The organism is Bacillus cereus group sp. BfR-BA-01453, from assembly GCF_022662915.1.
Classification (GTDB): Bacteria; Bacillota; Bacilli; order Bacillales; family Bacillaceae_G; genus Bacillus_A; species Bacillus_A paranthracis.
The window spans coordinates 1-891,942 of sequence record NZ_JAKUEN010000001.1; the positions used below are offsets into that span (position 1 = coordinate 1).

An 891,942-nucleotide genomic window follows, 5' to 3' on the forward strand; every position below is an offset into this window, starting at 1 on the left:
TACCTCATTTCTATCGTTGATTCCATTATAACGAGGTTTTTTGATAAAAATACACAAAAACCCCGAATCATGGGGCTTTTTTTTAGTGTCCATGATTCGGGGTACAGTTCAAATGTTAGGTAGATACTTCTTTTTTTAGAAATTTATATGTAATTCAACTGGGCAATGGTCTGACCCCATTACTTCACTATTAATTTTCGCCGCTGTTATTTGGTCTTTCATTCTCTCGGAAACAACAAAATAATCTAAACGCCATCCAATATTTTCACCTTTGTAATCTTGCTCTTACATTTATGAATACATACATACACACTTTATTCAGGTTATACTAATTTCAGAGGTGATGTTCTTTGCACAATGAAAGAGTTACGTTAACAAATGAGCATTGGCAAGCAATTATTCATAATGATTCTTCCTATGATAGCAAATTCTTTTATGCCGTGAAATCAACCAGGGTTTTTTGCCGACCGTCATGCAAATCAAGAATACCGAATAAAAACAATGTACGAATTTTTCATCATGCAGAGCAAGCATTAAGTGAAAACTTTCGCCCGTGCAAACGTTGTAAACCAAATGGGCTCACTTTACCTAATGAAGAGTGGGTAGAACAAATTAAAGAGTATATCGAAAAACACTTTGATGAATTATTAACTCTAGACATACTTGCAGAAATGTGCCATGGTAGCCCCTTTCATTTACAACGCACTTTCAAAAAAATGACAGGAATAAGTCCGATAGAATATATACAGCAGTTCAGAATTGTTAAAGCAGCAGAACACCTTTTACACACAAATCAACCCATTAAAGAAATTAGTACTGCCGTCGGGATAGAAAACCCAGAATATTTCGCAACTTTATTTAAAAAGAAAACTGGATTTACCCCTACTGAATATCGAAAAAAGAATGAAATGAAAGAGGGATACAATAATGAATTCTTACAAAAATAATTATATATATTGGACGCTACTTACACATGCAAATTGGAAGTTTCATATTGCTGCAACTGAAACTGGACTATGTTTCATTGGATCACAAAACGAAACCTTTGAAGAAGTAAATATATGGGCTAGAAAAAAATTGCCTCAACATATATTGATCCATAGTCCAGATTACTTACAAGTATATACAAAAGAAATTATCGAGTATTTAGAAAACAAGAGAGAAACCTTTACATCCCCTATCGATGCTTACGGAACTGCATTTCAATTATCTGTTTGGAGTACGGTACGTGAAATTCCTTATGGAAAAACATATTCTTATACAGAAATTGCAGATAGAATTCAAAAACCTACAGCGGTACGTGCCGTTGCGTCTGCTATTGCTGCCAACCCAATTCTCATTACGATTCCTTGCCACCGTGTTATTGGAAAGAATGGTAAACTAACTGGTTTTAGAGGGGGATTAGAAATGAAGAAAGAATTGCTTGCATTAGAAAAATTACAGGTGGAATTCATATGACAGCCGAATATAGTAACGCATTAACTTTAACAGTTCCAACAGAATTTAGTTTTCAAGAAAATTTACGCTATCTATCCCGTTCTAACAATGAATGTATGTTCCACATTGAAGATAACAAAATTTATAAAGTTATCCCTGTTCACGATGTAAATCCTTTAGTTGAAATTAGTATGAATGCGGATGATACTATTCAAATACGTTTTTTAGGAGAAGCCTATATCTCTGTAAAACCGATACACGATGCTGTAGCTAACTATGTAACTGAATGGTTTGATTTAACTACTGATTTAGCTCCCTTTTATACATTAGCTAAACATGATGTACTCCTTCAAAGACCAATTGAACAATATTATGGCCTTCGTACTTTAGGTATTCCAGACTTATTTGAGGCACTTTCCTGGGGAATTATCGGGCAACAAATTAACCTCACATATGCTTATACACTAAAAAGAAGATTAGTCGAGACATTTGGAAGTTATGTAGAATGGAACGATAGAAAGCATTGGATATTCCCTTCTCCTGAAACAATTGCCAATTTACACGTAGAGGACCTCAAAAACTTAAAAATGACCACTAGTAAGTGTGATTATTTAATCGGTATTGCAAAGCTTATTACAGAAGGAAAACTATCAAAAGAATCTTTACTACAAACACAAGATGTAAAGATTGCTGAAAAACAATTAACTGCTATACATGGTATAGGTCCGTGGACTGCTCACTATGTTTTAATGCGCTGTTTACGATTCCCTTCCGCTTTTCCAATTGACGATGTTGGTTTGCACAATGCAATTAAATATATAACAGGTTCTAAAAGTAAACCGACTAAACAGGAAATAAAAGATTTTGCGGCAAATTGGATCAACTGGGAGTCTTACGCAACTTTTTATTTGTGGCGAGTATTATACTAAAAAACCAAGTAGCGTTTTTGCACTACTTGGTTCTTTTTTAAGCTTGTTCTTCAAATCTTCTTGCAATTTCTATAATAACTTGAACAGCTTTTTCCATAACATCTACCGAAACATACTCAAATTTACCGTGATAGTTTTCACCACCTGTGAAAATGTTTGGGGTTGGTAATCCCATATACGATAATTGTGATCCATCTGTTCCACCGCGAATCGGATGAATGTTTGGTTCGATATTTAAACTTTTCATTGCTTCATATGCAATATCAACAATTTCTCTCACTGGTTCAATCTTTTCAAGCATGTTATAGTATTGATCATTCATTTCTAAAACGACTGCATCTCGTCCATACTTCTCTTGCATTTGCTTCACAATATTTTCAACGTTATGTTTACGCGCTTCAAAATTTTCACGATCAAAATCTCGAATAATATAATACGCTTTACTTTGCTCAACATCACCATTTAAAGAAAGTAAATGATAGAATCCTTCATAACCCTCTGTATATTCTGGTGCCTCTTCTACTGGTAAATAGCTATTAAACTCCATAGCAAGTTTAGTTGCGTTACGCATTTTATTTTTCGCTGTTCCAGGATGTGTATTCGTTCCGTTAAACGTTAACTTAGCACCTGCAGCATTAAAGCTTTCATACTCTAAACCACCTAATGGACCTCCATCCATCGTATAAGCAAATGAAGCGCCAAACGCTTCTACATCAAAATGCGCTGGGCCGCGGCCAATTTCTTCATCCGGCGTAAAGGCAACTCTAATTTTCCCATGTTTAATTTGCGGATTATGTATTAAATAATTCATTGCAACCATAATTTCTGTAAGACCGGCTTTATCATCTGCTCCAAGAAGTGTCGTACCATCAGTTGTAATAATCGTATGGCCTTTATAAGATGGTAACTCTGGGAATTGTTCTGGTGTTAACACAACATTTAGCTCTTCATTTAACGTAATTGCGTTCCCGTCAAAGTTTTCATGAATTTGTGGTTTTACATTTTTCCCCGTAAAGTCTGTTGCTGTATCTAAATGTGCTAAAAAACCGATTACAGGAACATCCTTATCCGTATTAGCTGGAAGTGTTGCCATTACATACCCGTTATCGTCCATCGTTACTTCTGTTAACCCAATTTCTTTTAGCTCTTCAACTAATAACTTACCAAATTCAATTTGTCCAGGTGTTGTTGGCACTGTATGACTTTCTTCATTTGATTGCGTATCAATTTTTACATATCTCGTAAATCTTTCAATAAGTTCTTGTTTCAAACTCGTTCACTCCCTTTTATATTTCTTTCTCTATTATAATCCTTGAGACGAAATATTTTAACTTTTTTGACTGTAAAGATCTATATTCCATCCACATTTTTAATGATTTACAATAAATTTGAAAAGATATAATATTTGTACATTTAAACTTTAACATGTAACATACATAATTATAAATATGGGAGGTATGAAAGATGAAGCTAGCCCTCTTTCGCTATTTTCTTTTTTTCTTAGGGTTAATTTTCTTTGGGCTTGGAAATGCTCTTGCAGTCAAAGTGAAATTTCTCGGTTTACATCCTTGGGAAGTTTTAAATATGGCTCTCTACCAAAGGTTTGGATGGACGATTGGTACGTGGAGTGTCATATGTGGGTTATGTCTCGTTCTCATTTCTTTACTAGTAGATCGAAAATATATAAATGTGGGAACATTTTTAAATGCACTACTTATCGGTCCCATTATGGACTTTTTCTTACAATCAAATATTCTTCCAAACGCTAGTGATTATTTATGGATAAACTTACTCATTTTATTTTCTGGTATTGCCATTACAGGTATCGGTGGAGGTATGTATGTTGCGGCTGGAATTGGTGCTGGACCTCGTGATGGATTTATGCTTACTATTTCCGACAAAACAGGTCTATCTATTAGCCGTGCTCGAATCATTGTAGAATGCATTGTACTAGTTATTGGATTTATGCTCGGTGGTCCTGTTTTTATCGTAACTTTTCTATACACTTTTATTCAAAGTCCCATCTTTCAGCAATCATTTAAGGTGTTTCAAACACTTTTACATACTTTACAAAACAAAGATAAAGTTAGTGAGCATATTTAAATTACAACTTAATACAAATCAAACACCCTATTTACGATTCTCACCGCAAATAGGGTGTTTCTTTTTCATCTCACAATTTAAGAATATATGCTACTCATTCACAATAAAAGTATATACATCATTATAAATACAACCATTTACCCTAATAACATACTTCCCGGGTTTACTAAAACGAATTGTGTATTTATTTAGCTGAATTGCTTCTTTATCTCCAGAAAGAACATCAATGCTTCTGCCACTTAATACATATAATTCATTTAGATTCATCGATACATCAATAGTATTGAAATTCTCCTCTTTCACTTGTTGTACTTCCGCAGCGCTTACACTTGGTTCTAAAAACAGTAGTCCACTTAATCCAATCGTCCCCGCTAAAGCAACTCCCGCAAACTTTTTAATTTGTTTCATTACAATGACCTCCTTATAGATTTTGCGTAAAGGTGATGTCCTCCCTTACACCACAAAGCCTATATGTAATGAAATAAAAAGTAAACGAGGACAGTAAGACAAAATTCTACATCTTTTTCTCCTATTGAATATAAATCCAACGTTTGGAGTTTTGTCACATTTAAAATTGTTTACTTAAACCAACTTTCAATTATATTATTCAGAAACCGAATAATTACTTATTGATTTAACATTCTAAAAATAGTTGATAAAAATACTTTCTATTGAAATAAAAAAGATTTTGCTATAAAAGTAACTTTTACAACAAAATCCATACAACCAACTTTATTCCGCTTTCCATAATCTCTCTACATTCATTAATTGTTCTTCATTAAATTCCATCTTATATATATCTGGTTTTGACGTATTCATTAAAAATTCGAAACCATATTGCTTATCAAAATAATTCATCATGAGTGTCATGACAAGTCCATGTGTACCAATTACAATTTTTTGTCCTTGAAAATCCATTAAGATTTCTTTTAATACTTTCGCTACTCTTCTCCGGCAATCCGTATACGACTCTCCTTCCGCTAGTGCAAAGTCAGGATTAGAGAACATCTTCTGTACAAGCGGATACACTTCTTTATCTGATATAACTTGATCCCCACTAGAAAACATACACTCTTTAAGGTTTTCATATATTAATATTTCTTTTTCATAGAGATTAGCTGTTTTTTCTATCGTTAATACAGCCCTCTTATACGGACTTGAAATGAAAGTATCGATTCCCTCTGTTTTTAATATATTTGTTACTCTATGAGCGTCTAAACTTCCCTTTTTAGTTAAACCACGTGTTCTTTCTCTTTCACCGCCATCTAATTTTGGTGATTCACCATGCCTAACCATATAAATATACGTATTCATACTTCCTCCTTGAAAATATTCATTCGTTTTTTATAAACTTTGCTGATTTGTTCGTCTAATCCATTCTCCTACTAAACTCTCGAACAATTCAGGCTGTTCAATTTGCAAATTATGCCCTGCCATATCTAACACCGCTAATGTCGCTCTTGGGTAATCATCAATAATTTCTATAATATCTTGATAACCTACCGATATATCTTGTCTTCCAGCTAATAACAGAACAGGTTTCTCATATTTCTTACGGTGAAAATCTATAGTAAGAGAGTAATTTTTTTGCAACCTTTCAATAAACTCATAATTAGCAACATCTAACCCCGGCTTAATTTCCTCTTGAAATCGCTTATATGTATATTCATTTGCTATTACTGCTAACTCGCTAAATTCTTCTCTTTCGGTAGAAGTTAACGTATTTAAAAACTCCTTATCTTGTACAATTATCTGTTTATCCGGTAAACGTCTTTCTTTTTGCATCGCAACAACCACAGGACATATTAATAATAGTCCATTGACTCTCTCAAACATTTTTGAAAGTATCCCTCTAGCTAAATATCCACCGAAAGACTCTCCTACTAGTAAAAAATCTTTCTTTGGAATGATTTCTTCAATAAACATAGTTAACACTTCTAATATATGATCTGAACTATTTATCCAATCTGGAGCGTTCGACTTTCCCATTCCAGGTAAATCAATATATATTCGCTTATAACCTTCATCTTTTTGAAATACTGATTCCATACATTTCATCATTAACCTATGGTCAGGAGCACAGCCATGTATGATAATGACTGGTTTTCCTTCTCCAACAATTTCATAGTATATTTCTGCATCTTCAATTCGAAATAACATAAAAAATCCTCCCTATTTATACATTCCTTTTGAATGGCAACACTATCAAATTTATAAGAATACACGTTCCCAATTTACATCCCCTACAATTGATTGTCAAATTTAAATTTTCAGACTAAAAATAAATCAGCTTCCTTCTATTTTTATTTCCTAGAAGAAAGCTGATTTATTTTACCCTATCCAATTTGAAACCTTGTTCTTATCAGTTTTGTTACCCCTTATTCTTCTATTTTCATCAACACAATTCTCCAACCATCTGGGTCCTCTATCGTTATCCCCTTATCTTTCCAATATGGATTTTCTGGTTCCACTTCATCGTATCCCAATGTATGCAGCCTTTTACTCACCTTCTTCATTTCACTATCTTCACTCATATAAAATACAAGTAAATTATCTTTTGTCGGAGCTGGACAAGGACTCCCATCAATATGTCTTGTAAATTCTAAATGATACTCTTCATCTGGGAGCCCAAACATGACCCCATCATAACCTTCATGATCGTAAAATTCACCTATACGTTTTAAGCCTAATCCTTTTTCATAGAATGCTATAACCTCTTCAAACTTATTCGTCGGACGTGCGATTCGAAACTTCACCAAATTTTTCATGATTTTCCTCCCATACTAAAAATTTCATACATGATTACGTATTATTGTACATACGTAACACATTTTTGAAATCACTCATTAGTATAAGAATAAATACATACAAAGGTCTTACTTAAAATAACCTCTATCAGTCAAAAATTAAAATTCAAAAAAGCCTTTATCATTTTATATGCAATTTTGCATCTCTACTTTCAAATCACTAAAAAACCTTTACAATTCAAAAGATGACTAAATATACAATTTCTATTTAAAATCTTTATGCAGTATATACTATCAAATGCAATATTTTTCATTTTTTAGAGCAATTATACTTTTCAAAACTTCCTTATAAACATGATTTTTATAAGGAAATCTGATACAATTCTTAAATAATATTATTATGTATAGATATTACGAATATGGTACATAATTAAAGAAGGTGATTTTATTGAAATTAAATAAAAATTTACAACTATGTATATTAATTGGAACATTAATGTGTTATTCAATCTATTTTATGTTTTTCTATCTATTCCCCACTCATTTTTCAAATTCGGATGTACGCTTCGCTTCACTTATTGTTGAAGCCATTACATTTGTATCACTCATTTATTCTATATATTCTAAAAAAGTTAGTTCAAATCCGTTTTGGATATGTATCACGATAGCAATTGGTAGTTTTTTATTAGGAAAAATAGTATATACATATCAAGATAGCTTCTTCAAAATTCCAATACATCGTTTTACTATTTCTGATGTATTTTATATGCTTTTTCTACTCTTCTGTCTTATCGCTTTCTGCTATAAAATCCTAAAAGAATGCGATAAATGGGAAAAAGCATTCTTTATTTGTGATATATGCATAGTACTTACTTCCATATTCACATTAGAGTGGTATTTATTTAATCAACCAAATTTAAATATATTCTCTCTTTCACTAGGAGATGTTTTTCTTTCATTTCTATATCCAATTGCAGATTTATTATTCCTTCTACTAGGTGTTAGTCTCTTTTTCCGTCCAACAATTTTTAATTCTAAACGGAAAATTTATATCTTTATTTTTGTATTAATAAGTTCTGCAACTTTTAACTATATTTATTTTTACTTAAATAACCATTTATCAACTGAAGCGATAACATTATTACGTCTTTTATATAGAATACCTATATTACTTATTGCAATAGCTGGATCTATTTCAGAAGATCGTAATAGTCATAAAAATTATTTCATTGTAAACCCTATAATAGGAAAAAAGGCTTTAGTTGTATTTCCCTATCTTGCTGTTGCAATACTAATCGGGTTTACATTAAAGGAACAAACATCATCTTCCACTCTCATTACGGGAAATTGTATTACTTTTATTTTCGTACTCATTCGTCATTCTATTGTACGTATGCAAAACAATTCCCTAACTAAACGTTTACAGGCATTTAATGCTCAACTAGAAGAAAAGGTTACTTTACGGACTTCAGATTTAGTTCATAAATCTGAGGCTCTATCTCAAAAGCAACAAAAATTCAAATCATTATATGAATATCATCCTGACCCTATTTTTACAATTGATTTAAATGGCGTATTCTTAAATGTAAATAAAGCTGGAAGTATACTACTCGGTGTACCAACGGATGAGTTACTTGGTGAAACTTGTTTTTCGATTATTTTAGATGAAGACAAATATAAACTAGCATCTGCATTAGAAAAAGTGAAACAACAAGAATCAGCATCCTTACAACTTAGTTCTCAATATAAAGATGGATTTACTTATTCTTTATACGTTACCATCGTCCCTATTATGATAGACGGGCAAATTTCAGGAAGCTATATTATGATGAAAGATATTACTGCGCTAAAAAAACAGCAAGAAGAAATAAAATATTTAGCATTCCATGATACTGTAACGAAAATTGGGAACCGTGCCTTTTTCCATAAGAAATTAAAAAGAATTATAAAAAATGCTAAAACGACAGAAAGCGAGTTTGCATTATTATATTTGGACTTAGATCGCTTTAAAGCAATTAACGATACACTTGGACATTCGGCAGGAGATCACATATTAGAAGAAGTAGCGAAGCGATTCCAATCATGTCTTCCATCACATACTCATCTATCAAGAATCGGTGGCGATGAATTTACAATCTTAATTGAAAACTATACTGACGAAGATTCCTTATTCGAGTTATGCAACCAGTTATTTGAATGCATGGAAAAATCGTTTGTCATATATGAACATACATTAACTTTATCACTAAGTATCGGCATCGCTATTTATCCACATTCCGGAATCGATACCGCTACACTTCTGAAAAACGCTAATGTTGCAATGTATGATGCGAAAGCAAAAGAACTTAATTCTGTCTCTATTTATGATGATGTAATTGCAAAAAAAATTGAAAGACGATTGCGATTAGAAAAAGATTTACCAAATGCAATTCAAAATGAAGAATTGTTCCTTTTATATCAACCTCAAGTTGATAGCAAGTCTAACAAAATTATCGGTGCTGAAGCTTTAATTAGGTGGAATCATCCTGAATTAGGTGTTATTTCTCCATACGAGTTTATTCCGATTGCAGAAGAAACGCTACAAATCATTCCAATAGGAAAATGGACACTACAACAAGCTTGTGAGCAAATGAAACGTTGGCACACAAGCGGATATTCACATTTGAAAATAGGTGTAAATTTATCTGCTAAAGAATTTGAACAAGAAGATTTTGTAAAGTCTATTTCTGCTACATTAACAAATACAGGTTTACCAGCAAGTTCTCTTGATCTTGAATTAACAGAACGAATTGCAATGATGGATGAGCGAGAAACATTAATAAAACTGCGTACACTAAAGAGTTTAGGCGTTCACATTTCAATTGACGACTTTGGTACTGGTTATTCTTCGCTAGCCTATTTACCTTTATATCCAATCGATACGTTAAAAATCCCGAGAGAATTTATTACAATGTCTGAAACATGTGATGATGGAATGGAAATTATTAAAACGATCATCACATTAGCAAATACATTAGGAATGTCAGTTATCGCTGAAGGTGTAGAAACGAAAGAACACGTGAGTTTCCTTCAAAAAAATAAATGTCAGTTTATTCAAGGGTACTATTATAGTAAACCTATCCATACGCATGCATTTACTGAACTATTAGAAATCGGGATTCACCCATAGTACATGGCTAATTGTTATAAGTAATAATGAATTTGAACAACTATAGCAAAAAGGAAAGAAGAGATCTTCTTTCCTTTTGTTTTTTATTTACATTTCTATTACTTCACTACTTCATTTATTATATCTATTAATTGATGAATCCCCTCATTATTAGTTTTCTTATATCCATTCATGTTTTGAATATATCTCTCCTTATTTGTATACAACTTATTTACTGCATGTATAAATGTATTCGTACTTACTCTGTCTTGGAGTATAACTTCCGCATATCCTTGCCGAGAAAAATATTCAGCATTTAAAACTTGATCTCCCCTACTGGAACTGTTAGTTAACGGGATAAGCAACATCGGTTTCTTCAAAAATAACAATTCAGAAATAGCAGTAGAACCCGCTCTGGAAACTACAACACTCGCCATATTTAGTATGTGCGGCAATTCTTCCCCTATATATTCGAATTGCATATAACCTTCCATGCCAACAGATGAATCTACCTTCCCTTTACCGCACATATGAACAATATTAAAATTTAACAACAATGTTTCCAAACTTTTTCTTACCATATCATTTATCCATTGAGCGCCTTGACTCCCACCCATAATTAACAATACCGGTTTATCTTGCTTAAATTTACAATAGCTTCTTCCCCGCAATACGTTGCCTCTCTCAATTTCTTCCCTTACAATTGGTCCTACATAAACCTTCTTCTCATTACTTACATTTTCTCCTGTCTGAGGAAATGTTGTACATAGTTTTGTAGTAAAAGGTAATGCTATTTTATTTGCTAATCCTAACGTACTATCTGGTTCACGTATTATTACGGGTACTTTATTCATCCATGCTCCTATTACTACAGGAACAGAAACAAATCCTCCTGCCGAAAAAATAACATCTGGTTTTATTCGTTTCATTAATTTATAGCTTTGAATGCAACCTTTTATTATTTTAAAAGGATCTTTAAAGTTCTCCAAATCCCAATATCTCCTAAGCTTTCCTGTTGAAACAATATTGTATTTAACATTTTGAACTAATAGTTTTTCAATTCCATTTTGAGATCCAATATACTCAACTCCCCATCCTTTTTCCATAAATTTAGGAATCAATACTATATTAATCATTACGTGTCCGGCTGTACCGCCCCCAGTAAAGAGAATCTTTTTATTCATAATTTATATCCACCTTTATGATTAAAAAATCTTATTTTATACTAATCTATTACATGTAAGTAACCTTAGCATTATTTATATAAACCTTTAACTCAAATCCTATATCTTGCAAAAAATCTTTCATGAGGTCATAAAAATCATTTCCATACTCACTACATTCATACTGAGCAAAAACTCGGATTACAGGCCTAGTTCCTGCATCTATTACTGGATTTTTTCGATCACCCTTTTTCCCTTCCACATAGGCTCGACATTTATTTATCGCCTCATAGATACGCAAAGCATGCTCTTCTTCATTCTTCCAGTCCAGCGTATCAACAATTAAAAGAAATAGTGTATTTTGATTATTTATTGTTTCATAGCCATTCATATATTTCTTACACCCTTTTTGTTTTTCATTGCATGCAGATGTCACTACACTTCTCATACTCAAGTACATCTTTTAATGATTGATGGAATTGAATTTCTGGGATCCAACCTAACCTTTTTATTTCCTCTATTACTAAACTATCATTTGAATCACTCCCACTTTTTTCTGTTTCCTCTATGAAAAAATTCAGCTGAGTTAATTCTTTATATTGTTCTAGTACCTCTAATAAAGATCGTTTCACTCCTGATCCGATATTATACTGTTTTCCATTTATTCCATCTCGTAATAACACATGATACGCTTTAACCGCATCACGTACATCTAGAAAATCCCTACTATCTTTCAAACTGTTTACTTCAATAATGGCTTTACTTCTACCTGATTCTATATCTATCATTTTTTTTGCGAGAATCGAACAAATGCCATTTGATACTCCTGGACCAATTAAGTTTGAGGGCTTTGCAATGATAATATTTGAACCCATTAATTCGCCCCAAGCCTCTGCAATAATGACTTGCATCGTTTTACTTAAACTATATGGATTTGAAATTTTTATTTCGTTTATACTATCTGCTTGCAAAGCAGATCCTATAACTAATGTTCTACAATGCGAGGCTTCTTGCTTAATTGCCTCTAATAAATATAACGTCCCTATTGCATTAATTTCTACATATTCAAGAGCAGCTGTCCAAGACTCTATGACTGAATTCCTACCGGCTAAATGTAATACATAATCTGGCTTTATTTGTTTCATTACCTTCATTACTTCGCTCTTATTCGTTAAATTACAAGTAATACCATTTTCATTTTTTTCTCTATGTGTACGATTTTGAAACATAGGAATTACATGAAAGCCCTGTTCTAAAAAATATTGGCAAGCATGGCGTCCTGTAAAACCATTTGCACCAGTTATTAAAAGGCTCGCATTTTTTTTCATCGTAAAAATCCTCCTTTTAATAGCATTTGTTTCACTTCATGTTTTGCAAGTAAGTCTTGTTGTGAACTAAAACTCTTCACATCCACAAGCGGAAAACTAGCATAATATTCTTGAAGCCCTTCTATAGGAATAGTAGGTAGTACCACAAAATAATTTTGATCAAAACTTATACTCGTTTTACTCTCTACCTCAGATAAAAGCATTTCACTTAATTTTTCACCCGGCCTGATCCCTACCTCTTTTAACTTCACATTTTCTTTTTTCGAATCTTCAATTAACACTTCTGCTAAATCTGTTATTTTACATGCCGGCATTTTCATAACAAAGATCTCCCCGCCTCTGCCTTGATATACGGCTTTAAATAACAATCCAACAGCATCTTCAATTGTTAAGAAAAATCTAGTCATATTCGCATCGGTAATCCCTACTTGTGAAGATTTTTTAATTTGTTTTTTAAAAAGCGGTACCACACTTCCACTCGTCCCTAAAACATTTCCACCACGAACACAAATAAATTTTGTTTTCTTCGTTTGTACATTCGCATGAACCATTAACTTTTCACCAATTGCTTTTGTCATCCCATACGTATTTGATGGATCGGCTGCTTTATCCGTTGAAACATATATAACTTTCTCAACTTGCATCTGTAAAGATGCTTCGATTACATTTTGCGTACCATGTATATTAGTTTTTATAGCTTCATAAGGATAATACTCACATACTGGAACATGTTTTAAAGCTGCAAGATGGAATACATAATGTACACCTTGGCATGCATAAACTAATTGATCCTTGTCACGAATATCTCCAATAATAAATTTTAATCTATCATCATTTATAAACTGTTGCTGCATTTCAAACTGAACCGTTTCATTTCTTGAAAAAACCCTAATTTCTTTCGGTGATTTTTCTAATAGTTGCTTTATAAGCTCATGCCCCCACGAACCTGTGCCACCAGTGATTAAAATTATTTTATTTAGCATTCCTTTTCCTCCTACCAAGCATTTCAATTAACATTTATTGAATTATTTTCAATTGATTCAAATCATAATCGTCGTTTGTTACATTTAATTGACAAAATAAAAAAACAGAAACTATTAAAAATAGTTTCTGTTTTTCATTTCACCTCACAACAGTAAGATTTTTTATACTGTTTGTATGATAAATTCCTTGTAATAAACAGCGCTCATTTATTTCTTATACTCGTAATAAAATAAATAGAATGATTCATAGCCAATAGTCATGTTTAAATTTATGAAAAAGGGAGGTAACGGAATGTACCGAAGCAATTCAAATCATACATATAACGGACCTTCCAAGGCACTGCCTCTCTCCCTATTTGATGTGAAAAATGAATTGAAACAAAAAAGTAAACTCACTCATTCTGGCACGATGTATAAATTAACGAAAGAAGAGCAAATCATCATCAACAACATAAAAATGCAGACAGAACAGCTAAATAAAAATAATGTCACAAGAACACGTGCATACTACCAATTTTACGTTCAATATCCGGAAATACATTGGGCACTACTTGGGCATATGGTATCACGTAACGGCGGTTGGAATATGACTGATTTAAGGGGAGATTTATATACGAAAATTTTATCAGAGAAAGAGCAAATCACATTTTTTTCTTTTTTAGAAAGAGGAAATTGGCTTATTTTTCAAGATGTCTATCCTCAATTTCTGCTTTATGAACAAAGTGTAAAAAGAACACAAAAGCTATTTCACCTTCTCCCTCACCTAAATGTTTCTACATTTATGGAAACGATGTGGAACGATTTTTGGAAAACAGGTAACAAAAAAACATTAGCAATTGCAACTATTATTAATGAACAAAACTACTTAGAAAAAAGAGTGATTCAAAATGTACACTTTAAAAAGACTGTACTAAATAGTATTGGATTTAAACTATTTGATTTCTTTCAGTTTAATCATATCCTGTTCCCATTCTACGCAAATGATAAGAAACAAAACGTATTACTATTTGGTGATACAATGAAACATTTCACTTCCTTACACGAACGGATCTTAATTGGAAAAAGGTTGTATTCATTATTATTTCGGGATACACATGTTTTATCTCAAGTAATAAGCTGGGCCCAACACCATCCTCATACAGGCTCAAGGAAAGATTACTGGCCTCATTTATTTTCAAGTGTGAATGAATCTTTTTCCCGTGAGTTTTATAAACGCCGAATAAAGAAATGCCAGTTGCGTAATGGCGCTTATCGTATATACAGTCCTGCACTCATCTACGCATGGCGAGATATAGAGCATGAAGAAGTTGACAGTGAAGATTGGTTTACGGACTGGCAAGTCGTAAATTACTTAGTGGATAAGGAGGAAAATATAAATGGACAAATTACAGAAGACTACTGTAAAACACTCGAAAAAATTGAACTTGCCATTCTTGCAAAGAAAAATGTTCTCCTTCGAGAAGACGAATAACCTTTTCGCATTAGTCATTACAATCTTACTCTCTTCTATTATCGGAACTTACTTAGATGCATTTTTTGTTGCAAAACAATTATATTCCTTTCCGGTTAGACCCTTTCCCTCCATATTTTCAGTTAACATCGGCTTTACTCTCTTTGTACTACCGATTTTAACAACGATTTTTATACAAATTTCAAAAAGATTATCTACAGTTTCTAGAATTCTTTTTATTATTTCAATCGGTATTTGTGCTAGCATTTTTGAACAGATTGCTGAAAGATTCGGTTTCTTTATTCATTGCTTAGATTGGAATCATACATATTCTTTATTTGGCTATATGATTTTCTTTTCTTTTATTTGGAAAGTATATGATTTCATACAAAAATAAAGAGACCCTTATAGATCTCTTTATTTTCAATCAATATTTTCTACATTTAAATACTTAGTTTCACAGTAGTAGCCTTTGCCGCCAACATAAACTTTTTCTACTTTATTGTTGCTATTGGTTGCTAATTTAACTAATATTTCAGAAGGCGAGTGTAAAGAATAACCTTGTTCAAATACATAGACTTCTTTTTGCAAGTTGTGCTGTTCATAAAGGTAGCAAGCTAATGCACCGTTTGAAGTTCCAGTCGCTGCTTCTTCATTGATGTCGTATAGTGGAGCAAAATTTCTGCATATAATTCGATTGTCATTAAAAGTATATAGATGCATTCCGACAACATTATAATACTTGCTAATTTCTTTAATTTTTTCAAAATTAGGTTGCAGTGTATGTAATCGTGTTTCGCTTTTTATAGGAATTAAAATATCTTTTAAGCCTGTGGAGACAATTTGAATTGGATATTTATCGTCTATAGCTTTCATGTCAAAACAGTCGATGAACTCGTTTGGAGATACAACATCATAGAATATCGGTTTGTTTTGTTCCATAAATATGATGTCATCTTTTATGGTAATAGTAAGAACACCGCTGTTCGTTTCAATCGTATAGCGATTCTGGCAAAGTTTATTTAAATGCATCAGTATCACGAAAGAGCCAATTGTAGCGTGACCACATAAATCAACTTCTTCTTTTGGTGTAAAATACTCAAATTTATAATCAGCAATTTCAGATTCTGATATAAATGCGGTTTCCGCATAGCCCAGTTGTTTAGCTATTGCCATTTTTTGAGTTGTGGTCAATGTATTATTCTCAGTAAATACCACTCCTGCTTTATTTCCGCCTTTATGCTCCTTGCTAAATGCACTTGCAACATAAACGGATATTTTCATAAGACACCTTCCTTCCTCACTTATAGTAAATTGTAGCATAGAAAACACTACGTATATATCTCATTGGGTAAATTTACTATAAAGTAAGAGACAAACTATTTTTAGCATCTGAACTCTTAAAAAATAGTTTGTCTACAGTCTGAAAAATCCTTATAGATCTCTTCTTAAGCATACTCTTCGGTTATTATTAATGGTGCAAGAGTTTGAAGACTTTTTGAACGTAAACGATAGGCAACAATTTTCTTTTTATATTGCTTTATTACATCAACATGTTCTTCATGGCTATATAGAGAAAAGCTAATCTCTTTATTCCCTTTCTTCGTTTTAATCACGATTGGTGTTCCTTCCCCGTGCGGCGGAAAATAATGCTTATCTAAAAATAAAGCCTCATTAAATTCATGAATAACTTGTAGTTTCGTTTCTCCCTCTATATTTTTTCCATCTATCGATATAGAGGTATTCTCTTCCTCAAGTTTTTGATGCAATTCAAATTTACTAATAATTGATTCTACAACAGAAGTCGGCATACTAGAAACTAATACTTTAATAGCTCCAAAAACAAATAATGTAACTATAAACCATGTTGTCATTTTCATCATCTCCATTACATGTTAAAATATAAATTTCGTTCCAAACGGTATGAATATACTAATAAGTATTCCCGTAACAATCATCGTCACCGAACCGATTGTCGCTTCTCCCTCGCCTTCCTTCACGAGACGACTTACCCCGATAATATGTGATGCGCAGCCCATTCCCACTCCTTTTCCAATCGTACTTGTTATACGGAACAACTTAAGTACTGTTGGTCCAATCATAGCACCTGTTATTCCCGCAACAACTACAAAACTAGCAGTCATAGATGGAATGCCACCAATTTGCTCCGCTATTGAAATAGCAATAGGCATCGTTGCTAATTGTGGTAGGGTGGTTAGTATAAGTTCCTTATCTATATGTAACATTCCACCAATCACTACATTCATAGTCGTTAAAGCCAGTATACCTGTCACTACGCCGATTAGTATCGATAAAAAGTTTTTCATCAGTATCTTTCGCTCTTTAAATAGTGGTATCGCTAACGCTACGATTGCAGGACTCAATAAGCTTGAAAGAATGTCTCCCCCATTTCCCCTATACTCATGATGAGAAATACCAAAAATCAAAAATAAACAAATCATAATTGTAGTAACTGTTAACACCGGTAACGTGAATGGAAACGTAAATTTTTCATATAACTTTGTCGCCAATAAATAAATTACTACTGTAATAATAATTAAGACCATTTGCATCTTGCACCTTGTCGATTTTATTTTTTGGATGTTACTACTAATTGACTTATATACCCTGAAACAATCAAAGTTACTACCGTACTTGCAACTACTAAAAGGAATATACTACTTCCCTTACTAAAAAGAAAAGACCCGTATTCCATCAGTCCTGTTGTCGAAGGGATTAAAAATAACGGTAAAAATACGATTAACTTTTCCGCACCTTCCTCAAACCACTTTAATGGTAAAATACGAATAGAAAGGAGTAGAAAAAGCATTAACATCCCTATTAAACTTCCTGGCATTGATAGATGGAATACCCCTTGAATCCACGTACCAACTAAGCTAAATACATATAGCACGCCTACTTGAAGTAAAAGCATCACGTACTTCATTTCTTTCCCTCATTTCAATATTACGCATTACTATTATGAAATTTCATTTAACGTTTCCGCAAATCTCGTCATTCCCAGCTGAATTTGTTCGACATTTACTCTCCCAAAAGTAAAACGAACATATTCACTTTTAGTACCTAAAACACTCCCCGGGACAAACGCTACACCATTTCGTATAGATTCACCTAATAAATGATATTCATCAAACGTTCCTTGCACTTTGCACCATAAATGTATTCCACCCTCTGGAACAAAGAATTCAACCTGGTCCCCTAATATTTCTTCAAGCTTTCTAATTAACGCATCTCTTCTTTCCTTCAATTGTCCACGGAGCATTGTAATATGTGCATGAAAATCTTCTGATTCTAAAAATTGATTTGCCACCCACTGCGTAAATACGCTATGGCCAAAATCAACTTGCTGCTTTGCATCCGCTAAACGTTCTATTACACGCATTGGGCCAATTACCCAGCCAATACGTAATCCTGATGCAACAATTTTTGATAATGAACTTATATAAAGAACATTGCCGTTTTGATCCATTGATTTTAATGTTGGATTCACCTCTCCATTAAATGAAGTTAAGCTATACGGATCATCTTCTACAATCGGTATACCAAATTCAGAAGACAGTTCTAAAATCTTTTTACGTCTTGCTAATGAAAGCACAGTTCCAGTTGGATTTTGATAATCCGGATTTAAAAATACCATACGAATACGATGCTTTTTATGCAAATCAATTAAGTCTTCTGGATTCATTCCATGCTGATCAACAGGTAAATGGAATATTTTTAAGCCAGCAGATTTAAACATCGGCAGTGAAAAACAATACGAAGGGTCCTCAATTGCAATCGCATCACCAGGTTTTAATAAGCATTGAACGATAAGATTAAGTGCCTGTTGTGCGCCTGATGTAATAAGGATAGAATTCGAATCTGCTTCAATTTGTTTATATTGCTGAACATGTGCCGCAATTGTTTTTCTCAACATTTCATTTCCAAGTGGATGGTCATAACCGAGGTTTTCCATAAATGTTTTCTCCGACAAAATTGTTCGGAATCTATCACTCGGAATTAATTCTGGTGACAATTCACCACTCGCTAAATTAATTAAGTCTTCTTTTTGTGTTTCCGTTCTAATTTGTTGAACGAGTGGTACGTTAGGTAAGAACGATCCATCCTCAACGTACCTACCCCAGTTCGGTATTCGTTTATGTGAAACACCCCATATGTCTGTATTCACCCGTGTTCCGCTTCCTTTTTGCCGTTCTACTACTCCAAGTGATTTTAATTCTTCATATGCAGCTACTATCGTACTCCTATTCACCTGTAATTCTTTTGCTAACATACGCTCAGAAGGTAACTTACTGTCAGAAGGAAACTCACCTGAAGAAATACCTCTTTCAATATAATCCGCTATTTGTTTATATACAGGCGTCTTATCTGCACGATTTGGTTTCCATTCCATATAGTTACCTCCTTTCAAAACGAACTATCCTCAATTTATTACTAACAGTATTCACCGTAAAAATAGTATTAATTAGTCACATTTTCTCATCCAAAAATGGATATATTAAAATAGCTCCGTTTCTGATTACTCGATAGCTTCTGAAATTCCAGCTTCATGCTCTCGTTGCAGTTCTGTTACAAACTATCAAATTATTACCGCATACCATGTTACCCCTAGCAGTAGTACGAAAAGAAGGATAATATAAATAGTTGATAAGTTTTTCACATTTCTCTTTGTAGACTTGCCGTAATTCTCCTCCACATTCCGTGCAACTAGTACGGTTCCAAACAGTGATCCAATTACAATAATAACGACTAGTGAAATCGCAAAGCTCATTGTATTTTCACCTCTCTAAGGCCAGTCTATTTTTATTAAGAACTTCCTCTTTAAAACGTTAATAACATACTACCTTTCTTCTCTTATCATAATGGATGTTTGCCAAAAACGGACCAACCACTTTTATGTTTTTTTGCTCATCCACTTTAAAAATAAAAAGCAACTGATCACTTATAATCAGTTGCTTTTTCGTAAAGTTAATTATATTCATTTTTCACTTAAAATTAATCCGGTTTAAAAGTTTAGCCTCTTATCGATTGAGATAACTCAAAAATTGTTCCATTTACAAGATACACTGTTTTTTAATAAGAAGCGACGTATTTTATCGCTTCTTACTCTCATCATCTTTAATCTCTTATTAATGACTTATTCGCTCTTATAACTTCTTGATACAGCAATGGTGACCACTTTTCATTTATGTAGTCTTGAATGATCCAACCTACTCTTGTAGGACTCTTTTGTTTTATATAGTTTGCAATTTCAGGATTTATATAAGAGGCATAGTAATATGGGCTATTCCATGCTGTACCACCAGAAGACAAGCTTGCAAAATTAATATATAGATGATGTAAATCCTCACTATTATTCATCGTTTCATTGATCGTATCTTTAATAGATTTTACTTTCTCATCATAACCCACTTTATATTTATCTTGTACCGTTACATTTACGTTGTGATTTACAGTTGTCGTAAACGTCTCATTATCTGGCCAATAAAAATTATTATATCCTCCAGATTCATTACTACCGCCATATCTTTTTAGTAGTACAATTTTCCCACGAGCATCTCCAAGTTTTATATTTCCTTCTGTTTTTAAAAAGATAGGATCAACAAAATAATTTTTTTCAAACGTATTACTAAAGGAACCTTCTGCTCCTTTCATATCCTCATACTCTTTTTTTAAAGACATAATAATTGTTTCACTCGGGTTATCTTTTAAAAATTGTTTCGCTTCGTTTACGAATTCGTGTAGGGTTACATAAAGATATAATGGCCCATGATGAAGAACTATCGTATTATCAGCTGTTAAACGTCCTCTTATATCAAAAATTCTAGCTCCATGATCCATTTGGTAACGAAAATCATATTCTTGCGTCATTCCCCATACTTGCTTAATCGGATTTTGCAACTTAAACGTTCCACTATCATGTGTTCCTGGAATTGAAATTCGTGCTAACGGGATATTATCAGGTATAGGTTGCATCCATTTTGACCAATTTTCAAGCTCATTAACAGAGCTAGCCGCAACGACTCTCTTATCATGTAAAGCCAATACAAATGTGATAAATATTGTACTACATATGAATAATTTCAAAAGTAACTTCTTATTGCTCATTATTATCCCTCTCTTTTTCCGTTTTTACATCAAACTTATTGAATATAATATAAGCTAGTTCATAAAAAATAAATAACATTTCATCAATATGAAATATTGCATAGAAGTAAAGTTGAAAAATCATTCACATATACTAAATTAGAAAAATTCAAAGGAACTTCATCTGAAGTTCCTTTTGCTTATTTTATGTTCAATACATATGAACCATCTTTATTCTCATATTTATAGACGTATAAATAATATTTACCTGGCTTTGCATGATAAGTTCCTTTCACTACATTCCCTTCATTTTCACCATATGCTACATATTTATTTAAATCTGATTCATGATGAAGTACCCATGTCATTCCGATATTTTGTTCATTTAGTAGAGATATATTAATATTTTCCGGCGAGTCAATTTGGAAAGTAAATACATCTACTCTATCACTATTATGTAACGTTCCTTTCACCGGTGTATGAAAGTTAACTTTATTTGCCTGTCTAGGCTCATTATTTGGTTCATTTTCTGTTACTTGTAACTCATTCCCACCGTTTGGTTTTCTTTGTCCATACCCTAAGTTAACTAGTATAGACCTCAAATCTGGTAAAACACCAATTTTATCTGCATATGGATCTTTAGATTTTGTTCCTGTGTTCGGGTTGCTTAATATTGCTCTTAGTTCACTCGGTCTATATGGTTGTCCTAAATTTTCTTTCGCAATGCTTTGTACTAAAGTCGCTGCTCCGGCAATAATAGGTGACGCACTCGACGTGCCACTAAAGCTAGATGTATAAAGATTTACAGCACTTCGACTTTGCTCTGCTGTAGTTGTATCTACGTTTTCTCCCCATCCATACACATCAATACGGCTGCCATAATTCGAAAACCACATACGCTCATGAGGGAAAGATGAAGAGCCCGCTCCTACCATAATTGCACCTGAATCTTTAAAATCTTTACTATTACGATTTAAAATTTGTTTACCATTTCTATCTTTAAATTGGTCTAAATCATTCCAACCATTTGCTCCAGCTTCTATAATGACAACACCTTTATCTGTACCGGCACGAATTGCATCAAAGATATCTGGTTGTACTTCAACAGGTAAATATTTATCACCATATCCATCAAAGGAAGCTTGTGCCTCTAATAATAAAACATCCCCAGCTTCTAACTGATTCACAGCACTTAATATTGCATCAGCTGTATTATACTGTCCGTTATCTCTTATTTGAGAGATCACCTTTGCTTTCGCTTTTGGCGCAATCCCAATATTCCCAACTTCATTGTCCTCAGAGGATACAATTCCTAGTACAGACGTCCCATGACCGACATGTTGATCTATATTTATTCCAGACATTAATTCAATATTTTGATGTACTAAATCCTCATGATTTAATAACCATCCATATTCCATATCAACAAAAGTTATACCATTTCCGTTACCGCCTTGAACTTCCCAGGCGAAGGGCGCATTAATACCGTATGGTGCTGCTTCTAAATAACCTTGTTGTTTAAATCTAGGATTGTTATTAGGACTAAGAGATACACTTGATGGTCGCACTTCTGGTGGCGTTATTTTTTCTTGCTTCTTCATATACACATCTTCTATTAAAGAAGATTTCTTTAACCTATCTACTAGTTCTTCTTTCTGCTCACCATTTTGAGTTTGAAGAATATAGTAGTTTAATAAATTTGTAGATACATTATTGGGTGCTTTCACTTCAAGGTCTTCTATTTCCTCTGGACTTACAGATGTGAATAAACGCGTGAATGTTACATCTGGATATTCTACCAAAAGATCTTCTAGTACTTTGTCGTTCGTTTGAGATTGTATTTGTTTTTCAATACCATCTTCATATGGAAATTTCAAATCCGCTTTAAATTTTACAATGATTTGCTTATCTGTTTCTTGATCTATTCCTAATTTACTCTGCTGCTCTATAGAATCAGCATGTACACTATTGATAGTGCCTCCTGTTCCTAAAAGTGTTGTAATGATTACAGTTGACGCACACATTTTTCGAAATATTTTCATTACTCCAATCCTCCTATTAACAACAATTAATCATTATATTAATTTATAGTGATTTTATTTATATAACATATTCCCTTTCTACTAAATAGATTATAGTAATCAGCAATATGAACTTCAATGTATTTTCATATGCAATATTTCATATTAGAACTCTACAATACATGAATAAGAAACTTATAATGATTATTTATTTTATATGTGCTAATATACTTACATTAATATATTAAGTATATAAATATCCAAAACTAGATTACTGAACAGCTTCACCTTAATTTTTTCTTAGGAGGATTTACAATGAAATTATTAAAAATAAAACATATAATCCCTTTATCTGCGGCTGCAATTACATTCGTATGTAGTCAAAGTACAGCTGAGGCTTCTACCATTCATACAGTAAAAAAGAATGATACACTTTGGGGCATTAGTAAACAATACGACGTTTCAATACAATCCATTAAACAGGCTAACCATAAAGGAAACGATCAAACTTTCATTGGCGAACAGTTACATATTCCAGGTTCCGTCAACTCAAATGAAATCACTGTTCACCAAAACGCCAAACCTGCGAACATTTCTGAGCAAATTATTTATCAAGTACAACCGGGAGATTCATTGGAAACGATAGCAAAGCGTTACAATGTTACCGTTCAATCTATAAAACAAATTAACAATACAGTGGGAAACAAGCTCTATGCAGGACAACATTTGAAAATCAACTCAAGCATTTCAGAAAAAGAAAAAGACTTAATGGCACGCTTAGTTACCGCTGAAGCAGGTGGAGAATCATATAAAGGAAAAGTGGCTGTAGCAAAAGTTATCCTAAACCGTGTAAATGCAAACGGGTTTCCAAATACAATAACAGGCGTTATTTATGAACCTATTACATATGGATATGCATTTACTCCTGTTACAGATGGAAGAATTAATCATCCTGCAAGCCCAGAAGCAAAAATGGCAGTAGATGAGGCTATCTCCACAAATGGAATACATTCTGATTGGCTTTATTTCTACAATCCAAAAACATCAACAGACAAATGGATTACGACACGTCAAACAGTAGCAGTAATTGGTAACCACGTCTTCGCTAAATAACATTTAAAATCATTAACAGACCTCTTCACTTAAAAGGTCTGTTTTTTTATATGTAAGATTTTATTAATCATATGACATAGTGATCTTTTAAAACTATCTCTTCTTTCAAATAAAAAATTTGTATTTACTCCACCACTCTGAAAAATTAAGAAAGCATCAAGTTCAAAAACTCCCTCTTTATTCATAAAAGCTATTTCTTAACTTCATAAAATTGTTATACACTAGAAAAATAAAAAACAAACTATTCGTTAGCGGGTGAAAGAATATGTATGATGTTACAATTATCGGCGCTGGAGTAAGTAGCATTTTTATGGCTTATTTACTAGCTAACAGTAACAAAAAGGTTTTAATTCTGGATAAAGGGAAAGCGCTAGAAGATCGCCATTGTCCTTTAGACGAAGGAAAAGTGTGTACTTGTACTACATGTGATAAATATTTTGGGTTTGGCGGGCTAGGAAAATCTGAAGGGAAATTTAATTATACAAACGGATTTGGCGGAGAACTTGAGCAAAAAGTCGGCAAAGAAGGCTTTAAACAACTTATGGCTGAAGTAGATGAAATTCTATGTCAGTTCGGAGGAAGCTCTGTTTCAAAATATTCTACAGAAAATCCAACTCTCAATAAGAGGGCTGAAGCTTGTGGTTTGCAAATGCTAACAACAGAAGTACGGCATCTTGGTACTACACTTTCAAGTGACATTTTTCAGCAACTCTATGAATTTTTACTTACGAAAATAAATATACAATTTCATATAGATGTGCAACATATTATGAAACAGAAAGATCATTTTACAATAGAGATAAATGAAGAAACAGTTCAATCTAAACAACTAGTATTTGCAACTGGGCGTTCCGGAGCAAACTGGTTAAAAAAAATGTGTACTTCTCTAAATATTTCTCAAGAACAAACTCGTGTAGATTTAGGTATTAGAGTAGAGATGAAAGAACACCAATTACGCTCTATATTAAAAGATACATTCGAGACGAAACTTTCTTATGAGCAGGAAGATTTCACAGCAACTACGTACTGTATGAATCCAAAAGGACGCATCATTAGAAAGTACGAAGAAGGTTTAGTTATGCCTGACGGTCAAAATTTTCGAGAGAAAGGAACTGGCACACCTAACTTAAATTTCACTTTATTTATCCCGCGCTATTTTCCAACTCTCAAAGAAGCAAATCTGTATGCAAGCTCAATTATTAAAAACATTAACCAAGGACGAGAGCGAATTGTTATACAGCGCTTAGAGGACTTACTAAAAAAAGAACCTACAACAGCGAACAACATGAAACATAACCGTATACAGCCTACACTACAAGGAGATTATGGAGATTTGCATACAGAAATTCCTCCATTATATATTGAAGGACTTAAAGAATTTTTATTACGCTTAGAACAATTTATCCAAGAACCGATCGATAAAGATACTTTATTATATGGAATTGACGGAAAGTTTTATGCTCCTACGATAAAACTCAATAATCATTTTGAAACAAGTATACATGGACTATTTTTAGTTGGGGATTGTTCAGGCGTCACTCATTCATTATCTCAAGCTGCTGCAAGTGGATTGTATGTTGGAAAATATTTATCTATGGTTTAAATTCTTTTAAGATACCAATTAAATATTTTAAATTTCACAACGCTTTATTTATGTACCTTATCCTTCCCCCTAACGACTACCCCGTAAAAAATCGGGATTTTACGAGATACATATGTAACATAACTATGTATGTAAAACGATTGACATTCAATTCTAATAAATTGAATGTCAATCGTTTTACAAGCCTCTATTCATTTCTACTTTCATTTGTTCGATATTTTGTAACATCATCATAGTGTTTAATATGTTAGGATGTCTATAAGTATTTTTTACTACAACTATGACTTTTTCTGCTCTGTTCTAAAAAATAGATTTATACTTTAAAATTTCCTATTGTACGTATATGAATACTTCATATTATTACCTTTAGAAACCATTGGCTAAATGTTTTATCGCACCCTAATAGTTATAAAAATATAATATATAACACAAGTTAAATAAATTATATAAAGAAGGTGTAAAAATGAAAAATAAAATCAATTTACAAATGCAAAATATAAGCTTTGTTTTAATAATTGCTTTAGCAGTATGGTTAAAAACATATCTTATTACAAGATTCAGTTTTGATTTAAAAATTGAATCTTCTACACAAGAGCTTATTTTGTTTATTAGCCCTCTCGCTGCTTCATTAGCTTTTGTCGGATTCGCATTATTTGCAACCGGTGAAAAGCGAAATTATATCGCGCTATGTATTAATTTCTTATTAACAATTGTACTTGTTGGGAATGTAATGTTCTATGATTTTTATAGTGATTTCGTTACGTTACCAGTACTTGGACAAACATCAAACTTTGGCCAATTAGGCGGTAGTATTATAGAAATATTGAACTACAAAATTATACTCGCATTCGCAGACATTATTTTCTTCTTTATTTTATTAAAGAAGAAGGCACTAGTCTTCCAAACGGGGCGCGTAACTCATTCGGCACGCTTGTTATATTTTCTCTTAACGATTGGTGTATTTTTTGCAAATCTACATCTTGCAGAAAAAGAGCGACCTGAATTACTAACGAGATCTTTCGACCGAGTCATGCTTGTTAAAAATTTAGGACTATACACGCATCAAGTATATGATTTAACACTACAAGTAAAAGCAGGATCACAAAAGGCACTTGCTGATAGTAGTAAATTACAAGAAACAGAAAACTACGTGAAGGCAAACGAAAGTGAGCCGAATCCTAACATGTTTGGTATAGCGAAAGGAAAAAACGTAATTGTTGTTACTCTTGAATCCTTACAAACCTTTTTAATAGGCGCAACAGTTAACGGACAAGAAGTTACACCATTTTTGAATGAATTCATAAATGAAAGCTATTACTTTGATAACTTTTTCCACCAAACTGGGCAAGGAAAAACATCCGATTCTGAATTTCTAATTGATACGTCGTTATATCCATTAAATCGAGGAGCTGTATTCTTCACACACGGTAACAATGATTATACTGCGACTCCAGAAATTTTACGTCAGCAAGGTTATTTCACTTCTGTATTCCATGCGAATAATGCAACATTTTGGAATCGTAATATCATGTACTCTGCTCTCGGTTATGATCGTTACTATAATGAACTTGATTACAAAATTACGCCTGAAACAAATTTAAATTGGGGCTTAAAAGATATCGAGTACTTTGATCAATCAGTAGATATATTAAAAACTATTGATCAACCATTTTACGCTCGTTTCCTTACTTTAACGAACCATTATCCATTTACGTATGATGAAGATACTAAATTCATTGAACCATATGACTCTGGTAATGGCGTATTTGATCGTTATATCGTAACAGCACGTTACTTAGACGAATCCATTAAAAAGTTTATTGAGCGTTTAAAAGCCGAGGGAATGTATGATGATTCTATTATTGTTTTATATGGTGATCATTATGGCATTTCTGAAAAACATAATCGCGCAATGGCACAGTTTTTAGAAAAAGATCAAATAACAGAATTTGACACTTTAAATTTACAACGTACACCTTTATATATTCATATGCCTGGTCAAACAGAAGGTGAAACGATTTCAAAGCCTACGGGCCAAATCGATATAAAACCTACTATTCTCAATTTATTAGGGATTGATACTACGAACGATATTCATTTTGGTCATGATATGTTTTCAGATAAATATACCGGTTTTGTCGTTTTACGTGATGGTAGCTTCATTACAGACAAATACGCATACAAAAACAACACTTTCTATGACCGCATAACAGGTGAAATTGTAAATTTACCAAAAAAAGAAGCTCAAGCACTCATTAACCGTGCACAAAATGAATTACGAATGTCTGACAAAATTATTGAAGGCGATTTATTACGTTTCTCAGAAAGTAATAAAATTAAAACTGGTGAAGTACAAACTAAAATTAAAGAGACTGAAAAATAATCTTAATATGAAAAGGGAGCAACTCGTTACAGTTGCTCCCTTTTACTCTCTTATAACATGTGATGCAATTTCACATAAAAAATCTTATATATTTTACTTTTATTCTGCACTTGTTTCTAAAATTACATCTGTATAAGTATGATCATCACCCATATGTAAAATTACTTCACATTGACGTAATCTCAATTCAAAGAGCATGATAGAATCATGATAAACTTCAGGGTTTGATTTCATTTTATGTAACATCTCTTGTTTTTCTTGTATTTCGAATTGCATATTTTCTACAGCTTGTTTCAAGGAGTTAAATGGATTCCTAAAGAATATATGAATATCTCGCTCTTGTGTGTTTTCGAATAGCTCAAATTGCAAGAAAAATTTCTTCATAATAGAATCCGTTACCTCGGTATAATCTTCATTTTCTACATACTGTTTGTATTTGTTATATAGCATAGTTTTGTTTTTCGGAAGAACTCCAAATAATTTACCGGCACTTTTCAATAAAAATTGTGCTGGCGTAAATCGACGTAAAATATTTACTTCATCCATTTGTATGCTATTCGTCATTCTGTCAGTATCTCTGCGCCAGTCATCAAGCACTTTAAAGTCACATTCTAACTGTATTCGATTTTCTCCAAATAAAGAATTAAGTCCTTCACTAAGTTCTTCTAAGTACGATTGACTTTGAAGGAGCTCATTATGAGAAGTGGCAATCCAATTTTGCATAGAAAGAGCAAGATGAGGTAATACAGTTTGTTCTAAATATTTATGCACTCTTTCGTTCATTGCTTTGTTTAGTTCTGTATCCATGTGACCGAAATCACTGTCTTCACTCATTAAATCAGAACAACTCTGTAATATCTTCGGTATATTTTCAGTAAGTTCGTTCGTAATTTCCATTTTCATTGTACGATATGACTGTGTAATGAAATGAATTTTTTCCCTCTCAAACGCAGTAAGGTTATTCATGCTACCGTTTAGTTTCACTAGCATATCTTCATTCCAATTAATAGCATCCACGAGATTGTTTTCTTTTTCAACACGTTTATTTAAAAGATATGTAATTGTTTTTCGGATGAAGAACAATAGCTTTTCAGTACGTTCTGCATCAATATTTTTATGATTAAAGTTAAAATGAATAAACTCAGTTAACTCATTTAATTGTTGACTACTTGTATATAACGAAGAATAAGGAAAAATTCTCGCTTGCGGGAAATATGTGTTTATTCTCGCTGCCGTATCTTGTAATACTCTTTTCACTTCTGCTTCACTGTAAATGTTATCAATTTTATTTAATAAGAAATGAATTTGTAAATTTGGTGTATGTTCTTGAATGCTTAATAAAATATCACGCTCTTTATCAGTAAACGGTGAATCCGCATTCAATACAAACAATAATTCATCCACAGAATTTAGATATTCAAATACTTCATCCCTAGTGTCATTATTCCTATTAAATCCAGGTGTAACTACAAATGTAAGTTTATTTTCATTTAAAAATCTACATGGTAATTTAAATTCAACACATGCTCTATCTCTATACGTTTGATGATGCTGAGACATCATATTATGATAATCAGAGATATCTTCCGTTGTTGTAATTGCAGCGTCTGTTATGGCGTTAATTTCTGTATGAGCATCATTTTTTAAAACTACTACATTTGAAATTGATTTTTCTACTATATTTTCTCCTAATATAGAGTTAATAAATGTAGTTTTTCCGTTCCCTGAAGTTCCCGTTACTAAAATACGATTTGTTCTTAAATCCGCAAGTTCGTCAACTAACCATCTAAATCGGTGACCTATTTCTATATTGTGCTTTTGTGCCCACTGTGTAATAGATTCAAAAAGATGTAGACTGTACTCTAAAGCATTCACATGATTCATAGAATATGACAGTAGGTTTTCCGCATGTTTTATATTTGATGAATCTATTTGGTTAGGAAAAATTTCATCCCATGCCAATACAGCTGCTGATGGAAATACAGCATAAGACGGATTGACTACTTTTAACCAATTTGTTAAAAGACTTGGAATGATATCGTGTAATTGTCTAAGCGTATATTTCCCTTGAATTAATGCAAAGTATGTTTCTTCGTAAAGAGAAGAAATTTTGTCCCATATATCGGAAGACTCTATTTCAATATGTAAGAAAAATTCATTTATTGTGTTAAGCCACAATAAGTAATTTTGTTCATTTTTATAACTGTTCCAAAGTGATGAAACCATTTGCGTAAATTGTACTTGATCTACATTATTTAATGTAACTAATGCATCATAAAAATAATCTGGTGAAATATGTTTAGTAAATCCTTTATCGATATATCCTTTTAACACCTCAAACCACGGATAAGATTCTGTTCGAATTAACTCATTCACAGCAAGCTCTACTGCACTATCAAAATCTTGTTGTTCCTCATAAAAAGAACGGGCAATTTTTGTAACATTCGGATAGTCTGGATTTAAAGAAACCGCTTCTTTAATAACAGCGAAAGCTGAATCAAAATTATTTTGCTCTATGTAAAGAGAAAGTAATTGTAGTCTAATTTCAGTCATCAATATTTTATTATCAGTAGTAATGGAAGTATATACATTTTCAGCAATTGATAATTGATTCAGTTCGAAATACGCATCCGCAATATTTTTTTGTGCCCACGGTGCTAATTCATTACTAACCTTCTCCCATTTAAAAATAGCTGCTTCAAAATCTTGATGGCGATAATAAAATTCACCTTGCGCAAAACGAATATAAGATCCATCAGAAACCTCATTTTTTTCTTCGTTTACATAAGCTTCTCCAAGTACGTCAAGAGGTGATTTTGTTACATTCTCCATTAGAAATGTTTCATAATACATCTTTTTTATTAATTGTTTTTCTATTCTCATCTTTTCCCCCACTATATCTTGAAAATACATTTTTAAGATATGTCAACACTTTATTTATGTATGCTTTTTATCTTAACAAAGAATATCTTTTGGAAAATTTCATTTTCCTTTCATTTTTCAAGTAAGATTGAATTTTTATGAGAAAAGTTTCAGTTTTTTTTCAATTCCCTTTCAGTTATGAAACAGCATTAAATGTTCCTAATAACATAATAACACTATAATATCCCGCATTATATTATCAGGAAAACCCTATATGAAACATATTATAAAAACAATTTATAACGAATATATATGCAAAAATCACTTCACCTAACATAAAAGAGTTCATCACATAGTGCTTGTTTGATAGACATATATACTAAGTTTCTTCAGAATTTCACATACACCATGATAATTTAAACAACAACAATAGTGAGCAGCTATTCATACAATATCTTTCTCGAATTGTTTTCCTTTAGAACACTTCAGTAGTTACGTAATTAAATTCCATTAACCTCTATAAATAACTAGTCCAAAAAAAATCTATATGCATATCATGTTATAGTAAAGAATTCAGGAAATCGTAAAAAGGAGGCATTTTCATGTTTGAAGATAAATCTAAAATAAACTACCCGTATGAATTTACTGAAACTACAACAATCCCTCTAAAAAACCCCATCAATAAAAATTTCAAAAACGGCTCTGGTACACATACTTTCCCAATTAAAAAGCACTATAAGGAACAGGTGCTATATACGGAAAAAATTAATAATAATAAAAACAAATAACCTTATAGACCCTTATAGCAATGAATCAAATAATAACCTATATTAGGCCTTGTATAGTTAATAAATCTTTCTTATACAACTCATGTACTTTTAAAAAGTGCTGATATACAGCGCTTTTTTATACATAGATAATGGAAGAACAAAAAAGGCATGGATATTTTCCGCACTTTTTTGTTCTTTACTATTTATAAATAAAGTGAAACTTTAATCAGCGGGGTTTTTCTTCATCCCCCACTGATTATTAGCCCTCACCAATCGGACTTTAATGAGCAGCTCGACCCCCACCTAACTTCTTTGCTTTCGCTGAATTTTGAGGTGGGGGTCTTACTGCCCATTAAAGCGGCATAATTTTTTGTCATTTTGAATGTTCTCCGATCCTCATTTTCTTCTTATTATACAAGAAATACCCTATAGAATAGACTTTTTTCAAAGTGTCTATTCTATAGGGTACAGTTTATAAATCTCCTGTCTTATTAATTATTTTATATTATTAATATTACTGTCAAAAGAGAAAGGTTTACTACTAACAAAATTACTTAAGGACGTTGTACTTACGATTAATAATTAAACACAAACCTTTATCTTTTTAATAATTTCATAAGAATAATTTTGTTGAATTAAGTTACTGTGGCTTCCATAACTAACTTTGAAAGGATTTGAATGATATTTTGTCGACTTTTATATAGTACATATTTCCCTTCTTTTCTGGAAGTTACTAATTTTGCCTTTTTTAGTACCTGAAGATGTCTAGAAACCGCACCTTCACTTAAATGGCAAATTTGCGCCAAAGATTGTGTTGTTAATGAACGTTCTTGTAACATTCTTAAAATTTGTAGCCTAGAAGGTTCTCCTAAAGCACGATACGTATCTACCATCTTTTCAATAGGTTGCTCTGGAAAGGCCTGTTCTCTCGCTATGGAAGAATCATAAACAATGACGACACCTTCTTTTATTTCATCTACAAAAAAATGAGGCCAAACAAAATAACTAGGTATAAAAATAATGGATTCGTCACTTTTCATGTGATAAGTTGTCTTAAATGGTTTATGAAGATACAATTTATTTTTGTTATCCATCCAGGAAATGCGCTCTGATGATAAGGAATCAATAAATGATGAAAATCCTCTTGTTTTGAGCAAGGTAGTTTGCTCTACAATTTCATTTAATAGTTCACACTTCAAATCTTCCCATATAGTTGAAAAAACTTTTTTATAATAGTCTGCTAGAAAATGAAGTAACCTACAAAAAACAAAGTTTGGTCTTCTCTTTAAATCTTCAAGTATGTCACTTTTGTCACTGAAAGCAAAATCTGTCCATTCAATCCCTTTAGCTAGACTAGGTATAAAACGATTTTCCCTATGTTCAGATACAAGTGTTAACTCGTGAAGAATTTTACGAGCATTTTTTACAGTTAATTTTTGAGCAAGTAATTCTATCTCCTCTTCAATTGAAAATACAGATTTGTAGATTCCAGGAAGAAGTGTAGGTGGAACTCCTAATTCAAAACATAAATTAAAATATTGTAAATCCTTCTGCATATCACTTGTTAGGCATTTTTTAGCTTCAATAACCCAGGGTAAATGAATCCCATGATGTTTTGGATTGTTTAATACATGCATGCTTCGAAACATTTCATTCAAAGGTGAAAAAGAAAATTGAATACGTTGTAACAGCGTTTCCTTGTTATTTGCTATATACGGCGGAAATATAATTTCAATTCCCATTTCAATGATCTCTCCTTAAACGATTGGATAAAAACGAAATCGATAGATTATTAAGATAATTTTATTTTATCATTACATTGAAAGGAAAACCATTTAAGGAGGAATTTTATTATGTTGAAGCAAACTGAAAGACTTATGTACAAATCTGAAGCATATGTTAACGAGATGTATTGGGAACGTGTAAACCGAAGTCTTGGGTGGTTAGGAAGCACAGAAGAAGAACAAGTACAGAGACAGAAAAAACTAAGAGATGCTGTTATTGGAATTGCAGGAACTGGTGGTATTGGAGGAGCTCTTGCTGCACGCCTTGTTAGAATGGGGGTAAGGAATCTAAAACTTGCAGATCCAGATTCATTTGATGTTACAAATATGAATAGACAAATGGGTGCGGATTTAGATCATCTAGGAAAAAATAAAGCTGAAGTCGTTGCCGAAATGACTTACAACCTTACAAAAGATGTGAACATAGAGGTATATCCAGAGGGGATTACTCCTGAAAGTGCTGAGGAATTTATGAAGGATTGTGATTATGTTTTAGACCAGATGGATTTTTACGAAATTCGTAACCGATATGCATTACATCGTGCTTTTCGAAAATCAGACCGTTGTAAATTTATGTTAAAGGTCCCTACAGTTGCTCATGGTACATATATTTATAAATACACAAAAGATTCTATGCCTATTGAAGAAGTATATGGAATTCCTGAAGATGCTGAAATGACTCCAGAGGTTATTAAGCGCCTTATGGAGCGTCTCATTCCTGAAATGCCTTCATATCCAAGCAAAGAAATGTTAGATCATTGGTTTATCGATTTAGAAAGAATGCCTATTTTTGCTGGCTGTCCACCACTTGCAGAAGGTGTTTTAGCAGAACGACTAGCATTGGCTATTACAGAACTTGATCAATTGCCAGGTGTTCAACAATTACCAGTTCAACCTGGATACGCTATGTTTGATACTATGGCTTGGCAATCTAAAATTGTTTATGGTAAGTGGTGGTCTGAATGATTCGACCTGTAACGAAAGTTATTTTATTCTCAGAAGTTAATTCAAAATTTGGTTTACCGTTTCTTCAGGAATTAATACAAGAGCCTTCTATTTCCGTAGAGGCTCTTGTAACTAGTCCTGAAGGAAAGTTATGTTCTTATTATATTGGCGAACCTGATCAAGTTGATTTAGAAAAAGAAGCCAAAGATATTGGAATTCCCGTGTTACGACCGGATAAATTGAATGATTCTAACACAGTAGAATTATTAAAAAATTATAATGCTGACTATTTTATTATTGCTAATTACCAAAAAATCTTAAAAGAAGATATTTTATCTATCCCAAAAGAAGATACTATAAATTTTCATCCAAGCCCATTACCTAGGTATGCTGGATTAGCACCTTTTTTCTGGATGGCTAAAAATGGAGAAAAAGAAGGTGGTGTTTCATGTATCCAAGTCGTACCAGAAATTGATGCCGGCCCTATTTTAGCTCAAATGCCAGTTGTTATGTCAGGAACTGAAACAGCCTTGGAAATTCGAGACATCCATTTTAAACAATCCATTATTTTACTGAAACAAGTTCTTCCGAAAATTAAAAATAAGGATTTCACTTCAAAATCACAGTTATTATCTAATCGAACCTATTTTGGTCAACCAAAAGAAGAAGATTATTTCATAAATTGGGAGCAAGATATAGAAACTATACTTCGCACAATTCGTGCAGGGTATCCACAGGGGGCTTTTGCATTTAATCAACATAACCAGAAAATTAGAATATTAAAAGCTGAAATTACAGACTATCCACTACCAATTCAAGCCATTGGTGTATTTTGTGAAGATAACGATAAAATACTTGTTTCTACTAAAGATGGATGGATTCATTTACAAATGATTATAAAAGAAACTTTATCTACCAGCACACAAGTGAATGAACAAAATCAACATAAACAGGTAGTGTCAATTTAATGGATAATACGAATGTTGTTATAAATCGCAAACTTTCTCTTTTTAGTGAAAAGTTAGTAATCCTGATTGCTGGTATCGGGATGTTTTTATCAACTTTAGATACGGGTATTATTAACATTGCTTTACCTTTTTTAGAAAAAGAGTTTCATTCAACAGTAACTATAACAGCATGGAGTGTTACGATATACGTTATGGCACTGAGTGCAACGATCCTTTTATTTGGAAAAATCAGTGATCGTGTAGGTCGTTTGCAAATATGTTTATATGGTTTTTTTATATTTTTAATTAGCTCTATACTATGCGGATTGTCTCAAGAGATGTGGCACTTAATTGTATTCCGCGCTGTTCAAGGGATTGGAGCTGCTGCATTACAAGCTACATCAGCTGCTCTTATTACAACTCTTGTCAGCCCTGAAAATCGCAATCACGCATTAGGAACTCTAGGGGTAATGATAGGTTTAGGGCCTATTTTGGGACCTACAGTAGGAGGGTTTTTCATTTCATTAGGAAGTTGGAGATGGATTTTTTGGATTAACATCCCATTGTGTTTAATTGGATTATGGGCTTGTTATAAAGTTTCACGATTTATAAAAGAGGAAAAACATCCGGTTCCTATTGATGTTCTAGGAAATATATACTTTACTTTAAGTGCTTTGTTGTTTCTTTTTAGCTTATCGCATGGAGAAAATGAAGTAATGGGAAGTGTACCTACTTGGGGGTATATAATTGCTTCTATTATTTTATTAGGTATTTTCATATTTCATGAATCCAAAGCTAAGCATCCAATTATAGATGTACATTTATTTCTTCATTCGACCTTTATCGTTCCAATACTTGCAACGATAGGGTTTGGGGTGGCATCAGCAATTATTTTTATCATCCCCCCATATTTTTTACAAAAATTCACGTCATTAACTCCTTTACAAACAGGTTTTGTTTTATTATCAGCTCCACTTGGTTTAGTAATCTTCTCAAGGATAGCTGGAAAGTTCATGGGACGTTTTGGAACAAATTTATTTATGAGTATAGGTTTAGGTATTATGTTTATAGCGTTTGTCGGTTTAAGTTTTATTGAAGCACAGTGGTCGCCGTATATATTAGCTAGTTTATTGTTTCTATATGGTATTGGAGGTGGAATTTTCCAACCATCTAATATTGCATCAGTCATGGCATCTGTCTCAAAAGAAAAACAGGGATCTATTGGAGCTATACAACGCATGTTACAAAATGTTGCAATTGCCTTTGGTGCAGCAGTTGCCGCAACATTCATGAGTACACAAAGCCATTTAGGAACAGATGGGCTTATCCAAGCTTTTCGATATTCATGGTATATCGCAGGGGGATTATTACTCTTTAATATCTTGTGTTTTTTAAGATATCGCAAATCTTAAGGTGGTAAGAAAGTTTTCAATAACAAAAACCGATTTACCTAAGGATAAATCGGTTTTTGTTTAATTAACTGTGTTATAATGTCCTATTTAACGAAATTTATAAATACTTACATTAAATGTTGCTTAGTTTTTATGAAGAAATTCCATCATTTCTTCATATGACATAACTTCATTAGTTATGGTTCCATACTGCCCTTTTGTAATTACTTCAGATGCAAGTTTTCGTAAAGTAGAAATAGTAGCTCTATATGCCCCAGATCCAAAACTTATTCTACTAACGTTTAAATATTCTAAATCTGAAATGGATGGTGTCGAGCTATGAATTAAAACATTAAGTGGTAAATCTATTTCTTTAGTAAACAATTGAATATGTTCTTTCTGAGCTAATCCAGGGATAAAAATACCATCTGCGCCAGCATCTTTGTATGCTTGTGCACGTTTCATTGTCTCATCAACTCTATTGTTGTTAAGTATGTATGCATCCGTACGTGCATTTATAAACAGAGGAATCCCTTCTGAAATAGACACATTTTTAATACTCTCAATTTTCTTTTGCTGATATGCTGTATCATATAAGGAACATGTATGATTTTTCTTACTATCTTCTAAGTTTATTCCTACAACACCGTTAGCTATCATTTTTCTTACATTCTCTAATACTTCTTCAATAGTTTCACCATATCCAGATTCTATATCCGCACTAACAGGAATATTTACAGATTGAGTAATCTTCCTGATAACATCAAGCATGGATTCAAATGGTAGTTGTTCTCCATCACGATAACCTAAAGATGCTGCAATTCCTGCACTAGTTGTTCCAATAGCCTTATAGTGTAAGTCTTCATATACTTTTGCACTCATAACATCCCATGCATTTGGTAAGATTAATATAGAAGAATCATGATGATAATCATTAAATATTTTTGATTTAATTAACATGTCTTTCATTTTATCTCCTCCCCAAAATCTACCTTATAACAATTTTATCATTTTGAAAATTCGATTATCATGAAAATATGAATATTTTTTAGGAGGGTAAAAAATGAATGTTTCTGAAGTGGCTTTATTAATTCGTTCTAAATTAAGAGCACAAATATTAACCTATTTGCTAGACGGTAAAGCCTATCCTGCTAGCGAATTAGCTCATGTTGCCAAGATACAAACTAAAACAGCTATCTATCACCTGTCAAGAATGATAGAAAAAGGAATAATTTCTATAGAAAAGCACGGCAAACATCGTTATTATAGACTTTCTAATTCCGAAATATCACAAATTCTCAAATTACTTCTTGTAATTACTCCTCAAGAAAAAGACACGCCTTTTCGTCAACCCTCTCAATCAAGTGAGTTAAGGTATGCTCGTACCTGTTATGATCATTTGGCTGGAACTTTAGGTGTTGCTATTACAAATTCTCTACTAGATAAAGGGTATTTAGTGAAAAAAGACCTGTATTTTCATATAACAAAATCTGGTCAAGTATTTTTGGCGGAATTCGATATTGATGTCAATGCAATTAAACAAAAGAAAAGGATATTTGCGAAGGCTTGCTTAGATTCGACAGAAAGAGAACATCATCTTGCTGGGAGTTTAGGAAATGTACTTTTAGAAAAATTATTACAATTAAATTGGATTCAGAGAGTCCCAAAATCAAGAGCAATCAAAGTTACCCCTAATGGTAAAAAAAAATTGAAACAAATATTTTCTATACAGATATCAGTGGAATTTAAAGAAGATGACTCCTGTAGAATACAGAAATCATCTTCTTGATGCCGCCTAACTTTTTTTAAAATGTCCTTTACAAATGGTACGGATTATTATTTCCTTTTGCTTTTTCTCTAGTCTAATTAATTTTTCCTTTTTGACAGTATCCCTACATAACCCTCTTAAACATCTTTTCCAATTCATAAGTAGAATGATGCACAAGAATTGGTCTTCCGTGCGGGCATGTGTATGGGTTTGTTGTTGTACGAAGTTCTTCCAGTAAAGCAAATATTTGATCGTTCGTTAAATATTGATTTGCTTTAATTGAAGCTTTACAGCTCATCATGATGGCTGCTTCTTCACGTAATTTTTTAATATCAACTTTTTTTAGTTTAACGACCTGCTCCATCATTTCATCGATAATTTCTGTTTCTTGCCCTTTCGGGAACCACGTTGGATGCGAGCGAACGATAAAGGATTGATGGCCGAATTGCTCCAAAAATAGTCCAACTTTTTTTAGTTCTTCTAGTTGCTCTTCGACACGTAAAAATTCGGTAAGAGATAAATCGATACGGTATGGTACGAGTAGTTCTTGTACTTCTTGTGCTACTCGTCCTACTTTATCACGGAAGTATTCATAATTAATACGTTCCTGCGCGGCATGTTGGTCAATCATATATAAGCCTTTATCATTTTGAGCGAAAATATATGTTCCATGCATTTGTCCAATTGGATAAAGCGGCGGTAAATCATTACCGTTCATTTCGATTTCTTCTATTTCCTGAACTTCTTCTTCCAATTCCTCTAATTCAAAGTCTTCATCGTTACTGTTCCACGATTTCTCTTCTCGAATCGGTTCTTCTATTATCGATTTTGTAGATGGTTGCCAACTTTGTTCTTCTCTCACGAGCGACTGTGGTGGTTGCCATTCTTGCTTCGGTGGTTGCCAAAGCTGCGCAGGCTGTTTCACAGCCTGCGGTTCTTCTTGTTTTTCATCCATTCCCGTCGGTAAAACGATCTCCGGCATAGATGGTTCTTTCGGCTTCGCATGCTCAAACTGAAACTGTTCTTGCACACTTTCATCTTTTTCTTTTTTCTTCGTTGTTACACCTGCATCTGGAATGAGCTGTATTTTTTTGAATGCTGCTTGCAATGTTTCTTCAATCAGCTTTAGTAATTCTTGTTCTTTACTAAAACGAACTTCCAATTTCGCTGGATGTACGTTAACGTCAACAAGCATTGGATCCATTTCAATTGATAAGAAGCCGATTGGATATCGTCCGACTGGCAGTAATGTATGATATCCTTGCTGAATAGCTTTCATTAATACGAAATTTCGAACGTAACGGCCATTTACGATTGTTGACATATAATTACGAGATGCTCTCGTTACTTCTGGTAATGTTACATAACCTTTAATTGTGAAATCTAGAGATTCCGCTTCAATTGGAACAAGCTTCTTTGCAACTTGAATGCTATAAATCGATGCAAGTACTTGTCTTACATCACCATTTCCTGATGTATGAAGCAATTTCTTCTCATTATGAAACAGCTTTAATGACACTTCTGGATGCGACATTGCAATACGATACACAATATCTGTAATATTACCAAGCTCTGTATGAATGGTTTTCATATATTTAAGACGCGCTGGTGTATTAAAAAATAAGTTTTGTACTGTAATATCTGTTCCCTTTCGGCTCGCTGTTTTCTCCTGCTTTATAATGTCTCCACCTTTAATAATAAGGTGTGTACCAGGTGCATCACCTGTACTAGTGATTAATTCTAATTCACTAACTGAGGCAATACTCGGCAATGCCTCACCGCGGAAACCGAGTGTTCTTATGCGAAACAGATCATTTTCATCTTTAATTTTGCTCGTCGCATGTCGTTCAAAAGCGACGATACAATCTTCTTCTGCAATGCCATCTCCATTATCAATGATGCGAATTTTCGATAAACCAGCTTCTTCTAAGTGGATTTCAATAGATGTACTATTCGCATCGATAGAATTTTCCACAAGTTCTTTTACGACTGAGGCAGGGCGCTCTACTACTTCCCCTGCCGCAATTAAGTTAGAGAGTTGGTCATCGAGTTTGCGAATTTTCCCCATCTACTTACTCATCCTTTCTTTAACTTTTTTTGTAAGCGATACAGTTCGTTCATCGCTTCTAAAGGTGTCATATCAAGTAAATCAATTTTTTTAATTTGCGTAAGTACTGCTGTTTCTTTTGCATCTAGAACTGGCTTGTCTTGTTTTTTCGAAGACTGCTCTGTGCCAAAGAATGATAGTTGTGATTCTTCTTCATTGTCTACCTTCGTTTCTTCTATTGCTACTGGTTCTTCTTTTACAACTACAGGTTCTGGAATTACTTCTTGCTCTTGCTCTTGCTCTTGCGCTTTCACTTCTACACGCTTCGGAATAATAATTTCTTCCTGTCCTTCTAATTGCGCTAACACTTCTTTCGCTCGAGCGATTAAGCTATCTGGAAGCTCCGCAAGTTGCGCAACATGAATTCCGTAACTTTTATCAGCTGCCCCGTCTTGAATTTTATGAAGGAATACTACTTTTCCGTTCTCTTCAATAGCTGAAACGTGTACATTTTTCAGTTGATCTAAACTGTCTTCTAACACGGTCAATTCATGATAATGCGTAGAGAATAACGTTTTCGCACCAATTTGGTCATGAATATGTTCAATGATTGCTTGTGCAAGTGCCATACCATCATACGTAGATGTACCGCGTCCAATTTCATCGAATAAAATTAAACTTCTTTCTGATGCGTTTGCAATGGCATTTTTCGCTTCTAACATTTCGACCATAAATGTACTTTGACCTGAAATTAAATCATCCGCCGCGCCAATTCTCGTAAAGATTTGGTCAAATACAGGTAATACTGCTTCTGTTGCTGGTACGAAACAACCAATTTGCGACATAACCGTTACAAGTGCTAATTGTCTCATATACGTACTTTTACCAGACATGTTCGGTCCTGTAATTAAAAATACATCCATATTCTCTGGCATAATACAATCATTCGGTACATACAATTTCCCGTTCAATACTTTTTCTACGACAGGATGACGACCATCTTTAATGAAAATTTCACGCTTCGTTGTTAGTACAGGTTTTACAAACTGTTCCTCTTCACTCACTGTCGCAAAACTTTGCAGTACGTCTAATTCACTAATTACTTTCGCTAAATGCTGTAATTTCGGAATAAATACTTTTACTTCTTCACGAAGCGCTGTAAATAAATCGTATTCTAGTTGTACAATTTTTTCTTCAGCTTCTAAGATTAATGTTTCTTTTTCTTTTAGTTCATCTGTAATGAAACGTTCCGCATTAGCAAGCGTTTGTTTACGCTCGTAGCGGCCTTCTGGTAATGCTCCAAGGTTCGCTTTCGTTACTTCAATGTAGTAACCGAAAATACGGTTGTATCCGATTTTTAACGATTTAATTCCTGTAATATCACGCTCTCGTTTTTCAAGCTCAGCAATCCACGTTTTTCCGTTTTTACTCACATAGCGATATTGATCAAGCTTGTCATTATAACCATCTTTAATAATATCTCCATCTTTAATAGAAAGCGGTGGATTTTCTTGAATACTTCTTCCTAGTAATTCTGTTAAGCTCTCACATGGATCTGCACCTTGAATTAATCTCGCTGCATACGCGTTATCTAACAAACTAATCGCTTCTAAAATAGCTGGCACTTGTAGTAACGAGCGTCTTAACTGTAATAAGTCCCGTGCATTAACATTACCAAATGCAACTTTCCCTGCTAAACGTTCTAAATCATATACTTCTTTTAACTTTTCTTTTAAATCTTCACGCAAGAAGTAATCAGTTACAAACGTTTCAACCATTTCTAAACGCTCTTCAATTCGTTCCTTCTGTATAAGTGGACGTTCCATCCACTGTTTTAACATACGACCACCCATAGCAGTCTTCGTCTTATCTAATAGCCATAGTAATGATCCTGTTTTTTCTTTCGTTCGAAGTGTTTCTGTCAGCTCTAAATTTCGCTTTGAATGCACATCAATCTTCATAAATTGATTCGTATAATAAATTTCCACTGGTTGTAAATGATCTAATGAACGTTTTTGCGTTCTTATTACATAGTTAAATAAGCGCCCAACTGCTTTAATTAACTTTGCTTGTGAAACATTTTTCACAAGATGTTCTAGCCCTTCAGGAATTGCCGTTGCATCTTCATATGAAATCGTCATTTTTAACGTTTCCGTTAACTTGTTTAGTTCATCTTTAGAAAAGGAAGAATCTACAACAATTTCTTTCGAACCAGTTGCATACACTTCTAATAAAATATCTTCTACTGAACCAGTCAATAACGTTACTGTATTTTGCCCAGTCGTTAAATCGTTACAAGCTAACGCATATGATCCATCTTCAAAATGTGTTAATGCGGCTAAAAAGTTATTTTCTTTCTCATCAATCGTACGCCCTTCCATCATCGTTCCTGGCGTAATTAATTGTACTACTTCACGGCGCACTACGCCTTTAGCTGTTTTTGGGTCTTCTACTTGCTCACAAACCGCTACTTTATATCCTTTTTCAACAAGTTGTTCAATATAGTTTTTAGCCGCATGATACGGTACACCGCACATCGGTATACGTTCACTACTACCACCGTCTCGGCTCGTTAATGTAATTTCAAGTTCGTGGGCTGCTTTAACCGCATCCTCAAAGAACATTTCATAAAAATCACCTAAGCGGAAAAATAAAAAGGCATCTTGATAGTCTGCCTTAACTTTTAAATATTGCTGTATCATAGGCGTATATTGCGTCATACTTATCCTCCATAATTCTTACATAATAATCTATATTCATATATGTCACATTTCACGGACACTCTTATCTCCTATTTCAGGAGTCTTTCTTCATTATAGCACATTTCATTAGCAATCATGTTCATCTAAGCACCACTTATGTAAAGTAAAAAGCTAGGAAGAACTTCTCCCTAGCTTTCTATTACTCTTCTTCTGCATCAACGATAAAGTTCGGATCTAACTCTTCAAACTCATCATCTTCAATTTGGAAAGCATCATCTGATTCTACACAACCTTCAGGGTTTACACTTACACAAATTTTCGTTTCGCCAACTACTTCTGTTACAAATTCACGTTCTACCGTTACAACAATTTTATTACCATTTGGTGATACAAGAGCTTCTAAACAATTTGGTGGCTGAATGACACGAGCAATAATTTCTAAATCATCACCAGAAAAGTTTTTATCACGATATCCAATGCTTACTTCATCTGTGTAGTTTACACGTTCTGTTACAACTTCTGTCTTTGTATTGCCATCGAATGAATACCAAGTGTTCACATCATAGAAACCTTCAATTTCCACATGTTTTCCACTCTTTCTTGCTTCGTACGAGTGGTTAATTACCCAGCACCCTAAAATACTTGTTGGCTCATTATTCGATTCACATGTATGCGTTGACTTTGTATACTTACGTCCTTTTCCAACCACTGCTTTTGTAATAATCTCTCTAAATTCGGACATTCGTAACCCTCCTCAATCACTATTCACTTAATCATATGCGTGACAATAGCGGAATGTGTCATTCTTTTTTTGAGAAGAACTTACGTTTAATCCACTAAAAAAAGAGATGTCAATTCGACATCTCTTTAACAACCACAATTTCCTTTTTTACTTTCTACCGCTGCGCCCGTTTCACCCTTCAATACATCGCCATTAGTTGAAATTAATATTTCATCTGTTACGTTGTTAGAAATCGTACTTGCAACTAGCTGTAATAAGTCATTTACATACGTTTGTGAAGATTTAAATTCTTGTACAACTGGGATGCTATCTAACTTATCTTGCAGGGCATCAATTTCAGCTTCTACTTTTTTCAAAGCTTCCCATTTCCCGTAATGTTGCAAGTTTACTGCTTGTTTTTGCAGTGCTTTAATTTCATCAATTGCGCGCTTCACATTTTCATTTTTATGAATTTGTGCCTCTGCTTTCTTAAAGAAATCAACTTCTTCTGTTTCAGAAATCATTTTTGCCAATTCTTTCGCTTGCTCAACAATTTCATCTTTCGAATATACTTTCATCTATTATTCCACCTCAATCGGCTCTTCAACTAATTCTCCGTTAAGAGACCAAGTTTTTGCATCCGTTACTTTTACTTTCACAAGCTGACCAATTAAAGACTTTGGAGCAACAAAGTTTACAAGTTTATTTGTACGAGTATAACCTGCAAGTACTTCTGGATTATTTTTACTCTCTCCATCAACTAACACTTCTACAATTTGACCTTTATAACGATTATTCTTTTCAATTGCCAATTTATTTACTAATGCATTTAAGCGTTGAAGACGTTCTTTCTTTACTTCCATCGGTACATTGTCTTTCATTTTTGCAGCTGGTGTACCTTCACGCGGAGAATAAATAAAGGTAAAGGCAGTATCAAACCCTACTTCACGATATAACGACATCGTTTCTTCAAATTGCTCATCTGTTTCATTCGGGAAACCGACAATAATATCAGTTGTTAATACCGCGTTTGGAATCGCTTCTTTAATTTTTCTTACAAGCTCTAAATAATGCTCACGTGAATATTTACGCGCCATAATTTTTAACATTTCTGTGCTTCCAGATTGAACTGGTAAGTGAATATGTTCTACTAAGTTGCCACCTTTTCCAAGCACTTCAATTAAGTGATCATCGAAATCGCGTGGATGGCTCGTTGTAAAACGAATACGGGCAATATCAACTTTACGGAGCTCGTCCATTAAATCGCCAAGACCGTATTCTATATCTTCAAAGTCTTTACCATATGCATTTACGTTCTGTCCAAGTAACGTAATTTCTTTATAACCATTCGCAGCTAAATGACGAATCTCTTGGATAATGTCTTCTGGACGTCTGCTTCGCTCTTTTCCGCGTGTATACGGTACGATACAATATGTACAGAACTTATCACAGCCATACATAATATTTACCCAAGCTTTAATATCACCACGACGTACTTTCGGAAGATTTTCAATTACGTCTCCTTCTTTGGACCAAACTTCAACTACCGTCTCCTTCGAGAACATTGCATCTTTTAGAATGTACGGTAATCTATGAATATTATGCGTTCCAAACACCATATCTACATGCTGATTTTTTTGCATAATTTTATTTACAACAGATTCCTCTTGGGACATACAACCACATACACCAATTAAAAGATCAGGATTTCTTCGTTTTAGTGCCTTTAAATGCCCTAGTTCACCGAACACTTTATTTTCAGCATTTTCACGAATAGCACAAGTATTTAATAATACTACATCTGCTTCTTCAGTTGAAAAGGTTGGTTCATATCCAAGTGCAGTGAAAATACCCGCCATTACTTCTGTATCGTGCTCATTCATTTGACAACCATATGTACGAATATAAAACTTTCTTCCTGTACCGAAATTGCGAAACTCTTCAGGTAAGCCAAAATCCCGTTCAATTTTAACTTCTTCTTTCCCTCGCTTTTTCGCGTCTTTTAAGGAAGGTGGTTGGTATACACTTTCAAAGTATTTGCTATAATCTTTCTCTTCTTTTTTCGTAGAGGAATTCACTTGTTGACTTGCTAATCGTTGTTGCTCGTTCATCGGTAATCTCCTTTCACCCTTAACTATACACACTCTATAGTCCATTTTAATGCGCTTAGACCCACCTCAAAAATGGTTAGATAGCTTGAGAGATACTTGTCCTTTGAAACTTGAGTAATCAATCTAATCATCTATAAGAATGAAGTCTTCCCCACACAAATAGACATTCCCTTTTTGTATTTCTTTTGTCCTACTCAAAAGCATATTGCTTTATCCCTATACACATTACCATAGTATGAAGTGTTTCGCCAATTTTTACAAAGAAGAAGGCTTATCCTATTATTACATTTCCTAGTTAATGAACATGCAATTTTCATACAACGATTTACATATTATTTTACCATTCTGAATTTTCCAAGTAAATAAGACTGCTTTATATTTTTACTTATTAAAAAAGGCTGCCAAATGGCAACCTCCTCTTCTTACATTACATAAATTCAGCAACAAGCTCATCAAACATTTTCTGATCCATGTTTAAATCAGATTGCACTAAAGGCTTCTCACTATATCCTTTTACCAGTTCTTGGTATGAAGGCTGCGCTGTATTTTGATAAATTAACCCTGTTACTAATCCGTTGTTTTCCATTAATGTTTGCATAGCCATCATGCGATTAGACGGATCATATCCCTCTACTGTACTTAGTTTTGTTAAATTCTCTTTAAACCAATCGTAAGTATTTACTTTATTGTAAGTAACACATGGGCTGAATACGTTAATTAATGAAAATCCTTTATGGTTAATACCAGCTTCAATAATTTGTGTTAATTCTTTTAAATCACTTGAAAAGCTTTGCGCCACAAATGTTGCACCAGCTGTTAAAGCCATTTCCATAACATTTAGTGACGGTTCAATTGAACCTTGTGGTGTACTTTTCGTTTTAAATCCAGCTTCACTACGTGGTGAAGTTTGCCCTTTTGTTAATCCGTAAATTTGGTTATCCATTACGATGTACGTAATATCAATGTTACGACGAATAGAATGGATCGTATGTCCCATACCAATCGCAAATCCATCACCGTCACCACCTGATGCGATAACTGTTAAATCACGGTTTGCCATTTTTACACCTTGTGCAATTGGAAGGGCACGACCATGAATACTATGCACACCATATGAATTAATATAACCTGAAATACGACCTGAACAGCCGATACCAGAAATAACAGCAAGTTCATCTGGATTTAAGCCAACGTTAGCTGCCGCACGTTGAATTGCAGCTTGCACCGAGAAGTCTCCGCAACCTGGGCACCAGTTTGGTTTTACACTGTTACGAAAGTCCTTAAATGTTGCCATTTAATACAACCCCTTTTTTGCATTCGTTGTAAATCTCTTTCGGCAAGAATGGGTTCCCATCATATTTTAAAAGACTAGAAATTTTCTCACCGTTACCAAGATTCATTTTCATAATGTTAGCAAGTTGACCTGTTGCATTGTTTTCTACCACTACAACACGCTTCGCATTTTTCACAAGTGGATCGATTTCAGCTGTTGGGAACGGGTGAATTAAACGCACATGAGCATGGTTTACTTTCATACCCTCTTGTTCTAAGCGCTCCATTGCTTCTTCGATCGCACCACGAGTTGAGTTAAATCCAACAAGCAATACGTCTGCTTCTTCATGCTTAACATTTTTATAAACAGGGGTATTAAACTTCAAGTTCTCCATTTTACGGAAACGTTTGTCCATTTGATCTTTACGGTTTAATGCTGATTCAGATGGTTTACCAGTTTCATCATGTTCTACACCTGTAACATGGTGAACACCATTTTTCATACCAGGTAAAACACGTGGTGAAACGCCATCTTCTGTTACTTCATAACGCTTGAAGTATGCTTTATTTTCACGTTCTGGTAATTCCGCTTCTAAATCAAGCTTACCACGACGAATTTCCACTTTATCTAACTTAAGTGGTTCTACTGTCTGTTTCCCTAAAGAAAGCTGTAAATCTGTTAAGAAAATAACAGGTACTTGATATTCTTCAGATAAGTTAAACGCTTCTACAATATCATAGAAAGCTTCTTCCACTGTACTTGGCGCCATTACGATTTTTGGAATTTCACCGTGCGTACCGTAAATCATTGCCATTAAATCAGACTGCTCTTGTTTCGTTGGTAATCCTGTACTTGGACCACCACGTTGTGTATCAACAATTACTAATGGCGTTTCTGTAATACCTGCTAAACCAATCGCTTCCATCATTAAAGATAGACCTGGACCAGCAGATGCAGTTAATGTACGAACACCAGCATAGTTTGCACCGATTGCCATTGTACAAGCTGCAATTTCATCCTCAGTTTGGATTACTGTTCCGCCGACTTTTGGCAATTTTTTAATTAAGTATTCCATAATTTCAGATGCAGGTGTAATTGGATATGCAGACATAAAGCGAGCACCACCAGCTACTGCACCAAATGCGATCGCATCGTTCCCAATCATAAACATGCGCTTCTGACCATCAGCTTTTTCAAGCTGCATCATGTTTACTTTCTCACCTAGTAACTCTTTCATATATTGAGAGCCGCGCTTAATTGCGTCCATGTTCTTTTGAACGACTTGCTCTCCTTTACGACCAAAGATCTCTTCAACAACATCTAAATAAGCTGTTTCATCTAATCCTAATACCGCACTTGATGCTCCAACAGCAACCATGTTTTTCATTAATGATGTGCCTAATTCTGAAGCAATATCTGTAAACGGTATCACATATAGATTTACATCTGTATTGTCAGGTATTGTCGGATTAAATTTCGCATCTGCAACTACAATCCCGCCCGGACGTAGTTCGTGGAAGTTAAAATCAATTGTTTCTTGATCAAAAGCAATTAAAATATCTAAATCATCTGAGATCGCGCGTACTTCTGTTGTACTTACACGAATTTTATTATTTGTATGGCCGCCTTTTATACGTGATGAGAAGTGGCGGTAACCGTATAGGTAATATCCTAATCGGTTTAATGCAATACAGAAGATTTCTCCTGTACTTTCAATTCCTTCACCTTGTTGGCCTCCAACTTTCCATGAAAGTTGACTAATCATCTCCTACACCCCTTTTGGCTGCATTCATTGTAGTGTATTTTTTACAGTAATAGTTTAGCATTTTTTATGCAAATAAACTACAATGGACGCAAATTATGCCTCTTCTGATTTCCCTGAATCTTTAGTATAAAGCTATTTTGTTTTTCATTCTAGTATTAGGTCTTAAAAAAAGCAATAATATCAAATGAATTAATTCTAATTTTTCTGGATTTTTAAAACAAAAATTTTAAAAGCTTATATGTTCAACAAAATTATCATATAAAAATCGCTCTACAGTAGATGCAGCATAGTGTTTACAAAGCTCGTTAATTACATTTTCATAATCTCGATACGCTGATACATTTACAACTGTTTCTACTATCCCATCAAAATCCGAACCAAACCCTATATTGTTCTCTCCACCTAATGAACAAATATATTCGATATGTCTTACTATATCTGCTACATTCGCTTGTTTTTCATTTGTTAGAAACTGCGGTACAAAAGTGACACCGATCATGCCATTTCGCTTTATAAGAGCTTTAAGTTGTTCATCGTTTAAATTACGTGGATGCTGGCAAAGTTTCATACAATTTGAGTGGGAAGCAATAGGATTTTTTGCAATTTCTATAACATCCCAAAAACTTCTTTCATTCAAATGAGACACATCAGTCCATACATGTAACGCATTCAGTTCTTGTACAACATATTTACCAGAAGTCGTTAAACCTGCCCCACGTGTCTCTAGCGCACCATCAGCTAATAGATTGGCATAATTCCATGTTAGTCCAAAAGAACGTACTCCTAGGCGATACAACAACCGTAATTTCATTGCATCTTTTCCAAGTGCTTCACATCCTTCTAGTGTTAATATCGCTCCAATCTCGTCCTGTTTTAACATGTTCATATCATCTTTTGTCTGAATAAACTTAACACCTGGTAGGGATAAAATTTCATTATAAAAAATATCTACCATTTGTAATGCCACTTCAAATCGGTTTTCATATGCCACTGTTTCTGGCACATATATAGCAAAACATTGTATACTTCCTTTTCTTCTCTTTAACTGTTCAAACGTAATATGTAATTGCGAATCATGTTTAAAATCCTTTTTCCCCTTCGCATTCCATAACTGAAAGAGTACATCACAATGGGCATCAAAAATTTTCATTTCATTCCTCCATTATAAAAACAACCTGTTTGCATACTGCAAACAGGTTGTTTAAACTTAACGAGGTTCTACAATTAATTTTATTGCTGTACGCTCTTCCCCATCAATCATAATATCCGTAAACGCTGGGATACAAATCAGGTCCAAACCACTAGGCGCTACAAATCCTCTTGCAATTGCTACTGCCTTTACCGCTTGGTTCAATGCACCTGCACCAATGGCTTGAATTTCTGCTGTTCCGCGTTCGCGAATAACACCTGCAAGTGCACCAGCTACAGAATTAGGGACCGACGTTGCTTTAACTTTTAATATTTCCATTCCGCGTTTCCTCCTCGTTTCTATAAAAAGTATTAGCAATTATTTCACTTTAACTTATATTCACGAGGAATGACACGTATTCCTGCTAAATTTCTGTAATTTTTCTAAAAAATTAAAAAATAATAACTTATCTAAATTTTAATAGGAATTACTCAAAAAATGGCTGATCATCATTAATTAAAATACGCTCAATTTTCTTAGCTTTTCCCGTATTAGGGTCCACATCAATTAGCACTGCACTTAATTGTGTTCTACCATTTGTCACTTCAAATCGTACTGGTAAGTTTGTTAAAAACTTCTTCAATACTGCTTCTCGGTCCATACCTAAAATTCCATCGTACGGCCCTGTCATACCAACATCTGTGATATATGCCGTTCCGCTTGGTAAAATGCGATTATCTGCTGTAGGAACATGCGTATGTGTACCTACTACCGCTGTAGCACGACCATCTACATACCAACCTAACGCTTGTTTTTCGCTTGTAGTTTCCGCATGGAAATCAACAAAAATAATATTCGTACGTTTTTTCGCAATGTTAATTAATTCATCCACTTTACGGAATGGACAATCAATTGGAGGAAGGAACGTACGTCCTTGTAAGTTAATAACTGCAACTTCTGTTCCATTACAGTTCACAAAAATAAGCCCTTTTCCTGGAGTGCCTTCTGGGAAGTTAGCTGGTCTTGCAAGATATTTTGCATCATCAATAAATTCAAATACTTCACGGTTATCCCAAGCGTGATTTCCAAGTGTAACCGCTTGTGCTCCGCATTCTAAAAAGTTTCGGTATATTTTTTCCGTAATTCCACGTCCACCTGCTGCATTTTCCCCATTAATAATGGTTACTGTAGGTGTATATTTCTTCTTTAATGCCGGTACGTATTGTTGAATCATACCTCTACCAGGAGATCCTACTACATCCCCAACAAATAATATTCTCATATGTCTTACCCTTCCTATGTACTACATTTTTTATTACTATAGCTTCAAGTAATTATCTTACAATATATTTATTATAAGTTTGTTTCACTTGTATGCTAGGTATAACTAATTTCCTTTATTTTAACCAATTCCAACACAAAAAAATAAAGTGGTGTTTCACCACTTTATTTTGCGTATTCCACTGCACGTGTTTCACGAATAACAGTTACTTTAATATGCCCTGGGTAATCCAGTTCATTTTCAATACGTTTTCGAATATCACGAGCTAAACGATGAGCTTCTAAATCATCAATTGTATCTGGTTTTACCAGAATACGAACTTCTCGTCCTGCTTGAATTGCGAAAGATTTTTCTACGCCTTCATAAGACTCTGAAATCTCTTCTAACTTTTCAAGACGACGAATATAGTTCTCAAGTGTTTCACTACGAGCTCCAGGTCTTGCAGCTGATAATGCATCTGCTGCTGCAACTAAAACTGCAATGATAGAAGTTGGTTCTGTGTCTCCGTGGTGAGATGCAATACTGTTTATAACTACAGGATGCTCTTTATATTTCGTTGCGAGTTCAACACCAATTTCAACGTGGCTACCTTCTACTTCATGGTCAATCGCTTTACCGATATCATGTAATAGACCAGCACGTCTTGCTAGTTTTTCATCCTCACCAAGCTCTGCTGCCATAAGTCCAGTTAAATATGCCACTTCCATAGAGTGTTTTAAGACGTTTTGCCCGTAACTTGTACGGTATTTCAAACGACCTAAAATCTTAATTAAATCTGGATGTAATCCGTGAACACCCACTTCAAACGTTGTTTGCTCTCCGACTTCGCGAATATACTCGTCCACTTCACGTCTTGATTTTTCGACCATCTCTTCAATACGCGCTGGGTGAATACGTCCGTCCTGTACTAGTTTATCAAGAGCGATACGAGCTGTTTCACGACGAATTGGGTCGAATCCAGATAGGATAACCGCTTCTGGTGTATCATCGATAATTAGGTCAATACCTGTTAGCGTTTCTAACGTACGAATATTTCGACCTTCACGTCCGATAATACGTCCCTTCATTTCGTCATTTGGAAGATTTACAACCGAAACGGTTGTTTCAGCAACATGATCAGCTGCACATCTCTGCATTGCAAGAGATAAAATCTCTTTTGCTTTCTTATCTGCTTCTTCTTTCGCACGAACTTCACTTTCTTTTACCATTACGGCAATTTCATGAGAAACTTCACTTTCTACTTTACCAAGAATAATTGCTTTCGCTTGTTCGCGTGTCAGATTGGAAATGCGCTCTAATTCTGTTTGTTGCTTTTGAACTAACTCTCCCACTTTGCTTTCCAACTCTTCAATCTGTTGTTGTCTCGCTACAAGAGAATCCTCTTTCTTTTCTAACTGTTGCTCGCGTTTATCGAGCGTTTCGTCTTTACGATCAAGGTTCTCTTCTTTTTGCATTAAACGATTTTCTTGTTTTTGTAATTCGCTTCTACGGTCACGAATTTCTAATTCAGCTTCTGTACGAAGTGTATGAATTTCATCCTTTGCTTCTAAAAGCGCTTCTTTCTTAAGTGCTTCAGCCTCACGATTCGCTTCGTCTAGAATACGTTTCGCTTCATTGACTGCACCATTAATCTTCGCTTCAGCAATAGACTTTCGAACAAAAAAGCCAACAACTGCACCGACTGTTGCAAGCAAAATGGAGATGAGTATCCAAACTGTACTACTCATGATTTCACCTCCCCTTGCTATGAATGAAAAAAGACTGTCGGCATGTACATTGAATACCAACATACAGCAAAGACCGTCGTCCCGCTTTTTTAAGGGACTTTCTTCATTTCACAATTAAAATGTCATATTATTATTTCGGCAAGATTTAAGTCTTACTCCGAATATTACTTCTCTTCTTGAGAAGAGTGTTTCGTATATAAGAAAAAATATACATTCTCATTGTATCTATCGCAATTTTCATTGTCAAGCGTTGTCTACTTTTACTTTCTTTACCTTCAGCTCTAATTTATATAGGAATTTAAAAAGCAGAGAGCATATTATCCTGGAAAACCTTAGTAAATTCCAGTTTATTCATGTAAAACACGCATATATCCCTCTGTACACATAATGTTTTAGATGGATTAAATATTTTATCTCCAACGATATACAACGCTTTCATAATGATACAAAAATAAAAGACACGAAGCCGTGTCTTTTATCCCACTTTAATCAAGAAGACTTGGATCTTCCATATCTTCAGCACCTGAATCTTCGCTAATTCCGTGATGCTCACGAATAAAGAAGGCAATTTCTTCTCTTAAATCCGTATTTTCTTTTAAGAACTGCTTCGAATTTTCACGACCTTGTCCTAAGCGTTCTTCATTATAAGAGTACCAAGCACCGCTCTTTTGAACGATATCAAGTTCAGAAGCCATATCTAAGATTTCACCTTCTCTTGAAATACCTTCTCCGTACATAATATCAACTTCCGCAACACGGAATGGTGGTGCCACTTTATTTTTAACTACTTTTACTTTTGTTTTATTACCAACAATGTCGTTACCTTGTTTTAATTGCTCCGCACGACGCACTTCAAGACGAACAGTTGAATAGAACTTCAATGCACGACCACCTGGAGTTGTTTCTGGCACTATCTATAGATTTTCCATCTCTATAGTCCGGACTATCTCTTCATCTCTTTACAGAGAGCCTTGCACTTCCAGCAGTAGCCTATCATCTGCCGTACCCTACTCAGTTAACTAAAAGTTCTTTTCGGTAGTCTCTACACCTTCCCCATATCACTATGGAGCTTGGCACGGTATTACCCTAAATAATGGTGGGCTTCACCGTTAGCAACTATATGGATAGTTACACCCTTAGGCAATAAGGTTCACAAGGTTTTTAACATGCTATCACTAGCAAGGGAAACCCATGGTAAACTCCTTAATCTTTACGATTAAGCAACTTGTAGTTGATTTCCGAACATAACCCCAACTTTTTCACGAATTTGGTTAATAAAGATTGCGATTGTTTTTGATTTATTGATTGCACCTGAAAGTTTACGAAGTGCTTGAGACATTAGACGAGCTTGTAAACCTACGTGTGAGTCACCCATGTCTCCTTCAATCTCAGCTTTTGGTACAAGAGCTGCTACAGAGTCAATTACGATAATATCAACCGCACCACTTCGTACAAGTGCTTCTGCGATTTCTAAACCTTGCTCCCCTGTATCAGGTTGTGATAATAGTAATTCATCGATGTTAACACCTAGTTTTTGTGCATATACAGGATCCATTGCATGCTCAGCATCGATGAACGCTGCTTGTCCACCTTGGCGCTGTACTTCTGCAATTGCGTGTAATGAAACTGTTGTTTTACCTGAACTTTCAGGTCCGTAAATTTCGATAATACGGCCGCGTGGGTATCCGCCTACCCCTAATGCCACATCAAGTGCTAAAGAACCACTAGAAACCGTAGAAACTTTACGCTCTGCTTGTTCTCCTAATTTCATAATTGAACCTTTACCGAATTGCTTCTCTATTTGTTTTAACGCCATATCTAACGCTGCTTGACGATCACTCATTCAAAATTCCTCCTTAACTGAATTGCTAATCTTATTATACCTATTTTCAATTCAATTTGCCAACAAAAATCGAACATTTATTCGATTTTTTTATTTTCCATTAAATAGAACTGCATTTAACCATTAAAAAAGCTAGAAGAAACTTATATTTCTTCTAGCTTTTTATATAAATGATAAAATCCATATTTCGCTGAGCGTTCTCTAATTTGTTGGCGACTTCCACTTAAATTAAGAGGAAAGACTACAGTTGGTTCATCTTTAATCGCCAATCCAACAAATACTGTTCCCGGTTCTTTATGTTCTGAAGCATCCGGTCCTGCTACCCCAGTGAAACTAATCCCGATATCCGCTTCTAATAATTCTTTAACATTTTCAGCAAGATAACGAGCACATTCTTTACTAACTGCACCGTCAGTAAACAACACTTCCTCAGGTACATGTAAAACATGCTGCTTTACGTCATTATGATAACAAATGACACCGCCTTTAAATACGGAAGACACACCAGCACTTTCTGTTACTTGATTACCGAAGAGACCACCTGTTAAACTTTCCGCACACGCTAAAGTCAATCCTTTTTTCTTCAATAACTCTATCGCCTTATAATGCAGAAACTCTTGGTCATACCCGTAGAAAAATTCTCCTACTCTTTCTAAAATCAAATCTTCCACATGCTGAATGAGTTTCTCCGCTTCATGAGCATTTTGATGTTTAGCAGTTAAACGTAATGTCACTTCTCCATCATTCGCAAGCGGGGCAATTGTCGGATTCGTTTGTCCATCAATTAAATCTTGAACTTTCACCTCTAATTGAGATTCCCCAATTCCGAAAAAGCGAAGCACGCGAGAATAAATGTTTTCTCCTGTTGTAAAGTTACGTAAAAAAGGCTCCACATAACTTACATACATTGGTTTCATTTCTTTCGGTGGTCCTGGTAATAAAATATAAACTTTTCCGTTCTTATTTAATCCCATACCAGGTGCCATACCGTGATCATTTGCAAACACATTTGCTCCATTCAAAACGAGTGCCTGCTTTTTATTATTTTCAGTGAACTCACGACCTGTACGCTTAAAATAATTGCTTATTAATGCTAATGCATTTTCGTCATATACAAGCTCTTCCCCTAAGCTAGACGCAATTGTTTCCTTCGTTAAATCATCTTTTGTCGGTCCTAATCCACCTGTGAAAATGAGCATATCCGCACGTTCCTCTGCTACTTCAATCGCCTGCTGCAGTCGCTTGTTATTATCACCAACTACAGTATGGTAGTACACGTTAATTCCAATTGAAGCTAACTTTTCAGACAAAAACTGGGCGTTCGTATTTGCAATTTGTCCAAGTAATAATTCTGTTCCAACCGCAATGATTTCAGCGTTCATCCCAATTCCCCCATAAACTTCTATTTTGAGTTTACAAAAGCAGCTCTATTTTTCCAGAAATAATCCCATCCTGAAATAACAGTAAAAATTAATGCAATCCATATAAAGATATCAGCAACTGGAATATGGATTAAATTTAAAGGTACATCGTGTAATAAGTATGCCGCAATCGCGATGATTTGTGTCCATGTCTTAATTTTCCCTAGTTGATTTGCCGCAACTACTTCCCCTGTTCCAGCAAGTACAAGACGTAAACCAGTTACCGCAAACTCACGGCTTATAATAACAATAACGATCCAAGCAGGTACGTATTGCATCTCAACTAACGTGATAAGTGCTGCTGAAACAAGTAATTTATCAGCTAACGGGTCAAGGAACTTTCCTAAATTCGTTACAAGATTATACTTTCTTGCGTAATGTCCATCAATCCAATCTGTAGCCGAAGCAACAATAAAGATAATCGCTCCTACTAAATGTTGAATTGGTAAATCAACATCACCAATTGTGTATGAACCCCAATCAAAGGGTGCTAACATAATTACCATAAAAATTGGAATTAAGCAGATTCTAGATATCGTAATTTTATTTGGTAAATTCACAGCTATTCCTCCATCATATCAAAAACATTTGTTCATTGAAAAAAGTCATCGAAGCGATGACTGTTATTGTGCAGGTTGCTCTATCCCTAGATTTTTAATCAAGAATTTTTGATGATAATTCTCTTCTGGATTCAACGGGAATGTAACCACTTGGCCATTTAATTTAAATTCAACATTCGGTGCACTTCCTATATTAAGGTTTACCACTTTCGCTGTTGATAAATCATATTTTTGAGTTTGACCTTCCTCTATTGTTCCACTAAAGATATCATTTCCTGCCTCATTTTTAATACCTACATAACTTGCACCTTTTGTTGTAATTTCTAATTCTAACGTTTTATTGTTATGAATTTCCAAAGTGGACTCCTTACCAGTTGTCCCAACTACTTTGATTTCTTGTTGTCCAGTTGGCTGTGCTGGTTGTTCCTCTTTCTTCGGTTCTTCTTTCTTTGGTTCCTCTTTCTTTGGCTCTTCCGCTTTCACTTCATCTTTTTTCGTATCTAACGGAGAGTTTTCCGCTTTTTTAACTTCAATTTTCTCGCTTTGAGCATTCGGAACTTTCTCATCATCTTTTCCAGTCAACGCTTGGAAAACAAACCAAATTACTACTCCAATTGCAATAACTAACAGCGCAACTAAGATTTTTGGCATATGATCTGCAATTGGCCATGATGAAGACTTTTGCATTGTTTCTTGTGTTTTTTGTCCAGTTGATACTTGTGGAACGTCACGTTTTTCAGATTGCGGTATCGTACTCTGATATTCCACAAGCAGTTCTTCTCCATTTAATCCAACCGCATCTGCGTATTGTTTAATGAATGCACGCGCATAAAAAGCTCCTGGCAATACATCATAATTGCCTTCCTCAATCGCTACTAAATGGCGTTTTTGAATTTTTGTAATCTCATGCAGCTGATCAATAGACAAGCCTTTCGTTCCTCTTGCTTCTTTCAGCTTTTGTCCTAATTCTGTCACTACTAACACCTCAATATTTCTTTAAAAGTCAAACATAGAGAAATTATTTTGCGTACCTTGCTCAATTTCATCTACTAAATTATATTGAATTTCTTCATCATAATCGTTACGCAACTCGATAATATAATCAAAATCATCCAATGTGTATTCTGACTGACTCACAAATACGTCAGGATGTTCCACAACTTTCGTTGCAGGCAATCTCATAATTTCACGAACAAGCTGCCAATGCCTTTCGTTAGCACGCTTTGTTGACACGATTCCATCTAAGATGAAAATATTGTCGTCGCTATACTCATCTTCAATCAATTGACTACGAACAGTTTGCTTAATAAGAGTAGACGATACAAATAACCATCTTTTATTTGCACAAACACTTGCGGCAACAATGGATTCTGTTTTTCCAACACGAGGCATTCCTCGTATACCAATTAGCTTATGGCCTTCTTTTTTCATTATTTCAGCCATAAAGTCTACAAGTAACCCTAATTCATCACGCACAAACCGAAATGTCTTCTTATCATCTGCATCTCGTTGTATGTACCTACCATGTCTAACCGCTAGCTTATCTCTTAGCTTTGGCGGACGATATTTCGTTACCGTTATGTTATCCATCGTATTTAAAATTGATTCTAGTCTAGAGATTTGCTCTTGATTATCACACATAAGGAGTAATCCACGCCTTGCATTATCTACACCATTAATTGTGACAATATTAATGCCGAGCATACCGATTAACGAAGAAACGTCACCAAGCAAGCCAGGTCGGTTTTTATGTATTTCATATTCAAAATACCATTCAATCATCCAAGATCACTCCCCTTGCTTACTTTACACCTACGTACTATATTATATGATTTCACCTTAATAGGGAAGCTAAATGTATAATCTATCCCTTTCAATTATTATACAAAAAAATAGAGAGGAGAATCCCCTCTCTATTTTTTACTTATGTTGTACAAACTTTACCATTAAGTTTGCGATTGTATGCTGCTCTTGTTCGTCAGCAACTTTCCAAAGCTCAGCTAATAATTTCTCTTGATCGTTGCGTGCTTCTACTTCATTCGCTAAATAGTCACCAACACGAAATGCCATATCTGATACAGCACCACCATCAAGACCTTTTCCTTGCGCTTGCTCTAAACGTTCTCCTAAAAAGCTCTTCCATTGATCAAAATTATCTAAAACTGACATGTGTAAGCACCTCACTACTTAGTAATAGAATCATGCTTAATTTGTACAGTTTTTCATTTTTTATGTAAGAAATTTTTAGCAATGCCAACCGCCGTTCACTCCGATAATTTGTCCCGTTATATAAGATGCACCTGGAGATACAAGAAATGACACTGTTTTCGCTACTTCTTCCGGTAATCCTAATCGTCCTAACGGAATCTCTTCCGCAATTTCATTCTTATCCTCTTCTGAAAATACGTTTAACATTTCCGTTTCAATTGCACCTGGCGCCACCGCGTTCACTCTTATTCCACTTAATGAAACCTCTTTTGCTAAAGCTTTCACATATGAATTTTGCGCACCTTTTACCATCGAGTAAAGCACTTCACATGACGCGCCAATTTGTCCCCATATAGATGAAACAAGTACAATATTACCGCTTCTCCGTTGAATCATAGATGGCAATGCCATCGATAATAATTTATAGATACTCTTCACTTGAAGTTCTACCATATCATTCAATTCATCGTTCGTTACATCTGTTACGAGTCCAAAAATACTCTTCCCAGCTGCATATACGATAACATCAAGAGGATGTTCAATTTGTTTCCACAATTGCTCTGCTCCATCAGTAGAAGCTAAATTCGCTTGAACAGGAATTACTTCACCCCATTCTTTCTGCAACTCATTCACTTTCTCTTCACTGTTATTATAATGAACATATACTGTATATCCATCTTGAATTAATTGTTTCGAAATAGCAGAGCCAATCCCTCCGCTCCCTCCAGTTACTAATGCATACTTTTTCATACAATTCCTCTCTTATCTCAACAAAATCTTTTCCCTACAAATAAATAATACCCTCATCTTACAATTTATCAATGATAAGATGAGGGTATTATTATGAAACCTTTTATTTTTTCGGTAAAACTTGACAAACACTCATTTTCTCTTCTGATGACAGTAATTGAGCTACTTCTTGTAAATCTTGAACAGTTAAACTTTCTAATACAGTCAATGCATCAAACAGACTCGATTCATTAAACGCATATCGTGTAAATTGATTTGCAATATATTCCGGTGAATTCAAGGAACGTAAAAAGCCACCTATTTTCTTTTTCTTTACTCGTTCTAATGCCACCTCATCTAATTGATCATAATTTGTATTTAATAAAATACCTTTCAAACGCTCTTCCAGCTCATCAGGTTGCTTCGTATCGCCGCCAACCATTGCAAAACCGAAGTTATTCTCTTCTGTATAATCATACGAGAACGAATCATCAATGAGCCCTTCATTATATAAAGATTCGTAATGAACGGAGCTTTTCCCAAATAAATAATCTAAAAGTAACGTAAGCGCAATTTCTTGTTTTAAAAGGGCTTCCCCTTTTTCTTTTAAGTTTGTCGCTTTAATACCAACTAAACATTTCGGAGTTTGTACAGGCATTGAAATAATTTTCTTCTTTTCATTTACCTCATCTGGTTCTTCTTCGAATGAACGTATTATTTCTGGTTGGTTTTTATAATCTTTTTCCGCTTGATTTTCACGTATCAAATCCATCGTTTTCTCTGGATCAATTGCCCCTACAACAAACATTAACATATTGCTTGGATGATAAAACGTTTCATAACATTCATATAGTAGGTCTTTCGTAATTTTACTAATAGACTCGATTGTACCCGCAATATCAATTTTAATCGGGTGCTTTACAAATAAACTATCTATTAATCCAAAGTATAAGCGCCAATCTGGATTATCTTGATACATTTGAATTTCTTGCCCGATAATACCCTTCTCTTTTTCAACTGTTTTTTCAGAAAAGTAAGGCTCTTGTACGAAGTTTAACAATGTATTTAAATTTTGTTCTACATTTGATGTACACGAAAAAAGATAAGCTGTTCTTGTGAAAGACGTGAAAGCATTCGCGGATGCCCCTTGTTTACTAAACAATTGGAAAGCGTCATGATCTTCTTTTTCAAATAATTTATGCTCAAGAAAATGAGCAATCCCATCAGGTACACGAATCATTTCTTCTTTACCTAGTGGTACGAATGTATTATCCACAGAACCATATTTTGTCGTAAACGTTGCAAATGTTTTATTAAATCCTTGCTTCGGTAAAATATATACATCTAATCCATTAGGAAGTTTTTCATAATAGAGTGTCTCTTTTAATTGCTCATAAACAATTTTCTCCATTTATTCTCCCTCCGTTCCGTGTAAAAAGTAAATTGTATCTAGTTCAATATTTTTAGCAACTTTTACGATCTCTTCTTTCGTCACACTTTCAATGCCTGTAAGCCATTCTTCAACCGGACGCGTACGATTTGAAATAATACCATGATACAGCATTTCCACAAATCCGCGCGGTGTATCAATTGCTTCTAATATTTGATTTTGAATGACACTTTTCGTTTGATGCATCTCTTCTTCAGAAAAATCACCATTTTGCATTGCAAGCATTTGCTCTTTAATAATCTCAACCGCTTTTTCATAATTTTTCGCTTCGATTCCTGACATGACAAATAATAAACCTTTATGACTTTCAAAGCGAGATGCTGCATAGTACGCTAAACTATTTTTTTCACGAACATTAACGAATAACTTCGAATGAGAAAATCCTCCAAACAATCCATTGAACAATTGCAGCGCAAAATAATCTTCGTCTTTATACGTAATAAATGTACGATATCCGATGTGTAATTTACTTTGTTTTAATTCTTGTTTTTCCACAACTTCTTTTTCTTCATTATTTCTCTTATGAAGAAGTACATTTCTTTCCCTCACAGGACGTGCTGAAATAGAAAAATACTTACTTACAAGATCAACTGCGTTTTCTGAAATATCACCAATAATGTATAGGTCCATTTCATCTTCCGCTAACACTTTTTGATAATATTGATACAAACTTTCATTTGTAATAGAAGAAACACTCTCTTTTTTCCCATTTGCGCTTAAACGATATGGTTCTACTTTGCACATTTCTTCAATTAAACGCTCGTTTGCATAACGCATTTTATCATCATACGTCGCTTCAATTCGTTGTAAGAGCGCTCTCTTTTCACTTTCTACAATAGAAGGCAAAAAACCATTCCCCTCTTTCGCTGGATGTAAAACGATATCCGATAACATAGAAAGCGCTTTTTCAAATAACGGTGGTGCATCATGTAAATATACTTCATTTGCAATGTCTACATAAATAGAGATGATATGGTCTTCTCCTTTTTTACTTACATCTACTGCCAAAGAAGATCCGTATAATTCTTCTAAATATTGACGAAGACGAATTACAGAAGGAAGCTTTTCCGTCGCACTTTGCAATACGTATGGCAATAGGGCACGCTCTGTCACCGTCTCCTCATTTAAAGGTGCTTTCAAACGAAATACAAATGTATTTGTTTTATATTTATCAGTTGGAATAATATGTACTCGTAAACCACCTAGCTCATGTAACTGTTGTTCCATCAGTTTCATTTATAGCCCTCCTTTACGTATATAGGAATATTCCTCTTCAATATACAGTTTTTAGAAATAAAAAATCAACTTTTCTTCCTCACTATACTTACATTAGGCCCTTTCTAAAAACTGTAATATGTAAGGAACATAGTAAAATTCCGTATTAAATATAGTCTATGTAAAAAAGCCCGCACTAATGTGCGAGCTTTTTTTATACTTATCGTTTTCCTTTTTCATAAGGAGTTCCTAATGCTTTCGGAGCTTCAGAACGACCTACAAAACCAACAAGCGCTAATATTGTGAATACATACGGCAATATCGTTAAGAATACACTTGGAATTTCTTTTAGTACTGGAATTGTACCGCCTGTTATTCCTAATGATTGAGCAAATCCGAAGAACAGAGCCGCTCCAAGAGCACCGAGTGGATTCCATTTACCGAAAATCATTGCTGCTAACGCCAAGAAACCTTGTCCAGTAATTGTAGCACCTGAGAAGTTACCAGAAATCGACATAGCGAAGACCGCTCCACCAACTCCTGCAAACATTCCAGATATAGCAACTGCAATATAACGCATTTTATATACGTTAATCCCCATCGTATCCGCTGCCATTGGATGCTCACCAACCGCACGAAGACGAAGACCGAACGGCGTTTTATAAATGATATACCAAACGACAAACGCTAAAATAATAGCAATATATGATGTTAACGGTACATTAGAGAAAAAGATTTTTCCGATTACCGGAATATCCGAAAGACCCGGAACATCGATTTTTTCAATGCGGTATTGAATGAAATCAGTTTGTCCTTTGCCAAAGATTTTCTTAATCGCAAATACTGTTAAACCAAGTGCTAAGAAGTTAATTGCTACTCCGCTCACTACTTGATCTGCACGGAATGTAATGGATGCTACTGCGTGAAGAAGTGCAAACAATCCACTACCAATTGCTGCAAATAATAATGCAATCCAAGGAGTCATCGATCCCCACGTATCACCCATTAATAACGTTGTAACAATACCAATAAATGCACCAAATAACATTAAACCTTCTAACGCTATATTTACAACTCCAGAACGTTCACTGAACACTCCACCTAACGCCGTAAAAATAAGTGGCGCTGCCGTATATAACGTACCCGTCACAAGAATGGCTAAAATATCTAAAAAGCTCATTTATTTCCCCTCCTTGCTCATGCGTGTAAGTGCCCAGCGTAAAACATAACTGCACGCTACAAAGAAAATAATACATGCAATAATAACGTTAATTAACTCCGAAGGTACATCTGCTTCGAAATTCATTTGTGGTGCTGCACTTTTCAAACCACCAAACAGTAAAGCCGCTAATAGTATACCAAATGGATTATTTCCGCCTAAAAGTGCTACCGCAATCCCATCAAATCCAATACCAGTAAACGAAGACATTGCTGTCATACTTTGGAATGTCCCTAATCCTTCCATAGCTCCACCAATTCCTGCAAAAGCACCAGCAATTGTCATTGATAATACAACATTACGCGATACTTTCATTCCTGCGTATTGAGAGGCATTTTGGTTAAAACCAACCGATTTTAATTCATACCCTAACGTTGTTCTATCTAATAAGAACCACATTACAATCGCAATGATAATAGCCACAACAATTCCCCAGTGTAAACGAGATCCATCTGTCAATGAAGATAACCAATCAGAAGCTAACGAAGCACTTGCTTGTACGTCATAAGATTTTTCATTACCTTCGTGGATAAAACGTTTAATAAGATCATACGTAACATAAAGTGCAATGTAGTTCATCATAATTGTAACAATTACTTCATTTACTTTAAGTTTCCCTTTTAAATATCCAGGTATAAAACCCCATAAACCGCCGACAATTGCCGCCACTAAAATAGATAACGGAATATGCAAAATTGCTGGTAACGACACTGCATATCCAAACCAAACAGCAGCGAGCCACCCAACTAATAACTGTCCTTCCACCCCAATATTGAAAAGACCTGTACGAAATGCAAATGCTACTGAAAGACCAGCTAATACAAGCGGAATCATCGTACGCAACGTCTCACCGATAGCTTGTGGATTGCCAACCATCCCTTCCCAAAGCGCGGCATATCCAACAATTGGATCATATCCACTAACTAACATTACAATGGCACCAACAAGTAAACCGAAAACTACGGATAACACAGGTACTAAAATATTAATTGTTCGTTCTGTTAAAAATTTTTTAGCCATTTGTGTTCACCTTCTCTTTCCCTGTCCCGCCGGCCATTAATAATCCAAGCTGTTGTTCATTTGTTTCTTTCGCATCGACAATCGCTACAATTTTCCCTTCATATATAACAGCCACTCGATCGCTTACATTTAAAATTTCATCCAGTTCTAAAGATAAAAGCAATACTGCCTTACCATTATCTCTCTGCTCAATTAATTTTTTATGAATAAATTCAATCGCACCTACATCTAAACCACGTGTCGGCTGTGCTGCAATTAATAAATCTGGATTACGATCTACCTCACGTGCAATAATTGCCTTTTGTTGGTTTCCACCAGATAGAGCACGAGCTAACGTTTGTTCACTAGGTGTACGTACATCAAACTGTTCAATAAGTGCTTTCGCTTTTTCTGTAATTTTACTAAAATTTAAAATCCCTTTCTTTGAAAATGGATTTTTATAGTATGTTTGTAAAACAATATTGTCCCGAACAGAAAAATCGAGAACAAGTCCGTGTTTATGGCGGTCTTCAGGAATATGACCAATCCCCTCTTCTGTTATTCTTCGAACAGGCCAATTCGTTATTTCTTTTCCTTTAATTGCAATAGAACCTGACTCAACTTTTCGTAAACCAGTAATCGCCTCTATTAATTCACTTTGACCATTTCCATCAATCCCTGCAATCCCAACGATTTCTCCTGCACGAACAGTTAAGTCAAGGCCTTTTACAGCAGGTAACTTGCGCGTATCATGAACAATTAGGTTTGCAATAGATAGTACTTCTTCCATTGGTTTAGCTTCTATTTTTTCTGTTTTAAAATTCACTTGACGTCCGACCATTAACTCTGCAAGTTTATGCTCATCCGTTTCCGCTACATCAACAGTACCAATCCCCTTACCTTTACGAATAATTGTACAACGATCGCAAACTTCCATAATTTCTTTTAACTTATGTGTAATAAGGATGATAGATTTCCCCTCTTGCACAAGCTTTTTCATAATTTGAATCAACTCATGAATTTCTTGAGGAGTTAACACCGCGGTTGGCTCATCAAATATTAAAATCTCAGCACCACGATAAAGAGTCTTTAATATTTCAACCCTTTGCTGCATCCCAACAGAAATATCTTCAATTTTCGCATGTGGATCAACAGCCAAACCATACTGTTCAGATAATTGCTTAATTTCTTTTGCCGCTTCTTCAACAGCAATTTTCCCGTTTTTCTTCGGCTCATTTCCAAGAATAATATTCTCTGTAACTGTAAAATTATGAACAAGCATAAAATGCTGATGGACCATCCCAATACCAAGGTCATTTGCTATATTCGGATTTGTAATTTTTACAGGTTTTCCTTTAATTTTAATTTCACCTTGTTCTGGTTGGTACAAACCAAATAGTACATTCATCAATGTGGATTTCCCTGCACCATTTTCTCCAAGTAAAGCATGTATTTCTCCCTGTTTTACTTGCAGCGTAATATCGTCATTCGCTACAATGCCTGGGAATACTTTTGTAATATTGTTCATCTCAATTACGTATTCCATTTTGTTCCTCCTTTTAGCAGGGAACACTCCCTAATTACACTCTATTAAAAGTATTTTTATATATGCAAAGGTTAGTTCTACGAACTAACCTTTGCTATTTCTCTATTATTATTTCTTTAGAGAAGCTTCATATGTTTTATATTCTTCGTCAGTTGCAGGGACTTTAATTTCACCGTCAGTGATTTTCTTCTCAAGCTCTTCTACTTTTGTTAAGATTTCTGGATTTACTTTTTTCACATTGTCAGTAGATTTCGCAATACCAACACCGTCATCTTTTAATCCGAATTCTTCTACTTTACCGCCTTTTAATTTACCATCTTTCGCTTCTTGTGCTACTTTTGCTACTGCAATATCAACACGTTTTACCATTGATGTTAAAGTTACGTTTTCAGGCATACCTTCTTGATTTTGGTCACGGTCAACACCGATTACCCAAACGTTTTCACCTTTTTTCTTACGGTTTTTCGCTTCTGTGAATACACCGTTACCAGTTGCACCTGAAGCATGATAAATTACGTCAACTCCACCACCGTACATTGCTGAAGCTAATACAGAGCCTTTTTCTGGTTTATCAAATGCATCAGCATATTGTGATACGATTTCGATATTTGGATTTACTGCTTTTGCACCAGCTTTAAAGCCTGATTCAAATTTTGTAATTAATGGGCTTTTTACACCACCAACAAACCCAACTTTATTTGATTTTGTCGTCATCGCTGCTACAGCACCAACTAGGAATGAACCTTCATGGTCTTTAAATGTAATACTTGTTACGTTTGGCTTCTCTACAACTGTATCTACAATCGCAAATTGCTCTTTTGGATATTGTTCAGCTACCTTTGCAATTGATTTTTCCATTAAGTAACCAATACCAAATGTTGTGTTATAATGATCTTTCGCAAATTTCGTTAAATTCGGGATATAATCCGCATCTTTACTAGATTGAAGATAACGATATCCTTCATTTTTCTTTAAGTCATTGTCTTTACCGAACTTCGTTAAACCTTCCCAAGCTGATTGGTTAAATGATTTGTCATCAACGCCCCCAACATCTGTAACCATACCAACCTTAAACTCTTTTTTGTCGCTACTCGCTTTATCCGAGTTACCACATGCACCTAACACCGCACTTGCTGCTAATGTTAATGATAATAAAAGACCTGTTTTTTTCTTCATACTAGAAACCCCTCCTGAAATGATTTGTCTATTTTTTTATACGCCGCTGTCCCTAACTTCTTGCTGTCACCTCCCTAAAAAGGAACTCACCTACATACGTTTTCTTAATACGTGGAAGCTAAACTTATCAGCTCTAAAGTAATTGATAGAATATAAGATTGGCTCATCATTTTGATCATAGTGCATTTGTTTTAACACTAGCAGTGCCGTTTCTGGTTCACATTCCAAAATCGGTGAGATTTTCGGATGATAGCCAATCGGCTCAATGTGAGCAACTGCGTATGTGATACGTTTGTGCGTATTGTTATGTATCACTGTAAGCAATGATTCTTCGTTGTATCCCGATAAATCTGGCAATATCTCTTTTGCAAGTTTATCGATACAATATACAACAGGTTCCCCATCTGCTGTACGCACACGCTCAATCATCACTGCATTAAAACCATCTTCACTATTAAACTTCTCTTTTTCTTCTTCTGTTAAACTTGTTGTAGATGATGATAAAAAGATAGTTCCTGGTGTTTTCCCCACACTAGAAATCATATCTGTAATACTAGAAAGTTGCTCAATCCCAGAAGAAAATAACGGCTTTGCATTTACAAATGTTCCTACACCATGTCTGCGAATGACAACATTTTCTTCTTCTAAAATACGCAGCGCTTCCCTTAAAGTCGCTCTACTTACACCAAGTTCTTTCGCTAAATCAAACTCTGATGGTAACTTTTGTCTTTCTTTGTAAGCCCCATCTTTAATTTTTTCTTTGATGTGATCAATCACCCGTAAATATAGGTGACGACTATCAGATTTTACTGACATAAGACTCCCCCGCATTTCAATTATTCGACCTCTGATGTAAGACTTCTTTTCTCTTTTTTCAACTTACAACATAATAAAAATTGCTAAATACTAAAAACAGGCATAATTGTCGAATAAATATTAATAATTTTTTAAGATGAAATTTTCACTCTTTACTGCATAAAAAAAACTTTGCACCACAAACATTCCTCATAGCGAGAAAAAGTTCGGCACAAAGATCTCTTACATCCTTTGTTACACACTTTTCCCCTCATAGTCTAGCAATTCATGGTTGCCAGGTAGAAACTTATGGACCTTATCTCCAAGATTATATGAGGCAGTGATTCTTTTCGAAGTAATCTTACCACTTGCTCCCATACGTGTCAACAAAATTTAACATTTTTCTACATTAAATATCGAACGTTCACAAAAAACCACACCAAAGTATTCGTATTCTAAAGAATCACCTTAAATGTAAGCCCTTTCTTTATCGCTGAATATAGTATATAACAAAACCAGCATATAAAAAAGCCTAATTGTAAAAACAATTAGGCTTTTTTTATGAACTTTTTTCTTGTACATCATTAATGAGCACTTCTCGTGGTTTACTACCTTCATACGGTCCTACTACACCATTCATTTCCATTGCATCAATTAATCGGGCAGCACGGGTATAACCAACTCTAAACCTACGTTGCAACATAGAAACAGAGGCTGTTTGCATTTCCACTACGAGCTGAACTGCTTCATCATATAATTCATCTTCTACTTCCTGCTTCGTATCAGGAACATCTTGCGGAATCATATCTTCTTGATATTGCGCTTTTTGCTGACCAATAACATATTCTACAACTCTCTCAACTTCATCATCTGATAAAAACGCACCTTGTACACGTACAGGCTTCGATGCACCAATTGGTATAAATAGCATATCCCCACGACCTAGCAGTTTCTCTGCACCACCGCCGTCAAGAATTGTACGAGAATCTGTTTGAGAAGATACAGCGAATGCAATACGTGACGGAATATTCGCTTTAATAACTCCCGTAATTACATCAACTGATGGACGTTGCGTTGCAATAATTAAATGAATACCGGCAGCACGAGCCATTTGCGCTAGACGCATAATCGCATCCTCTACATCCGACGAAGCAACCATCATTAAATCTGCTAACTCGTCCACAATTACGACAATATAAGGTAATTCCGGTTGTTTCGCTTCTGATTGATTATTATGCTCTTTTATATAATCATTATATCCTTCAATATTTCGCGTGCCACTATGAGCAAATAACTCATAACGACGCTCCATTTCACTTACAACTTTTTTCAATGCCTGTGATGCTTTTTTCGGATCCGTTACAACTGGTGTTAACAAATGAGGCACACCGTTATATACATTTAACTCTACCATTTTCGGATCAATCATCATTAATTTTACTTCATGTGGTTTTGCACGCATTAAAATACTAACAATAATACCGTTAATACATACACTCTTCCCGCTACCTGTAGCACCTGCCACTAGTAAATGGGGCATTTTATTTAAGCGGGCTAATACAGCTTCACCTGTAATATCTCGTCCAAGACCAATCAGCAACTTCTCTTCTGGATGATTATTAGCCTTAGAATCAAGAACTTCCCTAAGTGTTACCATAGAAACTTCTGAGTTCGGAACTTCAATCCCTACAGCTGATTTCCCGGGAATTGGAGCTTCAATACGAATGTCCTTTGCAGCTAAAGCAAGCGCTAAATCATCACTTAAACCGACGATTTTGCTTACCTTTACTCCCATATCAGGATACACTTCATATTTTGTGACTGCAGGACCTCTATGTACTTTTGTTACTTTCGCTTTCACTCCAAAGCTTTGGAAAGTACGTTCTAATTTACGAGCATTCTCATAAATTTCCGCATTTTCATTTGTAACTTGCTTATTCTTTGGAAATTTCAATATATCAAGCGCAGGAAGCTTGTAATCTTTATTTTCTACATTTGAAAATTGCATAGGAGGTGCTTGTGTTTCCCCCTCTAGCGATTCAACGATTTTTTCTCCACGCTTTTTCTTCGGCTCTTCAACTGGTGGAGCCTCTTCAATAAACGGTGAAGTGATTAACTCTTCTTCCTCTACTTCAATTCGTTTATCCTCTTCTTCATTTACAGGATAATTCTCAGTGAAATTCGAAATAATCGGAGGATCAATTGAGATTTCTTCCATCGGCTCAATAATTTCTTCATGTTCTGCCGCACGTTTGCTCCTTGTGCTTCTTGTTGTTTTTTTCTTTTCTGTTTGTTCAGCCGTTCTTTTGGCTCTCCAATCTTTATAGTCCCCTTGCATCACTTGAAATTGACTTCTAAGAATTCTACCAACTGGAGCTAACACTTCTCCAATATGCTTATTTGTTATACAAAGTATACCGAGAATAACTAAAATAATACCAATAATATAAGCTCCTACTTCGTCAAATAAGAAGTAACAAGTGGCGAACATAAGTGCACCAAACATGCCACCACCTAAATGAACGCTATCTGGCCCTTTTTTCATTTCAAGAAAGAAATTATCTTTCGTACTTACAATAACAGAAGTATTTTGCACTGCTCCATCTTTCGTAAGAAGGTTAAATAATGTAATATGACTAAACATTAATATCGCCAATACTATTAAATAAAAACCGATTAGCCGTTTATTCAGTAGGTTCGGCCATCCACGTTTTATAACGAATGAAACGGATAAAGCTATTACACCTAACACACCAATTATGTACCACTCACCAAAGAAGAAGCGAAAAAATAACACAAACGATTTTCCTACAACGCCTAGCTGTAAAATCGTAATGATTGAAAGTGCAAAAAGAGTTAAACCGACGATTTCATAATACAAAGTTGGCTTTATCGTACGTCTTGCCTTTGCCTTCGTCCCTCTTTGCTTTTGTTTTGCCATTTCTTCACCTCGTGTTCTACATATAAGTAAAACTTCCTAAAAAACTCTGCTTATATGTTTGTTTTCTCTATTTTTTCAGGTCTTTATATCTTCTATTTTTACACTTCTTGTAAAATGTTAAATAAACAGAAGAAAGCAGCCCTCTCATGGCTGCTCAACCGTCTTGTTTTTTATATTATACCATAGCTTCTAAACAAAATCCTTCTTTTTGCTAAAAGGTTATTTTCTGTCCCGGCTCAAACTCTAAGTAGTGAAGCGGATCCGTACTTAACACGCGTACAATAGAATAATACCCATGTTCTTCTTCTGAAACCATTAATTCAACACCATTTATATTTACGACTTTTTGACTTTCACATTGCGAATAATCGGCTGGATACACGATTTGCTCTGGCATAATTGTATATAAAATCATTGTAACATTGTCCCTTCTGCATGATCATCCGCGCGACCATCTATTAATTCGTTTAATTTTCGAATCGCATTTCCAATACCACCGACATCATCTATAAGACCGTACTTCACTGCATCTCCACCAATTACATTCGTACCAATATCTCGCGTCAAATTCCCTTTCGCAAACATAAGCTCTTTAAAACGATCTTCCGTTACTTTCGAATGCTTCGTCACAAAGCGAATGACTCTTTCTTGCATTTTATCTAAATACTCAAATGTTTGCGGCACACCTATAACAAGACCTGTTAGACGAATCGGATGAATTGTCATCGTCGCAGTTTCTGCAATAAATGAATAGTCTGTAGAAACGGCAATCGGTACACCGATAGAATGCCCTCCACCTAAAACTAAAGATACTGTCGGTTTTGAAAGTGAAGCGACCATCTCAGAAATTGCTAGCCCAGCTTCAACGTCACCTCCAACTGTATTTAACACTAAAAGCAAGCCTTCAATTTTCGGATTTTGTTCAATCGCAACAATTTGCGGAATAATATGCTCATATTTCGTTGTTTTATTTTGCGGTGGCAACTGAACATGACCTTCCACCTGTCCAACAATTGTTAAACAATGAATACGTGATTCATTCATTTGCGGTACATTCGTTTGTCCAAGCTGCTGAATTTTTTCCACTATTGAAGCTTCTTTTCCGGTTTCTTTCGGCTCAGCCTCTTTCTCTTCATTTGTATAACGATCACGTTCTGTCATATCGCATCCCCTTTCACTCGTATATAATTAGTATTTCTTAAGTTATAAATTTCATTCGATAGAGTGAAAAAGAAAAAAAAATCACCCGTAAAGGTGATCTTTTTTATACTTCCATAATAATCGGTAAAATCATAGGTTTTCTCTTCGTCTCTTCGTACAAGAACTGTCCTAATAATTCACGAATATTTTGTTTTAACATAGACCATTCAATTGAATATTCTTTAATTGATTGCTCAACAATCATACGTACAATCTCTGTAGAACGGTCAATTAACGCTTCTGATTCACGTACATATACAAATCCACGTGAAATGATTTCTGGACCAGAGATAATTTTCTTTTCATCTTTACCCAGTGTTACAACAACTACTAATATTCCATCTTGAGATAACATTTTTCTATCTCGCAGAACGATATTACCAACATCACCTACACCTAATCCATCAATTAACACATTGCCAGCTTGCACTTTGCCAACTAAGTTCGCTTCATCATCACCAAAACCAATTACATCGCCTTTTTCTACAATAAAGATATTTTCTCTTGCAATACCTACATCTTCAGCTAAGTATGCATGTGCTTTTTGCATACGGAACTCACCATGTACGGGTACAAAATATTTCGGTTTCATTAAATTTAACATTAATTTTAATTCTTCTTGGCTACCGTGACCTGAAACGTGAACTTTTCTTTCACCGTAATAAACAACTTCAGCTCCCGCTCTAAATAACAAATCAATAATTTTCGATACAGATATTTCATTACCTGGAATTGGAGATGCCGCGATAATAACCGTATCACCTTTACGAATTGAAATTTGTTTATGAGCTTGCTTTGCCATTCTAGAAAGGGCTGCCATCGGTTCACCTTGGCTACCTGTCGTTAAAATAGCTACCTTTTTCTCTGGGAAATTGTCTACTTCTTGTAGTGAAATAACCATACCTTCTGGAACATCTAAATAACCAAGACGTCTTGCGATATCTACCACTTTCACCATACTACGTCCTACAACCGCTACTTTTCGTCCTGTTTCAGCAGCTGCATCAAATACTTGTTGAATACGATGTACATTCGATGCAAATGAAGCAACGATAATACGTCCTTCTGCGCCGTAAAACACTTTAGAAATTTCTACACCAACTTCTTTTTCAGAACCTGTATAGCCTGGACGCTCAGCATTTGTACTATCAGATAATAAGCATAGAACGCCTTCATTTCCGATTTGAGCCATTTTCCCAAGGTCTGCTCCACTATTTCCAATTGGAGTTTGATCGAATTTAAAGTCTCCCGTATATACGATCGCACCTTTTGATGTATGGAAACAAACACCAACAGAATCTGGAATACTATGTGTTGTTCCAAAGAACGACACCGTTGTAGTATTAAATTCTACTGTTGAATTTGAATCGATTGTTTTTAAATCTACACGGCCTAACATACCCGCTTCGCCAAGTTTTTCTTGTATAAGTCCTACCGTTAATTTCGTTGCATACACTGGAATTGATAATTTACGAAGTACGTAAACAATGCCACCAATATGATCTTCATGACCGTGAGTAATAAATAAACCTTTTACTCGCTCTTGGTTTTCTACTAAATATGTAATATCAGGAATAACGATATCAATTCCAAACATTTCATCTCCCGGGAACATTAACCCTGCATCTACAATAAAGATTTCAGAATCAATTTCAACACAGTACATGTTTTTCCCGATTTCACCTACTCCACCAAGAGCAAATACTTTAACAGACTCATTCTCTTTTCTCTTCATGTTGTTGCCTGGTTTAAAAATCTTTCAAACACTGATTTCACTAAAATTGCAGAGACACCAGGGGAAACTCTACAACCACCATATATTCACCGTCCAAGACGAATGTCCTTACCGTTATGCGATATCATGTCCTTGTTTATTTTTTAAACCAGGTTTCACCTCTCTTTCATTATATAAATCAAATATCTTATTCGATATGATATGAAAATGTAATCAAATTATAATTTTTACCAATTTTGCTAAGCATACCCGTACTAAGCTACTTAGCCATATTATACCTGATACAAGAAATAGAACACAAGTTAAATCGTGCGAAAGAAAAAGGAAAAGAACGCATTCCCAACAAACTTATCGAACTGATGTCCTTTATATTTACTCCGATTTCGTACCCCATATCGTTTTGAAGAAATAGCTATAAATACTCTAAATTTATTTCATAATATAGATTTTCAAGACTTATTTTTCTAGAATTGAACAAAAAAACTTATAAAATGGAGTTTTTTTATGAATTACGTCATATTTGAAGTAATTACTCTCAAAAATAGAATTGGTACTTTATTACGTTTATATAAGCGTTCATTCTATAAATAACTATGACTTTTTAATTCCTTTAAAGAGTTACGATTATTTTCTTTTACATGTTGCAATATATAATAAAAAACCAGTTAATGATCTTATAAAAACATATATAGGTAAGATAAGAAAAGAGAGGGAAAGACTTTCATACAAATAAAAAATGACCTAGTTCTACACTAGGTCATTTTTTATTAACGAGGGATAGATTGCATAACAGATTGTAACGTTACTCTCTCTTCTTCTGTTAACGGAAGAAGTGGTAAACGTACAGAACCTACATCTAATCCAACCATTTGTAATGCTGTTTTTACTGGTGTTGGGCTTGGCGCCATAAATAATGAATCCGTTACTCTTACAAGTAATTGATGTAATTTTTGCGCCTTCTTAAATTCACCTGCTTGGAATGCTGCAATCATTTCTTGCATTTCATTTCCGATAACATGAGATGCTACAGAAACGATACCTTTCGCTCCAACTGCCATAGCTGGTAACGTTAAACCGTCATCACCGCTGTATACTGCAAAGTCGTCCGCTGTTTTTTCAATGATTTCTGTCATTGTTAACACATCGCCGCCTGCATCTTTAATCGCAACAATGTTTTCTATTTCTGATAAACGAACAACTGTATCAACGGAGATTTGTACAATAGATCGTCCTGGAACGTTATATAGCATAACCGGAAGTGGCGTGCTTTCAGCAATTGCTTTAAAGTGCTGATACATTCCTTCTTGACTCGGTTTGTTATAATACGGTGCTACTAGCATTACTGCATCAACACCAACCTCTGTTGCTTTTTTCGTTAAGTCAATAGAAGCATGCGTATTATTGCTACCTGTTCCAGCGATTACGGGCACCCTTTTATCGACAACAGATACGACATGGCGATATAACGCTACTTTTTCTTCTGAAGTTAATGTAGGAGATTCTCCTGTCGTTCCTCCTACCACGATTGCTGTTGTACCGTTATCAATTAAATAATTTACCAATTTCGTTGTCTTTGCAAAATCGATATTGCCGTTTATATCAAACGGTGTTACCATCGCGGTTGCAATTGTCCCAAAATCTATCATGGTCTCACTCCTTATTGTTCCAGTTGCTTTTCTTTTGAAAGCTCAAACGCACTATGTAATGCATTTACAGCCTCCACTAAATCAGTTTCTTTTACAAGAACCCAAATAGTTGTATGACTATCTGCTGATTGCAGAATTTGAATACCTTTTTCAGCTAAAGCTGTAACGATTTTCGCAGTAACCCCTGGGTATCCTGCCATTCCAGCTCCTACAATAGATACTTTCGCACAATGCTCTGTCACAATTGGCTCATATCCAAGGTTTTGTAATAGTTCAACTGCACGATTTGATACATTATCACTCACCGTATAAGCTACCCCAGTAGGTGAAATGTTAATTAAATCGACACTGATTCCTTCATTCGCCATTTCTTTAAACACATGCTGCTGCAAATCATATGCTGTTTCTTTTGCAAGTACTTTAATTTGCGTCACATTTGATACATGTGCAATACCTGTAACAGGACGTTCTTCTACATCACGGCCTTTTGTAGCGCCGTCAGATGCTGAAATAAGCGTACCTTCACTATCAGAGTACGTAGAACGTACACGAAGCGGTACTTTTGCATGCATCGCAATTTCAACTGCACGTGGATGAACGACTTTTGCACCTTGGTATGCCATGTTACAAATTTCGTTATACGTTACAGTTTGAAGATGACGTGCATCTTTTACAATGCGAGGATCTGCAGTCATCACACCTTCTACATCTGTGAAGATATCGATATATTCAGCATGAAGCGCAACACCTAAAGCTGAAGCTGAAGTATCACTACCTCCGCGTCCAAGTGTTGTCGTATCACCTTTTTTCGTTTGTCCTTGGAATCCTGTCACAACGATTACATCTACATTTTCTAGCTCTTCGTGTATACGATCACAATTCATTTCAATAATCTTAGCATTTGTAAAATCATCATTTGTTACAAAACCAGCTTGTGCACCATTTAATGCCGCCGCTTTTATACCGTTCTCATTTAACATGTTAGAGAAAACGATTGCTGAGATTAATTCTCCGCATGATAATAATAAATCTTGCTCACGATTAGAAATGTGAGATTCCTCTTGATTTACAAGACTTAACAACGTATCAGTTGCATATGGTTCACCTTTACGGCCCATAGCAGATACGACTGTAACTACTTTATAACCCGCATCTAGCGATTTTTTTATATGATGAAGCGCATGCTTACGTCCATTTTCATCACGTACAGATGTGCCACCAAATTTTTGAACAATAATTTTCATATTTTGCACCTTCTCTTAGCCGTTTACACTAATTGTAATTTTACTAAGCGCTCTGCAATTTGAACAGAATTCCATGCAGCGCCTTTTAATAAGTTATCAGATACGACCCAAAGATGGAATCCTTTATCGTTATTTAAATCTTTACGGATTCTTCCAACGAATACTTCGTTTTTACCTACTGCAGTAGCTGGCATTGGATATAATTGCTCTTCTGGGTTATCTTGCAGAACGATACCTTCCGCATTTGCAAGTAAGTTCTTTAATTCCTCTACTGTTACGCCTTCTTTTTCTACTTCAATGTAAACAGACTCAGAGTGACCTGATACAACTGGTAAACGTACACATGTTGCCGCTACTTCTAGCTCTGGCATATGCATAATTTTTTTCGTTTCATTAATCATTTTCATTTCTTCAAATGTAAATCCATTATCTTGGAACTTATCAATCTGTGGAATCGCGTTGAAAGCAATCGGGAAATGTTTCTTATCACCTGATACAGGTAAAACATTCGCCTTTACTTCTTCACCATTTAAGATTGCTTGTGATTGTTCATGAAGTTCTTCAATCGCTGCCGCACCAGCACCTGATACAGCTTGATATGTGGAAACGATTACTCGTTTTAAACCATATTGCTGACGAACTGGCTCAAGAGCTACTACCATTTGAATTGTAGAACAGTTTGGATTTGCAATAATACCGTTATGTTCTTTTAAGTCGTTTTCATTTACTTCAGGTACAACAAGTGGCACGTTTTCTGTCATACGGAATGCACTTGTATTATCAACAACAATCGCACCGCGCTTTGCTGCTTCTGGCGCTAATTGTTTTGATACAGATCCACCAGCACTAAATAGTGCGATATCTACTCCTTCAAAACTTTCAGGAGTTGCCTCTTGAACTGTAAATTCTTCGCCTTTAAATACAAGTTTCTTACCTGCAGATCGTTTAGATGAAAGTAACGTTAACTTCCCAATTGGAAATTCTCGTTTCTCTAAAGTATTTAACATTTGTTCACCAACTGCGCCGGTTGCTCCAACTACAGCGACATGAAAAGTTTTTTGCTTTTCCATCACTATGCCCCTTTCTAGATACCAATCCTTCTATAACTTAGAATGAGAAGGAGTATACAATACCCCTTCTAATCTTAATAACGTTAATTTTATCATATTCTACAGTAAGAATGATGGTTTCATCGAAAATTGTCCGTTTTTTTTCGTTTTTTAATTCATATATCTGAATTTTTCTACGACAACCGGTTGCAATTGCTTCCCTTGCAGCGCTTCTAATACTGTATCTTCAAGCAGCTCCATGCGAGCTACCATTGAGTTCGGTTTTTTCTCTGGTGCATCTTGACCGAATGGGACGAAGTAGATGTTTTTTGTTGCCATTAGGCGCATGAGATTTACCCCATTAAGCCCTAAAGCATCATTCGTCGAAACAGCCAATACGACAGGCTTGCCATTTCTTAGCGTCGCTTTCGCTGCCATTAATACTGGAGAGTCTGTCATTGCATTTGCAAATTTACTCATAGAATTTCCTGTTAGCGGTGCAATTACCATACAATCTAGTGGAATTTTAGGTCCTAGTGGTTCTGCGCCAACGATTGAATTAATTGCTTTAAAGCCTGTTACTTCTTCAATCTTTTTAATCCACTCTGCTCCTTCGCCAAATCTCGTATTTGTTGATTGAACAGTGTAAGAAACAACGGGGCGTACTTCTGCTCCCTCAGCAATTAACTTTTCTAAATGAGGCATTACTTCTTCGTACGTACAATGTGAGCCAGTAAAACCAAACCCTATTCTTTTCCCCTTTAAATTCATTCCCCATTCTCCTTTCTTGCGATTACGTCTTCTGCCAGTAACTGAGAAAGAACATTCGCTAAAATTTGCCCTGCTGTTTTTGGAGCAACAATACCTGGTAGCCCAGGTGCTAATAGCGCTTTGACTCCTCTTTTTTCCGCATATCTAAAGTCGGTACCACCTGGTTTAGAGGCTAAATCAATTACTAACGTATGAGCCGGCATTTTTGAAATGACATTCGCTGTCACAACGAGATGCGGAATTGTATTAATGACAATATCGATATCCCCTACTTCTTGCTCAATGTTCTGCATATGAAAAGGAGTAAACATCATTTCTGTAATACGCGCAATATGTTCCGATCGTCTTGCTCCAACTTTGACATGGGCTCCTAATGATTGAAATGCTCTGGCAACACTCATCCCTGTTCTACCAAATCCTAAAACCATTACATTAGAACCATGAATCGTATAGTCGGTATGTTGAATTACCATCATTAATGTACCTTCTACAGTTGGTATAGAATTGTAGATTGCCACATCATCACGATCAAATAATTTAATAAGTTTGCGGTTTGTAGTAGATACGAGATTTTCCAAGTAAGGCGTACCAATACCTGAATATATAGTAAAATGTTCTGGTGTATTTTCAATTTGTTCTTTCGTTATAGAAACTTTTTCGTTTGAAAAAATAGTATCTACTTCTCCCTTGGCATTTGTACCTGCAACTGGCAAAATAATTGCATCTACAGAAGTGAAATCTAAATTTTGTATACTTTCTTTTGCTGCCCCTGTGAAGCCATGATCTAACTGATCAAACCCTATCAATGAAAGTTTCGCATCCAATTCAACTAGTTTGCGAATTACTTCTAGCTGTCTTGCATCTCCTCCTATGACAGCAATATGCATCTCAGTCAACATTCCCTAATTCACCTTCTTTTTCTGTCATTTATAAGAAAAGTGCCTACTTTTTCTTTTTCCTCCACATCATATGTAATGTACGAGTTTTAGGTGATTGAAAAACAAAAAGCACCTATCATGTATCCCGCTATTTGTATGTGGGAAGGCCCTACCTCAAAATTCGGCATAGGAAAAGATATTCTGTTGGATTTTGCTCTGAGTAAAATGAACAAAAAAAGATGACCAAAATGGCCATCTTTCACTTCGAATTTGAACGATCTGTAATATCGCAAAGAATCATATCATGACCCACTTTTTTTATTTGACTCCATGCTACTCTTATTTCTTGTGGTTCCTTTTTAAAACCTCCCCATTTCCCAGCAGGTATAATAAGAGCCTGTATTTGTCCATCCTTCTCATCAATCTCTAAATCCACATAACCTAAAACCCCCATTTTTTCTGCTCTTTCTAAATTAACAATTTCTTTCCCACTTAGTTCACTTAATCGCATACTCTCTCCCCCTACCCAAATTATTCATTTAAGTTATCCATAATTAGTACCTATTCTATATACCCACAAAAAATAACCGTATCTCATTTAAAAGAGATACGGTTATTTTTAAATCATATATAGTAATTACAGTTTTATTCCTTTTGGAAGTTTTCCATCTGGACTAATTAATGCTGCAGAAAATTCATCTGTAAACATGTTACGAATTAACTCATCTACATTTTCTTTCGTTACAGTGTTTACACTTTCAATAATCTCATCAAGTGAACGGTGCTTACGAAGTAGCAATTCATTTTTACCATTACGGCTCATACGACTATTCGTACTTTCTAAACTTAACATTAAGTTTCCTTTTAATTGTTCTTTACTATTCATAAGCTCTTTTTCTGTAATACCTGTATTTTTCAATGTTTCTAATGTTTCTTGCATTGTTTCATACAGTGTATCTAATTGTTGGCTACCTGTTCCACCATAGAGCGTTAACATACCTGTATCTTCATAAGAAGAATGGTAAGAAAATACTGAGTAAGCTAACCCGCGTTGCTCACGTACTTCTTGGAATAAACGGCTACTCATACTACCGCCTAAAACGTTATTTAATACAATTAAGTTATAAATATCTTCGTGTCCCATTTGTAAGCCTTTATATCCTAAACATAAATGAGCTTGTTCTGTTTCCTTTTTGCGTGCTACCTTATTAAAATGGAAAATTGGGCTATGTACTTGTTCACGGTTTGTCGTTCCTTCATAACTACCGAAATATTGCTCTACTGTTTGTAAAAAGGCTTCATCAATATTTCCTGCAATTGATACAACTACATTTTCAGGTGTGTAATGATCCTTAATATATTGACGTAGCGTATCACCTGTAAACGTATTAAGCGTTTCTTCTGTTCCTAAAATAGGATATCCAAGCGGATGCGTTTCATATGTTGCTTTCGTTAACATATCATGCACAATATCATCTGGAGCATCTTCGTACATTTTAATTTCTTCACATACGACATTCTTCTCTTTTTTCAGTTCTTCTTCATCAAATGTTGAATTAAAGAACATATCTGCTAATACATCTAAAGCATATTTAGCATGCTCATCTAGCACTTTTGCATAGTAACAAGTGTATTCTTTTGAAGTAAAAGCATTCACTTGCCCACCAATGCTATCAAATGATTCTGCAATTTCACGTGCACTACGTGTTTCTGTTCCTTTAAAGAACATATGCTCTAAAAAGTGAGAAATCCCGTTATTTTTTTCATTTTCATTTCTTGATCCTGCATGGATCCAAATACCAATCGCAACCGATCTTACAGTTGGTATATTCTCCATAACTATTCTTACACCATTTTTACAAGTATATTTTTTAATCAAAAACTTTCCTCCTACTGCCAGTTTCTCTAAATAAGTGCTATTATTTAATGATAACAAGTTTAAGGATGAATGTCATGCAAATGTATTTAATCTACACGTTTTTCATCCAGTAATTCTGTTATATTCCCTACTTTATATCCTTGTTCCTTCAATTTTGTAATCATTGTATCTAATGCTTCTGTTGTGGACGAAGTAGGATGCATTAATACGATAGCACCTGGATGTATTTTTCTCATTACTCTCTGCAATAGTACACCTGGCTCAGGTCGCTTCCAATCAATTGTATCAACAGTCCACATAATCGTTCCCATTTGAAAATCATCTGCAATTTTCACGACTTCATCCCGAAAACTTCCACTCGGCGGTGCAAACCATCTTACCTTTTGATTCGTAGCTGCTTCGATCATTCGATTTGTTTTTTGTAACTGATCTCTTATTTCATCAGACGATAACGTTTTCATATTAGGGTGTGTGTAAGAATGATTTCCAACTTCTTGATTTGCATCGACAATCATTTTTGCAAATCGTAAATTTTCTTTCACCCAACGTCCTTCTAAAAAGAAAGTCGCCTTCACATCATGCTTTTTCAATATTTCTAATATACGAGGCAAATACTCATTTCCCCATGCCACATTTATTGTTAACCCGACCATCTTTTTATCCGGATGACCTCTATAAATTGGTGCTGGTGATAAATCTTCTAAGTGGACACTCGGTGATACTTCCTTGAATTCAAGATGTTTTTGATCAAACTGCTTTAATTTCTTCATATTGTTATAGGATGCTTCCATATCAACTTGTCTTCCATTATATCCTGGTGTTGCTTTCCATATCTTATCAATCATCGCATTTTGCGGTGCAATCTCATATTGTTTTGCATGCTTTTGAATTTCTTCATATAAGTGATCCTGTGCAAAAACAGAATAAGAACCTGCACTGACATATAAAAAGAATATACATATGTATGCCAATATACGAGTTTTCATATAAACCCTCCCATTAACTATATAAAAAACCATTTTCCTTCTTATCTTTGTTAATTTGAGCGTTATAATGAAAACTATACCTATACTGACATAAAAATATATGCAAATCATATTTTTACATAACAAAAAAAGCCAGTTAAACTGGCTTTTGCTTATTGCTGCTCTTGTTTGTTTTCTTCTTTAGCAGCTTCTTTTTCTTGCTCTTCTTTTAGCAATACTTTTCTAGATAAATTCACGCGACCTTGCTTGTCAATCTCGATAACTTTAACTGTAATTACATCACCGATTTTCACAACGTCTTCTACTTTACCTACACGCTCAAGTGCAAGTTCAGAAATGTGAACTAATCCATCTTTACCGCTGAATAATTCAACGAAAGCACCGAATTTCTCAACACGTTTCACTTTTCCTTCGTAGATTTCACCTACTTGTACTTCGCGAACGATATCCTCGATAATTTTCTTAGCTTTGTCGTTCATTTCTTGATTTATTGAAGAAATGAATACTGTACCATCTTGCTCAATGTCAATTTTAACGCCAGTTTCTTCAATAATTTTATTGATTTGTTTACCGCTTGGTCCGATAACGTCACGGATTTTATCTGGGTTAATTGTCATTGTAATAATCTTTGGAGCGTACGCTGATAATTCAGTGCGTGGCTCTGCAATTACAGATAACATATGATCTAGAATGTGCATACGACCAACTTTCGCTTGTTGTAATGCCTCTTCTAAAATTTCACGAGATAGACCATCGATTTTAATGTCCATTTGTAGTGCAGTTACACCGTGTGCTGTACCTGCTACTTTAAAGTCCATATCACCTAAATGATCTTCCATACCTTGAATATCAGTTAAAATTGTGTAATGCTCACCTGATTTAACTAGGCCCATTGCAATACCTGCAACTGGAGCTTTAAGTGGAACACCAGCATCCATCATTGCTAAAGTACTACCACAAATACTTGCTTGTGAAGTAGAACCATTTGATTCTAATACTTCAGATACAAGACGTACTGTGTATGGGAAATCTTTTTCAGACGGAATTACAGGCTCAAGAGCACGTTCTCCTAGTGCACCGTGACCAATTTCACGACGACCTGGTCCACGCATCGGTCTTGTTTCACCAACACTAAATGATGGGAAATTGTAATGGTGCATAAAGCGTTTTGATTCTTCTACACCAAGGCCATCTAAAATTTGCACATCGCCTAATGCGCCTAATGTACAAATACTTAATGCTTGTGTTTGTCCACGTGTGAATAAACCAGAACCGTGTGTACGAGATAAAATGCCAACCTCTGATGCTAATGGACGGATTTCGTCACCTTTACGGCCATCTGGGCGGATTTTCTCAACTGTAATAAGACGACGTACTTCTTCTTTTACAATTTTATATAAAATCTCATTTACTTGTCCTAATGTATCAGCATCAGCTTCTTGCGCTTCGTAATGCTCAATTACACGCTTTTTCACTTCGTTAATTGCATCTTCACGTGCATGTTTCTCATGTACTTGAATTGCAGAATGCATATCCTTCTCAGCCATTTCACGTACAGCTTGGTTAAGATCAGCGTCAACTTCATAAAGTTTCACTTCTGATTTCTCTTTACCTACAGCTTGTACAATCTCTTCTTGGAATGCAATTAGACGTTTAATTTCGTCATGGCCAAACATAATTGCTTCTAACATTGTTTCCTCAGGCACTTGATCTGCTCCTGCTTCAACCATGTTAATTGCATCTTTCGTACCAGCTACAACAAGGTGAATATCACTTTGTTCTTGCTGTTCTACTGTTGGGTTGATAACGAATTCGCCGTTAATACGACCAACTGTTGCACCCGCGATCGGACCTTCAAATGGAATGTCTGAAATCGATAACGCTAATGAAGAACCAAGCATAGCTGCCATTTCAGAAGAACAATCTTGATCAACACTCATTACGATGCTGACAACTTGTACTTCGTTACGGAAACCATCTGCGAAAAGTGGACGAATTGGACGGTCGATTAAACGACTTGCCAAAATTGCTTTTTCACTTGGACGACCTTCACGTTTAATGAAACCGCCAGGAATTTTTCCGACTGCATATAAACGCTCTTCATAGTTTACTGTAAGTGGGAAGAAATCTACATTTTTTGCTTCTTTTGATGCAGTTGCTGTAGATAGAACCGCTGTATCGCCATATCTTACTAATACTGCTCCGTTCGCTTGCTTTGCAAGCTGACCTGTTTCAACTGTTAGCTGGCGACCAGCTAAATCTATCGAGAAGACTTGCTTTTCTTGACTCATTTAAGTACCCCTCTCAATTTAAAGTATTCAATTCTTCTATGTAAATGGATAGTATATCACAATATTCTACCTCTAGTATTACCGAAAATGAAGTAAGCTATAAAGAGTAGAAGATATATTTTTACCTAACAAAAAAGCGGGAATATTCCCGCTTCTTTGACTATCGACGTAAGCCAAGCTTTGTGATTAATTCACGGTAACGTGTGATATCGCTATTACGAAGGTAAGTTAGTAAGTTACGACGTTTACCAACCATCTTTAATAGACCACGACGTGAATGATGATCTTTCTTGTGAGTACGTAAGTGCTCGTTTAGAGTGTTAATTTGCTCCGTTAGGACAGCAATTTGAACCTCTGGAGAACCAGTATCAGTCTCATGAGTTCTAAATTGTGCAATGATTTCATTTTTACGCTCTTGTGTTAAAGCCATCCTATTTCACCTCCTATTAATTAAACCCCCGATTACCTAGCAAGCGTCGGTGAGTCGCAATGCCAAGCAATGGTTGTCATAAAGTACATAACATAGAATACTACTTTTCATTTGAAAAAGCAAGTATATTATTTTCGTTCGCAAAATATTCTTGTGCTGTTTTCTTATCTTTTGCGATTTGTTCAACTAACTCATCGATGCCATTGAATTTCTTCTCTTCTCTTATACGCATATGCCACTCTACTGTAACATTTTGATCATATATGTCTTTGTTAAATTCAAATAAGTGCACTTCAATGGATAGTTGGCGCTCATCTTCTTTAAAGGTTGGTTTATATCCAATATTACATACACCATCGTACCATTCATCGTGAACTTGTAATCTCACTGCATAAACACCTACAGGTGGTAATAGATACTCATCACTTAAACCTACATTAGCTGTGGGGAAACCAATTTGACGTCCACGTTTATCACCGTGTACAACCGTTCCCGCTACTGTATATGCTCTACCTAAAATAGATGGAATTTGCTCCATTTCGCCATTTCGAATTAACTTTCGTAATGCTGTAGAACTTACTTTCTCTTCTTGAAATTCAACTTTTTCAATCACAGTCTGTGTAAACTCCCCTCTTGCATGAAATGGTAAAGTCTCCATCTTTCCTTTTCCTAAACGTCCATATGAATAATCAAATCCTGCTACTACATGCTTTACATTTAAACCAATAATATAATCATCTACAAATTGTTGTGGCAATAAGCCTGCAAATGATTCATCAAATTTAACAACATATAATATATCGATACCTAAACTCTCGACTATTTTTTCTTTATCACACATCGGTGTAATATACTCGGCATGCGCTTCTTTTTTACCTAAAACAACAGATGGATGCGGATAAAATGTCATCACTGCACTTTTATATCCCTTTTCATCCGCTATTTGTTTCGCAGTTCGAATCACACATTGATGTCCTAAATGAATGCCATCAAAAAATCCTAATGCCATTACAGTAGGTGGTAATTCTAATTTATTTTGTTCATGTGGATGAGTTAAATGAATAAGTTTCACGCTTGAATTCACCTTTTTCTGTAATAATCCTTCCAATAATTCATTATAGCTTTAGTTCTTGATTATTCACAAGTACTTTCATCGGCTTTAGCATACCAGGGTGTTTTGGATGGTGCTCATAAATTGCAAGGCAGCGATTGTTTTTATCAAACACTGTTATAAATGGCGCCGTTATTTGCGATTCATTTTTTAAGAACATACCATTTTTTATTTTTTCTGCTTGCTTTTCATCTACAACCATTTTTGGGAATTTACTTAATGCTTCATCAATTGAAATGAAGATAGACTCTACTGTTTCATTTTGCACGTTTTCTTCAATTTCTTCAAATGATATGCAATCTTCTAATAAAAATTCACCCGAAGCTGTTCTTACAAGGTGAGACATATGGGATGGAAAACCAAGTTTTTCACCAATCATTACGGCTAACGTTCTTACATATGTTCCTTTACTACACGTTACACGGAAACGGAATGAAATATTTTCTCCTTCAAACACTTCACGGTCATCTAGTAATACAAATTCATGAATTGTAATTGTACGAACTGGACGTTCAACCTCTTGTCCTGCTCTTGCATATTCATATAATTTTTTTCCGTTAACTTTTACAGCCGAAAACATCGGAGGCATTTGCTCAATCGTACCTGTTAATGCCGCAAGAACCTCTTCCACTTCTTTACGAGTAATAACACGATCTACATGTTTCGTTTCCACAACTTCACCAGAAGCATCTTCAGTTGTTGTTGAAAATCCTAATGTCACTTCACCTTCATATGTTTTCGTTTCACTTGTTAAAAATTGTGCAATCTTTGTTGCTCGCCCAACACAAATCGGCAATACTCCTGTTACATCTGGATCTAATGTTCCTGTATGACCAATTCGTTTTTCACGCAATATCTTTCTTAATTTAAATACACAATCGTGTGATGTCATGCCTTTTGGCTTATGTAATAATACTACACCTTCCATATATGTTCACCTCATCGTAATTCTTTCATAATCATTACCTAAAACTTATTTTACATTGAAAAAATGGATAGACAAATGTCTATCCATTATTCTTCACGTTTACCGTCTTTATTAATTTGATGTAAAAGTGTATCAATTCGATGACCATATCCGATAGACTCATCAAATTCAAAGGAAATTTCAGGTGTTTTACGAAGACGAATACGTTGGCCAATTTCTGAACGAATGAAGCCTTTTGCCTTCGCTAAACCTTTTAGTGTACTTTCTTTCTGTTCTTCATCACCTAAAACAGAAATATACACTGTAGCAATTTGTAAATCTCCACTCACTTGTACATCTGTTACAGTAACAAATCCGACACGTGGATCTTTAATTTTACGACTGATGATGTCGCCTAATTCTTTTTTCATTTGCTCGCCTACACGGTTTGCACGTAATTTCATAACTCTTCACCTCATTCAATACCATTCCAATTGTGTTATCGTACGTTCAATTTCAGGAAATGAATCGATGTACTCAAGTACACGATTCATTTCTTTTTCACAAATAACACGATTAGAGGATACAGAAACAATTGCAATTTCCGTACGTTGCCATACATCTTGATGCCCTACTTCTGAAACAGCTACGTTATAACGCTGCTTCACTCGAGTTAGCACCCGTTGCAAAATTGCTCGTTTCTCTTTTAAAGAATGCACATCGTAAATCATACACTCGAATGAGAGTGAAGCGATTATCATCGCTTCACTTCTTCCATAATGTATGCTTCAATAATGTCCCCTTCTTTAAGATCATTATATCGCTCAATTGTAATACCACACTCATAGTTTTGTGCAACTTCTTTTACGTCGTCTTTGAAACGTTTTAACGTATCAAGTTGTCCTTCGAAAATTACTACGCCATCACGGATAATACGCACGCCACTATCACGTGTAATTTTACCGTCTGTTACGTAACAACCTGCGATTGTTCCAACTTTTGTTACTTTAAACGTTTGACGTACTTCTGCTTGACCGATTACTTTTTCTTCGAATTCTGGATCTAACATACCTTGCATCGCTGCTTCGATCTCTTCGATTACTTTATAAATAATACGGTGTAAACGAATATCAACGTTCTCTAATTCTGCTGTACGCTTCGCATTCACATCTGGGCGTACGTTAAATCCAATTACAATTGCATTAGATGCAGAAGCTAAAATGATATCAGATTCTGTAATCGCACCTACGCCTGTATGGATAATTTTAACTTTAACACCTTCAACATCAATTTTACGAAGTGATGCTGCCATTGCTTCTACAGAACCTTGTACGTCTGCTTTCACAATTAAGTTAATTTCTTTTACATCGCCCTCTTGGATTTGTTGGAATAAATCTTCAAGGCTTAATTTAGATTTTTCACCACGTTGAGCAAGTAACGCTTCTTGTGCACGTGATTCACCGATTTGACGAGCTTTCTTCTCATCAGCGAATGCCATGAAACGATCTCCCGCTTGTGGTACTTCGTTTAAACCTGTAATTTCAACAGGAGTTGATGGACCAGCAACTTTTACACGACGACCAATATCACTTACCATTGCACGAACACGTCCGAATGAAGTACCAACAACGATTGGGTCTCCAACTCGAAGCGTACCGTTTTGAACAAGTAATGTCGCGATAGTTCCTTTACCTTTATCAAGCTGTGCTTCAATTACAGTACCAGTTGCATAGCGGTTTGGATTTGCTTTATATTCTTCTACTTCACTTACAAGAAGAATCATTTCTAGTAAGTTGTCAATTCCTTCGCCTTGAATCGCTGAGATTGGTACGAAGATTGTATCTCCACCCCATGCTTCTGGAACTAATTCATATTCTGTTAGTTCTTGCATTACGCGATCAGGATTCGCAGCTGGTTTATCCATTTTATTCACAGCAACAATAATTGGTACTCCTGCTGCTTTCGCATGGTTAATTGCTTCAACTGTTTGTGGCATAACACCGTCATCAGCTGCAACAACAAGGATTGTAATATCCGTTACTTGTGCACCACGAGCACGCATCGTTGTAAACGCCGCGTGACCAGGTGTATCTAAGAATGTAATCTTCTTGTCATTTACTTCAACTTGGTATGCACCAATATGCTGAGTAATTCCACCTGCTTCGCCAGCAGTTACTTTAGAGTTACGGATAGAGTCAAGTAATGTTGTTTTACCATGGTCAACGTGTCCCATGATTGTAACTACAGCTGGACGCTCTTTTAAGTTCTCTTCATCATCTTGCTCATCGATAAATGTTTCAAACTCAGTCTCGCTGACAATTACTTCTTCTTCTACTTCAATACCGTAGTCGTTAGCAATTAACTCAATTGTGTCTTTATCTAAGTCTTGGTTAATTGTTGCCATAATTCCAAGCATGAAGAGCTTCTTAATAATTTCAGATGGCTCTTTGCTTAATTTCTTAGCAAGATCACCTACTGTAAGGCTTCCAGAGAAAGTAATTTTATCTGGTGTTTCTACAGTTTGTGTTTGTTGTCTTCCAGCAAAGTTCTCTTGACGCTTGTCTTCGTTTCCTTTGCCTTTTTTCTTTTTCTTATTGCTGTTCTTTTTACTACGAACAACTTTTTCTTCTACTTCAAACTCATCTGCAACAGAAGGTTTTTCAGCTTGATACTCATTATCTAATTTGTTTACTACTTCATCGTCTAACATTGTCATATGATTCGAAACCTCGATATTCATTTCTTTTAGTTTTGTCATAAGATCTTTACTTGAGATATTATGTTTTTTCGCATATTCATGCACTCGAATTTTACTCATACCTTCACCCCCGGTAATTTGTATCGAGCATGCTACGCAGCTTTTTCGCAAAGCCCTCATCTAACACAGCTACAACGACTCGCTCATCTCTCCCAATCGCATGCCCTAATTGTTGTCGATTTTCGACCTTTCTCATTGGTACGTTGTAGTACGTCGTTTTATCTGTGATACGCTTTGTAGTATTTACTGACGCATCTTCAGATAGCAACACAAGTTTTGCTTTGCCACTTCGTACTTCCTTTAAAACGAGTTCTTCACCCGAAATAATTTTTCGAGCCCGGTTTGCTAGTCCTAAAAACGATTTCCAATCGGACACTTATTTCGACTCCTTCTCAACAAGCTCAAGAAGCTCTTCATAAAGAGAACTGTCGATTTTCGCTTTTAGATGATGTTCCAAAACATTTTTCTTTTGAGCTTGAAGAATGCTCTCTTTATCTTTTGATAAATAAGCACCTCGTCCTGATTTCTTTCCAGTTAAATCAATAGACACTTCTCCCTCTTTGGAACGAACAATGCGAACGAGCTCTCGTTTTGATTTCATTTCTTGCGTTGCAACACATTTTCGTAACGGAACTTTTCGATTGCTCATACTCATCACCTCTACTCGATTTCGTCTTCAACTGAATCGAATCCGAATGCGACTACGCTATCTTCTTCTGTTACAATTCCAAGTTGTTTCGCATCAGACTCACTCTTAATATCAATTTTCCAACCTGTTAATTTAGCTGCAAGACGTGCATTTTGTCCACGTTTACCGATAGCTAATGACAGTTGGTGGTCTGGAACAACAACAGTTGTTGCTTTCTCTTCTTCATCTACAAGTACTTTCACAACTTGTGATGGGCTTAAAGCATTGGCAACATATTCTACTGGATCATTTGACCAGCGAACGATGTCAATCTTTTCACCTTTTAGTTCGTCTACAATTCGTTGTACACGTTGTCCTTTCGGTCCTACACAAGAACCTACTGGATCAACATCAATGTTCTCTGCATGTACTGAGATTTTAGAACGATCTCCTGCTTCACGTGCTACAGAACGAATTTCAACCGTTCCATCATAAATTTCAGGAACTTCCATTTCGAATAAACGTTTTAAAAGACCAGGATGTGTACGTGATACGTAAATTTGTGGTCCTTTTGTTGTTTTTTCTACTTTTGTAATGAATACGCGAATACGATCATGTGGTTTGTACTGTTCGTTCGGCATTTGCTCACTTACAGGTAATAAAGCTTCTACTTTCCCTAAGCTTACATAGATGAAACGAGCATCTTGACGTTGTACGATACCAACCATGATATCTTCTTCACGATCACTAAACTCAGAGTAAATAACACCACGCTCTGCTTCACGCACTCGTTGTGTTACAACTTGTTTTGCAGTTTGTGCTGCAATACGACCGAAATCTTTTGGTGTTACTTCAATTTCTAGTACGTCACCATCTTGATAGTTTGGATTAATTTGTCTTGCTTCTTCAACAGAAATTTCAAGACGTGGATCAAACACATTATCAACAACGTCTTTACGTGCTAAAACTTGGATTGTTCCCACTTGTGGGTTAAAGCTCACACGAACGTTTTGTGCTTGGTTAAAATTGCGTTTATAAGCAGAGATTAACGCTGCTTCAATCGCATCAATAATAATATCTTTGCTAATTCCTTTTTCTGACTCTAATACGAGCAAGGCATCTAACAACTCAGTGCTCATGAAGATCCCCCTTCTAACTAAAACGTAACAGCAAGTCGCGCATTTGCAACTTTGTCCATTGGAATTTGGATTTCTTTTTTACGTGTTTTAATTGTTAATAATAGTGTAATTGTAGTACCATCGTAGGAAAGCATTTTTCCTTCAAACATCTTTTCACCATCAATCGGCTCATATGTTTTAATTGCCACTTGTTTTCCTACCGCTTGCTGGAAGTCTTTCTCTTTCTTTAATGGACGTTCTGCTCCAGGAGATGACACATCCAAAAAGTAAAGATGAGGAATTGGATCCTCTTTATCTAAAGCTTCGCTTAAACGTTCACTCACCGCACCGCATTCTTCAATGTCGACTCCCTTTTCAGAATCGATGAATACGCGTAAGAACCAGTCTTGTCCTTCTTTCACATACTCTACATCTACAAGTTCAAGATTTAACTCTTCAACGATTGGCTGCGCAAATGCTTCTACAACTTCTGTGACTTTCTTATCCATAAACAGCCTCCTTCCTGCCGCCATGTACCATTCACAAGAAAAGACCCCGTCCATAGAACGGTCTATCTTATTCTTTCTCGTTAGCTAACAAAAGCCCCTGCCGTTAAGCAGGGAATATCTGTCTTAGTATTACCAAATTTAAGAAGTAAAACTTGTAACAAAATATGTATATACGACAGAAATTTCTTACCTCTCCACATCAATAAAATGTAGATAGTAACACGAAAGAGTGGGTTTCCCCACTCTTCTTTTCACACAATATACATGACATGGTTATCTCGGTTAATAGTATACCATACCAAATGTTGATTTGCAAAGACTTTTCCTACCTATCAGAACAGCGATAACTGGTTTTGATCCGGCAAATCACCTAAACAACCTTGACTATCTAAATACTCAATAATTGTTTTCGAAACCTTACTACGCTGCTGCAAGTCTTCTTTTGATAAGAATTCTCCATTTTTACGTGCTTCCACAATACTTAAAGCTGCGTTTGTACCAAGACCAGGCACCGCATTAAATGGAGGGATTAATGAGTCTCCATCAATAATAAAGTCTGTTGCATGTGAGCGATATAAATCGACCTTTTGGAATGAGTATCCACGCTCACACATTTCAAGTGTCATTTCTAGTACCGTTAATAAACTCTTCTCTTTCGGTGCTGCATCTAAACCTTTTTGCGCAATTTCATCGATTCTTGCACGTATAGATGCTGAACCTTTTGCCATCGCTTCTACGTCAAAGTCATCTGCACGAACCGTAAAGTATGCCGCATAGAATAAAAGCGCGAAATGTACTTTAAAGTATGCGATACGCACAGCCATAAGTACGTAAGCAGCCGCATGGGCTTTCGGGAACATGTACTTAATCTTCTTACATGAATCGATATACCAACCTGGTACATTATTACTTTTCATGTCCTCTTCCCATTCTTCTGGTACACCTTTACCTTTACGTACTGACTCCATGATTTTGAAGGCTAATGATGGGTCTAAACCTTGATAGATTAAATATACCATGATGTCATCACGACAACCGATAACTTCACTCAGCGTACATGTACCGTTATAAATTAACTCGTTCGCATTACCAAGCCATACGTCCGTACCATGTGATAATCCAGAAATTTGGACTAACTCTGAGAACGTCGTCGGTTTCGTCTCTTCTAACATCTGTCTTACGAATTTCGTACCAAACTCTGGTATACCAAGTGTACCTGTCTTACAGTTAATTTGTTCTTCCGTTACGCCTAACGATTCTGGCCCTGAGAAAATTTTCATTACTTCTGGATCATCCGTTGGGATTGTTTTTGGATCAATACCACTTAAATCTTGTAACATACGAATAACTGTAGGATCATCGTGTCCTAATATATCAAGCTTCAATAAATTATCATGAATAGAGTGGAAGTCAAAGTGTGTCGTTCTCCACTCAGCACCTATTGAATCTGCTGGATACTGTATTGGTGAGAAATCAAAAATGTCCATATAATCTGGCACAACGATAATACCACCTGGATGCTGTCCTGTTGTACGTTTTACACCGGTACATCCTGCTACTAAGCGGTCAATTTCTGCATTTCGAATCGTTAAGTTATGATCATTTGCATAACCCTTTACATATCCATAAGCAGTTTTTTCCGCAACTGTACCAATCGTTCCTGCACGATATACATAATCTTCACCGAACAGTACTTTCGTATAGTTATGGGCACGTGGTTGATATTCCCCAGAGAAGTTCAAATCGATATCGGGTACCTTATCTCCTTTAAATCCAAGGAACGTTTCGAACGGAATATCATGTCCATCTTTTACATATGGAATATTACAAGTTGGACATTCTTTATCCGGTAAGTCAAAACCAGAACCTACAGAACCATCATTAAAGAATTCTGATTGCTTACACTTCGGACATACATAGTGTGGTGGTAATGGATTTACTTCTGTAATTTCCATCATCGTTGCAACGAATGATGAACCTACCGATCCACGCGAACCTACTAGATATCCGTCTACTAATGATTTTTTCACAAGCTTATGTGAAATTAAATAAATTACGGCGAATCCATGCCCGATGATACTTTTTAATTCTTTTTCTAAACGCGCTTCTACAATTTCAGGTAACTCTTCACCATAAATACTACGCGCCATTTTATAACTCATATCACGCGTTTCATCATCTGCACCTTCAATTTTCGGTGTGTATAGATCATCTTTTACTGGATGAACATCGCCAATTAATGATGCAATCTTTTGTGTATTTGTTACGACAATTTCTCTCGCTACGTCTTCACCTAAAAATGAGAAACACTCTAACATTTCATCGGTTGTACGGAAATGTACAGGTGGTAATGAATGTCGGTTTAACGGATTGGCTCCGCCCTGCGAACTAACTAAAATTTTACGATACATTGCATCTTCTGGATTTAAGTAATGCACGTTTCCGGTAGCGACAACTGGTTTATCTAACGTCTCACCTAGTTTTACTAAGTTTGAAATAATTGTTTTTAATTGCCCCTCATCCCGAACAAGTTCACGCTCTACTAAATGACGTAACACTTCTGGTGGCATTACTTCAATGTAATCGTAGAACTGCGCAATTTCTTCTACCTCTTCAGGAGCTTTTTGCATCATTGCCTCAAACACTTCACCTTTATCACAAGCCGTTCCTACTAAAATACCTTCACGATATTTTTTTAATAGTGATCTTGGTACTCGCGGTACACGGTAAAAGTAATTTAGATGAGAATATGAAACAAGTTTATATAAATTTTTCAATCCAACATCCGATGTAGCAAGTAATGTCATATGACTTGGACGCCCGCGCTTATATGCATCCCCTTGTCCCATACTATCGTTTAATTGATCGTGATATTCAAAACCTTTTTCAATCACATCTTTTAACATTTTTACAAGTAAATATCCCGTTGCTTCTGTATCATAAATCGCACGGTGATGCTGAGTTAATTCGATATCCATCTTTTTACACAACGTATTTAAACGGTGGTTTTTCATTTCTGGGAATAAAAATCGTGCAAGTTCTAACGTATCTATTACTGGATTTTTCGTTTTTTCTAAACCAGCTTTTTTAAATCCTACGTTAATAAAGCCCATATCAAAACTTGCGTTATGAGCAACAAGTGTATGGTCACCCATCCATTCCTCAAACTTTTTAAACACTTCGTCTACTTCTGGTGCGTCGGTTAACATATCATCTGTAATGCCTGTTAACTCAATGATTGTTGCCGATAACGGTTGATGCGGATTTGCAAAAGATTCAAAGCGGTCAATAATTTCGCCACCTTTTACTTTTACAGCAGCTAACTCAATAACTGTATCATACACAGCTGATAAACCTGTCGTCTCAACGTCGAAAACAACATACGTTTCCTCTGCAAGTAAACGATGCGCTTCGTTATACGCTATTGGTACACCGTCATTCACTAAATTCGCTTCTACACCGTATATAACTTTAATTCCGGCTTTTTTCCCAGCTGAATATGCTTCTGGGAATGACTGTGCAACAGCATGGTCTGTAATGGCAATCGCCTCATGTCCCCATTTACCAGCTTGAGCAACAAGCTTAGAAACTGGAGTAACAGCGTCCATTTGACTCATCGGAGTATGGAGATGAAGCTCTACTCGTTTTTCACCTTCTGGCGCTTTATCTTTACGAGACGGTCCTGTTATTTCATTAATATCATTTGCAATCATTACTAAATCTCGAACGAATGTATCATTTTGAACAGAGCCACGCGCTTTTACCCACATTCCTTTTTTCAAGGACTGCAGCATTGGAATATCTTCTTTGTCACGAGAGAACATTTTGATCATAATAGAATCCGTATAATCCGTTATTTTTAAAGTTAATAACGTACGGCCACTACGAAGTTCTTTCGTTTCTACATGGAAGACATATCCTTGAACTGTTTTTCTTCTTTCTTCATCTTGAATTTCTCGCATCGGTGTAATCTCTTCATCCGGCTTAATAAGATACCCAAGTGTAATCGGTCCTTCGTGCACAACGCTGCTTTCTTCAGCTTGTTTCTTCGCCATTTCTTCCATAGCTTGTATAACACGTTCGCGATCTTCTTGCTGCGTTTGCTCACGAAACTTTTGCATTTCTTCTGTATTTTGCTTTATATGTGTGTCTAACTGGAAACGGGGGAATCCAAAAGCTTCGTATTGATCCCCTACTGGTTTCGCAACGTTTTTCTTTAAAGCAGTAGATTCCAGCTCATTATTCACATTTATAAGTAACTTCACTCCATTGACCTGCGGAAGCTGCTTCTTTAAATAAGCAAACATAGGTGAAAATGTAATTCGTTCCGTACAAAGTGGCCAATACGCCCTCACTTCTTCTTCAGTAAATTGTTTATTCTCTGTTTCTAATGCAAATGTTGTTCTTGCAATATGAGAAAATGATTGCTTAAGCTTTGTTTCTAGCAATTCATATAATTCTGTAGGCAAAATACGTGGCACTTGTAAATTAAAATGCCAACTTTTATTCGCTTTATCGATAACGAGCCTTTCAATACCACCGCCTTGTAAATATTGATTTATAAGGTCGTCTGGTATTTGCAACTGCTGGAGCAAAATTTGAAATCGCTCTTTTTGTTCATTTGTTAAAGACATAAGCACTCTCCTTCCATTTGCTATTATAAATTGAAACGTACTACAAAGAAAGATTTCTCCCTTCTTCTTTTACAAAATACGTTTACAAAGAAAGAGAAGGTACCTCATTACGAGGTACCTCTTCCTATTTTAAAATATTAGCAATATATGTTTGAAGTTCTTCTACTTTTACTTCTTCAGACTCACCTGTAGCACGTACTTTCACTTCTACAATACCTTCGTCTGCTTTTTTACCAACTGTCACGCGAACTGGAAGGCCGAATAAATCAGCATCAGCAAATTTAACACCTGCACGTTCTGCACGATCATCTAGTAGTACTTCATATCCTTGCTCTTGTAATGAGTTATAGATGTTTTCACCCATTTCACGTTGTGCATCAGATTTCATATTTACTGGAATTACATGCACATGGAACGGTGCAACAGCTTTTGGCCAAACTAAACCGTTCTCATCATTAAACTGCTCTGCAATTGCTGCCACTGTACGAGACACACCAATGCCGTAACAACCCATAATAAGTGGTTGTGTTTTTCCGTTTTCATCTAGGAATGTTGCGTTCATTGCTTCACTATAACGAGTTCCTAATTTAAATACATGACCAACTTCAATTCCGCGTGCGAAAAGAATTGTTCCGTTTCCGTCTGGAGATTGGTCTCCTTCTTGAATGAATCGTAAATCCGTATATTGACTTACTTTAAAGTCACGTTCTGGATTTACATTTACATAATGGAACCCTTCTTCGTTCGCTCCTGAACATCCGTTGACAATTGATGCTACAGCGTGATCAGCAATAATTTCGATATCACCTGTTACACCAATTGGACCTAATGAACCAACTTCACAATTTAATAATTCTTTTACTTCTTCATGAGAGGCAAGCTCAACAACGGAAGCACCGTATACATTTTTCACTTTTACATCATTTACTTCATGATCACCACGAACAAGTACAACTACTAATTTCTCATCTACTTTAAATACCATAGACTTAATGCACTTTTCAGCTTCGATGTTTAAGAATGCAGATACTTCTTCAATTGCTTTTTGGTCTGGTGTTGCTACTTTTTCAAGCGCTTTTTCTGCTTCGTCACTCTTCGTATACGTAGCTACAACAGGAGCCATTTCGATGTTCGCTGCATAATCAGATGTATCAGAGTATGCAATTGTATCTTCACCAACATCAGATAATACCATAAATTCATGTGTATCTTTTCCACCCATTGCCCCAGAATCAGCAATAACCGCACGGAAATTCAAACCACAACGAGCAAAAATGTTAGAGTATGCTTTGTATAAGCGATCGTATACTTCATCTAAGCTCTCTTGTGTAGCATGGAAAGAGTATGCATCTTTCATTAGAAACTCTCTTCCACGTAATAAACCGAAACGAGGTCTTTGTTCATCACGGAATTTTGTTTGAATTTGATATAATGTTAACGGTAATTTTTTATATGATTTCACTTCATCACGTACAAGATCCGTAATTACTTCTTCATGTGTCGCTCCTAATGCAAATTCACGAGCGTTACGATCTTTCATACGCATTAATTCAGATCCGTAAGAATACCAACGACCTGACTCTTGCCATAATTCTGCAGCTTGCATCGCTGGCATTAATAATTCTACAGCACCTGCGCGCTCCATTTCTTCTCGAACGATACGTTCTACTTTGTGTAGTACTTTTAAACCAAATGGTAGAAAACTATAAATACCAGAAGCATTTTGACGCATAAAACCTGCACGAAGTAATAACTGATGACTCTTAATCTCCGCATCAGCTGGAACTTCACGTAATGTAGGACTGAATACCATACTTTGTTTCATTTATTCGCACCTCTTCATTTTACTCTTACACGCAGGAAAACCCCTCACCTCGAGTTAGGTGAGGGATTTTATTCTACGAGCTCTATTTCATTATAAGTTTCACTTTATTTTACAAGAAAAACTTACGAATGTCATTCCAAGTTACAACTAACATAAGTAACATTAATAATGCAAAACCAATAAAGTGAACCATTCCTTCTTTTTGGCGATCAATTGGTTTCCCGCGCAATGCCTCAATTAAGAAGAAGAACAAACGTCCACCGTCTAAAGCGGGAACTGGTAGTAAATTAAATAAACCAAGGTTAATACTTAAAACTGCTGCTAAACTTAATACACGCGTAAATCCATAATCTACTACTTGATCTGTTAGATTATAAATTCCTACTGGACCTGACAACTCATTAATAGAGAATTGGCCCGTTACTAATTTCACAAGAGACTCAAAAATTAGTTTCGTCCATTGGTATGTTTGTTCAAAACCTGATTTAATAGACCCCATCACTGTTTTCTCTACAGGAGAGTAGACACCGATTCTACCAACTTCTTCTTTACCTTCTTTATCAAGCGTTGGCGTTACTTTCACATTAAACTGTTCACTATCACGCTTTACTTGTAACGTAAGTTCTTTATTCGGGTTTTCACGTACAATGGTAACAACATCTTTCCATGTACTTGTGTTTTTCCCATCAATAGCTTGAATTGTATCATTTTCTTTTAACCCAGCTTGCTCTGCTGCGCTATTCTCCATCACTTTTCCGACCATTGGTTTGTCAACAGGAACACCTTGTACAAATCCAAGAATCACAAAAATAACAAATGCTAAAATGAAGTTCATTGCAGGACCCGCAAAGATCGTTAAAGCACGTTGACCTAATTTCTTAGAGCCAAACTGTCTATTATACGGAGCAATTTGAATTTCTTCACCGGCAGTAATAATACGAGCCTTCTCATTCACTCGGAATGTTTGAAGCTCTTCCTCGTACTCTTCATAACCCGAAATTGTTAAATTATGCTCTAAATCAGATTGTTCGACTTCAATAACGCGAACATTGGGATACTTTTCATATCCATCAAAAACTAATTTTGCAACTTCGTCTTTTTCGTTTAATACAAGGCCAACTTTTTTCCCAGGCTTTAACTCAACTGTATCTGCATCCTCGCCAGCCATTCTTACATAGCCGCCAAGGGGCAGTAATCGAATCGTATACACCGTTTCATTCTTTTCAAATGAGAATATTTTCGGACCAAAACCAATCGCAAACTCACGGCATAAAATACCTGCTCGTTTTGCGAAATATAGATGCCCTAGCTCATGGAAAAATACGAGTGCACCGAAAATTAATATAAAGGCAATCGCTGTATTCAATTCCATACCACCTTTGCTAAATTTGTTCCATCACAAACCGTCTTGTGGCTGCATCAATTTCCAGAATTTCCTCTAAGCTTGGACGTGCAATGACATTGTGATGGTTCATTGCTTTTTCAATGAGGTCTTCCACTGTTAAGAAACCAATTCTCTTTTGTAAAAAAGCTTCAACAGCTACTTCATTCGCTGCATTCATTACAGCTGGCATACTTCCACCTGCTTTTCCAGCTTCATACGCAAAACGTAGGCAACGGAAACGTTCTTGGTTCATCTTCTCAAAATGCAACGTTCCTATTTCCCATAAGTTTAACTGCTTTGTGTCTGAAAGAGGTAATCGATCAGGATATGTAAGTGCGTATTGAATTGGCACTCGCATATCAGGTGAGCCAAGCTGTGCCATCACACTACGATCTTCAAATTCAACCATAGAATGAATAATACTTTCTTTATGTAAAACAACATCGATTTGCTCATAAGGGATACCAAAAAGCCAATGTGCTTCAATTACTTCTAGCCCCTTATTCATCATTGTAGCAGAATCAATTGTAATTTTCGAACCCATTGACCAGTTTGGATGTCGAAGCGCATCTTCTACGGTCACATGATGCAATTCATCTCTCGTTTTATCACGGAAACTTCCACCAGAAGCCGTTATAATTAGTCGAGAAATTCTTTTTTCATTTTCACCATTCAAGCATTGAAAAATAGCTGAATGTTCGCTGTCTACTGGAAGTAACGAAACATTATGTTTTCGCGCTGCTTCCATTACAAGATGCCCTGCAGTTACTAACGTTTCTTTGTTTGCAATTCCAATTGTTTTTTTCGCCTCAATTGCACGAAGTGTTGGTAACAACCCTACGCTACCTACAACAGCATTTACTACTATCTCTGCATCTGGATGTAATGCTACTTCTAAAAGTCCTTCACTACCATATACAATTTTTGTATTACCAGAGACAGCTTGTAATTTTAAAACATCTTCCTCTCTTTGCACAGAGACAATTTGCGGAGAAAATTCTTGAATGACCTTTACTGCATAGTCAATATTTTTCCCTACAGAAAAAGCAACGAGACGGAATTGGTCTGGGTGCGAGCGTAATACATCTAAAGTTTGTGTACCAATTGATCCGCTTGCACCTAATAAACTAATGTTTTTCATGACTCCAACCCCTCGTTCATTTATTAATTGTATTGTAATAAGAAGTAGAGAATTGGTAAAACGAATAACCAACTATCTGTTCGATCTAATATACCACCATGTCCAGGTAAAATTGTACCTGAATCCTTTACGCCATAATGACGTTTAAATGCAGATTGTACTAAATCACCAATTTGTCCAAAAATAGAAATGATAATTGTCAACACAATTAAAATCCCTACATTAGCCTGAACTGGGAAGAACATATTGTAAACAAGTGCCACAACAATTCCACAAACGATGCCGCCTAATGAACCTTCAATCGTTTTATTTGGACTAATTTCTGGCCATAATTTTCTTTTTCCTAATGCTTTTCCTACGAAATATGCACCTGAATCAGTAGCCCATATAACAAATAATGCGCAAAACACATATTTAATTCCTAATATCCTCGTTTCATTCAAATATAAGAATCCCATTGCAACATATGTTGTTGCCATTAGTAAAAATGAAGCATTATCAAAAGTAAATGTATTCTTAGAAAGGACTGTATATGATAAAAGTAATAAAACAATCACAAATGTGATTTCTAATTTACCTAATCCAATCCAAGTAAACAGTTCTGATGCACTACTTGGAATTAAAATAATCCATAATAATATTGCAGCTAAAACTGTTGGTACTGAAATAAGCGTAAGCTTATTCATACGAATTAATTCATATAAACCTATAGAAGCAAGTGCATACACTAAAACCGTAAAAGGCACGCCACCGTAAATTACGATGGGAATGAATAGCGCGGCAGCAACCACTCCAGTAATAATTCTCTGTTTCACTACCAAACCCTCTCTTTCTACACGCCTCCGAATCTGCGCCCTCTATGTTGAAAGTCTGTAATCGCATTTAGCAAATGTTCCTCGGTAAAATCTGGCCAATACACATCTGTAAACCAAAATTCCGAATATGCAATTTGCCATAACATGAAATTACTAATACGTAGCTCTCCGCTCGTACGGATTAACAATTCTGGGTCAGGTAAAGAACTCGTCATTAAGTAGGAAGAAAGCATTTCTTCGCTTACATCTTCAACACGAACTTTTCCTTCCTCACGATCTTTCATCATATGTTGCACAGCAGAAACGATTTCATCTCGACTTCCATAGTTTAACGCGAAATTCAGAATTAATCCCGTATTCTCTTTCGTCTCTTCCATGGCCTTCTCCATCGCTCTGCGTGTATGCGTAGGAAGACGATCTTGTTGCCCTATTACACGGACTTGTACGTTCTCTTCAATCAATTCTGGTAAAAATGTACCTAAAAATTCTTCTGGAAGCTTCATTAAATAATCAACTTCCTTTTTTGGTCTTTTCCAGTTCTCAGTTGAAAAAGCATAAAGAGTTAATACTTTCACATTAAGTTTGCTTGCAAATTTTGTGATTTTCTTTACAACTTGCATGCCTTCATGATGTCCCGCAATACGAGGCATCGCTCTCCTCTTTGCCCACCTTCCATTACCATCCATAATGATGGCAATATGTTCTGGGATGTATCCTTTTTTCACTTCTTCAACGAGATGATCAAACGATGTGTCCTTTTTACCTTTAAAAAAAGGAAAGTTTTTAAACATCATTCATACCCTCCAACAAGCAGACGTATGCCTAAAAGTGTAAAAAGACCCCCTTAAGAAGAGGGTCATATTTGCGAAAGTATCGCTATTACACTTCCATGATTTCTTTTTCTTTGTTTTTTGCGATTTCGTCAACTTTTGCAATATATTTATCTGTTTCTTTTTGGATATCTTCAGTATATCCTCTTAAATCGTCTTCTGTAATCTCGCCAGCTTTTTCAAGCTTCTTAAGATCATCGTTACCGTCACGACGTACGTTACGAACAGCAACTTTTGCTTCTTCAGCATATTTTTTCACAACTTTTACAAGATCACGACGACGCTCTTCTGTTAATGCAGGGAATGCAATACGAATTACAGTTCCATCATTAGAAGGGTTTAAGCCTAAATCTGCTTTTAAAATTGCTTTTTCGATATCACCGATAGAAGTTTTATCATACGGTTGAATTACAAGTAAACGTGCTTCTGGAACTGTAATGTTCGCTAATTGCACAACTGGTGTTGGTGCACCATAGTAATCAACTTGTACTTTATCTAATACAGACGCGTTTGCACGACCAGCGCGAACTGTTGCTAATTCGCGTGAATAAGCAGCAACCGCTTTTTCCATTTTTTCATTTGCAGACTTCAATACTTGTTGTCCCATATTTATTTCCCCCTTACAACTGTTCCGATATTTTCGCCTAACACGGCACGTTTAATATTCCCTTTTTCCATAACTGAGAATACAATTAATGGAATATCATTATCCATACATAGAGAAGAAGCTGTAGAATCCATTACACCTAAACCTTCTTTTAATACATCTAAGTAAGTAAGTGTTTCGTATTTCGTAGCTGTTGGGTCAATAGATGGATCTGCATTATATACGCCATCCACATTGTTTTTCGCCATTAAAATTACGTCAGCTTCAATTTCCGCTGCACGTAACGCTGCCGTTGTATCTGTAGAGAAGTATGGGTTACCAGTACCTGCTGCAAAGATAACAACACGTTTTTTCTCTAAGTGACGAACTGCTTTACGACGAATGTAAGGCTCTGCCACTTGACGCATTTCAATTGAAGTTTGTACGCGAGTTTGAATTCCGATGTTCTCCAAGCTATCTTGAAGAGCTAATGAATTCATAACTGTCGCTAACATGCCCATGTAATCCGCTCCTGCACGATCCATGCCCATCTCACTTCCAATTTTTCCACGCCAAATGTTACCGCCGCCAACAACAACAGCAACCTCTACATCTAGTTCTGCAATTTCTTTCACTTGTTCCGCAACTGACTTAATAACAGCTGGGTTGATTCCAAATCCTTGCTCGCCAGCTAAAGCTTCTCCACTCAGCTTTAAAACGACACGATTATATTTCGGTTTACTCATAATGAACCTCCAATTGCTTACATCTTTATTTTAAAAAAGGGAACACAATGTGTTCCCTAATCTGTATTAGTTACTACCTTTTACTTGGTTCATTACTTCTTCAGCAAAGTTGTCTTCGCGTTTTTCGATACCTTCACCAACAGCATAGCGAACGAATCCTTTTAATGTTGCGCCTTTAGACTCAACGAATTGACGAACTTTCATATCAGGGTTTTTAACGAATGCTTGGTCAAGTAAGCAAATCTCTTCGAAGAATTTGCCTAGACGGCCTTCAACCATTTTAGCAACGATTTTTTCAGGCTTGCCTTCGTTTAATGCTTGTTGTGTTAATACTTGACGCTCATGCTCAACTTCTTCAGCTGTTACAGCATCACGATCGATGTATTTTGGGTTAACTGCAGCGATGTGCATTGCTACGTCTTTAGCAGCCGCTTCATCAGTAGAACCTTCAAGAACTGTTAGAACACCAATGCGTCCACCCATGTGTAGGTAAGCACCGAATGCATCTGCATCAGTTTTTGATACGATTTCGAAACGACGAAGTGTAAGCTTTTCACCAATTTTAGCGATTGCTTCGTTGATGTGCTCTTCAACTTTTTTACCGTTTTCCATTGTTTGAGCCATAGCTTCTTCAACGTTAGCAGGCTTCTTAGCTAATAAGTGAGCAGCTAATTCTTTAATTAATGTTTGGAAACCTTCGTTTTTCGCAACGAAATCAGTTTCAGAGTTTAATTCTAAGATTAAACCGTCGTTACCGTTTGTTTCGATGAAAGTTAAACCTTCAGCAGCGATGCGGTCTGCTTTTTTAGCAGCTTTCGCGATACCTTTTTCACGTAAGAAGTCAATTGCCTTCTCCATGTCGCCGTTTGTTTCTGTTAAAGCTTTTTTGCAGTCCATCATACCTGCGCCAGTTTTTTCACGTAATTCTTTTACCATTTGTGCAGTGATTGCCATACTTTTCATCCTCCTAAAATATGTATTTATACCTTTTATAAAGGTGTTTATACCTTAAAAAAGGTGATAAAAGGCCGAACCCCTTATCACCTTTCCAACTTTGTTACGCAGTAACAGTTTCTTCACCTTGTTTTGCTTCAAGGATCGCGTCTGCCATTTTAGATGTAAGAAGTTTTACAGCACGAATTGCATCATCGTTCGCTGGGATAACGTGATCGATTTCGTCTGGATCACAGTTTGTATCAACGATACCGATGATTGGAATGTGTAATTTGCGTGCTTCAGCAACTGCAATACGCTCTTTACGAGGGTCTACTACGAATAATGCACTTGGAAGACCTTTCATATCTTTAATACCGCCTAAGAATTTCTCAAGACGCTCTAACTCTTTTTTAAGTTGAACAACTTCTTTCTTAGGTAGTACTTCGAAAGTACCATCTTCTTGCATTCTTTCGATGTCTTTAAGACGCTTGATACGCTTTTGGATTGTTTGGAAGTTAGTTAAAGTTCCACCTAACCAACGTTGGTTAACGAAGTACATACCAGCACGAGTTGCTTCTTCTTTAATAGCTTCTTGTGCTTGTTTTTTAGTACCTACGAATAAGATGTCTCCGCCTTCAGCAGCGATGTCACGCATAACTTTGAAAGCTTCCTCAACTTTTTTCACAGTTTTTTGTAAGTCGATGATGTAGATACCGTTACGCTCTGTGAAAATGTAACGCTTCATTTTTGGATTCCAACGACGAGTTTGATGTCCAAAATGAACACCAGCTTCAAGCAATTGCTTCATAGAAATTACTGACATAATATAGTTCCTCCTAAATGGTTTTTGATATCCTCCGTTTACTTCATCTCTAAGCGAAACTACAAACGTAGCACCAACACTTAAATCAGTAAACGTGTGTACTTTGTACTGACACCACTGCTTACTATATCATACTGAAATATTACAATCAAGTCGAAAATGCGAACAATGTAAAACTTTCTTTGTTCATACTTAAATTCTAGTATTACCAACCTGCATTTCTTTTAAGCAAAAATTGAAATGCAATTCATGGCTTTTCAAAAAAATGCGATTATGACGCTATGTACGAACAACATCAATCTGTTATACAAAAAAACTCTCCTCAAAAAATGAGAAGAGTTTTATAAATTAGTTTGTTTTTAATTTAGCAAGTTCATGTAAGAATTTGTCGTTTAATACTTTAATGTATGTTCCTTTCATACCTAAAGAACGCGACTCAATTACACCAGCACTTTCTAATTTACGAAGTGCATTTACGATTACCGAACGAGTGATTCCTACGCGGTCAGCAATTTTACTTGCAACAAGTAAACCTTCTGTTCCGTTTAATTCTTCGAAGATGTGCTCGATTGCTTCTAACTCACTGTAAGATAATGAGCTGATCGCCATTTGAACAACAGCTTTGCTACGTGCTTCTTCTTCAATTTCTTCTGCTTTTTCACGTAAAATTTCCATACCTACAACAGTTGAGCTGTACTCAGCAAGAATTAAATCATCATCTAAGAACTCTTGACCAAGACGAGCTAAAACTAATGTACCTAGACGCTCACCGCCACCAACGATCGGTACGATTGTAGTTAAGCCTTGACCAAATAATTCTTTATTTTCTACTGGGAATGCTGTGTAAGCACTGTTTACATCTAAGTTTGAAGATGTTTCTGTAATGTTGAATAAGCTTTGTGTATACTCTTCTGGGAATTGACGCTCTGCAAGCATTTGTTTCATACGCTCATTCTCGATTTGTTGGTGAATTGCATAACCTAGTAATTTACCACGACGGCTTACTACGAATACGTTCGCTTCGATTACTTCACACATTGTGTCAGACATTTCTCTAAAGTTTACAGGCTTTCCTGCTGCGCTCTGTAATAACGCATTTAATTTTCTTGTTTTTGCTAATAATTCCATTTCAAAAGTTCCTCCTACATGTTACTCACATATTTTTTCATCACTTGGAAACTAGGGCGAGTCACCTGATGACACTATTACAAAATAAACTGGCTCACATCTTTATTTTTAGCAATCGTTGCTAATTTTTCCTCAACGTATTGAGGCGTTATCGTTATTTTCTCTAACGTAATTTCAGATGCTTCAAACGATAAATCTTCAAGGAGCTTCTCCATAATCGTATGAAGTCTTCTTGCTCCAATATTATCTGTATCCTGATTAACTTGATAAGCAATCTCAGCAATCTTACGAATAGCTTCGTCTGAAAATTCAATTTCTATACCTTCAGTCGCTAATAAAGCAATATATTGTTTAATTAACGCATTGTCAGGCTCGATTAATATTTTAACAAAATCATCCGTCGATAATTTTGTTAATTCTACTCGAATCGGAAATCTCCCTTGTAATTCCGGAATCAAATCTGACGGTTTAGACATATGAAACGCTCCAGCTGCAACGAATAAAATATAATCCGTTTTTACTGATCCGTATTTTGTCGCAACATTTGATCCTTCTACAATTGGTAAAATGTCACGTTGCACACCTTCACGTGATACATCTACACTATTCGACTGCTTACCAGCAATTTTGTCAATTTCATCGATAAAAATAATCCCGAGCTGTTCAGCACGATAAACAGCCTCTTGTGTAACTTCATCCATATCAATTAAGCGCTGTGCTTCCTCATTTGTCAAGACTTTTCTTGCTTCTTTTACAGAAAGTTTACGTTTTTTTGTTTTTTTCGGCATAAAACTTCCTAATGCATCTTGAAAATTCATCCCCATTTGTTCCATGCCAGTTCCTTGCAGCATATCGAACATGGAAGACTGTTGTTCAGTCACTTCAATCGATACAATTTCATCTTCAAGAAGTCCTGCAGCAAGCTTTCTTTCCACATCTTGACGTTTCTTTTCGATTTCAACATCTTCCTGTGAATCTGTTGTTTGATTCGAATTTTGAGCGCCACCAAATAGCATTTCTAATGGGTTTTTAAATCCAGATTGCTTCTCCGGACTCGGCACTAAAATTTCAACAAGACGTTGGTTCGCTTGTTCTTCTGCTTTGTCTTGTACTTTTACTACCATTTCTTCTTTCACAATGCGAACTGACGTTTCCACAAGGTCACGTACCATCGATTCTACATCTCTACCTACATATCCAACTTCTGTAAATTTCGTAGCTTCAACCTTAATAAAAGGTGCTCCAACGAGTTTCGCCATTCGTCGTGCTACCTCTGTTTTACCAACACCTGTCGGTCCAATCATTAAAATATTTTTAGGTGCAATTTCATCACGTAGATTTTCAGCTAATTTACTTCGGCGGTATCGATTTCTTAAAGCTACAGCAACCGCTTTCTTCGCATCCTTTTGACCGATAATGTATTGATCTAATTTTTCCACAATTTGACGCGGAGTAAAATGTAAATGCATATAAAATGCCTCCCTTACGATTCTACAATTCTTCCACAATTATATTGTGGTTTGTATACACACAAATATCGCCTGCAATGTCTAAACTCGCTTTCGCAATTTGCTTCGCTGTTAAATGTTCACTTGCATATTGTTTTAAAGCACGACCTGCTGAAAGCGCATAATTTCCGCCAGATCCAATTGCTAAAATACCATCATCCGGTTCAATCACTTCTCCCGTACCTGAAACAAGGAGCATCGTTGTTTTATCCATGACAATGAGCATCGCTTCTAGCTGACGTAACATTTTGTCACCGCGCCATTGCTTCGCCATCTCAACAGCAGCACGCTGCAAGTTTCCATTATACTCTTCTAATTTCCCTTCAAACATTTCAAAAAGAGTAAATGCATCAGCAACTGAACCTGCAAAACCAGCTAAAACTTTCCCTTGAAAAAGTTTACGAACCTTACGAGCTGTATGTTTCATTACAACAGCATTTCCCATTGTCACCTGGCCATCTCCAGCCATTGCACATTCTCCATTATGATGAACTGCAAATATCGTTGTAGCGTGGAAATTTCCCATAGAAAAAACTCCTTTATATGTTTTTATAGCTTTAAAAGCAATTTATGCCCGTGGGTGATGCTTCATGTAGACAGAACGCAATCTTTCTTTAGAGACATGCGTATAAATTTGTGTCGTAGACAAATTTTCATGACCGAGTAGCTCCTGTACAGTACGTAAATCTGCCCCTTCATCTAACATATGTGTAGCAAATGTATGCCTTAACATATGAGGACTTATTCGCATTGTCAGTGAAGCTTTCTTAATGAGTTCATTTAATACATAGCGTACCCCTCGACTTGTCAGCGGCGTGCCTTTCGCATTTAAAAATACCATATGAGATTGTTCTTCAGTTTTCTTGGCTAACTGTTTTCTCCCGTTCTCTATATAAGTAATTAAAGCATCTTGTGCATAGCTCCCGAACGGAATATACCTTTGTTTTTTTCCTTTTCCCATTACTAAAATTGTTCCCACCGCAAAGTCAATATCGGTAAGTTGTAAATTGACACATTCACTCACACGGATCCCGGTCGCATACATCAACTCTAATAAAGCTTGATTCCTTTGACCTAACGGGGTTTCCGTATCAGAAACTTCAAATAATTCCTCTAATTCTTCAGCATATAAAAACTTTGGGATTGACAATTCTTTTTTGGGGAGTGACGCAAGTGCAAACGGATTATCCTTCCGATAACCTTCACGCATCAAAAAACGATATAAACTTCGTAAGCTTGATACTTTTCTTGCGACAGATTTACGGGCTAACTTTTCATCGTGCAACGTCGTTAAGTACAAACGAACATCCGCGTATGTAATATCTAAAAAAGAGGATATGCCTTCTCGCTCCATAAATTGCACAAAATGTTCTAAATCATTTTGATAACTTGCAATTGTATATTTTGAATAATTTCTTTCAATTTGTAAATATCCAACGAATAATTGTAACAATTTCTTCACATTCACACAATTCACCTCAATAAAGGCTACTAAATCGTATCACAACTTAGTAGCCTTTGCAAGAAATTTAACTAAATATTTACAAAATTTCGAATCGTTTCTAAAGCGCGTGTTGCATATGCTTCATTACGTTCTGCTTTCTTTTTAATTTTCTTCTCTAACGGTGCAAACAGGCCGAAGTTTGCATTCATCGGTTGGAAGTTTTTTGCATTTGTCGCAGTAATATAATTCGCCATACTTCCCATCGCAGTTACTGGTGGTAATACAACCGGCTCTTCACCTTTTACAAGTCGAGCAGCGTTGATACCTGCTAGCAATCCTGAAGCCGCTGATTCAACATATCCCTCCACTCCAGTCATTTGACCAGCGAAGAATAAATCATCACGTTGTTTATATTGGTATGTTGGACGAAGCAAGTTAGGTGAATTAATAAATGTATTACGATGCATTACACCATAACGTACAATCTCTGCGTTTTCCAGTCCTGGAATCAACTGTAACACTTCTTTTTGCGGTCCCCATTTTAAATGCGTTTGGAAACCTACGATATTGTATAACGTTCCCGCTGCATCATCTTGGCGTAACTGAACAACAGCATATGGCGTTTTCCCTGTTTTCGGATCTTCTAATCCAACAGGTTTCATCGGTCCAAATACTAGTGTTTGTCTTCCTCTACTTGCCATAACTTCTACCGGCATACAACCTTCAAAGAAAATTTCTTTTTCAAATTCTTTTAAAGGTACTGTTTCAGCAGCGATTAAAGCCTCGTAAAAACGGTCAAATTCCTCTTCTGTCATTGGACAGTTTAAATATGCCGCTTCACCTTTATCGTAACGAGATTTTAAATACACTTTATTCATATCAATGCTGTCTTTCTCAACAATCGGTGCTGCTGCATCATAGAAATAAAAGTAGTCTTCACCCGTTAATTCTTTTAATTGCGCAGAAAGATCAGGCGACGTAAGTGGACCTGTCGCGATAACAGTAGGACCTTCTGGAATTTCAGTGATTTCTTCATTCACCACAGTTACGTTCGGATGATTTTTCACATATTCCGTTACTTTTGCCGCAAATTCATGACGATCTACCGCTAAAGCCCCTCCTGCTGGTACAGAACACTCATCAGCTGCACGAATAATAACAGAATCCATTAAACGCATTTCTTCTTTAATAACACCAACAGCATTTGTTAATGTGTTTGCGCGAAGCGAGTTACTACATACTAATTCTGCAAATTTATCTGTGTGATGAGCTGGCGTTTGCCTTACCGGTCTCATTTCGTATAATCTTACTTGGACACCACGTTTTGCAATTTGGTAAGCTGCTTCACTTCCTGCAAGACCTGCGCCAATGACGTTTACTACTTGTGTTGTCATATATTTATCACCTTTCCTTTTCTTCCCGAAAAAAATGTGAGCAGTTACGCTCACATTTGTTGTTCTTCTTCATAATCACACGAAATACATTGTACTTGTACGCCCTTTTTCAACTTCTTCTCTACTAGCATACCTTCACACTTCGGACATTTACGGCCAATCGGCTTATCCCAAGATACAAAGTCACACTCTGGATACGTACCGCACCCATAGAAAAGACGTTTCTTTTTATTACTACGACGTTCAATAATTTGACCTTTATCACATTTCGGACAAGTAACACCGATTTCTTTCACAATCGGTTTTGTATTACGACAATCTGGGAAATTCGAGCAAGCCATAAATTTCCCGTATTTACCCATTTTAAAGACCATTGGGTGATTACATAATTCACAATCTTCCCCAGCTGGTTCATCTTTAATTTCCACTTCACGCATTTCTTTTTCCGCTTTTTCTAAACGCGGTTCAAATCCTACGTAGAAATCATCAACAATTTTTACCCAATTCGCATTTCCTTCTTCTACTTCATCGAGGCTTTGCTCCATGTTAGCAGTAAATTCAATGTTAATAATTTCCGGGAAAAACTCTAAAATAAGTTCAATTACTATTTCACCTAGTTCAGTTGGAACGAAGCGTTTATTATCCAAACCTACATATCCACGTTTTTGAATCGTTTCAAGTGTCGGTACGTAAGTCGACGGTCTTCCAATTCCAAGCTCTTCAAGTGTTCTTACTAAACGAGCCTCTGTATAGCGCGGCGGAGGTTGTGTAAAGTGTTGCTTCGGTTCTAAATCCTTCGAAAATACGGTTTCCCCTACTTCTAAAGGTGGCAACATCTTATCCTTTTCTTCAGCCCCATCATCTTTCGACTCTACATACACTTTCATAAATCCTGGGAACTTTACAACCGATCCACTTGAACGGAACTGAACATTATTATTAATGAGTCTCGCTGTCACAGTATCCATTATAGCAGACGCCATTTGACTTGCAACAAATCGCTCCCAAATCAATTTATACAATCGAAGTTGGTCACGACTTAAGAAACTCTTTAGTTCCTCTGGCTTTCTCATTACCGAAGTAGGACGAATTGCCTCATGCGCATCTTGTGCGTTCGACTTCTTCGTTTCTTTCTTCTTTTCTGTTCCTATGTATTCCGTACCAAACGCCTCAGTAATGTACGTACGTGCCTCTGTTTGAGCTGTTTCTGAGATACGTGTTGAATCAGTTCTCATATACGTAATAAGACCTACAGTTCCTTGTTTTCCAAGATCAATTCCTTCATACAATTGCTGCGCAAGCATCATCGTTTTCTTTGCTCGCATGTTTAACTTACGCGCCGCCTCTTGTTGCAAGGAAGATGTTGTAAATGGTAATGCTGGATTACGTTTTCGCTCTTTTCGCGTTACATTTTCAACTGAGAACGCATTATCTTTCAGCCGTTCAATTATTTCATTCACTTGTGTTTCATTCGTTAATTGAACTTTTTCACCATCTACACCGTAAAAGCTTGCTTCAAATGTGTCTTTCCCTTTCACAAATTCTGTCTTAATTGTCCAGAATTCTTCAGGCTCGAAACTTTGTATTTCTCTTTCACGTTCGATAATTAAACGAACTGCTACAGATTGTACGCGTCCTGCACTTAATCCTTTTTTTACTTTCTTCCATAATAAAGGACTAATATTGTAACCAACAAGACGATCTAGTATACGTCTTGCTTGTTGTGCATCTACTAAATTCATGTTAATCGCGCGAGGATGTTTGAATGATTCTTTTATTGCATCTTTTGTAATCTCATTAAACACAACTCGGCAATCTGATTCAACGTCCACATTTAACGTATTGGCTAAATGCCAAGCAATAGCTTCCCCTTCGCGGTCTGGATCGGCCGCGAGATAGACTTTCTTTGCTTTTTTTGCTGCTGATTTTAAGTCTTTTAAGACGGGACCTTTACCACGAATGGTAATATACTTCGGGGTGAAGTTGTTCTTTACTTCTATCCCCATTTGGCTTTTAGGTAAATCGCGAACGTGTCCCATAGACGCGACAACTTTGTATTTTTTCCCTAAATATTTCTCAATGGTCTTCGCCTTAGAAGGCGACTCCACGATTACGAGGTAATCTGACATGCTAGTGCCTCCTTAAGAGGTGGATTCAAGTCTTCATTAATCTTATTGATTTCTCTTGTTTTTGTCAATCAAGAATGAATATACCATACAGTGCCTATCTACCATTTGTCAATAATTGTTTAATAAAAACATAAAAATATAAGGTTAATTTAAAATCTCTTCCAGTATATCTTCTGCATTTCTTACTAGTTTCGCTCCTTGTTGAATGAGATGATTTGTTCCTGATGCACTATCTATAAATATAGGTCCAGGCAGTGCAAATACCTCTCTATTTTGCTCTAGAGCAAGGTCTGCGGTAATAAGTGTTCCACTTCTTGATTTCGCTTCTACAACTAAAACACCTTTACTTATGCCACTAATAATTCGATTCCTTTTTGGAAAATACCATTTTTTCGGTGCATAGTGCGGAGGATACTCTGTTAATAACAATATATATTCATTCCACACTTCATATAAATATCGATTCTCTCTTGGATATATATACGATAATCCATGTCCTAGTATCGCAATTGTTGGGCAATGCCGTCTTACTGTAATTTCATGAGACATCGCATCTATCCCTCTTGCAAATCCACTGACAATAAGCCATTCTTTTTCTAATAATGGATGTAAAATAAATTTCAAACTTTCATATCCATATAAAGTCGGTTCTCTTGTTCCAACAACCGCTAATTTATTCACTTTATTGAGAAAATCTTTTTCTCCTTTTCCATATAATACAAAGGGAGGATCTTGTATTTCACGTAATAATTTTGGATAATCTTCATCCCATATTGTCATATAAAAGAATCGATTTTTCTCTAAATAAGATATATATTGTGGGAGATTTGAACTTTGAAGAAAATTTACTAATTCTGAAGATTTTTTCGAGGATATTCCAGTGTAACATTCAATTTGTTTTGCATTAAAATTGTATATTTCCTTCAATTCTGGATCGACATGTAATAGCCTCTCTATCGCCTTCCAATGGTCTGCTAACAAGTAATGAAGATGTAATAATCGTTCTCTTTTCATCCCAATTCTCCTTACCCATAATTTTTATTATGTTAACAAGAAGTTTGTAAAAAGACACCTTCAAGCAAGAAGGTGTCTTTCAACAGATTAGTAGTTTTTACAAGTCTCAAATAGACCTTTTTCTTTTAAGACAGAGATTAGCGTTTCACCCATAACTGCTGGAGTTTCCGCTACTTTAATACCACAAGCTTCCATCGTTTTAATCTTTTCTGCAGCAGTTCCTTTACCGCCAGAAATGATTGCACCAGCATGACCCATACGTTTGCCAGCAGGCGCTGTTTGGCCGCCAATGAAGCCTACAACAGGTTTTGTCATATTAGCTTTCACCCATTCAGCTGCCTCTTCTTCCGCTGTACCACCGATTTCACCAATCATAATTACAGCATGTGTTTCTTCATCTTCATTAAATGCTTTTAACGCATCAATAAAGTCTGTACCGTTAACAGGGTCTCCGCCGATACCTACAGCCGTAGATTGACCAATACCTTCTTGTGTTAACTGATGTACAGCCTCATACGTTAATGTACCAGAGCGAGATACGATACCTACATGACCTTTTTTATGAATGTACCCTGGCATAATACCAATTTTACATTCATCAGGTGTGATAACACCTGGGCAGTTCGGTCCAAGTAAACGTGTATGTTTACCAGCCATATATCTCTTTACATTTACCATATCTAATACAGGAATTCCTTCAGTAATACATACTACTAAATCAATTTCTGCATCAACTGCTTCCATAATTGCATCAGCCGCAAAAGCGGGTGGAACGTATACAACTGAAGCGTTTGCGCCTGTTGCTTTCACTGCATCTTCTACAGTATCAAATACTGGTACACCTTCAATATCAGTGCCACCTTTACCTGGCGTTACACCACCGACAATTTTCGTACCGTATTCTATCATTTGCTTTGTGTGGAATAACCCTTGAGAACCTGTAATACCTTGAACAATAACTTTTGTATCTTTATTAACTAATACGCTCATTTTTCTCCCCCGCTTTCTATTAGCCCACTAGTGAAACAATTTTTTGCGCACCGTCTGCCATAGATTCTGCTGCAACAATATTTAAGCCAGACTCATTTAAAATTTTCTTACCTAACTCTACGTTTGTACCTTCAAGACGTACAACTAAAGGTAACTCAAGACCTACTTGTTTCGTTGCTTCAATAACACCTTCTGCGATAACATCACACTTCATAATGCCACCAAAAATGTTAACGAAGATACCTTTTACATTTTTGTCAGAAAGGATAATTTTGAATGCTTCTGTAACCTTTTCAGCTGTCGCACCGCCACCAACATCTAAAAAGTTAGCTGGATCGCCATGGTAATGTTTAATGATATCCATAGTAGCCATCGCTAAACCTGCACCATTAACCATACAACCGATATTTCCATCTAAAGGAATGTAGTTTAAGTCATATTTAGAAGCTTCGATTTCTTTTGCATCTTCTTCATCAAGGTCACGAAGTTCTAAAATGTCTTTATGGCGATATAAAGCATTAGAATCAAAGTTTAATTTCGCATCTAATGCCATAACTTTACCATCACCTGTTGTAACAAGTGGGTTAATCTCTGCGATAGAGCAATCTTTTTCGATAAAAGCACGGTATAAGCCCATCATAAACTTCACAGCTTGTCCTACAAGCTCTTTTGGAATATTGATGTTAAATGCAATTCGGCGTGCTTGGAAGCCTTGTAAGCCTACTGCTGGATCAATATATTCTTTAAAGATTTTTTCAGGTGTTTTTTCTGCTACTTCTTCAATTTCTGTTCCGCCTTCTTCAGAAGCCATTAAAACAACTTGAGAAGTTGCACGGTCTAAAACAAGACCTACATAATATTCTTTTTTAATATCGCAACCTTCTTCGATAAGTAAGCGTTTTACTTCCTTACCTTCAGGACCTGTTTGATGTGTCACAAGTGTAGTTCCTAAAATGCTCTCTGCATATGTACGAACTTCATCTAAATTTTTTGCAACTTTTACTCCGCCAGCTTTGCCGCGTCCACCAGCGTGAATTTGTGCTTTCACTACACATACATCCGTTCCCAATTCTTTCGCCGCTTCTACAGCTTCTTCTACTGTAAATGCAACCTTCCCGTTCGGAACGCTAACCCCATAGCTTCTAAGGACTGCCTTACCTTGGTACTCATGGATATTCATGGTCCCATCCTCCCCTGTTTTCCTGTTTTACTCGAAAAGTTTTTTAATGTTTAAAAAACATTACATTGCCATTGTATAAGATGATTGGCACGCTGTCTACAATAAAGTGTCAGAAAACTGAAATCGCTTTATTCTTTTTGGGAAATAGTAATGTTTATATGTCAAAATACAAAATAAGCTGCGTTTTCGCAGCTTATTTTTGAATCATATCTTTAATTGGCGCAAACGATTTTCGATGTTCTTCTAATATGCCATGCGCTTCAATCGCTTCTAAATGTTGTTTTGTGCCATATCCCATATGTTGTTCAAATCCATATGCAGGATACTTTTCTCCAAGCTCTTTCATCATACGATCTCTCGTTACTTTCGCAATAATGGATGCAGCTGAAATAGAAATACTTTTTGCATCACCTTTAATAATAGATGTTTGCGGAATTGGTGTAGGGAGTTTCATCGCATCAATTAATAAATATTGTGGTGTACAAGATAAATTCGCAACAGCATCTAACATCGCTTGTTTCGTCGCTTGATAAATATTTATTTCATCAATAACTTGCGGTGATACAATTCCAACTCCAATTGCAATTGCTTGCGCTTTAATTTCATCATAAAAACGCTCACGTTTCGCTTCACTCAGCTTTTTCGAATCGTTTAACCCTGGAATATAAAAGTCTTCCGGAAGAACGACAGCTGCCGTCACAACAGGCCCAGCTAACGGTCCACGACCTACTTCATCTATACCCGCGATATATGTGAGACCTTTTTCACGTAACGCATTTTCATATTTAGACATTTCTAGAAATTTTTCTTTTTCCTTTTGTGCTAACTCTTTTTGTTTATACCACTTCGAAATGAGCTTTTGTACCCCTTTACGTTCATCTTTCATTAATATCTGAAAGCGGTCGTCCTCTTCACTTATAATCTCTTGCAGTAAATGTTCCGCCTCTTGAATCGTCACTTTTTGCATTCATGCCACTCCCTTTATATACAAAAAAGAAAAGACGTACAAACGCACGTCTTATACTTCTTCTACTTTTTCTGCATCTTCTGTCTGCTCTGCAAACTCTTCTGGTGTTTCAAACGTCATTTTTCCAAGTTTGCCACCACGAAGCTCACGAAGTACAAGTTCAGATGTTTTATCATAATCAATCATTCCGCCGCCCATTAAACAGCCTCTATTTTTTCCAATCGCATCAAATAACTCCACGATATCTTCTGGAATGTCATTTAAATTATAGCGCTCTTTTAATCGCTCTGGGTAATGTTTCTCCATAAAACGTAGCGCATAAACAGCTACGTCTTGTAGATTTAAAATAGAATCTTTAATTGCACCAGTCGTAGCTAGACGTAATCCAACTAATTGGTCCTCAAATTTAGGCCATAGTATACCTGGTGTATCAAGTAATTCCATTTCCTTCCCAACTTTAATCCATTGCTGAGCTGTTGTCACACCAGGACGATCTCCTGTTTTAGCAATATTTTTCTTTGCTAACTTATTAATCAACGTAGATTTACCAACATTCGGTATCCCCACAATTAATGCACGAATCGCTCTCGGTCTAATACCTTTTGCAACCATTTTATCAAATTTCTCTTTCACTAACACTTTACAAGCCGCTGCAATTTCCTTCATACCTTGTCCAGCCTGTGCGTTAATTGAAATTGCCATATGGCCTTTTTCTTTAAAATATGCGATCCATTGCTTTGTTAAACGATCATCTGCCATATCCGCTTTATTTAAAACAACAAGCCTCGGTTTATGTGTAATAATCTCATCGATCATCGGATTTCGAGAAGATAAAGGTAATCGAGCATCTACAAGCTCAATTACAACATCAATTAACTTTAATTTTTCTGTTACTTGGCGTCTAGCCTTTGCCATATGTCCCGGGAACCATTGAATTACCATGTTGCCACCTTCTTTTTCTTTTATTTCACAATACGAGCATCTTTTAACGGCCAATATAGTATATTTGCCTTTCCAATCACTTGGTCCATTGAAATTGTACCAATCGAACGGCTATCTTTACTAAAACGACGATTATCGCCTAAAACAAATAATTGACCTTCTGGAACAGTTTTCTTCCCTGTCATTTCTTCAAGAGTGAAATCATATGTAAGCGGTCCGTCAGCAATTTGTTTTTTCTGCTTGTCTAAATACGGCTCCTCATAAGCCTTTCCGTTAACATATAGTTTATCATTACGATACTCTATTTCATCGCCTGGCAGGCCGATAATACGCTTAATATAATCTTTATCTTCCGTTGCTCGGAATACAATAATATCAAATCGTTTCGGATCTCCTATGTGATAACCAATTTTATTAACAATCATTCGATCGCGATCATGTAATGTAGACGCCATCGATACTCCATCTACGAGAATTGGCGCAAAGAAAAACTGTCTAATAACACCTGCTAATACAACAGCTATCAAAATTGCCTTGATCCATTCCCAAAGTGAACTCTTTTCTTTCTTCATGCTTTTCCCCTCCACGATTATGTAAGCTGATCGTATTATATCAAAATTTTATATAGATTGGAAAAAGGGAGCTTGTGCATTTACAAGCTCCCATACATGTCTTATCGAATTTCTTTAATACGTGCTTTTTTACCGCGAAGGTTACGTAAGTAGTATAACTTAGCACGACGTACTTTACCACGGCGAAGTACTTCGATTTTCGCGATTCTTGGCGTGTGAACTGGGAATGTACGCTCTACACCTACACCGTAAGAAATCTTACGAACTGTGAATGTTTCACTAATTCCGCCACCACGACGTTTAATTACAACACCTTCGAAAAGCTGAATTCTTTCACGAGTTCCCTCAACTACTTTTACGTGTACACGTAAAGTGTCTCCAGGACGGAATGAAGGAAGGTCAGTTTTTAATTGGCCTTTTGTAATTTCTGCGATTAATTGTTGCATATTAAATTCTCTCCTTTAAACAGATGCTCTTATAAAGTCTAAATAAATTACAGCGGAACATCGTTAATACGGCTACTGATTTCAGCAGCACAAGTGTTATAATAGCATATTGCTAAGGCTGTTGCAATAGAAAATATATCAAGCACTTATTTGCCTTCTTTAATCTGTTCTAGCCACTTCTTTTCTTGCTTAGACAATTCTCGTTCTTCTAGTAAATCCGGTCTACGCGTGTACGTACGACGTAGTGATTCTTTATGTCGCCATTCATCAATATTTTTATGATTTCCCGACATTAATACATCTGGCACTTTCATACCACGAAAATCAGCTGGACGTGTATAATGAGGATGCTCTAATAAACCTGTACTAAACGAATCCTCGACTTGTGAAGCATGATTTCCTAGTACTCCTGGAAGGAGACGTACGACACTATCAGTTATAACCATAGAGGCTAACTCTCCACCCGTTAATACATAGTCACCGATAGAAATCTCATCTGTTACGAGATGTTCACGAATTCGTTCGTCATATCCTTCATAATGCCCACATACAAAGATTAAATGTTCTTCCTCTGCAAGCTCTTCCGCTTTCTTCTGAGTAAACCTTTCACCTTGCGGACACATTAAGACAACTCGCGGCTTCCGCTCTGTCTCTTTCGTTAAATCTTCTACAGCATCAAAAATAGGCTGAGGAGTTAACACCATCCCAGCGCCGCCACCATACGGATAATCATCCACACTATTATGCTTACTCGTTGTATAATCGCGGAAATTGACAACACGAAGCTCTACCGCTTCTTTTTCTTGTGCTTTCTTTAAAATTGAAGATCCAAACACACCTGTAAACATATCTGGAAACAAAGTTAAAATGTCAATTTTCATTATAGTAGCCCTTCCATTACATGAATGGTTACTAATTTATTCTCAATGTTAACTTGAAGCACAACATCATCAATATAAGGAATTAACAAATCTTGACCTTTTGGACGTTTAATTACCCAAACATCATTTGCACCAGGAGATAGAACTTCTTTTATTGTCCCTAGCGCTTCTCCTTCTTCCGTTACAACGTTGCAACCAATAATTTCATGATAGTAGTATTCACCTTCAGCTAGTTCGCCTAATTGATCTTCAGGTACTTTTAAAAGAGAACCTTTAAACTGTTCTACTTCATTTACATTCCCATATCCTTCAAATGTCAATAAATCAAATGTTTTATGTTGACGATGAGAAGTAATCTTTACTGGGAAAGGCTCTCCACCTTTTTCATTCGATATGTATAACGTATTCCCTACCTTATATCGCTCTTCTGGAAAATCAGTACGAGAAACCACACGAATTTCTCCTTTTACGCCATGAGTATTTACAATTTTTCCTACGTTAAACCATTTTGTCATAAACAGTATGTCACCCCTGGTTTCTATATAAATTAAGCATCCCCATTTCACATATGGAACATGCAACTTCTCTTTAAATGTTAAAAAAGGGAGAGGAATAACTCCTCGCCCTTTTTACGTTTATTGAATTTCCAGTGTTACTTTTTCACTATTGTGATGTCCCACTGAATACAAGAGCATTCGAATTGCTTTCGCAACTTTCCCTTGTTTTCCAATGACTTTTCCAACATCCTCAGGATGTACAGTTAATCGATACTTTATCTCTCCGTTGTAAAGTTCCTGTGTAACTTTTACATCTTCAGGATAATCGACAAGAGGCTTGACAATCGTCTCGACTAACTTCTTCATAGTCATTGCCTCAATTACTTACCTTGTTTAGATAAGTGGAATTTCTCCATGATACCTTGGTTAGAGAATAAGTTACGAACTGTATCAGATGGTTTAGCACCATTTCCTAACCATTTTAATGCTGCTTCTTCGTTGATCTTAACTTCAGCTGGTTGAGCAACCGGATTGTAAGTACCGATTTCCTCAATGAAACGTCCGTCACGAGGAGAACGAGAATCTGCAACAACTACACGATAGAAAGGAGTTTTTTTAGCTCCCATACGTTTTAAACGAATTTTAACTGCCATTTATAAAGCACCTCCGAATTTATTTCACACAGATAATTATATTAGCAAAAAGACTATTGCTTTGTAAAGTATTTTTTCTTAACAGAGCCATCTTTTTTCCTTACATGAATGGAAACTTCAATCCACCTAGTCCTTTTTTCTTACCTTTTTGCATTCCAGTCATCGTTTTCATCATTTTTTTCATATCATCAAATTGCTTGATTAAACGATTGATTTCTTGTACCGTTGTACCGCTACCTTTGGCAATGCGTTTTTTGCGACTAGCATTGATTATTTCCGGTTGTTCTCGCTCTAATTTAGTCATAGAACGAATAATTGCCTCAATATGCCCAATTTGTTTTTCATCAACTTGTGCATTTTTCAGCCCTTTAATTTTATTTGCACCAGGAAGCATTCCTAACAATTCATCAAGCGGTCCAAGTTGACGCACTTGTCCAAGTTGTTCTAGGAAATCGTCAAGTGTAAACGAAAGCGTACGCATTTTTTGCTCAAGTTCTTTTGCTTTCTCTTCATCAACTGTAGCTTGCGCTTTTTCAATTAATGTTAAGACGTCTCCCATCCCTAAAATACGGGATGCCATACGTTCTGGATGGAACGCTTCAAGTGCATCTAGTTTTTCACCCATACCAGCAAATTTAATTGGCGTATTTGTAACAGCTTTAATAGACAATGCCGCACCACCGCGCGTATCACCATCCAGCTTCGTTAATACAACCCCTGTTAAACCTAGCTGTTCATGGAAACTTTGTGCAACATTAACCGCGTCTTGTCCTGTCATCGCATCGACAACAAGGAAAATTTCATCCGGTTTCGCAACTTCTTTCACTTTCGCTAATTCATCCATTAGTTCTTCATCAATATGCAGGCGACCTGCTGTATCAATTAAAACATAATCATGATGATCTTCTTTCGCTTTTGCAATCGCTTGTTTCGCAATTTCAACAGGACTTACTTGATCTCCTAAAGAGAATACAGGCATGTCCAATTGCTTCCCTAATGTTTCAAGCTGTTTAATCGCTGCAGGACGGTAAATATCCGCCGCAACAAGCATTGGTTTACGATTATGCTTTTTACGAAGCAAATTCGCAAGCTTACCTGTCGTCGTTGTTTTACCTGCACCTTGCAGACCAACCATCATAATAACAGTCGGTGGCTTATTAGCAACAGCAATTTTGCTTTGCTCTCCGCCCATAAGTTCTGTAAGTTCTTCCTGTACAACCTTAATTACTTGTTGTCCAGGTGTCAAACTTTTCATTACATCTTGTCCGACAGCACGTTCAGATACACGCTTTACAAAATCTTTTACTACTTTAAAGTTAACGTCCGCTTCTAAAAGAGCTAGACGAACTTCTCTCATCATTTCTTTCACATCGGCTTCAGAAACTTTTCCTTTGCCGCGGATTTTTTGCATCGTCTGTTGAAGTCGGTCGGCTAATCCTTCAAATGCCATATTGCCGCCCTCCTAATCTAATTTTTCGATAGCTTCAACAACTTGTTTCATTTCTTCATTCACATGCTCTTCTTCGCTGATTAGCTGTTTTAGCTTTGCAACAAGTCGCTGTCGCTCTTGAAACTTTTGAAGTAATACTAATTTTTCTTCATATTCTTCAAGCATCGCTTCAGTCCGTTTAATGTTATCATACACGGCTTGGCGACTCACATCAAATTCTTCCGCAATTTCACCAAGAGATAAATCATCTAGATAATAAAGCGACATATAACTTCTTTGTTTTTGCGTTAACAACGATTGATAAAAATCAAATAAATAGTTCATTCTCGTTGTTTTTTCGAGCATGTTGGATCATCCTTTGTTAAGTGATTTCCCTTTACATGAATTAGTTTACATGGAGTACAAAAGAGTGTCAAGTTTTTTTCTTAACATCTCATATTTTTATGGAAAAAGAAGCGGAAAATACCGCTTCTTTCACTTATACTTCTTCTGTTTCTACTAAGTTCGCAAATAAACCATATACATATTGTTCTGGATCGAACTGTTGCAGATCATCCATTTGCTCTCCTAATCCAACGAATTTCACCGGTACATCCATTTCGTTACGAATTGCTAATACAATACCACCTTTAGCAGTTCCATCTAACTTCGTTAAAACAATACCAGTCACATTCGTTGCTTCACGGAATGTTTTCGCTTGACTTAAACCGTTTTGTCCTGTTGTTGCATCAATAACAAGTAATACTTCATGAGGAGCTCCTGGTACTTCACGCTCAATTACACGCTTTACCTTCTCTAACTCTTTCATTAAGTTTACTTTATTTTGTAAACGTCCTGCTGTATCACATAGTAATACATCTACTTTACGTGCTTTTGCAGCTTGTACAGCGTCATACATAACCGCTGCTGGATCAGACCCTGATCCTTGTTTAATCACTTCTACCCCAACGCGATCGCCCCATACTTCTAATTGTTCAATCGCTCCAGCACGGAATGTATCTCCTGCTGCTAATAAGACAGACTTACCTTCTGATTTAAACTTATGAGCCATCTTACCAATTGTTGTCGTTTTACCTACACCATTCACACCAACAAATAAAACAACTGTCAAGCCATCCTTTTGCTCATTAATTTCATTAGTAAAATCACTGTCACCTTTATAAATCTCTATTAATTTTTCCGAAATAACAGCTTGTACTTCTTTTGGATCTTGAATATTACGACGTTGTACTTCTTCTTTCAGCTGGTCGATTAATTCCATCACTGTCGAAACGCCAACATCTGCACCGATTAAAATTTCTTCTAATTCTTCGAAGAAATCTTCATCTACTTTACGGTAACGAAAGACTAAATCATTTACTTTATCTGCAAACGAATTTCTCGTTTTTTCTAATCCTTGTTTAAACTTCTCTGTTACCGTATCTGTTTGTTTTGAAATTTTTTCTTTTAGTTTTTTAAAAAAGCTCATACTGTCCCATCCTTTCTATTTGCTTGCAACTAGTTCTTCTCCATCATCTAAACGAACAGAAACAAGTTTAGATACCCCTGACTCTTGCATTGTTACACCGTACAATACGTCAGACTCTTCCATTGTACCTTTTCTATGTGTAATTACAATAAACTGTGTCTCATCACTAAATTTCTTTAAATACTGAGCAAAACGGGCAACGTTTGCCTCATCAAGAGCAGCCTCTACCTCATCTAATACACAGAATGGGACTGGGCGCACTTTTAAAATACCAAATAGCAGCGCAATTGCCGTTAAAGCACGCTCTCCACCTGAAAGTAAACCTAAGTTTTGCAGTTTCTTCCCTGGCGGTTGCGCTACGATATCAATACCCGTATTTAATAAGTCCTCTGGATTCGTCATAACTAAATCCGCTCTACCGCCTCCAAATAATTCAGAGAACACCGATTGAAACTCCATTCGAATTCCTTCAAACGTAGTAGAAAAGCGTTTTTTCATTTCTTCATCCATTTCAGTAATAAGTTGGTGCAATGTCGTTTTTGCTTCTTCTAGATCATCTTTTTGCTCTAGTAAGAATGTATGACGCTCTGCCACACGCTCATACTCATCAATTGCTCCTAAGTTTACTGTACCTAGCTCTTCGATGGAGAGTTTAATTAGTTTCACCTTTTTACGTGCATCCTCAGCAGGCATCACCATTGTATACTTCAGTTTTGCCGCTTCAAATGAAATCGTATATGTTTCACGTAAATGTTGTAATCTATTTTCTAACTCTACATCAAGTCGGTTTATTTTTACCTCTTGATCTTTCAACATCTCAAGAATGTATTTATGTTTACCTGTTGTTTCTTTCAGGTTACGCTCTAACTGTTCTACTCTTTCTTGTAACGATACACGTTGTTCACGACGAGAGCGAATTAACTCTGAAGTTTGATTACGATCATATGCTTTCTTCTCAATCATATTCGTAATTTGTTCTTCACCACTTGAATTCGATGTCATTTCTTGTTTTAAGAATGCTAAATCCTCTTTCGTTTTGACAAGCGTTGCATCGGTTTCTTCTTTTTCCTTCGTCAATCGTTCTACTTTTTCTTTTTGATTAGATAAGCGTTGTTGCTTTTCAGCTGCTAACACTTTTAACTCAGTCATTTCTTTTTGAACTTTTTCTTTCGAAGAATGTTGCTCACTTTTTTGTTTTGTTAAAGCTGTGATTTTGCTATCTAATTCCGTAATCTCTGCCTGAAGAGTCGCTAAAATCTTTTCTAACTCTTCTTTACGGCCTTGCATTTTCACTTGGTCTTGCAAGAACCCTTCAATCTCTAAATCGTAAATAGATAAACGATCATTAATACGATGTTCTTCTAATTCTAAGCGACTAATTTCTTCTCTTAATTTCTGTTCATCTACACGCTCTGCTTCTACACTTTGCCTTAGTTCGCGTATTTGCACTTCTTTTTCTTGAATCTCTTGTTTTACTGCTTTAACAAAGTTTTCTAACTTCGTTGTTTTTTCTTCCATATCAGTTAACTTACTCGTCCACTCTTCTAGTTCACGTTGACGTCCTAATAAAGATGATTTCGCCTGTTTTACCGCTCCACCCGTCATAGAACCGCCAGGGTTTACTACATCACCTTCGATTGTTACAATGCGATAACGGTATTGCAATTGTTTCGCCAACTCATTCGCTCCGCGTAAATCTTTTGCAACAATAACAGTACCTAATAAATTTGAAACTACATTTTCATATTTATTGTTATATTGCACGAGTTCTGCTGCCACACCTACAAACGATGGGTGCTGATTTACAATACGTAATTGCTCAAATGATAACGATCTACCTTTAATAACAGCTTGCGGTAAAAACGTTGCTCGTCCATGTTTATTTTGTTTTAAAAACGCAATTGCATTACGAGCATGTTCTTCTTTTTGTACAACTATATGCTGCATCGCTGCACCTAGAGCAATTTCCATTGCAATTTCATATTCTTTCGGTACCGTTAGCAGTTCTGCAACAGCACCCTCAATACCTTGCAACCTATTTTCTCTAGCTTTTAATACTTCACGTACCCCTTGATAGAAACCAGAGTAGTCCTCTTGCATCTCTTCTAGCATTTCTTTTCGAGAACGTGCCTGTTGTACAAATTGATATGCTTGATACAGTTTTGTTTCGTTTTCACTATACTGCGCCTTGCATTTCCCAAGTGCCGCTTCTGTCTTTTGTATATTCGAAAGGATTCCAGCTACTTTTTCTTTTACTTGTTCATAACTTTCCACAAGTTTTGTCTTTTTCGCTGTAATTTCCATACGCATTTCTACATATTTCGCATTTTCTTCATCAAGGCGTTCATTTTTTGAGTTTTGTTGTTTAGATTGTTCTTCAATCATAGATAACTCATTACGATGACTAGCTTGTTGATTTAAAAGTTCAATATAGTCACCTTTTAAATTCTCAATTTGCTCTTCTAAATTGTCAGCAAACGTTGCAAGTAATTGCTCATTATCATGCAATTTCGTCTCCAACTCTTTTACATGATTTACAAATTGCATCAATACTTCTGTACTCGATTCAATTTCACCATCATAACTTGTAGCTTTCTCTGTTAATTCAACAATTAACTGTTCGAGTTGTGCACAATGCGTCGTTGCATTTTGCTTTCTCTCTTTTAATAGCTCACGTTGTCCTTCTAACTTTTCTAGCTCTTTACTAGAAAGCAAAAGTACTTCTTGCAGGGAATCTACAGACTCATCTACTGCTTGTAATTGGCCTCGTAATTCCTCTAACTCTTCTTCACCTTTTTGTAAATGCGTTGACATTTTCGCTTCTTCGTTTTTATTATGCCCAAACTGATTTCGAAGCGCTTCCCATTTCTCATGTAATTCTTCAATTTCATGTACAATAAGCGCCGCTTCTACTTTCTCTAATTCTTCTTTTTTCTCGAGATAATCCTTTGCAATAGAAGCTTGTCTTTCTAAAGGTTCTACTTGACTACTTAATTCGTGAATTATATCTTGTACACGATTTAAGTTTTCTTGTGTGTCTGCTAATTTACCTTCAGCTTTCTTTTTACGAAGTTTGTATTTCAGCACTCCCGCCGCTTCTTCAAATACACCACGACGTTCTTCTGATTTACTACTTAAAATTTCTTCAACTTTCCCCTGGCTAATAATCGAAAAAGCTTCTCTTCCCATACCAGAGTCCATAAATAAATCGATAATATCTTTCAACCTGCATGATTGTTTATTAATATAAAAATCACTATCACCAGAACGAGATACACGACGCGTTACACACACCTCATTATATTCAATCGGTAAACGTTGATCTTCATTATTTAAAGTTAATGTTACTTCAGCAACATTAACCGCTCTTCTCGTATCACTACCTGCAAAAATAATATCTTCCATCTTTGCACCACGTAATGATTTTGCCGATTGTTCACCAAGTACCCAACGAATAGCATCAGTAATATTACTTTTCCCGCTTCCATTAGGTCCTACTACAGACGTTACACCTGGGACAAAATCGACAGATACACGCTCAGCAAAAGACTTAAATCCTGCTATTTCTAATCTTTTTAAAAACACGAAAGGCCTTCCTCCTATTCTCCGTTGCTATAAATGTTGTTTATACAAAAACAAACGATTATACGGATTTCATTTCCTTACATTTATAAACGAAAGGAAAGTTTCATTCTATGCACAAGGAATCCCCCTCATTCAAAGGGGGATTCCTTATAGTTGTTCTTTTAACTTTTTCAACGCTTCTGCAGCAGCTTGTTGCTCTGCTTCTTTTTTCGACTTGCCACTACCAAGACCTAAGGCCACGTTATTTAACGTAACACGTGACACAAATTCTCGATTGTGAGCCGGTCCTTTTTCTTGCAAAATTTGATACTCAATATTGCCACTACCATCACGCTGAATCAACTCTTGTAATTGACTCTTATAATCCATCACATGAGAAAAAGCACCTTCATTAATTTTAGGGTATACAATTTCTTTTAAGAAGCCCCATACTGTTTCTAACCCTTGATCAAGATAAAGGGCACCAATAAACGCTTCAAAGACATCCGCTAATAAAGCTGGTCGTTCACGTCCGCCTGTCATTTCCTCACCTTTTCCTAATAAAACTAGGCTACCAAATGACAACTCGTTTGCAAAACGAACAAGAGATGGTTCACATACAATAGCTGCACGTAGTTTTGTTAACTCTCCTTCGCTCATTGTCGGATATTTTTGAAACAGATACTGCGATACAGTAAGTTCCAATACTGCATCTCCAAGGAATTCGAGACGCTCATTGTCTTCATGCGGTTTTTTTCGATGCTCATTCACATACGATGAATGCGTAAATGCTTGAATCAATAATTTTTCATCTGTAAACGTAATACCTATTTTTTCTTGAAATACTTTAAACGCTTCACGATATTTTGTTTCGTATTTTTTTTCTCTATATTTACGGTACGGCATAGGTCCCTCCAGATATAAGCCGAGAAGCCCCGCTAAAAAACGGGACTTCATTCAAGCATTATAGATGACTCTCTATGTAAGTCACAGCATCGCCAACAGTAGCAATCTTTTCAGCATCTTCATCAGAAATTTCCATTTCGAATTCGTCTTCTAATTGCATTACAAGTTCTACTACATCTAGGGAGTCTGCTCCTAAATCTTCCTTGAAGCTTGCAGCTGGTACTACTTCTGTTTCTTCTACTCCTAAACGATCAACGATAATTTTTGTTACACGCTCTAAAACATCTGCCATTCCATTCACCTCCCCTCAAATATTATATTAAATATTGTCCAAAAAAACTAGCTGAAATCGATTCTTTTATTACATTACCATACCGCCATCAACATTTAACGTTTGACCTGTAATATATTTGCTTTGATCAGAAGCAAAAAACGTTACAGCATTTGCGATATCTTGCGCTTCCCCAAACTGAGCTGCAGGAATTAATTTTAACATTTCAGCTTTTATATTTTCATCTAATACGTCTGTCATATCTGTCGCAATAAATCCAGGAGCAATTGCATTTACAGTAATATTACGGCTTGCTAACTCTTTTGCTGATGTTTTTGTTAATCCGATTACACCTGCTTTAGCAGCAACATAGTTTGCTTGTCCTGGGTTTCCCGTTACTCCGACAACAGAAGCGATATTTACAATACGTCCTTGACGTTGACGCATCATATATCGAGATACTGCCTTTGTACATAAGAATACACCTTTTAGGTTTGTATTAATAACTGTATCCCATTCTTCTTCTTTCATACGCATTAATAAATTATCTTTTGTTACACCTGCATTATTTACAAGAATATCAACTTGTCCAAATACATCTACAGTTTGTTTCACCATATTTGTAACGTCTTCAGCATTTGCAACATCTGCTCTTACTGCAATTGCATCCGAACCTAGTTTCTTTATTTCATCAACTACTTCATTTGCCTTTTGCTCGTTACCAGCATAGTTTACTACAACATTTGCCCCTTGTTTTGCTAAATCAATCGCAATTGCACGACCAATTCCACGTGAAGCACCCGTTACTAATGCTACTTTCCCTTTTAACATCAGTTTTCTCCTCTCAAATTTGAAATGGTATCTTGTAATGTCTCTTCATCGTATATCGCGTATGCTTTCACTGATGAATCAATTGACTTCATAAGTCCAGCAAGTACTTTCCCAGGTCCAATCTCAATAAATGTATCTACCCCTTGACTCACCATATATTCAATGGATGGATACCATAAGACAGGCGAATAGAGCTGCTCGATTAGCTTTTCTTGAATATGCGCACCACTTGTAATAACGTCTGCTGTTACATTTGCGATTACCGGAATATTCGTATCTTGAATTGTAATTTCATTTAAGACACTTTGGAATTTCTCCGCCGCTGGCTTCATAAGCGCAGAGTGGAACGGTCCACTTACTTTAAGCGGAATTGCTCTCTTTGCACCATGTTCTTTCGCTCTTTGAGAAGCAATCTCGACTCCTTGCTTTGTTCCAGAAATCACAATTTGCTTCGTACTATTCATATTAGCAATTTGTACTGCATACCCTTCACTTGTTACTTCTTCTGTAACTTGTTTCAGCATATGTGGATCAGCACCTAAAATAGCCGCCATTGCACCTTCTCCGCCAGGAACAGCTTCTTCCATATATTCCCCACGTTTCCTTACAGCATATACTGCATCCTCAAAAGTTAATGCACCCGCTGCTACAAGAGCGCTATACTCACCTAAACTATGCCCTGCGACAAAGTCTGGTGTAATATCATATTCTTTTAAAGCTGTCAAAATAGCAAAACTCGTTGTTAATAAAGCAGGTTGGGCATTTGTTGTTAACGTAAGCTTTTCCTGCGGCCCTTCAAAAATCACTTCTGAAAGTGAGTCTTGCAACACCTCATCTGCTTTTGCAAATACATTTGCAACCTCTTTATTATTCTCTGCTAACTGTTTACCCATTCCAACTGCCTGTGAACCTTGGCCCGGAAAAAGAAATGCTAGTTTTCCCATTTCAAACCCTCCTCTTATTGGAGTGGCTCTTTCTCCATTACGCTTGAAATAGTAGGAATAACTTCTTTCGCTACCATTTCTCTCGTTTGACGAATCGCACTAAATATCGATTGGTCATTGGAAGAACCGTGAGCCTTAATGACAGGAGCCTTCAATCCAAATAATGCCGCTCCTCCATACTCCGAATAATCCATTTTATCTTTTAATACCATAAGTTTTGGCTTTAATACCGCTGCTGCTAATTTGCTCGTAAACGAACTCATTAACTGTTCTTTTAACATAGAGAATAATGCAAGTGCTGTTCCTTCTAATGATTTCAGTGCTACATTCCCTGTAAAACCATCACATACAACAACATCTGCTACACCTTGCAATAAATCTCTTGATTCAACGTTCCCAACGAAATTAATTGGGGCATCTTTAAGCATTGCAAAGACTTGTTTTGAAAGCTCGTTACCTTTACCATCTTCTGTCCCAACATTTAAAAGTCCGACGCGAGGATTTTTAATTCCTCTTACTTTCTCAGCGTATACAGATCCCATTACTGCATATTGATATAAATGAATTGGTTTTGCATCAACGTTCGCTCCAACATCTAACATAACAAAACCTTCTCCATCAACAGTTGGCATTGTAGGGGATAAAGCTGGTCGCTCAATTCCTTCCATACGACCTACAACAAACAATCCAGCCGCCATTAAAGCTCCTGTACTACCAGCTGATATACAAGCATCCGCTACACCGTCTTTCACTTGCTGCGCCGCTAGTACCATTGAAGCTTGTTTTTTTCGACGAACCGCTCTTACGGGTTCATCTGTCGATTCGATTTTTTCATCTGTATGAAGTATAGTAATTCGTTCTTCACTCGTTAAGTATTGACGAATTTCCTCTTCTTTCCCTACTAACGTAATATGTAAATCAGAATATTCCTTAATAGCTTTCATTGCTCCTAGTACGACAGCCTTTGGAGCATGATCGCCGCCCATTGCATCTATTGCGATTTTCATAAGTTGTTACCTTCCTCACTATAATTACTAGATCGATACATTTCAAAAGTGCCTGTAAAAACAAGTTCTTCTCCAACAAAGCTACGCACTTTGACAACCGTCCGCCCTTTATCATTCTCTACATCTTCCACGCGCGCTTTTGCAACAACACGCTCTCCTAATTTTACAGGACGAATGTATCGAATGGTAGACTTTGCAGTTAAAGCTAATTCTTCATCAATAACCGCAACAGCTAGTGAGTTTGCTTGTGCAAACAAATGATGCCCACGGGCAATTTGATTTCTTTTAAATACGTGTTCTACCTTCACTTCAAAAATAGAAATCGCATGTCTATCTAATTCTATATCAATAATTTCTCCGACAACCTCTTCTAACGGTAAAGATTTCACATCTTCTTCATGTTGCTTTGTAGCTACATGTTTAATTCTTTCTCTTAATTCAGGAATAGATAATTCCATACGATCAAGACGTACAGTTTGTATACTCACTTGAAATTTTTCTGCTAAATCTTCATCCGTAATAAAAGGATTCGTTTCTATCGTTTGTTGTAATAATTCCTGTCTTTCTTTTTTACTTCTTCTTTTTTTCATACCGCACCATCCATTTTTATGACTAGGTACTAACAGTAGTATATAATCATTAAAAGTAGAATGCAACAAAAACTTTTGTTGCCTCCCTTTAATCGAGCTTCTCTCCCTGGAACACACCTGTCCCATCAAGATACGTACGCAACGACGCATATTGATCATTATGCCAAAATGCTTCTGAATCTACTAGTAACGCCGCATCTTGTCTAGCTGTTTCTAGCGCCCGATAATCATGTACCATATCAGCAACCTTGAATTCTGGTAAACCACTTTGCTTACTCCCAAAGAAATCTCCAGGACCTCTTAACTCTAAATCTTTTTCCGACAATACAAATCCATCATTCGTTTCGGTCATAATACGCATTCGTTCTTTTCCCGTTTCCGATTTTGGATCCGCGATTAATAAACAATACGATTGTTCACTACCACGCCCAACACGTCCTCTTAGCTGATGAAGCTGTGATAAACCGAAACGCTCTGCATCATAGATAACCATTACAGTCGCATTCGGTACGTTCACACCCACCTCAACAACTGTTGTCGACACAAGAATTTGCACTTTATTTTCACTAAATTGCCCCATTATCTCTTCTTTTTCTTGAGATGATAATCTTCCATGCATTAATCCGACTTGACATTTCCCCTGATAATGATGAGTCAGCATACTATGTAAGTCGATTGCATTTTGTACATCAAGTTTCTCAGATTCTTCAATTAGAGGACAAATAACATATGCTTGTCTTCCTTTTTTTATCTCTTTCTCTACAAAACCGAGAACACGATCTAACATGTCATGTTTTGCCCAGTATGTTTCAATTACCTTTCTACCAGCTGGCATCTCATCGATTATAGAAACATCCATCTCTCCAAATGCAGTAATTGCTAACGTACGTGGAATTGGTGTTGCTGTCATAAATAATACATCTGGACTTTCACCTTTCTCACGTAAAACTCGTCGCTGCGCTACACCAAATCGATGTTGTTCATCAGTAATCACGAGACCTAACCTATGAAAAATAACTTCATCTTGAATTAAAGCATGCGTTCCAACAAGGATATCTATTTCTCCTTGTTCTAATTTTGCCAAAATCTCTCGGCGTCTCACACCTTTAACTGAACTTGTTAACAATTCAACCTTCATACCAAAGTGCGAGAACGTCTCTGCGAGCGATTGATAATGTTGTTCTGCTAAAATTTCTGTTGGAACCATTAAAGCACCTTGATAATGCGCTAATTTCGCTGCATAAAGACCAATTGCAGCGACCACCGTTTTACCAGAACCTACATCACCTTGCAGCAGACGATTCATTCGATAAGGAGATGTCATATCTTTCATAATTTCATCTACAACTCGGCGTTGCGCACCAGTTAATGGAAACGGAAGTGCATCGATAAACTCTTGCAATTCTTCTGAAGGAATTTCTTTTTTCGTCCCTTTCGAATTTTCCCTCTCCATTTTTCGTAACGTTTGCATTTTCAACTGAAATAAGAAAAACTCTTCATATACAAACCGGCGACGCGCTTGCTTCAAGTCTTCCTGCCCCGATGGAAAATGCAAAGCCCGAAGTGCTTCATAACGTGGCAGTAATTTATACCGACTTAGCAATCCATCTGGTAACACTTCAACTATAGAGTCTCCATACTCCTTTAACGCTTGTGCAATAAAACGGCGCATCTGTTTTACTGTAAGTTTCCCTTTCACTGAGTACACAGGCTCCACTTCTTGTTGACGTACAACCGGTCCAAAATGAAGTTCTGATACCGCAATCGTTTGACGATGCTGGTCCCATTTTCCAGTAATCGTTACCGTTTCATCTAAATTTAACTTCTGCTTATAGTACGGCCTATTAAAACATACAGCTGTAATTAAATAACGACCTACGAGGACACGAACCGTAAGACGCGACTTCTTCTTCCCGTAATATTGCAGTAAAGGAGCACTATGAACTTTCCCCTCAACTGTTACACGTTCATCATGCTTTACTTCTGCAAGATCTTTCATCGCATAGTCTTCATAACGGTACGGAAAATGTTCTAATAGATGAGAAACTGTATAAATTCCCATCTCGTGTAGTAATTCAGATGTTTCTCCTCCGATTCCCTTTACATCCGTAACAGGAACTTGTACAACTTCATTCAAGATTCTCACGCTCCGTCACATTATTTTTTGATTCATTATCCATTAACATGATTGACATCTGTAATCGCTCTCTTTCACCCTATATATTCTATCATAGGCATTCTAAGAGAAACTACTCAAATCCCTCATAAACAACACGAAAGAAAAGAGCCTCACTATTAGCAGCAAGGCTCTTTTTTATCTTCAATATGCTAGCCTTTTGAATAAAAACTAGTAATAAACTTCATATTACTACTTATTATCCATTAGCAAGTAAGTAATCCATTTATTTTCAAAACGAATTTTTTCTTATTCTACAGAGAAGATGAAAGAATACACCGGTTGGTTTCCAGCATGTACTTCCACTTCTGCATCTTCAAAATTCTCTTCTACAAACTCAACTAATTCAGCTACTTCTTCATCAGTTGCATCTTCACCTTGTAGAATCGTTACGATTTCAGAATCTTCATCAATTAGTGCTTCTAGTAATTGCTTCGCAGCTCCTACTTTTTCAGCATTTGTTGATACGATTTTTCCATCTGCGATACACATGAAATCATCTTTTTGAATTTCCACACCATCAATTTCCGTATCACGTACAGCATACGTAATTTGACCTGTTTTCACATGAGATAAAGCTTCTTTCATGTTTTCTTCATTTTCCTCTAGCGTTCCAACTGGATTAAATGCTAACATTGCAGCCATACCTTGAGGAACTGTTTTTGAACGAACTACAATCACTTCTTGATCCACAACTGACGCTGCTTGTTCTGCTGCCATTACGATATTCCCGTTGTTCGGTAAAATAATGATTTTTTCAGCGTTTGCTTCTTCAATCGCCTTCACGATATCCTCAGTACTTGGATTCATCGTTTGGCCACCTTCGATAACTTTCGTCGCGCCAATGCTTTCAAATAAAGTTTTAATACCAGATCCCATAGCTACAGTTACGATACCATATGGTTGTTTCTCTTTAGGCTGGCTAGTTGGCTCAGGCATCATAGCAGGCTCATCTAATAAAGCGGTATGCTGTTCACGCATATTCTCTACTTTAATCTTTATTAAACTACCGTAACGTTGTCCGTAGTTCATAGCGTCTCCAGGATGTTCTGCATGAATATGAACTTTTACAATTTCATCATCAGATACAACTAGTAGTGAATCACCATACACACTAATATCTTCACGGAATTTTTGTTCAGAGAAATTATGTTCTTTCACTTTATCAGCTTCTAATTTCACCATGAACTCCGTACAATATCCATACTTAATATCTTCTGTACTCAATTGGCTTTGTACACTACGGTGATGTTCTGCGCGCACCATTTCATTCATAGATGGTTGGGCAGGTGCATCAGAAGAAATCGTTTCTCCTTTTAAGTCAGCTAAAAACCCTTCGTAAACTACTACAAGACCTTTACCACCGCTATCTACAACGCCAACTTGTTTTAATACAGGTAATAAATCTGGCGTACGATTTAACGATGCATTTGCTTCTTTCACAACGTCTTCCATAAACAAAACAAAGTCGCGCTGTTTTTTCGCAACTGTTACTGCATATTTACCCGTTTCTCTTGCAACCGTTAAAATCGTTCCTTCAATCGGTTTCATAACCGCTTTGTAAGCCGCCTCTACTCCAGCTTCTAAAGCTGCAGCAAAATCAACTGTTGTTAATTCTTCTTTTTGTTCAATGGATTTCGAGAAACCACGGAACAACTGAGATAAAATAACTCCAGAGTTACCACGAGCTCCCATTAATAATCCTTTGGCTAAACTTACGCCGACTTTACCAGCATGTTGTGAAGGATTTGCTTTCACTTCACGTGCGCCTGAAGTCATAGATAAGTTCATGTTTGTACCGGTATCGCCATCTGGAACTGGAAATACGTTTAATGCATCAACAAGCTGAACATTATTCGTTAAATTATTCGCTCCTTGAATGATCATTTGTGATAAACGTTTTCCATCAATTTTTTGAATTGACACAGATTTTCCTCCTTAATGCACATTACAAGTTTATTACTTTAACTCCTTGTACGTAGATGTTTACAGAATCTACTGCTAGTCCTACAGTTTGATCTAATGTATATTTCACTTTCGTCTGCACGTTATGTGCTACTTCTGAAATTTTCGTACCATAGCTCACAATAATATACATATCAATATGTACTTCATCTTCATCTTTACGAACAATAACACCTCTAGTGAAATTTTCTTTTCGTAAAATGTCTGTTAATCCATCTTTTAACTGATTTTTTGATGCCATACCTACGATACCGTAGCAATCTACCGCGGCACCTCCAGCAATTGTTGCAATTACATCTGTACTAATATCAATTTGACCGTACTTCGTTTTAATTTCAATTGACATCTCGTTTTCCCCCTTCATAAATGGTGAAAGTGAGTTAGACTACTTTAGTTACTATCATATAATCTTTTTAAAGAAAATTCCATCGTTCTTTCTTTTTCACTCTCATATTTTATGTTGAAAACTACACTTTTTTATGATGAGCAAAATAGTCCATTGTTATTATACAACATGTATCACTATAATATGTCAAGCAATTTTTCTTGATTTCAACTTTTCTTCATTGACATATAGTGTCAAGTAATTTTTCTTGATTTCTTTTTTCTACAGTGTTGCATTCTCTTTTTAGTTGTGTTAAATTATAGTAGTGTTTTTAGCATCGCATAAAAGACTAACATTGAAAAATTACGTATGGTAAGGTATCAAGGGAGGGAAATATAAATGGCTCGTGTTTGTGCTATTACTGGAAGAAAAGCTCGTTCTGGTAACTCTCGTTCTCACGCAATGAACGCTACAAAACGTAAGTGGGGCGCTAACCTTCAAAAAGTTCGCGTACGCATCGACGGAAAAGTTCAACGTGTTTACGTTTCTGCTAGAGCATTAAAATCTGGCAAAATCGAACGTGTTTAATAATAAAAAAAAGAGCCGCTAGGCTCTTTTTTTACTATACCAATGGAAAAAGCACCGGTAATAGGTGCTTTTTTTAATCTTTTTTGAAGGTATTTAACATGGCACGAACAATTCCACCAAGAAATTTAGGTAACTTAATTGTATAAAATCTCATGGTTTCCCTCCTAATCCCCATTACTCCACTTGGTCACTATATGATGTAAGGAGCAAAATTGTTTCTTTAATCAGTGCTTCTTATCACCATTAATATGCCAGAAGTAAATGAAAAAGTACCTTTTTCCTCAACGAGTTCATTACTAATACAAAGTGTGGATCCCCACTCTATTTTTTTATTCATTAGAGGGTATTTAAAACCAAGTAATGTAATCCCTTCCACTATTTCAGTAACAGGCACAAAAGATACATAAGGGAAATTTTTATTTTCTTCAATTATATGTGTACCCACTCTTTTTACACTTATTTCATTTTGATTGTCTACAATACACATCTCTATTCCTACTTCTAATCCTTTTAAAAGCATTTGTATATTCGCTAAACCGTGATCAAGTCTTCCGCCAGTAGCACCAAAAATACGAATGAGTGCCGGCTTTTGTTCTAACGCCCAGTTAATCGCAATTTCTAAATCTGTTTGATCTTTTTCACGAGGAACAATATGTAAATCATTTGTTTGTTGCCCCATCCATGCTAATTCTTCTTCAGTAACCGAGTCATAATCTCCAAACGCAACAGCAGGAGTAATACCTCTTTTTAATAAACGATATACTCCTCTATCAACTGCCGCCCACACTACTTTCTCATTTTCATATGAAGAAAAATCTGCACAATATTCCGCAGGTCCTCCCGCTAAAATATGAATAATCATGTTTCCTTCCCCTTCTATTGTAAAAAGGCAATCTGCCATTCGGTAGATTGCCTTTTTATATATTTTTTCTCTATCCTTTATAAATAGTGAAAACTTACTACACTAGAAGATTCACTGGGATAAAGACTTGTTCATTCATTATCCACGAATGACACGAATTGCTTCACCGCGGTCTTTTTGATTGTATACTGCTGACCCAGCTACAAGTACATTTGCTCCTGCTTCTACACAAAGTCTTGCTGTTTCAGCGTTTACACCACCATCAACTTCAATTTCTACTTCTAGATTGCGCTCTTTAACCATTTCTGCAACTTGTTTAATTTTCGGTAATACAGAATGGATAAATTTCTGCCCACCAAATCCAGGGTTTACTGTCATAAGTAATACCATATCAATATCTTCTAATACATGCTCAATCACTGAAACTGGCGTATGCGGATTTAATACAACTCCTGCTTTAATGCCATGAGATTTAATTAACTGAATTGTACGATGTAAATGAGGGCACGCCTCTACATGAACAGTAATAATATCCGCTCCCGCTTTTGCGAAAGTCGGGATATAGTTATCAGGATTTTCAATCATTAAATGTACATCTAACGGTAACGATGTGATCGGACGAATTGCTTCTACAATTAATGGTCCAATCGTAATATTTGGTACGAAATGTCCATCCATTACATCGACGTGAATGTAATCCGCTCCGCCTTTTTCTACATCTTTAATCTCTTCCCCTAATTTTGAAAAATCTGCTGATAAGATCGATGGTGCAATTTTAATCATAACTAATACCTCGGCTTTCTCTCTCTAATTTCTTCTACAAATTGTTTGTAATTCTTATAACGATATTCTGTAATCTTCCCCTCTTCAACCGCAGCCTTCACAGCGCATTTCGGTTCAGAAAGATGTGTACACCCTCTAAATTTACAGTATTGGCTCGCTTCTTTCAACTCTGGAAAACAATATGTAAGATCTTCTACCTCTATATCTATGAAATCGAGTGAACTAAAACCAGGTGTATCTGCAACTAGTCCGCTTCCAATCGCAATTAATTCTACGTGTCTTGTCGTATGTTTCCCGCGTCCTAAATGTGAGGAAATATCATTCGTTTTCAGTTCTAATTCTGGACGTAAGACGTTAAGCATAGAAGATTTTCCAACACCAGATTGCCCCGCAACAACGGAAACACAACCTTCTAAGAACGGTTTTAAAATATCAATACTTTCCGATGTATTTATAGAAGTAAATAATACATCATATCCCATCTCACGATAGTCATTTGCATAAGATTCAACAGTTTCTCTCATTTTTTCATCAACTAAATCCATCTTACTAATGCAAATAATCGGCTTAATGTTATGATATTCAATCAGCACTAAAAATCGATCTAACAGCCCCGGATTAAAATCTGGTTCTACTGCTGAAAAAACAAGAATTGCTTGATCAACATTAGCAATAGGAGGCCTAACAAGTTCATTTTTTCGATCAAATACTTCAAGTACGTATCCTTCACTTGGATTATCAGCCTGAAAAACAACTTGGTCTCCTACCAGTGGTGTAATTTTATTTTTTCTAAACACACCACGCCCGCGACATTGTGTAATCCCTTCTTCATGCTGCACATAATAAAATCCACTTAGAGCTTTTACAATTTTTCCTTCTGGCATATAATTCTCCTTTATTCTGTATAAAGTGAAGCTGGAATTCATATTGAATGGATTATCATTCTTTAAATAAAGATTTCAAAACCCGTCATATATACACATTAATAAATTTAATCTACCATCAAATTTAAAATATTATTTATAACAGTATCACTTTTATATCTTTTTGAATCATATATTTTTGCCTGTTATACAGTCCACTATATGTAGACAGCATAACAGGCAGAAGTAATACATTCCATTCTATTTAGAGATAAAATGGAATTCATTATTATTGAGTTGGGTATGGTACTTCTTTGTCGATAATCGTTACACCATCTCGTACAATTTTATAATGTCCTTTTGTACCTTCTTGAATTACAAATTCTAATGAAATAGTTGCCGACTCTGAAATTGTTCTAGTTTCAATTGGTCTATCCATTTTTTGTTGCATATCTTCTTTATAAATTTCTATCGTTTGCGGTTTTTTCTCACCTATTATAGAAGACTCATACGGAATAGAAATATTATCCACTTTCACGGTTTTCGTTACTTTCGGCTTAGGGCCCTCTGAGATGATAATCGTCACTTTATCCCCTTCTTTTAACGGCGTTCCCGGTTTTGGAGATTGCGAAATTACAAGTCCTTTATCAACAGTATCGGAATACTCTCGTTTTATATCTGGAGTTAGTTTCCTCTCATTCAAATAACCATTGACACTATTTTCAGTCCATCCTGAAAAGTCACCTGGTCTAATTTGATAAGGACCTTTACTTACCCAAATTTTCAGGTCTTGTTCCGCCTCTACTACCATTTGATCTGGCGTCGGAATTTGCTCAACGATTTCACCTTTTGGTCTATCATTTTCAATATAATTTATTGTAACTTGTTTATATTTTTCTTCTAATTCAGACCTTATGCTCTCAAAATCTTTCCCTGTAAGATCACTCATCTTACTTTTCTTTTTCCCACCTGATTGATAGATAGTAATTTTAGAGTTTTCTTTCACGACTCTTCCTGCCACAGGGTCTGTTTTTATAACATCACCGGTTTCAACATCATCTGTATATACAATATTAGGTTCCGTAACCTCAAAACCCTTTTCAACTAATGTATTTACTGCGGTCGTATATTTCATACCAGCCACATCAGGTACTTTTACATCTTTTGGAATAAAGAATCCTGGAATAACAGTAAGCGCTAACGTTATTCCAATCGCTAACAGTAAAAATGTTGTAATTAAAATTTTGAGCCATTTATTACTTCGTTTTTTCTTCTTACTTAAATCCGTTTCTTCTTTTCTTATCTGTTCATCCACTTTACTTCCTTGTAAAACAATTGTTTCATCAGTTACATTTTCGAATAATTGTTCCTGTTGAATAACCGGAATCGCTTTTGTCGCTTCCATATCTTCCGGTATGTAAAATGGCTGCTCATTTATCCTCTCTGGATATAGCGCAGTTTCAATATCTCGTTTCATCGCATTAGCAGATTGATATCGATGAAACGGATCTTTCGCAGTTGCCTTTAATATAATATTTTCGACACTTTGCGGAATATTTTCATTCCATCTTTTTGGAGACGGAATTTCACTTTGTAAATGTTTTAAAGCTATAGCAACAGCAGATTCGCCAGAAAATGGTTGTCTTCCTGTTAACAACTCAAACATAACAATCCCTAGGGAATAAATATCTGATTGTTTATTTGCTATCCCGCCACGTGCTTGTTCTGGTGATAAATAATGCACCGAACCGAGTACTGAATTTGTATGTGTAATTGTTGTTGCACTTGTAGCTGTCGCAATTCCAAAATCTGTTACTTTTATTACTCCATCAGCTCGAATTAAAATATTGTGCGGTTTAATATCGCGGTGCACAATTTCAAAATGATGGGCGTGTGCCATGGCGGATGTTAACTGCTCCATAATATCAAGAGCTTCTCCTATCGGTAACATTCCTTGCTCAATTATGTATTGCTTCAATGTTTGTCCTGGTACATACTCCATTACAAGATAATATATACCATCTTCTTCTCCGACATCATACATATTCACAATATTTGGATGCGACAACGTTGTAACAGACTGCGCTTCTCGATGGAAACGTTTAATAAACTCTTCGTTATTTGAATAGTCGAGTCTTAATATTTTCACCGCTACATCTCGGCCTAGTATATCATCATGAGCTAAATAAACATTGGCCATTCCACCGCCACCAATCATTTTCAGTAGCTTATAACGGTCATTTAAGCGTTTTCCAATCAGCACGTTGCACTTCACCTACTTTCGTTTGTCGAACCCGCATAATCAATGAGAACAAGGGTGATATTATCTTCCCCGCCACGATCATTCGCCAATTGAATGAGACGTTGTCCCTTAGTTTCTAGCTGTTCATTTAACTGTAAAACTTGTTGCATATCAGCAATAGAAACTTTGTTAGATAGTCCATCAGAGCAAAGAAGTAACTGATCATCTTCCTCTAGCACTAATGTTTTCACATCTAATCCGACTTTCTCTTCTGTTCCTAATGCCCTTAACAAAACATTCTTTTTCGGGTGATATTCTGCGTCTTCTTTTGAAATTTCACCATGTCTCACAAGTTCATTAACAAGTGAGTGATCTTCCGTTACAAGCGAGATTTCTCCCTCTGATACCATATAACAACGACTATCTCCTATATGACCTATCGTCACAAAATTTGGTGTACAAATCGCTATTATAAGTGTTGTTCCCATACCATTACATTCTACATGTTGCTTAGAGTATTCATATATACGCTCATTAATAATCCCCACGCTAGTATGTAACCACTCTTCTACTTTTTTTGGCTCGTTCATATTATGCGTTTGCTTCCAATAATCATGGAATAATTGAATGGTCATCGAGCTAGCTACATCACCAGCTCGATGACCTCCCATTCCATCTGCTACTACCGCTAAAATATTTCCATCTAAATTGTGAAAAACTCCTGCACTATCTTCATTATGTTGACGAACTTTTCCTTTATCTGATAGAAACACGGCTTTCATCTCGTCACCTCGTCTCTTCTTTGCGCTCCTTCGCACGCAACTGACCGCAGGCTGCATCAATATCATGACCTTGTTCACGGCGAATCGTTACATTTACTCCACGATCTTTTAACGTTTTTTCAAATAAGAAAATTTGTTCACGTGGCGTACGTACATAATCACGTTCAGGTACATAGTTTACCGGAATTAAGTTCACATGACATTTTACACCTTTCAAGAGCGCAGCAAGCTCTTCAGCGTGCTCAACTTGGTCATTTTCGCCTCCAAATAGTCCATATTCAAAAGTAATACGACGCCCTGTTCTATTTACATAGTATTTAATAGCTTCCATCAAATCTGGTAGCTTATAAGCACGGTTAATCGGCATTAATTTTGAACGTAATTCTGAGTTTGGAGCATGCAGTGAAATCGCAAAATTAATTTGTAAATCTTCTTCAGCGAACTTATAAATTTTCGGGATGATTCCACTTGTCGAAACTGTCATATGTCTCGCACCAATATGAAGTCCTTTTTCATGATTAATGATGCGTAAGAATCCCATTAAATTATCATAGTTATCAAATGGTTCTCCAATTCCCATAACGACAAGAGAACTTACACGTTCTTCTGATTCATCAAGTGCACGTTGCACTTCTACTACTTGTGCTACAATTTCTCCAGCTTCTAAGTTTCGCTTTAAACCGCCAAGCGTTGAAGCACAGAACGTACACCCAATACGACAACCTACTTGTGTTGTTACACAAATGGAATTTCCATATTCATGTCGCATTAATACCGTTTCAATAGAATATCCATCATATAATTGGAATAAGAATTTAATTGTTCCATCCGAAGACGTTTGTTTTACTAACGTATTTAAAGTAGTAATATCAAAGGAATTCGACAATTTTTCACGCAATCCTTTAGAAAGGTTTGACATATCCTCATAATTTTTTACACGTTTTTTATATAACCAATCAAAAATTTGTCCAGCACGGAACTTTGGTTCTCCTTGCTCCTTTAACCAATCTTGCATTTCATGAAGTTGTAAAGAGTAAATTGATGGTTTTTTCGTTTCTAAATTTTTCTTTTGTTTTCTCACAGTCGTTTCCACGATGCTACACCTTCTTCCTTAAACAAGCAATATAAAAGCCATCTGTTGCAAAATAATGCGGTAAAATTTGTACTTGACCTTCATCAATATACGGACTTAACTTTTCTGGCATACGCTCTTTTATCGTAGTATCCCACTCGAACTCAGGATGCTCTTGTAAAAATCGTTCTATTACTTGTTCATTTTCTATTTTCTCAATTGTACACGTACTATAAACAAGGCGACCACCTTGTTTTAATAACGGTGCGATTTTTTCTAGTATTGCAAGTTGAATCGTCGATAGTCTTTCACTATCGCCTTTATCTTTACCTAACTTAATATCAGGCTTACGTCTAATTACACCAAATCCAGAACATGGGGCATCTACTAATATTTTATCAAACGTTTCATTTGCAAAGTGTTCTTGTACTTTTCTAGCATCTAATGCCTTTGTTTCGACATTTCCTAGACCAAGTCGCTCTGCTTGTTGTTTAATTAAACGTACTTTGTGTGCATGTAAATCAAGGGACATGACTTGACCAGTTCCTTTTAATCGCTCTGCAATATGCGTTGTTTTTCCACCTGGAGCAGCACAACTATCAAGAACTACATCTCCCTCATCTGGTTCTAAGGCACGTGCTACCAGCATAGAACTTTCATCTTGAATAGAAAGAAAACCTTTTTTAAACGCATCTGTGTGCGCTACATTCCCTCTTTCAATTTGAATTGCATCATCTGATAAATCGCCACGCTTCGCTTCTATACCTTCACTAGCTAATAATGTAATTGCTTCTTCTACTGTTATTTTATCAACATTTACACGCGCTGTTGGTACAGGCGGTAACATGTTCACTTCACACATTTTCTCAGCAGTTTCTAAACCATATTCTGAAGCCCATTCTTGGACAAGCCAAACTGGATGACTTGTTGCAGTTGCCAAGCGTTCTACCGGATCTTTGATTTCATCTACAGAAGGTACACCTTCTCTTTGAATCGAACGTAATACACCGTTCACCATACCAGCAATTCCTTTATGCCCGCGACGCTTTGCAATCTCAACGGCTTCATGAATAGCCGCTCTTTCTGGTACTCGGTCTAAATAGATCATCTGATATAACGATAAACGAAGCAATACCCTTACCCATGCCTCAACCTTCTTTTTTAAAAAAGGTTGTAAATAATAATCTAATGTATCACGACGTTGAATTGTTCCATATACAATTTCAGTTAATAAACCAATATCTTTTCTATCAATTGTACTTTTTTCAATTAGATTATTTAAAAGTAAGTTACTGTATGCACCACTTTTTTCTACTTGAATTAAACCATCAAGAGCTAATTCACGAACATTTTGTCTCATGCATTTTCTCCTAACTTCGTTCCAATTTCAGGTTTTGTGCCACGTAAAAATTGCTCACAACTCATACGCTTTTTACCAGAAGGTTGTAATTCTGTAATTTTAACACCCGTTTCATTACCAGTTGCTACAACGAAACCATCTTCTTCGATCGCAACAATCGTACCTGCTTCAGCTGATTTCGTTACAGGTACTTTTTCTCCCCACCATACTTTAACAACTTGTCCTGCTAAAGTTGTATAAGCAACTGGCCATGGATTCAATCCGCGAATGTGATTGTATACTTCTTCACCTGTTTTTGTCCAATCAATTTTCTCTTGCTCACGTTTTATATTATATGCAAACGTTACTTCTTCCTCGTTTTGTTTAATTGGTTCTAACTTACCTTGAATTAGTAAAGGTACTGTTTTAGATAAAAGATGTGCCCCTGCTTCACTTAACTTATCAAATAACGAGCCTGTCGTTTCACGCTCTTCAATTTCCACTTCTACTTGCGTTAAAATATCACCAGCATCCAATTTTTCTACCATATACATAATTGTAATACCTGTTTTTTCTTTCCCTTCCATAATTGCATAATGGATTGGTGCACCACCACGAAGTTCAGGAAGTAAAGAAGCGTGGACGTTAATACATCCATACTTTGGTGCTTCTAAAATTTCATTTGGTACAATTTGACCGAACGCAGCTGTTACAATTAAATCCGGCTCTAATGCCAATACTTTTTCATATTCGTCTTTTTCACGGATTCTTAACGGTTGTAACACTGGAATACCATGTTTTTCTGCTTCCACTTTAACAGGTGTAGGTGTTAATACTTTCTTTCTGCCTACCGGACGATCTGGTTGCGTCACAACACCTATTACATCATAGCCATCTTCAATAAGACGACGAAGCACCGGCACTGAAAAGTCCGGTGTTCCCATAAATACTACTTTTATCATTTAAAAACCGCTCCTTTTAATACCTATTCTAATTCGTTTTCCTCATAATATCTTGTCACTTTCGATGTAAATAACACACCGTGTAAATGATCGATTTCATGTTGAATTGCACGCGCTAAAAACCCTTCTGCTTCTAGTAAAAATACTTTGCCTCGACGATTTTGCGCACGCACTTTAATATAATCCGCACGTTCCACTTCACCATAAAGTCCCGGGAAGCTTAAACAGCCTTCGGGACCTACTTGTTCACCACGTTTTTCTAATATCGATGGATTGATTAACTCAATTTTCCCAGTATCATCACCGATATCAACTACCGCCACTTGCAAGCTTACCCCTACTTGAGGCGCAGCTAAACCGACTCCGTCCGCAATTAACATTGTTTCATGCATATCTTTCAACAATTTCACTAACTTTTTATCAAAGTTAATTACTCTTTCACACGGTGTTTCTAACACTTCATTTGGATGCTTTACTATTTCTAAAACTGCCATATTTCCCTCCGCTACATTAACATTGTTGGATTAAAATCAATTGAGATTTGTAGCTCTTTTTGCATTTCTGCTTGATAATGTTCATTTACCATTTTGAGCACGTTCTTTAAGTTTGGTTCCCGTTTGTATTTTATCATGCATTGATAACGATATCTATCTTTTATCCTTGGAATTGCTGAAGCAACCGGTCCTAACACCATCGTTTGCTGCGAACAGTGCGTCCGTAAATACAAGGCAATTTTTTCCGTCACTTGTACTGCCTTTAATAATTCTGGATGAGATACCGTCACAAGTACAACATAGTAATAAGGTGGGTATTGTCTCGTTCGCCTCATTTGCATTTCTTGATCAAAAAACACATCATATTGTTGGTTCTTTGCTAACTCTATACTATAATGTTCTGGCGTATACGTTTGAATGATAACTTCCCCTGGCAATTCATGTCGGCCTGCTCGTCCACTTACTTGCGTCAATAACTGATAAGTCTTTTCACTCGCCCGGAAATCAGGTAAATGAAGCATCGTATCAGCAGTTAAAACACCAACAAGCGTTACTTTCGGAAAATCTAACCCTTTTGCAATCATTTGTGTTCCAAGTAATATATCTGCTTTTTCTTCCCCGAACGCCTTTAATAATTTCTCATGCATCCCTTTACGACTCGTCGTATCTACATCCATTCGAATGACTCGTGCCTCTGGAAATAGTTTTGTAATTTCTTCTTCGACCTTTTGCGTACCTGTACCAAAGAAACGAATGTATGTACTTTGACAAGCAGGACACGCAGTCGGCATATTTTCTTCGTAACTGCAATAATGGCATTTTAAACGATGATTCATTTTATGATATGTCAGCGAGATATCACAATGCGGACATTGTACAACATACCCGCAATCACGGCACATAACAAATGTAGAATGACCTCTTCTATTTAAAAAGAGCACCATTTGTTCTTTCTTTTCTAACCGATCTGCTATTTTTTCATGCAGTGCCTTTGAAAACATGGAGCGATTCCCGTCACGAAGTTCTTCACGCATATCAACAATCTCTACTGTCGGTAAAGCTTGTTCGTTCATACGTTTTTCCATCGTCAGTAATTCATACACACCTTTTTTCGCTCTTGCAAACGATTCAAGCGTCGGTGTTGCACTACCAAGAACGATAGGGCATTTATGATATTGTCCTCTCCACACAGCTACATCCCTTGCATGATACCTCGGATTATCTTCTTGCTTGTAGCTCGATTCATGTTCCTCATCAATAATAATAATCCCTAAATTTTCAAAAGGAGCAAATACAGCTGAACGTGCACCAACTACGACTTTCACTTCTTTTCTTAAAATCTTACGCCATTCATCATATTTTTCTCCAACAGACAGCGCACTATGAAGAACTGCAACTTGTGAGCCAAATCTACCTTTAAAACGATCTACCATCTGAGGCGTTAGTGCAATTTCAGGAACAAGTACAATAGCTTCTTTTCCTTTCTCGAGCACCGCTGCTATAGATTGTAAATATACTTCTGTTTTTCCGCTTCCTGTAACACCATATAGTAAAAATGGATTGTAAGTTTCATTTGTAATTGATGATAAAATCGGTGTAATAACTTGCTTTTGTTCCTCAGTAAGTGGGAATGGTTTCGTTTGTTCAAAATCGTCATCGTCATACGGATTTCGGTACACTTCCACATACTTTTCTGAGAGTAGTCCCTTTTTAACAAGTGCTTTAATTGGAGCATCTGTTATTTGTAACTCTTCTGTTATTACTTTCAACGGTACACTTTTATAATTTTCCACAAAATAATAGAGGACATCTTGTTGTTTTTTACTTTTCAGTTCAAATGCTGCTAATTCTAATTTATCTTCTGGCAACTCCGGTTGAACGACTCTTTGTTTCTTCTTTTGTACTTTATCTTTTACTTGATAAACAACTTCAATCGTACCATGTTTAATTTCTTGTTGAATCGTGCGGTATAGCTGTGGCTGCGTCTCAATCGCTTCCCAATCTATCGCTTCTTTGTCCTGAAATAAAAACAGTAGTTCAGGTGCTACTTCTTCTTGTTTACGAAGTTGTAGACGTTTTTTATATGTTGCTTTTATCGCCGTTGGAAGCATAACTTGAAAAGCTGAAATCATATAACATAACGTTTCACTTGTAAGCCAATACCCTAGCTTTAACAACTCTTCATTTAAAACGGGTGTTACATCTAAAATTTCATGAATTGTCTTTAACTTCTTACTTTCTACTTCAACCGAATCTTTAATCCCAATAATAAAACCTTGCAATTTCCTTGGGCCAAACGGAACTACTACACGCATGCCTGTCTGGACAATATCTTCCCATTTTTCAGGGATAATATAATCAAATGGTCGATCTGTCTGACGTGCAGGTACATCAACAATTACACTTGCAAATTTCATAGACGATCATCTTCTAACATCATTTCAATTTGCTTTAATATTTCACGAGCAACCTCTTTCTTCGTTAAAAGTGGCAACTCTATAACTTCTCCATCTTTTCTATACATTGTTACAATGTTCGTATCTGTACCAAATCCAGCTCCTTGCGCCTTTACGTCGTTTGCAACAATCATATTCGCATTTTTCTCACGTAATTTTTTCGTTGCATATTCCTCTACGTTTGTCGTTTCAGCCGCAAAACCGATAAGTAACTGTTTGTCTTTCATCTCACCTAACGTTTTTAAAATATCTACTGTTCTCTCAAGTTCAATTACAGCATCGCCATTTTTCTTTTTCATTTTATTATCATGAACGTATTTCGGGCGATAATCTGCAACTGCTGCTGTTTTAATAACAACATCCACGTCTTCATAATGTTGAATAACCGCCTCTAACATATCTTGTGCAGATTCCACTTGCACCGTAGTTACATGTAATGGTGGATGTAATGCTGTCGGTCCCGAAACGAGTATAACATCAGCGCCTAAGTTCGCTGCCACTTCCGCAATCGCATATCCCATTTTTCCAGAAGAAAAATTGGTCATAAAACGAACTGGATCAATCTTTTCACGTGTTGGACCAGCAGTTATTAATATTCTTTTTCCATGCAATGGTTTTTGTTCTGAAAAAGCCTCTTCTAACCGTGCGATAATCGCTTCAGGTTCTTCTAATCTTCCTTTCGCTACATAACCACACGCTAAAAAACCTTCTCCAGGCTCAATAAATGTATATCCTAACGTTTTTAACGTCATCATATTTTTTTGAACAATTTTATTTTCATACATATGCACATTCATAGCAGGTGCAATCCACACTGGGGCTGTAGTAGCTAACAAAGTAGTTGTAATCATATCATCTGCAATACCGTTAGCTAACTTTCCAATACAATTGGCTGTAGCAGGTGCAACAAGTACAACATCTGCCCAATCTGCTAAATCGATATGAGCAATAACAGCTGAGTCTTTCTCATCGAATGTATCCGTATATACATCATGGCGAGAAAGCGCTTGGAATGTAAGAGGTGTAACAAATTTCATTGCCGACTCACTCATCATTACTTTTACAATAGCACCAGATTGTGTCAATTTACTCGTTAACGCAGCCGCTTTAAAGACCGCAATGCCTCCTGTTACACATAAAAGTATCTTTTTCCCTTTTAGCATATGGCTCGTCCTCTTTCTTTTTCAAACTTATAATACTGAAACAAGATTATCAGCTCATCAGTATCAATATTTCTTCCCTACCGTAAAAAAATAACAACCTACTTGTAAATAGGTTGTTACCGTTACATAGAAAATTATAAAGTCTATGTTTTAAATTGTCGAAGACAAAGTCTTATTCAGTTACTTTATCTTCACTTGGTACGTAGCTTAACGCTTCCATATCGATTTCTTCTAATGCTTTACCTACACATTTATGAGAAACTGGTTTTTCTACAACACAGTTATTAGCAAGTTGCATTTCGCGCGCACGTTTTGCAGCCACTGTTACAAGTGTATATTTAGAATCGATTTTTGTTAATAATGAATCAATTGATGGATTTAACATAATTATAGACCCTCCGTCATTTCTTTATAATATTTTGCTACTCTTTCGCGGCGGCAATGTTCGCCAACCACAATTGCTTTAATTCTTTCACAAGCTAGTTCAACTTGGTCGTTTTCTACAACGTAGTCGTAAGCGTCCATCATATCAATTTCTTCTTTCGCTACCGTTAAACGATTTTCAATAACATCTTCAGTTTCTGTACCACGACCGACAATTCGGTTCTTTAGTTCAGATAAACTTGGAGGTGCTAAGAAAATAAATACACCTTCTGGGAAAGCTTTCTTAACTTGAATTGCTCCTTGCACTTCAATTTCTAAGAATACATCTTTTCCTTCTTGTAATGTTTTTTCAACATAGTCAATTGGTGTTCCGTAATAATTACCTACGAACTCAGCCCACTCAAGTAATTTTTCATTACGAATCATTTCCTCAAATTCTTCTCTCTCTTTAAAGAAATAATCCACACCATCCACTTCACCTTCACGTGGCTTACGTGTCGTTACTGAAATGGAGTACTGAAAACGTGTATCCTCATGACTAAACAGCTCTTTTCGAACCGTTCCTTTACCAACCCCAGAAGGTCCTGAAAGAACGATGAGCAATCCTCTTCTACTTCTCATAAATATGTAAAACCTACCCTTCCTCACTTAAATCTTCTTTATTATTCAAACGATGTGCAATCGTCTCTGGCTGAATTGGACTTAATACAACATGCCCATCATCCATAACAATAACCGCCCTTGTTTTTCTCCCATACGTAGCATCAAGCAAAGCATTGTGTTCGCGTGCTTCCTGTACTGTTCGTTTAATAGGAGCTGACTCCGGACTTACAATAGCAATAATTCGATGAGCAGATACAATATTTCCGTATCCAATATTTAAAAACCGCATGGCCATAGTTTGCGCCTCCTAGTAAGTCTATCCGATTTCTCCACCACGTATAACTTTATATATTTTTTGAAAGCTACTCAATATTTTGTACTTGTTCACGAATTTTTTCAAGGTTATTTTTCATTTCTACAACATATTTTGAAATTGTTAAGTCATTTGCCTTAGAACCAATCGTATTAATTTCTCTATGCATCTCTTGCACGATGAAATCCATTTTCCTTCCAACAGGCTCTTCAATCTGCAGTGTTTCACGGAATTGTTCTAAATGACTTTGCAAACGAACTAACTCTTCGTGAATATCACAACGCTCAGCAAAGATTGCAACTTCTGTTAGCAATCTTTGTTCATCTAGATCTTGATTATGTAATTCCTTTAAGCGATTTTCTAATCGTTCACGATATTTTTGTGTAACAATTGGTGCATGCGGAATAATAGCATTTACACAATTATGAATCTCTTGTAAGCGATACGCTATATCTTTATGTAATCGTTCTCCTTCGCCATCTCTCATCGTTTTTAACATATGAGCAGCTTGGCGAACAGCCTCATATAAACTGTTCTCAAATTGTTCATTTACGTTTTCTACCTCTTCAATCGCTGTTACTTCTGGCATTGCCATTAATTGCTCGAGTGTAATAGAATCTTGTAATTGAAATTTTCCTTTTATATCTTCCATAATTGATTGGTACTGCTCAAGAAGCGACCAATTCACACTTAATTTTCTTTCAACAAGCCCTTCACCCGCTATACTAATAGACACTTCAATACGTCCACGGCGAACTTGCTGTGCAATTATTTTACGAATTTTGTCTTCAAATACCGTCATTTGCTTCGGTAGTCGAATACTCATCTCTAGAAAACGGTGGTTCACCGATTTCATTTCTACTGTAATTTGAAAAGTATCACTCTCTACTTTCGACCTTCCAAATCCTGTCATACTACAAATCATTTTTTATCACATCCAAGCCATGAAATAACTCAATGAAAAAGGTAATAGAGACAAGGCTCTACTACCTTCTGTAAATTATATCACATTTTCATATCATTGACTATTTCAAGTTTAATCCCTTCTTATATAATATTGGCTTTTTCTTCCCCTTTTTCCCTGTTAATAAAGAGCCTACTAATAAGAAGGTCGGAATTGACGATAAACCTCCAATTAACAACCAATCTCTCGCTTGTATTGGCATCGTGCTAAAAATCGGTTGTAACGGTGGATAATATATAACGACTAGCATGAGTAGTAATGAAATGATAACCGCTCCTACTAAATACACATTTCCAAACGGATTGCGGTGGAAAACAGAATGCTCACTTCGGCAATCAAATACATGAATCAGCTGAGCAAGTACCAATGTTGCAAACGCTACAGTTTGTGCATATTTCAGTTCATTTGGATGTTGATTATACGCAATAATAAATGCTACTAACGTCACTGCTCCTATTAGAAAGCCACGGCTTATAATTTTCCAGGCAAGCCCTCTAGCAAATACCCCTTCTTTCGGATGACGCGGCGTTCTCTTCATCACGTCTCCCTCGGCCTTATCCAAACCTAACGCCATCGCCGGTAAACCGTCAGTAACTAAATTCACCCATAAAATTTGAATTGGAACCATCGGCAGCGGTAGTGCAAGTAACATGGCAAATAACATGACCAAAATTTCTCCAACGTTCGATGCTAATAAATAACGAATAAACTTACGTATGTTCTCGTATATATTTCTACCTTCTTTAATTGCTGATTTTATCGTAGCGAAATTATCGTCCAGCAATACGAGAGATGAAGCTTCTTTTGCAACATCTGTCCCTGTAATTCCCATCGCTATCCCAATATCCGCAGTTTTTATAGCCGGAGCATCGTTTACTCCATCACCTGTCATCGCCACTATATGCCCTTTATTTTGCAACGCCTTAACAATTTTTAATTTATGTTCTGGTGATACACGAGCAAATACATACGTATCTTCTACAACATTTTCTAATTCTTCTACATCCATAGTTGCGAGTTCTACCCCTTCAACAACGCGTCCACCTGGTGGTAAAATACTTAATTGTTCTGCAATCGCCATTGCAGTCACTTTATGATCACCTGTAATCATCACTGTTCGAATACCAGCTTCTCTGCACTCTTTTACTGCCTGCTCTACTTCTGGTCTTGGCGGATCAATCATTCCTTGTATTCCAACTAACATAAAATCTTTTTCAACGTCTCTTTCATGTTCAATTGAGTCTGTTACTTTTAAAGGCTTAAAAGCAACTGCAATTGTTCGAAGTGCTTGACTACCTAAGCTATGAATAGCCGCCTGTACTTCTTTTCTATACAACTCACTTAATGGTTGCTGCTTATCCCCCCATAAAATCGTTTGACTCATTTGCAGAAGGACATCTGGTGCTCCCTTCGTAACGACAAACTTTTTCCCCTCTCGATCTCGTACAATAACACTCATCATTTTTCGAGTTGAATCAAACGGAAATTCACGAATAATTTCAAATTTCCCTTTCAGCGCCTCACGCGTTATCCCCGCTTTCATTGCTGCAGCTACAAGCGCCCCCTCAGTTGGATCTCCATCTAATACATACGCCTTTTTCTTTTGAATAATATTTGCGTTATTACATAGCGAACCAAATGTAAGTAGTTGATAAAGTGATTTCGTCTTAGCTGGATTAATTTCTTTTTCACCTTTCATAAAAGAGCCATTAGGTTCATACCCTTGGCCTGTCACTTTCCACAATTCTCCACCTGACCACATATGTGTTACCATCATTTTGTTTTGCGTCATCGTTCCTGTTTTATCAGAGCATATGACAGAAGCACAGCCTAACGTTTCTACTGCTGGTAACTTCCTTACAATTGCTCTCTTTTTTATCATACGCTGTACACCAAGCGATAAAGCTACTGTAACGATTGCTGGTAACCCTTCTGGAATAGCAGCAACAGCTAGCGACACGCCAGCTAAAAACATATGATATACTTCATTCCCTTGATACACACCAGCTAACACGACAAGCGCTGTCAAAATAAGAGCCACAATAATTAATATTTTTCCAAGTTGCTCTAATCTTCTTTGCAATGGTGTTTCCATTTGCTCTGCATTTTGCAACATATTTGCAATTTGGCCCATCGCTGTATTCATACCCGTTGCTACAACGACTCCTGTTCCAGACCCTCGTGTAATCATCGTACCCATAAAAGCCATATTTTTTTGATCACCAATTGAAACATCTTGCCCTTGCAACGCTTCTACTTTCTTCTGCACTGGAACTGACTCTCCTGTTAAAGCTGATTCTTCAATATATAAACTCGACGCCTCAACAAGACGTACATCAGCTCCAATACGATCGCCACTAGAAAATTTAATAACATCACCTAAAACGAGTGCTTTAGACGGTGCCTTTACCCACTTTCCATTTCGCAGTACAGTTACTTGTGGGGCGGCTAGTTCTTTTAAAGCTTCCAAGGACTTTTCAGCTTTTCTTTCTTGAAAAAATCCGAGAATACCATTGATAATAACAATTGCCACAATCGCAATAGAATCAATGTATTCCCCTAAAAAAGCCGAAACGATTGTTGCACCAAACAAAACAAGCACCATAAAATCTTTGAATTGCGCCAAAAATACCATTAGTGCAGAAGGCCTTTTTGCTTCATCTAGTTCATTTGTACCAAATTTTTTTATTCGCCCTTCTGCTTCTTTCTCTGTAAGTCCAACCTTCACATTCGTATTCGTTCTTTCTTCCACTTCATGTGCACGCATTCCATACCAGTTCATCCTGCTATCGACCTCCTAATTCCAGACATACTCTATTGAAAGCTTATTCAGCCTCGTCCAAAAAAATGCTATAATTAACTTTTAGTTAGAAAGGAGTGTTCATTTATGGCATTCGATGGATTATTTACAAGAGCGATTACACATGAAATTGCAAATTCTCTTTACACGGGAAGAATTTCAAAAATATATCAACCTTCAAAATACGAGATTTTATTACATATTCGAGCAAACGGAAAAAATCAAAAACTGATTCTTTCCGCTCATCCGACATATGCACGTTTACACTTAACAAATCAAAATTATGATTCACCTGCACTTCCACCAATGTTCTGTATGCTTCTTCGTAAGCATTTAGAAGGTGGATTCATTGAAAAAATTGAACAAATTGATTTAGAGCGTATTATTCAAATTACCGTTCGTAGCAGAAATGAAATTGGTGATGAATCGCTAAAAACATTAGTAATTGAAATTATGGGACGACATAGTAACATCATTTTAGTAGACACAAAAACAAACAATATTTTAGATAGCTTAAAACACGTTTCCTTAGCAGTAAACCGACATCGAACTGTATACGCTGGAGCTGAATATATTGCACCACCAGCACAACATAAAATTAACCCACTTCAGATCGAAACAAATGATGAATTTATTAGACCGCTAGACTTTCTATCTGGAAACATGGATAAACAGCTAGTCGGAACCTTTACCGGAATATCACCGTTATTCGCAAAAGAAGTAGTGAAAAAAGCAGGTATGGTAAATGAAAAAGCATTAGCTGACGCATTTTTCTCCATACAAAAACCATTATTAACTCATACATATTCACCAACAATGACTACTTCAAATGGGAAAGAATTCTTTTATCTTTTCCCTCTTGCGCACTTAGCTGGAGAAGACAAGACATTCTCATCTGTTAGTGAATTGCTAGACCGTTTCTTTTTTGGAAAAGCAGAGCGTGACCGTGTAAAACAACAAGCTCATGATTTAGAGCGCTTTATGCAAAACGAAAAAAATAAAAATGAGAAAAAACTCATTAAACTAGAAAAAACATTACAAGATGCTGGAAAAGCAGATAAATATCAACTATTTGGAGAACTACTTACAGCCAATATGTACGCTTTGAAAAAAGGCGATAAAGATATTGAAGTCGTTAACTATTATGATGAAAATGGTGGAACTGTAAAGATCGCATTAGATCCTTTAAAAACGCCATCTGAAAATGCACAACGCTATTTCCAAAAGTACCAAAAAGCGAAAAATTCCGTTGTTGTTGTAGAAGAACAAATCGAAAAAACAAAGGAAGAAATTCTTTATTTTGATAGCTTACTTCAACAAATGGAAGCTGCTTCTTCAAAAGATATTGAAGAAATTCGTGAGGAATTAGCTGAAGAAGGTTATATGCGCAATCGTAAAACGAAAAACGGAAAGAAAAAGCCTACTAAACCAGTATTAGATAAATATGTAGCAAGTGATGGCACAGAGATTTTCGTCGGTAAAAACAATAAACAAAATGATTATTTAACAACGAAATTTGCCCGTCGTGATGAAATTTGGTTACATACGAAAGATATACCTGGTTCTCACGTTGTCATTCGTTCTTTAGAACCTGCTGAAGAAACTTTACTAGAAGCTGCCAAAATTGCTGCTTATTACAGTAAAGCAAAAGAGTCTAGTTCTGTACCTGTTGATTTCACAAAAATACGCCATGTGAAAAAACCGAGTGGTGCAAAACTTGGTTTTGTTACGTACGACAATCAGCAAACAGTTTATGTAACACCAGATGCTGATACTGTAATGAAATTAAAAGCGTAAATACAAAAATGCGTTGCTTATAAGCAACGCATTTTTTATATGTTGTCAATTTAGTTGCTATATCCATTCCATATTGTCAAAAAATTTGACAGTTTCATTTCACATTTGTATAAATTTTTTTACAACATGTAAATAACGTACAAGTGCAACTCCAATCAATATTTTTATCTCCCCTCCCCTAAAATATATGTTGCCCCTACCATACTTTCTTCAAATATACATCTTGGCACACTTTTTGCTTTATTCAATACTGTGAATAGGGGGAATAACATGACTTTAAAAATTAATAAAATCCAAAATCAACTACAAAACTACGAAATTGACGGATTGCTTATTACCAAAAAAGAAAACCGCCAATATGCAACTGGTTTTACAGGTAGCGCTGGCGTCGTCTTACTCTCTGCGGATAAAGCAGTTTTTATAACTGATTTTCGCTATGTTGATCAAGCGAAATCACAAATAAAAGATGCTGAAATTATTATGCATAAAGGAAATTTAGAGGAAGAAGTTGCAAATCAAGTATCAAAATTAAACATTCAAAAACTTGGAATTGAAGAAAATAATATGACATTGCAACAATATAAAAACTTACAAAAATATGTACATACAGAAATGGTTCAAGTGTGTGAAATCATTGAAAACATTCGTCTTATTAAAGACACTCATGAAATAGAAACAATGAAAATCGCAGCTAATATTGCGGACGAAGCATTTCACCACATCCTTACGTTTCTAAAACCAGGAATAAGTGAAAATGATGTACGAGATGAGTTAGAATTTTTCATGCGAAAAAAAGGGGCTACATCCTCTTCCTTCCAAATCATCGTAGCTTCTGGCGTCCGTTCTTCCCTTCCTCATGGAGTTGCATCCAATAAAATAATCGAACGAGGCGACGTCGTTACATTAGATTTCGGTGCACTTTACGACGGATATTGTTCCGATATAACACGTACTGTAGCAATTGGAGAACCATCAGAAGAATTCAAAAAAATATACAATGTTGTACGGGAAGCATTAAAACGCGGGACTGAAGCGATTAAACCTGGGGAAACTGCGAAAAGTATCGATGATATAACGAGAGATTACATTACTGAGCATGGATATGGCCAATATTTTGGACACTCTACTGGTCATGGTCTTGGGTTAGAAATACATGAACCTCTTCGCCTATCCCAAGAAAGTAAAGCTACTTTAGAAGAAGGTATGGTTGTTACCGTTGAACCTGGTATTTATATTCCGAACTGGGGCGGCTGTAGAATTGAAGATGATATCGTCATTACAAAAGACGGATATGAAGTGATTACAAAATCAACTCGGGAACTAATTGTTATTCCGTGTTGAAATCATAGCCTTTTTTAAAGGAGTTTTTCGTTGCACATAGAATTCATTCTCTGGAGTCATCGTTTAAAGAGGGGGAATTTTAATTGAACTTTGTAATTGATAAAATAGATGGTTTACAGCCTGAATTTTCAAAACTTGTTTCCATGATGGATTACGCTCGCTATACAACAATGCAAGCCGTGGAAGGTTTAACAATTGAAGAACTTGATTATTTATATGATGAGGAAGCAAACTCAATTGGCATGCTTTTGTACCATATGGCCGCTATTGAATTTTACTACCAGATTCATACTTTTGAAGACCGTGAACCAACGGAGGCTGAGTTAGAACGTTGGTTACCTGCTATTGAGTTAGGGGATCTTGGACGTGAGAAAATAAAAGGAAACTCTATAGAATTTTACATAAACACATTACAAGAAGTACGTTCGAAAACGATCGAGACTTTTCAATCGTTACCTGATGAATGGCTATTTAAAACGACAGACTTTTGGTATGACAAACCAGCAAATAACTACTTTAAGTGGTTTCACGTATTTGAAGATGAAATCAATCATCGCGGACAAATTCGCTTAGTTAAAAAGATGCAAAAAGCTCATTCAATAAAATGAGAAAATGCCACCTTATTTGGTGGCATTTTCTATTCGTTAGCGAATAGCTTTTCATTTACTTTTTTAACGACTAGCGCTACCACTATTAAAATGCATGTTAAATATAACAATTTCGCAAAAAATAACCATCCTTGAAACATTACAATTCCATCTATTATTTCATTTCCCTTCAGTAACAAAAATGGAATCGTGCTAATTATAATACCAAACTCGATGCTGAAAACAATTTTCTTTTTTCTGCTATATGATTTCCATTCGTTCCAGCGATACATAGGTGCAAAAATCAATACTCCTATACATAATATAACTGGTACCCATTCACTTTTAAAAAATTGCCCTGAAATAACTGATAATAGTAAACAAACGAGCACACCATAATAACCTATTTTCTCTCTCATTCGTACTCCCCCATTCTACTTCTCCTTTAATATGTAACTTGCTATGCTTATAACAATTCTTAGAAAAATAACTACTACAATTACAATATAAAGACTTTTTGCAGACGACATCCATTCTTGAAAAATAGACATTTTCTCCATTTGTTTCTGACCCTCTATTAAAATAACTCCTACGAATAATGAACAAACAACGATGATACCTATCATAATTCCAATACTTTTCTTGCTATATTGTTTCATATCATCCCAGTTATATAAAAGTATAAGTACAAACCCAAAAACAGGTATAATACTGATCCATTCATTGCTTGTAAACATATTTAAAATGATTAATAGACTACAAGAGAGGATAAAGCCCCAAAACCCAATTATTTTGCGCATAAGCCCTCCTTTAATTCCATTTTTAGGATTAATTGTATTGTAACATCCATTTTTTATCCTTACCATTGCAGTACATGAAATTTTACTTTTTTTCTGTTTCTTATACTCACATACTTTCCCTACTTTCATACAATAAACTACACGATTGCCTAAGGATGTGAATGTTATGGGAGTTGAATTAACGCTATTACACGCTCTCTATGTTATTTGTTTACTCACTATTATTATCTTTTTTATTTTCCGAAAGGATACGACGATTATTTGTATCGTTTTCATCTTTTTATTAGCATTAACTGCTACAAGTTCTATCCCTCTTGCCGTTAGCGGCATTTTTCAAAGTTTTATTTACGCTATTACTGAGCTATTACCAACTATATTAATCATTTCCATTATCGTATCCATGAGCAATTTACTCGTTCATACCGGCATAAATGATACGATGATTTCACCATTTACAAAGATGATTCGTACCCCTACCCTCGCCTACTGGATTATCGGCCTTTTAATGATGACAATTTCTTTCTTCTTTTGGCCTTCTCCAGCTGTTGCCTTAATGGGAGCGATTTTATTACCGGTTGCTGTACGTGTCGGTCTTCCGCCAATTGGAGTGGCAATTGCTATGAACTTATTCGGTCATGGGATTGCTTTATCCGGCGATTTCGTTATACAAGGTGCACCAAAATTAACTGCAGACGCTGCTGGTCTTCCTGTTTCTAGCGTTGTTTCTGCAAGTGTTCCACTCGTTATCGTTATGGGGGTTGTGACAACTTCTGTCGCTTTTTTCTTCTTACGAAAAGAGTTTCATACAAGACCATCGTTACAAGACTCTGTTTCATCAACGGAACCATCTAAAACTACTATTTTATTATCCCCTCACATAAAGAAATGGCTCGCTATATGTATCCCTATCGTATATATCATTGATATCCTTTGCATGATTCAATTTAAACTACAAGGAAGCGATGCAACTGCACTTATCGGCGGGACGACTGTTATTATGATTATCATCATTTCTCTCATCGCCTATAAAGGCAATGGACTGAATAAAACGACCGATTATTTTATAGAAGGTCTCCAATTTGGATTTAAAATTTTCGGACCAGTTATTCCAATCGCTGCACTCTTTTATTTAGGGGATAGCGGCTTTGTGAAAATTATCGGGGACTATTTACCGAAAGGTTCGCACGGAATCATTAACGACTTAGGAATCGCTTTGTCTCAAACAGTTCCTTTAAATCAATATGTATCGGCGGGAACATTAACTATCGTTGGTGTCATAACAGGTTTAGATGGATCTGGCTTTTCTGGTATATCACTTGCTGGTTCCATTGCCAATCTTTTCGGAACAGCACTTGGGCATGGCACAGCTACATTAACAGCACTCGGGCAAATTGCTGCCATATGGACCGGAGGCGGGACGTTAATTCCTTGGGCACTTATTCCTGCCGCTGCAATTTGTAAAGTGGATCCATTTGAACTTGCACGCCGAAACTTTTTACCGGTTGTTATCGGTTTACTTGTCACCACGATCGTTGCGATGTTTCTTCTATAGCGTAAGCAAGTTTTCTCTTGCTTACGTATTTTATTGTGAAATCCAGCATTTATTACTGACTTTCAAAAGGGATTATATACATGTTAGCGAAGTTATATTAAGAGAGTATTTTTTTAAAACGTTTACGAGAAACAGATTACTTCCATTCGAAAAGGGGACATAACTATGAATGAATTGATTTTCGTCTTATTAATTTGTCCGTTACTTATCTTTATCGTTTCTGTTGTTGGAACCCGCAAGACGAAAACGTATTACGTCATGCCGATTGTAACGTTTGCTAGTTTTTTAATAATAGGTGTTATCGCCTTTACTCCAAAATTCTTCTTTTGGGTTGGCATGTACAGTATCTTTTCATTTATTATTTCTTATATGACGCTATTGTTTGTAAGAGGATATGAGGTTGCGGAAAACGCTAAATAGTTATTAGCAAGGAGATTATCATATGATTTTCTTTGATATTGATGGAACTTTACTTGATTATGAGGCTGCTGAACGAAACGGTATTATAGATTTCTTTCAAGTATATAGTACTATTTTTTCAGGTAATGAATTAGAGGCGACAGAAGTCTGGCATGAATTATCAGAAGCATATTTCAACAAATTTTTATCCAAGGAATTATCTTTTCAAGAACAACAAAGGATGCGAATGTATCATTTATTTAAAACATATGGAGTAAACTTATCACCCGAAGAATCTCAGCACAAATTCAATCAATATATAAAACTATATAAGAACAACTGGACGGCGTTTGAAGATGTACACTATACATTACACGCCTTGCAGCAAGAAGGGCACACATTAGGTATCATTAGCAATGGTGACTATGAGCAACAAGTCGAAAAGTTAACTACTCTAAACATTCTACAATATTTTAAATATATATTTACTTCTAGTGAACTTGGCATATCAAAACCAAACCCTGAAATTTTTCAAAGAACTGTATTACAATCGAATTTTGAAATGAAAGATTGCTATTATATTGGTGATCGATTAAAGACAGATGCAATTAGTAGTACAGCAGCTGGAATGCAAGGGATATGGTTAAATCGGGATAACTCGCAACTCAAGTACAATATTCCTACTATATGCTCTTTACATGAAGTTTTAACAGTGATATAAAAAGACGACCGCGTTCCCCCGCAGTCGTCTTTTTTCGTGTTACGCTGTGATCCAAGCTTCGTTAGCTGGATTTTTGCGCCACTCTTGTAATTTTTTCGTTTCAGCTTGTCCGATCATACCTTTTTCTGCTGCTACTTCAGTTAATGCACTGTAGTCGCTTAAAGAGTATGATGCTACGTTAGCTGCTTCTAGTTTTTCTTTTCCTGCTTCTAGCTCGTATGTGAAGATTGATACGATTCCTAATACTTCACAGCCAGCTTCGCGAAGTGCTTCTACACATGTAATTGCACTACCGCCAGTTGAAATTAGGTCCTCTACTACTACTACCTTTTGACCTTTTTCAGCTTTTCCTTCAATTTGGTTCCCTTTACCGTGACCTTTTGCTTTACTACGTACGTAGCACATTGGTAAATCCATACGATCGCTTACCCATGCAGCATGCGCAATACCAGCAGTTGCTGTTCCTGCAATAACTTCTACAGTTGGGAAGTGCTCTTTAATTAACTCTTCTAATCCAGCTGCAATCGCTTGACGTACTTTTGGATAAGATAAAGTTAAACGGTTATCACAATAAATTGGTGATTTCATACCTGAAGACCAAGTGAATGGATCATTCGGTTGTAAAAATACTGCTCCAATTTCTAATAAATGCGATGCGATTTCTTTTTTCATACTGTTACACCTTCCCACTGTTTTTTTACTGTTTTATACGTTTCAAGCGGATTTTCTGCTTTTGTAATACTACGTCCAACTACGATATAGCTTGAGCCAAGTTCCCTCGCACGTTTCGGTGTTGCTACGCGCACCTGGTCATTTACATCATCGCTCGCAAGACGAATCCCCGGTGTTACTGTTACAAATTCATTTCCGCATACTTCACGTAATTTTGGAACTTCAAGTGTTGAACAAACAACGCCATCAAGTCCACTTTCTTTCGTTAGTTTTGCATAATGAGCAACCGCTTCTTCTAACGTTTTCTCAATGCCGATCTCTTTTTTCATCATAGCTTCCGAAGTGCTTGTTAGTTGTGTAACTGCAATACAAATCGGTCTCTCTTTTCCTTCTTGCTTACCTTCCTCTAATCCCTCAATCGCAGCTTTCATCATACTGCTTCCCCCAGCAGCATGAACATTTACCATATCAACATCTAGACTAGCTAGGCTACGCATAGCGCTTTTTACTGTATTCGGAATATCATGAAGTTTTAAATCTAGAAAAATCTTATGTCCTTTTTCTTTTAAGTACGTAATAATCGCAGGGCCTTCTTTGTAAAATAACTCCATACCAACTTTGACAAATAACTCTTCCCCTTCAAAGTGGCGCAAGAATTGTTCTACATCTTGTTTCCCTGGAAAATCTAATGCAACGATTAACGACTGTGACATGTTTGCTTCCAGCTCCTTCCTTGGCATTCCGAAATGTGATCAAATCCTAATTCATCTAGTAACGCTGGTAACTCTTCAATAATTGTCGGACATACGAACGGATCGATAAAGTTCGCTGTACCTACTGCAACTGCGCTTGCGCCAGCGTAGAAGAATTCGATTACATCTTCCGCTGTTTCAATACCACCCATTCCGATAATTGGAATGTTAACCGCTTGGCTTACTTCATGTACCATACGAATTGCTACTGGCTTAATCGCAGGACCTGATAATCCACCTGTACGGTTTGCTAAAATTGGTTTAGCTGTTTTTAAATCTAGACGCATACCAAGCAATGTATTAATCATCGTTAAACCATCGGCACCTGCATTTTCAATCGCTTTTGCGATTTCTACAATGTTTGCCACGTTCGGTGACAACTTCACGTATACAGGTACTTCAGAAACCTCTTTTACTCGCTTCGTTAAATCAGCAGCAATTTCAGGATTTGTACCAAAGGCGATACCACCTGTTTTTACGTTCGGACAAGAAATATTTAATTCTAGTGCATGGACATTAGGCGCTTTAGAAATTTCCTTTGCAACCGCTACGTAATCCTCAGCTTGTGAACCTGCAACGTTTGCAATGATTGGAAGGTCAAATTGTTCTAACCATGGTAATTCAGAATTCATTACTTTTTCTAATCCTGGGTTTTGAAGTCCGATTGCATTTAACATGCCACCCGGTGTTTCAGCAACACGAGGCGTCGGATTTCCATAGCGTGGTTGTTCTGTCGTCGCTTTAATCATGATTGATCCTAGTACACTTAAATCGTAAAACTGTGCATATTCACGACCAAATCCAAAGCATCCAGATGCCGGTATAATTGGATTTTTTAATGATAATCCTGGTAATTCAACTTGCAATCTGTTCATAGTACAACCTCCCCGATTGGAAATACTGGTCCGTCGCTACACACCTTCTTGTAAGAATGTCCACTTGGATCTTCTTGTAAGTGGCATACACATGCGAAACAAGCTCCAATACCACAGCCCATACGTTCTTCTAATGAAATATAGGCTTTTTTCTCTTTGTAACGTCCTTCTAATGCACGAAGCATCGCTAACGGACCACATGAATAAAGAATATCAAAGTCAATTCCATAATGATCAATTACATCTGTGACAAATCCTTTTGTACCGTGTGTACCGTCTACTGTCGCAACGTACGTATCACCAAGCTCTGCAAATTTTTCTTCATAGAAAACGACATCTTTCGTTTGGAAACCTAAGATGTGAATCACACGTACACCTTTTGCAACGAGGCGCTGTGATAGTTCATAAAGTGGTGGTACACCAATCCCCCCGCCTACTAGTAAAGCTGTTTGACCAGCTTCTGCTTCTTCTACAGGAAAACCGTGTCCTAATGGTCCTAATACATCTACCATTTCACCTTGTTTTCTAGTTGCTAATGTTTTTGTCCCTTGTCCTTCCGCACGATATAGCATTGTAAATTCGTTCTTCTCTTGATCTACATTACAAATACTAATTGGGCGGCGCAGAAGGGGCGCAATGCCCTCTGCTACCTTAATGTGTACAAACTGCCCTGGTTCGTTCATTTGCTGTACTAAAGTTCCTTGAAGCACTAATTCGTAAATGTTCTTTGCGATTTCTTTTTGATTAACGACGATCATATTTTGCTTTTGCATCATGCATGTACCACCTCGTGACGCTTTGTTTGCGTAATTTCTTTCATTGAATGAGCTGAGAATGTCATAGATTCTAATACTCGTAAGATTGCTCTCGTTGTATCAAGTGATGTTAAGCAAGCTACACCATTTTCTACTGATTCACGGCGAATGCGGAAACCATCACGCGCTGGTTGTTTGCCTTTTGTTAATGTATTGATTACAAACTGTGCTTTTCCTTGGCGGATAATATCTAGTAAGTTGTAGTCCTCAGAATCAATTTTGTTTACAACTTGTACTGGGATATTTTGCTCTGTTAACGATTTTGCTGTTCCAGCTGTTGCTAATAAGTTATAGCCGATTTCATGGAAACGTTTTGCAATTTCCATCGCCTCTTCTTTATCTTTATCCGCTACAGTAATGATTACTGATCCGTGCGTTGGGATGTTAATTCCAGAAGCAACTAACCCTTTGTATAATGCTTTTTCAAGCGTTAAATCTTTACCCATTACTTCCCCTGTTGATTTCATTTCAGGTCCTAATGTTGTATCCACTGAGCGTAGTTTCGCGAATGAGAATACCGGAGCTTTTACATATACTTCTTTCTCTTCTGGGTGATAGCCCGTTCCGTATCCTTGCTCTACTAGGTCTTGCCCTAGAATAACTTTCGTTGCAACGTTTGCCATTGGTACACCTGTAATTTTACTTAAGAATGGTACTGTACGGCTCGCACGTGGATTTACTTCAATTACGTACACTTGATCTTCGAATACTACAAACTGGATATTTAGTAATCCAACAATGTTTAATCCTTTTCCAAGTGCAATTGTATGTTCAATAATTTGTTCTTTTAATTTTTCAGATAAGCTTTGTGGTGGATATACTCCAATTGAGTCACCAGAGTGAACTCCAGCGCGTTCAATATGTTCCATAATACCTGGAATGAATACATTCTCACCGTCTGAAATTGCATCTACTTCAATTTCTTTACCAACCATGTAACGGTCGATTAATACTGGGTGATCTGCGTGAACTTTAACTGCATTTTTCATGTAGTGCAGTAGTTCTTCTTGACGATATACGATTTCCATCGCACGTCCACCTAGTACGTAAGATGGTCTTACTAATACTGGGTAACCAATTTCTTCTGCGATTGCTACCGCTTGTTCTACAGTCGTTGCTGTTTTACCAACTGGTTGTGGGATACCAAGTTTTGTTAAAGCAGCTTCGAATTTATCTCGATCTTCTGCACGGTCTAAGTCTTCAAGTGATGTTCCTAAAATCTTCACACCATGTTCTTCTAATTTTGCCGCTAAGTTAATCGCCGTTTGTCCACCGAACTGAACGATAACACCTTCTGGTTTTTCTAAATCGATGATGTGCATTACATCTTCAATCGTTAATGGTTCAAAGTATAATTTGTCAGAAATACTGAAGTCTGTTGAAACAGTTTCTGGGTTATTGTTAATGATAATCGCTTCATATCCAGCTTCTTTAATTGCCCATACTGAGTGAACTGTTGCATAGTCAAACTCAACACCTTGACCAATGCGGATCGGACCAGATCCTAGAACTACTACACTCTTACGATCTGTTACAATTGATTCGTTTTCCTCAGCGTATGTGCTGTAGTAATACGGTGTTGCAGATTCAAATTCTGCCGCACAAGTATCTACCATTTTGAATACTGGCTTCATATTATTTTCTTTACGCATATCGTAAATTTCGCGCTCCGTTTTGTTCCAAGCTGCTGCGATGTAGTGATCGCTGAAGCCCATTTCTTTTGCGGTTTGTAGTACTTCCATATTTCCTACATTCGCTTTTACTTCGCGTTCCATATTTACGATGTTTTCAACTTTTTGTAAGAAGAAGAAGTCCATTTCACACCATTCGTTAATTTCTTCTTTCGTTACACCTTGACGAATTGCTTCTGCTACGATAAACAGTCGCTCATCATCTGCTTTAATAATGCGTTTTTTCATTGTTTCTTTATCAAGTTCTTTTAAGTGGTCTAATTCTAAGTGATAAATGCCAAGCTCTAAAGAACGAACCGCTTTTAATAATGACTCTTCTAAGTTACGTCCAATTGACATAACCTCACCAGTTGCTTTCATTTGCGTTCCAAGTGTTCTGTTCGCTGATTCAAACTTATCAAATGGCCAGCGTGGAATTTTTGAAACAACATAGTCTAATGCTGGCTCGAAGCAAGCGTAAGTTTTTTGTGTTACTGGGTTTACGATTTCATCTAATGTTAAGCCGACTGCAATTTTCGCTGCTAATTTCGCAATTGGATATCCAGTTGCTTTAGATGCTAATGCAGATGAACGACTTACACGTGGGTTTACTTCGATTACATAGTATTGGAAGCTATATGGATCTAGTGCAAGCTGAACGTTACATCCACCTTCAATTCCTAGTGCACGAATAATTCGTAATGAAGTGTTACGTAACATTTGGTATTCACGGTCGCTTAACGTTTGGCTCGGTGCTACAACGATAGAATCACCTGTATGAACACCAACTGGATCAATGTTTTCCATGTTACATACTACAATCGCATTATCATTTGAATCACGCATTACTTCATATTCAATTTCTTTACAACCAGCAATACTTTTCTCTAATAAACATTGTGTTACTGGGCTATGTTTTAAACCACTTGTTACGATTTCAATTAACTCTTCTTCGTTATGGCAAATTCCGCCGCCCGTTCCGCCTAATGTGAATGCTGGACGAACGATTACTGGATAACCAATTTCGTTTACAAAGCTATATGCTTCATCAAGGTTATGAATGATTTCGCTTGGTGGTGTTGGTTCATTTAAATCTTGCATTAATGTACGGAACAAATCACGATCTTCCGCTTGCTCGATTGCCGATAATTTTGTTCCTAAAATTTCAACTCCGCACTCTTCAAGTACGCCTGATTTTGCAAGTTCAACAGCCATGTTTAAACCTGTTTGACCACCTAATGTTGGTAAGATTGCATCTGGACGTTCTTTACGAATGATTCGGCTTACGAATTCTAATGTTAAAGGCTCAATGTATACTTTATCTGCTGTTGCAGTATCGGTCATAATTGTTGCTGGGTTAGAGTTAACAAGGATTACTTTGTAACCTTCCTCTTTAAGAGATTGACAAGCTTGTGTACCAGAGTAGTCAAACTCCGCTGCTTGCCCAATTACAATTGGTCCCGATCCGATTACTAAAATTGTGTTAATGTCTAGGCGTTTTGGCATAACTCTTCCCCTTCTTTCTTGAAGTTTTCAATCATTGTTAAGAAATCTTCGAATAAATCATTTGCATCTTCTGGTCCTGCTGAAGCTTCTGGATGGTATTGTACTGTAAATGCAGGGAACTTCTTATGACGAAGGCCTTCTACTGTTCCATCATTTAAAGCAACATGTGTAATTTCAAGTTCTGTATTTTCAACTGATTCTTCTTCTACTGCGTAACCATGGTTTTGAGATGTAATTGCTACTTTTCCAGTTGCAAGATTTTTTACTGGATGGTTTAACCCACGGTGGCCGAATTTTAACTTACTTGTATTCGCCCCAGATGCTAGAGCGAACAATTGATGCCCTAGGCAAATTCCGAATAAAGGAACTTTACCGATAATGTCTTTTAACATTTCAATTGCTTCTGGTACATCTTTTGGATCCCCAGGTCCGTTACTTAGCATAATCCCATCTGGGCTAAGGCGTAAAATTTCTTCAGCTGTTGTGTTGTAAGGAACTACAATCACATCGCAATCACGTTTATTTAATTCTCTTAAAATACCATGTTTCATACCGAAGTCTACTAGTACAACGCGATGTCCGCGGCCTGGGCTTGGGTATGGATCTTTCGTTGATACGCGTTTCACATGATCTGTAAATACTGTCGCTTTTAATTGACTCACGATGTATTCTACATCTGCATCCATATTACAAAGGCGTCCGCGTAATGTACCGTATTGACGAATTTTTCTCGTTAATTTTCTCGTATCAATCCCTGCTAATCCTGGGATGTTTCTTTCTTTTAAGTAGTCATTTAACGAAATTTCATTACGGAAGTTTGATGGGTGATCACAAATTTCGTTTACGATTAAACCATTTACAGATGGGTGAATCGATTCAAAATCGTCACGGTTGATGCCGTAGTTTCCGATTAATGGGTACGTGAATGTTACAATTTGACCGCAATATGATGGATCAGATAATGTTTCTTGATATCCAGTCATTCCTGTTGTAAATACAACCTCACCTGACTTTTCGATTTCTCCTCCGAAACCTGTTCCAATTAATACTGTTCCATCTTCTAAGATAAGTTGTCTTTTCATACTAATGCACTCTCCTTTTGCCATGCGATCTTACCACCAACGATTGTCATTACCGGCCATCCTTGGCATTTCCAACCTGCGAATGGTGTATTTTTTCCTTTTGATAAGAATGTTGTTGGGTCAATCTCTTCTTCTTGTTCTAAATCAATAATTGTAATATCAGCTGTTCTACCTTCTTTCAGGCGACCTGCTTCTAAGCCGAATGTATCAGCTGGCTTTTCTGTTAAGAATTGAATTAATTGTTCTAATGTAATAATTCCTTTTTTCACAAGGTTTGTGTATAAAAGCGGGAATGCTGTTTCAAAACCAGTAATTCCGAATGGTGCTCTTTCAATTCCTTGTGCTTTCTCTTCTGCTGTATGCGGTGCATGATCAGTTGCAATCATATCGATTGTTCCATCTAATAAACCTTCAATTAATGCTGCATGATCTTCTTTTCCACGAAGCGGTGGGTTCATTTTAAAGTTAGGATCAGCTGATGGGATATCATCTTCACATAACACTAAGTGATGAGGTGTTACTTCTGCTGTTACTTTAATTCCAGCGCGCTTTGCATCACGGATTACACGTACAGAGCCTTTCGTACTTACGTGACATACGTGATAGTGACAATCTGCCGCTTCAGCAAGCAATATATCCCTTGCAATATGTACAGATTCACATACTGATGGGATACCGTTTAATCCGTGTTTCTCAGAAAACTTCCCTTCATGTACACAACCTTTATTAATAAGAGTATTCTCTTCACAGTGCGCAACTACTGCCATATTTAATTTCGCTGCACGTTTCATAGCAGCTAACATCATGCTAGCATCTTGTACGCCTACACCGTCATCAGTGAAAGCAAATGCTCCAAGTTCTTTTAACGTTTCGAAATCTGTCATTTCAGAACCCGCTTGACGTACTGTAATTGCTCCATATGGTAATACGTTAACATGCGCTTTTTCTTTAATACGATTTTGTAAGTCTTCCATATGTTCTCTACAATCTGGTACTGGACGTGTATTTGGCATTGCACAAATTGTAGTGAATCCACCTTTTGCCGCTGCTAGTGTACCTGTTTCAATTGTTTCTTTATGTTCACCACCTGGTTCACGAAGGTGTACATGTACATCTACTAATCCAGGTGCGATTAACTTTCCGTTCACATCGATTACTTCAGCATTATCTGCCGTAATATTTTCTGCTACCTTAGCGATTTTACCGTCTTGTACGAGAAGATCTGTTGCTACGATTTTTCCTTCTTCATTCATATAACGACCATTTTTAAACAAGTAATTCATGTTTCATTCCTCCTAATACATTTGGTAAGGCGCGTTTTAGTACAGCCATTCTTACGTAAACTCCATTTTCCATTTGTTTAAATATGCGTGAACGCTCACACTCTACAAGTTCACTTGCAATTTCAACATCTCGGTTTACAGGAGCTGGATGCATAATAATGCTTCCTTCTTTCATACGCTGTTCTCTTTCCACTGTTAATCCGTGTTTCTCATGATACTCTTTCATAATGTCTGTTTCATAATGATCATGACGCTCATGTTGTACACGAAGTAACATCATTACATCCACTTCTGGAACAAGCTCATCTAATGGTTTGTATGTTCCAAATGTGTTGTCTTCATCTTTCCACTCTTCTGGACTTGCGAAGTAAATTGTTGCACCCAGTTTCGTTAATGCTTCTGCATTCGAACGTGCTACTCGGCTATGACGAACATCTCCTACTATCGCAATCTTCAATCCTTCAAATCTTCCAAACTCTTGTTTAATTGTAAGAAGGTCGAGTAAGCACTGCGTTGGGTGGTTTCCACATCCATCTCCAGCGTTTAAGATTGGAATATTCACCTGATCTTTTAGTTCATCGAAGTAGCGATCTTGCTCGTGGCGGATGACCACTGCTTTTGTTCCGATTGATTCTAGTGTTCTTATCGTATCGTATAATGTTTCTCCTTTTTGTACGCTAGATGCATCAGCTGAAAAGTTTAAAACATCAAGTCCTAATCTCTTCTCAGCAACTTCAAAGCTAAATCTTGTTCTCGTACTATTCTCAAAGAACAAGTTTGCAACAAAAGTTTGCTCTGTCGTTTTGCTTTCTTTCCCATTCGCAAAATCTTCTGCGTCTTTTAGGATTTCTGAAATTTCTACTTCCGATAATTCACTCATCGTTAACAAATGGCTCATCGTCATCCCTCATCTTTCTGATTTTTATGTTACCACTTTTGTATTTTTATAACAACCTTTGCATAAAAATACCCTAGTCATGTGAGACTAGGGTGCAAGAAAGAAGCCACCCTTTCCAGTCTCACAGGACTGAATTAAAAGGTTATTATTATGAAGCAATCTGCTTAGATTGTTTTATTTGTTTCGTTTCCGGTAGTAGTAAATTTAGCAGTACACCTACAATTGCTGCTAGTGCCATTCCTTCTACTTGGAATGATTCTCCTACGTGAAGTACCGCTCCACCAATACCGATTACTAGTATTACTGATGCAATCATTAAGTTTCGTTTGTCACTTAAATCTGTTTTATCGTCTACCATCATACGTAATCCGCTTGATGCGATTACACCGAATAGTAAGATGGATACACCACCCATAACTGGTGTTGGTATCGAATGAATCAGTGCAGAAATCTTACCGATAAATCCGAACATGATTGCGAATACAGCTGAACCGATGAATAAGTATACACTGTACGCTCTTGTAATTGCTAGCACACCGATGTTTTCACCATACGTTGTATTCGGTGGTCCACCAATTAGTGATGCGATTAATGTTGCTACTCCATCACCGAAGATTGAACGGTGTAAACCAGGTTTTTCAATTAAATCTCTTTTAATAACATTTCCTAGTACAATTTGGTGTCCGATATGTTCTGAAATTGTTACTAGTGCAACTGGTACCATCAAGAGTACGATCTTCCATGAAAACTCTGGTGTGTATGTTACAAATGGTACTGTGAAATCTGGTACAACAAACCATTTTGCCTCAGCTACCGGCTTTAAGTCTACTAGCCCTTGGAAGTAAGCGAAGATATATCCGCCGATAATGCCAAGTAACACTGGTATGATACTGAAAAATCCTCTTCCGAATATTGAGCATATAATTGTAATTGCTAATGTTACTAATGCTACTGAAAAGTGTGTAAAGCTATATTTGCCATCCGCACCATTCATCGCCATGTTAACTGCTGTATGTGCTAAAGCTAGACCGATTACCATTACTACTGGACCAACTACGATTGGTGGTAGTAATTTCATAATCCACTTTGATCCTGATTTCTTAATTCCGATTGAGATTAAGATATACACAAGCCCTGCTAGCAAACCACCAAGCATTGCTGCTCCCGGTCCACCTGCCGTTTTTGCTGTTATAATCGGTGCGATAAAGGCGAATGATGATCCTAGATAGGCAGGTACTTGACCTTTCGTTATAAGAAGAAACGCTAACGTTCCTAATCCACTTGATATTAATGCTACTGACGGATTCAATCCTGTTAAAAACGGAACAAGCACTGTTGATCCAAACATCGCGAACAAATGTTGTATACTTAAAAATAACCATTTTCCCGGTTTCGGTACTTCATTAACGTCTAACACTGGCTTTTGTTCCATTGTTACATCCTCCTTCAGTTTAAAACTTTGCAATAAAAAAACTCTTTGTGCCTGTGCACAAAGAGTCCTACACTTTCGTATGCCAAATTTGACATATGAAAGCCAAGACCCTTTGGCAGCCTCACAGGACTACATTTAAAAGGGCTTTACTTATCGTATATGCTTACTCGATCTTGTTGATCTGTCTCTTGCAAATCAACTTCGATACGCTCTTCACTTGATGTTGGAATGTTCTTTCCTACATAATCAGCGCGAATTGGTAGTTCACGATGACCTCTATCAACAAGAACCGCCAATTGGATTTGTGATGGTCTACCTAAATCCATCAGAGCATCCATTGCTGCTCGAACTGTTCTGCCTGTATATAATACATCATCTACAAGAATAACTTTTTTCTTCGTAATATCTACAGGGATATCAGAACCTTTTACAAGTGGTTCTTTATTTTTCGATTGTAGCGTTAAATCATCACGATACAACGTAATGTCTAGCTCTCCAACTTCTATTTCTTTTCCTTCAATTTGACCAATTCGTTCTGCCAAACGTTGTGCAATAAAAATTCCACGAGTTTTAATTCCGACAAGAACACAATTATCGACACCTTTATTTCGTTCCACGATTTCATGACTAATTCGTGTTAAAGCGCGGCGAATCATTTGGTCATCTAAAACGACAGCTTTCTCTTGCATGCTCTACACCTCCAAGCTTTTTTCTTGCGTGAGAGTAATGGTATAAAAAAAGTCCTCTCAGCGTGTGCGAGAGGACTTTTGAAAAAGGGTATAGCATACCCTATGCATTTCAAACCGTTACCTTCTCAACCTCACGGGGCTGTGTTAAAGGATCATTATTTAACTGTTGTCAGTATCTCAGTTTTCTTATGATTTGTCAATACTATTTTCGTAAAATATTTAATGCATCTTCAAATACTTCTGGAATCGGTGCCTCAAACTGAATATATTCACCAGTACGAGGATGATCAAAGCCTAAAATACCTGCATGAAGTGCTTGTCCGTTCATATCTAATGTTTTCTTTGGTCCATACTTTGGATCTCCTGCAAGTGGATAGCCAATATATTTCATATGAACACGAATTTGATGTGTACGCCCTGTTTCTAAGCGACATTCTACAAGTGTGAAATCTTTGAATCGCTCTAACACTTGGAAATGCGTAACAGCATGCTTACCATTTTCATCAACCGTCATACTTTGGCGTTCTTTCTTATCACGAGCAATCGGAGCATCAATCGTTCCCTTATCGTGCGGAATAACACCGTGTACAATCGCTTTGTAACGTCTCGTTACTGTTTTTGCTACAAGTTGATTTACAAGTGATTCGTGTGCCATATCATTTTTAGCAACCATTAATAGACCAGACGTATCTTTATCAATACGATGCACGATACCCGGACGCATCACACCATTAATGCCTGATAAGTCTGTACAATGGTGCATAAGACCGTTCACAAGTGTACCACTTGTATGACCTGGTGCTGGATGCACAACCATACCACGCGGCTTATTAACAACAAGTACATCTGCATCTTCATAATAAATTTCTAAGTTCATATCTTCTGGCTGAATATCTAACTCTTCTGGCTCAGGAATCGTCACTGTAATTTCATCATTTTCTCTAACTTTATAATTCCCTTTTACAGCTTTTCCATTAACTGTAACAACGTCATCTTTAATCCATTGTTGTACTTGTGTACGTGACCATTCATTATTTATTCCTGCAACGAATTTATCAATTCGCTCGTTTTTTTGTTCTTCTGCAACTGTTACTTGTACTACTTCACTCATTCAATTACTCCTTCGTTTTCTTGCCTTCTAATAATGTTTGAATAATAATTAATACAACACCAATACATAATGCTGAATCAGCGATATTAAATACTGGATAGTTATACGAGAAAATATACACGTGAATGAAATCCACTACTTCTTGTCTAAATACACGATCAATAAAATTACCAATTGCTCCGCCTAAAATTAGACCTAATGAAATTCCTAGAAGCTTGTCTGTTTTTGCATATTTTTTCATATAAAATACGATAAATGCTACAAAAACGACTGTAATAATGTAGAAAAACCACATTTTATTTTCTAAAATACCCCAAGCAGCTCCTCTATTTCGATGTGATGTTATGTATAATACATTATCGATAATCGGAATACTCGTACCCAATTCCATGTTCTTTACAATTAGCCATTTCGATATTTGATCGATGGCAATGACAAATAACGCTATTACATAATATATCATTTTCATTTCCCCCACAAAGACAGTGTACCTCAAAATTTTAGCATAGCTGCCACCTTTTCACAATGAACCTTTATAGAAGAATAAAATAAATTAAAAAAAGGTAATATAATATCGTTGTGCACATTCATACATTTACTTTTTCATAGAAAAATTCATGAATGGTACGTGCAGTCGGCATCGTTTTCATTTGTTTTACCGACATTACTCTCCCTGTATCTTCACAAATACCATACATATCTATTTCCATTTTAAATAATGCACGTTCTACATCTTTTAAATCCTCTTTTATATCATGTAATAAAAGTTTTTTCTTTATCTCTTCCTTAATTTCATACCCAAGCTCTTCGCTAAACTCTGTATTATATTTGTACATAACCTCTTTAGCTAGCCTCTCTTGTAACTCTTTTCGCATCAATTGCAATTCTTCTTTGATTTCCATATACATTTCATTCACGTGTACATTCCTCCCAGTTGCAATGTACGATTAGTGTGTCCGAAATTTATATGCTTACCTCTCACACATTTTTCCTTCATAGGAAAGAGAGTGAAAGTTATTTCAATATACTGTTAACCAAAAAAATGACTGCACTTTACGTGCAGTCACCCCTTATTATTTTACATAATTTTCTTTAACAACCGTTGCACAACGCTCACATAATGTTTCATGTTCAGCATCTTTACCAATTGTTTCTGAAACTACCCAACAACGTTCACATGTTTCACCAGTTGCTTGAACAACAACAACCGCTGTATGTTCATACTTCGGTGCATCTGCTGGCGCTTCTTCCATCATGCCACCAAGTTTGTACTCAGAAACGATGAATAATTGCTTTAAGTCTTCGTTAATAGACTCTAACATAGCTTTCATTTCTGCAGTTGGATATAACGTAATACTTGCATTTAATGACTTACCGATTACCTTTTCATTACGAGCTACTTCTAACGCTTTTAATACGTCATCACGCAATGTCATAAACGCATCCCATTTTGTTTTTAATGCTTCTGCACCATCTAATTGTACAGCTTCTGGCATATCAGTTAATTGTACACTTTCTTCTGTTACACCTGGAATGTATGGCCATACTTCATCAGCTGTATGCGGTAAGATTGGTGTTACAAGTTTCGTCAATGCAACAAGAACATCATATAATACAGTTTGAATTGCACGACGATCTTCATGGTTCGCACCTTCAATGTATAAAATGTCTTTTGCAAAGTCTAAGTAGAATGAACTTAAATCAATTGTACAGAAGTTATGAATTGCATGATATACAGCAGCGAAGTCGTATGTCTCATATGCTTCTTTTACTTTTGTAATTAAGTCATTTAATTTTACTAACATGTAACGATCTACTTCACGAAGTTCAGCTATAGCTACTGTATTTTCACTTGGCTTAAAGTCGTCTAAGTTTCCTAACAAGAAACGGAATGTGTTACGGATTTTACGATACACTTCTGCTACTTGTTTTAAAATATCATCCGAAATACGTACATCAGATTGATAGTCAACAGAAGATACCCATAATCGTAAAATATCTCCGCCTAATTGATCCATAATTTTCTTCGGTACGACGATGTTACCAATCGACTTACTCATTTTACGTCCTTCACCATCTAATACGAAACCGTGGCTTAGTACGCCTTTATATGGCGCTTTTCCTGTTACAGCAACTGCTGTCGATAATGAAGAGTTAAACCAACCACGATATTGGTCAGATCCTTCTAAATATAAATCTGCTGGACGTTGTAAGTCATTGCGCTCTTCTAATACCGCTTGGTGAGAAGAACCTGAGTCGAACCATACATCCATGATGTCTGTTTCTTTACGGAATTCACCATTTGGGCTACCTGGATGTGTAAATCCTTCTGGTAATAGATCTTTCGCTTCACGCTCAAACCATACGTTAGAACCGTGTTCACGGAATAAATCAGCTACATGGTTAATTGTTTCATCCGTAATGATTGAATCACCATTCTCAGCATAGAATACAGGAATTGGCACACCCCATGCACGTTGACGAGAAATACACCAGTCACCACGGTCACGAACCATGTTATGAAGACGAGTTTCGCCCCATGCTGGTACCCATTTTGTTTCCGCAACAGCTTCTAATAACTCTTTACGGAATGCTTCAATAGATGCAAACCACTGTGCTGTCGCACGGAAAATAATAGGTTTTTTCGTTCTCCAATCATGTGGATATGAATGCGTAATGAATGTTAGCTTCAGTAATGCGCCTACTTCTTCTAATTTTTCTGTAATTGGCTTGTTAGCTTTATCATAGAATAAGCCTTCAAATCCAGGTGCTTCCTCTGTTAATACACCTTTATCATCAACTGGGCAAAGTACTTCTAAGCCATACTTTTTACCAACAATAAAGTCATCTTCCCCGTGTCCTGGTGCTGTATGAACACAACCTGTACCTGCATCTGTTGTTACGTGATCTCCTAGCATAACTAATGAATCACGATCGTAGAATGGATGCTTTGCAACTGTATACTCAAGCTCACTACCTTTTACTGTTTTCACAACTTCAGCGTTTTCCCACTCTAACGTTTTTGCAACTGTCTCAAATAGTTCAGAAGCAATAATATATTTTTCACCATTTACTTTTACAATAGCGTATTCAAGTTCTGGGTGAACAGAAATACCTAAGTTTGCAGGCAACGTCCAAGGCGTTGTTGTCCAGATAATGTATTTCTCATCACCTTCTAATACGTTCTTTCCATCTTTTACAGGAAATGCTACGTAAATAGATGCAGATTTTTTATCTTGGTATTCAATTTCAGCTTCTGCTAAAGCTGATTCACTCGTTGGTGACCAATAAACTGGTTTTTGTCCTTTATAGATATAACCTTTTTTCGCCATATCACCAAACACTTTAATTTGTTGTGCTTCATATGCTGGCTCTAAAGTAATGTATGGGTTATCCCAATCAGCACGTACACCTAAACGCTTAAATTGCTCACGCTGACGTTCTACTTGTTCATATGCATACTCTGCACATAACTTACGGAACTCAGCAACTGTCATTTCTTTACGCTTCACACCTTTATTTGTTAAAGCTTGTTCAATTGGTAAACCGTGTGTATCCCAACCTGGGACATATGGTGCACAGAAACCAGTCATTGATTTATAACGAACGATAAAGTCTTTTAATACTTTATTTAATGCATGTCCCATATGAATGTCACCATTCGCATATGGAGGTCCATCATGCAGTACAAATAAAGGACGACCTTTCGTATGTTCTTGTACCTTTTCATAAATATTCATTTCCGCCCACTTTTCTTGCATTGCAGGCTCACGTTTTGGTAAATTCCCACGCATCGGGAACTCTGTTTTTGGCATTAGTAATGTATTTTTGTACTCCATGCTCAATTCCTCCTTACATGTATAAAAGAAAGACCTAAAAAACGGAATAAAAAAGAGACTTTCTCATCCCAAAAAGGGACGAGAAAGTCTCCCGCGGTACCACCCTAGTAGATTCTATACGTACGTATACAATCCTCTTTATATTCTTAACGCGAATATACGCCTACGCTTACTCTATTTGTTCAGCGCGGAACTCCAGGGTGATATTCCCATTATCTCCTTATCCTGAGCTTACACCATCCTCAGTTCGCTATATAAGGTATGAAAAAGGTACTTATCCCTATCTTCGTTTTTCTTAATAAATATGTTGTTTAAAATTATATGTAATAATGAGAAAAACGTCAAGCTTACACTGTTTCTTCTTTTTTCAACAGCTCGTCTACTTCGTCTTCTAACTCAATTAGTTTATCCCAATCATCGTTGTTTAACATTTCAAGCTGTGTTTCTAATAACATACGGAAACGAGTGCGGAATACTTTCGCTTGTTTCTTTAGCTCTTCAATATCAAAAGCAACTTTTCTTGATTTTACTAAAGCTTCGTTAATAATACGGTCTGCATTCTTTTCAGCTTCACGTACAATTAATTTCGCTTCTTTTTGGGCATTACGTTTTACTTCTTCCGCTGCTTCTTGTGCAACAACGATAGATTTGTTTAACGTATCTTCAATATTAGAGAAATGATCTAACTTCCCTTCTAATTGCGCAACTTGTTCTTCTAAAGCTTTTTTCTCACGAATGACTAATTCATAATCTTTGATAATTTGATCAAGAAACTCATTTACTTGATCCTCATCATAGCCACGGAATCCGCGACCAAATTCTTTGTTATGAATATCTAATGGTGTTAACGGCACAACGCCACCTCCAAGTAGTTATCTAAATTTCCTCTTTCAATTATATCTTTTCTTCGACAAAATAGGAGGATTTCCTTCTAAAAAACCAATCATTTTAGTATACCATACAAAATTCTCCATTTGTCGCGCTTTGTTCTACCTTCTACAGAAAACAATTTACTGCGTCCATATCCTCTCACTGAAAAAACATCTCCTGGATAACATTCATAAGAGGTTTGCTCCACTGTTTTCCAATTCACTTTTACTAAACCATTTTTTATGAAAGGTTGTACTTTTTGCCTAGATATATGTAACATTTCAGCTAACATAACATCTAAACGAAGTGAAGAAACCGTTCCGGATTTCTCCCCCCACGTTTCTTGTATCTGTAGAATTTTTTCCCCTTGCACTGGTGATAAGGAGACTTTCACTTTTCCTATAGATTGTAAGTTCATCTCAATATAAGATACAACTTCTTTCGCGACTACAATTTGGGCACGATCTTCTTGAAGCAAAATATCACCACATTTTTCTCTCGTTAAACCGAGAGACATAAATGTACCTAATATTTGCCTATGCTCTAGCGTATAAAACTTGGAAGGATAGTCAATTTCCAATACTTCTACTTGAAATTCCTCTTCATTTATTACTAGATAGTCCGGATAAATGAGTGCTCTTTTGCGCTCTGCTTGAGACGTTGCACCATCAAATTGTACAGCAACATCTCCTTGTCCTATTACCATCGTGACAATTTGTTGTTGTCTTGGATCAAGAAAGTCTGTTAACTTCACTTGATGGTACTCTGCTGCTCGCTTCCACTCTAACACTTTATCCACAAAGACCACTTCATCAGGTCTAAAATGCTCGTAGATGCTCATGTATTTAACCTCTTACTATAAGAAATAGCCGAATAAAGTTACTAAACCACTTGTAGCAAGTCTCAACGCAAAAATCGCAACAAGTGGTGAGATGTCAATCATACCAAGCGGCGGAATAAATCTGCGAAATGGTTCTAAATACGGTTCACAAATACGGGCAAGAAAATCTCCGAAAGTTGATTCCTTTGCACCTGGGAACCATGATAGGAGAATGTAAATAATAAGTGCCCACGAGTAAATCTCGATAGCAGTAACTAAAAGCCTTAAAACTGTTTCCATGGCGTATTACCACCTCTTTATATTTGTGTCTTCTTCTTCACCGAATAACTCTGAAATTGCACCAACTATATCTACATTTTCAGGCGTACACATAAATGTTTTCGGTCCTATTTTTTGAATGTCCCCGCCTATAGCGTATACAGTACCACTTAAAAAGTCAACGATACGTACAGCTTGATCCGTAGACATTCGTTGTAAATTAATTACAACAGCTCGTCTACCTTTTAAATGGTCCGCAATTCCTTGCGCTTCCGAATATGTGCGTGGTTCTAATAAAACAACTTTTGAGGATTGCTTCGCTGTTTCAATGCTCACAACATTTTGTTTCGTTTGCGCTTTTGGAAACGTAACATCTTGTTGTTCTGGCGGATCTTGCTGCTTCTTCATGTCCGTTTGCTCCTTTTCATAACTATATTGAGCTGCTTCTTTTTCTTCAGGTGTATCAAAAAAGAAGTATTTTACTTTTGACCAACTCATAATAAGATTCTCCTTCCTTTTACGCTTTTCCTACTAAAATCGTCCCCAAACGAATGTATGTAGCACCTTCTTCAATTGCAATGGTGTAATCATTAGACATTCCCATTGATAATTCTTTACATGGCGCATGTAATAATTCTAACTCCTGCACCTTTGTTTGTAGCATACGTAATGTCTTAAAACAGCGTCTGATTTCTTCCTCTTCTTCTGTAAACGGAGCCATTGTCATTAGTCCAACCACTTCAATCTTATCCAATTCTTGCAAACTTTGAATAAAAGAAACGGTTTCTTCTATTGCCAATCCTTGCTTTGATTCTTCAGATGATGTTTTCACTTGAATAAAACATTTCACTTTCTTATCCGCACGTTTTTGAATTTCTTTTGCAAGTGAAAGACGATCTAATGAATGTAAATAATCGATTTCATTAATGATTTCTTTTACTTTTCTCGTTTGTAATGATCCAATAAAATGCCAATTCACTTTTGAACCGAAATGTTCATACTTCTGTAAGAAACCTTCATTTCTATTTTCACCTAAATCGATAATTCCTGCTTCAATTACTTCGTTTGTTTTTTCAATTCCTACCGTTTTTGTAACTGCAACGAGTTTAATATCTTGCAAAGAACGTCCCGCTCGCGCGCAAGATTGTTTAATTGCTTCGTTTACAGTTGTTAAATTTTTTTGTACTGTCACTTGCTTTCATCCTCCTTAAAACCTATGAAACTCAACATTCTCCCTGTCTTACCTTGATCACGACGATGAGAGAAAAACAGTTGTTCTTCACAGCTTGTACAAAGAGATGACATTACAATATTCTCTTCTTTTATGCCTGCTTGTACACATAATATACGATTAATTTCTTTTAAATCAATTGCGTACTGTCCGTCTGAAACTTTTTTATAAGGAACAGAACCGTTTACTACTTGCTCTGCTGCTGTTAACACTCGATCATCAACAACGTAACAACAAGATCCAATTGCTGGTCCAATCGCAACATGAATTTCATCACTCGAAATCCCTTCTGCATTCCATTTTTGAATCATTTCTTTTGCAATCTCTTTTACAGTCCCTTTCCATCCAGCATGCGCAAGTCCTATCATACCATGTGATGGTGCATAAAAATAGAGTGGAACACAATCCGCATAACAAGATGTTAAAAGAACATCATTATTAGTCGTATAAATGCCATCTGTTTTTGAAATGCCGTCTTCATATGAATAAACGCCACTTCCTTTTTCCTGTTGTCCTACTTTTTCAACATGATGATCATGAACTTGTTCAGAGCAAATCCAGTTTTCTAATGGTTTTTGTAACTTATTTGCTAAAATGCGTCTATTTTCATGAACGTTCTCGGCAATATCATTCACATGTAATCCTAAATTCATTGCATGAAAGGAGCCCGTACTTACCCCACCATCTTTTGTCGTAAATCCAGCAGTAATGTTTCCAAGTTCTTTCCACGCTTCTAAATACAGTATACCGTCCACATATTTAAATGGTTCTCTCATAAGGCTGCTCCTTTTAATTAAAATAACATAAAAAAGCATGGTACTTCCTGTCTATTTTACCATACTTTTATTTTTTCATAATCCTAACAGAAAAAAAAGAGGAATTTGTAATATTCTTTATGAAATTGTCGGTGTTTGTATTGATTCTGTTACAGAATTAACAGGATTTACTCTAACAAGTATGACATCTTCCCCAATTTTCACAATTTCTTTCCAAGGAATTACAATTTCTACGTCTTTCCCAAAAATCCCAAACATACGTGCCTGTTTAGAAATAATAATAGAATCGATCTTCCCTGTGTTCATATCAATTTCAATATCACCAATATTCCCCAGCCTTTTTCCGTCTGAAACATTTATTATATCTTTCATCTGCAATTCCGAAATTTGTATCACTTTCATCCTCTCCCTTATATATGACGAATCGAAAAAACATTGTTTCACAAATGAACAGGAAGCACCCTCTTACCAACCTCATATTATTTTCATTATATGAACACAACTATCCTACTATGAGCGCAAACAAACTATATGACATATAAAAAGGTCTCACCATAAATGGTGAAACCTTATCCTTGAATCGTCTTATTCATTTGTTTAATAGCTGATTTCTCTAAACGTGACACTTGTGCTTGAGAAATCCCAATTTCTTCTGCAACTTCCATTTGTGTTTTTCCTTGGAAGAAACGTTTTCGAATAATCATTTTCTCACGATCATTTAAACGCTTCATTCCTTCTTTTAGAGCTAACTCTTCAACCCACTGCTCGTCCTTTTGTTTTTCATCACTTAACTGATCCATAACAAAGATAGGATCCCCCCCATCGTTATAAATCGGCTCAAATAATGAAACTGGATCTTGAATTGCATCTAAAGCAAAAACGATTTCTTCATGAGTCACTTCAAGCACTTTTGCAATATCCATTGCTGTTGGTTCTTTTGAATTTTCTGCAATCAACTTTTCTCTTACTTGTAACGCTTTATACGCAATATCTCGTAAGGAGCGAGATACGCGAATCGGATTGTTATCACGCAAATATCTGCGTATTTCCCCAATAATCATCGGCACAGCATACGTTGAAAATTTTACATTTTGGCCTAAATCAAAATTATCAATGGATTTCATAAGTCCGATACAACCAACTTGAAATAAATCGTCAACATATTCTCCTCTGTTATTAAATCTTTGGATGACGCTCAGTACAAGACGTAAGTTTCCATTCACTAATTTCTCTCTTGCGCTTATCTCTCCACTTTGCATTTCACGAAATAATTTACGCATTTCATCATTTTTTAGTACGGGAAGTTTAGCTGTATCAACACCGCAAATTTCTACTTTGTTTCTCGTCAAAGTGTTCCCTCCTATCGGGAGTTGCTGTACAGTGTAAAGTATTTCCTTTGAAGGGGATTTTATGCATGCGGTTTTCTCTTCATTTTTCATTTTCGTTGTCTCTCCTCATACAACGAAAGAGAATAAGACCAGCCTACATAACGGCTGGTCTTATTCTTTACACCATTTTATTAAATTCTTTTCGTAACCTTTTTATGATTCTTTTTTCCAAACGCGAAATGTATGACTGTGAAATCCCAAGCATATCCGCTACATCTTTTTGCGTCTTTTCCTCTCCTCCAGCGAGCCCAAACCGAAGTTCCATAATTTGTTTTTCACGATCATTCAATTGATGTAATGCTTTCATTAGAAGATGACGATCAACAGTAGCTTCTAAATCTTTTGTAATAATATCATCGTCTGTCCCTAATACATCTGATAATAAAAGTTCATTCCCGTCCCAATCGATGTTAAGTGGTTCATCAAAAGAAACTTCTGAACGATTTTTATTATTGCGGCGTAAATGCATTAAGATTTCATTTTCGATACAACGTGAGGCATATGTTGCTAATTTTATTTTCTTTTCTGGATTAAATGTATTTACCGCTTTAATAAGCCCAATTGTTCCAATGCTAATCAAATCTTCAATATTTATCCCTGTATTTTCAAACTTTCTTGCTATATATACGACTAGCCGTAAATTACGTTCAATCAGTAACGACCTTGCCGCCTGATCTCCTTTTGGCAATTTATTTAATAAAACTTCCTCTTCTTCTTTCGTTAACGGCGGTGGTAACGCTTCACTTCCACCAATGTAATAAATTTCATCGGTCTTAATTCCTAATTTCAACAATACTTTATACCAAAGGTATACTAAATAAAATTTTAATTTCATCATATTATCCCGCCTCCCATTATTAAGCAATTACCATTTTTTGCGAAATTAACATTTTCGGATGCACAATACATTGATATTCTCCATTGGTTGACAACTGTTGTGTATTTAATCCAATCAATACTTTATTCACAACAATAGAACTACCTTCATGATAAATTTGTACACTTTCTGGCTTAATTGCCCATAAAAATTGATTCTCTACTCCTACTGCTCGGAAAGGAATTAAGCGTAATTTTGTCGCCCACCCAGAATCATTTTCTGGTATTTGAGGAATCTGTGTTTTGGAATAAATTTGTTCTGTTAACCAAGCTGGCAAACAATGTTCTAATGATGAAATATGCATAATCATAACAGGTGTTTTCGTTAACGGGTCGTAAAGTTGATTCCCACTATCAATTAAACCTGCGAGTTCTAGTTCCTCTTCAGCTAATTGAATTTTCAATTTCACAATTTGATCATAGTGTATTTTTGTAACCTCTACGCTTTCAATACGCTTTTTAGAAAAATAATAAATGATTGGAAAACCAAAAATAACGAACAACCAACTAATTGGGTCACCGTAAGAAATTGATTGAGATTGAACCAACCCATTTACCATTTCATTCGTTTGCAAAAAGAAATGAGTGCCCATTAATCCTCCGCCAACCATAAAGGTTACAAAGTAAAAAGTAAAAACAGTTTGTGCATAATTTCTAAATGTTGTAAACCCAAATGCTGTATACACAATAAGTAACGAGTACAGTAGTTTCATAATCGGATGTGTCATCATAGAAGCAAAAGGAGTAAAGGCAAAAATAACAATGGTTGAACCTATCAATGCCCCTAACACAAGCCTCCATCTTTTGATCTTCTTTTTTAACACGGTAGCCGTTAATAAAAGTAAAAGAAAATCAATGCAGGCGTTTAACAACCAAACAACGTCGGCGTAAACAACCAAACAATTCACCTCTTTTTTTAAGTTGAGACTAGTATAATGCATATCCAATAGGAAAGTGTGTCAATTTGCGGAGGTGTTTTTTTGTTATTTTGTGCTTTCTAGACATAATCTGTCGGTAAAAAATAAAAGTATATGTTTCATAGAATGCTATATACTTTTTACTTACATATAAAGTGAAACTTTAATCGCCACGCACCAATCGTGCTATCCGGCAAATAGCGGAATAGATTAAAATATATAAAATAAAAAAAGACCTGCTTAGGCAGATCTTTTCCCTGTATAAAACAAAAAAGGAGCATAAATGCTCCTTTTCTTTTATCGTCTACGACGATTACGTAAGAATGCTGGAATATCGATATCATCTGAATCTGAATGACGCTCATGTACAACTGGCTCTTCACGCTTCATTTCACGTTTTACTTCACGTTGTTTTGGTGGTTGAGCTACTGGCTGTTGCTGTTGTTGCGTGTGATTCACATTCGGACGGATAATTGGTTTTGGTGGTTGAGTTGCAATTGTATCATCAAAACCAGTTGCAATTACAGTTACAACGATATCATCTTTTAATCCTTCATTAATAACCGAACCGAAGATCATATTTACTTCTGGATCTGAAGCTGAAGCTACAATGTCTGCCGCTTCTTGTACTTCATATAAGCTTAAGTTAGCTCCACCCGTAATGTTCATGATAACACCTTGAGCTCCATCAATAGATGTTTCTAATAATGGACTAGAAATCGCTTTTTTCGCAGCTTCAGCAGCACGATTTTCTCCATTACCAGAACCAATACCCATTAAAGCAGAACCTCTATTAGACATAATTGTCTTTACGTCTGCGAAGTCTAAGTTAATTAAACCTGGTGTTGCAATTAAATCAGAAATACCTTGAACACCTTGACGTAATACGTTATCTGCTTCACGGAATGCCTCTAACATTGGCGTGTTTTTATCAACAATCTCTAATAAGCGATCGTTTGGAATTACAATAAGTGTATCTACATTTTCTTTAAATGCCGCAATACCAGATGCCGCTTGTGTTGCACGCTTACGTCCTTCAAATGTAAATGGGCGTGTTACAACACCAACTGTTAATGCACCTAATTCTTTTGCCACTTGAGCAACAACTGGAGCTGCACCAGTTCCAGTTCCGCCGCCCATACCAGCAGTTACGAATACCATATCAGCACCACGAAGTGCTTCTTGGATCTGTTCTTTACTTTCTTCTGCAGCTTTTTTCCCTACTTCAGGGTTTGCACCTGCACCAAGTCCACGTGTTAATTTTCCACCAATTTGCATTTTCGTTTCAGCTTTTGATAGATTTAATGCTTGTGCATCAGTATTCACAGCGATAAAGTCTACACCTTGTACACCGTGTTCAATCATACGGTTTACAGCATTGTTTCCGCCACCGCCGACACCGATAACTTTTATATTCGCTAATTGATCTTGAGTAGTATCAAACTCTAACATGTCGAAATCCCCCTAGAACCTCATTTTTCGTGTCCAATTTTAATCCCATAAATAACGGAATACACGTTTTACTTTTGACATCATACGGTCATCATTTTGATTATTATTGTTTTGATTACGCGTTTTTTGTTTCGCAGGTTGCTGTTGTACCGGCGTTGGAGCTGGTGCTGGTACTGGTTCAAAATGCTCTTGTTTTTCCTGCACATTTTTCCCACGCAACTTAGCTTTTTGATAAGAATGTTTAATTAATCCTACTCCACTTGTATATTGGGGCTCACGCACGCCAATATAATCAGGAGTTGCTATACGAACATTTTCATGTAAAATATCATATGCAAGATCAAGAACACCTGGCATAGAAGCAATTCCACCAGTTAGTACATAACCAGAAGCTACTTGCTTTACCCCTAACTTACGCACTTCATCTTGAACAAACATTAAAATTTCCTCTACACGAGCCTCTATTATATCCGATAATTCCAACTGAGAATATTGTTCTGTTTGATCGCTTCCCATAATAGGAACCGTAAACATCTCTTCTTCAGACGCTGTATCATAAAAAGCATGTCCATATTTCAACTTAATTTGATCTGCATTTTCTGTTGAAGTTTTCAACCCAATCGCAATATCTTTCGTTATATGGTCTCCACCTAATGGTAATACGCTCGTCGCTTGTAACTCTCCATCTTTAAAAATAGATAAAGTTGTAGATCCTCCCCCCATATCAACAAGGGCTACTCCTCTATTTTTTTCATCTGAAGATATAGCAACTGTTGCAGCCGCTAAAGGTTGAAGACAAATATCAACAATTTCAAGACCTGCTTTTTCTACACAACGAAGTAGGTTATGTAGTAAAGTTCTCGAGCCTGTAATAAGTGTACCTTCCATTTCTAATCTTACACCGATCATCCCGCGCGGATCGTTAATCTCGTCAAGACCGTCTACAATGAACTGTCGAGGTACCACATCAATAAACTCACGTTCTGGAGCAATTGACACAACTTGTGCTGCATCTAGAACGCGTAAGACATCTTCATTCCCGATTTCACGATCTTCATTTGAAACAGCGACTACTCCGTGACAAGGAAGTAGCTGTACCTGGTTTGCATTGACACCTACTACAACTTGCTCAATGTGGATTCCCACCATGCGCTCAGCTTGTTCAATTGCTTTTTTAATTGATCGAACAGTCTCGTCTATATCAACTATCGATCCCTTCTTTAAACCATTTGATTTTACATTTCCAACACCAATAATGTTTAAGCTGTCATTAACCATTTCACCAATGATGACTTTAACATTGGATGTACCGATGTCAAGACTAACATATATTTCATTGCTGTTCATTCTTTGGCACCTCCTTCTTTATTTATACCATACAACTCAATATATGGAACAACAATCGCAACTTTACTATTTATAAGAAAAATATTCAACGTCTTTATACGTTTCCCTTTTTTAACCCTATATTTTTCTTATTTTTATTTAACATTCATTTAAGAATATTGCAGTAAACTGTGAATAACTGCTTATCTTGAAATAATTCTATTTCAAGTGTAAAGATTACCGCCAAGTATAAGTCTACACTAAGATGTACTCATAGAAAAGTGAAACTTGTACCAATCCTAGTATGAATCTAAGAATTTTTACATATTTTTCATCAAATGAACCATTCTTGTAAATTCCTATGCACCAAGCAGAACGTTCGTTTCGTTTTTTTCTACAATAACGTAGTGAAAACTATCATTCTATTCTTTTTTTTCTTCTGCTCCTAACTCTTTCGTATACGCCCCTACTTCTAAGTCAATTAATACCTTTTTACCTGGCTCAATTGTTTTTAAGATAAGTGGATAAGCTTCCATACGTTTTGCGAAATTTTGAATCGTAGTGCTCACTTCATACCCTTCATTCATATATAAAGTAAGGTGGTCTTCATTCGCATTTGTCGGTGAATAACGAATTTCAGAAATAGACCTTAAAATAGTTGGTGTTAATTTTTCAAGCTCAGCAATTAACTCTTTCATTTTCTCCTCTTTAAAAGGTTCAAAAATTGGCGCTGCAACAGGAAGTTTTCCGTTCGGGAGTACATCAAGTGTTTTCCCGTTCTCTAATAACGGTTGTAATTTCCCATCTTTGTTTATATAACCAATCGTTAAATATTCTTCAATATGAACGTCAATTTTATTTGGAAAACGCTTCTTTACATTTACTGCTTTAATTTCTTTTCGTTTCGTTAAGTTTTCTTCTGCTTTATGTGCTGTCACTCGGAAATAACTTGTATCATATGTCACACCTGATTCCTTCATCACTTGTTCATCTGTCATATAATGATTTCCAAACACGCTTATCTTTTTTATATTGCTAAGCGGAGACCGAAAATAAATTAAAAAGAGAACTAATAAAAATAAAATTGATATGTATAAAATCAACCGATGATTAACATTTTTCTTGTTTTTTTTCTGTTGATTTTTTAACTTTGGTACACGATCCTGTAGTTTAATCACTTTACTATTTTTCATGTACGATCCCCCTACGTAACATAAAGAACGGCATGTTCCTCATGCCGTTCTTATCTTCTTATTATAACATAAATGATAATGAGCGGAACGAATAACCGTTATCTTCCAATGATTTCTACTTCTGTATGCATTTCTACGCTAAATTTATCCTTGATTGTTTGTTTTACTAATGCTATTAAAGATAATACATCTTGCGCGCTAGCTCCACCAGTATTAATAATGAAGTTCCCATGCATTTCAGAAATTTGAGCTCCACCTATTTGATAACCACGAAGCCCCGCCTTCTCTATTAAATCTCCTGCAAAGTATGGAATTGGATTCCGAAACACACTTCCTGCACAAGGGTGATTCCATGGCTGTGTTTCACGACGGTAATCTTTATTCTTTTGCATGACACTTACAATTCCCTCACGCTCTCCTATCTGCAATTGAAACTCAGCTTCCAAAACAATACCAGGACGTTTCGTTTGCAATACAGATGTACGATAGGAAAACTCCATTTCTTCATGCGTTAACCAGTCAATTGTTCCATCTTCAAACAAAATAAGAGCTTTTGAGAATATGTTTGATATATCCGATTTATGTGCTCCTGCATTCATATACACTGCACCGCCAACACTTCCTGGAATACCACTTGCAAACTCCAGACCAGCTAACCCTTGACGACTAAGTAAAGTTGATAATTTAATCAGGGGATACCCACCACCAACTCTTACTCTATGTTTTTCGACTTCTAAGTGGTCTAATCCTTCTCCTAAACGAATAACGACACCTTCTATCCCTAGATCAGATACAAGAAGGTTCGAACCGCGACCAATTACAGTCCACTTTGTTTTATATTTCTTTACTAACTGCAACGTTTTTTCAATACCGGCAACATGCTTTGGCACAATTAAAATATCAGCTGGTCCACCTATTTTCATAGTTGTATAACGTGCTAACGGTTCATCCACTAACACACGACCAACCTTTGCTTCTATAAGCTCATTTACTAATTGCTCCATAAACAATCTCCCCCATACTAAGCATCCTTATTACAGTAGTATGCAGGGCGTTCACCTAACGTTATTTTTTTACAAGCTTATTCATTACTTCATACAACTTATTTGCTGCATCTGGAATACCTAATTGCCCAGCAGCAAGCTTCATATTTTGTAATGTTTGTGCATCTAATAAAATCTCGTCAATATCACGAATAAGTGTTTCAGCTGTTAAATCTTTTTCAAGCAACATTTTTGCTGCTCCTTTATCGACAACAGAACGTGCATTTTTTTCCTGATGGTTATTTGTTACATAAGGACTCGGAATTAACACACTTGGCTTACCTAACGCTGTTAATTCTGCAAGTGTTGTTGCTCCAGCTCTTGAGACAACAAGGTCTACACCTGTAAGTACTTCTGGCATATTATGAATGAAAGGTTTAATAATAACATTATTCGGGTTCCCTTTTTGCTTCACTGCATCCATCACTTTGTCGTAATGAACTTCACCTGTTACATACAATATTTCGTAACTTTTATTTCCAAACTGTTCAATTGCCTCTACGAAAGCATCGTTAATTGGTCTAGCCCCACGGCTGCCACCAAAAATAAGCACGGATTTTTTAGGAAGAGATAAACCTACTGAACGTTTTCCTTTCATTCCATTTTGATCCATTACTTCTGACGCTCGTGGGTTTCCAGTCATGACCACTTTTGACTGCGGAAAATGTTCTGCAGCCGCTTCAAAACAAACTGCAACTTTATCAACATAGCGGCTTAAAAATTTATTCGTTACACCAGGTACACTATTTTGTTCATGTACAATAGTTGGAATACCTAATTTTGCCGCAGCATATACAACAGGTCCACATACATATCCACCTGTTCCAATTACAATATCTGGATTGAAACGACGAATATATCGTTTACTATCTTGTACACCTTTTAGAAAACGCATCACCGTTTTCACGTTATCTAACGATATTTTACGCTTAAATCCACTTATAACAATAGATTGAAACGGTATACCTGCTTTGGGCACGATTGTGCTCTCTAATCCATTCTCCGTACCAATATATAAAAACCTTGCTTCCGGATTTAATTTTTTTATTTCTCTTATTAAAGCAAGAGCCGGATAAATATGACCTCCAGTGCCCCCACCACTTACTAATACACGCACTACTAACTCCTCCGCTTCTCTTTTTCTTATTACAGTCGTATTTATTTCTATATACATATTGTTTCTTCGTACACATACGAAAAACCCTGTCTTATAAAACAGGGTTTAGTAGCGAGAATGGCGACTTATATTTAATAATACACCTACTGCCATTAACATTAATGTCAAACTTGATCCACCATAACTTAAAAACGGCAAAGTAATACCCGTAACAGGCATCAATCCTGTTACAACACCAACATTAATCATTACTTGAATCGCAATCATCGCCACAATACCTACTGCTAAAAACGTACCATATAAATCTGGCGCTCCTAAAGCTATACGAATCCCACGCCATAATAATAGACTAAATAATAATAACACAAATGAACCACCAATAAAACCTAATTCCTCGGATAAGATTGCAAATATAAAGTCTGTTTGCGGTTCAGGTAAATAAAGAAACTTTTGTCTACTTTGTCCAAGTCCAAGCCCGAATAATCCACCTGGTCCAATTGCGAGTAACGATTGAATAATTTGAAATCCACTTCCAAGCGGATCTGACCACGGGTCTAAATATGATGTAATACGTTTCATCCGATACGGTGCTGATGCAATTAGCCCTACAAATCCTGCTACACCAAGCAAACCAAACATTGCAAAGTGAAAGACTCTTGCTCCTGAGATAAATATCATAACGATACATGTCCCAACCATTACCGTCCCTGTACCAAGGTCGGGCTGTAACATAATCATTCCGAAAGCAAGAAATACAAAACCTAAAGCTGGTAGTAAACCACGTTTAAAAGAGGTAATTAATTTTTGTCGTTCCGCTAAAAATTTCGCTAAGAAAATAATCATCGCAAACTTCATAAATTCGGACGGTTGAATGGAAAATGCCCCGATTCCAATCCAACTTCGCGCTCCTCCTCGAACAAGACCTACTCCAGGAATAAGAACGAGAATAAGAAGAATGAAGCAAACTAGCAAAATTACTTTTGAATACGTACGCCACACCCAATAATCAATTTTCATAATAAAAAACATAGCCACTACACCAAGACCTGCGAATAGCAATTGCCTTTTTGCAAAAAAGAATGAGTCCCCCATTTTATAAGAGGCCCAAACCGCACTCGCACTATAAACCATAATCATTCCGATTGTTAACAACGCAAGTGTAACGATGATAAGAATAAAATCAGGCGTTTTCTTCATTACCCATAAACACCACCTCTTTAGGCAGAAACTTTTGCCCTATGTAACAAAACATCAGTAGGTGTTAGCCTACTGATGTTTTGATTTACTTTATATAAGTTTATGCACAGCTTGTATAAAAATGTCTCCTCTTTCTTCAAATGTTTTAAATTGATCCCAGCTTGCACATGCTGGAGAAAGAAGAATTACATCGCCATCTGTAGAATGAGCATAAGCTTTCACTACAGCTTCATCTAAAGTATCGACACTTTCAATTGTATCTAATCCCGCTTTTTCTGCAGCTCTTACTAATTTTGGAGCTGTTTGTCCAAATGTTACAATCGCTTTAACATTTTTGAAATACGGAATTAAATCATCGAATTCATTTCCACGATCCAGCCCACCTGCTAATAACACAGTCGGTTGTGTAAACGCAGATAAAGCTTTCTCTGTCGCTAACATATTCGTTGCTTTTGAGTCATTATAAAACTTACGGTTGTTTATAGTTGTTACGTATTCTAAACGATGTTTTACACCTGTAAAACGTTTTAAAACTGCCGTAATCGCTTCATTAGAAACACCCAATAATTTTGCGATACTCATCGCTGCTAAAATATTTTCTAAATTATGTTGACCAGGTAAAACGATATCGCCTACTTCAACAACTTTTTCACCTTTAAAATAAAGAGCATTATCTTTTATACACGCACCATCTTCAATTTCTTTCGTTGTTGAGAACAGTACTTTTTGACCTTTACTATAAGCAGATAAAGCCATCACATCTGCATCATCTGCATTTATTACACTAAAATCATTTTCTGTTTGGTTTTTAAAAATATTCGCTTTTGCTAAACCATATTCTTTCTTCGTCCCATGATAATCTAAGTGGGCCTCAAATAAATTTAAAAACGCAGCAATTTTAGGTTGGAACAATTCTACTCCCATCAATTGGAACGATGAAAGTTCTGTAACTACAACTTCATTTTCTTTCGCATCCTGTGCAACTTCACACGCTACAGTTCCAATGTTTCCTGCAATTACGGGATGCTTTTGTCCTTCTTTTAGCATTTCAAATGTAAGCATTGTCGTCGTCGTTTTACCGTTAGACCCCGTAATCCCAACAAATGGTGCTTCTGAAATACGATATGCTAATTCAACTTCCGTAACAATTGGAATTTGCTTTTCTTTCGCAGCAACTAATATTGGATTAGAATACGGGATTCCTGGATTTTTTACTACAAGAGAAATATTTCTCTCTAATAATTCTAAAGGATGACCACCGCATACAACATCCATTCCTTTTGCTTGTAATTCTGCAGCAAGTACATTCTCTGCTAAAGGCTTTCCGTCATTTACAATAACATTTGCCCCTAACTTTTGTAGCAATGTAGCTGCTGCATAACCACTTTTTGCAATGCCTAATACAAGAATATTCTTATTTTGAAATTCAGTTACAGTTTTCAATTACATCCACACCCCGATATAAATTCCTAACACAGCTAATAAAAATCCTACAGACCAAAACGTCACAACAACACGCCATTCTGACCAACCACATAATTCATAATGATGGTGTAATGGACTCATTTTAAAGACACGTTTTCCTGTTGTTTTAAACGAAATAACCTGAATAATAACCGATAAAGTTTCCATTACGAATACTCCGCCAATGATTACAAGTAGCAATTCTTGTTTTAATAAAATTGCTACAGCTGCAATGGCTCCACCTAAAGCTAATGAACCTGTATCTCCCATAAACACTTTTGCTGGATTCGCATTGAATACTAAAAATCCAAGTACAGCTCCTACAACTGCCATACAGAATATCGCTACTCCAAATTGCTCTTGTGCCACAGCAATTATACTAAATGCTCCAAATGCAATAGCAGCTGTTCCTGATAATAAACCATCTAAACCGTCAGTTAAGTTAACTGCATTTGATCCACCAATAAGCATAAATAGTACAAGTACAAAATACGCCCAACCTAATTCAAACTTAACATCCGTTCCCGGAATCATGATGTATGTGTGGAACGCTTGCCCTTTTCCAATTAAAAAGAACGCAATAGCAATAACAAGCTGACCTACTAATTTTTGTTTTGATGTTAAACCAAGATTTCTCTTCTTAACTACCTTTATGTAGTCATCTAAAAATCCAATCAATCCGTAACCAAATGTCACTAATAGTAATAACGATACCTCTGCACCTAAATGATTAAACTTAATCGCCATAATAAGTGAAGTTACCATCATAGATACGTATATGACGATACCACCCATTGTCGGTGTCCCTGATTTTTTTTGATGTGATTTTGGTCCCTCATCACGAATACTCTGTCCGAACTTTAATTTTCTTAAAAATGGAATAAACAATGGCGAAAGGGCAACAGAAATTAAGAATGCTACCCCAGCCGTTACTAATAAACCTTGCTCAAGCACATGTAGTCCTCCTCTCACGTTGTTACTCTTCGTTGTTTAAACGCTCTGTAATTGCTTCTTTAGCGATTTCACGATCATCAAAATGATGAACATCTTTACCAATAATTTGATATGTTTCATGACCCTTACCAGCAATAATGATAATATCTTCGGCTTTTGCGTTAGCAATTGCATGGTATATCGCTTCTTTTCTATCAATAATTACTTCATAATTTTTTCCATTTGCACCATGTACCATATCATCTAAAATAGCTCCTGGCTCTTCACTTCTTGGATTATCTGAAGTGTAAATGGCGTGAGTTGCATATCGTGTTGCAACACTTGCCATGATTGGTCTCTTCGTTCTATCTCTATCACCGCCACAACCGACGATGCAATATACGTCACCTTTTGCAAACTGTTTTGCTGTTTTTAATACATTTTCTAAGCTATCTGGTGTATGTGCATAATCAACAATAACTGTATAATTTTGTCCACCATCAACTACTTCAAAACGTCCTGGAACTCCAGCTAGTTCCTTTATTACATCAATGATTGTTTCTAAACTTACACCAGAAACAAGTCCTGCCGCTGTCGCAGCTAGTACGTTATATACATTAAATTTCCCAATTAATTTCATCGTAACATTTACACTCTCATACGGTGTTACAAGCGTAAATGTAGTTCCACCACTTGTCATAACGATATCTTTTGCCATAACATCACTTGTTGTATCAATTCCATACGTTACAACAGTTGCTGCAGTACTTCTCATATATTCCGCTGTTACAGCATCATCGTTATTCAATACCGCGTATTTTTCACGATTATGATTATAACTATTGCCAAGTTGCGCAAATAGCAACCCTTTTGCATGTTTATATTCTTCCATCGTTTTATGATAGTCTAAATGATCTTGTGTTAAATTTGTAAACACTGCTACATCGTAATCACATCCGTGTACACGGCCAAGATCTAAAGCATGTGACGAAACTTCCATTACTGTGCTATCCACACCGTGTTCAACCATTTTTGCAAACGTCTGTTGAAGTGTTAGTGCATCTGGTGTTGTATTTTTCACCTCAAATGTTTCATCACCGATTTTCATATTAATCGTTCCAATTAGCCCCGTTTTATGACCATGTGCGCGCATAATCTCATCCATAATATGCGATGTTGTTGTCTTTCCATTTGTACCTGTAATACCGATTAAATGTAACTTGTGTGTTGGTTGACCATAAAAATAATCAGCTAAAACCGCTAACGAACGAAAAGTATTTTTCACAAGTACAACTGGAACGTCAACATCAATTGGTCTTTCCGCAACAATAGCAGCCGCTCCTTGTGCCGCTGCTTGCTTAGCAAAATCATGGCTATCAACCGTATATCCTTTCATACATACAAATAAGCTTCCTTCTTTCACTTTACGTGAATCAGCTTCTATAGATGTGATTTCTGGATTTTCTTTTGGAACAACTGGAAAATCATGCAAACATGATACAAGTGTATGCAACTTCATTTCACTAAACCCTCTCTACATTGTGTATTTATCTCTTTTATTAATAAGCAACACGTTACCTCCTAATTATGTAAAATAGGAGGTAAGTGCTACTGTGTCTAATAAATAGACCTATTTATAACCGAGACTCTTGCGGTCTCAAATTAAGTAACTCTTCTATAAAGAACTCACTTCCACCAATTGTACCATAAAACGTACTAGGTTACCTTTAATTCCCGAAGTAAATTCTAATTTTTGAGCCTTCTTTCACTTTAGCTCCTGCTTCCGGGGACTGTTTAATGACTTTCTCTCCATCTCCGCTTATATCAAGCTTCAAATCAACGAGTTGCGTCTGTAAGTCTTTCTTTTTCATACCAATTAAATTCGGAACTTCCACAGTTGGTGTATCGCCCCATTTATATTCTCTCTCAACTTGTTCTTTTCTCGGTTTCACTCCCATAACAGGAAGTGCATCCCGCAGAATATTCCCAACAATTGGAGCTGCTACTACTCCACCAAATTGCGTTACACCTTTCGGATTATCAACAGCAACATATACAACAATTTCCGGATCATCTGCTGGAGCAAAACCGATAAAAGATACGATATAATTATTCTCTAAATATTTACCATCTTTCACTTTTTGAGCCGTACCTGTTTTTCCGCCTACACGATACCCATCAATGAAAGCACCTTTACCAGATCCCTTTGCTACAACATTCTCTAATGCATACCGAACTTTTTCTGAAGTTTCCTTGGAAATAACTTTTCTTTTTTCCACAGGTGTCTTTTTACTTACAACTTGATTGTTTTTCGGATCAATAAATTCTTTAGCTATATACGGTTGATACAATGTTCCACCATTTACAGCTGCTGCTACCGCCGCCACTTGTTGAATTGGCGTAACAGAAACACCTTGACCGAATGAAGTTGTTGCTTGCTCGACTGGACCGACTTTGTCTAAATTAAATAAAATCCCACTACCTTCACCTTGCAGGTCGATTCCGGTTTTTTGTCCAAAGCCAAAATTACGAATGTATTTAAACAATCGATCTTTACCAAGACGATCACCCAGCTCGATAAATCCTGGGTTACAAGAGTTTTGAACTACTTCTAAAAACGTTTGGCTACCATGGCCTCCTGCTTTCCAGCATTTCAATCTTGCTCCACCAACTTCAGCTGCTCCATCATCATAAAACGTATCTTTCTCTAAGTCTACTAAATTTTCATTCAAAGCTGCGGCTAACGTAATGATTTTAAATGTTGAACCAGGTTCATACGTACTCCATACTGGCAAATTTCTATTGTACACTTCTGGAGAAACACTTTGAAAATCTGCCGGATCAAAACTCGGCCGACTCGACATACCTAAAATTTCACCATTTTTCGGATTCATCGCAATCGCAATCATACCATCTGGATTATATGTCGACTCTGCGATATTCATTTCTCTTTCCATAATTCTATTAATACGTGCATCAATTGTTAAGCCTAAATTCAAACCAGCTTCTGGTTTTTTGAAATCATCGCCAACATTAGGCATCCTTTGCCCTTTTGCATCTGCAAAAAAGCGCACATGACCTTCATCACCATTCAGTTCTTTATCATAATATTTTTCTAGTCCCATAAGACCTTGGTTATCACTACCTGCAAACCCTAATACGTGTGATAAAAAGTTGCCAAATGGATAGTACCGGATAGAGTCCTCTGCGATATAAACACCTTTCAAACTTAATCCTCTTACCTCTTTCGCCTTATCATGTGATATTTTCCTTCCGCCTTTATCTAACCTTACAATTGATTCTTTTTTTGTAATCCTCTTATAAATCTCATCTTTTTCCACACCTAATACTGCAGCTAACTTCTCTGCAGTCTCTGCTGGTTTTTCAATTTGCCTCGGTACAACAAAGACAGTTGGAGCACTTTTATTCGTGGCAAGTTCCACACCATTTCGGTCTAAAATTTTTCCACGTTCAGGTTCAAAAGTAATATTACGACTCCATGAATCTTTCGCACGATCCGTTAACATATTCCCAAGAAAAAATTGCACATATCCAAGACGAATATCGATGATAGTGAAAATAAGTATACCTGATATGAGTATAAAAATAAGTCGTTTTCTAACTGTTACATTTGATACACGCATATTGGAACAAGCCTCCCTTACGCCTAGCTTGTTCCAATATATGCTTGTACTTATTTAATTAGAACTTCTTCTCTTTTACCATTACGGCTTTTCTGCTTCTTGTTGTGGTTCAAGTGGCGGCACAAGTGTTACACCTAACTCTGTACCAGGTTGCAACAATGTTCCTTCTGGCACACTTTGTTCAGTTACGTATCCGGTACCAGTAGGTTTTAAGTTAAGCTTTAATGTTTTTGCTAAATTCATAACATCACGAAGTGCCCAGCCTTGTATATTTGGCATTGTAGGTTTATCTCCCACTAAGAACACTCTGTCACCCTTCAATGTTTGTTCAGTCGCTTTCGGTACTTGTTGCTGTACTTTCCCTTCACCTAATACGATTGGGCGAAGTTTTGCTTTATCAATAGCTTTTTTCGCTTCTTCCATCGTTTTTCCCGTTACATCTGGAACAGCAGTTTGTTGCTCTTTCACATATTTCTTCGGATCTTTCACTTCATTAGGCTTAATCTTTAAATACTCTAAACTATTCTTCGTTACATATTTAAAAATATCAGCTAAAGGTTGTGCACCACTCTCATCATCTTTCAACTTCGGTTTTTTAACAGCTACATATACAACAAGTTGCGGATCATCCATAGGTGCCATACCTAAGAACGAGAATATGTAATTCTCTCTTCCTGTCATATAGCCACCTTTTCCATCCGGAATTTGCGCTGTTCCTGTTTTACCACCAACTGAATATCCATCGACTTTATAAGCAGTTCCTGTTCCTTTCGGTGATGTAACAACACGTTCTAATAACTGCCTTACTTGCGCTGCTGTCTCTTTTGTAACCGGTTTTCCCACTTCTTCTGGCTTATGTTCTAATTTTACTTCCCCTGTTATCGGATCTACAATTTTATCAATTGTATAAGGTTTCATCATTTTCCCATCGTTCGCAATAGCCGTTGCAGCTTGTACAAGCTGAATTGGTGTTACAGTAGAACCTTGTCCAAAAGCTGTCGTTACTTGCTGTATTTGCTGATCGAATAAAATGGTATTTGAACCTTCATCAGGTAAATCAATATTCGTTTTTTCATCTAATCCGAAAGCGTGAATATACTTTCGGAAACGGTCTGGACCAAGTTTTTGATCACCTAAAATAGCAAACGCTACGTTGGAAGAGCGCTCTACCCCTTCATCAAATGTGATAGATCCCCATCCAGCGCCGCCATTATGATCTTTTATTTTGCGGTTCCCGACTTGATATGTACCAGACTGATAATAATCTTGTCCCTTATACACACCTTCATTTATAGCTGCTGCTAGCGTGAAAATTTTCATTGTTGATCCAGGTTCAAATGCATTTGCAATTGCATCATTATAATAATACTCATTAATTTCCTGGTTCGGATCATAACTAGGTTTACTAGACATCGCTAATATTTTCCCTGTTTTTGGATCCGCAACAATTCCTATTAAGCTTTCCGGTTCATAATGTTTACTCGCTTCTTTCATCGCGTCTTCTAAATAACTTTGAATACGTTGGTCAAGCGTTAAATAAACATTATCTCCATTTTTAGGTGCCTTTACATTCACTTTTCCACCGTCAAGAGATACTCCTCTACGGTCACCTGTATAAGCTACTTTTCCATTAGCAGCACCTAAATACTTATCCAAACTCTTTTCTAAACCAAATTGTCCTATAGCAATTCCTTTATCATCAGGTCTCGCATGACCTACAACATAAGATGCGAAATCACCATTTGGATACACTCTTGCATTTTCTGTAATAAAAGATATACCCGGCAACTTCAATGCTTCGATTTGTTCCTTCTGTTCTTTCGTCAAGCCCCTACCTAAATTCCCAAACTCTACCTGACTTCTACCTTCTTTATTTAACGTATCTAAAATCTTCTTTTCATCTTTTCCGAGTACACCCGCAATTTTCTTGGCGGTATCCTCTTTATTCTCAACCGGCTTCGCACCTTTTAGTTCCGCTACAAGTTTATAAGAGTTTGCATCTTGCGCTAACACATGACCGTTTTGATCATAAATCGTCCCGCGATTTGCTTCGAGAACTCCTGTTTTACTATGTTTTTGCTGAGCGAGTTTATCCAAATCCTGATTATGCACTGTCCCTGTCGCTTGTATGTAAAAAAATCGGGCTAATAACAGCAAAAAGAGCAGGAGGAATAAAATCATAAAATACCCTGCTCCCTTATTGGTATGAAATTTAGTCATATTTCTCTTCATTTTCCCTTCACACCTATTGCCTTATTTGAGGCCTTTCACATTATTCGCATTAATTTCTAGCCCGTGTTTTTTTGCAACTTCAGCGATTCGTTCATAACGACTTAACTTCTCTACTTCAGCCTGTAACTCTTGATTTTCTTTTTGCTGCTGTACAATTTTTTGTTCTATTGTCGCAGCTTCTACATTAACTTGATAAAGGCCTGCTTTATTTCCAATAAACGCTACACAGGCATACAATAAAAAGCCAATAAACGCTACATACAACAGTTTTTCGATTCTTGTAATCTTCGCTTTAGCTTTCGGCTGAACCATCTGCTGTGGGGGCGTTTGAATCTGAACCTCTTCTTGCGCTTGTTGCTTGTACTTTACAGCTAAGTTACTCATACCTCTCTCCCCTTTTTATCGTTTTTCAGCGATTCTCAATTTCGCAGAACGCGCTCGATTATTTTCTTCTAACTCTATATCAGAAGGTAAAATCGGTTTTCTTGTAATAAGCTTTAACTTCGGCTTAAATTCATCAGGAATAATTGGTAATCCTGGTGGCAATTGTGGCGTTGTACTATTTCGCTTAAACGTCGTTTTACAAATACGGTCTTCTAAAGAATGGAATGTTATAACGCTAACTCTTCCGCCTGGCTTGACCATCTCAATTGCAGATTCCAACGCTTCTTCAAATACTTTCAATTCATCATTTACCGCAATACGGATCGCTTGGAACACTCGCTTCGCAGGATGTCCACCCGTTCTACGAGCAGGAGCTGGAATACCCTCTTTAATTAGTTCTACTAATTCCCCTGTCGTTTCAATAGCTTTATTCTCACGATACGCTTCAATTTTTCTTGCTATTTGTTTTGAAAATTTCTCTTCGCCATACTGGAAGAAAATCCTTACAAGTTGTTCATATGACCAACTATTTACAACATCATAGGCTGTTAATGGGGCATCTTGATCCATTCGCATATCTAACGGTGCATCATGATGGTAACTAAAGCCACGCTCTGGTGTATCTAATTGCGGGGATGAAACACCTAAATCAAATAAAATACCGTCTACTTCTGTTATACCTAATTCCTGTAGTTTTTCAGATAGGTAACGGAAATTACTCTTTACTGTTATGAACTGCTCACCGTATGAAGAGAATTTTTCTTTCGCATTTTGAATTGCTATCTCATCTTGATCAAACGCGATTAATCTTCCGCCTTCAGTTAATTGGGATAATAAATAAGAACTATGTCCTCCTCCCCCCAGTGTACAATCTACATATGTACCACCTGGCTTTATATCTAAGCCATCTACTGTTTCCTTCAAAAGCACTGTTACGTGATTAAACATTGTTGCACCTACTCTTTTTCCAATTAATTATGTTGAATGTATCTCCTCCTCTAAACGCATATTTCACGACTAGAGAACGAAATACTATGAAAGAACGACTCATTTAACTTGCCTACAAAGGCAGCATACTATACAAATCGCCATTTTCTTTTATTATATACTAAATTTTATCATCTTTTGCGGGAATTTAAATAAAAAACTGTCGAAAAAGATAATAATACGTTTACATTTTGTGCTATTTTGTCATATATTTAAGTATCCTGCATAATTGCAATATCCACTGTTTTTAAATTAATAATTCAGAAAAATTTCACTTCACAGTAAATTCAACGAGATAAAAATAAAATCCTGCTCCTAAGAGCAAGATTCTACAGTTTTATAACGTGATGTTTTCCATTCCAAGAAAACGGCTTTTCCATTACACGATCAATGAAATCTAAACCGTACTGATTTAAATAGTAACATATATTCCACACACGCTCTTGCGGCGCTCCTGATGGACGGAGTGCAAATTGTATGCGACGGAATTTGTTTAGTTGCACTTCATGTTTTTTCTCAACATTTCTTTTCAACATTCTTTCCAACAGTTCGATTTGTTCATTAATTTTGAATTCATTTTTCCCTGCAAACGCACTTAACCCTGGATCTATTTTCTTCACAAACTGTTGTAATGACTTATGAATATTCATTATTTCTTTTTTCGCCTCTACAAATCGGTCATCTATCGGTTCCTCTATTTGATTAGATAACCAATCATCACGCAACTTATCTACGTTATTTAAAAACGGATCACTCTCTTGCAATTGTAAATCGTGTAAATCTGTCGCTATATCCCTCTCTATATAAGTAATTGTAATACGCGGAACGACAGGCGGCGTTCGGAAACCGATAGTATGGAAGACTTGTTGTAATTCACTCCAGTAAGCTAATTCCCCTGGACCTCCAATAAACGCCAACGTAGGAAATACATACTCTTGCATAAGAGGGCGCGTTACAACATTATTACTAAAGCGCTCTGGGCTTCTTTCCATCTCTTCAATCAATTCTTCATATGAAAAGGAATACGTCCCATCCTTCCCAACAAACTTCCCTTGATTGTCTTCAAGCAACACTCGCTCATTATCAATTTCCATGAATATATGTACTGCATTAGACTTTGTTTCAATAATTGGCTTATATCCTAATTCTTTAATTACTTCCTGTTGGTTATGAAGCCCCTCTTGCACTTCTTTATACTTACTTACAATTTGTTTAAAAAACGGCACTTCTAATTTTCTTAATTCAGGATGATGCGAATCGACAAGAATTAAACCAGAATTTATGAACATTTTCATAATAAGGTGACCAAAGAAATCTACATACGTATTCGATTTCCGTAAAGAATCATCAATAAATCGCAGTACATCCTTTGTAAAATTCGTTTCAGGGTATGTTTTAAAAATTTCTTCAATCCACTTTCTACAGTCTTCCAAAGAAAGCTCAGACTCTGAAGCACTCGCCTTTTTCGGATTACGATCATGAAAAATAGTCTTTTTTATTTTTTTATTCTTCGTTACAAAAGTATGATTAATTTCATCCATATCATGGTCTTCACCAGCAATCCAGAAAACAGGAACAACTTTAACGCCTAAACTTTCTTCCTTTTCCTTCGCAAGCTGTAAAACTGAAATAATTTTATGAATCGTATAAAGTGGCCCAGTTAATAACCCAGCTTGTTGTCCAGCTATAACAACATATGTATCTTCATCTTCAAGCGCTTTTACATTTTGAATTGTAGCTTCTCCCGCTTGTAATTTTGTATTATATTCTAATAAATGCGCTACTAAATCTTGGCGGAAAAACTCCCTCTCACGCAAATCTTGTACACGCTGTTTAAAAGCATCTTCTGTTAACATATAATCAAAACACGACTGTATCTCTTTTTTACCGTTCATATAGTCCGCTACAACACCTTGTTGCGGAACAGAGATTTCTTTTATCTCCATATAATTCTTCCTTTCGTATCCTGTTCTCTCACCAATCCACATTGTAGTCAATGTTTCACATAAAAGCAAAGAATTACACTTATACTTTTACTTCTAACCCTTTTATTGCATCGAACAAAAATTGAAGTGTCGGAACGGATCGTTGCTGTTTCTTAGCTTCTTCTAATACATATCCAACAATCGCACCAATCTCTGTTTGTCTATTCGCCCTTACATCTGCCAGCATAGATGATGTATTATGAGATGTTCTTTCACATACATGACGTACCATTTCCCATACCATTTCTTTTTCTTCTTTAACGAGAAAAACGACTTCCTGGAATACTTGCTCCATCATCTGATAAAAAAACGGGTTCGTGATCAATTCTCCGTTCTTGACCTGTAATAATGCCGTCAATGGATTGATACATACATTCACTACTAATTTTTTGTGCATAACATCCTTCCAATTATCTTCTATTCGAATTGGAAAATGCGGAAAAGGAAAGCAATTAAATATTTTTTCAAAATGTATAGACCGACCGCGCACGATTCCAAACTTCGTTACACCTATCCCTGTATGATAAACGATATGTCTTTCTTCTTTTTTCGCACCATGCTCTACAATTCCAACTGCAATATTTTCATTCTCTATTTTCTGCATAGCATGAAGGTGTGACATTCCGTTTTGCAAAAAGACTACTGAAGATTTCCCTCGCACAAAAGGTAGTATGTCAGTTATATGATATTGCTTAACAGCAATAAATATATAATCTAGCTGCTGGTCTAGCATACTTTCTATTGGTAATACTGGCGGGAATACCGTTTCACGTTTCCCCTCCCTAATACAAGTTACACCCGTTATATTTAATTCGTCAGCCTGCTTAGCTGTCCTTGTAAACAACGTAACATCTTGATTACTTTTTTGTAAATAAAATGTATACAATAGACCGATAGCTCCCGGTCCCACAACTCCAATTTTCATTTTCACACAAGGAACTCATTTGAACACGATACATAAGTCCCTTTTTCCCCTCCTCTTTTATTCCGCGAACCTCCGATTCATACGGAATCATAATTAACTAAAGATGATCAAATGCCACCTCTTCTTTCAATATGTATATACTACTTATTACTATGCTTCTACTCTTAGTTTAGCAAATCCTCAAAAAAATAATAAAAGAAATACACTATCATCTTCATAAAAATAAAAAAATGAGTTATAATATTATTATAAATATTTTCACTTTTCTGCATTCAATGAGACAAAAAGGATGTGATGTTATGGGATTCCCAAAAGTTGAGCGCTTGCTCATCAATTATAAAACATTAGACGAGTTTAAAAAATTTAAAGGCTGCGGAGCTCAAGAACTATCCATGTTAGAAGAATTACAAGCAAACATTATTGAAAACAATAGTGAATCTCCATTTTACGGTATTTATTACGGCGGATCACTCATTGCACGTATGAGTCTATACATGAAAAGGAACGGCGGGGAACCATTCGAAATTACAGGTACTTACCTAGAACTTTATAAACTTGAAGTATTACCAACTTTCCAAAAACAAGGATTCGGAGAAATGCTTGTAAATTATGCGAAGGGACTGCAGTTCCCAATTAAAACGATCGCACGTATCCATTCAGCTGGTTTTTGGGATAAATTAAATTTCCAACCTGTGTCAGTACCTGATGGTGATTTTTACGTTTGGCACCCAGAAACAAATTTGAATGCGGTTACAAACGAAGAGTCTGCATAAGAAATAAAAAAACAGCTACATAGCAGCTGTTTTTTTATTTCTTTAACTTCTCTAATTTCCCATTCGAACGAGCGCTATTTCTTTCCGCTACCATTACACTTCTTTTTTGATCGATATAATCAAGCAATGTTCTATATTCTTCCTCATATACTGATAATCGCTCCAACAGGCTCTCTTTCTCTGTTTGTAACGATTCAATTTGCTGTTGCAACACCACTAAAGAGTTTTCATCTTTATAATTTTGCAAGAAATCAATAACATCATTCAATGTAATTGACGTAGGTTCTAATACCTTTGTCTCTTTCACTTCATAATTTTCCACTTTACGCAGTTGCTTCGCTTCTTCAATACGTTCTTTGTATTGCTTTCTAACGTAAGAATTCCATCTAAAGCCACATGCTGCTGGTGTACGTGATAAATGTCTTCCCACTTCTTTAAAGGCAGATAATTGCGTTCCACCTTCTCGAATATGCCGGAGTACTACTTCTGCCAGAAGCAAATCTTCATCATCAGTCCAAGCATCTTGTCTTGTTGTCGCCATCTCTCTAGTCCTCCCTATGCATTTTTTATTAAACATATGCAGTTACTAGAAAAGATAGAATACAACAAATGAAGAATAAGACAAAAAAAAAAAATAAACGTAGAAGATATCTTCTACGTTTATTTTCCCGCAATTACTTGCTGATTACTTCTTTACCTTTGTAAGTACCGCATGCTTTACATACACGGTGAGCTAATTTCGCTTCACCACAGCTTGGGCACTCTACCATACCAGGTACTGATAATTTGAAATGCGTACGACGCTTTCTTTTTACTGTTTTAGAAGTTCTTCTAAAAGGTACAGCCATTCTTCCCACCTCCTTAAAAGAAATAGTTATTTTCATATGAAGGCCTGAACCAGTCTTCCGATTATTTGTCAAAAAACTTTGCAAGTCCTGCCAATCTTGGATCAACAGGCTTTTCTTTGTCTTCTTCCGAAATCACTTGCCAGTCTTGACCTTGCGTCGGTGCTCCACCAGAAACATCATCACTGAAAATTTGCATTGGAATCTCCAAAAGTATATTTTCCTTGATTACGGGCAGTAAGTCAAGTACTTCTCCTTCTAAACAATGAATTTCAGCTTCAGTTTCAAATTCTTCTTGTGAAGTTTGGAACACCTCAGTTGTTTTAATGTCAAATGGTAATGTCACATCTACTAAAGAGCGAGAACATGGTAAAACCATGCTTCCAGTTATATGTAGATGGAACGTAAACTTACCGGAGCCAAAATCAACTCTTCCTGTTACGTGAACAGGATTAATTTCACGAATATCTTTCTCGACCTCTTTTAGCTCACTTACATCTACCATCTCATCCAATGTCAATCCTTTATTTCTCAATTTATTCAATTGATGGATGGACCATTTCATATCATATCACCTCAAGGCAACAAACAAAATTATAGCTAGCCATTTTATATTTGTCAATGTTTTTTCTTTACACTATAATGAAGTCATCATAGTAAATAATATATAGAGTATCACGTTTTTCAAAAAGATGCTACATCGAAAGGAGAGATTACCATAAAAGCCAGTGGTATTGTTGTTGAATATAACCCTTTTCATAACGGTCATGCTTATCATGTGCAACAAACAAAAAAGTTAACACACTCTGATATTACAATCGCTGTTATGAGTGGCCCTTTTTTACAACGTGGTGAGCCAGCACTCGTATCCAAATGGTATCGTACCAAAATGGCCTTAGCATGCGGTGTAGACCTCGTTGTAGAGCTTCCTTATGCCTTTTCAACGCAAAAGGCCGAAACCTTTGCAAATGGCGCTATTTCTATTTTAAACGCCCTACACGTTTCTGAAATTTGTTTCGGCAGTGAAGATGGACAAATCGAAAATTTTTATAACACCATCTCTGTGCAGAAAAATGAAGAAGAGACTTTTAATCGTCTTGTAAAGCAATTTATGAACGCAGGTAATAGTTACGCAAAAGCTACATCTGAAGCTTTCCTACACATTTTATCTTCTGAAAAAAATATAGACATGTCACAACCAAATAACATTTTAGGCTTCCAATACATAAAAGCAATTCTAATGCAAAATAGTTCTATGCAAGCACAAACGATAAAAAGGTTCGCATCTCATTATCATGATGAAACATTTAACGATCAACATATTGCAAGCGCAACAAGTATTCGCAAACAACTTTTTAGTGAAAATAGTTCCTTTACAGAAATTGAGCCTTTCATCCCAAAAGCGACTGCTTCTCTTTTAGCAAGTTATAAACAAAACTACGGGACATTACATAATTGGGAACAATACTTTTCATTTTTTAAATACAAACTTATGACAATGTCTCCAGAAGACTTACGACATATATATGAAATTGAGGAAGGTTTAGAGCATCGTATTTTATCAAAAATACAAACCAGTTCCTCCTTCCATTCATTCATGGAAGCGTTAAAAACGAAACGTTATACGTGGACTAGATTACAAAGAGCTTGTACACATATTTTAACAAATACAACAAAAGAAGAAATACATTGCGCAAATATAGAGCAACATGCACCATACATTCGTCTATTAGGCATGTCACAAAAAGGACAAACGTACCTTTCAAAAAACAAGAAAAAAATAGAGCTTCCAATCCTTACCCATACAAAAACATTTGACCATCCTACTTTACACATAGATCGAAAAGCCAATTCTGTATATTTCTCCATCATACAAGAACCATTACGAACACAACTACTAAAACAAGATGCAACACATCACCCAATTCGTTACGATGAAACAACTGCAAAATTCCTATAAAAAAATCTCTCTTTTCAGAGAGATTTTTTTATTTCTTGCCCATTTTTTCCAAATACATTAATGCATCATCCAACGTATCAACTGGCACAACTTTCATTTTCGTTTTAATATCTTTCGCAGCCTCAAGTGCATCTTTATAATTCGATTTCTCCGCACCTTTTTCATTTGGTGCAAAGAACACTTCAGCACCAGCATCACTTGCAGCAACCACTTTTTGCTGAATACCACCAATCGGGCCAACTTCTCCCTTTTCATTGATCGTCCCTGTTCCAGCTATTTCATGCCCTCTTGTTAAATCATCTTCCACCAGTTGATTATATATTTCTAATGTAAACATTAGGCCTGCCGATGGTCCGCCTATTTCATGAGAGTCAATTTTCACTTTCGGATCTACCACTAATTCTCTTTCCGTAACGATAGAAACACCTATACCAACACGTCCATTTCCATTCGGAATAGTCTTTACATTTAAATTTTCTTTTAACTGTTTCCCATCCCTCTTGTACTCAATATTTACTGTATCTCCTTCTTTTTTCCCTGTCATATATTCAATAAATTGTTCTGTCTTTTCAAATGTTTTTCCGTCGACGGCAATGATAACATCTCCAAGTTTAAGCTTTCCTTCTGAAGGCATCCCTTTCGCTACACCAGCAACCAACACACCTTTATTTTCAAAAGAAACAGTACGATTTGCACGTTTATAAGCATTATAAATCGCTGCATTTTGCGAATCTTTCATCGCATAATTTTGGCGAAATTGATATTCTTCATCACTTTCACCCTTTTGCAATATTTCTTCCGCTTTTGAAATATGTGTATATTTATTAAACTGTGCCGCTATTAAATTCACTACATTTGCCGGTCCCATTGAAACCGTAACAAGCATAAAATCACCTGATTCTTTTGTTCCCCCTTCAACTTGAACGTAAGGCTCTAATTTGGCAGCCATTCCTGGTTTCGTTACATAATACGGCAGACGTACATAAACAAGTAACATTGCCAATATAACCCCTATTAAAATTGCATATATAAACCGAAAACGCTTAAACATTATGTTTCTCCTTCCACTGCTCAATTAATAAATGAATATTTGCAACATGCTTTTCCGCTTCTACCTCTCCAACTCGAATAATGTCTTCAATGTTTGTAAAAGCCCGGGAACTAAATTGTTCTACAGCTGGTCGCATCATTAAATCAGATGCAATTTGCCGATTTATCACAAGCTCATGTTGCATAATTTCAATACTCTGCATAATTACATCATAAATAGACGTAACCTCTCCATTTACTTTAATCGGGGATACATCAACAGCAATGACAATATCGGCACCTAACTCTTTCACAACCGATACTGGGATGCGATCAATTACTCCGCCATCTACCAATAATCGTCCATCTATTTTCTCTGGCACAAACACTCCAGGTACAGAAATGCTTGCTCTCACCGCCTCTGCAACTGGACCACTTGTAAAAACTACTTTTTCCCCCTTTAAGATATCAGTAGCCACAACAGCCGTCGGGATATCTAATTCTTCTAAATTTTTATTATATGTAAACATTTTAATCATATCTTTGACACGTTTTCCAGAAATAAATCCCATTTTCGGAACCGTAAAATCTAAATAATATTTCCTCTTAAAAACATTTGCCAGTTTATACAGTCTTTCAACGTTTGAACTAGCCGCATAAAATGTACCTACTAAAGCCCCCATACTACTTCCTGCAATCATATGAATCGGTATATCATTTTCCCTTAAAACCTTTATAACACCAATATGAGCAAAACCTTTTGCGCCCCCAGATCCAAGAGCTAAGCCAATTTTCGGTTTTTTCACTTTTCTCACCCTTTAATTTTTTTCGTTCCTTTTTCATACTTATGGTCTAAATTCACTACGTATCCACGTATACTGAAATGAACGTTTTTTGGGACAAAGGGGGATTTACTTACATGTATGAAAAATGGAAAACGGCTTTCCTTACCATATCAACACTTTTTTTAACCTTTTCTCTTGTACTCCACCCCCAAGCTGCTTTACAAGCTTCCATTCGAGGGTTAAATATATGGTGGGAAGTTGTATTCCCTTCACTTTTACCGTTTTTCATCATTGCCGAACTTCTCATTAGTATTGGTGTTGTAAAATTTATAGGCGTTATATTAGAACCACTTATGCGACCACTTTTCCGCGTTCCAGGAATAGGCGGATTTGTTTGGGCAATGGGAATGGCTTCAGGCTTTCCCGCTGGCGCCAAATTAAGCGCTAGACTGCGCAAAAGCAATCAGCTAACACAAATTGAAGCAGAGCGCCTCGTATCTTTTACAAACTCATCCAATCCACTTTTTATTTTTGGCGCTGTTTCTATCGGTTTTTTCAATAATCCGAAATTAGGAATCGTATTAGCTGCTGCACATTATGTAAGTAATTTTGCTGTCGGGTTACTGATGCGTTTTTATGGCAATAACAACAGTTCCACGCATGATAAACATGTTACTAAAAAACACCCTTTTCAAAACCCTTTTTCAATTCTACACGAGACACGTATGCAAGAAAAAAGACCAATAGGAAAATTACTTGGGGACGCTATCGTTTCTTCTATTCAAACGCTACTTATGATTGGTGGATTTATTATTTTATTCTCTGTTTTAAATAAAATGATTACTGTATTTCATATTACAGCAGCCCTTTCTTTTATTATGCAACATATTTTATCATTCTTCCAACTAACTACTGAATTTAGTATCCCCATATTATCTGGCATGTTTGAAATGACACTTGGAAGCCAAATGATTAGTCAAATAACTGAAACACCCCTCCTGCAGCAAGCTATGGTAACAAGCTTTATTTTAGCATTTAGCGGCCTTTCTATTCAGGCACAAGTCGCTAGCATATTAGCTGAAACAGACATTAGATTTAAGCCCTATTTTTTCGCACGAATTATCCAAAGTATTCTTGCCCCTATTTTTACTTTTATATTTTGGAAACCATTTTATGAAAAAGTAAGCTCTTTTTCACCTATGCAAAAAGATATCCCTGTCTTTTTATCGAATCATTCTTCTATTCTGCATGAAATTTGGACATCTTTTATACACTACGGACCGATATTTACATTATTTTGCTTATATGTATATGTCATCTTATTATTTTTTCGGAGCAACAAAGAAAAACCCCGTTCACTTTAACGGGGTTTGAAACTTTTCTTTTAAAGCACGTTCTACAACAGGAGGTACAAGATCTACTACACTTCCTCCATATCTCGCAACTTCTTTCACAATGCTCGAGCTTAAAAATGAGTATTGATTGTTTGTCATAATAAAAAAGGTTTCAATGTTTTCATCTAACTTTCGATTCATAGAAGTAATTTGCATCTCATATTCAAAATCAGAAACTGCTCGTAATCCACGTAAAATCGCGTTCGCATTACGCATTTTTGCATACTCAACTAGTAGTCCACTATGTGAATCTACTTTGACATTAGGAATATCCTTTGTTGCTTCTCGAATTAAATCTAAACGCTCTTCCACTGAAAAGAACGGTTTTTTTGACGAGTTGTTTAAAACTACTACGTATACCTCGTCAAATACTTTTGCTCCCCTTTTAATAATATCCAGATGCCCAAGGGTAATTGGATCAAAACTTCCCGAAGAAATAGCTATACTTGTCATTCCGTCCCCTCACCTTCATACTTATAAATCGATATCGCTGTAATGCCATAATTTTCAGCTCGCACTTTTACAAGTCTTCCTATAGCCTCAGGTAAAACTACATCATTACCATGCTCCGCCATAATTAAACCATCGTTATGTAGTAATCCATGTTGATCCATTACACTAATTAAAGATACAATTTTTTGATCTTTATATGGAGGATCAATTAATATAAGATCAAATGATATTTCACGTTTTATAAGTGCTTTTATCGCCCGTTCTGCATCATTCCGATATACTTCAGCTTGTTCCTGTATTCTACAACTTTCTAAATTTTGATGGATTACCTTTATCGCTTTATTGTCTCGATCAACAAAAATTGCTTTATCAATCCCTCTACTTATAGCTTCGATTCCAAGACCACCGCTACCACCAAATAAATCAAGAGCGACACCCCCATCAAAATAAGGGCCTATCATATTAAAAATGGATTCTTTTACTTTATCAGTCGTTGGACGTGTTGTATTACCTGGCACCGCTTTAAGTGGGTGTCCTTTACATTTTCCTGAAACTACTCTCATCTGTTGTCACTACCTTTATTTCAATCTATCGAGCAATTATAGAAAGCCTTTCTCCATTCGGTAACCGCTACCAAACTTTACGATTCCATTCATCTTCCAACGAAGACTAGAAGAACTTAGCTTAAAATAACCGCTCTGCATTTTTATGTATTCATCTCACCATTCGCTAACACGAACTATTCGTTTCACTTTATCTTTTTTATCCTATCATAAAATAAAAAAAAGAAAAATAAAAAGCCCAACATAAAATTTAATTTCATCATGTATATCTTCATTTAGATTGGACATAAATAACTATAACAACATCACCTTCGATGTTGTTGCCAACCGCGGAGAAGACTTACGTTTCCCCATAAGTTCTTCCTCCGGTTTCTCCTCTCCCTTTGCCTTCTTACTAGTACATGCTAGTATAAGAAGGGCCCTGCTTTGCAGGGTTTTTTTTCTTTGTCTACTTTTCATTTAAAAAGTGAGATGGTACAGTAAAAGAAAGAGGAGGAAAAGATATGATTCAACGCTTTATAGAACTCGGAGAGGGCTACTCTGATTTATATGAATTACTTGAAATTGCCAAAGCAAATCAAGAACGTATAACACATATGTTACAATTTGAAACAATTAAAAATGAAAAAAAAGTGTGCTCACTTGTTGTAATATTAAAACCAACTACTACTGGTGATTTCCAACCATTATACATATGTCGTGAAGGCATTCCTGTACTTGAAAATAAAAAAAGTAAACGCGTCATTTTATTTGAAGAAACGGCAGAACAACTTGGAAAAAAAGTGACTACCTTTACGGTAAAACCGTCCACAACTTTCCCAGAAAAAGAACTGTTTTTCAATCATTTAATTGGTATTTTACGAATGAATAATTTTATTCCTCCAATGAAATAATGTGTTATTTCAAATAAAAAATCCCCTGTTAAAATTAGCAGGGGATTTTTTCTATTAGCTATAATCGTATTCTTTTGCCCGATCAGGACGTGAATTTTCAAATTCCGTTTTTAAATACGGGCGGTACGACTGTTCTATCTTTTTCACAAAAGGAAGTTTGTTCAACTTTTGCATCATATGCTCAATTTGTTCCATATCACAATATACTACTGCATATTTTAAACGTTTTGATATGTAATGTATGTTACCATATTTTCTTAAAATCTTGGCATGTTTCAATGAATGTAAATAAACAATCATACTTTGTCGTTGCCCGAACATAATCTTCTCCATCTTCTCCTTTTAAAAACATATATTTTATATTTTATGAAAACCAATCAGAAATTTATGACATTACAGGACAAACTCTGTATACGTTTTCTTCTATCTTCTAAAAAACGGGGTGATTTACCCCGTTTTTTTACAACCGCAACCTCCGCCGGTACCACAACCGCCACCACAGCCACCAGCATCAAAAAATGGATTTCCTGTTGGAACTTTGATGGAAGAGGACACCTCAGAACCGATTGCTACACTAACTTCATCTAACAACTTTTGTAAAGCCGTTTCTACTCGTTTAAAAGCTGCAATCTTATCATGTAAATCTACAGAACGCTTCAATTCCCTCATTTTCGTCGAAACGAAAGTATAGTCAGGATGATATTTACCGAAACGTTGCACTTCCTCATATCGTTCTTTCATCGCTGTAAATTGCTGAATTAACGTCTGAACTTCCATATCTTCATGCAAGTCTTTATAATATTTACGGTAATCTTCTGCTATATCTGAACAGATGATCGCTTTTGCAAGCTGCTCTGCCTTATCTAATATTAATACGCTTTCTAGCGTCACTACAATCATGAGAGACACCTCCGAGTATTTATCATACCACATTTAGAATAGAACTACTAATTGAAGTGTCTCACTAAACAGAAAGATATCATTCTAACTATTTTTTAATAATTTCAGTACACATTTATACATTAATATGTTCCGCGATGTTGTATTTAACAACATCCCACTTCCCACTATTTTCATTCACATAACTAATACATGCGTTTTTTAACGGTGTCTTAAACGAAATATCTTCCGGAGCAATTGCATGTAAAATTGCTTTTATCGCATGAGAATGGGCTACAATAATAATACGTTTGCCAGAATGAGTTTCTGCAACATCTTTTACCGCAGCAAAACAACGAGCTACAATTTCTTCATCTTGCTCCATACCTTCTACTTTACCTTCTGCAATTAATTCCCTAACAGTCGCAACTGGCTTCCCAGAAGCTTCACCAAAATTACGTTCAACAAATCGCTCATCTAATAAAATTGATTGTAATCCAGTTGCCTCTGCAATTTCCTTAGCTGTTTCTTGCGCTCTAATTAATGGGCTACTTATAATTATATCCCATGCCTCCGCTTGCAAAGCAGCTGCACTTTGACTCGCTTGCTTCTTCCCCACTTCATTAAGCGGAATATCTTCACGTCCCTGAATAATCTCTTGAAAATTCCAATCAGTTTGTCCATGTCGTACTAAACAAATTTCCGTCATGCTCATGCTGCAACTCCTTTTTAAATAATCCGCTTCTATTGTATCAAAAGTTCTGCATGACGGACATAGTTTTCCCTTCCAATTATGTTGCATTTTGCTGCTTCATATACTGAAACATATCAATCATAATGGAAGCAACTGCCAATTGATTTTGAAATTTCTCAACTTTATCTGGTATCGTTTTTTTGAAATGTTGCATAGCTGCTAACTCAAATGCCTCTTTTTCTTCAGGGTTTCGCGTTAATTTTCTATACCAGTAAGGTTGCTCCCTAATATAGCGAGATAAATCCTCATCAGCCTTTATAAACTCCATAATTTCTGCTCTCATCCGCTTTCCTCCTAATCCTTCTGAAAGAAAAATGGATTATTTTCTGAAGTACTCTCTTCTTGCTGCGTGCGTTTTCCTTGAAATTGTTGAAAAACTTGTTGCACACTCCCAATAGCACTCGTCACATTGGCTAAATGATGTTGCATTTGTTCCACGTCTAACTTTTTAAAGAAAGAAAGCATTTGTCCCATCACATCAGCAGTTTTTTCCTCTTCAGTTCGAGTATCCTTTTCTTTTCCATTTTCTTTTTTCTTTTCTTTTACCGAAGAAAAAGCAGGCGCTCCATCCGGTCTAAAAGTTGCCCATATTGGATCTTCTTCACCAAGTAAGTACCATTCCTCATAAAACTGTTGCCAAGTTTTATGACCACTTCGAACTTCATGAACCATTTTAGGGTGATGGTTTACAAACTCTTTAAACTGTTGAACCGATGGATGTAACGGTCCTTTTGTTGTCGGCATAATCCTCACCTCTTCATGTATATCTACTATATAATAAGAAAAAAAAGGCGCATGGTTCGCCTATTTTTAGACGATTCATGCACCTTTTTATCCTACTATTTGCATAGGGGAAGATTCCCATCCACAATTTACAGTTTCATTTTATTTCCGAATAAAATTTTGTGTATAAAACTTATCGTATACGCCAACACCTAATCCTGTAAATTGTTCATTCAATAAATTTTTTCGATGTCCCTCACTATTTAACCAACCTTGCAATGCCGCAACCCCATCACTATGTTGCGCCGCTATGTTCTCACCGGCAAGTTGAAATCCTACTTTCCCGCGCTGTAAACGATCTCCTAACGTACCTAATGTAGGTGAATCGTGTGAAAAGTAATTATTATCCTTCATATCTTTACTATGACCGATTGCCACCTCTGCCGTTTGTTGGTCCCACGCTAATAACGGTAAATTATGACGGCTTCGAATAATATTTGTTAAATCAAAAATTTGTTGCATATTCCCATTCTCTATTTGTTTCATTTTATCTGGAGTTAATGGTTGTTCTGCTAATAATTCACCCGAATAAACGAGCTGATACGGTCTTTGACGTAATAACGTTTCGTCATCCATATAACGAACACCGACAAGCTCATGCGTAAAATGATCAAAATATAATTGTGCCCAACCATCTTCTACTGGTACTAATGGTTGTTCCATCACTTCGGTATCAGATAACTCAAATTGATAACTATTCTTTCCTCTTTTTAACGAAATCTCATGAGAAAGTGGATTCTTTTTATACACATCTTCATACTTTTCATTTATATAATAAGGTGGCACCTTAACTTGCTCACCAGCGACATACGCCGTTACAATTTTACGTTCAGCAACCCCAAATTGAACATACTGAGCTAAATCTTGATTGTATACCCACCATTCATATCCGTAAGCAGATGGTTCTATTCGAGAAGGTTCGCCCCATTTTGCTAATAAATTTTCAGAGTCCCCACCAATCATATTTAAAACCGTATCAGAAGAGTCTTCATTTACTTGTTTTTTCTTTTTCACAATTTTATTTTCTTGCTTTGATTGAGATGGGGTTAATATATATTGTGAAACGAGTAATTTCCCGTATAAATCAACAGCTAAAATTAAAATTGTAATCATTACGATACGCAATAATTTCTTCAATCGATATACCTCCTGCAAAAAACATAAAATTGAGATATACACAAATCCTTTTCTTTCCTTTTTTTGTGTGTACCGTACTCTTTTCACTATATCATATTTTCGCAAAAAAAGTCTGGATTATCCCTTTTCTCTCAATATGAATTGCACTTTCTTATTATTCATACTATTATAAAAATAATGGTGTAACATTAAAAAAGGAGGTATTTTATGCAATTTACAAATACGAAATTTAATGGGGCAGTCGTTGATTTAACACTATTAACAGAGATTATGGAAAAGAACCATTTTGTACTTGCTGGACAGTGGGATTATGAACGAGTTACATACGATTATAAATTCGAAATATTAAACGATGTTTATTATTTACGTGTACAAGGTTTAGCTGTTGAAGGTGACATTGGCAGCAGACACGCTGAAATAAAGCTACTCCCTCCCTTATTAGGTAAACATTATTATCCTCACGGCGTTGAATATGGTGATGGTGAAACTTTCCCAACGAATGTCATTCAAAAAAGCGAACAACTCCTACAAAATATCGAAAAAGAGTTAAAAGAATTCCAAATCATTGAGTAAATAGAACAAGCGCATCAATATGATGCGCTTGTTCTATTTATCTTACTTAAGAATGAATCGTCTTTTTGACTGGATACCCATAAATAGTTCCATCCTTTACTTTAATCTCATCTTCCCAAGGAACCTTATATTTACCTTCAGCTAAATCTTTTACAAACGTATATGGGTTTTCTTTCACCCCACCAGGAGTCGCTACATATCCCCTTGAACCTAGATTATATATATTATTTTCGAGACCCCATCCTAATCTAGCTTGATCTGCTAGCTCTGGATATACTTCAGCAGTAACAATCTCCCAAGGATTTCGGTGTCCCTGCACTAAAGTAGTCCCATCAAAATTACATACTTGTCCTTCACCAAAATAATAAAATACACCATCATAACCGGCTAAGTTCACCGACAATGTATACATTAAATTTTGCCATGCATTCGAACGATTAGTTAACATCCATTGTTCACTAACTTGTGTGCTATATCCAGAAATACGAATCAAGACATTTGCACCTTTATAAGCTGCTTCACGAGCTACTTCAGGAAACATACCATCATGACAAATACAAACAGCTAATTTACTTCCTCCTGGTCCATCACAAACAGGTAAACCTAAATCTCCAGCCTTCCAAGGTTCAACTGGCACCCAAGGATTTAGCTTACGATACTTCAAAATCATTTCACCTTGTGGATCAATAATTATTGCTGTATTATACGGTTCTCCACCATCAGGATTTCTTTCCATTATAGAAAAAACACCATATACTTCAGACTCTTTACATGCCTCAGCAAACAAGTCTGTTTCTGGCCCAGGGACCGTACATAAAAACTCTTCTGTAGTCCATTTTTTTGTATTAAGCCCTTGCGTACTATATTCTGGAAATACTATCAATTCCAATCCAGGATACCCTGCTTTAGTTGAATGAATTGTTTTTATGATCTGTTTAATTTGTTTATCAATGTCTGCACGTGACTCTACTACCGGTACTGGATATTGTATTAATGCTGCTAAAAAACCACTAATTGGCTTTACCATACTTCCACTACTACCCATTTAAATTCCCCCTTAAAATAGTCCTTGTTTTATTAAAGATAACAATATAAATTTGTAACTCTCTAAAAAACTTGTACTACACATGGAATTATTATGCATTAAAGCTAGTAGTAAATCTTATATCCACTTTTAGTACATGCCTACACTAACTTAACATAAATAATTAGAAAATTCAATCTATTAAAGTTTAGTAAAACTAAAAAAGTGTATGGAAACCCATACACTTTTTTACTTCGTTTGTAAATACGGCGGCAATTGTTGTAACTGCTCTTTATCCTTTTCACGCTCTCTACGTGCCCATCTAAAGAATACATAGCCAATAATCGTACCGTACACTATTTCCTGGACAATTTTCATAATGATGCCGCCTGTTTGTTGGTCTTGTACGATCGGCATCCAGTGTAAAAATTCTGGTCCAGTTATATTTAAATCAGATAAAGTTCCCGCTGGTACACATAGTTCCATCGCCTTCATCCAAGCAGCCGGATCCGTATACGTTGCAAATAACGGTGCAGTCGCAAAAATTATTAACGCGCAAGCTGGCGTTAATAATATACCGTTAGCAAACATATAACCAAGTTTCTTTATATCACTTAACGTTTGATATTCTGGTAATGGATTTAGCATCGGCCACCACATCATGATTGCCGTAAAGAACAATATAGCGAGACAGATAGGATGAGCAATTTGACTTTGTTTTACTGCATCAAAAACAACTGGTAAATGATAAAAAGAAAACAGGCCATTAAATACAAACAATGCAATAAGTGGCTTAGCAAATACCTTTAATATAATTTGAACGAACTTAAAAGAAGTAATATAACGATATAACCAAACTGGTATACCAAGTAACAATAACGGCGGAACTGCAATATACATGACTGCCATTTCGAACATATGTGCACTAAATATAATATGACCAATTAAATCAATAGGACCTCCCTTTACAAAATACAAAAGAACAATTCCGGTCGTAAAATAAAAAACTTGCTTCTTACTTACCTTCGTCGCATGTTCAAATCGCATTCTATATGGCCCAATAATTAAAAAATATCCAATGAGGATCGAAAGCATAAATAATAAAAAGATTGGACTCCATAGCGCTTGAAAACCAAATATCCACAAGTTACTCATTTTCACACCTACCTTCTTAAGGTTATCCGTTCACATAACATGAAGAGGGAGCTGTGTCAACACAAGCTCCCTTATTCTTCACTTTTCAAATCCACACAATTGTCATAAAAGCTAAAATTGTAATTAATCCGATCAGCAGACCAGAATAAAGAAAGAAACTTGCCGCTTCATGTCCTTTATGACTCATATGCATAAAATAATACAATTGAAAAATTACTTGTACCACCGCTAATAGTAAAATAAATGGTACTGAAAAAGTCGGACTAAAAGTTTTCGGATATGCTACCGCTGCAAATGCAACTAATGTTAAAAAAATCATTAATGCAAATGTAATAACTTGATGCTTCATTTCCTCCGCACTTTTTCTTTTCCGATAAACAAGATCAACTTTAGGATTATTCGTTTGCTTTATCGCCATTGTTTATCCCACCATTCCCATTAAATATACTACAGTGAAAATAAACACCCAAACTACGTCAATAAAGTGCCAATAAATCGATGCAACATAAAACTTCGGTGCATTGTATAAATTTAGACCTCTCTTCGCATTCCTAAAGATTAATGTTAAAATCCAACACAATCCAAACAATACGTGGAGTCCATGTGTACCAACAAGAGCATAAAACGCGGAACCAAATGCGCTACTTCTCATAGTATGCTTAAATTCATGCGTATAATGATAAAACTCATATATCTCAAATCCTAAAAACCCTAAACCTAGCAGCACTGTTACTAGTAGCCAAAGTTGCATTTTCTTAAAATTAAAGTTTTTCATATGATACATCGCATATACGCTCGTTAAGCTACTCGTTAATAAAAGCATCGTCATAATGAAAACGAGTGGCATTTGGAACATCTCTTGAGATGTTGGTCCGCCATTTGTAGAATTCTTTAACGCTAAATATGTGCCAAATAAGGAAGCGAACAATACTGTTTCGCCTCCAAGAAATAACCAAAAACCGACAAACTTATTTTTCCCCTCAAGGGTTGCTTTTTCAGGCTCTGCTGGAAATGTTTCATTCGTTAATTTTTCATCTACATGCATTACGCCTTGCCCCCCTTATCTTCTAAATCTTCTTTATGAATATGATATCCATGATCATCAATTACTGAACGTAGGAACATTGTACCAAACGTAATAATTAAACCGATAATTGCTACTAATAACCAAAACTTATCTTTTCCACCCTGCATATACATTGCACCGAATGCCGCTATAAACAATCCTAAAGAAATGATAAATGGTGAAAATGATGGATTTGGCATATGAATATCACCCACTGGTTCCGCCGCTGTCATCTCTTTATTCCCTTCACGTTTTTCAATCCAAAACGGATCTAACCCGCGAACAAATGGTAATTGTTTAAAGTTATATTCTGGTGTAGGTGCTGGCATTGTCCATTCTAATGTACGTCCATCCCACGGATCACGACCAGCCTTTTCTTTTGATACTGTTGTTTTAATTACATTGAATAGAAGAACAATCGTTCCAAGAGCCATAAATACTGCTCCAATAGAACTAATCATATTGCCCATTTCCAACCCTTGACCTTCAAGATATGTGTAGTAACGACGTGGCATACCAATTAAGCCAAGGAAATGCTGAATGAAGAACGTTAAATGGAAACCGATAAAGAATAACCAAAATGTTATCTTTCCTAACGTTTCATTCAATACTTTATTAAACATCAGCGGCCAATAATAATGGGCTCCTGCAAGTAAACCAAATACAACACCACCGACAATTACATAATGAAAGTGAGCTACTACGAAATAGTTATCATGAAATTGATAATCAGCTGGTGCAGATGCTAGCATAACACCTGTAACTCCTCCCATTACGAATGATGGAATGAAGGCTACTGCCCACATCATCGGTGTCGTAAAACGAATACTTCCGCCCCACATTGTAAAGAGCCAGTTGAATATTTTAATACCGGTCGGAACCGCAATCGCCATTGTTGCAACTGAGAAAATAGCATTTGCAACTGGACCAAGCCCAACAGTAAACATATGATGCGCCCATACCATAAACCCTAAAAATCCAATTAATACTGTCGCAAACACCATCGATGAATAACCAAATAATCGTTTTTTCGAAAACGTCGCAAAGATTTCTGAGAATATTCCGAAAGCTGGGAGTATAAGAATGTATACTTCTGGATGACCGAAAATCCAGAATAAGTGCTCCCATATAATTGTATTCCCGCCCAGTGCTGGATTAAAGAAACTTGTTCCAAATAAGCGGTCTAACATTAAAAGTCCTAATCCTACAGTTAACGGCGGAAAAGCAAATAATATTAATGAAGATGTTACAAATGTCGTCCACGTAAACATCGGCATACGCATATACGTCATCCCTGGCGCACGCATATTAATAATGGTTACAAGGAAGTTAATACCTCCAATTAATGTACCTATACCGGAGATTTGCAAGCCAAGCACATAAAAATCAACACCATGGCCTTTAGAGGCTAAAGCTAAAGATGCATAAGATGTCCATCCTGCATCAGGCGCTCCACCTAAAAACCAACTTAAATTTAAAAATACTCCACCAAAGAAAAATAACCAAAATCCGAGTGAATTCAAAAACGGGAACGCTACATCACGTGCACCAATTTGAAGTGGTACAGCGGCGTTCATAAATGCAAACACGAGTGGCATAGCTGCGAGGAAAATCATTGTTGTACCGTGCATAGTTAATACTTGATTATAAGCATCCCCAACAAGAAAAGCGTTGTTAGGAATCGCTAATTGAAGGCGAATAAATAGAGCTTCTATTCCGCCTATTATAAAAAACAATCCACCTGCAATTAAATAGAGAATGGCAATCTTTTTATGGTCTACTGTCGTTAAATAATCCCATATGACAGCACCCATCCCCTGTTTTTTTGCTACAGAACTCACGTTTTCAACCTCCCCTTCGCGAATAATCCCTCTTTACTTTTCAACTTTTAACGTTTGTAAGTATGCATTTAATGCATCAATTTGATCGTCTGTTAAGTTGCCATATTTACCAGTCATTTTATTTCCTGGTTTCATATTTTCAGGATCTTTCAGCCATTTTTTTAAGTTTTCTTCATTGTTTTCAGCAATGCCGGCAACTGTATCGCGATCCGCAAAGTTTGCTAAGTTTGGTGCGATACGAGCGGAAGGTGGTCTACTATCATTAGATCCAACTGCGTGACAACCAATACAGCTTTTATTAAATATTTCTTGGCCTTCTTGCGCCTTTGTTGAAGCTACTTCTTTCTTCCCATCAATTTTCTTCATATCAGCAAGCCACTTTTTGTACTCGCTTTCATCTAAAGCTTTCACTTTGAATTGCATTAAAGAATGTGATGGGCCGCAAAATTCTGTACAAAAACCATTATAAGTGCCCGATTTATCTGCCTTTAACCACATTTTGTTCACATTATCTGTATTTGTATCCATTTTCCCAGCTAAAGATGGAACCCAAAACGAATGTTTAATATCGGCACCCTTCAAATTCAAATACACTTTCTTACCTGTGGGGATGACTAAATCTTGAGAAGTTACTATCTTTTCTGATTTATAAGAAAATTCCCACCAATAAAGATTCGCTGTTACATCAACAACGATAGTATCTTTATCAATATTCTTTTTCTCCATCGCACTTACATCAGCAAGTTTGAATGTATATGTAACCGTCGGAACAGCTAAGATTAGCAAAAGAATAATCGGAATAACTGTCCATATAATTTCTAGTTTGTGATTCCCTTCAACTTGCTCCGGAATATAATCTTCCTGACCTTTCTTTTGTCGGAAACGCACAATTACATATAAGAAAATAATAGTAACTACTAGTACTACTCCTACCATGATCGCACTTGCTAGTAAGAGCAGATCATATTGCATTTTTGCTACTTCTCCTTGCGGAATTAAAGTAGATTGAAAGGCTTTACCGCATCCCCCTAACAGTAAAGCCAGCAGTGAAACGAACGAAAGCAGTCGCCACTGTTTCTTCATACAAACAACCCCCACTTTCCTTGTGAATTAGATTGTACTTTATAGTTAAGTAAAGTAAATCTCAACGTAAAGAAATCCAATTATGTCGTTGTCTTAGAAGAATGTAACTACAATCATTGATACAAATAAGATTGTTAAATAATTTAGGGAATAAACAAACATTTGCACAGACCATTTGATGTCATCTTTCTTACGGAAGCCATAAAAACCTAAAACGATCCATCCGATGTTAAGCAGTGTTGCAATTACCATAAATGTTATCCCTAGTCCACTCATATAAAATGGTAGTGGTAATAAACATACTGTCCAAATCATAATTTGGCGTTTCGTAATTTCAAATCCATGAACTACAGGAAGCATTGGAATTCCTGCGTTTCGATATTCATCAACACGTTTCATTGCTAATGCAAGGAAATGTGGGATTTGCCAAATAAACATAATTAAAAATAACATCCAAGCAATTGGATGGCCTAAAGATGGATCGATTGCTGCCCATCCAATTAAAGGTGGAACTGCACCAGATATACTACCTACAACAGTATTTAGTGTATACTTTCTCTTTGTCCATAAACTATATAGAACAACATATGTGAAAGCACCAATAAATCCCATTAAGACTGCCATTGGTGTTGTTAATAATAAAAATACAAAACCAAGAAGTAATATAACTAGTCCAAATGTAAGTGCAAATCCTGGTTTATACTTTCCAGTAACCGTTGGACGGGTCTTTGTTCTTTCCATTAATGGATCGATGTCTCGATCAATGTAGTTGTTTAAACAACATACCCCTGCCATAACTAAACCAGAACCAACGATTGTAAAGAATAACTTATCCAGATTGTCCATTACACTTAATCCATTAAAGTGTAATGCCAACCAAAATCCTGTAAATACAGTAAGTGTATTTGAATTTACAATCCCCATTTTAACGAGCGCTTTTAAATCTTGTAACCGAGTTGTTTCCGGTACGCTTGTAACAGCAGACTCATCATGCAGCTCACTTGTTGCATGGTTCATCACTTTAACCCCCTCTTAAAACTTTCATCTTTCTTTTTGCGCCTATTTCAAATTGAAATATTTCGCTTCTATATAGCAATATTATTACAGTAGAAACATTGTTAACCCATTCTACTACTAATCTACGCCCATACTCCAATATATTAAATCATATTTCCCGAACATTTTGTGAAGAAAACATGAACTTTTTGTGTCGAACATAAAAAAACTTAATTGTTACTTATCCATATCATAACATGATGTTACCTTCTATAATAAACTTTTTTGTCATATTTAACACGTATTCTCCCCATTTCTTTTCAAAATAGCCTATTTTTCACCTAAAAATTTCCTTATAAACCTTATTTCCACACCCGTTTTCTCTTCCCTGTCTTCCCCCTCCATTTCTTTGCTATTTTATTATTTTTTATATATCATAGGAACTAGCGCGTTTTATTCTATACATAATGGAATGAAAATATTTCGCAATAACTTCATAGCAGAAAGATGGTGAAAGAGATTGCAACGCTTTATTAAATGGTTAGCAGTCATTACGAGTCTTGATTTATTAATAGTTTTATTAGGAGGCGCCTTAGTTACAAAAACAGGCTCTGGCCAAGGATGCGGTAAATCATGGCCACTTTGTAACGGTGAATTTGTTCCATCTAATTTATCAATGGAAACTATTATTGAACTAAGTCATCGCCTTACATCAGGATCAGCAGGAATTCTTGTTACTCTCCTTTGTATTTTGTCCTGGAAATATTATAAACATGTGCGCGAAACAAAAACGTTAGCAATTTTATCCTTCGTATTTTTAGTTGCACAAGCATTAATGGGAGCCGCAGCGGTTGTTTGGGGGCAAATGCCAGCTGTACTTGCTATCCATTTCGGTATTTCCTTAATTTCATTTGCTTCTGTCATTTTATTAACGTGTCTTATCTTTGAAATTGACCAAAAATTTGATGCACGTTCACTTATTATGGACAAAAAAATGAAATTTCATATTTATGGTGTAACAATTTACAGTTATATTGTCGTCTACACAGGGGCTTTAGTCCGTCACGAACGAGCTAGCTTAGCCTGTCCAGACTTTCCTTTATGTAGCAAAAATAGACCTATGCCAACTCAATTACATGAATGGGTTCAAATGGGACATAGAGTTGCAGCGATGTTAATTTTCGCTTGGATACTATACGCGATGATTCTCGCTATCCGCCATTACAAACAGCAGCCTGTCGTATACTGGGGATGGATCATCTCATTTATCCTTGTTACACTTCAAGCTATCGTAGGAATTTTAGTCGTATTTACAAATGCTAGTTTATCAATGGCATTATTACATTCCCTATTCATTTCTTGCTTGTTTGCTGTACTATGCTATTTAGTTATGTTAGGTACAAGAAGTAAAGTGAATGCAAAAGAAGCTGCATCAATTTCTAAACAAACAAAATAAATGAAAATACCTTGCCCGAATTGGCAAGGTATTTTTTCGTAATAAAAAAGAGCTGTGTTTCCACAACTCTTTTTTATTTTAGTGATCTAATTCAATGAGTAAGTCACCCGTTTGAATTGCATCTCCATCGTTAACATATACTTTTTTCACTTTACCATTAAACGGCGCTTGAACTGTCGTTTCCATTTTCATCGCTTCTGTAATTGCCATAGATTCGCCTTTTTTCACTTCATCGCCTTCTTTTACAACTACTTTAATAACCGTTCCTGGCATTGTTGCGCTAATGTGGTTTGGATTTTCACGGTTTCCTTTCACACGTTGTGCAACTGTCGCTTTCACACTTTCGTCTTTCACAACAATCTCACGTGGTTGACCGTTAAACTCCAAGTAAAGCACACGATTTCCATCTGGCTGAGGCTCTCCAATTGATACTAGTTTAACCATCAATGTTTTACCTTGTTCAATTTCCACATCGATTTCTTCACCAAGTCTCATACCATAGAAGAATGTTGGTGTATCAAGCACAGATACATTTCCATAAATCTCAGCAACTTTTTCGTAATCCATAAATACTTTTGGATATAATGCATATGCAACTACATCAAACATCGTCACTTCGCGTCCAAGTTTATGGAATAGCTCTTCTTTTAACGCGTCGAAATCTACTGGTTCTAATAATTCACCTGGTCTTACTGTTAATGGTTCTTTCCCTTTTAAAATAATTTCTTGTAACTTTTTCGGGAAACCACCATATGGTTGTCCTAAATCTCCAGAGAACATTTCAACAACAGATCCTGGGAAGTCCATAGAATGTCCACGCTCTAAAACATCTTGTTCTGTTAAGTGATTTTGAACCATGAATAATGCCATATCACCAACAACTTTAGATGATGGTGTTACTTTAACAATATCACCAAACATGTCATTCACACGGCGGTACATTACTTTCACTTCATCGAAACGATCGCCTAAGCCAACCGCTTTCGCTTGTTGTTGTAAATTACTATACTGTCCGCCTGGCATTTCGTGCATATATACCTCTGTATGAGGAGCATTCATACCACTTTCAAACGGTGCGTAGTATTTACGTACATCTTCCCAGTAATGAGATAATTTTTCTAATGAATCTATATTAACATCTGGCTGTCTTTCGTTTCCACCTAACGCATAGTATAGCGTGTTCGCACTTGGTTGTGACGTTTGACCAGCCATAGAACTTACTGCTACATCGACAATGTCAACACCTGCTTCAATTGCCTTCGTATACGTTAATATACCATTTCCACTCGTATCGTGTGTGTGCAGGTGAATCGGAATCGATACCGTCTCTTTTAATGCTGAGACTAAATCATATGCTGCATTTGGTTTTAGTAAGCCCGCCATATCTTTAATACCTAAAATGTGAGCTCCTGATGCTTCTAATTCTTTTGCTAAATTTTTATAGTAATTTAAATCATATTTACTACGCAGTGGATCATGAATATCCCCTGTGTAACACATCGTTGCTTCTGCAATTTTACCAGTATCTCGTACAGCATCAATCGCAACTCTCATACCTTCTACCCAGTTTAAGCTATCAAAAATACGGAACACATCAATTCCAGCTTGGGCAGAACACTCCACAAACTTTTGAATTAAATTATCCGGATAGTTTTTGTAACCAACCGCATTTGAAGAACGAAGTAACATTTGGAATAAAACATTTGGCATTTTTTCACGAAGATCTAGTAATCGTTCCCACGGATCTTCTTTTAAGAAACGATATGCAACATCAAACGTTGCACCGCCCCACATTTCTGCTGAGAATAAGTTCGGTAACATTCTCGCTGTCGGCTCTGCAATTTGGTGTAAATCTTTTGTGCGAATACGCGTTGCAAGTAATGACTGATGCGCATCACGGAATGTTGTATCCGTTAAAAGTACACGTTTTTGATCTTGTACCCATTTTACTAATCCGTCTGCTCCACGCTCATCCAAAATTTGTTTCGTTCCATTTTTGATTGGCTCTGAGTGTAATACATTCGGTATACGAGCATCTGGGAAAATTGGTTTCTCTTTTTTCCCTACTCCTGGGAAGCCATTTACTGTTACTGTCCCGATGTAATTTAACATTTTCGTTCCTCGGTCTTTACGTTTCGAGAACAAGAATAGTTCAGGTGACGCATCAATAAATGAAGTGTCATATTCCCCTGATAAGAAGTTTTTATGTTTTACTACATTCTCTAGGAATGGAATATTCGTTTTAATACCACGGATACGGAATTCTTTTAAGTTACGTTCCATTTTTGCAGCAGCTTGTTCAAAAGTAAGCGCCCATGTTGTAACTTTTACAAGTAAAGAATCATAGTACGGTGTAATAACAGCACCTTGGAAACTATTACCTGTATCAAGACGAACTCCAAAGCCACCACCTGATCGATATGCCATAATTTTCCCTGTATCCGGCATGAAATTATTTAGTGGATCCTCAGTCGTTACTCGAGATTGTATTGCAAATCCATGTACAACAACTTCCTCTTGCTTTGGAACACCCACCATTTTACTATGTAATGCATGTCCATCAGCTATTAAAATTTGTGATTGAACGATATCGACTCCTGTAATCATTTCTGTAATTGTATGTTCTACTTGAACACGCGGATTCACTTCAATGAAATAGAAATTATCATCTTTTACAAGAAATTCAACTGTTCCTGCGTTTAAATAATTTACATTTTTCGTTAATTTCACAGCAGCATCACAAATACGCTGACGCAAATCATCTGAAAGCGACACACTAGGTGCAATTTCTACTACTTTTTGATGACGACGTTGTACAGAACAGTCTCGCTCGTATAAATGAACAACATTGCCCTCTTCATCTGCTAAAATTTGAACTTCTATATGTTTAGGTTTTTCAACGAATTTTTCTACGTATACTTCATCATTACCAAAGGCTGCTTTTGCTTCTGACTTTGCTCGATTATACGATTCTCTTAATTCTTCACTAGTACGTACAATACGCATACCACGACCGCCCCCGCCAAGGGAAGCTTTAATAATAATCGGGTAATCATACTTTTCAGCAAATTTTTCGACTTCTTCTAATGAATCTACTGGCCCATCACTACCAGGAATAACTGGAATTTGTGCTAGCTGCGCTTGTGTTCTTGCTTTTACTTTATCTCCAAACATATCTAAATGCTTACTTTTTGGACCGATAAAGATAATCCCTTCTTCTTCACAACGTTTTGCGAATTGAATATTTTCTGACAAGAAACCATATCCAGGGTGGATTGCATCTACATGATTACTTTTCGCAATCTCAATAATGCCCTCAATATCTAGATAAGCATCAATTGGCTTTTTTCCTTCCCCAACTAAATAGGATTCATCGGCTTTATAACGATGATAAGAACCACTATCCTCTTTAGAATAGATTGCAACTGTTTTTAATCCCAGTTCCGAACAAGCTCGAAACACACGAATTGCAATCTCTCCACGGTTAGCTACCAATACTTTTTGAATACGTTGCAGCTTTGTCATGATTTTCCCCCTCTACTTTCCTACCACTCTAGAGATAAAATATATACACACCATAAAGAGCGTGAAGTTCTTCACTTTCTACATTATATTATACTTAGAAAGCTTCACTTTATTTTTATCCATCATACCTTATTTTTTAACAAATGATAAGTTTTCTGAGCAATTTGTCTCACAAAAATAGTATAGCATACCTCTTCCTTTTCTAACAACTCAATTGTATATCACTTTTTCATTAATGTGATATACAATTTATCTTAAAGATAAATTAATACATCATATTTAAAACTACTTAAAAATAAAAAACACATCATGCTCTAAAGCACAATGTGTTTTATTTTACAACTACAAGATGTGGTCCACCTTGTTCTCTTTCTTTAACTGTCTCGTTCTGTTGTTTCTCTTGTCGTTTTACATGACTAGCAATATTGAGTAATATCCCCATCGCCAATAGATTAGCTAATAAGGAACTCCCGCCATAACTAACAAACGGTAAAGGAACTCCTGTAAGTGGTATTAATCCAGACATACCACCAACATTAACAAATGTTTGGACTCCAAACAAACTTGCAATTCCGATAGCTATTAAACTTCCAAATGGATCTTTACACTTTTGTGCAACTCTAAAGGCCCGAATAATTATAAGTAATAAACAGATTAAAATAATAGCCACACCTATAAAACCAAGTTCTTCAGATATAATTGCCATTATAAAATCCGTTTGTGGTTCTGGTAAGTAACCATACTTTTGTACACTATTTCCTAATCCTCTACCATTTAGCCCTCCCGAAGCAATTCCAATAAACGAATTTATTAATTGAAATCCATCCTTTTGCGGATCGCTAAATGGATCAAGAAAAACAGAAAACCGTGCTTTTTGGTACTGACTTAATTTATAACTCCCAAGAAAATACAACGCCGGAGCCCATACTATAGATGTTAACAAGAATCTCTTTATCCATAAATTCACATTAACTCCTGAACAAAGAAACATAATTCCTACTGTTCCCGCAATTAACATATCGGTACCTAAGTCATTTTGCTTTAAAATTAAAAACATGATTAAACCAACACCTAAAAGTACTGGTCCTGATCCTTTAAAAACAGACGTATTCGTTTCTTGCCTTTTCGCAAAGAAATGGGCCAATACGAGAATAACTGTTATCTTAACAAATTCCGCAGGCTGTATTCCAAATATCCATCCATTTGCACCATTTACCGCTTTAGCAAAGAAGGCAGCTGCTGCTAATAATGCTACACTAATTCCATAACTCCCCAATAAAAAGATTCGTTTTCTCCACACTTTATATGGGATAATAACAAGAATTATTAATACTATTGTCCCAGCAGCTAAAGTAATTAATTGTCTTTTAAAAAAGAAATTTGCTGGTTTATCAAACCTCGAAATCGCAACAATGGAACTAGAACTATATACCATTATAACTCCCAGCACACATAAGATAACAAGAGGAAGTAATAATGAATAATCCATTGATTTCCATACTCTTTTCATTTCATTTCCTCTCTCTGTTTCAATTTAATTATTGTTGTATTCCATATGTACATTGGTTCTTCCTGCTTTATTATACAAATAAAAAGCCCAAACTTTTTCAGTTTGAGCCCCCTTATTTGAACCCGTTATTGTTGTTTGTTTGTAAATGCTTCATGAAGTGCAGATAACTCACGTTCAAGCTCTCCTAACATTGCTTTCCCTTGTTCTTCTGCAATAAGACCAAGGCGAACTGCAAAATCGACTTCGCGGGATAGTCCAAACATTTGTGTGTCTAACACTTCTTCATATAATGGACATTGCGGCATTGTAAGATGGTCCATTTGCACCTTAATAAGTCTTAAAATCTTCTCCGCATCCGCTTGTAGAAGGGCTAGTGCCTTTTCCTGATGATTTGATACTGTCTCAGACGCCAAATTGATTCCCTCCGTTTCCGTCCTACTCTCTCCTATCTATTAATATTAGCGATAGTTTTAATAAATTGCAATAGAAACATTTTTTGTGACAATAGTGTCTAATACTATTATACTGAAAAGTGGGAGTATAACACAAATGGGGGAACAACAATGAGCGAAATTTTATTTATTAATGGAAAAGTTCGTTTTCCAATCACTATCGATCCAACCGTTTGGATCTTTGATGATCGAAAAGTAGATTTGACAACTTACTTTGATGAAACGAGAGAAAACACTTCAGAACTAGAAGCTTATTTAAAAAACACTTCGGAACATTGGGATCGCGAAATCCGTGATGGTGCTGCTTTCCCGCCGATACAACAAAGTGTAAAGAAATTTAAAAAAGAACAGCTAATTACTGGAACGTTTGGTATACCATTTCAACCTTTTCTTGCTAATGCCGAAATTTCAGATGACGCTACGCAAGTCGAGATCGAAACAGTAGATGATACAATAACGCTTCCATTAGAAACTGTCAAACATGCTATTCTTGGTTTTTCAAAAGAAGGAAAACCATTAAAAGAAGATGGACCTGTTCATTTATATTACAATGATGGATCTAATAGACAAAATCCAATCCGTAACATCCGCAAATTTACAATTATTTAAAGAAAAGGAGTGAGCTTTTGCTCACTCCTTTTTATAGTAAATCTGCGGCTAGTTGAGCTAAATTAGATCGCTCCCCTTTAACAAACTTTACATGACCACTAATACGTTGCTCTTTAAACTTCTCTACAACGTATGTTAAACCGTTATTATATTCATCCAAATACGGATGATCAATTTGCTGAGGATCTCCCATTAATACGATTTTACTTTTTTCTCCTACCCTCGTTAGTATCGTTTTCACTTCATGCTTCGTTAAATTTTGTGCTTCGTCAATTATAATGAATTGATCTGGAATACTTCTCCCGCGTATATACGTAAGAGCTTCTACTTCTATCGAACCCATTCCAGCTAAAATAGCATCTAACTCTCCTGGTTTTTTCGTATTAAATAAATACTCTAGATTATCAAAAATCGGTTGCATCCACGGTCTTAACTTTTCTTCTTTTTCTCCCGGTAAATAACCGATATCTTTCCCAACTGGAACAATTGGCCGTGCAACGAGTAGTTTTTTATATAACCCTAAATCTTCCGTTTGCATGAGCCCCGAAGCTAAAGCTAGTAATGTCTTTCCTGTACCAGCTTTCCCTGTTAGCGTAACTAGTGGAATATCTTCACGAAGCAACAATTCTAATCCCATAATTTGCTGCACATTTCGTGGTCGTATTCCCCATACTTGTTCATTGGGAAAAATAAGTTTCTTTACCTTCTTACCTAAATGATCCACAATACCTAGTGCTGAACTAGATCCACCTAACGCATCTTTCATTACTACAAACTGATTTGGATAAAAAGGATGATTTGCAATTTCGGATAAAGGCAATTCGCCTTTTTCATAAAAATAATCCAATTGTTCTTTTGATATATATCCTTCTAAAAATCCTGAATATATATTTTCCACTTCAATAACCCGATCACTTAAATAATCTTCCGCCTTTAAACCTATTGCATCTGCTTTTACCCTTACGAGCACGTCTTTACTTACTAAAATAACAGACTTCCCGTCCTCTTTTTCTTGTTCTTCTAAAGATAGATTTTTTGCTACAGCTAAAATTCGATTATCATTTGTTTTTTCTACAAAAATATCTTGTAGTTGGACAAACGAACGATGATTTAATTCAATACGAAATGTACCGCCGTTTTCTAGCGGAATACTTTCATGCAGTTTTCCTATTTCACGAAATTTGTCTATTAACTTAGATACATAACGAGCGTTTCGTCCTACTTCATCCATATAACGTTTTTTCGAATCAACCTCTTCTAATACAACTGCTGGAATCACTACTTCATTGGTTTCAAATGAAAAAATAGATAAAGGATCCTGCAAAAGTACATTCGTATCTAACACATAAATTTTATCCAACCTGTTACCCCCTGACTCCACTTTTAAATTTGTAGAACAAGGGTTTCATCCATAAAATATGGACGAACCATTGTTATAATTATATGTACCGTATAAACGAGGTAGAATCGAAATTTATAGCCATTAAACTTTTTATTTATTTTTTATTCATTTCTATTCAATATATTACTTTTAATTATAATTATTAACATAAAATCACAATAAGTAATTACAAAAGTTAATAACTGACTTTCTTATTTATCACATTTATAATTCTTTCATTCCTGCTAACACTTGGTTATCGAGCTTTTTAGCTGCACGAAGATCATACGTTTTTTCATATGTTGGCTCAATTGCAAGTTTTGCACCATAAAACATAACATCACGTACTTCTTGTACATTTACTTCTATTACAGTTAATTTTAGAGGAATGTCTTCCATTCTATCAGTCAAAATTTCACCTACACCACTTATGGAAAATACGGATTCATTCGCCATTATAGTCAATACCACTCCAGTACTATGTCTTATATTTTCCACAATACGTGAACGTTGATCTACTGCAAATCGAATACTAGTTTTACTCACTGCATACACCCAAGAAATAGCACTTACGTTAGGAACTTGTTTTTCAAAATCTGTTGTTGCTACCATAACAATACACTCTTTACGTAACGTTTGTACTAAATCATCTGTTAATGTGGGCTCTACTACATTCGCCATATTTCCACCTCCAAATATACTTCATATATCCTTATCATAACCTATTTTTTGAATTGCGAAAATATTATTTTTTCCCACTATTATTCAAAAACATTACACTTCCATGATATACTTATACTGATAGAATTCGTATTGAGGTGACGAAATGAGAGTCAAATGTATGATTTGTGATAAAAAAGATATGTTAGATGATGAAAATCCTATGGCAAAAAAACTGCGTAATCGCCCTATTCATACATATATGTGCATGGAATGTTCGGAACGAATTGCTGAACGTACGATGGAACGTCATGCAAGTGGTAATTTCCGATTATATCGTGATAAAAAAGTCGAAGACGATTGGTAAAATATAAATAAGTCCTTTATCAATATTGATAAAGGACTTATTTATATTTTTCAGGTTCGCGATTCATTTGATCCAAAAAACAATCAATAGCTTCTAATGGAAACCTTGCAGATTTTCTTTCTCCATTTATTTCATATGTAACTAAATACATTTCCTCGTTCTTCTTAACTTCCACATTTCTCAATTTATGTTCTTCATATATCATATTTTGAAATAACAAATACGTTTCTTTTGCAGCACTATCATCCGGACGTGCTTCGGCAACTGTTTTAATTGTTAACCAATTATATAACGCATCTTGTACGGAACGCATAAAACTCCCCCCTCATCCTGCTTTTTGTTGTCTTGCTTGACGTAATCGCAACCTATAAATCCCAAGTACAATTGCTGCTACAACAAGCCCCTCTCCAACAGGTAAGAAAACTGCAAAGAAAGTTAACACTGTACACCCAATCGCTAACGATATATATATCACTATATTTTTTATTATAGATAGTTTTCTTGCAAAACCTAAATTATACACAAGTGCACTTAATATAATAATGACGCCATACAGTAACCACATCCCTAGCTCTGGATTTTCATCAACTTTACATAACTTCGCAAAAAACGACATTCTTTCTAACACCATTTATCCCCCTTCCTCATAAATCAAACCATTTTTCTTTATGTACTTAATACAAGAGTAACCTGTGAAAAAAATACTGTCCACAAAAAGAGTAAATATTCTAAAAAATAAACATAAAAAAAACAGCTACCTTAATTAAAGGTAGCTGTTTTACTATTTTACGCTTCTACAGATTTCTTTTTCTTAGCAGCTCTTTCACGTTCGCTCTTATCAAGAATCTTTTTACGTAAACGAATTGATTCTGGAGTTACTTCACAGAACTCGTCATCGTTTAAGTACTCTAATGATTCTTCTAAAGTCATTAAGCGTGGTTTTTTCATTGTTGAAGTTTGATCTTTCGTCGCAGAACGAATGTTAGTTTGTTGTTTCATTTTCACAACGTTAACTGTTAAGTCATTCTCACGAGTGTGTTCTCCGACAATCATACCAGCATATACTTCTGTACCTGGTTCAACGAAGATTACACCACGATCTTCAACTTGCATAATACCGTATTGTGATGCTTTTCCTGTTTCAAGTGAAACTAGAACACCTTGACGACGTCCACCAACTTGTCCAGCGTGTACTGGTTGGTAGCAATCGAATGTATGGTTTAAAATACCGTAACCACGAGTTAATGTTAAGAATTCTGTTGTGTAACCAATTAAACCACGTGCTGGAACCATGAAAGTAAGGCGAACTTGACCGTTTCCGTTATTCACCATATCTAACATTTCACCTTTACGTGCACCCATAGATTCCATAATAGAACCAGTGTATTCTTCAGGTACATCGATTTGTACACGCTCTACAGGCTCACATCTTACGCCATCAACTTCTTTAATAATTACTTCTGGCTTAGATACTTGTAGTTCATAACCTTCACGACGCATGTTTTCAATTAAGATAGATAAATGTAGTTCCCCACGTCCAGATACGATCCATGCATCAGGAGACTCTGTATTATCTACACGTAAACTTACATCTGTTTCTAATTGTGAACGAAGACGCTCTTCAATTTTACGAGATGTAATGTATTTACCTTCACGACCTGCAAATGGACTGTTATTTACAAGGAACGTCATTTGTAGTGTTGGCTCATCAATACGTAATAATGGTAACGCATCTTGATGTTCAACTGGACATACTGTTTCACCAACGTTAATGTCTTCCATACCAGAAACAGCTACTAAGTCTCCAGCTTTTGCTTCTTCAATTTCTTGACGTTTTAATCCCATGTAACCAAATAATTTTGTTACGCGGAATTGTTTTACGCTTCCGTCTACTTTCATTAAAGCAACTTGTTGTCCAACCTTCATTGTACCGCGGAATACGCGTCCAACTCCAATACGTCCAACATAGTCGTTGTAATCAAGAAGTGCTACTTGGAATTGAAGTGGCTCTTCGCTGTTATCAATTGGTGCAGGAATATGTTCAATAATTGTATCAAATAATGATTTCATATTCTCTTCTTGATTTGCTGGGTTTGAATCTAAGCTTGCTGTTCCGTTCATTGCTGATGCAAATACAACTGGGAACTCTAATTGATCTTCGTTTGCACCAAGTTCGATGAATAAGTCGATTACTTCATCAACTACTTCATCAGGGCGAGCGAAGTCACGGTCAATTTTATTTACTACTACGATTGGAGTTAAGTTTTGCTCAAGAGCTTTCTTTAAAACAAATCGTGTTTGTGGCATACAACCTTCATATGCATCAACAACAAGTAAAACACCATCAACCATTTTCATAATACGTTCTACTTCTCCACCGAAGTCAGCGTGACCTGGTGTATCTAAAATGTTAATTCTTTTATCTTCATAGTGAATCGCAGTATTTTTCGCTAAAATTGTAATACCGCGCTCTCTTTCTAGATCATTTGAATCCATTGCGCGCTCTTCAACGTGTTCGTTCGCACGGAAAGTCCCCGCTTGACGTAATAACTGGTCAACAAGTGTTGTTTTACCATGGTCAACGTGGGCAATAATTGCTATATTACGTAAATCTTGTCGTTTTTTCAACATGTCCAACTCCTAATGTCTTTTTAATCCTTCTCTATTATAAGAGCGAAGGGGATACAATAGCAATTAAAATAAAATCAAGAATGAAAATATAGTTGTATTCTTACTTTTGTGAAAGTAAAATGAGATTGGAGGGTGAAGAAATGGAACACATTCAATATCGCTTTTTGTTAACTGCAATTATCGGTGTTATTTTCTTAATTGGTATCGGCATTATGATTGCTGAAAATAGTCCAATCGGTATTATTATTTGCATTATCGGCACATTTGTTACAGTTGGATACGGTTTTGTAACAAAAAGAAAAATGCGTAAATCGCAATAACGTCAAAAAGTAAGAAGCCTGTATACAGCCTCTTACTTTTTTTGTTACTTGGATATAAAGTGAAACTTTAATCAGTGGGGTTTTTCTTCATCCCCCCACTGATTATCAGCCCTCACCAATCGGGATAAACGATAACACTTCTTCATACACCCCTGGCTTCGCAACTAATACGCTACTCTTCTCTACGATAGAAAGTGGCACTCCGGAGAATGTTGTTACCTTGCCTCCAACTTCCTCTACAATTATCTGTCCCCCACCAAAGTCCCATGGTGATAATCTAGGCGTTACATATGCATCGATTCTTCCAGTTGCAACGTATACCATCTCTAATGCTGCACAGCCATATGATCTCGTGCCTCTTGCTTTCTTAACAAGTGCCATCATACTTTCCATATTAAGCAATGGATTGTCGGTAAGCCATATCGCATTTAAAGCTACAATACCTTGCTCTACAGTACCTTTTTCTAATAAAGGTATCGGTACTTCATTACAAAATGCTCCAGCCCCTTTTAACGCATGATATAATTCATCATGAACTGGATCATAAATAAGTCCAATCTTTCCGATACCGTTCTCATAAATTCCAATTGAAATTGCAAAATTTCTTTTTTGGTGAACAAAGTTCATCGTGCCGTCAATTGGATCAATTAACCAAACAACCCCGTCAGAAGAAGTTACCTCGTCTCCATAGCCCTCTTCACCTAAAATATGATGATGTGGGAATGTTTCTTTAATTTTCCCAATTAAAAACTGTTCTATTTCTCGGTCCATATTTGTTACTAAATCAGCTGCATTTGATTTTGTTTCTATAATAAGTGCTTTTTTCATTGATGCCATTAAATGCTCTCCCGCATCCCGAATCCACTGTTTGGCGTGTGCATCGATGTCTTTCCATACTTCTTGCATGTTTAAACACTCCGATCTATACTGTTCACAGAAAAAACGAACCCTTTATAAGGTTCGCACCAACTAATTTTTTATACATATACTATTATTACGCTTCTAAACGAATCATTTCAAGTCTTAACACTTCTAACTTTTGTACACACTCTTCTTTTTTCTGTTTATCATCTTCCATCATCGCATCATATAAAGTTGCTAATTCATAATCTAGCTCCAAACGTAGCACCGGTATTCTCTTTTCAGCATCTGTTCTCTTTAACGCATTAATCACCTGTCTCATATTATTTGCCTCCTCCCAATATTCGTCTGCCCTCGGACTAGAATTAATTAAATTTTCTGATTTTTTTGTTTTATACTATACTATGTTGAATAAATCATCTATGCAACAAAATTATATTTTTTTATTTAAATTTTTTTGTGCTGTTTTTTTTATGAATAGTACAAGCTATGCTAAAATAAAAGCAAAATAGGAGTTGGAGGAACAATCATGACACTACAAACATTCAAATCAACTGATTTTGAGGTCTTTACAGTTGATGGTCTCGAAGAACGAATGAGTGCAATTAAAACGAACATTCATCCTAAGCTAGAAGCTTTAGGGGAACAGTTTGCAGCTTATTTATCCAAACAAACTGATGAGAACTTTTTTTATCATGTAGCAAAACACGCACGTCGCAAAGTCAATCCACCAAACGATACTTGGGTTGCTTTTTCAACAAATAAACGCGGATATAAAATGCTACCACATTTCCAAATTGGATTATGGGGTACTCATGCCTTCATATACTTTGGTTTAATCTATGAGTGTCCACAAAAAGTGGAGACGGCTCACGCCTTCTTAGAACATATAAATGATTTAAAAACAAATATTCCAAATGACTTCGTTTGGTCCATTGACCATACTAAACCAAGTGTAAAATTACATAAAACACTTGAAACAAATGATTTACAAAAGATGATTGAACGTCTAGCTACTGTAAAAAAAGCAGAATTATTAGTTGGTATTCATATATTACCAGAGGAGTTTTCAGCAATGACCAACGAACAATTCCTTGCTAAGATTGAATCTACGATGCAATCACTCCTTCCTTTATATGCACTTTGTAATCGATAGTAGAAAACGGACAATTTATATTGTCCGTTTTTAGTTGTTATCACATTATATCACTTCAGTTTTTATTTTTCAAAATATTTTTTACATTTTCACAAGCTTTTCTTCTTCAATTTCTTTAGCCTTCTGAATCGCACGGTATATAGAATATCCACTTACTTCTTGAAACTCTTTATCAATTTTCTTTTCTTCTGCTTTCGATGGAACAATCTCTTTAAAACGACGATATAACCCCATTAATTCTTCTCTTATAATTCCTTTTTCATATGCTTTCTCAATCGCTTCATAAAACTTCACAATTGTAACCATTTCCTCATTTGACCAATCATAATCTAACGGATATTGATATTCCATTTCGCACCTCATTTATCTTTTCTTCTTATTTCAATACGCTATCTTAAAGTGATTTTTTTCTACTTCATTATAGCCACTTTGCATTATACACTATTTATTCATTTTAATGGAATTGCCTTCCACTAGAAGTTAGTAGGCAGCTACTATTTAACATACTCACCGTAAAAATATTTTTTGCTATACATCTATAATTATTGGTGATATAATGCTTTTGTTTTATAGAAAATAAAGTGAAGCTCCCATCTCAAAAAAGCTTTTGTGAATGGCAGAAAAACAAGTCTCATTCTAAAAAAGAACGTAACTTTTTTAGAACAAGATTATATAAAACAAACTCTAATAAATATTAAAAAAAGAAGGGGTGTATAGATTGTCCCAATACGAAACACCATTGTTTACCGCTTTAGTTGAGCACAGTAAGCGAAATCCAATTCAATTCCATATTCCAGGGCATAAAAAAGGACAGGGCATGGATCCTGAATTTCGCGAATTTATTGGGCATAATGCATTAGCAATTGATTTAATTAATATTGCGCCGCTCGATGATTTACATCATCCAAAAGGTATGATTAAAGAAGCACAGGATTTAGCAGCCGCTGCATTTGGTGCGGATCATACTTTCTTTTCTATTCAAGGTACAAGTGGCGCAATTATGACAATGGTGATGAGCGTTTGCGGTCCTGGTGACAAAATACTAGTACCACGAAACGTGCATAAATCAGTAATGTCAGCTATTATTTTCTCAGGTGCAAAACCTATTTTCATGCATCCTGAAATTGATCCAAAACTTGGTATTTCACATGGAATCACAATTCAATCTGTCAAAAAGGCACTTGAAGAGCACTCAGATGCGAAAGGCCTACTTGTTATTAACCCAACATACTTTGGCTTTGCTGCGGACTTAGAACAGATTGTACAATTAGCACATTCTTACGATATCCCTGTACTCGTTGATGAGGCTCATGGTGTTCATATTCATTTTCACGATGAACTGCCGATGTCAGCGATGCAAGCCGGTGCAGATATGGCAGCAACAAGTGTTCACAAATTAGGTGGGTCTTTAACGCAAAGTTCTATTCTTAATGTAAAAGAAGGCCTTGTGAACGTAAAACATGTTCAATCTATTATTAGCATGCTTACGACTACATCAACGTCTTACATCTTGTTAGCCTCCCTAGATGTCGCTAGAAAACGTCTTGCTACAGAAGGAACGGTACTCATAGAACAAACAATACAATTAGCGGAACAAGTTCGTGATGCTATAAATGATATCGAACATCTTTACTGTCCAGGGAAAGAAATGCTAGGTACGGATGCTACTTTTAACTATGATCCTACAAAGATAATTGTATCTGTAAAAGATTTAGGTATTACAGGCCATCAGGCTGAAGTATGGCTTAGAGAGCAATATAACATTGAAGTAGAGCTCTCAGATTTATACAACATACTATGTCTTGTCACTTTTGGGGATACAGAAAGTGAGACAAATACACTTATTGCAGCATTACAAGATTTATCAGCAACATTTAAAAATAAAGCTGATAAAGGTGTTCAAGTGCAAGTAGAAATTCCAGAAATACCTGTTTTAGCACTTTCTCCTCGAGATGCTTTTTATTCGGAAACAGAAGTCATCCCATTTGAAAATGCAGCAGGTCGTATTATAGCTGATTTCGTTATGGTTTATCCGCCAGGGATTCCAATCTTTACTCCGGGGGAAATTATTACACAAGATAACTTAGAGTATATTCGTAAAAACTTAGAAGCAGGTTTACCTGTACAAGGTCCTGAAGATATGACATTACAAACATTACGCGTGATTAAAGAGTACAAGCCTATCAGTTGATAGGCTTTTCTTTCACCCTTTTGGCCTTTTATCATACGATATTATGTAATGTAACGTATAGGTGGGGATACTATTATGATTGTAATAGGCCGTTCTATTGTACATCCTTATATCACAAATGAATATGAGCCATTTGCAAATGAGAAACAACAAATTTTATCTATCATGGCAGGAAATCAAGAAATCTATTCCTTCCGAACATCTGATGAACTCAGCTTTGATTTAAACTTGCGCGTTAATATTATTACTTCTGCATTAGAACTTTTTCAAAGTGGATTTCAGTTTCGCACATTTCAACAATCTTTTTGCAACCCTCAGTATTGGAAAAGAACGTCCCTTGGAGGATTCGAGCTCCTTCCAAACATACCCCCTTCCATTGCCATACAAGATATTTTCAAAAACGGAAAACTATATGGAACTGAATGTGCCACCGCAATGATTATTATTTTTTACAAAGCTTTACTATCATTGTATGACGAAGAAACCTTCAACCGTCTCTTTGCAAACCTTTTACTTTATACGTGGGACTACGATCAAGATTTAAAGCTCATAACAAAGACGGGTGGCGATCTTGTCCCAGGTGATCTCGTTTACTTTAAAAATCCACAAGTGAACCCAGCTACAATCGAGTGGCAAGGAGAAAATACAATCTATCTAGGAAATTTCTTTTTTTATGGGCATGGCGTAGGTGTAAAAACAAAAGAAGAAATTATATACGCGTTAAATGAACGACGAGTCCCTTACGCTTTTATTTCCGCTTTCTTAACCGATACTATTACCCGTATCGATAGCCGTCTTATGAGCTACCACGCTTCTCCTAGCACACCACAGACATCCATAGGATTTATTCCGATTAGAGATGATGCAATTGTTGCAACAGTTGGCAACACAACTACAGTTTATTAAAAAAAGCACCTACATATGTAGGCGCTTTTTTTATTTAAGCTTTTGAATGTTCTTTATGGTCACAGTCGCAATGAGATCCACATTTCCCGTATAGTACTGTTGATTTTTCATCTTCAAAATGTCCGATTGTTCCTTCACATACTTGGCATACGATTGTTCCCATTTTTCATTTCCCCCTGAGTTTTAATAGTAATCTATTTATTTATCATTAAGCTTTCGCATTATCCCTACTAGCACAGTCACAATTTGTTCCGCATTTTCCGTAAAGCACTGTCGTTTTTTCATCTTCAAAATGTCCGATTGTTCCTTCACATACTTGGCATACGATTGTTCCCATTTTTCATTTCCCCCTAAGTTTATGGTCCTAAAAACTTTCAGCTGTCCATTTCCTATCAATTATTGGGCTTTTGTATGCTCTATGTGATTACATCCGCAAGATCCACATTTCCCGTAAAGTACCGTTACTTTCTCATCCTCGAAGTGTGCAATTGTACCTTCACAATCTTGACATACGATTGTTCCCATTTTTCATTTCCCCCTAAGTTTATAATCCCAAAAACTTTTTTGTAACCGCTTAACTTTCTGTCTTTATTTTAATATGTTATACTTTTTGCGTCAATAGGTTTTTAGTATAACACATTAAATATTTTAATTTTAAATTAGTATGCGATATTCAAACAAAAAAACAGCCATATTTATACGTACGACTGTTTTACATTATTTATTCTTCGTATTCCGCATGCAAAGATGTAGATGGAACTAGAAATGAGAAGAACTGAGCTAACTCAGCTGCTTCCTCTTCTGAACCTAATTTGAACACTTCCTGCAAATGTTGAACATTCTCTACATCATCTCGTCCAAGTAAAGTAGACCTTCCTGTTTGCATGCAAACAATAAGTGGCTTTCCAAAAAACATATTTGTATAAATAACACCAAAATCATAACGAGTATCATGTGTCATAAACCCCAAAAATCGTACCTTCACACTTTCATGCTCATCATACAATTTTTCAAACATCGGTTTCCACCTTTCTACATCACCTTTCATTAGTATATTAAACAAAAAAAGGAATACTCCTTTTAATTGTCAAAAAATTCAGCAGGATGTAGAATGAGAGTATTCTACTAAGTTAGGGGGAACTTATATGCAACATGCCTTTATTACGCTTGTACCTAAATCCAACCAACAATCTGTTTCAATAGATGATATAAAACAACTTTTTCATTATTATAAAACAGTTACTTCCAAAACTGGTGTTCAAATTAATTACGCTTATACAAATACCGCTTTTCCGTATGAAATTTTAGATACATCAGCAACAACATTCAAACTACAATCTACTCACGATCGATATGACTCCATTTATGTTGGTGTCGGTATAGAAAAGGAACAAACTTATATTCAAGTTTCTTTACCACCTAATGCAACATTTGGTGATAAAGGAAAAGCAAATGAATTTTGCCGTTTTCTAGCGAAGAAATTAGAAGGAGAGTTAAAATTATTTAATGGAAGAACAATGTATTTCTATAAACGTTAATTTAAAAAATAGAAAATATAATTAAGAAAAGTATGCAATTTGAACACGTAAGGAATAATGCCTGCTTTCTAATTTGCAATACAAAATATGCGATCACATATGCTAAATAAAGAAATACAAAAAATAGAATAACTTTATAATGCAACTTATCACCATTTGACAATGATAATACAACGGAAAAACCACTCCATAATAAAAAATGATAAAATATAACATGTAATATTCTCATGGAACCTTCTCCTTTGACATGCTCTATTTTATTACTATATGGGATTAAGTTTGAATCAATTACATATTACACGAAAGCATATATATGGCTTTTGGATTTATATATGTTCTAACAATTCAATTAAATTATTATATATTCATTCGACAAGTACGTATAAAGACCTTGCAAGCCACTTTTATTATAAAATAAAAAATAGCCCATCTCTTTAAATAAGAGATGGGCTATTTTCATTACTTAAATTATTTTACAATGTGAATTGGCATTCCAAGAGCAACTTCAGCTGCTTCCATTGTGATTTCACCTAATGTTGGGTGAGCGTGGATTGTTTGAGCGATATCTTCTGCTGTCATTCCAGCTTCGATAGCTAAACCAATCTCAGAAATAATATCAGAAGCGCCTGCACCTGCAACTTGAGCACCTACAAGAAGACCATCTTCTTTACGTGTTACAAGTTGTAAGAAACCGTCAGTGCTGTTTAATGATAATGCACGACCGTTAGCAGCGAATGGGAACTTAGATACAGTTACAGTCATTCCAGCTTCTTCAGCTTGTTTCTTAGTGTAACCAACAGATGCTAATTCTGGATCAGTGAAGCATACTGCAGGAATTCCGATGTAATCGATAGCTGACGCATGGCCACTAATTGCTTCTACAGCTACTTTACCTTCGTAAGAAGCTTTGTGAGCTAATGGTGGTCCAGGAACGATATCACCGATTGCATAGATGTTTGGTACATTTGTACGACATTGCTCATCGATTTCGATGATGCCGCGGTCAGTCATTTTAACTCCAACTTGCTCAAGACCGATTTCTTGAGTGTTTGGACGACGACCTACAGTTACTAATACGTAATCTGCTTCTACAGTTTGGATTTCACCTTTAACTTCGAAGCTAACTTTTACGCCAGTTTCTGTTTCTTCAACGCCTTTAGCCATAGCTTTTGTATGGATTGTTACGTTACCTTTTTTCTGTAGAGCACGTTTAACAACAGAGCTCATAGCTTTTTCGAAACCAGCTAAGATTTCGTCGCCAGCTTCTACTACAGTAACTTCTGTACCGAAGTTAGCATATGCAGTACCTAATTCCATACCGATGTAACCGCCGCCGATTACAACAAGTTTTTTAGGAATTTCAGGTAAGCTTAAAGCACCTGTAGAGTTGATAACACGTTTAGAGTATTTGAATCCTGGAATTTCGATTGGTGTAGAACCAGTTGCAAGAACAGCATTTTTAAACGTATAAGTTTGAGCTGCATCTTCAGTCATTACGCGTAATGTGTTAGCATCTACGAAGTAAGCTTCACCGCGAATGATTTCAACTTTGTTACCTTTAAGAAGGCCTTCAACACCGCCAGTTAATTTCTTAACTACGCCGTTTTTCCATTCTTGAACTTTTGTAAAGTCAACTTTTACGTTCTCTGCAGTGATACCCATGTCATCAGAATGCATTGCATTCTCATAACGATGACCTGCATTGATTAACGCTTTTGAAGGAATACATCCAACGTTTAAGCATACGCCACCAAGGTTAGCTTTTTCAATGATCGCTACCTTTTGACCTAATTGTGCTGCACGAATTGCCGCAACGTATCCACCAGGACCTGCACCAACAACGACTGTATCTAATTCAATTGGGAAATCTCCTACTACCATTGTTATTACGCCTCCATTACTAATAATTGTGGGTCATTCAATAGACGTTTAATTTGGTTTAATGCTTTTTGAGCAGTTGCGCCGTCAATTAAACGATGGTCAAAGCTTAGAGATAATGCTAATACTGGAGCTGCAACGATCTCACCGTTTTTCACAACTGGTTTCTCAGCGATACGGCCGATACCAAGGATTGCTACTTCTGGGTGATTGATAACTGGAGTGAACCATTGTCCACCTGCAGAACCAATGTTTGTAATTGTGCAAGAAGCGCCTTTCATTTCAGCAGGAGCTAAACGACCTTCACGTGCTTTACCAGCAAGATCATTGATCTCGTTAGAAATTGTGAAGATAGACTTGCGATCTGTATCTTTAACAACTGGTACTAATAGACCTTTGTCTGTATCAGCTGCGATACCGATGTTGAAGTAATGTTTATGAACTACTTCTTGAGAAGCATCATCTAAAGAAGTGTTTAACATTGGATATTCACGTAATGCAGATGTTAAAGCTTTAACAACGTATGGAAGGTAAGTTAATTTAATACCTTTGTCAGCTGCAACAGCTTTGAACTTCTTACGGTGAGCAACAAGTTCAGTTACATCTACTTCATCCATTAATGTTACGTGAGGAGCTGTATGCTTAGAGTTAACCATTGCTTTCGCAATTGCTTTACGGATACCACTCATTTTCTCACGAGTTTCTGGATATTCACCAGCTGGGATTGGTTGTGCTTTTGGTGCTTCTTCTTTCGCTGCTGCTGGAGTAGCTTCTACTGCTGCTGGAGCCTCAGTTGCTGCTACCGCTTGTCCACCATTTGCAAATGCATCGATGTCAGCTTTTACGATACGACCGTTCTTACCAGAACCAGCTACTTTATGAATGTCTACGCCGTTTTCACGAGCATATTTACGAACAGATGGCATAGCGATTACGCGCTCATTTACTACTTCTGCAGTTGCTGCTGGAGTAGCTTCAGCTTTAGGAGCTTCTTCTTTTGCTTCTTCAGCTTTAGGAGCTTCGTCATGATCGTCGCCTTTAAATTTAAGGTTTTCGTATCCAGGAGCATCAAATTTAATTAATGTATCTCCAACTACTGCAACCGTACCTTCTTCTACAAGTACTTCAAGTACTTTACCTTTAACAGGAGAAGGAATTTCTACTACTGCTTTATCATTTTGTACTTCAAGAAGTACGTCGTCTTCGTTTACTTCGTCGCCTGGTTTAATAAACCATTTTACGATTTCACCTTCGTGGATACCTTCACCGATATCTGGTAGTTTAAATTCAAATGCCACGGAATTCAGCCCCCTGATTCATTTCTTTATTATGGAATATGGCAAAAGAAATCAGCATGTGCTGATTTCTTTTGCACATGAATAAGTAAAAATTAGAAGTTCATTACTTTGTTAACAGCTTCAACAATATCTTTGTGGTTTGGTAACCATACGCTCTCAGCTTGAGAGAATGGGAATACTGTATCAGCAGCTGCAACACGTACAACTGGAGCTTCTAAGTTTAAAATTGCACGGTCGTTAATTTCCGCTACAACGTTAGCTGCAATACCAGCTTGTTTTTGAGCTTCTTGAACTACAACTACGCGGCCTGTTTTTTCAACAGAAGCGATGATTGTTTCGATATCTAATGGTTGAACTGTACGTAAGTCAACAACTTCTAAAGAGATACCTTCTTTTTCAAGTTCTTCAGCAGCTTTTAATGCAGCGTGAACCATAGCACCGTAAGCGATAACAGATACATCTGTACCTTCACGTTTGATGTCAGCTTTGCCTAAATCAATTGTGTATTCGCCTTCTGGTACATCTTGACGGAATGAACGGTACAATTTCATATGCTCTAAGTAGATAACTGGATCGTTGTCACGAATCGCAGAGATTAAAAGACCTTTTGCATCGTATGGAGTAGATGGAATAACAACTTTTAGACCAGGTTGTTGAGCCACTAAACCTTCTAAGCTATCAGCATGTAGTTCAGGAGTATGAACACCACCACCGAATGGAGAACGAACTGTTACTGGAGCAGTCCAACGTCCACCAGAACGGTAACGCATACGAGCTAATTGACCAGAAATTGAATCCATTACTTCATAAACGAAACCGAAGAATTGGATTTCTGGAACTGGACGGAATCCTTCAAGTGCAAGTCCAACTGCAAGTCCACCAATACCAGACTCTGCAAGTGGAGTATCCATTACACGGTCTTCACCGAATTCAGCTTGTAAACCTTCAGTAGCACGGAATACACCGCCGTTTACACCAACGTCTTCACCAAACACAAGTACGTTAGGGTCATTTTTCATTTCAACGCGTAAAGCATCAGTGATTGCTTGAATCATTGTCATTTGAGCCATGGCTTACTTCGACTCCTTTTCTTTGTAAATTTCATATTGTTCAGCTAAGTTGTAAGGCATTTTTTCGTACATGATTTCCATTAAATCAGTAACTTTTTGTTTTGGAGCTTGGTCAGCCTTAGCAATTGCTTGTTTGATATCTTCTTTTGCTTCTTCGATTACTTTCTCTTCAACTTCTTGTGACCATAGGCCTTTGTTTTCTAAGAATGCACGGAAGCGTACGATTGGATCTTTTTGTTCCCATTCGTTCTCGATATCTTTTGTACGGTAACGAGTTGGATCATCACCAGCCATTGTATGTGGACCGTAACGGAATGTTAAAGTCTCGATTAAAGTAGGACCTTCGCCATTTACTGCACGCTCACGAGCGAAAGCAGTTGCTGCGTATACAGCTAATGGATCCATACCGTCTACTTGAATTCCGTAAATACCTGCTGCTACTGCTTTTTGTGCTACAGTTTTAGCTGCAGATTGCTTTTCTACTGGAGTAGAGATTGCATAACGGTTGTTTTGTACAACGAAGATTGCTGGAGCTTTGAATGCGCCCGCAAAGTTCATACCTTCATAGAAGTCACCTTGTGAAGCACCACCGTCACCAGTGTAAGTAATTGCAACAGACTTTTTACCACGTAATTTCATACCTAACGCAACACCAGCAGTTTGGATGATTTGCGCACCGATGATGATTTGTGGAGCAAGTGCATTTACGTTCTCAGGCATTTGGTTACCCATGAAATGTCCACGAGAGAATAAGAATGCTTGGTATAATGGTAAACCGTGCCATACTAATTGTGGCACATCACGATATCCTGGTAAGATAAAATCTTCTGCTTCAAGTGCGAAATGACTTGCTAATTGAGAAGCCTCTTGTCCAGCTGTTGGTGCGTAGAAACCTAAACGTCCTTGACGGTTTAAAGAAATAGAACGTTGATCTAGTACGCGAGTATACACCATACGGCGCATTAATTCTTTTAATTGATCATCAGATAATTCAGGCATAGCTGCTTCATTCACAACTTCGCCTTTTTCATTTAAAATTTGTAATGTTTCAAATTGAGCTGCGATAGCTTTCATTTGCTCATCAACATTAAATAGGGTCTTTTTTGTTTTAGTACCCATTCCGTTCACCTCTTCCTCTCTTGAACCATATTCTGAAACGCTTTCACTACCTATTAGCTAGATGGAAACCGCAACAATGTAAACCAACAAATTTATTTGTCGGTTGAGAATAATTTTGTGTACCTAACAATCTGTACTAATGTTTTTTCAGAAACATATTAATACAATCTTGATCACGTTTTTTAGTTTACAACTATTCTAATTACGATGTCAATTACTTTGAATACGTTTTTTTATAAATAATCTGCAGGTTTCTCCCACACAAACGTGTTTTTATTTTTCACATCTGTATTAGTAAGCATTAACCTACTGTTATATTATTCCCTTTTTAACTTGTTTTTTCTCTTAGAATAATATGTAAACGATTTAATTCCCTTTAGTTTTTCTCTCTTCTTAGCAAAAATATACAAACTCTTCTTCCTTTTATAGGTAATTACCCATACATTTCTACTCTTCCCTCCATACATTATAGTAACCGCAGTATTAGCGGGAAATGATAAAGGAGGTCATCTCATGTACGGATATTCATATTGCTATCCAACTTGTTCATATCCTTCCTACGGTTATGGCGGTTCTTGTGGTGGGTCTGGACGCGGCTTCGCCTTAATCGTTGTGTTGTTTATTCTTTTAATTATCGTTGGTGCTGCTTGCATTCGCTAATGTAAAAATGAAACAACTATGGAAAGAAAGAGACGGCTCTGCCGTCTCTTTCTTTTTATTCCTACATAACCGATCTATCTTCCCCTTACTTGCCGATGACTTTTTCCATCTCCTTTGGTAGACTAAAAGGGAAAGGAGAGATTACATATGCTTACAATGAAAGATGTAATTCGCGAAGGAGATCCTATTTTGCGAAACGTTGCAGAAGAGGTAGTACTACCAGCGAGCGAAGAAGATACAAATACTCTTAAAGAAATGATTGAATTTGTAATAAATAGCCAAGATCCTGAAATGGCTGAAAAATATAGTTTACGCCCTGGAATCGGATTAGCGGCTCCGCAAATCGGTATTTCAAAAAGAATGATTGCGGTTCATGTAACAGATACGGACGGTACGTTATATAGTCATGCATTATTCAATCCAAAAATCATTAGCCATTCTGTTGAACGTACATATTTACAAAGTGGTGAAGGCTGTCTATCAGTAGACCGTGAAGTACCTGGTTATGTCCCTCGTTATACAAGAATTACAGTGAAAGCAACTTCTATTAACGGCGAAGAAGTAAAATTACGTTTAAAAGGGTTACCAGCAATTGTATTTCAACATGAAATTGACCATTTAAATGGTGTTATGTTCTATGACCATATTAATAAAGAAAATCCATTTGCCGCTCCTGACGATTCAAAACCTCTGGAGCGATAGTAAAAAAGGCGGAATATACTCTTCCGCCTTTTTACTATATGAAATAGATTCCATATTCACTTATAGCAATCCAGCCCATTTTAAACCGTGATATATACCGTCTTCACTAACATCCTTTGTCACATGATTTGCAAGTTTTTTCAAGTCTTCATGCCCATTCCCCATCACAATACCTGTCCCAACTGCTTCAATCATTTCTAAATCATTTAAGCCATCCCCAAATGCATACACTTGTTCACGGTTAAATCCTAGCTTTTCAATGAATTTCTCAATCCCTTTTGCCTTAGAACCACCATTTGGAATAATATCCATTGAATACGCATGCCAGCGAATAAAATGAAAGTCTGGGTACTGATTTATAAACTTTTCTTCTTCATTTACTTCACAGAAAAGAAGTGTTTGATAAATATTACGCTTCTCATAAAAATCAGGTTCATATGCCGGATGCTCAAAATGTAAACTTCCAAAACCTTCTTTCACATAATCATGATATTCCACTGATGCTCTCATTTGTTGATGATCAAGATATACAAGTGGATATCCTTCTTGTTTTGCAAACTGAGTAAACTTATGTAGAGCAGCTGGATGTAATGGGTTATTAAATACTACCTCATCTTCAAATACAACGTACTGTCCATTAAAGCTAACATAATTGTGGATATTAAGTTCCTTACGAATATCTTCGAACATAAATGGCGCACGTCCTGTCGCAATTGCTACATGCACGCCTTTTTCTTGTAACTGCCTTACTGCGTCTCGCGTAGATTGCGGAATCTTCTTATCATGATCTAATAATGTTCCATCAATATCAAAAAAGACAATTTTATCATTCATTTGTCAAAATCCTTTCTGTTACTCTATATTCCTATTTTGATTATCGCTTTTCAAATGCTAAAAAAAAGTATAACATATTAAACATCTGTGAAGAAAGCGTTCACTTTCTGACCTTATTTATGAAACCTGCATATATATATTAGTAAAAAATGTGGATACTTGTTCGTATGAATTTTCTTTTCTATTCTTTCTCATACTATAGTTATAACTAACGGCTACTAATCGTTACTATAGAATAACTTTCTCTGTATGAGAAAAGACAAGATTCAACATTCACTTTTATCCTCTTTCTTATATCAGAGACGGCGTTTTCACTAGTAATATGCATGTTTAAAATAAGGAAAGGAAGGAGTAATCATGCTGAAGAAGCTGAAGAAAAAGCTGAAGCGTTATTTAAAAGATCTAGTCCGTAAAAAGACAATCGCTTAAATTGTGCCCATTTCGGGCTTTTTCTTCATTCTCATTCGAAAAAACATGAAAATCGTGACTGTTTGCTTTATAATAAGTAACAGATAATGCAAAACATAGACAAGGAGAGGTTTTCCAAATGATTTTTAAAGTATTTTATCAAGAAAAAATGACTGAGGTTCCAGTACGTGAAAATACAAAAGTTTTATATTTAGAGGCTACGTCTGAGAAGGATGTTCGTACAAAATTAAATAAGTTCGCATATAATATCGAATTCGTTCAGTCTGTGACTGGCAATCATCTTGAATATGAAAAAGAAAACGCTGATTTAACATTAGCGGAAATCGTATAGCCATATGAAATTTCTAAAGAATGATCAAGCAGCCGTTTTTGCTTTAGGTGGTCTTGGTGAAATCGGTAAAAATACATATGCTGTTCAATTTCAAGATGAAATTATTATAATTGACGCTGGAATTAAGTTTCCAGAAGACGAACTCCTCGGAATCGATTATGTAATACCAGATTACACTTATTTTGTGCGAAACGAAGATAAAATTAAAGGGCTATTCATTACACATGGTCACGAAGATCATATCGGTGGAATTCCTTACTTATTACGTCAAGTGAACATTCCGATTTATGGCGGAAAATTAGCAATTGCACTAATCAAAAACAAATTAGAAGAGCACGGATTACTTCGTAAAGCCAAGCTTTATGAAATTCAAGAAGATGATGTTATTAAATTTAAAAAGACATCTGTTTCCTTCTTCCGTACAACTCACAGTATCCCAGATTCATACGGAGTTGTTGTGAAAACACCTCAAGGACAAGTGGTTCATACTGGAGATTTCAAATTTGACTTCACACCGGTTGGTGAACCAGCGGACTTAACAAAAATGGCTGAAATCGGAAAAGACGGTGTACTTTGTCTCTTATCTGACAGTACAAACAGTGAAGTTCCAAACTTTACAATGTCTGAGCGCCGTGTTGGTGATAGTATTCAAGATATTTTCCGCAAAGTAGAAGGTCGTATTATCTTCGCAACCTTTGCATCAAATATCCATCGCTTGCAACAAGTCGTTGAAGCGGCTGTTGAAAACAATCGTAAAGTGGCTGTATTTGGCCGAAGTATGGAGGCAGCGATTGAAATCGGACAAAACCTCGGTTATATTCGCTGTCCGAAAGATACATTCATAGATGCATCTCAATTAAATCGTCTACCGGCTAATAAAGTTGTTATTTTATGTACAGGTAGTCAAGGGGAGCCAATGGCAGCACTTTCACGTATTGCTAATGGTACCCATCGTCAAATTCAAATTATTCCTGGCGACACAGTTGTGTTCTCTTCTTCACCAATCCCTGGTAATACAATTAGTGTAAGCCGTACAATTAATATGTTGTACCGTGCTGGTGCTGATGTAATCCACGGAAAACTGTCAAACATTCATACGAGTGGACACGGTGGACAAGAAGAACAAAAACTAATGCTTCGTCTAATTAAACCGAAGTATTTCATGCCAATTCATGGTGAATATCGTATGCAACGTATGCATATGAAATTAGCAAATGATTGTGGTATTCCAGAAGAAAACTGTTTCATTATGGATAATGGTGATGTTCTTGCCTTACGTTCAGATGAAGCAAGTGTAGCTGGTAAAATACCATCTGGATCTGTTTATATTGACGGAAATGGTATTGGAGATATCGGTAATATCGTATTACGCGATCGTCGTATCCTTTCTGAAGAAGGACTTGTCATTGTCGTTGTAAGCATTGATATGAAAGAATTTAAAGTTGCAGCAGGGCCTGATATTATCTCACGTGGTTTCGTTTATATGCGCGAAAGTAGTGATTTAATTAATGATGCTCAAACATTAATTACAACTCATTTAGAAAAAGTAATGGAACGTAAAACAACACAATGGTCTGAAATTAAAAATGAAATTACAGATACATTAGCACCATTCCTATATGAGAAAACGAAACGTCGCCCAATGATTTTACCAATCATTATGGAGATATAAGAAAAAGGACAATACCTTTATGGTATTGTCCTTTTCTCTTATCTTAAAAAGTGCTTGAAACGATCTACTTCATCGTCATGACCAATTACAATTAATATATCTCCCGCTTGAATGTTTTCCGTAGCTCGAGGGGATACAATAACTTCTTTACCACGTTTAATCGCTACAATATTCAATCCAAACTTCGCACGAATATCTAATTCGATTAAAGAATGACCATCAATTTTTTTATTTGCAATAATCTCTACAATGCTATGCTCATCTGAAAGCTCAAGATAGTCTAACACATTACTTGATGCAATATTATTTGCAATCCTTTTTCCCATATCACGCTCTGGGTGCACAATGTGATCTGCTCCTATTTTACTTAATACTTTTTCATGGTAATCATTTTGAGCTTTTACAGTAATATTTTTTACACCTAACTCTTTCAGAATTAACGTTGTTAAAATACTTGAATTTAAATTGTCTCCAATCGCAACGACTACATGATCAAAATTACGAATACCAAGACTTTTTAATACCATCTCATCTGTTGAATCTGCAATTACAGCATGTGAAGCTATATTTGCAAACTCATTAATTTTATCCTCATCTGAGTCAATTGCCATTACTTCCATACCTAATTGAGCAAGTTCCCGACAAATACTTCCACCAAAACGCCCAAGCCCAATGACAGCAAATTCTTTCTCTTTTTCACCCACAAGAATTCCTCCAATAACATCGAATACTATGTATTTTTATTGTAACATACTTTAGATTTGCTACAAAAACCTGTATATCATTCTTATTTTTGTTTTTGCATATAAAAATACTGTTGTAAATAAAATGCGATACTGAAAATTAACATACCAAATACAAATATGTTTCCAAATGAACTAAACGTTTCGAAAACGAATAATAACGTTTCTTGTCCGAAGAAAGCAAATAATAGTTGTGTAAATGCGAATAGCAATGCCAATATATAATGGTGTTGATGGAATAAATAATGCGTTGCACCTAAAAAAGCGATAAACGAAAGAATGAAAATCCACCAATTTTCTAAAAACAGTTGCCAATTCGTAAATTGATATCCATTTACTAATATCGCAATAATTGCTATAACCGCCATCGTTGGCACACTCCATAACAATGCACGCCCTCTAAAGAAATGCGTACCTTTTACATCTCCCTTTTCATTTGCAATGTATGTTAGCACGACAGTACTTATATACAACACAGAGAGAATTGTTAAAACAATTATGAGCCAAAAATGCAACTGATAATATTCATGTTCTATATTCGTCACGATAGCAGCTAGCATACACGGTATTAGCATTCCCGTCCAACCATCTACTTTTCTCTCATTCCAAAATACCGTATTACCAATACGAATTCCTAATAGCATAAAAATAATGATACCTAGTACAAATAATGTAGTCTTATTTCCTACTAAGCTCGTTGAAAAAGCAATTAATCCAATAAATAAAAAAAGAACAAACCCATTCATAATTTCTAGTACAGGTGATAAATACCTTTTCACCCAGTTGTATGTCTCTTCATATTCATTATTATTCGCTAAACGGTAGGCATAAAAACTTATCCCAAAATAAACCGCCGCAATAATAACATATGTATATAAAACAAAACATAAAATCGCACTGCTAATCTGCACGTAATTCCCCACCCTTTTTTCTACGTTTCACCTTGATTTTACACACTTTCCACACGAATTGTAAACATATATAAGCTAGTTAACTAATCATCTTCTCAATAAGCGATAACGAATAATGAGCAGCGGCTCAAAACCACTGCTCATTATTTTATCCATTTGTATGCCGATGTGTATTCAAAACAAATATAAAAGATGTTTTCACCTTGGAACTAACAAATACCCACCAAGTTGGCGAGCAAATTTACTTTCTAGTTCCCTTCCACTTTACATATTGATCTAAAAATACGATAGCTTTCTCAATAGCCTCTTCATCTGGCTTTAATTTTGCATGATGTAAACCATATTCTGAATTTACCCCAAGCCAAAACATAAATCCAGGAATCTCTTGAAGCATATAACCAAAATCTTCACCTGTCATTGCCTCAGTACATGTAATTACTTTCATATCAGTTTGTTCACTTACAAATTGCATAAACTCTCTCGTTAATGCTTCATGGTTGTATACTTGGTGATACATCGCTCCGTAGTCAATAACCGCTTCACATTGGAAGGAAGCTTCTATACCTGCAACAATTGCCTCAATCCTACTTTTCACACGACTCATTGATTCCACTGATAACGTTCGAATCGTTCCTTCTAACCGAGACTTTTCTGCTATGATATTTTGAACTGTACCGCCTGTTATTTTTCCGATTGTAATTACTGCACTATCAAGTGGGTTTACATTACGACTAATAACAGACTGAAGCTGTGTAACAAGGTGACTAGCTGCGACAATCATATCATTTGCAGTATGAGGATAAGCTGCATGTCCACCTTTCCCCTTTAAATCAACATATAACTCTGATGTATTTGCAAATAATAGCCCCTCTTTTGTAGCAATTGTCCCTACAGGGTATTCAGGTGCAATATGAAGGCCGAGAATAATATTCGGCTTCCATTCTTTTAACTCTTCACTCTCTAACATAGGAAGAGCCCCTCCAGGCCCTTCTTCAGCTGGTTGGAATAGAAATACAAGGTCATCATCTATTCTTTCTGTTACAGCTGCTGTTAGGAGGCCTAAACCGATTGTCGTATGTAAGTCATGTCCACATGCATGCATCATTCCTTCATGAACAGAAGCGAACTCATATCCAGTTTCCTCTGTAATTGGTAAACCGTCTATATCTGCGCGATAACCTATAACTTTTTCTGGATTTTTTCCCTTTACTTTAACAATGACACCCGTTCTCCATACTTTCACTTCCACATGTTCATTCGAAAGCGTTCCTATGTAATCTAAAATATACTGCTGTGTTTTCCACTCTTTAAATCCAATTTCCGGTATTTTATGTAAGTCTCTACGAATTTGAACGAATTTGCTTACTGCCATTTTTGCACCTCTATCTATAAAAAGCGTAAGAGCCTGTTTATGCTCTTACGCTTTTTTGTTTTTATTTCTCTGGGTTTAATTGACGAAGCTCTTGTTTAATTTCAGTTTTTGCTTTTGTCTTCTCATCAATCTCTTTAATTACACGTGCTGGAGTACCTGCAACAACTGTATATGGAGGTACATCTTCTGTTACAACAGCTCCTGCTGCTACAACTGCACCTTTACCTACTGTAACTCCCTCTAACACAACTACGTTAGCACCAATAACAACATCGTCTTCAATGATAACTGGTTTTGCTGAAGGTGGTTCAATAACACCTGCAAGTACTGCGCCTGCACCTACGTGACAGTTCTTACCAACAGTTGCACGTCCACCAAGTACCGCGTTCATGTCGATCATAGACCCTTCACCAATTACAGCACCGATATTAATTGTTGCATTCATCATAATAACAGCGTTGTCGCCGATTTCAACGTGGTCACGAATAATCGCACCTGGCTCAATACGAGCTTTAATACCTTTTAAATCAAGCATTGGAATTGCAGAATTACGACGGTCATTTTCAACAACGTAATCAACAATGTACTTGCTATTTTCATCTAGAATCGTCTTAATTTCAGACCATTCTCCAAATAATACACCAGACTTTTTATTTACAAATGCTTGTACCGTTTCAGGGAATGTTACTTCTTTTAAATCCCCTTTTATGTATACCTTTACAGGAGTTTTCTTTTCACTTTTTTGAATAAACGAAATAATTTCGTTAGCGTCCATCATTTTCATTCTTGTTGCCTCCTAAATCCATTTATAATGTTACTCTACCAAACGATAGGGCGAGTAGCAAGATAATAATCCTATTTTTCCATTTGAATTTCTTCTATAATTTCTAAAAATGCTTGTACTTGCTTCAATTGTCTAGCTGATTCACTCGTCAATAACCATGTTTCTCTCGTTAATTGGACAGGTGTTTTATACATATTTTCCTGTACTTCTTTTAAAACAGTAGAAGGTAAAAGAGCATAACCTATACCATTTAAAACGAGTTGTTTGCAAGTCTCAATTTGATCAACGACAATTGTTCTCTTAGGTGGATTAGAAAATAAACCATACCACCAATTCTGTATCTGTCCATAATAAGTCGAATCACTTTTAAATTGAATAAATGGTCTATTTGTTTCTTTTAACATCGAAATATCTTTTATTTCTTTATCCACTAAATAAAGTTCATCTTCAAATAATTGTTGCTTCTGGCCTTTATATTCTTGTGTTCCTCTCAATATAGCAACATGCACGTCTCCTTCATAAAATTGCTTTTGCACCTCACTACTCCAGCCAGTAAACAGCGATATTTTTACAGAAGGATATTTATGTACAAACTTCTTCAAAACAGGAGGAAGCCAATATTGACCAATAACTGATGCGACAGCTATTTTTAACGTCCCATGAGTTTCTGTTCTAAAAACAGCTAGTTCACTTTTAATATCCTCTTCCCTTTGTAGCATTTCTTTTGCGTAATTTGCAACTTTTTCCCCTTCAGGTGTAATTGTCAATCCTTTTTGAGAGCGAATAAAAAACTTCATTCCCCATTGTTTCTCCATAGATTGTAATCGTTGACTAAGCGCAGGTTGTGAAACAAATAAACGTTCCGCCGCTTTTCTCATATTTGATTCCTGTGCTAACACAACCATCATTTGAAAATCATCAATTTGCAACTTTCTCCCTCTTTCCTTAGCTTCCATACACCTTATCTCAATAAGCTTTTCATCCGTAATTTAACTACATACGCTTATATTTTTTATCTTTTTAAATATAATACATACACAACTGATATGCACGAAAAAAAAGTGACTTCTTCGGTTCTATGAAGTCACTTTTCTCACATTATCGATTATGTTGCCTTACTTTTTTATTCAACAATTTTAAAATCGCTCGACGTGTTAAAATCCCCTCAAAATACCCATCTTCATTGACAGCGCAAATAAATGGATGATCAATAGTCATTTCTAATGCTTTTGCAAACGAATCTTCTAACTTAAGAACCGGGATATCTTTCTTCATTACTTGCTCTACTTTCATTTCGTCAAGTCTTTCAAACTCAATGCGTTCTAGCCCTAACATACCGTCTAAAATCATAGCAGTACTAATTAACCCATGCAATTTGTACATCGGGTCCAAAACAGGTATCGCCGAATATCCAGATTTCACAAGTACGAGTAAAGCATGCTCTAAACCATTCCCTATTTGGACATGTGCTACTTTTTCTGATGAAATCATTAAATCTTTTACAAAAATTTGTTGAAACTCGTCTTTTGGAATACTAATCATATTACATCCCCCATTTTCCCTTTTTCCTGCTTATAATTACCGGCTCTATTCACATTTTATGACAGCGTTTTCATATTATTATTTTGTCCTTACATTCTTTCAGTAAAAAACAAAATTACACAGCTATTTTAGCATATAACACAAAAAAAAGACTACCATTCCGGTAGCGCTTAATACCCTTTATTTTTTAATCTGTAAAATAACCTTGTGATTTTTTTATATTGCATCACGTCTGTCTTTTTTAAACCATTCTCGATATCTGTAAGTTCCACAGCTAAAATTTCACTCGCATAATTTTGCTGAAATAAAATATCTAGTAACAAACTTTCCTCTTCTTCTGTTAAAACAAATTCCCTTTTCATATACCCCTCTCCTTATACTCGCATCGTTACCATTATTATATAAAATTTTCAGCCTATTTAATAGATGTAATATTCAGTTTTTAGTGAAAGAAATATATAAATTGTTTTTATTTCGTATATCGATTTGCATAACTAAACGCCGCATAAGCATCTGGCTTAATTTTTGCAGTTAATCCCATCGCTTGAATTTTCGCTGTCATATCTAGAATAAATTCTTTTGTTAAACCATCATTTCCGATATCTAAGTGAATCTCCATTATAAAACCAGCCCCATCTTGAGCATATGGATGCAATAAATCCCATATTGTTTGTATATGATTAGGAGTAAATAGGCATGCAATTTCTTGACTAAACTGCGTCTCTAAATATATTTTCTCACGTAAAGTTTCTGGCTTATCTTTTACTGATTGATGGTGTAAACACCCCCAGGCTCCTTTTCCAACGCGATGAATATGAATTGCCGTAATAAACCTCGTATCCTTTTGATGTGCTTGTGAGTCTGTCCCAATGGATAAACGATATAAATTTCGCGGATCCTTTTTAATGAAATTACAAATACGGGTAAAGACCATATCAAAATTTAAATGTCTCTCTGAAACATTATAAAATTTATGTTCACCGGCCACATAGTCACGTCCTTTCAATTAGACAGACTTTTCGTATTCTCATTGTATGGGACAAAAACAAAAATTATAACTCCCTACCCTTTATTCGTTTCAATATTCCGAATTACATAATGGCAAACTTGGCACGTATAAATTACGTTTTGATTCGATTGAGCCGTTAGTACATGAATAATCTCAGCAGAATTGTGACAATTAGGACAAATCACAACTGGTAAACGTTCCATATAACACACCTCCTCACTATTTTCATCCCGCTATTTACTACCCGTCCTCAATTGGTGATGGATAATAAGCTGTATAATATGACGAAGAAACCCTACTAATTACACTTTCACTTTATTACCATTGTAGGAAAAATGAAAAATCCTTATACATATATACTAAAAGTAATAGAACTAAAAAAGGTGCTGCCCTATGGCAACACCTTTTTTATATGTATCAAGAAATGATATCGTAAATCTCAATTGCAACCATGTCGATATTATCGAATTGATACACTTGAGGTTTTTCACCTTGTTGATACACTTCTAACTCATACATTTCACTTTTATCGAAAAATTTCACGCTACATTTGCGCTCACCGTTCACTTCAAAATAGCGTTGTGCTACTTCACCGCTTTCAGCTTGTTCTTGTAGACTAACAAGTCGAGTTAAAATTCCTTGGAGTAGAGACATGAAATCTCTCCTTTCTCTGATCTTCCTACCAATAGGTTTTACAGCTATACTCATTCTATCCGTCATAACAGAAAAAATGTTCCACACTCTAGGATAAAGGTTATTGGCCAGAAACTCAACTAAAAATTTGTCGAAATACGAAGGAAAAAACAGAAAGAACATCTTTTCCCTTCTTTATTGCGATTTTTATACTGGAAGAATATAATAAAAAACAGTAAAAAGGAGGAATTGCAATGAAAAAAATTGAGGTTTACACACAACCTGATTGTCCGCCATGTGTTATTGTGAAAGAATTTTTAAAGCATAATAACGTTGTATACGAAGAGTTTGACGTAAAAAAAGACGCCGCTGCTCGCAATCGTCTTTTATATGACTATGATTCTTATTCAACTCCGACGGTTGTAATTGATGGAGAAGTTGTTGCTGGTTTTCAAATTGAAAAATTACAACAACTTCTTAATATAGAATAGGAATAGGTAAAGACCTATTCCTATTTTTATCCCGATATATTTTGGAAGTATGCATCTGATTGTGGCAAGTTCATATTAAACGGGATATGCCCCTGATTAAAGTTTCACTTTATAATTGTTGTAACCTTTTTATTTCAGTTAAAAGTTCTTGACTTTCATGATATCCAGCCAATTTCCATTTCCCTTGATCTCTTTGCAATGTCATAATTTGATATTGTCCACTTTTCGCCCGCTCATAAACATATAAAATTTTATGCTCTTCATCATATGACATTTTCGTTTCCGAATTAAAAGAAAATGGCGCTTCTTTTGCTGGAAGTAAATATTCACCACTTTGTTTATCACTTCTACTATTTTCATCTGTAAATACTTGAAGGAAATTCTCTGTAAAATATGGTGATAACGTTTCTATCATCTTATTCATCGGCAAACGCTTCCCACGAATTGAAAATTGGCTTTCATAGCCTTTTTGTATCGTTACAAACACTTCTTTCCGATCGACTTTCACTTCCTCTTTTCCTAAAACAGTTGTAACACTATAACCAACTAGAAAGGCAACGCATACAAATAGAACTAACCATATTCCATATTTTCTCATTTTTTCACCTTCCTTTTAAGAAAACTTGTCTTTGTAGTATTCATTGTAACAATGATTATGCAAAGAAAGGGCTGGTTTCGTTCGTAAAATCTTTACAACGATAGACAGCATTTTCGGCACCATTTTCACTATTACCAATTTATGATAAAAACAAACAAAAAATGCACGAATCTCTTCGTGCATTAAAATAAAACATCTTCTTCATATAAATATTCATACGATAAATCTATAAATAAAAAGTTCTCATCATCAATCGGGAAAGAAAATGTTCGTACCATCTCACCGGTTTCAATATCAGCATATAAATCTGAAAGTCTTGCCTTATTCTCAAAACGCATTTTCATAATATTCTCTAGAAAATACGGGCGCCAACTCCAGTTCTTCATATAATACTCAGGCATCACAATCCATTCCCCATCTTTTTTCATAACGTTTCCTGATTGTTGGAAACCATCTTCGTTACAAATAAATATACGAAAACTACATTGTGATACACTTTGGCTAAATTGTAATAACCAATCATTTATATCTTCATTCTTTTTCTGTTTGGCTAAAACATCGCCAATTCGATCACGTAACATTTCTGTTAAATTATAAATCTTTTGTAGTTTTTTCTTCTCATGTTGAATAAATTGATGACACTCATTACCAAGTCGTTCTTTCAAAACGTTCGTTTCAATAAAATCAGGTAAGCATTCTTTTAAATAATTCCCTTGATAGTACCTACCACCGTTTTTCCATGCATATTGTAATTGATAAAAAGCATCTATTTCTTCATATAACAATGTCGCACCAATTCTTCTAGCAAGTAATGATAAAGAATATAAAATATCTTGATAAGATTGTAAAAGTGCAGTTTGCCTTAAATTTGTTAAATCTACTTTTAAAATGTCAGGTGCTAACACGCTAATACGTTCTAAATTACTTGTACCTGTTCCGACTTTATTAATCGAAATTTGAATACCATATGTACGATAATACATAAGCAAATGATTAAATTGCTCTATATCTTCTTTACATTCATGTTCTGTAATCTCTAAAACAATGTTTTTCAAATTTAAACCTTGTTTTTCATACATCAATAAAAGTTGAAGCAAACTTTCATCATCATCGTTCATTAATACGTTAGCATTCCGATGTATAAATAATAATAGTTTTTGATCACTTTCTAAATAACGATTTAAAGCCTTTTCTACTATAATGTTATCCGCTTCTAGTTGAAACTCACTTGGAATAGAGTCATCATGAAAGAAAGAAGCTAAACTTTGTATGCCCTCTTCTGTTTGAATACGCCCTACTACTTCATATCCAATTACAGTATGTTCATCAGCACTAAAAATTGCTTGATAATAAGGAAGGACTTTATCCAAGTTACTCATTACATCTAATGCATCTATCAACGTGCTTCCCTCCCTTTACTTTTCAAAAATTATAACATGATATTTACGGAAAAATAATAAAAAATCCCTTCAGTTTTCCTGAAGGGATTAGAGGGGTAAAATGCTAAGGGGAATTAGCAATTCTACTATGAAGAAAAAAGAGGTCTTAAATATAACGTATATATGACCTCTTGTAAACACTTTTCTTTCATATGTCACAATTCCGTCACATTTTTCTTATCCCTTTTAAAATGGATATTGATGTAAATGTTGTCCTCCATCCATTGTCATACAAGTTCCATTTATGTACGCAGCTTCATCTGAACATAAATAATAAGCTAGACCTGCAATTTCTTCTGGCGTACCCAGTCTTCCAAGCGGAACACTTTGTATCGTACGCTTAGCCATTTCTTCTGAAATCCATAATTTATCAGCACCGCCCGTACGTTCAATTGGTCCTGGCGCAATAGCGTTAACTCGGATTCCATATTTACGTCCCCACTCAACAGCGAGTGTCTTCGTCATTGCTAATACTCCAGCCTTCGCTGCAGCCGAATGAATAACTCCCGGACCTGCATCCCACGCATATGTTGCTACCATGTTAATGATATTTCCTTTTATACCTTTTTCAATCCAATATTTTCCGACAGCCTGGCTACAGTAAAATGTACCGTTTAACACAATATTAATAACCGAATTCCAGCCGTTCACGGATAAATCTTCCGCTGGACAAATAAAGTTTCCAGCTGCATTATTTATTAAAATATCAATTCGTCCAAACTTCTCATCAATCTGTTCAATCATTTTCTGAATATCATCCGTATTTCTTACATCCATTTGTACCGGTAATATTTGTCCTGGAAATTGTTCAATTTCCAATTTTGTTTCCTCTAGTTTTTCCTTTGTACGTCCTGTAATAACAACTCGTGCCCCTTCTTTTGCAAAACGGGTCGCCATTCCTTTTCCCATTCCGCTCGATCCACCTGTTACAATAACTACTTTTTCTTTCATATTATATCCCCTCCAAAAATGAATACACATTCATTTTATCATTTTATTTAATAGAAATCTTTATATTTTTAAACTTTTCTGATATTTTAACGTAAAGAGATTTCTTTTTATTCACTTTTTCGTTATCTATACTACTTTTACATGATTTAAAATATATTAAAAAAAACGAAAGGAGATTTGAGTAACCTGTAAATGTAACGAACACATGTAATATAAGCCAAATAGGTATACTCATATTTTTATGAAGAAAATTACAAGAAGAGATTTTTTAAAAACTGGAATGCGTACTTGCCTATATTCATTTATAACGACTAGTATCGGATACTATTATGCTAAATATATTGAGCCTCATCTGCTCTCTTTTACAGAACATACACTGAAATCACAACTCATCCCAAAAAGCTTTCACGGTATGAAGATTCTTCAATTTAGCGATTTACATCTCGGATACTATTTCTCTCTCCAACATTTATCTCAAATCGTCTCTAAAATTAATGCTGTAAAACCCGACATTGTTCTTTTTACTGGTGATCTCATTGATAATTATCAAACGTATACTGACACTCCTTTCGTTGCATCTATTTTAAAAAATATACAAGCACCCTTCGGTAAATTTTCTATTTATGGTAACCATGATCACGGCGGATATGGAACGGAATACTACGAACACATCATGCGTGAATCTGGATTTGAACTGTTACTAAACAGCGAAAAGAGAATCCGTCTACTGGATAATAGTGAAATTTCAATTTTCGGTCTTGATGATATACTATTAGGCAAACCCAAAATAAAGGAGACACTACAGCGCGCTCGGAAAAACATTTATAACATTGTTCTTGTTCACGAACCAGATATTGCACCGCAAATTGCTACATATCCAGTTAACTTACAACTTTCTGGTCATAGCCATGGCGGACAAGTACAAATCCCTTTTTTAGGCGCTATTATTACCCCAACACTTGCTAAAAACTATGTAGAAGGTTTCTATACGATCCAAGATTTAGCTCTCTATGTCAATCGCGGCCTTGGCAGAACACGTGTCCCATTCCGATTTATGGCAAAACCTGAGATAACAATTTTTACACTCCAACATTCGTAATCATTCGCCTATTTTCTTACATATCCTTTCTTGTACGCGCTCATCCATGTTTCATTTACCATATGATAAAAGTGAGTCCAATAAAGGAGGTTTGTTCATGTATCCATATTATCAACCAATCCCAGTCCGTTCAGCACCTATTGGTCCAGTAGGCGACTCACGCTTCTTTCCGTTTTTTGGCGTCCCATTTCTAGCTGGTATTGCTGGTGGACTGCTTGGCGGAGCATTAGCTTTCGGTCCTAGACCGTATTACCCACCATATCCACCACCTTTCCCACCGCCGACACCTTATCCTTGTTATGGCGGACCTTGTCAACAACCATTCTATTATTAATGTACCGCAACAATTCTACTAATGTTATTTCCTTTCTTAACCGATTCATAATCCATTAACATGCTTATAATAAAAAGTATTCTCTCTACGCATCCTTTATAATAAGTAGAGAACAAAGTAAAAAACCTCTTAAAAAAGAGGTTTTTTACTTTGTTCTCATTATTCGGCATCTGTGTTTTGATACGCCATCTTAAATAACTTCACTTGGCTATCAATCTCTTCTGCCCCATTATTAATAACATAATAATAGTCACCGTCTTTATTTTGTTCACGTGTTTTCACATTATCAGCTAAAGTAAGCTGTAAAATCGCCTTAATTCGTGCCTTCATTTCAATATCTAATATCGGGAAAGATATTTCTACACGTTTCTCCATATTTCTTGTCATCCAGTCAGCTGAAGATAAATATATTTTCTCTTCTCCATTATGATGGAAATAATAAATACGGCTATGTTCTAAATATCTCCCGACAACACTAACTACCCGAATATTTTCACTTACATTTGGAATACCAGGTCGTAGGCAGCATGTTCCTCGAACGATGAGCTCTACCTTTACTCCAGCTTGTGATGCTTCATACATTTTTTTAATAAGTGGTTTATCAGTTAATGAATTCATTTTAGCAATGATATATCCATTTCCATATTGCCTATGATAACGAATTTCTTCATCTATTAAATCGATAAATTGCTCTCTTATATCAAATGGTGCAACCGATAAATGATAAAAATGCGGCTTTGTTGTATAACCACTCAAATAATTAAAGAAATTTGTTGCATCGACCCCAAAGTCTTTTCGTGATGTAATATAACCAAAATCAGTATATAGCTTTGCGGTTGCATCATTGTAATTTCCGGTTCCAAGATGTACGAACCTTTCAATTTTTCCGTTTTTTCTTCTTACAACTAGCGTAATTTTACTATGTGTTTTCAAATGACTTACACCGTAAATAACATGACAACCCGCCTGTTCTAATTCTTTAGCCCAATGCACATTATTTTCTTCATCAAACCTTGCCTTTAACTCAACTAATACCGTCACTTGTTTCCCTTTTTCAGCCGCTACCTTTAGCGCCTGAATAATTGGAGAATCACCACTTACTCGATATAATGTTTGTTTGATCGCAAGTACATTCGGGTCGTCTGCTGCATCACGAACAAAATCAACTACTGGCTGAAACGATTCAAACGGATGATGTAATAAAATATCATGCTCAATTGCTTTTTCAAATACATCTTCGGCATCCCCTAAATCTTGAGGTCGTTGTGGAATAAGAGCCGGATATACTAAATGTTCATATAAAGGCGATAGTTTTTTATATAAAGAAAATAGACATGTTAAATCTAACGGTCCATCCATTATATACACATCTTCATCTTTTACTTCCAACACTTCATATAATAACGCTAATACTCTTTCATCAATGTGTTCTTTGCCAACTTCTAAACGTACAGCAGCTCCCCACTTACGCTTTTTTAATTCTTTTTCAATTACTTTTAATAAATCTCTCGCACCTTCTTCATGAATCGTTAAATCCGCATTGCGTGTAATACGGAAACGAGTAACAGATGATACTTTATATCCAGTGAATAATTTATGAGTAAAACCACTAATTACATCTTCTAATAAAATAAATTTATGCTTTTGCCCTTCACTCGGTAAAAATATGAAACGTTCAAGTAATGAAGGAACTTGTACAATCCCTAACTTCGTGCGGTTTTCTTCCTCCACTTGTTTCTCATCATATAAAAGAGTAGCTAAATTCAAACTTTTATTTAATAACATAGGAAATGGACGATACGCATCGATAGCTACAGGTGTTAAGACTGGGAAAATTTGCTCATCAAAATACTCTTCTATAAATTCTCTTTGTTCTTTCGTCAAATCATGGAATGTTAAACGCTCAATCCCCTCTAGCCCCAACGCTGGCAACACATAATTTTTAAACGTATCATATTGTACAGTCATTAATTCATGGGCCTTTATCGCAATTTTATTTAATTGCTTTTTTGGTGTTAAGCCGGCCTTATTTTCTGGTTGATTAAACCCAGCGCTCACTTGATCCTTCAATCCTGCTACACGTACCATAAAGAATTCATCTAAATTGGAGCTAAAAATGCTAATAAACTTTAATCTTTCTAAAAGCGGATTCATTTCATCCTGTGCTTCTTGTAGTACACGTTCATTAAATGCTAACCAACTTAGTTCTCTATTGTTGTAATAAGCTGTATCATTTAAATTGACTATATTCCCCTTCAACATTTCCATCCTCTTCACACTTCCCTTGAAACTTTTTTACTATAATTTAGTTACTTTCATTTTAACAAATTACAATATTCCAAAGTGTTAATTTTTTGTAAAGACATCCGTACAACTTAGTGTTTTGATTCGAAGAATAAGTTAATATTCGTTTTCAATACTCTTTCCAGCTGCTTTTTTTGTTTTTCAGCTTGCACTTTTTCCGCTAACGCCGATTGTTCACATACAATTTCAAATGTTAATCCTTCTTTACTTTCTGTTATAGATATTGATTCAACAAGCGATCTTTGTCTTATATTTAGAGCTGCTGAAAATTGTAAAACAGCCCCTAATAGGCGAATTTTTTTTTGTTCGTTTTTATCAAACCATCCTTCAAACGGAGACAGATGTTGTTTGAATAACATTTTTGATTTATAAGACGCAATAAGCGCTAATCTAACTCGATCTTTATGCATCATACCATCAATTGTTTTATTTGCTAATAAATAAAACGTATGTAAACGGCTCGCTTCTTCGTCTATATATTTGCCTATATTAAATACTTTTGCTGCTTGATGGAACACTTCCCAGTCTTTTACTGACATAGAAATCAGCCCTGTTTCTTCAAGCTGTTGACAAATTAATCTTCCATGTTTAATAAGCTGTATTACAAATTCCATGTCCATTTCATATTCATGTGATAATAAATACAAACTTTCTTCGACCACGTTCGGATAATATGAAATCCCCAAATCTTTTGTCAACTCTTCATAGAAAACACCTTCTCTTAATCCTTTTCTACTTAATACAAATGCTGGTGCCTCTATAACATGAACAAGCGTATGAAATACTTCGACTGCGGGAACAATTGTATCCGCTCGATCTTTTGCCAATCCTTCCAATTTTTGAAGTTCTATGAACGACAAGCCTTCCAATTCTTCTTTCACATTTTTAATATCTTCTTCTTTCATCTTGTATAAATGTACTCCTGCTATAGGATAACAAATTAAATTTTGATGAATTTTCACTAAGTTCCTCGCACTACCACCAATTGCAATAAGGGGTAATTTCTTATCAATTAACCATGGTAATGTTCGAAATTGATATTCCAAGTACGTTTGAAGCTTTTCCAACTCTTCTTCAGTAGGTATGTCCCCTTTAATAAATTGTTGCTTTAAAGAAAGTGCCCCAAAAGGAAAGCTATGATACTCTAAAATCTCTCTATTTCGAAAGTATGTAACTTCCGTACTTCCTCCACCAATATCTACTGTAATCCCTTCCGAGAACGAAGTTGAATTCATAACCGCTAAATAGCCGTAACGTGCTTCTTCATATTCTGATAATACTCTAAGAGTAAAGTCTGTTTGTCCTTCAACAAGTTTTTTAATTTCCTCTTGATTCTCAGCCTGCCTAATTGTTGCTGTTGCAACACAAAGTACATGGCGCAACTGATGGAATCGTGTACTTTCTTGAAATTGAAATAATGTTTGTAACAATACCTCTACTCCTTCTTCAATCAACACACCATCGACTAAGTAATTCCTTAACCTTGCAACCACTTTCGTATTTTCAATCTCTTTATAAAAACCTCCGTTTTGCTTTTCATAAATAACTAAACGCATTGTATTAGATCCAATATCTATAATGGCATATTGCTGTTTTAATATTTCTTTCAAACTTCTCACTCTTTCATTATCAAATTTCTAAAACACATTCTATTACTATTATACAAAATAGTTGTTTTTTGTAACAATATTGCTTTAATATTGAAAATATATACAATCACTTTTTGCATATAATAAAAATCGCTTTTACTTATGGTATAATAATGAAAAATTGAAAGGAGATTTAATATGAAACCTTCACAACCACAATCTCAATTACAAAACCAACATTCTATTAATCGACTAGCTCAATCTATTTTTGTTGTGAATCGTCATGCTAAAGCTGCAACTAATCCGAAGTATTTATACTGGTTAAAAAAGACAGCTTTAGAACGCTTAATTACTGAAAAAAAAGCTATTAAAGAAGGATTACATTTCTCTAGAAATCCACGTTTTAGCCAACAACAATCTGATGTTCTTATACGTTTAGGTGATTACTTTTTCCATATTCCTCCTACAAAAGAAGATTTTCGAATCCTACCACATCTCGGTCATCTTGAATCCTCCTATCGAAATCCGAAAACAACCTTATCTTTAACAGTAGCAAAAAAAACACTTCAAGATTATATTGGTCCTGAAGCGCTAAAACAAGAAAAAAAATTAAGTGAACCTGTCCCATGGTATAGTCGTACCTATACAAAAAAATAAAACAGTTTGGCCAATTGTAGGCCAAACTGTTTTATTTTTTCTCTTCTTTAATTTTAATATTTGCTTGTTTATAAAAAGCAATTTTTTCTGTATTATAAGACTTCGTAAATTCATTAAACTTGTCTTTTTCTGATTCAATATCTTTATAAGACTGATTTACTACTTTTACTTTTTCACTAATATCTTTTAATTTCGTACCTTTATCTTGTAACATTGTATATAATTCTTTTTCTTGTTTTAACGATTTATTATAGCTATCATACATTTTGTTAAATGAATCATGTCGTTTCTCATATGTGCTTTTCACTTTATCCGCTTGATCTTTCAATTTCTTATCTTCAATTTTCTTCACATATTTATCTGCCGATTTCACTTCTTCTTGTGCCTTATTTAAAGATTCTTTTTCTTTTTTAAGCACTTTTTCTCGTTCATCTGTATTTTTCACTGCTTGGTTTAGTTTTTCCTTAACAGTTTGATTATTATCTTTTCCTTCTTGAACAATCTGGTTATATAATTCTTGTCCCTCTTTCTCTAAAGTTTCAAGTTTTTTTGCATCTTCAAACATTGTTTTTTCTTGCTTTGCAGCATTTTCAAATGCAACATATAATTCCTCTTCTGGTTTCGGCCCGAAACAACCCGCTAGTAAAGTCATTGATAATGCAGTTACAATTGCTAATTTACTATATTTCAACATCTTTTTCCTCCTACTTATATACGATCATCGTGTAAAAAGCTATGAAATTATATAACCTTCTATAAACTCCACACTCGCACCTTTTTCACGAAAATCATTCATATTGTTTATAATGCTTGTACAAATTGTATTACTTGAAATTACATTTTCCGTTTTCGAACTAAATAGCAGTTTCATATCCATCTTTTACTTGGAACTTTTTAAAACCTATTCATACTATGTATTACATAAAAGTACAACGGAATTCATCACAACCATAATAATTTGAAGAACAACAGTAATTATTCACCTGATAAAAGATGTTCGTTGTTCTCACACGTCTATCATTCTATCATTCCCTTTCCCGCTTTCTATCAAATAATCTCTTCGTTCATTTTACACAGTATAAATGCTATCTTGCAACAACTTACAATTATTCTTGCCATTCCCTAAAAAGGAAAAGTGTAGAGTATGCTTTCCTCTACACTTTTAAAATGAAACACATTGTGCAAAATGCATTGACACATCCATCATAATTATATGCCTATTTCATATATTTTTAAAGACTTTTATTACAAAAAAAGTTCTTTTTGTAATAAAAGTCAAAAAAATGTTACAATCAAAACTTCTTCATATCATATTTCTTCAAATCAAAATTTCACTTATTTTTTTACAAATTTCTATGTTGGTACAATTGATTTTGTGCCTTTCTTAACAATTCTTCAAACGTTTTTCCTTCTATAGGATAACTAGCAGCCCCAAATAATAGAGTCATACTTAACAAACCATTTTCTATTTCACTTTCAATATTTTTCATTAATCGGTTTGTTATTGTCGACTTTTCATGTCCTTTATCAATCGCCACAATCACATACTTATTTTCATCCCACTTCGTAACGACATCGCCTTTACGAATTGTCTTTACAATCGTGCTCTCCAATTTTTGTACTAACACCTCCAATTTTTTTTCTTGCACTGTTTCTTTTAGTCCTTTCCATTCTTTCACAGAAAGAATGTACACTGTAATATTATGAGAATCTCGTTCTGATAAAGCAGCTACTTTCTCAAAAAAATCAACTACAAAATCATTACTTGCCATTCCTCCTACTTCCGTATCCATACGCCCACTCGCTCTTTTATCATACCAATGTCCAAAATAATAGCTGAGTATCATTTGCAATATATAAATAATAAAGACGGTATAAAATGATCGCGAATCCAGTTTTGTAATTACATCCTGAAGCGCAATCCATTCTGTAACTGCCACTGTATTCCCAAGTAATAATCCACTAATTTTCCCTTTATGTTTCATACTTCACCTCCCTTCTATACCAATATATGTTTCTATAACAATTATGTTTTTCTACAAAATAAAAAATGTACATATTGAGTGTACATTTCCGCTTAAACTTGTCTACCTTTTCTACTTCATTTCATATATATACTATATATCGTTTTTAGAAAGGAGTGACCTATATGCTACAAAAAGAAAATCTATCAGATATTATACGTTTACTAGCGGGCTTTCTATTATCCTTAAAATTACTATTCAATTCTTTCGGAATAAACTTTATTACAAACGATCAAATCGATGCTATTGTTAATGTTGCTTCATTTTTATTTATTCTATACTTTGGCTTCAAAAATAACTATGTAGGGAAAAAAGGAATAGAACAAAAGAAAATACTCAAAAAGCATAACCTTCACTAAAAAAGGAACCTTCCATACAGGTTCCTTTTTATCATTGCCGCACTACAACTTCATTTGTTTGCAGTGGACCATATGATACTCCGTTATATTGAAATGTATATGTAGCCTGAAATAATGCGTTTTTGAGTGCTTTATCTTTATTTGCTTTTATTTTACAAATTAATTCTACCTTTTCATTCGGTAATAAATTATCGATTCGCCACCTTACAAGTTGGAATAAAAACTCACTTATCCCCTTATCTACCTTTAATGAATTAGGGATATATGCAAAATAATCGCGAATCATATGACTTACTACAACTCGTGAAATCATTTCTATTCCTTTATTTTCAACTTCAATTCGAATAATAAGTATGTCGTTTACATCATAGGTCAGTTCATATGAAAATTTTTCTTTATACATACTACGGATTTGCAATGTAACTGCTACATTGGGACATTCGTTTTCCTTTTTTGATCCATCAATCCATAATACCGGTTGTAGCGGTATTGAACGCCTTCCTTGATCCGAAATTCGTTTCCATATTTTCATAATAATATTCACCCCATTTCAGATGCATCATTCATACGACCTTATTCTGCCTCTCTGCACAATACAAACGATATATAGTTATTACTCTTCCTTTTATCCTATTCGACAATATAAAGAAAAAACCATTTTTCCTCTGTTAACTGAAGGTATTCTTGCTGAAATATTTTTTTACAATTTCCTTCATTGACTTTATACCAATATTAAGTATTACTCACTCTTTTGCAGTCCATACAACAGAATATTTTGACGAATGAAAATATTTGCCTTTTAGTCAAATTTGACTATAATATTCTTTATGGCTTGTGCACTTGTGTAAATTGATTTGAAAGAACTGTCCTTTACATTTTTATGCGCTGCACTCAAAACTTAATATAGTTTACTTATTTTTAAAGGAGGGTTATATTTGAAATCTCAATTATCAAAAAAAGACTCCAACAAGACAAAATTTGTTGTTGCTGGTTTACTACTTGGTATTTTAATGGCGGCAATGGATAATACAATTGTTGCAACAGCAATGGCAACGATCGTTGGAGACTTAGGAGGATTTGACAAGTTCGTTTGGGTCACATCTGCATATATGGTAGCAACAATGGCAGGTATGCCTATATTCGGAAAACTTTCTGATATGTACGGACGGAAACGTTTTTATATCGGTGGCCTCATTCTTTTCTTATTCGGTTCTGCACTTTGCGGAACAGCATCTAGTATTGAACAGTTAAGTATTTATAGAGCAATTCAAGGGATTGGTGGGGGCGCTCTTATGCCTATTGCCTTCACAATTATGTACGATATATTCCCACCAGAAAAACGCGGAAAAATGACAGGACTATTCGGTGCCGTTTTCGGGACATCTAGTGTGTTCGGTCCTTTATTAGGCGCTTATATTACAGACTATATAAGTTGGCACTGGGTCTTCTATATTAATATTCCATTAGGGCTTATCTCCTTCTTCTTCATTACTAAATACTACAGTGAATCTCTAGAATTTAGAAAACAAAAAATTGATTGGGCTGGCGCTATTACACTTGTTATTAGTATCGTTTGTTTAATGTTCGCCTTAGAACTTGGTGGTAAAGAATATGCATGGAATTCCACTGTAATTATCGGTTTATTTACAACAGTTGTTATTATGCTTATTATTTTCTTCTTCGTAGAACGAAAAGCAACGGAGCCTATCATTTCTTTCCATCTCTTTAAAAAACCTTTATTCGCAGCTAGCCAAGGCGTTGCCTTTTTCTATGGTGCCGCTTTTATTATCTGTACAGTTTATATTCCAATCTTCGTTCAAGGTGTTCTCGGCGGTTCAGCCTCTAATGCTGGATTAATTTTAACACCTATGATGGTTGGCTCTGTAATTGGAAGTCAAACAGGTGGACAGTTAGCTTCACGAACAAGTTATCGTAACATCATGATCGTATCTGGCGTTTTCTTTGTAATTGGTATTTATTTATTAAGCACTTTAACGATGGATACACCTCGTCTACTTGTAACACTATTTATGGTTCTCACTGGACTTGGGGTTGGTTTCTCGTTCTCAGTTTTAAGTATGTCTTCTATTCACAAGTTAGAAATGCGAGACCGTGGTTCTGCTACATCAACAAACTCATTCTTCCGTTCACTCGGTATGACTCTTGGTGTAACAATTTTCGGTACCATTCAAAATCATATTTTTACTAATAAATTAAGTACGGTGTTCCCTCCTGAACTAGCTAAATTAGCTCCAAAGGGCGGAGACACAAGTTTCTTATTATCACAAGGTGCTACCGAGAAGATGCCACCTGAAATATTAACTGGTATTAAAGAGGCTCTCGCTACATCTATTGCCAGCACATTCTTCTGGGCACTTATCCCGGCTGTGCTAAGTATTATTTGTATTTTACTTATGGGAAATGAACGACTATTTACAGGTCCAAAAACGAAACAAAGACAAAAGCAAGTAAGTTAGTATAGAAAAAAGAAACGGCATACCCTTTATGAAAAAGGGTATGCCGTTTATAATATATAAAGTAAATCTTTAATCAGTAAGGAACCATTCCCACTGGTTATTATCCCTCACCAATCGGGATAAAGTTTCTATATACAGGAGTTGAGACAACAGAATGAGCATGAAATTAGTCATTCTCGGTTTGCTACTCGAAGGGGATAAACATCCATATGAAGTGCAACACATTATGAAAGAAAGACAAATGGATTGTTATATTAAATATGCAAAAGGTTCACTTTACTACGCCTTCGAGCAATTAGAAAAGCAAGGTGCAATTTGTATTACCACGATTGTTCGAGATACGAATAGACCAGATAAAACAATCTTTCATATAACAGAAGAAGGTAAACAATTATTTCACAAATTACTATTAAAACAATTCGAGGCAAAAAATCAAATATATAAACCGATTTATTCGGCACTCTCTTTCGCTCATTTTGGTGATGACCAAGAGTTAGTTCCTATTTTAGAAAAGAAGAAAAATGATACTATTCAATATTTACATAATATGCAAACTATTTATGATTGTAGCAAAGGCAAAATCCCACGTGCACAACTATATATTTTACAAAGCGTTATTGAACATATTACAGTTGAATTACAATGGTTAAACACCCTTCTTACAGATGCAGTTGCAGGGCGCCTTTCAGAAATTGATATAGATGAGGATTAAACTTACAAAATAGAAAATGTAAAATGACAATTTAGTTATTTCATCTTAAAGCCTAAAACACATATAACCTCATTCTAATTTAGGACGGGGTTATGCTTGTTTAATTTTCGATATAAGATACTTCACTGTGCTCAAAAATATAACAATATATTTGTTTGAAAACCTAAGATTTATTCATCACTGACTTCCCATAATGAAAAGTTGTTTCTTAAAATTCTATATAAGAAGGATGTTGGTTTTCATCCAAACTGTATTCAATTCTTTGTTTGAAATTCATATAATTCCCATTTCTATAAACTTAGTATATTCATCTTTATACAGTAATCTTGTTCTTTTTTTGATAACTTACTATTTCGAAATGAACCATCTAATCCCCTTCCTTATTCCAAAATATGGACCAATTGTTAAACAACATAACTAGCGTCTTACCTCTGTACAAGTACACACTTTTTTATAAGTTTAATTCAATTAACCCCTTTTTATTAATCAGAAAAATAAGAATGTTTAAAATAAAAAAACTTTATAATTTTCTTATTTCAAAACAGTAGACAAAATTCCAAAAATTGTGTTAGAATTTGTTTCAATATCATATCGCTTGTTAAATTCCTTTCAAAAGGAAAATGGGTACACGAACAGTTTGTTTCGTGTTTAAAAGGGAAGCTTGGTGAAACTCCAACACGGTCCCGCCACTGTAAATGCTGAGATTTCTTTTTAATGCCACTGTGAAAACGGGAAGGTGAAAGAAATCATATGAAGCATAAGTCAGGAGACCTGCCTGTTTTAACAACACTGATAGATTCACGGATGATGATGAGGTGTTAAAACAAAAAGGAAGGCTTATTTTCTATGCCTTTATGCTTTTTGTTATAGGTATTTCCTAGTAAACGGAAATGCTTACTTTCAATTGGGGAGGAATTTGAAATGGCAATTCAAACAAGTAACTTAGGTTATCCACGTATCGGACTACAACGAGAGTGGAAAAAAACATTGGAAGCTTTTTGGTCTAATAAAATTGATGAAGAACAATTTTTAACAACAATGAAAGAAATTCGTCTTCAACACGTTAAAGCACAGCAAGAAAAAGGGATTGAACTTATTCCAATTGGCGACTTTACATATTACGATCACGTTTTGGATACTGCTTATATGCTAGGATTTATCCCATCACGTTTTTCTCAGTTTACATCTTACCTTGATGTATATTTCGCAATGGCGCGTGGCTCTAAAGATCACGTAGCTTCCGAAATGACAAAATGGTTTAACACAAACTATCATTATATCGTTCCAGAATATGAAGAGGGATTACAAATCTCTTTAAAAGATAATCGTCCACTTCGCTTATACGAAGAGGCAAAACAAGAATTAGGAGTAGATGGAAAACCTGTTATTTTAGGACCATATACTTTCTTGAAATTAGCTAAAGGCTATACACAAGAACAATTTGCTACTATTTTAAAACAGTTAGTTGCACCCTACGTACAACTGCTTTCAGAACTACATGCAGCTGGTGCACAAATCATTCAAGTTGATGAACCGATTTTCGCTTCTTTAACGAAAGAAGAAGTTCAACAAGCAAAAGAAATTTATGAAGCTATTCGTAAAGAAGTTCCAAATGCGAATCTTCTTTTACAAACATATTTTGATAGTGTAGAAGAAAACTATGAAGAAATTATTACATTCCCAGTATCAAGTATTGGATTAGATTTCGTTCATGGTAAAGAAGGTAATCTACATGCTATTTCAAAATATGGATTCCCAGCTGATAAAACTTTAGCTGTTGGTTGTATAGATGGCCGTAACATTTGGAGAGCCGATCTTGATGAAGTTCTTACGTTATTTACAACGTTACAAAAACAAGTCCAAACGAAAGATTTCATCGTTCAGCCTTCTTGTAGCTTATTGCATACGCCAATCGATAAAACAGAAGAAACTCACTTATCGACTGAGCTATTTGATGCGTTGGCATTTGCAAATCAAAAATTAGAAGAGTTAGTTCTTATTCATTCCGCTCTAACTCAAGGTACAGAAAGCATTCATAATGAGCTGGAAACATATCGAAATGTACATCATACAATTCGTTCATCTGCTGCACGTAACCGAGAAGATGTCAAAGCAGCACGAACAGCACTAAAAGAAGAAGATTTTTCACGTCCTCTTCCATTTGAAAAACGATATGAATTGCAACAAGTTGCCCTGAAGTTACCGTTGTTACCAACAACAACTATCGGTAGCTTCCCGCAAACAACTGAAGTTCGCCAAACGCGAAAAGAATGGCGTAACGGTGTTATTTCAAATGAACAATATGAACAATTTATTGAAAAAGAGACAGAAAAATGGATTCGTTACCAAGAAGAAATTGGTCTTGATGTTCTTGTACATGGTGAATTTGAAAGAACTGACATGGTCGAATATTTCGGTGAACGCCTTGCTGGTTTCTCATTCACTAAAAACGGTTGGGTGCAATCATACGGTTCCCGCTGCGTAAAACCACCTGTTATTTATGGTGATGTAGCCTTTATTAACGGAATGACTATTAAGGAAACTGTGTATGCACAAAGCTTAACAGAGAAAGTTGTAAAAGGAATGTTAACTGGACCTGTTACGATTTTAAATTGGTCCTTCGTTCGAAATGACATTCCAAGAAAAGAAGTTTCATATCAAATTGCATTAGCTCTTCGTCATGAAATTGAACTACTTGAATCTTCCGGAATTCGAGTAATTCAAGTAGATGAGCCAGCACTTCGTGAAGGAATGCCACTAAAAGAAAAAGATTGGGACGCTTATATTACATGGGCAGTACAATCCTTCCTTTTAGCCACTTCATCTGTAGCAAATGAAACACAAATTCATACTCATATGTGTTACAGTAACTTCGAAGATATCGTTGATGCGATTCGCGCATTAGATGCAGATGTGATTTCTATCGAAACATCAAGAAGTCACGGTGAATTTATTGATACATTAAAACATACAACATATGAAAAAGGCATCGGTCTAGGTGTATATGATATTCATAGCCCACGTGTACCAAGTAAAGATGAAATGTATAAAATCGTAGAACAATCTTTAAAAGTATGCGATCCTAAATATTTCTGGATTAATCCTGATTGTGGTTTGAAAACGAGAAGAACAGAAGAAGTTATTCCAGCTTTAGAGCACATGGTGCAAGCAGCAAAAGACGCTCGTTCCTTGCTAAAAACAAACGCATAATAAAAAATGGGGTATCCTTTTTGAGGATACCCCATTTTTTATTCTTTACTTTCAAAAAAGAATTCATATTGTATTTTATATAATTCATCATCCGTTGGTTCTTCAAGAGGTGTTGCTTGTAATACAACCGTATACTCACCATTTGGAATAGGAATTTGAAATTTATTTGAAAGAATACTTGTTACAACGATACATTCATTTTCAACTGTAAAAGGAACTGTAACCGTTCTAATTACTTCTTCTTTCTCAATATGTTTCCCTGGGGTCACTTTTACTTCACAAGTATAATCAGAAAGTGCTTCAAAAATAACAGTTCCATCCACCTTCGCATAACCTCTTTCAAAATCTTCATCCGTCCAATCAACGTAAGGCTGATCACCGTCATAGTTCATCAACATTAATTGCGAATACGAAATTGTTAACTCCATCGTTCCCTTCTCCTTCATTATGAAATATGCAACTACTACTTTACGTCAAATTTCACACGCGTACCATCTGGGTATTTATCTAACTTATTTCCTACCCAAGAGCCTGCTCCGCGGTTATCGGCTGGACTTATATATTCAATATGTGCTCCTTTTCCGCCTTCTTTACACATCGCCATTGGCCATTCATCACGATCATACCCTTTTTTTGATGGGTATGGAGCTAACGATAATTTTCTTCTATCCGCAGCGCCACCACGGTCGATTGTACACACTTCTGAATGTCCTTCTTTTATAGCATCCGTAATATGTTTCCCTGTCTCTGGATATCGATCTTTCGGAAATTCTAGAACTTGATCATACGCATTTGTTTTTTTAATACTTGTTTCCTCTGGAACAAGCACTTCATACACCGCTACTACAATAGAAAGAATTGCAATAATTGAAATGATAATACCCTTTAATTGCTTCATGTATACCTCCATGATTCTACCAGTTTCTTTTCCTCAGTTATTATAACAAACTTCTCCTGTCTATGTTTTCAGACATTATTTCAGCTCTTCTTCGCCATTCCGCCAAAAACTCTCATTTTTCTTCATCTTTTCACTAATGCTGTAGAAAACTAATAACCTTCCGACATTCTTTTTCAAAGGAAGTCCTCATAAAAGATTGAAATGATATATACGATACTTTTTGGGGAGGAAATATTATGGAAGCTACCTATAAAACGAAAGATGTGACGAATAAAACAGGCATCCCAAAACATATAGTCCGCAAATATAGTCAACTGTTAGAGGAACATGGTTATATAATTTCCAAAACAGCTGATGCTCGTATTTATAAACTTGATGATTTAAAACTATTGAAATCTATACATGAAAGAGCTGCTACATTGCAGGAAGATATTTCAGAAACGATACCAATTATTTTAAAAGAAAAAGAGGCCCCACCTGTACCAGTTATACAAAATACGCAAGAAATACAACCGAAAGAAAAAGAAGATGGGCGTAACTTCGAGGAGTTCATGTTAAAACTTGAAATGCTCGCTCAACTAAATGAAGCTATTATTCATCAAAATTCTACCCTTATTACCCAAAATCGTTTAAAAGATGAAAAGCTAGATGAGTTGATGCAACAAGTTTATGTAAAAGAAGGATCTCAGGAAAAAATGCTACAAGAGTTAGTGGATCATGCCGCTCAAACAGATGCTCTGCAAAAAGAAAAGATGGACTTATTAATGAATCATATGTATAAACGAGAATCTAAACAAGAAGAAAAAATGAATAAACTCGTAAATCAAATTTATAATAAAGATAGCAACCGTGATGCACAACTTATGCAAGTAATTCGCGAAATTCAAGAAACAAAAAGATTAGTCGCCGCCTCAAAAGAACAAAGCTTTTTCCAATCATTTAGAAGTTTATTTAGCCGAACAAAACAAGAAAAAACAACTGAATAGCATAATATATTTTTTCTAATATAAAATAAAAAGTTACCTTCTATCGGTAACTTTTATTCCTTATTTCTTACAGCTGGCAATATAATAATCGCTTCAGTTCCTTTCCCACTTTCGCTTTTATATTCCAGCGTACCATTATGCGCTTGTAAAATACTAAATGTTACCATTAGTCCTAATCCTGTCCCTTTTTCTTTTAAAGAATAATACGGTTGTCCGAGCCTTGCTAATTGTTCTTTCGTCATCCCAACACCACTATCTTTAACTCTTATTACAATCGTTTCATCTTTTTGCATAGCCGTTACTTTTAAATATCCTTTATTTCCTTGAATTGCTTCAATACCATTTTTAACAACATTCATAATAGCTTGCTTCAATTTCGTTTTATCACCGATCGTATAAAGACTTTCAGAAATCTCAACTTGCAAATATACACCTTGCATCGCTGCAAATGATGACATAAGAGTTGTCATTTCTATTAATTGAGCGGATAAGCAAATATGTTCTTTTTTCTCAATTTGTGGTCTTGCTAAATTTAAATAATCTGAAATAATTTGTTCTGCCCGGTCCAATTCAGCTAATACGAGACGCATATAATCCTTGTTCTTCACATCTTCCGTACTTTCTAGCAATTGAATAAAACCACGAACAACAGTGAGCGGATTTCGAACCTCATGTGCAACACTTGCTGCTAACTCACTTACAATATTAAGTTTCTCTGACTTTTGCATCTCTGTACGTAGTATTGCATTTTCATTTAAATATTCTGTTAAGTACACCTGAAATACCATTGTCATAACCATAATAAGCGAAGCAAATATATATCCGCTATATAAGTGCGAAACATATGGTGTAAACCCCGTTTCTAACAGAACGTTAATCATACCAATCACTAAAGAAACAAGTACGTACAATGATGAAATCATAAATGCTAAAATTAGCTTCTTATCCCTTGAAAATAGAGACCATTTCTTTGATAAAAATAATGGAACTATCAATAGAAATATTACTTCTATGACTGGAAGAAGGTTTATGCCCTTTAGCGCCCATTCATAGACAACAAAAATAACGGCCGGGATTAAACCAACAATCCCACCATATAAAAAACCACTAACAATTGGGATTGGGTGAAAGTTATACCCGCAAACGTCCCCAAAACAAATAGAATATGTCATAGAGAGAACGAGTGTAATGCTAGATAAAAACATAATAAAGTAGCGGTTCGGCTTCGGAGGCATTTCTTGATAACGATTTAAACGAATCGCTTCGTATAAAAATAGTGGCAAAATAATGATGGCAATTTGGATCATTAAATCACGGATAAGCTCCATAGCCTCTCATCCCCTATATGTATTTTGATATGATTATATCATTTTACAGGTTTGTTTGTTTTAAAATTTTGATTTTTCTTAACATATTTGTTAATTCTTTGTTAACAACACATAATAATTGTTACAGATTTTCGAAATGAATGTAAACCCTGTACCAAATTTCTGCCCGACAGTATACAATGAATACGGATTACAAAGAAAATAAAAAATACTTCATAAGACGGACAACTATAGCAAAATACAGCATATAATCCATACTATCTATGTTTACAAATAAGTGATCATTATTTTAGTAGGAGGAAGATAAATATGGCGGGTACTACGCTTGTTTTAAAAGAAGAAAATTTGGTCGTTCTGGAAAATGTTGAAAAATCAGTGTATGAAGAGTTACAACATAAAACAGGAGAAGAAAATTGCACATGCGCTGTGAATGAATCAGTTGTTCACCTTGGCAAAGTATCCTCTGTACTTTGGAATGAAGATGAAATAGATTGGGAATACGGATATTAAAAAGTCGCTTACAGCGGCTTTTTTTCTATTATTCCTCTCTTTCTACATACCATATACGCAAGCGAAATGATAGAAAATATGTTAAAATGAACTTAATTTTCAAACGGAAGAAAGGGAGATACAATGGAACAATTCATTAACCCTAGAGTAAAGGACATCCAAATTTCTGGAATCCGTCAATTCTCTAACATGATTCAAAACTATGATAATCTTATCTCTTTAACAATTGGACAACCTGATTTTCCTACACCTTCTCTCGTAAAAGAAGCGGCAAAACGGGCTATTACAGAAAATTATACAAGCTATACACATAACGCTGGTTTACTAGAGTTACGCAAGGCAGCTTGTAACTTTGTAAAAGATAACTATGATTTACATTATTCACCTGAAAACGAAACCATCGTTACAATCGGTGCTAGTGAAGCAATTGATGTTGCATTTCGAACGATTTTAGAGCCAGGAACAGAAGTCATTTTACCTGCCCCTATTTATCCAGGGTACGAACCGATTATTCGATTATGCGGCGCAACACCTATTTTTATCGATGTTCGTGAAACTGGCTTCCGTTTAACAGCCGAAGCACTGGAAAAGGCCATTACAGAAAAAACAAGATGCGTCGTACTGCCGTATCCTTCTAATCCAACTGGTGTAACTTTATCAAAAGAAGAACTACAGGATATTGTAGATGTTTTAAAAGATAAAAATATTTTCGTTCTTTCTGATGAAATTTATAGCGAACTTGTATATGAACAGACACATACATCGATCGCTCATTTCCCAGAAATGCGTGAAAAGACTATCGTCATTAACGGTTTATCAAAATCACATTCTATGACCGGCTGGCGTATCGGTCTATTATTCGCACCAAGATATTTAGCTGGGCATATATTAAAAGTTCATCAATACAATGTAACGTGCGCTACTTCAATCGCTCAATATGCTGCAATTGAAGCTTTAACAGCTGCTAAAGATGCACCAAAAATGATGCGTCATCAATACAAAAAACGACGTGATTACGTATATAATAGACTCATTCAAATGGGCTTAACAGTTGAAAAGCCAACAGGTGCATTTTACTTATTCCCATATGTTGGCCATTTAACATCTTCATCATTTGATTTTGCACTTGATCTTGTGAAAGAAGCTGGACTTGCCGTCGTTCCTGGAACAGCATTCTCTGAATATGGTGAAGGCTACCTTCGCTTATCCTATGCATATAGTATTGAAACTTTAAAAGAAGGCTGTGACCGTTTAGAAGCCTTTCTACAACAAAAAAGCTAAGAGTTAAACTCTTAGCTTTTTTTATGCATAATGATCGCAAGTTTGACGCTTCAGTAATTTATGCGGAATAATGATACACTTTGCAGTAGACTCCGCATTCTCTACTTTATCAACTAAAGCTTTTGCTGCCTCATATCCTAGCTGATATATATTCACGTCAACTGTTGAAAGCGGAGGACTCGCAATTTCTGATAATAAAGCATTATTAAAGCTTACAATTGAAACATCCTTCGGTACAACGAATCCTTTTTTAGAAAGTGCACTTAGCACACCAAGTCCAATCAAGTCATCCGTTGCCATAATTGCTGTCGGTGGTTGCTTTAGCCCCATTAATTCCTCCACGGCTTGTTGACCACTTTCTCTTGAAAAATCAAAATGTAAAATATACTCTTTCGGCAATACAATGTCTGCTAATTTTAAAGCATCACTCATACCAGCCAAACGATCTCTCGTCACAAGTAAATCTGATCCACCGCCGATGAACGCGATTTGTTTATGACCTAATGAAATCAAATATTCTGCTACTTCTCTTGCAGCTGTATAATTGTCATTATCTACATATGTAATTTCTTCTTTACGATCATATGGTTTCCCGATTAATACGAACGGGAAATTTTGTTTATGTAAATATTGAATAATCCGATCATTCTCTCTTGAATATAAAAGAATAATGCCACCAATTTGGCGCCCTTGCACCATCTTTACAACACCATTAAAAATTTCATCTTCCGTTTCACCTGTCGACATATAAAGCGCATACCCTTCCACATGTGCAAACGAACTAATCCCTCTTATAACTTCTGGGAAAAACGGATTTTGAAAAGCTTTACTTGCAGAACTTGGCATAACAAGGCCAAGTGTTTTTGTTGTTTGGTTAGCTAGGTTTCTTGCGTTTAAATTAGGATGATACCCTAGTTCACTCATTACTTTCCGAACACGACGCTTTGTTTTTTCACTTATACTTGGATTATCAGCAATTACACGAGAAACGGTAGATGGTGCTACATTCGCCTTCTTCGCCACATCTTTAATTGTAACTGTCATAAAAATCCCCCTCCTTTCACTTCTCTGCCATTTTATATATTTTCATCTTGCACCCGTTGCAAGTAATAGGGGAAGTCATAAACTTTCATTGATTCTATCTTGTAAAACCTATCATATTCTCCCTCTCCATGTATTGTAAGGGATAGAGCTCTTTTTTCCTATACTATAATATACTATTTATTTCACTTCTTTTCATATGGGATGTCAAATCTCTTTTCATCTCCCTATAAAATGTTTTATAGGAAGATGAAAAGAAAAATGGGACATAATGTCCCATTTTTCATCCTTTCGTACCTCCAGCAGTTAAACCAGAGATAAAGTATTTTTGTAGTGATAGGAATAAAATTGAAATTGGGATTGCAATCAATACGGAACCCGCTGCGAACGTTGTAAATTCATTCCCAAATTTCTTCGCCACCATTTCATATAATCCAACTGCTAACGTATAATTTTCTGGTGTGCGCAAAATAATACTCGCTAAAATAAAATCTGTAAATGGGCCGATGAAAGTAAATAACGCTACAACCGCTACGATTGGCTTTGCAAGTGGCATAATGATTTGCCAAAAAATACGAAAATGTCCTGCTCCATCCATACGAGCTGACTCATCCAATTCTTTCGGGATCGTATCAAAATACCCTTTCATAAGCCATGTATTCATTGGAATTGCCCCGCCTACATAAATTAAAATTAATGCAAGGTGCGTATCAATTAATCCTGTTAACTGTGCTAATACGTATAAAGCGATTAACGCTGCAAAGTTTGGAATCATTTGCAAAATTAAAAATGTTAATAAACCATTTTTTCTTCCAACAAAACGGTATCTCGAAAATGCATAAGCAGTAAAACTAATTGCTAACACTGAAAAAATCATCGTTAAAACACTTACTTTTAATGTGTTTTTATACCATAGTAAATAATTACTATTCTCTAAATCTAATAACTTACGATAATGATCTAGCGTTGCATTTTGCGGAATAATACTTGATCCAGATAAACTATCACCCGGATTAAACGATGAGCCAATAATCCATAATAATGGATAGAAAATGATGGCACACATTACGAAAATAACGAGATAACTTAATGAGAGACGTAACATCTTTTGTCTTTTAATATTCATTTACATCATATCCTCTTCTTGGAATGATTTTGTTCTCTTAAATTGCCATAACGCAACTGTAATAACGATTAACGATAAGATCATTGTAAGAGCTGCTGCTTTTCCGTACTGCGCGGAAGTCATCGTTAACTTATAAATCCATGAAATTAAAATATCTGTTCCACCTGCGTCTTGTCCAGCTACAGCAGGACCTCCGCCGTTAAATAGATAGATGATACTAAAGTTATTAAAGTTAAACGTATATTGCGTAATTAATATTGGTGCTGTTGCATATAGAACAAGTGGCAATGTAATTTTACGAAACTGTTGCCACGCTGTAGCTCCATCTACTGTAGCCGCTTCGTATAATTCTCCTGGAATCGATTGCAGTATACCTGTTGTCATTGCAAAGACGAACGGGAATCCAAGCCACGTTTGAATCATAATTAAAGCAATCTTCGCCCAAAATGGATCTGTCATCCAAGCAATCTTTTCAATTCCGAATAAAGCTAATACTTGATTGTTAATCGCTCCAAATGTTTCATTAAACATACCAGAGAAAACAAGAATAGATACGAATGCTGGGACCGCCCACGGTAAAATGAAGATTGTTCGAATAATCGCCTTCCCTTTAATACCAGGCTGATTTACGATAATCGCTAAGAAAATACCAAGCGCAACTTGTAATGTCGTTGCAACGAATGTCCAGATGACAGTCCAAGAAAATACACTTAAAAACGTTTCTCTCCACATCGGTAATGTAAAGATATCAATAAAGTTTTTAAACCCTACCCAATCTACTAATTTAGCTGGAGGAGAATGATATAAATCATAGTTCGTAAATCCAATTAAAATTACGAAAATGATTGGAAATACAACGACAAAGATAAGTAATAAAAACCCTGGTGAAACCATTAAATACGGAAAACCTTGGTCTAGTAAATTACGGTATTGCTCTTTTACAGAGTTTAACGGTGTTCCTATATCCCGTTTCTTTCCGTTTTGGTATGCATCATATAAATTAAATGCATATATTCCGAGTCCAAACACGATGACAATGAGTGCCAAGATTCCTTCTACTAATAGAAAGACAGAATGGTCACGTGGAACTTCTGTACCAAGCGTTACAATTCCCCATAATCCCATATTTAATAAATCAGCAAAGGCTACAATAAATGAACCTGTTAATACTAGAAAAATAAGACCTTTTACAAATTGTTTATTATACATTTGGCCCACGCCTGGAATGATTGATAACATGGTTGCCATTTTCCTATGTTTTGAACCGTTTAAGCCGTTTGCTGGTTCCATAGATGTTTGCATGTTCCTTCCCCCTTTTTTCCTGGGAGAGAATTCGTGCCCCTCATATTAGAGGCACGAATTTCACCTTATTTTTTCTTACTATGATTTGCCTCAATATTACCTTTAATTTGCTTCACTGCATTATCAAGTGCTGCTTTTGGTGCCTCTTTATCCGTAACAACTAATTGAAGCGCATCTCCAGCTGGTTTCCATACTTCTTGCATTTCTGGAATGTTTGGCATTGGAATTCCATTTTCAGATTGTGTTGCAACTGCTTTTGCAGCTTCGTTATCTTTAATAATTGGATCTTCCATTACTGCTTTTACTGGAGGAATTTCTTTCGTCTTCTCAAATCGAATTTTTGCGTTTTCTTCATTCGTTACCCATTCAGTGAACTTTGTAGCTAAATCATTTTGTTTAGAGAAACTTGTTACATGCCATCCTTTAACCCCAACAAACGTTTTCATTGGTTGACCATTTGGTAATTTCGGCATTGGAGCAACGCCATAATCAATTCCGTTCTTTTCCATTGCTTGGAACGCCCAAGGGCCGTTCATGATAGATGCTGCTTTTCCTTCATTAAATAGCCCATCAGCAGCAGGTCCACCAGATTCACCGATAATACCTTTCGGGAATAACTTTTCTTTGTACCATTTTTGAAGATACTCAGCACCTTGTACTGCTCCGCTATTATTTAATCCAACATCACTTGCATTTGGCTTTCCATCTTTTTCACCAAACACATAACCACCCATACCTGCCATGAATGCATTAGCAAAGTAGAAGTTATCTCCTAATGCTAAAAATCCGTACTTGCCATCTTTCGTAAATTCTTTTGAGAAGTTAAAAAGCTCGTCCATCGTTTCTGGCGCTTTTGGCATTAGTTTTTTATTGTAAATAAAGACTGGTGTCTCAATTGCTTTTGGTAAACCATATAATTTTCCGTTATATGTCTGTGCTTCTATTGATGAATCAGTAAATTTACTCTTTACAGCATCATCAGCTTTCACTTCAGAAAGTAAACCTTCTGTTACTGCATTTCCGATTTGATCATGTGGCAATGTTACAACATCTGGTCCCGTCCCCGCTGGTCCATCAAGGCGTAACTTCTTCACTTGATCTGTCATTTGCATTTCAACAACTTTTACTTTTACTTTATATTTTTCCTCAAAGCTTTTCACTGCTGGTTCTAAACCAACACCTTTTTTATCATCTTCCCAAACGAGTAGATCGTAATCTTTCTTTGCTTTACTTTCTTCTTTTTTCCCTGAATCTTTCGGTCCACATGCAGATAACATACCAATTGATAATGCTGAAACCGTTAATAATGATAATGCTTTCTTCATCCCAAAAACCTCCCTGAATTGTATATGTACCTTACTAATTGAAAACGTTTGCATTGAATAGTTTAATAGAAGCGCAAACGATATCTCAATCTATGAAAACGTTTGCGCTATTTGTCTATCATTATACATTCTTTTATTCATTTTGCAAATATTAATTTTTAAAATATTATTACTACACTCTTTATAGATTGACTTTATATGAAATGAATACTACTCTTATAAGCAATATTAAAGCTATGCAAAAAGCAATCGTTTGCAACATATGCTTTATTATTATACTTAAGGGAACAATATGCATAGAGATAGTAAAGGGGGATTTTTTATATGCTTAAAGACGCCATCTATCATAGGCCAAAAGATAATTACGCATACGCTTACGATGAAAAAACGATTCATATCCGAATACGTACGAAAAGAGACGATGTTCAAAGCACCAATCTTATTTATGGTGATCCTTATGAATGGACAGACGGGAAGTGGATTTCTTCAAGTGCACCGATGAAAAAAACTGGTTCTACTGCATTATTTGATTATTGGTCCATTTCCATCGAGCCAAAATTTAAGCGCTTACGTTATGGATTTGAATTAAAAGCAGAGACAGAAACGCTTATTTATGCAGAACGTGGATTTTTTTCTAGCATTCCAAATGATGACGTTGGTAACTTTTTCTGTTTTCCATTTATTCATGCAAATGATGTATTCAAAGCACCTTCCTGGATTAAAGATACTGTTTGGTATCAAATTTTCCCTGAACGGTTCGCTAATGGAGATCATACGTTGAATCGAGAAAACACCCTTCCTTGGGGAAGCGCTGAACCAACTCCAACTAATTTTTTCGGCGGAGATTTTGCTGGTATTATTCAAAACCTCGATTACCTTGTTAAGCTTGGAATTTCGGGAATATATTTCACACCTATTTTCAAAGCACATTCAAACCATAAATATGACACAATTGACTACATGGAAATCGATCCTCAATTTGGCACAAAAGAAACATTCAAAGAACTTGTTGAGGCATGTCATACACACGGTATAAAAGTAATGCTCGATGCCGTATTCAATCACAGCGGATACTTTTTCGATAAATTTCAAGACGTACTAGAAAATGGTGAACAGTCAGCATATAAAGATTGGTTCCATATTCATGAGTTCCCAATTAGAACTGAGCCACTCCCGAATTATGATACTTTCGCGTTTACACCGTATATGCCGAAATTAAACACAGCACACCCGGATGTAAAAGAATACTTACTTGAAGTAGGGCGTTATTGGGTAAAAGAATTCAATATAGACGGTTGGCGCCTTGATGTAGCAAATGAAGTCGACCATAACTTTTGGAGAGAATTCCGAAGTGAGATAAAAGCATTAAATTCTGAAGTATATATTTTAGGTGAAATTTGGCATGATGCACTTCCTTGGCTACAAGGGGATCAATTTGATGCTGTAATGAGCTACCCTGTTACAAACGCTCTACTGTCTTACTTTGCTAACAATTCCATTAAGGCAAATGAATTTATGAAACAAATTATAGAATCTCTACATTCCTACTCTATGAATGTAAATGAAGCAGCATTTCATTTATTAGACAGCCATGATACACCAAGAATATTGACAACATGTAACGGAGATAAAAATAAGTTAAAGTTACTTTATGTATTCCACCTTTCTTTCATCGGCTCTCCTTGTATTTATTATGGAGACGAAATTGGTATGGATGGCGGTATGGACCCTGATTGCCGCAAATGTATGGTTTGGGATACGAAAGAACAAGATCATCTATTATTTACACATGTACAAACATTAATTTCGTTACGAAAGCAATATAAAGCATTTGGAGGACATGGTACTTTCCAATTCATTGAAGCAAATGATGAACATAATTATATTTCTTACACAAAAACATATGAAGATGAAACTATCTTTTTCGTTTTAAATCCGACTAATAGTGATATTACAGCTTCACTGCCTCTCCATGTTACTGGAAAGAAAATCATTAATATTTATACAAACGAAGAATTTTCAGCGGAAGCAAGTGTATTACAAGTTACACTTCCTCCATATGGATTCTCCATATTAAAATGGTAACCAAAAAAATCCTTATACCAAAGTGGTATAAGGATTTTTCTTATTTCAATTTGAACACGATTGCTTCATACGGACGTAATGTCATGTTATCTATCGGTCCATTCTCTACGTCGTAATTGTGTATAAATAACTCTGCTTCACTATAACTAATGTCCTCAGGCAATTCAAATACACATTCTTCCGCAGTAAAGTTTGCAATAACAAGAAGTTTTTCTTCTCCATATGTTCTTACGTATGCAAAAATAGATGGATTATTCTCCAATATTAAATCATATGATCCATACACAACTATTTCGTTATTTTTGCGTAACTCAATTAATTTTTTATAATAATAAAAAATTGAATCTTTATTTTGGATCGCTTGTTTCACATTGATTTCTTTATAGTTAGGGTTTACCGTAATCCAGGGCTCACCTGTTGTGAATCCAGCATGATCTTTATCATCCCACTGCATCGGTGTTCTAGCATTATCTCTGCCTTTTATATAAATAGACTGCATCACTTTATCTATATTTTCACCGCGCTCTATCACTTTTTCCTTATACATATTTAATGTTTCAATATCTCGATATTCATCAATCGATTCAAATCGAACATTTGTCATTCCGATTTCTTCGCCTTGATAAATATAAGGTGTTCCTTTCATCATATGAAGCACCGTCGCTAACATTTTCGCAGATTCAATGCGATACATTCCATCATTACCAAAACGAGATACAACACGAGGCTGATCATGGTTATTCCAATACAGACTATTCCAGCCTGTATGTTCTAATGCTTTTTGCCACTTCGTTAAATTCTCTTTTAACGTAAGAAGTGAACATGGTTTTACATCCCATTTTCCGCCTTCTCCTGAGTCTAAATCCATATGTTCAAATTGGAATACCATCTGCAGTTCTTTTCGTTCTTCCCCGGTATACAATTTCGCTTCTTCTGTCGTTACACCAGGCATTTCACCAACCGTCATAATATCATAATGAGACAATACTTCTTCATTCATTTCATGTAAATATTTATGAATGTTTGGACCGTTCATAAAATACTTATGACCTGAAACATACCCCTCTTCTTCTGTTTCAACAGCTGGTAATCCCTCTTCTTTAGAAATAAAATTAATAACATCCATACGGAAGCCATCAATTCCTTTTTCTAACCAAAACTTCATCATTTCATAAACATCTTGTCTTACCTTTTCATTATCCCAATTTAAATCTGGCTGTTTTTTAGAAAACAGATGTAAATAATATTCATCTGTCATTTCATCATACTGCCATGCAGATCCGCTAAACGCTGCTCCCCAGTTATTCGGCTCTTTTCCTTCTTTTCCAGGACGCCATATATAGTAATCTCTATATTTATTATCTTTTGATTTACGTGATTCAATAAACCAATTATGTTCATCAGAAGTATGATTAACAACTAAGTCCATCATAAGTTTCATATTACGTTCATGCATTTCATGTAATAGCTCATCCCAATCTTCCATTGTGCCGAACTCATTCATAATTTTACAATAATCACTTATATCATAACCATTATCATCATTTGGAGATTCATAGACTGGTGATAACCAAATTACATCAATCCCTAATTCTTTTAAGTAATCTAACTTTGAAATAATACCGCGAAGATCCCCGATGCCATCACCGTTGCTATCCATAAAGCTACGAGGATAAATTTGATATACTACGCTTTCTTTCCACCACTGTTTTTCCATTATGCTACCCCATTTCATTCATAATTCAATTTTCTCTTTTCCCAAGGCGCAAACGTTTTCATTAATGAATGATAACAGATTCCATCTTAATTTAAAATAGCGCTTACAACTTTTATTCTTATTTTTCTAAGAAAACATACGAAATTTACTAATATTCTTCCAATTCATGAAAACGTTTTATTTTTTTGTTTATTTTTTGAATCTATTCGTTTATAATGAACTCAAAGAAAACGTTTGCATAATTATTTCTAGGGGGAAATACCATGGCAGAACTGAAATTAGAAAACATTTATAAAATATATGATAATAACGTAACAGCTGTAACAGACTTCAATTTACACATTCAAGATAAAGAATTTATCGTATTTGTCGGTCCTTCTGGATGCGGAAAATCTACAACATTACGAATGGTGGCTGGACTTGAAGATATTTCAAAAGGAGAGTTTTCAATTGATGGTAAGCTAATGAATGATGTCCCTCCAAAAGACCGTGATATCGCAATGGTCTTCCAAAACTATGCCCTATATCCACATATGAGTGTGTATGATAATATGGCATTTGGATTAAAACTTAGAAAAATACCAAAAGATGAAATTGATCGTCGTGTAAAAGATGCAGCAAAAATTTTAGGACTGGAACAATATTTAGATAGAAAACCGAAAGCATTATCTGGTGGACAACGTCAACGTGTTGCGTTAGGGAGAGCAATCGTTCGAGACGCGAAAGTGTTCTTAATGGATGAGCCATTATCTAACTTAGACGCTAAATTACGTGTTGCAATGCGCTCAGAAATTTCTAAGTTACACCACCGCCTTGGTACGACAACAATTTATGTAACGCATGATCAAACTGAAGCGATGACAATGGCTTCTCGTCTTGTTGTTATGAAAGACGGAAAAATTCAACAAATCGGTACTCCAAAAGAAGTATATGAAACACCTGAAAACATTTTTGTTGGTGGATTTATCGGCTCTCCAGCGATGAATTTCTTCCGTGGTAAATTAACTGAAACCGATTTCGTTATAGACAATGCTGCAAAAATTAAAGTAACTGAAGGAAAAATGAAGATATTACGTGAACAAGGCTATGTAAATAAAGACATTGTTTTAGGTATTCGTCCTGAGGACATTCATGATGAACTATTATTTTTAGAAGCTTCACAATCTACTGCCTTCACAACAAAAATTGAAGTTGCTGAGTTATTAGGTGCTGAATCTATTTTATATATGAAACTTGGAAATCAAGATTTTGCAGCACGTGTTGATGCAAGACATACATTTTCACCTGGTGACCAAATTAAACTAGCATTTGATATGAATAAAGCGCATTTCTTTGATAGTCAAAACGAACAACGCATTCGTTAAAAAATAATTTTCATACAAAAAAACCGTCCACATATATTGAGGGCGGTTTTCACTATTATACGAGGGCTTCTACTGTATGAAATGATTGTCCTTTCGTGCTAATAATACCGAAAATCGGTAAGTCACTTAGCACCACTTCTTCTTGCTGTTTCATAAAAGATGACGTTAATTGTTTTATCTCTATCCATACGTCATTAATACAAAGTACATTGGAATCGTTCTCTTGTTGGCGTGAAAATATAGAATCTATTTTATATAAACCAGCATTTTGAAAAAGCATATCAATGCGACTGAATGCATTCAAAGTAATGCTGATTACGCGTTGCCAATCTCCTTGTTTTTCCATATTATAGGATACAAAAAGTGCTTCTCCGCCTAGATTCGTAATTTCCTCCACTGTTGCTTGTCCACTTTCTTGATCAATGTCCGTCACAATTACTTTTGCGCCTTGTTTAGCCAACAAAAGAGCTGTATTACGTCCAATACCGATGCCACCGCCAGTTACGATAGCAACTTTTCCTGCAAGCTTCATTTTCATTACCCCTTCTATAAGTCTTACCGTCATTCAGTATACTCCTTTATGAGATTAGTCTGCAAGCAAGAAAAGTTACTTATTCATTTGTAAACGGTTACTTTTTTACTCCTTCTTTTTTCTTACTATTACGCTGATCGAAAACTAAACCGATGAAAATTAAAATCCCCCAAAAGATTACGCTACCTCCAGTCATTTCAATTTCCCCCTTATTATATAAACATATTATTTTCATCATTATAACATTTTCTTAATTTTCAATCTATTAAATTCGAAAATGATATAGATTAACTTTTTCCCTATTATATATCCATTAAAATATATTTGTATAACAAAAAGAGACCTTTTTATATAAAAAGGTCTCTTTTTGTTATACAAGACTTATCACTTTCGTTTTTGTAATTAAATCCTGAAAACCACAATTATCTTTGCGGAATAACATCATATATACGTTACATAATATCGGAATTCCAAGCAGTAATATGTTCGGTAATAACAATACAAAAAATCGAATCGTTAATGTTTGTAATGTTAACTTTTCACTCTTCAATGAAATTAATTTTATTCTCGTTACCTTTTTACCAAGTGTTACACCGTTCCAAATAAAGGGTAGCAAAATAAAATATATCGCCATTAATATAAAAACTACTGCAAGATCATATCTATAATCGCCAAAACTAATATTAAAGCGATTAAAAATAGCACTATAATTTCCAGTCATAACAGCTACTACTGCACCATACATAACCGAGATTAAAAACATGTCAATTAGGGAAGCACCTATGCGGTTCATTACAAGCGCTGGACGATGCATCTTTAACTTCATTTTTATGTCGACTCCTTCATATCCTTCTTTACCCGTCTCATCGTACCACTTCTAAAAAACATTGTAAACTAGCGTTTCTCTTACTTTTCTTGTACAATGTGTTACAACAGCATTGTAAAGGAGGTTCCCATATTGAAAAAATGGATAATCCTATTCGTCGCATTCCTATTAGCCGGTTGTGCTGGAAATACAAATCATATAACATATACGATTAACGATGAATACGAACTCATACGTACTTCTGGAAATGCATTTGAACTTTTCCCCACGCAAGATGCTGTATATGCCACACAATACATTCCTGCAAAAATTACAGACATAGCCTGGGATGATAAATACATTATTGCAAAACAAACTGAGGAAAAGTCAGATCCTAATAATCCTGACGCAGCAATTGCAAATAAAAAAAGCGAGCATTATTGGATTATTGACGTAAAGCATAATAAACGTTTTGGCCCCTATAATGAAAAACAATTTCATGAACAAAAAGATGCGTTTAAAATTAAGGTACCTTTTCAAAGTGTAGATTCATACATAGAAGAACAGAAAAAACAGTCAGCATAATAGTTTGAGCGCTGACTGTTTTTTCTTGCATATATTTAAAAACAACTTACTCAGAAAGTGAGATGTTAAAAGTTTGTGGCTCTTTTACAACATCTTGCGTTTCTGTATTTGCTGCGATTACATTATCTGTTGTAAATTTAATATCCTTTACCTTTTCTTTTCCATCATCAAGTATTAGGCCGATAATACCATCTCTTGTTTCACCAGGCTTATAGTCTTCCCTTGATACATTTTTTGTACCAACGAGCGTATCTTCATCATATAAAAAGTTTTGCGTTGCTACTTTAAAATGTTGTTTATCATTAATCGCAACATCATTCATAGAGAAAAATTGTATATTTTTATTCCCGCTATTTTCCACCTTATATGTAATTTCAACGTAACGAATCGTATCACTAATCTCTGTACCACTTAGCGATGCATATAACTCCGCATCTTCTTGACTTACTTTATCTCCTAATCTACGCTTTACTTCTTCAGGAGTTAATGCCGTATATACTTTTAATGTATTTTTTGCATCTTTACTCATCTGTGATAAAGAGATTACTTTCACATCTTGTACGTGAATTTTCATTGGTGCTACTTCAAATGTTTGATTTACTGAATGAATCTGCTCTAACTTAAAAGTACCCCATCCAGTTTCTTTCACTTTTTGTCCTACTTTTTTCAGCTCACGCCCACCATATTCTTTTGTTTCAGGAATAGATTCTTTCTTCTTCGGTTCAACTTTCTTTTCTTCTTGATGGAAGCAACCACTTAACATAAGAAGAAAACTACATAAAATAAAAATACTTTTCCATGCTTTCATCATTTAATTTCTCCTAACACTATCATTCATGAATATAAAATTAGTCCCTTGCTTTGTAAACTATAGAAACAATAAGAAGTCCACAAAACGAACTTGTCAGTCCAGATACTATTATACCCCCTATTTGGAAAATATGAAAATAGGGATCTACGAACGCGTGCACGATAAATATAATAGCTGCCACAACAATTATCGAAATCCAATATTTTATTTTTTCCGAAGCTAAAATAAGGTCTTTACCCATTTCATTTCTACACTTCCATAAAACGTATACTAATAACAGAAAACCAATACATGTACTTCCATGTTGCATATATTTATAAACAGAGATACCGTACCATTCTCTTTGCAATAATGGTATTTTCATAACAAAATAGCCTGTCTTATGAGTGAATGCATCCCAAACAACATGCGTTAACATACCGAATAATGCTGAATAACAAAATACAAAGAAATCTTTCCTTGTGTAAAGCCCCCACCTCCCATCTACTGCATATGTATAGTAGCCAGCAAATGGTTTAGGTAAATGTGTTATAAACGGCTTTTTTAAAATGTAATGATATATGTATGCTAATAAAAATACGAGTGGTAAATTAAAATATAAGAATCCAAGCCACGTATGCCCAATTACACCATACGGTCTAAAGTGTAGGAAATATTCAAAGTCAGGCGCCATACTACCTAATATAAGAGCCGTTACTGAAATATGTTGAGAATACTTTTTTGCAAAAGGAAGAACTGCTGCTGGATGTGCAAATGTAAACGGCATGTTTTAGCTCCTTTTCAGAATTACAATAGATTACATACTATCATAACGACATGAATAACCTCCATGCAATATTTATTTTCACATTGGAATATGATAGTTTAAATGATATAATCCACATAAATATTCAGAAAATAAGGAGGGAGTTCACGTGTCATTAACACTTGTCTTTTTTCTTGTTCTGTTTACCTTGTTTTTAAGTACATACATTGGCTTCTATCTATGGAAGCACTACAAAATTATAAAATATATACTTGCTCTCGTTGGTTTTATAAGCACTCTTTTTTATTTTCATATGGAAGAGAATGATTTTCAGCTGGGAAGGTCTTGGCTTTGGCGCACTTCAATATACAATACTATTTGCAAGTTGTCTTACCCTTGTATTTGCTGCTTTTTTAGAATCAAAATCCGTTATGAATTGAGGTTTCTATATTGATTGATGTACCCTTTTTACAAAATGTCACATTAAAAAAAGAAAATATCCCTAGTTTCTCCGCATACCCTTACTGTTTACCCGCTATTCGAACATTACAATCACTAGCTTTCCATCCAAATGTAACATTCATTATTGGAGAAAATGGAACGGGGAAGTCAACATTACTCGAAGCGATTGCAATTGCTTTAGGATTTAATGCAGAAGGTGGAACGAAAAACTTCCGTTTTAGTACAAACGATTCCCATTCATCTTTACATGAATACCTTCGAATTTCCAAAAGTTTCAATACACCAAATGACGGTTTCTTTCTTCGTGCCGAATCATTTTATAACGTTGCTTCTTATATTGATGAAATGGATGCCGATTCAGAAGCACGTGGAAATCCAATTATTGACTCATATGGTGGTACTTCACTACACGCCCAATCACACGGTGAGTCATTTTTCTCCTTATTTATGAATCGTTTTTCAGGACAAGGCTTATACATTTTAGATGAGCCCGAGGCCGCTCTATCACCAATGAGACAACTTTCTATGCTCATTCGAATGCATGAACTAGCGGAACAAGGTTCACAATTTGTTATCGCAACGCATTCTCCAATTTTAATGGCTTATCCTGAATCCACCATATACTCTTTAACACAAGAAGGAATTCACGAGTCCGCCTTAGAAGACACCGAGCATTACCAAACGACGAAACTTTTCTTTGAAAATCGTGATCGATTATTTCATCATTTATTTGATTCTTAATAAAAAGAAGCAGCGATTGCTGCTTCTTTTTATAGTGCTTCTATAAATAATGCTACCCCAATACCGCCGCCGACGCATAGAGAGGCAATTCCTTTTTCTAACCCGCGTCTCTTCAATTCATGAATTAAACTTACAGTAATACGAGCTCCTGTACAACCGATTGGATGTCCAAGTCCTACACCACTACCGTTTACATTCACTTTTTCACGATCTAAACCTAGTTCTTTCTCTACAGCTAAGTATTGCGCAGCGAAAGCTTCATTAATTTCCAGTAAATCTGCATCTTCTAATGACCAATCTACTTTTTCTAATCCTTTACGAATTGCTGGTGCTGGTCCAATCCCCATAATTTTTGGATCTACTCCAGCTACTGAATATCCAACAATTCTAGCTAACGGTTGTAAGCCTTTTTCTTTCGCTTTTTCTTCGCTCATTAATACTAGAACCGCGCTTCCGTCATTCAGACCAGATGCATTCCCTGCCGTTACAGATCCGCCTTTACGGAAAGCTGGTTTTAATCCTGCTAATTTTTCTGCTGTAATGTCAGCACGTGGATGTTCATCCTTCGAAAATACTACTTCTTTTCTACGTTCTTTTATTGTAATAGGAACAATTTGATCGTCAAAATATCCAGACTCGATTGCCTTCAGCGCCAATGTATGACTGCGAAGCGCAACTTCATCTTGTTCCTCTCTTGTAATTTCATATTGTTCAACTAAATTTTCCGCTGTTTCCCCCATCATAATATGATGAATTGGATCTTCTAACACTTCCCACACCGTATCACGAATTTCTCCGTGTTGTAGGCGTTGTCCCCAGCGGTGTTGTTTTAATGCATAAGGGCTTGAACTCATTGCTTCTACTCCACCTGCAACGACAACTTCACTTACACCTAATTGAATTTGCATTGCAGCCGACATAATTGCTTGCATACCTGAAGAACATTGGCGTTGGATTGTATAACCTGTAACTGTGTCAGGAAACCCTGCCGCTAATGCAGCCGTTCTCGCCGTATTTGCTTCATCAGTTCTTTGAATACAATGACCTAAAATCACTTCATCAACTTCGTGTGGTTCTACCCCGCCTCGTTTTACAGCTTCCTGAAGTACAGGAACAGCTAATTCTACTGGCGTTACATTTTTTAGCGCTCCCCCAAAAGTTCCAATTGGCGAACGAACTGCAGCTGTAATAACAACATTATGCATTTTGCACTTGCCCCTCTCTTATGTACCCTAGTCAGTTTTTAGGTGAAATTCCATAAGATGTATGTCTACACCTATCATACTATAAACATACTAAAAAATCAAAATATTTAATATAATAAAAATAGAAGGAATTAACCTTCTATTCTGTTAATGCATATAGAAATTTTTGTAAAATTTTCTCTGTTGTTTTATTCAAATTCGGTAACTTATCTACTGGAAAATATTGAAGCTGTAATCCTTCATGGTCAAGCCTTAATTCCCCGCTCACATGATGTCCCTGATACAGATGAATGACATTAAAAATTTCATCTCCATTTGGATATTGGAAGTACACTTCTTTTCCCGAAAGAACCCCGATAAATTGCATAATTTTCGCATTTAGTCCCGTCTCTTCAAATAGTTCTCTACGAGCAGTTTCTTCTGTCGTTTCTCCTAGCTCCATCGCTCCACCAGGTACACCCCAATCATATGTATCTGAACGATATTGAAGCAATACTTCTTGATTATCATTTAAGATAATAATTGCTGATCCTACTAGAATAAGCGGCCTTGTACCAACGACTTTGCGTAACTCTTCAATATACCCCAATATGTAAACTCTCCTTTCCTCACCCTCCCTTATCATAACAAAATTTTTCTCCTTTTGTTGATGTAATTTTAAAGAAAAAAAGGAAGCTTTCGCTCCCTTTTTTCACCTTTATTTCTTAAAACTTTCATATTTTACAGCTTCAAAAGCTTCTTCTATTTCATCATTACGATAATGGACATATGTAAAACGCCCTAATTCTACTAATCTTGCTATTTCTTGTAACGCTTTATGTTGCTCATATGTTTCCTCAAGCTTAATATGTACATAAAATTTCATTAAAGGATGTTCATATAAAGGTTCTCCCACCTCTACATATACATCTTCCACCCCTTGTACAACTCTTACATAACTTGCAAATTGATACAGTGCTTCTCTGTCTGAAACGATTTTTAATGTATACATATATTCTCCCCCTTTCCTTTACTATATCAAAAAGACAGCCAAACCATGTTATAGAACTATGAAATTTTTTCGACTTGTAATAAACAAGGCGTTTATCCATACATAGGATCTTTTCCCAACATATATTATAGAAAGAATTTTTTCAGTTGAGGTGTTCCTTATGGATCCATACGTCAATATATGTATTTGCATTACGCCAGGCGCCGATATTTCTGATGACCGTATTGCAAAAGATTTAGCAGTTGCAGAGTCAATTTGGCACCCGATTACATTTCAAATTCAAGAAGTAATTGTTTTAAATGAACTCTTCCGTTTTTCTGACCGTGAAATTAGTTATAAAGATTCTATTCAAAGTCAGGAAAAATTAGCATCCTTTTTTCAAACTTGTGTAAATGAAGCTCCTAAATGCGACCTTTACATTTGTTATATTGGCAGTGATTATTTCAAAGAAACAGCAGTAATTGCCTGTGCCTACTCTTTAGCAAAACAACAGCAACTTACAGGGTATATCGTTTTAACAAACTCGGCTGCTCCTATGAAAAATATATATACGCTCGCTCATGAAATTGGTCATATTTTATTTACAAGACGTGTTCATGGAAAACTTACTCACGCAGATCCTCATTCCCCAACTGGCTCGGAGCACCATCCTTCTCCAACAAATCTTATGTATCCGATCGTCCCTCGCCCTGAAAATGTCCATATTCAGTCTCTATTAACGAACGAACAAAAAGCTCTCTCTTTACAAAGCTCTTTATTGCAAAGAAAAAAACAGTAACGATTTTGTTACTGTTTAAAACAATAGATTCCAATCAATAAACCAAATTTCGGCTGCAACGGATGCAAATATACAACTAAACATAAATACAATTACTCTAAAAATCTCTATATAATATTTCTTTGGAAATAATTTTTTGCATATCCAGAGCAGCCCTTTACCTATTAAACCGAAGAACAAAACATAACCTGATGTGTCATCTAATAAAGTATCGAAATAGTCATCGTGTAACTTTTTCGAAAAGGTAGTATATAGCCCAAAAATCGTTAAACCTAAAAATGTAATAGACAATATACCTAGAAATATACTTTGCATATTTGTTCTCCTCTTAATAAAAAATTCAGTTCGTTCGCTATTAATATAAAGCTAGCTTACAGTTTTTTTCTCCTCAATTTTCAAAGACCATCTCATTAATACATATAAACTTCCGTACAGAAGTAACGGCTCTAGCATTCCCCAATATGGGTTGTTCTTCCCTAATTCTTTAAATACAAACATAATGAATAGCGGGACAATAACAGTTAATATCCCAATCCAGCCAAGTATGTACGCTTCCCCAATTAACAGTACTAACAAGATAACTCCAGCTAATATATAACTTTGTATAGTCGTTAATTGTAATACAGGTGTCCCATACCATTTATTCATAAACATTAATAATACTAGTAATAAAATTGGTAGCAATGCTGCTACATAAATAATGCTAAATTCTTTTATTTTACTCTTAAATGATGACATTTTAAAAGCAGATATAATTCCTACAATCGTAATCATTAAAACAATTGGGTATCCAATTAATTGTACATTCGTTAATGTAAATTCATGATTTGGGCTTTCAAATAAAATATTTGTAAGTAACCAATACCCGCCAATACCAATTATCATCCCTAAAATACTTTTTATACTCCCGCCTTTATCTTTCTCCATCTCTTTCGCTAATTCTTCCGCATACTCTTTCGGTGAATCACCAAATATATCACTTACCGTCTTCCCCTCTTTCTCACCTTCAATTAAATGAAGCTCTGCATCTTCTAAAAAAGCGTCCACATCTTCTTCTTTCATTCCTTTTGTTATTAAATATACTTTCGTATCGATTAAAAACTTTTCTCCTTCTTTAGAAATCTTCATAATAACCCCTCCCTTATTAAACCGTTTCTCTTCTATTCGTCTTCATCATAATTTCAAGGAAAATTAAAATAAATAAACTTCCGTATAAACATATAATCTGAAATAGCATTGGAACAAGGTCTTCTGATGTAAATGTTTTAAACACTAACATAATAGAAAGCGGGATGATTAAATATAAGTTTTTAAACCATCCATTAAAATATATATTTATTGCAACTGTAATGATGAAAATACTACCAGCTAATATATAACTTTGCATTTGGGTGAATATAAACATTTTTGTAGGATAAATCACATCTAATATCGTTACAGCCCCTATTAGAAACATTGGTGCGATTATGACTAACGACCACATAGCAAACCAAGTTTTTGTAAAACTTGTTACAAAGGTCATTTTGCGCAGTAGAAAATTAGGACCTATCACAACTAAAATCAATGACAAACTATACCCCACGCCCTGAATAAGTGACATCTGTAATAATCCGTTATTCACTATTAGGATAGAAGCAATAATCCAAAACGATACGATATTCATTACTGTAAAACCAATTTGCTTCCACGTTTCCTGTCTATCCTTTTCCATCACTTTTACAAGTTCATTTGCATATTCTTTCGGTGAGCTTCCGAAAATTTCTTCTACACTTTTCCCATCACTCTCACCTTCTATTAAATGAAGTTCTGCGTCTTCAATAAAGCTTTCCATATCGCTTTCTTTCACACTCTTTGTAGCCAAAAACAATCTCATATCTAATAAAAATTTTCGTGCTTCATTTGATAACATTATCTTCTTCTCTCCTTCCCTTCAAGTAGACGTTCCACACTACTTTGCATCGCTTCCCAACGATCCATAAATTCATCCAGTGCATCTTCGCCATCTTCTGTTAACGTGTAATACTTCCGTTTTGGACCAGATGGGGATTCCTTCATTACACTTTTTATGAATCCTTCCTTTTGCATTCGTATTAATAACGGATAAATACTTCCCTCACTCGCCATTGTAAAGCCATACTTTGCTAGCTTCTCACTCATTTCATAACCGTATATTTCACCTTCAGAAATAATAGCAAGTAAGCATCCTTCTAAAATCCCTTTCAGCATTTGACTTGTCGACATAATTCAAATCCTCCTACTATCTTGTTTTACAAGATAGATAAGCGTAAGTATCTTGCTTTATAAAATAGTATAGCAGAGGCTATTTTGCAAAACAAGATAGCTAACAATATTTTTCCAAATCTTTGCAGGATTTTCATTATCCACTCTCTAAATAGAGCAATATGAGAACTTTATTACGAAGGGATGTTTTTCATCATGGTTACAAATCGAGTTGTTTTTTTAACAGGTGCTGCAAGTGGTATTGGATATGAAATGGGAAACGCTTTTGCAAAAGAAGGTGCAAAAGTCGTTATTACCGATCGTCTTGAAGAACGTGCAAAAGAAGCTGCTGAACAATTGCAAAAAGAAGGCTTTCAAGCTATCGGATTAAAATGTGATGTTACATCCGAAGAAGAAATTAAAGCTGCAATTTCTCAAACTGTTAATCATTTCGGTTCATTAGACATATTAATTAATAACGCAGGCATGCAACACGTTTCACCAATTGAAGATTTTCCGACCGAAAAATTCGAGCTACTAATTAAAATTATGCAAATCGCTCCTTTTATAGCAATAAAGCATGCCTTCCCAATCATGAAAAAGCAAAAGTATGGTCGTATTATTAATGTCGCATCCATTAATGGCCTCGTTGGATTTGCAGGGAAATCCGCCTACAATAGCGCGAAACATGGTGTAATTGGATTAACAAAAGTTGCCGCTTTAGAAGGCGCTACTCATGGAATTACCGTTAACGCGCTTTGTCCAGGCTATGTCGATACACCTCTTGTACGCAATCAACTACAAGATTTAGCTACGACACGAAATGTACCACTTGAAAATGTGTTAGAGGATGTCATTTATCCACTTGTCCCACAAAAACGCTTATTACAAGTACAAGAGATTGCTGATTATGCGATGTTTTTAGCGAGCGAAAAAGCAAAAGGTATAACTGGTCAAGCTGTCGTTATCGATGGTGGTTATACTGCTCAATAAAAAATAAAGTTTGCTCACGAAGAGCAAACTTTATTTTTTATTGCGAGGATCATCATACTGTAGTAATTGCCGTGGTAACTTCTCTATTGCAACAATTACCCCATCTAATTTACTTTCAATACGGTGGAGTAAATATAATGTTACAACAATTGGAAACCCTACATTACCTATCATCTTGATCCACTCTTCCATCTTTTTCTCCTCCTTTCATTATATAAATAAGAAAAAAGAACACATTTAGGCATAGAAAAACAAGCTATTATGTATTAGCTTGTTTTTCAAATAATGATGCAATTTCCCGTTTATAATCCCCGCGTATAATACCTTGCTCAGTAATAATACCTGTAATTAATTCATTCGGTGTTACATCAAATGCAGGATTATAAACAGTAGTTCCAACTGGTGCCACCTGTTTCCCAAAAATTTTCGTAACTTCTGTTTCATCTCTTTCTTCAATAATAATTTCTGCACCTGTTTGTTTCGTAATATCAAATGTAGATAGTGGAGCTGCAACGTAGAACGGGATATCGAAATACTTTGCTAATATAGCTAAATTCATCGTTCCGATTTTATTTGCTGTATCCCCATTTGCGACAATTCGGTCCGCTCCTACAATAATTGCGTTGATTTCTTTCGTTTGAATAGCATGAGCTGCCGTATTATCTGTAATAAGTGTTACATCGATACCTGCCTGTTTTAATTCCCAGGTCGTTAAGCGACCGCCTTGTAAAACCGGTCTCGTTTCACATGCATATGCATGTAAATGTACACCTTTTTCTTTCCCAATATAAAACGGTGCTAATGCAGTACCATATCTAGCAGTTGCAATACTGCCAGCGTTACAAATTGTTAAAATGTTATCACCGTCTTTAAAGCATGTTAATGCATGTTCTCCAATACTTCGGCATACCGCTTCATCTTTTTGCTGAATACGAAGCGCTTCTTCTTCTAATATTTTTTGCGCTTCTTTTATTGTAGTAATTTCTTGAATAGATTCTCTCATACGATCGATTGCCCAAAATAAATTGACTGCTGTCGGGCGTGACGTCCCTAAATAATTACAATCTCTATTAAACTTCTTTTGAAATTCTTCAATATGTAAAGTAGTATATTTTTTTGATGCAAGCGCCAATCCAAATGCAGCTACAATTCCAATTGCAGGTGCTCCTCTTACTTCTAGCATGACAATACTTTTCCATACCTCTTCAATCGTCGTTAATGTTTTATATTCTGTGCTATGCGGCAGCTTTGTTTGATTTAATACTGCAATGGCATCACCTTTCCAACTGACAGACCTCGGAATCGTAACAACTGTACTCATGCTTTTACCCCTCCAGAAACTGTCTGTTGAAATAATGTTCGGAACAGTTGAATATCAGCGTTTTTAGATTCATATTTTATTAGTTCTTTACCTAAGGATAAAGCTTGTTTCTTGGCTTGAATTCTCTTTTCTTTATTTGCTATTTCATCTAAATCAGCTACATGTGCTAAGCCAATTGTTCTTCGGATAAGCTCACATCCAGCAAATCCGACCACATCCGTAAAAATATTTTGCAAAATAATCGGCAACCATTGTTTCTCTTTCGTATATGCTTCTACACCTTCTCCAATCCATAACTTCGTAAAAGTGTCTACGAAATAGCTCCATGTTTTCTCAATATGGAAAAATAGCACACTTCTCTGTTCTTCCTCTCTAGATAGAGCATTTAATAATAGATTTGCAATAAATTGCCCGATGTCAAATCCAAATGGACCGTACGTTGCAAATTCTGGGTCAATCACTTTCGTTTCAGAAGGTGATGAAAAAATACTTCCAGTATGTAAATCTCCATGAATGAGTGCCTCTTTTCTCGTTAAAAATTTATATTTATATTGCGCTACTTTTAGTTTTAAAGTTTTATCACTCCATAGTTCATCTACAGCCAATTGTAACTCCGACTCATAATCATTCGTATCGTAATGCCCAAACGGATCTGTAAACACTAAATCTTCTGTAATTTTGCAAAGGTCTGGATTTACAAATGTACCTTCTAGTACCCTTTTCTCTTCTGACTGTAAACCAAAATCTGAAGTATAAAATAAAACATTCGCTAGAAAACGACCGATATGCTGGGATAGAAGTGGATACTCTTCTCCATCTATTAATCCTTTTCTTGTAATAGTTAATTTTGATAAGTCTTCTATGATTGTTACTGCTAATTCTTCATCATGACTATACACTACCGGCACATATTCCGGCACATACTTTGCAAAAATTTGCAGCGCCTTACTTTCAATCGTCGCTCTTTTTATAGACAACGGCCAGCTCTCACCAACTACTTTCGCATATGGTAGTGCTTGTTTTATTATAATAGACTTCTCTCCATCATCTAATTTGAACACGTAATTTAAATTTCCATCTCCAATTTCATGACAAACTACATTTGCTTTCTTTTCAAAATAGCCATGTTCTTTCGCATATTGTACAGCGGTTACTTCTGTTAATGAATAATATCCCATCGTCTTCTCCCCCTTTTTTTAATTCAGAGGTTTTTCTAACACAGAAAAACCTCTTTCCACTAAGAAAGAGGTTTGAAGTTTATCTTCTCCCCTCTTATCTGCCAGAAAGTTTTACTTTCTGCTGGAATTAGCACCGTGCCTTTTGGCGTCATAAACGCCCCATTTCACAATGGTATTACGGTCGGTTGCTGGGCTTCATCGGGCCAAATCCCTCCACCTGCTCTTGATAAGAGTTGTATAATTTTTTAGAATTTTTAACTTTATGTTGAAGACTATACCAAGAATAAAAATCACTTGTCAACATTTTATTTGTATAATTCTGGACGTCGATCTGCAAAAACTGGAATTCCTTTGCGTACTTCTTTAATTTTCTCGAATGTAAGCTCTCCAAATAGAATTGATTCTTCTTCATTCGCTTCTACAACAACTTCACCCCAAGGATCGACAATTAAAGAATGGCCAGCAAACTCATTATTTGGATCCTTCCCTGCCCTATTACATGCTACAACATAACACTGATTTTCAACTGCTCTTGCTTGTAATAGTAAACGCCAATGCGCTAAACGAACTAATGGCCATTCAGCTACAACAAATAAAACTTTTGCACCTTTAGCAGTATGAACGCGCATCCACTCCGGAAAACGAATATCATAGCAAATGGTGCCGGCGCACTCTACATCATCTAACTTAAATTCACCAGTACGATTTCCAGCGATTAAATATTTATGTTCATCCATAAGCTGAAATAAATGCACTTTACTATATTCATTGACTAGTTCTCCTTTATTCGTTACAACATACATTGTATTTGTAACACCTTGTTCCGTTTGCTTTGCTATAGAACCACCAACAATATGTACACCATATTGTTTCGACCATTCTATCAACTTTTCTTTCGTTTCCAATCCATCCCTATCTGCAATTTCAGAGAGTCTCGTTAAATCATAACCTGTTGTCCATAGTTCTGGTAAAACAATAACATCTGGTCTTTCTTTCATCGCTTCACTTATTTTATTTTTAGCATTCTCAATATTTTTTTCTACATCTCCAAAGACAATATCCATTTGAATACATGCGACTTTCATTTTTTCAGCCCCATTCTTATTTTTTTCTTTACAAAATACTGGAAAGATTATATCATTTGTCACTAGAATTGTAACAACTTTCAAAAGAGGTGGAAAGTATGAAATCATTTCAACCTTCTGAGATAGTAACATCATTGCCAACACAATTTTTCGCTTCACTTGTTGCAAAAGTTAACAAAGTTGTAGCAGCTGGTCACGATGTTATTAATCTAGGTCAAGGTAATCCAGATCAACCAACACCGCAGCATATCGTAAAAGCTTTGCAAGATGCTGCAGAAAAGACCATTCATCATAAATATCCGCCATTTCGCGGACATGAAAGCTTAAAAGAAGCCGTGGCAACATTCTATCAACGTGAATATGATGTAGTAGTAAATCCGAAAACTGAAGTTGCTATATTGTTTGGTGGAAAGGCTGGATTAGTAGAATTACCAGTTTGCTTTACAAACCCTGGTGATACAATTCTCGTTCCCGATCCAGGCTATCCAGATTATTTATCAGGAGTTGCTTTAGCGAAAGCACAATTTGAAACAATGCCGCTTATTGCAGAAAATAAGTTTTTACCAGATTATACAAAAATTGACAACTCTATTGCCGAGCGTGCAAAATTAATGTTTTTAAACTACCCAAATAACCCTACAGGTGCTACTGCATCAAAAGATTTTTTTGATGAAACGATTCAATTTGCTAATAAACACAATATATTGGTTGTTCATGATTTTGCCTATGGTGCTATAGGGTTCGATGGTCAAAAGCCAGTTAGTTTCTTACAAGCAGACGGTGCTAAAGATACAGGAATTGAAATTTATACTCTATCGAAAACTTTCAATATGGCTGGGTGGCGTATCGCTTTTGCAGTAGGGAATGAAAGTGTCATTGAAACCATTAACTTATTACAAGATCATATGTATGTTAGTATTTTTGGTGCAGTTCAAGATGCTGCCCGCGAAGCACTATTAAGTTCGCAGTCTTGCGTAATAGACCTTGTAAATAGTTATGAATCTCGAAGAAACGCTCTTATTTCAGCTTGTCACTCAATTGGTTGGAATGTAGACATTCCAACAGGATCATTTTTTGCATGGCTTCCTGTTCCAAAAGGATATACTTCTGAGCAATTTTCTAATATTTTACTAGAAAAAGCACATGTCGCAGTTGCTCCTGGTGTTGGATTTGGTGAGCATGGTGAAGGGTACGTCCGCGTTGGTCTCTTGCATACAGAAGATAGATTACGAGAAGCCATTAATCGAATCGATAAATTAAATTTTTTCAAAAAGTAATTGACAACATGAAAAATATCTGACAAAATTCAGTTATCTTAAAAATTTAAACATTTCTAAATACTTCTTATCAAGAGCAGGTGGAGGGACGAGCCCGACGAAACCCGGCAACCGATCTACAATTGTAGACACGGTGCTAATTCTCGCAGCATTACGCTGACAGATAAGGAGCTGGTTGTAAAAAAACCTCTCCTTAGCTGAGAGGTTTTTTTATTTAACTAGGAGGTTATAACAATGAGCGGAATTATAGCGACATATTTAATCCATGATGATTCACATAACTTAGAAAAAAAAGCTGAGCAAATTGCACTCGGTTTAACAATTGGCTCTTGGACACATTTGCCACATTTATTGCAAGAACAATTAAAACAACATAAAGGCAACGTCATTCATGTTGAGGAATTAGCTGAACATGAACATACCAATTCGTATTTACGTAAAAAAGTAAAACGCGGAATTATTAAAATCGAATATCCGTTATTAAATTTCAGTCCGGATTTACCAGCAATTTTAACAACTACATTCGGAAAGCTATCACTTGATGGCGAAGTAAAATTAATTGACTTAACTTTTTCAGACGAGTTAAAAAAACAGTTTCCTGGTCCAAAATTCGGGATAGATGGTATTCGAAATCTTTTACAAGTACATGATCGTCCCCTTTTAATGAGTATTTTTAAAGGAATGATTGGACGAAATATTGGGTATTTAAAAACGCAATTACGCGATCAAGCAATTGGTGGTGTAGATATCGTAAAAGATGATGAAATATTATTTGAAAATGCATTAACACCACTTACGAAACGCATCATATCTGGAAAAGAAGTTTTACAATCCGTATATGAAACGTACGGACATAAAACGTTATATGCCGTAAATTTAACAGGACGAACTTTTGATTTAAAAGAAAATGCGAAACGTGCAGTGCAAGCTGGAGCCGATATTCTATTATTTAACGTATTCTCTTACGGACTAGATGTACTACAATCACTTGCAGAAGATGATGAAATCCCAGTTCCTATTATGGCACACCCTGCTGTAAGTGGTGCTTATTCTGCATCTAAGTTATATGGAGTTTCATCTCCATTATTACTCGGAAAGCTGCTACGTTATGCTGGGGCTGACTTTTCATTATTCCCATCTCCATACGGAAGTGTTGCGCTAGAAAAAGAGGAAGCTCTTGCTATCTCAAAATATTTAACTGAAGACGATGCATGTTTCAAGAAGAGCTTTTCTGTTCCTTCTGCTGGTATTCACCCTGGTTTCGTTCCCTTTATTGTACGAGATTTCGGTAAAGATGTTGTGATTAATGCTGGTGGCGGAATACATGGACATCCAAATGGGGCGCAGGGCGGCGGTAAAGCTTTCCGTGCTGCAATTGATGCTACTTTGCAAAATAAACCACTCCATGAAGTAGATGACATAAATTTGCATAGCGCACTACAAATATGGGGAAATCCCTCTCATGAGGTGAAATTATGAGTATTCAAATATTTTGTGATTTCGATGGCACGATTACAAATAATGATAACATTATGTCCATTATGGAAAAATTCGCACCACCAGAAGCTGAAGAAGTAAAGAATAAAATTTTATCACAAGAGCTATCTATTCAAGAAGGTGTTTCTCAATTATTTCAATTCATACCTACTAATCTGCACGATGAAATTATTCAATTTTTAATAGAGACTGCTGAAATCCGTAATGGTTTTCATGAATTTATACAATTTGTAAATGAAAATAATATTTCCTTTTATGTTATATCAGGTGGAATGGATTTCTTCGTCTATCCACTCTTACAAGGACTCATTTCGAAAGAGCAAATTTACTGTAATAAAACAGATTTTTCAAATGAATACATTACGGTGAATTGGCCTCATCCTTGTGATCATCATTGTCAAAATCATTGCGGATTATGTAAATCATCACTCATCCGTAAATTAAGTGATACGAATGACTTCCATATTGTAATTGGAGATTCAATTACTGATTTACAAGCTGCGAAACAAGCGGATAAAGTGTTCGCTCGTGATTTCCTTATTACAAAATGTGAGGAAAATCATATTTCTTATACACCATTTGAAACATTTCACGATGTTCAAGCTGAATTAAAACATTTGTTGGAGGTGAAATTATGAAACAACTTTTTCGTCAATGGTATGACTTAAGCGAGATAAAAAAAGAATTAACGACACGAAATTGGTTTCCAGCAACGAGTGGTAATATTTCTATAAAGGTTAGTCATGAACCACTCACTTTTCTCATTACAGCAAGTGGTAAAGATAAAACAAAAACGACTCCAGATGATTTTCTATTAGTAGATCATCTAGGTGTTCCCGTATTAGAGACTGAATTACGCCCTTCAGCAGAAACAATCTTGCATACACATATTTATAACAATACGAATGCCGGGTGCGTCCTTCATGTTCATACAACTGATAACAATGTTATCACAAATTTATATAGTGATGCAGTCACACTTCAAAATCAAGAAATTATTAAAGCTCTCGATATTTGGGAAGAAGATGCAACAATTCACATTCCTATTATCGAAAACCATGCTCATATCCCAACGCTTGGAGAAAACTTCCGCAAGCATATACAAGGAGATTCGGGGGCAGTATTAATCCGTAACCATGGTATTACCGTATGGGGCCGAGATAGCTTTGATGCAAAGAAAAGATTAGAAGCTTATGAGTTTTTATTCCAATTTCATATAAAACTATTATCAATTCAAGGAGGCGTTTCTAATGGCGCAAATTCGTATTCATGAAATAAATACTCGCATTGAAAATGAAGTGGAAGTATCAAAATTTCTACAAGAGGAAGGCGTTTTATATGAGAAATGGAATATTTCCAAACTTCCTACTCATTTAAAAGAAAATTACTCATTAACAGATGAAAACAAAGCTGAAATATTAGCTGTGTTTTCAAAAGAAATTGCTGATGTTTCAGCACGCCGAGGTTATAAAGCACATGATGTAATTTCACTTTCAAATAGCACACCTAACCTTGACGAATTATTAATTAATTTTCAAAAAGAACACCATCATACTGATGATGAAGTTCGCTTTATTGTTAGTGGGCATGGCATCTTTGCCATTGAAGGGAAAGATGGGATATTCTTTGACGTTGAACTTGAGCCAGGCGATCTCATATCTGTTCCTGAAAATGCAAGACATTATTTTACCTTGCAAGATGATCGTCAAGTTGTAGCTATTCGTATTTTTGTTACAACTGAAGGCTGGGTTCCAATCTATTAAGGTAGTTAGTTGAATAAAAGGCCTTGGACCCCCTTTTCCAACCTTTTATTCACTCTACATATATACATCCTCCTATGGAACAGGCTTATTTCATTTTGAAATAAGCCTGATTTTTTATGGTTCTAACCGTATTATTCCTTCTTTTCAGTACAATCTCTCCCTTCAATTTTTCAAGTATATTTATTAAGACTTTTTGAACATTTATTGAACTTTTTTTGAACTTTTTCTGAAAATTCTGTTTTATGTATGATATACTACAATTAACTAAGAAGGAAAAGAAAATCGCAAACAGAGGGGGAGAATCATGAGTTTACTTATCGCACTTATACTAGGGGTTACGTGTGGAGCACTTCCTATTATTCTAGGAGCTATTATGGAAGAGTTAGAAGTTGGTGTTTTAGGTTTTGTTGCATCTTGTGTAAGCGCTTTACTTTTTGGTTTATTCGGTGCTATTCCTGTTTCAATTCTCTGTGCATTTTATATAGTACGCCATGCTCGTACAAAACAATTCGGTCCTAATCACATCGCGCAAGTTATTCCATTCCCAATTGAACGATGCCGCCGGGCTTCTAGCTTATAATTACAAAATTAAAAATAAAAGTCCTCAAATGAGGACTTTTATTTTTTTTCTTCTAGAAATTGAAACAATTCTTGTAGGTGCAAAGCGTCTTCACTATAGCTAACAGATACATGATATATACCATCAATCTCCGCTTCCATGTAAAGGTCAACTCCATCTCGATCATATTTCAATGCCAAATAAAATTCCATTTCTTCTAGCATCTTTTTTGAAGTTCGAATAACATAATGCCCTTTCTCATCTCTTCCATATTCGAAATTCGGTTCAAAATCATATTTTTGTTTAAAAGCTTCTTTTTGTTTTTCATTAATTTGTATACATGTTGCTCTTTGTACAGTATCAATCATCTCATCAAATTTTTGAAGATCCATCTCATTTACCCCCTTACATATTTTTTGTATAACACTTGTGTTCCGCTATTTTCTTCCCCATCTTTTATTAGCTCTTCATACAATTCCTTCGCCAAACTTAAACCTGGTACTGGTAATTGTAATCTTTCAGCCTCATCTAACGCGATCTTCATATCTTTCATAAAATGCTTTACATAAAAACCTGGTTCAAAATCTCCCTTTAACATTCGAGGAGCTAAATTACTTAATGACCAGCTACCTGCTGCTCCCGTTGAAATACTCTCCAATACTTTATCAGGATCTAATCCAGCCTTTTTCGCATAAGCAACAGCTTCACATACTCCAATCATATTAGAAGCAATCGCAATTTGATTGCACATTTTTGTATGTTGTCCACTTCCAGCAGGCCCTTGCAACTGAATATTTGTTCCTAGTTTTTCAAATAACGGTAAACATCTATCATATATTTCTTTCTCTCCACCGACCATAATTGCGAGTCTTGCTTCTTTCGCACCAACGTCTCCTCCAGATACAGGTGCATCTAACGTATATACATTCTTACTTTTACCAGTTTCATTAATACGTTTTGCCAATGTTGGTGTAGATGTCGTGAAATCAATTGCAATCGTGCCTTCATTTGCATTCTCCAAAATTCCATCTATCCCAAAGTACACTTCTTCTACATCATGTGGATACCCAACCATAGTCATTACAACATCAACTTGCTTTACTAACTCTTTCGGTGTATCACACCAATTTGCACCATCTTGCACTAAAGAGTCTGTTTTCGATTTTGTTCTATTATATATATATACTGTATGACCGTCTTGCATGAAATGACGCACCATACTTTTTCCCATTACACCAATACCAATGAAACCAATTGATACATTTTTATGTTTCATTTTCTCATCCCCTTTGTTCTAATAAATCACTTACCATCTTTCGGAAATCTTTATTGAAGTCATCATCCATACTATTTTTCACATTTGAAAATAAAATAACAAAAATCCCTTTTTCTTTATTAAAATTATTGAAAGTGTTCCAACCAGATAGTACACCATGATTATGAAAATAATCCGGATATATGTAAAAACTAAATGCATATTTTCGTTCTGTTGAAGGTGAAAACATCGCTTGTATACTTTGTTCAGAAAGAAGTTTTCCATTTATAATTGCTTCGTCTAATTTCTTCATATCTCCAACTGTCGTATACATCTCACCACAACCATATAGCCAATCCATGCCTACCTTCTGCGCTGGTACAAGCTCTTGATTTTTTTTCACATAACCCTTTGTAAAATTTTTATCTCCAGGTACCATATTTCCCATACCAGATTCATGCATATCTGCTTTTGTAAATATATTTTCTTTTATATAATCTCCTAAAGGTTTTTTCGATATATGTTCTATTATATAGGCAAGCACCATATAATTATAATCTGTATATCTCCAACCTGTTCCTGCAGGAAATTCTAAATTTTGACGTCCAATCCAATTCATTAACTGTAAACGGGAAGCAGCATTAACATTGCCTTTTGCGTGTTCAGGTAAACCAGAGGTATGCGTTAATAAATGATATAACGTAATATTTTTATTCTCCGGAAATGAAGGAATATATTTATTTACATTATCTTGAATATTTAGCTTACCTTGATCCTGCAGTTGTAAAATAGATGTAGCCACAACTGTTTTCGTAATAGAACCGATACGATATTTTGTGTGAGGCGTATTTTCTATTTTATTTTGAACATCAGCATACCCATATCCTTTATTCAATATAACATGCTCTTTGTCTGTTACCAAAACTGTTCCATTGAATTGCTTTCCGACTAAATATTGATCTAATTTTTGAGATATGCTAGCGTAATCAATTTGCTTTTCTTTTTTTTCTTCTTCTATATTCTCTTGTACTTCTGATTCAACAGCAGGATTCACCTTAGTTGTTAATTCTTTATTTTCCTTTATATTAGAATTATAGAGAAAATAGTATACTCCTCCACAAACTACTGCACATATTGAAACTATCATCATTATTTTTTTTATCATTTTGTTCCTCCATAATTCCTTCGTTCAAAATCCCCCCTACACTCTATTATCAAGTAATAAAAAAAAATCGCAACAATTTGTTGCGAAAAATCACTTTTTTTCTTTTCTATATACACACACTTGATTTTTCCCATTTTTTTTCGCTTCATATAATGCAATATCCGCTCGTTGCATTAATTCTTCTCTTGTAATCCCTTTTTCATATAATGCAACTCCAAAGCTCGCTGTTAATTTCGAAATTCCTGAGAATTGCTTTGTTTCAATGAAAAATCGTAATGATTCCGCAACTTGAAATGCTTCTTTTTCTACTGTATTCGTTACTAAAATAATAAATTCTTCTCCTCCCCACCTAGCAAATACATGTTGCTGCTCCACTTTAGATTTCATGAGCTCTGCAAGCTCAATTAATGCTAAGTCACCAAAATCATGGCCATACGTGTCATTTACTGCTTTAAAATTATCTATATCAAATAAAATAAGTGCTATGTTTTCATTATTACGCATCGCATTATCCCATTCTGCCTCGAGTATTTGTTGGAATTTCAAACGATTATAAATCTCTGTTAACGAATCTATCATAGCAAGTCTTTCTTGTTCTTGATAGATTTCATCTAATTCGGTAATCTCTGTACACTTCACAATAAATCTTGATAAATCTTCTGGCAATGGTGTCGCACGCAATAAAAAAGTTGACACTTCCCCTTCATAGTTGGACATCTTAATTCGTCTATCATATGATAATGTATCATCTAACCATGTTATATCATGAGTTGTTGAATAGTATCCATTTTCTCTAATAAGATGTTCAGCAAATACTAAATGTTGCTCACGATAAGCAAACAAATTTTCATATCCGAAAAACTCTAAAAAATTTGTATTACAATCAACAATCTCATCGTCTTCTACTATAAATAATAGATCATTTCGAAAATCAAACATCGTTTGAAGTAGTTCTTGTTGCAAACTTACTTGCCGCACTAAAGAAAGCTGATATAAACTTTTATTTACTTCCTCTAACACCATTTGCGGAGTCACAGGGGCTATCACAATATTACGTATTCCTAACGTAAGCACCTCTGCAAACTCGCTTGTTATTTGTTGATCCCAAATGACAATAAATATACTCTGTGGATTATACATATTCTTTATATATTTTATTTGAGAAAAATCTGTTACATACATAATTACAATATGTGGTTTAGTCCTCTGAAATAATACTTCTCCTTCTTCAAAACTATTTGCTATAAACATACATTTTGGATGGATATTTTCTATCGTTTGTTGATGTGTGCATCCATTTTCTATATAAAGGACATTTAACTGAAGATCTTGTAATACATTTTGGAAAACCGTATTCTCTAATAAAAAATGTAGTATGTTCATCACTAGTCTTCACTCACTTCATATATCTTGTTCTACAGAATTCCTCACAAACATTTTATAAAAAACTGTTCTCTAAAAACTTTAATGAGTGAGGGATACATGTTAACAAGCTAATTGAGAATGTTATCTTTGCTTTTTCACTCTATAAATTCCTTTTTTAGTGTATGATTATAGGAATTGTATCGTTTGTATGAATGCCCTAGCTTCCGCTTGAAAACTTGACAATTAAAATAAAGATATTATATTCTTAAATTCGATAACTTACAAAATGTAAGTAGAATATATTACATGTATTTTTTTCATAATTTGATATGTAATTTGGAGGATATATAATGACAAACGAAAACTTTTTTAATGTTTTATATGAACGCACATCTACACGTGCATTCAACCCAGAGAAAGAAATTTCATCTACAGAGTTACACGAGATTTTAAAGGGAGCTGCTCAAGCACCTTCTGCTTGGAATTTACAGCATTGGAAATTCCTTGTATTCCAAGGTGAAGATGTACAGAAACGATTACATCCAATTGCTTATAACCAACAACAAATTCTTGATGCTTCTGCTGTAGTCGCTATTTTAGGTGATTTAGAAGCTTATAAAAACGTTGAACCCGTTTATGGTCCAATTGTAGAACAAGGATTTATGAAAGCAGAAGCAAAAGAACGCTTAGCTAAAAATATTGAGTCTGCATATGCCCGTGAGCAATTCCCAAGAGATGCAGCCTTTTCAAATGCATCTTTAGCAGCAATGCAACTTATGCTTGCAGCTAAAGCAACTGGCTGGGATACTTGTGCGATTGGTGGTTTCAACCCACAAGCACTTACAGAAGAATTCAATGTTTCATCTCGCTACGTACCAATTATGCTTATTACAATTGGGGAATCAACTTTAAAAGGCCATCCTGCACCACGAATGAGCGTAGAACAAGTGAGTGAATGGGCAAAATAATAAAGTGAAACTTGAATCAGTGTGAGGGTCTTACTGCCCTTTCATACGAATAAAAAAGAAACGAAGGTAATTTCATTACCTTCGTTTCTTTTTTTATTCTGTCACACATCCGTAATACTAAAATGTATGATTCGACATCCACACATAAAAAACAGTAAATTTCATGCTATTCGCATACATATAAATGACGTTTCGTGTCGAATTTTGTTAAAGTATCGAAATATAACCGTGTGTTTTTGTTACAATTATGATACAATGATAACAAATAGATAACAAGAGAGGGATTTTCATTGAGTTCATACGGAAGCTTTATTGCACTTTTATGTTACATAGTAACTGTACTGCTTCTATATTTTATTGGCGATGCTGCAAATATTTCAGTTTTACAATTTCCAAAAGAAGAAGCATTCCAATTAGAATCAGAAAAACATACTGCACGATCCATTGTACCGCTACTGTTAGCTCTTCCTGTATATATCATCGTTTTATATAAAAGCAAAAAAGTGTAAAGGCTACCTATTTCATTCATTTCGGTGGTCTTTACACTTTTTTGTGATATCTATCCTATTTTAAACATCATTCCGTAATAAACACCCAGCTAGTCTTTTAAAATGAGAAATTCCCCTAGAAAAAATTCCACTCTCTGTCCAGTCACTCACTACCGAACTTACATAGATTATAAGTGTGAAGGGGGTGATGAGGATTATGTTTGGATCATTTGGATGCTGTGATAACTTTAGAGACTGTCATCATCATGAAAGAGAGTGCAGACATCATGAGAAAGAGAAAGAGAGAGAAGTAGTTAGACCACAACAACCAGCTGTATGTAACGTACTTGCTAGCATTTCAGTTGGAACAGAGCTTTCTCTATTAAGCGTTAAAGGTGTTGGATCTTTCAACAATGTAATTTTTGAAGGTTTCTGTAACGGTGTTGCTCTTTTCTCTGCTTTAGCTCGTAATGACAAAGATAACAAAGATAACAATAAAGACGATAAGCACAATCAAAACCGAAATACTTTTACTGGTATTTTACGTGTATGCCCAGCTGATATCGTTGCTGTCGCTATCTAATTTTGTTCCTTATCTTCAAGAGTAAGAAAATAAGTTTTACTTTTCTCATAGAAAAAACCTGAGACCGATTTCAAATCGACTCAGGTTTTTTTATTGATTATATACTTTTAACTAGTTCAACAACTTCTTCAGCAGTTGACATCATTAATGCTTTTTCTGCTAATGTTTCCATTTCTGCTTTTGACAACTTGCTTAGTTGTGTTCTTGCAGGAAGAATAGATGTTGCACTCATACTGAACTCATCTAAACCTAATCCTAATAATAATGGGATAGCAAGTGAATCGCCCGCCATCTCACCACACATACCAGCCCATTTGCCTTCTTTATGAGCAGCATCGATAACCATTTTTACAAGACGTAAAATAGATGGGTTATATGGTTGGTATAAGTAAGATACTTGTTCGTTCATACGGTCTGCAGCCATTGTGTATTGAATTAAGTCGTTTGTTCCGATAGAGAAGAAATCAACTTCTTTTGCGAATTGATCTGCTAATACTGCTGAAGCTGGGATTTCAACCATCATACCAACTTCAATAGAATCAGAAACAGTTGTACCCGCTTCTACAAGTTTTGCTTTCTCTTCTAATAAGATCGCTTTCGCTTGACGGAACTCATCAAGAGTTGCAATCATTGGGAACATAATTTTTAAGTTACCGTATACGCTAGCACGAAGTAATGCACGAAGTTGTGTACGGAACACATCTTGCTCATCAAGACATAAGCGAATTGCACGGTATCCTAAGAATGGGTTCATTTCTTTTGGTAAATGTAAGTATGGAAGCTCTTTATCTCCACCGATGTCAAGTGTACGAACAACAACAGGTTGACCTTCTTTTACACCTTCAAGAACTGCTTTATACGCTTCGAACTGCTCTTCTTCTGTTGGAAGATTGTCACGGCCCATGTATAAGAATTCTGTACGGTATAAACCAACGCCTTCTCCGCCATTATCGATAATACCTTGTACATCATTTGGTGTTCCGATATTTGCAACAAGCTCAACGTGATGTCCATCACTTGTTACAGTAGCTTGGTCTTTTAATTTTGCCCATTCAGCTTTTTGCTCTTCAAATTTCGCTTTCTTTTCTTCAAACGAGCGAAGAGTTTCTTCTGATGGATTAACAATTACTTCTCCATCTAAACCATCGATGATTACGATATCGCCGTTTTGGATTTTCTCCATAACAACTTTCGTACCAACAACAGCTGGAATTTCCATAGAGCGAGCCATAATTGCAGAGTGAGATGTACGTCCACCGATATCAGTTGTAAAACCTTTTGCATACTTACGGTTTAACTGAGCTGTATCAGATGGTGTTAAATCTTCAGCAATAATGATTACTTCTTCAGAAATTGTACCTGGATTTGAGAAGTTAATGCCTAGTAAATGTGCAAGAACACGTTTTGTTACGTCACGAATGTCCGCAGCACGTTCTTTCATATATTCGTTATCCATGTTTTCAAACATAGAAATAAACATTGATGCAACTTCATCCATTGCAAATTCAGCATTTACTTTTTCGCTATTTACTTTATCTTTTACTGGGTTTACTAGTTCTGGATCATTTAACACTAATAAATGTGCTTCAAAGATCGCAGCTTTGTCAGCACCTAGCTCAGCAAAAGCGTGGTCCTTAATAGCTTCTAATTCAGTTTTTGCTTTCTCAAGCGCAGCTTCTAAGCGTGCAATTTCTGCAGCTTCGTTTGTAATTGATTTCTTTTCGATGTTAAATTCAGGATTTTCAAGTCTGAAAGCCTTTGCAATAGCAATCCCACTTGATGCAGCGATCCCTTGAATGTTAAGAGTCATTATTCTCCTAATCCTTCGTTTTTCATAGTTTCTTCGATAGCTGCTAGTGCTTGAGCTGCATCATCACCATTTGCAGTGATTTTAATTTCCGCGCCTTGTTGAATACCTAAAGACATAACGCCCATGATTGATTTTAAGTTAACGTTCTTTCCGTTATACTCTAAGTTAATGTCAGAACCAAATTTGCTTGCAGTGTTTACAAGTAGAGTTGCTGGACGTGCATGAATTCCTGAGTCGCTAGTTACTTTAAAGATTTTTTCCATGATAATTTATCTCCTTTAAATTACAGTATTTTTTAGTTGTATAGACGTGAGTACTACATCATCTATTGTATATAATAGGCGATGTTCGGTCAACCACATCGCCTATTATAATTATAAACATTTTGCGTCAAATTCCTACTGAATGTCAATAATAGCGTTTTCGCCCTTCTTAACATTTCCATCTTTTTTCAATTCGACTTGTTGCCCTTGTTGTAAATTCGTAAATACAATTGGTGTAATGATAGATGGTGCATTTTCTTTTACAAATGCAAGATCTACTTTTAATAATGGCTGTCCTTGTTTCACTTTGTCACCTTGCGCTACAAGTGCTTCAAAACCTTCACCATTTAATTTTACAGTATCAATACCGAAGTGGATTAAAATTTCTTTTCCGCCTTCAGATTGAATACCAATTGCATGTTTTGTAGGGAATACGTTGACAATTTCACCGTTAACTGGAGAAACTACTGTTCCTTCTGTCGGCTCAATTGCAAATCCGTCCCCCATCATTTTTCCTGAGAATACTTGATCAGGTACTTCTGTAATTGGTAGGATTTTCCCTTCAATTGGTGAAACGATTGTTTCGTTTTCATCAACTTTTTGAGGAGCTTCTTCTACTTTTACAGGCTCTTCTTTTTCAACATGAGGTGTACGACCTGACATAATATCGTGAATTTGTGATTTTAATGTGTCAGATTTCGGTCCAAAAATAGCTTGAATGTTATTTCCAACTTCAAGTACACCAGCTGCTCCAAGCTCTTTTAAACGATCTTTGTTTACATTCTTTTGTTCGTTAACTTGAACACGTAAACGAGTAATACAAGCGTCTAAAGAAGCAATGTTTTCTTTACCACCAAGTGCTACTAGTACTTCACGAGGAAGTTCACCAGCTTCTGCTTTCCCTGCGCCGTCATTCGCATTTGTTACTTCACGACCAGGTGTTTTTAGATTCCATTTACGGATTGCAAAGCGGAATCCGAAGTAGTAAATAACTGCTAGTACAAGACCAACAACAATTACCCACCACCATGCCGTACGGCCTGGTAGTACACCGAATAATAGGAAGTCGATTAAACCACCAGAGAATGTCATACCAATTTTAACACCTAAAATTTGCATTGTCATAAATGATAGACCAGCGAATACAGCGTGAATTCCGAATAATACTGGTGCTACGAATAAGAATGAAAATTCAAGTGGCTCTGTAATACCTGTTAAGAAAGATGTTAATGCAGCAGAACCTAAAATACCAGCTGCTAATTTTTTGTTTTCTGGACGTGCTTCATGGTACATTGCTAAAGCTGCTGCTGGAAGACCGAACATCATGAACGGATACTTACCAGTTGTAAATGTACCTGCTGTTAATTCTACACCGTCTTTTAACTGTGCCATAAAGATTTTTTGGTCACCACGAATTAATTCGCCAGCCGCATTTGTATACTGACCGAATTCGAACCAGAACGGTGAATAGAAAATGTGATGTAATCCAAATGGAATTAATGAACGTTCAATTAAACCGAAAATAAATGCTGCTAACGTTCTATTTGCATCAATCATTTGATGTGAGAACGTGTTTAAGCCACCTTGAATGTATGGCCAAACGAAGCACATGATAATACCTACTATTAAAGAGAATGTTGCAGTTGCGATCGGTACGAAACGCTTACCTGCAAAGAAACCTAAGTATGATGGTAATTCAATGTTGAAGTATTTATTATAGCAATATGCCGCTACTATACCGACGATAATACCACCAAACACTCCAGTTTGTAGCGTTGGAATTCCTAATACGTTTGCATACGCTGGATCTGCAAATCCAATTTTTACTGGGTCTGCTCCAGAACTTGTTACTTTCACTAGCTTATCTACTTCTAAGAACACACTCATCGTTTTGTTCATAATTAAGTAGCCAACGAACGCTGCTAAACCAGCTACTCCGTCTCCACCAGCTAAACCAATTGCTACCCCAACTGCAAATAATAATGCAAGGTTAGCGAAAATAATATCACCAGATTGTTCCATAATTTTTGCTACCATTACGAACCAATCTGCTTTTAATGCAGGAATAACATTTGTTAACTGTGGATTTTGAAATGCATTACCAAATCCAAGTAAAATACCTGCTGCCGGTAAAATCGCAACTGGAAGCATTAACGCTTTTCCGACTTTTTGAAGAACACCAAAGATCTTCTTAAACATGGAAACCCTTCCTCTCTTATCTATATTGATACCTTCCGACAAACGCCAAAAAGACATGAGGAAAAAAAGATAGAACGATAGCTATACAAAGGGTAGTATATCCCTTTCTCTAGCTTACATTCCTTACTTTTCTCCACTCATGCCTGATCGAATCAGTAACACGTGTCAAAAATAGGTTTACGTATAAGTTCACTATAATTAAGGCAAACGTTTTCGTTTTATACCTTAATGTGTTTGTCGAAATTTGTATAACTTTGCAATAGTTATTATACATAACTATTGTAAGCGATTCAATGATTTTTTTTAACGTTTTCATTTTCGACAAAAATATATGTCTTTTTACACATGCTCTGCCTTCACTAAGCGCTGCAGGTGCATCGTTAAATATATACTCTCTGCTTCATAAACAGGAAGTTGCAATTCTTTTTGCATAACCTTAACTAGCTTCCAAGCTAAATTATAACAGACAGGATATTCCGCCTTTAATAAATCAGCAAAACTTTGCGATTCCTCTACTTTTTCTCCTTTTTTCACCCTCTCAATAGCATATTGAAGATGACGAATAAGGCGTAAATAGTGAATACTTTCTTGGTCTAATGTAATTTGTAAGTTCGTCTCAATTAAAGATACAAGCTGTGCAATGAGACGGGAGTTTTGATTAACTGAAGATAAATCTGAATTTGTAAGTGAACTGTAAATATGGAGTGCAATAAACCCGATTTCTCCTTCTGGCAATGTAATTTGCAAACGAGAATTTAAAAGGTTTACAACACCTTCAGCAATTTTATATTCCTCTGGATAGAGCATTTTCGTTTCAACTAAAAAAGGATTATCAATTGTAAACCCTTGTTTTAAACGCTTAATTGCAAAAGAAATATGATCTGTTAAAGCGATATGAATATGTTCATTCAATGGAGATTTTGCTTTTTCTTGAATATAGAACATAATATCATTCATTAATTCAATTAATTTTTCACTCACATGTGGAACTAGCAGTTTGTATTGTTCACGATCACGTTCATTTTTTAGAACAAACATTTTTTCAATTTGTTCTTGCTCCAATACATCTTTCGCTTTTTTCCCAAATCCAATTCCTTTACCAATCACTACTACTTCCTCATGTTCAGGATGGCTAGCAATGATGACATTATTATTTAAAACTTTTTTAATTTCTAGATAATTACTCATATAACACCACCCTCGTACTTAAATAGCCTGCTTTTATGTTACAGAACATTCTTCTTTGTCGTCAATGTAAAACATCTACCATTTCATAAAAATTCATTTTTTAGACATGTTTATATATGATGCGTATAATGTAAGAGCAACTGTACATAGAAAGGAGATAACAACATGATTAAAATGTTTGTAAGTGATATCGACGGTACAATGATGCAACACGGAGGTTTAATTGACGAACAGGATATTGTAGCGCTTCGTAGTCTTGCTGAACAAAATGTGATTCTTTGTTTCGCTTCTGGCCGACTTGATAATGAAATTGCAGACTTAATGAAAGCTGTAAATACAAATTTCCACCGCATTAGTGTTAATGGTGTTTTTGTATATACAAATGAAAATAAGCAGCTATTATCTGCAACTTTTGATTCCAGCATTCTTCCTGAGTTGTTACACATGACGAATGAAGATCCTTATTTCCGTTATGTTAGCGATGAACATAATTACTACATTGAAGAAAAAACACCGTTTATTCACGAACTTGAGCAACAAGTAACGATGACTTCTGTCGAAGAACCAAATTTATTACAGAAAATAGATGATACAATTTTCCCGAATAAAATTTCTGTCGGTGGAACAAAGGAGAGCTTACAACTCCTTCAGAAAAAAATTGATGAAAAATTTCATGGAAAAGTTAGTACGTTCATTTCAGCAGAACAATGCTTAGATGTAATGCCACCTAATATTAGTAAAGGTTCTGCTATTTCTGTTTTATTAAAAGAGTTTCAATTACAACCAGAGGAAGTTGCTTGCATAGGGGATTCTTATAATGATATTCCAATGTTTGCTTTAACTCCTCACAGTTTTGCTATGGCTCAAGCAGATGACGCAGTAAAAGAACACGCTCACTATGTGGTAAATACAGTTAAAGATGCTGTTAACCACGTAATTGCTCATAATAAAAATACGACTCACTCCTTGTAAGGATGAGTCGTATTTTTTCTTTACATGTTAAACAATTTGACATTTACTGTACTTCACAAACTGAAATATATTATTTGTTACGTGCGATGTTTGTAATAAACTTATAACGATCTCCACGATAAATACATTTCACATACTCTAACGGTACTTCACCTTCTGAATATGACCATTGACGCATTACAAGCACTGGCGCCTTTTTAGGAATATGCAGATGTTCCGCTTCATTATCCGTTGCAATTGAAGCTTCGATTGATTGAGTAGCGCTAACAAGTTTGAAGCCCAGTTTTTTCTCTAAATGTTCATATAAAGATTGTTGCAATATTTCTTCGTTAATATCTTTTACAAGAGCTGGCGACAAATATGTCGTCTCAAAAGCAATCGGTTCATCGTCAGCTAAGCGAATACGCCTCACTTCATAAACCGACTCTCCCTCCTGTATTCTCAGCCGGTCTGCTATTTTCGCAGTAGCTGGAACTAGGCGGAAACTTAATAATTGACTACTTGGGTTCATCCCACGAGAAATCATATCTTCCGTGAATCCTGTCATTCCTTGCAATTTTTGTTCCACTTTCGGAAGTTGGACAAACGTACCGATTCCACGTTTCCGATATAAATAACCTTGTTCCACTAAATTATTAATCGCCTGTCTGATTGTCATACGACTCACTTCGAACTTATCGCAAAGTTCATTCTCAGATGGGATTTTATCTCCCGGCTTCCATTCGCCGTCCTCAATTAGCTGTTTCACCCACTCTTGAATCTGATAATAGATCGGAAATGGTGAATACTTGTCGATGTTCATCAGCAATCGCCTCACTGCATAAAGATAGAGCTTCTTGATCAGCGATTACGGTTACATTCGGATGACGTTGTAAAACTGTAGCAGGACACGCTTCACTATATGCACCTTGCAATAATTCTTTAACAGCTTCTGCCTTTTTAGAACCCATAGCAACAAGTAGAATTTGTTTCGCTTTCATAATGCTTCCAATTCCCATTGTAATTGCATGAGTTGGCACATCTTCTTCTTTTTCGAAGAAGCGAAGGTTTGCTTGGCGTGTAGATTCTGTTAATTCAACAATGTTTGTTGGAGAATTAAACGGTGTTCCTGGTTCGTTAAATCCGATGTGACCGTTTTCACCGATTCCAAGAATCTGTAGGTCAACTGGGTTAGCAGCTAGAATGCCCTCGTAACGTTTGCACTCTTCCTCTAAATCACTTGCCATCCCGTTTGGTACATAAGTTTGTTTAAATGGAAGATGATCAAACAACTGTTCTTGCATGAAATAGTGATAGCTGTTTTTATCTTCATGTGGTAAATTTACGTACTCATCTAAGTTTACAGTGGTTACACGGCTTGTATCAAGTTTATTTTTTCGCATTTCTGCATAAATACCTAATGGAGAGCTTCCTGTAGCCATTCCTAATGTTGGATTTTCTTTTGTTTTTACAACTTCTTCAATTAATTTATAACCTGCTTCTGCTAGTTCTTCTGGAGTTTTTACAACAAGAATATTCATTTCATTACTTCCCTTCCTTCATATGAATTCCTAAACGAACCGTATCATATACATGTAAATCTTCATTCATCACAACAAAGTCTGCATCTTTTCCTACCGCTAATGCACCTTTATTATTTAATCCAAACTCTTCTGCTTGGTTCACTGATGTCATTAGTACTGCATCTTCGATTGAACAACCTGTAAATTCAATTACATTTCGGAAAGCTTGATCCATTTTTAGAATACTACCAGCTAACGTTCCATCTTCTAATCGAGCACTACCATCTTTTACATGTACTGGCTGTCCGCCAAGCTCATATAATCCATCTTCAAGACCTTTTGCACGCATTGCATCAGTAATAACACTTACTTTTTTCGGCCCTTTTAATTTATATGCTAATTTCACCATATCCGGGTGAATGTGAATACCATCTGTAATTACTTCAACCATTACATCTGGATTTAATAACACATGACCAACAACTCCTGGTTCACGGTGATGTAATCCACGCATTTGATTGTATAAATGCGTTGCATGTGTAATGTTTCTATTTTTTAGTTGCGCATCAATTGCATCGGTATGTCCCATTGTGCCAACAACACCAGTTTCAGCAAGATATTGCTCAAACTGTAACGCACCTTCTTCTTCAGGTGCATATGTTACTAATTTAATTAAATTTCCGCTTGCTTCCTGCCATTGTTTAAATTGTTCAATATTCGCAGGAACAATATGTTCAAGTGGTTGTGCACCTGCACGTTTCTTTGAAACATACGGTCCTTCTAAGTGAATATATTCGAAATGTGCTCCTTTTTCTTTCGCTTCCTTCGCAGCATGTAGTGCTGCTTCGATTGCTTCTGGAGCTTGTGTCATTGTTGTTGGGAAGTAAGTTGTAACTCCTTCTTTTAACATTTCTTTACCTAGAGTTACTAACCCATCGCTATTTGCATCCATCGCATCAATATCGTATCCACCATGAATATGAACATCAATCATACCTGGAATCACAATTTTCCCTGCCGCATCTAAAACCGCTTCATTTTCTTGTGATACATATTGAGCCATCAAACCAATTTCTTTAATTGTTTCTGTGTAACGAATAAATCCGTTTTCCACTACTTCTTGACCTGTATAAATTTTGGCATTGATGACAACTTGCGTTTTCATTTTCATCGATCCTTTCCCATGAAATACCTACTTGTTATTATTACCTTATTCGCCTAATTCCATCTTAATATATGCACGAGTAGTTGTCTATACATTCTAATGAAATTTCCTCTTTGTTTAACAAAAAGGAAACTTAGTACGTCTCTCGCAATTATAATATATGTTATTCATTTTTTCCAAAAAGGAACAATATCATCTATTGTATGAATCACTTAAGTAATGGCATTAATCCGCTAGACCCAATTGTAATATGTTCGCCGTCTGTTTCCATTTCTACTGTACGCTTATTTGTTCCATACATCATTATACCATGCTGTTTTAATCGTCTCACTACACTTTGATGCGGATGTCCATACGGATTTCTGCTACCATAAGAAAGAATCGCGAACTGTGGTTCTACCTTCTTTATAAACCTTTCACTTGTTGAAGTGTACGAGCCATGATGTCCCACCTTTAACACATCTGCATGTACATCAAATTGCTTTAATATTTCAGTTTCCGTTCGCACATCAGCATCACCCATTAGTAAAAAATCTGCCTTACCATACCGAATCTTTAATACAATTGAAGATTCATTATTTTCATCTTTGGACTTCCCATTGTTTAATACTTGTATGGAAACATGCGGATCTAGCGGTATGTATTGTCCCTCTTTTACTGAAATGAAAGGGATTCCCCTTTTCTTTATATGATTTCGATACGTATGATAAGTAAGAGAACTATATGTTTTTCCACTATCTAATATAAGTGATACCGGCATCTGCTCTACAATCGGAATGAGTCCTCCAATGTGATCCATATCCGGATGAGTACTGACGATAGCATCTAAATGGTTAATTCCTTTTTCAATTAGTTTTTGGATAACAACCTCACCAGCTTCATAAGGCCCTCCATCAATTAACATCGTTTGTCCATTTGGCAATATAATAAGTGTTGCATCACCTTGTCCAACTTTTAAGAAACTCACTTTCATTTTACCAAAATGTTGCCGCTGCATATGTAAAGGAGACGCGGTATGAATAGACATCATATACCTTTTGGCAGATGCACTATTTAAAGAAAAGCATAACAAAACAGAAACTAATAATAAAACACTTCGTATACCTCTCATAACTCGTCTCCTTTTTTCAATTAGTATGGCACGGTATATAATTGATATACAAAAAAGCTTAGCAAAATGCTAAGCTTTTATTTCGATATCTCTTGTAAAGAACCGAAGAATAAATCCGCTTCATTCATTTGTTCGTTTTCTTCAGAAAGCGGAGGTAAATCATCTAATGTTTTTAATCCAAATGTGTCTAAAAATTCTTTTGTCGTTCCATATAAAATCGGACGCCCAGGTCCTTCTGCTCTTCCCATTTCTTTTATAAGTAAGTGTGATACTAACGTTTGTAACGCCTTATCGGTTTTTACCCCTCTAATCTCTTCCATTTCTGTTCTTGTAATGGGTTGACGATATGCAACAATTGCTAACGTTTCTAGCGCAGCCTGAGAGAGTGAAGCAGCTGTTGGGATATCTATTAGTTTTTGATAGTACGACGCATGTTCTTTCTTTGTAGCAAAACGATATACTTTTGCATACTGTACAATTTGCAAACCTCGGTGTGCACCTTCACATTCTTTTTGCATTTCTTCTAAAATATCGATTACTTCGTTTCCTTCAATTTCAAGGACTTTTGCTATTTGTTCAGGAGAAATCCCTTCATCACCAGAAACAAATAAAAGCCCTTCAATGATTGATTTCTGTTCTGTTCTATCCATCTTACGAGCTCCTTCCTCCTATTTTCTCCATAAAAATACACATCAAAAAACCGAATCACAATCAATGCGTTCGGTTCAATATTTTTTCTCTTGTTCCAAACGATACATTCAAACCTAGCATGAGATATACTATTTCTATCCCATTTTCCATACTAACTCTATGCAGATTTAGTATAGCTTGATACGAAAATTTCATCAAAATTATGTTCTTGTTCAATTACGATTTGTTGATTTTTCATAAGCTCAAGAACCGCTAAAAATGTTACAACCATGATTTCCCGTTCATCATCAACAAACAAATCATAAAAACTTTGACGACCACCTTGTAGTTCTAACAGCTTTAAAATATCCGTCATACGCTGTTCAATTGGTATTTCTTGACGAGTAATACGTGTTGTCACAGGTTTCTTTGCTTTTTTACGGCGCATTAATTTTTGAAATGCCGCTAGCATATCATATAACGTAACATCAAGAGGCAAGCTTGTCTCCTCTTCTTGTTGCAACGATGTAAAATCAATTGGCGGACGTGTATATAGCTGTGCTCTTTCTTGTTCTCTTTCTTTTAGTTCAGTAGCAACTTGCTTATATTTCTTATATTCAATTAACCTCTCCATCAATTCTTGACGAGGATCATCTATAAAGTCATCACCGTTATCAAGTACATCTTCTTCATGTTTCGGCAACAACATTTTACTTTTAATTTGTAATAACGTTGCAGCCATTACTAAATACTCACTTGCAACATCTAATTGTAGTTCTTTCATCGTATGAACATAAGATAAATATTGCTCTGTAATTTCCGCTACAGGAATATTATATATATCAATTTCATAACGATGTATTAAATGTAACAATAAATCTAAAGGCCCTTCAAAAGCCTCTACTTTAAAATTATACTGCACAAAGCATCCCACCACATTTTTTCTATAACAACATAAGTATAGAGCATACTCATGTTCTATCCAACCTTTTTAAGAAATTTAATTAAAAATAGACCTATGCCTATGGCATCATGCCCACCACTTCATATGATAACAGTGTAGTAAGAACAATGTAGGAGGTCAAAAAACTATGGGTCACGTTGATTGTGGTTTTAGCGGTGGGTTCGCATTACTTGTTGTATTGTTTATTTTACTCATTATTGTAGGGGCAGCTTGCTTCTGCTAATATGAACAATAACGACTAGGGAGAAATTCCCTAGTCGTTTATTGTTCATATTTCTATGATAAACTTATACTTATAACCGTTAGATAGGGGCGAAGAAAATGTATCCTACGGAATACATACAGTTTTTAATTCATTTTCACGGAGATTATGATTATTTTGAATGCCACGAAATACTGGAAGAATATTGGAAAACAAAACCGAGAGGAAATCGGGATCATTATTTAGTCGGCCTCATTCAAATTGCAGTTTCTTTATACCATCACAGACGCTCTAACTGGAATGGGGCAGAGAAGATGATGAAAAGCGCCATAATGATTTTAGAAAAAAACAGTGCACATTTACTTCGTTTAGGAATAAATGAGGCACAACTTCTGTTCTTACTCAAAGATAAATTGCAATCTATCCAGAAAAAAGAAAGTTTTACACCGTTATTTTTACCATTGTCGGATACAACATTAGAAAAGTACTGCATAGAATTATGTCAGAAACAAAACCTTCCTTGGAAAGACGTGAATGCTACTTCTAATGAATTTATAATACATAAGCACACATTACGTGATCGAACAGAAGTCATCGCTGAACGAAACGAACAATTACAAAAAAGAAAGCAGAGATAATAAACTACTTATCTCTGCTTTCACGAATGTATATTTTGTTCAAGCTCTTTACACTTTTTGCAAAAACTTGCTGTTTGCTCATTTCCGCAAATTGTAAATTCAAGAAATTTACTCTTTAACTCTTGAACCATCTTCGTCCCAATACCCATATGACGGTGAGATGGATTCACACTCAAATGCTGAATTTCCAAAACTTGATTCTCTTTTTTTACAATCCCCATTATCCCAACAAAATCTTCGTTTTGTTTCCACAAATACAATTGCCAATCATCCTTTGCTTCATAATCTTTCATAGTCAATTGTAATGTTTTCACATCTTTTTCCGTTGGCATAAATGAAAGAAGCCCCATTGCAATCTTTTCATAACTTTTTTTAAAACGAATTAACATAACCCTTATCCCTTCTTACAAAAGTTACAAACTATTAAATCCCCTCAATCACTCTTTTCATATCACATTCATTTTACAATATTTTCAACAGAGTGAGAAGAGCTTAAAACAACTTGATAATCATACAAAGCGAAAAGAAGAAAGTCAAATATACGTTTCATTACTATTTTTGTTAAGTAGATAAAAGAAGAAACACTGTTATATGAAAGTGAAAAGAAACATCCACCGCTCATTATCACTTCACTATTCATCACCTTAGAGCAGATGAATTCTAGCAAAATGAATGTAATAAACAACTTTTATTGAAATGTGTAATCTAATGTATTCTATGTAATTTGTTAATATTTTGTTCTCATAAGCGACTTATTTTCACTACAATTACATTACTACTTGTATCATGTACCGTAAACGAAATACCCATTCCTATTAAAAAAAGAGAGCAATAGCTCTCTTTTCTCATTCACTTATTCTTCCCAAACTTTAACTTCTTTCATTACATCACCTTGACGCATGTTTAATACTGTTTCAATACCGCTTGTTACTTTACCGAATACAGTATGTACACCATCTAAGTGTGGCTGTGGCTCATGAACGATAAAGAATTGGCTACCGCCTGTGTTACGGCCAGCATGAGCCATAGAAAGTGATCCTACAAGGTGTCTATGAGGATTTCCATCAGTTTCACATGGGATAGAGTAACCTGGGCCACCCGCACCTGTTCCTGTTGGGTCTCCACCTTGGCTTACGAAGCCAGGAATAACGCGGTGGAATGTCACACCATCATAAAATCCTTGCTCTGCTAGTTTTTTAAAGTTTTCTACTGTTTTTGGTGCCTCTTCTGGGAAAAATTCCAAATCGATTTTTTCACCATTTTCCATTACTATGTATCCTAAAGTTTTCATACGTATATGTCTCCTTTCAACTATCTCAGCACTATATTACCACATTCATGACTAGAAACAAAAAGAATCCGACAATCTACATACTTCTTTTTTGAAATGTGGAAAAAGCTAGGTGACAAATAAGAAATATATACTATAATAACTGTGTTGCCCGAAAATTTTAGAAAGAGAAAGGGAGCGATTTTTCGTGAAAACGAAATTACTAGCTCTGCTATTAGCTGTAGCAGTATTTATTATGCCAACAGCTTCGTTTGCAGACATCATCGAAGGAGAATCAATTGTTACACTAGGAGAAAACTTGTCTGAACAACAAAAACAAGATCTGTTAAAAGAAATGAAAGCACCAAAAGATGCTACAATTATTACTGTGTCTAATGCGGAAGAACATAAATTTCTAGAAGGGATTGTTCCAAAAGCGCAAATTGGTACGAGAGCAATTTCCTCTTCTATGATCACATACACAAAGCCAGGTTCTGGTCTCATTGTACGTTCAAAAAACATTAATTCAATAACAGATGCAATGTACACAAACGCACTTATTACAGCAGGTGTGAAAGATGCAGAAATTCAAATTACTGCACCATTTAAAGTTTCTGGAACTGCTGCTTTAACTGGTTTAATGAAAGCCTATGAAACAACATCAAACAAAGCAATTCCTGAGGAAGTAAAAAAAGTAGCCAATGAAGAAATGGTGCAAACATCCCAGCTCGGCGATAAAATTGGTGAAGAAAAAGCAGTTCAACTTGTTGCGAAAATTAAAGAAGAAATTGCCAAAGAGCAGCCAAAAACGACTGAAGATTTACGTTCATTAATTAAAAAAATTGCGGATCAACTTGGTATTACATTAACGGATGAACAGTTAGATAACTTAGTTGCTCTATTTGATAAAATGAAAAATCTTAACATTGATTGGAATCAAGTTGGCAGTCAGTTAAATAAAGCAAAAGAACACGTTTCTGCCTTTTTAGGATCTGAAGAAGGGCAAAGTTTCCTAGATAAAGTGAAAGATTTCTTCTCAAGTATCATTGATTTTGTTAAATCGTTATTCAAGTAAAAAGAAGCTCGCTAGTAGCGAGCTTCTTTTTTATACAAGTAACGGCAATTTCATAATAGCTTCTTCAACCGAACGAACAATATGATTCGCTTTCTCCTTCACATATGGATGAGCATGGTGCAGAGTAAATGAATGCGGGGTTACTTCAAACATAGAAATATCATTGAAAGAATCTCCAATGCATGCAACTTCATTTGCTTCAATTTGCAAATGTTCCATTAGTCGTCTTAAAGCACTCCCTTTACTTACTCCCCTTGGCATAATGTCAACATAGCGTTTACCAGACATAAAAACTTCCGCTTCGTTCTGAAATGTATCTCGTAATTCTTGATCTAATGCTTCAATTGTCTCTTCTTCCCCAAAAACAAACAATTTCGCAGGATGTACAGTTTTACCAAATTCCTCTTCTAACGCTTCAATTTCAGCGATATGCACACCCATATACGCTTCAAAATTATGGTGATGTTCATTCTTCCTTTTTGTATATCGCTGCTCCTTTGCACAAACAATATCCGCTAGTCCTTTTTTATGTATATATCGATATATTTCCTGGGCAACCGTATTTTCAAAACTCGATTCATAAAATAAATTCCCATCCGGAAGTAACATTGTCGCTCCATTTAAGCCAGTTGTGTAATATGGGAATGTAAACCTATTTACGACTTCATCAATTCGATGAGTAAAGCGGCCTGAGGCAAAACAAATATTTGTCCCTTTTTCAGCTAACCAACAAATTGCACGTTCATCTTCTTTTTGCATATGATTTACATTGTAAACGAGCGTGTCGTCTAAATCACTTACAAATAATTTAATCATGTCCTCTTCCCCTTCCATACACAATATCTACTCTAAGTGTACACAAAAAATGTTTGATTTTTGTTAAAAAACAATAAATTTTTACTAAAAAAATAAACGGGTGTATAATCCCGTTTATTTTTGTCTTTTTACATTTTGAGGTCTTACGATACTTGGTCGTACTTTTAAACTAGACATCGTCGGACGGAGTAGAATTTTTGTTAATGCGCCCCAATCAAATGGTAAAAACGGCCATAAGTATGGTGTTTGTAAACTTTTGATAGACGTTAAAAATAAAATCAATATCGTCATACCAATTACAAATCCCATCTCATGAAAGAGACCTGTCAAAATAATAACAAACAATTTTCCAACCTTATTTCCAAGTCCTAATTCATAACTCGGTGTTGCATATGCCCCGATCATAGAAACTGCTACATACAAAATAACTTCTGGTACAAACAAACCTACATCAATTGCTATTTGACCAATTAATATGGCAGAAATTAATCCTGCTGCAGACGATAACGGCGTTGGAGTATGAATGGCTGCCATCCTTAAAAATTCAAGCCCTACTTCTGCCATTATCACCTGTAATAAAATTGGTAAATGTGTCATCTTAGTCGGTCCAATAAAAGCAAGATTTTCTGGTAAAAGAGTTGGATCAAATACAAACACTAACCAAAACGGTAGTAAAAACAAGGAGAATAAGACACCTAAAAAGCGTACCCAACGTAAAAATGTTCCGACAGCTGGATTTTGTCTAAACTCTTCTGCATGCTGTAAATGATGAAAATATGTTGTTGGCGTAATCATAGCACTCGGTGATGTATCAACTAGTACTAGAACATGTCCTTCTAATAAATGATTTGCTGCTACATCCGGTCTTTCTGTATATCGAATAAGCGGGAATGGGTTATAGCTTTGCTTTACAACAAATTCTTCCACTGTTTTATCCGCCATCGTAATGCCATCGACATCAATGTTATTTAATTCTTGTTTTATAATCTTTACTAAATCTGGATTTGCAACATCTTGTACATATGTAATACAAATATCCGTTTGCGATCGATCCCCTACTCGAATAATTTCATTTCGAAGACGTGGATCTCGAATTCTTCTACGAATTAACGCTGTATTTACAACGATATTTTCAACAAATCCATCTCTCGCACCGCGTACTACTTTTTCAGTATCTGGCTCTGTCGGTGTTCGTCCTGGGTAGCTACGAACATCTATCGCAAACGCTTCTGTTTCGCCTTCCACAAATATAATAATAAGCCCTGATAACGCTTGAACCATTACTTCATCCATCGTTTTCACTTTACTTACTTGCTGATGAATTAAACGATTCTCTAAAAGCTTTACTGTATCTTCTTCAACATCCCTTATTTCATTCGTATCCACAGCTTCTTCTAAAATAGGAATAATATAATTCGTATCACAAAGTCCATTTACGAATAACACAGCAATTTCTTTATTCAAAATTTGAAATTTACGAATACCAACATCAAATGTAACGCCTAATCCAACCGTTTGTTTTAAATAATTTTCATTGTCACTTATGAAAGTTGAAATAGGGATATCTATTTTTTTAGGCTTCGTCATAAAACCCACTCCTTTCCAAAATTAACTGAATTGCTTTTTTCGTAATTGGTGAGCCTCTCTCCCATTCATCATTTCCACACATCTTACCAATATCACCAATTCCAACAATGACAGGAACATTCAAATCATCTAAACAATAAATTGTATCTCCGCTAATTCTGCCAATTTCACCATCTGGGAGTCCAAACTTATCAACGCCATATTCCGTTAAATTCCCGTTTCGATCCACGCTTACATCTACACGTGCCCATTCCCAATGATGTGTATTAGACGCTACCGCTAAAATCCCAAGTACATCAATTTGTTTATGCGTGGCTACATATTTTAAAGCTTTTTCACCAGATCCTTCTCCAATAAATCCACTGTCATCAAACATGACAAATACAGGGTCATATGGCGTTTGCATAATAAGCTCAACAACTTTCTTCCCTGTCAATTTGGTTGGATTGCTTTGTGATGCTGAAATACACCTTCCCCCAAATTCCTTCGTTAAAAGCTCAATTGTTCGCTTTGCATATTCATCTCCATCTGTGACCAAAACAACCCTTCGTCTCATTTGATTTATCCTTTCGGTTTACATATAAGTGCTATAAAAAATGAAAATAATATTGCTGCAGAAATACCTGCAGATGTTAAACTAAACATACCCATACCAATCCCTATATATCCATGTTTTTCTGCCGCATGCATTGCCCCGTGTAATAGGGAATGTCCAAAACTTGTAATAGGAACTGTCGCCCCAGCACCAGCAAACTTTATAAGCTTATCGTACAATCCAAATCCATCTAAAACTGCTCCTATCACTACAAAGGTAGCCATTAAATGAGTTGGTGTTAACTTTGCAAAATCTAACAATACTTGTCCAACTAGACAAATAGCGCCTCCTACAAGAAATGCATATATAAAATCCACAATTCACTCTCCCTTCACTCTCTCAAATACGACACCATGTGCAATTGTTGGAATTGTTTCTTTCTGCTGCATCATCATCGGGCTTAATAACGCGCCAGTAGCAACGACAAAAATTCGTTGTAAATTTCCTTTTTGCATCTCGCTTAATAAATGACCATATGTGACAACAGCTGAACAAGCACAACCGCTACCACCTGCAAATACTTCTTCTTGACCCGAATCATAAATCATTAATCCGCAATCATTATATATATGCCCAATATCATAACCTTCTTCCAGTAACAGTTGTTTCGCGATCGGTGTCCCAATAGCAGATAAATCACCGGTAACAATCACATCATAATCATTGGCACTTCTCTTCAAATCTTCAAAATGCTGCTGAATTGTATGAGCCGCAGCCGGCGCCATCGCCGATCCCATATCTAAAGGGTTCGCAATTCCTAAATCTTGTACTTTTCCAATCGTAGCCGACGTAATTTTAATGGCACTTTTTTCTTTACTAATTAATATGGATCCCGCACCTGTAACAGTGGAATTTGCTGTTCCTGGTTTTTGTCCGCCATACTCTGTTGGATAACGAAACTGTCTTTCAGCTGTTGCATTATGACTACTTACCGTCGCTAAAACACGATTTGCGAATCCACCATCTATAAAGGCTGATCCGACCGCTAAAGTCTCCATCGAGGTCGCACAAGCACTAAACATGCCTAAAAAGGGAATTCCCCACTTACGCGCAACGTAATTTGCTGTTACTGTTTGATTTAATAAGTCACCCGCTAAAAAGAAATCAATTTGTGATGTTTCTACATTTGCTTTTTGCATGACTTGTTGAATAGAATCTGACATTAATCTTCGTTCCGCAAGCTCCCAGTTTTCCTCTCCGCAATGTAAATCATCATATGAAATATCAAATTCCTTTCCAAGAGGGCCTTCAGCTTCTTTTGGACCGACGGCAGTACCGGTTGCATTCACATAAATATCATTTTGAAATACCCACGTTTGTTTTCCTGTCAACCTCATACTAGCCCCTCCTTTAAGACATAAAAATTTTAAAAGTATATCTTACTAACCCAATAATGTACGCCCCGACAACACCAAAAACGATTACACTTCCCGCTAGCTTAAACATGTTTGTAGCAACCCCAAGTACAATTCCTTCACTCTTATGCTCTAGCGCAGCACTTGCCATAGAATTCGCAAATCCCGTAACAGGTACGGCCGAACCTGCTCCAGCAAATTGACCGATTTTATCATATACACCACAACCTGTTAAAATCGCCGATAATAGTACAAGAGTTGCGACTGTTGGATTTCCTGCCTCTTGTTCACTAAAATGAAAATAATGTATATAAAATTTCATCAATACTTCTCCGATTGTACAAATGAATCCACCTACAAAAAATGCCTTAACACAATTTATAAAATAATTTGGCTTCGGATGGTATTCCTTCACTTTATTTACGTAATCGTCCTTTAGTTTTCGCCCTGTCATTTATATATTGCCTCCTACTTTACGAAATAAATCCAGTGAAACAACGAGCCTATTACTTTTCCAAGTACAAGAGCAACGAGTAAAACAACAATCTTCCCCTCTACCCCTACTCGTTTCGCTAAAATAGGTAGAACATTTAACACTTCCGTTAATGCGGCAGCGAGCATTCCAATGAATGTGCCACAAAATATTCCTAATATAACAAGCCAATATTGCGATGTTTGAAATGTAATATTTTTCAAACTACACCAAGCTCCTGTTAATGTACCTGCAATAACTGCCCACTCAAAATATTGAATGTGCTTTCCACTTCTCGTTAATTGAGCTAGACGAGGGATTATACCAAGTACAGCTAAAAACGCAACATATCCGCTACCTACAGCAATTCCTCCTGCTAAAGCAATTAAAATAACGAATCCAGACTCAATCATCGGTAAGTTGTTTCATATTATCCTTGTTTTCATGAACAATTACATATTGGTCAAGTGATTGCTGGTATTGGAACATCTCCACTTCTAACGGACTCGGCTCTTCATTAATACGCTTTTGAAATACATGATTAAAAAATAAAACCATGCCTAGCCCAAGACCTAATGAATAAGGAATTTGAAATAAAAGTGGTTGCGCCTTAAATTCTCCCGTAATCATGTAATATAACCGTTGGTGCACTTGTTGCATACTTACATCTTCATGAAAATATATGATGGCAAGGGCTGCTCCAATGAAAAGTAACAACCATACAAGTCCGAAAAAAATCGGATGTACTTTCTTTTTTTCATATATAATTTCAACAAGAGTTTGTCCAGAACCGAGTAAATTAATTTGTATATGAGCGGTTTTTCGCCTAATAATCTCAATTATTTTCATAACATCAATTACAACATGCGTTTTATCACGCGCTGTAATTTTATAAATTACCTCATCCTGTAACGACTGAACTACTGCAGCATCTCCGGCAAGTTGAGCAACATCTCCCAGCTTTACTTCATACGTAGGAGAAACTTTTAATCGATTACGCATTTTAATATAAATTGTTTGTTCCAATTTCCATTCACCTCTTCACTCTTCCTCGTAGTTGTAGTATGGTTATTCAATTTTTTTCTAATACAATTTTTTCATAAAAAAACATCTGTACCATTTCGGTACAGATGTTTTTTAGTTTATGCTTTTTTCTTAAATAAATTTGCAATGCTTAATGCGAGCCCTCCCCAAATGACTACTATTCCAATAACCATCATCATAATCGCTGATCCACTCATTATGAAACACCTCGATCTTTCCATTCTTTTTCAAGCTTAGCAGAATCTGAATGTATTTGTGCATTCCATTTCTTTAAACTAATGATTAGCGCAATGATAAGGAACGCTGCTGCAATTGACCAACCATATGTTACGACAAACTCCGTTGAGTAACCTCCATAGTTCTTTTTAATATTTTGGATTGTACCATCAATTAACATGTACCCTAACATAAGCGGAGTAATAACGAGTAAACTCACCCTCCAAAACGTCCCTAACTTAATATCAGATACGAAGTTTGCGTGGTTTTGATAAACTGGTAAACGACGTAAAATGAGTCCTATCGTAACTACTTCCGCTAGAGCAATTGTAATTAATCCGAAGTTATTAGCGAAGTAATCGACAACATCTAGGAACATAAGCCCGCCACGTGTCGCAAAAACGAGAGAAACGAGTACGAGAAGCGTCCCCATAATTCCAATTGTTTTCTGGCGGCTTAAGCTAAACTTTTCAGATACGGCAGCAAAACATACTTCCGCAAGCGAGATGAGGGATGTAATTCCGGCAACCGTTAATGATAAGAAAAATAATACGCCAAATAAAGGTGACATCGGTAATTCATTAATAATTTGCGGGAATACTACGAAAGCAAGTCCTACACCAGCACTTGCTACTTTATCAACTGGTACTCCCATATTATTTGCCATAAATCCAAGAGCCGCAAAGACCCCAATCCCTGCTAATAATTCAAATCCTGAGTTTGCAAACCCAGTAATAAAAGCGTTATTTGTTGTATCTGAGTTTTTCGGTAAATAACTAGAATACGTAATCATAATTCCAAATGCTAAAGATAAGCTAAAGAAGATTTGACCGTAAGCAGCAAGCCATACTTTTCCGTCAAAAATACGACTCCAATCTGGTTTAAAGAATGCATCTAATCCTTGCATCGCACCTTCCATCGTCACTGCACGAACTACGATAATAAGGAACATAACAACTAGTAAAGGGATGAAAATACGGTTCACAACTTCGATTCCTTTTTTAACTCCTTTAAAAGCAACACCAAGCACAATAATCCAAACGAGAGCTAGTGGAATTAATACTTCCGGTACGAGCCCTCCAAACTGTCCCGGTTTATCTGCAACATGTAAATACTCTTTAAATAAAAATGATTCCGTGTCTTTCCCCCATGCGCCAGTAATTGCAAAATACGTATAAGAAATAGACCAAGCAATAATTACTGCATAATATGTTGAAACGATAAACGTTACACACATTTGCCACCATCCGATGAATTCAGCACGCGGATGAATACGAAAGAACGTAAGTGGCGCTGAACCACGGTGACGATGCCCAAGAGCAAATTCAAACGCCAATAATGAAATACCAGTCGTTAATAATGCGAATAAGTACGGTAAAAAGAATGCGCCTCCTCCATTTTCATACGCCGTATAAGGAAAACGCCATATGTTTCCTAATCCAACGGCAGAGCCGACCGCTGCAAAAATGAATCCAGCCCTCGTTCCCCATCGTTGCCTCGTTTCCATATTTCCTTCCCCCTTTGTGACAAGTTCATAATTGGATTATATTTTAAATTTACTAAATTATCAATAAATTCTGTTAATTTTTAAGAAAGTTTACAATCTCCTCCTATTAAATTCATAAAAAAAAATCGAATAGATAACTATTCATCTATTCGATCTTTCATCTGTTTTAATATTTTCTTTTCAAGTCTTGAAACTTGCACTTGAGAAATCCCTATTCGCTCTGCTACTTCTGATTGAGTTTGGTCTTTATAATAGCGTAAATATACAATTAAACGCTCTCTCTCATCTAATTCTCTAATTGCTTCTTTTAAAGCAATTTTATCAAACCATTTCGTTTCAGATTGATCTGCAATTTGATCTAAAATAGTAATTGGATCTCCGTCGTTTTCATACACCGTTTCATGTATGGATGAAGGGGCACGACTCGCTTCTTGCGCCAGAACCACTTCCTCTGGCGTTAGTTCTAACGCTTCAGCTACTTCATTAATCGTTGGAGCCCTTCCGAATTCTTTCGAAAGCTCATCTCTCATCTTTCGAATTTTGTTTCCTGTTTCTTTTAAAGACCTACTTACTTTCACTGATCCATCATCACGTAAAAATCGTTGTATTTCGCCAATAATCATGGGAACTGCATATGTTGAAAATTTCACGTCGAAAGATAAATCAAATTTATCTACCGATTTTAAGAGTCCAATACATCCAATTTGAAACAAATCGTCTGGTTCGTATCCGCGATTAAGAAAACGTTGCACAACCGACCATACGAGACGCATATTACTTTGAACAATTGTATCTCTTGCTTGTTGATCTCCATCTTGACTTTTTTGAATTAACGCTTTTAGCTCGTGGTCCTTTAACTGAGGTTTCTTCTTCTCATTTTTGACCTCTATGTCCATAGGCTATTCTCCTTAATTGCATAGAGCGTTACTATTTGATAAGTATTTTGTCAAATGGATTGTTGTCCCGAAAGATTCGTTTGAAATAACTTCTACTTCATCCATAAAATTTTCCATGATAGTAAATCCCATTCCGGAACGCTCTAATTCAGGTTTAGTTGTAAAAAGGGGTTGTCTCGCTTCATCTAAATTAAAGATGCCAATCCCTTCATCTCGAATCGTGAGTTTCACCATTGCTTCTTCCAAAATTACAGAAATATAAACAACACCTTCTGCATTTCCTTCGTACCCATGAATAATTGCATTCGTAACCGCTTCTGACACAACTGTTTTAATCTCTGTAAGTTCTTCCATCGTAGGATCTAGTTGTGCAATGAAAGCAGCTACTGTAACGCGAGCGAACGATTCATTTTGACTTAATGCTGAAAATTGAAGGTTCATTTCATTTCTCATTTATGCCACCCCCAACGTCGCGAGCGCATGCGCTTCACTTTCTTCTAAGCGAACAATTTTAAATAAGCCCGACATTTCAAATAAACGTTTAACAGGCGGTGAAATTGCACAAACAACCATTTCTCCACCTAATCCCTTTACATGCTTATATCGGCCTAATATAACACCTAAACCAGAACTATCCATAAACGATAAGTTCTCTAGGCTCAAAACAATATGATGAACACCATGTGTCTCAATCATATCTGTTACTTTCGTTCGCAACTCTTCAGCAGTATGATGATCTAATTCACCCGCTAGCCTCACACATAGGACGTCACGTTTTACTTCTAATTGCATGGAAAGACTCACACGATTTCCTCCTTATGCTCAAACTTTACTCATTTACATACATAAAGATTTTCGTGATACAACATAAGAATCCTTCCTACTGACAAAAGAAGAACTATTTCGCCATAAAGTGAAACCATTCAGCAATTATTTACTTACATACGAATAGAAAAGCGGCAAAATGTTTGCCGCTATTTTGATGTTGAAAACATCCCAAAACTTCTTTTAAATAACTCCCACCAGCTCGCTGCAGCAACATCTTCTTTCGCTACAATTGTTTGTTTTAATAAAACATCTTGATCTTTTTTTATAACAAGTGTACCAAGCGCATCGCCCTTTTTAATCGGCGCTTTCACTTTCTTTTCAGCAATTACTTCTTGCTTTACCTTGTCCATATTTTCGCCCTTCTTCATAAGAAGAGATACATTGTCTGACGCAACTAAATCTACTTTTTCTTTTTTCCCTTTTCCTACTTGGACAGTCTTAATTTTTTCGCCTCGTGTATACAATTTCTTTGTCATATATTGACCAAATGCGTAGTCAAGAAGCTTCGTTACTTGATTGTTCCGTTCTTTCGATGTAGGTGCTCCCATAACAACTGAAATAACACGCATCCCATTCTTTTCAGCCGATGCTGTTAAACAATATTTTGCTTCTGTCGTAAAGCCCGTTTTTACACCATCTACTCCAGGATAAAAACGCACTAACTTATTCGTATTAACGAGCCAAAACTTCTTATCCGTATCTTCACGTAAATAGTCTTCGTATTTTCCTGTGTATTTGCGAATAAGTGGGTACTTCATCAATTCTTTCGCCATTATAGCCATATCATTTGCTGTGGAATAATGATCTTTAGCCGGAAGACCTGTCGGATTTTGAAAATGAGTATTTTTCAGTCCTAAATCTTTCGCTTTTTTGTTCATCATATTTACAAAACCTTCTTCTGAACCAGCGATATGCTCTGCTACTGCAACAGACGCATCATTCCCAGATGCAATTGCAATACCCTTTAGCATTTCATTTACAGTCATCTCTTCTCCAGGCTCTAAAAAGATTTGTGATCCACCCATTGAAGCTGCATGCTCACTTGCTCTCACTTTATCGGTCAGTTTTAATTTTCCTTTTTCAACTTGTTCCATAATTAATAGCATTGTCATAATCTTCGTCATACTAGCAGGCGGTAATTTCTCATTTGGATTTTTATCAAACAAAACTTTACCTGTATCTTGTTCAATTACAATTGCTGACGACGCTTGTTCTGCTAACTTCGGCGTTGTTTCTTCTGTTTTATCCTGCTTCGTTTTCTCAGACTGTGCGAAACTAACTGAAGTACCAGAAAGCAATAACATGAAACAAACAAGTATTCCAAAAACTCGCTTCATGACCAACCCTCCATTCTATATCAAACCTATTTTTTCCAATTCACTGTTTTTTAATACCATATTTTTCTAACATTTTCAGTTGACAAATACATTACTCACCTATATTGTATTAAGTGTATTACACATAGTAGTACACTTAATACAAGCCAGAAAGGAGACATTGCTCTTGCACATTCAACTTGATCCAAGAAGCAACACTCCGATATGGGAACAAATTGTTCAAAATATAAAAGAACTCGTATTAAAGAACATGTTAGCTCCAAGTGACAAACTACCTTCTGTACGCGAACTCGCTTCTTTACTCGTTATAAATCCAAATACAGTGAGTAAAGCGTATCAAGAGTTAGAGCGACAAGGTATTATTGAAACATTACGAGGAAAAGGAACATTTGTATCCCAATCGATTACCCCAACATTAGACGAAAGGAAAATCGCTATGGTTGAAAAGCAATTTCATCAATTACTATTAGAAGCCTCTTATCTTGGTATTACGAAAGATAAAATTCATGATTGGATAGATTCATACTATAAAGAGATTGGAGGAAATACAGATGCTGAAAGTGACAAGCCTGAAGAAAACAATTGATAATCAAACGATTTTAGACGATGTTTCTTTCACATTGCAAAGAGGGAGTATCATCGGATTACTCGGAAGAAACGGTGCGGGAAAAACAACTTTATTACGAACGATGGTCGGCATTTTAGACCCTGATGCAGGGACTGTTACATATGAAGATACAAACATTCATCAGTGTCCTGAAATAAAGCAAAAAATCGTATATGTTCCGGATTCTACTAACATACTGAACGGCTATGCGGTAAAAGAAATTGTAAAGTTTTATAAAGCAGTTTATACCGTATTTGATGAAGCATATTTCTATGAACTGTTGGAACGTTTTAACTTACCAAACAAAAGAATTCGTAGCTATTCAAAAGGAATGAAAGCACTGCTTGCTATCATTTTAGCCGTTTCTACAAAGGCAGAATATATCATTTTAGATGAACCGACAAATGGACTTGATCCTATCGTGAAAAGGCAGATTTTACAGTTTCTCGTTGGAGAAGTTGCTGAAAAAGAAATTACCATTTTCATCTCAACTCACCATTTAGATGAAGTGGAACAAATTGCAGATACAATCATTATATTAAAAGGCCATACTATATCTTCTATTACATCACTAGAAGATGCAAAATCACGATTTGCTAAAATTCAAGTAGCTTATGAACGTTCACTACCTCAAAAACTAGAAAACTTAAGCAATATTAAAATATTAAATCAAACAGGAAAAGTATATACAATCTTAATTGAGGGAAATGTGGCTACAACATTGGAGAAGTTTTATAAAGAACAACCTATACTCATTGAAGAATTAACAATGTCACTTGAAGATGTCTTCGTTACGACACTGGAGGAGGATGAGTATGTTTCATAAAGCGTTGTGGATGTGGAATTGGAAGCGCGGGAAATATGCTGTGTTACTATTCTTCTTTAGTTCGCTTTACTTGTTACCTTTTGGCTACTATAGAAGTGCTCAGCAACAACTTGATGCGTATTATGAATTACAAGAAAAAGGGAAACAGTATTATTATTTTTATATTTTTTCTTCAGGAGAAAGTAATAGTTTTTGGTTAACTGTTCTTATTATCGCTTTAGCCTGCTTATTGATAGGATGGGAACGCAGCTACCAATCTAATACACTACTTATGACAATGCCATTTAAAAGAAAAGATGTTTTCTTATCTAAATGGGCTTTCGGTTCATTTTGTATTGTGGGCTCATTACTTTTCAATTGGGTTCTTATGTATGTTATTTATAGAACCACTATTCATTTTGATTATCAATCTTTTAGTCCGTTTCATCGATACTTTCTTTATGCGATAGTTTCTTATGTTGCAGTCTATACAGCTGCCTTATGTATCGGTACTTTTACCGGAAGCATCGTTTCGCAGATTATTTTTTGTATTCCATGGTTACTAGCAGGGGTTACATTTATTACATTACTATACACTTTTACAACTAACCATTTATACGCTGCAAATATTAAAAATGAAAACTTATATCGACAACTTTATGAAATCAATCAAAAAACAAATACAGCTGCACCAATTAGTCATTTTTCTATCAATTATTACTATAATCCGGAATCCCGTGAGATCGAGAACAATCCAACTGCTTTAAGAGATCCAGCATCTCATATATATTATTCAGCCAAATCAATGTTAGTCCCGATTTTTTATACATTAGTTTACTTACTACTTGGAACATATTTATATACAAGATCACCAAATGAAAACACTCAGAAGATATTTATGTTCCAAAAGAGTTTACCGATATGGATATGGGGCTCAACCATTTACTTTGCATTACTAGGCGGCTATAAAATAAACCATTTTAATTTCTTACCTAGTTACTATATCGGTTTGTTTCTAACCGGAATCATTACTTATGTTATATTATCACGCCTAACAAATTATAAAGTTTTTTAAAGGAGAGATCCTATGTTTCAAAAAGCACTGTGGCTAAGAACGTATCAACAAAGTAAATATGTTGTATGGTTATTTTGGCTCGTCAGCTTCTATACTTTGTCATATCAATACTATATGACTTCTATTCAAGAGCAACAATTTCTAAATGACAATAAAAAGTGGAACTATGTATATCATTACCATTTTGATTTAACACTTCTAGATCCTGTTCTGCTGTTAGGTAGTGTACTTATCGTTCTAGCTTGTACGTTAATTGGATGGGAAAGACAAAATAACGCTAGCGACTTGTTATGGTCCATGCCCTTTAAACGTTCGCACCTTTATATAACAAAGTGGTTATTTGGAATCTGTAATATCGTCGCAGTTGTCATTTTAAACTGGGGGCTATTTGCTATTATGAAAAAGTTAACTTTTCATAATAAATATCAAGTATTCTCTCCCTTTCATAGTTATTTTATATACATGTTAATTGTATTAATCGCTATTTATACAATTACCTTATGTGTAGGTACAATGACAGGGAATATTATATCGCAAGGATTTCTCACTACAGCTATATTAATCTTTCCAGCTTTACTTCCATCACTTATCTCCGGAGTCATTGCTGTTCACTCAAACACTGAATTTCATGAAGACAACAGTCTTATACATGATGTGATGGAAAACATACGTATCTCTAGCCCAGCAGAAGATTTTCGTATTTACTTTAATTATGATCCACAGAGCGCTTATACTGATCAAAATGGAGTACGTCATAACGAACCAAACTTTACAAAAATTCCACCGGCAAAAACATTGATTGGACCTATTGCACATATTATTCTTTTATTACCACTCGGTATATATTTATATGCTCGTTCAATCAATGAGCGAAATGGTAACTATCTATTATATCCAAAGTTACAAAAGTTAGTAATGGCATGCGCTATTTTCTTTGGTGGGATCGTTGGAGGTTTAATACTAAGTCGAGCGCACTCATTGTCCAGCTTTTACATCGGATTTTTAGTAACTAGTTTCATTACGTATTTCTTCCTGCCAAAAATATTAAAATGGAAAGTCTCTTGGAATTTTAAATAAAATAGCCTCCTCTTATTGAGGAGGTTATTTCACATTCTCTCTCCTATCCCCATACACCATCTCTTCTTTCATCCCAAATCCATCACCATTTTGCACAATCTGCTCTGTCGGTGCAACTACACTTTCAGCAATTTTCCATTCCCCACGCTCTTTCACAAATACTTGTAGAAAATAGTTCATGCCATCTAATTGATATGCATTTTCTTTTTTCACATTATAGTGAATCGCAATGTAGTACACTTGAATATTTTCTTTTCCTATTTTTGATACGTATTGCGATAGTCTCGGTATATAGAGTGCTGCTTTCTGAAAAGATAGTTGCTTCGCTTTAACAAGCGATGAACTTGTTACATTACGTAATGTGTCCTGATTACGAATATTATCGCTATGGTGGAATAATACTGTGTTTTGCATAGAACGAACCCATAATTTTGAATATAAGACTGTATTATCGTTTTCAATGTACTTCACTTCTTTTCGCACCACTTGGATAGGCGTATCTGCGTACGTGAATGTTTGAAAATAGAAAAAACCACCAAATAAAATGGTAAGTGCAGCAATATATTTCATAATCTTTCCTCCGATCTTTTAATTAAAGTATCGGAGTTTCAAAATGTTTTTATTCAAAAGAAAAAGGATAGGAAAGCTGTCGCTCCCTATCCTCATTTATTATAATACGCGGCCAAATAGCTCTAACACCATTTCTATTTCTTGGTCGCTCCAACCTTTAAATCTCTCTTTATAATATTCTTTTCGTACAGCTTCTAGTTTTTCAGTTACTTCTCTTCCGTGTTCTGTAATTTCTAAGTACACGATACGACGATCTGAATTGGAACGTTTTCTTTCTACTAATCCTTTTCGTACAAGACGATCTGTAACAGCTGTAATATGACTGGAGGTTACGTTTACTTCACTCGCAATTTGCGAAGCCATCTGTGGACTGTTTAAAAATAATGCGCGTAATACAGAAAATTCATTATATGGCATATGTTCTGCAAAACGTGTATTAATATCATTTTGTAATAAACGTATCATCTTTCGAAATGATCCGGATAACTCTAAAATCAGTGTTTCTCTTTTTTCGTTCACTAGCCTCGTCCCTTTTTTATCATATTTACACATATTATAATCTATAAATACCCTCGTTGTATATGCTTTCTTTCTTTAACATTCCCATTTATGTAACTTTTTCATACAAATTTCTTTTTTGTTCACACATATACATATAAAAAGGATGGTGATGGAAGATGCAAGGTGGAATGAATCCTTATTTACACAATGTACGCACAGCGAATACTGGTAAAGAAGCGACTATTACTGTACAAGGTGAGGGTGTTGTCAAAGCGAAACCAAATGTTGTTATACTAACACTTGGCATTCGAACTGATAGTAAAAATGTGAAACAAGCGCAAGAAGAAAATGCAGTACAATCAAAACAATTGCTGGATGCACTTAAACAGCTTGGTATCGCTGAAAAAAATATAGAAACCATTTCATATACGATTACGCCTCAATACGAATATATAAATGATAAAGCATTACTACAAGGATATCGGGTGGAACATTTGTATGAAATTACCGTTTTAAATGTACAAAAAGCAGGGGAAGTATATGATATAGCCGTTTCAAATGGAGCAAACGTAGCAAAAGGTTTACGGTTTCGAATATCTCACCCAAATAAATATTATGAGCAAGCTCTCATTCAAGCTCTGCAACAAGCTGTAGAAAAAGCTCGTGCTATTGCGAGTACATACAATTTAAACATTAATCCTGTTCCACTCTCATTCGTTGAAGAATCTGCTCAATTACCAAGGGAAGTCGCGTCCTATGCTACTTTACATGCACAAGCAGCTCCTCCCATTCAATCGGGAGAATTAGAAATCATTTCTACAATACGGGCGATTTTTACGTATTTATAAATAATTTCATTTATAAGTAAACGTTATCATTTTCCTTGTTGTAAAAACATGATGTTCTGATATAATAAAGGACGGTGAGCTCTTACGAAAGAGATATCACGGGTGGGAGAGGGATATGAAAAAGAAGGTTTAACATGAAAGGAATACTTGAAAGAACATTTAAATTAGGTTTACACGAAACATCACCAAAACAAGAAGTTTTAGCTGGAGTTACGTCATTTTTTACGATCGTATATATTATGATTGTAAATGCATCCATTTTATCCGATGCTGGCATTCCTCTTGAAGCTGGAATTTTAGCAACTGTTTTCAGTTCATTTGTCGGATGTCTGCTCATGGCATTTTGGGCAAATGCACCTGCTATTCTTGTCCCTGGTATGGGTGTAAATGCATTCTTCACGTACACTGCTGTGCATACGCTCGGATTAACTTGGCAGGAAGCATTAGCAGCTGTCTTCATCTCTGGTATTATTTTTGCAATTGCTGCGTTTACACCAATCGCTCGCGTGCTTTCAGTATCGATTCCAAAGTCACTAAAGGAAGCTATCACTGTCGGCATCGGATTATTTTTAGCATTTATCGGATTGCAAAAAGGTGGTTTAGTCGTTTCGAATCCAAATACTGCTGTTGCAATGGGTAAATTAAGTAGCCCTGTCGTTCTTGCGACCGTGCTTACTCTTATCGTTGCACTCGTATTATTTATTCGTAACGTACGTGGAAACTTTTTATGGACGATTGCAATAGGAACTGGTATTGCATGGCTGTTTGGCCTTGTTGATACAAGTCAAATCGGAAATAGTTCATTCTCATTCGCGAGTTACGGCGATGTGTTTGGGGCTATGTCATTTGGCAAACTTTCTTCCTTACCATTTTGGATTGCAACATTCTCCTTAAGCATGGTGCTTATTTTTGAGAACATGGGACTTCTGCACGGTTTATTAGAAGATGACCGTAAATTCCCACGTGCTTACCAAGCCAATGCAATTTCAGCAATGACATGTGGTCTATTTGGCACAAGCCCTACCGTATCAACAGTAGAGAGTGCCGCAGGTATTACTGCAGGCGGAAAGACAGGTCTGACGTCTATCGTTACAGGATTGTTATTCTTTGCATCACTGTTTGCACTTCCGTTTGTCAAACTAATTCCTGATAGTGCCATTGCACCAATCTTAATTATTATTGGCGGCCTGATGATTACAAGCATTCAACAAATTCCTCTGAACGATTTTTCAGAAGGATTTCCAGCGTTCTTAATTATCGTCATGATCCCGCTCACATATAGTATCGCTGATGGCATTGCGTTCGGATTTATTGCTTATCCTATCTTAAAAGTTGCTCTTGGAAAGCGTAAAGAAGTCGCACCGTCTATGTATATCATTACATGCTTATTCTTAGCCATGTTCGTATTACATGCTATTGGTTAAGTAAAAACACCGAGGAATTTTCCCTCGGTGTTTTTTACTTAAACCATCCTTTTTTATAAAACCAAGCCATCATGCCGCCGCCAATTAGTGCCATAATAAGTAAACAAATAAAATAACTATATTGTCCACCGAGCTCTGGCATATGCGTAAAGTTCATTCCATATACTCCCGCAATAAATGTTAATGGCATGAAAATAGTCGAGAATACAGTTAATGTTTTCATAATGTTATTCATATGATGCGAGTTTAATGAAAAATAGCTATCTCGAATATCTGCTGTTAACTCCCGGCTTGCTTCAATCATTTCGGTCAGTTTAAGCAAATGATCATGTATATCTTTAAAATAAATTTCATGATCACTTATACCGTAAAAACGAGTCGAATTTAAAATACGATACAATAAATCACGCATCGGAATAATTGTACGTCTTAACTTCGATAAATCTGCACGTATATCAAATACTTCTTCTAGTACACTTCCTGCCGTTTCACCCGTTAAATTATCATCAATTGCATTTAAATGATCCTCAATGTAATATACAGGCGCAAAATAGTCATCTACAATTTGATCGATAATTGTATGCGCTACGTGCAGGGGACTATTTTTAATACGCTTCTTTTCTCCAAGCGTTTTCCATACTCTTTCAATTGCATTGTTATGAGAAAAGTGGAAAGAAACAATATAACGATCACTAATAAATAAATCAATCTCGTGCGGTTCTAATCCATCCTCACCAAATGCATGAAGAACTAAAAAGTTATATCCATCATAAAAATCAACTTTTGGCCTCTGTACATATTCTATGCAGTCTTCAATTGCAAGGGGATGGAACTTAAAATGATCTTGCAAAATGTATGTATACTCTTCTTTCGTTGGCTTATATAAATCTAGCCAATACCATACAATATGGTCTTTCTTTGTTTCCTCTAGCGAAACATCATATAATACTTCATCTGTTTTTGTTATTGCACAAATTCTAATCATATTTTCACCCATTATTATTATAAACAAAAAATAGTAAAAAAAGCCAAGGAGAAATACTCCCTGGCCCTTCTTTATTATTCAGTAACGATGCCGTGCACTAATGTTGGTGCATCTACATGCTCTTTAGAGATCTTCATGTTCTCATAAATTTTTGCTTTTACGTCTTCTACATTTTCACGGTTTGCGTAAATGGTAACAAGGGATTCACCTTTTTTCACGCTGTCCCCTACTTTTTTACGAAGCATTAAGCCAACTGCTAAATCAATTTCAGATTCCTTCGTCGCACGTCCTGCTCCTAAAAGCATTGCTGCTGTTCCGATTTCATCTGCAACGATTTCTGATACATAACCGTCTTCCTTCGCTTCCACTTCAATTTTAAATTGTGCTTGTGGTAATTTAGAAGGATCATCAACAACAGATGCATCGCCGCCTTGCGCTGATAAGAACGTTTTAAATGATTCTAGCGCCTTACCGTTGTTCATTACTTCAATTAATTTCTCACGTGCATCTTCTAGAGATGAAGCTTGTCCAGCAAGGTATACCATTTGACTTCCAAGCGTTAAACATAACTCTTCTAAATCTTTTGGTCCTTTACCTTGTAATGTATCAATTGCTTCTTGTACTTCAAGTGCATTACCAATCGCCTCACCAAGTGGTTGACTCATATCAGAAATAACAGCCATCGTATTACGGCCAACGTTATTACCAATGCGCACCATTGCTTCTGCTAAACGTTTTGCATCTTCATCTGTTTTCATAAATGCGCCTGCTCCAGTTTTCACATCAAGAACAATTGCATCTGCACCAGCAGCAATTTTTTTACTCATAATGGAGCTTGCAATAAGCGGAATTGAGTTTACTGTTGCTGTTACATCACGAAGTGCATACAATTTTTTATCCGCAGGTGTTAAGTTGCCACTTTGACCAATAACTGCGATTTTGTTTTCATTTACAAGACGCATGAATTCATCATTTTCGATTTCAACATGGAATCCTGGAACTGCTTCTAATTTATCAATTGTACCACCAGTATGTCCTAGACCACGTCCAGACATTTTTGCAACCGGTACACCTAAAGCGGCTACTAATGGACCTAATACAAGTGTTGTTGTATCACCAACGCCACCTGTTGAGTGCTTATCTACTTTTACTCCTTCAATAGCTGATAAGTCGATTGTATCACCGCTATTTACCATTGCCATCGTTAAATCAGCACGTTCTTGATCGTTCATATCTTGGAAGAAAATTGCCATTGCAAGTGAACTTACTTGATAATCAGGAATATCACCATTTGTATATCCTTCAACAATAAAGTTAATTTCTTCTGTCGTTAATGCATGTCCGTCACGTTTTTTTGCAATTAGGTCCACCATTCTCATTGTGAGGTCACCCCTTCATTTGTTTTACGATTGCTTTTACTAATGCTAAGAAATTAGCTTTAACACGTTCTGTCGTTTCGATTACTTCATCGTGGTGAAGTGGTTGATCTAAAATACCAGCTGCCATATTTGAAATACAAGAAATACCAAGTACTTTCATACCAGCATGACGCGCTACAATTACTTCAGGTACTGTTGACATACCAACTGCATCTCCGCCAAGTGTACGAAGCATACGAATTTCAGCAGGTGTTTCGTATACAGGACCTGTCATTCCAACGTATACACCTTCTTGTACTTTAATATTTAAGTCTGCTGCAACTTGTTTCGCCATTTCGCGAAGCTCTACTGTATATGATGTAGACATATCAGGGAAACGTACACCCATTTCAGAATCATTTGGTCCGATTAATGGATTTGTACCCATGAAGTTAATGTGATCTGAAATTAACATAAGATCGCCTGGTTCGAATGATGTATTTACACCACCAGCTGCATTTGTTACAACAACTGTTTCTACCCCTAGTTCTTTCATAACACGAACTGGGAATGTTACTTTTTGCATATCATATCCTTCATAGAAGTGGAAACGTCCTTGCATTGCTACTACCGTTACACCTTGAAGTGTACCGAATACTAGTTGACCTGCATGGCCTTCTACAGTGGAAACTGGGAATTCAGGGATTTCACTGTAAGGTACTGTTACTGCATTCTCGATTTCATCTGCTAATACACCTAGTCCAGATCCAAGGATTAGTCCTACTTGTGGTGTCTCTTGAAATTTCTCTTTTAAATATGAAGCTGATTTTGTAATAAGTTCACGATTCATTTGTTTATCCCCCTATTTCTTTAGCTCGTTTAAGAAGCTTGTTCCGTATTCTGGCATTTTCACACCGAAGTTTTCTGCTACAGTTGCACCAATATCAGCAAATGTTTGACGAAGTGGTAACTCTTTTCCGCCTTCTTTCATGCTTGGGCTATATGCTAATAACGGTACATATTCACGTGTATGATCAGTACCATGATGCACTGGGTCATTACCGTGGTCTGCTGTAATTAATAATAGATCATCTTCTTTTAGTTTTTCGAATACTTCTGGAAGACGTGCATCATATTCTTGCAGAGCTTCTCCGTATCCTTGTGGATCACGACGGTGACCGAATAATGCATCAAAGTCAACTAAGTTTAAGAAGCTAAGACCTGTAAAGTCCATATTTAATGTATCTACAAGCTTATCCATTCCATCCATGTTAGACTTCGTACGAAGTGATTCAGTTACCCCTTCACCATCATAGATGTCAGAGATTTTACCGATAGCAATCACATCATAATCACTATCTTTTAATTCATTCATTACTGTACGGCCGAATGGTTTTAATGCATAGTCATGACGGTTCGGTGTACGTGTAAAGTTTCCAGGCTCACCAACGAATGGACGAGCAATAACACGGCCTACCATGTACTTCTCATCTAACGTTAATTCACGTGCAATTTTACAAATTTTATATAACTCATCAAGCGGCACTACTTCTTCGTGTGCTGCGATTTGTAGTACGCTATCAGCAGAAGTGTAAACAATTAAAGAGCCTGTTTCCATTTGTTCTTGACCAAGTTCATCAAGAATTTCAGTTCCAGAAGCTGGTTTATTACCGATGATTTTACGGCCTGTTTTTTCTTCTAATTCATCAAGTAATTCTTTTGGGAATCCTTCTGGGAACACTTGGAATGGTGTATCAATGTAAAGACCCATGATTTCCCAGTGGCCTGTCATTGTATCTTTACCAGTAGATTTTTCTTGCATTTTTGTATAATATCCAAGTGGTTTTTCTACTTTAGAGATGCCTTTCATTTCACGAATGTTACCAAGACCTAATTTCACCATGTTAGGCATTTGTAACCCATTCATATGTTCAGCAATGTGACCAATTGTGTCAGATCCTAAATCACCAAATTGTTCAGCATCTGGTGCTTCACCGATTCCAACAGAGTCCATTACGACTAGGAATATACGTTTATATTTATTCATAACTGCGACCTCCTATAAGTTCAGTTCTACTTCTTGTAGTATGTTCAAAACGCTATAAAGTGAAACTGTTCTCCATAAGAATTATCTTTCGTTCTCATTATCAAACAGTACTTCTTTAAATCATTCTCTAACCTATTTCGTTTACCTTGAAACGACGCAAAAACATTTCTAGTTTTTTCTAAGTCAGATGTCAGACATCTGATACTGATATCATAACATGTTTACGCTTTCTTTTTAATACATTTTCGTAGAATTTCTCATTTTCTTCACACTTCTATTGTAATCCATTATGCACAGAAGTGCTAATCATTTTATGATTTATTTCTTCATATAAAGTGAAATTTTAATCAGTGGCGGTTTTGTTCTTTCCCACTTATCATTTTCAGAATAAAAATAAAAAAAGCAGCTCTAAAGAGCTACCTTTTTATTTTACTTCTACTGTTTCTTCTTTATGTTCATGCAATTCGCCTTTTTTAACATGAACTTTCACTTTGTAAGAACCCTTTTCTTTGAAAGTATGTTTCGTTTCATACTCCCCTTTATTTCCTTCTTTTGCTGGAATGAATTCGTGTTTTTCCACACCATCTTTCCAAATCTCAAGTTGTACTTCAGCACCAGTTAAAGCTTCTTCTTTTTGTTTTAAATGAACTTTCATTGTTGATTCAGCATTTGCTTTTATGTCACCAGCCATAAGGTGAATCATTGTATCGCTTTTATGATCGCCATGTCCTGCACCATGATCACTATTTTCTTTTTTCGCATCTTCTACTTTCGCATTTCCTACAGCCACTTTTACTTCTGGCATAACATGCATTTCACGCGCATTTGTGTGAGCGATAATATGGTATACGCCATCCGTCTCGAACGTTTTCTCTACAGCATAAACACCTTTTCCTTTATGCTTACCTTCTAGCATCTCGTGCTTTTCGTCGCCAGCTTTCCAAATTTCAAACTTTACATCATCAGCATCTGTTACCTTTTCTTTTCCTTGTGTAACAAGTGCTTGTACTTCTGTTTTTTCACCAGGTTTAATTTCTTTCGGATTTGTTTGAACTGCTACTTTTACAGCTTCTAGTTTCTGTTCTTTTTTCGGTTCTTCTTTGTTTGTATTACAGCCAGCCAATGCTAGCATCGCGATAAATAAAGTCATAATAAGTTTTTTCATCATCATTTCCTCCTTCATACTTTATTTAGTATAGAGGAAATACATTGTAATATTCTAGTCTTCTGCTGAAAACAATGTACGAAATGTTTGTGAAGTTTCTGTGAAGTGCTATAGCCTTTTGAATCTATGAAAAAAGAGCATAGTACCTATGCTCTCGGATGAAACTGTTTATATACATCTTTTAATCTAGTTTTTGAAACATGCGTATAAATTTGTGTCGTTGAAATATCTGCATGTCCAAGCATTTCTTGCACAGCACGTAAGTCTGCTCCATTTTCTAATAAATGCGTAGCAAAAGAATGACGCAATGTATGAGGTGTAAGCTCTTTTTCAATATTTGCTTCTTTCGCTAATCGTTTTAAAATTTTCCAAAATCCTTGTCTTGATAATCGATTGCCATGATGGTTTAAAAAGAGTGCATCTACTACTTTTTTCCCCATCAATTCTCTTCTTCCCTTTTCAATATACTTTTGAATCGCTTCCGTCGCTAAACTTCCTAGTGGAATAATTCTTTCTTTATTCCCTTTCCCTATGCATCGAACAAATCCCATCGTTAAATGTACATCTTCTAAATTTAATGCAATTAATTCTGAAACACGAAGTCCTGTTGCATACAATAACTCTAGCATCGCTTTATCACGAACCCCAAAAGCGCTCGTCATTTTTGGTGTCTGCAGTAACGCCTCTACTTCATCAACTGACAATACTTTCGGTAATTTCCGTTCTCCTTGCGGCGTTTCAATATGTACGGATGGATCGTGCTCTACCGCTCGTTCACGAAGTAAAAATTGGTGAAACGAACGAATCGATGCAATATGACGTGCTAATGTTTTCGAAGATTTTCCGTTTTCTTTTAAGTGCTGCAGAAAGTTAACAATGTGCAAGCGTGTCACTTCGTGAAAGCTTTTCGCTTGTTCTACATTTTGCAAATACTTTACATAACTTTTTAAATCACGTTCATAAGATACTACTGTATTTTTCGCTAGTCCTTTTTCAACAACCATATAATGAATAAAATCTTTTAATTGATCTTCCAATCTACACTACTCCCCATTTTCATAGAAAAACATCATTCTATTTACGAAAGCATCCTTTGCCGGCTCTTCATTCCCTGATACTTTTTCTACAGTCTCTTCTTTTGGCTTTTCATAACGATGATAGCTTTCATATTCTTCATTTATCCATAGTATAGCGAAATAAAACAAAATCGTACAACTTGTAAATAATAAAAATACTTTTATCCCATCAAAAGTTAATTTTAAAGCTCGGCGCATTGTAAATTCCTCCAAAATATAAGTTATTACAACATATGCCAAGCTTTCACCAATTTATACCTTATTCAAATAAAAAACCTCTTCCTAGTTAAATAGGAAAAGGTTATTTTTCATCCGTTTCATTTTCTTGACAATTTTTACAAATCCCATGGAATGTTAAACGATGATCCTTCACCTTAAAGCTCCAGTCATGTTCTACTTTCCTTTCCACTTCACCAAGTAAATCTTCTTGTATTTCTTGTACAGCACCACATTGTGTACAAATCAAATGATGGTGGAAACGCTGCGCACCTTCTTGGCGTAAGTCATAGCGTGAAACACCGTCTCCGAAGTTAATCTTATCGACAACTTTTAACTCAGATAATAGTTCTAAAGTTCGATAGACGGTTGCTAATCCGATCTCTGGCGACTTTTCTTTTACAAGGAGGTAAACATCTTCTGCGCTTAAATGATCTTCTTCATTTTCTAGCAGCACACGAACTGTTGCTTCACGTTGCGGTGTTAATTTGTAGCTCGCTGCATGTAATTGCTTCTTAATTCGTTCAATTCTTTCTTCCATTCGGTACTACTCCCTCCTCGCCACTCTTACACCATTATATCAGAAGAAGGGCTTCTGTCAAAAGAAAAACAATAAAAACAAATTGATAATTATTCTCATAAAGTATTTATTGTTTATTAATAGCCTCAACGACTTCTTTCATTAAAACTGGTGATGCATAAGCCTCTACACTTGAAGCAAGAGCTAACACCGCTCCAATTACAAGAAAGAAGCATGTATAACGGATCAATAATGGTAATAGCGGCTCAGTTATTTTTCGGATAAATTGATGCCTAATCATGCGTAAGGAAAAACTTGCGGCAATTGTTGTCATAACGAGAAATACTGGGATGATAATGAGATTTTGTGGCAATACAGAAACGAATGCTAATAATAATCCATTCCATCCATGCTGACTTACTAAGAAACCTACTGTAAATCCGACAACTACTCCTTTTGCAAATAATAAAATAAAAATGAGTGGCAATCCAATAATTGAAATCCCTAAAATCCAAATAAATCCAATGTATTTTAATTGTGAAAAGTAACTTTCTCGAAACATTTCGCCTGCAATAGCAAATTCTCCTTTAGAAACTTGTCCAAAAAAACGTTGCAAATAAAATGATAAATCTTGTTTTTGATTTAATTGTAAACTATTTACAAGAATCGCTCCAAATATTACTCCCATCAATAACAAAACAGCGTTAAATATATATAATGAAGAGTTTTCCTGTATGTGAGACATTACACGGTCTTGCCAAGTTTTTCTCCACATTTTTCTTCCCTCCGTTCACACTCTTACTAAAAATGTATGAAAGAAAGAAAAAAGTATGACGAATTAACATTGAAATTCCGCTCTACTTTGCTAAACTAAAAAGTAGAGAATAGGAGGGATTTCTCTTGAAACCATTATTATTAGATTTTCCAACATTATTTCAAACTGAACGCTTACAGGTTCGTAAGCCATTTCCAGGTGATGGTGCAGAAGTGTATGAAGCAATACAAGCTTCTCTAGAAGACTTAGTACCGTGGATGCCAATTAACGCTGAAACAGAAGAAAGTGCTGAAGAAATCGTTCGTAACGCTCACGGACAGTTTTTACTTCGTGAAACACTTGATTTTCACTTATACGATAAAGTATCTGGTACATTCATCGGAGCTATAACGCTCAAGCCTGAAAACTGGGATATTCCAAAGTTTTCACTTCACTTCTGGCTACATAGCGCTTATACAAAACAAGGCTATATGACCGAAGCTGTGAAAGGTGCCATTCAATTTGCCTTTGATAAGCTAAGCGCTCGAAGAATTGAAATTCGTATTGATGCAACAAATACAAATGCATGTAACTTAGCAGAACGTTTAGAATTTATTCTAGAAGGTACAATGGAAAATGATTTCATAGCACCAGATGGTAGCTTACGTGATGCACGCGTATATGCAAAAATTAATTAAAAACACTCGCCTTTGGCGAGTGTTTATTTTTGTAGTTGTAAATATTGTACTGCAAACATCGTCTTCGCATCGTGAATACGAAGATCTTTCATAAGAGTAGTTGCTTCTTCTAATGATACTTCCATTAATTCCACAAACTCATCTTCATCTAACGCAGCTTTATTTTCTTTTTTCGTCAAACCTGTCGCTTTATATACATATAAAATTTCATCTGCAAATCCTGGAGATGTATAGAAAGAAGTAATAAGCTCCATATTTTCACATACATAACCTGTTTCCTCTTCTAATTCACGAACTGCTGTCACCTCAGGTTTTTCACCTGGCTCTAACTTGCCAGCTGGAATTTCTATAATCGCCTTTTCAAGCGCTTTACGATACTGCTCAACAAGCACAATTTTCCCCTCATCAGTAATAGCAATAATAGCAACTGCACCAGGGTGATTTACAATTTCACGTTTACTCATTGCTCCATTTGGTAATACTACATCATCAACACGAACTTTTATAACTCTACCATCAAAAATCGGCTCAGTTTTTACTGTTCTCTCTGCAAGATTACTCATACTACTTCATCTCCCTGTTCTATTTCCTATTCTTTCCTCATACATTTTACCACATTGAAAGGAGCGTGATAGAAATGAAAGTTTATATTTTACCAAATCGCGTCACTTTAGTCGGAAAAGCATGGCAAATTCGCCATAAGCTAAAACAATATGGCAAAGAGTATACAACTGTACAAGAGTGGATTACAGCAACTAAAGTGAAACTTTAATCAGAGGGGGCCCCCTCTGATTATTAGTTGAACCAATCGGGCTTTTACGGGCAGTTAATCTCCCGCCTAACTTCCTCACAGGAGCCAAATTTTGAGGTGGAGTCTTACTGCCCGTTAAAGCGGGGTAAAAAGTAAACGTTTGTCAACCTCTTTTCCCTTGCGTACAATAAGAATAAGGAGAAGGAGGTTGAACTATGAAAAAACGTCAATTAGGAAACTCAGATTTATTTGTGACAGAAATGGGACTTGGCTGTATGTCCCTCGGTACATCTGAAAAAGAAGCCCTGCGTATTATTCATGAAGCAATCGATTTAGGAATCAATTTTTTTGATACAGCGGATTTATATGATTATGGATTAAACGAAGAATTTGTTGGAAAAGCCTTAAAAGGAAAACGAGACCAAATTATCCTTACAACGAAGGTTGGGAATCGATGGACAGAAGAAAAAAACGGCTGGTCTTGGGATCCTTCTAAAAATTACATAAAGGCTGAAGTGAAAGAAAGTTTACGTAGACTTCAAACTGATTATATTGATCTTTATCAACTTCACGGCGGGACGATTGAAGATCCTATAGATGAAGTAATTGAAGCCTTTGAAGAATTGAAAAAAGAAGGTATCATTCGCCATTACGGTATTTCTTCTATACGTCCAAATGTCATCCGTGAATATGCACAGCGTTCAAATATCGTTAGTGTTCTAATGGAATATAGCCTTTTGAATCGTCGCCCTGAAGAATGGTTCCAGCTTCTTAATGAACATCAAATTAGCGTTATTGCTCGCGGACCACTTGCGAAAGGAATATTAACTGATAACAATACAAGAAAGATAGAAAGAGTAAAAGAAAAAGATTACCTTTCTTATTCTTACGATGAATTATATGCGACGCTTGCGAATGTAAAAGAAATAATTGGAGAAAACTCCTTAACTGGAACAGCTATTCAATATTGCTTACATAACGAAACTGTTGCAGCTGTTATACCTGGTGCAAGCTCTATTGGGCAATTACGAGAAAATGTACAAGCTAGTAAACAAACACAGTTAACAACAGCAGAATATACACAGCTTCAGCAAATTGTGAAATGTAATACGTACGCATTACACCGATAAAAAGACGCTACCATACTGGTAGCGTCTTTTTATAACGTATCATATTTATCAGGATTCGTTCCTACATGTAAATTACGATTTAACGTATTAATTCGAGTCATCTCTTCTTCTGTTAATGAAAAATCAAAGATAGAAAAATTCTCCTGAATGCGAGATGGTGTAACAGACTTAGGAATCGTCACAATCCCGCTTTGAATATCCCACCTTAATATAACTTGCGCAGGTGTTTTTTCATATTTAGTAGCAATGGCCTGAATAATCGGGTGCTGAAATACTTCTCCGCCCCTCATTAATGGACTCCATGCTTCCATTTGAATTTGCTCACCTTGACAGAAATTACGCAATTCAAATTGTGTTAACATGGGATGAAGTTCCACTTGGTTTACCATCGGCTTTACTTTGCAATTTGGTAATAGCAGTTCTAAATGATGTTTATGGAAGTTAGAAACACCAATCGCGCGCACTTTACCGTCTTCATACAGTTTTTCTAATGCTCGGTACGTATCAACATACTTCCCTCTTATTGGCCAATGTATTAAATATAAATCTACATAGTCCATTTGTAATTTTTTTAAGCTTTTCTCAAACGCCTCAAGTGTTTCCTCGTATCCTTGATCGTCATTCCAAACTTTTGTTGTAATAAAGATGTCTTCTCTCGGAATCCCTGATTCACGAACCGCTTCTCCGACACCGCTTTCATTTTCATATACAGTTGCTGTATCAATCGAACGGTATCCAACTTCTAACGCTGTTTTTACTGCTTGTTTTACTTCGTCGCCTTCTTTCGCTTTATAAACGCCTAAACCAATCATCGGCATTTTTACGCCATTATGAAGTGTAGTTGTTGGAATGTGCACAGTCGTCTCCCTTTCATTATTACATTTTTTTATAAGCCACCACTTTATTTGAACAAGATTCAACCAAAAAGTCAAAACATACGTACAGTTTACATAATAAATTTATACACATTCATCAATAATACGAATTCATTCATTCACGTTATTTTCTATCCATTTCTTCGCTTTTTCATCAATATTACGTACAAACTCAGTTTTCCCTTCCGAATATAACGCACCATCATATGTATACTTTTCAGCTAATTCTTTCTTTAAAGTTGCATATGCCTCAGCTTCTTCACAATGAGCCATCATATAATCACGAAATGCTAAATGCCTTACTATCTCAGGGTTTCCTTTTTCAAACACATGTAAGTGATACGAGCGTTTTTCCTCCGTTCCATGAATAAAATAACGGCGTCTTGAAATACCATTCTCCCCTTTTACGATATAGCCAAGCTCTTCAAAACGTTCATTCCACCTATCTACTCTGTCGATACTCTCTACTTCCATAATCATATCTATAATTGGTTTCGCTGCCAGTCCTGGCACCGACGTACTTCCAATATGATGGACCTTCACCTTTTCTGGCATCGCCGCTTTTAATCTTTCAGCCTCCATTTGAAATTTTTCACCCCAATGATTTTCATGCGGAACAACTACAATTTTTCTCATTCTAACTCCCCTTTTCTTACAAGCTCGTCAAAAAAATGATCAGCGTTATTCACTGATCATTTTCGTTATTATTTAAAGTCTTTCCAAGTAAGGTTACTTTCACTTAACAGTTCTTCAAATGATTTATTCTTTTCACGTTCTTTTTGTTCTTGGCGCTTTCTTTCCTGTTCAGCTGCCACTTTTTCCTCTTCTCTCACTTGCAACTCTTTCTTCTTATTCTTTAATTGCTGCATGAGTGAATCATTTAATTGATCACCTAATGTAAGCGACTCTTTCTTTTGTTGATTCACTTGCGCTTGTCTTTGCATTTGTCTTTGTTTCTTTTTCTTCATACTGCTCACCTTTTACTTTTTTCTCCATTATAGTAGATACACAATGAACTCGACAATAAAAAAGGTCCTTTACTCTATTATTCACTTTTTGTAAATATGTTAATTTTTCGAAAAAACTATTTTTTTATCTAGATATAATCCTATGAATCTATTAAAATTATGTCGTATGATGTCAGATTATAAAAAAAGGAGAATTAGATTATGTGGAAAAAAATCATTCCTGCTGTTGCCGTTTTAAGCACCATTACTTTTTCAACCGTATTTGCTGCTCCCCCATCCCAGACTCCAGCTGAACAAAACCGCTACATAGACGTACAAATGCTTGGTATTAATGATTTCCATGGACAACTAGATACTGTTAAAAAAATTAATAACAAAGAAGCTGGTGGCGCTGATTACTTAGCTACTTATTTAAAAGAACGTAAAAAGCAAAACCCGAATACACTTCTCGTACACGCTGGCGATATTGTCGGAGCTAGTCCACCAGTTTCAGCATTGTTACAAGACGAACCAACGATTGAATTTTTAAATGACTTAAAATTTGATGTTGGTACAATCGGAAACCACGAATTTGATGAAGGTATTGATGAAATGAAACGTCTCATTTACGGTGGCTATCACGAAAAAACAGGGAATTTCAAAGGTGCAAATTTCCCTTATGTCGCTGCAAACTTCTATAATAAATCCACTGGCCGCTTATTTTTACCGCCATTTACTGTAAAAATGGTAAATGGTGTGCCTGTAGGATTCATTGGCGTAGTTACAACTGATACACCAAATGTCGTGATGCCTACTATGCTTAAAAATGTAGAAATCACTGACGAAGTAGAAGCAATTAATAAATCAACGCAGCAATTAAAGCGTCTTGGCGTTAAATCCATTGTCGTCCTTGCTCATGTCGGTGGAACAACAGATGAGTCTGGTGTGACAAATGGAGACCTTACTCGAATTGCAAATGAAACAGATCCGGAAGTTGATGTTATTTTTGGTGGGCATAGTCACACGTATGTAAATGGTACTGTAAATAATAAACTAATCGTCCAAGCGAACTCTTACGGAATGGCTTTCTCAGATGTAGATGTAACAATTGATCGTAAAACAAAAGATATTGTAAAGAAAAAAGCTGAAGTTGTTACAACATACCATGAAGGTGTAGAACCTGATAAACAAGTAAAGAAAAAACTAGATCAATATAAGGAAAAAATTGCACCGCTTGTAAATGAAGTTGTCGGAAAATCTACAGCACCTATCGACCGTAAACAAAATGATGCTGGTGAGTCCACTCTTGGAAATTTAGTTGCCGATGCCCAGCGCCAAACGATGCAAACTCAAATCGCACTTATGAATCCGGGCGGCATTCGTAATGACTTAGATGCTGGCGATATTACATGGGGCGAATTATACGGCATTCAGCCTTTTGGAAACCAATTAATTAAAGTAGATTTAACAGGTCAAGATATTCGTGACATTTTAAATCAACAATGGCAAAAAGGAACGACGAGAATGCTTCAAATTTCAGGTATTCAATATACGTGGGATGCAAATAAACCAAACGGTGAAAAAGTTACAAATATACGTTTAACAAACGGTGAAGAATTATCTCCATCTAAAACGTATAGCGTAGTGGCAAATGCCTTTTTAGCTTCTGGCGGTGATGGATTTGTATCATTTAAAAATGGTAAAAATGCAGAAACTGGTCCAAACGACTTTGAAGCGCTAGTCGATTACGTAAAACAATTAAAAGAACCTATTCAGCCAATTATCGATGGTAGAATTCAAAAAACAAATTAAGTACACTCATAATAAACAATCTTAATTTTTCATCGTAAAAGATACACATAAACCTTTTATCCGTCATATATGTGAAACCTAAAAAGGATACTCGTTCTTACAATGAACATAGTATCCTTTTCTTTATTTATCAATATGTGATGTGTTATTAAAATCATATTGTTGTAAAAATTGTTGTAACGCCTCTTCTACAAGTTTAGATTTTTGAATTCCTTTCGATTCTGATATAACGTCTAGTTTTGCTAATATTTCTTTATTAATAGAAAAGGTACGTTTCTTTTTTTCTGTACTTATATTCATCATGGGCGCAATTACTTCTTCTTTCTTTCTTAATAACTCATAAATACTTTGTAATTGTTCATAAATTAATAGTTGATAATCCGTTTTCGCATATTGAAGGGCTGTCGCTTCTTGGAGTTGTAAGTGACGCGGTTCTTCTCCATCTCCTACAAAAATACGCTTTTTCTGTTCTCCATCATATTCGTATCCAATCAATCTTAATTTCTTCGATAATGTATACGGGCTTATTTCAAGGCGTTTTGCTATAATAGCGATGGATTCACGCCTATTTAAACAATCGATAATTTCTCCAATCGTCACAATTTCCCTCCTCCCGTGTTGAAATGACACTAGTATGGTATGTTACAATGATTTTCTAACAGTATATGCAAAACGAATAGCCTGTGCGATTCATACGATTTTAGAAAAGGAGGTTTTCAATATGCTTTTTCGTAGCAATACCCCGCAGTTCTATAATGAAAATAAAAAACTCATTCCTAATAGTATCGCTACGATGGAAAGCGTTATGATTAACAACCGAAAACAAACTCTCCTTATGCGCGGGCAAAACGTAGAGCAGCCTATTTTATTATGCTGTCACGGTGGACCAGGCATGGCACAAATCGGATTTATTCGTCATTTTCAAAAAGAATTGGAGAAACACTTCATCGTAATTAATTGGGATCAGCGCGGGGCAGGTAAATCCTTTTCAATGAAAGATTTCGGAGCAAATTTTACAATCGAACAATTCATTTCCGATGCAAAAGAAGTGATTCAATATGTACTTAAAAAATTCAATAAACAGAAACTATTTCTCGCTGGTCATTCTTGGGGAAGTATTATCGGGCTTAACATAGCACACTATTATCCACAATATATCGAGGCTTATATCGGTATTGGGCAAATTGTACATATGAAACAAAACGAGGAATTACTATATCAGCATTTAATTCGTTCTGCAAAAAAATATAATCATAAAAAAGCATTAGCGTCCCTTTTAAAATTAGGAAAACCGCCATTTTTAGATACGAGACGCCTTATTATTCAAAGAAAATGGCTTGGCACATTCGGAGGTGCAATCCAAAACGGATCTTCCTTTTCTTTCATACGAAAAGGCTTCTTTTCTCCCGAATATACACTATTAGATTGGTTCAAGTTTCTCGCAGGAAATTTAAAATCTGGCGTTTTATGGGAAGAAATGTTGACAGTCGATTTCTTTTCTTCTATTACGAGTTTATCTATTCCAGTTTATTTTTGTTCTGGTCGCTATGATTATCAAACTCCTTATGCACTCGTTCAGGAATATTGTGATGTAATAGAAGCACCGATAAAAAAGATGATTTGGTTCCCAAATTCAGCACATTCTCCCGATTTAGAAGAGCCAGAATTATTCGCTCGTTCTTTACAATCCATTAAACAAGAGCTAGCTTTTCACCATTAGTAACAAAAGGCTCTTTTACATTTCATAAAAAACAATTTATAATAATATGTCGCAACTATGTATAAATCTAGCAAGGTGATTCATATTTCCTTGCCTTAACACAATAAAATTTTGGGGAGATTACATTTATTATGAATGCTGTACTCATTGCAGTAGCAGTTATGCTATTGCTTAGTTTGTTACGTGTCCAGGTCATTGTCGCCATCATTGTTGGAGCTTTAACAGGCGGACTTATCGGTGGACTCGGTATTTCAGAAACGATTAACACTTTTACAACTGGTCTTGGAAACAGTGCTCCAATCGCTTTAAGTTATGCAATGCTTGGTGGTTTCGCTATTTCTCTTTCCAAAACCGGACTTCCAGATGCTATGATTCAAACTGCATTAAAGTGGATTGGCAATGAACAAGACACGAAAAAACAAGTTTACTCTAAAATACTTATTCTATTTATCATTTTAACGATGGCTTGTTTCTCACAAAATGTGATTCCTGTTCACATCGCTTTCATCCCCATCTTAATCCCAGCACTTTTAAAAGTATTAAATGAGCTGAAAGTGGATCGCAGACTTGTTACATGTATTATTACATTCGGATTGATTACTCCTTATATGTGGATTCCAGCAGGATTCGGAAAAATTTATCATGACGTATTACAAACAAATGCTGCGCAAAGCGGTCTTACATTTGATGTCGCACTTATTCCAAAAGCAATGACCATTCCAGCAATCGGTATGATTATCGGATTATGTGTGGCAGTATTTATTACATACCGAAAACCTCGTACGTATGAAACAGAACAAATTCATACTACTGAAAATGAAATCGTTCCCTATACAAAACGAAGCATTACTTTCGGGCTAGTATCTATCTTAGCTACATTAACTGTTCAATTAGCAACAGAATCAATGATTTTCGGCGCTCTAGCGGGGATTATCGTTTTATCAGTTAGTGGTAGTCTACCTCTTAAAGAAGCTGATGCAATTTTAACAAGCGGAATGCGTATGATGTCCTTTATCGGATTTGTTATGATTTCTGCCGCTGGGTTCGGAGCTGTTCTTCGAAAAACAGGACATGTTGAATCTCTTGTACAAACGAGTGCACATATAATTGGGAATAACAAACCACTCGCTGCATTTCTTATGCTTGTAATTGGACTGCTCGTTACGATGGGGATTGGATCATCTTTTTCAACCATCCCTATTTTAACAACAATTTTTGTACCTCTCTGTATTCAGCTTGGATTTAGTCCAATGGCCACCATTGCAATTATCGGTACAGCCGGAGCGCTAGGAGACGCAGGATCTCCAGCATCAGATAGTACACTTGGACCAACATCCGGTTTAAATGCTGATGGTCAACACCATCATATATGGGATACGTGTGTACCAACTTTTTTACATTACAATATACCGTTACTTATATTCGGCTTTATTGCCGCAATTACATTATAAAAGGTGCGTTTTATACGCACCTTTTACTTTTTTATTTTTCCCTTTAATTGTTGCAATGCTATTTTCCCATTTTCTTCGATACAACTTTCCATTTGCATAAATGACGGACCTGCCCACTCACTGTCTATACTCCCGTTCAGTCCAATAATTTTCAATTTATCCGGTATACGGATATTTAATTTTTTTGCTGCTCGAATTAACTCAAAGGTAATCTTATCACTTGAAGTTACAATTCCATCTATATACGGATAAGTTTGCAATAATGTAACAAACTGTTTATTCGTATACCCTTGTACACATTCTTCTCGATAAGAGATTCCTTCCTCCCAAACAGCGTCTAAAAATCCTGATATGTACTCTTCCATTTCTTCACTATCTTCGCCCTCACCGAAATAAGCAAGAAAGTGACAACCTTTTTCTTTTAATAAAGAGACCGCTCTTTGGCCACTTTCATAATAATTTGCATGAGATTTTTCTTCATCAATCACAACAAACGGAAGTGGGATTTCTCCTATACTTTTAAAAACGGATCTTGTCAAAATAACACCTGCAACGTTATTTTCCTTCAACATATGTATGTATCTATCTTTATTCTCTATATTACAAACAATAATTTGATATCCTTCTTTATACGCTATTTCCTCAATACAATGTAGCAAAGTGATGTTTGATGGGTCATATAGATTATCTACAAGTAATGCAATTATCGTTGAATTCTCTTTAAATAGTGGCTTTGCTGCACTATTTGGCCTATAACGTAATTCCTCAATTGCTTCCTTTACTTGTTTTACTGTGTCCTCATGAACGTATCCTTTTTCATTTATAACTCGTGAAACGGTTGCGACTGAAACACCTGCCAATTTTGCAACATCACGTATAGTTGCCACATCGTCACCCCTTAATATGGTAATAGATTACAATTTTACGGTAACCTAAATTACAATATTCGTCAAGGTTAATAATTTATATTTCTGAAAATTGTTACATCATTACACTAAACTATATTCTAATTGAATTTCATGTAAAATCGGGATATTATCATACCCAATGCGCGGAATTTCTTTCTTTATTTTTCGTGCCTCTTCCACCGCATTTACATATAAATTCGTCATCAAAAAATTACGTTTTTGGTAAAAACGTAACGCATTCATATTATCATTTGTTGTTATAAGCCAAACCTTCCTGCACCGTTCTTCTTCTGCAACTCGTAATACACAATCCACAAGTTTTGTCCCTATTCCTTTTCTTTCTTCAAAGCTATCTAACGATACAATTTCGCACATATTTCCGATCAATTCATACGTTACAATTCCGATTATTCTGTCTTCTGAGAGCGCAACAAATCCTGGCAACTCTTCTAACTGATGTCCCTTACCACGTGAAACCATCAATGAACTCCCCCAGTTCTCACACATGAACATTCGAATTGTTTCTTTCATCGCTGGCGTAATTTTTTGTATATGCACCATTTCCTATTTCTCCCCTTTTCTATCCTTGTGATACAATATAAGTGTATCACATGTAACGGTATTTGGAGGATGAGGTAAAGTATGAAACGTTTTTTTGCAGCATTGTTTACTATACTAGGTGCGATAACTGCCCTTGGGATTTTCTTTACAAATAAGGTGATGTACTTAAAGAAAAAAACAGAGGAAGAAATACTCGAAAGAGAAACGAAAAAACATTTTCGTATAGAGGATTTTGAAGCTCTTCATAAAGAAGAAATTCATATTCCTTCGCAATTCGGATATGATCTTCACGGATATTACATTCCTGCTGGTCATTCCAATAAGTTTATGATTTTCTGTCACGGCGTAACTGTAAATAAAATGAACTCTGTAAAATATGCAAGGTTATTTTTAAACAGAGGATATAATGTCGTTATTTATGATCATCGTCGTCATGGTAAAACTGGCGGAAAAACAACAAGCTATGGATACTATGAAAAGCATGATTTAAAATCTGTAGTTGACTGGCTAAAAGATCGTTTTGGAACAAATATAACACTCGGTATTCATGGTGAATCGATGGGCGCTGCAACACTTCTTCAGTACGCAGGACTTGTAGAAGATGGTGCTGACTTCTATATTGCAGATTGTCCTTTCTCTGATTTCTACGGACAATTACAGCACCGTTTAAAGGTTGAATTCCATTTACCGAAATGGCCTTTATTACCTTTAGCAAATGCTTTCTTAAAAGTGCGTGACGGTTATACGATTCGCGAAGTTTCACCAATCGATTGTATAAAAAACATTAACAATCCCGTTCTCTTTATTCATAGTAAAGATGACGATTATATTTTAGCTGATATGACAAAAGCGTTATATGAAGCAAAAGAGAATAATAAACAACTTTATATTGCAGAACACGGCGCACACGCTTGCTCTTATAACGAAAATAAAGAAGATTATGAAGCAGCCATTGATCAATTTTTAAACTCATATGTAAAAGAAACAAAAAACAGGCTTGCATAAGCCTGTTTTTTTATTGCGCTAAAACGTCTGTAACTTGTTCCATATTTTCAGAAATCCACTTTATTGCATCATCTAGCGTTGGAAATTCTGTCGTTTGAAATGTTACCTCATCTTGCAGTAACCAAACATCCTTTGACTCTTGTCCTACACCAGCAATGGACCAGTGCAACAAACTATATGGATGATTATCATTCAAAAATGATGCCCACGTGCGCTCATTTGCAATATTTCGTAATGTACGTAATTGTTTATCCATCTTTCGTCACCTTACTCTAGTCAGTTATAAAAAACATTATAACACTCTCTTCTCTTCCAAAGAAAGTGCTCTTTTCATATTGTCAAGTACTTCTCTTGATTATATGATGAAATTAAGCGTTTGGGAAGGAGGGATAGCGTTGGCTAAAGTACAAATTAAAGTAAATGATAATGGCTCTTTTCGCGTTACAGGGGACGTGGAATTAGTTGATTCACAAGGGAATGTATTCCCAGCAAAACCGGCATTTTCTTTATGCCGTTGTGGTTTATCAAAAAATATGCCTTATTGCGATGCTTCGCATAAAGGAAAATTTGAATCTGTTGTTAGAGCACCAGAGGCAGAATAATTTCACATGTGACATGCACATTTTTTTGTGCATGTTTTTCTTTTTTACAACTCCGTTACATCCCTTCTCCTTACAACATTTTTCATACTTTTGTCTCCATGCCAGACCGCCTGTATTTTCACACAATTCTTCACATTCGAATATTTTTCACTAGCCTTTTTTCTTTTTTGTGCTATAATTTGAGCAAACAACATCCTTCGGGGTCGGGTGAAATTCCCAACCGGCGGTGATGAAGTGCAAACTTCTAAGTCCGTGACCCGTTTTCAACTCGAAAACGGTGGATCTAGTGAAACTCTAGGGCCGACAGTATAGTCTGGATGGGAGAAGGATATGTTTTCTAGTAATTTTATATAGCGAATACACTTTTATTTCAGTATGCATATTTTTATAGATTCAATTCAAATCTATATATATGTTTTATTTTGTATACTTTTCTTTCTATACTGGAATAAAAAGAGACGACTAGCGCTTGAAAAATTTGATATTTTTGCTAGGTTTTTTCCTTATGCAAAAATATCAATCATCGTTAGGTTTCTTTCCTATACTTTCGTATTCGAACTATATTTCTAGAAATCACGTCTCCCAAACCTCAAGGATATTAAGTCCTTGAGGTTTTTTGATTTTTTCAGGAGAGGTGAAAAGAATGACAGATCAAGAATATATGAGGATTGCCCTGCAGTTAGCAGAAGGAACATCTGGGCAAACAAGTCCAAATCCTATGGTTGGTGCTGTTGTTGTAAAAGACGGAAACATCGTCGGTATGGGAGCTCATTTACGTGCTGGTGAAGAACACGCAGAAGTTCATGCTCTTCATATGGCTGGTGACAAAGCAAAAGGAGCCACCGTGTATGTAACACTTGAACCGTGTAGCCATTTTGGAAAAACACCACCTTGCTGTGAATTGCTCATCAAAAAAGAAGTCAAACGGGTTGTAATTGCTGCTCTTGATTGCAATCCGCTCGTTTCTGGTAACGGAAAAAGAAAATTAGAGGAAGCTGGCATCGAAGTAACTACCGGTGTTCTGGAAGCAGAAGCAGTTTTATTAAATCGCTACTTTTTTCACTACATGAAAACGAAACGTCCATTTGTAACAATAAAAACAGCGATGAGCTTAGACGGAAAAACAGCAACCGTTACTGGTGAAAGTAAGTGGATTACAGGTGAAGAAGCACGAGCTGATGTTCACCAATACCGCCATACACATGATGCTATTCTCGTTGGAGTGAATACAGTTATAGCTGATAATCCGCATTTAACAACAAGAATTCCTAACGGGGGTAAACATCCTATACGCGTTATTTTAGATACTCATTTACGAACGCCACCATCTTCTCATGTCATAACAGATGGTTTAGCACCGACATGGATTTTTGTTGGTAAGGATGTAAATAAAGAGAAAATAGCTTCTTATGAATCTGAAAATATAGTGATATTCCAAATGAAAACGAAGCAAATTGAAATACAAGATATTTTAGATTTACTCGGCGAAAAACAAATCCTATCTCTTTTCGTTGAGGGTGGGCAAACAGTTCATGCAAGGTTCTTACAAACAAACAATTTCAATGAAATTGTAACTTATATAAGCCCAAAATTAATTGGCGGGAAAGATGCCCCTACTTTATTTGGCGGCAATGGTTTTTCAACATTACAAGATGCACTTTCCTTGAAAATTCAAGAGATGAAACAAATTGGCGACGATATAAAGATTGTTGCTCATGCCCAAAGTGAGGTGACGGAATGTTTACAGGAATTGTAGAAGAATTAGGAACGATTGCAAACATGCAACAAAGCGGAGAAGCGATGAAGTTAACAATCCATGCAAATAAAATTTTATCAGATGTTCACTTAGGTGATAGTATCGCGGTGAACGGTATTTGCTTAACTGTAACGAGTTTCACAACAACTTCATTCACAGTAGACGCAATGCCTGAAACGATGCAATCAACATCACTTCGCATGCTTAAACCGCAATGTAAAGTAAATTTAGAACGTGCAATGGCTGCAAACGGACGATTCGGTGGACATTTCGTTTCAGGACATATTGATGGCATCGGAACGATAGTAAGTAAAAAACAACACTATAATGCCGTCTATTACAAAATAGCTATCGCTGATGAATTATTGCGCTATTGTTTGCATAAAGGATCCGTTGCTGTTGATGGAACGAGTTTAACAATATTTGATATAGACGAATCTTCCATTACAATCTCACTCATCCCGCACACAGTAAGTGAATCTGTTATCGGAGAAAAGAATGCCGGTGACATCGTAAACATTGAGTGTGACATGATTGGTAAATATATTGAACGCTTTATTTCTAAACCTGTAAAACGAACAAATTCAATGACCGAAAGCTTTTTACAAGAAAACGGATTTCTATAAGGGGGAAGCATGATGTTTCATCGTATTGAAGAAGCTCTAGAAGATTTAAAACAAGGAAAAGTCGTTATCGTATGTGATGATGAAAACCGTGAAAATGAAGGCGATTTTATCGCTTTAGCAGAGTATATTACGCCAGAAACAATTAACTTTATGATTACACATGGGCGCGGCCTCGTTTGTGTACCAATTACGGAAGAGTACGCAGAACGTCTACAATTAGAACCAATGGTAGCTCATAATACAGATTCGCATCATACTGCATTTACAGTGAGCATTGATCATGTTTCTACAACAACTGGGATTAGTGCCCACGAACGTGCAACTACAATAAAAGAATTGTTAAATCCTGCATCAAAAGGTGCTGATTTCAATCGTCCGGGACATATCTTTCCATTAATTGCGAAAGAAGGCGGTGTCCTGCGCCGTGCTGGTCATACAGAAGCTGCTGTCGATTTAGCACAGCTTTGCGGAGCGGAACCAGCTGGCGTCATTTGCGAAATTATTAATGAGGACGGTACGATGGCACGCGTACCTGATTTACTACAGTGTGCAAAACAATTTGATATAAAAATGATTACAATAGAAGATTTAATTGCTTATCGCCGCCACCATGAAACATTAGTGACGCGAGAAGTGGAAATTACATTACCTACAGATTTCGGTACTTTCCATGCAATTGGCTATTCTAATTCATTAGACTCGAAAGAGCATATCGCACTCGTAAAAGGTGATATTTCAACAGGAGAGCCTGTACTTGTACGCGTTCATTCAGAGTGCTTAACAGGAGATGTATTTGGCTCGTGCCGCTGTGATTGCGGACCACAACTCCATGCTGCCCTTGCTCAAATTGAGCGTGAAGGAAAAGGCGTTCTTCTTTATATGAGACAAGAAGGACGAGGTATTGGGCTTCTAAATAAGCTTCGCGCTTATAAGTTACAAGAAGAAGGGTTCGATACTGTAGAAGCAAATGAAAAGCTTGGATTCCCAGCGGATTTGCGTGATTATGGTATCGGTGCTCAAATTTTGAAAGATTTAGGTTTACAACATTTACGATTATTAACGAATAATCCACGAAAAATTGCTGGCTTACAAGGTTACGATTTAGAAGTAATCGAGCGTGTACCGTTACAAATGCCAACAAAAGAAGAAAATAAAACGTATTTACAAACGAAAGTAAACAAATTAGGACATTTACTAAATTTATAATTAAAGGAGAGATTTATTATGGTATTCGAAGGTCATTTAGTTGGTACAGGATTAAAAGTTGGGGTTGTTGTTGGACGTTTTAATGAATTTATTACAAGTAAGTTACTTGGCGGAGCTTTAGACGGATTAAAGCGTCACGGTGTAGAAGAAACTGATATTGATGTTGCTTGGGTGCCTGGCGCATTCGAAATTCCTTTAATCGCTAAAAAGATGGCGAATAGCGGGAAATATGATGCTGTTATTACGTTAGGCACTGTCATTCGTGGTGCTACAACACATTACGATTACGTTTGTAATGAAGTAGCAAAAGGTGTTGCCTCTTTATCACTACAAACAGACATCCCCGTTATTTTCGGTGTATTGACGACTGAAACGATCGAGCAAGCGATTGAACGCGCGGGCACGAAAGCTGGTAATAAAGGTTATGAATCCGCCGTTGCTGCAATCGAAATGGCTCACTTATCAAAACAATGGGCATAATAAAAAGAGGCTGCGGCCTCTTTTTATTTTTTTACTTTTTTCCGTACATCTTTTATTAATTCATCCATTGTTTTTCCTTCTGTTTGTATACGAAGTGTTTGTGCTGTTCTCCATACATTCTCTCTTTTCTTCGCTTCTTCTATAATAGTAATTTCTTTTCGTACTTCCTTTAAATCTTTCCCTTCTGTTTTCAATCCAAAATGTTCAGCTTTCGTTCGAAAATGTTGTTCAATTCGTTGTTGCATCTCTTTTTGTTCAGGATTTTCGGCGGCCTTAACTGGATCAGCACTTATCGCTTTTAGTAAAATGAGACAAGTCATAATCGCTAATATATATTTGTGCATGTAAAATCCTCCAACCCAATATAAAGTGAAACTTTAATCAGTGGGGGGGCTTCATCCCCCACTGATTATTAGTTGAACCAATCGGACTTTTATGGGCAGTTGATCCCCCACCTAACTTCTTTGCTTTCGCTGCTTTTTGAGGTGTGGGTCTTACTGCCCATTAAAGTCGGATAAATTACATATTTACTATGTACAATTGGTGCTTGGAAAATTCGTCCACCAAAATTCTTTTTTTCGCTCAAAAGTCACTAGTATCAAGCGTTCACAACTATTTATTACATTTTATTTACAAAAAAAGCAAACTCTTTTACAAGTTTGCTTTTTTCCATCTTATAATGCACATTCCTCAATCTCAAACCCTAAATCTTCAATCATACCCCAGTCTGCAGTCGGTTCTTGTCCAGCTGTCGTTAAGTAGTCTCCAACAAAAATAGAGTTCGCTGCAAATAAACCGATTGGCTGTACAGAACGTAAATTGATTTCACGCCCTCCTGAAATGCGAATTTCTTTTGTTGGGTTTACAAAACGCATCATTGCCAGCACTTTTAAACATTCTACTGGCGTTAACTCCTTTTGTCCTTCAAGCGGTGTACCCTTCACAGCAACAAGGAAATTACATGGAATGGAATCTGCATCTATACGTTGTAATTCGAATGCAATTTCAGCGCGTTCTTCTATTGTCTCTCCCATTCCAAAGATTGCCCCAGAACATGGTGAAATACCCGCTTGTTTCGCTTTTTGAACTGTATCAACACGATCGTCATACGTATGAGTGGAGCAAATACTTTCGTAATTATTCGCATGTGTATTTAAGTTGTGGTTATAACGGTGTACACCCGCTTCCGCTAAACGTCCTGCTTGATCTTCGTTTAAGAAACCTAAACAACAACAAATCTTTAAATCTGTCGTTTCACGAATCTCCTTAACGGCTCCAATTACGTGATTTACCTCTTTATCAGTCGGACGACGACCAGATGCCACAATACAATACGTACCCGCTTTACGGCGAATTGCTTCGTGTGCTCCTTCTACAATCTTTTCCTGCGTTAGCCATGCATATTTATCAATCGGTGCTTCTGAAATAATAGACTGTGAACAATATCCGCAATCTTCAGGGCATAATCCAGACTTCGTATTAATAATCATATTTAATTTTACTTTCTTACCAAAGTGATGGTGGCGAATGATATACGCAGCATTCATAATTTCTAAAATCTCTGTATCGTCAGCCTCTAATATCGCTATTGCATCTTCTTTCGTAATCACTTTCTCTTCTACGACGTCGTATGCAAGTTTTTTCCAATCCCTTTTTGTTTGTACTTGTTTCATTTCATCTCTTCCCCTCTTTTGTTATATGCACAAATAAAGCATGATACGTTGCCATTATCCCTTCATTTCCCGTGAAGTCTCTTTCGTATATGCGAAGCATCGCACGAAAGAGTGAGGGACTTTGACAATATGATTCTTCATTACTATTGGTCGCTCCTACTTTACGAATAGAATGTAGAAACTCCCTAACTTCTGTAAATCTCTCTATGTAACACGTTTCAGAAACATGTACATCCCCTGTTTCTATCTCACATATATGGCGCAACTGATTTTTCGAATAAAAACGTTGCCCAATCGATGTTTCATTTTGTATATTTTTTTCTTCTTTCGCTCGCTGGAACGAAGCATGCAATTCTTGAAATGTTTCCTGTCCAAATGTTGAAAAGAGTAATATCCCATCTATAGACAAATGATGAAATAAATTTCTTATCACTTGTTTTAAATCATTTAGCCATTGAAATGTGGCATTTGAAATAATGACATCATACGTTTCTTCTAGTCGTAATCTTTCGATATCCTCACAATAAAATGTTACATTGTTTACATTTTGTCTAGTTTTGGCAACTGTGATCATACTTTCAGCAAAATCAATAGCTGTAATATGTGCTTTCGGAAATAAGTTTGATAATTGCTCTGTAACATATCCTGTCCCGCATCCAAGTTCTAAAATACGTATCGATGCATTTACACTATATCGCCGATTCAATGTAGAAAGTAATGAATGTGCCATCTTTTTTTGTACATTTGCATATTGATCGTAGGATACAGCTGCTACATTAAACCGTTTTTGTAGTAACGTTTTGTTGATCATGTCGTATCCCCTCTACAAATTGAATTATCTCATTTACACAATATTCAAAATTCGTTACGCATAATGCGTGCCCAGCCTCATTTACTACCTTGAGCGTAGCAGTCTCATTCTCAGCCATACTACGCGCTGCAGACAATGGACATATTACATCCTGCTCTCCATGAATAAGCAGTATAGGTACTTTTATTTCTTTCAATTCTTCTCTCATATCTGTTTCTATTAAATAATCCAAACCGAATTGTAAAGACTGAATAGAATCACCTTTAAAATGTTTTACGATGTCTTCAAAACTTTTATTTTCTTTCAACTCATCTTTCGTAAACATATTTTCATAGAATCGCTTGAGCGTATCTTCTTTCCTTCTCGCCAAATTTCTTTTCAGCCGTTCTACATGCAAAGCATTCCAACCATTACTATAGTCACTTGCATTTGTAAATTTAGCAGTACCACCAATTAGTACGATACCCTTTGCCTTAATTTTTTTATAAGCTTGAATTGCCGCTAACGCTCCTAGTGACCATCCAACTAAAATTACATTTTCATCCTTTGCTACATCTATTATTCGCCCTGCAAATTCACTTTGTTCTTTCACGTTACGCCAATCAATGCATTGAACAAAATATCCTTTAAAATGCGGAAGTACTAAATCCCAAATATTTTCTTCCATTCCCCATCCAGGGATAAAAATGATCTTCAGCTCTTTCATACGAAAAGCTCCTCTTCTTTCGCAATGTGGGTAATTCGGTCAATAGCCCATTTTAAATCAGCTATTGTATGTTCAGATGTAACTGCAAAGCGAATTCGAGAACTATGGACCGGTACAGTGGGCGGACGAATTGCAATAGCTGCAATACCTGCCTCTTGTAACCTTTTACTAAACCGTAAAGTATTTTCATTTGAACCGACTACGATCGGTACAATATGAGTTGAGCTATTTCCTATATCAAAACCAGCTTCTCGTAAATGGTTTCTGAAATATGCTCCATTCTCTCTAAGCCTCTCTCTTCTTTCATTATCTTCTTTTACAATTTCAATTGCTTTTTGTACCGCTCCTAATGTTCCTGGCGGTAATGCAGTAGTAAAAATAAAGCTTCTCATTGTATTTCGTAAATACTCTATATAAATTGCATCGCCTGTCAAATACGCACCATAACACCCTAAAGCCTTGCTAAACGTCCCCATATGTATATCTATTTTTTGAGCAAGATCTTCTTCTATATGAGATAATCCAGCTCCGCCGATTCCATATATTCCACTCGCATGCGCTTCATCCACTACAATAATTGCCCCGTATTTCTCTTTCAGCTCCACTAACTCCCTCAAATACGCAGTATCACCATCCATACTAAAAACAGTATCTGTTACGATTAATTTCCGCTTTTCAGGAGATGCTGTTTTTAACAACGTCTCCAGATGATTGAAATCATTATGACGATACCTTTTATGCTCTGCCCCACTTAATATAATTCCATCAACAATGCTTGCGTGATTTAATTTGTCACTAAACACAATATCGTGACGACTCACTAATGAAGAGATCACTCCAATATTTGCGGTATATCCACTATTCACAACTAAGGCCTTTTCAGTGCCTTTCCAATCGCATATACTTCTCTCAACCTCTTCATACAGTGAATAGTTTCCTACCACGAGCCTTGATGCTGTCGCCCCAGTTCCATATTTTCTTGTACATGCGATAGCAGCTTCTTTTAACCTTTCATCTCCAGCTAACCCTAAATAATTATTTGATGCTAAATTTAGCATCCTTTTCTCATCTCGAATAAGCCATGTCTCTTCTGCTTGTTCTGTTACATGCAAATTACGATACTGCTCTCGCTCATGTAATTGTTGCAATTTAGATTGAAGATGTGTGCGCCACGTTTGATTCATTTCGGATAAGCTCCTCTAATTTTGAAATCATTATATATTCTTTAGCAGATTCCAAGACTTCTTCTCTTGTAAACTCACCTGCTAAGAATGGTAATAAACCTAAAACCGGTACCCCACTTAGCTCTTCAATCATTTCTTTATTTTCTTGCACTCTTTCTATTTCGCATTCTTTGCAGCCAGATAAAATTACACCTGCTACTGTTAAACCATGTGCCTTTGCATAAGCAATCGTTAAAACTGTATGATTTACTGTTCCTAATGTAGGGCGTGCTACTACAATAAGTGGAAGTTGTAATTCTTTTGCGAAATCAATTACTAAAGCGTCCTCTGTATACGGAACAGCTAATCCACCTGCTCCTTCTACAAGCAGACTATTAAACTCTTTCAATCGTTCATTATAGTGATGAATAATGTCTTTTAACGTTACTGTCCTTCCAGCTCTTTTCATAGCAAGTCTCGGAGCAAGCGGCTCTTCAATAGAATATGGGCAAATTTCATCTTCTTTTGTCGGTACACCTGATAATGCCTTTAACCTTGCTGCATCTCCCTCTGGATTTGATGCAACATGTCCACTTTGCAACGGTTTATATACCCCGATGTTATATTCCAATTCTCTAAATACACCTGCTAATGCACCGGCAACGACAGTTTTTCCCACTTCAGTATCCGTTGCTGTTATAAAAAAACCGCTCATTATTCTCCCTCCGTAACATCCGAGATTGCTTTATACAAAATACGTAACATATCATCAATCTCATCAATTGTAGAAGCAAGAGGTGGCATAAAGACAATCGTATTACCGAGCGGTCGGATAACCATGCCTAGTTCTCTTGAGCGTTTACATACTTGAACACCGACTCTCTCTGTCCATTCAAACGCTTCTTTCGTTTCCTTATCCTTCACAAGTTCAATTCCAACCATTAACCCGCACTGACGAATATCCCCTACATGTTTATATGCAAAGAGTTCTTCTAATTGCGTCGCCACATATTCTGTTTTACGTGCCACCTCTTCTATTAAATTTGTTTTCTCATATAGTTCTAAATTTGCAATTGCTACCGCACACCCTAACGGATTCCCTGTATAACTATGACCGTGGAAAAACGTTTTTTGTGCTTCGTAGCCTCCTAAAAAGGCATTATAAATTTCATCTGTCGTTACGGTGATTGCAACTGGTAAATATCCGCCCGTTAAACCTTTTCCGGCTGTTAAAATGTCCGGCGTTACATTTTCATGTTCACATGCAAACATTTTCCCGGTACGCCCAAATCCAGTCGCTACCTCATCTGTAATAAATAAAACGTTATATTTTGTACATAAATTACGTAGCCCTTTTAAGTATCCTTTTGGCATTGTAATCATACCGCCAGCACCTTGCATTAAAGGTTCTACAATTATCGCTGCAATTTCTTCATGTTTGTCTTTCAGCAGCTCTTCCATTTCTTCTAAATGTTTTTTTACAATTTCCTCCTTATTATTTCCATAAGGAGAACGATATGTATATGGATAAGGCATTTTAATTGCCTCAAATAAAAGTGAACTATACACTTGGTGAAACAAGTCTATTGCTCCTACTGAAACAGCCCCAATTGTATCACCGTGATACGCTTCTTTTAATGTTACAAATCTTTGTTTCTTCGGTTTTCCTTTATGCTGCCAATATTGAAATGCCATCTTAATTGCAATTTCAACAGCGCTAGAACCGGAGTCGGAATAGAATACTTTCTTCAAACCTTCTGGTACAACTTCAATTATTTTTTCTGCTAATAAAATAGATGGAACGTTAGCAAGTCCTAGCATAGTAGAATGGGCAATTTTATTTAATTGTTTACGAATTGCCTCATCTAGTTCCGGCACTTGATGCCCATGAACATTTAACCAAATAGACGAAACACCGTCCCAATATTCATTTCCATTTACATCGTATAGCTTTCTTCCCTCTCCACGTTCAATAATGACAGGATCTTCTTCTAAATAATCTTTCATTTGTGTAAATGGGTGCCATACGTAGGCTTTGTTTTTCTCCGATAATTCTTCATATGTATAAGATGGTTTGTCAGTCGTACTCTTACTAAAAGTCACAATTGTCACCCCTAATGTTAACTAGTTTATAAATATAGTTAACATTAAAACTAAATGACTGTCAATTATTTTTAAATCAAGTAGTTCTTAAAAAAGAACAACCTATCATAAGATAAGTTGTTCTACTTTCCATGTTGTATCTTTCCGATTTCTAAAATAATCTCTTCATCCTTTTTTCCTTCTGTATCAATTCCAAGTTGCTTCGCATGCTCAATTAATAAATCATGACGCTGCTCAAATCTAGCCTTATTTACTTCTTTCGTAATTTCTTCTTTTGTTTTTCCATCAGTAGAAACTCCTAGTTTCGTAGCTGCTTTCTCCATCGACTTCTTCTCTTCAGTTTCTTTCGCTTTCTTCACTTCTGACTGCTGCATTTGCTTTTGCTTCGCCTGCTCTGATTCAGCTGCAAAAGCTGTGTAAATTCCAGCACTTCCGCCAATGACTAGTAAGGTGGTAAAAAGAATTATTTTTTTCTTCACTCTTTCCTCCCCTTTCAAATTCATTATAACGCACATTTTTCGGTGTTAAAACCTATCTCCTTTATTTCCCTAAAAAAATATTACACATTTTCATTGACATGTATGATGAATATATGATAAAAATTTAACTAACATCATATGAATCGGCATTGATAGGATTTAGTAGTATTTCGATTTCTGATTTCAGAGAGCTGGTGGTCGGTGCGAACCAGTACAGAGCGAATATGAATTACCCCCTGGAGCTTCTTTTGCGAAACGTAAGGAGTAGTGAAAGACGGTTATAGACCGTTATATCTAAAGAGTGGTGAAACGATACTGTTTCACAATTTAGGGTGGTACCGCGAACTTTTCGTCCCTGCATATATTGCAGGGGCGTTTTTATTTTATTAGCGCATATCATACGACCCTTTATTTTGTGATACATTCATTTCACAAGCTAGGGTGGTACCGCGATTTCTTCGTCCCTGCATATTTATATGCAGGGACGTTTTTTTATCCAAACATTTCCGTATCATATTGAAGGATTAACAATTACCAGTAATTTGTCACAAAATTCTAAATTTTAGAAGGAAATAAACAATATTGGCGAATTTTATATAAAAAAGAGCTATTTTAGATTACTTAGGAGGGAAAAACAATGGTTTCAAAAATTGAATCTGTTCTATTAACATTTTTTATCTTTTTCTGCATTGGCTTTAGTGTTATCAAATTAGAAGTTTCACCACACATCCCAATTTTATTTGGCATCGTTCTTTTATTAGCATTTGGATTTATAAAAAAAATCTCTTGGTCTACGATGGAAAAAGGGATGATTAGTAGTATTTCAGCTGGTATTCCATCTATTTTTATTTTCTTACTTGTAGGCGTATTAATTAGTGTTTGGATCGCCGCTGGAACAATCCCAACTTTAATGGTATACGGCTTCCAACTTGTATCTCCTAAAATTTTCATTCCAACTGTTTTCGTTGTTTGTGCAATTGTTGGAACGAGTATCGGTAGTGCTTTTACAACTGCCGCAACTGTAGGACTTGCCTTTATGGGTATGGGTAGTGCTCTCGGATACGATCCAGCTCTAATCGCTGGCGCAATTATTTCTGGTGCATTCTTTGGAGATAAAATGTCTCCTTTATCTGATACAACAAACTTAGCTCCTGCTGTAACAGGTGTAGATCTATTTGAGCATATTCGTAACATGCTTTGGACAACAGTTCCAGCATTCATTATTGCTTTTATCGCCTTTTTCATTTTAGGAGGAGGTACGAGTGGAGACGTTGACTTCACAAACTTTATTAGTACATTAGAGAAAAATACAACGATTTCTATCGTTACACTAATCCCAATTTTATTACTGTTCCTATTCGCATTTAAAAAAGTCCCAGCAGTACCAACATTGCTTGCAGGAATCGTGGTAGGAATTATTATTCTCTTTATTTTTAAACCTAGCACTTCTTTAGCTGATTTAATGAAAATTATGCAAGACGGATACGTTTCTAAAACTGGTATTAAAGACATTGATAGTTTACTATCTCGCGGTGGTCTACAAAGTATGATGATGTCGATTGCCCTTATTTTCCTAGCTCTTTGTATGGGAGGATTATTACAAGGAATGGGTATTATTACGCAGCTAATGAATATCATCTCTAGCTTCGTTAAAAATAGCACACGCTTAATTATTTCTACTGCTTCAACTGCAATTGGTGTAAACTTCTTACTTGGGGAGCAATACTTATCCATCGTTTTAACGGGACAAGCATTTGCTAATAAATACGATGAAGTCGGTTTAGAACGTCGTAATTTATCACGCGTACTAGAAGATGCAGGTACAGTTATTAACCCGCTCGTACCATGGGGAGTAAGTGGTGTATTCTTATCGAACGTCCTTGGCGTTCCGACATTTGATTACCTTCCATTCGCAATTTTCTGTTTAGCTTGCCCAGTCTTAACAATTATTGTTGGTTTCACAGGATTTGGCCTTTCATGGAAGAAAGAAAAAGCAGTAACAATTTCATAATATACGAAAAAGGATTACCTGAATCGGTAATCCTTTTTATATTTCTCCACTATCTATTTGCTTTCTTTCTTCTAAATAACAGAAGGAATCCTGCTCCAACAAACGCCAAACCTGCTCCAATTGTAGAAACAACACTTGTACCTGTTTTCGGTAAATCACGTTCTTCTTTCTTTTCACTTACAGTTGTTGTTTCTTTTGCGTTTTGATTATCCGTTGTAGTTTGTCCAGATCCTGTATTATTACCTTCATCTATTGGTGGTGTCGTTGGATTTTCTCCATTATTTCCTTCACCTGTTGGTGGTGTCGTTGGATTTTCTCCATTATTTCCTTCACCTGTTGGCGGTGTTGTCGGGTTCTCTCCACCAGTTTCTTTATCATCATCGTTCTTCTTCGTTATATCAATTGCATATTTAGCAAATTCATTTTCAGATGGTCCAACATATGATATGTTTCCATCTTTCTTTATATACTTTTGTGCATTCGGTGAAGAATCGAATGTTGTATGTAATTTATCGGCAACAATCGGTTTAAACGTCCAATTTTTATCTGCTGCTGGATCAATAACTGGCGTTTCTTGCATATACTTCACAATGATTTGACGCGTTTCATCTTGTGATTGGTATACAACCTCCCCTTTGCTTACACCCGGGAACGTTTGGCTGCTTCCGCGATAGTTATTTGTAGCGACGATGAATTCTTGATTGTCAGCTACTGGCTTCCCTTCATATGTCATATTTACAATACGATTCGTATTAGCATTTACAACTTTTCCATCTTTATCGTATTTCGCCGGTTGTGTTACATCAATTTCGTATTTTAAGCCATCTAAAATATCGAAGTTATATGTAGGATAACCTATATTTACTAACGGCTGTTCTTCTGTTTTCTTTGGATCAATTTGATTAAACTGACCTGCAGACATTTCAAGCCATTCTTTTACTTGTGCCCCATTTACTTTTACAGCATATAACGTATTTGGATATACATATAAATCTGCCACGTTTTTAATTGCTAACGTTCCAGCTGGAATATCGGTATAATATGTAGCACCGTTTCGGCCACCTGCTTTAAATGGTGCTCCTGCAGATAAAACTGGAATTCCTTTATATTTGCTGTACTGCCCATTTTCAGCAAATAACTTTTCTACATACCATTTCTGTGCATTTGTCACAAGTTGTACAGAAGGATCATCTTGTACTAATGAGAAATAACTATTAATTGGCGCTGTCGTTTTTCCTACAGCTGTATTCACATAATCAATTGTCGCTTGATGATCATCTTTAATTTCATTAACTAAATTTTGATCAGATTGTACGAGTGGGTTTCCTTTACTATCAGCAATCGGACGAAGTTGCGGCTTCGATTGCTCTTTTTGTACTTCCCATTTTCCATTTACTTTTTTCAATTGCATATCAATAATACCTAAGTTACTTCCAAAGACACCAGGCATTACAACTGGAACACCATTAAATACATCCTTCACTTCAGTATGTGAATGTCCCATTAATACCGCATCTACACCAGGAACTTCTGTTAAATAATACGATGCGTTTTCCATGCCAACGTTGTATCCACTCTTATCAACACCTGAATGCGCTAGTGCAACGATAACATCGGCACCTTCTGCTTTCATTTTTGGCACCATTTTTTTCGCTGTTTCAACTATATCTTTTGCTTTCACTTTTCCTTCTAGATTTGCTTTATCCCAGTTCATAACTTGAGGTGGAACAAATCCCATTACGCCAATTTTCACTTTTTGTTTTTGACCTGATTCATCTTCTACTTCTTTTTCAAAAACATGATATGGTTTAAAGTAATTTTGATCATTCTCTTCATTATTATCTTTATCATCTTTATAGACGTTCGAGTTAATAACCGGGAATTCTGTTTTACTAATTACTTTGTTTAAATAATCTAAACCGTAGTTAAATTCATGATTCCCAAGAGAGATGACGTCATACTTCATTAAATTCATTAAACGATATAATGGGTGCGTATAACTAGGATCCACAGGCTTCTTCGGATCATTTATTTTATTCGCTACATAATCTCCAAGCGGTGTCCCTTGTAATGCATCCCCATCATCAAACAGGACAGAGTTCTTCGCTTCTTCACGTGCTTTATTCACAAGTGTTGCAGTTTGCACGAGACCTACTTTATTATCGGTTTTCGTTTGATAATAATCGTAATTCATTAAGTTAACGTGAATATCTGATGTTTCTAGAATTCGTAAGTTAACCGTACTCTCCCCAGTTTGCTCATCCGCATGAGCTGTTGCTGGCAATACTTGCGGCGCTATAACACCAATAGCAAGAGTTGCTCCAGCTAGCATTTTTTTTGACTTTTTCACAAAAAATCCCCCTTATACAATTACCAAAAATAATGAAATGAATCTGTCTCTAATCACATACCTTTTTTCTTCTATTGGAGATAAGATTTTCATTTCATCCTGCGTTAATGAGTAGTCCTCTTAAACGCTCGATTGGTGAGATTTTACTCATCGGGAAATAAAGCCCTACTAATTAAAATTTCACCTTATCTGACATTATCATATATAATGTACTTTCATATCGTCAATATTTTTTGACATACTTCTACAAATTTTCTGTAAAGTTATTGTAAACTTTTCATAAACATATAATATGCCCTTACATTGTTAATACTGCTGAATATGATACAATTACCAATTACAAGGAGGATGAATTTATGAAAAAAGTCATCTTAACAATTGTTTGTCTCCTCCTTCTAATCATTTCTTATTCTTATTTTGAAAAGAACGATGAGACAAAACAAAATGAACCCGAAGAAAAAACAGAAAAAACATCTACTCCAAGTTGGATTGATAAGCAAACAAACGATTCCTTTTATCATCTCGTACTAGGTGATTCGCTCGCCAAAGGATATGGATCGACACAAGGTGGATTTGCTGAATTAGCCTCTAAACAAATAGAAGCACAAATTCATAAACCAATTACTGTAGAAAACCTTGGGATAAACGGTCTTACAACCGATCGTCTCGCTAAAAAGGTTGACTCAGAAGATGTAAAGCAAAAAATTAGAGCAGCCAATATTATTACAATTAACATTGGGGGAAATAATTTGTTTCGCTTAAATCGTGATGTCGGTGTTATAGACGGTATTAAAATGTTAAATAAAGAAAAAGCTCATTTTGAAGCGGATGTAAAAAATATTGTAAAGACAGTCCGAGATCAAAATCCGGATGCTTTACTCATTCTTTCTGAACTCTATAACCCGTTACAACTCGATGACTCCATCGCAAGTTATGCAGATATGTTTTTAGACGGATGGAATGAATCCGTTTATTCCATTGCAAAAGCAAATCAACCATCTATCGTTTTACCAATCCGCAAATTAATATCGAATGATAAGAAAGATTTACTCTTTGACCAAGTACACCCAAATGATAAAGGCTATTCTATTATTGCCGATTCCTTTACAAAAAAAGTGTTGGCCTACAAATATTAAAATTCGCATGAAACAATTCTATTTTTATAACATGTCTTTTTTGTTACAATGAGAGTGGAAGGGGGCCTTTATATGGAATCACGCGAGTGGGAACGTATTGTTGATCATCTTCTTTCGCTAGTGCCTCTTTTTTATCGCAAATTTATGCTTCCTGGAGAATTTTCTTCTCAAAGACATATGCCGCCATCACATACACAAGTATTACTGCTTCTGCATGAAAATGGCACATTAGCAGTTTCCGAAATCGGCAAGCGGCTAGCGATTTCACGGCCTAACATGACACCTCTATTAAACAAACTGATCCAAGAAGAACTAATAGAGCGTCATTATAGCGAAAAAGATCGACGGGTCATTTTAATTTCCCTGACAGCTGAAGGGAAATTGTTAGTAAATCAGTATCAACAATTCATTTTAGACAAATTAAAAGAAAATTTCCAAACGTTATCTGAGGAAGAACGTGAAAAACTCATTCACTCTCTTCAAACCATTCAAAATTTAATTTTGAAAACAAACGCATAAAGCTGCTTCTAAATAGAAGCAGCTTTATGATTCGTAATAATTACCATAGTATACATTTGAATATGGCCATGTCGTTAAATATGGTTTTTGATCTTGCGTAGGTTGTTGCGATGGTATTTGCGGTAGTTGTTGTTGTCGATATAATTCATATTGCCTACTCGTATCATAAACCGGATAATAATTTACATATGGATATACTTGCGGTACGTAATAATAATACATTCATTCTCTCCTCCTTTTTCTTAAACATATTCAAAGGAGAAAATGAGTGTGACACTCTTTATATTTGCATGAGTGGTTCTCTCACTCTTTTCTTTCTGTTCTTCAAACGTAACTTACGGTTCTTTTCATATAAATAATGCACAACGAAATATGAAACTACACCAAACACAACCCCTAAAATCGTCATTCCAATTAACACATACACTTCACTCTGTAATAAGCTCTTTAATATCGTAAAAATGTGACTTGAAAACAAGTCCGATATCGTAAAGGGTTCATGATGTATTTTTTGCACATGAAATGGATAAATCATTTTCCCTAGCGCATACGCAAGCGGAAATAAAACTACTGGGAGAAACGATATTTTTCCAATAATATTGCCAATCACCGCTGCAGGAAAAGATCCCTTTGCTAACCTGACGATTGGATAAAATATTAAATAGACGAGCGATGCTGTATATATAACCAACATCTCTAAACCAAAACCAATCGCAAAACCTAACGATACTTTCTTCGCTCCTTCTGGTGATCGAAGCAACTTATAATATTGAAACTTTAATATTCTCCACATCCGCTGAAAAAACGAATATGTTTTCTTAGTTGTTTTCACTCTCATCATCTCTTTAACTATATTTTTATACCTAGTATGCCCTTACCCACTCCGAAAAACAAATTTCATTTTCTCTTTTATTATAGATGATATCGAAATGGTTAACTAAATATACATATGACATTTCAATAAAAAAAATACACCTCCAATTGTTATTTGTGTCTCACAACTGGAGGTGTACATCATTTAGGAAAGTTCTTCTACATTTTTAAATAAACTTACTAATAATGCTTTTTGCGCATGCAATCGATTACCGGCTTGCTCAAATACGATAGATTTTGGCCCATCTATAATTTCGCCTGTTACTTCTTCTTCACGATGGGCAGGTAAACAGTGCAAGAAACGATATGTTTGCTTCGCATGCGTAACAAGTTCTTTATTAATTTGGTATGGTTGAAATAAAGTATATTTCTCTTCTTCTCCCTCTTGCCCCATACTCATCCAAACGTCAGTATAAATGAAATCTGCTTCATTCACCGCTAGTTCAGGGTTATGCAAAATTTCAATTTTCGCTCCTGTTTCTTCAGCAATCGTTAACGCTTTTTTTACAATTTCCTCATTCGGTTCATACCCTACAGGTGTTGCAACAGTCATATACATTCCAACTTTTGCACTCGCTAACAACAATGAATGACATACATTATTTCCGTCACCTACGTAAGCCAATTTTATTCCTTTAAATGTATTTGTTTCTTCGTATATTGTCATTAAGTCTGCCAATGCTTGACAAGGATGATGATCGTCAGTTAAACCGTTAATAACAGGAATGCTCGATTCTTTTGCAAGCTCTTCTACATCCGCGTGTGAGAATGTACGTATCATAATCCCGTCAATATACTGCGATAATACTTTCGCAGTATCTGAAACAGTTTCTCCTCTGCCCATTTGCATCTCTTTTCCACTTAAAAACATACCATGTCCCCCGAGCTGTACCATTCCTGCTTCAAAAGATACACGAGTACGAGTCGAGTGCTTATCAAAGATAAGGCCTAATATTTTCCCTTGTAGTAAAGGCTCTTGCTTATTATTTTTTAAATATATAGCGAACTCAATTAAAGAAATAATTTCTTCTTGCGTTAGTTCTTCTAATGTTAAAAGATCTTTCGTATTTAATTTCGGTACTTGTACAGTTGACATGAAACTTCCCCCTTATATAATTGATACGTTTTTTGTACAAACTACTTTTTTTATCATATATACTGCCTGTTCTAACTCTTCATTCGTTACAATGAGTGGCGGTAATAGTCTTATAACATTAGGCCCTGCTTGTAATACGAGAAGTCCCTCTTTTTCTAGTTGTTCTATACAACTTGCAACTTCATGCGTACATTCAATTCCAACCATAAGCCCCTTACCACGTATATTTTGAATACATTCGACAGGTTGTAATTCCTCTTGCAACTTCTGTAATACGTACTCGCCCTTTTCCTTTACTTCTTTTAAAAACGATGGTTTCTTAGTTATTTGCAATACTTCTTTCGCCGCAGCCATTGCAATATAATTTCCACCAAACGTTGAACCATGTGACCCTGCAGGAAACGATATTCCAAGTTCTTTCCGGCCAATCATTGCTCCAACTGGAATGCCATTTCCAAGCGCCTTAGCAGTAGTAACGATATGAGGTGTTATTCCCATTTGTTCGTAAGCAAATAATGTCCCTGTTCTTCCGATTCCTGTTTGGACTTCGTCTATAATAAATAAGGACCCGAACTTCTTACATAATGCTTCAATCGCTTTCAAAAAAGATAGATCAGCAGGTATGACTCCTCCCTCTCCTTGAACAACTTCTATCATTACTGCCGCAACTTCTTCATTCATTACTTCCTCTAATGCCTTTATATCGTTAAAAGGCGTATGTAAAAAAGAGGGAAGGAGCGGACCAAACCCTTCTTTCACTTTATTTTGTCCCGTCGCACTCATCGTTCCGAATGTTCTACCGTGAAAAGATTGCTCGCATGTTACGACGAGAGATTTTTCAGTATGCTTACGGGCTAGCTTCAAAGCAGCTTCATTCGCCTCTGCCCCGCTATTACAGAAGAACACATAATCTAATGTTATGTTTTCTGTTAATAATGACGCGACTTCTTCTTGTAAGCTGTTTGTAAACAGGTTAGATATATGCCATATTTCATGCAGTTGCTCTTGTACAGCTTTCATAACAGTAGGATGACAATGTCCTAAATTACATACACCAATTCCTGATGTGAAATCTAAATATTGCTTACTGTTATTATCAATGACTTTCGTTCCTTCCCCCTTTACAAACTCAATCTTTCTTCTCCCATACGTTTGAAAAAGATGACTTATCATGCAATACTCACGCCCCTCGTTACCGTTGTTCCAATACACTCACCTGTAACCTCGGTAAAATCCTTCGTCCCATTTACGATACTAACCTTTTGCACTCCCATTTTTAATGATGCTAGTGCAGCCTGTACTTTCGGAATCATCCCACCGGTAATAACACCGTTTTCTATAAAATTAACAATCTCAAATTCGTCGGTTTTCTTTACTAACTTTCCTTCATGTAATACCCCATCTACATCTGTAATAAAAATGAGTTCTTTTGCAGATAATGCGGCTGCAATTCCAGCTGCGGCGGTATCTGCATTTATGTTATAAATCTCATTATCATTTATGCCGACCGGAGCAATAACAGGAATATAATTCATATTTATTAATCCTTTTAGTAAGGCCGTTTCGACATAACTTACTTCTCCCACATATCCTATCTCCTCGCTGACAGGTTGAACTTGAAGTAGATTGCCGTCACATCCTGAACAACCTACTGCAAGTAAATTATGCTTTTGTAAATTCATTACGAGTTTTTTATTCGTACTTCCGCATAGCACCATTTGAACAACATCCATAACTTCTTTTGGTGTTACTCGTAATCCATCTCTTTTTTCTGCGTTGATGTTACAATCTTTTAATTGGGCATCAATTTCTGGGCCACCGCCATGGACAATCACTACTTTATACTTCTGTTGCAATTTCTTTATGCAATCAAAAAACACATCATTTAATTGATCCAACATACTACCGCCGCATTTCACTACAATATAATCACTCATCTTCCCTCTCCTTATGTACGATAACAAGCGTTTATTTTCACATATTCATAGCTTAAGTCACAGCCCCAAGCTGATCCGGTCTCTTCTCCTAAATGTAAATACACATCAATCATAATTTCATGTTCTTGTAACCTCATTTTCATTTCCTCTTCAGAAAACATTTGAGGTTCACTATTTTTCAGCACCGCAATAGATTGAAGAGTAATATCAATTGTATTTGGGTTAATCGCGACTTCACTTTGTCCAATGGTACTAATAATTCGCCCCCAGTTTGGATCTTCACCATGTATTGCTGTTTTCACAAGACTCGAACCGACTATTTGCTTTGCAATTTTCTTTGCCTCTTCATTCGTTCGAGCTCCTAACACATTTACTTCTATTAACTTCGTAGCACCTTCACCATCTTGTGCAATTTTTTTCGCTAAATCTTCACATACCTTCTGTAAAGCAACTACGAAAGTTTCCCAATCTGCATGTTCCATATCAATTGGTTTCGTTTCTGATAATCCACTTGCCATAACGATGACCATATCATTCGTAGAAGTATCTCCATCTACCGTAATTTGATTGAATGTATGATTCGTGATTTGTGATAATGCTGTTTGTAATACGTCATGCTCTATATGAGCGTCTGTCGTAATAAAACTTAGCATCGTTGCCATATTTGGATGAATCATCCCTGAACCTTTCGCAACACCAGCAATCAGCACTTTCTTCCCATCAATCACCATTTCATAACAAGTTTCTTTCGTTATAAGATCCGTCGTTAAGATCGCTTCAGAAAAAGAATGAGCTTCCCTTTCTTCCTTCGCCGGGATAAGAGTAGCAATCCCATTTCGGATTATATCCATCGGCAGCGGAACACCAATTACACCTGTTGAAGCTACTGCAACGTAATTGTCTTTCATTCCAAAATGTTTCGCCCCTAATGCACGCATCTCATAAGCATCTTGTAATCCTTTCATTCCCGTACAAGCATTTGCATTTCCACTATTGACGATAATAGCTTGTAATTTCCCCTCAGTCGTTATACTATCCTTCGTTACTTGCAAGGGAGCTGCTTGTATTTGATTTGTTGTATAAACAGCAGCACATGATGCTGGTGTATCACAAACGATTGCCCCTAAATCCTTTTTCTCTTTTTTCAAACCAATTGCAGTGCCAATGGCCGAGAAACCTTTTGGAGTTACAATCGAACCATTTTCTACTTTTGTAATAGACGCTACTTTAATCATCATGTCCCCCTTATAGATAAAGCGGCATATGTTGTAAACCTGTTGTTTCTTCTAGTCCCGCTATTATGTTTGCATTTTGAATTGCTTGCCCAGCCGCACCTTTCACCATATTGTCTATAACAGAAACGACTGTCACTCTTCCTGTTCTTTCATCGTAAGCTATCCCCATATCACAATAATTTGAGCCCCTCACTTCTTTCGGACTTGGAAACTCTCCTTGCAGACGAATTCGAATGAAAGGCGATTGTTCATACGTTTCTTCATATAATTTTTGAAGTTGTTCTATTTCCATTTCTCGTTTTACTTTCGCATAAAGTGTAACCATAATCCCACGTGATATCGGTATTAAATGTGTACTAAACGTGATTGGCTTCGTTTCTCTATTCCATTCCGCGAGCATTTGCTCAATCTCAGGAACGTGTTGATGCTCATTTACTTTATAAATACGCAAGTTATCGTATAACTCAGGAAAGTGAGTCATCGTTGTTGGCGTTTTGCCTGCTCCAGATACTCCTGATTTCGCATCAATGATAATGGAATCTTCTTCAATTATGCCGCTACGAACTAATGGTAATATCGCTAATAATGCAGCTGTAGCAAAACATCCTGGATTTGCAATTAAATTTGCCTTTTGAATTTCGGACCTTTTCCATTCACTTAACCCATATACAGCTTCCCTAAGGACTCCTTCTTTTGCAGCTGCCCTTTTATACCACTGTTCATATATGAAAGGATCTTTCATACGAAAGTCTCCAGATAGGTCAATTACTTTTAAGCCTACTGCTAATAATTTGGGAGTTAACTCTGCTGATACTCCTGCTGGGGTTGCTAAAAATACAATTTCTGCTTCCTTCTCTATTTCCTCCACATCAATTTCTTGTAACGTATGAACAAGAACATTTTGAAAATGCGGATATACATTTGTTATACACTCGCCAACTTGTGAAAAAGAATGGAGAGATGCTATCGAAAAATATGGATGTTGCTCTAATAACCGAATTAATTCAATACCTCCATACCCAGTTGCTCCAATAATCGCGACCTTCATATGCTCCTCCTCATATCGATTCTTTAAATTAAGTATGATTATAATATTGTATATTTATAGAGTCAATTAAATATTTATAAATTTTATAAACTTAAAAAACTTAATTTTACTAGAAAAATAATATGCGCAACCGAATTTTTATACATAAATAGTGCATAGTAGTTTTTTCATTTCACTTCAAGTACAATAAAACAATACATACGTACATACAGGCGGGGAAAACATGAATGAAAAATTAATTGAGAAAATGATTATAAAAAGTTTTCAGCAATATCAATGTAGTCCTATGTCAAATGAGGATCAGGAAATGCTTGTTAAACATATTCAAACGATTATTCATTCAAATACTAAAATTGATGTATACGAGGCAGTTGAGGATATCGTTTACGATTATGTGACTGGAAAATAAAGTGAAACTTTAATCAGTGGGGGTTTTCTTCATCACCCACTGATTATCAGCCCTCACCAATCGGACTTTAATGGGCAGCCCGCCCCCCACCTAACTTCTTTGCTTTCGCTGCATTTTGAGGTGGGGGTCTTACTGCCCATTAAAGCGGGATAAAAAAATAGGAGATTTCCATATGGAAATCTCCTATTTTTTACTTAATGATTTACCTGCTACGCGCTCAAATAAACCTGGGAATAAGGCATACAGTTTCGGACCAATGCCCATCCATTTCGGTAAGTTTACTTCACGCTTTTTCGTTTGCATCGATTTTACAATTTGCTCTGCTACATATGTTGGTTTTAACATGTATCGTCCCATATTTTTCACATATGTACCGGATTGATCAGCTATTTCAAAAAAGTTTGTATCTATCGGACCTGGATTAATCGCTGTTACGAAAACATTCGTACTAGACAACTCCATGCGTAAACTATTCGTAAATCCTAGTACTGCATGTTTCGTCGCTGCATACGCACTCGATTTCGGCGTTGCAATTTTCCCAGCAAGTGATGCAATATTAATAATATGTCCTTCGTTTCTTTTTACCATATAAGGTAGTACTGCTTTCGTACAAGCTACTAATCCAAATACATTTACTTGGAACATATCTTTCACTTCATCCATTGACGCATCTTCAAACGTTTTAAAAATACCAAATCCCGCATTGTTTACTAATATATCAATACGTCCCACTTCTTGTAATACCTTTGAAAAAACAGATTGTACTTCCGTCTCTTCACTTACATCTAATACATAATAATAGCAAGGCGTATTATAAGTTTCTTTAATTTTGTCTGCTAGCGCTTTTAATTTCTCTTCTGTTCTAGCCATTAATACTGGAGTCGCCCCCTGCTCTGCAACTTGCATTGCAACTTGCTCTCCAATTCCACTAGAAGCACCTGTAATGACGATTACTTTATTTTGTAAACGTCCCGTCATTGCTGTCACCTACTTTGCATAATAAATCAATTGTTGCGAAGATTCATCAATCATCACTTGTTGATTATATGCTAAAAAGTCTAATTGTCCAACCGTTTCTGAAATAGTAAGCGGTAATTGTTCCTTATATAATACCGGAAATAGTTTTACACATACTTCAAATGCTGTCATTGGTTTTTCCTTTAATAACTCAAGCACTTTAAATGCACGTGTTTCTTGCTTTTGTAATCTCGTTTCAATAAGTTGTTTCACATTTAGAACATCTTCTCCATGTCCTGATAAAATGCGTGAAATATTCATTTCACTTAAACGCTTTAACGTTTGATTATATTGTAATAACGGGCGCGCCCTTTCTGTTTGTCCTTCATATGGTGGTTCTAATATTGGATTCGAAGAAATATGACTAATGAGAGCATCCCCTCCAATTAGTATTCCATCAGATTCTCTATATAATGAAATATGAGTGGAAGCATGACCCGGTGTTTCAATTACTGTAAAACCAGGCATTGAATCAATACGATCTCCCTCTCTCACAGTATGCGTTAACGATCTATTACAAGAATATTTCAATGTCCTTGTCGTCAATAACGCCTCGTCTTTCAAAAATGCTGCTGGAACACCAAATTGTAAAGCCGTCTCTCTAAAAAAATCATGATATCGCTTTAAAAATTCTGGATTTTGCGTGATCCACGGCTCATTCCAAGGGTGTCCAATAATGTTCGTCTTCTCAGAAAATATATTTAAAAGCCCACAATGATCCGCATGATGATGCGTAATAACTACTGTTTTAATATCTTCTATCGTATATCCTAATGTACCTAACTGACTTTCTAACGCATTTCTTGCCTCTTCTGTATTCGTCCCTGTATCAATTAATGTTAATGTCTCCCCCTCAACTAAAAACACATTCACAGTTTCAACTGCAAATGGCACAGGAATCTCCATTCGGTGAATCGCCGTCATGCTTAGCCCCCCTGTCTCTTTCCGGTTCAAAAATGAATACTTCTTCAGTTTACAACTTCCTTATATATTTGTCATTATTTTCAGATAAAAAGAGGTGTTTCCTAGAAAAAAACGAATGTATGTACATTTATAAGAATTTCTAACCAAAATTAAAGGAGGAACATCATGTCTATTCAAAACATTTCCTTTCTCGGTGCGGGCTCTATTGCTGAAGCGATTATTGGTGGCTTGTTACATGCAAATGTTGTGAAAGGCGAACAAATTACTGTAAGTAATCGTTCTAATGAGACAAGGTTACAGGAGCTACATAACAAATACGGTGTCAAAGGTACACATAATAAAAAAGAACTACTTACTAATACAAATATTCTTTTTCTAGCAATGAAGCCAAAAGATGTTGCAGAAGCGCTTACCCCTTTTAAAGAAGACATACATAATAACCTGCTCATTATTTCGTTATTAGCAGGTGTTTCTACTCATTCAATTAGAAATCTACTTCAAAAGGACGTTCCGATTATTCGTGCCATGCCAAATACATCTGCAGCTATTTTAAAATCAGCTACTGCTATCTCGCCTTCTAAACATGCAACAAAAGAACATATTCAAACTGCCATAGCTTTATTTGAAACGATCGGTCTCGTCTCTGTTGTAGAGGAAGAAGATATGCATGCTGTCACTGCATTATCCGGAAGCGGGCCTGCTTATATTTATTACGTAGTAGAAGCGATGGAAGAAGCTGCAAAAAAAATCGGTTTAAAAGAAGATGTTGCAAAGTCACTTATTCTCCAAACGATGATTGGTGCTGCTGAAATGCTAAAAGCAAGTGAAAAACACCCGTCTATTTTGCGAAAGGAAATTACCTCTCCTGGTGGAACGACCGAAGCGGGCATTGAAGTATTACAAGAACACCAATTTCAACAAGCGCTTATTTCCTGTATTACACAGGCAGCGCAACGATCACATAATCTTGGGAAAACGTTAGAACAATTAACAAAAGAAAAATAAAAAATGGAGCTCAATCTTACTTGAGCTCCATTTTTTATAAACATATATTTTTAGTTATTCGTCTTCCCAAAAATCTCTTCTTGTAGACGACGACCAGTCGGTGTTGCTGCAAGTCCACCTTCAGCTGTTTCACGAAGTGCTACTGGCATCGTTTGTCCGATTCTAAACATCGCCTCAATTACTTCATCACATGGAATAGTACTCGTTACACCGGCTAATGCTAAATCAGCTGAAATCATCGCATTTGCAGCTCCTGCTGCATTACGTTTTACGCAAGGTACTTCTACAAGTCCTGCAACAGGATCGCATACTAAACCAAGCATGTTCTTTAATGAAATTGCCATCGCTGTAGCTGCTTGCTCTTGTGTTCCACCAGCCATTTCAACTGCAGCTGCAGCTGCCATTCCACTTGCTGAACCAACTTCAGCTTGGCATCCTCCCGCTGCACCAGAAATACAAGCGTTATTCGCAACAACCATACCGAAAGCTCCCGCTGTAAATAAGAATTCAATCATTTCTTCACGTGTAGGCTGCAATTTTTCTCTTAGTGCAAATAGTACACCTGGCACTGTTCCAGCAGATCCTGCTGTTGGTGTTGCACAAATAATTCCCATCGCTGCGTTTACTTCATTTGTTGCAACAGCTTTACTCACTGCGTCCAAAATCGTATCTCCAGATAAGCCTTTTCCACTCTTCATATACGCCTGAACTTTTACAGCATCTCCACCAGTTAAACCAGTTGGTGATTTCACTCCGCGAATACCACGTTCTACCGCTTGCTCCATCACGACTAAGTTCTTTTCCATACCAGCAATTACTTCTTCACGTGAAATACTTCTTGTTTCCATTTCACATTGAATCATAATTTCTGCGATTTTTACATTTTGTTCTTTAGCTTGCGCCACTAGTTCCGCTGCGTTCCGAAACATGGTGTGTCCCCCCTGCAATTATTCCATAATAGTTACTTGACAAATATTTTGTTGTGCTTTTATTTCTTCAATCACTTCATCTGCTAATATTTCATCTGTTTCGATGACCATAAGCGCTCTTCTTCCTTTTTCCTTACGAGAAACACTCATTGTACTAATGTTAATCTCGTGTTTCGCAAGGATTGAAGCTACTGCTGCAATAGCACCGAAGCGATCGTTATTTACAATAAGTAGTGCTGGACTCGTGCCTGATAATTGAAGATCGAATCCGTTTAATTCTACAACTTCAATTTTACCGCCACCAATTGAGCAAGCAACAACTTCAATTTCTTCTTCACCTTTATACAAACGAATTCTCGCTGTATTTGGGTGAGGTGCATTGGCATCCTCTTCAATAAATTCCACTTCAATTTCGCGCTCTTTTGCTATCTCTAGCGCCTCTGGAATACGTAAGTCATCTGTTTCAAACCCTAATATCCCACCTATTAGCGCTACATCTGTACCATGCCCACGATACGTCTTTGCAAATGATCCATATAATGAAATGCTTACTCTTTCTGGTTCATGACGAAACAGCTGGCGAGCAACTTGCCCCATTCTTGCTGCGCCTGCTGTATGTGAACTTGATGGACCAATCATAACTGGACCGATAATATCAAATACTGAGCGATACTTCATCATAACTCCCCCTAAACCTCTATGAAAAAATTTTTTACTATTCTATTAAGCTACCAAATCGGTTGCTTTTCCAGTTGTACTACGAATTTGTTCCGCTATACGAATTGGATCGTTTTTGAATAACAGTGAAGCGATATATCCTGAAATAATACCAGTTATAATATGAAATAAGAAACTTAGCATTACCTTCATTTACACATAATATAAGATAATCTACAGTAAAGTCTTGTAGCAATCCAAAGTTTAACACAGAACCCCTTACAAGCATAGCATAAACAAGTGAAACGCCCATTGCTTTCATACCTTTTGATGCCTTAAAGCTAAAAAGTGAAAAAGGCTTCATACAAATAATAGTAATGTCCTTCCTATTATAATTTCCATGTTGCTCTCTCACAATTTATTCAACTTCACTTGTTATGATAAACGTCTCAAACACATGTAGCCTACAGTAAATTATAATCTGTCCTCATTATAGCTTGTTTTTAATAAAACGCTTACTTTTAATAAATTTTAAAAGTTCTGAATAAAAATCCATTTTTGCTATTTGTACTACTTGTATGTCGTCCGACTTATATAACAGTTTTTCTAAACACTCGATACTATGTAGTTTCATCTTATATCTTTACATCATTAAAATTTTCTGTTTCATCCTATATAAGCATAAAATGATAACAGTTTTATTTTTATTTTTTTTAGAAATAAAAAAATGGCAACCTTTCGTCACCATTTTTTCACAACATTATTATCTGTCCACTGGAAATGATTTTAAATCTGTAGCTATTTCTGTATTAGAAAATAGCTCTCTTGCCTCTTTCAATAATTCCTTATATGTATCTCCTTGATAACGAGAACTAATATGAGTCAATATTAATCGTTTTACATTTGCCTGAAGTGCAATACTTGCAGCTTGCTTAGATGTGGAATGAAAATAATCATAAGCTTGTTGTTCATCTTCTGCTGCAAAAGTTGCTTCATGAACAAGTACGTCAGCGTCTTGTGCTAGCTTTCTACTCGCTTCACAATATCTCGTATCACCTAAAATGGTAATAATTCTTCCCTTTTGAGGTGGGCCGATAAAATCTTTTCCGTTTAGTATCGTACCATTTTCCAATTCAACCACTTCTCCATCTTTTAAACGTTTAAAGAGTGGACCTGGTTTCACGCCCATCTCCAGCAATTTATCAACTAAAAGGGCGCCTTGTATATCTTTCTCTATAATCCGATATCCAAAACATTCAATACCGTGTGACAACCTTTTCGTTTCCACATGAAATTCATTATCTTCAAACACAGTACCTTCTTCTGTTATCTCAACAATTTCAAGCGGGTATTTTACATGTGTCGTGCTTACTGATAATGCGACTTCAATAAACTGTTTAATTCCTTTTGGTCCATACACTGTTAAAGGTGTAGTCCCTCCTTGAAACGAACGACTTCCTAATAAACCAGGCAAACCAAAAATATGATCCCCATGTAAATGCGTAATAAATATTTTTTCAATGCGGCGTGGACGTACTGATGTATGTAATATTTGATGTTGCGTCGCCTCACCACAATCAAATAACCAAGTCTGTCCTCGTTCTTCTAACAATTGCAAAGCAATTGCCGAAACATTCCTTCCTTTTGAAGGAACACCTGCACCAGTTCCTAAAAATACAAATTCCACTTTCTTTCCTCCAGCTCTTTATATAATCTATCTTTCATCTTACGGAATGTTATTTCAAATGGCAAATCGAATTTACATAACCAATCATCTAGACAACTATATATCACGAACGTTATACTTAAAAAACTTAGCAATTGTTCGTGTTTTATGTTAAAATGATTATACTACATTTTAAGGGAGCGTTTTATTATGAAAGAAGCATTTCGTTTACAAACTGATTTTTCATCTTCATTTGATCGCTGGGTAAGTTCTTTCGTGTCTGATCACCCAGCACAATTAGAATGGACGACTTTGAAAGAATTAATCCATGAATATACAACAACACATACAAATGATTCGTTACCAACATATATTTCTTCAGCTTTAACATATTATGCACAACGTGTTTCAACAGCAAATAACTCAGAGATTGTTATTTTTGAAAATCATACAATCTCTTAATCTATCGTAAAAAGCACTGGTTACAGTGCTTTTTATTTATACTTATTTAGCAAATCGGCATATTCTGTCAAAAAATTTGAATACATACTTAAATCAAATTCATCTAAAATTATCTTTTTACTTGAATTATTACATAATTATTTTGCTTGTAGTGCAAAAACGACAATTTGTTTTTTATAAAAATAAAAGGTGTCATGATATGTACAGCTTCATGACACCTTCTACATAAACTTACTTTCTAATTTTTGCTGAAAAGACTTTTCTTGCTTACGTAATAATTGACTACCTCGTTGTAAAAGCGGCATTCCATACTTATCATTAATTTGATCAATAACAGCAAGTAGCGGCTCTTCTTTCGCATCTTCTTCAAATGAAAACAAATCTAATTGTTTCACCGATTCAGTCTTCCACTCTATTTCAGTAGCTGTAATACCTAATAAACGAACGGAATCACCGTCCCAATGTTGCTTCCATAAACGAGAGGCTGCCTGAAAAATATCTCGTTCTTCCCAAATGGCATTTTTCAACTGCTTACTCCGCGTTACTGTCCGCCTATCATGATATTTAATCATAATTTGAATATTATAGCTGACAAGAGTTCGCTTTTGTAATCTTTTACTCACTGATTTTGATAGCCTTTGTAACATATCAAGTAATTCTTTCTCTTCATCCATATCCTTTGAAAAAGTCATCGAGTTACCAACACTTTTATGTTGTCCCATTTGACTCGGGTCAACTTCCCTATCATCCACACCGTTTGCCCGCCTTTGTAAATCAACACCGTGCTTTCCAATTTTAGCGCGAATGATATGTTCGTTTCCTTTTGCTAACTGTTCAATTGTTTGTATATGAATATCATTTAATTTTTCAGCTGTTTTTTCTCCAATCCCATGCATCGCTCCAACTGGAAGTGGCCAAATCATTTTTGGAATATCTCGTTTTCGAAGTACGGTAATACCGAGAGGCTTTTTCATATCAGAAGCTGTTTTTGCTAGGAAAAGGTTCGGAGCAATTCCAATGCTACACGGAAGCTGTAATTCTGTTAATAACGCCTGCTGGATCATCTTTGCTATTTCAAGAGGCGAACCGAGTGCGTAGCAGTCTGTAATATCTAAATACCCCTCATCTATTGATACTGGTTGTATTTTTTCCGTAAAACGGGAAAGAATTTGAAACATTTGAAATGAAGCTTCGCGATATAATGTAAAATTAGGGCGCCTTACAATTAATTGCGGACATAACCTTTTCGCTTCCCAAAGTGGCATCGTTGTACGTATTCCATATTCTCTCGCCTCATAACTACATGTGATGATAATTCCTTTTCTTTCTTTTTCATTTCCAGCAACTGCTAACGGCTTCCCCTGTAATGATGGGTCATGAGCAATTTCAACAGATGCGAAAAAACAATTCATATCTACATGTAAAATAACACGACCTTTTTTGGGATACATTTCTCGCATAGTACTCACCCCCCTAATCAGAACGTTCGTTCTTTTTATTATATCAAATTTTGCACAATAATTATAATTATTACTTGTTCTTTTCTATCATATTTATTGCTATAATTTAAACAAAGTGGATATATTTGTAATCAGGGGTGATTATTATGAAATCGACTGATAAACTCAATTATACGTTTCTCGTAATTATACTAATCGTCGCAATCAATTATTTACTTCTTCCTATTTTTGATATGAACATAGCTGGTTTTCTCCCTCGCCTAGTCCATGTAGTAACAACTTACATACTGCCATGGATTTTCTTGTATTGGCTTATCCGCCTTGTAAAAGCAATCGAATCAAAATAAAAAGCGTGTAAATCAGTTGTGATTTACACGCTTTTTCTATTACATTACTTCGCTACTTCTTCAATAATTGCAACAACTAATTCTGCTGTTTTTGCTAATTCTTCAACAGGAATCTTTTCGTTTGTTGTATGAATTTCTTCATAACCAACTGCTAAGTTAACTGTTGGAATACCGTGTCCTGCAATTACGTTTGCATCACTTCCGCCACCACTTTGGTGAAGAGAAGGTGTACGACCAATTTTTTCAGCTGCACGTTTTGCAACTTCTACAACGTGATCGCCATCAGCAAATTTAAATCCTGGATACATAACGTTTACTTCAACGTCTGCATGACCGCCCATTTCTTTTGCAGTTGTTTCAAATGCTTCTTTCATTTTCGCAACTTGCGCTTCCATTTTTTCATTGATTAAAGAACGCGCTTCTGCAAAGATTTGTACGTGATCGCAAACGATATTCGTTTGTGTACCACCTTCAAAACGTCCAATATTTGCAGTTGTTTCAGAATCAATACGGCCAAGTGGCATTTTCGCAATTGCTTTCGCTGCGATAGTAATTGCAGATACACCTTTTTCTGGTGCTACACCAGCATGAGCTGTTTTCCCGCGAATAATCGCATTCACTTTCGCTTGTGTTGGAGCTGCAACAACGATTTCACCAACTTTTCCATCGCTATCTAATGCGTAACCGTATTTCGCAGTAATGCGCTCACGATCTAATGCTTTTGCACCAACAAGACCAGATTCTTCTCCAACTGTAATAATAAATTCAATTGTACCATGAGGGATATTCTTCTCTTTTAAAACACGGATTGCTTCGAACATGGATGCTAATCCTGCTTTATCATCTGCACCTAAAATCGTAGTACCATCTGATACGATATATCCATCTTTAATAGAAGGCTTAATTCCATTACCAGGAACTACTGTATCCATATGAGAAGTAAAGTAAATTGTATCAACACCATCTTTTGTTGCTGGTAATGTACAAATTAAGTTACCTGCACCATGCCCAGTAACAGCCATTGTGTCATCTTCAAATACTTCTACACCTAAATCTGTAAATTTCTTTGTTAATACTTTGCAAATTTCTGCTTCAAATTTCGTTTCAGAATCTACTTGTACTAACTCCATAAATTCATTTACTAAACGTTCTTGATTAATCATAAGACTGCGCCTCCTGCACTACCATTATGTATGTAACACTATTAATTATAACAGAATTTCGCAAAAGTTTCGAAATACAAGACAAAAAACAGACGGTTTATATGTCTAGATAACCATCTGCTTTCTATTACTCATTTAACAATACCCAGCGCATATGATCTTCCCACACTCCATTAACCATTAACATCTTCCTAGACACGCCCTCATACTGAAAACCTATCTTCGTCACGACTTGTATAGATGCTAAATTTCGTGGCATAATCGGTGCTTCTATACGATGTAATTGAAATTCCTCAAAAGCAACTTGAATCGCTTTTCTAAGCGCTTCTGTCGTATAACCTTTGTTTAACTCTTCCTTATCTAATTTATAGCCGAGTACACAAGATTGGTAAATTCCACGAACAATTAAATTAAATGAAATACATCCAATTATTTTCGTATCATCACCTTTTTTAAAAATCCAAAGCCTAATGATTTTACCTTCTGCGATCTCTTTTCTATCCTTTTGTAACTTTTTCTTTTGATAATCTAACGTAAAAAAATCATCCGGTCTATACTCTTCCCAGGCTTTTAAAAATTCACGATTTCTGTCGTAATATTGAAGAACTTTTTCAGCATACGACTCATCAATTTCCCTTAAATGTAAACGATTTGTTTCATATATTTTCATCATCGTATCTCCATTCTTCAGCTTGCATAACAAAAAACTTATACCCTATCATTCTTATATATTCTCTACGTACATACAAATTTCCTGTTATACTTTACACACACTTCTCGAATTTTGTCATTTCTCTCCCCCTTGTCCACAATATCATTTCTCGTTACAATGATATTGTACTGATTTGCAAGGAGGTTTAACGATGCATAAAAAAGCTCAAAAAGTTATGATTTATGTAATGCTAATTTCTATGCTTGTAACAACATTACTTGCTGGCGCAAGTATGTTTTGGTAAAAAGGACGATCTGTTCGTCCTTTTTTTACTTTTTACACATAACAAAATAAACCATCTCGAAATCGAGATGGTTTATTTTATGTAAAGCACAATCGCTACAATACTAAAGGAAAATGACATTACAAGTGCTAGCACAAAACTTGTATATTGTTTCTGCTGAAATGCCCCAATAACAAAAGTAAGATTAAGTAATGCCATACATACAATCGCTACAAGATAAGAACATATATTAAAAGTTGCCAATATGAATGTAATAATAAATAAAAATCCCATAAAAAACTGCATATACGAAAGTTTTGGATTCAAGTACATATGAGCAACTCCTTTATCTAATTTGATCTTTCTATACTCTCATTAACGCATGGTTATGTACACATGTCAAGACAACTTATTACAATAGAAAAAACCAACTTTTTCGTTGGCTTTTTCATATGCAATGGCTCCTTTTTCTTTTGCCAATTGCTGAAATGACTTTTTCGATTTTACAATCCACACTTTCGTTCCAATTGGAATACGATCAAATAAATACTCCACATCATTTTTCTTCATTCTTATACACCCTTGTGAAATATACTTTCCAATTGAACTCGGTTGGTTTGTTCCATGTATTCCATACTTACTCCCATCAGTTCCTCGTGCATTGAATCCCATCCACCTAGATCCAAGTGGATTTTTCGGTGATCCCCCTGGAATATCTTTTGCAATGTAATACGGATCCTTTGCTTTCATTACAATATCAAAAGTTCCCTCTGGGGTTAATTCATTTGTTTTTCCTGTCGCGACTGGAAAAACCTTTTGAATCTTCCCATCGTCAATATAAGCTAGTTTATTCGTCGCTTTATTTACAATAATAAAAGGATCACCGGCACGTGGATTATCACCAAGGGGCCAAATAGGCGATAAAGAAAGACATAATAGGAAAGAGAGAAGATACGGCATAAATAATTCCTACCTTCTATATAAGTTCTTTTATATTATCCTTTCCCTTAAAACGACTTTTAATGAGTAAATATTGTTCCATTTCGTATACAAGTTGAACAAGTTTCGCACGTATCTCAAATTCTTCACGTGTAGCCGGCAATGGCATCTCTCTAAATAATTCTCTCATTTCTTGAAGCTGTCTTAAAGAAATAACCCCGGTACTCTGAGGGCTAATAGCATTACTAATGTTTTCAACCACGTCCGCAATCATGTCAGCTTGTTCATATGTCCACGATAAAGAAGCTGCTAACGGAATCATTCGCTCTAAAATTTCGAATTGTTGCATGCGCATATTGAAATAGCGATAGTAATAGTCATCTTCTCGCATAAATGCATTCTCAAGTTTCTTAAACGATAAATCTCTAGCTTCATTTAGCATCTGTTCAGTTTCAATAAGTTCTGCCCCGCTCCAACTACTTTCTCGATTTCGTAAATACACAACCATTTCAAACAAAATCGTTTTAAAATTACTTTCTATTTTACCTTGATACTCTTTTAGCTTATTTTCACTACTTGGCATATACATATTCACTAAGAGAGCCACGCTAATCCCTATCGTTAATATCGCAATTTCATTTCCAACAATAAGCCATGTAATTTGTTTCAATGAATATAGATGCATCACAATAACTGAACTCGTGACAATACCTTCTTGAATTTTAAGCATAACTGCAGTCGGAATAAATGTAAGCAATAATAGGCTAATTGCTAGTGGTGTATATCCAATTGTTTCAAAAATACAAAATGCGAACACCATTGATAATACACAAGCTAAAAAACGATGTAACGATACTTGAAGTGATTTACGTTTCGTATTTTGTACACATAATATAACTAAAATACCCGCTGAACTATAAAATTCTAATCCTAATAACTGAGCAATAAAAACGGCTGCGCCTGTCCCTATTGCTGTTTTTACTGTACGGTATCCAATTTTGAACATAGCATTGCTCCTATATGTATAAACGTATTTACAGTTAGTATAAAAAAAGGATGACACAATGTCATCCTTTTCTACTTATTATTCACGTATCCTTTACATATTACAATATTTTTTGTAAAAATTGTTGCGCACGCTCACTTTTCGGTGCTGCAAAAAATTGTGCTGGCGCACTATCTTCTACAAGTTTTCCACCATCTAAAAAGAGGACACGATCTGCTACTTCTTTTGCAAATCCCATTTCATGTGTAACAATTGCCATTGTCATTCCTGTCGTAACTAATGATTTCATAACTTCTAACACTTCTTTTACCATCTCTGGATCTAGTGCTGATGTCGGTTCATCAAATAACATTACTTCTGGTTCCATTGCTAACGCTCTTGCAATTGCTACACGTTGCTTTTGTCCGCCAGAAAGACGATTCGGATACGTATCTTTTTTATCTAATAAACCGACCTTTTCTAAAAGTTTTTCGGCTTTCTTTTCAGCTTCTTGTTTCGTTACTCCTTTTACATTGATAGGAGCATACGTAATATTTTCTAATACAGTCATATGAGGAAATAGGTGGAAATGCTGAAATACCATTCCGACATTTTCACGGACGTGCATAATATTCGTTTTCGGATTCGTTACTTCTTCCGTTCCAATCCAAATGTGACCATTTGTCGGTGCTTCTAACACATTCATACAACGTAAAAATGTTGATTTCCCTGATCCAGACGGTCCAATAATTGCTACTACTTCCCCTTTTCCAATCGTTGTTGTAATTCCTTTTAATACTTCGTTTTTTCCAAATGATTTATGAAGGTTTTCAATTTTAATCACTTTTCTTCATTCTCCCTTCAATTGCCTTCCCGACTAATGTAAGAATAATGACTAGCATATAATAAATGAGTCCAACAAAAAGTAATGGTTCAAGATATTTAAATGTCTCCCCGCCTACGATGTAAGCACGGCGCATTAAATCCGTTGCGCCTATTACTGTTACTACAGCCGATTCTTTCGTAAGTGTCGCAAACTCGTTTACAAGTGCCGGTAATATATTTTTTAAAGCTTGAGGAAAAATGATATTTCGCATCATTTTTCCGTATGGAATTCCTAAAGCCATCGCCGCTTCTGTTTGTCCTTTATCAACCGCTTGAATGCCAGCACGGATTACTTCTGACATATATGCACCTGAATTTAAGCTAAATGCAAGTACAGCTGCTACGAATGCTGGTATTTCATAACCAATTATTTGCGGGACACCGAAATAAATAATCATTAATTGCAATACAAGTGGTGTACCACGGAAAATTGATGTATAAAGATCTGCCGCTATATTTAATGCTCGTATTCTAGCAATTTTGCAAAGTGCTAATAGCGTTCCTAAAATAAACCCTGCTAAAGCTGATACTGCTACAATTTTCAAAGTAACTTCTAAGCCTTTTAATATATACGGTATCGAAGGCGTAATCGCCGAAAAATCTAAGTTCATTCTTTTCATTCCCCTCACAGAAAAGTGAAAGGCAGCTTATTTTTCGCTGCCAAACCATTTCTTCACTAATTTATCCATTTCTCCATTTTCTTGCATTTTTTTAATTACTTTATTAAATTCAGCTGTTTTATCACTATTTTTCGGAAGGGCAATTGCTGCTCCAACTTCTTCTGGCGCTTCTTTAATTTCAATTCCTTGTAAATCTTTCATTTTCTCTAAATAATTTTTAGCAACTGTGTCTTCTATAATTGCAGCGTCAAAACGACCAGCTTTAATTTCTTGTACGATTTCTGGTATACGGTCACGTCCCTCAACTTTGAAATCTACTTGTTTTTTAAATTCTGCAGCTTTCTCTTCTTGAATAGATCCTGTTTGTACCCCTACTTTTTTCCCTTTTAAATCCTCTACAGATTTAATGTTAGAGTCCTTTTTAGAAACAACCATGTTTTTCGCAACAAAATAAATATCTGTGAAATCAACATTATTTTTACGCTCTGCAGTTGGCGTCATACCTGCCATTACGAAATCAACTTTTCCTGAGCTAAGAGATGCTAATAAACCACCAAAATCCATATCTTTCACTTTCACTTCATAACCAAGTTCTTTTCCGATATATTTAGCAACATCAACATCAAAGCCAATAATTTCATCACTTTTTGAAGCTTCTACGTATTCATATGGTTTATAATCTGCTGAAGTCCCCATAACCAGTACTTTCTTATTTTTCCCAGTAACCTTTTCTTCCCCATTACTACAAGCACTGAACATACTTACAATTAAAATAAGTGCAAATGATATTGATAATAACTTCTTCATCTTTCTTCCCCCTAATAATGTATATTTAAAAGTTTAATAGAATATTTATTCGATGTTTGTATTGTATCAGCACTTTCATTTTTATGCAATATATAAAATAAAAATAAATAAATTATCAGTACAAATACCATTTCGTATGTATAAAATACTGTATAAAAAACATAACTATGTATATCCCATAAGTTTTAATACTAAATAAAAAAGGCGGCACATCCACTTGAGTGTGGACGTACCGCCTTTTTGCTTATTTTTATAATTCTTCGCAATTCTCTTCGAAATAAGATTGTAGTTTTGCAATAACTTGCATCGGTTCATGACCTTCAATTTCATGACGTTCTACCATTGTTACAATTTTTCCATCTTTTAATAAAGCAAATGATGGAGAAGATGGTGGGTACCCTTCGAAATATTCACGAGCTCTTGCTGTCGCTTCTTTATCTTGACCTGCAAACACCGTTACAAGATGGTTAGGTCGTTTATCATAATGTACGGAATGCGCAGCAGCAGGACGAGCAATACCGCCTGCACAACCACATACAGAGTTTACCATTACAAGTGTTGTTCCATTTCTTTTAAACGCTTCGTCTACTGCTTCTGGCGTCGTCAATTCTGTATATCCAGCAGAGACAATCTCTTCACGCGCTTGGCGGACAACATCATTCATAAAAAAGTTAAAATTAATCAATCTTTTCCCTCCTCTAAAACTACCTATTTGTATCTTACCAGTTAATGTTTATGAAATACAAGTAAGTTTACTTGTATTTCAGCATAGAAAAGGTGTTAGAGCTCTTGCTCTAACACCTTTTCTTAATGACCACGATGTTTTTGCTTTGCTTTTTGTACTTTGATTAAACGTCTTCTTTGTTTTTCAGCCTCTCGCTTCTCCTTAGATTGCACTTTCTTTTCTTGTTTATGCAGTTCATAAGATAAGCTAATTGCCTCTTGCGCCTTAGTAAAGCGGTTTACATTTACTTCTTTTGCTGCTTGTCGTATGATCCGCTTTATATTTTTGGGACGCTGTTTTTCTTTCACTTCCACGCCACATTTTGCAAAGTGCTGAAAATACGCTAACATTGAACCGTTCACAAATATAAGCACTTCTTCGTCTGAAGGTTCCGTTCCAAAAATATACCTCGCTCCATACAACTTCCCTTTTTCTTTACATGTAATGATTCCAACAAAAAATTGGCCATCGTGATATACTGTCAAATCCATTGACAGCCCCCCCTAAAAAAAATTAGAAATACGGGACATCCCGGAGGGGAAGGTTACTGACATGAAATCATGCGTCTGGACTACCAACCAGAACTATGTTTTTGTATTTCTTTCACTATTATTATATCTTTTTTTCCATAATCTTCATATATTCACTAATCATTTTTTTATGCGACCCAACAATATAGTCAGGTAGTTCTGTTAGAGGGAAGAATTTAAGCTGAACCGCTTCTTCTTTGTTCATAACAAAATCTCCATCGTATTCGTCCGTATAATAAGCGGTCGTTACAGATTGAAATTCATCACCGTTTGCTAATTTTGTAAAATAGTTCGCTCCAGAAAACACATTGATTAATCGTAGGTTCTTCACCTTTATTCCTGTTTCTTCGTATACTTCACGAAAAGCAGTTTCTTCTGGTGATTCACTAAGCTCCATTAATCCGCCAGGCAGCCCCCATTTTCCGTAAGGCTCTGTTCTTTGTTGTAATAATACATATCTATTTTCATTTATAACGAGTACAACAGCACCAACTAAAATTAAAGGGCGATGACCAACTATTTTCCGTAATTCTTCTACATATCCCATCGTATCCCTCCTTTTTCGTTGTCCACACTATTGTATCATATGTATGAAACGACAAAATGCGTATATTTTTCATTTTTTTAACAAAATATTTATTTTATGTGTTTCATCAACTGTAGCTAACAAAATGGATTCAACTTCTGCGTTTTTCTCTAGAAATTCTCTCGCCCATTCTTCTGTTTTCCCTAATAAAGCAAGAACATCTTGCTGAATGCTCCCATCCTTTACTAATATAAAAGAAACTGGAGATTTTTTTCCTGCCACTTTTAGATCAAGTCGGGAAACTGCCTCATATTCTGGATACCGAAATATAGAAACGACACCGTTCGCTTCCCATAATGCTAATTTGATCGTTTGAATATCGCTCACATTTCGCATACGAAGTTCTGAAAATAAATATTCCACCGTAATTCTCGCTTTTTTCAAATTGCTAAAATCAATGGAGCCATTGTGTATAAGAATGATAGGTGCTGGCTCTAAAAAGCGTCTCCATCTATCCCATTTCAACATTAAAACTGAACTTATAATATGAAGTACAACGAGTATAAACGTTGTAATCATCGAGCCCATTAATCCTACTTTTTCATCAGACAATGCGTTAGAAATATTCCCGCCAAGCAATAACACCAATACAACATCTAAAAAGCGAAGTTGTGCGATGGACCTTTGCCCCATTGCTTTCGCAACTAATATTAAAAATATGTATGCTATAATAGCCCGAATAACCCATTCACTATTAGAAAGATGCCGTGCTCCTTCAAAAATATGCATATGCATCACTTTGCACTCCTTACATCCCAAACTGCGAGTCTGTTTTAGTTTGCAACGTTTATGAGTATATATGTAAAAAAGCTGGTTCGTTTAAAAACGAACCAGCTTTTTTTACTTAACGGAAAACATATACTTTTTATACGTTTTTCGTACCGATAATATGAGACCCATCATAATCATATTCGAGAACAAGGAACTTCCCCCATACGATAAGAAAGGTAATGCAATCCCTTTTACAGGCATTAATCCAACAATCATACCGATATTTTGGAATATTTGAACCGTTAATATCCCAATCGATCCAGCACATAATAATGTACCGAATAAATTATCAGCAGAATAACCGATAATAATTGTTCTATATAGTAGTAATAGGAACAAGAATACAACTAACGCTGCTACGATAAATCCACCTTCTTCGGCAATTGTAGCGAAAATAAAGTCTGTATGCTTCTCAGGGATATAAACATTCCCTTCGCCAAACCCTTTCCCTTCCATACCGCCACTACCTACAGCTAAAATTGATTGCTGTGTTTGATAGCCTTGATCTGTATGTTCAAATGGATCTAACCAACCTAAAATACGTGATTGTTGGTGCGGTTTTAGTAGCGTAACTAACTTATTAAAGAAGAAATCCTCATACCTTACGTAAATAAATATTAACGTGGATAGTATGGTGACTGGAATAACTGTACATAACGCTATCAATTTCTTCTGAATACCTGACATAAATAAAATACATGCAATGGCAGCAGCGTATAAGAACACCATCCCCGTATCCGGTTGGCTATATACAACAGCCATAGGCGGGAGGGATACTAGCATAATTTTACCTACTAATTTTAAGTCCGTTTGAAATGTCCTTGCCATATACTGCGCATTATGTTTCACTGCTATACTTGCTACTACGAGAAGCAATGAAATTTTGAAAAACTCAGATGGCTGAATTTGTCCAACTAGTGGAAATACAAACCATCTTTTTGCACCTAATTTTTCAGGTGTGAAATTGGAAACCGGTAGTATTTTCAAAAGAATAAGTGAAGCAAATCCAACGATATAAAGTGGCCAAGACAATTTTTGTAATTGATCTAAGTCGATGCTTGCAACAAGCAATAACAATACAACCCCAATTATGTAGTTCAAACCTTGTTTCATTGCAAAGTTTGCCTCTCCATATTGGCCAGTTTGTTGACTGCTATATATAGCAGCTATACTTGTAACACATAATGCTAACAAAATTAATATTAATTTTACATCTAAACTTTTTAGAAACTCGGTACTTCTTTTCATGACATCCTCCTGAAACATTGTTACAGCAAAATAAAAAACCAGGAGTCAACATTCCTCATGTTTTGACGACTGATTACACATTATCTATAAAACACTTATATAGAATAACTCTCTTTTTCATACAATACAATATATTATACTACAGTTTCGTCAGTAAGATTTGCCAAAAAAATTATTCTTTTCTTATTTTATATCCATATACCATATATCAGCAATGTATTTTCATAAATTCCTAATACATAATCGTTCATTGTAAGATTACTGGGAAAGGTATTATACATATAGTAGGATGTAGATGAAGAAATAAGATAATAAAAAGCTCGCATAAGCGAGCTTTTTATTTAATATACAGATGTATTATGTTCTGACGTATTTTCTAAAATTTCTTTTACACGTCCTAAGAACTTACCACAAATTAAGCCATCTAGTACACGGTGATCAAGTGATAAACATAAGTTAACCATGTCACGAGCACCAAACATGCCATTATCCATAATTACTGGGCGTTTTACAATTGATTCAACTTGTAAAATAGCCGCTTGTGGGTAATTAATAATACCCATAGATTGAACAGAACCGAATGATCCTGTGTTATTAATTGTAAATGTTCCGCCTTGCATTTCGTCCGCTTTTAACGATTTCGTACGTACTTTTCCTGCAAGTTCTGTAATTTCACGAGCGATGCCTTTAATTGTCTTCTCGTCCGCATGTTTAATTACTGGTACAAATAGTTCGTCCTCTGTTGCAACAGCGATAGAAAGGTTAATATCTTTCTTCTGAACGATTTTATCGCCAGCCCACATTGAATTAATTTGAGGGTATTCTTTTAACGCTTGTGCTACTGCTTTTACGAAGAAAGCAAAGAACGTTAAGTTAAAGCCTTCACGCTTTTTGAAATCACCTTTAATTGAATTACGGTATGACACAAGGTTTGTCACATCTACTTCAATCATCATCCAAGCGTGTGGCGCTTCGTGTTTACTACGTAACATGTTCGCTGCGATTGCTTTACGCACACCTGTTACTGGAATTTCGATATCGCCAGGCATTGTTGGTACAGAAACTGGTTTCGCAGATTCTACTTTTTGCGCTACTGGCGCTGCTTTTGGTGCTTCTGGACGCGCTTCTACTACAGCTGCTACCGTTTCCTCTTTCTTCGCCGCACCTGCTTGCGGAATATTTCCAGATTCCACTAGCTTTAAAATATCTTTACGAGTGATACGGCCGTTTGCTCCCGTACCCTCTACTAGATCTAAATCAACGTTATGCTCACCCGCAAGTTTTAACACAGCTGGTGAAAAACGAGGTTTTCCATCAGTTGGTTGTTTTGCTTTCGGTGCTTTTTCAGGTGTAGCTACTTCTGCCTTTGATTCTTCTTTTGTTTTTTCCTCAACAGCTGTTGCTGCTACTTCATCTGCGCCTTCTACTTGAATCACACAAACTACTTCACCTACAGCTAACGTATCACCTTCACTAGCGATTAACTCTTTCACAATACCAGTGAAAGAAGATGGTACTTCAGCGTTTACTTTATCAGTCATTACTTCTGCAAGCGGATCATATTTGTTTACGTGATCGCCAACATTAACAAGCCATTTACTAATTGTACCCTCTGTAACGCTCTCCCCGAGCTGAGGCATTGTAATATTTTCTACAGCCATGTATAGTCCCCCCGATTAAAATTCCGCAAGCTCGCGCATTGCTTTTTCAACTTTATCTGGATTTACCATAAAGAATTTTTCCATTGTTGGTGCATATGGCATTGCTGGAACGTCTGGACCTGCAAGACGTGCGATTGGTGCATCTAAATCAAACAGACAGTTTTCAGCAATAATTGCTGCCACTTCACTCATAATACTTCCTTCTTTATTGTCTTCTGTTACAAGAAGAACTTTACCTGTTTTAGAAGCTGCTTCAATGATTGCTTCTTTATCTAATGGATATACAGTACGTAAATCAAGAATGTGTGCAGAGATGCCATCTTGCGCTAACTTTTCAGCCGCTTGAAGAGCAAAATGAACACATAATCCGTATGTGATAACAGTAATATCATCACCTTCACGTTTTACATCTGCTTTTCCGATTGGTAATACGTAATCATCTTCTGGCACTTCACCTTTAATTAAGCGATATGCACGTTTATGCTCAAAGAATAATACTGGATCTTCATCACGAATTGCAGCTTTTAGTAAGCCTTTTGCATCATATGGTGTAGAAGGGATAACGATTTTTAAACCAGGTTGGTTTGCAAACATCGCTTCTACAGATTGCGAATGATACAATGCACCGTGAACACCGCCGCCAAATGGCGCACGAACTGTAATTGGACAAGTCCAATCATTATTAGAACGGTAACGAATTTTTGCTGCCTCAGAAACAATTTGGTTTACTGCTGGCATGATGAAATCCGCAAACTGCATTTCAGCGATTGGACGCATTCCATACATTGCTGCACCAATTGCGACCCCAGCGATTGCAGATTCTGCAAGTGGTGTATCTAGCGCACGATCTTCACCAAATTGATCATATAATCCGTGTGTCGCTTTAAATACGCCACCTTTTTTACCAACATCTTCACCTAAAACGAATACTTTCTCATCGCGTTCCATTTCCTCGCGCATTGCTAATGTAATAGCATCAATATAAGACATTACAGCCATGAAACGTTCCCCCCTATTCTGCGTATACGTGCTTCAATGCATCTTCAGGTGCTGCATACGGAGCATTTTCTGCATATTCTGTTGCTTCGTTTACGATATGCATAATTTCGTCTAACATTTGTTTTTCAGATTCCTCAGTTAACACGCCAACCTCTTTTAAATAAGCAGCAAATGTTACAATTGAATCATTTTTCTTCGCTTCTTCTACTTCTTCTTTATCACGATAAACACGATCATCATCGTCACTTGAATGTGCTGTTAAACGATATGATACTGTTTCAATTAAAGTTGGACCTTCACCACGGCGGCCACGGTCTGCTGCTTCTTTTACAGCTTTATATACTGCAAGCGGATCGTTTCCGTCTACTGTATATCCAGGCATACCGTATCCAATTGCACGGTCTGATACATTTTTACATGCTAATTGTTTTTCAACTGGAATAGAGATCGCGTATTTATTATTTTCACACATAAAAATAACAGGTAACTTGTGTACGCCAGCAAAGTTTGCACCTTCATGGAAATCACCTTGGTTGGAAGAACCTTCACCGAATGTAACAAACGTTACTAAATCTTTCTTTTCCATTTTTCCAGCTAATGCAATACCAACTGCATGTGGTACTTGCGTTGTTACTGGAGATGAACCTGTCACAATACGATTTTTCTTTTGACCGAAGTGACCAGGCATTTGACGACCACCAGAGTTTGGATCTCCAGCTTTCGCGAAACCAGATAGCATCAGTTCTTTCGCTGTCATACCAAACGCTAGTACAACACCCATATCACGGTAGTATGGTAATGCATAATCTTTCTCTCTATCAAGAGCGAATGCTGCTCCAACTTGTGCTGCCTCTTGTCCTTGACAAGAAATTACGAATGGAATTTTACCAGCACGGTTTAATAACCACATACGTTCGTCGATTTTACGTGCAAGTAACATCGTACGGAACATTTCTAATACTTGCTCATCACTTAAGCCAAGCTCTTCATGGCGCTTTTCTTTTACTTCTGCCATTTTTCATAACCTCCTAAATCCACATTTTTATGCGTGTAACGCTTTTCCATCTACAGCTAATGCTGCTTCACCAATCGCCTCAGATAATGATGGATGCGGATGAATTGTATGTGCTACTTCCCAAGGTGTTGCATCAAGTACTCTTGCAAGACCCGCTTCAGAAATCATATCTGTTACATGCGGTCCAATCATATGAACACCGAGAATATCATTTGTTTCTTCATCAACTACAAGTTTTACGAAACCATCTGATTCGCCGTATACAAGCGCTTTTCCGATTGCACGGAATGAGAACTTACCTACTTTTAGCTTATAGCCTTTTTCTTTCGCTTCTTGTTCTGTTAAACCGACAGAAGCAACTTCCGGACTGCTATATACGCATTTTGATACCATAGAATAATCAATTGGTGTAACTTCTTTACCAGCAATATGTTCTACTGCAACAATTCCTTCATGAGAAGCAACGTGAGCAAGCTGTAAGCCACCGATTACATCACCGATTGCGTAAATATGAGATTCTTTCGTTTGATAAAACTCATTTGTTTGAATGTATCCTTTTTCCACAACGATATCCGTATTCTCTAAACCAATATTTTGCGTATTGGCTTGTCGTCCTACAGATACAAGCATTTTTTCTGCTTTAAATTCTTTATTCTCACCGTTATGTTCAGCTTGAATTGTTACTCCATTATCTTTTACCAATGTTTCTGGTAATACTTTTGCACCAGTTACCACTTTAATACCTTTTTTCTTGAATAGACGTTGCATTTCTTTTGAAACGTCTTGGTCTTCTAGTGGTAGTATCGTTTTCGCATACTCTAATACTGTAACTTCTACACCGAAGTCAGCAAGCATAGATGCCCACTCAATACCAATTACACCGCCACCAACGATAATAATCGAGCTAGGAAGCGTTTCCATTTTTAGGGCATGATCGGAAGACATTACATACTCTCCGTCTAATTCTAAACCTGGTAATGAATTCGGACGAGAACCTGTTGCAATAAGTACATTTTTTGGAATTAACATTTCATTCTCTTCTCCACTTGCAAGTTCAACTGAAATTGTCCCTGGCATCGGAGAGAAAATAGATGGGCCAAGAATACGGCCAATACCTTCAAACACATCAATTTTACCTTGTTTCATTAAGTGCTGAACACCTTTATGAAGTTGCGTTACAATCTTCTCTTTACGCTCTTGTACTTTCGCAAAGTTTAGTTCTACATTACTTGCAATAACTCCGAACTCTTCGCTTTTTTTAGCAGTTGCGTATACTTCCGCACTACGTAAAAGGGCTTTACTAGGAATACATCCTTTGTGTAAACAAGTACCACCAAGATTTTCTTTTTCAACAAGTGCAGTTTTTAACCCTAGTTGTGATGCACGAATTGCAGCAACATATCCACCAGTACCGCCGCCAACGATGACTAAATCATATTCTTTTGCCATTATCTCAACCCCTAGCTACCGTTTCTTTTTCACGTACAATATATTCTTTTGGAGCTTCTTCTTCACGTAGTACACGAAGTGCCCCTTCTGCTAATGCTTGTAATTCATCTTCTCCTGGATGTACGATAACATCTGCAATCCAGTCTACTCGTTCTTTTATTTCATCAACAAGGATTTTACTGTAAGCAAGTCCACCAGTTAATACGATTGCATCGATTTTCCCGTGAAGTACAGCGCTAGCTCCGCCAATCTCTTTTGCAACTTGATATGCCATAGCTTTATAAATAAGAGTTGCTTCAGGATCACCTTTTTCAACCATTTGTTCTACTTTAATCGCATCATTTGTACCGATAAGACTTACAAGTCCACCTTGTCCGACAAGTTTTTTAATCATTTCATCTCGGTAATACTCACCAGAGAAACACATTTCTACTAGTTGCCCTACTGGTACTGTACCAGCGCGCTCTGGACTAAATGGGCCTTCTCCGTTTAAACCGTTATTTACATCGATTACTCTTCCTTTTTTATGAGCACCAACTGTAATACCGCCGCCCATATGTGTAACTAATAAATTTAAATCCTCATATTTGTGATTTAACTGTTCAGCTACTTTACGAGCAACTGCTTTTTGATTTAATGCATGGAAAATACTTTTGCGTTCCATACCAGCAATACCACTTATACGAGCAATAGGCTCCATTTCATCTACAACGACAGGGTCTACAATGAATGCCGGAATATTTAATCCAGAAGCTATTTCATATGCTAAAATGCCCCCAAGGTTTGAAGCGTGATGACCGCTAAAACCATTTTTTAAATCTTCTAACATCGCATCGTTTACTGTGTATGTTCCGCCTTCGATTGGACGAAGTAATCCCCCACGGCCACAAACTGCGTTTAATTTTGAAATGTTAATACCGTGAGAATGTAGAACTTCTAAGATCGTTTCTTTACGAAACTCATATTGGTCGATAATTCGCTTATATTTTCCAATCTGTTCTTCGTCATGACGAATAGTTTCTTCTAAAACGGGTCTTTCATTATCAAAAACACCAATTTTTGTGGATGTACTACCCGGATTAATAACAAGAATTCGATTTACAGACACTGTTGCTACCTCCACTAATAAATTCAAAAGGAGGTGGAAACCTCATAAGAGGTAACCACACCTTTTGTAAAAGTAATATATGAATGATTAGCGACGGCTAATAATGTCGTGACCGTTGCGTAAGTATGTGCTACGAGAGTTTTTCAAGCTTGCAATGCGCTCTTCAGCTAGACGATCAGCTGCTACATAAGTTGCAACGCCATCGCGTTTTGAAATTTCGATTACTTTTGCAATTGTGTCATAAATTGATTCTACGCGTTTTAATGCACGTTCTCTATTGTATCCATATAACTCGTCTGCTACGTTAATTACGCCACCTGCATTAATTACATAGTCTGGTGCGTATACAATACCCATTTCATGAATGATGTCGCCGTGACGATCTTCTTTTAATTGGTTATTTGCAGAACCTGCAATTACTTTTGCTTTAAGTTGTGGAATAGTTTCGTCATTAACTGTTGCGCCTAATGCACATGGTGCGTAAATATCACATTCAACACCGTAAATTTCATTTGGCTCAACTGCTGTTGCACCGAATTCTTCTACTGCACGTTGTACAGCTTCTTTATTAATATCTGTAACGATTAGTTTTGCGCCTTCAGCGTGTAAATGTTTGCATAGGTGATATGCTACGTTACCAACACCTTGAACAGCAATTACTTTTCCTTCTAAATTATCAGTACCGAAAGCCTCTTTCGCAGCAGCTTTCATACCACGATAAACACCGTATGCAGTTACTGGAGATGGGTTACCAGAAGAACCGAATGATGGTGAAATACCTGTTACAAAGTCAGTTTCTTCGTGGATAATATCCATATCATCTACTGTTGTACCAACATCTTCAGCTGTAATGTAACGTCCGTTTAGTCCTTGAATATAACGACCTAATGCACGGAACATTGCTTCGCTCTTATCTTTACGTGGATCACCGATAATTACTGTTTTCGCACCACCTAAGTTTAAACCAGCTGCTGCGTTTTTATATGTCATCCCTTTTGCAAGACGCAATGCATCTTCAATCGCCGCTTCTTCAGAATCATATGTCCACATTCTTGTTCCACCAAGAGCAGGTCCAAGTGTTGTATCATGAATTGCAATGATTGCTTTTAAACCTGATTCTTTATCTTGACAAAATACTACTTGCTCATAATCATATTTTTCTAAGTATTCGAAGATTTCTAATGCCATTGTCGTTTCCCCCTAATGTTTTACCCTATTTGGTTTATTTTGAAGCAGTGGCAACTGCCAATGCTAATGAATATACTTTTGTTTCTGCTGAATCAGCACGAGATGTTAAAACAATCGGTGCTTTTGCGCCAGCAATCATTGCTCCTACTTTTGCATCCGCAAAGTATACGAGTGATTTATATAGCACATTTCCAGCTTCAATTGTTGGGACGAGTAAAATGTCTGCCTTACCTGCTACGTCACTTACTATGCCTTTATGTTCTGCTGCAATTTGTGATACTGCATTATCTAAAGCAAGTGGTCCATCAACGACACAATTTTTAATTTGTCCGCGGCGATTCATTTGAGTTAACATCGCTGCATCAATTGTCGCTTGCATCGCAGGATTCACAACCTCTACCGCTGCAATTGGGGCTACCTTCGGCGAATCAATTCCTATTGCCCGGGCAACTTCTACAGTATTTTGTATAATAGCAGCTTTTTGTGTTACATCAGGTGCAATGTTCATTGCTGCATCTGTAACAAAAATGAGACGATTGTAGTTTGGAACTTCAAATGCTGCAACGTGTGAAAGTACGCTACCTTTACGAAGTCCCCACTCTTTATTTAATACAGCTTTCAAAATATTTGCTGTTGGGATGTTCCCCTTCATAAGCACATCTGCTTCGCCATTTCTTACAGCTTTAACAGAAAGTTCTGCAGCCTCAGCACTTGACTGTGTTGCAATCACTTCAATATGTTCTGAAGTTTGTAAACTATGTTCTTGTAGCATCCCCATTATTTTTTCTTGATTTCCATATAGACGAAATTGAGCTAGCTGTAATGTAATTGCTTTCGCTACAGCTTCAATTACTTCATGATCTTCAGCTACTGCTACAGCCACAGTTTTTTTAGGCTGGCCTGCCGCTTGATCAATTAAGTGTTCTAACTTCATATTTTGTAATCAACCCTTTCCGTCGTCCCTCGTCTTTTTATTAAGCAAATACCGTGCCAACTTTTTAAAGTGGTCTTACCAATAATGGAAACGCATTCAAAACACAGTAAAATCAATACTTTGGAAAATAACAAAATATTCTATCTTATTTTGTCGCTTTTTGTATACCATGCAATAAATTGCATGGTACGCAATTTATTGCATGCTATTTTTTGCACACTCATATTTTTCTAGCTTGTAATATAAATTTCGAACCGAAATCCCTAACGCTCTGGCTGTTTGTGTTTTATTTCCACCAAATCTCTCTAAATATTCATGAATGATATTCCCTTCAAACTCCGTCACTAAATGCTCAAGTGGCTTTTCTTCTAACTCAGGTAATAAATGAGCTTGCTTTGACTCCACCTGCTCTTCGTTATGTAATGGCGGTAAATGTTGTACATCTATATAGGTCTCGTTATAATTCATAAAGATTATAGCTCTCCCCAAAATATTTTCAAGTTCCCTCACATTTCCTGGCCATTCATATGATTGTAAATATGAAATAGCCGAATTAGTGAGTCCCTCTATATTTCGGCCATAATCTTGGTTAATTTTTTGAATTAACCTGTCTGCGATTGCCGGTATATCCCCTTTACGCTGACGAAGAGATGGGATTTGAATTGGAATTTTATTTAATCGATAATATAAATCCTCCCTAAACTTCCCTTCTAGAATGGCTTTTTCTAAATTCACGTGCGTCGCTGCAATTACTCTGACATTGATAGGAATTGCTTTCGTTCCACCAACTTTTACAATTTCTTTCTCTTGCAAAACGCGAAGGAGTTTCGCTTGCGTATTTGCAGATAGTTCCCCTATTTCATCTAAAAAGATGCTGCCGTTATTCGCTTCCTCAAAGAATCCACGTTTTCCCCCTCTTTTCGCACCAGAAAATGCCCCTTCCTCATAACCAAACAATTCACTTTCTAACAACGTCTCCGAAATAGCCGCACAGTTTACACGAACAAACTTATTATATTTCCGATTACTTCCATTATGGATAGCATGCGCAAACAATTCTTTACCTGTCCCCGACTCCCCGCGTAACAACACTGTTGCTGGTGTATTCGCCCCCAGTTTCGCCTGTTCAATAGCAGCCGTTGTTTCATCTGAATTTCCGACAATGTCATCAAATGAATATTTTGCTTCTAACGTTCGAATAATTTGCCTCGCTCGATTCAATTCATTTGTTAACTTTTGAATTTCTGATACATCACGAATTACACCAACGCTTCCTTTTAATATTCCATCTACAATGACCGGTGCTACGTTTACAATTACGTCTCGCTTTTTTTGGCCAATCTTCATATGTATTCCTCGTACCGCCCTACGTGTTCGAAGAACTTTCATATGCATACTTTCACCTTCTACAATATCGGTTGTAGCCGGCTTTCCAATAATGTCCTCTTCTGTTAAACCTGTTAATTTCGTATATGCAGGGTTAATTACTAATCCTCGACCTTTTTCATCCACGACCGAAATAGCTTCCTCAGACGAGTTAATAATCGCCTCAAGTAACGTTTGAATCTCCTTTAAATCTGTAACTTCTTCCGCAAGATCTACAACCTCTGTTATATCTTTAAAAATCGCAAATGCCCCTTGCACTTCTCCTCCCTCTTTTAATATTGGAATACGGGTTGTAATAATTTTCTTTCCATTCTCAAGCGTCAATTCATAATTTACTTCTATTTGTTTCGTACGTATAATACGAAGCAACTTACTAGTCGGAATAACTTCTAAAATATATTTCCCTACCGCATCTTCTTTTTTATACCCGATAATACGCTCTGCACTTTTATTAAATAGGCGAACTTGTCCCTCTCGATCAATCACAATCATACCGTCATGCGTAGAATTTAAAATCAAATCACCTTGCTGCGTTTGCTCTTCTAACTTTCCAATTAAATCTTCCTTCTCATGTGCTAATCTCGTAACAATCTTTGCAATATCACCTGGTATAAGAAGAGTATCTTTATGCTTTTTCTTTAATAAATCTTTATGTAAATCATCGTCACCTGTCATATCAAACATTACATCAATGTGCATAGAAAGAAATGGAGTCACACTCTCTCCAATTGCAATCCCGTATTCCTTTGCCATCTGTAACCCTTTTGCTATCGGATTTATATCAATAATCCCTATAATTTGAAATATATTCGAACTCTGTAACAGACGCAGCAGTGTACTACCACCTTCACCTGCACCAACAATTAAAACTTTTTGTTTCATATATTACACTTCCTCTCGGAGTATCTCTGCAAAATTTTTCACACCCTTATCTTACTCGTTCAGCCCCCTCTTGACAAACCCCCTTTTCATATAACATCATTAAAATAAACAAAATAATCTGAAAAGGAGCGTTTATATGCAGCGTTACCTTGCTCTATTATTAGCACTCATCCCTATTTCATTAGCTGTGTTTGGCATTAAGTTAATGAGAGATACCGTATTCGGGATTTTATTTCCTCCACTCTCTATACTATGGTTACAATTTTTAATCGGGGCTCTCTGCTTCGCGCTCGGATTTTATATCTTTGGTGGTTTCGTCTTACACCGAGATCGTAAACGAAATAAAGTACAAGCTCGCTTTCGAAGATAGGATAGGAAATCTCTACTATTTACAAATAAAAAAATGAGACCGTTACAAGCGGTCTCATTTTTTTATTTGCAATAACGTTCTTGCCGTTTCAGGATAATCAGTAATAATCGCCGATATGTTCATATCAAAATATTTACGCATAAGTGTTTCTTCATTAATTGTATAGGGCCGAACTTCTACATCACTTTCCATCGTTAATTCAGCAATGGCATCTTGAAGGTAACGATAATTCGGATGCACCGCAGTAGCTCCCATCTTTTTTGCATATGCCCACGGGCTATGCAGGCCTTCGCGATATAAAATCGCTGTTTGAATATCAGGAGCCATCATATGACACCTTTTCATACTGTAGTGATTAAATGAAGAAAATATAACACGATCTTCTAAATTAAATTTCCGTACAAGCGTTATAACTTCTTCTTCTAAACCTCTGTATGGAATTTTATTGTTTTTAAGTTCAATATTAAGTAGCAACTCTGTTTTTTCAATCCATTGTAACACCTCTTCTAAAAGAGGTATTTTACAAAATCCTACTTTATCACCAAATTTATAGCTCGCATCTAATTTACATAAATCCTCATATAAATAATTTCGAACCGCACCTTTTCCATTCGTTGTCCGGTCCACTGTTTCATCATGAATGACGACAACCTTTCCGTCTTTCGTTAATTGAACATCAAGCTCAATTCCATCTGCCTTAAAAGATTCAGCTGCTTCAAATGAAATCATCGTATTTTCTGGGTATGTTCCCGCTGCACCACGATGTGCAAATATAAGAGTCATCCTCACTCCCCCAATCTTATGCTATACTATACGAAAAAGGAGGTACTTCTATGAGACCATTACAAATTTCTCCAGACACTGCAGTCCGCCTATCAAAAGCACTAGGTGTTCCACTTGAACAACTTATGCATATGCCGCAGCACATTTTAATTCAAAAGTTAGTTGAATTAGAAAAACAAAATAAAGACGAAGAATAATACAGTCCTGTTTCACAGGACTTTTTATTATTTTCTATTATATCACGGATGACTTGCTTGCTAAAATCCCTCATTGGATATACCATGATTCAATTTAACCTTCACTTCGAACATGTACAATAAAAAGACCAACGAATTCTAACATTCATTGGTCATTAATTAAAAAGTTCATTGGTTTTAAATTTACTATCGAGTATACATTTCAAGAATTATTAAGCTTTATTAAAACTTAAATCCCTTACTTCTTCTATTCTCAGCTAGCCTTATGTTCAAGTCTCAGCTTATCCGCAACCATTGCGATGAACTCTGAGTTCGTAGGTTTTGCTTTTGACATAGATACTGTATAACCGAAAGCTTTAAACGTTGATATATATACGTTTCTAACATTTTCTTTTCGTCCAATAAATACGTTAAATTTCACGCCCTTTATTGGTTTCGTTTTTCTTAATTCATTGGTAACATTACATTACTAATGTGTATAAGAATATAATACATATTCACAGGGGCAAACGTCAATAGAATTCAATGATATCCACGTACTGTTTCACGTTACCCTCTATTCAGCTTCTTGATTTACGACTATATCCTTATTCCTATAGTCTAAGTTGGTACGTATTTGAAGCTTTCCCCTGTCCTACTGTAACCAACAATAGCCCCTGTTCTTTTAGTTCTTTTAGTTCTTTTAGTTCTTTTAGTTCTTTTAGTTCTTTCAGTCCTTTTATTGCCTTTGATGTTGTATTACGATTAGCCCATAAATAATCCTGTAACTGGTTATATGATAGTTTCACTGGTGCTTTATCAGCTTCTAGTTCTTTCATAATATATAGTAATAATAGTTCTGTTTTATCTAAGTTAGTGCGTTTAAATAATTCCAACCGCAATCTCCTTCTCTTGTTCTGTTATTTAACACTCATACTAATAGTGTCTTACATTTCGTATAGTACATATTAATTACCATTAAAACAATAAAAACTTCCCCTTAGCTATGTAATTATATATCAAAAAGACTTATGCGTAATTCACATAAGTCCCACTTTTGTTACTCATAATTGATTATTCTTCATCTTCAAACCCATGTAAGCTATCAAGTAATTCTGTAAAAGACGAACAAACAGGAAAAATAGCTTTTTCCATCTCTTTTTCTTCGTGTTCCTAAAGTACAATGGTTGGGGATTGAAGAATATTTCGGATTAAGAAAATACTTACAACAAAAGTTAAAATGTTGTATCAGTTAGACTTTTTCTTATTACAATTTCATGTTTTAGAGTTTCTGAGAAATCAAATGCTTTAAATAATAAATCAGAAAATGTCTTTCCATCTTCTCTAGCAAAATACGTAACAAGGTCAACAACTTGTGGTGGTAATGCTTTTCCTTCCCACGGCGGTCTTTTGGTTATATCTTCAATATCCCAAATAATTTCTTCGGGTTTCTTCTTTTGTAATATGCTTTGAATTTCTTTTAAATTCTTTCTCGCTTCTTCTACGTCTTCCCAACTTAACTTATCAAAATACAAATTCTTCATAAGTAAAGGATATTTAGTTCCCCAACCTTCAGGTTCTGTATGATATGACATTGTTGAAAAGAAGCTATGCAAAAAGTCAGGATGCCCTACTTCATAAAACATAAAATCTATTCCAAATCCTACGTTTGACATATTATCACTCCAATATACTAATCTTTAATTTCAATAGTAGCGTTATCATTTGTTTTTGTCTTGATTTTCTGCACTAGTTCAATAATTTCATCAGGACTTACTTCCTGTCCCCTAATATCAACACGAACTGTTTGTTTCGTTCCTTCAGGTAGATTCTTCATCATCTACACCATCTATATTAGGGTCATATTCATAGATATCTTGTCTCAAACGAAAATCCGCAACAGAAAATGGGTCCATAAATCTGTTAAAAAAGAACTTACTTGATGCCTCTAAAAAACCATAACCAATTTCTTTATAAAAAATTTTCAATTCTTTAGGGAATTTCATTTTTAATAAATCTTCTGCTTCCTCTATCTCTTCTTTTGGCAAAAGTTAAAAAATAGGGGTTTGATTAGATTTAATACTTTCGTCTGCTACAATATGTTTTTTCAAAAAGTTAAACATAATTTTTACTACCTCCTTATTACAGAAGGGCTGTTTTCAATGCTTCTTCAAGCATTGTATTGAAATCATTATATGTTTTCATCACTGTGCCAGATGGTTTATCAAGTTCTAAGCAAGTACCATCAGATAAGTTTTTACAAAACCAAGCAATACTTGAATCTCCAAAGAAAAGATACTCTTTTTGAAATTCATTTTCATACCAAATCTTATTCGTGTCTATAAATCCACAAATCGGTTCGTTTCTTTCTGTTTCTAGTAAAGAAGGGTCAACTCCATAAATAACTAGTCCACCAAAATCTAAACCATTTACGTTTTTAATAAACTCCTCAAATTCACTCGGTAAATCAACATTAAATTTCTCTTTCACACGTTCTCTTAATCTATGAACTTCAGTATCTGTTGCTGGTGTGTTCAGATTAAAGTTAACACTTTTCAGTATATCTTCAATTTCTAAAATCAGATTTTTCCACATATAAATTTCACCATTGCTTCAGCTTGAATCTGTTCAAAAATTTCTTTTTCATTTCCCTCATAATTGTTTAACATTCTTAGAATTTCTGAAACCTTTGCATCTATGTTACTAACTCCTATCAGTTATTTTAGGACTTTTTTTACATGTCCGTTTCTGAATCCCATACCTCTATAAATTCAAAACCTTTTAAATCACTTTCTAACACTGCATTTCTAAATTCATCTGATACAAAAACGGAAGTAGGATGGATTCTTTGATTTATATATACTTTAAAAATCATTTCATTGTGAACAATGTTAGGAATAAATGCGAATTTTTCACATCCTATTACTAAACCTGTGATTAATTTTTTAAAGATTGCTTTATTACTATCAATTGCATCTAGTACATTTAAAACATGGACTACATAATATACTTCATTTGTTTTATTATGAACAAGTGGAAGAAACTCAACATCAGCACCTATTAAAGGTTCTAATAATTTTTTTGCTTGTTCACTAATCATTATTGAACCAGTTTCCCCCCAAAAATGCGGACAGTCGCTAGGTTTATCTCCTTCTATACATTCAATAAATATTTCTCCCCATGAATCTAGTAAAATTGCAGTGGAGTTGAACTTCCCTTCAAAATATTTTTTATCCTCTTTATATTTCAATAGCTGGAAAGACTGGCAATCATCAAACGAACTTCTCAATTCCCAAATTTTCATTTTTTATTCTCCTTCGAGATTTAATATATTTACAAATTATTTCGATTTATTTAATTTTAAACTCCCCTCTAATAAACGTATCCTTATGTCATGTAGGGCTGCAATAGCATCAGCTTGAGTACCACCGTATACTTTAACTTCTTTTAACACTCTAGCCACTTCATCTGCATATTCTGCTGAATGACTACCGATATGTAATGCTTCAGTAGTTACATAATCATTCAATTTATATGGTAAAAATACCCCATTAGCAGCAGCATCAGGATGTATCCCAAACTCTTCTAATAATTCTTGTACGAGTGCCGCCCTTTTATCATTCCAAGGTCCGATGTGATGTGCTGCATTAGAATATGGGGGTGGTTCAATCCCTGCATCCTTAAGTTCTTCACGTAATATTTTAGATGCTGTATACGAATCAGGATACTCATTTTTCACTTCAACTCTATCAAGAACTTTATCCGCATAATCTTTTATTACTTCTTGTACACCTTTAACTCTACTTCTTCCACCAGTTTCAGAAAACATAAATGTATCACGGGCTTCTTGTAAAGCTTCAAAAGTTTTTATCTGATTGCTACCAAAGCCACTAGTACCTGCAAATGCAAATCGTTCTTTTAATGGTAATTGATTCGAAACGGACGAGATACCTTCTGAGAATTTTGTTAGATTGGTACCTTTTGAAAGTGTAGTTACTTTACTTATTCCTTTATCCCCAAGCCATCCCAATCCAAGCCCCATAAAAACACTCGTTCCCCATTTTGTACGACTTTCCGCATCACCATGCCAAAAATCATTCATAAATGAATCCGAAACAGCATTCCAAGCAGTAAAGGTTGTCTCTATGGGGTGACCTATAGCATACTTAATATTTTCTTTTGTTACTGTATCGTCTAGTGAATCAAATCCTTCTACAATCCCCCCAATAACTTGCCCAGAACCAACGTATATACCGTCCCAAATTTTTCTAAGCATAGATTTTTCAGAGGGTTTGCCGCACATTGCCCCTTCTTCTACCTTTTCATCTGATAAATTCCCATCAACTAAATTACCATCATAACGTTCATCAGCATTACGAAACTTTTCAGCAGCGTGCATTAGTTCTTCTGCAATCTTATCAAATTCCCGAAACACATTAAACATTTGAGGTTTTGTTTCATTAAACATCTGATAAACCCTTTGACTCGTTGCACCGTTCCACATTGCAGCTACGTATTCCGTTTGGTTATATAAATCTTTATGTATCTGTTCTAACCTATTTTTAGTTTCAAGAACAAGCTTTGCTGACTGTTCTAGCCGTTCTGGCGTAACCTTTATTTGCGTCACGCTACCCCTTCTCCATACAATATTTCACACAAGAATTATATCATGTGGAGCTATTTCACTGTACTAAATATTCGGAATTTATGACCCGAAAAAATTTTAATCCCACCTTTTAAAGAAGTTGAAACGAAGCTGTCTGCTATTTAAAACAAATAAACACGGAAATCCTATCAAAAATATACCTCCACTTAACTTCTTCTTTGCAGAATCAAGCATCCATCTTACTCTTTCGGAGTGATTTATATAATATAAATCAGTCGATTTTGTTCGTCCCCATTAATTATTATTCGAACCAATTGGGCGGTTACAGGCAGTTGATCTCCCGCCAATTTTCAAGACAGGAGTCTTACCGTCCATTAATGCGAGATAAATCACCTAAATCTCAATATGATAATTGTGTGCTTTCTATCAACAAAAAACCTCCTAATTCTTGGAATTAAAATCCCAATAATTAAGAGGTTTTTAAATTAACCGCCAATTACCTATGTACTTTATTGCCTACATACGCAATTCGTTGGTTATTAAATTTTGTTATGAAATACGCTTAACACCTTGATACAACAACGATTAGCTAGCCTTATGTTCAAGTCTCAGCTTATCCGCAACCATTGCGATGAACTCAGAGTTCGTAGGTTTTGCTTTTGACATAGATACTGTATAACCGAATAAGGACGAAATAGAATCGATATTCCCACGACTCCATGCTACTTCAATTGCGTGACGGATTGCACGCTCGACACGGCTTGCTGTTGTATTATATTTCTTCGCGATATCTGGATACAATACTTTCGTAATAGATCCAAGTAATTCGATGTCATTGTACACCATAGAAATTGCTTCCCTTAAGTACATGTACCCTTTAATATGAGCAGGCACACCAATTTCATGAATGATACTCGTAATGCTTGCATCTAAGTTTTTCGGTTTTCCATCTACTGTTGTTGCTGATCGGAAAGATGGCAGTGGACGTTTAATAGTAGCGTTCGCTTTACCGCTCACTTGACGAATATGACTCGTTAAATTCTCCATATCAAATGGTTTTAATATGAAATATGACGCACCTAAGTCAACTGCTTTTTTCGTCACATCTTCTTGTCCAAACGCTGTCAACATAATTACGCTAGGCTGTCTTAACCTTTCAATATGGCGCATTTTCTCTAGTACAGCTAACCCATCTAAATGTGGCATAATAATATCTAATACAAGTACATCCGGCTGCTTATCTTTTAATAAATTTAAACACTCTTGACCATTATAAGCAGTACCAATTACTTCCATATCCTCTTGAGCAGCTACATAACTCTCTAGCATTGATACTAATTCTTTATTATCATCCACAAGACATACTTTAATTTTCTCCACAGCTTTTCCTCCCTTACCGAATCGATTCTCCGACATGTGTATCCTTCTAGGCTACATGAATTGTTCGACAATTGTGTGAAAATTCCCTTTTAAAGTTTGTTACTTTCCGATAAAATCACAAAAAAATATGTTTATCGTTTATTTATTCCTTTTCGCAACACATTCCATCATAGAAAAACAACGAAACGTTCAACCCTTTCCTTTTATTTTACAACAAAAAACACCTCTTGCGGAGCTTTTACAAAATTTCAACGAATTTTTCAATAGAAAAACGAGCTAATTATTAATTAGCTCGCTTTTCTTTCTTGATCATAAATGTTAATTCCAGCCTCATGTAACATCCATTCAATATGAACACCATATCCTGATGTTGGATCATTTACAAATACATGTGTAACAGCGCCAATTACCTTTCCATTTTGTACAATTGGACTTCCGCTCATCCCCTGTACGATACCACCTGTTTTCGCTAATAAACGTTTATCTGTTACTTTTATTACCATGCCTTTTGTTGCCGGAAACTTTTGCGGTACTGTACTCACAACTTCAATATCAAACGCTTCCACTTTATCTTGATCAATAACCGTTAATATTTTTGCTGGTCCTTCTTTTACTTGATGAGATAGTGCAATCGGCATTGCTTTATCCATTACGCCATTTGTCATATTTGTATTCAATTTGCCAAAAATACCAAATGGACTATTTATTGTAATATTGCCAATCACTTCACGATCAGGTGAGAACCTCGCTAATTTCTCCCCTGGATTCCCATGACTACCTCTTTCAATTGATGTAACTGTCGAACGCATAATTTGTCCATCTTCGACTTGAATCGGCTTTTTCGTATCATTATCAGAAATAACATGACCAAGTGCCCCATATTTCATAGAATCAGGATGAACAAATGTCATTGTTCCGATTCCAGCTGCCGAATCACGAATATATAAACCAATGCGATAAGACGATTCTCCACTGTCTTTTTGTGGTGTTAATTTAGTGCGGATATGCTTTCCATCCCTTAGCAAAACGAGATTAAGCGGTTCGCCTGTTTCCCCACTATTATGAATAAATGGTGCTACATCACTCATTCTTTCAATTGTTTTACCATTAATTTCAGTAATCATATCTCCAATTTGCACACCAGCTGTTTCACCAGGAGATACTTTCCCTTTTTCAGTTTGAATTAAATGATGGCCTACAACAAGTACCCCTTTTGTGTTTAACTTTACACCAATTGATTGTCCACCTGGAATAACTTTGAAATCTTTTAATACTCTCACATTTACTTTTTTCACTGGAAAACCAGCAAGCTGAAACACCATATCTGCTTCACCATTTTGATGAGAATTTACCATAAGTCCTTGTTTTTGTTCATTTGAACTTACTGTAAACACATGACGATCTGTAGATGAAGCTTTAAATACTGGTAATGAAGCTATTTCTGATTGTTGTCCTTCAAAAACAACAAGTTGCTTCGGAGATGAAATAAACGTCCGAAGCGGTTTAAAACACCCAATAAAAACTAAAGAAACAAGGAGAAAAATACCTATTATTTTGCGAAATCTTTCTAATTTCAATTTGTTCACTCTCCTCGCTCCTACCCCACATTCAGCCTTTTGGCTTCACTTTTTAATCTCTCCTTGCAATGCTTTATTTATAACCGGAAGAATTAAGAAATCATCATTTGAGAAAAAAAGCTATCCATTACTGGATAGCCTCTGCTGTCTGTTTAAAATGATGCGCTTGCGTAAGTAATTCTTTCGCATGTTCTGTCGTTAAATCTGTAATTTCCACACCAGAAATCATTCGAGCTATTTCTGTTACTTTATCCTCCATAGTTAAAACGGTAACTGATGTAATTGTTCGATCATTTGCTACTTGTTTTCGAATAAATAAATGCGAATCCGCCATTGAAGCTACTTGAGGTAAGTGCGTAATACAAAGTACTTGTGAGTTTACTGATACTCGATAAATCTTTTCCGCAATAGCCTGTGCGACCCGGCCACTTACACCAGTATCCACTTCATCAAAAATAACAGATGCAACACCTTGATGCTTAGAAAAAATGCTTTTTAAAGCTAAAATAATACGGGATAACTCTCCACCAGAAGCAACCTTTGAAAGTGGTTTTAGCGGCTCACCCGGATTTGTTGAAATATAAAATTCCACATGATCGTAACCATCCGCTGTAAGCCTTACCGGTGCTCCCTCCACGAGAGGCTCTTCTGCATTTCCTTCTCGCTTCATAATTCTCACTTCAAATTTTGTTTTTTCCATATATAATTCTTTTAATTCCTGATGAATGGCATTTGTAAGATGCTCTGCAAGTTCATGACGCATATTACTTAACAACGTTGCTTCTTTCAGAATAACACTTTCTAATTCCTTCAACTGTTTCTTCGTCGTTTCAATATGAACGTCTTTATTTTCAATCGTAAAAATTTCTTGTTCAATTTTATCAGCATACGCTAAAATCTCTTCTACAGTATTTCCATATTTTCTCTTTAGCATACGAATTTCATTTAAACGCGTTTCAATTTCATCTAAGCGATTCGGATCATATTCCATCATATCGAGCTTTTCTCTTAGTTGATAGGCAACTTCTTCTAATAAATAATAACTATTGGCAATGGAATCATGATTTTCTTGATACACTTCATCTAAATGTGTAATACTCTCCATTTGTCCCATTGCGCTTCGTACATTATCTAACCCTTGTCCGTCAGCACTTAACGAGCGATACGCATCCCCTAATGCTTTGTAAATTTTTTCGAAATTAGAAATTTGCAATCGTTCTTCAGTTAAGTCATTTTCTTCATCTATCTTTAAATCCGCTTTACGAATTTCTTCATGCTGAAATTGAATTAAATCTAAACGATGTGCCATTTGTTGTTCATTTTCACTTAACGATTTCAACTGTTTTTTTAATTTCTCATAGTCAGCATATACGTTTTGGTATATATCTAATTGTTTAACGATACGCTCTCCATCAAAATGATCGAGCATAAATAGATGACGTTCTTCATTCATTAAGTCTTGCGTTTCGTGTTGTCCATGAATATCAACAAGTGTTTTTCCAATTTCTTTTAATACACTAAGGGTAACTAGTTTTCCATTTACACGACATACACTTTTTCCGTTTGCAGCGATATCACGCTTCAAAATAATCATGCCGTCTTCTATTTCTATATCCAACTCTTCTGCTTTTTCAATACATGGATGCTTATCATCTTCCACATAAAATAGCCCCTCTATCTCAGCTTTTTCTGTTCCGTATCGAACAAATTCTGCTGAACCACGGCCACCTACAAGTAAACTAATCGCATCAATAATAATCGATTTTCCGGCCCCTGTTTCACCACTTAAAACCGTTAATCCTTTTTGAAAAGAAATATTTAATGCCTCAATAATAGCAAAGTTTCTAATCGATAATTCCGATAACAATGCCCCATTCACCTCGTTATAAACTAATCCCCTATGAAGGGCTTTTCTCAGTTCTTTATTCAAATAGTCATACTATATGTTTGTATGTATAAATTACTTTTCTAACCGCTCCATTGTACCAAACATTTGTTTTACGGGTCAATCCACCTATTTCCTAATTTTATTCAAAGAAAATATTATATTACAATTAAGAATTCACGTTTTTAACCAATAAAAATATCCTGTTCGCTTTCCACTTTACAGAGGAAAGCAAACAAGATTTTTTGTTACAGCATATTTAAGAAACGATCAGAGACAACACCTGTATCTTCAGGTGTACGGCAAATAATTAAGCAAGTATCATCACCACAAATGGTTCCGATAATCTCATCCCACTCTAAATGATCAATAAGTGCCCCAAGTGAATGAGCGTTACCAGGCAATGTTTTTAGCACAAGCATATGTCCTGCCGTGTCTAATTTTACAAATGAATCCACTAGATTGCGTTTTAATTTTTGTAACGGGTTAAATCGTTGATCTGCTGGCAAGCTATATTTATAGCGACCATCATGTAATGGCACTTTCACTAAGTGCAATTCTTTAATATCGCGCGATACTGTCGCTTGCGTTACATTAAATCCCTCATTACGTAGAATATCAACTAATTCATCTTGTGTTTCAATTTCTTTGTTCGCAATAATTTCCCTGATTTTAATATGGCGCTGACCTTTATTCATACATTTGCACCTCACACTATCTCTTACCATAGTTTAAACATTGGTATACTTCACTTATTTATGTTAACTTATAATTCGTTACTTGTACACAATTGTTTTTACAATCATTATACAATTACAACAAAAAGAGGAACAACATATGTTATTCCCCTTTCCCTTTTTGTTTTAGGACATCATGTGCCTCTGTAACTACTTGCTCAACAGAAATTGGAGAATGATTTTCGCCCTTCTCACGTTCACCATGCCATTTCAGATGAATTAAAAATTCAATATTACCATCCCCGCCCGTAATCGGTGAGAATGTTAAGCCTTCTACGTCGTATCCTTCTTTTATAGCAAAGTCGACAATCATTTCTACGACAGCCTCATGTACTTTTCGATCGCGAACGATACCCTTTTTACCAACTTGCTCTCTTCCAGCTTCAAACTGCGGTTTAATTAACGCTGCTACATCCCCATTCGGCATAAGCATTGTTTTTAAAACTGGCAATATAAGTTTTAATGATATAAACGAAACATCGATACTAGCAAATTGCGGTAAACCACGTTCTAAGTCTGCTGGTGTTACGTAACGGAAGTTCGTTCGTTCCATTACGACAACACGCTCATCTTGACGCAATTTCCACGCAAGTTGATTGTACCCTACATCTAATGCATAAGATAATTTCGCTCCATTTTGAAGCGCGCAATCGGTAAAGCCACCAGTTGATGAACCAATATCTATCATAACTTTATCTTGTAAATCAAGATGAAATGTCTCTAATGCCTTTTCAAGTTTATAACCACCACGGCTTACATACGGCATAACTTGCCCCTTCACCGTAATCTCTGTATCTTGTGGGATTTTCTCCCCTGGCTTATCCAATCTCATCTCATTCGCATATACAAGGCCGGCCATAATGGCGCGTTTTGCTTTCTCACGTGTTTCTATAAGCCCTCGCTCTACTAATAGTACATCTACTCTTTCTTTTTTCGCACTCATTTGTTACGCCCTTTTTTGTTTTGATGGAATCATTGTATGAATACGGTCTACAACAGCATCTGTCGTTAAACCGATTTCTTCTAATAATTTTGTTACACTACCGTGTTCTATGAAACGATCTGGAATACCCATTCGTTCAACTAACGCACTATGGTACCCGTTCTCAGACGCAAATTCAACTACTCCTGTTCCAAAACCACCAATTAAGCAAGCTTCTTCAATCGTTAAAATTGGTATATTTTTTCCTAAGAGATCATGTAAATATGCTTCATCCATTGGTTTAATGAAGCGAGCGTTCACTACTTTCACTGAAATACCAGCCTTTTCAAGACGCTCAGCCGCTTCCATTGCCATTGGTATTGTCGTACCAAATGTTAAAATAGCTGCTTGTGTACCTTCTTTTAACGTTTCCCATGAACCGATTGGAATTGCCTTTAATTCTTTATCCATATGAACGCCAAGTCCATTACCTCGCGCATAACGTAATGCGATTGGTCCATCTTCATATTGCATCGCCGTGTATACTAAATGTTGCCCTTCATTTTCATCTTTTGGCATCATAAGTACCATATTCGGCAAGTGGCGTAAGAATGAGATATCAAATACACCTTGATGCGTTTCACCATCTGCTCCTACTAAACCAGAGCGATCAATTCCGATGAAAACATTTAAATTTTGGCGGCATATATCATGAACAACTTGGTCATAAGCTCTTTGTAAAAATGTTGAATAAATCGCTAAGAATGGTTTCATACCTTGCGTTGCCATACCCGCTGCCATTGTTGTAGCATGCTGTTCTGCAATACCTACATCAATCATACGATCTGGGAATTCTTTTTGGAATTTCTCAAGTTTCGATCCAACAGGCATTGCAGGTGTAATTGCAACGATACGCTCATCCGTTCTCGCTAACTTAAGTACTGTTTCACTAACAACAGCACTCCATGCTGGTGCAACTTCTTTCGGTTTAACGAAGTCACCTGATTCAATTTTATAAGGTCCTGTTCCATGCCAAGTGCCAATAACATCACTCTCAGCTGGTTTGTAACCTTTTCCTTTTTTCGTAATAACATGAACAAGCACTGGGCCTTTTGTTTTCTTTGCATATTGCAACGTTTCGAATAACTTTTCATAATCATGCCCATCGACTGGACCTAAATATGTAAAGCCTAACTCTTCGAAAAAGACACCAGATACTAGTAAATATTTAAGACTATCTTTTATTTTCTCTGCTGTCGCAGCAACTTTCCCACCGACAGCTGGGATTTTCTTCAAAATATACTCTAGCTCATCTTTTACCCAATGGTATTTTCCTGCGGTACGTAGACGTCCAAGCACATTATGAAGCGCACCAACGTTTGGCGCAATTGACATTTCATTATCATTCAAAATAACAATCATGTCTGTTTTTTCATGTCCAATATGGTTCAATGCCTCTAAAGCCATTCCGCCCGTTAAAGCGCCATCACCAATGATTGGTATAACATATTCTTTCGTTTTCTTTAAATCACGTGCTAGAGCCATTCCCATCGCAGCAGATAATGATGTCGAGCTATGGCCAGTTTCCCATACATCGTGCTCACTCTCACAACGTTTTGGGAAACCACATAGACCTTGATATTGCCTTAATGTGCCGAATTCTTTTGCACGTCCAGTTAAAATTTTATGTACATAGGATTGATGTCCTACATCCCATAAAAATTTATCTTTCGGACTATCAAATAATTTATGCAGAGCAATTGTGAGTTCTACTACACCTAAATTAGGCGCAATATGTCCACCTGTTTGAGAGAGCTCTTCAATTAAAAACTTACGAATATCCTCACTCAATCCCTCTAGTTCACTGATAGACATCTCTTTCAAAAAACTAGGGTTTTGAATTTGCGTTAGATCCACATGGATCACTCACTTTCATTTCATAATCTGTCAACATGTCAAATATTATAAAAAACATTTACACAAAACAAGAAATTCTCTTTTTTTATTTTTCACCTTGTCCTGCTATTAACCAGTCTATTGCGCCCTAATCTTATTATAAACCATATTTCTTTAGGCGATGAAAAAAATAGCCGCTAACACGAAGTGATAACGGCAATGTAATCTACATATATTTTTGCCAATAACAAGAAAAGAAAAACCTTTTCCTACATTTATATCATAAAATGACGAATGACTCAACAAATGAAAACGCTGTTATATTAGTTATTACGTTTTGCAATCAAATCGCAAATAGATAGTAAATATTCATCTTGTAATTGCAAGGAACTAATAGCATCTTTTGCTTTTGCAATCGTTTCTTCTAAAATATCCTTTGCTCTATCTACAGTAAATAACGTCGTATATGTGCTCTTTTCGTTGGAAACATCACTACCAATCGGTTTTCCAATCTCTTCTTCGGTTCCTTCCACATCTAAAATATCATCTCGAATTTGGAAAGCTAGGCCGATATATTTTGCAAACTCAAGTAATTTTTCTTCCTGTTCTTCTGTGGCATTAGAAAGTATCGACCCTGCAAGTACAGCGAATTCAAGTAGTTTCCCAGTCTTATGCTTATGAATATACTCTAGCTCATCGATCGTAAGCTGTTTCCCTTCCGCTTCCATATCTGCTACTTGTCCGCCAACCATTCCCTCTGGCCCTGCCGCCTTTGCAAGCTCAAGTACAAGTCTCACTTTTTTCTCAGCAGAGATTTCCTTTTGCCCATATGCCATAATAACTTGAAAAGCATATGTCAACAAACCATCTCCTGCTAAAACTGCCATCGCTTCACCAAATACTTTATGATTTGTGGGCTTCCCTCTTCTTAAATCATCATCATCCATACAAGGTAAATCATCATGAACTAACGAGTATGTATGTATCATTTCAAGAGCACAAGCTGCACCTACACCAAGATTTTTTTCTTTACCAAACGCTTGTAATGTTGCAAATAAAAGTAACGGGCGGAGACGCTTTCCACCCGCTTCCAAAGAATATGCCATCGCTTCACGAAGTACATTTGGACATTGTAATTCATTTGCATAGCTTACAAGCTTCTCTTCTACGAAAGTTTTACTTTCTTTCAAAAAAGTATCAAAAGCAATTGTCACTATGCTTCATCTCCTAAAGCAGTAAACGGTTCAAGCTCTCCATCTTCCCCAAGAATAACTGCCATTTGTTCTTGTACGTTCTTCAACTTCTCATCACAAAGCTTAGATAATTCCATACCCTCTTTAAAATAAGAAATTGCTTCTTCTAAAGGTACGTCACCTTGCTCTAATTTAGAAACGAGGTGCTCAAGTTGCGAAATTGCCTCTTCAAAGCTTAATTTATTTTCCATTATTCAATTCACGCTCCTCTATTCCTGATACGCTACAATCTAATATTCCATCTTGTAATTGAACTGAAACAGCATCTCCAAGGCTAACATCTTTCACACTTTTTAACACTTGCTTCTCTTCATCATATACAAGCCCGTACCCTCTCATCATTACTTTAAGCGGACTTAGCGCTTCAAGTTTTTGAGCAGCTCTTACAAAGGCAAATTCTTTCGTTTGGAGTAACGTTTGCATTTCACGTTGCAATTGCTTTTGCAACGTTTCAACTGCTACCTTTGTTTGCATAATTTTTTGAGATGGGTGGTGCTTCTCTAAATAAAATGAAAGCTGTTTTAACTGATTTACCTTTTTATCAATATAGCGCTCTTTCGCTAACACAAGCTGTTCTAACGCTCTATCCAATTGCTCTTCTTTTTGCTCATATACTTGTCTTGGATAACGGAACGCATAAGATTTTTGCAATACTTGTAGTTTTTCTTCTTTTTTATGTACTAACTCTCTCATTGCTCTTTGCAACCTTAGAGTTCTTTGTAATACCTTTTCTTGTAACTCGATAATATTAGGCGCTGCCAGCTCAGCCGCTGCAGTTGGTGTTGGTGCTCTTAAATCGGCAACAAAATCCGCAATTGTAAAGTCTGTTTCATGGCCTACTGCTGAAATAATAGGGATCTCACTCTTGAAAATAGCTCTTGCAACCATTTCTTCGTTAAACGCCCACAATTCCTCAATAGAACCTCCACCGCGCCCAACGATTAGGACATCTATCCCTTCCATTTCATTCGCTGTACGGATCGCTTGTACAATTGAGGGAGCTGCTGACTCCCCCTGTACAAGTACTGGAAACACAATAACATTTCCAATTGGATAACGACGTTTAATCGTTGTTATAATATCACGAATCGCTGCTCCTGTTGGTGACGTAATCACACCTATTGTTTTCGCATAAGGAGGGATTGTTTTTTTATAAACTTGAGAAAACAATCCTTCTTCCTCTAAACGAACCTTTAATTGTTCGTAAGCTAAATGCAGGTTTCCGACTCCGTCAGGCTGCATGTCTTGAATATAAATTTGATAAGAACCACTCGCCTCGTAAACAGAAATTTTCCCTTTCACGAGTACCTTCATCCCATTTTCAGGTCTGAATTTAATATTACGATTATGACCCGCAAACATAACCGCTGCGATTCTTGCATTTTCATCTTTCAATGTAAAATACATGTGGCCACGGCTATGATTTTTAAAGTTGGAAATTTCACCTTTTAACCAAACAGACTGTAAATGCGGATCATATTCTATTTTTGTTTTTATATAGCGTGTTAACGCTGTAACGGTTAAATATTGTTTCTCCATTGCTCTCTCCTCATAGCCGACTCAAATTATTTACAAACGACACCTGCACGCTTAGCCGATTCAACAGTATTATGAAGAAGCATTGTGATCGTCATTGGACCAACACCCTTTGGCACAGGTGTAATGTAACCTGCAACATCTAACACGTTGTCAAAGTCAACATCACCACAAAGTTTTCCTGTTTCTAAACGGTTTACACCAACGTCGATTACAACTGCTCCTTCTTTCATATAATCAGCTGTTACCATTTTAGGTCGTCCTACTGCTACGATTAAAATATCAGCTAATTTCGTTAACTCTTTCATATTTTGCGTCTTAGAATGACAGTATGTGACAGTTGCATTTTCATTTAAGAACAATTGTCCCACTGGCTTGCCGACAATATTACTTCTTCCAATTACTACAACATGTTTTCCTGAGATATCAAGATTTGTTTCTTTTACTAACTCTACAATACCATGCGGTGTACATGGAAGGAATGTATCTTGTCCCGTCATCATACGTCCTACGCTGATTGGGTGAAATCCATCTACATCTTTTTCTGGTGAAATTCTTTCAATGATAGCTTTTTCTTCAATATGTTTTGGTAAAGGTAATTGCACTAATATGCCATTAATGCGGTCATCGCCATTTAAGCGATCGATTTCAGCAAGCAAACGCTCCTCCGTAATGGTTTCAGGAAATTCAATTAGCTCTGAATAGATTCCTACTTGTTCACAGCCCTTTTCTTTTCCTTTTACATAAGAACGAGATGCTGGATCTTCTCCAACTAAAATAACTGCTAATCCTGGTACAATCCCTTGCTCTTTCAACTTCACAACTTCTTCTGTTAATTGTGCTCGTTTTTTCTCCGCAACTTCATTTCCTTTGATGATTACTGCTACCATTTTAAGATTCCCCCTTAAAGAAATTACAGTGTATCTTTTATATTAGATAAAACGCCGTTAATAAAACGACGAGATTCCTCATCCCCAAATGTTTTAGCAATTTCAATTGCCTCGTTAATTGTTACGTTGTGTGGAATTTCTTCCATGTATTTCATTTCATACACAGCTACACGTAAAATACTGCGATCAACAATACTAATACGCTCAAGCTTCCACTTTTTTAAATTTTGACGAATCGCTTCATCAATTACTTCTTTATTTTCTACAAAACCTACAACAAGTGATTCTAGAAACTCATTTGTTTCTTCACCTTCATCTAGCGTGTTTTCCACTGCTACTTTCGGTTCTAATTCACCTGTAATATCCATTTGATATAATGCTTGCATAGCTCTTTCTCTAGCCGTCCTACGTTTCATTGTAACTCTCCTTTATGCTTCAAGTCTTTCCTTATGCTTTGTTATATTATTATAATTTATAAGCCGTCAATTCACTTACTCTTACAGTTTTCATTGATTTTCCAACCTTATAATACAATGATAATAACACAATTTATCGTTTCACACACGGGTTACAAGGCTGAAAAATAATAAAAAGATTAACTTCAAGTTCCATATCTTATCACAATGTACGTTTTTTGGTAAAACGAAACATTTTCTTTTTTATTTCTCATTTTTTGAAATAGTATAATAATTAGAGGGTTGTAATTTGTGAAGAAATGAAACGATAAAAAAGATGCCTATGTTACTAGGCACCTTTTTCATTCTTACACTGGTTCGATTTCTGTTTTTTGTGTTTCGAATGTTACGCCAACGATGTGAACATTCACTTCTTTTGGCTCAAGCCCTGTCATTGTAAAGAGTGCTTGACGAATGTTGTCTTGAATCTTTTGTGCAACAACTGGAATTGCTACGCCAAAATACATTACAACATAAAGGTCAACGATAATATCTTCGTTTGCTAATTCAACCTTTACACCTTTACCATGATTTTTCTTACCTAACTTCTCAACAACATCTGTAGCAAAATTACCACGCATTGCCGCTACGCCTTCTACCTCAGCAGCTGCAATACCTGCGATTACTTCAATTACTTCTGGTGCAATTTCTACTTTACCAAGAGTTGTATCTTGACCCATATCTAACATATGTTCAGCCATGAAAAAAACCTCCTTTAATGTATCACTGCGTCACAAGTTCATGCTCTTCCAAAAATTTCGTATTAAACTCACCTTTTACAAAATCAGGATGATCTAACAATTGCAAATGGAACGGGATTGTTGTATGTACGCCTTCAACGACAAACTCACTGAGTGCACGCTTCATTTTTGCAATTGCCTCTTCACGTGTTTTTCCGTGAACAATTAATTTAGCAACCATCGAATCATAGAAAGGTGGGATTGAATATCCCGGATATACAGCTGAATCGACGCGAATACCAAATCCGCCTGGTGGCAAGTACATTTCTACTTTACCTGGAGATGGCATAAATTTTTTGGCAGGGTTTTCCGCATTAATTCGGCATTCAATTGCCCAACCATTAAATTGTACTTCTTCTTGCTGTAACGATAACTTTTCTCCAGAAGCAACAAGAATTTGTTCTTTAATTAAGTCTACCCCTGTTACCATTTCAGTAACTGGATGCTCAACTTGGATTCTCGTATTCATCTCCATGAAATAAAAGCTTTTCGTTTTATATTCATAAATAAACTCAACCGTACCAGCACCTGTATAATCAACCGCTACCGCCGCTTTAACTGCCGCCTCACCCATCTGCTTACGCACATTTTCATCAAGTGCTGGTGATGGACTTTCTTCTAGTAGTTTTTGCAAGCGGCGCTGAATCGTACAATCACGCTCTCCTAAATGAATGGCATTTCCGTGTGTATCTGCCATTATTTGAATCTCAACATGGCGGAAATCTTCAACGTACTTTTCTAAGTATACACCAGGGTTCCCAAAAGCGGTACTAGCTTCTTGCTGTGTAATTTGAATTCCTTTTACAAGCTCTTCTTCATGGCGCGCAACACGAATACCTTTTCCGCCGCCACCTGCAGTCGCTTTAATAATAACAGGATATCCAATTTGATTCGCAAGTTCGATCGCTTCTTCGGTATTTTTAATAATTCCTTGTGAACCTGGTACAATCGGAACCCCTGCTTCTTTCATTGTATCACGAGCAACGTCTTTTGTGCCCATCTTTGAAATAGCTTCTGGACTTGGACCGATAAAAATTAAGTTACACTCACGGCATAACTCTGCAAAATCTGCATTCTCTGCTAAAAATCCGTATCCTGGATGAATTGCATCGCAGCCTGTTAACTTCGCAACACTAATAATGTTCGTTAAATTTAAGTAGCTTTCTTTCGAAATCGTTGGTCCTACACAATACGCCTCATCAGCAATTTGTACGTGAAGTGACTCTTTATCTGCTTCTGAATAAATTGCGACTGTTTCAATATCCATTTCTTTACAAGCACGAATAATTCGTACAGCAATTTCCCCACGATTGGCTATTAATACTTTTTTTATCATCACAAAGACTCCCTTATTACGCTTTTACAAGAAATAGCGGTTGTCCATACTCAACAAGCTGTCCGTTATTAACAAGAATCTCAACAATTTCTCCATCTACATCTGCATCGATTTCGTTAAATAACTTCATAGCCTCGACAATACATACGATAGAATCTTTCGATACTCTATCCCCAACACTTACATATGGAGGCGTATCAGGAGAAGAAGAAGAATAGAATGTACCTACCATTGGTGATGTAATTTTATGTAGGTTTTCATTCTGAACAGCTTTTTTCTCTTCTTGTTTTGGCACTTCCACTTGTGCTGCCGCTACTGTCGTTTCAACTTCAACAGGTGCTACTGGTTGCACGGCTTGTTTTGCTACAGGTGCTTGCACCGCAACAACTTCATTACCACGCTTTTTCATTTTGATTGTCGTACCATCTTTTTTGTATTCAAATTCATCAATATTAGAGCTATCAATTAATTTAATTAATTCACGAACTTCTTGAATTTTAAACATGTAAAATCCACTCCCATACTCTTGTTTGTCCCGTTTTTACAGATTTCTCTTCACTAAAACTAGATTGACTGTAAAAATACGATGTACTCTATTAGAAAATGTATTTCATTTACTAATAGAAATAGTTACTATTTCCATCTTACGATAAATTTTTTAAACATTCCAATTTATATTTCTTTATAATAAATCGAAACTCCTGTAAAAATATTATTCCAATAAAAATTTATTACCTAGTAATAATACCAAGTTTCACACAAAATTGGCAAGACCACTTCCAAAAAAACATTCCTTACTTTTCAAAATACTATAAAGTAAACCTACCATTACCGCTTTACTCGTCACCTCATCTATAGTCAATAACATATTTTTACCAAATATTATTTTTTTGTTTACACGTCGTTCATCATTCCTTCATATAAGAATAGTATGTTCAAAGTGTAGACAATATATCGTATCGAGGTGTGGACATATGATATGGCTCATTCTCTTCTTACCTGCCGTAATGGTCTGGGCATTCGTTCTCTTCATCCACGTCAAATCCGGAAAAAGTAATCATCACTACCATGAACCGCTAATCTTTTACTCACAACGTATTTCTCCGTTCCGAGTTGAACATAGTAAAAACAAAGACGAAACAGAAAAAAGCTATCGAAAATGATAGCTTTTTTCTATTATTATTTTTATCTAACTATTTTCAAACAATCCGATTACTAAAAACGAATAATCCGCGGAGGAATTCCCCGCGGATTATTCGTTTTATTTTGTTGGTGGATCAAATTTTACACCTACATCTTTTGATCCGCCTTCACTTCTTACAAGTTGTATAATTTTATTCGCTTCTTTTTGTGAATGCTTTGCTGCTTTTACAGTTACTTTAATGTCAGTTCCATCAGCTCTTACAAGGGCATCTTTATATCCACCTTGAGATTTAATTACTGTCTCAAGTAATTCTTGCTTCGTTTCCATTGTAGTGATTGCATCAAAATTTTCTTTCGCTTTATTCTTTTCTGTTGCTGAAGCTTTTGTTGAACTCATCACTTCTTGTAATTTTGCTTTTTGTTCACTTCGCTGATCTTCCATTTGCATACGTAATGCTGTGAAATTTTCATCACTTGATTGAACTGTTACGTTAGCTTCTTTTTTGCTTGTTTCTTTTGTAGCGCTCTCTTTTTTATCTGTTTCTTTGTTTGTTTCTTTATTTGATGTTTCCTTGTTTGTATTTTCTTTTTTAGGCGTTTCTTTAGGTGCTTCGTTTGTTACTGCTTTATCAGTACCTTGTTTTTCTTGTCCAATCTTTTCACTTGTTGCCGGCGATGCTGTATTCATTTTGTCTGGAGTTGTTACGTAATACACAGATAGTACAACAACTAAACTTAACATTGTTAATAGCCAAACCGTTTGTTTTTTTAACACTTTATTTCCTCCCTATCAATTTTTCGGTGAAACTGAAACGCGATGGGCTGGCACATCTAGTAGCCGTATGACAGCTTCTTTTACCATCGCTTTAACTTGTATATTATCCACTCCCTTTGCTACGACAAGAACACCTCGCACTTTCGGTTTCTCTGTTCGTAAAACAACGGGAGTTTCTTTATCCCCTTCACGTATAATGACTGTCTTTTCATCAAGAGACTCGTCTTCTACTTCCCTCTTGCCGCCTGTTTTATCTGTTTCACCTGTTGTTTGTGAACGTTTCACTGTATTTTTTTCTAATATTTTTTCCTCTGATGAATCTAAATTCACATTAATCGTTACATCTTTTACTCCTGCTATTTCTTCTAAGGCTGCTTTTAATTCTTGTTCATACGCTTTTTCATATTTTTCTACATTTGACATATTATCATTATTTTTTTGTCCAAAAGTTGGTACATCTTTTTCCTGGTTTTGAGTTTTTTGTTCTTTAAATACAGGTACTTCTTCTTTTTTACTTGAAAAAAAACTACTAGAAAACATAAGCAACATTCCAAGTATGAGTAGGACAAGTAAGAACTTAGGTGTTACCTTTTTTCCCTTCTCATTACTTTCTTTTTCATCTCCATTCAATAAGTTTCGAAAAAATGAGAACTTCGAATTTTTATCTTTATTGTCCATTTACTCTACCTGTCCTCCCTTCCATTTGAACTTGGATTTGTTTATTCTCTAGTTGCCACCTGCTTGAAAAGAAGTCTTTCATTTCTACATTCGTTTCCTCTACTTTTTTCGGTGGTTCTTTCGTGTTAATTTCAACTGGTTTTACTGTTTCGATTGCATCATTTTTACTACGTTCTTTTTCTTTTAACGTCACAACAACAGATTGAATATCTTTCGCTGACTTTACTTCCGCTGTGCTTTCCGCTGCGACTATTTGTATTTCAGAGACTGACATACCATACTGTTTCTCAAACTCTTTTCCTACTTCTTTTTTCATTTTGGTAGCCATCTCTTCTAAACTATATGCACGTGTTAGAGCTTGTATTTCTTTTTTCTTCGAATCTATTGAATTTTTTACAGATCCTTCTGCTACGTACTTCTCTTCATTAAAATTTGCGATTACTTCATTTACATCTGTTTGCAAAAGTTTAAAAAGGGGCGTTAAAATTAAAACAACTAATAATAGACTTACAACGAATTTAACGTACTTTTGCAAATTAGAATTTGGAAGAATGAGATGAAGCATTGTCGCTAAGAGTAAAAAAACGATAATATTTCTAATCCACTCTGTAACAAATTGCATACCCTTCACCTCCTACCGCATCATAAGTGTAATGTTCCCCGCAGCAATAATAATTGTGATACTTAAAAAGAACATAAACGATACGATAGCTAAGCAAGCAAATACATAAATGATGCTCCTTCCAATGATATCTAAACATTGAATAATTGCTCCGCCGCCAACTGGTTGCAATACTGCTGCTGCGAACTTATAAATAAATGCTATGCAAAAAATTTGAATCGCTGGAAAAGCGACAATTAAACATAGAATGACGAGTCCGATAATCCCGACTGTGTTTTTTAATAATCCCGACGCACTAATAACTGTATCCGCCGCCTCTGTAAACATTCTTCCTACTACGGGAATAAAGTTTCCTGTTACAAATTTAGCTGTTTTCACAGCGATTCCATCAGCAACAGCTGTCGCTGTTCCTTGTACAGATAATACGCCTAAAAAAATCGTTAAAAAAATACCGATAATCCCAACGCTAACGTTTTGCAGAAGCTTGGACAATTTCGTAACTTTATATTGATCACTCATCGTACTTACAATACTTAATATCGTTGCAAGTAATAAAAGCGGTAGAACGATATAATTCATCAAAAGTCCACTCGTATTCATTAAGAAGATGATAATCGGATGAAAAAACGATACGGATACAACACCACCCCCTGTTGCTATAAGTGCAAGCAAGATTGGCAATAACGCTAATATGAAATCTACCATTGTTTGTATCGTTTCTCTTGCATATGTCATAACGACATAAAAGCTATTTAAAGCGAAAATAATTAGTACCATATATACAACTGCATCGGCTATTTTGCTTACGCTACTCTTTGAAAATGCAGATTGCAACGATTGCAACAATGCACTAAAAATTGTGAGCATAATGAGCGTTCCGAGTAGTTTCCCATTTGCAACAAGTTCGTGAAATAAGTACTTTAATAAACCTAGCATCCACTCTTTTATAGAGATTTCTTTTTCTCCCTTTACAAACTCCATAAAGCTACCTTTTTGACTCTCTGGTAAGTAACCTCCATATTTTGTAACAAGCCCGTCCCAAAATTGCTTCACATCTTCAATTCCGAGCTTATCCAATTGTTGATCAACGACGTTTGTCTCTACAGGAGAAGCTTGTACAACAACCGGTAAAGAAAAGAAAAGGAAGCAAGCAAATAGCAGCTTAGCTCCAAACCCCCTCAACATTCACTCCCCCTTATCCCGTCGGTAAAAATCCGAGAATAGTTTCAATTACAACCGTCAAAATAGGGATCGCCATAACGAGAATTAAAATCTTTCCAGCTAATTCAATTTTCGAAGCGATTGCCCCCTGCCCTGCATCCTTTGTAATTTGCGCTCCAAACTCAGCGATATAAGCAATCCCAATAATTTTTAGCAACGTTTCTACATATACGTTACTAACTTTCGCTTCACTCGCTACTCTCTCAATCATTTGTAAAATAGCGTGAATTTGATCGATTAAAAGAAGGAACATTACGCTACCTACGAACACAATAAATAATGACGTAATGCTAGATTTATGCTGATTCAATACAGCCGCTAAAAACGTAGCAACGAGGCCTAATCCGACAATTTGTATAATTTCGATTCGAACCGCCCCCTTTACTGGAAGAGAAAGACACTTTTAATCTTGTCGAATAGTGTATTAATTAAAAATGCGACATGAAATAAAATAACGACAAAACCGACGAGGATAACCCAATTTGCAATATCCTCACGCTTTAATTCTTTTAGTACAGTATGAATGAAAGCTAAAACAATGCCGATTCCGGCGATTTGAAATATTAATCCAACATCAATGGACATCGCCTTTCTCCCCCCTATAGCAGTAAAATTACGATAAGTAGCCCCGCTAGTACTCCTAAGCTCTTAATCATCTTTTCATATTGCAGCTGTAATGCTTTCGCTTCTTCTTCTTCTCTCTCTAAATGTGTAATACATAACCGAATATGTTTTTGTTGTGATTCACGATCATGTTGTCCGAGCGTTTCACCAAATTGCTGCAAAATCTCATACTCAGTTTGTTGAAATGCTGTTAGCTTCCAATTTTCTTTCAAACTATCTATCCAAGCTTCTCTAACTGTTTGTTCTCCACTTTCTAGCCTGCTAGCGAAACTTTGAAATATCCAATTTAACGGCTTCGGCATTTGTTTCACTAATCGCTCAGCGGCTTCAGACAATGGTGTATGCCCATACATAATTTCTGCCTCTAATGATTGCAGTGCCGCTTTTAATAATCTAAGTTGCCTCGGTCTCTCACTGTATCTTTTGGCGTATGAAAACCCGAAAAAGGTGCTGACCGCAACGATTAACACTGCACCAAATATTTTCACCATACGCCCTCAGCCTTTCTATGAGGTAATACCGGTTTTCCATATTTATCTTTCACTTGCATAACTGTTCCTGGCCCTCTTGCTTTTGACAATTCCACAAACCTATCAAAAATGCCGAGCTCTAGCACTGCCTTTAATGATGGGCGTTTCACAACATCATCATAAGAAAATCCATGTGCACTTATAAAAAGCTGAACCCCTGCATGTACAGCCTCCATAATTGCTTCACTATCTTCTTTACGACCAATTTCATCCACAATTAATATATCTGGGCTCATAGAACGGATCATCATCATCATTCCTTCAGCTTTTGGACATGCATCTAACACATCTACTCGTGTGCCAAAGTCATATTGCGGGATGCCTTTCACACAGCCAGCAATTTCTGACCGTTCATCAACAATCCCGACTTTACAAGAAGGAATTTTCGAAGTACTTACACCTTGACTCATGCAACGCGCTACATCTCTTAAAAGTGTTGTTTTTCCCGTTTGTGGCGGGCCAATTACCATCGTGTTTAACCATCGTGATTCATACAAATACGGTAAAAGTGGTTCAGCAATGCCTATTTTTTGACGAGCAATACGAATATTAAAAGAAGAGACATCTCGAATCATTTTCACTGTGCTTTTTTCTGTAATAACTTTTCCTGCTAAGCCTATTCTATGCCCACCTCGGAGTGTCACATACCCACGCTTTAATTCTTCTTCCATTGTATAAATTGAGAAGTGACTTAACTTATTCAATAAGTAAATAGCATCCTCTGCTGTAACGATATAGTCATAAAAAAACACTTCACCTTGAGCAATACACTCTAGCGGTCTTCCAATTCGAACACGGATTTCCTCTAGAGCATCGCAGCACTTACAACTTTCCACTAACTGCTTCATCGTTTTTGGTAAAACTTCTAATACTTCTTTCATCAGCTTCGCCCCACTATACTCGACTTACTTATTTCAACAACGCGATAAAAATGCAGCCAATTCCAAGCGCTAGAAAAAAGAGTTTCAAGAAAGAGATCTCACTTGCCACACTCGCTATGCCTATTGTCATTGTTAAAATTAATACGGTCGGTCCAACAAACGCCAACATACCATTTATAAACAATGCTTTCTTCGCATCATTCACATAAAGCATAAGCAAAGCGGCGAATATTTCCGCGCTACCTGAAAACAACCGAAGCAGCCCCATTACAAGCACAGATGTTTCCATTGCCGCTAGCCACTGTTTCATTCTCCCACCTTCTCCCATAACGGTTACTAGTGCGTGTGCTAAAAAAGAATATATTTGTACAACCATATGCAGAGGTTGTCTATTTCAGAATTAAAAACATAATTTTTATCTACCGCCTATAATAATTTGAATATTCTTAATAATAGTGGTATTTTATGGTATATTTATTGAAAAGGAGGGAAAATGATGCAACGAGTTACTTTATTACCACTCGATTTCCGTTATGCAAATGCGATTTTCAAGCTATCAAGTGATCCACATGTAAAAAACGCATTAGGAATAAAAGTAGAAACAATCGAAGACACGAAAGCATTCCTTCTTTTCGCCATAGAAGAAGAACGCCAAAAGAAGTCTTTATCGAGAGTGATTGTAAATGCAGAGCATGAAATAATTGGTCTCACCACACTTAAACATATTAATTACGAGAAGAAACAATCTCACATTGGCAGCTGGCTCGGCTATCCATACTGGGGAAAAGGATATAATGAGGCTGCAAAAAAAGCACTCGTGATAATCACGAGTGCTTTTCTACTATGCACGAGAAACGTATTTACCTTCACCAGTGTTGATGATAAGTGTTTCACCTTCGTTAATGAAGATTGGTACTTGTACAACAAGGCCAGTTTCTAATGTAGCTGGTTTTGTTACGTTAGAAGCAGTATCCCCTTTAATACCTGGCTCTGTTTCTGTAACTTGTAATTCAACTGTGTTTGGAAGTTCAACACCAAGTACTTCGCCTTGGTAAGTCATAATAGATACTTCCATGTTTTCTTTTAGGAATTTAAGCTCGCGCTCGATTTGTTTTTCACCAAGTTCGATTTGCTCATAAGTTCCGTTATCCATAAATACGTGAGACTCACCGCTTGCGTATAAGTATTGCATACGACGGTTTTCGATGTGTGCTTTTTCCACTTTCTCACCAGCACGGAATGTTTTCTCTTGAACAGAACCTGTGCGAAGGTTACGTAGTTTAGAACGAACGAATGCAGCACCTTTACCTGGCTTCACGTGCTGGAAATCAAGTACTTGCCATAGGCCATTATCCACTGCAATTGTTAAACCTGTACGAAAATCGTTTACTGAAATCATGTAAAAAAATCCTCCTGTGTATTACAAAATAATAAGTTCTTTTGGTGATTTCGTAATTACTTCATTACCTTCACTTGTCACAATGATATCATCTTCAATACGTACGCCGCCAATACCTGGAATATAAATACCTGGCTCTACTGTTACAGCCATACCTGGTTCAAGTACTGTATCAGAACGGAATGCTAAACCTGGTGCTTCATGGATTTCAAGACCGATTCCATGACCAGTAGAATGTCCGAAGTATTCACCGTATCCTTTTTCCGTTATGTAATCACGCGTTAACGCATCCGCTTCACGGCCAGTTAAACCAGCTTTAATACCGTTCACACCACGTAATTGTGCTTCTAAAACGATATTATAAATTTCTTTCAATTTATCAGATGGTTCACCAACTGCAATCGTACGAGTAATATCAGAGCAATATCCTTTGTAATAAGCGCCGAAGTCTAATGTAACGAAATCTCCTGTTTCTATCACTTTTTCAGATGCCACGCCGTGCGGTAATGCCGAACGAAGACCTGAAGCAACGATAATATCAAACGAAGAAGATGTTGCTCCTTGTTTTCTCATGAAAAATTCAAGTTCATTTGACACTTCAATTTCAGATACTCCCGGGCGAATGAATGATAGAATATGTTCAAAGGCAGCATCTGCAATCTGTGCAGCTTCCTTTAATATCTTAATCTCTGAATCAGTCTTTATCAAGCGTAACTTTTCTACAAGCCCAGAAGTTGGGATAAATTCAGCATCGATCGCTTCTTTATGAGCTGAATAAGAACTATATGTAAGAGTATCTTGCTCAAAGCCAAGCTTTTGAATTCCTAATTCTTTCACTTGCTTTGCAACTTCATCGATAATTAATCCCGCATGCTGTACAATCTCGTATCCAACCGCTTGTTTAGTAGCTTGCTCTACGTAACGGAAATCTGTAATAAATTGAGCGCGTTTTTTCGAAATGAGTACAACACCAGCTGTTCCTGTGAAGTTAGCCATATATCTACGACTATGTTCATTTGTTAACAAAATACCGTCAATACCAGCCTCATCAAATGCACTTCTTAATCTTTCGATTTTCTCCATTACTTTATGCCTCCCTCAATTTCTCCATTAATGCAAATAACGCTAACTTATAGCCATAAAAACCAAATCCAACAATTTGTCCCGCACAAACAGCTGCCGTCACAGATTCGTGACGGAACGACTCACGCTGATGAATGTTAGAAATATGTACTTCAATAACAGGAATCGAAATGCTCGCAATTGCATCTCGAATCGCATAGCTATAATGCGTAAATGCTCCAGGATTTAAAATGATCCCTTCATATATATCTTCCGCCTCATGAATACGATCGATAATCGCACCTTCATGATTCGATTGGAAACATTCTAACTCCACTCCCATTGTTTCTGCTTCTTGCTTCATATCTGCTTCAAGTGTCGCTAGCGTGCCCTTTCCATATACATTTACCTCTCTGACACCGAGGCGATTTAGGTTAGGACCGTTTACGAGGAGTACCTTTTTCATATGCTTAAAACTCCTTAATATTAAATGTCTATATAACATTTTAACATAGGAGTTACTTGTTTGAATAGTTTGTCTTCTCTTCCTCTTTTCGCTCGGCCTTATTGGTATTTACTGCGTAAGAAACAGAGTATGCTATAAATACACCATACAATATAAAAATGCATATCGTCGTCACAATTGTTTCTTTCGGTAAACGGAGTGCGCTTTTAATAGCAGGCGCTATTAACCCCATTCCGAAAAATAGTAATGCCCACCAAAATAGACCATAAATCATCCCTGGAAGAACTCCTTCAAACTTTGCCAAAAACGCTTTATACAAAAAGGCAATTAAAATCGAAAGTATTCCCATACAAACAATTCCTGACACATTGCCCCATACCCCTTCTTTCCAGCTTCCAAAGGCAAATGGTAGAAGTAAATAGTTCGGTCCGGCTTCCGTAAATGAAAATATATGAAGGAAATACCATATCCCTCCCCAAAACAGTCCACCAAATAAACCAATTTGCACAAAATTTCTTGTTCCTATATGTTCTTGACTCACATCAACACCTCCGCTCAATAGTATGCCCGAAACTATTTTGAACCATGTTTAAATACTGCGAAATTTGTCTATAAAAAGAATAAGAAATGTCCGACTCTCGTAACATTTTTCCTTGTCATATACTTGTATTTGTCGATAAAATAAAGGAAACTCGGTGATTGTCTTATTTCAAAATGACAGAACCCAGTATGACAATTGCCTCTTTTTCTACATAAGAGAGAAACAAATACAGGTTGGTGTTAACATGGCAGAAGAGTCAAAACAAATATATGGCGGGCAAGCAGTCATAGAAGGAGTTATGTTTGGCGGTAGAGAATATACTGTTACAGCGGTTCGTCGTAAAGATAAATCGATTGAATTTTATCGATTACCACGCGTTCGTAATAAAGCATTATCTATCCTAAAAAAAATTCCATTTTTACGAGGGATTGCCGCTATTGTGGATGCAAGCGCGAACGGGGCAAAACATTTAAACTTTGCTTCAGAACGATTTGATGTTCACCCAGAAGAAGATGAACAAATTGCAAATAAAAAAGAAGAACAATCGAAGTTAACGATGGTATTAGGAGTTGCAGCAGTTGGCGTTTTATCTTTCATATTCGGTAAAGTCATTTTCACAGCAGTTCCTGCATTACTAGCTGAATTAACGAGACCGATTTTCCCATCTCATACAGGGCAAATCATTGTCGAAAGTGTTATTAAGCTCATGTTATTATTGAGCTATATATACTTTATTTCTTTAACGCCACTCATTAAGCGGGTATTTCAGTACCATGGTGCGGAGCATAAAGTAATTAATGCCTATGAGAATAATCTTTCATTGACTGTAGAAAATGTGCAAAAACAAACTCGCCTTCATTATCGCTGTGGCAGTAGCTTTATTATATTTACAGTCATTATCGGAATGTTTGTTTATTTCCTTGTCCCTACAGATCCACTTTGGGCCAGAGTGGTAAACCGAATTTTATTAATCCCTGTCGTTCTCGGCATTTCTTTTGAAGTGTTACAATTTACGAATCGATTACGCGATATTCCAGTATTACGCATACTTGGATATCCCGGATTATGGCTACAACTATTAACAACGAAAGAACCAACAGATGATCAAGTGGAAGTAGCTATTGCATCGTTTGAAGAATTATTACGTTTAGAAAACAAACAATAATTATTTAAAAATGGTGTTCAACTCCTTTCCTCATCGTTAATATACTAATTTTAATATATGTTTTTAGGAGGTGTTCCTTATGAACGGTCGTTCGTTTACTTTCGCTATATTTGTGCTTATTATCGGATTAGCAATATTCGGCCTTGTTTCATCTGTCATTACAAACCCAATGGGAGTGTTAAGAAATATTGGTATTATGTTGGCTGTCGTTGGTATCTTTTATTTACTCTACAAAATGTTTACAAACTCTAGCGGTTCAGCAAATTCGCAAAGCTCATATAAGCGCGCTGCAAAACAATCGAGCCGCAAGCATGGGAAACAAAATGTAGCACCCCTAAGCAATTCTTTCTTTAAATCAAACGCTTCTAATGACAAAGGGAAAAAAGGGAATCTTTCTTCTTTAAAGCGAAAAAGAAAACAATCTCATTTAACTGTCATTGAAGGTAAAAAAAACAAAAAGAAAGACCGTGCTTCCTTTTAGGAAATACGGTCTTTCTTTATATTTTGCAGTACTTCTTTCAAACTTTTATCTTTCATACTTTCAATTCGAAGGTGATGATTTTCAAATGGTAAATTACGTGTTACATCATTCGGTACAACAACGCACGTTAATCCCGCTGCAATCGCTGCTTTTAATCCGTTTAACGAGTCTTCAAATACAACTGCTTCAGACGAATCTACTCCTAAATCTTCTATTGCTACTCGGTAAAGTGCTGGATCTGGTTTTACCTTCTCAACATCTTCTCTCGTTTTAATGACTTCAAAATAATCTCGAATTTGTAGTTCTTCCAAAAAAGGAATCACCCATTCTTTAGATGAACTGGAAGCTAATGCGATTTTTAATCCCATTTCTTTCGCTTCTTGTAAGTATTCTTTTACTCCGTCACGAGCTTCTGGTGTTTTCATTTTTTCTTTATGTAAAATTTTCACTTTTTCTTTTAATGCATGCTTGTTAAACTTCTCTTTTAATTGCTCATTTAAATATGCATACAGTACATCGTCTGTCGTTCCAATACATTTTGCAAATTCCTCTAAAGGTAAATCTCCACCGTACTCACGAACGGCGTCTCTGAAAGAGTGAAACCATATTGTTTCTGTGTCCACAATTAATCCATCAAAATCAAAAATAATTGCTTTCATAATTCTCCCATCCTTTTCGATTGAAATAAAAAAGGAAACGACATACGTTCCCCTTAATTACTTTTCTCTTCATTTGCCTTTTGAACACCACGAAGTGTTTCCACTCGAACCTCATCTTGTTCAAAGTATTGCACTAAATCACCAATGCGGTCAATTGCTTCCCAGCTTAAATGATGTTCAATTCCTTCTACATCATTGTAAATCTTACTTTCATCCACACCGATAATACGCATAAATTGCTCTAACAATTCATGACGATATACGAGACGTTCTCCAATTTTTTTACCTTTTGATGTTAATACAAGCCCTCTATATTTTTCATAAATTAGATATTCATCTTTGTCTAATTTTTGCACCATTTTTGTTACAGAGGATGGATGTACACTAAGCGCTTCAGCAATATCAGATACGCGGGCATAACCCTTTTCATCAATTAACAAATAAATTTGTTCAATATAATCTTCCATACTAGGGGTAGGCATCGGTTTCCTCCATCCAATTTCATTTTGCTCATTCCGTACGAAGCAATCAATAAAATGATACACCAGAAAGAATAACGTGACAAGTTGAAAACAAGCCTAAATATATAAAACAAAAAAGAATCTGTATTTGTATACAGACTCCTCTTAAGTAAAGTATTGTATTTCTGCATCAGGAAAAAACTCATGTATATAACCTCTTATCGTTTCTTCTAATACTTCCGCTTCATCTTTTTTATATACGTATTTCCCGATTCCATATCGTCCCCATTTATATTTACGCTTCTCTTCATCCATTTCAAGTTTCGTATTCGGATAACGCTCTTGAATGACTTTTTTTGCAGGCTTTGTAAAGCGATGTTGAATTAATTCAAACGTTAAATTCGGTATCGACAAATCTTTTAGTGCATTGTACAGTCGCTCAAATAGTTCACGATATCCTTCTTCCCATCCTTCATGCATATAAAGTGGTGCAACTATAAATCCAAGCGGATAACCCGCGCCTGCTACTTTACGAGCCGCTTCAATTCTTTCTTCAAACGGTGACGTCCCCGGCTCAAAATTTTTAATTACATACCGTGAATTAATACTAAACCTGAAACGAGTTTTCCCGTTATGTTTTGCATCTAACAAATGATCAACGTGCGAATATTTCGTAACGAAACGTAAACGTCCATGCTCACTTTCTCCAATGAATTCGATCGCGCGCTTTAATGCATGTGTTAAATGATCGATCCCAACGATATCTGATGTACAAGCAGCTTCAAACCTTGTTATTTCAGGTGCTCTTTCATCCATATATTGCTGTGCTTTCTCAAATATTTCTTCAAGATTCACATACACGCGAACATAAGGCTTACTCCCAAGTGTCGTTTGCAAATAACAATAATGACAATGCCCCATACACCCTGTTGCGAGCGGGATTGCATATTCAGCTGACGGTTTTGACGTATCGAACTTTAATGTCTTCCTTACCCCAACAACAAGCGTTGCCTTTGCATTACGGTACTTTTGCAAATCATTTTCACCTGGTAAATTTCTAATTTGATTATGGGATGTCGTTTCACGAATTTCTAATCCCATCTTCGTAAACTTCTCATATAGCTCTTTTCCAAGTGGATATTCAAGTGCCTTCGGTTCAAAGTAAACGATTTTTGGCATAAATGGTTTCATACGCTTCCCTCCTCTCGTTAGTATGGGGAACGTGGAAAAATTAAAACGCATTAAAGTTTTCCACGTTTTAACAGCCCTTCAAAAGGCTGTTTTTCTTCTGTCTAATTTTACAAATTGAAAAATTTCATAAAGAAAATAAGAAAAATGCAAAATAATTAAAGTTAATTGTTGACGTGATGCTTTTATTATCGGTATCATAAATCTTCGTGAGCAATTATTTTTCGTTATACGATTTTTTTATTATTACTGAATTTTTGAGAGGAGAAATTAGATGTCAGTTAAGAAGAAAACGCAAGTACGCACCGGCAAAATGGTACGTGAACTAATGTTAGCAGACGAAGATGTAAATGCTTCGCTAATTATGGTATATAGTGAAAACGGTGTAAACGCAGAAATTAAAATCGAGGGCTTAACGCCGAAATGTAACGAAGAATTATTTTTGAGCGGAAACGTGGATTGGAACAAGAGTGTTATTTATAAAATTGTTGATTTCACTGGAAACGCTGAAGTTGGTAAAGTTACATTAACAGCGATGAACAAAAATAATGTTTCTCTAGAAATAGAACGCGTTATGTGGAGTAAAGAAAATAAAGAGGCTGCTGAACAAGAAGAAACAGTTGTAGAAGCTACTCCGAAAAAAGAAGTAATTGTAGAAGCTCCAAAAGCAGTTACACCTGCTCCAAAGCCTGTTACACGTGTGGAAACACCTGCTATAGCACCAACACCTAAGCCTACTCCGGCACCGAAGCCAGTAAGTGTAGAAGCAGCTGTGGAATTATCTACTCCAGCACCTGTGAAACGAGAAGTACCAACTCCAGTTACAAAGCAAGAGACAACGCCGGTCGCGCCTGCAAAACCGAAGCAACCTGCTTTGACTGAAACAAATTCAAAACTACAAGAAAATTATGTGAAACTCGTGAAAAAGACAATTGAAGTTTGTCAAGATTACGAGCTTGGCATCGACATAGATGATTCTATTGAAAGCTTAAAAGAAGAACTACAAAGCCAAGGTATTAGCGTTACATTTGACAAAGAAATTATGGACGTTGTCAATCGCCTTCGTTCTTTACAAGATAAAGGAATCAAAGTAGAAAAAGTACTTAATTTACTATAAAAAATAAGAGGCGGCAATTGCCACCTCTTATTTTTTATAATTCCATTCTTTACTTTCATACTTTTCTTTTGCCAATGTTTGCACTTCACGTAATTGTTCTTCTGTTAATTCATACGGAACAAGCTCTACATCTAATCCTTTTTCAAACCCAACCTCAAACGCTTTAATTAACTGCTCGATTGTAAACGTACGGTCTGTTAATTCATTAATTGCTACCGCTTTAGAAGAGAACATACTCTTCATACGTTCTTTTACACGTTCATTCGGGAATAAAAACAGATCATATAACTCATCTAAATCTATTTCTAACGGAATCGACCCGTGCTGTAAAATAACACCTTTTTGACGTGTTTGCGCACTACCTGCGATTTTTCTTCCTTCTACTACAATTTCATACCAAGACGGCGCATCAAAACATACGCCTGAGCGTGGATTTTTTAAATTTTCACGATCTGCTTCTGTTTTGGGAACTGCATAATACGCTTCTAGCCCTAATGCTTTAAAACCATCTAGTAAACCTTGCGAAATAACACGATACGCTTCTGTAACTGTTTTTGGCATATTCGGATGATCTTCAGACACAATAACACTGTACGTTAATTCTTTATCATGTAGTACACCCCTACCGCCTGTTTGACGACGAACGAATCCATATTTCTTTTCGTTAACTACATCCATATTAATATCTTTTTCAACACGTTGGAAATACCCGACTGTTAATGTTGGTACTTCCCATTCGTAAAAACGAATGGTTGGTGGCATTTTCTTTTCACTTTGCCAATTTAATAAACATTCATCTAACGCCATATTAAATGCCGGTGAACATTGACCAGAGTTAATATAACACCATTTTTCTTTTCCCATCCTGCACCTCATATAACCAATTATTTTTCACATTCTCTAGTCTACCAAATTCGACAAAATTTGTGAAAGAATACGAAATTTCTTCTTATATACAAATGAATCTGTTGCATAAATACATACGGGCATTATAATATTGAAAGTAGGATAAGAAAAAAGGGAGCGATAGAATCGTGTCAACAACTTGGATTATTTTATTAGCCGTAATCGTAGCGTTCATCGGTTACACTGTATGGATGTATTTCTATCAGAAAAAATTAATTACAACACTTTCAGAAGAAGAGTTTCGCGCTGGCTACCGTAAAGCACAGCTTATCGATATTCGCGAAGCAGACGAATATACTGCAGGGCATATTTTAGGCGCACGTAACATTCCATTATCACAAATTCGCCTTCGTCATAAAGAACTTCGTAAAGATCAACCAGTTTACTTATACTGTCAAAGCGGATTCCGTACTGGTCGTGCGGCTCAATACTTAAAGAAACAAGGCTACAAAGATTTCTACCAATTACAAGGTGGATTCAAAACGTGGACTGGAAAAATTAAAAAGAAATAATAACATACAAAAACTAGCTGAATAATTCAGCTAGTTTTTTCATTTGAAAACTTTCCACGTTATTCTCACACATTTTGACAAAACTTCTTTTATAAACGCAAAAAAGACCCCTATCATTCTCACGCCCAAATAAAAAGGTTACGCGAATAACAGAAGTCATATTTATAACATAGTTTGTGAAAAGCTTTTCAGGTCAAGATTTTTTCATTCTTATTATTTTCCCTTTATAATAAGGAGAGAGGTGATACATATGGCCAATATAAAACAAATTGCAAAAACCGCTGGTGTATCCATATCAACTGTTTCTCGTGTCCTGAATAATCACCCTTACGTAAAAGAAGAAAAACGTAAGCGTGTTCTAGATGCTGTTGAAGAATTGAACTATGCCAAAAATATAAATGCTATTCATTTAATAAAGGGAAAAACATATACGATCGGCGTTATGCTCCCTTTCATTAACCTTCCATACTTCAGTACCATTATTGAAGGAATCGGAAACGAAGCGTTAGCTGCTGGCTATCACATTAATTTATGTCAAACGAATTACGATAGTATTGAAGAAATTCGTGTTCTTGAAATGATGAAAATGAAACAATTCGACGGGATGATTATTTGCTCTCGAACGAGTTCATGGGAACAAATTGAACCTTTCGCAAAATTTGCTCCTATTATTTCATGCGAAAAAATGAAGCACCCCCTCATTTCATCTGTCTACGTAGATCATTATGAAGGCTTCCGTCTCGGCACCGCCTATTTACTCAATAAAGGCCATGAAAAAATCGGGATTTGTTTAGCAAGAAAAACAAGTGTAAATTCTATGGAACGTGAAAAAGCGTTTGCTGATACACTTCGTAACGAAGGCAAAACGTTACATCCCGAATGGATTTTTCATCAATGCTATACAATGCAAGACGGTGCACAAATACTCCATCGTATTGTAAACATGAAAAATCGTCCAACCGCTATTTTTACAGCTAACGATCAAGTTGCAGCTGGTTTATTAACAGAGGCTCGAAAGCAAGGTCTTCGAGTACCCGAAGATCTTGCTATCCTCGGATTTGATAATCATGAAATTTCAAAGGCGTTAGAAATTTCAACAATTGAACATCCCGGTCTCGAAATGGGCTCACATGCGTTTTCTTTATTCCATAAACAAATCCAAAGCGAGCAAATTATCGGGAATGCAAAAGAGCTTTCATTCCATTTAATTGAACGAGATACTATCTAAAAAGAGCGTTACCTATAGCGCTCTTTTTCAGCTCTTCACCTATTGACTTTATATTTTTACTCGCATATAATGGACCTAACGAACGGTAGGTAGGGGATGAAAATGACAGCAAACCGCATTAAAGCTGTAGCACTTTCTCATTTCGCACGCTACGGCTACGAAGGAACTTCATTAGCAAATATTGCTCAAGAAGTCGGGATTAAAAAACCATCAATTTACGCACACTTTAAAGGAAAAGAAGAGCTATATTTTATATGCTTAGAATCCGCTCTTCAAAAAGATTTACAGAGCTTCACAGGCGATATCGAAAAGTTTTCCAATTCGTCTACTGAAGAATTGCTCTTACAGCTACTAAAGGGCTATGCAAAACGATTTGGTGAAAGTGAAGAATCAATGTTTTGGTTACGAACTTCTTATTTTCCGCCTGATGCATTTCGCGAACAAATTATTAATAAAGCAAATGTACACATTGAAAACGTCGGAAAACTTTTATTCCCTGTATTTAAAAGAGCAAGCGAACGAGATGAGTTGCATAACATTGAAGTAAAAGACGCCTTAGAGGCTTTTCTATGCTTACTTGACGGTCTTATGGTTGAACTACTATACGCAGGTTTAAATCGTTTTGAGACACGTTTAGACGCTTCTTGGAAAGTATTTTGGCGTGGACTTTCAAACTGACGGATTGCTCTTTTGCAATGCGTCGTTTTTAAGCCCTTTACCTAACGACTGGTAGGAAGGAGAACTGACATATGGCATGGATTTATGTAATCTTAGCTGGTATTATTGAAATCTTTTGGGTAATTGGACTAAAACACGCGGAGGCACCACTTGAATGGGCTGGTGTTGCGTTATTAATTACAATTAGTTTCGTCTTATTATTTAGAGCTTATAAAGATTTACCTGTTGGTACTGTATACGCAGTCTTCACTGGAATTGGAGCTGGTGGAATCGTTCTTACAGAAATTTTCGTTTTCGGAGAGCCATTCTCTATCGTAAAAGTATTATTAATTGGTTTAATCTTCTTTGGCGTAATTGGTTTAAAACGAGTAACAGAAGAAAAAGAAGCGAAGGAGGCCGCATAAAATGGCTTGGGTATTTTTAATTCTAGCTGGTATTTGTGAAATTATTGGTGTACTCTTTATGAAAGTAGCCACTGAAAAGAAAGGCTGGGCACCAAAAGTTATTTTAATCGCTAACTTCGGCGTAAGCTTCTTCTTCTTATCCCTTGCGATGAACACATTACCGATGGGAACTGCTTACGCGATTTGGACTGGAATCGGAACTGCCGGAAGTGCACTTCTAGGCATCCTTATTTTCCGCGAATCAGCGGATTGGCGTCGTCTTGCTTTCTTAAGCTGCATTCTATGCGGCGCTGTTGGCTTAAAACTATTGAGCTAACGTGAGGTGAATGTCATGTGGAAAGAAAAAGGGAAGCAACTGTTAGCATGGATCACGCTTAGTATCGTCATTCTATTACAAATCAGTTTTCACATAATAGAATGGTTGTTTCATAAAATAGTATCCATTCTCACATTCCTTCCTAACTTGACACTTGAAATGATATCAATCGTTTGGTCCATTATTGCCTCCATTACAATCGTCATTATATGGAATATCGCCAAGCTATGGAATAAGTTATTTAAAAAGGACAGTTCTTCTGAAAAAGAGTAACTGTCCTTTTTTATATTCATTCAGACTTTCTGTAGAAGTTTGATGTGATAAGACAAAGAAGACCAACTATGACAATACTTATACCAATCCCTTTATGCAAATTAGGAAATGGTGATGGGATATCTGAATAGAAATTTGCTAATATGAGACCGATTGAAACGAAAAGTACCCCTATTCTATATAACCATCTTCTTTTGTTCATCATTCTCCCCCTAACATTTTTCATACACTCCTTTCTTTTGGGCATACTACCTAAAAAAGGAGTGAATAATATGCAAAACTCTATACATAAGCAGATTTTATTTTTATTTTTCCTCTTTCTCATTCTTGTTATCATTTTCAGCTTTATATTACATACTCCAAAAGATGTTGTACCGAGTAATCTCTCTGTTTATAAACTTTTACTTTCCTATTGTCGTTATTGAATAAGGTGCCTTATATAGGGCACCTTTTAAAATTCTCTTTTTTCATATAGCTTTACCGAAGCAAGTACAGATAAAAGCAACATACAAATAGAACAACTTAACAATACTCCATTATGTAAATGAATTTGTTCTATATTAACTTGAAAGAACATTTCTATAATAACAATCGGTGCCATTAGTATAAAAAGCGTAATAAAAATAGATTTTTTATATCCTAGCCAAAACGATATCGGTAAGACAAGACTTAAATATATAAAAACAAAGCCAGTAATCGTAACTAATGTTGTCGTTATAAATTCAAAAGTTCCACCTTCAAACTGATTGATTACTAAAGGACTAGACACTATCATACTTATAATAAAAACAATAAATGCCATTATGTATTTTGCTACTACAATTTCTTTTTTTGCTAGCGGTAAACTATTTAACATTACTTCACCATCATATTTTTTATCATCATTAAATGTTTTTAAAATTGCTATAACTGGAATTATAGCTGACATAATTACGTAAAAGCTTTTAACATCTGTTAATGTCATATACAAGAAAAGAGGGTATATTAAGTACCATATTAAATGCTTCCATTGCATGATAAAATCCTTTATTATGAGTTGCCTCACGATTACTCCTCCCCTCATAAATCACGCTCATTATATAAGCTAACTGAAAGCAACATGGACATGATATACAAAAGAATGAGTCCTGCTATAAAACAAATATTTACGACTAGACTCGTGTTCCAAGCATTTTCTACATCTAACCAGACGTTACTTACAATCAGTCCACTTAAATACCCCAACGCAAGTCCAGCGAACGGAGCAATTTGTTTTGCACTGTTATATCCTACTGAAAATTCAATCGGAAGTACAATTATGCTACAAACAACCCCACCTGTTATACCACCGAGAATTTCTCCCCACAGCATAAATCCAGTCATATGCTCATTTTGTAGCTGTATGAAACCAACCACTAGGGAGAAACATCCACCTAGAGCAACTAAAATACTTACAAATATGTATTTCCCTATGACAAGATCTTTACGGTCAAACGGTAAACTATTTACTATCAGTTCACTTTTATTTTTCCCCTCATAACTCATTGACAGTATCATGCCAAGAGCAGGTACAAACATACTAAATGTCATCAAAAAACTATCACTACTAAAATCAACAATGAGCAGGAACAAAAAACATATAAGATAAACAAACCCTAACTTTCTTTGCATCATCATATCTTTTAAAACTAATTGCTTGATCATGTTTTGCACCTCCTAATATGAAAATGTCCCATCTATAACTCTGCCTCCTGAAACATTTTCATTGAGAGGAACATTGATATGAATATACTCACTAATACTCCAATACCAAGAACACCCATTGCTTGTGTAGCCTCTTGAGAGTGAAGTACTTTTAACATAATTGTTTTATCACCAAAAATATTGCACATAAGACCAATCATACCTATTAAAGGAAACAGCATAATCAAATTCAAGACTGTAATAACTTTATATCCCCCAATGTAATTAGTCGGTATCGTTACTACACAATAAATCAAAGTTGCTACTATCGCTGAAAACACTGCATATCCAGGCATGACTATATCCCTGTCCAATAAAATATTTCCTAATATTACGACTATAAAAGTTACACTTAAACCAGCCATAATAAATAATGTGCTTGAAATATATTTAGCTATAATTATCTCTTTTCTCGTTATAGGTAAACTCACTAATACTTTTTCCGCTTTACTTTTCTCGTCATAATAAAAAGAAATATATATAATCGTACTACATGTTATAAATAATCCTATTGCAATCCCCATTGGTTCGACGGAATTCTTAAAAACAGATAAAATAGGGATTAAAAAATAAAAAGGAAACATCTTCTTCTGTAAAAAAAACTCCTTCAAAATCAACTGTTGCATATGAATTCTCCTCTCTATAAATCACGCGTTTCATAAATTTTAATTGTAAGAAGCATAGAAACGATATAGACACTAGCTAATATAATTCCTCCAATTATAAATACACCAATATGCAGCGGATTCATAATCCACTCAATGAATGAAGGTGCTGTTTCATCCAATCCATCTCCTATGAATATCCAAGCAATTCCACCAACTACCATTGATGCTCCTGACACTATACTCCGTGCTATCTGTGACCTTGTAACATAATAACTAGGAAGGAATATTACAACAAAAAATATGGCGTAAACAGCTCCATTTATTACTTCATACCATGAAATCTCAATATATAGATTAAGGTGGTATGTACCGATATCCGCAATAAAAGTAATACCTCTTATAAGAAAAACAATCAACATAGTAGAAATCATGCCCCCTACAATGAATATCGCACAGGAAATATATCTAGCAATTATGATATCCTTTCTACTTAGCGGTAAACTATTCATCATAATGTCACTTGTATTCCGTTCATCTATTATGATTAATATAATAACTGAGGAAAGAGTTATAAATAAACAACTCATAGGAAACAGCATTCCCTCACCGGGTTCAAATAAAAAGAATATAAAGGGTATAATAAAGTATACGAACCATATCCCCCGAAAAAAGAACAAATCTTTATAGATTAGCTGACGCATAGGCACCTCTCCCTTTCGCGGTGTAAACGATGATATCATCTAATGTAGGCTTTTCTAGTACAACCTTATTTCCAAACCAGTCGATAATTGCTTGTCTATCCTTTGCTAAACCTTCAAAACCAAATTTATTTTTTCGTAGTCCAACAAATAGCTCTTTTCCTTCTCGATCTAATAAATCGTTACTTCCTTTTACGATTACGTAGTTTTCCATTAAATCGTCTTTCTCACCAGTAAATATAATTTCTCCATCGTTGATGAACGTAATATAATCTGCGATACGCTCTAAGTCTGTTGTAATATGAGTTGAGAATAATACAGATACTTCATCTTCCATTACAATTTCTTGCAGCATATCAAGTAATTCACTTCGAACAACTGGATCTAATCCTGCTGTCGGTTCGTCCATAATGATAAACTCCGCGTGGTGCGAAAGTGCGATGGCAATCGCAAATTTCATTTTCATTCCTTTTGATAATTCTTTAATTTTTTTATACTTCGGAACTTGCAATCTATGCATATACGATTGATACTGCTCTTCATCCCACTTTTTATATAACGGTGCAATAATACGCTTCATTTGCTCACACGTTAAATCTTCGTAATAATGATTTTCATCATATACAAAGCCGATATTTTGCTTTATTTCCTTTTCGGCTTTCTTGTTGTCCTTGCCAAAAATTTTTATATCGCCGCTATCTTTTCTAATTAAATTCATAATCATTTTGATCGTCGTACTTTTCCCGGCCCCGTTCGGTCCGACAAATCCCATAATATATCCGCGTGGTAATGTAAAACTTATATTTTTTACTGCAAAATCTTCATAACTTTTACATACGTTTTTTAACTCTAACATCTCTTATTCCCCCTCATATAAACACGCAATCATCTGCTGTAATTCTTCAAGTGAAAGCTGTAACGCTTTACTTTCATTTACAATCTCTTCCGCTTTGCTTTCCAATAGACGAAGCCTTTGTTCTTTTAATAGTTCATTATTTTTACGTGAAACATAAGTCCCCTTCCCAGCAACAGTTTCTATATATCCTTCTTTCTCAAGCTCCTCGTACGCACGCTTCGTAGTAATTACACTAATCTGTAATTCCTTTGCTAAGCTACGAATAGACGGTAATTGGTCTCCACCCTTTAAACCACCATTTAAAATAAGCTGGCTTAATTGTTTTCTTATCTGTACATAAATAGGGTCTTGGGAAGAATTCGAAATAATAATATTCATGTTTTCCTCCAGTGTGTATATACTGTATATACCTTATATACACAGTATATACACATCATCCTATTTTTGGCAAGAAAAAAAGACCAACATTTTCCTGTTGGTCTTTCGTATATGTATCACTTTTCAAAGCGATCTAACATCTCATCTCTCATTCCGAAACTCACTACCGCAATTCCTACATACATAAACAGAAGGAACGCCGGATGAACTGTGTTGTACCAAGTGCTATCAACAATTAAATAAATCGTTAATGCCACAACAAGAACAAACGCTAAGATAAACATATAAAAGTGTCTTGTACTACCCATGATAAACTCCTCTCTTCTCACTTCACCATTCAACAGTATATTTTATCGAATAATTCGATATGACTCAAGGTTAACTTTCTGTTATGTAATCAAGTTCCACCTTTACAATGTCCTCACATGCTATTGAAATGATCGTTCCTTGCTTATCAATTGCCGTCACTTCTCTATTATCCATTACACGATGCGCTACTCTTTCTAACACTTTTCCTTGGTCTCGATAGCAAAATTCTTTTACATCTTTAATTGTTTCTCCATTTTCTAAATGGTATACCATTCTATAACATCGATATCCCACACTTTCACCCCCGTCTTGCTCGTTTTTTCACATATACATAAAAATGAGTAATTTTTGCCTCATCACATCTTCTTAATTTCAATAAAATTCTAACAAAAATAAATACTTTTATCAAACTGACTTTTTCAACAAAATCACCTATAAAACTGCCTCATTACACCATTATGAAACAAAAAATATAAATTTTTAACATTTTCTTCACCACTTCTGCATAAAGTGAAACTTTAATCAGTGGGTGTTTTTGTTCATCTCTACTGATTACCAGGCCACAAATTGCGGAACAAATTCTCCATACAAAAAAAAGAACTCGCATATAGCGAGTTCTTCCTTTGTTATTCTAATCAAACTTGTACAGGAGCTGGCTTTTCATAACGTAAAACTGGTTTACGTGCAGCCATCGTTTCGTCTAAACGTTTAATGACTGTTGTATGAGGTGCTTCTTGTACAACTTCTGGATTTTCTTCTACTTCTTTAGCGATTTGAATCATCTTATCAATGAAACCGTCTAATGTTTCTTTTGATTCTGTTTCCGTCGGCTCAATCATAATACATTCTTCCACATTTAATGGGAAGTAAATTGTCGGTGGATGGTAACCGAAATCAAGCAGGCGTTTTGCGATATCTAATGTACGTACACCAAGTTTCTTTTGACGACGACCTGATAATACAAACTCATGCTTACAATGTCTATCGAACGGAAGATCATAGAATGGTGCTAATCTTCTCATCATATAGTTCGCATTTAATACCGCATACTCCGTTACTGCACGTAATCCATCTGGACCCATAGAACGAATGTATGTGTATGCACGAACGTTAATTCCGAAGTTACCGTAGAATGGTTTTACGCGCCCAATTGCTTCTGGACGATCATAGTTAAAGCGATAGCCATCTTCCGTTTTCTCTAAAATTGGTTTTGGTAAGTACGGAATTAAATCAGCTTTCACACCTACTGGACCAGAACCTGGGCCACCGCCGCCGTGAGGGCCTGTAAATGTTTTATGAAGGTTTAAATGCACAACGTCAAATCCCATATCTCCTGGGCGCGCTTGGCTTAATACCGCATTTAAGTTTGCACCATCATAGTATAATTTACCGCCTGCGTTATGGACGATTTCTGCCATTTCTAAAATATTTTCTTCGAATAAACCTAATGTATTAGGGTTTGTTAACATAAGTGCTGCTGTTTCTTCATTTACAACACGTTTTAAGTCTTCTAAGTCAACAAGACCATGTTCATTTGATTTTACCGTAATTGTTTCAAAACCAGCTACAGTTGCAGATGCTGGATTCGTTCCGTGAGCAGAGTCAGGAACAATTACTTTCGTACGGTTAAAGTCACCATTTGCTTCATGGTATGCACGAATTAACATTAAGCCTGTCCATTCTCCGTGTGCACCAGCTGCTGGTTGTAATGTAACAGTATCCATACCTGTAATTTCAATTAAATGCTCTTGTAAATCGTACATTAATTCCATTGCACCTTGTACTGTCTTTTCATCTTGCAACGGATGAATATTTGCAAATCCTGCGAAACGAGCTACACTCTCATTAATTTTCGGATTATATTTCATCGTACAAGATCCAAGTGGATAGAATCCAGAATCAACGCCGTGGTTACGGTTTGAAAGTGCTGTATAGTGGCGCATAATATCAAGTTCAGATACTTCTGGTAGCTCTGCATCTTCTACTCGAATATAATCGCTCTCAAATACATCTTCTAGTTTCACTTCTTCTACATCTAATTTTGGTAAGCTATATCCTATGCGTCCTTCTTTACTCACTTCAAAGATAAGTGCTTGGTCTTGGTTCTTCATTGGATAGCCCCCATTTCGTTTACAAGTGTGTCAATTTCCTCTTTTGTACGAAGCTCAGTTACTGCTACAAGCATATGGTTCTCATGCTCTTTATAATCACGGCCTAGATCGTAACCGCCGATAATATTCTTTTGTAATAATGCATCGTTTACTTCTTTCACTGGACGCTTACAATCTACAACGAACTCATTGAAGAATGGACCAGCAAATGTTACAGTGAAGCCTTTCGCTTCGAATTGACGTTTTGCGTATTGCGCTTTAGAAATGTTTTGACGTGCCATTTCTTTCACACCTTGTTTACCAAGTGCCGTCATTGCAACAGAAGCTGCTAATGCATTTAACGCTTGGTTTGAACAAATGTTAGATGTCGCTTTATCACGGCGGATATGCTGTTCACGTGCCTGTAACGTTAATACAAACCCACGTTTCCCATCTGAATCTACAGTTTGTCCAACAAGACGTCCTGGAATTTTACGCATAAATGCTTTCGTTGTTGCAAAGTAACCACAGTGCGGTCCACCAAACTGCGTTGGAATACCAAATGGCTGTGCATCACCGATTACAATATCAGCACCAAATTTTCCTGGTGGTGTTAATGCGCCTAATGATAATGGATTTGAAGAAACGATAAATAATGATTTTTGTTGATGAACGATTTTTTCAATATCAGCTAATTTTTCAACTTGTCCGAAGAAGTTTGGATATTGAACGATTACACAAGCAACAGTATCATCTACTTCACTTTGTAATACGTCTAAATCTGTTACACCATCTTTATGATTAATTTCAACAACTTCAAGATGTTGACCTTTTGCATATGTTTCAAGTACTGCTCTTGATTCTGGGTGCACTGCACTAGATACAAGAATTTTCTTTTTACGAGTATGGCCAGCCGCTAGCATTGCCGCTTCAGCTAAAGCTGTACCACCGTCGTACATAGAAGAGTTTGCTACATCCATTCCTGTTAATTCACAAATCATTGTTTGGAATTCAAAAATTGCTTGTAATTCCCCTTGTGAAATTTCCGGTTGGTATGGCGTGTAAGCTGTATAAAATTCTGAGCGAGAGATAACATGATCTACGATTACTGGAGCGTAATGGTCGTATACGCCTGCCCCTAAGAAAGAAGCATACTCTTTTAAGTTAGCATTTTTACTAGCCATTTGAGATAACTCTTTTAAAAGCTCTGGCTCTGATTTTGCTTCTTTAATTTTTAAATCCCCTTTAAAACGAACACTCTCTGGAATATCAGAGAATAACTCATCGATCGTTTGAACGCCGATCGTTTGTAACATTTCTTTTTTGTCTTCTTCTGTCATTGGAAGATAACGATGCAACATGAAATCTACCCCTCTCCCCGTTACTTTGAACGTTTATAAAATGGTGTTGGAACAACTACTGCTTTGACGCGTTTATTACGAATTTCAATTTCTACTTCTGTATCAACTGCTGCGTATTTTACATCAATTAGTGCTAAACCAATGCTTTTCTTTAACGTTGGAGATTGTGTACCACTCGTTACTTCCCCGATTTTTTCTTCTCCAATAAATACAGGGTAATGCGTACGAGGAATTCCACGTTCGATTACTTCGATGCCGACTAACTTACGAGGCGCACCGTTTTCTTTTTGCTCTTTTAAAGTCGCTTTCCCAAAGAAGTCTGCTTCTTTATTTGGTTTTACCGCAAAGCCAATCCCAGCTTCAACCGGTGTAATATCTTTTGATAATTCTTGACCGTAAAGTGGTAATGTTGCTTCGAAACGAAGTGTATCACGAGCACCTAAACCACATGGTTTTAAGCCCTCTTCTGCTCCAACTTCAAGAAGTTTCTCCCAAAGTTTTGCAGCATCTTCACTCTTACAGTAAATTTCAAATCCATCTTCACCTGTATAACCTGTACGAGATACAAGTGCTGGAATTCCATCTACAAGAATATCGTTTTTAAATTTAAAGAACTTAATTTCTTTCAAATCTTCTGACACAACTTTTTGTAAAATGCCTTCTGCTTTTGGTCCTTGAATTGCAAGCTGTGCAACTTCACTAGAAACATTGACTACTGTCGCATCGCCAATTACATGGCTAGCTAACCATTCATAATCTTTCTCGATATTTGATGCGTTGATAACTAATAAATAGTCTTCTTCACCACGTTTGTAGATTAATAAATCATCTACTGTACCACCATTTTCGTAGCACATTGCTGTATATTGTGCGCCCCCTACCTTTAAGGTAGATACGTCATTTGTAACAACACGTTGTAAAAATGCTAAACTATCTACACCTTTTACCTCAACTTCTCCCATATGAGACACATCGAACAAACCTGCCGCTGTACGTACAGCTTCATGTTCTTCTTTAATGCTTGAAAATTGAACTGGTAACTCCCAACCACCGAAGTCGATTGTTTTCCCACCATACTTCGCGTATACATCAAATAACGGTGTACGTTGTAATGTAATCATGATCTCTCCCCCTTATGCTCTGACAAATCAATAAAAGTTGTTACTCATTTCTAAACATTTTCATTCTAAAAAGATAGGATATACGGAATCTCATTATATTTTTTTATGAAAGCGTAAATAAAAAATCACTTTCTTGGATAAAATACGAAAGATTCCACACATTTCACACCATTATCCTAACATTATTCGCTATATTTCATCAATATTCTAGCATAAAAAATAATTTAGAATTTTTTACGCTTAATCTTATTACATACAGTTTTTAAGATTTAGTCCTTTATCTTTACTTATTGTTTACCTTTCAGTAAGTGTAATAGCGCCTTATTACAAGGCTTATATAGTAAAGATTTTTTCATAATTACTTTAGTTTATAAAAGGTGGGAGAGTCGTAATGAATGTCGATATTTCCATAGATCGAACGTGGCAAAACAATTTTTTAAATAGAATTGATGAAGATGGTCCTTGGACAAACTGGGATTTATATCATTTAGCTTATGAAACAGAAAAATCATTACTTATTCCTACTTTTGATGGATTACAAGCACCGAAACATTTATCCCATTTCACACCACTTCCTCATCAATTAGAAGTCGCTCAAAATGTTATTGAACAAATGAATGGTAAAGCGATTCTAGCAGATGAAGTAGGACTTGGAAAAACGATTGAAGCTGGACTTATTTTAAAAGAATATATGGTCCGCGGCCTTGTGAAAAAAGTACTTATACTCGTTCCAGCCTCTCTCGTATCACAATGGGCATACGAATTAAATACAAAGTTTTTCATTCCAGCTGTAGCTCAAAAGAAAAGCTACTCGTGGGAACAAGCCGATGTGATTGTATCATCAATTGATACTGCAAAACGTTCACCACATCGTGATATCGTTTTGAACTTAGAATATGACCTTATTATTATCGATGAAGCACATAAACTTAAAAATAATAAAACAAAAAACTATGAATTTGCACAGCGATTAAAAAAGAAATTTTGTTTATTATTAACGGCTACTCCTGTTCAAAATAAGATTGATGAAATTTTCAACCTCGTTTCTTTATTAAAACCAGGACATTTAGGCAATCAATCCAATTTTGAAGAATATTATGCTTCAAAAAATCGTTCAGCCGAATCTGATGAAGATTTAAAAGCTCTTATTAACAAAGTAATGGTCCGAAATCGGCGTCATAATACCGGGATTGATTGGCCAAAGAGACATGTACGTACAATTTTTGTTGAGTTTAATGAAGAAGAGCAAGCTCTATATAATGATATCGAAAATTGGCGAGGACAAGACGCCTTCACATCTGCTTTCTCATCATTAACTTTAAAACGGGAAGCGTGTAGTAGTCGCGAGGCCGTTTACTATTCATTAAAAAAACATGTAGAAAAACGACAGAAGGAAAATGAGAATTACGTAAAAGATCCGCATATTGATGTGCTAATGGACAAAATTAACCGTATTCCTTTTAACTCAAAAGCAAATAAAGCGCTAGAGCTTATAAAAGAAATTGACGATAAAGTCGTCATTTTCACAGAATACCGAGCGTCACAAATGTACTTACAATGGTTTTTACAACAGCACGGTATTTCTTCTGTCCCATTCCGCGGCGGATTTAAACGAGGAAAGAAAGATTGGATGAAGGAACTTTTCCAAAATCATGCGCAAGTGCTAATCGCAACGGAAGCTGGTGGTGAAGGAATTAACTTACAATTTTGTAGCCATATGATCAATTACGATTTACCATGGAACCCAATGCGCCTTGAACAAAGAATCGGACGTATTCACCGCCTTGGTCAAAAGAATGATGTTCATATTTATAACTTAGCTACAAAACACACTGTGGAAGAACATATTTTGAAACTGTTATATGAAAAAATTAATTTATTTGAGCGTGTGATCGGTGAACTTGATGAAATTTTAACGAGAATTAATATGAAAAACATCGACGCACACATTCAAGAAATATTTGCGCAATCAAAAAGCGAAGGAGAAATCCGAATTAAGATGGAAAACTTAACATCTATTATCGACTTTGCGAAGCGAAATGAAGCTGAGGTGCAAGGCTATGCAGCAACATGAAATTCATAATTACTTATACAATTTTTTTGAGGCGAATAACTGTGAAATTTTAGAACGTTCTCCTCATCTATTGGATGTGCAATTAACAATTGAGATGGATAAATTATTAATGAATCGCCCTTTTTATTGGCACTATCTTGAAAAAACAGGAGGCGTACCGAATCCGATGCGCCTTACTCTTATTACAAATCCAGAAAATGAAGAAAACGATGGTGAGCTTATCCACTACGGTTCACCACGTCTTCATCAAATTTTTCAAACGACAAAAGAATTAGGCTCTTACATACGCTTATATGAGGAAGTACGGCATAGCGGAGCGACACATACACCGCTCCATCCGTGGCTCGGTGTAAATATAAAAGTTTCCTATCAATGTGATCGAAAAAAAGATATCCTCCACTCCATTGGCATTCATCTTATTTCTGGCACAATGATTGCAAACTTTCATGAAACATTAACGAAAATTAAACTTACACCGAAAATACCTGACTTTTGTTTTACGCTCTCGCCTATTATTAAACCGCAAAGCGGTTTACAACGTATAGAGGATGCTTTAAAAAATATCATTGCAGAAGATGACCATACGTGGGCGAAAGAAGCAAGAGTGCGCTGGAATCACGATTTGGACCTTTTAAATCGTTTTTATGAAGAAAGTGATGAACTTCCCGAAAGCTATGAAATTGAAAAACAAGCTTTGCAAGAACAATATGAACCCCGCATTACAGTACAAATTATTAACGGTGGACTCTTTTATGTTACCGCGAATCATTTTCTAACTTAAAAAGCCCCTTCATTTTTGAAGGAGCTTTTTTGAATTATCCTCTATCGCCATTACGCTCTTGTTGTTTTTGCTTTGCCATACGTTTTTGATACGCACGATCCTTTGCACTCACATGATTTGCATCAGTTGGAAGATTTTCTTTTGAACGGCCAATTCCGTTGCTCATCTGTTTCACTCCTTTTATATCTTTCAAAATACACCCTTATTTTCAGCTAGAGACACCATCCTTATACAAAAAAATAAGAGTAGCCAATAGCTACTCTTACTCACTCACATATTTTTGAAACATATCATGGATGCCTTTATTTACGAGGTTCGAGATCTGCTCGTCAGATTTATTCGGATAACGATCACGCAATCTGATAGATGCCTTCACCATTAAATTTTCTAATACAGAACGGCCGCCTTCTCCATAAATAATTTCCGCATATTCAACAAGCCTTCCATCCTCTACTGTTGCTGGATTATGATTGAAGAAAAATTTACTCATTGCCTCCACCTCTCTCTTTTGATAACGTTTACATTTATATAAATTATTTATGTTATTTATTTCACAATATTGTATGCATGTATATTTAATTAGTTTCATTATAAAGCAACATATCGATAGTAAATATGTGATTTTCCGTCCATTTTGTGAACAAACTAAAAATGAAAGCGTTTCCTTTATTATATACTAAAAAAACTTACTACGCTAGGGGCAATTTTTTCAATCTACTAATCATATACTTTTTCTTTTTTCAATAAACCTTATACAATTTTCAGAAATTATATTATAAAATATATGTATGACTTAAGGAGGCTGTATATGAATCAAAATAAAAAAGCTATATTAGATCTTGTCTTTTATCTCGTAATCCCATTCCTCATTTGGAAATTCGCAAAACCTTATATCGATCCGTATTACGCGATGTTACTTTCCTCTGTTCCGGGAATTATTTATACACTGTATACCTTTAAAAAAGAAAAGCAGTTTAACGTGACAGGGTTCTTTATTTTAATTACACTCATTTCTAATACAACGGTAGATCTATTATCTGGATCAGCTGAACGAATGTTGTGGAACGATGCGTATTATCACATCGTACTCGGTATTATCGTTATATGTACAATTTTTATAAAAAAACCACTTATGTTATATTTCGCAGCAGATATTGCTGCACTGCAAGGCCATGACCGTGATAAAAGTCGTGAACTGTATCGTGATAGTCGTATCTATCCAGCATTGCAATATTTAACGCTCTTTTTCGGTCTCCAATTCATATTAAAAAGCTTCTTAAAAATTTATTTCATCTCTGTTTTCGGTGTAGATGGCTACGGTGAAATGAGAGCAATTATGACCGCTGTTGGATGGGGCATTTCCATTTGTATCGGAATTGGATTTGTCTGGGTGAACAATAAAATACATGCCGTTACAGAAGAAAAAGAGTCTATGCAGTAAATGAAAATCCCCTAGTAGTATGATGCTACTAGGGGATTTTCATTTTGCTACACATATTACGAAATCTTTAACTTGATTTTTTTCTTTTATTTTTTACGTTTTGATAAAACAAAGCAGCACTTAGCGGCATAACACCAAACCACTTATTCATAAATGGCTCTTTTTCAGCACGGCGTTGTTCTTTCTTTTGTTTACGATCTTCTTTTGGAGCATCCATATACGACACAAACTGTTGTGTCACAAAGCGAACATAATCATTAGTAGACATATTATCATCACCTCTACTTGATTAGTATGTCCACTTTCTTATTCATTAATCTTTTCTTTTAATTCATTCATAATTTGCTTTACAGACTTATTCGTCGTATCGATATGAATATGAGCCTCTTCATAATAAGCTCGGCGCGATTCGAATTTCATTACAAATGCATCTATATCTTTCTTCTGAAATAGTGGACGTGTCGTATCTTCACGAAGCCTTTCTGCAATTACATGTGGATCACAATATAAATACACGACAGTTCCATTTTCCTTCATCCACTTTCGGTTTTCCTCTCGCTCAATGATTCCGCCGCCAGTTGTAATGATTACATTTTCAACAGGTAGTGAACGTAACATCTCACTTTCATATTCCCGAAAAGCCATTTCACCTTCTTCGGCAAAAATATCACGAATCTCCTTCTCTTGCTTCTCTTCAATTTTTTGATCTGTATCTATAACATCCATATGAAGTTCTTTACTTAATGCTTTTCCAATTGTTGTTTTCCCAGCTCCCATATAGCCGGTTATGTATATAGATTTCATTTTCGTTCCTCTCAATCGTCATGTATTACTTGTTATTATAACGAAAGATGCTACTTTATTTAATAAAAAAACGTTTTGTTCTTCTTATACACTGAAGAACAAAACGTAACATACTCGCTTTATCTATAAGTACCTCTTCTCACCCACTGTGTTGCAATCCATTTCTCACCTTTCGTTACAGGTGCCCCTCCGTGTAACGTAAGCTCATTTAGTGATCGATCTTGATAGAAATACTCAAAGTATACTGCCATTCCCTTTCTAGGGTGCACAGAAAGATTTAATTTCGGAAAGAAAGTTTCTCCGCCTTCTTCTACATCATTTAAGTACATGACAAGCGTACTAATACGATTATTAGCAGCTGATCTACTATGTTCCGCAAAATAATCATAGTGTGCTTTATATTGTTGATCCACTTCATAATTTAAAATGTGTAATCCTTCTCCATGCGAAACAGGAACATTCATGATAGATGAAATTCGTTTTTCAATCTTCGCAGTAAGTTCATTATCATCTAAAAATGCACCACTACTCGTTCGAATATCATTTACATCACGTGATGAACCAACTTTAGAACGTGCTAATTTATTTTTAGACAATTCAATTAATTCATCGCACTCTTCATCACTTAATACATTTCCTAACACGACAATAAGAGGTTCTTCGAATTTTGAAATAATTTGTATTTCCCTATCTTCTGTCATAATTGCATTTCCTTTATGATCAAAAATAGTTTGTTCCTTATTTTCACCTATTTGATTGTTGTTTGTCATTTCCCTATTCTCCCTAAAAATAATGATTGGATAGCATGAATATATCATATTCTTTCTACCTTTCTCTTTTTTGAGAAAATTTAAACTTTTAATTGTTTTATTTATCCATTTCCTCTAAAAAAACAGCCTATTTTTAAATGAGAAATTATGGTTTTCATCCGTATATTTTACATACTATCCTTCTATCCAATCGAATATTTTCTCATCCTTTTTTCTATATCGAAAGCTTACTTTATAGAAAATTTCTTGTTTGATTTTGCACTGCAATGAAACGAGAATAACATCGTTTTCAAATACGTAATTTCCACTTGCTTCGCCCTTTTCATATGAAAAGAAAAAAGTATCTTCCTTTTCTTTTTGCTGTAAGTCTTTTTTTATATTTGTAATAGATCGATTTAGTAGTTCCTCCAGTACAAACTTTTGCTCTATTTCAATATAAAATTTTTTATCTATAAGCAACATATTCGTTTCGTATACAAAGAACGAAGTTAATAATACAAGAAAAATGATTGTTCCTGGCATCGTAAATCCATCTTGTTTTCTCATGTATTTATTTCCATTTCGCTATACCTTATAGCTACACCTTCATATGTTTTCCCACTCCTATCTTTCACATTTATAAACAGCAAATGAGGGGTTACTTCATATGAAACCATTTCAACATTTTGTAATATAACTTCTCGTCCGCGCATATTCACTTTTCTTATAAGATGATTATTCAATTTTTCGTACGTCACTTCATCTCCAGTACGAAGGTGGAAGCGCAAAAGATTATCTTTATTTTCAGGGACTATTTTTTCTACAAATGATACTTCACGAAATTCTAATTGCACTTGTCCTATAAACACATCCCATTCCCAATTATTTAATCCTTTCGATTGTTTGTTTTCTATTCCAATAAAGTTTAAACGTGGCAAGAGTAAAAAGAACAGTGATAACAGAAAAAAACATACGATCATTTCAATTAATGTAAATCCAACTTCTAATTCATTTTTTCTCCCGCATAAAAGCATTGTTCCATCATTTTTCCTTTCACATCTTTCCACATCGCACAAACTTCATTTCCTCCCCAATATGTGTAATATACATTTCCATTTATGACTTTTTCTTTCTGTTGTTTTGCCTCATTCTCATACATATATAAAGCTGCTTCTTTTTTTAATAATACAAATGCCTTATAACGAATTTGTATGTTTTTTCGTTCTTGCATAATCAATATTGTTTGCGGAAGTAGTAAAGATACCGCCATCATTACTATACTTAATGCTACAAGCATTTCAGCCATCACTGACCCTTTTTGACATTTCACGATACGTAAATCTCCCTCTTCCAAGCTGGAATACAATCTCATATTTATAACTTCGATACGAAAGTAAAATCGTGCCACCTCTATTAATATTCCCACTCGGATTATATGTCATCGGATTTGGAAAAGTATTCAAATCCAATTGTATATCGCTATCATATTCTCTTTTAATGATAGAATGATCCGTACTCGATTCCCCTATATAATACATATGTCTATCTTTATGCCATCGTAATGTATAGTGTTTTTGACGGTTTATCGCTAATTGTTGCATATACAAAATATCATTTGAAAACTGTCTTAAAAATTGTTCGATTTTTTGTTTTTCGTATAATGAATGTACATGAAAATACGTGACCATACTTAATACAGAAATGGCAAATAAAACGAGTAGCATTTCTAAAAGTGTAAAACCTTTTTGCTTCACAGTTTCCCACTTGTTACTGTTCCATCATTGGAAATATGAATAGATTCACCATTCGGACACTTATCAGCTGTAATATATTTTTCATCACTTAACTCTTTTAGCGTGGGAATTTTATTATGTTGTAGTTGGTATACTTGTACTTGCGCTTCTATAGATTTCACATAGGCTTTACATCCTTTTCCTTCGACGGATGAACGCTGCGTAACTACATTAGGAATAATTAATAGTAATAGTACAGTTATGACGACCATAACTAATAACATTTCTAAAAGGGTAAATCCTTCCTCATTCTGCATGTAAATGCCTCCTATATAGAATTCATCATTTGAAACATTGGCATAATCATCGCTAAATACATAAGAACGACTATTGCTCCAATACACGTAAATAAAATCGGTTGAATGATCACTAACATACGTTTAACTTTTTGCTCCATCTTCTCCATGATAAGATCGCTATAGTCACCTAATTCAATCGCCAAATTACCATTTGCTTGTCCATGCGTAATAATATAAGATAGCTCTTCCTCGTAATATCCACTTTTTGCAATAATAGCTTGCAACGGTTCTCCCGTAATTAATTGGTGTTTAATTCGGCCCGCTTCATACTGAAAGAATGGATGATACTTTTGCTCCATCATTATTGTTAGAGCCTCAAGTACTGATAGTCCTCCGTGTAATAAGCCGCTCAATTGAGTAGCGAAATAATGCGAATGCTTTAAAATAAGAAATGTTTTTATGAGGGGAATTCGAAGCATAATTTTTATCTGCTTCATATGCGGGAGTTTCCGAAAGTAAACTATATATACACCACATACAATCATAATGATAAAAAGAGTACTAATAATAAGGTAGGGGAGTAACTTAATTGTACTTAATATTTGTTCTGTGAATAACGGTGCTGTAGAACCAAATGAACTATATACCATGTCAACCTGTGGTAATAAAATGCGGTTAAAAATCAAAATCATGATTATTAAAAAGAACGCCAAAAACATAGGATACTGCATTATTTTCATCATATCTTTCCTATACTTATCCTTTTTATAAAGAAGTGCACTCCCTTGTTGCAACGCAAAAGAAATATCACCATGTTGCTCGGCATAAAATAAATAGCTTAACATCTCCTGATGAAACTTTAATTGATAAAAAGAATCGTGTAGACTTTTTCCATTTTTTAATCCATCAATCATGTGCTGCAATTGTACTTTCTTTTCTAAAGGTAATTGAAACCGTAAAAATTCTAATGCCTGCAAAAGAGAGTATCCTTTTTCTAATAGTTCTCCTAATCGTTTCAGTAATATGACTTGATCACTTAAACTCCATATTTTCTTAAACATAAACATCCTCTTCTAAAAATCCTAAAGCGTATCCTTTTCGCAGCGAAGACTCTAATGTCTCATGCTTGTACGTGACACATTCCCCGTTTGCTTCTTTAATCGCTTGTTTTAACTCATATCCATATAACAACTCATAAATACTCGCTTGCCTTACTTGCCTCATTGATTTACATACAGTTGAGCACTTTCTTTTACAAAACGGACACTTCAATTCAACAAGTCGCTGTGCAGCTATAGCCAATAAAGATTGTTCAATCTCTTGCCTCGTTATACCAAAATCCATGAACCGAAGTATCGCTCCTTTCGCATCATTCGTATGCAATGTCGTCATTACTAAATGGCCAGTCAAACTTGCTCTTATAGCGATTTTTGCTGTTTCTTCATCACGAATTTCACCCACTAAAATAACATCTGGATCATGACGCAAAATAGCCTTTAGTCCCGCCTCATATGTGATACCTGCTTTTTCATTTATTTGAATTTGTAATACATCGTCATTTCTTTTTTCAACTGGATCTTCCAGTGTAACGATGCGACGTGTTTTCTTTTTTCTAATTACCTCTAATAATGCATACATTGTTGTTGTCTTCCCCGAACCAGTCGGTCCAGTAAATACGAGTAATCCATGGGAATAATGTAAAAAAGAAAGTAGTTTCTTCGCTGTACTTGGAAATAACGAAAGATGAGATAACGGCTGAATAGACGCTTGTAAATGAAGACGAATAACGAGACTTTCTTGATATACGGTTGGAAGCGTAGAAAGGCGTAAATACACTTCTTGTCCATCTATTTGTATATATAGTGAACCGTTTTGTGGTTTCCGCCTCTCTCCTATATCCATGGATGCTAAAAATTTAAAGTGTGAAACAAGTTTTTCTCCAAATTCCTTTTCAATGTATTGTTTCGTCATTAAATCCTTTCCTATGCGCAGTTGAACCACTACATCCTTCTGCCGGGGCACAATATGTAAGTCCGACGCTTGTACCCTGCACGCTTCTTTTAAAATCATATTCGCAAAGCTTTCAATTCCATTCATCATTTTTCCCTCCCCACTATGTATATAGCATGAAGAAATCCATCTGAAAAATCGGTATTTTTGCATTTTCACTAGATGAAAAAGGAAAAATATGTTTGTGAAATTATGAACAATTTCCGAATTATTGTCTGAAATTACCTATACTCATGTTTATCTGTATTATAATGTTATTATCTTGGATAAAGTGATAAAGGTGGAGATCCTCATGGAACAAGCTTTAAAAATTACAGGTGTTTTAGCTGACCCAACTCGTTATTACATTTATAAATATATTTCTCAAAAACATAGTTACGTAACTGTACAAGAAATTGCAGATGAGTTTGAAATTCATCCAAACGTAGCGCGTTTACATTTATCTAAATTAGAAGATGTTCATATGCTGAAATCCGAAACGAAGAAAACTGGAAAAGGCGGAAGACCAAGCAGATTATATGTATTATCTGAAGATGTTATCCAATTACAATTTCCATTCCGTGACTATCAATTGTTAGCAAGAATCGCGTTTAATTCTTTACTTAGCCTTGGTGCTGCTGGTGAAAAAGCGCTCTACGAAACAGGGAAACAATTCGGGGCCGAATTAATGCAACAACATATGCAGCGTTTAAATGTGAGTGAAGATGCCTTAACAGTTGAACAAAAAATTCAAATTGCAAAAGAAGCCTTTTCAACAGCTGGCTTATCACCTGCATTTGAATTAAGTGCAGATGGAACGAAAATTTTCTATGATGTACACAATTGTCCATTTAAAGAAGTTGCTGTCCATCACCCAACTGAAATTTGTAATATGCACGGAGATATGATGAAAGGGATTTTTGAAATCCTATTCCCTAACACGGAATTAACACGAAACGATAGTTTACTAGATGGATGTAAATCTTGTAATTATAAACTAACAATTTAATCTCTCATATAAAAAGAAGCCAATTATAATTGGCTTCTTTTTATATGAACGAATATTTACAATAGTAAGAAAAATAAACTATAATGAAGTGAGGTTTACTTTTTTTAGAAAAGGAGGGAGATGCATGGAGCGCATGTTTCGCGTTCTCGGCTTTTGGACTGGAATTTTCTCGGTTATGTTTTACGTAGGGGATATGCAACAGGCCGCACTACTATTTTTAGGACAAACAGGATTCTTCGTACTTTTAAGCTATTTAAATTTAACAGAGCGTATGTATATATACGTATTCGGGGCATATTTAACTGTTTTCTTCATAGGATTTACATACTACACGACATTTTTACTTGTCCCTGGGGCTGGACATTAAAAGGTGGCATTTCGCCATCTTTTTTTAATTCCAGAATTCCCTAGTTGACTTATAGGTTTTATTGATTTATATTCTATATAACAGATTGGAATTAGGGGGAATCATCATGAATACACTGCTTGTCGGAATTAACGTTGCAGTCATGCTCATTTTAGTTGGCGTATTATATTATATGCAACGTAAGCATGTATCTTTTAATAAACGCGTATTTACTGCTTTAGGAGTCGGAATTATCTTCGGTCTTATATTACAATTTATTTATGAGCCAACTTCTAAAGTCATTATTGAATCAAATACTTGGTTTGGCTTAATCGGTAACGGTTATGTGAAGTTACTTCAAATGATCGTTATGCCACTTATTTTAGTATCTATTATTTCAGCGTTTACAAAATTACAGTTAACGAAAAACCTTGGTAAAATTAGTGGTCTTATTATCGGAATTTTAATTCTGACTACAGGAATTGCTGCAGCTGTCGGTATCGCTGCAAGTGCAGGATTTGATGTATCTGCAACTGGTCTGCAACAAGGTGATGCAGAATCTGCTCGTCTGAAGCTAGTTGAAGAAAGATTTACTTCTATTGAGAAGACAACAATTCCAGATAAATTATTAGAGCTGTTACCTACAAATCCATTTCTTGATTTAACAGGTGCTCGTCCAACTTCAACAATTTCTGTTGTAATATTTGCAGCCTTTATCGGTATCGCTTTTATAGGTGTAAAACGAAAATATCCAGAACAAGCAGAGCTATTTAAGAAAATGCTTGATGCTGTATATGCAATTGTAATGCGTATGGTAACATTAATTTTACGTCTTACTCCATACGGCGTATTAGCTCTTATGGCAAAAACAGTTGCTGGTAGCGACATAAATGCTATTTTAAAACTTGGTAACTTCGTGTTAGCGTCTTACGTGGCACTTATCGTAATGTTCGTTATCCACTTATTATTAATTGCTCTATCTGGTTTAAATCCAATTCAATATTTGAAAAAGGTGTTCCCTGTATTAACATTTGCATTCACATCTCGCTCTAGTGCTGGTGCAATGCCATTAAATATTGAAGCGCAAAAAGAAAAACTTGGTATTTCTGAAGGGATTGCAAACTTCGCAGCATCATTTGGAGTATCTATCGGACAAAACGGTTGCGCAGGTATTTATCCAGCAATGCTTGCAATGATGGTCGCTCCAACTGTAGGAATTGATCCATTACAACCACAATTTATTTTAACTTTAATCGCTGTCGTTGCTATTAGCTCATTCGGTGTTGCCGGCGTTGGTGGCGGTGCAACATTCGCAGCGTTAATCGTACTATCTACAATGAACTTACCAATCGGTATTGTCGCTCTTGTTATCTCAGTTGAACCATTAATCGATATGGGTCGTACAGCTCTTAACGTAAGTGGTTCTATGACAGCAGGTCTTATTTCAAGTAAATGGCTTGGCGAATTAGATCAAGATACGTACAATCAAGATGATACAAAAACTGGTGAAATTGCTTCATAATGAAAAGGACGCTAACAGTTTTGTTAGCGTCCTTTTTTAGTTCTTTTCATCTTCCTCTTTATCTTTTATACATAAGGCATAACATATTGTTTCAAACACTATGTATAAAGCTCTACCAATTACTTCAACCATGGTAAAACACCACCTGTATATTAGAATAGATAATTACAAATAAATTATATACCTTTTCTGACTTTTGTAAAAATTACATTTTTGTAAGGTTTTATAAAAACTGAGCTTTATTTTTCTACTAAAAACTCTTCTAATTGCTCTTTTAACTCCTCCTCAATCTCATCACAAGATTCATCAACAAGTTCCCCTACTTTCTTACTCCCAAAAATGTTTGATTGAATTGACATTCCTAAAAAGATTCTTTCGCATTTCCAAATTGGAATATGGTGAAATTCAATCATCTCTTTTCCTTCATCTAATATAGCTATCGAAATCGATGAATAATATCCTGTTTCAAAAGGATCGTCTTTATCTCTGATGAGTTCTATAAATAATTCCATGTTTTTTTCTATGTACAAATGTGAATAATCTTTAAGAAGTTTAAATGATATTCCCTCTATTTCCTTCTCCATGTATTGAATTTTCTCTTTTAATTCCAGTGTAAAATCTCGTTCTGTATACTTCATCTCCGTCTCCTTACACATAGAAAAAGAGAATATAATAACATATTCTCTTCTTTCAAATATATTTCATTATCTCACAGCCCGTCCTTTTCACAAATAACCATTTTGTTCGCACCATTTATGAAATTGTCCTACGTCTACTCCAACTAATACGATATCCTTTAACTCTACATCAATGATTTGTTCTCCAATTACAATAGCAAACTGCGATTCTAATTTTGTCTCGTTTTTCTTTACAATTCCAATTCGGTTCCGATGCGGTCCATCTTTTATATATGCTTTTTGTCCTACAATATCAAAGTTCAAGATCTTCACCTCTTTTACTGCGCTCAAATTGGAAATACGATCTCCACCTCGGAAAATTTCCTTTCATTGCACTATTTCTCTATATATATGACGAAACAATAAAAGAGTCCTCCCTTCTTTACAATTATTTTTTCTTTGTTTCATTTTTGTGATTGAAACGTAAAGTTTATAATAAAATACACTTGGAAGCGCTTTCTATGTAATTTTTTATGTTATAATGTATAAGTAGAACTTCGTAAAGAGGGTTAAAAAAAATGAATAGAAAAATGATAAAAAAAGTAATTGAAGCATTAAAAGTATATGGCTTTCAGAATGTATCATTCTGTGACAAAACGAAGCAATTTTTATTTCATAACGAAACAGATATTATGAGCGGCTATGCAGAAATAACATATAGTAGTCAATTTGAAAAATTCAACGTACAAATTCATCCTATTGAAACGCATCACCAAGCAGAGTTACAAGAGGTTGAAAGACATATACAAGCCTGTATAAGAAAAGTGGAATATTTAAACGCACTTCTTAGCGGACAAACGAAACTAGATGATAAAATTATTATAATGTAAAAAAAGAACGTGATAGTCTCACGTTCTTTTTTTACATTATACATTCATCTTTTCTTTCAGTTGTAATCCTGTAATAGACTCTAATACATCCATTGCTTCTCCAAATGTCATATCAAAAATTGTCTTGTCCTCTATGTATGGAAATTGTCTAAAACGCTTTTCTAACGTTTTCACGGCGTCTGACGTAAAGTGTGCACTATCGATGCCAAATTCTGTTTCAAGAAGAACGATCCAATCTAACACATGAAAACCTAATCCATTTACGAATGAAATAAGTTTTTCTTCTGACTGTGAAGATAAGAATACGTGTCGTTCCATCTCACTAAAAAGTTCTTCTCCTAAAATATGAGCTAATTCATCATCATGTTCGCGGTCAATGATTTCTTCATAACCATAATCATCTACAAGCTCTTCTACTTCTTCACTATCTGCAAAAAGTAATTGGCTAAGAAGTGCCTCTTTCTTAAATTCACTATTTTGTACGACTTCTAAAAAGCTCGTTTCCCATCCATTTTCTAATTTCATATTATGTACTCCTTTATATATGTTTCTTATCATCACTGTACCCAAAAGATCACTTTTATAACCTTGTATACCGTTACTATTATTTCACATGATTCATAACATAAGATGCAAATTCAGTTGCATCTCCTTCAAAAAAAATCCCCATCTTTAAAACTTATTTGCGTTTAAATGATGGGATGCCTCATGGTCTTCTTTTATTTTTTGTTTTTTATAACTTTCATCAGCTAACATTTCTAGTTCAGCTGTTATTTCTGATTTTTCAAGCTCTCTTTCTTGCGAAAATTTCCTTGAAATATAAACAATAACACTACCAACGTACAACACAAAGCATATAATAAGTGCAGTATTTTCATAGAGACTTAGCTCCAACACAGTCACTCCTAATCCATTCGTATTTTCACGCTTCATTAATTGGAATTTCCCTACTAATCCATTTGCTATTGTAACATAAAAACACCGTTTCTTGGAATCTTTCATCCTACTAAAAGAGGCATGATTGTTTCATCATGCCTCTGAAATATGTTGAATGATTGTTTGAATTGCTTCTTTTCCATTATATTTTTTTAGAGCTGTTTTATACACTTCATTATTTTGATTTAATTCTTCGACATGCTTTATAAGAGATTTCACAGTCACATCTTCTTCATACAATACGGAAGCATATCCTTGTCTCTCAAAAGACTCTGCATTTAGTATTTGATCTCCACGACTTGCAAATTTCGATAGTGGAATTAAAACCATCGGCTTTTGCAATGTTAAAAACTCAAAAATGGCATTAGAGCCCGCACGTGAAATAACAAAATCTGTTATGGCTAATATATCTGGCAGTTCTCCGTGTACATACTCAAATTGTTTATATCCTTCTTTATTTTGTAAACTATCATCAAGATTACCTTTTCCGCAAAGGTGAACAATTTGATATTTTTTCAGAAGTTCTGGTAACGCTTCTCGAACCGTTTCATTAATTTTTTTTGCGCCCAAACTTCCTCCCATGATTGTAATAACTGGCTTTTTACGTGAAAAACCTAAAAATGCTAAACCTTTTTCACGATTTCCCTTTAGTACTTCTTCACGTACAGGAGATCCTGTATAAATTACTTTTTCTTTCGGTAAATGTTTCGCAGCTTCTTCAAATGTAACAAATATTTTCGAAGCGAAACGGAGCGCAATTTTGTTTGCTAGTCCTGGCGTCATATCAGATTCATGTAATAAAACTGGTACCCTGTTTAACCATCCGCCTATTACGACTGGTACAGATACGAAACCACCTTTTGAAAAAATCACATCTGGTTTTAGTTTTCGAATCCTTACATACGCATCCATAACACCTTTCATTACAAGAAAAGGATCTTTTATATTTTTCAAATCAAAATAACGGCGTAGCTTTCCGCTCGCAATACTATAGTACGGAATACCTTCCTTTTCTATAATCGTTTTCTCAATTCCTTGATGAGAACCAATATAAGAAATATCCCAATTCTGTTCTTGTAAATGTGGAATGATGGCTAAATTAGGTGTTACATGCCCTGCCGAACCGCCACCTGTAAAGACTATTTTTTTCATACGTCTCCCCCTTCTAGACTATAATACACTAAAATATCTTGCCTCGGGGTGAGAAAATACCATAGCCGTTACAGACGCTTCTGGCTCCATCATAAATCCTTCCGTTAATGAAATACCTATTTCCTCTGGATGAATTAAGCGAAATAACTTTTCTTGATCTGCGAGTTCTGGACATGCTGGATAACCGAAGGACACTCGTATCCCTCTATATTTCGTACGGAAGCGTTCTTCCATCGTCAATTCTGGCGAATCTGGAATCCCCCAGCGATCGCGAATGAGCATATGTGTTTTTTCAGCAAGTCCTTCTGCTAGTTCGAGCGCTAACGATTGAATAGCATGACTGCGTAAATAATCACCTTTCGCTTTCCACTCTTCAGCAATGTCACGAACACCTTCTCCCACCGTAACAGACAGGAAAGCAACATAGTCCATTTCATCTCCAACTGGGCGTAAATAGTCACCTAAAGTACGATATGGTGCTTTTCCTTGTCTTGGGAATGTGAAACGCTCTATAACACGCGTATGATCTTCTGGATCATATATTACAATATTCTGTCCGTCGCTTTGCGCTGGGAAAAATTGATACACCGCTTTTGGTTTTAACCAAGATTGTCCTTCCTGCAATAATTCATCTATTAAATCATTTAATTCATGCGCTCTTTTATCTCCCTCTCGCAAAAGTTTCTTCACACTTCCCTTTAGGCCAAGGTGATGTCCAAGCAGCATTTGTCTATTTAGAAATGGCGCGAGATGTGAAACAGGAACATCTCTTAATACAATTCGTTTTGTTGAATCCGGCACGATAACCTCAGCCTTCGGCAATGGCTCAATTACTGCTGGAATTTCTACTTTCTTCTCTTCTTTTGTTACGATATGAAGATGACGTTCTTTTTTATCCTGCTTCATCTTCTCACGCTCTTCTTCTTTTTGAAGCTTATTAATAATATCCAGCCCCGTCATCGCATCACTCGCATAACATACGAGCCCTTTATAAGATGGCGAAATACGATTATCTGTAAACTTTCTCGTTAACGCTGCCCCGCCTACAACAATTGGAATATCAATATCCGCCGCTTTTAAATCTTCAGCAGTCGTTACCATTTGTTGCGCCGATTTTACTAATAAACCAGAAAGACCTATAATATCAGGCTTCTTTTCTTGTACTTCTTGCACAATTCGATCCGAGCGAACATTAATTCCTAAATTAATAATCTCATATCCGTTATTTGCTAAAATAATTTCAACGAGATTTTTCCCAATATCATGCACATCACCTTTTACAGTTGCTAATAATACTTTCCCTTTTTTCGCACTATCGCTAGATTCCATATGTGGCTCTAAATAACTTACAGCAGCTTTCATACTTTCAGCACTTTGCAATACTTCAGCAACGATAAGCTCATTATTATTAAATAATCGTCCTACCTCATCCATTCCTGTCATAAGTGGGCCATTAATAATATCCAAAGGTTTTCTTCCTTCTGTAAGTGCGAGACTTAAATCTTCGTGTAAACCTTGTTTCGTACCTTCTACAATGTAATTTGCGAGCCTTTCATCAAGTGTTAATGTTTCTTGGACAACAACATCTTTCTTTTTTGCCACGCGATAGAAGTTTGTAAATTTTTCTAACGTCTCTTGCGTCGTTTCAAAAAGCAATGCATCTGCAAGGCGTTTTTCTTCATCAGGAATTGACGCATAGCGCTCTAATTTTTCCGTATTTACAATCGCGTAATCTAACCCTGCTTTCGTTGCATGATATAAAAAGACGGAATTTAACACTTCGCGACCAGCTGGTGGTAAACCAAATGATATGTTACTTACACCTAAAATCGTTAAACACTCTGGTAATGCTTCTTTAATAAGGCGAATCCCTTCTATCGTCGCAGCCGCCGAGCCAATATACTCTTCATCACCTGTCCCTACAGGAAATACAAGTGCATCAAAAATAATATCTGATGGGCGTATACCATATTTCGTCGTCAATAACTCATAACTTCTTTTCGCAATTTCTAATTTTCTTTCCGCACTTACTGCCATTCCATCTTCATCGATTGTTCCAACTACAATTGCAGCACCATATTTACGAAGAAGCGGTGTCACTTTTTTAAATCGCTCTTCTCCATCTTCTAAATTAATTGAATTAATAACAGCTTTCCCTTGAATATAAGTAAGAGCTCGCTCCATCACATGTTCATCTGTTGAGTCAATCATAATCGGTACTTTTAACACTTTCGTAACTTCTGCCAAGAAGTTTTCCATATCTTCTATTTCATCGCGGTCCGGGTCTGCCATACAAATATCAATAATATGAGCATTTTTCTTCACTTGCGCTCTAGCGATTTCAGCAGCCTCTTCAAATTTCCCTTCTGCTACTAATCTTTTAAATTTACGTGATCCAATAACATTTGTTCTTTCACCAACAAATAACGGTCTCATAGAGTCATCATATTGCAGTGCCTCTAATCCACTAACCCCATGTCCCGCTCTCTCTTGCTGTTCACGAGGTTTAAGAGACATTAATGCGGATTTCATTGCTTTTATATGTTCTGGTGTTGTACCACAACAACCACCGATAATATTAACCCATCCTTCTTCTGCAAATCGCTTCACTTTCTCGGCAAGCGAGGATGGAGATTCATGATAATGTCCATCTTCATCAGGAAGACCTGCATTTGGATAACAAGAAATGTAACACTCCGATAAATCAGATAGAGAACGAATATGGTCTCTCATAAACTCCGGACCAGTCGCACAGTTTAATCCAACAGATAATGGCTTCATATGTTCTACCGATAAGTAAAAAGCCTCAATTGTTTGCCCAGCTAGAGTCGTTCCCATCGGTTCAATCGTTCCCGAAATCATGATAGGTACAACTGTATTTAGTTCATCAAAAGCCGCTTGAATTCCAATATAAGCAGCCTTCACGTTACGCATATCTTGACTCGTCTCAACGAGTAATACATCCACTTCTCCTTTCAACAATCCTCTTGCCTGCCGTGTATAAGCTTCAATTAATTCTTCAAACGTTACACCACCAGTAACACTAATCGCTTTCGTTGTCGGTCCCATTGCTCCCGCAACATATACTTCCTTCCCGCTTTCTTCGACTGCTTGCTTCGCTAAACGCGCTGCCTTCTCATTTAGCTCCTCGTCTAAATGAGATAACTCATAATCACTTAGTACAATATTGGTTGCCCCAAATGTATTTGTTTCAATAATATCCGCTCCAGCTTCAATATAGGCTTTATGAATCTTTAAAATAACATCTGGTCTTGTTTCTACTAAATACTCATTACACCCTTCGTACTCCTCTCCTCCGAAATCTTCCGCAGTTAAGTCCTCTTGCTGGATCATTGTTCCCATTGCACCATCTAATATTAAGATGTTATTTTGTAATTTTTCTTCTATACATTTCATCAATTAATACCTTCTTTCACTTCTTGCTTTTCTCTCACATATTTAACAAGATGTTCTGTAATTTCATATTTTAAAAATGGTGTAATAAGATAAATGCCGTTAAAGTATTTCATCGCCGCATCGATTAATTCTTGAGAAATACGAATCCCTTCCTCAATTGCTGCCTCTTTCGTTTCATGTCCATCCATTCTCTCTCTTACTGCTTCAGGTAAAGTAATACCGGGCACCTCAAAATGAAGAAAATCTGCATTCCGTTTACTTATTAATGGCATAATTCCAATAAAAATAGGTTGTTCTAAATGCTTTGTCGCTTCATACACTTCTTCAATTAACGCGATATCATAGATTGGCTGCGTTAAGAAATATTCTGCTCCAGCATCTATTTTCCGTTCCATTCGCTTAACCGCTGCTTTTAAATGTCTTACATGCGGGTTAAATGCACCGCCCACAGAAAACCTTGTTGCCGGTCCAATGGATTTCCCTAAAACGGAACGCCCATCGTTCATTTCTTTAATCATTTTAATGAGCTCGATAGAGGACAAATCATATACAGAAGTGGCACCTGGAAAATCACCAACGCGCGCTGGATCTCCAGTTAAAGCTAACACTTCTTCCATGCCTAACGCTGATAATCCTAGTAAATGAGATTGTAGTCCGATGACGTTATGGTCTCTACATGTTAAGTGCGTCAATACCGGAATATCATGCTTCGTTAATAATGCTCCCATTGCCATATTCGAGATACGGGGCGATGCTAATGAATTATCTGCTAGAGTAATAGCATCTGCTCCAGCTCTTTTCAATGCTCTTGCGCCTTCAAAAAACCGCTGCGTATCTAACGTTTTTGGTGGATCTAATTCCACTACTACGGTCGTTTGTTTTTTTGCTTTCTCTGCTAAAGTGACATGAGCTTTTGAACGTTTCTCATGTGTATGAACTACTTTCGGTCTTTGAACCGTATCCTTTTCTATTACAGGCGTAACATTTAGAGTAGCACGTTTCATACTTTCAATATGTTCTGGAGTCGTGCCACAACAACCGCCCAATAACCGAATACCTTGCTCAATAAATTTCGGTGTCATCGCTTCAAAATAAGCTGGACTTCCCTCATATACGTATCGTCCCTCTACATAATTTGGGAGACCTGCATTTGGATATGCTGACAAGTAACCATTTTTCGGAATCGATATCATTTTAAAAGCTTCCGTCATATGAAGTGGCCCTAGTTGGCAGTTCAATCCAACAACATTTGCACCGTAATCTAAAAGCTGTTTTAATATTTCATTTACATCATTTCCATTTTGAGTCGTACCCGCCTCATGTAACGCCAATTGCGCTACAATTGGAATATTTGTTTCTTTTCGTAACACCTGGACAGCATGAAGTAATTCAAACTCATCATAAAAAGTCTCTAATAGCAGTCCATCAACCTGTTCTTCTAATAATGCACTTGCCTGTTCCAGTAACATAAATTCTCGCTCCATATCAGTTGTCGTAACCGCCCCGATATGTTTCATACCACCAATTGTGCCTAAAATTGCATTTCTGTCTGTAACAGATGCTTTCGCCAGTTTTACTGCCGCTCTATTAATTTCAGTAACTTGATTTTCTAATCCATACATACGTAATTTCGCTTCATTTGCTCCGTACGTATTTGTTTGAATCACATCTGCCCCAGCCGCTACATATTGCTTATGAATCGATATAATTAAATCTGGATCAGATATATTCAATTCTTCAAAACTACTTTGCAAACCATGTGAATGTAATAACGTCCCAACCGCACCATCACCTATTACAATTCCTTTTGATAATAAATCTAGTAATTTCACAAATCTCCCTCATTTCTATCAATATAAAAACCCCCTCTTCACTTTGAAGAGGGGGACATAATCGATCCTCCTCTTATTATGCAAAACATTCGTTTTGCAGGTATTAGCACCGTTTCAAACATTTCGTTTGAAGGTTGCCGGGTTTCACAGGGCCTTTCCCTCCACCGCTCTCAATAAGAGTTTGTCTTTATTATTTTATTTATGTAGCTAAAAGGAAATGCGTTCCCCTTTTAACAATGTTTGTTAATTTTTTTATAAATTTAGCACGCACAAATATAAAAGTCAATGACACTTGCGGAAAAATAAAAATTATTTAAAATAAAGTTGCAATTCAATTATCTTTTGTTGTAAAGTTAAAAACATAATAAAATTTCATACGAACATTCTTATCTAGAGAGGTAGAGGGACTGGCCCTATGACGCCTCAGCAACCATTAACATTTGTTAATAAGGTGCTAATTCCAGCAAATTGTGAAAGATTTGACAGATGAGAAGAAGACTCTATTCAAACCGAAAGCCTTCTTCTTAGAAGGCTTTTTTATTTTATATTCAACTAATGGTTCAATTTAAAAAGGAGGAATTTTCACATGTCAACTATCGAAACAAAATTAGCGCAAATCGGAAACCGGAGTGAAACTACAACAGGAACTGTTAATCCACCTGTTTATTTTTCAACTGCTTATCGTCACGAAGGAATTGGTAAATCTACTGGATTTGATTATTCACGAACTGGAAATCCAACGCGCGGCCTATTAGAACAGGCAATCGCAGACTTAGAATGCGGTGAACAAGGTTATGCCTGTAGTTCAGGGATGGCAGCCGTTCTTCTTGTCCTTTCCCTATTCCGCTCTGGAGACGAACTTATTGTTTCCGAAGATTTATACGGTGGCACTTATCGATTATTTTCTGAGCACGAAAAAAAGTGGAACGTTCGATGTAGATACGTAAATACACAATCTATTAAACAAATTGAGCAAGCCATCACAACGAAAACGAAGGCTATTTTCATAGAAACTCCAACTAATCCATTAATGCAAGTTACCGATATTGCCGCTGTTGCAACTGTAGCGAAAAGACACAGACTACTTCTTATTGTAGACAACACATTCTACACACCTTATATACAGCAGCCATTAACAGAAGGTGCCGATATCGTACTTCATAGTGCAACGAAATATTTAGGTGGTCATAACGATGTACTAAGCGGACTTGTCGTTGCAAAAGGAAAGGAACTTTGTGAGGAAATCGCTCATTATCATAATGCCTCTGGTGCAGTCTTAAGTCCATTTGACTCATGGCTATTAATTCGTGGTATGAAAACGTTAGCGCTTCGCATGAGACAACATGAAGAAAATGCAAAAGCAGTTGTTGCTTATTTAAATGATGAGGATGGGGTGACAGATGTATTTTATCCTGGAAGAGGCGGCATGATCTCGTTTCGTCTGAAAGATGAAACATGGATTAATCCATTCTTACAATCTTTATCCTTAATTACATTTGCCGAAAGTCTCGGTGGTGTTGAAAGTTTAATGACATATCCAGCAACACAAACACACGCTGATATTCCTGAAGAAATTAGAACAGCAAACGGTGTATGTAATCGTCTTCTTCGATTTTCCGTTGGTATTGAAAATAGTAACGATTTAATTCAAGACTTAAAGCAAGCCATTAAACTTGTAAAAGAAGGTGTAAGAATATGAGTTATTCTATAGATACACTCTTACTGCACAACCAATATAAACATGACTCGCAAACAGGAGCTGTTAACGTTCCCATCTATAACACATCAACATTTCACCAATTTGATGTAGATACGTTCGGGAAATATGACTATAGCAGGTCAGGCAATCCAACTCGTGAAGCTCTTGAAGACATCATTGCTTTATTAGAAGGCGGAACAAAAGGATTTGCCTTCGCATCAGGAATTGCAGCGATTTCTACTGCATTCCTCCTCCTTTCACAAGGTGATCACGTACTCATTTCAGAAGACGTATACGGAGGAACTTATCGAATGATAACTGAAGTTCTCTCCCGTTACGGTGTTTCACATACATTTGTTGATATGACCAATTTAGAAGAAATAAAGCAAAACATTAAGCCAAATACAAAACTCTTTTATGTAGAAACACCTTCCAATCCACTTTTAAAAGTGACAGATATTCGTGCTGTTTCTAAACTTGCAAAATCTATTGGCGCCCTTACTTTTGTTGATAATACATTTTTGACACCACTATTCCAGAAACCACTTGACCTTGGCGCTGATGTCGTTCTTCATAGTGCCACAAAATTCATTGCCGGTCATAGTGATGTTACTGCCGGATTAGCAGTTGTAAAAGATACCGATCTCGCTCAAAAACTTGGCTTTTTACAAAATGCATTCGGCGCTATTCTAGGCCCGCAAGATTGTTCTCTCGTACTTCGTGGTCTAAAAACATTGCATGTACGTCTTGAGCATTCAGCTGCTAATGCCAATAAAATTGCACACTATTTACAAGAGCACGCTAAAGTTCAAAATGTCTATTATCCAGGATTACAAACACATCTTGGATTTAACATTCAACAATCTCAAGCTACATCAGCAGGAGCTGTCCTATCTTTCACTTTACAATCAGAAGACGCACTTCGCCAATTTTTATCAAAAGTAAAATTACCTGTCTTTGCGGTTAGTTTAGGGGCTGTCGAATCGATCCTTTCCTACCCAGCTAAAATGTCACATGCAGCACTATCGCAAGAAGCTCGTGATGAAAGAGGGATTTCAAATTCATTACTTCGGCTATCCGTCGGTCTTGAAAATGTTGACGATTTAATATCCGATTTTGAAAATGCCCTTTCTTATGTAGAAGAGCCTGTAAATGCATAGAGAGCAGAGAAGATATGAAATTAAGTTATCATATCTTCTTTTTTACGCTGATAAGTATATTTGTCAACCCTTCGTATAATTCATAAAAAAAATGACAGATCACTATCTATTTCCAAGTAATGAATTAATTGATATATTAAGAAGTAAAAAAAAGGGGCAAAAATAATGGATACATGTGCAGATGTTTTAATCGTTATCGATTTACAAAATGGAGTATGTTATAGTGAGGAGCATTTATTTAATTTACAAAATTTACTTACAAAAGTAAATAAAAGAATTTCTTCATACAGAAAATCAAATAAACCAATTCTTTTCGTTCAACATTGTGATGATGATTTAGTACCTGAAAAAGAACTTTGGGCTATCCATTCAGATTTAGATGTTCAAAAACACGATTTTTTTGTAAGAAAAACACATGCCAATTCTTTTTATAACACAAACTTGAAAGAGATTTTAGATCAATTATCTGTACATCGTATTGAATTTTGTGGTGCCCAAACAGAGTACTGTATGGATACCACAATTAAATTTGCCCATGGACTAGGGTACGAAAACTTCATGTTCCAGAAAGCAACCTCTACGTTAAATAATCCATTTATGTCCGCAAAAGAGACAATTGATTTTTATGAAAATATATGGAACCACAGATTTTTAAAATTGATGAAAGATGAAATCTAGAATACATAACTAACGTCTTGGTAATTCTAAGATGTATCAGCTATATTCAAACATTTCATTTTCACCATAAAGAAGCTGACTACATTCGGCTTCTTTTCTTTTAACCTGTTTTATATTCTATATATAACATTATAATTCCTTTGTCATATTATTTTAAAAATTTCGTATATTCATTTGAAAGAATAAGAAAATCATGATAAAATTGTGTTACAAATATATCTATATCTTTCAATTTTTAAAACGCATCGAAATTTTCACCCAAAAATGTCATTTTACAAAACCGTGCTAAATTATCTACTTTATTTACATCAGGGTCTCTTTTCTTACAATTTCTTTACTTTAGGAATGTTTTTCTGCAACAACTGTTTTCTTTTCTTTAATTTTTTGGTATGTATAGTATGGTATAACAGCTCACACGGAGGTGGAAAAGAACATGTTAGAAACCTTTCAAAAAGAAATAGAACTATATGAAAGCAATGCAGAATTATTGAAAGTACTTGCTCATCCTGTTCGCTTATGTATTGTAAAAGGATTAATTGAACGCGGTCCAAGCAACGTTTCTACAATGTACACTGGCTTAAACATGCCACAATCTACAATTTCACAGCATTTAGCAAAGTTAAAAAGTGCTAAAATCGTTTCAAGTGAAAGAAAAGGATTGGAAATTTATTACAAAGTAGAAAACGAGACAATTATTCAACTCGTTCGCGTATTATTGGGTTAGGGACTCATAGACAGAGAAAAAGGACGTATTTTATATTTTTCATCTCATATCTTTAATATAAATATATATCATGAGAGGAAATATATGATGCTACATAAGTCGTATTAAAAAACAAGACACAGAACTATGCTGTGTCTTGTTTTTTATATTTTCAAATACCGATCCAAGTGTAACTGTTGCATATGTTTCGTATGTATAACAACATCACATGCACTCCCTAATCCTCCACTCAAAATCATAGAATGAACTGCACGATTTTGTTTTTGAATTTCAGAAAAAGGATCCCGATCTTGATGATTCGTAAGCAGCTCTAGTATTCCTGCTGCTAACAAAAACTCAGATTGTTTCTTATGCCATACCATATTCATACCTTGCAGGCTAAACATTTCTTTCAGTTCGTCCCAATGAATATGAGTAGTAAGATCCATTTCACCTGGATACGCTAAAGGATTACGAATTAACTTATGCTCGTAATATCCTCGTAAACTCCCTTCTTGATGTGCAGGATGCATCCATTCTTCTTTTGTATATCCATAATCAACTGTAATACATACACCTCGTTGAAACCATTTCGCCATTTCTTTTATATATTCTTCCATCGCAATTGGCACTTCAAAACGCTGGCCTTCAGCGAGATGAATATTATATTTCAATAAGTATCGACCAATTCTTTTATGTAACGGTCTACATACTTCTGCAAGTTTCCCTTCTTCTGTGTACGTAACACGTACTTCATACAATATTCCATTTCTCTTCTCAATTACTTCAACAGGAAATGCATCAAATAACTCATTCGAAAAAAGAATCCCCTCGAACGATTCTCCCATTTCACTATGCGACGTATAATATGACACATTAGAAAACGAACAAAGAGTCTTTTGCTGCAATTTTCTATGAAAAGGGCTCATTTCAATTATCGAATAGTTTAAATCAATAAAGGTTTCCGGTGATAATTGCTTCCATTCTTGTAAAACATCATAGGCAAACCTTCCTGTCCCCCCACCAATCTCACAAATATGTGGAGCAACTTCACCATTTTCAACAAGACGAATAAAAAACTTAGCAAAAGTTTTTGCAAACACAGAGGATACGTTGCTACTTGTAAAAAAATCCCCTTGTCTTCCTATTTTTTCACGTTCTTTCATATAATATCCATGTTCCTCTGCGTATAATGCGAGGTTCATATATGTACTGTATGAAATTGAATAATCCTTTTCTTTTTCCATCCATTCTTTTAAAATGAGCTCCATCTCCACACTAGCTCCTTACTGTAAAAATGGATTATTTTCTTTTTCAAAACCAATGCTTGTTTCTGGACCATGTCCACATAACACCGCTGTTTCATCAGGTAATACAAATAATTTCTCTTCAATACTTCCAATCAACTCTGCAAAACTTCCACCAGGTAAATCTGTTCTTCCAATACTCATTTGGAATAATACATCTCCAGAAAATACAGCATTCGCCTCTTTACAGTAATAAGAAATACTGCCTGGAGAATGTCCTGGTGTCTCAAAAATTTCAAAGTTAAATGAACCAATTGCTAATGCACCTTCTGCATCAATAATATGATCTGCTGGTTTTGCTGTAATGCTGCGATTCATCATAAAGATTTGAGAACCATTTACAGTTGCATCGCCTAACCAATCTGCTTCTTCTTTATGTACGTACACAGGAATATGAAAAGCGTCTCTTACCGCATCAACAGCACCAATATGATCAAAGTGAGCATGTGTTAATAAAACAGCCAGTGGCTTTAATTGTTCTTCTTGTAAATATGTAACGAGCTTCTCTCCTTCGTGACCAGGATCAAAGATAATACACTCATTTTGCTCATTCGTTAAAATATAAGCATTTGTTTGTAATGGGCCTAACGGCATTTGTATCCATTTCATATGAAAATCTCCTCCAATTATTAAACTTACTTTCAATGATACAACATTTTTTTCTCTTAGGAAAAGAAAGGATGCTATCTCGACAATCATTTTTAAAACATGTACAATATAAAAGAGTAAATATTCCAAAAACTCATATTAAGGAATGGGTAGACAGAGGAGGATATTGTATGGGCCTTGTTATTATTTTTACGCTTGTCACTCTGTTAGCTGTATTTGCTACGCTTAGAACACTTCGCGAAAAGAATTTTCTCGCGGGCGGCTTTGCAATTGCAACTGTACTCGTTTTCGGATGGTTTACAATCATGACTGTTCTATATAACGGGTACCCACCAGCAGCTTAATTCATTTACATGCTCGTCTTCATCAAGATTTCGCACAAAAAGAGGAAGGGTTTCCCCTTCCTCTTTTCATACTTCACAACTTATATCATCTTCGCTTCGTATTTGTGCTTTTTTACAAGCCAAGCTCCTCCGATAACACCTGCATCATTACCAAGTGTTGCAATAGCTAACTTCGTGCTCTTTACAGCACGTGAGAAAGCATATTGTTCAAAATAGCGTTGAATTGGTTCTAAAAGTGCATCTCCAGCTTTAGAAACGCCTCCGCCAATAACGATTTTCTCTGGGTTCAACGTGCTAGAAAGGTTCGCTACAGCTAATCCTAAATAAGAAGCTACCTTTTCTACTACTTCGCCTGCTAGTTCATCACCTTGTCCATGTGCTTCAAATACGTCTTTTGATGTAATACGTCCTTCTTCTGCTAACATAGAACGTAGAATACTTTCTTTATCAGTCTCTTGTATTTTTTGCATAGCAACACGCACAATACCTGTTGCAGATGCTACAGTTTCTAGGCAACCAGACTTCCCGCAATTACATGGGAAAGCGTTCTCTGTAACGACTGTAATGTGTCCGATTTCACCAGCAGCACCGCTTACGCCGTGTACAATCTCTCCATTGGCAATTACACCGCCGCCAACACCAGTGCCAAGCGTCATACAAATTAAATCTTTTGCTCCTTCACCAGCACCTTTCCACATTTCACCAAGCGCTGCTAAGTTCGCATCATTATCAATCACAACAGGTAATCCTGTTTCTACTTCTAATAAATCTTTTAACGGATAGTTCTTCCATCCTAAGTTAACCGCTTCATAAATCATTCCAGACGCCACGTGTACAGGGCCAGGAGCTCCCATACCAATACCGATTAACTTACTTTTTAATTCGCCTAACTCTTCTAACTTTTTATCAATAGCTTTCGCTACATCAAGTGTAATATGTTTTCCTTGCTCATTTGTATTCGTAGGGATTTCCCACTTATGTAAAATTTCACCGTATACATTAATAAATGCTAATTTAATCGTTGTACCACCAAGGTCAACACCAACTAACCATTTCTCTTCCATGTTACTTACCTACCTTTATCTAATTCTTATTTAGCTCTTTTTGAATTTCTTGCTTCAATAAAAATAAAGCTGTTTGATAGTCTTGTGAATCGATTAGCTGTGATTGATTTAATTCACGCAATTCATCTTGCATTAATTGTAAATCTGCAATTCGATCTCCCGTATAAATAATCGTACCAAATTTCTTTAGCAATTGCTGAATATCATATATAGATAACATTTCATCACCCTCTATGCTCACTTACTATAAAAAATTATAATAAGAAAACGTTCACATATTTTATTATAATCAAGAAGAAAAAGTCTCGTCAATTTTTATTTGTCTATACAAGCCCATTTTTAACCATTGTTCCTTTTTCTGTAATAATTTTTTCTATATTTTTATCAAACGGCTCTATTGGAATATGGTCTACCATTTGAAAACTATAAGCTAATGATAGCGTTTTCCCTTTATAATGCATGAGATAACGATCATAATAGCCACCACCATATCCAATCCGTTCTCCTCGCTCTGTATAAGCTACACCTGGTACAATTTGAAGGTCAATTTCATCTGCATTCACTTCTTCCGTAAGCGCTGGAATTGGCTCACGTAAATTCATATACACTGTTTCCAATTGATCAAAATTACTAATTTGCCTAAAGGACATTGTTCTTGTTTCTTTATTACACTTCGGAACAACAACTTTCTTTCCTTCTTCCCAAGCTTTTTCGATAATAGGATATGTATTCACTTCATTTTCCATTGAAAGAGTGATTCCAATTGTTTTAGCTTCAGCCCACTCTTTTTGTGCATACAACGAACATGCAATTTGCTCTGATAAAGTTGTATACCGTTCTTTTGATAAAGAATTCATGTGCTCTATTATTTGTTTACGTAAACGTAGTTTCTCTTCTCTCACACATTTCCCCCCTCACAGTGATACTTTTCTCTACGATGATAGTGTATCACTTTTAAGAGAGGAATCGAATAAAAAAAGAAACAGTAGGAAAATATTCCTACTGCTTACTTTGTTTCACGGTGTAACGTAGACTTCTTGTCACGCTTGCAATACTTTTTAAGCTCGATACGCTCAGCGTTGTTACGTTTGTTTTTCTTTGAGATATAGTTACGATCTCCGCATTCTGTACATGCTAGAGTAATATTCACACGCATTCTTATTTCCCTCCAGTACTAATAACTTAAATCAGACTATACTATAATACCACTTTTAAAATAAAAATTCTACACCTTTTGATATTGTCTAATTTTTTCTATAAGATTTTTCATGTTTTCCCTTGCTATTACTGGGTTTCTAGCATGTGAATACACTAAAAATTTCGGTTGTTTTGTGTCAGAAACGATATAAGACCACTCTTTTTCGGTATATTTGAACTGTACTCCTTCAAATATGCCTTCTTCCTTCCTTTCGATATCAGCCAATAATTTCCTCATCACCTTCCCTTTTTCATTCCACGAACATACAACTTCATCACAAAGTAAATAAAGCGGCGGGGATTGCTCTACTATGCTGAGAAAGTTTTTTCCCTGCAATGCTATTAACTCGAATAATTTTCCAATTCGATATAAAATATCTCGCTTCCATCTCGCTTGAAACGATTTTTTTTCATCCTGCGTATAAAATAGAAGATAACATTCTCCTAATTTCAAAGACATTGGGTAAATATTTCCTGCCGATTCCAGTAATAAATCTGGAATATCAATCTCTTCAAAATCCGTCCCTTGGTAAATATTACTATGATTATCATATAACTCGAAATAATTTCCTTGCTCTGAAAACATAAGCGCCATATTTGCTTTACTTGATTTCATCAAAGCTTTCACATGATCCTTTTGTTCGCTCGCATAAATCCACGTAACTGTGCATCCGAGCCTTTGCAAAAAGAGCATAAGCAGATGTTGTAACATATCATTTCTCTTATTAATAAGAAGATGGAACTTCTGTTTTTTTATTTTCTCAATATCAATACGCTCTAATACAGCCTCTATATAATTATGTAAAGAAACGTGTACTAGCTTATTCCGCCCCATTTCCTTCTCACATACGTAATAAAACGACTCAGACATATACATTTGTTCTATCGCTTTTTGCTGCTTATACGTTAACTGTGCCCCATCCTTACCATACAACTTTATAACAATCTCTTTTTCTTTTTCCGCTTGAATGAAAACCCCGCCCGCACATTGCAAATCTTGAATGCTGTACTGAAAAAGTGATTCGTTCATTTCTTTGCATTCCATCGTATGAATCCCAATACCATGAATTGCATGAAGAAAAAGATTTTTATAAGAAGTCGTTTCTATATGTTCTTGACTCCCGATTAATATACTTTCCCCTTTTGTAAAAAGAGATCCGTACGCCATCGCAACCTTTACAATAAATTGAGGGGTGATTTCAACGTTCCCTCTTCCTACAATGCGGCTTTTTTGCAACCATCCTGCACTCTTCTCACTTTCTTGAACACCAGCCGATCCTACTACCGAATGACTATCAATCGCCTTATATGGCCATAGTTTTCCCTTTTGCTTAATTACCGTACTTTTCCCTATATGACAATGGTCCGCTACAATGCTTTTTTGAAACAATGTAACATCATCTTCCACCATTGTATGTTCTCCTATTGTCGTTTCTAGTAACTCACAATATTTCCCAATGTGCGCATTTGCAAAAATAATACTTTTTTGAAGATGAGAATAACTCGAAACAATACTATTTTTCCCGATAATAGAGTACGGCTCAATTACAGCCCCGGCACCAATTTTTGCTCCTTCTCCAATAAAAGAAGGGCCGTGAATTTTCGTTCCTTTTCCAATCGTTACCCCTTCTCCCATCCATACCATCGGTAATACTTCCGTATATGGGATAGGTACTTGCAATTTTTTCGTTAACAAATCAAATTGTGCTTGTCGATATTGATCAAATGTACCGATATCTAACCAGTAACCTTCTGACAAATATGCAAATAATGCGTTCTTATTTGCCAATAACGGAAACACATCTTGACTAAAATCAAAAAATTCTCGGGGCGGTATGTAAGAAAAAATTTCTGGCTCCATAATATATATACCTGTATTCACAATATTAGAGACTACTTCATTCCAACTCGGTTTTTCTATGTATCGTGTAACCTCTTGTTCTTTGTTCATTACAACTAAACCAAATGAGAGTGGATTTTCTACTTCCTTTACAAACATAGTTACCATTCTTTTCTTTTGTTCATGAAACGTAATTCCTTCTGATAATTGAAAATCAGTTAACGCATCCCCACTTATGACAACAAACGGTTCATCCAAAAATTTTTCCGCTTGTTTAATACTCCCTGCAGTTCCAAGCGGTGGAGAGTCTTCAAAGTAGTACAAGTTAACGCCCCATTTGCTACCGTCACCAAAATATTGCTTAATAGCCGCACTCATATACTGAACAGTAATGGCAATCTCACGTATACCATGCTGACGCAATAATTCAATGTTGTATTCTAAAACTGGCTTTTCTAATAATGGCAACATCGGCTTTGGAGTATTACATGTTAATGGTCTAAGGCGTCGTCCTTTTCCTCCAGCTAAAATAACCCCCTTCATATACTTCAGCCTCCACTTATATAATGTTCAGTAACTTCATATACGATATGTATATTATCTACCCAGCATTAACTAGCAGTATAAAATAAAGTGAAACTTTAATCAGTGGGGGTTTTCTTCCTCCCCTACTGATTATTAGCCTTGACCAATCGGGCCGGCAGGCAGTAAAGTTCCCCTTATATACATTCACCTTTCAACAACTGAAGAAAGCGCTTACTATTAACTTTTAAAATATTACTTAATAAGCGAATAACATATACGCCCTATTTTTTCCATTATATTATGATACATCTTATCATCATAAACTAAAGGAAACAACGAGCTTTTTTGTCATGTTTTGACTAAAAAAAGCAGGTGATGTTTCACCTGCTTTTTTCTTTATTCATTTAATAAGTAATGCTTTCCCTTTACTAAATAAAAAACATTTTCAGCAATATTTGTAATATGGTCTGCTACACGTTCGATATATCTCGCTACAAAGGATAATTGTGTAATTTGTGTAATTGCTTCTGGTTGTTCTGGAACTGAAGATATAAATTCACGAATCGCTTTCCCATATATTTCATCAACAGAATCATCCATTTCGGCAATTTGTTTCGCAAAAGTTAAATTTTCTTGCTCATATGCATCTAGCGCTAACTGTAACATCTTATTTGCAATCGCAAACATCTCATCAAGATTGTGCAAACTAACAGACACGTCTTTTTCCCCGAGACGAATGGTTGATTTCGCAATATTAACAGCATGATCTGCAATCCGTTCTAAATCTGTCGCTGTTTTAATTGAAATGAAAATCCTTCTTAAATCACTCGCTACAGGTTGCTGCTTCGTAATGAGCATAAGCGCAAGATCATTTATTTCCTCTTCTAAATTATCCATACGATAATCACCATCTATTACCTCTAACGCTTTCTCTACATCCTTTTTATGAAGCCCTTCCATAGCAAGCAATAAAGCTTCTCTCGCTAGTTCACCAAGCTCAATCACCTTTTGCTGTAACGTTTTTAAATCACATTGAAATTGTTCTCGTACCATTGTTTCTTCCCCCTCAATATTATGTACCACTATATATAACTCTCCTACCTAGCCTACTTATAATAAACCTTAAGATAGGAGGAGTATTACTTCTCCTATCTTAAATAAGGTAAAAATAAGAAATACCCTCTGTTAAGAGGGTATTTGCTCTTAGCCTTGCTAGCGACATCAACCGAATCGGCCTGTAATATAATCTTCTGTACGCTTATCTGAAGGTGTCGTAAATAATTTATTTGTATCTGTATACTCTACAACTTCTCCACTTAAGAAGAAAGCAGTTTTATCTGAAATACGCGCAGCTTGTTGCATGTTATGCGTTACGATAACGATACTAAAATCTTTCTTTAACTCTTGAATTAATTCTTCTACTTTTAATGTTGAAATTGGATCTAGTGCTGATGTTGGCTCATCCATTAAAATAACGTCTGGTTCAATCGCTAAACAACGTGCAATACATAGACGCTGTTGCTGTCCACCAGATAAACCGTATGCATTATCATGCAAACGATCTTTTAACTCATCCCAAATCGCTGCTCCACGTAAACTTTTTTCAACAATTTCATCTAACGTTTTCTTGTCGCTAATCCCATGAATTTTCGGGCCATATGCTACATTTTCATAAATAGATTTTGGAAATGGATTTGGTTTTTGGAACACCATTCCTACATGTGTTCGTAATTCTTCAACTGGATATGATTTATCAAATATATTGCGCTCTCTATATTCAATTACGCCTGTAGTTCGCACGATTGGTACTAACTCTACCATACGATTTAATGTTTTTAAGTACGTTGATTTACCACAACCACTTGGCCCGATAATTGCTGTAACTTCATTCTCATGAATACTTAAGTTGATATCTTTTAAAGCATGGTCTTCTCCATACCATAAATTTAAGTTTTTCGTATCAAATACTACTTTCTTTGGCGCAGTCTCGATTTTCTCCTCGTTTTTCACCTGTACATTTACTACTGTTGCTACCATTTGAATTCCCCTTTCATCCATTTCCAACTTATTTTCGATTTCGTAACCATAGGACAACTATATTGATCAAGAGCAACAAACCTAACAAAACAATCATCCCAGCAGCTGCTACATACTGAAATTCTTCCTGTGGTCTACTCATCCAATTAAAAATTTGAATTGGTAAAACTGTAAATCTATCAAACATACTAAACGGAACATAATTTGCAAATGCAAGTGCCCCGATAACTAATAACGGTGCCGCTTCTCCAATCGCTCTTGATATCGCTAACGTACAACCTGTTATAATTCCTGGGAACGCATATGGCAATACAACTTGATACATCGTTTGCCACTTCGTAGCACCTAACCCGTAAGAAGCTTCTAATAATGACCTCGGTACAGATCGTATCGCTTCTTGACTCGCTACAACAACTGTCGGTAAGACGAGTAAGCTCATCGTCAGTGCCGCTGCAATAATACTCTCACCTAAGTGAAGAGCGTATACAAAAATGGTTAAGCCGAGTAATCCAAATACGACGGAAGGTACTCCCGCTAACGTTTGATTATTAATTTCTATTACCTTTTTAAATATAGATTCCTTCGCATATTGCTCTAAATAAAGAGCAGTTCCGACCCCAAATATAAAGGAGAGTGGTATAACAATACTCATAAATAATATTGTTCCTGACAAAGCTGCAACAATCCCAGCTTCTTTCGGATTACGCGAAGCGAAGTTTGTAAAGAAATCTAACGAAAGGTAACTGACACCTTTTTCAAAAATTTGAAAAAGCAAAATAAGCAGGATTACTATTGAAAACAAAATTGCCATATAAAATAACAATTTGTAAATTCGATCTTTTAAAAAACGTGATGCCATATTTTCTTGTATTTTTTTATGATTCAACATGCGCATATTATGTCACCCTCCTAAAGCGGCGCATAATAAACTGCGAAATGATGTTCATTATAAAAGTAAACAAGAATAACATTGCGCCTACAGCGTACATGCTGTAATAAGTAATTGTTCCATGCGGAGCATCACCTAAACTCACTTGCACAATATAAGCTGTTAACGTTTGAATAGAGTGTGTCGGATCGAGAGATACGTTCGGTGTGGACCCTGCTGCAATTACAACGATCATCGTTTCACCGATTGCTCTTGAAGCAGCTAATATAATCGCTGCCATAATCCCTGCGAAAGCTGAAGGAAACACGACTTGTTTTACCATTTCAAACCGAGTTGCTCCAAGTGCTAACGAAGCTTCTTTCGTCCCTTTCGCTACAGCTCTCATTGCATCTTCAGACAGAGATGCAATTGTCGGTATCATCATAAAGCCAATAACAATACCTGGACTAATCGCATTAAAAAACTGTAAATCTGGTATAATCCGCTGTAAAAGCGGTGTGACAACTGTTAATGCAAAAAAACCATATACAATCGTCGGGATACCTGCTAATAGTTCTAACATCGGTTTTAATACTTTTCTTACACTGTTTGAAGCATATTCACTTAAAAATACGGCACACGCTAAACCGATAGGAATTGCTACGAACATAGCAATTGTTGTTACAAGGAACGTTCCACATATAAGTGGTAATATACCGAATTTAGGATCTTCAAAAAAAGGTAACCATTCTTTCTCTGTCAAAAAGGAGAGCAATGGTATTTTTTGAAAAAACATCATTGTTTCATTTGCCAGCGTAAAAATAATTCCAAGTGTCGTCACAATAGACACACTAGCAATTATTTTTAGTAATAATGGAACGATTTGATTGATTCGCTGCGTTTTTTTTCTTTGTTTTGTATTTCTCTCAATCAAATGTTGTACAGAAAATGTAATTTGACTTTTGTCATTATGAGCCAAAGATGAAAACCCCTTTCCACCCTGACATTACCTTTTTATTTCTGTTAACATCCGCAGCTGTTCATTGTATTTTTCTTTTGGTAATTTTACATATCCTACCTCTTCAGCAAGATTACCAACATGCTGAATCATAAACTCAACATAATTCGCTACATTCATTTTATTTCGGATAGATGCATCATTTACATAAGCAAATAGCGACCTAGATAATGGCTTATATTTACCTGATTGAATCGTATCTTTCGTCGGAAGTACACCATCCACTTTTATTGCTCTCACCTTATCTCGATTGGCCATATAATAAGCATATCCTACAAAAGCAATGGCATTTTTATCATTCATTACCCCTTGCATAATAACTTGATCATCTTCAGACAAAGAGACTTTTTTTACAATGCGATTATTTTGTAAGATGACGTTTTGAAAATAATCATACGTACCAGAGTCTACACCTGGCGCATAAAACTTCACCTGTTCACGTGGCCATGAAGAATGAATTTGTGACCATCGCTTTTCGTTTCCATCTTCACTCCATAATAGACGTAACTCGTCTACCGTCATATTGTCTACCCAAGTATTTTCGCGATTCACAACGATCGTAAGACCGTCGTAAGCAACTTCAAATGGTGTAAACTGAATGGAGTTTCTCTTCATTTCATTTTCTTCCACTTGTTTCATTACTCTCGAAGCATTATTTATATCGACTTCTCCTTTACTGAAACGATTAAATCCTCCTCCTGTTCCAGAAACACTGATGGAAATTTTCACGCTTGGATGCACCTTTGTATATTCCTCCGCTACCGCTTCTATAATAGGAAAAACCGTTGAGGATCCATCAACTCTCACTTCTCCCATTTCATTCGCAGCAAATGCAGTAGACGTGCCAACATAAAAGAAACATGTTGACAGTATGAAAACTTTAATTGATGCACTTATCCATTTCACGTGTTCTTCCTCCTAGAAGTAACCGGAAATAACAGGATTACAGATATAAGAATACTGCTAAACTATTAATTCGGTTTTAATTGTTTGTAAAAGTTTTGTAAAGTTCCACAAGAATCAACATTAGGTAAATTATTAATCCGTAGCCACTGTTCATCTTCACTGAGGATTGGTCCATAACTTCCATAGTGAATGCATACGTATTATTTGCAAGGTCCCTTAAAATTCCGATATGATCTGCTTGTCCACTTTATTAAAACGTATGCATGAATCAAAAAAAAAAGCACACTATCTTTTCAGATAGTGTGCTTTTTTTACAACTTTTTTATTCATCATCTTGCTTTTTATTTTTCTTATCTATTTCCTCTTGTGTAGCTTCGCCATTTTCTACCTTTTTCAAATCAAAGTACGCGTCCATAATGTCACGACTAATATAACCGTTAATACCTGATTTATCATCTACCCAAGGTACAACAACAGAAAATGCTACTTCAGGGTCTTCAAGTGGCGCATAACCTACTAATGTTAAGTTATATGTTTCTTTACGCTCACCGTTTGCTTTTCTACCAATCTCTTTATCTCCGCCATACACAGTTTGAGCTGTACCTGTTTTACCAGCAGCTTTATATGATGCGCCTGTAAAGTATTTCGCAGCTGTACCACCAGACTCATTAAATACTTGTCTAAATCCTTCCTGAACACGTTTAATTTGTGATTCAGGCATATCAATACGGTTTAGTACTTTTGGTTCCATTGAATGAACGACTTTTCCAACTTCGCCTTGTTTCGCTTCCGGTTGACGAATTTCCTTTACAACTTGCGGCTGCATACGGTAACCACCATTTGCAATTGTTGAAACATACTGTGCTAATTGAAGTGGTGTGTACGTGTCATACTGCCCAATTGATAAATCTAATAAGAAACCTGGCTGATTTCCTCTACCTGTTTGACCCGCAGATTCATTTGGTAAATCGATACCTGTTTTTACACCAAGTCCAAACTGTCCGAAATAATAACGCATCGTATCAAATGCTTTTTGTGGTATATCTAACGTACCACCTCTTACATATGGAACACCTGCGATATTCATCGCTGTTTTAAACATATATACGTTAGAAGACATTTTTAATGCTGTTAAATCATTAATGTATCCCATCGTCTTCCAAGAAGATTTTTGTGGCGTTCCCTTTAATCTGATTGGTTCATCAAGTTGAACTGAACCTGGTTGAATGGCACCTGTCTGATACCCAGTAAGTACTGTCGCACCTTTTACAGTTGATCCCATCGGATAAGAACTTGTCATCGTTCCTAATGCGAAATCTTGCACTTTCGTTTCGCCATTTTCTTCTACTAACTGTTTCCCTGCCATAGATAAAACTTCACCATTTTTTGGATTCATCATTACAACGAATGCACGATCTAAAAGAGGTTGTCCCCCTTTATATCTCAATAAATTTTTCGTGATAATTTCTTCTACACGCTTTTGTAATTCCATATCAATTGTTAAATTCAGATTGTTACCACTTTGCCCTTTTGATACATTAATCGTTTCTAAAATATTACCGTTTTTATCTGTAATATTTCTCACTTCCGCTTTATTACCGTGCAAACTATCTTCATATTGCTGCTCAAGATAACTTTTCCCTACGCGGTCATTTCGATTATAATCACGAACAAGATAGTAATCTAGTCTTTCTCTCGGTAAACCTTCATCAGACGTTGACACGCCGCCAAGTACACTTCGGAATAAATCATCATAAATATACTTTCGATCCCAATCAACATTCGTATCTACACCCGGTAATGCTGCTAGATTTTCACTAATAATCGCATATTCTTGTTCTGTAGCATCCTTTTTAATGACTTGTGGTGTCATCGCATATCCGCCGTCCATTTTGCTTTTAATCGCTAGCACTTCTAAATCTTTTGCGGATAATTGATTCACTTCTTCTTCTGTCACGCGATTTCGTTGACGCTCATCTAATTCTTTATCGTCAATTTTTTTATCTTTAAACTCTTGACGATCTTTTTTCGTAATTTTTTCTTGCGCTTCTTCTTTATGAATAGCAAGCCAATAATCTTTTTTATCGCGATCTGTTAATTTATCTGTCGGTACTTCAATCAAATCTGCTAATTTTTTCGCTGTTTCTAAGCGAGCCTCTGCAGTTGATCCTTTCATTTTTGTAAATGTAATCGTACGTACAGCTGCATTATCTACTACAGCTCGCCCATAACGGTCAAATATTTTCCCACGTGGTACAGGATTACTTATCGTCGAGTTTTCTTTCCTCTCCACTTCATTCTTATATTCCTCACCGCGAACAATTTGTACATAACCAAGCCTTACAATAACCGCGGAGAACATTAAAAACACGCAGAAAAACAGCACGTTTAACCGAAAAGGAACGTGAGTCTTTTTCTTTTGTTGTTTCTGCTTCTTACCCATACAAACCCCCTCTACCAACAGCTATGTAATTTGAAAGGGACACCTTCATACAGGTGTCCTCACTGCTGTCTTACATCTTTTTCTATTCTAGCATAAAACAAACGATAAGTTAACCTTCTGGTTCTGTTTGATTCTGCGTGGTTCCTTGCGCTACGACACTTGTGTTCCCTGCATTTCCTTCATCATATTTGACATTTTTAACTGCAAAATAAATAAGAAAATGTCCAGCACCTAAAATACATAGTAAGACAGGTAAACTCTTTTCAGGCGGAAAGAATAATACAGCACATAAAAAACTTAAAACTGAACAAATTCTCCCGGCATTTAACCATAATTCTCGGACAACAACATACTCTACACGCCACTCTCTCGCATTTTTCGCTCTACCAATTACATCATATGTCATCGATCCATATGGAACGAGTAAAATAGGGTATGCAATCGCAATGCATGCTGCATAAATAAGTAATTTTGTGTATGTAACATTGAATATAACTAAAAATACAACAGCATATAAAATAATGCCTCCAAGTAAAATTGCTTTTTTTCGCCACTCTTTCTTTAACATACGGGCAACTAAATAGTAACATACAAATGATACAGCAGAATTTACTAAGCTATATTTCCCTAATGCAAGCTCACTATCGGTTGCTAAGTACACATATACTGAAATAACAAAAATGAATGTCCCCTCTCTCAATCCTTGGAAAAAATGAGCACGTGTAATTCTCCCCCAATTTTTATCAATCCGTCGCTCTTTCAAAACTTGTGTAACCTCATAACGACCTTCACATTCTCTCTTAGATACAAAAAAGCTTAAAACGACAGCAATTGCAAATAACAATAACGAGAGAAAGAATATGACCGTATAACCACTCCACTTCTCCATACGTGAAATTGTGTATCCAGCTGCTATCGGTCCAATCATGCCAGAGAAGGATGTAAGAAGCCCAAGAAACCCGTTAAAGAAATCTCTTGTTTCTGGTTCTGTAATCTCAAATGTTAATAAGTTAAACGCGAGCCAGTAAAAACCATATCCGACTCCTAAAAGAGCCCCCATTAATAAAATATAGTGAGAAGCGCTTTTCCCCGCTACTAAAACAACGATAAAAAAAATCGCTAACGTGCCTACGCCTATTCGTAACAAGATCGAGCGATCAATACGCTTCGCTAATTTCCCACCTATAAGAAATGTGAGGGGCTGCAATACAACGCTGGCCAAATTATACAAGCCGAGATTCACATAATTTTGTGTTTGTTTCCATAAATAAATGTTAACAAACGTATTCGATAAAGAAATTGCGAGCGTGTATAAACCTCCAATAAGGAGTAATAACACTAAATCCCGATTCACTTCAACGTCACCAATTATATGTTTCCACTTCATACACAACTCTCCTTTACTTCATGTTCTAGTCTTCCAAAGACAAGCTCAATTATGTAAAAGGAAAGCATAGAAAAAAGCTAGGAGCATTCTCCTAGCTTTTTTCTATCGTTATTACAATTATTTTGCTTCTTGGTAACGTTTTTCAGCAGCGTTCCAATCTACAACGTTCCAGAATGCACCGATGTAGTCTGGACGACGGTTTTGATAATTTAAGTAGTAAGCATGTTCCCAAACATCTAAACCGATAACTGGAGTTTTACCTTCAGTTAGAGGAGAATCTTGGTTTGGCGTGCTTGTTACTTCTAACTCACCATTATTTACTACTAACCAAGCCCAACCAGAACCGAAGCGAGTTGCGCCAGCTTTTGCGAATTCTTCTTTGAATGCATCGAAGCTACCGAATTTCGCTTCAATTGCAGTTGCAAGTTCGCCTACTGGTTGTCCGCCGCCGTTTGGAGATAAGATTGTCCAGAAGAATGTGTGGTTAGCATGTCCGCCACCATTGTTACGTACTGCTGTACGGATTGCTTCTGGTACTTCGTTTAAGTTTGCAACTAATTCTTCTACGCTTTTGTCAGCTAATTCTGCATGACCTTCTAAAGCAGCGTTTAAGTTTGTGATGTACGTGTTATGGTGTTTTGTATGATGGATGTTCATTGTTTCTTTGTCAAAGTGAGGCTCTAAAGCATCATACGCATAAGGTAAATTTGGTAATTCGTGTTTTGCCATTGTTATATTCCTCCCAGTTTATGTATTGCCACTTAAGTGACATACAACTACATTCTACCCTAATTGCCATAGGGTGCAAACAAATAAATCACATTGTCTTGCTATCATTAAAGTAGCAAAATTCCCACTTCTTTTCAATTAAAATGCTCATATATTTCATAAAAAAAGCTCCCTTCTACAAGGAAGCTTCCTACTGACATAATAAACATGTGAAATGGATATGGACCCTGTAGGACTCGAACCTACGACCGGACGGTTATGAGCCGTCTGCTCTAACCAGCTGAGCTAAGGGTCCACAATTATGTATGTAATAATACATCAAATAAAGGAATTCCTATCGGATATATCCTTTAAGAAATGTAAGATAAATTTACCATATAGAAAAGAAAAGTGTCAATTGTATTTTTCTCATTTAAAAGAAGAAAATTAATAAAAAGAAATTTAGTTATCTCTACTATATGTAAATATAATATATCTTGAGATTCCCTAGATTCCTACGTTACAATGATTTTATACATACATAAAGGAAGTGAATCTATGTCCATATTTACCCAATTAGTCAAAAGCGTATATTCGCCTAAAGATATGGCGCTATTCCGTTTTCAAAAAATCGGAAAAACCATTTTGTATATTATGCTACTTTGTCTAATCACTACTATTCCAAGAACATTCTTTTACGGTAGCTTTATCCAAGATAGTGTTACTATGGTAAATCAAGCAATTGAAAAAGATTTACCTGATTTTAAAATCGAAAATGGTGAACTAAAAGCTGATATTGAACAACCTATTCAAAAAGAAGAGGGAGATGCTCTTTTCGTATTTGATCCAAATACAACAGATATCGAAAAGTATCAAAATAAAACTGGTTTATTTATTTTAAAAGATAAAGTAGTTTCTATAGGAAATGGCCAGACGCAAACATACTCCTACAATGATTTATTAGGGACATCTCTTGAGAAAAAAGATTTGCAAGATTTCATTTCTGTATTCGATAGTATTTATCCAATTTTACTAGCTGTTATCGGAGTGTTAGTATATCTATTCCAATTGTTCATTACTTTCTTAGGAATTACTTTACTTGCGTTTATCGGTTCTGCTATGAGTGGTCAACGTAAATTATCTTATAAGCAAGTATGGACGTTAACTGCCTACAGCTACACAATTCCAACCATCTTCTTTATGATTATGGATTTATTCAAAATCGTTGTACCTGGCTCAACATTCATTTATATCGCAGTTGTTTTAATTGTTCTATACTTAACAATTAAAGAAGTTCCAAAACCGAACGAAAAAAATGCCTAAATAGGCATTTTTTTTTTGGACAAGCATATATTCCTAGCAAAGGAGTGAAGAATATGAAGAGATTAGGTATATTCTTATTCGTGCTTGTTCTTGGTTATATATTTTATTACGATATAAAAATCGGCACTTTACCGATGTTAAGTTCATATAAAAAGACAAATGCGGCCGAAACGATAAAACAAGAAAGTACAAATACAAAACAAAAGAAAGAAAACAAAGCGGAAAAAGAAACAGATGTCACTTATAAAACAATTGAAGTCAAAACAGGTGATACGGTTCTTTCCATTACAGAAGCGATTAATAAGAAGAAAATTCCTTCTATCGAAAAAGTAATTGATGATTTTAAACAATTAAATAAAAATACACCTGCTACAAAAATACAACTTGGAAAGTCTTATAAATTCCCGTTATATCAATAAGCAATCACTTAATCCTTGTCAATTACATAAAGGCGCTGATACAATAGTAAAAGTGAAACCGAGCACTTCGGTTTCTATAGCCCTGTATCACGTATACTATCATTGATATAAGGGACTAAATAAGAAACTTCTTTTATAAGGAGAGCGATCTATTCGTGAATGAAATGACTCATCGTACAAAAACACGTCCAGTTAAAGTCGGTAATTTAACAATTGGCGGTAATAATGAATTAATTATACAAAGTATGACAACAACAAAAACACATGATGTTGAAGCAACAGTTGCTGAAATTAAACGTTTAGAAGAAGCTGGCTGCCAAGTCGTGCGTGTTGCTGTTCCAGACGAACGCGCAGCAAATGCTATTGCTGATATTAAAAAACAAATCAACATTCCACTTGTTGCTGATATTCATTTTGATTATCGCCTTGCTTTAAAAGCAATTGAAGGCGGCATTGATAAAGTACGTATCAATCCAGGTAACATTGGTCGTCGCCATAAAGTAGAAGCTGTTGTAAATGCAGCAAAAGAACGCGGCATTCCAATCCGTATCGGTGTAAACGCAGGTTCATTAGAGCGTCACATTTTAGAAAAGTACGGATACCCAACTGCAGATGGTATGGTTGAGAGCGCCCTGCATCACATTAAAATTTTAGAGGACTTAGATTTCCATGATATTATCGTATCTATGAAAGCCTCTGATGTTAACTTGGCAATTGAAGCATACGAAAAAGCTGCACGTGCTTTTGATTATCCACTACATTTAGGTATCACAGAATCTGGAACGTTATTTGCCGGAACTGTAAAAAGTGCCGCTGGTCTTGGAGCAATCTTAAGCAAAGGCATCGGAAATACACTACGTATTTCATTAAGTGCTGACCCAGTTGAAGAAGTAAAAGTTGCGCGTGAACTATTAAAGTCATTCGGCCTTGCATCTAATGCAGCAACACTTATTTCTTGTCCAACTTGCGGTCGTATTGAAATTGATTTAATTAGCATCGCTAACGAAGTGGAAGAGTACATTTCTACACTACAAGTACCAATTAAGGTTGCAGTACTTGGCTGCGCTGTAAATGGTCCTGGTGAAGCTCGTGAAGCTGATATCGGTATTGCCGGCGCGCGCGGAGAAGGACTATTATTCCGCAAAGGGCAAGTCGTTCGTAAAGTACCAGAAGAAATAATGGTAGAAGAACTGAAAAAAGAAATCGACGTAATTGCTGCTGAAATGGCTGCTGAACGAGAAAAAGAAAAAGAAACACAAGAACAATAAAAAGAAGGTTGCCCACAACATTTGTGAGCAACCTTCTTTTCTACGTAAAAAAGCTCGTCAGTTATAGAACTAACGAGCTTTTACTTTGCACATTTTGGACAACGTCCGTATATTTCAAACTTATGACCTGTTACTTCATAACCATTAAAATCTTTATTCATAAAATCCATCGGGCAAGAAGTAATCTCTTTCGTCCCTCCGCAATCTAAACAAATAAAATGATGATGATGTTCCATAATAGAACATGTAAAACGAAAATGTTTTTCACCGTTTAATTCCGTTTGTTCTAAAACACCGATTTCAGCAAACACCGTTAAGTTACGATAAATCGTGTCAAAGCTAAGACCTGGATAATCATCCTTCATATGCTCTAAAACGTCCTTCGCCGTTAAATAACGATTGTGAGCTGCAAATAACCTGAGCATTTCTTCCCTTTTCCCAGTATGTTTGTATCCTTTATCTTTCATTAGGCGTAAAGCTTCTGTTAGATTCATATCTATCCCTACTTTATGCAGTTTTTTTCTTCTTCCATAAAATCGCACCAATTAAAATAAGAACTGCTATCATAACAATTGTACCACCTGGTGCTAAATCAAGTTGATACGAAGCAAACATTCCACCAATTACTGCAATTTCACCAAATAAAATGGAGAAGAAAATTGTTTGTTTAAATCCATTCGCAATACGAATACTTGCTGCAACTGGTAACGTCATTAATGATGATACGAGAAGAACCCCCACTACACGCATTGATACCGCAATGACAAGCGCAACCAATATAATGAAAATAAAGTGAATCCACTTTGCACTCAAACCGGTTGATACAGCGTATTCTTCATCAAACGATAGTAAAAATAACTCTTTGTATAATAAAGTAATCGTTACAATAACAACAATTGCTACAATGCCGATAATTATTAAATCCGTACTTGTTACAGCACTTACACTACCAAATAAATAACTAAATAAATCTGTGTTAAACCCATTTGCAAGTGAAATAAAAATAACGCCAATCCCCATTCCTGCTGAAAGAATAATTGGAATTGCTAATTCTTGATAATGTTTATATACAGTACGTAGTTTTTCAATAAGTAACGCCCCACCAATAGAAAAAATCATCCCCATATATAACGGATTTAAAAATCCCCCTGTGAAAATTGTTTTTTCTAGTAGTAAACTTGCAGCAATACCCGATAATGTCACGTGGCTTAATGCATCCGCAATAAGCGACATGCGGCGAATGACAACAAATACACCTATAAGCGGTGCAACAAGTCCTATTAAAATTCCTGCATATAAAGAGTTACGTAAAAAGTCATATTGTAAAAAATCTTGTATCATTATATCCTCCCGTGATGCTCATGCTCGTGTTCTAAACGATGAACATGGTGTCCATATAAGACGGACATTTCTGCATCTTCTAACTCTCGGAACTTTTCTACATTTCCATGGAAATGTAAATGTTTGTTTAAGCATGCAACATGTGTTACTTTCTCGGTAACAGCTCCCATATCATGCGTAACGAGAATTAATGTGATTCCTAGCCTTTTGTTTAAATCCTCTAATATCTCATAAAAACTTTCTACATTCTTCACATCAATTCCAACAGTGGGCTCGTCCAAAATAAGTAATTCAGGATCACTAACGAGCGCACGAGCAATAAATACGCGCTGTTGTTGTCCACCAGAAAGTTCTCCAATATTACGCCCTTGAAACTCACTCATTCCTACATCAGCAATCGCTTTTTCTACCTTTTTCTTATCGTTTTTCGTAAAAAAGCGAAACAGCCCTTTTTTCGAAACGAGTCCCATTGACACAACTTCAAACACAGTTGCCGGAAAACCAGAATTAAAGCTATTTGCCTTTTGCGACACATAACCAACTTTGTTCCATTCTTTAAACTTCTTACTATCAACACCAAACAAACGAATGCTTCCCTGTTTTGGCTTTAAAACGCCTAATAAACATTTTAGCAAAGTGGATTTCCCTGAACCATTTGGCCCAACTAAACCTAAAAAAGCTCCCTTCGGAACTTGCAAATTTATATCTTCTAACACATTTCGATCTTCATATCGAAATGACAATCCTTCTATTTCTAATATATTGTTCATAGCATCTCACCTATTTTAATTCAGAATGATTCCGATTTATATCTATTTGAATTATAGTACAGCTTATTATAGTTGTAAACCAATCTGCCTAAAATATATCTACTTTTTCAAGAAACCTTACTATTATAACAAAAAGCAGAGAAAAATTCTCTGCTTTCAAAAGATATTATAATTAATTTTTTAGTGAATAGCCGATTTAAACTTACCACCATTTGTCTCTTGTGTACTCATAATCGTAACAAACGCATTCGCATCAATTTCATACACAATTGATTTTAACTTTGTCACTTCTAGACGTGTTACCACTGCATAAATAACTTCTTTTTCTTTATCCGTGTAACCGCCTTTCGCTACAAGCTTTGTAGTTCCACGACCAAGACGATGCAAAATCGCATTTGATACTTCCTCATATTGATCTGATACAATTAAAACAGCTTTCGTTTCATCTAAACCTTGAATGACTGTATCAATTGTTTTGAATGCAATGTAGTACGTCATAACAGAATACATCGCTTGTTCAACACCAAATACAAATGCTGCCCATGCAAAAATGAATAAGTTCACAAACATTACAAATTCGCCTACGGAGAAAGGTAATTTCTTCGTTAATAAAATACCCATAATTTCTGTTCCGTCCATTGATCCACCATGACGAATAACGAGCCCTACACCAAGACCTAAAATAAGACCACCAAACACTGTAGCTAAAATTGGCTCTGTTGTAAATGGCGGAACAGCATGTAACGTTGATTCAATAAACGCTAAAGCTACAATACCGAACGCCGAAGATAACATGAACGTTTTTCCAATTTGCTTATAACCCGAATACATAAATGGGATATTGAGAATAACGACCAAAGTAGAGAAACTTAACCACCAAATATTAGGAGTAAGATAATCTAATATAAGAGAAATACCAATAATTCCACCATCAATAATTTTATTTGGCATTAAAAATAATTCAATCGCTACCGCTGCGCATGCTGCTCCAAAAATAATCATAACTAAACGATACATAAGATGGATAACACTTTCTTTTCGATGTTGCTTCTGCTCCATAAGTCCTCCCTATACTCTTTTTCTATATTTTTGTCCTTATATTATAACATACGCTTCTTTTTCTCATGAAAAAAGAAGCTCTATATGAATATGTACAAGCTACGTACTCATATATTTCGATAGAAGAACGTGTGAAGGAGGATAACTCGATGAACCTCATTAAACAACTTGTAAATAAAAAATTAAATCATATTTCTACAAAGGAATTATTGAAATATAGTAAAGAATATGATGTTCCAATTACGACTGCACAAGCTGATCAAATTGTTGGACTTATGAAAGGAAAGAATATTAACATTTACGATAATGACGAACGACTAGCGCTCTTAAAACAAATAGCTCAAGTAACCTCGCCCGCTACTGCCCAACAAGTAAATACTTTATTTCAACAACTACTAAAATAAGGAGGGGATATTCCCCTCCTTATTGCTTATTGCGCTTTAATTTTCTCAAGGAGTCCTTCATCAAAAGTACCATTTTTCAGCATTTCGATTTCCAATTTATATGGCGGCTTCTTGTCCTTTTTATCTTCACCTACATATGGTGTTTCCAGAATTTTTGGTACGTGCATTAATTGCGGATGATGCACAATATGATGCAATGCTTTATAACCGATATGACCGAAACCGATATTTTCATGACGGTCCTTTCCTGCGCCGCGTACATTTTTACTATCATTAATATGAAGTACTTGTAAACGATCGATACCAACAATCTTATCAAATTCGTTTAATACACCGTCAAAGTCATTTACAATGTCATATCCTGCATCGTGCGTATGGCATGTATCAAAGCATACCGATAGTTTTTCATTATATGTTACACCATCAATAATTTTTGCAATTTCTTCAAAGCTACGGCCGCATTCTGTTCCTTTTCCTGCCATCGTTTCTAACGCAATGTTCACCGTCTGATCTGGCGTTAATACTTCATTCAGTCCTTTAATAATTTGTTGAATACCAGCGTCTGCCCCTGCACCAACGTGCGCACCTGGGTGAAGAACGATTTGTTTTGCCATACCTAATGCTGATGTTCTTTCAATTTCCATACGAAGGAAATCTACACCTAATTGGAATGTTTCTGGCTTCGTCGTATTTCCAACATTAATAATATATGGCGCATGTACGATAATCTCTTCGATACCGTTTTGTTCCATATGTTTTCTTCCTGCTTCTATATTCAATTCTTCAATTGGTTTTCTTCTTGTATTTTGCGGTGCACCTGTATAAATCATAAACGTCGTTGCACCGTATGAAACAGCCTCTTCACTTGCTGCTAATAACATTTTCTTACCACTCATAGAAACATGAGATCCAATCTTTAACATACAATCACCTCTTCAATATACAATAGATATAATGATAGCATAATTTGTAGAAATATGTAGTGAATTGTTTTTCCATTCTCCACTGATTATTATCCTCGTAAATAGCTAGATAAAAAAAGATAAGGGAAATCCCTTATCTTTTTTTATTGCTATATTTTCTTTTCACTTTGTCACGTTCTGTTGCAAGTTTACGTTTATAGTTTGGTTTTACTTTTTTCGGTTTTTTAACAACTTTCGTTGCCATAACATCAAGTTCATCATTTGGTTTTTTACGGCTCTTACGACGACGACGTTCACCTAAATCCGCCCACTCATCTCCGCGTAAATCTACATGTTTAAACTCGATATGGCGTTGTTTTTCTAAACTATCTAACGCTTCTTCGTTTGCTGGATCATAAATCGTCACTGCAATACCTGAATAGCCTGCACGTGCTGTTCTTCCCACTCGGTGAACGAAGAAATCTAAATCTGATGGAAGTTCGTAGTTAATAACATGACTAATTCCTTCAATATCAATACCACGAGCTGCTAAATCAGTTGCAACAATATATTGGAATTCAAGGTCACGAATTTGTTTCATCATTTTTTTACGATCACGAGGTGATAAATCTCCGTGAATTCGTCCAACTTTTAAGCCGCGTTCCGTTAATCCGTCAGCAACTTGATCTGCCATTTTCTTCGTATTCGTGAAAACAACTGCTAAATACGGCTTAAATTGTAGCAACATTCTTTTCACTAAATCGATTTTGTTACGATGTTTAGAAGGCACTAAATAATGCTCGATATTTCCAGCCGCAACTTGTTTTGGATTGATATGAATATGCTCTGGATTCTCCATGTATTTCTTCAGAAACGGTTTTAGTTTTTGAGGAATTGTTGCAGAGAAAACTAACATTTGCAAGTTTTTAGGCATGCGTGCTGCAATCTTATCTACATCATGAATGAATCCCATATCAAGCATTAAGTCTGCTTCATCGACAATAATTGTATTTGCTTTATGAACAAACAGTGCTTGTTCTTCTACTAAGTCTTTAATACGTCCTGGTGTTCCAACTACAATATGAGGTTGTTTTTTCAACTTTTCAATTGATCGTTGTTTATCAGTTCCACCAATTAAACAACGTGCTGTAATCATTTGATCTTCCGCACAGAACTTTGTTAATTTCACGATTTCTTCGTAAATTTGTTGTGCTAACTCACGAGTAGGCGCTGTAATAACAAGTTGTACTTCTTCACGACCTGGGTTAATTCTGTTCAATGTAGGAAGTAAGTATGCATGTGTTTTCCCAGAACCTGTTTGGGATTGTCCAATTACACTTACACCTTTTTTCACGACCGGGAAAATTTTCTGTTGAATTCCTGTCGGCTCTGTAAAGCGTAGTTCACGAACTGCATCTATTAAAAATGGTTTAAAATCATACTGTGTAAAAGTTTGTTGTGTCATAAGTTACACCTTCTTTCTAAATTTCTACTGCGCGCACAAATCAGTCAAGTCTACATTATATCGAAATCTACAAGTAAAATCCATCTTTAGTTTAGGTTTTTACTTCAAAAACTAACCTTCTTCCCTCTTATTGCATATTGTATGTGTATATACCTAACTGAAGAAAGGAGGATTTCTCACATGTTTCCAAAATCCCCCATGAGGCAAATGTATCCGAATCCAGGGCAGCAACCTTATACACCATATCCAATTCCACAACTACCACCGATGGCACAAAAAAAGAAAGGATTTCTTGCTAAACTCTTTAAAAAACACGATCCAACCGAAGCTTTCATGCAAATGGTTCCGCCTTATCGACAAATGGAAGGACCGCCAATGATGCACCAGCAACCGCCACCTCAATATCGACAGCAATATCAGCAACAATACCAACACCAATACCCGCAACAATATCAACAGCAATATCAACCATACATGCAGCATCATCCCGAGCAAATGATCCCTCCTCAAATGTATGAATCAAACGAAACGCGCGGCGGTGCAGCAACTACAACCGCATCAAGTAGCGGCATCGGTAGTTTTTTTTCGAATTTAATTTCGAATCCAACTAATATGATAAATAATATCGAAAAAGTATCACAAGTCGTTCAATCTGTAAGCCCTGTCGTCGAACAGTACGGTCCCATTATGCGTAACCTACCAAGCATCGTTAAAATCCTCACCTCTGGAAAAAGTACGGAAGAAAATCCAACCGAAGATCAAACTGAAGACGTAACAGAAAAGGTTGAAGTAGCAACTCCACCTCCTCCACAAAAAAAAAGAAAAAGAAAAAAAATGGTGATTGAGTCAGTTATAGAAAAAGAAGTGCGCGAGGAGCCTGTTCAAAAAATAGCAACAAAACCAAAACTATATGTGTAACAATCCTTTGTTTTCTATCCACTCCTCCTTTATAATGTAAAAGACTATGCACAAAAGTATCTCTTGTTTAGAAGGAGAGGATTACTCATATGAAAATTGTTAAAATTTCCCCTCGTGGTTATTGCTACGGTGTTGTGGACGCGATGGTTATTGCACGTAACGCCGCATTAGATACATCATTACCAAGACCTATTTATATTTTAGGTATGATTGTTCACAACAAACATGTAACAGATGCATTCGAAGAAGATGGTATCATTACATTAGACGGTCCAAGTCGATTAGACATTTTAGATAAAATTGATTCTGGTACTGTTATTTTCACTGCACACGGTGTTTCTCCAGAAGTTAAACAGCGTGCAAAAGAAAAAGGTTTAACAACAATCGATGCCACTTGCCCAGATGTTACAAAAACACATGACCTTATTGAAGCAAAGAAAGCTGAAGGTTACCATGTCATTTATATCGGCAAAAAAAATCATCCAGAACCAGAAGGCGCAGTTGGTATCGCACCTGACATCGTTCATCTTATCGAAAGAGCCGATGATTTAAAAACATTAGAAATCCCAACGGATAAAATTTTAGTTACAAATCAAACAACGATGAGTCAATGGGATGTTCAACATTTAATGGAGGACATTCAGAAGAAATTCCCAACAGCAGAGTTCCATAAGGAAATTTGTTTAGCAACTCAAGTTCGCCAAGAAGCTGTTGCCAAACAAGCTGATGTTGCAGACTTAACAATTGTTGTTGGTGACCCGAAAAGTAATAACTCAAACCGTTTAGCACAAGTATCGCAAGAAATCGCTGGTACGAAAGCATACCGCGTTGCGGACGTAAGTGAAATCAAATTAGAATGGCTACAAGGTGTCGAGAACGTAGCTGTTACAGCAGGCGCTTCTACTCCAACACCAATTACAAAAGAGGTTATCGCTTTCTTAGAGCAATATGACCCAATGAATCCTGCTACATGGGAAAGAGTTCGAAAAGTACCGTTACAAAAAATATTACCTCGTGTAAAAGTGAAAAAAGAACAATAATAAAAACCGTTGCCTATATGAGCAACGGTTTTTATTTTCTTATACAAATGTAAATGGATCTGTATGTAACTGCGAAGCATGAATATGTACATTCAGTTTCTTTGCATCTGCTTTTTCTTGTAATTGCTTTTGTACACCTTGCTTCATTACCTTTTCAACGTTATGTCCTGGGTCGACGATATTTAAACCGAGCATCATCGCATCATGGGCAACATGATAATACATGTCACCTGTTACATATACATCCGCACCTTTAAATTTAGCTTGATTGATGTATTTGTTACCATCGCCACCAAGTACAGCTACTTTGCGCACTTTATCATCTAATTTCCCAACAACTCGCGCACCCTTTACATCTAACGATTGCTTTACATGTTCCGCAAACTGTCCAAGTGTCATTTCTTCTTGTAAATACCCTATTTTTCCAAGCCCTAACGTTTCACCTTTGTTATCAAGTGGATACACATCATAGGCTACTTCTTCATATGGATGTGCTGTTACCATTGCTTTAATCACTTTTCGTTGTAGTGAAGCTGGAATAATCGTTTCGATTCGCACTTCTTCTACGCGCTCTAACTGTCCAGTTTCCCCGATATAAGGATTTGTCCCCTCTTGAGGTACAAACGTACCTGTACCCTCGCTATTAAACGTACAGTGACTATAATTGCCGATATGACCAGCACCTGCGTCTCCTAATGCTTTTCGTACTTCTTCTGCATGAGTTTCAGGTACAAACACAACAATTTTTTTCATTTCTTCTGCATATGTCGGTGCCAAAACTTCTGTATTTTGCAATCCTAACGCCTCAGCAAGTAAATCATTTACCCCGCCCTTAGCAACATCCACATTTGTATGTGCGGCATAGATTGCAATATCATTTTTAATACACTTTTCAATAATTTTCCCATATGCCTTATCTGTATGAATCGCTTTTAGCGGGTTAAAAATTAAAGGATGATGCGCAATAATGACATTCGCTCCTAATTGAATTGCTTCATCCACAACTTCTTCCGTTACATCTAACGCAATTAATACGTGTTGCACGGGTTTATTAAGCGCTCCAATCTGCAAGCCAATCTTATCTCCTTCCATCGCCAAATGCTTCGGATACATACTTTCAAATAACGAAATAATTTCATGGCCATTTGGAATTTTACTCATGATAAAACCTCCCCTATCATTTTCATTTTCGCTTCTACTTCCGCACGCTTCGCTTTTGTTTCTTCAGAATCAGCCGCACGTTCTAACTGCTTTAAAATATTTTGGAAGTTTTTTAATTCTCCTTCCCACTTTTCAACGAAAGCTTCACTTTTTTCTTTCATTAAAAATGGTCCCATAAATAATTCAGCCTGTTTATTTTCAGAGTAAGGAACCGTGATATTTCCTCGCTCCCCTACTAAAATCTCGTAAATTTTCCCATCTTCTTTTACGATTTTTTCATGGATAAGCTCCCATCCATTCTCAATAAACCATTCACGAATGTGATGCGCTGCAATATTCGGCTGTAAGATTAAACGTGTTACACCTTCTAATTTTTCTTTACCACTTTCTAAAATATCACGAATTAACGCTCCGCCCATTCCGGCAACCGTAATTACATCTACTTCTCCTGGCGCGATAACAGCTAATCCATTCCCTTTACGCACATCTACTTGATCTTGTAAGCCACTTTCAGCTACAGTTGCCTGCGCAGAGCGAAATGGTCCATCTACAACCTCTCCAGCAACTGCTTTAGTAGCAATATTATTTATAATTGTATAACACGGTAAATACGCATGATCCGATCCAATATCGGCAACTGTAGATCCTACTGGTATTTCACGCACAACTTCTTCTAATCGTTTTGAAAGCTTTACTTCATTCATGTATTTCCATTACTCCTTCTCTTGTCAGTCTGTCTCCATGATAATGAATTTATAGTAGTTGTTGCAAGCCTATAACAACAATTCACTTCTCTATCATTCATCGTATTTTAGAAAATATAGAAAAACAAGCCTTTTGCTTAAGCAAAAGGCTTGTCATACGGAACTTTATTTTTTCTTCGATAACCAATCAGCTACTTTAGCGGCTTGATCAGCTGGAACTATATTCGGTGGCATATTGCCTTTTCCTTTCGAAAGAATTTCTTTAATTTCATCCTTTGAAAGTTTCCCACCAATTTTTTGTAAATTAGGTCCTACCGCCCCTTGTAATTGATCACCGTGGCAGCTCGTACAGCTTTGCTTCACAATATCCTCTGGCTTGGATGCTGTTTGTGCTGGCTTCCCGCCATTTTTTGCATCAGCTAACTCTTTAGATTTATTTAGCCCCTGAAATGAAAATACAAACATAACGATAATACCCAATGCTGCAATAAGAGCGAACGGAATCAGCGGATTACGTTTCATATCTCTTCTCCCCCCTCTATACCCCTAAATAGTTAGATGATTCAGTCATTTCCATTGTACTTGAAAACGCTCTATCAGAAAAGAGTAAACTACTAATCGTTAAAAATATTCCATAAATTCAGTTTATTGTTTTTTATTGTTATATCGCTTATTATTTCGATAATTATTAACGTTTCTCATCATATTTTTCACTTTTCTACATATATTTTTGTATAGAATAAACAAAATTAATCGAAAAATCGAAAAATGAGCATTTGCAAATCAAAAGACAATTCTGTAAAATAAATTACAAGAAATTGTAATCGTTGCTGACAGCTAAAGTTTAACAAAAATTAACAAAATAAAAAAGTTTACTTCACAAAAGTGAAGTAAACTTAAAGGTAGCCTATTCTAAGAAATCCTTAAGACGCTTACTACGGCTTGGATGTCTCAATTTACGAAGTGCTTTTGCTTCAATTTGACGGATACGTTCTCTCGTTACGCCGAATACTTTCCCAACTTCTTCAAGCGTACGAGTTCGTCCATCATCTAAACCAAAACGAAGACGTAGAACATTTTCTTCACGATCTGTTAGTGTATCTAACACATCTTCTAATTGTTCTTTTAGCAATTCATACGCTGCATGGTCCGCAGGCGATGTTGCTTCTTGGTCTTCGATGAAATCACCTAAATGGGAGTCATCTTCTTCACCAATCGGTGTTTCAAGAGAAACTGGCTCCTGTGCAATTTTCAAGATTTCACGTACTTTTTCTGGAGCAAGATCCATTTCTTCACCAATCTCTTCAGGAGATGGTTCACGTCCTAAATCTTGTAATAATTGACGTTGTACACGAATTAACTTATTAATCGTTTCAACCATATGAACTGGGATACGAATTGTTCTTGCTTGGTCTGCAATCGCACGTGTAATTGCTTGGCGAATCCACCAAGTTGCATACGTACTAAATTTGAAACCTTTACGATAATCGAACTTTTCAACCGCTTTAATTAGACCCATATTCCCTTCTTGAATTAAGTCTAAGAAAAGCATACCACGGCCCACGTAGCGCTTTGCAATACTTACTACAAGACGTAAGTTTGCTTCTGCAAGACGACGTTTCGCTTCTTCATCGCCTTCTTCAATACGCGTTGCAAGTCGAATTTCTTCTTCTGCAGATAGTAAATCTACACGACCAATTTCTTTTAAATACATACGAACAGGATCGTTGATTTTAACCCCTGGTGGTACACTTAAATCATTGAGGTCGAATTCTTCTTCCGATTTTGCTATTTGGCGATTATTAGGGCCTTCGTCGTTGTCATTGTCGCCAACTAAGTCAATCCCTTGTTCACCTAAATATTCATAGTATTCATCCATTTGATCGGATTCAATTTCAAATCCATTCATGCGTTCTGCAATCTCTTCATATGTAAGAACGCCACGTTTTTTTCCGAGCTCAGTGAGTTGTTCTTTCACTTGCTCAAGGGTCATTTCAGTTTCAATTTGTTTAGAACGAGCTGGTTTGTCAGCCATCTGTTCCCCTCCTTACGCGAGATACAAACATTCATTATACTAAAAATTTATCAAAAAAGCTATTTTCTCGCTTTTTGATTTTGTAAATATGCTACATAATATTTAGCAGCCTCTACAGGATCTGTTTTTTCCATTTGTTTTATCTTGAAGATGATTTCCATCTTTTCAAGTTTTTCTTGATGACGTCTAAGCGTCTCCAAATGGCCTTGTAACACTTCTTCTGTGTATTCTGGATTAATAAATTCATCCGTCGAAATATCAGTAATAATATTTTTCAACTTTTCATCAGAGAGCCAACTTAAAAATGTTCCGACTGAAGGTTCATTTCCCTTTTCATAATATGCGTATAGTTCATATAAAATCCCTTTATGTTCTTCTGTATGAAAATCTTCTATGTGGGATTCCATACGAACGGCCACTTCTGGACTTTGCAACATATGGTAAATAATTTCTCTTTCTGCCCTTTCAAAACCTGTTAACTTCGGTTTTGTTTGAACAATTTGAGACGGCTTAGAAACCTGCTTTACTTGTTTTTGCTGTACCTTTTGTTCTTTGCGATATTGGTGCAATTGATTCAAAAGTGTTTCCATTGAATACGAAAATTCTTGCGATAATGACTTCAAATATGATTCTGCCTGCATCGCATCCTGTAACAACGATAACTCTTTTAAAACACTTTTCACATACTCTTCTTTGCCCGACTCATCTTGCAAATTTTTCCCTAAACGCAAATAATTTATTTTAAAACCAACAAAACTTATACTTGATTTCACAAGATTTTCAAAAGCAGTTGTCCCATATTGTTGCACATATTCATCAGGATCAAGCTTATCTGGCAAGGATGTAACTTTCACTTGGCAACCAACTTGCAACAATAATTGCCCTGCTTTCATCGTCGCTTCTCGCCCTGCTTTATCACCATCATAGCAAAGAACAACAGTTTCAACGTTACGTCGCAGAAGTTTTGCTTGTTCTTCAGTTAAAGCTGTTCCCATTGTCGCAACAGCTTCTTCCACACCACTTTTTACCGCAGCTAGTACGTCAGCATACCCTTCAAAAAGGACCACTTGCCCACGTTTTCTAATAAACGGCCTCGCTTGGTGGAAGTTATACAACAATTTACTTTTGTGAAAAATTGGTGTTTCTGGGCTATTTAAATATTTCGGAGTGTCATCTCCTAATGCCCTTCCACTAAACGCTATCACTTTACCTTGTAACGTATAGATTGGAAACATAACTCTTCCACGGAAGCGATCATAATGACTACCATCCTTCTCGCTTCTTATGAGAAGACCAGCTTGTTCCATACTTGATAGCGATAAACCTCTTTTTTGTAAGATTTTCGTTGCTGCATCCCAAGCAGGTGACGCATAACCAATTTCAAACTTCTCAATCATCTCTTTTGTAATACCACGTTTTAACAAATACGAAAGTGCTTCATTTCCTTCTTCTGTATTTACTAATAAATGATGATAATACTTTTTCAAAAGTTCATGAGCCTGTTGCATGATGACAGTGTCATCAGATATGTCTTCTTGTTGTCCTTGCCCTGATGTATACTCTGCAACCGCAATTCCATTTCTTTCACCTAGCTTTTGAACAGCTTCGGTAAAAGCCAGTCCTTCCATTTTCATTAGAAAGGAAAATACATTTCCACCTTCTCCACATCCGAAGCAATGAAAAATTTGCTTGTCAGATGAAACAGAGAATGAAGGAGAATTCTCACCATGAAACGGACAAAGGCCGAAATAGTTACGTCCCTGTTTTCTAAGTTGAACGTATTCACCAATCACTTCGACAATATCGGATGATGTCCGAATTTGTTCAACAACTTCTTCAGGAATTCTGTTCCCCATAACTCCATCTCCGTGTCGTATTTTGTATTCGATATAAATTAAAAAATTCCTTTATAATTCGACAATATTTTTTCTAAACTTATTAGAAAATGTTGTCGATCACGTTATCAAGCGATTTTGCAGACCCTTTTCTGCGTAACTTCGCAGATACGTACCTACTATATAAAATTGTATCCATTTGCTCATCTATTACAAATGTACCTCATGGAGACAATACATATGCACTTTTTCACAAGAAGACTAGCAAGCACCATATCCTATGTGATCACGAGATCTGTTTTTTGCATGTTGATACATATAAAGAAATCACCTTTTGCTTATTCAGCATCTACATAGATCCAAATTCCCTCGCTACTTCCTTAAACGATGAGCATACGATGTGACAAACAAAATTTTGACATGAAATTTCGTTCCAACTCGCACAATTGTCAGCCTTCACAGTATATGCATCTGCATCAACTCATACCATATTGATGTTTTGCATATTTCTGTATTCTACATCCCTTCTGCGAATCCTTCCATAATGTGCGTTTTCTTGTATAGATTTTGTCGATTTAACGTAATTACATGTCATTTCTTAAATCCTATCCCTAGTTTATTCTGAAAAATTAAAGTCTAAACGTAAAATATAGGTTTTTATCACAATTTTTTATTATAATATATTTTCTTCAACTACGCTACATATCCCTTTATTTTTTCATCTTCTATTTCAGGATAGCGAAACCCTACCTTTAGCATAATAAAAAGACCGAAAAATATAAGCATAACCACTTCGCTATCATCTATTACAAAATCAGCAGGCACTGTGTTTCTCACGAGCGAAAAAAGCACATTCACCTTTGGTAAATGTGCTAAAACATTTTTTGGTTTTGCACTGCATTCACAATAATGTTAGCTGTTTCTTCAATCGCTTTGTTCGATACATCAATTACTTGACAATTTATTTTATTAACTACATTCTCAAAGTGATCAATCTCTTCTTTAATACGATTAATATTGGCATATGTTGCTCCATCACTTAGTCCAAGTGATTTCAATCGCTCTTTTCGAATATGATTTAACTTCTCTGGCGTAATTTTTAAACCGAAGCATTTTTCTTTAGCCACTTGATATAATTCTTCAGGCGGATCTACTTCTGGTACTAGTGGTACGTTGGCAACTTTCAAACGTTTGTTATGAGCTAAATATTGAGAAAGTGGTGTTTTTGATGTGCGCGAAATCCCAATTAACACGATATCTGCTTTTAAAATACCACGTGCATCTCTACCATCATCATACTTCACAGCAAACTCAATCGCTTCAATCTTTTTAAAGTATTCTTCATCTAACCTACGAACAACACCAGGCTCATATCTAGGCACTTGCCCGGTAATTTCTTCAATTTGATCGATTAGAGGGCCAATAATATCATATGCCTCTACACCTTCTTTTGCAGCCTCTGTCACTAAATATTGGCGCATGTCAGGCTTTACTAACGTAAAACAAATAAGTGCTTGATTGCTCTTAGCAATCGAAATCACTTCTTTTAATGTCCCTGTATCCTCTACATACGGCACACGTCTAATATCAGGAGCAAATGGGAATTGCCCCATTGCTGCTCGAACAACCAAATCAGCCGTTTCTCCTACAGAGTCAGATACGACATATACGATTTTATTATCCATTACATTACCTCACTTTAAACAAATTACACTTATTCGTTATTTACTAAGTTTACAAACGCACGTGTAATATTTGTTTTTGTAATTCGTCCAACCACTTCTAAACCTTGTTTCGTATCTTTTACAACTGGCATCGCATCAATCTGTCTTTCTATTAATTCCATCGCAATATCATATAAAGAATCTTCTCTACGACACATCGCAATGTTTGGCATCCTTGTCATGATAATATTAACCGGAAGTGAGGTTAAATCCTGCTTCCCTAAGCTAGCTCGTAATAAATCTTTACGAGATACAACGCCTACTAATAGAGTCGATTGATCTACAACGAATAATGTACCTACATCCTCTAAAAACATAGTACAAATCGCATCGTATACCGATACATTTTTATCAATTACAACCGGTCTAGATTGATAATCTTGTACTTTAATTTTCTTAACAGCTTCAGATAATAACTGTCCCCCAGTTTTACCCGTATAAAAATAACCTACGCGTGGACGTGCTTCTAAATAACCAGCCATCGTTAAAATTGCTAAGTCTGGTCTTAGCGTTGCACGTGTTAATCCCAATTGCGCAGCAATTGACTCCCCTGTAATAGGACCGTGATCTTTTACAATCTGAATGATATGTTCTTGCCGTTTATTCAGCTCTATGATAATCACCACCTTTAATGCACAACGAAAAAAGTTATACTATCTCTTAAATATTATATACTAAATATGCTATTCGAAAAAGAAAGGATGTAAAAAGGACCGTATACGGCCCCAAATTATATTTGAAACTTATCAAGTTGTTCTAAGAAACGTCTTGATTTCAAATAAATCCCGCAATATTCATCATAATATGTATTCAATACTAAACGCATTTGTTTTTTTGTGCTATCCTTCACTGATACATTGCCAAGTCTATGTAAATCGAAGTGGTAGAAAAGACGCAATAATTTATGAACGGCTTCCCCCACTGGTATACGATACTGATCTTGCTCAGCATGACGTGAGCACAGAAAACCGCCCTCCCTAACAGAGAAGGCGACAAAATCTGTTTCTTGATGACAAATCGCACATGTATCAAAGTACGGGCGCATCCCTAATACCGGAAGCATTTTCGTTTGATAAATTAATGATAATACTTCTGGATCAACACCCTCACACATATAATGCAACGTTTGATATAACATTTCAAATAAATATGGATTATGTTTTTTATCTTCTGTTGCTTTATCAGTTAACTCAACAATAAATGATGCATAAGCAGTTAAAAATATATCCTCGCGAATTTCTTTCATAGTTGAAATAATCTCGCCTTGTTGCAAAGTTCCAAGTCCAGATCCCATTTGAATAAGAAAATGACCATGTGTCATAAGTTGCGAAACAGATGCTAACCGGCTTTTCGGTTTTTTCGCTCCTCTTGCCATTGCACTTACCTTACCCAATTCTCTTGAGAATATTGTAACAATCTTGTTCGTTTCTCCGTAATCTGTCGTACGGATAACGATGCCCTCAACTTTTTGAAACATGTTCGTCACCATCCAAGGTTTGAACAAAACGGGTCAAGAAATTGGAGAGTCTAGATGCGCTAGCTCCTCTTCATGTTGATCCATCTCATCGTTTACGTCTTTTTCCATTTCTTTCAAAAGCAAATACGTCTCAATGCTTCCTGTTTTGGAGAAAAACTTCCAGGTAAAATCTAGCATAAGAATCCACCTTTCTCAATAAGCGTAGCCTATAAACCAATTTCCTTTGTTGTTATTAAATTGACCCATTTTGTCCATTTTCATGTGAGAAAAATTTTTCCTAATTTATCAAAACTCGTAAAAACCAATAATCAGCGGATGAACAAAACATCCGCTGATTACAGCTTTACTCTATTTTAATACTCGTCTTCGCGGAAACCAAGGTCACGAAGCTGAGACATTTTATTTCGCCAATCTTTTTGCACTTTTACCCATACTTCTAAAAATACTTTAGAACCAAGTAATGCTTCAATATCAAAACGAGCTCGCTTACCGACTTCTTTTAACATCTTCCCTTGTTTTCCGATAATAATCCCTTTTTGCGACGGACGTTCAACAACAATCGTTGCATTAATATAAACTGCCCCGCCCTCGCGTTTTTGAATTGCATCGATAACAACAGCCACAGAATGCGGCACTTCTTCACGTGTTAAATGTAGTACTTTCTCACGAATAAGCTCTGCAATAATAAATCTCTCGGGATGATCCGTTACTTGATTATCCGGGTAGTATTGTGGTCCTTCTGGTAAATACTTTTTAATTGTACCAATTAGGGCCTCCACGTTATTACCGTCTAATGCAGAAATTGGTACGATTTCTGCAAAATCATGTAATTTGCGATATTGATCAATTAACTCTAATAATTGTTCTGGGTGAACTTGGTCAATTTTATTAATAACTAAAAATACTGGTTGTTTCGTTTCTTTTAACTTCTCGATGATGAATTCTTCACCACGACCAAAGCCTTCAACAGCATTCACCATAAACAGAACGATATCAACTTCTTTTAATGTCGTTTGCGCCATCTTCACCATGAAGTCGCCTAGTTTATGTTTCGGTTTATGTATTCCTGGTGTATCAATAAAAATTACTTGTGAATCATTTTCTGTATATACGCCTTGAATTTTATTACGAGTTGTTTGTGGCTTGTCACTCATAATAGCAATTTTTTGACCAATAATACGATTTAAAAATGTAGATTTCCCAACATTCGGTCTGCCAATAATAGAGACAAAACCTGATTTATAACCTTTTCTATTCATGTAAATCCTCCGCTAAAAATGCTCCTGGTAACAATTCCCCGACTGTTGTCTCTTGAACGTCACCATGTAAATTTGATAGGTATACTTTCGTATCCTGTTTACATAATTCTACCATAACTTGTCGACATGCTCCACAAGGAGGTACTGGACGCTTCGTATCCGCCACAATTGCGATAGCTACAAACTCTTTATCTCCTTCAGAAACCGCCTTAAATAAAGCTGTTCTTTCTGCACAGTTACATAAGCCATATGAAGCATTCTCAACATTACATCCACGATATACTTTTCCATCCTGCGTTAATAATGCTGCACCTACTTGAAATTTAGAATATGGTACGTACGCTTGTTTACGCGCTTCGATTGCTTCTTGAATTAATTGTTGACCATTCATATTCCCGCATCCTTCCTGTTCACAGCTGTGAATAGATACACTCTCTTACTAAAGGCCTTTACGGCACCTTCAAAGCTTAAGAAAAGCTTTGGAATGCAACTATACCACATACGGTAAAAAGATAATAGCACCAATTATAACGGCTATGATCGCAAACAATAAAACAGCTCCCGCTGCGACATCCTTTGCGACTTTCGCAAACGGATGTATATCGGTAGTCGCTAAATCTACTGTTTTTTCCACAGCCGTATTTACCATCTCTAAACTCATTACAATTCCCATTACAATAAGTAATACCATCCATTCTACTTTTGTAATATGGAAATAAAAGCCGCAGCATATAACAACAACTGCGGCTAAATAATGAATTTTCATATTTCGTTCATGACGAAGACAAAAGAATATACCGACTATAGCATACCCAAAACTATCTATAAGTTTTCCTTTTTTCATCGTCCTAATCCAAATGCTTCTAAAATTTCTTTTTGTCTTCCGAACATTTCTTTTTCATCCTCTTCTGTCATGTGGTCATAACCAAGTAAATGTAAAAAGCCATGTAACGCTAAAAAGCCAAGTTCACGATCAAAAGAGTGCCCATACTCTTCAGCTTGTTCTTTCGCTCTCGGAATAGAAATAATAAGATCGCCTAACATACGCGGCATCTCTACACCTACAATTTCCATTTCTCCTTCTCCCATTTCTTCCATAGCAAAAGAAATGACATCAGTAGGCTGATCCTTATCTCGGTAATCACGATTAATCTCGCGAATGCGTTCGTTATCTACAAATGTTACTGATAACTCTGCACCATCCTCTATTTTTTCCATTTGAGCTGCTTTTCCTAATATCTCACGAATTAAATTCACATACTCTTCTTTCACTTCTTCTGTTTCATCAATGAAATCAATTAATAAACTCATTCTTTCTCCTTATCTTCCGGTGGTTCCGGATATGTAATACGCGAATGGAAAATACCATTTAACGTTTCACATAACGTTTTTCCAACGATTTGTAGTTCCTTAAATGTCAAATCACATTCACTAAATTGCCCATCTTGCAGGCGATCTTTAATAATACTTTGTACTAAATTATTAATTTGATCTGGCGTTGGGTGATTCATAGAACGTACCGCTGCCTCAACACTATCCGCAATACCAACGATTGCCGATTCTTTAGAAGTTGCTTTTGATCCCGGATAACGGAACATCTCTTCTGTATATTTTTCTTTATCTTCTTTAATCGCCTTATAATAAAAATATTTCAGGAGCGTTGTACCATGGTGTTGTCCAGCAATATCGATAATTTCTTGCGGAATATGGTATTCTTCGAGCATCTTTACTCCATCGGTTACATGAGCAATGATAATATCTTTACTCGTCACAGGATCTAATTTATCATGCGGATTTTCAATTCCCATCTGGTTTTCAATAAAGAATTGTGGTTGTACTGTTTTTCCTACATCATGATAGTACGCCCCTACACGCGCTAATACACCATTTGCTCCAACTGCTTCACAAGCCGCCTCAGAAAGATTCGCTACCATTACACTATGGTGATATGTCCCTGGCGCTTCTAATAAAATTCTACGCAACAGCGGATGATTCGGACTTGATAATTCCATAAGCTTCATACTTGATACAATTCCAAGTCCACTTTCTAAATATGGTAATATCCCCATAGCCAAAACGGATGAGATAATTCCTGAAAGGGAAGCCATTAATAATTGGGTACCAATTTCAAGAGGCGAAAAATTCCCATTACGTAATAATAATAACGCCGCCAAGACGACTACATTTAAGATTGAAACGAGTATACCAGCTTGTAAAATCATCGTACGACGATTTTTTTCTCTTAAGAAAATGCTCACTGATAATGAACTTAATAACACATAAATGCCTACACTATAATTTAGTGTACTTGTTACTCCTTCATTAAACATAATACTTCCGCACACAGAAAAAATCATACTTGTTAAAAATACAAATCGATCGCCAATCATTAGTTTTACAAGTATCGTTCCCATCGCAACTGGGACAACATACGCAATTCCTGCATATTCAAGCTTTTGAAACAAACTAATGATTTTCATTAAAACAATCGTGATAGACAAAATTGTAATATACGCTAAAATGTACGGTTTGTCTTCTCTTTTCCGCTGTAAAAATACTTCAAACTGTTTATGCATAAAGTATAGTAACACACCAATGAGCACCGCTAATCCAACATAAGGCTGAAAACTATTACCTTTTTCTAATAAACCGACTAATTTCAACTGATTATACATATCACTTGAAATTGTTTCACCTTCTCTAACAATAACTTGTCCTTGAAGAATATAAACAGGTGGAACTAAATCTTCTTCTGCTTTCTTCTTCTCTTTCGTTACAGCCGGATCATAAAAATAATTTGCTGTAATCGCATATGATCCTAGCGCATTCACAGCTTCTTTCAATCCGCTATTCACATTCAGGCTTTTCATTTCATTAACAAATCGCTCTTTCGCCGCCATTTCTTCGGACATTTTAATATTTCCACCCATGATAACGCTAACAGACGTTAAAGCCGCATTCTTTGCTAATTCTAATTGATCCGGTTCTGCATTAATAAAGTATAATAAATTCTCATCCGATAATTCCTTCGTTAAATTGGATGGCAACTTCTTCTTCAACTTTTCTAATTTATTCGCATCGGTCATCTTTTTTTGCTCTTCAGGTCCAGCAGCTTTCATCTCCTGAATTACTTCATTCACCTTAGCAAAAACATCATTTACAATATCTACTCTATTTTGTTTATATTCACTTCTATATGTATATTGATCCCCGACTTTTTGAGCGGCCTCTTGTTTTTTTCTTTCCGTTATAACCTTATCTTCAATTTTAATAGGAGAATGAATTGTTTTTTTCGCAATAGAATACATATCAACATCTAATTGCTCTGGTTTCACATTATTCATAAGTGCAAAAAACAGCACCGCCCCTAATAAAACGTAAGAAATCCAACTTAGTTTTTTCGAATGTTGTAAATTACGAAACCACTTAGAAATTTCTTGAGATCTTAACATGATTTCAATACCTTCTCCTCTCTAGAAATAAAGTGAAACTATTTATAGCTTTCATTTCTTCTAGCCAACGATACTTTTAGGTAACATTTTTATACACCAGTACCTATAGTTTATTTCTCTTATCTTTTATGATAGTAAAAAATATGCCGTTCGCCAACCTTAATACAAAAAGAAATGATCCTGACAAATAGGATCATTCCATTTTATCATATGCCTCAATAATACGTTGTACCAGTGGATGCCTTACAACGTCCGTTTGTTCTAACGTAATGAATGAAAGACCTGATACACCAGATAAAATGTTAGCGGCTAGCGTAAGCCCTGATTTTACCCCTTTTGGTAAGTCTACTTGTGAAGGGTCCCCCGTAATAACCATTTTAGAACTAAAACCTAATCTAGTTAAAAACATTTTTATTTGTGCACCCGTTGTATTTTGCGCTTCATCTAAAATAACAAATGAATCATCGAGCGTACGTCCTCTCATATAAGCAAGAGGCGCGATTTCAATTACACCTCTCTCCATCATACGCTGCGTATATTCTTGTCCAAGAATATCGTGCAGAGCATCATACAATGGACGTAAGTACGGATCTACCTTCTCTTTCAAATCACCTGGTAAAAATCCTAAACTTTCTCCAGCTTCTACAGCCGGTCTCGTTAAAATGATTTTCTTTACATACCCTTGCTTTAAAGCTCTTACAGCCATTACTACAGCTAAGTATGTTTTCCCAGTCCCAGCAGGTCCTATTCCAAATACAATATCATTTTTCTTCATTGCATGAATATATCTTCTTTGTCCCATCGTTTTTACACGAATGGATTTACCTTTTGCCGTTTTAAAGATTTCTTCTTCATATAACTCTTCAAATTGAGCAATTTTCCCTTGTTGTGCGAGCTGAATTGCATACGCAACATCCCTTTCTGTAATTGACACACCTTTTCGAATAACAACAAGTAGTTGCTGTAAGATTTTTTCTACGAGTGTCACAGTTTCAACTGCTCCAGATGCATGAACAGTTTCACCTCTAGTTACGATTGATACATTCAGTTCCCGTTCAATTACTTTCAAATGAGCATCATTGACTCCAAAAAGAGCGATTGCTTCGTTAGTATTTTCCAATTGTTGGTTCATTTCTACTAATTGTTCTGCCATTACTCAGTCTCCTTGAATATCGGATTCGGATATTGGTTGTGGCTCTGCAATATTTTCAATCACAGTATAATGCAAAGTGACTTTTAGTTGATCCGCCTCAACCTCTTTACTCAAAATCTTATCACTTACAATCATAGCATGTTCATCCAATTTTTTCTTTAGTTCTTTTTCAGCCATTTCTTTCGCTACTTTCATTGCCTGTTTTTCTGTATATTCTCGGTTCGCCTCTTCCTCTTCTCGCACTACATCTTTTTCATATGCAATCGGCAGTGTAAAACCAAATAATTTCACATCATGTTTTACACTTTCCGTACGAGAACGTTTATACTTATCATGCTGAAATCCCCATATTTTTATTTTTGTGCTCCCAAATGTAAGGTAATGCTCATTATACGTATTACCAGTATATACTTGAAATTGCGTCTTGAGTGGTACATTCACCTCAGATGTGTACCACGTTTCTCCATATACAATACCTTTCGCCGAAACAATCGTTGGACTCTCCTCATTACCGTATATCCCTGATACGAGAAGCTGCCCTTTTTCTACATGATCATTTTTTAAAACGACTGGTTTTCCAACTTCAACAAATGTTTTTGTAACGATCGCTTCTTTTTTTGCCACTAAATTTTGCGGCCTTTGTTCTTTTTCTTTTTTCGGCTCATTTTTTTCAACAATTTTAAAATGGTACGTCGTTCCCCTTACTTCTAGTCCTGCCCAAGTAATCGCATTAATATTGTCCGTCAAATGACGTTGTACATCTTCTACACTAGGCATTTGGAATTGTAATTTTCCTTTTTTAATACCCATTTTGTCCAATTCTTTCATCAATATATATTCTGTTTCAGGTTTCGCTCCTGTAATTTCAATTTTCCAAACCATATTCGATAATGCAATCATGCCAAAGAAGAAAATTAAAAAACCAATTAAGAATCCACTATTTTTAATTAAGCGCTTATTCCAAAATGGAAAACCGTAACGCCCAATAAAATATAGTTTACACTCATTTTTTCTATAAATCGGCTTTATTTTTTTCACATCTCGTAATAGCATACAAAAGACTAACGTTTCATCGGCAATTTTCTTAACGTCCCAAACTAATAATTTTCTACGCACACATTCGTTAACGAACCGCTCCGCTCCTCTACCTTCAATTCGTACCTTTACATATCCAAGCCACTTTATAAACCATTTATTTTTCATCTACTACCTTCACTACCTTTCCAAAAGTAGACACACTACTTTTCACTTTAATTAGCAAAATAGCTCGTACGAAAATGAAATAAAGAGTTTTATTTTCCATAAATAGCGGGATAAAGTGAGACTTTAATCAGCCCTCACCAATCGGACTTTAATGGACGGCCCGATCCCCACCTAACTTCTTTGCTTTCGCTGAATTTTGAGGCGTAGACTTACTGCCCATTAAAGCGGGATAAACTAAATAGTAGGGGCAAATCATTAGAATAAAGAAGAAAAACTTCACATACGGAAGTTTCCCTTACTTCTCTTTCTGTTCGTCTTCTAAAAACGTCACTTGCTCAATTATCCCTTCAAGCAAAAGTTCTTCCGGAAGGATTGTTTTAATAACAAAGGACTGCCCCTTAATTAATAACTGACCATGCTTTAACAACAATCTTACTTCTTTATCTGAAAACACTAATAAACCTCGATGATTTTCTATATAGATATGCACTTGCCCAACAAGCGTGATCCGAGGTAGATCCATTAGCACATCCACTGGTAGGTCTATTTGCTTCGTTAACCAATTCTTCATTTGTTCTAATTTTTTCATCCCAAAAGACCCCCTCTCATCCCATATGTATGAAAAAAGAGCTTGTAATATCACGTCCAAACTGAAAAAAAGCATAAAAAAACGTCTCATAAGAAATGAGACGTTTTTTTATGCTAATAGCTGGATAACCAGCTTATTCACAAGCGATCCGTCTGTTTTACCTTTTACTTTCGGCATAACAGCAGTCATCACCTTACCCATATCTGCTTTAGACGTCGCACCAACTTCAGAAATTACTTGCTTGATTATATCAACTAGCTCTTCTTCCGTTAATTGCTCCGGCAAATATGCGCTTAAAATCTGAATTTCACTTTGCAGTTTATTAACAAGGTCTTCACGACCAGCTTTTTTAAATTCAAGGAGGGAGTCCTTATGCTGTTTTACTTCACGAGCTAAAACTGTTAGTTCCTCTTCTTCAGTAAGAGTATGCTGTAGTTTAATACCTTCATTTTGTAAAGCAGCCTTAACCATACGAATGACGGTTAATTTTTCTTTTTGTTTATTCTTCATCGCTTGTTTCATATCATCGTTTAAACGACCGAGAAGACTCATAACTTACACCCTCTCTTAGAATTTACGCTTTCTTGCCGCTTCAGATTTCTTCTTACGTTTTACACTTGGTTTTTCATAAAACTCGCGCTTTCTTGCTTCAGCAAGTGTACCAGTTTTAGAAACCGATCTTTTAAAACGGCGAAGTGCATCCTCCAAAGACTCGTTTTTACGAACGACTGTTTTTGACATTCTCTTTCCCTCCCTCCGAAACATCACACTTACATACTAACTCCAGCATGCAAAAAGAAACACTTCTTCAGCATGTCTTTTACGATTATAATACATTTTATCACTTCAGGTCAACTATTTGGCAGAATAAAAGAAGAATAGATGCTCTTCCTTTTTCAAAAACTATGCAGATAGCTGTTATCCTTTCCCCTGAAGGCAACTATATTTTTATCATTACACCTTTTTTCATGCAGGAACGTACGAAACAACTACTCATTTCATACATTTTCAGTACTTAACTTCTCCACTAAAAAAGAAAGCATGCAAATCGTTTCCGTTTGCATGCTTTTTTATCCCGATTGGTCCGGGCTAATAATGAGCGGGGAATGAATCCCACGCTCATTAAAGTTTCACTTTATGCGCTTGCTGATTCCTTTTTCACATCATCTTCAAGGACACGAACAAATTGCGCTTCGTTATATGGATAACCAGCTTTTGTGATTTTTACTTTCACTAGTTTACCGATCAATTCTTCTGATCCTTCAAATACAATTTTCAAGTAGTTATCTGTATAACCCACATATAGGCCTTCACGGTCGCCCTCTTTAAATTGTTCTTCTGGAATAATTTCAAGTACTTCTCCTTCAAACTGTGATGCATACTCTTTCGCTAATTGATTAGATAGTTCAATTAAACGGTGAACACGATCATTCTTCACATCTTCAGGAACTTGATCTTCCATACGCGCTGCAGGTGTTCCTGTACGTTTTGAGTACGGGAATACGTGCAACTCAGAGAAGCGATTCTCTTTAATGAAATTGTATGTTTCCATGAATTCTTCTTCTGTTTCACCTGGGAAACCAACGATTACGTCTGATGTAATCGCAAGACCTGGTAACGCTTCTTTCAAACGATCTAAGCGCTCTTGGAAAAATTCCATCGTATATTTACGACGCATACGCTTTAATACAGTATTAGATCCAGATTGCAATGGAATGTGTAAGTGACGTACGACTACTTCAGACTTATCTAACACTTCAATTACTTCATCTGAAATCTGACTCGCTTCAATAGAAGAAATACGAAGACGTTTTAATCCGTCTACTTCCGCTTCCATATCACGAAGTAATCCAGCTAAGTTATAATCTTTAATATCTTCACCGTACCCACCTGTATGAATACCTGTTAATACGATTTCCTTATAGCCTGCATCTACTAATTGTTGCGCTTGTTTAATAACTTCTTTCCCATCGCGAGAGCGCATTAAACCACGCGCCCAAGGAATAATACAGAATGTACAGAAGTTATTACAACCTTCTTGTATTTTTAAAGATGCACGTGTACGGTCCGTGAAGTAAGGTACATCAAGTTCTTCATATACACGTGTTTTCATAATGTTACGCACAGCATTAATTGGCTGACGCTCTTTACGGAATTCTTCGATGTATCCTAACATCTTTTCACGATCTTGTGTACCAACTACAATATCTACACCTGGAATCGCCATAATTTCCGCTGGAGATGTTTGTGCATAACATCCTGTTACACAAATAACCGCATCTGGGTTTTGACGAACAGCACGTCTAATAACTTGACGACTTTTCTTATCCCCCGTATTCGTTACTGTACATGTATTAATAACATATACATCAGCTTTTTTTTCATATTCAGTTCTTTCATATCCACCTTGTTTAAACAATTGCCAAATGGCTTCTGTTTCATAGTGGTTTACTTTACAACCTAACGTATGGAACGCAACAGTTGACATTGATCATCACCCCATCAATTCAAAATGATACGAAGCAGCACTTAACGCATATAACGGCGCCGTTTCTGTTCTTAAAATTCTTGGTCCTAAACTACATGGTACAAATTTATGTTCACGAAGCGCTGTAATCTCTTCCTCAGCCAAACCGCCTTCTGGGCCAAATACAATCAATAACTTTTGACCTGGTTTCATCATCGTTAAAGCTTTCGCAAAATTAGATTTCTCGCCTTGTTTCGCTTCCTCTTCGTAAGCAACAAGACAAACATCATACTCACCACTCATTGATAGCAATTGTTTAAACGATGCTGGGGCGTGTACTTCTGGAATTTCACTTCTATGTGATTGTTCCGCAGCTTCTTTCACAATTTTTCTTAAACGTTCAACTTTTTTATCCGCTTTTTTCGCATCCCATTTTACGATAGAGCGAGATGCTTGAAATGGTAAGAATGCAGCTGCCCCAAGCTCAGTTCCTTTTTGAAAAATTAACTCTAGCTTGTCTCCTTTCGGCAGTCCACTTGCAATCGTCACGAAAACAGGAAGTTCACTTGACGCCTCTACCCATTCTACAATAGCAGTATGAATAAATTCACTGGTAATTTCATCAATTGAACATACGGCTGTTTTTCCGTTTACACAGCAATAAATGTGATCTCCAGCTGACATACGCATCACTCTTGCGATATGATGTACGTCATCACCTACAATGCGAATACTTGTCTCATTTACATATTTCTCTTCTACAAAATAACGTTGCATATAATCACCTTAGTAGAGTTTCGTTCCTTTCGTAAGCCAATACTTACGAAAAGAACGAAACGTTATCATTTTTCATATAACAAACGGCAAGTCCCTCACCCTATAGTGAGAGACTCCCCCCTTTTCATTATAGACTAAAATCTATATTACGCATTTCGTGCAATAATTGCTACCCAATCTTCCATTCGTAACACTTCTTCAATTGTAAATCCAGCTTTTTCTAGCGCTTCAGAAATTACTTTTTCCTTCGCAGCAATAATGCCCGATGTAATAAATAATCCGCCTGACTTCACAACTCTCGCTGCATCTTCAGGGAATAAAAGAATAATTTCTGCTAATAAGTTAGCTACGATTAAATCAACAGGACCTTCAATACCTTCTAAAAGACTATTTTGTCCAACAGATACGATATCATCTGTTTTATTTAAACGTACATTCATTTCTGCACTTTCAACTGCAACTGGATCTAAATCATATGCTTGAACAGAAGACGCACCTAATTTTGCTGCTGCAATACTCAGTACACCAGAACCTGTTCCTACATCAATGATCGTATCACCTGGCTGTACTGTTTTTTCTAAAGCACGGATACACATCGTTGTTGTTGGATGAGTTCCCGTTCCAAATGCCATACCTGGATCTAATTCAATAATTTTTTCTTCCGGAGAAGATGGTGTATATTCTTCCCACGTCGGCACAATTGTGAATGTATCAGAAATTTGTACTGGATGGTAATATTTTTTCCAAGCAGTAGCCCAATCTTCTTCATTGACCTCGTTAACGGTAATATTTCCAGTACCAATTTCGATGTCGTAAGATGGAAGAGCATCAATAGATGATTTTACACTTGCAATTGTTTCATGTAAAGAATCCGTTTGTGGGAAATAGGCTTTTATTAACACACCTTCCGCCGGATACTCATCTGGGTTCAATGCATAAATTTCACCATATTGTTGCTCGCGCTCTTTTGTCAATTCCGCTGGATCCTCAATCGCAACTCCACTAGCACCAGCTTCATGTAAAATATGAGAGACAGCTTCTACTGCTTCTTCTTTTGTATGAATACTAATTTCTGACCATTTCACAATTTACCAACTCCAATTTTTATTTCCATTATTCCCCTTTGAAAGCACGTTTAAGCTTTCCGAATAAACTATCATCCTGCTCTTCTTGTCCTGCAAATTCACGCAATAAATCTTTTTGCTGTGAAGTTAATTTCGTCGGTACAACAACACGTACGACTACATATTGATCTCCTTGGCCGTATCCACGTACGTTCGGAGCACCCTTTCCTTTTAGGCGGAATTCTGTTCCTGTTTGTGTTCCTGCTGGAATTTTCAGCTTCACTTTACCATGAACAGTAGGAACTTCTACTTCATCACCAAGTGCCATTTGCGCAAATGTTAATGGCATTTCGCAAATAATGTGATCTCCTTCGCGCTCAAAGAATTCATGATTTCTTACATGAACAACAACATATAAATCTCCTGCTGGGCCGCCATTTACGCCCGCTTCACCTTTTCCAGATACGCGGATTTGTTGACCATTATCGATACCTGCTGGAATTTTAACATTGATTTTTTTACGTTTACGAACTTTACCGGAACCGTGGCATGTCGTACATTTTTCTTTAATGATTTGCCCAGTTCCTGAACAATGACCGCAAGCTTGACGGTTTACGATACGACCAAATGGTGTATTTTGTTCTACACTTACTTGCCCTGATCCTGAGCAATGTTTACATGTTTCTTTTGAAGTTCCTGGTTTTGCCCCGCTACCTTTACAAGTATCACATGGATCTTCTACTGGAATCTCAACATTTAACTCTTTACCAAAAATAGCTTCTTCAAAATCTAAAGTGACTTGATATTGTAAGTCAGCACCTTGGCGCGGAGCATTTGGATCACGACGTCTGCCACCACCGCCGCCAAAGAATGAACTAAAGATATCTTCAAAACCGAAGCCACCGCCGAAGTCTCCTCCGCCGCCAAAGCCACCGAAGCCTTGATTAGCACCAGCATGACCAAATTGATCATATTGCGCACGCTTTTGATCGTCGCTTAATACTTCGTATGCTTCTTGTACTTCTTTAAACTTTTCAATTGCATTTTCTTCTTTACTTACGTCTGGATGGTATTTTTTAGCCAAACGACGATACGCTTTTTTTATTTCATCTTTTGAAGCACCCTTGCTAAGTCCAAGGACCTCATAATAATCTCGTTTACTCATAAATTTACAACCCCCGAATCTTTCACATAAACGTAATTTTAACACCGAAAGAAAGTGCTTTGCAACAAAGTTTCCTCACTTACAGTATGCAAAGTGAAAAACTTAAGACCCTCACACATTCCTTCTCATTCGTGAAAAAAGCCAAAGCCAAGGCACGCTTGACTTTGACTTTTTGTCATCTTACTTATTATGTTTAAAGTTGAATTACTTGTCTTCTTTTACTTCTTCAAACTCAGCGTCTACTACATTGTCTTTCTTCGCGCCAGCATCTTGTGCTCCTTGTGCACCTTCTGCTTGCCCTGCAGCTGCTTGAGCTTGCTCATATAGTTTAACAGTTAGTTGTTGTACAATTTCTTGTAAAGCGTCTTTTTTCGCACGGATTTCCTCAAGCTCGTTCTTCTCAATCGCAGCTTGTAATGCTTCTTTTGCTTCTGTTGCTTTTGCAACTTCAGCTGCATCTACTTTACCTTCTAAATCTTTTACAACTTTATCTGTTTGGAATACAAGTTGGTCAGCTTCGTTACGAAGTTCAACTTCTTCCTTACGTTTTTGGTCAGCGTCAGCATTTGCTTCTGCTTCTTTTACCATACGATCTACTTCTTCATCAGAAAGACCTGAAGAAGATTGGATTGTAATAGCTTGTTCTTTGCTTGTTCCTAAATCTTTTGCACGTACGTTAACGATACCGTTCGCATCAATATCGAATGTTACTTCGATTTGTGGAATACCACGTGGTGCTGGTGGGATATCCGTTAATTGGAAACGTCCTAACGTTTTGTTGTCAGCTGACATTGGACGCTCACCTTGTAATACGTGAATGTCTACTGCTGGTTGGTTATCAGCAGCTGTTGAGAATACTTGTGACTTACTTGTTGGAATTGTAGTGTTACGCTCGATTAATTTCGTGAACACACCACCCATAGTTTCAATACCTAAAGAAAGTGGAGTTACATCTAATAATAGTACGCCTTCTACATCACCAGTAAGTACGCCACCTTGAACTGCAGCACCTAATGCTACAACTTCATCCGGGTTTACACCTTTATATGGTTCTTTACCAGTTTCACGTTTAATAGCTTCTTGTACAGCTGGGATACGAGTAGAACCACCAACAAGGATAACGCGATCTAATTCACTTGCAGATAGACCAGCATCTTTTAAAGCACGACGAGTTGGTTCTAATGTTCTTTCAACAAGGTTTGCTGAAAGCTCTTCGAATTTCGCTCTTGTTAATGTTAATTCTAAGTGTAATGGACCAGCAGCTCCAGCACTAATGAATGGCAATGAAATTTGTGTTTGTGTTACACCTGAAAGATCTTTTTTCGCTTTTTCAGCTGCATCTTTCAAACGTTGAAGTGCCATTTTATCTTGGCTTAAATCAATGTTATTTTCTTTTTTGAACTCAGCTACTAAGTGATCGATGATAACTTGGTCAAAGTCATCTCCACCAAGACGGTTGTCACCAGCAGTTGAAATAACTTCAAATGTTCCATCTGCTAACTCAAGGATAGATACGTCAAATGTACCGCCACCTAAGTCATATACTAAGATTTTTTGCTCTTCATCTTGTTTTTCTAAACCATAAGCAAGCGCTGCTGCTGTTGGTTCGTTAATGATACGCTCAACTTCTAAACCAGCGATACGACCAGCATCTTTCGTTGCTTGACGCTCTGCATCGTTGAAGTATGCAGGTACTGTAATAACAGCTTTCGTTACTGTTTCACCTAAATATGCTTCAGCAGAAGCTTTTAAGTTTTGTAAAATGATTGCAGAAATTTCTTGAGGTGTATATTCTTTACCTTCGATTTCTACTTTGTAGTCTGTACCCATATGACGTTTAACAGACATGATTGTATTTGGGTTTGTAATTGCTTGACGCTTTGCTACTTCCCCAACTTGACGTTCTTCATTTTTGAAAGCTACAACAGAAGGTGTTGTACGGTTTCCTTCTGGATTTGGGATAACCTTTGGTTCTCCACCTTCCATAACAGCTACACAAGAGTTTGTTGTACCTAAGTCAATACCGATAATTTTACTCATGGCTAATCCTCCTACTTTTATGTAAATTATTGATTTACTTTTACCATCGATGGGCGAATTACACGGTCTTTTAATTTATAACCTTTTTGGAATTCTTCCACAACCGCATTTGATTCAAATTCGCTGTCTTCTACTTGCATAACAGCTTGGTGTTCATGAGGATCAAACTGTTTACCAACAGCTTCAATCGCTTCTACACCTTCTTTTGTCATCGCTTCTAACAATTGACGATATACCATTTCCATCCCTTGTAATAAGGACTTCATTTGCTCATCAGTTGCTTCTACTTGCATCGCTCTTTCAAAATTATCAAGAGCTGGCAAAATATCCGAAACAAGACTTTGTGCTCTATATTTTTCAGCAGCCTGTTTATCCATTTGAACACGACGCTTATAATTTTCAAAATCAGCTTGTAGACGTAGCATACGGCCTTCCGTTTCCGTCAGTTTCGCTTGCAATTCATCTACTTTTTCTTGTAAAAGAGCAGCCTCACTTTTTTCTTCAACAGTTTCTTCGCTGTCTTCAGATGTTACGGCTTCTTCAACTTGTGCTTCTTTTACTTCTTCTTTCACTTCTTCTACAACTTGTTCGCTACGCTCTTCCACAATTTTCACCTCCTTAAAAGGTATTAGGTATCATGCATAGCATGATTACCTAAGTATAGTTATATATTACACACAGTGATGTATTGCTTATCACTTGAGCGAATGTATTCTTCTTCATTCTTTATTTTTTTAGTCCATCTGTAATTTGCCTTGTAAATAACTGCAACAAACTAATTACACGAGAGTATTGCATTCTCGTTGGACCTAAAATTGCAATTGTTCCAAGTTGTTCTTCTCCAATCGAATATGTTGCAGAAATCAAACTACAATCTTCCATGGCTGTCGCAGAGTTTTCCCTACCAATTTTCACTTGAATACCAACTTGTTTATGACGCAAAATATCATAAAACTCAGCTTCGTTATCAATCATGGTAAGTAAAGATCTAACTTTTTGAATGTCATGAAACTCTGGTTGCGAAAGCATATTTGCCTTCCCTCCAAAGTATATCTTTTCCGATAACGGAACTTGAAATGTACCATCCAATATTTTTATTGCACTATCGTAATTATGAACATACCCACGCAATACCGTAACAATCTCCTTAAAGATTTTATTATGGAGTTCCGACATTGGTACGCCCGATAGCTTTTCATTTAAAATATTAACCATTTTTTCTAAATCTGATAAATCAACAGATTCCGGAACGGTAATCGTTTTGCTTTGTACATGCCCTGTATCCGTTACAATAATAGCGACTGCGGTTTGACGATCAAGCGGAACAATTTGTACGTTTTTAAGTTTATTTGTGCTTAACTTCGGTCCAAGAACAATGGCCGTATAATTTGTAAGCTCTGATAAAATTTGAGCTGATTGTTGTGCAATCTTTTCCGCTTCAAAAATTCTTTCAGCAAATAAATCTTTAATTTGTACAATTTCATCGTTCGGTAAATTTTGCGGCGCTAAAAGATGGTCTACATAAAATCGGTATCCTTTTTCAGAAGGAACGCGTCCAGAAGAACTATGCGTTTTCTCAATAAATCCTAGTTCCTCTAAATCAGCCATTTCATTTCGTATAGTAGCTGAACTAAATGTAATTTCATCTTTTTTAGCCAACGTCCTTGACCCAACAGGTTGCGCTGATCCAATAAAGTCATCAATAATTGTTTGTAAAATTAAGAGCTGACGTTCCGTAAGCATCTCATCATCACCTCTGTTAGCACTCTTTGTCTTCGAGTGCTAAATCTATTAATAACTTACCAAAATTGACATTCAATTGTCAACGGAAACGTCACGAAATAATGAAACTTTTTCACGTTAATGGAACATTTAATTAGTCAATCAAAAATGATTGGAATACTTCATTCCCTAATAATTTTCCTTTTCGCGTTAAACGAACATATCCATCGCTCTCTTCAAGCAATCCTTGTTCTTGGTTGTTTTGTAACTGCTTCGCGAAAACTTGATCCATTTCCATATTAAATTTCTTTTGAAACGCTATTTTAGATACACCTTTTGTTTTTCGGAGTCCTAAGAACAACTCTTCTTCCATTTTTTCTTTCTCCGTCACCACGTGAACATCTAAATACGGAAATCCGGTTTCATCGATTTTATTGAAATATTGCTTGAGCGGCCCTACATTTTGGATACGTTCTCCATTTACATAACTATGCGCTCCAGCTCCAAATCCATAATACTCTTCATTATTCCAGTATGTGAGATTATGTCTACTTTCATTATTACCTTTTGAAAAATTACTAATTTCATACTGGGTATAGCCATGTTTCTCCATTTCATCCATTACCATTTCGTACATTTTCGCTTCATGGTCTTCACCTGGAAGTCTTAATTTCCCTTTATTCATTAAGTTATAAAATACTGTTTTCGGTTCCACAATTAATGAATATGCCGAGAAATGTTGTACACCAAGCGTAAAAGCAATGTCTAATGTTTCTTTTACATCTTCTATCGTCTGTCCTGGCAGAGCATAAATAATATCTACATTTATATTTTTAAAGCCTACTTCCTGCGCTTCTCTAATTGCTACAAACGCATCTTCTCTCGTATGCTTACGTCCAATTTTCTCAAGCAATTCATCTCGAAATGTTTGCACCCCAAAACTAATTCGGTTCACTCCACCTTCTAGCAATACATTTAATTTCTCTTTCGGCAAATCACCTGGATTCGCTTCAAATGTTAATTCACAATTCGGGGCAAACGGACGTAAACGACGATTTATAATATTTAATAATTTCTTTGTCTGTTCCATATTTAATGCTGTTGGAGTTCCCCCGCCAACAAAAATCGTTTTCATACTATCAAACGGTACCTTTTGAACTGTATTTATTATTTCTTTCTCTAAATACTCTAAATATTGATCGACCGGCTGGCGTTCAATAAACACTTTATTAAAATCACAATAGTGACAAATATGCTGACAAAACGGAATATGAATATATGCAGCTTGCACCAAAATAACTCCTACCTTTCTAAAAAGAAAACCTCCGCGCTCGGGAGGCTTCTTTTACTTCTCTAACGTATTACGAATTTGTTCCATTCGCATTTTTCCCCAATCATACATCATTTCAACGATTGGTAAAAGCGACATGCCTAATTCCGTCATATAATATTCCACTCGCGGTGGAATTTCCGGGTATACTGTTCGATCAACAATCCCATCTTCCATTAACTCTTTTAATTGGTTTGATAAAACTTTATGAGAAATGCTCGGAAATAATCGCTGTAATTCACTAAAACGATGAGGCCCTTCCACACCAAGATGCCACAATATTACAACTTTCCACTTTCCACTAATAATAGAAAGCGTCAATTCCTTTTCACAATTAAAATTGCCATTTTGTATTTTTTCTTGAATATCTTTTCGAATATTTTCGGACATTAACAAACTCCTAACTTTATATGAACTAAAAAGCTCTCTCACTATTGTAAATGAGAGCTACTCAGATGTCTAAAAAGTAATTATACGTAAAAAAGAAGCCGCATAAACGACTTCTTTTTTTCATTCCAACTATTAGTTGTCATCCATTTTCAGTACAGCCATGAATGCTTCTTGCGGTACTTCTACAGAACCAACAGACTTCATACGTTTTTTACCTTCTTTTTGCTTATCAAGAAGTTTACGCTTACGAGAAATGTCACCACCGTAACATTTCGCAAGTACGTTTTTACGCATCGCTTTAATTGTAGAACGCGCTACAACTTTGTTTCCGATCGTCGCTTGAATTGGCACTTCGAACTGCTGTCTTGGAATTAATTCTTTTAATTTTTCTACGATTACTTTACCACGGTCATACGCTGAATCACGGTGTACGATAAATGATAGAGCATCGACTTGCTCAGAATTTAAAAGAATATCCATTTTCACAAGTTTAGATGGCTTGTAACCAATTAACTCATAATCAAATGATGCGTATCCTTTCGTATTTGATTTCAACTGATCGAAGAAGTCATATACGATTTCTGATAATGGGATTTCATATGTCAATGTAACACGCGTTTCATCTAAATATTGCATATCAATAAACGTTCCGCGTTTACCTTGGCAAATTTCCATTACAGCTCCAACATAGTCATTCGGAACCATAATTGCTGCTTTAACAAATGGCTCTTCAACACGATCAATTGTCTGTGGATCCGGCATATTAGACGGGTTATCGACAATCATGTCTTCACCATTCGTTAAGAATACTTTATAAATAACACTTGGCGCTGTTGTAATTAAATCAATTTTAAATTCACGTTCAATACGCTCTTGAATGATTTCCATATGAAGAAGTCCTAAGAATCCACAACGGAAACCAAATCCTAGCGCTTGAGATGTTTCTGGCTCAAACTCAAGAGCAGAATCGTTTAATTCTAATTTCTCTAGCGCATCACGTAAGTCGTTGTAACGTGCAGAGTCAATCGGGTACAGACCACAGAATACCATTGGATTTAATTTACGGTAACCAGGTAATGGCTCAGCTGCTGGACGTTTCGCGTGTGTAATCGTATCACCAACGCGTGTATCACCAACATTTTTAATCGATGCTGCTAAGAAACCTACATCACCTACTGTTAACTCGTCACGTTGCGTAGTTTTCGGTGTAAATACACCTACTTCTGTTACTTCAAATTCTTTACCAGTTGCCATCATACGTACTTTATCGCCAACTTTTACCGTTCCATTTACAACACGGATATAAGCAATTACACCGCGGTACGGATCATATAAAGAGTCAAAGATCATACATTGTAACGGTTCTTCTGAATCACCTGTTGGTGCTGGCACTTTTTCAACGATTTGTTCTAAAATCTCTTCGATACCAATCCCAGCTTTTGCTGAAGCAAGTACAGCTTCTGATGCATCTAACCCAATTACATCTTCCACCTCTTGGCGTACACGCTCTGGGTCTGCACTTGGTAAATCGATTTTATTAATAACCGGTAAAATTTCTAAATTGTTATCAAGCGCTAAGTATACGTTTGCTAACGTTTGCGCTTCAATACCTTGCGCTGCATCTACTACAAGAATTGCACCTTCACAAGCCGCTAAACTACGAGATACTTCGTACGTAAAGTCGACGTGTCCTGGTGTATCAATTAAGTGAAGAATATATTCTTCGCCGTCTTTTGCTTTATAGTTTAATTGTACTGCGTTTAATTTAATTGTAATACCACGCTCACGCTCTAAATCCATAGAGTCAAGCAACTGAGCTTTCATTTCACGTTGTGTTAACGCGTTTGTTTTCTCTAAAATACGGTCTGCTAACGTTGACTTTCCGTGGTCAATATGAGCAATGATAGAGAAATTACGAATTTTGGACTGTCTTTTTGCTCTTTCTTCTTTGTTCATCTATGTTCTCAACTCCTAATAGTCTCGCCAATATACACTAGCACTGATTATATCAATAGAGCAGCAAAGATTCAATGAAAACTCGTGCTGCTTACAATACAAATCATTCTATTTATATCTTATGCGAACAAACCATAAGAGACAAACCTTTTTCAAATTAAAGAACGGCTGTCTTACAAACCTGTAAAACAACCGTCCTCCGTTTGACTCTTAACTAAAAATCCCTTTTACTTTCCCAACAACTATATCTGTTCCAAACTTTGTTATTTCGTAGGCAACGCTTGCTATCGCCATACCCATTCCTTCTACAATATTAAAACTTTTTAAGCTTTCTAATTGTTTTTGTTTTTCAGTAGCGGAAAACGAACCTTCCAAAGTTTCTGATTCAGTGGCCTCACCTTTTGTTCCTGTCATATGAGCGATTTGTTCATACGACATTTGCTGATAACCTTTCATACTTTTCAACCCATGATTTGCAAGTGCCACCCCTGCTATTACCATAAGTAAGCATATTGCCACACTACATATACATAAAAGCGAAAAGCGGCTTACATGATTATCGTCACTTCCCATCAATGTGTATATGCTCCTGTATTATCTTGGTCAATTTGATGATGCAGCGCTGCATTTAAACCACTTGCTATTACATTTGCCATATCCTCTATGAAGGCATCCACTTCTTTCGGAGTCACCATTAAATTATGACCAAGAGGAGATAACACTTCATAAATTAATTTTCTCTTCTCTTCATCTTCCAGTGTACCTACAGCACCTAAAAACATATTCCGGCTCTTTTCATCCGGCATATCCTCTTCTGTTAATTTTTTCTTTTCTCCAAATGTAAAACCAGCCGGCAACAAAGATCGGGAAGGTTTATTTCCTTCTTTCATCTCCCGTCCAAAATGTTTCAAAATAAAATCAATTGTATCGCTTGTAATCGAAACGGCATCCACCACAGTCGGAACACCAATTGCGATAACAGGAATACCTAATGTTTCTTTACTGAGTTCCTTACGTTTATTCCCAACACCCGACCCTGGATGAATTCCTGTATCAGAAATTTGTATCGTACTATTTACCCTTTCAATAGAACGAGCAGCTAATGCATCAATTGCAATGACAAAGTCTGGCTTTGTCTTCTCAATGATTCCATAAATAACATCGCTCGTTTCAATTCCTGTAATCCCCATTACCCCCGGCCGAATTGCACTAACAGGCCTAAACCCTTCTTCTACACTTTCAGGCTGCAATTGAAACAAATGTCTCGTTACCAATACATTTTCTACAACTATCGGTCCAAGCGCATCCGGCGTTACATTCCAATTTCCAAGACCAACAATTAAACAACTCGCTTCTTTCGTAACGCCAACCTCTTCTAAGAAATAAGAAAATTCTTTTGCAAAAATACGCTCTACTTTTTGTTGCAGCTCCGTATCTTGTTGACGTATACCTTGTACTTCAAGCGTTAAATAATTTCCAGGTTTTTTACCCATCGAGTCAGAGGCAGCTTCATCAATTGTAACTTTTGTAATGGTAATACCTTCTTCTTCCCTCTCTTTTACAATAACGCCTTGTATCCCTTTTTGCTCTTCTTGACGCTCTTGCAGCATTTGATGCGCCTCTACAGCAAGATCCGTTCTAACACTATATTTACTTAAATCTAATGGTTCTTTCATCGTATCTCCTCCGTCATTCATAGTAAATATCGTTAGATTTCCCAAAGTTATATAAGGTCATTCTTTCCTTTACGTGAAATTTCATAGATATACTATTGCAATTCTCTTCACCGTTTGATAGAATATCACTTGTTCTATGTTAAGAATCGAGTCATTCGATTGCACCAGGGAGGTGAAAAGTATGGCAAACATCAAATCTGCTATCAAACGCGCTAAACTTAGCGAAGAGCGTCGTGCACATAACGCTTCTATCAAGTCTGACATGCGTTCTGCTGTTAAAACTGTAGAAGCTTTAGTTACTAATAACGATCTTGAAAATGCTAAAGAAGCTTTCAAAACTGCTTCTAAAAAACTTGACAAAGCAGCTCGTAAAGGTCTTATCCACCAAAACGCTGCAGCTCGTCAAAAATCTCGCTTAGCGAAACAAGTAAACGCGTAAGGCGTTTAAAAAACGATCCATTCGGATCGTTTTTTTATATACAAAAAAGTTCACGCTCTTAGCACGTGAACTTTTTTTGTTTCATCACATATGATTTAACCGCATTAAGAAAAACTCGAGCACAAGTTTTTTATCCATTTTTCCCGTTTTCATACTATAATCAGCTTCCGCTAATTCCATTATCACTTTTTTTAATTCTTCAAAAGAGAAAAACTTCGTTTGATTCATCGCTAATTTTACACGATATGGATGCACACCAATATGAGACGCGATTTGATTTTGGCCGTAACCACGCTGCTGTAACTCTTTCACTTGATGCAGTAAACGAAATTGACTTACTAATAACGCAAGTAATTTAATAGGTTCCTCCTGCTGCGTAAATAATCCATCCAAAATTTGCATTGCACCCGCGATATCTTTTTTTACCACTTTTTCTGTCAAAGCAAACACATTTTGTTCAACTGATTTTGGCACAAGCTCTGCAACGAGTTTCGGTGTAATGTCTCCGCCCATACCGACATATAACGTTAACTTGTCCATTTCCTTCGCCAACATCGTTACATTACTTCCCACAAGCTCTAACAACAAACTAACAGCCGCATGATCAATATGCACATGCACTTCATCTGCCCGAGCAACAATCCACTTCTGAACATCCTGCACTTGCATTGCATTCGCTTCTACTACATCCGCTGTTTTCTTTAATAGTTTTGTAATTTTTTTTCGTTCATCCAGCTTTTCGTAAGGCGCAACAAAAACAAGAATAGAAAAGGGAGAAGGTTCCCCGATATATTCTTCTAAAATTTTTATATTTTGTTCTAACTTTTCTTTTTGTGAAGTTAAAAAGAGTGGTGATTTTATTAATAACACTTTACGTTCTCCGAAAAAAGGAAGTGTACGTGCATCCTCAACCACATCTTCTAAATATGCTTCTTCTAAATCATATGTAACAACATTAAACTCGCGATCTTCCTCTTCAAGCGCTTCTGTTGTAATAAGCTTTATCGTTTCATTTATAAAAAACGCTTCCGTTCCATACAGTAAATATAACGGAGCAAACTGCTTCTTTTTAATCTTTTTATGTATATCACTCATACTTTTTCCTACTCCCTAACTTGGCAATATATATTTATACTAATGCCCTAGCTTTTGTTTTACAAGTACAAAGGAACAGGCAATATAACCCGTCCCTTTATTTATATTAAACGCCACGCAATAAGCCCCGGGTTTCTTATTGGTGTGCGGTAATCACCTTCCCTTTATTATTCGCAATAAAAATTCGAGTATAAGTGCCAACTGTTAACATGCTTGGAAACAAAAATTCACATTACTTCATGATCTAAAAGTAGTAAAAACGCTCTATTTCTCCTCACATGGAAATTGTAGATTTTTTTCTGACAATATTTTATACTAAAGTGGAATGTTGGGGAGGGATTCTAAATGAATGATTTTGAACAAAACGTTCAAAGTAAACGCAATGACGCTATTGATTCAGGGGTAGGATTTATCGTCTCATTTGGTTTTTTCGCAACACTTTTCATCATTGCAACTGTTATTAAATTTATCGGTTCTTAAAGACTGCTGCTTACTGGCAGTCTTTTTTATCTATTATGTGTTTCATCATATGTGATTTTGCTGCGAAAGGTTCCGTTTTCCCCTTTAAAAACATAGGAAATAGCCCCTTGCTTATCCGTACGCCATATTTCAATCCCCCTCTTCTCAAAACGCTCTATAACGTCCTTATGAGGGTGCCCATACCTATTACGCTCACCGGCAGAAATAACCGCTATATTAGGCTGTACGACGCTCAGAAAAGTTGTTGTAGATGACGTATTACTCCCATGATGAGCAACCTTTAAAACATCCACTCGCAACTCTGGATACGTAGCTACTAAAAACTTCTCACCTTCTTCTTCTAAATCACCTGTAAACAACCACCTTAGTCCTCCTAATTTTGCCAACATTATAATTGAAGCGTTATTTTCACTGCTCTCCTTCCCTGTTGGCGCTAATACGAAAAATTCCGCTCCATTTATGCTCCAACTTTCTCCTTCTCTCACTTCTCTTATTTTCACTTCCTTTTCTAAAGCCTGTTTCTTTACTATTTTTTCTAATTCCGCATCTTGTTCCTTTCGGCCAAATACAACTTCTTTTACGGTTATATTTGATAATAACTGTTGCGCAGCACCTATATGATCCGCATCTCCATGCGTTATAATTAATTTATCGATCTTTTTAATACCTTCCTTTTGTAAATAAGGAATCAAAATATCATTTCCGACAGAAAATTCATGCTTTTTACGTTGCCATTCTTCCTTGTTTGGACGAATTGTTCCACCAGTATCAATAAGGTAAATCTCTTGATCATACGGGAGGCGAATTAATATTGCATCTCCCTGTCCAACATCGAGAAAGGTAACACTCCCACTTTCTCGAAAATACGGATATACATAATGGCATGTACTAATAAAAAGAAATACACCCGCAGATATAAACAGAATCCCCTTCGTCATTCGCCTTTCCCAAACCATCAATATACTAATAATACTCACGCAATATAGGGCTACAAGAAGTATAGGTGTTTGTCCGAAATTAAGACGGGTAAATGGTAAGTTTTCGCAATAACTTAAAAAATCATTAGAAAGATTCAAACCTATTGATAATACATTCCCAAGCCTTTTTGCAAGAAACGGAATGATCGGTATACATATCAAAATAACAATACTGCACGGCAATACAACGAGAGATAAAAACGGAACGTATAGGATATTTAAGAAAATACTATATGGAGAAAAATAACCGAAGTGATATAACAAAATCGGAGTACTAACGAGCTGTGAAATGAAAGAAATATAAATAGAATTTCGAATTACTCCATTACCACTCTCTAGTAAAAGCGGGGCAGATAAAAGTAAAGCAAAACTACCAACGAAAGAAAACTGAAAACCAATATTAAACACGAGATATGGATCAAATATAAGCATACATATAGCTGTTATACTTAAAGCATCTAAGCTAGATAAACGAATAGAACACATAAAAGCAATTAACATGAAAACTCCTGTTATAGAAGCTCTTATAACAGATGGTGACGCTCCTGCTAAAATCATATATAGCGGAATGCAGAAGATAAGACATACTGTTGCTACCTCCCTTGTCACACCGCTTCTTAGCAAAATAAAATACACGATTACCATTAACAATACGATATGCGATCCTGAAATCGCCAACAAATGCACGAGACCGAATTGTTGATATTGCTCTTCAACTTCAAATGTCATTTGTTGTCTATCACCAAATACTAATGCATTCATAAAAGCACCTGATTGTTCTGGAAACATTTCTGTAACTTCTGAGATTGCTTGTTGCCTCAAAAGAAGAATCCATTGCACGAGTGATAACGATGTTTTATGGCATTCAGAAATATATGTAGCGTCCAATATGAAATGAATATTTTGATTATATAAATAATCACGATAATTAAACCCATGAAAATTCCGAGCTATTTGTGGTTCTTTCCTCTCACCTTCGAATACACATGATACTCCTGCATGTAATTGTCGCATCTGTTTCTTTTCCAAGGCTGATTTCATTTTGTAACTTAACTGCACTATATTTTTATTCTGATCTTCAATTTGAAACGAGAGGCGATCTCCATTAATAAGAGGTGTATTATGTATCATCCCTCTTGTAGCTTCGTAGGACTCTCCCAGAGGCTTGTTTTGCCCTTGAACATACGTGGTGTACATAGCGCCACTTAAACACGCTATCATACAATAAAAGAAGGTTTTACGCGAAGTACGATACAAACAAAAGAAAACATTTAGAACGAGACAACAAATTAGCCATACAACTGAAGAGGAGAAGGCAATTGCAATCCCAATTATAAATGAGATTGCAACATAGCCCCATTGTCCTTGCAACTCATACTCACTCCTTATAGCATCATTTTTGCTTTCGTGAATACATGCTGTAATTCTTCCATTGATAAGTTCTCTTTTTCTAAAGATGCAAATAGTTCTTTTAACTCCATATGACGCTTTTGATCCTCTAATGCTGCAATATCGTATTCTAGCGGAACGTGTTTCACTGTTACATTCGCTTTTTCAAATAACTCTACGGCATACGGATGATTTTTATAATCCTGTGCATAATAAACTGCTGTAATACCACTTTGAATAATCGCCTTACAACATTGTAAACAAGGAAAATGCGTAACATAAATTTCCGCTTCCTCCGTTTTCACGCCAAATTTTGCACACTGTAATAAAGCATTCATTTCTGCATGAATTGTACGAACACAATGATTATCAATAACGTAGCATCCATCATCTATACAATGTACGCCACCTTTAATTGAACCATTATATCCACCAGCAATAATTCGTTTATCACGAACAATTGTCGCTCCTACTGCAAGCCTTGTACATGTACTACGTAAAGATAACAAATGGCTTTGCGTCATAAAATATTGATCCCATGAAATTCGTTCCATATTCTTCACCTACTTTTTTGTCTACTTGTAGTGTAGCGAATGAAGAAAAACTTCGTCAATCTTTTACGGAATAATAATTTGATCTTTTATTTTCTCCAAAGACTTCACACCAATCCCATCAATCTCTAACAAATCTTCTATTTTTTGAAACGGACCATGTTCCTCTCGATATTTCAAAATACTTTCTGCTTTCCGAGAACCAATACCTGTAATTTTTTCAAGTTGTTCTTTAGAAGCTGCATTTATTTGAACTTTTCCCTCTCCCTTTGAAACAGCAGCTACCTCTTGCACTTGTTCGTTTTTATTCGGTACATAAAGAAGCATTTGGTCTTGTACCATTTGCGCTAAATTTACCTTCATCCTATCTGCCTCAGGCAAAAAACCACCTGCTTTTTCAATGGCATCCTTGACCCGGTCCCCTTCTTTCATTTCATACACCCCCTCTTTAACAACAGCCCCTTTCATATCAATTACAATTATTTTTTTCTGCTGCTTTGTATCCGATGTTTTCGGTTTACTTTTCTTCTCTATATCTTTCGCTTGAACATCCGTTGCAATAGCTGATCGCTCTGTATGCTCGTTCGTTTTCCAGAAAAGAAGAAAAAGCACAGTTCCAATAATAGCTGCTAATCCTAACCATTTCTTTGGAAAATCCCACATCATTTTTCACCTCTAATCATAAATTTATAACATCATTCATATTGTTTAGGAGAAAGCTGTTACGAAGGAGGGATGAAACATTGAACATAGGAATTATAGGGACAGGAAACATGGGGAATATACTAATCGATGCATTTTTAGAAACCCGTGCTACCAAACCTTCGTGCCTTACGATCATTAATCGAACGCCCGCCAAAGCATATCATATAAAGGAAAAATACCCTTCTGTTCATATAGCCAAAACTATTGATGAGGTAATCGAACGATCACATCTTATTTTTATTTGTGTAAAGCCGATAGATATATACCCAATCTTACAAAAATACGCCGAACATTTTTCTGATGAAAAGTGCTTAGTTTCTATCACAAGTCCAATATCTCCATCACAATTAGAGACACTTGTACCTTGCCATGTTGCTCGTATTATTCCGAGCATTACAAACCGCGCCCTATCCGGCGCATCACTATTTACATTTGGAAGTAACTGCTCTGAAGAATGGCAACAAAAACTATTTCGCTTATTCAAAAACATTTCTACTCCCCTTGTAATAGAAGAAGATATAACGCGCGTTTCATCTGATATAGCAAGCTGCGGCCCTGCATTCTTTAGTTATTTATTACAATGTTTCATTAATGCTGCTGTAGATAAAACAAATATTACACATGAAGAAGCCACTACTTTAGTAAGTGAAATGGTCGTTGGAATGGGGAAACTACTCGAAAAAGGAATTTTCACATTGCCTACTTTACAAGAAAAAGTATGTGTGAAAGGCGGCGTTACAGGAGAAGGTATTCAGGTTTTAGAAGAACATGTTGGAGATATGTTTCATAAATTAATCGAGCGGACACACGAGAAATTTGATGAAGATTTAAAATGCGTTGATCAGCAATTCAATAAACACACATAATAAATACGTCATCGTCATTCCAAATCCTTTTTATAAATACTTAATTTTTCACATTACATTTTTACTTAAACTAGCATTTTCACAATTCACGTATGTCATTTTCTTATTATCCTAGAACTAAAATTACAGCTTCTTCACAAAACAAAAGCAACCTTCTCGGTTGCTTTTGTTTTATCCGTTTTTCTTCGCCATGAAGAAAATACGCTCTGTTTGTTCTGTAACTTCAAGTCGCTCAAAGTCACCAGTTACACGAAGCACTGTAAAACCAGCTTCTTCAAGCCATTTCGTTAACTCTTCAACCGGATATGCACGTTGTACGTGACATTCGTCAAAACGATGGTACACATCTTCTTCTGGGTCTTGAACAAAGAATGTTAAATCATGTTCTACACTGTTTGAATCTTCACCAGGGAAGCAATTCCAAATAAGAGATATTTCTTCTCCATTCACTGTGTATGTTTCATTTTGAAATACATGATGTATTTTATATAAAGAATGTACATCAAATAAAAACAAACCATCTTGACGTAAATGATGAAACACTCTTCGGAATGTTTCTTGCACTCCATCTTCTTGCAATACATAGTTTAATGAATCACAAAAGATAGTTACACAGTCAAACTCACCTGGAACATCAAGCTCCCGCATATCTTGTTGGTAAAAAGGAATAAAATATCCTGCCTCGCCTAGTTTTTGCTGTGCGACTGCTAACATTTCTTCCGAAAGATCGACACCGATTACATCGTAACCCTTTTGTATAAGCGGAAGCGTTACATTACCAGTACCGCATGCTACATCAAGAATCTTCGCCTCTTTCATATCCGCTTGCTGCAAGCTTTCCTCTGTGAATTCCACCCATTTATCATAAGGGACATCATTCATTAGTTCATCGTACAGCAACGCAAATTGCTCGTAGTTCATTGGCCTAACTCTTCTGTAATATCTTCACGTGGCACATCGCCCCATAGACGCTCTAAATTATAGTGATTACGCTCATCTTTATGGAATACATGAGCAACTACATCTCCAAGGTCAACTAATACCCAGCGAGCTTCGTCAAAACCTTCCATACGTTGTACGTCGATTTGGAACTCGTGTGCTTTCGCTTTAATTTCACGTGCAATTGCTTGCACTTGCTTATCTGAGTTACCGTGACAAATAATGAAATAATCTGCAATTGGTGAAATACCTTGCATATTTAGGACAACCATATCTTCTGCTCTCTTATCATCAGCTGCTTTTGCTGCTAATACTAATAAATCTTTATCTTTCATTTACTCATTTCCTCCTTGATAACTGCATTGTATGTTTGGAATGTTAATGGATAAATCGTTTGATCTTTTTCCATTAAAAATTGAATTGTTCTCTTTAACGCAAATAATAAAGCTTGATCTATATCCGTATATGCGAGTTTACGAGCTTCCTCCACCCCTGGAAACTTTCGCCCAGGCTCAATATAATCAGCTACATAAATTACTTTATCTAACATCGTCATTTTCTCATGACCACTTGTATGATATGTAATAGCTTGCAGGATTTCAGGATCTGTAATACCTACTTCTTTTTCTACTAAGTATGCCCCAACAGGTGCATGCCATAACTCTTTGTTATAACAAAGTAAATCTTTCGGCAAACCTTCACTTTTAATGATCTCTTCCATCTCTGAAATCGCTCTACACTTCGCATAATCATGGAATATAGCTGCAACTTCAGCCTTTTTTTCATCCACACCGTATAATTTAGCGAGTTCAATTGCCGTCTCCATTACACCAATTGTGTGTATATAACGTTTTTCATGCATTTGTTGTTTCACAATATGAAGTGCTTCCTCACGATTCATACAACCCATTCCTCTCGATATATACCTGTACTTTTTCAGGAAGTAAATATTTGCATGTTTTCTTCTCTTTATATCTCTCACGTAATAAAGATGAAGAAACTGCAAACTCCGGAATTTCCACAGTGGTGATAGGATAAGGTGTATGCAATGTATAACCCGGTCTTGCAACCCCAACAAACGTTACAAGATCAAGTAACGCTTCAATGTTATACCACTTCGGTAAATACTCAACCATATCTCCACCAATAATAAAGTGAAACTGCACATCCGGATGCTTCTTCGTTAATTGTAGCATAGTGTCATACGTATAAGATGGGCCCTTCCTGCTTAGCTCTTCTAAACAAATAGAAAAATGTTCCTCTTCCTCAGTCGCAAGTTCTAACATTTGTAAGCGACTTTCTACACTTGTAATATTCCGCCCTTGTTTATGCGGCGGAATTTGGTTCGGTAAGAACCATACTTCTTCTAAATTCAAAGCATGATATACTTCATTTGCAATGAGCAAATGTCCATAATGTGGCGGATCAAATGTACCGCCAATGATGCCAATTTTCCTCAAAAGAAACGCCCCTTCCTTTTACGTACAGCAACTCTCTTCATTCCTAACAGAAGAGAGTTGCTATTAATAAAAGTTCAATTGGTTTCGCTCTCTACATCATTACGCATCAACGATAAAAATAGCGCATGCTAATCTTTTTATCGAGGAAGCTTAATTTGTTTATTTTCTCTTGACTCTTTGTATAAAACGATTGTGCTTCCAATTACTTGAACGATTTCCGCACGTGCACCTTTTGCCAGTTCTTCCGCAACTTCACGGCGATCGAATTCACAGTTTTGTAGCACACTTACTTTAAATAGCTCACGAGCTTCTAAAGTATCTGCGATTTGTTTAATCATATTTTCATTTACTCCGCCTTTTCCTACTTGAAAAATTGGTGTTAAATGATGTGCCTGTGCACGTAAAAATCTTTTTTGTTTTCCTGTTAACATATATGTTAGCCTCCAAGCTTTCTTATAACTAATTGTTTCATTCGTTCGATATTTGGCGTGCGCCCTGTCCACATTTCAAATGCAAGCGCTCCTTGATAAACAAACATATCAATACCATTTTGAATCATTGCACCTTGCTCTTTCGCCTCACATAAAATTTTCGTTTCAAATGGATTATAAATTATATCTGATACAATCGTTCCCTTTTTCAACGAAGAAATTTGTAACGGCGTATGTTCGACACGTGGATGCATACCTATTGTTGTCGTCTGAATGATAATATCATAATTCGCTTGTTCTTCTGTTGCTTTCTCTAACGATAAAGCAACAGAATGAACAGTAGCCATACATGCAGTAATAAGTTCTTTCGCCTTATCTACTGTACGATTCGCTACATCAATCTCTTTCACACCTACATCAGCAAGTGAAAAATAAATAGCTCGACTAGCACCACCTGCGCCAAGCAATAAAATACGTTTCTCTTGAAGTGGTTCACTACTAATGGACTGCAATGCTCGGACAAAACCAATTCCATCTGTATTGTAGCCAATCAATTTCCCATCCTTATGAACCACCGTATTTACTGCACCAATTTGTTTTGCTAGCGGGTCAATCTCATCCAAATAATCCATAATCGCAACTTTGTGCGGAGTTGTTACATTAAATCCTGAAATACCTAACGCTTTTAAACCTCTTACTGCTTCCCCTAGCACTTCCTCTTTAACAAGAAAGGCATGATAATGGGCATCCATATTCAAGTGTTCAAATGCATCGTTATGCATAACGGGTGATAATGAATGTCCAATTGGATTTCCGATTACACCATATAATTGTTTCATAAATCCCTCTCCATATTAAATTAAAGATTTACGCAATGAAACACTTACTCCTTTTGGTACGTGTGCAACAATTTTTGCTCCCGGTTCGTTCACAGTAACCCATCCTAATCCAGAGAATACAACATCCGTTTTTGGTTCACGAATATTAAACTCGTATTTCACTAGCTCTGGCATATTTTCTAATTCTTCTGGTGTTGGCGGGCTTAGTAAATCCCCTGCATGATTTTTATACAATTCATCTGCTTTCTCAAGCTTTGTACGATGGATTGTTAAACGATTTGAGAAGTGACAAGTAAATGCGCGACGACCGCCACTTACGTAATCAAAACGTGCCAATCCGCTAAAGAACAATGTTTGTTCTTCATTTAATTGGAATACCATTGGCTTAATTTCTTTTGTTGGTGTAATAAGCTTTAAGCTTTGTTTTCCAACATAATGAGCCATTTGATGGTGGTTAATAATACCTGGCGTATCATATAAAGAAGATTCTTCGTCTAACGGGATATCAATTAAATCAAGCGTTGTTCCTGGGAAATGAGATGTTGTAATTACATTTTCAGTCTCATCACTAAATTCTTTAATCATACGATTAATGAATGTTGATTTCCCTACATTTGTACATCCAACAACGTAAACATCTTTTCCGCCGCGGTAATACTCAATCGCATCTGCCAGCTCAGCAATCCCTTGTCCCTTCGCTGCACTAATTAAAAAGACATCTTCTGGCTTTAATCCTAGCTGCTTTGCACTATAGCGCATCCAATGCTTTACTTTATCATGTTTTACTGACTTAGGAATTAAATCAGCTTTATTCCCAACAAGTAATACTTTATTATTTCCCACGAAACGATGTAAGCCAGGTAACCAGCTACCATTAAAGTCGAAAATATCTACAATTTTAACTACTAACGCATCCGATTTTCCAATACCGTTTAGAATACGTAGGAAATCATCATCTGTTAATGAGACATCTTGAATTTCGTTATAATGTTTCAATCGAAAACAGCGTTGACAAATTACTTGTTCTTTTTCTAAAGATGAGGCAGGAGCATATCCCACTTCATTTTTATCTTCTGTTTGAATTTCTACACCGCAACCAATACATTTAATTGTTTCAGTCAAACTTTATTCCTCCCAGTTAATTAAACCTTTTTTCTTCATGTTTCTCATAATTCTTCGTTCAATTTTTCGATTAAAGCGCGTTACTAATCCGTCTGTTTGTGCTACTGGTACAACTAAAATTGTATGCAGTCCAACTCGGTTTCCACCTAGCACATCTGTCAGTAACTGATCCCCAATTACTACAACTTCATCTGGTTGCAACTGCATCTCTCGTATCGCACGCTTAAACGCACGAACAAATGGCTTACGCGCACTATGAATAAATGGAATGCCTAATGGATCAGCAAAATCTTTCACTCGTTGCTCATTATTATTTGAAACGACCGTTACTTGAATGCCTTGCTCTTTCATTTTCAAAAACCATTCTTCAAGTTGTGGCGTTGCATTTGGACGATCCCATTCAATTAAAGTGTTATCTAAATCAGTAATAACACCTTTAATTCCACGTTTCTTCAAATCTTCTGGTTGAACATGATATACATTTTTCACATATTCATTTGGTAAAAATAGTTTCAATTTCTTTCACCTCTTTGAGGAGTTTTCATAAAAATTTTTCGACAACATATTTCGATATATGGCCTGTGGATAAAATTGTACACATTTTCCACATTAATATTTCAGTTAATTTGGAATTTACTAACAATCTATACACATTTTATCCACCTAGGTATGTGGATAACCACTCGTTTGTGACTGTCATATTTTTTTGGTACATTAAATGCAACAACGAATCAATCCTTATATTATTAGGAGGTGACTCACCTTGAAAACAAAACATATGGAACAGTTATCTACTGAGTTACTCACTGAGTCTTATTATAAAGCAAAAGAACTAAAATTAAATCCCGACTTCATTTTACTTATAAAACAAGAAATTATTAGACGCTCATTAGAGGACAAGCTTGTCAAATCGTCTTGATTACATATAAAGAGGAATTTTAATTAACTAACTTGTAAAAAGAGCCATCCTGCGATGGCTCTCGAATAAACAAGTACTCCCATCTAGGGAATTTCATCATTACGCATCTTTGTCCATAAATCTTGCTTACAGTTATAAAATCTTTTTTACTTATGAGCCAATCGAGTAGCAATTTTTTCACCAAGGCGAAGCTCTTGCCCACTCTTCAATTCTTGCACTACTTCTATCATATCTTTTTCAAACAATAACACAACTGTTGAACCGAATGTAAAGTATGCCATTTCTTCACCTTTTTGAACAGTGTCTCTTTCATGCAGCAGCTCAATACTATTTACAAACATAGCTCCTACTTTTACAAGCGCCATATGTTCACCGTCACTATTCACTTCTGTAACGGAGCGATAGTTTTTTGACAATGGTTCTTTCCCGTATTCCATACCAGCTGCATTTACCGGATATGATTTTCTACCGAGTACAAATCTTTCAGTCACAGAACCAGAAAGCGGACTATGAATACGATGATAATGACTTGGGCTTAAATAAATAACCATATATGTACCACCTGCATATCGCTGTGCACGTTCTTCATTACCTAGCATATCCACAATCGAATAACGCTTGCCTTTAATATCAAATGTTTTTGTGTCCTCAATAGGACCGTGATCAGCAAAAACACCATCAACAGGACTAACGATACTCGATGCATCTGTATCAATACTACGCTTTCCTTCTTTTAGCTTACGTGTAAATAATTCATGCAATGTTCTATATTCCTTCAAACCCTTTTCCATCTCATCTTGATTAATTTGAAATACTTTCGCATACGATGGAATAATGATAGAGCTCAAACGAGATTGTGCAAATTTACGTAATATATAAGAAGTAAAACGACCATTTGTAAGTTCGATCATAAGTCGATATAATGTACGTCGCAAATTGCGGAACCTCCTAATCAGTCTATAACTTTAGCTTCCCCTTCTTTTCCTTCTATATCATATGTAAAATTAGTTCTTATTCCCACATATCATATAGAACCGCCATATTATACATGCAGAAAACTAAGTACGGTATCATTCTTAAATTGTTTAGCACCTTCTAATATTACAGATAGAATCCGTCATTTTCAACAGTGAACATGGATTTCTTCTGAACACAACTCTTTTTCTTTCCTTATTTCCAAAAAGAAAAGCAGCCCATTTTAAAATACGGCTGCTTGTAATGTACATTATTCTTTTGCTTTTTTCTCTTTCTCTGCTCTTACAAATTCATGGAACATTTTCATTAAAGCGCGCTTTTCAATTCTTGATACGTAGCTTCTGGAAATACCAAGTGCCTTCGCAATCTCTCGTTGCGTTTTCTCCTTATCAAGCCCCAGTCCAAAACGCTTCACGATTACTTCTTTCTCTCGTTCGTCTAAAATATCGATATACTCTTTAATCTTTTCTAACTCCATACTAAGCTGGATCATATCAATTACATCTTCAGACTCTGATTTTAATATATCAATAAGCGATATTTCATTCCCCTCTTTATCTTGCCCAATTGGATCATGAAGTGAAACGTCCTTTTTCGTTTTCTTTAATACACGTAAATGCATCAAAATTTCATTTTCAATACAGCGTGCTGCGTACGTCGCAAGTTTTGTACCTTTTCCTGCCGAATAGCTCTCGATTGCTTTAATGAGCCCGATTGTACCAATTGAAATTAAATCTTCTGCATCTTCCCCTGTATTTTCAAATTTTTTAACGATATGAGCTACAAGCCGTAAATTATGTTCAATTAACAGATTCCTCGCTTGAGCATCACCTTGCTCCATTAACTCTAAGTACTTTCTCTCATCGTCTGATGATAATGGCTGCGGAAACGCATTGTTCTTCACATAAGAAACAAAAACAAACACTTCTCGAACCATATATCCAATTGCGGCGAATAGACTCAAACCTTTCACCTCCGCCAAAATAGTGGTCTTTACTAAGTGTATGTGGGCATGAGGTTGTTTGTGTCTGTACAGTTTATTTATAAAACTCACCACTTCCAATATTTAAAATATTTTATTGTTATATTATAATTATATAAAATTGTTATTTATATATGAATATGCTATTAAAGGGGACACTATTCATGCTCACATTAGATCGATTATTAAATGTAACAATTTATTTAGGGGTATTTTTACTTTTCATTTCATTCATTACTTTTGTTATTAAGAGAGGGCCTGATTTATTATTTTTTCAATTTGGAATTTCCTTGTTTTTTGGAGCTCAAATTATAATTGGAATGAAATTTTTTCATAACTATGGTTTCTCCTTTCACTCAAAATTAGAACTACTTATCTTTATTTTCTATGTAATTGGATTTATTACATGTATACTATTGTTCTTTCACTTTCAAAATCCCTATCGAATTTTTTTATTAATTTGTAGTTTTTTATTTTTAACTGGATCCAATTATTACTTTAAAGAAACATTAAAGTTTAGTAAAAAAATTCCAAAACAATATAAAACTTTTTTAAATACACAAGAAGAAGACTCTTTCCCAAAAGAAGTCCGTAAATTTTCGGAGGATTACAACAACATAATAAGGAATGATTTTTATGAAATACCGATGATTCCTACTGAATTACAGATTACAAGCAAAAAAGATTCTTCCCATAGTACATCTTTCTTAGTTGAACTTCATAATATGGAGGATGAAATTACTGATGACTCTGTACAATTAACTCCATCAGACCGTTTTTATATACTGTTAAATACACAAAAAACAAAAATATCAAAAATAGTATATGAAGGGCGAGATTTTTTCACATTAACAGTCACACTAAAGGCTCTTAATTTACAGCAGGAACCAGAAATTCATAATATGTTTTTAGAAATAGATAAACGTAGAGCAATGAATCTTCTTGATTTCGAAATTAAAGCCCATTCTAAAGAATGGAAAGTAACATTTAAAAGTGATAGTTCTCCTTCCAACCTTCCTATCACATTTACATTTGAAAAACGAACAGGCAAATTATAAAAATAAAAAGAGTTATTTTCTTTGAAAAATAACTCTTTTTATTTTACTTGCTCCAAATTTTCTCACCAGTATGCGCATCAATATAACGAACTTCTCGACTACCGTCGAAGAATTCTTTATAATTTTCACACGTTGTTTGTTTATACAGCAATTGATATACCGTTTCCTCTACATCATGATCTATAGACCATTCTAATTTAACTCGGATAGCATCTCTGTATATTTCTAACGCTTCTTCTTTCGTTACTTTTGGTGTTGTTTCGTATGTAAGTAATTTTTTTATAAGGTTGCTAGACTCTCCAGAGTAGTGCATCACAGCACCATTTTCCGCATTGATGTTAATCATAAATTGGTTATACTCTGCCGGAATATCATTTATATATATAGAAAAAATAAATCTTTCAATCCCATCTTCAGCTTCTTCACGTTCCTCCCAAAGACGCAGATATTGTGTGATATCTGGAATAACTTGTTCCAAAAATTGAAGTGCTTTTTGTAAACATTCCTCTCTAGATAGTATTTGCTTTACTTCTTTATCATCTGTCAATTTTATAAAACCAGTTAATTCATTGGTTAATTTATCAATTGTAACGCTAACTAAATTATTATATTTCAGCATCGGTAAATGCTTTTTAAAGAATTCATTCATTAAATATGGATTCTTTTCTTCTTTCTGTTTTTGTAATTCCTCCTTCAAAACAAATTTCATCCTTATTTCATTATCATTTTCCGTCTCATCTACTTTTGCAAAATTTTCTTTATCCCAGTCAAATAATTCGAATATGTCATCTTGCCGGCTACCTTTTTCTAATTTTTCAACAACTACTGTTGGCGGTAATTTATAATGTTCTGGCCCATATAAATCTTTACCTGTACTTGCATCAATACATGCATGACTAGGCTCTGGTTCATATACAAGATGGTACCCTTTTACTTCCTCCCCGTTTTCATACTCACATGAAGAGTATGTTAAATCTACAAATACAAGTCTCATATCTTGTCTAGCTTTCAAACTTTCTAAAACGACGTTCTCCTCAACAATGTCACTTGGCCATAATGGTTTTTTCTCTATCGCTTTTTGTCCATTGTAATGGAAATTCACAACATTTCCTGAAGGATGAACTCGCACAACACACCCTGTATTTGGCAATGGATAGCCATTCACTTCTTGCATATAATTTACTTCTTTGCAACCGCGCCTGTCACCCTTAACAGTTACATATGTATAAAATTCAGATCCTTCTTTTGTATATTTTTTTAAGAATGTATTTGCAATCTCTCTTGCTTGATTGTCCTCTATCGCTTCCTCACCGCTCGAAAAAGCTTTTTCATCCTCTATCCTAAAGTCAATTAAACTACCAGTATGTCTATTCAACGTAATCCGTATTGTTCTCTCCTCATCCGCTTTATGCTCCCACCATAATAGATGATATGGGTCATCCACACCTTCTTGATCATCTACAACAAGCCTATAATCATCTGGAATGCTAATAATATGAACCACCTGCTCTTTTCTTTCTTTATCTTTTTGATTCATCATACCGCTCCCTTTTATTACAATTTTAAGGTAATTATAACAAAAAAAGACTAGAGATATCTCTAGTCTTCTACTTCGTTTCACGATGTAACGTTACTCGCTTTAATCGCGGACAATATTTTTTTAGTTCGATGCGCTCTGGATTGTTTCGTTTATTTTTTTTAGAAATATAATTACGATCACCGCACTCCGTACAAGCTAGTGTAATATTTACACGCATATGTAATTCTCCTTTCTTTTAAAGATCGCAAACTAAATCGTAATGATTACGATTTATATATTATATAACTTCATTCTATTTGTCAATTGCAAAAAAAGACAAAAAGCTGAAACAATTAGTTCATACGAAATTCACACGAATCTATTATTATAGAAATTGTACATAGTGAACTTATTAACAATCACGTTTATTTATATAGAATCTTACTCGAAAGGAGTTGAAAGTATGAAAACTAAATATCGTTTTATGATCTCATCATTTGCTGCTTGCGCTTATATGCTTTGGTATTTAGTATAATAACAACCTCACTTGTAAATAGGAAAAGGTGTGTATATAAATGGAATATAATCAATCAACAGTTAACTACTGGAAAGCTTTTGTACTACCATATACATTTGCTTTAGAAGAGTTAAAAACTAAATTTGAAATTATGAACCGGGAAGCCCAATTTTTAGAGGATTACAACCCGTTTGAACATATAAAAACAAGATTAAAACAACCTGAAAGTATTATTAAAAAACTTGAGCGTAAAAATTTATTACCGACAGTTGAAAATGCGCAAACGCATTTACAAGACATTATCGGCATTCGTATTACATGTTGCTTCGTAGAAGATATCTATCATTTAAAGAATGTCATTCAAAAACGTGAAGATATGGAAATCATAGAAGTAAAAGATTATATCGCTAACCCAAAACAAAATGGCTATAAAAGTTTACACATGATTATCAAATACCCTTTATCACTAAATTCTGGTACAAAAGAAGTCTTTGCAGAAATTCAATTACGTACGCTTGCAATGGACTTTTGGGCAAGTTTAGAACATAAACTTTATTATAAATATGAGGGAAAAATACCTGAGTATTTAAAAGATGAACTACATGATGCAGCAATGAAAGCTGAAGATCTCGATAATAAAATGGCAACCATTCGCCAAGATATTGATGATATCGAGGCATGCTCAGATCAAATTATGTTACCACTATAAAAAAAGGTTCTCGCCAATGAGAACCTTTTTTGCGCTATTTACGGAAAGTTTCACTTTATTTCTTCTCTATCGTGCGAACCTCTTCAATTTTCCAGCCATCCTCTTCTTTTCCAAGTGCATACTGTACTTTCTTCTGAATAGTGACCTCTCCTTCTATTTCCTTTTCTTTTGTTTCAACAACAACATATCCTGCTTTACTAGCTTTTATGTCTATATGTTCCAATTCAATTTTTTTATTTCCCTTTTGAAAAGCTGCTTCTTTTTGCGTTTTTAAGTCTTCAGCACTAGGCATGTTCTTTGAAAATAACTCCATATGTTCAGTAAGATTTTTTTCATTTGTCGTCCGTACAAATTTCTCTATCACACCTTGAATCGTTTTCTCTTCTTCTTTCGTTATTTGTACCTTTCCTTCAGCTTTTGTAGTAGTAGCTTTTTGTTCTATCTGATTCTCTTTGGATTGACATCCAACTAGCAATAATACACCTATTAGAAAGGATAATATCCCTATGAAAAAAGCTCTCATCTTCCCATCTCCTAAAAAGAAAAGTGAGGCATTTCGCCTCACTTTCGTTTCTAATTAGCGTCTTCCTTTATTCGGGTCGCCACCGCCAACAATATCAAAGACACGTTTAGCGATATTTGTATTCTCTTGAACGCCAGAGAACAAGTATTTACCAGGGCCAAATGCATATACGTTTACATCTTCTCCTGTATGTCCACCTGTTGTCCATCCTGTAACCGAACGCTTATTGAAAATATCTTCAATCGCATTATCAATCTTTGTTACATCTTTTGAAGGAGCAATATCATTTACCGCTTTAATTTCTTCAGGTGTTAATTGTAAATCAATATATTTTTTCAATGTTTCTTCTACATTCGCACCGTTTGCAATCTCATTTGCCATAAAGTCTGGTGTGCGTTTTGCAGCTTTAATTGGATCTACTTTAAAGTTATACTCACCATTTGCACCTAAAGATAATCCACCAGTAGCGTGGTCTGCCGTTGCAACGACTAACGTATTTTTATCTTTTTTCGCAAACTCAATCGCTGCTTTAAATGCTTTTTCAAAGTCTTCCATTTCACTCATTGCGCCAACGATATCATTATCATGTCCTGCCCAGTCAATTTGACTTCCTTCAACCATTAAGAAGAAACCTTTTTTATTTTTGTTCAAACGCTCAATTGCTGCATTTGTCATTTCTTCTAATGAAGGTGTTTTATCAGTGCGATCAATCATTTTATCTAAACCGCCTGGTGCAAATAAACCAAGGATTTGATCATTTTTATCATTTAACAATTGATCTCGATCTGTTACGTAGCTATAACCAGATTTCTTAAACTCTTCTGTAAGATTGCGATCTTTTCTAACAAAGTTTTTTACGCCGCCGCCAAGCATAACATCTACTTTATGCTTCCCTTTAATTTTCTCATCAAAATAATCATTTGCAATTGCGTCCATATTTTTACGACTAATGTCATGCGCACCGAAAGCAGCTGGTGTTGCATGTGTAATTTCAGAAGTAGCAACTAATCCTGTCGATTTCCCTTTTTCCTTCGCTTGTTCAAGAACAGTTTTTACTTCTGCTTTATCGTTATCAACTGCAATTGCCGCATTATATGTTTTAATTCCTGCTGACATAGCTGTTGCTGCAGATGCAGAGTCTGTGATATTTTCATGTTCATCTTCCGGATATGTTTTTTGTGTTCCTACAAGATGTTTATCAAACTCTGTAGATTCCATCTCAAAAGTTTTTGGATTATCTTTCATATAACGGTGAGCCGTCATATATGAAGGGCCCATACCATCCCCAATTAATACAATGACATTTTTAATCTTTGCATTGCTTCCGCTCTCATCTGCACTCACTTCACTAGAACGTGTAAAATTCCATGTTGCTACCGAAGTAACTGCTAACGACGCCACAACTGCAAATGGCCATGCTTTTTTCACAAACTTTTTCACTGTCTTGTCCCCCTAATTAGGTTATTCATTTCCCACTATCAAATTTAATAGAAGACTGTTAAGAGAAAATTAGTTATATGTAAATTTTTTGTTAACTTATGTAAATATCAGTTATAATTTGTATAACTTTGTCTTTTCATATCAACCATCTTCTCCTTTACAATCAAAATATAAACAAGTTGGATTTCATTTAACGTAAATCTCTTATTTAACATTTTCAATCTACTTTTATGAAAATTAATAGAAACGTGGTGAACATGTATGAAAATAATAAAGCTAGATGAAACTTTTATTTTTGATTTACTCGACCTTTGCAAATCTATTGGATGGTTACAAAATAAAGCATTTATGAAAAAACAATTCGAAATGTACCTTTCTCTCGGTACACTTGTCGGTTATATGCATGAAAATAAACTGATTGCAGCTGGAGGCGCATTTCCTTTTAAAGATAGGTTTTCTACTATTGGTATGTTAATCGTCCATCCTCATTTTCAAGGCCGAGGCATCGGGCGTATTTTGCTTAATCACTGCTTAGAACACACTCTTACAAAACAACCAATTGCACTTATTGCAACAAAAGCTGGCGAGCCTCTTTATACATCATGCGGATTTCAAACAATAACGACGATTCATCGTTTTGAAAAACAAACTACTAAGACACATATCACTCATACAAAACAAATAGAAGAAAAAGATCTTATATCGCTTATTTCCCTCGATCAAATTACAACTGGTGCCGATCGTTCTTTACTTTATTCATTACTATTACCAAGAACGAGCCACTCTTTTAAAATTGAGAGACATAACTGTATAGAAGCTTTTTCCTTATGCATACAAAAAGATAGTATATTATGTATCAATCCACTTATCGCCAAAAGAGAAGAAGATGCTATTCAATTACTACAAAAGATATGTGAATGTTGGAATGGCACAGTAAGAATTGATGTCCCACATTCACAATTTTCATTTCGCAAATTTCTTCAAATAGAAGATTTCCAAGAAACGCTCCTTTCACCTCTTATGATAAAAAATGGTAGCGAACTTCCTGGAAATCGTAATATGCTATTTGCTATGATAGATACAGCGTTATGTTAGAAAGGGGACACCTAATTGAAGCGATTTAGCTATTTTATGGTAGGTTGTCTTACTCTTACACTATTAGTAGGATGTAGTGCAGCAGAAAAGCCAGTAGAACAAGTAAAACAAGTTAAAAATACACTTACAGCAAAACTAGCTACCGAGGAAAAAATGGTAGAAATAGATGGTCAAACCATTTACTTCAAAAAGATTGGTAATGAAAAACCACCTTTACTTATGATCCATGGATTTGGAGGATCGTCAGATGGTTTTCAAAAGATTTACTCAGACTTAGCAAAAGATCATACAATTATTTCTGTAGATGCTTTAGGATTCGGGCGCTCATCTAAGCCGATGGATTTTTATTATTCTTTCCCGACTCATGCAAATTTGTATTATAAATTAATGAAAAAACTAGGTTACGATTCGTTTGCAATATTGGGCCACTCAATGGGCGGAGAAATTTCTCTTAATTTAACATATTTATATCCAGAATCCGTTACACACCTTATTTTAACTGATGCTACGGGCGGTCCTCATACACTCGTTAATAAACAAGGATCACCAAGACCACAGTTGTCGACTGATTTAAATACCGTTTCTGCCATTGCAGATTATGATGAGAGAAAAGTGAGATTTAAACGTAATGATGAAGAGCATTACAATAAAATGAAATTATGGCCTAGACGTCTTCAAATTAATGCAAATGAAATAAAACAACCAACCTTAATTATATGGGGAAGAAATGATAGTAGCGTTTCTTGGAAAGAGGGCGAAACGTACCATCAATTTTTAAAAAATAGTACTTTCCATATTATCGAAAAAGGTTATCACGCACCATTTCGTCAGGAACCACAGGAGTTTGTAGGGTATGTAAAAGAATTCTTTGACAAAAACCCTATAATAACTGAAAAATAAGCGGGTATCTCATTTTGAGATACCCGCTTTCATATATTAAGCAGCTTGCTTTTGGCGTTTTTGAGTTTTTGAACCTAATACTTTCGGAATAACGAAACCATCTATTCCAAATTTACCAGCATTCATACCAGAAACTAGAACGAACATTGATAGAATAACCATTTCAGGATTCACACCAATTGACCCACTAAACATATAGGAAAAGTTCATTACAAGACCGAAAAAGACCGCTGTTTTTGTTAAACATCCTACAATTAAACCAATTCCGACTAAAATTTCTCCCCACGTTACAAGTGTATTAAATAGATCAACGTTTGGAATTGCGAAATCTTGTAAAAATGATGCCCACCAAGATTGAACAGCCGGTTGTGCTCCTTTAGATTTTTCAATTGCACCTTGTAAATAACCAGTTGCATCGAATCCTTTTCCTTGTAGTTTACCGATTCCAGCCATTAACCATGTGTAACCAAGATACACTCGAATTACCGCTAACACAAAAGAAACTGCTTTGTTTTCTCTTAAAAATTGAATAACCATATCTTCCTCCTAAAGTTGTAATTAAGTTAGTTACAGATAATATAATAACATTAGTTACTTATTTTTCAAACGTTAATTATGAATAATTCGTGACATGTGTATGAAACATTAAAAACTAACGTTTATATAGTAACTTTTATTACCTGTAAAAACTTGAACATATCATACCATAAGTGATAATGGTTTTCATTGAAGAAAATGTAAAAAAAATGTGAGTTAAATGTGAAACACGTTTATTCGAATATAGAATAAACGTGTTTCACACTACTTATATAATTGAAATGTATGTGTCTCTTTATCAATTAACCGTGCTTCTTCAAAAGCCTCTCCTAACGTTTTTTCATGGTTAATAAGCCCGTAAAATAAGCGTATTGTAAACATAAGTGCTGCATTCCCATCTACATAATCTATTGATCCAATATACGATTTTGCGCCACTACGTAAGAAAGATTCTGCTAATTTTCGCTCCCCTAACGTACAACCACTATTTACAATATTTACATTATGCAATTTTGCATATTTATAAATTTCTGCTGAACCAAAGTATCCCCGCGGTTCATCTTGTTCATATATATCTTCACCTAACTCTTCCATGACAAATTTTCCTTCCTCACCATGAAAGCAAAAGACAACATAATCGATATCATTATATAAACCCTTTCCAGAAAGAATATCGATGAACTCTTTCGGCCTACCAATCCAGTACGTTATAACTTTCGCCCCAAAATACTCAAGTGATGCTCGGATTGATTGCGCCTCTAAATCCGAATTAAAACCAACTACTAGTGCAACATTCAACATACACCCTCCATCCTATAATTAGATTTCAACAATTAGACTTTTAAAGGATACATCCATTTCATATATACCCGTTTCTTGCAAAAAATCAGCTCTAGTTAAAACGACCTTCTGTAAATATTGCCTATATGCTGTAATTGTCCCGTCGTGAGATACAATGCAAACTCTTTCCGCACCTAGCTCATAACAAAAAAGAAGAAATTCATCTACTATTTGCTGAAAGCTATGTTCTGAAATAGTATTTATACCTTCCTTCCATAACTGCTGATTTGTGTTTTTCTCTATCGAAAAATGTGGAAATGAATTTGTTATTATTCCCTGATCTACTATGTGATCACATGGTAATGTTTTCGCTCCTTCTCGATAAGGAAAAATACGCGGGGATACATATGGATGGACAATTTTTTGACAAGCTACCTTCTCACTCCATATCGCCGCCGTTTGCAAAGTTCTAAGTGTAGGGCTAGCGATTAATATATCCGTTTCTTGCAAGGGTACATTGCATTGAAGTAATTTAGCTTGATTCCTTCCCTCATCTGTTAATGATGGATTCAACCTTTGTAAACTTGCCGGCAAATCTTTTGTATGTTCTCCTTCACCGTGCCGAACAAAGACGAGTTTCATGCCCATCCTCCTCTCACTATGAAATTCTCTCACATATTTCTTCCCTATTTGATCCTTTATTCCTGCTATATACAAAACCGATATGTAAAAAATATTTGACATAACGAATTGGAAAACATTACAATTGTATATGTAAAATACTTTTTACAAGGGAGAGGAGAAGCATACATATGAAATGGATAACCATCTTAATTGGCATGATTATATGGGGATATATAAACGGATTTTTTAGCAGCGATAAAACTGCTAATCCTTGGATTACAGATGATGAACGGGAAACAAAAATTAAACAGAAAGCAATTATTGCAAGCTGGTCCGGTGTTTTTATGTTTTGTACCATTAACCTCTTAAACAAATGGTTAGGTGTAGAAACAAACAATACATCACCTTACTTACCATCTTCTATCGCAACTATTTTAAAAGAAAATGTAGAGTTACAAATTTTATTTATGCTATTTATTACGTATGGCATATTTTACATATACTACCGAAGAAAACTAAGCGCTTAACTTTTTATCTCATGATTGTCCTCCTAAATGGTTATAGTAATTAGGACGAAATGAAAGGAGCGATAGAAAAATGAGTAACTCGAATGATTTTTTAGATACGCTGCATGAAAAACAAGCAAAAGATGAACAAAATAGAAAACGTCAGGGAAACGGAAACCCAGCGAAAAAAAAGCCAAATAAAACGCATAAATAACCAATAAAAAAATGTGCCTAAAATTATCTTTTAGGCACATTTTTTATTCTTCTTTTACCGAGATGACATTTCCCCAATTCCATTTCTCATAATACCACTCTGGTACATCTATATTTTCAATCCACTTCACTTCATGCTTTCCATCTCTATGAGCAAGCCATACATCTGCTTTCTTACGGTCTGAACGTATCCATATTAATTGATTGCTCTTCTTCATAAAGATTGGATGATAATCACCCTGCTTATGAGGTGGCTTTGTGATTCGATGCTGTACATTGCTTGTACTATCAACCTCATATAAAGATGGTAGTGGCCTTTTTTCTGGCAATGTTTCAAATCCTCCCTCTTTTGCTCGAGAGACGATAATTATGTTATCGTTCTTCCATGTAAAATCCCAATCAACATATCCTTGCGGCGTAAATGTGTTCTGCTGAAGTGCTGGCAGTTCTTTTACTTTTAAATGTTTATTCTCTAACGCAACTCTCCCACTTCCTTCAATATAGGCCAATATATTGTTGGCTGGCGCCCATTTGAACCATTGTGTGTTTAATAACATTTGATCTACCTTTTCAAAACGACTACCATCTGCACGAACTAAACAAAGCGTATTGCTATCAGCTGACCATGAAGCTGTCGGTACTGCTAAAAATGAAATCCACTTTTGATCTGGTGACCACTTAAAGCCACTTGCAACTAGCGCTAGGAAATCATCATGTTCATTTGGCAATGCATACAAATGCTTCATTTTATGAGGGTTCATATGGGCATCTTTTTGCACTTCATATAGCTGTGCTCCTGTCCATCCAGTTGGAAGTAAGTGTGCTTCAGAAGATACAAGAAACTTCTTTCCATTCGGGTACCATGCATAATCACCTACACCAGCCGATACATTTTCAAAATCTGCATTCTTTTTTTCTACCTCGAAGGTATGTAATGTACCTGTAAATATAAATGCAATTATATTTTCTGTTGGTGACCATTGATAATTTGATACTTCTGAGTGAAACGGCGTAACTTTCTTTCCATCTTTTAGCCGATATAACTCAAGATTACTTTGTTTCTTTCCTTTTACATATGCCAGCCACTCTCCATCATGAGACCACTTTGGCCCTGTTATATACTCTCCTTTTGTAAGTTGTTTTTCTTTTCCATCAACTTTAATCCAGAGGTCATGATGACGAATAAAAGCAATTTTAAATTCATTATTTTCTGCGCTACTATTAATGGTTGAACATAAAAATACGACTAACATTGTACCAACGCTTACTATGAACCGTTTCATAACACCCCTCCATTTCCCTCATAGCATTCCTCAATCTCCACCTACAATATGTAAAAGATACCTATTCGACATAATCAGAAAAAATTTCCCAAGAAATTTCAAATTCATAGAGGATTGGTATGAATTATGTCGAAAATATAGTTTAGCTAACATCCGATTATGTAATTCGAGATCAATTTGTAAGATGTTTTTTCGGAATATTAGCACTTTTTATTAGGGGGGAGTTTCAATGAAAAAAACTACATCTACACTATTAAGTATGGCGCTCGTCTTTTCCAGTTTTGGAGCTTTAAGCGCACATGCTGAATCGCTGCAAAAGGAGAAACAATTTAGTCCACAGTTAAAAGCGAACATTGAACAATGGGGAGAAAACAAAATTGCGCAAAATGTTGAAACAAAAACATCAAAAGAAATTTCTGTCATTGTAGAATTGCAACATGCTCCACTCGCTTCACAAAGTAACATTCAGCATGCTCCAGATTTACAAAATAATCTTGCACAGTCTTATCATACCGAGCTTAAAAAAGCACAAGAAGATACGACTAAGAAAATAAAAGAAAAAGCACCTGGTGCAAAAATTAAAGAAGTGTATAATACGTTATTTTCTGGATTCTCTATTTCAGTTCCTGGAGATCAAATTACCGCTCTTGCTTCTTTACCCGAAGTAAAAGCAGTCTACCCGAACTTAACATATAAATTACATGAAACATCAAAAAGCACTACTAATGAAGAGGCACCAAATATCGGCGGACCGACAATTGGTGCAACTGAAGCATGGAATTTAAAAGACCCATCTGGCAAACCGCTTGATGGAAAAGGTATGAAAGTAGCGATTATCGATTCTGGCGTAGACTATACACATCCTGACTTAAAGGCAAATTATATTGGTGGATACGACACAGTGGATGAAGATGATGATCCAATGGATGGTAACGTACACGGTACTCATGTAGCTGGAATTATTGCTGGTAATGGAAAAATTAAAGGCGTTGCTCCGAATGCTTCTATTTTAGCTTATCGTGTCATGAATGACGGTGGTACTGGTACAACAGATGATATTATTCAAGGTATTGAACGAGCAATTCAAGATGGTGCTGATGTGTTAAATCTATCCCTTGGACAAGATTTAAATGTACCTGATCAGCCTGTAACTTTAACGTTAGAACGTGCAGCAAAGCTTGGGGTTACTGCAGTCGTTTCCAACGGAAATGATGGTCCAAAACCTTGGTCTGTTGATGCACCTGGAAATGCAAGTAGCGTGATATCAGTTGGAGCATCTACAGTTTCTATCCCGTTTCCAACATTCCAAGTAGCTGGTTCTACCAAAACATATCAAGGGTTACCGTTATCAAAATCGGATTTCCCAATAGGAAATGATTCTCCACTTGTATATGTTGGCTATGGCAATCCAAGCGATTATGCAAAACAAGATGTGAAAGGAAAATTTGCACTTATTTTACAAGGTACTTCAAGTACGTTAGTAAAAGCTGAACAAGCGAAACAAGCTGGTGCAATTGGTGTACTATTAATTTCTAACGAAAAAGAAATCAATATTATGCCTGAATACTTTGCACGAGAAAATCTAGCTCTTCCAGTTATGCAATTATCAAATGCAAATGGCGAAGAGCTGAAAAACTTAATTACAAAGCGCAAGAAAAATATAAAAATTGGACAACCAATCCCAACTGAATTAATTGGTAACTTTAGTTCTAGAGGACCATCACAAGGTAGTTGGCTTATAAAACCAGATATCGTTGCACCAGGAGTACAAATTACGAGTACTGTACCTAGAGGTGGCTATGAGTCTCACAACGGAACCAGTATGGCTGCCCCTCAAGTAGCTGGAGCGGTTGCTCTCTTGCGTCAAATGCATCCTGATTGGACGACAGAGCAATTAAAAGCATCCCTTGCCAATACCGCAAAAACTTTAAAAGATGTAAATGAAAATACATATCCTATTATGACACAAGGATCTGGTTTAATTAACATCCCGAAAGCAGCTCAAACAGATGTATTAGTCAAACCTAACAATGTGAGCTTCGGTCTTATTAAGCCAAACAGTGGTAAAGTAAAACTGACGCAAAATATTACGTTACAAAATCTATCTAGTAAAAAGAAAAGTTTTTCAACTCGTGTGGAATTGCTAGATACAAACACAAAAACAAAAGTAAAAACTTCTGTACCTTCATCGATTAGCATACAGCCGAATAGTAGTACCGAAAAACCATTTACTATCACTGTCGATAGTTCGCTACCCCAAGGTGTCTATACTGGAAATGTGTATATAAAAGAACAAGGTAAGAAGGAAGAAACTCGCATTCCATTTACATTTAGTATCGATCCTAAAGATTACAAACGTATAGATGGACTCGAAATTATTAATTCTACATTTAGTCCAAATGGTGACCAAATATTAGACGATAATCTCATCAACTACTATTTAGTTGCACCTGTAGATGATGTAACATTGCATGCAAATTTAGTTACAAAAGAACATGTAACGTACCAAGGGATTATCCATCAAGCTAAAAATGAAACAGCTGGATACAAACCTTTCAAATGGAATGGTACAAAAGCAGATGGTACTCCGTTAGCTGACGGTCTATACCAAATCGAAGCAGTTGCCTCTAATTCTGGTGGGGAAACAAAACAAACAGCTGCTGTATTTCTTGATAGAACTGCACCTAAGTTAACATACGAAATTGACCAAGAAAACCTTGTAATCACAGGAAAAGTGGATGATATCTTACTAGATTGGATGACAGAATCTGGTTGGGTAGCACCTGGAATTCCAGTGAGACTACAGTATGAAATCAACGGAAATGGTGTATGGGAAAGTGCATTCCTAAATCCTTGGGAGAAAAATTACGGCATTTATTTAGATCGTACTCAATTACAAGAAGGTAAAAATACAATTCACATTGTAGCAACAGATGCAGCTGGAAATACATCTAATTTAAATGTTGATTTAGATGTGAAATAAAGTGAAACTTTAATCAGTGGGAGTTTCTTCATCCCCCACTGATTATTAGTTGAACCAATCGGGCTTTAATGGGCAGCCCGACCCCCACCTAACTTCTTTACTTTCGCTGAATTTTAAGGTGAGGGTCTTACTGCCCATTAAAGCGGGATAAAAAATTATTATAGACATGAAGGAAAAAGACGGAGTTTTTCCGTTATCATTAATTGAGATGTAAGTATATTTTCACTTACAAATAGGGTGGTACCGCGATTCTTTCGCCCCTATCGGATTTTACGATAGGGGATTTTTCTATTTCTCACAGAAACAAATGTTAAATAATTCCGAATCTTATGATAAAATTTTATAAGCGCTTACAATTTTGAAAGGGGGTGATACAAGCTATACGAAACCGATACTTAATTTTATTAAAAAAAAGGAGGATGTCTAAATGACAAAGAAAACAGAAATTCCATCGCATTTAAAACCATTCGTATCCACACAGCATTATGATCAATACACACCGGTGAATCATGCTGTGTGGCGTTACATTATGAGACAAAATCATAGTTTCTTAAAAGACGTTGCTCATCCAGCCTATGTGAACGGATTACAATCATCTGGTATTAATATAGATGCAATTCCAAAGGTAGAAGAAATGAATGAGTGTTTAGCACCAAGCGGCTGGGGTGCTGTAACGATTGACGGGCTTATTCCTGGCGTAGCCTTCTTCGATTTTCAAGGACACGGATTATTACCAATCGCAACAGATATTCGCAAGGTAGAGAATATCGAGTATACACCAGCTCCAGATATTGTACACGAAGCAGCAGGACACGCACCTATTTTACTTGATCCTACATATGCAAAATATGTGAAACGATTTGGACAAATTGGTGCAAAAGCTTTCTCAACAAAAGAAGAACATGATGCATTCGAAGCTGTTCGTACATTAACAATTGTAAAAGAAAGCCCTACTTCTACTCCTGATGAAGTTACAGCTGCTGAGAATAATGTACTTGAAAAACAAAAGTTAGTTTCTGGCTTATCAGAAGCGGAACAAATTTCACGTCTTTTCTGGTGGACAGTAGAATATGGATTAATTGGAAATATAGATGCTCCAAAAATATATGGTGCTGGTCTCCTTTCTTCTGTTGGCGAAAGCAAATATTGCTTAACAGACGCTGTAGAAAAGGTTCCATTCTCTATAGAGGCATGTACAAGTACAACTTATGACGTAACAAAAATGCAACCACAACTATTTGTTTGTGAATCATTTGAAGAATTAACAGAAGCACTTGAGAAATTCTCTGAAACGATGGCCTTTAAAACAGGTGGTAAAGAAGGATTAGAAAAAGCAATTCGCTCTGAAAATCATGCAACTGCTGAATTAAATAGCGGCTTACAAATTACAGGTACATTTACCGAGACAATTGAAAACGATGCAGGTGAATTGATTTATATGCGAACGAGCTCGCCAACAGCATTAGCAATTCACAATAAACAGCTAGCGAATCATTCTACGTCTGTACACAGTGACGGGTTTGGAACACCAATTGGATTACTCACTGAAAATATTGCATTAGAAAATTGTACAGATGAACAATTACAATCATTAGGAATTACAATTGGAAATGTTGCTGAGTTTACTTTTGCAAGTGGTATTCATGTAAAAGGAACAGTAACAGATATTGTAAAAAACGATAAAAAAATTGCGCTTATTTCCTTTATCAATTGCACAGTTACTTATAACGACCGCGTTTTATTTGATGCTTCATGGGGCTCATTTGATATGGCTGTTGGTTCAACAATTACTTCGGTATTCCCAGGTGCCGCAGATGCTGTAGCATTTTTCCCAATGGATGAAGAAATCCAAGAAATACCTGCTCCACTTGTACTGAATGAACTTGAACATATGTATCAAACCGTTCGTGACATTCGAAATGAAGGTATTTTACACGACGCGCATATCGAGCAATTAATAGCAATTCAAGAAGTATTAAATAAATTGTATCCGAAAGAATGGTTACTTCGCCTTGAAATATTAGAATTGCTTTTAGAGCATAACAAAGGGCATGAAACATCAGCAGCATTATTACAACAACTTTCTACTTTCACAACGGATGAAGCTGTAACACGTCTTATTAACAATGGTCTTACGCTACTTCCAGTAAAGGATGTGAAAAATGATGCTACGATTAACTGAAAAAGAAGTTCAAGAGGAATTATTGAAGTTAGATAAATGGATAGTAAAAGATGAAAAATGGATTGAAAGAAAATATATGTTTTCCGACTACTTAAAAGGAGTCGAATTTGTCTCTGAAGCCGCCAAACTATCAGAAGAACATAATCACCACCCATTTATCCTTATCCAGTATAAAGCAGTCATTATTACTTTGTCATCTTGGAATGCAAAAGGTTTAACGAAACTCGATTTTGAGCTTGCGAAGCAATTTGATGAACTATTTGTCCAAAATGAAAAAGCCATTATAAGAAAGTAAAAAGGAGAAGCCTTTATTAGGCTTCTCCTTTTATTTTGAAATGGATACAATGTCCAAATGGATCCTCTACTTGTAATATTCCATCTTTGTACGTAGCAATCTTGCCAATATTTTTTAAGCTTTCACATACTTGCTCTTTTTGTTTTTCATTTGCTAATACAATTGTGAAATATTTCAAGCCAACGGAATTTGGCATTTGCGGTAGTATTCCTTCACCTTGCCACGTATTTAAACCGATATGGTGATGGTAGCCACCTGCCGATACAAAGAGCGCCCCATTACGAGCTGGGATCGTTACTTCAAAACCAAGACCATCCACATAGAAACGTTTCGCTTCTTCCAAATCAGCTACATGGAAATGAATATGTCCCATCACAGTACCAACTGGAAATCCGTTCCATGTACTTCCTTGCTGCAATAATTCTTCACCAGCTAACGGGTTACTAACAAATGGTAGCTCTCCATTCTCATCACGCCAAACTTCTTTTTGACGATCATGATAAATTTCAATCCCGTTTCCATCTGGATCAGCTAAATAAAGGGCCTCACTAAAGTAATGGTCAGCTCCGCCGTGCAGTGGATATACCATTGCTACAAGATGACGAAGGATATTCGCTAAATCCTGTCTGCTCGGTAATAAAATTGCGTAATGATATAAACCCGTTCTCCCTCTTTGCTTTGGTAAGGCTTCTTTCTTTTCTTCAATGATCAGGAGTGGTTCGTTATTTTCATTCCCAAATGTAACGACCATTTCATCTTCTTTTAGTACTTTCATACTTAGTACTTCTGTATAAAACTCTAGTGATTTCTTTATATTTGATACATATAAATGAACAACATCAAGTGTTGTATCGGGATGAATTTGAAAACTCATCTTGTTAGCCTCCCATTTAAATTAGTTCTTCTTTGACATTTTCTCTTTTAAGAAATTATCTACAAAACCATCCGCTTTCGCAACAAATAAGTACGCACCCATTGCTAGTAATGCAAGCTCTAATTCGAAGCCAGGATTTTTTCCATCTCCTAATAAACCAGCTGACCATTTTACTTTTACAATTGCTCCAACCATAACTAGTGCAAATAATAATCCAATATACCTTACACCTAAACCTAGAATTAATAATAGACCGCCAACTAATTCAACTGTTGCTACACCGTATGCAAGTCCTCCTGGTAAACCAATGCTTGTGAACCACCCTGCAATATTGTCAATCCCTGATTGGAATTTTGTTAAACCGTGCATAAAGAACGTTACCCCTAACACGATACGAATAATTAAGTTACCAATATGTTGATTCATTTCTTTCTCTCCTTTATAGTTTCCTTATACAAAACTTTTATTTACATTACAAAACATACACTAATTTTTTTTATTCGTCAATTCATTTTCACTGGGAAAATATATATTTTTTTTGCTATGATACAAATAGTTGTTTATAAAAAGGAGCTTGATTTTATGAATATTGGTTCTGCAATACGTGAAATTCGTCAGCGTAGAGGCATAACAATCGCGCAAATTTGTGAAGGAACAGGTCTTTCTAAAGGGTTTATGAGTCAGGTTGAAAATAATAAAACATCACCATCTATCTCAACTTTAGAAACGATCTCCAATTTTTTAAACGTTCCTCTTCCCTATTTATTGTTAGAACAAAAAGATCGATTGAAAGTTGTCAAAAAGGTAGAGCGTAAATATAGTGTATACGGAAAAGATGAACAAAGAATTGAACATGTTGCAGAGCAAGGTGGCCTTCGCCTCAATCTCGTAGAAATTCCTGCTGGGTTTCCGAAAGAAAACACACCAAATGCCCATGAAGGAGAAGAATGTCACCTTGTATTACGCGGAAAACTAGAAGTTCAACATGGAGAAGATGTTGCAATTGTAGAAGAAGGAGATTCTTTCTCCTGGAATGCATGTGTTCCTCATATCGTTCGTAATATAGGAGAAGAAACTGCATTATTACTCATCTCTAGTCATGCAGAAAATCGAAAACGTGTTTATTAAAAAAGAAGCCTGTAAATCAGGCTTCTTTTTATCCTCTTATAACTCCATAGCTTGTCCCAACTAGTACAGTCTTTTCGTGTTGATTACGATAAACTGACTCGATTGAAACCTTTTTGTATCCTTCCATCTGTTCAACATTCGTTAAAGTTAATTCACAAGTGATTGTATCTCCTGTAAAAACTGGTCTAATAAACTCACTTACTAATTCTCTTGCTATGTAATGTAATTCTTCGCCTACTTTCGTTCCAATACTAGCAGTCAATAAACCATGAACCATTAAACGTCCATTTTCATCATATTCCATATGATGCCTACCTTTATCCCCTGTAATATTTGCAAATTCAAAAACCTCTTCCTCAGTAAATCTTCTTTCATATTTAAATACATCCCCAACTTTTATACTCATTTTTATCCCCCTAATAATAAACAGAATTTTCTTTCATTTTATCATAAAATGAATCTTAGTTCAGTTTATATTATTAAAATAGTAAGCCTTTTTCTGTTCTACTTTTTCTCCTTATCGGTGCCCCTCTTTTTTGGCTATTTGATATCCATAGTACGCACATGTTCCATTTCTCGATAACTCTCTCACCTCAAAACCACAACTTCTATAAAAATCAAAATTACTCGCAGAAGTATGCGCAAACCAGTCACCATGTGGCAATTTTTGCAAACAAAGAGCAACAAGTTTCTTACCTAATCCCTTCCCTCTATATTCACATTTCACAACTAAATTTACTATGTTGGCGACCATGATTCCATCAGAAATGACTCTAACCATCGCAATCATCTCTTCCTCATCCCAAATTGTGAATGCCCATGTTGAATTTTCAAATGCTATCGTGAATTTTTCAATTTGCCAAGAAGGGATATTATCATTGCTCCAACCGGCATCTTCGAATAAAGTTTTAATTGCATATGCAGGTACACCATTCGTTCCCTCACGAATAATAAGTCCATTATGATAAATGTACATGTAATCCCCCCTTTATTTTTATATACCATTCTTCAAAAGATGCAATTAACCTTTTTTCATCCAATGCGTCTAATGGAATAAACGAGAACATCCATCCCATGAAATGAAGTTGTTTTCTCATAACTAAGCCCCGTTTTTCTAGCAACAAAGATTGAGGCGGGGTGATCCGGATTAATAAGAGAGATTAATTTATTCATTCGTAACGCTTGGAAGCCATAATCTCGAAATGCTGCCGCTGCTTCTTTCGCATACCCTTTTCCCCAATACTGAGGTAATAACCAATAACCAATTTCAATTTCCTCTTTTCCATCTATTTGCTGCTTTACTAATCCTGCATGACCAATTCGTATTCCCGTTCCCTTTTCAATCAATACAAATAAACCGAGACCGTTTTTATAGCTAGGAATCACCCACTCCTCCAAACTTTTTTTACACTGCATATATGTTTTTAACGTCCCATTTCCAATATAGCGCATTACCTTCTCATTTCCCCATAGTGAAGCGTAGAACTGTAAATCATCCATTGTATATTTGCGAATTTGTAAACGATCTGTATGAAACATTTCTGCACTCCTTCCCACGAATTTGTACTTAATTACACGCTCACGTCTTGTATCCATACTAAATGTTACTATCTATTATAAATGAACTAACATTAAAATACAGAATATTCAATCTCAAAAGAGTTTAAAAAAGGCAGTAGACAAATATTGTCTACTGCATCCATATCATAACTAGCATAAAGAAAACTACAATTGAGGGGGGTGTAGGCTTTTCAAATATACTAGATACTTATCCCGTTCTAACGGGCGGTAAACTTTCCAATTATATGAAAGTGAAAAGTTTACCGCACATAAGAACTTTGGCGATCATTAAGAACGCACCATTAAGTAGTCAAATACACGCTGTGCTTTTTCTCCACCCATTCGTGCATGTTGAAGAAGAGAAATACCATGAGGGCCAGATGCACGTAATGCTTCTGGTTGTGCTACTAAAATAGCTTGTACAACTTCTAATTCTCCAAGCATAGCGGCCGCGAAAATATCCATTCGAGCACCCTTTTCTAATAAATAAAGAGCAATATCTTTGCGCCCTACATGTGCCGCTGCTCCTAACGCACTTTCCCAATCTGATCCCCCCCAATTGTAAGAGGCATGAAGTAAACTTGGCGATTCAGCCAACAGTTCTTGTACTTTTTCTAAATCTCCGTGAGCTGCCATAACAAATTCCCTTACTAACTCAGTGGTAATACGTTCTTCTGTTCGCATCTTGCTCCTCCTTTTTTAGAAATTCGCTTCGGTGTAAAAAATGGCTTGTCGCTTCCTTGAAAAATATCTACATCTATGCCAAATACATGTTGAAACATTTCATGACATAACACTTCTTCTGGTATACCGTCATACTGAAGCTTCCCTCGCTTTAATACGAGTAAACGATCACTATATTGAGCCGCTTGGTTAATATCATGTAAAACCATTATAATTGTCATGCCAAATTCCTCGTTTAATCGTTTCACAAGTTCCATTACTTCCAACTGATGAACGATATCTAAAAAAGTTGTTGGCTCATCTAATAATAAGACGTTCGTACGTTGTGCTAGCGTCATTGCAATCCAAGCACGTTGTCTTTCCCCTCCTGATAAAGACTGTAACAGACGATATTCATACCCTTCAAGATTTGTAACAGACAATGCCCAATCAACAATTTCTTCATCTTCTTTATTTAAGCGACCTCTCCATAATTTATGAGGGCCTCTTCCAAATTCGATTAATTCTTTCACTGTTAAATCTAATTGATGATCATGCATTTGTGGTAACATCGCTAATTGCTTCGCTACATCGGCACTTTTCATCGTATGAATACTTTTTCCATCTAAAACGATATCCCCTTTGCTTTGTTTAAGTAGTCTTGCTATTAAACGAAGCAAAGTAGATTTCCCAGATCCATTCGGTCCAATTAAACTAACGACCTCTCCAGCTTTAATATGTACATTCATATTTTGCATTTGAAATCTTTCAGAATGTGCGTAAAACACTTTATTAACGGAAATCACGCTGTTTTCCCCCTCTATGAATTAAATATAAGAAGAACGGACCGCCTAAGAAGGATAATAAAATACCGACAGGCAATTCAATTGGATCAAACCAACTTCGAGCTATCGCATCCGCGAAAACAAGTAATATCCCTCCGCCAAGGCATGACAATGGCAGTAAATATTTATAGTCATTTCCAACTAATAAACGTAACATATGTGGTACGACAAGGCCGACAAATCCAATAAGACCAGAAACACTAACTGCTATTCCAGCTAATAATGTGCTTACTACTATTAAATAAAAACGGCTTCTCTCCACGTTATGACCTAATAATTTCGCCATTTCATCTCCAAGCATTAATACTCGAATATGCTTGATACCGAAGAAGGCCAATATAATAGCGAATATTGCATAATAAATAATCATATGTAAATGCGCCCAACTTACACCGCTAATACCACCCGCTAACCACGGTAACACGGATTGTACTTTGTCACTATGTAATAACATTAATGCTGACGTCGCTGCACCTATTAATGCATTAATTGACACACCTACTAAGACAATTCTTGAAGGTGGTGCCCCTTTTTGCCATGATAAAGCATAAATGATCATCGCCGTTATGAAAGCTCCTAAAAACGCACCGAGTGGTAAAAACGCCATATGCTGAGGGAATAAAATCATAATTACAATTGCGACAAGGCCTGCTCCAGATGACACCCCGATAATACCAGGGTCTGCAAGAGGATTTCTCATCACCCCTTGCAGCAGTGCACCAGATGCAGCTAAACATGTTCCTACTATAAATCCAACGAGCACTCTCGGTATACGAAGGTCCCATACAATTCGATGAACTGTCGAACCTTCATCTTGTATCCCTGTTACAATATCTCGTAAAGAAAAGGATAGGCTTCCTGCGAAAAGACCGTAAAAAAGACATAAAACCGTTAATACAACTAAAGTAACTGCTATGATCCATCTTTTTTTCGCAAAAGGATGTTCCTTTTCCCTTACTACTTCACTACTTTCCATACTTATCATTTCCTTACATCTTGTATACTTTTATACATAAAGTCCATCGCTTCTGTAACTTTTGTTCCAGGATTTGATCCAAACAAGTCTGGTGGCAAAATAACTACGCGATTTTGTTTTACTGCATCTAAATTTTTCCACGCTTCATTTTTCATCATTTCGCCTTCAAATGCTTTTTTAACGCTATTTGGATCTCCATGTGTAATTAAATAAATCACATCAGGATTCGCCTCAATAATGCGTTCTACACTTAGCTGTGCATATTGCGGATATTCCTTCATTTCTGGAAAATCAGCTGCAATATTTTTCCCACCTGTTTTTTCTAAAATATCACCTGATAAAGAGGTTGGTAATGCTGCTAAATAAGTACCAGGTGCTCCATACACTAGCAATGCTTTCACATCACTCTTTTTCTCATATGTCTTCATTTGATTCGTAATTTTTTGGTTAAGTTCTTTTGCTTTATCTTCTTTTTTCATTATCGCTCCGTATAGTTCAATATTCTTTAGAATATCTTGTACAGAATTCGCAGAAGAAATCATTACTTTCGTTCCTTGCCCTTCAACCGTTGGAACATTCTTTTGGAACCCATTATTAGCAATAAGTACATCGGGCTTTAAGCTAGCAATTTGCTCAAAATTCGGCTGATGTGCATTCCCGATTACTTGTACTTTCTTTATATCCTCTGGAAGAGTTATTTTTGCATCCGGACGACCCACTATTTTTCCGCCTAAAGCATGAATAATATTCATGTCTCCCATACTTAATGTTGCAAAACTCTCTGGCACTTTATCGAATGTTACCTTTCTTCCTGACAGGTCGGTAACTTCTATTTTCTCTTTTCCTTTTTCTGTTTTTGTTGCCGCTGCTTTTTCGTCTCCTTTTGCACTGCAACCTATTAATAAGAAAAAAATAGATAAAATCGCTGTAAATAGCGTAATAGATTTTTTCATTCTCCCACCTCTAATTGATAATGATAATCATTAACTACCATTCTACTTTAATTGATAAGGATTATCATTGTCAATATAAAACGCATACATTTTCTAGAAAAAAAAACAAAAAGCGTTACAAAAAAGATTCCTTCTTTTTGTAACGCACTATTTATCAATATTATTCGCATTCGTTTCCCTCTAACTTGTCTCGCATCACTTTCACACGCTGAAAGAAAAAGAAAGATAAACTTAAAAATATAACGATGCTCCCAATCATAACAAAAAATTGTATCGTTTCTTTTGCTCCAGTCGGAATCAATAAGCCAACCATTAACAATGTACTGACAGCGAGAAGAATTTGTCCGAACCGAGTATAATCTTCTATCTTTTCTTGTAATTCCTTCATTATATTCTCACTCCTCCATTTCACTGTATCATATTCTATTAAACTGAAAGACAAGTAAATACAGCCATTCTGGGAGATGTTTTCCAAAAGAAAAAGAGCCGCTTTATGGCGACTCTTTTATAACCATTACTCACCTTTATATGCTTTCATATAAATTTCTTTCAGCTCTGAAATGAGAGGTAATTTTGGGTTAGCTGTTGTACATTGATCTTCAAAAGCTCTTTCTGCCAATAATCCAACAACCTCTTCAAATTGGTCTTTAGCAACTCCTTGTCCTGCAATACTCATATTTATATTTAAACTTTTTCCGAGCTCAATAATTGCTTTGACAAGTGATTCCACACCTTCTGCGGTCGAACTTGCTGGAAGCCCGAGCATTCTCGCAATATGTGCATAGCGTTCATCGGCTACAAAGTGCTCATATTTTGGGAACAATGCGTGTTTTCTTGGCTTAATAGCATTATAGCGAACTACGTGCGGCATAAGAATTGCATTCGCACGCCCATGTGGAATATGAAATTCTGGTCCAATTTTATGTGCTAAGCTGTGATTAATACCTAGAAAAGCATTTGCAAATGCCATTCCTGCAATTGCAGAAGCATTATGCATTTTTTCTCGTGCTTCTTCATCATGTCCATCTTTAAATGCTCTTGGTAAATATTTAAATACGAGATCAATGGCCTTTAATGCTAATCCATCTGTATAGTCATTTGCTAAAACAGACACATACGCCTCGATTGCATGCGTTAATACGTCCATCCCAGTGTCTGCTGTTACATGTGGTGGTACTGTCATTACAAATTGTGGATCAACAATTGCTACATCTGGCGTTAATTCATAATCGGCAAGTGGATACTTTATATTATTTTTCTTATCTGTAATAACCGCAAATGGTGTCACTTCTGATCCTGTTCCAGATGTTGTTGGAATAGCAACAAACTGCGCCTTACTTCCTAATTCCGGATATTTACATGTACGTTTTCTTATATCTAAAAACTTCTGTTTAATTCCATAGAATGTTGTTTCTGGGTGCTCATAGAAAAGCCACATCCCTTTCGCTGCATCCATCGCTGAACCACCACCAAGTGCGATAATGACATCAGGCTGAAAACTTCTCATCATTTCCGCACCTTTAAACACAGTTTCATCTGACGGATCTGGCTCGACCTCAAAGAAAACTTCAACTTTCACATCATTTGCATGTTTACGTAAATAATGCGTAACCGTATCTACATATCCGTGCTCAACCATTCCTGGATCCGTTACAATAAACGCACGTGAAATGTTAGGCATATTTGCTAAATATGATGTCGCATGTTTTTCAAAATAAATTTTTGGTGGTAATTTGAACCACTGCATATTCTTTTTTCTATTTGCCAACCTTTTTATATTTAATAAGTGCGTCGCTGTTACGTTTTGAGAAACCGAGTTTTTCCCGTAGGAACCGCAGCCAAGCGTAAGTGATGGAATAAATCCATTATATATGTCACCGATTCCACCTTGTGATGAAGGGGCATTTATAATAAGGCGGCAAGCTTTCATACGTAATCCAAATTGCTTTTGCACTTCTTTATTTACAGAATGGATAACTGCTGAATGTCCTAAACCACCGAGGTTTAACATTTCTTCACAATATGTAAACCCTTCTTCTAATGAATTTGCTTTCACACAAGCTAATACTGGACTTAACTTCTCACGAGATAGTGGATATGCGGCTCCGATGCCTTGTATTTCAGCTACAAGCATTTTTGTATTTTTAGGTACAGTAATTCCAACTAATTCGGCAATATACTGTGCGGATTTCCCTACAATATCACTATTTACTGCACATGTATTTTCATTAATAACAAGCTTTTCTAATTTACTTCTCTCTTCCTCGGTTACAAAATAACAATCATTTGCAATCATTTCTGTTTTCACATCATCATAAATTTCCTTGTCTACAATAATCGCTTGTTCTGATGCACAAATCATACCATTATCAAATGTTTTAGATAAAATCAAATCATTAACCGCTCGTTTTATATGCGCTGATTTCTCTATATAACATGGTACATTACCAGGACCTACACCTAGCGCTGGTTTTCCAGTAGAATAAGCTGATTTCACCATACCAGCCCCTCCAGTTGCCAAAACAAGCGCAACACCTTCATGGTTCATTAATTGTTTCGTTGCTTCGACAGAAGGCTTTTCAATCCACTGTATACAATGTTTTGGTGCCCCCGCCTTCACCGCTGCATCGTATACTGCTTTCGCGGCTGCAATAGAACAGTTTTGTGCTGAAGGATGAAATGCGAAAATAATTGGATTTCTCGTTTTTATCGCGATTAATGCTTTAAACATTGTTGTCGATGTTGGATTCGTTACTGGTGTTACCCCAGCTACTACACCGACAGGCTCCGCAATTTCTATTATTTCTTCATGAGGATCTTCGTGAATAATCCCTACTGTTTTATCTTTCTTTATGCTATGCCAAATATATTCAGTAGCAAAAATATTTTTAATACATTTATCTTCGTATACACCACGACCTGTTTCTTCAACAGCCAACTTCGCAAGCGGCATATGTTGATCAACACCTGCTAATGCCATTTCATGAACAATGTTGTCAATTTGCTCTTGTGTAAAACTTTCTAATGCTTGTAAAGCTCTCTGACCGTTATTCACTAACGTATCAATCATCTCTTTTACTTCCTGCATTTCATTTACAACTTTCTCTTTGACTACCATGTAAATTCCTCCTATTCTGCTATCTTGGACTAAATAAGACCCTACAGGTCATAATTAGTCCTGATTAGCGCAAAAAAATAGAATTGCTTTCCTACATGAACCTCATTGTTTGTGAAATATTTCACAAGTTTGTTCGTGAGTAACACTTCATGAACTTAATATACATGAATTTATTTTATTTGTGTTTGTCTAATTTGTGAAATGTTTCACAAATTAATATAGTAAAAATGCACTGCCTATACTAGCAGTGCATTTTTACTATGCTAACGCTTGTGCTAAATCTTCAATTAAATCTTCTCCGTCTTCAATACCGACAGAAATTCGAATTAATGTATCTGTAATTCCTAATTCTTTACGACGATCTGCTGGAATTGATGCATGCGTCATTTGAGAGGGGATAGAAATTAAACTTTCTACTGCTCCTAAGCTTTCAGCCAGCGTAAAGTATTGTAATCTCTCAAGTACTTTATTTAATGTTTCTTCGCTATCTACATCAAATGAGATAATAGCACCAAATCCATTTGCCTGTTCTGTTGCCAGTTCATGGTTTTGATGTGACTCAAGGCCTGGGTAATATACTTTATTTACTTTTGGGTGGTTATTTAAAAACTCAGCAATTGCGCGTGAATTCGTTTCATGCTCTTCCATTCGAATTCCTAATGTTTTTAAACCACGAAGTAGTAAGAAACTATCTTGTGGGCCAAGAATGCCACCTGTTGAGTTTTGTACAAAGTGAAGGTCTTCTGCTAATTGCGGGCTATTTACAACTACTAGACCTGCAACTACGTCACTATGACCTCCTAAATATTTCGTTGCACTATGAAGTACAATGTCTGCTCCTAAAGAAATCGGCGACTGCCAATATGGCGTCATGAATGTGTTATCAATAATTGTTAATAAATCTTTCTCTTTAGCAAGAGTAGATATTTTTTTAATATCAGTAATTTTTAGTAACGGATTCGTTGGTGTTTCTACATAAATCGCTTTCGTATTTGGACGAATCGCTTTTTCAACTTCCTCTAAGTTTGTTGTATCTACAAATGTATGCTCAATACCGAAGCGGTTTAACACTTTCGTAATCACGCGGTACGTTCCGCCATACACATCATCTGTTAAAATAACGTGGTCACCTTTTGAGAACAACATAATTGTAGCTGTAATAGCCGCCATTCCTGAACCAAATGCGAAACCAGCATGGCCGTTTTCTAATACCGCAATCATTTCTTCTAAAGCTGCACGTGTTGGGTTTCCTGTACGTGAATATTCATATCCTTGATGCTTACCAACTGCTTCTTGTTTGTACGTACTCGTTTGATAAATCGGTACATTTACAGATCCAGTTGAAGGTTCTCCTATGCGAATACCATGAATTAACTTTGTCTTTGCTCTCATTTTTTATTCCCATCCTTTGTATATGTCTTTACTTAAATAGCGCTCACTACTATCAGGAAAAATCGTTACAATATTTGTACCTGGCGCCGCTTTCTCTGCTTCAAGTAAACTTGCATGAAATGCTGCTCCTGAAGAGCTCCCAACAAGAAGTCCTTCTTTTTGCGCTAATTCTTTCACTCGTAAAAATGCATTTCGATCAGAAATCGTATGAATTTCATCAAAATAAGATGTCTTCAAAAATGGCGGGATAAATTCCAGTCCAATTCCTTCGGTCTCATGTGAACCAGCCTTACCACCATTTAAAATAGATCCTTCTGGTTCCACAATAACCGTTTTTATATCTACATTTTTTTCTTTCAAGTAAGATGCAGTCCCCATAAACGTACCGCCAGTTCCTGCTCCAGCAACAAATATGTTAATCTCTCCATTCAATGCGTCCCACAGTTCAGGTCCTAATGTTTTAAAATATGCACGAGGATTTGCCTCATTTGCGAACTGACTTGGAGAGTATGAATTCGGTATCTCATTTACTAACTCTTTTGCTTTTGCAATTGCACCGGTCATTCCTTGCTCAGTCGGCGTATGCACGACCGTTGCGCCTAGTGCTTTCATTAATTCTTGTTTTTCAATGCTAAATTTCTCTGGTACACAAACGATAACGTGTAAATCATGTTGTAACGCTGCGAGTGCCAGTCCAATACCAGTATTTCCAGCTGTCGGTTCAATAATTGTTCCGCCCTCTGTAACAAGCCCTTTTTCTAGCGCATCTTCGATTAATTCTCTTCCTAATCGGTCCTTAACACTTCCGCCTGGGTTATAAAATTCAAGCTTTGCAAATAAACGGACCCCTTCTGGAAGTGAAAAACGAGTAATTTCCACAATTGGTGTATGACCAATTAACTCATGAACTCCACGATATACATTCATCGTGTTCTCCCCCTTATTTGCCAATAAAGAAAAGGCAACTGTATGTATTTTCTTTATATGAGACAGTTGCCTTTTTGTTACATTACTTTAACTCTTCTAGTACTTTTACGATAAAGTTTGTAGAATGAAGAGCTGCTTGATCTAAAAATTGATCAAATGAAACATTTGATTCTTTACCAGCAATATCAGAAAGTGCACGAATGATAACAAACGGAACTTCATATTGGTGGCATACTTGTGCAACAGCTGCTGCTTCCATTTCTACTGCATAAAGGTTTTCAAATTTATCACGAATTGCTGCAACTCGGTTCGGATCACTCATAAATGAATCACCTGTTGCAATCATACCTTTTACAACTTGAATATTTTCTTCTGCCTGCATACATTTTTCAGCTAATGCAACTAATGCTTCATCAGCTTTAAATCCAGGCGGCATCCCTGGTACTTGCCCATACTCATAGTTAAATGCTGTTACATCTACGTCATGGTGACGAACTTCTGTTGAAATAACGACATCCCCAACATTTAGAGAATGATGGAAGCCACCAGCTGAACCAGTATTAATGACTTTTTCAGGCTTATATCTTTCTAATAAAATTGTCGTTGACATCGCTGCGTTTACTTTACCAATACCAGACTTTAACAAGATTACTTCATGTCCTGCTAATTGCCCTTTCGTAAATTCACAACCCGCAACCGTTTCTGTTTCTGCTTGTTCTAATTTATCACGTAAAATACGTACTTCTTCTTCCATTGCTCCAATTACAGCAATTCTCAATCTAATCCCTCTTTCTATTGCTTAGTTGCCTCCATTACCCACACGAAATGATTTAATCTCGTAAACGTTACATGGAAGCCATTGTTTTCAAAAATAGTCTGCATAACTGGAATACGTGTATAGTATTCCGTTTGCAAATCGTTTGCTAACTGATGAAAACCTCTTTGTTTTGCTGCTTCAACAGTTTTATCATATGCATCTTGATCTGCAAATATCGTATCAGCAAACACTATTTTACCACCTTTGTTTAGCAATTGACTATACTTCGCAATCGCTACATTTTTTTCATCATCTGTTAAATGATGAAATGCATAGGTGCTTACTATGGTATCAATGGAATTCGGGACTTCAAACGAAAGAAAATCACCTTCTGTAATGGAAAACTCTTTTGGCAATTTCTCTTTTGCAATCATGCGCATTTCACGTGACGGTTCTATACCGTAAACTGTGCGGCCAGCAAGTAATAATTTATTTGTTAAATTACCTGTACCGACACCAAATTCTAATACGTTACCAAATGACTTGTTAACTACATCCTCTAGAATGTCCTCATAATGGGCGAAAACTTCTTTATATTGTATATCTTCGCCTTGTACAAATGAGTCGTACGTATGAGCCCACTCATCAAATAAACCATTAAATTCTGTACCCATAAAAATTCCCCTTTTTCTTATCGGTTTTATCAGTATGATATTCCCTCTTTCTAAAAATGTCAATTGAAATGTACATGGTATTTCCTTCTTTTCTTTGTTACACTATAGTTGATTACATAGGAGAGGGGCCGTCTTCATGTCATTTACCTTTGAAATGTTAGAAGATAAAGTAGAATTTTTTGAAGCGGGAGACTTAGCTTCTTTAGAACGTAAAATCAGTGAACAAATCGATAATAATAAAGCACTTATGCTTGAAGTTCATCACATCTCGCATCAAATGGTTATGGATCCTGAAAGTAAAAGACCATATTATAGCGCGGTTGTTCATTTTAAATTAAAGAAATTACGCTAACTAAAAAAGAGAAGCTCCTTAGGAGCTTCTCTTTTTTAGTTTAGAGTTTGAACAAGTACTGGTTTCCAGCCTTCATTGTCTACCCAATCAATATTTACATAATATCTTTTACCTGTTTGTTTATCTTGTACGTTACCGTAAGCTTTATTCTTACCGTTATTTCCGATTCGATGAATAATTAATTGCTCTACTGGAACGTCAATTGCAGCTGAAATCGCTTGATTCATCTCATTCCAATCTGCTGTACCTTTTTTAAACGTCATCGCAGGTGTTGCACCTTGCTCTGTGCCTACTGGCTTCCAAGAAGGTTTCGTATAAGCGTCAGTTGCCTTTGGCTGTGTTTTTTCAGCTGGTACTTTCTCGTTAGCTTTCGCTTCTTCTTCAGCTTTTTTCTGTTCTTCTTCAGCCTTTAGCTTCTCTTCTTCTTCTTTCTTCTTAGCCTCTGTTTTCTCTTGTTCATTCTTCTTCGTCTCTTCTTTGCCTTTAGCTTTCTCAGACTTATTCTCTTTCGTTGTTTGCTGAGCTACCTTTTTATCGCTAGAAGACGCTTGCTCTTTCGTGTCAGGAACAAACAATTGATATGCTACAATAGCTACTGCTACTAGTACAATAGCGATTGCAATATTTAAAACACCGTTTTGACGACGTTTTTGTTGTTTCTGTTGGAATCTAGATCCTCCTGCCATTCTTCAAACCTCCATGCAGTTTTTCATACTTGCTATTGTAACATTAAATCTAGAAAGGTTGAACATTTACAATAATATTTTCATGAAATGAAAACATTTTACTATGAATTGCAAGATTACTTTTCATTCTCTAATCGATAGATTGATTCTACGATAGATTTGAAAATAGGTGTAACTTTATTTACATCGCTATTCGTTTCTATATCCACGACAACTAAAGCATACCTTGGATTTTCATATGGAAAATAACCTGCAAACCATCGATTCTCTTTCTTTCCTTTTCCTGTTTGTGCTGTCCCAGATTTTCCAGCGACACTTAGTGGTAACGACTTGAATGCTGATCCTGTGCCTTTTTCCGTTGTTACAACGCTCCTTAATAACTTTTGTAATGTTTTCACTGTTTCATATGAAAGCTGTTTTCCACCTAATGTATGGTCTTCAAATGTATAAAAATCCGTTCCATTTTTATACATTATTTTTTCAACAGCTTTCACTTCCATCTTTTCTCCTCCTCTAGCAATCGTCGCCATCATATTTGCAATCGCTAGAGGTGACATACGTACATCTTTCTGTCCAATTGCTGTTTGCGCTACCGCTTTTTTACTATTCTTATTTCCTTCACTCCCCCAAATCGTAACACTTTTCTCCTCTGGCATTTGCTCAAAATGAGTTGTATGAAATACAGAACCTCTCCATCCAACCTTCTCAGCGCCTCCTAAAGCCTCTACATAAGTTTCTAACACCATCTTATCCTTTTGTATTAGCTCATTTCCTAACTCTGAAAATGTCCTGTTACAGCTTCTAGCAAAGCTCTCTTTAAAACTAAGTGTCCCCATCCTAACTTGTGGGTGATCTTCACCATATAAATCTTTATTACAATTAAATACGCGATTAAAAACATTTTCATTCTGATCAATCGCTGCCGCCGCAATTATTGTTTTAAAAACAGAACCGGGGAAGTGTGGTGTTAACATTTGATTTTCAAGTGTAGTTTTATATAAACTCTCATCTTTCACCTGTACAGCTGGTTTGCTAACCATTGCTAAAATTTCATTTTTCTTTACATCAAGTAGCACTACTCCTCCCTTCTTAATTTCACTTGCTTCAACTACTTCTTCTGCTTTTTTCTGTAACTCGTTATGTAAAGTAGTTTGAATCGTCACTGGATAAAACGGATTTCCAGGCGATGTATATTTCGCTTGTTTTCCAAAAATCGGTTCTCCTTGCCGATCCACTTGATACAATACTTTTGCCTCTCCATCGGTCAAAAGAAATTCATCAAATGATTGCTGCAATCCTGAAATGCCAATCGGTGTTTGTTTTGAAATTTTTCTAACTTCTCCGTATCGTTTTTGAAATTCTCGCTCATTCTCACCCACATCACCAATTAAATGATTCATCATGCTAGTTTGTCGCAAACGAACTTCAGCTGCTACAATGCCTAATACATTTAATTGATTCACCTTCTCCATCTGCTCTCGTTCCAAGCGAAGTGGTTCATTTCCTCTTTGCAGGATAAATGCACTTTTCTTATGTTTCATTTGACTTTCAATCTCTTGTCTCGACATACCAATGATATGCGCAATTTTCTCCAACATGTTATTTTTTAATTGTAGAAATGGAAAAACAATTAAAACAGGATACTTTTTCTCACCTATCTCCTTACCATTACGATCTATAAAATGGCCGCGTCCATCATCTACCGTAATGGATTGCGTCCGTTGTGTAACACTTTTTTCAATTAAGTTAATCTTACGATCCGTAAATGATTCCGTATTGATAATTTGTATTTGAATTAAACGACAAAGTAATATAAACATGACACATATAAAACAAATTAAAACAATTGTAATTCTCCGTTTTATTTTCATAAAAAAACACCTCGTCTATTGTAGTTTAGACGAGGTACTATTTTATTTATACAAGCTCCGAAATAAAAATAGATATTATATAAGGCTATTATTGTTTCTTTGGTTTTTCTAAAAATTTCATAAGAAGCGATCTAAATTCAGTTTCATTCACTCCAGTGTTTTTAGCAACTTCAATTACAGTAGTTGTTACATTAGCAGCTACTTTTAAATATTCCTTACTGAAATTATCCATTTCATTTCTTTTTTCTTTTGCATTCTCAACTGTTACAGAATCAATACAAGTAATCATCTTATCTACAATATGTAAATAATTATTTTGTGCATCTATTATTTTTTGAATATCATCTTTATTACTTACTTTTGATTGTTTTAAATATGTATACGCTTGATTCACTTCATCTTTTAAAATCTTATCATTATTCTTCGCCTGTTCTTGTAACATATTCTTCATATCATCTATTGTTTTTTGATCCATAGAATCTCGCAATAAATAATCTGGATTCCCAATCGCATAATCGTACTTAATCGTTACATCTTGAAATATTTTCATCACAATAGCTAATTGATACGCTACATCAAAATCATTAAATTCCTTTTTACCTTGCGGAGTTTCTAAGGTTTTTGAACCCTCAGTTGCTTTAATATCCTTTTTTTCTTCTTGCTTTACCTTTTCTCCCTTTGATGATGTAGTTTCCTCATTCGTTCCGCATGCAGCAAGTCCTAATATGGATATACTACAAACTAATCCCGTAAAGATTTTATGTTTCATAATTAGCCCCTTTTCCCTTTTAAAACCTATAGTCTCTAATTATGATATCAAAGCTTAAAGTATTTTTTTGACATTTTTTGTCGAATCACTCTAAAGGTTACATAAAATTCTACAGAAAAAAAAGATTCTCCCGATAGGAGAATCTTTTTTTATTTTACAGAGATAATCTCTACTTGCATTTCTCCACCTGGAGTTTGGATTGCTACCTTTTCGCCAATTTGCTTACCTAATAAGCTTTTTGCGATTGGAGAATCGTTAGAAATTCTTCCTTCAAATGGATCTGCTTCTGCGCTACCTACGATTGTGTAAGCTTCTTCATCTCCATCTGGTAGTTCTTTAAATGTTACTGTTTTACCTAATGTAACAACTGTAGATTCTTCACCGTTATCTGTGATGATAACTGCGTTACGAATCATGTTTTCTAATTGTGTAATACGTCCTTCTACGAACGCTTGCTCATCTTTCGCTGCATCATACTCAGAGTTCTCAGAAAGATCTCCGAAGCTACGTGCAATCTTAATGCGCTCTACAACTTCTTTACGTTTTACCGTTTTTAAATCCTCAAGTTCGTTCTCTAGCTTTTGCTTACCCTCTTGCGTCATAGGGTATGTTTTTTCTGTTGCCATATTTTCCACTCCTTTTATATACCAATCCCCCGAAAAAAAGAGGAGTTCCATATGAAAACTCCCCCGCTTATATGTAAAGCGGAGGTTTCTAGCACGCCTGTACTAGCGGAGTTGTCACATACAACCCCGTATTCCCAATTCTTCTTTATATAAAGAAGATATGTATGGAAAGTTGATATAAATATGCCCTCACCTATATATAGATGAGGTTGCATGTTTCATTGTATTCGATAGGAAGGGAAAAAATCCCTTCCTACCGTATATCTTTTACTATGCTATTACAAATTTACTTTTTGTTCAAGAATTGTTGCAATTTTTGTAACCATAATATCAATTGCAACGTGGTTTTGTCCACCTTCAGGGATAATAATATCCGCAAATTTCTTAGAAGGCTCAATAAATTGATTGTGCATTGGACGTACAACATTTACATATTGATCAATAACTGAATCCATCGTACGACCACGTTCTTTAATATCACGCTGCATGCGGCGTAAAATACGAAGGTCAGCATCTGTATCAACGAATAACTTAATGTCCATTAACTCACAAAGACGTGGGTCTTCTAAAATAAGAATTCCTTCTAAAATGATTACATCTTTCGGCTCAACTGGAATAATTTCATCTGAACGCGTATGCAATGTATAGTCATATACAGGTTTCTCTACTTGTTTATATGCAAGCAACTGCTGCAAATGTTCAATTAACAAATCATTATCAAACGCTAATGGATGATCATAATTTGTTTTTAAACGCTCTTCCATTGGTAAATGGCTTTGATCTTTGTAATAATAATCTTGCTCTAAGATTAAAATGGAATGACCTTTAAAATGGTCAAAAATCGCTTTCGTTACACTTGTCTTACCTGACCCTGAACCACCAGCAATTCCAATTACAACAGGCTTATTCGTCCCCATTCGACTATCACTCTTTCTTATTGAAGTATGCTTTTGCGCATCATATTATTCACATACACTGGTTGATCCACTTTGAATTTCACGATTTGCAACGGATGTCTCGCTGCATCTAATTCGTTTCCATCCTCATCCCAAATTTTCTCCACCGTTTGCGTAAAGTTTTCTATTTCTGGCCCAAAGAACTCCACTTCATGTCCTGGTTTGAAATGATTACGTTGCTCAATCGTTACGATGCCCGTTTCTTCATTATAATCTAACACTAAACCAGCGAAATCATACGTTGTTTTCTTACTATGATTTCCAAACATTTGCTCTTGATGTCCTGGAACCCCTTCAAAGAATGCAGGAGCTGTATCACGATTTGCACATTTATCAAGCTCATCTAACCATTCTTGTTTAAACTCAAAGTTATCAGGATCCGCACAATATGCATCAATTACTTTACGGTATACTGTCGCTACAGTAGCTACGTAATGGATTGATTTCATACGTCCTTCAACTTTTAAGCTATCAATTCCAATTTCAATCATTTTCGGAATTGATAAAATTAAATTTAAGTCTTTTGGACTCATTGCAAAGTGAGCATCTCCTTCTTGGAATAGAGGAAGCTCTTTTGCATCTTTATGTTGTGATACTGTTTGAACTAAATCATAATCCCAGCGACAAGATTGACAACAACCACCACGGTTAGAGTCACGCGCTGTCATATGGTTACTTAGCGTACATCTTCCTGAATATGCGATACACATTGCACCATGGACGAATGCTTCAATTTCAATATCCACTTTTTCTTTAATCTCTTTCATTTCTTCATAGCTTGCTTCACGAGCTAATACAAGACGATGTAAACCTTCTTCTTTCCAATACTGTGCTGCTTTCCAGTTGGATAGTGATTGCTGTGTGCTTAAATGCACCTCAACAGAAGGCGCTACACGTTTACAAGTCTCAATGATAAGCGGATCAGCAACGATAATTCCCGTTACGCCAGCTTTTTCAATCCCTTTTAAATATTCCTCTAGCCCGTCCATATTTTCATTATGTGCAAAGATATTTGTTGTTACATATATTTTTGCTCCATATTTCTTTGCAAATTCCACACCTTCTGCCATTTCTTCCAGTGTAAAGTTACCTGCATTCGAACGAAGACCAAATTCTTGTCCACCTAAATATACAGCATCTGCCCCGTAATGGATAGCTACTTTTAATTTTTCTAAGTTACCCGCAGGGATTAACAGTTCAGGTTTCTTCACAATAACGCGTTTGCCATCGATCACTCGTGAAATTTCTTGTACAGTCATTTCCTACACCCTCCTCGTTTAGTAAACCGTCTCTTTAAAGAAGAATCCTGTATCTAACGGACGATTCACCGGTTGCATTTCTTCGATCTCTTTATATAAGTCGTCTTTCACGTCGTAATACGCATCACGATCTTCTACACATAAATCAATTGCTTTACGATATTTCTTCGTTACCTCAATAATGTATGCAGAACTTTTTAGTACACCATCAACTTTTAAGCTATCAATTTCAGCATCAATTAGCTCTTCTAACTCATCGATGAAACAAATATCATTTGGACTCATAATGTGAGTACCATTTTCATCTTCATAAATTGGATATTTATTGTTACGCTCTGGGTCATATAAGAACATATTCTCTTCATATTTTTTCTTTTCGATGTCAAGATGACGTCCTTGATACTCAAAGTAGTTTCCTACTAACGAACGCTTCGACTGGAACATACAAGTCATACCGTGAATTTGCACTTCAAGTTCCACTTCAGCATTTTCTTTTAATTCAACAATTTCATCTAAGCTAAGCTCGCGAGCTAATACAGCACGTTTTGCTCCTCTTTGTCCCCAGTAGTTACAAGTAAACCAGTTTGTTGCTGTTGTTTCTGTATTCCAGTGCAATTGCATATTTGGCGCTACTTCGCGAACCGCCATTAATACTGCTGGATCTCCGAAAACAATTGCATCTACATGTACTTCGTTTAAAAATGCAACATAGTCTGTTAATTCTTCTACTTTATCGTTGTGGAACATAGCGTTCATTGCTACGTATACTTTTACACCATTTTCATGTGCAATCTTCACAGCTTGTTTCACATCTTCACGTGAAAATTCCCCTGCTAAACGTAAACCAAACTTTTGCTCACCGATCATTACCGCATCTGCTCCTGCTTTCGCAAGAGGTTCGATATCCGCCACTGCTTTTGGTGTTACTAACAATTCTGGTTTCTTCATACCTTGGTCACCCTTTCTTTTTACTAACAGCTACTCCATCACCAATTGGGAAAATCGTTGTATCATATCCTTCATGGTTCATAAGCCATTCATTGTACGTCTTAATACGACGGATTAAACCACGTGTACGTCTGTTTTCAATTTTCTCTTTCGTTGTTACAAGACCATGGTACATAACATTATCTGAAATAATTACGCCACCAGGATTTAATAACGGTTCATATAAGTCAAAAAAGCGACGATATTGTCCTTTTGCTGCGTCAATAAAAATAACGTCAAATGTTCCATGTTCTTCTACTTGCTCGCCTGTTTCTAACGCATCACCGTAAATAACGGAAATACGTTCTTTAACTGGTGAACGTTCTATATATTCAAGTGCTTTTTCATATCGATCGCGATTGCGCTCAACTGTCACAATGCGAGAATTTGGAATAGCTTGCATCATACGAATACTAGAATAGCCAATTGCTGTACCTAGCTCTAAAATGCTCTTCGGTCCAATTAAACGTAAAAATTGCAACATAAATTCCATTCCAAGTCGATCCATAATTGGCACATGATTTTCTTTCGCATAGTCTTCCATTTCAAGAATTAATTTATCTTTCGGATCAATAAATGATAATAGGTACTCGTTAACTGCATCCTCCATAATGGTCCTCCTTATTTACATGGAGAAGTGCCTCTATGACGTCTTTTCACACATAGAATGCAATAAAAATACAAGCCAGCTTTATCCTTAGCTTGTACGTCCCGTTTTGATATTAAAAACGATTCTTCTGCCAGTTTTTAACCCGATATATTTTACCACAAAAAAGAGGGATGTGCGACCTTTTTCGCTATCCCTCCCCATTTCACTGCTTTTTCGTAATATATTTTTGCTTTAATGCATTATGCTCTTCCAATGTTTTCGCATAATACACTTCACCAGTTGGTGCAGCTAAGAAATAATAATAATCTGTTTGCGCAGGTTCTAACGCCGCTTCCACTGAATGTTTGCCAGAGTTTGCAATCGGACCGACAGGTAATCCTTTCACAACATACGTATTGTACGGTGAGTTAACCTTTAAATCTTCGTATAACACACGTTGTTTATGCTTTCCAAGTGCATATAATACCGTTGGATCCGTTTGAAGCGGCATACCTTTTGCTAAACGATTATAAAAGACACTAGAGATCTTTTGACGATCTGTAAAGCCTGTTGCCTCTTCTTCAATAAGTGAAGACAATGTTAAAAGCTGATGAACATCCCAGTTTTTCGCTTTCATTTTTGCTTCGTTTTGAACAATGATTGCATTCGTTTTCTCAAGCATCGGAATGACAATTTCCTCCAAAGTTGTATCTTTTTCATAGAAAGAGTACGTCGCAGGATATAAATAACCTTCTAATGGATATTTAATATTGCTATCAAAGATTTTATCCGTTAACAGCTTGGGATACTTTTGCTGCATTTTTTGAATAAATGCTTTATCGTTTAATTGACGTACAACATCATCTTTATTCCACTTTAATTCGTTTGCAACCGTTTCTGCAATTTCAGTTACTTGTGCCCCTTCTTTTACCGTCACTTTATAAAGAGCTGGACGATGTACATTACCAGATGACATTTGCTCAATAACATCTTTTGCACTCATTGAAGGATTTAATAAATATGTACCCGCTTGTAAATTTTTAGATTTAGCCTTTGTATAAAAACTAAAAACTGTACCGTTTTTCACAGCACCTTTTTCTTCTAAAATCTCACCAATTTTACTAGTAGATGATCCCTTTGGAATTTCTACTTCAATCTCTTTTTTATTCCCGCTATCAACCGGTCCTAATGCGGATGAAATATACGCATAGACTGAACCACAAACTAAAAGCAGTGCAATTATCGAGAATAAAAAAATGCGTCTACGCTTCTTTTTCACTTGATTCTCTACCAAAACTCTTCCTCCTTATTCAATTGTAGGCCATATGTACATCTTTCTATACAACATGATAAAAAATCACAATACATTTACCTATCATTTTTGACAGATACTTTATTTTCTACAATCCGTCTCATTATACTACAAAGGATTACGCAGTTTCGACAAAAAATCTTTCATTTTACATATAAAAAAGGCGGACGATATACCGTCCACCTTTTCAGTACTTATTATTCAGCTTCTTGCTCATCAGCTAGAGTGTTGAACATTTCTTGTACCATTTCCCACTCTTCTTCAGATTCGATTGGAAGTAAAGTTCCGCCCTCTTCTTCATTTTGCTCATAAGCCATTGCATCATAAATTTGGTCTCCATCTTCGTCTACTTCACCGATTGGAGAGAAGACTACGTATGATTTTTTGCCAAATTTTTCAGCGTCAAAAGTGAAAATAATTTCACATAAATGTTCGTTACCTTTTTCGTCTACAATTGTAATTTGATTTTCTTCCATTTTGGTCACCTCTTATTTACTATCTAAAAATCCTTGTAAGATTACGACTGCAGCCATCTTATCAATTACTTGCTTTCGCTTCTTACGGCTTACATCGGCCGAAATGAGTAGACGTTCCGCTGCCATCGTTGACAAACGCTCGTCCCACATTACAACGTCTAATTGTAACAGCTCTCGTAGGTTTTCTGCAAATTGTTGGCATGCTTCACCACGCGGGCCAATTGTACCATTCATATTTTTAGGTAAACCTACTACTATCTTGTCCACATCATACTGTTTTACTAACTCAGAAATGCGGTCAAAACCAAATTGACCTCGTTCTTCGTTAATCTTGATTGTTTCAAGCCCTTGCGCTGTCCAGCCCATTTCGTCACTAATTGCAACCCCGACTGTTTTTGTACCTACATCTAAACCTAATATCCGCATAAATTACTCCTCACGATGATGTTTCAAGTAAGACTTCACAAGCTCTTCAATTAATTCATCACGTTCAAGCTTGCGAATGATGCTTCGCGCATCTTTATGGCGAGGTATGTATGCTGGGTCTCCACTTAATAAATAACCGACGATTTGGTTAATCGGATTATAGCCTTTTTCTTGAAGTGCATCATACACAGTTAAAAGTACATCATTTACATGGACACTCTGTTTTTCATCTTGAATGCTAAACTTCATTGTTTTATCAAAACCGTCCATTTCAAGCACCTCACTTATATAGTAAGTATAGGGAGAAGAACTTCTCCTCTCCCTACCATTGTACACTACTATCTCTTTATTTTGAAACAGATTTAACGTACTCTTGTACAAATGCTAAAGCTTCCTCAACTTGCGCTGGGTTTTTACCGCCCGCTTGTGCCATATCAGGACGGCCACCACCGCCACCACCACAACGAGAAGCTACTTCTTTCACAAGTTTACCAGCATGGTATCCTTGGCTAATTAAATCTTTCGTTACGCCAGCTAAGATGTTTACTTTATCATCATTTACAGACGCTAATACGACAACTGCAGATTGTAATTTATTTTTTAGGTCATCCATCATCGTACGTAAGTTGTTCATATCTGCAACATTTACTTTTGCCGCTAATACGTTCACGCCATCAACTGTCATTACTGAATCAGTTAAGTTTCCAGCTTCAATATTGCTTAATTTTGCTGCAAGAGATTCGTTTTCTTTTTGAAGTTGTTTTACTTCAGCAAATAAACCATCTACTCTTGTTAAAATGTCTTTTGGATTTGTTTTCATTTTTCCAGCTGCTTCTTTTAATAAACCTACTTGATCGTTCATTAATTCATAAGCAGACTTACCAGTTACTGCTTCAATACGACGAGTTCCTGCACCGATACCAGACTCAGCAACGATTTTGAAAATACCGATAGAAGCTGTGTTATCAACGTGACAACCACCGCAAAGCTCTAAGCTATAGTCGCCAACTTGTACAACGCGTACAACATCACCGTATTTTTCACCGAATAATGCCATTGCGCCCATTTCTTTCGCTTCTTCAATTGCTTTTTGAGAAATCTCAACATCAATACTTTCCCAAATTTTCTCGTTTACGATACGCTCAATTTTTTCTAATTCGTCAGCTTGTACTTGACCGAAGTGAGAGAAGTCAAAGCGTAAACGTTCAGAAGTTACAAGAGAACCTGCTTGGTTAACGTGTGTTCCAAGTACGTCTTTTAATGCTTGGTGTAGTAAGTGAGTTGCTGTATGGTTCTTCACAACGCTACTACGGTTTTTCGTATCGATAATAGCTTTTACAGCTGCATCTTTCGTTAATGTACCTTCTTCAACTACAACTTTGTGCAAGTTTTGGCCGTTTGGTGCTTTTTGTACGTCTTTTACAAGAACTTTCACGCCGTCAGCAAGAAGGTAACCACGGTCTGCAATTTGCCCGCCGCTCTCAGCATAGAATGGTGTTACATCAAGCATTAATTGTCCTTCTTCACCTGCTTGTAAGCTGTCTGCGTATTCACCGTTTTTCACAAGTGCAACAACGTTACTTTCTGTTGCAACCGTACCGTAACCAACGAACTCGCTCGCTACTTTCACTTCTCCAAGGACACCGCCTTGAACTTGCATAGAATCAACGTCTTGACGAGCAGCACGTGCGCGCTCACGTTGTTTTTCCATTTCGTTTTCAAAGCCTTCATGATCAACTGTCATACCAGCTTCTTCTGCATATTCTTCTGTTAATTCAATTGGGAAACCGTATGTGTCATATAGACGGAACGCATCTACTCCAGAAATAACAGTTGTTTTTTCTTCTTTCGCTTTTGCAATAACTTCAGCTAAAATTGCTTCACCATCATGAAGTGTTTCGTGGAAACGCTCTTCTTCATTTTTCACAACTTTTGCGATGAAATCTTTCTTTTCAAGTACTTCTGGATAGAAGTCTTTCATTACTTCTCCAACAACCGGTACTAATTCAAACATGAATGGACGATTAATGTTTAATTTCTTAGAGTAACGAACAGCACGGCGTAATAAACGACGTAACACATAACCACGGCCTTCGTTAGATGGAAGAGCACCGTCACCAACAGCGAATGTTACTGTACGGATATGGTCAGCGATTACTTTAAACGCCATATCTTTTTCTAAGTCACCATTACGATACTTCTCACCAGAGATTGTTTCTGTTGCACCAATCATCGGCATGAATAAGTCCGTGTCAAAGTTCGTAGGTACATCTTGAACGATAGATGTCATACGCTCTAGACCCATTCCTGTATCGATGTTTTTCTTAGGAAGTGGTGTATATGAACCATCTGGATTATGGTTAAATTGAGAGAATACAAGGTTCCATACTTCTAAGTAACGCTCGTTTTCTCCTCCTGGATATAATTCTGGGTCACTAAAGTCATTACCGTAAGCTTCTCCGCGGTCATAGAAAATCTCTGTATTCGGTCCACTTGGTCCTTCACCGATGTCCCAGAAGTTTTCTTCTAAGCGGATGATACGCTCTTTTGGAACACCCATTTTCTCATTCCAAATTGTGAATGCTTCTTCATCTTCTGGATGGATTGTAACGGATAGTAATTCTTTATCGAATCCGATCCATTTGTCGCTCGTTAAGAATTCCCAAGCCCAAGTAATTGCCTCTTCTTTGAAGTAATCGCCGATTGAGAAGTTCCCTAACATTTCAAAGAATGTATGGTGACGAGCTGTTTTCCCTACGTTTTCAATATCGTTTGTACGAATTGATTTTTGAGCATTTGTAATACGTGGATTTTGCGGGATTACACGTCCATCAAAATATTTTTTTAATGTTGCTACACCACTGTTAATCCATAGAAGAGATGGATCTTCATGTGGAACTAGTGATGCACTAGGTTCTACTGCATGTCCTTTTTCTTGGAAAAAGTCTAAAAACATTTGACGAATTTGTGCGCCTGTTAGTTGTTTCATTGTATTTTCCTCCTTAAATATAAAAAACTCCCGCCCCTATAAAAGGGACGAGAGTTAACTCGCGATACCACCCTAATTATGAATTGATTACTATAACAATCAATTCATCACCTCATGGTGCCGTAACGTGGCAAGACGGCAGTGATTAGCTGCTCTCAGGATTAGCTTTCTGTTACCCTTCATTTAAAGCTTCTTTCAGCCATATGGAAGCTTCTCTCTATAAATGGACTGTAACGTACTTGTTCCGTCATTGATTTAATGTATTATATGACTAAATATAATAGAATTCTCTTAAGTTTGTCAATGTAGATAATCATTTTACACATCTTCTTTTTTCCAAAGAGGCCTTACATGAACGATCACTGTACGAATGACCGCTAAAATAGGAACCGATATTAATAACCCTACAATTCCTGCCACTTCTCCCCCAACTAATAATGCAAGCATAATAATAACAGGATGCATGCGAAGCGACTTACCAACGATATAAGGGGATAAAATGTTACTTTCTACGAATTGCAAAATAGCAATCGTAATCCCCGCTTTAATGAGTAAACTTGTTGATACCGTTGCTGCAATCATCAATGCTGGAATCGCTCCTAAAATAGGGCCAAAGTATGGGATTATATCTGTTATCCCGATGATGATGCCAAGTAATAATGGATATTTCATACCGATAAACCAAAAAGAAAGAACCGATACTCCTCCTAATACTAAACAAACGAATAACTGTCCGCGAATATAACTTCCAAGTGACTTATCAATTTCTTTCGCCAACATTTGCCCCGTACTACGCCACTTACTCGGGACTAGTTTCCAAAAGATATGATAAAACTCGCCGTAATCTTTTAATATGTAAAATACAATGAACGGAATTAAGAAAATAATGAGTAACGAATCTAGTACACCACGAGCTGTGCTCATCACTTTATTTAAAAGTGCTTGTATCTTCGTCTCTACTCCGACAAAAATTTGTTTCACCTTTTCATGAATAAATGACGGAAAATTCGCTGTTTGTTCTGTAACACCATCCATCCACGAATCATACATCTTTGTAAACTGCGGGAATTGTTCATTGATTTCTTGTAATTGCTTAATCACAACCGGCGTTCCTTTATAAATTCCATAACCAATCCCGCCAAAGAAAAGGATGTAAATAAGCAAAATAGCGAGTGTACGCGGCATCCCTTCCTTATGAATTTTTTCAATTAAAGGATGCAATAAATACGCAATGAAACATGCAATAAGAAACGGTGTAATGGCCACTTTACATACAAAAATAATCGGTGCCCATAGCGGCTTAATTTTTAAAAAAACGAGCAAACAAAGAAAAACAAGTAACAATAACCCTAAACGATATATCCAAATGATTTTAAGATTCTTCACACGAAAAACCTCCTCCACCTTTATTTTGAAAATAAATAGGGTAGGTTATGTGCAAAAGTTTTAAAATCTTTTCGTGCAGACCATACTGTTTTGTAAAGACGTACATATACATAACGTAACAAGGACAACCACCCGTGAGAATGCAGCATGAAACAATATAATCAGGAGGGCTCATAATGGTTTTATTTATGCTCATATTATCTGCACTTTTTATGATTCTTGAATGGATTTGTATCGGGTTTGGTATTTGGAAAGGCTTCTTTATTCGTTCCTCACGAAAAGAAAAAGCGAAGCAATTATTTCATTACGGAATGCTTGGCGTTGGATGTTACGGCCTATCTTATCTCTTCTCTGAAATTGGACTTTTATATTTGCATACAAGTGCATAAAAAAACTCCCTTATCATGAAGGGAGTTTTTTACGCTTATAAATAAGATTTAATCATCTTACGTGCTTTTTTCATATTACGTTTTGAAAATACATCTTGTTTGCGAGCATATTGATATGCTGCCGCTCCAACACCTAATGCGATTAATGAATTGCGTAGATTCAAAGTAAATCCCCCTTTTCGTTATCCGATCGTTCTTTCATTCTCATCAAATAAATCATCAAGAGAGCTTAGTGAACCATCTTCTTCTACTTGATGCGTATGGATTTTCCCCTTTGAAACCGATAATTCGATATAACAATTCCAGCAATAAAATTGGTTGACACCTATTTTTCCAATGTCTTTCCCTTTGCAATTTGGACAAATAAACATATGGCGTTCATCTCCTTACAGTCTCCCGGATTCTATTCGCCATTATGTCCAAACTGCATTCATTTATACATTGCTGGAGCCTTTCAACGTTATACGTTTGAAAGTTTCACTATATAATTTCACCTTGTTACATGAAATCATACGGTGAAATGTTTTCCACGTCCATTTCTTCGCCGTTAACCGTTACCATCTGTACTTCTCCTTGTGATTCTTGCAATCGACTAGCTAAAGTCGTTTGACGCATTGCATCATCAAGGCGATTTACACCAGACTGGAAAGCAGCTTCCTCCCCGCAAATAATAAGGAACTTCTTACTTCTTGTAATACCAGTATAAATTAAATTACGACGTAACATACGATTATAACTTTTTACTATCGGCATAATCACAATCGGAAATTCACTACCTTGTGATTTATGAATGGAACAGCAATAAGCATGTGTAATTTGATTTAAATCTGGTTTTGTATATGTTACCTCAATTCCATCAAATGAAACGATAATCATATCTTGTTGCTCAACGTTTTCTTTCGCATAAAACACCGAAACAATTTCGCCGATATCACCATTAAATACTTGGCTCTCCGGCTGATTAACGAGTTGCAAAACTTTATCGCCTCTTCGGTATACAACATCACCGTAAGCAATTTCTTTACTCTTTTCTCTTTTCGGATTAAACACTTCTTGCAACGCTTCGTTTAGTACATTAATACCAGCCGGTCCACGATACATCGGGGCCAATACTTGTACATCTCTTGCGCTAAACCCTTTTGTCTTAGCGTTTTCGCAAACCTTCTTAACAACTTCAACAATTTGAGCTCCTGTGCAGCCGATAAATGAACGATCTTTTTGATTTTGCGCTAAATCTGGTGGGAGCGTTCCATTTTTTATCGCATGGGCAAGTTGAATCACTGATGAACCTTCTGCTTGACGATAAATTTCAGTAAGCTTTACAGTTGGAACTGCACCTGCATTCAATAAATCTTTCAATACTTGTCCAGGCCCTACAGATGGTAATTGATCTTCATCACCTACAACGATAACTTGAATGTTCGTCGGCAATGACTTAAACAGCTGATTTGCAAGCCAAATATCAACCATTGAAAATTCATCAATAATAAGCAACTTCCCTTGTACCGGGTCTGTTTCATTACGCTGGAAAGACCCTTCTGGCGTCCATCCAAGTAAACGGTGAATTGTACAAGCTGGAAGCCCTGTTGATTCACTCATTCGCTTCGCTGCTCTTCCTGTTGGAGCCGTTAATAATATCGGAAATGGATTATCATCACTATATTCATTCGGATTTAACGATAGCCCGTGAAGTGACGCATACATTTCAACAATTCCTTTAATAACTGTTGTTTTCCCTGTTCCTGGTCCACCTGTCAATAACATCATCGGTTTATGAAGTGCCGTTTGAATTGCTTCTTGCTGAAGTGGTGCATACTGTACGCTCAGTTGTTCTTCAATTTCACCTAACGTCTTTAACACTTCTGCTTCAGGAAATGAAGGTGTTTCTTCTTGATTCATAAGCCTGCGAATGGACTTTACAACACCTTTTTCAGAGTAGAATAACGTTGCTAAATACACTCGCTCTTCTTCTATGATGACTTTCCCTTCACTTTGCATCGTTTCAATACAGCCTACAATATCTTCCTCAGTCACTCTTCCTTCTTGATTGTTTAAAAGTGACATCGTTTCTCTTACAAGTTGGTCTTTCCTCATATAAACGTGACCAAGTTGTAATGAGACATTCTCTAACGTGTAAAAACATCCTGCGCGTACACGGTCGTCGTGATTACCCGATATCCCTAACGCACGCCCTATATCATCCGCTCTTCCAAAACCAATCCCGTCCACTTCTTCGATAAGTTGGTACGGGTTATTACGAATCACTTCTAATGTCATCTCTTTATATTGTTGGTAAATCTTAATAGAAAGCTTCGTTCCAAAACCGTAGCCATTTAAAAAGCTCATTACTTTCTCTAATCCTTGATGTTCAACAATTGTCTCATAAATTTCTTGTGCTTTTTGCTTGTTGACAACACCATTTAAAGCCTCAGGATCATCCATAATTTTAGAAATAGCATGTTCCCCCAGATGGTCCACAATTTTTTCAGCTGTACGCTTTCCTATCCCTTTAAATAAATCACTCGCTAAATATTGCACCATACCAGCTTTCGTTTGCGGCAATTCTTTCTTAAACGTTTCGACCATATATTGTTTTCCATACTTCGGATGGTCTTTAAAATGACCTGTCAACGTAAACACTTCATCTTCATGCATGCGAGGAAAATGACCGTTTATCATTACTTTCTTTTCGTCGTACGTTTCATTCGTTTCAATGACTTTCATACTGACAACGGAATAGAGGTTTTCTTCGTTGTGGAAAATGGTATGAAGAACTTGCGCTTTTATAAACTTTTTTTCTTCCTCAAACAAATCCATTGCATGTTGATTTCCCATCTTTCCTCTCCTTTCCGGTTTCATTTCACTTTAATGAGCAGTACATCCCCCACCTATTTAGATGAGGGATAACTACTCATTAACTATATTTTCATCTTATTCAGCTTCTTGCTCTAATAAACGAACACCATTACCAGCTAAAAAGTGATCTGGCTGAATTTCAGTTGCTTTCTTAAATAAAGCGAGAGCTTTCTCGTTATTATCTTCAAATACGTATGCAACACCTAAATTATAATACGCATCTGCATGCTCTTCATCCATTTCTAATACTTTTTCAAAGTAAGGCTTCGCCTCTTGAATATGTTCCAGTCGCGCAAAGCAAAGTCCACACTGGAACACAGCTTCTACATCGTTTTCATCTAATTCTGTTGCTCTTTGTAAAAACGGCAGTGCAAGACGGTCATTTCCAAGTTGCACATGTGTAATACCTAGCATAAATGTTACATCAGCTGATTGTAATCCAGCTTGCATCGCTTGTTCAAATACAGCTTTAGCCTCTGCAAATTGCTCTTGACCGTAATATACATTTCCTAATCCATAATACGCAGCCGCTGATTTATCATCTAACTCCAATGCACGTTTATAAAATAAAATTGCTCTCTCACTGTCACCTAGTACATCTAATAAGTTCGCAAAATTAATATATCCAAGCGCATCTTTCGGATTTTCTTCGATTGCTTCTGTGAAATTTTTAGCAGCTTCTTCCCAGTTTCCTTCTTGCATATATTGAATACCTGTTTCAAGTTTGTTTGACATGTCCTTCACCTCTACAACAAATTATAACAAAGAATGTATTTTCCAAGCGAACGAAAATTCGCCTTATATAAAAGAAACCTCTAACCGCGAATCGGCAGAGGCTTCTCTTTTATCCTAAATAATCCAATTTCTTACCGCTACGGTACACTTCATCAATTGTAGCACCGCCTAAACACTCATCTCCATCATAGAAAACAACTGCTTGTCCTGGTGTAATTGCACGAATTGGCTCGTCACAAAGAATACGAACTGTATTTTCATCAACGATTTGAACCGTTACTTTATTGTCTTCTTGACGATAACGGAATTTCGCTGTGCACTTAAATTCTTTTTCTTTCGCTTCATTACTTACCCAGCCAACATTCGTAGCAATAACTTCATCGCCATATAGAAGTTCGTTATGGAATCCTTGATCAACATATAAAATGTTTTCTTTCAAGTTTTTCCCAACAGCAAACCACGGATCACCGTTACCACCGTTACCACCAATACCAAGGCCATGACGTTGTCCAATTGTATAGTACATTAAACCGTCATGCTTCCCTTTCACTTCGCCAGATAACGTTTGCATCACACCTGGTTGTGCTGGTAAATAGTTACTTAAGAAATCTTTAAAGTTACGCTCACCAATGAAGCAAATACCAGTACTATCTTTCTTCGCCGCTGTCGCTAAACCAGCTTCTTTCGCCATTTCACGAATTTGTGGTTTCTTCAGTTCACCAAGCGGGAACATTGTTTTTGATAATTGCTCTTGGCTTAATTGATTTAAGAAATACGTTTGGTCTTTATTGTCATCAACGCCGCGAAGCATTTTATATTCGCCGTCCATATAAGCAACGCGTGCATAATGACCTGTTGCTACATAATCAGCACCGAGCGCAATGGCATGCTCTAAAAATGCTTTAAATTTAATTTCTTTATTACACATTACATCTGGGTTTGGTGTACGACCAGCTCGGTATTCATCTAAGAAGTACGTAAATACTTTATCCCAGTATTGTTTTTCAAAGTTTACTGCATAATACGGAATACCAATTTGGTTACACACTTCAATTACATCATTGTAATCTTCTGTTGCTGTGCAGACACCATTCTCATCTGTATCATCCCAGTTTTTCATAAAAATTCCGATTACATCATAACCTTGCTCTTTTAATAAAAGAGCCGCTACAGATGAATCGACGCCACCGGACATCCCGATGACAACGCGTGTTTCGTGAGGTAGTTTGTTCATCATGTCACCTCCCATGCTAATTTTGTGTTAATCGCTTCACGATTTTCACTGTTTCGTACGCCGCTTTCTCAATTTGCTCTTTCGTATTTCCAAGCCCGAAACTAAAGCGTACGGATGAACGTATTTGATCGGAGTCTTTTCCGAACATCGCTACTAATACATGTGATGGATCAATCGAACCAGCTGTACAAGCCGAACCACTTGACACTGCAATGCCAGCTAAGTCTAAGTTCACAAGAAACGGTTCAATGTTCATTCCTGTAAAACTAATATTAAGCACATGTGGTAAGCGATATTCTAAGTTTCCGTTTACCTCGAAAGTAATGTCTTCATTTTTGAAGACAGATACCATTATATCTTTAAACTCTTCATATTGGGCATTTTTTTGCTCACGAGTTTTTTCAGCTAGCAAAATTGCATGTTGCAACCCAACGATGCTCGGCACATTTTCAGTACCAGCACGGCGTTTTCTCTCTTGCTCCCCACCTATTAATAACGGTTCAAATTTCACGTCTGCACCAGCGTATAAGAACCCGACACCTTTTGGCCCGTTAATTTTATGAGCCGAAATTGATAATAAATCAATACCAAACTCTTTCACATCAATTTCTACTAAACCGTAAGCTTGTACCGCATCTGTATGGAAATAAGCTTGATGCTCTTTTAGCAGCTTACCTATTTCCGCAATTGGTTGCATCGTTCCAACTTCATTATTCCCAAACATAATAGATACAAGAATTGTCTCTTCTGTTAATACCTTTTGTATGTCAGAAACTTGAACGCGTCCTGTTTCATCAACAGGTAAATATGTCACTTCAAATCCTTCACGCTCTAACAATTCACACGTATGCAAAATTGCATGATGTTCAATTTGTGTCGTTATAATATGGTTACCTTTATGACGGTTCGCACGCGCTACACCGATAAGCGCTAAATTATCAGCTTCCGTACCACCGCTCGTAAATATAATTTCATTCGGATTCGCATGAATGCTACGTGCACATGCGCGTCTCGCCTCATCTACTGCATGGCGCGTTTGACGTCCATAAAAGTGAATACTAGACGGATTTCCGAATGTTTCTGTCATATATGGAATCATCTTTTCGACCACTTCCGGGTGAGTGGGAGATGTCGCAGCATGATCTAAATAAATGCGTTCCATTAAATCTCCTTCTTTCCAAATCGTTTCACAAGGAATTAAATGTAAAACATATAGCCCCCGTGATTCTCTTCCTCATAACGTACTAAATCTTCTAACGTTGTACTATCTAACACTTCTTGCACCGCATCACGAACACGCATCCATAATTGGCGTTGTGCTGGTTCTTCTTCTTCTATCATTTCTACAACACTAATCGGACCCTCTAATACACGGATTACATCCCCAGCTGTAATATTAGCTGGCTGATCTGATAATACATACCCGCCATATGCTCCGCGTGTACTCTTTACTAGACGCGCGTTACGAAGTGGTGAAATTAATTGTTCTAAGTAATGTTCCGATAAATCATGTGCCTGCGCAATTGATTTTAAGGAAATTGGACCTTCACCAAACTTCTTTGCAAGATCGATCATAATTGTTAAGCCGTAACGGCCTTTCGTTGAAATCTTCATCTATTTTGCACCTCTTTTCAAATTTTCACTTCTATTGGTTATATCTTATTTATAAAAGAACACAATTTAAAATCCTATGAAATTATAGCATAATATAGTATTATAAGAAATTTCAACTTGTGTATCAAAATGATAACATAAAATCACATTGAAAAACTCGGAAATTATTACAATTGAAAGAAAAATGAAAATATTCATATTCATTTTTCCTACAAAACAGCATCCTATTTCAAATTCCACTAAAAAAAATGATACGATAGAAAGAGATTATACATTAAGGGAGACGGTAAAAATGAAACAACCACTCGCACATCGAATGCGCCCTACAAATATTCAAGAAATTATCGGACAACAACATTTAGTTGGTGAAGGAAAAATTTTATGGCGAATGGTCCAAGCAAATCATTTTCAATCTATGATTTTATATGGCCCTCCAGGCACTGGAAAAACATCCATCGCGAGCGCAATTGCAGGCAGTACCGGAACCCCTTTTCGCCTATTAAACGCTGTTACTCATAATAAAAAAGATATGGAAGTTGTCGTACAAGAGGCAAAAATGCATCGACACCTCGTTTTAATTTTAGATGAAGTACACCGTCTAGATAAAGCAAAACAGGATTTTCTATTACCTCATTTAGAAAGTGGACTCCTTACCTTAATTGGTGCGACGACAAGTAATCCGTTCCATGCTATTAATTCTGCTATTCGAAGTCGGTGTCAAATCTTCGAATTACACGCATTAACAGAAGATGATCTTTTAATTGGCTTAAAACGAGCACTTGAAGATAAAGAAAAAGGTCTTGGGGAATATGATGTAACTGTTACGCCTGAAGCATTACATCACTTCGCAAATGCATCAGGCGGAGATATGCGTTCCGCTTATAATGCACTGGAACTAGCTGTTTTATCTAGCTTTACAACTGATGACAAAGCTGCGGAAATTACGCTGGAAATCGCCGAAGAATGCTTACAAAAAAAGAGCTTCGTTCATGACAAAGGCGGAGATGCTCATTATGACGTATTATCGGCATTTCAAAAATCGGTGCGCGGAAGTGATGTAAATGCAGCACTTCACTATTTAGCACGTCTTATTGAAGCTGGTGACCTGCAAAGCATCGGTAGACGTCTTCTTATTATGGCATATGAAGATATTGGACTTGCTAGCCCGCAAGCTGGACCGCGTACACTAGCCGCGATAGAATCAGCTGAACGCGTTGGATTCCCAGAGGCACGCATACCACTTGCAAATGCCGTTATTGAGCTTTGCCTATCACCAAAATCAAACTCAGCTTATAAAGCACTTGATGCTGCCTTACACGATTTACGGAACGGGCAAACAGGCGACATCCCAAGTCATTTAAAAGATAGTCATTACAAAGGCGCAGAGGCACTTGGAAGAGGCATTGGATACTTATATCCACACGACCATCCAAATGGTTGGGTACAGCAACAATACTTACCTGATAAAATAAAAAACAAACAATATTATAAACCGAAAACGACAGGGAAATTTGAACAAGCACTTTCTACTGTATATGAAAGATTACAAAGTTCGAATAAAACGAAAAATAAAGGGTAACATAAGCGAAAACGTCACCATTATGGAGGCTTCGCTTATGAAAACACGTCAAGATGCATGGACAAAAGAAGACGATCTCCTTTTAGCAGAAACTGTTTTACGACATATTCGCAGCGGCAGTACACAAATAAAAGCATTCGATGAAGTCGGCGATGCTTTAAACCGCACTTCCGCAGCTTGCGGTTTTAGATGGAATGCTGAAGTAAGGCCGAATTATGAAGATGCGGTGCAGCTTGCGAAAAAACAACGTAAAGAATTAAAGCGTTCTGAAGCTAAAATAGAAAAAGATCAGTTCACAAAAACGAAACAACTCGTAATCGACGCTGAGTTTTCAGAAGATATTGTACCAAGTAAACAAGAACTTACAATGCAAAATGTCATCTCGTTTTTGCAAAACTTGGAGCACAATAATCCTTCACTCGCAAAGTTACAAACTGAAAATGAAGTATTACAAACTCAGCTCACTTCCTTGCAAAAAACGAATGATGAGCTCGAAACTAAATTAGCTGTACTCACAAAAAAACAACAAGCAATCGAAGAAGATTATGCAATGCTCGTTAGAATTATGGATCGTGCTCGAAAACTCGTTTCAGTTGAAGAACAAGAAGAGCAGATCGCTCCCATTTTCAAGACAGATCAAAATGGAAATTTAGATATTATTTATTCTGCAGAGAATTAAAAAAGATGTCACCTAGCCCAATTTTCCGGCTAAGTGACATCCTTTTTTTGTCTCTTCGGTGGATAGCATATTGGTAAATGAAATTATATCGATGATTTTTCGAATATATCTATCGTAACTTACAATATATCAACGATTTTTTAATTATATCGACTATTCGACAAGGAATATCGATTTACCGACAAATATTTACAAAATAAGTAAACCTGCTATACAAAGAACTCCCCGAATCAACTGGATATTTTTTACTTAAATGTTACTATAAACATATACGATTGAAAGGAGCTGATTGCCATTTCATTAGTAGCCTTCAAAATAACTCTCGGTATTCTCGTTCTAACGTTAGGTCTTTTTACCATTCACAGTTTAAAAAAGACCTCAGGTTATAAATCAGACAAATATGATTATTACTTACTGGCCTTGCTTACATTTGAACTAGTAGCAATGCAAATACCCCTATTTCTTTAGCACATATAAAAAAGCATATATCCGAAATGGATATATGCTTTCATTTTATTCTTGCCCTACACGTTTCACTTCTACATTTTTAATGCGTTCACGTACAACGTGACTTGCCATAATTAAGCCTGCCACAGATGGTACGAATGCATTTGATGAAGGTGGTAATTTCGCTTTACGAATTTTTGCATTTTCGTCTGGTACGATTTCTTTACGTACTTCTTCACGAATTACGATTGGGTTTTCGTCAGAGAAGACAACTTTTACACCTTTTTTAATGCCCTCTTTACGAAGCTTCGTACGAATGACTTTCGCAATTGGATCTGTATGTGTTTTAGAGATGTCCGCAATACGGAAACGAGTTGGGTCCATTTTATTTGCTGCACCCATACTTGAGATAATTTTAATTTTACGACGTAAACATTGTTTAATTAAATGAATTTTGAACGTAATCGTATCAGATGCATCCACTACAAAGTCTAAACCGTACTTAAAGAACTCTTCATATGTTTCATCTGTGTAAAACATTTCTAGTCCAATTACTTCACACTCTGGGTTAATGTCTGCAATACGCTCTTTCATTAATTCTACTTTTGAACGTCCTACAGTAGATACTAAAGCGTGAATTTGACGGTTTACGTTTGTAATATCTACAACATCTTTATCTACTAATACGAGACGCCCAACTCCAGAACGTGCTAACGCTTCAGCTGCAAAAGAACCTACGCCGCCAATTCCTAAAATACCGACTGTACTATTTTTTAATATTTCAAGTCCTTCTTTACCGAAGGCTAATTCATTACGTGAAAATTGATGTAACATTCAGCTCTACACTCCTATTACAAAAATGGTCTACCATGTATTCTAGCGTTTTTCCGACTATTTGTATAGAAAAAGTTATAGAATTCCTAAAAATACATATTTCGAGAATGAAAACATAGTGTAAACCGGACTTTTTAAACTTCCTTCCAATACACGTTTAAAAAGGAGGATCCAGAGGGCCGAGCAGATCGAGGCACGATGCTAGGAGGAGCGCAGTGTAGCGTTACTACTCGAGCACCGGACTAGCATACGTAACGACGAGATGCGACAGCCATCTGAACCGGACTTTTTAAACAACCTCTCAAAAAAAGTCTAGACGGCTATAGTATAACCATCTAGACTTTTTTCTTACTTCTCTTCTTTCACGTTCAACTTTAAGTTCAGTTCTTCAAGCTGTGCTTCTGCAACTGGGCTTGGAGCTTCTGTTAATAAGCAGCTTGCGCTTGCTGTTTTCGGGAATGCAATTGTGTCGCGAAGGTTCGTACGTCCTGCAAGTAACATAACAAGACGGTCTAAACCTAATGCAATACCGCCGTGTGGTGGCGTACCGTATTCGAATGCTTCTAATAAGAATCCGAATTGCTCTTGTGCTTCTTCTTGTGAGAATCCAAGCGCTTTGAACATTTTTTCTTGTACGTCACGCTCGTAAATACGAAGTGATCCACCACCAAGCTCGTAACCGTTTAATACAAGGTCATATGCTTGCGCACGTGCTTTTTCTGGTGCTGTTTCTAATAGCTCAACATCTTCACGGAATGGCATTGTGAATGGGTGGTGAGCTGCGAAGTAACGATCTGCATCTTCATCGTACTCAAGAAGTGGCCAATCCGTTACCCATAGGAAGTTAAATTTACTTTCGTCAATTAACTCAAGCTCTTTACCTAGACGTAAACGAAGTGCACCTAAGCTATCTGCAACAACGCTTTTCTTATCTGCTACGAATAATAATAAGTCGCCAGCAGTAGCTTCTAGTGTAGTCATTAACACGTTTGCATCTTCTTCACCGAAGAATTTCGCGATTGGTCCTTTTAAACCGTCTTCTTCCACTTTAAGCCAAGCTAAACCTTTTGCACCGTATACTTTTACGAATTCAGTTAATGCATCAATGTCTTTACGAGAGTATTTGCTCGCAGCACCTTTTGCATTAATTGCTTTTACTTGTCCGCCGCTTTCTACAGCACTTGTAAATACTTTAAATCCACAACCTGCTGCAAACTCAGATAAGTCTGTTAGTTCCATTTCAAAGCGTGTATCTGGCTTATCAGAACCGTAACGAGCCATTGCATCAGCATATTTCATACGAGGGAACGGTGCACTCACTTCTACACCTTTTGCATCCTTCATAACTTTCGTCATCATGCGCTCCATCATATCTAAAATTTCATCTTGTGTTAAGAATGAAGCTTCAATATCGATTTGCGTAAATTCTGGTTGACGGTCTGCACGTAAATCTTCATCACGGAAACAGCGTGCTACTTGATAGTAACGTTCAAATCCACCGACCATAAGAAGCTGTTTAAATAGCTGTGGAGATTGTGGTAATGCATAAAATTCACCGTCATGCACACGGCTTGGTACTAAATAATCACGAGCGCCTTCTGGCGTGCTCTTCGTTAAAATTGGTGTTTCCACTTCTAGGAACTCTTCTGTGTCTAAGAAGTTACGAATTGTTTTTGTTACGTCATGACGCATTTTGAATGTGTTGAACATTACAGGACGACGTAAGTCTAAGTAACGATATTTTAAACGCACATCTTCTGATGCATCTGTATCATCAGCGATAATGATTGGCGTTGTTTTCGCTGCGTTTAATACGTTTACCTTTGTTGCTTGTACTTCAATACGACCAGTTGCCATATTGTCATTAATTGCGCCTTCACCACGCTCAACAACTGTACCTTCTACGTGTAATACGTATTCGCTACGAATTGTTTCTGCTACTTCTAGCGCCTCTTTTGATGTTTCTGGGTTAAATACAACTTGTACGATACCTGTACGGTCACGTAAGTCGATAAAGATTAATCCACCTAAATCACGGCGTTTTTGTACCCAACCTTTTAATTGAACTGTTTGTCCAACTGCTTCTACTGTTACTTTTCCACATGCATGTGTTCTTTCAGCCACTGTAAGTTCCCCCTATATTAATTTCTCTGCTACGTATGAAGCAAATACATCTAATGCTACTTCTTCTTGTTCACCCGTTGCCATATCTTTTAAGTTAATGATGCCTTTATCTAACTCATCTTCCCCTAATACAGCTACAAATTTCGCTTTTAGACGATCTGCTGATTTAAATTGTGCCTTCATTTTGCGATCTAAATAATCTTTTTCAACTGATAATCCAGCTTTACGAAGATCAAACGCAACTTTCGCAGCATGGTCTTTTGCTTTTTCACCAAGCGCTACAACGTAACAATCAATGCTATGTTCGATTGGCAATTCAATGTTTTCAGCTTTTAGTGCCATAATTAAACGTTCAATACTCATCGCAAAACCGATACCTGGCATTTCTGGTCCACCGATTTCTTGTACAAGTCCGTTGTAACGTCCACCACCGCTTAATGTAGTAATAGCACCGAAACCTTCTGCCTCACTCATAATTTCAAATACAGTGTGTTGGTAGTAGTCTAAACCACGTACTAAGTTCGGATCTTTTTCAAATGGAACATCCATCATCGTTAATAGTTCTTGAACTTTTTCGTAGTATACTGCTGAATCTTCGTTTAAGTATTCTGTAATAGATGGTGCCGTTCCCATTAATTCATGGTTACGATCCTTCTTACAATCTAAAATACGAAGAGGGTTCTTTTCTAAACGAGATTGACAGTCAGAACAGAACTCACCGATACGTGGCTCGAAGTGTGCAATTAACGCATCACGGTGTGCTTGACGGCTTGCTGCATCACCTAAGCTGTTTAATACAACTTTAATATTTTTTAAGCCCATGCCGCGGTAAAACTCTACAGCAAGTGCAATTACTTCTGCATCAATTGCAGGATCGTTACTGCCGATTGCTTCAATACCAAATTGTACGAATTGACGATAGCGACCTGCTTGTGGTCTTTCGTAACGGAACATTTGGCCGATATAGTATAATTTCGTCGGTTGTGTTGCGTCACCGAACATTTTATTTTCAACGTAAGAACGTACAACAGGTGCAGTACCTTCTGGACGTAATGTTAAACTACGCTCTCCACGATCTTGGAATGAGTACATTTCTTTTTGTACGATATCTGTCGTATCACCAACACCACGTAAAAATAGCTCAGTGTGTTCAAAAATTGGTGTACGAATTTCTTTGTAATTGTAACGACGGCAAATTTCGCGTGCTTGCCCTTCGATATACTGCCATAACTCAACAGTACCTGGAAGAATATCTTGCGTTCCGCGTGGGATTTGAATAGACATATTCAGTTCCTCCTCAAATTGTTTTAATCTTAATAAAAATAAAAAAACTCCCGCCTCTACTGTTTGAACAGTAGGGACGAGAGTATTATACCCGTGGTGCCACCCTAATTGAAGCACGTATGCTTCCACTTTTTTAATAACGCTTAAATGTGCGTTCATCCCTACTAAGCGTATACGCCGTTCAAGTTGAAACCTCTAGAGTGTCATTCAATCAGTCATCATGTAGAAATGTTTTCAGCCTAAGACATTTCTTCTCTTTCCATGTGTGTCTCATTTACTCTTCTCTATCAAAGGTTATATTCATATGTAAATATAAAATTACTATACGTTTGTTCAGTAGGATTGTCAAGTGCTCTAAGAGCGTTCAATCTGCTTCTTTAGACGCTTTACATCTTGAAGAGAAATCCCAAACTCAGAAGCAAGCTCCATCGAATTATTGTTTTGCTCTTTTGAAATAAAATCATGAAAATTTACGTTAAACAGTTGATTTGCACCATTTGTAACAGAATGCCCTTTTTCATTCATGCGCATACGTATATCCCTCACATTCAATATGGATGTTTTACTTTTTATTGTTCCATATTGATTAAAGAGTTATACATAAACGAAAAAGCTATTGACTCAAAATAAACATTAGTATTGGATTTATAACAATGAGCTAGTCCACTTGCTAGCATATGATGCTTCCAATTCTTCTATAGGAAGTAAAGCATACATTAAACTACTTCTACACTTCTACACTCTGATTCAATATACGAACCAACGCCTCTGGATTAGTTTCCATTACCCAATGCCCACCAACTTCAATAGAAAAAACTTCCCATTTTCTTTCCCTTGCTTTTTTTGCTGATTCTAAAAAGATAGGCGTCATTGGCCAATGTTCTGGATTATCCTTTACTTCTACGTATATATGCGGTATAAGTTGTGCTTTAGAGTTTTTTATTTCAACCGATTGTGTAAAAGCCAACAATGACATCGCTGATTTTTTTTCATCTGTTGTATTTCTAGGAAGAACACGCCATCCTTCCCCGTGTACTTTTACTTCTTCTATAAAATGTGCGGCCATTTCCGGTCCAGAAATATCCATAACAGAATCACCATTTTCCGGAAGCATTGCATCCACATATACTAGCTCTTTAATAAACTCAGGAATCTCTTCTGCTACACCTGTAATTACCATACCAGAATAACTATGCCCTACTAAAATTACATCTCTTAGACCCTCATATTTAATAGTATTAACAATGTCTTGAATAAATGTTTTCAGCCCTATATTAGGTTGCATAAGATGTGTTCGTTCCCCAAGTCCAGTTAATGTAGGAGTATATACACTATGACCCTCTTCCCTTAAAAGTTTAGCTAGTTTTTTCCAAACATAACCGCCATCCCATGCTCCATGAACGAGTACAAATGTTTCCATAAGATTTCCCTCCCATAATCCCCCGATTATATCGTTTATTTTCTTAACTATCATAACAATAACTAGCAAAATATACCATTAAAAACCACAAAAGAAGAGAGGGGCTCATCCCCTCTCTTCTTCAGCAGCACTATTTACTTTCTACAATTAAGGTCACCGGACCATCATTGATTAAAGAAACATCCATCATTGCCCCGAACTTCCCTGTTTCTACATGCAATCCTTGCTTACGTACTTCTTCATTAAAGAAATCATATAAACGCTCTGCATAGTCAGGTTTGGCAGCATCCATAAAGTTTGGACGTCTTCCCTTGCGGCAATCTCCGTATAATGTGAATTGCGAAATGGATAGAACTTGTCCTTCTACATCGAGTACAGAATGGTTCATCTTTCCGCTCTCATCTTCAAAAATACGTAAGTTCGCAATTTTTTCTGCGATGTAAGTTGCATCTTTTTCTGTATCTTCATGCGTAATGCCAACTAGTAATGTTAAACCGAACGGAATTTGTCCTACGATCTCACCGTCTACTGTGACAGACGCTTCCTTTGATCGTTGTAAAACAACTCTCATCTTTTCTACACTCCCTATTAATGCATCATGCGTCGTACTGCATAAATTTCTGGAACACGTTTAATGCGTTCTACTACTTTTTTCAAGTGCTGTAAGTTACGAATAGAGATTGACATATTAATTGTCGCCATCTTATTACGGTCACTTCTACCAGAAACTGCCGAAATGTACGTTTTCGTCTCTGTAACAGCTTGTAATACTTCGTTTAATAAACCACGACGATCGTAACCTGAAATTTCAATATCAACGTTATACTCAATTTCTTTTTCAGGGCTACCTTCCCACTCTACTTCTAATAAACGTTCTATAGCTTCTTCTGTATGAACATTTACACAGTCACGGCGGTGAATCGATACGCCTCGGCCTTTCGTAATATACCCAACGATATCATCACCAGGTACTGGGTTACAGCATTTTGATAAACGGATTAATAAATTATCTGCACCACTTACTTTAACGCCAGAATCCCATTTTCGAATTTTCATCGGTTTACGAACTTCTTTAACTTCAACAATCTCTTCTTCTTCACGTTGCTTACGGAACTTGTCCGTTAGTCGCGTAACAATTTGCGATGCAGTGATACCATTATATCCAACTGCCGCAAACATATCTTCTTCATTTGCAAAGTTGAATTTTTCAGCAACTCGTTTTAAATTGTCAGGAGCTAATACTTCTTTCATCTCATACTCTAGGCTACGCACTTCTTTCTCAACAAGTTCACGGCCTTTTTCAATATTTTCATCTCTACGTTGTTTCTTAAAGAACTGACGTATTTTGTTTTTTGCATGAGATGTTTGAGCAAGTTTCACCCAATCTTGACTTGGTCCATACGAATGTTTCGATGTTAAAATCTCAATGATGTCACCTGTTTTTAATTTATAATCAAGCGTCACCATTTTCCCGTTTACTTTTGCACCAATTGTTTTATTTCCAATTTCTGAATGCACACGATATGCAAAGTCAATTGGAACAGATCCAAGTGGTAATTCCATTACATCGCCTTTCGGTGTAAAGACGAATACCATGTCAGAGAATAAATCAATTTTTAATGACTCCATAAACTCTTCTGCATTAGAAGCTTCATTTTGCCATTCTAATATTTGACGGAACCATGTAAGTTTCTTCTCTAATGTACCTGCTGTTTCTGCTGTTTTTCCTTCTTTATACGCCCAGTGTGCCGCGATCCCGAATTCTGCGATCTCATGCATTTCTTTCGTACGAATTTGCACTTCAAGCGGATCACCTTTCGGCCCAATTACAGTCGTATGAAGAGATTGATATAGGTTTGCTTTCGGCATTGCAATATAATCTTTAAAACGACCTGGCATCGGCTTCCAGCACGTATGAATAATTCCAAGTACTGCATAACAATCTTTAATACTATTTACAACGACACGTACAGCTAATAAATCGTAAATTTCATTGAACTGTTTATTTTGCAGTGCCATTTTACGATAAATGCTGTAAATATGTTTTGGTCTTCCAGAAATTTCAGGTTGAATTGCAACTTCATCTAATTTCTCACGAATACCAGTCATTACTTCCTCTAAATACTCTTCACGTTCTGCACGTTTACGCTTCATTAAATTTACAATACGATAATATTGCTGTGGATTTAAGTAGCGAAGTGAAGTATCCTCTAGCTCCCATTTAATAGTACTAATTCCGAGTCTATGTGCTAAAGGTGCAAAGATTTCTAACGTTTCATTCGCAATGCGACGCTGCTTCTCTTGAGGCAAATGTTTCAATGTACGCATGTTATGAAGACGATCGGCTAGTTTAATTAAAATAACTCGAATATCTTGAGCCATTGCAATAAACATTTTGCGATGGTTTTCTGCTTGTTGTTGCTCATGAGATTTATATTTAATCTTTCCAAGCTTTGTCACACCATCAACAAGCATAGCAATTTCTTTATTAAATTCCCGTTCAATATCTTCTAATGTAATCTCTGTATCTTCTACTACATCATGTAAGAAACCTGCTGATACTGTAGCTGGATCCATGTGTAAATCAACTAAAATACCTGCAACTTGAATTGGATGAATAATGTATGGTTCACCCGATTTTCTGTATTGTTCGCTATGCGCATCGCGTGCATATTCATAGGCACGTGCTACTAGCTCAATATCTTCATCCACTAAATATTGACTTGCTTTCTCGAGTACCTGTTCAGCTGTTAGTACCTGCTCATTTGCCATCGAATCACCTTTTATTGAAAATTGACTTTATCTTTATTAAATAGAATAAATTATATTCTATCATTATAACCCAATGATTGTGAATTGTGAAAAGGAAAAGATTTTACTGACATTTCACTATAATTTTTTGTTCAATTATACAAAAGTACCCGCTCCTCTCCAAGAGATTCACGGGTACTTTTTATCACCGTAGTTTTACCTATATAGTGATTAGTATTTTTCTAATACTAATACATCGTAACCATCTAACATTTTACGACCATCTAAGTAAGTAAGTTCTACTAAGAATGCAATTCCTGCTACAACTCCGCCTAGCTCTTCAACTAACTTAATTGTCGCTTCAATTGTTCCACCTGTAGCTAATAAGTCATCTGTAATTAATACGCGTTGACCTGGTTTAATTGCATCTTTATGGATTGTTAAAACATCTTTACCATATTCTTTACCGTAGTCAACTGTAATTACTTCACGTGGTAATTTTCCTAATTTACGAACTGGCGCAAATCCTACTTCTAATGCATAAGAAACTGGGCAACCGATAATGAAACCACGCGCTTCTGGTCCTACTACAAGATCAATGTTTCTTTCTTTTGCATACTCAACGATTGCATCTGTTGCTGCTTTGTATGCTTTACCGTCGTTCATTAACGGTGTAATGTCTTTAAACACGATACCTTCTTTCGGATAATCCGGTACAATTGCGATATGTTGCTTGAAATCCATATTTCTGAATCCTCCTCAGATCTAAAAGGTTTGTAAATACAAATCCTTTACCCTAACTGTTGTACTTCTTTATGATTACGAATCGTTTCAAACCATGTATATAGTTGCTGATATGTGCTATAAACCAATTCTTTTTCTAATTGTAAGTGGTTCATTTTCTCACGATATGTGTTCGATTCAATTAAATCACGCTTTTGTTTTTTGTCTGCCATAAAAATGACGCCATCTTTTATTGTAACAAATTCTAACTCAAAAAACACCTGTGTCATGAAATTTACTGTATCTTTTGACCAACCTTTATGTTGACATAGTTGTTCTCCATATTGTCTTAAAGAAAATGGTGATTTTTGGCTCAAGAATGAATAGTACCATTTAAAGTGATCCCTCGTTGGAACAGTGCTAAATAAATGATTATTCTCTTGATAAAATAGCGTATAGATTCGCGATGGGAACCCAACTTTAAATAGATCTCGTAATTCATCTGTTCCTTTTGGTAAATCAAGTAATACGATGTATTGCTCATCTAACTCGGTTACTTCTGATGCATGCATCATATGCTCTTTATAGTCTTCTAAAGAAAATTTATTCAATACCTCTTTAGAAAAATACAACATCGTGATTTTTTCTTTCGGAAGTTCTGCTAAATTTGCTTCTACGTTACGCATACTACGCCAATCAAATAATTGCCATGCCTCTACAGCAATATCTTGCACCATTAATTGCGGCTTCTTAAAATTATTCCATTCATTAATAGACGCTTCCCCAATTACAGAGACTTTTGCAACTGGAGAAATTTCTTTCGCGTACGCACCAAAACCGAATCCAATTGTATCCAATGTTGCTTGTCCATCACGAAGAGACATCTTTAAATGAGAACCATCTGATCCGATTGCACGAATACTTTCTAACTCCGCATCTTTCACTGCAATACGTGGCTTCGGATTTCCAACACCAAATGGCGCTAACTTTTGCATATCTTCAATTGCTGCAAGTGTTACGTCCTCCACTTTGCAAAAAGCATCGACAGCTGTAATTGGAATAAAATCTTCTTCTGTTAAAATTGTATCTGCTTGTTCATTTAAACGGCGGCGTAATTCATCTACATCATTCATATGTAGCGTCATTCCCGCTGCCATCGGATGTCCTCCGAAGTGCGGCAATAACTCTCTACAATCTGACAAGTTTGCAAACAAATCAAATCCTGCAATACTACGCGCTGAACCTTTTGCAGTTTCTTTTACAGGGTCAATGCATAATACAATCGTTGGACGATAAAAACGTTCAACTAATTTAGAAGCGACAATTCCAATTACACCTGGATTCCATCCTTCTTTTGCAAGCACTAATACTTTATTGTCTTCAGGAGGGAAATTCGTTTCCACTTCAGCGATAGCTTCTTCTGTAATTTGCTTTACAATATCTTTTCGCAGTTTGTTCAGCTCATCAATTTCTTCAGCCAGCTCTTTCGCTTCTTCGGGATCCTCTGATAATAAAAGATGTACAGCCGGCGTAGCATCTTCTAAACGTCCAACTGCATTAATACGAGGTGCGATTGAGAAGCCAATGCTCTCTTCTGTAATTTCACTTTGCGAAACGTTAGCAACTTTAAATAGCGCCTTTAGTCCGATATTTTTCGTCATGCGCATATGTTTTAAACCGCGCTTCACTAGCAATCTATTCTCACCGTGAAGTGATACTAAATCGGCTACCGTACCAATTACTGCAATTTCTAATAAATGTTCTGGTACACGGCCCAGTAGTGCATGTGCAACTTTAAACGCAACACCAACGCCCGCTAAATAGTGAAACGGATACACACCGCCATCTAATTTCGGGTGAATAATCGCAAGTGCTTCTGGCAATTCTGGTGGTGGCTCATGGTGATCTGTAATAATTAGATCTATCCCAAGTTCCTTCGCTACCTTCGCTTCATGTACAGCTGCGATACCAGTATCGACAGTAATAATGAGTGAAAATCCTGCGCTATGCGCCCAACGAAATGCTTCTTCATTCGGTCCATAACCTTCTGTAAAACGGTTTGGGATATAAAATTCTACGTCTGCACCTAATTCTTGTAAGGCAATATATAAAACAGTTGTACTACTTACTCCGTCCGCATCGTAGTCACCAAATATTAATATTTGCTCTCCATTTTGAATCGCCTTATTTACACGTTCTACCGTTCTATCCATTCCTTCTAATAAAAATGGATCATGAAATTCTTGATTTTCTGTATTTAAAAAATCTAAAATCTTATCTTCTGTATCTAGTCCTCTACCGAGGAATAACGAAACGACAAGTGGTGATAATTGTAATTTACTTGCTAATTCACTCACTCGCTCGCTATTATATTCTTTTTCTTTCCAACGCGTCTTCGGTTGTAACACGAAATCACCCCTTAACCTGTTCATTATACAAGACAGATTAAGGGGTGACAATATCATGCAAACTACGATGTAATATCTGTATACTAAAATGTTACTAATGTTTAATTTGGAGAATACGGATTTATATGTACAAATACATTTTGTACGTTATCTTGCAGCATAAGCGTTTCTTTCACATGCTTTCCAATGCGATGCCCTTCTTCTACAGTAATATATGGATCTACAGAAACTTTAATATCTACAATAACGTAATGACCATGCTCCCTCGCATATAACGAACCGATTTTTTTCACACCATCTATTTGAAGTACTGCTTCTCTAAGCGGAACAACATCTTCCTCATGAAGAACATGATCAAGCGTTGCATGAATTGCTTCTGCCCCAATACTCCATGCCATTTTTGCAACAAGAAGTGAAACAAATAATCCTGCAATTGGATCGGCATATACAAGCCAATCTAACCCGAACTTACCACCAATAATCGCTGCACAAATACCGATTAAAGCTGCAATTGAAGAAAACACATCTGAACGGTGCTCATATGCATTTGCAATAATTGCATCACTATTTACCCTTTTCCCTAATCGGAATTTATATTGAAACATTCCCTCTTTCACGATAATTGAAAGAACGACAGCAAAAATTGTAATCCCTTTCGGTGGTTCTAGTTCCTGCGAAAAAGCTTTTATGGACGAAATCGCTATCTCGATTCCCACAATAAATAATAATACTGCAACAATAATCGCTGAAATCGATTCCGCTTTACCATGACCATACGGATGATCTTCATCGGGCGGCTGCTTTGCTGCTCGTAACCCAAACAGTACAGCTAGCGAACCAATTACATCTGATGCAGAATGCACCGCATCTGCTAATAGCGCTTTACTGTTCCCAATATAACCAATTACCGCCTTTATAATCGCTAATATAATATTACCAACGATCCCGACAATAGCACCAAACTCGGCCTGTTTAAAACGTTCATCTTTTTCCATCATTAAAATCCCTTCTTTTCTTAACCTATCTTTTTATTGTAACAAAAACAGCGATAACATCACCACTTTCTTCCATTTCATCATTTCAAAGTAACTATCTTATTGTATCCACAAACGAAAAAAGAGATGCCTCATAAAGAGACATCATCTTTTCTATACTTGCGGTTCAGATTCTACTTTCTCAACCTTTTTCTTGTTTTTGCCCTTTTTCAAACGACGGTTTTCAAGCATTAACCAAATTTGAGAAGCAACGAAAACAGAAGAATACGTACCTACAACTAATCCAACTAGTAACGCAAACGAGAAGTTACGTAGTGACTCACTACCGAAGATAAGCAGTGCAATTACTGGGAATAACACTGTTAATACGGTGTTAATCGAACGACCAAGCGTTTGGCGAATACTTGCATTTACGATTTCTTCTAAGTCTTTTATATCGCGAACTCGTTTTTTCTGTTTGTATAATTCACGGTTTCTATCAAATGTAACGATTGAATCATTAATAGAATAACCGATGATTGTTAATACCGCAGCGATAAACGTTAAGTCTACCTCTAATTGGAAAATACTAAATATAACAATCATAACGAACGCATCATGTAATAATGCAAGTACTGCAGATAATGCGTACGTAAATCGGAATCGAATACTTACGTATAAAATGATAACCGCAGAAGCGATTAATACTGCGATAAATGCATTTCGTGCAATTTCTTTCCCGATTGTTGGTGAAACTGTACTTACGTTTGGATCTGTACCATATTTATCGTGGAAGAATGTTTTTGTTTTCGCAATTTCATCTTTTGATAGAACACCTAATGTACGAACTGCGAATCCTTTATTGTCATCTCCAGTCGGTACAATATTTTCTTCCTTCACATCAATGTTCAACTCTTTAAAATCTTTATGAACATCAGACACAGTAACTGCTTGTTTTGATTGCAAGTCGATACGTGTACCACTCGCAAAGTCAATACCAAGATTCAATTTGAAAATTGGCAAGATAATTGCACCTGCAATTACAACTACAATCGAGAAGATAAGGAATTTATGACCGACATTTACGAAATTAATACGATCAAATTTCGTTGGTGGATGTACTACACCTTTTGTTAATGGAATAATATCCTTTTGCTTCACACCAAAGTATCCTGGTTTTTTATCGAAGTAACGGCTCTTTACTAGTAAACTTAGTAAGAAACGAGTACCGAATACGTTCGTAATAAAACCGACTAAAATACTTACGATTAAACTTGTTGCGAACCCTTTTACAGAGCTATTACCATAAACGAATAATACACCAGCTGCTGCAAGTGTTGTAATGTTCGCATCTAAAATGGTTGCTAATGAACGATGGTTACCAGCACGGAATGCCGACATCATTGACTTACCAATTTTCAGCTCTTCTTTCAGTCTCTCGTACGTAATAATATTCGCATCAACCGCGATACCTACCCCGAGCACTAACGCCGCAATACCTGGCAACGTAAGAACTGCATGCATCCAGTTAAAGACAAGTAATGTAACGAAAATGTATAAACCTAACATAATAACCGCTACAAGTCCTGGTAAACGGTAGAATACAAGCATAAATAAGAAAATAAGAGCGATACCAATCGCACTAGCGAAAATTGTTTGCTCTAACGCTTGTTGACCAAACTTCGCTCCAACAGATGTTGAATACATTTCTTTTAAATCAACAGGAAGTGCACCTGCATTTAATAAAGATGAAAGTTGTTTCGCGCTTTCAACTGTAAAGTTTCCACCTACGATAGATACTTCAGCTTGGTTAAACACTTGGTTTACTGTTGCTGCTGATAAGAACTTCGGATTCGGTTTTGCAGATTCTGCTTTGTACGAATCTTTTCCTTCTTCAAAATCAAGCCAAATTACCATTAAATTCGTTGGTGGTGGCATTTTTGAAATTTTCTCAGTTACTTCACGGAATTTTTCAGCGCTTTTTAGTGTAAGACCTACACTCGCACGGCCTTGCTCATCAAATGTTTGCTTCGCTCCGCCACCTTTTAAATCCGTTCCATCCATAAGAAGATTGTCATCTACATCACGGAATGTTAATTTCGCTTGTGTTGATAACATTTCACGTGCTTTTTGCTGATCTTGTACACCAGCAAGCTGTACACGAATTCGGTCCTGCCCTTCGATTTGAATGTTCGGCTCACTTACACCGAGAACATTGACACGATTTTCAAGAGCACCTACTGTACTTACAAGTACATCTCGATCGATTTTATCACCTTTTTTGGCTGGTTTTACTTCATACAGAATTTCAAAACCACCGCGAAGGTCTAGTCCTAGACTAATTCCTTTTGCTATGTCTTTTCCTGCCGCACCAATTACTCCACCGATTAATAAAACGATGAGGAAAAAGGCGGCCATTCTCGTACCACGCTTTGCCATATGTACCCTCTTTCCGCTACTAACACTTCAAATAAATCTTTTACGATTCACCTTCACACGTGTGCATACGCCTAGTTAGTAGACTTCCTTTCTATAATTTTGCTAGTTCCTCACCAGCTGTGTCAGTAAGTTTTTCACATTACCTACACTTTCATTATTTGTTTTCTCTCTTCACTACCTCCTTTATATATGATCTTAGACATAATTATTTTCTCATTATCAATACCTATCATTATACTGCAAAAGGAAGAACAAACCAATTGCAGTCGGTTATTTATTTTCATATTCATCAAATGACCAAAGCGGGGCTTGATATGCTTCAACAGTTAAATACGTCATATATTCATTAGCTGTTACTGTTAATACGTCATTAACTAATTCATACAATCTAACGTCACCGTCTATCTTCTTCCACTTTTTCACTTTAAGAAACTTCCAAATGTCATCATCTGTTACTCGGTCGTAGCCGAACATTTGGAACTCTTCTACTTTACTTTCTAAAACGACTTGTAACTGTCCGCGGTATGATTCTACCAAAGCCTCTCTATCTAACATATATAACATCTCCTTCTTATTTCAGCACGAAAAGTCGCTTTTAATCCCGCTCTAATGGACAGCAATAACTACTTTCAAGAGTACTCTCTTAAATGCTTGTCATTCTTGTCTCGTACGTGCATATAAATTATTGTAAATCATTCCACTGATTTTGAGAAGGTAGGAGAAGACCATGACGAGACAAAGCTTTTTAAAAGGCGCATTTATTTTAATGATAGCCGGCTTTATTACCAAAATTCTAGGATTTATTAATCGTATTGTAATGGCACGTATTTTAGGAGAAGAAGGCGTTGGCCTTTATATGATGGCCGTCCCTACATTTATTCTAGCAATTACATTAACACAAATCGGTCTTCCTGTCGCAATCGCAAAATTTGTAGCAGAAGCAGAAGCTGTGAATGATAAACAAAAAGTTAAAAAAATATTAACAGTATCATTAGCTGTTACATCTGTTATTAGTATCATTTTAACAATTGGAATTATGCTCCTCACACCTATTTTAGCAAAAACATTATTAACTGATGAACGAACGTACTATCCATTAATGGCCATTTTGCCTGTCGTTCCTGTTATTGCTGTTTCTTCTGTTTTACGTGGCTATTTCCAAGGGAAACAAAATATGAAACCTAGCGCTTACGCCCAAGTGATAGAACAAATTGTCCGCATTACAATTATCGCTATATGTATTCAATTATTTTTACCTTACGGCGTAGAATATGCTGCAGCTGGTGCTATGTTATCAGCCGTTCTCGGTGAAGTGGCATCGTTATTATTTTTACTCACTTTATTCCAGCGTGAAAAACATTTATCTATACGCTCTGGATTTTTCACTACCGTAAAGGAAAGCAAGGGGACATTTTATTCTCTTATGGATATTGCACTTCCAACTACAGGAAGTCGTTTAATCGGTTCCGTTTCCTATTTTTTTGAACCTATCGTCGTTATGCAAAGCTTAGCGATTGCCGGCGTTGCTGCCTCCGTCGCAACTCAGCAATACGGTATATTAAACGGGTATGCATTCCCGCTTCTTTCACTACCAGCCTTTATTACATACGCTCTTTCGACAGCACTCGTTCCATCTATTAGCGAGGCAATGGCAAAAAGACAACATAAATTAGTAGAACACCGCTTACAACAAGCTCTTCGAATCTCACTCATTACTGGCGGGTGGTCAGTCGTTATATTATACGTATTTGCTTCTCCTGTTTTAACTCTTATGTATGGATCGGATAGTGCAACAGCGTTCATCCAGCTTCTTGCACCTTGCTTTTTATTTCATTATTTTCAAAGTCCACTTACCTCTGTCTTACAAGCTTTAAACTTAGCACGTGCGGCCATGATGAATACGTTTATTGGTGCAATCGTGAAATTAATTGTTATTTTCGTACTAGCCTCAAGGCCAGAGTTTCAAATGATGGGGGTTGCCCTTGCAATTGCAGCAAATATCGTAACAGTAACATTTCTTCATTATGCTACTGTTTTAAAGAAAATTACATTTACCATTTACGCAAAAGACTATATTTTTGGCGGACTTGCCATCGGTATCGCAGGCTCCTTCGGTTTTTACCTTCATAAGTATATAGTTTTCTCTCATTCACTTGGCGTACAAACATTATGGGAAATCACTTTAACAACACTCGTTTATATTGTGCTCCTCTTCATTTTCAAGCTCATTCGAAAAGAAGAGTTAAGTCGTCTCCCTATCATTCGAAAACTTTCATTTTTGAAGTAAATAGGCTTACTATTCCATATAGTAAGCCTCTAGTTTTCTTTCAAATCAACAAAAAATTTCCCATTTTGAAAACTACAGTATAAAATTTGTGTTACATCGTTATAGCCTAAGTTTTTTAATTTTTCAACAAGCCACTCGTCTGTATGTTCAATCATTTGCAAATGGCTAGATTGAATTTCTCCATCGATAATAAGGGGAAGAGTAAACTGCAATGCGTCCTGCCCACCTTTTTGTTTTTGAAAGACAGATAACTTCCCAGATGGTTCTAAAATAGCGTATTCTACATCCCTAATATCTCCGACTCCCTGCTCTCTTAATTGCATCATTAAATCATCTATATTATATCGCTGGTTTCTCATCTTTTTTTCATCAATTTTTCCAGCATTAATAATGATTGCTGGTTCGCCTTCTATTAAATGCCGAAATCGTTGAAACTTTAAAGAAATGACAGACAAAATGATCTGTATACACATAAGAAAGACCATCGGGACTAATTGATGCCAAAGTGATTTATCCGTATTTTCAATTGCGACTACAGCCATTTCACCAAGCATAATGAATACGACTAAATCTAATACACTTAATTCTCCTATTTCACGTTTACCCATAAGACGAAAGATAATTAAGATGATAATATACAGCAGCATCGTCCGGCCAATTACTGATAGCCATTCCATTTCTACATCTCCTTTTTACATATAGACTCCCCTATAAAAAAGAAAATAGTCTAACTTAGGCAAAAGGAAAATATGCTTGTATTAAAAAGGGGGAATGTATAAATGGGTGGAACGAAAAAATTATCAACTGCAATCGGCTTCGGTATCGTTATCCTATTAATTCTCGCAACAGTTACTAGCATGATTATGGCTCTTTTATTAAAATTTACAGATATGAATGAAGGAACATTAGCTGTTACTATTTTTATACTAGCACTTTTATCTATGCTTATATCCGGGTTTACTGCCGGCAAAAAAGCACAAGGGAAAGGTTGGCTAGTAGGCTTCACAACAGGACTTACATTCACTATACTTGTTTTTCTAGTTAACTATTTAGGCTTCTCTCAAACTTTATCGAACTCGCAGTTACTTTACCAATTAGCATTAATGGGCGCGAGTACACTTGGTGGCATTTTCGGTGTAAATATGTCCAAACAAAATAACTAAAAAAAGGCCCTGCACATTTCATGCAGGGCCTTCCTCATTAATTTTTCACAACTTCACGAATCGCATTACGATCGAAAGTTAAGTGTGAACCACCAGATTTAATAACGATTTTCGTCTCATCTACTGATTCAATTGTACCGTGTAAGCCACCGATTGTTACGATAGCATCACCTTTTTTTAACTCACTTTGCATTTGAGCAACTGCTTTTTGACGTTTTTGTTGCGGGCGAATTAATAAGAAATAGAAAATCGCAAACATCGCAACGATCATAACGATATTCATCATACCTGGATTCATCTTTTGTTCCTCCTTTTAAATTATGTATTAGAAGTTTTTAGCATTCGGTTTATTAAAGCCATACTGTTCAAAGAATTCTTCGCGGAAATCGCCAAGACGGTCTTCACGAATAGCTTGTCTCACCTGCTCCATTAAGTTTAACAGAAAATGAAGGTTGTGATAAGACGTTAAACGAATTCCGAACGTTTCATCACATTTCATTAAGTGACGAATGTACGCACGAGAGTAATTTTTACATGTATAGCAATCACAGTTTGGATCAAGCGGACCGAAATCTCTTGCGAATTTCGCATTTTTGACAACTAGACGGCCTTCACTTGTCATACATGTACCATTTCGAGCGATACGAGTTGGAAGTACGCAGTCAAACATATCAATGCCACGAATTGCACCATCGATTAACGAGTCAGGAGAACCTACTCCCATTAAGTAACGTGGCTTATTATCTGGAAGAAGTGGTGTTGTAAACTCAAGTACACGGTTCATAATATCTTTCGGCTCACCTACAGATAAACCACCTACCGCGTAACCAGGGAAGTCCATTGAAACAAGGTCTTTTGCACTTTGGCGACGAAGCTCTTCGAACTCCCCACCCTGTACAATACCGAATAAACCTTGATCTTGTGGACGTTCATGTGCTTTTAAGCAACGCTCTGCCCAGCGGCTTGTACGCTCTACAGATTTCTTCATATATTCAAAAGTAGCTGGGAATGGTGGACACTCATCAAATGCCATCATAATATCTGAACCTAATGCATTTTGAATTTCCATCGCTTTTTCTGGTGATAAGAATAATTTATCTCCATTTAAGTGGTTACGGAAATGAACGCCTTCCTCTTCAATGCGACGGAAGTCACTTAAACTGAATACTTGGAAACCACCAGAGTCCGTTAAGATTGCACGATCCCAGTTCATAAATTTATGCAAACCGCCTGCTTCACGAATGATTTCGTGACCTGGACGTAGCCATAAATGATACGTATTACTTAAAATAATGCCAGAATCCATTGCTTTTAATTCTTCTGGTGACATTGTCTTAACTGTTGCAAGCGTACCAACTGGCATAAATGTTGGTGTATCAAATGAACCGTGTGGCGTATGTACACGTCCTAAACGGGCACCTGTTTGTTTACAAGTTTTAATAAATTCATAACGAATTGCTGTCATAATTTACTCCTTTTATTTGTTTCCCATTTTAGCGTGAGAGGCAACGAACATTGCATCACCAAAGCTAAAGAAACGATATTTTTCTTTTACTGCTTCATTATAAGCATGAAGTACATTATCTCTGTTTGCAAATGCACTTACAAGCATAATTAATGTTGATTTCGGTAAATGGAAGTTTGTAATTAAACCATCAATTGCTTTAAATTCGTAACCTGGGTACATAAAAATGTCTGTCCAGCCAGAAGCAGCACAAAGCTTGCCGTCATGATCTGTCGCAATTGTTTCTAACGTACGAGTTGAAGTCGTACCTACCGTAATAATACGTCCACCATTCTCTCTTACACGGTTTAATAATGCCGCCGTCTCTTCAGACATATGGTAATATTCTGCGTGCATATGGTGCTCTTCAATCGTATCAGCAGAAACTGGTCTAAATGTTCCAAGCCCTACGTGAAGTGTAATAAATGCTAACTCAACGCCTTTTTGTTTTAACTTTTCCAGTAACTCTTCTGTAAAATGAAGTCCTGCAGTCGGCGCTGCTGCTGAACCGATTTCTTTCGCATATACTGTTTGATAGCGATCGCGATCTTCTAGCGTCTCTTTAATATATGGAGGAAGTGGCATTTCTCCAAGTTCATCTAAAATTTCATAGAAGATGCCGTCATATGAAAATTCAAGCTGACGTCCACCTTGATCTGCAGTTCCTGTGCAAGTTGCTTTTAATTTTCCTTCGCCAAAAGAGATAACAGTTCCTTCTTTTACACGTTTCGCTGGCTTAACAAGCGTCTCCCACTTATCGCCTTCTTCTTGTTTTAAAAGAAGTACTTCAATGTGTGCGCCTGTATCTTCTTTCACACCGTGCAAACGAGCTGGCATTACTTTCGTTTCATTTAAAACTAAGCAATCCCCCTCATGTAAGTAAGAAAGAATGTCCGTAAAATGTTTATGCTCAATATCCCCTGTTTCGCGGTCTAACACCATTAATCTTGATGTTTCACGCTCTTCTAATGGGACTTGTGCAATAAGTTCTTCTGGTAAATGAAAATCAAACAGATTAATATCCATAACTATATCCACCTATTTCTTATTTGAATCGATTTATTATATACATAATAAAAGATAATACAATACTTAACACAATACATGTAATGATAGGAAAATAAAAGGTAACGTTTCCTTTTTTCACAAAAATATCGCCTGGAAGCCTTCCAATGAACTTCCAAGCTAAGCCAACAACGATAAGTAAGATCCCTGCTATAATAAGCAATTTTGGCATCTCCGTCATACTTCTGGCATCTCCATTCCGAAATGCTCATATGCAAGTGGCGTTACAATTCGACCCCTTGGCGTTCGTTGTAAAAAGCCAATTTGTAATAAATACGGCTCATACACATCTTCAATCGTATGAGATTCTTCTCCAATCGTTGCCGAAACCGTTTCTAATCCAACTGGGCCACCGCGGAATTTCTCAATAATACCAAGCAATAATTTATGGTCAATATGATCTAGACCTAATTTATCTACTTGCAGTAGTTCTAACGCCATTTGTGTAATTTCCATCGTAACTGTTCCGTTACCACGAACTTGTGCGAAATCTCGTACACGTCGTAATAAACGATTCGCAATACGAGGTGTACCACGAGCGCGTCTTGCAATTTCTAGTGCAGCTAACGAATCAATTTCAACTTCAAATACTTCTCCTGTACGTTCCACAATCGCAGAAAGCTGATCTACTGTGTAATACTCTAATCTTGAAAGTACACCGAAACGGTCACGTAATGGCGCTGATAACGCACCTGCACGCGTCGTTGCTCCAACTAATGTAAATGGCGGTAAATCTAAACGTACAGACCTTGCTGACGGTCCTTTTCCAATGACAATATCAAGGCAAAAATCTTCCATCGCAGGATATAGTACTTCTTCAATTGATCTATGCAAACGATGAATTTCATCAATAAATAATACATCCCCTGGTTGAAGCGATGTTAATACAGCTGCTAAATCTCCTGGCCTTTCGATTGCTGGACCTGAAGTTGTTCTAACATTTACGCCCATTTCATTGGCAATAATATTTGCAAGCGTCGTTTTACCAAGTCCTGGTGGTCCATATAAAAGCACGTGATCTAACGTTTCTTCACGCATTTTCGCCGCTTCAATAAACACTTCTAAATTATGTTTCGCTTTATCTTGGCCAATATACTGACGGAGCGTCTGTGGCCGTAATGAATATTCTAAATCCGCATCTTCATATGCAGATTCCCCTGAAAGGAGACGTTCGTCCATTATACTCACCTCTTACCATTTAGTAAAAGACTAAGTGCCTTTTTAATATACTGATCCGTCGTTAATGATTCTTTTAATAACTCTGGTACAACGCGAGAAACTTCTCGTTCCGCGTATCCAAGTGCGCGCAGAGCTTCCAGCGCCTCATCAAGCTCAGCTGACGAACCTTTCTTCTCATCAAAACGTTCTTCGTCTGAGAATAAATCAACAAATGCATCTGGTACAACGTCTGCTAGTTTTCCTTTTAAATCTAAAATCATTTGGCGCGCTGTTTTCTTTCCTACGCCCGGGAACTTCACTAAAAACTTCTCGTCCTCATGTTCAATCGCTTGAACGACCTGTCCTGTTTGACCAGAAGCTAATATTGCAAGAGCGCCTTTTGGTCCAATACCAGACACACCTAACAACTTTGTAAATAATAAACGCTCTTCACGTGTTTTAAACCCGTAAAGCGCCATAATATCTTCTCTCACATAATGATATGTATAGACACGGATTTCTTGCTTACTTCTTTGAAATACATACGGATTCGGTGTGAAAATTTGATAACCAATTCCATTATGATCAATTACGACATATTCCGGTCCTACATACTCCACGTAACCTGTAACATATTCAAACAAAATACAATCTCTCCCTCTTAAATCATGTATTCCATTTTAACATATTTAATGATAGAAAAGCGAGACTGCCCCAACAAATGTTCTCTATTTGAAACTTCTGTTATTTTCATTGACAGAAAGGTTAAAGCACATTAATATACAGAAGTCGATAATGATTATCAATACTAATTAAAGGGGTTACATCAGGATGAAACAGAAACTATTTATTTTATTTACTATTATGCTAGTTGTTCTTTCTATCGTTGGCTGTTCTTCTCAAAAAGAAGAATCAAAAGCAAAAGAACAACCGAAAACAAAAATTGTAAAACACGCTAAAGGGGAAGCTACAATTCCAGTAAATCCAAAGAGAATTGTTGATTTATCTGGTTCAACAGAAGAATTATTACTTCTTGGACACAAACCTGTTGGTACAGCAAATACATATAAAGATAAAATCCAAAAGCATTTGACAGAAAAGCTAGACGGAGTAAAAGCAGTAGGTTGGTATTGGGCACCTAAAGTTGATTTAGAAGCTGTTACTGCTTTAAAACCAGACTTAATTATTTTGAACAACCGTCAATTAAAAATTTATGATCAACTAGAAAAAGTAGCACCGACAGTTGTTCTAGAAACAAACTTAGAAGACTGGCGTGGTAAGTTTAAAGAAGTAGGTAAACTATTTGACGAAGAAAAGAAAGCCGACAAATGGATTGCAGACTACGATAAAAAAGCCGACTCTTTATCTAAAAAGATTAAAGAGAAAACAAAAGATGAGAGCTTTATGTTCATCGCAGTTACACCACAAAACTTCCGTGTATACGGTAGCTTCGGGTACGGTGACATCATCTTTAACGACTTAAAACTTCCAGCAACAAAAGGTACAGATTTAAAACAAACGATGGCGCAAGTATCGCTAGAAGGTCTTGTTGCATTCCAACCTGATCAAATGTTTATTGTAAACTTTGGCGGCGAAGCTGATAAAGTTTACGAAGACTACAAAAACAGTGCCGTTTGGAAAGACAATAAAGCTGTGAAAAACAATCATGTATATGAAGTATCAAACGAAATCTTCAATACGAAAGCTTTCAATCCAATCGGAAAAGATATGCTAATCGATGAAATCGCAAAACAAATTTTAGATAAAAATAAATAAGAAAAAAAGCAGCTCACCATGAGCTGCTTTTTTTCTTATTTTGCACTGCATATTGTTTCATTTTTTCAATCGTCTTCACAAAACCTTCTTTTGATTTAATACGAATACCACGTTTCAATTTCGCACGCTCATAACTCTCAAGCTTTTTCATATCAATTTGAAAGAAGGAATGAATCGCATTATCGCTTTTCGGTACACCTTTGAAAATTTGTAATATCCCTTCCTCTGACACTCCAAAATAACCGCTCGTTTTTAATAACGGAGAAATATCGTCAACTTTCTTTTGTAATACAATTTGTACATCATCACGATCAACGAGCTGCCATTCTTTATACTGCTGTAAAAACTTTTCTAAGTCTGCTACTTTTTCTGTAAAGATTTCCTCACTTACCTCTCCATCAACATACATTCGCTCTAATAAAATTGTAACTTGAGGGTCTTTCTCTGTTACTTCTGGTACTGGCCCTTCCGCCTTCGCATTCGTTCCATAAACGAAACAAAACATCATAACGAAAGCTTGCATCGCAATCAGTATCCATTTCATTTCCGTTCACCTCTTTTAGGCAAGATCATACTTTCATTAGTAGTTTTTCCGGAAATGGGGGTTTTATCCATATAAATGACCGTATTACATTTCTCTCCAAAATAAAAAAATGCAGATAAAGTTTTCTCCTTATCTGCATTAGCATTTGTTTTATATAAAATGAAAGACGCCTGCAAAGCAGGCGTCTTGATGCGTTTACGGCGAGAGACCAGGCGACCACATTCGCGTGTTTAGCACTTAAGCATATCTCTCGTCTTACGTAAATTAGCTCATCGCTTTGCTAATATAACATTAATAAAACTAAAAAACAAGCTAATTTAAATTATCTTTTTTTTGCATTTATTCTATATATATTTTCTATTCATTTTCAATGGGTTTATATGGAACTAGGACCCATTAAATGTAATAATTGATTAATCAAATTTTAAAATAGAAATGGAGAAAGTTATTATGAACAAACTGCTAACATTAACCTCACTTATTGTATCTCTGTTCATCTTATCAAGTTGCTCAAATGATTCAATAGAAGATGATATTTATGAAACCGATTCATATCTTAATACCGATTCTATTAATGATGAAGAAAACGAGGATGATGATTCCGCTAATAACACCTATTCTGAATATGATACCGATACTTCCAGCGAAAATAATAATTCAGAACACAATACTAATAGCTCTAAATCTTCCTCAAGTAACGGTTGCCCAGAATTTTTAAATAGCGATGAATGTAAAGAGTATAACCAATGGGATTCCTATTATAAAAGCAATCCCGATAAAATAAAAGAAGATGGTGAAAAAATGCTTGAAGAAGCACTCTATAGATAAATCATATAGAGCTCAAATCCATACATTAAGCAATAAAGAGGAAGGGCAACCCCTTCCTCTTTTATTTTACTATCGCATAGTACCTGTTAAACCGTAACGAATATCTCGGAACATATTTACTATGTCACGATTAAAATCGTTTGTAACAGTACCGTTACGCAAGCGTGTACTCATTGCATCGACACGAGTAAACATGTCATTTCTTACAGAAACATATACGTTTCTGTTTCCAACTTCATTTGCAACAGCTTGACGAATTTCGTTCGCCATCGCCGTTTCATTTGTCACCGTGTTACGTGGTTTTACTGCAATCGCTACATCGTTTCCATATACAACTGTAGACACGCGGTCTACGTTATTCATACGTTTCACACGATTCGTAATTCTTTCTGCAGTTTTACCATCATTGTTAATGTATGAATTGTTCATTGTAATATTACGTGTTGGATGCGGATTAGCAATTTGACCGTTGTAATTTACATCACGGTAATAGTTGTATCCTGTATCGTTACGACCATTTCTATATGTCACATAGTCTGTATAACGATCGTTACGCGCCACATTATCACGATACTGGTGTGTATCATTATAAGATGTACGCTCGTAATTGTAGTTACGTCCATCCATTGCATTGTTATCTTTTGGTGTACCACATGCAGCTAATGCACTAGTAACTAACAAAGAAGCAGCAATCACTTTTACTTTCGTATTCAATACAAAAACCCCCTCTGTTAGAATGAGCTTCTCTTCTGAAAAGCTCCCTCTTATGATGAGTAACAGAGAAGGTTTTTACACTGTTAATATTTCACTGGGGATTTTCTAACATTTGGTGTAAATCTTTCGTTTCCGGAATGAATCTACATACAAAAAAGGTGGGAATAATCCCACCTTTTTTAAACTTCTTCATCCTCTTCTTCTGAAACTGGCTCCCCAAATACATTTGGCGGATCTGGTTGATAATACATCGTTCCTGGCTGTGGTGCATATGCTGATTGAGTTGGTTGATAATATAAAGGATTCGCGTATTGTGGCCCTCCAGGTTGCGGACTATATAGCCTACTCTCTCCTCCGCATCCACAATCTTCCTCTCCTTGCACGAGCGGCGGCATATTATTATCTATCGGCATCATATTTGGATTTGGCATAGACGTATATTGCGGTCCAAACGGTGCTCCTTGCTGATATGGCATTTGATATGGATTTTGTTGTTGATAATACGGATTCGGCGGCATCATAGGCTGTTGGTACGGCATTTGATATGGCATCATATTCGGCGGTTGATTGTTATCCATGATTGGCATCATATTTGGCATTTGATTGTTATCCATAATTGGCATCATGTTTGGTGGCTGATTATTATCCATAATCGGCATCATGTTTGGTGGCTGATTATTATCCATAATTGGCATCATGTTTGGCGGCTGATTGTTATCCATGATTGGCATCATGTTTGGTGGCTGATTATTATCCATGATTGGCATGATGTTTGGTGGCTGATTGTTATCCATGATTGGCATCATGTTTGGTGGCTGATTGTTATCCATGATTGGCATGATGTTTGGTGGCTGATTATTATCCATGATTGGCATCATGTTTGGTAGCTGATTATTATCCATAATTGGCATGATGTTTGGTGGCTGATTATTATCCATGATTGGCATGATGTTTGGCACTTGAATATTTGGTGGTTTTACTTGCGGAATAACTACATTTTCTTTCGATACATTTGGTGACACTATATTTCCTACATTTTCTTTCTTTACTTGTGGTGATACTATGTTTCCTACATTTTCTTTCTTCACTTGCGGCGACACTATGTTCCCTACATTTTCTTTCTTTACTTGCGGTGACACTATGTTTCCTACATTTTCTTTCTTTACTTGCGGTGACACTATGTTTCCTACATTTTCTTTCTTTACTTGCGGTGATATTATATTATCTTTTTTCGTTTGCGGAGAAATAATGTTATTAGGTTTCATTTTAGTAATTTGAGGAGCAATTAACTCGCTTCCTTTTTTAATTACATCTGAAATTTTATATTCTTTTTTCGTTTTTATTGGTGGTTGCGGCGGCTGCGGTAACACATTTACCGAAAACTTCGTATTTTCTTTTTCCGCTGGTTTTTGTTTTTCTATAACAGGTGGTTTTTGAATAACTGACGGTTTTTCAACTGGTTTTTCTATTTGAACCGGCTTTTCTTTTTGTGGCGTTACCTGTACTTCTTTTTGCGGTTTCACTTGCATTTCCTTCTGTGGTTTCACCTGTATCTCTTTTTGTGGCTTCACTTGTATTTCCTTCTGTGGTTTTACCTGTACTTCTTTTTGTGATTTCACTTGCATTTCCTTCTGTGGTTTTACTTGCACTTCTTTTTGTGTTTGTTGCATGGCAGGCTCTTGTGTAATTGGTGCTGATTGATACGTAACTTCTTCCTCGTCTTCTATTCCAAGCGGCGTTGGCGTTGCTGCAAATTCTTTTTGTTGCACTTCTTTTACATATTGTTTTGGAGGTGCTGAACCTGCTCCAGCATGCTGTTTTACGTGTACACTGTTTGATGGTACTTTAATTTTCATACCTGGCATAATTAAATCTGGATTGCTAAGTTGTGTATTTGTTTTTTTCAACGTATCAAAATCCACTCCGTACTTTTTCGCAATTTTCCAAAGGGTATCCCCTTTTTGCACGATATGAATTTTCAAATTTTCCCCCTCCTGTATAACTTATCTATAAGTAACAAATCTCATGAAGTAACCCTTTCTAAATAACGTTAACCTCTTTTCACTTGTATCACTTCTTCGATTTTCGATATCATTAGAAGCGGAATAAGTATAAGATAATCGCAATGATTTCTTCAAAACAATGTATGCCCATTTTGTTCTCGTTATGATTATATGTACGAAAAAAAGCAACGGGAATCCGCTGCTTTACACACGCTCTAACATACGATTTAATGCAAGAACTGCCTCTTCAGTCACTTGTTTATCTACGCTAATAACGTTAATTTCTTCTCCTTTTTCTATCGTTTCAAGTGCCCATAATAAGTGCGGCAGATCAATTCGGTTCATTGTTAAACATGGACACATAAAGGGGTTAAGTGAAACAATTTCTTTATCTGGATGTTGTTGAATAATTCGGTTCACTAAATTCATTTCTGTACCAATCGCCCATTTACTTCCGGATGGAGCCGCTTCAATCATATCAATAATGTATTTCGTTGAACCTGCATAATCCGAAGCAGCTACAACTTCGTAGCAACATTCCGGATGTACAATAATATTCATATCCGGATGATTTCTCCGTACATTCTCTATATTTTTCACTGTAAAGTTTTGATGAACTGAACAATGCCCTTTCCATAAAATCACTTGAATTTCTTCTATATCTCCATCGTACTCTAATGAATCAGTATGCGGATCCCATACCGCCATTTTATCTAACGGGATACCTAAATCGTACGCTGTATTTCTTCCTAAATGTTGATCCGGTAAAAAAACGAGACGCTCTTTTTGCGTAAAAGCCCATGATACCATTTGTTTTGCATTAGAAGAAGTTACTGTTGCTCCGCCATTACGACCACAAAACGCTTTAATTGCAGCCGTAGAGTTTACATACGTTAACGGAATCATCGTATCTCCAAATAATTTCGTGAGCTCTTTCCACGCTCTTTCTGTTTGTTCAATATCTGCCATATCTGCCATCGAACAACCTGCACGCATATCTGGCAAAATAACAATTTGATCATCTGTCGTTAACATATCTGCTGTTTCTGCCATAAAGTGTACACCACAAAATACAATATATTTTGCGTCTTTATTGCTCGCTGCAACTTGCGCAAGCTGAAGTGAATCTCCTGCTGCATCAGAAAATTGTACCACTTCATCTTTTTGGTAATGATGTCCTGGAATAAATAGCGTTTCCCCCATTTTTTCTTTAATTTCACGAACCCGCTTTTCCATGTTTTCTGTTGACATCGTGTAATAACGCTCTGGTAACATCGTTTCAATCGGTTGTACTTTTTCTAAAATACTCATATTTCTTTCTCCCCCTCTAAGCCACTTTCCTTACGCCTCAATATTGAAACTAATATCAAGTGCTTTCACTGAATGTGTTAACGCTCCAAGTGAAATATAATCTACCCCTGTTTTTCCGTATTTCGATAAATCTTCAATTGTAATGCCCCCTGAAGCTTCCGTCACGATAGCGCTTGGCACAATCTTTGAAAACTCCCGAATCTCATCTGGCGTACGGTTATCAAACATAATAATATCTGCACCAGCAGCTACAGCCTCTCTCACTTGCTCCTCTGTTTCCGTTTCAACTTCTACTTTCACCATATGTCCTAACTTTTCTTTCACTGATGTAACAGCTTTCGTAATAGAACCAGCAAAAGCAATATGATTATCTTTGATCATGACACCGTCATATAAGCCGAAACGGTGATTAAATCCGCCTCCGCACACGACTGCATACTTATCAAACATACGTAGCCCTGGCATCGTTTTTCGCGTATCACAAATACGTGTATGGCTGCTATCTAAGGCACGAACAGCCTCGTATGTCATTGTCGCTATCCCACTCATACGCTGGATAACGTTTAATATAACGCGCTCTGCCGTTAATAACGATGCGATTGGTCCTTGGACAGTTGCAATTATTTCGCCTTTTTCTACAAGATCTCCATCTTTTTTATGAAGCTCCACTTTAATTCTCTCATCAATTAATTTAAACCCTTCTTCAATGACTAAACGTCCCGCAAAGACTCCTGTATCCTTTGCAAGAAACGTTCCTTTTGAAAGTAAATTATCTGGAAAAATAAGCTGAGATGTTACATCTCTTTCTCCTATATCTTCTAGAAAAAATCGATTTAATGCTTCTTTAACCTTTATCGTATTCATAAAGCCCCTCTTCCCCTCATTACACAAGTTGTAGTTTTCTTTTCACTCGAACGATTTCTTTTTTTACGCTACTTCTATGTGGATAATCACTTCGATAATGGCCACCAATGCTTTCTTCTCTTTGCAAAGCTGATACGACGATAAGCTCACAAACTGTTAACATATTAATAAGCGTTATCTCTTCATTTGTAAGAACATCATGTTGTAATATCATATTTCGAACACCGTACTTACTAAGCCATCTCTTTGCATAAGATAAACTTTGCTCTGTTCGCACAATCCCAACATATTTCATCATGCATTCTTGTATTTCTTCTTTCGTCGGCAAATGATTCAGAACGATAAACTTCTTTTCCTTCTCAGCAAAGTTGTTCAATCTGTCTTTTGTCGCTTTCGTTAAAAGATGCTGTCCTATTCTCTTTCCAAACACAAGACCTTCTAATAATGAATTACTCGCTAATCTATTTGCTCCATGAACACCGTTACAAGCTACTTCACCAACCGCATATAAATGTGGAATGGACGTCTCTCCATCACAGTTTGTTTTCACGCCGCCCATATGGAAATGAGCACCCGGTACGACCGGAATACGTTTTTCATTTATATGAACACCATTCTTTTTACACAATGATGATACAGTCGGAAAACGTTCTTCAAAATTTTGGATAGACTCGATATTCAAATACACTTTTTCACCCGCCAAAAGCTGTTCATGAATCGCTCTTGCCACTACATCACGCGGTGCGAGATCATGATCTGGATGTATATCCATCATAAAACGCTGCCCTTTTCCGTTTATAAGGACAGCTCCTTCACCGCGGACTGCTTCAGAGACGAGACCGCAGCATCGCTCGCTCGCGTATAACATCGTTGGATGGAATTGTACAAATTCTAAATCTACAAGCTCCCCACCCGCGCGGTACACCATCGCAAGTCCATCACCCGTAATTGTTTTGTCATTAGAAGTAAAGGCATATAAACCACCAATCCCGCCTGAGGCTAACACCGTATAATCTGCATCATAACGATTCAACTTCCCTTCACTATCTCGCGTTAAAACTCCAGCACATTTTTCGTTTTCTATAATAAAATCAAGCACCATTTCCTGTTCCACTACCGTAACGTACGGAACTACTTCTTGAATGAAATGCTCCAATAAATTCTTTCCTGTTGCATCGCCACCTGCATGTAAAATACGCCGCTTCCGATGTGCACCTTCTTTTCCAAGGTGAGGGCCCGTTTCATCTCCATCAAATTTCATTCCATTTTCAATGAGATGATTCATTTCTTTCGGCCCTTCTTCAACTAAATAACGAACCGCATCTTCATTGTTATAATGACATCCTGCTACTAACGTATCTTCAAAATGATCATTTGGATTGTCATATGTAGCTACGGCTGCGGCAATTCCACCTTGCGCTAAATATGTATTATTATTACGATTCGTTTCCTTTGTGATAATAATCACATTCTTTTCGTGACAAATCTCTTTTGCAACACGAAGTGCCGCAACGCCACTTCCAATAATTAAGACATCTGCACTTGGCATAATTGTTGCCTCCTACTTTACACTTTTCAACTGTCTTGACACCTATATTTACATAGTTTTAAAATAATGACAAGAGTTTTTTTATAATTCTTATTTTCACTACCATTTAAAAAAATAAAAGAAATGTAACTCTTACTAGAGAGAGGAACTTACATGATGATATATCTTGATTATGCAGCTACTACACCTATGAGCGCGGAAGCATTACAAACATATACGAAAGCAGCATCGCAATACTTCGGAAATGAACAAAGTTTACACGATATTGGAGGAACGGCCTCTTCTTTATTACAAGTTTGTAGAAAAACATTTGCCGAAATGATTGGCGGAAAGGAACAAGGGATATTCTTCACGAGCGGTGGGTCAGAATCGAACTACCTTGCGATTCAGTCCCTTCTCAATGCCCAAAATAAGAAGCATATTATTACGACACCTATGGAACATGCATCCATTCGAAGTTATTTTCAAACCTTACAATCAAAAGGGTATACAATTACTGAAATTCCTGTTGATAAAAATGGACTCATTCGTTTAATAGATTTAGAAGCAGCTATTACAGAAGATACTGTTCTAGCAAGTATACAGCACGGAAACTCTGAAATCGGAACCGTTCAAAATATCGCAGAGATTGGGGCACTTTTGAAAAAATATAACGTTTTATTTCATTCAGATTGTGTACAAACCTTTGGTAAACTTCCTATCCATGTTTTTGAGATGGGGATTGATAGTCTTTCTGTTTCAGCACATAAAATATACGGACCGAAGGGTGTTGGCGCTTGCTATATCAATCCGCAAGTTCGCTGGACACAAATATTCCCGGGAACCTCTCACGAAAAAGGGTTTCGCCCTGGCACAGTGAACGTTCCTGGCATCGCATCTTTTTTAACAGCTGCTGAGAATATATTAAAAAATCAACAGGAAGAAAGTTTACGTTTTAAAGAGTTACGATCCTACTTTTTAGAGCAAATACGAACACTTCCGCTAGAAATTGAAGTAGAAGGTCATTCTACTTCTTGTTTACCACATATTATTGGGGTTACAATAAAAGGAATAGAAGGTCAGTATACAATGCTAGAATGTAATCGCCATGGTATTGCCATTTCCACCGGAAGTGCTTGCCAAGTCGGTAAACAAGAACCTTCGAAAACAATGCTTGCAATTGGAAAAACGTATGAAGAGGCAAAACAATATGTCCGCTTCTCTTTCGGACAACAAACAACGAAAGATCAAATTGATACTACTATTCATGCACTACACACAATTGGAAATCAATTTTATAGAGGTGTTAAATCATAATGAAACAAAATGAACAAAAAAAGATTTTAGGCGAAGAAAGACGACAGCTTATCCTTCAGTGGCTTCTTGCTGCAAATGAACCGTTATCTGGAAATGAGCTATCGAAAAAGACAAACGTAAGTAGGCAAGTGATCGTGCAAGATATTTCCTTGCTTAAAGCACGAAACGAACCGATTATTGCAACTGCTCAAGGATATTTATATTTAAAACCACAAGAGAAACAACAAGCTTTCGAACGTGTAATTGTATGCCAACATAAACCAGCGGAAGTACGTCAAGAACTTACAATGCTTGTTGATCACGGTGTTACGATTAAAGATGTAAAAGTTGAGCATCCTGTATACGGTGACTTAACAGCATCCATCATGGTAAGCAATCGCTTTGATGTAGAGCAATATTTACAAAAAATCGAAAACACAAATGCTTCCTATCTATCGCAATTAACAGACGGTATTCACTTACATACTATTGAGGCAGATTCAAAAGAAAAATTAGATGCTGCTTGCGAGGCTTTAGATAAAGCAGGATTTCTCGTTTATTAATGTAAAGCACAGAGTTTTTATAATTCTCTGTGCTTTTTTAATGCTATAATATTGTAATCAATTGTAAAGGAGATCAAATATGAGAATTGAACTCGTTCACTTTAGCATTGGCAAACCGAAACAAATGAAATATAGCGAAGATAAAGAAATGATAACAGGTATATGTAAAGATTCTACAGAAGAAGCTTTTCTCTCAAAAGATGGCTTCCTTGGTGATGATGTAGCTGATTTAAAACACCATGGTGGACCTGATCGCGCCGTTTGCGTGTATCCACACGAGCATTACGCACTATGGGAAGAAGAATTCCAAACAACACTCCCCACTTCTGCATTTGGCGAAAACATTACCGTAACAAATATGTTAGAGCGTGATGTTTGCATCGGAGATACATACAAATTAGGTGAAGCAATCATTCAGGTGACACAAGCAAGAGTACCTTGTAGCACGATTTCAAAACGCCTCGGTATTCCTGGCATACTGCCGCGCATTGTAGCAACTGGCTATACTGGCTACCTATGCCGCGTTCTTCAAGAAGGTACTGTACGTAAAGATTCAAAAATCACATTACTAAAACGTCAACCGAGCAATGTTTCTGTCTTGTTCTCTAACGAAATTTATTTTCATAATAGAAAAGATAGAGATGGCATCGAAAAGATTCTTGCTGTTCCAGAACTAGCTGACGTTTGGCGTGGTCAATTAGAAGAGCGTCTTGCGAAGTTAAAATAAAGAATCCCACCATTTATAGGTGGGATTTTATTGATCTATCACACGTTATAGCCTAATTCTCCCTTATAACCAATAAGAAGAATAACTCCCAAGCACCGTAACAGAAAAACCAAGTGCTTCAAGTTCCATCGTTACGCCTGGCAATAATACATCATCATATGCTTTATCGACATCAATCAAGAAAAAGTAATTTCCAAGACCCGTTTTCATCGGGCGCGATTCAATTTTTGATAAGTTTAATTTTCTCCATGCGAAAGCTGATAACACTTGATATAGTGCCCCTGCATAATCAGCAGGTAACGTTATCATAAGCGTCGTTTTCTCTCCGCGGTTTTCTCCATTATTTGAGAGTATTGCTTTCTTTTTCTTATGGAGCACTAGGAAACGTGTATGATTATTTTTATGTGTATGAATGCTTCGTCTTACAATCGTTAATCCGTATTTCTCTGCAGCTGCTTCATTTGCAATGGCAGCAATTTTTTCTTCAGGATGTTCTTTCACATATTGCGCAGCAGCACTTGTTGATGTCATATCTCGAGCAGTTATCCCTTTTAATTCTTCATTTAAAAACTTATGACATTGTGCAATAGCGTGTGGATGAGAATGCACTGCATATACTTCTTCCCACACTTCTGCATACTGCGGATGTACAAGTAAATGTTGCTGAATGGGCACTGTAATTTCTCCTACAATAGAAAGTGGTTGCTCATGCACGAGATAATCAACTGTTATATTCACTGAACCTTCTATAGCGTTTTCTAGTGGTACCACTGCATAATCTACATTTCCATTTGCAGTTGCATCCATACAGTCTGGAATCGTTCGATACGGTACATGCTCTGCTTCCGGAAAAAAACGACTCACCGCCATATTTGTAAATGTTGCTTCTGGTCCTAAATATCCTACTCGAATCATCGTCTTTTCCCCTCTTTTTCGTTTTCTTACTGTTATACCATACTTTTTTATATTCTTCTATATAAATTTCGAATATTTAAAAAAGACTAGCGTTTGCTAGTCTAAATGTTTCTTATATTCTCTTTGCGCGAAAAAGAAATACATGATGCATGCGGCGATATAAAATAGAATAAACAAAGCTACTTTTCTTAATGAACCATCCATAAAGATCGTTTTATGAAACGTATATAACGCAACTGCACTATGCATACTCCCTACTATAATTGGTACAAAAAATAGCATACACAATTGCCAACGAGAAACCTTCCATACTTCTTCCTTCGTCATTCCAAGTTTAGAGAGTGCACCATACTGCTTTCGGTCCGATGCAATATTATGGAACCATTTAAAATATACGATACTACATGAAGTAAGAAAGAATAATATACTAATAAATGAGCCTACAAATAGAGTAATATCGCCGCCTTCTTTCATACTTACATACAACTCCATATTGCTTCGAAATGCATTATTATTATCTTGTTTCATATGTTTCCGTAAATCTTCATTTAATTTTTTCGTATTTTCGATATTTGGTAATGTGTAGCCTCTATATATCATTTTTTCAGAATCAGGAACCTGATTTGCTATACTATCAAAATCTTCATCATTCATAACGAAGAACAGACCATTAATGTACGAAGGATGATGGTTAAATTGAACCCCTTCTTTCTGGCCGTTAAATACGAATTGATATGGTTGATTCATTACTTGCAATTGAATCTCTTTTTGATTATATACATTTGAATTATTATATTTATTATAATAAACGAGTGTCACTGTACCTTTTTTAGGATGATACGTTTTCTGTTTTTGTTTTCTCGCCTCTTGATTGTATTCACTTTGTTTAATGAGTGGCGCTACTTCTGTTTCTCCCTTATTGGTCTGAAAAGATGCATACACTCCAACAAAACTCATAGATTGAAAATCATCATACCCATATTGGTGCAATAATTGTTCAACCGTGCCCTCCGTAAAGACTTCATGAGAAGAAGCACCTTTTTCTATGTAAGAAAATGAATGCACGCCCCCGCCACGCCACATATCTTGCATACCAGAAAAATATAAGAACACCGTACCTGTTGCTGTAACTACAAACGTCGTTGCCATCGACATTAGAAAGAAAAAGCGACCATTTTCCTTCATTCGATGTGACAATTGATTCACTATAAATAAATACGGATATGTATACATAATCTTTTTATTTCGTTTTATTATTTCTAATATTTGAGCAGTGCCGTGTGTAAAAGAAAAATACGTTCCGAAAGAGACAAGTATAGACACAGGGAAAAAATAGACCGCTATCGTTAGTATGGTCGCTTGTAACGCTAACGCATATCCTATACCTAAACAAATAAATCCGAATATACAAAGCCACATTGATGTTTTCTTCTCTTTTTTATCTGCTCGAAATTCTTTCAATAACCGAATGATTTTTATATTCCATATACGTAAAGCACTTATAAATGATAAGACAACAAATACGACCATATACGCAATAAATGTTCCCCCAATTGCTCTCAAGTCAAATATGACAGGGAGTTCTTTCGGAAGCCCCAGTAACATACTAAACACCATAAAGAAGAGCTTTAAAAAAATCATGCCAAGCCCAATACCAAAAATATTAGCAAATACCCCGATCAACATTTGCTCGGTCATAATTACGCCAATTACGTTAGATTTCGTTGCTCCCATTAACATATATAATCCTAATTCTTTCTTACGTGCCTCTATGAAAATAGAAGTAGAATACAAAATAAATATGACGAAAAAAGAAATGATAATAACATTACATATGATCAGTCCCCAGCGTACGTTTTGATACCACATCGTCTCTTGCATATACGGATGTACAATGACGGACATGTATGCAAAAGACGCAAATATCGCAAAACAACTACTTAAGAAAAACACTTTATAATTACGCCAATTTCCTTTTATATTTTGCAGCGCTAGTTGCCGAATGTTCATCTATCGTCCTCCTGTAACTTACTACATAGGCAAAAAGCTAGAGGTTCCCCTAGCTTTTTACGTGTTTTAAATATCCTCTTTGCGCGATCATAAAGTAAATCGCAGAAGCTAAAATGTATGCTCCAATTACAAGCGCACCTGATTTCCATAAATCGAGATAAAGCATTTTTCCTAACGTATGAAGAGCAAATCCACTATGAATAGCGCCGATGACAATTGGGATAAAGAAGATAACGCCCATTTGTCGAATTGCAATTTTGCGAATTTCTTTATCTGTCATGCCAATTCTCTTTAACGATTTAAATTGAATACGATCTTGTTCTTTATCGTTAAACCATTTAAAGTACGTCATACTACAAGCGAAGAAGAAGAATAGTACTGCTACGAAGAAACCGATAAACATTGTAATTGCCCCTGATTCTCTTATATTTTTATAAGCGAACACTGAGTTATGCAATTCCTCTTGCTTATCTGGTGCAACTTCCTTTTTCAAATCTAACACAAGGTCTTCTGTACTTTTCCAGTCTTCTATATAATAACCGTAATATTTCGTCTTTTTTTCATCCGGTACGAGCTTTGCGTATTTCTCAAAATCTTGATCATTTACAATGAGATATTCACTATCATTAAAAACAGAAAATGAAGTTGGCTTATTTAATTGAACAGATTGCGTTTGTCCGTTAATTTTAATTTCATACGGTTTCGAACGATCTATCTTCATCATATCGTTCGCCATATCCATTATAACCATCGTTGCACTACCTGGTGCATTATGAACTTCTCTAACTTGCTCTCTTTTTTGTTTACGTACTTCAGCGTTATATTCTTTTTCTGAAACAATCGCCATTGGCATCTCATGTTCACTGTTAAACATCGTGATTTTTTGAGTTCCAGGAAGTTTTACGTACGTTACTTCTCGCGCTTCTTCAAATCCGTGTTTTTTTATTAATTGTTTTGTTTTTCCTTCTTTGATGACATTATGCGTATGTATTCCCTTTTCCTCATACGAAATAGCATGCGGGGTACTAGTTACTGTCTTATAGCTCATATCTTCAAAGAATACATACAGTGTACCGACTGCTGAAGATACAACCGCCGTAATGATAGAAATTACAAATAGAAAACGAGCATTATCTTTCATTTTATAAATAAGATTGCTAAGTACAAACATATTTGGATATGTATAAAAAGATTTTTTTCGTTTTTGTAACGCCTTTAATACGACTGTACTACCTTGTGTAAACAGCAAATAAGTTCCGCCTATCGTCAGCCCTACAATCGGTAAAAACAGAATGATAAAATTCATAAATGTTACTTGGAAGCTAAGTACATATGCAACAATAATACATCCTATACCAACTACGCATAACCATGTAAATGCAAAAGGCTCTACTTTTTGTTTTCTTGCTTCTCTTAATAAATCGATAATTTGCAAGCGTCCTACTGTCCAAACGCTAAACAATGATAGGATTAAAAATAGAATAAAGTATACACCTGCTGTAATCAAAACCGCTTTACTATTCCATACAAGTGGAAGTGTTTTATCTATTTTCAATATTACGCTTAATGCTTGGAAGAATAATTTTGAACAAAGCATACCAAGTCCAATGCCTACTACAATTGCAATACTACCTAACATAAGCTGCTCTAATATAATCATTCGGCCGAGCTGCGATTTTGTTCCGCCTATTAATGTTAATAGACCAAACTCTTTTTTCCTTGCTCGTAAAAACGTTGAATTTGCATATAAAATAAAGAGTGCTGAGAAGATGACTACAATATAATTCATCGATTCTAACCCTTTTGAAATCATCTCCCTCATACTAATATTACCGCCTACAACATCTGGATGATAAATGAAGGAAGCATACATGAAAAATACAACTATCGATAAACAACTACTTATAAGAAACGCTTTATAATTACGCCAATTTCCTTTTACATTATTAAGCGCGAGCTGGCGAAAGTTCATGATATTCCCCTCCTAGCATCGCAAGTACGTCCAGAATTTCTTGGAAAAAGGCTTGTTTCGTTCTTCCCTTATGTATTTCTGAGAAAATCTCTCCATCACGTATGAAAAGAATACGTTCGCAATAACTCGCCGCTACTGGATCATGCGTTACCATTGCAATTGTTACTTTCTTTTGTTCATGCAAATCTTGCAACGCGCTCATTAATGATTTTGCTGACTTAGAATCTAAGTTTCCAGTTGGCTCATCTGCTAAAATTAACGTCGGTTCATGAATGATCGCTCTCGCAGCTGCTGCACGTTGTTGTTGGCCACCTGATACTTCATATACCTTTTTATTTAAAATGCCCTCGATATTTAAAAACTTTGCAATCTCAAGCACTTTTGCATCGATTTCATTTACAGATTTCTTCGCCATTACAAGTGGTAAAATGATATTTTCTTTAATCGATAACGTATCAAGTAAGTTAAAATCTTGGAAAATGAATCCTAAATGTGTACGGCGAAACTCCGCTAATTTTGCAGCACGCATTTGACTAATTTCTTCACCATTTACAAGCACATGACCTGAAGTTTGCTTATCAATTGTTGCTAATAAATTTAAAAGCGTTGTTTTTCCGCTCCCTGAAGGACCCATAATCCCTACAAATTCGCCTTCTTCTATTTTAAAATTTATATCATTTAAAGCAGTCGTTGCTACTGAACCTTTCGATTGGTACACCTTCGTTAATCCTTTTACTTCAAGAACACTCATTTCTAATCCCCCTATGTGTTTTCTTCTTACATTTACTATAAGAAAAATAAGAAAAAGAAACGAGTGATTTCCCTTACAAAACATTTTGTTATCTTACAGTTTTGTCATTTTTCTCATTAATGTATGATATTCTTCATCTTTTGCAAATTGGAACGTGAATGTTGTCCCTTCCCCTTCAGCCGATTGCACATACATACCGTGATGTAAATTATCACAAATTTCCTTCGTAATATATAAACCCATTCCAGTCGCTTCTCTCGTTTTCCGACCATTTACCCCTGTAAAGAATGGATCAAATATACGCTTTACATCTTGCTCTGGAATACCGATTCCATTGTCCTTAATATGTAATAACACCTTTTGATCTTTCTCTTCAATTTGAAATTGAATTTCCTTTTTCTCTGCTTCCGAAATTTTTGTATACTTAATTGCATTTACAACAATTTGTCCTATAGCAATACTGAGCCATTTTCTATCAGAGGCAACCATACAAGTATCTTCCTCAAACATCACTTTCGGAAATACAGACGATTGAATGAAGGACTTTCTATTTTCATTAATAATACCTCTAATAATATCTATCACATTTACTACTTCTACTTTATAATCTTTCGCAAACTGCTCTAACCTTGCCATATGTAACGCTAAATCTAAACCATTTAGTATGCGATTATTTTCTTCACGAATACTTTCAACTGTTGCCCTTGCTTCACGATGCTCTTTACCAAACTTCTGTAATAGTAACTCAATAACAGATACCGGTGTTTTCATTTGATGAATCCATTGGTTCATAAATATCATTTGCTGTTGTTCTTTTGCATGTTGTTTATAAACTTCATTCATATATTGCTGTCTTAATAGCGTAAACGATTCAACGACCATCTCTTGCTCTGCCGTATAAGAAGTATCAATAAGTAAGGAATCATGTAATGTATTTCCGCCAGTAACATACTTTTCAATCCTCTTTAAAAACACACTCCGTTTTCGGTAATCGTAAATGAGATATACAGTAAAAACAACTGTCCCTAATAAAAGTCCGTATAACCACGTATTCCAATCAATAGATCGCTTTTCTAAAAGACTTTGCAACTGCAAAACGAGCCCAAATAAACAGAGGCTAACAATGTAAGAAAGAATTAAAGAAAAGCGGTCCATGAGGTAATCTTTAACCTTCATGCCCTTCGCCCCACTCTGTAAGAAGCGCATAACCGTATCCACGTTTCGTTACAATTGCATTTTTAATGCCTAGCTCCTCTAGTTTCTTCCTTACACGTTTTACATTTACGGTTAATGTATTATCATCAACAAAGGCTACTTCATCCCAGAGGGCTTCTAACAGTTCTTCGCGCGTTACATATTGATTTGCTTGTTTCATTAAACACTCTAATAAGTAAAATTCATTTTTTGTCAGTTCTGTTTGTTGCCCTTGCCACTCAACAATATGTTGGGACGGAAATAACAACAGTCCATTTACACCTAAACAATCACTTTCTGCCGCAGAAGCATACTCACCATACCCACGGCGAAGTGCACTTTTCACCTTAGCCATTACAATGTCTAAATGGAATGGCTTCGTAATGTAATCATCTCCTCCATTTTCAATTGCCATTACTTGATCCATTTCCCCCGTTCTTGCAGAAACAAAAATAATTGGTGCATTCGATACAGTGCGGATTTGACGACACCAATAGAAACCATCAAAATACGGTAAATTAATATCAAGTAACACAAGATGTGGATTTACATTTACAAACTCATCTTTTATATGTCGTAAATCACTCGCTCGAAATGACTGATAGCCATATCTTTCTAAATGCTCTTCTAATATTCCCGCGATTTTTTCATCGTCTTCTACAATTAATATTTTATACATGTTCACTTTCTCCCCATAAAAAGTTCTTATAAAACCACTTCTTTTTCTATTATAAATTGAAAATTTAATTAGTGGGGATTTTTTCCTGTATAAATCAGACTTTTACGATATAAAAAAAGACTGCCATATTTCGGCAGTCTTAGTCGATAAATTCAAATTCATATTCAAGAATTTTTACAATATCTCCGTCTTTTGCACCACGTGCACGAAGCGCTTCATCAATACCCATTCCGCGCATTTGGCGAGCGAAACGACGTACAGATTCATCACGTGAGAAGTCTGTCATCTTGAATGTTTTCTCGATATCGTAACCAGAGATAACAAACGTGCCATCACTTTCACGTGTAATGTCAAATTTAACACCTTCAGTCTCAAGTTTGTACATTACACTTGTATCAGACTCATCCGCAACTTCATGTATTGGGAATTCAGGTGTTGTTTCTAATAAGTTCGCTACTTCAAATAGTAAATCACGAACACCTTGTTTCGTTACAGCTGAGATCGGGAAGATTTTTACTTCGTCTCCCACTTTCTCTTTAAATGCTTGTAAATTTTCTTCTGCATCTGGCATATCCATTTTGTTTGCAACAACAACTTGTGGACGCTCCGTTAGGCGAAGATTGTATTCTTTTAATTCATTATTAATCGTTACGTAATCTTCATATGGATCACGGCCTTCTAAACCAGACATATCAATTACATGCACGATTACACGTGTACGCTCGATATGACGTAAGAATTGATGACCAAGTCCAACGCCGGCATGTGCCCCTTCAATTAGTCCAGGAAGGTCAGCCATAACGAAGCTGCGGTTATCACCAGTTTCAACAACACCAAGATTTGGAACGATTGTTGTGAAGTGATACTCTGCAATTTTCGGACGTGCTGATGATACGACAGATAATAATGTAGATTTACCTACACTTGGGAATCCAACAAGTCCAACGTCTGCTAGTACTTTAAGTTCTAGAATGACATCACGTTCTTGACCTGGTTCCCCATTCTCAGCGATTTCTGGCGCTGGGTTCGTTGGAGTAGCAAAACGTGAGTTACCACGACCACCACGGCCACCTCTTGCAATAACAGCTGATTGTCCATGTGTTACTAAATCCGCAAGAATTTGACCTGTTTTTTCATCTTTTACTACCGTTCCAGGTGGAACTTTAACGATTAAATCTTCAGCTTTGCGACCGTGCTGCCCTTTACTCATTCCGTGCTGACCACGATCAGCTTTGAAATGACGTTGGTAGCGGAAGTCCATTAATGTACGTAAGCCTTCTTCAACAACGAAAACAACATCTGCACCTTTACCACCGTCGCCACCTGCTGGACCACCTTTTGGAACATACTTCTCACGACGATACGCAACCATTCCATTACCACCGTCGCCGCCTTTTACATATATCTTGACCTGATCTACAAACATTATTTCACCACACTTTTTTCAATTGGTTGTAATATAACTGAGACTTCTTCGTCTCTTACTGTATAAGAAATGGAATACCATTTATTGTTTTGGTTCGCAAGCCAATTCTGTAGTTCTTCTACACTCGTTAGCTTACCACGAAAATCAAAAAAGAAACGAGCATTCTCCGCGTCACATTCAATTGTGATACAAACATAATTTTCAACATATACGTCTAAACTATGCTGAAGCATTGAGAAAAATTGATTCGTCCATGTACATACAGTCTCATCTAAGTGAGATAAGTTATGTAAATTCCCTAATACTTCGTACTCCAATAAGCACGGCTGCTGTTTCCAATTATATGTTAAAATCCACTCTGAAAATAAAGGCATTGATAGCCCCATCAGATTGGATTCTTGTCTCGCTTCTTGGACAAAACGATCGATGAGACTATGAATTTCTTCCACTTTTCCAAGGGAAAGGTTTCCTTTCACCATCTGCATACGATTGAGCCAATCATGTCTTGAATGGCGCAATGCATCTATAATTGTCCATTTTTTATTCATTTAGATACTCCTTAATATAGAAAAACTCTAACCTGCACTCAGGTTAGAGTTTTCCGTGAGTTCTTATGCTTCTTGAGCAACAGGATATACGCTCACTTGTTTGCGGTCACGGCCAAGACGCTCAAAGCGTACTACGCCGTCAACTTTCGCGTATAAAGTGTCATCGCCACCACGACCAACGTTAACACCTGGATAAATTTTTGTACCGCGTTGACGGTAAAGAATTGAACCACCTGTAACCGTTTGACCATCTGCGCGTTTAGCACCAAGACGTTTTGACTGAGAGTCACGACCGTTCTTTGTACTACCTACACCTTTCTTAGATGCGAAAAACTGAAGATCTAATCTTAACATACGTTACACCTCCTGCACTTTTTCTATTAAACGGATATACTTTCCGTAATCAAGTTCGATCGTCTTAAGCGAAACAACCAATCCTTCTAAAAGTATCTGTGCTTTTTCTGCTGTATGAACGTCTAAATCATTAGGCAATTCATACGTTAAGAATCCACCATCACTTCCGAGTTCAATAGTTGCCTGCACATTACAAAGTTCTTCCACAGCATTTATGGAACCAAACACAACCGCTGTAGTTCCAGCACAGACAAGATCTTGTCCATGTGGCGCATAATCGGCATGTCCAGTCATTTTAAATGATTGGATACTTCCTAATTTCGTGCGACTTATCGTAATTTTAATCATGTTAACCAGAATTAAGCGTTGATAGCTTCAACAACTAGCTTAGTGTAAGGTTGACGATGACCTTGTTTCTTACGATTGTTCTTTTTCGCTTTGTATTTGAAAACGATGATTTTCTTAGCGCGACCGTGTTTTTCAACTTTCGCAGTAACTGTTGCACCTTCTACAACTGGGCTACCAACTTTCACGTTTTCGCCACCAACGAAAAGAACTTTGTCAAAAGTAACAGTTTCACCAGCTTCAACATCTAATTTTTCAATGTAGATTTCTTGACCAGCTTCAACTTTGATTTGTTTTCCACCTGTTTCGATAATTGCGTACATACTTGCACCTCCTCTTAATTACTAAGACTCGCCAAAAACGAGGTAGACATAAATGCCTTTAAGGAACCTGTCTTGTGCGGTTGTAGCATATAGCCGTTTAGGTGCTATAAACTATAACATAAAGATGTTATCATGAATCATAGACTATTGTCAATGAAAGTTCTAATAACTATTTTTTCCGTTCTATAATTTCTTTTTTACTTCCAAAACGGATAATAGCGTACTTTTCGATCATATCATCTTTGAAATAAATTTCAAATGGAATATTTTTTTGTAATTCTTTTTGCAAAAATTGTTTTTGTAATTCTTTAGGTGCAGAGATTAATACTGCCTCATCTTCTATATTGCCATATGAAATTAGCTCTCTCTCTAGCTCATACGCAATCGTTTCATATGACATGACATAACCCGTCGCTTTGCACGGTGCACACTCTTCAAGTAATACGTCACGTAAAGAATGTTTTTTACGTTTACGTGTCATCTCTAAAATCCCTAACTCTGTGAACCCGAGCACTCTTGTATATGTGCGATCATTTTGCATAGCAGCGATGAGACATTCTCTTATCTTTTCTTTATCTTCTCTTCTTTTCATATTAATAAAGTCAATTAATATCATACCACCAATATCACGGAGTCTTAATTGACGCGCTATCTCTTCAGCTGCTACTTCATTTGTACGAAGGACTGTATCTTGTAAATTCTGTTTTCCAGTAAACTTACCTGTATTCACATCAATTACAGTCATCGTCTCCATTTGTTCCATAATTAAATAAGCACCATTTGGGAGCCAAACAATTTTTTGAAGTGCTTTCTCAATCTCACGCTCTATGCCAAAATGGTTAAATATTGAAGACTTTTCATTATAAAAAGATATTTTTTCTTTGCCGACTTTTTCTTCTAATTCTTTTACTATACTTCTTGTATCTACAACTACTTTTTCAATCGTTTCAATTGGATTCTCTTGAAATACACGATCTAAAAAGGTTGCTGGCCGATGAAGTAGTAACGGTGCCTTTCCTTGGCCCTCTTTTCTTTTTAACTCTTCATATAACTGCTGTAACCTTTGCATTTCAGCTTGTATTTCTTCAATTTCTCCTTTTTCAGAAGCTGAGCGGAAAATATAACCTCCTTTCCCTTCTACTTCAATTTGGAGTAATTGTTGCCTTCTTTTATTGTTTTTTATTTTCCGAGAAACCGCACGCATTGCATCATATGGCATATAAACGACATATTTCCCGGTAAATTCTATATTTGCTGTCAATTTTGGCCCTTTCGTATCAATTGCCTCTTTTACAACTTGTACGAGTACCGCTTTTCCTTCATGTATATGATAAGAAGATGGTACATCATCGTACGAAAGATACGCATGTTTTTCTAAACCTATATTTACAAAAGCTGCATTCATTCCAGCAATCGTTCTTACGATACGTCCAACATAAATATGCCCAACAATCTCTTGTTCTTCATTTCGTTTCCATAAAAACTCAACAATTTTCTTCTTCTCTTCAATTGCAACGCGTTTTTCCGATCCAGCATAGTTAATATATAACGTTTTCAAAATACTTTCCTCACTTTATAATCTTCTTTGCTTTTACAATAATAAAAGGTTAGTGCTAACGTCAACACTAACCGATTAATTCTTCAACAGATGAAGTTGTTCGTTTTTCAGTAAAATACGCATAAAGCAATTCATTTTCATCCAATGTGTAACGTTCTTTATATTTTCCGCGGACGATAATAGAATGCTTATAGCCTCTACGAAATTTTGTGAACACCTTATATAAATGATCTTCTGATTGCACCTCAATCGGTGCAATCTTTTCAATTCCTCTTTTGTTCCCATAATAACGTTCTAATAAAAAACGCATAAAGGCATACCGTCTTTGCTTCCATTCTTGATATAACGACACCGCTAAAAATATGAGTAGTACCCACATCATAATATTGTTACTATTCCAAAGTAATTGCCATCCTAGTATGACACTAAAAAAAACACATGATAATTTCATCATCTTTTCATGTGCTTGTAAATAAGGAAAACGATATGATAGTACGTTAAACAATACTTTTCCACCATCAAGAGGCCAAATAGGTAGTAAATTAAACGCTAAAATAATTATATTATTCCACATAAAGAAATAATATAATTCCGCATGAAGCCAACCAGCTTCAAACAACATATAGCCTACCGCCATCATCCAAATATGTTGAATAGGTCCTGCAATTACGACAACTAGTTCCTCTTTCAATGATTTATTCCCATGTTCCTCAAGCTCAGCCACACCACCAAACGGCAAAAGTTGAATCTTCTTAATACGCCAATTATAGTGTGCCGCTGCAAAAGCATGCCCAAGTTCATGGATGAGAACGATACAAAATAACAGTAGTAACTCTTTAAAACGTGCCGTGAAAATACCAATGACAATAATAACCCAAAACAACGGATGTACTGAAATCTTTGTTAAAACATCTCTATATTTAATCAAATGAAATCACCTGAATCGGATCAATAAATTTTTCGTCCTTTTTTATTGCGAAATAAAACTTACCATTTTTATTATTCGCATCATTATTCACTGTTCCAATTTTTTGTTTCTTTGAAACATAATCATATAATTTCACTGACATATCATTTAAATTTGCATACCATGACTCCGTACCATCTGCATGCTGAATTTGAACTGTATTACCAAGTTCCTCTTTCTTGCCCGCAAAAACTACTAGCCCTTCATTCACTGACTCAACAGTTGCATTTGTAGCTGTTTGTACAAATACACCTTGGCCATTTTTTTGAAACCCTTGCATCACCTTTCCGGAAGCAGGAATGGCATAATCTTTTTGCTGAATCGTTTCTTCTTTTTTCTCATTAGGCGAATAGAACACGAGCGGTTTTCCAAACTGTTTTTCGTACCATTTCGCTACAGTAGCAAACTGAAATTCTTCTTTCATCACTTTTTCTGTAACAGCTTTAGCACCGTCGAAAGAAGCTGGTGCATTCTTATATAAAATAGCGACAGAAAGAACTAATATTGCTGATAACAATACTTTGAAGAAAAACACTTCTTTTCGAAATAAAGGATGAATTTCCTTTTCTCCATCTTCAATAAATACTGTTTCACTATCAAAATTCCCTCCAGCAAAATACTGCTCTTCCTCCATCCTTTCTTGCTCTGCCTTCCTCTTCGCAATCCGTTTTTTAATTTCTTCTACACGTCTATTCTTCATACTGTCTCCTTTCTTTCGTTAAGCTAATGTACATAGAAACAGTTGTATACAGTTTGTACATATGTATGAGCTAGGTATGGAAGATATTCGTGTGAAGAAAAAAGAAAGCACTCCGCAAATATGCGAAGTGCTTTTAACGGATTCCAAAGAAGTTTTTCACCTTTGTAAATACCGATACCTTTTCTTGTTCAAATGCTTGTAATGGGACATTCTCACCCAACAAACGTCTTGCAATATTACGATAAGCTAACGCTGCTTTTCCGCTCGGTTGCAACGCTACAGGCTCACCTGTATTTGTAGCACGAATAACTTCATCATCATCTTCGACAACACCAAGAAGCTCGATTGACAATGTACGTACGATTTCATCAACATCTAACATATCCTGTTCATGAAGCATATGACTACGCACACGATTAATAACAAGTTTCGGTGGTTCAATATCCTCTTTTTCTAAAAGCCCGATAATACGATCCGCATCGCGCATTGAGGATACTTCTGGCGTCGTAACAACAATTGCTTTATCCGCACCAGCTACCGCGTTTTTAAATCCCTGCTCAATCCCCGCAGGACAATCAATTAATATGTAATCATAATCTTGACGTAATACTTGTATTAATTCATCCATTTGTTCAGGTGTTACCGCTGATTTATCACTCGTTTGTGCTGCAGGTAATAAATAAAGATCATCAAAACGTTTATCTTTAATAAGAGCCTGAGGTAAACGGCAACGCCCTTCAACGACATCAACAAGATCAAATACAATACGATTTTCCAGCCCCATTACTACGTCTAAGTTTCGAAGACCGATATCTGTGTCAATTAAGCACACTTTCTTTCCAGATAACGCTAGGGCTGTCCCAATGTTCGCAGACGTTGTAGTTTTACCTACACCGCCTTTTCCAGATGTAATTACTATTGCCTCTCCCACAGCTATACAATTCCCCTTTCTAACTTTGTTAAATTAGGTCTAAGATGAGTGAGAAGTTGCAGTCGATCGACAACAATGTGATTGTTCTCATTAATATACGCACATTCTGCCGCCTCCGCTCCGTCTTCTTTCTCTTCCGGAGCCCGCATTGCCACATCACTAATTCGAAGTTGCATCGGGTTCATAACAGATGCAGCGATTACAGCATCTGAATCCCCATAATACCCCGCATGTGCAATTCCTCTTAATGATCCTACGACAAAAATATTCCCCCCAGCGATAACCGTTCCGCCTGGATTAACATCACCAATTAACAATAAATTTCCTTTTACATGTAAAACTTGTCCAGAGCGAACAATTTTGGAAATAGGGACGATTTCTGTTTCTTCTTTCCAAGCTATTGCTTCCTCTTTCGTTATAACATCACTTTCAATCGAATCCACAACGAGATTCTTTTTATTACGAATTAACGTACGAATCTCTTCTTGTTGGACTTCTGTTAAATAACGGTTTCCTACTTTCACATGCACTTCAATTAAAGAGCGTCCATCACCATCATAGTAATGTGTAGAAAGCTTTTCATCCAATTCCTTCAATAATTCAGAGAATGAACAGCAATCATCTAAATGAAGGGTTATTCCGTCTTTTGTCCCTTTTATTGTTACATTTTGTTGCTTTTTTTCTTCCACTAAAGTTCACCCCACCGATTCAATTCGACATAAAATTAGAAAATCCTTTTTTCTTTTTCTTCCATCGCTTTTGAAAGACGCACTAAATATCGTCTCAGTGGGAAACAAACTATCAATAAGAAAATTGCATTTAGCAATAAAGTAGACAGGAGACGATCTGTGAAAAAGACATACGCCGACATATGAGTACGTCCTAACAAAGTTAAAAATCCATACACATAATACTCTAATGCTACTATGCTAGCTAGTACGATAGAAGTAACAATAAATAAATTCAATTGTAGTACCTTCATCACACTATAAACTAAATAAACTAAAATCGGATACGCAAAAATATATATACCAACAAGTTCCGTGTATACGGTATCAAATAAGAAACCAAATAATAGTCCGTAATAAATCCCTTGGACCGGACTATAGTACACAGTAATAAAACATAACACAATGATAAAGAAATGAGGTGATGCTATACTGTCTTTCCAAAAAACCTCTGTTGGAACAATAGTAGCAAACATATTTTCAAATAAAAAAGCAAAAAGGAGCAAAAGAGGAAGAGCTGCTCTTTTTAAAATCTTCATCATCTCTTCTCCCCCTCCTATTCTAATGGCGCTGAAGGCGTTTCACGTTTCGCAACTACAACATGCTCTACGTCATTTAAATCAGCGGCTGGCTTTACATAAGCTGTTTTTGTTAAACCGTATGGATCCTGCTGAACTTCAACGATTTTTCCAATTACAAGACCTTTCGGGAAAATATCACCAAGTCCAGATGTTACAACTAATTGATCTTTAGCTACCTTAGCATCAGAACCAATCTTTGTGAAAAGAAGTAAGTGCTTTTCTTTGTCATAACCTTCAATCAATCCAAAGATTTTCTCATCACCTTGTACGATAGCAGAAACACGATTTGTTCGGCTCATAGAACTTAACAGCTCTACTGATGATGTAAACTGAGATACACTTTTCACTCGTCCCACTAAACCTTGGGGAGTTAATACAGCCATATCTTTTTTTATTCCTTGCTGTGCCCCTTTATCAAGTCCAACTAAATCGTACCATTTATCTGGATTACGAGAAACAACAGTCGCTGGAATTTCAGTATAACCGCTATTTAACTTATCTTTACCCGTTAACTCTTGTAACTTCTTGTTATCATCTTCTAATTGTTTTACTTTCCCTGATAGACCTGCATAATTGTCTAATTTTGCTTTTAATTCTTTATTCTCTTCATACGTGCGCTTTACATCCTCTACATTTTCGAAGAATCCAGCTACGTATTTCGCTGGCTTTTGGAATACACGTTCTACAACACCGACAGTGTCTTTAACAAACTGCTCTGGCCATGTTAAACTGTTCCGTTCTTTCAATGAGATTCCAATCAATGCCACGAGAAGAATAATACTAACTAACAAAACAATTAATCTTTTGTTTAAGAAAAACTGTGGCACGTTCACACCCTCTTAATTTCATTGATTTTTATTTTGCAATATTATCGAGCAGCAGTTTTGAAAAGATCGATATTGTCTAATGCTTTACCCGTTCCAATTGCTACGCAATCTAATGGATCTTCTGCAACAAGAACTGGCATATTTGTTTCTTCACTAATTACTTTATCTAAATTACGTAGTAATGCTCCGCCACCTGTTAATACGATGCCACGGTCCATAATGTCTGCCGCTAATTCTGGTGGAGTTTTCTCTAACGTATTTTTAACAGATTCTACAATGGCATCTACTGTATCTTTTAATGCATCTGCAATTTCTTCTGGTTGAATTAGTACTGTTTTTGGTAAACCACTTACTAAATCACGACCACGAATTTCCATAGGCTCGATACCTTCTGGCTCGCCTGCAGAACCGATTTCTAATTTTAATGCTTCAGCTGTTCTTTCACCGATCATTAAGTTGTAGCTTTTCTTAATGTACTGAATGATTGAATCATCCATATCATCACCAGCAACACGAACTGATTGACTTGTTACAATACCACCTAAAGAAATGATTGCAACTTCTGTTGTACCGCCACCAATATCAACAACCATGCTACCAGTTGGTTCCCAAACAGGTAAGTTTGCACCAATTGCTGCTGCAAATGGTTCTTCGATAGGATAAGCATCACGAGCACCAGCTTGACGAGTCGCATCGATTACTGCACGTCTTTCTACAGCTGTAATACCAGATGGTACACATACCATTACATAAGGCTTACGTGAGAAGAATCCATTTGATTTTTGAGCTTGTTGAATGTAATATTTCATCATTGTTGCTGTTGTTTCGTAATCAGCAATTACACCGTCTTTCATCGGGCGAAGTGCCACAACGTTTCCTGGTGTACGACCAATCATTTGTTTTGCATCGCTACCTACAGCAACGATTTGTTTCGTATCAGTTTGTAACGCTACTACTGAAGGTTCACGTAAAACTACACCTTTTCCCTTTACATATACAAGCGTGTTCGCAGTTCCTAAGTCTATTCCAAGATCGCGAGTAAAGCCACCAAATCCAAACATATTATTTATCTTCCTTTCTTGTTTTCACGGACTCATTTTTTCTTACTTTATATTATAAAAACAGTACGTTTTTTATATCTTTATCCTTTTTGTAGATAATTTTCTACAAAAAACTCATAAATCACATTATAAAACAAAATAAGTAAAAAGCATAGTCTTAAATATGACCTTTTTCCTTTAAACTCACGAATTTATGGTCACCTATTATAATATGATCGAGCACTTCAATTCCGATAATCCGGCCGCATTCTACTAAGCGTTTTGTTACTTCAATGTCTTCTCGGCTCGGCGCAGGGTCTCCTGAGGGATGGTTATGAAGACATATGATAGAGGCTGCTGCACGGCGAAACGCTTCTTTAAAAACTTCCCTTGGATGTACAATTGATGAGTTTAAACTTCCAATGAAAATCGTTTGCCTATGTATAACTTGATTCTTTGTGTTCAAATATAGACATACAAAATGCTCCTGCTGCAGGAAGCGCATTTCTTCCATCATATATGTGGCGCAATCTTCCGGGCTTCGAATGCTGTATCTATTTTGATATTCTAAACGCACCATTCTTCTACCGAGTTCAAAAGCAGCGATGAGCTGTGATGCCTTCGCAACTCCAACACCATGTATACTCACTAACTCTTCTAGCGTTGCGTCTTTCAACATACGTAAACCATCAAAATGATGCAAAATTTTATCCGATAACTTTAAAACTGTTTCTTCTTTAGAACCTGTTCTGAGTAACACTGCAAGAAGCTCCCGATTGGATAAACTTCCAGCCCCTTCTAACAATAAACGCTCCCGTGGCTGTTCTTCTTTGACAACATCACGAATACCGTTCATTTCTCCACCCCTTTATTTGTTCTCTCAAAGAAAATCCCATGCAGTTTTACGCATGGGTTACATCAATATTAAATTGTTTTAATTCCCGAACAAGACGTGAAATTGGTAACCCAACTACACTATAGTAGTCCCCTTGAATATGTTGAACAAAAATAGATCCTTTACCTTGAATCCCATAACTTCCTGCTTTATCCAAAGGCTCTTTTGATGCAATGTATGTGTCAATTTCCTCTTCTGTTAATTCCCAAAACGTAACTTCTGTACGCTCGTAAAAAGTGACTGTTTTGTCCTTTGCTATAATTGCAACACCTGTATACACCTCATGTGTTTTCCCTGATAATAATTGCAACATTTCTTTCGCCTCAGCCTCATTAGATGGCTTTCCAAGAATACGCGACTCATATGTAACAATTGTGTCTGCACCTAACACAATATAATCACTGTTATTTTCTGCTACCGCAGATGCTTTTTGCAGGGCAAGGGACATAACAATATCAGAAGGCGATGAATACGCACCAATCGTTTCTTCTACTTCACTTACAACAATTTCAAATGGTACACCCGCTAACTCAAGCAATTCCTTCCTGCGAGGTGATCCTGAAGCTAAAATAATTTTTTTCATATTTTCTCCTTCCTTTCTCACATGAAGCAGAATCATTTATATCAATCGTATCAAAGGAATAGTTTGTCCACAAATAAAAGAAATATTATTTTCTCTAAACAAAATAATACTTCCTTACCAAAACACGATTATATTCCTGTCATAGAGAAAGCACTTTACTCTAAATTCAAAAGAAAAGAAAGAAGCCTTTACACTTCTTCCTTCGTCATTTCATTATCCTATTATTTCACCTTTTGTGAAACAATTTTTTCGTATGAAAGTATACCATCAATGATAACTTGATTTAATTTCGCTAATGATTCCTTATCATCTTTTCCGTCCTTCACTGTTTGCACAGCTACCGACGTATACATATACAATTTCTTCGCTTCTTCCTGCTTCATACTTTTCCCTTCTTTTTCAATCGCTTTCCACTCTTTTTCGATCGCACCTATATCTTTTGTATTACTTTTTTCACTAGCTTGTACGCTAGAAGCATATTTTGCTAAATGAGTATATAATGGCTGTACTTTTGTTAAAAACGCCCCAACTTCTTTATCATCTTTAAGTAACGCTTTATCTGTTATATCCCAGTCCTTTTTCAATACGGAGACATTATCTTTTTTATACTGCGTCATTAATTGGTTTATGCCTTGTTCATCGCTAGCAATACCAACAACTAATGCATACTTATCACCGCTCGGTTTTAAGGCTGCTACACCTCCATTACCTTTCCACTCTTCAAGAGCGGCCTGTCCCTTTTCTTCAGAAGAATAGATTCCTCCTTGAACAAAAAATAATTTCATTGGATCTAATGACGTTCCTGTCTGTGCTTTTGTTTTTTCCTCTTTTGGTGCTGGTGTTTGTTCTGCCGTTCCACCCACCTTTGATTCTTCCTTTCGCATCTGCTTCGAAGCTGTTACTTCGCTTCCTCCTGTCGCACCTTGTCCTTTCAGTAACTGTAGCATCCCCATCCCAAACGCCGTACCAATAATAATTGCAGTTGCAACGATTGCAATTAACGTATTGCTCCACTTCTTTCGATTTTTTTCCGTAGACGCTACTTTCGATTTTTGAAACAGAACAACGTTTTTTGGCCTTTCACTTTCTACTACCATCCAATCAAATTCATCTTTCTTCTTCTCCTCATACTTCGCTTCTGTTCCATTCACTTTCACTGAGATCGTTCGTGATTGCTTGTCCATACACTCACACCTCACCTCTTATCGTTGTCCGCATCATATCATATTCATTTCACAAAAAAACGAGATATTTGTCAGAGGAATTCGCCAAATAACCCTATATATTTATCTTATATGTATGCATTTGACTTCATTTGTAGAACAAAAAAACTAGATAGCAAAGACTATCTAGTTTTTTTCGCGAATATATTTTCGAACTTCCGAAATGAAATAAAGAGAACCTGTTATGATAAAAACATCATTTTCTCCAAGCATTTCAACCTTCGTATCAATTGCCTCTTTCCAATTTTCAAAAACTAATTTTGACTCTTCCTTTGCATACGATGCAAGTTTGTCAGCAGAAATCGCACGATCAAAGGCGAATGTTGTAAAAATAATTTCATCGGCGATGCTTTCTAATTGACCTACCATATTGTGCAATTGTTTATCACCAAGGGCAGTAAATAAAACTATTACATTTTTATCTTTGTAATGTGATTCTACCGTTTTCACAAGACTTTCAATACCTTCTGGGTTATGAGCACCATCTATAATAATATCCGGATTACTTTGCAGTTTTTCAAAGCGCCCCACCCAATACGCTTCCTGTAATCCAGTTCTTATTTCTTCTTCCTCAATTAAAAATGATAAGTATGTTTTTACATACATGACTGCCATAAGTGCAAGTGCTGCGTTTCCTACTTGATGGCTGCCTTTCATTGAAATTCGCACATCTTCAAAAGAGGCGAAAGGGCAAGTGAAATCGAAATGTTCTCCATCTTCGCTAGACTGTTTATGTAACGATGTAAAATGGTTGCCCATCTCGTATACATTTGCATGATTTTCCTTTGCAACTTTTTGAATGACTTGCAACGCTTCCTCATCTTGCACACCAGTAATAACCGGAACACCAGACTTAATAATTCCCGCCTTTTCATATGCAATTTCTCCTAATGTATTACCTAAAATATGCATATGATCGTGACCGATATTCGTAATAATCGTGAGAACTGGATGAATCACATTCGTAGAATCAAAGCGCCCTCCAAGCCCTGTTTCAAATAAAACAACATCACAGAAATTAACTTTACCGAAGTAACAAATTGCCATAACAGTAATAATTTCAAACTCAGTCGCTTCCCCTAAATCCGTTTCATCTAGTTTTTCAACGACTGGCTTTACCATCTTTACAAGTTCAGTAATCTCTTCATCTGCAATTGGTGTTCCATTCACACTAATACGCTCGTTAAATGTTTCAATATAAGGGGAGGTAAATGTTCCTACCTTATATTTTGCATTTTCTAACATGTAGCGCATATATGTTAACGTTGAACCTTTTCCATTTGTACCAGCAAGATGAACACATTTTATGTGACGTTCTGGATTTCCGAGTTCTTCTAGCATCCATCTCATTCTTTCTAATCCCGGTTTAATACCAAATTTCAATCGGCTATGAATCCACCCTATCGCTTCTTCGTATGTATGTATCACGTATGCTTTCCCCTTTCAAAAGACAACCTTCACCTTTCTATTATACGCAAAGAAAAGAGACTCACCAATATAGTGAGTCTCTAAAAAACATTTTTATTTCTCAAGATCTGCTAGACGTTGGCGAACTGCTTCGCGTTTTTCTAGGTAATCTTGCTCTTTCGCACGCTCTCCTTCAATAACTGCTGCAGGAGCTTTCGCTACGAAACCTTGGTTTGAAAGTTTCTTCTGTACACGTTCTACTTCTTTGTCGAACTTCTCAAGCTCTTTCTCAAGACGTGCTCTCTCTTCATCAAGATTGATAAGATCAGCTAACGGTAAGAATAACTCTGCACCTGTTACGATTGCAGTCATCGCTTTTTCTGGCGCTTGTAAATCCGTTTGAATTGTTAATTCGCTTGGGTTACAGAAACGCTCAATGTAAGAACTATTTTTCGTAAGTTGAGCAAGTACAGCCTCATCTTTTGCTTTAATTTGCATTTGAACTTTTTTGCTCATTGGCGTATTAACTTCTGCACGAATGTTACGAACAGAGCGAATGATATCAACTAGAAGGTGCATTTCTGCTGCAGCTTCTGTATCTTGTAAATCTTCGCGAACTGTTGGCCATGCTGCTACTGTAATAGATTCGCCTTCGTGCGGTAAATGTTGCCAAATCTTCTCTGTTACGAATGGCATGAATGGGTGTAATAGACGCATTGTTTGGTCTAATACGTAAGCTAAAATAGAACGAGTTGTTTTCTTAGCTGCTTCATCTTCACCGTATAGAGGAAGTTTCGCCATTTCGATGTACCAGTCACAGAAATCATCCCAGATGAAGTTGTATAATGAGCGACCAGCTTCACCGAACTCATATTTATCCATGTTTCGCGTTACACTTTCGATTGTTTCATTTAAGCGAGTTAAAATCCACTTATCTGCAACTGATTTTTCACCAGTTAAATCGATTTCTTCATATTTCATGTCATCCATGTTCATTAATACGAAACGTGATGCATTCCAAATTTTATTAATGAAGTTCCAAGTAGATTCTACTTTCTCCATGCTGAAGCGTAAATCTTGACCTGGTGCACTTCCTGTTGATAAGAAGAAACGCATTGCATCTGCACCGTACTTCTCGATAACTTCCATTGGGTCAATACCGTTACCAAGAGATTTACTCATTTTACGTCCTTGCTCATCACGAACTAAACCGTGAATTAATACATCTTTAAATGGACGCTCGCCTGTAAACTCTAAACCTTGGAAAATCATACGAGATACCCAGAAGAAGATGATGTCATAACCAGTTACTAGTGCATCTGTTGAATAGTAACGTTTGAAGTCTGCTGCATCTTCATTTGGCCAACCAAGTGTTGAGAATGGCCATAACGCTGAACTGAACCATGTATCAAGTACGTCGTTATCTTGATTCCAGTTTTCAATATCTGCTGGTGCTTCTGTACCTACGTATACTTCACCAGTTTCTTTATGATACCAAGCTGGAATGCGGTGTCCCCACCATAATTGACGAGAAATACACCAGTCGTGAATGTTTTCCATCCAACGTAAATATGTGTTTTCGAAACGATCTGGTACGAACGTTACTTTCTCTTCTTCTTTTTGCTGAAGCGCTACTGCCTTCTCAGCAAGTGGAGCCATTTTTACGAACCATTGTGTTGATAAGTAAGGCTCAACAACTGCACCACTACGCTCACTATGACCTACTGAATGCATATGAGGCTCGATTTCTACTAATACGCCCGCTTCTTGTAAATCTTTTACTAACGCTTTACGGCACTCGAAACGATCCATACCGTTATACTTACCAGCTTTTTCGTTCATCGTTCCATCTTCGTTCATTACTAAGATACGTGGTAAGTCATGACGGTTACCTACTTCAAAGTCATTCGGGTCATGAGCTGGCGTAATTTTTACAACACCTGTTCCGAAATCTTTTTCTACATACTCATCAGCAATAATCGGAATCTCACGGCCTACGATTGGAAGTGTAACTGTTTTTCCGATTAAATGCTTGTAACGATCGTCTTCTGGATGAACCGCTACCGCTGTATCACCAAGCATCGTTTCTGGACGAGTTGTTGCAAGACGAATGTGACCAGATCCATCTGTTAACGGATAGTTCATATGGTAGAATGCACCTTGAACTTCTTTATGAATTACTTCAATATCAGAAAGAGCTGTGCGTGTTGCCGGGTCCCAGTTGATAATATATTCACCGCGGTAAATTAAGCCTTTTTCGTATAATTGAACGAATACTTTATTAACCGCATCAGATAAACCTTCGTCTAATGTGAAACGTTCGCGAGAATAGTCTAGTCCTAAACCAACTTTCCCCCATTGTTGACGAATGTGAGAAGCGTATTCTTCTTTCCATTCCCAAGCCTTTTCAAGGAATTTCTCACGGCCAAGATCGTAACGTGAAATACCTTCTTCACGAAGTTTCCCTTCTACTTTCGCTTGTGTTGCGATACCCGCATGGTCCATTCCTGGAAGCCACAATACATCGTAACCTTGCATACGCTTCGTACGAGTTAAAATATCTTGAAGAGTTGTATCCCAAGCATGACCTAAGTGTAACTTACCAGTTACGTTCGGAGGTGGAATTACAATTGTATACGGTTGTTTCTTCTCGTCTCCTGTTGCTTCAAAATATTTGCCTTCTAACCACCACTGATAAAGGCCTTCTTCAACGGACATATGATCATATTTAGTTGGTAAATTCTTTTCCGTGTTTGACATTATTTTCCCTCCTTAAAATAAAAAATGCCCCTCATCCAAAAAAGGACGAGGGACATCGCGGTACCACCTTTATTTACAAACAAATTCAGGAATTTGCTTATACTCTTAATTTGATAACGGACAAATCCGTCTTTTCCTAATGAGAACTATTCCGTTCAGAAAAGATGCTCCAGGGCTACCTTCTAACATAACTATCTAGAGAATCTCTCAGCTAATGATTCTCCTCTCTGAAGACGTTTCTTGTTATACTCTTCCCCTTCAAGGCATTTATGTGATTGTTAATTATTATATACAATAGTGTAAAAAACGAAACCTTATTCGTCAAGATAAATTTAAGACTACAGCTTTTTGAGTAAAAAAAGAAGATAAGTAGCATCCTCTACTTACCTTCTTTATCCGTTCCCTTGCTGGGCAGCTTGTAATTGCGAAAGAAAATATTCTATATTACTAACGAGCCAATGCGCTTGTTGCAAACTCTTTACTCCGAGAAGTTCATTTTCCTCATTACGCCGCTCTCTTCTTTTCTTATAAGACTGGATTTGCCGAATAAATTGCGATGGATACGTCATATACGCAAACATGAGTAGTTGCTCTTCTTTCGTAAAAGGGAAATTTTTTTGATACATTTGATACCATTCAAACCGATCACTTCGCGCAATTGGATATGTGTTTAAAGACCGAGAATAAAAGCCTACAATATCTTGCACAGGTGTTGCAAACTTCGATTTTTCTAAACTAATAAAATAGCCATTCCGTTCATAATCAAATAAAAAATGATTAAGCGATACGTTACCATGTACAAAAGTAATGCGCGTTGTTTCTTTTTCTTTCATTGCATCGTTCCACTCATTTAATTGCTTCGTTGCAAACTCACGCGCTCTCATTACATGATGATAGTACGTACAATACTGCAATTCAAACGGAGACATATACCACTTCGCTTCCGATTCTACAAGAAACTCTTCTAACATCTCTCCATCATTTTCCCAACGATTGGATATATTTGTATAATGTTTTTCTAAATCCTCTTCTGTATACGTTTCTTCCTTTACCGTTTTTTGGTGCAACGTTCCGAGAGTCTGAAACATTTTATGGTATTGATCATTATCCTCGCCGTTCCCTTCCGCACGCTCTAACCAAGGCATTAAATAATAATTATACGTACCATCACTTAAAATATAATTTCCGTCCGTCGCATGATATATAGGTACATAATTTGAAAAACCTTTCTCCTTCAAATATTGAATATGATGCAAAAAGTTATTCCGCTCTAACTTCCTGCCTTCTATTTTCTTGAGCGCATATGGACCTTGATTCGTATAAATTTTCGTCACACTTCCGTGCTCTTCCATATGCTGCGTATCCAATCTATATTGCCTTACAATGGGTTCATAACGATTTCGTAATTCCATATCCATACGAATAACCCTTTCTATTCAAAACATAGCCTTTAGAAAAATAAGTGAGTGAAAACACTCACTTATTTCGCTTTTGCTCTTGAAACAGGAATATAAATAATTTGTCCTGTAGTTAAATATATATCTTCTGTTTGATTGACACGGTATAAGTTTTGTACAGATGTTTCATAACGTTCTGCAACAGATTCGATCGTATCTCCTTCTTGCACAAAATACATTCTTAACTTTGTAAATTCTTCTTCCGGTTCTTTCGTAAATAATTTCGTTAAATAAAGCGCATTTTCATCCCGCTGTGAATACGTTTCCTCTTCTTGTACTTCTTGTTTTTTCGCTTGTTCTTTCTTGAAATCTTTTCTTCCGAACAATTCAAATTGCGGCGTTGTTTCTTTCTCCTCTTCACGCTCTACAAATTCATGTTCTTCTATTTCCTCTTCTTCTACTTCCTGCTCTTTTCTTTCTTCTAGTTGGAACGGTTCAAATGCGTAATCTTCCCACTCATCTGATTCCTTATAGGCTGGCTCTTCGACTTGTGGCGTTGGTCTAGTTTCATGCTCTTGCGCAGAATCATCCTCTAACTCAGCATACGCCGTTTCTTCCTCCTCATCCTCAATTCTTTCTTCATCACATAAACCTGTAATAGATATATCCGCTAATAATTGTAAGCAACCATTTTCCTTTAGTTCATAATCAAATTCCTCGATAGATACATATAGTTCTTCAATTACTTTCACACGGTTTCTTGGGATTGATATTTCAAGCGGGAAGGAATGAACAAGTTCATTAACCCCATCTTCTCTCGTTTCTACATAATCAATGGACTTCGCTGGCGATAGATCTCTTAATGAATAAGCTGAATCATCTTGCCTTGCAACATACTCTCCCGTTAAATCTAATTGCCCTCTCACAATTACCTCATGATCAAGCTCTTCTATCTCAACGTCTGGATCTAACGAAATTGACAAAAGTTCTTCGACTTCCTGTCCTTTTTGGAACCAAACAGATTCTTTTAATGAAAAACGTAATGAATGATCTGTTGCCACTTCTTTTCCCCCTCCCAAACTATATGTCATTACAGATTTATGTACGGAAAGCTGACTTTATGAATAAAAAAAATCGCTCCCCTTACGGAGAGCGATTTTTTTATTCAATTAAGCTTTTAATTTTGACATTGCAATTTCAGCCGCTGCAATCGTCGCTTCAATATCTGCATCACTATGTGCTGTCGATAAGAATAAACCTTCAAATTGGGATGGCGGTAAAAATACACCTTGTTCTACCATTTCACGATAGTAAGCCGCAAAGAACTCTAAGTTTGAAGATTTTGCTGCATCGTAATTAATAACTGGTTCATCTGTAAAGAAGATACCAATCATAGAACCCGCACGATTGATATGATGTGGAATGCCATGTTTTTCAGCCGCTTTACGTAAGCCAGCTTCTAACATTTCAGCTTTACGCTCAAATTCTACATACGATTCTGGCGTTAACTGTACTAACGTTTCATAACCTGCTGCCATTGCTAGTGGGTTACCTGATAAAGTACCTGCTTGATAAATCGGTCCGCTCGGTGCAACTTGGCGCATAATTTCTGCTTTACCACCGTATGCTCCTACCGGTAATCCACCACCGATTACTTTACCTAAACAAGTTAAATCAGGTGTTACACCGTAATAACCTTGTCCACAATTATAAGCAACACGGAATCCTGTCATTACTTCATCAAAAATAAGCAATGCACCATTTTGCTCTGTTACTTCACGAAGACCTTCTAAAAATCCTGGTTGCGGAGGAACAACACCCATATTCCCTGCTACTGGTTCTACAATGACACAAGCAATATCATCACCGAATTGTTCGAAAGCGTATTTCACACTTTCTAAATCGTTATACGCTACTGTAATCGTATTTTTCGCTACACCTTCTGGTACACCAGGGCTATCTGGTAAACCTAACGTTGCTACACCAGAACCCGCTTTAATTAATAACGAGTCACCATGACCGTGATAACAACCGATAAATTTCAAAATTTTGTTACGCCCTGTATAACCACGAGCTAAACGTAGCGCACTCATTGTCGCTTCTGTTCCAGAGTTAACCATACGCACAATCTCAATTGATGGAACACGCTCAATAACAAGTTTCGCTAATTTATTTTCAATTTCCGTTGGAGCACCGAAGCTCGTACCTTTTTCAGCAACAGCTTTTAAAGCCTCAACAACACGATCATTTGCATGACCATGAATTAATGGACCCCATGATAATACGTAATCGATGTATTCATTTCCATCGATATCATATACTTTAGAGCCTTTTCCACGCTCCATAAACAACGGATTCATACCGACAGACTTAAAAGCACGAACTGGGCTATTTACGCCACCAGGCATTAAATCTTGAGCCTCTTCAAACGCTGCAATCGACTTATCAAACTTTTTCATTATTTAGCGCCTCCTTCTTGTAACCATCTTGCTGCATCTTTCGCATGATACGTAATAATTAAATCTGCTCCTGCGCGTTTCATACTAATTAATTTTTCAAGTACAACTTCTTTTTCATTAATCCAGCCATTTTGCGCTGCCGCTTTAATCATTGAATATTCACCGCTTACGTTATAAGCAACGACTGGTAAATTAAAGTTATTTTTCACATCACGAACGATATCTAAGTAAGAAAGAGCTGGCTTTACAATTAAGAAATCTGCCCCTTCCATTACATCTGATTCTGCTTCACGGAATGCTTCCATGCGGTTCGCTGGGTCCATTTGATATGTTTTACGATCACCAAATTGCGGTGCACCATGCGCCGCATCACGGAATGGTCCATAAAATGCTGATGAATATTTAACAGCGTACGACATAACTGGTACATGTCCAAAACCATTTTCATCTAATGCGTGGCGAATTGCTGTTACGAATCCGTCCATCATGTTTGATGGCGCAATAATGTCCGCTCCTGCTTTCGCTTGGCTTACAGCTGTTTTTGCAAGAACTGCAAGAGACTCGTCATTTAAAATAATACCATCTTCAATTACACCGCAATGACCATGGCTTGTGAATTGACATAAACATGTATCCGCAACTACTACTAGATCAGGGAATTCACCTTTAATTTGCTGAATCGCACGTTGCACAATTCCATGATCACAATATGCTGATGATCCAACTTCATCTTTTTCAGCAGGTAAACCAAATACAATAACAGAACGAATACCTAAATCAACAACTTCTTGCATTTCAGCTTGCAATAAATCTAAAGATATTTGATATACGCCTGGCATAGAAGGCACTTCATTACGAACATTCTCTCCTTCTAATACAAAAATAGGGTAAATAAAATCTTCCGTATGTAAAAACGTTTCACGCACAAGCGCACGCATGCCTCCACTTTGTCTTAAGCGACGATGACGATTAAATTGTAAAGAGTTCATAGATTTCTATCCCCATTCTTTTATTTTATAGATTCACAAACACATTGTAGTAATGCTTCTACAGTGTACTCTTTCGGCATAATAATATGCGGAAAATAAAGGCTCGCCTCTTTTTCCGTAATAGGCCCTATACAAGCAATTGTACATTTTTTTGTCCATTCTCTCCAGTTTGTATCCTCAAGTAAACGAACAAAACTAGTAACAGTGGAAGGGCTCGTAAATGTAATAATGTCTACTTTCCCTAACTTCAACGCTTCTATAAGCTCTTGCTTTTTCTCTACATTTTCTTTCGTACCATATACGATAAGCTCATCTAGAGAAACACCCATTTCACGAAGCGCAACTGGAATTACGTCTCTTGCTAAATTCCCTTTCGGAAATAAAATACGTTCGTTTCCACTTAATCTTTTTACAAACTCTTCTGCAAATACTTCTGCAACAAATGAAGTTGGAACAAAATCCACTCGATAGCCTCGCTTTTCTAACTCTAACTTTGTTTTCACACCTACTGCAGCAATTTTAGTCGTTACAGGTAGCTTCTGTCTCAAACGATCTAGAAAAAAAGCTACCCCATTTTTACTCGTAAAAATAACCCAGTCATACGAATGTAACTGCCCTGCTATATGTTGAATTTGCCTATGAGACATACCTTCCATACGCAAAAGCGGAATTTCCAATGGAATTCCGCCCTTTTCTTTCACCGCTACACTCATTTGTTTTGCTTGATGCTGGGCACGCGTAACCAATACCGTTTTGCCAGCGAGAGCGTTCATACTTATTGTTGCCCCTTATTTGCAGCAAGAATGAGTTCTTTTGCGCCTTGGTTAATTAAACGGTCCGCAGCCTCTAATCCTACTTTCTCTGGATCAGTTCCTACTACTGTCTCTTTCAATAAAACAGAACCGTCCATAGACCCGACAAGAGCTGTTAATTCGATTGCATCGTTTTCTGTAAGAGTTGCATATCCAGCGATCGGAACTTGGCATCCCCCTTCAAGTTTATGAAGAAATACGCGTTCTGCTGCCACTGTTTTTTCTGTTACTCCATCATTCATATGAGCTAACAACTGCAGTAAATCTTTATCATCCTCACGACACTCAATCGCTAATGCACCTTGTCCTACAGCAGGTACACATAACGTCTCATCTAAATGTTCTGTAATAACTTCATTATCCCAGCCCATTCTTTGTAATCCCGCTGTCGCTAAAATAATTGCATCGTAATCTTCTTCTTTTAATTTGCGTAAACGTGTATCGATATTTCCGCGAATCCACTTCACTTGTAAGTCTGGTCTCGCAGCGAGTAACTGTGCACTACGTCTTAAACTACTCGTACCTAAAATAGCGCCTTCTGCTAACTCTTTAAACGACGCTCCGTTTTTTGAGATAAAAGCATCACGAGGGTCAACACGCTTTGGTGTACAACCAATCATTAATCCTTCTGGAAGTACGGCCGGCATATCTTTCATACTATGTACAGCCATATCAATTTCTTTCGTAAGTAGCGCATGTTCAATCTCTTTCACAAACAAGCCTTTGCCACCTACTTTTGAAAGAGTAACATCTAAAATTACATCGCCTTTTGTGACGATTTCTTTCACTTCAAATTCATATGGTAAACCTAGCGCTTTTAACTGATCAATAAACCAATTTGTTTGCGTTAATGCTAATTTACTCTTTCGTGACCCTACAATAATTTTGCGCATAATTTTCTCTCCTCATTATAAATACCAAAAGTGGAAGTTGGATAAACTGCTTAATAGAAAAATATTAATTAGCATTACGAGAAATGCTCCGATGTTCCACTGCACGATTTTCTTCCCTTGCAACACATCTGCCGCGCGTAAATATAGGCCAGCACAATATACAAATAGAACGACAAAAGACCCGATTACTTTCGTATCATACCAATGGAAATTGTCCAATTTTGTATATCCCCATATGCATCCTAATAAAATAGCTAGTAAGAAAAATGGAACAGAAAATAAATTTAATCCGTAAGACATCGATTCTAGCTTCGGTAAATTCCCTAACCTTCTTAATCTCGCATTCCATTTTTTCTTTTTTAATAGGCGATATTGCAATAAATACATAATAGAAAAAATGAACGATACAGTAAAAGTTGCATAAGAAATAATAGCCATACCGACATGTACATATACAAGCTCCGAAACTAATTGCTCTGCAAGTACCGGCGACATCTTTCCAAGCGGCGTAAAAATAGAAAAAGCGCTTACGCCAAATGCAACAACATTTGTAAAAAAGACTAAAAAATCGATTCTCATAAATCGATTAATGACTAACGACATCGTAATCAATAGCCAAACATAAAAATAAATGCCTGATAATAAGGTTAAAAGGGGGTTCGTTTCTGAATCTGTAGCTCTAAGCAACATAAAAATAGAATGCAGAATCCATACAATCGAAAGTAACCAAAAAGCAAATCGGTTCGCCTTTCGGTTACTTTGGAAATAATCTATAAAATATAAACTAATGCTACAAGCATATAAAATAATTGCAATATGATAAATAATACTGTTATTTAAAAAACTCATCCGATCATCCTTCCAAATTATAAAGATGGAACGGATGGTGTCCACGCTCTTTTATGTTCTACTTCTTCCGCACGACTCTCTACGTCTTCCATTTCTAAATCGAAAATCTTTGCAAATAACGCTAATTTTTCGTCTGCTCCCTCTTCAGCAGCTATTTCTTTCGCTACTAGAATTGGGTCTTTTAATAATTGATTAATAATACTTTTCGTATGCTTACTAATTACTTTTCTCTCACGATCACTAAGAGTTGGTATTTTTCGTTCCAAACTTTCCATCGTTTCACTTTGAATAGCAAGTGCCTTATCACGAAGAGCTGATATTAACGGAACGACACCAAGTGTACTTAACCACGTTTTAAATACAACAATTTCCTCTTCAATCATAAATTGAATTTTCTCTGCTTCTTTTAAACGTTCAGCACGGTTCGCTTCCACTACTCCTTGCAAATCATCAATGTCATACAAGAAAGAACCTTCTAGCTCATCAATTGCTGGATCAATATCACGCGGCACTGCAATATCAACCATAAATAATGGACGACCAGAGCGCATTTTCTCTACCTTTGTCATCATCTCTTTCGTAATGACATAATCCGATGCACCAGTTGAACTAATTAAAATATCAGCTTCTAATAATGCACATTGTAATTCACTTAAAGATTTTGCGTGTCCCATATATTTCTCAGCCATTATTTCTGCTTTTGAAAGCGTTCTATTCATGACTGTTACTTTACGAGCACCACTTCCATATAAGTTTTGTAGTGCAAGTTCACCCATTTTACCAGCACCAAGAATAAGTACGTGACAATCTGTTAACTCGCCAAATATTTTCTTCCCAAGCTCAACAGCAGCATAACTAACAGACATCGCACTTTCACCAATTGTCGTTTCTGAGTGAGCACGTTTCGCCAATGTAATAACTTGCTTAAACAATTCATTAAAAATTGTCCCTGTTGCTTTTACTTGTTGCGCTTCTAAAAAGCTATCTTTTATTTGACCTAAAATTTGCGTCTCTCCAACTACCATAGAATCTAAACCGCACGTTACGCGGAATAAATGATCGATTGCACCATCTTGTTCAAAAATAGTTAAATATGGTGCGACTTCTTCTATTTCAAACTGAAACCAATCAGCTAAAAACTTCTTAATATAATACCGTCCCGTGTGTAATTGATCGACAACAGCATAAACCTCAGTGCGATTACAAGTTGATACAATGACATTCTCTAACACGCTCTTTTGATTTTGTAATGTAGTCATTGCTTGCTCTAGCTCTGCTGCCTGAAATGTGAGTTTCTCACGAAATTCTACAGGGGCTGTTCGATAATTTACACTAACAACAAGAATATGCACGCAGCATGTCCCCCTTCACCCGTTTTATCACTTTATCTACTATCATAATACAACTTTCCTCTTATGAATCTGACAATCGTGTGAACAACCGATTATTTTTTTATTTATTCTCCATATGTAAGAAAGGAGATTCAGTAAAATGAATAAAATTTTTCTACTTTATAATGATTATAAATTAATAACTCTATTTGTACGTTACCAAAAAAAGCCCTCATAATCAAGTGATGGAAACTATTCCATATAAATTATAACATCATCTTTCCTATCTTCTTTCATCATGAAGGAAAATATGTATGATTGTTCCAAATTGTAGCACAAACTTTCTCAATACAATGTATTTGACATTGTATTTCTTTTTCGTTATATTGATTTTACAAGATTAAATTGTGCACAACTTAATTAGAAAGGAGTCATTCATGACAGAAGATTCTTTGCATCTAGATAATCAACTTTGTTTTTCTATTTATGCTTGTTCTAGAGAGGTTACACGCTTTTACCGACCATATTTAGAAGAAATGGGCATTACGTATCCACAGTACATTACTTTACTCGTACTATGGGAGCAAGATGGACTAACAGTAAAAGAAATTGGAGAACGTCTATTTTTAGATTCCGGTACGTTAACACCTATGTTAAAACGAATGGAATCATTAAACCTTGTAAAACGCGTTCGTTCCAAAGAAGATGAGCGAAAAGTGTGTATTGAATTAACAGAACAAGGAAAAGATTTACAAGATAAGGCTTGTTCATTGCCGACAACGATGGCAACAAATTTAGGAATTACAGAACAAGAATATCGTTCTTTATTAATTCAATTAAATAAACTAATTGAAACAATGAAAACAATTAATGATAGAAAAGGGGAATAAACATGGATAAATTATATACTGCTTCAGTAACTGCTACAGGTGGAAGAAATGGAAAAGTAGTATCAGATGATGGCATATTAAATCTTGATGTGAAAATGCCGAAAGCACTAGGTGGTGCAGGCGGAGAGGCAACAAATCCAGAACAACTATTTGCTGCTGGTTACGCTGCTTGTTTTGATAGTGCATTACAACTTGTCATTCGTACGAAACGTGTAAAAGTAGAAAGTACAGAAGTAACTGCTCACGTTTCTATCGGAAAAGATACAGATGGTGGTTTCGGCCTATCTGCTGTACTTGATGTACATGTCGCTGGCGTTTCACATAGCGAAGCACAAGAACTTGTAGAAGCCGCTCACGGCGTATGTCCTTATTCGAAAGCAACACGAGGAAATATTGAGGTTACATTAAACGTACGCTAAAAGTGTATAAAGAAAAAAACGCGCGACATTCGTCACGCGTTTTTTGTTTTTGTAAATTTATGAATTGCTTTCCATGCTTCTTCTTTCCCAAGTCCTGTTTCAGAAGAGAATAGAACGACTTCATCGCCACTTTCAATATCAAGCGTTTCTTTTACAACTTTTAAATGCTTTTGCCATTTCCCTTTCGGAATCTTATCGGCTTTCGTTGCAATAATAATGGTTGGAATGTCATAATGCTTTAAGAAATCATACATCATTACATCATCATTTGTTGGTTTGTGACGTAAATCAACTACTAATACAGCTGCATCTAATTGCTCACGTGTTGTAAAATACGTTTCAATCATTTTACCCCAAGCCGCGCGCTCTGTTTTAGATACTTTCGCATATCCGTAACCTGGAACGTCCACAAAGTGCATCATCTCATTAATTAAGAAGAAGTTTAATGTTTGTGTTTTTCCTGGTTTAGAAGAAATACGTACTAACTTTTTACGATTTAAAATTTTATTAATAAAGGAAGACTTCCCGACATTTGAACGACCTGCTAATGCAATTTCTGGTAAGTCACCGTCTGGATATTGTTCTGGTTTAACAGCACTAATTACAATGTCTGCTTTTGTTACTTTCATTGTTTCACTCCTACTAATGCGTGCTCCAATACTTCATCTAAATGAGATGCAAGCACAAACGTAAGGTTTTCTTTTACGCTCTCTGGAATATCATCTAAATCTTTCTCATTTTCCGCTGGTAAAATAATCTTTGTTAAACCTGCGCGGTGAGCACTTAATGTTTTTTCTTTTAAACCACCAATCGGTAATACACGACCACGAAGTGTAATTTCACCTGTCATCCCCACTTCTTTACTTACAGGAATACCTGTTAGCGCAGAAATAAGTGCCGTTGCCATCGTAATACCTGCTGACGGTCCATCCTTTGGAACTGCTCCTTCTGGAACATGAATATGAATATCATTTTTCTCATGGAAATCAGGATCAATCTGAAGCTCTTCTGCACGAGAACGAATATAGCTAAACGCTGCTTGTGCGGATTCTTTCATAACATCCCCAAGTTTCCCTGTTAAAATTAATTTCCCTTTACCTGGCGCTACAGACACTTCAATCGCCAGTGTATCGCCACCTGCTGCCGTATATGCTAAACCTGTCGCCATACCAACTTGGTCTGTTTTTTCAGCTTGCCCATAACGGAATATGTGCTTACCAAGTAAATCAACAACGTTTTTCTCTGTTACTACAATACGCTTACGTTCTGCTGTAACGATAATCTTTGCTGCTTTACGACAAACTTTTGCAATTTGGCGCTCTAGTGTACGAACACCAGCCTCACGTGTATAATAGCGGATAATTTCAAGAAGCGCTTCATCACGTACTTGTAAATTACCTTTTCGTAAACCATGCTCTTGTAATTGTTTCGGCAATAAATGTTCACGAGCAATGTGAACTTTTTCAAGCTCTGTATAGCCAGCAATCGAAATAATTTCCATACGATCAAGTAATGGGCCTGGAATACTGGAAAGTGTATTTGCAGTTGCCACAAACATAACCTTGGATAAATCATATGGTTCTTCAATGTAATGATCACTGAAGTTATGGTTTTGTTCTGGATCTAACACTTCAAGTAATGCGGCTGATGGATCTCCACGGAAATCGTTAGACATTTTATCAATCTCATCTAATAAAAAGACTGGATTAACTGATTTCGCCTTTTTCATACCTTGAATAATGCGTCCTGGCATTGCTCCAACGTACGTACGACGGTGACCACGAATTTCAGATTCATCACGCACACCACCAAGGGATACACGGACAAAATTACGATTTAATGATGTTGCAATAGAACGCGCTAACGAAGTTTTTCCGACCCCAGGTGGTCCTACTAAACAAAGGATAGGCCCTTTTAATGAATTCGTTAACTTCTGTACCGCTAAATATTCAAGTACGCGCTCTTTCACTTTCTCAAGACCGTAATGATCTTTGTTTAAAATCTCTTCAGAATGAGCAAGATCAATCATATCTTCTGTTGCCTCTGTCCACGGAAGTGCTAATAACCAATCCATATAATTGCGAATAACACCGCTCTCCGCAGAACTTGCTGGTAACTTTTCATAACGATCTAATTCTTTCAGCGCAGCCTTCATTGTTTCTTCAGGCATTCCTGACTGTTCAATTTTCTCACGAAGTTCTTCAACTTCCCCGCCCTTACCTTCTTTATCGCCAAGTTCAGTTTGAATCGCCTTCATTTGCTCACGTAAAAAATATTCTTTTTGCGTGCGCTCCATTGAACGTTTCACTTTTTGTCCAATTTTCTTTTCTAAACTAAGTAATTCTTGTTCATCTTGAATAATTGAAATAAGTGTATGTAATCGTTCTTTCACAGATATGATTTCTAAAATCTCTTGTTTCTGCTTCGTTTTAATTGGCAAGTGAGAAGCAATTAAATCCGCTAATCTTCCTGGCTCTTCTACATCAGCTACCGTTGCAAATGTTTCATTTGAAACTTTTTTCGAAACTTTAATATATTGTTCGAAATGCTCCAGTAATGTGCGCATAAGAGCTTTCTCTTCTAAATCAGCTTCCACTTCTTCCGTTATCGTTTTAATAGAAACTTGCACTACATTTTCTTCTTCGATAAACTCTACTACTTCTGCTCTATGTAAACCTTCTACAAGGACACGAAGCGTACCGTTCGGCAATTTTAACATTTGCTTCACTTTCGCCACTGTACCTACACTATATATGTCATCTTCTTTCGGATCATCGATATTCATTTCTTTTTGCATTGCTAAAAAGATGATATTTTCATCCATTGCCGCCTGCTCTAGTGCTTGTATCGATTTATCACGTCCTACATCAAGATGCAGAACCATCGTTGGATATACGAGAACGCCTCTTAATGGTAGGAGGGGCACGATTCTTTCATTCGTATTCATACTAGACATAGCACCTCCATAATAAATTAAACTCCTGTTCAACTATTTTATATTACAATACATCTAGATGCAATTGCAGAGATTCTCCGCAACTGTAAATCCCTCGTTTTTTCTCCCTTATAAAAGAAAAAAGACTCCGCTTAAGCATACAAACTTAAACGAAGTCTAGCAAATACTATTATCGTTCATTCTCACATTGATTGTGCATCTGTTTCGTCTATCGTAGTATGTACATCAAGCTCTCGATGTATATTTTCCTGTATAAACGTTAGCTCAAATACTTCCTTCAACTTCCGAACAGGAATAATTTCAATTCCTTTTATTGTATACAAAAATGGTTGCATGTTTTCAGCAGGAATGATAACTTTCTTAGCTCCTGCCTTTTTCGCAGCTTTTATTTTTGCGTACACACCACCGATAGGTTTCACTTCCCCGTGTATACTTATCTCACCAGTCATCGCTACTTCATTATTCACATACGTATGATGCACTGCTGAATACACACCTGTTGCCATAGCAATTCCCGCCGAAGGCCCATCAATCGGGATACCACCTGGAAAATTAATATGTATATCGTACCCTTCTGGCAATACATCTAGAGATCGAAGCACTGTTAATACATTATCTACAGAACCTTTCGCCATACTTTTACGACGAATGGATTTCGTTTGACTACCAATACTTTCCTCTTCAACAATTCCGGTAACATTTACCGATCCTTTATCTTTCGCCTTGATTGCTGTTACTTCAATTTCTAATAACGCACCTGTATTTGGTCCGTATACAGCAAGTCCATTTACAAGACCGATTCTCGGAATAGGGTAAATGCGTTTTTCATACTTCGGTGTGAGCTGACTAGAGTGAACAACCCACTCTATATCTTCATCTTTAATGAAAGGACGTTCTTCATTTATTGCCATTCCAGCAGAAATTTGTACAAGATTAATCGCTTCTCGCCCATTTCTCGCATACATTCCAATCATTTCAATACCATTTTCACCGATTTGCATTTCCACTTTTTCAGCCGCATTCTTCGCTACTTTTTGAATTTCTTCTGTATCTAACTCACGGAAGAACACTTCTAAACAGCGCGACCGAATAGCAGGAGGTATCTCATCTGGCGAACGTGTCGTCGCCCCAACTAAGCGAAAATCGGCTGGTAAACCTTTTTGAAAAATATCATGTATATACGTTGGAATCATCGTATTTTCTTCACTATAGTATGCACTTTCCAAAAACACTTTTCGATCTTCTAGCACCTTTAACATTTTGTTCATTTGAATAGGATGTAGTTCACCTATCTCATCAATAAACAAAATACCACCGTGAGCATCTGTTACCGCACCTTTTTTCGGTTGCGGAATACCTGCTTGCCCCATCGCACCAGCACCTTGATAAATTGGATCATGCACCGAACCAATTAAAGGGTCTGCAATACCACGTTCATCAAACCGAGCTGTCGTCGCATCCAGTTCAATAAATGTTGCATTTGTGCGAAATGGAGATTTTGGATTTCGTTTTGCTTCTTCTAATACGAGACGCGCTGCCGCTGTCTTTCCGACACCTGGCGGACCATATATAATCACATGTTGCGGGTTTGGACCACAAAGAGCCGCTTTTAACGACTTAATCCCGTCCTCTTGCCCTACAATATCTAAAAAGGATGTAGGACGCACCTTTTCCGCAAGCGGCTCTGTTAAAGAAATCTCGCGCATTTTACGAAGCTGTTCTAATTCTTTTTTCGATTCTCGATCAATTGAAACTTTTTGTGTTCGCTGATTTCGAAGTAAATGCCAAAAATACAATCCGACAATTACACCAAAAACAAGTTGAACAAGTAAAAATATATTTGTCCAGCTCATCATTTATTTCCTCCCGCAATGTTTTATCTCTTAGTATTTCCGCGGAGGAACATAGCTAAACATAAAGAAAAACAGCAATTATAAAAATTGCTGTTTCTCCTTCGCATTATGCAGATGTTTTTGTATCAAGTACAGTACCGTCTTGTAACACCAATTTTGGTGCTGCATTATCAGCTACTGTTTCTTTTGTAAGAATACACTTCTCGATATCTTTGCGAGATGGTAGCTCGAACATTACCTCAAGCATTAAGCCTTCAATAATAGAACGAAGTCCACGAGCACCTGTTTTACGTTCAATTGCTTTTTTCGCAATCTCAATTAGTGCGCCTTCTTCAAACTCTAACTCAACATCGTCAAGCTCCAATAGTTTTTGGAATTGCTTAACAAGTGCATTTTTCGGTTTCGTTAAAATATCAACAAGAGCATCTTCATCAAGCGGCTCTAGGTTCGCAATAACTGGAAGACGACCGATAAACTCTGGAATTAAACCAAATCTTAAAAGATCCTCTGGTAATACGTGAGATAAAACATGCTTCTCATTTACATCAGCATTTTTCTTCTCAGAACCAAATCCAATTACTTTTTCACCAAGACGACGTTTAATAATTGGCTCGATGCCATCAAACGCTCCACCACAGATGAATAAGATATTCGTTGTATCAATTTGAATAAACTCTTGATGCGGATGCTTACGGCCACCTTGAGGTGGAACGCTTGCTACAGTACCTTCTAAAATTTTCAGAAGTGCCTGCTGCACACCTTCACCAGATACATCACGTGTAATTGATGGATTTTCGGACTTACGTGCCACTTTATCAATCTCATCAATATAAATGATTCCTTTTTCCGCTTTCTCTACATCATAATCAGCTGCTTGGATTAATTTAAGTAAGATGTTTTCTACATCTTCCCCAACGTACCCAGCTTCAGTTAAAGATGTTGCGTCCGCGATTGCAAATGGAACATTTAAAATACGCGCTAACGTTTGTGCCAGTAATGTTTTACCACTACCTGTTGGCCCGATAAGTGCGATATTACTCTTCGCTAATTCTACATCATCAATTTTGCTGTTAGAATTAATGCGTTTGTAATGGTTATATACCGCTACCGCTAGTGCTTTTTTCGCGTTATCTTGTCCGATGACATACTCATCTAAAATTTCACGAATTTCTACCGGTTTCGGTACATCTTTGAATTCTACTTCTTCATCTTTCGCAAGCTCCTCTTGTACAATTTCAGTACAAAGTTCGATACACTCGTCACAAATGTAAACACCTGGACCTGCAACTAACTTTCGGACTTGCGTTTGTGTTTTACCACAGAAAGAACATTTTAATTGCCCTTTTTCATCATTAAATTTAAACATATTTTCACACCCCTTACAAAGTGCTAACCTCTTGCCTTCGTATGTACACGATAAATGTATCGTATGTAAATACATATTATGTCACTACGTGGCGAGAAATACAAATAATATGACTAGTTATGTACAAATAAAAAGTTTTTAAAACTTTTGAAATATGTATATTCGACTTATTAAGGAAGTTTTCCTTCTTCATCGAAAAGTTTTATAAATATATTTCTATATTTATAAAACAAGGCACGATTAAAATCGCGCCTTGTTATTTTATTATGCAGCGTTTTCTACTAAGAAGTCTACAGCTTTACGAACTTTAAGATCTTCAGCTAAAGCGTCTACGCTTCCAAGAGCTTGCTTGATAGCGTCTACTGGCATACCGTACATTTCAGCCATTTTTTCAACTTCTGCAGTTACTTCTTCTTCAGTAACTTCGATGTTTTCAGCTTCAATGATAGCTTCAAGAACAAGGTTGATTCTTACGCGTTTTTGAGCGTCTTCTTTCATTTGCTCTTTTAACTTGTCAGCATCAGTACCTGTGAATTGGTAGTAAAGCTCAAGGTTCATACCTTGTTGGCTTAAACGTTGCTCGAATTCACGAACCATACGATCTAACTCAGTGTCGATCATAGCTTCTGGAATGTCGATTTCAGCGTTAGCAGCAGCTAATTCTACTACTTCGTCACGTACTTTGTGCTCAGCTTCATGCTTTTTGCCTTCTTCTAAGTTTGTGCGAAGTTTTGCTTTTAATTCATCAAGAGTTGCAACCGCTTCGTCAGCTTCTTTAGCGAACTCGTCGTTTAACTCAGGAAGTTCTTTTGTTTTGATTTCGTGAACTGTTACTTTGAATGTTGCTGGTTTGCCAGCTAATTCAGCAGCATGGTACTCTTCTGGGAATGATACTTCAACGTCTTTAGACTCACCAGATTTAAGACCAATTAATTGCTCTTCGAAACCTGGGATGAATGTACCAGAACCGATTGCTAGAGAGTAGTTTTCGCCTTTTCCGCCTTCAAATGCTTCGCCATCAACGAAACCTTCGAAGTCGATTACAGCTGTATCACCGTTTTCAACAGTTCCTTCTTCTTTAACAACTAGCTCAGCTTGACGCTCTTGTAAAGATTTTAATTCGTTCTCTACATCTTCGTCAGTTACAGTTGTTTCAACTTTTTCTACTGCTAAACCTTTGTACTCACCTAATTTAACTTCAGGTTTCACTGTAACTTTTGCAGTGAAGATAAGGTTAGCATTTTTTTCGAACTTCTCAATGTCGATTTCAGGATGAGCAACTGGGAAGATACCAGCTTCATCGATTGCTTCACCGTATGCTTTTGGTAAGATGATATCTAAAGCATCTTGGTATAAAGATTCAACACCAAAGCGTTGTTCGAATAACGGACGAGGCATTTTTCCTTTACGGAAACCTGGTACGTTGATTGTTTTTACTACTTTTTTGAACGCAGCGTCGATAGAGTTGTTTACTTCTTTAGCATCAACTTCGATTGTTAAAACGCCTACGTTACCTTCTAATTTTTCCCATTTTGCAGCCATTTATTCTTTCCCTCCAACTATAATAATGTATGCACATACCTCTATAGATTAAGATCTTCATTATCTCTTTTTTGAAATAACAAAAGTACAAATAATCCTCTAGCAAAAGCTTTCAGATATAATGTTCCAATCTACTAATTGCCTAAAAGACAACTACGGTATATTTTGTTCGAGAATAATATGAAACATATTAAGTAAGAGAATTACACTTCTCTTCTCTTACAAACAGGCAGATTTCTGCCTTTTGCAACCCTTACATTATAACATAGAATATGCTCGTTTCAAGAACCGAACGATTCTTTTTCATAATTATACGGGCAAATATCCTTCTCTTTCAACACGTAATAACCATTGATAGGCAATATGAAACTCTTCTAATTCAATATTATACGCTGTCATAAGCTCTTCTTCATCAATAGTCAACCCGAAACGCTTTCTACCAATTCTCTCTAAAACAGCAGCCCAAATCTCCACTTTATCCATTAATAGAGCGAATGGGAAAATGCTAATTTGTAATTCTTTCCAATATGTAACCATCGCATCAAATATATCAGGATAATTTTGCTCTAATCGACTTGATAATCTATGTATAATGTTATCGGATTGCTCCTCATTATGACCTGTAAATGCCGGAATTACCTTGATCGTATTCCCAAACTTTTCTACCTCTATCTCTTCTTCTATTTGATTTTCTATCATTTTATATAAAATAGAAGTTTTCAAATAAGGGTGCTGTTTTTCGTCTATTAAAAATTTCTTTAAAATAGGTAATGCAAGATCCAAGTCTTTTAACGAAAGTTGCTGAATCGCCCTTAGCTTTTGCCCAAAGTTTTCTCCAAATATTTCATTAGTAAATTCATCTAACTCAAAATTCGAATCAACTCGTGATGTATCTACTTCATTTAACATACCTTCTGCAAATAAAGCGAGCTGTGCTAATTTTTCCTTTTGCTCAGGCATTATATCTTTCGTTTGCAAAACTTTTTCAACAGTTTCAATAACGCCTTCATAATCATTTGTTTGAACTAAAATTGTCACATACGTTTCAAGAATATCACCAAATAAGACCGCTCCTGCTTCCAGTAACTGTTCACATTTCTCTTTCGCTTCTTCCATATGTTTTAATTCTAACAAGCAAATAACCGAAGCTAGTTCCGTTTGTTCCGTTTCTGCATTATACTGACGTAATATTTCAAAGCAGCGCAATGCATCTTCGAATTTCCGCTCTTTCAGCGCTAAAAAACCTTCATCAATATAGCGCTCTGATAGTTGCGGAAACAATACGACCGTATTTTCTTTTTTATCCATACGTCCGCCTCTTTTTCTAGATTTTAATTATCTTTAAAGTAAATATATCAAATGAGTAATGAGAACACAACATCCCGAAACCCTTTGTTTGAAATATAGAAATATTTAATTTTTACATTTCAATACAAGTGAATTCCTACTCAAAATTAAAAATATGCAAATAAAAACCCTCAGCAATTCAAGCAGAGGATTCATCATTAATGGAAAGCTTTTATAATAGTGGGGTATATAACAAGGGTAATAATTTGGAGAACAATAATTGCCATAACAATCATGCTAAAGTAGAAGATTGGTTTACTTCGCTTCATTAAAAACATAATGATGAGCATTGTACAAGCAAACAAACTTAAGAAGAACAAACTCGTTGTCGAACTAAGTATACCACTTGGGACAAAGAACAATAACACAACACTACAAGTACCTATAATTCCAAATAACCATTCCATTCATTCACTCATTCCCTTTCCCTCTCATGGTAGTTTCCTCTACGCGATTAAATGTTTTACAACATCAACTACATACGTTAATTTCTCATACGCTACAAATCCAAAAGCAACTGTTAAACCCGTTACGATTAATCCCTTCATTATTTCTTCCTCCTCGTTTTATCGTTGTTACCTTCATTATAGAGGATTAACAATTTGTTACCATCGAACTACCTTACAGTTACCTTACAGAATTGTAAGATTTCAAAAGAGGATAGAAAAACACCTCACATAACTTGAAGTGTTTTTACGGAATTTCTCTATAATCACTTGCAAAATTAACTTTTTTCTCTTGTTTATTTTTCGCAGAATCCACTCTTAAACTAATAGATTTACTAAATAATTTGGGATTGAAATAATCATTCGTTACTTTTCTTGACTTACCTTTAAATATTTCCAATTATAAGAAAACACTTTATTAAAATCGTGTTAATATATTTTTATACAATTAAGAATTTGATTTACAAGGGGGATTATATATGTTCAAAAAAGTAGCTGCTGATGTTTTAGGGTTAAGTGATGTAGGGTCTGTCATTACACCGAAAGATTATGATAAGGTCGATGCTGATGATTACGTAATGCATGAAGATGGAGAGAAAATTTATTTTCTAATTAAATCGAAATCAGATGAATATTGCTTCACAAACAAAGGATTACTTCACCTAGACGGGACAAGTGCGACAAGTAAAAAACGTACACTACGCCGCTTTAGCTATAGTAAATATCAAATTAAAAATGTAGCACTTGAAACTGCGGGAACAATTGATTTAGATGTAGAAATTAAATTTCAAATGGGAGATGAGCATTACTCAATTGATGTTCATAAAAAACATATTGAAGAATTAAAAGATTTATACAAGGCTTTACTTAAAATCGAAGAAATTTCATACGACAACGACATTACATTGCAGTATGCACATAAAAGTTTAGATATGGCATCTAATGCTTTCAGCCGTATTTCAAATGCACAAGTAAATTTAGCAGAGCAGTTTAAAGAAATGAACGAGATTGCCTTTAACTGGCTTGTTGATACGAAGAAACAATATAATGTGAAAGATTATGGTTTTGTATTTGAGAAATTTATTAATAACTAATTTAAAATAAACAAAAAACCTTGTTATCAAAAAATAACAAGGTTTTTTAGCGTCCCAGGAGGGGTTCGAACGCTCAGTCCGCTCATTTCCGTACTATTTTATATATTTTGATCGCAGTCTTAATATATCTTCTCCTTCGCGAATGCCTGCTGATCCCTTCCTCACATTTTTTACGACAGTCCAGTTCGGGTTAGTTTCATCACCGATGTTCTGTACTGTAAAGTTGCCATCACCATATTTCCGTTGACCTTCTGCCAATTTCTCTGTTAAATCATTCTCATTTGATCTCGCCATCTTTGCGCCATCTCCCTTTTTATACGACCTTCTTAAACCATCTAACCAATCACAGGTCTAGTCAATTGGAGATTCTCGTTTTCCGCTTCTATTCATTGTAACACACTGACAGGGATAAGTTTCGATAACGACTGCTCAATCGTACTAGAATGGTAAAAAGTTATAACATTCTAAGTGAAAATTAGGAGAATACGATGTACGACGTGTTATAGAAGGTGTTGATCCCGATACTGGCGAAAAACTTTCATGGTGGGAACGCACCGGTGCTGGTGTCATGGTTTTTGCGGGAAAAAGTTTTATAATATTGCAAGTGAACAGTTAGGAGAATCTGGATATGGATTTGAGTTCCATCATAAACCTATTGATTCTTGAAATTAAATACGAGGAATAGGGTGCATAAATGGCGCTCTTTTCTTCATGCACTTTAATCCGTTACACATAATAATTACCATATATTACGTTATTTTTTTACACCTTTTGCACATACATCAATTTGTAGACAAACAAAAAACCTTGTTATCAAAAGATAACAAGGTTTTCTTAGCGTCCCAGGAGAGATTCGAACTCCCGACCGACGGCTTAGCTTACCACCATAGCTTTCGCTACCAGCAATTACTGTTTGTAGTCTGGACTATATCTTCACCATTTCAGGTGCGACACGTGTAGTCTCTACGGAACCTCACGATGATTTTCATCATACTTCAGAGTCTTTACCATTAAGTTTCACTTAATCATTCAAAACTCCTTAATCTTTTTCAAGATCGTAAGTTTCCTCGGTATTACCATCAGCCGAACTGTTAAGGCTTCACCGATATAGTGTCGTCCACTTTATAGGTTCTTGTTTCCCTATAAAGGCTCCTATTTTTCTTGAAGGCCGTTGCTCTATCCTGCTGAGCTACTGGGACATGGAGCGGGTGAAGAGAATCGAACTCTCGACCAGAGCTTGGAAGGCTCTTGTTTTACCACTAAACTACACCCGCATATGTTATTTTATTTTCATTCGTTAGCGCCGTTGCCCTATCGACAATATTTATTATATGTATAACCATACATAAAGTCAACACCTTTTTTAAAAGAGGATAATTTTTCTTATCCTCTTTTAAAAACTGCTTGTTCAACTAGCTGTCCGTCTAGTGTTTCAAAACGAACTTCCATTTGATTTTCATCCATTTCTAATAAAGCAAATGTTTTTTCTACACGCTGACGCGGTAATAAAATACTGCCTGGATTAATAAATAAAACGCCGTCGATTAATTCCGCACCTAATACGTGAGAGTGTCCGAAGCATGCAACTTGCGCTCCTACCTCTTCAGCACGGTACGCTAATGTTTGTAACGTCATTTTCACGTTATGACGATGTCCATGCACAACTACGAAACGAACACCATCTACATCAGTTACAATTTCATCTTGAAAGTTAGCATAATCACAATTCCCTTTTACAACATGGAAACTTTGCAACTCTTCATGAGCAGGCGTTAGCTCTGAATCACCGCAATGAATCATGATATCTACTTTCCCTTCATACTTCTCTTTTAACTGCTGTAATTCCTTCACAGAGCTATGACTATCGCTTACGATTAAAGCTTTCATCAATCTCTCTCCCTTATTCTCCTAAAAACCATTCAGGGATTTTTTCTTCTAGCTTACGTAGAGCACGTCCACGGTGACTAATAGCATTTTTCTCATCTGAACTTAGTTCGGCCATCGCTTTTTTATATTCTTCCACATAAAAAATCGGATCATATCCGAAGCCGTTTTCCCCGCGGCGTTGTTCTAAAATAAACCCTTCGCACGTCCCATTTACAATGACAGGCTTTTTATCCCCTTCAGGGAAAGCCACTGCTAATGCACAGTAGAAACGAGCTTTACGCTTTTCAAACGCTACGTCATTTAATTCTTGTAAAACTTTATCAATATTTGCTTGATCATCTTTCGGCTCTCCAGCAAAACGTGCTGAATACACACCTGGTTTCCCGTTTAAAGCATCTACAATAAGACCTGAATCATCCGCAATTACAATTGCATTCAATTGTCTACTCAAACTGTCCGCTTTTAAGATTGCATTTTCTTCAAATGTTTCACCAGTTTCTTCGACTTCTTCAATATGAGGAAAATCGTGTAATGATTTCACTTCTAAATCAAATCGCTCAAATAACTCAGCAAATTCACGTACTTTCCCCATATTTTTTGTCGCTACAACAACTTGTTTCATTTTTTCCACCTCTACTCTATATGAGATACGATGTCACCTAACGCTTCTTTTTGCATATCAATCAGTTGGAAAATGCCTTGTTCTGCAGCATCAAGTAATTCATTTAACTGCGCTCTACTAAACGTCGCTTCTTCTCCAGTTCCTTGCACTTCAACGAACTGACCTTTTCCAGTCATAATTACGTTCATATCAACGTCTGCTTTAGAATCTTCTGCATAGTTTAAATCTAAAACAACACCTTGTTCTTCAACAATTCCTACTGACGTTGCTGCTAAATAATCTTTTACTGGAATTTTAGATACTTTTTCTGCTTGTAATAATTTCTCAAACGCTAATACCATTGCTACATATGCACCTGTAATAGAAGCTGTTCTCGTTCCACCATCCGCTTGAATAACATCACAATCAATCCAAACCGTTCTCTCACCAAGCGCTTCTAAGTCAACTACCGCACGTAATGCTCGTCCAATTAAGCGCTGGATTTCCATTGTACGTCCTGTTACTTTCCCTTTACTTGACTCCCTAATTGTACGTTGTTCTGTCGCACGTGGAATCATCGCATATTCAGCTGTTACCCAGCCCTTACCTTCTCCACGCATAAAAGGCGGGACACGCTCTTCAATTGTCGCTGAGCAAATTACCTTAGTATCCCCAACCTCAATTAACACTGATCCTTCTGGATGTTTTAAATAATTCGTATGAATATGTATATGGCGTAATTCTGTTTTTTCTCTACCATCTACTCGCATAACAATAACCTCCTCATAACTACTTGTTAGTATAGCCAAATTTAAATGTATGATATGTATACAATAAAAGAAGGGGAACCCAAAAAGCAATTCCCCTTTCTTACTTAAGTATATCAAATTATTGGCGATTAAAAACTACCTGTATTCACGTTTTCTGGACGATCTACAGGTTTTATTAACTTTCCGCCCTTTTCATCTATAAGATTCGCTTTACCATTTACTTCAATAGAAACGCTTTTCACGCCTTTCTTTTCTGTTAAAGATAAAACTAATGACTTCAATACGTAATTTGAAATCATATTTTTATCTGGGTTTATAAATATATTTTCATTAAAGTTTAATGTAAGATTTCCGTCTTGTAATTTCGGATTCGTAATCAGCTTAACTCCTGGATTAAAATCATTTAGGAGTGATTGATGAATCGGTCCTTTTACAAGTTCATCTACAATTGCTGCATAATCATTTTCTTTTCCTTCTACAACGCGGCGTGTTACTGGTACGTAGTATTGCTGTTTATTATTATTTTGTGCCATAAAATAAAGTGTTACTGGTTTTGTATTTGTTACATCCGCTACTTGCTCATCATCGAAGTTAATACCGTTCGCACGGCTCACCCCTTCACCAAGCGGTGTACCACCAACAGGCATCTTCGCTAATTTTTCACCATTTATTTGGAACTGCACTTGTTTTATTTCTTTAAATTGCGTCAACGTCCATGCAATAGATTCAACGATTTGACGTTCTTCCTCTTTCGCATAGTTTTTCATTTCTTTAGAAAAATCAATGACTGCCGTCCCATCTTTTTTCAAGTTAAGGGTCATCGATGTATTCGCCGGAATGACTGCACGGAACCCATTCGGTAATAAATTGGTTACCGGCCCATCTTTCACAAGGTACTCTAACGTTTGCTGAATAACCTCATTTGCTTTCGGAGTAGGTATAGCTAACGTCTGCGGTACAACATAGCCATTTTTATCAACAAGGTATAATTCTCTATTCACCGTTTGTCCTTGCTTATCTTTTTTAGATACTTCTTTCTTTCCACCCTCTGTATACGTAACTTGTTTTGGTGGATCAATTTGTTCCGTTGCTTTCTCTTGATTTATAAAGCCACACCCTGTTAGTAAAACAGCGCTCACAGTAGCACCAATAACCCATTTAAAAGTGGATTTAGGCATGCCATTCCCCCCTAAAATCTAAGTTTGTACTATTATGTATACGAGCTGTTTCATGTTTTAGAACAAGCTGTGCTCCCTATAAACAAAAAAACTCCTGATTTCTCAGGAGTTCACTTATATGCATTCTATTATTATTCTTTTTCTAAATAAATATGTTTCACATTTTCAATCGGTTGACCGAACCATTTTGATGCAATTTCTTTAAATAGACCTATTTTCCCTGTTGTTAAGAAGAGATGATCACTTTGTTCCTCTCCCTCATTCAACATTTTACTATGGTATAAAATAGTACTTACTTCACGCGCCGTTTCATCACCAGAACTAATGAGTTGCACTTTATCTCCCATTACTTGTTTAATAACAGGACCTAAAATTGGATAATGTGTACAGCCTAAAATAAGCGTATCAATATCAGTGTTTTTCAGCGGTTGCAACGTTTCTCTTACAACTTCATACGCCATTTCACTTTCGAAATTACCGCTCTCTACAAGCTCAACAAAAGGTGGACACGCTAAACTTTCTACCATAACACGATTATTAATAGACTTTAACGCTTCTTCGTATGCACCACTTTTCACCGTTCCAATCGTTCCAATAATCCCAACATGATACGTGTTTGTCATTTTTAAAGCTGTACGTGATCCTGGGTGAATAACTCCTACCACTGGAATTGGTAATTGTTTCTGCATCTCTTCTAATACAACTGCAGTTGCTGTATTGCATGCAATAACTAACATTTTGATATTTAAATCTAGTAAATGCTCCGTCATTTCCCACGTGAATTGGCGCACTTCTTCTCGAGAACGTGGACCATAAGGGCAACGTGCTGTATCCCCTAAATATATAATGCGCTCTTTCGGCAACTGACGAATTAATTCCTTCGCTACTGTTAAGCCGCCAACTCCTGAATCGATAACACCGATTGCTCTATTCAACTTCATCACCCGTTTTCTCATTCATCATCTTATTTTATCATTATATTTTACACACTTTAAGTTCGCGCACTTAAACTGCTTCTGTATGAAAATTTTCATTTGTACCTGTATAGACTAGGACCTTTTTTATTTTGCTCCTTTTTTTCATAATTTGCAAGACAGAAAAATAACCGACCTTCTATATGAAAGTCGGTTTCTTCTATAATAAAGTACATCTTTAATGCTCCATCTTTTTTTGGAAAGAAGACATTCCTATTAATAAGAAGAAATGAGCAGAAATTAACATGACGATTAAAATAAAATTGAAACGATAACTATTTGTAGATTCCATAATTTTGCTCGCAACAGCTGGTCCAAATGCCATGCCGAAAAAGTTAATTAAATTATATAAACCAAGACCGACTCCAACTTTAGCTACATGTAATGTTTTCGGTATAAATGTGTTCAATGATACTTGAATGGCAGAATAACTCATAAACGTTAAAATAATCGCCAATACAATAACGACTATACTTCCATTCGGAATAAACCCTAAAATTAAAAAGCCAACAATCATAATGACAGACGCTACATAAATCATATTCACATTTCCAAACGAAGGGACAATCTTTCCAGTAATAAAACTAGACACAATACCAAAGAGTGATGCAACAAATAATACAATTCCGATAATAAACGGCGACAATCCGTGTACTCTTCCTAACAGTAATGGCAATAATAATAAATTAGCACATAACGCCACATTAATTATAAATCCGACTGTTATTAAACGAAGAAATGCTTTGTTCGAAAATAACTCAATATCGATAAATGGGTGCTCCGCTTTCTTCATACGAACCGTGAATAAAAATAAGGAAATTATCGATAACACAAATAGCCAACTATTCATATTAACACCTACCAAAACAGTCGTAATAAATACAAATAGTAACGCCGCTCCAATGTAATCAAAATAAAACACTTCATCCGTATGCCGTGCTTCTTCTGGCATAAATTTTATAAGCAAGAAAATCCCCAATACTGAGATAATCATAAATAAAAATAAAAATGGCCACCCTAGTGTATTTGTAATAGCCCCGCCAACTAAAGGACCAATACCAACCGCTAACGCAATAGAAGAACTAATCATCGCTAAAGCACCAGGCTTCTTAGCAGGAGCAACTAATTTTGCTACCGCAATCATACTAAGCGCAATAAACGCCGCGCCCCCACTCGCCTGCACTAATCTTGCAAAAATGACAATCGCATATGATTGATTTACAAATCCAATAATAGAACCCGCTACAAATATGATGATTGAAATAATTAATAGTTTTTTCACACTATAACGATCAGCCAGTTTCCCATATATCATCGAACCAATACCGACAACTAGGGAGTAACCTACTACAACCCAACTTACTTTCGATTGACTAATGGATAAATCATGAGCCATATCCTCTAACGCAACATTAAATAAAACCGCATTCATCGGTCCTAATAAAACGATAAAACATAATGTGAAAACAAACCATTTTGAATGGTTACTTATATCTTTCCCCATGTGTAACACCTCTCCTGATTGTAGTAACTGTAAATGAAAATAAAGTTGTTTAGCGCTTCTATCGCTGCTAAACAACTTCATCAAATGTATACATTTATCGCGCGACAAATTGAATTCGAAACGAAACATGTACGTTGTTCGATATTCATGGAACTATCATAGTTTCAGCATTACAGTTTGTCAACGAAAAATATACAAACTGAACTAATTTAGTGTTTTTAGTTTACTTTGTTTAAAAATTGTTATACACTAATTTCGAATCCGATATAAGGAGGGCTGACATGGTTATTCAAATTTGCAATTTCTAACTTAATAAAATAATAAACTTTTATATAGAAGAAACATTACAGGAGGATTATGATGAAGAAAAAAATGTTAGTTGTATTAACGAGCGTTGAAAAATATCCAAATTTAAATCGAGCTACTGGCCTTTGGCTTGGTGAAGCTGTTCATTTCGTTAAAAAAGTTGAAGAAGCTGGTTACGAAGTAGATTATGTTAGCCCACAAGGTGGTTATACACCGATTGATCCGCATAGTTTAGCAATGGCGGAGAGCATCGATTGGGAATGGTATCAAAAGAAAGAATTTATGAATCGCCTCGGTTCTACAATGAAACCGAGTGAAGTGAATCCAGAAGACTATGCTGTTATTTATTACGCAGGTGGTCACGGTGTGATTTGGGACTTCCCTGAAAATAAAGAACTCCAAATGATTAGCCGTAGCATTTATGAAAATGGCGGAATTGTTTCCTCTGTTTGTCACGGAGCTGCTGGTTTATTTCATATTACATTAAGTAATGGGGAACGTTTAATTAGCGGTAAAAAAGTAACAGGATTCTCAAATGAAGAGGAAAAACTAGCTGAATTAGATCAATTCGTTCCATTTTTAACAGAAGATGAACTTATTAAAAATGGAGGACTTTACGAAAAAGCTGCGCAGCCTTGGGAAGCTTACGCTGTAGAAGATAATCGCGTTATAACTGGCCAAAACCCAGCTTCAGGTGGTCCAGTAGCTGAATTAGTATTACAACACTTAAAAAAGAACATGTAATAAAAAAAGCAGATTTTCCATTCATATAGGAAAATCTGCTTTTTTACGAAATCATTTGCAAAATAGCCATAACTTCTTTTTCAATTTCAGAATCATCAATCGCTTCTATATACTCCGGTTTAAACAGTTGATACTTCTTTAGTTGATAAAAATCAAGTATCGCTTTCTTTAACGTAATATCGTACTGAATACAAAAAGAATGATCTATTATACGTCTTAACATCACATCATCTTGCACCATAAATAATTGTGCGTTCATCTTATTAAAGTAACCTTGTTCCATACCAGCTTCAAAAAACATTTGCAAATTATGATTACGATTTTGTTGTGCAGCGACTAACTGATCAGATAAGTGCGGATATGCCTCTTTCAAATCTTGTAAAAAGACATCTGAAATATACGTCACACATTTTAAAGAGTGAATAAACGTCTTTTGGAAACGTTCTGCAAAAGACATACTTTCATCTTGATTATCCGCATCTCCTTCAAGAAGATAGTTCATAAAATCTTCTACCACAGCTTCAATAATCTCATCTTTTGAAGAAAAGCGTTTATATAAAGTAGCTTTACTAATATCCATATATTTCGCAATTTCATCTATTTTCAATTGGCTAAAACTCGTTTTTCTAATAACGGGCTTTATTTTATTAATATAAGTATTTGCGCACGCAACTTTTCTCATTAAAGGAGCCTCCCCTTTTGTCCATACAAAATAGTATAGCAAATTCACGATTAATTATAAATGAAGTCACTATACTCAATATATCTTTTTAGTTTAAAGATCATTTACACTACAGAAAAAATGCCCGCTACCTCGATGAGTAGCGAGCACTTTTTCTATAATTTATTTACAGCTCTTCTTATAGCTTTCCCTATTTCCATACTAGACTGCGGGTTTTGCCCTGTAATTAAACGCCCATCTACTACGACGTGCGGCGTAAAATTTGGAGCAACATAAAACAAAGCCCCTTCTTCTTTCAATTTATTTTCTAACAAAAACGGCACTCGCTTTTCTAAATGTACAGCTTTTTCCTCATCATTTGTATAACCTGTTATATGCTTACCCGCACTAAAAAACGAGCCGTCCTTATTTTTCACACCGACTAAAGAACTTACTCCGTGACAAACAGCCGCTACAATTCGGTTGTTGTTGTACATATTCACAATTAAATTTGCAACATATGGATTACCTGGAAAATCTACAATTGCCCCGTGCCCACCACCAAATAAAACCGCATCATAATCCGAAAAATGAACCTTTGAGATCAGCTTCGTATTTTGCAATAAAGAAGCGACATGCTTAAATTCACGAGGTATCCCGTTCGGAATAGACACTCTATCAATAGGTACTTTACCGCCCTTTATCGACACAATATCAACATCGAACTTAGCCTTTTTAAATACATGATACGGAGCTGCAAGCTCTTCCAGCCACAAACCAGTCGGGTGTCCATTCATATCATGAGCGCTTGTTGAAACTAACAATATCCTTTTCAACATATCCCCCTCCTTACTACCTATTTATGTATGGAGTGTTCTTATCATTCATATAGCAAGCGAAAAAACGATAACAATAAGCTGACCTTTTGTAAAAAGTGAGCTTATTGTTATCGTTTGAATTCTTTCATACAAAGATGTTCACAACTGTATAGCTTTTATCTCCAACGCCACGCAATTGTTGTATCCTCCATATGAATAGCAGGTATATCAATCCCTAAATGCCGCTGAGCATCCTCATCAAAAATAGACCAATTTTCTTCATATAAAAATTCAGGGTCTATGCTTTCAAAATCAAATGCACTATCTTCGTCTACCATCTCACGAAAATATTTTTGGAACGGTTTACTATTATCGTATAGACGAATTGTTCCATACATCCATGGCATATCTCCAAAAACATCTTTAATTTCACCTATCTCCATATCTTTAAAATACAACTTCATATTTGCACCTTCTTATCCATGAATGACAAGGACACCTCATCATATTTTAAAATAGTTATTTTTAACATATCTTCCCCCTCACAGTCTGAGATACCTTTTTTAAGTTCAAAATATAAACAGAAAAATAGCCGACTCTCTTATAAAAGTCGGCTTTCTTTTTATAACTCGAGCTCTCCCATGCGAAGAAGCTCAACAACTGCTTGTGAACGTCCTTTAACCCCTAGCTTTTGCATTGCGTTTGAGATGTGGTTACGAACTGTCTTTTCACTGATAAAAAGTTCACCTGCAATTTCCTTCGTTGTTTTATCTTGAACCAGTAATTCAAATACTTCTCTCTCTCTCTTTGTGAGTAAAGGTTTAGATTGATACGCTTTTTCCTTCAACTGGTATAACCCTCCTTGCTTAAGCCAGAGCTGTGTATGTGTAAGTTGGGTGTTTATTTAGTCAAGATATTGTATGAACGAAATGTGCGGGTGGTGAATGAAAATGGGCTTTATTTCACATGTTATTTTAGACTTTTATACAGTGCGTTCACTCTTTATATCCACTTACTTTTCGGTACGCCATATTTGTTCTAGTAATATGCTGACAACTGTACCTACGAACAAACCATTTCCAAATATATATTGTATGACAGACGGCAAGGACTGGAGCGCTCCAGACGGTAAAAACATAACGCCGCTACCAAATAATACTGCAACGCCTAAAATTGTTACATTCCTTTCATTAAGCTCCACTTGTTTTATATTATTTAACCCAATTCCAATTAACTGTACGAAAGAAGCCATTAAAACCGCAGATGCGACAGCGGATGGTAAAGATGCTAAATAACGAATAATACTTGGAAACAGCGACATTACGACTAGTAACATACATGCTAGTAAGAACGAACGTATATATTTTTGTTTCGTTAAACGTATAAATCCTGCCGTTGCTGGTAACGGCACGACACCTACAGTTGAAAATACGGAAGAAATGATGTGTGAAATGCCTCCAACCCACGTTCCATCCTTCAACTGTTTCTGTTCAATAGTCGCTTTTTGAATGGTAGCTTGATTAATCGCTATAATAGCTGCCACTGTATTTGAAACTAAAATACATACCATAACGAAACTTGATACTGCCATACCTGTATTCCATTTTGGAAGTCCCCAAGCAAATATTTGCGGAAGTTGCACAAAATGAGTTACTTGAGATGGAATCGTCACTTTTCCTGCAATGAGAAAAAGAATCCACCCACTAATTAATCCTATTAAAACTGCATAACTTTTGACAAAACCTTTTCCAAAATTAGATAGTATAACAACGAACAAAAATATACTAAACGCGATTATCGCTGTAAATGCATCAATTTGAGAAACAGTAGCAGTAATCCCTAGCATTCCTTTTAGGAATACACCGCTTAATTGTAAACATAATAAAAGTAAAAACGTCCCTGTCACAAGTGGCGTAAATAAAAATAAAATACGTCCGATGAAACCAGTTACTCCTAGTCCTATTAAAATAACACCTGAGATTATCATTCCTAATTCTAAAATTTGCAATGTACTATGTAATTGATCTTGTCCGGCCGTTGCGTAAGCAAGTACAGTAAATACTCCAACCCATGATCCAGCTGGTCCATCTGCAATTGGTAGTCTATGTCCAAGCCATCCTTGTAAAAAAGAAGATATACCAACTACAAAAAATGTACGCTGCATTAAATAAAATATTTCTTCCGTCGTAAGATGAAATAATCCGCCAACGACAATTGGTAATGCGATTGAATTCGCTAATAAAAATATAAACCATTGCAAAGTTCCCATAATATGATTTTCGTTATGTTGATTGTCCAAATTTTTCATCCCTTCTAGCTTCCTTATAAAAAACATATTGTAAGCATAAAAAAGAAGGGTTCTACACTCACAATTAGAACCCTCCCAAAACATTTAAACGATTCCTTTACACAAGATTATTTAATTCCACCTCATTTAAACCCCCAACAACAATATTCCCTTTATGCACGACTAAACGCTTCTCTGTTTGACGCGCTACCGCTTCAGCAGTACATGTTGCATTTGTCAAAACAAAACTCGCTTCATCTCCTACATTCGGCCATGCTCGCTTCCCATCATCGTTTAACGTTTCTTTTCCTCCCGTAATAAAGCGAAGTGCTTTTCCTAACGATCTTTCATCACTCCATCCGAAACGTTCCGCTAACCGATTTGCCTTTTGCAGCATATCACCTGTTCCAAACGGTGACCAATGATCAGTAATACTATCATTTCCTAACGAAACTTTCACACCTTTTTTATCTAATAACGGAATTGGAATTACTTGTTTCCCAATTGGCACCGTTGAAGTAATATCAATGTTTAAAGCAGCTAGTCTTTCCGCCACTTCTTCAGCTTCTTTATCTGTAACACCACCAAGTCCAAGCGCATGACTAATCGTTACGCGACCTTGCCATCCCGCTTCTTCTGTTACACTTGCCAATCTCTTCATCGTAAACGTCCCAAGATTATTCGCATCATGCAGATGAATATCAACGTCCGCATTAAATTCTACTGCGATATCCATAATGGTATGTAATGATTTTTCAATATCATTATCCACTGTAGCTGGATCCACTCCACCGACTAGTTGCGCACCCATACGCATCGCATCTTTCACAAGTTGCACAGAATTACTGCGCAATAATCCATGTTGCGGAAAAGCAACAATTCTACCAGAAACCTGTTTTTTATATGTTTCCAACGCCGCTAACGTCGCCTCCAAATTACCAAGTCCAATAATCGGATCAACATTACAATGCGTTCTTATATTCGTTGCACCATTTTGAAGCAATAACGCTAGCATATTTTCCGCCCTATCTTGAGCAGTTGCTAATTGCTTCGGCAAAATTTTTTCTTCTTCATGAAAACGTGTAAAAATACTTTCTGCTGGCATGCAAGCTTTCCAAGGACCACTATAATACGTCTTATCAATGTGAATATGCATCTCTTCGAAAGCAGGCAAAATTAATAAACGATTCGCATCAAGAATGAGTACCCCTTCCTCTTGAACAGTCCCTGCTGTGATTTTTTTAATTCGCCCCTCTTCAATAAGTAAACTACATAACTCTGTTTCTGTTTTTGAAATTCTCCCCTCTTCATATGCATACCCCGATTCAAGCGTTACATTAGTCAACCAATATACTGTCATCTCTATTTCCCCACCCTTTATTAAAAGTTACGTCTTACTAGAATTTTAATATCAACTGAAAATTAAGACAATTAATATGACTGTTCCTAAAAAAAATGTCATACAACCTCATAGTCTTCTCATAAATTTCCATATAGAATAGAAGTATATAGTTTGCTATAAAAAGGAGTTGATCGTAATATGTCAAAAAAATTATATAAATCCGAAACTGATAAAATGTTATTTGGTGTATGTGGTGGCTTAGGAGAATATTTTGATATTAGCTCTACTCTTATTCGCATACTTTGGGTTATTGCTATTTTATGTTTTGGGACTGGTTTTTTAGTTTATTTCATTTGTTTATTACTTATGCCGCGTTCGTACTAGTGACATTATGCATATACTTAATGGAAATATAAAAAATCACCTATAGCATTCTATAGGTGATTTTTTTACGAAGAATATTTCATCGTTAAATGTAATACTGCCACTTCATCTTCTTCATTCTTATAACTATGTTTCTTATTCGCTTCAAATTGAATAGAGTCAAACTCATTTAATTCGTATACATCGCTTTCTACTTGAATCGATACTTTCCCTTTCATTACCGTTACAAGCTCAATAGCACCTTCATGATGAGCTTCTGGTTCATATATACTATTCGACCTTAAACAAGCACGGTGCATTTCCATACCCGTTTCTTTCGTATAACGGAACATTGTTTCTAAATGCCATGCTTGTCCTACGTCTACTGCAAATCCTTCTCCGCAGCGCGCAACCGCTACAGGTTCTCCAACAACCATCAATCTCGATAAAGGAATGGATAACCCTTTCGTTATTTTCCAAATGACAGCTAACGTCGGATTCGTTTCGCCTCTTTCAATCTTTCCTAATGTTAATTTACTAACTCCTGTTTTTTGGGCTAATTCTTCTAAACTTAATTTTTGCTCATTTCGAATTTGTCTTAATAACTGACCTACTTGCTGAATGACTTCTTTCGTTTGCATATCTTCATGTTCTTTCATCTATAAAACCACCTTGAAATATAAAATAGTTTACTTTTATCTAGATAAAGTATATTATACTATACATAATTATTAAATTCCGAAAGGAGTGCTATACTTCATGCGCGCAATTTTATTAGGCCTTTTATCATCAGCCTTTTTTTCCGCAACTTTTATTATTAATCGAGCGATGAATGTATCTGGAACGAGCTGGGCTTGGACAGCTTCCTTCCGTTTTTTATTTGCTCTCCCTATTTTATTCCTTATCGTTTTATTTCGCAAAAACTTAAGGGGGTTATGGGAAGAATTAAAGAAACATCCATTGGCTTGGATCGGGTGGGGGTCTGTTGCTGGTATTGGTTTCTATTCTTTATTAAGTTTTGCAGCTGTCTTTTCTCCAGCTTGGCTCGTTGCTGGAACTTGGCAAGTTACTATATTAGCAGGCTTACTACTCTCGCCATTATTTTTCGTTAAAATAGAAACAAAATCAGGTACGAAACTTGTACGCGGCAAAATTCCACTTCGTAGTTTATATGTCGCATTATTTATTTTACTTGGTGTAATTTGTATGCAAGCAACTGCTGCAGGTCACATTACAATAACTCAGTTCATTTCAGGTTTTTTACCTGTCGTGTTAGCAGCTTTCTTATATCCGTTCGGTAACCGAAAAATGATGGAACTTGTTGGCGGGCGTCTCGATACATTCCAACGTGTATTAGGAATGGCAATCGGCAGTCTTCCTATAACCATTTTGCTTGGTATATACGGATTTTCTACTACAGGTATTCCAACATCAAGCCAAATGCTGCAAGGATTTTTGTTAGCATTATGTTCTGGCGTTATAGCGACAATGACATTTTTCTTTGCTACTGACTTAGCAAAAGATAATCTCTCTCTACTTGGAGCTGTTGAAGCAACACAAGCTGGAACGATGGTCTTTACCGTGCTTGGCGAAATTGTTTTCTTGAATGGTTCATTTCCCGGCGGGCTTTCCCTACTTGGAATGATTATTATTATGTTAGGAATGGTTGCAAATAGCATTTTAAACCGTTCTGTTCCAGTCGTTAAACAGAAAAAAACAGCATAAAAAAGAGTATGGTTCTATAACAAAGAACCATACTCTTTTTTTATTGTCCCCCTATTTCGCCTTATCAGAATAGTATTTCATTGGCTGTTTATACTAAAACCTATGTTATAATACGTTTCATGCGCAATAATAGGAGGTAAATTATGTTAAAAAAAGCAATCGCTGAATTTATTGGTACATTTGTACTAGTATTATTCGGAACTGGAGTAGCTGTCATTGGCGGCGGAATTGAAGGAATTGGGACATTAGGAATCGCTATGGCTTTCGGTCTATCTATTGTGGCTATGGCATATAGTATCGGAACAATTTCTGGATGTCACATTAACCCAGCAGTATCAGTAGCTATGTTCATCAATAAAAGAATGAACGCTATGGAACTTTGTTATTATGTATTAGCTCAAATTTTAGGTGGTTTATTAGGAACTGCAACATTGGTAACAATTTTACAATCCGCTAAAACACCTTTAGATAATTTAGGACAAAATGGTTTTGGAACTCTTGGTTTATCTGGAGCATTTCTAGTTGAATTTATTTTAACTTTCGTATTCATTTTAGTAATCGTTGCTGTAACAGGTAAAAAAGGAAGTTCTTCTCTAGCAGGATTAGTAATTGGTTTCACATTAGTTTTAGTCCACTTATTAGGTATTCCGTTAACTGGGACTTCTGTTAACCCAGCTCGTAGTATCGCACCAGCTTTATTCGTTGGCGGAGAAGCACTTTCTCAACTATGGGTATTCATCGTTGCACCAATTCTTGGCGGTATCGTAGCAGCTATCGTAGGCAAATTCATTTTAAATACTGAAAAATAGAATTTTCAATATTTCTAAATAAAAAAGGCGAGCCCTCATTATGAGGATGCTCGCTTTTTTACTCTTTCATTTTAGACTTTAAATTTGTAACTAATTGATCTACTGTTACATTTGCAAGTACATTTTCCATCGCTTCTTGCGCTTGCATTAAAATAATTTCTAATACTGATTGAATATTAGCTCCTACTGGACATTCAATGTTGGGATTTTCATGGAAGGAAAATAGCTGTCCTTCTTCTACAACTTCCACTGCTTTATATACATCAAGTAATGTAATTTCTTCTAAATCACGAGCAAGTGTCGTACCACCTTTACCAGCTTGTACATCAACAAGTCCTGCTCTCTTCAACATTCCTGTAATGCGACGAATCACAACTGGATTTGTATTCACACTACCGGCAATCCATTCAGAGGTACAGCGAGAGTTTCGATCTATCGCAAGTAATGTCAGCATATGAACACCTACTGTAAAACGACTACTAATTCCCATCTGCACACCCTCCTTTTTATTCATTCTATTAAAAGACGACTCTTATTATTATATACTATTTTTAATTTATACATAAAGAAAAAGCATGATTTCAATAGGAAATCATGCTTTTCTCTCATTATTGACGCTTTATAAATTTCGCTAAGTCTTTAAATTTCACTTTGTCTGAGTAATTCATTACACCATTTACGTAAATGCGGCTTGTAACAGCACTTAATATACCGATTGTCGCTAAAAGCCCCGCCAATGTTATCATAATTTCTAACATACCAGTTTCGCCAGCTACAAAGCGTGAGAATGTAACCATCGGGGTAAAGAATGGAACATAAGAACTTATAACAACGATAGTACTATTTGGGTCACCTAATGATTTAAGACTTATAAAGAATGCTGCAATTATTAAAATTGAAATCGGTAGCATTACACCTTGCAAATCCTCAGTCTTAGAAACAACCGCACCAGCAGCTGCATACATCATCGCATACAGGAAATATCCTGTAACAAAATAAATTAAGAACATACCGATTATTTTTGCATCTAACTTTGTAACATCAATTACGCCAAATAATGAACCATTTTCTAAATCTATCCACCCTAGTAAATAAGGAACTAAATAACCACATGCTAATATGATAAGTTGCAATAACGCCGTTGAAACAACCGCTAAAATTTTTGCATACATCATCGTAAGAGGTTTTACTTTCGGAATCATAACTTCCATAACACGAGAAGCTTTTTCAGAAGCAATATTCATCGCAATTGTGCTTCCGAACGCAACAATAAACATATATAAAGCGAATATGAAGAAATATGCGATTCCGGCAGAGGCAGAACGATCTTTTATTGCTTCTTGTTTCACGGAAATGTCCGTTTGTAATTGTTGTGCAATTTCTGGTGAAACATTATGCTTAGCAACAGTTACCGCCATATATTGTCCCTTTAAATAACTACCTATAATTGTAGAAGTTGTTTCACTAGCGAACCCATTAAACATATACGTAATTTCTGGAACTCCATTCTTTTCAGTTACACGAAACAAGCCGTCTAACTCGCCTTCTTCTACTTGTTTATGTAGTTTATTGAAATCTTCTTTTGAACCAATTGTTAATTTAGCTGATGGTAATAACTTAGTTAACTCTTCTTTTTGGATTTTATATGTAGAACTCTCTGACACAACTGCAATTTTATCTTTATCCTTATTTTTATCATTATTTGAAGTAAGATGATTGAACGCAAAAATTCCAAAAACAATTAAAAATAAAATTGCGCTCATAATTAATGATTTTTTAGATAAAAATGCTTCTCTAAAATAAAATGAAAATACGTGAGAAAATTTACGCATCGTTATTTCGCCCTCTCTACAAAGATTTCGTTTAACGTCGGCTCTAACATCTTAAATTGTCGTAAGGTAACACCTTGTTCTTGTAATTGTTGTAAAATGTTTAGAGCTTCTGCATCATCTTGTACTCGCACATAAAGAAGGCCTTGTTGTTTTTCATACGATACATGTAAAGATTCTAATCCCTTCTCATTCTCTTCTGTATCTTCAATCGTTAAATTACGGAAACCATATTGTTTTTTAATATCACTTAATTGGCCTTTTACGACTGCTTCACCTTTTTTCAAAATACATACATGTTGGCAAAAAGCCTCTACTTGTTCCATACGATGACTAGATAAAATAATTGTCTTTCCGCTCTGTACTTGTTCTTCAATAATGCTAGCTAACATTCCAGCATTCACTGGATCCAGTCCGCTAAATGGCTCATCTAAAATGAGAAGTTCTGGATTATGAAGAAGAGCAGCAATTAATTGAATTTTTTGCTGGTTCCCTTTTGAAAGCTCTCCTGCTGTTTTAAATTTATATTCTGGTATTGCTAATCGATCTAACCAGTGATCAATAGCAAGATCTACTTCTTTTTTCGTCATTCCTTCTAATCTACCAAAATATCGCAACTGGTCTATTACTCTACTTTTAGTATATAAACCTCTTTCTTCTGGTAAGTATCCTATCGTTACCCCACTAGTCCCAAATGGTTTTCCATCCCATGTAATAGAGCCTTCATTAGGCGTTAATAATCCGAGAAGCATTTTAATTGTCGTTGTTTTTCCTGCACCATTTCGTCCAAGTAATCCTAACACTTCACCTTTTGGTAATGAAATTTGCAAGCTGTTAACAGCTTTTGATTCCCCAAATTGTTTCGTTAAGTTTTGAATTTGTAAACTCAAAGTATAAAGCCTCCCCTTTAGTATCATTCATACTCTCTTTCAAAGACTATGTTTATTCAGGATAAAATATAGCACTACACTCCATCCTCTTATTATGTAGCATCTCTCTAATCCATCATTTGTTTCATTTAGTTAAAATTGTAAATAAAATCACGTGATTTGTCAATTATAATTGTCATTTCGACAATTATAATTGACAAAAAAATTCCCATCATTTTTTCTCATCTTTCTAATATAGGACATACTACTATATATATAAAAGACAATATGCAAATGTTCATACAAAAAATATTATTTTTCGATATATAATATTAACTGGTTTTCTAACATCAAGGAGGGTACATATGAAGATGAAGAGGGGTATTACCACTTTATTATCTGTAGCGGTTCTATCTACATCGCTTGTAGCATGTTCAGGAACACAAGAGAAAACAGTGGCGAAAGAAGAGAAAGTAAAATTAACAGACCAGCAATTAATGGCTGATTTATGGTATCAAACAGCCGGTGAAACGAAAGCACTGTACTACCAAGGATACAATATCGGTCAATTGAAACTTGATGCAGCTCTTGCAAAAGGAACCGAGAAAAAACCCGCTATCGTACTTGATTTAGATGAAACTGTTTTAGATAACAGTCCTCATCAAGCAATGAGCGTAAAAACAGGAAAAGGCTATCCGTATAAATGGGATGATTGGATTAATAAGGCTGAAGCTGAGGCCCTTCCAGGTGCAATTGATTTCTTAAAATATACAGAGTCTAAAGGTGTAGATATTTACTACATCTCAAATCGTAAAACAAACCAACTAGATGCAACAATTAAAAACCTTGAGCGTGTAGGCGCTCCTCAAGCAACGAAAGAACATATATTACTACAAGATCCGAAAGAAAAAGGAAAAGAAAAACGCCGTGAACTCGTTTCTCAAACACATGATATCGTTTTATTCTTCGGTGATAACTTATCTGACTTCACTGGTTTTGATGGAAAGTCTGTAAAGGACCGAAACCAAGCAGTCTCAGATTCAAAAGCACAATTCGGGGAGAAATTTATTATTTTCCCAAATCCAATGTATGGTGATTGGGAAGGCGCTTTATATGATTATGATTTCAAAAAATCAGATGCAGAAAAAAATAAAATCCGCCATGACAACTTAAAATCATTTGATGCAAAATAAAAGAGGATGGCATGTGCCCTCCTCTTTTATTGCATATTTCTCGTTAAAGGTAAAATAAACACTTCTACACGTCTATTTTTCGCTTTTCCTTCTTGCGTATCATTTGGAGCAATTGACCGGTATTCTCCGTAACCAACTGCACTAAATTTTCCTGGTTGTAATTCTTTATTTTGCAGTAATACTTGCATAAAATTAACTGCCCGCTGCGTACTTAATTCCCAGTTCGATGCAAATTGCGCATTTGCAATAGGAACATTATCTGTATGTCCAGATACTGTGATTTCACGAGGTGATGCTGAAACAAGTAAATTAGACATTTCTTTCGCAATACTTAACGATTCTAATTTTACGTCCGCTTTCCCAGAATCAAATAGTACATTTTCTAATATCGTTACCTTCAATCCCTTTTCTGTTAAATCAGTTTTAAAAGAAGAAGATAATCGATTTTCCTCAATATACTTATCAATACCTTTTTGTACCGCTTTTAATTCGTTCATTTCTTGTTGCTTTACTTCAGCTTCAGCATTCTTTTTAATCTTCTCAGACTCTAAACTACTTGCTGATAATTCCTTTTCATCATTTGGCTTCTGATCACTTAAAAATTCTTTGTTACCTGTTCCACCAGCTAATTCACTTCGAAAAGCAACAGCCATCTGTTTAAACTTAGCAGCATCTATACTGCTCATTGCGAATAAAACGATGAACAATGCAAACAACAACGTTAACATATCAGAATAAGGGATTAACCAAGTTTCATCGATATGTTCTTCGTGTTTTTTCTTTTTACTTCTTCTATTTTTTTTACTCCGCATTTTTTTCTGCCCCTTTTTCAAGCTTTTTGCGCTCAGTTGCAGAAAGTGCACCTAAAATGCGGTTCTTCATAATAAACGGATATGTACCTTCTTGTAACATTAATAGACAATCAATAATTAAACGTTTTTTCTCTAATTCAGCTGCAGATTTTTGCTTTAATTTATTTGCAAATGGATGCCATAGTATATAACCTGAGAAAATACCAAAAATCGTTGCAATAAATGCACCCGAAATAGCGTGACCTAACTTTTCAATATCAGTTAAATTACCAAGTGCAGCTACAAGACCAATAACAGCACCTAAAACCCCTAATGTTGGTGCATATGTACCAGCTTGAGAAAAAATTGCTGCCCCCTTTGCATGCCTTTCTTCAATTGCTTCTAATTCAGCTTCTAAAATCTGTTCTAAATCTTCTGCAGATACGCCATCAATCACAAACTTCATACCACGCAAAAGAAATTCATCTTGAATTTTGTCTAATTGCTGCTCTAAAGACAAAATACCGTATTTTCTACTTTCAGATGTCCAATGAACAAACAATTCTAGCAACTGTTCATAACTTAAATCTTTTTTATTAGAACCAAAAAGAACTTTAAATAATTTTGGAATCTTTTTTAATTGATCCATCGGAAATGCGATACATACTGCAGCAAATGTACCAACAAAAATAATTAATGCTGCGGCAGGATTAACTAAGGCCATTACGTCAGCGCCCTTGACGACCATCCCTACAACTACCGCCACTACTCCTAAAATGATTCCAATAAGTGTTGCAAAATCCATTCCCATTCACTCCTAGTCTATACAAGAAGTTCTTTATTCTCGATAATCGCTACATCTTCTTATATATATATATTACATAAAAAATGAATTTCATGAAAGACAAGAAATGAATTATATAAAAAAATACTACAATTTCACACATTTTCTGACATTTCCTTTGCATTTCTATTACGTTACGACTCTTATATTTCTTTTTCATTAAACTAGACTTATAATAAGAAACGATACACATTTTATTAAGAAAGGACTGTGATTACAAGGCATCATGAAAAAGATAATTATTATTTCTGCCACTACTATTGTAATCGGTATCACTTCTTTCGCTTACTTTAGTTCTAAATCACCACTACAAAATAATGCGAAAGCTGTCGAAAGTCAACAGCATAGTAACCACCAAAAAGAAGAGATTCCTGCTTTTCCAAAAGCTGATCATAATGCAAAGAAGCTAGACAATGATTTTTCCGTTGTAACAAATCCAGAGTCTAATCTTGTATTAGTTAATAAACATCGAAAACTACCAGACGGATACACACCTGAAGACTTAACGAGACCAAACGTACCATTTACTAGTCCAAAAGATAAAGAAAAAACATTGCTGCGCAAAGATGCTGCAGATGCGCTTGAAAGTATGTTTGAAGCGGCAAAGAAAGAAGGACTTGAACTTACAGCTGTATCTGGTTATCGTTCATACAAACGCCAAAAATCATTACATGATACATACGTTAGACGCCAAGGAAAAGCTGAGGCGGATTCAGTAAGTGCCATTCCCGGTACGAGTGAACATCAAACTGGTTTAGCAATGGATATTAGTTCAAAATCTGCTAAATTCCAATTAGAGCCTATTTTTGGAGAGACAAACGAAGGTAAATGGGTTGCAAAACATGCTCATGAATTTGGCTTTGTCATTCGTTATTTAGAAGATAAAACAGAAACAACAGAATACTCATATGAACCGTGGCATTTGCGCTACGTTGGAAATCCATACGCTACATACATATATAAACATCATTTAACATTAGAAGAGGCGCTGGAAGACAAAAAATAAGAGAGCAATTTGCTCTCTTATTTTTCTTTCACTCTATCATTGTATTAATTTTTCCTTCCACTCTTCAGGCCACGGTTCGCCTCTTCCCGTTTTTTTCGACGCTTGGACCATCATTCCACGCCCAACTAAACAAACCTCTCCTTCTGCATTCTTCACCATATAATGCAAATCTAATGAAGAATTTCCAACTGATCCCGCTTTTACATACACCTTCAACTGTTCATCAAAATATATTTGTTTAATAAAATTACATTGTAAATCCGCAACAACAATCATCGTTTCTGAAGATTCATGCGTCCATTCTTGCATAAATCCAAGTTCTTTAAACAATGCGATACGCGCTTCTTCAAAATAGGTGAAGGCAACGACATTATTTACATGTCCAAACATATCTACTTCACCAAAACGAACCTTTACAGGATTGTAAAACGAAAAACCACTTTCCCATTGCTCAAAGTCTTCAATATAAGAAATCCTCTTCATTGTTCCCTCTCCTTTTCACTTTGAAATAAACAGAATAAACAGAAAAATATAGTTATAAATATTGCCCCTTCGAAATGAAGAGGCAATATTTTTTAATAGTTATTGTCGCTACCAAAGAAATCTTTGAACGATTGAATTGTTGTATCACGGTTTAACGCCGCAATTGAAGTTGTTAATGGAATACCCTTTGGACATGATTGCACACAGTTTTGAGAGTTACCACAGTTTGCAAGTCCTCCATCACCCATAATTGCACGTAAGCGATCTGCTTTATGCATTTCACCCGTTGGATGTGAGTTAAATAAACGAGCTTGTGATAACGGTGCTGGTCCAATAAAGTCCGATTTACTATTTACGTTTGGACATGATTCTAAGCAAACACCACATGTCATACATTTTGAAAGCTCATAAGCCCATTGACGTTTCTTCTCTGGCATTCTTGGTCCTGGTCCTAAGTCATACGTACCATCAATTGGAATCCAAGCTTTAACACGTTTTAGAGCATTAAACATGCGACTACGGTCAACTTGTAAGTCACGAACAACCGGGAATGTCTTCATCGGTTTTAAGCGAATTGGTTGTTCTAATTGATCGATAAGCGCTGTACATGATTGACGTGGTTTTCCGTTAATCACCATCGAACATGCACCACATACTTCCTCTAAACAGTTCATATCCCATGCAATCGGAGTTGTTTTGTTTCCTTTTGAATCAACAGGATTACGACGAATTTCCATAAGCGCCGAAATAATATTCATATTCGGACGATACGGAATTTCAAACTCTTGGTCAAACGCTTGCGCATCTGGTCCGTCTTGTCTCGTAATGATGAGGCGGATTGTTTTCTCAGACATGTTGTTTATCCCCCTTCTCTTCACTCTTAGCAGCTACATCGTGTTTTGAAGAATAATCACGTTTACGTGGTTTAATTAATGAAATATCCACGTCTTCGTAATGGAATGCCGGTGCATTTCCTTCTCCTTCAAATTTCGCCATCGTAGTTTTTAAGAAGTTTGCATCATCACGATTTGGGAATTCAGGTTTGTAATGCGCCCCACGACTCTCATTACGGTTATATGCGCCAATTGTAATAACACGTGCTAATTCAAACATATTTGCAAGTTGGCGTGTAAATGAAGCACCTTGGTTGCTCCATCTCGCTGTATCGTTAATGTTAATACGTTTGTAGCGAGCCATTAACTCTTCAATTTTTGCATCTGTTTCTAATAATTTTTTATTTTCACGAACTACTGTAACGTTATCTGTCATCCATTCTCCAAGCTCTTTATGAAGAACATACGCATTTTCGTTACCATCGAGCGTTAAAATATTGTTAAATTTCTCTGTTTCGATTAATTCATTTTGTTCATACACAGTAGATGAAACAGCATCTGATGATTTAGAAAGACCTTTCATATATTCAATTGCATTTGGTCCTGCTACCATACCACCGTAAATTGCTGATAATAGTGAGTTCGCGCCAAGACGGTTACCACCGTGCATAGAATAATCACACTCACCTGCTGCAAATAAACCTGGAATGCTTGTCATCTGCTTATAATCAACCCATAGCCCGCCCATTGAATAGTGAACAGCTGGGAAGATTTTCATTGGTAGTTTACGAGGATCGTCACCTGTAAATTTCTCATAGATTTCAATAATTCCACCAAGTTTAATATCTAGTTCTTTCGGATCTTTATGAGAAAGATCTAAGTACACCATGTTTTCACCGTTAATACCTAGTTTTTGCTCTACGCAAACATCAAAGATTTCACGCGTTGCGATATCACGAGGTACAAGGTTTCCGTAAGCCGGATATTTTTCTTCTAAGAAGTACCATGGTTTACCATCTTTATATGTCCAAACACGTCCACCTTCACCACGTGCAGATTCACTCATCAGACGTAATTTATCGTCTCCAGGAATTGCCGTTGGGTGAATTTGAATGAACTCACCGTTTGCATAATATGCGCCTTGTTGATATACAGCAGAAGCTGCTGTACCTGTATTAATAATAGAGTTAGTTGATTTTCCGAAAATGATACCAGGGCCCCCTGTTGCCATAATCACGGCATCAGCTCGGAAACTTCTAATCTCCATAGTTTGTAAGTCTTGTGCAACGATTCCTCGGCACACACCTTCATCATCAATAACAGCTCGTAAGAAATCCCAACCTTCATATTTCGTTACAAGTCCTGCTACTTCGTGACGACGTACTTGCTCATCTAATGCGTATAGTAATTGCTGTCCAGTTGTTGCACCAGCAAATGCTGTACGGTGATGTTGAGTTCCACCAAAACGACGGAAATCAAGAAGTCCTTCTTCCGTACGGTTGAACATAACACCCATACGGTCCATTAAATGAATGATACCAGGTGCTGCTTCACACATTGCTTTAACTGGTGGTTGGTTCGCTAAGAAGTCCCCACCATAAATTGTATCGTCAAAGTGGATCCATGGAGAATCCCCTTCACCTTTCGTATTTACGGCACCGTTAATTCCACCTTGGGCACATACAGAATGCGAACGTTTTACTGGTACTAAAGAGAACAGTTCAACATTTACTCCTGCTTCCGCCGCTTTAATCGTTGCCATTAAGCCAGCCAAGCCACCGCCGACTACTATAAGTTTCCCTTTCATGCTCTCCCACTCCTTACTGGTTTGCTAGCTGTGGATCGATGAACGCTAATAATGCACTCACACCTACATAAGATAGACCTAAGAAAATAGCTAATGTTACATAAGTAGAGATTCTTTGTGAACGTGGAGATACTGTAATTCCCCAGCTGATGCAGAATGTCCATAGTCCATTTGCAAAGTGGAAAATTGTTGAAACAACACCAACTAAGTAGAATGCAAACATAGCTGGATTGTTTAAAATATCTGCCATCATGTCATAGTTTACCTCTTTACCTAACGCTGCTTGAATACGAGTTTCCCAGACGTGCCAAGAAATGAAAATCAGTGTAACGATACCTGAAATTCTTTGGAAGACGAACATCCAGTTACGGAAATAACCGTAAGAAACCGCATTGTTCTTAGCTGTAAATGCAATATATAAGCCATATATAGCATGGTACAGTATTGGTAAAAAGATAATGAAAATTTCTAGCGCATACCGGAATGGAAGGAGCTCCATAAAGCCTGCAGCTTTGTTAAAAGCCTCTGCTCCTCGTGTTGCAAAGTTGTTTACAATTAAATGTTGCGTCAAAAAGACACCAACCGGGATGACCCCCATTAATGAGTGCCACTTACGAAACGTATACTCGCGGCCTTTCATGTCCCCATTACCCCCCTTGAATGATTGACTGCTGTTTTCAGATTAGTTTATGGCAATAATGTTTTTTCACTATTGGCATAAGAAAAACTGAAAAAATTATTCGAAATATTTCAGCATAATTTGATACCAAGTTCATTTTACTCCTATTTTTGTCGAAGCGTCAAGAAAACGTATACATAATTTGCATATAATTTGCCAATTCTTTTTTTCTTCTTATATATTCAGATTTTCCCAAAGAAAAATCTGTTTTTATAAATGAGAAATGTTATATAATAATCCCTATAGAAAGAGGGGAATATTGTGAGTAAAAATACAATCGATACAACATCTTTAGAAGATGTTTCATTGAACGCCTTCGCTTACGAATTGCTACGTGAAGAATTACTACCTGATTTAATCGGTAACGATCTAGATGGTATTTTATACTGGTCCGGTAGAAACCTTGCAAGAAAATATCCACTAGACACAATTGAAGAAGTCATTCAGTTCTTTGAAAAAGCTGGCTGGGGCACTTTAAGCATTATTGAACATAAGCGTCGTGAAATGCAGTTCCAACTTAAAGGCACACTCATCGCTGAACGTCAAAAACAAAAAAGACATTCTTCTTATCAATTAGAAGCTGGATTCATCGCTGAACAAATTCAAAAGCAACGAAACGTCGTTGCAGAGTCCTACGAAGAAAAGAAAAAACGTTCAGACTCTATTACATTTCTTGTAAAATGGGATATAAAAGATCTCATTGAAGTGTAGCATTACCCACAGTCAACTAGACATATCAGTTTAGTTGACTTTTTGCATTTTCATTCATTTGAATTTATTTTAAATCTTCAGAAATTATACCAAAAAATAGAAGACGTTGTAAACTACAACGCCTTCTTATCCGCTAAATAACTATAAATCGTCTCTGCGACATTTTTCGGCATACCTGCTTCGACAAATTCCTCTATAGAAGCTTCTTTCATCTTCTTTAATGAACCAAAATGTTTTAACAATACCTTTTTCCGTTTATCACCGATTCCGGGGATATCATCCAGTGCTGATTGAATGACAGATTTCCCGTGTAATTGACGATGAAATGTAATCGCAAATCGATGCACTTCATCTTGAACACGCTGCAATAAATAAAATTCTTGGCTATTTCTCTCAAGCATCACAGGTTCAGGTGGATCTCCAATAATTAAATGAGATGTTTTATGTTTGTCATCTTTTACAAGACCTGCCATCGGAATATATAAACCGAGCTCATTTTCTAAAACATCACTTGCAGCCGCCAGATGGCCTTTTCCGCCATCAATAATGATTAAATCGGGTAAAGGTAACCCCTCTTTCAGCGCCCTTGTATAACGGCGTCTCACAACTTCTCTCATAGACTCATAATCATCTGGTCCTTGAACTGTTTTAATTTTATATTTCCTGTATTCTTTCTTAGCTGGTTTCCCATCAATAAAAGCAATCATTGCCGAAACAGGATTTGTCCCTTGAATATTTGAGTTATCAAACGCTTCAATACGATAAGGCGTTTCAATTCCGAGCTGCTTCCCTAAATTCTCTACAGCTTTAATCGTTCGCTCTTCATCACGTTCAATTAAATAGAATTTCTCTTCCAAGGCAATCTTCGCATTTTTATTTGCCAGTTCTACAAGATCTTTTTTCTTACCGCGTTTCGGCTGTGTCGCTTCCACTTCTAAAAAGCGTTCTACTAATTCTGAGTCTATACTTCCTGGAACGACAATTTCCTTCGGCTTAAAATGACTGCTGTTTTCATAAAATTGACCGATAAACGTTAAGAACCCCTCTTCTGGTTCATCGTAGATTGGAAACATAGAAACATCACGTTCGATTAGCTTTCCTTTTCGAACGAAGAAAACTTGAACACACATCCACCCTTTATCAACTGCATAGCCAAACACATCACGGTCCACTAAATCACTCATAATCATCTTTTGTTTTTCCATAATCGCATCGATATGAGCGATTTGATCACGTAACTCTTTTGCACGTTCAAACTCTAGTTTCTCTGAAGCTTCATACATTTTTGTTTCTAGTTCTGAACGAACTTCTTTATGTCCACCATTTAAAAACTTAATAATTTCATCTACAATTTCTTTATTTTGTTCTTCCGTAACTTCTTTCACACAAGGTGCTAAACATTGACCCATATGATAATATAAACAAACTTTATCGGGCATATTTGAGCACTTACGAAGCGGGTACATACGATCTAGCAGTTTTTTCGTTTCATGAGCTGATTGTGCATTCGGATAAGGACCAAAATACTTTCCCTTATCCTTTTTTACATTTCGCGTAATAAGTAATCGCGGTTGTTTCTCAGCTGTAATTTTAATAAAAGGATATGTTTTATCATCTTTTAATTGAATATTATATTTTGGGTCATGTTTTTTTATTAAGTTTAACTCCAAAATGAGCGCCTCTAGATTTGAGGAGGTTACAATATATTCAAAATCTACAATTTCTCCTACTAGCCGAAGTGTTTTTCCATCATGCGAACCAGTAAAGTACGAGCGCACACGATTTTTAAGCACTTTTGCCTTTCCGACATATATAACCGTTCCTTGCTTATCTTTCATTAAATAACAACCAGGTTGATCTGGTAAAATAGCCAACTTCTCTTTTAAATGTTCGTGCACTCGTTACCCTCCATTTCTACATGCTTAGCATTTTTATTTTCACATGAAAACATACTATGCCAAAATACCCAACATACGTTCTTTCATTGTAACGGAAAGGTGTAAAAAAGGAAAATAAAAAAGGCTACCAAATGGTAGCCTTTTTTATTTTAGAAGTGTTTAGAAACTAATTCTACTAACGCTTCTTTCGGTTTGTAACCTAACGCTTGATCAACTACTTTACCGTCTTTTAATACGAAAAGAGCTGGAATGCTCATTACTTCGAATTGACGAGCAGTTTCTTGGTTTTCATCCACGTCTACTTTTACTACTTTTACTTTTTCGCCTAGTTCTGCATCAATTTCCTCTAATACAGGAGCGATCATTTTACAAGGTCCACACCAAGGTGCCCAGAAATCTAATAATACAACACCTTCGCTAGTTTCTGCTGCGAAGCTTTGGTCATTTGCGTTTACAATTGCCATTTTATTTCCTCCTTCAAGTATATTCTACCAAGAGTATATCATTAACTTATATACGTGGCGAATAATATGTATCGTTATGTATTGTAACAAAAAAGTGTTCCTTTATACTATATAAAAATACGGATTAAATACTAAAAAGATGAGAGACAGGGGATCTCTCACCTTTTTCTATATATAGGGGTACTTCACTTGGAACTCAAGGGTACTCAAATCATGAATGTACTTTTAACTTTTTAAACTCTTCTGTTAAAAGAGGTACGACTTCAAATAGATCGCCAACAATACCGTAGTCAGCTACTTTGAAGATACTTGCTTCTGGGTCTTTATTAATCGCAACGATTATTTTTGAGTTAGACATACCAGCTAAATGCTGAATCGCTCCAGAAATACCGCATGCAATGTATAGGTCTGGCGTAACAACTTTACCAGTTTGACCAATTTGTAATGAGTAATCGCAATACTCAGCGTCACAAGCACCACGAGATGCTCCAACAGCGCCGCCTAATACGTCAGCTAACTCTTTTAATGGTTTGAATCCTTCTTCGCTCTTCACACCGCGTCCGCCAGCGATAATAACTTTTGCTTCAGAAAGATCAACGCCTTCTGCCGTCTTACGGACGACATCTTGAATGATTGTACGTAAGTCTTTCACATCTACTGTAATAGAAGACACGTCACCACTGCGAGACTCATCTTTTTCAAGCGTTGCGATGTTATTTGGACGCACTGTCGCAAATAAGATGCCGTCTGTTACAATCTTCTTCTCAAACGCTTTACCAGAGTAAATTGGACGAGTAAAGATAACATTTCCACCTTCAACTTCTAAAGCAGTTACGTCAGAAACTAGACCAGCCTCAAGCTTCGCTGCTAATTTTGGTGATAAATCTTTCCCAAGTGCTGTATGTCCAAATACAATACCTTCTGGATTCTCTTCAGCATATACAGCTAAAAATGCTTGTGCATAGCCATCAGATGTATATGATTTTAATTTATCATTTTCAACTGTCACAACGCGATCTGCACCGTAATGAATCAATTCATTTGCAAAAGAAGCAACGCTGTCTCCAACTAGAAGACCTACTACTTCACCGCCTTCTGCAATTGTTTTTGCTGCTGCTACCGCTTCAAACGAAACGTTACGTAGCGATCCATCACGAACTTCACCCATTACTAATACTTTACGAGCCATAGATTTTCCCTCCTGCATATATAATTTCGTATTTTATTAGATTACTTTCGCTTCTGTATGGAGCAACGATACAAGTTCTTTTACTTGATCTTGCAGCTCGCCTTGTAACACTTTTCCTGCATCTTTCTTAGGAGGCAAATAGATTTCAATTGTTTTTGTCTTTGCTTCCACATCATCTTCTTCTAAATCTAAATCATCTAATTCTAATTCTTCTAGTGGCTTTTTCTTCGCTTTCATAATACCTGGAAGCGATGGATAACGGGGTTCATTTAAACCTTGCTGTGCTGTTACTAAAACTGGTAATGAAGTTTCAATCACTTCTGTATCACCTTCAACATCGCGCTCAATCTTCACGTTTGTACCGTCAATTTCAAGTTTTGTAATTGTCGTTACGTACGGAATATTTAATGCTTCAGCTACACGCGGACCAACTTGTCCAGATGCACCATCAATTGCAACGTTTCCGCCTAAAATTAAATCTGCATCTTTATCTTTTAAATATTCAGCAAGCACTTTTGCTGTCGTGAACTGGTCACCATTTTCTACATCATCTTCAATATTAATTAATACCGCTTTATCGCAGCCCATCGCTAACGCCGTACGAAGTTCTTTCTCACTATCTTCGCCACCGACTGTTACGACAGTAACTTCTCCACCTTGTGCGTCTCTTACTTGAATTGCTTCTTCAATTGCATATTCATCGTAAGGGTTGATGATGAATTCCGCTTCGCCATCGTAAATTGCACCGTTTTTAATTACGATTTTTTCTTCTGTATCAAATGTTCGTTTCATGAGTACGTAGATGTTCATTCCATTTACCCCCTTGTTTTTCAGAAAGATTCTATCAATTCTAATTTTCTGTTAATTTATATTAAAAAAATAATTGAACTACCTGCCGCTAAATGAAGGCTTACGTTTTTCTAAAAACGCTGCTACACCTTCTCTTCCATCTTCACTCGTAAATACTTCTCCAAAGATTTGAGCTTCGCGTTGTACACCTTCATAATAATGAGACGATTTCGTCGTTTGCAATAACTCTAGTACAGCACGAGTCGTCGCTGGGCTTTTTCCAGCAATCTGTTTTGCAACTTTAAGCGTATCATCTAAAAATGTTTCTTCAGCAAAAACTCCGTTAACTAGTCCCCATTTTAATGCTTCTGCACCAGTAATCGGTGTACTTGTTAACATCATTTCACAAGCTTTCGCTTTCCCAACATAACGCGGTAATCGCTGTGTACCTGCAAATCCAGGAATTAATCCAAGTGTTAATTCAGGTAAACCAAGTTTTGCACTTTCAGTTGCAAAGCGCATGTGGCAAGACATAGCAAACTCAAGGCCGCCGCCAAGTGCCGCTCCATGAATTGCCGCGATAACTGGTTTTGAACATTTTTCAACGCGCTCAAACGTAACTTGTCCAAGCTGCGCTAATTCAGTCGCTTGCTTCGCTTCAGTAACAGATGTAAATTCTTTAATATCTGCTCCCGCCGAGAAGAAGCGCCCTTCACCGTGAATAACAACAACACGAATGTTATCATCCTTCTCCACTTGATCAATTAATTCAGTAACGTCATGCATAACTTGTGAAGACATCGCGTTAGCTGGCGCATGATTTAACGTAGCCACCGCGATATGATCTTCAACTCTTACAGATAGGAATTTCAACATGATCCCTCCCATTATTGACGATAACCACAAGCTGCAATAAGTAGCCCATGTACCGTTTTTGAAAGTGCGACCAGATCATACTTATGATCGCTCATTACCCAATTGGTCACAACTTCATCTACTGTTCCAAAGATCATTTGTCTTGCCACGCGAACATTTAAATCCGCTTGGAATTCACCTTGCTTTATACCTGTCTCTAAAATCTCATCAATAACTTGTAAGTAGCCTTTTAATACTTCATTTATTTTCAGGCGTAAGTCTTGATTGGACTGTCTTAGCTCTAATTGCGTAACGATAGCAAGAGGATCATTTTGCGACAACAGCAAGAAGTGCGTTTCTACCAACATGAATAACTTCGATACAGCGCTTTCAATTCCTGCTGTTTTTTGACGAATTGTTTCGACAAATTCTCCCATCTTCTCTTGGAATAAGGATATTAATATATCTTCTTTATTTTTAAAATATAAATAAATCGTGCCATCAGCTACCCCAGCTTGCTTTGCTATTTTAGAAACTTGCGCTTGGTGGTACCCATTCTCCGCAATCACAATGACTGCCGCATCAATAATTTGATTGTATTTCGGTCTATTTTTCTTCACTTTACTGTCCCCTTCAAGAAGATGACTGAATGAATAGTCATTCATATTCTTATAATACTGACTATTTAGAAAAGTGTCAATCCCATTTTTTCAAAAAGAAAGGGCCTTAGCCCGTTTGCTCATCCTCATTCTTTCTTTTCTCTTCCTCAATTAGGACACGGCGCAAAATTTTCCCAACTGTCGTTTTCGGCAGTTCATCTCTAAACTCATATACTTTCGGAACTTTATAGGCCGCTAAATATTTACGAGCAAACTGATTTAATTCTTCCTCAGAACACTCCGTACCTTCTTTTAACACAACAAACGCTTTAACTGTCTCTCCCCTATACGGATCAGGAACTCCAATTGTCACTACTTCTTGCACCTTTTCATGCTCATATAATACCTCTTCTACTTCACGAGGATACACATTAAATCCACTCGCAACAATCATATCTTTCTTACGATCTTTCACATAGAAGAAGCCATCTTCATCCATGTAGCCAACGTCCCCTGTATGGAGCCATCCATCTTGCAGTACAGCTGCTGTTTCTTCTGGCTTATTCCAATATCCTTTCATAATTTGAGGGCCTTTTACTACAATTTCACCGATTTCTCCCGGTGGTAATGCCTCACCAGTTTCAAGCGACATAATCATTGCTTCTGTATCTGGCCACGGAACTCCAATGCTACCTGGCACTCGCTTTTCCCATAAAAAATTACTATGTGTAACTGGAGATGATTCTGTTAAACCATATCCCTCTACTAATTTACCCCCTGTAACTGTTTCGAACTTTTCCTGTACTTCTACTGGCAGTGGTGCTGATCCACTAATACAAGCACGAATAGACGAAATATCGTATTGTTTTAAAAGCGGGCTATTTAAAAGAGCGATATAAATAGTTGGTGCTCCTGGAAACAATGTCACTTTATGCTTCTTAATCGCTTCAAAAACCATCTTCATATCAAATTTTGGAATAAGAACCATTTTGTATCCTTGCATAATACTTAAATTCATGACAGCCGTCATGCCATACACGTGGAAAAATGGAAGAACCCCAAGAACGACTTCTTCTCCTTCTTTGCAATTATATAACCATTGAACTCCCATCAAAGTGTTAGAAACGAGGTTTTTATGCGTTAACATAACGCCTTTCGGAAATCCAGTTGTTCCTCCTGTGTACTGTAAAAGAGCTAAATCATTTTTAGGATCACAAGGCACCTCAACATCCGTATTCACTTCTTTTTCTACTGAGTTCCAAAGGTGAATCGTTTCACTCTCTGATACTTTCACAACTAAATTTGACTGTTTTTTCTGCACAAATGGATACAATAGATTTTTAGGGAAGGGCAAAAAGTCCGCAATACGAGTTACGATAATATGCTCAATTTTTGTAGCAGATTGAACATTCGTTACTCTTGGGAACACTAAATCGAGGCAAAGAATGACTTTTGCTCCCGAGTCATGAAGTTGATATTCTAATTCTCTTTCTGTATATAGTGGATTTGTTTGGACTACGATACCTCCCGCAAGTAATGTACCGTAATAACCGATTACAGCTTGCGGACAATTCGGCAACATAATGGCAACTCGATCACCCTTTTCCACACCGAGCTTTTGAAGATAATTTGCAAATCTCTTCACCTTATCATGAAAGTCTGAAAATGTAATATCCTTCCCTAAAAAGTGAAGCGCTTTCTTTTCTGGGTAGCGAGAAGCCATCTGTTCTACATATTTATGAAGCGGCTGAATATCATAAGAAATTGTACTTGGAATTTCCTCTGGATAATTTTTCAACCATGGTTTTTCCACCTTCATTCCCCCTTCAAATACATAAAAATAAATGAATGTTCATTCATGAGGTTGTTTTCATTATATTATAGTCACCATAACGTTACAATCATAATATTCTGACTTTTGTATAACTATGCTTTACTTCATTAACTTCTTATTATATGTACAAACTCTCCTAATCTATAAAAAAATAAGAGAGTTATTATTTAGCTTAATCTTATTATCGTTAACACAGCTCCTGGTGTAGTTGTTGATAATGTTGCAACAGCTAACAAACCAAATAGTTGCAAACTAATAGCATCTCCTGCTGCAAGAGTTGTAATAATTGTTGCGCTAAATGATGTAGTTGCTAACGCAGGAGAATTGATCGTTCCAGCAAGTGGTGCTCCATTAATTGTAATACGAGAACTGACTAACAATGAAGCCGTTATATTAATCGTATATGAAATATAATAATTCCCAGCATTTGCAACCGTAAATACTGTATTTCCCCCGGAAACCGTAATACCAGGACCGATATTTTGATTATTCGGAAGCGGGACATTCGTTCCACCGAGAAGTACCGATATCGCTGTTCCCGACGTATTATTTGCAAATGCATACGTCGCCGTGATACTTGTACCTGTCGCTCCCGTTGGACCCGTCGCTCCTGTTGAACCCGTTGAACCTGTTGCTCCTGTTGGACCCGTTATTCCTGTCACTCCTGTTGGACCTGTTATTCCCGTCGCTCCCGTTGGACCCGTCGCTCCTGTTGAACCCGTTGAACCTGTTGGGCCTGTTGCTCCTGTTATTCCTGTTGGACCTGTTGCTCCTGTTATTCCCGTCGCTCCCGTTGGACCCGTTGCTCCTGTTACTCCCGTCGCTCCTGTTGGGCCTGTTGCTCCTGTTATTCCTGTTGGACCTGTTATTCCTGTCGCCCCTGTTGGACCTGTTGCTCCTGTTATTCCTGTCGATCCTGTTGGGCCTGTTATTCCCGTCGCTCCTGTTGGACCTGTTGCTCCTGTTACTCCCGTCGCTCCCGTTGGACCCGTTGCTCCTGTTACTCCCGTTGAGCCCGTCGGACCTGTTGCTCCTGTTATTCCCGTCGCTCCCGTTGGACCTGTTGGACCCGTTGCTCCCGTTATTCCTGTCGGTCCTGTTGCTCCCGTCGGACCTGTTGGACCCAGCTTAGGAACTGTCCCATCGCAACTAAAACAACACGAATCAACATGTACACCATTTTGATTATTACAACTACAATATCCATTTATATTATTTCTCCATGAAGACATGTTGATCACTTCCTTTACTTCGATCTTTTAAGTACAATCATCTAGTTAAAAAACACCTATCTAACTAACAAAGAAATAATTTACTTAATAGGATAAACACAGATACATTCCATAGATTCTAGTAATTATTACATGCAATTTGCTCTCCTTTTGCTTGTACTTTCGCCTCACCTCCACAGATTATTAACTATACACATTTCACTTTGTATTGGGACGATTGCATATCCGAAAGAAATCCCTTCCAACCTTGTCGTTGCTGTAATTGGAGCACCTTATTTCTCATGTTTGATGAGGAAGAGTGAAAAAAAGGTTAATTAAAAACCAGCTTCATATATGAAGCTGGTTTTTCTATTATGGCATAGAGTGAAACTCTAATTAGGCTTTTACAGGCAACCTGACTTCCATCTAAATTCTTCAATCCAGCCGAGTTTTGAGGCGGAAGTTTTACTGCCCGTTAATGCGGGATAAAATTAATATAAGCTTTGTACATAAAATATATAACAAGTGAATACATGATTATATTGAACACACTTCGTTTTAAAGTTAACTTTCTCTTTAATTTCTTATCTTGTAATTTTAGTTCTATTCCGTTCGCTACTTTCAATCCACCTATTATTTGAAATAGCTCTCTATAATCATCAGCATTTCCTAACAATACGTATTCCTTATCATTTTTATACTTTATATGCAGAAATTCACTTTCATTTCTCTATTCATTACATATACGAATAAAAAGATCGTTTTTCTGACACTTTTACAAATATTTTCTATTTTTTTACAATGTAGCAATATTTAACGAAAGCTTTTCTATTAAAAGGGAATACATCACTTCTCTCGAATTTAATGTATGAATATAAATAGGGGGGATAACAATAATGTACCAAACTATTGAAGGCTTTTTGCAATCATGGACATACGAGGCTGAGTCTACTCAAAAGATGCTCGATGCATTAACCGATGCATCTTTATCACAAGAAATTGCACCTGAGCATTGGACGTTAGGCAGAGTTGCTTGGCATATCGTGACGGCAATTCCAGTTATACTATCTGGTACGGGACTTAAATTTGAAGGAGAAATGAAAGATTATCCTGTACCAACTTCAGCAAAAACAATTGCAGATGGATATCGTAAAGTGAATACAGCTTTTGTTGAAGCACTTCAAAGCGAATGGACGGATAAAGACTTAACTACTATTAATGACTTCTTTGGACGCCCTATGCCAAATTCTATATTTTTAATGACACTCATTAATCATCAAAATCACCACCGCGGACAAATGACAGTTTTAATGCGCCAGGCTGGCTTAACAGTTCCTGGCGTATATGGTCCTGCAAAAGAAGAATGGGCTGCCACTGGAATGGAAGCACCTAAAATGTAACTACAGAAAAAGACAAGGTGTTTACACATCTTGTCTTTTTCTGTAACTTGTTTCATGTGAAACTATTTTACGTATTCTTATCATACAGTTATATCTTCCTTCTCTATATTTTTAATTCCGTAATATGCAATGGCAACTCCAATTGCTGCCAATGCTAGTTGAAGGGGAAGAAAAGTTGCCGTTGAAAACATTGGGGTGTTATTAATTGCAATTGATACAACGATAATTGATGAAACAATTGTAGTTGGCACGGAACGTTTACGCATTCCGAAATATAGTGGGATTAAACTTATTCCCGCAGTTGCAACGGCTAAAGGAACAAGGTTTATCCCTTCTTGCATCAATTGATCTACTGTGAATGAATGAGGAAGAATTGAAAAATAGCTATCTATCCCAAAGAAAACTCCTACTACTAAAATATTAGATAAAATAACTGTTATAAATGTTAATGTTGCTGTAATAACCAACTTACTAACCATCATTTTCTTTCGGTTAATTGGATAAGAAAACATAAGTAGTATTGTTTTGTTTTTATATTCACCAATTATTAACCTTGCGATTAACACACTACCAAAAATAATAAACGTTGCTCTTACTAATGTACTAGCCATTAACAAAACCATCTGTGGATCTCTTATTTCTGGATCTCCTTCTATTTGAGAAACGATGCTCGTAAAAATCAGTAATGCTAGTATAGCGATATTTGCAATAATCGCTCCCCTCACATACCATCCAATCTTAAACTTCTTCAGTTCTAACTTCATAAGACGTAGCATAATAGTCCTCCTTTCATTTGAAATTTAATCGATATAAATCGCTCCTGTTTTACTTAAAATCTTCATTTCGTTTTTCGCATCACCAATGGTTCTTGCTTTTACATGTTCTGTATTTTTATCTTTCTTAAGTCCTTTTACATTCACCATTACGTCAGACGAATTACTTTTAGCCGTAAGTTTTAAAGAAGTCGGAACACCTTTATACCGTACGCCAATATCTCCTGATTTTGTTTCTATAAATAATGATTTTCCTTCTGTCATATCTTTCAGCAATACTTCCCCAGATGTTGAAGTGATGTTCATATTTTCGTTTTTTACATTTTTCACATAATTATCGCCAGTAGTGGAAGTTATATTTACATCTTGTAATAAACTATCTTTTAACATTAAATCTCCACTTTCGGATGTGAATTCACCCTTCTCTGCCGATAGTCCTGTAATCATTCCATCTCCAGATTTGCCTTTTGTCACGATGCTTTTTACTACTATATCGTTTATTTTCACATCACCCGATTTATTATTTAATACAATTTTATCTATTTCTTTCTTCGGAATAGCTATACATATACTATTTTTCTTCCTAAACGTAAAACCAAAAAAAAATCTGGTCGCCTTTTGTTTTTGCTTAACTATAACTTTATTCCCTGCCTGTTCTATTTCGACAGGATCTACCTCTTTATCTAAACGTTCACCTTGAGCGGAAATTACTATTTTATTAGCGTCTGTACTTCTAAATTCAATATCCCAGTTTTCATTGTCTACTTCTATTTCTTTTATATTATTGATCTCAAAAGACTTTTCTTTCTTAAAATCTTTTCCCTTAAATACCTTAAAACCAAAAACTATACTAGCAATTGTAATGAATAATATTGCAATTACTATTATTTTTTTCACTACCCATACCCCAGTTCGTTATTGTTTTAGGCTTGCTTCACGCCACATCGATCTTGTCGATTTTACGAAACGATAGATAACTAATGAAAATCCCTAATAAACAGAGCACGATTGGGATAGCTATAAAATCAAACATGCTTACTTGATTGCTTTCAGCCCCAACGTTACCACTAATCAGCATACTAATTATTACTGCCGAAGTAATCGTTGTCGGTGTCGATTTCTTTCTCATCCCAAAAAATAAAGGAATTAAACTTATACCAGATATCATAAATGCACTTATAAAAGTAGCTGGAATGATAGCGATTATTTCACCTATCGTAGCAGGTGTTTCAATCAGTCCCATCATTGGGCTCACAAAATATACGAGCAAACTAATAATGAAAGTAGCGATAATCGTGCTCACAAAACAAAAACAAAAAACAATTGTTAATTTCGCGCTCATTAGCAGTTTCCTTTGCAGCGGATACATAAATGATAGTTGGATCGTTTTGTTCTTATACTCATCAATTACTAAACGTGATAAAATGACCGAACTAAAAATAATGAATGTTATTCTAATAAAAATATTTACTAAAGCCATGTTCTGTGTAAAGTCAGAGAAGAGCACGTCTTCCTCAGCTTTCATTCCCCATGCCATAAGACTTACTACAGCGAAAATTGCTATAATACAAATTGCTATACTTTTAAAGTAACTAGATAATTGATGTTTTTTCCATTCGAGCTTCATTAATTTAAACATATAAACCACGCCTCCATTCTTTATATAACTGTCTCTACACTGCTAACATTCTAATTCCAGCAGTAACTACGCTTAACATTCCTATCATTAGTAGAATTAACAACCATTTCCGCTCTGGTTTCCTATAATATAAAATCCCGCTTATGAACATTACGACCAATCCACTTACTAGATTCACTAACAATCCATTAAGCATGAATGCCCTCTCCATCCATTACATTTAAGAAATATTCCTCTAAGGAACTATGTTTCTTATTAATACTTTCAATTTCCACATCGTTCATAATAAGCGCTTTTGAAATGGCTTGCTGAGACACTGCTGTATCATACACACGAATCATATTTCCACTCATTATTTTATAATTTTTTATGCCAAGTTTATCTTCTAAAATATAAGCTGCACGCTTCACATCAGGAACAGTGATTTCAATGTACTCTGTTTGTTTTCCGTTAATACTCTTCATTGAAACTTCTTTTATTAGTTTTCCATTTTGAATGACACCAATTGTATCCGCCATTAGCTCCATCTCACCTAAAATATGACTAGAGACTAATAATGTAATACCATATTCTTTGCAGAGCATCTTAAATAAGTCTCTTAATTCTTTAATACCAATTGGATCTAAACCGTTAATTGGTTCATCTAAAATGAGCAATTCTGGCTTTGTCACGATTGCCCTTGCAATACCAAGTCGTTGTTTCATTCCTAATGAAAAATCTTTTACTTTTTTATTATCTATACCTTGCAGCTTCACTAAATGTAAAGCATGGTCAATTTCATTTTTATCGTAATAGCCCATATATTCACAATGTAATTCTAAGTTTTCTTTCGCCGTTAATTTATCATAAAAGATTGGATATTCAATAATTGTCCCCATTCTTTTTAATACTTCATAAGATGTGTCTGTTAACTTCTCACCGAAAATTTCAATATCACCACTCGTCGGTTTTATTAAATTTGTAATCATTTTCATAATCGTTGTTTTACCAGCACCATTCGGTCCTAAGAAACCGTATATCTCTCCTTTTTTCACATGCATGTTAACGCTAGAAATAACTTCTTTCCCTTTAAACACTTTCGTTAACTGATTCGTTTTTAATATATAGGTCATGTCACTTTCCCCTTTCGCGCTACTTTATATTTCTATAATAGACAACGGAAATCTCTTTTTTCTTACCCGTTTCTTACAAATTCCTTACGCTGAAAAAAAGCTTGTAGAATCTAATTCTCTACAAGCTAAAACAACATCTTTTTTAATACAACTGTAAAAATCGTTTTTTTATATGGCTTACTAGAAAGATGTATTTTTCCATCCATCGCTTCCACAAGCCTTTTCGTAATCGTTAATCCTAAACCGCTTCCTTGGTACAATCTATTTCTTGAATCTTCAAGGGTGTACATACGCTCAAACACTTTATCAATATGAGATTCATCAATTCCTTTTCCTGTATCCCATACGTCTATATACACACTCGTTTCATCACCTCTTAACGTCACACCAAGTGTCTTTCCATCGTCTCCATATGTAATTGCATTTGATATTAAATTATTCAATACCCTGCCTAATACTTCTACATTTCCAAGTGCATATATATTTTTTTCTGGTATATCAATATGAACTTGAAACCCTTTCGTCGTCACTAAATCATAAAAAGATAAAATCTTCTCGCGGCAAACTTCATTCATATTTACTTTTGTCATTTCAATTGCCTTGTCACCAGATTCTAGTTTTGCTAAGTCAAAAAACTTATGAATTAGTTCCATTACTTCTAATGTTTTCACATGCACCTTTTCAAGTAATATTTGTTGTTCTTCTTTATTTATCGTTTTATCCTTATTTAACATTTCTGTATATCCAAGAATAACTGTTAGTGGCGTCTTCAAATCATGTGAAATATTTGAAAGCATTTTTCTCATCGAAATTTCTACTTTTGCATGATCTGCATTCGTTTTCTGTTTTGCATCTAACAATTGGTTAATTGCCACTAACAATTTTTGCAATTCTAGATCATCTGTCATAACAAGTAACTTCTCACCTGTTTTTTCATTAACAATACTTTCTAACTTTTCATATGTGTATCGCAAATTTTTTCTACTATTTTTCCTCATTTTATATTGTATATAAATAACACATAACAATATAAAAATAATACCTATTAACAAATTGACCATATTACATCACTTCCAACTTATAACCGATACCCCATAACGTTTTAATGTATTCTGGATTAGATGGATCACTTTCGATTTTCTCACGCAATCTTCTCATATGAACATTAATAACGTTATCGTCACCGTAATACTCTTCGTTCCAAATTAGCGTATATATTTGTGCTTTCGTAAATACACGATTTTGATTCTTTACAAACAGTTTTAAAATCTCAAATTCTTTTAAAGTAAGCTTGAGATGCTCCCCATTTTTTTCCACAGTAAAATTAATTGGATCAATCGTTAAATCACCAATTTGAATCATCTTTTCTGTTGTTTCTGTAGCTGAATATTTCGTAGATCTCCGAATTCCTGCTTTTACACGCGCGGCTAATTCAATCATAGAAAATGGCTTACAAATGTAATCATCTGCTCCAAGCCCTAATCCGACAGCTTTATCAACATCTGTATCTTTTGCCGACATCATTAAAATCGGAACAGCACTTTTTTCTCGAATGATTCGCACAACCTCTAAGCCATCTAACTTTGGCATCATAATGTCTAGGATAATCAAATCAAATGAACCTTTTAAATATGTGTTCACACCCTCTTCTCCATCAGACGCGATTGTAACTTGAAAGCCTTCTTTTATTAAATACTTTTCCACCATCTCTTGAATTGAGAGATCATCTTCAACTAATAAAATATGATGTGACATATGTCTATCCCCTTTTTACAAACGTTAACAATTCAATTGTATCGTAACTACTACAGACTTGAAACAAATATATGAATTTTCAAACCAACTTCCCTTCCTTCCTTAACAATGATATGATGAAATTTACTACGATAGTTCATAATTAACTTTATATAAAGGAGACTTATCATGTCAGAAAACAAAAAAGTAAGCTTAGCTGATTTAATGCGCGAACAACTTGCAAAGAAAAAGCAAGGTAACGGTAATGGTCAAAATGCCAAAAACCAAAGCCAAGAAACAAAAAAATTACAAAACCAACAAACGAAAAAGACAAACAACCAACGTAGACGTACAGGTGTATAAATGAACGGACAAAAACGTTCTAATATCGCACCCGGCCTTGAAGTTGATATTGTATTAAAACAAGATCAACGCACCGGCAAATTAACACGTGGAATTGTAAAAGATATTTTAACGAACTCCCCTTCTCATCCGCATGGCATTAAAGTGCGATTGCAGAACGGGCAAGTCGGTAGAGTACAAAATATCGTTCAATAAGAAAAAGGAGCTCAACTAAACTCGAGCTCCTTTTTCTTTATTACCCTTTAATTTTCTCAATGAAAACTACTTTTAAATAGTCTCCTTCTTTAAATTGATCGATTGTACGGAAATCTTCTGGTAAAGAATGTTCTTCTAATATTTTATATTTGCCATTCATTTCTTTAAATGCTGTATCAATAAAACCTTTAAACTTTTTCATATCGAATGCGCTACAATTTGTTGAAGCAACGATAATCCCGTTATTTTCTGTAATGGCAATTGTTTCTTTTAATAAGTTTTTATAATCTTTCGCTGCACTAAATGTATATTTTTTTGAACGCGCAAAGCTTGGAGGGTCAAGTACGACCATATCAAATTTCATTTTTTTCTTCGCTGCATATTTGAAGTAAAGAAATACATCTTCTACAATAATGTCTTGCGCTTCATAATCAATTTCATTTACACTAAACTGCTCAATCGTTTTACTTAAACTACGATTGGCAAGATCCACACTCGTCGTTTTGCTCGCTCCGCCAAGCGCTGCAAATACGGAGAAAGCACCTGTATAAGAGAACATATTTAAAACAGTTCTTCCCTTTGCATACTTATCACGAATTTGTTTTCGAACGTTACGCTGATCTAAAAATACACCAACCATCGCTCCGTCATTTAAATAAACAGCGAAATTCACACCATTCTCTTTTACGATAAGCGGGAACTCACCGCGCTCTCCTGCTACGAAATCATCGCCTTCAATGTATTTCCCTTTCGTATCAAAACGCTTTTTCTCATAAATGCCTTTAAAGTTTGCTACTTTTTGAAGAGCTGCTATAATCTCATCTCTGAAAGTATAAATCCCTTCACTATACCAACTTACTACATAATAGCCATCATAATAATCGATAATTAGTCCGCCAAGACCATCACCTTCACCATTCACCACACGGAATGCTGTCGTATCACTTGATTTATAAAATTGTTTTCGTTTATGTAAGGCAGATTTAATTTTACTTTCAAAGAAAGATTGATTAATTTGTTCACTCTCTTTTCTCGTTAAAATCCAGCCGTACCCTTTATTTTGTTTTCCATAATAGCCTTTTCCGATGAATTGGTTCTTCTCATCTACTACTTTAATGATTGTTCCTTCTTCCTGAACATCATTTAAATTTTGGATTGCATCTTTTAAAATAAGTGGATACCCACTTTTAATTTCTTTTATAAATTTCGGTTTTATTTTTACAGTTACTTCTGATCGCATATAAAAACTTCCTTTCCATTTGCATGCTTTCTCTATAGGAAGCACTTAAAAAACGAGACTGAAAAACAGCCTCGTTTCACTATACCATATTATTGCTTTGCTAGTACAACTAGCTCATCCCCTGGCATAACAGCTATATATTTATACAATGTTGAAAAAGTAAGACTACCATCTCTATGGCGAATAAATAGTATTAAATCCTCTGAATCGATTTCTTCTTTATTAATCTTTTGTTCTTCTGCAACTTGTATCGTTTTAAACGTATAACCATCTTCAATTTTTCTATTTAATTCTTCATAAATTTCATTTTGACCAAACAGTAAATGAGCTTTTTTCGAAAGGGAAATGCGTTCTTGTTCAATCTTTTCCACATCATGGATTGGAAGTAAAAATGTATTATGATGTCCAAACTGCGGTACGTATGTATTTGCGACTAATACATTATAAGAATCCGTATCTGTAACTGCAATTAAGTATTCGTACTGATTCATATCAACTTCAAATTGTAATTGTTCAGAAAGTACTTGGCCATTATATGTATTAAGCCCTTTCACCTTTGCACATTGCAAATGCTCTTCTGATACATCTACAATTAAGCTTGGAATACCCATCTCTTTACAGTGCAATGCAAAAGCAGATGAGAATGTACTCGCACCTGAAATTAAAATTCCTGGTGGCTCCGTATTCGCCAATCCCAATCTTTTCGCTAAAAATCCAATTGAAAATCCATGAGCACAAACGGTCGTAATAACGAGTGCAAATGTAAGTGCCGTTAATATAGAAGCATCTTTATAACCTTCTTGTAATAACTCCGTCGCAAAGTAACTTGAAACCGTTAATGCAACAATACCTCGCGGCGCAATCCAGCCAACTAGCGCCCGTTCTGCTTTTGTTAACTCTGTGCCGATTGTCGATATCCAAATCGATAAAGGGCGTACAACAAATAGCATCATAAGTACGAAGCTTATAATAGGCCAGCTGAAAATCTCCATAATCGTTGTTCTTGGAAGGGATGCTGTTAATATGATAAAAACAGTCGACGTTAGTAGCACAGAAATATTTTCGTTAAAATGACGAATATCACCGATAGAAGAAATATATTTTTTCATCCGCGCAAGCGTAATCCCCATTACTGTCACAGCTAGCATACCTGTTTCATGCATCACTTCATCCGCAATGCCAAAACATAACAGTACCGTAACTAGCAAAATTGGGGCTTTTAAATATTCTGGTACTTTTCCCTTTAAAATCATATAGCTCATAAAAATACTAAATACATAACCGAGTACCATTGCAAATAATGAACCTGCAAAGAAGTACAGCAACGTATGTAATTGTACATTTTCTTTCGTTAAGAAATTTACAATTTGAAAGGCGAATACAGCAAGCAAAGCGCCAAATGGATCAACGATAATCCCTTCCCATTTTAAAATTGCAGCTGTTCTTGGTTTTAATCGCGCTTGGCGTAACAACGGAATAATTACCGTTGGACCTGTCACAATAAAAAGTCCTCCAATAATAAATGCAACCGCCCAATCTAATCTAGCGACGTAATGAGCTGCAAGCGAGCCAGCAATCCACGCGATAAACGCACCAAACGTAACGATACGAAATACTGGTTTTGATAGCCCCCTCAGTTCACGTATATCTAAACTTAAACTACCCTCAAACAATATAATCGCAACAGAGAGTGATACGAGTGGACTAAAAACATCCCCAAGCACCTCTTTTGGATTAATAATACCCAAAACCGGACCAATTAATAATCCAGCAACTGCCATAACAACAATCGCCGGAAGCTGGAAACGCCATGCAGTCCATTGTGAAGCAATACCTAATGTAATAATAATAACGATACTAAGTAAAAGTGATTCAACCATAATGCCCTCCTTGTTCATAGTATTGCGACAGCAAAGTATAAACCATACTTTACTTCTATATATTTTCAATTGATTCTATTTACATAATATATAACCAAGTTAAATATATAGTCAACAGGAGGATATTATACTACATAAAGTGAAACTTTAATCAGCCCGCCCTCCACCTAACTTCTTCGCTTTCGCTAAATTTTGAGGTGGGGGTCTTACTGCCCAACAAATAGCGGGATTAAAAATATTATCATAATTTAAGATTACCATTGACAATGATAATGATTTTCATTATCATTTAATGTATATGAGTTCTCGAAAATAAAGGCTACAACTTATAGGAGGAATAAACATGATTATTGTTACAAATACAGCTAAAATTACAAAGGGAAATGGACATAAATTAATTGATCGTTTTAATAAAGTAGGTCAAGTCGAAACAATGCCAGGATTTTTAGGATTAGAAGTTCTTCTAACGCAAAATACAGTTGATTATGACGAGGTAACAATTAGCACGCGCTGGAATGCAAAAGAAGATTTCCAAGGTTGGACAAAGAGCCCAGCATTTAAAGCTGCTCACTCCCATCAAGGCGGAATGCCAGATTATATTCTTGATAATAAAATCTCTTACTATGATGTAAAAGTTGTACGTATGCCAATGGCTGCAGCACAGTAAAAACTGTTTTTTTAAAGTATAGAATATGAGAAGTGTTACCACTTCTCATATTCTATACTTTTTTATTTACTGTCTTTTTACTAGTTTCGCATGTACGACTAATCTTCCTGCTTCTGGATCAAGTGCATAGTCACATGTAGAAAGTGTTATAATTTCATCATTAGCCGTCAATTTCGTATCCGTTTTGTAAAGGGATTTATCTTGAATTTGCTTTAAGAACGCTGTATACGCTGCATCGCTTTCAAAATCCGTTTCAATGTAATAAAAGTCCGTCGTTGTCGTATATACTGAAAAAACTTCAACGTCGTACCCTTCAAATAATGTATCGTAATACAATTTACGATGGGACATGAAGAAATCTTCATCCAACATCTTTTTTAAACTTCCAAACATAGAACCGTCCTTCATACGATGACCATATAAAATAGTATTTCGGTTTTGAGATTTCACATCATTACGATAATCCATAAAAATACTTCCCGCTCTCATATCCTCGCCTTTATAATTACGAAATAAATAGTAATCATTATCCTTCGCTTGAACGATTGGATAATTGATTTGTGTATCATCCATCGTAATCCATCCCACTATTTCTGGATTAATTTTTTGGAGAGCTTGAAACTGTTTACGTACTTCCCCATCTTCTGATTTTCCTTCCATTGGACTTCTCTTATAAATATGTTGCGCTTCAGCCATTACTTTACGATTTTCATAATAATCCATGAAAATCCCACCCAATTCATACATTGAATAGAAAAAGATTCCTAAAAATACAATTGTAAGTATTCGTTGAAAAAAAGAATTCTTTTTCCGTTCTTTCTTACTATTCAAATTATCACCTCAAAACGGATTATGCCCAGCCTTTAAATTCCCATTGGTACCATGTATAACCCTGTATCTTCGTCTTGTTTTACAACGACATCTACACCATATATTGCTTTAACCATTTCTTCTGTTATTACCTCATTAGGATTACCTTTCGTAACAATTTCCCCATCTTTCATAACGATAATATGATCACTATAACGAATGGCTTGATTAATATCATGTAGTACCATCACAATCGTTAATCCATACACTTCATTTAACTCTTTCACTAACTCTAATATTTCTAGCTGATAATAAATATCTAAATATGTTGTCGGTTCATCTAAGAAAAGCATTGGTGTACTTTGAGCTAATGTCATCGCGATCCAAACTCGCTGTCTCTCTCCGCCCGATAAAGTATGAATTGGCTTTTCACGCTTACTTTGCAAATTTGTACATGTTAGTGCACGCTCAATTGCCTCTCTATCTTCATCAGTTTGCGAAGAAAAAACATTTTTATATGGCATACGCCCAAAGCTTATTAGTTTTTCCACTGTAATATCTGCTGGCGCCTCATTTTGTTGATGGACAACAGCTAACTTTCTAGCAAACTCTTTCGGTTTATACTCACTAATCGTTTTTCCATCAAGTATTACTTCCCCACTATTAGGAGCATGATTTCTAGACATAACACCAAGTAATGTTGATTTTCCGCAACCATTCGGACCAATGATTGTTGTAATTTTCCCAATCTCTATTTCACTACTAACAGACTTTAAACGATTTGTTACATTATCATACGAAAAGGTTACATTTTTAATTTCCATGAACTTTATCACTCTTTCTAAGCAAGAATATTAAGAATGGTCCACCAATGACTGCCATAATTGTTGCTGCTGGAATTTCATTAGGTGGCACAATTAACCTTCCAATCGTATCCGCCGTCAAAATTAATAACGCTCCTGCAAGTGCAGAAAATGGAATCAACACTTTATGGTCTGAACCAACTAGTTGTCTCGAAATATGCGGAACAAGTAATCCAACAAAAGCAATGACTCCTGCAATCGCTGTTGATACTGCCGCTAAAAGTACTGCAATAGCAGAAATAATAAGACGAACTCTCGTCACGTGCAAACCTAAGTTTTTCGCAGTCTTATCTTGTAGCGATAATAAATTACACCAAGCTCCTACAAACAGTGCAAGAATAAGACCAATTGTTCCATACGTAACCATTATTTCTACATCGCTCCACGTCTTCATCGTTATATTAGAAGTCGTCGTTTGTTTAATACTCTTAATGAAATATCCACAAATCGTAATGAAAGATTCATTTAATCCAGTAAACATCGCATTAATAGCTATACCAACTAAAATAATACGAAGTGGACTTAACCCTGACTTCCATGAAAAGGCATAAACGAGATAACACGCAAACGCACCACCTAAAAAGGCGAATACTGGTGTCCAGAAAAAGAATTGCGGGAATAACGTAATAATAACAAGTGTCATAAAACTTGCTCCTGAAGATATACCGATCACTCCAGCATCAGCGAGTGGATTTTTCATAACAGCTTGAAAAAGCACACCAGAAACAGCAAGAGCCGCCCCAGTAAACAGTGCAATAATAATACGTGGGAAACGTAAATCTTTAATGACTTCAACATCTTCATTTGCCCCTGTAAATATCCCTTGCACAAGGTCAACAATACCTACTTCTAAACTCCCTTTCATTGCTGACAATGACGTCATAACAATAAGCAATACAGTAACAATGAAGAAACTCCAAGTTTTTTTATTCATTTCACTCTTCCTTTATATGAAAATGCATCACGGATACATCATTTTCTTCAATTCATCTAAAGCTTCGATTGCTGCTAAATTTCCTGTCGTTCCAAATAAACGCTCTTCTAAATCGTAAACACGATTATTTTTAACTGCAGCGAAGTGTTTCCAAATATCATTTGTTTTAAATTCTTTATCAAACATTTTTACAACTTCATCAGGCATACCATGAGCTGCTCGTAAAATAATATCCGGATCAGCTTTCTTTAAATACTCTGTATTAGAAGCTAAATATTCTACTTGTTCACCTTGTACAATGTTTTTACCACCTAATTGTTTCACTAAATCACCAATATAGGAATGCTCAGTTGCTACTAAATAGCTCCCCGGTACACCTAATAAAATAAGCACTGTCGGTTCTTTCTTTCCTTTTACTTCTTTTTGAATGCTAGCAACCTTTTTATCTAACTTCGTTACAACTGCTTCAGCCTGCTTTTCGCGTCCATATTGCTTACCTAAATTACTAATGGAATTTTGCATATTTTTTAAACTAGTTAAGTCCACAAAATTTGCTTTCATACCTACACCGTCAAACACTGGCTTTAATTCATATTCAAGTGTTGTCACGGATAATACTTCTGACGGCTTTAACGACTTTACTTTTTCCATATCAGGACTCATCGGATTCCCGACTTCAGCTAAACCTTTATATCTTTTTGGTAAATCTTTCGTACTCGTTGGCACACCAACTAAATCTACTTCTAACGCATCCATAATTTCAGTAACAGCGACGGTCGTTGCAACAACCCTCTCTTTATCTTCACTCTTTGCCGGCTTCGCTGTTTCTTTTTTTTGTGGGGAGCAACCAGCTATACTCACTAATAAAATGATAGCCATTAGTACACTTGCAATTTTCTTCACTCTTAATCACCACTCCTTTCCAAACAATATGAAACAAGTCTTGATGCGCCCGAAAACGCATCAAGACTCCCAAAATTACAATCTACCAGCTCTATATTTACGAACTAGTAAAGCGAGTGACCCAAGCAGTAGCACCATGTATAAACCAAGCTGTGCTGTATCTGCAGTTTTTGAGTTTTTCTCTTTTTTCGCATCATTATTTGTAGCTTCGTTTTTCTTTTTACCATCTGCATTTCGGTTAAAATCAGGAGTTCCTACTGTTTTTACATTATCTACTTTCGGTGTAGTTACTGGATTTTTCGGATCATTCTTCGGATTTTTTTTGGGATCCTCTTTAATCGTTCCTAACGCACCAATATTATTTGTATCAAATTGGATTTGTACATCGTAGAAATGATGGTAGTTCATTTCGTTAATATCTACTTTTACTTTTGCATTTAATTTTGCAAATAAATCACTTACTTCAAATTGCACTACTCTCGTATTTGCATTTTTATCTTCGCTCACTATTTTCGCATCAGCAAATAGACCATTGTTTTCTGTTTGGAATTTCGTAATCCACGCACTATTTTTCAGTGTCATCTCAATGTACTTTTTACCATCTTTAACGATTAATTTTGCTGGATGCACAGTATAGTCATGCATCTTTGAAAGTTCATTTGTTTTGTCTTTTAACACTTTAAATGGAATATCGTATTGACCATCTACTAAATTTTTCGGATCAACGATTACTATCGGCTTATTATCTACTTCTTGGTTATTGTTTCCACCTTGGTTGTCATTTCCACCTTGGCTATCGTTTCCGCCCTGGTTGTCGTTTCCACCTTGGTTGTTGTTTCCATCTTCGTTACCTGAAACTTTAATACTATTTTGATCAAACACAAATTGAACATCGTAGAAATGGTGATAATTCATCGCATCAATATCTACTTTTACTTTTGCATTTAATTTTTTTGATAAATCATCTACTTCTATTTCTACTACCTTTGTGTTTTTTTCTTTGTTCTCACTTAACGCTTTCGCGTCAACGAAAGAACCATTTTTTTCATACTCAAACTTTGTAATCCACGCACTATTCGTTAATGTAAACGATACATACTTCTTACCATCTTTTACTTTTAATACACCTGGACTCTTTGTATATGTGTTCATGATTGAAATTTCTTCTGTTTTATCTTTTAAAACTTTAAAACCAATGCTATATTCACCATCTTTAAGAGCTTTTGGATCAATGGTTGTGTTATTGCCTTGGTTATTGTTTCCACCTTGGTTTTCGTTTCCGCCTTCGTTGTTGTTCCCACCTTGGTTATTGTTTCCGCCTTCGTTGTTGTTTCCACCTTGGTTTTCGTTTCCACCTTGGTTTTCGTTTCCACCTTGGTTTTCGTTTCCACCTTCGTTGTTGTTTCCACCTTGGTTTTCGTTTCCGCCTTCGTTGTTGTTTCCACCTTCGTTATTGTTTCCACCTTGGTTTTCTACTGGCTGAATACTATCTTTATCAAATGCAAATTGGATATTGTAGAAATGATGGTAATTCATTGAATCGATATCTACTTTCACTTTTGCATTTAACTTTTTAGATAAATCGTTTACTTCTACTTCCACTACGCGTGTATCAGCCTTTTTATCTTCACTTAATACACTTGCATCAATAAACGAACCATTTTTCTCAAATTCAAACTTTGTAATCCATGCACTATTCGTTAATGTGAATGATACATATTTTTTACCGTTTTTTACCTTTAACACGCCTGGACTTTTTGTATACGTATTCATCATTGAAATTTCTTCTGTTTGATCTTTTAAAGCTTTGAAATCGATGCTGTATTCACCATCTTTTATTGTGTCAGCATCTGGATTCTTGTTTCCATCTGGTTTTTCTACTTCTGGCTTTTTATCTTCATCCGGTTGCTTTTCTTCGTTCTTAATTGGCTCAAGTTTTTCTTGATCAAATGAAAGCTGTACCTCATGCGTTTGTTTATAATTTCTTGATGCCATTTCAATAAAAACTTTTGCATTTAGTTTTTTAGATACATCGTCTACTTCAAATTCTACGACTCTTGTATCTTTTTCTTTATCTTCACTCACTACTTTTGCATCAACAAATGCACCATCTTTTTCCGTTTGGAAATTTTTAATTAATGAGCTACTTTTTAACGTTACAACCGCTTTTTTCTTACCATTCTCTACTTTCAATACTCCCGGATTTTCCATGTAACTATTCATTTTAGATTCTTCATCTGTTTTATCTTTTAACACTTTGAAAGGAATGCTGTACGCACCATCTTCAATTGTGTTAGAATTTGGTTGTTGATCTGGGTCAGGCTTTTGGTCGGGCTTCTGACCTGGATCCGTAGTTTCATTTGGATCTGGCTTATTAGCTGGGTCCTCTTTTTCATTTGGTTTTTCTACATGAATTGGTGTAATACTGCTTGAATCAAATTTGATGCGAACATCAAAAACATGATGATAATTCATCGCATCGATATCGACTTTGACTTTTCCATTTAAAACGTTTGCTACATCTGCCACATCGAATTCTACTACTCTAGTATTCTTCTCTTTATTCTCTTCAATCACATTTACATCAACAAACTGACCATCTTTTTCTGTTGTAAACTTCGTAATCCATTCACTATTTTTTAAAGTAAATGAGACTTTTTGTTTACCATCTTTTACTTTTAAAGTAGCTGGACTTATAACATAATCATTCATCTTAGATACTTCATCCGATGTATCTTTAAGAACTTTAAAACCGATTGAATATTCACCGTCAGCTAATTGAGTCGCTGCTTGAACTGCAAGAGGTTGTAATGTTGATACGAATGTAAATATCATTAAGAACATCGCAACAACAATTTTAAAATATCTATTCAATGGAATACCGCTCCTTTATTTAGTTTTGACGTACTTTACGAATGAAGAAAACTCCTGAAATAAGGATTAACGCTGCAAATAATCCGATACGTGCTTCATCGCCTGTTTTTGGGTTATCTGTTTTTTCAGCTTTACCACTTTCATTTGTTCCTTTGTTCGCTTCTTTATTTGCTTCTTTACTCTCTTCTTTTTTCACTTCTTCTTTTAGTTTTGTATCTGTTTTTGTTTGATCGTTATTCTTTGTTACAGCTGTTGCTTTATTTTCTCCACCTACCGCTTTTACATTTGCATCAAATGCAAAGCGAATTGTGTAGTTATGGTCATAATTTACGTTTGGTACAACAACATGAATTTTTGCAGCTGCTGGTTTAGATAAATCATCTATTTTAAACTCTACTGTTCTTTTATCTGCCGATTCATCTTTACTAACAACTTTTGCATCAACAAAATTCCCGTTCTCAGGTGCTTTAAATTCTGTAATCCAAGCACTATGATTCATCGGGATTTGCACTCTCATCTCACCATTTTTCACAACTAGCTTAGCTGGTTTTTCAAAATAATCATTTGCCATTGAAGCTGAATCATTTTCCGCTTTTTGAATGACATAGTTAATATCGTAAGTACCGTCAGCTAGTTGTGCTGCAACTTTCCCATATGGCATGACAAGAAAAGCTAGCATACATACGAACGTTATAATAAAAGCGGGTAATACAGAAATCTTTCTCATTTGACTTACTTCCTCCTTGTTTATCTTTCATCCCTGCTTTTTTGAAAATGATAATTATTCTCATTGTATTAGAAAAAAATAATAATCTTCTATCCTTATTTAATTGTAATTTGTTTATGTAATACAGCTATTATTGATTATCATTCTCAATTCATGTTAAAAATAATATCCCTCTCTATTCTTTATAAAGAGCGATTCGTATTTTAACATAAGTCTCTATTTATTTTGTTGATTATCATTCTCAATGAATCTCAAAAAAAATAAAACTATCCATCTTCCTACTTGATCACCTCTATCTACAAAAATAATATTGTTATAGAAAACCTTATACCTTTCACTCCTCACTTTCCTTCCAATATTTCCACAACTAAGTCAATCTTAGCCTACTCATAATTTTTTTGTCAACTATATTACGTATAAAACTTTAAATATCTGAATTTCCTTATATGTGGCTTTTTCTACAAAAAAAGAGGCTTTCTTTCATAGAAAGCCTCTTTTCTCTATTTTTCTACAGTAACTTCTTGCTTTTGAAACAATGAAATGACATATCCAATTACAATACCTACTAGAGCAGGAACGAACCAACCAATCCCAACACTATATAATGGAATTTTATTTAAAATTGGTGTTAATGCTGCAATCTCAAGATTTGCATTGTGTAATCCATCAAAGAAGCTAATCATGAATGCTCCTACAATACCACCTACATACATTACTAAAGGAAGACGAATGTAGTTTTCAACAAGTGATAATATAATCAGCACGATACCAATTGGGTAAATTGCGATTAAGATTGGTAATGCTAATGCATTTAACTGAGTTAAACCAAGATTCGCTACCATAAATGCTAATACACAGAAAATGAAAACAACTTTTTGATAAGAAAGCTTCGGTAATAAAGAGGAGAAATATTCTCCGCAAGCTGCGACAATCCCTACTGAAGTTGTTAAACATGCTGCTGAAATTGCGATTCCTAATAATAAAGTTCCGTAACTACCGAATAAATGGTTTACAACGTTTGTTAAAATAATTCCTCCGTTTGCTCCCATTCCAAGAGAGACACTAGAAGCTCCAAGATAAGCAAGCGCTAAGTAAACGAGTAGTAAACCAAGTGCTGCAATAAATCCTGCAAAAATCGTTACTTTTGCAATGCTATTTTTATTTGTAATACCTTTTCCTTTTAAAGCATGAATAACAACATTTCCGAAAACAAGTGCTGCAAGTCCATCTAAAGTTAAATATCCGTCAATAAAACCTTTAAAGAGCGGAGCACTATATGCTTCTGTCGGTGCACCAAATTCTCCAATCGGTGTAATAAGTGCTTTCACTACAATAATTGCAATAACGGCTAATAAAATCGGAGTTAATACTTTACCGATGCGGCCCACTAATTTTGATGGGTTTAAAGCTAAATAAAAAGTTATAGCAAAGAAAATAAATGTAAAGATAACAAGCGGGTACGATTGACCAGCTATCTCACTTGGTAAGAACGGTGCAACACTCATTTCATAAGCAACCGTTCCTGTACGCGGCACACTTACAAATACGCCTAAACATAAATAAATTGCAGTAATAAAAACTAGTGCGAATATAGGGTGTACACGCCCTGCTAGCTCATTAATATCTCCCTTTAAAGCTATAACGATAACGCCTAATAAAGGCAATCCAACGCCTGTTACGACAAAACCAAATAGTGCGATCCATACATCTGTTCCAGCGCCTTGTCCTAATGCTGGTGGAAAAATCATATTACCCGCACCGAAAAATAGTGCAAATAACATTAAACTTATTGCAAACATCTCAGAAAACTTTAAAGATGATTTCATTTCTACTAACCTCCTAATTTAATTTTAACAAAATATTCTGAATTAAAATCCGTCATATATCCTCTTTCAAGCATACTTCCCCGTAAAAGAACGCAAAAAACACCCGTCCCTAACAAAGGGACGAGTGTTGAAATCGTGGTTCCACCCTTATTCTAATAAAATGAATTTATAACGAAATAAGCTCATTTTATAGCTCGTGTAAATTGATAACGGTTTTATCCGCCAAGAATTACAATGCATTATACATGCAGTTCACTCTTGAAGTTTAGAGGTGGTAAGCTTGTCTTTTCGTATTAGGAAGCTCACAGCCTAAGGCTTCCCTCTCTGAGAATCGTAAAAAACAACTCATGTCCTCATCATTACTTTTATAAAATATCTTGTCGAAACTTGTTGTTTTTTATTATATGGGCTATTTTTTAAAAAATCAATAGTTTTATTTTTTCTGACAAAAAAATATAGGAAGAAAACTTTTCCTCCCTATAACTGTCCTATTAATAATTCTAATTCTTCAGCTGTAATGTCTCGCCACTTTCCTACTTCAAGATCATTTAGCTCTATATTCATAATGCGAATTCGCTTTAACTTTGTTACAGTAAACCCGAAAGCTCGGCTCATTCTACGAATTTGTCTGTTCATTCCTTGCGTTAAAACGATGCGAAACGTAGACTGATCCACTCTCGTCACTTTACATGGCTTCGTCATTCCATCTTTAATCTTTACACCGCTGGACATCTCATTAATAAACCAATCTGTAAAAGGTTTATCAACTGTAACAACATATTCTTTCTCGTGCTCATGATCACCGTGTAAAATTTGATTGGCAATCCCGCCGTCATTCGTTAATAAAATAAGACCTTCTGACGCTTTATCTAATCGTCCAACAGGAAAAATTCGCTCTGGATAATTAATATAATCAATAATATTATCTTCAATATGATCGGCTGCTGTACAAGTAATACCAACTGGTTTATGAAAAGCAATATACACCTTTTCTTTCTCTTCTTTTGCAATAACCTGTCCATCAATCGTTACAACATCACCTTCATTAACAAGTGCACCGTGCGTACATATTTTGCCATTAATCGCTACGCATCCAGCTTTAATGAGGCGATCTGTTTCACGTCTTGAGCAGGATTTTGCTTCGCTTATGTATTGGTTGATTTTCATAGCTTATTCCTTTTCATATATATTAAAAGCGTCAATCTATGGCAATATCATTATGCCACGATTGACGCTCGTTTACTTCGCAAAAACAACTAAATAAATAACCCCAATCACCAAAAATATTCCGCAACAAGCTAACAATACTTTTGCAAGTTTGTCCATAAACATATAATGGTTTCCCCTTTGTTTCGTTGTTTTCTATTTTAATTCGACAACTGTTACGCCAAGGCCTCCCTCGCCCATGTCACCGTAACGGAATGTTTTCACACCACGATGCTTCTTCAAGTAATCTTGAACACCTTGGCGAAGTGCTCCTGTTCCTTTACCGTGAATGATTGATACACGAGGATAGCTTGCAAGCTGGGCATCGTCTAAATATTTCTCGACGCGCGCCATTGCATTTTCAAATCGTTCACCACGAAGGTCAAGTTCTAATGAAACGTGATAATCTCTACCTTTTACTGTTGCAACTGCTTTTTTCTCTGTTTGCTTCGGTGTGTTAATGTATTCCATATCGGACTCTTTTACTTTCATCTTCAGAATACCGATTTGTACGCTCCACTCTGTATCGCTTACTTTTTCAAGTAATTGACCTTTTTGACCGAACGTTAATACTTTTACTTCATCACCTGCGCGCAACTGTTGTTTCGGCGCAGTATTTTTCACATTTACTTTTTGTTTCTTCACAAGCTCTGGTGCTGCGCCTTCTAGACGGCTCTTCGCTTCAATTAACTCGTGATCTTTCACGTTTGCAAGCTGTGCTTTACGCAATTGACGAAGTTCTTGAATAATGCCTTCTGCTTCTTTCTTTGCAGCTTCGACTTTTTCTTCCCCTTCTTTTTGCGCTTTTAATAATCGTTCATCACGCTCTTCGTTAAATTCAATAATTTGACGTTGTAATTCACGATGCAGTTTTTCAGATTGCTTACGAAGTGCTTCTGCTTCGTTCCAGTCACGCTCTGCATTCTTTTGACTTTCTTCTAACTTCGCAATCATATTTTCAATTTTGTTTGTATCTGTACTAATGTGATTGCGTGCTTGCTCAATGACGCGATCAGATAATCCAAGGCGTTTCGAAATTTCAAAGGCATTACTACGTCCTGGTACACCGATTAATAATTTATACGTTGGACTTAATGTATTTACATCAAACTCAACGCTCGCATTGATAACTTGCTCACGATTATATCCGTATGCTTTTAATTCTGGGTAATGCGTCGTAGCAACAACGCGAGCACCGCGATTACATACTTCATCTAAAATTGAAATGGCAAGTGCAGCCCCTTCTTGCGGGTCTGTTCCAGCACCTAATTCATCGAATAAAACTAAGCTTTCAAAATCAGCTTTTTCTAAAATATCAACAATGTTCACCATATGTGAGGAGAACGTACTTAAACTTTGTTCAATCGATTGCTCATCACCGATATCAGCAAATATATTTTTAAATACACAAATCTCTGACTCATCCATTACTGGAATGTGAAGACCAGATTGCGCCATTAATACACAAATACCAACTGTTTTCAGCGTAACTGTTTTACCACCTGTATTCGGTCCTGTAATAACAATTGTCGTGAAATCTTTCCCTAACATAATGTTATTTGGCACGATAATTTCTGGATCGATAAGCGGATGACGTGCTTGTTTTAAATCCATGTAACGCTCGTTATTTACGATTGGTTTTGTTGCTTTAATTCGCTTCGCATAGAAAGCTTTCGCAAAAATGAAGTCAAGATTTGCAACTACTTCTACGTTTGATAAAACGATATCGGCTTCTACTGCCACTTCTTCTGTTAACATCAATAAGATGCGTTCGATTTCTTGTTTTTCTTTCACACGTGCTTCTTGGAGCGCGTTATTTAATTCTACAATGACTTGCGGTTCAATAAATAACGTTTGTCCAGAAGCTGATTGATCATGAACAATACCGCCATATACGCCGCGGTATTCTTGTTTTACTGGGATTACGTAACGCTCATTACGAATCGTTACAATCGAGTCAGACAGCATCTTTTGCGCGTTTGAAGAACGCGTCATGTTTTCTAACTTTTCACGAATACGGCTTTCCGCAGTACGAATTTGAGTACGAATACCACGCAGTTTATCACTTGCGCTATCGACTACTTCACCGCCGTCACCGATGCAATTTGTAATTTTCTTTTCTAAATCATATAAAGATACAATTTGGGCGACATGAGTTTCTAAAATCGGAAGCTCGACACCATTATCAACCATATCTTCAATGAAACGTTTCATATTGCGACTACCATACATTGTATTTGCAATATCAAGTAGTTCATTCGGACTTAACATACTTCCAATCTTTGCACGCTTCACATTTGAGCGAATATCTGTAATACCACCTAACGGTGCACTACCTTTTAAACGAATGACTTTCGCTGCTTCATCCGTTGTATCTTGCATTTCTACAATTTCTTCAAAATCAGTGCTCGGTACTAAATGCTTCACTTTATCACGGCCAAGTGAAGAGGCTGTATGTTCAAGTAATTGTTCTTTTACTTTATTGTATTCTAATACACGCAACGTTCTTTCTAACATGTTGCAGGTCCCCCTTGTGTTACTTATTACGTTTAATATAGTCTAATAAACGTTCAATATCCCACGTGTTAATCACGTTATCTTTTTGAATCCAACCTTTACGTGCTGCCGCTACGCCTGTTTCCATATCTTCTAACATTTCAAGTGTATGAGCATCCGTGTTAATCGCTACTTTTACACCGGCATCTTGTGCTTGTTTTAATAATTTCGCGCTTAAATCTAGACGGTTTGGATTCGCATTTAATTCTAAAACTGTATTTGTTTCTTTTGCGAGTTCGATTAATAAGTCTGTATCTACATCGTAGCCCTCACGACGTCCAAGAAGACGTCCTGTCGGATGGGCAATCATTGTGACATGTTTATTCTCTAGCGCAGCACGAAGACGTTTCATAATCGTTTCACGGTCTTGTGAGAAGCTAGAGTGAATTGCTCCAATGACATAATCTAGTTCTGCTAATACTTCATCATCAAAATCAAGCGAGGCATCCGGTAAAATGTCCATTTCAATCCCGCGTAAAATTGTAATGTCTGGATACTTTTCGTTCATACGTTCAATTTCTTTCGCCTGCTCGCGAAGGCGCTCTTTCGTTAAACCGTTCGCTACTTTCAAGTATTGTGAGTGATCAGTAATCGCCATAAACTTATATCCACGAGCACGGCACGCTTGTACCATCTCTTCAATAGAAAAAGCACCATCACTCCATGTTGTATGCATATGTAAATCACCTTGTATATCAGAGAACTGAATTAAGTTTGGATACTCTTTAATTAATTCAATTTCTTTTCCATCTTCACGCACTTCTGGCGGGATAAATGGAAGACCGAAATGAGCAAAGAATTCTTCTTCCGTCTCAAATGTTTTCACTTCACCTGTTTCCAAGTTCTCTACACCGTACTCACTAATTTTCTCACCTTTATCTTTTGCGATTTGACGCATTTTTACGTTATGGTCTTTTGATCCTGTGAAATGGTGAAGAGTTGTAATAAACTCTTCTGGTTTTACTAAGCGAAAATCAATCGAAATATCATATTCATATTGAAGACGAACAGAAACTTTCGTATCCCCGCTCGCAATTACTTCAATCATATTATCGAATTGTAGTAAATGCTCACGTACTGCAGCTGGTTCTGTCGTTGCAATAATAAAGTCTAAATCTTTTACTGTTTCACGAACGCGGCGCAAACTACCAGCGCGAGAGAAACGAATTACCTCAGCAATATTCGACAATTTCTCCTCTATTTCCCCGGCAATAGGCAATACCATCGCGATTGGTAAACGCTCTGGACGAGATCCTACTTGATCGATTGCTTCTAATATTTTCTCTTCTGTCTTCTTACCGAAACCAGCTAAAGCTTGTACTTTATTTTCCTCACAAACCGCTTTTAGCGATTCCATATCAACAACACCAAGTTCTTTATATAACTTAGCTACCTTTTTACCACCAAGGCCTGGTAATTTTAATAATGGTAATAAGCTACTTGGCACTTCTTTTTCAAGCTCTTGTAATACTTCAGATGTTCCCGACTCTATATATTCTTGAATAACTGCTGCTGTTCCTTTTCCAATGCCAGGAATCTTCGTGAAATCTTCAATCTCAGAAAGACTACGATCATCACTTTCTAATGCTGCTGCCGCTTTACGAAATGCCGATATTTTAAATGGATTCGCGCCCTTTAGTTCCATAAAAAGCCCGATTGTCTCTAATAATTTAATCACTTGTTTTTTATTTACTTTCATCATTGTCCCGCCTTTCTTTCATAGAAAAAAACTTCTCTTTCCGAAAAAAGAGAAGTTATACTCTGCTACCTGTCTGCCATAGTTCCTTCACCTTTTCAGAGAGAATCGGTGTATCGTCTACAATTATTTTGCTAATTGATGATTGTTGTAATGGTGTTTGTAATTGTTCAATCGGAAGAATGTTCCCAATGATAATTAAGACAAACAAAATAATATATACTTCTAAAAATCCGAGGATTGCCCCCGCAAACGCATTTACTTGCTTTAAAACCGGTATTTCTGCAAACATATTTAACAAATTACCAAGTAATGAAAGTGCAATTTTTGTGATAATAAACAATATGATAAACGCAAGCGCTTGATAAAATACTGTCTCAATATTATTTGCATCAATCCATTCTGGAACAGATACGTTTTTATCAAATGGATACGGAATAAATTTCGCAAGTGCTGGCGCTAAATCTTTACAGTACCAGTATGCAACAAGGTATGCGATAATAAAGCTTGTTAACTTTACAAGTTGCAAGATGAACCCTCTGCGTAAGCCGAGGAAAAATCCCATAACAAGCAGTAAAATGATAATAATATCAATCATGTTATTCCATTCCTTTTTTTGTCATACTTTCTTTCAATTTCTCATGTTCTTCTTTTAATTTTATGTAATCGTGTATGACGTTTACCGCCGTCAATACCGCTAGTCTACTCGTGTCAAGCGAAGGATTCTTGGCATTGAGTTCGCGCATTTTATCATCCACAATCGCTGCTACCATGCGGATATGACTTGTACTTTCATCGCCAACAACTGAATATTGCTGACCATAGATTTCTACATTAATTCGACTTTTCTTTCCCTTTTGTTGTGACAACTCACCGGCCTCCAATCACGTACAGAATCCTAAAGTTTATCATACCATGAACCTTCATAATATGGAAACAGAAAGAACAATCCGATATGATAAAAATAACAATATAAAAAAAGGGGCGACCATTATGTCAAATTCTATCGTAATTCAAACAAGTTCTACAGTAATTGAAGACATGAAACAACAATATAAACATTCGCTTAGCCCGAAAACTCCGCAAGGCGGGATCTTTATGGCAAAAGTGCCATCTTGCACAATCACAGCGTATAAATCTGGAAAAGTAATGTTCCAAGGTGGACGTGCTGAAGCAGAAGCTTCTCGTTGGCAAACTGTCTCTCAAACACCGAAAACAGCTGTAAAAAGATCTGTTGATTCACACCGTTATGCACCGCCTGCTTCCATCGGTACAATGTCGATCGTAGGGTCAGATGAAGTGGGTACTGGTGATTTCTTCGGACCGATGACAGTAGTTGCTGTATATGTGGATGCAAAGCAAATCCCACTACTAAAAGAGCTTGGTGTAAAAGACTCTAAAAACTTAAATGACGAACAAATTACTGCCATTGCGAAACAACTTCTTCACGTTGTCCCTTACAGCTCTCTCGTTCTTCATAACGAAAAATATAACGAGCTATTTGATAAAGGAAACAACCAAGGTAAGTTAAAAGCTTTACTACACAATAAAGCTATTACAAACTTATTAGCTAAAATTGCACCTACAAAACCTGAAGGCGTCTTAATCGACCAATTTACACAACCTGATACATACTACAAATATTTAGCAAAACAAAAACAGGTACAGCGTGAAAATGTTTATTTTGCGACGAAAGGCGAAAGCGTCCATTTAGCAGTAGCCGCTGCTTCCATTTTAGCTCGTTACTCATTCATAAAACAGTTTGACGAACTAAGTAAAAAAGCTGGTATGCCGCTTCCAAAGGGTGCTGGTAAACAAGTTGATATCGCCGCTGCTAAATTAATTCAAAAGCTTGGTAAAGAGCGATTACCTGAGTTTGTGAAACTGCATTTTGCTAATACAGAGAAGGCGTTTCGCTTATTAAAATAGTATCGACAAAAACAGGAGCCTACAAACTCCTGTTTTTTGTTTCACCCTACTATTGTCCTTATAGTTTTGTTATAATTATAATATACAGATTATTCTAACATAGGAGGAGATTCCCATTGCTACTTCTACAAATGATTCTAAATATTTTACTAGGCGATCCACACGAAAGACAGTTTGAAATTAGAGAAAACATTCAGCTACTAAGTGAACAACGAGAGTTTAACGATTTAATAGAGCGTTACGGCCGGTCTTTCTTATTAAACTTTCGGATCCGCAGGTTTATCGGGAAACACGATGCCCGCTCGTTAATACATAATCCAGCAAAACTGCAACACTTCTGTGAGGAACTTGAATGTATGATTAGAAAAAGGAGGTTTTTCATATGAACGCTGTAAAAGTAAAAAAGATATTATATGCTTTCGTACACCTCGTAGGTCCACTTTCTTACCTCACTATTTCTACCATTTGGGGAGCTTTTTTCACTACTAAATCTACATTTGAAAATATTTCTGATAATCTTGGCGTGATGGCCATCTATTACGTGTTCATGAGCTTACTGTGGTTTTTCTATTTCGATCGATTAGACAAAGATGTAGATAATATTACAAAAGAAATTAACGATAAGAAGATGTAACATAAAAAAGGAGAGCCTTGGCGACTCTCCTTTTTTATGTTAGCTTTGTTTCTGCTTCTTATTTGATGAAGGTACTTTATGGGAACCTGTTTCATGTGTCGTCGTTCCTTGTCCTTCTACTTCTGGAGAACCTAGGCCCGATCTTGAATGATCTTTTTTCACTTTTTTACTCATTTATATTCACCCCTTCGCGTTACTTTTTGCTACGGGAGAATAAACTATGCAAAATAAAAAGCGAGAGGAAATCCTCTCGCTTTTTTCATATTTTAGAATTCAGAAGAACCTGGAGTTCTTGGGAATGGAATTACGTCACGGATGTTAGCCATGCCAGTGATGTACATTAGGAAGCGCTCGAAACCTAGACCGAATCCAGCGTGTTTTGTACCGCCGTATTTTCTAAGTTCTAAGTACCACCAGTAGTCCTCTTCGTTCATACCTAATTCTTTAATTCTATCTACTAAAACGTCCATTCTTTCTTCACGTTGACTTCCGCCGATTAATTCACCGATGCCAGGAACTAGAAGGTCAGTAGCAGCTACTGTTTTACCGTCGTCATTTAAGCGCATGTAGAATGCTTTAATGTCTTTCGGATAGTCCGTTACGAATACAGGGCGTTTGAAGATTTCTTCTGATAAGTATCTTTCATGCTCTGTTTGTAAGTCAATACCCCATTCTACTGGGTATTTGAAGTCAGCACCTGATTCTTGAAGTACTTTAATTGCTTCTGTATAAGTGATGCGACCGAAGTCAGAGTTGATTACGTTGTTCATGCGCTCTAGAACTGTTTTATCAACGAAGCTGTTGAAGAATTCCATTTCTTCTGGTGCATGCTCTAATACGTATTTCATTGCATATTTCAGCATATCTTCTGTAAGGTTCATTACGTCACCTAGTTCAGCGAATGCAATCTCAGGCTCAACCATCCAGAACTCAGCAGCGTGGCGAGTTGTGTTTGAATTTTCTGCACGGAATGTAGGTCCGAATGTGTATACATCACGGAATGCTAATGCATAAGCTTCAGCGTTCAGCTGTCCACTTACTGTTAAGTTTGTTTCTTTGCCGAAGAAGTCTTTTGATTCATCAACTTGTCCGTCTTCACCTTTTGGTAGGTTGTTTAAATCTTGTGTTGTTACGCGGAACATTTCTCCCGCACCTTCTGTATCACTACCAGTGATGATTGGTGTGTGAACATGTACGAATCCACGCTCTTGGAAGAATTGGTGAATCGCAAATGCTGCGATAGAACGTACGCGGAACGTTGCAGAGAATGCATTTGTTCTTGGACGTAAGTGAGCAATTGTACGTAAGTATTCAAACGTATGACGTTTCTTTTGAAGTGGGTAATCAGAATCTGATAAGCCCTCAATATCAATTTTTTCTGCTTTAATTTCAAATGGTTGTTTCGCTCCAGGCGTTACAATTACTTTACCTTCTACTTTAACTGAAGAGCTAAGTGGAAGTTTTGCAATTTCTTTGAAGTTATCTAATTCTGTATCGAAAACGATTTGAACGCTTTTGAAGAAGCTACCGTCGTTTAATTCGATGAAGCCAAACGCTTTTGAATCACGTAAGTTACGAATCCACCCTGATACTTGTACTGTTTGACCTGCGTATTTATCTGTATCTCTATACAGACTTTTTACTAATGTGTTTTCCATAGTGAAATTCTCCTTTGCTGATATATTTAAATACAAAAAAACCTTTCATCCATAAAGGGACGAAAGGTTAAACTTCGCGGTACCACCCAATTTGTCATAAAGACCAACTTTAACTCGTATGTAATACATACTTCCCGGTTTGTAACAGGCCGGATTCCCGTCTAAGTCTACTCTTGAATACAAGATTCAATTTCGGTTAGCAACTCCAAGGTGTTCTTCACATATACCGCCTCATCAGGCTCTCACCGTCCCTGACTCGCTTTGGATTATAGTATATACTACTTTTCCTTATCATCGTCTTTCATTTTGTTAAACTAAAATTAATGTACTACATTCGAGAGAAAGATGCAAGATGTCGGAAAATATATCGGCGATTTTTGTAATATATCGACTTACCGACATTTTCCGACAACCAATTCACTAAAAAATTGCCGGAATAAATCCGGCAATTTCTTATTACTTACGTAACTCCGCACCAAATTTCTCTTCTACCGCTGTTAATACACGGTTATGTGCTTCTGTTACTTCTTCGTCTGTTAACGTACGCTCTGGATCGAAGTAGTTCATAGAGAATGCAAGTGACTTCTTGCCTTCTTCCATTTTTTCACCTTCGTATAAGTCAAATAGTGTTACGTCTTTCAGAAGTTCCCCGCCAGCTTCAGCAATAACTTGCTTCATTTCGCCAGCTTTTGTTTCTTTCGTTACGACAACAGCCATGTCACGTGTCATGGATGGGAAACGTGGAATCGCTGAGTAGTAAGTTTCTTCTGCGTCTGCACCGAATACTTTTACAAGAGATAGTTCAAATACGAATGTATTTTTCACATCTAATTGTTTTTCTGCTTCTGGGTGCAATTGACCGATGAAACCAATTACTTCGCCATCTAATACGATGTCAGCTGTACGACCTGGGTGCATACCTTCACGTTTTGCTGGTGCATAAGTGATTTGGTTTGAAACGCCAAGTACGTCGAATAATCCTTCTAGTACACCTTTCACAACGAAGAAGTCTACTACTTTCTTCTCACCTTGCCATGCATGGTGAAGAGCAAGACCTGTCATAACACCTGCAAGATGTTGTTCTTCTTTCGGAAGTTCTCCTTCTTCTGTCGGTAAGAAGATAGAACCTACTTCGTATAAAGCAACACTGTCGTTTTTACGTGCAACGTTGTATGAAACTGCTTCTAACAATTGTGGTACTAAGCTTAAACGAAGTTGGCTACGCTCTTCACTCATTGGAAGCGCAAGACCTACAGGCGCCTTTTCGTTTGGCTCAACCATATATTGTTTCGCTTTGTCAGCGCTTGTTAATGAATACGTGATTGCTTCATATAAACCAGCACCTTCTAAGAAGCGACGTACTTTACGACGTTTCGTTTGTGCTGATGTTAATTTACCACGAGTCATCGTTCCAGAAGGTAATGTAACTGGAATGTGGTCATAACCGTATAGACGGCCCACTTCTTCTACTAAGTCTTCTGAAATTGTAATGTCAGGACGACGTGCTGGTACATTCACGTGGAATGTTCCTTCTACTTCTGTGAATGGGAATTTTAAGTTTGTGAACATTGTACCCATTTCACTTGCAGAAATATTTGTACCTAATACACGGTTTACTTTGTCAGCAGTAACAGATACTGTACGCTCTTGTACTTGTAAGTTGTCAGCTTCTACTACACCTTCAAGCGCCTCACCGCCAGCGTATTTCGCCATTAAAGCAGCTGCGTGTTGAATTGCTTCAAATGTACGTGTTGGGTCGATTCCTTTTTCGAAACGCGCACTTGACTCACTGCGAAGACCTAAGTCTTTTGATGTACGGCGCACTGTTTGACCCGCAAAGTATGCAGACTCAATTAGAACGTTTACTGTCTCATTTGTAACTTCAGAATCCGCTCCACCCATTACACCAGCAACAGCTAACGCTTTTGTGCCGTTTGTAATGACAAGGTGGTGGCTTTGTAATGTACGTTCTTGATCATCTAACGTTTCAATTTTTTCGCCTTCTTTTGCAAGACGAACAACGATTTCTTTTGAACCTAATTTATCGTAATCGAATGCATGTAACGGTTGACCGTATTCCATTAAAATGTAGTTTGTAATATCAACTACGTTGCTAATTGGACGAATGCCAGCTGCCATAAGGCGCGTTTGCATCCACATTGGTGACGGACCAATTTTTACGTTCTTTACCATTTTTGCAATGTATAATGGGTTTTCTTCTTTCGCTTCTACACTTACAGAAATGTAATCAGCAGTTTTTTCTGCTGTTTCTTGTAAGTCGATAGCTGGAAGTTTTACTTCACGGCCGTAAATAGCAGCTACTTCATATGCAACACCTAACATGTTTAAGCAATCTGCACGGTTTGGTGTTAAACCAAGCTCAAGTACTTCATCATGTAAGTTTAAAATTTCAAGTGCATCTGCACCAACTTCAGCGTCACTTGGGAAGATGAAGATACCATCTGCATATTCTTTTGAAACTAACTTTCCATCAATGCCAAGCTCTTGAAGAGCACAAACCATACCGTGAGAAGCTTCACCACGTAGTTTTGCTTTTTTGATTTTGAAATTACCAGGTAGTACAGCGCCAACTTTTGCAACTGGTACTTTTAAACCTTTTGCAATGTTAGCAGCACCACAAATAATTTGAACTGGTTCTTCTTCACCGATATCGATTAAGCATTTGCTTAACTTATCAGCTTCTGGGTGTTTTTCACATTCTAATACGTGACCAACTACAACACCTTTTACACCTTTATTTAATACTTCAACGCCTTCTACTTCAATACCACTTTTCGTGATTTTGTCTGCTAGTTCTTGTGCCGTTACATCTTTAATATCTACATACTCTTGTAACCAACGATATGATACGAACATACTTATCCTCTCCTTCCCTTACGCTCGTTTGAATTGTTGTAAGAAACGTACATCATTTGTATAGAAATGACGAATGTCATCTACGCCGTATTTCAACATTGCGATACGCTCTGCGCCCATACCGAATGCGAAACCTTGATATTCTTTTGAATCATAACCAGCCATTTCAAGTACGTTCGGGTGAACCATACCTGCGCCTAAAATTTCAATCCAACCAGTTCCTTTACAAGTGCCGCAACCTTTGCCGTGACACATCATACAAGAAATATCCATCTCTACAGATGGCTCTGTAAATGGGAAGAAACTTGGACGAAGACGGATTTCACGATCTTCACCGAACATCTTTTTCACGAATACTTGCAGTGTACCTTTTAAGTCACTCATGCGAATGTTTTTATCAATTACAAGACCTTCAATTTGCATGAACTGGTGTGAATGCGTCGCATCATCGTCATCGCGGCGATACACTTTACCAGGACAAATAATTTTAATTGGGCCTTTTTCTTTATTATTTTCCATCGTACGTGCTTGCACAGAAGATGTATGTGTACGTAGTAACGTTTCTTCTGTAATGTAGAATGTATCTTGCATATCACGTGCTGGGTGATCTTTCGGTAAGTTTAATGCTTCGAAGTTGTAGTAGTCTTTTTCTACTTCTGTTCCTTCCGCTACTTCATAACCCATACCGATGAATACATCTTCAATTTGTTCAACAACAGCTGTTAACGGATGATGACAACCTGTTTCAACAGGACGACCTGGCAATGTAACATCAATTGTTTCATTAGCTAATTTCGCTTCGATTACTGCTTTTTCTAAATTACTAATTTTGTCGTCTAAACGAGTTTGAATCGCTTCACGTACTTCATTTACTAATGCTCCCATACGTGGACGCTCTTCTGCTGATAATTTTCCCATGCCGCGTAATACTTCTGTAATTGGACCTTTTTTTCCTAAATACGCTACGCGTACGTCGTTTAAGCCTTTTAGCTCTTTCGCTTCTTCAATAAGCTCTAACGCTTTTTGCTTTAGCTCTTTTAAACGTGCTTCCATTTGGAACCCTCCTAATTTTAAAAATAAAAAAACCTCGCTCCCAAAAAGGGACGAGGTAAATTCGCGGTACCACCCTAAATTGACAGAACATGTCTGCCCACTCATTAGTTATAACGATCAATTCTGACCGGAACGCCTTTACATATACATGGTCCTGGCGTCAACTCCAGAGGTGAATTCACTTCCGTCTACCATAAGAATGCTTTCAGTCTACGGCATTCTCTCCCTATATGGCGATTTTGTAAGCTACTCTTCTCTATCAACGTTTTTCGTTATTTAACTTTTAATATAATGCACTTCAACTTATTATAAGAAGTTTTTTATTGGTTCGCAACCGGGCTTTGCAAATAATACGTTAAAATCCCAGCTGCAACTGCAACATTTAATGATTCTGCCCCGCCGTAAATCGGAATATACAAGTTTTGATCCGTTTTTGCAAGAATTTCTTGGCGTACGCCGTTTCCTTCATTTCCTACAATTAATGCAAAACTACCAGCTGGTGTTACTTCCCCGTACGGAACTCCATTTTCAAGAGCTGTTCCATATACAGGAACGTTATTTTCTTTTAGCTTGTCTACCCATTCTTCTAAGTTCCCTTTTACAATTGGTAAGTGGAAAATAGAACCTTGTGTAGAACGGAGTACTTTACTATTATAAACATCAACACAACCTTCTCCAAGCACAACGGCATGAATACCAGCTGCATCAGCTGTACGAATAATTGTCCCTAAGTTACCTGGATCTTGCAGGCCATCTAATAAAAGAAACTTCCCATCAGCAAGAGCTACTTCCTTCTCATGCTTTTCACAAACAGCAAATACACCTTGTGTCGTTTCTGTTTCACGAAGTACTTTTACGATTGCTTCCGGTACGATATACATTTCTACATCATTAACTGTCCAATCTTTCGGAAGGTCTGTCTGATCTGAAACGATAAGTTCTGTTACAACTCCTGCTTTTAAAGCTTCCTCTACTAAATGGAATCCTTCTACAAAAAATAAACCTTTTTTATCGCGCTCTTTTTTCGTTTGCAGCTTTTTCCACTGCTTCACACGCGGATTTTGTACTGAATCAATGTTTTTCATAATATGTATTTCCCTCTCTTCTTGTCTTATCATTATAGCCTATTTTTCATACATATTTACATAAAAAAGAACAAAAACTAACGTCAGTTTCAATTCTGAAGAAGAGGTGAAAACAATGAGTTTTAATTTACGCGGTGCTGTATTAGCAAATGTATCTGGTAATACACAAGATCAATTACAAGAAACAATTGTCGATGCAATTCAAAGTGGTGAAGAAAAGATGCTTCCAGGTCTGGGTGTTTTATTTGAAGTCATTTGGAAAAATGCTGATGAAAATGAAAAGCACGAAATGTTAGAAACACTAGAGCAAGGATTAAAAAAATAAGCAATTTGAAAATCACCTTTGCATAAGCTAAGGTGATTTTTTTGCAGAAAATTTTTTTCTTCTCCTAAACATTTCTACTTTACTAACGAACTATGATGAAGTACAATGTTCAAAATACATTTAAACCGATCGATTTTTCTTCATATACACCATAAGATAAAGTGAAACTTTAATTAGTGGGGAGGGGTGTTCATCCCCACTAATTATTAGTTGAACCAATCGGGCTTTTACGGGCAGTTGATTCCTCACCTAACTTCCTCGTATTCGCTGAATTTTGAATTAGGAATCTTACTGCCCGTTAAAGCGGGATAAAAGGAGTGAATGTTTTATGCACCGTATTACGCTTGAACAAATTTTTAAACACCATATTACACAAAAATACGTAAATCGTTCTGGGATGGTCCACGCGATTGCTGTCGCTTACCATGCGTTTCACTTAGCTAAAAAGCATCACGCCTCAGTCGATGCTGCGACAAAAGCCGGTTTCCTTCATGATATCGGACATCATACGTGGTACACAGGCGGCGAATGGGATTATGACTTATATAAAAAGAATGATATCCATGCAATTAAAGGCGCTGAAAGAGCACATAAATTACTTATTAGATTGGGAGAACATCCAAAACTAGCAAAAGAAATTTCTATCGCAATTCTTCTTCATACAGATTCTTTCTTAGTACAGCAAGAAATCGAAAGAACATCTCTGCAAAACATTATTAAATGGGCAGACGAAGCAGATGAAGAACCGGGCGGAGCGCATCATTATCGAACAATTTCTTATGAAAAAGCACTAAAAGCAATTCAACAGTTAGACCGATTGGTAGAGCGTGAATTACAAATAGAGCAATCAAAATCGAATAACAAAGCAGAACATAGTTATCAATAAGAAAGAGGCATCACTATAGGGTGATACCTCTTTTATTATTTTATGGAAAATACACCTTTATATGTAATATTTAAATGTTACACCCGAAAACAAGATGTTATATAATTAAATATACAAATATAAAGAGGTGATTTTACATATGCAATCTGCTACACAACTTTCCAATGAACAGAACTACTCTATGTCATGGTTACAATTTCTTGGAGTTTTATTCATTCTCTTTCCATGTCTCTCATTAATAAATATAATTCTTACATTTTTACCTATTGAGTTATACGGATACATTAACCCAAATACAAATAAATTTTTGCTTGATTCTATAAAAAATGTAAGTTATGAATTAGTTGCCTTACTTTTACTAATTGCATTTATCACGAAATATAGACCACTGAAAGAACTAGTATTACCTACATTCGATTTTCGAGTTTTAAAATCTTTTCGGATGTACATCTATGTTCTTATTTATTATGTAATCACCTTGTTTGTAGATATGTTTTTGCTAGATAAATTATTCCCTTCATCCGTACAAGAACAGTCTGATGCATTACAACTTTCAACACTAGAGCACTATCCACTTCTCTTACTTCTAGCTAGTGGGATTTTTGCCCCTATTTTTGAAGAGCTTGTATGCAGAGGGATTCTTCTTCGTTTTTTCGAAGAGAAGTTTACCTTTTGGATAGCTGTAATCCTCTCAAGTTTAATTTTCGGTATTGCTCATGCCTACTCTGTGGGAGTTATGTTTAGTGCATTTGTTACTGGAATTTTCGCTTGTTTATTGTACAAACAAACTAAATCTATTATTCCAGCTGTCCTATTACACATTTTAACCAACGTAATCGCTTTTTTATATTAAGAGAGAGGTATCACAATACCTCTCTTTACTCTTTTATCACAATTATAAACTCTTCTGTTAACACTTTTAGACAAACCATTTGTACAGAACATCAATATAAAATTATTAATGTCTGTAAATAGTAGCTTCAACATATCTTTTTTACTACAATGATGACTTTTTTGTATAAATATTCTATAATCTTTATATATAAATATTTAATAAAAAAGGATAGGTGATTCACTATTATACAAGCCACGCAACTAACTTACCCACAAAAACATCCTATGTCACTCTCACAATTTCTATTTTCGCTCGTTTTCGCGATTTGGGGAACAGGATTTCTAGCTGACCTCTTTATAGGTCTTCCTACCGTTATTTATACAGACAGTTTAACCGATCCAAAACAAATTGCTTTAGCAAAATCACTTACTACTTTTGGAAGGCATTTATTTGTATTGTGCATTTTATTAATTTTAATTTATGCATATAAACCGTTAAGAAATTTAATTGTCCCAACACTAAACTTTACAGCATTAAAAAAAGTAAGCACCTACATCTATATAATCCTTTTTTACGGACTACATATCATTAATGATATATTTATCATTAATAATATTTTTCCTGATGCGGTAAAAGAACAGTCATCCGCTTTAGACCTAGAAATGTTAAAACAATACAAACTGTTATTGCTAATAGGTGGCGCTATACTTGTACCTATTTTTGAAGAACTTATAGTTCGCGGCATTATTCTTCACTTCCTACAACAGCGCTTCCCCTTTTGGATTGCAGCACTTGGGTCTAGCTTCCTCTTCGGAATAGGTCATATATACTCAACTGGTGTGATGTTTAGTATGTTCATCATGGGTTTATTTATGGCGATTTTATGTAAAAAAACAAAATCCATTATTCCAGCTATGTTACTTCATATTATAAATAATATGTTGGCATTTTTAGGATAAAGAGAGGTATCATCACGATACCTCTCTTTACACTTTTATAACAACTTCAAACCCTTCTTCCACGTAATGCAACATAAAGATTTCTTTATCGTTCTTCTTTAAATGATTTAATATATGTTCCATATCATTACTAATTTCTCTTTTAGTAGTATCGGTATGTACCGCGATTTCATCTATTTGATCTATCCCTTTTTCATTTACTGTCTTCGCATATTTTCTGGCATAATCGATAGATTTATATTTTTTAATAGCTGCAATCCAATTTTTTAGCGTATTTTTCTCTTCATCATACTTTTCAATATGATTCCAAATTACCAATAACACATCGTCCATACATTCTTCTTGCACATCTTCAAACGAAGCTAAATGCTTCTGAATAATACTTTTTATTAGTCCGCTGTACTGGTCAATAATAAAATCTAATGCTTTTTCGTTCCTTTTCCTTAGCTGATTCACCACATTTTCTTCTGTAATTTTCATATGTCTCCTCCTCTCTCTCATGCTCTACATCTATTAATTCGTATCGTTATTACTCATTTCTATCAATTTATACATATTTATTAATAATATCCAAAATAAACCTCATGTAGTAAAATATAACTGATTACACAGAAGGAGATTACATATGTTGAGCTTACTTTGGGTTGTTTATATGCCACTTCTTGTTTTATGCGGATTTTTCGGTGGTATTTTTTTAATTGTTACTAGCGTGAAACACCGTAAATTATTTGTCGGTTTAATGGGACTACTTAGCTTTTCCTTTGTCACACTACCTTTTGTTTTTTGGGGCATGGGAGTGGAGAGCAATACAATCATCCCTATTTCCACTACTTTATATTGGATACTGTTTTCTTTAACTGGATTATTAGCAGGGTTAAGTGGATTACAAGCCAAAATTAAAAGTATACGTAATATGGGATTCATTATTTTTACCGCTGGAATATTAGGGGTTATTTTCTGGGTGCTCATGTCTGTAGGTGATTCATTCTATATATAACATTTTTTGAAACCCAAAAATCGGAGGTAATACAGAAGTGTTCGGAATATTAACTTGGATGATTTTAGCTCTTACTTTCATGTTATGCGAATTCATCGTCGGCATTTTTTTAATTATTGCTGGCATGAAACATCGGAAATCACTTACCACTATAGCTGGTTTCATTAGCATATTACTTATCGTTGTTCCTATCTTTTGTATAGGTTCTGGAATAGATTTAGAAGGGATGGTTCCAATTTCGGGAACTTTATATTGGTGCTTCTTCTCTTTAGCTGGACTATTAGCTATTATAAGCGGCAGACACATATCGAGTATTCGTTCTATGGGGACGATTTTGTTTATAGCAGGGCTTTGCTCCGTAGCTGGTTATCAGCTTTTATATGTAACTGCATAAAGAACACAAAAAAAGCAGGGAAATTAATTCCCTGCTTTTCTATTTGGTTTATTGCCTGATGGTAAGAAGAACGATAACACCCAAGCAATCCCTGCGAGTATCGTTGCAATTAAGAAGGCATCGTTAATACCGTTAATTGCAGATAACTTCGAAATTTGTCCAAATAATAGCTGCGTGCTCATCGCATCTCCTGCTTGCGCTGAGCCAGCTAAGGCCGCTAAGCTTTGCCCCATACCATGCACTTTATCAACTAAAATCGGATTTGACGTTGTTAACATGTTTCCATAATCTGCTACGTGAGCAGTCGTTTGTTGCGTCATAAGCGTGATTAATATCGCTGTTCCAATTGAACCAGCTACTTGTCTTGACGTATTTTGCGTTGCTGTACCGTGAGAAATTAATTTCATCGGCAGCGCGTTCATACCAGCCGTCATAATTGGCATCATAATGAATGACATACCAATTGAACGTATAATATAATCCGTCATAATAACGCTATACGGTGTATCCATCGATAATTTTGTAAATTCATATGTCGCATACGTCGTAATTGCCAATCCAATTATCGCTAATGGACGAATGCCATATTTATCGAATAATTTACCCGCTACTGGTCCCATGATCCCCATAATTAATGATCCTGGAAGAAGTAGTAAACCAGATTCAATTGGCGTGAAGCCACGAATGTTTTGCAGATATACCGGAAGTAATAACATACCTCCGAATAATGCCATTGTAACAATTGCGTTAATTACTAAAGTGAAAGTAAATACTGGATATTTAAATACTTGTAAATCAAGCATTTTATTGTCCGTTGTTAACTCTCTCCAAATAAATAACGCTAAACCAATTACACCGATAATAAGTGAAATAACGACTTCGGCACTAGTCCAACTATTATTTCCAGCTTCACTAAATCCGTACAATAAGCTTCCTAGTCCAATACTTGAACTAACCACACCGAATATATCTAATTTCGTTTTAGACACTGGCTGAGCTAGTGTAAAGAATTTTAAAGATAGGAACGTAATAATTAAACCGATAATAAACATCGCATAGAACATTAAGTTCCAGCTGTAATTTTCAATTACCCAACCTGTTACAGTTGGTCCGATAGCTGGTGCTAAAATCATTGCTACGCCTAGTAATCCCATCGCTGCTCCGCGCTTATGAGGCGGGAATAGTGTCATGAAGATATTCATACCAACCGGCATTAAAATACCCGCACCAACCGCTTGAATAACACGGCCCGTCATCATCATTGTAAAGTTTCCTGAAGTAGCACAAATGATAGATCCTACCGTAAAGAATAACATTGCTGCTACGAATAATTTACGATACGTAAATCGTGAAACTAAAAAGGCACTAATCGGTACTAAAATACCATTTACAAGCATGAAACCTGTAATTAACCATTGTGCTGTTGAAGTTGATACGTTAAATTCATTCATTAACGGAGGTAATGCAACGTTAATGATTGTTTGGTTTAAAATAGAAACGAACATGCCGAGAATTAATACAGCTACAACTGCTTTTACGTTCACATTCTCTACAGGCATAGACATTTGTTTTTGGGGTACTTCTTTTTCTTGTTTTACTTCTTCTTGCTTTCCTGTTTCCAACTCAACTACATTAGAAATTTCCGGTTCTTGCTTTCGTTCAATTTCTTTCTCTTCTGTTTCAACTTTACTTACTTCTATTTTACTTACGGCTGGGACTTGTTCTTCTCCCATTTTCGTTTTTTTCTTTCGTAAAAGACGATTTACAAGGAAGAAGACGATTATACAAAATAGTGCATATCCTGCAATTACAATTGAGGACATCTCATCTCCCCCTTACTTATGAATACGAACTGTCACATTCATGCCAGGAACAATATTTACTGATTTGCTATGATCTAAAGAAATTTTAACTGGTACTACTTGTGTTACTTTCGTATAGTTCGCTGTTGCGTTGCTTGATGGTAACATAGAGAATGTGTTCGCTGTTGTTAATCCAACTTGCTCTACTTTTCCTGATAACGTTGTATCTGGGTATGCATCTACATACACATCTACGTCTTGACCTTTTTGTACATCGTCAACATCTGTTTCTTCAATGTTTGCCGTTACCCATAAATTGTTCATATCAAATGCATAAGCGATCGGGCTACCTGCTCCAACGAAAGCATTTGTCGTCGCGTTTGATTGTACAACCGTTGCATTTTGTGGAATTGTTACATCTACTGTTTGTTCTCCATTTGCTGCCGCTACAGTAACAGCACCTAATTTATCGTTCTCATTGTAGTTCTTACCTACTTCAGCTTTCCAGTCAGTTAATTTACCTGCTACTGGTGATGCAATCGGAATTACCTTTCCATCAATTTTTGCATTGTCTGTTTTTAAGTAATTTTCCGCTTGATTGTAATAGTAATAACCGCCAATACCGCCGCCAACTAGTACAATTAATGTGATAATGTTGATAATCACCATTCTTCGAAACTGATTCATTGCATTCCTCTCCTTATATCGCATATAATTTTTTTCTAAACTATTTACGTCCTTATTGTTTAGACTATTTAATTGTTAATTATATTAACTTTTAAACAAAAAAATCACACCATCTGCGGTGTAAATCGAAATTTATCTACCTGCGAGCGGTGCTGATTTCTGAAGGACTATCGTTTATAATTATAAATAATTATTTTAAATCTACAACCGACAATTTACGTATGAAATGTCGCTTAAACAACAATATAATACCAATATGTTGCTTAAGTATAGAAAATTAAACGAGGGGAAATAAAAATGTCTATTAAAAATACAAATGATCCACGTGTAAAACGGACGAGACAACTCATACAGGATGCTTTTGTCGCTTTAGTAGGCGAAAAAGGGTTTGAAAATGTAACTGTTCAACATATTGCAGAACGTGCTCCTGTAAATCGTGCTACGTTTTATAGCCATTACCACGATAAATATGACTTATTGGACAAAAGCATTGAAGAAATGTTAGAGAAGTTAACAGAAGTCATTAAACCGAAAAATAGAAATAAAGAAGATTTTCAACTTACATTTGATTCACCACATCCAAGTTTTTTGGCCTTGTTCGAACATATTGCAGAAAATGCGAACTTCTATAACGTTATGCTTGGTGATAAAGCTGCCGGAAACTATACGTATAAAATGATGAAAGCAATTCAAACACATTTAACATTAAGCCTCTCTATTTCACAACCTAACGATGAAAAACTAATGGTTCCACGTGATATTCTCATTAGTTACGTTACTGGTGCCCACCTTGGGATGATTATGTCATGGCTAAAAAAAGGAATGATATATACCCCGCATTTTATGGCCATGCAATTAACTCGTTTAATCATTTTAGGAGCTCATACTGCGGCAGGGTTAGAGAGACCTTTTTAAAACGTAAAAAAGCGAAGGAGCACCTCCTTCGCTTTCTCTATTAATTAAATGTAATGTTATGTACAGCCTCTTTATCAAGACGTTTAATAACTTCTACAATTAACTTCACTGCATTTTCATAGTCATCACGGTGTAACATTGCCGCATGAGAATGAATGTAACGCGTTGCAATCGTAATGGCCATAGACGGAATACCATTTACAGCAATATGAATTGCACCTGCATCCGTTCCACCGCCCGCTACTGAATCATATTGGTATGGAATTTGTAATTCATCAGCAACATCAACTACAAAGTCACGTAAACCTGTATGACCAATAACAGAGGCATCATATAAAATGATCTGTGGTCCATCACCCATTTTACTTTGCGCTTCTTTTGACGTTACACCAGGTGTGTCACCAGCAATACCAACATCTACCGCGAACGCGATATCTGGTTTAATATAGTTTGCAGATGTTTTCGCACCACGAAGACCAACTTCTTCTTGTACAGTCCCTACGCCATATACAACGTTTGGATGCTTTTCATCTTTTAATTGTTTTAATACGTCAATTGCAATTGCACAACCAATTCGGTTATCCCATGCTTTTGCAAGTAACATTTTTTCATTCTTCATCACTTGGAATTCAAAGTAAGGTACAACTTGATCTCCTGGTCGTACGCCCCACTCCATTGCTTCTTCTTGGCTAGAAGCACCAATATCGATGAACATGTCTTTAATTTCAACTGGCTTTTTACGCGCTTCTGGAGGTAAGATATGCGGTGGTTTTGAACCGATAACACCTGTTACATCTCCTTTACGCGTTACAATTGTTACGCGCTGTGCAAGCATAACTTGTGACCACCAGCCACCAACCGTTTGGAAACGAAGGAAACCTTTGTCATCGATTTGTGTAATCATAAATCCAACTTCATCTAAATGACCTGCAACCATAATTTTCGGGCCGTTTTCTTCCCCTACTTTTTTCGCAACTAAACTTCCTAAATTATCAGTAGAAAGTTCGTCCGCAAACGGCTCAATATATTTCTTCATTACTTCGCGTGGTTCACGCTCGTTACCCGCAATACCACGTGCATCTGTTAATTCTTTTAGCATTGTCAATGTCTCGTCTAATTTTGTCATTGCCAACACCCTCCTTTTTCTTCAGTCACTTCATTATACAAAAGGAAATTGAAATATTCAAAAATTAACTTAGTATCCTTGTGTTTGACGCTGATGATTTACTTCGTTTTTATCTAAATATGCCTTTTCAATCTCTTCTTGTTCAAACTCAAGTGCTTGTCCAAGTCGAAGGTAGCTTGTAAATAATTCAATATAGTTCGTAATAGATGGTTGATCTGTAAAACGAATCACCTTCGCATATGTGTCTAAGAAAATTTCTACTTGTGTTTTATTCGTCTGTGCACACTTATAGAATAAGAAGTTTTTATCAATACCTAAATCAATTCCGATTGATAAAATAAAATGTAAACCATCTACGTATTCTTCTAGTATGACTTCACGTTCTGATGCTGGTTTGTTGCTCCAATATTTAAAACAACGTGTTTCATTTGCAAGTTCTCCAATTTCTACAAGAAGAGCTAACATTTTCTCTTTTAACAATTTTTTCGGTTGTAAGTCATGTTCTTTCGCAATACGGTCATCTAATTCTTTTTGTAATTTAAATAGTTGTAGTAAGTCCACTCTATTGTCCTCCTCCAACATCGCATTTTACGCAACAATGTTGTTTCATCTCAAAGTTCATTATTATTTTTCGTTTCTTATTAATAAGTCAGCCATTTACCTCTTTACAAAATAGCTTGTCCTTAATTTACAAATACGTTTCAATCATCACGATTAGATTGCTTACTCCAATTGGTGATAGTTAATAATTATCCAGGAATTGCCCACTAATAAAAATATTATTTTATCTGATGAAAGTTCCATATCATCTTTCCATTATAGCAGTGTCGTTTCAGGTAGGAAAGATACTCTTCTTTCCAGAGGATGATAATTAAAAGAAGCCAGGAGGATCCTCCTGACTTCATATGCATATTCTTCTATATTGCTATAACTTTTATATTGATTTTGTCATATCGATAACGACACACTTCTCTTTGCATACAAATAAAAAAACCTTAGAAGAAAAATCTTCTAAGGTTTCAACTAATTAATTAGTTAATGTTGTTTTTTGCAACTGTTGCTAATTCAGCGAAAGCTTTTTCGTCATGAACAGCTAAGTCAGCAAGCATCTTGCGGTTAACTTCGATGCCAGCATTTTTAAGACCGTGCATTAAGCGGCTGTAAGAAAGACCATTCATACGAGCTGCTGCATTGATACGTGTAATCCATAATTTACGGAAGTCACGTTTCTTTTGACGGCGGTCACGGAATGCATACATTAGAGATTTCATAACCTGTTGGTTAGCAACCTTGAATAATGTATTTTTTGAACCGTAGTAACCTTTTGCTAATTTAATTACTTTTTTACGACGTTGACGAGTAACTGTACCACCTTTTACTCTTGGCATAATATTACCTCCTAATTGTTCTATATATCAGCCGAACTTATTTTAAGTTGTCAAGCATTTGACGAATGCGTTTGAAGTCACCAGCGCTTACTACACCAGCTTTACGTAGTTTACGTTTAGCTTTTGTAGATTTGTTAGCGAATAAATGGCTTGTGTAAGCGTGAGAACGTTTCAGTTTACCTGATCCAGTCTTTTTGAAACGCTTTGCAGCGCCGCGATGAGTTTTTTGTTTAGGCATAGGTATTTCCTCCTCTATCTATTACTTATCGTTTTTCGGTGCTAAAACTAAGAACATACTGCGTCCTTCCATTTTAGGCTTAGATTCGATTGTACTAACTTCAGCACAAGCTTCTGAGAAGCGATCTAAAACACGTTGACCGATTTCTTTATGAGTAATGGCACGTCCTTTAAAGCGAATTGACGCTTTAACCTTGTCGCCTTTCTCTAAAAACTTGATAGCATTACGAAGTTTTGTGTTAAAGTCGTGTTCATCAATTGTTGGACTTAAACGAACTTCTTTCATGCTAATTACTTTTTGATTTTTGCGCTGTTCTTTTTCTTTCTTCTGTTGCTCAAAGCGGAATTTACCGTAGTCCATAATGCGGCATACTGGCGGTTTCGCATTTGGAGCAACTAATACTAAATCAAGATTAAGATTTGCAGCTAAGTCTAAAGCGTCATTACGAGACTTGATTCCAAGTTGATCGCCATTTGCACCAACTAAACGTACTTCACGTGCACGAATTTGCTCGTTAATCATCATATCCTTGCTAATAGTAAGCCACCTCCAAGGTTTTCTCAGAACATAGTTTGTAGTCATAGAACCCGACAAAAAAAGTGCGGGCATACGACACCCACACTTGTAAAATCTTAAGTAAGAAATACATTTACCTGTAAACTGCGAATGCGTCCATCAGGTGAGAAGCGGGTGCTTCTACTTGTTCCACAAAACAATATTCTATTATCCTTGATGAGTTTATCATAGGACATGACGTCTGTCAAGAAGACGCGATGTGTTTTACTAACAACAAGAAATATTGTAACAAACAACTAACATACTTGCAATACTTTTTTACGATAAGTGTTACATGGTTTTTTTTTCTAATTTCCCTTACTCATATTACATAGAAAAGCCGCGGTATACCGCGGCTTTTTCTTATCGTTTTCCTTCTACTTTAATCATATCAACAAAAGCATCTAATGCGATTGTTTCTGATTTTTGTTCACCGTATTTACGTACGTTTACGCCGTTTTCAGTTACTTCATTGTCACCTACTACAAGCATGTACGGAATTTTTTGCATTTGTGCTTCACGGATTTTGTAACCAATTTTCTCTTCACGAGTATCTAATTCAACACGGATACCAGCACGGCGTAATTCGTCTTGTACTTTCTTCGCATAGTCTAAATGTACTTGCGGAGAAACTGGAATTACTTGTACTTGAACTGGAGCTAACCAAGTTGGGAATGCACCTTTGTATTCTTCAATTAAGAAGGCTACGAAACGTTCCATAGTAGATACAACACCACGGTGAATTACAACTGGACGATGTTGTTTACCGTCTTCACCAACGTAAGATAGTTCAAAGCGTTCTGGAAGTAAGAAGTCTAATTGTACAGTTGAAAGTGTTTCGTCTTTTCCAAGAGCAGTACGAACTTGAACGTCAAGTTTTGGACCGTAGAATGCCGCTTCACCTTCAGCTTCATAGTAATCAAGACCCATTTCATCCATAGCTTCTTTTAACATACCTTGTGCTTTTTCCCACATCTCATCATCAGCATAGTACTTTTTAGTATCTGCTGGGTCGCGATAAGATAGACGGAATGAGTAGTTCTCTAAACCGAAATCTTTGTACACTTCTAGAGTTAAGTTTACAACACGTTTTAATTCTTCTTTAATTTGATCTGGGCGTACGAAAATGTGCGCATCGTTTAAAGTCATTCCGCGTACACGTTGTAATCCAGATAACGCACCTGACATTTCATAGCGGTGCATTGTTCCAAGTTCCGCAATACGGATTGGTAATTCACGGTAGCTGTGAATATCGTTTTTATAAACCATCATGTGGTGAGGGCAGTTCATCGGACGAAGAACTAACTCTTCATTATCCATTTCCATTGATGGGAACATACCATCACGGTAGTGGTTCCAGTGACCAGAAGTTTCATAAAGCTCTCTGCTTCCTAGTACTGGAGTGTATACGTGATCATAGCCTAAGCTTGCTTCTTTATCAACGATGTAACGCTCGATAATGCGGCGGATTGTTGCACCCTTTGGTAACCAAAGTGGTAAACCTTGTCCTACTTTTTGGCTATTAGTAAATAGTTTTAATTCTTTACCTAATTTACGGTGATCGCGCTCTTTCGCTTCTTCAAGCATGCGTAAGTGCTCATCTAATTCTGCTTTCTTAACAAATGCAGTACCGTAAATACGTTGTAGCATTTTATTATTGCTATCGCCGCGCCAGTAAGCACCCGCAACGCTTAATAATTTAAATACTTTAATTTTCCCTGTAGATGGAAGGTGGACACCACGGCAAAGGTCGAAGAATTCGCCTTGCTCATAGATTGAAATAACTGCATCTTCTGGAAGATCGTTAATTAAATCTAATTTTAACTCATCGCCGATTTCTTCAAAACGACGAATTGCTTCTGCACGTGGTACTTCATGACGAACGATTTCTAAGTTCTCGTTCACAATTTTTTGCATTTCTTTTTCGATTTTCTTGAAGTCTTCAACTGTAATTGCTTCTTCCATATCAATATCGTAGTAGAAGCCATTTTCAATTACTGGACCAATGCCAAGCTCAACCTTAACATCTTTATATAAACGTTTTAACGCTTGCGCTAAAAGGTGAGCTGTTGAGTGGCGTAAAATATATAAGCCATCTTCAGAATCTAATGTAATGATAGAAACTGCACCATCTTCTTCGATTGGTGTAACAAGATCAATCATCTCATCATTTAATTTTCCAGCCACAGCTTTTTTCTTTAAGCCTGGGCTAATAGAAGCTGCGATTTCTTCAGTTGTTACGCCTTTTGGAAACTCCTTCACAGCTCCATCAGGGAAAGTAATTTTAACTACATCTGCCATCACTGGTCACTCCTCTTTTTCTCAAAATAAAAAACACTCATCCCGTAAAAAGGGACGAGTGTTGAATTCGTGGTTCCACCCTTGTTCCAATTAACATAATTGTTAATTGCTCAAGTTCAACATAACGGTGTTGTCCGTTAGCAATTACTAGAAAAACCGTTCACTGCTAAAGTTTAGAGGTGGTAAGTAATAATCCCGTACTAGGAAGCTCACACCCTAAGGCTTCCCTCTCTGAAAATCGTAGAAAACTACTCATGTCCTCATCATGACATTTCAATATATTTCATTTATGTAGGTAATTATATGCTCAAAAACTTAGAAAATCAAGGGCGTTACCTTTATTTTTTAAATTTTTCACATTGCGCTCAAACTCATGTAATCCATGTAATTGTACCCGTTCTTGAAATACATTTCGCAAAGTAATAATCATATTATGGTCTTGTTCTTTCGTATATAAATAAATTTTTTTCGGCGAAATAGAAAGAAGTGGTGCAATTACTTTCGTATCAATATATACATCCTTTTGTTTTAATAAGTCTTCATCTATATATTGAACCAATTTCTCTTGTTTTAAACGTCTACCTTTATCATCATAGAAAATAAAACTTTCATCAAAAATAAGATGAACACATGACAAACGTGATTTCCGGCTACGAACTTGTTGCCGAAGCGTTTCAATAAACATTTGATATTCTTGTTCCAACTTATACTCATCAATCGCCACTTCAGCAAGCTTAGCTACCATTTCCCTATATGTACGAAGACGAAAACGAACATATGATGAAAACGAGAATGAAAGTGGATCACAAAGCCAGTTATTTAAAGAGGATTTAATATATGATTCAAATGTGTGACGTGTTAATTCACGAGCAATTCCTTTTCTTCTTCCTTTTAAAATCTCTTGTGCCATATGCAATATTTGATGGCACTCTTCCTCTTCTTCATAAAAAAACTTCTCTTTTAATATTGTATATATCCACTCATTTTGTTTCACATTCACAATGAAATATACCATTACTGGCAATAAAATCTTTTCAATATAATTTGATTCACATACTGGTATGTGAATCACCACTTTTTGTCCCTGTAAATACACACTCGTTCCCTTATATAACAGTTCCGCTCTTTTCAGTAGTTGTCTATATACGTGCATAGCATCATTTTTTTCTTCGAAGCAAATTTCAATCACTTTTGTCCCCCCTTTTATCCCTGCTCTAAAGGACTGTATCTATACGTTACAAATCCTATAAGAGTCCGTCCCGCGTGAAAGTTCACTCTTAGTAGAATTACCTTTCCTATCGTTAGAAAATCCACTCGATATGGCTTGCTAATTTTATATATATTAAGGGAGGGAGAAAAAAATGATACAAGCTACTAGGAATTTTCAATAAGAACTTTTCATTTTATAATTCGACTACTTTAAAAAGCGTTTAACTACAAAAAAAGAGCAAGCTTCTCAGCTTACTCTTTACTTATGACGACGGTTTTTCCCGCCAATCGGAATTGGTTTCGCTAAATATTTAATTCGCTCCATAATACGAGCTGCTTTCATTTCTTCCGCTTCACCGCGCTGCGTATATGTTAAATGATGTTCTAGCTGTTTAAAATCAAAGTTAGACGTAAAGAACGTCGGTAAGTTTTCTAACATACGGAATTGCAAAATTGCACCGAGTACATCATCACGTACAAAGCTTGACATCGCTTCTGCTCCAATATCATCTAACATTAAAACTTGTACGCGTTTTACTGCATCAATCTTTTCCCCAATCGAATTATCTTGAATCGAACTTTTAATTTCACGTAGAAATTCAGGGAAGTATACAAGCATCGAACTTATTTTCTTTCGAGCAAGCTCATTCGCAATTGCTCCTAACAAATACGTTTTCCCTACACCAAATTTACCGTACAAATATAAACCTTGTACTTTTTTACCAGGTTCATATGTACTTAAAAACTCATTAGCTGCACCAATTGCATCAATACGCGCATCTAAATCTGAAGGGTCTAAGTTTTCCATCGTTGCTTGCAAAATATCAGTTGGCATATATACACTTTGAACGAGCTTTTCATATTTCTTCCTCTCGTCATATGCTACTTTTCTAACGCAACGATCATATTGAATATCAATCATCTTCCCTTGGATAACGAGCTTTGGCTCATATCCTTGCAGCATGTTTTTACACGAACCTAGATCCGGACAATCCGCGCAACCTACACTTTGTCCAATATATTCGTATAATTTCACAAGACTGCGTTCAATCATAGACGTTGTTACTTCCCCTTTATGTTCGTCTATAAATTCTTTCACACGCGGATGTGCCATTACTTCCGCCTTTAATACTTCATATCTATTTTTAAAATTTTCATTTTCCATTAACTTTGCAAATGAATTTTGAATATGCTCCATTTTCTCACCTCAAAGAGCGTTCATTCTCTTCTATTAATCACGCTTATATTTTTTTAACACTTCTTCTAATCGTTTTCGTTCGTCCTCTAACGTACTTGCACCTTTTTCAGCATTTACATCTTTTTTCACAGTTTCTTTCTCTTGTTCTTTCGGCTCTTCTTTCAGCCAATCTGGTACCATTTCTTTTCGTACTGTTTTCTTCGACGTACGACCTTTCTTCTTCGTCTCAGCCCATTCTTGATATTGACGATTTTCTTCTTTCGCTAATGCCATCGCTTCAGCTACTGTACCGACCTTTTTACGTGCCCAATGTCCAGCAATCTTCTCCACATACGTTTTCGCAAGTTTCATATCTGAGCGTAGCATAACGTAATAAATAAGTACATTCACAACACCTGGTGTTAACTTTTGATTCATCATTACATCTTCAACGATTTGCAAGTCAGCCTTCGTTGCCTCTGCACCGCCAGAGATTTCTTTCAATAGTTGTTTTGGTGAGATTTCCTCTAACTGTTTGATTAACATCTCTTCTTGCGATGAAGGCTCTTTTTCTTTCATCATACGTGCAGCGTGAGGCTGTACTCTTTCACTTAATACAGGTAACGCTTGGCCGTTTTCGAACTGATACCAATCACGTGCTCCTTTTCTAAGCCTTTCGATATCAATTGTCTGCATCTCTGTCACCGCACCAAGAACGATATTTTGCATCGATAACACATCTACATCATACACGTAAGCAAGTGTAATGACACATTCTCGCACTTGATCTGTAATCGCCTTTTTAGGGACAAGAGCGGATAAGCCATCTACAAATAAAGAGAAATCAAAGAAATCATTCCAAACTTTTGGAGCGTCTCCCTTTTCATTACTTGGCATAGCTGTCGTTTTTGGAATACGAAGGTCTTCTTGCGCATGCTCAAGCTGTCCTGGATTAAACGAACCAAACACATCATTAAAAGAACGCGTAACATTTTCATACGATACAAAATCAAATTCTTCTTCTAAGAAATATTGTTTTACTTGATTATATTTTGTCCGACTCAATCGATTATATAAAAAGATACTTAAAACAATATCATCAAAAAACTGCTTCGGAGATAAAGGTGGTTGCAGCTCATATATAAACATTCGAATATCTTTTTCTTTCTTAATATATACTTTCAAAAGCCCAATTGCCTCTAACTTTACTCGTTCCCCATATATTTCAGGAAGTTGCATTTGCATGGTCACCATAAGGGAATGATGCGTATTCTCTTTTCCAAACACACGATCTTGTTCTAACTCTCCCCATAGCGTCATGTACAAGCTAAAAGCTCTACTACCTATTAACGGCTGATATAACATCGTTAACACTTTTCGGTCGTAATTATGCAGTAACCCTTTCGCACTTACTTTATAACGATCAATCGGCAATAGCTCCATCCATGACTGTTTTTCCATTCTTGCTTTCCTTTCTCTCATCCAATCTTCACTATATAATTTATTAGCGAAAAAGAGCTATTAGCTTTCGCTTCTAGCTCTCTTATCTCATTACTTACGGTATGTAAAGAGAATACGATACAGATGCTACTCTCTTTCTTTTTGCAGTATATCTTTTAATTCTTCAATAAATACATTTAAATCTTTAAATTGGCGATATACAGAAGCAAAACGCACGTAAGCAACATCATCGATATCACGCAGTTCTTCCATAACAATTTCACCAATCATATCACTTTTCACTTCTGATATACCTAAATTACGAAGTTCACGTTCCACACTTTGAGTTACTTCTTCTAATTGTCTTAAAGATACTGGTCTTTTTTCGCACGCTTTAATTAAGCCACGTAAAATCTTTTCTTTATTAAACTCTTCTCGTGTTCCTTCTTTTTTTACAACGATAAGAGGTGACTCTTCCACTCTTTCAAATGTCGTAAAGCGGCTTAAACAGCTTTCACACTCTCTCCTTCTTCGAATAGAGCGCCCCTCGTCTACCGGACGCGAATCTAACACTCTTGTACCATTATGAGAACAGGATGGACAACGCAATATATTCACTCCTTTACACTATACTCTTTATTTTTTCTCTACTTACTTCATCTGACAATATATATACATTATTATATAACTCATTTTAACTCTCTTACCACTTTAAGTTTAAGCGCATTATTTTATCATCTCGTTTTCAAAAATAAGATGGTCGATAGGGCGTTAACTTATTCGTAAGAGCTCCATTTATTCAACTAACGAGTACGTCATATTTTCCCTTTTTTATAAACTAAAAAAGAGGTGCATTATACACCTCTTTACATTTTAAATCAATTATGTTCTTTTTTAAAGAGCTTTTGTTTCTCTCTGCTTAATTTCGAAGCTACCAGTGCCTCGAGGAAGCTCGATGCTCTCACGCGTTTTCGCGTTTAAACCTTCTGCAATATATTCTGCAGCAACATTTGGATCAATACGATCCCCACAAGTATAAACATCAATACTTGCGTAACCGTGCTCCGGAAAGCTATGAATTGTTAAATGTGATTCCGAGATAATTACTACTCCACTTACACCTTGTGGTGCAAATTTATGGAAAGCAACCTCACGCACTTCAGCACCAGCTCTTAGTGCTGCATCCACAAATAATTGTTCAATATACGGCATGTCATTAAGCTTGTCGAAATCGCAATCCCAAAGTTCAGCGATCACGTGACGACCCATCGTATCCATAGTATCCATTCTACAGTTCCCCCTTGTAAATTTATTCTAACTGTTCGAATTGAAAACTAATTTGCAATTTGGCTTGCTCCACTACCACGGGGGAAAGTTAGTCCAGAGAGGTCCTAACCCTTTAAGTAGTGACTACGTACCTCAGCTCTTAAGTTTACGAGTGTTAGTATACTTTGTTTATTTTCATTTTGCAACAACAGTTTTTTCGATTTTCTGTCATATTTTCCTCTTTACTTTTCCCTAAAAAAAATAAATGATTCACGAATGCAGTAATCCCAACACTTCGTGGTATGTCCACTTCTAAAAATATACTTATATAATTTTTTTCCTTTTCAGAAAAAAATAAAAAAAAGAGGGCAGATATTCCACTTGCCCTCTCCCTTATTCACTTAAATATGTTGCACATTTTCTTGCTTCGCTAATTCGTCAACAACTAACGTTACAAGATCTACAACACGACGAGAGTAGCCCCACTCGTTATCATACCAAGCAAGTACTTTTACTTTACGATCACCCATTACCATTGTAGATAAACCATCGATAATAGCTGAGTGTGTATTTGTATTAAAGTCAATAGATACTAAAGGCTCTTCGCTGAATTCTACAATGCCTTTTAACGCACCGTTTGCAACAGTTTTGAATGCATCGTTAATAGCTTCAACTGTTACATCACGTTTTACATCTACTACTAAGTCAACAAGAGACACGTTTGGTGTTGGTACACGAAGTGCCATACCATGAAGTTTTCCATTTAAATGTGGAAGAACTTTTGCTAGCGCTTTCGCAGCACCTGTCGTTGTCGGAATAATTGATTGTCCGCAAGCACGTGCTCTTCTTAAATCTTTATGTGGGTTATCAATATTTTTTTGGTCATTTGTATAAGCGTGAACTGTCGTCATTAAACCGTTTTCAATTCCAAACTGCTCATCTAACACCTTCACAACAGGTGCTAAACAGTTTGTTGTACAAGATGCATTTGAAATGACAGTATGTTTTGTAATATCTAATTGGTCTTCGTTCACACCAACTACAATTGTTACATCTTCATTTTTACCAGGCGCTGTTAAAATAACTTTTTTCGCTCCAGCTTCAACGTGAAGAATTGCTTTTTCTTTTGAATTAAATTTACCAGTTGCTTCAATTACAACTTCAACACCTAAATCTGTCCAAGGCAATTCCTTTGGATCGCGGTTGTTTAAAAGGCGAATCATTTTCCCATCAACTAATAAGTGATCTTCAAATGCTTCTACTGTTCCGTCAAACTTGCCGTGAACTGTATCATATTTAATTAAATGTGCTAACGTTTCAGATGGATAGCTTGCATTGATTGCTACAATTTCGAATGCGCTTTCTTTTATTGCCTGACGAAATACCATTCTCCCAATACGTCCAAATCCATTAATTGCCACACGAGTCATAATATGTTATCCCCCTTGAATGCGTTATACTATTTATCTCCAATCCCAATAATAGTATAACACAAAAAGGAGATATGTCACTAAGCATTTTCATTAATTTCACAATTTTTTAGTCAATAATGTTCCATTTCTTTAAAATCCCCTGCAATTGTGTTTTCGTTCCCATAATTGTGCCATCATTATTTATTACTTCATCTGCATGCTTCACTTTTTCTTCTAACGGCATTTGAGATTGAATACGAGCTGTTGCTTCTTCTTCTGAAAAATTATTTCGCTTCATTAAACGTTCTAATTGCGTATGCGGCTTAACTGCTACAACTAAAACGCGGTCAACGAGACTTGTTAATTTACTTTCAAATAAAAGAGGAATATCTAACACAACCGCTTGCGCACCTTCTTTTATGTACATTTCCTTTTGCCTATTCATTTCCTCACGCACTGCAGGATGAACAATTTTGTTTAACTGCAATCGTTTCTCTTCATTATAGAAAACGACACTTCCTAATTTCGGCCGATCTAGTTCTCCATCTTCTTGTAATACTTCTGTTCCAAACACTTCTACAATTTTGTTATATGCTGGCTTTCCTCGTTCTACAACTTCTCGCGCAATAATATCTGCATCAATAACTGGTATATTTAGCTCGCGAAACATTTGAGATACTGTACTTTTTCCGCTTGCAATACCTCCCGTTAATCCAATTACTACTGTCATCATATAATCCTCCTCATAATAAAAGGCGCGAAACTAATGTTCCACGCCCGTACTTACATTTTCCAAATTCCAATAATAATGAGTAATACCCCAGGCAGGAATGTAAATTTTTGCAACCATTTCATATTTGATAAAACCGTTCCAAGTTTCATTCCAATAAATAAAAACAAAGAACTCATCACTGCAACTAATATTGCCATCATAGCAGGTGCATACCCTAATAAAGATGCACCAATTCCAGCACCAAATGAATCTACAGAAAGAGCGATACCAAGAAGTAACGCTTCTCCTGCAGAAATGGTGCCTGATTTATCGAAATCTGCTACAGTCGGTTTCCGTAAAATTTGAATGACTAACCCAAGCGAGGCAATCTCTAATTTCCATACCTTCTCCTCTTGCTTCGGTTCTTCTTTTTTCTCACTTCGAAAAAATTGGTATAATACCCAAATTCCTATTCCAATAAGAACAAGCCCACCGATACGCGTTGCGATAACAGGTGAAAATACTTTCGCAATCATATGTCCAATTCCCATTGAAACAAGCATAACAGCCGCTGAACACATTCCGATAATTATAATTGATCTTAGTGGAATTCTTACGCTTCTTAAACCATATGTTAGCCCTACACTACAGCTATCTAAGCTTAATGTAAAAGCTAATAAAATAAGAGATAAATAAAGGTACATCGGTAAGCTCCTCCCTTATACATAGCTCTGCTGTATGTATATGACAAATGCCTATCCGATGTTATCTCTTTTCTATATTCTTGGCTGACAAATTGGGCAGTAATGCGTTCCTCTTCCACCAACAACTGTTTTTTCTAATATCGTACCGCAAGTCACACACGGTTCTCCTTTTTTTCCATATACATTTAGCAGTTCTTGGAATGAGCCAATTTGCCCTTGTGAGTTGATATACGTTCGAATTGTACTTCCGCCACGCTTCACTGCTTCGCCTAACGTTGTAACAGTCGCCTCATAAATTCGCTCAATTTCTTCTGCTGTTAAAGATGATGCTTCTCGTTCTGGATGAATTTGAGAACGGAATAAAACTTCATCTACATATATATTTCCAAGTCCTACTAAAAGGCGCTGGTCTAATAATACAACTTTTATTTTACGCTTTGTCTTTTGCAATCTCTCTTGTAAATACTGTGGTGTCAATTCAGCATCAAATGGCTCCGGACCTAAGTCAGCAAGAGGCATTTGATTCATTTCCTCACCTTTTTTAAAGAGATGCATCGTACCAAACTTTCTCACATCTTTATAATGTAATTCAGTTCCATCTGTAAATAAGAAACGGACGTGCGTATGCTTATCAATTGGCTCATCCTCTTGATGCAGTAAAAACTTACCTTCCATACGCAAATGTGAAACAATGACATAATTCGTTACATATAAAAGCAAAAACTTTCCTCTTCGCTTTATATTTTCAATCATCTCGCCTTTTAGCATCTCTTTAAAGATTTCTGCATCATCTGGACGTTTTACGATTTTGGGATAGGTAATAATGACATCTTCAATTGTTTTTCCTGTTACAAGATTTTCAAGTGTCCGTCTGACGTTTTCAACCTCTGGTAATTCAGGCATTTCATCACTTCCTTATTTTGCGTCGTACCAAGTTGGACCGTAAGAATAATCAACTTTCAGCGGAACTGCGAGTTCAATTGCATGCTCCATTACTTCTGGTACAAGCTTCTCTAATTTTTCAATTTCTTCTTTTGGTGCTTCAAATATTAATTCATCGTGTACTTGCAATAGAAGACGCGCTTGTAATCCTTCTTCTTCTAAACGATCTGCCATAATAATCATCGCTTTTTTAATAATATCTGCTGCAGTACCTTGAATTGGTGTATTCATAGCTGTACGCTCAGCAAAGCTACGCAAGTTAAAATTACGACTCGTAATTTCCGGAATGTAACGGCGGCGATTTAATAATGTAGCTACATATCCTTTTTGTTTCGCATCTTTTACGATGTCATCCATGTATTCTTGTACACCAGGGAAACTTTCTAAATACTTTTCAATAAATTCCGCTGCTGCTTTTCTTGTAATTCCTAAGTTTTGTGAAAGACCATAATCACTAATACCATACACAATTCCGAAGTTAACAGCTTTCGCTTGTCTTCTCATATTTGAAGTTACTTCATCTTTTTCAACGCCAAATACATCCATAGCTGTTTTCGTATGAATATCCATATCATGTTGGAATGCTTCAACTAGCCCTTTATCATTGGCAATATGAGCTAATACACGAAGTTCAATTTGTGAATAATCTGCCGCGTACATAATCCATCCTTCTTCTGATGGAACGAATGCCTGACGAATCTTTCTTCCTTCTTCTAATCGAATCGGGATATTTTGCAAGTTTGGATCCGTTGAACTTAATCGACCTGTTTGCGTTAATACTTGATTGAAACGAGTATGAATTTTAGATGAATCTTCATGTACAACTTTTAATAAACCTTCAATATAAGTTGAATTGAGTTTCCCTAATTGACGGTAATGTAAAATATTTGGAATAATTTCATGGTGATCCATCAGCTTGTCTAGTACATCAGCTGACGTAGAATAACCTGTTTTCGTCTTTTTAATAACTGGTAAGTTTAAGTTCTCAAACAGAATCACACCAAGCTGCTTCGGTGAATTAATATTAAATTCTGTTCCCGCCAGCTTATAAATTTCCTGTTCCATTTCCTTTAATCTACCTGCAAGTTCTTCTCCCATATTACGAAGACGTTCTGTATCAACTTTTACACCTTTCACTTCCATATCAGCTAATACACGTGCAAGGGGTAATTCTAACTCTGTAAACAGTTCATATTGCTCATTCTTTTCTAACTCTTCAACGAATGTTTGCTTCACATCATATAATACATGCACTTTACGAGCTACATGCTCCGCTACTATCTCTAACTCTGGAACAGCACGCTTCGCACCTTTTCCGTAAACTTCTTCATCAGATTTCACAGCATGCGTTTCTTTCATTTTCGCTACAGTACGGAAATCTTTATCTGTATCAGCCGGATCAAGTAAGTAAGCAGCGATTAATAGATCAAAGTCAATTCCTTGCATATCTATACCGTTCCATTTCAGCGCAACGATCGCACGCTTCGCATCAAATGTATACTTTCTCATTTCTCCATCTGCAAGCCACTCTTTAAAAGCATCTGATTTAAGTGCAATGTCTGTCTGAATAAAGTAACATCCGTTTTCATTTTGAATACCGAAACCTTGAATATCTGCTTTATGATAATTATCTTCTTGTACTTCAACGATAAGCGCACTATCTTGCTGAAGCATTTCTTCTGTAACTTCTTCTACAATATCAAATGTAATATCATCTAATTCAGCTGGAGCCGTTTCTTCTGGCGTAACACCTAATTTATTTAAAAGAGATGTGAATCCTAAATTCTCGAACATTGGAATGACATCACTTGCTTCATACCCTTTATACTCCATATCATCCACATGCACTGTAATCGGCGCGTCTGTAATAATCGTTGCAAGATCTTTACTCATAAGAGCTTGGTCTTTATTTGCTTCCAGCTTTTCTTTTAATTTCTTCCCGCTTACTTGATCTATATTTTCATACACTTCTTCAACCGTTCCAAACTGTGTTAACAATTTAATCGCAGTTTTTTCACCAACTCCTGGTACACCTGGAATATTATCTGATTGGTCTCCCATTAAACCTTTCATATCGATAATTTGCTTTGGTGATAAGCTGTATTTTTCAAATAAAGCTTCTTTCGTATATTCGTCTACTTCCGTAATCCCTTTTCGAGGAATACATACAAGCGTGTTATCAGAAACAAGTTGAAGTAAGTCTTTATCTCCTGAAATAACTTTTACACTAGCTCCTTGTTCACTCGCTTCTTTCGCTAGCGTTCCCATAATGTCATCCGCTTCATAATTTTCTAATTCATAACGCGGTACATTGAATGCATCAAGCATCTCACGAATAAATGGGAATTGCTCTGATAACTCAGGCGGAGTCTTTTGACGTCCTCCTTTATACTCACTATATGTTTTATGACGGAATGTCGTTTTCCCAGCATCAAATGCTACTAACATATGCGTCGGTTTTTCTTCCTCTAATATTCTCATTAACATCATTGTAAAACCGTAAATTGCGTTCGTATGTATACCTTTGTCGTTATTTAAAAGCGGTAGTGCAAAGAAAGCACGATACGCGATATTATTACCATCTACTAATACGACCTTTTTTTCCAAATCAGAAACCTCCCCATACAAATTTGAAATGATTTTTTCACAGAAAAAACCGTTTCTTTCCTCTCTCTATATTAACATGACTAATAGAGAGAAGAAAAATAACGGTTATTTTCTTTCATATATAAAACAGACTTATATTGGCATAAAGGGAAGTGACGAGAATAGCTTAACTATTCTCGTCCCAAATTACTCCTTGGATGAAGGGGTTTTCATGTATTATATTAACAGAGCTTTATTAATATTTAATTAAGCCATTGTTAATATATTGTAAACATCCTTCATCCTATTTTTCAGTTGCTGATTTTGGTAAAACAACTGTAAAGGTTGTCCCTTCTCCTACTTCACTATCCACTGTAATCGTACCGTGATGGGCCTCGACTAAATGCTTTACGATTGATAATCCAAGACCTGTACCACCAGTATTTCTACTTCTCGCTTTATCAACTCGGTAAAAGCGTTCGAAAATACGCGGGATTTCATCTTTACTAATACCAATTCCAGTATCCGATACTTTTATATAAGCATTATATTTATCTTCTGCTAATTCTACAGAAACAACGCCTCCAGCCGGTGTATATACGATTGCGTTATTCATTAAATTAATAAAGATTTGCTGCAAACGACTTGGATCTCCAATGACAGAGACACGTTTTAATACATTTACTTGTAAAGAGATTTCTTTTTCTCCCGCTTTATTATCGAGCACCATATGAATATCTTCAAGAAGTCCCTTCATATCAACGGTACCCATATTCAATTTAAATCCTTGTTGCTCAATCTTTGATAAATCTAATAAATCTTCAATTAATCCTTGCATACGTTCACTTTCTTTTAAAATAATATGCAAGAAATGCTCGCAGAATTTTTTATTATCCATAGCACCGTCTAAAAGTGTTTCTGAAAAACCTTTAATAGAAGTAATCGGCGTTTTTAGTTCATGAGAAACATTCGCTAAAAAGTCTTTTCTCATTTGTTCTAACTTTTTCAGCTCGGTAATGTCATGGAATACAAGGACAATCCCTTTCCATTCATGGTTCGTCCCGATAATCGGTGCTCCATATACCTCGAAATGCTTTCGCTCAATTCCAAGTGGCAATAACATTTGTTTACGCACTTTCACTTCTGTCATAAAGATTTCTTCCACAAGCTCTATAATTTCCGGATGATGAAACGACTCATAATATAAACGATCTAAATATTCTTCATCTGTGACGTGGAAAGTTTCCTTATATGAACGGTTTACAAGGTTTATATAACCGCGGCTATCAATTAAAATCATTCCACTTCCCATATTTTCAATTAACGTATGCAGACGATCTTGTTGCATTTCTTGTTCAAGTGTCATCTCTTGCAAATTACGCGCTAAAATATTAATCGCCTTACTTAACATTCCCGTTTCATCCGAATGACTTTCATAAGCGCGTGCTTTATAATTTCCCTTCGCTAGTTCAATAGCCACTTTCGTAACGGATTCAATTGGCCTAATATATTGCCCTGTAATTTTCATACCTAAAAATACGACAACGAGGCATGCAATAACGAATCCGATAATTAATAGTCCCCACGTTTTTTGATGAACGTCTTTCAAAGGCTCAATTGTACTTTTCACCAAAATGTACCCTTGTTTCCCTGCTACATCTTGCACGAACACCGCATGGTAAAATTCATTATTTTGATCTGTTTCTTTCGTAATGACTTTATTTCTTTGTTTCGTTGTTTCAGAGGAAAGTTCTTTTATTATCCCTTGGCTAAAAGCAGACGGTTCTCCCCTGCTATATTGAACTTTCTTTTTCTCATCTACAAAGGCAATAGAAGCTTGAATTTTTTCTTCTAGCTTTTTAAATATATATGGATTTTTTAAAACATCATCAAAACCTTGTTCTTCTGCTAATACCGCAACATACTCTGTCTCTTTTACCATTCTCTCTTTTGCATGATCTATATAGTAGTTTTCAAACACGGTTTCCAGCAATAAACCGAGTCCGACTAAAATAAAAACAATAAGAGAAACAAATGTAAAAAGAAGCCTGGAACGAAATTTATTCATCCCCTTTTGGCTCCTCTAATTTATATCCTAAACCACGTATCGTTTTAATGTACGTCGGTTTTTTCGTATTTTGTTCAATTTTATCGCGCAAATGGCTAATATGAACGTCAACAATTCGTGTATCACCAGCAAAATCATAATTCCATACAGCACTTAATAATTGATCACGCGTCAACACACGACTCTTATTTTTCGCAAGATAAACAAGTAATTCAAATTCTTTTGGTGTTAATTCAAGCTTTCTTCCTTGGAAATAAGCCTCATAAAACTCCGGTAAAATTTTAAGTTCAGCAATTGTAATGCTCTCTTCATCTGACAATTCTGTAACTTGCTCTTCTTGTTGTAATTTCGTACGGCGTAAAATTGCCTTCACACGCGCAACAACTTCCCTTGGGCTAAATGGCTTCGTCATATAATCATCCGCCCCAAGTTCAAGACCTAGCACCTTATCAAACTCATCATCTTTTGCTGTCAACATTAAAATCGGCGTCATAACGCGCTGCAATCGTAATTCTTTACATACTTCCATACCATCCATTTTTGGAAGCATTAAATCTAATATAATTAAATCTGGACGTTCTGTTGTCGCTTTTTGAAGCGCCATTTCTCCATCCATCGCTGTTATCACTTCAAAACCAGCTTGTTGTAAATTAAATTCGATTAAAGTTAAGATAAACTCCTCATCATCAACTACTAAAATACGATTGTTCATTCTTTTCCTCCAAGTTATAGACTTGAAACCTTCTTCATCCTAGTATTTTCCCCGTTATTCTCATCATACTAGAAAACAAGGTCCCTCTCAATATAATTGTCTATACATGGATTCAGATTGTTCTATTGTGATTACTCATTCGCTTCCATTAACGCATTGTTATCCATACTTTATATACTTCTATATTTTCACTCCATTCTACTTCCGTATGAATATTGAATTCGTAATTTTTTGCTAGAAAGAACGAAAGAGCATACGCTATTTTATAGTCCCGCGTTTCATATCCACCAAATACTCTTCCATACATTTCATTCGCGATCCCGTCTGCCCACACTTCAGCCTCTCTCATCGTTTCAAAGATAACGTCTTCTCTCTTCCATCTCATCTAAAAAAACCACTCCTTCAATTGACTTTAATTATCAAATCACTATATAGTAAATATTGTTAATCTTAAAATCCTAATATAAAAGATAAGGAGACTCTATTATGCGACTAGTGCTACCTATTCTATCTTTAATAGTAACGTGCATTCTTACATTCAACGCCCCAAGCTGGGACACGATTAAAACAGGTTGTTCTGATTTCGCCGAAGGATTCACACAAGGATTCTTCAACTAAAAATAGCGCTAGCTCCTTATAAAAGGTATGCTAGCGCTATTCACATTTTCATGTTTTAAAAATTATCTAATGCTTTTTCCATAATAGAGACTGATTTGTAAGGTGGCGTTACTGTTAATGAGCCTTTCACAACAGTATCCCCTTTTTCATCATGAGCAGATACAAGCATATCAATTGTATGTTCCTCCTCAGAAACAGCCACAACTTCAAAGTGGATTTGTAACGTTTCATAATGGTGAACATGCTTCACGAACGTAAGGTCCTTTCTCGTAATATGACTACCTGGACCTGGTAAATATTTCGTAACTGCCGTTGTAATCATTCCAGTTAGCATAATACTTGGTACAATCGGCTTTTCATACGGAGTTTGGGATGCGTAATCATGCTGAATATATAATGGATTGGCATCATTCGTTAACCCTAAGTACAATAACAAATCTTTATCCTCAATTTTTTCAGTGATAGATAATTTCTCTCCTACTGTAATTTCATCCATTTTACGACCAATTTGAACTTTTTTCTTTAACATGTTACAACCCCCTCCGATTTTTTCACCTTATTATCCTACTAAAAGCGATACTTGATCCGATATTTACTATGATGAGGGCAATGTATAGTATAAATCTACAGTTTCATTATAGGATATTACAAATGATAGCGTTTTCATGTTATTTCAAAAAAACATTTGTATAAATAGTAGAAAAAGATTCGGGGCCCCGAATCTTTTTCTACTTATATTTAATGATTAAACAAGAACCTTCATAACATTACGTACAGATTCTACAGAGCGATCTAACGCTTCTTTTTCATCTGCAAGAAGTTCTAATTCAATAATTTTTTCAATTCCGTTACCACCTAGAATTACTGGTACCCCTAAGTAAAGGTCACTATAACCGTATTCACCTTCAAGGTACGCAATAGCCGGTAATACACGGCGTTGATCTTTTAAGATTGCTTCTGTCATTTCAACTAAAGAAGCAGCTGGTGCGTAATATGCACTACCGTTTCCTAATAAGCCTACAATCTCGCCGCCACCTTTACGGGTACGTTCTACGATTGCTTCTAAACGCTCTTTCGGAATTAACGTTTCTAACGGAATGCCACCTGCATATGAATAACGTACAAGAGGTACCATATCGTCACCGTGTCCACCAAGAACAAATCCTGTAATGTCTTTCACAGAAAGATTTAATTCTTGTGCGATGAATGTACGGAAACGAGCTGTATCTAATACGCCCGATTGACCGATAACACGCTCTTTCGGGAATCCTGCTTCTTTAAATACAGAATATGTCATTGCATCAACTGGATTTGTTAATACAACAATAATCGCATTTGGTGAATGTTTTGCAATGTCGCGCGTAATACTTTTCATAATTTTGGAGTTTGTTGCTACTAAATCATCACGGCTCATACCAGGCTTACGCGCAATACCCGCTGTAATCACAACAACGTCAGAATTAGCAGTATCTGCGTAATCAGATGTTCCAATAATGTTAGCATCAAAACCTTGTACTGGGCTCGCTTCTAACATATCTAACGCTTTCCCTTTTGTTGGATTTTCCAGCTGTGGAATGTCCACTAATACAACATCTGCAAGTTCTTTTTGTGCTAATAAGAATGCTGTTGTTGCTCCTGTAAATCCTGCACCGATGACTGAAACTTTCTTGCGTTTGATTGTCATAATTTACCCCCCGCTTTAATTATGCGTTTTTGATTATCGCTACATCCATGTTTTTAATAAGTTCATTAGCGAACTCAGAACATTTCACTTCTGTTGCACCTTCCATTAAGCGTGCGAAATCATAAGTTACTACTTTTGAAGCAATTGTTTTCTCAACAGAAGCAGTTACTAATTTCGCAGCTTCGTTCCATCCTAAGTGTTCTAATAATAATACACCAGAAAGAAGAACTGAAGATGGGTTTACTTTATCTAAACCTGCATATTTTGGAGCTGTACCGTGCGTAGCTTCAAAGATAGCATGTCCAGTTACATAGTTAATGTTTGCACCAGGTGCAATACCAATTCCACCTACTTGTGCAGCAAGTGCATCAGAGATGTAGTCTCCGTTTAAGTTCATTGTTGCAACAACATCGAACTCACGTGGACGAGTTAAAATTTGTTGTAAGAAGATGTCTGCAATAGAATCTTTTACGATGATTTTTCCAGCCACTTCAGCGTCTGCCATCGCTTTATTCGCTGCATCTTTACCATCTTTCTCAACGATACGATCATATTCAGCCCAAGTAAATACTTTGTCGCCGAATTCTTGTTCCGCTACTTCGTAACCCCAGTTTTTGAAAGCACCTTCTGTAAATTTCATAATGTTTCCTTTATGAACTAATGTAACAGAAGAGCGTTTTTCGTTAATTGCATATTGAATTGCAGCACGAACAAGACGCTTTGTCCCTTCTTCTGAGATTGGTTTAATACCAATACCAGATGTTTCTGGGAAGCGGATTTTATTAACACCCATTGCTTCTTTTAAGAAAGCAAGAACTTTTTCTGCTTCTGGAGATCCTTGCGCATATTCAATTCCAGCATAAATGTCTTCTGTATTTTCACGGAAAATAACCATATCAGTATCTTCCGGACGTTTTACAGGTGAAGGAACACCTTCAAAATAACGAACTGGACGTAGACATACATATAAATCTAATTCTTGACGAAGTGCTACGTTTAGAGAACGAATACCACCGCCAACTGGAGTTGTAAGTGGACCTTTAATCGCGATTAAATATTCACGAATTAAATTTAAAGTTTCTTCTGGTAACCACTCGCCTGTTTGGTTGAATGCTTTTTCCCCTGCAAGCACTTCTTTCCAAACGATTTTCTTCTCACCATCATAAGCTTTTTCAACTGCTGCTTCTAGTACACGAGATGCAGCTGCCCAAATATCAGGACCAATTCCATCTCCTTCGATAAATGGAATAATCGGATTGTTTGGTACATTCATAACACCATTAGTTACAGTAATTTTTTCACCTGTCGTCAATGTGATAACCCCCATGTTTGAAATTTCATATGTATGAAACTGAGGGAATAACCCCTCAGTTCAAACCGTTAGTCAAATTAAAATATTCTAATCATTACATCTTTCCGAAAAAATCAGACTTTTGAAAGCGTATTTTCACTATCAAAATAGTGTTATTCGCTTATCGTTGTGCAATTGGAACATACACTTGATGTGTTGGTCCATTATAATCAGCACGCGGACGGATTAAACGGTTATTTTCATATTGTTCTAGAATATGAGCTAACCAGCCTGACATACGGCTAATTGCAAAAATAGGTGTAAATAAGTCATGGTCAATTCCTAAACAATGGTATACAGAAGCTGAATAGAAATCAACATTTGGTGGAAGACCTTTTTCTTTTGTTACAATGTCTTCAATTTTGATAGACATATTATACCATTTCTCTTCTCCTAAAAGCACGCATAATCTCTTAGACATTTCGCGTAAATGTTTTGCACGTGGATCACCATGCTCATATACACGGTGGCCAAAGCCCATAATTTTCACTTTATTTTGAAGAGCATTATGAATATATGATTCTACATTTTCTTCTTCGCCAATTTCAGTTAACATCTTCATTACATTTTCATTTGCCCCGCCGTGAAGAGGACCTTTTAACGCACCGATTGCTGCTGTAATGCCAGAATATACATCTGAAAGTGTAGCTACACAAACGCGTGCAGTAAATGTAGAAGCGTTTAACTCATGATCTGCGTGAAGGACAAGTGCCTTATCAAAAGCTTCAATTTCAACTTCATTTGGCTCGCGATCATTTAACATGTACAAGAAGTTTGCAGCTAATGATAAATCATTTCTAGGCTCAACAACATCTAAGCCTTTACGGATTCTTGCGTAAGCAGCAACTAAAGTTCCCACTTGAGCCTGTAATTTAACCGCTTTCAAATAATTGGACTTTTCATCCATAATTTCAGCGCTCTCATCGTATAATGATAGCATGGAAATTGCAGTTCGTAAAACAGACATCGGATGTGCGATTTTTAAATCTACTTGTTTCAAATATGCTAAAATCTCACCTGGAACTTTATAGTATTCCGATACAATCTCCTTAAATTTCGCTAGTTCTTGCTCGTTAGGAAGCTTGCGATGCCATAATAAGTACACTACTTCTTCAAATGTAGCATTCTCAGCTAAGTCATCAATATTATACCCAACATAAGTTAATGTATCATCAATAATAGAGCTCACAGATGATGTTGTTGCTACTACCCCTTCTAAACCTCGAATAACAGTCATGACATTCTCTCCTTTTCCTGAAAATTCTCCCAACCTTGCTCCTTATATCTATTTGCTCCCCTTTTGAATTATGAACGCCCGTTCACTCTTTAGGCAAGCAAAATGCACGATCATGCAAATTTGTTGCGATGTTCCCCTCTTATTGTCCATTGTTTACATGGAAAGCATGAGCGTGAATGTCTCCCCGAATCCTCACGCTCAAAACAACAAGTTAGTGAGGAAAATGAATTCCGAAGAGTTTTATGATAAAAACAACATAAAGCAATATCATTATAAAATTGTTTTATGTTGTTTTTATTTTATCTGGTGTAAAGTCTCTGCTGTTATGTAACTTTTCAAAGTTTCTAATCCTATTATAAACAATTATCTGACTTTTGTGAACAGAAAGAATTCAAAAATTTTATATTACTATAAAATTCTTTATTTAAACATCTGTATAATGTTCATAACTGCATAGGCAATTCCAGCCCCAATTAATGGACCTACAGCGACCCCATTAAATAAAGCAACTGCTATAATTGTCCCGAAAACGAGTGCAGTTGTAATATGAGGATCTGTCGTTAATAATTGTACGCCACCTTTCGCTAACAGAGCAACTGCTACCCCTGAAGCTAAAGCAATCCATGCATAATACGATTTCGCTGCTTCCCCAAGTTGTTTAAAGCCTATTTCCCCCGTTGCAATCGGTACGAGTACTGCTATTGTAATAACCGTAACACCGAGGTTAATCCCTTTCGTTTGTAGATAAGGGAAGACTTTATCTCCTAGAAACGTAAATTTCAATAGAAATAACACACCAATAGCTACAGTAAGCGATTGGTTTTTCGCAATAAGTCCTATAATAAGTAGTATGAATAAAAATAACGTTGACTGACTAATCATGTTTGCACTTCCTTTCTGAAAATAATGAACTCATTTCCAAACCAAAATACCTTTAAACCTATCGTTATACATGCTATATCGATGCCTATCCAACATGAATCACTTCATTTTTTTATGCATTTTAAAATGAAAAACTGAGACTTTCACCATCCAAATGTAAGCATGTATACATTTTAAAAAACGGGCGTCTCTCCTTTCTTTTCTAATTAGAAACAGGTAAAATAAAAAGAAGAGAAAATGAAGTTTTTACCATATAGTAGAAGCATCAACAGCAAGCTTTCACAGTCACTCACATACTGAAAAAGCAGGAAAAATCCATCATTCCACTATAACATAAAGTGAAACTTTAATCAGTGGGGTACACTCGTTATAAGTTGAACGAATTAGGATAATCCAAATTGGAATGGGAGGTATACATCTTTGAATCGAAACTTACTATATATGATATTGCGACTCGTATTTGTCATTGTAGCTACGGTAGCCGGGTTCTATGCATTACTATATATGTCAGGACTTATCTATCCTTTTATTATCGCTTTCGCATTTGCTTATTTGATTAATCCTGTCGTCAATTTTCTTAATCAAAAACTACAATTCCCCCGCGCACTCGCAGTACTCGTTAGCTTAATTCTCGTATTTGGAGCTATCGTCGGACTCGTTACATACCTTGTAACAGAAGCAATATCTGCTACAACATACTTACTACAACTTGTTACAGTAAAATTTCCGGATATCGTTGCATTCGCTCAGCAGTTTGCACTTAATCATATTATGCCTCTCTACGATGATTTAATTTCTAAATTTAATCATCTTGGGGAACCGCAGCGCTATACGATTACACAAAACATTCAAAACTTAGGAACCGAAGCAACGACGCAAATGAAAGAACTTTTAACCGCTATTATAAGCGGGTTAACAAATTTCATTAGTGCACTACCAACTACTTTAACTGTACTTGTATTCGTTTTATTAGCCACTTTCTTCATTAGTTACGATTGGCATCGTCTTGCTCAGAAAGTAAGAAAGTTTTTGCCCAACCGTGTTCATGGCTATGGAAAAACTATTTTTGTGGATTTAAGAAAAGCTTTATTCGGTTTTGTTAAAGCACAACTTACACTCGTATCTATGACAACTGTTATTGTACTAATCGGACTTTTAATATTACGCGTACCATACGCCATTACTATCGCGATTATTACAGGGGTTGTAGATTTACTCCCGTATTTAGGAACAGGAGCTGTCTTCGTTCCTTGGGTTATATACGTATTTTTCACTGGCGACACTGCTTTCGCCATCGGTCTTCTCATTTTATACATCGTCGTGATTGTCCAAAGGCAAATTATGGAGCCAAAGGTACTTTCATCTAATATCGGCCTTGATCCATTAGCAACACTGATTGCTCTATTTGTCGGCTTTAAGCTCTTTGGCTTCTTAGGATTAATCATCGGTCCAGTCACCTTAGTACTACTTAATACATTACACAAAGCTCGTGTATTCCATGATTTGTGGAAATATATTAAAGGCTCACCTTCAAAATAATAGTTTCTAATTCATACACAACCAAAAACTTACATATAATCAGTGGAAATTCCCCACTGATTATTCCTTGTACTTATTTTTCATACTCATTACACACAACAAGAGAATTACCCTAAAAACAGGATAATTCTCTTGTTTTTCGCATAAAAAACGCATATTTCGTGGTATTTTTACATATTTATTCTAATAATTTTATATTTATTACTTACATTTATTACTTTTTATGTAAATGAATAAATATACAAATCGGCATAGAATGAGACTTAAACTGACCATTTACCTATTCTTATTTAACTTTTTTCATTCCAATTCATTCTTTTTTACATACAAAAAAAACAATCTTAAGTTCAGATTCCCACTTTAAACACACTGATTCAGAGCTAATAACTCCCAAATCACATATCCAATCGAAAAAATACACAACAAATACAACAAAGTAAAACTTTAATCTAAAGGATCCTATCCCCATCGATTATCAACCGTCACATTCACCGCATATTAAAACACATCTTTCATTAACTGAACTTTAACCACTCTCTCATCCTTTTACAGACAAAAAAAAAAAAAAAAAAAAAAAAAAAAAAAAAAAAAAAAAAAAAAATAGTGCTTAGATCGCTATAATCTAAGCACTATTTCTGCACAATAATAGTTGAGTTTTTTCTAAACTTCCATTCCATCCACTTCATAACAAACGGCTTCAATAAAGCCCTCGTCATAGGGACAACAAAGATGAAACCTATTATATCCGTTACATATCCAGGAAGCACTAAAAGAATACCCCCTACAAAGATAAAAATACCATCTAAAACCGCTGCTCCTGGCATTTCTCCTCTATTCAACTTAGATTGAATCTCTCCAAGTACTTTAAACCCTTGTCTTTTCGCCAAATACACACCTACAACGCCTGTAAATACGATCATAGCGAACGTAGACCACAAACCTATTACATGACTCGATCCAATTAAGACTGTAATCTCAATAGCCGGTATTAATATAAACAAGAATAGTAACCACTTCATAGTTCTACACTCCTTTCATATCCTATCACTTTAAACGCCCTCACAACGTCCATATACACCATATAAAAGCTAAACGCACTTTCCCATCAAACTTCATAATAAACAGCTTTTAAAAGCAATTTCAGACGTTTTAAGCTAGTTTTACCTCATTTTTGTGTAAAAAAAAGAGAAGGACTCCGATCCTTCTCTCCGTATTACTTATAGCACTTCCGCATGTCCATTATAAACAATTCCGCGTGCTGCATCAACTGTTACTTCTTGGCCATTTTTTAAAGTTGCTGTTACGCCGTTTACACCAACGATAACAGGAATACCGATTGATACACCTACAACAGCCGCATGGCTTGTTAGGCCGCCTTCTTCTACAACTAGAGCAGCAGCTTTTTCGATTGCAGGGATCATATCTTTATCAGTGCTTGTTGTAACAAGGATATCACCTTCGTTTACGTTCGCTACAGCTTCAGCAGCTGTTTTCGCTACAACTACTTTACCTTTTGCAGCTTTACGACCGATCCCTTGTCCTTTAGCAACTTCTTCACCAACAACGTGGATTTTCATTAAGTTTGTTGTACCAGTTTCAGCAACTGGAACACCAGCAGTGATTACTACAGTGTCTCCAAGTCCGATTAGACCTGCATCCATACCTGTTTGAATCGCTGTATCTAACATTTCGTCAGTAGAAGCTGCGCGCTTCTCAGCCATAAATGCTTGTACACCCCAAACAAGTGCAAGACGACGTCCTACTTGCTCGTCAGATGTTACAGCTACGATTGGAGATTTTGGACGGTATTTAGAGATCATTTTCGCAGTATATCCACTTTCTGTTGGAGCTACGATTGCAGCTACATCAAGAGCAAGTGCTGTATGCGCAACAGATTGGCTAATTGCATCTGTAATTGTTGGAGTGAACTCTTTAATACGTTTTTTGAACATATCTTCATATTGTAATGATTTTTCAACACGTACTGCAATGTTAGCCATCATTGTTACTGCTTCTACTGGGTATTGTCCAGCAGCTGTTTCACCTGAAAGCATGATTGCGTCTGTACCATCGAAGATTGCGTTAGCTACGTCACTTGCTTCCGCACGAGTTGGACGTGGGTTACGTTGCATAGAATCTAACATTTGTGTTGCAGTAATAACTGGTTTACCTAACACGTTACATTTTTTGATTAGACGTTTTTGTACTAATGGTACTTCTTCTGGTGGAATTTCTACACCCATATCACCACGAGCTACCATTAAACCGTCAGAAACCTCTAAGATTGAATCGATGTTGTCGATACCCTCTTGGTTTTCGATTTTTGGTACGATTTGGATATATTGAGCGTTATGCTCTTCTAGTAATTCACGGATTTCTAATACGTCAGCTGCTTTACGTACGAATGAAGCTGCGATGAAATCAACTTTTTGCTCAATACCGAAGATGATATCTTTTACGTCTTTTTCAGTGATACCAGGAAGCTTAATGCTTACGTTTGGTACGTTAACACCTTTTTTATTTTTTACAGTTCCGCTGTTAAGAACTTTTGTACGGATGTTTCCGTCAGCTTTTTCGATTACTTCTAGCTCGATAAGACCGTCATCGATTAGAATGCGAGAACCTGGGTTTACATCGTCATAAAGACCAGCATAAGACACAGAGAACTTCTCTGCAGTACCTAATACTTGCTCAGTAGAAATAACTACTTCTGCACCTGTTACAAGCTCAGCTTGTCCGTCTACGAAGTCGTGAGTACGGATTTCTGGACCTTTTGTATCAAGTAAGATACCAACTGTTTTACCAGTTTTCTTTGAAGCTTCACGAATGTTTTTAATACGAGCGCCGTGTTCTTCATGGCTACCATGAGAGAAGTTTAAACGAGCAACGTTCATACCTGCTTCGATTAATTGCTCTAATTTTTCAATACTTTCACTAGCAGGACCTATAGTACATACAATTTTAGTTTTACGCATATTGCACCTCCGAAAATTATGAAACCGTTCCCAAATAAAAAGCATTACGCCGATTAGATGGATAATTCTTTAGATAATTGATACATATCTTTATCGATTGTATGCTTTTGAGCTAACGCTTCGATAATATCATGATCAACAAGTTTGTTATCTTGAATACCTACACAACGTCCACCTTTACCAGCAATTAATAATTCAACTGCTCTTGCACCAAGACGGCTTGCTAATACACGGTCTTGTGCACTTGGTGATCCACCACGTTGTACGTGACCTAATACAGTTACGCGAGTATCAAAGTTTGTTGCTTCTTCAATGTGCTTACCGATGTCAATTGCACTTCCAACACCTTCAGCTACAACGATAATACTGTGTTTTTTACCACGTTCACTACCGCGCTTCAGACGAGCGATAACATCTTCCATGTCATACTCTTCTTCTGGAATTAAGATTGTTTCCGCACCATCAGCTAAACCAGCCCATAATGCGATATCACCAGCGTGACGTCCCATTACTTCGATAACATATGTACGTTCATGAGATGTAGCTGTGTCACGAATTTTATCAATTGCATCAATAACAGTGTTTAAAGCTGTATCGAAACCAATTGTGAAGTCTGTTCCAGGGATATCATTGTCAATTGTACCTGGTACACCAACACATGGGAATCCTTGTTCAGTTAATTTTTTAGCGCCTTGGTAAGAACCATCTCCACCAATAACAACAAGTCCTTCGATACCGTGTTTCTTTAATTGCTCGATACCTTTTAGTCGTACTTCTGGGTCTTTAAACTCAGGACATCTTGCTGTATATAATTTCGTACCACCGCGGTGGATAATATCGCCAACAGAACCTAGTTCTAATTTTTCAATGTGACCAGAAATTAATCCAGCGTATCCATGGTAAATACCATATACTTCGATATCATGGAAAATCGCTTTACGAACAACTGCACGAATGGCAGCATTCATACCAGGTGAATCTCCACCACTTGTTAATACACCAATACGTTTCATTTGTACTCACCTCATAAAGATTATTTGCCTTATAATAAAATAACACGAAAAAATATAAAAATACAATGGAGAAGATGTGTCTTTTCATAATAAAAACGTGCATTCGCGAAGTGGAACGCACGCTTTTCTTATTTTATCCAAATGGAAGCGTTTGAAAACGAAACTTGCCCAATTTTCATATATTTTTCATAACGTTTTTCGATTAATTCATCTTTCGAAATTCCGTTTAATTGTTCAAAAGTTTTCCCTAGCATTAAATCTATATTTTCTGACTGTTTCAAAATATTACGGTGTGCTCCACCTTTTGCCTCTGGAATAATTTCGTCAATTACACCTAATTCTTTCAAATCCGCTGCTGTAATTCTCATCGCCTCTGCAGCTTCCTTTGCTTTTCCTGCATCTTTCCAAAGAATTGCCGCTGCACCCTCTGGCGTAATAACAGAATAAGTGGAATTTTCTAGCATATGAATGTAATCTCCTACTCCAAGACCTAGTGCACCACCACTACCACCTTCGCCGATAACGATACAAATAACAGGCACCGTTAAGCCTGCCATTTCAAATAAATTGCGGGCGATAGCTTCACTTTGACCACGTTCTTCAGCAGCTTTACCAGGATAAGCTCCTTTCGTATCAATAAAACAAATAATTGGACGATTGAACTTTTCCGCCTGCTTCATTAAACGCAATGCTTTTCGATATCCTTCTGGGTGAGGCATCCCAAAATTACGGCGAATATTTTCTTTCGTATCTTTTCCGCGTTGATGCCCGATTACAGTTACAGGCATCCCTTTATACTTCGCAATGCCGCCGACAATCGCTGCATCATCGCCAAATAGACGATCTCCATGACATTCAAAAAAATCAGTAAATAAGTGCTCAATATAATCGAGCGTTGTCGGTCGTTCTGCATGACGAGCAATTTGAACACGGTCCCATACTTTCATATTGCCGTATATATCTTCCTCTAAATTTTCTAGCTTGTCTTCCAAAATACGAATCTCCTCACTGAAGTCCATCTGGCTGTTTTTCGTATAGTCTTTCAGTTCACGAATCTTATTTCTTAGCTCAACAACTGGTTTCTCAAATTCTAGCTCTGCCATACAGCCATTTCCCCTCCTTGATGAACTTCTAAAATCTTACGAAGCGATTCTCTCATATCATCACGATGTACCACCGCATCTAATTGACCATGTTCTAGTAAGAATTCTGCCGTTTGGAAATCTTCCGGTAGTTTCTCACGCACCGTTTGTTCAATTACACGTCTACCAGCAAATCCGATCAGCGCCCCTGGTTCTGCAAGATTATAATCACCAAGTGAAGCGAAACTCGCTGAAACCCCGCCCGTCGTTGGATGAGTCATAACAGAAATAAATAATCCTCCTGCATTACTATGCTTTTTCAAAGCTACGCTTGTTTTTGCCATTTGCATTAAACTTAATATCCCTTCTTGCATACGGGCACCACCCGAAGCAGTAAAGATAATAAATGGAACTTGTAAGTCGTACGCCTTTTCAACCGCACGGGCAATTTTTTCTCCTACAACAGAGCCCATGCTCCCCATTCGAAAACGAGAATCCATTACTGCAACAACAACAAGCATGTCATCAATTGTTCCTTCACCAGTTACAACCGCTTCGTTCAATTCAGTCTTTTTACGATCGCTCTCTAGTTTCTCTTCATAATCTGGAAACTCGAGTGGATTTAATGAAACCATTTCTTTGTCATACTCACGGAATGACCCTTCGTCCAATATACTATCAAGACGTTCCCATGCATTCATAGGATGATGATATCCACAATTCACACATACTTTTAAATTTTTTAGAAGCTCTTTCGTATACATGATTTTTTTACATTTCGGACATTTTGTCATAACGCCGTCTGGTACATCTTTTCGTACTTGTTCTGAAGGTATTGCAGCGTACTTTTTCTTTTTCACGAATAAATCTCTTAGCACAATTTGACCCCCTTCGTTGAGAGCTAAGGTTAGCGTAAGAAGAAAATTGGGCTAACACCAAAGTTTGATGTTAGCCTTATCTTCTCAATCTGTCTAATAACCTCACTCTTTACGTTTAACTTTAACCGCTACGCGATAGAATGTTTGTCATAACGTGTCATGGTCATTTCGACAAATTTTATACATTACGAGTGAAACTGTATATTCTCTACTAATTCATCGTAAATTTTTAGTGCATCATTTTCTTGTTTTTCTTCCAAAATAGCGTAAAGCTTTCTATACATATCGATAGAATCTCCTGAAACTTTACAAGAAAGCGTTGATACGTAATCATTTACGATCATCCAAATGCGATATAGTAAATAATTATCGACTTGTTCAATAAGTGTTTTAAAGAACGTTTGGTGAAGCATTGGAACTGAGTTTTCATTTCCTTCAAGCACTTGATGTAATTTACTTAGCACTTTAGAAAACATTTCTTTCGGTAAATTACATACAATTCGAATCATATCTTTCTCAAGCAATCGTTTTGTTTGTAATAAATCACGAATTGTTTTCTCATCTTGCAGCAAGAACGGAGCAATCAATTGTACAAGACCGTTATCGTAAAAGTTTCGAATAAACGTCCCTTCACCACGTCTCGTTTCAATTAATCCTACAAGTTCTAAAGCACGCAACGCTTCTCTTACAGAGGAACGTCCTACGTTTAAACGTGAACTTAACTCACGCTCAGACGGCAAACGATCCCCTGCTACCAATCCATCCTCTTCCATAATGGAACGGATTTTTTTTACAATTTCGAGATATACTTTTGTATTTGATGATGTCAATGGAAATTCCTCGCTTATTCTTTACCAATCAGCGCTAATTGTTTTGTTTTCTCAGCAACTTCATTTGGATCTACTTGACGGCGAGCTACTCCTGTCTCCATTGCAGCTTTTGCAACGTAAGCTGCTACTTGAGGCGCTACACGCGCGTCAAATGGTGCTGGAATGATATAGTCTGCATTTAACTCATCTTCTGCTACAAGCTCAGCAATAGCTTGTACAGCTGCCATCTTCATTTCTTCGTTAATTTGTGTCGCATGTACGTCAAGTGCACCGCGGAAAATACCAGGGAACGCTAGTACATTATTTACTTGGTTTGCGAAGTCAGAACGACCCGTTCCAACAACAGCTGCGCCCGCTGCTTTTGCCAATTCTGGCATAATTTCTGGAACTGGATTCGCCATTGCAAAAATAATTGCATCGTCATTCATTGTACGAACCATCTCTTCTGTTAATGCACCTTCTGCAGATACACCAATGAATACGTCCGCACCTTGTACAACATCAGCTAAAGAACCTTCGATACGATTCTTATTTGTATATTTTGCCACTTCATCCTTCACCGGATTCATACCTGTAGGACGACCATCATAGATTGCCCCTTTACGGTCACACATAATAATGTCGCGTACGCCATAGCGATATAAAAGTTTAATAATTGCAATACCTGCTGCACCTGCGCCATTTGCGACAACTTTAATGTCAGACATTTTCTTTCCAACTAGTTTTAGCGCGTTCACAAGACCCGCTACTGTTACGATAGCTGTTCCGTGTTGATCATCATGGAAGATAGGAATATTTGTTTCTTTTTTCAAACGTTCTTCAATAATGAAGCAGTTTGGTGCTGCGATATCCTCTAAGTTAACGCCGCCAAAAGTTGGCTCCATTAATTTTACAGTTTCAACAATTTTATCTACATCGTTTGTATTTAAGGCAATTGGGAATGCATCTACACCAGCAAAGCTCTTGAATAATACAGCTTTACCTTCCATTACTGGAAGAGATGCTTCAGGTCCGATGTTACCAAGACCAAGTACAGCCGTTCCATCTGTCACAACTGCTACCATATTTCCCTTCATTGTATATTCATATACCTTACTTTTATCGTCATAAATTTCTTTACAAGGTTCTGCAACCCCTGGAGAATATGCAAGACTTAAATCTTTTGCATTTTCTACTTTTACTTTTGATACAGTTTCTAATTTTCCTTGATGCACTTTATGCATGTGAAGTGCTTCTTCACGAAGTGTTGACAAACTATCCACTCTCCTCAAATTATTCTTGCTGATATCAATTTCTCCAAGTGGTCTGACCACGAACACTACTACTATAATAATCGAAGTGTAGGGAAATTGTCCATTATATTTTCACAACCACATTTTCTTCCCCGACAATTTCACGAAGTGCTCCTAAACATTCTTCACTTGGATGAATCGATAAACTTCGAGATAATTGTACCATTTTATGTTCCTTTTCATAATAAATTAGTACTTTCGCAAAACCCGAATAGTCAAACAATATTTTAGTAACCTGATTTAAAAGCTTTTTCTCATATTGAGACGGCAATTTCACGTAAACAGACGCATCTTTTTTTCCCTCATACACATCCATTTCTTCTAACGGATATAGTCCATTTACAATCCATTGCAGCTTATGATTTCTAAGCTCAATCATGCCGTCAACTAAAACAATTGCTCCTTCTTGTAACTTATCTGAGAAATGTATATACGTCTCGGGGAAAAGAACTGCTTCCATTTCATCATTTTGATCACAAAATGTAATAAACGCCATCTTTTGCAACTTTTTCGTACGAATCACTCTTACACTTGTTATATACACGATAGCTCTTTGTACTTTTTTCTTATGTCGCATCGCCTGAGCGAGAGATGGAATTTCTAATTCTTTCGCTAACTTCACATACTGCGCTGTCGGATAGCTTGATAAATAAAAACCTAGTACTTCCTTCTCTTTATTTAACTGTTCAATAAAGGAGAGCTCTTCTCCTTGTACGTATTTTGATTTTGGAACAGCATCTCCTAAATCACGTGCAAGATTGGCATACTCTAACGCTCCTTTAAGACTTTTCCATAAATTCGTTCTCGAAACACCGAAATCGTCAAAACATCCAGACCAGACGAACGCCTCTAAATTTCGCTCTGTTACAAACTTTGATGGCATGCGCAGACAAAATTCAAATAAATCTTCAAACATTTTTTTCTCTCGTTCTTCGATTAATGCTGTCACTGTAGCCATTCCGATGTTTCGAATAGAAAGTAAGCTGTAACGTATCGCATTTCCTTCTATTTGGAAATTGTAACCACTTCTCTGAAGAGACGGCGGCAAAACATGAAAACCTTTTCGCTTCGTTTCGCGTATATACTGCACAATCTTATCTTCATTTCCAATTGCACTCGATAATAGTGCCGTCATAAATTCCAGCGTATAATTCGCTTTTAAGTAAGCAAGCTGATATCCAATCATACTGTAGGCTACAGCGTGACTTCGGTTAAAGCCGTAATTTGCAAATCTTACAATTAAATCGTAAATTTTCTCTGCAGATGTCTCGTCATAACCATTTTGTAAACACCCTTGCACAAAATGCTTACGTTCCTGATCTAAAATATCACGATTTTTTTTACTCACTGCACGGCGTAATAAATCTGCTTCTCCGAGCGAGAAGCCCGCCAACTTCGACGCGATTTGCATAATTTGTTCTTGGTATACAATTACACCGTATGTTCTTTCTAAAATCGGCTTTAAGTCCGGATGTAAATATTCAATTTGTCTTTTTCCGTGTTTTGATTCAATAAAGGTTGGAATTTGTTCCATCGGTCCTGGTCTATATAACGAGTTAACAGCGACAATATCTTCAAACTCATTCGGCTTTAACCCGCGAAGTACATTTCGCATACCACCTGATTCAAGCTGGAATACACCTGTTGTATCCCCTCTACCTAACAATTGGAATGTCTTTTCATCTTGAAGTGGTAAATTTCTTATATCGATTTCTTTCCCTGTTTTTTGCACGATAAACTTTATAATATTTTCAAGTAACGTTAAATTACGTAATCCTAAAAAGTCCATCTTGAGCAACCCAAGTTCTTCTAATGCATCAGCTGGGTATTGCGTAACATACACATCGTTATGTCCTTCTTGAATTGCAACACTCCCGGTTAATGGCTCTTGGCTCATAATAACGCCAGCTGCATGAATAGACGTATGACGTGGTAAGCCCTCTACACGTTTTGCAATTTCAAACACACGCTCGTGCAAAAGATTCCCTTGTATAAACTCACGGAGTGATTGCGATTCCTCATATGCATCTTTTAACGTTATACCAAGCTTTGATGGAATAAGTTTTGAGAATATATCAATATCTCGCGGCGGAAGCCCCATCACACGCGCAATATCTCTAATTGCCGCTTTCGCTGCCAACGTCCCAAACGTTACAATTTGTGCAACACGAAGCTGACCATATTTATCTTTCACATATCGAATCATCTCATCACGTCTTATATCTGGAAAATCGATATCAATATCTGGAAGTGTCACACGTTCGGGATTTAAAAACCTTTCAAATAATAGATCGTATTCAATTGGATCAATATCTGTAATTTCTAATACGTAAGAAACGAGTGATCCAGCCGCCGATCCACGTCCTGGCCCTGTTAAAATATGATTTTCATGCGCATACTTCATAAAATCCCATACGATGAGGAAATAATCACTAAACCCCATGCTAGAAATCACGTTTAATTCATGATTCAAACGGTTTATATGTACTTCTTTCGGCGTACCATAACGTTTCTGTAACCCTTCTTCACAAACGCGGCGCAAATACGTGTCATTCGTCTCGTTCGCTGGAACAGGAAATTTCGGTAATTGATTTACATGAAACGGTATTTCTACTCTGCAACGTTCTGCAATTTCTACTGTGTTATAAATCGCTTCTTCTACGTGAGAAAACAGTGCTTCCATTTCATCTGATGATTTTAAATAATATTGATCTGTTTTCAGCCTCGGCCTATCGGGATCTGTCATTTTCGTTCCACTTTCAACAGATAATAAACATTCATGAACAAGTGCGTCACTTTGATTGATGTAGCGTACATCGTTCGTCGCTACAACCGGAATATTTACCCTATTCATAAATGCAGGTAATTTTTCTTGCAGAAGCAGTTCATCTTGAATCGCATGATGCTGTAAACTCATATAAAAACTGCCGAACATATTTTGATACATACGAGCTACTTCTTCAGCTTGACTCTCTTTGTCTTCTAATAATAATTGTTCAATTTCCCCATCTTTACCTGGTGAAATTGCAATTAATCCTTTCGCATAATGTGCAAGCCATTTCTTAGGAATACCTTCTTTTGACTTCGTCATAATGCTACTAGAAATCTTTAATAAATTTTGATAACCTATTTCATTTTCAGCAAGTAAGACAAGCGGATAAGACTTTTCTTCTTCTTCACTAAAAATAGAAGCTGTTAAGCCGATAATAGGATGTATACCATGTTTCTTACATGCTTTATAAAACGGAATAACGCCATACATAACATTTTCATCCGTAATAGCAAGTGATGAATAACCGAGCTCTTTCGCCCTAACTACAAGTTCATCAATTTTACAAGCACTTTTTAATAAACTAAAAACGGTTTGACATTGTAAATGCACAAACTTCACTGTTGTACCCTCTCTTTACCTATTTGACTACTTTTATTATAGGTGAAGAGGAAAGCGGAAATCAAAACATACTTCTTATACTTTGTCCATATATATGAAGAAGAAAGGGGAATGACGATGGATGTAAGAGAACATACTTTTTTCTCTCTGCTTATTATTAGTTATTTTATTGCCTTTGGGGTTATACTTGGTGGTTCATTAATTGGTGGATTTGGTGCATTTCTTATCGGAAAACCAACTCTCACTTACATTAATCAATTCGCCCAAAATTTAAGAATTTGGGCACTCGTTGCAGCGATTGGCGGAACATTTGATACTTTTTATAGCTTTGAAAGAAGTTTCTTTGGCGGGGATATGAAAGATATCGTAAAACAAATTCTCCTTATTTTTTTCGCAACGGGTGGTATGCAAACCGGTCTTATTATTATTAAATGGCTAACGCAGGAACATGTATGAGAGTACCAAGTGCCAATACAGCAAAAAGATGGTATTTAGTTTTAGCTGGGGCTGCTGTTGGAGGTGTGTTGAGCTGGTTTATTTTTTTGTACATATACGGTGTTTTTCAAGAAGAACAAGCTAGTAAAATAGCAGAACAAAGGGAAATTATAGAAAAACAAGAAGCAAAGCTCCACGTCCTTCTCGAAGATCAAGAAAAATTAAATACTGAAAATAAACGGCTCTTAACCATTCAAGAGATTAAAATAAAACTTATAAATCGAGAAAAATACGATTTAGACAATCTTACACTCGAAAATATGACTACATCTATCCATAATGACCTCCAGCATCTTTTAACGAAAAACATTCAAAGTATAGCAAAAAATAAAGACCTACTCAAAAAGGTAATCGAAAACAAAACGTACAAACATTACGATCGGCTATACCGTTTCAAAGTCGATACGATATCTTTTGATACAGTGCTTGAAATTAGTATTACGATAGAGAAAGAAAAATAAAGAAGGAGGGCTTTAGCGCCGCTCCTTCTTTTTGTTCTACTATATAATCTCTTATCTACACAGCTCACGTAAATCAGCAAATAGACGATCCGCTTCTTCCCAAGAAGATGCTTTTGCACCAGAAGCCATCGGATGTCCTCCGCCGTTATATTGCATTGCTAATTTATTTATAACTGGTCCTTTTGAACGAAGGCGAACACGAATCACATCGTCTTCCTCTAAAAATAGAACCCATGCCTTTAATCCATCAATATTACCAAGTGCTCCAACAACGCCAGATGCCTCAGAAGGAAGTACATCAAATTCTTCTAATACTCCTTTCGTTAATTTAATGTAAGCTGCTCCTTCTTCTACCATCGTAAAGTTTTGTAAAATATAACCGTTTAAACGAGCGATTTTTTCTTTTGTCTTATACATTTCATTGTATAAATCTGTGAATTTCACACCCATGTCAACAAGTTCACTTACGTAACGAAGTGTTTTTGCTGTTGTATTTGGGAATAAGAAACGACCTGTATCCCCAACAATACCCGCTAAAATAAGACGAGCTGCTTCTTTCGTTATTTTTAACCCTTTATCTTTTCCATAATTATAAAACTCATAAATCATTTCACTTGTAGAACTTGCTGTCGTATCTACCCACGTAATGTCTCCGTATGGATCTTCATTTGGATGATGATCAATTTTGATTAACATCTTCCCTTTTGTATAGCGTTGATCGTCAACACGTTCTTGGTTTGCTGTATCACAAACGATAACGAGCGCATTTTCGTATACACTATCTTCAATATCATCCATTACTCGTAAATATGCTAATGACGGTTCATTGTACCCAACCGTATAAATATTTTTCTCTGGAAACGATTCTTGTAGAATTGTACTAAGACCGCCCTGCGAACCTAACGCATCTGGATCCGGACGCACATGACGATGAATAATAATTGTATCAAACTCTTTAATTGCTCCTAAAATTTGCTCATGCATATGTATAATCTCCTTTTTATTCAACTTCTTCACTTCAACGTGCAGTAAAAGCCCAATGAATGTGGGCTAATCATTAGCGCGGAAACATCCCCACACTAATGAAAGTCTCACTTTATCCTCCATTATAACGGAAAGTATTTCATACATGCGAACAATTGCTTTATAATAAAAATTAGAAAGTTTAGATATTTCTTTTTTCTCCACTATTATTTTTCACAAAACGATGGGAGTGTGTATTATGCCAGTATTAGTCTTCTGTATTATCGTCTCATTTATGTTGTACCTCTTCTACAAAACAAAATACTTTCGTACAAACCGCCCAATGGAGAAAGGTTGGCTCTCAGGAAAATCCGCAATGGCACTCGGTTCATTCGTCTTATTCTTCGGGATAAATCAATTCTTTTTAGAACTTTCAACCGCTCGTATTATCGTTGGTGTTTTATTTGTTCTATTTGGTAGTGCAAGTGTATTTAATGGATTTCGCCAATATAAACATTTCTTACCATTAGCAGTTAAAGAAGCAGAAGGCTATGAAGCAACGTAAAAAAGCATCAACATTGTGATGCTTTTTTACGTCCTCTAACTTTCAAAATCATATATGCGACAAACGCAGATGGTATATTAAATGGGTTGCCTTGCACATGAAGATGTAATTGTTCTTCCCCAAAAGACATTTTTTCGTATAGTTCTCGCTGAGATAATCCTGTTTTTTTCTTTTTTTCATGTAAACCTTGTAAGTATAAATATTGAATCGGTATCATCACAAGGAAGTAAAATAGTGCGATACTACCAAAAAAGAGTACTGTTGATGACATAATGCATACCACCTTTCAGGAATCCATTTTCTTACAATATAATCATAACACAATATACAACTGAGTTGAATTACTATTCTGTCTTTTCTTTATATAACTGTTTCTCCACCTAACTCTTTTTCAGCATACTGAATATATCGCCGAATAAAAGCGCCAGGATCTTTTCTAATAGGTTCAATATCGAGCCTTAACGGTATCTTTCCAGCCATATAAAAGATTCTTGAAGCGGTCCCAAGTCGAATGGATGGTTCTGAAATATTTTCCCCATATCCCATCATGAAATTCCCCCACATGTCTTCTAGTTGCCCCGAAGCAATTAAATGTAATCTTGGAACACCAATATCAAACTCTTTATGCCCAAATCCACATTCATCAAAATCGAGTAAATACCAATCCTCTTTGCCTACAAGAATATTTCCAAAATGCATATCACCATGAACAAATTGTTTATCTCCTAGTTGAGTTGAATTTGAGAGCTCTTGTATTTTTTCTGCAATTCTCATGCACGTATGCTTATCCTCATGCGATAGAAATGAAACATGTAGTAATCGTTGTAAAGGCTCGTGGATTATCTTTTGCTCACCATATATCGGTCTTTCATACCCTCTCCAAGTTTGTGGTACTCTTTTGAACACTTCATTTGCTTTATCATGAAACATGCGCATTAATGATCCAAGTTTTTCATAGTCCCTATTCTTCGGTTCTAACACTTCACTTCCGTTTATAAACCTAAAAACAACAAAATACAAAATACTCCCATCATCTTTCGTAACATACGTGATCCAGTTACCACTTTTATCTTCAACTACTTCTGGTACTAACATTTGTTTTTGCATCGCTATTAACCAATGTATTTCAGCCTCTATTTGCTCGGCTGTATAACGTCCTTCTCTATACTGCCTAACTACAAATTTACTTTTGTCTGATTCGAATATATATGTTTGATTTTCTCCCCCATGCAACAATGAAACGTTCGTAAGACTATTTAAATTATACTGCTTACACAACTGCTTTTTAGTGTGAAAATCCATTCTTCTCCCCCTAGTTCGTATAATGAAGCATAGTAATAATTAGTAGCTTAAACTTCCTTATCGACTAATCACCAATTTTCTATCCGTACCAATACATATCCTTCTATTTTTTCACTTCTCTATCTGAACTCTTACGTAGCTTAAATAATACATTCAAAACCAAATAAAACAAAATAAAGTTAACAAAAAAGCCTAATGGATTAAAAGAAATTTCCCATCCGCCATAATAAATAAAATTTTCTGCTGGTATACCAAAGTAAAGAAAATCACTCTTCTTTTCTCCAGTTGTAGGGATAGCGGAACAAACAATAGCGAAAACCAAACTTACCATATACAATTTCTTTTTATTTGCATCCATTCTTCGATGTGTTACCACATGAAAAGTTATTGCAAATACTACCCCAAAAAAGAGAACGATTACTCCCATTCGACACCTCCACAATTATTATTCAAGTATCTTCAAGTGATTGCATGCCCTTATCTTATAAATATGAAACAGAACGTGATAGATTCAGTTGCTAACTAAATTAAAAACTCCCTACTATAGCGTTCTTTAAAAAAATGGAACAAGCCAAAGCGGCTTGCTCCATCTTTTTATTTATCGATCAATTGCACCATAAGCAATGCTTTCCCGACAACATTACCTTCATGATGTACTTCTACATCAACCTTACCAAATTTACGTCCAATTTCTAATACTTTCGGATGAACGGATACAACATTGTCAATTTGAACTGGTTTTACGAAATAAATTGTTAAGTTCTCAACAATTAAATCGCTCTTCTTTTGCGCACGAATAACGCGATTCGTTGCTTCTGTCACAATCGTTGCGAATACACCGTAAGATAGCGTTCCGATTGAATTCGTCATTTGCGGTGTCACTGAAAATTGATATAGATGCTCATTTTTCGCTTCTTTCGGCGTCATAAATTGATTCGTTACAATATCATCGATTGTTTCACCGACTTGCGGTTGACGCTGAATCATTTGCAACGCCTGAAGTACATCTTGACGGCTAATAATACCTTGCAACTTATTTCCTTCATCAACAACTGGAAGTAACTCAATACCTTCCCACACCATCATACGTGCCGCAGCTGCGACAGACATTTTTCCATTTACCGTAATCGGATGCTTTGTCATCACTTTATCAATTGGTGTTTCTTTCGCTACACCGATCATATCTTTTGAAGTTACAATACCTAACACCTTTTTATTTTCATCAACAATCGGATATCTTCCGTGCATCGTCTCTTCGTTATACGCATGCCATTGCTGCACTGTATCATCTGGCTTTAAATATAACGTTTCTTCAATTGGCGTTAAAATATCTTCAACGAGTACAATTTCTTTCTTAATAAGCTGATCGTAAATCGCACGGTTAATTAACGTTGCAACTGTAAATGTATCGTAACTACTTGAAATAATCGGCAGTTTTAATTCATCTGCTAATTTCTTCACATGATCTTCCGTATCAAATCCGCCCGTAATTAACACCGCAGCTCCGGTTTCTAACGCTAATTGATGTGCGTTTGTACGATTACCGACAATAAGTAAGTTTCCAGCTTCTGTATAGCGCATCATCGCTTCTAATTTCATTGCTCCGATTACGAATTTATTTAACGTTTTATGTAGTCCTTCTCTGCCTCCAAGTACTTGACCATCGACAATGTTAACGACTTCTGCATATGTCAGCTTTTCAATATTTTCTTTCTTCTTTTGTTCAATTCGAATTGTTCCGACACGTTCAATCGTACTAACATACCCTTTATTTTCTGCATCTTTAATTGCACGATAAGCTGTACCTTCACTTACACTCAAATCTTTTGCAATTTGCCTTACAGAAATTTTATGCCCTACTGGCAGGCTATTAATATGTTCTAAAATTTGGTTATGCTTGGTAGCCAAATGGTTTCACCATACTTTCTTTTCCCTAAATTCTTCATGTGTTGTATTTTTAGTATACTATATTTTCAAAACTGTTACACTCTCTCTTTGTATATCTGTACTATTTTTTTTATAACAAAATACGCCTTACATTACACCACTTCTTCTATTACAACAATGTAATGGTATTGTCATCTCGTTCGATAGTTTGTCCAGCCGCTTCCATATACAATGAAGACAAGAAATGAAACAAAGGAGCGGATACATGATGAAAAAATTATTAGAAGTTGTAGGTGCTGTATTGTTAGCTTTCGTAGACGGGAAAAAAGTTGCAATGGAATTGAATGAAACACCTGAACAGCCACTCCCAAAAAGAAAAGAATCATCAAAACAAGTACAACCATTAAAAGCTATCCTACACACGTAAAAAACCCTTCACTTGTCGTTTCAAATGAAGGGTTTCTTTTTTATAGTGTAATACTTTCTCCAGCTTCTAATACTTTCCCTGTACAATTTTGTAGCTTTTCGACAAATTGATATGGATCTTGTTCAATTACTGGGAACGTATTGTAATGCATCGGTACAACAGTTTTCGCCTGAACCCATTTTGCTGCTAAAACAGCATCTTTTGGTCCCATTGTGAAATTATCACCAATTGGTAAAAATGCTACATCAATGTTATTTAATTCCCCAATTAATTTCATATCAGAGAATAGAGCAGTATCCCCTGCATGGTACAAAGTCTTCTCTTCTGCTGTAAATAAAATACCCGCTGGCATACCTGTATATGTAATCGTCTTATTTTCTTCATCAATATAACTAGAGCCGTGGAATGCTTGTGTAAACTTCACTTTTCCGAAGTCAAATTCATGTGAACCACCAATATGCATCGGATGTGTATTTACACCTTGCCAACTTAAAAATGTCGCTAGTTCAAATGGTGCCACTACAACCGCATTATTTTTCTTCGCAAGTTCTACTGTATCTCCAACATGATCACCATGACCGTGCGATAAAAGAATCGCATCTACTTTTACATCTTCAGCCTTTAAATCTGTTTTTGGATTTCCTGTTAAAAACGGATCAATTAAAATTACTTTTCCATTCGTTTCAATCTTTACAACAGAATGCCCGTGATAAGATACTTTCATTATTACATTCCTCCCCTTATTACATTCTCACTTTTTATTCTACATGATTTTTCAATTCCCTGTCTTTTCTAACATCTATTTACTTGTCATAACACTTTCTTCCGAGTTAAAGTTATATTTGTAATTAAATATCTCGGGGGTGCCAATCGATGAATGCTAGATTAGAAAATTTAATGCAATGGCTAAAAGAAAAAAACGTTGAAGCTGCGTTCTTAACTTCTACACCGAACGTCTTCTACATGACAAACTTCCACTGTGAACCACACGAAAGACTTCTTGGTATGTTTGTATTCCAAGAGAAAGAACCTATTTTAATTTGCCCTAAAATGGAAGAAGGCCAAGCACGTAACGCTGGCTGGGCACATGAAATTATCGGATTTACTGATACTGACAGACCATGGGATATGATTGCAAAAGCAATTAAAGACCGCGGTATCAATGCAAATGCAGTTGCAATTGAAAAAGAACATTTAAACGTAGAGCGCTACGAAGAATTAACAAAATTATTCCCAAATGCAGCTTTCACGTCAGCTGAGGAAAAAGTTCGTGAACTTCGTTTAATTAAAGACGAAAAAGAACTTTCTATTTTACGCGAAGCAGCTAAAATGGCAGACTATGCTGTTGAAGTTGGTGTAAATGCAATTAAAGAAGATCGTAGCGAACTAGAAGTATTAGCAATTATTGAACACGAATTAAAAACAAAAGGCATACATAAAATGTCATTTGACACGATGGTATTAGCAGGTGCAAACTCTGCTCTTCCACACGGTATTCCAGGTGCAAACAAAATGAAACGCGGCGATTTCGTACTATTTGATTTAGGCGTAATCATTGACGGTTATTGCTCTGACATTACACGTACAGTGGCATTTGGCGACATTTCTGAAGAGCAAACTCGCATTTACAACACTGTACTTGCTGGACAACTACAAGCAGTTGAAGCATGTAAACCAGGTGTTACACTTGGTGCAATCGACAACGCTGCTCGTTCTGTTATCGCAGATGCAGGTTACGGCGACTTCTTCCCGCACCGTCTTGGTCACGGACTTGGAATTAGCGTACATGAATATCCAGATGTAAAAGCTGGTAACGAGTCTCCATTAAAAGAAGGTATGGTCTTCACAATCGAGCCAGGTATTTACGTACCAAACGTAGGTGGTGTTCGTATTGAAGATGATATTTACATCACAAAAGACGGATCAGAAATTTTAACGAAATTCCCGAAAGAATTACAATTTGTAAAATAACAAAAAGGCAGCTCGAGTGCTGCCTTTTTTATTTCTCTACTATTTCAAATTTCTCTACAATCATTTTTGCTGGATAGCTTTCAAGCATTTGAGAAGACCATACTTTTATTTTATCCCCTGTTTTTAATTGATCATATGCATCTTTATCCTTAAAAATTAGGACTATATGTGATGGATAATCTTGATTCATTTGTTGTTCTATATAATTTTGCAGCTCTACTTTCGTTTTAAACGTTTTACCACCGATAAAAAAACACCGTACCATCTCTTAGTATGACATACCCTTCTTCATGTACTTTTTTTACTGCTACTTGCTCTACTCGTTTTGTAGTACACGCTGATAATATGGTTAGACATACAATTATAAACATTAATTTTTTTATATACCTATTCATTTTTAACTCCTTACTCTAGGCTATTTCAAATTTAACACCATCTTCTCCTCATACTTATCATCCCATTTAATCACAACCTCTATCGGTTCATCTTTAGATAAAGGCGCACAACTTATACAAGATGATTTCATTTCAATCTTTGCTCCTTTATGAACTTCTGACGTTTGTGTCATTGTACGAAAGGTTTCATTAATAGTAATCTCTAAGTTTTTAAATTCGGTATTCCCATCTCCGCCCTTATACTGAAACGTAAACACTCCATCTTCACTGTCATTCTTAATATGGCCTTTATATTGTCCCGTCCAACTTTTGCTCTCGCTAGAAAAAGTAACATACCAAATCGAACAACTTCCTAAAAAGAAAATACTAATGAAAAAGAATAATACTCTCTTCATCATGCCCCTCCATTCAAATGCACTTATTTATCCCGCATTAACGGGCAGTAAGATCCCGATTGGTTCAACTAATAATCAGTTTGGGATGCCCCCACTGATTAAAGTTTCACTTTATTGTCTATTTCTTCCTCTTATTACACTATAAGGATACAGAATTTTCTAAAATAGGAGGTTTATATGTTACAACAACAGTTAGAAGAAATTCGTAATAATAATTACATCATAGATAACACACTTCATATTGATTCTTTAAGTTCCAGCATGCTTGAGCATATCGGTGTTACTGATAGCTATTTAAGAGACAAACTTATTTACTCTACTTTTTATCATCTCATCAAAAAGGAATACCTTTTACACACGCAATTACAAAAACTACTATTAGCCCTTCATGAATTAGTAACTCAATTACCCGTCAAAAAACAAACATTACATATTGAATCGTACGAGTACCTATACGGAAATATAAAATCTTTCTTACGTAGTTTGTTTTTCCGACTACGCACACTGTCTATATGTGAAGAAACTGAATGTGAAGTTGAAAAATTGCTACAAGAGCTTCCAAAATATTATTAAAAAAAGAAGGCCACTTAGAAAGTGCCTTCTTCTATTTCACTAATATTTAATTGAAATTTCACGATCCAAACTGAGAAAAGGTGGACAAGAAGCGCAAACGCCATACATGCTCCGCTTAAAAAAGTTAGTATAGGATGCGAATACACGTGCCCTAATCCATAAGATATTGCCACGAAAAACATTGTTATGTAAATATAAATTGCTCCATGTATTTGCCTCATATAAACCTCCTTTTCACATAGTATAACATAAATTTTCTGATTATTCACATTAATAGACTGTAATTAATATTTCTCAACTGTTACACCTCTAACAGCAGCCTTAATATATGGTGTTCCTTGTAAACTTTGTAAATCCTCTGTTTTGCCTGTTACAACTACACCGTATATTGGTAGGTCTTTTGGTTTTCTGTTTTTTATTTCTTTATAGTTTGTCCTAAAAGATTCTTAATATCCTACTTTTATTTTCACTTAAAGATATCCAAATACAGCTTTTCTACATTTTTTTCATAATAAAAAGCACATCTATTTTGATGCGCTCTTCATATATACTTTATTAACATATAAATTATTTTTTTGAAACAAAAACTCTCACTCATCTCTCCATACTATCGTTATGACTTAGTTGCCATAATAATTGAACGAGGATAAAACCCCAGCTTTTCATAAAACGATACAGCTTCATTTCCGTACACTACTGTTAATTCAATTTCATCTATCTTCTTCGCTTTAAACCATTCCACTGCACTATTCATTAATTTCAAACCAAATCCGTTTCTTCGGTATTTTTCATCAACGAATAAAACTTCAATCTTTCCGCTTATACTTTTGCTATACGCTATACAAAATCCTAATATATTATTTGTTTCTACCTCAACTAATAATTCAATTCTATATTCTCCGTACTTTAAATTTTGTTTATAATTTTCAATACGTTCCTCAAATGTCATTCTTGGATAGTCACCAGAAAAATGTTTTGATTTATTATTATGATATTCATGCAATTTATTTAAAGGTTCTCTTATTACTTCTATTTCATCGAGAGTGATATATTTATTACTAATTCTCATCCTACAGCATCTCCAATAATGTATATTCCAACCAAAAAGATGACCATTTTACGGTTACAAAATACCAATCTATTATTTCATCGCATCCTTCACAACATCTTGAATCATAACGACTTCTGTTTTCATATCAACAGAGGGGACTTCCTCATCGATACATTCATACCAAAATTCCAAATGCTTTTTATCAATTTCATGATGAGAATTTTCGACAAGAGCCCCGCCTTCTCCTTGCACAGAATACCAATATAAGTACTCTTCTCCATCTCTTATTTCCCGGAAAATTGTCTCAACGTACATCTTTTCGTCGTTTAATGTCAAAAGTACTTCTTTCATATTGTCATTAAGAAGCTGCATCCATTCATCTACACGATGACTTTTACCAGGCTTTACTTTAAATCTCGTTAATTCCACATTCATTTTTATTCCCCCGTTTTCTTCCGTACAAATAATCTATATTCTATTGGATTATGAAAACTTAATTTGCTAGCTAATTTTCGCGAAGAAATATTGTCTACATAACAATCCCAGCACGGTGTAATATCATTTTGCATGCAATGTTCCATAAAACGTGTTGCAACAGCTTGGGCTAATCCTTTCCCTTGATATGCTTTATGCGTCACAATATCAATTTCAGCAAATCCGTTCCCACTAAATATCGAAACACATTCCGCTACAATCATTCCCTCTTGTTCTATACAAAATCCAAAACCACCGTTTAAAAACGTTTCTTTTGATCCCCAATATTCTTTGTAATACTCCTCTGTAAATTCACTGCTTCGTTCTATATCTCTTCTATCAATACGCTTCACTTCATATGTATTTTTGTTACAATCTCGTTTTCTCCCTTCAAAGGTTACACTTTGAAATTTCATTCGCGGAATGTTTCGAAGTACATAACTAAAACGCTCTTCTATCATCATTTCCCACTCGTCACTCGAAGTAAACAATGTAAATCTCTTCTCTGTTTTTTCAATAGACGTTTTTATATACGAAAATAAATCTTCGTTATAATTTTGATCATCCGTATGACCAAGTACATAATAAATGCCATTCGCTGTACGAATTAGTCCTGCTGTTAACTTCTCGTTGACAAAAATCTCACCATCTATCATTTGGTCACATACCGCATAAGCAAACGTCGTCGTTTTTGTATGACTTTCTAAAATCGGAAGGATTTTTCTATACTCGGCTACAGATAATTTTTTCATAATTGCTCCACTTTAATCGTATCCGCCTCTATATTTTCAAAACAAAGATTTACCGTTCTCTTTAATGCTCTCGTTCTATGAATCGTACATGCCGGAATTAAAATAGAATCATTTGGCTTTAATACCGCTGTTTCTCCATCTTCAAAATCGATAAGTAATTCTCCCTCTAGTACAATAAATAATTCATCCGAATTAGAATGATAGTGCCAATCGTATTCACCAGTAAATACAGCGATTCGTAAGCAATGACTATTTACATTTGAAACGACGAAGTTTTTATGTTGATCTTGAATGTCTTTTGTTAATTCTATTAAGTTCACAGATTCCATCTTTCGTCTCACCCTTTCATTAGTCGTTCTTCTGAAAAACTAACTTAGTCTCCACCACCTCCGCAATCTCCTCCACCATCACTTGAGCTGCTACAATCGTTGCTACTATAGTCACCAAATCCGCTTGATGAACTTGAAGCGGATGAAGATTTTTTATTCCTTTTTCTTTTCTTATCTTTCTTACTTTCATGACTAGGCCATACTGTATCAAATAGTACAGAGAATAAGACTAATTGTATTGCAACAAGGAGAAATTCTAAAATACTCTCAATAATATTAGGAGTTATCTCCAAACTGTAAAACACTCCAAATGAATACATACACAAAATTACATACAGAGCCATACAAATATACCGAAATGTTTTTTCTATCATAAGAACTACTTTTTTTGAAAGAGGTATATTCTGTTCCTGTTTTTTCTTTATGTACTTTTGTCTTTTAGCTTGCTTTTGCTTCCTCTTTTTACTCCCCATCCAATCCCCTCTTTTTATTATATAATTCTAAATTATCACAATAAAAATCGATTTACACCAATAAATAAGAATTATTCACATGTTATTTCCCCATATAAAAAAGACCCTCCTTATGAAAAGGAAGGTCTCAAATGTATTTCTATTATGATAAAGCAGGAGCTTTTTCAAGTAGCTCTTTCGCATCAGCATATTGTAAGCCATGAGCTTCTGCAACTGCTTCGAATGTTACATATCCATCTAATGTGTTAATACCTTTTAGTAATGCAGTGTTACCTAAGCAAGCATCTTTGTAGCCTTTGTTCGCAATTTGTACTGCATATGGTACTGTTACGTTTGTTAATGCAAGAGTTGATGTACGTGGAACCGCACCTGGCATATTAGCAACTGCATAATGAACAACGCCATGTTTTTCGTAAGTTGGGTTGTCATGAGTTGTAATACGGTCAGTTGTTTCGAAAATACCACCTTGGTCAATCGCGATATCTACAACGACAGAACCTGGCTCCATTGATTGAATCATTTCTTCTGTTACAAGTTTTGGCGCTTTTGCACCTGGAATTAATACTGCACCAATAACAAGATCAGATTCTTTTACAGCTTCTGCGATGTTGTATGGATTAGACATTAACGTTTTTACTTGGTTACCAAAAATGTCATCTAGTTGACGAAGACGTTCTGCACTTAAGTCGATGATTGTTACATCTGCACCTAAGCCTACTGCGATCTTCGCTGCGTTTGTACCAGCTTGACCACCGCCGATAATTGTTACTTTGCCGCGTTTTACCCCTGGAACGCCTGCAAGTAAAATACCTTTACCACCCTTGTTTTTCTCAAGGAATTGTGCACCGATTTGTGCAGACATACGACCTGCTACTTCACTCATAGGTGCAAGTAATGGTAGTGAACGATTGTCTAATTGTACTGTTTCGTATGCAATTGATACGACTTTGTTATCAATTAATGCTTTCGTTAATTCTGGTTCTGGAGCTAAGTGTAAGTATGTGAATAAAATTAAACCTTCACGGAAATAGCCGTATTCACTTGCAACTGGCTCTTTTACCTTCATAACCATATCTTGATTCCATGCTTCTTCAGCAGTTTCAACAAGCTTTGCACCAGCTTGTACGTATTCTTCATCTGTAAAGCCAGATCCTAAACCTGCTCCTTTTTGAACAAAAACTTCATGACCATTTTGTACTAAATGTACTGCTCCCGCTGGCGTCATTGCCACGCGGTTTTCATTGTTTTTAATTTCTGTTGGAATACCGATACGCATGATTAGTTCCCCCTTGAGTTATGAAATGACCCCTGAATCATTTTTTAAAGCGCTTTCTACGCTCTTATATTTTAACATAATATCTCAATATTTGACAAAAAATAATGCGAGTTTTCCGATAGATTTAATCTTACATGAAAGGACAGTATTATCCGCACCTCTTTGCATACAGGATAAACTGTCCAATTATTCGAAACTTCACTTTATTTTTCTCTATCGATGTCTATGAATAACATCAACTGCACCAGTCACTTCAATAATTGTACCGGTAATCATATCGGAATCGTCCTCACATAAAAACGCAATCGTTCTTGCGATATCTTCACCTGTTCCAGATCTACCAATTGGTGTGTTACGTTCTTTCAACTGACGTGCTTCTTGAATTGTCGCTTCTTTCATATCACCAATAATATCACCAGGACATACCATGTTTGCAGTAATACCATATTCTGCTTCTTCGTAAGCAACTGTTTTCGTTAATGAAACAAGTCCTACTTTCGCTGCTGCAAAAGCTGAACGATAAATCCATCCTGGTGCACTATCTGCCCCTTGGAATCCGTAATTAATAATACGGCCAAAGTTCTGTTTTCTCATAATCGGAACGACAAGCTTCAACAAATGAAATACAGCTGTTAAATTACCCTGAATCATTTCATTCCATTCATCTTCTTCATAATCGACTAACTTTTTTCGTTCAAATACATATGGACCAGCATTATTAATTAAGAAATCAATTTTGCCAAAACGGCTTATCGCTTCTTCTACTATTTTATGTAAATCTTCCTTTTTCGTGACATCCGCTTGCACGAATTGTAGACGCTCTTCCATATTTTTATATGTTTCTTTCATTTTTTTCATAGCCGTTATATCGCTATGATACGTTACTGTTACTGAATACCCTTTAGCCAATAACTTCTCTGTTACTTGCTTTCCTAAACCTTTCGTACCGGCTGTAATGAGCGCGTGTCTCACAAAACGGCCCCCTTTTAAATTGCTATAGTTCATATGTAACAAGTTCTCGCACCAATTACAACTAAAATGAATTGAAACAGAGTTTTCGAAATTCTGTAACGTTTCTGGCAAGCACATTACCAAAATTTGTTTTATAATAAAGTTGTAAACGGTAATAAAAATGATTGGGAGGAATTTACTATGAATAATACATATACAAATATTTTAATCGCGGTGGATGGTTCTAAAGAAGCAGAAAAAGCCTTTAAAAAAGCAATTCAAGTCGCAAAACGCAACAATGCAACATTAACTATTGCTCATATCGTTGATGTAAAAGCATACTCAGCAGTAGAAGCTTATAGCCGTGCAATTGCTGAACGTGCAAATCTATTTGCAGAAGACTTATTAGAAGACTACAAAAAAACTGCGCTTGAAGCTGGCCTTGAAAAAATTGAAACTGTATTAGAATTTGGTAATCCTAAATCAAAAATCTCAAAAGAAATTGCTCCAAACCATAAAGTAGATTTAATTATGTGTGGTGCAACTGGTTTAAATGCTGTTGAGCGTTTCCTAATTGGTAGCGTCTCTGAACATATTATTCGCTATGCGAAATGCGATGTCCTTGTTGTTCGTGGTGATGAGGAGCAAGGTGAGCTTTAATTTATAAATAAAACACCAAGTCCAGATGGGCTTGGTGTTTTTCATTTCACATATTTTACTAGAAATACAAGACAAGCTATAACAACAACGGTAATTGCTAACACATAAGGCGGAAGAAACTTCAAAGACCACAATGCCATCATAATCGTAGCTACTGTTAAATAAGATTGCCTTGCATCTTCTGTCATTTTTTTACGAAGGCATAAAACGTACAAATAACCAATTGGCGGCGTAATAAAGCAAAGAACATATATGATTTTAGATTTCAAATACCATTTTTGTTCCCCGAGTTTCTTTATATCTTCTTCTATTCTCTTATGCTCTTGTTCTCTCGCTTCTTCTACAAGCGGATCCTCCTCTTCTCCTCGCTTTTCTTTCATATAAGGAAGAAAGTGCATGAAAAAATAGTATGCAAATACGAACGCTCCAAAGCCAATATTTAATCTTTCTAATGGAACATGCTCACTAAAAAAGACAGCAGTAAGCGCTAAGGATAAACAGTACGTCGTTATCCAAAATGAACGCTTTCTCTTTTTCCGTTCCATTTCTTTTTTATCATGTACATGTTTTCTTTTCGAAAGCCATATCGAAATACAGCAATCTACTACAAATAGAATATAGATAAATATCCCAACGTGTACTGTTTCTACATCCTTAAATGAAAATACGCTTGGGAATGCAACATGTACTACAACCAACGTATACAAAATTAACCCTATAAAATAAATACGTCTCATTTTCCATCCCTTTCTTATTTCCTAACATTACATTAACATACATTTTTTAGAAGTAAACGGACAAAATATATATGTTGAAAAAAGGAGGATGCTACATGGATGATTCTGAACGCATTATTTTAGATGTGAATGGGAAAGAAATCGAAATGTTAGATACGATTCGTACTCATTTTAAAGAGAAACATGGAGTTGAACTAAGTAACGGTGCATTGCTTAGAGATTTGATGGATATTGAGTATATTCGAATTACGGAAGATCGACATAAGTATGATTAATCGATACATGAAAAACATCATTTTATGATTATGAAATGCTCGAGCCCCCTCTAAAAATACAAAAGACTGCTAATATTACCTATTAGCAGTCTCTCGTATCTATTTAAGTTCTTGATGCTTTCCGCCCATACCACCTGGCTCATTGCTATCTTGGTGTACAGTTACTTTATTTGTTTTCGCATCTTTCGAAACTCTATATGTATATGATTCGTTTGATTCATCTTTAAACTGTACATTCATACCGTAAGAACCGATTTTACTATAAAAGGCCGGTTTTATGTACAAAATATCACTTTCTTTATATCCTTTTTCTTGCAAGTGCCACATCGTTGCGATAATCGCTTTCTCTCGCTTTACTTGTTCACCAACAAAGATATATTTGTCTAAGAGAAACACTTTAACATTTGCACTTAAGCTAATTAACAGTAAAACGATAAATATTATTTTTTTCATAGACTTCCCCTAAATTGCTATTTTTTACTATATCATAACTTAAATACTAGTAAAAAAGAAAGTACGCCAGATTTTAACAGACTGGCGTACTTTTCAACTCAATTCTTAATAACTTCTTTCGTTAATCCCTTCGCCTTCTCCAAAGCTTTTTCAATTTGCTCAAACCCTGTCCCACCAGCACTGTTACGACGCTTTACAGCTGCATATGGTGACAGCACTTCATACAAATCTTCTTCAAATAACGAGCTCATTTCTTTATACGTTTCAAGTGGTACATCTACTAAATAAATTCCTTTTTGTGTGCAGTGTAGCACTAACTTCCCAACAATTTCATGAGCTTGACGGAATGGTAGTCCTTTGTTTGCTAAGTAATCGGCAATTTCTGTTGCGTTAGAGAAATCTTGCGTTACAGCTTGCCCCATTTTTTCTTTGTTTACAGTCATCGTCTCTAGCATGCCTGCCATAATATGAAGGCAGCCTTCTACTGTTTTTACTGTATCAAACATTCCTTCTTTATCTTCTTGCAAATCTTTATTGTAAGCGAGCGGTAATCCTTTCATTACTGTAAGTAAACTAAATAAATTACCGTACACTCTGCCTGTTTTACCACGGATTAGTTCCGCCATATCTGGATTTTTCTTTTGCGGCATAATGCTGCTTCCCGTTGCATATTGATCGCTCATTTCAATAAATTGAAACTCTTGGCTACTCCATAAAATAAGTTCTTCGCAAAAGCGTGATAAGTGCATCATAAGCATAGAGGAGTTACTTAGGAACTCCAGTATGAAATCACGATCGCTTACTGCGTCTAAACTATTTTCATACATTCCATGAAATCCAAGAAGCTCCGCACTATATTCTCGGTCAATCGGGAATGTTGTCCCAGCTAACGCTCCTGCTCCTAATGGCGACATGTTAATACGCTTTAACGAATCTTCATAACGATTCACATCACGCTCTAACATCCAAAAATAAGCGAGAATATGATGCGCAAATGAAATTGGCTGGGCACGCTGCAAATGCGTATAGCCAGGCATAATCGTTTCAATATTATTTTCTGCTTGATGAACAAGAACAGTTTGCAATTGTTTTGTAGCTTTTATAATATGTTCTACTTTTTCTTTTAAATATAAATGCATATCTGTCGCTACTTGATCGTTACGACTTCGGCCAGTATGAAGTTTCCCGCCTACTTCACCGATTTTTTCAATTAACATCTTTTCGATATTTAAATGAATGTCTTCCGCTTCAACAGAAAAATGCAATTTATTTTGTTTCGCTTCTTCTAATAAATATTGAAGACCTACCTTTATTTTCTCTGCTTCTTCTTTCGTAACGATGCCTTGCTTTGCTAGCATCGTTACGTGTGCAATACTTCCGTTTATATCTTGATTTACTAATTGTTGATCGAAGGAGATGGATGCTCCGAACTCTTCAACCCATGCTTCCGCTTCTTCTGTAAAACGTCCGCCCCAAAGTTTGCTCACGCTTCCACCTTCTTTTGATTCACTTGGCTGTATACTTTCGTCGGTAAACCGAATAATGAAATGAATCCAACTGCTGCATCATGATTAAATTCATCCTGAGCAGTATACGTTGCTAATTTTTCATCGTATAAAGAGTACTCAGATTTACGTCCTTCTACAATCGCATGGCCTTTAAATAATTTCACACGCACCATGCCTGTTACATTCTTTTGCGTTTCTTGTAAGAAAGCGTTAAGCGCTTGTTTTAAAGGCGAGAACCATAAACCGTTATAAATAAGTTCTGTTATTTTTTGCTCAATCATCGGTTTAAAATGCGCTACTTCTTTTACGAGTGTTAAATCTTCCAGTTCCTTGTGCGCCGTAATTAAAGTCATCGCTGCTGGGCATTCATATACTTCACGCGATTTAATACCGACAAGACGATTTTCTACGTGATCGATACGTCCAACGCCATGTTTTCCAGCAAGTGCATTTAACGTTTTAATTAATTCTGAGAGTGAGTATGCAGTACCATTTAAAGTCGTCGGTACGCCTGCTTCAAAGCCGATTTCTACAAACTCTGGTTTATTCGGTGTATCTTCTAATGCTAATGTCATCTCATATGCATCTTCTGGCGGTGCTGCCCATGGATTTTCTAAAATGCCACATTCATTACTGCGTCCCCATAAGTTTTGATCGATTGAAAATGGGCTGTCTAAATTAATCGGAATTGGTACATCGTTTTCTTTTGCATAGGCAATTTCTTCTTCACGTGACCATTTCCATTCACGTACAGGCGCAATCACTTCTAAGTAAGGATTTAACGCTTGAATAGAAACTTCAAAACGAACTTGATCATTCCCTTTCCCTGTACATCCGTGTGCCACTGCAGTCGCTCCTTCTTGTTCTGCAACCTCTACTAATTTCTTCGCGATAAGCGGACGTGATAACGCTGAAACGAGAGGGTATTTCCCTTCGTATAACGTGTGCGCTTGCATCGCCATCAATGCATATTCATTTGCAAATTCTTCTTGAACATCAATCATATATGATTTAATTGCACCTACTGAAAGTGCCTTTTCTTTTACAAATGCTAAGTCTTTACCTTCCCCTAAGTCTAAACAAAGCGCGATAATATCATAATTCTTCTCTTGTAACCATTTAATTGCAACGGAAGTATCAAGACCTCCAGAATATGCTAATACAACTTTTTTCTTCTCCATTTTGCATCCCCCTAAAGAATAAATATTCATTTTCTTTTATAATAATTCAAACTTTAACACCTTTTATAAAATGTATCAAGAGTCATTTTCAAATTTTTTCAAACAATTTCGTCGAACTTCTTTCTGTTTTTTTGTACAATATAAGCAGGAAAACGGGGGTGCACTTATGAAAAAGTATTTCTTATACGATGAACATCTCGGAATTGAAATTCCGCATTTACAAGAAGACTGGGAAGATATCCCCGAAAAAATGCAACATGCGATTTTATTAAAATGGGAACAAGTTCGCGGAAAGATTCCTGATCGTATAAAAGAACTCGAACATTATATTAATGCAAAACAGCATCATTTAAATAACGAAGAAGACTTCGAAATTTCTTGCAAACTGAATTCAGAAATTGCCGATCTCGCTTCCATCATTAATGACCTTTGGCTTTGGTATCGACTCACTCAAAATGTATCTGAGGGGAAAGCACACCAATAAAAAAAGCATGCCCCTCAATAACAATTTTTGTAGATTTCCTCCGTTTATTGTCGGTTTCCATCCGCATACATTTTTTGAAAGTATGATATAATAATATAAATCTTGAAGGAAGGGATTTTGATATCATGATCGCTCGAAGGAGCATGTGGCATCGTATTGACGAATCATACACGTAGCGTATTTTCCAGCTCAGATACTTTAGTCTAGCGAAAAAAATACGAGAGTGGGGAAATTATGATTGCCCGAAGGATAATTTGGCAAAAAAAAGACTCTTCTTACACATAGCGTTTTGTTTAGGGCTTAATTGTTACTAGCTAAACAAAACAAAGAAGAGCAGGATTGCTAAATGAAGAATCCTACTCCACGTTTTGTTTAGTCGTTTTAAGACTTAAACTAAAACGAAAGTAGGGAGAATTGATGGACGAGAGGATTATTCGTTATTTCTTCAGCGACATATAGCGTAGTTAGTTTTTTCGTAAACTAACTGAAGCTACATGTGAGCTCGTAGTTAGTTTACAACACAAAAAAGGACTACTAACTACGGAAAGAAGGAATAACGATGAGGAACATCCAAAGTCGACAAATTATTAAAGAAGTTTTTATGGTTTTAATCGGTTCATTTATTTTAGCAGCAGCGCTATATCACATTCACTTCCAAAACCACTTAACAGAAGGTGGCTTTGTAGGTATCGCACTATTCATCCAAAATTTTTATGATATTTCACCATCTATTTCAACTGTAATGATGGATATCCCAATTATTCTACTATGCGCTTCATTGTTAGGTAGAAAAATGGTTGGCTATTCATTCTTAGGTTCAATTTCATTCGGAGTATTTTATTCTCTTATGGAAAATTATTCTCCATTTACGGTCGATTTATCAAACAATTTATTTATAGCTGCAGTAGTTGGCGGTGCGTTAGCTGGTATTGGACTCGGTTTTATATTGCGATTTGGCGGTGCAACCGGTGGAGACGACATTTTAACAATTGTATTAAGTAAAAAAACGCGTTTTACAATTGGGCAAATTTTCTTCGTCTTTGACGCGATTGTTCTTGCGCTTTCATTATATTATTTAAATTGGACAGAAATTGCTTTTACTATTCTTTCAATTGCCGTACAGGCAAAAACATTGGATTTAATTTATTATCCAAAAACAGAAAAAGCAGAAGAAAAGCAGCCAGTATCTATTCCACTGTCCAAAAAGCATGCAACAAATTAAAAAAGCGAAAGGCTTCGGCCTCTCGCTTTTTTTATGCTCTTTTTTCCTTCTCGACTATGTGGCGCACTTGATAAAATCTATTTGCAAATTCAGTAACGTTTCTTGTTAAACGATAATTCACTGTAGACCCGATTGCCATTCCAATTACCGGAATACCTTGGAATAATTTACGACGAAGGGCATAAATCGAAAATGTTTTCAAAATTTGTTTTAAAATAATTTCAGTAGAAGCTGGTTGTAACACCGCTTCATCTCCTTCGTAGAAGAAGGAATCTTCTTGTTCTAGCTCTTGCAGTAAATTGTACCATGCGTATTGCTGAAGTCTTCCTGGTAGTAATGACGCATGAAATACCTTTAACGCAAGCATCATTTCATACGGCTTGTTCACATCATGCCCAAATGACGTTGCAATAAGTTGGACAGCCTTCACATTTAACGCAATCATAACCGGAAAATCAGCTGTTAATAATAATAAACCTCCAGCACCCGTTGCTCCGCCTTGTACGAATGAATATAGGCGATGGCGTGCTGTTTGCTGCTCTGCTATGTATGTTAATTGATCAATAGATAATGCTTTTAAATCCTCTAGTTGCTCAATCGATTCATCAAATAATCTCGATGTTCCTAAAATACGATTACGCGCATCTAACTGTGATTGTGAACTTTGAATCAATGCATGCAAATGAAAGAGCCATCCATCTGCTTTCGTAAAGAAATCTTTTCGTTTTTTCTCAGGTAGTTTCGCAATTGTAGTATGTACCCATTTATCAAACAGTTTTTGAAAATCAGTCGCTTCTTGCTCAACTAATTGCGATTCCCATTCTTTTATATTGTCTAAAATGGCTTGTTCTCGCTTCGATCGCATCGTAACAACCACCTCGTTCGATTTTTTTCTATTGTAACATATTTCTGCTTATTCTTTACAAATATGCTTATCTATCTTTATTCACATACCATTTTTAGTAACATAAAATATTAACAAAAAGGATGAGATAAATCACATGAATCTATCCGATATAAAAAAAGAATATCATGCAGTATTCAGTTTAGGACAAAACTGCTGGCCTGCTTGGGCGTTATATCAATTCGAATTATCACCATTTTTTGGCGTTATTGATTTTATGCTAAGCCCATCATTAGAAAAGGTGAATATATTATTACAAAATCGATTTGACCGTTTTTTACAGTTAGAAAACTTATCCTTCATCTCATTTTGGGATGATGGTGCGAAATTAAGACTCCGTGACACCCTATATGAAATCGACTCCTGCCACGACTTTAAAACAGATGTAAACACACCAACTTCTTGGCCTTCTTATACAGAAATTAAGTTAAATTATGAGCACCGAATTAATCGTTTTCTAACAACAATTGACACAGCACAATCCATATTATTTATTCGAACTGGAGGAACATACGAAGAAGCACGTTCCTTGGAACACATTTTATCTCAAATCGTTACACATACATTCTCTGTCCTACTACTCATTCCTGAAGATGTACCAACTGTTACGGAAGAAGATTGGGGATTGCAAAATATTTGCGTTATAAAATGTCCTATTATGGATGTATTTCAGTACAATGAAGCATTTTGGAATGACTTATTTAATGGCATCGTAATTCGACCACATTCTTAAATACACGACACTTTTATTACGCAATACATTATAATCATCCTTATACAAAATAAAGTGAAACTTTAATCAGTGGGGTTTTTGTTCATCCCCCACTGATTATTAGCCCTCACCAATCGGACTTTTACGGACAGCCCGCCCCCCCCACCTAACTTCTTTGCTTCCGCTGAATTTTGAGGTGGGGGTCTTACTGCCCGTTAAAGCGGGATAAATAAGGAGTGATTGTATATGTATCCACGTGCAAAAGCTTTCGGTCTTGCTTTACATCACGAGCGGCTTCTCGTACAAGAATATCATACAGACGATGAAACATATTACCGGCCTCTTGGCGGTTCAATTGAACTTGGTGAAAAATCAGCACATACCGTTATTCGTGAATTTCAAGAAGAGCTTCATACAGAAGTGGAAATCACTGCTTATTTAGGTTGCTTAGAAAACATCTTTCATCTTGATGGAGAAATTGCTCATGAAATCATTCAGTTATATTCTTTACGCTTATTAGACACGTCACTATATGGAATGGAAGTACTGAATATACAAGATGAACAAACAGTATCGTATGCGAAGTGGATTCCCATTACAGCATTCATTCAGGAGAAAAAAGCACTATATCCAGATGGAATTTTAAACTATATCCAAAAGAAAAAAGACGAAATCCTATAGGATCTCGTCTTTCTTTTCATATATTAACCAATGTTTCCAAGACGTAGTACGTCACGAGCGATCATAACTTCTTCGTCAGTTGGAATTACAATAATTTTTACTGGAGAATGTGGGAAATTGATGAATGCTTCCTCACCGAATACGTTATTGCGTTTTGCATCGAAGTATACGCCCATGTATTCAAGGCCTTCTAATACGCGTTCACGAATAATCGCACTGTTTTCACCTACACCAGCTGTGAAGATGATTGCGTCTACACCTTTCATACGAGCAGTGTAAGAACCGATGTATTTGTGGATACGGCTTACGAATACATCAAGTGCTACTTTCGCACGGTGATCGCCTTCTTCTTCTTTCGCAATGATGTCACGTAGGTCACTAGAGTAACCAGTAAGACCTAACATACCACTCTTCTTGTTTAATACGTTAACTACTTCTTCTACTGTTTGGCCTGTTTTTTCCATGATGTATGGAATTAACGCAGGGTCAATGTTACCAGAACGTGTACCCATTGTTACACCAGCAAGTGGAGTGAAGCCCATAGAAGTATCGATAGATTTACCGCCTTCTACTGCTGCGATACTTGCACCGTTACCTAAGTGACAAGAAAGTAAGCTTAAGCTTTCAAGTGGACGACCTAATAGCTCAGCTGCACGCTCAGTTACATATTTATGAGAAGTTCCGTGGAAACCGTATTTACGGATGCCGAATTTTTCATAGTACTCATATGGTAAGCTGTATAGGAATGCAGATTCCGGCATTGTTTGGTGGAATGCTGTATCGAATACTGCTACTGCTGGTACGTTTGGTAATACTTCTTGGAATGCTTTAATACCAACAACGTTTGCTGGGTTGTGAAGTGGTGCTAAATCGCTTAATTCTTCGATATCAGCTAATACTTCATCAGTAATTAGAACAGAGTCAGCAAATTTTTCGCCGCCGTGAACAACACGGTGACCGATACCGCCAATCTCATCTAGAGATTTAACGATTCCGTTTTCAGTTAATTTTTTAAGAAGCATATTAACTGCTACTGCGTGATCTGGAATGTTTGTAATTTCTTTTTGTTTTTCGCCATCTACAGTAATAGTGAAGATACTATCTTCTAAACCGATACGTTCTACTAAACCTTTTGTTAATACTGTTTCACTTGGCATTTCAAATAATTGGAATTTTAAGGAAGAGCTTCCTGCGTTAATCGCGATGATTTTTGACATCTAGTCTTTCGCCCCTTTTTCTCTTGGTAGTTGTGTGGATGTTTCCACAAACCGCTCGATTTTATCTGATCAAATTTACTAAATATGAAAACGTTTCATCATTAGCAAATTTTATACTCACGATTTTAATTTAAACATCGTACGACATATATTTCAAGTGAAAAAATTGTAACACCAAGAAAAAAAATATATTACAGATTTCAAAAAAATTCAGTTAAATCTTGTATATATTTAAAAATATGACATATCATATAAAACTGTACTACATGAATTACTAGCCCTGTTACATATACCTAGCCTTATTTATGCGTTGCAAACCAAGTATTTAATTGGTCCATAATGTCCTCCATCGCCTTCATGTTGGAGAATTTAGGTAACTCCACTAATAACGCCTGTTTTGGCATCGTTACACTAGGACCTTTCTTTTGGAGAACAAATATACTTTTTGCATTTTTCTCGTTTTTAAACATGGAAACAGGTAGCTGTAATAACCCCTGAATAAAGCATGTTTCTTTAATAAATGCATGCAATTTCGGTGCTTGATCACTTTCAAAAATGAAGTTCGGTACTAGGAAGAATAAGTATCCGCCTTCTTTCGTATGTTTCACACTTTGTTCAATAAATAGGTGGTGGGCATATGACATTCCTTCATCTGCTTTTAACTTATATTCACTTGCACCGATTTCATTTGGATAGTAACCAACCGGTAAGTCTGAAACGACTGCATCAACTGGATCGATATAAAGCGGTGCTAGTCCATCTTGATGGAAGAATTCGATTGCATGCTTTTGTAAATTCGCATTTACTAAAGCAAGTTTAATTAGCACTTCGTCCACTTCTACACCAAATCCACTCATCGTAATGTTTTCTTGAGCACTATTGAAAACTGTCGTCATCAAATTACCTGTTCCAATTGCAGGGTCTAACACAGTAATTTCATTTTGACCCTTCATAAATTTATGGAATAAGTAGCTCATGAACATACCAACTGCATCAGGCGTCATTTCGTGATTCGCTTGTACGCCTTCCTTCATTCCTTTTAAGATGGCTAACTGAAATGCTTTACGAATTTCTTCACCTTTATATGTTTCTTCATTAAACGTACTATATTCACGATTCAGCCTTTCAATTGCTGATTCTGATAATTCCTCTTGTAAAATCGCTCCTTCAAACAAGTTATCCCCTGTTTCTACAAGCGCCTCTAAATATGTTACATCTAATTCTTTACGTAAAACTACCGCAGAAGAATCAAAAATAGAAAATAAAGTTTCTACTGTCTGACTCACGTACATTCCTCCTTCTCTCTTTTACACATAACTTATATCATACCATAATCTGATTTTTTCCCAAAAGAAAAAGCGACCCCTTTTTTAGAGCTCCCTTTTTAGTGATGTATGATGTAACGTCTTCTCTCGTATATCGATTCCATATAGCAATATATGAGAGAAGACGACCTCTTACAAAGAGGTCATCTTCGTTCACATTATTTTGCAGCTTTTGCTGCTTCTAATGCTGCTTCATAGTTTGGATGGCTTGTACCTTCGCTTACGTATTCTACGTAAACTACTTTGTCATTGCTATCTACTACGAATACTGCACGAGCAAGTAAACGAAGCTCTTTCATTACTAAGCCGTAAGCTTCACCGAATGAAAGGTCACGGTGGTCAGAAAGTGTAACAACATTTTCTAAACCGTTTGCTGCACACCAACGTTTTTGAGCAAATGGTAAGTCAACGCTAATTGTTAATACTTTCGCGTTTTCAATACCTGCTGCATCTTGGTTAAAACGACGTGTTTGTGCATCACACACACCTGTGTCGATTGAAGGTACAACACTAATTAATTTCACTTCACCTTTATATGTTTCTAAACTTACTGGAGATAAGTCATTTGCTAACACTTGGAAGTTTGGCGCTTGATCGCCAACTTTAACTTCTGTTCCAACTAAAGTCATTGGGTTACCTTTAAAAGTTACGTTTGCCACTTGAAAATCCTCCCTTATTTAAACAAAATATGTACAATGTAAATGATAGTTTGTCCCTATCGATAATGCAAATAAAATCGCTTTATTTACAAAAAAATTAAAGAAGCTAATCTATTGATCAGCTTCTTTATTCGTTAAATTTGAAATTCAGGATCGTCTTCTTTTCGTTTATCCATCATTTCTTTCACTTTATCAACAGCTTGTGGCGCTAATTCAATTATTTTATCGATGACGTGTGTTTGCTTATCTAAGTGCAACACTTTTACGCCTTCTCCATTTATAACAAGAAAAGCAACAGGATTAATAGAAACTCCTCCACCGCTTCCCCCGCCAAATGGATGGCGGCCTGAATGTTCTATTTTACCAAATTCACTTCCACCAGCCGCAAATCCGAAGCTAACTTTTGAAACGGTAAGAATTACACTTCCATCAGCAGCTTTAATTGGATCGCCGACAATTGTATTTACATCAGTCATTTGTTTTAAATGCTGCATTGCAGTTGTCATTAAACCTTGAATTGGATGGTCCATTCTATATCCCCCCTATGCTTGAACAGATTTTTCTGTCGTACCAGATCTTTGTCTTCTCATAAACACGAGTAATTTCACCGCTGTGTTTATAGTACGGAATATACGAAAAGATGCTGTTAACTCACATCTTGATGCAAATCCTTTCCCTTGAAAAACAGGAGTAATTTCAAATTCTGGTACGTCGACAATATGCATATATTGTCCTACAACTCCAGCAGCCATTCCTTTTGTCCCCCATGCATATCCGGTGACAATTCCAGTACTAGCTGCGTCGCCTGCTCCAATTTGCGTATGCCATTTCCAACCATTGATTTTCACTCGTTTGAGAAAATCTTTAACGATAGTATGAACTTCTTGCAGCTTTTTTATCAGTTCCCCCATACTATCAAGTTGTGCCATAATTTTATTATCAAGTCCGCCGTCCTCTTCAGCTTTTTCGATTTTTTGTCCTGTTTTCTTCTGCTGTTTTTCAATTCTTTCCAACACATCAAATGTATATCGGATCATCCATATTTTCACTTGAAGCAAACATTGCTTTTCCATTTCTGAATATAAAAATGTCACTTTAAGCTTTATTTTCGACAATAGTATAAACAAAATAAAAAGGAGAAGAATTATTATTCCAATTATGAGCCACTTCATACGTATCATCCTTTCACTCCGTACCCATTATCGACAACTTTATTCATCATTAAACAGCGCCCTATAAGATTGAATATAAAAATTTTTCTAAAAATAAAAAGGTATTTTGACAATTTATATCGAAATATATTATTTGAACATATCGTCAGGGAACGGACTCTAATGATATGTAGCACGAAGCATAGAAAATTTAACTGCAGTGGAGGGATACATAATGGCAGATCGTCGCAATTTATTTTTCTTTTATGGTGATGACAAAGCAAAGCTCGTTGAAAAAATGAAACCAATCTATCGTATTTTAGAAGAGAATGGATTCACCATATTAGATCATCCAAAAAATGCAAACGCTATCGTCAGTGTTGGAGATGATGCAACTTTCTTACAAGCCGTTCGTAAAACTGGTTTTAGGGAAGATTGCTTATACGCAGGGATTTCTACAAAAGATGAAATTTCATTCTACTGCGATTTCCATATTGATCACGTTGATACAGCCCTTCAAGAAATTACAAAAAATGAAATTGAAGTGCGAAAATATCCAACAATTGAGGTAGATGTAGATGGTAGCACATCTTTCCATTGTTTAAATGAGTTCTCATTACGTTCTAGCATTATTAAAACGTTCGTTGTAGATGTTCACGTTGATGATTTATATTTCGAAACTTTTAGAGGTGACGGTTTAGTTGTTTCTACCCCAACAGGAAGTACAGCTTACAATAAATCGTTACGTGGTGCAGTTGTTGATCCGCTTATCCCTTGCTTCCAAGTAAGTGAATTGGCATCTTTAAATAACAACACATATCGTACACTTGGTTCACCGTTCATTTTAAATCACGAACGTACATTAACTTTAAAACTAAGACCAGACGGTAACGATTATCCTGTTATCGGCATGGATAACGAAGCGCTTAGCATTAAACAAGTGGAAAAAGCTGTTGTACGCTTAAGCGATAAACAAATTAAAACAGTTAAATTAAAAAACAACTCTTTCTGGGAAAAAGTACAGAGAACGTTTTTATAGTATTAAAATAACCGTAGAATTATGGTGGCCCATAATTCTACGGTTATTTATTTACCCCGATTGGCGCGAGCAACAACCTCTCGCTATCCGGCCGATATTCTTGTCAGTTTTTGTCGATAAGTCGATATATTTTAATAATCGCTCATATATTTCGAGTTACGGTCGATATATTTCAATAATCGCTGATATATTTTTACGCATCTTTTCTATAGACGACTCGGCCATCTATTACGGTCATCTCTACTTGTACTTCTTTTATTTCCTCTGCCTCTATTTCAAAAATATCGCGGTCTAATATTGTAAAGTCTGCCTCATATCCTTTTGTAATTTGTCCTCGCTTCGCTTCTTTTCCAATCGCATAGGCACTTCCTGTTGTAAATAAAGAAACAGCCTCATATACCGTTAATCTTTCTTCTGGCATATAACATAAACCGTCAATAAAACTTCTACGTGTAACAGCGCTATATATACCTAGAAACGGATTTACTTGCTCGATCGGAGCATCAGATCCCCCGTTACAGTGTAATCCCGCTTCCAGTAACGTCTTCCAAGCATACGCATAACGAAGACGGTGCTCACCTAGTTTTTCAATGACTGATGGAAAATCTGATGAAACAAAGACTGGTTGTATATCAATAATGGCTTGCAAGTTTTTCATTCTTTCAATCAACTCTTCACGAGCTAACTGACAATGAATAATGCGGTCGCGTAATCCTTTTGCTGGCGGATACAATTCAAGCGCATCAATGACATATTCAAGCGATAAGTCACCGATAGTATGAATCGCAACTGGCATATGTAAATCTCGTGCTTTCTTCACTAATTCCGCAAGTTCTTCACGTGAGAAAATCGCAACCCCATTCGTTTCCTTCGCATCTTCATACGGTTCACTTAATAATGCTGTTCTTCCGCCAAAAGAACCGTCAGAAAAAATTTTCATCGCCCCAAATTCAATATAATGCTCATTTTCATATTCCTTTCGTTCATGTGCTACTTCATGGTGAACGAGTAAATGTGCTTTAAATGGCATTTCCTTTATGACATGAGAAAACGCATTATGCGTCTTTCTAAAACCACCGTAATAATTTAAATCTTCCGTATGTCCACCAACGAGGCCATATTGCCAACAATCTTTAATCGCTGTTTGCAAAGCGCTTTGTAAATAAGCTTCATCCATTTCAGGTTGTACATGTTTAATTAATTCTTGCCCTTGTTCATATAAAAGCCCCGTTAACATATTTGATGAATCCCGGCCGATTTTCCCGCCTTTCGGGTCTTGCGTCATTTCTGTTATGTTCGCTTCTTGCAATATGTATGAATTCACCCATGTAACGTGACGACAAACCCGCTTTAATAAAATTGGATGTTCTTTAGAGATTTCATCTAAATCACGTACATGAACTTGCTTTGTATCTGTAAAATTATTTTCATTCCAGCCTTCTCCAATAATCCAAGAACCTTTTGGTGCTTTTTCTACGCGCTTTTGAACGAGAGTAAGCACTTCGCTATATGATGTGCAATTTGATAAATCTAGACGAAGTAACCTCTCTCCATGCCCAATAAGATGCATATGACTATCAACGAGACCTGGAATCATCGTTTTGCCTTCTAAATCGTGCAGCTTCTCCGTAACATATCGATCTTCTAACGCTCGTTTCTCCCCTATATCAACAATCTTGCCATTTTCAACGTAAACAGCACCCACTTTCTCGTTTTCTTCTCTCATCGTGTAAATGGTGCCGCCATACCAAATTTCTCCCATATACTCATCCCCTTTTTCCTTAAGTCTACGAAATTCATTCGTATAAAAAAAGCACCATTTCGATTAAAAATGGTGCTTTTCCAAAAATTACTTTTGTTCAGTAGTAGACGTTGTAACTTGCCATTCAATATTAAATTTATCTTTCACTTGTCCGTATGCTGGGCTCCAGAACGTTTCTTGAAGGGGCATAATAACTTCGCCACCTTCTTGTAACTTATCGAATACTTCTTTCGCTTTTTCCGCGTTACTAATTTGAATTGCGATTGTTACTTGAGATCCAATTGCATGCCCTTGACCTGGGAATGTATCAGAAATCATAAGATCCGTATTACCAACTTTTAAAGTAGCGTGTAAAACGCGTTCTTTCGCTTCAGCTGGAACCGGGTATTCTGGATTTTCAGGCATATCACCAAAAGTTTGCATGACTTCCACTTTTGCATCTAACGCCTCTTTATAAAACTGTACAGCTTCTTGCCCACTACCATCTAAAACTAAGTACGGATTAATACCTAAAATCATACGGACACCTCTTTTTTTAATTTATAAAATCGAACTTGTGTTCGTTTTTATATTATCATTGTTTGCCATTTCATTCAACTATTTCCTTCACTGTTTTCAAATTTATTTTGACGGAATCTCCATCTCTTGTTTTCTAAGTTCAATACGGCGGATTTTTCCAGAAATCGTTTTTGGTAGTTCATCTACAAATTCAATTTTGCGAGGGTATTTATATGGTGCAGTAAGTTCTTTGACGTGTTGTTGGAGTATTGGAATTAATGTTTCTTCGTTCTTTTCTATATTCTCTCTTAATACGATAAATGCCTTCACGACACTTCCGCGAATTTCATCAGGACTTGCGACAACCGCACATTCTCTCACGTAAGGGTGCTTTACGAGCGCATCTTCTACTTCAAACGGCCCGATTGTATAACCAGAGCTAATAATAATATCATCACCGCGCCCTTCAAACCAGAAATAGCCGTCTTCATCTTTCTTTGCTTTATCACCGGTAATATAATAATCACCGCGGAATTGCATCGCTGTGCGCTCATCGTCTTTATAGTATTGTTTAAAGAGGGCTGGTGTTTCAATGTGAACCGCAATATCACCAACTTCGCCTACCCTTACCGGCATCCCTTCCTCATCTACAATATCAACGTGGTTGCCTGGCGTCGGTTTCCCCATTGATCCTGGTCTAATATCCATCCCTTTCATTACACCAACAAGCAATGTGTTTTCCGTTTGCCCATAGCCGTCTCTCACTGTAATATGAAAGTGCTTTTGGAACGTTTCAATGACTTCTCTATTTAATGGCTCACCTGCGGATACAGCGCTATGTAACGCTTCTAAATTGTACTCGCTTAAATTTTCTACCTTTGCCATTAATCTATACTCAGTTGGCGTACAACAAAGCACATTCACCTTATTATCGTCTAATAAATTTAAATACGTTTTTGGTTCAAACTTACCGTGGTATACAAACCCTGTTGCCCCCGAGCCTAGAGTTGCTAAAAACGGGCTCCAAATCCACTTTTGCCATCCTGGACTAGCCGTTGCCCATACAACATCATTCTCTTCAATTCCGAGCCAATTTGGAGCGCTCGTACGTAAGTGAGCATATGCCCACGCATGCGTATGAACAACACCTTTTGGATTTCCTGTCGTTCCTGACGTATACGATAAAAAGACCATATCTTCTTTATCTGTCTTTGCCATCTCTAACGTGTCACTTTCTGTTTCTAACGCTGTTTTTAAATTCATCCATCCATCTACTGACTGCTCGCTCAGAACGAATTTTTGAAGAGATTCCATCGCTTCTATATCATCAAACTGTCCAATGTACGGCTCATAACTTACGATTGCTTTTACTTCCCCGTGTCCAATGCGGTATTCAATATCCTTTTTGCGTAACATTTCCGAACTCGGAATTACGACAAATCCTGCTTTAATCGCAGCGATATACGTCATGTATGCTTCAATTAAACGCGGCATCATAATGAGGAGCTTGTCCCCTTTTTGCAGACCACTCTTTATAAAAGCGTTTCCAATTTTATTTGCACCTTTCATTAACTCAGCGTATGTAACTTCTCGTCGATTCCCTTTATCATCTTGCCAAATTAAAGCAAGCTTCTCTTTATCACCTGTATATTTCTCTATTTCAGAAACTAAATTATAAGACGGTGGTGCCAACAATTCCTCTCTCTTCATAAACATCCTCCTTTTTCTTTATGCCTCCCTTATATAATAAAGAATTTTCTGTTAATTTTGAACCCTCATCTTTTGACAAATTTTTCAGTTCTGTCGAATATATCGAACACAACTTAGAATATATTAACAAAAAAATTAAATATATCGATTTACCGACAAATGGCGCCACAACACAAAAAAGAAAGAGCGGGAGAACCCGCTCTTTCTAAGCCATCTTATATGGGATTATTTTTGGAAACCGCCTAATTGTTGCTCAGCTAGTGAAACTAGACGTTTAGTGATTTCACCACCAACAGAACCGTTAGCGCGAGCTGTTGCATCAGCTCCAAGTTGAACACCAAACTCTTGAGCGATTTCGTATTTCATTTGGTCTAATGCTGATTCAGCACCAGGAACCGCTAATTTATTTGTGCTACGTGACATGTTATATCACCTCCTTGTGAGTATAGAGTGTGATAAATAACATGACTTCATACACGTTTTAGATATGGTAATTTATGGTTTTAGAAAAGTTCTTCGAATTTTTCTTCTTCCGCCACTACTTCTACCGTTTGTAATACCACTGTTTCTTTGTTCGCTACAGCTTCATCGATTAATGGTGTGAAATCGTATTTCGCTTCAAAACGATTCGCTTTTTCACGCTTCGGCTTCGTCGCTGGGCTTGCTGGTGTGAATACTGTACAGCAATCTTCGTACGGACGAATTGAAATATCATATGTGCCGATTTCTTCAGCGATTTTAATAATTTCTAATTTATCCATCGTAATAAGCGGACGAATAACTGGATAGTTTGTTACTTCGTTAATCGTATGCATACTATCTAACGTTTGACTTGCTACTTGTCCAAGACTTTCACCAGTCGTGATTGCTAGTGCGTTACGCTCCTCTGCGATACGCTCTGTAATACGCATCATCATACGGCGCATAACTGTCATTGAATAGCTAGATGGGATTTCTTTATTAATCGTTTTTTGCACTTCTGTAAATGGAACAAGGTGAAGTGTTACACGTTTACAGTATTTCGTTAACTCTTGTGCTAAATCGATTACTTTTTGTTTTGCGCGCTCACTTGTGAAAGGTGGGCTATGGAAGTGAACTGCTTCCACAGATACGCCGCGTTTCATCGTTAAGTACGCTGCTACTGGGCTATCAATACCGCCAGAAAGAAGTACCATTACTTTTCCGCCAACGCCAACTGGTAAACCGCCAGCTCCCATACGCTCATCGCACATAATGTAGCTATAACCACTGCGAATTTCTACACGTACATTTACATCTGGATTATGAACATCTACAGTAATATCTTCTGTATTTTCTAGAATGTGTCCACCAATCTCAGGTAATAATTCCATCGTTCTCATTGGGAAATGCTTATAAGAACGGTGTACAGTAATTTTAAATGTTTTCACATCGCCTTTTACTTGTAAGAAAGCTGCTAATGCACCTTTTTTAATATCTTCTAATTCTGATGGTACTTTCATCGCTAAGTTAAACTTATGAATACCGAATACATCTTTTAATCTTTCTGATACCGCTTCATGATCTTCACCATTTAATTGGATGTACATACGATCATGCGTTGCATCGATTTTAATATTTGGGAATTTTTTCAGTTTGAACTTCACGTTATCTTTTAATGTGCTTACAAATTTAGAACGGTTCTTTCCTTTAGTCGTCATTTCTCCATAACGAACTAAAATATATTCATATGTCATCATATTCCTTTACCTCATCACTTCATATAATTTTGGCATTGTTTCTTTCACAATACCTTCAAATTGCTTTACTTCTTCCATCGTGTTTTCTGGGGCCAAACTAATGCGAATAGCACTTGCAGCCGCCGCATGCGGTACTCCCATTGACACTAACACTCTGCTCACTTCATTTGCTTTTGAAGAGCAAGCAGATTTCGTTGATACATATACACCGTGTTCTTCTAAAGCATGAACGACCACTTCTGGTTTTAAACCTACAAATGATACATTTAAAATGTGCGGCGCTGCGTGTGCAAGCGACGTATTGATCGTTACGTCTTCCATCTCTTTAAAGAAACGAACAAGCTCTGCTTGTAAGCTTTGCAAATGAGCTACCTTTTCTTTCACTTGTTCCATCGTCATGCGAAGTGCTTTCACCATCGCTACAATGCCAGGTAAGTTTTCTGTACCAGAGCGGTACTTCAGCTCTTGTTGACCACCTGATAAAATCGGATCTAATCTTACGCCATCACGTACATAAAGAAGACCCGTCCCTTTTACACTGTGGAATTTATGTCCAGATATTGAGCAAAGATCAATATGAGAAGCGTATAAATTAAGCGGTACTTTTCCTATCCCTTGTACATGGTCCACATGGAATCTTATTTTCGGATAATTCGATAATAACGTTCCAATTTCAGCAACAGGCTGAATTGCTCCAGTCTCGTTGTTCACGTGAATAATTGACACAAGAATCGTATCTTCACGAAGCGCTCGTTTTACATCCTCTACCGATACAACACCATGCTCATTAACCGGTAAATATGTTACATCAAAACCGAGATCTTCTAATTGTTTATATGCTTCAAACACAGACGCGTGTTCAATATTTGTTGTAATGATATGTTTACCGCGCGAACGATTCCTCATCGCTATCCCTTTAATCGCAAGGTTATTCCCTTCCGTTCCACCTGATGTGAAAATAATTTCAGAAGGTTTAACATGAAGAAGCTGCGCTGCAATTGTTCTTGATTGTGTTAATAGACGCTCTGCCTCTCCTCCAAGCGAATGAATAGAAGAGGGATTCCCAAAATATTTCCCCGCAACCGTTACGTACGATTGAAGAGCTTCTGGATATGGCTTTGTCGTCGCACTATTATCAAAATAGATCATCGTTCTTCCCCTTTCAGCGCTGTCACATCATATAATCATATCACAAATACGTGTCATTACGCTAAGACTACTCAAAGGTTCCGTTATATTTTAAAACGAATAACCTTACTGTATTCCGCTCTTCATTATAGCAACATCGCCTGCAAAATTACACAAAAAAACAAACCCTTATGAAAGGGTTTGTTCATTGTCTACATATTCAGCTATTTTTTGAACAACGCCAGGCTCAAGTTGCTCTAGTACAGAAGCCGCTTGTTCTAAAGCAGCATCGTATTGATATTCACGGAATAATTTCTCCGCGTAATTTAAGCTCTCTGCAAGGTTTTCATCATGACTGCGGTAACGATTACCATATTGAATTAATTTTTCAACTAAATACGCTTGTCCAATTAACTCTTCTGTCATTTCAGCTACACCATTAACAGTTTTGTAAGCTTCTTCTAAACTGCTATTTACAGCATTCATATTTAACGGCTTCACTTCTAATTGCTCATATACAGCTTGCATTGCCATTTGTCCTCTTTTTAAATCTTCCATAATGCTCTCTGGAAGCCCTGGCAAATTCGACTTTTGCATAAAGCGTTTCGTTTCGAAAATAGTATTTCGCATTTCTTGTAACTTCTCACGCGCTTCAAATTCTTCTTTACGCATCGTTTGCAGCATTTCTTTATATTCTGCATGAAGTACTTTTAATGTTTCACATTGCTCATAAATCTCTTCTAGTTCCTCACGAATAATAGAGAAGGCAATATCTTGTTCCGCAACGCGTAATTGCAGCATTTCAAAACGTTTCATTAAAATGTGCATTTGCTTTTCAATTACTTTTTGAGACTCAATGTCTTTATCTTGTAACTGATAACTTTGTTTCACAAGTTGTGTTTCTGCTTTTGTTTCAATCGTTTCAATGCGAATTTCTTCTAAGTCTTCATAAACAGAAAGTGTTTTTTGCTCCACATAATGTCTCGCATGTACTTCTTGTTCTAGTTGATCATAGAAGCTATCTAAACTTGTTTTTAAGTTTTCTACTTTTTCAGCCGCTTCTGTTATGTGAAGCTCCTGTATATCCATTAAACATATTTGTAGTTGTTTCTTCATATCGCGAACTTCTTTAGGGATTTCCAAATACTCTAATACATAACCTTGTCTTACCATATCATTATGTCCGTGTAATAAATCTTCCAGCTGAACCGGTAACGTCGCTTGACACTCCACCAATAAATCTGGAATTTGGTGAATAATGATTTCTAAATCTGCTAAACCTTCTTCCAAACTAATAACAATTTCTCTCGCTTTTAAATAGTCACCATTATTTGTTGCTTCTTCAAAGGTTTTAAATTTCTCAGATTCAGCGTCTAGCATCTCTTCGATTTTCTGCTCTGCTGCTCCATACATATGTCTATGAGCAAGAACACTCTTCTTCATACTACGATATGTATCACGTAACCCTTCAATTTCCGAGCTATTTTTTTCATGGCTTTCTAACAATTGCTGTAATTCATTTAAAATGTCTGTAATACGATTATCAGCGTCATCTAAACCACTTATGGATTCATTCATCGCATGCTTTGCTTTTCGGAAGGAGAATTGCGAGGCGAATTTTCGCGCTTGCGCTAAATCTTTTTCAGCTTTCGGAATGGTTGTTGATACAATTTCATCCCATTCTTCACGCCATTTACCAAACAGTTCTTCTGTTTGACCCGTCATATTTAAATCTTTCACCCGTTTTAGTTCATCTGCCACAGGTTTATCTTTTATCTCTTGTTTCCACTGCTCAAGTGCTTCAATATCTTTATATGAACGATTTCTTATCACAAGCTCTATCATGAGCAGCACTAGAATAGAGCTTACTACAATGATAACGATCGTCAGGATAGAATCCATGCAAAAAAGCCTCCTAGTTATATCTCTTTTTTTGTCCGTTCCGTTTATGAAATGGAAGGCATTATGTATAAAAAGGGAATTCCCCTATATTTAACAACTAACAATGTACTAATCATACCATGTAATGGTTTGTTTTTGACCTAGTTTTTTTTAAAATTTCATGTTTCTTTCAATGCAATTGTAATCTTTCTCAATATTCCGTTTGGATTACCTCTCCTCATCAAATGAATGCAGCAAAGGGCCTTCTTCCATATGAGATGCGAAATATATTTTACGTACAAGTGGCGGTTCAATAGAAATCGCATGCACATTTCCTTGCCTTACCGCTTGCTCTACTAATATTTCTGGAAGTAACGTGATGCCAAGTCCAGCACTGACCATCGCAAGCATCGGTTCTGCATAAGAAGTTTCAAATGCAATAATTGGTTTCGCACCTATCCCTTGAAACAGATTCGTAATCATTTTCCTTACATCGCAGATTTCTGGGTATACGATTAACTTTTCATTTTGCAAATCTTCCATTCGAATTACTGTTTTCTCTTTATAAAGATGATCATTTGAAACGACACACACAATTTTTTCTTCTCGTATTTCTTTTATACACGTAGCACCTTCTACTACTGAATCGATGAACATCGCTTCAATCTTCCGTTCTTTAAAAAGTCCTATCAGTACTTTCGTATGCTCAATTTTCCATTCTATTTCGAACCCGTCACCTAATATATCTTTACATTTTGCTATGTAATGTGCTGCTAAACTTGGCAATATCCCTATAGAAATGTTCCTCTTCTCTTGAAACTTCTTCATTTCGGCTTTCACTTCATGTATGTGTCCCAAAATCGGTAACATTCTTTTTATAAATAACTCTCCAGCCTCCGTTAACTCCACTCCTTGCGCGGAACGCTTCAGTAAAGTAACTTCTAAATCCGCCTCTAACCTTTGAATTTGTTTACTAAGCGCCGGCTGAGAAATATGTAAAATTTTACTCGCCTTTGATAAACTTCGCGTATTTTTCACTTCAATAAACGATCGTACTGCCTCCAAATCCATCGTACACACCTCTAACAAAAAGTTATAACCGTTATAAGAAATCGATATTTCCTCCTATAAACAATTACTCTTTATACTTATTTCATCAACTTACTATAACGAAATGTAAAGGGGAAAGATACTCTTGAACAAAAAACAAATGCTACTCGGATCCCTCCTATGCTTACTTGCCGTAACGGCTTGGGGATTTATGTTTCCTGTCATGGCAAACGCCTTACAGTTTATCGATCCGTTCTTCTTCACAACGATTCGCTATGGATCAGCAGCTATTATTTTTCTTATTCTGCTATTACTTACCGAAGGGACAAAGTCACTCCGCTTAGAAAAGAAAACACTTTCGTTACTCTTTTACGGAACAGTCGGTTTCGCAGGATATGGTTTTCTCGTTTTCTACGGACAACAACTTGCCGGACCGTCTGGAGCCATCCATGCCGCGATGATTCAGTCTCTTATGCCACTCATCGCTTTATTATTGCAGTGGCTAACAAAAAACAAACGTCCACAAAACTACACTTTCCTTTGTATGTTCGTTGCACTTATCGGTGTTATGCTTGTCATTTCAAAAGGAAATATTCACTTATTATTTGGAGCTGCCAGTCACCTCTCAACAAATATGCTTATGCTGTGCGGCGTTACTTGCTGGGTCATTTATACAAACGGTGGTGCTAGTTTTCAATCTTGGTCGCCACTTAGGTATACGACGCTAACTTGTTTATTTGGCTCAATTTCACTCATCACTATCGTCACTTTTTTAACTTATACAAACGTCGTTACTGTACCTTCACTATCGACAATTATGAACGTTCGTTTTGAACTCTTATATATGTCTATTATTGCAGGCGTTATCGCAGTATTTTGCTGGAACGCAGGAAATCGCTATATTTCATCTATTAACGGCATATTATTTATGAATTTAGTTCCTGTGCTTGCACTTACCGGCTCCATCTTTCGAGGTTATACAGTCGACAAAATTGAAGTTGCTGGAGCCTCATTAACAATTATCGCGCTATTATGCAACAATTTATGGCAAAGAAAAGAAAGCACAAAAATCCCCACCTCAGTTCGTTAGGTGGGGATTTCTCACATATGAACAGCTCTTGGCCATTCATAATACATATTCGTTATACATAATGTTTGTTCTATCCATTGTTCAATTTCTTTCGTGTACATTTCTAAGAAAAAGGTCTCAGATGGAAAAGAATGCAGCACTTCTGATATATATTGCGGATATAAAAACGGCATATTCATCATGCCTTTTAATTGCGTCATAAACATTGTAAAAGATACCTTTTTAAATTCTTGTTTCATTTGTCCCTGTCTAATCATTTGCTCTATATAATATCTTTCTTTAGAAAAATAAACGGTCATCACTTCGCGAATTAATGTCGTATCAAGCGAAAGCTCTCGGTAAAAAAAACGTGTCAGTTCCCTATTTTCAAATTGATATCGTAAAATCCCGCGTACCATTTGCACCATCACATCTTTAGCTGACAAATATTCTCTCTGTTCAAACGACATTTCAATCACATGAATATATCCTTCTAAAAAATCAGTAATAAGCTGCTCTAATAGACCTTGCTTTCCAGCAAAATAATATGAAATATTCGCTACATTCACATCCGCTCGCTTTGCAATGTCTCGCACCGACGTTCCATCATACCCTTTCGTGTTAAACAACGATATTGCCGCATCGATTACTTTTTGTTTCGTCTGTTTCATGCGCTCACTTCCTCTCACTGAACAGCTATAGTGTAAATTTCTTGACTTTTAAGACAAATTCCTTTAATTTTCTATCGACAAAGTCATGTGAAATACATCGTATTTTGCTAATATTTTACACATCTCGATAAAAAAGGAGCTGTTTCCATGTTTACTAAAGAAAGTTATGCAGGATCTCGCGTGCAGCAATATGAGACAGTAATAAAACAACTGGATGCATTATTAACTGGCGAATCAAACGTAGTCGCAAACTTATCAAATGCGTCCGCATTATTAAACCAATTTTTAGATCGCGTTAATTGGGTTGGCTTTTACGTAACAGAAGGAAATCAGCTTGTTCTTGGACCATTCCAAGGAATGCCTGCTTGCGTGCGCATTCCATTTGGACGAGGCGTTTGCGGCGTTGCAGCTGAAACGAAAACAACGCAGCTTGTAGCAGACGTCCACCAATTCCCAGGGCATATCGCTTGCGACAGTGCTTCAAATTCAGAAATTGTCGTACCGATTATTAAGGATGGGAATGTCATTGGTGTACTTGATATTGATAGTCCTGAAAAAGATCGTTTCGACGAAGTAGATCAGCGCTATTTAGAAAAGTTTGTGGAAACACTCCTAAAACATATGTAACAAAAAAGAGCCAGTTATCGATTAAGTACATGACGTACAAAACCGATAGCTGGCTCTTTTTTTATTGATTACTAACAGTAGATATTTTCTTTAACGCTTGCTCTAAATCAGAAACGATATCCTCCCACGATTCTAAACCGACAGATAAACGTATTAAATTATCATAAATGCCCATTTCTTTTCTTAACTCAGCTGGAATCGCAGCGTGCGTCATCGTTGCCGGGTGCTGAATTAACGTTTCTGTATCTCCTAAACTTACCGCAATTGTAATAAAGTGAAGGTCATTAATAAACGCCTGCGTCTCTTCTTTCCCGCCTTTAATTGAAAAAGATATAACGCCGCCCCCACGTTTCATTTGGCGAGATGCTAACTCTCCTTCTGGGTACCAAACACCTTCTACCGCATCATGATTTTTTAGGAACGATACAATTTTTTCTGCATTATCACAATGGCGGTCCATTCTTACCGCTAGTGTCTTTAATCCGCGTAACAATAACCACGCATCAAACGGTGCCATAATACCGCCGATATCTTTTCGCATCGGGCGAATTTTTTCAGCTAACGCTCTCGTTTTACAAATTGTTACACCCGCCACAACATCACCGTGACCACCAATATATTTTGTCGCACTATGAACAACGGCGTCACAGCCAAGTTCAAGCGGTCTTTGTAAATAAGGTGAACAAAACGTATTGTCAACAATGACAAGTAAACCATTTCGCTTCGCAACCCGAATCACTCGTTTTAAATCAATTAATTTCATTGTCGGATTAATCGGTGTTTCAACGAAAATAAGCTTTGTATTTGGGCGAATTTTATTTTCAATATCAGCCTCTGTCTCCATATCACAAAACGAATGCGTAATCATAAATTTTTCTTCCAACACTTCCAAAAAGCCGTATGTGCATCCGTATAATCCATTTGAACAAATAATATGATCTCCAGCTTTTAGAAAACCAATTAACGTTGCGGAAATAGCTGCCATACCGGATCCGAAAGCAAGCGCTTCTTCTCCTCCTTCTAACACCGCCATACGTTCTTCAAATAATTTCACAGTCGGATTTCCAAGTCTTGAGTAAATATAAGATGGATCCACTCCCGCAAAACTCGCCTCTCCTTGCTGCGCAGTCTCAAATGTAAATGTAGACGTTTGAAATAAAGGCGGTGTCAAACTTCCTTTATGTTCCTCTGATGTATAACCGTGATGAATTAACGCTGTCTCCATATGCTTCTTTTTCATAAAAACATCCCCTTTTATGTTTTTATTGCCGCATATTCACCAACAAAAATTTGATGAACGTTTTTACTACATTTTATGTAAGCGTTTTATTTGTGTTTCTATCTCTTCTTTTATATCGTTTTAAATTCCTTCTTGTTCATTTCCAAAATTTATATGCATAAAACAAAAACGTACTCGCTTGACGAAACTCTGGGTAAAAGATATAATAGCGTTTGTGTAAAATAAAAAGGCAGCCTTGTAATGTGAGTTTATCGTTTGTATTTTGTTCCTCTACGGAGGTGTATCTCGTAACTCCCTGCTGCTGGAGCGAAGGTACATGAAAACAAAATGCCCGTAAATATCGATTACGTCTGTTTTTATTTTACGTAAATAAAAACATTTTAAAGGAGGAGTCAACTATGGCTCGTTATACAGGTCCAGCTTGGAAACTGTCTCGTCGTCTTGGAATCTCTCTAAGCGGCACAGGAAAAGAATTAGAAAAACGCCCTTACGCACCAGGTCCTCACGGTCCTAACCAACGTAAGAAACTTTCAGAATACGGTTTACAATTACAAGAGAAACAAAAACTTCGTCACATGTACGGCATGACTGAGCGTCAATTCCGTCGCACATTTGACCAAGCAGGTAAAATGCCTGGTAAGCACGGCGAAAACTTCATGATCCTTCTTGAAGCTCGTCTTGACAACTTAGTTTACCGTATGGGCTTAGCTCGCACTCGTCGTGCAGCTCGCCAATTAGTAAACCACGGTCACATCATGGTTGATGGCGCTCGCGTAGATATCCCATCTTACCGTGTAAAACCTGGTCAAACTATCAGCGTTCGCGAAAAATCTAACAACCTTGTTGTTGTTAAAGAAGCGATCGAAGTTAACAACTTCGTACCAGAATACTTAACTTTCGATGCTGACAAATTAGAAGCTACTTACACTCGTCACGCTGAGCGTGCTGAGTTACCAGCTGAAATCAACGAAGCATTAATCGTAGAGTTCTACTCTCGTTAATCTTGGTACTCTGAAAAGAGTCGTATTAAAAGCCTTAGGAACCTTGTTTATCAAGGGGCCTGGGCTTTTTTTATTTATCACTAATAATGCAAAATAAAGCATTAAAAATGGTTTCTCAAAAAAGGTTGGTCCATTCGAGGAAATGTTTAGAAAGCCTGATAGTACTGACGGAAATTATGAATTACATTTATACAGGTTAAAATAACAGTGAACGAATATTTTTCATACTCGTTCACTTTTTTTATTTAGTGAATTATCTAATATCGTCGGCTTCTTCTACATCCAATACATAATAAAGAGCCATACTAGATTTTACCCAAAATCTTTGTAACAGAAAATGCCTATATGGTATAATTTTATTGGTAAATATTAGGGGTAGGAGGGCTATATGGTTCAAATCAAAGTAACACCCGAAATGCTAGAAGAAGTTGCAAACCGTGCAAATAACACTAGAAATGCGTTAGAATCCATACATAACGACTTATGTAATCAAATTGATTATTTATGTTATCAATGGATAGGTGCTTCTAATCAAAATTTCGTCCAAATGTTCAATGATGCAAGACCAAAAGCATTTACCTCTATCAATGCAATCACAAATGTGGAAGAAGAATTGAAAAGGATTGCTGAAAAATTCCGCAATGCGGATAATCAAGATGTTACACTAGAAGAAGGTGCAATGTGTGGCAAACAAAAATCTGATTTAGAAAAAGCTTGGGACGGTCTTTATGATGGTGCAGGAAAAGGTGTTGGAGATGCTTGGGAAGGATTTAAAGCGTTAGGTGACGGTGAAACATGGTCAGACATGTGGGATACTGTTGTCAATTATGATGAGACTCTTCCTGCTATGTGGAACGCTTTCTCAGATTCTTTTATGAATGACGTTTGGCATGGCGATGTCGAAAGTGGATTCCGCTGGGGTTCTTATTTAGTAACATCAGTCGGTCTAGGGTTACTTGGTGGGAAAGGTCTTGATAAGGCTTCTAAACTTGCTAGAGGAGCAAACATGTACAAAGTAACTGAAGCTTTTCCACCACGTTTACAACCTGCTTTTGCAGGTGTTGGTCTCACTGGTGAAGCAATAGTAAGCACACTTCCACCATCAGGAAATTGGAGTAATTATTTAAGCGGTTATCTTATGTTTGCTAGACCATCTTGGAGACAGTCAGAACTTGATGCCTTAAAAGATAATCCCAATTATCGAGAACAAGTTATTTTTAAAGATGGTCTAGAATTAGAGAAAAAAACCAAAGGTTCTTCTATTCCAGATTTATATTCTGATACAGTTAAACATGCGATCGAAGTAAAAAATTACGATGTATCTACATCAGCCAAAAGAACTAGATTGGCATATGTTATAGGAAAACAAGTAGAAGCAAGATTAAAAAACTTACCTGAAGGAACTACACAGTCAATCATTGTTGATATTAGAGGACAAGAAATTAGTGCCACAGAGACTTTAGAATTGAAGAAAAAAATTCTTGATAAGACAAATGATCAAGTAACAATAGAAATTAAAAAACAGTAATATAAAGAGAGGGATTAAAAATGACAGTAGGATTTGGAGTAGATTGTATTTTTTATGAAGTTGGTCATCCAGATTTATTACACAGTTTTTTTTCAACGATGTCTTATCATACAGAACCTGAAGGTTGGGGAACTAAGTATCCCTTGTTAATGAAGGATTTGTATTTTGACAAGTTAAGTTGGGACGATGTGAAAGAAGCACGAGAAAATTTAAAAGAGATTCAAAACATATTACAAAAGAAGAAACCTGATGAAGTAGTTTGGGATATTGAAGATTTAACAAAACGTCCACCTTGGGATAGTCAACCACTTCCACCACAAGTGATAAATTTAGCTACATATTATGCTACACCTAGAGGAGTTACTTACTTTGATTTATTATTTCATGCACTAGATGACGCACAAGAGGTAAAAATTGATGTAGTAATACGAAAAAGTATAGCGGATAAAACATCTTAACTTTTATTATTAAATCAATACAAAAAAGAAGAACGTCTGTTAGTGAGGGTAACTGTTCTTCTTTTTTATTGGTCTATGTAATTAGACATCAAAAATGTAATATTTACATTGCTTGCAAATAAGTTGTAATTGCTGAACTTACATTGGGAGTTTTAATCACTTATGCTTCGAAGCTGAATAAAAAGAGATAATGAGTATTTGATAAAAGGCGAGATGCCAAAAGACTATTTTAAAATCCATGAATAAGAAGATGCAAATATGAAATTATACTTTAAAGATACTGAAATAGGTGAAATCAGAGACGCTTTTGCAGAAACACCATGAATGTATGGAACAATAAACTTAAATGATAATAGTAAACCCTATCAAGAATATTTTCGTGAAATGGTAGACGAAGACAGTACTTTTGAATTTGAAAGTATTGATCCTGAATCTCTAGACGATGAAAATTGGTCCGTTTTCGATGAGAACGAAGGGAAATATTTAGGAATCGACATTCCAGCAATCCACATTGAAAATACAACGATTGCATGGCGATGGAGATAAAAATCATACAAAGAAGAACGCCTATCATAAAGATTAACGTTCTTCTTTTTCATTTTGAATATGGATAGGTTCGCTTTGAAGCATATTAAAACTTTCAAAAGCTAAAACAGTATATTTCATTTATATTTTTTAGATAAATTCTCCATATTGTCGGATAATGTTTTCTTGAGGCCATAATTAATGGATAAAAAATAGGAAAATAAAGACTGGATTTGGCTACTAATAAGTGACTTGTTTATTACTTAAATTCCATCAGTAAACCATTCCTAAATTAATCTGGCATACATAATAAAAAGCACTTCATAAGAAATGCTTTTTATCTCAATAATTTCTACTCTACACTCTCACACCTAAAATCCCCAAACCGTCTTGTAAGTATTTACCTAAAGAAATTTTCTCTGTTACCGTATTAATAATAATATCTTTCTCATCCCATCCTTTTGATCCAAAGTAATGTCTATATTCCGAGTAAATCTTTTCTGGGGTATCATTCTTATCATAATCTTGATCTCTTCCAAGATACATAACGACTTGAATTGCCTTTATTACCTCATAATCTAGGGCTTTTAAAAAATAATATAATGCATTTTCTCTTTTCTCTAACTCTTTTCCTTCGGATGAATTCTTAAACTCTTTAAGTTCATGCATTCCACTAGGCGATACAGTCAAACTTTTCATTCCATACTTATCATGATAACTTTCATAATCATTTGCTAAATCGATTACAACCTTAAATACAAATTTTAATTCTTCAAACATTACCTCACATCCTGTTCTTTCAATATATACATATATATTATTATACAAAAAAATAATAATTCCCTCTTTTAAACACTTACTGATATTCGACATAAAAAGGAGCAACTATGCATTAGTTGCTCTTTCATCAAAGTCTTATAGTAACGCTATGATTAAACCGTTAAACACATTTTGTGTAAATTACCACCAATTTAAAATCATGATTTAGATTATATATTATCTATATAACATTTGTCTTCCTCATTTTCTGATAATTATCTTTTTTAAAATTTAATATGTTTCTCATTTATATAAAATAAAATTATTTATTTTCCTCTTTCTGAACATATACATAAGCATCTTTCTGCTCTTTATGTACATCCACCTTCGAATTCTCTGCAAGCTGACCCGCGTTTAGCAAAGAAAAAATAATGAGCGCTTCTAGTGACATTTTGTTTTACCACTCCTTTCTAGTTGTTATACATTTATCATACCGCTTACATGTGATTTCCGTATGAACTCGAAAAGGAGATTACAACAAAATGGTTACAAGCATATGAATGCACGCTATAATAACCATAAAATGGGAGGTGGACTCTTTTGACAATAAACCAAATGGTTCAATTGGGTAGTGCATGTATGTTGTTTATTACTTCCGCGCTTATTAATTGGTATCAGGGGAGTAATTTGATAGATGATCCCGATGAATGGAAATATAGCGCTAAGTTTACGAATTATTTTAAAGGCAGCGTTTCAAATTACGAAGATATTTATCAAATCGATTTCTTTATATATGCAGCAAAATTTTATCCGACAGCATTTATCGTTATGTTAATTAGCTTACTTTATATGCTCATATTAACTCTTTATATTCTATTTAAAAGAAAAGATACAGCGATTTAAATCCATACATAAAAAACCCCGAATCATAAACTTTTCAGCCTACAATTCGGGGTACTATTTGTTTATATTCGTTTCTAATTAGTAACGAATTAAGAAATATTTCTTTTTACCGCGGCGAATGATTGTGAATTTACCTTCGATGCGGTCTTTTTCTGTTACAACGTAGTCTAATGCTTGTGTACGCTCACCGTTTACGTAGATTGCGCCGTTCGTTACATCTTCACGTGCTTGACGTTTTGATGGTGAGATTTTGCTTTCTACAAGTAAGTCGATTAATACTGTATCTTCTGCAGTACGTTCTACAGATGGTACGTCTTTGAAGCCTTGCTCGATTTCGCTTGCAGTCAGTTCTGCTACAGAACCGCTGAATAATGCAGCTGAAATTTTAATCGCTTGCTCTAATGCTTCTTCGCCGTGAACAAGTTTTGTCATTTCCGCACCTAATGCTTTTTGTGCTGCGCGTTTTTCTGGTGCTTCAGCTACTTGTTTCTCAAGCTCAAGAATTTCTTCATGAGATAAGAATGTGAAATATTTTAAGTATTTAACAACGTCGCGGTCATCTGTGTTAATCCAGAATTGGTAGAACTCGTAAGGAGTTGTTTTCTCTGGGTCTAACCAAATTGCGCCGCCTTCTGTTTTACCAAACTTCGTACCGTCAGATTTTGTAACAAGTGGAATTGTTAAACCGAATGCTTTCGCATCTTCTTCTGATTTACGGATTAATTCAAGACCAGCTGTAATGTTACCCCATTGATCACTACCACCGATTTGTAGGCGGCAATTATGGTGTTGGTATAAGTTTAAGAAGTCGTATGATTGTAAAATCATGTAACTAAACTCAGTAAATGAAATACCAGTTTCTAAACGAGATGCTACTGTATCTTTTGCTAACATATAGTTTAAACCGAAGTTTTTACCGATATCGCGTAAGAATGAAATCACATCTAAGTTACCAAGCCAGTCATAGTTGTTAGCCATCGTTGCTGGGTTGTCCACGTTTTCAAACTCTAAGAAGTTTGAAAGTTGGTTTTTAATGCTTTCTGTGTAGTAAGCAACTGTATCTTTCGTATTTAATGTACGCTCCGCTTTTTTTCCACTTGGGTCACCGATCATACCAGTACCACCGCCAACAAGTGCGATTGGTTGGTGACCAGCTAATTGGAAACGACGTAACATTAACACTGGTAACATATGACCGATGTGTAAGCTATCCGCTGTCGGGTCGAAACCACAGTATAATTTAACGCTTTCTTTTTCTAATAATTGCTCAAGGCCCTCAGCATCTGTTTGCTGATTAATTAGACCGCGAAATTCAAGATCTTGTAAAATACCCATATCCTACATACTCTCCTTTAAGTTCATTACTGGCGTGAAGGTTGAAAACATAAAAAAATCGCCCCTTCAAATAAGGGACGATTTTGATTATCGCGTTACCACCCTAGTTGCAGACCAAAAAAGCCTACCACCTTATTTACATAACGGCTTAGCACCGTCTCTTCCCTTTTGAATACAATTCAATCGAAAAAAGATGCTCTAGGGGCGTAATTCGCGATCATCTATGTGCTGATTTTCACCGGCCATCAGCTCTCTAAAACAGGGAAATGATCACTACTTCTCCCTTTCCACGCTCAATTATTCATATACTTTTCTTTATACCATCATTTATATAGGCGTGTCAAATAAGGTCGGGTTTCTCTTCTTACCAACCCTTTACAACGTCGCAAAGAGTATCGTAATAAGAGAAAGAATTGGAACCCCAATTAATAACGATACATGAAACACAACCGATAAATCATTCCCAATCGTCGCCTCTACAGGATCTTTCGCTGGAGAACCAAGAAAACCGATTAATCGATCGAAGCGACTTACCGTTTTCGGAAAGTCGGGTACTTCTACATGGTCACTATCTAAATGCTGTCTTAATTTATATTCACTCTTAAAGGGATTTTCGCTCAATTTCATCCACCTCCAGCAATTGTTTCAATTTCTTTATCCCGTTATGGAGTCTCGATTTCACTGTTCCAATCGGAATGTTTAATATCTCCGCAATCTCTTTTTGCTGCATATCATGATAATAAGAAAGAATGAGGACAGCTCGCTGTTCTTCCGGAACTTTCAAAATTGCTTCTCTTACTGTAAGCCGATCTTCGTGAGAAAATTCTTTTTCCGGAATCGGCACTAAAAATGGCAAAAGCGTACGCCACTTTTTTCTTCTATTTAATTTATTAATCATAAGGCGATAACCGATTTGAAATAAATACGTTTTTATTTTTCCTTTTTCAAGTTCATACATATGTTTCTTTCGTTCTAACGTCAAAAACGTATCTTGCACAAGGTCGATACTCAATTGTTCATCTCGATTAAATCGATATAAAAATGTGTATAGCGCTGGTTTGATTAAAACATATAGTTTTTCCCCAGCCTGCTTATCTCCCTTTTGATACGCAAGCATGAGCTCTTCTTCACTCCCAATCTGCGCCATGATTTTTGATCTCCTTTATTCCTTTTAACGTTAATGAAACGCGGGAAATTAAATAGCAACTTGCGACAATAATCCATACTTGTGATTGATTCGTAAAAAATTGAACATATGGGTTTTCGATTGTCTCGCCGGTTGAAACTAAAAAGTTTAATGCTTGCACACATATGCATGCATACACTGCAAGACAAACCGAAATCGTATCAAATACATTCCAACGAAAGTACACTTTTGTTTTTGTAAAATCAATTTTATATCCTTTTTTCCGTACTATATGTTTTCTATCAAACGGAATAATGATGGAAAACATAACAATCATCATAACTCCAGCTGTAATCATCGACACTTTAAATCCGATTGGCATCGGTAATAGTAAACCACAAGAAAATACGGCTATAATTCCAATTAAAGCAAAAGTAAGAAGTAATTTATTAGACATATAAAAAGCCTCCCTCATCTATTGTTTCATAAATGTATACAGACGAGGAAGGTACTTCGTTCAAATATTATTTTATTTTTTTATAATCTTTGCAGGATTTCCGCCAACTACTACATGATCTGACACATCTTTTAATACAACTGGATCAGTCGGTATATATATTTCTCCTAGTATCATTTTTTCTTTTTCTGTTTTCATTTTCTTCCCTCTTTATATGTAGGTTAAAGAGAGAAGAAAAAAAGAAAGGTCTGAACGCTATTTCGTTCAGACCTTTCTCTCTTAATCTTCCATCGTTGATAAGTCACCTGTTGGTAAGTTTAACTCCCACGCTTTTAATACGCGGCGCATAATTTTACCGCTTCTCGTTTTCGGTAATTTATCTCTAAATTCAATTTGTCTTGGCGCTGCATGAGCTGCTAGACCTTTCTTTACAAATTGACGAATTTCTTCTTTTAATTCTTCAGATGGTTCGTAACCTGCACGAAGCGCGATAAATGCTTTAATGATTTCACCGCGCACCGGATCAGGAATACCGATTACACCAGCTTCTGCAACAGCAGCATGCTCGATTAATTTGCTTTCTACTTCAAACGGACCAACGCGCTCGCCTGATGTCATAATTACATCGTCAATACGCCCTTGGAACCAGAAGTATCCATCCTCATCCATGTATGCAGAGTCACCTGATACGTACCAATCGCCTGGCATGAAGTAAGACTCATACTTTTGCTTGTTATTCCAAATTCCGCGCATCATCGCTGGCCAACCTTTGCCAATTGCTAAGTTACCCATTGTGTATGGAGGCACTTCATTTCCTTCATTATCAACAATTGCTGCTTTTACACCTGGAATTGGTTTCCCCATTGACCCTGGACGGATTTCCATACAAGGGTAGTTACAAATAACTTGTCCACCTGTTTCTGTCATCCACCACGTATCATGAATACGAAGTCCAAATGCGTTCATACCCCAGCGAATTACTTCTGGATTTAACGGTTCACCAACGCTTAATACGTGGCGCACTTGTGATAAATCGTATTTTTTAATTGCATCTTGTCCAGCGCCCATTAACATGCGAAATGCTGTTGGTGCACTATACCAAACTGTTACACCGTAATCTTGCAGTGCTTCATACCACGCTTCTGGACTAAAGCGTCCGCCTAAAATAACATTTGATGCTCCGACTAACCACGGCGCAAAAATACCGTAAGCAGTTCCCGTTACCCAGCCTGGGTCAGCTGTGCACCAATATACATCGTCTTCTTTTAAATCTAATACCCACTTCGCCGTTTGGTAGTGCTGAACCATTGCGTTTTGCGCATGAAGCACACCTTTTGGCTTACCAGTAGAACCAGACGTGTAATGTAGAATCAAACCGTCTTCACGGCCTAACCATTCAATATGTAATTCTTTTGAAGCTTGTTCAAATAAAGGATTGAATGCTACCGTTTTACCGCCTTCTTCTACATGATCTCCAACAAGAAAGACTGTTTTTAAAGCAGGTAAATCATTTAATGGTACACGCTCTAACAATTCAGGTGTTGTAATTAACACTTTTGCTTCGCTATCTTCTAAACGATCGCGAACTGCGCCTTCCATAAATGCTTCAAATAGCGGACCAACAATTGCTCCCAACTTCACTGCACCAAGAAGTGCGAAATATAACTCTGGGGAACGCGGCATAAAAATAAAAACGCGATCGCCTTTTTCTACATCGCCATAATTTTTCAGGACGTTTCCTGCTTTATTAGAAAAATCCTTCATTTCCTTAAATGTATACTTCTCTTTTCGCGATCCATCTTGATAATAAAGGGCTACTTTATTCTTTCGATCGGATTTCGCATGCTTATCAATTGCCTCATACGCCATATTTACTCGGCCTGTTTCATTCCAAGTAAAGTTTTTATTAACCTCTTCCCAGTTAAAATTCGCGTATGCCTCATCATAATTCGGCAAATTATTTTCTCCTTTAATGACAGGAAGCGTTTCTACTTTCATACTTTACATCCCCCTCCTATGTATTCTATTATCTATTATAATAACATTATTTAAAATTTTCAGTATATTTGTTGATTTTTAGACAAATTTTTAATGACAAATTTCGATTCACATCGCATATATTATAAAGTACGATATGAATAGATTCACAAACCCTCAAGGTGGTGAGCAATACATTGATTCATAAAAAAATATATAATGCTAGAAACTTAAAAACAGCGAAAGGCACTTTAATTATTGAAGGGCCTGTCTCTACACATAACTTAGAAATGTATGAATTTCATCCAGACTTAATTGCGTTTCGTCCTGCCGAGCAACAATATAAAGCAATTGTCGAAATTTCTAAATTGCCAGAAGCTCGTCTCATTATTGCTAGACATGACCAAACGATTGTTGGATATGTTACATACTTGTATCCTGATCCACTTGAACGATGGTCAGAAGGAAAGATGGAAAACTTAATTGAACTTGGGGCGATTGAAGTTGTCCCTGCCTTCCGCGGTTGCGCTGTCGGAAAAAACTTATTAGAAGTTTCAATGATGGACGACCATATGGAAGATTACATTATATTGACGACTGAATATTATTGGCACTGGGATTTAAAACAAACTGGCTTAAATGTTTGGGAGTATCGAAAAGTAATGGAAAAAATGATGAATGCTGGCGGGTTACAATGGATGGCTACAGATGATCCTGAAATTTGTTCGCATCCTGCTAACTGTTTAATGGTCCGCATCGGTAAACGCGTTGATACGGATTCTATTCAAGCATTTGATCGTCTACGTTTTCACAATCGTTTTATGTATTAATAAAGGGGGCAACTGGAATGATTGTAGAAGAAATTATGAATCAAGATGTGGTGACACTACACCCAAACGATACAATCGAAACAGCAATCCGAACGATACGTACGAAAGGCATTCGGCACATTCCAATTGTCGATCAAAATAATCATGTCGTAGGCATTATTTCTGATCGGGATGTAAGAGATGCAAGTCCGTCTATTTTAGATGAACAAGTTTCACTCGATATGCTGAAGCAACCACTTGAACTTATTATGAAACACCCTGTTATGACTTGCCATCCTCTCGACTTTGTTGAGGAAATTGCTACTTTATTTTTTGAAAATAAAATTGGCTGTCTTCCTGTTACAAAGGCTGGAAAGTTAGTTGGAATTATTTCTGAATCTACTGTGCTACACACGTTAGTGAAATTAACAGGAGCACATCAACCGAGTTCACAAATTGAAATTCAAGTAAAAAACGAACCTGGTATTCTCGGAAAAGTCGTTGCTATTTTTAGTGAGTTACAAATCAATATCGTGAGTGTTCTCGTCTACCCAGCAAAAGATGAGAATGATAAAGTACTCGTTTTCCGCATTCAAACGATGAATCCGCTAAAAGTGATTGATACACTTGAGGCAGAAGGCTACCGCGTATTATGGCCAAACATTATGGGGATGCAAGCATGAGTAGCGCGTTTATTTATTCGGATGACTTTCGGGGCTATTCATTTAGCCCTGATCATCCTTTTAACCAACTGCGCGTCACACTTACGTATGATTTATTACAAAAGGGCGGTTTCATCTCTCCTTCTCAAATCATCTCACCACGGATGGCTACAGATGAAGAGATTGCCTACATTCATACAGAGGAGTACATAAATGCGGTAAAACGTGCTGGAGAAGGAAAGTTAGAAAAATCAATTGCGATGACATATGGACTCGGAACAGAAGATACACCAATGTTTCCGAATATGCACGAAGCAAGCGCATTACTCGTTGGGGGTACGTTAACAGCTGTTGACGCTGTTCTTTCTGGAAAAGTAAAGCACGCGCTTAACTTAGGAGGTGGCTTACATCACGGTTTCCGCGGCAAAGCATCTGGCTTTTGTATTTATAACGACAGTTCCATCGCAATGAAATATATTCAGAAGAAATACGGTTTACGCGTTTTATATATTGATACAGATGCTCATCACGGTGATGGTGTACAGTGGTCCTTTTATGACGATCCTAACGTATGCACCATTTCACTACATGAAACTGGTCGATATTTATTCCCTGGAACTGGCGCTGTAAACGAACGCGGACAAGGTAATGGCTATAGTTATTCTTTTAACGTTCCACTCGATGCTTTTACAGAAGACGAATCGTTTTTAGATTCCTATCGAACTGTCGTAAGAGAAGTGGCCGCATACTTTAAACCGGATATTATTTTAACGCAAAACGGTGCTGACGCACATTATTACGACCCACTTACACACCTTTGCGCAACGATGAATATTTACCGTGAAATACCGAAGCTCGCTCGCGAAATCGCTAACGAATATTGCGAAGGTCGCTGGATTGCTGTCGGCGGTGGTGGCTATGACCATTGGCGCGTCGTCCCAAGAGCGTGGGCACTCATTTGGCTCGAAATGAACAACATCCAAAACATCTCAGGTTATCTCCCTCCAGAATGGATTGACGCTTGGAAAGGACAAGCAGAAACAGAACTTCCCCTCACATGGGAAGATCCAGACAACATGTATAAACCTATCCCCCGCAAACCAGAAATTGAAGAAAAGAACGCATTAACTGTAGCGAAATCCCTTGAAATTATTCGGAATAATATGACAAAGTCTTTGTACTAAACGAAAAGGAGGCTCGTTTTTGAATAGCCTCCTTTTATTTAAAACCTGCTATTATTGTCGATTTCTGTCGGTAAGTCAATATATTTTAATAATCGCTGATATATTTCAAGTTGCGCCGATATATTTTGATAATCGCTGATATATTCCGAGTTGCGCCGATATATTCTAATAATCGTTGATATATTTTTATGTACTAACGGACTTTATAAGAAAAGGTCGTGATATTATGTGGAAACAACAAATGATCAACACGAAACGCGGTACATTCGAGCTTTTTACAAAAGGAAATGGCGAACCGCTTTGCATTACACATCACTATTCACAATTTAATGAGACTGGTGATTACTTTGCGGATGTTTTCACTTCTACGCATCGTGTATTCCTCATTAATTTACGAGGCGCTGGTAACTCAGCAAAAGCCCAGGTAGAAAACGAATTAAGTATGATTGAAACAATTCACGACTTAGAAGCAATACGAGAAACTTTACAACTTCCAACATGGCATTTCGCCGGTCATTCAACAGGTGGTATGCTTGGACTTCTATACGCCATCACATATCCAAAATCCTTACAATCACTAGTCGTCGTTGGAGCCGCAGCAAGTAACTATACTGAAACACCATTTTGTATTTATCATCCGGAACATCCTCAGTTTCATTATATGCAACAGCTCATTGAAAATTTAAAAAGCCCTCACCTTACAAATGAGGAACGAAAAGAACTATCTACCAAACGAACAAAATTATCTTTATATAAACCCGAAAACTACAATTCTTATTTTGATAAACCAATCAAAAAAACAATGTCTGCTAGCCGAATGAATGCTTTTTCTCACGAATATCCAGCATTTAATTTACGAGATCATTTACCTTCTATGAAAACAAAGACGCTTATTATATGCGGACGACACGATGTACAGTGCCCAATTCAGTATTCTATCAAGATGCATGAGGCCATACGCAATTCTATTTTTGTGATATTTGAAGAGAGTAATCATTATCCTTTTTTAGAAGAAGCTGCTCAATTTATTTCTACTACTCAAAAATTTTATAAATCGTTACACTAGTACCGTTATTATTAAAGAAAGCTCGCAGCCTCTATAAGACTATGAGCTTTTTTCAAAAGAAATATTTCATACTAAAAACAACAAGCAGAACAAAACAATCATTAAACCTACATCAAGGAATACTGCCTTTTTATCTCCTTCTTTTATACTCATTATAAAAGAAGAAATGATTTTAGTTCCAAAAAAGACCATCATAAATAACCCACCGAAATGATCATTCGTATAATCGTCATCATAAAACATTTGTATTGCGCCTATTAGTAATAAAACAAGTATGATATTAGTTCCAATCTTTAAAATCTTATTTGATTTATTATCTTTTAATATATCCCCCAAAATGTAGCACACCCTCTCACACTCTCCTATGTTTTATCTCTCTTTATATTTTAACATGAATTACCTATTATTCCCTTTTGATCACATAAAAAAAACCTGCCAAAACTTTGACAGGTTCCCTACACGTTAAAACGATAACCAGCTCCCCATACTGTTTCAATATATTGCGGGTGAGCTGGATCTCTTTCAATTTTTTCACGTAGCTTTCTAATATGAACGACAACAGTTGCTAAATCACCAGCGGAGTCTAATCCCCAAATGCGTTCAAATAGCTGTTCTTTATTTAATACTTGATTTGGGTTTGTGACAAAGAATGTTAATAAATCAAATTCCTTCGTTGTAAACGCAACTTCTTCATTGTTTATAAAAACTTTCCTCGCCCTTTGATCAATAGAGATTCCGTGAATATATAGCGTATCGCGTTGCTTACTTACATTTCCTAATAATCTTTCATAACGAGAAATATGGGCTTTTACTCTTGCTACTAGCTCACTCGGGCTAAACGGTTTCGTTATATAATCATCCGCTCCTAATCCGAGCCCGCGAATTTTATCTATATCTTCTTTTTTTGCTGAAACAAGTAAAATCGGAATATCTTTTATAGCTCGAATTTGCTTACAAATTTCAAATCCATTCATTTTCGGAAGCATAATATCTAAAATAATTAAATCGTAGTCTTCTTGCAGGGCCATTTGTAAACCTGTTTCTCCTGAATGTTCGACATCAACTTGAAAATCATTAATTTCTAAATAATCTCGCTGTAATTCTGCAATGCTTACTTCATCTTCTATTAGTAAAATTCTTTTCAATTTACTCACCACATTTCTCTACTTTTTCCAATGAGAAGAAAATGCTTGTGCCTTCCCCAAGCTCGCTTTCCGCCCAAATATTCCCGCCATGTTCTTCAATAATTTGCTTCGCTATCGCTAAGCCAAGTCCACTTCCACCTGTACTAGAATTTCGCGATTTCTCTGCACGATAGAAACGTTCAAAAATATAAGGAAGCGTATCAGATTCTATACCTGATCCGTTGTCCATTACTTTCACAATCACTATATTGTTATCACTCGATACTGTTACAGTAATTTTCTTTTCTTCTTTATCCATGTATTTCACACTATTATGAATTAAATTTGATATCACTCTATTTATCTTTTCGCAATCAGCCTTTACATAAAGTGGTGATGCATGTAATTGTAAGTTAACTTCTATACCTTCTTTACTTAAATCCATCTGCATCTCTTCTATTAATTCTTGCATAAACATATTTAATTCAACCGTTTCAAACTGAAAGGGAACTCGATTCAAATCGAGCTTTGAGAATAAAAATAATTCATCAATGAGTGTATCCATATGTCTTGCTTTCGTATGGATAGTCGTTAAGTACTTATCCATTTTTTCTGGCGTATTTGCTACTCCGTCTTTTATTCCTTCTACATATCCAATAATAGATGTAATCGGTGTTTTTAAATCATGAGAGATGTTTGAAATGAGCTCTTTTCGATTTTCTTCATACTGCGTTTGCATCTCTATCGATTCTTTTAATTTCTTCCTCATTTCCTCAAATCCTTGATTCAATTGCCCAATTTCATCGTGCGATGTAACTGGTATTTGAAAATCTAAATTTCCTTCTTTAATTTTTTCAGTCGCATCTTTCAATACAAAGATTGGTTTTATAATACTTCTTGAGACGAGGTAACTTAATAATCCAATAAGTAAAATAGCTAACAGTAAAAGTGATACGAACAAAATCGGAAATAACTTTTGTGTAAGATCTACAAATGAACTTTGCTTCTTTAATACAAATATACTCCCCTCTTCTTCCTGAGGAAAATAAAAATCAAACTTTACATATCGATAAAATGTATCGCCGAGTTCCGTTGTACCACGACTATTAATATTTGCTGATTCAAATTTCGGAAGAGCTTCCTTTAAAGCCCCACTTTCAAATACTTTTGTAGCATAAGAAATGGTTTCTCCCTTTCTTACAACAATTTTCACCCCTTCTTTTTCAAGTGATGAAACGAACGATTCATCTAATAGTTGCGATTGATGTTTCTTTGCTGCCGTCTTTAACTCAATATACGCATTCTCTTCTTCTGACGTAAGCGGCTTTTGAATATAGGAGCTTTTATAGAAATTTTTCACTGCTTCCAAATCACCTGTTATCGAAAAAACGATTAAAAATCCCGCGATTAATATAAGCGTAATGGAAACGAGAATGACAGCGATATAAGAAAATAAAAACCTTGTTTTAATAGACATATGTTACATCCTCACTTTACCCCGCTATTTGCCGGGCAGTAAGATCCCCACCTCAAAATTCAGAGAAAGCAAAGAAGTTAAGTGGGGGATCAACTGCCCATAAAAGCCCGATTGGTTGGGGCTGATAATCAGTGGGGGATGAACAAAACCCCCACTGATTAAAGTTTCACTTTATCAAACCTTATTACTCATAAGCATAAAAATATATGTTCAAATACTCAAGCGATTTTATAGTAATTTTAGCGTCAATTTATAAAAATTTAATGTTCTTCTTTTACAGTTGAAATGAGGAGGTTGAAATTCCATGTTCAAAAAAACAGTAAGCATGATATGTTGCGTATTTTTTTACAAGGTTGCTTACAAGAACAAGAAGTTAAAAAGGAGATGACAAACATGGAGACAGCGCTACTAACAGCTACTGAGAAACAAGAAACGAATACTGTTATATCGTTACTCAAAAAAGGGGCTGACATAAATATAACAGACAATAAAGGACGTACCCCTCTTATGATTGCTACATACAAAAATGATGTGAAAACCGCAAAAGCGCTTATCGATGCTGGTGCTGACGTAAATATCCAAGATGATATGAAAAACAATCCCTTTTTATACGCTGGGGCAGAAGGTTACTTAGATATTTTAAAACTAACAATTGATGCTGGTGCAGATCCATCGCTTACGAATCGATATGGGGGGACAGCTCTTATCCCAGCCTCAGAACATGGCTATATTGATGTTATAAAAGAACTCCTCACGCGAACAAATATCGATGTAAACCATGTAAACAACCTCGGATGGACAGCTTTAATGGAAGCCATCGTACTAAGTAACGGAAATGAAACACAACAACAAGTCATCCGCCTCCTTATTGAGCACGGTGCAGATGTAAACATTCCAGATAATGATGGTGTTACTCCGCTAGAGCATGCTCGCGCTCATCACTTTGAGGAGATAGAGAAGATTTTGTTAGAAGAACATAAGTAAAAAGCTAATTTTTGCCTTCCTCCCCCGCTCTATGCTACATTTAACCCGTTATATCAATATGAATAGGGTGGGAATACATATGAACAAACCGAAAATTGGGATGATTGGACTTGGAAGTATTGCACAAAAAGCTTATCTTCCAACACTTACAAAAGAAACAGATTGGAATTTTGTAGGGGCGTTTACTCCTAACGCGGAGAAAAGAAAACAAGTTTGCCAGCAATACCGCATACAAGACTTCCATTCTATTGAAACGTTAACTTCAGAATGCGATGCCATCTTCGTTCATAGTTCAACTGCATCGCATTATGAAATCGTTTCTAAACTTCTGAAAAAAGGAATCGATGTTTACGTTGATAAGCCGCTAGCTGCTACAGTGGAACAAGCTGAGAAACTAGTCGAGTTAAGCGAAAAGTATAACCGAAAGTTAATGGTTGGATTTAATCGCCGCTTCGTTCCTATGTATGTTGCGGCAAAAGAGCAAGCTCATAACATTTCATGGATTCGAATTGAAAAGCATCGTACAAATAAAGTTGGACCCTATACGTACGACTTTACGATGTTAGATGATTACTTACATATTGTAGATACTGCTCGCTGGTTAGCTAATGATGAGCTTAACGTCGTTCATAATATGATGCAAATGAATGAAAAAAATGAACTTCTTTACGGACATCATACATATACAACTGCAAATGGACTGTTACTTTCTACCGCAATGCATCGCCATGCCGGTACAAATTTAGAACAAATTGAACTTGTAACGACAGGAAAAATTATTCGCGTAAAAAACATGAACACATTTGAAGTTGAGCAGGAAAACTCCATTTCACAAAGTGGTTCCCCGTCATGGGATACGACATTAAAACAACGTGGTTTTGAAGATGCTGTTCATCATTTTATTGCATGTGTACAAGGAGATACAAAGCCTGTTGTAGATGGATTAGAAGGATTAAAAACGCAGCAAATGTTGCAATCCCTACTGGACGCTACAAGTAAAAATTAAAACGGATACATTTTTCAGAATTTACTTTCATTCCCATTTCCCCTTTATTTCTCACGCAAATTTCTATAGAATATGTTGATAGGAATTATAAATTTCATAATGAATCGTGGAAAGGATGGGATTAACACATGTGGAACGAGTTTAAAAAGTTCGCTTTCAAAGGGAATGTCGTTGATTTAGCTGTCGGGGTTGTAATCGGTGCTGCATTCGGTAAAATCGTTAGTTCTTTAGTAAAAGATGTTATTACACCATTACTTGGTATGGTATTAGGTGGCGTTGACTTTACAGATTTAAAACTTACATTCGGTAAGTCATCTATTATGTACGGTAACTTCATCCAAACTATTTTTGATTTCTTAATTATTGCAGCAGCTATCTTTATGTTTGTTAAAGTGTTCAACAAACTAACATCTAAAAAAGAAGAAGAAAAAGAGGAAGAAATTCCAGAACCAACAAAAGAAGAAGAACTTCTTAGCGAAATTCGCGACTTATTAAAACAACAAAACTCTTCTAAAGATAGAGCATAATTGAACGGATAAAAAGGCATGTCCCGAGAGGGACATGCCTTTTCTATATGCTATAACGTTTCCGAATTCATATGAATAAATAAAATAATACCAGCAACCATAAGTACCATAATACTACTTGCAAATAGTGTAATCCCCATAAACATTAAACTTGTGCTCATATCCACCGATACACTTTCAATAAAAATAGAAATTACATACGTGATAAGGGCAATTCCTGCAAGAATACTTCCTGGAACAAATCGCTTTAAACCATTTTGTTTTAACGTCATATATGCAAAAATAGCAGTCATACAAAGCGTAATTATCCAAAGAACGATCATCTCTTCTCCCCCCTCACAAGCCTTTTCTTTCTATTATACATGACATTGCCCTATAATAGTTAAATTTGCACTTATGTGACATATAACAAGGAATTATACAGTCATATAGAGAAGTCTCCCAGATAAGCTATAGAACTTGGGAGGATTTCAATTGGAAGAAGATATTGTAGGATATTTTAAACAAGTAGAGAAATTTGATTATATTACAATTGACTTAGACAAAAAGTTTTTTTATATGGAAATCGTACAACTAGAAACAAATATAACTTTGCTAAAAATATCACTTAACTTAGACAAAGATGAAACTATTATTGCTGGCAATGTGAAACAATATGATACTTCTAGGTTAGAACAATTCATACAAAACTTTAAACATACTGCACAAACATGCCTTGCACATAATTTACGAAGTCCTGAAGAACTTTTTGCATTTTGGAAAAAGAATTAATCTCCCTCCTTTAAAAAAATGGTTATTTTTTCTATCAATTGATATAATTATCATATACAAATATTCTTTATAAGGGAGTGTTCATAATGATTTGGATTTCACTAATCGTATTAGCCTATTTCATCATTCTCGTCCCAATACAGTATAACTACATTAAAATACTCAAAGAAAAACAGAAGAAAATGAATATGTCACAAAACGAACTATATGACAACATGTCTTATGAAGAATCTCAAATACATTACCATTATCAAAGTAACGTATTTACAATACCTGCTTCGCTTGTCGCAAGTATTATTTATAAAGTGAAACATGCAGCATAATATGTACGCTGTAAAATTATTGTTTGAATCTGTTCATTCTGGTGAGCCTAATCCTACGAAAATGGATGAGGATTATGAAAAGGATTGCGATACACTTTTTGAAGAAAGTATTATTCTTGTTAAAGCAAGCAGTTTGGAAGAAGCTCATGCACTAGGTGAACAAATCGCTATACAGTCTGAGCATACGTACGATAATATGTACGGTGAGCAAGTAACGTGGACGTTTCGAAAACTATTGCATGTGTTTGAATTAGACGAGACACCATTTGAAACTGGAAAAGAATTATACGCAAGATTTTTACACGTTAAGAAAAATGAAACGGTGAATACCGTAGTAAAAGCATACTATCCTGAATATGAATAAAAGCTCACAGCAATCGCTGTGAGCTTTTTTATACTTACTTCGTTGAATCTCTAAATTGGATACGGTGAGGTAAGATAACAGTGTGATCTTCCACTTTTTCTTTGTTCATATACTTTGTTAATAGACGCATTGCTACTGCACCGATATCATACATCGGTTGTACAACTGTTGAAAGTTGTGGACGAACCATTAATGCAAGGCGTGTATTATCGAAACCAAGTACTTCTACATCAGTTGGTACATTTAATCCAGTGTCTTGTGCTGCGTGGATTACACCTAGTGCCATTTCGTCAGAAGATACGAAGATCGCTGTTGGCTTTTCATCAAGGCTCCAAAGCTTTTCGAATGCTTCGATACCTGAATCATATGTGTAATCTCCATCGATTACAAGATTTTCATCATATGAAATACCTGCTTCTTCTAGAGCTTTTCTATAACCTTGTAACTTCTTCGCACTCCCCGCTTTATCAATGAAAGGACCAGAGACGAAACCGATACGCTTATGTCCTTGTTCAATAAAGTGCTTCATTGCGTCGTAAGCTGCTTGTGTATAATCAATGTTTACTGATGGCGTTTCATTTTGCTCATCAAATGACGCTGCTAATACGATTGGTACTGGAGACTTTTTAAATTCTTCAGCGTGAATATCTGTAATATCTTCACCCATGAAAACAATTCCGTCCACTTGTTTTCCAAGCATCGTATTTAATAAATGGAACTCTTTCTCTTTGTTTTGGTCAGAGTTACTTAAAATGATGTTATATTTGTACATTGTTGCGATATCTTCAATTCCACGAGCAAGTTCTGCATAAAACGTATTTGATATATCAGGAATAATAACACCTACTGTAGTTGTCTTTTTACTTGCTAGTCCACGTGCTACCGCATTTGGGCGGTATCCTAAACGATCAATTGCTTCTAATACTTTCTTTCTTGTTGTAGGCTTTACATTTGGGTTACCGTTCACAACGCGTGATACGGTAGCCATTGAAACGTTCGCTTCGCGCGCTACATCATATATTGTTACGTTCATCTCATCGCACACTCCTTCTATTTTTGTTATCTATTTTTATGTATCGGTTACTTGAATGAAAAAAAGACATCAACTCTATTTGCAGATGTCACCAATCGTCCCGAGTTCTTCCTTTTACTAATGATACGATAAAAACGCAGGCTCATACAATATTTTCCCGCAAAAGTTTCGAAAAAATTCGCTTCTTTTCTCGTATTTTCGTATTTTTTATGAAAAAAAGGGCATTTTTTGTAAAAATATAGATATCCCACAAGTAGAAACCCTATTTTAAGCAGTACACTAGCTAGTAATTGAAATTTATATCAGCGATTTTTTGAATATATCAACCACAACTCGAAATATATCAGCGATTTTCTAAATATATCGGTTCCGTCAAGAAGTCTGTGTAATTTGATAAGGCCCAATACATTGGTTTATCCAGTATGAATTTATAATGATTTGGTATGTGAAAAGTGAAGCTAGCTTCACTTTTCACA

Annotated in this window: 930 protein-coding genes, 2 tRNA genes, 19 pseudogenes, 7 riboswitches and 12 other annotated features; of the genes and pseudogenes, 213 read left to right on the forward strand and 738 right to left on the reverse strand. The window is 36.1% G+C overall.

The annotated features are described in order from the left end of the window. Window positions 1-135: 135 nt before the first annotated feature. Window positions 136-273 (reverse strand): annotated as a pseudogene (locus MR070_RS00005) (exodeoxyribonuclease III); the annotation flags it as partial. A 77-nt stretch (window positions 274-350) separates the two neighbouring features. Between MR070_RS00005 and adaA the strand changes: the two are divergent. Genes adaA through alkA form a run of 3 tightly spaced genes read left to right on the forward strand, consistent with a single transcriptional unit; the run spans window position 351 to window position 2,366 of the window. After that, the gene (adaA, locus tag MR070_RS00010) at window positions 351-947 is read left to right on the forward strand and encodes a bifunctional transcriptional activator/DNA repair enzyme AdaA (RefSeq protein ID WP_242260329.1); all 597 of its coding nucleotides are present in this window, start codon (window positions 351-353) and stop codon (window positions 945-947) included. Continuing rightward, entirely contained in the window at window positions 928-1,458 is a 531-nt protein-coding gene (locus tag MR070_RS00015; protein ID WP_001089827.1) for a methylated-DNA--[protein]-cysteine S-methyltransferase, read from the forward strand. Before adaA ends, MR070_RS00015 begins: the two co-directional genes overlap by 20 nt. Further along, complete coding sequence (gene alkA / locus MR070_RS00020; protein ID WP_242260331.1) at window positions 1,455-2,366, forward strand: DNA-3-methyladenine glycosylase family protein; 912 nt, start codon at window positions 1,455-1,457, stop codon at window positions 2,364-2,366. The genes MR070_RS00015 and alkA overlap by 4 nt, the downstream gene beginning before the upstream one ends. A gap of 37 nt (window positions 2,367-2,403) precedes the next feature. Here alkA and pepT read toward each other — a convergent pair whose 3' ends face one another. Beyond that, complete coding sequence (gene pepT, locus MR070_RS00025; RefSeq protein WP_070806727.1) at window positions 2,404-3,636, reverse strand: peptidase T; 1,233 nt, start codon at window positions 3,634-3,636, stop codon at window positions 2,404-2,406. Window positions 3,637-3,830: 194 nt separating this feature from the next. Between pepT and MR070_RS00030 the strand changes: the two genes are divergently transcribed. Beyond that, window positions 3,831-4,469, forward strand: a complete 639-nt coding sequence (locus tag MR070_RS00030) for a YczE/YyaS/YitT family protein (protein ID WP_000761595.1) — start codon at window positions 3,831-3,833, stop codon at window positions 4,467-4,469. 90 nt (window positions 4,470-4,559) lie between these two features. Here the strand turns inward: MR070_RS00030 and MR070_RS00035 are convergent, their stop codons facing one another. From MR070_RS00035 to MR070_RS00050, 4 genes are all read right to left on the reverse strand, one after another. Further along, a complete protein-coding gene (locus MR070_RS00035) occupies window positions 4,560-4,877 on the reverse strand; it encodes a hypothetical protein (RefSeq protein WP_242260333.1) in 318 nt (105 codons plus the stop codon). A gap of 324 nt (window positions 4,878-5,201) precedes the next feature. Continuing rightward, the gene (locus MR070_RS00040) at window positions 5,202-5,783 is read right to left on the reverse strand and encodes a histidine phosphatase family protein (RefSeq protein WP_242260335.1); all 582 of its coding nucleotides are present in this window, start codon (window positions 5,781-5,783) and stop codon (window positions 5,202-5,204) included. A 30-nt stretch (window positions 5,784-5,813) separates the two neighbouring features. Next, on the reverse strand, window positions 5,814-6,629 hold the full coding sequence (locus MR070_RS00045; RefSeq protein WP_242260337.1) for an alpha/beta fold hydrolase: 816 nt from the start codon (window positions 6,627-6,629) through the stop codon (window positions 5,814-5,816). A gap of 218 nt (window positions 6,630-6,847) precedes the next feature. Then, on the reverse strand, window positions 6,848-7,237 hold the full coding sequence (locus MR070_RS00050) for a VOC family protein (RefSeq protein WP_000794011.1): 390 nt from the start codon (window positions 7,235-7,237) through the stop codon (window positions 6,848-6,850). Between the two features lie 427 nt (window positions 7,238-7,664). On the opposite strand from MR070_RS00050, the gene MR070_RS00055 reads away from it, so the two are divergent. Next, window positions 7,665-10,385, forward strand: a complete 2,721-nt coding sequence (locus MR070_RS00055; RefSeq protein WP_197225342.1) for a sensor domain-containing phosphodiesterase — start codon at window positions 7,665-7,667, stop codon at window positions 10,383-10,385. 98 nt (window positions 10,386-10,483) lie between these two features. Here the strand turns inward: MR070_RS00055 and MR070_RS00060 are convergent, their stop codons facing one another. From MR070_RS00060 to MR070_RS00075, 4 genes are read right to left on the reverse strand one after another with little or no spacing between them, the layout of a single operon-like run. Next, window positions 10,484-11,548, reverse strand: a complete 1,065-nt coding sequence (locus MR070_RS00060) for an undecaprenyldiphospho-muramoylpentapeptide beta-N-acetylglucosaminyltransferase (protein ID WP_001035067.1) — start codon at window positions 11,546-11,548, stop codon at window positions 10,484-10,486. 49 nt (window positions 11,549-11,597) lie between these two features. Next, window positions 11,598-11,918: a DUF6572 domain-containing protein gene (locus tag MR070_RS00065; RefSeq protein WP_001014789.1), complete on the reverse strand. Its 321-nt coding sequence runs from the start codon at window positions 11,916-11,918 to the stop codon at window positions 11,598-11,600. 25 nt (window positions 11,919-11,943) lie between these two features. After that, window positions 11,944-12,855, reverse strand: a complete 912-nt coding sequence (locus tag MR070_RS00070; protein WP_070806733.1) for an SDR family oxidoreductase — start codon at window positions 12,853-12,855, stop codon at window positions 11,944-11,946. Next, the gene (locus MR070_RS00075) at window positions 12,852-13,838 is read right to left on the reverse strand and encodes a UDP-N-acetylglucosamine 4,6-dehydratase family protein (RefSeq protein WP_000932606.1); all 987 of its coding nucleotides are present in this window, start codon (window positions 13,836-13,838) and stop codon (window positions 12,852-12,854) included. The genes MR070_RS00070 and MR070_RS00075 overlap by 4 nt, the downstream gene beginning before the upstream one ends. Before the next feature lie 292 nt (window positions 13,839-14,130). Between MR070_RS00075 and MR070_RS00080 the strand changes: the two genes are divergently transcribed. Further along, window positions 14,131-15,309: a DUF2515 domain-containing protein gene (locus MR070_RS00080; RefSeq protein ID WP_138321272.1), complete on the forward strand. Its 1,179-nt coding sequence runs from the start codon at window positions 14,131-14,133 to the stop codon at window positions 15,307-15,309. Further along, on the forward strand, window positions 15,215-15,685 hold the full coding sequence (locus MR070_RS00085) for a CBO0543 family protein (protein ID WP_044791612.1): 471 nt from the start codon (window positions 15,215-15,217) through the stop codon (window positions 15,683-15,685). The genes MR070_RS00080 and MR070_RS00085 overlap by 95 nt, the downstream gene beginning before the upstream one ends. Window positions 15,686-15,711: 26 nt before the next feature. Here the strand turns inward: MR070_RS00085 and MR070_RS00090 are convergent, their stop codons facing one another. The 8 genes from MR070_RS00090 to MR070_RS00125 form a co-directional block, all read right to left on the reverse strand. Beyond that, window positions 15,712-16,572, reverse strand: coding sequence for a PhzF family phenazine biosynthesis protein (locus MR070_RS00090; RefSeq protein ID WP_138321270.1), 861 nt, complete (start codon window positions 16,570-16,572; stop codon window positions 15,712-15,714). Window positions 16,573-16,736: 164 nt separating this feature from the next. Next, on the reverse strand, window positions 16,737-17,162 hold the full coding sequence (locus tag MR070_RS00095) for a YfmQ family protein (RefSeq protein WP_044791608.1): 426 nt from the start codon (window positions 17,160-17,162) through the stop codon (window positions 16,737-16,739). Between the two features lie 21 nt (window positions 17,163-17,183). Beyond that, entirely contained in the window at window positions 17,184-17,855 is a 672-nt protein-coding gene (locus MR070_RS00100) for an LrgB family protein (RefSeq protein ID WP_138321268.1), read from the reverse strand. 23 nt (window positions 17,856-17,878) lie between these two features. After that, window positions 17,879-18,235, reverse strand: a complete 357-nt coding sequence (locus MR070_RS00105) for a CidA/LrgA family holin-like protein (protein ID WP_000878383.1) — start codon at window positions 18,233-18,235, stop codon at window positions 17,879-17,881. Window positions 18,236-18,268: 33 nt separating this feature from the next. Beyond that, complete coding sequence (gene pdxR, locus MR070_RS00110) at window positions 18,269-19,702, reverse strand: MocR-like pyridoxine biosynthesis transcription factor PdxR (RefSeq protein ID WP_074569261.1); 1,434 nt, start codon at window positions 19,700-19,702, stop codon at window positions 18,269-18,271. 186 nt (window positions 19,703-19,888) lie between these two features. Continuing rightward, window positions 19,889-20,080 carry a cytochrome c biogenesis protein ResB gene (locus tag MR070_RS00115; RefSeq protein WP_242260339.1) on the reverse strand — a complete coding sequence of 64 codons (192 nt, stop codon included), beginning with the start codon at window positions 20,078-20,080 and terminating at the stop codon, window positions 19,889-19,891. A gap of 347 nt (window positions 20,081-20,427) precedes the next feature. Further along, entirely contained in the window at window positions 20,428-21,417 is a 990-nt protein-coding gene (gene plcA / locus MR070_RS00120; protein ID WP_242260342.1) for a phosphatidylinositol diacylglycerol-lyase, read from the reverse strand. Window positions 21,418-21,596: 179 nt separating this feature from the next. Further along, the gene (locus MR070_RS00125; protein ID WP_242260343.1) at window positions 21,597-23,438 is read right to left on the reverse strand and encodes a S8 family peptidase; all 1,842 of its coding nucleotides are present in this window, start codon (window positions 23,436-23,438) and stop codon (window positions 21,597-21,599) included. A 294-nt stretch (window positions 23,439-23,732) separates the two neighbouring features. Between MR070_RS00125 and MR070_RS00130 the strand changes: the two genes are divergently transcribed. The 3 genes from MR070_RS00130 (at window position 23,733) to MR070_RS00140 (ending at window position 28,516) form a co-directional block, all read left to right on the forward strand. Then, the gene (locus tag MR070_RS00130) at window positions 23,733-24,530 is read left to right on the forward strand and encodes a cell wall hydrolase (RefSeq protein WP_000771000.1); all 798 of its coding nucleotides are present in this window, start codon (window positions 23,733-23,735) and stop codon (window positions 24,528-24,530) included. Between the two features lie 265 nt (window positions 24,531-24,795). Beyond that, window positions 24,796-26,133, forward strand: a complete 1,338-nt coding sequence (locus MR070_RS00135; protein WP_242260346.1) for an NAD(P)/FAD-dependent oxidoreductase — start codon at window positions 24,796-24,798, stop codon at window positions 26,131-26,133. 463 nt (window positions 26,134-26,596) lie between these two features. Continuing rightward, window positions 26,597-28,516: an LTA synthase family protein gene (locus MR070_RS00140; RefSeq protein WP_242260348.1), complete on the forward strand. Its 1,920-nt coding sequence runs from the start codon at window positions 26,597-26,599 to the stop codon at window positions 28,514-28,516. Window positions 28,517-28,615: 99 nt separating this feature from the next. On the opposite strand, the gene MR070_RS00145 is transcribed toward MR070_RS00140, so the two are convergent. After that, complete coding sequence (locus MR070_RS00145; protein ID WP_138321257.1) at window positions 28,616-31,429, reverse strand: dynamin family protein; 2,814 nt, start codon at window positions 31,427-31,429, stop codon at window positions 28,616-28,618. 551 nt (window positions 31,430-31,980) lie between these two features. On the opposite strand from MR070_RS00145, the gene MR070_RS00150 reads away from it, so the two are divergent. After that, window positions 31,981-32,166, forward strand: a complete 186-nt coding sequence (locus MR070_RS00150) for a hypothetical protein (RefSeq protein WP_000461128.1) — start codon at window positions 31,981-31,983, stop codon at window positions 32,164-32,166. Window positions 32,167-32,783: 617 nt separating this feature from the next. Here the strand turns inward: MR070_RS00150 and MR070_RS00155 are convergent. Continuing rightward, the gene (locus MR070_RS00155; RefSeq protein ID WP_242260351.1) at window positions 32,784-33,890 is read right to left on the reverse strand and encodes an ArsR/SmtB family transcription factor; all 1,107 of its coding nucleotides are present in this window, start codon (window positions 33,888-33,890) and stop codon (window positions 32,784-32,786) included. A 111-nt stretch (window positions 33,891-34,001) separates the two neighbouring features. Here MR070_RS00155 and MR070_RS00160 point away from each other — a divergent pair, with 111 nt between their 5' ends. The 3 genes from MR070_RS00160 to MR070_RS00170 are packed head-to-tail and all read left to right on the forward strand — an operon-like array spanning window position 34,002 to window position 37,236. Further along, window positions 34,002-34,898, forward strand: a complete 897-nt coding sequence (locus MR070_RS00160) for a ThiF family adenylyltransferase (RefSeq protein ID WP_242260353.1) — start codon at window positions 34,002-34,004, stop codon at window positions 34,896-34,898. Next, complete coding sequence (locus MR070_RS00165; RefSeq protein WP_242260356.1) at window positions 34,895-35,845, forward strand: methionyl-tRNA formyltransferase; 951 nt, start codon at window positions 34,895-34,897, stop codon at window positions 35,843-35,845. The genes MR070_RS00160 and MR070_RS00165 overlap by 4 nt, the downstream gene beginning before the upstream one ends. Next, window positions 35,845-37,236 (forward strand): MFS transporter, encoded by a 1,392-nt coding sequence (locus tag MR070_RS00170; protein ID WP_242260358.1) that lies wholly within the window; start codon window positions 35,845-35,847, stop codon window positions 37,234-37,236. The genes MR070_RS00165 and MR070_RS00170 overlap by 1 nt, the downstream gene beginning before the upstream one ends. 123 nt (window positions 37,237-37,359) lie before the next feature. Here the strand turns inward: MR070_RS00170 and MR070_RS00175 are convergent, their stop codons facing one another. Further along, window positions 37,360-38,184 carry an isocitrate lyase/PEP mutase family protein gene (locus MR070_RS00175; protein WP_242260359.1) on the reverse strand — a complete coding sequence of 275 codons (825 nt, stop codon included), beginning with the start codon at window positions 38,182-38,184 and terminating at the stop codon, window positions 37,360-37,362. A 94-nt stretch (window positions 38,185-38,278) separates the two neighbouring features. Here MR070_RS00175 and MR070_RS27285 point away from each other — a divergent pair, with 94 nt between their 5' ends. Beyond that, on the forward strand, window positions 38,279-39,004 hold the full coding sequence (locus MR070_RS27285; RefSeq protein ID WP_242260361.1) for an ArsR/SmtB family transcription factor: 726 nt from the start codon (window positions 38,279-38,281) through the stop codon (window positions 39,002-39,004). 103 nt (window positions 39,005-39,107) lie between these two features. Here the strand turns inward: MR070_RS27285 and mutL are convergent, their stop codons facing one another. From mutL to MR070_RS00625, 89 genes and pseudogenes are all read right to left on the reverse strand, one after another. Next, window positions 39,108-41,051 (reverse strand): DNA mismatch repair endonuclease MutL, encoded by a 1,944-nt coding sequence (gene mutL / locus MR070_RS00185; RefSeq protein ID WP_000516473.1) that lies wholly within the window; start codon window positions 41,049-41,051, stop codon window positions 39,108-39,110. Between the two features lie 8 nt (window positions 41,052-41,059). Continuing rightward, on the reverse strand, window positions 41,060-43,750 hold the full coding sequence (gene mutS, locus MR070_RS00190; protein WP_242260363.1) for a DNA mismatch repair protein MutS: 2,691 nt from the start codon (window positions 43,748-43,750) through the stop codon (window positions 41,060-41,062). Between the two features lie 181 nt (window positions 43,751-43,931). Next, complete coding sequence (gene cotE, locus MR070_RS00195) at window positions 43,932-44,474, reverse strand: outer spore coat protein CotE (protein WP_001288804.1); 543 nt, start codon at window positions 44,472-44,474, stop codon at window positions 43,932-43,934. A 125-nt stretch (window positions 44,475-44,599) separates the two neighbouring features. Next, window positions 44,600-45,031, reverse strand: a complete 432-nt coding sequence (locus tag MR070_RS00200) for a YlbF/YmcA family competence regulator (RefSeq protein WP_000870462.1) — start codon at window positions 45,029-45,031, stop codon at window positions 44,600-44,602. A 3-nt stretch (window positions 45,032-45,034) separates the two neighbouring features. Then, window positions 45,035-46,564 (reverse strand): tRNA (N6-isopentenyl adenosine(37)-C2)-methylthiotransferase MiaB, encoded by a 1,530-nt coding sequence (miaB, locus tag MR070_RS00205; protein WP_001005403.1) that lies wholly within the window; start codon window positions 46,562-46,564, stop codon window positions 45,035-45,037. A gap of 427 nt (window positions 46,565-46,991) precedes the next feature. Continuing rightward, window positions 46,992-47,858, reverse strand: a complete 867-nt coding sequence (locus tag MR070_RS00210) for a 2-oxoacid:ferredoxin oxidoreductase subunit beta (RefSeq protein ID WP_000190154.1) — start codon at window positions 47,856-47,858, stop codon at window positions 46,992-46,994. Beyond that, the gene (locus MR070_RS00215; RefSeq protein WP_000625425.1) at window positions 47,845-49,602 is read right to left on the reverse strand and encodes a 2-oxoacid:acceptor oxidoreductase subunit alpha; all 1,758 of its coding nucleotides are present in this window, start codon (window positions 49,600-49,602) and stop codon (window positions 47,845-47,847) included. Before MR070_RS00215 ends, MR070_RS00210 begins: the two co-directional genes overlap by 14 nt. A gap of 226 nt (window positions 49,603-49,828) precedes the next feature. Further along, window positions 49,829-50,752 carry a dipeptidase gene (locus tag MR070_RS00220; protein WP_242260365.1) on the reverse strand — a complete coding sequence of 308 codons (924 nt, stop codon included), beginning with the start codon at window positions 50,750-50,752 and terminating at the stop codon, window positions 49,829-49,831. A gap of 57 nt (window positions 50,753-50,809) precedes the next feature. Then, window positions 50,810-51,070, reverse strand: coding sequence for a stage V sporulation protein SpoVS (gene spoVS / locus MR070_RS00225; RefSeq protein WP_000404341.1), 261 nt, complete (start codon window positions 51,068-51,070; stop codon window positions 50,810-50,812). A gap of 148 nt (window positions 51,071-51,218) precedes the next feature. Further along, window positions 51,219-52,013, reverse strand: coding sequence for a TIGR00282 family metallophosphoesterase (locus tag MR070_RS00230; protein ID WP_001221095.1), 795 nt, complete (start codon window positions 52,011-52,013; stop codon window positions 51,219-51,221). A gap of 164 nt (window positions 52,014-52,177) precedes the next feature. Next, complete coding sequence (gene rny, locus MR070_RS00235) at window positions 52,178-53,740, reverse strand: ribonuclease Y (protein WP_242260367.1); 1,563 nt, start codon at window positions 53,738-53,740, stop codon at window positions 52,178-52,180. Window positions 53,741-54,225: 485 nt separating this feature from the next. Beyond that, a pseudogene (locus MR070_RS00240) lies at window positions 54,226-54,648 on the reverse strand (recombinase RecA family protein); the annotation flags it as partial. 326 nt (window positions 54,649-54,974) lie between these two features. Next, a pseudogene (gene recA / locus MR070_RS00245) lies at window positions 54,975-55,583 on the reverse strand (recombinase RecA); the annotation flags it as partial. Between the two features lie 143 nt (window positions 55,584-55,726). Continuing rightward, window positions 55,727-56,965, reverse strand: a complete 1,239-nt coding sequence (gene cinA / locus MR070_RS00250; RefSeq protein WP_000990725.1) for a competence/damage-inducible protein CinA — start codon at window positions 56,963-56,965, stop codon at window positions 55,727-55,729. Window positions 56,966-56,985: 20 nt separating this feature from the next. Continuing rightward, window positions 56,986-57,564 carry a CDP-diacylglycerol--glycerol-3-phosphate 3-phosphatidyltransferase gene (gene pgsA, locus MR070_RS00255; protein WP_001052964.1) on the reverse strand — a complete coding sequence of 193 codons (579 nt, stop codon included), beginning with the start codon at window positions 57,562-57,564 and terminating at the stop codon, window positions 56,986-56,988. A 63-nt stretch (window positions 57,565-57,627) separates the two neighbouring features. Then, window positions 57,628-58,539, reverse strand: coding sequence for a helix-turn-helix domain-containing protein (locus MR070_RS00260; protein WP_044791590.1), 912 nt, complete (start codon window positions 58,537-58,539; stop codon window positions 57,628-57,630). A gap of 21 nt (window positions 58,540-58,560) precedes the next feature. Continuing rightward, window positions 58,561-59,346 carry a DUF3388 domain-containing protein gene (locus tag MR070_RS00265; protein ID WP_000574107.1) on the reverse strand — a complete coding sequence of 262 codons (786 nt, stop codon included), beginning with the start codon at window positions 59,344-59,346 and terminating at the stop codon, window positions 58,561-58,563. 138 nt (window positions 59,347-59,484) lie between these two features. Further along, entirely contained in the window at window positions 59,485-59,733 is a 249-nt protein-coding gene (locus MR070_RS00270; protein ID WP_000114454.1) for a DUF3243 domain-containing protein, read from the reverse strand. A gap of 75 nt (window positions 59,734-59,808) precedes the next feature. Next, window positions 59,809-60,522 carry an elongation factor P 5-aminopentanone reductase gene (gene ymfI / locus MR070_RS00275; RefSeq protein WP_000759622.1) on the reverse strand — a complete coding sequence of 238 codons (714 nt, stop codon included), beginning with the start codon at window positions 60,520-60,522 and terminating at the stop codon, window positions 59,809-59,811. A gap of 103 nt (window positions 60,523-60,625) precedes the next feature. Beyond that, window positions 60,626-61,912 carry an EF-P 5-aminopentanol modification-associated protein YfmH gene (yfmH, locus tag MR070_RS00280; protein ID WP_000411943.1) on the reverse strand — a complete coding sequence of 429 codons (1,287 nt, stop codon included), beginning with the start codon at window positions 61,910-61,912 and terminating at the stop codon, window positions 60,626-60,628. Beyond that, on the reverse strand, window positions 61,913-63,187 hold the full coding sequence (yfmF, locus tag MR070_RS00285) for an EF-P 5-aminopentanol modification-associated protein YfmF (RefSeq protein WP_000772429.1): 1,275 nt from the start codon (window positions 63,185-63,187) through the stop codon (window positions 61,913-61,915). A gap of 199 nt (window positions 63,188-63,386) precedes the next feature. After that, a complete protein-coding gene (locus MR070_RS00290) occupies window positions 63,387-64,346 on the reverse strand; it encodes an ABC transporter permease (protein WP_000008842.1) in 960 nt (319 codons plus the stop codon). Then, window positions 64,347-65,405, reverse strand: a complete 1,059-nt coding sequence (locus MR070_RS00295; RefSeq protein WP_001074499.1) for an ABC transporter permease — start codon at window positions 65,403-65,405, stop codon at window positions 64,347-64,349. It lies immediately after the preceding gene. Next, window positions 65,398-66,930, reverse strand: coding sequence for an ABC transporter ATP-binding protein (locus MR070_RS00300; protein ID WP_000456919.1), 1,533 nt, complete (start codon window positions 66,928-66,930; stop codon window positions 65,398-65,400). The genes MR070_RS00295 and MR070_RS00300 overlap by 8 nt, the downstream gene beginning before the upstream one ends. A 108-nt stretch (window positions 66,931-67,038) precedes the next feature. Then, the gene (locus MR070_RS00305; RefSeq protein WP_000730591.1) at window positions 67,039-68,106 is read right to left on the reverse strand and encodes a BMP family lipoprotein; all 1,068 of its coding nucleotides are present in this window, start codon (window positions 68,104-68,106) and stop codon (window positions 67,039-67,041) included. Between the two features lie 90 nt (window positions 68,107-68,196). Continuing rightward, window positions 68,197-68,922: a GntR family transcriptional regulator gene (locus tag MR070_RS00310; protein WP_000114176.1), complete on the reverse strand. Its 726-nt coding sequence runs from the start codon at window positions 68,920-68,922 to the stop codon at window positions 68,197-68,199. 233 nt (window positions 68,923-69,155) lie between these two features. After that, window positions 69,156-69,257: riboswitch (purine riboswitch) on the reverse strand. Between the two features lie 203 nt (window positions 69,258-69,460). Further along, window positions 69,461-71,842: a DNA translocase FtsK gene (locus tag MR070_RS00315; protein ID WP_001118775.1), complete on the reverse strand. Its 2,382-nt coding sequence runs from the start codon at window positions 71,840-71,842 to the stop codon at window positions 69,461-69,463. A gap of 211 nt (window positions 71,843-72,053) precedes the next feature. Next, window positions 72,054-72,257 carry a YlzJ-like family protein gene (locus tag MR070_RS00320; RefSeq protein ID WP_000605016.1) on the reverse strand — a complete coding sequence of 68 codons (204 nt, stop codon included), beginning with the start codon at window positions 72,255-72,257 and terminating at the stop codon, window positions 72,054-72,056. Beyond that, the gene (gene tepA / locus MR070_RS00325; protein ID WP_000139814.1) at window positions 72,254-73,003 is read right to left on the reverse strand and encodes a translocation-enhancing protein TepA; all 750 of its coding nucleotides are present in this window, start codon (window positions 73,001-73,003) and stop codon (window positions 72,254-72,256) included. Before tepA ends, MR070_RS00320 begins: the two co-directional genes overlap by 4 nt. Window positions 73,004-73,106: 103 nt before the next feature. Next, window positions 73,107-74,777, reverse strand: a complete 1,671-nt coding sequence (locus MR070_RS00330; RefSeq protein WP_000823085.1) for a ribonuclease J — start codon at window positions 74,775-74,777, stop codon at window positions 73,107-73,109. A gap of 767 nt (window positions 74,778-75,544) precedes the next feature. Beyond that, the gene (dapA, locus tag MR070_RS00335) at window positions 75,545-76,423 is read right to left on the reverse strand and encodes a 4-hydroxy-tetrahydrodipicolinate synthase (protein WP_000564761.1); all 879 of its coding nucleotides are present in this window, start codon (window positions 76,421-76,423) and stop codon (window positions 75,545-75,547) included. Between the two features lie 11 nt (window positions 76,424-76,434). Further along, window positions 76,435-77,667, reverse strand: a complete 1,233-nt coding sequence (gene dapG, locus MR070_RS00340; RefSeq protein WP_000692473.1) for an aspartate kinase — start codon at window positions 77,665-77,667, stop codon at window positions 76,435-76,437. 23 nt (window positions 77,668-77,690) lie between these two features. Next, window positions 77,691-78,737 carry an aspartate-semialdehyde dehydrogenase gene (asd, locus tag MR070_RS00345; protein ID WP_000414848.1) on the reverse strand — a complete coding sequence of 349 codons (1,047 nt, stop codon included), beginning with the start codon at window positions 78,735-78,737 and terminating at the stop codon, window positions 77,691-77,693. Window positions 78,738-78,887: 150 nt separating this feature from the next. After that, window positions 78,888-79,487 (reverse strand): dipicolinate synthase subunit B, encoded by a 600-nt coding sequence (dpaB, locus tag MR070_RS00350; protein ID WP_001049480.1) that lies wholly within the window; start codon window positions 79,485-79,487, stop codon window positions 78,888-78,890. Beyond that, entirely contained in the window at window positions 79,484-80,386 is a 903-nt protein-coding gene (gene dpaA / locus MR070_RS00355) for a dipicolinic acid synthetase subunit A (RefSeq protein WP_070806754.1), read from the reverse strand. The genes dpaB and dpaA overlap by 4 nt, the downstream gene beginning before the upstream one ends. Window positions 80,387-80,624: 238 nt before the next feature. After that, window positions 80,625-80,876 (reverse strand): YlmC/YmxH family sporulation protein, encoded by a 252-nt coding sequence (locus tag MR070_RS00360; protein ID WP_001239750.1) that lies wholly within the window; start codon window positions 80,874-80,876, stop codon window positions 80,625-80,627. A 126-nt stretch (window positions 80,877-81,002) separates the two neighbouring features. Beyond that, on the reverse strand, window positions 81,003-82,244 hold the full coding sequence (locus MR070_RS00365; protein ID WP_000592994.1) for a M16 family metallopeptidase: 1,242 nt from the start codon (window positions 82,242-82,244) through the stop codon (window positions 81,003-81,005). Window positions 82,245-82,330: 86 nt separating this feature from the next. After that, entirely contained in the window at window positions 82,331-83,230 is a 900-nt protein-coding gene (locus MR070_RS00370; protein WP_000857421.1) for a polysaccharide deacetylase family protein, read from the reverse strand. A 152-nt stretch (window positions 83,231-83,382) separates the two neighbouring features. Next, the gene (pnp, locus tag MR070_RS00375) at window positions 83,383-85,521 is read right to left on the reverse strand and encodes a polyribonucleotide nucleotidyltransferase (RefSeq protein ID WP_000076746.1); all 2,139 of its coding nucleotides are present in this window, start codon (window positions 85,519-85,521) and stop codon (window positions 83,383-83,385) included. 160 nt (window positions 85,522-85,681) lie between these two features. Beyond that, window positions 85,682-85,951 (reverse strand): 30S ribosomal protein S15, encoded by a 270-nt coding sequence (gene rpsO / locus MR070_RS00380; protein ID WP_001229392.1) that lies wholly within the window; start codon window positions 85,949-85,951, stop codon window positions 85,682-85,684. A gap of 100 nt (window positions 85,952-86,051) precedes the next feature. Next, complete coding sequence (ribF, locus tag MR070_RS00385; RefSeq protein ID WP_242260369.1) at window positions 86,052-87,023, reverse strand: bifunctional riboflavin kinase/FAD synthetase; 972 nt, start codon at window positions 87,021-87,023, stop codon at window positions 86,052-86,054. Between the two features lie 43 nt (window positions 87,024-87,066). Further along, on the reverse strand, window positions 87,067-87,990 hold the full coding sequence (gene truB / locus MR070_RS00390; protein WP_002194816.1) for a tRNA pseudouridine(55) synthase TruB: 924 nt from the start codon (window positions 87,988-87,990) through the stop codon (window positions 87,067-87,069). Between the two features lie 86 nt (window positions 87,991-88,076). Continuing rightward, a complete protein-coding gene (gene rbfA, locus MR070_RS00395; RefSeq protein WP_000776445.1) occupies window positions 88,077-88,433 on the reverse strand; it encodes a 30S ribosome-binding factor RbfA in 357 nt (118 codons plus the stop codon). A gap of 15 nt (window positions 88,434-88,448) precedes the next feature. Next, the gene (locus MR070_RS00400) at window positions 88,449-88,730 is read right to left on the reverse strand and encodes a DUF503 domain-containing protein (RefSeq protein WP_000582364.1); all 282 of its coding nucleotides are present in this window, start codon (window positions 88,728-88,730) and stop codon (window positions 88,449-88,451) included. Then, entirely contained in the window at window positions 88,727-90,787 is a 2,061-nt protein-coding gene (gene infB, locus MR070_RS00405; protein WP_000036341.1) for a translation initiation factor IF-2, read from the reverse strand. Before infB ends, MR070_RS00400 begins: the two co-directional genes overlap by 4 nt. 4 nt (window positions 90,788-90,791) lie before the next feature. Next, window positions 90,792-91,103 carry a YlxQ family RNA-binding protein gene (locus MR070_RS00410; protein WP_001286523.1) on the reverse strand — a complete coding sequence of 104 codons (312 nt, stop codon included), beginning with the start codon at window positions 91,101-91,103 and terminating at the stop codon, window positions 90,792-90,794. After that, a complete protein-coding gene (gene rnpM, locus MR070_RS00415; RefSeq protein ID WP_000071128.1) occupies window positions 91,104-91,376 on the reverse strand; it encodes an RNase P modulator RnpM in 273 nt (90 codons plus the stop codon). It lies immediately after the preceding gene. 11 nt (window positions 91,377-91,387) lie between these two features. Beyond that, on the reverse strand, window positions 91,388-92,494 hold the full coding sequence (gene nusA / locus MR070_RS00420) for a transcription termination factor NusA (protein ID WP_000102609.1): 1,107 nt from the start codon (window positions 92,492-92,494) through the stop codon (window positions 91,388-91,390). Between the two features lie 17 nt (window positions 92,495-92,511). Beyond that, entirely contained in the window at window positions 92,512-92,982 is a 471-nt protein-coding gene (rimP, locus tag MR070_RS00425) for a ribosome maturation factor RimP (RefSeq protein WP_000359097.1), read from the reverse strand. Between the two features lie 332 nt (window positions 92,983-93,314). Continuing rightward, window positions 93,315-97,616, reverse strand: a complete 4,302-nt coding sequence (locus MR070_RS00430) for a PolC-type DNA polymerase III (RefSeq protein WP_044791582.1) — start codon at window positions 97,614-97,616, stop codon at window positions 93,315-93,317. A gap of 124 nt (window positions 97,617-97,740) precedes the next feature. Next, window positions 97,741-99,441 (reverse strand): proline--tRNA ligase, encoded by a 1,701-nt coding sequence (locus MR070_RS00435; RefSeq protein WP_000814305.1) that lies wholly within the window; start codon window positions 99,439-99,441, stop codon window positions 97,741-97,743. Between the two features lie 109 nt (window positions 99,442-99,550). After that, a complete protein-coding gene (gene rseP / locus MR070_RS00440) occupies window positions 99,551-100,807 on the reverse strand; it encodes an RIP metalloprotease RseP (RefSeq protein WP_001090239.1) in 1,257 nt (418 codons plus the stop codon). A 16-nt stretch (window positions 100,808-100,823) separates the two neighbouring features. Continuing rightward, window positions 100,824-101,966, reverse strand: coding sequence for a 1-deoxy-D-xylulose-5-phosphate reductoisomerase (gene dxr, locus MR070_RS00445; RefSeq protein ID WP_000790359.1), 1,143 nt, complete (start codon window positions 101,964-101,966; stop codon window positions 100,824-100,826). Between the two features lie 23 nt (window positions 101,967-101,989). Further along, complete coding sequence (cdsA, locus tag MR070_RS00450) at window positions 101,990-102,781, reverse strand: phosphatidate cytidylyltransferase (protein WP_242260372.1); 792 nt, start codon at window positions 102,779-102,781, stop codon at window positions 101,990-101,992. Between the two features lie 17 nt (window positions 102,782-102,798). Beyond that, window positions 102,799-103,575 (reverse strand): isoprenyl transferase, encoded by a 777-nt coding sequence (gene uppS / locus MR070_RS00455; RefSeq protein WP_000971300.1) that lies wholly within the window; start codon window positions 103,573-103,575, stop codon window positions 102,799-102,801. Window positions 103,576-103,660: 85 nt separating this feature from the next. Next, window positions 103,661-104,218: a ribosome recycling factor gene (gene frr, locus MR070_RS00460; protein ID WP_000531500.1), complete on the reverse strand. Its 558-nt coding sequence runs from the start codon at window positions 104,216-104,218 to the stop codon at window positions 103,661-103,663. Between the two features lie 2 nt (window positions 104,219-104,220). After that, window positions 104,221-104,943, reverse strand: coding sequence for a UMP kinase (gene pyrH / locus MR070_RS00465; protein ID WP_000042663.1), 723 nt, complete (start codon window positions 104,941-104,943; stop codon window positions 104,221-104,223). 66 nt (window positions 104,944-105,009) lie between these two features. Further along, window positions 105,010-105,897, reverse strand: a complete 888-nt coding sequence (tsf, locus tag MR070_RS00470) for a translation elongation factor Ts (RefSeq protein ID WP_001018580.1) — start codon at window positions 105,895-105,897, stop codon at window positions 105,010-105,012. A 103-nt stretch (window positions 105,898-106,000) separates the two neighbouring features. After that, entirely contained in the window at window positions 106,001-106,702 is a 702-nt protein-coding gene (gene rpsB / locus MR070_RS00475) for a 30S ribosomal protein S2 (protein WP_000111483.1), read from the reverse strand. A 348-nt stretch (window positions 106,703-107,050) separates the two neighbouring features. Next, window positions 107,051-107,830, reverse strand: coding sequence for a GTP-sensing pleiotropic transcriptional regulator CodY (codY, locus tag MR070_RS00480; protein WP_000421288.1), 780 nt, complete (start codon window positions 107,828-107,830; stop codon window positions 107,051-107,053). 77 nt (window positions 107,831-107,907) lie between these two features. Further along, the gene (gene hslU, locus MR070_RS00485; RefSeq protein ID WP_000550081.1) at window positions 107,908-109,299 is read right to left on the reverse strand and encodes an ATP-dependent protease ATPase subunit HslU; all 1,392 of its coding nucleotides are present in this window, start codon (window positions 109,297-109,299) and stop codon (window positions 107,908-107,910) included. A gap of 22 nt (window positions 109,300-109,321) precedes the next feature. Continuing rightward, on the reverse strand, window positions 109,322-109,864 hold the full coding sequence (gene hslV, locus MR070_RS00490; RefSeq protein ID WP_000526271.1) for an ATP-dependent protease proteolytic subunit HslV: 543 nt from the start codon (window positions 109,862-109,864) through the stop codon (window positions 109,322-109,324). Between the two features lie 42 nt (window positions 109,865-109,906). Further along, window positions 109,907-110,806: a tyrosine recombinase XerC gene (gene xerC, locus MR070_RS00495; protein WP_001101228.1), complete on the reverse strand. Its 900-nt coding sequence runs from the start codon at window positions 110,804-110,806 to the stop codon at window positions 109,907-109,909. Window positions 110,807-110,871: 65 nt separating this feature from the next. After that, window positions 110,872-112,176 (reverse strand): FADH(2)-oxidizing methylenetetrahydrofolate--tRNA-(uracil(54)-C(5))-methyltransferase TrmFO, encoded by a 1,305-nt coding sequence (gene trmFO / locus MR070_RS00500; protein ID WP_002028254.1) that lies wholly within the window; start codon window positions 112,174-112,176, stop codon window positions 110,872-110,874. A gap of 50 nt (window positions 112,177-112,226) precedes the next feature. Then, window positions 112,227-114,305 (reverse strand): type I DNA topoisomerase, encoded by a 2,079-nt coding sequence (gene topA, locus MR070_RS00505; RefSeq protein ID WP_001286973.1) that lies wholly within the window; start codon window positions 114,303-114,305, stop codon window positions 112,227-112,229. Between the two features lie 144 nt (window positions 114,306-114,449). Next, window positions 114,450-115,319, reverse strand: coding sequence for a DNA-processing protein DprA (gene dprA / locus MR070_RS00510; RefSeq protein ID WP_061131599.1), 870 nt, complete (start codon window positions 115,317-115,319; stop codon window positions 114,450-114,452). An 87-nt stretch (window positions 115,320-115,406) separates the two neighbouring features. Beyond that, window positions 115,407-116,309, reverse strand: a complete 903-nt coding sequence (gene sucD, locus MR070_RS00515; RefSeq protein WP_000115178.1) for a succinate--CoA ligase subunit alpha — start codon at window positions 116,307-116,309, stop codon at window positions 115,407-115,409. A gap of 19 nt (window positions 116,310-116,328) precedes the next feature. After that, window positions 116,329-117,489 carry an ADP-forming succinate--CoA ligase subunit beta gene (gene sucC / locus MR070_RS00520; RefSeq protein ID WP_001020785.1) on the reverse strand — a complete coding sequence of 387 codons (1,161 nt, stop codon included), beginning with the start codon at window positions 117,487-117,489 and terminating at the stop codon, window positions 116,329-116,331. A gap of 193 nt (window positions 117,490-117,682) precedes the next feature. Continuing rightward, window positions 117,683-118,456 (reverse strand): ribonuclease HII, encoded by a 774-nt coding sequence (rnhB, locus tag MR070_RS00525; protein WP_001174718.1) that lies wholly within the window; start codon window positions 118,454-118,456, stop codon window positions 117,683-117,685. 51 nt (window positions 118,457-118,507) lie between these two features. Next, the gene (gene ylqF / locus MR070_RS00530; protein WP_000236700.1) at window positions 118,508-119,398 is read right to left on the reverse strand and encodes a ribosome biogenesis GTPase YlqF; all 891 of its coding nucleotides are present in this window, start codon (window positions 119,396-119,398) and stop codon (window positions 118,508-118,510) included. A gap of 20 nt (window positions 119,399-119,418) precedes the next feature. Further along, complete coding sequence (gene lepB, locus MR070_RS00535) at window positions 119,419-119,970, reverse strand: signal peptidase I (RefSeq protein ID WP_000711857.1); 552 nt, start codon at window positions 119,968-119,970, stop codon at window positions 119,419-119,421. 101 nt (window positions 119,971-120,071) lie between these two features. Continuing rightward, on the reverse strand, window positions 120,072-120,416 hold the full coding sequence (gene rplS / locus MR070_RS00540) for a 50S ribosomal protein L19 (protein WP_001186516.1): 345 nt from the start codon (window positions 120,414-120,416) through the stop codon (window positions 120,072-120,074). Between the two features lie 146 nt (window positions 120,417-120,562). After that, window positions 120,563-121,297: a tRNA (guanosine(37)-N1)-methyltransferase TrmD gene (trmD, locus tag MR070_RS00545; protein ID WP_000686892.1), complete on the reverse strand. Its 735-nt coding sequence runs from the start codon at window positions 121,295-121,297 to the stop codon at window positions 120,563-120,565. Further along, window positions 121,297-121,812 carry a ribosome maturation factor RimM gene (rimM, locus tag MR070_RS00550; RefSeq protein WP_000170268.1) on the reverse strand — a complete coding sequence of 172 codons (516 nt, stop codon included), beginning with the start codon at window positions 121,810-121,812 and terminating at the stop codon, window positions 121,297-121,299. The genes trmD and rimM overlap by 1 nt, the downstream gene beginning before the upstream one ends. A gap of 120 nt (window positions 121,813-121,932) precedes the next feature. Next, a complete protein-coding gene (locus MR070_RS00555) occupies window positions 121,933-122,160 on the reverse strand; it encodes a KH domain-containing protein (protein WP_000737403.1) in 228 nt (75 codons plus the stop codon). Window positions 122,161-122,174: 14 nt separating this feature from the next. Beyond that, window positions 122,175-122,447, reverse strand: a complete 273-nt coding sequence (gene rpsP, locus MR070_RS00560) for a 30S ribosomal protein S16 (protein WP_000268750.1) — start codon at window positions 122,445-122,447, stop codon at window positions 122,175-122,177. Window positions 122,448-122,547: 100 nt separating this feature from the next. Next, on the reverse strand, window positions 122,548-123,897 hold the full coding sequence (ffh, locus tag MR070_RS00565) for a signal recognition particle protein (protein ID WP_000863461.1): 1,350 nt from the start codon (window positions 123,895-123,897) through the stop codon (window positions 122,548-122,550). Window positions 123,898-123,909: 12 nt separating this feature from the next. After that, window positions 123,910-124,242, reverse strand: coding sequence for a putative DNA-binding protein (locus MR070_RS00570; protein ID WP_000891062.1), 333 nt, complete (start codon window positions 124,240-124,242; stop codon window positions 123,910-123,912). A 133-nt stretch (window positions 124,243-124,375) separates the two neighbouring features. After that, window positions 124,376-125,365, reverse strand: a complete 990-nt coding sequence (gene ftsY / locus MR070_RS00575; protein ID WP_000007646.1) for a signal recognition particle-docking protein FtsY — start codon at window positions 125,363-125,365, stop codon at window positions 124,376-124,378. A 15-nt stretch (window positions 125,366-125,380) separates the two neighbouring features. Then, on the reverse strand, window positions 125,381-128,950 hold the full coding sequence (smc, locus tag MR070_RS00580; protein WP_000479000.1) for a chromosome segregation protein SMC: 3,570 nt from the start codon (window positions 128,948-128,950) through the stop codon (window positions 125,381-125,383). A 147-nt stretch (window positions 128,951-129,097) separates the two neighbouring features. Further along, window positions 129,098-129,835, reverse strand: a complete 738-nt coding sequence (gene rncS / locus MR070_RS00585; protein WP_001146876.1) for a ribonuclease III — start codon at window positions 129,833-129,835, stop codon at window positions 129,098-129,100. Window positions 129,836-129,893: 58 nt separating this feature from the next. After that, entirely contained in the window at window positions 129,894-130,127 is a 234-nt protein-coding gene (gene acpP / locus MR070_RS00590) for an acyl carrier protein (RefSeq protein ID WP_000786062.1), read from the reverse strand. 69 nt (window positions 130,128-130,196) lie between these two features. Beyond that, the gene (gene fabG, locus MR070_RS00595) at window positions 130,197-130,937 is read right to left on the reverse strand and encodes a 3-oxoacyl-[acyl-carrier-protein] reductase (RefSeq protein WP_000911785.1); all 741 of its coding nucleotides are present in this window, start codon (window positions 130,935-130,937) and stop codon (window positions 130,197-130,199) included. Further along, window positions 130,937-131,881: an ACP S-malonyltransferase gene (gene fabD, locus MR070_RS00600; RefSeq protein WP_000516951.1), complete on the reverse strand. Its 945-nt coding sequence runs from the start codon at window positions 131,879-131,881 to the stop codon at window positions 130,937-130,939. The genes fabG and fabD overlap by 1 nt, the downstream gene beginning before the upstream one ends. A gap of 14 nt (window positions 131,882-131,895) precedes the next feature. Further along, window positions 131,896-132,888 (reverse strand): phosphate acyltransferase PlsX, encoded by a 993-nt coding sequence (gene plsX / locus MR070_RS00605; protein WP_000684108.1) that lies wholly within the window; start codon window positions 132,886-132,888, stop codon window positions 131,896-131,898. Then, window positions 132,885-133,478 (reverse strand): transcription factor FapR, encoded by a 594-nt coding sequence (fapR, locus tag MR070_RS00610; RefSeq protein ID WP_000747352.1) that lies wholly within the window; start codon window positions 133,476-133,478, stop codon window positions 132,885-132,887. Before fapR ends, plsX begins: the two co-directional genes overlap by 4 nt. 88 nt (window positions 133,479-133,566) lie before the next feature. After that, entirely contained in the window at window positions 133,567-135,615 is a 2,049-nt protein-coding gene (gene recG, locus MR070_RS00615) for an ATP-dependent DNA helicase RecG (protein WP_001006880.1), read from the reverse strand. 288 nt (window positions 135,616-135,903) lie between these two features. Further along, entirely contained in the window at window positions 135,904-137,580 is a 1,677-nt protein-coding gene (locus MR070_RS00620; RefSeq protein WP_242260373.1) for a DAK2 domain-containing protein, read from the reverse strand. A 22-nt stretch (window positions 137,581-137,602) separates the two neighbouring features. Next, window positions 137,603-137,965, reverse strand: coding sequence for an Asp23/Gls24 family envelope stress response protein (locus tag MR070_RS00625; protein WP_000021109.1), 363 nt, complete (start codon window positions 137,963-137,965; stop codon window positions 137,603-137,605). Window positions 137,966-138,343: 378 nt separating this feature from the next. On the opposite strand from MR070_RS00625, the gene rpmB reads away from it, so the two are divergent. Next, window positions 138,344-138,532 (forward strand): 50S ribosomal protein L28, encoded by a 189-nt coding sequence (gene rpmB / locus MR070_RS00630; protein WP_000124776.1) that lies wholly within the window; start codon window positions 138,344-138,346, stop codon window positions 138,530-138,532. A gap of 73 nt (window positions 138,533-138,605) precedes the next feature. Here the strand turns inward: rpmB and spoVM are convergent, their stop codons facing one another. From spoVM to MR070_RS00715, 17 genes are all read right to left on the reverse strand, one after another. Continuing rightward, a complete protein-coding gene (gene spoVM, locus MR070_RS00635; protein WP_001213599.1) occupies window positions 138,606-138,686 on the reverse strand; it encodes a stage V sporulation protein SpoVM in 81 nt (26 codons plus the stop codon). A 66-nt stretch (window positions 138,687-138,752) separates the two neighbouring features. Then, entirely contained in the window at window positions 138,753-139,433 is a 681-nt protein-coding gene (locus tag MR070_RS00640; RefSeq protein WP_041184135.1) for a thiamine diphosphokinase, read from the reverse strand. Between the two features lie 99 nt (window positions 139,434-139,532). Continuing rightward, window positions 139,533-140,177 (reverse strand): ribulose-phosphate 3-epimerase, encoded by a 645-nt coding sequence (gene rpe / locus MR070_RS00645; protein ID WP_000589966.1) that lies wholly within the window; start codon window positions 140,175-140,177, stop codon window positions 139,533-139,535. Between the two features lie 2 nt (window positions 140,178-140,179). Then, window positions 140,180-141,061, reverse strand: a complete 882-nt coding sequence (gene rsgA / locus MR070_RS00650; RefSeq protein ID WP_001113936.1) for a ribosome small subunit-dependent GTPase A — start codon at window positions 141,059-141,061, stop codon at window positions 140,180-140,182. Between the two features lie 268 nt (window positions 141,062-141,329). Next, window positions 141,330-143,303: a serine/threonine protein kinase PrkC gene (gene prkC, locus MR070_RS00655; protein WP_000904734.1), complete on the reverse strand. Its 1,974-nt coding sequence runs from the start codon at window positions 143,301-143,303 to the stop codon at window positions 141,330-141,332. Window positions 143,304-143,311: 8 nt separating this feature from the next. Next, window positions 143,312-144,064, reverse strand: coding sequence for a Stp1/IreP family PP2C-type Ser/Thr phosphatase (locus MR070_RS00660; protein ID WP_000648696.1), 753 nt, complete (start codon window positions 144,062-144,064; stop codon window positions 143,312-143,314). A 4-nt stretch (window positions 144,065-144,068) separates the two neighbouring features. Next, window positions 144,069-145,157 (reverse strand): dual-specificity RNA methyltransferase RlmN, encoded by a 1,089-nt coding sequence (gene rlmN / locus MR070_RS00665; protein WP_000450543.1) that lies wholly within the window; start codon window positions 145,155-145,157, stop codon window positions 144,069-144,071. A 4-nt stretch (window positions 145,158-145,161) separates the two neighbouring features. Next, window positions 145,162-146,496, reverse strand: a complete 1,335-nt coding sequence (rsmB, locus tag MR070_RS00670; protein WP_001249687.1) for a 16S rRNA (cytosine(967)-C(5))-methyltransferase RsmB — start codon at window positions 146,494-146,496, stop codon at window positions 145,162-145,164. Next, window positions 146,493-147,437, reverse strand: coding sequence for a methionyl-tRNA formyltransferase (gene fmt / locus MR070_RS00675; RefSeq protein WP_000598789.1), 945 nt, complete (start codon window positions 147,435-147,437; stop codon window positions 146,493-146,495). Before fmt ends, rsmB begins: the two co-directional genes overlap by 4 nt. Window positions 147,438-147,460: 23 nt before the next feature. Beyond that, window positions 147,461-147,931: a peptide deformylase gene (gene def / locus MR070_RS00680; RefSeq protein WP_000279468.1), complete on the reverse strand. Its 471-nt coding sequence runs from the start codon at window positions 147,929-147,931 to the stop codon at window positions 147,461-147,463. Window positions 147,932-147,942: 11 nt separating this feature from the next. Beyond that, window positions 147,943-150,348, reverse strand: coding sequence for a primosomal protein N' (priA, locus tag MR070_RS00685; protein ID WP_000666700.1), 2,406 nt, complete (start codon window positions 150,346-150,348; stop codon window positions 147,943-147,945). After that, window positions 150,345-151,550: a bifunctional phosphopantothenoylcysteine decarboxylase/phosphopantothenate--cysteine ligase CoaBC gene (gene coaBC / locus MR070_RS00690; protein ID WP_000911756.1), complete on the reverse strand. Its 1,206-nt coding sequence runs from the start codon at window positions 151,548-151,550 to the stop codon at window positions 150,345-150,347. The genes priA and coaBC overlap by 4 nt, the downstream gene beginning before the upstream one ends. A 172-nt stretch (window positions 151,551-151,722) precedes the next feature. Beyond that, window positions 151,723-151,935, reverse strand: coding sequence for a DNA-directed RNA polymerase subunit omega (gene rpoZ, locus MR070_RS00695; protein ID WP_000933970.1), 213 nt, complete (start codon window positions 151,933-151,935; stop codon window positions 151,723-151,725). A 2-nt stretch (window positions 151,936-151,937) separates the two neighbouring features. Next, on the reverse strand, window positions 151,938-152,555 hold the full coding sequence (gene gmk / locus MR070_RS00700) for a guanylate kinase (RefSeq protein ID WP_001257738.1): 618 nt from the start codon (window positions 152,553-152,555) through the stop codon (window positions 151,938-151,940). Window positions 152,556-152,568: 13 nt separating this feature from the next. Continuing rightward, the gene (gene remA / locus MR070_RS00705; RefSeq protein WP_001251456.1) at window positions 152,569-152,832 is read right to left on the reverse strand and encodes an extracellular matrix/biofilm regulator RemA; all 264 of its coding nucleotides are present in this window, start codon (window positions 152,830-152,832) and stop codon (window positions 152,569-152,571) included. 67 nt (window positions 152,833-152,899) lie between these two features. Continuing rightward, window positions 152,900-153,775 (reverse strand): YicC/YloC family endoribonuclease, encoded by an 876-nt coding sequence (locus MR070_RS00710; protein WP_000564125.1) that lies wholly within the window; start codon window positions 153,773-153,775, stop codon window positions 152,900-152,902. 100 nt (window positions 153,776-153,875) lie between these two features. Further along, window positions 153,876-156,596 carry a calcium-translocating P-type ATPase, SERCA-type gene (locus tag MR070_RS00715; protein WP_044791564.1) on the reverse strand — a complete coding sequence of 907 codons (2,721 nt, stop codon included), beginning with the start codon at window positions 156,594-156,596 and terminating at the stop codon, window positions 153,876-153,878. Between the two features lie 105 nt (window positions 156,597-156,701). Between MR070_RS00715 and MR070_RS00720 the strand changes: the two genes are divergently transcribed. The 3 genes from MR070_RS00720 to MR070_RS00730 all read left to right on the forward strand — a co-directional run bounded on the left by MR070_RS00720 (window position 156,702) and on the right by MR070_RS00730 (window position 160,360). Beyond that, on the forward strand, window positions 156,702-158,411 hold the full coding sequence (locus MR070_RS00720) for an Rqc2 family fibronectin-binding protein (protein WP_000863254.1): 1,710 nt from the start codon (window positions 156,702-156,704) through the stop codon (window positions 158,409-158,411). Between the two features lie 270 nt (window positions 158,412-158,681). After that, window positions 158,682-159,752: a M24 family metallopeptidase gene (locus MR070_RS00725; protein ID WP_000172815.1), complete on the forward strand. Its 1,071-nt coding sequence runs from the start codon at window positions 158,682-158,684 to the stop codon at window positions 159,750-159,752. Window positions 159,753-159,835: 83 nt separating this feature from the next. After that, window positions 159,836-160,360, forward strand: a complete 525-nt coding sequence (locus MR070_RS00730; RefSeq protein ID WP_001012034.1) for a DinB family protein — start codon at window positions 159,836-159,838, stop codon at window positions 160,358-160,360. A gap of 29 nt (window positions 160,361-160,389) precedes the next feature. On the opposite strand, the gene MR070_RS00735 is transcribed toward MR070_RS00730, so the two are convergent. Next, a complete protein-coding gene (locus MR070_RS00735; protein WP_001208254.1) occupies window positions 160,390-160,758 on the reverse strand; it encodes a YoqO family protein in 369 nt (122 codons plus the stop codon). A 15-nt stretch (window positions 160,759-160,773) separates the two neighbouring features. Next, window positions 160,774-161,139 (reverse strand): YoqO family protein, encoded by a 366-nt coding sequence (locus MR070_RS00740; protein WP_001226109.1) that lies wholly within the window; start codon window positions 161,137-161,139, stop codon window positions 160,774-160,776. A 166-nt stretch (window positions 161,140-161,305) separates the two neighbouring features. On the opposite strand from MR070_RS00740, the gene MR070_RS00745 reads away from it, so the two are divergent. From MR070_RS00745 to MR070_RS00755, 3 genes are all read left to right on the forward strand, one after another. Then, on the forward strand, window positions 161,306-162,691 hold the full coding sequence (locus MR070_RS00745; protein WP_000537895.1) for a hypothetical protein: 1,386 nt from the start codon (window positions 161,306-161,308) through the stop codon (window positions 162,689-162,691). A gap of 165 nt (window positions 162,692-162,856) precedes the next feature. Further along, window positions 162,857-163,111, forward strand: a complete 255-nt coding sequence (locus tag MR070_RS00750) for a YbeF family protein (protein ID WP_001003945.1) — start codon at window positions 162,857-162,859, stop codon at window positions 163,109-163,111. Between the two features lie 22 nt (window positions 163,112-163,133). Then, complete coding sequence (locus tag MR070_RS00755; RefSeq protein ID WP_242260376.1) at window positions 163,134-163,811, forward strand: HAD family hydrolase; 678 nt, start codon at window positions 163,134-163,136, stop codon at window positions 163,809-163,811. A 39-nt stretch (window positions 163,812-163,850) separates the two neighbouring features. Here MR070_RS00755 and pyrE read toward each other — a convergent pair whose 3' ends face one another. From pyrE to panE, 39 genes are all read right to left on the reverse strand, one after another. Further along, window positions 163,851-164,483 (reverse strand): orotate phosphoribosyltransferase, encoded by a 633-nt coding sequence (gene pyrE / locus MR070_RS00760; RefSeq protein WP_000711449.1) that lies wholly within the window; start codon window positions 164,481-164,483, stop codon window positions 163,851-163,853. Next, a complete protein-coding gene (gene pyrF, locus MR070_RS00765) occupies window positions 164,480-165,196 on the reverse strand; it encodes an orotidine-5'-phosphate decarboxylase (protein WP_242260378.1) in 717 nt (238 codons plus the stop codon). The genes pyrE and pyrF overlap by 4 nt, the downstream gene beginning before the upstream one ends. Further along, window positions 165,181-166,110 carry a dihydroorotate oxidase B catalytic subunit gene (gene pyrD, locus MR070_RS00770; protein ID WP_001081057.1) on the reverse strand — a complete coding sequence of 310 codons (930 nt, stop codon included), beginning with the start codon at window positions 166,108-166,110 and terminating at the stop codon, window positions 165,181-165,183. The genes pyrF and pyrD overlap by 16 nt, the downstream gene beginning before the upstream one ends. Beyond that, entirely contained in the window at window positions 166,107-166,886 is a 780-nt protein-coding gene (gene pyrK, locus MR070_RS00775; RefSeq protein ID WP_000983358.1) for a dihydroorotate oxidase B electron transfer subunit, read from the reverse strand. The genes pyrD and pyrK overlap by 4 nt, the downstream gene beginning before the upstream one ends. After that, window positions 166,883-170,101 carry a carbamoyl-phosphate synthase large subunit gene (gene carB, locus MR070_RS00780; protein WP_242260380.1) on the reverse strand — a complete coding sequence of 1,073 codons (3,219 nt, stop codon included), beginning with the start codon at window positions 170,099-170,101 and terminating at the stop codon, window positions 166,883-166,885. Before carB ends, pyrK begins: the two co-directional genes overlap by 4 nt. Further along, a complete protein-coding gene (locus MR070_RS00785; RefSeq protein ID WP_000828682.1) occupies window positions 170,086-171,183 on the reverse strand; it encodes a carbamoyl phosphate synthase small subunit in 1,098 nt (365 codons plus the stop codon). The genes carB and MR070_RS00785 overlap by 16 nt, the downstream gene beginning before the upstream one ends. Then, window positions 171,180-172,466, reverse strand: a complete 1,287-nt coding sequence (pyrC, locus tag MR070_RS00790; protein WP_001108374.1) for a dihydroorotase — start codon at window positions 172,464-172,466, stop codon at window positions 171,180-171,182. Before pyrC ends, MR070_RS00785 begins: the two co-directional genes overlap by 4 nt. Next, a complete protein-coding gene (pyrB, locus tag MR070_RS00795; protein WP_000018853.1) occupies window positions 172,450-173,364 on the reverse strand; it encodes an aspartate carbamoyltransferase in 915 nt (304 codons plus the stop codon). The genes pyrC and pyrB overlap by 17 nt, the downstream gene beginning before the upstream one ends. A 148-nt stretch (window positions 173,365-173,512) precedes the next feature. After that, on the reverse strand, window positions 173,513-174,796 hold the full coding sequence (uraA, locus tag MR070_RS00800) for a uracil permease (RefSeq protein ID WP_000435920.1): 1,284 nt from the start codon (window positions 174,794-174,796) through the stop codon (window positions 173,513-173,515). Window positions 174,797-174,942: 146 nt separating this feature from the next. Continuing rightward, entirely contained in the window at window positions 174,943-175,485 is a 543-nt protein-coding gene (pyrR, locus tag MR070_RS00805) for a bifunctional pyrimidine operon transcriptional regulator/uracil phosphoribosyltransferase (protein WP_001156487.1), read from the reverse strand. Between the two features lie 202 nt (window positions 175,486-175,687). Then, window positions 175,688-176,596, reverse strand: a complete 909-nt coding sequence (locus tag MR070_RS00810) for an RluA family pseudouridine synthase (RefSeq protein WP_000005838.1) — start codon at window positions 176,594-176,596, stop codon at window positions 175,688-175,690. 4 nt (window positions 176,597-176,600) lie between these two features. Then, complete coding sequence (gene lspA / locus MR070_RS00815) at window positions 176,601-177,059, reverse strand: lipoprotein signal peptidase LspA (RefSeq protein ID WP_000642177.1); 459 nt, start codon at window positions 177,057-177,059, stop codon at window positions 176,601-176,603. Between the two features lie 124 nt (window positions 177,060-177,183). Next, window positions 177,184-177,513, reverse strand: a complete 330-nt coding sequence (locus tag MR070_RS00820) for a TraR/DksA C4-type zinc finger protein (RefSeq protein WP_001004664.1) — start codon at window positions 177,511-177,513, stop codon at window positions 177,184-177,186. Between the two features lie 156 nt (window positions 177,514-177,669). Continuing rightward, window positions 177,670-180,435, reverse strand: coding sequence for an isoleucine--tRNA ligase (gene ileS2, locus MR070_RS00825; RefSeq protein ID WP_242260382.1), 2,766 nt, complete (start codon window positions 180,433-180,435; stop codon window positions 177,670-177,672). Between the two features lie 71 nt (window positions 180,436-180,506). After that, window positions 180,507-180,731: a binding site (T-box leader), on the reverse strand. A 51-nt stretch (window positions 180,732-180,782) separates the two neighbouring features. Then, a complete protein-coding gene (gene divIVA / locus MR070_RS00830) occupies window positions 180,783-181,289 on the reverse strand; it encodes a septum site-determining protein DivIVA (RefSeq protein ID WP_001131612.1) in 507 nt (168 codons plus the stop codon). 89 nt (window positions 181,290-181,378) lie between these two features. Continuing rightward, entirely contained in the window at window positions 181,379-182,146 is a 768-nt protein-coding gene (locus MR070_RS00835; RefSeq protein ID WP_000029725.1) for a YlmH family RNA-binding protein, read from the reverse strand. A 15-nt stretch (window positions 182,147-182,161) separates the two neighbouring features. Beyond that, on the reverse strand, window positions 182,162-182,425 hold the full coding sequence (locus tag MR070_RS00840) for a YggT family protein (RefSeq protein ID WP_000450919.1): 264 nt from the start codon (window positions 182,423-182,425) through the stop codon (window positions 182,162-182,164). Between the two features lie 6 nt (window positions 182,426-182,431). Next, entirely contained in the window at window positions 182,432-182,902 is a 471-nt protein-coding gene (locus tag MR070_RS00845; RefSeq protein ID WP_000119138.1) for a cell division protein SepF, read from the reverse strand. Between the two features lie 19 nt (window positions 182,903-182,921). Beyond that, window positions 182,922-183,596 (reverse strand): YggS family pyridoxal phosphate-dependent enzyme, encoded by a 675-nt coding sequence (locus tag MR070_RS00850; protein ID WP_044791556.1) that lies wholly within the window; start codon window positions 183,594-183,596, stop codon window positions 182,922-182,924. Beyond that, window positions 183,593-184,411 carry a peptidoglycan editing factor PgeF gene (pgeF, locus tag MR070_RS00855; protein ID WP_001209002.1) on the reverse strand — a complete coding sequence of 273 codons (819 nt, stop codon included), beginning with the start codon at window positions 184,409-184,411 and terminating at the stop codon, window positions 183,593-183,595. Before pgeF ends, MR070_RS00850 begins: the two co-directional genes overlap by 4 nt. Window positions 184,412-184,528: 117 nt before the next feature. Beyond that, a complete protein-coding gene (locus tag MR070_RS00860; protein WP_001998116.1) occupies window positions 184,529-184,813 on the reverse strand; it encodes a YlmC/YmxH family sporulation protein in 285 nt (94 codons plus the stop codon). 167 nt (window positions 184,814-184,980) lie between these two features. Beyond that, a complete protein-coding gene (gene sigG / locus MR070_RS00865) occupies window positions 184,981-185,760 on the reverse strand; it encodes an RNA polymerase sporulation sigma factor SigG (protein WP_000197753.1) in 780 nt (259 codons plus the stop codon). 157 nt (window positions 185,761-185,917) lie between these two features. Next, a complete protein-coding gene (gene sigE, locus MR070_RS00870; protein WP_000976948.1) occupies window positions 185,918-186,637 on the reverse strand; it encodes an RNA polymerase sporulation sigma factor SigE in 720 nt (239 codons plus the stop codon). 19 nt (window positions 186,638-186,656) lie between these two features. Then, window positions 186,657-187,574, reverse strand: a complete 918-nt coding sequence (spoIIGA, locus tag MR070_RS00875) for a sigma-E processing peptidase SpoIIGA (protein ID WP_242260384.1) — start codon at window positions 187,572-187,574, stop codon at window positions 186,657-186,659. 315 nt (window positions 187,575-187,889) lie between these two features. Further along, complete coding sequence (gene ftsZ, locus MR070_RS00880; RefSeq protein ID WP_000888991.1) at window positions 187,890-189,044, reverse strand: cell division protein FtsZ; 1,155 nt, start codon at window positions 189,042-189,044, stop codon at window positions 187,890-187,892. 39 nt (window positions 189,045-189,083) lie between these two features. Further along, window positions 189,084-190,391: a cell division protein FtsA gene (gene ftsA, locus MR070_RS00885; protein WP_001087553.1), complete on the reverse strand. Its 1,308-nt coding sequence runs from the start codon at window positions 190,389-190,391 to the stop codon at window positions 189,084-189,086. A gap of 401 nt (window positions 190,392-190,792) precedes the next feature. Next, the gene (gene divIB / locus MR070_RS00890) at window positions 190,793-191,563 is read right to left on the reverse strand and encodes a cell division protein DivIB (RefSeq protein WP_000798232.1); all 771 of its coding nucleotides are present in this window, start codon (window positions 191,561-191,563) and stop codon (window positions 190,793-190,795) included. Window positions 191,564-191,661: 98 nt separating this feature from the next. Next, entirely contained in the window at window positions 191,662-192,567 is a 906-nt protein-coding gene (murB, locus tag MR070_RS00895) for a UDP-N-acetylmuramate dehydrogenase (protein ID WP_000437033.1), read from the reverse strand. A gap of 61 nt (window positions 192,568-192,628) precedes the next feature. Beyond that, window positions 192,629-193,723 carry an undecaprenyldiphospho-muramoylpentapeptide beta-N-acetylglucosaminyltransferase gene (gene murG / locus MR070_RS00900; protein WP_001265415.1) on the reverse strand — a complete coding sequence of 365 codons (1,095 nt, stop codon included), beginning with the start codon at window positions 193,721-193,723 and terminating at the stop codon, window positions 192,629-192,631. Between the two features lie 105 nt (window positions 193,724-193,828). After that, window positions 193,829-194,920, reverse strand: a complete 1,092-nt coding sequence (gene spoVE, locus MR070_RS00905) for a stage V sporulation protein E (protein ID WP_044791554.1) — start codon at window positions 194,918-194,920, stop codon at window positions 193,829-193,831. A gap of 90 nt (window positions 194,921-195,010) precedes the next feature. Beyond that, window positions 195,011-196,363, reverse strand: coding sequence for a UDP-N-acetylmuramoyl-L-alanine--D-glutamate ligase (murD, locus tag MR070_RS00910; protein ID WP_242260386.1), 1,353 nt, complete (start codon window positions 196,361-196,363; stop codon window positions 195,011-195,013). Further along, the gene (gene mraY, locus MR070_RS00915; RefSeq protein WP_000893058.1) at window positions 196,364-197,338 is read right to left on the reverse strand and encodes a phospho-N-acetylmuramoyl-pentapeptide-transferase; all 975 of its coding nucleotides are present in this window, start codon (window positions 197,336-197,338) and stop codon (window positions 196,364-196,366) included. It lies immediately after the preceding gene. Between the two features lie 22 nt (window positions 197,339-197,360). Then, window positions 197,361-198,836, reverse strand: a complete 1,476-nt coding sequence (gene murE, locus MR070_RS00920; RefSeq protein WP_000766299.1) for a UDP-N-acetylmuramoyl-L-alanyl-D-glutamate--2,6-diaminopimelate ligase — start codon at window positions 198,834-198,836, stop codon at window positions 197,361-197,363. Between the two features lie 208 nt (window positions 198,837-199,044). After that, window positions 199,045-200,961, reverse strand: coding sequence for a stage V sporulation protein D (locus tag MR070_RS00925; RefSeq protein ID WP_001266227.1), 1,917 nt, complete (start codon window positions 200,959-200,961; stop codon window positions 199,045-199,047). Window positions 200,962-201,042: 81 nt separating this feature from the next. After that, window positions 201,043-203,193 carry a penicillin-binding protein gene (locus MR070_RS00930; protein WP_472927047.1) on the reverse strand — a complete coding sequence of 717 codons (2,151 nt, stop codon included), beginning with the start codon at window positions 203,191-203,193 and terminating at the stop codon, window positions 201,043-201,045. A gap of 21 nt (window positions 203,194-203,214) precedes the next feature. Then, window positions 203,215-203,577, reverse strand: coding sequence for a cell division protein FtsL (gene ftsL, locus MR070_RS00935; protein WP_000067081.1), 363 nt, complete (start codon window positions 203,575-203,577; stop codon window positions 203,215-203,217). Window positions 203,578-203,592: 15 nt separating this feature from the next. Continuing rightward, window positions 203,593-204,525, reverse strand: a complete 933-nt coding sequence (gene rsmH / locus MR070_RS00940) for a 16S rRNA (cytosine(1402)-N(4))-methyltransferase RsmH (protein ID WP_000481789.1) — start codon at window positions 204,523-204,525, stop codon at window positions 203,593-203,595. Window positions 204,526-204,893: 368 nt separating this feature from the next. Next, the gene (gene bshC / locus MR070_RS00945) at window positions 204,894-206,510 is read right to left on the reverse strand and encodes a bacillithiol biosynthesis cysteine-adding enzyme BshC (protein ID WP_242260390.1); all 1,617 of its coding nucleotides are present in this window, start codon (window positions 206,508-206,510) and stop codon (window positions 204,894-204,896) included. Window positions 206,511-206,589: 79 nt separating this feature from the next. Beyond that, complete coding sequence (panE, locus tag MR070_RS00950; RefSeq protein WP_041185186.1) at window positions 206,590-207,480, reverse strand: 2-dehydropantoate 2-reductase; 891 nt, start codon at window positions 207,478-207,480, stop codon at window positions 206,590-206,592. Between the two features lie 293 nt (window positions 207,481-207,773). On the opposite strand from panE, the gene MR070_RS00955 reads away from it, so the two are divergent. Next, window positions 207,774-208,247 (forward strand): N-acetyltransferase, encoded by a 474-nt coding sequence (locus tag MR070_RS00955; RefSeq protein ID WP_000506707.1) that lies wholly within the window; start codon window positions 207,774-207,776, stop codon window positions 208,245-208,247. A gap of 34 nt (window positions 208,248-208,281) precedes the next feature. Here MR070_RS00955 and MR070_RS00960 read toward each other — a convergent pair whose 3' ends face one another. From MR070_RS00960 to MR070_RS00970, 3 genes are all read right to left on the reverse strand, one after another. After that, entirely contained in the window at window positions 208,282-208,788 is a 507-nt protein-coding gene (locus tag MR070_RS00960; RefSeq protein WP_000246478.1) for an RsfA family transcriptional regulator, read from the reverse strand. A 133-nt stretch (window positions 208,789-208,921) separates the two neighbouring features. Beyond that, complete coding sequence (gene rpmF, locus MR070_RS00965; RefSeq protein WP_001984764.1) at window positions 208,922-209,095, reverse strand: 50S ribosomal protein L32; 174 nt, start codon at window positions 209,093-209,095, stop codon at window positions 208,922-208,924. A gap of 61 nt (window positions 209,096-209,156) precedes the next feature. After that, a complete protein-coding gene (locus MR070_RS00970) occupies window positions 209,157-209,657 on the reverse strand; it encodes a YceD family protein (protein WP_000872145.1) in 501 nt (166 codons plus the stop codon). Window positions 209,658-209,870: 213 nt separating this feature from the next. On the opposite strand from MR070_RS00970, the gene MR070_RS00975 reads away from it, so the two are divergent. Continuing rightward, complete coding sequence (locus tag MR070_RS00975; RefSeq protein ID WP_001187903.1) at window positions 209,871-211,052, forward strand: nucleotidyltransferase; 1,182 nt, start codon at window positions 209,871-209,873, stop codon at window positions 211,050-211,052. Between the two features lie 28 nt (window positions 211,053-211,080). Here the strand turns inward: MR070_RS00975 and MR070_RS00980 are convergent, their stop codons facing one another. Together MR070_RS00980 and MR070_RS00985 are read right to left on the reverse strand one after the other, a co-directional pair. Further along, the gene (locus tag MR070_RS00980; protein WP_000476306.1) at window positions 211,081-212,103 is read right to left on the reverse strand and encodes a SepM family pheromone-processing serine protease; all 1,023 of its coding nucleotides are present in this window, start codon (window positions 212,101-212,103) and stop codon (window positions 211,081-211,083) included. Beyond that, a complete protein-coding gene (locus tag MR070_RS00985; RefSeq protein WP_242260392.1) occupies window positions 212,096-212,887 on the reverse strand; it encodes a patatin-like phospholipase family protein in 792 nt (263 codons plus the stop codon). Before MR070_RS00985 ends, MR070_RS00980 begins: the two co-directional genes overlap by 8 nt. A gap of 113 nt (window positions 212,888-213,000) precedes the next feature. Here MR070_RS00985 and ylbJ point away from each other — a divergent pair, with 113 nt between their 5' ends. Beyond that, the gene (ylbJ, locus tag MR070_RS00990; protein WP_000273105.1) at window positions 213,001-214,230 is read left to right on the forward strand and encodes a sporulation integral membrane protein YlbJ; all 1,230 of its coding nucleotides are present in this window, start codon (window positions 213,001-213,003) and stop codon (window positions 214,228-214,230) included. On the opposite strand, the gene coaD is transcribed toward ylbJ, so the two are convergent. Continuing rightward, window positions 214,222-214,713: a pantetheine-phosphate adenylyltransferase gene (coaD, locus tag MR070_RS00995; protein WP_000200598.1), complete on the reverse strand. Its 492-nt coding sequence runs from the start codon at window positions 214,711-214,713 to the stop codon at window positions 214,222-214,224. The genes ylbJ and coaD overlap by 9 nt on opposite strands. Then, the gene (gene rsmD / locus MR070_RS01000; RefSeq protein WP_001266987.1) at window positions 214,710-215,276 is read right to left on the reverse strand and encodes a 16S rRNA (guanine(966)-N(2))-methyltransferase RsmD; all 567 of its coding nucleotides are present in this window, start codon (window positions 215,274-215,276) and stop codon (window positions 214,710-214,712) included. The genes coaD and rsmD overlap by 4 nt, the downstream gene beginning before the upstream one ends. A gap of 503 nt (window positions 215,277-215,779) precedes the next feature. On the opposite strand from rsmD, the gene MR070_RS01005 reads away from it, so the two are divergent. Continuing rightward, on the forward strand, window positions 215,780-216,169 hold the full coding sequence (locus MR070_RS01005) for a DUF7147 family protein (protein WP_000616011.1): 390 nt from the start codon (window positions 215,780-215,782) through the stop codon (window positions 216,167-216,169). Window positions 216,170-216,223: 54 nt separating this feature from the next. Here the strand turns inward: MR070_RS01005 and MR070_RS01010 are convergent, their stop codons facing one another. The 6 genes from MR070_RS01010 to MR070_RS01035 form a co-directional block, all read right to left on the reverse strand. Further along, entirely contained in the window at window positions 216,224-216,490 is a 267-nt protein-coding gene (locus MR070_RS01010) for a YlbG family protein (RefSeq protein WP_002080814.1), read from the reverse strand. Between the two features lie 126 nt (window positions 216,491-216,616). Then, the gene (locus MR070_RS01015; RefSeq protein ID WP_242260395.1) at window positions 216,617-217,069 is read right to left on the reverse strand and encodes a YlbF/YmcA family competence regulator; all 453 of its coding nucleotides are present in this window, start codon (window positions 217,067-217,069) and stop codon (window positions 216,617-216,619) included. A 115-nt stretch (window positions 217,070-217,184) separates the two neighbouring features. After that, complete coding sequence (locus MR070_RS01020) at window positions 217,185-217,757, reverse strand: histidine phosphatase family protein (protein WP_001998138.1); 573 nt, start codon at window positions 217,755-217,757, stop codon at window positions 217,185-217,187. Window positions 217,758-217,839: 82 nt separating this feature from the next. After that, the gene (locus tag MR070_RS01025; RefSeq protein WP_001200990.1) at window positions 217,840-218,085 is read right to left on the reverse strand and encodes a YlbE-like family protein; all 246 of its coding nucleotides are present in this window, start codon (window positions 218,083-218,085) and stop codon (window positions 217,840-217,842) included. Between the two features lie 11 nt (window positions 218,086-218,096). Then, window positions 218,097-218,546: a YlbD family protein gene (ylbD, locus tag MR070_RS01030; protein ID WP_001143335.1), complete on the reverse strand. Its 450-nt coding sequence runs from the start codon at window positions 218,544-218,546 to the stop codon at window positions 218,097-218,099. A gap of 141 nt (window positions 218,547-218,687) precedes the next feature. Beyond that, the gene (locus MR070_RS01035; RefSeq protein ID WP_000735391.1) at window positions 218,688-219,722 is read right to left on the reverse strand and encodes a CAP domain-containing protein; all 1,035 of its coding nucleotides are present in this window, start codon (window positions 219,720-219,722) and stop codon (window positions 218,688-218,690) included. Between the two features lie 207 nt (window positions 219,723-219,929). Here MR070_RS01035 and MR070_RS01040 point away from each other — a divergent pair, with 207 nt between their 5' ends. Then, window positions 219,930-220,295, forward strand: a complete 366-nt coding sequence (locus tag MR070_RS01040; RefSeq protein ID WP_001160940.1) for a YugN family protein — start codon at window positions 219,930-219,932, stop codon at window positions 220,293-220,295. A gap of 46 nt (window positions 220,296-220,341) precedes the next feature. On the opposite strand, the gene MR070_RS01045 is transcribed toward MR070_RS01040, so the two are convergent. The 7 genes from MR070_RS01045 to ctaB form a co-directional block, all read right to left on the reverse strand. Then, window positions 220,342-221,340, reverse strand: a complete 999-nt coding sequence (locus MR070_RS01045; protein WP_000535781.1) for a formamidase — start codon at window positions 221,338-221,340, stop codon at window positions 220,342-220,344. Between the two features lie 228 nt (window positions 221,341-221,568). Next, window positions 221,569-222,474 (reverse strand): cytochrome c oxidase assembly factor CtaG, encoded by a 906-nt coding sequence (gene ctaG, locus MR070_RS01050; protein ID WP_242260396.1) that lies wholly within the window; start codon window positions 222,472-222,474, stop codon window positions 221,569-221,571. An 85-nt stretch (window positions 222,475-222,559) separates the two neighbouring features. Next, the gene (gene ctaF / locus MR070_RS01055) at window positions 222,560-222,892 is read right to left on the reverse strand and encodes a cytochrome c oxidase subunit IVB (RefSeq protein ID WP_000985699.1); all 333 of its coding nucleotides are present in this window, start codon (window positions 222,890-222,892) and stop codon (window positions 222,560-222,562) included. Between the two features lie 3 nt (window positions 222,893-222,895). Next, on the reverse strand, window positions 222,896-223,519 hold the full coding sequence (gene ctaE / locus MR070_RS01060) for a cytochrome c oxidase subunit III (RefSeq protein WP_000557861.1): 624 nt from the start codon (window positions 223,517-223,519) through the stop codon (window positions 222,896-222,898). After that, on the reverse strand, window positions 223,519-225,354 hold the full coding sequence (ctaD, locus tag MR070_RS01065; RefSeq protein WP_011040617.1) for a cytochrome c oxidase subunit I: 1,836 nt from the start codon (window positions 225,352-225,354) through the stop codon (window positions 223,519-223,521). The genes ctaE and ctaD overlap by 1 nt, the downstream gene beginning before the upstream one ends. A gap of 60 nt (window positions 225,355-225,414) precedes the next feature. Then, the gene (gene coxB / locus MR070_RS01070) at window positions 225,415-226,464 is read right to left on the reverse strand and encodes a cytochrome c oxidase subunit II (protein WP_000745271.1); all 1,050 of its coding nucleotides are present in this window, start codon (window positions 226,462-226,464) and stop codon (window positions 225,415-225,417) included. A 93-nt stretch (window positions 226,465-226,557) separates the two neighbouring features. Further along, complete coding sequence (ctaB, locus tag MR070_RS01075) at window positions 226,558-227,481, reverse strand: protoheme IX farnesyltransferase (protein ID WP_001015058.1); 924 nt, start codon at window positions 227,479-227,481, stop codon at window positions 226,558-226,560. 499 nt (window positions 227,482-227,980) lie between these two features. Between ctaB and ctaA the strand changes: the two genes are divergently transcribed. After that, window positions 227,981-228,916, forward strand: coding sequence for a heme A synthase (gene ctaA / locus MR070_RS01080; RefSeq protein WP_001188736.1), 936 nt, complete (start codon window positions 227,981-227,983; stop codon window positions 228,914-228,916). A gap of 78 nt (window positions 228,917-228,994) precedes the next feature. Here ctaA and pyc read toward each other — a convergent pair whose 3' ends face one another. The 3 genes from pyc to MR070_RS01095 all read right to left on the reverse strand — a co-directional run bounded on the left by pyc (window position 228,995) and on the right by MR070_RS01095 (window position 234,364). After that, complete coding sequence (pyc, locus tag MR070_RS01085; RefSeq protein WP_138321194.1) at window positions 228,995-232,441, reverse strand: pyruvate carboxylase; 3,447 nt, start codon at window positions 232,439-232,441, stop codon at window positions 228,995-228,997. A 331-nt stretch (window positions 232,442-232,772) separates the two neighbouring features. Next, complete coding sequence (locus tag MR070_RS01090) at window positions 232,773-233,951, reverse strand: FtsW/RodA/SpoVE family cell cycle protein (RefSeq protein ID WP_000832767.1); 1,179 nt, start codon at window positions 233,949-233,951, stop codon at window positions 232,773-232,775. A gap of 125 nt (window positions 233,952-234,076) precedes the next feature. After that, window positions 234,077-234,364, reverse strand: a complete 288-nt coding sequence (locus MR070_RS01095; RefSeq protein ID WP_000135695.1) for an Fpa/YlaN family protein — start codon at window positions 234,362-234,364, stop codon at window positions 234,077-234,079. A gap of 150 nt (window positions 234,365-234,514) precedes the next feature. Here MR070_RS01095 and MR070_RS01100 point away from each other — a divergent pair, with 150 nt between their 5' ends. Beyond that, window positions 234,515-235,012 carry a molybdopterin-binding protein gene (locus MR070_RS01100; protein WP_001289788.1) on the forward strand — a complete coding sequence of 166 codons (498 nt, stop codon included), beginning with the start codon at window positions 234,515-234,517 and terminating at the stop codon, window positions 235,010-235,012. A gap of 31 nt (window positions 235,013-235,043) precedes the next feature. Here the strand turns inward: MR070_RS01100 and MR070_RS01105 are convergent, their stop codons facing one another. Both MR070_RS01105 and MR070_RS01110 read right to left on the reverse strand, forming a co-directional pair. After that, complete coding sequence (locus MR070_RS01105) at window positions 235,044-236,372, reverse strand: PhoH family protein (protein ID WP_000358084.1); 1,329 nt, start codon at window positions 236,370-236,372, stop codon at window positions 235,044-235,046. Window positions 236,373-236,618: 246 nt separating this feature from the next. Next, on the reverse strand, window positions 236,619-237,074 hold the full coding sequence (locus tag MR070_RS01110; RefSeq protein ID WP_000024590.1) for a pyridoxamine 5'-phosphate oxidase family protein: 456 nt from the start codon (window positions 237,072-237,074) through the stop codon (window positions 236,619-236,621). Between the two features lie 145 nt (window positions 237,075-237,219). On the opposite strand from MR070_RS01110, the gene MR070_RS01115 reads away from it, so the two are divergent. Then, window positions 237,220-237,420 carry a YlaI family protein gene (locus tag MR070_RS01115; protein WP_001995040.1) on the forward strand — a complete coding sequence of 67 codons (201 nt, stop codon included), beginning with the start codon at window positions 237,220-237,222 and terminating at the stop codon, window positions 237,418-237,420. A gap of 37 nt (window positions 237,421-237,457) precedes the next feature. On the opposite strand, the gene MR070_RS01120 is transcribed toward MR070_RS01115, so the two are convergent. From MR070_RS01120 to typA, 3 genes are all read right to left on the reverse strand, one after another. After that, on the reverse strand, window positions 237,458-237,733 hold the full coding sequence (locus MR070_RS01120; RefSeq protein ID WP_001258148.1) for a hypothetical protein: 276 nt from the start codon (window positions 237,731-237,733) through the stop codon (window positions 237,458-237,460). A 12-nt stretch (window positions 237,734-237,745) separates the two neighbouring features. Further along, complete coding sequence (locus MR070_RS01125; RefSeq protein ID WP_000893666.1) at window positions 237,746-238,048, reverse strand: YlaH-like family protein; 303 nt, start codon at window positions 238,046-238,048, stop codon at window positions 237,746-237,748. Window positions 238,049-238,206: 158 nt separating this feature from the next. Then, window positions 238,207-240,051 (reverse strand): translational GTPase TypA, encoded by a 1,845-nt coding sequence (gene typA, locus MR070_RS01130; protein ID WP_000914763.1) that lies wholly within the window; start codon window positions 240,049-240,051, stop codon window positions 238,207-238,209. A gap of 140 nt (window positions 240,052-240,191) precedes the next feature. Between typA and MR070_RS01135 the strand changes: the two genes are divergently transcribed. Then, on the forward strand, window positions 240,192-240,371 hold the full coding sequence (locus MR070_RS01135) for a DUF5325 family protein (protein WP_000400127.1): 180 nt from the start codon (window positions 240,192-240,194) through the stop codon (window positions 240,369-240,371). Between the two features lie 105 nt (window positions 240,372-240,476). Here MR070_RS01135 and MR070_RS01140 read toward each other — a convergent pair whose 3' ends face one another. Together MR070_RS01140 and MR070_RS01145 are read right to left on the reverse strand one after the other, a co-directional pair. Further along, window positions 240,477-241,277, reverse strand: a complete 801-nt coding sequence (locus MR070_RS01140) for an inositol monophosphatase family protein (RefSeq protein ID WP_001158694.1) — start codon at window positions 241,275-241,277, stop codon at window positions 240,477-240,479. A gap of 88 nt (window positions 241,278-241,365) precedes the next feature. Next, window positions 241,366-241,554 (reverse strand): hypothetical protein, encoded by a 189-nt coding sequence (locus MR070_RS01145; protein WP_001250164.1) that lies wholly within the window; start codon window positions 241,552-241,554, stop codon window positions 241,366-241,368. A 207-nt stretch (window positions 241,555-241,761) separates the two neighbouring features. Between MR070_RS01145 and MR070_RS01150 the strand changes: the two genes are divergently transcribed. Continuing rightward, window positions 241,762-242,388 (forward strand): YktB family protein, encoded by a 627-nt coding sequence (locus MR070_RS01150; RefSeq protein WP_044790725.1) that lies wholly within the window; start codon window positions 241,762-241,764, stop codon window positions 242,386-242,388. Window positions 242,389-242,469: 81 nt separating this feature from the next. On the opposite strand, the gene MR070_RS01155 is transcribed toward MR070_RS01150, so the two are convergent. Beyond that, window positions 242,470-242,739 carry a UPF0223 family protein gene (locus tag MR070_RS01155; protein WP_000456550.1) on the reverse strand — a complete coding sequence of 90 codons (270 nt, stop codon included), beginning with the start codon at window positions 242,737-242,739 and terminating at the stop codon, window positions 242,470-242,472. 367 nt (window positions 242,740-243,106) lie between these two features. Here MR070_RS01155 and speA point away from each other — a divergent pair, with 367 nt between their 5' ends. Both speA and MR070_RS01165 read left to right on the forward strand, forming a co-directional pair. Beyond that, on the forward strand, window positions 243,107-244,579 hold the full coding sequence (speA, locus tag MR070_RS01160) for an arginine decarboxylase (RefSeq protein ID WP_000084888.1): 1,473 nt from the start codon (window positions 243,107-243,109) through the stop codon (window positions 244,577-244,579). 75 nt (window positions 244,580-244,654) lie between these two features. Continuing rightward, window positions 244,655-245,485 (forward strand): protein-glutamine gamma-glutamyltransferase, encoded by an 831-nt coding sequence (locus tag MR070_RS01165; RefSeq protein ID WP_000635349.1) that lies wholly within the window; start codon window positions 244,655-244,657, stop codon window positions 245,483-245,485. A gap of 34 nt (window positions 245,486-245,519) precedes the next feature. On the opposite strand, the gene MR070_RS01170 is transcribed toward MR070_RS01165, so the two are convergent. The 4 genes from MR070_RS01170 to MR070_RS01185 all read right to left on the reverse strand — a co-directional run bounded on the left by MR070_RS01170 (window position 245,520) and on the right by MR070_RS01185 (window position 246,503). Continuing rightward, complete coding sequence (locus MR070_RS01170; protein WP_000536793.1) at window positions 245,520-245,648, reverse strand: GapA-binding peptide SR1P; 129 nt, start codon at window positions 245,646-245,648, stop codon at window positions 245,520-245,522. A 45-nt stretch (window positions 245,649-245,693) separates the two neighbouring features. Next, on the reverse strand, window positions 245,694-245,822 hold the full coding sequence (locus tag MR070_RS01175; protein ID WP_000536805.1) for a GapA-binding peptide SR1P: 129 nt from the start codon (window positions 245,820-245,822) through the stop codon (window positions 245,694-245,696). A gap of 59 nt (window positions 245,823-245,881) precedes the next feature. Beyond that, the gene (locus tag MR070_RS01180; RefSeq protein ID WP_000536781.1) at window positions 245,882-246,010 is read right to left on the reverse strand and encodes a GapA-binding peptide SR1P; all 129 of its coding nucleotides are present in this window, start codon (window positions 246,008-246,010) and stop codon (window positions 245,882-245,884) included. A 196-nt stretch (window positions 246,011-246,206) separates the two neighbouring features. Next, window positions 246,207-246,503, reverse strand: a complete 297-nt coding sequence (locus MR070_RS01185; RefSeq protein ID WP_011040622.1) for a DUF3055 domain-containing protein — start codon at window positions 246,501-246,503, stop codon at window positions 246,207-246,209. 127 nt (window positions 246,504-246,630) lie between these two features. Between MR070_RS01185 and MR070_RS01190 the strand changes: the two genes are divergently transcribed. Further along, window positions 246,631-247,023: a DUF1885 family protein gene (locus tag MR070_RS01190; RefSeq protein WP_001163309.1), complete on the forward strand. Its 393-nt coding sequence runs from the start codon at window positions 246,631-246,633 to the stop codon at window positions 247,021-247,023. Window position 247,024: 1 nt separating this feature from the next. Here MR070_RS01190 and MR070_RS01195 read toward each other — a convergent pair whose 3' ends face one another. The 5 genes from MR070_RS01195 to pdhA form a co-directional block, all read right to left on the reverse strand. Continuing rightward, window positions 247,025-247,252, reverse strand: a complete 228-nt coding sequence (locus MR070_RS01195) for a hypothetical protein (RefSeq protein WP_001221351.1) — start codon at window positions 247,250-247,252, stop codon at window positions 247,025-247,027. A gap of 239 nt (window positions 247,253-247,491) precedes the next feature. Further along, a complete protein-coding gene (gene lpdA, locus MR070_RS01200) occupies window positions 247,492-248,904 on the reverse strand; it encodes a dihydrolipoyl dehydrogenase (RefSeq protein WP_000260111.1) in 1,413 nt (470 codons plus the stop codon). Window positions 248,905-248,909: 5 nt separating this feature from the next. Further along, entirely contained in the window at window positions 248,910-250,199 is a 1,290-nt protein-coding gene (pdhC, locus tag MR070_RS01205; protein ID WP_000863427.1) for a pyruvate dehydrogenase complex dihydrolipoyllysine-residue acetyltransferase, read from the reverse strand. A gap of 92 nt (window positions 250,200-250,291) precedes the next feature. Next, a complete protein-coding gene (pdhB, locus tag MR070_RS01210; RefSeq protein ID WP_000068166.1) occupies window positions 250,292-251,269 on the reverse strand; it encodes a pyruvate dehydrogenase complex E1 component subunit beta in 978 nt (325 codons plus the stop codon). Window positions 251,270-251,272: 3 nt separating this feature from the next. Continuing rightward, window positions 251,273-252,388 (reverse strand): pyruvate dehydrogenase E1 component subunit alpha, encoded by a 1,116-nt coding sequence (gene pdhA, locus MR070_RS01215; RefSeq protein ID WP_000536893.1) that lies wholly within the window; start codon window positions 252,386-252,388, stop codon window positions 251,273-251,275. Window positions 252,389-252,901: 513 nt separating this feature from the next. On the opposite strand from pdhA, the gene MR070_RS01220 reads away from it, so the two are divergent. Beyond that, complete coding sequence (locus MR070_RS01220) at window positions 252,902-253,048, forward strand: YjcZ family sporulation protein (RefSeq protein ID WP_000274562.1); 147 nt, start codon at window positions 252,902-252,904, stop codon at window positions 253,046-253,048. Between the two features lie 147 nt (window positions 253,049-253,195). Further along, window positions 253,196-253,750: a peptide deformylase gene (gene def / locus MR070_RS01225; RefSeq protein ID WP_000957059.1), complete on the forward strand. Its 555-nt coding sequence runs from the start codon at window positions 253,196-253,198 to the stop codon at window positions 253,748-253,750. A 60-nt stretch (window positions 253,751-253,810) separates the two neighbouring features. Here the strand turns inward: def (MR070_RS01225) and MR070_RS01230 are convergent, their stop codons facing one another. Then, window positions 253,811-254,584: a Cof-type HAD-IIB family hydrolase gene (locus tag MR070_RS01230; RefSeq protein WP_000998290.1), complete on the reverse strand. Its 774-nt coding sequence runs from the start codon at window positions 254,582-254,584 to the stop codon at window positions 253,811-253,813. 547 nt (window positions 254,585-255,131) lie between these two features. On the opposite strand from MR070_RS01230, the gene MR070_RS01235 reads away from it, so the two are divergent. Together MR070_RS01235 and rnjA are read left to right on the forward strand one after the other, a co-directional pair. Continuing rightward, window positions 255,132-255,344 (forward strand): DNA-dependent RNA polymerase subunit epsilon, encoded by a 213-nt coding sequence (locus MR070_RS01235; protein WP_000576444.1) that lies wholly within the window; start codon window positions 255,132-255,134, stop codon window positions 255,342-255,344. 4 nt (window positions 255,345-255,348) lie between these two features. After that, the gene (rnjA, locus tag MR070_RS01240) at window positions 255,349-257,016 is read left to right on the forward strand and encodes a ribonuclease J1 (RefSeq protein ID WP_000670368.1); all 1,668 of its coding nucleotides are present in this window, start codon (window positions 255,349-255,351) and stop codon (window positions 257,014-257,016) included. Between the two features lie 38 nt (window positions 257,017-257,054). Here the strand turns inward: rnjA and MR070_RS01245 are convergent, their stop codons facing one another. From MR070_RS01245 to MR070_RS01290, 10 genes are all read right to left on the reverse strand, one after another. Continuing rightward, window positions 257,055-257,720: a potassium channel family protein gene (locus MR070_RS01245; protein WP_000504032.1), complete on the reverse strand. Its 666-nt coding sequence runs from the start codon at window positions 257,718-257,720 to the stop codon at window positions 257,055-257,057. Window positions 257,721-257,803: 83 nt separating this feature from the next. Further along, window positions 257,804-258,670, reverse strand: a complete 867-nt coding sequence (locus MR070_RS01250; RefSeq protein ID WP_001167329.1) for a hypothetical protein — start codon at window positions 258,668-258,670, stop codon at window positions 257,804-257,806. 241 nt (window positions 258,671-258,911) lie between these two features. Then, a complete protein-coding gene (locus MR070_RS01255; protein WP_000301165.1) occupies window positions 258,912-260,042 on the reverse strand; it encodes an N-acetyldiaminopimelate deacetylase in 1,131 nt (376 codons plus the stop codon). A gap of 61 nt (window positions 260,043-260,103) precedes the next feature. Continuing rightward, window positions 260,104-260,826, reverse strand: coding sequence for a 2,3,4,5-tetrahydropyridine-2,6-dicarboxylate N-acetyltransferase (dapD, locus tag MR070_RS01260; RefSeq protein WP_000783247.1), 723 nt, complete (start codon window positions 260,824-260,826; stop codon window positions 260,104-260,106). A gap of 71 nt (window positions 260,827-260,897) precedes the next feature. Next, complete coding sequence (locus MR070_RS01265; protein WP_001984809.1) at window positions 260,898-261,782, reverse strand: LysR family transcriptional regulator; 885 nt, start codon at window positions 261,780-261,782, stop codon at window positions 260,898-260,900. 142 nt (window positions 261,783-261,924) lie between these two features. Next, window positions 261,925-262,368 carry a cyclic-di-AMP-binding protein CbpB gene (cbpB, locus tag MR070_RS01270; protein WP_000623566.1) on the reverse strand — a complete coding sequence of 148 codons (444 nt, stop codon included), beginning with the start codon at window positions 262,366-262,368 and terminating at the stop codon, window positions 261,925-261,927. Window positions 262,369-262,538: 170 nt separating this feature from the next. After that, window positions 262,539-262,730 (reverse strand): antirepressor AbbA, encoded by a 192-nt coding sequence (gene abbA, locus MR070_RS01275; RefSeq protein ID WP_000817794.1) that lies wholly within the window; start codon window positions 262,728-262,730, stop codon window positions 262,539-262,541. 107 nt (window positions 262,731-262,837) lie between these two features. Next, window positions 262,838-263,356, reverse strand: a complete 519-nt coding sequence (locus MR070_RS01280) for a ribonuclease H-like YkuK family protein (RefSeq protein ID WP_000896652.1) — start codon at window positions 263,354-263,356, stop codon at window positions 262,838-262,840. Window positions 263,357-263,430: 74 nt separating this feature from the next. Then, window positions 263,431-263,580, reverse strand: a complete 150-nt coding sequence (locus MR070_RS01285; protein ID WP_000440537.1) for a hypothetical protein — start codon at window positions 263,578-263,580, stop codon at window positions 263,431-263,433. Between the two features lie 214 nt (window positions 263,581-263,794). Further along, window positions 263,795-264,031: a YkuJ family protein gene (locus MR070_RS01290; protein WP_000055151.1), complete on the reverse strand. Its 237-nt coding sequence runs from the start codon at window positions 264,029-264,031 to the stop codon at window positions 263,795-263,797. A 233-nt stretch (window positions 264,032-264,264) separates the two neighbouring features. Here MR070_RS01290 and MR070_RS01295 point away from each other — a divergent pair, with 233 nt between their 5' ends. Further along, the gene (locus MR070_RS01295) at window positions 264,265-264,501 is read left to right on the forward strand and encodes a glutaredoxin family protein (protein ID WP_000717880.1); all 237 of its coding nucleotides are present in this window, start codon (window positions 264,265-264,267) and stop codon (window positions 264,499-264,501) included. Between the two features lie 109 nt (window positions 264,502-264,610). Here MR070_RS01295 and MR070_RS01300 read toward each other — a convergent pair whose 3' ends face one another. The 3 genes from MR070_RS01300 to fadH all read right to left on the reverse strand — a co-directional run bounded on the left by MR070_RS01300 (window position 264,611) and on the right by fadH (window position 267,489). After that, window positions 264,611-265,099 (reverse strand): DUF3993 domain-containing protein, encoded by a 489-nt coding sequence (locus MR070_RS01300; protein ID WP_242260399.1) that lies wholly within the window; start codon window positions 265,097-265,099, stop codon window positions 264,611-264,613. A 182-nt stretch (window positions 265,100-265,281) separates the two neighbouring features. Then, window positions 265,282-266,499: an EAL domain-containing protein gene (locus tag MR070_RS01305; protein WP_000564304.1), complete on the reverse strand. Its 1,218-nt coding sequence runs from the start codon at window positions 266,497-266,499 to the stop codon at window positions 265,282-265,284. 225 nt (window positions 266,500-266,724) lie between these two features. After that, entirely contained in the window at window positions 266,725-267,489 is a 765-nt protein-coding gene (fadH, locus tag MR070_RS01310; protein WP_000660918.1) for a 2,4-dienoyl-CoA reductase, read from the reverse strand. Between the two features lie 241 nt (window positions 267,490-267,730). On the opposite strand from fadH, the gene MR070_RS01315 reads away from it, so the two are divergent. Next, window positions 267,731-268,588 carry a metallophosphoesterase gene (locus MR070_RS01315; protein ID WP_000724517.1) on the forward strand — a complete coding sequence of 286 codons (858 nt, stop codon included), beginning with the start codon at window positions 267,731-267,733 and terminating at the stop codon, window positions 268,586-268,588. 97 nt (window positions 268,589-268,685) lie between these two features. Further along, entirely contained in the window at window positions 268,686-268,922 is a 237-nt protein-coding gene (locus MR070_RS01320) for a hypothetical protein (RefSeq protein WP_000283744.1), read from the forward strand. A gap of 159 nt (window positions 268,923-269,081) precedes the next feature. Here MR070_RS01320 and MR070_RS01325 read toward each other — a convergent pair whose 3' ends face one another. Continuing rightward, window positions 269,082-271,190, reverse strand: coding sequence for a polyphosphate kinase (locus MR070_RS01325; RefSeq protein WP_242260401.1), 2,109 nt, complete (start codon window positions 271,188-271,190; stop codon window positions 269,082-269,084). A 107-nt stretch (window positions 271,191-271,297) separates the two neighbouring features. Continuing rightward, on the reverse strand, window positions 271,298-272,836 hold the full coding sequence (gene ppx / locus MR070_RS01330) for an exopolyphosphatase (RefSeq protein ID WP_242260404.1): 1,539 nt from the start codon (window positions 272,834-272,836) through the stop codon (window positions 271,298-271,300). 177 nt (window positions 272,837-273,013) lie between these two features. On the opposite strand from ppx, the gene MR070_RS01335 reads away from it, so the two are divergent. Beyond that, entirely contained in the window at window positions 273,014-273,472 is a 459-nt protein-coding gene (locus tag MR070_RS01335; RefSeq protein WP_000804868.1) for a YkyB family protein, read from the forward strand. Between the two features lie 31 nt (window positions 273,473-273,503). Here MR070_RS01335 and MR070_RS01340 read toward each other — a convergent pair whose 3' ends face one another. Both MR070_RS01340 and MR070_RS01345 read right to left on the reverse strand, forming a co-directional pair. Then, window positions 273,504-274,166, reverse strand: coding sequence for a YkyA family protein (locus MR070_RS01340; protein ID WP_000922491.1), 663 nt, complete (start codon window positions 274,164-274,166; stop codon window positions 273,504-273,506). Between the two features lie 649 nt (window positions 274,167-274,815). Then, on the reverse strand, window positions 274,816-275,457 hold the full coding sequence (locus tag MR070_RS01345; protein ID WP_000680841.1) for a diguanylate cyclase domain-containing protein: 642 nt from the start codon (window positions 275,455-275,457) through the stop codon (window positions 274,816-274,818). Between the two features lie 164 nt (window positions 275,458-275,621). Here MR070_RS01345 and MR070_RS01350 point away from each other — a divergent pair, with 164 nt between their 5' ends. Further along, on the forward strand, window positions 275,622-275,855 hold the full coding sequence (locus MR070_RS01350) for an SPP1 phage holin family protein (RefSeq protein WP_101164644.1): 234 nt from the start codon (window positions 275,622-275,624) through the stop codon (window positions 275,853-275,855). 31 nt (window positions 275,856-275,886) lie between these two features. Here the strand turns inward: MR070_RS01350 and MR070_RS01355 are convergent, their stop codons facing one another. Continuing rightward, window positions 275,887-276,387: a hypothetical protein gene (locus MR070_RS01355; protein ID WP_000708181.1), complete on the reverse strand. Its 501-nt coding sequence runs from the start codon at window positions 276,385-276,387 to the stop codon at window positions 275,887-275,889. A gap of 403 nt (window positions 276,388-276,790) precedes the next feature. Between MR070_RS01355 and MR070_RS01360 the strand changes: the two genes are divergently transcribed. The 3 genes from MR070_RS01360 (at window position 276,791) to metE (ending at window position 282,254) form a co-directional block, all read left to right on the forward strand. After that, entirely contained in the window at window positions 276,791-278,332 is a 1,542-nt protein-coding gene (locus MR070_RS01360; protein WP_000842024.1) for an MDR family MFS transporter, read from the forward strand. A gap of 154 nt (window positions 278,333-278,486) precedes the next feature. Next, window positions 278,487-279,044, forward strand: a complete 558-nt coding sequence (locus tag MR070_RS01365) for a PadR family transcriptional regulator (protein WP_242260406.1) — start codon at window positions 278,487-278,489, stop codon at window positions 279,042-279,044. A gap of 605 nt (window positions 279,045-279,649) precedes the next feature. Continuing rightward, window positions 279,650-279,837, forward strand: a riboswitch (cobalamin riboswitch). Window positions 279,838-279,965: 128 nt separating this feature from the next. Continuing rightward, window positions 279,966-282,254 carry a 5-methyltetrahydropteroyltriglutamate--homocysteine S-methyltransferase gene (gene metE / locus MR070_RS01370; protein ID WP_242260408.1) on the forward strand — a complete coding sequence of 763 codons (2,289 nt, stop codon included), beginning with the start codon at window positions 279,966-279,968 and terminating at the stop codon, window positions 282,252-282,254. A gap of 38 nt (window positions 282,255-282,292) precedes the next feature. On the opposite strand, the gene comJ is transcribed toward metE, so the two are convergent. Continuing rightward, window positions 282,293-282,682, reverse strand: coding sequence for a competence protein ComJ (comJ, locus tag MR070_RS01375; RefSeq protein ID WP_242260410.1), 390 nt, complete (start codon window positions 282,680-282,682; stop codon window positions 282,293-282,295). A gap of 35 nt (window positions 282,683-282,717) precedes the next feature. After that, window positions 282,718-283,152, reverse strand: coding sequence for a DNA-entry nuclease (nucA, locus tag MR070_RS01380; protein WP_000811499.1), 435 nt, complete (start codon window positions 283,150-283,152; stop codon window positions 282,718-282,720). A 236-nt stretch (window positions 283,153-283,388) separates the two neighbouring features. Here nucA and MR070_RS01385 point away from each other — a divergent pair, with 236 nt between their 5' ends. Continuing rightward, a complete protein-coding gene (locus MR070_RS01385; protein ID WP_000388462.1) occupies window positions 283,389-284,138 on the forward strand; it encodes a DUF3967 domain-containing protein in 750 nt (249 codons plus the stop codon). Window positions 284,139-284,191: 53 nt separating this feature from the next. Here the strand turns inward: MR070_RS01385 and kinB are convergent, their stop codons facing one another. Then, window positions 284,192-285,466 (reverse strand): sporulation sensor histidine kinase KinB, encoded by a 1,275-nt coding sequence (gene kinB / locus MR070_RS01390; protein ID WP_000420387.1) that lies wholly within the window; start codon window positions 285,464-285,466, stop codon window positions 284,192-284,194. A gap of 309 nt (window positions 285,467-285,775) precedes the next feature. Here kinB and MR070_RS01395 point away from each other — a divergent pair, with 309 nt between their 5' ends. After that, the gene (locus MR070_RS01395) at window positions 285,776-285,976 is read left to right on the forward strand and encodes a hypothetical protein (RefSeq protein ID WP_000929285.1); all 201 of its coding nucleotides are present in this window, start codon (window positions 285,776-285,778) and stop codon (window positions 285,974-285,976) included. Between the two features lie 123 nt (window positions 285,977-286,099). Then, window positions 286,100-287,257, forward strand: a complete 1,158-nt coding sequence (locus tag MR070_RS01400) for an aminotransferase A (RefSeq protein WP_000434566.1) — start codon at window positions 286,100-286,102, stop codon at window positions 287,255-287,257. A gap of 21 nt (window positions 287,258-287,278) precedes the next feature. Here the strand turns inward: MR070_RS01400 and malR are convergent, their stop codons facing one another. From malR to MR070_RS01420, 4 genes are all read right to left on the reverse strand, one after another. Continuing rightward, window positions 287,279-288,301: a maltose operon transcriptional repressor MalR gene (gene malR, locus MR070_RS01405; RefSeq protein WP_000219043.1), complete on the reverse strand. Its 1,023-nt coding sequence runs from the start codon at window positions 288,299-288,301 to the stop codon at window positions 287,279-287,281. 280 nt (window positions 288,302-288,581) lie between these two features. Continuing rightward, the gene (gene malD, locus MR070_RS01410) at window positions 288,582-289,424 is read right to left on the reverse strand and encodes a maltosaccharide ABC transporter permease MalD (RefSeq protein ID WP_001022608.1); all 843 of its coding nucleotides are present in this window, start codon (window positions 289,422-289,424) and stop codon (window positions 288,582-288,584) included. Then, window positions 289,425-290,726: a maltosaccharide ABC transporter permease MalC gene (gene malC, locus MR070_RS01415; protein ID WP_001194989.1), complete on the reverse strand. Its 1,302-nt coding sequence runs from the start codon at window positions 290,724-290,726 to the stop codon at window positions 289,425-289,427. 65 nt (window positions 290,727-290,791) lie between these two features. Beyond that, the gene (locus MR070_RS01420; RefSeq protein ID WP_000709918.1) at window positions 290,792-292,051 is read right to left on the reverse strand and encodes an extracellular solute-binding protein; all 1,260 of its coding nucleotides are present in this window, start codon (window positions 292,049-292,051) and stop codon (window positions 290,792-290,794) included. 324 nt (window positions 292,052-292,375) lie between these two features. On the opposite strand from MR070_RS01420, the gene MR070_RS01425 reads away from it, so the two are divergent. After that, window positions 292,376-294,136 (forward strand): alpha-glycosidase, encoded by a 1,761-nt coding sequence (locus MR070_RS01425; protein ID WP_242260412.1) that lies wholly within the window; start codon window positions 292,376-292,378, stop codon window positions 294,134-294,136. A 40-nt stretch (window positions 294,137-294,176) separates the two neighbouring features. On the opposite strand, the gene malL is transcribed toward MR070_RS01425, so the two are convergent. Then, window positions 294,177-295,853: an oligo-1,6-glucosidase gene (malL, locus tag MR070_RS01430; protein WP_000415194.1), complete on the reverse strand. Its 1,677-nt coding sequence runs from the start codon at window positions 295,851-295,853 to the stop codon at window positions 294,177-294,179. Between the two features lie 263 nt (window positions 295,854-296,116). On the opposite strand from malL, the gene MR070_RS01435 reads away from it, so the two are divergent. Further along, window positions 296,117-297,217 carry an ABC transporter ATP-binding protein gene (locus tag MR070_RS01435; protein ID WP_000818923.1) on the forward strand — a complete coding sequence of 367 codons (1,101 nt, stop codon included), beginning with the start codon at window positions 296,117-296,119 and terminating at the stop codon, window positions 297,215-297,217. 55 nt (window positions 297,218-297,272) lie between these two features. Here MR070_RS01435 and MR070_RS01440 read toward each other — a convergent pair whose 3' ends face one another. The 3 genes from MR070_RS01440 to MR070_RS01450 form a co-directional block, all read right to left on the reverse strand. Beyond that, window positions 297,273-297,782, reverse strand: coding sequence for an SDR family NAD(P)-dependent oxidoreductase (locus MR070_RS01440; protein ID WP_000218426.1), 510 nt, complete (start codon window positions 297,780-297,782; stop codon window positions 297,273-297,275). A gap of 64 nt (window positions 297,783-297,846) precedes the next feature. Next, entirely contained in the window at window positions 297,847-297,945 is a 99-nt protein-coding gene (locus MR070_RS01445) for a hypothetical protein (RefSeq protein WP_000145657.1), read from the reverse strand. 174 nt (window positions 297,946-298,119) lie between these two features. Next, window positions 298,120-298,575, reverse strand: a complete 456-nt coding sequence (locus tag MR070_RS01450) for an RDD family protein (RefSeq protein ID WP_000769088.1) — start codon at window positions 298,573-298,575, stop codon at window positions 298,120-298,122. 132 nt (window positions 298,576-298,707) lie between these two features. Here MR070_RS01450 and MR070_RS01455 point away from each other — a divergent pair, with 132 nt between their 5' ends. After that, on the forward strand, window positions 298,708-299,139 hold the full coding sequence (locus MR070_RS01455) for a DUF3997 domain-containing protein (RefSeq protein ID WP_000758783.1): 432 nt from the start codon (window positions 298,708-298,710) through the stop codon (window positions 299,137-299,139). Between the two features lie 46 nt (window positions 299,140-299,185). Here the strand turns inward: MR070_RS01455 and MR070_RS01460 are convergent, their stop codons facing one another. Both MR070_RS01460 and MR070_RS01465 read right to left on the reverse strand, forming a co-directional pair. Then, a complete protein-coding gene (locus MR070_RS01460; protein ID WP_000973883.1) occupies window positions 299,186-299,950 on the reverse strand; it encodes a hypothetical protein in 765 nt (254 codons plus the stop codon). Between the two features lie 37 nt (window positions 299,951-299,987). Beyond that, window positions 299,988-300,716, reverse strand: a complete 729-nt coding sequence (locus tag MR070_RS01465; protein WP_242260414.1) for a DUF4184 family protein — start codon at window positions 300,714-300,716, stop codon at window positions 299,988-299,990. Between the two features lie 148 nt (window positions 300,717-300,864). On the opposite strand from MR070_RS01465, the pseudogene MR070_RS27100 reads away from it, so the two are divergent. Both MR070_RS27100 and MR070_RS01470 read left to right on the forward strand, forming a co-directional pair. Continuing rightward, window positions 300,865-301,135, forward strand: a pseudogene (locus MR070_RS27100) (hypothetical protein). A 10-nt stretch (window positions 301,136-301,145) separates the two neighbouring features. After that, the gene (locus tag MR070_RS01470; protein WP_000567995.1) at window positions 301,146-301,898 is read left to right on the forward strand and encodes an AAA family ATPase; all 753 of its coding nucleotides are present in this window, start codon (window positions 301,146-301,148) and stop codon (window positions 301,896-301,898) included. A gap of 29 nt (window positions 301,899-301,927) precedes the next feature. Here the strand turns inward: MR070_RS01470 and MR070_RS01475 are convergent, their stop codons facing one another. From MR070_RS01475 to MR070_RS01485, 3 genes are all read right to left on the reverse strand, one after another. Further along, a complete protein-coding gene (locus tag MR070_RS01475) occupies window positions 301,928-303,103 on the reverse strand; it encodes an acetyl-CoA C-acetyltransferase (protein WP_000552088.1) in 1,176 nt (391 codons plus the stop codon). Window positions 303,104-303,242: 139 nt separating this feature from the next. After that, on the reverse strand, window positions 303,243-303,692 hold the full coding sequence (locus MR070_RS01480) for an NUDIX hydrolase (protein ID WP_000540524.1): 450 nt from the start codon (window positions 303,690-303,692) through the stop codon (window positions 303,243-303,245). A 108-nt stretch (window positions 303,693-303,800) separates the two neighbouring features. Beyond that, window positions 303,801-304,094, reverse strand: a complete 294-nt coding sequence (locus MR070_RS01485) for a DUF3928 family protein (RefSeq protein WP_000288327.1) — start codon at window positions 304,092-304,094, stop codon at window positions 303,801-303,803. Window positions 304,095-304,254: 160 nt separating this feature from the next. Between MR070_RS01485 and MR070_RS01490 the strand changes: the two genes are divergently transcribed. Beyond that, entirely contained in the window at window positions 304,255-304,872 is a 618-nt protein-coding gene (locus MR070_RS01490; protein WP_242260416.1) for an ImmA/IrrE family metallo-endopeptidase, read from the forward strand. A gap of 15 nt (window positions 304,873-304,887) precedes the next feature. Here MR070_RS01490 and MR070_RS01495 read toward each other — a convergent pair whose 3' ends face one another. Genes MR070_RS01495 through MR070_RS01510 form a run of 4 tightly spaced genes read right to left on the reverse strand, consistent with a single transcriptional unit; the run spans window position 304,888 to window position 307,113 of the window. Further along, window positions 304,888-305,187 (reverse strand): hypothetical protein, encoded by a 300-nt coding sequence (locus MR070_RS01495; RefSeq protein ID WP_001190632.1) that lies wholly within the window; start codon window positions 305,185-305,187, stop codon window positions 304,888-304,890. A gap of 51 nt (window positions 305,188-305,238) precedes the next feature. Next, window positions 305,239-306,000: a DUF1129 domain-containing protein gene (locus MR070_RS01500; RefSeq protein WP_242260418.1), complete on the reverse strand. Its 762-nt coding sequence runs from the start codon at window positions 305,998-306,000 to the stop codon at window positions 305,239-305,241. Between the two features lie 16 nt (window positions 306,001-306,016). Beyond that, the gene (locus MR070_RS01505; RefSeq protein WP_139895621.1) at window positions 306,017-306,781 is read right to left on the reverse strand and encodes a DUF1129 domain-containing protein; all 765 of its coding nucleotides are present in this window, start codon (window positions 306,779-306,781) and stop codon (window positions 306,017-306,019) included. Next, entirely contained in the window at window positions 306,781-307,113 is a 333-nt protein-coding gene (locus MR070_RS01510) for a PadR family transcriptional regulator (protein WP_070806776.1), read from the reverse strand. Before MR070_RS01510 ends, MR070_RS01505 begins: the two co-directional genes overlap by 1 nt. A gap of 195 nt (window positions 307,114-307,308) precedes the next feature. Between MR070_RS01510 and MR070_RS01515 the strand changes: the two genes are divergently transcribed. After that, window positions 307,309-308,085, forward strand: a complete 777-nt coding sequence (locus MR070_RS01515) for a 3-hydroxybutyrate dehydrogenase (RefSeq protein WP_242260420.1) — start codon at window positions 307,309-307,311, stop codon at window positions 308,083-308,085. A 30-nt stretch (window positions 308,086-308,115) separates the two neighbouring features. Here the strand turns inward: MR070_RS01515 and MR070_RS01520 are convergent, their stop codons facing one another. The 4 genes from MR070_RS01520 to MR070_RS01535 all read right to left on the reverse strand — a co-directional run bounded on the left by MR070_RS01520 (window position 308,116) and on the right by MR070_RS01535 (window position 311,753). After that, a complete protein-coding gene (locus tag MR070_RS01520) occupies window positions 308,116-308,277 on the reverse strand; it encodes a YvrJ family protein (protein ID WP_000393333.1) in 162 nt (53 codons plus the stop codon). Between the two features lie 67 nt (window positions 308,278-308,344). Beyond that, the gene (gene mtnA / locus MR070_RS01525; RefSeq protein ID WP_000109059.1) at window positions 308,345-309,406 is read right to left on the reverse strand and encodes an S-methyl-5-thioribose-1-phosphate isomerase; all 1,062 of its coding nucleotides are present in this window, start codon (window positions 309,404-309,406) and stop codon (window positions 308,345-308,347) included. Further along, window positions 309,403-310,584: an S-methyl-5-thioribose kinase gene (gene mtnK, locus MR070_RS01530; protein ID WP_044790714.1), complete on the reverse strand. Its 1,182-nt coding sequence runs from the start codon at window positions 310,582-310,584 to the stop codon at window positions 309,403-309,405. Before mtnK ends, mtnA begins: the two co-directional genes overlap by 4 nt. A gap of 91 nt (window positions 310,585-310,675) precedes the next feature. Further along, window positions 310,676-310,817: riboswitch (SAM riboswitch) on the reverse strand. Between the two features lie 72 nt (window positions 310,818-310,889). Beyond that, window positions 310,890-311,753 carry a carbon-nitrogen family hydrolase gene (locus MR070_RS01535; protein WP_025991622.1) on the reverse strand — a complete coding sequence of 288 codons (864 nt, stop codon included), beginning with the start codon at window positions 311,751-311,753 and terminating at the stop codon, window positions 310,890-310,892. A 14-nt stretch (window positions 311,754-311,767) separates the two neighbouring features. Between MR070_RS01535 and MR070_RS01540 the strand changes: the two genes are divergently transcribed. The 6 genes from MR070_RS01540 to MR070_RS01565 all read left to right on the forward strand — a co-directional run bounded on the left by MR070_RS01540 (window position 311,768) and on the right by MR070_RS01565 (window position 316,786). After that, window positions 311,768-312,946 (forward strand): pyridoxal phosphate-dependent aminotransferase, encoded by a 1,179-nt coding sequence (locus tag MR070_RS01540; protein ID WP_242260422.1) that lies wholly within the window; start codon window positions 311,768-311,770, stop codon window positions 312,944-312,946. Between the two features lie 64 nt (window positions 312,947-313,010). Further along, window positions 313,011-313,116, forward strand: a riboswitch (SAM riboswitch). Window positions 313,117-313,180: 64 nt separating this feature from the next. Further along, window positions 313,181-314,425: a 2,3-diketo-5-methylthiopentyl-1-phosphate enolase gene (gene mtnW, locus MR070_RS01545; RefSeq protein ID WP_242260425.1), complete on the forward strand. Its 1,245-nt coding sequence runs from the start codon at window positions 313,181-313,183 to the stop codon at window positions 314,423-314,425. Beyond that, window positions 314,422-315,081, forward strand: coding sequence for a 2-hydroxy-3-keto-5-methylthiopentenyl-1-phosphate phosphatase (mtnX, locus tag MR070_RS01550; RefSeq protein ID WP_242260427.1), 660 nt, complete (start codon window positions 314,422-314,424; stop codon window positions 315,079-315,081). The genes mtnW and mtnX overlap by 4 nt, the downstream gene beginning before the upstream one ends. Continuing rightward, window positions 315,078-315,716 (forward strand): methylthioribulose 1-phosphate dehydratase, encoded by a 639-nt coding sequence (locus MR070_RS01555; protein WP_000811326.1) that lies wholly within the window; start codon window positions 315,078-315,080, stop codon window positions 315,714-315,716. The genes mtnX and MR070_RS01555 overlap by 4 nt, the downstream gene beginning before the upstream one ends. Beyond that, window positions 315,694-316,206 carry a 1,2-dihydroxy-3-keto-5-methylthiopentene dioxygenase gene (locus MR070_RS01560; protein WP_139895626.1) on the forward strand — a complete coding sequence of 171 codons (513 nt, stop codon included), beginning with the start codon at window positions 315,694-315,696 and terminating at the stop codon, window positions 316,204-316,206. The genes MR070_RS01555 and MR070_RS01560 overlap by 23 nt, the downstream gene beginning before the upstream one ends. Before the next feature lie 304 nt (window positions 316,207-316,510). Then, window positions 316,511-316,786, forward strand: a complete 276-nt coding sequence (locus tag MR070_RS01565; RefSeq protein ID WP_000054670.1) for a hypothetical protein — start codon at window positions 316,511-316,513, stop codon at window positions 316,784-316,786. Between the two features lie 38 nt (window positions 316,787-316,824). Here the strand turns inward: MR070_RS01565 and MR070_RS01570 are convergent, their stop codons facing one another. The 4 genes from MR070_RS01570 to MR070_RS01585 form a co-directional block, all read right to left on the reverse strand. Beyond that, complete coding sequence (locus tag MR070_RS01570; protein ID WP_000365613.1) at window positions 316,825-317,157, reverse strand: DUF3909 family protein; 333 nt, start codon at window positions 317,155-317,157, stop codon at window positions 316,825-316,827. Window positions 317,158-317,162: 5 nt separating this feature from the next. Further along, entirely contained in the window at window positions 317,163-318,041 is an 879-nt protein-coding gene (locus MR070_RS01575; RefSeq protein WP_000681093.1) for an NAD(P)-dependent oxidoreductase, read from the reverse strand. 4 nt (window positions 318,042-318,045) lie between these two features. Further along, a complete protein-coding gene (locus MR070_RS01580; protein WP_000591952.1) occupies window positions 318,046-319,185 on the reverse strand; it encodes a serine hydrolase domain-containing protein in 1,140 nt (379 codons plus the stop codon). Window positions 319,186-319,275: 90 nt separating this feature from the next. After that, entirely contained in the window at window positions 319,276-320,568 is a 1,293-nt protein-coding gene (locus tag MR070_RS01585; RefSeq protein ID WP_242260429.1) for a GGDEF domain-containing protein, read from the reverse strand. Window positions 320,569-320,900: 332 nt separating this feature from the next. Between MR070_RS01585 and MR070_RS01590 the strand changes: the two genes are divergently transcribed. The 3 genes from MR070_RS01590 to MR070_RS01600 all read left to right on the forward strand — a co-directional run bounded on the left by MR070_RS01590 (window position 320,901) and on the right by MR070_RS01600 (window position 322,589). Continuing rightward, window positions 320,901-321,518 (forward strand): nitroreductase family protein, encoded by a 618-nt coding sequence (locus MR070_RS01590; protein WP_242260431.1) that lies wholly within the window; start codon window positions 320,901-320,903, stop codon window positions 321,516-321,518. A gap of 290 nt (window positions 321,519-321,808) precedes the next feature. After that, the gene (locus MR070_RS01595) at window positions 321,809-322,027 is read left to right on the forward strand and encodes a hypothetical protein (RefSeq protein ID WP_000100487.1); all 219 of its coding nucleotides are present in this window, start codon (window positions 321,809-321,811) and stop codon (window positions 322,025-322,027) included. Window positions 322,028-322,223: 196 nt separating this feature from the next. Then, window positions 322,224-322,589: a DUF3915 family protein gene (locus MR070_RS01600; RefSeq protein ID WP_000468018.1), complete on the forward strand. Its 366-nt coding sequence runs from the start codon at window positions 322,224-322,226 to the stop codon at window positions 322,587-322,589. Window positions 322,590-322,686: 97 nt separating this feature from the next. Here MR070_RS01600 and ptsP read toward each other — a convergent pair whose 3' ends face one another. From ptsP to glcT, 4 genes are all read right to left on the reverse strand, one after another. Further along, on the reverse strand, window positions 322,687-324,399 hold the full coding sequence (gene ptsP / locus MR070_RS01605) for a phosphoenolpyruvate--protein phosphotransferase (RefSeq protein WP_000174221.1): 1,713 nt from the start codon (window positions 324,397-324,399) through the stop codon (window positions 322,687-322,689). Next, on the reverse strand, window positions 324,399-324,662 hold the full coding sequence (gene ptsH / locus MR070_RS01610; RefSeq protein WP_000411079.1) for a phosphocarrier protein HPr: 264 nt from the start codon (window positions 324,660-324,662) through the stop codon (window positions 324,399-324,401). Before ptsH ends, ptsP begins: the two co-directional genes overlap by 1 nt. Before the next feature lie 135 nt (window positions 324,663-324,797). Continuing rightward, window positions 324,798-326,861: a PTS glucose transporter subunit IIABC gene (gene ptsG / locus MR070_RS01615; RefSeq protein ID WP_000473184.1), complete on the reverse strand. Its 2,064-nt coding sequence runs from the start codon at window positions 326,859-326,861 to the stop codon at window positions 324,798-324,800. A 339-nt stretch (window positions 326,862-327,200) separates the two neighbouring features. Continuing rightward, window positions 327,201-328,049, reverse strand: coding sequence for a glucose PTS transporter transcription antiterminator GlcT (gene glcT / locus MR070_RS01620; protein WP_000073863.1), 849 nt, complete (start codon window positions 328,047-328,049; stop codon window positions 327,201-327,203). A 165-nt stretch (window positions 328,050-328,214) separates the two neighbouring features. Here glcT and MR070_RS01625 point away from each other — a divergent pair, with 165 nt between their 5' ends. Then, on the forward strand, window positions 328,215-329,021 hold the full coding sequence (locus MR070_RS01625; RefSeq protein WP_000594235.1) for a Cof-type HAD-IIB family hydrolase: 807 nt from the start codon (window positions 328,215-328,217) through the stop codon (window positions 329,019-329,021). A gap of 70 nt (window positions 329,022-329,091) precedes the next feature. On the opposite strand, the gene phnF is transcribed toward MR070_RS01625, so the two are convergent. The 6 genes from phnF to scpA all read right to left on the reverse strand — a co-directional run bounded on the left by phnF (window position 329,092) and on the right by scpA (window position 334,351). Continuing rightward, entirely contained in the window at window positions 329,092-329,823 is a 732-nt protein-coding gene (phnF, locus tag MR070_RS01630; protein ID WP_002194085.1) for a phosphonate metabolism transcriptional regulator PhnF, read from the reverse strand. Continuing rightward, window positions 329,753-330,541, reverse strand: coding sequence for a glucosamine-6-phosphate deaminase (gene nagB / locus MR070_RS01635; protein ID WP_001024206.1), 789 nt, complete (start codon window positions 330,539-330,541; stop codon window positions 329,753-329,755). The genes phnF and nagB overlap by 71 nt, the downstream gene beginning before the upstream one ends. 4 nt (window positions 330,542-330,545) lie before the next feature. Next, window positions 330,546-331,688, reverse strand: a complete 1,143-nt coding sequence (nagA, locus tag MR070_RS01640; protein ID WP_041184248.1) for an N-acetylglucosamine-6-phosphate deacetylase — start codon at window positions 331,686-331,688, stop codon at window positions 330,546-330,548. Window positions 331,689-331,896: 208 nt separating this feature from the next. Further along, entirely contained in the window at window positions 331,897-332,799 is a 903-nt protein-coding gene (locus tag MR070_RS01645; protein ID WP_001214100.1) for a ComEC/Rec2 family competence protein, read from the reverse strand. 77 nt (window positions 332,800-332,876) lie between these two features. Next, window positions 332,877-333,449, reverse strand: a complete 573-nt coding sequence (scpB, locus tag MR070_RS01650; protein ID WP_000376222.1) for a segregation/condensation protein ScpB — start codon at window positions 333,447-333,449, stop codon at window positions 332,877-332,879. A gap of 158 nt (window positions 333,450-333,607) precedes the next feature. Next, window positions 333,608-334,351 (reverse strand): segregation/condensation protein A, encoded by a 744-nt coding sequence (gene scpA, locus MR070_RS01655; RefSeq protein ID WP_001199761.1) that lies wholly within the window; start codon window positions 334,349-334,351, stop codon window positions 333,608-333,610. Between the two features lie 169 nt (window positions 334,352-334,520). On the opposite strand from scpA, the gene MR070_RS01660 reads away from it, so the two are divergent. Together MR070_RS01660 and MR070_RS01665 are read left to right on the forward strand one after the other, a co-directional pair. Continuing rightward, window positions 334,521-334,616, forward strand: coding sequence for a YjcZ family sporulation protein (locus MR070_RS01660; protein ID WP_000510194.1), 96 nt, complete (start codon window positions 334,521-334,523; stop codon window positions 334,614-334,616). 98 nt (window positions 334,617-334,714) lie between these two features. After that, window positions 334,715-335,233, forward strand: coding sequence for a DUF309 domain-containing protein (locus MR070_RS01665; protein ID WP_242260433.1), 519 nt, complete (start codon window positions 334,715-334,717; stop codon window positions 335,231-335,233). 20 nt (window positions 335,234-335,253) lie between these two features. Here MR070_RS01665 and ribT read toward each other — a convergent pair whose 3' ends face one another. The 3 genes from ribT to MR070_RS01680 all read right to left on the reverse strand — a co-directional run bounded on the left by ribT (window position 335,254) and on the right by MR070_RS01680 (window position 336,524). Beyond that, complete coding sequence (ribT, locus tag MR070_RS01670; RefSeq protein WP_000908396.1) at window positions 335,254-335,622, reverse strand: GNAT family N-acetyltransferase RibT; 369 nt, start codon at window positions 335,620-335,622, stop codon at window positions 335,254-335,256. Window positions 335,623-335,690: 68 nt separating this feature from the next. Then, window positions 335,691-335,873 (reverse strand): hypothetical protein, encoded by a 183-nt coding sequence (locus MR070_RS01675; protein ID WP_041184137.1) that lies wholly within the window; start codon window positions 335,871-335,873, stop codon window positions 335,691-335,693. A gap of 213 nt (window positions 335,874-336,086) precedes the next feature. Continuing rightward, the gene (locus tag MR070_RS01680; RefSeq protein ID WP_000853792.1) at window positions 336,087-336,524 is read right to left on the reverse strand and encodes a peptidylprolyl isomerase; all 438 of its coding nucleotides are present in this window, start codon (window positions 336,522-336,524) and stop codon (window positions 336,087-336,089) included. 187 nt (window positions 336,525-336,711) lie between these two features. On the opposite strand from MR070_RS01680, the gene MR070_RS01685 reads away from it, so the two are divergent. Further along, window positions 336,712-337,578, forward strand: a complete 867-nt coding sequence (locus MR070_RS01685; RefSeq protein ID WP_000850502.1) for a DUF1002 domain-containing protein — start codon at window positions 336,712-336,714, stop codon at window positions 337,576-337,578. 30 nt (window positions 337,579-337,608) lie between these two features. Here MR070_RS01685 and MR070_RS01690 read toward each other — a convergent pair whose 3' ends face one another. The 14 genes from MR070_RS01690 to dacF form a co-directional block, all read right to left on the reverse strand. Then, a complete protein-coding gene (locus MR070_RS01690) occupies window positions 337,609-338,412 on the reverse strand; it encodes a Cof-type HAD-IIB family hydrolase (protein WP_242260435.1) in 804 nt (267 codons plus the stop codon). 96 nt (window positions 338,413-338,508) lie between these two features. Beyond that, window positions 338,509-339,981 carry a spore germination protein SpoVAF gene (spoVAF, locus tag MR070_RS01695; protein ID WP_000165587.1) on the reverse strand — a complete coding sequence of 491 codons (1,473 nt, stop codon included), beginning with the start codon at window positions 339,979-339,981 and terminating at the stop codon, window positions 338,509-338,511. Then, a complete protein-coding gene (gene spoVAEA / locus MR070_RS01700; RefSeq protein ID WP_001254414.1) occupies window positions 339,968-340,537 on the reverse strand; it encodes a stage V sporulation protein SpoVABEA in 570 nt (189 codons plus the stop codon). Before spoVAEA ends, spoVAF begins: the two co-directional genes overlap by 14 nt. A gap of 5 nt (window positions 340,538-340,542) precedes the next feature. Next, window positions 340,543-340,893 carry a stage V sporulation protein AE gene (gene spoVAE / locus MR070_RS01705; protein ID WP_242260437.1) on the reverse strand — a complete coding sequence of 117 codons (351 nt, stop codon included), beginning with the start codon at window positions 340,891-340,893 and terminating at the stop codon, window positions 340,543-340,545. A 3-nt stretch (window positions 340,894-340,896) separates the two neighbouring features. Beyond that, window positions 340,897-341,913 carry a stage V sporulation protein AD gene (gene spoVAD, locus MR070_RS01710; RefSeq protein WP_001241152.1) on the reverse strand — a complete coding sequence of 339 codons (1,017 nt, stop codon included), beginning with the start codon at window positions 341,911-341,913 and terminating at the stop codon, window positions 340,897-340,899. 13 nt (window positions 341,914-341,926) lie between these two features. Next, window positions 341,927-342,385 carry a stage V sporulation protein AC gene (spoVAC, locus tag MR070_RS01715; protein ID WP_242260440.1) on the reverse strand — a complete coding sequence of 153 codons (459 nt, stop codon included), beginning with the start codon at window positions 342,383-342,385 and terminating at the stop codon, window positions 341,927-341,929. A 14-nt stretch (window positions 342,386-342,399) separates the two neighbouring features. Then, a complete protein-coding gene (spoVAB, locus tag MR070_RS01720; protein WP_000572932.1) occupies window positions 342,400-342,816 on the reverse strand; it encodes a stage V sporulation protein SpoVAB in 417 nt (138 codons plus the stop codon). Further along, entirely contained in the window at window positions 342,809-343,429 is a 621-nt protein-coding gene (spoVAA, locus tag MR070_RS01725) for a stage V sporulation protein SpoVAA (protein WP_000438355.1), read from the reverse strand. Before spoVAA ends, spoVAB begins: the two co-directional genes overlap by 8 nt. A 116-nt stretch (window positions 343,430-343,545) precedes the next feature. Next, a complete protein-coding gene (locus MR070_RS01730) occupies window positions 343,546-343,644 on the reverse strand; it encodes a methionine/alanine import family NSS transporter small subunit (RefSeq protein WP_000016826.1) in 99 nt (32 codons plus the stop codon). Beyond that, window positions 343,644-345,170, reverse strand: a complete 1,527-nt coding sequence (locus MR070_RS01735; protein WP_242260442.1) for a sodium-dependent transporter — start codon at window positions 345,168-345,170, stop codon at window positions 343,644-343,646. Before MR070_RS01735 ends, MR070_RS01730 begins: the two co-directional genes overlap by 1 nt. Before the next feature lie 137 nt (window positions 345,171-345,307). After that, entirely contained in the window at window positions 345,308-346,066 is a 759-nt protein-coding gene (sigF, locus tag MR070_RS01740) for an RNA polymerase sporulation sigma factor SigF (protein ID WP_000350729.1), read from the reverse strand. A 12-nt stretch (window positions 346,067-346,078) separates the two neighbouring features. After that, window positions 346,079-346,519: an anti-sigma F factor gene (spoIIAB, locus tag MR070_RS01745; protein ID WP_001243400.1), complete on the reverse strand. Its 441-nt coding sequence runs from the start codon at window positions 346,517-346,519 to the stop codon at window positions 346,079-346,081. Continuing rightward, window positions 346,520-346,870, reverse strand: a complete 351-nt coding sequence (gene spoIIAA, locus MR070_RS01750) for an anti-sigma F factor antagonist (protein ID WP_000059133.1) — start codon at window positions 346,868-346,870, stop codon at window positions 346,520-346,522. Between the two features lie 170 nt (window positions 346,871-347,040). After that, entirely contained in the window at window positions 347,041-348,231 is a 1,191-nt protein-coding gene (gene dacF, locus MR070_RS01755) for a serine-type D-Ala-D-Ala carboxypeptidase DacF (protein ID WP_000831986.1), read from the reverse strand. 166 nt (window positions 348,232-348,397) lie between these two features. Here dacF and MR070_RS01760 point away from each other — a divergent pair, with 166 nt between their 5' ends. From MR070_RS01760 to MR070_RS01775, 4 genes are read left to right on the forward strand one after another with little or no spacing between them, the layout of a single operon-like run. Beyond that, a complete protein-coding gene (locus MR070_RS01760) occupies window positions 348,398-348,817 on the forward strand; it encodes a GntR family transcriptional regulator (protein ID WP_065222912.1) in 420 nt (139 codons plus the stop codon). After that, window positions 348,783-349,664, forward strand: a complete 882-nt coding sequence (locus MR070_RS01765) for an ABC transporter ATP-binding protein (RefSeq protein WP_242260444.1) — start codon at window positions 348,783-348,785, stop codon at window positions 349,662-349,664. Before MR070_RS01760 ends, MR070_RS01765 begins: the two co-directional genes overlap by 35 nt. Then, window positions 349,654-350,718, forward strand: a complete 1,065-nt coding sequence (locus MR070_RS01770; protein WP_044793856.1) for an ABC transporter permease subunit — start codon at window positions 349,654-349,656, stop codon at window positions 350,716-350,718. Before MR070_RS01765 ends, MR070_RS01770 begins: the two co-directional genes overlap by 11 nt. A 12-nt stretch (window positions 350,719-350,730) precedes the next feature. Continuing rightward, a complete protein-coding gene (locus MR070_RS01775) occupies window positions 350,731-351,795 on the forward strand; it encodes an ABC transporter permease (RefSeq protein WP_000486549.1) in 1,065 nt (354 codons plus the stop codon). Between the two features lie 24 nt (window positions 351,796-351,819). On the opposite strand, the gene MR070_RS01780 is transcribed toward MR070_RS01775, so the two are convergent. Next, window positions 351,820-352,365: a hypothetical protein gene (locus tag MR070_RS01780; RefSeq protein ID WP_000873780.1), complete on the reverse strand. Its 546-nt coding sequence runs from the start codon at window positions 352,363-352,365 to the stop codon at window positions 351,820-351,822. 99 nt (window positions 352,366-352,464) lie between these two features. Beyond that, complete coding sequence (locus tag MR070_RS01785; RefSeq protein ID WP_001003315.1) at window positions 352,465-352,884, reverse strand: MarR family winged helix-turn-helix transcriptional regulator; 420 nt, start codon at window positions 352,882-352,884, stop codon at window positions 352,465-352,467. 158 nt (window positions 352,885-353,042) lie between these two features. Here MR070_RS01785 and MR070_RS01790 point away from each other — a divergent pair, with 158 nt between their 5' ends. Beyond that, window positions 353,043-353,714 carry an SIMPL domain-containing protein gene (locus MR070_RS01790; protein WP_001161458.1) on the forward strand — a complete coding sequence of 224 codons (672 nt, stop codon included), beginning with the start codon at window positions 353,043-353,045 and terminating at the stop codon, window positions 353,712-353,714. Between the two features lie 134 nt (window positions 353,715-353,848). Further along, complete coding sequence (locus MR070_RS01795; protein ID WP_000676254.1) at window positions 353,849-355,138, forward strand: NCS2 family permease; 1,290 nt, start codon at window positions 353,849-353,851, stop codon at window positions 355,136-355,138. A gap of 34 nt (window positions 355,139-355,172) precedes the next feature. On the opposite strand, the gene corA is transcribed toward MR070_RS01795, so the two are convergent. The 9 genes from corA to spoIIM all read right to left on the reverse strand — a co-directional run bounded on the left by corA (window position 355,173) and on the right by spoIIM (window position 363,250). Beyond that, window positions 355,173-356,135 carry a magnesium/cobalt transporter CorA gene (gene corA / locus MR070_RS01800; RefSeq protein WP_001998197.1) on the reverse strand — a complete coding sequence of 321 codons (963 nt, stop codon included), beginning with the start codon at window positions 356,133-356,135 and terminating at the stop codon, window positions 355,173-355,175. A 62-nt stretch (window positions 356,136-356,197) separates the two neighbouring features. Then, entirely contained in the window at window positions 356,198-357,502 is a 1,305-nt protein-coding gene (locus MR070_RS01805) for a pyrimidine-nucleoside phosphorylase (protein ID WP_001243079.1), read from the reverse strand. Window positions 357,503-357,509: 7 nt separating this feature from the next. Next, window positions 357,510-358,331 (reverse strand): purine-nucleoside phosphorylase, encoded by an 822-nt coding sequence (locus MR070_RS01810; protein WP_001078446.1) that lies wholly within the window; start codon window positions 358,329-358,331, stop codon window positions 357,510-357,512. Between the two features lie 12 nt (window positions 358,332-358,343). After that, on the reverse strand, window positions 358,344-359,528 hold the full coding sequence (deoB, locus tag MR070_RS01815; protein ID WP_001046082.1) for a phosphopentomutase: 1,185 nt from the start codon (window positions 359,526-359,528) through the stop codon (window positions 358,344-358,346). Between the two features lie 424 nt (window positions 359,529-359,952). Then, window positions 359,953-360,696 carry a FixH family protein gene (locus MR070_RS01820; protein ID WP_001993299.1) on the reverse strand — a complete coding sequence of 248 codons (744 nt, stop codon included), beginning with the start codon at window positions 360,694-360,696 and terminating at the stop codon, window positions 359,953-359,955. A gap of 143 nt (window positions 360,697-360,839) precedes the next feature. Further along, complete coding sequence (gene xerD, locus MR070_RS01825; RefSeq protein WP_000390084.1) at window positions 360,840-361,730, reverse strand: site-specific tyrosine recombinase XerD; 891 nt, start codon at window positions 361,728-361,730, stop codon at window positions 360,840-360,842. 6 nt (window positions 361,731-361,736) lie between these two features. Then, window positions 361,737-361,967 carry a YqzK family protein gene (locus MR070_RS01830; protein WP_001250432.1) on the reverse strand — a complete coding sequence of 77 codons (231 nt, stop codon included), beginning with the start codon at window positions 361,965-361,967 and terminating at the stop codon, window positions 361,737-361,739. Window positions 361,968-362,070: 103 nt separating this feature from the next. Then, the gene (gene fur / locus MR070_RS01835; protein WP_000392655.1) at window positions 362,071-362,526 is read right to left on the reverse strand and encodes a ferric iron uptake transcriptional regulator; all 456 of its coding nucleotides are present in this window, start codon (window positions 362,524-362,526) and stop codon (window positions 362,071-362,073) included. Window positions 362,527-362,632: 106 nt separating this feature from the next. After that, on the reverse strand, window positions 362,633-363,250 hold the full coding sequence (spoIIM, locus tag MR070_RS01840; RefSeq protein ID WP_223290733.1) for a stage II sporulation protein M: 618 nt from the start codon (window positions 363,248-363,250) through the stop codon (window positions 362,633-362,635). Between the two features lie 155 nt (window positions 363,251-363,405). Here spoIIM and MR070_RS01845 point away from each other — a divergent pair, with 155 nt between their 5' ends. Beyond that, window positions 363,406-363,957: a GNAT family N-acetyltransferase gene (locus MR070_RS01845; protein ID WP_000803491.1), complete on the forward strand. Its 552-nt coding sequence runs from the start codon at window positions 363,406-363,408 to the stop codon at window positions 363,955-363,957. 23 nt (window positions 363,958-363,980) lie between these two features. Here MR070_RS01845 and MR070_RS01850 read toward each other — a convergent pair whose 3' ends face one another. Then, window positions 363,981-364,520 (reverse strand): NUDIX hydrolase, encoded by a 540-nt coding sequence (locus MR070_RS01850; RefSeq protein WP_000067038.1) that lies wholly within the window; start codon window positions 364,518-364,520, stop codon window positions 363,981-363,983. A 74-nt stretch (window positions 364,521-364,594) separates the two neighbouring features. Between MR070_RS01850 and mciZ the strand changes: the two genes are divergently transcribed. Both mciZ and MR070_RS01860 read left to right on the forward strand, forming a co-directional pair. Then, window positions 364,595-364,729 carry a Z-ring formation inhibitor MciZ gene (mciZ, locus tag MR070_RS01855; RefSeq protein WP_000870300.1) on the forward strand — a complete coding sequence of 45 codons (135 nt, stop codon included), beginning with the start codon at window positions 364,595-364,597 and terminating at the stop codon, window positions 364,727-364,729. 194 nt (window positions 364,730-364,923) lie between these two features. Next, window positions 364,924-365,838 carry an aldo/keto reductase gene (locus MR070_RS01860; protein WP_044793853.1) on the forward strand — a complete coding sequence of 305 codons (915 nt, stop codon included), beginning with the start codon at window positions 364,924-364,926 and terminating at the stop codon, window positions 365,836-365,838. A 29-nt stretch (window positions 365,839-365,867) separates the two neighbouring features. Here the strand turns inward: MR070_RS01860 and MR070_RS01865 are convergent, their stop codons facing one another. The 3 genes from MR070_RS01865 to MR070_RS01875 all read right to left on the reverse strand — a co-directional run bounded on the left by MR070_RS01865 (window position 365,868) and on the right by MR070_RS01875 (window position 367,681). Then, window positions 365,868-366,695, reverse strand: a complete 828-nt coding sequence (locus MR070_RS01865; protein ID WP_044793852.1) for an aldo/keto reductase — start codon at window positions 366,693-366,695, stop codon at window positions 365,868-365,870. Between the two features lie 129 nt (window positions 366,696-366,824). Beyond that, complete coding sequence (locus MR070_RS01870; RefSeq protein ID WP_242260447.1) at window positions 366,825-367,349, reverse strand: GrpB family protein; 525 nt, start codon at window positions 367,347-367,349, stop codon at window positions 366,825-366,827. A gap of 68 nt (window positions 367,350-367,417) precedes the next feature. Beyond that, window positions 367,418-367,681, reverse strand: a complete 264-nt coding sequence (locus MR070_RS01875; protein ID WP_000727549.1) for a YqkE family protein — start codon at window positions 367,679-367,681, stop codon at window positions 367,418-367,420. Between the two features lie 201 nt (window positions 367,682-367,882). Here MR070_RS01875 and MR070_RS01880 point away from each other — a divergent pair, with 201 nt between their 5' ends. Further along, window positions 367,883-369,472, forward strand: coding sequence for a bifunctional metallophosphatase/5'-nucleotidase (locus tag MR070_RS01880; protein ID WP_074531973.1), 1,590 nt, complete (start codon window positions 367,883-367,885; stop codon window positions 369,470-369,472). Between the two features lie 123 nt (window positions 369,473-369,595). Here MR070_RS01880 and MR070_RS01885 read toward each other — a convergent pair whose 3' ends face one another. Next, window positions 369,596-370,072, reverse strand: a complete 477-nt coding sequence (locus tag MR070_RS01885) for a ribbon-helix-helix domain-containing protein (RefSeq protein WP_000151910.1) — start codon at window positions 370,070-370,072, stop codon at window positions 369,596-369,598. A gap of 121 nt (window positions 370,073-370,193) precedes the next feature. Here MR070_RS01885 and MR070_RS01890 point away from each other — a divergent pair, with 121 nt between their 5' ends. Both MR070_RS01890 and MR070_RS01895 read left to right on the forward strand, forming a co-directional pair. Next, window positions 370,194-371,192: an alpha/beta fold hydrolase gene (locus tag MR070_RS01890; protein ID WP_000898954.1), complete on the forward strand. Its 999-nt coding sequence runs from the start codon at window positions 370,194-370,196 to the stop codon at window positions 371,190-371,192. Between the two features lie 131 nt (window positions 371,193-371,323). After that, a complete protein-coding gene (locus tag MR070_RS01895; RefSeq protein ID WP_000994774.1) occupies window positions 371,324-372,643 on the forward strand; it encodes a Na+/H+ antiporter family protein in 1,320 nt (439 codons plus the stop codon). Between the two features lie 23 nt (window positions 372,644-372,666). On the opposite strand, the gene MR070_RS01900 is transcribed toward MR070_RS01895, so the two are convergent. Then, on the reverse strand, window positions 372,667-373,530 hold the full coding sequence (locus MR070_RS01900; RefSeq protein WP_242260448.1) for a LacI family DNA-binding transcriptional regulator: 864 nt from the start codon (window positions 373,528-373,530) through the stop codon (window positions 372,667-372,669). Window positions 373,531-373,632: 102 nt separating this feature from the next. Beyond that, the gene (locus MR070_RS01905; protein WP_000233414.1) at window positions 373,633-374,112 is read right to left on the reverse strand and encodes a GNAT family N-acetyltransferase; all 480 of its coding nucleotides are present in this window, start codon (window positions 374,110-374,112) and stop codon (window positions 373,633-373,635) included. Window positions 374,113-374,193: 81 nt separating this feature from the next. Here MR070_RS01905 and MR070_RS01910 point away from each other — a divergent pair, with 81 nt between their 5' ends. Then, a complete protein-coding gene (locus MR070_RS01910; protein WP_242260450.1) occupies window positions 374,194-375,117 on the forward strand; it encodes an alpha/beta hydrolase in 924 nt (307 codons plus the stop codon). 10 nt (window positions 375,118-375,127) lie between these two features. On the opposite strand, the gene MR070_RS01915 is transcribed toward MR070_RS01910, so the two are convergent. Next, entirely contained in the window at window positions 375,128-375,373 is a 246-nt protein-coding gene (locus MR070_RS01915; protein ID WP_000360809.1) for a YqkC family protein, read from the reverse strand. A 139-nt stretch (window positions 375,374-375,512) separates the two neighbouring features. Here MR070_RS01915 and MR070_RS01920 point away from each other — a divergent pair, with 139 nt between their 5' ends. From MR070_RS01920 to ribH, 5 genes are all read left to right on the forward strand, one after another. Beyond that, the gene (locus tag MR070_RS01920) at window positions 375,513-375,719 is read left to right on the forward strand and encodes a CDGSH iron-sulfur domain-containing protein (RefSeq protein WP_001151582.1); all 207 of its coding nucleotides are present in this window, start codon (window positions 375,513-375,515) and stop codon (window positions 375,717-375,719) included. Window positions 375,720-375,908: 189 nt separating this feature from the next. Then, window positions 375,909-376,052: riboswitch (FMN riboswitch) on the forward strand. 310 nt (window positions 376,053-376,362) lie between these two features. After that, window positions 376,363-377,475: a bifunctional diaminohydroxyphosphoribosylaminopyrimidine deaminase/5-amino-6-(5-phosphoribosylamino)uracil reductase RibD gene (ribD, locus tag MR070_RS01925; protein WP_139895866.1), complete on the forward strand. Its 1,113-nt coding sequence runs from the start codon at window positions 376,363-376,365 to the stop codon at window positions 377,473-377,475. Beyond that, window positions 377,457-378,101 carry a riboflavin synthase gene (gene ribE, locus MR070_RS01930; RefSeq protein WP_242260452.1) on the forward strand — a complete coding sequence of 215 codons (645 nt, stop codon included), beginning with the start codon at window positions 377,457-377,459 and terminating at the stop codon, window positions 378,099-378,101. The genes ribD and ribE overlap by 19 nt, the downstream gene beginning before the upstream one ends. Before the next feature lie 12 nt (window positions 378,102-378,113). Then, complete coding sequence (gene ribBA, locus MR070_RS01935; RefSeq protein WP_139895868.1) at window positions 378,114-379,307, forward strand: bifunctional 3,4-dihydroxy-2-butanone 4-phosphate synthase/GTP cyclohydrolase II; 1,194 nt, start codon at window positions 378,114-378,116, stop codon at window positions 379,305-379,307. Window positions 379,308-379,325: 18 nt separating this feature from the next. After that, entirely contained in the window at window positions 379,326-379,787 is a 462-nt protein-coding gene (ribH, locus tag MR070_RS01940) for a 6,7-dimethyl-8-ribityllumazine synthase (RefSeq protein ID WP_000230900.1), read from the forward strand. A 23-nt stretch (window positions 379,788-379,810) separates the two neighbouring features. Here ribH and MR070_RS01945 read toward each other — a convergent pair whose 3' ends face one another. From MR070_RS01945 to MR070_RS01980, 8 genes are all read right to left on the reverse strand, one after another. Next, complete coding sequence (locus MR070_RS01945; protein WP_000549778.1) at window positions 379,811-380,131, reverse strand: hypothetical protein; 321 nt, start codon at window positions 380,129-380,131, stop codon at window positions 379,811-379,813. 330 nt (window positions 380,132-380,461) lie between these two features. Continuing rightward, a complete protein-coding gene (bioB, locus tag MR070_RS01950; RefSeq protein ID WP_000815866.1) occupies window positions 380,462-381,460 on the reverse strand; it encodes a biotin synthase in 999 nt (332 codons plus the stop codon). Between the two features lies 1 nt (window position 381,461). Beyond that, the gene (gene bioC, locus MR070_RS01955; protein WP_000608938.1) at window positions 381,462-382,271 is read right to left on the reverse strand and encodes a malonyl-ACP O-methyltransferase BioC; all 810 of its coding nucleotides are present in this window, start codon (window positions 382,269-382,271) and stop codon (window positions 381,462-381,464) included. Next, window positions 382,237-382,977 carry an alpha/beta fold hydrolase gene (locus MR070_RS01960; RefSeq protein WP_000661274.1) on the reverse strand — a complete coding sequence of 247 codons (741 nt, stop codon included), beginning with the start codon at window positions 382,975-382,977 and terminating at the stop codon, window positions 382,237-382,239. Before MR070_RS01960 ends, bioC begins: the two co-directional genes overlap by 35 nt. Further along, on the reverse strand, window positions 382,974-384,161 hold the full coding sequence (gene bioF / locus MR070_RS01965; RefSeq protein ID WP_139895869.1) for an 8-amino-7-oxononanoate synthase: 1,188 nt from the start codon (window positions 384,159-384,161) through the stop codon (window positions 382,974-382,976). Before bioF ends, MR070_RS01960 begins: the two co-directional genes overlap by 4 nt. After that, window positions 384,127-384,855, reverse strand: a complete 729-nt coding sequence (gene bioD / locus MR070_RS01970) for an ATP-dependent dethiobiotin synthetase BioD (protein ID WP_242260454.1) — start codon at window positions 384,853-384,855, stop codon at window positions 384,127-384,129. Before bioD ends, bioF begins: the two co-directional genes overlap by 35 nt. Then, window positions 384,855-386,243 (reverse strand): adenosylmethionine--8-amino-7-oxononanoate transaminase, encoded by a 1,389-nt coding sequence (bioA, locus tag MR070_RS01975; protein ID WP_242260455.1) that lies wholly within the window; start codon window positions 386,241-386,243, stop codon window positions 384,855-384,857. Before bioA ends, bioD begins: the two co-directional genes overlap by 1 nt. Window positions 386,244-386,365: 122 nt before the next feature. After that, a complete protein-coding gene (locus tag MR070_RS01980) occupies window positions 386,366-386,722 on the reverse strand; it encodes a hypothetical protein (protein ID WP_000726895.1) in 357 nt (118 codons plus the stop codon). 140 nt (window positions 386,723-386,862) lie between these two features. Further along, window positions 386,863-387,082, forward strand: a binding site (T-box leader). 277 nt (window positions 387,083-387,359) lie between these two features. Here MR070_RS01980 and nhaC point away from each other — a divergent pair. Further along, window positions 387,360-388,733 carry a Na+/H+ antiporter NhaC gene (gene nhaC / locus MR070_RS01985; RefSeq protein WP_000253714.1) on the forward strand — a complete coding sequence of 458 codons (1,374 nt, stop codon included), beginning with the start codon at window positions 387,360-387,362 and terminating at the stop codon, window positions 388,731-388,733. A gap of 49 nt (window positions 388,734-388,782) precedes the next feature. On the opposite strand, the gene cpdB is transcribed toward nhaC, so the two are convergent. Then, entirely contained in the window at window positions 388,783-391,083 is a 2,301-nt protein-coding gene (gene cpdB / locus MR070_RS01990; protein WP_242260457.1) for a bifunctional 2',3'-cyclic-nucleotide 2'-phosphodiesterase/3'-nucleotidase, read from the reverse strand. A 356-nt stretch (window positions 391,084-391,439) separates the two neighbouring features. Here cpdB and MR070_RS01995 point away from each other — a divergent pair, with 356 nt between their 5' ends. Then, complete coding sequence (locus MR070_RS01995; RefSeq protein ID WP_044793842.1) at window positions 391,440-392,219, forward strand: GDSL-type esterase/lipase family protein; 780 nt, start codon at window positions 391,440-391,442, stop codon at window positions 392,217-392,219. 72 nt (window positions 392,220-392,291) lie between these two features. Then, window positions 392,292-392,738 carry a MarR family winged helix-turn-helix transcriptional regulator gene (locus tag MR070_RS02000; RefSeq protein WP_000445817.1) on the forward strand — a complete coding sequence of 149 codons (447 nt, stop codon included), beginning with the start codon at window positions 392,292-392,294 and terminating at the stop codon, window positions 392,736-392,738. A 24-nt stretch (window positions 392,739-392,762) separates the two neighbouring features. On the opposite strand, the gene MR070_RS02005 is transcribed toward MR070_RS02000, so the two are convergent. The 7 genes from MR070_RS02005 to argC all read right to left on the reverse strand — a co-directional run bounded on the left by MR070_RS02005 (window position 392,763) and on the right by argC (window position 398,927). Continuing rightward, entirely contained in the window at window positions 392,763-392,960 is a 198-nt protein-coding gene (locus tag MR070_RS02005; RefSeq protein WP_000291952.1) for a hypothetical protein, read from the reverse strand. A gap of 58 nt (window positions 392,961-393,018) precedes the next feature. Continuing rightward, a complete protein-coding gene (locus tag MR070_RS02010; protein ID WP_002028428.1) occupies window positions 393,019-393,579 on the reverse strand; it encodes a DUF2062 domain-containing protein in 561 nt (186 codons plus the stop codon). Window positions 393,580-393,756: 177 nt separating this feature from the next. Further along, window positions 393,757-394,707 carry an ornithine carbamoyltransferase gene (gene argF, locus MR070_RS02015; RefSeq protein ID WP_139895874.1) on the reverse strand — a complete coding sequence of 317 codons (951 nt, stop codon included), beginning with the start codon at window positions 394,705-394,707 and terminating at the stop codon, window positions 393,757-393,759. A 12-nt stretch (window positions 394,708-394,719) separates the two neighbouring features. Continuing rightward, entirely contained in the window at window positions 394,720-395,880 is a 1,161-nt protein-coding gene (argD, locus tag MR070_RS02020; RefSeq protein ID WP_242260459.1) for an acetylornithine transaminase, read from the reverse strand. Next, window positions 395,877-396,644 carry an acetylglutamate kinase gene (gene argB, locus MR070_RS02025; RefSeq protein ID WP_001286781.1) on the reverse strand — a complete coding sequence of 256 codons (768 nt, stop codon included), beginning with the start codon at window positions 396,642-396,644 and terminating at the stop codon, window positions 395,877-395,879. The genes argD and argB overlap by 4 nt, the downstream gene beginning before the upstream one ends. Window positions 396,645-396,655: 11 nt before the next feature. Beyond that, on the reverse strand, window positions 396,656-397,879 hold the full coding sequence (argJ, locus tag MR070_RS02030; RefSeq protein ID WP_138321130.1) for a bifunctional glutamate N-acetyltransferase/amino-acid acetyltransferase ArgJ: 1,224 nt from the start codon (window positions 397,877-397,879) through the stop codon (window positions 396,656-396,658). A gap of 10 nt (window positions 397,880-397,889) precedes the next feature. Continuing rightward, window positions 397,890-398,927, reverse strand: a complete 1,038-nt coding sequence (gene argC / locus MR070_RS02035) for an N-acetyl-gamma-glutamyl-phosphate reductase (RefSeq protein ID WP_000861224.1) — start codon at window positions 398,925-398,927, stop codon at window positions 397,890-397,892. Between the two features lie 223 nt (window positions 398,928-399,150). Here argC and MR070_RS02040 point away from each other — a divergent pair, with 223 nt between their 5' ends. Next, window positions 399,151-399,336, forward strand: coding sequence for a YqzH family protein (locus tag MR070_RS02040; protein WP_001003230.1), 186 nt, complete (start codon window positions 399,151-399,153; stop codon window positions 399,334-399,336). Between the two features lie 183 nt (window positions 399,337-399,519). Here the strand turns inward: MR070_RS02040 and MR070_RS02045 are convergent, their stop codons facing one another. Beyond that, the gene (locus MR070_RS02045) at window positions 399,520-400,314 is read right to left on the reverse strand and encodes an SDR family oxidoreductase (RefSeq protein WP_000147804.1); all 795 of its coding nucleotides are present in this window, start codon (window positions 400,312-400,314) and stop codon (window positions 399,520-399,522) included. Between the two features lie 9 nt (window positions 400,315-400,323). Then, window positions 400,324-401,277 (reverse strand): MBL fold metallo-hydrolase, encoded by a 954-nt coding sequence (locus MR070_RS02050; protein ID WP_000125138.1) that lies wholly within the window; start codon window positions 401,275-401,277, stop codon window positions 400,324-400,326. 165 nt (window positions 401,278-401,442) lie between these two features. On the opposite strand from MR070_RS02050, the gene proI reads away from it, so the two are divergent. Continuing rightward, window positions 401,443-402,282: a pyrroline-5-carboxylate reductase ProI gene (gene proI / locus MR070_RS02055; RefSeq protein WP_044793839.1), complete on the forward strand. Its 840-nt coding sequence runs from the start codon at window positions 401,443-401,445 to the stop codon at window positions 402,280-402,282. 50 nt (window positions 402,283-402,332) lie between these two features. Here proI and sdaAA read toward each other — a convergent pair whose 3' ends face one another. From sdaAA to rnz, 4 genes are all read right to left on the reverse strand, one after another. Continuing rightward, window positions 402,333-403,211, reverse strand: a complete 879-nt coding sequence (gene sdaAA / locus MR070_RS02060) for an L-serine ammonia-lyase, iron-sulfur-dependent, subunit alpha (protein ID WP_000489463.1) — start codon at window positions 403,209-403,211, stop codon at window positions 402,333-402,335. 18 nt (window positions 403,212-403,229) lie between these two features. Beyond that, on the reverse strand, window positions 403,230-403,889 hold the full coding sequence (sdaAB, locus tag MR070_RS02065; RefSeq protein WP_000877446.1) for an L-serine ammonia-lyase, iron-sulfur-dependent subunit beta: 660 nt from the start codon (window positions 403,887-403,889) through the stop codon (window positions 403,230-403,232). Window positions 403,890-403,934: 45 nt separating this feature from the next. Beyond that, window positions 403,935-404,072, reverse strand: coding sequence for a hypothetical protein (locus MR070_RS02070; RefSeq protein ID WP_154214285.1), 138 nt, complete (start codon window positions 404,070-404,072; stop codon window positions 403,935-403,937). Between the two features lie 559 nt (window positions 404,073-404,631). Further along, entirely contained in the window at window positions 404,632-405,555 is a 924-nt protein-coding gene (gene rnz / locus MR070_RS02075) for a ribonuclease Z (RefSeq protein ID WP_000397444.1), read from the reverse strand. A gap of 189 nt (window positions 405,556-405,744) precedes the next feature. Between rnz and MR070_RS02080 the strand changes: the two genes are divergently transcribed. Next, entirely contained in the window at window positions 405,745-405,996 is a 252-nt protein-coding gene (locus tag MR070_RS02080; RefSeq protein ID WP_000656491.1) for a DUF3932 family protein, read from the forward strand. A 32-nt stretch (window positions 405,997-406,028) separates the two neighbouring features. On the opposite strand, the pseudogene MR070_RS02085 reads toward MR070_RS02080, so the two are convergent. Together MR070_RS02085 and MR070_RS02090 are read right to left on the reverse strand one after the other, a co-directional pair. Next, window positions 406,029-406,175 (reverse strand): annotated as a pseudogene (locus tag MR070_RS02085) (DNA polymerase IV); the annotation flags it as partial. Between the two features lie 42 nt (window positions 406,176-406,217). Then, window positions 406,218-407,456 (reverse strand): DNA polymerase IV, encoded by a 1,239-nt coding sequence (locus MR070_RS02090; protein ID WP_242260461.1) that lies wholly within the window; start codon window positions 407,454-407,456, stop codon window positions 406,218-406,220. A 146-nt stretch (window positions 407,457-407,602) separates the two neighbouring features. Here MR070_RS02090 and MR070_RS02095 point away from each other — a divergent pair, with 146 nt between their 5' ends. Continuing rightward, complete coding sequence (locus MR070_RS02095) at window positions 407,603-407,803, forward strand: hypothetical protein (RefSeq protein ID WP_000842873.1); 201 nt, start codon at window positions 407,603-407,605, stop codon at window positions 407,801-407,803. A 44-nt stretch (window positions 407,804-407,847) separates the two neighbouring features. On the opposite strand, the gene MR070_RS02100 is transcribed toward MR070_RS02095, so the two are convergent. Continuing rightward, on the reverse strand, window positions 407,848-408,966 hold the full coding sequence (locus MR070_RS02100; protein ID WP_000609808.1) for a tripeptidase T: 1,119 nt from the start codon (window positions 408,964-408,966) through the stop codon (window positions 407,848-407,850). Window positions 408,967-409,093: 127 nt separating this feature from the next. After that, window positions 409,094-409,639 (reverse strand): GNAT family N-acetyltransferase, encoded by a 546-nt coding sequence (locus MR070_RS02105; RefSeq protein WP_001993297.1) that lies wholly within the window; start codon window positions 409,637-409,639, stop codon window positions 409,094-409,096. Between the two features lie 190 nt (window positions 409,640-409,829). Here MR070_RS02105 and prli42 point away from each other — a divergent pair, with 190 nt between their 5' ends. Continuing rightward, window positions 409,830-409,922, forward strand: coding sequence for a stressosome-associated protein Prli42 (gene prli42 / locus MR070_RS02110; RefSeq protein WP_000549038.1), 93 nt, complete (start codon window positions 409,830-409,832; stop codon window positions 409,920-409,922). 72 nt (window positions 409,923-409,994) lie between these two features. Here prli42 and MR070_RS02115 read toward each other — a convergent pair whose 3' ends face one another. The 19 genes from MR070_RS02115 to MR070_RS02205 all read right to left on the reverse strand — a co-directional run bounded on the left by MR070_RS02115 (window position 409,995) and on the right by MR070_RS02205 (window position 428,618). Then, window positions 409,995-410,234, reverse strand: a complete 240-nt coding sequence (locus MR070_RS02115; RefSeq protein WP_070806812.1) for a DUF3894 domain-containing protein — start codon at window positions 410,232-410,234, stop codon at window positions 409,995-409,997. A 66-nt stretch (window positions 410,235-410,300) separates the two neighbouring features. After that, window positions 410,301-410,861 carry a L,D-transpeptidase gene (locus tag MR070_RS02120; protein ID WP_001146556.1) on the reverse strand — a complete coding sequence of 187 codons (561 nt, stop codon included), beginning with the start codon at window positions 410,859-410,861 and terminating at the stop codon, window positions 410,301-410,303. 16 nt (window positions 410,862-410,877) lie between these two features. Beyond that, a complete protein-coding gene (locus tag MR070_RS02125) occupies window positions 410,878-411,846 on the reverse strand; it encodes an aromatic acid exporter family protein (protein WP_000472677.1) in 969 nt (322 codons plus the stop codon). 100 nt (window positions 411,847-411,946) lie between these two features. Then, on the reverse strand, window positions 411,947-412,669 hold the full coding sequence (locus MR070_RS02130) for an amino acid ABC transporter ATP-binding protein (RefSeq protein WP_000590226.1): 723 nt from the start codon (window positions 412,667-412,669) through the stop codon (window positions 411,947-411,949). Then, window positions 412,662-413,321, reverse strand: a complete 660-nt coding sequence (locus MR070_RS02135) for an amino acid ABC transporter permease (protein ID WP_001046919.1) — start codon at window positions 413,319-413,321, stop codon at window positions 412,662-412,664. The genes MR070_RS02130 and MR070_RS02135 overlap by 8 nt, the downstream gene beginning before the upstream one ends. 36 nt (window positions 413,322-413,357) lie before the next feature. Further along, the gene (locus MR070_RS02140; RefSeq protein WP_000735480.1) at window positions 413,358-414,137 is read right to left on the reverse strand and encodes a transporter substrate-binding domain-containing protein; all 780 of its coding nucleotides are present in this window, start codon (window positions 414,135-414,137) and stop codon (window positions 413,358-413,360) included. Window positions 414,138-414,387: 250 nt separating this feature from the next. Further along, window positions 414,388-414,801: a BrxA/BrxB family bacilliredoxin gene (locus tag MR070_RS02145; protein ID WP_001998211.1), complete on the reverse strand. Its 414-nt coding sequence runs from the start codon at window positions 414,799-414,801 to the stop codon at window positions 414,388-414,390. A gap of 143 nt (window positions 414,802-414,944) precedes the next feature. Continuing rightward, the gene (locus MR070_RS02150) at window positions 414,945-415,352 is read right to left on the reverse strand and encodes a YjdF family protein (protein ID WP_000366594.1); all 408 of its coding nucleotides are present in this window, start codon (window positions 415,350-415,352) and stop codon (window positions 414,945-414,947) included. 121 nt (window positions 415,353-415,473) lie between these two features. Beyond that, window positions 415,474-415,938 (reverse strand): NUDIX hydrolase, encoded by a 465-nt coding sequence (locus MR070_RS02155; protein ID WP_014481752.1) that lies wholly within the window; start codon window positions 415,936-415,938, stop codon window positions 415,474-415,476. Between the two features lie 69 nt (window positions 415,939-416,007). Then, window positions 416,008-416,712, reverse strand: a complete 705-nt coding sequence (locus MR070_RS02160) for a DUF421 domain-containing protein (protein ID WP_044793833.1) — start codon at window positions 416,710-416,712, stop codon at window positions 416,008-416,010. Window positions 416,713-416,817: 105 nt separating this feature from the next. After that, on the reverse strand, window positions 416,818-417,996 hold the full coding sequence (locus MR070_RS02165; protein ID WP_000831200.1) for an FtsW/RodA/SpoVE family cell cycle protein: 1,179 nt from the start codon (window positions 417,994-417,996) through the stop codon (window positions 416,818-416,820). A 341-nt stretch (window positions 417,997-418,337) separates the two neighbouring features. Further along, complete coding sequence (locus MR070_RS02170) at window positions 418,338-419,657, reverse strand: dihydrolipoamide acetyltransferase family protein (protein ID WP_242260463.1); 1,320 nt, start codon at window positions 419,655-419,657, stop codon at window positions 418,338-418,340. Window positions 419,658-419,672: 15 nt separating this feature from the next. After that, window positions 419,673-420,656: a 3-methyl-2-oxobutanoate dehydrogenase subunit beta gene (gene bfmBAB / locus MR070_RS02175; protein WP_000290076.1), complete on the reverse strand. Its 984-nt coding sequence runs from the start codon at window positions 420,654-420,656 to the stop codon at window positions 419,673-419,675. A gap of 13 nt (window positions 420,657-420,669) precedes the next feature. Beyond that, a complete protein-coding gene (gene bfmBAA, locus MR070_RS02180) occupies window positions 420,670-421,671 on the reverse strand; it encodes a 3-methyl-2-oxobutanoate dehydrogenase subunit alpha (protein ID WP_000852555.1) in 1,002 nt (333 codons plus the stop codon). A gap of 27 nt (window positions 421,672-421,698) precedes the next feature. After that, entirely contained in the window at window positions 421,699-423,120 is a 1,422-nt protein-coding gene (gene lpdA / locus MR070_RS02185; protein WP_001051291.1) for a dihydrolipoyl dehydrogenase, read from the reverse strand. A gap of 4 nt (window positions 423,121-423,124) precedes the next feature. Beyond that, window positions 423,125-424,228, reverse strand: a complete 1,104-nt coding sequence (gene buk, locus MR070_RS02190; RefSeq protein ID WP_000115774.1) for a butyrate kinase — start codon at window positions 424,226-424,228, stop codon at window positions 423,125-423,127. Window positions 424,229-424,315: 87 nt separating this feature from the next. After that, window positions 424,316-425,416 (reverse strand): Leu/Phe/Val dehydrogenase, encoded by a 1,101-nt coding sequence (locus MR070_RS02195; protein ID WP_242260465.1) that lies wholly within the window; start codon window positions 425,414-425,416, stop codon window positions 424,316-424,318. Between the two features lie 34 nt (window positions 425,417-425,450). Beyond that, window positions 425,451-426,350: a phosphate butyryltransferase gene (yqiS, locus tag MR070_RS02200; protein ID WP_070806815.1), complete on the reverse strand. Its 900-nt coding sequence runs from the start codon at window positions 426,348-426,350 to the stop codon at window positions 425,451-425,453. A 195-nt stretch (window positions 426,351-426,545) separates the two neighbouring features. After that, on the reverse strand, window positions 426,546-428,618 hold the full coding sequence (locus tag MR070_RS02205; protein WP_000811007.1) for a sigma-54 interaction domain-containing protein: 2,073 nt from the start codon (window positions 428,616-428,618) through the stop codon (window positions 426,546-426,548). Between the two features lie 136 nt (window positions 428,619-428,754). On the opposite strand from MR070_RS02205, the gene MR070_RS02210 reads away from it, so the two are divergent. After that, the gene (locus MR070_RS02210; protein ID WP_001190187.1) at window positions 428,755-428,988 is read left to right on the forward strand and encodes a DUF2627 domain-containing protein; all 234 of its coding nucleotides are present in this window, start codon (window positions 428,755-428,757) and stop codon (window positions 428,986-428,988) included. Window positions 428,989-429,042: 54 nt separating this feature from the next. On the opposite strand, the gene MR070_RS02215 is transcribed toward MR070_RS02210, so the two are convergent. After that, entirely contained in the window at window positions 429,043-429,771 is a 729-nt protein-coding gene (locus MR070_RS02215; protein ID WP_044793830.1) for a glycerophosphodiester phosphodiesterase, read from the reverse strand. A 50-nt stretch (window positions 429,772-429,821) separates the two neighbouring features. On the opposite strand from MR070_RS02215, the gene MR070_RS02220 reads away from it, so the two are divergent. Then, window positions 429,822-429,968 carry a YycC family protein gene (locus tag MR070_RS02220; protein WP_001247671.1) on the forward strand — a complete coding sequence of 49 codons (147 nt, stop codon included), beginning with the start codon at window positions 429,822-429,824 and terminating at the stop codon, window positions 429,966-429,968. A gap of 253 nt (window positions 429,969-430,221) precedes the next feature. Here the strand turns inward: MR070_RS02220 and MR070_RS02225 are convergent. The 23 genes and pseudogenes from MR070_RS02225 to accB form a co-directional block, all read right to left on the reverse strand. After that, window positions 430,222-430,320: pseudogene (locus tag MR070_RS02225) on the reverse strand (sporulation initiation factor Spo0A C-terminal domain-containing protein); the annotation flags it as partial. 241 nt (window positions 430,321-430,561) lie between these two features. Then, a complete protein-coding gene (locus MR070_RS02230; protein WP_103631417.1) occupies window positions 430,562-430,843 on the reverse strand; it encodes a GntR family transcriptional regulator in 282 nt (93 codons plus the stop codon). A 178-nt stretch (window positions 430,844-431,021) separates the two neighbouring features. Continuing rightward, window positions 431,022-431,165 (reverse strand): annotated as a pseudogene (locus MR070_RS02235) (SMI1/KNR4 family protein); the annotation flags it as partial. Window positions 431,166-431,182: 17 nt separating this feature from the next. Then, a complete protein-coding gene (locus MR070_RS02240; RefSeq protein WP_000072974.1) occupies window positions 431,183-431,623 on the reverse strand; it encodes an Imm70 family immunity protein in 441 nt (146 codons plus the stop codon). 17 nt (window positions 431,624-431,640) lie between these two features. Continuing rightward, entirely contained in the window at window positions 431,641-431,784 is a 144-nt protein-coding gene (locus MR070_RS02245; protein ID WP_242260467.1) for a hypothetical protein, read from the reverse strand. Next, a pseudogene (locus tag MR070_RS02250) lies at window positions 431,774-432,070 on the reverse strand (SMI1/KNR4 family protein); the annotation flags it as partial. The pseudogene MR070_RS02250 and the gene MR070_RS02245, both read right to left, overlap by 11 nt. A gap of 19 nt (window positions 432,071-432,089) precedes the next feature. Then, the gene (locus tag MR070_RS02255; protein ID WP_000265782.1) at window positions 432,090-432,542 is read right to left on the reverse strand and encodes a YrhA family protein; all 453 of its coding nucleotides are present in this window, start codon (window positions 432,540-432,542) and stop codon (window positions 432,090-432,092) included. A gap of 139 nt (window positions 432,543-432,681) precedes the next feature. Then, a complete protein-coding gene (locus MR070_RS02260; protein WP_000707099.1) occupies window positions 432,682-433,251 on the reverse strand; it encodes an imm11 family protein in 570 nt (189 codons plus the stop codon). Window positions 433,252-433,287: 36 nt separating this feature from the next. Next, window positions 433,288-434,574, reverse strand: a complete 1,287-nt coding sequence (locus tag MR070_RS02265) for a WXG100 family type VII secretion target (protein WP_242260469.1) — start codon at window positions 434,572-434,574, stop codon at window positions 433,288-433,290. Window positions 434,575-435,138: 564 nt separating this feature from the next. After that, window positions 435,139-435,933: a sporulation transcription factor Spo0A gene (spo0A, locus tag MR070_RS02270; RefSeq protein WP_014297988.1), complete on the reverse strand. Its 795-nt coding sequence runs from the start codon at window positions 435,931-435,933 to the stop codon at window positions 435,139-435,141. Between the two features lie 287 nt (window positions 435,934-436,220). Next, on the reverse strand, window positions 436,221-437,519 hold the full coding sequence (gene spoIVB, locus MR070_RS02275; RefSeq protein ID WP_002028467.1) for a SpoIVB peptidase: 1,299 nt from the start codon (window positions 437,517-437,519) through the stop codon (window positions 436,221-436,223). Window positions 437,520-437,637: 118 nt separating this feature from the next. After that, window positions 437,638-439,377, reverse strand: a complete 1,740-nt coding sequence (recN, locus tag MR070_RS02280; RefSeq protein ID WP_000947749.1) for a DNA repair protein RecN — start codon at window positions 439,375-439,377, stop codon at window positions 437,638-437,640. A gap of 266 nt (window positions 439,378-439,643) precedes the next feature. Next, a complete protein-coding gene (argR, locus tag MR070_RS02285) occupies window positions 439,644-440,093 on the reverse strand; it encodes an arginine repressor ArgR (protein WP_001032581.1) in 450 nt (149 codons plus the stop codon). A gap of 142 nt (window positions 440,094-440,235) precedes the next feature. After that, complete coding sequence (locus tag MR070_RS02290) at window positions 440,236-441,075, reverse strand: TlyA family RNA methyltransferase (RefSeq protein ID WP_001274741.1); 840 nt, start codon at window positions 441,073-441,075, stop codon at window positions 440,236-440,238. A gap of 3 nt (window positions 441,076-441,078) precedes the next feature. After that, entirely contained in the window at window positions 441,079-442,971 is a 1,893-nt protein-coding gene (gene dxs, locus MR070_RS02295; RefSeq protein ID WP_000366460.1) for a 1-deoxy-D-xylulose-5-phosphate synthase, read from the reverse strand. Between the two features lie 302 nt (window positions 442,972-443,273). Next, window positions 443,274-444,164: a (2E,6E)-farnesyl diphosphate synthase gene (ispA, locus tag MR070_RS02300; protein WP_000150363.1), complete on the reverse strand. Its 891-nt coding sequence runs from the start codon at window positions 444,162-444,164 to the stop codon at window positions 443,274-443,276. Next, window positions 444,164-444,394, reverse strand: coding sequence for an exodeoxyribonuclease VII small subunit (gene xseB / locus MR070_RS02305; RefSeq protein WP_000428423.1), 231 nt, complete (start codon window positions 444,392-444,394; stop codon window positions 444,164-444,166). Before xseB ends, ispA begins: the two co-directional genes overlap by 1 nt. After that, window positions 444,384-445,742, reverse strand: coding sequence for an exodeoxyribonuclease VII large subunit (xseA, locus tag MR070_RS02310; RefSeq protein ID WP_000415266.1), 1,359 nt, complete (start codon window positions 445,740-445,742; stop codon window positions 444,384-444,386). Before xseA ends, xseB begins: the two co-directional genes overlap by 11 nt. 26 nt (window positions 445,743-445,768) lie before the next feature. Next, window positions 445,769-446,629: a bifunctional methylenetetrahydrofolate dehydrogenase/methenyltetrahydrofolate cyclohydrolase FolD gene (folD, locus tag MR070_RS02315; RefSeq protein WP_000226728.1), complete on the reverse strand. Its 861-nt coding sequence runs from the start codon at window positions 446,627-446,629 to the stop codon at window positions 445,769-445,771. Between the two features lie 23 nt (window positions 446,630-446,652). Beyond that, the gene (nusB, locus tag MR070_RS02320; RefSeq protein WP_000830249.1) at window positions 446,653-447,045 is read right to left on the reverse strand and encodes a N utilization substance protein NusB; all 393 of its coding nucleotides are present in this window, start codon (window positions 447,043-447,045) and stop codon (window positions 446,653-446,655) included. A 347-nt stretch (window positions 447,046-447,392) separates the two neighbouring features. Then, complete coding sequence (locus MR070_RS02325; RefSeq protein WP_000807630.1) at window positions 447,393-447,785, reverse strand: Asp23/Gls24 family envelope stress response protein; 393 nt, start codon at window positions 447,783-447,785, stop codon at window positions 447,393-447,395. A 22-nt stretch (window positions 447,786-447,807) separates the two neighbouring features. Then, window positions 447,808-449,160, reverse strand: a complete 1,353-nt coding sequence (gene accC, locus MR070_RS02330) for an acetyl-CoA carboxylase biotin carboxylase subunit (RefSeq protein ID WP_000592876.1) — start codon at window positions 449,158-449,160, stop codon at window positions 447,808-447,810. Window positions 449,161-449,176: 16 nt separating this feature from the next. Beyond that, window positions 449,177-449,665, reverse strand: a complete 489-nt coding sequence (gene accB / locus MR070_RS02335; protein ID WP_000472870.1) for an acetyl-CoA carboxylase biotin carboxyl carrier protein — start codon at window positions 449,663-449,665, stop codon at window positions 449,177-449,179. A gap of 469 nt (window positions 449,666-450,134) precedes the next feature. Here accB and MR070_RS02340 point away from each other — a divergent pair, with 469 nt between their 5' ends. Next, window positions 450,135-450,323 carry a hypothetical protein gene (locus MR070_RS02340; RefSeq protein WP_002081027.1) on the forward strand — a complete coding sequence of 63 codons (189 nt, stop codon included), beginning with the start codon at window positions 450,135-450,137 and terminating at the stop codon, window positions 450,321-450,323. A 98-nt stretch (window positions 450,324-450,421) separates the two neighbouring features. Here MR070_RS02340 and MR070_RS02345 read toward each other — a convergent pair whose 3' ends face one another. From MR070_RS02345 to MR070_RS02385, 9 genes are read right to left on the reverse strand one after another with little or no spacing between them, the layout of a single operon-like run. Next, the gene (locus MR070_RS02345; RefSeq protein WP_242260471.1) at window positions 450,422-451,078 is read right to left on the reverse strand and encodes a SpoIIIAH-like family protein; all 657 of its coding nucleotides are present in this window, start codon (window positions 451,076-451,078) and stop codon (window positions 450,422-450,424) included. Window positions 451,079-451,093: 15 nt separating this feature from the next. Continuing rightward, window positions 451,094-451,756, reverse strand: coding sequence for a stage III sporulation protein AG (spoIIIAG, locus tag MR070_RS02350; protein WP_000368876.1), 663 nt, complete (start codon window positions 451,754-451,756; stop codon window positions 451,094-451,096). Further along, window positions 451,746-452,378: a stage III sporulation protein AF gene (gene spoIIIAF / locus MR070_RS02355; RefSeq protein ID WP_001161052.1), complete on the reverse strand. Its 633-nt coding sequence runs from the start codon at window positions 452,376-452,378 to the stop codon at window positions 451,746-451,748. Before spoIIIAF ends, spoIIIAG begins: the two co-directional genes overlap by 11 nt. A 12-nt stretch (window positions 452,379-452,390) precedes the next feature. Beyond that, window positions 452,391-453,563 (reverse strand): stage III sporulation protein AE, encoded by a 1,173-nt coding sequence (gene spoIIIAE, locus MR070_RS02360; protein ID WP_000943695.1) that lies wholly within the window; start codon window positions 453,561-453,563, stop codon window positions 452,391-452,393. 10 nt (window positions 453,564-453,573) lie between these two features. Next, window positions 453,574-453,957, reverse strand: a complete 384-nt coding sequence (gene spoIIIAD / locus MR070_RS02365; RefSeq protein WP_077317075.1) for a stage III sporulation protein AD — start codon at window positions 453,955-453,957, stop codon at window positions 453,574-453,576. A 23-nt stretch (window positions 453,958-453,980) separates the two neighbouring features. Next, on the reverse strand, window positions 453,981-454,184 hold the full coding sequence (spoIIIAC, locus tag MR070_RS02370; RefSeq protein WP_000020914.1) for a stage III sporulation protein AC: 204 nt from the start codon (window positions 454,182-454,184) through the stop codon (window positions 453,981-453,983). Between the two features lie 14 nt (window positions 454,185-454,198). Further along, window positions 454,199-454,714 (reverse strand): stage III sporulation protein SpoIIIAB, encoded by a 516-nt coding sequence (gene spoIIIAB, locus MR070_RS02375; RefSeq protein ID WP_000238697.1) that lies wholly within the window; start codon window positions 454,712-454,714, stop codon window positions 454,199-454,201. Then, the gene (gene spoIIIAA, locus MR070_RS02380; RefSeq protein ID WP_070806823.1) at window positions 454,708-455,634 is read right to left on the reverse strand and encodes a stage III sporulation protein AA; all 927 of its coding nucleotides are present in this window, start codon (window positions 455,632-455,634) and stop codon (window positions 454,708-454,710) included. Before spoIIIAA ends, spoIIIAB begins: the two co-directional genes overlap by 7 nt. 28 nt (window positions 455,635-455,662) lie before the next feature. Further along, on the reverse strand, window positions 455,663-455,944 hold the full coding sequence (locus tag MR070_RS02385) for a YqhV family protein (protein ID WP_000816054.1): 282 nt from the start codon (window positions 455,942-455,944) through the stop codon (window positions 455,663-455,665). 186 nt (window positions 455,945-456,130) lie between these two features. Here MR070_RS02385 and MR070_RS02390 point away from each other — a divergent pair. Beyond that, window positions 456,131-456,475, forward strand: a pseudogene (locus MR070_RS02390) (GNAT family N-acetyltransferase); the annotation flags it as partial. On the opposite strand, the gene efp reads toward MR070_RS02390, so the two are convergent. The 4 genes from efp to MR070_RS02410 are packed head-to-tail and all read right to left on the reverse strand — an operon-like array spanning window position 456,476 to window position 459,102. Then, window positions 456,476-457,033, reverse strand: a complete 558-nt coding sequence (gene efp / locus MR070_RS02395; RefSeq protein ID WP_000626512.1) for an elongation factor P — start codon at window positions 457,031-457,033, stop codon at window positions 456,476-456,478. A gap of 21 nt (window positions 457,034-457,054) precedes the next feature. Then, a complete protein-coding gene (gene pepQ / locus MR070_RS02400; RefSeq protein WP_000411048.1) occupies window positions 457,055-458,116 on the reverse strand; it encodes a Xaa-Pro dipeptidase in 1,062 nt (353 codons plus the stop codon). A gap of 4 nt (window positions 458,117-458,120) precedes the next feature. Beyond that, window positions 458,121-458,561 (reverse strand): type II 3-dehydroquinate dehydratase, encoded by a 441-nt coding sequence (gene aroQ / locus MR070_RS02405; RefSeq protein WP_000757087.1) that lies wholly within the window; start codon window positions 458,559-458,561, stop codon window positions 458,121-458,123. A 52-nt stretch (window positions 458,562-458,613) separates the two neighbouring features. Continuing rightward, window positions 458,614-459,102 carry a YqhR family membrane protein gene (locus MR070_RS02410; RefSeq protein ID WP_242260472.1) on the reverse strand — a complete coding sequence of 163 codons (489 nt, stop codon included), beginning with the start codon at window positions 459,100-459,102 and terminating at the stop codon, window positions 458,614-458,616. A 244-nt stretch (window positions 459,103-459,346) separates the two neighbouring features. On the opposite strand from MR070_RS02410, the gene MR070_RS02415 reads away from it, so the two are divergent. Together MR070_RS02415 and MR070_RS02420 are read left to right on the forward strand one after the other, a co-directional pair. After that, on the forward strand, window positions 459,347-460,267 hold the full coding sequence (locus MR070_RS02415; protein WP_000807112.1) for a DUF1385 domain-containing protein: 921 nt from the start codon (window positions 459,347-459,349) through the stop codon (window positions 460,265-460,267). 79 nt (window positions 460,268-460,346) lie between these two features. Then, entirely contained in the window at window positions 460,347-460,748 is a 402-nt protein-coding gene (locus tag MR070_RS02420; RefSeq protein WP_139895886.1) for an SA1362 family protein, read from the forward strand. On the opposite strand, the gene MR070_RS02425 is transcribed toward MR070_RS02420, so the two are convergent. From MR070_RS02425 to splB, 3 genes are all read right to left on the reverse strand, one after another. Next, window positions 460,745-461,407 carry an HAD family hydrolase gene (locus MR070_RS02425; RefSeq protein ID WP_242260473.1) on the reverse strand — a complete coding sequence of 221 codons (663 nt, stop codon included), beginning with the start codon at window positions 461,405-461,407 and terminating at the stop codon, window positions 460,745-460,747. The genes MR070_RS02420 and MR070_RS02425 overlap by 4 nt on opposite strands. Before the next feature lie 53 nt (window positions 461,408-461,460). Next, window positions 461,461-461,889, reverse strand: a complete 429-nt coding sequence (gene mntR / locus MR070_RS02430; protein WP_001143076.1) for a transcriptional regulator MntR — start codon at window positions 461,887-461,889, stop codon at window positions 461,461-461,463. Window positions 461,890-462,033: 144 nt separating this feature from the next. Then, a complete protein-coding gene (gene splB, locus MR070_RS02435) occupies window positions 462,034-463,059 on the reverse strand; it encodes a spore photoproduct lyase (protein ID WP_242260474.1) in 1,026 nt (341 codons plus the stop codon). A gap of 271 nt (window positions 463,060-463,330) precedes the next feature. On the opposite strand from splB, the gene MR070_RS02440 reads away from it, so the two are divergent. After that, window positions 463,331-464,173, forward strand: a complete 843-nt coding sequence (locus tag MR070_RS02440) for a hypothetical protein (protein ID WP_044793817.1) — start codon at window positions 463,331-463,333, stop codon at window positions 464,171-464,173. Window positions 464,174-464,200: 27 nt separating this feature from the next. Here MR070_RS02440 and MR070_RS02445 read toward each other — a convergent pair whose 3' ends face one another. Continuing rightward, window positions 464,201-465,037, reverse strand: coding sequence for a lipoate--protein ligase family protein (locus MR070_RS02445; protein ID WP_000514083.1), 837 nt, complete (start codon window positions 465,035-465,037; stop codon window positions 464,201-464,203). A 170-nt stretch (window positions 465,038-465,207) separates the two neighbouring features. Here MR070_RS02445 and MR070_RS02450 point away from each other — a divergent pair, with 170 nt between their 5' ends. The 6 genes from MR070_RS02450 to MR070_RS02475 all read left to right on the forward strand — a co-directional run bounded on the left by MR070_RS02450 (window position 465,208) and on the right by MR070_RS02475 (window position 468,490). After that, a complete protein-coding gene (locus MR070_RS02450) occupies window positions 465,208-465,591 on the forward strand; it encodes a rhodanese-like domain-containing protein (protein ID WP_000108655.1) in 384 nt (127 codons plus the stop codon). A gap of 250 nt (window positions 465,592-465,841) precedes the next feature. Next, window positions 465,842-466,819 carry a LacI family DNA-binding transcriptional regulator gene (locus MR070_RS02455; protein ID WP_242260476.1) on the forward strand — a complete coding sequence of 326 codons (978 nt, stop codon included), beginning with the start codon at window positions 465,842-465,844 and terminating at the stop codon, window positions 466,817-466,819. 96 nt (window positions 466,820-466,915) lie between these two features. Then, the gene (locus MR070_RS02460; RefSeq protein ID WP_041184139.1) at window positions 466,916-467,497 is read left to right on the forward strand and encodes a TetR/AcrR family transcriptional regulator; all 582 of its coding nucleotides are present in this window, start codon (window positions 466,916-466,918) and stop codon (window positions 467,495-467,497) included. 71 nt (window positions 467,498-467,568) lie between these two features. Beyond that, complete coding sequence (locus MR070_RS02465; RefSeq protein WP_000312349.1) at window positions 467,569-467,901, forward strand: DMT family transporter; 333 nt, start codon at window positions 467,569-467,571, stop codon at window positions 467,899-467,901. A gap of 1 nt (window position 467,902) precedes the next feature. Beyond that, window positions 467,903-468,217 carry a DMT family transporter gene (locus MR070_RS02470; RefSeq protein ID WP_000312623.1) on the forward strand — a complete coding sequence of 105 codons (315 nt, stop codon included), beginning with the start codon at window positions 467,903-467,905 and terminating at the stop codon, window positions 468,215-468,217. A 15-nt stretch (window positions 468,218-468,232) separates the two neighbouring features. Further along, the gene (locus MR070_RS02475) at window positions 468,233-468,490 is read left to right on the forward strand and encodes a DUF3975 family protein (protein ID WP_242260478.1); all 258 of its coding nucleotides are present in this window, start codon (window positions 468,233-468,235) and stop codon (window positions 468,488-468,490) included. 16 nt (window positions 468,491-468,506) lie between these two features. Here the strand turns inward: MR070_RS02475 and MR070_RS02480 are convergent, their stop codons facing one another. The 12 genes from MR070_RS02480 to gcvT all read right to left on the reverse strand — a co-directional run bounded on the left by MR070_RS02480 (window position 468,507) and on the right by gcvT (window position 477,633). Then, on the reverse strand, window positions 468,507-468,695 hold the full coding sequence (locus MR070_RS02480) for a hypothetical protein (RefSeq protein WP_242260480.1): 189 nt from the start codon (window positions 468,693-468,695) through the stop codon (window positions 468,507-468,509). A 246-nt stretch (window positions 468,696-468,941) separates the two neighbouring features. Further along, window positions 468,942-469,535 (reverse strand): ABC-2 transporter permease, encoded by a 594-nt coding sequence (locus tag MR070_RS02485; protein WP_001249400.1) that lies wholly within the window; start codon window positions 469,533-469,535, stop codon window positions 468,942-468,944. 14 nt (window positions 469,536-469,549) lie between these two features. Beyond that, window positions 469,550-470,173: an ABC-2 transporter permease gene (locus tag MR070_RS02490; RefSeq protein ID WP_070806829.1), complete on the reverse strand. Its 624-nt coding sequence runs from the start codon at window positions 470,171-470,173 to the stop codon at window positions 469,550-469,552. A gap of 32 nt (window positions 470,174-470,205) precedes the next feature. Then, window positions 470,206-470,838, reverse strand: coding sequence for an ABC-2 transporter permease (locus MR070_RS02495; RefSeq protein WP_242260482.1), 633 nt, complete (start codon window positions 470,836-470,838; stop codon window positions 470,206-470,208). A 14-nt stretch (window positions 470,839-470,852) separates the two neighbouring features. After that, window positions 470,853-471,521: an ABC-2 transporter permease gene (locus tag MR070_RS02500; RefSeq protein ID WP_242260484.1), complete on the reverse strand. Its 669-nt coding sequence runs from the start codon at window positions 471,519-471,521 to the stop codon at window positions 470,853-470,855. Then, window positions 471,502-472,374 (reverse strand): ABC transporter ATP-binding protein, encoded by an 873-nt coding sequence (locus MR070_RS02505; protein ID WP_242260486.1) that lies wholly within the window; start codon window positions 472,372-472,374, stop codon window positions 471,502-471,504. The genes MR070_RS02500 and MR070_RS02505 overlap by 20 nt, the downstream gene beginning before the upstream one ends. 3 nt (window positions 472,375-472,377) lie before the next feature. Further along, window positions 472,378-472,752 (reverse strand): GntR family transcriptional regulator, encoded by a 375-nt coding sequence (locus tag MR070_RS02510; RefSeq protein WP_001021352.1) that lies wholly within the window; start codon window positions 472,750-472,752, stop codon window positions 472,378-472,380. 116 nt (window positions 472,753-472,868) lie between these two features. Next, window positions 472,869-473,060, reverse strand: coding sequence for a hypothetical protein (locus MR070_RS02515; RefSeq protein ID WP_000535935.1), 192 nt, complete (start codon window positions 473,058-473,060; stop codon window positions 472,869-472,871). Between the two features lie 70 nt (window positions 473,061-473,130). Then, entirely contained in the window at window positions 473,131-473,334 is a 204-nt protein-coding gene (locus MR070_RS02520; RefSeq protein WP_000262495.1) for a DUF3929 family protein, read from the reverse strand. Window positions 473,335-473,696: 362 nt separating this feature from the next. Continuing rightward, window positions 473,697-475,172 carry an aminomethyl-transferring glycine dehydrogenase subunit 2 gene (gcvPB, locus tag MR070_RS02525; protein ID WP_000795696.1) on the reverse strand — a complete coding sequence of 492 codons (1,476 nt, stop codon included), beginning with the start codon at window positions 475,170-475,172 and terminating at the stop codon, window positions 473,697-473,699. After that, window positions 475,169-476,512 carry an aminomethyl-transferring glycine dehydrogenase subunit 1 gene (gcvPA, locus tag MR070_RS02530; RefSeq protein WP_000903231.1) on the reverse strand — a complete coding sequence of 448 codons (1,344 nt, stop codon included), beginning with the start codon at window positions 476,510-476,512 and terminating at the stop codon, window positions 475,169-475,171. Before gcvPA ends, gcvPB begins: the two co-directional genes overlap by 4 nt. Window positions 476,513-476,532: 20 nt before the next feature. After that, window positions 476,533-477,633 (reverse strand): glycine cleavage system aminomethyltransferase GcvT, encoded by a 1,101-nt coding sequence (gene gcvT / locus MR070_RS02535; RefSeq protein ID WP_000631772.1) that lies wholly within the window; start codon window positions 477,631-477,633, stop codon window positions 476,533-476,535. A gap of 391 nt (window positions 477,634-478,024) precedes the next feature. On the opposite strand from gcvT, the gene MR070_RS02540 reads away from it, so the two are divergent. Further along, window positions 478,025-479,707, forward strand: a complete 1,683-nt coding sequence (locus tag MR070_RS02540; protein ID WP_242260487.1) for a DEAD/DEAH box helicase — start codon at window positions 478,025-478,027, stop codon at window positions 479,705-479,707. Beyond that, window positions 479,694-480,488 carry a YqhG family protein gene (locus MR070_RS02545; protein WP_001183969.1) on the forward strand — a complete coding sequence of 265 codons (795 nt, stop codon included), beginning with the start codon at window positions 479,694-479,696 and terminating at the stop codon, window positions 480,486-480,488. The genes MR070_RS02540 and MR070_RS02545 overlap by 14 nt, the downstream gene beginning before the upstream one ends. A gap of 34 nt (window positions 480,489-480,522) precedes the next feature. Here MR070_RS02545 and MR070_RS27030 read toward each other — a convergent pair whose 3' ends face one another. Both MR070_RS27030 and MR070_RS02550 read right to left on the reverse strand, forming a co-directional pair. Continuing rightward, complete coding sequence (locus tag MR070_RS27030; RefSeq protein ID WP_000064669.1) at window positions 480,523-480,654, reverse strand: hypothetical protein; 132 nt, start codon at window positions 480,652-480,654, stop codon at window positions 480,523-480,525. A 96-nt stretch (window positions 480,655-480,750) separates the two neighbouring features. After that, a complete protein-coding gene (locus MR070_RS02550; protein ID WP_000032699.1) occupies window positions 480,751-480,978 on the reverse strand; it encodes a hypothetical protein in 228 nt (75 codons plus the stop codon). Window positions 480,979-481,051: 73 nt separating this feature from the next. Between MR070_RS02550 and MR070_RS02555 the strand changes: the two genes are divergently transcribed. Together MR070_RS02555 and MR070_RS02560 are read left to right on the forward strand one after the other, a co-directional pair. After that, entirely contained in the window at window positions 481,052-481,168 is a 117-nt protein-coding gene (locus tag MR070_RS02555) for a hypothetical protein (RefSeq protein WP_003279814.1), read from the forward strand. 128 nt (window positions 481,169-481,296) lie between these two features. Beyond that, window positions 481,297-481,929 (forward strand): VC0807 family protein, encoded by a 633-nt coding sequence (locus MR070_RS02560; protein ID WP_001073109.1) that lies wholly within the window; start codon window positions 481,297-481,299, stop codon window positions 481,927-481,929. Between the two features lie 67 nt (window positions 481,930-481,996). On the opposite strand, the gene MR070_RS02565 is transcribed toward MR070_RS02560, so the two are convergent. The 10 genes from MR070_RS02565 to comGA form a co-directional block, all read right to left on the reverse strand. Next, entirely contained in the window at window positions 481,997-482,197 is a 201-nt protein-coding gene (locus tag MR070_RS02565; protein ID WP_000106079.1) for a YqzE family protein, read from the reverse strand. A 38-nt stretch (window positions 482,198-482,235) separates the two neighbouring features. Continuing rightward, window positions 482,236-482,733: a shikimate kinase AroK gene (aroK, locus tag MR070_RS02570; RefSeq protein ID WP_242260489.1), complete on the reverse strand. Its 498-nt coding sequence runs from the start codon at window positions 482,731-482,733 to the stop codon at window positions 482,236-482,238. Between the two features lie 119 nt (window positions 482,734-482,852). Continuing rightward, the gene (locus MR070_RS02575; protein ID WP_044793803.1) at window positions 482,853-483,503 is read right to left on the reverse strand and encodes a 2OG-Fe(II) oxygenase; all 651 of its coding nucleotides are present in this window, start codon (window positions 483,501-483,503) and stop codon (window positions 482,853-482,855) included. A 174-nt stretch (window positions 483,504-483,677) separates the two neighbouring features. Continuing rightward, window positions 483,678-484,049 carry a competence type IV pilus minor pilin ComGG gene (gene comGG, locus MR070_RS02580; RefSeq protein WP_242260491.1) on the reverse strand — a complete coding sequence of 124 codons (372 nt, stop codon included), beginning with the start codon at window positions 484,047-484,049 and terminating at the stop codon, window positions 483,678-483,680. Next, window positions 484,046-484,516, reverse strand: coding sequence for a competence type IV pilus minor pilin ComGF (gene comGF, locus MR070_RS02585; protein ID WP_242260647.1), 471 nt, complete (start codon window positions 484,514-484,516; stop codon window positions 484,046-484,048). The genes comGG and comGF overlap by 4 nt, the downstream gene beginning before the upstream one ends. Further along, on the reverse strand, window positions 484,486-484,788 hold the full coding sequence (gene comGE, locus MR070_RS02590) for a competence type IV pilus minor pilin ComGE (protein ID WP_242260649.1): 303 nt from the start codon (window positions 484,786-484,788) through the stop codon (window positions 484,486-484,488). The genes comGF and comGE overlap by 31 nt, the downstream gene beginning before the upstream one ends. Next, entirely contained in the window at window positions 484,781-485,236 is a 456-nt protein-coding gene (gene comGD, locus MR070_RS02595) for a comG operon protein ComGD (RefSeq protein ID WP_000810387.1), read from the reverse strand. The genes comGE and comGD overlap by 8 nt, the downstream gene beginning before the upstream one ends. Then, window positions 485,233-485,532, reverse strand: coding sequence for a comG operon protein ComGC (gene comGC / locus MR070_RS02600; RefSeq protein ID WP_001178696.1), 300 nt, complete (start codon window positions 485,530-485,532; stop codon window positions 485,233-485,235). The genes comGD and comGC overlap by 4 nt, the downstream gene beginning before the upstream one ends. Before the next feature lie 11 nt (window positions 485,533-485,543). Beyond that, window positions 485,544-486,575, reverse strand: coding sequence for a comG operon protein ComGB (gene comGB, locus MR070_RS02605; protein ID WP_242260493.1), 1,032 nt, complete (start codon window positions 486,573-486,575; stop codon window positions 485,544-485,546). Further along, window positions 486,568-487,611, reverse strand: a complete 1,044-nt coding sequence (gene comGA / locus MR070_RS02610; RefSeq protein ID WP_001013195.1) for a competence protein ComGA — start codon at window positions 487,609-487,611, stop codon at window positions 486,568-486,570. Before comGA ends, comGB begins: the two co-directional genes overlap by 8 nt. A 205-nt stretch (window positions 487,612-487,816) precedes the next feature. Between comGA and MR070_RS02615 the strand changes: the two genes are divergently transcribed. The 3 genes from MR070_RS02615 to MR070_RS02625 all read left to right on the forward strand — a co-directional run bounded on the left by MR070_RS02615 (window position 487,817) and on the right by MR070_RS02625 (window position 490,380). Continuing rightward, a complete protein-coding gene (locus MR070_RS02615; protein ID WP_138321101.1) occupies window positions 487,817-488,512 on the forward strand; it encodes a helix-turn-helix transcriptional regulator in 696 nt (231 codons plus the stop codon). A gap of 124 nt (window positions 488,513-488,636) precedes the next feature. After that, window positions 488,637-488,879 carry a DUF2626 domain-containing protein gene (locus MR070_RS02620; protein WP_000440719.1) on the forward strand — a complete coding sequence of 81 codons (243 nt, stop codon included), beginning with the start codon at window positions 488,637-488,639 and terminating at the stop codon, window positions 488,877-488,879. A gap of 106 nt (window positions 488,880-488,985) precedes the next feature. Then, window positions 488,986-490,380 carry an L-cystine transporter gene (locus tag MR070_RS02625; protein WP_001094339.1) on the forward strand — a complete coding sequence of 465 codons (1,395 nt, stop codon included), beginning with the start codon at window positions 488,986-488,988 and terminating at the stop codon, window positions 490,378-490,380. 239 nt (window positions 490,381-490,619) lie between these two features. Here the strand turns inward: MR070_RS02625 and MR070_RS02630 are convergent, their stop codons facing one another. Beyond that, on the reverse strand, window positions 490,620-491,018 hold the full coding sequence (locus MR070_RS02630; protein ID WP_242260495.1) for a hypothetical protein: 399 nt from the start codon (window positions 491,016-491,018) through the stop codon (window positions 490,620-490,622). An 87-nt stretch (window positions 491,019-491,105) separates the two neighbouring features. Further along, complete coding sequence (locus MR070_RS02635) at window positions 491,106-491,321, reverse strand: DUF3912 family protein (RefSeq protein ID WP_001008330.1); 216 nt, start codon at window positions 491,319-491,321, stop codon at window positions 491,106-491,108. 254 nt (window positions 491,322-491,575) lie between these two features. Between MR070_RS02635 and MR070_RS02640 the strand changes: the two genes are divergently transcribed. Next, a complete protein-coding gene (locus MR070_RS02640) occupies window positions 491,576-491,887 on the forward strand; it encodes a hypothetical protein (RefSeq protein ID WP_001080447.1) in 312 nt (103 codons plus the stop codon). Window positions 491,888-491,923: 36 nt separating this feature from the next. Here the strand turns inward: MR070_RS02640 and MR070_RS02645 are convergent, their stop codons facing one another. From MR070_RS02645 to MR070_RS02665, 5 genes are all read right to left on the reverse strand, one after another. Then, entirely contained in the window at window positions 491,924-492,412 is a 489-nt protein-coding gene (locus MR070_RS02645) for a hypothetical protein (protein ID WP_242260496.1), read from the reverse strand. Between the two features lie 147 nt (window positions 492,413-492,559). Continuing rightward, window positions 492,560-492,820, reverse strand: coding sequence for a DUF3966 domain-containing protein (locus MR070_RS02650; RefSeq protein ID WP_000817964.1), 261 nt, complete (start codon window positions 492,818-492,820; stop codon window positions 492,560-492,562). A gap of 96 nt (window positions 492,821-492,916) precedes the next feature. Continuing rightward, window positions 492,917-493,975 carry an undecaprenyldiphospho-muramoylpentapeptide beta-N-acetylglucosaminyltransferase gene (gene murG, locus MR070_RS02655; RefSeq protein ID WP_000724748.1) on the reverse strand — a complete coding sequence of 353 codons (1,059 nt, stop codon included), beginning with the start codon at window positions 493,973-493,975 and terminating at the stop codon, window positions 492,917-492,919. Window positions 493,976-493,993: 18 nt separating this feature from the next. Further along, window positions 493,994-497,392, reverse strand: a complete 3,399-nt coding sequence (gene metH, locus MR070_RS02660) for a methionine synthase (RefSeq protein ID WP_000649696.1) — start codon at window positions 497,390-497,392, stop codon at window positions 493,994-493,996. Next, a complete protein-coding gene (locus tag MR070_RS02665) occupies window positions 497,392-499,224 on the reverse strand; it encodes a bifunctional homocysteine S-methyltransferase/methylenetetrahydrofolate reductase (protein WP_000770334.1) in 1,833 nt (610 codons plus the stop codon). The genes metH and MR070_RS02665 overlap by 1 nt, the downstream gene beginning before the upstream one ends. 70 nt (window positions 499,225-499,294) lie before the next feature. Next, window positions 499,295-499,404, reverse strand: a riboswitch (SAM riboswitch). Between the two features lie 203 nt (window positions 499,405-499,607). Next, window positions 499,608-499,717: riboswitch (SAM riboswitch) on the forward strand. A gap of 93 nt (window positions 499,718-499,810) precedes the next feature. Here MR070_RS02665 and metI point away from each other — a divergent pair. The 4 genes from metI (at window position 499,811) to MR070_RS02685 (ending at window position 503,485) form a co-directional block, all read left to right on the forward strand. After that, window positions 499,811-500,923: a cystathionine gamma-synthase/O-acetylhomoserine thiolyase gene (metI, locus tag MR070_RS02670; RefSeq protein WP_000103878.1), complete on the forward strand. Its 1,113-nt coding sequence runs from the start codon at window positions 499,811-499,813 to the stop codon at window positions 500,921-500,923. Next, a complete protein-coding gene (gene metC / locus MR070_RS02675; protein ID WP_000122290.1) occupies window positions 500,920-502,083 on the forward strand; it encodes a cystathionine beta-lyase in 1,164 nt (387 codons plus the stop codon). The genes metI and metC overlap by 4 nt, the downstream gene beginning before the upstream one ends. A gap of 165 nt (window positions 502,084-502,248) precedes the next feature. After that, window positions 502,249-502,761, forward strand: a complete 513-nt coding sequence (locus MR070_RS02680; RefSeq protein WP_000379168.1) for a cysteine hydrolase family protein — start codon at window positions 502,249-502,251, stop codon at window positions 502,759-502,761. 433 nt (window positions 502,762-503,194) lie between these two features. Continuing rightward, window positions 503,195-503,485 (forward strand): ArsR/SmtB family transcription factor, encoded by a 291-nt coding sequence (locus MR070_RS02685; protein ID WP_000894375.1) that lies wholly within the window; start codon window positions 503,195-503,197, stop codon window positions 503,483-503,485. Window positions 503,486-503,628: 143 nt separating this feature from the next. Here the strand turns inward: MR070_RS02685 and MR070_RS02690 are convergent, their stop codons facing one another. Beyond that, window positions 503,629-504,741 (reverse strand): class I SAM-dependent methyltransferase, encoded by a 1,113-nt coding sequence (locus MR070_RS02690; protein ID WP_041184141.1) that lies wholly within the window; start codon window positions 504,739-504,741, stop codon window positions 503,629-503,631. A gap of 9 nt (window positions 504,742-504,750) precedes the next feature. Continuing rightward, a complete protein-coding gene (locus MR070_RS02695; protein WP_000871248.1) occupies window positions 504,751-505,380 on the reverse strand; it encodes an MBL fold metallo-hydrolase in 630 nt (209 codons plus the stop codon). 170 nt (window positions 505,381-505,550) lie between these two features. Here MR070_RS02695 and MR070_RS02700 point away from each other — a divergent pair, with 170 nt between their 5' ends. Beyond that, on the forward strand, window positions 505,551-505,724 hold the full coding sequence (locus MR070_RS02700; RefSeq protein ID WP_000524853.1) for a DUF2759 domain-containing protein: 174 nt from the start codon (window positions 505,551-505,553) through the stop codon (window positions 505,722-505,724). Window positions 505,725-505,804: 80 nt separating this feature from the next. On the opposite strand, the gene glcK is transcribed toward MR070_RS02700, so the two are convergent. From glcK to MR070_RS02770, 14 genes are all read right to left on the reverse strand, one after another. Next, the gene (gene glcK, locus MR070_RS02705) at window positions 505,805-506,788 is read right to left on the reverse strand and encodes a glucokinase (protein WP_000391706.1); all 984 of its coding nucleotides are present in this window, start codon (window positions 506,786-506,788) and stop codon (window positions 505,805-505,807) included. 19 nt (window positions 506,789-506,807) lie between these two features. Then, window positions 506,808-507,008 carry a YqgQ family protein gene (locus tag MR070_RS02710; protein ID WP_000949156.1) on the reverse strand — a complete coding sequence of 67 codons (201 nt, stop codon included), beginning with the start codon at window positions 507,006-507,008 and terminating at the stop codon, window positions 506,808-506,810. A gap of 103 nt (window positions 507,009-507,111) precedes the next feature. Then, window positions 507,112-507,690 (reverse strand): 5-formyltetrahydrofolate cyclo-ligase, encoded by a 579-nt coding sequence (locus MR070_RS02715; RefSeq protein ID WP_139895897.1) that lies wholly within the window; start codon window positions 507,688-507,690, stop codon window positions 507,112-507,114. Window positions 507,691-507,794: 104 nt separating this feature from the next. Next, the gene (gene rpmG / locus MR070_RS02720; protein WP_001265616.1) at window positions 507,795-507,944 is read right to left on the reverse strand and encodes a 50S ribosomal protein L33; all 150 of its coding nucleotides are present in this window, start codon (window positions 507,942-507,944) and stop codon (window positions 507,795-507,797) included. Window positions 507,945-508,013: 69 nt separating this feature from the next. After that, window positions 508,014-510,368 (reverse strand): sugar phosphate nucleotidyltransferase, encoded by a 2,355-nt coding sequence (locus MR070_RS02725; RefSeq protein WP_242260498.1) that lies wholly within the window; start codon window positions 510,366-510,368, stop codon window positions 508,014-508,016. Between the two features lie 378 nt (window positions 510,369-510,746). Further along, window positions 510,747-511,403 carry a phosphate signaling complex protein PhoU gene (gene phoU / locus MR070_RS02730; RefSeq protein ID WP_000251231.1) on the reverse strand — a complete coding sequence of 219 codons (657 nt, stop codon included), beginning with the start codon at window positions 511,401-511,403 and terminating at the stop codon, window positions 510,747-510,749. Window positions 511,404-511,571: 168 nt separating this feature from the next. Next, window positions 511,572-512,387 carry a phosphate ABC transporter ATP-binding protein gene (gene pstB / locus MR070_RS02735; protein ID WP_000226683.1) on the reverse strand — a complete coding sequence of 272 codons (816 nt, stop codon included), beginning with the start codon at window positions 512,385-512,387 and terminating at the stop codon, window positions 511,572-511,574. Between the two features lie 28 nt (window positions 512,388-512,415). Beyond that, the gene (gene pstA, locus MR070_RS02740) at window positions 512,416-513,282 is read right to left on the reverse strand and encodes a phosphate ABC transporter permease PstA (RefSeq protein WP_001242546.1); all 867 of its coding nucleotides are present in this window, start codon (window positions 513,280-513,282) and stop codon (window positions 512,416-512,418) included. Window position 513,283: 1 nt separating this feature from the next. Continuing rightward, window positions 513,284-514,234, reverse strand: a complete 951-nt coding sequence (gene pstC, locus MR070_RS02745) for a phosphate ABC transporter permease subunit PstC (protein WP_000940902.1) — start codon at window positions 514,232-514,234, stop codon at window positions 513,284-513,286. Between the two features lie 27 nt (window positions 514,235-514,261). Further along, complete coding sequence (phoX, locus tag MR070_RS02750) at window positions 514,262-515,179, reverse strand: phosphate ABC transporter substrate-binding protein PhoX (RefSeq protein WP_000871254.1); 918 nt, start codon at window positions 515,177-515,179, stop codon at window positions 514,262-514,264. A gap of 322 nt (window positions 515,180-515,501) precedes the next feature. Further along, window positions 515,502-517,622, reverse strand: a complete 2,121-nt coding sequence (locus tag MR070_RS02755; RefSeq protein ID WP_000516825.1) for a peptidoglycan D,D-transpeptidase FtsI family protein — start codon at window positions 517,620-517,622, stop codon at window positions 515,502-515,504. A 109-nt stretch (window positions 517,623-517,731) separates the two neighbouring features. Continuing rightward, a complete protein-coding gene (locus tag MR070_RS02760) occupies window positions 517,732-519,009 on the reverse strand; it encodes an MFS transporter (RefSeq protein ID WP_000871368.1) in 1,278 nt (425 codons plus the stop codon). Between the two features lie 117 nt (window positions 519,010-519,126). After that, on the reverse strand, window positions 519,127-519,738 hold the full coding sequence (gene sodA / locus MR070_RS02765) for a superoxide dismutase [Mn] (RefSeq protein WP_001052031.1): 612 nt from the start codon (window positions 519,736-519,738) through the stop codon (window positions 519,127-519,129). A 221-nt stretch (window positions 519,739-519,959) separates the two neighbouring features. Further along, window positions 519,960-520,033: transfer RNA gene (locus MR070_RS02770), tRNA-Ile, on the reverse strand. Window positions 520,034-520,275: 242 nt separating this feature from the next. Here MR070_RS02770 and MR070_RS02775 point away from each other — a divergent pair. From MR070_RS02775 to ispG, 3 genes are all read left to right on the forward strand, one after another. Continuing rightward, the gene (locus MR070_RS02775) at window positions 520,276-521,040 is read left to right on the forward strand and encodes a DUF1189 domain-containing protein (RefSeq protein ID WP_000021910.1); all 765 of its coding nucleotides are present in this window, start codon (window positions 520,276-520,278) and stop codon (window positions 521,038-521,040) included. A gap of 53 nt (window positions 521,041-521,093) precedes the next feature. Further along, a complete protein-coding gene (locus MR070_RS02780) occupies window positions 521,094-521,459 on the forward strand; it encodes a hypothetical protein (protein ID WP_000825406.1) in 366 nt (121 codons plus the stop codon). 164 nt (window positions 521,460-521,623) lie between these two features. Next, complete coding sequence (gene ispG / locus MR070_RS02785) at window positions 521,624-522,727, forward strand: flavodoxin-dependent (E)-4-hydroxy-3-methylbut-2-enyl-diphosphate synthase (protein WP_011040674.1); 1,104 nt, start codon at window positions 521,624-521,626, stop codon at window positions 522,725-522,727. Window positions 522,728-522,807: 80 nt separating this feature from the next. Here ispG and MR070_RS02790 read toward each other — a convergent pair whose 3' ends face one another. The 4 genes from MR070_RS02790 to MR070_RS02805 all read right to left on the reverse strand — a co-directional run bounded on the left by MR070_RS02790 (window position 522,808) and on the right by MR070_RS02805 (window position 525,897). Continuing rightward, entirely contained in the window at window positions 522,808-523,221 is a 414-nt protein-coding gene (locus MR070_RS02790) for a Fur family transcriptional regulator (RefSeq protein ID WP_001054512.1), read from the reverse strand. A 13-nt stretch (window positions 523,222-523,234) separates the two neighbouring features. Continuing rightward, on the reverse strand, window positions 523,235-524,068 hold the full coding sequence (locus tag MR070_RS02795; protein ID WP_000613823.1) for a metal ABC transporter permease: 834 nt from the start codon (window positions 524,066-524,068) through the stop codon (window positions 523,235-523,237). Continuing rightward, window positions 524,068-524,838, reverse strand: coding sequence for a metal ABC transporter ATP-binding protein (locus MR070_RS02800; protein ID WP_001059652.1), 771 nt, complete (start codon window positions 524,836-524,838; stop codon window positions 524,068-524,070). The genes MR070_RS02795 and MR070_RS02800 overlap by 1 nt, the downstream gene beginning before the upstream one ends. A 180-nt stretch (window positions 524,839-525,018) precedes the next feature. Beyond that, window positions 525,019-525,897, reverse strand: coding sequence for a YitT family protein (locus MR070_RS02805; RefSeq protein ID WP_000435966.1), 879 nt, complete (start codon window positions 525,895-525,897; stop codon window positions 525,019-525,021). Window positions 525,898-526,046: 149 nt separating this feature from the next. Between MR070_RS02805 and MR070_RS02810 the strand changes: the two genes are divergently transcribed. Continuing rightward, complete coding sequence (locus MR070_RS02810) at window positions 526,047-526,301, forward strand: DUF2624 domain-containing protein (RefSeq protein WP_001048963.1); 255 nt, start codon at window positions 526,047-526,049, stop codon at window positions 526,299-526,301. A 26-nt stretch (window positions 526,302-526,327) separates the two neighbouring features. Here MR070_RS02810 and MR070_RS02815 read toward each other — a convergent pair whose 3' ends face one another. After that, window positions 526,328-527,224 (reverse strand): deoxyribonuclease IV, encoded by an 897-nt coding sequence (locus MR070_RS02815; protein WP_000912464.1) that lies wholly within the window; start codon window positions 527,222-527,224, stop codon window positions 526,328-526,330. A gap of 133 nt (window positions 527,225-527,357) precedes the next feature. Beyond that, complete coding sequence (locus tag MR070_RS02820) at window positions 527,358-528,668, reverse strand: DEAD/DEAH box helicase (protein ID WP_000194027.1); 1,311 nt, start codon at window positions 528,666-528,668, stop codon at window positions 527,358-527,360. Between the two features lie 180 nt (window positions 528,669-528,848). Here MR070_RS02820 and MR070_RS02825 point away from each other — a divergent pair, with 180 nt between their 5' ends. Together MR070_RS02825 and MR070_RS02830 are read left to right on the forward strand one after the other, a co-directional pair. Next, window positions 528,849-529,586, forward strand: coding sequence for a YqfQ family protein (locus MR070_RS02825; RefSeq protein WP_242260500.1), 738 nt, complete (start codon window positions 528,849-528,851; stop codon window positions 529,584-529,586). A gap of 89 nt (window positions 529,587-529,675) precedes the next feature. Next, complete coding sequence (locus MR070_RS02830) at window positions 529,676-530,626, forward strand: 4-hydroxy-3-methylbut-2-enyl diphosphate reductase (RefSeq protein ID WP_000706669.1); 951 nt, start codon at window positions 529,676-529,678, stop codon at window positions 530,624-530,626. A 39-nt stretch (window positions 530,627-530,665) separates the two neighbouring features. Here MR070_RS02830 and MR070_RS02835 read toward each other — a convergent pair whose 3' ends face one another. From MR070_RS02835 to gpr, 32 genes are all read right to left on the reverse strand, one after another. Further along, window positions 530,666-531,787, reverse strand: coding sequence for a Nif3-like dinuclear metal center hexameric protein (locus MR070_RS02835; protein ID WP_000036211.1), 1,122 nt, complete (start codon window positions 531,785-531,787; stop codon window positions 530,666-530,668). Next, window positions 531,784-532,491 carry a tRNA (adenine(22)-N(1))-methyltransferase gene (locus MR070_RS02840; protein ID WP_001006560.1) on the reverse strand — a complete coding sequence of 236 codons (708 nt, stop codon included), beginning with the start codon at window positions 532,489-532,491 and terminating at the stop codon, window positions 531,784-531,786. Before MR070_RS02840 ends, MR070_RS02835 begins: the two co-directional genes overlap by 4 nt. Before the next feature lie 165 nt (window positions 532,492-532,656). Next, window positions 532,657-533,013: a cytochrome c550 gene (gene cccA / locus MR070_RS02845; protein WP_000828145.1), complete on the reverse strand. Its 357-nt coding sequence runs from the start codon at window positions 533,011-533,013 to the stop codon at window positions 532,657-532,659. A gap of 385 nt (window positions 533,014-533,398) precedes the next feature. Next, entirely contained in the window at window positions 533,399-534,526 is a 1,128-nt protein-coding gene (gene rpoD / locus MR070_RS02850) for an RNA polymerase sigma factor RpoD (protein ID WP_000764060.1), read from the reverse strand. A gap of 59 nt (window positions 534,527-534,585) precedes the next feature. Beyond that, window positions 534,586-536,382, reverse strand: coding sequence for a DNA primase (gene dnaG, locus MR070_RS02855; RefSeq protein ID WP_000528216.1), 1,797 nt, complete (start codon window positions 536,380-536,382; stop codon window positions 534,586-534,588). 672 nt (window positions 536,383-537,054) lie between these two features. After that, window positions 537,055-537,186: a hypothetical protein gene (locus tag MR070_RS27035; RefSeq protein ID WP_001110543.1), complete on the reverse strand. Its 132-nt coding sequence runs from the start codon at window positions 537,184-537,186 to the stop codon at window positions 537,055-537,057. Window positions 537,187-537,233: 47 nt separating this feature from the next. After that, window positions 537,234-538,046, reverse strand: a complete 813-nt coding sequence (locus MR070_RS02860; protein WP_000368942.1) for a pyruvate, water dikinase regulatory protein — start codon at window positions 538,044-538,046, stop codon at window positions 537,234-537,236. Window positions 538,047-538,075: 29 nt separating this feature from the next. Then, window positions 538,076-538,708, reverse strand: a complete 633-nt coding sequence (locus MR070_RS02865; protein WP_000583759.1) for a transcriptional regulator CcpN — start codon at window positions 538,706-538,708, stop codon at window positions 538,076-538,078. Window positions 538,709-538,815: 107 nt separating this feature from the next. Next, the gene (gene recO, locus MR070_RS02870) at window positions 538,816-539,562 is read right to left on the reverse strand and encodes a DNA repair protein RecO (protein WP_000487010.1); all 747 of its coding nucleotides are present in this window, start codon (window positions 539,560-539,562) and stop codon (window positions 538,816-538,818) included. Between the two features lie 33 nt (window positions 539,563-539,595). After that, window positions 539,596-539,739 (reverse strand): YqzL family protein, encoded by a 144-nt coding sequence (locus tag MR070_RS02875; RefSeq protein WP_000883924.1) that lies wholly within the window; start codon window positions 539,737-539,739, stop codon window positions 539,596-539,598. A 176-nt stretch (window positions 539,740-539,915) separates the two neighbouring features. Continuing rightward, window positions 539,916-540,821, reverse strand: coding sequence for a GTPase Era (gene era / locus MR070_RS02880; RefSeq protein WP_001080241.1), 906 nt, complete (start codon window positions 540,819-540,821; stop codon window positions 539,916-539,918). After that, the gene (locus tag MR070_RS02885; protein WP_001014347.1) at window positions 540,814-541,212 is read right to left on the reverse strand and encodes a cytidine deaminase; all 399 of its coding nucleotides are present in this window, start codon (window positions 541,210-541,212) and stop codon (window positions 540,814-540,816) included. Before MR070_RS02885 ends, era begins: the two co-directional genes overlap by 8 nt. Before the next feature lie 99 nt (window positions 541,213-541,311). Then, window positions 541,312-541,665: a diacylglycerol kinase family protein gene (locus MR070_RS02890; RefSeq protein WP_044793784.1), complete on the reverse strand. Its 354-nt coding sequence runs from the start codon at window positions 541,663-541,665 to the stop codon at window positions 541,312-541,314. Beyond that, window positions 541,662-542,132 (reverse strand): rRNA maturation RNase YbeY, encoded by a 471-nt coding sequence (ybeY, locus tag MR070_RS02895; protein ID WP_000054692.1) that lies wholly within the window; start codon window positions 542,130-542,132, stop codon window positions 541,662-541,664. Before ybeY ends, MR070_RS02890 begins: the two co-directional genes overlap by 4 nt. Then, a complete protein-coding gene (locus MR070_RS02900) occupies window positions 542,129-544,273 on the reverse strand; it encodes an HD family phosphohydrolase (RefSeq protein WP_000946450.1) in 2,145 nt (714 codons plus the stop codon). The genes ybeY and MR070_RS02900 overlap by 4 nt, the downstream gene beginning before the upstream one ends. A gap of 193 nt (window positions 544,274-544,466) precedes the next feature. Continuing rightward, on the reverse strand, window positions 544,467-545,426 hold the full coding sequence (locus MR070_RS02905; RefSeq protein WP_000840516.1) for a PhoH family protein: 960 nt from the start codon (window positions 545,424-545,426) through the stop codon (window positions 544,467-544,469). Between the two features lie 3 nt (window positions 545,427-545,429). Continuing rightward, window positions 545,430-546,629, reverse strand: coding sequence for a sporulation protein YqfD (gene yqfD / locus MR070_RS02910; RefSeq protein WP_000792485.1), 1,200 nt, complete (start codon window positions 546,627-546,629; stop codon window positions 545,430-545,432). A gap of 295 nt (window positions 546,630-546,924) precedes the next feature. Beyond that, window positions 546,925-547,218, reverse strand: coding sequence for a sporulation protein YqfC (gene yqfC / locus MR070_RS02915; RefSeq protein ID WP_000732266.1), 294 nt, complete (start codon window positions 547,216-547,218; stop codon window positions 546,925-546,927). 108 nt (window positions 547,219-547,326) lie between these two features. Beyond that, a complete protein-coding gene (locus MR070_RS02920; RefSeq protein ID WP_000054571.1) occupies window positions 547,327-547,770 on the reverse strand; it encodes a GatB/YqeY domain-containing protein in 444 nt (147 codons plus the stop codon). A 15-nt stretch (window positions 547,771-547,785) separates the two neighbouring features. Then, on the reverse strand, window positions 547,786-547,959 hold the full coding sequence (gene rpsU, locus MR070_RS02925) for a 30S ribosomal protein S21 (RefSeq protein WP_000048061.1): 174 nt from the start codon (window positions 547,957-547,959) through the stop codon (window positions 547,786-547,788). A gap of 394 nt (window positions 547,960-548,353) precedes the next feature. Then, window positions 548,354-549,706: a tRNA (N(6)-L-threonylcarbamoyladenosine(37)-C(2))-methylthiotransferase MtaB gene (gene mtaB / locus MR070_RS02930; protein WP_000108677.1), complete on the reverse strand. Its 1,353-nt coding sequence runs from the start codon at window positions 549,704-549,706 to the stop codon at window positions 548,354-548,356. A 6-nt stretch (window positions 549,707-549,712) separates the two neighbouring features. Next, window positions 549,713-550,462 carry a 16S rRNA (uracil(1498)-N(3))-methyltransferase gene (locus MR070_RS02935; protein WP_098923745.1) on the reverse strand — a complete coding sequence of 250 codons (750 nt, stop codon included), beginning with the start codon at window positions 550,460-550,462 and terminating at the stop codon, window positions 549,713-549,715. A 146-nt stretch (window positions 550,463-550,608) separates the two neighbouring features. Further along, window positions 550,609-551,547, reverse strand: coding sequence for a 50S ribosomal protein L11 methyltransferase (gene prmA / locus MR070_RS02940; RefSeq protein ID WP_000872093.1), 939 nt, complete (start codon window positions 551,545-551,547; stop codon window positions 550,609-550,611). 28 nt (window positions 551,548-551,575) lie between these two features. After that, window positions 551,576-552,691 (reverse strand): chaperone protein DnaJ, encoded by a 1,116-nt coding sequence (gene dnaJ, locus MR070_RS02945; protein WP_000043935.1) that lies wholly within the window; start codon window positions 552,689-552,691, stop codon window positions 551,576-551,578. 204 nt (window positions 552,692-552,895) lie between these two features. Beyond that, complete coding sequence (gene dnaK, locus MR070_RS02950; RefSeq protein WP_000034690.1) at window positions 552,896-554,731, reverse strand: chaperone protein DnaK; 1,836 nt, start codon at window positions 554,729-554,731, stop codon at window positions 552,896-552,898. Window positions 554,732-554,757: 26 nt separating this feature from the next. Then, window positions 554,758-555,336, reverse strand: a complete 579-nt coding sequence (gene grpE, locus MR070_RS02955) for a nucleotide exchange factor GrpE (protein WP_242260502.1) — start codon at window positions 555,334-555,336, stop codon at window positions 554,758-554,760. Window positions 555,337-555,457: 121 nt separating this feature from the next. Continuing rightward, the gene (gene hrcA / locus MR070_RS02960) at window positions 555,458-556,474 is read right to left on the reverse strand and encodes a heat-inducible transcriptional repressor HrcA (protein WP_000954950.1); all 1,017 of its coding nucleotides are present in this window, start codon (window positions 556,472-556,474) and stop codon (window positions 555,458-555,460) included. A 133-nt stretch (window positions 556,475-556,607) separates the two neighbouring features. After that, window positions 556,608-557,747: a radical SAM family heme chaperone HemW gene (gene hemW, locus MR070_RS02965; RefSeq protein WP_025991619.1), complete on the reverse strand. Its 1,140-nt coding sequence runs from the start codon at window positions 557,745-557,747 to the stop codon at window positions 556,608-556,610. A 51-nt stretch (window positions 557,748-557,798) separates the two neighbouring features. After that, entirely contained in the window at window positions 557,799-558,173 is a 375-nt protein-coding gene (locus MR070_RS02970) for a winged helix-turn-helix transcriptional regulator (RefSeq protein WP_001293546.1), read from the reverse strand. A gap of 132 nt (window positions 558,174-558,305) precedes the next feature. Beyond that, entirely contained in the window at window positions 558,306-560,129 is a 1,824-nt protein-coding gene (lepA, locus tag MR070_RS02975) for an elongation factor 4 (protein WP_001030957.1), read from the reverse strand. 210 nt (window positions 560,130-560,339) lie between these two features. Next, window positions 560,340-560,702, reverse strand: a complete 363-nt coding sequence (locus tag MR070_RS02980; RefSeq protein WP_000534316.1) for a YqxA family protein — start codon at window positions 560,700-560,702, stop codon at window positions 560,340-560,342. Then, window positions 560,702-561,805, reverse strand: a complete 1,104-nt coding sequence (gene gpr, locus MR070_RS02985; RefSeq protein WP_000662632.1) for a GPR endopeptidase — start codon at window positions 561,803-561,805, stop codon at window positions 560,702-560,704. Before gpr ends, MR070_RS02980 begins: the two co-directional genes overlap by 1 nt. Before the next feature lie 181 nt (window positions 561,806-561,986). Between gpr and rpsT the strand changes: the two genes are divergently transcribed. Then, entirely contained in the window at window positions 561,987-562,244 is a 258-nt protein-coding gene (gene rpsT / locus MR070_RS02990) for a 30S ribosomal protein S20 (protein ID WP_001274011.1), read from the forward strand. 84 nt (window positions 562,245-562,328) lie between these two features. Here rpsT and holA read toward each other — a convergent pair whose 3' ends face one another. Then, complete coding sequence (gene holA / locus MR070_RS02995; RefSeq protein ID WP_001279918.1) at window positions 562,329-563,339, reverse strand: DNA polymerase III subunit delta; 1,011 nt, start codon at window positions 563,337-563,339, stop codon at window positions 562,329-562,331. A 345-nt stretch (window positions 563,340-563,684) separates the two neighbouring features. Here holA and MR070_RS03000 point away from each other — a divergent pair, with 345 nt between their 5' ends. Next, on the forward strand, window positions 563,685-563,819 hold the full coding sequence (locus MR070_RS03000) for a YqzM family protein (RefSeq protein WP_000997609.1): 135 nt from the start codon (window positions 563,685-563,687) through the stop codon (window positions 563,817-563,819). A gap of 26 nt (window positions 563,820-563,845) precedes the next feature. On the opposite strand, the gene MR070_RS03005 is transcribed toward MR070_RS03000, so the two are convergent. The 3 genes from MR070_RS03005 to MR070_RS03015 form a co-directional block, all read right to left on the reverse strand. Continuing rightward, the gene (locus MR070_RS03005; protein WP_242260503.1) at window positions 563,846-566,167 is read right to left on the reverse strand and encodes a DNA internalization-related competence protein ComEC/Rec2; all 2,322 of its coding nucleotides are present in this window, start codon (window positions 566,165-566,167) and stop codon (window positions 563,846-563,848) included. A gap of 14 nt (window positions 566,168-566,181) precedes the next feature. Continuing rightward, window positions 566,182-566,739 carry a ComE operon protein 2 gene (locus MR070_RS03010; RefSeq protein ID WP_000439783.1) on the reverse strand — a complete coding sequence of 186 codons (558 nt, stop codon included), beginning with the start codon at window positions 566,737-566,739 and terminating at the stop codon, window positions 566,182-566,184. Between the two features lie 63 nt (window positions 566,740-566,802). After that, window positions 566,803-567,402, reverse strand: coding sequence for a helix-hairpin-helix domain-containing protein (locus MR070_RS03015; RefSeq protein WP_242260505.1), 600 nt, complete (start codon window positions 567,400-567,402; stop codon window positions 566,803-566,805). 77 nt (window positions 567,403-567,479) lie between these two features. Between MR070_RS03015 and comER the strand changes: the two genes are divergently transcribed. Then, window positions 567,480-568,307 carry a late competence protein ComER gene (gene comER, locus MR070_RS03020; protein WP_001020537.1) on the forward strand — a complete coding sequence of 276 codons (828 nt, stop codon included), beginning with the start codon at window positions 567,480-567,482 and terminating at the stop codon, window positions 568,305-568,307. Window positions 568,308-568,478: 171 nt separating this feature from the next. Here comER and MR070_RS03025 read toward each other — a convergent pair whose 3' ends face one another. The 8 genes from MR070_RS03025 to MR070_RS03060 all read right to left on the reverse strand — a co-directional run bounded on the left by MR070_RS03025 (window position 568,479) and on the right by MR070_RS03060 (window position 573,614). Beyond that, entirely contained in the window at window positions 568,479-569,228 is a 750-nt protein-coding gene (locus tag MR070_RS03025) for a class I SAM-dependent DNA methyltransferase (protein WP_001105566.1), read from the reverse strand. Further along, window positions 569,225-569,581 (reverse strand): ribosome silencing factor, encoded by a 357-nt coding sequence (gene rsfS / locus MR070_RS03030; RefSeq protein ID WP_000653200.1) that lies wholly within the window; start codon window positions 569,579-569,581, stop codon window positions 569,225-569,227. The genes MR070_RS03025 and rsfS overlap by 4 nt, the downstream gene beginning before the upstream one ends. Then, a complete protein-coding gene (yqeK, locus tag MR070_RS03035; RefSeq protein WP_001078246.1) occupies window positions 569,578-570,147 on the reverse strand; it encodes a bis(5'-nucleosyl)-tetraphosphatase (symmetrical) YqeK in 570 nt (189 codons plus the stop codon). The genes rsfS and yqeK overlap by 4 nt, the downstream gene beginning before the upstream one ends. Then, window positions 570,137-570,706 carry a nicotinate-nucleotide adenylyltransferase gene (gene nadD / locus MR070_RS03040; protein ID WP_001226058.1) on the reverse strand — a complete coding sequence of 190 codons (570 nt, stop codon included), beginning with the start codon at window positions 570,704-570,706 and terminating at the stop codon, window positions 570,137-570,139. The genes yqeK and nadD overlap by 11 nt, the downstream gene beginning before the upstream one ends. A gap of 137 nt (window positions 570,707-570,843) precedes the next feature. After that, window positions 570,844-571,137 carry a ribosome assembly RNA-binding protein YhbY gene (yhbY, locus tag MR070_RS03045; RefSeq protein ID WP_000955224.1) on the reverse strand — a complete coding sequence of 98 codons (294 nt, stop codon included), beginning with the start codon at window positions 571,135-571,137 and terminating at the stop codon, window positions 570,844-570,846. A 5-nt stretch (window positions 571,138-571,142) separates the two neighbouring features. Beyond that, entirely contained in the window at window positions 571,143-571,976 is an 834-nt protein-coding gene (aroE, locus tag MR070_RS03050) for a shikimate dehydrogenase (protein WP_242260507.1), read from the reverse strand. A 15-nt stretch (window positions 571,977-571,991) separates the two neighbouring features. Continuing rightward, the gene (yqeH, locus tag MR070_RS03055; RefSeq protein WP_000140795.1) at window positions 571,992-573,098 is read right to left on the reverse strand and encodes a ribosome biogenesis GTPase YqeH; all 1,107 of its coding nucleotides are present in this window, start codon (window positions 573,096-573,098) and stop codon (window positions 571,992-571,994) included. Window positions 573,099-573,101: 3 nt separating this feature from the next. Next, entirely contained in the window at window positions 573,102-573,614 is a 513-nt protein-coding gene (locus tag MR070_RS03060; protein ID WP_000765311.1) for a YqeG family HAD IIIA-type phosphatase, read from the reverse strand. A 247-nt stretch (window positions 573,615-573,861) separates the two neighbouring features. Between MR070_RS03060 and sda the strand changes: the two genes are divergently transcribed. After that, window positions 573,862-574,017 (forward strand): sporulation histidine kinase inhibitor Sda, encoded by a 156-nt coding sequence (gene sda / locus MR070_RS03065; RefSeq protein WP_000850094.1) that lies wholly within the window; start codon window positions 573,862-573,864, stop codon window positions 574,015-574,017. A gap of 146 nt (window positions 574,018-574,163) precedes the next feature. Here sda and MR070_RS03070 read toward each other — a convergent pair whose 3' ends face one another. Next, complete coding sequence (locus MR070_RS03070; protein WP_001254997.1) at window positions 574,164-574,952, reverse strand: phosphatidylserine decarboxylase; 789 nt, start codon at window positions 574,950-574,952, stop codon at window positions 574,164-574,166. Window positions 574,953-575,242: 290 nt separating this feature from the next. Continuing rightward, window positions 575,243-575,956, reverse strand: a complete 714-nt coding sequence (sigK, locus tag MR070_RS03075) for an RNA polymerase sporulation sigma factor SigK (protein WP_000051382.1) — start codon at window positions 575,954-575,956, stop codon at window positions 575,243-575,245. A 182-nt stretch (window positions 575,957-576,138) separates the two neighbouring features. Between sigK and MR070_RS03080 the strand changes: the two genes are divergently transcribed. After that, complete coding sequence (locus MR070_RS03080) at window positions 576,139-577,032, forward strand: hypothetical protein (protein WP_044793773.1); 894 nt, start codon at window positions 576,139-576,141, stop codon at window positions 577,030-577,032. A 43-nt stretch (window positions 577,033-577,075) separates the two neighbouring features. Here the strand turns inward: MR070_RS03080 and MR070_RS03085 are convergent, their stop codons facing one another. Next, window positions 577,076-578,569, reverse strand: coding sequence for a YcdB/YcdC domain-containing protein (locus MR070_RS03085; protein ID WP_242260509.1), 1,494 nt, complete (start codon window positions 578,567-578,569; stop codon window positions 577,076-577,078). A gap of 70 nt (window positions 578,570-578,639) precedes the next feature. Beyond that, a complete protein-coding gene (gene rpmG, locus MR070_RS03090; protein ID WP_001265617.1) occupies window positions 578,640-578,789 on the reverse strand; it encodes a 50S ribosomal protein L33 in 150 nt (49 codons plus the stop codon). Window positions 578,790-579,126: 337 nt separating this feature from the next. On the opposite strand from rpmG (MR070_RS03090), the gene MR070_RS03095 reads away from it, so the two are divergent. Next, a complete protein-coding gene (locus MR070_RS03095) occupies window positions 579,127-579,777 on the forward strand; it encodes a GTP pyrophosphokinase (RefSeq protein WP_000456224.1) in 651 nt (216 codons plus the stop codon). Between the two features lie 55 nt (window positions 579,778-579,832). Here the strand turns inward: MR070_RS03095 and MR070_RS03100 are convergent, their stop codons facing one another. Next, window positions 579,833-580,300: a hypothetical protein gene (locus MR070_RS03100; RefSeq protein ID WP_001201006.1), complete on the reverse strand. Its 468-nt coding sequence runs from the start codon at window positions 580,298-580,300 to the stop codon at window positions 579,833-579,835. Window positions 580,301-580,354: 54 nt separating this feature from the next. Then, window positions 580,355-581,740, reverse strand: a complete 1,386-nt coding sequence (locus MR070_RS03105; RefSeq protein WP_000714935.1) for an alkaline phosphatase — start codon at window positions 581,738-581,740, stop codon at window positions 580,355-580,357. 261 nt (window positions 581,741-582,001) lie between these two features. On the opposite strand from MR070_RS03105, the gene MR070_RS03110 reads away from it, so the two are divergent. Together MR070_RS03110 and MR070_RS03115 are read left to right on the forward strand one after the other, a co-directional pair. Then, window positions 582,002-582,835, forward strand: a complete 834-nt coding sequence (locus tag MR070_RS03110) for a GNAT family N-acetyltransferase (RefSeq protein ID WP_000691515.1) — start codon at window positions 582,002-582,004, stop codon at window positions 582,833-582,835. A 15-nt stretch (window positions 582,836-582,850) separates the two neighbouring features. After that, window positions 582,851-583,735, forward strand: coding sequence for an alpha/beta fold hydrolase (locus tag MR070_RS03115; RefSeq protein WP_242260510.1), 885 nt, complete (start codon window positions 582,851-582,853; stop codon window positions 583,733-583,735). Between the two features lie 36 nt (window positions 583,736-583,771). Here MR070_RS03115 and MR070_RS03120 read toward each other — a convergent pair whose 3' ends face one another. The 3 genes from MR070_RS03120 to MR070_RS03130 all read right to left on the reverse strand — a co-directional run bounded on the left by MR070_RS03120 (window position 583,772) and on the right by MR070_RS03130 (window position 585,796). Beyond that, the gene (locus MR070_RS03120) at window positions 583,772-584,272 is read right to left on the reverse strand and encodes a DoxX family protein (protein ID WP_000236600.1); all 501 of its coding nucleotides are present in this window, start codon (window positions 584,270-584,272) and stop codon (window positions 583,772-583,774) included. Between the two features lie 264 nt (window positions 584,273-584,536). Continuing rightward, the gene (locus MR070_RS03125) at window positions 584,537-585,073 is read right to left on the reverse strand and encodes a delta-aminolevulinic acid dehydratase (protein ID WP_044793769.1); all 537 of its coding nucleotides are present in this window, start codon (window positions 585,071-585,073) and stop codon (window positions 584,537-584,539) included. Window positions 585,074-585,091: 18 nt separating this feature from the next. Beyond that, window positions 585,092-585,796, reverse strand: a complete 705-nt coding sequence (locus MR070_RS03130; protein WP_242260511.1) for a histidine phosphatase family protein — start codon at window positions 585,794-585,796, stop codon at window positions 585,092-585,094. A gap of 68 nt (window positions 585,797-585,864) precedes the next feature. Here MR070_RS03130 and MR070_RS03135 point away from each other — a divergent pair, with 68 nt between their 5' ends. Both MR070_RS03135 and MR070_RS03140 read left to right on the forward strand, forming a co-directional pair. After that, window positions 585,865-586,203, forward strand: a complete 339-nt coding sequence (locus tag MR070_RS03135) for a hypothetical protein (protein WP_000871279.1) — start codon at window positions 585,865-585,867, stop codon at window positions 586,201-586,203. 70 nt (window positions 586,204-586,273) lie between these two features. Then, window positions 586,274-586,396: a DUF4023 domain-containing protein gene (locus tag MR070_RS03140; protein ID WP_000071861.1), complete on the forward strand. Its 123-nt coding sequence runs from the start codon at window positions 586,274-586,276 to the stop codon at window positions 586,394-586,396. Window positions 586,397-586,439: 43 nt separating this feature from the next. On the opposite strand, the gene MR070_RS03145 is transcribed toward MR070_RS03140, so the two are convergent. Then, the gene (locus tag MR070_RS03145; protein ID WP_000819450.1) at window positions 586,440-587,678 is read right to left on the reverse strand and encodes a TolB family protein; all 1,239 of its coding nucleotides are present in this window, start codon (window positions 587,676-587,678) and stop codon (window positions 586,440-586,442) included. A 229-nt stretch (window positions 587,679-587,907) separates the two neighbouring features. Between MR070_RS03145 and MR070_RS03150 the strand changes: the two genes are divergently transcribed. From MR070_RS03150 to MR070_RS03160, 3 genes are all read left to right on the forward strand, one after another. Next, window positions 587,908-590,661: a S8 family serine peptidase gene (locus MR070_RS03150; protein ID WP_242260512.1), complete on the forward strand. Its 2,754-nt coding sequence runs from the start codon at window positions 587,908-587,910 to the stop codon at window positions 590,659-590,661. 427 nt (window positions 590,662-591,088) lie between these two features. Continuing rightward, the gene (locus MR070_RS03155; RefSeq protein WP_242260514.1) at window positions 591,089-592,843 is read left to right on the forward strand and encodes an aromatic amino acid hydroxylase; all 1,755 of its coding nucleotides are present in this window, start codon (window positions 591,089-591,091) and stop codon (window positions 592,841-592,843) included. Beyond that, on the forward strand, window positions 592,824-593,138 hold the full coding sequence (locus MR070_RS03160; protein ID WP_242260516.1) for a 4a-hydroxytetrahydrobiopterin dehydratase: 315 nt from the start codon (window positions 592,824-592,826) through the stop codon (window positions 593,136-593,138). Before MR070_RS03155 ends, MR070_RS03160 begins: the two co-directional genes overlap by 20 nt. 16 nt (window positions 593,139-593,154) lie before the next feature. On the opposite strand, the gene MR070_RS03165 is transcribed toward MR070_RS03160, so the two are convergent. Together MR070_RS03165 and MR070_RS03170 are read right to left on the reverse strand one after the other, a co-directional pair. Continuing rightward, complete coding sequence (locus MR070_RS03165; RefSeq protein WP_044793761.1) at window positions 593,155-594,012, reverse strand: VOC family protein; 858 nt, start codon at window positions 594,010-594,012, stop codon at window positions 593,155-593,157. Between the two features lie 21 nt (window positions 594,013-594,033). Further along, the gene (locus MR070_RS03170; RefSeq protein WP_001071557.1) at window positions 594,034-594,438 is read right to left on the reverse strand and encodes a DoxX family protein; all 405 of its coding nucleotides are present in this window, start codon (window positions 594,436-594,438) and stop codon (window positions 594,034-594,036) included. Window positions 594,439-594,594: 156 nt separating this feature from the next. On the opposite strand from MR070_RS03170, the gene MR070_RS03175 reads away from it, so the two are divergent. Continuing rightward, on the forward strand, window positions 594,595-595,140 hold the full coding sequence (locus tag MR070_RS03175; protein WP_001020702.1) for a helix-turn-helix domain-containing protein: 546 nt from the start codon (window positions 594,595-594,597) through the stop codon (window positions 595,138-595,140). 28 nt (window positions 595,141-595,168) lie between these two features. Here MR070_RS03175 and MR070_RS03180 read toward each other — a convergent pair whose 3' ends face one another. From MR070_RS03180 to MR070_RS03240, 13 genes are all read right to left on the reverse strand, one after another. Further along, on the reverse strand, window positions 595,169-595,546 hold the full coding sequence (locus tag MR070_RS03180) for a hotdog family protein (RefSeq protein WP_000025011.1): 378 nt from the start codon (window positions 595,544-595,546) through the stop codon (window positions 595,169-595,171). A gap of 111 nt (window positions 595,547-595,657) precedes the next feature. Continuing rightward, window positions 595,658-596,116 (reverse strand): GNAT family N-acetyltransferase, encoded by a 459-nt coding sequence (locus tag MR070_RS03185; protein WP_000276116.1) that lies wholly within the window; start codon window positions 596,114-596,116, stop codon window positions 595,658-595,660. 56 nt (window positions 596,117-596,172) lie between these two features. Then, window positions 596,173-596,736 (reverse strand): GNAT family N-acetyltransferase, encoded by a 564-nt coding sequence (locus MR070_RS03190; RefSeq protein WP_138321077.1) that lies wholly within the window; start codon window positions 596,734-596,736, stop codon window positions 596,173-596,175. 252 nt (window positions 596,737-596,988) lie between these two features. Continuing rightward, window positions 596,989-597,384, reverse strand: a complete 396-nt coding sequence (locus MR070_RS03195; RefSeq protein ID WP_242260517.1) for an ankyrin repeat domain-containing protein — start codon at window positions 597,382-597,384, stop codon at window positions 596,989-596,991. Continuing rightward, window positions 597,351-598,169, reverse strand: a complete 819-nt coding sequence (locus MR070_RS03200) for an ABC transporter ATP-binding protein (RefSeq protein WP_242260519.1) — start codon at window positions 598,167-598,169, stop codon at window positions 597,351-597,353. Before MR070_RS03200 ends, MR070_RS03195 begins: the two co-directional genes overlap by 34 nt. After that, on the reverse strand, window positions 598,156-599,184 hold the full coding sequence (locus MR070_RS03205) for a FecCD family ABC transporter permease (protein WP_044793758.1): 1,029 nt from the start codon (window positions 599,182-599,184) through the stop codon (window positions 598,156-598,158). Before MR070_RS03205 ends, MR070_RS03200 begins: the two co-directional genes overlap by 14 nt. A 5-nt stretch (window positions 599,185-599,189) precedes the next feature. Next, window positions 599,190-600,137: a helical backbone metal receptor gene (locus MR070_RS03210; RefSeq protein ID WP_242260521.1), complete on the reverse strand. Its 948-nt coding sequence runs from the start codon at window positions 600,135-600,137 to the stop codon at window positions 599,190-599,192. A 160-nt stretch (window positions 600,138-600,297) separates the two neighbouring features. Beyond that, window positions 600,298-600,525 carry a YrhC family protein gene (locus MR070_RS03215; protein ID WP_000661447.1) on the reverse strand — a complete coding sequence of 76 codons (228 nt, stop codon included), beginning with the start codon at window positions 600,523-600,525 and terminating at the stop codon, window positions 600,298-600,300. A 126-nt stretch (window positions 600,526-600,651) separates the two neighbouring features. Further along, window positions 600,652-603,255, reverse strand: coding sequence for a bifunctional acetaldehyde-CoA/alcohol dehydrogenase (gene adhE / locus MR070_RS03220; protein WP_242260523.1), 2,604 nt, complete (start codon window positions 603,253-603,255; stop codon window positions 600,652-600,654). A gap of 258 nt (window positions 603,256-603,513) precedes the next feature. After that, window positions 603,514-604,647 (reverse strand): bifunctional cystathionine gamma-lyase/homocysteine desulfhydrase, encoded by a 1,134-nt coding sequence (locus MR070_RS03225; protein ID WP_001201915.1) that lies wholly within the window; start codon window positions 604,645-604,647, stop codon window positions 603,514-603,516. A 3-nt stretch (window positions 604,648-604,650) separates the two neighbouring features. Beyond that, the gene (locus MR070_RS03230) at window positions 604,651-605,574 is read right to left on the reverse strand and encodes an O-acetylserine dependent cystathionine beta-synthase (RefSeq protein ID WP_074610332.1); all 924 of its coding nucleotides are present in this window, start codon (window positions 605,572-605,574) and stop codon (window positions 604,651-604,653) included. A gap of 82 nt (window positions 605,575-605,656) precedes the next feature. Beyond that, window positions 605,657-606,352, reverse strand: a complete 696-nt coding sequence (gene mtnN, locus MR070_RS03235) for a 5'-methylthioadenosine/S-adenosylhomocysteine nucleosidase (protein ID WP_001217039.1) — start codon at window positions 606,350-606,352, stop codon at window positions 605,657-605,659. A 14-nt stretch (window positions 606,353-606,366) separates the two neighbouring features. Further along, the gene (locus tag MR070_RS03240; RefSeq protein ID WP_000536319.1) at window positions 606,367-607,005 is read right to left on the reverse strand and encodes a class I SAM-dependent methyltransferase; all 639 of its coding nucleotides are present in this window, start codon (window positions 607,003-607,005) and stop codon (window positions 606,367-606,369) included. A 136-nt stretch (window positions 607,006-607,141) separates the two neighbouring features. Between MR070_RS03240 and MR070_RS03245 the strand changes: the two genes are divergently transcribed. Next, a complete protein-coding gene (locus MR070_RS03245; protein ID WP_000010984.1) occupies window positions 607,142-607,357 on the forward strand; it encodes a YrzA family protein in 216 nt (71 codons plus the stop codon). 35 nt (window positions 607,358-607,392) lie between these two features. On the opposite strand, the gene MR070_RS03250 is transcribed toward MR070_RS03245, so the two are convergent. The 14 genes from MR070_RS03250 to MR070_RS03315 form a co-directional block, all read right to left on the reverse strand. Further along, a complete protein-coding gene (locus MR070_RS03250; protein WP_000897107.1) occupies window positions 607,393-608,043 on the reverse strand; it encodes a YrrS family protein in 651 nt (216 codons plus the stop codon). Window positions 608,044-608,159: 116 nt separating this feature from the next. Further along, window positions 608,160-609,914, reverse strand: a complete 1,755-nt coding sequence (locus MR070_RS03255) for a peptidoglycan D,D-transpeptidase FtsI family protein (RefSeq protein WP_139895912.1) — start codon at window positions 609,912-609,914, stop codon at window positions 608,160-608,162. Window positions 609,915-610,002: 88 nt separating this feature from the next. Beyond that, on the reverse strand, window positions 610,003-610,683 hold the full coding sequence (locus MR070_RS03260; protein ID WP_000680874.1) for a hypothetical protein: 681 nt from the start codon (window positions 610,681-610,683) through the stop codon (window positions 610,003-610,005). A gap of 149 nt (window positions 610,684-610,832) precedes the next feature. Continuing rightward, complete coding sequence (gene greA, locus MR070_RS03265) at window positions 610,833-611,309, reverse strand: transcription elongation factor GreA (protein ID WP_000179963.1); 477 nt, start codon at window positions 611,307-611,309, stop codon at window positions 610,833-610,835. A gap of 278 nt (window positions 611,310-611,587) precedes the next feature. Beyond that, window positions 611,588-612,226: a uridine kinase gene (gene udk / locus MR070_RS03270; RefSeq protein ID WP_000537087.1), complete on the reverse strand. Its 639-nt coding sequence runs from the start codon at window positions 612,224-612,226 to the stop codon at window positions 611,588-611,590. A 17-nt stretch (window positions 612,227-612,243) separates the two neighbouring features. Further along, complete coding sequence (locus tag MR070_RS03275; RefSeq protein ID WP_242260525.1) at window positions 612,244-613,524, reverse strand: peptidase U32 family protein; 1,281 nt, start codon at window positions 613,522-613,524, stop codon at window positions 612,244-612,246. An 18-nt stretch (window positions 613,525-613,542) separates the two neighbouring features. After that, window positions 613,543-614,472 (reverse strand): peptidase U32 family protein, encoded by a 930-nt coding sequence (locus MR070_RS03280; RefSeq protein ID WP_000742781.1) that lies wholly within the window; start codon window positions 614,470-614,472, stop codon window positions 613,543-613,545. Window positions 614,473-614,479: 7 nt separating this feature from the next. Then, a complete protein-coding gene (locus tag MR070_RS03285; protein ID WP_000389089.1) occupies window positions 614,480-615,121 on the reverse strand; it encodes an O-methyltransferase in 642 nt (213 codons plus the stop codon). 202 nt (window positions 615,122-615,323) lie between these two features. Next, on the reverse strand, window positions 615,324-616,394 hold the full coding sequence (gene mltG, locus MR070_RS03290) for an endolytic transglycosylase MltG (RefSeq protein WP_242260526.1): 1,071 nt from the start codon (window positions 616,392-616,394) through the stop codon (window positions 615,324-615,326). A 215-nt stretch (window positions 616,395-616,609) separates the two neighbouring features. Continuing rightward, window positions 616,610-616,888, reverse strand: coding sequence for a DUF1292 domain-containing protein (locus MR070_RS03295; RefSeq protein ID WP_000392247.1), 279 nt, complete (start codon window positions 616,886-616,888; stop codon window positions 616,610-616,612). Between the two features lie 12 nt (window positions 616,889-616,900). Then, window positions 616,901-617,314, reverse strand: coding sequence for a Holliday junction resolvase RuvX (ruvX, locus tag MR070_RS03300; protein WP_001221197.1), 414 nt, complete (start codon window positions 617,312-617,314; stop codon window positions 616,901-616,903). A gap of 3 nt (window positions 617,315-617,317) precedes the next feature. Further along, window positions 617,318-617,584: an IreB family regulatory phosphoprotein gene (locus MR070_RS03305; RefSeq protein WP_000348590.1), complete on the reverse strand. Its 267-nt coding sequence runs from the start codon at window positions 617,582-617,584 to the stop codon at window positions 617,318-617,320. Window positions 617,585-617,660: 76 nt separating this feature from the next. After that, a complete protein-coding gene (alaS, locus tag MR070_RS03310; RefSeq protein WP_000811832.1) occupies window positions 617,661-620,303 on the reverse strand; it encodes an alanine--tRNA ligase in 2,643 nt (880 codons plus the stop codon). A gap of 40 nt (window positions 620,304-620,343) precedes the next feature. Next, window positions 620,344-620,563 (reverse strand) — a binding site (T-box leader). Window positions 620,564-620,621: 58 nt separating this feature from the next. After that, complete coding sequence (locus tag MR070_RS03315; RefSeq protein ID WP_000793117.1) at window positions 620,622-621,689, reverse strand: AI-2E family transporter; 1,068 nt, start codon at window positions 621,687-621,689, stop codon at window positions 620,622-620,624. Between the two features lie 176 nt (window positions 621,690-621,865). Here MR070_RS03315 and MR070_RS03320 point away from each other — a divergent pair, with 176 nt between their 5' ends. Beyond that, on the forward strand, window positions 621,866-622,078 hold the full coding sequence (locus tag MR070_RS03320; protein ID WP_000242543.1) for a hypothetical protein: 213 nt from the start codon (window positions 621,866-621,868) through the stop codon (window positions 622,076-622,078). A gap of 35 nt (window positions 622,079-622,113) precedes the next feature. On the opposite strand, the gene MR070_RS03325 is transcribed toward MR070_RS03320, so the two are convergent. The 7 genes from MR070_RS03325 to cymR all read right to left on the reverse strand — a co-directional run bounded on the left by MR070_RS03325 (window position 622,114) and on the right by cymR (window position 628,517). Next, window positions 622,114-622,242, reverse strand: coding sequence for a YrzQ family protein (locus tag MR070_RS03325; protein WP_001053553.1), 129 nt, complete (start codon window positions 622,240-622,242; stop codon window positions 622,114-622,116). 18 nt (window positions 622,243-622,260) lie between these two features. Further along, window positions 622,261-622,449, reverse strand: a complete 189-nt coding sequence (locus MR070_RS03330; RefSeq protein ID WP_000469281.1) for a hypothetical protein — start codon at window positions 622,447-622,449, stop codon at window positions 622,261-622,263. A gap of 127 nt (window positions 622,450-622,576) precedes the next feature. Continuing rightward, complete coding sequence (gene recD2 / locus MR070_RS03335; protein ID WP_000528090.1) at window positions 622,577-624,913, reverse strand: SF1B family DNA helicase RecD2; 2,337 nt, start codon at window positions 624,911-624,913, stop codon at window positions 622,577-622,579. A 96-nt stretch (window positions 624,914-625,009) separates the two neighbouring features. Continuing rightward, window positions 625,010-625,669 (reverse strand): tetratricopeptide repeat protein, encoded by a 660-nt coding sequence (locus tag MR070_RS03340; RefSeq protein WP_000066393.1) that lies wholly within the window; start codon window positions 625,667-625,669, stop codon window positions 625,010-625,012. 109 nt (window positions 625,670-625,778) lie between these two features. After that, window positions 625,779-626,903 (reverse strand): tRNA 2-thiouridine(34) synthase MnmA, encoded by a 1,125-nt coding sequence (mnmA, locus tag MR070_RS03345; RefSeq protein ID WP_242260528.1) that lies wholly within the window; start codon window positions 626,901-626,903, stop codon window positions 625,779-625,781. Window positions 626,904-626,919: 16 nt separating this feature from the next. Continuing rightward, a complete protein-coding gene (locus MR070_RS03350; protein WP_139895914.1) occupies window positions 626,920-628,065 on the reverse strand; it encodes a cysteine desulfurase family protein in 1,146 nt (381 codons plus the stop codon). Between the two features lie 35 nt (window positions 628,066-628,100). Then, window positions 628,101-628,517 (reverse strand): cysteine metabolism transcriptional regulator CymR, encoded by a 417-nt coding sequence (gene cymR / locus MR070_RS03355; protein ID WP_000704116.1) that lies wholly within the window; start codon window positions 628,515-628,517, stop codon window positions 628,101-628,103. A 292-nt stretch (window positions 628,518-628,809) separates the two neighbouring features. On the opposite strand from cymR, the gene MR070_RS03360 reads away from it, so the two are divergent. After that, a complete protein-coding gene (locus tag MR070_RS03360; RefSeq protein WP_000812933.1) occupies window positions 628,810-630,096 on the forward strand; it encodes a replication-associated recombination protein A in 1,287 nt (428 codons plus the stop codon). Between the two features lie 37 nt (window positions 630,097-630,133). Next, window positions 630,134-630,775 carry an RsfA family transcriptional regulator gene (locus tag MR070_RS03365; RefSeq protein ID WP_000857700.1) on the forward strand — a complete coding sequence of 214 codons (642 nt, stop codon included), beginning with the start codon at window positions 630,134-630,136 and terminating at the stop codon, window positions 630,773-630,775. Between the two features lie 513 nt (window positions 630,776-631,288). Here MR070_RS03365 and MR070_RS03370 read toward each other — a convergent pair. The 12 genes from MR070_RS03370 to MR070_RS03425 form a co-directional block, all read right to left on the reverse strand. Next, window positions 631,289-632,056 (reverse strand): tRNA threonylcarbamoyladenosine dehydratase, encoded by a 768-nt coding sequence (locus MR070_RS03370; RefSeq protein WP_000903179.1) that lies wholly within the window; start codon window positions 632,054-632,056, stop codon window positions 631,289-631,291. Window positions 632,057-632,404: 348 nt separating this feature from the next. After that, window positions 632,405-634,180, reverse strand: a complete 1,776-nt coding sequence (gene aspS / locus MR070_RS03375; protein WP_000840900.1) for an aspartate--tRNA ligase — start codon at window positions 634,178-634,180, stop codon at window positions 632,405-632,407. A 12-nt stretch (window positions 634,181-634,192) separates the two neighbouring features. Next, window positions 634,193-635,464, reverse strand: coding sequence for a histidine--tRNA ligase (gene hisS, locus MR070_RS03380; protein ID WP_000027087.1), 1,272 nt, complete (start codon window positions 635,462-635,464; stop codon window positions 634,193-634,195). 69 nt (window positions 635,465-635,533) lie between these two features. Continuing rightward, window positions 635,534-635,764, reverse strand: a binding site (T-box leader). Window positions 635,765-635,818: 54 nt separating this feature from the next. Then, window positions 635,819-635,995, reverse strand: a complete 177-nt coding sequence (locus MR070_RS03385) for a hypothetical protein (RefSeq protein ID WP_001242603.1) — start codon at window positions 635,993-635,995, stop codon at window positions 635,819-635,821. Window positions 635,996-636,191: 196 nt separating this feature from the next. Then, window positions 636,192-636,884 (reverse strand): alpha/beta fold hydrolase, encoded by a 693-nt coding sequence (locus MR070_RS03390; protein WP_000447392.1) that lies wholly within the window; start codon window positions 636,882-636,884, stop codon window positions 636,192-636,194. Between the two features lie 130 nt (window positions 636,885-637,014). Then, entirely contained in the window at window positions 637,015-637,455 is a 441-nt protein-coding gene (locus tag MR070_RS03395; RefSeq protein ID WP_001266956.1) for a D-tyrosyl-tRNA(Tyr) deacylase, read from the reverse strand. A 17-nt stretch (window positions 637,456-637,472) separates the two neighbouring features. Beyond that, entirely contained in the window at window positions 637,473-639,656 is a 2,184-nt protein-coding gene (gene relA, locus MR070_RS03400; RefSeq protein WP_001262814.1) for a GTP diphosphokinase, read from the reverse strand. A 210-nt stretch (window positions 639,657-639,866) separates the two neighbouring features. After that, window positions 639,867-640,379 (reverse strand): adenine phosphoribosyltransferase, encoded by a 513-nt coding sequence (locus tag MR070_RS03405; RefSeq protein ID WP_000346219.1) that lies wholly within the window; start codon window positions 640,377-640,379, stop codon window positions 639,867-639,869. Window positions 640,380-640,426: 47 nt separating this feature from the next. Beyond that, entirely contained in the window at window positions 640,427-642,766 is a 2,340-nt protein-coding gene (recJ, locus tag MR070_RS03410; protein WP_242260530.1) for a single-stranded-DNA-specific exonuclease RecJ, read from the reverse strand. A 101-nt stretch (window positions 642,767-642,867) separates the two neighbouring features. Next, window positions 642,868-643,761, reverse strand: coding sequence for a cation diffusion facilitator family transporter (locus MR070_RS03415; RefSeq protein ID WP_014481757.1), 894 nt, complete (start codon window positions 643,759-643,761; stop codon window positions 642,868-642,870). 153 nt (window positions 643,762-643,914) lie between these two features. Beyond that, window positions 643,915-646,179, reverse strand: a complete 2,265-nt coding sequence (gene secDF / locus MR070_RS03420; RefSeq protein ID WP_242260531.1) for a protein translocase subunit SecDF — start codon at window positions 646,177-646,179, stop codon at window positions 643,915-643,917. Between the two features lie 270 nt (window positions 646,180-646,449). Beyond that, window positions 646,450-646,734, reverse strand: coding sequence for a post-transcriptional regulator (locus tag MR070_RS03425; RefSeq protein ID WP_000886977.1), 285 nt, complete (start codon window positions 646,732-646,734; stop codon window positions 646,450-646,452). Between the two features lie 172 nt (window positions 646,735-646,906). Here MR070_RS03425 and spoVB point away from each other — a divergent pair, with 172 nt between their 5' ends. Continuing rightward, on the forward strand, window positions 646,907-648,466 hold the full coding sequence (spoVB, locus tag MR070_RS03430) for a stage V sporulation protein B (RefSeq protein ID WP_000198282.1): 1,560 nt from the start codon (window positions 646,907-646,909) through the stop codon (window positions 648,464-648,466). 29 nt (window positions 648,467-648,495) lie between these two features. Here spoVB and MR070_RS03435 read toward each other — a convergent pair whose 3' ends face one another. Then, the gene (locus MR070_RS03435; protein WP_044793745.1) at window positions 648,496-649,143 is read right to left on the reverse strand and encodes a DUF421 domain-containing protein; all 648 of its coding nucleotides are present in this window, start codon (window positions 649,141-649,143) and stop codon (window positions 648,496-648,498) included. A gap of 102 nt (window positions 649,144-649,245) precedes the next feature. On the opposite strand from MR070_RS03435, the gene MR070_RS03440 reads away from it, so the two are divergent. Beyond that, window positions 649,246-649,629: a TIGR04086 family membrane protein gene (locus tag MR070_RS03440; RefSeq protein WP_000509530.1), complete on the forward strand. Its 384-nt coding sequence runs from the start codon at window positions 649,246-649,248 to the stop codon at window positions 649,627-649,629. Between the two features lie 37 nt (window positions 649,630-649,666). On the opposite strand, the gene yajC is transcribed toward MR070_RS03440, so the two are convergent. The 6 genes from yajC to ruvA are packed head-to-tail and all read right to left on the reverse strand — an operon-like array spanning window position 649,667 to window position 654,000. Next, window positions 649,667-649,927: a preprotein translocase subunit YajC gene (gene yajC / locus MR070_RS03445; RefSeq protein WP_001068066.1), complete on the reverse strand. Its 261-nt coding sequence runs from the start codon at window positions 649,925-649,927 to the stop codon at window positions 649,667-649,669. A gap of 27 nt (window positions 649,928-649,954) precedes the next feature. Next, the gene (gene tgt / locus MR070_RS03450; RefSeq protein WP_000125362.1) at window positions 649,955-651,094 is read right to left on the reverse strand and encodes a tRNA guanosine(34) transglycosylase Tgt; all 1,140 of its coding nucleotides are present in this window, start codon (window positions 651,092-651,094) and stop codon (window positions 649,955-649,957) included. A gap of 12 nt (window positions 651,095-651,106) precedes the next feature. Then, the gene (gene queA / locus MR070_RS03455) at window positions 651,107-652,159 is read right to left on the reverse strand and encodes a tRNA preQ1(34) S-adenosylmethionine ribosyltransferase-isomerase QueA (protein WP_000354031.1); all 1,053 of its coding nucleotides are present in this window, start codon (window positions 652,157-652,159) and stop codon (window positions 651,107-651,109) included. Between the two features lie 19 nt (window positions 652,160-652,178). Next, on the reverse strand, window positions 652,179-652,379 hold the full coding sequence (locus MR070_RS03460; RefSeq protein ID WP_098903519.1) for a DUF2905 domain-containing protein: 201 nt from the start codon (window positions 652,377-652,379) through the stop codon (window positions 652,179-652,181). Continuing rightward, window positions 652,376-653,377, reverse strand: coding sequence for a Holliday junction branch migration DNA helicase RuvB (gene ruvB / locus MR070_RS03465; RefSeq protein WP_000344458.1), 1,002 nt, complete (start codon window positions 653,375-653,377; stop codon window positions 652,376-652,378). The genes MR070_RS03460 and ruvB overlap by 4 nt, the downstream gene beginning before the upstream one ends. A gap of 5 nt (window positions 653,378-653,382) precedes the next feature. Next, window positions 653,383-654,000, reverse strand: a complete 618-nt coding sequence (ruvA, locus tag MR070_RS03470) for a Holliday junction DNA helicase RuvA (RefSeq protein ID WP_000464508.1) — start codon at window positions 653,998-654,000, stop codon at window positions 653,383-653,385. 187 nt (window positions 654,001-654,187) lie between these two features. On the opposite strand from ruvA, the gene MR070_RS03475 reads away from it, so the two are divergent. Then, entirely contained in the window at window positions 654,188-655,132 is a 945-nt protein-coding gene (locus tag MR070_RS03475; RefSeq protein WP_000810668.1) for an iron-hydroxamate ABC transporter substrate-binding protein, read from the forward strand. Between the two features lie 13 nt (window positions 655,133-655,145). Here the strand turns inward: MR070_RS03475 and MR070_RS03480 are convergent, their stop codons facing one another. Beyond that, window positions 655,146-655,676, reverse strand: coding sequence for a BofC C-terminal domain-containing protein (locus tag MR070_RS03480; RefSeq protein WP_000871180.1), 531 nt, complete (start codon window positions 655,674-655,676; stop codon window positions 655,146-655,148). A 450-nt stretch (window positions 655,677-656,126) separates the two neighbouring features. On the opposite strand from MR070_RS03480, the gene MR070_RS03485 reads away from it, so the two are divergent. Beyond that, window positions 656,127-656,504, forward strand: a complete 378-nt coding sequence (locus tag MR070_RS03485; RefSeq protein WP_044793741.1) for a hypothetical protein — start codon at window positions 656,127-656,129, stop codon at window positions 656,502-656,504. Between the two features lie 69 nt (window positions 656,505-656,573). Here MR070_RS03485 and MR070_RS03490 read toward each other — a convergent pair whose 3' ends face one another. The 5 genes and pseudogenes from MR070_RS03490 to nadB all read right to left on the reverse strand — a co-directional run bounded on the left by MR070_RS03490 (window position 656,574) and on the right by nadB (window position 662,945). After that, window positions 656,574-657,218 (reverse strand): YhcN/YlaJ family sporulation lipoprotein, encoded by a 645-nt coding sequence (locus tag MR070_RS03490; protein WP_044793739.1) that lies wholly within the window; start codon window positions 657,216-657,218, stop codon window positions 656,574-656,576. Between the two features lie 1,825 nt (window positions 657,219-659,043). After that, window positions 659,044-659,200, reverse strand: a pseudogene (safA, locus tag MR070_RS27185) (SafA/ExsA family spore coat assembly protein); the annotation flags it as partial. Between the two features lie 225 nt (window positions 659,201-659,425). Beyond that, window positions 659,426-660,532 carry a quinolinate synthase NadA gene (gene nadA / locus MR070_RS03500; RefSeq protein ID WP_000025313.1) on the reverse strand — a complete coding sequence of 369 codons (1,107 nt, stop codon included), beginning with the start codon at window positions 660,530-660,532 and terminating at the stop codon, window positions 659,426-659,428. A 30-nt stretch (window positions 660,533-660,562) separates the two neighbouring features. Continuing rightward, on the reverse strand, window positions 660,563-661,396 hold the full coding sequence (nadC, locus tag MR070_RS03505; protein WP_001092219.1) for a carboxylating nicotinate-nucleotide diphosphorylase: 834 nt from the start codon (window positions 661,394-661,396) through the stop codon (window positions 660,563-660,565). Window positions 661,397-661,415: 19 nt separating this feature from the next. Then, complete coding sequence (gene nadB, locus MR070_RS03510) at window positions 661,416-662,945, reverse strand: L-aspartate oxidase (RefSeq protein ID WP_242260534.1); 1,530 nt, start codon at window positions 662,943-662,945, stop codon at window positions 661,416-661,418. A gap of 153 nt (window positions 662,946-663,098) precedes the next feature. On the opposite strand from nadB, the gene MR070_RS03515 reads away from it, so the two are divergent. From MR070_RS03515 to MR070_RS03525, 3 genes are all read left to right on the forward strand, one after another. After that, window positions 663,099-664,241 carry an IscS subfamily cysteine desulfurase gene (locus MR070_RS03515; protein WP_070806876.1) on the forward strand — a complete coding sequence of 381 codons (1,143 nt, stop codon included), beginning with the start codon at window positions 663,099-663,101 and terminating at the stop codon, window positions 664,239-664,241. Further along, window positions 664,241-664,783 (forward strand): transcription repressor NadR, encoded by a 543-nt coding sequence (locus tag MR070_RS03520; protein ID WP_000812272.1) that lies wholly within the window; start codon window positions 664,241-664,243, stop codon window positions 664,781-664,783. The genes MR070_RS03515 and MR070_RS03520 overlap by 1 nt, the downstream gene beginning before the upstream one ends. A gap of 79 nt (window positions 664,784-664,862) precedes the next feature. Further along, window positions 664,863-665,510, forward strand: a complete 648-nt coding sequence (locus MR070_RS03525) for an MOSC domain-containing protein (RefSeq protein WP_242260535.1) — start codon at window positions 664,863-664,865, stop codon at window positions 665,508-665,510. A gap of 63 nt (window positions 665,511-665,573) precedes the next feature. Here MR070_RS03525 and pheA read toward each other — a convergent pair whose 3' ends face one another. The 32 genes from pheA to hemA all read right to left on the reverse strand — a co-directional run bounded on the left by pheA (window position 665,574) and on the right by hemA (window position 698,978). Beyond that, complete coding sequence (pheA, locus tag MR070_RS03530; protein WP_061132109.1) at window positions 665,574-666,425, reverse strand: prephenate dehydratase; 852 nt, start codon at window positions 666,423-666,425, stop codon at window positions 665,574-665,576. A 96-nt stretch (window positions 666,426-666,521) separates the two neighbouring features. Further along, window positions 666,522-668,435, reverse strand: a complete 1,914-nt coding sequence (locus tag MR070_RS03535; RefSeq protein ID WP_242260536.1) for an ABC transporter permease — start codon at window positions 668,433-668,435, stop codon at window positions 666,522-666,524. Window positions 668,436-668,484: 49 nt separating this feature from the next. Further along, window positions 668,485-670,407 carry an ABC transporter permease gene (locus MR070_RS03540; protein ID WP_242260537.1) on the reverse strand — a complete coding sequence of 641 codons (1,923 nt, stop codon included), beginning with the start codon at window positions 670,405-670,407 and terminating at the stop codon, window positions 668,485-668,487. Further along, window positions 670,382-671,158: an ABC transporter ATP-binding protein gene (locus MR070_RS03545; RefSeq protein ID WP_242260539.1), complete on the reverse strand. Its 777-nt coding sequence runs from the start codon at window positions 671,156-671,158 to the stop codon at window positions 670,382-670,384. The genes MR070_RS03540 and MR070_RS03545 overlap by 26 nt, the downstream gene beginning before the upstream one ends. A gap of 93 nt (window positions 671,159-671,251) precedes the next feature. Further along, window positions 671,252-672,334 (reverse strand): HAMP domain-containing histidine kinase, encoded by a 1,083-nt coding sequence (locus MR070_RS03550; protein WP_242260541.1) that lies wholly within the window; start codon window positions 672,332-672,334, stop codon window positions 671,252-671,254. Beyond that, window positions 672,324-673,031, reverse strand: a complete 708-nt coding sequence (locus MR070_RS03555) for a response regulator transcription factor (protein WP_242260542.1) — start codon at window positions 673,029-673,031, stop codon at window positions 672,324-672,326. Before MR070_RS03555 ends, MR070_RS03550 begins: the two co-directional genes overlap by 11 nt. A 139-nt stretch (window positions 673,032-673,170) precedes the next feature. Then, a complete protein-coding gene (gene obgE, locus MR070_RS03560; protein ID WP_000497114.1) occupies window positions 673,171-674,457 on the reverse strand; it encodes a GTPase ObgE in 1,287 nt (428 codons plus the stop codon). Further along, window positions 674,457-675,005, reverse strand: coding sequence for a sporulation initiation phosphotransferase B (locus tag MR070_RS03565; RefSeq protein WP_001037006.1), 549 nt, complete (start codon window positions 675,003-675,005; stop codon window positions 674,457-674,459). The genes obgE and MR070_RS03565 overlap by 1 nt, the downstream gene beginning before the upstream one ends. Window positions 675,006-675,068: 63 nt before the next feature. Continuing rightward, window positions 675,069-675,359 carry a 50S ribosomal protein L27 gene (gene rpmA, locus MR070_RS03570; protein ID WP_000944958.1) on the reverse strand — a complete coding sequence of 97 codons (291 nt, stop codon included), beginning with the start codon at window positions 675,357-675,359 and terminating at the stop codon, window positions 675,069-675,071. A 3-nt stretch (window positions 675,360-675,362) separates the two neighbouring features. After that, the gene (locus MR070_RS03575; protein WP_001993153.1) at window positions 675,363-675,707 is read right to left on the reverse strand and encodes a ribosomal-processing cysteine protease Prp; all 345 of its coding nucleotides are present in this window, start codon (window positions 675,705-675,707) and stop codon (window positions 675,363-675,365) included. 11 nt (window positions 675,708-675,718) lie between these two features. After that, the gene (rplU, locus tag MR070_RS03580) at window positions 675,719-676,027 is read right to left on the reverse strand and encodes a 50S ribosomal protein L21 (protein WP_000270908.1); all 309 of its coding nucleotides are present in this window, start codon (window positions 676,025-676,027) and stop codon (window positions 675,719-675,721) included. Between the two features lie 14 nt (window positions 676,028-676,041). Beyond that, window positions 676,042-676,119: a sequence feature (ribosomal protein L21 leader region), on the reverse strand. Window positions 676,120-676,196: 77 nt separating this feature from the next. Beyond that, window positions 676,197-677,585 (reverse strand): Rne/Rng family ribonuclease, encoded by a 1,389-nt coding sequence (locus MR070_RS03585; RefSeq protein WP_242260545.1) that lies wholly within the window; start codon window positions 677,583-677,585, stop codon window positions 676,197-676,199. Between the two features lie 67 nt (window positions 677,586-677,652). After that, window positions 677,653-678,513, reverse strand: a complete 861-nt coding sequence (spoIVFB, locus tag MR070_RS03590) for a stage IV sporulation intramembrane metalloprotease SpoIVFB (RefSeq protein WP_242260546.1) — start codon at window positions 678,511-678,513, stop codon at window positions 677,653-677,655. Next, on the reverse strand, window positions 678,506-679,252 hold the full coding sequence (gene spoIVFA, locus MR070_RS03595) for a stage IV sporulation protein SpoIVFA (protein ID WP_000797468.1): 747 nt from the start codon (window positions 679,250-679,252) through the stop codon (window positions 678,506-678,508). Before spoIVFA ends, spoIVFB begins: the two co-directional genes overlap by 8 nt. 133 nt (window positions 679,253-679,385) lie before the next feature. Then, entirely contained in the window at window positions 679,386-680,183 is a 798-nt protein-coding gene (gene minD, locus MR070_RS03600) for a septum site-determining protein MinD (protein WP_000503311.1), read from the reverse strand. A gap of 2 nt (window positions 680,184-680,185) precedes the next feature. Then, entirely contained in the window at window positions 680,186-680,872 is a 687-nt protein-coding gene (gene minC, locus MR070_RS03605; protein ID WP_000391517.1) for a septum site-determining protein MinC, read from the reverse strand. Between the two features lie 35 nt (window positions 680,873-680,907). Beyond that, entirely contained in the window at window positions 680,908-681,453 is a 546-nt protein-coding gene (gene mreD / locus MR070_RS03610; protein WP_000975746.1) for a rod shape-determining protein MreD, read from the reverse strand. Between the two features lie 14 nt (window positions 681,454-681,467). Further along, a complete protein-coding gene (mreC, locus tag MR070_RS03615) occupies window positions 681,468-682,319 on the reverse strand; it encodes a rod shape-determining protein MreC (protein WP_242260547.1) in 852 nt (283 codons plus the stop codon). A 41-nt stretch (window positions 682,320-682,360) separates the two neighbouring features. Next, the gene (gene mreB / locus MR070_RS03620; RefSeq protein ID WP_000466737.1) at window positions 682,361-683,380 is read right to left on the reverse strand and encodes a cell shape-determining protein MreB; all 1,020 of its coding nucleotides are present in this window, start codon (window positions 683,378-683,380) and stop codon (window positions 682,361-682,363) included. A 157-nt stretch (window positions 683,381-683,537) separates the two neighbouring features. Then, complete coding sequence (gene radC / locus MR070_RS03625) at window positions 683,538-684,215, reverse strand: DNA repair protein RadC (RefSeq protein WP_001013383.1); 678 nt, start codon at window positions 684,213-684,215, stop codon at window positions 683,538-683,540. A gap of 46 nt (window positions 684,216-684,261) precedes the next feature. After that, window positions 684,262-684,837 carry a Maf family protein gene (locus MR070_RS03630; RefSeq protein ID WP_000720488.1) on the reverse strand — a complete coding sequence of 192 codons (576 nt, stop codon included), beginning with the start codon at window positions 684,835-684,837 and terminating at the stop codon, window positions 684,262-684,264. Between the two features lie 221 nt (window positions 684,838-685,058). Next, window positions 685,059-686,021, reverse strand: a complete 963-nt coding sequence (locus tag MR070_RS03635; RefSeq protein ID WP_044791195.1) for a hypothetical protein — start codon at window positions 686,019-686,021, stop codon at window positions 685,059-685,061. A gap of 165 nt (window positions 686,022-686,186) precedes the next feature. Beyond that, entirely contained in the window at window positions 686,187-687,488 is a 1,302-nt protein-coding gene (locus MR070_RS03640) for a bifunctional folylpolyglutamate synthase/dihydrofolate synthase (RefSeq protein ID WP_044791194.1), read from the reverse strand. Window positions 687,489-687,581: 93 nt separating this feature from the next. After that, the gene (locus tag MR070_RS03645) at window positions 687,582-690,227 is read right to left on the reverse strand and encodes a valine--tRNA ligase (RefSeq protein ID WP_074607668.1); all 2,646 of its coding nucleotides are present in this window, start codon (window positions 690,225-690,227) and stop codon (window positions 687,582-687,584) included. Window positions 690,228-690,265: 38 nt separating this feature from the next. Continuing rightward, window positions 690,266-690,498: a binding site (T-box leader), on the reverse strand. Window positions 690,499-690,619: 121 nt separating this feature from the next. Beyond that, on the reverse strand, window positions 690,620-691,645 hold the full coding sequence (ysxE, locus tag MR070_RS03650; RefSeq protein ID WP_000367002.1) for a spore coat protein YsxE: 1,026 nt from the start codon (window positions 691,643-691,645) through the stop codon (window positions 690,620-690,622). Between the two features lie 62 nt (window positions 691,646-691,707). Further along, complete coding sequence (gene spoVID / locus MR070_RS03655; RefSeq protein ID WP_000179737.1) at window positions 691,708-692,685, reverse strand: stage VI sporulation protein D; 978 nt, start codon at window positions 692,683-692,685, stop codon at window positions 691,708-691,710. A gap of 108 nt (window positions 692,686-692,793) precedes the next feature. Continuing rightward, entirely contained in the window at window positions 692,794-694,083 is a 1,290-nt protein-coding gene (hemL, locus tag MR070_RS03660) for a glutamate-1-semialdehyde 2,1-aminomutase (protein ID WP_000712926.1), read from the reverse strand. After that, window positions 694,083-695,072 carry a porphobilinogen synthase gene (gene hemB, locus MR070_RS03665; RefSeq protein ID WP_001087058.1) on the reverse strand — a complete coding sequence of 330 codons (990 nt, stop codon included), beginning with the start codon at window positions 695,070-695,072 and terminating at the stop codon, window positions 694,083-694,085. The genes hemL and hemB overlap by 1 nt, the downstream gene beginning before the upstream one ends. A 20-nt stretch (window positions 695,073-695,092) precedes the next feature. Continuing rightward, window positions 695,093-695,845, reverse strand: a complete 753-nt coding sequence (gene hemD / locus MR070_RS03670) for a uroporphyrinogen-III synthase (protein ID WP_242260549.1) — start codon at window positions 695,843-695,845, stop codon at window positions 695,093-695,095. Window positions 695,846-695,847: 2 nt separating this feature from the next. Then, a complete protein-coding gene (gene hemC / locus MR070_RS03675; RefSeq protein ID WP_001226412.1) occupies window positions 695,848-696,777 on the reverse strand; it encodes a hydroxymethylbilane synthase in 930 nt (309 codons plus the stop codon). 15 nt (window positions 696,778-696,792) lie between these two features. Beyond that, entirely contained in the window at window positions 696,793-697,626 is an 834-nt protein-coding gene (locus MR070_RS03680) for a cytochrome C assembly family protein (protein WP_242260551.1), read from the reverse strand. A 17-nt stretch (window positions 697,627-697,643) separates the two neighbouring features. Beyond that, window positions 697,644-698,978 carry a glutamyl-tRNA reductase gene (gene hemA / locus MR070_RS03685; RefSeq protein WP_242260552.1) on the reverse strand — a complete coding sequence of 445 codons (1,335 nt, stop codon included), beginning with the start codon at window positions 698,976-698,978 and terminating at the stop codon, window positions 697,644-697,646. A 416-nt stretch (window positions 698,979-699,394) separates the two neighbouring features. Between hemA and MR070_RS03690 the strand changes: the two genes are divergently transcribed. Beyond that, the gene (locus tag MR070_RS03690) at window positions 699,395-699,847 is read left to right on the forward strand and encodes a MarR family winged helix-turn-helix transcriptional regulator (RefSeq protein WP_000133920.1); all 453 of its coding nucleotides are present in this window, start codon (window positions 699,395-699,397) and stop codon (window positions 699,845-699,847) included. Between the two features lie 2 nt (window positions 699,848-699,849). Next, window positions 699,850-700,266 (forward strand): organic hydroperoxide resistance protein, encoded by a 417-nt coding sequence (locus MR070_RS03695; protein ID WP_000359781.1) that lies wholly within the window; start codon window positions 699,850-699,852, stop codon window positions 700,264-700,266. 32 nt (window positions 700,267-700,298) lie between these two features. Here MR070_RS03695 and ysxC read toward each other — a convergent pair whose 3' ends face one another. The 7 genes from ysxC to MR070_RS03730 form a co-directional block, all read right to left on the reverse strand. Continuing rightward, window positions 700,299-700,895 carry a ribosome biogenesis GTP-binding protein YsxC gene (ysxC, locus tag MR070_RS03700; RefSeq protein ID WP_000869113.1) on the reverse strand — a complete coding sequence of 199 codons (597 nt, stop codon included), beginning with the start codon at window positions 700,893-700,895 and terminating at the stop codon, window positions 700,299-700,301. Next, on the reverse strand, window positions 700,892-703,222 hold the full coding sequence (gene lon, locus MR070_RS03705) for an endopeptidase La (RefSeq protein WP_000097297.1): 2,331 nt from the start codon (window positions 703,220-703,222) through the stop codon (window positions 700,892-700,894). Before lon ends, ysxC begins: the two co-directional genes overlap by 4 nt. 182 nt (window positions 703,223-703,404) lie before the next feature. Next, on the reverse strand, window positions 703,405-705,075 hold the full coding sequence (gene lonB, locus MR070_RS03710; RefSeq protein ID WP_014481760.1) for an ATP-dependent protease LonB: 1,671 nt from the start codon (window positions 705,073-705,075) through the stop codon (window positions 703,405-703,407). A gap of 106 nt (window positions 705,076-705,181) precedes the next feature. Then, a complete protein-coding gene (gene clpX, locus MR070_RS03715; protein ID WP_000472282.1) occupies window positions 705,182-706,441 on the reverse strand; it encodes an ATP-dependent protease ATP-binding subunit ClpX in 1,260 nt (419 codons plus the stop codon). A gap of 264 nt (window positions 706,442-706,705) precedes the next feature. Next, entirely contained in the window at window positions 706,706-707,983 is a 1,278-nt protein-coding gene (gene tig, locus MR070_RS03720; RefSeq protein ID WP_000729258.1) for a trigger factor, read from the reverse strand. A 309-nt stretch (window positions 707,984-708,292) separates the two neighbouring features. Next, a complete protein-coding gene (locus MR070_RS03725) occupies window positions 708,293-709,291 on the reverse strand; it encodes a hypothetical protein (RefSeq protein ID WP_242260555.1) in 999 nt (332 codons plus the stop codon). A gap of 197 nt (window positions 709,292-709,488) precedes the next feature. After that, a complete protein-coding gene (locus tag MR070_RS03730) occupies window positions 709,489-709,737 on the reverse strand; it encodes a hypothetical protein (protein WP_001983650.1) in 249 nt (82 codons plus the stop codon). A 518-nt stretch (window positions 709,738-710,255) separates the two neighbouring features. Here MR070_RS03730 and MR070_RS03735 point away from each other — a divergent pair. After that, the gene (locus MR070_RS03735) at window positions 710,256-710,870 is read left to right on the forward strand and encodes a PH domain-containing protein (protein WP_000475206.1); all 615 of its coding nucleotides are present in this window, start codon (window positions 710,256-710,258) and stop codon (window positions 710,868-710,870) included. A gap of 93 nt (window positions 710,871-710,963) precedes the next feature. Here the strand turns inward: MR070_RS03735 and MR070_RS03740 are convergent, their stop codons facing one another. After that, the gene (locus MR070_RS03740; protein WP_000124461.1) at window positions 710,964-711,164 is read right to left on the reverse strand and encodes a hypothetical protein; all 201 of its coding nucleotides are present in this window, start codon (window positions 711,162-711,164) and stop codon (window positions 710,964-710,966) included. A 184-nt stretch (window positions 711,165-711,348) separates the two neighbouring features. Between MR070_RS03740 and MR070_RS03745 the strand changes: the two are divergent. Both MR070_RS03745 and MR070_RS27290 read left to right on the forward strand, forming a co-directional pair. Further along, window positions 711,349-711,453, forward strand: a pseudogene (locus tag MR070_RS03745) (pre-toxin TG domain-containing protein); the annotation flags it as partial. Continuing rightward, a pseudogene (locus tag MR070_RS27290) lies at window positions 711,444-711,536 on the forward strand (DUF6572 domain-containing protein); the annotation flags it as partial. The pseudogenes MR070_RS03745 and MR070_RS27290, both read left to right, overlap by 10 nt. A 534-nt stretch (window positions 711,537-712,070) precedes the next feature. Here MR070_RS27290 and MR070_RS03750 read toward each other — a convergent pair. The 7 genes from MR070_RS03750 to MR070_RS03780 form a co-directional block, all read right to left on the reverse strand. Then, window positions 712,071-712,144: transfer RNA gene (locus MR070_RS03750), tRNA-Gly, on the reverse strand. Between the two features lie 109 nt (window positions 712,145-712,253). After that, window positions 712,254-712,757, reverse strand: coding sequence for a metallophosphoesterase (locus MR070_RS03755; protein WP_044790600.1), 504 nt, complete (start codon window positions 712,755-712,757; stop codon window positions 712,254-712,256). 13 nt (window positions 712,758-712,770) lie between these two features. Then, window positions 712,771-713,379, reverse strand: a complete 609-nt coding sequence (locus MR070_RS03760) for an XTP/dITP diphosphatase (protein WP_000815935.1) — start codon at window positions 713,377-713,379, stop codon at window positions 712,771-712,773. Window positions 713,380-713,390: 11 nt separating this feature from the next. Continuing rightward, complete coding sequence (rph, locus tag MR070_RS03765; protein ID WP_001261765.1) at window positions 713,391-714,128, reverse strand: ribonuclease PH; 738 nt, start codon at window positions 714,126-714,128, stop codon at window positions 713,391-713,393. Between the two features lie 128 nt (window positions 714,129-714,256). Next, the gene (gene gerM / locus MR070_RS03770; RefSeq protein ID WP_001126737.1) at window positions 714,257-715,306 is read right to left on the reverse strand and encodes a spore germination protein GerM; all 1,050 of its coding nucleotides are present in this window, start codon (window positions 715,304-715,306) and stop codon (window positions 714,257-714,259) included. A gap of 131 nt (window positions 715,307-715,437) precedes the next feature. Next, a complete protein-coding gene (gene racE, locus MR070_RS03775) occupies window positions 715,438-716,247 on the reverse strand; it encodes a glutamate racemase (protein WP_000773996.1) in 810 nt (269 codons plus the stop codon). 211 nt (window positions 716,248-716,458) lie between these two features. Then, window positions 716,459-717,784, reverse strand: a complete 1,326-nt coding sequence (locus MR070_RS03780) for an MFS transporter (RefSeq protein ID WP_242260557.1) — start codon at window positions 717,782-717,784, stop codon at window positions 716,459-716,461. 360 nt (window positions 717,785-718,144) lie between these two features. Here MR070_RS03780 and MR070_RS03785 point away from each other — a divergent pair, with 360 nt between their 5' ends. Further along, entirely contained in the window at window positions 718,145-718,834 is a 690-nt protein-coding gene (locus MR070_RS03785) for a type 1 glutamine amidotransferase domain-containing protein (protein WP_242260559.1), read from the forward strand. 43 nt (window positions 718,835-718,877) lie between these two features. Here MR070_RS03785 and MR070_RS03790 read toward each other — a convergent pair whose 3' ends face one another. From MR070_RS03790 to MR070_RS03815, 6 genes are all read right to left on the reverse strand, one after another. Further along, the gene (locus MR070_RS03790) at window positions 718,878-719,516 is read right to left on the reverse strand and encodes a TetR/AcrR family transcriptional regulator (RefSeq protein WP_001233021.1); all 639 of its coding nucleotides are present in this window, start codon (window positions 719,514-719,516) and stop codon (window positions 718,878-718,880) included. A 155-nt stretch (window positions 719,517-719,671) separates the two neighbouring features. After that, a complete protein-coding gene (locus tag MR070_RS03795; RefSeq protein WP_139895954.1) occupies window positions 719,672-720,334 on the reverse strand; it encodes a type 1 glutamine amidotransferase domain-containing protein in 663 nt (220 codons plus the stop codon). A 155-nt stretch (window positions 720,335-720,489) separates the two neighbouring features. Continuing rightward, window positions 720,490-720,777: a hypothetical protein gene (locus MR070_RS03800; protein WP_044790607.1), complete on the reverse strand. Its 288-nt coding sequence runs from the start codon at window positions 720,775-720,777 to the stop codon at window positions 720,490-720,492. Between the two features lie 158 nt (window positions 720,778-720,935). After that, window positions 720,936-721,160 (reverse strand): spore germination transcription factor GerE, encoded by a 225-nt coding sequence (gerE, locus tag MR070_RS03805; protein WP_000659484.1) that lies wholly within the window; start codon window positions 721,158-721,160, stop codon window positions 720,936-720,938. A 165-nt stretch (window positions 721,161-721,325) separates the two neighbouring features. Further along, window positions 721,326-722,621: a purine/pyrimidine permease gene (locus tag MR070_RS03810; RefSeq protein ID WP_242260561.1), complete on the reverse strand. Its 1,296-nt coding sequence runs from the start codon at window positions 722,619-722,621 to the stop codon at window positions 721,326-721,328. A gap of 97 nt (window positions 722,622-722,718) precedes the next feature. Then, the gene (locus MR070_RS03815; RefSeq protein ID WP_242260562.1) at window positions 722,719-723,960 is read right to left on the reverse strand and encodes an amidohydrolase family protein; all 1,242 of its coding nucleotides are present in this window, start codon (window positions 723,958-723,960) and stop codon (window positions 722,719-722,721) included. 180 nt (window positions 723,961-724,140) lie between these two features. Here MR070_RS03815 and MR070_RS03820 point away from each other — a divergent pair, with 180 nt between their 5' ends. After that, window positions 724,141-724,326 (forward strand): PspC domain-containing protein, encoded by a 186-nt coding sequence (locus MR070_RS03820; RefSeq protein ID WP_000038792.1) that lies wholly within the window; start codon window positions 724,141-724,143, stop codon window positions 724,324-724,326. Window positions 724,327-724,391: 65 nt separating this feature from the next. On the opposite strand, the gene MR070_RS03825 is transcribed toward MR070_RS03820, so the two are convergent. Next, window positions 724,392-724,964: a helix-turn-helix domain-containing protein gene (locus MR070_RS03825; RefSeq protein ID WP_000658051.1), complete on the reverse strand. Its 573-nt coding sequence runs from the start codon at window positions 724,962-724,964 to the stop codon at window positions 724,392-724,394. A gap of 100 nt (window positions 724,965-725,064) precedes the next feature. On the opposite strand from MR070_RS03825, the gene MR070_RS03830 reads away from it, so the two are divergent. Then, window positions 725,065-726,030 (forward strand): DMT family transporter, encoded by a 966-nt coding sequence (locus MR070_RS03830; protein WP_242260564.1) that lies wholly within the window; start codon window positions 725,065-725,067, stop codon window positions 726,028-726,030. 143 nt (window positions 726,031-726,173) lie between these two features. Next, window positions 726,174-726,839 carry an aquaporin gene (locus MR070_RS03835; RefSeq protein WP_000913202.1) on the forward strand — a complete coding sequence of 222 codons (666 nt, stop codon included), beginning with the start codon at window positions 726,174-726,176 and terminating at the stop codon, window positions 726,837-726,839. Between the two features lie 58 nt (window positions 726,840-726,897). Here MR070_RS03835 and MR070_RS03840 read toward each other — a convergent pair whose 3' ends face one another. From MR070_RS03840 to MR070_RS03850, 3 genes are all read right to left on the reverse strand, one after another. Further along, window positions 726,898-727,329 (reverse strand): Rrf2 family transcriptional regulator, encoded by a 432-nt coding sequence (locus MR070_RS03840; protein WP_000512998.1) that lies wholly within the window; start codon window positions 727,327-727,329, stop codon window positions 726,898-726,900. A 118-nt stretch (window positions 727,330-727,447) separates the two neighbouring features. Further along, entirely contained in the window at window positions 727,448-728,671 is a 1,224-nt protein-coding gene (locus MR070_RS03845) for an ABC transporter permease (protein WP_001224962.1), read from the reverse strand. A 2-nt stretch (window positions 728,672-728,673) separates the two neighbouring features. Beyond that, the gene (locus tag MR070_RS03850; RefSeq protein WP_242260567.1) at window positions 728,674-729,558 is read right to left on the reverse strand and encodes an ABC transporter ATP-binding protein; all 885 of its coding nucleotides are present in this window, start codon (window positions 729,556-729,558) and stop codon (window positions 728,674-728,676) included. A gap of 344 nt (window positions 729,559-729,902) precedes the next feature. On the opposite strand from MR070_RS03850, the gene MR070_RS03855 reads away from it, so the two are divergent. Then, entirely contained in the window at window positions 729,903-730,730 is an 828-nt protein-coding gene (locus MR070_RS03855) for a 5'-nucleotidase, lipoprotein e(P4) family (protein ID WP_242260569.1), read from the forward strand. 26 nt (window positions 730,731-730,756) lie between these two features. Here MR070_RS03855 and motB read toward each other — a convergent pair whose 3' ends face one another. Further along, entirely contained in the window at window positions 730,757-731,542 is a 786-nt protein-coding gene (gene motB, locus MR070_RS03860) for a flagellar motor protein MotB (protein ID WP_001256753.1), read from the reverse strand. Beyond that, window positions 731,532-732,326, reverse strand: coding sequence for a flagellar motor stator protein MotA (gene motA / locus MR070_RS03865; RefSeq protein WP_000344867.1), 795 nt, complete (start codon window positions 732,324-732,326; stop codon window positions 731,532-731,534). Before motA ends, motB begins: the two co-directional genes overlap by 11 nt. 265 nt (window positions 732,327-732,591) lie before the next feature. Here motA and MR070_RS03870 point away from each other — a divergent pair, with 265 nt between their 5' ends. Next, a complete protein-coding gene (locus tag MR070_RS03870; RefSeq protein ID WP_000720208.1) occupies window positions 732,592-733,371 on the forward strand; it encodes a M15 family metallopeptidase in 780 nt (259 codons plus the stop codon). A 36-nt stretch (window positions 733,372-733,407) separates the two neighbouring features. On the opposite strand, the gene MR070_RS03875 is transcribed toward MR070_RS03870, so the two are convergent. The 4 genes from MR070_RS03875 to sdhC all read right to left on the reverse strand — a co-directional run bounded on the left by MR070_RS03875 (window position 733,408) and on the right by sdhC (window position 737,134). Next, complete coding sequence (locus tag MR070_RS03875; RefSeq protein ID WP_000822738.1) at window positions 733,408-733,854, reverse strand: acyl-CoA thioesterase; 447 nt, start codon at window positions 733,852-733,854, stop codon at window positions 733,408-733,410. A 92-nt stretch (window positions 733,855-733,946) separates the two neighbouring features. Next, on the reverse strand, window positions 733,947-734,708 hold the full coding sequence (gene sdhB, locus MR070_RS03880) for a succinate dehydrogenase iron-sulfur subunit (protein WP_001291826.1): 762 nt from the start codon (window positions 734,706-734,708) through the stop codon (window positions 733,947-733,949). Then, window positions 734,701-736,494 carry a succinate dehydrogenase flavoprotein subunit gene (gene sdhA / locus MR070_RS03885; RefSeq protein ID WP_000676735.1) on the reverse strand — a complete coding sequence of 598 codons (1,794 nt, stop codon included), beginning with the start codon at window positions 736,492-736,494 and terminating at the stop codon, window positions 734,701-734,703. Before sdhA ends, sdhB begins: the two co-directional genes overlap by 8 nt. A 13-nt stretch (window positions 736,495-736,507) precedes the next feature. Continuing rightward, the gene (sdhC, locus tag MR070_RS03890; protein WP_000678352.1) at window positions 736,508-737,134 is read right to left on the reverse strand and encodes a succinate dehydrogenase cytochrome B558; all 627 of its coding nucleotides are present in this window, start codon (window positions 737,132-737,134) and stop codon (window positions 736,508-736,510) included. Between the two features lie 300 nt (window positions 737,135-737,434). Between sdhC and MR070_RS03895 the strand changes: the two genes are divergently transcribed. Continuing rightward, on the forward strand, window positions 737,435-737,884 hold the full coding sequence (locus MR070_RS03895; protein WP_000042220.1) for a YslB family protein: 450 nt from the start codon (window positions 737,435-737,437) through the stop codon (window positions 737,882-737,884). Between the two features lie 113 nt (window positions 737,885-737,997). Here the strand turns inward: MR070_RS03895 and uvrC are convergent, their stop codons facing one another. From uvrC to MR070_RS03935, 8 genes are all read right to left on the reverse strand, one after another. Continuing rightward, a complete protein-coding gene (uvrC, locus tag MR070_RS03900; protein WP_000544274.1) occupies window positions 737,998-739,782 on the reverse strand; it encodes an excinuclease ABC subunit C in 1,785 nt (594 codons plus the stop codon). A 149-nt stretch (window positions 739,783-739,931) separates the two neighbouring features. After that, window positions 739,932-740,246, reverse strand: a complete 315-nt coding sequence (trxA, locus tag MR070_RS03905) for a thioredoxin (protein WP_001018943.1) — start codon at window positions 740,244-740,246, stop codon at window positions 739,932-739,934. Between the two features lie 211 nt (window positions 740,247-740,457). Beyond that, on the reverse strand, window positions 740,458-741,435 hold the full coding sequence (gene etfA / locus MR070_RS03910) for an electron transfer flavoprotein subunit alpha (RefSeq protein ID WP_000101965.1): 978 nt from the start codon (window positions 741,433-741,435) through the stop codon (window positions 740,458-740,460). Window positions 741,436-741,471: 36 nt separating this feature from the next. Further along, the gene (gene etfB, locus MR070_RS03915; RefSeq protein WP_001029030.1) at window positions 741,472-742,245 is read right to left on the reverse strand and encodes an electron transfer flavoprotein subunit beta; all 774 of its coding nucleotides are present in this window, start codon (window positions 742,243-742,245) and stop codon (window positions 741,472-741,474) included. A gap of 78 nt (window positions 742,246-742,323) precedes the next feature. Continuing rightward, window positions 742,324-743,100: an enoyl-CoA hydratase gene (locus tag MR070_RS03920; protein WP_000911295.1), complete on the reverse strand. Its 777-nt coding sequence runs from the start codon at window positions 743,098-743,100 to the stop codon at window positions 742,324-742,326. 11 nt (window positions 743,101-743,111) lie between these two features. Then, window positions 743,112-743,699 carry a TetR/AcrR family transcriptional regulator gene (locus MR070_RS03925; protein WP_000742222.1) on the reverse strand — a complete coding sequence of 196 codons (588 nt, stop codon included), beginning with the start codon at window positions 743,697-743,699 and terminating at the stop codon, window positions 743,112-743,114. 106 nt (window positions 743,700-743,805) lie between these two features. Further along, window positions 743,806-745,491 carry a long-chain-fatty-acid--CoA ligase gene (locus MR070_RS03930; RefSeq protein WP_141525624.1) on the reverse strand — a complete coding sequence of 562 codons (1,686 nt, stop codon included), beginning with the start codon at window positions 745,489-745,491 and terminating at the stop codon, window positions 743,806-743,808. Window positions 745,492-745,679: 188 nt separating this feature from the next. Next, window positions 745,680-746,744 (reverse strand): BclA C-terminal domain-containing protein, encoded by a 1,065-nt coding sequence (locus tag MR070_RS03935; RefSeq protein ID WP_242260571.1) that lies wholly within the window; start codon window positions 746,742-746,744, stop codon window positions 745,680-745,682. A 213-nt stretch (window positions 746,745-746,957) separates the two neighbouring features. Here MR070_RS03935 and MR070_RS03940 point away from each other — a divergent pair. Next, window positions 746,958-747,062, forward strand: a pseudogene (locus MR070_RS03940) (iron ABC transporter permease); the annotation flags it as partial. Window positions 747,063-747,198: 136 nt separating this feature from the next. Here the strand turns inward: MR070_RS03940 and MR070_RS27105 are convergent. Then, window positions 747,199-747,444 (reverse strand): annotated as a pseudogene (locus MR070_RS27105) (septation ring formation regulator EzrA); the annotation flags it as partial. Between the two features lie 175 nt (window positions 747,445-747,619). Here MR070_RS27105 and MR070_RS03945 point away from each other — a divergent pair. After that, entirely contained in the window at window positions 747,620-748,123 is a 504-nt protein-coding gene (locus MR070_RS03945) for a DinB family protein (RefSeq protein ID WP_070806912.1), read from the forward strand. Window positions 748,124-748,203: 80 nt separating this feature from the next. Here the strand turns inward: MR070_RS03945 and MR070_RS03950 are convergent, their stop codons facing one another. The 7 genes from MR070_RS03950 to MR070_RS03980 form a co-directional block, all read right to left on the reverse strand. After that, the gene (locus tag MR070_RS03950) at window positions 748,204-748,899 is read right to left on the reverse strand and encodes an ABC transporter permease (RefSeq protein WP_242260573.1); all 696 of its coding nucleotides are present in this window, start codon (window positions 748,897-748,899) and stop codon (window positions 748,204-748,206) included. 24 nt (window positions 748,900-748,923) lie between these two features. Next, the gene (locus tag MR070_RS03955) at window positions 748,924-749,793 is read right to left on the reverse strand and encodes a DUF4097 family beta strand repeat-containing protein (RefSeq protein WP_242260575.1); all 870 of its coding nucleotides are present in this window, start codon (window positions 749,791-749,793) and stop codon (window positions 748,924-748,926) included. Between the two features lie 37 nt (window positions 749,794-749,830). Then, entirely contained in the window at window positions 749,831-750,535 is a 705-nt protein-coding gene (locus tag MR070_RS03960) for an ABC transporter permease (protein ID WP_242260577.1), read from the reverse strand. Window positions 750,536-750,569: 34 nt separating this feature from the next. After that, window positions 750,570-750,731, reverse strand: a complete 162-nt coding sequence (locus MR070_RS03965; protein ID WP_000931774.1) for a hypothetical protein — start codon at window positions 750,729-750,731, stop codon at window positions 750,570-750,572. Continuing rightward, a complete protein-coding gene (locus MR070_RS03970) occupies window positions 750,724-751,647 on the reverse strand; it encodes an ABC transporter ATP-binding protein (protein ID WP_000221087.1) in 924 nt (307 codons plus the stop codon). Before MR070_RS03970 ends, MR070_RS03965 begins: the two co-directional genes overlap by 8 nt. A gap of 125 nt (window positions 751,648-751,772) precedes the next feature. Then, window positions 751,773-752,708, reverse strand: coding sequence for a HAMP domain-containing histidine kinase (locus tag MR070_RS03975; RefSeq protein WP_242260579.1), 936 nt, complete (start codon window positions 752,706-752,708; stop codon window positions 751,773-751,775). A 1-nt stretch (window position 752,709) separates the two neighbouring features. Further along, entirely contained in the window at window positions 752,710-753,402 is a 693-nt protein-coding gene (locus MR070_RS03980; RefSeq protein WP_242260581.1) for a response regulator transcription factor, read from the reverse strand. A 168-nt stretch (window positions 753,403-753,570) separates the two neighbouring features. On the opposite strand from MR070_RS03980, the gene MR070_RS03985 reads away from it, so the two are divergent. Together MR070_RS03985 and MR070_RS03990 are read left to right on the forward strand one after the other, a co-directional pair. Further along, entirely contained in the window at window positions 753,571-753,744 is a 174-nt protein-coding gene (locus MR070_RS03985) for a hypothetical protein (RefSeq protein WP_001293578.1), read from the forward strand. Further along, entirely contained in the window at window positions 753,745-753,939 is a 195-nt protein-coding gene (locus MR070_RS03990) for a YwbE family protein (RefSeq protein WP_001014312.1), read from the forward strand. A 40-nt stretch (window positions 753,940-753,979) separates the two neighbouring features. Here MR070_RS03990 and MR070_RS03995 read toward each other — a convergent pair whose 3' ends face one another. Together MR070_RS03995 and MR070_RS04000 are read right to left on the reverse strand one after the other, a co-directional pair. Continuing rightward, a complete protein-coding gene (locus MR070_RS03995) occupies window positions 753,980-755,179 on the reverse strand; it encodes a class I SAM-dependent rRNA methyltransferase (protein WP_001255965.1) in 1,200 nt (399 codons plus the stop codon). 89 nt (window positions 755,180-755,268) lie between these two features. Beyond that, window positions 755,269-757,059 (reverse strand): cation:proton antiporter, encoded by a 1,791-nt coding sequence (locus MR070_RS04000; RefSeq protein WP_242260583.1) that lies wholly within the window; start codon window positions 757,057-757,059, stop codon window positions 755,269-755,271. Between the two features lie 343 nt (window positions 757,060-757,402). On the opposite strand from MR070_RS04000, the gene isdG reads away from it, so the two are divergent. After that, a complete protein-coding gene (gene isdG / locus MR070_RS04005) occupies window positions 757,403-757,726 on the forward strand; it encodes a heme oxygenase (protein WP_000587815.1) in 324 nt (107 codons plus the stop codon). Window positions 757,727-757,792: 66 nt separating this feature from the next. Here isdG and srtB read toward each other — a convergent pair whose 3' ends face one another. The 12 genes from srtB to zapA all read right to left on the reverse strand — a co-directional run bounded on the left by srtB (window position 757,793) and on the right by zapA (window position 772,990). Next, window positions 757,793-758,557: a class B sortase gene (srtB, locus tag MR070_RS04010; protein ID WP_001086117.1), complete on the reverse strand. Its 765-nt coding sequence runs from the start codon at window positions 758,555-758,557 to the stop codon at window positions 757,793-757,795. Between the two features lie 32 nt (window positions 758,558-758,589). After that, window positions 758,590-759,360: an ABC transporter ATP-binding protein gene (locus tag MR070_RS04015; RefSeq protein WP_242260585.1), complete on the reverse strand. Its 771-nt coding sequence runs from the start codon at window positions 759,358-759,360 to the stop codon at window positions 758,590-758,592. After that, on the reverse strand, window positions 759,350-760,333 hold the full coding sequence (locus MR070_RS04020; RefSeq protein ID WP_001036822.1) for a FecCD family ABC transporter permease: 984 nt from the start codon (window positions 760,331-760,333) through the stop codon (window positions 759,350-759,352). The genes MR070_RS04015 and MR070_RS04020 overlap by 11 nt, the downstream gene beginning before the upstream one ends. Before the next feature lie 27 nt (window positions 760,334-760,360). After that, window positions 760,361-761,236 (reverse strand): heme ABC transporter substrate-binding protein IsdE, encoded by an 876-nt coding sequence (gene isdE / locus MR070_RS04025; protein ID WP_000717360.1) that lies wholly within the window; start codon window positions 761,234-761,236, stop codon window positions 760,361-760,363. Between the two features lie 75 nt (window positions 761,237-761,311). Next, window positions 761,312-764,110 (reverse strand): NEAT domain-containing protein, encoded by a 2,799-nt coding sequence (locus MR070_RS04030; protein WP_242260587.1) that lies wholly within the window; start codon window positions 764,108-764,110, stop codon window positions 761,312-761,314. A 19-nt stretch (window positions 764,111-764,129) separates the two neighbouring features. Next, on the reverse strand, window positions 764,130-764,837 hold the full coding sequence (isdC, locus tag MR070_RS04035; RefSeq protein WP_070806926.1) for a heme uptake protein IsdC: 708 nt from the start codon (window positions 764,835-764,837) through the stop codon (window positions 764,130-764,132). Window positions 764,838-765,337: 500 nt separating this feature from the next. Further along, window positions 765,338-766,663, reverse strand: coding sequence for a branched-chain amino acid transport system II carrier protein BrnQ6 (gene brnQ6, locus MR070_RS04040; protein WP_242260590.1), 1,326 nt, complete (start codon window positions 766,661-766,663; stop codon window positions 765,338-765,340). Between the two features lie 113 nt (window positions 766,664-766,776). Continuing rightward, window positions 766,777-767,032: a binding site (T-box leader), on the reverse strand. 108 nt (window positions 767,033-767,140) lie between these two features. Beyond that, on the reverse strand, window positions 767,141-767,830 hold the full coding sequence (locus MR070_RS04045) for a 23S rRNA pseudouridine(2604) synthase RluF (RefSeq protein WP_242260592.1): 690 nt from the start codon (window positions 767,828-767,830) through the stop codon (window positions 767,141-767,143). A 195-nt stretch (window positions 767,831-768,025) separates the two neighbouring features. Continuing rightward, a complete protein-coding gene (locus MR070_RS04050) occupies window positions 768,026-770,386 on the reverse strand; it encodes an endonuclease MutS2 (protein ID WP_242260593.1) in 2,361 nt (786 codons plus the stop codon). A 19-nt stretch (window positions 770,387-770,405) separates the two neighbouring features. Further along, window positions 770,406-772,124, reverse strand: coding sequence for a DNA polymerase/3'-5' exonuclease PolX (gene polX / locus MR070_RS04055; protein ID WP_000867537.1), 1,719 nt, complete (start codon window positions 772,122-772,124; stop codon window positions 770,406-770,408). Between the two features lie 55 nt (window positions 772,125-772,179). Continuing rightward, window positions 772,180-772,719 carry a CvpA family protein gene (locus MR070_RS04060; RefSeq protein ID WP_000565408.1) on the reverse strand — a complete coding sequence of 180 codons (540 nt, stop codon included), beginning with the start codon at window positions 772,717-772,719 and terminating at the stop codon, window positions 772,180-772,182. Window position 772,720: 1 nt separating this feature from the next. Continuing rightward, complete coding sequence (gene zapA / locus MR070_RS04065; protein WP_000082701.1) at window positions 772,721-772,990, reverse strand: cell division protein ZapA; 270 nt, start codon at window positions 772,988-772,990, stop codon at window positions 772,721-772,723. Between the two features lie 124 nt (window positions 772,991-773,114). Here zapA and rnhC point away from each other — a divergent pair, with 124 nt between their 5' ends. From rnhC to MR070_RS04080, 3 genes are all read left to right on the forward strand, one after another. Further along, a complete protein-coding gene (gene rnhC / locus MR070_RS04070; protein WP_113741677.1) occupies window positions 773,115-774,050 on the forward strand; it encodes a ribonuclease HIII in 936 nt (311 codons plus the stop codon). Between the two features lie 116 nt (window positions 774,051-774,166). Beyond that, window positions 774,167-774,436 (forward strand): hypothetical protein, encoded by a 270-nt coding sequence (locus MR070_RS04075; RefSeq protein WP_033660118.1) that lies wholly within the window; start codon window positions 774,167-774,169, stop codon window positions 774,434-774,436. Further along, window positions 774,433-774,684: a hypothetical protein gene (locus MR070_RS04080; RefSeq protein ID WP_242260595.1), complete on the forward strand. Its 252-nt coding sequence runs from the start codon at window positions 774,433-774,435 to the stop codon at window positions 774,682-774,684. The genes MR070_RS04075 and MR070_RS04080 overlap by 4 nt, the downstream gene beginning before the upstream one ends. Window positions 774,685-774,723: 39 nt before the next feature. Here the strand turns inward: MR070_RS04080 and MR070_RS04085 are convergent, their stop codons facing one another. The 5 genes from MR070_RS04085 to MR070_RS04105 form a co-directional block, all read right to left on the reverse strand. Beyond that, the gene (locus MR070_RS04085; RefSeq protein WP_000039587.1) at window positions 774,724-774,858 is read right to left on the reverse strand and encodes a YuzL family protein; all 135 of its coding nucleotides are present in this window, start codon (window positions 774,856-774,858) and stop codon (window positions 774,724-774,726) included. A 92-nt stretch (window positions 774,859-774,950) separates the two neighbouring features. After that, window positions 774,951-776,342, reverse strand: coding sequence for an asparagine--tRNA ligase (gene asnS, locus MR070_RS04090; RefSeq protein ID WP_098921008.1), 1,392 nt, complete (start codon window positions 776,340-776,342; stop codon window positions 774,951-774,953). Window positions 776,343-776,394: 52 nt separating this feature from the next. Further along, window positions 776,395-776,646, reverse strand: a binding site (T-box leader). A gap of 152 nt (window positions 776,647-776,798) precedes the next feature. After that, complete coding sequence (gene pheT / locus MR070_RS04095) at window positions 776,799-779,219, reverse strand: phenylalanine--tRNA ligase subunit beta (protein WP_073529857.1); 2,421 nt, start codon at window positions 779,217-779,219, stop codon at window positions 776,799-776,801. Between the two features lie 18 nt (window positions 779,220-779,237). After that, the gene (gene pheS, locus MR070_RS04100; protein ID WP_044790621.1) at window positions 779,238-780,272 is read right to left on the reverse strand and encodes a phenylalanine--tRNA ligase subunit alpha; all 1,035 of its coding nucleotides are present in this window, start codon (window positions 780,270-780,272) and stop codon (window positions 779,238-779,240) included. 43 nt (window positions 780,273-780,315) lie between these two features. Continuing rightward, window positions 780,316-780,544, reverse strand: a binding site (T-box leader). A 48-nt stretch (window positions 780,545-780,592) separates the two neighbouring features. Beyond that, window positions 780,593-781,390 carry a TrmH family RNA methyltransferase gene (locus tag MR070_RS04105; RefSeq protein ID WP_011733376.1) on the reverse strand — a complete coding sequence of 266 codons (798 nt, stop codon included), beginning with the start codon at window positions 781,388-781,390 and terminating at the stop codon, window positions 780,593-780,595. A gap of 82 nt (window positions 781,391-781,472) precedes the next feature. Between MR070_RS04105 and sspI the strand changes: the two genes are divergently transcribed. The 4 genes from sspI to MR070_RS04125 all read left to right on the forward strand — a co-directional run bounded on the left by sspI (window position 781,473) and on the right by MR070_RS04125 (window position 784,362). After that, window positions 781,473-781,682 (forward strand): small acid-soluble spore protein SspI, encoded by a 210-nt coding sequence (gene sspI / locus MR070_RS04110; RefSeq protein WP_000009513.1) that lies wholly within the window; start codon window positions 781,473-781,475, stop codon window positions 781,680-781,682. 328 nt (window positions 781,683-782,010) lie between these two features. Next, a complete protein-coding gene (locus tag MR070_RS04115; protein ID WP_000554791.1) occupies window positions 782,011-782,568 on the forward strand; it encodes an HD domain-containing protein in 558 nt (185 codons plus the stop codon). Between the two features lie 139 nt (window positions 782,569-782,707). Beyond that, window positions 782,708-783,421 carry a CPBP family intramembrane glutamic endopeptidase gene (locus tag MR070_RS04120; protein WP_242260597.1) on the forward strand — a complete coding sequence of 238 codons (714 nt, stop codon included), beginning with the start codon at window positions 782,708-782,710 and terminating at the stop codon, window positions 783,419-783,421. A gap of 266 nt (window positions 783,422-783,687) precedes the next feature. Continuing rightward, the gene (locus MR070_RS04125; RefSeq protein WP_242260599.1) at window positions 783,688-784,362 is read left to right on the forward strand and encodes a CPBP family intramembrane glutamic endopeptidase; all 675 of its coding nucleotides are present in this window, start codon (window positions 783,688-783,690) and stop codon (window positions 784,360-784,362) included. 54 nt (window positions 784,363-784,416) lie between these two features. Here MR070_RS04125 and MR070_RS04130 read toward each other — a convergent pair. After that, window positions 784,417-784,842: pseudogene (locus MR070_RS04130) on the reverse strand (sigma-70 family RNA polymerase sigma factor); the annotation flags it as partial. 145 nt (window positions 784,843-784,987) lie between these two features. Between MR070_RS04130 and MR070_RS04135 the strand changes: the two are divergent. Next, window positions 784,988-785,359, forward strand: coding sequence for a DNA-binding protein (locus MR070_RS04135; protein WP_242260601.1), 372 nt, complete (start codon window positions 784,988-784,990; stop codon window positions 785,357-785,359). A 37-nt stretch (window positions 785,360-785,396) separates the two neighbouring features. After that, the gene (locus MR070_RS04140; protein ID WP_041184146.1) at window positions 785,397-785,753 is read left to right on the forward strand and encodes a hypothetical protein; all 357 of its coding nucleotides are present in this window, start codon (window positions 785,397-785,399) and stop codon (window positions 785,751-785,753) included. Window positions 785,754-785,776: 23 nt separating this feature from the next. Here MR070_RS04140 and MR070_RS04145 read toward each other — a convergent pair whose 3' ends face one another. Both MR070_RS04145 and MR070_RS04150 read right to left on the reverse strand, forming a co-directional pair. Beyond that, entirely contained in the window at window positions 785,777-787,576 is a 1,800-nt protein-coding gene (locus tag MR070_RS04145; protein WP_242260602.1) for a DHA2 family efflux MFS transporter permease subunit, read from the reverse strand. A gap of 12 nt (window positions 787,577-787,588) precedes the next feature. Next, window positions 787,589-788,242, reverse strand: a complete 654-nt coding sequence (locus tag MR070_RS04150; RefSeq protein WP_001071403.1) for an HlyD family secretion protein — start codon at window positions 788,240-788,242, stop codon at window positions 787,589-787,591. 297 nt (window positions 788,243-788,539) lie between these two features. On the opposite strand from MR070_RS04150, the gene MR070_RS04155 reads away from it, so the two are divergent. After that, window positions 788,540-789,157: a TetR/AcrR family transcriptional regulator gene (locus tag MR070_RS04155; RefSeq protein WP_087954137.1), complete on the forward strand. Its 618-nt coding sequence runs from the start codon at window positions 788,540-788,542 to the stop codon at window positions 789,155-789,157. A 40-nt stretch (window positions 789,158-789,197) separates the two neighbouring features. Here the strand turns inward: MR070_RS04155 and MR070_RS04160 are convergent, their stop codons facing one another. The 19 genes from MR070_RS04160 to MR070_RS04250 form a co-directional block, all read right to left on the reverse strand. Continuing rightward, complete coding sequence (locus MR070_RS04160; RefSeq protein ID WP_000163568.1) at window positions 789,198-790,283, reverse strand: M42 family metallopeptidase; 1,086 nt, start codon at window positions 790,281-790,283, stop codon at window positions 789,198-789,200. Between the two features lie 69 nt (window positions 790,284-790,352). Then, window positions 790,353-790,844: a dUTP diphosphatase gene (locus tag MR070_RS04165; RefSeq protein WP_000365050.1), complete on the reverse strand. Its 492-nt coding sequence runs from the start codon at window positions 790,842-790,844 to the stop codon at window positions 790,353-790,355. Between the two features lie 470 nt (window positions 790,845-791,314). Beyond that, window positions 791,315-791,671 (reverse strand): 50S ribosomal protein L20, encoded by a 357-nt coding sequence (gene rplT / locus MR070_RS04170; RefSeq protein WP_001138362.1) that lies wholly within the window; start codon window positions 791,669-791,671, stop codon window positions 791,315-791,317. Window positions 791,672-791,708: 37 nt separating this feature from the next. Continuing rightward, window positions 791,709-791,909, reverse strand: coding sequence for a 50S ribosomal protein L35 (gene rpmI, locus MR070_RS04175; protein WP_001125945.1), 201 nt, complete (start codon window positions 791,907-791,909; stop codon window positions 791,709-791,711). A 21-nt stretch (window positions 791,910-791,930) separates the two neighbouring features. Further along, window positions 791,931-792,434, reverse strand: coding sequence for a translation initiation factor IF-3 (infC, locus tag MR070_RS04180; protein ID WP_000973214.1), 504 nt, complete (start codon window positions 792,432-792,434; stop codon window positions 791,931-791,933). 62 nt (window positions 792,435-792,496) lie between these two features. After that, window positions 792,497-792,617: a sequence feature (ribosomal protein L20 leader region), on the reverse strand. Window positions 792,618-792,827: 210 nt separating this feature from the next. Beyond that, a complete protein-coding gene (gene thrS, locus MR070_RS04185; RefSeq protein WP_000786083.1) occupies window positions 792,828-794,765 on the reverse strand; it encodes a threonine--tRNA ligase in 1,938 nt (645 codons plus the stop codon). A 47-nt stretch (window positions 794,766-794,812) separates the two neighbouring features. Next, window positions 794,813-795,041: a binding site (T-box leader), on the reverse strand. 31 nt (window positions 795,042-795,072) lie between these two features. Then, window positions 795,073-795,954, reverse strand: coding sequence for a putative sporulation protein YtxC (ytxC, locus tag MR070_RS04190; protein ID WP_242260605.1), 882 nt, complete (start codon window positions 795,952-795,954; stop codon window positions 795,073-795,075). Window positions 795,955-796,233: 279 nt separating this feature from the next. Next, complete coding sequence (gene dnaI / locus MR070_RS04195) at window positions 796,234-797,172, reverse strand: primosomal protein DnaI (protein ID WP_000400101.1); 939 nt, start codon at window positions 797,170-797,172, stop codon at window positions 796,234-796,236. A 33-nt stretch (window positions 797,173-797,205) separates the two neighbouring features. Continuing rightward, on the reverse strand, window positions 797,206-798,612 hold the full coding sequence (locus MR070_RS04200) for a replication initiation and membrane attachment family protein (RefSeq protein WP_138321028.1): 1,407 nt from the start codon (window positions 798,610-798,612) through the stop codon (window positions 797,206-797,208). 126 nt (window positions 798,613-798,738) lie between these two features. Then, entirely contained in the window at window positions 798,739-799,200 is a 462-nt protein-coding gene (nrdR, locus tag MR070_RS04205; RefSeq protein WP_001203687.1) for a transcriptional regulator NrdR, read from the reverse strand. Window positions 799,201-799,485: 285 nt separating this feature from the next. Beyond that, window positions 799,486-799,869, reverse strand: a complete 384-nt coding sequence (gene speD / locus MR070_RS04210) for an adenosylmethionine decarboxylase (RefSeq protein ID WP_002003660.1) — start codon at window positions 799,867-799,869, stop codon at window positions 799,486-799,488. 389 nt (window positions 799,870-800,258) lie between these two features. After that, complete coding sequence (locus MR070_RS04215; protein WP_000198972.1) at window positions 800,259-801,287, reverse strand: glyceraldehyde-3-phosphate dehydrogenase; 1,029 nt, start codon at window positions 801,285-801,287, stop codon at window positions 800,259-800,261. Between the two features lie 109 nt (window positions 801,288-801,396). Next, complete coding sequence (gene coaE / locus MR070_RS04220; RefSeq protein ID WP_242260607.1) at window positions 801,397-801,999, reverse strand: dephospho-CoA kinase; 603 nt, start codon at window positions 801,997-801,999, stop codon at window positions 801,397-801,399. A gap of 53 nt (window positions 802,000-802,052) precedes the next feature. After that, window positions 802,053-802,685, reverse strand: a complete 633-nt coding sequence (gene ytaF, locus MR070_RS04225) for a sporulation membrane protein YtaF (RefSeq protein ID WP_000281744.1) — start codon at window positions 802,683-802,685, stop codon at window positions 802,053-802,055. 72 nt (window positions 802,686-802,757) lie between these two features. Continuing rightward, on the reverse strand, window positions 802,758-803,588 hold the full coding sequence (gene mutM / locus MR070_RS04230; RefSeq protein ID WP_138321026.1) for a DNA-formamidopyrimidine glycosylase: 831 nt from the start codon (window positions 803,586-803,588) through the stop codon (window positions 802,758-802,760). Window positions 803,589-803,600: 12 nt separating this feature from the next. After that, a complete protein-coding gene (gene polA, locus MR070_RS04235) occupies window positions 803,601-806,234 on the reverse strand; it encodes a DNA polymerase I (RefSeq protein ID WP_000412811.1) in 2,634 nt (877 codons plus the stop codon). A 283-nt stretch (window positions 806,235-806,517) separates the two neighbouring features. Then, entirely contained in the window at window positions 806,518-808,281 is a 1,764-nt protein-coding gene (gene phoR, locus MR070_RS04240; protein ID WP_242260609.1) for a sensory box histidine kinase PhoR, read from the reverse strand. After that, the gene (gene phoP / locus MR070_RS04245) at window positions 808,274-808,993 is read right to left on the reverse strand and encodes a two-component system response regulator PhoP (RefSeq protein WP_242260611.1); all 720 of its coding nucleotides are present in this window, start codon (window positions 808,991-808,993) and stop codon (window positions 808,274-808,276) included. Before phoP ends, phoR begins: the two co-directional genes overlap by 8 nt. Window positions 808,994-809,141: 148 nt before the next feature. Continuing rightward, window positions 809,142-809,378, reverse strand: coding sequence for a hypothetical protein (locus MR070_RS04250; protein WP_001267382.1), 237 nt, complete (start codon window positions 809,376-809,378; stop codon window positions 809,142-809,144). A gap of 101 nt (window positions 809,379-809,479) precedes the next feature. Here MR070_RS04250 and MR070_RS27040 point away from each other — a divergent pair, with 101 nt between their 5' ends. Then, entirely contained in the window at window positions 809,480-809,611 is a 132-nt protein-coding gene (locus MR070_RS27040; protein WP_001241581.1) for a hypothetical protein, read from the forward strand. Between the two features lie 55 nt (window positions 809,612-809,666). On the opposite strand, the gene MR070_RS04255 is transcribed toward MR070_RS27040, so the two are convergent. The 5 genes from MR070_RS04255 to MR070_RS04275 all read right to left on the reverse strand — a co-directional run bounded on the left by MR070_RS04255 (window position 809,667) and on the right by MR070_RS04275 (window position 814,765). Beyond that, a complete protein-coding gene (locus MR070_RS04255) occupies window positions 809,667-810,140 on the reverse strand; it encodes a MaoC family dehydratase (protein ID WP_000914178.1) in 474 nt (157 codons plus the stop codon). 216 nt (window positions 810,141-810,356) lie between these two features. Further along, entirely contained in the window at window positions 810,357-811,295 is a 939-nt protein-coding gene (mdh, locus tag MR070_RS04260) for a malate dehydrogenase (protein WP_138321024.1), read from the reverse strand. 19 nt (window positions 811,296-811,314) lie between these two features. Beyond that, window positions 811,315-812,607 (reverse strand): NADP-dependent isocitrate dehydrogenase, encoded by a 1,293-nt coding sequence (gene icd / locus MR070_RS04265; protein WP_000206898.1) that lies wholly within the window; start codon window positions 812,605-812,607, stop codon window positions 811,315-811,317. 160 nt (window positions 812,608-812,767) lie between these two features. Beyond that, window positions 812,768-813,916, reverse strand: coding sequence for a citrate synthase (gene citZ, locus MR070_RS04270; protein ID WP_138321022.1), 1,149 nt, complete (start codon window positions 813,914-813,916; stop codon window positions 812,768-812,770). Between the two features lie 387 nt (window positions 813,917-814,303). After that, window positions 814,304-814,765 (reverse strand): DUF441 domain-containing protein, encoded by a 462-nt coding sequence (locus MR070_RS04275; RefSeq protein ID WP_000625506.1) that lies wholly within the window; start codon window positions 814,763-814,765, stop codon window positions 814,304-814,306. A 420-nt stretch (window positions 814,766-815,185) separates the two neighbouring features. Between MR070_RS04275 and ytvI the strand changes: the two genes are divergently transcribed. Continuing rightward, window positions 815,186-816,304, forward strand: coding sequence for a sporulation integral membrane protein YtvI (gene ytvI / locus MR070_RS04280; protein WP_001081397.1), 1,119 nt, complete (start codon window positions 815,186-815,188; stop codon window positions 816,302-816,304). A gap of 629 nt (window positions 816,305-816,933) precedes the next feature. Here the strand turns inward: ytvI and MR070_RS04285 are convergent. From MR070_RS04285 to dnaE, 8 genes are all read right to left on the reverse strand, one after another. Next, window positions 816,934-817,323, reverse strand: a complete 390-nt coding sequence (locus MR070_RS04285) for an FxsA family protein (RefSeq protein WP_000871625.1) — start codon at window positions 817,321-817,323, stop codon at window positions 816,934-816,936. Window positions 817,324-817,521: 198 nt separating this feature from the next. After that, window positions 817,522-819,279, reverse strand: a complete 1,758-nt coding sequence (pyk, locus tag MR070_RS04290) for a pyruvate kinase (protein ID WP_001232661.1) — start codon at window positions 819,277-819,279, stop codon at window positions 817,522-817,524. A gap of 53 nt (window positions 819,280-819,332) precedes the next feature. Further along, window positions 819,333-820,292: a 6-phosphofructokinase gene (pfkA, locus tag MR070_RS04295; protein WP_000821163.1), complete on the reverse strand. Its 960-nt coding sequence runs from the start codon at window positions 820,290-820,292 to the stop codon at window positions 819,333-819,335. Window positions 820,293-820,420: 128 nt separating this feature from the next. After that, entirely contained in the window at window positions 820,421-821,395 is a 975-nt protein-coding gene (accA, locus tag MR070_RS04300) for an acetyl-CoA carboxylase carboxyl transferase subunit alpha (RefSeq protein WP_138321018.1), read from the reverse strand. After that, window positions 821,383-822,252 carry an acetyl-CoA carboxylase, carboxyltransferase subunit beta gene (gene accD / locus MR070_RS04305; RefSeq protein ID WP_060632501.1) on the reverse strand — a complete coding sequence of 290 codons (870 nt, stop codon included), beginning with the start codon at window positions 822,250-822,252 and terminating at the stop codon, window positions 821,383-821,385. The genes accA and accD overlap by 13 nt, the downstream gene beginning before the upstream one ends. A gap of 185 nt (window positions 822,253-822,437) precedes the next feature. Next, window positions 822,438-823,082, reverse strand: a complete 645-nt coding sequence (locus MR070_RS04310; RefSeq protein ID WP_000204431.1) for a FadR/GntR family transcriptional regulator — start codon at window positions 823,080-823,082, stop codon at window positions 822,438-822,440. 14 nt (window positions 823,083-823,096) lie between these two features. Further along, entirely contained in the window at window positions 823,097-824,305 is a 1,209-nt protein-coding gene (ystJ, locus tag MR070_RS04315; protein ID WP_001970845.1) for an NADP-dependent malic enzyme, read from the reverse strand. 133 nt (window positions 824,306-824,438) lie between these two features. Next, window positions 824,439-827,765, reverse strand: coding sequence for a DNA polymerase III subunit alpha (gene dnaE, locus MR070_RS04320; protein ID WP_242260613.1), 3,327 nt, complete (start codon window positions 827,763-827,765; stop codon window positions 824,439-824,441). A 42-nt stretch (window positions 827,766-827,807) separates the two neighbouring features. Here dnaE and MR070_RS04325 point away from each other — a divergent pair, with 42 nt between their 5' ends. Then, entirely contained in the window at window positions 827,808-828,221 is a 414-nt protein-coding gene (locus tag MR070_RS04325; RefSeq protein ID WP_002003648.1) for a YtrH family sporulation protein, read from the forward strand. Beyond that, on the forward strand, window positions 828,218-828,721 hold the full coding sequence (ytrI, locus tag MR070_RS04330; protein ID WP_001265736.1) for a sporulation membrane protein YtrI: 504 nt from the start codon (window positions 828,218-828,220) through the stop codon (window positions 828,719-828,721). The genes MR070_RS04325 and ytrI overlap by 4 nt, the downstream gene beginning before the upstream one ends. A 51-nt stretch (window positions 828,722-828,772) precedes the next feature. On the opposite strand, the gene MR070_RS04335 is transcribed toward ytrI, so the two are convergent. Continuing rightward, window positions 828,773-829,705, reverse strand: coding sequence for a DHH family phosphoesterase (locus tag MR070_RS04335; RefSeq protein WP_000545148.1), 933 nt, complete (start codon window positions 829,703-829,705; stop codon window positions 828,773-828,775). Between the two features lie 238 nt (window positions 829,706-829,943). Here MR070_RS04335 and MR070_RS04340 point away from each other — a divergent pair, with 238 nt between their 5' ends. After that, window positions 829,944-830,249, forward strand: a complete 306-nt coding sequence (locus MR070_RS04340; protein WP_001144775.1) for a YtpI family protein — start codon at window positions 829,944-829,946, stop codon at window positions 830,247-830,249. A gap of 7 nt (window positions 830,250-830,256) precedes the next feature. On the opposite strand, the gene MR070_RS04345 is transcribed toward MR070_RS04340, so the two are convergent. The 4 genes from MR070_RS04345 to MR070_RS04360 form a co-directional block, all read right to left on the reverse strand. After that, window positions 830,257-830,520, reverse strand: a complete 264-nt coding sequence (locus MR070_RS04345) for a DUF3949 domain-containing protein (RefSeq protein ID WP_000099739.1) — start codon at window positions 830,518-830,520, stop codon at window positions 830,257-830,259. 89 nt (window positions 830,521-830,609) lie between these two features. Further along, the gene (locus MR070_RS04350) at window positions 830,610-831,551 is read right to left on the reverse strand and encodes a phosphotransferase enzyme family protein (protein WP_138321010.1); all 942 of its coding nucleotides are present in this window, start codon (window positions 831,549-831,551) and stop codon (window positions 830,610-830,612) included. A gap of 103 nt (window positions 831,552-831,654) precedes the next feature. Continuing rightward, the gene (locus tag MR070_RS04355; protein WP_138321007.1) at window positions 831,655-831,978 is read right to left on the reverse strand and encodes a hypothetical protein; all 324 of its coding nucleotides are present in this window, start codon (window positions 831,976-831,978) and stop codon (window positions 831,655-831,657) included. 167 nt (window positions 831,979-832,145) lie between these two features. Then, window positions 832,146-833,459, reverse strand: a complete 1,314-nt coding sequence (locus tag MR070_RS04360; protein ID WP_000201583.1) for a CBS domain-containing protein — start codon at window positions 833,457-833,459, stop codon at window positions 832,146-832,148. Between the two features lie 244 nt (window positions 833,460-833,703). Between MR070_RS04360 and MR070_RS04365 the strand changes: the two genes are divergently transcribed. Next, window positions 833,704-833,865 (forward strand): hypothetical protein, encoded by a 162-nt coding sequence (locus tag MR070_RS04365; RefSeq protein ID WP_000976308.1) that lies wholly within the window; start codon window positions 833,704-833,706, stop codon window positions 833,863-833,865. A 40-nt stretch (window positions 833,866-833,905) separates the two neighbouring features. Here MR070_RS04365 and MR070_RS04370 read toward each other — a convergent pair whose 3' ends face one another. After that, window positions 833,906-834,589 carry a metal-dependent hydrolase gene (locus tag MR070_RS04370; RefSeq protein ID WP_000868941.1) on the reverse strand — a complete coding sequence of 228 codons (684 nt, stop codon included), beginning with the start codon at window positions 834,587-834,589 and terminating at the stop codon, window positions 833,906-833,908. Window positions 834,590-834,738: 149 nt separating this feature from the next. Between MR070_RS04370 and pepQ (MR070_RS04375) the strand changes: the two genes are divergently transcribed. Continuing rightward, window positions 834,739-835,836 (forward strand): Xaa-Pro dipeptidase, encoded by a 1,098-nt coding sequence (gene pepQ / locus MR070_RS04375; RefSeq protein ID WP_000994042.1) that lies wholly within the window; start codon window positions 834,739-834,741, stop codon window positions 835,834-835,836. 28 nt (window positions 835,837-835,864) lie between these two features. Here the strand turns inward: pepQ (MR070_RS04375) and MR070_RS04380 are convergent. Both MR070_RS04380 and MR070_RS04385 read right to left on the reverse strand, forming a co-directional pair. Continuing rightward, window positions 835,865-836,231: pseudogene (locus tag MR070_RS04380) on the reverse strand (DUF3221 domain-containing protein). Window positions 836,232-836,251: 20 nt separating this feature from the next. Then, window positions 836,252-836,626 carry a hypothetical protein gene (locus MR070_RS04385; RefSeq protein ID WP_138321005.1) on the reverse strand — a complete coding sequence of 125 codons (375 nt, stop codon included), beginning with the start codon at window positions 836,624-836,626 and terminating at the stop codon, window positions 836,252-836,254. 177 nt (window positions 836,627-836,803) lie between these two features. Here MR070_RS04385 and MR070_RS04390 point away from each other — a divergent pair, with 177 nt between their 5' ends. Further along, the gene (locus tag MR070_RS04390; RefSeq protein ID WP_000941457.1) at window positions 836,804-837,199 is read left to right on the forward strand and encodes a hypothetical protein; all 396 of its coding nucleotides are present in this window, start codon (window positions 836,804-836,806) and stop codon (window positions 837,197-837,199) included. A gap of 14 nt (window positions 837,200-837,213) precedes the next feature. Here the strand turns inward: MR070_RS04390 and MR070_RS04395 are convergent, their stop codons facing one another. The 9 genes and pseudogenes from MR070_RS04395 to MR070_RS04435 form a co-directional block, all read right to left on the reverse strand. Continuing rightward, window positions 837,214-837,420, reverse strand: coding sequence for a hypothetical protein (locus MR070_RS04395; protein WP_001248905.1), 207 nt, complete (start codon window positions 837,418-837,420; stop codon window positions 837,214-837,216). 63 nt (window positions 837,421-837,483) lie between these two features. After that, a pseudogene (locus tag MR070_RS04400) lies at window positions 837,484-837,645 on the reverse strand (anti sigma factor C-terminal domain-containing protein); the annotation flags it as partial. Window positions 837,646-837,812: 167 nt separating this feature from the next. Further along, on the reverse strand, window positions 837,813-838,268 hold the full coding sequence (locus MR070_RS04405; protein ID WP_138321003.1) for a GNAT family N-acetyltransferase: 456 nt from the start codon (window positions 838,266-838,268) through the stop codon (window positions 837,813-837,815). A gap of 72 nt (window positions 838,269-838,340) precedes the next feature. Next, complete coding sequence (locus MR070_RS04410; protein ID WP_065222738.1) at window positions 838,341-838,685, reverse strand: DUF6176 family protein; 345 nt, start codon at window positions 838,683-838,685, stop codon at window positions 838,341-838,343. A 2-nt stretch (window positions 838,686-838,687) separates the two neighbouring features. Continuing rightward, entirely contained in the window at window positions 838,688-839,476 is a 789-nt protein-coding gene (locus MR070_RS04415; RefSeq protein WP_242260615.1) for a GNAT family N-acetyltransferase, read from the reverse strand. Continuing rightward, window positions 839,473-839,805 (reverse strand): cupin domain-containing protein, encoded by a 333-nt coding sequence (locus tag MR070_RS04420; protein WP_044790638.1) that lies wholly within the window; start codon window positions 839,803-839,805, stop codon window positions 839,473-839,475. The genes MR070_RS04415 and MR070_RS04420 overlap by 4 nt, the downstream gene beginning before the upstream one ends. 44 nt (window positions 839,806-839,849) lie before the next feature. After that, a complete protein-coding gene (locus tag MR070_RS04425; RefSeq protein WP_000534957.1) occupies window positions 839,850-840,278 on the reverse strand; it encodes a hypothetical protein in 429 nt (142 codons plus the stop codon). A 142-nt stretch (window positions 840,279-840,420) separates the two neighbouring features. Continuing rightward, on the reverse strand, window positions 840,421-841,554 hold the full coding sequence (gene ald / locus MR070_RS04430; protein ID WP_001219405.1) for an alanine dehydrogenase: 1,134 nt from the start codon (window positions 841,552-841,554) through the stop codon (window positions 840,421-840,423). Between the two features lie 213 nt (window positions 841,555-841,767). After that, a complete protein-coding gene (locus tag MR070_RS04435) occupies window positions 841,768-842,559 on the reverse strand; it encodes an SDR family oxidoreductase (protein WP_041184251.1) in 792 nt (263 codons plus the stop codon). 147 nt (window positions 842,560-842,706) lie between these two features. On the opposite strand from MR070_RS04435, the gene MR070_RS04440 reads away from it, so the two are divergent. Further along, window positions 842,707-843,165, forward strand: a complete 459-nt coding sequence (locus MR070_RS04440) for a universal stress protein (protein WP_001066673.1) — start codon at window positions 842,707-842,709, stop codon at window positions 843,163-843,165. Between the two features lie 41 nt (window positions 843,166-843,206). Here MR070_RS04440 and MR070_RS04445 read toward each other — a convergent pair whose 3' ends face one another. Next, a complete protein-coding gene (locus tag MR070_RS04445) occupies window positions 843,207-843,902 on the reverse strand; it encodes a hypothetical protein (RefSeq protein WP_242260617.1) in 696 nt (231 codons plus the stop codon). Between the two features lie 95 nt (window positions 843,903-843,997). Between MR070_RS04445 and MR070_RS04450 the strand changes: the two genes are divergently transcribed. Continuing rightward, a complete protein-coding gene (locus tag MR070_RS04450; RefSeq protein ID WP_000342760.1) occupies window positions 843,998-844,177 on the forward strand; it encodes a hypothetical protein in 180 nt (59 codons plus the stop codon). 99 nt (window positions 844,178-844,276) lie between these two features. On the opposite strand, the gene MR070_RS04455 is transcribed toward MR070_RS04450, so the two are convergent. The 3 genes from MR070_RS04455 to MR070_RS04465 form a co-directional block, all read right to left on the reverse strand. Continuing rightward, window positions 844,277-844,630, reverse strand: a complete 354-nt coding sequence (locus tag MR070_RS04455; RefSeq protein WP_000720050.1) for a DUF3139 domain-containing protein — start codon at window positions 844,628-844,630, stop codon at window positions 844,277-844,279. 98 nt (window positions 844,631-844,728) lie between these two features. Beyond that, a complete protein-coding gene (gene argH, locus MR070_RS04460) occupies window positions 844,729-846,117 on the reverse strand; it encodes an argininosuccinate lyase (RefSeq protein ID WP_000041285.1) in 1,389 nt (462 codons plus the stop codon). Then, window positions 846,114-847,319, reverse strand: a complete 1,206-nt coding sequence (locus MR070_RS04465) for an argininosuccinate synthase (RefSeq protein WP_242260619.1) — start codon at window positions 847,317-847,319, stop codon at window positions 846,114-846,116. Before MR070_RS04465 ends, argH begins: the two co-directional genes overlap by 4 nt. Window positions 847,320-847,485: 166 nt before the next feature. On the opposite strand from MR070_RS04465, the gene MR070_RS04470 reads away from it, so the two are divergent. Continuing rightward, window positions 847,486-847,803: a hypothetical protein gene (locus MR070_RS04470; RefSeq protein WP_000759815.1), complete on the forward strand. Its 318-nt coding sequence runs from the start codon at window positions 847,486-847,488 to the stop codon at window positions 847,801-847,803. Window positions 847,804-848,362: 559 nt separating this feature from the next. Further along, complete coding sequence (locus MR070_RS04475) at window positions 848,363-849,025, forward strand: YitT family protein (RefSeq protein WP_001244530.1); 663 nt, start codon at window positions 848,363-848,365, stop codon at window positions 849,023-849,025. A 31-nt stretch (window positions 849,026-849,056) separates the two neighbouring features. On the opposite strand, the gene MR070_RS04480 is transcribed toward MR070_RS04475, so the two are convergent. Then, window positions 849,057-849,890: an EcsC family protein gene (locus MR070_RS04480; RefSeq protein ID WP_001256870.1), complete on the reverse strand. Its 834-nt coding sequence runs from the start codon at window positions 849,888-849,890 to the stop codon at window positions 849,057-849,059. Between the two features lie 136 nt (window positions 849,891-850,026). Between MR070_RS04480 and MR070_RS04485 the strand changes: the two genes are divergently transcribed. Both MR070_RS04485 and MR070_RS04490 read left to right on the forward strand, forming a co-directional pair. Next, the gene (locus tag MR070_RS04485) at window positions 850,027-850,662 is read left to right on the forward strand and encodes a DUF1796 family putative cysteine peptidase (RefSeq protein WP_001053718.1); all 636 of its coding nucleotides are present in this window, start codon (window positions 850,027-850,029) and stop codon (window positions 850,660-850,662) included. Between the two features lie 225 nt (window positions 850,663-850,887). Further along, window positions 850,888-851,322 carry an NUDIX hydrolase gene (locus MR070_RS04490; RefSeq protein WP_000283489.1) on the forward strand — a complete coding sequence of 145 codons (435 nt, stop codon included), beginning with the start codon at window positions 850,888-850,890 and terminating at the stop codon, window positions 851,320-851,322. A 23-nt stretch (window positions 851,323-851,345) separates the two neighbouring features. Here the strand turns inward: MR070_RS04490 and ackA are convergent, their stop codons facing one another. The 5 genes from ackA to MR070_RS04515 all read right to left on the reverse strand — a co-directional run bounded on the left by ackA (window position 851,346) and on the right by MR070_RS04515 (window position 855,704). Then, window positions 851,346-852,539: an acetate kinase gene (gene ackA / locus MR070_RS04495; RefSeq protein ID WP_000034576.1), complete on the reverse strand. Its 1,194-nt coding sequence runs from the start codon at window positions 852,537-852,539 to the stop codon at window positions 851,346-851,348. A 299-nt stretch (window positions 852,540-852,838) separates the two neighbouring features. Next, window positions 852,839-853,825: a class I SAM-dependent methyltransferase gene (locus tag MR070_RS04500; protein ID WP_000084356.1), complete on the reverse strand. Its 987-nt coding sequence runs from the start codon at window positions 853,823-853,825 to the stop codon at window positions 852,839-852,841. A 197-nt stretch (window positions 853,826-854,022) separates the two neighbouring features. Next, complete coding sequence (tpx, locus tag MR070_RS04505; RefSeq protein WP_000024530.1) at window positions 854,023-854,523, reverse strand: thiol peroxidase; 501 nt, start codon at window positions 854,521-854,523, stop codon at window positions 854,023-854,025. A gap of 134 nt (window positions 854,524-854,657) precedes the next feature. Beyond that, window positions 854,658-855,053, reverse strand: a complete 396-nt coding sequence (gene ytfJ, locus MR070_RS04510) for a GerW family sporulation protein (RefSeq protein ID WP_000350002.1) — start codon at window positions 855,051-855,053, stop codon at window positions 854,658-854,660. A gap of 12 nt (window positions 855,054-855,065) precedes the next feature. After that, window positions 855,066-855,704: a DUF2953 domain-containing protein gene (locus MR070_RS04515; RefSeq protein ID WP_242260622.1), complete on the reverse strand. Its 639-nt coding sequence runs from the start codon at window positions 855,702-855,704 to the stop codon at window positions 855,066-855,068. A 205-nt stretch (window positions 855,705-855,909) separates the two neighbouring features. Here MR070_RS04515 and MR070_RS04520 point away from each other — a divergent pair, with 205 nt between their 5' ends. Beyond that, complete coding sequence (locus MR070_RS04520) at window positions 855,910-856,713, forward strand: NAD kinase (protein ID WP_000785168.1); 804 nt, start codon at window positions 855,910-855,912, stop codon at window positions 856,711-856,713. Between the two features lie 193 nt (window positions 856,714-856,906). Here MR070_RS04520 and MR070_RS04525 read toward each other — a convergent pair whose 3' ends face one another. The 8 genes from MR070_RS04525 to MR070_RS04560 form a co-directional block, all read right to left on the reverse strand. Further along, the gene (locus tag MR070_RS04525) at window positions 856,907-858,475 is read right to left on the reverse strand and encodes an amidohydrolase (RefSeq protein WP_242260624.1); all 1,569 of its coding nucleotides are present in this window, start codon (window positions 858,473-858,475) and stop codon (window positions 856,907-856,909) included. An 87-nt stretch (window positions 858,476-858,562) separates the two neighbouring features. Beyond that, window positions 858,563-858,994: a VOC family protein gene (locus MR070_RS04530; RefSeq protein WP_000600363.1), complete on the reverse strand. Its 432-nt coding sequence runs from the start codon at window positions 858,992-858,994 to the stop codon at window positions 858,563-858,565. 102 nt (window positions 858,995-859,096) lie between these two features. Further along, window positions 859,097-860,683 carry an acyl-CoA synthetase MbcS gene (mbcS, locus tag MR070_RS04535; protein WP_000817752.1) on the reverse strand — a complete coding sequence of 529 codons (1,587 nt, stop codon included), beginning with the start codon at window positions 860,681-860,683 and terminating at the stop codon, window positions 859,097-859,099. A 225-nt stretch (window positions 860,684-860,908) separates the two neighbouring features. Next, complete coding sequence (locus MR070_RS04540; RefSeq protein WP_000091639.1) at window positions 860,909-861,106, reverse strand: alpha/beta-type small acid-soluble spore protein; 198 nt, start codon at window positions 861,104-861,106, stop codon at window positions 860,909-860,911. Window positions 861,107-861,186: 80 nt separating this feature from the next. Continuing rightward, window positions 861,187-862,401, reverse strand: a complete 1,215-nt coding sequence (thiI, locus tag MR070_RS04545) for a tRNA uracil 4-sulfurtransferase ThiI (protein ID WP_000989284.1) — start codon at window positions 862,399-862,401, stop codon at window positions 861,187-861,189. 6 nt (window positions 862,402-862,407) lie between these two features. Beyond that, complete coding sequence (locus MR070_RS04550; RefSeq protein WP_138320984.1) at window positions 862,408-863,550, reverse strand: cysteine desulfurase family protein; 1,143 nt, start codon at window positions 863,548-863,550, stop codon at window positions 862,408-862,410. Between the two features lie 168 nt (window positions 863,551-863,718). After that, complete coding sequence (gene ezrA / locus MR070_RS04555) at window positions 863,719-865,431, reverse strand: septation ring formation regulator EzrA (RefSeq protein ID WP_000377295.1); 1,713 nt, start codon at window positions 865,429-865,431, stop codon at window positions 863,719-863,721. 207 nt (window positions 865,432-865,638) lie between these two features. Further along, a complete protein-coding gene (locus tag MR070_RS04560) occupies window positions 865,639-866,481 on the reverse strand; it encodes a LysR family transcriptional regulator (RefSeq protein ID WP_242260626.1) in 843 nt (280 codons plus the stop codon). Window positions 866,482-866,605: 124 nt separating this feature from the next. On the opposite strand from MR070_RS04560, the gene MR070_RS04565 reads away from it, so the two are divergent. Next, a complete protein-coding gene (locus MR070_RS04565; protein ID WP_138320982.1) occupies window positions 866,606-867,550 on the forward strand; it encodes a DMT family transporter in 945 nt (314 codons plus the stop codon). Window positions 867,551-867,561: 11 nt separating this feature from the next. Here the strand turns inward: MR070_RS04565 and refZ are convergent, their stop codons facing one another. Beyond that, the gene (gene refZ / locus MR070_RS04570) at window positions 867,562-868,200 is read right to left on the reverse strand and encodes a forespore capture DNA-binding protein RefZ (protein ID WP_000814919.1); all 639 of its coding nucleotides are present in this window, start codon (window positions 868,198-868,200) and stop codon (window positions 867,562-867,564) included. Window positions 868,201-868,347: 147 nt separating this feature from the next. Here refZ and MR070_RS04575 point away from each other — a divergent pair, with 147 nt between their 5' ends. After that, on the forward strand, window positions 868,348-868,827 hold the full coding sequence (locus MR070_RS04575; RefSeq protein WP_000494333.1) for a GAF domain-containing protein: 480 nt from the start codon (window positions 868,348-868,350) through the stop codon (window positions 868,825-868,827). Window positions 868,828-868,888: 61 nt separating this feature from the next. On the opposite strand, the gene megL is transcribed toward MR070_RS04575, so the two are convergent. Continuing rightward, complete coding sequence (gene megL, locus MR070_RS04580; protein WP_242260628.1) at window positions 868,889-870,067, reverse strand: methionine gamma-lyase; 1,179 nt, start codon at window positions 870,065-870,067, stop codon at window positions 868,889-868,891. Window positions 870,068-870,465: 398 nt separating this feature from the next. On the opposite strand from megL, the gene rpsD reads away from it, so the two are divergent. The 5 genes and pseudogenes from rpsD (at window position 870,466) to MR070_RS04605 (ending at window position 873,600) form a co-directional block, all read left to right on the forward strand. Continuing rightward, entirely contained in the window at window positions 870,466-871,068 is a 603-nt protein-coding gene (gene rpsD, locus MR070_RS04585) for a 30S ribosomal protein S4 (protein ID WP_000135311.1), read from the forward strand. Window positions 871,069-871,165: 97 nt separating this feature from the next. Next, window positions 871,166-871,273: pseudogene (locus tag MR070_RS04590) on the forward strand (N-acetyltransferase); the annotation flags it as partial. 183 nt (window positions 871,274-871,456) lie between these two features. Then, the gene (locus tag MR070_RS04595; RefSeq protein ID WP_017560204.1) at window positions 871,457-872,596 is read left to right on the forward strand and encodes a WXG100 family type VII secretion target; all 1,140 of its coding nucleotides are present in this window, start codon (window positions 871,457-871,459) and stop codon (window positions 872,594-872,596) included. 20 nt (window positions 872,597-872,616) lie between these two features. Beyond that, window positions 872,617-873,054 (forward strand): immunity 70 family protein, encoded by a 438-nt coding sequence (locus tag MR070_RS04600; protein WP_000215744.1) that lies wholly within the window; start codon window positions 872,617-872,619, stop codon window positions 873,052-873,054. Between the two features lie 324 nt (window positions 873,055-873,378). Continuing rightward, window positions 873,379-873,600 (forward strand): hypothetical protein, encoded by a 222-nt coding sequence (locus MR070_RS04605; protein WP_242260630.1) that lies wholly within the window; start codon window positions 873,379-873,381, stop codon window positions 873,598-873,600. A gap of 336 nt (window positions 873,601-873,936) precedes the next feature. On the opposite strand, the gene MR070_RS04610 is transcribed toward MR070_RS04605, so the two are convergent. Together MR070_RS04610 and MR070_RS04615 are read right to left on the reverse strand one after the other, a co-directional pair. Beyond that, complete coding sequence (locus tag MR070_RS04610) at window positions 873,937-874,359, reverse strand: DUF3775 domain-containing protein (RefSeq protein ID WP_098926013.1); 423 nt, start codon at window positions 874,357-874,359, stop codon at window positions 873,937-873,939. A gap of 301 nt (window positions 874,360-874,660) precedes the next feature. Next, complete coding sequence (locus tag MR070_RS04615; protein WP_000050944.1) at window positions 874,661-874,789, reverse strand: hypothetical protein; 129 nt, start codon at window positions 874,787-874,789, stop codon at window positions 874,661-874,663. Window positions 874,790-874,938: 149 nt separating this feature from the next. On the opposite strand from MR070_RS04615, the gene MR070_RS04620 reads away from it, so the two are divergent. Next, complete coding sequence (locus tag MR070_RS04620; RefSeq protein WP_242260632.1) at window positions 874,939-875,241, forward strand: YjdJ family protein; 303 nt, start codon at window positions 874,939-874,941, stop codon at window positions 875,239-875,241. 78 nt (window positions 875,242-875,319) lie between these two features. Here the strand turns inward: MR070_RS04620 and tyrS are convergent, their stop codons facing one another. The 6 genes from tyrS to acsA all read right to left on the reverse strand — a co-directional run bounded on the left by tyrS (window position 875,320) and on the right by acsA (window position 880,157). Beyond that, window positions 875,320-876,576: a tyrosine--tRNA ligase gene (tyrS, locus tag MR070_RS04625; protein WP_000512078.1), complete on the reverse strand. Its 1,257-nt coding sequence runs from the start codon at window positions 876,574-876,576 to the stop codon at window positions 875,320-875,322. A gap of 70 nt (window positions 876,577-876,646) precedes the next feature. Continuing rightward, window positions 876,647-876,875: a binding site (T-box leader), on the reverse strand. 76 nt (window positions 876,876-876,951) lie between these two features. Continuing rightward, entirely contained in the window at window positions 876,952-877,197 is a 246-nt protein-coding gene (locus tag MR070_RS04630; protein ID WP_044790659.1) for a hypothetical protein, read from the reverse strand. Next, window positions 877,178-877,723 (reverse strand): RNA polymerase sigma factor, encoded by a 546-nt coding sequence (locus MR070_RS04635; RefSeq protein ID WP_242260633.1) that lies wholly within the window; start codon window positions 877,721-877,723, stop codon window positions 877,178-877,180. Before MR070_RS04635 ends, MR070_RS04630 begins: the two co-directional genes overlap by 20 nt. Continuing rightward, the gene (locus tag MR070_RS04640; RefSeq protein WP_242260635.1) at window positions 877,704-878,159 is read right to left on the reverse strand and encodes a hypothetical protein; all 456 of its coding nucleotides are present in this window, start codon (window positions 878,157-878,159) and stop codon (window positions 877,704-877,706) included. The genes MR070_RS04635 and MR070_RS04640 overlap by 20 nt, the downstream gene beginning before the upstream one ends. A 72-nt stretch (window positions 878,160-878,231) precedes the next feature. Beyond that, entirely contained in the window at window positions 878,232-878,357 is a 126-nt protein-coding gene (locus MR070_RS27045; protein WP_257469603.1) for a hypothetical protein, read from the reverse strand. 81 nt (window positions 878,358-878,438) lie between these two features. Then, a complete protein-coding gene (gene acsA / locus MR070_RS04645; RefSeq protein ID WP_000862042.1) occupies window positions 878,439-880,157 on the reverse strand; it encodes an acetate--CoA ligase in 1,719 nt (572 codons plus the stop codon). A gap of 176 nt (window positions 880,158-880,333) precedes the next feature. On the opposite strand from acsA, the gene acuA reads away from it, so the two are divergent. The 4 genes from acuA to MR070_RS04665 all read left to right on the forward strand — a co-directional run bounded on the left by acuA (window position 880,334) and on the right by MR070_RS04665 (window position 883,857). Further along, entirely contained in the window at window positions 880,334-880,966 is a 633-nt protein-coding gene (acuA, locus tag MR070_RS04650; RefSeq protein ID WP_000581383.1) for an acetoin utilization protein acetyltransferase AcuA, read from the forward strand. 17 nt (window positions 880,967-880,983) lie between these two features. Further along, complete coding sequence (locus MR070_RS04655) at window positions 880,984-881,628, forward strand: acetoin utilization AcuB family protein (protein WP_242260637.1); 645 nt, start codon at window positions 880,984-880,986, stop codon at window positions 881,626-881,628. Beyond that, a complete protein-coding gene (gene acuC, locus MR070_RS04660; RefSeq protein WP_000092803.1) occupies window positions 881,625-882,791 on the forward strand; it encodes an acetoin utilization protein AcuC in 1,167 nt (388 codons plus the stop codon). The genes MR070_RS04655 and acuC overlap by 4 nt, the downstream gene beginning before the upstream one ends. A 226-nt stretch (window positions 882,792-883,017) precedes the next feature. Beyond that, on the forward strand, window positions 883,018-883,857 hold the full coding sequence (locus MR070_RS04665) for an alpha/beta fold hydrolase (protein WP_242260639.1): 840 nt from the start codon (window positions 883,018-883,020) through the stop codon (window positions 883,855-883,857). 66 nt (window positions 883,858-883,923) lie between these two features. On the opposite strand, the gene MR070_RS04670 is transcribed toward MR070_RS04665, so the two are convergent. The 3 genes from MR070_RS04670 to MR070_RS04680 all read right to left on the reverse strand — a co-directional run bounded on the left by MR070_RS04670 (window position 883,924) and on the right by MR070_RS04680 (window position 886,458). Beyond that, window positions 883,924-884,193 (reverse strand): hypothetical protein, encoded by a 270-nt coding sequence (locus MR070_RS04670; protein ID WP_000502329.1) that lies wholly within the window; start codon window positions 884,191-884,193, stop codon window positions 883,924-883,926. Between the two features lie 119 nt (window positions 884,194-884,312). Further along, a complete protein-coding gene (locus MR070_RS04675) occupies window positions 884,313-885,002 on the reverse strand; it encodes a response regulator transcription factor (RefSeq protein WP_001993852.1) in 690 nt (229 codons plus the stop codon). Window position 885,003: 1 nt separating this feature from the next. Next, window positions 885,004-886,458, reverse strand: a complete 1,455-nt coding sequence (locus MR070_RS04680) for a sensor histidine kinase (protein ID WP_242260641.1) — start codon at window positions 886,456-886,458, stop codon at window positions 885,004-885,006. 304 nt (window positions 886,459-886,762) lie between these two features. Between MR070_RS04680 and MR070_RS04685 the strand changes: the two are divergent. The 3 genes and pseudogenes from MR070_RS04685 to mscL all read left to right on the forward strand — a co-directional run bounded on the left by MR070_RS04685 (window position 886,763) and on the right by mscL (window position 888,975). Then, window positions 886,763-887,442 (forward strand): annotated as a pseudogene (locus tag MR070_RS04685) (ankyrin repeat domain-containing protein). Window positions 887,443-887,521: 79 nt separating this feature from the next. Next, window positions 887,522-888,448 (forward strand): Gfo/Idh/MocA family protein, encoded by a 927-nt coding sequence (locus MR070_RS04690; protein WP_242260643.1) that lies wholly within the window; start codon window positions 887,522-887,524, stop codon window positions 888,446-888,448. A 128-nt stretch (window positions 888,449-888,576) separates the two neighbouring features. Next, window positions 888,577-888,975 (forward strand): large-conductance mechanosensitive channel protein MscL, encoded by a 399-nt coding sequence (gene mscL, locus MR070_RS04695; RefSeq protein ID WP_000267018.1) that lies wholly within the window; start codon window positions 888,577-888,579, stop codon window positions 888,973-888,975. Between the two features lie 50 nt (window positions 888,976-889,025). Here mscL and MR070_RS04700 read toward each other — a convergent pair whose 3' ends face one another. Next, window positions 889,026-889,298, reverse strand: a complete 273-nt coding sequence (locus MR070_RS04700; RefSeq protein ID WP_000636593.1) for a DUF3917 domain-containing protein — start codon at window positions 889,296-889,298, stop codon at window positions 889,026-889,028. A 151-nt stretch (window positions 889,299-889,449) separates the two neighbouring features. Here MR070_RS04700 and dhp61 point away from each other — a divergent pair, with 151 nt between their 5' ends. The 3 genes from dhp61 to MR070_RS04715 all read left to right on the forward strand — a co-directional run bounded on the left by dhp61 (window position 889,450) and on the right by MR070_RS04715 (window position 890,433). Then, window positions 889,450-889,746 carry a protein Dhp61 gene (dhp61, locus tag MR070_RS04705; RefSeq protein ID WP_242260645.1) on the forward strand — a complete coding sequence of 99 codons (297 nt, stop codon included), beginning with the start codon at window positions 889,450-889,452 and terminating at the stop codon, window positions 889,744-889,746. 86 nt (window positions 889,747-889,832) lie between these two features. Beyond that, complete coding sequence (locus tag MR070_RS04710) at window positions 889,833-890,069, forward strand: DUF3949 domain-containing protein (RefSeq protein ID WP_000637879.1); 237 nt, start codon at window positions 889,833-889,835, stop codon at window positions 890,067-890,069. A gap of 1 nt (window position 890,070) precedes the next feature. Next, window positions 890,071-890,433: a DUF4288 domain-containing protein gene (locus MR070_RS04715; protein ID WP_041184254.1), complete on the forward strand. Its 363-nt coding sequence runs from the start codon at window positions 890,071-890,073 to the stop codon at window positions 890,431-890,433. 34 nt (window positions 890,434-890,467) lie between these two features. Here MR070_RS04715 and ccpA read toward each other — a convergent pair whose 3' ends face one another. After that, window positions 890,468-891,466, reverse strand: coding sequence for a catabolite control protein A (gene ccpA / locus MR070_RS04720; RefSeq protein ID WP_001103286.1), 999 nt, complete (start codon window positions 891,464-891,466; stop codon window positions 890,468-890,470). Window positions 891,467-891,942 lie beyond the last annotated feature (476 nt).

What these genes read in the sequence shown, in the direction of transcription:
- MR070_RS00015 (WP_001089827.1), top strand. Translation starts at nt 928, where the DNA reads ATGAATTCTTACAAAAATAATTATATATATTGGACGCTACTTACACAT.
- alkA (WP_242260331.1), top strand. Translation starts at nt 1,455, where the DNA reads ATGACAGCCGAATATAGTAACGCATTAACTTTAACAGTTCCAACAGAA.
- MR070_RS00030 (WP_000761595.1), top strand. Translation starts at nt 3,831, where the DNA reads ATGAAGCTAGCCCTCTTTCGCTATTTTCTTTTTTTCTTAGGGTTAATT.
- MR070_RS00035 (WP_242260333.1), bottom strand. Translation starts at nt 4,877, where the DNA reads ATGAAACAAATTAAAAAGTTTGCGGGAGTTGCTTTAGCGGGGACGATT.
- MR070_RS00040 (WP_242260335.1), bottom strand. Translation starts at nt 5,783, where the DNA reads ATGAATACGTATATTTATATGGTTAGGCATGGTGAATCACCAAAATTA.
- MR070_RS00045 (WP_242260337.1), bottom strand. Translation starts at nt 6,629, where the DNA reads ATGTTATTTCGAATTGAAGATGCAGAAATATACTATGAAATTGTTGGA.
- MR070_RS00050 (WP_000794011.1), bottom strand. Translation starts at nt 7,237, where the DNA reads ATGAAAAATTTGGTGAAGTTTCGAATCGCACGTCCGACGAATAAGTTT.
- MR070_RS00060 (WP_001035067.1), bottom strand. Translation starts at nt 11,548, where the DNA reads ATGAATAAAAAGATTCTCTTTACTGGGGGCGGTACAGCCGGACACGTA.
- MR070_RS00065 (WP_001014789.1), bottom strand. Translation starts at nt 11,918, where the DNA reads ATGAATGGCTATGAAACAATAAATAATCAAAATACACTATTTCTTTTA.
- MR070_RS00070 (WP_070806733.1), bottom strand. Translation starts at nt 12,855, where the DNA reads ATGAAAAAAAATGCGAGCCTTTTAATAACTGGTGCAAATGGTTTTACA.
- MR070_RS00075 (WP_000932606.1), bottom strand. Translation starts at nt 13,838, where the DNA reads ATGCTAAATAAAATAATTTTAATCACTGGTGGCACAGGTTCGTGGGGG.
- MR070_RS00080 (WP_138321272.1), top strand. Translation starts at nt 14,131, where the DNA reads ATGTACCGAAGCAATTCAAATCATACATATAACGGACCTTCCAAGGCA.
- MR070_RS00085 (WP_044791612.1), top strand. Translation starts at nt 15,215, where the DNA reads ATGGACAAATTACAGAAGACTACTGTAAAACACTCGAAAAAATTGAAC.
- MR070_RS00090 (WP_138321270.1), bottom strand. Translation starts at nt 16,572, where the DNA reads ATGAAAATATCCGTTTATGTTGCAAGTGCATTTAGCAAGGAGCATAAA.
- MR070_RS00095 (WP_044791608.1), bottom strand. Translation starts at nt 17,162, where the DNA reads ATGACAACATGGTTTATAGTTACATTATTTGTTTTTGGAGCTATTAAA.
- MR070_RS00100 (WP_138321268.1), bottom strand. Translation starts at nt 17,855, where the DNA reads ATGGTCTTAATTATTATTACAGTAGTAATTTATTTATTGGCGACAAAG.
- MR070_RS00105 (WP_000878383.1), bottom strand. Translation starts at nt 18,235, where the DNA reads ATGAAGTACGTGATGCTTTTACTTCAAGTAGGCGTGCTATATGTATTT.
- pdxR (WP_074569261.1), bottom strand. Translation starts at nt 19,702, where the DNA reads ATGGAATGGAAACCAAATCGTGCAGATAAGACGCCTGTATATAAACAA.
- MR070_RS00115 (WP_242260339.1), bottom strand. Translation starts at nt 20,080, where the DNA reads ATGAGCTTTGCGATTTCACTAGTCGTTATTATTGTAATTGGATCACTG.
- plcA (WP_242260342.1), bottom strand. Translation starts at nt 21,417, where the DNA reads ATGAGCAATAAGAAGTTACTTTTGAAATTATTCATATGTAGTACAATA.
- MR070_RS00125 (WP_242260343.1), bottom strand. Translation starts at nt 23,438, where the DNA reads ATGAAAATATTTCGAAAAATGTGTGCGTCAACTGTAATCATTACAACA.
- MR070_RS00130 (WP_000771000.1), top strand. Translation starts at nt 23,733, where the DNA reads ATGAAATTATTAAAAATAAAACATATAATCCCTTTATCTGCGGCTGCA.
- MR070_RS00135 (WP_242260346.1), top strand. Translation starts at nt 24,796, where the DNA reads ATGTATGATGTTACAATTATCGGCGCTGGAGTAAGTAGCATTTTTATG.
- MR070_RS00140 (WP_242260348.1), top strand. Translation starts at nt 26,597, where the DNA reads ATGAAAAATAAAATCAATTTACAAATGCAAAATATAAGCTTTGTTTTA.
- MR070_RS00145 (WP_138321257.1), bottom strand. Translation starts at nt 31,429, where the DNA reads ATGTATTTTCAAGATATAGTGGGGGAAAAGATGAGAATAGAAAAACAA.
- MR070_RS00150 (WP_000461128.1), top strand. Translation starts at nt 31,981, where the DNA reads ATGTTTGAAGATAAATCTAAAATAAACTACCCGTATGAATTTACTGAA.
- MR070_RS00155 (WP_242260351.1), bottom strand. Translation starts at nt 33,890, where the DNA reads ATGGGAATTGAAATTATATTTCCGCCGTATATAGCAAATAACAAGGAA.
- MR070_RS00160 (WP_242260353.1), top strand. Translation starts at nt 34,002, where the DNA reads ATGTTGAAGCAAACTGAAAGACTTATGTACAAATCTGAAGCATATGTT.
- MR070_RS00165 (WP_242260356.1), top strand. Translation starts at nt 34,895, where the DNA reads ATGATTCGACCTGTAACGAAAGTTATTTTATTCTCAGAAGTTAATTCA.
- MR070_RS00170 (WP_242260358.1), top strand. Translation starts at nt 35,845, where the DNA reads ATGGATAATACGAATGTTGTTATAAATCGCAAACTTTCTCTTTTTAGT.
- MR070_RS00175 (WP_242260359.1), bottom strand. Translation starts at nt 38,184, where the DNA reads ATGAAAGACATGTTAATTAAATCAAAAATATTTAATGATTATCATCAT.
- MR070_RS27285 (WP_242260361.1), top strand. Translation starts at nt 38,279, where the DNA reads ATGAATGTTTCTGAAGTGGCTTTATTAATTCGTTCTAAATTAAGAGCA.
- mutL (WP_000516473.1), bottom strand. Translation starts at nt 41,051, where the DNA reads ATGGGGAAAATTCGCAAACTCGATGACCAACTCTCTAACTTAATTGCG.
- mutS (WP_242260363.1), bottom strand. Translation starts at nt 43,750, where the DNA reads ATGACGCAATATACGCCTATGATACAGCAATATTTAAAAGTTAAGGCA.
- cotE (WP_001288804.1), bottom strand. Translation starts at nt 44,474, where the DNA reads ATGTCCGAATTTAGAGAGATTATTACAAAAGCAGTGGTTGGAAAAGGA.
- MR070_RS00200 (WP_000870462.1), bottom strand. Translation starts at nt 45,031, where the DNA reads ATGAAAGTATATTCGAAAGATGAAATTGTTGAGCAAGCGAAAGAATTG.
- miaB (WP_001005403.1), bottom strand. Translation starts at nt 46,564, where the DNA reads ATGAACGAGCAACAACGATTAGCAAGTCAACAAGTGAATTCCTCTACG.
- MR070_RS00210 (WP_000190154.1), bottom strand. Translation starts at nt 47,858, where the DNA reads ATGGCAACATTTAAGGACTTTCGTAACAGTGTAAAACCAAACTGGTGC.
- MR070_RS00215 (WP_000625425.1), bottom strand. Translation starts at nt 49,602, where the DNA reads ATGATTAGTCAACTTTCATGGAAAGTTGGAGGCCAACAAGGTGAAGGA.
- MR070_RS00220 (WP_242260365.1), bottom strand. Translation starts at nt 50,752, where the DNA reads ATGAAAATTTTTGATGCCCATTGTGATGTACTCTTTCAGTTATGGAAT.
- spoVS (WP_000404341.1), bottom strand. Translation starts at nt 51,070, where the DNA reads ATGGAAATATTAAAAGTTAAAGCAACGTCGGTCCCTAATTCTGTAGCT.
- MR070_RS00230 (WP_001221095.1), bottom strand. Translation starts at nt 52,013, where the DNA reads ATGAGAATATTATTTGTTGGGGATGTAGTAGGATCTCCTGGTAGAGGT.
- rny (WP_242260367.1), bottom strand. Translation starts at nt 53,740, where the DNA reads ATGAGTAGTACAGTTTGGATACTCATCTCCATTTTGCTTGCAACAGTC.
- cinA (WP_000990725.1), bottom strand. Translation starts at nt 56,965, where the DNA reads ATGAACGCTGAAATCATTGCGGTTGGAACAGAATTATTACTTGGACAA.
- MR070_RS00265 (WP_000574107.1), bottom strand. Translation starts at nt 59,346, where the DNA reads ATGATTGAATGGTATTTTGAATATGAAATACATAAAAACCGACCTGGC.
- MR070_RS00270 (WP_000114454.1), bottom strand. Translation starts at nt 59,733, where the DNA reads ATGTCAGTTTTAGATAATTTTGATCAATGGAAGAGCTTTTTAGGAGAA.
- ymfI (WP_000759622.1), bottom strand. Translation starts at nt 60,522, where the DNA reads ATGAAAAAGTATGCATTAGTAACTGGAGGGAGCGGAGGGATTGGCTCT.
- yfmH (WP_000411943.1), bottom strand. Translation starts at nt 61,912, where the DNA reads ATGGAGAAAATTGTTTATGAGCAATTAAAAGAGACACTCTATTATGAA.
- yfmF (WP_000772429.1), bottom strand. Translation starts at nt 63,187, where the DNA reads ATGAAACTGATGGAACAACAGTTACATGAGCTAGGTGGTTTACGAGTA.
- MR070_RS00290 (WP_000008842.1), bottom strand. Translation starts at nt 64,346, where the DNA reads ATGAGCTTTTTAGATATTTTAGCCATTCTTGTGACGGGTACGTTATAT.
- MR070_RS00295 (WP_001074499.1), bottom strand. Translation starts at nt 65,405, where the DNA reads ATGGCTAAAAAATTTTTAACAGAACGAACAATTAATATTTTAGTACCT.
- MR070_RS00300 (WP_000456919.1), bottom strand. Translation starts at nt 66,930, where the DNA reads ATGGAATACGTAATTGAGATGAACAATATTACAAAAGTATTCCCAGGC.
- MR070_RS00305 (WP_000730591.1), bottom strand. Translation starts at nt 68,106, where the DNA reads ATGAAGAAAAAAACAGGTCTTTTATTATCATTAACATTAGCAGCAAGT.
- MR070_RS00310 (WP_000114176.1), bottom strand. Translation starts at nt 68,922, where the DNA reads ATGTCAGTAAAATCTGATAGTCGTCACCTATATTTACGGGTGATTGAT.
- MR070_RS00315 (WP_001118775.1), bottom strand. Translation starts at nt 71,842, where the DNA reads ATGGCAAAACAAAAGCAAAGAGGGACGAAGGCAAAGGCAAGACGTACG.
- MR070_RS00320 (WP_000605016.1), bottom strand. Translation starts at nt 72,257, where the DNA reads ATGATTTTATATACAATTATGCCAGAGCAAATCGTGTATCCAGCCGAT.
- tepA (WP_000139814.1), bottom strand. Translation starts at nt 73,003, where the DNA reads ATGACAGAACGTGATCGTTATACAAATGAAGAGAAAGAGGCTGAGCCG.
- MR070_RS00330 (WP_000823085.1), bottom strand. Translation starts at nt 74,777, where the DNA reads ATGAAGAGAAAAGAGAATGAGTCTGTTAAAGTATTTGCTCTTGGTGGA.
- dapA (WP_000564761.1), bottom strand. Translation starts at nt 76,423, where the DNA reads ATGATAGATTTTGGGACAATTGCAACCGCGATGGTAACACCGTTTGAT.
- dapG (WP_000692473.1), bottom strand. Translation starts at nt 77,667, where the DNA reads ATGAAAATTATTGTTCAAAAATTTGGTGGCACATCTGTACGTGATGAA.
- asd (WP_000414848.1), bottom strand. Translation starts at nt 78,737, where the DNA reads ATGGAAAAGCAAAAAACTTTTCATGTCGCTGTAGTTGGAGCAACCGGC.
- dpaB (WP_001049480.1), bottom strand. Translation starts at nt 79,487, where the DNA reads ATGAATTTAAAGGGGAAAAGAATAGGGTTTGGTTTTACTGGCTCACAT.
- dpaA (WP_070806754.1), bottom strand. Translation starts at nt 80,386, where the DNA reads ATGTTGACTGAGATGCATATTGCTGTCATAGGAGGAGATGCAAGACAG.
- MR070_RS00360 (WP_001239750.1), bottom strand. Translation starts at nt 80,876, where the DNA reads ATGCGATTAAGTGAACTAAGTGGGAAAGAAATTGTTAATTTAGAAAGA.
- MR070_RS00370 (WP_000857421.1), bottom strand. Translation starts at nt 83,230, where the DNA reads ATGAAAACTCGTATATTGGCATACATATGTATATTCTTTTTATATGTC.
- pnp (WP_000076746.1), bottom strand. Translation starts at nt 85,521, where the DNA reads ATGAGTCAAGAAAAGCAAGTCTTCTCGATAGATTTAGCTGGTCGCCAG.
- rpsO (WP_001229392.1), bottom strand. Translation starts at nt 85,951, where the DNA reads ATGGCTTTAACACAAGAGCGTAAAAATGAAATCATTGCACAATTTAGA.
- truB (WP_002194816.1), bottom strand. Translation starts at nt 87,990, where the DNA reads ATGGAAGGTGTAGTATTATTACATAAGCCAAAAGGCATGACATCACAC.
- rbfA (WP_000776445.1), bottom strand. Translation starts at nt 88,433, where the DNA reads ATGAAATTACGTGCAAACCGTGTAGGCGAGCAAATGAAAAAAGAATTA.
- MR070_RS00400 (WP_000582364.1), bottom strand. Translation starts at nt 88,730, where the DNA reads ATGATAATCGCTTCACTCTCATTCGAGTGTATGATTTACGATGTGCAT.
- infB (WP_000036341.1), bottom strand. Translation starts at nt 90,787, where the DNA reads ATGAGTAAAATTCGAGTGCATGAATATGCGAAAAAACATAATATCTCA.
- rnpM (WP_000071128.1), bottom strand. Translation starts at nt 91,376, where the DNA reads ATGAGCAATCGAAAAGTTCCGTTACGAAAATGTGTTGCAACGCAAGAA.
- nusA (WP_000102609.1), bottom strand. Translation starts at nt 92,494, where the DNA reads ATGAGCACTGAGTTGTTAGATGCCTTGCTCGTATTAGAGTCAGAAAAA.
- rimP (WP_000359097.1), bottom strand. Translation starts at nt 92,982, where the DNA reads ATGGATAAGAAAGTCACAGAAGTTGTAGAAGCATTTGCGCAGCCAATC.
- MR070_RS00430 (WP_044791582.1), bottom strand. Translation starts at nt 97,616, where the DNA reads ATGTCTTTAACAAATGAACAAAAAGAGCGATTTCAAATTTTGCTCCAG.
- MR070_RS00435 (WP_000814305.1), bottom strand. Translation starts at nt 99,441, where the DNA reads ATGAAACAAAGTATGGTATTCAGTCCTACATTACGTGAAGTTCCAGCT.
- dxr (WP_000790359.1), bottom strand. Translation starts at nt 101,966, where the DNA reads ATGAAAAACATTAGTTTATTAGGTGCAAGCGGATCAATTGGTACACAA.
- uppS (WP_000971300.1), bottom strand. Translation starts at nt 103,575, where the DNA reads ATGATGTTTAAAAACTTTCCTTTTTTTAAAGGTAAAAAGGACACATCG.
- frr (WP_000531500.1), bottom strand. Translation starts at nt 104,218, where the DNA reads ATGGGACAACAAGTATTGAAGTCTGCAAATGAAAAAATGGAAAAAGCG.
- pyrH (WP_000042663.1), bottom strand. Translation starts at nt 104,943, where the DNA reads ATGAGTAAACCGAAATATAATCGTGTCGTTTTAAAGCTGAGTGGAGAA.
- tsf (WP_001018580.1), bottom strand. Translation starts at nt 105,897, where the DNA reads ATGGCAATCACTGCACAAATGGTAAAAGAATTACGTGAAAAAACTGGC.
- rpsB (WP_000111483.1), bottom strand. Translation starts at nt 106,702, where the DNA reads ATGTCAGTAATTTCTATGAAGCAATTGCTTGAAGCTGGTGTTCATTTT.
- codY (WP_000421288.1), bottom strand. Translation starts at nt 107,830, where the DNA reads ATGGAATTATTAGCAAAAACAAGAAAATTAAATGCGTTATTACAGAGC.
- hslU (WP_000550081.1), bottom strand. Translation starts at nt 109,299, where the DNA reads ATGCATTTACATTTTACTCCGCGTCAAATTGTGGAAAAATTAGATCAA.
- hslV (WP_000526271.1), bottom strand. Translation starts at nt 109,864, where the DNA reads ATGGGAAATTTCCACGCTACAACGATATTTGCAGTTCATCATAATGGA.
- trmFO (WP_002028254.1), bottom strand. Translation starts at nt 112,176, where the DNA reads ATGACAACACAAGTAGTAAACGTCATTGGCGCAGGTCTTGCAGGAAGT.
- topA (WP_001286973.1), bottom strand. Translation starts at nt 114,305, where the DNA reads ATGTCAGATTACCTCGTAATCGTGGAGTCGCCTTCTAAGGCGAAGACC.
- dprA (WP_061131599.1), bottom strand. Translation starts at nt 115,319, where the DNA reads ATGAAAAGAGAACGATTATTACATCTTCATTACTTGTTAGCAGACCAT.
- sucD (WP_000115178.1), bottom strand. Translation starts at nt 116,309, where the DNA reads ATGAGCGTATTAGTTAATAAAGATACAAAAGTTATTGTTCAAGGTATT.
- sucC (WP_001020785.1), bottom strand. Translation starts at nt 117,489, where the DNA reads ATGAATATCCATGAGTACCAAGGTAAGGCAGTCCTTAGAAGCTATGGG.
- rnhB (WP_001174718.1), bottom strand. Translation starts at nt 118,456, where the DNA reads ATGCAAAAAGTGACGATTCAAGAGGCGGAACATTTACTGCAAGAGATT.
- ylqF (WP_000236700.1), bottom strand. Translation starts at nt 119,398, where the DNA reads ATGGTAATTCAATGGTTCCCGGGACATATGGCAAAGGCTAGACGCCAA.
- lepB (WP_000711857.1), bottom strand. Translation starts at nt 119,970, where the DNA reads ATGAAGAAAGAAAAGAGTTCACTTTGGGAATGGATCAAGGCAATTTTG.
- rplS (WP_001186516.1), bottom strand. Translation starts at nt 120,416, where the DNA reads ATGCAACAATTAATCGCAGAAATTACAAAAGGCCAATTAAAAACTGAC.
- trmD (WP_000686892.1), bottom strand. Translation starts at nt 121,297, where the DNA reads ATGAAAATTGACATTTTAACTTTGTTTCCAGATATGTTTACAGGTGTG.
- rimM (WP_000170268.1), bottom strand. Translation starts at nt 121,812, where the DNA reads ATGACAAAATGGTTTAACGTAGGAAAAATTGTAAATACTCATGGCGTA.
- MR070_RS00555 (WP_000737403.1), bottom strand. Translation starts at nt 122,160, where the DNA reads ATGAAGAAGTTAGTCGAGACGATTGTCAAGCCTCTTGTCGATTATCCT.
- rpsP (WP_000268750.1), bottom strand. Translation starts at nt 122,447, where the DNA reads ATGGCAGTTAAAATTCGTTTAAAACGTATGGGAGCTAAAAAAACTCCT.
- ffh (WP_000863461.1), bottom strand. Translation starts at nt 123,897, where the DNA reads ATGGCATTTGAAGGATTAGCCGACCGACTTCAACAGACGATGCAAAAA.
- MR070_RS00570 (WP_000891062.1), bottom strand. Translation starts at nt 124,242, where the DNA reads ATGCTCGAAAAAACAACGAGAATGAACTATTTATTTGATTTTTATCAA.
- ftsY (WP_000007646.1), bottom strand. Translation starts at nt 125,365, where the DNA reads ATGAGCTTTTTTAAAAAACTAAAAGAAAAAATTTCAAAACAAACAGAT.
- rncS (WP_001146876.1), bottom strand. Translation starts at nt 129,835, where the DNA reads ATGCCGTACCGTAAATATAGAGAAAAAAAATACGAAACAAAATATCGT.
- acpP (WP_000786062.1), bottom strand. Translation starts at nt 130,127, where the DNA reads ATGGCAGATGTTTTAGAGCGTGTAACAAAAATTATCGTTGATCGTTTA.
- fabG (WP_000911785.1), bottom strand. Translation starts at nt 130,937, where the DNA reads ATGTTAAAAGGGAAAGTAGCATTAGTAACGGGTGCTTCACGTGGAATT.
- fabD (WP_000516951.1), bottom strand. Translation starts at nt 131,881, where the DNA reads ATGGGAAAACTAGCATTTCTTTTTCCGGGCCAAGGTTCACAGGCAGTT.
- plsX (WP_000684108.1), bottom strand. Translation starts at nt 132,888, where the DNA reads ATGAAAATCGCAATAGATGCAATGGGCGGCGATCATGCTCCAAAGGCT.
- fapR (WP_000747352.1), bottom strand. Translation starts at nt 133,478, where the DNA reads ATGAAAAAAAGAAGAAGTAAAAAAGAAAGACAGGAATTATTACAACAA.
- MR070_RS00625 (WP_000021109.1), bottom strand. Translation starts at nt 137,965, where the DNA reads ATGTCAATTGAAATTAAAACGAAGTACGGTCAAATTGATATTAGTACA.
- rpmB (WP_000124776.1), top strand. Translation starts at nt 138,344, where the DNA reads ATGGCTCGTGTTTGTGCTATTACTGGAAGAAAAGCTCGTTCTGGTAAC.
- spoVM (WP_001213599.1), bottom strand. Translation starts at nt 138,686, where the DNA reads ATGAGATTTTATACAATTAAGTTACCTAAATTTCTTGGTGGAATTGTT.
- MR070_RS00640 (WP_041184135.1), bottom strand. Translation starts at nt 139,433, where the DNA reads ATGGCAGATTGCCTTTTTACAATAGAAGGGGAAGGAAACATGATTATT.
- rpe (WP_000589966.1), bottom strand. Translation starts at nt 140,177, where the DNA reads ATGATTAAAATTGCACCATCGATCTTATCAGCAGATTTTTCAAAATTA.
- rsgA (WP_001113936.1), bottom strand. Translation starts at nt 141,061, where the DNA reads ATGCCAGAAGGAAAAATTGTAAAAGCTCTAAGTGGATTTTATTATGTG.
- MR070_RS00660 (WP_000648696.1), bottom strand. Translation starts at nt 144,064, where the DNA reads ATGAAAGCCGTGTTTCTATCAGATAAAGGAAAAGTTCGTCAACATAAT.
- rsmB (WP_001249687.1), bottom strand. Translation starts at nt 146,496, where the DNA reads ATGAGACAAAATGTTCGTGAATTAGCTCTTGATGGTTTAATTCAAGTA.
- fmt (WP_000598789.1), bottom strand. Translation starts at nt 147,437, where the DNA reads ATGATAAAAGTAGTATTTATGGGAACACCGGACTTTTCAGTGCCGGTG.
- def (WP_000279468.1), bottom strand. Translation starts at nt 147,931, where the DNA reads ATGGCAGTTTTAGAAATAGTAAAGCATCCAAATGAAGTGTTAGAAACA.
- priA (WP_000666700.1), bottom strand. Translation starts at nt 150,348, where the DNA reads ATGAAATTTGCAAGTGTAATTGTTGATGTACCTGCACGTCAGACAGAT.
- coaBC (WP_000911756.1), bottom strand. Translation starts at nt 151,550, where the DNA reads ATGCTAAAAGGGAAAAAGATACTTTTATGTGTAACAGGAGGCATTGCG.
- rpoZ (WP_000933970.1), bottom strand. Translation starts at nt 151,935, where the DNA reads ATGTTAAATCCATCAATTGATTCATTATTAACAAAAATCGATTCTAAA.
- gmk (WP_001257738.1), bottom strand. Translation starts at nt 152,555, where the DNA reads ATGAGAAGTAGAAGAGGATTGCTCATCGTTCTTTCAGGACCTTCTGGG.
- remA (WP_001251456.1), bottom strand. Translation starts at nt 152,832, where the DNA reads ATGGCCATGCGGTTTTTAAATATTGGATACGGAAATATTGTATCTGCT.
- MR070_RS00710 (WP_000564125.1), bottom strand. Translation starts at nt 153,775, where the DNA reads ATGATTTGTAGTATGACAGGATTTGGAAGGTCGAAAGTAGAGAGTGAT.
- MR070_RS00715 (WP_044791564.1), bottom strand. Translation starts at nt 156,596, where the DNA reads ATGAACTGGTATGGAATGCGTGCACATGAAGTGGAAGAAAGAACGAAT.
- MR070_RS00720 (WP_000863254.1), top strand. Translation starts at nt 156,702, where the DNA reads ATGGCATTCGATGGATTATTTACAAGAGCGATTACACATGAAATTGCA.
- MR070_RS00725 (WP_000172815.1), top strand. Translation starts at nt 158,682, where the DNA reads ATGACTTTAAAAATTAATAAAATCCAAAATCAACTACAAAACTACGAA.
- MR070_RS00735 (WP_001208254.1), bottom strand. Translation starts at nt 160,758, where the DNA reads ATGAGAGAGAAAATAGGTTATTATGGTGTGCTCGTTTGTTTACTATTA.
- MR070_RS00740 (WP_001226109.1), bottom strand. Translation starts at nt 161,139, where the DNA reads ATGCGCAAAATAATTGGGTTTTGGGGCTTTATCCTCTCTTGTAGTCTA.
- MR070_RS00745 (WP_000537895.1), top strand. Translation starts at nt 161,306, where the DNA reads ATGGGAGTTGAATTAACGCTATTACACGCTCTCTATGTTATTTGTTTA.
- MR070_RS00750 (WP_001003945.1), top strand. Translation starts at nt 162,857, where the DNA reads ATGAATGAATTGATTTTCGTCTTATTAATTTGTCCGTTACTTATCTTT.
- MR070_RS00755 (WP_242260376.1), top strand. Translation starts at nt 163,134, where the DNA reads ATGATTTTCTTTGATATTGATGGAACTTTACTTGATTATGAGGCTGCT.
- pyrE (WP_000711449.1), bottom strand. Translation starts at nt 164,483, where the DNA reads ATGAAAAAAGAAATCGCATCGCATTTATTAGAAATTGGAGCAGTATTT.
- pyrF (WP_242260378.1), bottom strand. Translation starts at nt 165,196, where the DNA reads ATGTCACAGTCGTTAATCGTTGCATTAGATTTTCCAGGGAAACAAGAT.
- pyrD (WP_001081057.1), bottom strand. Translation starts at nt 166,110, where the DNA reads ATGAACAGATTGCAAGTTGAATTACCAGGATTATCATTAAAAAATCCA.
- pyrK (WP_000983358.1), bottom strand. Translation starts at nt 166,886, where the DNA reads ATGATGCAAAAGCAAAATATGATCGTCGTTAATCAAAAAGAAATCGCA.
- carB (WP_242260380.1), bottom strand. Translation starts at nt 170,101, where the DNA reads ATGCCAAAACGCCTAGACATTAACACAATTTTAGTAATCGGATCGGGA.
- MR070_RS00785 (WP_000828682.1), bottom strand. Translation starts at nt 171,183, where the DNA reads ATGAAAAGACAACTTATCTTAGAAGATGGAACAGTATTAATTGGAACA.
- pyrC (WP_001108374.1), bottom strand. Translation starts at nt 172,466, where the DNA reads ATGAATTACTTGTTTAAAAATGGTCGTTATATGAATGAAGAAGGAAAA.
- pyrB (WP_000018853.1), bottom strand. Translation starts at nt 173,364, where the DNA reads ATGAGCCATTTGTTAACGATGAGTGAATTATCGGAAGTAGAAATTTCA.
- uraA (WP_000435920.1), bottom strand. Translation starts at nt 174,796, where the DNA reads ATGGAACAAAAGCCAGTGTTAGACGTTAATGAAGTACCGAAACCGGGA.
- pyrR (WP_001156487.1), bottom strand. Translation starts at nt 175,485, where the DNA reads ATGCAAGAGAAAGCTGTCGTTTTAGATGACCAAATGATTCGCCGCGCT.
- MR070_RS00810 (WP_000005838.1), bottom strand. Translation starts at nt 176,596, where the DNA reads ATGAGTGAAGTAGTACAAGTAACAGTTGCAGAAGAACAAAAAAACGAG.
- lspA (WP_000642177.1), bottom strand. Translation starts at nt 177,059, where the DNA reads ATGATATATTATGTAATAGCGTTATTTGTCATTGCCATCGATCAAATA.
- ileS2 (WP_242260382.1), bottom strand. Translation starts at nt 180,435, where the DNA reads ATGGAGTACAAAAATACATTACTAATGCCAAAAACAGAGTTCCCGATG.
- MR070_RS00835 (WP_000029725.1), bottom strand. Translation starts at nt 182,146, where the DNA reads ATGAGCATCTACGAGCATTTTAGACCTGATGAAGTGGTCTTTGTGGAT.
- MR070_RS00840 (WP_000450919.1), bottom strand. Translation starts at nt 182,425, where the DNA reads ATGGAAACAGTTTTAAGGCTTTTAGTTACTGCTATCGAGATTTACTCG.
- MR070_RS00845 (WP_000119138.1), bottom strand. Translation starts at nt 182,902, where the DNA reads ATGAGTTGGTCAAAAGTAAAATACTTCTTTTTTGATACACCTGAAGAA.
- pgeF (WP_001209002.1), bottom strand. Translation starts at nt 184,411, where the DNA reads ATGAGAGAACCATTTAAATATGTGGACGGTATACTGTATTTAGAAGCG.
- MR070_RS00860 (WP_001998116.1), bottom strand. Translation starts at nt 184,813, where the DNA reads ATGAAAGTGATACAAATTTCGGAATTGCAGATGAAAGATATAATAAAT.
- sigE (WP_000976948.1), bottom strand. Translation starts at nt 186,637, where the DNA reads ATGATGAAATTAAAATTTTATTTAGTATACCTTTGGTATAAAGTATTG.
- ftsZ (WP_000888991.1), bottom strand. Translation starts at nt 189,044, where the DNA reads ATGTTAGAGTTTGATACTACTCAAGATCAATTAGCGAATATAAAAGTT.
- ftsA (WP_001087553.1), bottom strand. Translation starts at nt 190,391, where the DNA reads ATGAACAGCAATGAAATATATGTTAGTCTTGACATCGGTACATCCAAT.
- divIB (WP_000798232.1), bottom strand. Translation starts at nt 191,563, where the DNA reads ATGAAAAATAGTAAAGTGATTAAACTACAGGATCGTGTACCAAAGTTA.
- murB (WP_000437033.1), bottom strand. Translation starts at nt 192,567, where the DNA reads ATGGAGCAATTAGTAAATGAGCTTATAGAAGCAAAGGTTGGTCGTGTG.
- spoVE (WP_044791554.1), bottom strand. Translation starts at nt 194,920, where the DNA reads ATGAAGAAAACGCCTGATTTTATTCTTATCATCGTTACACTTGCGTTG.
- murE (WP_000766299.1), bottom strand. Translation starts at nt 198,836, where the DNA reads ATGAAGTTGCATACACTTGTATCATGTTTGCATGATTTTCCAGTTGTT.
- MR070_RS00925 (WP_001266227.1), bottom strand. Translation starts at nt 200,961, where the DNA reads ATGCGTGTATCAAATGTAACAGTTAGAAAACGACTTATTTTTATACTC.
- MR070_RS00930 (WP_472927047.1), bottom strand. Translation starts at nt 203,193, where the DNA reads ATGAAGAGAAATATGACTAAATTTCATACCAATAAGGGAGCAGGGTAT.
- ftsL (WP_000067081.1), bottom strand. Translation starts at nt 203,577, where the DNA reads ATGAGTAACTTAGCTGTAAAGTACAAGCAACAAGCGCAAGAAGAGGTT.
- rsmH (WP_000481789.1), bottom strand. Translation starts at nt 204,525, where the DNA reads ATGTTTAATCACGTAACAGTGCTTTTGAAGGAAACAGTAGATGGCTTA.
- bshC (WP_242260390.1), bottom strand. Translation starts at nt 206,510, where the DNA reads ATGGAGATAAAAGAAATCTCTGTTCCGCAACAAGGTGTTGTAGCGGAC.
- MR070_RS00955 (WP_000506707.1), top strand. Translation starts at nt 207,774, where the DNA reads ATGGGATTCCCAAAAGTTGAGCGCTTGCTCATCAATTATAAAACATTA.
- MR070_RS00960 (WP_000246478.1), bottom strand. Translation starts at nt 208,788, where the DNA reads ATGGCGACAACAAGACAAGATGCTTGGACTGATGATGAAGATTTGCTT.
- rpmF (WP_001984764.1), bottom strand. Translation starts at nt 209,095, where the DNA reads ATGGCTGTACCTTTTAGAAGAACTTCTAAAACAGTAAAAAGAAAGCGT.
- MR070_RS00970 (WP_000872145.1), bottom strand. Translation starts at nt 209,657, where the DNA reads ATGAAATGGTCCATCCATCAATTGAATAAATTGAGAAATAAAGGATTG.
- MR070_RS00980 (WP_000476306.1), bottom strand. Translation starts at nt 212,103, where the DNA reads ATGTTTAAGCGTTTTCGGTTTATATATGCAATTTTAATAGGGGTTATA.
- ylbJ (WP_000273105.1), top strand. Translation starts at nt 213,001, where the DNA reads ATGTATGAAAAATGGAAAACGGCTTTCCTTACCATATCAACACTTTTT.
- coaD (WP_000200598.1), bottom strand. Translation starts at nt 214,713, where the DNA reads ATGACAAGTATAGCTATTTCTTCGGGAAGTTTTGATCCAATTACCCTT.
- rsmD (WP_001266987.1), bottom strand. Translation starts at nt 215,276, where the DNA reads ATGAGAGTAGTTTCAGGAAAATGTAAAGGACACCCACTTAAAGCGGTG.
- MR070_RS01005 (WP_000616011.1), top strand. Translation starts at nt 215,780, where the DNA reads ATGATTCAACGCTTTATAGAACTCGGAGAGGGCTACTCTGATTTATAT.
- MR070_RS01010 (WP_002080814.1), bottom strand. Translation starts at nt 216,490, where the DNA reads ATGTTCGGGCAACGACAAAGTATGATTGTTTATTTACATTCATTGAAA.
- MR070_RS01015 (WP_242260395.1), bottom strand. Translation starts at nt 217,069, where the DNA reads ATGATTGTAGTGACGCTAGAAAGCGTATTAATATTAGATAAGGCAGAG.
- MR070_RS01020 (WP_001998138.1), bottom strand. Translation starts at nt 217,757, where the DNA reads ATGACGGAAATTTGTTTAGTACGACATGGACAAACTGATTGGAATTTT.
- MR070_RS01025 (WP_001200990.1), bottom strand. Translation starts at nt 218,085, where the DNA reads ATGAGAGCAGAAATTATGGAGTTTATAAAGGCTGATGAGGATTTATCT.
- ylbD (WP_001143335.1), bottom strand. Translation starts at nt 218,546, where the DNA reads ATGCCGACAACAAAAGGACCGTTACATCCATCGGTTCAACAGTTTAAA.
- MR070_RS01040 (WP_001160940.1), top strand. Translation starts at nt 219,930, where the DNA reads ATGCAATTTACAAATACGAAATTTAATGGGGCAGTCGTTGATTTAACA.
- MR070_RS01045 (WP_000535781.1), bottom strand. Translation starts at nt 221,340, where the DNA reads ATGGGTAGTAGTGGAAGTATGGTAAAGCCAATTAGTGGTTTTTTAGCA.
- ctaG (WP_242260396.1), bottom strand. Translation starts at nt 222,474, where the DNA reads ATGAGTAACTTGTGGATATTTGGTTTTCAAGCGCTATGGAGTCCAATC.
- ctaF (WP_000985699.1), bottom strand. Translation starts at nt 222,892, where the DNA reads ATGGCGATAAAGCAAACGAATAATCCTAAAGTTGATCTTGTTTATCGG.
- ctaE (WP_000557861.1), bottom strand. Translation starts at nt 223,519, where the DNA reads ATGCATGTAGATGAAAAATTAACGAATGAAACATTTCCAGCAGAGCCT.
- ctaD (WP_011040617.1), bottom strand. Translation starts at nt 225,354, where the DNA reads ATGGGTGCTGTCATATGGGATTATTTAACGACAGTAGACCATAAAAAG.
- coxB (WP_000745271.1), bottom strand. Translation starts at nt 226,464, where the DNA reads ATGAAGAAACAGTGGCGACTGCTTTCGTTCGTTTCACTGCTGGCTTTA.
- ctaB (WP_001015058.1), bottom strand. Translation starts at nt 227,481, where the DNA reads ATGAACCATGCAACAAGTGAGCTGCATGATGAGTCTGCTGTTACAAGC.
- pyc (WP_138321194.1), bottom strand. Translation starts at nt 232,441, where the DNA reads ATGACAAAGCTGCAACGTATTCAAAAAGTATTGGTAGCTAACCGTGGA.
- MR070_RS01090 (WP_000832767.1), bottom strand. Translation starts at nt 233,951, where the DNA reads ATGAAAAGAGTATGGAAATCAATGGATTATTCATTATTACTTCCTCTT.
- MR070_RS01100 (WP_001289788.1), top strand. Translation starts at nt 234,515, where the DNA reads ATGAGCGAAATTTTATTTATTAATGGAAAAGTTCGTTTTCCAATCACT.
- MR070_RS01110 (WP_000024590.1), bottom strand. Translation starts at nt 237,074, where the DNA reads ATGGCGAATGTAGTAGAGCCCACATTAACAGATGATTTAGTACAAACG.
- MR070_RS01115 (WP_001995040.1), top strand. Translation starts at nt 237,220, where the DNA reads ATGAGAGTCAAATGTATGATTTGTGATAAAAAAGATATGTTAGATGAT.
- MR070_RS01120 (WP_001258148.1), bottom strand. Translation starts at nt 237,733, where the DNA reads ATGCGTTCCGTACAAGATGCGTTATATAATTGGTTAACAATTAAAACA.
- typA (WP_000914763.1), bottom strand. Translation starts at nt 240,051, where the DNA reads ATGTTGAAAAAACGACAAGATTTACGTAATATAGCAATTATTGCCCAC.
- MR070_RS01135 (WP_000400127.1), top strand. Translation starts at nt 240,192, where the DNA reads ATGGAACACATTCAATATCGCTTTTTGTTAACTGCAATTATCGGTGTT.
- MR070_RS01140 (WP_001158694.1), bottom strand. Translation starts at nt 241,277, where the DNA reads ATGCAAGAAGTATGGAAAGACATCGATGCACACGCCAAACAGTGGATT.
- MR070_RS01145 (WP_001250164.1), bottom strand. Translation starts at nt 241,554, where the DNA reads ATGAGACAGGTGATTAATGCGTTAAAGAGAACAGATGCTGAAAAGAGA.
- MR070_RS01150 (WP_044790725.1), top strand. Translation starts at nt 241,762, where the DNA reads ATGACACTACAAACATTCAAATCAACTGATTTTGAGGTCTTTACAGTT.
- MR070_RS01155 (WP_000456550.1), bottom strand. Translation starts at nt 242,739, where the DNA reads ATGGAATATCAATATCCGTTAGATTATGATTGGTCAAATGAGGAAATG.
- MR070_RS01165 (WP_000635349.1), top strand. Translation starts at nt 244,655, where the DNA reads ATGATTGTAATAGGCCGTTCTATTGTACATCCTTATATCACAAATGAA.
- MR070_RS01170 (WP_000536793.1), bottom strand. Translation starts at nt 245,648, where the DNA reads ATGGGAACAATCGTATGCCAAGTATGTGAAGGAACAATCGGACATTTT.
- MR070_RS01175 (WP_000536805.1), bottom strand. Translation starts at nt 245,822, where the DNA reads ATGGGAACAATCGTATGCCAAGTATGTGAAGGAACAATCGGACATTTT.
- MR070_RS01180 (WP_000536781.1), bottom strand. Translation starts at nt 246,010, where the DNA reads ATGGGAACAATCGTATGTCAAGATTGTGAAGGTACAATTGCACACTTC.
- MR070_RS01185 (WP_011040622.1), bottom strand. Translation starts at nt 246,503, where the DNA reads ATGTTTGAAAAATTGTATGATGAGCATGAAAGTGTGAAGGTACGATTT.
- MR070_RS01190 (WP_001163309.1), top strand. Translation starts at nt 246,631, where the DNA reads ATGCAACATGCCTTTATTACGCTTGTACCTAAATCCAACCAACAATCT.
- MR070_RS01195 (WP_001221351.1), bottom strand. Translation starts at nt 247,252, where the DNA reads ATGAGAATATTACATGTTATATTTTATCATTTTTTATTATGGAGTGGT.
- lpdA (WP_000260111.1), bottom strand. Translation starts at nt 248,904, where the DNA reads ATGGTAGTAGGAGATTTCCCAATTGAATTAGATACAGTCGTTGTTGGT.
- pdhB (WP_000068166.1), bottom strand. Translation starts at nt 251,269, where the DNA reads ATGGCTCAAATGACAATGATTCAAGCAATCACTGATGCTTTACGCGTT.
- pdhA (WP_000536893.1), bottom strand. Translation starts at nt 252,388, where the DNA reads ATGGGTACTAAAACAAAAAAGACCCTATTTAATGTTGATGAGCAAATG.
- MR070_RS01220 (WP_000274562.1), top strand. Translation starts at nt 252,902, where the DNA reads ATGTACGGATATTCATATTGCTATCCAACTTGTTCATATCCTTCCTAC.
- def (WP_000957059.1), top strand. Translation starts at nt 253,196, where the DNA reads ATGCTTACAATGAAAGATGTAATTCGCGAAGGAGATCCTATTTTGCGA.
- MR070_RS01230 (WP_000998290.1), bottom strand. Translation starts at nt 254,584, where the DNA reads ATGAATGATAAAATTGTCTTTTTTGATATTGATGGAACATTATTAGAT.
- MR070_RS01235 (WP_000576444.1), top strand. Translation starts at nt 255,132, where the DNA reads ATGATTTTTAAAGTATTTTATCAAGAAAAAATGACTGAGGTTCCAGTA.
- rnjA (WP_000670368.1), top strand. Translation starts at nt 255,349, where the DNA reads ATGAAATTTCTAAAGAATGATCAAGCAGCCGTTTTTGCTTTAGGTGGT.
- MR070_RS01255 (WP_000301165.1), bottom strand. Translation starts at nt 260,042, where the DNA reads ATGGCAGTAAGCAAATTCGTTCAAATTCGTAGAGACTTACATAAAATA.
- dapD (WP_000783247.1), bottom strand. Translation starts at nt 260,826, where the DNA reads ATGAAAATGATGGACGCTAACGAAATTATTTCGTTTATTCAAAAAAGT.
- MR070_RS01265 (WP_001984809.1), bottom strand. Translation starts at nt 261,782, where the DNA reads ATGGAAGCTAAGGAAAGAGGGAGAAAGTTGCAAATTGATGATTTTCAA.
- cbpB (WP_000623566.1), bottom strand. Translation starts at nt 262,368, where the DNA reads ATGATTAGTATTCCAAAAGACGAGTTTCAACAAATTTTTGTAAAAGAT.
- abbA (WP_000817794.1), bottom strand. Translation starts at nt 262,730, where the DNA reads ATGAAAAGGGAATTTGTTTTAACAGAAGAAGAGGAAAGTTTGTTACTA.
- MR070_RS01285 (WP_000440537.1), bottom strand. Translation starts at nt 263,580, where the DNA reads ATGGAACGTTTACCAGTTGTGATTTGTCCTAATTGTCACAATTCTGCT.
- MR070_RS01290 (WP_000055151.1), bottom strand. Translation starts at nt 264,031, where the DNA reads ATGTCTCTACTCCAAGGAATTTTAACTCGACTTGTTAGTCTACAAGAA.
- MR070_RS01295 (WP_000717880.1), top strand. Translation starts at nt 264,265, where the DNA reads ATGAAAAAAATTGAGGTTTACACACAACCTGATTGTCCGCCATGTGTT.
- MR070_RS01300 (WP_242260399.1), bottom strand. Translation starts at nt 265,099, where the DNA reads ATGAGAAAATATGGAATATGGTTAGTTCTATTTGTATGCGTTGCCTTT.
- fadH (WP_000660918.1), bottom strand. Translation starts at nt 267,489, where the DNA reads ATGAAAGAAAAAGTAGTTATTGTAACAGGTGGATCGAGCGGAATGGGA.
- MR070_RS01315 (WP_000724517.1), top strand. Translation starts at nt 267,731, where the DNA reads ATGAAGAAAATTACAAGAAGAGATTTTTTAAAAACTGGAATGCGTACT.
- MR070_RS01320 (WP_000283744.1), top strand. Translation starts at nt 268,686, where the DNA reads ATGTATCCATATTATCAACCAATCCCAGTCCGTTCAGCACCTATTGGT.
- MR070_RS01325 (WP_242260401.1), bottom strand. Translation starts at nt 271,190, where the DNA reads ATGGAAATGTTGAAGGGGAATATAGTCAATTTAAATGATACAGCTTAT.
- MR070_RS01335 (WP_000804868.1), top strand. Translation starts at nt 273,014, where the DNA reads ATGAAACCTTCACAACCACAATCTCAATTACAAAACCAACATTCTATT.
- MR070_RS01340 (WP_000922491.1), bottom strand. Translation starts at nt 274,166, where the DNA reads ATGTTGAAATATAGTAAATTAGCAATTGTAACTGCATTATCAATGACT.
- MR070_RS01345 (WP_000680841.1), bottom strand. Translation starts at nt 275,457, where the DNA reads ATGAAACATAAAGGGAAAATTAGTGGATTATTACTTGGGAATACAGTG.
- MR070_RS01350 (WP_101164644.1), top strand. Translation starts at nt 275,622, where the DNA reads ATGCTACAAAAAGAAAATCTATCAGATATTATACGTTTACTAGCGGGC.
- MR070_RS01355 (WP_000708181.1), bottom strand. Translation starts at nt 276,387, where the DNA reads ATGAAAATATGGAAACGAATTTCGGATCAAGGAAGGCGTTCAATACCG.
- MR070_RS01365 (WP_242260406.1), top strand. Translation starts at nt 278,487, where the DNA reads ATGAGCATGAAATTAGTCATTCTCGGTTTGCTACTCGAAGGGGATAAA.
- metE (WP_242260408.1), top strand. Translation starts at nt 279,966, where the DNA reads ATGGCAATTCAAACAAGTAACTTAGGTTATCCACGTATCGGACTACAA.
- comJ (WP_242260410.1), bottom strand. Translation starts at nt 282,682, where the DNA reads ATGGAGTTAACAATTTCGTATTCGCAATTAATGTTGATGAACTATGAC.
- nucA (WP_000811499.1), bottom strand. Translation starts at nt 283,152, where the DNA reads ATGAAGCAATTAAAGGGTATTATCATTTCAATTATTGCAATTCTTTCT.
- MR070_RS01385 (WP_000388462.1), top strand. Translation starts at nt 283,389, where the DNA reads ATGGAAGCTACCTATAAAACGAAAGATGTGACGAATAAAACAGGCATC.
- kinB (WP_000420387.1), bottom strand. Translation starts at nt 285,466, where the DNA reads ATGGAGCTTATCCGTGATTTAATGATCCAAATTGCCATCATTATTTTG.
- MR070_RS01395 (WP_000929285.1), top strand. Translation starts at nt 285,776, where the DNA reads ATGGCGGGTACTACGCTTGTTTTAAAAGAAGAAAATTTGGTCGTTCTG.
- MR070_RS01400 (WP_000434566.1), top strand. Translation starts at nt 286,100, where the DNA reads ATGGAACAATTCATTAACCCTAGAGTAAAGGACATCCAAATTTCTGGA.
- malR (WP_000219043.1), bottom strand. Translation starts at nt 288,301, where the DNA reads ATGACAGTTACAATTAAAGATGTGGCGAAGAAGGCGAATGTAGCACCA.
- malD (WP_001022608.1), bottom strand. Translation starts at nt 289,424, where the DNA reads ATGAATATTAAAAGACAAAAGATGTTACGTCTCTCATTAAGTTATCTC.
- malC (WP_001194989.1), bottom strand. Translation starts at nt 290,726, where the DNA reads ATGCAAACATCTATGGAACCAGCAAACGGCTTAAACGGTTCAAAACAT.
- MR070_RS01420 (WP_000709918.1), bottom strand. Translation starts at nt 292,051, where the DNA reads ATGAAGAAAGCATTATCATTATTAACGGTTTCAGCATTATCAATTGGT.
- MR070_RS01425 (WP_242260412.1), top strand. Translation starts at nt 292,376, where the DNA reads ATGCTTAAAGACGCCATCTATCATAGGCCAAAAGATAATTACGCATAC.
- malL (WP_000415194.1), bottom strand. Translation starts at nt 295,853, where the DNA reads ATGGAAAAACAGTGGTGGAAAGAAAGCGTAGTATATCAAATTTATCCT.
- MR070_RS01435 (WP_000818923.1), top strand. Translation starts at nt 296,117, where the DNA reads ATGGCAGAACTGAAATTAGAAAACATTTATAAAATATATGATAATAAC.
- MR070_RS01440 (WP_000218426.1), bottom strand. Translation starts at nt 297,782, where the DNA reads ATGACGGTAAGACTTATAGAAGGGGTAATGAAAATGAAGCTTGCAGGA.
- MR070_RS01445 (WP_000145657.1), bottom strand. Translation starts at nt 297,945, where the DNA reads ATGACTGGAGGTAGCGTAATCTTTTGGGGGATTTTAATTTTCATCGGT.
- MR070_RS01450 (WP_000769088.1), bottom strand. Translation starts at nt 298,575, where the DNA reads ATGAAGTTAAAGATGCATCGTCCAGCGCTTGTAATGAACCGCATAGGT.
- MR070_RS01460 (WP_000973883.1), bottom strand. Translation starts at nt 299,950, where the DNA reads ATGATGAAAGCATGGAAAAGTATTTTTATTTTATGTAGTTTTCTTCTT.
- MR070_RS01465 (WP_242260414.1), bottom strand. Translation starts at nt 300,716, where the DNA reads ATGCCGTTTACATTTGCACATCCAGCAGCAGTTCTTCCTTTTGCAAAA.
- MR070_RS01475 (WP_000552088.1), bottom strand. Translation starts at nt 303,103, where the DNA reads ATGCATAATGTTGTTATTACAGCTGCAGTTCGTTCGCCAATTGGAACT.
- MR070_RS01485 (WP_000288327.1), bottom strand. Translation starts at nt 304,094, where the DNA reads ATGTATACATTAAAAATCGTTTCAGACAGAGAAGCACTGTATCAATTT.
- MR070_RS01490 (WP_242260416.1), top strand. Translation starts at nt 304,255, where the DNA reads ATGGATCCATACGTCAATATATGTATTTGCATTACGCCAGGCGCCGAT.
- MR070_RS01495 (WP_001190632.1), bottom strand. Translation starts at nt 305,187, where the DNA reads ATGCAAAGTATATTTCTAGGTATATTGTCTATTACATTTTTAGGTTTA.
- MR070_RS01500 (WP_242260418.1), bottom strand. Translation starts at nt 306,000, where the DNA reads ATGAAGATTTCTAAAGAAGGAGAAAAGTTTTTAATCGATACGAAAGTA.
- MR070_RS01505 (WP_139895621.1), bottom strand. Translation starts at nt 306,781, where the DNA reads ATGTTATCAAATGAAGCACGAAAATTTTTATTAGATATGAGATTGTTT.
- MR070_RS01510 (WP_070806776.1), bottom strand. Translation starts at nt 307,113, where the DNA reads ATGTCGACAAGTCAAATGCTGAAAGGGATTTTAGAAGGATGCTTACTT.
- MR070_RS01515 (WP_242260420.1), top strand. Translation starts at nt 307,309, where the DNA reads ATGGTTACAAATCGAGTTGTTTTTTTAACAGGTGCTGCAAGTGGTATT.
- MR070_RS01520 (WP_000393333.1), bottom strand. Translation starts at nt 308,277, where the DNA reads ATGGAAGAGTGGATCAAGATGATAGGTAATGTAGGGTTTCCAATTGTT.
- mtnA (WP_000109059.1), bottom strand. Translation starts at nt 309,406, where the DNA reads ATGAGTACAGTTGTTACGATTCCGAGGTCTGTCAGTTGGAAAGGTGAT.
- mtnK (WP_044790714.1), bottom strand. Translation starts at nt 310,584, where the DNA reads ATGGGATATTATTCATTAACAGAAGTAACCGCTGTACAATATGCGAAA.
- MR070_RS01540 (WP_242260422.1), top strand. Translation starts at nt 311,768, where the DNA reads ATGAAATCATTTCAACCTTCTGAGATAGTAACATCATTGCCAACACAA.
- mtnW (WP_242260425.1), top strand. Translation starts at nt 313,181, where the DNA reads ATGAGCGGAATTATAGCGACATATTTAATCCATGATGATTCACATAAC.
- mtnX (WP_242260427.1), top strand. Translation starts at nt 314,422, where the DNA reads ATGAGTATTCAAATATTTTGTGATTTCGATGGCACGATTACAAATAAT.
- MR070_RS01555 (WP_000811326.1), top strand. Translation starts at nt 315,078, where the DNA reads ATGAAACAACTTTTTCGTCAATGGTATGACTTAAGCGAGATAAAAAAA.
- MR070_RS01560 (WP_139895626.1), top strand. Translation starts at nt 315,694, where the DNA reads ATGGCGCAAATTCGTATTCATGAAATAAATACTCGCATTGAAAATGAA.
- MR070_RS01565 (WP_000054670.1), top strand. Translation starts at nt 316,511, where the DNA reads ATGAGTTTACTTATCGCACTTATACTAGGGGTTACGTGTGGAGCACTT.
- MR070_RS01570 (WP_000365613.1), bottom strand. Translation starts at nt 317,157, where the DNA reads ATGGATCTTCAAAAATTTGATGAGATGATTGATACTGTACAAAGAGCA.
- MR070_RS01575 (WP_000681093.1), bottom strand. Translation starts at nt 318,041, where the DNA reads ATGAAACATAAAAATGTATCAATTGGTTTCATTGGTATTGGTGTAATG.
- MR070_RS01580 (WP_000591952.1), bottom strand. Translation starts at nt 319,185, where the DNA reads ATGATAAAAAAAATAATGATGATAGTTTCAATATGTGCAGTAGTTTGT.
- MR070_RS01585 (WP_242260429.1), bottom strand. Translation starts at nt 320,568, where the DNA reads ATGAACATACTACATTTTTTATTAGAGAATACGGTTTTCCAAAATGTA.
- MR070_RS01590 (WP_242260431.1), top strand. Translation starts at nt 320,901, where the DNA reads ATGACAAACGAAAACTTTTTTAATGTTTTATATGAACGCACATCTACA.
- MR070_RS01600 (WP_000468018.1), top strand. Translation starts at nt 322,224, where the DNA reads ATGTTTGGATCATTTGGATGCTGTGATAACTTTAGAGACTGTCATCAT.
- ptsP (WP_000174221.1), bottom strand. Translation starts at nt 324,399, where the DNA reads ATGACTCTTAACATTCAAGGGATCGCTGCATCAAGTGGGATTGCTATT.
- ptsH (WP_000411079.1), bottom strand. Translation starts at nt 324,662, where the DNA reads ATGGAAAAAATCTTTAAAGTAACTAGCGACTCAGGAATTCATGCACGT.
- ptsG (WP_000473184.1), bottom strand. Translation starts at nt 326,861, where the DNA reads ATGTTTAAGAAGATCTTTGGTGTTCTTCAAAAAGTCGGAAAAGCGTTA.
- glcT (WP_000073863.1), bottom strand. Translation starts at nt 328,049, where the DNA reads ATGAGTAATTATCTAGAAATTAAAAAAGTTTTAAATAATAATGTCATC.
- MR070_RS01625 (WP_000594235.1), top strand. Translation starts at nt 328,215, where the DNA reads ATGATTAAAATGTTTGTAAGTGATATCGACGGTACAATGATGCAACAC.
- phnF (WP_002194085.1), bottom strand. Translation starts at nt 329,823, where the DNA reads ATGAACATCGACAAGTATTCACCATTTCCGATCTATTATCAGATTCAA.
- nagB (WP_001024206.1), bottom strand. Translation starts at nt 330,541, where the DNA reads ATGAATATTCTTGTTGTAAAAACTCCAGAAGAACTAGCAGAAGCAGGT.
- nagA (WP_041184248.1), bottom strand. Translation starts at nt 331,688, where the DNA reads ATGAAAACGCAAGTTGTCATCAATGCCAAAATTTATACAGGTCAAGAA.
- MR070_RS01645 (WP_001214100.1), bottom strand. Translation starts at nt 332,799, where the DNA reads ATGAGAGGTATACGAAGTGTTTTATTATTAGTTTCTGTTTTGTTATGC.
- scpB (WP_000376222.1), bottom strand. Translation starts at nt 333,449, where the DNA reads ATGGATAGAACAGAACAGAAATCAATCATTGAAGGGCTTTTATTTGTT.
- MR070_RS01660 (WP_000510194.1), top strand. Translation starts at nt 334,521, where the DNA reads ATGGGTCACGTTGATTGTGGTTTTAGCGGTGGGTTCGCATTACTTGTT.
- MR070_RS01665 (WP_242260433.1), top strand. Translation starts at nt 334,715, where the DNA reads ATGTATCCTACGGAATACATACAGTTTTTAATTCATTTTCACGGAGAT.
- ribT (WP_000908396.1), bottom strand. Translation starts at nt 335,622, where the DNA reads ATGTTAATTCGTTTTAAAAAAAGTTATGAAAAGATTGCAATGGGGCTT.
- MR070_RS01675 (WP_041184137.1), bottom strand. Translation starts at nt 335,873, where the DNA reads ATGAATAGTGAAGTGATAATGAGCGGTGGATGTTTCTTTTCACTTTCA.
- MR070_RS01680 (WP_000853792.1), bottom strand. Translation starts at nt 336,524, where the DNA reads ATGAAAACTTTAGGATACATAGTAATGGAAAATGGTGAAAAAATCGAT.
- MR070_RS01690 (WP_242260435.1), bottom strand. Translation starts at nt 338,412, where the DNA reads ATGGAAGGGGAAGAGGACATGATTAAATTATTTGTAAGTGATTTAGAC.
- spoVAF (WP_000165587.1), bottom strand. Translation starts at nt 339,981, where the DNA reads ATGACGAAGCCTAAAAAAATAGATATCCCTATTTCAACTTTCATAAGT.
- spoVAEA (WP_001254414.1), bottom strand. Translation starts at nt 340,537, where the DNA reads ATGAGACGAAGGGTTGTTTTGGTCACAGATGGAGATGAATATGCAAAG.
- spoVAD (WP_001241152.1), bottom strand. Translation starts at nt 341,913, where the DNA reads ATGAGGTTGACAGGAAAACAAACGTGGGTATTTCAAAATGATATTTAT.
- spoVAC (WP_242260440.1), bottom strand. Translation starts at nt 342,385, where the DNA reads ATGACAGGGCGAAAACTAAAGGACGATTACGTAAATAAAGTGAAGGAA.
- spoVAB (WP_000572932.1), bottom strand. Translation starts at nt 342,816, where the DNA reads ATGATTGAGTCTGGATTCGTTATTTTAATTGCTTTAGCAGGAGGAATT.
- MR070_RS01730 (WP_000016826.1), bottom strand. Translation starts at nt 343,644, where the DNA reads ATGAGTGGATCAGCGATTATGATGATGGTTATTGGAATAGTAGTCATT.
- MR070_RS01735 (WP_242260442.1), bottom strand. Translation starts at nt 345,170, where the DNA reads ATGGAAACGAGGCAACGATGGGGAACGAGGGCTGGATTCATTTTTGCA.
- sigF (WP_000350729.1), bottom strand. Translation starts at nt 346,066, where the DNA reads ATGGACATAGAGGTCAAAAATGAGAAGAAGAAACCTCAGTTAAAGGAC.
- spoIIAB (WP_001243400.1), bottom strand. Translation starts at nt 346,519, where the DNA reads ATGAGAAATGAAATGAACCTTCAATTTTCAGCATTAAGTCAAAATGAA.
- dacF (WP_000831986.1), bottom strand. Translation starts at nt 348,231, where the DNA reads ATGAAGCGAGTTTTTGGAATACTTGTTTGTTTCATGTTATTGCTTTCT.
- MR070_RS01765 (WP_242260444.1), top strand. Translation starts at nt 348,783, where the DNA reads ATGCTGAAAGTGACAAGCCTGAAGAAAACAATTGATAATCAAACGATT.
- MR070_RS01770 (WP_044793856.1), top strand. Translation starts at nt 349,654, where the DNA reads ATGTTTCATAAAGCGTTGTGGATGTGGAATTGGAAGCGCGGGAAATAT.
- MR070_RS01775 (WP_000486549.1), top strand. Translation starts at nt 350,731, where the DNA reads ATGTTTCAAAAAGCACTGTGGCTAAGAACGTATCAACAAAGTAAATAT.
- MR070_RS01780 (WP_000873780.1), bottom strand. Translation starts at nt 352,365, where the DNA reads ATGAAATATATTGCTGCACTTACCATTTTATTTGGTGGTTTTTTCTAT.
- MR070_RS01790 (WP_001161458.1), top strand. Translation starts at nt 353,043, where the DNA reads ATGCAAGGTGGAATGAATCCTTATTTACACAATGTACGCACAGCGAAT.
- MR070_RS01795 (WP_000676254.1), top strand. Translation starts at nt 353,849, where the DNA reads ATGAAAGGAATACTTGAAAGAACATTTAAATTAGGTTTACACGAAACA.
- corA (WP_001998197.1), bottom strand. Translation starts at nt 356,135, where the DNA reads ATGGGTGAAAATATGATTAGAATTTGTGCAATAACAAAAACAGATGAA.
- MR070_RS01805 (WP_001243079.1), bottom strand. Translation starts at nt 357,502, where the DNA reads ATGAGAATGGTGGACCTAATTGCAAAAAAACGTGACGGACATGCATTA.
- MR070_RS01810 (WP_001078446.1), bottom strand. Translation starts at nt 358,331, where the DNA reads ATGAATCGTGAACTTATTACAAAATCAGCTTCATATTTAAAAGAGAAA.
- deoB (WP_001046082.1), bottom strand. Translation starts at nt 359,528, where the DNA reads ATGAATAAATATAAACGTATATTCCTAGTCGTAATGGACTCTGTTGGA.
- MR070_RS01820 (WP_001993299.1), bottom strand. Translation starts at nt 360,696, where the DNA reads ATGATGAAAAAACTTATTATGACTTTATTTATCGCGATGCTAGCATTG.
- MR070_RS01830 (WP_001250432.1), bottom strand. Translation starts at nt 361,967, where the DNA reads ATGCGCCGAGCTTTAAAATTAACTTTTGATGGGATAAAAGTATTTTTA.
- fur (WP_000392655.1), bottom strand. Translation starts at nt 362,526, where the DNA reads ATGGAAGAAAGAATTGAACGAATTAAGAAGCAATTACATGCAGCGAGC.
- spoIIM (WP_223290733.1), bottom strand. Translation starts at nt 363,250, where the DNA reads ATGTCTCACATACAGGAAAACTCTTCATTATATATATTTAACGCTGTT.
- MR070_RS01850 (WP_000067038.1), bottom strand. Translation starts at nt 364,520, where the DNA reads ATGAGTAATCTTGCAGAGAGAACAGTAAAAACTGAGCCGATTTTTGAT.
- mciZ (WP_000870300.1), top strand. Translation starts at nt 364,595, where the DNA reads ATGAAAGTTTATATTTTACCAAATCGCGTCACTTTAGTCGGAAAAGCA.
- MR070_RS01860 (WP_044793853.1), top strand. Translation starts at nt 364,924, where the DNA reads ATGAAAAAACGTCAATTAGGAAACTCAGATTTATTTGTGACAGAAATG.
- MR070_RS01870 (WP_242260447.1), bottom strand. Translation starts at nt 367,349, where the DNA reads ATGAGAAAAATTGTAGTTGTTCCGCATGAAAATCATTGGGGTGAAAAA.
- MR070_RS01875 (WP_000727549.1), bottom strand. Translation starts at nt 367,681, where the DNA reads ATGAAGAAAAAGAAACAAAGACAAATGCAAAGACAAGCGCAAGTGAAT.
- MR070_RS01880 (WP_074531973.1), top strand. Translation starts at nt 367,883, where the DNA reads ATGTGGAAAAAAATCATTCCTGCTGTTGCCGTTTTAAGCACCATTACT.
- MR070_RS01890 (WP_000898954.1), top strand. Translation starts at nt 370,194, where the DNA reads ATGCTTTTTCGTAGCAATACCCCGCAGTTCTATAATGAAAATAAAAAA.
- MR070_RS01895 (WP_000994774.1), top strand. Translation starts at nt 371,324, where the DNA reads ATGAATGCTGTACTCATTGCAGTAGCAGTTATGCTATTGCTTAGTTTG.
- MR070_RS01905 (WP_000233414.1), bottom strand. Translation starts at nt 374,112, where the DNA reads ATGGTGCATATACAAAAAATTACGCCAGCGATGAAAGAAACAATTCGA.
- MR070_RS01910 (WP_242260450.1), top strand. Translation starts at nt 374,194, where the DNA reads ATGAAACGTTTTTTTGCAGCATTGTTTACTATACTAGGTGCGATAACT.
- MR070_RS01915 (WP_000360809.1), bottom strand. Translation starts at nt 375,373, where the DNA reads ATGGATAAACAATTACGTACATTACGAAATATTGCAAATGAGCGCACG.
- ribD (WP_139895866.1), top strand. Translation starts at nt 376,363, where the DNA reads ATGACAGATCAAGAATATATGAGGATTGCCCTGCAGTTAGCAGAAGGA.
- ribE (WP_242260452.1), top strand. Translation starts at nt 377,457, where the DNA reads ATGTTTACAGGAATTGTAGAAGAATTAGGAACGATTGCAAACATGCAA.
- ribBA (WP_139895868.1), top strand. Translation starts at nt 378,114, where the DNA reads ATGTTTCATCGTATTGAAGAAGCTCTAGAAGATTTAAAACAAGGAAAA.
- ribH (WP_000230900.1), top strand. Translation starts at nt 379,326, where the DNA reads ATGGTATTCGAAGGTCATTTAGTTGGTACAGGATTAAAAGTTGGGGTT.
- MR070_RS01945 (WP_000549778.1), bottom strand. Translation starts at nt 380,131, where the DNA reads ATGCACAAATATATATTAGCGATTATGACTTGTCTCATTTTACTAAAA.
- bioB (WP_000815866.1), bottom strand. Translation starts at nt 381,460, where the DNA reads ATGAAACAAGTACAAACAAAAAGGGATTGGAAAAAACTTGCATACGAC.
- bioC (WP_000608938.1), bottom strand. Translation starts at nt 382,271, where the DNA reads ATGATCAACAAAACGTTACTACAAAAACGGTTTAATGTAGCAGCTGTA.
- MR070_RS01960 (WP_000661274.1), bottom strand. Translation starts at nt 382,977, where the DNA reads ATGAAAGAGCTGAAGATCATTTTTATCCCTGGATGGGGAATGGAAGAA.
- bioF (WP_139895869.1), bottom strand. Translation starts at nt 384,161, where the DNA reads ATGAATCAAACGTGGCGCACACATCTTCAATCTAAATTGCAACAATTA.
- bioD (WP_242260454.1), bottom strand. Translation starts at nt 384,855, where the DNA reads ATGAGCGGTTTTTTTATAACAGCAACGGATACTGAAGTGGGAAAAACT.
- nhaC (WP_000253714.1), top strand. Translation starts at nt 387,360, where the DNA reads ATGGTTTCAAAAATTGAATCTGTTCTATTAACATTTTTTATCTTTTTC.
- MR070_RS01995 (WP_044793842.1), top strand. Translation starts at nt 391,440, where the DNA reads ATGAAAAAAGTCATCTTAACAATTGTTTGTCTCCTCCTTCTAATCATT.
- MR070_RS02000 (WP_000445817.1), top strand. Translation starts at nt 392,292, where the DNA reads ATGGAATCACGCGAGTGGGAACGTATTGTTGATCATCTTCTTTCGCTA.
- MR070_RS02005 (WP_000291952.1), bottom strand. Translation starts at nt 392,960, where the DNA reads ATGTATTATTATTACGTACCGCAAGTATATCCATATGTAAATTATTAT.
- MR070_RS02010 (WP_002028428.1), bottom strand. Translation starts at nt 393,579, where the DNA reads ATGATGAGAGTGAAAACAACTAAGAAAACATATTCGTTTTTTCAGCGG.
- argF (WP_139895874.1), bottom strand. Translation starts at nt 394,707, where the DNA reads ATGTCAACTGTACAAGTACCGAAATTAAATACGAAAGATCTTTTAACA.
- argD (WP_242260459.1), bottom strand. Translation starts at nt 395,880, where the DNA reads ATGATAAGTCATCTTTTTCAAACGTATGGGAGAAGAAAGATTGAGTTT.
- argB (WP_001286781.1), bottom strand. Translation starts at nt 396,644, where the DNA reads ATGAGTGATTATATTGTAGTGAAATGCGGCGGTAGTATGTTGGATCAA.
- argJ (WP_138321130.1), bottom strand. Translation starts at nt 397,879, where the DNA reads ATGATTAAAGTAGCGTCTATTACAAAAGTAGAAAATGGTTCGATTGTA.
- argC (WP_000861224.1), bottom strand. Translation starts at nt 398,927, where the DNA reads ATGAAGGTCGCGATTATTGGAGCAACTGGGTATGGAGGTATTGAATTA.
- MR070_RS02040 (WP_001003230.1), top strand. Translation starts at nt 399,151, where the DNA reads ATGAATGAAAAATTAATTGAGAAAATGATTATAAAAAGTTTTCAGCAA.
- MR070_RS02045 (WP_000147804.1), bottom strand. Translation starts at nt 400,314, where the DNA reads ATGACGGGACGTTTACAAAATAAAGTAATCGTCATTACAGGTGCTTCT.
- MR070_RS02050 (WP_000125138.1), bottom strand. Translation starts at nt 401,277, where the DNA reads ATGACGGCGATTCACCGAATGGAGATTCCTGTGCCATTTGCAGTTGAA.
- proI (WP_044793839.1), top strand. Translation starts at nt 401,443, where the DNA reads ATGTCTATTCAAAACATTTCCTTTCTCGGTGCGGGCTCTATTGCTGAA.
- sdaAA (WP_000489463.1), bottom strand. Translation starts at nt 403,211, where the DNA reads ATGTTTCGGAACGCAGCGGAACTAGTGGCGCAAGCTAAAGAACAAAAT.
- sdaAB (WP_000877446.1), bottom strand. Translation starts at nt 403,889, where the DNA reads ATGAAGTATCGCTCAGTATTTGATATTATCGGTCCAGTTATGATTGGT.
- MR070_RS02070 (WP_154214285.1), bottom strand. Translation starts at nt 404,072, where the DNA reads ATGCTAAGTTTCTTATTTCATATTATAACTGGTATTATTTCAGGATAT.
- MR070_RS02080 (WP_000656491.1), top strand. Translation starts at nt 405,745, where the DNA reads ATGAAAGAAGCATTTCGTTTACAAACTGATTTTTCATCTTCATTTGAT.
- MR070_RS02090 (WP_242260461.1), bottom strand. Translation starts at nt 407,456, where the DNA reads ATGCGAGAAATGTATCCCAAAAAAGGTCGTGTTATTTTACATGTAGAT.
- MR070_RS02095 (WP_000842873.1), top strand. Translation starts at nt 407,603, where the DNA reads ATGAAATCGACTGATAAACTCAATTATACGTTTCTCGTAATTATACTA.
- MR070_RS02100 (WP_000609808.1), bottom strand. Translation starts at nt 408,966, where the DNA reads ATGATTAATCAAGAACGTTTAGTAAATGAATTTATGGAGTTAGTACAA.
- MR070_RS02105 (WP_001993297.1), bottom strand. Translation starts at nt 409,639, where the DNA reads ATGATGAAAATATATGAAACAAATCGTTTACATTTAAGGGAAATTGAT.
- prli42 (WP_000549038.1), top strand. Translation starts at nt 409,830, where the DNA reads ATGCATAAAAAAGCTCAAAAAGTTATGATTTATGTAATGCTAATTTCT.
- MR070_RS02115 (WP_070806812.1), bottom strand. Translation starts at nt 410,234, where the DNA reads ATGTACTTGAATCCAAAACTTTCGTATATGCAGTTTTTTATGGGATTT.
- MR070_RS02120 (WP_001146556.1), bottom strand. Translation starts at nt 410,861, where the DNA reads ATGCCGTATCTTCTCTCTTTCCTATTATGTCTTTCTTTATCGCCTATT.
- MR070_RS02125 (WP_000472677.1), bottom strand. Translation starts at nt 411,846, where the DNA reads ATGTTCAAAATTGGATACCGTACAGTAAAAACAGCAATAGGGACAGGC.
- MR070_RS02135 (WP_001046919.1), bottom strand. Translation starts at nt 413,321, where the DNA reads ATGAACTTAGATTTTTCGGCGATTACGCCTTCGATACCGTATATATTA.
- MR070_RS02140 (WP_000735480.1), bottom strand. Translation starts at nt 414,137, where the DNA reads ATGAAGAAGTTATTATCAATATCATTTGCACTTATTTTAATTGTAAGT.
- MR070_RS02145 (WP_001998211.1), bottom strand. Translation starts at nt 414,801, where the DNA reads ATGAATGATGTTGTCCGCCAAGCGCGTGAAGAGATTGTCTCTGCTGGA.
- MR070_RS02150 (WP_000366594.1), bottom strand. Translation starts at nt 415,352, where the DNA reads ATGGATTTGACAGTATATCACGATGGCCAATTTTTTGTTGGAATCATT.
- MR070_RS02155 (WP_014481752.1), bottom strand. Translation starts at nt 415,938, where the DNA reads ATGGGATATGTAGAAGAATTACGGAAAATAGTTGGTCATCGCCCTTTA.
- MR070_RS02160 (WP_044793833.1), bottom strand. Translation starts at nt 416,712, where the DNA reads ATGCATATGCATATTTTTGAAGGAGCACGGCATCTTTCTAATAGTGAA.
- MR070_RS02165 (WP_000831200.1), bottom strand. Translation starts at nt 417,996, where the DNA reads ATGAAAAGAAGTACCGAGTTTCTAAAAAGTTTAGATGTAAAATTAATA.
- MR070_RS02170 (WP_242260463.1), bottom strand. Translation starts at nt 419,657, where the DNA reads ATGGCTGTAGAAAATATTACAATGCCTCAGCTCGGGGAGAGCGTTACA.
- bfmBAB (WP_000290076.1), bottom strand. Translation starts at nt 420,656, where the DNA reads ATGGCTGTAATGTCTTATATTGATGCTATTACATTAGCAATGCGCGAG.
- bfmBAA (WP_000852555.1), bottom strand. Translation starts at nt 421,671, where the DNA reads ATGGCAGAAGTAAAAGAAAAGCGCCATGAAGAGCTTGGCTTAAGTGAT.
- lpdA (WP_001051291.1), bottom strand. Translation starts at nt 423,120, where the DNA reads ATGGCAAAAGAATATGATTTAGTCATCGTTGGCGGCGGTACTGGTGGA.
- MR070_RS02195 (WP_242260465.1), bottom strand. Translation starts at nt 425,416, where the DNA reads ATGGCATTAGAAATCTTCGAATACTTAGAAAAATATGATTATGAGCAA.
- yqiS (WP_070806815.1), bottom strand. Translation starts at nt 426,350, where the DNA reads ATGAAGTTAGAACACTTAATTGATCAAGCGGCAGGCCAGCCTAAAAAA.
- MR070_RS02205 (WP_000811007.1), bottom strand. Translation starts at nt 428,618, where the DNA reads ATGAAACAAAAAGTTTTAATTGTTGGTGCAGGTGAAGGTGGTAGTACA.
- MR070_RS02210 (WP_001190187.1), top strand. Translation starts at nt 428,755, where the DNA reads ATGCAGCGTTACCTTGCTCTATTATTAGCACTCATCCCTATTTCATTA.
- MR070_RS02215 (WP_044793830.1), bottom strand. Translation starts at nt 429,771, where the DNA reads ATGACTCTTATATTTGCACATCGTGGTGCAGCGGGAACATACCCAGAA.
- MR070_RS02220 (WP_001247671.1), top strand. Translation starts at nt 429,822, where the DNA reads ATGAGACCATTACAAATTTCTCCAGACACTGCAGTCCGCCTATCAAAA.
- MR070_RS02240 (WP_000072974.1), bottom strand. Translation starts at nt 431,623, where the DNA reads ATGTCAAACGTAGGATTTGGAATAGATTTTATGTTTTATGAAGTAGGG.
- MR070_RS02245 (WP_242260467.1), bottom strand. Translation starts at nt 431,784, where the DNA reads ATGAAGAATCTACCTGAAGGAACGAAACAAACAGTTCGTGTTGATATT.
- MR070_RS02255 (WP_000265782.1), bottom strand. Translation starts at nt 432,542, where the DNA reads ATGTGGAAAAATCTGATTTTAGAAATTGAAGATATACTGAAAAGTGTT.
- MR070_RS02260 (WP_000707099.1), bottom strand. Translation starts at nt 433,251, where the DNA reads ATGAAAATTTGGGAATTGAGAAGTTCGTTTGATGATTGCCAGTCTTTC.
- argR (WP_001032581.1), bottom strand. Translation starts at nt 440,093, where the DNA reads ATGAATAAAGGTCAGCGCCATATTAAAATCAGGGAAATTATTGCGAAC.
- MR070_RS02290 (WP_001274741.1), bottom strand. Translation starts at nt 441,075, where the DNA reads ATGAGTGCGAAAAAAGAAAGAGTAGATGTACTATTAGTAGAGCGAGGG.
- xseB (WP_000428423.1), bottom strand. Translation starts at nt 444,394, where the DNA reads ATGGAAAATAAATTAAGCTTTGAAGAGGCAATTTCGCAACTTGAGCAC.
- xseA (WP_000415266.1), bottom strand. Translation starts at nt 445,742, where the DNA reads ATGGAGAAACAATATTTAACCGTTACAGCGTTAACACGCTATATAAAA.
- folD (WP_000226728.1), bottom strand. Translation starts at nt 446,629, where the DNA reads ATGGTAGCAGTAATCATCAAAGGAAATGAAGTTGCGGAGAAAAAACGA.
- nusB (WP_000830249.1), bottom strand. Translation starts at nt 447,045, where the DNA reads ATGAAACGTAGGACGGCTAGAGAAAGAGCTATGCAAGCATTATATCAA.
- MR070_RS02325 (WP_000807630.1), bottom strand. Translation starts at nt 447,785, where the DNA reads ATGGCTGAACATATGTTAGATATGGGTCAAGATACAACTCTTGGTAAA.
- accC (WP_000592876.1), bottom strand. Translation starts at nt 449,160, where the DNA reads ATGATAAAAAAAGTATTAATAGCCAATCGTGGGGAAATTGCTGTACGA.
- accB (WP_000472870.1), bottom strand. Translation starts at nt 449,665, where the DNA reads ATGTTTAAAATTCAAGAAGTTCGTGAATTAATTAAATTAATTGATAGC.
- MR070_RS02340 (WP_002081027.1), top strand. Translation starts at nt 450,135, where the DNA reads ATGATATGGCTCATTCTCTTCTTACCTGCCGTAATGGTCTGGGCATTC.
- spoIIIAG (WP_000368876.1), bottom strand. Translation starts at nt 451,756, where the DNA reads ATGGACAATAAAGATAAAAATTCGAAGTTCTCATTTTTTCGAAACTTA.
- spoIIIAF (WP_001161052.1), bottom strand. Translation starts at nt 452,378, where the DNA reads ATGCAATTTGTTACAGAGTGGATTAGAAATATTATCGTTTTTTTACTC.
- spoIIIAE (WP_000943695.1), bottom strand. Translation starts at nt 453,563, where the DNA reads ATGTTGAGGGGGTTTGGAGCTAAGCTGCTATTTGCTTGCTTCCTTTTC.
- spoIIIAC (WP_000020914.1), bottom strand. Translation starts at nt 454,184, where the DNA reads ATGTCCATTGATGTTGGATTAATATTTCAAATCGCCGGAATCGGCATT.
- spoIIIAB (WP_000238697.1), bottom strand. Translation starts at nt 454,714, where the DNA reads ATGGTGAAAATATTTGGTGCAGTGTTAATCGTTGCGGTCAGCACCTTT.
- spoIIIAA (WP_070806823.1), bottom strand. Translation starts at nt 455,634, where the DNA reads ATGAAAGAAGTATTAGAAGTTTTACCAAAAACGATGAAGCAGTTAGTG.
- MR070_RS02385 (WP_000816054.1), bottom strand. Translation starts at nt 455,944, where the DNA reads ATGAAACAGTGGCTAGCGGCAATGGAAACATCTGTGCTTGTAATGGGG.
- efp (WP_000626512.1), bottom strand. Translation starts at nt 457,033, where the DNA reads ATGATTTCAGTAAACGATTTTCGTACAGGTTTAACAATTGCAGTGGAT.
- pepQ (WP_000411048.1), bottom strand. Translation starts at nt 458,116, where the DNA reads ATGGAGAAAATCGAAAGATTAAGAAGTGCATTTGATGAGGCTGGTATT.
- aroQ (WP_000757087.1), bottom strand. Translation starts at nt 458,561, where the DNA reads ATGAAAAAGGTACTCCTCGTAAACGGTCCTAACCTAAATCGCCTCGGT.
- MR070_RS02415 (WP_000807112.1), top strand. Translation starts at nt 459,347, where the DNA reads ATGGCAGAAGAGTCAAAACAAATATATGGCGGGCAAGCAGTCATAGAA.
- MR070_RS02420 (WP_139895886.1), top strand. Translation starts at nt 460,347, where the DNA reads ATGAACGGTCGTTCGTTTACTTTCGCTATATTTGTGCTTATTATCGGA.
- MR070_RS02425 (WP_242260473.1), bottom strand. Translation starts at nt 461,407, where the DNA reads ATGAAAGCAATTATTTTTGATTTTGATGGATTAATTGTGGACACAGAA.
- mntR (WP_001143076.1), bottom strand. Translation starts at nt 461,889, where the DNA reads ATGCCTACCCCTAGTATGGAAGATTATATTGAACAAATTTATTTGTTA.
- splB (WP_242260474.1), bottom strand. Translation starts at nt 463,059, where the DNA reads ATGAAACCATTTATGCCAAAAATCGTTTACTTTGAACCGAAGGCACTT.
- MR070_RS02440 (WP_044793817.1), top strand. Translation starts at nt 463,331, where the DNA reads ATGTCAGTTAAGAAGAAAACGCAAGTACGCACCGGCAAAATGGTACGT.
- MR070_RS02445 (WP_000514083.1), bottom strand. Translation starts at nt 465,037, where the DNA reads ATGGGAAAAGAAAAATGGTGTTATATTAACTCTGGTCAATGTTCACCG.
- MR070_RS02455 (WP_242260476.1), top strand. Translation starts at nt 465,842, where the DNA reads ATGGCCAATATAAAACAAATTGCAAAAACCGCTGGTGTATCCATATCA.
- MR070_RS02460 (WP_041184139.1), top strand. Translation starts at nt 466,916, where the DNA reads ATGAAAATGACAGCAAACCGCATTAAAGCTGTAGCACTTTCTCATTTC.
- MR070_RS02465 (WP_000312349.1), top strand. Translation starts at nt 467,569, where the DNA reads ATGGCATGGATTTATGTAATCTTAGCTGGTATTATTGAAATCTTTTGG.
- MR070_RS02470 (WP_000312623.1), top strand. Translation starts at nt 467,903, where the DNA reads ATGGCTTGGGTATTTTTAATTCTAGCTGGTATTTGTGAAATTATTGGT.
- MR070_RS02475 (WP_242260478.1), top strand. Translation starts at nt 468,233, where the DNA reads ATGTGGAAAGAAAAAGGGAAGCAACTGTTAGCATGGATCACGCTTAGT.
- MR070_RS02480 (WP_242260480.1), bottom strand. Translation starts at nt 468,695, where the DNA reads ATGATGAACAAAAGAAGATGGTTATATAGAATAGGGGTACTTTTCGTT.
- MR070_RS02490 (WP_070806829.1), bottom strand. Translation starts at nt 470,173, where the DNA reads ATGATCAAGCAATTAGTTTTAAAAGATATGATGATGCAAAGAAAGTTA.
- MR070_RS02495 (WP_242260482.1), bottom strand. Translation starts at nt 470,838, where the DNA reads ATGCAACAGTTGATTTTGAAGGAGTTTTTTTTACAGAAGAAGATGTTT.
- MR070_RS02500 (WP_242260484.1), bottom strand. Translation starts at nt 471,521, where the DNA reads ATGCGTCAGCTAATCTATAAAGATTTGTTCTTTTTTCGGGGGATATGG.
- MR070_RS02505 (WP_242260486.1), bottom strand. Translation starts at nt 472,374, where the DNA reads ATGTTAGAGTTAAAAAACGTATGTAAAAGTTATGAAGATTTTGCAGTA.
- MR070_RS02510 (WP_001021352.1), bottom strand. Translation starts at nt 472,752, where the DNA reads ATGAATATTATTATTTCGAATTCTTCCCAAGACCCTATTTATGTACAG.
- MR070_RS02515 (WP_000535935.1), bottom strand. Translation starts at nt 473,060, where the DNA reads ATGGGTAGTACAAGACACTTTTATATGTTTATCTTAGCGTTTGTTCTT.
- MR070_RS02520 (WP_000262495.1), bottom strand. Translation starts at nt 473,334, where the DNA reads ATGGTATACCATTTAGAAAATGGAGAAACAATTAAAGATGTAAAAGAA.
- gcvPB (WP_000795696.1), bottom strand. Translation starts at nt 475,172, where the DNA reads ATGAAGAACCAAGACCAAGCACTTATCTTTGAAGTGAGTAAAGAAGGA.
- gcvPA (WP_000903231.1), bottom strand. Translation starts at nt 476,512, where the DNA reads ATGTTGCATCGTTATCTTCCAATGACAGAAGAAGACAAAAAAGAAATG.
- gcvT (WP_000631772.1), bottom strand. Translation starts at nt 477,633, where the DNA reads ATGATTACATTACAACGTACACCGTTATTTGATGTATACGCGAAGTAT.
- MR070_RS02540 (WP_242260487.1), top strand. Translation starts at nt 478,025, where the DNA reads ATGAATGTCGATATTTCCATAGATCGAACGTGGCAAAACAATTTTTTA.
- MR070_RS02545 (WP_001183969.1), top strand. Translation starts at nt 479,694, where the DNA reads ATGCAGCAACATGAAATTCATAATTACTTATACAATTTTTTTGAGGCG.
- MR070_RS27030 (WP_000064669.1), bottom strand. Translation starts at nt 480,654, where the DNA reads ATGAGCAACGGAATTGGCCGTTCAAAAGAAAATCTTCCAACTGATGCA.
- MR070_RS02550 (WP_000032699.1), bottom strand. Translation starts at nt 480,978, where the DNA reads ATGAGTAAATTTTTCTTCAATCATAATCCAGCAACAGTAGAGGATGGA.
- MR070_RS02555 (WP_003279814.1), top strand. Translation starts at nt 481,052, where the DNA reads ATGCATGTATATTTAATTAGTTTCATTATAAAGCAACATATCGATAGT.
- MR070_RS02560 (WP_001073109.1), top strand. Translation starts at nt 481,297, where the DNA reads ATGAATCAAAATAAAAAAGCTATATTAGATCTTGTCTTTTATCTCGTA.
- MR070_RS02565 (WP_000106079.1), bottom strand. Translation starts at nt 482,197, where the DNA reads ATGTCTACTAATGATTATGTTCGCTTTGTGACACAACAGTTTGTGTCG.
- aroK (WP_242260489.1), bottom strand. Translation starts at nt 482,733, where the DNA reads ATGAAATCTATATACATAACCGGCTATATGGGAGCTGGGAAAACAACA.
- MR070_RS02575 (WP_044793803.1), bottom strand. Translation starts at nt 483,503, where the DNA reads ATGACAAACAACAATCAAATAGGTGAAAATAAGGAACAAACTATTTTT.
- comGG (WP_242260491.1), bottom strand. Translation starts at nt 484,049, where the DNA reads ATGAGAAAACAAGATGGATTTACGATGCCAGGAACAATCATTTTTCTT.
- comGF (WP_242260647.1), bottom strand. Translation starts at nt 484,516, where the DNA reads ATGCTTTTATGCGGGAGAAAAAATGAATTAGAAGTTGGATTTACATTA.
- comGE (WP_242260649.1), bottom strand. Translation starts at nt 484,788, where the DNA reads ATGGCTGAAATGCTTGTAGCATTAAGTATAGTAATGATGGCGGTATCT.
- comGC (WP_001178696.1), bottom strand. Translation starts at nt 485,532, where the DNA reads ATGCAGAATGAGGAAGGATTTACCCTTTTAGAAATGTTATTAGTTATG.
- comGB (WP_242260493.1), bottom strand. Translation starts at nt 486,575, where the DNA reads ATGTTTAAGAAAATATGGAGTTTAAGTGATCAAGTCATATTACTGAAA.
- comGA (WP_001013195.1), bottom strand. Translation starts at nt 487,611, where the DNA reads ATGAATGGAATTGAAAGCTTTGCGAATATGATTTTAAAAGAAGCGTGC.
- MR070_RS02615 (WP_138321101.1), top strand. Translation starts at nt 487,817, where the DNA reads ATGGAACAAGCTTTAAAAATTACAGGTGTTTTAGCTGACCCAACTCGT.
- MR070_RS02620 (WP_000440719.1), top strand. Translation starts at nt 488,637, where the DNA reads ATGGAGCGCATGTTTCGCGTTCTCGGCTTTTGGACTGGAATTTTCTCG.
- MR070_RS02625 (WP_001094339.1), top strand. Translation starts at nt 488,986, where the DNA reads ATGAATACACTGCTTGTCGGAATTAACGTTGCAGTCATGCTCATTTTA.
- MR070_RS02630 (WP_242260495.1), bottom strand. Translation starts at nt 491,018, where the DNA reads ATGAAGTATACAGAACGAGATTTTACACTGGAATTAAAAGAGAAAATT.
- MR070_RS02640 (WP_001080447.1), top strand. Translation starts at nt 491,576, where the DNA reads ATGAATAGAAAAATGATAAAAAAAGTAATTGAAGCATTAAAAGTATAT.
- MR070_RS02645 (WP_242260496.1), bottom strand. Translation starts at nt 492,412, where the DNA reads ATGAAATTAGAAAATGGATGGGAAACGAGCTTTTTAGAAGTCGTACAA.
- MR070_RS02650 (WP_000817964.1), bottom strand. Translation starts at nt 492,820, where the DNA reads ATGAAGCGTGAAAATACGAATGGATTAGGAGTGACTGTGTTGGAGCTA.
- murG (WP_000724748.1), bottom strand. Translation starts at nt 493,975, where the DNA reads ATGAAAAAAATAGTCTTTACAGGTGGCGGTTCGGCAGGGCATGTAACA.
- metH (WP_000649696.1), bottom strand. Translation starts at nt 497,392, where the DNA reads ATGAAATGTATAGAAGAAAAATTACAAAATAACATCTTAATATTAGAT.
- metI (WP_000103878.1), top strand. Translation starts at nt 499,811, where the DNA reads ATGTCAACTATCGAAACAAAATTAGCGCAAATCGGAAACCGGAGTGAA.
- metC (WP_000122290.1), top strand. Translation starts at nt 500,920, where the DNA reads ATGAGTTATTCTATAGATACACTCTTACTGCACAACCAATATAAACAT.
- MR070_RS02680 (WP_000379168.1), top strand. Translation starts at nt 502,249, where the DNA reads ATGGATACATGTGCAGATGTTTTAATCGTTATCGATTTACAAAATGGA.
- MR070_RS02685 (WP_000894375.1), top strand. Translation starts at nt 503,195, where the DNA reads ATGTTAGAAACCTTTCAAAAAGAAATAGAACTATATGAAAGCAATGCA.
- MR070_RS02695 (WP_000871248.1), bottom strand. Translation starts at nt 505,380, where the DNA reads ATGAAATGGATACAAATGCCGTTAGGCCCATTACAAACAAATGCTTAT.
- MR070_RS02700 (WP_000524853.1), top strand. Translation starts at nt 505,551, where the DNA reads ATGGGCCTTGTTATTATTTTTACGCTTGTCACTCTGTTAGCTGTATTT.
- glcK (WP_000391706.1), bottom strand. Translation starts at nt 506,788, where the DNA reads ATGGAAGAGAAATGGTTAGTTGGTGTTGACCTTGGTGGTACAACGATT.
- MR070_RS02710 (WP_000949156.1), bottom strand. Translation starts at nt 507,008, where the DNA reads ATGTTATCTATATATGATATTCAGCAATTGCTAAAGAAATTTGGTACG.
- rpmG (WP_001265616.1), bottom strand. Translation starts at nt 507,944, where the DNA reads ATGCGTGTGAATATTACTCTAGCATGTACAGAATGCGGAGATCGTAAC.
- MR070_RS02725 (WP_242260498.1), bottom strand. Translation starts at nt 510,368, where the DNA reads ATGAAGGGGGTTATTTTAGCTGGAGGAAAAGGACGACGCCTTAGACCA.
- phoU (WP_000251231.1), bottom strand. Translation starts at nt 511,403, where the DNA reads ATGGTACGAGAACAATTTCAATGTGATTTAAAAACGTTACAGCAAAAG.
- pstB (WP_000226683.1), bottom strand. Translation starts at nt 512,387, where the DNA reads ATGGTAGCAACAGTAGTAAATGTACAGGTGAAAAACGAGGAGAAAATC.
- pstA (WP_001242546.1), bottom strand. Translation starts at nt 513,282, where the DNA reads ATGCGCATGTTGAATCATAAAAAAATACAAGAAAATATGGCATCACGT.
- MR070_RS02755 (WP_000516825.1), bottom strand. Translation starts at nt 517,622, where the DNA reads ATGGGTAAGAAGCAGAAACAACAAAAGAAAAAGACTCACGTTCCTTTT.
- MR070_RS02760 (WP_000871368.1), bottom strand. Translation starts at nt 519,009, where the DNA reads ATGAAGTGGAAACATATAATTGGTGACGTTGAAGTGAATCGGGATTTA.
- sodA (WP_001052031.1), bottom strand. Translation starts at nt 519,738, where the DNA reads ATGGCAAAACACGAATTACCAAATTTACCTTATGCGTATGATGCTTTA.
- MR070_RS02775 (WP_000021910.1), top strand. Translation starts at nt 520,276, where the DNA reads ATGTCCATATTTACCCAATTAGTCAAAAGCGTATATTCGCCTAAAGAT.
- MR070_RS02780 (WP_000825406.1), top strand. Translation starts at nt 521,094, where the DNA reads ATGAAGAGATTAGGTATATTCTTATTCGTGCTTGTTCTTGGTTATATA.
- ispG (WP_011040674.1), top strand. Translation starts at nt 521,624, where the DNA reads ATGACTCATCGTACAAAAACACGTCCAGTTAAAGTCGGTAATTTAACA.
- MR070_RS02790 (WP_001054512.1), bottom strand. Translation starts at nt 523,221, where the DNA reads ATGAATCTAACAGAAGCTTTACGCCTAATGAAAGATAAAGGATACAAA.
- MR070_RS02795 (WP_000613823.1), bottom strand. Translation starts at nt 524,068, where the DNA reads ATGATACAAGATTTTTTACAATATGACTTTTTACGTAACTCTTTATAT.
- MR070_RS02800 (WP_001059652.1), bottom strand. Translation starts at nt 524,838, where the DNA reads ATGAACAATATATTAGAAATAGAAGGATTGTCATTTCGATATGAAGAT.
- MR070_RS02805 (WP_000435966.1), bottom strand. Translation starts at nt 525,897, where the DNA reads ATGGAGCAGAAGCAACATCGAAAAGAAAGTGTTATCCATCTTATGTAT.
- MR070_RS02810 (WP_001048963.1), top strand. Translation starts at nt 526,047, where the DNA reads ATGAACCTCATTAAACAACTTGTAAATAAAAAATTAAATCATATTTCT.
- MR070_RS02815 (WP_000912464.1), bottom strand. Translation starts at nt 527,224, where the DNA reads ATGTTAAAGATTGGATCTCATGTTTCTATGAGTGGTAAGAAAATGTTA.
- MR070_RS02820 (WP_000194027.1), bottom strand. Translation starts at nt 528,668, where the DNA reads ATGACACAACAAACTTTTACACAGTATGATTTTAAACCATTTTTAATA.
- MR070_RS02825 (WP_242260500.1), top strand. Translation starts at nt 528,849, where the DNA reads ATGTTTCCAAAATCCCCCATGAGGCAAATGTATCCGAATCCAGGGCAG.
- MR070_RS02830 (WP_000706669.1), top strand. Translation starts at nt 529,676, where the DNA reads ATGAAAATTGTTAAAATTTCCCCTCGTGGTTATTGCTACGGTGTTGTG.
- MR070_RS02835 (WP_000036211.1), bottom strand. Translation starts at nt 531,787, where the DNA reads ATGAGTAAAATTCCAAATGGCCATGAAATTATTTCGTTATTTGAAAGT.
- MR070_RS02840 (WP_001006560.1), bottom strand. Translation starts at nt 532,491, where the DNA reads ATGAATGAAGTAAAGCTTTCAAAACGATTAGAAGAAGTTGTGCGTGAA.
- cccA (WP_000828145.1), bottom strand. Translation starts at nt 533,013, where the DNA reads ATGAAACGTAATCCGCTGATTCCGTTCGCTCTTATTGCAGCATTGGGT.
- rpoD (WP_000764060.1), bottom strand. Translation starts at nt 534,526, where the DNA reads ATGGCTGACAAACCAGCTCGTTCTAAACAAATTGAAACTGAAATGACC.
- dnaG (WP_000528216.1), bottom strand. Translation starts at nt 536,382, where the DNA reads ATGGGGAACAGAATTCCTGAAGAAGTTGTTGAACAAATTCGGACATCA.
- MR070_RS02860 (WP_000368942.1), bottom strand. Translation starts at nt 538,046, where the DNA reads ATGGATAATAAAATCGTATATGTCGTATCTGACTCTGTAGGAGAAACG.
- recO (WP_000487010.1), bottom strand. Translation starts at nt 539,562, where the DNA reads ATGTTTCAAAAAGTTGAGGGCATCGTTATCCGTACGACAGATTACGGA.
- MR070_RS02875 (WP_000883924.1), bottom strand. Translation starts at nt 539,739, where the DNA reads ATGCTAGATTTTACCTGGAAGTTTTTCTCCAAAACAGGAAGCATTGAG.
- era (WP_001080241.1), bottom strand. Translation starts at nt 540,821, where the DNA reads ATGAATAGAAAAGGTTATAAATCAGGTTTTGTCTCTATTATTGGCAGA.
- MR070_RS02885 (WP_001014347.1), bottom strand. Translation starts at nt 541,212, where the DNA reads ATGAATGGTCAACAATTAATTCAAGAAGCAATCGAAGCGCGTAAACAA.
- MR070_RS02890 (WP_044793784.1), bottom strand. Translation starts at nt 541,665, where the DNA reads ATGAAAAAAGGAAAACTTATAGATAGTTTTGGGTATGCTATAGTCGGT.
- ybeY (WP_000054692.1), bottom strand. Translation starts at nt 542,132, where the DNA reads ATGAGTTTATTAATTGATTTCATTGATGAAACAGAAGAAGTGAAAGAA.
- MR070_RS02900 (WP_000946450.1), bottom strand. Translation starts at nt 544,273, where the DNA reads ATGTTAAGATCTCAAGAAATTTCTAAGTGGTTTCGTAATTTACAACAT.
- MR070_RS02905 (WP_000840516.1), bottom strand. Translation starts at nt 545,426, where the DNA reads ATGGCAGAACAATTAGTAGAAATGAACCAACAATTGGAAAATACTAAC.
- yqfD (WP_000792485.1), bottom strand. Translation starts at nt 546,629, where the DNA reads ATGAAAAATAAATGGTTTATAAAGTGGCTTGGATATGTAAAGGTACGA.
- yqfC (WP_000732266.1), bottom strand. Translation starts at nt 547,218, where the DNA reads ATGAAAAAATTAGAACAAATGAAGAATTGGTTAACGAAGCAAATAGAC.
- MR070_RS02920 (WP_000054571.1), bottom strand. Translation starts at nt 547,770, where the DNA reads ATGAGTCTTCTCGGTCGTTTAAACGATGATATGAAACAAGCGATGAAG.
- rpsU (WP_000048061.1), bottom strand. Translation starts at nt 547,959, where the DNA reads ATGTCAAAAACAGTCGTTCGTAAAAACGAGTCTTTGGAGGATGCACTT.
- mtaB (WP_000108677.1), bottom strand. Translation starts at nt 549,706, where the DNA reads ATGTCAACTGTTGCGTTCCATACGTTAGGTTGTAAAGTAAACCACTAT.
- MR070_RS02935 (WP_098923745.1), bottom strand. Translation starts at nt 550,462, where the DNA reads ATGCAACGTTATTTTGTAGAAGAGAAATATGTAAATGAGACAAGTATT.
- dnaJ (WP_000043935.1), bottom strand. Translation starts at nt 552,691, where the DNA reads ATGAGTAAACGAGATTATTATGAGGTCCTTGGACTTAGCAAGGGTGCT.
- dnaK (WP_000034690.1), bottom strand. Translation starts at nt 554,731, where the DNA reads ATGAGTAAAATTATCGGTATTGACTTAGGTACAACAAACTCTTGTGTA.
- hrcA (WP_000954950.1), bottom strand. Translation starts at nt 556,474, where the DNA reads ATGCTTACGGAACGTCAGCTCTTAATTTTACAAACAATTATTGATGAC.
- MR070_RS02970 (WP_001293546.1), bottom strand. Translation starts at nt 558,173, where the DNA reads ATGTCCGAAAATATTCGAAAAGATATTCAAGAAAAAATACAAAATGGC.
- lepA (WP_001030957.1), bottom strand. Translation starts at nt 560,129, where the DNA reads ATGAACAAAGAAGAAAGAGCAAAAAGACAGTCCAAAATTCGTAATTTC.
- MR070_RS02980 (WP_000534316.1), bottom strand. Translation starts at nt 560,702, where the DNA reads ATGGGAAGTGACGATAATCATGTAAGCCGCTTTTCGCTTTTATGTATA.
- gpr (WP_000662632.1), bottom strand. Translation starts at nt 561,805, where the DNA reads ATGAAAGAACCATTAGATTTAAGTAAATATAGTGTTAGAACGGATCTT.
- rpsT (WP_001274011.1), top strand. Translation starts at nt 561,987, where the DNA reads ATGGCAAACATCAAATCTGCTATCAAACGCGCTAAACTTAGCGAAGAG.
- holA (WP_001279918.1), bottom strand. Translation starts at nt 563,339, where the DNA reads ATGAGTGATATACATAAAAAGATTAAAAAGAAGCAGTTTGCTCCGTTA.
- MR070_RS03000 (WP_000997609.1), top strand. Translation starts at nt 563,685, where the DNA reads ATGAATGATTTTGAACAAAACGTTCAAAGTAAACGCAATGACGCTATT.
- MR070_RS03010 (WP_000439783.1), bottom strand. Translation starts at nt 566,739, where the DNA reads ATGGAACGAATTTCATGGGATCAATATTTTATGACGCAAAGCCATTTG.
- MR070_RS03015 (WP_242260505.1), bottom strand. Translation starts at nt 567,402, where the DNA reads ATGATGTGGGATTTTCCAAAGAAATGGTTAGGATTAGCAGCTATTATT.
- MR070_RS03025 (WP_001105566.1), bottom strand. Translation starts at nt 569,228, where the DNA reads ATGAACTACGAGCAATTTGCGTTGCTGTACGATGAACTAATGAATGAT.
- rsfS (WP_000653200.1), bottom strand. Translation starts at nt 569,581, where the DNA reads ATGAAAGATAAAGATTTATTAGTATTAGCAGCAAAAGCAGCTGATGAT.
- yqeK (WP_001078246.1), bottom strand. Translation starts at nt 570,147, where the DNA reads ATGAATCGTGAGGAAGCACTTCATATTGTGAAACAACAAATGCATGAA.
- yhbY (WP_000955224.1), bottom strand. Translation starts at nt 571,137, where the DNA reads ATGTTAACAGGAAAACAAAAAAGATTTTTACGTGCACAGGCACATCAT.
- aroE (WP_242260507.1), bottom strand. Translation starts at nt 571,976, where the DNA reads ATGAAACAATTATATGGTGTAATCGGAAATCCAATTGGACATTCATTA.
- MR070_RS03080 (WP_044793773.1), top strand. Translation starts at nt 576,139, where the DNA reads ATGCTCACATTAGATCGATTATTAAATGTAACAATTTATTTAGGGGTA.
- MR070_RS03085 (WP_242260509.1), bottom strand. Translation starts at nt 578,569, where the DNA reads ATGAATCAAAAAGATAAAGAAAGAAAAGAGCAGGTGGTTCATATTATT.
- rpmG (WP_001265617.1), bottom strand. Translation starts at nt 578,789, where the DNA reads ATGCGTGTAAATATTACACTAGCTTGTACGGAGTGCGGTGATCGTAAT.
- MR070_RS03095 (WP_000456224.1), top strand. Translation starts at nt 579,127, where the DNA reads ATGGAATATAATCAATCAACAGTTAACTACTGGAAAGCTTTTGTACTA.
- MR070_RS03100 (WP_001201006.1), bottom strand. Translation starts at nt 580,300, where the DNA reads ATGAGAGCTTTTTTCATAGGGATATTATCCTTTCTAATAGGTGTATTA.
- MR070_RS03110 (WP_000691515.1), top strand. Translation starts at nt 582,002, where the DNA reads ATGAAAATAATAAAGCTAGATGAAACTTTTATTTTTGATTTACTCGAC.
- MR070_RS03120 (WP_000236600.1), bottom strand. Translation starts at nt 584,272, where the DNA reads ATGGTTATTCAATTTTTAAGAGAAAACAAAGCAGTTTCTTTTGTGTTA.
- MR070_RS03125 (WP_044793769.1), bottom strand. Translation starts at nt 585,073, where the DNA reads ATGTTGAATGTTGCACTAGTAGTTGGTTTTAATTCGGATTTAGAGGCG.
- MR070_RS03130 (WP_242260511.1), bottom strand. Translation starts at nt 585,796, where the DNA reads ATGTCAAATATTTTTTACATATCGGTTTTGTATATAGCAGGAATAAAG.
- MR070_RS03135 (WP_000871279.1), top strand. Translation starts at nt 585,865, where the DNA reads ATGAAATGGATAACCATCTTAATTGGCATGATTATATGGGGATATATA.
- MR070_RS03140 (WP_000071861.1), top strand. Translation starts at nt 586,274, where the DNA reads ATGAGTAACTCGAATGATTTTTTAGATACGCTGCATGAAAAACAAGCA.
- MR070_RS03145 (WP_000819450.1), bottom strand. Translation starts at nt 587,678, where the DNA reads ATGAAACGGTTCATAGTAAGCGTTGGTACAATGTTAGTCGTATTTTTA.
- MR070_RS03150 (WP_242260512.1), top strand. Translation starts at nt 587,908, where the DNA reads ATGAAAAAAACTACATCTACACTATTAAGTATGGCGCTCGTCTTTTCC.
- MR070_RS03155 (WP_242260514.1), top strand. Translation starts at nt 591,089, where the DNA reads ATGACAAAGAAAACAGAAATTCCATCGCATTTAAAACCATTCGTATCC.
- MR070_RS03160 (WP_242260516.1), top strand. Translation starts at nt 592,824, where the DNA reads ATGATGCTACGATTAACTGAAAAAGAAGTTCAAGAGGAATTATTGAAG.
- MR070_RS03165 (WP_044793761.1), bottom strand. Translation starts at nt 594,012, where the DNA reads ATGAGTTTTCAAATTCATCCCGATACAACACTTGATGTTGTTCATTTA.
- MR070_RS03170 (WP_001071557.1), bottom strand. Translation starts at nt 594,438, where the DNA reads ATGAATCAACATATTGGTAACTTAATTATTCGTATCGTGTTAGGGGTA.
- MR070_RS03175 (WP_001020702.1), top strand. Translation starts at nt 594,595, where the DNA reads ATGAATATTGGTTCTGCAATACGTGAAATTCGTCAGCGTAGAGGCATA.
- MR070_RS03180 (WP_000025011.1), bottom strand. Translation starts at nt 595,546, where the DNA reads ATGAGTATAAAAGTTGGGGATGTATTTAAATATGAAAGAAGATTTACT.
- MR070_RS03185 (WP_000276116.1), bottom strand. Translation starts at nt 596,116, where the DNA reads ATGTACATTTATCATAATGGACTTATTATTCGTGAGGGAACGAATGGT.
- MR070_RS03190 (WP_138321077.1), bottom strand. Translation starts at nt 596,736, where the DNA reads ATGGATACAAGACGTGAGCGTGTAATTAAGTACAAATTCGTGGGAAGG.
- MR070_RS03195 (WP_242260517.1), bottom strand. Translation starts at nt 597,384, where the DNA reads ATGCGAACAGAAGAACGTATTACCACTGAGTTAGTAAGGGAATTTGTT.
- MR070_RS03205 (WP_044793758.1), bottom strand. Translation starts at nt 599,184, where the DNA reads ATGGAAAGTAGTGAAGTAGTAAGGGAAAAGGAACATCCTTTTGCGAAA.
- MR070_RS03210 (WP_242260521.1), bottom strand. Translation starts at nt 600,137, where the DNA reads ATGAAAAAATCTATTACGCTATTTACAGCGATTTTATCTATTTTTTTC.
- MR070_RS03215 (WP_000661447.1), bottom strand. Translation starts at nt 600,525, where the DNA reads ATGAAGGAATTACAAGAAAAGATAGAAGATTATACTCGGTTCGGACAA.
- adhE (WP_242260523.1), bottom strand. Translation starts at nt 603,255, where the DNA reads ATGGTAGTCAAAGAGAAAGTTGTAAATGAAATGCAGGAAGTAAAAGAG.
- MR070_RS03225 (WP_001201915.1), bottom strand. Translation starts at nt 604,647, where the DNA reads ATGAGAGCAAAGACAAAGTTAATTCATGGTATTCGCATAGGAGAACCT.
- MR070_RS03230 (WP_074610332.1), bottom strand. Translation starts at nt 605,574, where the DNA reads ATGAATGTATATCGTGGAGTTCATGAGTTAATTGGTCATACACCAATT.
- MR070_RS03240 (WP_000536319.1), bottom strand. Translation starts at nt 607,005, where the DNA reads ATGGGTACAGAATTTAATGGTTTATTTGATGAGTGGGCTCATACGTAC.
- MR070_RS03245 (WP_000010984.1), top strand. Translation starts at nt 607,142, where the DNA reads ATGTCATTTACCTTTGAAATGTTAGAAGATAAAGTAGAATTTTTTGAA.
- MR070_RS03250 (WP_000897107.1), bottom strand. Translation starts at nt 608,043, where the DNA reads ATGGCAGGAGGATCTAGATTCCAACAGAAACAACAAAAACGTCGTCAA.
- MR070_RS03255 (WP_139895912.1), bottom strand. Translation starts at nt 609,914, where the DNA reads ATGAAAATAAAACGGAGAATTACAATTGTTTTAATTTGTTTTATATGT.
- MR070_RS03260 (WP_000680874.1), bottom strand. Translation starts at nt 610,683, where the DNA reads ATGAAACATAAAATCTTTACGGGATTAGTTTGTAGTATATCCATATTA.
- greA (WP_000179963.1), bottom strand. Translation starts at nt 611,309, where the DNA reads ATGGCAACAGAAAAAACATACCCTATGACGCAAGAGGGTAAGCAAAAG.
- udk (WP_000537087.1), bottom strand. Translation starts at nt 612,226, where the DNA reads ATGGGGACGAATAAGCCTGTTGTAATTGGAATTGCTGGTGGTTCAGGG.
- MR070_RS03275 (WP_242260525.1), bottom strand. Translation starts at nt 613,524, where the DNA reads ATGACTGTACAAGAAATTTCACGAGTGATCGATGGCAAACGCGTTATT.
- MR070_RS03280 (WP_000742781.1), bottom strand. Translation starts at nt 614,472, where the DNA reads ATGAAGAAACCAGAATTGTTAGTAACACCAAAAGCAGTGGCGGATATC.
- MR070_RS03285 (WP_000389089.1), bottom strand. Translation starts at nt 615,121, where the DNA reads ATGGAGGATGCAGTTAACGAGTACCTATTATCATTTATTGATCCGAAA.
- MR070_RS03295 (WP_000392247.1), bottom strand. Translation starts at nt 616,888, where the DNA reads ATGGAAGAAAATCAAATTACAATTGTAGACGAAAAAGGTAACGAACAT.
- ruvX (WP_001221197.1), bottom strand. Translation starts at nt 617,314, where the DNA reads ATGCGGATATTAGGTTTAGATGTAGGTACAAAAACAGTCGGGGTTGCA.
- MR070_RS03305 (WP_000348590.1), bottom strand. Translation starts at nt 617,584, where the DNA reads ATGGACGGTTTTGATAAAACAATGAAGTTTAGCATTCAAGATGAAAAA.
- alaS (WP_000811832.1), bottom strand. Translation starts at nt 620,303, where the DNA reads ATGAAACAACTAACAGGCGCACAAATTCGTCAAATGTTTTTAGACTTT.
- MR070_RS03320 (WP_000242543.1), top strand. Translation starts at nt 621,866, where the DNA reads ATGGTTTTATTTATGCTCATATTATCTGCACTTTTTATGATTCTTGAA.
- MR070_RS03330 (WP_000469281.1), bottom strand. Translation starts at nt 622,449, where the DNA reads ATGTTTATTTGTCCAAATTGCAAAGGGAAAGACATTGGAAAAATAGGT.
- recD2 (WP_000528090.1), bottom strand. Translation starts at nt 624,913, where the DNA reads ATGGGAAATCAACATGCAATGGATTTGTTTGAGGAAGAAAAAAAGTTT.
- MR070_RS03340 (WP_000066393.1), bottom strand. Translation starts at nt 625,669, where the DNA reads ATGTCAAACAAACTTGAAACAGGTATTCAATATATGCAAGAAGGAAAC.
- mnmA (WP_242260528.1), bottom strand. Translation starts at nt 626,903, where the DNA reads ATGAACAAACTACCTCACGAAACACGCGTTGTCATCGGGATGTCCGGT.
- MR070_RS03350 (WP_139895914.1), bottom strand. Translation starts at nt 628,065, where the DNA reads ATGGAACGCATTTATTTAGATCATGCTGCGACATCTCCCACTCACCCG.
- cymR (WP_000704116.1), bottom strand. Translation starts at nt 628,517, where the DNA reads ATGAAGATTTCAACGAAAGGCCGTTACGGCTTAACAATTATGATCGAT.
- MR070_RS03360 (WP_000812933.1), top strand. Translation starts at nt 628,810, where the DNA reads ATGAAACAACCACTCGCACATCGAATGCGCCCTACAAATATTCAAGAA.
- MR070_RS03365 (WP_000857700.1), top strand. Translation starts at nt 630,134, where the DNA reads ATGAAAACACGTCAAGATGCATGGACAAAAGAAGACGATCTCCTTTTA.
- MR070_RS03370 (WP_000903179.1), bottom strand. Translation starts at nt 632,056, where the DNA reads ATGTTACATCAATTTTCACGTAATGAATTAGCCTTCGGTAAAGAAGGA.
- hisS (WP_000027087.1), bottom strand. Translation starts at nt 635,464, where the DNA reads ATGTCTATTCAAATCCCACGCGGAACGCAAGATATTCTTCCAGGTACT.
- MR070_RS03385 (WP_001242603.1), bottom strand. Translation starts at nt 635,995, where the DNA reads ATGCGCATGAATGAAAAAGGGCATTCTGTTACAAATGGTGCAAATCAA.
- MR070_RS03390 (WP_000447392.1), bottom strand. Translation starts at nt 636,884, where the DNA reads ATGGAAACATTTGTACTCGTTCATGGAGCATGGGATGGCGGTTATGTT.
- MR070_RS03395 (WP_001266956.1), bottom strand. Translation starts at nt 637,455, where the DNA reads ATGAGAGTTGTTTTACAACGATCAAAGGAAGCGTCTGTCACAGTAGAC.
- relA (WP_001262814.1), bottom strand. Translation starts at nt 639,656, where the DNA reads ATGGCAAATGAGCAGGTACTAACAGCTGAACAGGTACTCGAGAAAGCA.
- MR070_RS03405 (WP_000346219.1), bottom strand. Translation starts at nt 640,379, where the DNA reads ATGGATTTCAAGCAACATATCGCAATTGTACCGGATTATCCGAAAGAA.
- MR070_RS03415 (WP_014481757.1), bottom strand. Translation starts at nt 643,761, where the DNA reads ATGGAAAAAGATGAACGTTTTAAACAGGCCGAGTTTGGTGCTATTGTC.
- secDF (WP_242260531.1), bottom strand. Translation starts at nt 646,179, where the DNA reads ATGGCAAAGCGTGGTACGAGAATGGCCGCCTTTTTCCTCATCGTTTTA.
- MR070_RS03425 (WP_000886977.1), bottom strand. Translation starts at nt 646,734, where the DNA reads ATGTTAGATAGAGAGGCTTTGGTAGAATCATACCGCGGACAGTTACAA.
- spoVB (WP_000198282.1), top strand. Translation starts at nt 646,907, where the DNA reads ATGACGAGACAAAGCTTTTTAAAAGGCGCATTTATTTTAATGATAGCC.
- MR070_RS03435 (WP_044793745.1), bottom strand. Translation starts at nt 649,143, where the DNA reads ATGGAATGGCTATCAGTAATTGGCCGGACGATGCTGCTGTATATTATC.
- MR070_RS03440 (WP_000509530.1), top strand. Translation starts at nt 649,246, where the DNA reads ATGGGTGGAACGAAAAAATTATCAACTGCAATCGGCTTCGGTATCGTT.
- yajC (WP_001068066.1), bottom strand. Translation starts at nt 649,927, where the DNA reads ATGAATCCAGGTATGATGAATATCGTTATGATCGTTGCGATGTTTGCG.
- tgt (WP_000125362.1), bottom strand. Translation starts at nt 651,094, where the DNA reads ATGACAGCAATTCGTTATGAATTTATTAAAACTTGTAAACAAACAGGT.
- queA (WP_000354031.1), bottom strand. Translation starts at nt 652,159, where the DNA reads ATGGATATTAATCTGTTTGATTTTCATTTACCAGAAGAACTTATTGCA.
- MR070_RS03460 (WP_098903519.1), bottom strand. Translation starts at nt 652,379, where the DNA reads ATGACGGAGATGCCAAAATTGCTTATTATAGCAGGGATCTTACTTATC.
- ruvB (WP_000344458.1), bottom strand. Translation starts at nt 653,377, where the DNA reads ATGGACGAACGTCTCCTTTCAGGGGAATCTGCATATGAAGATGCGGAT.
- MR070_RS03475 (WP_000810668.1), top strand. Translation starts at nt 654,188, where the DNA reads ATGAAACAGAAACTATTTATTTTATTTACTATTATGCTAGTTGTTCTT.
- MR070_RS03480 (WP_000871180.1), bottom strand. Translation starts at nt 655,676, where the DNA reads ATGAAATGGATACTGATTGCGATGCAAGCTTTCGTTATGATGTTTTGT.
- MR070_RS03485 (WP_044793741.1), top strand. Translation starts at nt 656,127, where the DNA reads ATGAACAAACTGCTAACATTAACCTCACTTATTGTATCTCTGTTCATC.
- nadA (WP_000025313.1), bottom strand. Translation starts at nt 660,532, where the DNA reads ATGAGTATTTTAGAAAAAGTACAACCGATTGAAACGATGTTACCAGAG.
- nadC (WP_001092219.1), bottom strand. Translation starts at nt 661,396, where the DNA reads ATGAATACGATAAAGGTTAAAGAAGCATTAAATCGATTTTTTCTAGAA.
- nadB (WP_242260534.1), bottom strand. Translation starts at nt 662,945, where the DNA reads ATGCCAAGTGCAGATGTCTTAATTATTGGAAGTGGCGTTGCGGCACTT.
- MR070_RS03515 (WP_070806876.1), top strand. Translation starts at nt 663,099, where the DNA reads ATGATGATATATCTTGATTATGCAGCTACTACACCTATGAGCGCGGAA.
- MR070_RS03520 (WP_000812272.1), top strand. Translation starts at nt 664,241, where the DNA reads ATGAAACAAAATGAACAAAAAAAGATTTTAGGCGAAGAAAGACGACAG.
- MR070_RS03525 (WP_242260535.1), top strand. Translation starts at nt 664,863, where the DNA reads ATGAGAATTGAACTCGTTCACTTTAGCATTGGCAAACCGAAACAAATG.
- pheA (WP_061132109.1), bottom strand. Translation starts at nt 666,425, where the DNA reads ATGATTCGAGTAGGATATTTAGGACCAGAAGCAACATTTACAAATATG.
- MR070_RS03535 (WP_242260536.1), bottom strand. Translation starts at nt 668,435, where the DNA reads ATGAACATTCGGCAACTAGCGCTGCAAAATATAAAAGGAAATTGGCGT.
- MR070_RS03540 (WP_242260537.1), bottom strand. Translation starts at nt 670,407, where the DNA reads ATGAACTTTCGCCAGCTCGCGCTTAATAATGTAAAAGGAAATTGGCGT.
- MR070_RS03545 (WP_242260539.1), bottom strand. Translation starts at nt 671,158, where the DNA reads ATGAGTGTTCTTGAAGTAAAAGGATTAACGAAGGTGTACCAATCGAAA.
- MR070_RS03550 (WP_242260541.1), bottom strand. Translation starts at nt 672,334, where the DNA reads ATGAAGGTTAAAGATTACCTCATGGACCGCTTTTCTTTAATTCTTTCT.
- MR070_RS03555 (WP_242260542.1), bottom strand. Translation starts at nt 673,031, where the DNA reads ATGTATAAAATATTAATTGTAGAAGACGATGAAAAAATCGCGGGAATA.
- obgE (WP_000497114.1), bottom strand. Translation starts at nt 674,457, where the DNA reads ATGTTTGTAGATCAGGTCAAGATATATGTAAAAGGCGGCGACGGTGGT.
- MR070_RS03565 (WP_001037006.1), bottom strand. Translation starts at nt 675,005, where the DNA reads ATGAATAAAAAATGGACAATTATAGATGCATTGCGCCATTCAAGACAT.
- rpmA (WP_000944958.1), bottom strand. Translation starts at nt 675,359, where the DNA reads ATGTTAAGATTAGATCTTCAGTTTTTCGCATCTAAGAAAGGTGTAGGT.
- MR070_RS03575 (WP_001993153.1), bottom strand. Translation starts at nt 675,707, where the DNA reads ATGATTAAAATTACGATAAGTCGCACGAAATTAGGAAGTATCCAATCA.
- rplU (WP_000270908.1), bottom strand. Translation starts at nt 676,027, where the DNA reads ATGTACGCAATTATCGAAACAGGTGGAAAACAAATCAAAGTTGAAGCT.
- spoIVFA (WP_000797468.1), bottom strand. Translation starts at nt 679,252, where the DNA reads ATGAAGAATAGACGTGTAGAAGAAATTAAAAAACGGATTGCGAAGAGG.
- mreD (WP_000975746.1), bottom strand. Translation starts at nt 681,453, where the DNA reads ATGATGAAGATTTTAAAAAGAGCAGCTCTTCCTCTTTTGCTCCTTTTT.
- mreB (WP_000466737.1), bottom strand. Translation starts at nt 683,380, where the DNA reads ATGTTTGGATTTGGTGGCTTTACTCGCGATCTTGGAATAGACTTAGGA.
- radC (WP_001013383.1), bottom strand. Translation starts at nt 684,215, where the DNA reads ATGAACGGTATTCGTGATGTTGTCAAAGAAGAACAGCCACGGGAGCGT.
- MR070_RS03630 (WP_000720488.1), bottom strand. Translation starts at nt 684,837, where the DNA reads ATGAAAAAAATTATTTTAGCTTCAGGATCACCTCGCAGGAAGGAATTG.
- MR070_RS03635 (WP_044791195.1), bottom strand. Translation starts at nt 686,021, where the DNA reads ATGGACAAGCAATCACGAACGATCTCAGTGAAAGTGAATGGAACAGAA.
- MR070_RS03645 (WP_074607668.1), bottom strand. Translation starts at nt 690,227, where the DNA reads ATGTCAAACACGGAAAAGAATTTACCAACTAAATATGATCATATGTCC.
- ysxE (WP_000367002.1), bottom strand. Translation starts at nt 691,645, where the DNA reads ATGGATATGGAATTACGAAATCGTTATGAACCCATTGTAAGGCAATAT.
- hemL (WP_000712926.1), bottom strand. Translation starts at nt 694,083, where the DNA reads ATGAAAAAGTTTGATAAGTCGATTGCAGCGTTTGAAGAGGCTCAAGAT.
- hemB (WP_001087058.1), bottom strand. Translation starts at nt 695,072, where the DNA reads ATGAACTCTTTACAATTTAATCGTCATCGTCGCTTAAGACAAAGTGGA.
- hemD (WP_242260549.1), bottom strand. Translation starts at nt 695,845, where the DNA reads ATGAACGCTCTCGCTGGCAAAACGGTATTGGTTACGCGTGCCCAGCAT.
- hemC (WP_001226412.1), bottom strand. Translation starts at nt 696,777, where the DNA reads ATGCGCAAAATTATTGTAGGGTCACGAAAGAGTAAATTAGCATTAACG.
- MR070_RS03680 (WP_242260551.1), bottom strand. Translation starts at nt 697,626, where the DNA reads ATGAGTTTTTTAAATAACAGTATTATTTATCATATTGCAATTATTTTA.
- MR070_RS03690 (WP_000133920.1), top strand. Translation starts at nt 699,395, where the DNA reads ATGACAGAAGATTCTTTGCATCTAGATAATCAACTTTGTTTTTCTATT.
- MR070_RS03695 (WP_000359781.1), top strand. Translation starts at nt 699,850, where the DNA reads ATGGATAAATTATATACTGCTTCAGTAACTGCTACAGGTGGAAGAAAT.
- ysxC (WP_000869113.1), bottom strand. Translation starts at nt 700,895, where the DNA reads ATGAAAGTAACAAAAGCAGACATTGTAATTAGTGCTGTTAAACCAGAA.
- lon (WP_000097297.1), bottom strand. Translation starts at nt 703,222, where the DNA reads ATGTCTAGTATGAATACGAATGAAAGAATCGTGCCCCTCCTACCATTA.
- lonB (WP_014481760.1), bottom strand. Translation starts at nt 705,075, where the DNA reads ATGAGCTGGACAAATATATTTTTACTTGTTCAACTTGTTTTTGGTGTA.
- clpX (WP_000472282.1), bottom strand. Translation starts at nt 706,441, where the DNA reads ATGTTTAAATTTAATGATGAAAAAGGGCAATTAAAATGTTCTTTCTGT.
- tig (WP_000729258.1), bottom strand. Translation starts at nt 707,983, where the DNA reads ATGGCTGCAAAATGGGAAAAATTAGAAGGTAACGTAGGCGTTTTAACA.
- MR070_RS03725 (WP_242260555.1), bottom strand. Translation starts at nt 709,291, where the DNA reads ATGGATAAAAAAGAAAATACGGTCGTATTGTTTCCGCAACTATCAGAG.
- MR070_RS03730 (WP_001983650.1), bottom strand. Translation starts at nt 709,737, where the DNA reads ATGGAATGGTTATTTGGAATTATAGGTACTTGTAGTGTTGTGTTATTG.
- MR070_RS03735 (WP_000475206.1), top strand. Translation starts at nt 710,256, where the DNA reads ATGTTCAAAAAAGTAGCTGCTGATGTTTTAGGGTTAAGTGATGTAGGG.
- MR070_RS03740 (WP_000124461.1), bottom strand. Translation starts at nt 711,164, where the DNA reads ATGGCGAGATCAAATGAGAATGATTTAACAGAGAAATTGGCAGAAGGT.
- MR070_RS03755 (WP_044790600.1), bottom strand. Translation starts at nt 712,757, where the DNA reads ATGAAAGCTTTAATCGTAAGCGATAGTCATAGCTCTGTGAAGGAATTA.
- MR070_RS03760 (WP_000815935.1), bottom strand. Translation starts at nt 713,379, where the DNA reads ATGAAACAAGTTGTTGTAGCGACAAAAAATATGGGGAAAGTACGTGAA.
- rph (WP_001261765.1), bottom strand. Translation starts at nt 714,128, where the DNA reads ATGCGAGTAGATGGTAGAGAAAAAACAGAATTACGCCATATACATATT.
- gerM (WP_001126737.1), bottom strand. Translation starts at nt 715,306, where the DNA reads ATGCCTAAATCCACTTTTAAATGGGTTATTGGTGCTACTGTGAGCGCT.
- racE (WP_000773996.1), bottom strand. Translation starts at nt 716,247, where the DNA reads ATGAAGTTGAATAGAGCAATCGGTGTTATCGATTCAGGAGTTGGCGGC.
- MR070_RS03780 (WP_242260557.1), bottom strand. Translation starts at nt 717,784, where the DNA reads ATGGGGAAAGATATAAGTAACCATTCAAAATGGTTTGTTTTCACATTA.
- MR070_RS03785 (WP_242260559.1), top strand. Translation starts at nt 718,145, where the DNA reads ATGAAGAAAAAAATGTTAGTTGTATTAACGAGCGTTGAAAAATATCCA.
- MR070_RS03790 (WP_001233021.1), bottom strand. Translation starts at nt 719,516, where the DNA reads ATGAGAAAAGTTGCGTGCGCAAATACTTATATTAATAAAATAAAGCCC.
- MR070_RS03795 (WP_139895954.1), bottom strand. Translation starts at nt 720,334, where the DNA reads ATGTTGAAAAGGATATTGTTAGTTTCAACAAGCGCTCATGATATGAAT.
- MR070_RS03800 (WP_044790607.1), bottom strand. Translation starts at nt 720,777, where the DNA reads ATGAAGTTGTATTTTAAAGATATGGAGATAGGTGAAATTAAAGATGTT.
- MR070_RS03810 (WP_242260561.1), bottom strand. Translation starts at nt 722,621, where the DNA reads ATGAAAAATTTGGACAATCAACATAACGAAAATCATATTATGGGAACT.
- MR070_RS03815 (WP_242260562.1), bottom strand. Translation starts at nt 723,960, where the DNA reads ATGACAGTATATTGGTTGACTAATGTAACGCTTGAATCGGGGTATGCA.
- MR070_RS03820 (WP_000038792.1), top strand. Translation starts at nt 724,141, where the DNA reads ATGTCAAAAAAATTATATAAATCCGAAACTGATAAAATGTTATTTGGT.
- MR070_RS03825 (WP_000658051.1), bottom strand. Translation starts at nt 724,964, where the DNA reads ATGAAAGAACATGAAGATATGCAAACGAAAGAAGTCATTCAGCAAGTA.
- MR070_RS03830 (WP_242260564.1), top strand. Translation starts at nt 725,065, where the DNA reads ATGCGCGCAATTTTATTAGGCCTTTTATCATCAGCCTTTTTTTCCGCA.
- MR070_RS03835 (WP_000913202.1), top strand. Translation starts at nt 726,174, where the DNA reads ATGTTAAAAAAAGCAATCGCTGAATTTATTGGTACATTTGTACTAGTA.
- MR070_RS03840 (WP_000512998.1), bottom strand. Translation starts at nt 727,329, where the DNA reads ATGGGAATTAGTAGTCGTTTTACAGTAGGTGTTCATATGCTGACATTA.
- MR070_RS03845 (WP_001224962.1), bottom strand. Translation starts at nt 728,671, where the DNA reads ATGCGTAAATTTTCTCACGTATTTTCATTTTATTTTAGAGAAGCATTT.
- MR070_RS03855 (WP_242260569.1), top strand. Translation starts at nt 729,903, where the DNA reads ATGAAGATGAAGAGGGGTATTACCACTTTATTATCTGTAGCGGTTCTA.
- motB (WP_001256753.1), bottom strand. Translation starts at nt 731,542, where the DNA reads ATGCGGAGTAAAAAAAATAGAAGAAGTAAAAAGAAAAAACACGAAGAA.
- motA (WP_000344867.1), bottom strand. Translation starts at nt 732,326, where the DNA reads ATGGATTTTGCAACACTTATTGGAATCATTTTAGGAGTAGTGGCGGTA.
- MR070_RS03870 (WP_000720208.1), top strand. Translation starts at nt 732,592, where the DNA reads ATGAAAAAGATAATTATTATTTCTGCCACTACTATTGTAATCGGTATC.
- MR070_RS03875 (WP_000822738.1), bottom strand. Translation starts at nt 733,854, where the DNA reads ATGAAGAGGATTTCTTATATTGAAGACTTTGAGCAATGGGAAAGTGGT.
- sdhB (WP_001291826.1), bottom strand. Translation starts at nt 734,708, where the DNA reads ATGTCTGAGAAAACAATCCGCCTCATCATTACGAGACAAGACGGACCA.
- sdhA (WP_000676735.1), bottom strand. Translation starts at nt 736,494, where the DNA reads ATGAAAGGGAAACTTATAGTAGTCGGCGGTGGCTTGGCTGGCTTAATG.
- sdhC (WP_000678352.1), bottom strand. Translation starts at nt 737,134, where the DNA reads ATGAAAGGCCGCGAGTATACGTTTCGTAAGTGGCACTCATTAATGGGG.
- trxA (WP_001018943.1), bottom strand. Translation starts at nt 740,246, where the DNA reads ATGGCAATTGTAAACGCAAATGACCAAAGCTTCGCAGCAGAAACTAGC.
- etfA (WP_000101965.1), bottom strand. Translation starts at nt 741,435, where the DNA reads ATGGCTCGTAAAGTATTAGTAATGGGTGAAGTTCGTGATGGATCGCTA.
- etfB (WP_001029030.1), bottom strand. Translation starts at nt 742,245, where the DNA reads ATGAACATCTACGTACTCATGAAACGAACATTTGATACAGAAGAAAAA.
- MR070_RS03920 (WP_000911295.1), bottom strand. Translation starts at nt 743,100, where the DNA reads ATGTTGAAATTCCTATCTGTAAGAGTTGAAGATCATATCGCGGTGGCT.
- MR070_RS03935 (WP_242260571.1), bottom strand. Translation starts at nt 746,744, where the DNA reads ATGTCTTCATGGAGAAATAATATAAATGGATATTGTAGTTGTAATAAT.
- MR070_RS03945 (WP_070806912.1), top strand. Translation starts at nt 747,620, where the DNA reads ATGTACCAAACTATTGAAGGCTTTTTGCAATCATGGACATACGAGGCT.
- MR070_RS03950 (WP_242260573.1), bottom strand. Translation starts at nt 748,899, where the DNA reads ATGCTACGTCTTATGAAGTTAGAACTGAAGAAGTTTAAGATTGGATGG.
- MR070_RS03960 (WP_242260577.1), bottom strand. Translation starts at nt 750,535, where the DNA reads ATGTTTAAATTAATGAAGCTCGAATGGAAAAAACATCAATTATCTAGT.
- MR070_RS03965 (WP_000931774.1), bottom strand. Translation starts at nt 750,731, where the DNA reads ATGCTTAATGGATTGTTAGTGAATCTAGTAAGTGGATTGGTCGTAATG.
- MR070_RS03970 (WP_000221087.1), bottom strand. Translation starts at nt 751,647, where the DNA reads ATGACCTATATATTAAAAACGAATCAGTTAACGAAAGTGTTTAAAGGG.
- MR070_RS03975 (WP_242260579.1), bottom strand. Translation starts at nt 752,708, where the DNA reads ATGGTCAATTTGTTAATAGGTATTATTTTTATATTGTTATGTGTTATT.
- MR070_RS03980 (WP_242260581.1), bottom strand. Translation starts at nt 753,402, where the DNA reads ATGTCACATCATATTTTATTAGTTGAAGATGATCTCTCAATTCAAGAG.
- MR070_RS03985 (WP_001293578.1), top strand. Translation starts at nt 753,571, where the DNA reads ATGTCAGAAAACAAAAAAGTAAGCTTAGCTGATTTAATGCGCGAACAA.
- MR070_RS03990 (WP_001014312.1), top strand. Translation starts at nt 753,745, where the DNA reads ATGAACGGACAAAAACGTTCTAATATCGCACCCGGCCTTGAAGTTGAT.
- MR070_RS03995 (WP_001255965.1), bottom strand. Translation starts at nt 755,179, where the DNA reads ATGCGATCAGAAGTAACTGTAAAAATAAAACCGAAATTTATAAAAGAA.
- MR070_RS04000 (WP_242260583.1), bottom strand. Translation starts at nt 757,059, where the DNA reads ATGGTTGAATCACTTTTACTTAGTATCGTTATTATTATTACATTAGGT.
- isdG (WP_000587815.1), top strand. Translation starts at nt 757,403, where the DNA reads ATGATTATTGTTACAAATACAGCTAAAATTACAAAGGGAAATGGACAT.
- MR070_RS04015 (WP_242260585.1), bottom strand. Translation starts at nt 759,360, where the DNA reads ATGGAAATTAAAAATGTAACCTTTTCGTATGATAATGTAACAAATCGT.
- MR070_RS04020 (WP_001036822.1), bottom strand. Translation starts at nt 760,333, where the DNA reads ATGAATAAAAAAACTTGGAGTTTCTTCATTGTTACTGTATTGCTTATT.
- isdC (WP_070806926.1), bottom strand. Translation starts at nt 764,837, where the DNA reads ATGAGAAAGATTTCTGTATTACCCGCTTTTATTATAACGTTCGTATGT.
- brnQ6 (WP_242260590.1), bottom strand. Translation starts at nt 766,663, where the DNA reads ATGAAATCATCTTTAAAGTTTTCTGAGATGTTTGCAATAAGTTTAATG.
- MR070_RS04045 (WP_242260592.1), bottom strand. Translation starts at nt 767,830, where the DNA reads ATGAAAATCAACCAATACATAAGCGAAGCAAAATCCTGCTCAAGACGT.
- MR070_RS04050 (WP_242260593.1), bottom strand. Translation starts at nt 770,386, where the DNA reads ATGTTAGAAAGAACGTTGCGTGTATTAGAATACAATAAAGTAAAAGAA.
- polX (WP_000867537.1), bottom strand. Translation starts at nt 772,124, where the DNA reads ATGAAAGTAAATAAAAAACAAGTGATTAAATTATTAGAGACAATCGGG.
- MR070_RS04060 (WP_000565408.1), bottom strand. Translation starts at nt 772,719, where the DNA reads ATGATTGATATTATTATCATTTTACTGCTTGTTATGGGATTTTTCCTC.
- rnhC (WP_113741677.1), top strand. Translation starts at nt 773,115, where the DNA reads ATGTCAAATTCTATCGTAATTCAAACAAGTTCTACAGTAATTGAAGAC.
- MR070_RS04080 (WP_242260595.1), top strand. Translation starts at nt 774,433, where the DNA reads ATGAACGCTGTAAAAGTAAAAAAGATATTATATGCTTTCGTACACCTC.
- MR070_RS04085 (WP_000039587.1), bottom strand. Translation starts at nt 774,858, where the DNA reads ATGAGTAAAAAAGTGAAAAAAGATCATTCAAGATCGGGCCTAGGTTCT.
- asnS (WP_098921008.1), bottom strand. Translation starts at nt 776,342, where the DNA reads ATGGAAAACACATTAGTAAAAAGTCTGTATAGAGATACAGATAAATAC.
- pheT (WP_073529857.1), bottom strand. Translation starts at nt 779,219, where the DNA reads ATGTTCGTATCATATCGTTGGTTACAAGAGTATGTAGATATTAAAGAT.
- pheS (WP_044790621.1), bottom strand. Translation starts at nt 780,272, where the DNA reads ATGGAAGCACGTTTAAAAGAGCTAAAGCAAAAAGCGTTAGAGCTTATT.
- MR070_RS04105 (WP_011733376.1), bottom strand. Translation starts at nt 781,390, where the DNA reads ATGATAAGACAAGAAGAGAGGGAAATACATATTATGAAAAACATTGAT.
- sspI (WP_000009513.1), top strand. Translation starts at nt 781,473, where the DNA reads ATGAGTTTTAATTTACGCGGTGCTGTATTAGCAAATGTATCTGGTAAT.
- MR070_RS04115 (WP_000554791.1), top strand. Translation starts at nt 782,011, where the DNA reads ATGCACCGTATTACGCTTGAACAAATTTTTAAACACCATATTACACAA.
- MR070_RS04120 (WP_242260597.1), top strand. Translation starts at nt 782,708, where the DNA reads ATGCAATCTGCTACACAACTTTCCAATGAACAGAACTACTCTATGTCA.
- MR070_RS04125 (WP_242260599.1), top strand. Translation starts at nt 783,688, where the DNA reads ATGTCACTCTCACAATTTCTATTTTCGCTCGTTTTCGCGATTTGGGGA.
- MR070_RS04135 (WP_242260601.1), top strand. Translation starts at nt 784,988, where the DNA reads ATGTTGAGCTTACTTTGGGTTGTTTATATGCCACTTCTTGTTTTATGC.
- MR070_RS04145 (WP_242260602.1), bottom strand. Translation starts at nt 787,576, where the DNA reads ATGTCCTCAATTGTAATTGCAGGATATGCACTATTTTGTATAATCGTC.
- MR070_RS04150 (WP_001071403.1), bottom strand. Translation starts at nt 788,242, where the DNA reads ATGAATCAGTTTCGAAGAATGGTGATTATCAACATTATCACATTAATT.
- MR070_RS04155 (WP_087954137.1), top strand. Translation starts at nt 788,540, where the DNA reads ATGTCTATTAAAAATACAAATGATCCACGTGTAAAACGGACGAGACAA.
- MR070_RS04160 (WP_000163568.1), bottom strand. Translation starts at nt 790,283, where the DNA reads ATGACAAAATTAGACGAGACATTGACAATGCTAAAAGAATTAACAGAT.
- rplT (WP_001138362.1), bottom strand. Translation starts at nt 791,671, where the DNA reads ATGCCAAGAGTAAAAGGTGGTACAGTTACTCGTCAACGTCGTAAAAAA.
- rpmI (WP_001125945.1), bottom strand. Translation starts at nt 791,909, where the DNA reads ATGCCTAAACAAAAAACTCATCGCGGCGCTGCAAAGCGTTTCAAAAAG.
- infC (WP_000973214.1), bottom strand. Translation starts at nt 792,434, where the DNA reads ATGATGATTAACGAGCAAATTCGTGCACGTGAAGTACGTTTAGTTGGT.
- thrS (WP_000786083.1), bottom strand. Translation starts at nt 794,765, where the DNA reads ATGGCAGATGTAGTTAAAATTACTTTCCCTGATGGAGCTGTGAAGGAG.
- dnaI (WP_000400101.1), bottom strand. Translation starts at nt 797,172, where the DNA reads ATGGAGCATATTCAAAATTCATTTGCAAAGTTAATGGAAAATGAAAAT.
- MR070_RS04200 (WP_138321028.1), bottom strand. Translation starts at nt 798,612, where the DNA reads ATGGAAAAACAGTCATGGATGGAGCTATTGCCGATTGATCGTTATAAA.
- speD (WP_002003660.1), bottom strand. Translation starts at nt 799,869, where the DNA reads ATGGATACGATGGGTCGTCACGTGATCGCTGAACTTTGGGATTGCGAT.
- MR070_RS04215 (WP_000198972.1), bottom strand. Translation starts at nt 801,287, where the DNA reads ATGACTCGTGTGGCAATTAATGGATTTGGACGTATTGGGAGAATGGTA.
- coaE (WP_242260607.1), bottom strand. Translation starts at nt 801,999, where the DNA reads ATGACAGTAGTAATTGGATTAACGGGAGGTATTGCAAGCGGAAAAAGT.
- ytaF (WP_000281744.1), bottom strand. Translation starts at nt 802,685, where the DNA reads ATGTACCTTTATTTATCTCTTATTTTATTAGCTTTTACATTAAGCTTA.
- mutM (WP_138321026.1), bottom strand. Translation starts at nt 803,588, where the DNA reads ATGCCTGAATTACCAGAGGTTGAAAACGTCAGACGGACACTTGAAAAT.
- phoR (WP_242260609.1), bottom strand. Translation starts at nt 808,281, where the DNA reads ATGAATAAATTTCGTTCCAGGCTTCTTTTTACATTTGTTTCTCTTATT.
- phoP (WP_242260611.1), bottom strand. Translation starts at nt 808,993, where the DNA reads ATGAACAATCGTATTTTAGTAGTTGATGATGAGGAGTTTATCTTAACT.
- MR070_RS04250 (WP_001267382.1), bottom strand. Translation starts at nt 809,378, where the DNA reads ATGAGATGGAAGAGAGAAGACGTTATCTTTGAAACGATGAGAGAGGCT.
- MR070_RS27040 (WP_001241581.1), top strand. Translation starts at nt 809,480, where the DNA reads ATGCGACTAGTGCTACCTATTCTATCTTTAATAGTAACGTGCATTCTT.
- MR070_RS04255 (WP_000914178.1), bottom strand. Translation starts at nt 810,140, where the DNA reads ATGTTAAAGAAAAAAGTTCAAATTGGTCGTAAAATGGATGAAATTACA.
- mdh (WP_138321024.1), bottom strand. Translation starts at nt 811,295, where the DNA reads ATGACAATCAAACGCAAGAAAGTTTCAGTCATCGGTGCAGGATTTACA.
- MR070_RS04275 (WP_000625506.1), bottom strand. Translation starts at nt 814,765, where the DNA reads ATGATTAGTCAGTCAACGTTATTTTTATTCATACTACTTATTATAGGA.
- MR070_RS04285 (WP_000871625.1), bottom strand. Translation starts at nt 817,323, where the DNA reads ATGAAGTGGTTACTATTCTTGTTTATATTAATACCGGCTATTGAGATT.
- pyk (WP_001232661.1), bottom strand. Translation starts at nt 819,279, where the DNA reads ATGCGTAAAACTAAAATTGTATGTACTATAGGTCCTGCTAGTGAAAGT.
- pfkA (WP_000821163.1), bottom strand. Translation starts at nt 820,292, where the DNA reads ATGAAACGTATTGGTGTATTAACAAGTGGTGGAGATTCACCTGGTATG.
- accA (WP_138321018.1), bottom strand. Translation starts at nt 821,395, where the DNA reads ATGGCAGAGCTAGAATTTGAGAAACCAGTTGTTGAGCTAAGAAATAAG.
- ystJ (WP_001970845.1), bottom strand. Translation starts at nt 824,305, where the DNA reads ATGCATAAAGTGCATCAAGGAAAATTAGAAACTGTATCAAAAGTAAAA.
- ytrI (WP_001265736.1), top strand. Translation starts at nt 828,218, where the DNA reads ATGAGAGTACCAAGTGCCAATACAGCAAAAAGATGGTATTTAGTTTTA.
- MR070_RS04335 (WP_000545148.1), bottom strand. Translation starts at nt 829,705, where the DNA reads ATGCATGAGCAAATTTTAGGAGCAATTAAAGAGTTTGATACAATTATT.
- MR070_RS04340 (WP_001144775.1), top strand. Translation starts at nt 829,944, where the DNA reads ATGCCAGTATTAGTCTTCTGTATTATCGTCTCATTTATGTTGTACCTC.
- MR070_RS04345 (WP_000099739.1), bottom strand. Translation starts at nt 830,520, where the DNA reads ATGTCATCAACAGTACTCTTTTTTGGTAGTATCGCACTATTTTACTTC.
- MR070_RS04350 (WP_138321010.1), bottom strand. Translation starts at nt 831,551, where the DNA reads ATGGATTTTCACACTAAAAAGCAGTTGTGTAAGCAGTATAATTTAAAT.
- MR070_RS04355 (WP_138321007.1), bottom strand. Translation starts at nt 831,978, where the DNA reads ATGGGAGTAATCGTTCTCTTTTTTGGGGTAGTATTTGCAATAACTTTT.
- MR070_RS04365 (WP_000976308.1), top strand. Translation starts at nt 833,704, where the DNA reads ATGATGAAAAAATTATTAGAAGTTGTAGGTGCTGTATTGTTAGCTTTC.
- MR070_RS04370 (WP_000868941.1), bottom strand. Translation starts at nt 834,589, where the DNA reads ATGAAAGTATCTTATCACGGGCATTCTGTTGTAAAGATTGAAACGAAT.
- pepQ (WP_000994042.1), top strand. Translation starts at nt 834,739, where the DNA reads ATGAATGCTAGATTAGAAAATTTAATGCAATGGCTAAAAGAAAAAAAC.
- MR070_RS04385 (WP_138321005.1), bottom strand. Translation starts at nt 836,626, where the DNA reads ATGAAGAGAGTATTATTCTTTTTCATTAGTATTTTCTTTTTAGGAAGT.
- MR070_RS04390 (WP_000941457.1), top strand. Translation starts at nt 836,804, where the DNA reads ATGTTACAACAACAGTTAGAAGAAATTCGTAATAATAATTACATCATA.
- MR070_RS04395 (WP_001248905.1), bottom strand. Translation starts at nt 837,420, where the DNA reads ATGAGGCAAATACATGGAGCAATTTATATTTACATAACAATGTTTTTC.
- MR070_RS04405 (WP_138321003.1), bottom strand. Translation starts at nt 838,268, where the DNA reads ATGAGAATTAGTAATAAATATATCACTCTCGATGAAATAGAAGTAATA.
- MR070_RS04410 (WP_065222738.1), bottom strand. Translation starts at nt 838,685, where the DNA reads ATGAATGTGGAATTAACGAGATTTAAAGTAAAGCCTGGTAAAAGTCAT.
- MR070_RS04415 (WP_242260615.1), bottom strand. Translation starts at nt 839,476, where the DNA reads ATGAAAAAATTATCTGTAGCCGAGTATAGAAAAATCCTTCCGATTTTA.
- MR070_RS04420 (WP_044790638.1), bottom strand. Translation starts at nt 839,805, where the DNA reads ATGGAATCTGTGAACTTAATAGAATTAACAAAAGACATTCAAGATCAA.
- MR070_RS04425 (WP_000534957.1), bottom strand. Translation starts at nt 840,278, where the DNA reads ATGGGGAGTAAAAAGAGGAAGCAAAAGCAAGCTAAAAGACAAAAGTAC.
- ald (WP_001219405.1), bottom strand. Translation starts at nt 841,554, where the DNA reads ATGCGTATCGGTATTCCAACAGAAATTAAAAACAATGAAAACCGCGTG.
- MR070_RS04435 (WP_041184251.1), bottom strand. Translation starts at nt 842,559, where the DNA reads ATGAACTATAGCAATTTAAAAGGGGGCCGTTTTGTGAGACACGCGCTC.
- MR070_RS04440 (WP_001066673.1), top strand. Translation starts at nt 842,707, where the DNA reads ATGAATAATACATATACAAATATTTTAATCGCGGTGGATGGTTCTAAA.
- MR070_RS04445 (WP_242260617.1), bottom strand. Translation starts at nt 843,902, where the DNA reads ATGAGACGTATTTATTTTATAGGGTTAATTTTGTATACGTTGGTTGTA.
- MR070_RS04450 (WP_000342760.1), top strand. Translation starts at nt 843,998, where the DNA reads ATGGATGATTCTGAACGCATTATTTTAGATGTGAATGGGAAAGAAATC.
- MR070_RS04455 (WP_000720050.1), bottom strand. Translation starts at nt 844,630, where the DNA reads ATGAAAAAAATAATATTTATCGTTTTACTGTTAATTAGCTTAAGTGCA.
- MR070_RS04465 (WP_242260619.1), bottom strand. Translation starts at nt 847,319, where the DNA reads ATGGAGAAGAAAAAAGTTGTATTAGCATATTCTGGAGGTCTTGATACT.
- MR070_RS04470 (WP_000759815.1), top strand. Translation starts at nt 847,486, where the DNA reads ATGAAAAAGTATTTCTTATACGATGAACATCTCGGAATTGAAATTCCG.
- MR070_RS04475 (WP_001244530.1), top strand. Translation starts at nt 848,363, where the DNA reads ATGAGGAACATCCAAAGTCGACAAATTATTAAAGAAGTTTTTATGGTT.
- MR070_RS04480 (WP_001256870.1), bottom strand. Translation starts at nt 849,890, where the DNA reads ATGCGATCGAAGCGAGAACAAGCCATTTTAGACAATATAAAAGAATGG.
- MR070_RS04485 (WP_001053718.1), top strand. Translation starts at nt 850,027, where the DNA reads ATGAATCTATCCGATATAAAAAAAGAATATCATGCAGTATTCAGTTTA.
- MR070_RS04490 (WP_000283489.1), top strand. Translation starts at nt 850,888, where the DNA reads ATGTATCCACGTGCAAAAGCTTTCGGTCTTGCTTTACATCACGAGCGG.
- ackA (WP_000034576.1), bottom strand. Translation starts at nt 852,539, where the DNA reads ATGTCAAAAATCATCGCGATTAACGCAGGAAGCTCTTCCTTAAAATTC.
- ytfJ (WP_000350002.1), bottom strand. Translation starts at nt 855,053, where the DNA reads ATGGACCATCCAATTCAAGGTTTAATGACAACTGCAATGCAGCATTTA.
- MR070_RS04515 (WP_242260622.1), bottom strand. Translation starts at nt 855,704, where the DNA reads ATGATACGTATGAAGTGGCTCATAATTGGAATAATAATTCTTCTCCTT.
- MR070_RS04520 (WP_000785168.1), top strand. Translation starts at nt 855,910, where the DNA reads ATGGCAGATCGTCGCAATTTATTTTTCTTTTATGGTGATGACAAAGCA.
- MR070_RS04525 (WP_242260624.1), bottom strand. Translation starts at nt 858,475, where the DNA reads ATGGGAGAAATTTGGTATGGCGGCACCATTTACACGATGAGAGAAGAA.
- MR070_RS04530 (WP_000600363.1), bottom strand. Translation starts at nt 858,994, where the DNA reads ATGATTTTAGGTATTAATCCGTACTTAGTTTTAGATGGTAGTGGGCAA.
- mbcS (WP_000817752.1), bottom strand. Translation starts at nt 860,683, where the DNA reads ATGAAGAGAGAGGAATTGTTGGCACCACCGTCTTATAATTTAGTTTCT.
- MR070_RS04540 (WP_000091639.1), bottom strand. Translation starts at nt 861,106, where the DNA reads ATGTCACGTAGCACAAATAAATTAGCGGTTCCTGGTGCTGAATCAGCA.
- thiI (WP_000989284.1), bottom strand. Translation starts at nt 862,401, where the DNA reads ATGATGACATATGAATATATTTTAGTTCGTTATGGAGAAATGACGACT.
- MR070_RS04550 (WP_138320984.1), bottom strand. Translation starts at nt 863,550, where the DNA reads ATGATCTATTTTGATAATAGTGCGACGACAAAGCCATATCCAGAAGCT.
- ezrA (WP_000377295.1), bottom strand. Translation starts at nt 865,431, where the DNA reads ATGGATTCTATCCTGACGATCGTTATCATTGTAGTAAGCTCTATTCTA.
- MR070_RS04560 (WP_242260626.1), bottom strand. Translation starts at nt 866,481, where the DNA reads ATGGATTTGGAGGCAGTACGATCGTTTATTGAAGTGAAAAATACGCGA.
- refZ (WP_000814919.1), bottom strand. Translation starts at nt 868,200, where the DNA reads ATGAAACAGACGAAACAAAAAGTAATCGATGCGGCAATATCGTTGTTT.
- MR070_RS04575 (WP_000494333.1), top strand. Translation starts at nt 868,348, where the DNA reads ATGTTTACTAAAGAAAGTTATGCAGGATCTCGCGTGCAGCAATATGAG.
- megL (WP_242260628.1), bottom strand. Translation starts at nt 870,067, where the DNA reads ATGAAAAAGAAGCATATGGAGACAGCGTTAATTCATCACGGTTATACA.
- rpsD (WP_000135311.1), top strand. Translation starts at nt 870,466, where the DNA reads ATGGCTCGTTATACAGGTCCAGCTTGGAAACTGTCTCGTCGTCTTGGA.
- MR070_RS04595 (WP_017560204.1), top strand. Translation starts at nt 871,457, where the DNA reads ATGGTTCAAATCAAAGTAACACCCGAAATGCTAGAAGAAGTTGCAAAC.
- MR070_RS04600 (WP_000215744.1), top strand. Translation starts at nt 872,617, where the DNA reads ATGACAGTAGGATTTGGAGTAGATTGTATTTTTTATGAAGTTGGTCAT.
- MR070_RS04605 (WP_242260630.1), top strand. Translation starts at nt 873,379, where the DNA reads ATGTATGGAACAATAAACTTAAATGATAATAGTAAACCCTATCAAGAA.
- MR070_RS04610 (WP_098926013.1), bottom strand. Translation starts at nt 874,359, where the DNA reads ATGTTTGAAGAATTAAAATTTGTATTTAAGGTTGTAATCGATTTAGCA.
- MR070_RS04615 (WP_000050944.1), bottom strand. Translation starts at nt 874,789, where the DNA reads ATGTCACTAGAAGCGCTCATTATTTTTTCTTTGCTAAACGCGGGTCAG.
- tyrS (WP_000512078.1), bottom strand. Translation starts at nt 876,576, where the DNA reads ATGGGTATTTTACAAGATCTTGAATTTCGCGGTCTAATTAATCAGCAA.
- MR070_RS04635 (WP_242260633.1), bottom strand. Translation starts at nt 877,723, where the DNA reads ATGGCGCAGATTGGGAGTGAAGAAGAGCTCATGCTTGCGTATCAAAAG.
- MR070_RS04640 (WP_242260635.1), bottom strand. Translation starts at nt 878,159, where the DNA reads ATGTCTAATAAATTACTTCTTACTTTTGCTTTAATTGGAATTATAGCC.
- MR070_RS27045 (WP_257469603.1), bottom strand. Translation starts at nt 878,357, where the DNA reads ATGAAAACAGAAAAAGAAAAAATGATACTAGGAGAAATATATATACCG.
- acsA (WP_000862042.1), bottom strand. Translation starts at nt 880,157, where the DNA reads ATGAAAGTAGAAACGCTTCCTGTCATTAAAGGAGAAAATAATTTGCCG.
- MR070_RS04655 (WP_242260637.1), top strand. Translation starts at nt 880,984, where the DNA reads ATGATTGTAGAAGAAATTATGAATCAAGATGTGGTGACACTACACCCA.
- acuC (WP_000092803.1), top strand. Translation starts at nt 881,625, where the DNA reads ATGAGTAGCGCGTTTATTTATTCGGATGACTTTCGGGGCTATTCATTT.
- MR070_RS04665 (WP_242260639.1), top strand. Translation starts at nt 883,018, where the DNA reads ATGTGGAAACAACAAATGATCAACACGAAACGCGGTACATTCGAGCTT.
- MR070_RS04680 (WP_242260641.1), bottom strand. Translation starts at nt 886,458, where the DNA reads ATGTCTATTAAAACAAGGTTTTTATTTTCTTATATCGCTGTCATTCTC.
- MR070_RS04690 (WP_242260643.1), top strand. Translation starts at nt 887,522, where the DNA reads ATGAACAAACCGAAAATTGGGATGATTGGACTTGGAAGTATTGCACAA.
- mscL (WP_000267018.1), top strand. Translation starts at nt 888,577, where the DNA reads ATGTGGAACGAGTTTAAAAAGTTCGCTTTCAAAGGGAATGTCGTTGAT.
- MR070_RS04700 (WP_000636593.1), bottom strand. Translation starts at nt 889,298, where the DNA reads ATGATCGTTCTTTGGATAATTACGCTTTGTATGACTGCTATTTTTGCA.
- MR070_RS04710 (WP_000637879.1), top strand. Translation starts at nt 889,833, where the DNA reads ATGATTTGGATTTCACTAATCGTATTAGCCTATTTCATCATTCTCGTC.
- MR070_RS04715 (WP_041184254.1), top strand. Translation starts at nt 890,071, where the DNA reads ATGTACGCTGTAAAATTATTGTTTGAATCTGTTCATTCTGGTGAGCCT.
- ccpA (WP_001103286.1), bottom strand. Translation starts at nt 891,466, where the DNA reads ATGAACGTAACAATATATGATGTAGCGCGCGAAGCGAACGTTTCAATG.